The organism is Brevibacterium limosum (genome assembly GCF_011617705.1).
Lineage (GTDB): Bacteria > Actinomycetota > Actinomycetes > Actinomycetales > Brevibacteriaceae > Brevibacterium > Brevibacterium limosum.
On the sequence record NZ_CP050154.1, the window covers coordinates 344,701 to 1,267,446 of the forward strand.

At 65.2% G+C, this 922,746-nt stretch carries 820 protein-coding genes, 6 tRNA genes, 1 other RNA gene, 5 pseudogenes and 2 riboswitches (2 of these 834 cut by a window edge); of the genes and pseudogenes, 486 read left to right on the forward strand and 346 right to left on the reverse strand.

The window, feature by feature from the left end; translation table 11 throughout:
* The 5 genes from GUY37_RS01520 to GUY37_RS01540 form a co-directional block, all read left to right on the forward strand.
* Positions 1-1,298 carry the 3' portion of a lipopolysaccharide biosynthesis protein gene (locus tag GUY37_RS01520; RefSeq protein WP_166821333.1) on the forward strand. 64 nt of this gene lie to the left of the window's left edge, so 1,298 of the gene's 1,362 nt are visible here — the last part of the coding sequence; its start codon lies off the left edge, out of view; its stop codon occupies positions 1,296-1,298.
* A 4-nt stretch (positions 1,299-1,302) separates the two neighbouring features.
* The gene (locus GUY37_RS01525) at positions 1,303-2,481 is read left to right on the forward strand and encodes a glycosyltransferase family 4 protein (protein WP_166821336.1); all 1,179 of its coding nucleotides are present in this window, start codon (positions 1,303-1,305) and stop codon (positions 2,479-2,481) included.
* Positions 2,482-2,568: 87 nt separating this feature from the next.
* On the forward strand, positions 2,569-4,116 hold the full coding sequence (locus GUY37_RS01530; RefSeq protein WP_166821339.1) for a polysaccharide biosynthesis tyrosine autokinase: 1,548 nt from the start codon (positions 2,569-2,571) through the stop codon (positions 4,114-4,116).
* 48 nt (positions 4,117-4,164) lie between these two features.
* Positions 4,165-5,610: a hypothetical protein gene (locus GUY37_RS01535; RefSeq protein WP_166821342.1), complete on the forward strand. Its 1,446-nt coding sequence runs from the start codon at positions 4,165-4,167 to the stop codon at positions 5,608-5,610.
* 10 nt (positions 5,611-5,620) lie between these two features.
* Positions 5,621-6,661: an ATP-grasp domain-containing protein gene (locus tag GUY37_RS01540; protein ID WP_166821345.1), complete on the forward strand. Its 1,041-nt coding sequence runs from the start codon at positions 5,621-5,623 to the stop codon at positions 6,659-6,661.
* Between the two features lie 18 nt (positions 6,662-6,679).
* On the opposite strand, the gene GUY37_RS01545 is transcribed toward GUY37_RS01540, so the two are convergent.
* A complete protein-coding gene (locus tag GUY37_RS01545; protein WP_166821348.1) occupies positions 6,680-7,903 on the reverse strand; it encodes a type III PLP-dependent enzyme domain-containing protein in 1,224 nt (407 codons plus the stop codon).
* A gap of 481 nt (positions 7,904-8,384) precedes the next feature.
* Here GUY37_RS01545 and GUY37_RS01550 point away from each other — a divergent pair, with 481 nt between their 5' ends.
* Positions 8,385-10,673 (forward strand): helix-turn-helix domain-containing protein, encoded by a 2,289-nt coding sequence (locus tag GUY37_RS01550; protein ID WP_166821351.1) that lies wholly within the window; start codon positions 8,385-8,387, stop codon positions 10,671-10,673.
* Positions 10,674-10,705: 32 nt separating this feature from the next.
* On the opposite strand, the gene GUY37_RS01555 is transcribed toward GUY37_RS01550, so the two are convergent.
* The 3 genes from GUY37_RS01555 to GUY37_RS01565 are packed head-to-tail and all read right to left on the reverse strand — an operon-like array spanning position 10,706 to position 14,088.
* The gene (locus GUY37_RS01555; protein WP_228278292.1) at positions 10,706-12,442 is read right to left on the reverse strand and encodes an ABC transporter permease; all 1,737 of its coding nucleotides are present in this window, start codon (positions 12,440-12,442) and stop codon (positions 10,706-10,708) included.
* Positions 12,443-12,445: 3 nt separating this feature from the next.
* Positions 12,446-13,381: an ABC transporter ATP-binding protein gene (locus tag GUY37_RS01560; protein ID WP_166821354.1), complete on the reverse strand. Its 936-nt coding sequence runs from the start codon at positions 13,379-13,381 to the stop codon at positions 12,446-12,448.
* Positions 13,378-14,088, reverse strand: a complete 711-nt coding sequence (locus GUY37_RS01565) for a TetR/AcrR family transcriptional regulator (RefSeq protein ID WP_166821357.1) — start codon at positions 14,086-14,088, stop codon at positions 13,378-13,380. The genes GUY37_RS01560 and GUY37_RS01565 overlap by 4 nt, the downstream gene beginning before the upstream one ends.
* Before the next feature lie 103 nt (positions 14,089-14,191).
* On the opposite strand from GUY37_RS01565, the gene GUY37_RS01570 reads away from it, so the two are divergent.
* Positions 14,192-14,533 carry an ArsR/SmtB family transcription factor gene (locus tag GUY37_RS01570; RefSeq protein WP_166821360.1) on the forward strand — a complete coding sequence of 114 codons (342 nt, stop codon included), beginning with the start codon at positions 14,192-14,194 and terminating at the stop codon, positions 14,531-14,533.
* Positions 14,534-14,564: 31 nt separating this feature from the next.
* A complete protein-coding gene (locus GUY37_RS01575) occupies positions 14,565-15,053 on the forward strand; it encodes an SRPBCC family protein (protein ID WP_166821363.1) in 489 nt (162 codons plus the stop codon).
* 68 nt (positions 15,054-15,121) lie between these two features.
* Here the strand turns inward: GUY37_RS01575 and GUY37_RS01580 are convergent, their stop codons facing one another.
* Complete coding sequence (locus tag GUY37_RS01580; RefSeq protein WP_166821366.1) at positions 15,122-16,471, reverse strand: MFS transporter; 1,350 nt, start codon at positions 16,469-16,471, stop codon at positions 15,122-15,124.
* Between the two features lie 174 nt (positions 16,472-16,645).
* Between GUY37_RS01580 and GUY37_RS01585 the strand changes: the two genes are divergently transcribed.
* Positions 16,646-18,556 (forward strand): BCCT family transporter, encoded by a 1,911-nt coding sequence (locus GUY37_RS01585; protein WP_166821369.1) that lies wholly within the window; start codon positions 16,646-16,648, stop codon positions 18,554-18,556.
* A 290-nt stretch (positions 18,557-18,846) separates the two neighbouring features.
* Positions 18,847-19,872, forward strand: a complete 1,026-nt coding sequence (gene fbaA / locus GUY37_RS01590; RefSeq protein ID WP_166821372.1) for a class II fructose-bisphosphate aldolase — start codon at positions 18,847-18,849, stop codon at positions 19,870-19,872.
* Between the two features lie 216 nt (positions 19,873-20,088).
* Here fbaA and GUY37_RS01595 read toward each other — a convergent pair whose 3' ends face one another.
* A complete protein-coding gene (locus GUY37_RS01595; RefSeq protein ID WP_166821375.1) occupies positions 20,089-21,627 on the reverse strand; it encodes an alanine/glycine:cation symporter family protein in 1,539 nt (512 codons plus the stop codon).
* 407 nt (positions 21,628-22,034) lie between these two features.
* On the opposite strand from GUY37_RS01595, the gene GUY37_RS01600 reads away from it, so the two are divergent.
* The 4 genes from GUY37_RS01600 (at position 22,035) to GUY37_RS01615 (ending at position 27,808) form a co-directional block, all read left to right on the forward strand.
* Positions 22,035-23,669, forward strand: a complete 1,635-nt coding sequence (locus tag GUY37_RS01600) for an ABC transporter substrate-binding protein (protein WP_166821378.1) — start codon at positions 22,035-22,037, stop codon at positions 23,667-23,669.
* Between the two features lie 136 nt (positions 23,670-23,805).
* Positions 23,806-24,897, forward strand: a complete 1,092-nt coding sequence (locus GUY37_RS01605) for an ABC transporter permease (RefSeq protein WP_166821381.1) — start codon at positions 23,806-23,808, stop codon at positions 24,895-24,897.
* Positions 24,897-25,958: an ABC transporter permease gene (locus GUY37_RS01610; protein ID WP_227492623.1), complete on the forward strand. Its 1,062-nt coding sequence runs from the start codon at positions 24,897-24,899 to the stop codon at positions 25,956-25,958. The genes GUY37_RS01605 and GUY37_RS01610 overlap by 1 nt, the downstream gene beginning before the upstream one ends.
* The gene (locus tag GUY37_RS01615; protein ID WP_166821384.1) at positions 25,955-27,808 is read left to right on the forward strand and encodes a dipeptide ABC transporter ATP-binding protein; all 1,854 of its coding nucleotides are present in this window, start codon (positions 25,955-25,957) and stop codon (positions 27,806-27,808) included. The genes GUY37_RS01610 and GUY37_RS01615 overlap by 4 nt, the downstream gene beginning before the upstream one ends.
* 71 nt (positions 27,809-27,879) lie before the next feature.
* Here GUY37_RS01615 and GUY37_RS01620 read toward each other — a convergent pair whose 3' ends face one another.
* Positions 27,880-28,539 carry a TetR/AcrR family transcriptional regulator gene (locus GUY37_RS01620; RefSeq protein ID WP_166821387.1) on the reverse strand — a complete coding sequence of 220 codons (660 nt, stop codon included), beginning with the start codon at positions 28,537-28,539 and terminating at the stop codon, positions 27,880-27,882.
* 350 nt (positions 28,540-28,889) lie between these two features.
* Between GUY37_RS01620 and GUY37_RS01625 the strand changes: the two genes are divergently transcribed.
* Together GUY37_RS01625 and GUY37_RS01630 are read left to right on the forward strand one after the other, a co-directional pair.
* Positions 28,890-29,468 carry an NADPH-dependent FMN reductase gene (locus GUY37_RS01625; protein ID WP_166821391.1) on the forward strand — a complete coding sequence of 193 codons (579 nt, stop codon included), beginning with the start codon at positions 28,890-28,892 and terminating at the stop codon, positions 29,466-29,468.
* 194 nt (positions 29,469-29,662) lie between these two features.
* Positions 29,663-30,424: a 3-hydroxyacyl-CoA dehydrogenase gene (locus GUY37_RS01630; RefSeq protein ID WP_166821394.1), complete on the forward strand. Its 762-nt coding sequence runs from the start codon at positions 29,663-29,665 to the stop codon at positions 30,422-30,424.
* Positions 30,425-30,545: 121 nt separating this feature from the next.
* Here the strand turns inward: GUY37_RS01630 and GUY37_RS01635 are convergent, their stop codons facing one another.
* Positions 30,546-31,178 carry a response regulator gene (locus GUY37_RS01635; RefSeq protein WP_166821397.1) on the reverse strand — a complete coding sequence of 211 codons (633 nt, stop codon included), beginning with the start codon at positions 31,176-31,178 and terminating at the stop codon, positions 30,546-30,548.
* Complete coding sequence (locus GUY37_RS01640) at positions 31,175-32,581, reverse strand: sensor histidine kinase (protein ID WP_166821400.1); 1,407 nt, start codon at positions 32,579-32,581, stop codon at positions 31,175-31,177. The genes GUY37_RS01635 and GUY37_RS01640 overlap by 4 nt, the downstream gene beginning before the upstream one ends.
* A gap of 181 nt (positions 32,582-32,762) precedes the next feature.
* Between GUY37_RS01640 and GUY37_RS01645 the strand changes: the two genes are divergently transcribed.
* Both GUY37_RS01645 and GUY37_RS01650 read left to right on the forward strand, forming a co-directional pair.
* A complete protein-coding gene (locus GUY37_RS01645) occupies positions 32,763-33,794 on the forward strand; it encodes a CPBP family intramembrane glutamic endopeptidase (protein WP_166821403.1) in 1,032 nt (343 codons plus the stop codon).
* Positions 33,794-34,198, forward strand: coding sequence for a hypothetical protein (locus GUY37_RS01650; protein WP_166821406.1), 405 nt, complete (start codon positions 33,794-33,796; stop codon positions 34,196-34,198). The genes GUY37_RS01645 and GUY37_RS01650 overlap by 1 nt, the downstream gene beginning before the upstream one ends.
* Here the strand turns inward: GUY37_RS01650 and GUY37_RS01655 are convergent.
* The 3 genes from GUY37_RS01655 to GUY37_RS01665 form a co-directional block, all read right to left on the reverse strand.
* On the reverse strand, positions 34,140-34,982 hold the full coding sequence (locus GUY37_RS01655) for a hypothetical protein (protein WP_166821409.1): 843 nt from the start codon (positions 34,980-34,982) through the stop codon (positions 34,140-34,142). The two genes, GUY37_RS01650 and GUY37_RS01655, sit on opposite strands and share 59 nt — an antisense overlap.
* Positions 34,983-35,056: 74 nt before the next feature.
* A complete protein-coding gene (locus GUY37_RS01660) occupies positions 35,057-36,901 on the reverse strand; it encodes a sensor histidine kinase (protein WP_407645416.1) in 1,845 nt (614 codons plus the stop codon).
* 212 nt (positions 36,902-37,113) lie between these two features.
* A complete protein-coding gene (locus GUY37_RS01665) occupies positions 37,114-38,013 on the reverse strand; it encodes a DMT family protein (RefSeq protein WP_166821415.1) in 900 nt (299 codons plus the stop codon).
* 168 nt (positions 38,014-38,181) lie between these two features.
* Between GUY37_RS01665 and GUY37_RS01670 the strand changes: the two genes are divergently transcribed.
* Together GUY37_RS01670 and GUY37_RS01675 are read left to right on the forward strand one after the other, a co-directional pair.
* Positions 38,182-38,913, forward strand: a complete 732-nt coding sequence (locus GUY37_RS01670; protein WP_228278293.1) for a response regulator — start codon at positions 38,182-38,184, stop codon at positions 38,911-38,913.
* A 111-nt stretch (positions 38,914-39,024) separates the two neighbouring features.
* Positions 39,025-40,254 carry a UPF0158 family protein gene (locus GUY37_RS01675; RefSeq protein WP_166821418.1) on the forward strand — a complete coding sequence of 410 codons (1,230 nt, stop codon included), beginning with the start codon at positions 39,025-39,027 and terminating at the stop codon, positions 40,252-40,254.
* Between the two features lie 50 nt (positions 40,255-40,304).
* Here GUY37_RS01675 and GUY37_RS01680 read toward each other — a convergent pair whose 3' ends face one another.
* On the reverse strand, positions 40,305-41,333 hold the full coding sequence (locus GUY37_RS01680; protein WP_166821421.1) for an NAD(P)H-dependent flavin oxidoreductase: 1,029 nt from the start codon (positions 41,331-41,333) through the stop codon (positions 40,305-40,307).
* A 248-nt stretch (positions 41,334-41,581) separates the two neighbouring features.
* Between GUY37_RS01680 and GUY37_RS01685 the strand changes: the two genes are divergently transcribed.
* Entirely contained in the window at positions 41,582-43,108 is a 1,527-nt protein-coding gene (locus GUY37_RS01685; RefSeq protein ID WP_166821424.1) for an acyltransferase family protein, read from the forward strand.
* 67 nt (positions 43,109-43,175) lie between these two features.
* On the opposite strand, the gene GUY37_RS01690 is transcribed toward GUY37_RS01685, so the two are convergent.
* Both GUY37_RS01690 and GUY37_RS01695 read right to left on the reverse strand, forming a co-directional pair.
* On the reverse strand, positions 43,176-43,667 hold the full coding sequence (locus tag GUY37_RS01690; protein WP_166821427.1) for an SRPBCC domain-containing protein: 492 nt from the start codon (positions 43,665-43,667) through the stop codon (positions 43,176-43,178).
* Positions 43,664-43,993: an ArsR/SmtB family transcription factor gene (locus tag GUY37_RS01695; RefSeq protein WP_166821430.1), complete on the reverse strand. Its 330-nt coding sequence runs from the start codon at positions 43,991-43,993 to the stop codon at positions 43,664-43,666. Before GUY37_RS01695 ends, GUY37_RS01690 begins: the two co-directional genes overlap by 4 nt.
* 198 nt (positions 43,994-44,191) lie before the next feature.
* Between GUY37_RS01695 and GUY37_RS01700 the strand changes: the two genes are divergently transcribed.
* From GUY37_RS01700 to GUY37_RS01725, 6 genes are all read left to right on the forward strand, one after another.
* Positions 44,192-45,469, forward strand: a complete 1,278-nt coding sequence (locus GUY37_RS01700; RefSeq protein WP_228278294.1) for a trans-sulfuration enzyme family protein — start codon at positions 44,192-44,194, stop codon at positions 45,467-45,469.
* Positions 45,470-45,853: 384 nt separating this feature from the next.
* Complete coding sequence (locus tag GUY37_RS01705; RefSeq protein ID WP_166821437.1) at positions 45,854-47,827, forward strand: sensor histidine kinase; 1,974 nt, start codon at positions 45,854-45,856, stop codon at positions 47,825-47,827.
* Positions 47,815-48,459, forward strand: a complete 645-nt coding sequence (locus tag GUY37_RS01710; protein ID WP_152347037.1) for a response regulator transcription factor — start codon at positions 47,815-47,817, stop codon at positions 48,457-48,459. The genes GUY37_RS01705 and GUY37_RS01710 overlap by 13 nt, the downstream gene beginning before the upstream one ends.
* Before the next feature lies 1 nt (position 48,460).
* Entirely contained in the window at positions 48,461-49,396 is a 936-nt protein-coding gene (locus GUY37_RS01715) for a DUF4097 domain-containing protein (protein WP_166821440.1), read from the forward strand.
* A gap of 68 nt (positions 49,397-49,464) precedes the next feature.
* Positions 49,465-50,214: an SDR family oxidoreductase gene (locus GUY37_RS01720; RefSeq protein ID WP_166821443.1), complete on the forward strand. Its 750-nt coding sequence runs from the start codon at positions 49,465-49,467 to the stop codon at positions 50,212-50,214.
* A gap of 59 nt (positions 50,215-50,273) precedes the next feature.
* Positions 50,274-50,813 (forward strand): DUF421 domain-containing protein, encoded by a 540-nt coding sequence (locus GUY37_RS01725; protein WP_166821445.1) that lies wholly within the window; start codon positions 50,274-50,276, stop codon positions 50,811-50,813.
* Positions 50,814-50,816: 3 nt separating this feature from the next.
* On the opposite strand, the gene GUY37_RS01730 is transcribed toward GUY37_RS01725, so the two are convergent.
* Complete coding sequence (locus GUY37_RS01730) at positions 50,817-51,824, reverse strand: amidohydrolase family protein (protein ID WP_323127519.1); 1,008 nt, start codon at positions 51,822-51,824, stop codon at positions 50,817-50,819.
* Between the two features lie 135 nt (positions 51,825-51,959).
* Between GUY37_RS01730 and GUY37_RS01735 the strand changes: the two genes are divergently transcribed.
* The 4 genes from GUY37_RS01735 to GUY37_RS01750 are packed head-to-tail and all read left to right on the forward strand — an operon-like array spanning position 51,960 to position 54,644.
* The gene (locus GUY37_RS01735; RefSeq protein ID WP_166821448.1) at positions 51,960-52,883 is read left to right on the forward strand and encodes a DUF402 domain-containing protein; all 924 of its coding nucleotides are present in this window, start codon (positions 51,960-51,962) and stop codon (positions 52,881-52,883) included.
* Between the two features lie 48 nt (positions 52,884-52,931).
* Positions 52,932-53,954, forward strand: a complete 1,023-nt coding sequence (locus tag GUY37_RS01740) for an NADP-dependent oxidoreductase (protein ID WP_166821451.1) — start codon at positions 52,932-52,934, stop codon at positions 53,952-53,954.
* A 47-nt stretch (positions 53,955-54,001) separates the two neighbouring features.
* Positions 54,002-54,307: a nucleotidyltransferase family protein gene (locus GUY37_RS01745; RefSeq protein ID WP_166821453.1), complete on the forward strand. Its 306-nt coding sequence runs from the start codon at positions 54,002-54,004 to the stop codon at positions 54,305-54,307.
* On the forward strand, positions 54,297-54,644 hold the full coding sequence (locus tag GUY37_RS01750) for a HepT-like ribonuclease domain-containing protein (protein ID WP_166821456.1): 348 nt from the start codon (positions 54,297-54,299) through the stop codon (positions 54,642-54,644). The genes GUY37_RS01745 and GUY37_RS01750 overlap by 11 nt, the downstream gene beginning before the upstream one ends.
* On the opposite strand, the gene GUY37_RS01755 is transcribed toward GUY37_RS01750, so the two are convergent.
* Positions 54,645-55,646: an asparaginase gene (locus GUY37_RS01755; RefSeq protein WP_166821459.1), complete on the reverse strand. Its 1,002-nt coding sequence runs from the start codon at positions 55,644-55,646 to the stop codon at positions 54,645-54,647.
* 176 nt (positions 55,647-55,822) lie between these two features.
* On the opposite strand from GUY37_RS01755, the gene GUY37_RS01760 reads away from it, so the two are divergent.
* The 7 genes from GUY37_RS01760 (at position 55,823) to poxB (ending at position 67,352) form a co-directional block, all read left to right on the forward strand.
* Positions 55,823-57,034 carry a hypothetical protein gene (locus tag GUY37_RS01760; protein ID WP_166821462.1) on the forward strand — a complete coding sequence of 404 codons (1,212 nt, stop codon included), beginning with the start codon at positions 55,823-55,825 and terminating at the stop codon, positions 57,032-57,034.
* A 73-nt stretch (positions 57,035-57,107) separates the two neighbouring features.
* Positions 57,108-58,571 (forward strand): DUF3375 domain-containing protein, encoded by a 1,464-nt coding sequence (locus tag GUY37_RS01765; RefSeq protein WP_152347025.1) that lies wholly within the window; start codon positions 57,108-57,110, stop codon positions 58,569-58,571.
* A complete protein-coding gene (locus GUY37_RS01770; RefSeq protein ID WP_166821465.1) occupies positions 58,568-59,323 on the forward strand; it encodes a DUF4194 domain-containing protein in 756 nt (251 codons plus the stop codon). The genes GUY37_RS01765 and GUY37_RS01770 overlap by 4 nt, the downstream gene beginning before the upstream one ends.
* Complete coding sequence (locus GUY37_RS01775) at positions 59,320-62,850, forward strand: ATP-binding protein (RefSeq protein WP_166821468.1); 3,531 nt, start codon at positions 59,320-59,322, stop codon at positions 62,848-62,850. Before GUY37_RS01770 ends, GUY37_RS01775 begins: the two co-directional genes overlap by 4 nt.
* Positions 62,847-64,142 carry a Wadjet anti-phage system protein JetD domain-containing protein gene (locus tag GUY37_RS01780; RefSeq protein WP_166821471.1) on the forward strand — a complete coding sequence of 432 codons (1,296 nt, stop codon included), beginning with the start codon at positions 62,847-62,849 and terminating at the stop codon, positions 64,140-64,142. Before GUY37_RS01775 ends, GUY37_RS01780 begins: the two co-directional genes overlap by 4 nt.
* Positions 64,090-65,295 (forward strand): MFS transporter, encoded by a 1,206-nt coding sequence (locus GUY37_RS01785; RefSeq protein WP_228278295.1) that lies wholly within the window; start codon positions 64,090-64,092, stop codon positions 65,293-65,295. Before GUY37_RS01780 ends, GUY37_RS01785 begins: the two co-directional genes overlap by 53 nt.
* Positions 65,296-65,636: 341 nt before the next feature.
* Positions 65,637-67,352, forward strand: coding sequence for a ubiquinone-dependent pyruvate dehydrogenase (gene poxB, locus GUY37_RS01790; protein ID WP_166821474.1), 1,716 nt, complete (start codon positions 65,637-65,639; stop codon positions 67,350-67,352).
* A 104-nt stretch (positions 67,353-67,456) separates the two neighbouring features.
* On the opposite strand, the gene ribH is transcribed toward poxB, so the two are convergent.
* The 4 genes from ribH to ribD all read right to left on the reverse strand — a co-directional run bounded on the left by ribH (position 67,457) and on the right by ribD (position 71,380).
* Positions 67,457-67,927, reverse strand: a complete 471-nt coding sequence (gene ribH, locus GUY37_RS01795) for a 6,7-dimethyl-8-ribityllumazine synthase (protein ID WP_166821476.1) — start codon at positions 67,925-67,927, stop codon at positions 67,457-67,459.
* A 193-nt stretch (positions 67,928-68,120) separates the two neighbouring features.
* Positions 68,121-69,542: a GTP cyclohydrolase II gene (ribA, locus tag GUY37_RS01800; protein WP_166821479.1), complete on the reverse strand. Its 1,422-nt coding sequence runs from the start codon at positions 69,540-69,542 to the stop codon at positions 68,121-68,123.
* The gene (locus GUY37_RS01805; protein WP_166821482.1) at positions 69,535-70,197 is read right to left on the reverse strand and encodes a riboflavin synthase; all 663 of its coding nucleotides are present in this window, start codon (positions 70,195-70,197) and stop codon (positions 69,535-69,537) included. Before GUY37_RS01805 ends, ribA begins: the two co-directional genes overlap by 8 nt.
* 76 nt (positions 70,198-70,273) lie before the next feature.
* Complete coding sequence (gene ribD / locus GUY37_RS01810; RefSeq protein WP_228278296.1) at positions 70,274-71,380, reverse strand: bifunctional diaminohydroxyphosphoribosylaminopyrimidine deaminase/5-amino-6-(5-phosphoribosylamino)uracil reductase RibD; 1,107 nt, start codon at positions 71,378-71,380, stop codon at positions 70,274-70,276.
* Between the two features lie 112 nt (positions 71,381-71,492).
* Positions 71,493-71,621, reverse strand: a riboswitch (FMN riboswitch).
* Positions 71,622-71,775: 154 nt separating this feature from the next.
* Here ribD and GUY37_RS01815 point away from each other — a divergent pair.
* From GUY37_RS01815 to GUY37_RS01825, 3 genes are all read left to right on the forward strand, one after another.
* Positions 71,776-72,264, forward strand: a complete 489-nt coding sequence (locus GUY37_RS01815) for a MarR family winged helix-turn-helix transcriptional regulator (protein WP_166821485.1) — start codon at positions 71,776-71,778, stop codon at positions 72,262-72,264.
* Between the two features lie 103 nt (positions 72,265-72,367).
* Positions 72,368-73,681 (forward strand): MFS transporter, encoded by a 1,314-nt coding sequence (locus tag GUY37_RS01820; RefSeq protein ID WP_166821488.1) that lies wholly within the window; start codon positions 72,368-72,370, stop codon positions 73,679-73,681.
* A 361-nt stretch (positions 73,682-74,042) separates the two neighbouring features.
* Positions 74,043-74,642 carry a DUF805 domain-containing protein gene (locus GUY37_RS01825; RefSeq protein ID WP_166821491.1) on the forward strand — a complete coding sequence of 200 codons (600 nt, stop codon included), beginning with the start codon at positions 74,043-74,045 and terminating at the stop codon, positions 74,640-74,642.
* Between the two features lie 141 nt (positions 74,643-74,783).
* Here GUY37_RS01825 and GUY37_RS01830 read toward each other — a convergent pair whose 3' ends face one another.
* The gene (locus GUY37_RS01830; RefSeq protein WP_166821493.1) at positions 74,784-75,863 is read right to left on the reverse strand and encodes a tellurite resistance/C4-dicarboxylate transporter family protein; all 1,080 of its coding nucleotides are present in this window, start codon (positions 75,861-75,863) and stop codon (positions 74,784-74,786) included.
* Between the two features lie 365 nt (positions 75,864-76,228).
* Here GUY37_RS01830 and GUY37_RS01835 point away from each other — a divergent pair, with 365 nt between their 5' ends.
* Entirely contained in the window at positions 76,229-77,086 is an 858-nt protein-coding gene (locus tag GUY37_RS01835) for an ATP-binding cassette domain-containing protein (RefSeq protein ID WP_166821496.1), read from the forward strand.
* Between the two features lie 40 nt (positions 77,087-77,126).
* Positions 77,127-79,304, forward strand: a complete 2,178-nt coding sequence (locus GUY37_RS01840; protein ID WP_166821499.1) for a YhgE/Pip domain-containing protein — start codon at positions 77,127-77,129, stop codon at positions 79,302-79,304.
* 291 nt (positions 79,305-79,595) lie between these two features.
* On the opposite strand, the gene GUY37_RS01845 is transcribed toward GUY37_RS01840, so the two are convergent.
* Together GUY37_RS01845 and GUY37_RS01850 are read right to left on the reverse strand one after the other, a co-directional pair.
* On the reverse strand, positions 79,596-80,315 hold the full coding sequence (locus tag GUY37_RS01845; RefSeq protein WP_166821502.1) for an AAA family ATPase: 720 nt from the start codon (positions 80,313-80,315) through the stop codon (positions 79,596-79,598).
* Positions 80,316-80,402: 87 nt separating this feature from the next.
* Positions 80,403-81,002 carry a LysE/ArgO family amino acid transporter gene (locus GUY37_RS01850; protein ID WP_227492618.1) on the reverse strand — a complete coding sequence of 200 codons (600 nt, stop codon included), beginning with the start codon at positions 81,000-81,002 and terminating at the stop codon, positions 80,403-80,405.
* A gap of 70 nt (positions 81,003-81,072) precedes the next feature.
* Here GUY37_RS01850 and GUY37_RS01855 point away from each other — a divergent pair, with 70 nt between their 5' ends.
* Positions 81,073-81,972 (forward strand): ArgP/LysG family DNA-binding transcriptional regulator, encoded by a 900-nt coding sequence (locus GUY37_RS01855; protein WP_228278297.1) that lies wholly within the window; start codon positions 81,073-81,075, stop codon positions 81,970-81,972.
* Between the two features lie 14 nt (positions 81,973-81,986).
* Here the strand turns inward: GUY37_RS01855 and GUY37_RS01860 are convergent, their stop codons facing one another.
* Both GUY37_RS01860 and GUY37_RS01865 read right to left on the reverse strand, forming a co-directional pair.
* Positions 81,987-82,454, reverse strand: a complete 468-nt coding sequence (locus tag GUY37_RS01860) for a DUF6176 family protein (RefSeq protein ID WP_228278298.1) — start codon at positions 82,452-82,454, stop codon at positions 81,987-81,989.
* 631 nt (positions 82,455-83,085) lie between these two features.
* Complete coding sequence (locus GUY37_RS01865) at positions 83,086-83,670, reverse strand: TetR/AcrR family transcriptional regulator (RefSeq protein WP_166821508.1); 585 nt, start codon at positions 83,668-83,670, stop codon at positions 83,086-83,088.
* A 147-nt stretch (positions 83,671-83,817) separates the two neighbouring features.
* Here GUY37_RS01865 and GUY37_RS01870 point away from each other — a divergent pair, with 147 nt between their 5' ends.
* Both GUY37_RS01870 and GUY37_RS01875 read left to right on the forward strand, forming a co-directional pair.
* Positions 83,818-84,291, forward strand: a complete 474-nt coding sequence (locus GUY37_RS01870) for a hypothetical protein (protein WP_166821511.1) — start codon at positions 83,818-83,820, stop codon at positions 84,289-84,291.
* A 51-nt stretch (positions 84,292-84,342) separates the two neighbouring features.
* Positions 84,343-86,517 (forward strand): RecQ family ATP-dependent DNA helicase, encoded by a 2,175-nt coding sequence (locus tag GUY37_RS01875; RefSeq protein ID WP_166821514.1) that lies wholly within the window; start codon positions 84,343-84,345, stop codon positions 86,515-86,517.
* A 165-nt stretch (positions 86,518-86,682) separates the two neighbouring features.
* On the opposite strand, the gene GUY37_RS01880 is transcribed toward GUY37_RS01875, so the two are convergent.
* Together GUY37_RS01880 and GUY37_RS01885 are read right to left on the reverse strand one after the other, a co-directional pair.
* Positions 86,683-87,444: a VOC family protein gene (locus GUY37_RS01880; RefSeq protein ID WP_166821517.1), complete on the reverse strand. Its 762-nt coding sequence runs from the start codon at positions 87,442-87,444 to the stop codon at positions 86,683-86,685.
* 67 nt (positions 87,445-87,511) lie between these two features.
* Entirely contained in the window at positions 87,512-88,285 is a 774-nt protein-coding gene (locus GUY37_RS01885; RefSeq protein WP_166821520.1) for an isocitrate lyase/PEP mutase family protein, read from the reverse strand.
* Positions 88,286-88,408: 123 nt separating this feature from the next.
* Here GUY37_RS01885 and GUY37_RS01890 point away from each other — a divergent pair, with 123 nt between their 5' ends.
* Complete coding sequence (locus GUY37_RS01890) at positions 88,409-89,119, forward strand: DUF998 domain-containing protein (protein ID WP_166821523.1); 711 nt, start codon at positions 88,409-88,411, stop codon at positions 89,117-89,119.
* A 78-nt stretch (positions 89,120-89,197) separates the two neighbouring features.
* Here GUY37_RS01890 and GUY37_RS01895 read toward each other — a convergent pair whose 3' ends face one another.
* Positions 89,198-90,922, reverse strand: coding sequence for an amidase (locus tag GUY37_RS01895; RefSeq protein ID WP_166821526.1), 1,725 nt, complete (start codon positions 90,920-90,922; stop codon positions 89,198-89,200).
* Between the two features lie 214 nt (positions 90,923-91,136).
* Here GUY37_RS01895 and GUY37_RS01900 point away from each other — a divergent pair, with 214 nt between their 5' ends.
* Positions 91,137-91,898, forward strand: a complete 762-nt coding sequence (locus tag GUY37_RS01900) for a winged helix-turn-helix transcriptional regulator (RefSeq protein ID WP_166821529.1) — start codon at positions 91,137-91,139, stop codon at positions 91,896-91,898.
* Here GUY37_RS01900 and narI read toward each other — a convergent pair.
* The 5 genes from narI to GUY37_RS01925 all read right to left on the reverse strand — a co-directional run bounded on the left by narI (position 91,892) and on the right by GUY37_RS01925 (position 100,307).
* The gene (gene narI / locus GUY37_RS01905; RefSeq protein WP_166821531.1) at positions 91,892-92,623 is read right to left on the reverse strand and encodes a respiratory nitrate reductase subunit gamma; all 732 of its coding nucleotides are present in this window, start codon (positions 92,621-92,623) and stop codon (positions 91,892-91,894) included. The genes GUY37_RS01900 and narI overlap by 7 nt on opposite strands.
* Positions 92,620-93,468, reverse strand: a complete 849-nt coding sequence (narJ, locus tag GUY37_RS01910) for a nitrate reductase molybdenum cofactor assembly chaperone (RefSeq protein ID WP_166821534.1) — start codon at positions 93,466-93,468, stop codon at positions 92,620-92,622. Before narJ ends, narI begins: the two co-directional genes overlap by 4 nt.
* 1 nt (position 93,469) lies before the next feature.
* Positions 93,470-95,122 carry a nitrate reductase subunit beta gene (gene narH / locus GUY37_RS01915; RefSeq protein ID WP_166821537.1) on the reverse strand — a complete coding sequence of 551 codons (1,653 nt, stop codon included), beginning with the start codon at positions 95,120-95,122 and terminating at the stop codon, positions 93,470-93,472.
* 62 nt (positions 95,123-95,184) lie between these two features.
* A complete protein-coding gene (locus GUY37_RS01920; RefSeq protein WP_407645385.1) occupies positions 95,185-98,967 on the reverse strand; it encodes a nitrate reductase subunit alpha in 3,783 nt (1,260 codons plus the stop codon).
* Complete coding sequence (locus GUY37_RS01925) at positions 98,964-100,307, reverse strand: MFS transporter (protein ID WP_166821540.1); 1,344 nt, start codon at positions 100,305-100,307, stop codon at positions 98,964-98,966. The genes GUY37_RS01920 and GUY37_RS01925 overlap by 4 nt, the downstream gene beginning before the upstream one ends.
* Before the next feature lie 207 nt (positions 100,308-100,514).
* Here GUY37_RS01925 and mobA point away from each other — a divergent pair, with 207 nt between their 5' ends.
* Positions 100,515-101,432 carry a molybdenum cofactor guanylyltransferase gene (gene mobA, locus GUY37_RS01930; protein WP_166821543.1) on the forward strand — a complete coding sequence of 306 codons (918 nt, stop codon included), beginning with the start codon at positions 100,515-100,517 and terminating at the stop codon, positions 101,430-101,432.
* Here the strand turns inward: mobA and GUY37_RS01935 are convergent.
* Positions 101,413-101,721, reverse strand: a complete 309-nt coding sequence (locus GUY37_RS01935) for a hypothetical protein (RefSeq protein WP_166821546.1) — start codon at positions 101,719-101,721, stop codon at positions 101,413-101,415. The two genes, mobA and GUY37_RS01935, sit on opposite strands and share 20 nt — an antisense overlap.
* Positions 101,722-101,876: 155 nt before the next feature.
* Positions 101,877-103,538, reverse strand: coding sequence for an APC family permease (locus GUY37_RS01940; protein WP_208094738.1), 1,662 nt, complete (start codon positions 103,536-103,538; stop codon positions 101,877-101,879).
* Between the two features lie 543 nt (positions 103,539-104,081).
* On the opposite strand from GUY37_RS01940, the gene GUY37_RS01945 reads away from it, so the two are divergent.
* Entirely contained in the window at positions 104,082-104,735 is a 654-nt protein-coding gene (locus tag GUY37_RS01945; RefSeq protein ID WP_166821549.1) for a GntR family transcriptional regulator, read from the forward strand.
* A 111-nt stretch (positions 104,736-104,846) separates the two neighbouring features.
* On the opposite strand, the gene ykgO is transcribed toward GUY37_RS01945, so the two are convergent.
* Positions 104,847-104,969, reverse strand: coding sequence for a type B 50S ribosomal protein L36 (gene ykgO, locus GUY37_RS01950; RefSeq protein ID WP_039212194.1), 123 nt, complete (start codon positions 104,967-104,969; stop codon positions 104,847-104,849).
* Between the two features lie 69 nt (positions 104,970-105,038).
* On the opposite strand from ykgO, the gene GUY37_RS01955 reads away from it, so the two are divergent.
* The gene (locus GUY37_RS01955; RefSeq protein ID WP_166821552.1) at positions 105,039-106,049 is read left to right on the forward strand and encodes a GTP-binding protein; all 1,011 of its coding nucleotides are present in this window, start codon (positions 105,039-105,041) and stop codon (positions 106,047-106,049) included.
* 19 nt (positions 106,050-106,068) lie between these two features.
* Here the strand turns inward: GUY37_RS01955 and GUY37_RS01960 are convergent, their stop codons facing one another.
* Positions 106,069-106,470: a Fur family transcriptional regulator gene (locus GUY37_RS01960; RefSeq protein ID WP_166821555.1), complete on the reverse strand. Its 402-nt coding sequence runs from the start codon at positions 106,468-106,470 to the stop codon at positions 106,069-106,071.
* A gap of 167 nt (positions 106,471-106,637) precedes the next feature.
* Here GUY37_RS01960 and GUY37_RS01965 point away from each other — a divergent pair, with 167 nt between their 5' ends.
* Positions 106,638-107,801 (forward strand): CobW family GTP-binding protein, encoded by a 1,164-nt coding sequence (locus GUY37_RS01965; protein WP_166821558.1) that lies wholly within the window; start codon positions 106,638-106,640, stop codon positions 107,799-107,801.
* Between the two features lie 344 nt (positions 107,802-108,145).
* Positions 108,146-111,805: an efflux RND transporter permease subunit gene (locus GUY37_RS01970; protein WP_166821561.1), complete on the forward strand. Its 3,660-nt coding sequence runs from the start codon at positions 108,146-108,148 to the stop codon at positions 111,803-111,805.
* Between the two features lie 85 nt (positions 111,806-111,890).
* Here GUY37_RS01970 and GUY37_RS01975 read toward each other — a convergent pair whose 3' ends face one another.
* Positions 111,891-112,631, reverse strand: a complete 741-nt coding sequence (locus tag GUY37_RS01975; RefSeq protein WP_166821564.1) for a FadR/GntR family transcriptional regulator — start codon at positions 112,629-112,631, stop codon at positions 111,891-111,893.
* A gap of 298 nt (positions 112,632-112,929) precedes the next feature.
* Between GUY37_RS01975 and GUY37_RS01980 the strand changes: the two genes are divergently transcribed.
* Both GUY37_RS01980 and GUY37_RS01985 read left to right on the forward strand, forming a co-directional pair.
* The gene (locus tag GUY37_RS01980) at positions 112,930-114,618 is read left to right on the forward strand and encodes an L-lactate permease (RefSeq protein WP_166821567.1); all 1,689 of its coding nucleotides are present in this window, start codon (positions 112,930-112,932) and stop codon (positions 114,616-114,618) included.
* Between the two features lie 72 nt (positions 114,619-114,690).
* Entirely contained in the window at positions 114,691-115,959 is a 1,269-nt protein-coding gene (locus GUY37_RS01985) for an alpha-hydroxy acid oxidase (protein ID WP_166821569.1), read from the forward strand.
* Positions 115,960-116,039: 80 nt separating this feature from the next.
* On the opposite strand, the gene fepB is transcribed toward GUY37_RS01985, so the two are convergent.
* The gene (gene fepB / locus GUY37_RS01990; protein ID WP_166821572.1) at positions 116,040-116,984 is read right to left on the reverse strand and encodes a Fe2+-enterobactin ABC transporter substrate-binding protein; all 945 of its coding nucleotides are present in this window, start codon (positions 116,982-116,984) and stop codon (positions 116,040-116,042) included.
* A gap of 71 nt (positions 116,985-117,055) precedes the next feature.
* Between fepB and GUY37_RS01995 the strand changes: the two genes are divergently transcribed.
* Complete coding sequence (locus tag GUY37_RS01995) at positions 117,056-118,069, forward strand: ABC transporter substrate-binding protein (RefSeq protein WP_166821576.1); 1,014 nt, start codon at positions 117,056-117,058, stop codon at positions 118,067-118,069.
* Between the two features lie 31 nt (positions 118,070-118,100).
* Here the strand turns inward: GUY37_RS01995 and GUY37_RS02000 are convergent, their stop codons facing one another.
* Positions 118,101-118,484 carry a MerR family transcriptional regulator gene (locus tag GUY37_RS02000; RefSeq protein WP_166821579.1) on the reverse strand — a complete coding sequence of 128 codons (384 nt, stop codon included), beginning with the start codon at positions 118,482-118,484 and terminating at the stop codon, positions 118,101-118,103.
* Positions 118,485-118,672: 188 nt separating this feature from the next.
* On the opposite strand from GUY37_RS02000, the gene GUY37_RS02005 reads away from it, so the two are divergent.
* The 6 genes from GUY37_RS02005 to GUY37_RS02030 all read left to right on the forward strand — a co-directional run bounded on the left by GUY37_RS02005 (position 118,673) and on the right by GUY37_RS02030 (position 125,749).
* Positions 118,673-120,196 (forward strand): SulP family inorganic anion transporter, encoded by a 1,524-nt coding sequence (locus tag GUY37_RS02005; protein WP_166821582.1) that lies wholly within the window; start codon positions 118,673-118,675, stop codon positions 120,194-120,196.
* A 326-nt stretch (positions 120,197-120,522) separates the two neighbouring features.
* Positions 120,523-122,385 carry a molecular chaperone DnaK gene (gene dnaK / locus GUY37_RS02010; protein ID WP_166821585.1) on the forward strand — a complete coding sequence of 621 codons (1,863 nt, stop codon included), beginning with the start codon at positions 120,523-120,525 and terminating at the stop codon, positions 122,383-122,385.
* The gene (locus GUY37_RS02015; protein ID WP_166821588.1) at positions 122,385-123,065 is read left to right on the forward strand and encodes a nucleotide exchange factor GrpE; all 681 of its coding nucleotides are present in this window, start codon (positions 122,385-122,387) and stop codon (positions 123,063-123,065) included. Before dnaK ends, GUY37_RS02015 begins: the two co-directional genes overlap by 1 nt.
* 180 nt (positions 123,066-123,245) lie before the next feature.
* Positions 123,246-124,259, forward strand: a complete 1,014-nt coding sequence (locus GUY37_RS02020) for a DnaJ C-terminal domain-containing protein (protein WP_166821591.1) — start codon at positions 123,246-123,248, stop codon at positions 124,257-124,259.
* 14 nt (positions 124,260-124,273) lie between these two features.
* Positions 124,274-124,714 carry a heat shock protein transcriptional repressor HspR gene (locus GUY37_RS02025; protein ID WP_152346978.1) on the forward strand — a complete coding sequence of 147 codons (441 nt, stop codon included), beginning with the start codon at positions 124,274-124,276 and terminating at the stop codon, positions 124,712-124,714.
* Between the two features lie 159 nt (positions 124,715-124,873).
* The gene (locus GUY37_RS02030) at positions 124,874-125,749 is read left to right on the forward strand and encodes a DUF1206 domain-containing protein (protein ID WP_166821594.1); all 876 of its coding nucleotides are present in this window, start codon (positions 124,874-124,876) and stop codon (positions 125,747-125,749) included.
* Between the two features lie 112 nt (positions 125,750-125,861).
* Here GUY37_RS02030 and GUY37_RS02035 read toward each other — a convergent pair whose 3' ends face one another.
* From GUY37_RS02035 to GUY37_RS02045, 3 genes are all read right to left on the reverse strand, one after another.
* Positions 125,862-127,217, reverse strand: a complete 1,356-nt coding sequence (locus GUY37_RS02035; RefSeq protein WP_166821597.1) for an LPXTG cell wall anchor domain-containing protein — start codon at positions 127,215-127,217, stop codon at positions 125,862-125,864.
* Between the two features lie 242 nt (positions 127,218-127,459).
* Positions 127,460-129,646: a hypothetical protein gene (locus tag GUY37_RS18965; RefSeq protein WP_208094739.1), complete on the reverse strand. Its 2,187-nt coding sequence runs from the start codon at positions 129,644-129,646 to the stop codon at positions 127,460-127,462.
* Between the two features lie 222 nt (positions 129,647-129,868).
* Positions 129,869-130,984, reverse strand: coding sequence for a diacylglycerol/lipid kinase family protein (locus GUY37_RS02045; RefSeq protein ID WP_228278299.1), 1,116 nt, complete (start codon positions 130,982-130,984; stop codon positions 129,869-129,871).
* An 81-nt stretch (positions 130,985-131,065) separates the two neighbouring features.
* Here GUY37_RS02045 and serS point away from each other — a divergent pair, with 81 nt between their 5' ends.
* Together serS and GUY37_RS02055 are read left to right on the forward strand one after the other, a co-directional pair.
* On the forward strand, positions 131,066-132,346 hold the full coding sequence (serS, locus tag GUY37_RS02050) for a serine--tRNA ligase (protein WP_166821600.1): 1,281 nt from the start codon (positions 131,066-131,068) through the stop codon (positions 132,344-132,346).
* 123 nt (positions 132,347-132,469) lie between these two features.
* The gene (locus GUY37_RS02055; RefSeq protein WP_166821603.1) at positions 132,470-133,318 is read left to right on the forward strand and encodes an HAD family hydrolase; all 849 of its coding nucleotides are present in this window, start codon (positions 132,470-132,472) and stop codon (positions 133,316-133,318) included.
* 62 nt (positions 133,319-133,380) lie between these two features.
* Here the strand turns inward: GUY37_RS02055 and GUY37_RS02060 are convergent, their stop codons facing one another.
* From GUY37_RS02060 to ilvA, 5 genes are all read right to left on the reverse strand, one after another.
* Positions 133,381-134,223, reverse strand: coding sequence for an HAD family hydrolase (locus GUY37_RS02060; RefSeq protein ID WP_228278300.1), 843 nt, complete (start codon positions 134,221-134,223; stop codon positions 133,381-133,383).
* Positions 134,220-134,789, reverse strand: coding sequence for a hypothetical protein (locus tag GUY37_RS02065; protein ID WP_228278301.1), 570 nt, complete (start codon positions 134,787-134,789; stop codon positions 134,220-134,222). The genes GUY37_RS02060 and GUY37_RS02065 overlap by 4 nt, the downstream gene beginning before the upstream one ends.
* Entirely contained in the window at positions 134,786-135,391 is a 606-nt protein-coding gene (locus GUY37_RS02070) for a proteasome activator (protein ID WP_228278302.1), read from the reverse strand. The genes GUY37_RS02065 and GUY37_RS02070 overlap by 4 nt, the downstream gene beginning before the upstream one ends.
* A 2-nt stretch (positions 135,392-135,393) precedes the next feature.
* Positions 135,394-136,398, reverse strand: coding sequence for an NAD(P)H-quinone oxidoreductase (locus GUY37_RS02075; RefSeq protein WP_166821606.1), 1,005 nt, complete (start codon positions 136,396-136,398; stop codon positions 135,394-135,396).
* 381 nt (positions 136,399-136,779) lie between these two features.
* On the reverse strand, positions 136,780-138,051 hold the full coding sequence (gene ilvA, locus GUY37_RS02080; RefSeq protein ID WP_166829166.1) for a threonine ammonia-lyase IlvA: 1,272 nt from the start codon (positions 138,049-138,051) through the stop codon (positions 136,780-136,782).
* A gap of 196 nt (positions 138,052-138,247) precedes the next feature.
* Between ilvA and GUY37_RS02085 the strand changes: the two genes are divergently transcribed.
* Both GUY37_RS02085 and GUY37_RS02090 read left to right on the forward strand, forming a co-directional pair.
* Complete coding sequence (locus tag GUY37_RS02085; protein WP_166821609.1) at positions 138,248-140,851, forward strand: maltokinase N-terminal cap-like domain-containing protein; 2,604 nt, start codon at positions 138,248-138,250, stop codon at positions 140,849-140,851.
* Positions 140,852-141,025: 174 nt separating this feature from the next.
* Positions 141,026-141,113, forward strand: a tRNA-Ser gene (locus GUY37_RS02090).
* Between the two features lie 242 nt (positions 141,114-141,355).
* Here GUY37_RS02090 and GUY37_RS02095 read toward each other — a convergent pair.
* Together GUY37_RS02095 and GUY37_RS02100 are read right to left on the reverse strand one after the other, a co-directional pair.
* Positions 141,356-142,795 carry an APC family permease gene (locus tag GUY37_RS02095; protein ID WP_166821612.1) on the reverse strand — a complete coding sequence of 480 codons (1,440 nt, stop codon included), beginning with the start codon at positions 142,793-142,795 and terminating at the stop codon, positions 141,356-141,358.
* Positions 142,774-143,001 carry a hypothetical protein gene (locus GUY37_RS02100; RefSeq protein WP_166821615.1) on the reverse strand — a complete coding sequence of 76 codons (228 nt, stop codon included), beginning with the start codon at positions 142,999-143,001 and terminating at the stop codon, positions 142,774-142,776. The genes GUY37_RS02095 and GUY37_RS02100 overlap by 22 nt, the downstream gene beginning before the upstream one ends.
* A 223-nt stretch (positions 143,002-143,224) precedes the next feature.
* Between GUY37_RS02100 and GUY37_RS02105 the strand changes: the two genes are divergently transcribed.
* The gene (locus GUY37_RS02105; RefSeq protein WP_166821618.1) at positions 143,225-144,307 is read left to right on the forward strand and encodes an MBL fold metallo-hydrolase; all 1,083 of its coding nucleotides are present in this window, start codon (positions 143,225-143,227) and stop codon (positions 144,305-144,307) included.
* A 28-nt stretch (positions 144,308-144,335) separates the two neighbouring features.
* Positions 144,336-145,550 carry a C45 family autoproteolytic acyltransferase/hydolase gene (locus GUY37_RS02110; RefSeq protein ID WP_166821620.1) on the forward strand — a complete coding sequence of 405 codons (1,215 nt, stop codon included), beginning with the start codon at positions 144,336-144,338 and terminating at the stop codon, positions 145,548-145,550.
* A 5-nt stretch (positions 145,551-145,555) separates the two neighbouring features.
* Here the strand turns inward: GUY37_RS02110 and GUY37_RS02115 are convergent, their stop codons facing one another.
* The 3 genes from GUY37_RS02115 to GUY37_RS19310 all read right to left on the reverse strand — a co-directional run bounded on the left by GUY37_RS02115 (position 145,556) and on the right by GUY37_RS19310 (position 147,450).
* Positions 145,556-146,569, reverse strand: a complete 1,014-nt coding sequence (locus GUY37_RS02115; RefSeq protein ID WP_166821623.1) for a hypothetical protein — start codon at positions 146,567-146,569, stop codon at positions 145,556-145,558.
* Positions 146,570-146,665: 96 nt separating this feature from the next.
* Positions 146,666-147,322 (reverse strand): TetR/AcrR family transcriptional regulator, encoded by a 657-nt coding sequence (locus GUY37_RS02120; protein ID WP_166821626.1) that lies wholly within the window; start codon positions 147,320-147,322, stop codon positions 146,666-146,668.
* A gap of 2 nt (positions 147,323-147,324) precedes the next feature.
* Complete coding sequence (locus GUY37_RS19310; RefSeq protein WP_266096656.1) at positions 147,325-147,450, reverse strand: hypothetical protein; 126 nt, start codon at positions 147,448-147,450, stop codon at positions 147,325-147,327.
* A gap of 81 nt (positions 147,451-147,531) precedes the next feature.
* On the opposite strand from GUY37_RS19310, the gene GUY37_RS02125 reads away from it, so the two are divergent.
* Positions 147,532-150,492, forward strand: coding sequence for an MMPL family transporter (locus GUY37_RS02125; protein ID WP_166821629.1), 2,961 nt, complete (start codon positions 147,532-147,534; stop codon positions 150,490-150,492).
* Positions 150,489-152,879, forward strand: coding sequence for a YhgE/Pip domain-containing protein (locus GUY37_RS02130; protein ID WP_166821633.1), 2,391 nt, complete (start codon positions 150,489-150,491; stop codon positions 152,877-152,879). The genes GUY37_RS02125 and GUY37_RS02130 overlap by 4 nt, the downstream gene beginning before the upstream one ends.
* Before the next feature lie 322 nt (positions 152,880-153,201).
* Here GUY37_RS02130 and GUY37_RS02135 read toward each other — a convergent pair whose 3' ends face one another.
* Positions 153,202-155,493, reverse strand: a complete 2,292-nt coding sequence (locus tag GUY37_RS02135) for an FAD/NAD(P)-binding protein (protein WP_166821636.1) — start codon at positions 155,491-155,493, stop codon at positions 153,202-153,204.
* Positions 155,490-157,529: an LCP family protein gene (locus GUY37_RS02140; RefSeq protein ID WP_166821639.1), complete on the reverse strand. Its 2,040-nt coding sequence runs from the start codon at positions 157,527-157,529 to the stop codon at positions 155,490-155,492. Before GUY37_RS02140 ends, GUY37_RS02135 begins: the two co-directional genes overlap by 4 nt.
* An 834-nt stretch (positions 157,530-158,363) precedes the next feature.
* On the opposite strand from GUY37_RS02140, the gene GUY37_RS02145 reads away from it, so the two are divergent.
* From GUY37_RS02145 to GUY37_RS02185, 9 genes are all read left to right on the forward strand, one after another.
* Positions 158,364-158,452 (forward strand) — tRNA-Ser (locus tag GUY37_RS02145).
* 320 nt (positions 158,453-158,772) lie between these two features.
* A complete protein-coding gene (locus tag GUY37_RS02150; protein ID WP_166821642.1) occupies positions 158,773-160,149 on the forward strand; it encodes an NAD-dependent succinate-semialdehyde dehydrogenase in 1,377 nt (458 codons plus the stop codon).
* A 172-nt stretch (positions 160,150-160,321) separates the two neighbouring features.
* Positions 160,322-160,915, forward strand: coding sequence for a short chain dehydrogenase (locus GUY37_RS02155; RefSeq protein WP_166821645.1), 594 nt, complete (start codon positions 160,322-160,324; stop codon positions 160,913-160,915).
* 271 nt (positions 160,916-161,186) lie between these two features.
* Positions 161,187-161,900: a GntR family transcriptional regulator gene (locus tag GUY37_RS02160; RefSeq protein WP_228278303.1), complete on the forward strand. Its 714-nt coding sequence runs from the start codon at positions 161,187-161,189 to the stop codon at positions 161,898-161,900.
* Between the two features lie 234 nt (positions 161,901-162,134).
* On the forward strand, positions 162,135-163,382 hold the full coding sequence (locus GUY37_RS02165) for an NAD(P)/FAD-dependent oxidoreductase (protein WP_166821648.1): 1,248 nt from the start codon (positions 162,135-162,137) through the stop codon (positions 163,380-163,382).
* 105 nt (positions 163,383-163,487) lie between these two features.
* Complete coding sequence (locus tag GUY37_RS02170; RefSeq protein WP_166821651.1) at positions 163,488-164,390, forward strand: dihydrodipicolinate synthase family protein; 903 nt, start codon at positions 163,488-163,490, stop codon at positions 164,388-164,390.
* A 40-nt stretch (positions 164,391-164,430) separates the two neighbouring features.
* Positions 164,431-165,522 carry a proline racemase family protein gene (locus GUY37_RS02175; RefSeq protein WP_166821654.1) on the forward strand — a complete coding sequence of 364 codons (1,092 nt, stop codon included), beginning with the start codon at positions 164,431-164,433 and terminating at the stop codon, positions 165,520-165,522.
* A gap of 30 nt (positions 165,523-165,552) precedes the next feature.
* Positions 165,553-166,290 carry an SDR family NAD(P)-dependent oxidoreductase gene (locus tag GUY37_RS02180; RefSeq protein WP_166821657.1) on the forward strand — a complete coding sequence of 246 codons (738 nt, stop codon included), beginning with the start codon at positions 165,553-165,555 and terminating at the stop codon, positions 166,288-166,290.
* A gap of 50 nt (positions 166,291-166,340) precedes the next feature.
* Positions 166,341-167,117, forward strand: coding sequence for an SDR family NAD(P)-dependent oxidoreductase (locus GUY37_RS02185; RefSeq protein WP_166821660.1), 777 nt, complete (start codon positions 166,341-166,343; stop codon positions 167,115-167,117).
* A 77-nt stretch (positions 167,118-167,194) separates the two neighbouring features.
* On the opposite strand, the gene GUY37_RS02190 is transcribed toward GUY37_RS02185, so the two are convergent.
* Genes GUY37_RS02190 through GUY37_RS02200 form a run of 3 tightly spaced genes read right to left on the reverse strand, consistent with a single transcriptional unit; the run spans position 167,195 to position 169,639 of the window.
* On the reverse strand, positions 167,195-168,043 hold the full coding sequence (locus GUY37_RS02190; protein WP_166821662.1) for an amino acid ABC transporter ATP-binding protein: 849 nt from the start codon (positions 168,041-168,043) through the stop codon (positions 167,195-167,197).
* Positions 168,040-168,771 (reverse strand): amino acid ABC transporter permease, encoded by a 732-nt coding sequence (locus GUY37_RS02195; protein ID WP_152346952.1) that lies wholly within the window; start codon positions 168,769-168,771, stop codon positions 168,040-168,042. The genes GUY37_RS02190 and GUY37_RS02195 overlap by 4 nt, the downstream gene beginning before the upstream one ends.
* 25 nt (positions 168,772-168,796) lie before the next feature.
* Positions 168,797-169,639, reverse strand: coding sequence for a substrate-binding periplasmic protein (locus GUY37_RS02200; RefSeq protein WP_166821665.1), 843 nt, complete (start codon positions 169,637-169,639; stop codon positions 168,797-168,799).
* A gap of 265 nt (positions 169,640-169,904) precedes the next feature.
* On the opposite strand from GUY37_RS02200, the gene GUY37_RS02205 reads away from it, so the two are divergent.
* The 3 genes from GUY37_RS02205 to GUY37_RS02215 all read left to right on the forward strand — a co-directional run bounded on the left by GUY37_RS02205 (position 169,905) and on the right by GUY37_RS02215 (position 173,333).
* Positions 169,905-170,927, forward strand: coding sequence for an Ldh family oxidoreductase (locus tag GUY37_RS02205; RefSeq protein ID WP_166821668.1), 1,023 nt, complete (start codon positions 169,905-169,907; stop codon positions 170,925-170,927).
* Between the two features lie 484 nt (positions 170,928-171,411).
* Positions 171,412-171,855: a universal stress protein gene (locus GUY37_RS02210; protein ID WP_166821671.1), complete on the forward strand. Its 444-nt coding sequence runs from the start codon at positions 171,412-171,414 to the stop codon at positions 171,853-171,855.
* Complete coding sequence (locus GUY37_RS02215; protein ID WP_228278304.1) at positions 171,852-173,333, forward strand: alanine/glycine:cation symporter family protein; 1,482 nt, start codon at positions 171,852-171,854, stop codon at positions 173,331-173,333. The genes GUY37_RS02210 and GUY37_RS02215 overlap by 4 nt, the downstream gene beginning before the upstream one ends.
* Positions 173,334-173,335: 2 nt before the next feature.
* On the opposite strand, the gene GUY37_RS02220 is transcribed toward GUY37_RS02215, so the two are convergent.
* A complete protein-coding gene (locus GUY37_RS02220; RefSeq protein ID WP_166821674.1) occupies positions 173,336-175,120 on the reverse strand; it encodes a PucR family transcriptional regulator in 1,785 nt (594 codons plus the stop codon).
* 110 nt (positions 175,121-175,230) lie between these two features.
* On the opposite strand from GUY37_RS02220, the gene GUY37_RS02225 reads away from it, so the two are divergent.
* From GUY37_RS02225 to GUY37_RS02245, 5 genes are all read left to right on the forward strand, one after another.
* Positions 175,231-176,715, forward strand: a complete 1,485-nt coding sequence (locus GUY37_RS02225) for a CoA-acylating methylmalonate-semialdehyde dehydrogenase (protein ID WP_166821677.1) — start codon at positions 175,231-175,233, stop codon at positions 176,713-176,715.
* A gap of 81 nt (positions 176,716-176,796) precedes the next feature.
* On the forward strand, positions 176,797-178,245 hold the full coding sequence (locus GUY37_RS02230; protein ID WP_166821680.1) for an aspartate aminotransferase family protein: 1,449 nt from the start codon (positions 176,797-176,799) through the stop codon (positions 178,243-178,245).
* 300 nt (positions 178,246-178,545) lie between these two features.
* Positions 178,546-179,928, forward strand: coding sequence for an inorganic phosphate transporter (locus tag GUY37_RS02235; protein ID WP_166821683.1), 1,383 nt, complete (start codon positions 178,546-178,548; stop codon positions 179,926-179,928).
* Positions 179,925-180,158 carry a hypothetical protein gene (locus tag GUY37_RS02240; RefSeq protein WP_166821686.1) on the forward strand — a complete coding sequence of 78 codons (234 nt, stop codon included), beginning with the start codon at positions 179,925-179,927 and terminating at the stop codon, positions 180,156-180,158. Before GUY37_RS02235 ends, GUY37_RS02240 begins: the two co-directional genes overlap by 4 nt.
* 298 nt (positions 180,159-180,456) lie before the next feature.
* A complete protein-coding gene (locus GUY37_RS02245) occupies positions 180,457-181,119 on the forward strand; it encodes a hypothetical protein (protein ID WP_166821689.1) in 663 nt (220 codons plus the stop codon).
* A gap of 186 nt (positions 181,120-181,305) precedes the next feature.
* Here GUY37_RS02245 and GUY37_RS02250 read toward each other — a convergent pair whose 3' ends face one another.
* Positions 181,306-183,138, reverse strand: coding sequence for a phosphoenolpyruvate carboxykinase (GTP) (locus GUY37_RS02250; RefSeq protein WP_166821692.1), 1,833 nt, complete (start codon positions 183,136-183,138; stop codon positions 181,306-181,308).
* A gap of 374 nt (positions 183,139-183,512) precedes the next feature.
* On the opposite strand from GUY37_RS02250, the gene GUY37_RS02255 reads away from it, so the two are divergent.
* Both GUY37_RS02255 and GUY37_RS02260 read left to right on the forward strand, forming a co-directional pair.
* Positions 183,513-183,585, forward strand: a tRNA-Arg gene (locus tag GUY37_RS02255).
* A gap of 112 nt (positions 183,586-183,697) precedes the next feature.
* Entirely contained in the window at positions 183,698-184,483 is a 786-nt protein-coding gene (locus GUY37_RS02260) for a hypothetical protein (RefSeq protein WP_166821695.1), read from the forward strand.
* Here GUY37_RS02260 and GUY37_RS02265 read toward each other — a convergent pair.
* Both GUY37_RS02265 and argG read right to left on the reverse strand, forming a co-directional pair.
* Positions 184,445-185,269, reverse strand: coding sequence for a DNA alkylation repair protein (locus tag GUY37_RS02265; protein WP_228278305.1), 825 nt, complete (start codon positions 185,267-185,269; stop codon positions 184,445-184,447). The two genes, GUY37_RS02260 and GUY37_RS02265, sit on opposite strands and share 39 nt — an antisense overlap.
* A 205-nt stretch (positions 185,270-185,474) precedes the next feature.
* Complete coding sequence (gene argG, locus GUY37_RS02270) at positions 185,475-186,896, reverse strand: argininosuccinate synthase (protein WP_166821701.1); 1,422 nt, start codon at positions 186,894-186,896, stop codon at positions 185,475-185,477.
* A 167-nt stretch (positions 186,897-187,063) separates the two neighbouring features.
* Here argG and GUY37_RS02275 point away from each other — a divergent pair, with 167 nt between their 5' ends.
* Positions 187,064-187,576 carry a GNAT family N-acetyltransferase gene (locus tag GUY37_RS02275; protein ID WP_228278306.1) on the forward strand — a complete coding sequence of 171 codons (513 nt, stop codon included), beginning with the start codon at positions 187,064-187,066 and terminating at the stop codon, positions 187,574-187,576.
* Between the two features lie 257 nt (positions 187,577-187,833).
* Here GUY37_RS02275 and GUY37_RS02280 read toward each other — a convergent pair whose 3' ends face one another.
* Positions 187,834-188,757, reverse strand: coding sequence for a hypothetical protein (locus tag GUY37_RS02280; RefSeq protein WP_166821707.1), 924 nt, complete (start codon positions 188,755-188,757; stop codon positions 187,834-187,836).
* Between the two features lie 420 nt (positions 188,758-189,177).
* Positions 189,178-190,725: an APC family permease gene (locus GUY37_RS02285; protein WP_166821710.1), complete on the reverse strand. Its 1,548-nt coding sequence runs from the start codon at positions 190,723-190,725 to the stop codon at positions 189,178-189,180.
* Between the two features lie 260 nt (positions 190,726-190,985).
* Here GUY37_RS02285 and GUY37_RS02290 point away from each other — a divergent pair, with 260 nt between their 5' ends.
* The 6 genes from GUY37_RS02290 to GUY37_RS02315 all read left to right on the forward strand — a co-directional run bounded on the left by GUY37_RS02290 (position 190,986) and on the right by GUY37_RS02315 (position 198,004).
* Complete coding sequence (locus GUY37_RS02290; protein WP_228278307.1) at positions 190,986-192,176, forward strand: CPBP family intramembrane glutamic endopeptidase; 1,191 nt, start codon at positions 190,986-190,988, stop codon at positions 192,174-192,176.
* A gap of 134 nt (positions 192,177-192,310) precedes the next feature.
* On the forward strand, positions 192,311-192,787 hold the full coding sequence (locus tag GUY37_RS02295; protein WP_166821712.1) for a DoxX family protein: 477 nt from the start codon (positions 192,311-192,313) through the stop codon (positions 192,785-192,787).
* A 45-nt stretch (positions 192,788-192,832) separates the two neighbouring features.
* A complete protein-coding gene (locus GUY37_RS02300) occupies positions 192,833-193,399 on the forward strand; it encodes an isochorismatase family protein (protein WP_166821715.1) in 567 nt (188 codons plus the stop codon).
* A 138-nt stretch (positions 193,400-193,537) separates the two neighbouring features.
* On the forward strand, positions 193,538-195,757 hold the full coding sequence (locus GUY37_RS02305) for an MMPL family transporter (RefSeq protein ID WP_166821718.1): 2,220 nt from the start codon (positions 193,538-193,540) through the stop codon (positions 195,755-195,757).
* Positions 195,758-195,956: 199 nt separating this feature from the next.
* Positions 195,957-197,387 carry a sensor histidine kinase gene (locus GUY37_RS02310; RefSeq protein WP_228278308.1) on the forward strand — a complete coding sequence of 477 codons (1,431 nt, stop codon included), beginning with the start codon at positions 195,957-195,959 and terminating at the stop codon, positions 197,385-197,387.
* Positions 197,384-198,004 carry a response regulator gene (locus tag GUY37_RS02315; protein ID WP_166821721.1) on the forward strand — a complete coding sequence of 207 codons (621 nt, stop codon included), beginning with the start codon at positions 197,384-197,386 and terminating at the stop codon, positions 198,002-198,004. Before GUY37_RS02310 ends, GUY37_RS02315 begins: the two co-directional genes overlap by 4 nt.
* Before the next feature lie 65 nt (positions 198,005-198,069).
* Here the strand turns inward: GUY37_RS02315 and GUY37_RS02320 are convergent, their stop codons facing one another.
* Positions 198,070-198,504 carry a VOC family protein gene (locus GUY37_RS02320; protein ID WP_166821724.1) on the reverse strand — a complete coding sequence of 145 codons (435 nt, stop codon included), beginning with the start codon at positions 198,502-198,504 and terminating at the stop codon, positions 198,070-198,072.
* A 35-nt stretch (positions 198,505-198,539) separates the two neighbouring features.
* The gene (locus GUY37_RS02325; RefSeq protein ID WP_166821727.1) at positions 198,540-198,932 is read right to left on the reverse strand and encodes a hypothetical protein; all 393 of its coding nucleotides are present in this window, start codon (positions 198,930-198,932) and stop codon (positions 198,540-198,542) included.
* A 297-nt stretch (positions 198,933-199,229) separates the two neighbouring features.
* On the opposite strand from GUY37_RS02325, the gene GUY37_RS02330 reads away from it, so the two are divergent.
* From GUY37_RS02330 to gap, 5 genes are all read left to right on the forward strand, one after another.
* Positions 199,230-200,720: an outer membrane protein assembly factor BamB family protein gene (locus GUY37_RS02330; protein WP_166821730.1), complete on the forward strand. Its 1,491-nt coding sequence runs from the start codon at positions 199,230-199,232 to the stop codon at positions 200,718-200,720.
* A 452-nt stretch (positions 200,721-201,172) separates the two neighbouring features.
* A complete protein-coding gene (locus GUY37_RS02335; protein WP_228278309.1) occupies positions 201,173-203,023 on the forward strand; it encodes a serine hydrolase domain-containing protein in 1,851 nt (616 codons plus the stop codon).
* Positions 203,024-203,179: 156 nt separating this feature from the next.
* Positions 203,180-203,548: a carboxymuconolactone decarboxylase family protein gene (locus tag GUY37_RS02340; protein WP_228278310.1), complete on the forward strand. Its 369-nt coding sequence runs from the start codon at positions 203,180-203,182 to the stop codon at positions 203,546-203,548.
* 45 nt (positions 203,549-203,593) lie between these two features.
* Complete coding sequence (locus GUY37_RS02345; protein ID WP_166821733.1) at positions 203,594-204,652, forward strand: GlxA family transcriptional regulator; 1,059 nt, start codon at positions 203,594-203,596, stop codon at positions 204,650-204,652.
* A gap of 210 nt (positions 204,653-204,862) precedes the next feature.
* The gene (gene gap, locus GUY37_RS02350; protein WP_166821736.1) at positions 204,863-205,858 is read left to right on the forward strand and encodes a type I glyceraldehyde-3-phosphate dehydrogenase; all 996 of its coding nucleotides are present in this window, start codon (positions 204,863-204,865) and stop codon (positions 205,856-205,858) included.
* A gap of 180 nt (positions 205,859-206,038) precedes the next feature.
* Here gap and GUY37_RS02355 read toward each other — a convergent pair whose 3' ends face one another.
* Entirely contained in the window at positions 206,039-206,356 is a 318-nt protein-coding gene (locus GUY37_RS02355; protein WP_208094740.1) for an XRE family transcriptional regulator, read from the reverse strand.
* Positions 206,357-206,623: 267 nt separating this feature from the next.
* Here GUY37_RS02355 and GUY37_RS02360 point away from each other — a divergent pair, with 267 nt between their 5' ends.
* Positions 206,624-207,598, forward strand: coding sequence for a hypothetical protein (locus GUY37_RS02360; protein WP_166821739.1), 975 nt, complete (start codon positions 206,624-206,626; stop codon positions 207,596-207,598).
* Between the two features lie 55 nt (positions 207,599-207,653).
* Here the strand turns inward: GUY37_RS02360 and GUY37_RS02365 are convergent, their stop codons facing one another.
* A complete protein-coding gene (locus GUY37_RS02365; protein ID WP_166821742.1) occupies positions 207,654-209,510 on the reverse strand; it encodes a bifunctional sugar phosphate isomerase/epimerase/4-hydroxyphenylpyruvate dioxygenase family protein in 1,857 nt (618 codons plus the stop codon).
* On the reverse strand, positions 209,507-210,832 hold the full coding sequence (locus tag GUY37_RS02370) for an MFS transporter (RefSeq protein WP_166821745.1): 1,326 nt from the start codon (positions 210,830-210,832) through the stop codon (positions 209,507-209,509). Before GUY37_RS02370 ends, GUY37_RS02365 begins: the two co-directional genes overlap by 4 nt.
* Positions 210,833-211,085: 253 nt before the next feature.
* Here GUY37_RS02370 and GUY37_RS02375 point away from each other — a divergent pair, with 253 nt between their 5' ends.
* The 3 genes from GUY37_RS02375 to GUY37_RS02385 are packed head-to-tail and all read left to right on the forward strand — an operon-like array spanning position 211,086 to position 213,147.
* Entirely contained in the window at positions 211,086-211,835 is a 750-nt protein-coding gene (locus GUY37_RS02375; RefSeq protein ID WP_166821748.1) for an IclR family transcriptional regulator, read from the forward strand.
* Between the two features lie 2 nt (positions 211,836-211,837).
* Positions 211,838-212,290 carry a type II 3-dehydroquinate dehydratase gene (aroQ, locus tag GUY37_RS02380; protein ID WP_166821751.1) on the forward strand — a complete coding sequence of 151 codons (453 nt, stop codon included), beginning with the start codon at positions 211,838-211,840 and terminating at the stop codon, positions 212,288-212,290.
* Positions 212,287-213,147, forward strand: a complete 861-nt coding sequence (locus GUY37_RS02385) for a shikimate dehydrogenase (RefSeq protein ID WP_166821754.1) — start codon at positions 212,287-212,289, stop codon at positions 213,145-213,147. The genes aroQ and GUY37_RS02385 overlap by 4 nt, the downstream gene beginning before the upstream one ends.
* 3 nt (positions 213,148-213,150) lie before the next feature.
* Here GUY37_RS02385 and GUY37_RS02390 read toward each other — a convergent pair whose 3' ends face one another.
* A complete protein-coding gene (locus GUY37_RS02390; RefSeq protein ID WP_166821756.1) occupies positions 213,151-213,960 on the reverse strand; it encodes a DedA family protein in 810 nt (269 codons plus the stop codon).
* A gap of 129 nt (positions 213,961-214,089) precedes the next feature.
* On the opposite strand from GUY37_RS02390, the gene GUY37_RS02395 reads away from it, so the two are divergent.
* The 10 genes from GUY37_RS02395 to GUY37_RS02440 all read left to right on the forward strand — a co-directional run bounded on the left by GUY37_RS02395 (position 214,090) and on the right by GUY37_RS02440 (position 225,474).
* On the forward strand, positions 214,090-214,500 hold the full coding sequence (locus GUY37_RS02395; RefSeq protein ID WP_166821758.1) for a hypothetical protein: 411 nt from the start codon (positions 214,090-214,092) through the stop codon (positions 214,498-214,500).
* Positions 214,385-215,983 carry a sensor histidine kinase gene (locus GUY37_RS02400; protein WP_228278311.1) on the forward strand — a complete coding sequence of 533 codons (1,599 nt, stop codon included), beginning with the start codon at positions 214,385-214,387 and terminating at the stop codon, positions 215,981-215,983. The genes GUY37_RS02395 and GUY37_RS02400 overlap by 116 nt, the downstream gene beginning before the upstream one ends.
* Positions 215,980-216,639, forward strand: coding sequence for a response regulator transcription factor (locus GUY37_RS02405; RefSeq protein ID WP_152346918.1), 660 nt, complete (start codon positions 215,980-215,982; stop codon positions 216,637-216,639). Before GUY37_RS02400 ends, GUY37_RS02405 begins: the two co-directional genes overlap by 4 nt.
* A gap of 97 nt (positions 216,640-216,736) precedes the next feature.
* On the forward strand, positions 216,737-218,023 hold the full coding sequence (locus GUY37_RS02410; protein ID WP_228278312.1) for a glycosyltransferase family protein: 1,287 nt from the start codon (positions 216,737-216,739) through the stop codon (positions 218,021-218,023).
* 139 nt (positions 218,024-218,162) lie between these two features.
* Positions 218,163-219,539 carry a glycosyltransferase family 4 protein gene (locus tag GUY37_RS02415; protein ID WP_456061973.1) on the forward strand — a complete coding sequence of 459 codons (1,377 nt, stop codon included), beginning with the start codon at positions 218,163-218,165 and terminating at the stop codon, positions 219,537-219,539.
* Positions 219,536-220,831 carry a glycosyltransferase family 4 protein gene (locus tag GUY37_RS02420; RefSeq protein WP_166821763.1) on the forward strand — a complete coding sequence of 432 codons (1,296 nt, stop codon included), beginning with the start codon at positions 219,536-219,538 and terminating at the stop codon, positions 220,829-220,831. Before GUY37_RS02415 ends, GUY37_RS02420 begins: the two co-directional genes overlap by 4 nt.
* Complete coding sequence (locus GUY37_RS02425; protein ID WP_166821766.1) at positions 220,828-222,660, forward strand: ABC transporter ATP-binding protein; 1,833 nt, start codon at positions 220,828-220,830, stop codon at positions 222,658-222,660. The genes GUY37_RS02420 and GUY37_RS02425 overlap by 4 nt, the downstream gene beginning before the upstream one ends.
* Entirely contained in the window at positions 222,657-223,940 is a 1,284-nt protein-coding gene (locus GUY37_RS02430; protein WP_166821769.1) for a phosphotransferase family protein, read from the forward strand. The genes GUY37_RS02425 and GUY37_RS02430 overlap by 4 nt, the downstream gene beginning before the upstream one ends.
* A complete protein-coding gene (locus tag GUY37_RS02435) occupies positions 223,937-225,076 on the forward strand; it encodes a phosphotransferase (RefSeq protein WP_166821772.1) in 1,140 nt (379 codons plus the stop codon). Before GUY37_RS02430 ends, GUY37_RS02435 begins: the two co-directional genes overlap by 4 nt.
* A 191-nt stretch (positions 225,077-225,267) precedes the next feature.
* The gene (locus GUY37_RS02440) at positions 225,268-225,474 is read left to right on the forward strand and encodes a hypothetical protein (RefSeq protein ID WP_166821774.1); all 207 of its coding nucleotides are present in this window, start codon (positions 225,268-225,270) and stop codon (positions 225,472-225,474) included.
* A 51-nt stretch (positions 225,475-225,525) separates the two neighbouring features.
* Here the strand turns inward: GUY37_RS02440 and mgrA are convergent, their stop codons facing one another.
* Both mgrA and GUY37_RS02450 read right to left on the reverse strand, forming a co-directional pair.
* The gene (mgrA, locus tag GUY37_RS02445; RefSeq protein WP_166821777.1) at positions 225,526-226,566 is read right to left on the reverse strand and encodes an L-glyceraldehyde 3-phosphate reductase; all 1,041 of its coding nucleotides are present in this window, start codon (positions 226,564-226,566) and stop codon (positions 225,526-225,528) included.
* Between the two features lie 63 nt (positions 226,567-226,629).
* Positions 226,630-226,950 (reverse strand): 4a-hydroxytetrahydrobiopterin dehydratase, encoded by a 321-nt coding sequence (locus GUY37_RS02450; RefSeq protein WP_166821780.1) that lies wholly within the window; start codon positions 226,948-226,950, stop codon positions 226,630-226,632.
* An 80-nt stretch (positions 226,951-227,030) separates the two neighbouring features.
* On the opposite strand from GUY37_RS02450, the gene GUY37_RS02455 reads away from it, so the two are divergent.
* From GUY37_RS02455 to GUY37_RS02480, 6 genes are all read left to right on the forward strand, one after another.
* Complete coding sequence (locus GUY37_RS02455; protein WP_228278314.1) at positions 227,031-228,416, forward strand: GntP family permease; 1,386 nt, start codon at positions 227,031-227,033, stop codon at positions 228,414-228,416.
* Positions 228,417-228,663: 247 nt separating this feature from the next.
* The gene (locus GUY37_RS02460; protein WP_166821786.1) at positions 228,664-229,464 is read left to right on the forward strand and encodes a GntR family transcriptional regulator; all 801 of its coding nucleotides are present in this window, start codon (positions 228,664-228,666) and stop codon (positions 229,462-229,464) included.
* Positions 229,461-230,672 carry an anhydro-N-acetylmuramic acid kinase gene (locus GUY37_RS02465; protein ID WP_166821789.1) on the forward strand — a complete coding sequence of 404 codons (1,212 nt, stop codon included), beginning with the start codon at positions 229,461-229,463 and terminating at the stop codon, positions 230,670-230,672. Before GUY37_RS02460 ends, GUY37_RS02465 begins: the two co-directional genes overlap by 4 nt.
* 110 nt (positions 230,673-230,782) lie before the next feature.
* A complete protein-coding gene (locus tag GUY37_RS02470; protein WP_166821792.1) occupies positions 230,783-232,294 on the forward strand; it encodes a sodium:solute symporter in 1,512 nt (503 codons plus the stop codon).
* The gene (gene murQ, locus GUY37_RS02475) at positions 232,291-233,391 is read left to right on the forward strand and encodes an N-acetylmuramic acid 6-phosphate etherase (protein ID WP_166821795.1); all 1,101 of its coding nucleotides are present in this window, start codon (positions 232,291-232,293) and stop codon (positions 233,389-233,391) included. The genes GUY37_RS02470 and murQ overlap by 4 nt, the downstream gene beginning before the upstream one ends.
* On the forward strand, positions 233,388-234,509 hold the full coding sequence (locus tag GUY37_RS02480) for a BadF/BadG/BcrA/BcrD ATPase family protein (protein ID WP_166821798.1): 1,122 nt from the start codon (positions 233,388-233,390) through the stop codon (positions 234,507-234,509). Before murQ ends, GUY37_RS02480 begins: the two co-directional genes overlap by 4 nt.
* Before the next feature lie 7 nt (positions 234,510-234,516).
* Here the strand turns inward: GUY37_RS02480 and GUY37_RS02485 are convergent, their stop codons facing one another.
* Positions 234,517-235,113: a GNAT family N-acetyltransferase gene (locus tag GUY37_RS02485; RefSeq protein ID WP_166821801.1), complete on the reverse strand. Its 597-nt coding sequence runs from the start codon at positions 235,111-235,113 to the stop codon at positions 234,517-234,519.
* Positions 235,114-235,665: 552 nt separating this feature from the next.
* Between GUY37_RS02485 and GUY37_RS02490 the strand changes: the two genes are divergently transcribed.
* Genes GUY37_RS02490 through GUY37_RS02500 form a run of 3 tightly spaced genes read left to right on the forward strand, consistent with a single transcriptional unit; the run spans position 235,666 to position 237,864 of the window.
* Entirely contained in the window at positions 235,666-237,036 is a 1,371-nt protein-coding gene (locus GUY37_RS02490) for an FAD-dependent oxidoreductase (RefSeq protein ID WP_166821804.1), read from the forward strand.
* Positions 237,033-237,602 carry a GNAT family N-acetyltransferase gene (locus tag GUY37_RS02495; protein WP_166821807.1) on the forward strand — a complete coding sequence of 190 codons (570 nt, stop codon included), beginning with the start codon at positions 237,033-237,035 and terminating at the stop codon, positions 237,600-237,602. Before GUY37_RS02490 ends, GUY37_RS02495 begins: the two co-directional genes overlap by 4 nt.
* Before the next feature lie 10 nt (positions 237,603-237,612).
* Positions 237,613-237,864, forward strand: a complete 252-nt coding sequence (locus GUY37_RS02500; protein ID WP_166821810.1) for a PspC domain-containing protein — start codon at positions 237,613-237,615, stop codon at positions 237,862-237,864.
* 131 nt (positions 237,865-237,995) lie between these two features.
* On the opposite strand, the gene GUY37_RS02505 is transcribed toward GUY37_RS02500, so the two are convergent.
* Together GUY37_RS02505 and GUY37_RS02510 are read right to left on the reverse strand one after the other, a co-directional pair.
* Entirely contained in the window at positions 237,996-238,469 is a 474-nt protein-coding gene (locus GUY37_RS02505; RefSeq protein ID WP_166821813.1) for an FABP family protein, read from the reverse strand.
* Between the two features lie 21 nt (positions 238,470-238,490).
* A complete protein-coding gene (locus GUY37_RS02510; protein ID WP_166821831.1) occupies positions 238,491-238,949 on the reverse strand; it encodes an SgcJ/EcaC family oxidoreductase in 459 nt (152 codons plus the stop codon).
* Positions 238,950-239,162: 213 nt separating this feature from the next.
* On the opposite strand from GUY37_RS02510, the gene GUY37_RS02515 reads away from it, so the two are divergent.
* Complete coding sequence (locus tag GUY37_RS02515; protein ID WP_228278315.1) at positions 239,163-239,345, forward strand: O-methyltransferase; 183 nt, start codon at positions 239,163-239,165, stop codon at positions 239,343-239,345.
* Here the strand turns inward: GUY37_RS02515 and GUY37_RS02520 are convergent.
* On the reverse strand, positions 239,338-239,814 hold the full coding sequence (locus GUY37_RS02520; RefSeq protein WP_166821834.1) for an RDD family protein: 477 nt from the start codon (positions 239,812-239,814) through the stop codon (positions 239,338-239,340). The two genes, GUY37_RS02515 and GUY37_RS02520, sit on opposite strands and share 8 nt — an antisense overlap.
* Before the next feature lie 520 nt (positions 239,815-240,334).
* Positions 240,335-241,687, reverse strand: coding sequence for a peptidoglycan-binding protein (locus GUY37_RS02525; RefSeq protein ID WP_166821836.1), 1,353 nt, complete (start codon positions 241,685-241,687; stop codon positions 240,335-240,337).
* 831 nt (positions 241,688-242,518) lie between these two features.
* Here GUY37_RS02525 and GUY37_RS18970 point away from each other — a divergent pair.
* The 6 genes from GUY37_RS18970 to GUY37_RS02555 all read left to right on the forward strand — a co-directional run bounded on the left by GUY37_RS18970 (position 242,519) and on the right by GUY37_RS02555 (position 246,130).
* Positions 242,519-242,812 carry a helix-turn-helix transcriptional regulator gene (locus GUY37_RS18970; RefSeq protein ID WP_208094741.1) on the forward strand — a complete coding sequence of 98 codons (294 nt, stop codon included), beginning with the start codon at positions 242,519-242,521 and terminating at the stop codon, positions 242,810-242,812.
* 329 nt (positions 242,813-243,141) lie between these two features.
* Positions 243,142-243,783, forward strand: coding sequence for an HNH endonuclease family protein (locus GUY37_RS02535; protein WP_166821839.1), 642 nt, complete (start codon positions 243,142-243,144; stop codon positions 243,781-243,783).
* Between the two features lie 119 nt (positions 243,784-243,902).
* On the forward strand, positions 243,903-244,301 hold the full coding sequence (locus tag GUY37_RS02540; RefSeq protein WP_166821842.1) for a hypothetical protein: 399 nt from the start codon (positions 243,903-243,905) through the stop codon (positions 244,299-244,301).
* The gene (locus GUY37_RS02545; protein WP_166821845.1) at positions 244,298-244,537 is read left to right on the forward strand and encodes a hypothetical protein; all 240 of its coding nucleotides are present in this window, start codon (positions 244,298-244,300) and stop codon (positions 244,535-244,537) included. The genes GUY37_RS02540 and GUY37_RS02545 overlap by 4 nt, the downstream gene beginning before the upstream one ends.
* A complete protein-coding gene (locus GUY37_RS02550) occupies positions 244,534-245,472 on the forward strand; it encodes a hypothetical protein (protein WP_166821848.1) in 939 nt (312 codons plus the stop codon). The genes GUY37_RS02545 and GUY37_RS02550 overlap by 4 nt, the downstream gene beginning before the upstream one ends.
* A gap of 178 nt (positions 245,473-245,650) precedes the next feature.
* Positions 245,651-246,130, forward strand: a complete 480-nt coding sequence (locus GUY37_RS02555) for a hypothetical protein (protein WP_166821851.1) — start codon at positions 245,651-245,653, stop codon at positions 246,128-246,130.
* Between the two features lie 304 nt (positions 246,131-246,434).
* On the opposite strand, the gene GUY37_RS02560 is transcribed toward GUY37_RS02555, so the two are convergent.
* Positions 246,435-246,707, reverse strand: coding sequence for a hypothetical protein (locus GUY37_RS02560; RefSeq protein WP_166821854.1), 273 nt, complete (start codon positions 246,705-246,707; stop codon positions 246,435-246,437).
* A 373-nt stretch (positions 246,708-247,080) separates the two neighbouring features.
* On the opposite strand from GUY37_RS02560, the gene GUY37_RS02565 reads away from it, so the two are divergent.
* Positions 247,081-247,644 (forward strand): recombinase family protein, encoded by a 564-nt coding sequence (locus GUY37_RS02565; RefSeq protein ID WP_166821857.1) that lies wholly within the window; start codon positions 247,081-247,083, stop codon positions 247,642-247,644.
* A gap of 705 nt (positions 247,645-248,349) precedes the next feature.
* Here GUY37_RS02565 and GUY37_RS02570 read toward each other — a convergent pair.
* Positions 248,350-248,422, reverse strand: a tRNA-Lys gene (locus tag GUY37_RS02570).
* Positions 248,423-248,631: 209 nt separating this feature from the next.
* Positions 248,632-249,570 (reverse strand): hypothetical protein, encoded by a 939-nt coding sequence (locus GUY37_RS02575; RefSeq protein ID WP_228278316.1) that lies wholly within the window; start codon positions 249,568-249,570, stop codon positions 248,632-248,634.
* Between the two features lie 175 nt (positions 249,571-249,745).
* On the opposite strand from GUY37_RS02575, the gene GUY37_RS02580 reads away from it, so the two are divergent.
* The 3 genes from GUY37_RS02580 to GUY37_RS02590 all read left to right on the forward strand — a co-directional run bounded on the left by GUY37_RS02580 (position 249,746) and on the right by GUY37_RS02590 (position 252,310).
* Positions 249,746-250,333, forward strand: a complete 588-nt coding sequence (locus GUY37_RS02580) for a hypothetical protein (protein WP_227492598.1) — start codon at positions 249,746-249,748, stop codon at positions 250,331-250,333.
* A gap of 339 nt (positions 250,334-250,672) precedes the next feature.
* The gene (locus GUY37_RS02585) at positions 250,673-251,293 is read left to right on the forward strand and encodes a DUF47 domain-containing protein (RefSeq protein ID WP_152346896.1); all 621 of its coding nucleotides are present in this window, start codon (positions 250,673-250,675) and stop codon (positions 251,291-251,293) included.
* Between the two features lie 3 nt (positions 251,294-251,296).
* Positions 251,297-252,310: an inorganic phosphate transporter gene (locus GUY37_RS02590; RefSeq protein ID WP_166821860.1), complete on the forward strand. Its 1,014-nt coding sequence runs from the start codon at positions 251,297-251,299 to the stop codon at positions 252,308-252,310.
* Between the two features lie 82 nt (positions 252,311-252,392).
* Here GUY37_RS02590 and GUY37_RS02595 read toward each other — a convergent pair whose 3' ends face one another.
* On the reverse strand, positions 252,393-252,851 hold the full coding sequence (locus GUY37_RS02595) for a DUF4383 domain-containing protein (protein WP_228278317.1): 459 nt from the start codon (positions 252,849-252,851) through the stop codon (positions 252,393-252,395).
* Between the two features lie 130 nt (positions 252,852-252,981).
* Between GUY37_RS02595 and GUY37_RS02600 the strand changes: the two genes are divergently transcribed.
* Entirely contained in the window at positions 252,982-253,194 is a 213-nt protein-coding gene (locus tag GUY37_RS02600) for a hypothetical protein (protein WP_166821862.1), read from the forward strand.
* 40 nt (positions 253,195-253,234) lie between these two features.
* On the opposite strand, the gene GUY37_RS02605 is transcribed toward GUY37_RS02600, so the two are convergent.
* On the reverse strand, positions 253,235-253,795 hold the full coding sequence (locus GUY37_RS02605) for a dihydrofolate reductase family protein (RefSeq protein ID WP_166821865.1): 561 nt from the start codon (positions 253,793-253,795) through the stop codon (positions 253,235-253,237).
* A gap of 122 nt (positions 253,796-253,917) precedes the next feature.
* On the opposite strand from GUY37_RS02605, the gene GUY37_RS02610 reads away from it, so the two are divergent.
* On the forward strand, positions 253,918-254,598 hold the full coding sequence (locus GUY37_RS02610) for a winged helix-turn-helix transcriptional regulator (protein ID WP_166821868.1): 681 nt from the start codon (positions 253,918-253,920) through the stop codon (positions 254,596-254,598).
* 50 nt (positions 254,599-254,648) lie between these two features.
* Here GUY37_RS02610 and pstB read toward each other — a convergent pair whose 3' ends face one another.
* The 4 genes from pstB to pstS all read right to left on the reverse strand — a co-directional run bounded on the left by pstB (position 254,649) and on the right by pstS (position 258,876).
* Entirely contained in the window at positions 254,649-255,428 is a 780-nt protein-coding gene (gene pstB / locus GUY37_RS02615; protein ID WP_166821871.1) for a phosphate ABC transporter ATP-binding protein PstB, read from the reverse strand.
* A gap of 55 nt (positions 255,429-255,483) precedes the next feature.
* On the reverse strand, positions 255,484-256,623 hold the full coding sequence (gene pstA, locus GUY37_RS02620) for a phosphate ABC transporter permease PstA (protein ID WP_166821874.1): 1,140 nt from the start codon (positions 256,621-256,623) through the stop codon (positions 255,484-255,486).
* Between the two features lie 14 nt (positions 256,624-256,637).
* A complete protein-coding gene (pstC, locus tag GUY37_RS02625) occupies positions 256,638-257,528 on the reverse strand; it encodes a phosphate ABC transporter permease subunit PstC (RefSeq protein WP_228278456.1) in 891 nt (296 codons plus the stop codon).
* A 247-nt stretch (positions 257,529-257,775) separates the two neighbouring features.
* A complete protein-coding gene (gene pstS, locus GUY37_RS02630) occupies positions 257,776-258,876 on the reverse strand; it encodes a phosphate ABC transporter substrate-binding protein PstS (RefSeq protein WP_166821880.1) in 1,101 nt (366 codons plus the stop codon).
* Between the two features lie 290 nt (positions 258,877-259,166).
* Here pstS and GUY37_RS02635 point away from each other — a divergent pair, with 290 nt between their 5' ends.
* On the forward strand, positions 259,167-259,976 hold the full coding sequence (locus GUY37_RS02635; RefSeq protein WP_166821883.1) for a methyltransferase domain-containing protein: 810 nt from the start codon (positions 259,167-259,169) through the stop codon (positions 259,974-259,976).
* 67 nt (positions 259,977-260,043) lie between these two features.
* On the opposite strand, the gene GUY37_RS02640 is transcribed toward GUY37_RS02635, so the two are convergent.
* From GUY37_RS02640 to GUY37_RS19370, 4 genes are read right to left on the reverse strand one after another with little or no spacing between them, the layout of a single operon-like run.
* Entirely contained in the window at positions 260,044-261,018 is a 975-nt protein-coding gene (locus GUY37_RS02640) for an NUDIX hydrolase (RefSeq protein WP_166821886.1), read from the reverse strand.
* Positions 261,015-263,159 carry an RNA degradosome polyphosphate kinase gene (locus GUY37_RS02645; RefSeq protein ID WP_166821889.1) on the reverse strand — a complete coding sequence of 715 codons (2,145 nt, stop codon included), beginning with the start codon at positions 263,157-263,159 and terminating at the stop codon, positions 261,015-261,017. The genes GUY37_RS02640 and GUY37_RS02645 overlap by 4 nt, the downstream gene beginning before the upstream one ends.
* 11 nt (positions 263,160-263,170) lie before the next feature.
* Positions 263,171-264,220, reverse strand: a complete 1,050-nt coding sequence (gene mshD, locus GUY37_RS02650) for a mycothiol synthase (protein WP_166821892.1) — start codon at positions 264,218-264,220, stop codon at positions 263,171-263,173.
* Positions 264,217-265,125 carry a winged helix-turn-helix domain-containing protein gene (locus tag GUY37_RS19370; protein ID WP_323127520.1) on the reverse strand — a complete coding sequence of 303 codons (909 nt, stop codon included), beginning with the start codon at positions 265,123-265,125 and terminating at the stop codon, positions 264,217-264,219. Before GUY37_RS19370 ends, mshD begins: the two co-directional genes overlap by 4 nt.
* A 114-nt stretch (positions 265,126-265,239) precedes the next feature.
* Here GUY37_RS19370 and GUY37_RS02660 point away from each other — a divergent pair, with 114 nt between their 5' ends.
* The 20 genes from GUY37_RS02660 to GUY37_RS02755 all read left to right on the forward strand — a co-directional run bounded on the left by GUY37_RS02660 (position 265,240) and on the right by GUY37_RS02755 (position 289,470).
* A complete protein-coding gene (locus tag GUY37_RS02660) occupies positions 265,240-266,043 on the forward strand; it encodes an ammonia permease (RefSeq protein ID WP_228278318.1) in 804 nt (267 codons plus the stop codon).
* Between the two features lie 218 nt (positions 266,044-266,261).
* Positions 266,262-266,861: an FABP family protein gene (locus tag GUY37_RS02665; protein ID WP_166821896.1), complete on the forward strand. Its 600-nt coding sequence runs from the start codon at positions 266,262-266,264 to the stop codon at positions 266,859-266,861.
* A gap of 1 nt (position 266,862) precedes the next feature.
* Positions 266,863-268,074, forward strand: coding sequence for a CAF17-like 4Fe-4S cluster assembly/insertion protein YgfZ (gene ygfZ, locus GUY37_RS02670; RefSeq protein WP_166821899.1), 1,212 nt, complete (start codon positions 266,863-266,865; stop codon positions 268,072-268,074).
* Positions 268,075-268,281: 207 nt separating this feature from the next.
* Complete coding sequence (gabT, locus tag GUY37_RS02675) at positions 268,282-269,646, forward strand: 4-aminobutyrate--2-oxoglutarate transaminase (RefSeq protein ID WP_166821902.1); 1,365 nt, start codon at positions 268,282-268,284, stop codon at positions 269,644-269,646.
* Positions 269,647-269,749: 103 nt separating this feature from the next.
* Positions 269,750-271,273: a sensor histidine kinase gene (locus tag GUY37_RS02680; RefSeq protein ID WP_166821905.1), complete on the forward strand. Its 1,524-nt coding sequence runs from the start codon at positions 269,750-269,752 to the stop codon at positions 271,271-271,273.
* Positions 271,273-272,034 (forward strand): response regulator transcription factor, encoded by a 762-nt coding sequence (locus tag GUY37_RS02685; RefSeq protein WP_166821908.1) that lies wholly within the window; start codon positions 271,273-271,275, stop codon positions 272,032-272,034. Before GUY37_RS02680 ends, GUY37_RS02685 begins: the two co-directional genes overlap by 1 nt.
* 173 nt (positions 272,035-272,207) lie before the next feature.
* Complete coding sequence (locus GUY37_RS02690) at positions 272,208-274,070, forward strand: PucR family transcriptional regulator (protein WP_166821911.1); 1,863 nt, start codon at positions 272,208-272,210, stop codon at positions 274,068-274,070.
* A gap of 98 nt (positions 274,071-274,168) precedes the next feature.
* A complete protein-coding gene (locus tag GUY37_RS02695; RefSeq protein WP_166821914.1) occupies positions 274,169-275,584 on the forward strand; it encodes a type III PLP-dependent enzyme domain-containing protein in 1,416 nt (471 codons plus the stop codon).
* A gap of 187 nt (positions 275,585-275,771) precedes the next feature.
* The gene (locus tag GUY37_RS02700) at positions 275,772-277,589 is read left to right on the forward strand and encodes an ABC transporter substrate-binding protein (RefSeq protein WP_228278319.1); all 1,818 of its coding nucleotides are present in this window, start codon (positions 275,772-275,774) and stop codon (positions 277,587-277,589) included.
* Positions 277,590-277,679: 90 nt separating this feature from the next.
* Positions 277,680-278,879 (forward strand): ABC transporter permease, encoded by a 1,200-nt coding sequence (locus GUY37_RS02705; protein ID WP_228278320.1) that lies wholly within the window; start codon positions 277,680-277,682, stop codon positions 278,877-278,879.
* Positions 278,879-279,790 (forward strand): ABC transporter permease, encoded by a 912-nt coding sequence (locus GUY37_RS02710; protein ID WP_208094742.1) that lies wholly within the window; start codon positions 278,879-278,881, stop codon positions 279,788-279,790. Before GUY37_RS02705 ends, GUY37_RS02710 begins: the two co-directional genes overlap by 1 nt.
* A complete protein-coding gene (locus tag GUY37_RS02715) occupies positions 279,790-281,445 on the forward strand; it encodes an ATP-binding cassette domain-containing protein (RefSeq protein WP_166821917.1) in 1,656 nt (551 codons plus the stop codon). The genes GUY37_RS02710 and GUY37_RS02715 overlap by 1 nt, the downstream gene beginning before the upstream one ends.
* Positions 281,438-282,715, forward strand: coding sequence for a S66 peptidase family protein (locus tag GUY37_RS02720; protein ID WP_166821920.1), 1,278 nt, complete (start codon positions 281,438-281,440; stop codon positions 282,713-282,715). Before GUY37_RS02715 ends, GUY37_RS02720 begins: the two co-directional genes overlap by 8 nt.
* A gap of 95 nt (positions 282,716-282,810) precedes the next feature.
* Positions 282,811-283,611, forward strand: coding sequence for a serine hydrolase (locus GUY37_RS02725; protein ID WP_228278321.1), 801 nt, complete (start codon positions 282,811-282,813; stop codon positions 283,609-283,611).
* A 142-nt stretch (positions 283,612-283,753) separates the two neighbouring features.
* A complete protein-coding gene (locus GUY37_RS02730; protein ID WP_152346872.1) occupies positions 283,754-284,062 on the forward strand; it encodes a DUF3870 domain-containing protein in 309 nt (102 codons plus the stop codon).
* A 136-nt stretch (positions 284,063-284,198) separates the two neighbouring features.
* Complete coding sequence (locus tag GUY37_RS02735; RefSeq protein WP_166829208.1) at positions 284,199-285,356, forward strand: DUF819 family protein; 1,158 nt, start codon at positions 284,199-284,201, stop codon at positions 285,354-285,356.
* An 85-nt stretch (positions 285,357-285,441) separates the two neighbouring features.
* On the forward strand, positions 285,442-286,650 hold the full coding sequence (locus tag GUY37_RS02740) for a dipeptidase (protein ID WP_166821926.1): 1,209 nt from the start codon (positions 285,442-285,444) through the stop codon (positions 286,648-286,650).
* On the forward strand, positions 286,647-287,348 hold the full coding sequence (locus GUY37_RS02745) for a type 1 glutamine amidotransferase (RefSeq protein WP_166821929.1): 702 nt from the start codon (positions 286,647-286,649) through the stop codon (positions 287,346-287,348). The genes GUY37_RS02740 and GUY37_RS02745 overlap by 4 nt, the downstream gene beginning before the upstream one ends.
* Before the next feature lie 69 nt (positions 287,349-287,417).
* Complete coding sequence (locus GUY37_RS02750) at positions 287,418-288,884, forward strand: APC family permease (RefSeq protein WP_407645387.1); 1,467 nt, start codon at positions 287,418-287,420, stop codon at positions 288,882-288,884.
* Positions 288,885-289,074: 190 nt separating this feature from the next.
* On the forward strand, positions 289,075-289,470 hold the full coding sequence (locus GUY37_RS02755; RefSeq protein ID WP_166821932.1) for a universal stress protein: 396 nt from the start codon (positions 289,075-289,077) through the stop codon (positions 289,468-289,470).
* Positions 289,471-289,656: 186 nt separating this feature from the next.
* Here the strand turns inward: GUY37_RS02755 and GUY37_RS02760 are convergent, their stop codons facing one another.
* A complete protein-coding gene (locus tag GUY37_RS02760) occupies positions 289,657-290,655 on the reverse strand; it encodes an NAD(P)/FAD-dependent oxidoreductase (RefSeq protein ID WP_228278323.1) in 999 nt (332 codons plus the stop codon).
* 281 nt (positions 290,656-290,936) lie between these two features.
* Here GUY37_RS02760 and GUY37_RS02765 point away from each other — a divergent pair, with 281 nt between their 5' ends.
* The 4 genes from GUY37_RS02765 to GUY37_RS02780 all read left to right on the forward strand — a co-directional run bounded on the left by GUY37_RS02765 (position 290,937) and on the right by GUY37_RS02780 (position 296,723).
* Positions 290,937-291,545, forward strand: coding sequence for a helix-turn-helix domain-containing protein (locus GUY37_RS02765; RefSeq protein WP_152346867.1), 609 nt, complete (start codon positions 290,937-290,939; stop codon positions 291,543-291,545).
* A gap of 294 nt (positions 291,546-291,839) precedes the next feature.
* Positions 291,840-294,194 (forward strand): DUF222 domain-containing protein, encoded by a 2,355-nt coding sequence (locus tag GUY37_RS02770; RefSeq protein ID WP_166821938.1) that lies wholly within the window; start codon positions 291,840-291,842, stop codon positions 294,192-294,194.
* A gap of 54 nt (positions 294,195-294,248) precedes the next feature.
* Entirely contained in the window at positions 294,249-295,364 is a 1,116-nt protein-coding gene (locus tag GUY37_RS02775; protein WP_166821941.1) for an LLM class flavin-dependent oxidoreductase, read from the forward strand.
* Between the two features lie 270 nt (positions 295,365-295,634).
* Positions 295,635-296,723: a C40 family peptidase gene (locus tag GUY37_RS02780; protein ID WP_166821944.1), complete on the forward strand. Its 1,089-nt coding sequence runs from the start codon at positions 295,635-295,637 to the stop codon at positions 296,721-296,723.
* A 264-nt stretch (positions 296,724-296,987) separates the two neighbouring features.
* On the opposite strand, the gene pepN is transcribed toward GUY37_RS02780, so the two are convergent.
* Positions 296,988-300,125 carry an aminopeptidase N gene (gene pepN, locus GUY37_RS02785; protein ID WP_166821947.1) on the reverse strand — a complete coding sequence of 1,046 codons (3,138 nt, stop codon included), beginning with the start codon at positions 300,123-300,125 and terminating at the stop codon, positions 296,988-296,990.
* 85 nt (positions 300,126-300,210) lie between these two features.
* Here pepN and GUY37_RS02790 point away from each other — a divergent pair, with 85 nt between their 5' ends.
* Positions 300,211-301,359, forward strand: a complete 1,149-nt coding sequence (locus GUY37_RS02790) for an FUSC family protein (RefSeq protein WP_152346863.1) — start codon at positions 300,211-300,213, stop codon at positions 301,357-301,359.
* A gap of 74 nt (positions 301,360-301,433) precedes the next feature.
* Here GUY37_RS02790 and GUY37_RS02795 read toward each other — a convergent pair whose 3' ends face one another.
* Positions 301,434-302,171 carry a helix-turn-helix domain-containing protein gene (locus GUY37_RS02795; RefSeq protein WP_166821950.1) on the reverse strand — a complete coding sequence of 246 codons (738 nt, stop codon included), beginning with the start codon at positions 302,169-302,171 and terminating at the stop codon, positions 301,434-301,436.
* Positions 302,172-302,237: 66 nt separating this feature from the next.
* Between GUY37_RS02795 and GUY37_RS02800 the strand changes: the two genes are divergently transcribed.
* The 7 genes from GUY37_RS02800 to GUY37_RS02830 all read left to right on the forward strand — a co-directional run bounded on the left by GUY37_RS02800 (position 302,238) and on the right by GUY37_RS02830 (position 307,348).
* Positions 302,238-303,068 (forward strand): AzlC family ABC transporter permease, encoded by an 831-nt coding sequence (locus GUY37_RS02800; RefSeq protein ID WP_166821953.1) that lies wholly within the window; start codon positions 302,238-302,240, stop codon positions 303,066-303,068.
* Positions 303,065-303,499: an AzlD domain-containing protein gene (locus GUY37_RS02805; RefSeq protein ID WP_166821956.1), complete on the forward strand. Its 435-nt coding sequence runs from the start codon at positions 303,065-303,067 to the stop codon at positions 303,497-303,499. Before GUY37_RS02800 ends, GUY37_RS02805 begins: the two co-directional genes overlap by 4 nt.
* A 134-nt stretch (positions 303,500-303,633) precedes the next feature.
* Positions 303,634-303,945: a DUF2516 family protein gene (locus GUY37_RS02810; RefSeq protein ID WP_166821959.1), complete on the forward strand. Its 312-nt coding sequence runs from the start codon at positions 303,634-303,636 to the stop codon at positions 303,943-303,945.
* Between the two features lie 47 nt (positions 303,946-303,992).
* Positions 303,993-304,802 (forward strand): alpha/beta fold hydrolase, encoded by an 810-nt coding sequence (locus tag GUY37_RS02815; RefSeq protein WP_166821962.1) that lies wholly within the window; start codon positions 303,993-303,995, stop codon positions 304,800-304,802.
* A gap of 34 nt (positions 304,803-304,836) precedes the next feature.
* A complete protein-coding gene (locus GUY37_RS02820; RefSeq protein WP_228278324.1) occupies positions 304,837-306,228 on the forward strand; it encodes a glycosyltransferase in 1,392 nt (463 codons plus the stop codon).
* A 50-nt stretch (positions 306,229-306,278) separates the two neighbouring features.
* A complete protein-coding gene (locus GUY37_RS02825) occupies positions 306,279-306,971 on the forward strand; it encodes a YbjN domain-containing protein (protein WP_166821965.1) in 693 nt (230 codons plus the stop codon).
* On the forward strand, positions 306,968-307,348 hold the full coding sequence (locus GUY37_RS02830) for an iron chaperone (protein ID WP_166821968.1): 381 nt from the start codon (positions 306,968-306,970) through the stop codon (positions 307,346-307,348). Before GUY37_RS02825 ends, GUY37_RS02830 begins: the two co-directional genes overlap by 4 nt.
* Before the next feature lie 13 nt (positions 307,349-307,361).
* Here GUY37_RS02830 and GUY37_RS02835 read toward each other — a convergent pair whose 3' ends face one another.
* Together GUY37_RS02835 and GUY37_RS02840 are read right to left on the reverse strand one after the other, a co-directional pair.
* The gene (locus GUY37_RS02835; protein WP_166821971.1) at positions 307,362-307,988 is read right to left on the reverse strand and encodes a GNAT family N-acetyltransferase; all 627 of its coding nucleotides are present in this window, start codon (positions 307,986-307,988) and stop codon (positions 307,362-307,364) included.
* A complete protein-coding gene (locus GUY37_RS02840) occupies positions 307,985-309,028 on the reverse strand; it encodes a bile acid:sodium symporter family protein (RefSeq protein ID WP_228278325.1) in 1,044 nt (347 codons plus the stop codon). Before GUY37_RS02840 ends, GUY37_RS02835 begins: the two co-directional genes overlap by 4 nt.
* A gap of 240 nt (positions 309,029-309,268) precedes the next feature.
* Between GUY37_RS02840 and GUY37_RS02845 the strand changes: the two genes are divergently transcribed.
* Positions 309,269-310,012, forward strand: a complete 744-nt coding sequence (locus tag GUY37_RS02845; protein ID WP_166821974.1) for a phosphoglyceromutase — start codon at positions 309,269-309,271, stop codon at positions 310,010-310,012.
* Positions 310,013-310,026: 14 nt separating this feature from the next.
* Here GUY37_RS02845 and GUY37_RS02850 read toward each other — a convergent pair whose 3' ends face one another.
* A complete protein-coding gene (locus tag GUY37_RS02850; RefSeq protein ID WP_166821977.1) occupies positions 310,027-310,944 on the reverse strand; it encodes a LysR family transcriptional regulator in 918 nt (305 codons plus the stop codon).
* A gap of 71 nt (positions 310,945-311,015) precedes the next feature.
* Here GUY37_RS02850 and GUY37_RS02855 point away from each other — a divergent pair, with 71 nt between their 5' ends.
* Entirely contained in the window at positions 311,016-311,960 is a 945-nt protein-coding gene (locus GUY37_RS02855; RefSeq protein ID WP_166821980.1) for an EamA family transporter, read from the forward strand.
* A 134-nt stretch (positions 311,961-312,094) separates the two neighbouring features.
* Here GUY37_RS02855 and phoU read toward each other — a convergent pair whose 3' ends face one another.
* Complete coding sequence (gene phoU, locus GUY37_RS02860) at positions 312,095-312,757, reverse strand: phosphate signaling complex protein PhoU (RefSeq protein ID WP_166821983.1); 663 nt, start codon at positions 312,755-312,757, stop codon at positions 312,095-312,097.
* 266 nt (positions 312,758-313,023) lie between these two features.
* On the opposite strand from phoU, the gene GUY37_RS02865 reads away from it, so the two are divergent.
* Positions 313,024-314,382 carry a sensor histidine kinase gene (locus tag GUY37_RS02865; RefSeq protein ID WP_166821986.1) on the forward strand — a complete coding sequence of 453 codons (1,359 nt, stop codon included), beginning with the start codon at positions 313,024-313,026 and terminating at the stop codon, positions 314,380-314,382.
* Positions 314,379-315,062 (forward strand): response regulator transcription factor, encoded by a 684-nt coding sequence (locus GUY37_RS02870; protein WP_039208435.1) that lies wholly within the window; start codon positions 314,379-314,381, stop codon positions 315,060-315,062. Before GUY37_RS02865 ends, GUY37_RS02870 begins: the two co-directional genes overlap by 4 nt.
* 142 nt (positions 315,063-315,204) lie before the next feature.
* Here GUY37_RS02870 and GUY37_RS02875 read toward each other — a convergent pair whose 3' ends face one another.
* The gene (locus GUY37_RS02875; RefSeq protein WP_166821989.1) at positions 315,205-315,768 is read right to left on the reverse strand and encodes a hypothetical protein; all 564 of its coding nucleotides are present in this window, start codon (positions 315,766-315,768) and stop codon (positions 315,205-315,207) included.
* Between the two features lie 374 nt (positions 315,769-316,142).
* Here GUY37_RS02875 and GUY37_RS02880 point away from each other — a divergent pair, with 374 nt between their 5' ends.
* From GUY37_RS02880 to GUY37_RS02890, 4 genes and pseudogenes are all read left to right on the forward strand, one after another.
* Complete coding sequence (locus tag GUY37_RS02880) at positions 316,143-316,625, forward strand: CarD family transcriptional regulator (protein WP_025779034.1); 483 nt, start codon at positions 316,143-316,145, stop codon at positions 316,623-316,625.
* Positions 316,626-316,666: 41 nt separating this feature from the next.
* Positions 316,667-317,416, forward strand: a pseudogene (locus GUY37_RS19450) (IspD/TarI family cytidylyltransferase); the annotation flags it as partial.
* 90 nt (positions 317,417-317,506) lie between these two features.
* Positions 317,507-317,992 carry a 2-C-methyl-D-erythritol 2,4-cyclodiphosphate synthase gene (gene ispF, locus GUY37_RS19090; protein WP_228278327.1) on the forward strand — a complete coding sequence of 162 codons (486 nt, stop codon included), beginning with the start codon at positions 317,507-317,509 and terminating at the stop codon, positions 317,990-317,992.
* Positions 317,993-318,008: 16 nt separating this feature from the next.
* Positions 318,009-319,121, forward strand: coding sequence for a hypothetical protein (locus GUY37_RS02890; RefSeq protein WP_166821992.1), 1,113 nt, complete (start codon positions 318,009-318,011; stop codon positions 319,119-319,121).
* Between the two features lie 72 nt (positions 319,122-319,193).
* On the opposite strand, the gene GUY37_RS02895 is transcribed toward GUY37_RS02890, so the two are convergent.
* The 5 genes from GUY37_RS02895 to GUY37_RS02915 form a co-directional block, all read right to left on the reverse strand.
* Positions 319,194-320,603, reverse strand: coding sequence for an amino acid permease (locus tag GUY37_RS02895; protein WP_228278328.1), 1,410 nt, complete (start codon positions 320,601-320,603; stop codon positions 319,194-319,196).
* Between the two features lie 171 nt (positions 320,604-320,774).
* Positions 320,775-321,446: an MBL fold metallo-hydrolase gene (locus GUY37_RS02900; RefSeq protein WP_166821995.1), complete on the reverse strand. Its 672-nt coding sequence runs from the start codon at positions 321,444-321,446 to the stop codon at positions 320,775-320,777.
* Positions 321,446-322,537 carry an S-(hydroxymethyl)mycothiol dehydrogenase gene (locus GUY37_RS02905; protein WP_166821998.1) on the reverse strand — a complete coding sequence of 364 codons (1,092 nt, stop codon included), beginning with the start codon at positions 322,535-322,537 and terminating at the stop codon, positions 321,446-321,448. The genes GUY37_RS02900 and GUY37_RS02905 overlap by 1 nt, the downstream gene beginning before the upstream one ends.
* Positions 322,538-322,921: 384 nt before the next feature.
* Positions 322,922-323,035: a methionine/alanine import family NSS transporter small subunit gene (locus tag GUY37_RS02910; RefSeq protein WP_152346846.1), complete on the reverse strand. Its 114-nt coding sequence runs from the start codon at positions 323,033-323,035 to the stop codon at positions 322,922-322,924.
* 1 nt (position 323,036) lies between these two features.
* Entirely contained in the window at positions 323,037-324,596 is a 1,560-nt protein-coding gene (locus GUY37_RS02915; protein WP_166822001.1) for a sodium-dependent transporter, read from the reverse strand.
* A 247-nt stretch (positions 324,597-324,843) separates the two neighbouring features.
* Here GUY37_RS02915 and cysS point away from each other — a divergent pair, with 247 nt between their 5' ends.
* The gene (cysS, locus tag GUY37_RS02920) at positions 324,844-326,295 is read left to right on the forward strand and encodes a cysteine--tRNA ligase (RefSeq protein WP_166822004.1); all 1,452 of its coding nucleotides are present in this window, start codon (positions 324,844-324,846) and stop codon (positions 326,293-326,295) included.
* Between the two features lie 61 nt (positions 326,296-326,356).
* Positions 326,357-327,295 carry a 23S rRNA (guanosine(2251)-2'-O)-methyltransferase RlmB gene (rlmB, locus tag GUY37_RS02925; RefSeq protein ID WP_166822007.1) on the forward strand — a complete coding sequence of 313 codons (939 nt, stop codon included), beginning with the start codon at positions 326,357-326,359 and terminating at the stop codon, positions 327,293-327,295.
* Between the two features lie 68 nt (positions 327,296-327,363).
* Here the strand turns inward: rlmB and GUY37_RS02930 are convergent, their stop codons facing one another.
* The 4 genes from GUY37_RS02930 to GUY37_RS02945 form a co-directional block, all read right to left on the reverse strand.
* Positions 327,364-328,869, reverse strand: a complete 1,506-nt coding sequence (locus GUY37_RS02930) for an amino acid permease (RefSeq protein WP_166822010.1) — start codon at positions 328,867-328,869, stop codon at positions 327,364-327,366.
* A 136-nt stretch (positions 328,870-329,005) separates the two neighbouring features.
* Entirely contained in the window at positions 329,006-329,941 is a 936-nt protein-coding gene (locus tag GUY37_RS02935; RefSeq protein ID WP_228278329.1) for an SDR family NAD(P)-dependent oxidoreductase, read from the reverse strand.
* A 133-nt stretch (positions 329,942-330,074) separates the two neighbouring features.
* Positions 330,075-331,388 (reverse strand): DUF4032 domain-containing protein, encoded by a 1,314-nt coding sequence (locus tag GUY37_RS02940; RefSeq protein WP_228278330.1) that lies wholly within the window; start codon positions 331,386-331,388, stop codon positions 330,075-330,077.
* 3 nt (positions 331,389-331,391) lie between these two features.
* A complete protein-coding gene (locus GUY37_RS02945) occupies positions 331,392-332,099 on the reverse strand; it encodes an ABC transporter ATP-binding protein (RefSeq protein ID WP_228278331.1) in 708 nt (235 codons plus the stop codon).
* A 191-nt stretch (positions 332,100-332,290) separates the two neighbouring features.
* On the opposite strand from GUY37_RS02945, the gene GUY37_RS02950 reads away from it, so the two are divergent.
* Both GUY37_RS02950 and GUY37_RS02955 read left to right on the forward strand, forming a co-directional pair.
* Positions 332,291-333,340 (forward strand): LacI family DNA-binding transcriptional regulator, encoded by a 1,050-nt coding sequence (locus tag GUY37_RS02950; RefSeq protein WP_166822013.1) that lies wholly within the window; start codon positions 332,291-332,293, stop codon positions 333,338-333,340.
* Positions 333,337-334,479 (forward strand): substrate-binding domain-containing protein, encoded by a 1,143-nt coding sequence (locus tag GUY37_RS02955; RefSeq protein WP_166822016.1) that lies wholly within the window; start codon positions 333,337-333,339, stop codon positions 334,477-334,479. The genes GUY37_RS02950 and GUY37_RS02955 overlap by 4 nt, the downstream gene beginning before the upstream one ends.
* Positions 334,480-334,524: 45 nt before the next feature.
* Here GUY37_RS02955 and GUY37_RS02960 read toward each other — a convergent pair whose 3' ends face one another.
* Positions 334,525-335,538 (reverse strand): trehalose-phosphatase, encoded by a 1,014-nt coding sequence (locus GUY37_RS02960; protein ID WP_166822019.1) that lies wholly within the window; start codon positions 335,536-335,538, stop codon positions 334,525-334,527.
* 10 nt (positions 335,539-335,548) lie between these two features.
* The gene (locus GUY37_RS02965; RefSeq protein WP_166822022.1) at positions 335,549-337,138 is read right to left on the reverse strand and encodes an alpha,alpha-trehalose-phosphate synthase (UDP-forming); all 1,590 of its coding nucleotides are present in this window, start codon (positions 337,136-337,138) and stop codon (positions 335,549-335,551) included.
* A 65-nt stretch (positions 337,139-337,203) separates the two neighbouring features.
* Here GUY37_RS02965 and GUY37_RS02970 point away from each other — a divergent pair, with 65 nt between their 5' ends.
* The 3 genes from GUY37_RS02970 to GUY37_RS02980 all read left to right on the forward strand — a co-directional run bounded on the left by GUY37_RS02970 (position 337,204) and on the right by GUY37_RS02980 (position 340,791).
* Positions 337,204-339,300: a serine/threonine-protein kinase gene (locus tag GUY37_RS02970; protein WP_166829234.1), complete on the forward strand. Its 2,097-nt coding sequence runs from the start codon at positions 337,204-337,206 to the stop codon at positions 339,298-339,300.
* A 296-nt stretch (positions 339,301-339,596) separates the two neighbouring features.
* Positions 339,597-340,457 (forward strand): DsbA family protein, encoded by an 861-nt coding sequence (locus GUY37_RS02975; protein ID WP_166822025.1) that lies wholly within the window; start codon positions 339,597-339,599, stop codon positions 340,455-340,457.
* 258 nt (positions 340,458-340,715) lie between these two features.
* Positions 340,716-340,791 (forward strand) — tRNA-Thr (locus tag GUY37_RS02980).
* Between the two features lie 229 nt (positions 340,792-341,020).
* Here GUY37_RS02980 and GUY37_RS02985 read toward each other — a convergent pair.
* Complete coding sequence (locus GUY37_RS02985) at positions 341,021-343,030, reverse strand: ABC1 kinase family protein (RefSeq protein ID WP_166822029.1); 2,010 nt, start codon at positions 343,028-343,030, stop codon at positions 341,021-341,023.
* A gap of 147 nt (positions 343,031-343,177) precedes the next feature.
* The gene (locus GUY37_RS02990) at positions 343,178-344,503 is read right to left on the reverse strand and encodes an MFS transporter (protein WP_166822032.1); all 1,326 of its coding nucleotides are present in this window, start codon (positions 344,501-344,503) and stop codon (positions 343,178-343,180) included.
* Positions 344,504-344,619: 116 nt separating this feature from the next.
* Between GUY37_RS02990 and GUY37_RS02995 the strand changes: the two genes are divergently transcribed.
* The 4 genes from GUY37_RS02995 (at position 344,620) to GUY37_RS03010 (ending at position 348,409) form a co-directional block, all read left to right on the forward strand.
* Positions 344,620-345,927 (forward strand): low temperature requirement protein A, encoded by a 1,308-nt coding sequence (locus GUY37_RS02995; protein WP_228278332.1) that lies wholly within the window; start codon positions 344,620-344,622, stop codon positions 345,925-345,927.
* 63 nt (positions 345,928-345,990) lie between these two features.
* Positions 345,991-347,097, forward strand: coding sequence for a M4 family metallopeptidase (locus GUY37_RS03000; RefSeq protein ID WP_166822035.1), 1,107 nt, complete (start codon positions 345,991-345,993; stop codon positions 347,095-347,097).
* The gene (locus tag GUY37_RS03005) at positions 347,094-347,414 is read left to right on the forward strand and encodes a protealysin inhibitor emfourin (RefSeq protein ID WP_166822038.1); all 321 of its coding nucleotides are present in this window, start codon (positions 347,094-347,096) and stop codon (positions 347,412-347,414) included. The genes GUY37_RS03000 and GUY37_RS03005 overlap by 4 nt, the downstream gene beginning before the upstream one ends.
* Before the next feature lie 17 nt (positions 347,415-347,431).
* Positions 347,432-348,409, forward strand: coding sequence for a tryptophan 2,3-dioxygenase (locus GUY37_RS03010; RefSeq protein WP_166822041.1), 978 nt, complete (start codon positions 347,432-347,434; stop codon positions 348,407-348,409).
* A 9-nt stretch (positions 348,410-348,418) separates the two neighbouring features.
* On the opposite strand, the gene GUY37_RS03015 is transcribed toward GUY37_RS03010, so the two are convergent.
* Both GUY37_RS03015 and GUY37_RS03020 read right to left on the reverse strand, forming a co-directional pair.
* Positions 348,419-349,183 carry an alpha/beta hydrolase gene (locus GUY37_RS03015; protein WP_166822044.1) on the reverse strand — a complete coding sequence of 255 codons (765 nt, stop codon included), beginning with the start codon at positions 349,181-349,183 and terminating at the stop codon, positions 348,419-348,421.
* Positions 349,180-350,094: an SGNH/GDSL hydrolase family protein gene (locus GUY37_RS03020; RefSeq protein WP_166822047.1), complete on the reverse strand. Its 915-nt coding sequence runs from the start codon at positions 350,092-350,094 to the stop codon at positions 349,180-349,182. The genes GUY37_RS03015 and GUY37_RS03020 overlap by 4 nt, the downstream gene beginning before the upstream one ends.
* Before the next feature lie 305 nt (positions 350,095-350,399).
* Between GUY37_RS03020 and GUY37_RS03025 the strand changes: the two genes are divergently transcribed.
* Both GUY37_RS03025 and GUY37_RS03030 read left to right on the forward strand, forming a co-directional pair.
* Positions 350,400-351,680, forward strand: a complete 1,281-nt coding sequence (locus GUY37_RS03025) for an amidohydrolase (protein WP_166822050.1) — start codon at positions 350,400-350,402, stop codon at positions 351,678-351,680.
* Positions 351,677-353,662 carry a threonine/serine exporter family protein gene (locus tag GUY37_RS03030; RefSeq protein WP_208094744.1) on the forward strand — a complete coding sequence of 662 codons (1,986 nt, stop codon included), beginning with the start codon at positions 351,677-351,679 and terminating at the stop codon, positions 353,660-353,662. Before GUY37_RS03025 ends, GUY37_RS03030 begins: the two co-directional genes overlap by 4 nt.
* On the opposite strand, the gene GUY37_RS03035 is transcribed toward GUY37_RS03030, so the two are convergent.
* Entirely contained in the window at positions 353,653-354,354 is a 702-nt protein-coding gene (locus tag GUY37_RS03035; protein WP_166822052.1) for a uracil-DNA glycosylase, read from the reverse strand. The genes GUY37_RS03030 and GUY37_RS03035 overlap by 10 nt on opposite strands.
* A gap of 443 nt (positions 354,355-354,797) precedes the next feature.
* Between GUY37_RS03035 and GUY37_RS03040 the strand changes: the two genes are divergently transcribed.
* The 6 genes from GUY37_RS03040 (at position 354,798) to GUY37_RS03065 (ending at position 360,909) form a co-directional block, all read left to right on the forward strand.
* The gene (locus GUY37_RS03040; RefSeq protein ID WP_152346825.1) at positions 354,798-356,264 is read left to right on the forward strand and encodes an aldehyde dehydrogenase family protein; all 1,467 of its coding nucleotides are present in this window, start codon (positions 354,798-354,800) and stop codon (positions 356,262-356,264) included.
* Between the two features lie 187 nt (positions 356,265-356,451).
* Positions 356,452-356,718 carry a DUF3263 domain-containing protein gene (locus tag GUY37_RS03045; protein ID WP_025780444.1) on the forward strand — a complete coding sequence of 89 codons (267 nt, stop codon included), beginning with the start codon at positions 356,452-356,454 and terminating at the stop codon, positions 356,716-356,718.
* Positions 356,719-356,720: 2 nt separating this feature from the next.
* Positions 356,721-357,284 carry a LytR C-terminal domain-containing protein gene (locus GUY37_RS03050; RefSeq protein WP_152346824.1) on the forward strand — a complete coding sequence of 188 codons (564 nt, stop codon included), beginning with the start codon at positions 356,721-356,723 and terminating at the stop codon, positions 357,282-357,284.
* 464 nt (positions 357,285-357,748) lie between these two features.
* Positions 357,749-357,952, forward strand: a complete 204-nt coding sequence (locus GUY37_RS03055; protein WP_152346823.1) for a cold-shock protein — start codon at positions 357,749-357,751, stop codon at positions 357,950-357,952.
* Between the two features lie 698 nt (positions 357,953-358,650).
* Positions 358,651-360,294, forward strand: a complete 1,644-nt coding sequence (groL, locus tag GUY37_RS03060) for a chaperonin GroEL (RefSeq protein ID WP_152346822.1) — start codon at positions 358,651-358,653, stop codon at positions 360,292-360,294.
* A 231-nt stretch (positions 360,295-360,525) separates the two neighbouring features.
* Positions 360,526-360,909 carry a nuclear transport factor 2-like protein gene (locus tag GUY37_RS03065; protein ID WP_166822055.1) on the forward strand — a complete coding sequence of 128 codons (384 nt, stop codon included), beginning with the start codon at positions 360,526-360,528 and terminating at the stop codon, positions 360,907-360,909.
* 9 nt (positions 360,910-360,918) lie between these two features.
* On the opposite strand, the gene GUY37_RS03070 is transcribed toward GUY37_RS03065, so the two are convergent.
* A complete protein-coding gene (locus GUY37_RS03070) occupies positions 360,919-361,686 on the reverse strand; it encodes a DUF1707 SHOCT-like domain-containing protein (protein ID WP_166822058.1) in 768 nt (255 codons plus the stop codon).
* 76 nt (positions 361,687-361,762) lie between these two features.
* On the opposite strand from GUY37_RS03070, the gene GUY37_RS03075 reads away from it, so the two are divergent.
* The 3 genes from GUY37_RS03075 to GUY37_RS03085 all read left to right on the forward strand — a co-directional run bounded on the left by GUY37_RS03075 (position 361,763) and on the right by GUY37_RS03085 (position 363,654).
* A complete protein-coding gene (locus GUY37_RS03075) occupies positions 361,763-362,512 on the forward strand; it encodes a sulfite exporter TauE/SafE family protein (protein WP_166822061.1) in 750 nt (249 codons plus the stop codon).
* Between the two features lie 102 nt (positions 362,513-362,614).
* Positions 362,615-363,436 carry a hypothetical protein gene (locus GUY37_RS03080; protein ID WP_152346818.1) on the forward strand — a complete coding sequence of 274 codons (822 nt, stop codon included), beginning with the start codon at positions 362,615-362,617 and terminating at the stop codon, positions 363,434-363,436.
* Positions 363,436-363,654 (forward strand): RNA-binding S4 domain-containing protein, encoded by a 219-nt coding sequence (locus GUY37_RS03085; RefSeq protein ID WP_166822064.1) that lies wholly within the window; start codon positions 363,436-363,438, stop codon positions 363,652-363,654. Before GUY37_RS03080 ends, GUY37_RS03085 begins: the two co-directional genes overlap by 1 nt.
* Before the next feature lie 183 nt (positions 363,655-363,837).
* Here GUY37_RS03085 and pspAB read toward each other — a convergent pair whose 3' ends face one another.
* The 10 genes from pspAB to GUY37_RS03135 form a co-directional block, all read right to left on the reverse strand.
* On the reverse strand, positions 363,838-364,437 hold the full coding sequence (gene pspAB / locus GUY37_RS03090; protein ID WP_166822068.1) for a PspA-associated protein PspAB: 600 nt from the start codon (positions 364,435-364,437) through the stop codon (positions 363,838-363,840).
* A 46-nt stretch (positions 364,438-364,483) separates the two neighbouring features.
* A complete protein-coding gene (htpX, locus tag GUY37_RS03095) occupies positions 364,484-365,395 on the reverse strand; it encodes a zinc metalloprotease HtpX (RefSeq protein ID WP_166822071.1) in 912 nt (303 codons plus the stop codon).
* A gap of 85 nt (positions 365,396-365,480) precedes the next feature.
* Positions 365,481-365,765 carry a PspA-associated protein PspAA gene (gene pspAA / locus GUY37_RS03100; protein ID WP_166822074.1) on the reverse strand — a complete coding sequence of 95 codons (285 nt, stop codon included), beginning with the start codon at positions 365,763-365,765 and terminating at the stop codon, positions 365,481-365,483.
* Positions 365,762-366,511 carry a PspA/IM30 family protein gene (locus tag GUY37_RS03105; RefSeq protein WP_152346813.1) on the reverse strand — a complete coding sequence of 250 codons (750 nt, stop codon included), beginning with the start codon at positions 366,509-366,511 and terminating at the stop codon, positions 365,762-365,764. The genes pspAA and GUY37_RS03105 overlap by 4 nt, the downstream gene beginning before the upstream one ends.
* Positions 366,512-366,689: 178 nt before the next feature.
* The gene (locus tag GUY37_RS03110) at positions 366,690-366,977 is read right to left on the reverse strand and encodes a WXG100 family type VII secretion target (RefSeq protein WP_035321190.1); all 288 of its coding nucleotides are present in this window, start codon (positions 366,975-366,977) and stop codon (positions 366,690-366,692) included.
* A gap of 181 nt (positions 366,978-367,158) precedes the next feature.
* Complete coding sequence (locus tag GUY37_RS03115; protein WP_166822077.1) at positions 367,159-369,291, reverse strand: S1C family serine protease; 2,133 nt, start codon at positions 369,289-369,291, stop codon at positions 367,159-367,161.
* Positions 369,288-371,237, reverse strand: a complete 1,950-nt coding sequence (locus tag GUY37_RS03120; protein ID WP_228278333.1) for a sensor histidine kinase — start codon at positions 371,235-371,237, stop codon at positions 369,288-369,290. Before GUY37_RS03120 ends, GUY37_RS03115 begins: the two co-directional genes overlap by 4 nt.
* A 30-nt stretch (positions 371,238-371,267) precedes the next feature.
* Entirely contained in the window at positions 371,268-372,026 is a 759-nt protein-coding gene (locus GUY37_RS03125; RefSeq protein ID WP_152346812.1) for a response regulator transcription factor, read from the reverse strand.
* Between the two features lie 212 nt (positions 372,027-372,238).
* Positions 372,239-373,039, reverse strand: a complete 801-nt coding sequence (locus GUY37_RS03130) for a hypothetical protein (protein ID WP_166822080.1) — start codon at positions 373,037-373,039, stop codon at positions 372,239-372,241.
* 15 nt (positions 373,040-373,054) lie between these two features.
* A complete protein-coding gene (locus GUY37_RS03135) occupies positions 373,055-373,654 on the reverse strand; it encodes a CGNR zinc finger domain-containing protein (protein WP_166822083.1) in 600 nt (199 codons plus the stop codon).
* A 323-nt stretch (positions 373,655-373,977) separates the two neighbouring features.
* On the opposite strand from GUY37_RS03135, the gene GUY37_RS03140 reads away from it, so the two are divergent.
* Complete coding sequence (locus GUY37_RS03140; protein WP_166822086.1) at positions 373,978-374,946, forward strand: EamA family transporter; 969 nt, start codon at positions 373,978-373,980, stop codon at positions 374,944-374,946.
* A 59-nt stretch (positions 374,947-375,005) separates the two neighbouring features.
* On the opposite strand, the gene GUY37_RS03145 is transcribed toward GUY37_RS03140, so the two are convergent.
* Both GUY37_RS03145 and GUY37_RS03150 read right to left on the reverse strand, forming a co-directional pair.
* On the reverse strand, positions 375,006-376,640 hold the full coding sequence (locus GUY37_RS03145) for a DNA repair helicase XPB (protein ID WP_166822089.1): 1,635 nt from the start codon (positions 376,638-376,640) through the stop codon (positions 375,006-375,008).
* 136 nt (positions 376,641-376,776) lie between these two features.
* A complete protein-coding gene (locus GUY37_RS03150; RefSeq protein ID WP_228278334.1) occupies positions 376,777-378,921 on the reverse strand; it encodes a helicase-associated domain-containing protein in 2,145 nt (714 codons plus the stop codon).
* Positions 378,922-378,994: 73 nt separating this feature from the next.
* Here GUY37_RS03150 and GUY37_RS03155 point away from each other — a divergent pair, with 73 nt between their 5' ends.
* From GUY37_RS03155 to GUY37_RS03175, 5 genes are all read left to right on the forward strand, one after another.
* Positions 378,995-379,225, forward strand: a complete 231-nt coding sequence (locus GUY37_RS03155; RefSeq protein ID WP_166822092.1) for a hypothetical protein — start codon at positions 378,995-378,997, stop codon at positions 379,223-379,225.
* A 374-nt stretch (positions 379,226-379,599) separates the two neighbouring features.
* A complete protein-coding gene (locus GUY37_RS03160; RefSeq protein WP_152347644.1) occupies positions 379,600-379,980 on the forward strand; it encodes a cold-shock protein in 381 nt (126 codons plus the stop codon).
* Positions 379,980-380,945 carry a DUF3027 domain-containing protein gene (locus GUY37_RS03165; protein ID WP_166822095.1) on the forward strand — a complete coding sequence of 322 codons (966 nt, stop codon included), beginning with the start codon at positions 379,980-379,982 and terminating at the stop codon, positions 380,943-380,945. The genes GUY37_RS03160 and GUY37_RS03165 overlap by 1 nt, the downstream gene beginning before the upstream one ends.
* A gap of 8 nt (positions 380,946-380,953) precedes the next feature.
* Entirely contained in the window at positions 380,954-382,231 is a 1,278-nt protein-coding gene (locus tag GUY37_RS03170; protein ID WP_166822098.1) for an MFS transporter, read from the forward strand.
* 245 nt (positions 382,232-382,476) lie between these two features.
* Positions 382,477-382,974 (forward strand): DUF456 domain-containing protein, encoded by a 498-nt coding sequence (locus tag GUY37_RS03175; RefSeq protein WP_166822101.1) that lies wholly within the window; start codon positions 382,477-382,479, stop codon positions 382,972-382,974.
* 582 nt (positions 382,975-383,556) lie between these two features.
* On the opposite strand, the gene serC is transcribed toward GUY37_RS03175, so the two are convergent.
* Positions 383,557-384,738, reverse strand: coding sequence for a phosphoserine transaminase (gene serC, locus GUY37_RS03180; protein ID WP_166822103.1), 1,182 nt, complete (start codon positions 384,736-384,738; stop codon positions 383,557-383,559).
* A 102-nt stretch (positions 384,739-384,840) separates the two neighbouring features.
* On the opposite strand from serC, the gene pdxH reads away from it, so the two are divergent.
* The 6 genes from pdxH (at position 384,841) to GUY37_RS03210 (ending at position 391,582) form a co-directional block, all read left to right on the forward strand.
* On the forward strand, positions 384,841-385,512 hold the full coding sequence (gene pdxH, locus GUY37_RS03185) for a pyridoxamine 5'-phosphate oxidase (protein WP_166822105.1): 672 nt from the start codon (positions 384,841-384,843) through the stop codon (positions 385,510-385,512).
* Positions 385,513-385,732: 220 nt separating this feature from the next.
* Positions 385,733-387,205, forward strand: a complete 1,473-nt coding sequence (locus GUY37_RS03190) for an aldehyde dehydrogenase family protein (RefSeq protein ID WP_166822107.1) — start codon at positions 385,733-385,735, stop codon at positions 387,203-387,205.
* A 263-nt stretch (positions 387,206-387,468) separates the two neighbouring features.
* Complete coding sequence (locus GUY37_RS03195; RefSeq protein ID WP_152347637.1) at positions 387,469-388,155, forward strand: metal-dependent transcriptional regulator; 687 nt, start codon at positions 387,469-387,471, stop codon at positions 388,153-388,155.
* 461 nt (positions 388,156-388,616) lie between these two features.
* Entirely contained in the window at positions 388,617-389,444 is an 828-nt protein-coding gene (locus GUY37_RS03200; protein ID WP_166822109.1) for a C40 family peptidase, read from the forward strand.
* A 427-nt stretch (positions 389,445-389,871) separates the two neighbouring features.
* Complete coding sequence (locus GUY37_RS03205; protein WP_152347635.1) at positions 389,872-390,372, forward strand: HNH endonuclease; 501 nt, start codon at positions 389,872-389,874, stop codon at positions 390,370-390,372.
* Positions 390,373-390,517: 145 nt separating this feature from the next.
* A complete protein-coding gene (locus GUY37_RS03210; RefSeq protein ID WP_166822111.1) occupies positions 390,518-391,582 on the forward strand; it encodes a universal stress protein in 1,065 nt (354 codons plus the stop codon).
* A gap of 95 nt (positions 391,583-391,677) precedes the next feature.
* Here the strand turns inward: GUY37_RS03210 and GUY37_RS03215 are convergent.
* Positions 391,678-391,753: transfer RNA gene (locus tag GUY37_RS03215), tRNA-Arg, on the reverse strand.
* Between the two features lie 107 nt (positions 391,754-391,860).
* On the opposite strand from GUY37_RS03215, the gene GUY37_RS03220 reads away from it, so the two are divergent.
* Together GUY37_RS03220 and GUY37_RS03225 are read left to right on the forward strand one after the other, a co-directional pair.
* On the forward strand, positions 391,861-396,744 hold the full coding sequence (locus GUY37_RS03220) for a DUF4011 domain-containing protein (protein WP_166822113.1): 4,884 nt from the start codon (positions 391,861-391,863) through the stop codon (positions 396,742-396,744).
* Complete coding sequence (locus tag GUY37_RS03225; RefSeq protein ID WP_166822115.1) at positions 396,737-397,042, forward strand: hypothetical protein; 306 nt, start codon at positions 396,737-396,739, stop codon at positions 397,040-397,042. The genes GUY37_RS03220 and GUY37_RS03225 overlap by 8 nt, the downstream gene beginning before the upstream one ends.
* A 114-nt stretch (positions 397,043-397,156) precedes the next feature.
* Here the strand turns inward: GUY37_RS03225 and mscL are convergent, their stop codons facing one another.
* The gene (gene mscL, locus GUY37_RS03230) at positions 397,157-397,618 is read right to left on the reverse strand and encodes a large conductance mechanosensitive channel protein MscL (protein WP_152347632.1); all 462 of its coding nucleotides are present in this window, start codon (positions 397,616-397,618) and stop codon (positions 397,157-397,159) included.
* Positions 397,619-397,880: 262 nt separating this feature from the next.
* Positions 397,881-398,390: an SAF domain-containing protein gene (locus GUY37_RS03235; protein ID WP_228278335.1), complete on the reverse strand. Its 510-nt coding sequence runs from the start codon at positions 398,388-398,390 to the stop codon at positions 397,881-397,883.
* A gap of 233 nt (positions 398,391-398,623) precedes the next feature.
* On the opposite strand from GUY37_RS03235, the pseudogene GUY37_RS19455 reads away from it, so the two are divergent.
* Both GUY37_RS19455 and GUY37_RS19460 read left to right on the forward strand, forming a co-directional pair.
* Positions 398,624-398,680 (forward strand): annotated as a pseudogene (locus GUY37_RS19455) (hypothetical protein); the annotation flags it as partial.
* 29 nt (positions 398,681-398,709) lie between these two features.
* On the forward strand, positions 398,710-398,862 hold the full coding sequence (locus GUY37_RS19460) for a hypothetical protein (RefSeq protein WP_407645417.1): 153 nt from the start codon (positions 398,710-398,712) through the stop codon (positions 398,860-398,862).
* Between the two features lie 14 nt (positions 398,863-398,876).
* On the opposite strand, the pseudogene GUY37_RS19465 reads toward GUY37_RS19460, so the two are convergent.
* Both GUY37_RS19465 and GUY37_RS03250 read right to left on the reverse strand, forming a co-directional pair.
* Positions 398,877-399,017: pseudogene (locus GUY37_RS19465) on the reverse strand (FmdB family zinc ribbon protein); the annotation flags it as partial.
* Positions 399,018-399,140: 123 nt separating this feature from the next.
* Complete coding sequence (locus GUY37_RS03250; RefSeq protein WP_228278336.1) at positions 399,141-399,854, reverse strand: 5-formyltetrahydrofolate cyclo-ligase; 714 nt, start codon at positions 399,852-399,854, stop codon at positions 399,141-399,143.
* A 45-nt stretch (positions 399,855-399,899) separates the two neighbouring features.
* On the opposite strand from GUY37_RS03250, the gene galU reads away from it, so the two are divergent.
* The 3 genes from galU (at position 399,900) to GUY37_RS03265 (ending at position 403,798) form a co-directional block, all read left to right on the forward strand.
* Entirely contained in the window at positions 399,900-400,802 is a 903-nt protein-coding gene (gene galU / locus GUY37_RS03255; RefSeq protein ID WP_166822121.1) for a UTP--glucose-1-phosphate uridylyltransferase GalU, read from the forward strand.
* A gap of 65 nt (positions 400,803-400,867) precedes the next feature.
* On the forward strand, positions 400,868-401,461 hold the full coding sequence (locus GUY37_RS03260) for a GNAT family N-acetyltransferase (protein ID WP_166822122.1): 594 nt from the start codon (positions 400,868-400,870) through the stop codon (positions 401,459-401,461).
* Positions 401,462-401,590: 129 nt separating this feature from the next.
* Positions 401,591-403,798 (forward strand): hypothetical protein, encoded by a 2,208-nt coding sequence (locus GUY37_RS03265; protein ID WP_166822123.1) that lies wholly within the window; start codon positions 401,591-401,593, stop codon positions 403,796-403,798.
* Positions 403,799-404,004: 206 nt separating this feature from the next.
* Here GUY37_RS03265 and GUY37_RS03270 read toward each other — a convergent pair whose 3' ends face one another.
* Positions 404,005-404,514, reverse strand: coding sequence for a putative immunity protein (locus tag GUY37_RS03270; protein WP_166822125.1), 510 nt, complete (start codon positions 404,512-404,514; stop codon positions 404,005-404,007).
* Between the two features lie 252 nt (positions 404,515-404,766).
* Between GUY37_RS03270 and shiA the strand changes: the two genes are divergently transcribed.
* Positions 404,767-406,131 carry a shikimate transporter gene (gene shiA / locus GUY37_RS03275; RefSeq protein ID WP_166822128.1) on the forward strand — a complete coding sequence of 455 codons (1,365 nt, stop codon included), beginning with the start codon at positions 404,767-404,769 and terminating at the stop codon, positions 406,129-406,131.
* Between the two features lie 119 nt (positions 406,132-406,250).
* On the opposite strand, the gene GUY37_RS03280 is transcribed toward shiA, so the two are convergent.
* A complete protein-coding gene (locus GUY37_RS03280; RefSeq protein WP_166822131.1) occupies positions 406,251-407,708 on the reverse strand; it encodes an NAD-dependent succinate-semialdehyde dehydrogenase in 1,458 nt (485 codons plus the stop codon).
* 141 nt (positions 407,709-407,849) lie between these two features.
* Positions 407,850-408,596, reverse strand: coding sequence for a MerR family transcriptional regulator (locus tag GUY37_RS03285; protein WP_166822134.1), 747 nt, complete (start codon positions 408,594-408,596; stop codon positions 407,850-407,852).
* 135 nt (positions 408,597-408,731) lie between these two features.
* Between GUY37_RS03285 and GUY37_RS03290 the strand changes: the two genes are divergently transcribed.
* The gene (locus tag GUY37_RS03290; protein WP_166822138.1) at positions 408,732-409,286 is read left to right on the forward strand and encodes a DUF2306 domain-containing protein; all 555 of its coding nucleotides are present in this window, start codon (positions 408,732-408,734) and stop codon (positions 409,284-409,286) included.
* An 18-nt stretch (positions 409,287-409,304) separates the two neighbouring features.
* On the opposite strand, the gene GUY37_RS03295 is transcribed toward GUY37_RS03290, so the two are convergent.
* Positions 409,305-409,631 (reverse strand): GNAT family N-acetyltransferase, encoded by a 327-nt coding sequence (locus GUY37_RS03295; protein WP_166822141.1) that lies wholly within the window; start codon positions 409,629-409,631, stop codon positions 409,305-409,307.
* A gap of 138 nt (positions 409,632-409,769) precedes the next feature.
* Here GUY37_RS03295 and GUY37_RS03300 point away from each other — a divergent pair, with 138 nt between their 5' ends.
* A complete protein-coding gene (locus GUY37_RS03300; RefSeq protein WP_166822144.1) occupies positions 409,770-410,357 on the forward strand; it encodes a GNAT family N-acetyltransferase in 588 nt (195 codons plus the stop codon).
* 135 nt (positions 410,358-410,492) lie between these two features.
* Here the strand turns inward: GUY37_RS03300 and GUY37_RS03305 are convergent, their stop codons facing one another.
* Both GUY37_RS03305 and GUY37_RS03310 read right to left on the reverse strand, forming a co-directional pair.
* The gene (locus GUY37_RS03305; RefSeq protein WP_166822147.1) at positions 410,493-411,911 is read right to left on the reverse strand and encodes an SLC13 family permease; all 1,419 of its coding nucleotides are present in this window, start codon (positions 411,909-411,911) and stop codon (positions 410,493-410,495) included.
* Positions 411,912-412,207: 296 nt separating this feature from the next.
* Complete coding sequence (locus tag GUY37_RS03310) at positions 412,208-413,305, reverse strand: YeiH family protein (protein WP_166822150.1); 1,098 nt, start codon at positions 413,303-413,305, stop codon at positions 412,208-412,210.
* 86 nt (positions 413,306-413,391) lie between these two features.
* On the opposite strand from GUY37_RS03310, the gene GUY37_RS03315 reads away from it, so the two are divergent.
* The 5 genes from GUY37_RS03315 (at position 413,392) to GUY37_RS03335 (ending at position 418,976) form a co-directional block, all read left to right on the forward strand.
* Complete coding sequence (locus tag GUY37_RS03315) at positions 413,392-414,309, forward strand: LysR family transcriptional regulator (RefSeq protein ID WP_166822153.1); 918 nt, start codon at positions 413,392-413,394, stop codon at positions 414,307-414,309.
* A gap of 99 nt (positions 414,310-414,408) precedes the next feature.
* On the forward strand, positions 414,409-415,638 hold the full coding sequence (locus GUY37_RS03320) for a trans-sulfuration enzyme family protein (protein WP_166822156.1): 1,230 nt from the start codon (positions 414,409-414,411) through the stop codon (positions 415,636-415,638).
* Positions 415,638-416,210, forward strand: coding sequence for a GNAT family N-acetyltransferase (locus tag GUY37_RS03325; RefSeq protein WP_166822159.1), 573 nt, complete (start codon positions 415,638-415,640; stop codon positions 416,208-416,210). The genes GUY37_RS03320 and GUY37_RS03325 overlap by 1 nt, the downstream gene beginning before the upstream one ends.
* Before the next feature lie 186 nt (positions 416,211-416,396).
* Positions 416,397-417,158 (forward strand): enoyl-CoA hydratase, encoded by a 762-nt coding sequence (locus GUY37_RS03330; protein WP_166822162.1) that lies wholly within the window; start codon positions 416,397-416,399, stop codon positions 417,156-417,158.
* Between the two features lie 186 nt (positions 417,159-417,344).
* A complete protein-coding gene (locus GUY37_RS03335; protein ID WP_166822164.1) occupies positions 417,345-418,976 on the forward strand; it encodes a long-chain-fatty-acid--CoA ligase in 1,632 nt (543 codons plus the stop codon).
* Positions 418,977-418,994: 18 nt separating this feature from the next.
* On the opposite strand, the gene chrA is transcribed toward GUY37_RS03335, so the two are convergent.
* Together chrA and GUY37_RS03345 are read right to left on the reverse strand one after the other, a co-directional pair.
* The gene (gene chrA, locus GUY37_RS03340; RefSeq protein WP_166822167.1) at positions 418,995-420,269 is read right to left on the reverse strand and encodes a chromate efflux transporter; all 1,275 of its coding nucleotides are present in this window, start codon (positions 420,267-420,269) and stop codon (positions 418,995-418,997) included.
* Positions 420,270-420,410: 141 nt separating this feature from the next.
* Positions 420,411-421,274 (reverse strand): hypothetical protein, encoded by an 864-nt coding sequence (locus GUY37_RS03345; protein ID WP_166822170.1) that lies wholly within the window; start codon positions 421,272-421,274, stop codon positions 420,411-420,413.
* A 108-nt stretch (positions 421,275-421,382) separates the two neighbouring features.
* Here GUY37_RS03345 and GUY37_RS03350 point away from each other — a divergent pair, with 108 nt between their 5' ends.
* Together GUY37_RS03350 and GUY37_RS03355 are read left to right on the forward strand one after the other, a co-directional pair.
* The gene (locus tag GUY37_RS03350) at positions 421,383-422,303 is read left to right on the forward strand and encodes a 3-hydroxyacyl-CoA dehydrogenase NAD-binding domain-containing protein (protein ID WP_166822172.1); all 921 of its coding nucleotides are present in this window, start codon (positions 421,383-421,385) and stop codon (positions 422,301-422,303) included.
* 153 nt (positions 422,304-422,456) lie between these two features.
* Positions 422,457-423,257, forward strand: coding sequence for a DUF981 family protein (locus GUY37_RS03355; RefSeq protein ID WP_166822175.1), 801 nt, complete (start codon positions 422,457-422,459; stop codon positions 423,255-423,257).
* Positions 423,258-423,271: 14 nt separating this feature from the next.
* On the opposite strand, the gene GUY37_RS03360 is transcribed toward GUY37_RS03355, so the two are convergent.
* On the reverse strand, positions 423,272-423,625 hold the full coding sequence (locus GUY37_RS03360; RefSeq protein WP_166822178.1) for a nuclear transport factor 2 family protein: 354 nt from the start codon (positions 423,623-423,625) through the stop codon (positions 423,272-423,274).
* Positions 423,626-423,629: 4 nt separating this feature from the next.
* Positions 423,630-424,331, reverse strand: a complete 702-nt coding sequence (gene aztA, locus GUY37_RS03365; protein ID WP_166822181.1) for a zinc ABC transporter ATP-binding protein AztA — start codon at positions 424,329-424,331, stop codon at positions 423,630-423,632.
* A 30-nt stretch (positions 424,332-424,361) separates the two neighbouring features.
* Between aztA and aztB the strand changes: the two genes are divergently transcribed.
* The 7 genes from aztB to betT all read left to right on the forward strand — a co-directional run bounded on the left by aztB (position 424,362) and on the right by betT (position 434,278).
* Positions 424,362-425,192: a zinc ABC transporter permease AztB gene (aztB, locus tag GUY37_RS03370; protein WP_166822184.1), complete on the forward strand. Its 831-nt coding sequence runs from the start codon at positions 424,362-424,364 to the stop codon at positions 425,190-425,192.
* 28 nt (positions 425,193-425,220) lie between these two features.
* Positions 425,221-426,456 carry a PQQ-binding-like beta-propeller repeat protein gene (locus GUY37_RS03375; protein WP_166822187.1) on the forward strand — a complete coding sequence of 412 codons (1,236 nt, stop codon included), beginning with the start codon at positions 425,221-425,223 and terminating at the stop codon, positions 426,454-426,456.
* Positions 426,453-427,424: a zinc ABC transporter substrate-binding protein AztC gene (gene aztC, locus GUY37_RS03380; protein ID WP_166822190.1), complete on the forward strand. Its 972-nt coding sequence runs from the start codon at positions 426,453-426,455 to the stop codon at positions 427,422-427,424. Before GUY37_RS03375 ends, aztC begins: the two co-directional genes overlap by 4 nt.
* A 49-nt stretch (positions 427,425-427,473) precedes the next feature.
* On the forward strand, positions 427,474-428,721 hold the full coding sequence (gene aztD / locus GUY37_RS03385) for a zinc metallochaperone AztD (protein ID WP_166822193.1): 1,248 nt from the start codon (positions 427,474-427,476) through the stop codon (positions 428,719-428,721).
* 224 nt (positions 428,722-428,945) lie between these two features.
* Complete coding sequence (locus GUY37_RS03390) at positions 428,946-430,328, forward strand: NAD-dependent succinate-semialdehyde dehydrogenase (protein ID WP_166822196.1); 1,383 nt, start codon at positions 428,946-428,948, stop codon at positions 430,326-430,328.
* Positions 430,329-430,523: 195 nt separating this feature from the next.
* A complete protein-coding gene (locus GUY37_RS03395) occupies positions 430,524-431,903 on the forward strand; it encodes a short-chain fatty acid transporter (RefSeq protein WP_166822199.1) in 1,380 nt (459 codons plus the stop codon).
* Positions 431,904-432,196: 293 nt separating this feature from the next.
* Complete coding sequence (gene betT / locus GUY37_RS03400) at positions 432,197-434,278, forward strand: choline BCCT transporter BetT (protein ID WP_166822201.1); 2,082 nt, start codon at positions 432,197-432,199, stop codon at positions 434,276-434,278.
* Between the two features lie 148 nt (positions 434,279-434,426).
* Here betT and GUY37_RS03405 read toward each other — a convergent pair whose 3' ends face one another.
* Positions 434,427-435,269, reverse strand: coding sequence for an aspartate dehydrogenase domain-containing protein (locus tag GUY37_RS03405; protein WP_166822204.1), 843 nt, complete (start codon positions 435,267-435,269; stop codon positions 434,427-434,429).
* Positions 435,270-435,386: 117 nt separating this feature from the next.
* On the opposite strand from GUY37_RS03405, the gene GUY37_RS03410 reads away from it, so the two are divergent.
* Positions 435,387-436,007: a DNA-3-methyladenine glycosylase I gene (locus tag GUY37_RS03410; RefSeq protein ID WP_166822207.1), complete on the forward strand. Its 621-nt coding sequence runs from the start codon at positions 435,387-435,389 to the stop codon at positions 436,005-436,007.
* Positions 436,004-436,459, forward strand: a complete 456-nt coding sequence (locus GUY37_RS03415) for an NUDIX hydrolase (protein WP_166822210.1) — start codon at positions 436,004-436,006, stop codon at positions 436,457-436,459. The genes GUY37_RS03410 and GUY37_RS03415 overlap by 4 nt, the downstream gene beginning before the upstream one ends.
* Positions 436,460-436,464: 5 nt before the next feature.
* Here the strand turns inward: GUY37_RS03415 and GUY37_RS03420 are convergent, their stop codons facing one another.
* Together GUY37_RS03420 and GUY37_RS03425 are read right to left on the reverse strand one after the other, a co-directional pair.
* On the reverse strand, positions 436,465-436,968 hold the full coding sequence (locus tag GUY37_RS03420) for a hypothetical protein (RefSeq protein ID WP_166822213.1): 504 nt from the start codon (positions 436,966-436,968) through the stop codon (positions 436,465-436,467).
* 282 nt (positions 436,969-437,250) lie between these two features.
* Positions 437,251-438,429, reverse strand: coding sequence for a helix-turn-helix transcriptional regulator (locus GUY37_RS03425; RefSeq protein ID WP_228278337.1), 1,179 nt, complete (start codon positions 438,427-438,429; stop codon positions 437,251-437,253).
* Positions 438,430-438,594: 165 nt separating this feature from the next.
* Here GUY37_RS03425 and GUY37_RS03430 point away from each other — a divergent pair, with 165 nt between their 5' ends.
* Positions 438,595-439,782 carry an integrase gene (locus tag GUY37_RS03430; protein WP_166822220.1) on the forward strand — a complete coding sequence of 396 codons (1,188 nt, stop codon included), beginning with the start codon at positions 438,595-438,597 and terminating at the stop codon, positions 439,780-439,782.
* Positions 439,783-439,861: 79 nt separating this feature from the next.
* Here GUY37_RS03430 and GUY37_RS03435 read toward each other — a convergent pair whose 3' ends face one another.
* A complete protein-coding gene (locus GUY37_RS03435) occupies positions 439,862-440,413 on the reverse strand; it encodes a hypothetical protein (RefSeq protein WP_166822223.1) in 552 nt (183 codons plus the stop codon).
* Positions 440,414-440,523: 110 nt separating this feature from the next.
* Between GUY37_RS03435 and GUY37_RS03440 the strand changes: the two genes are divergently transcribed.
* On the forward strand, positions 440,524-441,756 hold the full coding sequence (locus GUY37_RS03440; RefSeq protein WP_166822226.1) for an MFS transporter: 1,233 nt from the start codon (positions 440,524-440,526) through the stop codon (positions 441,754-441,756).
* A 92-nt stretch (positions 441,757-441,848) separates the two neighbouring features.
* On the opposite strand, the gene GUY37_RS03445 is transcribed toward GUY37_RS03440, so the two are convergent.
* Positions 441,849-442,208: an ArsR/SmtB family transcription factor gene (locus GUY37_RS03445; RefSeq protein WP_166822229.1), complete on the reverse strand. Its 360-nt coding sequence runs from the start codon at positions 442,206-442,208 to the stop codon at positions 441,849-441,851.
* Positions 442,209-442,224: 16 nt separating this feature from the next.
* Here GUY37_RS03445 and GUY37_RS03450 point away from each other — a divergent pair, with 16 nt between their 5' ends.
* Together GUY37_RS03450 and GUY37_RS03455 are read left to right on the forward strand one after the other, a co-directional pair.
* Positions 442,225-442,740 (forward strand): SRPBCC domain-containing protein, encoded by a 516-nt coding sequence (locus tag GUY37_RS03450; RefSeq protein ID WP_166822232.1) that lies wholly within the window; start codon positions 442,225-442,227, stop codon positions 442,738-442,740.
* Positions 442,741-442,895: 155 nt separating this feature from the next.
* On the forward strand, positions 442,896-443,447 hold the full coding sequence (locus tag GUY37_RS03455; RefSeq protein ID WP_208094745.1) for a TetR/AcrR family transcriptional regulator: 552 nt from the start codon (positions 442,896-442,898) through the stop codon (positions 443,445-443,447).
* 24 nt (positions 443,448-443,471) lie between these two features.
* On the opposite strand, the gene GUY37_RS03460 is transcribed toward GUY37_RS03455, so the two are convergent.
* The 7 genes from GUY37_RS03460 to GUY37_RS03490 form a co-directional block, all read right to left on the reverse strand.
* The gene (locus GUY37_RS03460; RefSeq protein ID WP_166822237.1) at positions 443,472-444,923 is read right to left on the reverse strand and encodes an MDR family MFS transporter; all 1,452 of its coding nucleotides are present in this window, start codon (positions 444,921-444,923) and stop codon (positions 443,472-443,474) included.
* 300 nt (positions 444,924-445,223) lie between these two features.
* A complete protein-coding gene (locus GUY37_RS03465; protein WP_166822240.1) occupies positions 445,224-446,234 on the reverse strand; it encodes an aldo/keto reductase family protein in 1,011 nt (336 codons plus the stop codon).
* 204 nt (positions 446,235-446,438) lie between these two features.
* Positions 446,439-447,080: a GntR family transcriptional regulator gene (locus GUY37_RS03470; protein WP_166822243.1), complete on the reverse strand. Its 642-nt coding sequence runs from the start codon at positions 447,078-447,080 to the stop codon at positions 446,439-446,441.
* Positions 447,077-448,540, reverse strand: coding sequence for an MFS transporter (locus tag GUY37_RS03475; RefSeq protein ID WP_228278338.1), 1,464 nt, complete (start codon positions 448,538-448,540; stop codon positions 447,077-447,079). Before GUY37_RS03475 ends, GUY37_RS03470 begins: the two co-directional genes overlap by 4 nt.
* A gap of 168 nt (positions 448,541-448,708) precedes the next feature.
* Positions 448,709-449,920, reverse strand: coding sequence for an MFS transporter (locus GUY37_RS03480; protein ID WP_166822246.1), 1,212 nt, complete (start codon positions 449,918-449,920; stop codon positions 448,709-448,711).
* Between the two features lie 72 nt (positions 449,921-449,992).
* Positions 449,993-450,649, reverse strand: coding sequence for an NAD(P)-dependent oxidoreductase (locus GUY37_RS03485; RefSeq protein WP_166822249.1), 657 nt, complete (start codon positions 450,647-450,649; stop codon positions 449,993-449,995).
* Positions 450,646-451,593, reverse strand: a complete 948-nt coding sequence (locus GUY37_RS03490) for an EamA family transporter (protein ID WP_208094746.1) — start codon at positions 451,591-451,593, stop codon at positions 450,646-450,648. Before GUY37_RS03490 ends, GUY37_RS03485 begins: the two co-directional genes overlap by 4 nt.
* A 79-nt stretch (positions 451,594-451,672) precedes the next feature.
* On the opposite strand from GUY37_RS03490, the gene GUY37_RS03495 reads away from it, so the two are divergent.
* Together GUY37_RS03495 and GUY37_RS03500 are read left to right on the forward strand one after the other, a co-directional pair.
* Entirely contained in the window at positions 451,673-452,608 is a 936-nt protein-coding gene (locus GUY37_RS03495) for a LysR family transcriptional regulator (RefSeq protein WP_166822255.1), read from the forward strand.
* A gap of 404 nt (positions 452,609-453,012) precedes the next feature.
* Positions 453,013-453,498, forward strand: a complete 486-nt coding sequence (locus GUY37_RS03500) for an enoyl-CoA hydratase-related protein (protein WP_228278339.1) — start codon at positions 453,013-453,015, stop codon at positions 453,496-453,498.
* 21 nt (positions 453,499-453,519) lie between these two features.
* Here the strand turns inward: GUY37_RS03500 and GUY37_RS03505 are convergent, their stop codons facing one another.
* Positions 453,520-454,275, reverse strand: coding sequence for an AraC family transcriptional regulator (locus GUY37_RS03505; protein ID WP_166822258.1), 756 nt, complete (start codon positions 454,273-454,275; stop codon positions 453,520-453,522).
* Positions 454,276-454,358: 83 nt separating this feature from the next.
* Here GUY37_RS03505 and GUY37_RS03510 point away from each other — a divergent pair, with 83 nt between their 5' ends.
* On the forward strand, positions 454,359-455,159 hold the full coding sequence (locus GUY37_RS03510; RefSeq protein ID WP_208094747.1) for a sulfite exporter TauE/SafE family protein: 801 nt from the start codon (positions 454,359-454,361) through the stop codon (positions 455,157-455,159).
* Between the two features lie 109 nt (positions 455,160-455,268).
* Positions 455,269-456,222 (forward strand): LysR family transcriptional regulator, encoded by a 954-nt coding sequence (locus GUY37_RS03515; RefSeq protein WP_166822264.1) that lies wholly within the window; start codon positions 455,269-455,271, stop codon positions 456,220-456,222.
* Positions 456,223-456,269: 47 nt separating this feature from the next.
* On the opposite strand, the gene GUY37_RS03520 is transcribed toward GUY37_RS03515, so the two are convergent.
* From GUY37_RS03520 to GUY37_RS03540, 5 genes are all read right to left on the reverse strand, one after another.
* Positions 456,270-457,691 carry an SLC13 family permease gene (locus tag GUY37_RS03520; protein WP_166822267.1) on the reverse strand — a complete coding sequence of 474 codons (1,422 nt, stop codon included), beginning with the start codon at positions 457,689-457,691 and terminating at the stop codon, positions 456,270-456,272.
* 45 nt (positions 457,692-457,736) lie between these two features.
* A complete protein-coding gene (locus tag GUY37_RS03525; RefSeq protein ID WP_166822270.1) occupies positions 457,737-458,897 on the reverse strand; it encodes a CaiB/BaiF CoA transferase family protein in 1,161 nt (386 codons plus the stop codon).
* Between the two features lies 1 nt (position 458,898).
* Positions 458,899-459,615, reverse strand: a complete 717-nt coding sequence (locus GUY37_RS03530) for an enoyl-CoA hydratase/isomerase family protein (RefSeq protein WP_166822273.1) — start codon at positions 459,613-459,615, stop codon at positions 458,899-458,901.
* 169 nt (positions 459,616-459,784) lie between these two features.
* Positions 459,785-460,444: a hypothetical protein gene (locus tag GUY37_RS03535; protein WP_166822276.1), complete on the reverse strand. Its 660-nt coding sequence runs from the start codon at positions 460,442-460,444 to the stop codon at positions 459,785-459,787.
* Between the two features lie 146 nt (positions 460,445-460,590).
* A complete protein-coding gene (locus GUY37_RS03540) occupies positions 460,591-460,794 on the reverse strand; it encodes a DUF5808 domain-containing protein (RefSeq protein WP_166822279.1) in 204 nt (67 codons plus the stop codon).
* Positions 460,795-461,098: 304 nt separating this feature from the next.
* Here GUY37_RS03540 and GUY37_RS03545 point away from each other — a divergent pair, with 304 nt between their 5' ends.
* Both GUY37_RS03545 and GUY37_RS03550 read left to right on the forward strand, forming a co-directional pair.
* Positions 461,099-462,160: a GmrSD restriction endonuclease domain-containing protein gene (locus tag GUY37_RS03545; RefSeq protein ID WP_166822281.1), complete on the forward strand. Its 1,062-nt coding sequence runs from the start codon at positions 461,099-461,101 to the stop codon at positions 462,158-462,160.
* 177 nt (positions 462,161-462,337) lie between these two features.
* Positions 462,338-463,939 carry an AMP-binding protein gene (locus tag GUY37_RS03550; protein WP_208094748.1) on the forward strand — a complete coding sequence of 534 codons (1,602 nt, stop codon included), beginning with the start codon at positions 462,338-462,340 and terminating at the stop codon, positions 463,937-463,939.
* Positions 463,940-463,942: 3 nt separating this feature from the next.
* Here GUY37_RS03550 and GUY37_RS03555 read toward each other — a convergent pair whose 3' ends face one another.
* Both GUY37_RS03555 and GUY37_RS03560 read right to left on the reverse strand, forming a co-directional pair.
* On the reverse strand, positions 463,943-464,458 hold the full coding sequence (locus tag GUY37_RS03555) for a PaaI family thioesterase (protein ID WP_166822287.1): 516 nt from the start codon (positions 464,456-464,458) through the stop codon (positions 463,943-463,945).
* A 2-nt stretch (positions 464,459-464,460) separates the two neighbouring features.
* Positions 464,461-464,901, reverse strand: coding sequence for a PaaI family thioesterase (locus GUY37_RS03560; protein WP_166822290.1), 441 nt, complete (start codon positions 464,899-464,901; stop codon positions 464,461-464,463).
* Between the two features lie 76 nt (positions 464,902-464,977).
* Between GUY37_RS03560 and GUY37_RS03565 the strand changes: the two genes are divergently transcribed.
* On the forward strand, positions 464,978-465,445 hold the full coding sequence (locus GUY37_RS03565) for a winged helix-turn-helix transcriptional regulator (RefSeq protein WP_166822293.1): 468 nt from the start codon (positions 464,978-464,980) through the stop codon (positions 465,443-465,445).
* An 81-nt stretch (positions 465,446-465,526) separates the two neighbouring features.
* Here GUY37_RS03565 and GUY37_RS03570 read toward each other — a convergent pair whose 3' ends face one another.
* From GUY37_RS03570 to GUY37_RS03585, 4 genes are all read right to left on the reverse strand, one after another.
* On the reverse strand, positions 465,527-466,756 hold the full coding sequence (locus GUY37_RS03570) for a calcium:proton antiporter (protein ID WP_166822296.1): 1,230 nt from the start codon (positions 466,754-466,756) through the stop codon (positions 465,527-465,529).
* Positions 466,757-467,097: 341 nt separating this feature from the next.
* Positions 467,098-467,472: a type II toxin-antitoxin system VapC family toxin gene (locus GUY37_RS03575; RefSeq protein ID WP_166822299.1), complete on the reverse strand. Its 375-nt coding sequence runs from the start codon at positions 467,470-467,472 to the stop codon at positions 467,098-467,100.
* Entirely contained in the window at positions 467,469-467,726 is a 258-nt protein-coding gene (locus GUY37_RS03580) for a ribbon-helix-helix domain-containing protein (protein WP_166822302.1), read from the reverse strand. The genes GUY37_RS03575 and GUY37_RS03580 overlap by 4 nt, the downstream gene beginning before the upstream one ends.
* Positions 467,727-467,858: 132 nt before the next feature.
* The gene (locus GUY37_RS03585) at positions 467,859-468,392 is read right to left on the reverse strand and encodes a DUF1453 family protein (RefSeq protein ID WP_166822305.1); all 534 of its coding nucleotides are present in this window, start codon (positions 468,390-468,392) and stop codon (positions 467,859-467,861) included.
* A gap of 79 nt (positions 468,393-468,471) precedes the next feature.
* Between GUY37_RS03585 and GUY37_RS03590 the strand changes: the two genes are divergently transcribed.
* Entirely contained in the window at positions 468,472-469,098 is a 627-nt protein-coding gene (locus GUY37_RS03590; RefSeq protein ID WP_166822307.1) for a TetR/AcrR family transcriptional regulator, read from the forward strand.
* A 69-nt stretch (positions 469,099-469,167) separates the two neighbouring features.
* Here the strand turns inward: GUY37_RS03590 and GUY37_RS03595 are convergent, their stop codons facing one another.
* The 5 genes and pseudogenes from GUY37_RS03595 to ftsW all read right to left on the reverse strand — a co-directional run bounded on the left by GUY37_RS03595 (position 469,168) and on the right by ftsW (position 473,531).
* Positions 469,168-469,734, reverse strand: a complete 567-nt coding sequence (locus tag GUY37_RS03595; protein ID WP_166822310.1) for an NADPH-dependent FMN reductase — start codon at positions 469,732-469,734, stop codon at positions 469,168-469,170.
* Positions 469,731-470,957, reverse strand: coding sequence for an LLM class flavin-dependent oxidoreductase (locus GUY37_RS03600; protein WP_228278340.1), 1,227 nt, complete (start codon positions 470,955-470,957; stop codon positions 469,731-469,733). The genes GUY37_RS03595 and GUY37_RS03600 overlap by 4 nt, the downstream gene beginning before the upstream one ends.
* 62 nt (positions 470,958-471,019) lie before the next feature.
* A complete protein-coding gene (locus GUY37_RS03605; protein WP_208094749.1) occupies positions 471,020-471,469 on the reverse strand; it encodes a MarR family winged helix-turn-helix transcriptional regulator in 450 nt (149 codons plus the stop codon).
* A 99-nt stretch (positions 471,470-471,568) separates the two neighbouring features.
* Positions 471,569-472,048, reverse strand: coding sequence for a DoxX family protein (locus GUY37_RS03610; protein WP_228278341.1), 480 nt, complete (start codon positions 472,046-472,048; stop codon positions 471,569-471,571).
* Positions 472,049-472,239: 191 nt separating this feature from the next.
* A pseudogene (ftsW, locus tag GUY37_RS19470) lies at positions 472,240-473,531 on the reverse strand (putative lipid II flippase FtsW).
* A gap of 147 nt (positions 473,532-473,678) precedes the next feature.
* On the opposite strand from ftsW, the gene GUY37_RS03625 reads away from it, so the two are divergent.
* The 5 genes from GUY37_RS03625 to GUY37_RS03645 all read left to right on the forward strand — a co-directional run bounded on the left by GUY37_RS03625 (position 473,679) and on the right by GUY37_RS03645 (position 478,298).
* Positions 473,679-474,245 carry a MogA/MoaB family molybdenum cofactor biosynthesis protein gene (locus GUY37_RS03625; protein ID WP_323127521.1) on the forward strand — a complete coding sequence of 189 codons (567 nt, stop codon included), beginning with the start codon at positions 473,679-473,681 and terminating at the stop codon, positions 474,243-474,245.
* Between the two features lie 15 nt (positions 474,246-474,260).
* Positions 474,261-475,142: a formate dehydrogenase accessory sulfurtransferase FdhD gene (gene fdhD, locus GUY37_RS03630; RefSeq protein ID WP_166822316.1), complete on the forward strand. Its 882-nt coding sequence runs from the start codon at positions 474,261-474,263 to the stop codon at positions 475,140-475,142.
* Between the two features lie 44 nt (positions 475,143-475,186).
* Positions 475,187-476,332 carry an aminotransferase class V-fold PLP-dependent enzyme gene (locus GUY37_RS03635; RefSeq protein WP_166822319.1) on the forward strand — a complete coding sequence of 382 codons (1,146 nt, stop codon included), beginning with the start codon at positions 475,187-475,189 and terminating at the stop codon, positions 476,330-476,332.
* A 309-nt stretch (positions 476,333-476,641) separates the two neighbouring features.
* Positions 476,642-476,875, forward strand: a complete 234-nt coding sequence (locus GUY37_RS03640; protein ID WP_166822322.1) for a hypothetical protein — start codon at positions 476,642-476,644, stop codon at positions 476,873-476,875.
* Positions 476,876-476,999: 124 nt separating this feature from the next.
* Positions 477,000-478,298 carry an MFS transporter gene (locus tag GUY37_RS03645; RefSeq protein WP_166822325.1) on the forward strand — a complete coding sequence of 433 codons (1,299 nt, stop codon included), beginning with the start codon at positions 477,000-477,002 and terminating at the stop codon, positions 478,296-478,298.
* A 97-nt stretch (positions 478,299-478,395) separates the two neighbouring features.
* On the opposite strand, the gene GUY37_RS03650 is transcribed toward GUY37_RS03645, so the two are convergent.
* The 5 genes from GUY37_RS03650 to GUY37_RS03670 all read right to left on the reverse strand — a co-directional run bounded on the left by GUY37_RS03650 (position 478,396) and on the right by GUY37_RS03670 (position 483,747).
* Entirely contained in the window at positions 478,396-478,863 is a 468-nt protein-coding gene (locus GUY37_RS03650) for an acetyltransferase (protein ID WP_166822328.1), read from the reverse strand.
* Between the two features lie 141 nt (positions 478,864-479,004).
* Complete coding sequence (locus GUY37_RS03655) at positions 479,005-479,778, reverse strand: enoyl-CoA hydratase-related protein (protein ID WP_266096657.1); 774 nt, start codon at positions 479,776-479,778, stop codon at positions 479,005-479,007.
* A gap of 8 nt (positions 479,779-479,786) precedes the next feature.
* A complete protein-coding gene (locus GUY37_RS03660) occupies positions 479,787-481,976 on the reverse strand; it encodes an acetate--CoA ligase family protein (RefSeq protein ID WP_166822334.1) in 2,190 nt (729 codons plus the stop codon).
* Complete coding sequence (locus GUY37_RS03665) at positions 481,973-483,133, reverse strand: acyl-CoA dehydrogenase family protein (protein ID WP_166822337.1); 1,161 nt, start codon at positions 483,131-483,133, stop codon at positions 481,973-481,975. Before GUY37_RS03665 ends, GUY37_RS03660 begins: the two co-directional genes overlap by 4 nt.
* 44 nt (positions 483,134-483,177) lie before the next feature.
* Positions 483,178-483,747 (reverse strand): thioesterase family protein, encoded by a 570-nt coding sequence (locus GUY37_RS03670; RefSeq protein WP_166822340.1) that lies wholly within the window; start codon positions 483,745-483,747, stop codon positions 483,178-483,180.
* 122 nt (positions 483,748-483,869) lie between these two features.
* Here GUY37_RS03670 and GUY37_RS03675 point away from each other — a divergent pair, with 122 nt between their 5' ends.
* A complete protein-coding gene (locus tag GUY37_RS03675; RefSeq protein ID WP_166822343.1) occupies positions 483,870-484,652 on the forward strand; it encodes an IclR family transcriptional regulator in 783 nt (260 codons plus the stop codon).
* Between the two features lie 95 nt (positions 484,653-484,747).
* Here the strand turns inward: GUY37_RS03675 and GUY37_RS03680 are convergent, their stop codons facing one another.
* The 5 genes from GUY37_RS03680 to GUY37_RS03700 all read right to left on the reverse strand — a co-directional run bounded on the left by GUY37_RS03680 (position 484,748) and on the right by GUY37_RS03700 (position 489,677).
* A complete protein-coding gene (locus GUY37_RS03680; protein ID WP_166822346.1) occupies positions 484,748-485,905 on the reverse strand; it encodes a PQQ-binding-like beta-propeller repeat protein in 1,158 nt (385 codons plus the stop codon).
* 3 nt (positions 485,906-485,908) lie between these two features.
* Positions 485,909-486,901, reverse strand: a complete 993-nt coding sequence (locus GUY37_RS03685) for a cytochrome c biogenesis CcdA family protein (protein ID WP_166822349.1) — start codon at positions 486,899-486,901, stop codon at positions 485,909-485,911.
* Positions 486,901-487,647 carry a DsbA family protein gene (locus GUY37_RS03690; RefSeq protein ID WP_166822352.1) on the reverse strand — a complete coding sequence of 249 codons (747 nt, stop codon included), beginning with the start codon at positions 487,645-487,647 and terminating at the stop codon, positions 486,901-486,903. Before GUY37_RS03690 ends, GUY37_RS03685 begins: the two co-directional genes overlap by 1 nt.
* A 99-nt stretch (positions 487,648-487,746) precedes the next feature.
* The gene (locus tag GUY37_RS03695; protein WP_166822355.1) at positions 487,747-488,475 is read right to left on the reverse strand and encodes a hypothetical protein; all 729 of its coding nucleotides are present in this window, start codon (positions 488,473-488,475) and stop codon (positions 487,747-487,749) included.
* Positions 488,476-488,957: 482 nt separating this feature from the next.
* On the reverse strand, positions 488,958-489,677 hold the full coding sequence (locus tag GUY37_RS03700) for a DsbA family protein (RefSeq protein ID WP_166822358.1): 720 nt from the start codon (positions 489,675-489,677) through the stop codon (positions 488,958-488,960).
* 125 nt (positions 489,678-489,802) lie between these two features.
* Here GUY37_RS03700 and GUY37_RS03705 point away from each other — a divergent pair, with 125 nt between their 5' ends.
* Genes GUY37_RS03705 through GUY37_RS03715 form a run of 3 tightly spaced genes read left to right on the forward strand, consistent with a single transcriptional unit; the run spans position 489,803 to position 491,756 of the window.
* A complete protein-coding gene (locus tag GUY37_RS03705; RefSeq protein WP_166822361.1) occupies positions 489,803-490,390 on the forward strand; it encodes a hypothetical protein in 588 nt (195 codons plus the stop codon).
* Positions 490,387-490,776, forward strand: coding sequence for a BlaI/MecI/CopY family transcriptional regulator (locus tag GUY37_RS03710; RefSeq protein ID WP_166822364.1), 390 nt, complete (start codon positions 490,387-490,389; stop codon positions 490,774-490,776). Before GUY37_RS03705 ends, GUY37_RS03710 begins: the two co-directional genes overlap by 4 nt.
* The gene (locus tag GUY37_RS03715; RefSeq protein ID WP_166822367.1) at positions 490,773-491,756 is read left to right on the forward strand and encodes a M56 family metallopeptidase; all 984 of its coding nucleotides are present in this window, start codon (positions 490,773-490,775) and stop codon (positions 491,754-491,756) included. The genes GUY37_RS03710 and GUY37_RS03715 overlap by 4 nt, the downstream gene beginning before the upstream one ends.
* Positions 491,757-491,811: 55 nt before the next feature.
* On the opposite strand, the gene GUY37_RS03720 is transcribed toward GUY37_RS03715, so the two are convergent.
* Entirely contained in the window at positions 491,812-492,747 is a 936-nt protein-coding gene (locus tag GUY37_RS03720; protein WP_166822370.1) for an Lrp/AsnC family transcriptional regulator, read from the reverse strand.
* A gap of 261 nt (positions 492,748-493,008) precedes the next feature.
* On the opposite strand from GUY37_RS03720, the gene GUY37_RS03725 reads away from it, so the two are divergent.
* From GUY37_RS03725 to GUY37_RS03750, 6 genes are all read left to right on the forward strand, one after another.
* Complete coding sequence (locus GUY37_RS03725; RefSeq protein ID WP_166822373.1) at positions 493,009-494,349, forward strand: MFS transporter; 1,341 nt, start codon at positions 493,009-493,011, stop codon at positions 494,347-494,349.
* Complete coding sequence (locus GUY37_RS03730) at positions 494,349-496,052, forward strand: amidohydrolase (protein WP_166822376.1); 1,704 nt, start codon at positions 494,349-494,351, stop codon at positions 496,050-496,052. Before GUY37_RS03725 ends, GUY37_RS03730 begins: the two co-directional genes overlap by 1 nt.
* Before the next feature lie 3 nt (positions 496,053-496,055).
* Positions 496,056-497,711 (forward strand): thiamine pyrophosphate-binding protein, encoded by a 1,656-nt coding sequence (locus tag GUY37_RS03735; RefSeq protein WP_166822379.1) that lies wholly within the window; start codon positions 496,056-496,058, stop codon positions 497,709-497,711.
* Positions 497,708-498,721 (forward strand): C-terminal binding protein, encoded by a 1,014-nt coding sequence (locus GUY37_RS03740; protein WP_228278342.1) that lies wholly within the window; start codon positions 497,708-497,710, stop codon positions 498,719-498,721. Before GUY37_RS03735 ends, GUY37_RS03740 begins: the two co-directional genes overlap by 4 nt.
* Positions 498,708-500,303, forward strand: coding sequence for an amidohydrolase (locus GUY37_RS03745; RefSeq protein ID WP_166822382.1), 1,596 nt, complete (start codon positions 498,708-498,710; stop codon positions 500,301-500,303). Before GUY37_RS03740 ends, GUY37_RS03745 begins: the two co-directional genes overlap by 14 nt.
* Positions 500,304-500,452: 149 nt before the next feature.
* Complete coding sequence (locus GUY37_RS03750) at positions 500,453-500,845, forward strand: hypothetical protein (RefSeq protein WP_166822385.1); 393 nt, start codon at positions 500,453-500,455, stop codon at positions 500,843-500,845.
* 273 nt (positions 500,846-501,118) lie between these two features.
* Here the strand turns inward: GUY37_RS03750 and GUY37_RS03755 are convergent, their stop codons facing one another.
* Genes GUY37_RS03755 through GUY37_RS03785 form a run of 7 tightly spaced genes read right to left on the reverse strand, consistent with a single transcriptional unit; the run spans position 501,119 to position 506,736 of the window.
* A complete protein-coding gene (locus tag GUY37_RS03755; protein WP_166822388.1) occupies positions 501,119-502,162 on the reverse strand; it encodes an NAD-dependent epimerase/dehydratase family protein in 1,044 nt (347 codons plus the stop codon).
* The gene (locus GUY37_RS03760; protein WP_166822391.1) at positions 502,159-502,974 is read right to left on the reverse strand and encodes an S-methyl-5'-thioadenosine phosphorylase; all 816 of its coding nucleotides are present in this window, start codon (positions 502,972-502,974) and stop codon (positions 502,159-502,161) included. Before GUY37_RS03760 ends, GUY37_RS03755 begins: the two co-directional genes overlap by 4 nt.
* Positions 502,967-503,500 carry a hypothetical protein gene (locus GUY37_RS03765; RefSeq protein WP_166822393.1) on the reverse strand — a complete coding sequence of 178 codons (534 nt, stop codon included), beginning with the start codon at positions 503,498-503,500 and terminating at the stop codon, positions 502,967-502,969. The genes GUY37_RS03760 and GUY37_RS03765 overlap by 8 nt, the downstream gene beginning before the upstream one ends.
* A gap of 1 nt (position 503,501) precedes the next feature.
* The gene (locus GUY37_RS03770) at positions 503,502-504,728 is read right to left on the reverse strand and encodes a molybdopterin-dependent oxidoreductase (protein ID WP_166822396.1); all 1,227 of its coding nucleotides are present in this window, start codon (positions 504,726-504,728) and stop codon (positions 503,502-503,504) included.
* Positions 504,729-504,731: 3 nt separating this feature from the next.
* Positions 504,732-505,385, reverse strand: a complete 654-nt coding sequence (locus GUY37_RS03775) for a methyltransferase domain-containing protein (protein WP_208094750.1) — start codon at positions 505,383-505,385, stop codon at positions 504,732-504,734.
* Entirely contained in the window at positions 505,382-506,059 is a 678-nt protein-coding gene (locus GUY37_RS03780; protein WP_228278343.1) for a TIGR04282 family arsenosugar biosynthesis glycosyltransferase, read from the reverse strand. Before GUY37_RS03780 ends, GUY37_RS03775 begins: the two co-directional genes overlap by 4 nt.
* On the reverse strand, positions 506,056-506,736 hold the full coding sequence (locus GUY37_RS03785) for a glycosyltransferase family 2 protein (RefSeq protein WP_166822399.1): 681 nt from the start codon (positions 506,734-506,736) through the stop codon (positions 506,056-506,058). Before GUY37_RS03785 ends, GUY37_RS03780 begins: the two co-directional genes overlap by 4 nt.
* Positions 506,737-506,767: 31 nt before the next feature.
* On the opposite strand from GUY37_RS03785, the gene GUY37_RS03790 reads away from it, so the two are divergent.
* The 6 genes from GUY37_RS03790 to GUY37_RS03815 all read left to right on the forward strand — a co-directional run bounded on the left by GUY37_RS03790 (position 506,768) and on the right by GUY37_RS03815 (position 514,399).
* Positions 506,768-508,108: a hypothetical protein gene (locus tag GUY37_RS03790; RefSeq protein ID WP_228278344.1), complete on the forward strand. Its 1,341-nt coding sequence runs from the start codon at positions 506,768-506,770 to the stop codon at positions 508,106-508,108.
* A 146-nt stretch (positions 508,109-508,254) separates the two neighbouring features.
* Positions 508,255-508,656: a general stress protein gene (locus tag GUY37_RS03795; protein ID WP_166822405.1), complete on the forward strand. Its 402-nt coding sequence runs from the start codon at positions 508,255-508,257 to the stop codon at positions 508,654-508,656.
* 120 nt (positions 508,657-508,776) lie between these two features.
* Positions 508,777-510,150, forward strand: coding sequence for an NAD-dependent succinate-semialdehyde dehydrogenase (locus GUY37_RS03800; RefSeq protein ID WP_166822408.1), 1,374 nt, complete (start codon positions 508,777-508,779; stop codon positions 510,148-510,150).
* 42 nt (positions 510,151-510,192) lie between these two features.
* On the forward strand, positions 510,193-510,993 hold the full coding sequence (locus GUY37_RS03805; protein ID WP_166822411.1) for an SDR family NAD(P)-dependent oxidoreductase: 801 nt from the start codon (positions 510,193-510,195) through the stop codon (positions 510,991-510,993).
* A 60-nt stretch (positions 510,994-511,053) separates the two neighbouring features.
* Complete coding sequence (locus tag GUY37_RS03810) at positions 511,054-512,235, forward strand: NAD(P)/FAD-dependent oxidoreductase (RefSeq protein WP_166822414.1); 1,182 nt, start codon at positions 511,054-511,056, stop codon at positions 512,233-512,235.
* 322 nt (positions 512,236-512,557) lie between these two features.
* A complete protein-coding gene (locus GUY37_RS03815; protein WP_166822417.1) occupies positions 512,558-514,399 on the forward strand; it encodes an MFS transporter in 1,842 nt (613 codons plus the stop codon).
* Here GUY37_RS03815 and GUY37_RS03820 read toward each other — a convergent pair.
* The gene (locus GUY37_RS03820) at positions 514,394-514,702 is read right to left on the reverse strand and encodes a hypothetical protein (RefSeq protein WP_152347519.1); all 309 of its coding nucleotides are present in this window, start codon (positions 514,700-514,702) and stop codon (positions 514,394-514,396) included. The two genes, GUY37_RS03815 and GUY37_RS03820, sit on opposite strands and share 6 nt — an antisense overlap.
* Before the next feature lie 331 nt (positions 514,703-515,033).
* On the opposite strand from GUY37_RS03820, the gene GUY37_RS03825 reads away from it, so the two are divergent.
* The 12 genes from GUY37_RS03825 (at position 515,034) to GUY37_RS03875 (ending at position 524,507) form a co-directional block, all read left to right on the forward strand.
* On the forward strand, positions 515,034-516,173 hold the full coding sequence (locus GUY37_RS03825; protein ID WP_166822420.1) for a carboxylate-amine ligase: 1,140 nt from the start codon (positions 515,034-515,036) through the stop codon (positions 516,171-516,173).
* A 275-nt stretch (positions 516,174-516,448) separates the two neighbouring features.
* On the forward strand, positions 516,449-517,129 hold the full coding sequence (locus GUY37_RS18975) for a hypothetical protein (RefSeq protein ID WP_208094751.1): 681 nt from the start codon (positions 516,449-516,451) through the stop codon (positions 517,127-517,129).
* Positions 517,122-518,234, forward strand: coding sequence for an SRPBCC family protein (locus GUY37_RS03830; protein WP_208094752.1), 1,113 nt, complete (start codon positions 517,122-517,124; stop codon positions 518,232-518,234). Before GUY37_RS18975 ends, GUY37_RS03830 begins: the two co-directional genes overlap by 8 nt.
* A 31-nt stretch (positions 518,235-518,265) precedes the next feature.
* Positions 518,266-518,700 (forward strand): gas vesicle protein GvpJ, encoded by a 435-nt coding sequence (gene gvpJ, locus GUY37_RS03835; RefSeq protein ID WP_152347516.1) that lies wholly within the window; start codon positions 518,266-518,268, stop codon positions 518,698-518,700.
* Positions 518,697-519,449, forward strand: a complete 753-nt coding sequence (locus tag GUY37_RS03840; protein ID WP_166822423.1) for a GvpL/GvpF family gas vesicle protein — start codon at positions 518,697-518,699, stop codon at positions 519,447-519,449. Before gvpJ ends, GUY37_RS03840 begins: the two co-directional genes overlap by 4 nt.
* An 8-nt stretch (positions 519,450-519,457) precedes the next feature.
* The gene (locus GUY37_RS03845; protein WP_166822426.1) at positions 519,458-519,709 is read left to right on the forward strand and encodes a gas vesicle protein GvpG; all 252 of its coding nucleotides are present in this window, start codon (positions 519,458-519,460) and stop codon (positions 519,707-519,709) included.
* Positions 519,706-520,200 (forward strand): gas vesicle protein GvpO, encoded by a 495-nt coding sequence (gene gvpO, locus GUY37_RS03850; RefSeq protein ID WP_166822429.1) that lies wholly within the window; start codon positions 519,706-519,708, stop codon positions 520,198-520,200. The genes GUY37_RS03845 and gvpO overlap by 4 nt, the downstream gene beginning before the upstream one ends.
* A gap of 13 nt (positions 520,201-520,213) precedes the next feature.
* Positions 520,214-520,690 carry a gas vesicle protein gene (locus GUY37_RS19375; protein ID WP_323127522.1) on the forward strand — a complete coding sequence of 159 codons (477 nt, stop codon included), beginning with the start codon at positions 520,214-520,216 and terminating at the stop codon, positions 520,688-520,690.
* A 25-nt stretch (positions 520,691-520,715) separates the two neighbouring features.
* The gene (locus GUY37_RS03860) at positions 520,716-521,699 is read left to right on the forward strand and encodes a gas vesicle protein (protein WP_166822431.1); all 984 of its coding nucleotides are present in this window, start codon (positions 520,716-520,718) and stop codon (positions 521,697-521,699) included.
* Entirely contained in the window at positions 521,696-522,019 is a 324-nt protein-coding gene (locus tag GUY37_RS03865) for a gas vesicle protein K (protein ID WP_166822433.1), read from the forward strand. Before GUY37_RS03860 ends, GUY37_RS03865 begins: the two co-directional genes overlap by 4 nt.
* Positions 522,016-522,864, forward strand: a complete 849-nt coding sequence (locus GUY37_RS03870; protein WP_166822435.1) for a GvpL/GvpF family gas vesicle protein — start codon at positions 522,016-522,018, stop codon at positions 522,862-522,864. The genes GUY37_RS03865 and GUY37_RS03870 overlap by 4 nt, the downstream gene beginning before the upstream one ends.
* A complete protein-coding gene (locus tag GUY37_RS03875) occupies positions 522,861-524,507 on the forward strand; it encodes an NAD-dependent epimerase/dehydratase family protein (RefSeq protein ID WP_166822437.1) in 1,647 nt (548 codons plus the stop codon). Before GUY37_RS03870 ends, GUY37_RS03875 begins: the two co-directional genes overlap by 4 nt.
* A gap of 122 nt (positions 524,508-524,629) precedes the next feature.
* On the opposite strand, the gene GUY37_RS03880 is transcribed toward GUY37_RS03875, so the two are convergent.
* From GUY37_RS03880 to GUY37_RS03895, 4 genes are all read right to left on the reverse strand, one after another.
* Entirely contained in the window at positions 524,630-526,783 is a 2,154-nt protein-coding gene (locus GUY37_RS03880) for a catalase (protein ID WP_166822439.1), read from the reverse strand.
* A gap of 110 nt (positions 526,784-526,893) precedes the next feature.
* Positions 526,894-528,075, reverse strand: a complete 1,182-nt coding sequence (locus tag GUY37_RS03885; protein WP_166822441.1) for a zinc-dependent alcohol dehydrogenase — start codon at positions 528,073-528,075, stop codon at positions 526,894-526,896.
* A gap of 45 nt (positions 528,076-528,120) precedes the next feature.
* Positions 528,121-528,366, reverse strand: coding sequence for a CDGSH iron-sulfur domain-containing protein (locus GUY37_RS03890; protein ID WP_166822444.1), 246 nt, complete (start codon positions 528,364-528,366; stop codon positions 528,121-528,123).
* A complete protein-coding gene (locus GUY37_RS03895; RefSeq protein WP_166822446.1) occupies positions 528,359-529,462 on the reverse strand; it encodes an iron-containing redox enzyme family protein in 1,104 nt (367 codons plus the stop codon). The genes GUY37_RS03890 and GUY37_RS03895 overlap by 8 nt, the downstream gene beginning before the upstream one ends.
* Positions 529,463-529,775: 313 nt before the next feature.
* Between GUY37_RS03895 and GUY37_RS03900 the strand changes: the two genes are divergently transcribed.
* Positions 529,776-530,189, forward strand: coding sequence for a CBS domain-containing protein (locus GUY37_RS03900; protein ID WP_166822448.1), 414 nt, complete (start codon positions 529,776-529,778; stop codon positions 530,187-530,189).
* A 9-nt stretch (positions 530,190-530,198) separates the two neighbouring features.
* Here the strand turns inward: GUY37_RS03900 and GUY37_RS03905 are convergent, their stop codons facing one another.
* From GUY37_RS03905 to GUY37_RS03915, 3 genes are all read right to left on the reverse strand, one after another.
* A complete protein-coding gene (locus tag GUY37_RS03905; RefSeq protein WP_166822450.1) occupies positions 530,199-530,519 on the reverse strand; it encodes a hypothetical protein in 321 nt (106 codons plus the stop codon).
* Positions 530,520-530,637: 118 nt separating this feature from the next.
* Positions 530,638-531,405 carry a GAF and ANTAR domain-containing protein gene (locus GUY37_RS03910; protein WP_166822453.1) on the reverse strand — a complete coding sequence of 256 codons (768 nt, stop codon included), beginning with the start codon at positions 531,403-531,405 and terminating at the stop codon, positions 530,638-530,640.
* 139 nt (positions 531,406-531,544) lie between these two features.
* Complete coding sequence (locus GUY37_RS03915; protein WP_166822456.1) at positions 531,545-532,681, reverse strand: hypothetical protein; 1,137 nt, start codon at positions 532,679-532,681, stop codon at positions 531,545-531,547.
* A 294-nt stretch (positions 532,682-532,975) separates the two neighbouring features.
* Here GUY37_RS03915 and GUY37_RS03920 point away from each other — a divergent pair, with 294 nt between their 5' ends.
* The 3 genes from GUY37_RS03920 (at position 532,976) to crtI (ending at position 535,976) form a co-directional block, all read left to right on the forward strand.
* Positions 532,976-533,341, forward strand: coding sequence for a VOC family protein (locus GUY37_RS03920; protein ID WP_166822459.1), 366 nt, complete (start codon positions 532,976-532,978; stop codon positions 533,339-533,341).
* A gap of 62 nt (positions 533,342-533,403) precedes the next feature.
* Positions 533,404-534,339 (forward strand): phytoene/squalene synthase family protein, encoded by a 936-nt coding sequence (locus tag GUY37_RS03925; RefSeq protein WP_166822462.1) that lies wholly within the window; start codon positions 533,404-533,406, stop codon positions 534,337-534,339.
* Positions 534,336-535,976, forward strand: coding sequence for a phytoene desaturase family protein (gene crtI, locus GUY37_RS03930; protein ID WP_166822466.1), 1,641 nt, complete (start codon positions 534,336-534,338; stop codon positions 535,974-535,976). The genes GUY37_RS03925 and crtI overlap by 4 nt, the downstream gene beginning before the upstream one ends.
* An 18-nt stretch (positions 535,977-535,994) precedes the next feature.
* Here the strand turns inward: crtI and GUY37_RS03935 are convergent, their stop codons facing one another.
* The 5 genes from GUY37_RS03935 to GUY37_RS03955 are packed head-to-tail and all read right to left on the reverse strand — an operon-like array spanning position 535,995 to position 540,718.
* Positions 535,995-537,671: an FAD-dependent oxidoreductase gene (locus tag GUY37_RS03935; protein WP_166822469.1), complete on the reverse strand. Its 1,677-nt coding sequence runs from the start codon at positions 537,669-537,671 to the stop codon at positions 535,995-535,997.
* A complete protein-coding gene (locus GUY37_RS03940) occupies positions 537,668-538,006 on the reverse strand; it encodes a lycopene cyclase domain-containing protein (protein WP_166822472.1) in 339 nt (112 codons plus the stop codon). The genes GUY37_RS03935 and GUY37_RS03940 overlap by 4 nt, the downstream gene beginning before the upstream one ends.
* Positions 538,003-538,434 (reverse strand): lycopene cyclase domain-containing protein, encoded by a 432-nt coding sequence (locus GUY37_RS03945; RefSeq protein ID WP_166822475.1) that lies wholly within the window; start codon positions 538,432-538,434, stop codon positions 538,003-538,005. The genes GUY37_RS03940 and GUY37_RS03945 overlap by 4 nt, the downstream gene beginning before the upstream one ends.
* Positions 538,431-539,681 carry a cytochrome P450 gene (locus tag GUY37_RS03950; protein WP_166822478.1) on the reverse strand — a complete coding sequence of 417 codons (1,251 nt, stop codon included), beginning with the start codon at positions 539,679-539,681 and terminating at the stop codon, positions 538,431-538,433. The genes GUY37_RS03945 and GUY37_RS03950 overlap by 4 nt, the downstream gene beginning before the upstream one ends.
* Entirely contained in the window at positions 539,678-540,718 is a 1,041-nt protein-coding gene (locus GUY37_RS03955; RefSeq protein ID WP_166822481.1) for a polyprenyl synthetase family protein, read from the reverse strand. Before GUY37_RS03955 ends, GUY37_RS03950 begins: the two co-directional genes overlap by 4 nt.
* Before the next feature lie 53 nt (positions 540,719-540,771).
* On the opposite strand from GUY37_RS03955, the gene GUY37_RS03960 reads away from it, so the two are divergent.
* Complete coding sequence (locus tag GUY37_RS03960; protein ID WP_228278345.1) at positions 540,772-541,344, forward strand: MarR family winged helix-turn-helix transcriptional regulator; 573 nt, start codon at positions 540,772-540,774, stop codon at positions 541,342-541,344.
* 14 nt (positions 541,345-541,358) lie between these two features.
* Here the strand turns inward: GUY37_RS03960 and GUY37_RS03965 are convergent, their stop codons facing one another.
* The 6 genes from GUY37_RS03965 to ku all read right to left on the reverse strand — a co-directional run bounded on the left by GUY37_RS03965 (position 541,359) and on the right by ku (position 546,210).
* Entirely contained in the window at positions 541,359-541,640 is a 282-nt protein-coding gene (locus GUY37_RS03965) for a DUF6480 family protein (RefSeq protein ID WP_166822484.1), read from the reverse strand.
* Positions 541,641-541,693: 53 nt separating this feature from the next.
* Positions 541,694-542,587 carry an SDR family oxidoreductase gene (locus tag GUY37_RS03970; RefSeq protein ID WP_166822487.1) on the reverse strand — a complete coding sequence of 298 codons (894 nt, stop codon included), beginning with the start codon at positions 542,585-542,587 and terminating at the stop codon, positions 541,694-541,696.
* Positions 542,584-542,829: a hypothetical protein gene (locus GUY37_RS03975; RefSeq protein WP_166822490.1), complete on the reverse strand. Its 246-nt coding sequence runs from the start codon at positions 542,827-542,829 to the stop codon at positions 542,584-542,586. Before GUY37_RS03975 ends, GUY37_RS03970 begins: the two co-directional genes overlap by 4 nt.
* A gap of 55 nt (positions 542,830-542,884) precedes the next feature.
* Positions 542,885-543,409, reverse strand: a complete 525-nt coding sequence (locus tag GUY37_RS03980) for a Dps family protein (protein WP_166822493.1) — start codon at positions 543,407-543,409, stop codon at positions 542,885-542,887.
* Between the two features lie 121 nt (positions 543,410-543,530).
* Entirely contained in the window at positions 543,531-545,297 is a 1,767-nt protein-coding gene (locus GUY37_RS19380) for a ChaB family protein (protein WP_323127523.1), read from the reverse strand.
* A gap of 22 nt (positions 545,298-545,319) precedes the next feature.
* The gene (gene ku, locus GUY37_RS03995) at positions 545,320-546,210 is read right to left on the reverse strand and encodes a non-homologous end joining protein Ku (protein ID WP_166822496.1); all 891 of its coding nucleotides are present in this window, start codon (positions 546,208-546,210) and stop codon (positions 545,320-545,322) included.
* Positions 546,211-546,312: 102 nt separating this feature from the next.
* Here ku and GUY37_RS04000 point away from each other — a divergent pair, with 102 nt between their 5' ends.
* Entirely contained in the window at positions 546,313-547,410 is a 1,098-nt protein-coding gene (locus tag GUY37_RS04000; RefSeq protein ID WP_166822499.1) for a hypothetical protein, read from the forward strand.
* Between the two features lie 51 nt (positions 547,411-547,461).
* On the opposite strand, the gene GUY37_RS04005 is transcribed toward GUY37_RS04000, so the two are convergent.
* Positions 547,462-549,393, reverse strand: a complete 1,932-nt coding sequence (locus tag GUY37_RS04005; RefSeq protein ID WP_166822502.1) for a glycoside hydrolase family 15 protein — start codon at positions 549,391-549,393, stop codon at positions 547,462-547,464.
* Positions 549,394-549,470: 77 nt separating this feature from the next.
* On the opposite strand from GUY37_RS04005, the gene GUY37_RS04010 reads away from it, so the two are divergent.
* Both GUY37_RS04010 and GUY37_RS04015 read left to right on the forward strand, forming a co-directional pair.
* Entirely contained in the window at positions 549,471-550,883 is a 1,413-nt protein-coding gene (locus GUY37_RS04010; protein ID WP_166822505.1) for a glucose-6-phosphate dehydrogenase, read from the forward strand.
* Positions 550,880-551,440 (forward strand): DUF2231 domain-containing protein, encoded by a 561-nt coding sequence (locus GUY37_RS04015; protein ID WP_166822508.1) that lies wholly within the window; start codon positions 550,880-550,882, stop codon positions 551,438-551,440. Before GUY37_RS04010 ends, GUY37_RS04015 begins: the two co-directional genes overlap by 4 nt.
* Here GUY37_RS04015 and GUY37_RS04020 read toward each other — a convergent pair.
* Complete coding sequence (locus GUY37_RS04020; protein WP_166822511.1) at positions 551,391-552,494, reverse strand: FUSC family protein; 1,104 nt, start codon at positions 552,492-552,494, stop codon at positions 551,391-551,393. The two genes, GUY37_RS04015 and GUY37_RS04020, sit on opposite strands and share 50 nt — an antisense overlap.
* A 235-nt stretch (positions 552,495-552,729) precedes the next feature.
* On the opposite strand from GUY37_RS04020, the gene GUY37_RS04025 reads away from it, so the two are divergent.
* The 4 genes from GUY37_RS04025 (at position 552,730) to GUY37_RS04040 (ending at position 555,873) form a co-directional block, all read left to right on the forward strand.
* Positions 552,730-552,873 (forward strand): GPGG-motif small membrane protein, encoded by a 144-nt coding sequence (locus GUY37_RS04025; protein ID WP_166822514.1) that lies wholly within the window; start codon positions 552,730-552,732, stop codon positions 552,871-552,873.
* Positions 552,874-552,908: 35 nt separating this feature from the next.
* Positions 552,909-554,165, forward strand: coding sequence for a phospholipase D-like domain-containing protein (locus GUY37_RS04030; protein WP_208094753.1), 1,257 nt, complete (start codon positions 552,909-552,911; stop codon positions 554,163-554,165).
* Between the two features lie 103 nt (positions 554,166-554,268).
* Positions 554,269-554,679: a DUF3224 domain-containing protein gene (locus tag GUY37_RS04035; RefSeq protein ID WP_166822517.1), complete on the forward strand. Its 411-nt coding sequence runs from the start codon at positions 554,269-554,271 to the stop codon at positions 554,677-554,679.
* A 54-nt stretch (positions 554,680-554,733) separates the two neighbouring features.
* Entirely contained in the window at positions 554,734-555,873 is a 1,140-nt protein-coding gene (locus tag GUY37_RS04040) for an XdhC family protein (protein ID WP_166822520.1), read from the forward strand.
* A 101-nt stretch (positions 555,874-555,974) separates the two neighbouring features.
* On the opposite strand, the gene GUY37_RS04045 is transcribed toward GUY37_RS04040, so the two are convergent.
* The 5 genes from GUY37_RS04045 to GUY37_RS04065 form a co-directional block, all read right to left on the reverse strand.
* Positions 555,975-556,292 carry a DUF2795 domain-containing protein gene (locus tag GUY37_RS04045; RefSeq protein ID WP_166822523.1) on the reverse strand — a complete coding sequence of 106 codons (318 nt, stop codon included), beginning with the start codon at positions 556,290-556,292 and terminating at the stop codon, positions 555,975-555,977.
* Between the two features lie 171 nt (positions 556,293-556,463).
* Complete coding sequence (locus GUY37_RS04050; protein ID WP_166822526.1) at positions 556,464-556,754, reverse strand: hypothetical protein; 291 nt, start codon at positions 556,752-556,754, stop codon at positions 556,464-556,466.
* Positions 556,755-556,874: 120 nt separating this feature from the next.
* Positions 556,875-558,308 carry an MFS transporter gene (locus tag GUY37_RS04055; protein WP_208094754.1) on the reverse strand — a complete coding sequence of 478 codons (1,434 nt, stop codon included), beginning with the start codon at positions 558,306-558,308 and terminating at the stop codon, positions 556,875-556,877.
* On the reverse strand, positions 558,298-559,740 hold the full coding sequence (locus GUY37_RS04060) for an alpha,alpha-trehalose-phosphate synthase (UDP-forming) (protein WP_166822529.1): 1,443 nt from the start codon (positions 559,738-559,740) through the stop codon (positions 558,298-558,300). The genes GUY37_RS04055 and GUY37_RS04060 overlap by 11 nt, the downstream gene beginning before the upstream one ends.
* Positions 559,741-559,840: 100 nt before the next feature.
* Positions 559,841-560,038 carry a CsbD family protein gene (locus GUY37_RS04065; RefSeq protein WP_166822532.1) on the reverse strand — a complete coding sequence of 66 codons (198 nt, stop codon included), beginning with the start codon at positions 560,036-560,038 and terminating at the stop codon, positions 559,841-559,843.
* A gap of 366 nt (positions 560,039-560,404) precedes the next feature.
* On the opposite strand from GUY37_RS04065, the gene GUY37_RS04070 reads away from it, so the two are divergent.
* From GUY37_RS04070 to GUY37_RS04090, 5 genes are all read left to right on the forward strand, one after another.
* Positions 560,405-561,067 (forward strand): TetR/AcrR family transcriptional regulator, encoded by a 663-nt coding sequence (locus tag GUY37_RS04070; protein WP_166822535.1) that lies wholly within the window; start codon positions 560,405-560,407, stop codon positions 561,065-561,067.
* A 572-nt stretch (positions 561,068-561,639) separates the two neighbouring features.
* Complete coding sequence (locus tag GUY37_RS19110) at positions 561,640-562,203, forward strand: hypothetical protein (protein WP_228278346.1); 564 nt, start codon at positions 561,640-561,642, stop codon at positions 562,201-562,203.
* Between the two features lie 178 nt (positions 562,204-562,381).
* On the forward strand, positions 562,382-563,440 hold the full coding sequence (locus GUY37_RS04080; RefSeq protein WP_166822537.1) for a hypothetical protein: 1,059 nt from the start codon (positions 562,382-562,384) through the stop codon (positions 563,438-563,440).
* A complete protein-coding gene (locus GUY37_RS04085) occupies positions 563,430-564,836 on the forward strand; it encodes a PIG-L family deacetylase (RefSeq protein WP_166822540.1) in 1,407 nt (468 codons plus the stop codon). Before GUY37_RS04080 ends, GUY37_RS04085 begins: the two co-directional genes overlap by 11 nt.
* An 8-nt stretch (positions 564,837-564,844) precedes the next feature.
* A complete protein-coding gene (locus tag GUY37_RS04090) occupies positions 564,845-565,543 on the forward strand; it encodes a glycosyltransferase (RefSeq protein WP_228278347.1) in 699 nt (232 codons plus the stop codon).
* Positions 565,544-565,683: 140 nt separating this feature from the next.
* On the opposite strand, the gene thpD is transcribed toward GUY37_RS04090, so the two are convergent.
* Entirely contained in the window at positions 565,684-566,586 is a 903-nt protein-coding gene (gene thpD / locus GUY37_RS04095; RefSeq protein WP_208094755.1) for an ectoine hydroxylase, read from the reverse strand.
* Between the two features lie 591 nt (positions 566,587-567,177).
* Here thpD and GUY37_RS04100 point away from each other — a divergent pair.
* The 6 genes from GUY37_RS04100 (at position 567,178) to GUY37_RS19395 (ending at position 571,891) form a co-directional block, all read left to right on the forward strand.
* Complete coding sequence (locus GUY37_RS04100) at positions 567,178-568,548, forward strand: MFS transporter (RefSeq protein ID WP_166822549.1); 1,371 nt, start codon at positions 567,178-567,180, stop codon at positions 568,546-568,548.
* Between the two features lie 248 nt (positions 568,549-568,796).
* The gene (locus GUY37_RS04105) at positions 568,797-569,012 is read left to right on the forward strand and encodes a hypothetical protein (protein ID WP_166822552.1); all 216 of its coding nucleotides are present in this window, start codon (positions 568,797-568,799) and stop codon (positions 569,010-569,012) included.
* A gap of 27 nt (positions 569,013-569,039) precedes the next feature.
* Entirely contained in the window at positions 569,040-569,558 is a 519-nt protein-coding gene (locus GUY37_RS04110) for a pyridoxamine 5'-phosphate oxidase family protein (protein ID WP_166822555.1), read from the forward strand.
* Between the two features lie 1,090 nt (positions 569,559-570,648).
* On the forward strand, positions 570,649-571,107 hold the full coding sequence (locus tag GUY37_RS04115) for a DUF4383 domain-containing protein (RefSeq protein ID WP_166822558.1): 459 nt from the start codon (positions 570,649-570,651) through the stop codon (positions 571,105-571,107).
* A gap of 214 nt (positions 571,108-571,321) precedes the next feature.
* Positions 571,322-571,504, forward strand: a complete 183-nt coding sequence (locus GUY37_RS19390) for a hypothetical protein (RefSeq protein ID WP_323127525.1) — start codon at positions 571,322-571,324, stop codon at positions 571,502-571,504.
* 42 nt (positions 571,505-571,546) lie between these two features.
* Entirely contained in the window at positions 571,547-571,891 is a 345-nt protein-coding gene (locus GUY37_RS19395) for a cytochrome c biogenesis CcdA family protein (RefSeq protein WP_323127526.1), read from the forward strand.
* Between the two features lie 12 nt (positions 571,892-571,903).
* Here GUY37_RS19395 and GUY37_RS04125 read toward each other — a convergent pair whose 3' ends face one another.
* Genes GUY37_RS04125 through GUY37_RS04140 form a run of 4 tightly spaced genes read right to left on the reverse strand, consistent with a single transcriptional unit; the run spans position 571,904 to position 576,186 of the window.
* Entirely contained in the window at positions 571,904-572,581 is a 678-nt protein-coding gene (locus GUY37_RS04125) for a nucleotidyltransferase family protein (protein ID WP_166822562.1), read from the reverse strand.
* The gene (locus GUY37_RS04130) at positions 572,578-574,650 is read right to left on the reverse strand and encodes a xanthine dehydrogenase family protein molybdopterin-binding subunit (RefSeq protein ID WP_166822565.1); all 2,073 of its coding nucleotides are present in this window, start codon (positions 574,648-574,650) and stop codon (positions 572,578-572,580) included. The genes GUY37_RS04125 and GUY37_RS04130 overlap by 4 nt, the downstream gene beginning before the upstream one ends.
* A complete protein-coding gene (locus GUY37_RS04135; RefSeq protein WP_166822568.1) occupies positions 574,643-575,677 on the reverse strand; it encodes an FAD binding domain-containing protein in 1,035 nt (344 codons plus the stop codon). The genes GUY37_RS04130 and GUY37_RS04135 overlap by 8 nt, the downstream gene beginning before the upstream one ends.
* Entirely contained in the window at positions 575,674-576,186 is a 513-nt protein-coding gene (locus GUY37_RS04140; protein WP_166822571.1) for a (2Fe-2S)-binding protein, read from the reverse strand. Before GUY37_RS04140 ends, GUY37_RS04135 begins: the two co-directional genes overlap by 4 nt.
* Before the next feature lie 183 nt (positions 576,187-576,369).
* Between GUY37_RS04140 and GUY37_RS04145 the strand changes: the two genes are divergently transcribed.
* On the forward strand, positions 576,370-578,937 hold the full coding sequence (locus GUY37_RS04145) for an ATP-dependent DNA ligase (RefSeq protein ID WP_166822574.1): 2,568 nt from the start codon (positions 576,370-576,372) through the stop codon (positions 578,935-578,937).
* A gap of 34 nt (positions 578,938-578,971) precedes the next feature.
* Here GUY37_RS04145 and GUY37_RS04150 read toward each other — a convergent pair whose 3' ends face one another.
* The 3 genes from GUY37_RS04150 to GUY37_RS04160 all read right to left on the reverse strand — a co-directional run bounded on the left by GUY37_RS04150 (position 578,972) and on the right by GUY37_RS04160 (position 583,248).
* Positions 578,972-580,069 (reverse strand): DUF418 domain-containing protein, encoded by a 1,098-nt coding sequence (locus tag GUY37_RS04150; protein ID WP_166822577.1) that lies wholly within the window; start codon positions 580,067-580,069, stop codon positions 578,972-578,974.
* Positions 580,070-580,126: 57 nt separating this feature from the next.
* Positions 580,127-581,713, reverse strand: a complete 1,587-nt coding sequence (locus GUY37_RS04155) for an FMN-binding glutamate synthase family protein (RefSeq protein ID WP_166822580.1) — start codon at positions 581,711-581,713, stop codon at positions 580,127-580,129.
* 101 nt (positions 581,714-581,814) lie between these two features.
* The gene (locus GUY37_RS04160) at positions 581,815-583,248 is read right to left on the reverse strand and encodes an MFS transporter (protein ID WP_208094756.1); all 1,434 of its coding nucleotides are present in this window, start codon (positions 583,246-583,248) and stop codon (positions 581,815-581,817) included.
* Between the two features lie 165 nt (positions 583,249-583,413).
* Here GUY37_RS04160 and GUY37_RS04165 point away from each other — a divergent pair, with 165 nt between their 5' ends.
* Positions 583,414-583,836 carry an organic hydroperoxide resistance protein gene (locus GUY37_RS04165; RefSeq protein WP_166822583.1) on the forward strand — a complete coding sequence of 141 codons (423 nt, stop codon included), beginning with the start codon at positions 583,414-583,416 and terminating at the stop codon, positions 583,834-583,836.
* A 15-nt stretch (positions 583,837-583,851) separates the two neighbouring features.
* Here the strand turns inward: GUY37_RS04165 and GUY37_RS04170 are convergent, their stop codons facing one another.
* Both GUY37_RS04170 and GUY37_RS04175 read right to left on the reverse strand, forming a co-directional pair.
* Complete coding sequence (locus GUY37_RS04170; RefSeq protein ID WP_166822586.1) at positions 583,852-584,592, reverse strand: potassium channel family protein; 741 nt, start codon at positions 584,590-584,592, stop codon at positions 583,852-583,854.
* A gap of 59 nt (positions 584,593-584,651) precedes the next feature.
* Positions 584,652-585,995, reverse strand: a complete 1,344-nt coding sequence (locus GUY37_RS04175; RefSeq protein ID WP_166822589.1) for a TrkH family potassium uptake protein — start codon at positions 585,993-585,995, stop codon at positions 584,652-584,654.
* 296 nt (positions 585,996-586,291) lie between these two features.
* Here GUY37_RS04175 and GUY37_RS04180 point away from each other — a divergent pair, with 296 nt between their 5' ends.
* The 3 genes from GUY37_RS04180 to GUY37_RS04190 are packed head-to-tail and all read left to right on the forward strand — an operon-like array spanning position 586,292 to position 589,764.
* A complete protein-coding gene (locus tag GUY37_RS04180; RefSeq protein ID WP_228278349.1) occupies positions 586,292-587,374 on the forward strand; it encodes a thiamine pyrophosphate-dependent enzyme in 1,083 nt (360 codons plus the stop codon).
* A gap of 26 nt (positions 587,375-587,400) precedes the next feature.
* Positions 587,401-588,393, forward strand: a complete 993-nt coding sequence (locus GUY37_RS04185; RefSeq protein WP_166822592.1) for an alpha-ketoacid dehydrogenase subunit beta — start codon at positions 587,401-587,403, stop codon at positions 588,391-588,393.
* A gap of 9 nt (positions 588,394-588,402) precedes the next feature.
* Positions 588,403-589,764 (forward strand): dihydrolipoamide acetyltransferase family protein, encoded by a 1,362-nt coding sequence (locus tag GUY37_RS04190; RefSeq protein ID WP_166822595.1) that lies wholly within the window; start codon positions 588,403-588,405, stop codon positions 589,762-589,764.
* A gap of 60 nt (positions 589,765-589,824) precedes the next feature.
* Here GUY37_RS04190 and GUY37_RS04195 read toward each other — a convergent pair whose 3' ends face one another.
* The 5 genes from GUY37_RS04195 to GUY37_RS19320 form a co-directional block, all read right to left on the reverse strand.
* Positions 589,825-590,331: a CinA family protein gene (locus tag GUY37_RS04195; protein WP_208094757.1), complete on the reverse strand. Its 507-nt coding sequence runs from the start codon at positions 590,329-590,331 to the stop codon at positions 589,825-589,827.
* Between the two features lie 139 nt (positions 590,332-590,470).
* Complete coding sequence (locus GUY37_RS04200; RefSeq protein WP_166822598.1) at positions 590,471-590,689, reverse strand: hypothetical protein; 219 nt, start codon at positions 590,687-590,689, stop codon at positions 590,471-590,473.
* A 191-nt stretch (positions 590,690-590,880) separates the two neighbouring features.
* Positions 590,881-591,387 (reverse strand): flavin reductase family protein, encoded by a 507-nt coding sequence (locus tag GUY37_RS04205; protein WP_152347470.1) that lies wholly within the window; start codon positions 591,385-591,387, stop codon positions 590,881-590,883.
* A complete protein-coding gene (locus tag GUY37_RS04210; protein ID WP_152347469.1) occupies positions 591,384-592,145 on the reverse strand; it encodes a pyrimidine reductase family protein in 762 nt (253 codons plus the stop codon). Before GUY37_RS04210 ends, GUY37_RS04205 begins: the two co-directional genes overlap by 4 nt.
* A 90-nt stretch (positions 592,146-592,235) precedes the next feature.
* Positions 592,236-592,358, reverse strand: coding sequence for a hypothetical protein (locus tag GUY37_RS19320; protein ID WP_266096658.1), 123 nt, complete (start codon positions 592,356-592,358; stop codon positions 592,236-592,238).
* Positions 592,359-592,382: 24 nt separating this feature from the next.
* Here GUY37_RS19320 and GUY37_RS04220 point away from each other — a divergent pair, with 24 nt between their 5' ends.
* A complete protein-coding gene (locus tag GUY37_RS04220) occupies positions 592,383-592,985 on the forward strand; it encodes a glycosyltransferase family 4 protein (RefSeq protein WP_166822601.1) in 603 nt (200 codons plus the stop codon).
* On the opposite strand, the gene GUY37_RS04225 is transcribed toward GUY37_RS04220, so the two are convergent.
* Entirely contained in the window at positions 592,969-594,099 is a 1,131-nt protein-coding gene (locus tag GUY37_RS04225) for a magnesium and cobalt transport protein CorA (protein WP_166822604.1), read from the reverse strand. The two genes, GUY37_RS04220 and GUY37_RS04225, sit on opposite strands and share 17 nt — an antisense overlap.
* A 465-nt stretch (positions 594,100-594,564) precedes the next feature.
* Between GUY37_RS04225 and ctaD the strand changes: the two genes are divergently transcribed.
* The 6 genes from ctaD to GUY37_RS04255 all read left to right on the forward strand — a co-directional run bounded on the left by ctaD (position 594,565) and on the right by GUY37_RS04255 (position 600,023).
* Positions 594,565-596,241: an aa3-type cytochrome oxidase subunit I gene (gene ctaD / locus GUY37_RS04230; protein WP_166822607.1), complete on the forward strand. Its 1,677-nt coding sequence runs from the start codon at positions 594,565-594,567 to the stop codon at positions 596,239-596,241.
* Between the two features lie 136 nt (positions 596,242-596,377).
* Complete coding sequence (locus GUY37_RS04235) at positions 596,378-597,631, forward strand: dicarboxylate/amino acid:cation symporter (protein ID WP_166822610.1); 1,254 nt, start codon at positions 596,378-596,380, stop codon at positions 597,629-597,631.
* Between the two features lie 53 nt (positions 597,632-597,684).
* Positions 597,685-598,815 (forward strand): aldo/keto reductase, encoded by a 1,131-nt coding sequence (locus GUY37_RS04240; protein WP_228278350.1) that lies wholly within the window; start codon positions 597,685-597,687, stop codon positions 598,813-598,815.
* A gap of 48 nt (positions 598,816-598,863) precedes the next feature.
* Positions 598,864-599,088 (forward strand): DUF2795 domain-containing protein, encoded by a 225-nt coding sequence (locus GUY37_RS04245; RefSeq protein ID WP_152347459.1) that lies wholly within the window; start codon positions 598,864-598,866, stop codon positions 599,086-599,088.
* A gap of 60 nt (positions 599,089-599,148) precedes the next feature.
* Positions 599,149-599,532 (forward strand): DUF2267 domain-containing protein, encoded by a 384-nt coding sequence (locus GUY37_RS04250; RefSeq protein ID WP_166822613.1) that lies wholly within the window; start codon positions 599,149-599,151, stop codon positions 599,530-599,532.
* Positions 599,533-599,723: 191 nt separating this feature from the next.
* Positions 599,724-600,023, forward strand: coding sequence for a hypothetical protein (locus GUY37_RS04255; RefSeq protein ID WP_166822616.1), 300 nt, complete (start codon positions 599,724-599,726; stop codon positions 600,021-600,023).
* Positions 600,024-600,056: 33 nt separating this feature from the next.
* On the opposite strand, the gene GUY37_RS04260 is transcribed toward GUY37_RS04255, so the two are convergent.
* Positions 600,057-600,809 carry a GAF and ANTAR domain-containing protein gene (locus tag GUY37_RS04260; RefSeq protein ID WP_228278351.1) on the reverse strand — a complete coding sequence of 251 codons (753 nt, stop codon included), beginning with the start codon at positions 600,807-600,809 and terminating at the stop codon, positions 600,057-600,059.
* A 163-nt stretch (positions 600,810-600,972) separates the two neighbouring features.
* On the opposite strand from GUY37_RS04260, the gene GUY37_RS04265 reads away from it, so the two are divergent.
* From GUY37_RS04265 to GUY37_RS04295, 7 genes are all read left to right on the forward strand, one after another.
* Positions 600,973-602,241: a CDP-glycerol glycerophosphotransferase family protein gene (locus GUY37_RS04265; protein WP_166822619.1), complete on the forward strand. Its 1,269-nt coding sequence runs from the start codon at positions 600,973-600,975 to the stop codon at positions 602,239-602,241.
* A gap of 103 nt (positions 602,242-602,344) precedes the next feature.
* Entirely contained in the window at positions 602,345-602,734 is a 390-nt protein-coding gene (tagD, locus tag GUY37_RS04270; RefSeq protein WP_152347455.1) for a glycerol-3-phosphate cytidylyltransferase, read from the forward strand.
* 43 nt (positions 602,735-602,777) lie between these two features.
* On the forward strand, positions 602,778-603,629 hold the full coding sequence (locus GUY37_RS04275; RefSeq protein WP_166829296.1) for a CDP-alcohol phosphatidyltransferase family protein: 852 nt from the start codon (positions 602,778-602,780) through the stop codon (positions 603,627-603,629).
* Positions 603,626-604,549: a glycosyltransferase family 2 protein gene (locus GUY37_RS04280; RefSeq protein WP_166829298.1), complete on the forward strand. Its 924-nt coding sequence runs from the start codon at positions 603,626-603,628 to the stop codon at positions 604,547-604,549. Before GUY37_RS04275 ends, GUY37_RS04280 begins: the two co-directional genes overlap by 4 nt.
* A gap of 161 nt (positions 604,550-604,710) precedes the next feature.
* The gene (locus GUY37_RS04285) at positions 604,711-606,831 is read left to right on the forward strand and encodes an acyltransferase family protein (protein WP_166822622.1); all 2,121 of its coding nucleotides are present in this window, start codon (positions 604,711-604,713) and stop codon (positions 606,829-606,831) included.
* A 107-nt stretch (positions 606,832-606,938) separates the two neighbouring features.
* Positions 606,939-609,590: a glycosyltransferase family protein gene (locus GUY37_RS04290; protein ID WP_166822625.1), complete on the forward strand. Its 2,652-nt coding sequence runs from the start codon at positions 606,939-606,941 to the stop codon at positions 609,588-609,590.
* 314 nt (positions 609,591-609,904) lie between these two features.
* Positions 609,905-611,527, forward strand: a complete 1,623-nt coding sequence (locus GUY37_RS04295; RefSeq protein WP_166822628.1) for a glycosyltransferase — start codon at positions 609,905-609,907, stop codon at positions 611,525-611,527.
* Between the two features lie 51 nt (positions 611,528-611,578).
* On the opposite strand, the gene GUY37_RS04300 is transcribed toward GUY37_RS04295, so the two are convergent.
* A complete protein-coding gene (locus GUY37_RS04300) occupies positions 611,579-612,856 on the reverse strand; it encodes a CDP-glycerol glycerophosphotransferase family protein (RefSeq protein ID WP_228278458.1) in 1,278 nt (425 codons plus the stop codon).
* Positions 612,857-613,108: 252 nt separating this feature from the next.
* On the opposite strand from GUY37_RS04300, the gene GUY37_RS04305 reads away from it, so the two are divergent.
* The 5 genes from GUY37_RS04305 (at position 613,109) to GUY37_RS04325 (ending at position 619,593) form a co-directional block, all read left to right on the forward strand.
* Positions 613,109-614,887, forward strand: a complete 1,779-nt coding sequence (locus GUY37_RS04305; RefSeq protein ID WP_166822631.1) for a CDP-glycerol glycerophosphotransferase family protein — start codon at positions 613,109-613,111, stop codon at positions 614,885-614,887.
* A gap of 26 nt (positions 614,888-614,913) precedes the next feature.
* Positions 614,914-615,591, forward strand: coding sequence for an IspD/TarI family cytidylyltransferase (locus GUY37_RS04310; protein WP_266096664.1), 678 nt, complete (start codon positions 614,914-614,916; stop codon positions 615,589-615,591).
* The gene (locus tag GUY37_RS04315) at positions 615,581-616,690 is read left to right on the forward strand and encodes an NAD-dependent epimerase/dehydratase family protein (protein ID WP_166822637.1); all 1,110 of its coding nucleotides are present in this window, start codon (positions 615,581-615,583) and stop codon (positions 616,688-616,690) included. Before GUY37_RS04310 ends, GUY37_RS04315 begins: the two co-directional genes overlap by 11 nt.
* A gap of 101 nt (positions 616,691-616,791) precedes the next feature.
* Positions 616,792-618,210, forward strand: a complete 1,419-nt coding sequence (locus GUY37_RS04320; protein WP_166822640.1) for a polysaccharide pyruvyl transferase family protein — start codon at positions 616,792-616,794, stop codon at positions 618,208-618,210.
* A 27-nt stretch (positions 618,211-618,237) separates the two neighbouring features.
* On the forward strand, positions 618,238-619,593 hold the full coding sequence (locus tag GUY37_RS04325; RefSeq protein WP_166822644.1) for a polysaccharide pyruvyl transferase family protein: 1,356 nt from the start codon (positions 618,238-618,240) through the stop codon (positions 619,591-619,593).
* Positions 619,594-619,698: 105 nt separating this feature from the next.
* Here GUY37_RS04325 and GUY37_RS04330 read toward each other — a convergent pair whose 3' ends face one another.
* Positions 619,699-621,516 (reverse strand): glycosyltransferase family 2 protein, encoded by a 1,818-nt coding sequence (locus tag GUY37_RS04330; RefSeq protein WP_166822647.1) that lies wholly within the window; start codon positions 621,514-621,516, stop codon positions 619,699-619,701.
* A 233-nt stretch (positions 621,517-621,749) separates the two neighbouring features.
* Between GUY37_RS04330 and GUY37_RS04335 the strand changes: the two genes are divergently transcribed.
* Genes GUY37_RS04335 through GUY37_RS04355 form a run of 5 tightly spaced genes read left to right on the forward strand, consistent with a single transcriptional unit; the run spans position 621,750 to position 628,023 of the window.
* Entirely contained in the window at positions 621,750-622,775 is a 1,026-nt protein-coding gene (locus GUY37_RS04335) for a TetR family transcriptional regulator C-terminal domain-containing protein (protein ID WP_228278352.1), read from the forward strand.
* Between the two features lie 11 nt (positions 622,776-622,786).
* Positions 622,787-624,334: an ABC transporter substrate-binding protein gene (locus tag GUY37_RS04340; protein WP_166822650.1), complete on the forward strand. Its 1,548-nt coding sequence runs from the start codon at positions 622,787-622,789 to the stop codon at positions 624,332-624,334.
* Position 624,335: 1 nt separating this feature from the next.
* Positions 624,336-625,289, forward strand: a complete 954-nt coding sequence (locus GUY37_RS04345) for an ABC transporter permease (RefSeq protein WP_152347442.1) — start codon at positions 624,336-624,338, stop codon at positions 625,287-625,289.
* Positions 625,286-626,203: an ABC transporter permease gene (locus GUY37_RS04350; protein WP_166822653.1), complete on the forward strand. Its 918-nt coding sequence runs from the start codon at positions 625,286-625,288 to the stop codon at positions 626,201-626,203. The genes GUY37_RS04345 and GUY37_RS04350 overlap by 4 nt, the downstream gene beginning before the upstream one ends.
* A complete protein-coding gene (locus GUY37_RS04355; RefSeq protein ID WP_166822656.1) occupies positions 626,203-628,023 on the forward strand; it encodes an ABC transporter ATP-binding protein in 1,821 nt (606 codons plus the stop codon). The genes GUY37_RS04350 and GUY37_RS04355 overlap by 1 nt, the downstream gene beginning before the upstream one ends.
* Before the next feature lie 370 nt (positions 628,024-628,393).
* Here GUY37_RS04355 and GUY37_RS04360 read toward each other — a convergent pair whose 3' ends face one another.
* On the reverse strand, positions 628,394-629,479 hold the full coding sequence (locus tag GUY37_RS04360) for a hypothetical protein (protein ID WP_166822660.1): 1,086 nt from the start codon (positions 629,477-629,479) through the stop codon (positions 628,394-628,396).
* A 269-nt stretch (positions 629,480-629,748) separates the two neighbouring features.
* Complete coding sequence (locus GUY37_RS04365; RefSeq protein WP_166822663.1) at positions 629,749-630,048, reverse strand: helix-turn-helix domain-containing protein; 300 nt, start codon at positions 630,046-630,048, stop codon at positions 629,749-629,751.
* A gap of 609 nt (positions 630,049-630,657) precedes the next feature.
* Between GUY37_RS04365 and GUY37_RS04370 the strand changes: the two genes are divergently transcribed.
* Positions 630,658-631,626 carry an ABC transporter substrate-binding protein gene (locus GUY37_RS04370; protein WP_228278353.1) on the forward strand — a complete coding sequence of 323 codons (969 nt, stop codon included), beginning with the start codon at positions 630,658-630,660 and terminating at the stop codon, positions 631,624-631,626.
* 12 nt (positions 631,627-631,638) lie between these two features.
* Here GUY37_RS04370 and GUY37_RS04375 read toward each other — a convergent pair whose 3' ends face one another.
* Positions 631,639-631,854, reverse strand: a complete 216-nt coding sequence (locus GUY37_RS04375) for a hypothetical protein (protein WP_166822669.1) — start codon at positions 631,852-631,854, stop codon at positions 631,639-631,641.
* A gap of 134 nt (positions 631,855-631,988) precedes the next feature.
* Here GUY37_RS04375 and GUY37_RS04380 point away from each other — a divergent pair, with 134 nt between their 5' ends.
* Positions 631,989-632,162, forward strand: a complete 174-nt coding sequence (locus GUY37_RS04380) for a hypothetical protein (protein WP_166822672.1) — start codon at positions 631,989-631,991, stop codon at positions 632,160-632,162.
* Between the two features lie 86 nt (positions 632,163-632,248).
* Here GUY37_RS04380 and GUY37_RS04385 read toward each other — a convergent pair whose 3' ends face one another.
* The gene (locus GUY37_RS04385; protein WP_166822675.1) at positions 632,249-632,593 is read right to left on the reverse strand and encodes a hypothetical protein; all 345 of its coding nucleotides are present in this window, start codon (positions 632,591-632,593) and stop codon (positions 632,249-632,251) included.
* A 260-nt stretch (positions 632,594-632,853) separates the two neighbouring features.
* On the opposite strand from GUY37_RS04385, the gene GUY37_RS04390 reads away from it, so the two are divergent.
* Positions 632,854-633,420, forward strand: a complete 567-nt coding sequence (locus GUY37_RS04390; protein WP_166822678.1) for a hemerythrin domain-containing protein — start codon at positions 632,854-632,856, stop codon at positions 633,418-633,420.
* A 10-nt stretch (positions 633,421-633,430) separates the two neighbouring features.
* Here GUY37_RS04390 and GUY37_RS04395 read toward each other — a convergent pair whose 3' ends face one another.
* The 3 genes from GUY37_RS04395 to GUY37_RS04405 form a co-directional block, all read right to left on the reverse strand.
* Entirely contained in the window at positions 633,431-634,171 is a 741-nt protein-coding gene (locus GUY37_RS04395; protein ID WP_166822681.1) for an MBL fold metallo-hydrolase, read from the reverse strand.
* Position 634,172: 1 nt separating this feature from the next.
* Entirely contained in the window at positions 634,173-634,631 is a 459-nt protein-coding gene (locus tag GUY37_RS04400; protein ID WP_166822684.1) for a DUF4383 domain-containing protein, read from the reverse strand.
* Positions 634,632-634,786: 155 nt separating this feature from the next.
* Positions 634,787-635,740, reverse strand: a complete 954-nt coding sequence (locus GUY37_RS04405; protein ID WP_166822687.1) for an NADP-dependent oxidoreductase — start codon at positions 635,738-635,740, stop codon at positions 634,787-634,789.
* A 233-nt stretch (positions 635,741-635,973) separates the two neighbouring features.
* Here GUY37_RS04405 and GUY37_RS04410 point away from each other — a divergent pair, with 233 nt between their 5' ends.
* Together GUY37_RS04410 and GUY37_RS04415 are read left to right on the forward strand one after the other, a co-directional pair.
* On the forward strand, positions 635,974-637,014 hold the full coding sequence (locus GUY37_RS04410) for a baeRF2 domain-containing protein (protein WP_166822689.1): 1,041 nt from the start codon (positions 635,974-635,976) through the stop codon (positions 637,012-637,014).
* Positions 637,015-637,112: 98 nt separating this feature from the next.
* Positions 637,113-638,663 carry an SDR family oxidoreductase gene (locus tag GUY37_RS04415; RefSeq protein ID WP_166822692.1) on the forward strand — a complete coding sequence of 517 codons (1,551 nt, stop codon included), beginning with the start codon at positions 637,113-637,115 and terminating at the stop codon, positions 638,661-638,663.
* 23 nt (positions 638,664-638,686) lie between these two features.
* Here GUY37_RS04415 and GUY37_RS04420 read toward each other — a convergent pair whose 3' ends face one another.
* The 3 genes from GUY37_RS04420 to GUY37_RS04430 are packed head-to-tail and all read right to left on the reverse strand — an operon-like array spanning position 638,687 to position 641,599.
* Complete coding sequence (locus GUY37_RS04420; protein ID WP_166822695.1) at positions 638,687-639,553, reverse strand: Rossmann-fold NAD(P)-binding domain-containing protein; 867 nt, start codon at positions 639,551-639,553, stop codon at positions 638,687-638,689.
* Positions 639,550-641,007: a cryptochrome/photolyase family protein gene (locus tag GUY37_RS04425; protein ID WP_228278354.1), complete on the reverse strand. Its 1,458-nt coding sequence runs from the start codon at positions 641,005-641,007 to the stop codon at positions 639,550-639,552. The genes GUY37_RS04420 and GUY37_RS04425 overlap by 4 nt, the downstream gene beginning before the upstream one ends.
* Positions 641,008-641,020: 13 nt before the next feature.
* Entirely contained in the window at positions 641,021-641,599 is a 579-nt protein-coding gene (locus tag GUY37_RS04430; RefSeq protein ID WP_166822701.1) for a MarR family winged helix-turn-helix transcriptional regulator, read from the reverse strand.
* A gap of 700 nt (positions 641,600-642,299) precedes the next feature.
* On the opposite strand from GUY37_RS04430, the gene GUY37_RS04435 reads away from it, so the two are divergent.
* On the forward strand, positions 642,300-642,533 hold the full coding sequence (locus tag GUY37_RS04435; RefSeq protein WP_166822704.1) for a hypothetical protein: 234 nt from the start codon (positions 642,300-642,302) through the stop codon (positions 642,531-642,533).
* Positions 642,534-642,593: 60 nt separating this feature from the next.
* Here the strand turns inward: GUY37_RS04435 and GUY37_RS19115 are convergent, their stop codons facing one another.
* The 4 genes from GUY37_RS19115 to GUY37_RS04455 all read right to left on the reverse strand — a co-directional run bounded on the left by GUY37_RS19115 (position 642,594) and on the right by GUY37_RS04455 (position 647,293).
* A complete protein-coding gene (locus tag GUY37_RS19115; RefSeq protein WP_166822707.1) occupies positions 642,594-643,313 on the reverse strand; it encodes a class F sortase in 720 nt (239 codons plus the stop codon).
* A gap of 25 nt (positions 643,314-643,338) precedes the next feature.
* The gene (locus tag GUY37_RS04445; protein ID WP_166822710.1) at positions 643,339-644,148 is read right to left on the reverse strand and encodes a hypothetical protein; all 810 of its coding nucleotides are present in this window, start codon (positions 644,146-644,148) and stop codon (positions 643,339-643,341) included.
* Positions 644,149-644,284: 136 nt separating this feature from the next.
* Entirely contained in the window at positions 644,285-645,961 is a 1,677-nt protein-coding gene (locus GUY37_RS04450) for a DEAD/DEAH box helicase (protein ID WP_166822713.1), read from the reverse strand.
* A gap of 162 nt (positions 645,962-646,123) precedes the next feature.
* Positions 646,124-647,293, reverse strand: a complete 1,170-nt coding sequence (locus GUY37_RS04455) for a phosphatase PAP2 family protein (RefSeq protein ID WP_228278355.1) — start codon at positions 647,291-647,293, stop codon at positions 646,124-646,126.
* 122 nt (positions 647,294-647,415) lie between these two features.
* Here GUY37_RS04455 and GUY37_RS04460 point away from each other — a divergent pair, with 122 nt between their 5' ends.
* Both GUY37_RS04460 and GUY37_RS04465 read left to right on the forward strand, forming a co-directional pair.
* Positions 647,416-648,501: an AI-2E family transporter gene (locus tag GUY37_RS04460; protein ID WP_166822715.1), complete on the forward strand. Its 1,086-nt coding sequence runs from the start codon at positions 647,416-647,418 to the stop codon at positions 648,499-648,501.
* A complete protein-coding gene (locus GUY37_RS04465; protein ID WP_166822718.1) occupies positions 648,498-649,466 on the forward strand; it encodes a YihY/virulence factor BrkB family protein in 969 nt (322 codons plus the stop codon). The genes GUY37_RS04460 and GUY37_RS04465 overlap by 4 nt, the downstream gene beginning before the upstream one ends.
* Before the next feature lie 11 nt (positions 649,467-649,477).
* Here GUY37_RS04465 and GUY37_RS04470 read toward each other — a convergent pair whose 3' ends face one another.
* Positions 649,478-650,263, reverse strand: coding sequence for a GntR family transcriptional regulator (locus GUY37_RS04470; RefSeq protein ID WP_228278356.1), 786 nt, complete (start codon positions 650,261-650,263; stop codon positions 649,478-649,480).
* An 88-nt stretch (positions 650,264-650,351) separates the two neighbouring features.
* Between GUY37_RS04470 and GUY37_RS04475 the strand changes: the two genes are divergently transcribed.
* From GUY37_RS04475 to GUY37_RS04495, 5 genes are read left to right on the forward strand one after another with little or no spacing between them, the layout of a single operon-like run.
* On the forward strand, positions 650,352-651,329 hold the full coding sequence (locus GUY37_RS04475; RefSeq protein WP_228278357.1) for a ribokinase: 978 nt from the start codon (positions 650,352-650,354) through the stop codon (positions 651,327-651,329).
* A gap of 37 nt (positions 651,330-651,366) precedes the next feature.
* Entirely contained in the window at positions 651,367-652,068 is a 702-nt protein-coding gene (gene deoC, locus GUY37_RS04480; protein ID WP_166822721.1) for a deoxyribose-phosphate aldolase, read from the forward strand.
* A 48-nt stretch (positions 652,069-652,116) separates the two neighbouring features.
* A complete protein-coding gene (locus GUY37_RS04485; RefSeq protein ID WP_166822724.1) occupies positions 652,117-653,085 on the forward strand; it encodes a nucleoside hydrolase in 969 nt (322 codons plus the stop codon).
* Entirely contained in the window at positions 653,082-654,476 is a 1,395-nt protein-coding gene (locus tag GUY37_RS04490; RefSeq protein WP_166822727.1) for an MFS transporter, read from the forward strand. The genes GUY37_RS04485 and GUY37_RS04490 overlap by 4 nt, the downstream gene beginning before the upstream one ends.
* Positions 654,477-654,531: 55 nt before the next feature.
* Complete coding sequence (locus GUY37_RS04495) at positions 654,532-654,678, forward strand: hypothetical protein (RefSeq protein WP_166822730.1); 147 nt, start codon at positions 654,532-654,534, stop codon at positions 654,676-654,678.
* Positions 654,679-654,844: 166 nt separating this feature from the next.
* On the opposite strand, the gene GUY37_RS04500 is transcribed toward GUY37_RS04495, so the two are convergent.
* Positions 654,845-655,900, reverse strand: a complete 1,056-nt coding sequence (locus GUY37_RS04500) for an alpha/beta hydrolase fold domain-containing protein (RefSeq protein WP_228278358.1) — start codon at positions 655,898-655,900, stop codon at positions 654,845-654,847.
* Between the two features lie 64 nt (positions 655,901-655,964).
* The gene (locus GUY37_RS04505; protein ID WP_208094760.1) at positions 655,965-657,272 is read right to left on the reverse strand and encodes an MFS transporter; all 1,308 of its coding nucleotides are present in this window, start codon (positions 657,270-657,272) and stop codon (positions 655,965-655,967) included.
* A gap of 171 nt (positions 657,273-657,443) precedes the next feature.
* Between GUY37_RS04505 and GUY37_RS04510 the strand changes: the two genes are divergently transcribed.
* The 4 genes from GUY37_RS04510 (at position 657,444) to GUY37_RS04525 (ending at position 664,455) form a co-directional block, all read left to right on the forward strand.
* Positions 657,444-658,133 (forward strand): peptidyl-tRNA hydrolase, encoded by a 690-nt coding sequence (locus GUY37_RS04510; protein ID WP_228278359.1) that lies wholly within the window; start codon positions 657,444-657,446, stop codon positions 658,131-658,133.
* A gap of 221 nt (positions 658,134-658,354) precedes the next feature.
* Positions 658,355-660,157: a thiamine pyrophosphate-requiring protein gene (locus GUY37_RS04515; protein ID WP_166822733.1), complete on the forward strand. Its 1,803-nt coding sequence runs from the start codon at positions 658,355-658,357 to the stop codon at positions 660,155-660,157.
* Positions 660,150-661,274, forward strand: coding sequence for an enolase C-terminal domain-like protein (locus tag GUY37_RS04520; RefSeq protein ID WP_166822736.1), 1,125 nt, complete (start codon positions 660,150-660,152; stop codon positions 661,272-661,274). The genes GUY37_RS04515 and GUY37_RS04520 overlap by 8 nt, the downstream gene beginning before the upstream one ends.
* Positions 661,275-661,284: 10 nt before the next feature.
* Positions 661,285-664,455, forward strand: a complete 3,171-nt coding sequence (locus tag GUY37_RS04525) for an FAD-binding and (Fe-S)-binding domain-containing protein (RefSeq protein WP_166822739.1) — start codon at positions 661,285-661,287, stop codon at positions 664,453-664,455.
* Positions 664,456-664,525: 70 nt separating this feature from the next.
* On the opposite strand, the gene GUY37_RS04530 is transcribed toward GUY37_RS04525, so the two are convergent.
* The gene (locus GUY37_RS04530; protein ID WP_228278360.1) at positions 664,526-664,744 is read right to left on the reverse strand and encodes a hypothetical protein; all 219 of its coding nucleotides are present in this window, start codon (positions 664,742-664,744) and stop codon (positions 664,526-664,528) included.
* A gap of 64 nt (positions 664,745-664,808) precedes the next feature.
* Positions 664,809-665,351: an STM3941 family protein gene (locus GUY37_RS04535; RefSeq protein ID WP_166822742.1), complete on the reverse strand. Its 543-nt coding sequence runs from the start codon at positions 665,349-665,351 to the stop codon at positions 664,809-664,811.
* A gap of 118 nt (positions 665,352-665,469) precedes the next feature.
* Here GUY37_RS04535 and GUY37_RS04540 point away from each other — a divergent pair, with 118 nt between their 5' ends.
* Positions 665,470-666,999 (forward strand): deoxyguanosinetriphosphate triphosphohydrolase family protein, encoded by a 1,530-nt coding sequence (locus GUY37_RS04540; RefSeq protein WP_166822745.1) that lies wholly within the window; start codon positions 665,470-665,472, stop codon positions 666,997-666,999.
* 137 nt (positions 667,000-667,136) lie between these two features.
* Here the strand turns inward: GUY37_RS04540 and GUY37_RS04545 are convergent, their stop codons facing one another.
* Positions 667,137-670,007, reverse strand: coding sequence for a choice-of-anchor G family protein (locus GUY37_RS04545; RefSeq protein WP_166822748.1), 2,871 nt, complete (start codon positions 670,005-670,007; stop codon positions 667,137-667,139).
* A gap of 478 nt (positions 670,008-670,485) precedes the next feature.
* On the opposite strand from GUY37_RS04545, the gene lhgO reads away from it, so the two are divergent.
* Positions 670,486-671,703 (forward strand): L-2-hydroxyglutarate oxidase, encoded by a 1,218-nt coding sequence (gene lhgO, locus GUY37_RS04550; protein ID WP_166822751.1) that lies wholly within the window; start codon positions 670,486-670,488, stop codon positions 671,701-671,703.
* Positions 671,704-671,796: 93 nt separating this feature from the next.
* Here the strand turns inward: lhgO and GUY37_RS04555 are convergent, their stop codons facing one another.
* Together GUY37_RS04555 and GUY37_RS04560 are read right to left on the reverse strand one after the other, a co-directional pair.
* Positions 671,797-672,321, reverse strand: a complete 525-nt coding sequence (locus GUY37_RS04555) for a Dps family protein (RefSeq protein WP_152347420.1) — start codon at positions 672,319-672,321, stop codon at positions 671,797-671,799.
* Between the two features lie 85 nt (positions 672,322-672,406).
* The gene (locus GUY37_RS04560) at positions 672,407-673,528 is read right to left on the reverse strand and encodes a hypothetical protein (RefSeq protein WP_228278361.1); all 1,122 of its coding nucleotides are present in this window, start codon (positions 673,526-673,528) and stop codon (positions 672,407-672,409) included.
* Between the two features lie 120 nt (positions 673,529-673,648).
* On the opposite strand from GUY37_RS04560, the gene galE reads away from it, so the two are divergent.
* Positions 673,649-674,641, forward strand: a complete 993-nt coding sequence (gene galE, locus GUY37_RS04565; RefSeq protein ID WP_166822754.1) for a UDP-glucose 4-epimerase GalE — start codon at positions 673,649-673,651, stop codon at positions 674,639-674,641.
* 86 nt (positions 674,642-674,727) lie between these two features.
* Positions 674,728-675,528: a DUF3626 domain-containing protein gene (locus GUY37_RS04570; RefSeq protein WP_266096659.1), complete on the forward strand. Its 801-nt coding sequence runs from the start codon at positions 674,728-674,730 to the stop codon at positions 675,526-675,528.
* A gap of 9 nt (positions 675,529-675,537) precedes the next feature.
* On the opposite strand, the gene GUY37_RS04575 is transcribed toward GUY37_RS04570, so the two are convergent.
* Entirely contained in the window at positions 675,538-676,176 is a 639-nt protein-coding gene (locus tag GUY37_RS04575) for a YdhK family protein (protein ID WP_228278362.1), read from the reverse strand.
* Between the two features lie 184 nt (positions 676,177-676,360).
* On the opposite strand from GUY37_RS04575, the gene GUY37_RS18985 reads away from it, so the two are divergent.
* Both GUY37_RS18985 and GUY37_RS04580 read left to right on the forward strand, forming a co-directional pair.
* On the forward strand, positions 676,361-676,552 hold the full coding sequence (locus GUY37_RS18985) for a CueP family metal-binding protein (RefSeq protein ID WP_228278459.1): 192 nt from the start codon (positions 676,361-676,363) through the stop codon (positions 676,550-676,552).
* Positions 676,553-676,603: 51 nt separating this feature from the next.
* A complete protein-coding gene (locus GUY37_RS04580; RefSeq protein ID WP_166822763.1) occupies positions 676,604-677,749 on the forward strand; it encodes an FAD-dependent oxidoreductase in 1,146 nt (381 codons plus the stop codon).
* Positions 677,750-677,821: 72 nt separating this feature from the next.
* On the opposite strand, the gene GUY37_RS04585 is transcribed toward GUY37_RS04580, so the two are convergent.
* On the reverse strand, positions 677,822-678,574 hold the full coding sequence (locus GUY37_RS04585; RefSeq protein ID WP_166822766.1) for a class I SAM-dependent methyltransferase: 753 nt from the start codon (positions 678,572-678,574) through the stop codon (positions 677,822-677,824).
* Between the two features lie 25 nt (positions 678,575-678,599).
* The gene (locus tag GUY37_RS04590) at positions 678,600-678,788 is read right to left on the reverse strand and encodes an alpha/beta fold hydrolase (RefSeq protein ID WP_166822769.1); all 189 of its coding nucleotides are present in this window, start codon (positions 678,786-678,788) and stop codon (positions 678,600-678,602) included.
* 313 nt (positions 678,789-679,101) lie between these two features.
* Here GUY37_RS04590 and GUY37_RS19475 point away from each other — a divergent pair, with 313 nt between their 5' ends.
* The 3 genes from GUY37_RS19475 (at position 679,102) to GUY37_RS04605 (ending at position 682,694) form a co-directional block, all read left to right on the forward strand.
* Positions 679,102-679,320 carry a MerR family DNA-binding protein gene (locus GUY37_RS19475; protein WP_407645389.1) on the forward strand — a complete coding sequence of 73 codons (219 nt, stop codon included), beginning with the start codon at positions 679,102-679,104 and terminating at the stop codon, positions 679,318-679,320.
* A gap of 129 nt (positions 679,321-679,449) precedes the next feature.
* Positions 679,450-680,721: an ATP-binding protein gene (locus GUY37_RS04600; protein ID WP_166822775.1), complete on the forward strand. Its 1,272-nt coding sequence runs from the start codon at positions 679,450-679,452 to the stop codon at positions 680,719-680,721.
* A gap of 167 nt (positions 680,722-680,888) precedes the next feature.
* On the forward strand, positions 680,889-682,694 hold the full coding sequence (locus GUY37_RS04605) for a formate--tetrahydrofolate ligase (protein WP_166822778.1): 1,806 nt from the start codon (positions 680,889-680,891) through the stop codon (positions 682,692-682,694).
* Positions 682,695-682,769: 75 nt separating this feature from the next.
* On the opposite strand, the gene GUY37_RS04610 is transcribed toward GUY37_RS04605, so the two are convergent.
* Together GUY37_RS04610 and GUY37_RS04615 are read right to left on the reverse strand one after the other, a co-directional pair.
* Positions 682,770-683,546, reverse strand: a complete 777-nt coding sequence (locus tag GUY37_RS04610; RefSeq protein WP_166822781.1) for an NAD(P)-binding domain-containing protein — start codon at positions 683,544-683,546, stop codon at positions 682,770-682,772.
* A 134-nt stretch (positions 683,547-683,680) separates the two neighbouring features.
* Positions 683,681-684,196, reverse strand: coding sequence for a MarR family winged helix-turn-helix transcriptional regulator (locus tag GUY37_RS04615; RefSeq protein WP_166822784.1), 516 nt, complete (start codon positions 684,194-684,196; stop codon positions 683,681-683,683).
* Positions 684,197-684,300: 104 nt separating this feature from the next.
* Here GUY37_RS04615 and GUY37_RS04620 point away from each other — a divergent pair, with 104 nt between their 5' ends.
* Complete coding sequence (locus GUY37_RS04620) at positions 684,301-685,086, forward strand: SDR family NAD(P)-dependent oxidoreductase (RefSeq protein WP_166822787.1); 786 nt, start codon at positions 684,301-684,303, stop codon at positions 685,084-685,086.
* Between the two features lie 21 nt (positions 685,087-685,107).
* Here the strand turns inward: GUY37_RS04620 and GUY37_RS04625 are convergent, their stop codons facing one another.
* From GUY37_RS04625 to GUY37_RS04650, 6 genes are all read right to left on the reverse strand, one after another.
* Positions 685,108-685,752 (reverse strand): response regulator transcription factor, encoded by a 645-nt coding sequence (locus GUY37_RS04625; RefSeq protein WP_166822790.1) that lies wholly within the window; start codon positions 685,750-685,752, stop codon positions 685,108-685,110.
* Entirely contained in the window at positions 685,749-686,873 is a 1,125-nt protein-coding gene (locus tag GUY37_RS04630) for a sensor histidine kinase (RefSeq protein ID WP_166822793.1), read from the reverse strand. Before GUY37_RS04630 ends, GUY37_RS04625 begins: the two co-directional genes overlap by 4 nt.
* Before the next feature lie 20 nt (positions 686,874-686,893).
* Entirely contained in the window at positions 686,894-687,445 is a 552-nt protein-coding gene (locus GUY37_RS04635; protein WP_228278363.1) for a DUF6069 family protein, read from the reverse strand.
* Positions 687,446-687,640: 195 nt separating this feature from the next.
* Positions 687,641-688,477, reverse strand: a complete 837-nt coding sequence (locus tag GUY37_RS04640; protein ID WP_166822799.1) for a MetQ/NlpA family ABC transporter substrate-binding protein — start codon at positions 688,475-688,477, stop codon at positions 687,641-687,643.
* A 178-nt stretch (positions 688,478-688,655) separates the two neighbouring features.
* A complete protein-coding gene (locus GUY37_RS04645) occupies positions 688,656-689,330 on the reverse strand; it encodes a methionine ABC transporter permease (protein ID WP_166822802.1) in 675 nt (224 codons plus the stop codon).
* Positions 689,330-690,298, reverse strand: a complete 969-nt coding sequence (locus GUY37_RS04650; RefSeq protein ID WP_166822805.1) for a methionine ABC transporter ATP-binding protein — start codon at positions 690,296-690,298, stop codon at positions 689,330-689,332. The genes GUY37_RS04645 and GUY37_RS04650 overlap by 1 nt, the downstream gene beginning before the upstream one ends.
* 350 nt (positions 690,299-690,648) lie before the next feature.
* Between GUY37_RS04650 and GUY37_RS04655 the strand changes: the two genes are divergently transcribed.
* Genes GUY37_RS04655 through GUY37_RS04665 form a run of 3 tightly spaced genes read left to right on the forward strand, consistent with a single transcriptional unit; the run spans position 690,649 to position 693,687 of the window.
* Positions 690,649-691,725 (forward strand): glycosyltransferase, encoded by a 1,077-nt coding sequence (locus GUY37_RS04655; protein ID WP_166822808.1) that lies wholly within the window; start codon positions 690,649-690,651, stop codon positions 691,723-691,725.
* Positions 691,722-693,161: a hypothetical protein gene (locus tag GUY37_RS04660; RefSeq protein WP_166822810.1), complete on the forward strand. Its 1,440-nt coding sequence runs from the start codon at positions 691,722-691,724 to the stop codon at positions 693,159-693,161. Before GUY37_RS04655 ends, GUY37_RS04660 begins: the two co-directional genes overlap by 4 nt.
* A 13-nt stretch (positions 693,162-693,174) precedes the next feature.
* The gene (locus GUY37_RS04665; protein WP_166822813.1) at positions 693,175-693,687 is read left to right on the forward strand and encodes a GtrA family protein; all 513 of its coding nucleotides are present in this window, start codon (positions 693,175-693,177) and stop codon (positions 693,685-693,687) included.
* A 131-nt stretch (positions 693,688-693,818) separates the two neighbouring features.
* Here the strand turns inward: GUY37_RS04665 and GUY37_RS04670 are convergent, their stop codons facing one another.
* The 8 genes from GUY37_RS04670 to GUY37_RS04705 form a co-directional block, all read right to left on the reverse strand.
* Entirely contained in the window at positions 693,819-695,060 is a 1,242-nt protein-coding gene (locus GUY37_RS04670) for a DUF6716 putative glycosyltransferase (protein ID WP_166822816.1), read from the reverse strand.
* A gap of 28 nt (positions 695,061-695,088) precedes the next feature.
* Positions 695,089-696,090 carry a hypothetical protein gene (locus GUY37_RS04675; protein WP_166822819.1) on the reverse strand — a complete coding sequence of 334 codons (1,002 nt, stop codon included), beginning with the start codon at positions 696,088-696,090 and terminating at the stop codon, positions 695,089-695,091.
* Positions 696,087-697,547 (reverse strand): polysialyltransferase family glycosyltransferase, encoded by a 1,461-nt coding sequence (locus GUY37_RS04680; RefSeq protein WP_166822822.1) that lies wholly within the window; start codon positions 697,545-697,547, stop codon positions 696,087-696,089. The genes GUY37_RS04675 and GUY37_RS04680 overlap by 4 nt, the downstream gene beginning before the upstream one ends.
* Complete coding sequence (locus GUY37_RS04685; protein WP_166822825.1) at positions 697,544-698,539, reverse strand: glycosyltransferase family 2 protein; 996 nt, start codon at positions 698,537-698,539, stop codon at positions 697,544-697,546. Before GUY37_RS04685 ends, GUY37_RS04680 begins: the two co-directional genes overlap by 4 nt.
* 115 nt (positions 698,540-698,654) lie before the next feature.
* Complete coding sequence (locus tag GUY37_RS04690; RefSeq protein ID WP_166822828.1) at positions 698,655-699,542, reverse strand: N-acetylneuraminate synthase family protein; 888 nt, start codon at positions 699,540-699,542, stop codon at positions 698,655-698,657.
* Positions 699,539-701,197: an acylneuraminate cytidylyltransferase gene (locus GUY37_RS04695; RefSeq protein ID WP_228278364.1), complete on the reverse strand. Its 1,659-nt coding sequence runs from the start codon at positions 701,195-701,197 to the stop codon at positions 699,539-699,541. Before GUY37_RS04695 ends, GUY37_RS04690 begins: the two co-directional genes overlap by 4 nt.
* A 326-nt stretch (positions 701,198-701,523) precedes the next feature.
* Complete coding sequence (locus GUY37_RS19120) at positions 701,524-703,578, reverse strand: dolichyl-phosphate-mannose--protein mannosyltransferase (protein WP_228278365.1); 2,055 nt, start codon at positions 703,576-703,578, stop codon at positions 701,524-701,526.
* A gap of 11 nt (positions 703,579-703,589) precedes the next feature.
* Positions 703,590-703,775 carry a hypothetical protein gene (locus GUY37_RS04705; RefSeq protein ID WP_166822831.1) on the reverse strand — a complete coding sequence of 62 codons (186 nt, stop codon included), beginning with the start codon at positions 703,773-703,775 and terminating at the stop codon, positions 703,590-703,592.
* A 63-nt stretch (positions 703,776-703,838) separates the two neighbouring features.
* Between GUY37_RS04705 and GUY37_RS04710 the strand changes: the two genes are divergently transcribed.
* The 11 genes from GUY37_RS04710 (at position 703,839) to GUY37_RS04760 (ending at position 717,237) form a co-directional block, all read left to right on the forward strand.
* On the forward strand, positions 703,839-704,600 hold the full coding sequence (locus GUY37_RS04710; RefSeq protein WP_228278366.1) for a DUF4190 domain-containing protein: 762 nt from the start codon (positions 703,839-703,841) through the stop codon (positions 704,598-704,600).
* A 282-nt stretch (positions 704,601-704,882) separates the two neighbouring features.
* Entirely contained in the window at positions 704,883-705,377 is a 495-nt protein-coding gene (locus GUY37_RS04715) for a DUF4190 domain-containing protein (protein ID WP_208094764.1), read from the forward strand.
* A gap of 142 nt (positions 705,378-705,519) precedes the next feature.
* Positions 705,520-705,954 (forward strand): DUF4190 domain-containing protein, encoded by a 435-nt coding sequence (locus GUY37_RS04720; protein ID WP_166822834.1) that lies wholly within the window; start codon positions 705,520-705,522, stop codon positions 705,952-705,954.
* Positions 705,951-706,922 (forward strand): 16S rRNA (cytidine(1402)-2'-O)-methyltransferase, encoded by a 972-nt coding sequence (gene rsmI / locus GUY37_RS04725; protein WP_228278367.1) that lies wholly within the window; start codon positions 705,951-705,953, stop codon positions 706,920-706,922. The genes GUY37_RS04720 and rsmI overlap by 4 nt, the downstream gene beginning before the upstream one ends.
* A 364-nt stretch (positions 706,923-707,286) precedes the next feature.
* Entirely contained in the window at positions 707,287-708,369 is a 1,083-nt protein-coding gene (locus GUY37_RS04730) for a hypothetical protein (protein WP_166822836.1), read from the forward strand.
* Between the two features lie 607 nt (positions 708,370-708,976).
* Positions 708,977-710,692, forward strand: coding sequence for a methionine--tRNA ligase (gene metG, locus GUY37_RS04735; RefSeq protein ID WP_166822839.1), 1,716 nt, complete (start codon positions 708,977-708,979; stop codon positions 710,690-710,692).
* Positions 710,692-711,693 (forward strand): TatD family hydrolase, encoded by a 1,002-nt coding sequence (locus GUY37_RS04740; RefSeq protein ID WP_166822842.1) that lies wholly within the window; start codon positions 710,692-710,694, stop codon positions 711,691-711,693. Before metG ends, GUY37_RS04740 begins: the two co-directional genes overlap by 1 nt.
* A gap of 219 nt (positions 711,694-711,912) precedes the next feature.
* Positions 711,913-713,121 (forward strand): resuscitation-promoting factor, encoded by a 1,209-nt coding sequence (locus GUY37_RS04745; RefSeq protein ID WP_166822845.1) that lies wholly within the window; start codon positions 711,913-711,915, stop codon positions 713,119-713,121.
* Positions 713,122-713,500: 379 nt separating this feature from the next.
* A complete protein-coding gene (gene groES / locus GUY37_RS04750; protein WP_039209993.1) occupies positions 713,501-713,794 on the forward strand; it encodes a co-chaperone GroES in 294 nt (97 codons plus the stop codon).
* A gap of 36 nt (positions 713,795-713,830) precedes the next feature.
* Complete coding sequence (gene groL / locus GUY37_RS04755) at positions 713,831-715,423, forward strand: chaperonin GroEL (protein ID WP_152347380.1); 1,593 nt, start codon at positions 713,831-713,833, stop codon at positions 715,421-715,423.
* A gap of 215 nt (positions 715,424-715,638) precedes the next feature.
* Positions 715,639-717,237, forward strand: coding sequence for a polysaccharide pyruvyl transferase family protein (locus GUY37_RS04760; protein WP_166822848.1), 1,599 nt, complete (start codon positions 715,639-715,641; stop codon positions 717,235-717,237).
* Here the strand turns inward: GUY37_RS04760 and GUY37_RS04765 are convergent.
* Positions 717,234-717,632 (reverse strand): SRPBCC family protein, encoded by a 399-nt coding sequence (locus GUY37_RS04765; protein WP_166822851.1) that lies wholly within the window; start codon positions 717,630-717,632, stop codon positions 717,234-717,236. The two genes, GUY37_RS04760 and GUY37_RS04765, sit on opposite strands and share 4 nt — an antisense overlap.
* A 200-nt stretch (positions 717,633-717,832) precedes the next feature.
* Between GUY37_RS04765 and GUY37_RS04770 the strand changes: the two genes are divergently transcribed.
* Positions 717,833-718,609: an ABC transporter ATP-binding protein gene (locus tag GUY37_RS04770; RefSeq protein ID WP_166822854.1), complete on the forward strand. Its 777-nt coding sequence runs from the start codon at positions 717,833-717,835 to the stop codon at positions 718,607-718,609.
* A complete protein-coding gene (locus tag GUY37_RS04775; RefSeq protein ID WP_166822856.1) occupies positions 718,606-720,027 on the forward strand; it encodes an FtsX-like permease family protein in 1,422 nt (473 codons plus the stop codon). The genes GUY37_RS04770 and GUY37_RS04775 overlap by 4 nt, the downstream gene beginning before the upstream one ends.
* A gap of 21 nt (positions 720,028-720,048) precedes the next feature.
* Here GUY37_RS04775 and GUY37_RS04780 read toward each other — a convergent pair whose 3' ends face one another.
* Positions 720,049-720,930, reverse strand: a complete 882-nt coding sequence (locus GUY37_RS04780) for a helix-turn-helix transcriptional regulator (protein WP_166822858.1) — start codon at positions 720,928-720,930, stop codon at positions 720,049-720,051.
* A gap of 221 nt (positions 720,931-721,151) precedes the next feature.
* On the opposite strand from GUY37_RS04780, the gene GUY37_RS04785 reads away from it, so the two are divergent.
* From GUY37_RS04785 to GUY37_RS04795, 3 genes are all read left to right on the forward strand, one after another.
* The gene (locus tag GUY37_RS04785; protein ID WP_166822861.1) at positions 721,152-722,090 is read left to right on the forward strand and encodes an alpha/beta hydrolase; all 939 of its coding nucleotides are present in this window, start codon (positions 721,152-721,154) and stop codon (positions 722,088-722,090) included.
* A 56-nt stretch (positions 722,091-722,146) separates the two neighbouring features.
* Positions 722,147-723,061: an alpha/beta hydrolase gene (locus tag GUY37_RS04790; RefSeq protein WP_166822864.1), complete on the forward strand. Its 915-nt coding sequence runs from the start codon at positions 722,147-722,149 to the stop codon at positions 723,059-723,061.
* 130 nt (positions 723,062-723,191) lie between these two features.
* Positions 723,192-723,572, forward strand: a complete 381-nt coding sequence (locus tag GUY37_RS04795) for a DUF2255 family protein (protein ID WP_166822867.1) — start codon at positions 723,192-723,194, stop codon at positions 723,570-723,572.
* A gap of 146 nt (positions 723,573-723,718) precedes the next feature.
* Here the strand turns inward: GUY37_RS04795 and GUY37_RS04800 are convergent, their stop codons facing one another.
* Entirely contained in the window at positions 723,719-725,236 is a 1,518-nt protein-coding gene (locus GUY37_RS04800; RefSeq protein ID WP_166822870.1) for a class I adenylate-forming enzyme family protein, read from the reverse strand.
* 135 nt (positions 725,237-725,371) lie between these two features.
* Between GUY37_RS04800 and GUY37_RS04805 the strand changes: the two genes are divergently transcribed.
* Positions 725,372-725,974 carry a TetR/AcrR family transcriptional regulator gene (locus GUY37_RS04805; protein ID WP_166822873.1) on the forward strand — a complete coding sequence of 201 codons (603 nt, stop codon included), beginning with the start codon at positions 725,372-725,374 and terminating at the stop codon, positions 725,972-725,974.
* Entirely contained in the window at positions 725,971-727,749 is a 1,779-nt protein-coding gene (locus GUY37_RS04810; RefSeq protein ID WP_166822876.1) for an acyl-CoA dehydrogenase family protein, read from the forward strand. The genes GUY37_RS04805 and GUY37_RS04810 overlap by 4 nt, the downstream gene beginning before the upstream one ends.
* Positions 727,750-728,099: 350 nt before the next feature.
* Here GUY37_RS04810 and GUY37_RS04815 read toward each other — a convergent pair whose 3' ends face one another.
* On the reverse strand, positions 728,100-728,552 hold the full coding sequence (locus GUY37_RS04815) for a hypothetical protein (RefSeq protein ID WP_166822879.1): 453 nt from the start codon (positions 728,550-728,552) through the stop codon (positions 728,100-728,102).
* A 225-nt stretch (positions 728,553-728,777) separates the two neighbouring features.
* Between GUY37_RS04815 and GUY37_RS04820 the strand changes: the two genes are divergently transcribed.
* The 10 genes from GUY37_RS04820 (at position 728,778) to GUY37_RS04865 (ending at position 743,083) form a co-directional block, all read left to right on the forward strand.
* Positions 728,778-729,857 carry a pseudouridine synthase gene (locus tag GUY37_RS04820; protein ID WP_166822882.1) on the forward strand — a complete coding sequence of 360 codons (1,080 nt, stop codon included), beginning with the start codon at positions 728,778-728,780 and terminating at the stop codon, positions 729,855-729,857.
* Between the two features lie 9 nt (positions 729,858-729,866).
* Entirely contained in the window at positions 729,867-730,529 is a 663-nt protein-coding gene (locus tag GUY37_RS04825) for a GntR family transcriptional regulator (RefSeq protein WP_166822884.1), read from the forward strand.
* Positions 730,530-730,686: 157 nt separating this feature from the next.
* The gene (gene guaB, locus GUY37_RS04830; protein ID WP_166822887.1) at positions 730,687-732,213 is read left to right on the forward strand and encodes an IMP dehydrogenase; all 1,527 of its coding nucleotides are present in this window, start codon (positions 730,687-730,689) and stop codon (positions 732,211-732,213) included.
* A gap of 787 nt (positions 732,214-733,000) precedes the next feature.
* Positions 733,001-734,515, forward strand: a complete 1,515-nt coding sequence (locus GUY37_RS04835) for a pyridoxal phosphate-dependent decarboxylase family protein (protein WP_166829344.1) — start codon at positions 733,001-733,003, stop codon at positions 734,513-734,515.
* Positions 734,512-735,894: a lysine N(6)-hydroxylase/L-ornithine N(5)-oxygenase family protein gene (locus tag GUY37_RS04840; protein WP_166822890.1), complete on the forward strand. Its 1,383-nt coding sequence runs from the start codon at positions 734,512-734,514 to the stop codon at positions 735,892-735,894. The genes GUY37_RS04835 and GUY37_RS04840 overlap by 4 nt, the downstream gene beginning before the upstream one ends.
* Positions 735,891-738,452 carry a GNAT family N-acetyltransferase gene (locus tag GUY37_RS04845; RefSeq protein WP_166822893.1) on the forward strand — a complete coding sequence of 854 codons (2,562 nt, stop codon included), beginning with the start codon at positions 735,891-735,893 and terminating at the stop codon, positions 738,450-738,452. The genes GUY37_RS04840 and GUY37_RS04845 overlap by 4 nt, the downstream gene beginning before the upstream one ends.
* Before the next feature lie 200 nt (positions 738,453-738,652).
* Complete coding sequence (locus GUY37_RS04850; protein WP_166822896.1) at positions 738,653-739,750, forward strand: LacI family DNA-binding transcriptional regulator; 1,098 nt, start codon at positions 738,653-738,655, stop codon at positions 739,748-739,750.
* A 92-nt stretch (positions 739,751-739,842) separates the two neighbouring features.
* The gene (locus GUY37_RS04855; RefSeq protein WP_166822899.1) at positions 739,843-740,937 is read left to right on the forward strand and encodes a sugar ABC transporter substrate-binding protein; all 1,095 of its coding nucleotides are present in this window, start codon (positions 739,843-739,845) and stop codon (positions 740,935-740,937) included.
* Between the two features lie 113 nt (positions 740,938-741,050).
* Entirely contained in the window at positions 741,051-741,875 is an 825-nt protein-coding gene (locus tag GUY37_RS04860; RefSeq protein ID WP_208094766.1) for an ATP-binding cassette domain-containing protein, read from the forward strand.
* A complete protein-coding gene (locus tag GUY37_RS04865; RefSeq protein WP_166822902.1) occupies positions 741,872-743,083 on the forward strand; it encodes a sugar ABC transporter permease in 1,212 nt (403 codons plus the stop codon). Before GUY37_RS04860 ends, GUY37_RS04865 begins: the two co-directional genes overlap by 4 nt.
* Positions 743,084-743,107: 24 nt before the next feature.
* On the opposite strand, the gene GUY37_RS04870 is transcribed toward GUY37_RS04865, so the two are convergent.
* Positions 743,108-743,623, reverse strand: coding sequence for an SRPBCC family protein (locus GUY37_RS04870; protein WP_166822905.1), 516 nt, complete (start codon positions 743,621-743,623; stop codon positions 743,108-743,110).
* On the opposite strand from GUY37_RS04870, the gene GUY37_RS04875 reads away from it, so the two are divergent.
* A complete protein-coding gene (locus tag GUY37_RS04875; protein ID WP_166822908.1) occupies positions 743,610-743,930 on the forward strand; it encodes a winged helix-turn-helix transcriptional regulator in 321 nt (106 codons plus the stop codon). The two genes, GUY37_RS04870 and GUY37_RS04875, sit on opposite strands and share 14 nt — an antisense overlap.
* 33 nt (positions 743,931-743,963) lie before the next feature.
* Here the strand turns inward: GUY37_RS04875 and GUY37_RS04880 are convergent, their stop codons facing one another.
* Positions 743,964-744,857 carry a DUF3800 domain-containing protein gene (locus GUY37_RS04880; protein WP_166822911.1) on the reverse strand — a complete coding sequence of 298 codons (894 nt, stop codon included), beginning with the start codon at positions 744,855-744,857 and terminating at the stop codon, positions 743,964-743,966.
* Between the two features lie 263 nt (positions 744,858-745,120).
* Positions 745,121-745,254, forward strand: a riboswitch (TPP riboswitch).
* Here GUY37_RS04880 and GUY37_RS04885 point away from each other — a divergent pair.
* The 4 genes from GUY37_RS04885 to GUY37_RS04900 all read left to right on the forward strand — a co-directional run bounded on the left by GUY37_RS04885 (position 745,242) and on the right by GUY37_RS04900 (position 748,602).
* Positions 745,242-746,156 (forward strand): hydroxyethylthiazole kinase, encoded by a 915-nt coding sequence (locus GUY37_RS04885; protein WP_166822914.1) that lies wholly within the window; start codon positions 745,242-745,244, stop codon positions 746,154-746,156. It overlaps the preceding riboswitch by 13 nt.
* Positions 746,153-746,887, forward strand: a complete 735-nt coding sequence (gene thiE / locus GUY37_RS04890; RefSeq protein WP_166822917.1) for a thiamine phosphate synthase — start codon at positions 746,153-746,155, stop codon at positions 746,885-746,887. Before GUY37_RS04885 ends, thiE begins: the two co-directional genes overlap by 4 nt.
* The gene (thiD, locus tag GUY37_RS04895; RefSeq protein WP_166822920.1) at positions 746,884-747,753 is read left to right on the forward strand and encodes a bifunctional hydroxymethylpyrimidine kinase/phosphomethylpyrimidine kinase; all 870 of its coding nucleotides are present in this window, start codon (positions 746,884-746,886) and stop codon (positions 747,751-747,753) included. Before thiE ends, thiD begins: the two co-directional genes overlap by 4 nt.
* Before the next feature lie 108 nt (positions 747,754-747,861).
* Positions 747,862-748,602, forward strand: a complete 741-nt coding sequence (locus GUY37_RS04900) for a TenA family protein (protein ID WP_166822923.1) — start codon at positions 747,862-747,864, stop codon at positions 748,600-748,602.
* Between the two features lie 111 nt (positions 748,603-748,713).
* Here the strand turns inward: GUY37_RS04900 and GUY37_RS04905 are convergent, their stop codons facing one another.
* From GUY37_RS04905 to nadA, 6 genes are all read right to left on the reverse strand, one after another.
* The gene (locus GUY37_RS04905; RefSeq protein ID WP_166822926.1) at positions 748,714-749,238 is read right to left on the reverse strand and encodes a DUF1648 domain-containing protein; all 525 of its coding nucleotides are present in this window, start codon (positions 749,236-749,238) and stop codon (positions 748,714-748,716) included.
* Between the two features lie 122 nt (positions 749,239-749,360).
* The gene (locus GUY37_RS04910) at positions 749,361-749,576 is read right to left on the reverse strand and encodes a hypothetical protein (RefSeq protein WP_152347353.1); all 216 of its coding nucleotides are present in this window, start codon (positions 749,574-749,576) and stop codon (positions 749,361-749,363) included.
* A gap of 192 nt (positions 749,577-749,768) precedes the next feature.
* A complete protein-coding gene (locus GUY37_RS04915; protein ID WP_166822929.1) occupies positions 749,769-750,944 on the reverse strand; it encodes a cysteine desulfurase family protein in 1,176 nt (391 codons plus the stop codon).
* 1 nt (position 750,945) lies between these two features.
* The gene (gene nadC / locus GUY37_RS04920) at positions 750,946-751,797 is read right to left on the reverse strand and encodes a carboxylating nicotinate-nucleotide diphosphorylase (RefSeq protein WP_166822932.1); all 852 of its coding nucleotides are present in this window, start codon (positions 751,795-751,797) and stop codon (positions 750,946-750,948) included.
* Positions 751,791-753,419, reverse strand: a complete 1,629-nt coding sequence (nadB, locus tag GUY37_RS04925; RefSeq protein ID WP_166822934.1) for an L-aspartate oxidase — start codon at positions 753,417-753,419, stop codon at positions 751,791-751,793. Before nadB ends, nadC begins: the two co-directional genes overlap by 7 nt.
* Positions 753,419-754,636, reverse strand: coding sequence for a quinolinate synthase NadA (gene nadA, locus GUY37_RS04930; RefSeq protein ID WP_407645403.1), 1,218 nt, complete (start codon positions 754,634-754,636; stop codon positions 753,419-753,421). Before nadA ends, nadB begins: the two co-directional genes overlap by 1 nt.
* Positions 754,637-755,057: 421 nt before the next feature.
* Between nadA and panB the strand changes: the two genes are divergently transcribed.
* Together panB and panC are read left to right on the forward strand one after the other, a co-directional pair.
* A complete protein-coding gene (panB, locus tag GUY37_RS04935) occupies positions 755,058-756,053 on the forward strand; it encodes a 3-methyl-2-oxobutanoate hydroxymethyltransferase (protein WP_208094768.1) in 996 nt (331 codons plus the stop codon).
* Positions 756,053-756,937 (forward strand): pantoate--beta-alanine ligase, encoded by an 885-nt coding sequence (gene panC / locus GUY37_RS04940; RefSeq protein WP_166822940.1) that lies wholly within the window; start codon positions 756,053-756,055, stop codon positions 756,935-756,937. The genes panB and panC overlap by 1 nt, the downstream gene beginning before the upstream one ends.
* A gap of 77 nt (positions 756,938-757,014) precedes the next feature.
* On the opposite strand, the gene GUY37_RS04945 is transcribed toward panC, so the two are convergent.
* Positions 757,015-757,734 (reverse strand): LysE family translocator, encoded by a 720-nt coding sequence (locus GUY37_RS04945; RefSeq protein WP_166822943.1) that lies wholly within the window; start codon positions 757,732-757,734, stop codon positions 757,015-757,017.
* A gap of 195 nt (positions 757,735-757,929) precedes the next feature.
* Here GUY37_RS04945 and GUY37_RS04950 point away from each other — a divergent pair, with 195 nt between their 5' ends.
* From GUY37_RS04950 to GUY37_RS04990, 9 genes are all read left to right on the forward strand, one after another.
* A complete protein-coding gene (locus GUY37_RS04950) occupies positions 757,930-758,835 on the forward strand; it encodes a LysR family transcriptional regulator (RefSeq protein ID WP_166822946.1) in 906 nt (301 codons plus the stop codon).
* A 135-nt stretch (positions 758,836-758,970) separates the two neighbouring features.
* Positions 758,971-760,104 carry a GuaB3 family IMP dehydrogenase-related protein gene (locus GUY37_RS04955; protein WP_152347345.1) on the forward strand — a complete coding sequence of 378 codons (1,134 nt, stop codon included), beginning with the start codon at positions 758,971-758,973 and terminating at the stop codon, positions 760,102-760,104.
* Positions 760,105-760,159: 55 nt separating this feature from the next.
* Positions 760,160-761,146: an SURF1 family protein gene (locus GUY37_RS04960; protein WP_228278368.1), complete on the forward strand. Its 987-nt coding sequence runs from the start codon at positions 760,160-760,162 to the stop codon at positions 761,144-761,146.
* A 2-nt stretch (positions 761,147-761,148) separates the two neighbouring features.
* Positions 761,149-761,586, forward strand: coding sequence for a DUF3817 domain-containing protein (locus GUY37_RS04965; protein ID WP_152347343.1), 438 nt, complete (start codon positions 761,149-761,151; stop codon positions 761,584-761,586).
* A gap of 108 nt (positions 761,587-761,694) precedes the next feature.
* Positions 761,695-763,278, forward strand: coding sequence for a glutamine-hydrolyzing GMP synthase (guaA, locus tag GUY37_RS04970; protein ID WP_166822949.1), 1,584 nt, complete (start codon positions 761,695-761,697; stop codon positions 763,276-763,278).
* A gap of 171 nt (positions 763,279-763,449) precedes the next feature.
* Positions 763,450-764,106, forward strand: coding sequence for a biotin transporter BioY (locus GUY37_RS04975; RefSeq protein ID WP_166822952.1), 657 nt, complete (start codon positions 763,450-763,452; stop codon positions 764,104-764,106).
* A gap of 14 nt (positions 764,107-764,120) precedes the next feature.
* Positions 764,121-764,831 (forward strand): energy-coupling factor ABC transporter ATP-binding protein, encoded by a 711-nt coding sequence (locus GUY37_RS04980; protein WP_166822955.1) that lies wholly within the window; start codon positions 764,121-764,123, stop codon positions 764,829-764,831.
* On the forward strand, positions 764,828-765,478 hold the full coding sequence (locus GUY37_RS04985) for an energy-coupling factor transporter transmembrane component T family protein (protein WP_166822959.1): 651 nt from the start codon (positions 764,828-764,830) through the stop codon (positions 765,476-765,478). Before GUY37_RS04980 ends, GUY37_RS04985 begins: the two co-directional genes overlap by 4 nt.
* A gap of 195 nt (positions 765,479-765,673) precedes the next feature.
* Entirely contained in the window at positions 765,674-766,240 is a 567-nt protein-coding gene (locus tag GUY37_RS04990) for a cysteine hydrolase family protein (protein ID WP_166822962.1), read from the forward strand.
* A 12-nt stretch (positions 766,241-766,252) separates the two neighbouring features.
* Here the strand turns inward: GUY37_RS04990 and GUY37_RS04995 are convergent, their stop codons facing one another.
* Positions 766,253-767,434 carry a glycosyltransferase family 4 protein gene (locus GUY37_RS04995; RefSeq protein ID WP_228278369.1) on the reverse strand — a complete coding sequence of 394 codons (1,182 nt, stop codon included), beginning with the start codon at positions 767,432-767,434 and terminating at the stop codon, positions 766,253-766,255.
* A 186-nt stretch (positions 767,435-767,620) separates the two neighbouring features.
* On the opposite strand from GUY37_RS04995, the gene GUY37_RS05000 reads away from it, so the two are divergent.
* From GUY37_RS05000 to GUY37_RS05010, 3 genes are all read left to right on the forward strand, one after another.
* The gene (locus GUY37_RS05000; protein ID WP_166822965.1) at positions 767,621-768,247 is read left to right on the forward strand and encodes a LemA family protein; all 627 of its coding nucleotides are present in this window, start codon (positions 767,621-767,623) and stop codon (positions 768,245-768,247) included.
* Positions 768,244-769,098, forward strand: a complete 855-nt coding sequence (gene truA / locus GUY37_RS05005; RefSeq protein ID WP_166822968.1) for a tRNA pseudouridine(38-40) synthase TruA — start codon at positions 768,244-768,246, stop codon at positions 769,096-769,098. The genes GUY37_RS05000 and truA overlap by 4 nt, the downstream gene beginning before the upstream one ends.
* A 213-nt stretch (positions 769,099-769,311) precedes the next feature.
* Positions 769,312-771,918: a 5'-nucleotidase C-terminal domain-containing protein gene (locus GUY37_RS05010; RefSeq protein ID WP_166822971.1), complete on the forward strand. Its 2,607-nt coding sequence runs from the start codon at positions 769,312-769,314 to the stop codon at positions 771,916-771,918.
* 375 nt (positions 771,919-772,293) lie between these two features.
* Here the strand turns inward: GUY37_RS05010 and GUY37_RS05015 are convergent, their stop codons facing one another.
* Positions 772,294-774,504 (reverse strand): hypothetical protein, encoded by a 2,211-nt coding sequence (locus GUY37_RS05015; RefSeq protein WP_228278370.1) that lies wholly within the window; start codon positions 774,502-774,504, stop codon positions 772,294-772,296.
* Complete coding sequence (locus GUY37_RS05020) at positions 774,501-776,963, reverse strand: hypothetical protein (protein ID WP_166822973.1); 2,463 nt, start codon at positions 776,961-776,963, stop codon at positions 774,501-774,503. The genes GUY37_RS05015 and GUY37_RS05020 overlap by 4 nt, the downstream gene beginning before the upstream one ends.
* Positions 776,964-777,282: 319 nt before the next feature.
* On the opposite strand from GUY37_RS05020, the gene rplM reads away from it, so the two are divergent.
* From rplM to GUY37_RS05045, 5 genes are all read left to right on the forward strand, one after another.
* A complete protein-coding gene (gene rplM, locus GUY37_RS05025; protein WP_166822976.1) occupies positions 777,283-777,726 on the forward strand; it encodes a 50S ribosomal protein L13 in 444 nt (147 codons plus the stop codon).
* Between the two features lie 32 nt (positions 777,727-777,758).
* Entirely contained in the window at positions 777,759-778,268 is a 510-nt protein-coding gene (gene rpsI, locus GUY37_RS05030) for a 30S ribosomal protein S9 (protein ID WP_135810123.1), read from the forward strand.
* A 450-nt stretch (positions 778,269-778,718) separates the two neighbouring features.
* On the forward strand, positions 778,719-780,071 hold the full coding sequence (gene glmM / locus GUY37_RS05035) for a phosphoglucosamine mutase (RefSeq protein WP_166822979.1): 1,353 nt from the start codon (positions 778,719-778,721) through the stop codon (positions 780,069-780,071).
* Positions 780,072-780,315: 244 nt separating this feature from the next.
* Positions 780,316-781,296: a hypothetical protein gene (locus GUY37_RS05040; RefSeq protein WP_166822982.1), complete on the forward strand. Its 981-nt coding sequence runs from the start codon at positions 780,316-780,318 to the stop codon at positions 781,294-781,296.
* A 359-nt stretch (positions 781,297-781,655) separates the two neighbouring features.
* The gene (locus tag GUY37_RS05045; protein ID WP_166822985.1) at positions 781,656-783,083 is read left to right on the forward strand and encodes an FAD-binding oxidoreductase; all 1,428 of its coding nucleotides are present in this window, start codon (positions 781,656-781,658) and stop codon (positions 783,081-783,083) included.
* Here the strand turns inward: GUY37_RS05045 and GUY37_RS05050 are convergent.
* The 3 genes from GUY37_RS05050 to coaA form a co-directional block, all read right to left on the reverse strand.
* Entirely contained in the window at positions 783,052-784,758 is a 1,707-nt protein-coding gene (locus GUY37_RS05050) for a BTAD domain-containing putative transcriptional regulator (RefSeq protein ID WP_166822988.1), read from the reverse strand. The two genes, GUY37_RS05045 and GUY37_RS05050, sit on opposite strands and share 32 nt — an antisense overlap.
* A 299-nt stretch (positions 784,759-785,057) precedes the next feature.
* Positions 785,058-786,920 (reverse strand): ABC transporter ATP-binding protein, encoded by a 1,863-nt coding sequence (locus GUY37_RS05055; protein ID WP_166822990.1) that lies wholly within the window; start codon positions 786,918-786,920, stop codon positions 785,058-785,060.
* Positions 786,921-787,185: 265 nt separating this feature from the next.
* Positions 787,186-788,223 (reverse strand): type I pantothenate kinase, encoded by a 1,038-nt coding sequence (coaA, locus tag GUY37_RS05060; RefSeq protein WP_166822993.1) that lies wholly within the window; start codon positions 788,221-788,223, stop codon positions 787,186-787,188.
* 219 nt (positions 788,224-788,442) lie between these two features.
* On the opposite strand from coaA, the gene glmS reads away from it, so the two are divergent.
* From glmS to GUY37_RS05080, 4 genes are all read left to right on the forward strand, one after another.
* Positions 788,443-790,317: a glutamine--fructose-6-phosphate transaminase (isomerizing) gene (gene glmS / locus GUY37_RS05065; protein WP_166822996.1), complete on the forward strand. Its 1,875-nt coding sequence runs from the start codon at positions 788,443-788,445 to the stop codon at positions 790,315-790,317.
* Between the two features lie 75 nt (positions 790,318-790,392).
* A complete protein-coding gene (locus GUY37_RS05070) occupies positions 790,393-790,863 on the forward strand; it encodes a holo-ACP synthase (protein ID WP_152347328.1) in 471 nt (156 codons plus the stop codon).
* A 58-nt stretch (positions 790,864-790,921) separates the two neighbouring features.
* Positions 790,922-792,181, forward strand: a complete 1,260-nt coding sequence (locus tag GUY37_RS05075; RefSeq protein ID WP_166822999.1) for a M20 metallopeptidase family protein — start codon at positions 790,922-790,924, stop codon at positions 792,179-792,181.
* Positions 792,182-792,322: 141 nt separating this feature from the next.
* Positions 792,323-793,846 carry a bifunctional ADP-dependent NAD(P)H-hydrate dehydratase/NAD(P)H-hydrate epimerase gene (locus tag GUY37_RS05080; protein ID WP_166823002.1) on the forward strand — a complete coding sequence of 508 codons (1,524 nt, stop codon included), beginning with the start codon at positions 792,323-792,325 and terminating at the stop codon, positions 793,844-793,846.
* Positions 793,847-793,927: 81 nt separating this feature from the next.
* Here the strand turns inward: GUY37_RS05080 and GUY37_RS05085 are convergent, their stop codons facing one another.
* A complete protein-coding gene (locus GUY37_RS05085; RefSeq protein WP_166823004.1) occupies positions 793,928-794,605 on the reverse strand; it encodes a hypothetical protein in 678 nt (225 codons plus the stop codon).
* Between the two features lie 253 nt (positions 794,606-794,858).
* Between GUY37_RS05085 and GUY37_RS05090 the strand changes: the two genes are divergently transcribed.
* From GUY37_RS05090 to GUY37_RS05105, 4 genes are read left to right on the forward strand one after another with little or no spacing between them, the layout of a single operon-like run.
* Positions 794,859-796,091: an alanine racemase gene (locus tag GUY37_RS05090; RefSeq protein WP_166823007.1), complete on the forward strand. Its 1,233-nt coding sequence runs from the start codon at positions 794,859-794,861 to the stop codon at positions 796,089-796,091.
* On the forward strand, positions 796,088-796,693 hold the full coding sequence (gene tsaE, locus GUY37_RS05095) for a tRNA (adenosine(37)-N6)-threonylcarbamoyltransferase complex ATPase subunit type 1 TsaE (protein WP_166823019.1): 606 nt from the start codon (positions 796,088-796,090) through the stop codon (positions 796,691-796,693). Before GUY37_RS05090 ends, tsaE begins: the two co-directional genes overlap by 4 nt.
* On the forward strand, positions 796,690-797,505 hold the full coding sequence (tsaB, locus tag GUY37_RS05100) for a tRNA (adenosine(37)-N6)-threonylcarbamoyltransferase complex dimerization subunit type 1 TsaB (protein ID WP_166823021.1): 816 nt from the start codon (positions 796,690-796,692) through the stop codon (positions 797,503-797,505). The genes tsaE and tsaB overlap by 4 nt, the downstream gene beginning before the upstream one ends.
* Complete coding sequence (locus GUY37_RS05105) at positions 797,502-798,008, forward strand: GNAT family N-acetyltransferase (protein ID WP_166823024.1); 507 nt, start codon at positions 797,502-797,504, stop codon at positions 798,006-798,008. Before tsaB ends, GUY37_RS05105 begins: the two co-directional genes overlap by 4 nt.
* On the opposite strand, the gene GUY37_RS05110 is transcribed toward GUY37_RS05105, so the two are convergent.
* Positions 798,005-798,643: a biliverdin-producing heme oxygenase gene (locus GUY37_RS05110; RefSeq protein WP_166823027.1), complete on the reverse strand. Its 639-nt coding sequence runs from the start codon at positions 798,641-798,643 to the stop codon at positions 798,005-798,007. The two genes, GUY37_RS05105 and GUY37_RS05110, sit on opposite strands and share 4 nt — an antisense overlap.
* A 155-nt stretch (positions 798,644-798,798) precedes the next feature.
* On the opposite strand from GUY37_RS05110, the gene GUY37_RS05115 reads away from it, so the two are divergent.
* From GUY37_RS05115 to GUY37_RS05130, 4 genes are read left to right on the forward strand one after another with little or no spacing between them, the layout of a single operon-like run.
* Entirely contained in the window at positions 798,799-799,746 is a 948-nt protein-coding gene (locus GUY37_RS05115; RefSeq protein ID WP_228278371.1) for an aldo/keto reductase, read from the forward strand.
* Positions 799,743-800,318, forward strand: coding sequence for an SRPBCC family protein (locus tag GUY37_RS05120; protein WP_166823030.1), 576 nt, complete (start codon positions 799,743-799,745; stop codon positions 800,316-800,318). Before GUY37_RS05115 ends, GUY37_RS05120 begins: the two co-directional genes overlap by 4 nt.
* Positions 800,315-801,397 (forward strand): tRNA (adenosine(37)-N6)-threonylcarbamoyltransferase complex transferase subunit TsaD, encoded by a 1,083-nt coding sequence (gene tsaD / locus GUY37_RS05125; RefSeq protein WP_166823033.1) that lies wholly within the window; start codon positions 800,315-800,317, stop codon positions 801,395-801,397. The genes GUY37_RS05120 and tsaD overlap by 4 nt, the downstream gene beginning before the upstream one ends.
* On the forward strand, positions 801,384-801,938 hold the full coding sequence (locus GUY37_RS05130; RefSeq protein ID WP_228278372.1) for an NUDIX domain-containing protein: 555 nt from the start codon (positions 801,384-801,386) through the stop codon (positions 801,936-801,938). The genes tsaD and GUY37_RS05130 overlap by 14 nt, the downstream gene beginning before the upstream one ends.
* A gap of 249 nt (positions 801,939-802,187) precedes the next feature.
* On the opposite strand, the gene GUY37_RS05135 is transcribed toward GUY37_RS05130, so the two are convergent.
* The 4 genes from GUY37_RS05135 to GUY37_RS05150 all read right to left on the reverse strand — a co-directional run bounded on the left by GUY37_RS05135 (position 802,188) and on the right by GUY37_RS05150 (position 807,145).
* On the reverse strand, positions 802,188-803,315 hold the full coding sequence (locus GUY37_RS05135; RefSeq protein WP_166823038.1) for a glutamate--cysteine ligase: 1,128 nt from the start codon (positions 803,313-803,315) through the stop codon (positions 802,188-802,190).
* Between the two features lie 135 nt (positions 803,316-803,450).
* On the reverse strand, positions 803,451-804,548 hold the full coding sequence (locus tag GUY37_RS05140) for an ABC transporter ATP-binding protein (RefSeq protein WP_166823041.1): 1,098 nt from the start codon (positions 804,546-804,548) through the stop codon (positions 803,451-803,453).
* Between the two features lie 6 nt (positions 804,549-804,554).
* A complete protein-coding gene (locus tag GUY37_RS05145; RefSeq protein WP_166823044.1) occupies positions 804,555-806,153 on the reverse strand; it encodes a xylulokinase in 1,599 nt (532 codons plus the stop codon).
* Positions 806,150-807,145: a sugar-binding domain-containing protein gene (locus tag GUY37_RS05150; RefSeq protein WP_166823047.1), complete on the reverse strand. Its 996-nt coding sequence runs from the start codon at positions 807,143-807,145 to the stop codon at positions 806,150-806,152. The genes GUY37_RS05145 and GUY37_RS05150 overlap by 4 nt, the downstream gene beginning before the upstream one ends.
* Before the next feature lie 131 nt (positions 807,146-807,276).
* Here GUY37_RS05150 and GUY37_RS05155 point away from each other — a divergent pair, with 131 nt between their 5' ends.
* The 6 genes from GUY37_RS05155 (at position 807,277) to ltrA (ending at position 815,828) form a co-directional block, all read left to right on the forward strand.
* Positions 807,277-808,635, forward strand: a complete 1,359-nt coding sequence (locus GUY37_RS05155; RefSeq protein ID WP_166823050.1) for an ABC transporter substrate-binding protein — start codon at positions 807,277-807,279, stop codon at positions 808,633-808,635.
* 104 nt (positions 808,636-808,739) lie between these two features.
* Positions 808,740-809,681 carry a carbohydrate ABC transporter permease gene (locus GUY37_RS05160; RefSeq protein ID WP_228278373.1) on the forward strand — a complete coding sequence of 314 codons (942 nt, stop codon included), beginning with the start codon at positions 808,740-808,742 and terminating at the stop codon, positions 809,679-809,681.
* A complete protein-coding gene (locus GUY37_RS05165) occupies positions 809,678-810,631 on the forward strand; it encodes a carbohydrate ABC transporter permease (RefSeq protein WP_228278374.1) in 954 nt (317 codons plus the stop codon). The genes GUY37_RS05160 and GUY37_RS05165 overlap by 4 nt, the downstream gene beginning before the upstream one ends.
* Positions 810,628-812,142, forward strand: a complete 1,515-nt coding sequence (locus GUY37_RS05170) for a mannitol dehydrogenase family protein (protein WP_166823053.1) — start codon at positions 810,628-810,630, stop codon at positions 812,140-812,142. The genes GUY37_RS05165 and GUY37_RS05170 overlap by 4 nt, the downstream gene beginning before the upstream one ends.
* 80 nt (positions 812,143-812,222) lie before the next feature.
* Complete coding sequence (locus GUY37_RS05175) at positions 812,223-813,854, forward strand: glycoside hydrolase family 3 N-terminal domain-containing protein (protein ID WP_228278375.1); 1,632 nt, start codon at positions 812,223-812,225, stop codon at positions 813,852-813,854.
* A 714-nt stretch (positions 813,855-814,568) separates the two neighbouring features.
* A complete protein-coding gene (gene ltrA, locus GUY37_RS05180; RefSeq protein ID WP_228278376.1) occupies positions 814,569-815,828 on the forward strand; it encodes a group II intron reverse transcriptase/maturase in 1,260 nt (419 codons plus the stop codon).
* A 100-nt stretch (positions 815,829-815,928) separates the two neighbouring features.
* Here ltrA and GUY37_RS05185 read toward each other — a convergent pair whose 3' ends face one another.
* The 3 genes from GUY37_RS05185 to GUY37_RS05195 form a co-directional block, all read right to left on the reverse strand.
* Positions 815,929-816,807, reverse strand: coding sequence for a C40 family peptidase (locus tag GUY37_RS05185; protein ID WP_166823056.1), 879 nt, complete (start codon positions 816,805-816,807; stop codon positions 815,929-815,931).
* A 435-nt stretch (positions 816,808-817,242) separates the two neighbouring features.
* Entirely contained in the window at positions 817,243-818,076 is an 834-nt protein-coding gene (locus GUY37_RS05190; protein ID WP_166823059.1) for a sulfurtransferase, read from the reverse strand.
* A gap of 95 nt (positions 818,077-818,171) precedes the next feature.
* Complete coding sequence (locus GUY37_RS05195) at positions 818,172-819,389, reverse strand: class I SAM-dependent methyltransferase (RefSeq protein WP_166823062.1); 1,218 nt, start codon at positions 819,387-819,389, stop codon at positions 818,172-818,174.
* A 183-nt stretch (positions 819,390-819,572) separates the two neighbouring features.
* Between GUY37_RS05195 and rsmA the strand changes: the two genes are divergently transcribed.
* Genes rsmA through GUY37_RS05210 form a run of 3 tightly spaced genes read left to right on the forward strand, consistent with a single transcriptional unit; the run spans position 819,573 to position 822,219 of the window.
* Positions 819,573-820,499, forward strand: a complete 927-nt coding sequence (gene rsmA / locus GUY37_RS05200) for a 16S rRNA (adenine(1518)-N(6)/adenine(1519)-N(6))-dimethyltransferase RsmA (RefSeq protein ID WP_166823065.1) — start codon at positions 819,573-819,575, stop codon at positions 820,497-820,499.
* Complete coding sequence (locus GUY37_RS05205; RefSeq protein WP_166823068.1) at positions 820,496-821,443, forward strand: 4-(cytidine 5'-diphospho)-2-C-methyl-D-erythritol kinase; 948 nt, start codon at positions 820,496-820,498, stop codon at positions 821,441-821,443. The genes rsmA and GUY37_RS05205 overlap by 4 nt, the downstream gene beginning before the upstream one ends.
* 2 nt (positions 821,444-821,445) lie before the next feature.
* On the forward strand, positions 821,446-822,219 hold the full coding sequence (locus tag GUY37_RS05210; protein WP_166823071.1) for a FadR/GntR family transcriptional regulator: 774 nt from the start codon (positions 821,446-821,448) through the stop codon (positions 822,217-822,219).
* Positions 822,220-822,291: 72 nt separating this feature from the next.
* Here the strand turns inward: GUY37_RS05210 and GUY37_RS05215 are convergent, their stop codons facing one another.
* Together GUY37_RS05215 and GUY37_RS05220 are read right to left on the reverse strand one after the other, a co-directional pair.
* Positions 822,292-823,695 carry a GntP family permease gene (locus GUY37_RS05215; protein WP_166823074.1) on the reverse strand — a complete coding sequence of 468 codons (1,404 nt, stop codon included), beginning with the start codon at positions 823,693-823,695 and terminating at the stop codon, positions 822,292-822,294.
* Positions 823,696-823,745: 50 nt separating this feature from the next.
* Positions 823,746-824,258, reverse strand: a complete 513-nt coding sequence (locus tag GUY37_RS05220; protein WP_228278377.1) for a gluconokinase — start codon at positions 824,256-824,258, stop codon at positions 823,746-823,748.
* 124 nt (positions 824,259-824,382) lie between these two features.
* Between GUY37_RS05220 and gndA the strand changes: the two genes are divergently transcribed.
* Positions 824,383-825,825, forward strand: coding sequence for an NADP-dependent phosphogluconate dehydrogenase (gene gndA / locus GUY37_RS05225; RefSeq protein ID WP_166823077.1), 1,443 nt, complete (start codon positions 824,383-824,385; stop codon positions 825,823-825,825).
* Between the two features lie 152 nt (positions 825,826-825,977).
* Positions 825,978-827,120, forward strand: coding sequence for an aminotransferase class V-fold PLP-dependent enzyme (locus GUY37_RS05230; RefSeq protein WP_166823080.1), 1,143 nt, complete (start codon positions 825,978-825,980; stop codon positions 827,118-827,120).
* 439 nt (positions 827,121-827,559) lie between these two features.
* Here the strand turns inward: GUY37_RS05230 and GUY37_RS05235 are convergent, their stop codons facing one another.
* From GUY37_RS05235 to GUY37_RS05250, 4 genes are all read right to left on the reverse strand, one after another.
* Complete coding sequence (locus tag GUY37_RS05235) at positions 827,560-828,609, reverse strand: homocysteine S-methyltransferase family protein (RefSeq protein ID WP_166823083.1); 1,050 nt, start codon at positions 828,607-828,609, stop codon at positions 827,560-827,562.
* Between the two features lie 212 nt (positions 828,610-828,821).
* Complete coding sequence (locus GUY37_RS05240; RefSeq protein WP_166823086.1) at positions 828,822-830,192, reverse strand: acyltransferase family protein; 1,371 nt, start codon at positions 830,190-830,192, stop codon at positions 828,822-828,824.
* A gap of 113 nt (positions 830,193-830,305) precedes the next feature.
* A complete protein-coding gene (locus GUY37_RS05245) occupies positions 830,306-830,656 on the reverse strand; it encodes a TraR/DksA family transcriptional regulator (protein WP_166823090.1) in 351 nt (116 codons plus the stop codon).
* 107 nt (positions 830,657-830,763) lie between these two features.
* Positions 830,764-832,617: an ABC-F family ATP-binding cassette domain-containing protein gene (locus GUY37_RS05250; protein ID WP_166823093.1), complete on the reverse strand. Its 1,854-nt coding sequence runs from the start codon at positions 832,615-832,617 to the stop codon at positions 830,764-830,766.
* A gap of 337 nt (positions 832,618-832,954) precedes the next feature.
* On the opposite strand from GUY37_RS05250, the gene GUY37_RS05255 reads away from it, so the two are divergent.
* From GUY37_RS05255 to GUY37_RS05295, 9 genes and pseudogenes are all read left to right on the forward strand, one after another.
* On the forward strand, positions 832,955-834,022 hold the full coding sequence (locus GUY37_RS05255; protein WP_228278378.1) for a BMP family lipoprotein: 1,068 nt from the start codon (positions 832,955-832,957) through the stop codon (positions 834,020-834,022).
* Positions 834,023-834,096: 74 nt separating this feature from the next.
* Positions 834,097-835,728, forward strand: a complete 1,632-nt coding sequence (locus tag GUY37_RS05260; protein WP_166823096.1) for an ABC transporter ATP-binding protein — start codon at positions 834,097-834,099, stop codon at positions 835,726-835,728.
* Positions 835,725-836,957 carry an ABC transporter permease gene (locus GUY37_RS05265; RefSeq protein ID WP_166823099.1) on the forward strand — a complete coding sequence of 411 codons (1,233 nt, stop codon included), beginning with the start codon at positions 835,725-835,727 and terminating at the stop codon, positions 836,955-836,957. Before GUY37_RS05260 ends, GUY37_RS05265 begins: the two co-directional genes overlap by 4 nt.
* A 1-nt stretch (position 836,958) precedes the next feature.
* Entirely contained in the window at positions 836,959-838,239 is a 1,281-nt protein-coding gene (locus GUY37_RS05270) for an ABC transporter permease (RefSeq protein ID WP_166823102.1), read from the forward strand.
* Between the two features lie 75 nt (positions 838,240-838,314).
* The gene (locus GUY37_RS05275) at positions 838,315-838,821 is read left to right on the forward strand and encodes a cytidine deaminase (RefSeq protein WP_166823105.1); all 507 of its coding nucleotides are present in this window, start codon (positions 838,315-838,317) and stop codon (positions 838,819-838,821) included.
* A gap of 70 nt (positions 838,822-838,891) precedes the next feature.
* On the forward strand, positions 838,892-840,181 hold the full coding sequence (locus GUY37_RS05280) for a thymidine phosphorylase (RefSeq protein WP_166823108.1): 1,290 nt from the start codon (positions 838,892-838,894) through the stop codon (positions 840,179-840,181).
* A gap of 134 nt (positions 840,182-840,315) precedes the next feature.
* Positions 840,316-840,963 (forward strand): deoxyribose-phosphate aldolase, encoded by a 648-nt coding sequence (deoC, locus tag GUY37_RS05285; RefSeq protein WP_166823111.1) that lies wholly within the window; start codon positions 840,316-840,318, stop codon positions 840,961-840,963.
* Positions 840,964-841,121: 158 nt separating this feature from the next.
* Positions 841,122-841,766, forward strand: coding sequence for an AAA family ATPase (locus GUY37_RS05290; protein ID WP_166823114.1), 645 nt, complete (start codon positions 841,122-841,124; stop codon positions 841,764-841,766).
* A 570-nt stretch (positions 841,767-842,336) separates the two neighbouring features.
* Positions 842,337-843,539 (forward strand): annotated as a pseudogene (locus tag GUY37_RS05295) (IS110 family RNA-guided transposase).
* A gap of 495 nt (positions 843,540-844,034) precedes the next feature.
* On the opposite strand, the gene rraA reads toward GUY37_RS05295, so the two are convergent.
* Entirely contained in the window at positions 844,035-844,538 is a 504-nt protein-coding gene (gene rraA / locus GUY37_RS05300; RefSeq protein ID WP_166823117.1) for a ribonuclease E activity regulator RraA, read from the reverse strand.
* A 36-nt stretch (positions 844,539-844,574) separates the two neighbouring features.
* Positions 844,575-845,285 (reverse strand): GntR family transcriptional regulator, encoded by a 711-nt coding sequence (locus tag GUY37_RS05305; protein WP_166823119.1) that lies wholly within the window; start codon positions 845,283-845,285, stop codon positions 844,575-844,577.
* A 171-nt stretch (positions 845,286-845,456) separates the two neighbouring features.
* Between GUY37_RS05305 and GUY37_RS05310 the strand changes: the two genes are divergently transcribed.
* The 4 genes from GUY37_RS05310 to GUY37_RS05325 are packed head-to-tail and all read left to right on the forward strand — an operon-like array spanning position 845,457 to position 849,589.
* Entirely contained in the window at positions 845,457-846,005 is a 549-nt protein-coding gene (locus tag GUY37_RS05310) for an HD domain-containing protein (protein WP_166823122.1), read from the forward strand.
* A 13-nt stretch (positions 846,006-846,018) separates the two neighbouring features.
* A complete protein-coding gene (locus tag GUY37_RS05315; RefSeq protein WP_166823124.1) occupies positions 846,019-847,134 on the forward strand; it encodes an Ldh family oxidoreductase in 1,116 nt (371 codons plus the stop codon).
* Entirely contained in the window at positions 847,131-848,516 is a 1,386-nt protein-coding gene (locus GUY37_RS05320; protein ID WP_166823126.1) for an MFS transporter, read from the forward strand. The genes GUY37_RS05315 and GUY37_RS05320 overlap by 4 nt, the downstream gene beginning before the upstream one ends.
* Positions 848,513-849,589 carry an isocitrate/isopropylmalate dehydrogenase family protein gene (locus GUY37_RS05325; RefSeq protein ID WP_166823129.1) on the forward strand — a complete coding sequence of 359 codons (1,077 nt, stop codon included), beginning with the start codon at positions 848,513-848,515 and terminating at the stop codon, positions 849,587-849,589. Before GUY37_RS05320 ends, GUY37_RS05325 begins: the two co-directional genes overlap by 4 nt.
* Before the next feature lie 228 nt (positions 849,590-849,817).
* Here GUY37_RS05325 and GUY37_RS05330 read toward each other — a convergent pair whose 3' ends face one another.
* Both GUY37_RS05330 and GUY37_RS05335 read right to left on the reverse strand, forming a co-directional pair.
* A complete protein-coding gene (locus tag GUY37_RS05330; protein ID WP_166823132.1) occupies positions 849,818-851,644 on the reverse strand; it encodes a phospho-sugar mutase in 1,827 nt (608 codons plus the stop codon).
* Positions 851,645-851,705: 61 nt separating this feature from the next.
* Positions 851,706-852,515 (reverse strand): purine-nucleoside phosphorylase, encoded by an 810-nt coding sequence (locus GUY37_RS05335; RefSeq protein ID WP_166823134.1) that lies wholly within the window; start codon positions 852,513-852,515, stop codon positions 851,706-851,708.
* A 44-nt stretch (positions 852,516-852,559) separates the two neighbouring features.
* Between GUY37_RS05335 and GUY37_RS05340 the strand changes: the two genes are divergently transcribed.
* Positions 852,560-853,621, forward strand: a complete 1,062-nt coding sequence (locus GUY37_RS05340) for a GNAT family N-acetyltransferase (protein WP_166823137.1) — start codon at positions 852,560-852,562, stop codon at positions 853,619-853,621.
* Position 853,622: 1 nt separating this feature from the next.
* On the opposite strand, the gene GUY37_RS05345 is transcribed toward GUY37_RS05340, so the two are convergent.
* The 9 genes from GUY37_RS05345 to GUY37_RS05385 all read right to left on the reverse strand — a co-directional run bounded on the left by GUY37_RS05345 (position 853,623) and on the right by GUY37_RS05385 (position 864,313).
* Positions 853,623-857,369, reverse strand: coding sequence for an FtsK/SpoIIIE domain-containing protein (locus GUY37_RS05345; RefSeq protein WP_166823140.1), 3,747 nt, complete (start codon positions 857,367-857,369; stop codon positions 853,623-853,625).
* A 140-nt stretch (positions 857,370-857,509) separates the two neighbouring features.
* Positions 857,510-857,983 (reverse strand): pilus assembly protein TadG-related protein, encoded by a 474-nt coding sequence (locus GUY37_RS05350; RefSeq protein ID WP_166823144.1) that lies wholly within the window; start codon positions 857,981-857,983, stop codon positions 857,510-857,512.
* A 1-nt stretch (position 857,984) separates the two neighbouring features.
* Positions 857,985-858,434: a hypothetical protein gene (locus tag GUY37_RS05355; RefSeq protein WP_228278379.1), complete on the reverse strand. Its 450-nt coding sequence runs from the start codon at positions 858,432-858,434 to the stop codon at positions 857,985-857,987.
* Entirely contained in the window at positions 858,427-858,876 is a 450-nt protein-coding gene (locus GUY37_RS05360) for a TadE/TadG family type IV pilus assembly protein (protein ID WP_228278380.1), read from the reverse strand. The genes GUY37_RS05355 and GUY37_RS05360 overlap by 8 nt, the downstream gene beginning before the upstream one ends.
* A 7-nt stretch (positions 858,877-858,883) precedes the next feature.
* The gene (locus GUY37_RS05365) at positions 858,884-859,162 is read right to left on the reverse strand and encodes a hypothetical protein (protein WP_228278502.1); all 279 of its coding nucleotides are present in this window, start codon (positions 859,160-859,162) and stop codon (positions 858,884-858,886) included.
* A 120-nt stretch (positions 859,163-859,282) separates the two neighbouring features.
* A complete protein-coding gene (locus tag GUY37_RS05370; protein WP_166823150.1) occupies positions 859,283-860,221 on the reverse strand; it encodes a type II secretion system F family protein in 939 nt (312 codons plus the stop codon).
* Positions 860,218-861,192, reverse strand: a complete 975-nt coding sequence (locus GUY37_RS05375; protein ID WP_166823153.1) for a type II secretion system F family protein — start codon at positions 861,190-861,192, stop codon at positions 860,218-860,220. The genes GUY37_RS05370 and GUY37_RS05375 overlap by 4 nt, the downstream gene beginning before the upstream one ends.
* Positions 861,189-862,412, reverse strand: coding sequence for a CpaF family protein (locus GUY37_RS05380; protein ID WP_166823156.1), 1,224 nt, complete (start codon positions 862,410-862,412; stop codon positions 861,189-861,191). Before GUY37_RS05380 ends, GUY37_RS05375 begins: the two co-directional genes overlap by 4 nt.
* Before the next feature lie 503 nt (positions 862,413-862,915).
* Positions 862,916-864,313, reverse strand: a complete 1,398-nt coding sequence (locus GUY37_RS05385; RefSeq protein WP_166823159.1) for an IS1380 family transposase — start codon at positions 864,311-864,313, stop codon at positions 862,916-862,918.
* Positions 864,314-864,616: 303 nt separating this feature from the next.
* On the opposite strand from GUY37_RS05385, the gene GUY37_RS05390 reads away from it, so the two are divergent.
* The 12 genes from GUY37_RS05390 to GUY37_RS05445 all read left to right on the forward strand — a co-directional run bounded on the left by GUY37_RS05390 (position 864,617) and on the right by GUY37_RS05445 (position 876,075).
* A complete protein-coding gene (locus tag GUY37_RS05390; protein ID WP_166823162.1) occupies positions 864,617-865,843 on the forward strand; it encodes a globin domain-containing protein in 1,227 nt (408 codons plus the stop codon).
* A gap of 111 nt (positions 865,844-865,954) precedes the next feature.
* Positions 865,955-867,079 carry a peptide chain release factor 2 gene (gene prfB, locus GUY37_RS05395; protein WP_166823165.1) on the forward strand — a complete coding sequence of 375 codons (1,125 nt, stop codon included), beginning with the start codon at positions 865,955-865,957 and terminating at the stop codon, positions 867,077-867,079.
* A 475-nt stretch (positions 867,080-867,554) separates the two neighbouring features.
* Positions 867,555-868,244, forward strand: coding sequence for a cell division ATP-binding protein FtsE (gene ftsE / locus GUY37_RS05400; protein ID WP_166823168.1), 690 nt, complete (start codon positions 867,555-867,557; stop codon positions 868,242-868,244).
* Positions 868,241-869,155 (forward strand): permease-like cell division protein FtsX, encoded by a 915-nt coding sequence (gene ftsX, locus GUY37_RS05405; protein WP_152347275.1) that lies wholly within the window; start codon positions 868,241-868,243, stop codon positions 869,153-869,155. Before ftsE ends, ftsX begins: the two co-directional genes overlap by 4 nt.
* Before the next feature lies 1 nt (position 869,156).
* Entirely contained in the window at positions 869,157-870,386 is a 1,230-nt protein-coding gene (locus GUY37_RS05410) for a M23 family metallopeptidase (protein WP_166823171.1), read from the forward strand.
* 163 nt (positions 870,387-870,549) lie between these two features.
* On the forward strand, positions 870,550-871,020 hold the full coding sequence (smpB, locus tag GUY37_RS05415) for an SsrA-binding protein SmpB (protein WP_152348062.1): 471 nt from the start codon (positions 870,550-870,552) through the stop codon (positions 871,018-871,020).
* 218 nt (positions 871,021-871,238) lie between these two features.
* Positions 871,239-871,616, forward strand: a transfer-messenger RNA (tmRNA) gene (gene ssrA / locus GUY37_RS05420).
* Positions 871,617-871,802: 186 nt separating this feature from the next.
* Entirely contained in the window at positions 871,803-872,156 is a 354-nt protein-coding gene (locus tag GUY37_RS05425) for an SdpI family protein (protein ID WP_166823174.1), read from the forward strand.
* A 246-nt stretch (positions 872,157-872,402) separates the two neighbouring features.
* Entirely contained in the window at positions 872,403-872,960 is a 558-nt protein-coding gene (locus GUY37_RS05430; RefSeq protein WP_166823177.1) for a hypothetical protein, read from the forward strand.
* 71 nt (positions 872,961-873,031) lie between these two features.
* On the forward strand, positions 873,032-874,321 hold the full coding sequence (locus GUY37_RS05435) for a sensor histidine kinase (RefSeq protein WP_166823180.1): 1,290 nt from the start codon (positions 873,032-873,034) through the stop codon (positions 874,319-874,321).
* A complete protein-coding gene (locus GUY37_RS05440) occupies positions 874,318-874,956 on the forward strand; it encodes a response regulator transcription factor (RefSeq protein WP_166823182.1) in 639 nt (212 codons plus the stop codon). Before GUY37_RS05435 ends, GUY37_RS05440 begins: the two co-directional genes overlap by 4 nt.
* 102 nt (positions 874,957-875,058) lie before the next feature.
* Positions 875,059-876,075: a DUF418 domain-containing protein gene (locus GUY37_RS05445; protein ID WP_228278381.1), complete on the forward strand. Its 1,017-nt coding sequence runs from the start codon at positions 875,059-875,061 to the stop codon at positions 876,073-876,075.
* Here the strand turns inward: GUY37_RS05445 and GUY37_RS05450 are convergent.
* The 4 genes from GUY37_RS05450 to speB all read right to left on the reverse strand — a co-directional run bounded on the left by GUY37_RS05450 (position 876,056) and on the right by speB (position 882,455).
* The gene (locus GUY37_RS05450; RefSeq protein ID WP_166823186.1) at positions 876,056-877,780 is read right to left on the reverse strand and encodes a thiamine pyrophosphate-binding protein; all 1,725 of its coding nucleotides are present in this window, start codon (positions 877,778-877,780) and stop codon (positions 876,056-876,058) included. The two genes, GUY37_RS05445 and GUY37_RS05450, sit on opposite strands and share 20 nt — an antisense overlap.
* A 317-nt stretch (positions 877,781-878,097) precedes the next feature.
* Entirely contained in the window at positions 878,098-879,714 is a 1,617-nt protein-coding gene (locus GUY37_RS05455; protein WP_228278382.1) for a sodium:solute symporter, read from the reverse strand.
* 24 nt (positions 879,715-879,738) lie between these two features.
* Entirely contained in the window at positions 879,739-881,442 is a 1,704-nt protein-coding gene (locus GUY37_RS05460) for a thiamine pyrophosphate-binding protein (RefSeq protein WP_166823189.1), read from the reverse strand.
* Between the two features lie 2 nt (positions 881,443-881,444).
* Positions 881,445-882,455, reverse strand: coding sequence for an agmatinase (speB, locus tag GUY37_RS05465; protein WP_166823191.1), 1,011 nt, complete (start codon positions 882,453-882,455; stop codon positions 881,445-881,447).
* A 146-nt stretch (positions 882,456-882,601) separates the two neighbouring features.
* On the opposite strand from speB, the gene GUY37_RS05470 reads away from it, so the two are divergent.
* Positions 882,602-884,023: a helix-turn-helix domain-containing protein gene (locus GUY37_RS05470; RefSeq protein WP_166823193.1), complete on the forward strand. Its 1,422-nt coding sequence runs from the start codon at positions 882,602-882,604 to the stop codon at positions 884,021-884,023.
* On the opposite strand, the gene GUY37_RS05475 is transcribed toward GUY37_RS05470, so the two are convergent.
* The 7 genes from GUY37_RS05475 to GUY37_RS05505 all read right to left on the reverse strand — a co-directional run bounded on the left by GUY37_RS05475 (position 884,020) and on the right by GUY37_RS05505 (position 890,590).
* Positions 884,020-885,213 carry a histidinol-phosphate transaminase gene (locus GUY37_RS05475; protein ID WP_166823196.1) on the reverse strand — a complete coding sequence of 398 codons (1,194 nt, stop codon included), beginning with the start codon at positions 885,211-885,213 and terminating at the stop codon, positions 884,020-884,022. The genes GUY37_RS05470 and GUY37_RS05475 overlap by 4 nt on opposite strands.
* Positions 885,214-885,282: 69 nt before the next feature.
* Positions 885,283-886,065: a hypothetical protein gene (locus GUY37_RS05480; protein WP_166823198.1), complete on the reverse strand. Its 783-nt coding sequence runs from the start codon at positions 886,063-886,065 to the stop codon at positions 885,283-885,285.
* On the reverse strand, positions 886,062-887,297 hold the full coding sequence (locus GUY37_RS05485; RefSeq protein WP_166823200.1) for a vWA domain-containing protein: 1,236 nt from the start codon (positions 887,295-887,297) through the stop codon (positions 886,062-886,064). Before GUY37_RS05485 ends, GUY37_RS05480 begins: the two co-directional genes overlap by 4 nt.
* Positions 887,294-888,268 (reverse strand): vWA domain-containing protein, encoded by a 975-nt coding sequence (locus GUY37_RS05490; protein WP_166823202.1) that lies wholly within the window; start codon positions 888,266-888,268, stop codon positions 887,294-887,296. Before GUY37_RS05490 ends, GUY37_RS05485 begins: the two co-directional genes overlap by 4 nt.
* Positions 888,259-888,711 (reverse strand): hypothetical protein, encoded by a 453-nt coding sequence (locus tag GUY37_RS05495; protein ID WP_166823205.1) that lies wholly within the window; start codon positions 888,709-888,711, stop codon positions 888,259-888,261. The genes GUY37_RS05490 and GUY37_RS05495 overlap by 10 nt, the downstream gene beginning before the upstream one ends.
* Positions 888,698-889,582 (reverse strand): DUF58 domain-containing protein, encoded by an 885-nt coding sequence (locus GUY37_RS05500; RefSeq protein WP_166823207.1) that lies wholly within the window; start codon positions 889,580-889,582, stop codon positions 888,698-888,700. Before GUY37_RS05500 ends, GUY37_RS05495 begins: the two co-directional genes overlap by 14 nt.
* 12 nt (positions 889,583-889,594) lie before the next feature.
* On the reverse strand, positions 889,595-890,590 hold the full coding sequence (locus GUY37_RS05505; protein WP_152348077.1) for an AAA family ATPase: 996 nt from the start codon (positions 890,588-890,590) through the stop codon (positions 889,595-889,597).
* 785 nt (positions 890,591-891,375) lie between these two features.
* Between GUY37_RS05505 and nrdH the strand changes: the two genes are divergently transcribed.
* The 4 genes from nrdH (at position 891,376) to nrdF (ending at position 895,287) form a co-directional block, all read left to right on the forward strand.
* Complete coding sequence (nrdH, locus tag GUY37_RS05510) at positions 891,376-891,621, forward strand: glutaredoxin-like protein NrdH (protein WP_166823209.1); 246 nt, start codon at positions 891,376-891,378, stop codon at positions 891,619-891,621.
* A gap of 2 nt (positions 891,622-891,623) precedes the next feature.
* Positions 891,624-892,037 carry a class Ib ribonucleoside-diphosphate reductase assembly flavoprotein NrdI gene (gene nrdI / locus GUY37_RS05515; protein ID WP_152348078.1) on the forward strand — a complete coding sequence of 138 codons (414 nt, stop codon included), beginning with the start codon at positions 891,624-891,626 and terminating at the stop codon, positions 892,035-892,037.
* 5 nt (positions 892,038-892,042) lie between these two features.
* Positions 892,043-894,169, forward strand: coding sequence for a class 1b ribonucleoside-diphosphate reductase subunit alpha (gene nrdE / locus GUY37_RS05520; RefSeq protein ID WP_228278460.1), 2,127 nt, complete (start codon positions 892,043-892,045; stop codon positions 894,167-894,169).
* Between the two features lie 146 nt (positions 894,170-894,315).
* Positions 894,316-895,287: a class 1b ribonucleoside-diphosphate reductase subunit beta gene (nrdF, locus tag GUY37_RS05525; protein ID WP_166823215.1), complete on the forward strand. Its 972-nt coding sequence runs from the start codon at positions 894,316-894,318 to the stop codon at positions 895,285-895,287.
* Between the two features lie 227 nt (positions 895,288-895,514).
* Here nrdF and GUY37_RS05530 read toward each other — a convergent pair whose 3' ends face one another.
* The 6 genes from GUY37_RS05530 to sdhC all read right to left on the reverse strand — a co-directional run bounded on the left by GUY37_RS05530 (position 895,515) and on the right by sdhC (position 900,919).
* On the reverse strand, positions 895,515-895,685 hold the full coding sequence (locus GUY37_RS05530) for a hypothetical protein (RefSeq protein WP_166823217.1): 171 nt from the start codon (positions 895,683-895,685) through the stop codon (positions 895,515-895,517).
* 328 nt (positions 895,686-896,013) lie between these two features.
* Entirely contained in the window at positions 896,014-897,240 is a 1,227-nt protein-coding gene (locus GUY37_RS05535) for a D-alanyl-D-alanine carboxypeptidase family protein (RefSeq protein WP_166823220.1), read from the reverse strand.
* Positions 897,241-897,532: 292 nt separating this feature from the next.
* The gene (locus tag GUY37_RS05540; protein ID WP_039209761.1) at positions 897,533-898,321 is read right to left on the reverse strand and encodes a succinate dehydrogenase iron-sulfur subunit; all 789 of its coding nucleotides are present in this window, start codon (positions 898,319-898,321) and stop codon (positions 897,533-897,535) included.
* Positions 898,321-900,081 carry a succinate dehydrogenase flavoprotein subunit gene (sdhA, locus tag GUY37_RS05545; RefSeq protein ID WP_166823223.1) on the reverse strand — a complete coding sequence of 587 codons (1,761 nt, stop codon included), beginning with the start codon at positions 900,079-900,081 and terminating at the stop codon, positions 898,321-898,323. The genes GUY37_RS05540 and sdhA overlap by 1 nt, the downstream gene beginning before the upstream one ends.
* A gap of 9 nt (positions 900,082-900,090) precedes the next feature.
* The gene (locus GUY37_RS05550) at positions 900,091-900,540 is read right to left on the reverse strand and encodes a succinate dehydrogenase hydrophobic membrane anchor subunit (RefSeq protein ID WP_166823226.1); all 450 of its coding nucleotides are present in this window, start codon (positions 900,538-900,540) and stop codon (positions 900,091-900,093) included.
* Between the two features lies 1 nt (position 900,541).
* Entirely contained in the window at positions 900,542-900,919 is a 378-nt protein-coding gene (gene sdhC / locus GUY37_RS05555) for a succinate dehydrogenase, cytochrome b556 subunit (protein ID WP_081770431.1), read from the reverse strand.
* 344 nt (positions 900,920-901,263) lie between these two features.
* Between sdhC and GUY37_RS05560 the strand changes: the two genes are divergently transcribed.
* From GUY37_RS05560 to GUY37_RS05580, 5 genes are all read left to right on the forward strand, one after another.
* On the forward strand, positions 901,264-902,373 hold the full coding sequence (locus GUY37_RS05560) for a mannose-1-phosphate guanylyltransferase (RefSeq protein WP_166823229.1): 1,110 nt from the start codon (positions 901,264-901,266) through the stop codon (positions 902,371-902,373).
* A 187-nt stretch (positions 902,374-902,560) separates the two neighbouring features.
* The gene (locus GUY37_RS05565) at positions 902,561-903,733 is read left to right on the forward strand and encodes an amidohydrolase (RefSeq protein WP_166823232.1); all 1,173 of its coding nucleotides are present in this window, start codon (positions 902,561-902,563) and stop codon (positions 903,731-903,733) included.
* 38 nt (positions 903,734-903,771) lie between these two features.
* Positions 903,772-904,935 carry a BMP family ABC transporter substrate-binding protein gene (locus tag GUY37_RS05570; RefSeq protein ID WP_166823235.1) on the forward strand — a complete coding sequence of 388 codons (1,164 nt, stop codon included), beginning with the start codon at positions 903,772-903,774 and terminating at the stop codon, positions 904,933-904,935.
* A gap of 35 nt (positions 904,936-904,970) precedes the next feature.
* The gene (locus tag GUY37_RS05575; protein ID WP_152348353.1) at positions 904,971-906,074 is read left to right on the forward strand and encodes an adenosine deaminase; all 1,104 of its coding nucleotides are present in this window, start codon (positions 904,971-904,973) and stop codon (positions 906,072-906,074) included.
* The gene (locus tag GUY37_RS05580) at positions 906,071-906,511 is read left to right on the forward strand and encodes a hypothetical protein (RefSeq protein ID WP_228278383.1); all 441 of its coding nucleotides are present in this window, start codon (positions 906,071-906,073) and stop codon (positions 906,509-906,511) included. The genes GUY37_RS05575 and GUY37_RS05580 overlap by 4 nt, the downstream gene beginning before the upstream one ends.
* A gap of 245 nt (positions 906,512-906,756) precedes the next feature.
* On the opposite strand, the gene GUY37_RS05585 is transcribed toward GUY37_RS05580, so the two are convergent.
* From GUY37_RS05585 to GUY37_RS05600, 4 genes are all read right to left on the reverse strand, one after another.
* Positions 906,757-908,124, reverse strand: a complete 1,368-nt coding sequence (locus GUY37_RS05585) for an FAD-dependent oxidoreductase (protein ID WP_166823238.1) — start codon at positions 908,122-908,124, stop codon at positions 906,757-906,759.
* Positions 908,125-908,190: 66 nt separating this feature from the next.
* Complete coding sequence (locus GUY37_RS05590; protein ID WP_166823241.1) at positions 908,191-908,901, reverse strand: hypothetical protein; 711 nt, start codon at positions 908,899-908,901, stop codon at positions 908,191-908,193.
* A gap of 164 nt (positions 908,902-909,065) precedes the next feature.
* Positions 909,066-909,755 (reverse strand): GNAT family N-acetyltransferase, encoded by a 690-nt coding sequence (locus GUY37_RS05595; protein WP_166823244.1) that lies wholly within the window; start codon positions 909,753-909,755, stop codon positions 909,066-909,068.
* Positions 909,756-909,830: 75 nt separating this feature from the next.
* Entirely contained in the window at positions 909,831-910,325 is a 495-nt protein-coding gene (locus GUY37_RS05600; RefSeq protein ID WP_166823247.1) for a MarR family winged helix-turn-helix transcriptional regulator, read from the reverse strand.
* Positions 910,326-910,522: 197 nt separating this feature from the next.
* On the opposite strand from GUY37_RS05600, the gene sucC reads away from it, so the two are divergent.
* The 3 genes from sucC to GUY37_RS05615 all read left to right on the forward strand — a co-directional run bounded on the left by sucC (position 910,523) and on the right by GUY37_RS05615 (position 913,941).
* Complete coding sequence (gene sucC / locus GUY37_RS05605; protein ID WP_152348090.1) at positions 910,523-911,692, forward strand: ADP-forming succinate--CoA ligase subunit beta; 1,170 nt, start codon at positions 910,523-910,525, stop codon at positions 911,690-911,692.
* Between the two features lie 18 nt (positions 911,693-911,710).
* Positions 911,711-912,607, forward strand: coding sequence for a succinate--CoA ligase subunit alpha (gene sucD, locus GUY37_RS05610; RefSeq protein WP_152348091.1), 897 nt, complete (start codon positions 911,711-911,713; stop codon positions 912,605-912,607).
* Positions 912,608-912,798: 191 nt separating this feature from the next.
* The gene (locus GUY37_RS05615; protein WP_407645393.1) at positions 912,799-913,941 is read left to right on the forward strand and encodes a threonine aldolase family protein; all 1,143 of its coding nucleotides are present in this window, start codon (positions 912,799-912,801) and stop codon (positions 913,939-913,941) included.
* 13 nt (positions 913,942-913,954) lie between these two features.
* On the opposite strand, the gene GUY37_RS05620 is transcribed toward GUY37_RS05615, so the two are convergent.
* Complete coding sequence (locus GUY37_RS05620) at positions 913,955-914,365, reverse strand: universal stress protein (protein WP_152348093.1); 411 nt, start codon at positions 914,363-914,365, stop codon at positions 913,955-913,957.
* A 293-nt stretch (positions 914,366-914,658) separates the two neighbouring features.
* Between GUY37_RS05620 and GUY37_RS05625 the strand changes: the two genes are divergently transcribed.
* The 7 genes from GUY37_RS05625 to GUY37_RS05655 form a co-directional block, all read left to right on the forward strand.
* Positions 914,659-916,035: an MFS transporter gene (locus tag GUY37_RS05625; protein ID WP_228278384.1), complete on the forward strand. Its 1,377-nt coding sequence runs from the start codon at positions 914,659-914,661 to the stop codon at positions 916,033-916,035.
* A 314-nt stretch (positions 916,036-916,349) separates the two neighbouring features.
* Positions 916,350-917,144 (forward strand): DeoR/GlpR family DNA-binding transcription regulator, encoded by a 795-nt coding sequence (locus tag GUY37_RS05630; protein ID WP_166823249.1) that lies wholly within the window; start codon positions 916,350-916,352, stop codon positions 917,142-917,144.
* Positions 917,141-918,346, forward strand: a complete 1,206-nt coding sequence (locus GUY37_RS05635) for a 1-phosphofructokinase family hexose kinase (RefSeq protein ID WP_166823252.1) — start codon at positions 917,141-917,143, stop codon at positions 918,344-918,346. Before GUY37_RS05630 ends, GUY37_RS05635 begins: the two co-directional genes overlap by 4 nt.
* Positions 918,343-920,496, forward strand: coding sequence for a PTS fructose transporter subunit IIABC (locus GUY37_RS05640; protein WP_166823255.1), 2,154 nt, complete (start codon positions 918,343-918,345; stop codon positions 920,494-920,496). Before GUY37_RS05635 ends, GUY37_RS05640 begins: the two co-directional genes overlap by 4 nt.
* A 33-nt stretch (positions 920,497-920,529) precedes the next feature.
* A complete protein-coding gene (gene ptsP / locus GUY37_RS05645) occupies positions 920,530-922,200 on the forward strand; it encodes a phosphoenolpyruvate--protein phosphotransferase (protein ID WP_166823258.1) in 1,671 nt (556 codons plus the stop codon).
* Positions 922,201-922,320: 120 nt separating this feature from the next.
* Positions 922,321-922,602 (forward strand): HPr family phosphocarrier protein, encoded by a 282-nt coding sequence (locus GUY37_RS05650; protein ID WP_166823261.1) that lies wholly within the window; start codon positions 922,321-922,323, stop codon positions 922,600-922,602.
* 53 nt (positions 922,603-922,655) lie between these two features.
* A protein-coding gene (locus tag GUY37_RS05655) for a class I SAM-dependent methyltransferase (protein ID WP_166823264.1) crosses the window boundary here: on the forward strand, positions 922,656-922,746 show its 5' portion. 1,196 nt of this gene lie beyond the right edge of the window; 91 of the gene's 1,287 nt are visible here — the first part of the coding sequence; its start codon is at positions 922,656-922,658; the stop codon falls past the right edge of the window.

Genomic DNA, 922,746 nt, shown 5'->3' on the forward strand with positions numbered 1-922,746 from the left:
TGTTGGCCGCCGGCGGCGCCGTGGCAGTGAACCTGCTGGCCGCTTTCGTGCTCAGCCCCGCCGGGCGCGGTGATCTCGCATTTGCACTTCAGCTTGCGTACTTTCTCTCAGTCTTCGCGATCATGGGCCTCGAACGACCCTTCATCGCGGCACGCTCCGGGGGATTCGGCGCCGAGTACCGAGTCTTCTCCAAAATGGTGACACCGGGAACTCTCTGCATCGTGCCGGTCGTGGTCCTTGCCGCCATGTTCTCGCCATTCAGCACCGACTGGCTGTGGCTGGGCGTCATTGCGATCGCCGGCTATGTCGCACTCAATTCCCTGGTGCGGGCACTGCGCGTCGCCTATGTCTGCAGCCGTGAATGGAAATGGTTCACGGTCAATGCGGTCGCCACCCAGGTCATCATCGTCATCGGTGCCATGCTGCTGGTGCTCTTCAAAGTGGACGATCCGGTGCTGTGGATGTGGGCCTACGCCGCCTCAGCGCTGCCAGCCGTGGCGCTGCTGTTCCTCGTGCCCAGGTCGTGGAAGTCTGCGACCCCGTCGCGGGAGGAGAGTCGGGGGCTGCGCCGCCGCGGCCTGGTCCTGCTGCCCTCGGATTTCAGCAACACTGCAATGCTCCGCTCGGACCGACTGCTGCTGCCCGTGCTGAGCAGTTCGGCGGCGCTCGGTCTCTACGTCACCGTGGCCACTGTCCTGGAGATGGCCACCTGGCCGGTGCAGCAGTGGGTGGATGCCTCCCTGCGCAGCTGGTCGACGTCGTTCTCATCGCGTCCGCTCCCCGTCGTCAGGCTCATCGGCGGCAGCCTCCTCCTGCTCGCCGTCTTCGCCGGGCTGCTCGGGGCCGCAGCCTGGGCCATGATCCTCTTCGTCCTCCCGGAGTCCTACCTTCCGGCGACCACGGTGATCATTCCCCTCGCAGTGTCCGCCATAGTATTCGGCCTCACCCGTGTCCAACAGGGACTGCTCATCGCCGCGGATGCACCGGGAACCGTGTCGATCGTCGAGATCATCGGCACCGCAGCCTCGCTGCTGGCCTACCTCGCTCTGATTCCGCCCTTCGGAATGCTCGGCGCGGCCTACGGATCGATCATCGGCTACAGCGTCTGCGCTGCGGCCGGTGCGATCGCCCTTGCCAGGGTGCTACGGAGCAGAAGTGAGGGAACGATGCGAGCACAACCACCGGAATGTGAGCCGGTTGGTGCGGTGAGCGACGCAGAGACGCCCGCGCTGATGGCGGCGACCGAGGAATCTGCCCCTGAGACGACCGACCGATTCACAGACGAGACGAGGAAGTGAACCCATGGACATCCTTATGATCGCTCATTTCACCGGTGGTGGAAGCCACCCCAATGACCGTTTCGACACCTTGGCGAGCATACTCGCTCGGCGTGGAGCGCAGGTGGAACTCGTCACCTCGTCATTCCATCACCTGTCGAAGTCGCAGCGGGATCTCACTCTCATCCGGAACCCGCAGTATCTGACGACGTATCTGGCTGAACCGGACTACCGAGGCAATGTCTCCATCGGACGTCTGCGCAGTCATCGTGTGCTGGCCAAGAGACTCAGCGAGTATCTGCAACAGCGCAGAGTCCCTGATGTCGTCTACTGTGCCGTCCCCTCTCTCGAGGTCGCGCAGGTCGCTGCCGACTATGCCGAACGGCACGGAGTGCGATTCGTCATCGATGTCCAGGACCTGTGGCCAGAGGCCTTCGAAATGGTGCTCAGACCGCAGTGGGCAGGTCGTCCTCTGTTCGCGCCGCTGCGCCGAACGGCCGAACGGATCTACCGGGCAGCCGACGCAGTGATCACTGTCTCCGAGACCTATTCGAGCCGAGTCGCCGATGCACGCGGTGACGATTCAACAGTGAGCACCGTCTACCTGGGAACGGATCTCAGCCGCTTCGACCGATTCACAGCAGAGCGACCGAGCGACGACGGATACGTCGAACTCGCCTATATCGGGACCCTGGGCCACAGCTATGATCTGCCCACCGTCTTCGGTGCTGTCCGCAAGCTGAACCACGATGGCATCCGCATGCGGCTGCACGTCATGGGCACCGGGCCGTTCGAAAGCCAATGGAGGCGTGAACTGGCCGATCTGCCGGACGAAGTCATCTTCTACGGACGACTCGAATTCCCGGAGATGGTTGCCCGCCTGCGCGGTTGCGATATTGCGATGAATCCCATCGTCGCCGGGGCCGCACAGTCCATTACCAACAAGATCGGTGACTACGCGGCGGCAGGCCTGCCCGTGGTCAACTCTCAGGAATGCGAAGAGTACCGCGACCTCCTCGAGGACTATGGTGCCGGCATCAGCTGTGATCCGAGCATCGAATCCATGTACCAGGCCCTGGTGGAGATGGCGACCGGCAGGCAGCTGGCCGAACGCGGACGCGGATCCCGCCGCATGGCCGAAGAACGGTTCGACCGTGCCGTGACCTATGAACGACTGGGTGAGGTGGTCCTCGATGCCAGCTGAACTCGCACACCCCGGCATGCTCCACCGGAACAGAGCCGGGAGCCCAACAGACAACCATCAGAATCCCTCCAATGGAAAAGGCCGATCATGAGCGTTCAGCGTTATCTCACAATTCTCCGCGAGCGGTGGGTTGCCGCATTGTCGATGGTTGTTCTTGTATTGGCCGCCGTCGGCGGGGTGACTGCACTTCAGCCGCCGACCTACGAGGCATCGGCGAACGTCTTCGTGCGCACGGACCCCGGAAGCTCTGTTGCGGACCGCTCCGCTGCCGCCGATTATGCGCGCCAGCAGATCTCCACCTACGCCGACCTGGTGACCAGCCCGATCGTCCTCGACCCGGCGATCGACTCGCTCGGACTGACCACCGATGCCGGAGAACTCGCGAAACGAGTCTCGGCCACGGTTCCAGAAGACACCCTTCTCATCTCGATCACGGCTCAGGCCGGCGATGCCCGATCCTCGGCAGAACTGGCGAACGCAGTGGCAGCGAGTCTCCGGTCGCAGGTGGCGGAGCTCGAAACGGCGAGTGGACCGGCAACCGTCCAACTCACGGTCGTCACCCCCGCCACCGCTCCGAGCAGTCCGGCGTCACCGAACCTGGTGCAGAACTTCGTCCTCGGTCTGCTTGCCGCGCTGCTGGCCGGGCTCCTCGCTGCTGTGCTGCGAGATCTCCTCGACAACAGGGTCCGCAAGACCAGCGATGTCGAGGCTCTGACCGATGCAGCGGTCATCGGCACCGTGGCCCGGATGACGGCAGGAGACGATCACACCCTCGTTTCGCAGTACGGAACTGAAGATGATCAGTCCGAGTCCTATCGGGAACTGCGATCCAATCTGCGGTTCCTCGAATTGGGCGAGACGAGTCGCTCACTGCTCGTGACCTCATCGGTGAAAGGAGAGGGGAAGTCGGTGACGTCCATCAACCTCGCTGCTGCGCTCGCCCGTGCCGGCTGCAATGTCCTTCTCGTCGACGCCGACCTGCGGGATCCCTCACTGCACAGCTATCTGGGGCTCGAAGGAGGAGCAGGGCTGTCGACGGTGCTCATCGGCGATTCCGATCTGGACAATGTGGTGCAGCCCGTGGAACTGCCGAACCTCACTGTCCTGGCCAGCGGTCGGGTTCCTCCCAACCCCGCTGAACTCCTCGACAGCGACCAGATGACGGCCTTCCTCGACGAAGCCGCAGCCCGGTATGACGTCGTCATTCTCGACTCAGCTCCGCTGCTGGCGGCCACAGACGCTGCCGCGCTCGCCCGGCGGGTATCCGGGACGATCTTCGTTGCCGGCAGCGGAACCGTCCGTCGGACTCAGATGTCGCAGGCACTGCGGAAGCTGCAGCTCGTCGATCGGCGCCTCCTCGGCGTGGTGCTCAACGGAATGCCGAAGACCGACAGCACGACCTATTCGCAGATCTACAGAGACGCCTATGCAGCACAGGCCCCGCAGACTGAGGAAACGGCAGCGCCGCGACGTCGTCTGCGCCGTGGAGCGCGCGCATCGGAACAGCGTGCAGACGTGTCAGCCGTCGAACCGGATGTTCGCGCAGCCGTGGACGAACTGACGGAGAGTCTGCCGGGGCGCAGCCGGAGTCGCCGTTCGGCATCGCACGGGCTGTGGGCTGCCGGCGATGACTGAGCACCTGGCTGTCCATACAGCAGAGAGAGTGACAGGAGGTGGATGGTCGTGTCCCTGACATTGGTGGAGAAGAAGCTGTCAGCCGATCGCCCCGCTGACTCGGATCCGCCCGTCCATTCTCCGCTCTTCGTCATCGTCTTCACGTCTGCCTGCCTCTTCGTCGTCATCGTGGCTCGTCTGTGGTTCTCGACAGACGCCTCAGTCGTGAACATCTCCAGCGAGGTGATGTCGATCGTCTCATTCGTCCATGGAATGACGCTGTTCGTGTTCCTGGGCCGTGACCGCATCACGATGCCCGGCTACTTCATGGCCTCCAGTGCCGCCATCGTCGGGATCAGCGGACTGCTCGTCATCCCCGACCCCTACTTCATCGAAGGAGCCCGCCCCGAGGTCTACCTCAATGCGGCACTGTTCGCCAGCACTCTCACTCAGATCGGCATCGGAGCGCTGTGCCTGCGATCAGACTCGACAGGACGCCCAGAGCCGGTGGTGCTGCCGCTGCGAACTGTGCAGTGGGCGCAGGGCGCCGGAGCCGTCGTGCTCACAATCGCAGCGGTCCTCGGCGACCGCCTCGAGCCCGTGCTCGACGGAGTCGGGTTCTCAGCCATCCTGCTCTTCTGTGTCGCGACGCTGCTGAGCCCGAAGGGTCTGCAGAGTGTGTGGAACATCGTCCTCGTGCTCGGCGCACTCGTGACCTACCCGACGCTGATCATCTCCGGTACGGGCAGACTGCGAGCGATCGCTCTCATCTTGGCCCTCGCCTATGTCTTCTTCCTCCGCTACGGACGGCGCTGGATGAAGACCGTGGGTGTCATCCTCGCGCCCATCCTCTTGGCGGGGTTGGGTGCCTGGAGGAAGGAATACGAGGTGTCATTGAGCGGGGACTACGGCAACGACACCGGACTGTCATCCATGTTCGTGGCCATCGGCAACTTCGGCTCGTTGATCCATGACTCCGAACTGGGACGCCTGCCCACCCTCGGTGCTTCTCTTCTGTCTCCGCTGCGATCGGCACTGCCCGACGACCTGGCCCCGCATTGGATCCCCGAAGCCATCGGCTACGAACTCGCGGCACTCACCGACCCGGAACTCTACGGAACCGGGTTCTCCACCGTCGCCTCCATCTACGGAGACCTGTGGTGGAACTTCGGCCCACTTGGACTGGTCATCGGGGTCCCGCTGCTCGCTCTGATGCTTGACCGCATCGATGTGTGGACGGTCCGCAGCTATCGGAGAGCGGCACAGGGTCCGCGCGACCTGCTGTACTTCGTGTTCTTCGCCTCGCTGCTCGGCGGGGTCGGCGACATCGTCTGGGCAGGATTCCACACCTGGATCGTGCGCATGTACGCCCGGATCGCAGCACTGCTTCTGCTCTGGGCGGTCACGTTCTATTCCCCGGCACAGGTCTTTCCCTCCTACGTGTCCTTCGGAACGCAGGAACGGCGCACATCGCCCAGGCGTTCGCTCTCGCGAACTTCGATTCACAGTGAATGAAGGACTGTCCATGACCGTCACGGAGTCCCTCACAATCGCCATCGCCTCCGCCTCCTATCGAGCGCACTATGTGAGCTGGTTCAGGGATGCTCTGGCCTCGCAGGGCATCCGGGGTGAGGTGATTGCGCTGGAGTATCGGTCATCGGCGCCGACGTTGGCAGCAGCAGACTGCAGCGTGATCCTGCCCGCTTACAACTCACCGGAGTATCGCGGCGCAGTGCTGGAGTGGGCCCGAAGCGAGTCTCCTGACCTCTTCATCTCGCTCAATGACTATGAACTGCAGATCCTTGCGGATGGTCTTGCCGATGATCTCCGGGAACTCGGATGTACGGTGGCCTCCCTCGGCTCGGCTGCCCAGAAGATTGTCCTCGACAAACGCCTCTTGGCTTCGACTCTCCATGACTGCGCCATCCCGACTCCCACGACGTGGCTGGGCAGCGAAGCCGAGCAGGCGATCAGCGTGAACCCCAGCGGCGACTTCGTCGTCAAGCATCGATTCGGCAGCGGTTCGGCAGGTTTGGGGTTCGCCTCCGCGAAGACTCTTCGCGCGGCTGTCGACGAGTCGGCGCAATCCGCGAAGAACCCGGACGGCAGAACGAGTTCAGCCGGTCTCGACGCAGTGATCATCCAAGAACAGCTGCCAGGCGCCGAATACGGTGTCGACGGGATCTTTTCGCTGCATGGGACCGGAGAGCTGCGCGGAGTGCTGGCACGCCGCAAGGATCGCATGCGGAACGGAGACACAGACGTCGCCACAACAGTGCCCGCTGAACGATTCGCGGCTTCCCTGGGCGCTCTCGGCAGAGTCCTCACACCGGTCGGTCCCATCGACGTCGATTTCAAAGAGTCAGCCGATGGTGAGCCGCTCATCATCGACGTCAATCCGCGTTTCGGAGGAGGCTACCCGTTCTGCCATCTCGCCGGAGCCGACGTCCCCGCTGACATCGTCAGAACGTTGGTCGGGTGGGACGATGATCCGTCTCTGCTGCGGTGCGAACCCGGACTCACCTCGGCCCGACGAGACGACTTCATGGTGCTCGGCCGGGCCTGAAGGCTTCGCGGTGGTCGGCTAAGCCGATTCTGACCAGATGTTTCCTCTCAAACAGTCTTCTGCGGTGCCCTTTCTCCTGACCTGTTCCAAGGACTCTCCGTGACGGACGAAGACCGCGGGCGGAAACTCGATGAATGACGACTGATAGGACATGGTGTAGGCGCCCACCCGCTCGAAGATGATCCGATCACCTTCGCACAGCAGCGGGGCGTCTTTGAGGACGGTCAGCCGGTCATTCTCCATGCAGGTGAATCCGCAGATCACCTGCTCAGGAACGGACTCCGTCGATGCCGCTTCAAGGCGGAGTCCGAAATCCTTCTCGCGCCGGAAATGCGGATCGATGTCGGTGCGGCTCGCATCTGTGATGACAAAGCGTTGACCGCCGATCTTCTTCACATCGATCACCTGTGCGTGGAATTCGACGGGAACGGCAATGAGCGCCCCTCCGGGCTCAACGATCAGGCGAGTCTGTTCGAAATCGATCGTGGCATCGAGTTCTTCGCGGATGGCAGACACATACTGACCGAAAGTCGGGCTCCCTCCGGGACTGTTGAAGAACCCGCCGCCGATGTCGATCCAATCGAGGCGAAGCTGATGAGAGCTGATGACCTCTGCGGCCACCGCCGCTGCGGCACGGAAGACCTCGAGGCTCTGCGTGCGCGAGTTCCTATGCATATGGAGGCCCGTGACTTGCACTCCAGCGGACTCCAATGTGGTGATCGCCTGACTGAGCTCGCCGTTCTCAGCATTGAACCCGAAACGGCTGCTGGTCCCCGCCAAGGTGTTCTCTCCGGGGCAGCGGGCATCAAGATCCCAGTTCACACGCAATCCTGCACGCAGCACACGGTCCGGCTCTTCCGCCGCCAGTTCGGCCGCCCAGCGGACCTCCCGCTTCGAATCCAGATTGATCACGGCCCCGTAGAACAGCGCCTGTCGGAGACGATCACGGCCTTTGACCGGACCATTGAAGACTATCCGATCAGGTGAGAAACCGACCGCCAGCGCCAATTCGTACTCGGAATCCGAGACCACTTCGGCCCAGATCCCTCTTCTGTGCATGAACGAGAGCAGCCAGGGCAGGGAATTGGTCTTGAACGAGTACGACAGAATCGCGTTCGGCCAGTGACGGTCGAGCGCACGGCGAAAACCACCGACCTGCTCTTCAAGGACCGGGAGGTCGAGGACATACGACGGTGTCGGCGGCTCACCCGGTCGGACCAGTTGCTTCAGCGCATCAGCCATGCTTCTCTGTTCCTCATCTCCAAGCAGCAGGTGCAGCCACTTGGGCACACCTCGCTGCCGACGTTCGGCACTTCTTTCGGGATCGCAATCGCTGCTGTCGGGGATTGGACCGACCTCGGCATGTGCGTGGTCATCTCCGCGACAGAGGCCAGCGTCCTGGGCAGACGGTCCTGGGCAGACATGAGAACAGAGATTGTGAAGCGGCAGACCACGATCGGCTTCCGCTGATTTCGACGGTACCAGGATGGGCGCTCCCCAGCGGTTCGTGCATCCGCATTCTCGTAGCGGACTACCGCACACCGCGCGGTGTGGAGCACGAAAGCTCGCGAAATACGGGCACATTGGGAGTCAAGTCAGATCTGCTGGCTGTGCGCTGACTGACCGGACGGCTAAGAGAAGACCTGACTTTGAAGGGAGAACTGACGTGTACGTCGACGAATGCGACGCGGGCTTGGTCCGACGAGGTGAAGGATGGGTGGCCATGAGCTCGAACGCCGAGGGTGGGAGACAGGATCCTCGTCGCAGTCTGGGCGACTTCATCGTCGAGCTCGAGTCCGCAGGCACCGGCCCGGTCGATCCCGAGCTCTGTCGACGACTCTGGGTCGGGAGTGCCGGTCGTGCTCGATTCGCCATCTCGGTGCTCCGCGCTGCAGCAGCGGCCGGCGTCAGCGTGGATCCTGAATCTGCGACCTTCTCCGAGTGGGTGGCCGAGGCGTGCCCGCCGTTGACATTGGAGCTCGGTCCCGGCGACGCAACTGCGGCGGCAGTGCTGGCGCAACTCAGCACCGTATCCGAGTCGACCACTCTGCGAGTGCTGACGGCGGTGTCCGATGATCTTCTCGGCGGCACCGGATTCCATGATCCGGAAGGAGTCATCGACAGGCTCGAGTCCAACGGGGTCCTCGTCCGAGTCGACGACGCCGCGCGCGGAACGCTGCTGCAGATCCCGACTCTCATCGCGGCCAAGCTGCGTCACGATCTCGCCGCCGAGGCCGGGGCGGGACCGGTGGTCGCCTCGCTGCTCGACGTGCTCATCGACCACATGGAGTCGGCGGGAACCGTCGACGCGGACCTTCTCGGGGATGTGCTGCTCCTGGCTCGACACGGTGGGCACTGGGCCCTGTTGCAACGGGTGACCGAGGCGGTGGGCATACCGATGTTCCTGCTCGCACCCCGGCCCGCCTGCACCGCGTTTCGCCTCCTGCCGCCCAAGGTCCGTGCGGCCTGGTCGGGTCTCGAATTCTTCGGAACACTTGCTGAGGACATCCTTGCAGACACCGCTGCCGGAACGCCCGCTGAGATTCGGACGGCGACGGTGAGACAGACAGGACCGGGAATGCTGAGATCACGGATGCCCGGAACACTTGAGGCGCCGGATCCCGCGGCGGTCGAGCACGGAGACGTCAGACGACAGGAGCAGCCGACCATATTCGTCGGCACGATCCGCTCGATGATCGGACTGGCCGATGCCGGCCGCCATGGTGAGGCGGCGGAAATGGGAATGCGGGTCGCCGCGACAATCCGCAGCGCACGTGCGCGTTCCATCGTCCGGCTCCTCACCGCGACCGCTCTCCACCACACGGGAGCGTCCCGCCGCGCATTGTCCCTTCTCAACGAGATCGAAGGACCGGCCCGTGCCGGGCATATCGACGGCGACTTCCTTCTGCCGGCGATCAGCGCCTGGACGGCTCTCATCTCGGCGATCAGCGGCGATCATGAACGAGCCGACGCGCACCTGGTGGCGGCCGTGGAGTCTTCGAGCGCAATGCGACCCGGTCGCGGCCCGGGCGAGAACTCAGCCGACCCGGTGCCGCAACCTGCAGTCATCATCGACGAACTGGTCACCCCAGCCAGTCGCATCGCTTCGGCGCTGCGGGCCCTCGACCGACTCGATCTCGCCCGGGCGAAACGCGAACTCGATGCGCTCTCGACGTATCCGGAACTGCGGACGCTGTGGGTCTACCTGCCGTATATCTCCCGGTCACTGGCGGTTCTGTCGGCCGAGGCGGAGTCCGGACTGCTGTTCGTCAACGACGATGCGGAACGGTTCCGAGACTCCGGTGTTCTCTCCGAGGCGGAGAAGGATCTGCTGGCGCTCGGACGCAGCATGGTCTTCATCGCCCTGGGACAGCTGCGGTGGGCGGAGATCGACCGCGAACGACTCTCCCCGTCATGCGACGCCCGCATCGTCCTCGACGTCAGATCGAAGCTCGTCGCCGGGCGCAGCTCTGAGGCGATTTCGTGTGCCGACACTTGGTTCTACCATCGTTCGCTGAGCCCGCACAGCCGGGCCGAGCTCGCCGCGATCAGAGCGGCGGCCGAACTGCGCAGCGGAGACGAGGCCGCGGCGAGGAGCGATTTCGTGATGGCCGTGAGCCTCTCGGCCTGGGTGAGTTCTCTGCTCCCGCTCGCGCTCCTTCCCCTGTCCGACCGCAAGCTGCTCGTCGAGCTCACCGCCGACTCGCCCGCATGGGCGGAAGCCGCGGCGGAATTTTCCGACACCTTCGCAACGCCGGAAGAACTCACCACCCGGCTGCGCACGATCGGCCCGGTCTCCGTGGACATAGCGTCGATGCCCCAGCTCAGTGCGGGAGAGGCCCAGCTCATCGACTTTCTGGCGCGAGGTCTGACCGTCGCTGAGATCGCCGTCGAACTGCAGCAGGTCACCGGCACCGTGAAGAACCGGCTCTCGGCGCTCTACCGCAAGTTCGGGGTGTCGAGCCGGGCGGAAGTGCTCATTCGTGCCAGGTCCTTCGGCTACCTCGCCTAGGAACACAGTCGGGGCCCATCGACCCTGCCACTTCACGCCGTCACAAGATCCCGCCTCCGGAACCCGACCGTCCCCGCCCCGACGAGGACCACAGCGATCCCGCCGAACCACAGGACCGCCTCGGCGGAGAGATCCTGAGCCGGATACTGCCCGATATGGGTGAACAGGGAGAGGTCGAGGACCGCGTCGTCGAGTTGCATCATCCCGCCGAAGAGGGCGAGCACCGCCGACGCTCCGAAGACGATCCAGCTCAGGCTCATCAACCGCGGGGCGAAGCCGTAGAGCAGGTAGGCGAAGCCGAGCAGGGCCCAGATCGACGGCGTCTGCGCGAGGTGCCCGAGGGTCGTCGGCCACAGCAGCGACCAATCGTCCATCGACACCGCCGCACCGAGACCTTCGCCGAGACCCGCCATGCCCATCAGCCAACCGGCTCCGGCCAGCGTCGCGGCGGCCCAAGAAGCCAACCAGCCGCTGCGGGAGACCGCGGTCGCGAGCACCGGTTCGGTGTGGAAGGCGGATTCCTCAGACCGCAGCCCACCTGCGGCGATGACCGCATACGCGGCAACGATGATCGCGAAGTACAGGGCCATATAGCCGAGGTAGCCGTCGACGATTCCCGACCGACCGCCCATGATCGCCAGAATCTCCGGCGGCATTCCCGCCGCGCCCTCGTCCATGGCTCCCGTGAACGAACCGAACACCACGCCCATGACCAGCATGCTGATCGACCACCAGATCAGATTCGATGCCTGCAGGCGCAGCGCCAGACCGAGGGGTGTCGCCAGCAGCGGTCCTGCCTGCGACCGGCCCAGCCGTTCGGCGATGATCCCCGCGCCCAGGTCACGACGTGACTGCAGCATCACGGCAACGACGATGAGGACTAAGAACAGGCCGGCCGAGCACAGCAGCGGCCACCAGCGGTCGAGTGTGAACGGTGCCGTCTGCTGCGCCCACCCGAAGGGTGAGAGCCAGGACAGCCAATCGAGCGTACCCCCGGACACCGCCGACATATCGCCGATACCGCGGACGACGAAGCCGAGCGCAAGCACCGCACCGGCCATCGACGAGGCGGCCCTGGCGAATGCGCTCAGCTGCACGGTGACCGCGGCCACCGCCGCGAACACGCATCCCACCGCGCCGATCCCGACAGCGAACAGGACCGTCGCCGACCACGATTCCGGCTCGGCCTGCGAGAATCCGAACGCCGCCGCCATTCCCGCGCTGAGCAGGACATTCATGAATACCGTGAGCACGAGGGCGGCGATGAGCTGAGTATGCCGACCGGTGACCCCGGCGCGGACGAGTTCGGCCCGCCCGGTCTGCTCCTCGGCACGAGTGTGCCGAGAGACGGTGAGGATCGACATCAGGGCCGACCCGATCATGAGGAACACCCCGTACATTCCGACGATGAACCGGGGGATCGTCACCTGATCGAGCCCGTACCCCGGCCCCGTGATGAGCGCCATCACCGGATTCTTCGCAAAGGCCGTCATCGCCTGCAGCGAATCCGAGTCCATGACCACCGCGATCGCATTCGCGAAATACGCGGTGAGCGCGGAAAGGGCGAGCACCCAGATCGGCAGCCACAGCCGGTCCCGGCCCAGCATGAACCTCAGCAGGTGACCCAGCCCGGCCAGGCTTGACTCGCCGAGGCGGCCGCCCCGCTCGCGTTCATGTGCACCATGATGGCGCCCGGATCGTGGTGCCATCGCCCCGCCGCCGTGGACGGGACGATCCCCGCCTTCCGTGTGCGCAGCAAGCAGATTCATGACTCATTCCTCCTTGCCGTAGTGGCGCAGAAGCAGCTGTTCGAGGGTCGGCGGTGTGGCGGTGAGCGATTCGACATCATGCTCGCCGAGTGCCCGCATGATACGGGGCAGCTGAGCGGTATCGGCGCTGAAATGCAGCTGCGAACCCTCGCGCACGAGGTCATGGACTCCTGCCATCTCGGACAGAGCGGGCACATCGTGTTCGAGTCCGACGGTGATCGTCGTCCGCGACAGGTGCCGAAGCTCGGACAGAGTCCCCGTCTCGACGATGCGCCCGGAGCGGATGATCGACACCCGGTCGGCCAGCGCCTCCACCTGGGCGAGGATATGGCTCGAGAGCAGCACCGTGCGCCCGGCGTCCTTCGCTGCTCGGATGCAGTCCTGGAACACCGCCTCCATGAGCGGATCGAGTCCGGCCGTCGGCTCATCGAGGAGGAGCAGTTCGACGTCTGAGGCGAGAGCGGAGATGAGCGCGACCTTCTGTCGGTTGCCTTTAGAATAGGTCCGGCCCTTCTTCCGCGGATCGAGGTCGAAGGCTTCGATGAGCTCATCGCGGCGGCGTCTGTCGACCCCTCCGCGCAGCCGGGCGAACAGATCGATCGCCTCACCGCCGGTCAGCCCCGGCCACAGTTCCACATCGCCGGGGACATAGGCCAGACTGCGGTGCAGGGGCACCGCTTTCGCCCAGGGATCCTCGCCGAGGAGGCGCACCGTTCCTGCGTTGTGCCGCAGGATGCCGAGCAGGATCCGAATCGTCGTGGACTTGCCGGCGCCGTTGGGGCCGAGGAAGCCGTGGACTTCGCCGCGGGCGACCTCGAGGTCGAGGCCGTCGAGCGCGCGGACGCGGCCGTAGGATTTCACAACGTCTCGCATCGAGATCGCCGCCGAGGCGGGTGCGCCCTGGTCGTGGGCGCGGCGAGTGCTGGTCAGTGTGCTCATGATTCCTCTTCTCGCAGATCGGATCGAGCGGATGCTTCCGAGCGAGTCTGCTCGGAGTGCTGAGTGGTGGGAGACGTGCTGATGTCGGCGTCCGCCGGGACGGTTTCGAGGACGCCGTGCAGGTAGAGATCGAGCAGATGCGGTGCCAGGCGGGTCATCGTGCCGGTGGTGTTCTCGGTGCCGAGGTTGGTCTGCAGGCGCTGATCGAGCATTGCAGGCGCCAGGGCCATGACCGCGATGGTCGCCGCCTGCCCGCGCGTGTCCTCGCTCTGCCGGAAGGTGTAACCGGCGAAACCGTCGGTGATGTAGGACTCGACGAGGTCGACGTAGTGGTCGAAGTAGCGCTGACCGTGCGCGCTGGGGTCGAGCAGGGACTTGACGAGGTAGTCCACTGCGGTGGTCATCTCCGGATCGTCGAACATCATCTGCACGGCCATGGTGGCGTATTCGGCGTTCTTCGCCTTCGAGTCAGCGATCCGTTCGAACACGTGCTCATCGCACGCGGTGCGCAGCCCCTCCTTGGACCCGAAATGGTGGATGACCAGGCCGGGGGAGACCTCGGCTGCAGCGGCGATGCCGCGGATCGTCGTCTTCGTGAACCCGTGCTCGGCGAACTCGGCGACGGCCGCCGAGAGGATTCTCTCGGCTGTCTCCGGGGAAGCATTGGGAGAGCGGCGAGGGCGGGAATCAGGATTCGTTGAACGCATGTTTAATATTAAACGCGTGTTCAATCACGGATGTCAATGACCGGGCTCGGAAAGTTCGTGCCCTTCTGTTTACATGCAACCAAACGGTTGTATGATGGATCGCATGAAAGGTCTTCTCGATGACGAGGCGGATGCGCTCTTTCAGGCATTGGCCGACCGCACCCGGCGCGATATCGTGCGCCGGGTCGCAGGGGAGGGGCTTTCGGTGTCCGATCTGGCGGCCGACTACGACATGAGCTTCGCCGCGGTGCAGAAGCACGTCGCCGTCCTCGAACGCGCAGGACTGGTGACGAAGAGACGAGTCGGCAAGCAACAGATCGCTCACGCAGAGGCGGGTCCGCTCCGCGCCGTGAGGAGCATGCTCGTCGAACTCGAAGACCAGTGGGTCGAACGAGTGCAGAGAATCGACGACCTTCTGGCCGAGGACGAACAGGCCGGGTCGTGAATCCAACCACCACAATGCTCGAGGAGCAGCCATGCCGGTCATCGACACAATACAAAACGAAGAGACACTGACGCTGACGATCGTTGCCGAATTCGCGGCGCCGGTCGAGCGCGTGTGGGAGGTCTACGCCGACCCCCGCCAGCTCGAGCAGATCTGGGGCCCTCCGACGTACCCCGCGACGGTCGTCGACCATACGCTCGAACCCGGCGGCAGAGTCACGTACTTCATGACCAGCCCGGAGGGCGAGAAGTTCTGCGGACTGTGGGAACTGACCGCCGTCGATCGACCCACCCGCCTGGAGTTCCGCGACTACTTCGCCGATGAGGACTTCACGATCGTCGAGTCGATGCCCGGAAGTCGGTGCGTCTATACCTTCGAAGCGACCGAGACCGGAACGCGTGCGGCTTATGAATCGGTCTTCGACTCGGTCGAGGGCCTGCGCACTGTGCTGGAGATGGGTGTCATCGAAGGCTCGACCGGAGCGATCAACCAGATCGACGGGCTGCTCGCCCGCGACTGAGCCACGGTCCGACCGAACTCGCATAGGACGATTCTGCGGGAGGCGAATGTTGGTTTTCGCCGCTGAAATCAACATTCTTCTCCCGCGGAGTAACGCGCAGGTCCTACGGTGGCCTGCATGGAGTGCCTCGGAGCATCCGGTCTGACTGGGATGATGAGCACCAGGCCGACTGCGAGCACGAGCAGGATGCCCAGCGTCCCGGCCCGCTGGAAGCCGAAGATCGTGATGGCCAGGGCGAACATCGCCGGACCCAGGAAGCTCACGGCCCGTCCGGTCGTGGCATAGAGTCCGAAGTTCTCTCCTGCCGACTCCGGCGGGGTGATGCGGGCCAGGAACGACCGGCTCGACGCCTGGACCGGACCGACGCAGAAGCTGAGTATCAGGGCACAGACCCAGAACACGGCCGCCTCGGCGCTGAAGAGGATCGGCAGCCCGCCTGCGATGATGACGATGAGCCCGGCGATGATGACAGGCTTCGGTCCGAGCCGATCATCGAACCAGCCCGCGATCATCGCGCCGGCGCCCGCGGCGACATTCGCGGCCACTCCGAGGACGATGATCTCCGAAGCGGAGAAGCCGTAGCTGCCGGCGGCGAGCACCCCTGCGAAGGAGAAGATCGCGGCCAGGCCGTCGCGGAAGACTGCCGAGGCGATGAAGAACCGCAGCGTCTGATGCTCGGTCGACCACATCCGGATCAGCCGTCGCACGAGGCTTGCGTAGTCGGACAGGAACGCCCGGATCGCATGTCCGCCCGAGGTGCCCTTGACTTTCGCTCCCGGTGCAGAGAACAGGGCGGGGATCGCGAAGATCGCGAACCACACCGCAGAGAGCACAGCGACTATGCGGAACCTCAGCCCCTCCTCGTCGCTGGCGCCGAGGAAGCCGACCTCGGGTTGGATGACGAGGACGAGGAGGAGGACGAGCAGGACCAGCCCGCCGACATAGCCCATGCCCCATCCGAACCCGGAGACCTTGCCGACGTTGTCGGGATTGGTGATGCGGACCATGATGCCGTTGTAGGACACCTCGGCGAATTCGAAGAACACGCTGCCCACGGCCAGAAGCAGCAGACCCAGCCACAGGTAGTCGGGGGACTCGCGGACGAAGAAGAGCCCGAACATCGTGAGCACGACGATTCCGGTGTGCACGCCCAACCACAGCCGATGCCGACCTCCGGCGTCGGCTCGGGTGCCGGCGGCCGGAGCGACGACGGCGATGACGAAGCCGGCCGCGGCCATCGACCAGCCCAATGCCGAGGAGCCGGCCTCCTCGGTGGCGGCCACGGACTTCGTCAGGTACGGGGCGAAGACGAAGGTGATGATCACGGCGTTGAAGGACGCCGAACCCCAGTCCCACAGCGCCCAATTGAAGATGCGCAGGCGATTGCCCTCAGCGGGCGGATTCTTCGTCGAGGCCATGAGGCCACTGTACTGAATGCCCGAGTCCGGAACCCGATTTTCGCAAGAGGTCGATCACGGGCGCGACCAGGGAGTTTGCAGCAACTGCCGGGTGCGACGCTGGAAGTTTTCTTGAAGCGACCTGGGGAATACGGCAGAGTGTGCTCAGTGAACGACAACCGATCAGGAGGAATCATGAGCGATCCCGACACCAGTGGGGAATCGGGGACCGGGCTCGGTCCGGGCCCAGAAGAGCAGCTGCTGTTCGGAGAACCCGATCCGGTGGAGCTGCACCTGCCTGAGAAGCTGCATATCGGGGAGAGTGACTCCGACGACGCCATCACGAAGAAGCTGCAGCATCAAGGGGTGCGCATCGGCAAGGGGATGATCGCGCCGCGCGTCTTCTGGCCGGCACTGATCATCATCGTCGCCATCGTCGTGTTCTCCGTGGCACTTCCTGACGGCACGGGCAAGGTCATCTCGAGCATCCAGAACTGGATCGTCACCGACCTCGGCTGGTACTACATGCTCGTCGTCGGACTCTTCGTCGCCTTCGCCATCGCCGTCGGCTTCTCGAAGTTCGGCAGGATCAAGCTCGGCAAGGACGATGACAAACCCGAATTCGGTGTGATGTCCTGGTTCGCGATGCTCTTCGCCGCCGGCATGGGCATCGGTCTCGTCTTCTACGGTGTGGCCGAACCGCTGACCTACGCCACCACCGGGCCCAAGCCCGGCTGGCCGGGCGGTGAGGTCGAGAATGCGCAGATGGGCATGGCGCAGACTTTCGTCCACTGGGGTCTGCACCCGTGGGCGCTCTACGCCGTGCTCGGCATGGCTCTGGCCTACGCCATCCACCGCCGCGGCCGTCCCCTGTCGATCCGGTGGGCCCTCGAGCCTCTGCTCGGCAACAAGGTCAAGGGCTGGGCCGGTGACGTCATCGACATCATTGCGATCTTCGGCACCGTCTTCGGCATCGCCACCTCGCTGGGCCTCGGCGTCCAGCAGATCTCGGCCGGGCTCAAGCACATCGGCGTCGTCGGTGACTACGACAACACCTTCCTCATCATCCTCATCGTCATCATCACCTTCCTCGCCACCGCCTCGGTGGTCTCGGGTGTGGGCGCAGGCATCAAGTGGCTGTCGAACATCAACCTCACGATGGCCGGCGTTCTGCTGGTCACGGTCCTCGTGCTCGGACCGACGCTCTTCCTGTTCCAGAACTTCGTCGAGTCGCTCGGCGTCTGGTTGGCGAATGTGCTCAACATGACCTTCGACATCGGTGCCTACTCTGGCGAGGAAGGCGCCGAGTGGAACTCGACGTGGACGCTGTTCTACTGGGGCTGGTGGATCTCCTGGGCGCCCTTCGTCGGCGTCTTCATCGCCCGCATCTCCCGAGGTCGAACGGTCCGCGAGTTCATCGCCGGTGTCCTCCTCGTCCCCTCGATCGTCGGCTTCTTCTGGTTCTCAGTTCTCGGTGGAACGGGCATCCACAGGCAGATCTTCGGCTCCGGCGACCTTGTCGACCCGGACGAGGGGGTCGTGGCCGAACGCGTCCTCTTCGACGTCCTCGGGAACCTGCCGCTGGGCTCGATCCTCTCGGTCATCGCGATCATCCTCGTGGCGATCTTCTTCATCACCTCCTCGGACTCGGGTTCGCTCGTCGTCGACATGCTCGCCTCGGGCGGACACCCGAACCCGCCGATCTGGTCGCGTGTGCTGTGGGCTCTGATGGAGGGCGCGATTGCGATCGCACTTCTCGTCGCCGGCGGACTGACCGCACTGCAGGCTGGTTCGCTGATGACGGCGTTGCCGTTCTCGATCGTGCTCCTGCTCATCTGCGTGGCCACGCTCAAGGCCTTCGGCATGGAGGCCAAGCGCAATGCGGCGATCGAACGGGCCGCGCGGTTCCGTCAGGTCGGTGAGCACCTCGCCGATGACTTCGATGAGTACCTCGGCGAGAAGGTCGACGAACGCATCGACTACCGGCTGACGCGAAGTCAGAGTCTGCTCGGCAAGCAGCGAGCGAAGTCGGCCGGTCGCACCGAGAAGCGCGGCGGACGCGACGTGCCGGCCCGGGATAGAGGGACACCGGACTCCGAGTCCTGACCGTCCCCTCGTCGAGGCGGTCCCTCGCCGAGGTGCGGATCAGCTTACAGCGAGGCGGCCCCGTTCCGGCGGGGCCGCCTCGCTGCGTGAAGGGACGCCGCCTCCCCGCACCGGGGTGGCGCTTCACTGCTCGATGTGGCCCGGTCACGAGTCGGGGAAGCGGGCGGCCGCCTCGGTGGGGTGATGTCGCTTCGGGACGTCCTGCCACAAGCGGGACGTCCTGCCACAGGCGGGACGGAACGAGTAGGCTGGTGGGAGCAGAAACGGCCGACCCCGACCAAGGAGCATGTATGCCCATCGCCAGTCCTGAAGTGTATGCCGAGATGATCGACCGCGCGAAGACTCAGGGCTTCGCATATCCTGCGATCAACTGCACCTCCTCGCAGACGATCAACGCGGCCATCCGCGGCTTCGCCGAGGCCGGATCCGACGGCATCGTGCAGATCTCCACCGGCGGCGCCGAATACTTGTCCGGCCCGACGATCAAGGACCGTGTGCGCGGTGCGATCGCCTTCTCCGTCTTCGCCGCCGAGGTGGCCAAGAGCTACGACGTCAACATCGCCCTGCACACCGACCACGCCCCGAGGAAAGAGGTCGAGGAGTGGGTCAAGCCCCTCCTCGCCGCGTCGACCGAACGTGTGAAGAACGGCGGTCAGCCCTACTTCCAGTCGCATATGTGGGACGGCTCGGCTGTTCCGTTGGAGGAGAACCTCGTCCTCGCCGAGGAGCTGCTCGAGCTCTCGGCGGCTGCGCACTCGATCCTCGAGATCGAGGTCGGCGTCGTCGGCGGTGAGGAGGACGGCGTCGAGAACGAGATCAACGACAAGCTCTACACCACCGCCGAGGATGGACTGGCCACCGCACGTGCGCTCGGCACCGGTGAGAAGGGCCGCTACCTCACGGCTCTGACCTTCGGAAACGTCCACGGCGTGTACAAGCCCGGCAACGTCAAGCTGCGCCCCGAACTCCTCGGTGAGATCCAGTCCGCGGTCGGTGCCGAGGTCGGCAAGGACGCTCCCTTCGACCTCGTCTTCCACGGCGGCTCGGGTTCGAGCGCGGAAGAGATCGCCGAGGCGGTCCGTCACGGAGTCGTGAAGATGAACATCGACACCGACACCCAGTACGCCTTCACGCGCCCGGTCGTCGAGCACATGTTCCGCAACTACGACGGTGTGCTCAAGATCGACGACGAGGTCGGCGACAAGAAGCTCTACGACCCGCGCTCCTACGGCAAGGCCGCAGAGAAGGGCATGGCCGAGCGCATCGTCGAAGCCTGCCAGAACCTCGGCTCGGCAGGCACCAGCCTGAAGAAGTGAGTTGAGTCGCGGACTCAGCGAACTGACAGCGGCCGTCGCCCGATAGGGGCGGCGGCCGTTTCTGTATGCCTGAGCGCGGCTGGTCCACCGCTGAGTCTGCGCGTGGCAGGGCCTGCACGAGACCTGTGTTTCTGCCTGAGGCTCGGCGGGCCGGGGTGAATGACGCGAGGTCCGGGACGCCATTGTCCCGGACCTCGCACTGTCAGCGACGGGGCATCAGCCCTGCGGCACGGCCTTGCCTGCCTTGAGCAGGGCGACCCGCTGATCCCAGAAGTCGGCATTGCGCACGCCGATCTTCTCGGGTTCGAACACCGGGTCCAGGCCGAGCTTGGTCTGGCGCTCGAAGTCGCGCAGGAGCTTGAACGCCGGCTGCTGCAGGATGAGGATGCCGATGATGTTCAGCCAGGCCATGAGCCCCACGCCGATGTCACCGAGCGCCCAGGCGCTGCCGGCCGTCGACATCGCACCCACGGCGACGGCGATGAGGATGAGCAGCTGCAGCAGGCGCTTGCCGACCGCGAGCACCATGGTGTTCTTGGCCTTGCCGAGCAGGTACACGAGGTTCGTCTCGGCCATGTAGTAGTAGGCGACGATCGTGGTCAGCGCGAAGAGGAAGATCGAGATCGCGATGAACCCGGCTCCGAAGCCGTGGATCATCGAGTCGAGTCCCGCCTGCGGCCACTTCTCGCCCGGGGTCGCGGCGATCTCTTCGACCATCTGGCCGCGGCCGGTGCCGATGATCGTCGTCCCGTCGGCATCGAAGACCTTGTACATGCCGGTCGAGAGGATCATGAACGCCGTGGCCGAGCACACGAAGAGGGTGTCGATGTAGACCGAACCGGCCTGCACGAGGCCCTGCTTCGACGGGTGCGAGACCTCGGCGGCCGATGCCGCGTGCGGTCCGGTGCCCTGTCCGGCCTCGTTCGAGTAGATGCCGCGCTGGACGCCCCACTGCACGGCCATGCCGATGATGCCGCCGAAGGCAGCTTCCGGTCCGGCGTCGATGCCGAAGGCCGAATTGAACATCAGCTGGAAGACCGGGATGATCTGGTCGGCGTTGATGATGGTCACGGCGATGGCCGCAACGATGTAGATGACGGCCATGAACGGAACGGCCAGCGAGGCGAAGTGGGCGATGCGCTTGATGCCGCCGACGACGATGAAGCCCATGATGATGACGAGCGCGATCGCGGTGCCCCAGGTCGGAACGCTCCAGGCGTTCTCGACGGCGCCGGAGATCGCATTGGACTGGATGCCCGGCAGCATGAAGGACATGGCGATCACGGTCACGGCCGCGAAGACCATGCCGTAGACCTTGAACAGTCCGCGAGCCTTGGTGTGGCGGTAGGCCTTCTCGAGGTAGAAGGCCGGACCGCCGCGGTACTCACCGGTGCGGGGATCCTGTTCCTTGAAGATCTGACCCAGCGTGGATTCGACGTAGGACGTCGAGGCACCGAGGAGAGCGGAGATCCACATCCACACGACAGCGCCGGGACCACCGAAGCCGATGGCGGTGGCGACACCGGCGATATTGCCGACGCCGACGCGGCCGGCCAGCGAAATCGCCAGAGCCTGGAAGGACGAGACTCCCTCATTGGAGCTCTTTCCCGTGAACATCTGCTTGAAGATCGCAGGGACCTGACGAATCTGAACCGCGCGTGAGCGGATCGTGAAATAGACACCGGCGCCGAGGCACAGGTAGACGAGGGCGGAAGACCACACAACCCCGTTGAGCCAGTCGATGAAAGCGGACACGCTTCTCCATTCGTTCTTCCGTGCCGGGATCGCCGACACGGTGTTGCTTATCTAGCGTCTGTGCCAGAGCACCGGCCAGCGATTGAGCGGCCGGATTCACGAGAGTTCTCCGAGCGTTCTCTGTGATGCACCTCATAAGTGAAACCGATTGTGACCTGTCGCGCAAATCGAAATCCCGCAGCCGCCCATGCGTGGTCCTGCGGGTCACCCCGCTGTTCACCGCGTTGCGGCAAGGGGGGTTTCGCTGTATCGGGCAGGGCCGCCTCGGCGAATGATTGCGATGTGATTGCGAAGTGGGTCACCTTCTGTGGGTCAGTTCACTATTTGGGACGGAGATCGTAAGATGTGGTGCGGATCTCTTCGAGCAAAGACGACACGAAGAGCACTTTTGAAACGACAGGAACACCATGAAACGACGAACTGGCGCTAAGGCCGTGGCCATCGCTGCGGCGGGCGCTCTGCTCCTCTCCGCCTGCTCGACCTCGACGACCGGAGGCGGGGGCGGAGACGACGAGGGCGGCATGCTCACGGTCGGAACCACGGACAAGGTTGTGGCGTTGGATCCGGCTGCCGCATACGACAACGGAAGCTCCCTCGTCGAGCAGCAGGTCTACCCCTTCATCCTCGCGTACAAGCCGGGCACCGCTGAGCTCAACCCCTCGATCGCGGAATCGGCCGACTTCACCGAACCGACGAAGTACGAGGTCAAGCTCAAGGACGGGCTCAAGTACGCCAACGGCAACGAACTGACCTCCTCGGATGTGAAGTTCTCCTTCGATCGGCAGCTGAAGATCCAGGACCCCAACGGACCGTCCTCGCTGCTGGGCGGACTGAAGTCCGTGGAGACGCCTGACGAGAAGACCGTGATCTTCAACCTCAAGCGCAAGAACGACCAGACGTGGCCGGGAGTGCTCGCCAGCGCCGCCGGACCGATCGTCGATGAAGACGTGTTCTCGGCGGACAAGGTCACGAAGGATCAGGAGATCGTCGACGGCAAGGCCTTCGCCGGTCCGTACACGATCGACGGCTTCAAGTTCAACGAACTGCTCACCTACAAGTCCAACCCGGACTACAAGGGCTTCATCGAGCCCGCGAAGACCGAGACCGTGCAGATGAAGTACTACTCGGACGCGAACAACATGAAGCTCGACGTCCAAGAGGGCACCATCGACGTGGCATGGCGTTCGCTGTCGGCCACGGACATCGACGACCTCGGCGAGAACGACGACCTCAAGGTCCACAAGGGCCCCGGCGGCGAGATCCGCTACATCGTGTTCAACATGGACACGATGCCTTTCGGCGCGAAGACCGACGAAGCCGATGAGAAGAAGGCGCTCGCCGTTCGTCAGGCCATGGCCGACTCCGTCGACCGCCAGGCGATCGCCAGCCAGGTCTACAAGGACACCTTCACCCCGCTGTTCTCGCACGTGCCCGAGGGGCTGCCCGGTGCCGACGAGCCGCTGAAGTCCGAATACGGCGACGGCAAGGGCGGTGCCGATGTCGCGAAGGCGAAGAAGGCGCTCAAGGACGCAGGTGTCGAGACCCCGGTCGAGCTCAAGCTGCAGTACAACCCGGACCACTACGGTCCGTCCTCGGGCGACGAGTACGCCCTGGTGAAGGACCAGCTGGACAAGACCGGTCTGTTCAAGGTCGACCTCCAGTCGACCGAATGGGTGCAGTACAACAAGGACCGCACCGATGACGTGTACCCGATGTACCAGCTGGGTTGGTTCCCGGACTACTCGGATGCTGACAACTACCTCGTGCCGTTCTTCTACGACACGGACGAGACCCCGTCGTTCCTCGGCAACCACTACCGGGACGAGACGATGAACAAGGAGCTCAACGCTCAGTCCTCCATCGCTGATGAGGGCAAGCGCGAAGAGGCTCTGAAGAAGATCCAGGGTCAGCTCGCCGATGAGCTGCCGACCCTGCCGCTGCTCCAGGGCAACCAGATCGCCGTGTCCGGCAAGGACGTCAAGGGTGTCGACGACACCCTCGACCCCGCGTTCCAGTTCCGACTGGCGCTGCTGAGCAAGTGATCACCCACACGAGGTGCAGGTGAGCCGATCGGGCCACCTGCACCTCGTGGCGCGTTCGCGGTGAGGTCCGTGCACCTGCAGACCATCGCCGAGGTGTCTCCTGCCGCGAGCGCACCGAAACACACATAAGGAACACATGTCTGCTGCCATCAGCGAACCAGGGGCGGAGGCCGCCGAGACCTCGGTCGCGGTCAAGAAGCCCACTGGAGGCGGACTGGGACGCTACGTCCTCATCCGCTTCCTGCTCATCATTCCCACCATCTTCATCCTCACCACTCTGGTGTTCTTCCTCATGCGCATCACCGGTGACCCGATCACCGCAGCGCTGGGCGGTCGCCTGACGAAGGCCCAGCTGGCCGAGCGCGTCCACGCCGCCGGCTACGACCGGCCGCTCCTCGTCCAGTACTTCGAGTACATGGGCAATCTGCTCAAGGGCGACTTCGGCACCGCGGTCTCCGACGGTCAGCCCGTCTCGTCCATTCTGGTCAACTACGGTGCGGCCACCGTCGAGCTCGTCTTCTACGCGCTCATCGTCGCGTTCATCCTCGGCATCCCGCTGGGCATGCTCGCCGCCTACCACCGGGACAAGGCCCCCGACGCCGCACTGCGTGTGCTCGCGATCCTCGGCTATGCGACCCCGGTGTTCTTCGCCGGCATGGTCCTCAAGCTCATCTTCGGCGTCTTCCTGCCCGTCCTGCCGGTGGCCGGCCGCGGCACCACAGAGACCGAATACATCATGTCCGGCGTCGTCGGCCCGACGCACTTCTACCTCATCGACGCGCTGCGCATCGGCAATTTCTCCGTCCTGTCCGATGTGCTCGCCCACGCGGTGCTGCCGGCGATCGCCCTCGGCGTGCTCACCGCCGGAGTCTTCCTCCGACTGGTGCGCACGAACCTCATCGGCACGCTCGAACAGCAGTACATCGACTCCGGCCGATCCCGCGGCATCTCCGAATACCGCCTGGTCACCAAGCATGCCTACCGTCCGGCGCTGATCCCGATCATCACCGTCATGGGCATGCAGATCGCGCTCATGCTCGCCGGCGCCGTGCTCACCGAGACGACGTTCGAATGGAAGGGACTCGGCTTCAAACTCGCCGAATACCTCACGGCCCGCGACTTCGTGGCGGTCCAGGGAATCGTCGTGTTCCTCGCCGTCATCGTCGCGGTCACGAACTTCCTCGTCGACGTCATCGCCGCATTCATCGATCCGAGAGTGAGGTACTGATGTCCACTCCACAGAATCCACGCAGCCAAGGCCCGGATGAGACGGCCGAGACCTTCGCCGAGGCGGCCCCCGGAGCAGGCGTACCCGCTCTGGCGTTCGACGACCGGGCCAAGAGATCCTGGTTCTCCCGTCTGCCGATCGTCTCCCATCTGCGCCAGTCCGTGGGGCTGCAGCGCGGAATGCTCATCACCGGGCTCATCCTCAGCGGAATCGTCATCATCTGCGCGATCTTCGCTCCGCTCATCGCCCCGTACGGCTTCAACCAGCTGGGCACGTCCGAAGGCAACTTCGGGTCGAAGCTGCCTCCCGGCGGCACCCATATCTGGGGCACCACGGTCGGCGGCTACGATGTGTTCTCCCGTGTCGTCTGGGGTGCGCAGACCGCAGTGGCCGTCATCGTCGTCGCCGTGGTCATGTCCCTGTTCGCCGGTGTCATCCTCGGACTCATCTCCGGCTACATCGGCGGCTGGCTCGACCGCATCCTCGTCGTCATCGCCGATGCCGTCTACGCCTTCCCGACCCTGCTGCTGGCACTGGTCATGTCGATCGCGATCTCCGGCGGACAGTCGAGCGCCTGGGGCGGGATCGCGGCGGCCGCGTTCTCGATCACGGTCGTCTTCATCCCGCAGTACTTCCGTGTGGTGAGGGCGGAGACCCTGCGGCTGAAGGCCGAACCGTTCGTCGAATCGGCGATCGTGCTCGGTGCCTCGAAGACTCGCATCATCTCCAAGCACATCTTCCGCAACGCCACCCGCACCCTGCCGCTGATCTTCACACTCAACGCATCCGAGGCGATTCTGACTCTCGCCGGCCTCGGGTTCCTGGGCTTCGGAATCGAACCCACCTCGGCGTCGGAATGGGGATACGACCTCAACAAGGCACTGCCGGACGTCACATCCGGCGTGTGGTGGACGGCGGTGTTCCCGGGTCTGGCGATCGTGCTCACGGTGCTCGGGATCACCTTGGTCGGTGAGTCGATGAACGACCTCAACGACCCGCGTCTGCGTGTGCGACGCAAAGCCAAGGTCAAGAACGTCAAGTCCGCGGAGGTCACGGCATGAGCAAGCAGAAACACGAGCAGACAGCCTCGACCACCGGCAGCATCCTCGACGTCGAGGGCCTCGACGTCACCTTCTCCACCGACGGCGGGGACGTCCACGCCGTCAAGGACGTGTCGTTGAGCGTCTCACCCGGTGAGGTGCTTGCGATCGTGGGCGAATCGGGCTCCGGCAAGACCGTGACCGCCCGGTCCATCCTCGGCCTGCTGCCGGAGACGGCGCAGCGCTCAGGCGCCATCGTCATCTCGGGTGCGAACGTGCTCAGCGTCTCGGCCGACGAGCTGCGGGCCATGCGCGGCCGCGATGTGGCCATGGTCTTCCAGGAGCCGTCGACCGCGCTCAACCCCGTCTACACGGTCGGGTGGCAGATCGCCGAGGGCCTGCGCGCGCACGATAGGAAGGCGAGCAAGGCCGACCTCAAGGCGCGCGTCGTCAAGGCGATGCGGCAGGTCGGAATCCCGGATGCGGACAGCCGATTCGACTACTACCCGCATCAGTTCTCGGGCGGGCAGAAGCAGCGCATCGTCATCGCCATGGCCTTGGCGCTGGGAGCGAAGCTCATCGTCGCCGACGAACCGACCACCGCGCTTGACGTCACCGTGCAGGCGGAGATCCTCGACCTGCTGCGTGAGCTGCGGGATGAGACGGGCACGGCCATCGTGCTCATCACCCACAACATGGGTGTCGTCGCCGACCTCGCCGATCGGGTGGCCGTGATGCTGCGCGGCGACCTCGTCGAGGTCTCGCCCGTCGAGCAGCTCTTCAGCGACCCGCAGGAGCAGTACACCCGTGAACTGCTCGCCGCGGTGCCGCGGATCGGGTCGACCGTGGCCGGCAGTCGCAAGGCGGCCGCCGCCGAGGCCGGGGCCGTGCCGGGTGCGATCACGGGGGATGCGTCGACGGCGGATCCCGAGTCGGTCGGCAGCGGCTCACCGCGCACCGCCTCGGCGGGGGATGCCCGGGACGGGGCCGCCTCGGCGGGGGACGATCAGCCCGGGGCCGCCTCGGCGAAGAACCGGAACACGCACGAATCGATCGTGTCCGCCCGCGGTCTCGACATCGTCTATCCGGGCGGCTTCGGCAAGTCGGATTTCCACGCGGTGAAGAAGGTCAGCTTCGACATCAAGGCCGGCGAGGTCTACGGACTCGTCGGTGAGTCGGGGTCGGGCAAGACCACGATCGGACGTGCGATCGCGGGCCTGACCAGGGCCAGCGGTGGAAGTCTCACGGTGCTCGGGCATGAGATGGTCGGGTTCAGGGAGCGGGAGTTCACGAAGATCCGGCGACGGATCGGGTTCGTGTTCCAGGACCCGGCGGCCTCGTTCAATCCGCATCTGTCGATCGGGGAGTGCATCGCCGAACCGTTTGCGATCCACCGTCGGGAGATGAGCCCGTCCGACCGCTCGCAGCGTGTGCTCGAACTCCTCGATTCCGTGCAGCTGCCGAAGGCGTATGCGGCGAGGTATCCGCATGAGCTCTCCGGCGGGCAGCGGCAGAGGGCGTCCTTGGCCCGTGGTCTCGCGCTCGATCCGGAGCTGCTCATCGCCGATGAGCCGACGTCGGCGCTCGACGTGTCGGTGCAGGCGAAGGTGCTCGAACTCTTCGTCGAGCTGCAGAACCGCTTCGACTTCGCGGCCCTGTTCATCAGCCACGACCTCGCGGTGGTCGATATGCTCTCCGACCGCATCGGCGTGCTCTTCCACGGCGAACTGCTCGAAGAGGGCACGGGTGAGCAGGTGCTCGGATCACCGGACAACGACTACACGAAGCGTCTCATCGCGTCGCTGCCGGTCCCGGATCCGGCGGAGCAGGCCGAGCGACGTGAGCTGGCCCGCACCCTCCGCACCCCCTAACTGCTACCCGACGGCGGCCCAGCAACCTCGCGCGAGGTTGCTGGGCCGCCGTCAGGTAGTGGAGGAGGGAATTATTTGGTGTCGGCGATGAAGTCGAGCATGCCGTCCTGATTGACCGGCAGGGCCAGCAGGCGGTCGAGTTCGGTGTCATCGGGGTCGAGGCCGAGGATGCGCATCGAGTACTGAGTGAAGTCGCGCTCGATCATGTCGGGCGTCAGATCACCCGTCGGTCGGTACCACAGCGACAGCGAATTGCAGATCGAGTGGATCGCGCGAGTGGCCAGGGCGGCGTTGGCGATCGTGAAGTGTCCGGTGTCGGCGCCGGCCCGGACGATATCGCCCATGATCTCGCGAGCCTCCCGCTGGAGATCCTTGACGCGGACGGCATTGTCGCCGGTGAGGCGTTCGGTGTCGCGCAGCAGAACGGTGGAGACCGAGACGTTCTCCATCCGATAGCGGGCGAGGTAGCGCACCGCCACGGCCAGCTGGTCGACAGGATTGTCATCGACTTCGGCGATGACGGCCCGGCAGTGTTCGATGTACCAGGAATATGCTGTGTGGACGAGCTCGTAGAGTGCTTCCTGCTTGGACGGGAAGTAGTAGTAGAGCGCGGAGAGGCTCAGACCTGCCGTCTGTGCGATATCGCGGATGGACGCGCCGTCGAATCCCTTATCCGCGAAGGTGTCCCGGGCCGAGCGGAGAATGTTGTTGCGGCCGTTGGTTGAGCGCACGATGACCGGACTCCTTGCCTAGTTTCCGTCGTAGCCGACTTTTTAACGAACAGTCTTTCACTTGCCCCACGACCTTACACGACAGCCGGTGCCTGCGGGCCTGATTTCGCGGGGAACTTCGCCGGAGCGCGGTCGAATCGATGAGCGCCGAGGCGGCCGGCCCGGTCGCGACCACCGACCGTCCAATGTGGGCGGCGTCACTCCGAAAGAGGGAATGATTGAGTGTTCAACGATGTTGGTGGGGTGGAGTCGCAGACGATCCGGCGTGCCGGAGGCGCAGGCTGCACCCGTGAACTCGACCGCCTCGGCCGCCCGGCCGGCGGGCACCGCTCAACGATTTGAGGACGCATATGCTCAACATTGCCATCATTCCCGGAACCTCCCGCCCGCAGGCGCTGAACCCGCAGATCGTGAGCTGGGTCGAGCAGCAGCTGGACGCCAATGACGATGTCCGCGCCGAGGTCGTCGACTTCGGCAGCTTCGACCTGCCCCTGCTCGACGAGGTCGTCCCCGCCGGCGCGAAGATGTACGCCAACGACCACACGAAGGCCTGGGGTGCGAAGCTCGAGGAGTTCGACGCCTTCATCTTCGTCACACCCGAGTACAACCACTCGATCTCCGGCTCGCTGAAGAACGCGCTCGATTTCGTCGCCACCGAGTTCAACCACAAGGTCGCAGGCATCGTGAACTACGGCGCCGACAAGGGAGTGCGCGCCGCCGAGCACCTGCGCCACATCCTCGCGAACTACAAACTCGCCGTCGTCCGCGACCAGGCCTCGTTCTCGATCTTCACCGACGTCGCCGACGGCGATTTCGCCCCGACCGCGGTCTCGGCCGCCCCGTTCGCATCCATGGTCGACGACATCGTCGCCTGGGGCGAGGCCCTGAAGTCCGTGCGTGAAGCCGGCGCCGAGGAGCAGGCCGCCTGAGTCTGGCTGCATCGCTGAAGTGGCCCGCCGGTCGCCCGACCGGCGGGCTTCGTCGTCCCCGCTGCGCCCGCCACTTCCGCACGGGCGAACCTCCCGCCGAGGCGGCCCTCTCCCGCCCGTGCACCGTGACCGTCCCCACACCTGCGTTAGAGTCGCAGTGATAAATCGTTCGCTCAGCGATGCAAAGGACACTCATGGAACTGAAGAACACCGTCGCCCTCGTCACCGGCGGAGCCTCCGGGCTCGGCCGTGCCACCACTGAACGCCTCCTGGCCGCCGGAGCCCAGGTCGTCATGGCCGACCTCAACGCCGAGGTGGGGCAGCAGGTCGCCGTCGAACTCGGCGATTCCGCCCACTTCGTCACCGCCGACGTCACGAACGAAGAGCAGGTCCAGGCCGCCGTCGACACCGCCACCGGGCTCGGCACCCTGCGCGTCGTCGTCAACTGCGCCGGCGTCGCGACCCCCGGAAAGCTCGTCTCCCGCAAGGGGCCGCTGCCGCTCGACGCTTTCCAGAAGGTTCTGAACATCAACATCGTCGGCACCGTCAACGTCTGTCGCCTCGCCGCCGCGGCCATGCAGAGCCAGGAAGCGCAAGGCGAAGAGCGCGGCGTCATCGTCAACACCGCATCGGTGGCGGCCTTCGACGGTCAGATCGGCCAGATCGCCTACTCTGCGTCCAAGGGTGCCGTGGCTGCGGTGACCCTGCCGATGGCCCGCGAGCTCGCCGCCTCCTTCATCCGCGTCGTCACCATCGCCCCCGGCATCTTCGAGACCCCGATGATGGCCGGACTGCCCGCCGAGGCGCAGGAATCCCTCGGCAAGTCCGTGCCGCATCCGGCCCGACTGGGCAAACCGGCCGAGTACGCACAGCTCGTCGAGTCGATCGTGGCCAACCCGATGCTCAACGGTGAGACGATCCGCCTCGACGGCGCCATCCGCATGGCCCCGAAATGATCGACTGACGCCCTCGCCGAGGATGCCCACCCCGAGGAATTCCTCACCGAGGATCGCCTGACCGTCAGAGCCGCCCGTTTTCGCAGTCGCGGAAGGGCGGCTCTGTCGCCTGATGGGAGGCTCAGCGGTGTGCGTTGACGAGCAGCGCCAGCTGCACCCGCGAGGTCACCTCGAGCTTGTCGAAGATGCGCGCCAAGTGGGTCTTCACCGTCGCCGTCGAGACGAACAGTGACCGCGTCACCTGCGCGTTCGTCAAACCCTTAGCGACCGCCTCGGCGATCTCCCGCTCCCGGGTCGACAGTGACGCGAGCGGATCCTGACCCGGCACCGAGGCGGCCGGCCGAGACGACATCAGCGTGGCCAAGGCGGTCGCCGACAGAGTGCGAGTGCCGTCGGCGGCTGCCCGGACGGCATTGATGAGCTCTTCCGGTGGGGTGTCCTTGAGGATGTAGCCTGCCGCCCCGGACTGCAGGGCACGGTGGATGAAATCGTCGGTGCCGAAGGCCGTGAGCATGAGCACCTGCGGGTGCTCGGGATCGCTTAGGAGCGTCTGTGCGGCCTCGAGCCCGTCGAGACGGGGCATCCGGATATCCATGAGCACGAGATCGGGACTCAGTCGGCGAGCGAGATCGATGGCTTCGACTTCATCGACCGCCTCGGCGATGACGTCGATGTCGTCGGCAGCGCCGAGGAGGAGCCTGAGGCCCGAGCGCATGAGCGATTCGTCGTCGGCGATGATGACGCGGATGCTCATGCTTTCTCCTGTTCGTCCGGGGAGCCGACCGTGCCGACAGTGCCCGCTGAGTCGTCTTCTGTGAAGATGCCTGCGTCGATGGGGATGCGGGCGCGGAGGGTGAACTCCGGGGTCGTCGTCACCGTGAGATCGCCGCCCATGGCCTCCATTCTCTCCCGCAGTCCGAGCAGTCCCAGCCCGGATCCGGTGACGAGCTGCTGCGCTCCGGCGCGGAACGCCGGGGCCAGCCCAGTGTGCGGATTGCTCGCGACGAGTTCGAGGTGTCCGTCCGCCTCGTCGAAGCCGACCTTGATCGTCACTCTTTGGCCCGGGGCGTGCTTGACCGCATTCGTGATCGCTTCCTGGACGAAGCGGTAGATCGTCGTCTGCTCGAGTGCCCCGCACCGGTGGAGGACTTCGGCGGTCACCGGTTCGAGGTAGCGCAGCTCGGCGGTGTCGCCCCTGGCCGCGACGAGGCGGTCGATGTCAGGGTCGATGACCGTGCCCTCGTCATCGCTGCGCAGCATCGTCAGCACCTCACGGAGTTCGACACCGGAGCGGCGGGCGGCATCGGCGATGAGACGGGCGCTTTCGCGGACCTCATCGGGGTCGAGGTCCTGCCGCACGGACAGGGCGCCGGAGTACATGGCGATGACGGACAGGTGATGGGACAGGGAATCGTGCATGTCGCGGGCGATGCCGCGGCGCACCTCAGCGATGGCGCGGTCCTGCCGAGAGCGTTCGCGCAGCAGGGTCTGCGCGGCGGAGTCGATGAACCCCTGCTCGCGGGCGCCGCGGATGACGCCGACGATGACGATGACGGCGTACATCGTGCCGCCGAAGACGAACACGGGAAGATCGAAGGCTCCCGCCGCCTGCGGGGTGAGGACGTAGGTCGCCGAGAAGGCTGCCAGTGTGGCGGCGAGTGCGACGAAGTCGAGGGCCCAACTGCGACGGGCCGACAGCGAAATGAGCATGATCGAGGCGGCGAAGGCGCCGAGGATGCTGACCGTGCCCAGGAGGAGTCCGATGATCCCGACGGTGACGGGAACCCAGCCGCCCGGACGGCGCTGGAGAGATTCGACGGACCCGTCGGAGGCGAGGAACTCATCACCACCGTGGCCGGTGACAGTGAGGAACTCGCGCAGCTTCTCCGCGGCCAGCACCTTCGGACGCAGCTGTTTGCGCAGAACCCGGCGTCCGTCGAAGACGAGGACGATAGGCAGACAGACGAAGGAAACGAGCCCGAAAACGATGTGTACGAAGATCTCTGCACTGAGAGCATTCGCCTCGGCACCGGTGGACTCTGGGTTCGGCCATTTGTCTCCGATGACAATGAAGAGCAGGAGCACGCCGACGACCGCGGAGATGCCGGTCCAGAGGAGGGCATGCGCGAGCGGGCGGCGGGCGGGGCGAGATGTCACCCTTCGACCCTACCGGTGCGACGGCCGAAGGAGTGTCGTCCGAAAGGATGAGATCTGCATGGTCGTGCGGAGACCGTCGCCCCGCCAGAGGCCTTCTGACATGCGCATTCACCCGATCGGATGACATGAATCATGCCCTTGGCCGATGGTCAGCGGCCGCGGTGTCCGAAAGGGTGGAGACATGAGAAATCAACTCCACTTTCCCGCCTCCGTCGAGTCGCCTCGGGGCTACCATCGGCAGTTCGCCGCACAACGGGGCAACCGGTGGTACAAACCGATCCTCGTGGCCGTCCTGGCCGCGGTGTTCTACCTGGTCGAGATCATCGCCCAATTCGCGGGCTTCTTCATCTGGGCTCTGTTCGCCCTCGGCGGCGACGGCGACTTCAGCGCATGGTCGGAACGTCTCATCGATATGAACACCACCACAGGGATCCTCTTCGGACTCGTCAACGTCATCCTCATGTGGCCGGCCGTCGAGCTCGCGACCCTCTGCGTCTATCGGCGCTGGTTCTCCACGATGATCTCGCTTCGCGGCGGACTGCGCCTGCGTCGGCTCGGGCGGTACATGCTGTACGGGTCGGCCGTGTCGGTGGTCTGCGCGATCGTGATGGTCCTGTTCTCCGACGGGTCGATGGGCGATCTGACCTCGGGAATCGTGTGGAACCAGCACGTGCTCGCCATGCTCATCGCGTTCGTCCTCCTCGTCCCGTTCCAGGCGACGGCCGAAGAGATCGTCTTCCGCGGCCTGGCCATGAACGTCATCGGCGCCTGGCTGCGCCACCCCGCTTGGGCCGTGCTCATCCCCGTGCCGTTCTTCGTCTTCGGCCATGTCTACGACCTGCCGGGGCTCATCGACGTCGGGATCTTCGCCGTCATCGTCGGCACCCTGACCATCATCACCGGCGGCCTCGAAGCGGGGATCGCGTTCCACATCATCAACAATCTCTTCGCGTTCGTCCTCGGTGTGCTCTCCGGAGCCGACCTCAACGCGACGAGCTCACCGACGATCGAGGTCGTCATGTCGATCATCGCCCCGATCGGCTTCGCCGTGATCGTCGTCCTCGATCACCGTCGCCGAGGCGGTCCTTCCCCTTGCCGAGGCGACCCGACCGACCGCGAACCGCTGGGTCCCCGCGGGGACGGCCCCGAGACTGCGGGAGCCGACGAGGACCGCGAGGCGAATGCCGACACCGAAAAGAAGGCGAGCCTCTGATGAGCTACTTCAGCGAATTGGCCCAGAACCTGCGTCGGCGCGGATGTGAGGAAGACCAGGTCCTCACCTTCCTCTGCGAGGTCAAGGATTCGACGCAGAAAGCAGGCACGACGCCCGAGGCCGAGTTCGGCACACCCGAAGAGAAAGCCTCGAAGCACAGCGGAAAGCGCGCACGGTCCACAGGCCAGGCGACGCTCAACGTGTTCGGATTCGCGGGCGTGTGCTGCGTGGTCGTCTATGCCATCTGGCCGGGACTGTTCGACTTCACGAATCCCGTGCTGTCGAACTTCGGCGGCATCATCGCGCTCATCGTCCTGCTCATCATCGGTGCCTTCGTCGCAGGGTTCATCGACACTCGCCTGCCGAAGGGGTTCGAGGCTCCGCGGTCAGAAGTCGATCGATGAGCTCGTCGGCAGTGAGGCCCTCGGCTCGGGCGGCGGCCTCGAGGCGGTCAAGACTCGAGGGTGACAGCGTCGAAGCAGGCGGAGTCGCAGGAGACCGCGTCGACCCGGCCTTGAGCAGCAGCGACGTCAGGGGCACGACGACCACGCCGAGCGCGGCGAGGATCCACACGATGCCGTTGAGGCGGGTCAGCCAGTCGTGCTCCCACGCTCCGTCCATCCAGATCGTGACGAGAACCAGGCATGTGCCGAGCGCGAGGAGGCAGAGCGTGATCGGCAACCCGATCCGCACCACCCGAGTCCGGGCCACCAGCAGCAGAATGAGCGAACTGACCGAAGCGACGGCGGTGACGAGCACGATCGACGCGAGCACCTGGTAGAGGATGTCGCCGATGGTCAGGCCGGTGGAGCCGGGGATGGGGTCATCCCACATGTACGGATCGCCCCAGATGAACAGAATGCTCACCAGCAGGGTGATGAACGCCAGCAGGATCGTGGCGCTGCCGAACCATTGGACTCGCCGACCGATGAGCGTCGCCCCGCAGAAGGCGGCGACGCTGCAGGCGCCGGTCACCGACGTCATGGCGATGACCTGGAACGTCGATTCGGACTCGATATCGCCGAGCATGACGATGATCCCGCCGATCGCCGCCACGCTGAAGGCCACGACGATGATGACGGCGATCGTGCGCCGCAGGTCCCGGACGAATCGGGACTGCTCTCGCGCCGCGGGTTCGGGCGCCGGCGTCGAGGGGCCAGATGGCATCGCTGGGGATGAGTGAGTCACTGTTTCTGCACCTTTCGGAGGGGATTTCAGACAGCAGGGAACCCTGATCGATTATGTCATCGATCCGCTCGCACTCAGTCCGTCGGCAGCGACGCCCTGACCTCGAACCCGCGGCGCTCGGTCGGCCCCACCTGCAGGCTCCCGCCCAATGCTTCGACACGTTCGCGCATTCCCCTGATGCCGAAACCTCCGCCGAGGTGGCTGTGCCCACCCGCAACCGACCCGTCGGGTTCCCCGTTGAGAACGGAGATCTCGAGTCGGGTCCCGAGGGCTGTGACGGTGACCGCCACCGGGGCGCCTGCGGCATGCCGCAGTGCATTCGACAGGCTCTCCTGCACCACGCGGAACGCCGTGAGGCTCGTCGTCGGCGACAGCGACAGAGGCTCGGCGGGGAAGTCGAGGTCGACGACGGCACCGGAGCCGCGCGTGACATCGACGAGAGCGGGAATGTCCTCGACGGTCGGCTGCGGAGCCAGGTCCGCGTCCCGGCCCCCGCGCAGGATCGCGAGCAGTCCGCGCATCTCCGTCAAGGCCTGTCTGGCCGATGAGGCCATCGAATCGAACTCACCGAGGCTGCGCTCATCGAGTCCGGGCAGCCGGTACTTCGCCGTGGTCGCCTGCACGCTGATGACCGACATGCTGTGGGCGACGACATCATTGAGTTCCTGAGCGATCCGGTTGCGCTCTTCCAGCTCCTGCCGCTTCGCCAGTTCCGCGGCACTGAGTTCGCGTTCGGATTCGAGCTGCCGGCGACCTCTGATGAGCAGGTTGCCGATGACACCGATGGCTCCGGCACCAGCGGCGACGGCTGCGGTGGTGATGACATTCGCGAAGGCGCCGGCGAGCCCGCCGGCATGCGGCAGGACCAGCGCGAGCACGCCGATGAGCGCACTGCCCGTCCACAGCGCGACGAGGTGGACCCAACTGTGACGCAGACCGATGATGAGGTGGAGGAACACGAGAGCCAGCAGCGAGGTGACCGTGAACGGTCGGACTGCTCCCGAGACGTCCGCGGTGAGCAGAATGCTCGCCACCTGAGCGACGAGTCCGAGACCGATCGCCGGGACCGGCCAGCGCACGGCAAGGACGAGGGCGGTACTCAGAGCGAGGGCGATGAGCATCGCGAAGACCGTCGGGACGTCGTAGAGGACCGTCGTGACCGGCCACGAGATCGCCGAGAGCGCGACTCCGACGAATACGGAGATCAGCCAGATCCACCCTTCACCGCCGGCGATCTGCGAGAGGGTCGTCGGATTCGGTGAGGCTTCGGGCTTCGCCGACGGCGCGGTTTCCGTGACGGTCGGTCGTGATGGCGAACCCGGTACCGGCAGTGCGGCGGCCGGAGAGTTCCTGCGATCGACCGGATTCTGCGCAGCTCCTGCACTCTCGACATCGTGGGACAGGGCAGCGCGGATCGCGACGATCTCGAGCAGCGCCATGGCGTGGAGGACGAAAGGGAACGTCAGCAGCAGGATGATCCCGAGGACGAACTGGAAGGTCGCCTCGGCGGCGAACCCGAGGTCGGTGACCGGGGAGTTCGTCACCCACGCGACGACCCAGTCGACGGTGTTCCCGCCTCCGTCCGGGACGAACGCGCCCCAGAAGAAGTGCGTGATCCCGCCCAGACCGCCTGCGAACCAAGCGACGGAGACTGAGAACGTGAGGAGCCGGATCGGCAGTGCGAATACGGTTTCGAAGAGCAGATCCAACCACGCACGGGCATCGGACAGCGGAGCCAGCCACCAGCGGAGTCCGCGTCCACGGGGACGGGGAGCCGCCTCGGTGATGGGTGCACCCCATGCGCGGGCACGGGCCCGGGAGAAGTTGCCGAACGCGCGGGCGACGGTCAGCGTCAGCGGCAGGAGGAGCACACCGACCCAGACGATGACCGTGGCGATCGAGACGGAGAACAGGGTGATGAGAACCGGGAACGCGATGAGCGAGATGAGCAGGCTCGGGGCGACGAGAACGGAATCGCGGCCGAGATTGCGCCACAGCCTGGCCCACCACGAACGCGGCGCGGTCGCGGCCGGAGAATCGGCGGTCGTCGCGGCGTTCGGGCCGATCTGCGGGGGCTCTGCTGGGCGGGGCACGTCTCCAGCGTACGTGTCGGCGGGTGCGGGGGAGTGGTTCACAGTGTGATTCCTTCCTGTGCTGTCTGCGAGGTGGCCACCGTCGAGGCGGTGTGGGCAGTGCCGCGAGATTCGAGGACCTTCGGGTGGAAGCGCGAGAGCATCCACACTCCGCCGATGCCGACGGCCGCGGAGACGAGCAGACCGATGGCGGCCGGGGGCGTCAGTCCCGTGTATTCGCCGAAGAACGCGGCACCGATGATGACGGCGACGATCGGGTCGATGACCGTGAGACCGGCCAGAACCGTCTCGGCGGGGCCGCAGGCATACGCGGTCTGGACGAGCCAGAACCCCGCCGCCGAGGCCAGACCGACCGCAGCCAGCAGCGCCCACCAGCGCAGACCGAATGTATCGAGTCCGGGCAGACCCGACATGACGATCGACCGAGCCAGGACGTGCGTGGCCGCGGCGACCGTGCCGAAGACGATCCCGGTCATGACGACCCGGGGGATGTGGCCGGCGGAGCTGAACGAGAACAGCCCGGCGAAGAGGGTGAGGGCGATGAGCACGGTGAGCAGCCAGGTCACCGACTGTGCGTTCACGGAGATATCGTGGGCGAACCTCGCCGAGGTGGCCACGAAGGAGAAGATCCCGAAGAGCGTGACCGCGATGCTGATGAGCAGCGGAGCTCCGAAGCGGAGCCCGAAGTACCGCCGGCCGATGAGGACGGCGAAGACGAGGGAGACCGCGCCGATGGGTTGGACGATGGCGACCGGGCCGAGCCCGAGGGCGACGACGTTGAGCACCGTGACCAGACCCATGAGGCCGAGACCGGTGACCCAGGTGGCCTTGCGGCGCAGGCCGGGAGCCATGGCGGCCACGGCATGCTGCTGGAAGTGGGTGCCCAGGGCCAGGCAGAACGCTGCGGCGATGGCGAGGATGACGGCTGTGGTGATCATGGCCGTCACGCTAAGGAGGAGGTCGGCCGGAGCACATCATACGAACGGGTGAACCTCCGTCCGCCGAGGTGATACCTGAGGGTGAATATCGCGGATCAGGGGGTATCGGCGGCATGTTCTCGGGGTTCTTCGCGGTTACCGACCGTGAACGTCGGGTAGCGTGGAGCCATGCCGGAAGCAGAAGGAACGGGTGGCGGGAATGGTGGTGCCTCGTCGGCGAGTGTGCCCCCACCGTCGTCGACGACGATTCGGGTGGCCATCGTCGACGATCAGGCGATGGTCCGGCAGGGATTCGGAGCGCTGTTGGATGCGCAGACGGACATGCAGGTCGTCGGCAGTGCGGAGGACGGATCGGCCGTCGTCGACCTCGTGCGGCGGACGGACCCCGACGTCATCCTCATGGACATCCGGATGCCCAAGCTCAACGGCCTCGACGCCACCCGCGCGATCTTCAGTATGCCCGGCGAGCACCCCCGGGTCGTCATGCTCACCACGTTCGACGCCGATGAGTACGTGTTCTCGGCGCTGCGGGCAGGAGCCAGCGGATTCCTCCTCAAGGACGCCACCGCCGAGGACATGATCACCGCCGTGCGTGTCGTCGCCGGTGGGGAATCGCTGCTCGCACCGTCGGTGACCAGGCGACTCATCGCCGAATACGTCGCAGGGCCCACCGTGGCCAAGGACACCGCGGTGCTCGGGCAGCTGACCGACCGTGAGATCGAGGTGATGACGCTGGTCGCGAAGGGCCACCCGAACTCCGAGGTGGCCGAGCAGCTCTTCCTCGCCGAGCAGACCGTCAAGACCCACGTCTCTCGGATCCTGTCGAAGCTCGGCCTGCGCGACCGCACCCAGATCGTGGTCGCCGCATACGAGTCCGGGCTGGTCGTCGCCGGGAGCTGAGGGCTCTCGGGCAGTGCGGGGGCGTGAGCGGGTGACACCTTCTCAGATGGTACTGACGACCAGACTCTGCAGAGCTGGTGCTCGTCGGAGAATGTCGCGCATACTTGAAAGATGGCGAAGACATGGCTGTCCATCGATGTGGAACTGCTCAGCGGCAAGGGAACTGCAGTGTGGCCGCGGCCGGGACGGACGTTTGCCGTGGGCCCGGCGCACACGTTCGCCGACTTCGCTGATGCCATCAACTCAGCCTTTGCTCGCTGGGACCTCGCACATCTCTCGGTCTTCACCCTGGCCGACGGGCGAGTCATCACTGATGAGTTCAGCGCTGAGGAATTCAGCGCCTCGGAGTTCGGACCGGTCCAGGAGACCCTCGATTTCACACGCGTGAAAGTCACCCGCGAGGCGAAGCCCGGTGATGAGTTCCGGTTCACCTTCGACCTCGGCGACAATTGGACTCATCGGTGTGTGGTCAGTGAGAGGAAGCTCGATCCGAACGCGATGTTCGACGATCCGCCCGGCCGTCCGGCTGCGATCTGGGGCTGGGGTGCGATGCCCGATCAGTACGGCAGGCGGTGGGCGACCGATGATGGTACGGAACCGATTCCCGCTGAACCTGATACCGCCGACCAGATGGCTGACGGAGATTGGCCGAGCGAGGACGACCAGCCGTTCGTCGATGCCAGAGAGATTCGAGCCGCCACCGCCGCGAAAGACGCCGACAGGCTCATCACGGCAGTTCTCGGGAGCCACATAGACGAAGCGCTCCAACTGCTCGGAGAGGGTCTGCTGATGGCGCTTCGCCAGGACCGTGCCAGAACCGAGCCGATCGTGCTCTCTGCCATCAACCGGTTGACCTTCCGCGGCTTCCCCGGTGATCGCGAACTCTCCGAGGCGCTGCTGGCTGGGCTTCGGAACGAGCCGGTGCCCGGCCTCGACTTGGCAGTCGACCTTGAAATGCTCTCAATTATTCACGAAGGATCGTTCGAAGAGTCGGACGGAGGCTATCTCGACCTTCAGACCGGCGACGTCTACGACGCCTGGGCGGTGGAATACGGCGATGAGAACATCGACTTCAACGGCGACCCGGACCGGTGGGTGAGGTTCGACCGCGCTGACACCGAAGACGCCTGGAACGACATGCAGGCCTTCGTCTCAGGGTTGCGGAACCCGGAGGTCCGAGACCGCGGTCTATCGGCGATCGAAGGGACGGGCGCCTTCCGCCGTTTCCGCCGATTCACCGACGAGCAGGACCTCGGTGACCGGTGGGTGCAGTTCTCCGAGGACCGGAAGTACGGACGAGCACGACTGATCCTCGCCGAAAACGGGATCAGAGTCGTCTGACCGAAAGATCCGCGGTGTGGTTTGTCGGCATGCCCGCCTGTCCTGCCGACTCAGCGAGCGAAGTCGGCGCCGAGGTCCTTGACGATCGTCTCGGCCGATCCGTCCTGGGCGCTGCGGTAGCCTGTGCCCGCCCACAGGTGCAGACCGTGCGGGTCGTCGGCCTTCTTCGCCGTGGCCCGGAACTCCTTCGTCAGATGATGCACCGCCGGATACGCGTCGACGGCGATCCCGTCGAACTTCCGCACGAAGTCATTGACCAGCGCGCGTGCGGGCCGTCCCGTGAATGCCCTGGTCAGCTGGGTTTCCGTGAACTCTTCTGAAGCCAAGGCGGCACGGTGCGTGGGCGCGGTGCCTGCCTCGTCGGAGCGCAGCAGCAGGGTCCCGACGACGACGGCACTCGCCCCCGCGCGGAGGAGGTCGCCCACCATGGCCTCACCGTCGACTCCGCCTCCCGCCGCCACGGGCAGGGCCACCTCGGCGAGGATGTCGCCGACGAGGTCGACGGTCGCGCGGTCCTCGACGGTCCGCGTCGGATCGGCCGTTCCCGAATGTCCGCCGGCGCGCGGTCCCTGGACGATGAGCCCGTCGACCCCGACTTCGGCGGCCGCATGGGCCTCGGGAACCGAGGTGACGGTGGCGACGACCTGGGTGCCGACGGCGTGGAGGCGGTCGACCGTCTCGGCGGTGGGCAGGTTGAACGTCAACGAGACCAGGGGGACGGGGTGCTCGATGAGCCAATCGAGCTTAGCGTCGAAGTGGTCGTCGTCCTCGACCGGTTCCGGGTCGAGCGTGATCCCACGGGCGGCAGCGGCCGGTTCGAGCGCGGTGACGAAGTCGTCGAAGGCATCACGGTCGACGGGGACGGGGTTCGGGGCGAAGAGGTTGACGCCGAAGTTCGACCTCGTCTCACGCATGCGCTCGACGAGCGGAGCGAGGGCCTCGGCGGTGAGATAGCCGCCCGCGACGAACGGGAATCCGCCGGCCCGGGCGACGGCCTCGGTGAGCTCGGGCGTCGTCGTCCCACCGGCCATGGGTGCGCCGATGATGGGCAGGGCGGTCTTCGCGAAGGCGATCGTCACGGTTCTCTCCTTTTATCGGCCGGGCCCGGACCGGTGCGAGCCGCCGAGCGGGACGGCCGTGTGGCCGGGCGTGCTCACCGCCATTCTCACACGGGCGGGTGCGGTGAGTATGAGGCGATCGGTGTGCGGTATCCCTCGGAAGTATCGGGCGGCGGGGCAGAGGTCGGCTCTCCGGCGTGATGTGCCGAGGCAGAAGCGGTCCCTAACTTCGGTGTCATCGCAATCGCTCGGCTCTGACAAGGAACGCTATGACACTCATGCTCAACGACCCGGCGCAGCCCGTTGAAAGTGCGGTCACCCCGCCCGAACCGGCGCGGCCCGCCTCCGGCCTGCCCACTGCCGCCAAACCGCAGACGTCCGAACCCCACCGTGACCCGGTCATCGACCTCATCCGCTTCGGCTGCCTCGTCGTCGTGGTCATCCTCCACTCGATGATGAGCGCGGCCGTGCTCGGACCCGACGGCACCGTGGAGCCGACGGTCGCGCTGTCGGGCACCGCCGGATTCGCCGCAGCGTCCTGGCTCTTCCAGATCATGCCCCTGTTCTTCATCATCGGCGGGTACGCGGGCATCACCGGCTGGCGTCGCATACGTGCCCGAGGCGGCAACTGGACCGACTATCTGCGTGCCCGACTGCGCAGGCTCGTCGTGCCCGTCACCGTGCTCATCGGCCTCGCCGGCCTCGGGCTGTCAGCGGCCGGTGAACTCGGGGTTTCGGCCGACCTCCTCGCCGAGGCCAGCCTGCGCATCGGCCAGCCGCTGTGGTTCCTCGCCGTCTACGTCGGCCTCACCGCTGTCGTGCCGGTTGCCGTGCATTTCCACGAAACCGCGCCGAGGCGGTCACTCGCAGCCCTCGCCGGTGCCGTCATCGTCGTCGACAGTCTGGTCGCGGTCACGGGCATGACCGGGCTCGGTTACCTGAACTTCCTGCTTGTGTGGTCCTTGGTCCAGCAGCTCGGGTTCTTCTACGCCGATGCGCTCGATCGTCCCGTGCGCAGGCCCATCACCTGGTCGGTGCTGGTGGTCGCGTTGCTGGCCCTGGTCGGACTCGTCGCGACTGGTGTGTACAGCCCGAACATGCTCGTCAACCTCAATCCGCCGACCGGCGCACTCGTCCTGCTCGGGGTGGTCCAGATGTGCGGATTGCGCCTCGGTCACGCTCGGCTGGGCCGAATGCTCAACGCCGCGCACGAGAACAAGAGCACCTCCACCAGCGAGGCGGCTCTCGATCCTCGAGTCCTCCGCGCGCAGATCTGGGGCCGGGTCATCGCCTGGGGCAATCGGTACGGGATGCATGTCTACCTGTGGCATATGAGCATCGTCATCGTCCTCATCGGCGGGCTGGGCACGCTCGCTCAGGCGGTGTCCCTCGTGCCGGGCGCCTCCGAGCTCGTCCTCCAGGAGATCGAATCGTCATGGTGGTGGGCCACGCGTCTGCCCTGGTTGATTGTCGTCATGGTGCTGTCCGGCCTGGTGGCCATGGCTGCCGAGCGAGTTCCGTTTCCGCCGGAACAGCGGCTTGCCTCGGTCGGGCGAACGATCGCCGAGGTCGCTCGTGAGATGCGTGCGCAGGGTTCGGCTGCCTCCCGTGCAGGAGCCGAGGACGTCACCCCGACTGTCGACCGCCCCCAGCTGCGGACCGCCATCGCCGTCGGCGCCGCCACAGCCGGCATCGCCGTTGCACTGCTCGTCGGGGTCGCCCCGTTGATCTGGACGGTTGTCGCGTTCGGTCTGCTCATCGCCTCGCTCACCGTTTCCGCCGGGCTGACCTCGTAGGGCTGATTCTGCAGGTGGCCCGGCCCGCGTGACGGGCCGAGCACAGCTGGGCCGCGGGACGCACGAATCACTCCACCGAGGCGGCCAATTGGTCGGTGACGGTTCCCCAGCCGTCGAAGAATCCGAGTTCTTCGTGGCGGGCCCGCTGTTCGGGGCTGCCGTGTCGGACGATGGCTTGATAGTCGGTGCCGTCGGGATGGTCGCCGAGGATGATCTCCGTGGTCATCGCCACCGGGCCGGGAAGGGCCGGGTGCCAGGAGCTGTTCACGGCATTCGTGAAGACGAGCCGGCTGCCCTCCTCGATGACGAGGAACACCGCGTCGACATGCGGGTGCCATTCGGCGCCGTCCTCGCTCATGTGCGTGACGAAGGCACCGCCGGGCGTGAGTTCGAGGGAATCCACGCGCAGGCTCAGCGGTGCCGGTATCCACCACTGAGCCAGCTGGTCCGGCGTGGTCCAGGCGTCCCAGATCGTCTGCTTCGGTGCGCGGATGATGCGTCGGATGCTCAGGTCGAGGTCCGGGTCCTGGTTCCGGGTGCGGGAGAGGTGGGCGGTCATGATTCCTCCTTGGTGACGAACTGTTCGAGCCGATCTGTGCTCTCGTCCCAGATTCGACGCTGTTCCTCCAGCCAGCCCGTGAGCAGGTGGAAGCGATTCTGATCGAGCACGCAGGTGCGCACGCGCCCGGACTTCTCGGTCCGGATGAGGCCGCTCGATTCGAGGCTGCGCACATGTTTCATCAGCGATGGCAGCGAGATCGACAGCGGTCGGGCGAGCTCGCCGACGCTGGCCGGCCCCCGACCGAGGCGAGCGATGACTCTGCGGCGCGTGGGGTCGGCCAATGCGGAGAACAGCGCATCGAGCTCATCCGAATACTTAACCATGCGGCTAAGTATTACACCCGCAAGCAGTCCGGGGGAAGAGGACGATGACAGAGATCGAGACGAAAGATGACATTCATCGGTGACATATGACGTGAAGTGACCGCGTGCGTCAGCAGGTTCGCGTGGGCCCTCCTGTTCGACTCACACTGAAGCACACCGCAGATGCAGCGGTGCCCATCAGTGAAGGAAGGATCCGCCGTGAGTTCACACATCTCAGAACCCACCACACCCGTCGGAATCTCGACCCGATCGGTGCACTCGGGGGCCATGCCCGAAGCGCACACCGGTTCGGTCGTGGCCCCGATCTTCCAGACCTCGACCTTTATGATGGACACCCCGGGTCAGACCCGCGCAGGATTCGACTATGCGCGCACGGGCACGCCGAACCGCAGCGACCTCGAGCAGGCTCTGTGCGAATTGGAAGGCGCTGAGTTCGCGGCGGCCGTCAACTCGGGAACGTCGGCCGAGGTGGCGGTGTTCTCCGCGCTGCTGCGTCCCGGTGACGAGGTCATCCTGCCCCGCGACGTCTACGGCGGGACCTTCCGACTCCTGCAGAACGAGTACGTGCGCTGGGGCGTGGTCATCCGCACCGTCGACCTCACCGACACCGCGGCGCTCGCCGCCGCCATCAATGACAACACCGCGATCGTCTGGGTCGAGACCCCGAGCAATCCCGGACTCGACATCATCGATATCGCCGAGGCGGCCCGCCTCGCCCATTCCGCGAATGCGCTCCTGGCCGTGGATTCGACGTTCGCGACCCCGGTGCTGCAGCGTCCGCTGGAGCACGGGGCCGATATCGTCGTCCACTCGACGACGAAGTTCATCAACGGCCACTCCGATGTCATCGGCGGCGCCGTCCTCGCCGGTGATGGAACGAGCTGTCCCCGCGCCGCCGAGGTGGTCGACCGTCTGGAGGGCCACCTCGCGTCCGTCGGGCTGGGCATCTCCCCGTTCGACGCGTGGCTGACCAGGCGCGGGATCAAGACTCTGCCGGTGCGCATGAAGGCCCATTGTGAGAATGCGCAGTCGGTGGCCGAATGGCTCGAGACCCGCGACGAGGTGGCCGACGTGATCTATCCGGGTCTGCCCTCGCACCCCGGGCATGAGGTCGCGAAGCGGCAGATGAGCGGCTTCGGGGGAGTGGTGTCCCTGCGCACCGACACCGAGGAGCGGGCGCTGGCGCTGGTGGCGAACACGAAGCTCATCACTCTGGCCGAGTCGCTCGGTGGAGTCGAGTCCCTCATCGACCACCCGGCGACGATGACGCATCTGTCCGTGGCAGGCAGCGAGGTCAGCGTCTCGGGCAGGTTCATCCGCCTGTCCGTCGGCATCGAGGACATCGACGACATCCTCGCCGACCTCGCCCAGGCCCTCGACGCCACGGCCGAGGCTGCAGGTTCGCCGAAGACTGACGAGACGCCAGTCCGTGTTGCGGCTTCGGAGCAGGCTGCTCCGGTCGGCGTGCCCGTATAGCCTCCACCGTCATCGACCACATCCAGCCCGCACCGTGAGCGGCACGTCCTACGCCGAGTGGCATGTCCTCGCGGTGCTTCGGCATCCCTCACCCTTAGCGGCAGAACACCGCGTTGCAGTGGAGTGGATTGCTGCTACGGGTGAGGGATGCTCTGAAACGTCGCAGGCAGCAGGATGGATGCTCGGGGTGCGCGGCCGAAGGCAGTCGGATGCAGAGGCGTCGTGCGACGCGCGTCCGGGAACGCAGCGGCGTGGTGCGCGTCTGCGGTTCCAGTCTCCACCGGAGATCCAGTGTCCGCGGTCACAGTGTGTCGGGAAAACCCGACGCGGAGTCGGAGGTCTTCGTGCTGTCCGCGCCTCTCCGACTCCCGTAGCGTATCTGCTATGAGTGAGAAGACCCCCGAGAACCCGCAGGATCAGGAGCCCGACGGCACCGATCCGCTGGAGACTCAGACCCCCGAGGCTGAAACGTCGTCAGGCGAGTCCGCGGGAGCATCCGCGGCTGATTCAGCTTCCGACGAGCCCCCTGAATCAGCGCGCGAAGAGTCCATCAGCGCCGCAGCGATCGTCAACGCACCGCCGACCACCGAGGTCGACGCAGCAGCAGTCGACGAACCGACCGCCAGTCGTGCCGGAGAGTTCCGGACGAAGCCCCTTGACCTCGACGTGCCCTCTGCAGCGGGCTCGACTCGGGTGATGGGAGCCGGCGAACCGACTCAGCACCCGGACTACCCGCCGACGGGTCCGTCCCGTCCGGTCACCCACACTCATCCCTCGGATCAAGCCACACCACCCGGGTACGCGCCTTCGACCAACCCGAGCTATCCCGCGTCACCCGGCCGCGCCCCTCAACCCGGCTACGCCCCTCAACCCGGCCCACCCCCGCAGTTCGGCCAGCAGATACCGACCGCGCAGTACGCACCGGCCATGCACCAGGCTCCACCCCCCGGGCCCCCGCGACCCGCCCCGAACGCACAGCCGATGCCACGCCCGCGGCCGCCTCGGCGGATGAAGCCGCAACGCGAACCCCTGGCCTTCGCACCGGTCACCGGATCGCTGCCGCTGAGCCGGGACGACGTCACGGAGATCCCCGCGGACGGCCCCATCACCTGGCCCAAGCGCCCCACCGGAGTCATCGGCGTCGCGAACCTCGTGCTCTCCGCCGTCCTCGCCGTGATCTGGGCGTGGATCCCGCTGGGGCTGCTGTTCACCGGCATCGGCGGAATCTTCGCCCTCGGCCTCGGCGTCCTCGCCCTCCTCGTCTGGGTCCTCGTCCAGCAGGTTGCGAACAACGCCGAACGCTACCGGGCCGAACTCATCTACTCCGATAAGATCCCCGTCCCGAAGATCGAAAGCAGCCACCGCGAACCCGGCCTCGGCCGTTTCCTCCACAACCGCTGGCTGCAGGTGAAATCCGGTGCTTTCTGGCGCTCAACGGCTCATCACTACATCAAGTTGCTCCTCGGCGCGATCGTCGTCGCCGGCACCCTCGCCGGCATCTGCGGATCCATCTTCGGCATCTTCGCGGCCATCAACCCCCACGGAGTCAACACCTTCTTCGTCGGCGAATCCATCGACGGCCCGGCCCGCATCGGTGTGGCCATCGGCGCCGTCATCGTCCTCGCCAGCTCCCTGGCCATCCTGTGGTTCGCCCCGCTGCTCGACCGCGCCCTTGATCGGGCCCTGCTCGCACCGGCACGCACCGTGGCACTGCAGGCCGAGGTCACCGAACTCGACCGGGCCCGCATGGCCGGCATCGAGGCGGCCGCCGCCGAACGTCTGCGCATCGAACGCGACCTCCACGACGGAGCCCAGCCCCGCCTCGTCGCCCTGACCATGACCCTGGGAATGGCGAAGACGAAGATCGACTCCGATCCGGACCGGGCGAAGGAACTCGTCTCCGAAGCCCACACCGAAGCCAAGGGCATCGTCAACGAACTCCGCCAGCTCGCCCGCGGAATCCACCCCGCCGTCCTCACCGACCGCGGACTCGACGCCGCCGTCTCCGCCCTGGCAGGTCGTTCGACGATCCCCGTCGACGTCGACGTCCGGCTCGAGGGGCGGATCGGACGCGAAGCCGAAGCCGTGTCCTACTTCGTCGTCGCCGAATGCCTGACGAACATCGCCAAACACTCCGGCGCAACTCGCGCCAGCGTCTTCATCGCCCCGACCGAGACCGGTGTGCAGATCGTCGTCACCGACAACGGCCACGGCGGCGCACGCGTCGACCGCTCCGGCCGTCACACCGGGATCGCAGGTCTCATCGACCGGGTCGAAGCCGCTCGTGGCACACTGAACCTGACCAGCCCCGCAGGTGGGCCAACGACTGTAGTTGTGGAGGTGCCATGCGCATCGTAATCGCTGAAGACTCTGCCGTCCTGCGGGCCGGACTCGAAAGACTGCTCGCCGACGCCGGACACGAGGTCATCGCCGCCGTGCCCGACGCCAGCGAACTCCTGGCCGTCGTCCACAACGATCCGCCGGACCTCGCTGTCATCGACGTGCGCATGCCCCCGACGTTCACCGATGAAGGCATCCGCGCCGCCGTCCTCATCCGCAAGCAGAACCCTGACGTCAAGGTCCTCGTGTTCAGCCAGTATGTCGAAGAGCAGTACGCTTCCGAACTCATCGCCGAGAACACCGGCGGCTTCGGCTATCTGCTCAAAGACCGTGTCGCCGATGTCGAAGACTTCCTGACAGCGGTCGACGAGGTCGCAGGCGGCGGCACCGTCCTCGACCCGGAGGTCGTGTCTCAGATCCTCGTGCGCACGCGCAAGAAGGACGGACTGTCGACCCTGAGCCCACGCGAAATCGAAGTCCTCCAGCTCATGGCCGAAGGCAAATCCAATGCCGCGATCGCCCGCACCCTGTACCTCAGTGCCGGTGCCGTAGAAAAGCACATCTCCTCGGTGTTCACGAAGTTCGGCCTCACCGCCGACACCTCGGAGAACCGCCGAGTCCTCGCCGTCCTCACATTCCTCGGAGCCTAGAATGCCTGCCACAGTGCGCATCAGCGAATCCGCCCGCGTCGGTCTGCGCGCGGTCCTGATCATCCTCGCCGCCGTCGTCCTCCTCGTCCCCGTCATCGTCAGCACCGCCCACGGCGCCTCCCGCCTCGACTACGGGCGGATCGAATCGACCGAACCGCTGCCGAAGGCGATGAAGGAACTCAAGGTCAGCCTCGACTCCGGCGGTGCCGTCGACATCAAGACCGCCGACGTCGCCGAAGCGACCGTGAAGCTCACCGGCACCGGTCCCCGCGACAGCTCCGCGAACCTCGAGGTCGACAGCAGAGCCGATACCGCCGAGGTGGCACTGAGCAACGCTCGGAACCTGGAGAACACACGGTTGACAGTCACCATCCCGACCAGCACGGCGAAGGACCTCACCCTCGACTTCGACGGCAACTACGGCCGGTTCGACGTCACCGGTGACTTCGCCGAGATCAGCGCCGACACCGGCGGTGGAGCCGTGAGCGTGACCGGCTCGGCTGACAAGGTGCGGACCTCGAGCGACTGGGGCGCCACCTACTTGGACGGAGACTTCGGAACGGTGTCGGCCAAGACCGGAGTCGGAGCCGTCGAAGGCGAGAACCTCACCGTCAGCGATCGCCTCGACGTGGTCAGCTCGACGGGAACCGTCGACCTCGACTTCACCAACCAGGCGATGCCCACCGGCGGAATCATCGCGAAGACCGAGGAAGGCTCGATCGATATGCGGGTGCCGAACCTCAAGCTCACCGGTGAAGAGCTGGGCAAGGACTTCTTCTACCGGATCAACGCGAAGTCCAATGACGGCACCGTCGACCTCGCCTCCGATCTGGAGAAGTTCGATGTGGCGAAGGACCCGAAGGAAGCCGACGACAAGGTCCTCGTTCCGATCTCGGCCACAGCCGACACTGGTAGGGTCACGGTCAACCAGAACTGAGATACGACCGGCGCACGGGCGGGCTCGACTTCGGGCCCGCCCGTGTGGCGTCTGAGGGGTCGACGATCATGCAGATCACCGTCTATGGAGCCACCGGAACCTTCGGCAGGCAGCTGGTGCCCCAGCTGCGCGAACGCGGACACACGGTCATCGCCGCCCATCGTGGAAGCGGGGTCGACACGGTGACCGGCCAGGGAGTCGCCGAGGCGGCCGACGGCAGCGATGTCCTCGTCGACTGCGTCAACCAGCTGACGATCAGCGCCCACAAGGCCATCGACTTCTTCTCCCGCAGCTCCCGCTCGATCACGGCGGCCGCGGCCGCCCACCCCGGCACCTCCGTGGCCGTCCTGTCGATCGCCTTCCGTCCCGAGGCCGCCGAGTCGCGGCTGCAGGGCTACTACCAGGGCAAGGCGATGCAGGAGCGCATCTATCGCCGACTCACCCCGGATGGGCAGCTGCTGATGTTCCGGTCCGCCCAATGGTTCGAACTCGTCGACACGATGACGATCAAAGCCGGTCCGCTGCGCTTCGTGCCGAAGATGCGCGTGCAGGCCCTGGCCGTCACCGAGGCGGCCCGCATGATGGCCGAAGCCATCGACGCACGCGAGCGCGGCACCATCGAGGTCGCCGGTCCCGAGATCAGCGACTTCGTCGAGATCGCCCGCAGACTCGCCGCCACGCGAGCCGGGAAGGCCGGGGCGAGACGGGCGAAGGTCATCGGCATTCCCCTGCTCGGTCCGATGGCCGGCGACGGTCTCATCCCACCAGCACCGAGGATGTCCGACGTGACCGTCGACGAATGGCTGCGCTCGGTCTGAGCCCTGAACTGCAGAGCCCCGAAGTCGGGGCAGGCGTATCATCCGTTCCGGAGGTTCTCATGGATTGGATGGAATACGGGCTCAACGGGGTCGATGCGGTCAGGATCGTCGTCTCGTGCGTGGCCTTCTACTTAGGGATCATTCTGCTCTTGCGCATCTTCGGCCAGCGCACTCTGGCGAGCCTGTCGAGCTTCGACGTGGCCGCGATCATCGCCATGGGTGCGATCATCGGGCGGTCCATCCTCGGCGATACCCCGACCCTGGCAGCCGGCATCCTGGGTCTGGCCACCCTCCTGATCCTGCAGGCGCTGAGCGGAATCGGACGGCGCTTCGGATTCGTCCGCAGCGTTGTCAACTCCCCGGCGGTGGTGCTCATGGCCGGTCGTGAGATCCTTGCGGACAACCTCTCGAAGAGCCACGTCGACCATGATGAACTCGTCGCAAAGCTCCGCTCGGCCGGTATCCGCAACCGGGACGAGGTGGCGTGCGTGATCCTCGAATCGACCGGTCAGATCAGCGTCATCCGACGCGGTGCACCCATCGCCGAGGAGATGCTCACCGGGGTCGTCGGCGCCGACCGGGTGCCCCGCGACGGCTGAGACTCAGTCGAGACCGAGCACCCTCGCGCCGTTGGTCCACAGCACCGAGCGCATCCACTCATCGCCGAGGCCCAGGGCGGCCAGTCCGGAGATCTGGTCGACATACGGGTAGGGGATGTTCGGGAAATCCGAGCCGAGGATGATCTTGTCCTCCAGCCCGGCCAGGCGTTCGCGGTAGGCGGGGGCCACCTCGGCGGGGGAGGAGAAATATCCGGAGGCGAACATCGTCGTATCGAGGAAGACGTTGTCGTATCTCTCGGCGAGGTCGGCGAATTCGTCGTATTCGGGCATGCCCATGTGGGCGATGACGAACTTCAGCTGCGGGAACCGGGCGAGGACGTTCGCCACTGCCTGCGGGCCGGTGTACTTGCCGGTCAGGGGTGCGGATCCGGCGTGGATGACGATGGGCACCCGGGCCTCTTCGAGGGCCTTCCACGCGGGGTCGAGGACCTCGTCGTCGGGGGAGAACACGCCGACCTGGACGTGGACCTTGAACAGCTTCGCTCCAGCTGCGAGCGCCGCCGGCACGTAGTCGGCGCATTCGGGTTCGGCAAAGAGGGTGCCGCAGTGGATGACGTCGTCGTGGGCGGCGGCGAACTCGGCGTTCCACTTATTCAGCCACGCGGCCATTCCGGGTTTGTGCGGGTAGGTCAGGGCCGGGATCGCACGCAGGCCGAGTTCGCGGACGATGTTGAGGCGGGTGTCATCGTCGAAGCGGTAGTTGATCGGCCAGTCGCGGCCGTAGTTCGCGGCGGCGTTGTCGAAGTACTCCCACACCTTGTCGAGCACGTTCTGCGGGAGGAAGTGGACGTGGATGTCGGCGAGGCCGGGCAGGCCGAGGGCGCGGACGTAGCCGGGGACCTCGGCATCGGTGCGCGGGGGAGCGGTCATCGTGTCGGGGACCTCGACGACGCGACCGATCGTCGTCTCCGGGGCGGGGTTCGCTTGCGGGATCAGCGCATCGTGTGGGGCCGGGGCCGCGTGTGTGGCTGCATCATCGGAGTCGTTCATGGCCCCACTCTATGACCTCGCCGCCGGGGCTTCCGCGGGTGGTCCGGAGTCCGGCTCTCTGGTCGCACAGCACGGCTGCGCGGATGCCGGCCCCGTCCTCAGCGCTCGTCCATGCCCGGCGCATAGACTGCCCGCATGAGCCTGCGCGATCCGTTTAAGATCCCCACTCCGCCCCAGGTCAGACCCGTGGGGCAGGCGCCGTTCTGGGCTCCGGGGCAGACCGTGACCTGGACGTTCCGGCGTTTCGACTTCGACCGGGACCTCGCCGAGGTGGCCCGACCGATGCGTGTCATCGTCGACGGTCCCGATGGCGCCGTCCTGTGGTTGGCCGGGGGCACGCCGACGCAGGAGACCCGGATCGTCGGGTGGGAGGAGACGAATGCGCACGATGTGCCGTTGAAGGCACGGTTCCGTCCTCTCGCCGAGGCGCCGACCAGGATCAATGTCGACGGCACCTGGCGAGGGCGCGGAGTGCTCAAGATCGTCCCGCCTGAGGTTCCGTTCTCGGTGTGGGTGCTGCTCAAGGACGACGAGGCTGCTGCTCCCGGTGGCACTGTTTCCGGCGACGCCGTTGACGCGCCTCGCGGGGTTCGTGCCGAGTGGTACGTCAATCTCGAGGCCACGCATGCGCGAACCGATGACGCACTGTTCACCAGCGACCACATCCTCGACATCACCTTCCCGCTTGCCTCGCTGCCGCTGCACACTCCTGACGGTGGATTCGACGCGACCGGCGCGGTATTCAAGGACGTCGACGAACTCGCCGCGGCCGCGAACTTCGGGGCGTGGCCGGCCGAGTGGTCGGAGATCATCCGCGCCAACGGCACGGAGCTGCTCGACTGCCTCGGCGATTTCCGTTGGGCCTTCGATCCGGGATGGGAGACCGTCGCCCGCAGACTCGCGGGCGAATCGGCGGGCTCGGTCGGCGACGATGATGCCACGGTCGGAGCGGATGGGCAGGTGAGAGCGGAACTCGGGGCCGCCTCGGCGAGAGAAAAATCGTTCGATCAGGAACATCGATCGATCCCGAATGGTTGCTATGACAGACAGTTCCGATGACACCGACGTGTCGCTGACACGGATCATCAGATGAAAGGAAACAGCCAGATGACGACCAACCACCGGATTCGCCTGAACTCGCGCCCCGTGGGCGCTCCCACTGCGGAGAACTACCTGCTTGATGAGGTGCCCGTTCCCACCCCGGCTGAGGGTCAGGTGCTGCTGCGCACTCTGTACCTCTCGCTCGACCCGTACATGCGGGGGCGGATGTCGGACGCGAAGTCCTATGCCAAGCCCGTCGAGGTCGGCGATGTCATGGTCGGTGCGACCGTCGCCGAGGTGGTCGAATCGAATTCTGACGACTTCGCCGTCGGTGACATCGTCCTCGGCTACGGCGGGTGGCAGGAATACTCGGTGGAGAACACCGGGCATCTGCGCAAGATCGACCCGGAGCTCGCACCGATCTCCACCCACCTCGGCGTGCTCGGCATGCCCGGGTTCACCGCATATGCGGGACTGCTCGAGATCGGCCAGCCCAAGGAGGGCGAGACCGTGGCCGTGGCCGCAGCAACCGGGCCCGTCGGCTCTGTCGTCGGCCAGATCGCGAAGATCAAGGGTGCGACCGCGGTCGGCATCGCCGGCGGGCCCGACAAGGTCGCTCACCTGAAGGAGCTCGGCTTCGATGTTGCACTCGACCACCGGACGGGGAACCTGCGGCAGGAGCTGAAAGAGGCTGTCCCGCAGGGAATCGACGTCTATTACGAGAACGTCGGCGGGGACGTGTTCAACGCTGTGCTGCCACGGCTGAACACCTTCGGACGCGTTCCGGTCTGCGGCCTCGTCGCCAATTACAACCTCACATCGCTGCCGGAGGGCCCGGATCGTTCGGGTGCGCTTATGGGACAGATCCTGACGAAGTCGCTGCTGGTCCGCGGCTTCATCCAGACCGAGTTCGCGGAACGGCTCACCGGTCAGTTCCTCGAGGACATGAGCGGCTGGCTCAAGGACGGCAAGGTGCGTTTCCGCGAGGACATCCGTCCCGGTCTCGAGAAGGCGCCTGAGTACTTCAACGATCTGCTCACCGGCGGAAACTTCGGCAAGATGGTCGTCGCGGTCGGTGCCGAGAGCTGAGGCTTCGGAGCCTGTACTCCAGTCGTTCAAGGTGAGAAAATGAGGCCATGGACATGGCGATCCACTTTGATGCCGAAGAGCTTGCACGGATCTGCGCACGACACGGTGTTGCGCGGCTCCGTGTATTCGGCTCTGCTCTCACCGAACGCTTCGACCCGGACGAGAGTGATGTCGACTTCATCGTCGATTTTCTGCCCGATCGGGCGGACCCGTTCGACGACTACTTCGGCCTTCTCGAGGAATTGACTGATCTTCTCGAGCGCAAGGTGGACCTCGTCGTCGGCAGAACCATGAGGAACCCCTACTTCAGGTCGTCTGCGCTGGAAAAGGCCCGTGACGTCTATGCGGCCTGAGACTCCCGCACTCATCTGGGACGCGAAGTGTGCTGCAGATGCGATTCTGGGCTTCGTCGATGGAATGGTCAGATCTGAGTTCACCGGTGATCTGCTCGTTCGGTCAGCGGTGGAAAGGCAATTCGAGATCCTCGGAGAGTCTTTGAACCGGCTGCGTTCCTCTGACCCTAGAGCCGCTGCGGAGATCCCAGATATCCACCGAATCATTGCGATGCGAAACGTCATCGCTCATGAATATGGTGAGATTGACTACTCGATCCTATGGACAGTCATCACTACGCGACTGGAAGATGTGCGTAGCCGCCTCGATGAACTTCTGCGCAAGCACGGCGGCTGATCACCTGAAGTGACCGAACACCTCGGCGGGGTCAAAGCCGAAGCTCAGCGCCAGGTTGAGCACGATGCGGGCCTTGCGGGCGTCGAGGATCCCGGCGGGGATGAGTCCGGCCTCGAGCAGGCCGATCTCCCCTCCCGGATAGCCGTAGGTACGGCGCAGGCTCACGCCGGCTCCTGTGCGCGAGGCGAGAACCACCGGCATGGCATCTGCCAGACGGGACACCGCGGGCAGGAGATCCTCGGAGACGTGCCCTCCGCCGACTCCGGAGATCACGGCGCCGCCGAATCCGGAACCGGCGATGAGATCAAGGGTCTCTCCCGGTTCACCCAGCCCCACCTCGGCGAGAGCGATCTTGCTCAGCCGAGACGGACGGGACAGCCCGGCAAAGGGCGACTTCGGGGTGCGTGGTGCGTGCGGGAGGTGGAGGTCGTCCTCGCTCAGCCACCCGATCGCACCGAGGACGGGACCGGAGGAGAACGCGGCCGTCGAGGTCGCATGCGACTTCGTCACGAACCTCGGATCGTGGACTTCGTCATCGAACACAAGAGACGCCGGCAGGTCGCTGACCTGGTCAGACAGCGTGGTGAGCGCGGCGGCGCGGACGTTGGCCGGTCCGTCAGCACCCGGCAGGGTCGGGTTGCGCATGGCCCCGGTGGCGGCGATGTGAGTGCCCGAGTCATTGAGCAGCCAGAGCCCGAACGCGGACTCCTCGAGGGTGTCGGTGCCTTGGGTGAGGACGATGCCGTCGGCATCCGACGTGCGGGCGAGCTCGACGACGTCGAAGAGCATCTCCAAGGTGACATTCGCGCTCGAGACCTGAGCGACCTGAGTGAAATCGGCCTGCAGATTCGGCCAGACCTGATCGAGGCCAGCGGCCGCAGCGATCTCGGCGCCCGAGAGTGCAGGGACGACCCCACCCGAATGGTCCGACGTCGAGGCGATTGTCCCGCCGAGGGCGGCAAGCAGCAGGTGCGGTGCAGTGATGGGCGAGAAATCCAGCATGGGCGAAGTCTATCGGGAACGATCTCATCTCGTCCCGTCTGCTGGCCTGCACGCATGGATCCGGTCATCGTCCTTCGGCTGCCGGATTCAGTCGCCCCGATGACGAGACACTCGGGGAACACGCTCGGGAAAAGGCGGACTTGGACGCCGAGACGACCTCGAACTAGCGTGGTGGGATGGATCTATCACCCAAAGAGCTCGCTGATGTCGAGCGCGTCGGCAATCTCAAAGGCCGACTGGTGGATTACGCGACCTCACCCGAGCTCGAGCGTCACCTGCGGAGTTTCGCGCGAGAGACTTCGGCGCGAGAGGCCGGCGAGGAACCCTCCATGATCGATATCGTCGATAGTTTCATCCATGATTACGAGTTTGATGACGGCACGGGTCTCATCGACCGCTTCATTGCGAGAAGGCGCCTGACGGATGACGATGCCGCAGTGATCAGGGAGCTTCTCAACGGCGTCAACGCCATCTTCGAGGTCATCGAGGGCCCGGTTGTCAACGAGGTAAGTGGCGTTGAAGTGCTGATGGTCAGGTGCTGCTATTCGGACCTCGTGCACTGTGTCGTCCCCACCCAGCCCGGCGGTCTCGCCGATATCTCCGCGGGCAGCTTTCTCTTCGGCCGACTCGACCCGGTGCACGGATCCGAGGTCTGGACGCCGAGCGGAGGTCTGCGGTCCTACCCTGCGGATGCTCGTCCCGAGATGGCCCGAGCAGTCAGGGAAGCAGTCACGAGGTTCCCCGAACTCTCCCTGCGCAACCCCGACTACCGCGCTCGGGCTGCTGAGATCGTCGAAGCCAAGCACTGGGCATTCGTCGACGAGTTCGGTTCGGACATCCTGCTCGGCACCGCGCGCGAACTCGTCGAACCCTATGTCTGGGTCAATACCGCGCAGATTCAAGACACGGCGCCGAATCCGGGCAACGGATTTGCGCAGCGATATGGCACCGCGCAGCAGGATCCAGACGACCCCGACATCCTCTCCCTCGTCGATGAGTCACGTAGGATGCTGCGGCAGTCGTTGCTGGAATCCGACATGATCGATGACACCGACGTCGCGCTCGTCAGCCACCCGGTTGCCGGTTTCAGCTTCTATTCAGAGTTCGGGAGGTTCACCGAAGCACTCGAGGCAGGCGACCGTGCGACCGAGGACGAGCTGGAGCTGGTGACGCATTTTCTGCACGATCCGAGTACTCCCATATGGTTGCTGCGCAGACTTATCGAGGAACGCACCGCAACCGCCGAGAAGACTCTTGCCCGCGTCCTCGAACTCCGTGATTTCTCCTGGGCGGACGACGGCGAGTCGTTCCTCGAGACCCTTGACGGTGATGTGAAGCCCAAACCGACCTTGTCGATCATGCCGCAGATCGTGGAAGAATACCGATGAGCCGCTCCGCCCGTCATCGCTCATCCTCGTCTTGACTTGGCGCGGGAGTGCCCGGGCGTTGAGAATAGTCCCTATGTCCGCCTTGTCATCCGCGCTCGCATATCGAAGACTCATCGAGTCCGACGCGACTCTGCGCATGCTCCGGGCAGACAACCTCGCCGTCATGGCCGGCACGCTCGATGCCCACCTGGGGCGTCCCGGCACCCGGATGAATACGGAAGACCTGCACGAGAGCATCGACGCCGACCTCGAAGAGCTGCGCGACCACTTCGACCTCTCACTGCGCACGGCGAAAGCCTACTGCGACGACTGGCGACGTGCGGAGATCCTCGTCCGCCGGCCCGCCACCGGGGCGAGGGGTGAGACCTACGAACTCTCCGCAGCCGGGTTCGACGCCATCCGGATGCTCGAACAGCTGCGCACCCCACCGCAGACAGCCACCGAATCCCGGCTGGTCAGCCTCGCCCAATCCGTACGCCAGCTGGCCATCGACACCGACCCGGACAGCTCCCGGAGGCTGGCTTCTCTGCGCGCCGAACGCGACCGCATCGACGCCGAGATCGCCCGTGTCCGTCGCGGCGACCCCCGCTCGGTCGTCCTCGACCGTCGGCGGGCGAACGAACGAGTGGGCGACATCCTCCAACAGGCACAGGGTCTGCCTGCCGACTTCGCCCGTGTGCGCGCTCGCTTCGAGGAGCTCAATCAGGAGCTGAGGGTCTCGATCCTCGCCGCCGAGGACTCCCAGTCCCAAGTCCTCGACGAGGTCTTCCGCGGAGTCGACCTCATCGAATCCTCCGATGAAGGCCGCACATTCTCCGCTTTCGCCGCTCTCGTCCGTGACCCCGAACAGTCCGCGGCCTTCGACGACGACATCGCCGCCATCCTCGACCGTGACTTCTCGGCCACTCTGTCGCTGGCCACGCGTCGGTCCCTGCGCACCCTGATGCGGCAGATGAAGGACGGTTCCCACGAGGTCTCGGACATCCTCACCGAATTCGCCCGCGGCCTGCGCCGCTACGTCCACTCCCACGAATTCCAACGCGACCGCGTCATGCGCACCCTGCTGCAGGAAGGATTGGCCGCGGCCGCTCCCGTGTCGCAGGAGCTCAAGCCCTACGACGAGGTCGGCATCGACCTCGAACTCTCGAGCGTGTCGCTGGGCAGCGTCGGCGAGGTCATCCTCCACGACCCCGAGGAGTTCAACGCCGGGGACGAGCTCGGAGAGGCCACCGACTCCGAGATCGACTTCGCCGAACTCATCGCCGTCGCCCGCGAATCAGAGATCGACTTCGCCGAACTCACCGAGAACATCAACTCCGTCGTCACCTCCTCCCATGAGGCCTCCGTCGCCGAGGTGCTCGAGACCTTCCCCGCAACCCAGGGCCTGGCCAGCGTCGTCGGCCTCCTGTCCCTGGCCAGCACGTACGGCCACGTCGACCACGACAACCGCGAAATCCTCACCTGGGCCGGCGTCGACGGCATCGCCCGCACCGCCGCCATCCGCCGTCACTACTTCACCGAAGGCATCACCCTATGAGCTCCATCGACCACACCGATCCTGTCCCCGAGGCGGCCGCGGACGAAGTCAGCCACAACCCCAGTGGTCTGTGGTCCGGTGACACCGGAACCCTGGGAGAGCGAACCCGCCGAGTGCTGCTCGAACTGCTCAAGGGACCGTACGTGTCGGGGACGCAGAGCCCGCAGCTGTGGGCCGCCCTCGTCGCCGACGAAGGCCTCGTCCGTTCCCGACTGCATGATCTGTTCCTCGACCTCGTCATCGACCGGGTCGACGAGTTCGCGTTCACCCGCAAGGTCGTCACCGACGAGATCGACGCCCCCGCCGCGGTGCGCAGCGAACGCCTCACCTTCCTCGACACGGCCATGCTGCTGGTGCTGCGGCAGCTGCTCTTGGCCGCGCCGGGGGAGAAACGCGTCATCGTCGATCGGGAAGAGGTCTACGAGAGACTCGCGATCTACCGCACCGGCGACGAATCGACGTTCCAGCGCAACCTCAACGGAGCATGGTCGCGGATGAGCAACCGCCTGCGCGTGCTCCACAAAGCAGGGGAAGACCGTTTCGAGGTCTCTCCGATGGTGAAGTTCCTCATCGACGAGGATCGGGTGCGTGAGCTCATCGACGTCTACGAACGCATCGCCTCAGGTGAGAGCGACGCCATGGAGGATGTTGCCGATTCCCTCACCGAGGCGGCCGACACCGCATCCGACACCCCATCCAACACCGGATCCACTGTCGAGACCGACACCGACGACGAGGAGGACGAGGCGTGACCGAGGCACTGTTCCCGCTCGACGCGGCCTTCGTCGCCGATCAGGCGCGCGCCCGCGGAGCGAACCGACCCGACGTCGGCAGCCAGTGGCGACTGAGCGAGATCCAGATCGCGAACTGGGGCACCTTCGACGCCGACATCCATCGCATACCCGTCTCTCATCAGGGCCACCTCATCACCGGTCCCTCCGGTTCGGGCAAGTCGTCCCTGCTCGACGGCATCGCCGCCGTCCTCACGCCGGACAAATGGCTGCGCTTCAACGTCGCCGCTCAGACCGCGGGCGCTCGTCTCGATCAGCGCAGTCTCGTCAGCTACGTCCGCGGAGCCTGGACCCGAACCGCCGACACGGACGAGGACCGGGTCGTCAGCAAGTACCTGCGTCCGCGCGCCACCTGGAGCGGGATCATCCTCCGCTACGACAACGGCAGCGATAGGCCTCTGTCGTTGGCCCGGCTGTTCTTCATCAAGGGTTCGGGCACGAAGGCGACTGACCTCTCCGACGCCTGCGTTCTGGAGCGCGCGTCCCTCGACCTCTCCGACCTCCAGCACTACGCTCGGTCCGGGCTCGAGACCCGCAGACTCAAGGCCGACCACCCGGATGCGGTGGTCACCTCGAACGGCCACCACGGGAAGTTCTATGCACGGATGCGCAAGACCTTCGGCATGGCCGACGAGTCCGCCCTCCAGCTGCTGCACAAGACCCAGTCGGCGAAGAGCCTCGACAGCCTCGACCGGCTCTTCCGGGACCATATGCTCGAAACCCCGGTGACCTTCGACCTCGCAGACACCGCCGTCGCCCAGTTCGGTGACCTCAAGGACGCTCACGACCATGTCGTGCAGCTGCGCAAACAGCGCGACCACCTGCTCCAGCTGCGGGAAGCCGCCTCCCGCTTCGAGACCGCCAATGACATCGCCGCGAAGTCGATCGCCCTGAGCGAAGCCCTGCTGCCGTACCAGAAGCGGCGCGAGCTCGATATCCTGCGTGCCGACCTGTCCGCGCTGACGCGGCAGATCGTCGAACTCGAAGTCACCGCCGACCGCGCGAAACGCGACTTCGACGCCGCCGTAGACGAATACGACTTGGCCAGGCGAGCCACTCTCGAACTCGGCGGCTCCGAGGCCGAACACCTGCAGCAGCGCATCGACACAGCCGAGACCGAACGCCGCGCCATCGCCGAACGCTGGGCGTCACTGGCCCGACAGCTCGAACAGGCCGGCATCGAGCACGCCCCGACCACGGCCGCCGAATTCGCCGAACTCCAGGCCCAGATCGCCTCCAGCCTCGACGACGACACGCAGGTCGCCGGGCCCAGCCACGCCGACCATGACCGGTTCTCCCAAGCGAGGGCCAAGGTGCGCGAACTCGAAGGTGAGATCGAATCGCTGCGCCGGTCCGGATCGACCGTGCCGAACAACCTCCTGGCGATCCGCTCCGAACTCGCTGCCGGCACCGGTCTGAGCGAGAAGGCGCTGCCGTTCGCCGCCGAACTCATCGAAGTCGACCCCGACGAGGCCCGGTGGACCGGCGCGATCGAACGAGTGCTGCGCCCCATGGCACTGACCGTCCTCGTCCGGGCGGAGAACCTCTCGGCAGTGCGCACCTGGGTCGACGCCCACCGCATCCGCGGTCGACTCGTCTTCGAGGAGATCCCGCACTCGGTGCCGAGCCCTCGCCCTGTCGGCAGTGAGAAGTCGCTGGTGAACAAGGTGCATGTTTCCGACACCGGCTTCGGCGACTGGGTCCGGACCACCCTGTCCGAACGCTTCGACTTCGCCTGCGTCGACTACCCCGACGAACTCGACGACCACCCGCGCGCGGTCACCGTCAAGGGGCAGATCAAGACCTCACGCACCCGCTACGAAAAGGACGACCGGCGAGCCATCGACGATCGCAGCCAATGGGTCCTCGGCGACCGCGAAGCGAAACTCGAAGCCCTCGTCGAATCCCTCAAAGAGGCTCAGTCGGAACTGGCCGCCGCCGAACAGGTGGTCGCGGCAGCCGACGCCGAAACCGCCCAGGCCCACCGCCGTCGCGGCATCCTCGCCGGCATTCGCGAACAGTCCTGGCGCGACGTCGACCGCGACGGCGCGGCCGAGAGAGTCACGACTCTCGAACGGCAGCTGGCCGAACTCGAAGACGCCGACGGAGACCTGCAGCAGGCGATCGGTGCCGAACGTGAGGCGAAGGTCGTCAAGGACACGGCCGAGAAAGCGAAGAACGACGCCGACTATGCCCTGCGCCGAGCGAACGAAGAATCGACGGGTCTGCGCTCGAACATCACCCGGATCGAAGACGACGTCAACTCCGGTCGGGTAGCGGAGGTGGAGGGCCACCTCGGCGAACAGCTCGACGAACGCTTCCGCAAGATCCAACGCAGCATCAAGCGGGAGAACCTCGCCGAGGTGGGCCAGCAGGTCTCGCGGGTGCTGCAGGAGGAGAAGGACCGGGCCCAGGCCGAAGCAAGCCGGTCGGGGCAGTCCGTGACGCGGCTGGCCGCCGAGTTCAAGGCCGCATGGCCGTCGGTGTCGTCCCAGCTGACAGCCGAAGTCGATGATCGTCGAGCCTATCTGGCGATGCTCGATGAGATCGAAGCGCACGGCCTGCCCGATCATGAGAACCGTTTCCGGGAGCTGCTGCAGCAGCGCTCCCGTGACCTCATCGGCGAACTCCTCAACGAGATCCACGCCGCCCCGCGCGAGATCGAGGATCGGGTCGCCCCGATCAATTCGTCCCTGCTGCGCTCGCAGTTCGACGAGGACCGGTACCTGCGGCTCAAGGTCAAGACCCGCCGCTCCGAGACCGTCAACGCCTTCATCGCCGATCTTCGACTCGTCGCCAGCGGCAGCTGGGGCGAGGACGATATGGAGACCGCGGAGAAGAAGTACGACACCCTCGCCGAGGTGATGCGCCGATTCGCCTCCAGCGAGCACGTCGACAAGGTGTGGAAGACCCAATGTCTGGACACCCGTCTGCACGTGAGCTTCCTCGCCGAGGAGATCGACGATCACGGGCGCGCGCACGCCACCTACGATTCGGGTGCTGCGATGTCCGGTGGCCAGCAGCAGAAGCTCGTGATCTTCTGCCTGGCGGCAGCGCTGCGGTATCAGCTGGCCGACCCGGACGAGGCGATCTCGAAATACGGCACGATCATCCTCGACGAGGCCTTCGACAAGGCCGACACCCGCTACACCCGGATGGCTCTCGACATCTTCATCGAGTTCGGGTTCCACATGGTGCTGGCCACCCCGCAGAAGCTGCTGCAGACGATCGAACCGTATGTGGGGGCGGCGACCTCGATCGAGAATCCGAGCCGGCAGAAGACCCTGACCTCGACGATGGTGTGGGACGAGACGGAGCGGGCCGGGACTGGAGCGGAGTCGGGCTCGGAGTCAGAATCGGCTGATGGCGCGGTCGAGGAGTCGGCTGGATCTGGTGGGATAGGTGATTCCAAGGGTTCGGACAGTTCCGAGAGCGTCCGTGTGGCCGGTGAAGTCGAGCTTGAGTTCGAGGAGTCGGACGCCCGATGACGATGCTCTCTGTCGCCGAGGCTCGGACGAAGGCACGTACTCGCCTGAGTTCGTCCATGGCCTCGTGGGCGGCGGAGGCGACAAGTGACGTGCGTGTTGAGATCGCCCTCAAACCACCGACGGAGAAGCAGGTGCTCTCCGATCAGGCTGCCGCCGCCGACTGGGCCGGCAGTTGGCGGGCGGTCGAGGGCAAGGCAGGAGACGCCTCGCGGCTCGAGATCGATTGGGAGGACCGCACCTGGGCCCGAGTCGGTCGCCAACGTGTTCCTATCCGACTGCGTCTGCTCACGCCCGACGAAGTCGCCGGCTTCGTCGGTGGCGACGCCGCCCGCGATTGGCGCAAGCTGCGTGACCGGGCCCAGCTGGTCCGAGAACGGTTCAGGGCTGAGTCGAACGACACTGCGTCGATCGGCGACGAAGATGCGGATGACACTGAGGACGGGAACTCCCTGGCAGCGGCGATCCGGTCCCAGTCGAAACGGATCCTCTCCTTGTCCGACGCCGCATTCGTTACTGTCATCGACGTCGTCGACTGGCTGTGCACCCGTCCGCTCGGATCGCTGCGACCCAGACAGCTGCCCATCCGCGGGGTGGACTCGAAATGGTTCGAGACCCACCGCAGCCTCGTCACCGCCCTGCTCGGAGGGATCGGCCACGCCGATGCGGTGACCGTCCTCGACGCCGAACCGAGACTGCGCCTGCGCATCCTCGATTCGGCACTCATCGACACGCATCTCGATGACATCACCGCACCGATCTCCCAACTCAGTCGCCTGCCCCTTTCGCCGAGGGTGGTCTTCGTCTTCGAGAACCTCGAATCCGTGCTCGCGATGCCTGAATGGCACGGAGCCGTCGCCGTCCACGGCTCCGGATACGCCGTCGACGGAGTCGCTCGACTGCAGTGGATCGGCGACGCGCGCATCATCTATTGGGGCGACCTCGACTCCCATGGTTTCGCGATCCTCAACCGCCTGCGCAGCCACCTGCCGGAGGTCGAATCCGTGCTCATGGACGAAGCAACACTGGTCGCGCACCAGGATCTCTGGGTACCGGAACCGAAGCCGAGCACCGGCACTTTCGCGCATCTCACCGGCACCGAGGCACGTGCCCTCGAACGATTACATGCTGAAGGAGGCGTCCGGCTTGAACAGGAACGCATCCCCTGGGAGACGGCTCTGAACCGACTGCGGACCGCGGCCGAGGTGGAGACCTCGGGTCACCTCGGCGAAGGAACAGGTCGTGGCGTGGGAACGGAGCACCGCCTCGGCGAGGGCCTCGATGACGACCGATAAGCCGCGCGGGGGACTGACCGCCCTCTGCGTCGCCGAACTGGTGTGCTGGGGCCTGCTCTACTACTCCCTGCCGGTGGCGGTCACCCCGATCTCTGACGATATGGGCTGGAGCCACACGACGGTGACGGCGGCGCTGACGGTCGGGCTCATCGTCTCAGCGCTCATGGGACCCAGCGTTGGGCGGATACTCGACAGGCACGGCCCGCAGTTGATCATGGGCGCGGGTACGGCCGTCGGGGTCGTCGCACTCGGACTAGTCGCGATCGCGCCGAATCTCGCCGTGTTCTTCGCCGCCTGGATCCTCGCCGGATTCGCCCAGGCAGCGACGCTCTACCCACCGGCTTTCGCTGTCATCACCCGCTGGTACGGGGCGGAGCGGACGAAGCCCCTGACGACGATCACGCTCGTCGGCGGGCTCGCCTCGACGGTCTTCGCCCCGATCATCGCCTGGCTCATCGACAGCCTCGGCTGGCGGGGAACCTATGGTGTGCTCGCCGGACTGCTCGCCGCCCTCGCGCTGCCGATGCACCTGTTGTTCCTCAACCGCACCTGGACCGACGAGGCGGCCGCATCCACGGTGAAGCCGAGCCGGGCCGAACTGCACCAAGTCACTCGTCACCCGCGTTTCATCACCCTGCAGATCGCCGTCGCGGTCGCGACGTTCACCCTGTTCGCGGTGACAATCAACATTATCCCGCTCATCATCGAACGCGGTGCCGACTACAGTCTGGCGGCCATCGCCCTCGGCCTGGTCGGCTTCGGTCAGGTGGCCGGACGATTCGGCTACCCGAGTCTGGAACGGCACTCGTCGACACGGTCGCGGACGGTCATCCTCTTCGCCTCGGGCGCGGTCAGTCTGTGGCTGCTCGCCCTGGTTCCCGGCCCGATCTGGCTGCTCATCGGCATCGCCGTGCTCGGCGGCGGAGTGCGCGGCTGCATGACATTGCTGCAGGCCACGGCGGTGTCCGATCGGTGGGGGACGAGGAACTTCGGGGCCGTCAACGGCGTATTTGTCGCTCCAATCACCGCGGGCACGGCGCTCGCACCGGTCGCGGGTCCGGCGCTGGCCGGGGTACTCGGCGAGTACCCGATGATGGCGCTGGCCATGGCCGGGCTGCTCACGCTGGCGACCCTGCTGTCTGCGCGGGCGTGAATGCCGCCTCGGTGAGGGGAATACTCTCTGAGCAGAGAAACGTGTAAAAAAATCGGCGATTCTTTTACACGTTTGGAAGATATGGCAAATTGCTTGACACATCATCCGGGCACTTCTGCGAACCTCCTGGCAAGCACCTCGTCGGAGGATTCCGTGCATGCGAACCCATCCGTCAGCGCCGCCTCGGTGAGGTTATTCCCGCATCCGAGGGTGAGGAATCGGACAGCCTCGGCGAGGGAGTCCGGGTCTAGACTGAAAGAGCGGTCACAGCCCCACTTGGGGCAGCCCTGCCGGGGTCCGCGACAGCGCCCCCGGCGCCATGTTTCAACGGAAGGAAGTCAATGCCCACCGTCGCAAGAAACATCGTCGATACCCTCGTAGCCAGCGGAGTCAAGCGCGTCTACGGCATCCCGGGTGATTCGCTCAACGGATTCACCGATGCCCTGCGGGTCAACCCGCAGCTCGAATGGGTCCACGTCCGCCACGAGGAGGCCGCTTCCTTCGCCGCCAGCGGCGAGGCCGCCCTGACCGGTGAACTCGCGGTCTGCGCCGGCAGCTGCGGACCCGGCAACCTCCACCTCATCAACGGGCTCTTCGACGCCCAGCGTTCGCGGGTTCCCGTGCTGGCCATCGCCGCCCAGATCCCCAGCGACGAGATCGGCTCGAACTACTTCCAGGAGACCCACCCGACCGAGCTGTTCCGTGACTGCAGCGTCTACGTCGAGAACGTCTCCTCGGCCGAGCAGATGCCCCGACTGCTGCGCATCGCCATGCGTGAAGCGATCGAGAAGCGCGGCGTCGCCGTCCTCGTCATCCCCGGTGACGTCGGTCTGTCCGAGATCGATGGCGCCGCCGAGGTGGTCAAGGCCTACCCGTCGCACATGACCCCGGCCGACTCTCAGATCGAAGCCGCGGCGAAGGCCCTCAACAAGGGCAAGAAGACGACGATCCTCGCCGGTGCCGGCACCGAAGGCGCCCATGATGAGCTGCTCGCCATCGCCGAGAAGCTCCAGGCCCCGATCGTCCATTCGATCCGAGGCAAGGAGTTCGTCGAGTACGACAATCCCTATGACGTGGGCATGACCGGTCTGCTCGGGTTCTCCTCCGGCTACGCCGCGCTCAAGGACTGCGACACTCTGCTCATGCTCGGTACCGATCTGCCCTACCAGCAGTTCTACCCCGAGGATGCGACGGTCATCCAGGTCGATGTGCGCGGGTCCCAGATCGGCAGGCGCACGAAGGTCGACATTCCGCTTGTCGGAACGGTCGCCGACACCGTCGAGGCGCTGCTGCCGAAGATCAAGCCGAATCGCAGCAGCACGCACCTCAACGCGCTGACCAAGCACTATCAGAGGACGCGTAAGGACCTCGACGAGCTGGCCACACCCTCGAAGCGGACGATCCACCCGCAGTACCTGACCCGGCTCCTCGACGAGATGGCCGATGACGACGCCGTATTCATTCCCGACGTCGGATCACCCGTGGTGTGGGCGGCCCGCTACCTGACGATGAACGGCAAGCGTCGCCTCATCGGGTCCTTCAGCCACGGATCGATGGCCAACGCCCTGTCCCAGAGCGTCGGCGTGCAGTCGGCGTTCGAGGACCGGCAGACCATTGCGCTCGCCGGTGACGGCGGACTGGCCATGCTGCTCGGTGAGCTCATCACGCTCACGCAGAACAAACTGCCGGTCAAGACGGTCGTGTACAACAACTCCTCGCTCAACTTCGTCGAGCTCGAGATGAAGGCGGCCGGTTTCGTCACGTTCGGAACGGACCTCGACAACCCCGACTTCTCCACCATCGCCGAGGCGGTCGGGATCAAGGGATTCCGCGTCGAGAAGTCCAAGGACCTGCCGAAGGTCGTCAAGGAATTCCTCGCCTACCCGGGCCCTGCGGTCCTCGATGTCGTCACCGAACGTCAGGAGCTGTCGATGCCGCCGTCGATCACCGTCGAGCAGGCCAAGGGCTTCGCGCTCTACGCGATCCGCACGGTGCTCTCGGGCAAGGGCGACGAACTCATCGACCTCGCCCGGACGAACCTCCGCCAGCTCTTCTGACGAACACGCGCCGAGAAGCGGGTTGAGCGTCGAAACACGGGTGTGTACACCCGAGTCTCGACGCTCAACCCGTTTCTCGATGAAGATGAGCGCAACTCCGCCGTTCAACCCTGCGTGTAAGGTGCCAGGGCCCGGGCGGTGACGAGGGCGGCGGTCATCGTCTCATGCCCCTTGTCCTCCTGAGAGCCTTCGAGCCCGGCACGGTCGATGCCCTGCTGCTCGGTGTCGCAGGTCAGCACGCCGAAGCCCACGGGCTTGCCGGAGTCGATGGCCACCCGGTTGAGGCCGTCGGTGGCGGCTTGGCAGACATAGTCGAAGTGCGGAGTGCCGCCGCGGATGACCACGCCGAGGGCGACGACCGCATCGAAGTGCGGGGCCAGGCGCGCGGCGGCGACGGGCAGTTCGAAGCTGCCGGGCACGCGGACGAGCGTGGCGTCGGCTCCGGCCTCGGCGGCTGCGCGCTGGGCTCCGTCGACGAGCCCGTCCATGATCTGGGTGTGCCAGGAGGCGGCGACGATGGCGACGCGCAGGTCAGCTGCGTCGACGGTGAGTTCTGGTGCTCCGGAGTGAGCCATGAGTGAGTCCTTTGTTCGGGGCTCCGCAGAGCCTGATTTGTGTCGTAAATCGATTCGCCGGTGAAGCAGGGCGCGCTCGCCGAGGCGGCTGACGCACCCGAGGGGCTGTTCGGTTCCAGCCTGGCCGGGTGCAGCCGGGGTTCAGCGGAGCCGGGTGCGCCCGGGTTTCAGTGGGGCCTGACGTGTCCGGAATTCAGCTGGCGACGGCTCCGGCGGTGCCCGCGCCGGTGCCGGCCGTACCCGTGACCTCCGGCAGCGAGAGCACATGGTGCATGCGTTCGCGCTTCGTGGCCAGGTAATGCGTGTTCTCCGGCCGCGCTGCGACCTCGAGCGGAACCACCGAATCGACTGTGATGCCCAGCTCCTCGAGAGCGGAGGTCTTCGCCGGATTGTTCGTGAGCAGGCGGACACGGGTCAGCCCGAGCGAACGCAGGATCGTCGCCGCGGCATGGTAGTCGCGGGCATCATCGGTGAAGCCGAGGTCTCGATTCGCATCCACGGTGTCCCGTCCCTGATCCTGCAGAGCGTAGGCGCGCAGCTTGTTGCTCAGCCCGATTCCGCGCCCTTCGTGGCCGGTCAGGTAGAGCACCGCCCCACCGTGTTCGGCGATGAGGTCGAGCGCCAGGTCGAGCTGCTCACCGCAGTCGCACCGGTGCGAACCGAAGACGTCCCCGGTCAGGCACTCCGAATGCAGCCGTACGAGAGGCGCCGCACCGTCGGCGTCGGAATCCGGGGATCCTGCAAATACGCCGAGGTGGTCATGGCCGTTGATCGTGAACGCGCGGGCTCGCAGGTGGCCGTGCTCCGTTGGCAGAGCCACTTCCGCGGTCGCTTCAACCGATCCGTCCTCACCGGGTGCACCGGCAACCGTCACCGAGGCGGACGCCTCGGCGGCGGAATCATCCGCGGTCGACGACGCGGCCGAGGCCGGCGACACAGTCGGGGCCGATGGAACGGCCGTCGCGGAGTCGTCCGCCACATCCGCGTCCCGTTCTTCGAGGTAGGCGGTGAGCTGCTCGATGGAGACCATGACGAGGTCGTTGGCGTCGGCGAAGTCGCGGACCGCGTCGAAGCGCATCATCGAACCGTCGTCGTGGACCACCTCGGCGATCATCGCCACCGGCTGCGCACCGGCCAGTCGTGCGAACTCGACCCCGGCCTCGGTGTGGCCGGGGCGTTCCCGCACCCCGCCGTCCTTCGCGATGAGCGGGAAGATGTGCCCGGGCCGCGAGATCGTCGCCGGATCCGGGTCAGCGGCGGCCAGCACACGGCCGGTCTCGGCGCGTTCGGCGGCGCTGATTCCGGTGGTCACACCCACCGCGTCGCAGCTGATCGTGTAGGCGGTGCCCTTCGGATCCTCGTTGTCGACGACCATCGGCGGCAGGCGCAGGTCGGCGGCGCGGTCGGCGGTCATGGGTGCGCAGATGACGCCCGAGGTGTGCCGGACGAAGAAGCCCATCGTTGCGGCATCGGCGAACTCGGCGGCCATGATGAGGTCACCCTCGTTCTCCCGGTCCTCGTCATCGACGACGAGGACGGGCCGGCCCGCGGCGACGGCGGAGATGGCCGCATCGATGGGATCGAGGCGGCTGGCGTGAGCGACTGAATCAGTCATGATCGACTCCTTGCTGGGTGCTGTTGTGCGTCTGAGATTGTGAGAAGGACAGGAGGCGGGCGGTGTACTTCGCGAGCACATCGACTTCGATGTTCACGGCCGCGCCGACCGGCATCTCGCCGAAGGTCGTGTGCGTGAGAGTGGCCGGGATGAGGCCGACCTCCACCCACGCCGAGGGTTCGCTCGGTGCGGACACGGCCGTCAGGGTCAGCGACACCCCGTTGAGGGCAATCGAGCCTTTGACCGCGGTCAACGGGGCGAGTACGTTCGGGATCCCGATGCGCAGGGTCGACCAGTCGGCGCGGTCGATGCGGTCGAGGAGTTCGCCGCGCCCGTCGACATGTCCCTGGACGACATGGCCGTCGAGGCGCCCCGAGGCGGGAGTGCAGCGCTCCAGGTTGACCCGGTCACCCGTGGCCAGGGTGCCGAGCCCGGTCAGGCGCAGGGTCTCACCCATGACCTCGGCGGTGAAGAGTCCCGGCCGCTGCGCGGCGGGACGGCGCGTCGAGGTCAGGCAGACTCCGTTGACAGCCAGCGAGCCGCCGAGTTCGAGGTCAGCGACGAGCTGGCCGGCATCGATGGTGATCGCGGCCGAATCGTTGGTGTATTCGATGGACTCGACGGTGCCGAGTCCTTCGATGATTCCGGTGAACATGTGCCTCCAAGATTTCTGGGCGTGGACGATGCTGCTTGCTGGGGGAGTGCGGCGTGTGTCGCAGTGAGAACTGGATTCAGGTCCCTGGCGGCGCAGACCCACCGGGGCTCTCGGATGCGTCTGGTTCCAGATCCGCTGTCTCGAAGTGCAGTAAGAAGTCCGGGCCGAGCTGCGACATCGCCGGTGTCTCCGTGTCATCGGGGACCAGCCGCAGGGCCTCCCCGAGGGTGCCGATGTCCAAGCCTTCGACACTGCTGCGTCCGGGGCCGATGAGGATCGGGGCCTGGTAGCAGAAGACTTCGTCGACGACTCCGGCGGCGAAGAACGCGCCTGACACCGTGGGCCCACCCTCGACGAGAAGGTGGCGCACCCCTGCCTCGTGCAGCCGGTCCAGCGCCTCCCGGACATCGTGAGTGCGCAGATGGAGAGTGTTCGGGTTGAGGGCGAGAAACGACGTGACCGGCAGGTCGGAGGTGCCGAGCACAACGGGCCGCGGCTGATCGTCGAGCGCGATTCCGTCACGCCCCCGGGCATTGAGGCGCGGGTCGTCGGCCACGGCGGTGCCGGTTCCGACGAGGATGGCGTCGACGCGGGACCGGACCTCGTGAGCATGCATCCGCGACTGCTCCGAGGTGATCCATCGGCTGGTGCCGTCGTTGGCGGCGACGGCCCCGTCGAGGCTCTGCGCGATCTTCACCGTGACGAACGGGCGGGTCTCGGCCATGGCCCGGAGCCAGCGGACATTGAGTGCGCGGGACTCCTCCCGGTGCAGTCCCGCGCGGACCGTGAGCCCCGCCTCGGCGAGGGTGTTCCCGCCGCCGGCGGCCAGCGGATTCGGGTCGGCGGCGGCGAAGACGACGGAGGGGATCCCGGCGGAGATGATCGCCTCGGTGCAGGGTCCGGTCCGGCCGTGGTGGGAGCAGGGTTCAAGGGTGACCAGCAGGGTCGAGGCGCTCAGGTCGATGTCGAGATCATGGGCAGTGGTGATGACGTCGACCTCGGCATGGGGCGTTCCGGCACCGCCGTGATGCCCGGTCACGATCTGGCCGTCGGCGGTCAGGATTGCCGCCCCCACCAGCGGATTCGCGCCACGAAAACCTTCGCGGGCGGCGTCTAGGGCGGCGGTCATCGCCGCGGATTCGAGTTCGGTGGACTCCGCCGCGTCACTGAGCTGCGCGCTCATGAAAAACCTCCCGAGCCTTCGCCGGGAGGGAGGATATTGCGGGTGCAACCATCAGGGCGGTCGGCTCGCGCGACGGTGCGGTCGAATGCACCGAAACACAGCGGCCGAGGCCACCATGCTCCTCCCATCCAGACTCTGACTGTCGGTTTCGGAATTTCACCGAATCAACCGCCTGCACGAATGCGAGCGGGTCGCGGACTCTGACCGCCGGTACGGAATTTCACCGTCCCCGGAACATATGAGGCCAGGTTAGCACGACCATCGCCGAGGCGAGGGTGAGCTTCGTCACACAGCCCCATTTTGACGGCGCGAGGGCGGCCTCACGGGGCGTTGAGGAAGCATTCGGAAGCGCGCTCGATTTGCCCAGATCCATAACCTGGGTATATAAATAGGTTATGGATGATGTGGATTCGGCTGAGCTCGTCTCGCGGCTCGTTGTCGTGTCGTCGCGCCTGACCCGAGCGTTTCGGCGAGTGATCGGCAATGAGAACTCACTGGCGGCGCTGCGCGCGCTCGCCGTCGTCGAACAGTATCAGCCCGTTCGCGTCGGACACTTCGCGCAGGGATATCTGAGCTCGCAGCCTGCGGCGACGAAGCTCCTCGCCAAGCTCGAGGAGGCCGGACTCGTCGTGCGCGAACCCAGCCCGACGGATGGCCGTGCTTCGCAGTTCTCGCTGACCGACGCCGGCCGGGAGCGGTTGGCGGAGAACCGCTCGATCATGATCGAGCAGATTCAGCCGTACTTCGAGTCGCTGAGCGTCGAGGAGCGGCAGAGCGTCGATCGCGCGCTCGGACTGGTCTCGGACTTCCTCAAGGACCGCCATCCGGTCGACTCTGCCGAAGAGCCCGCCGACGGTCCGGGCCCGGACTCGGCCGCGGGCTAGCTGCCGAAACCGCCACAGCTGTTCAACCACGATTCCGGAACAGATTTCGGAACCGAGCGCACCACAGAAGGACGCACCACAGGAAAGGGGACGCGACCAGCAGATGAGAGCGTCAGCAGACAACGAAACCACACGGGACGAAACACCCGGCGATACCGGGGCGGGAACGTCGATCCTTCGCCAGCCGCGTGCCGTCTGGGCGGTCGCATTCGCCGCGGTCATCGCCTTCATGGGCATCGGCCTGGTCGATCCGATCCTGCCGGCTATATCGGCCGAGCTCGACGCCACACCCGCCCAATCGATGCTGCTGTTCACCAGCTACCTGTTCATCACCGGCGGAATGATGTTCTTCACGAGCTTCCTGTCCTCGCGCATCGGTGCGAAGACCACGCTGCTCATCGGTCTCGTCCTCATCGTCGCGTTCGCGGCTCTGGCCGGATTCTCCGGTTCCGTCGACCAGATCATCGGCTTCCGTGCCGGTTGGGGTCTGGGCAACGCACTGTTCATCTCCACCGCTCTGTCGACGATCGTCGGTGCTGCCTCCGGAGGCGCGGAGAAGGCGATCATCCTCTACGAGGCTGCTCTCGGCGTCGGCATCGCTACCGGCCCACTGCTCGGCGGACTGCTGGGCGGCATCTCCTGGCGAGGGCCGTTCTTCGGCACCGCAGTCCTCATGGCCATCGGCTTCATCGCGATCATCGTGCTGCTGCCGAACGGTACGAGCTCGAACGGGCCTTCGGCAGAGCCGATCAAGCTCAGCGCCACATTCCGGGCGCTCGCCCGTCCGGGTGTGGCCGTGCTCGGCGTCTCCGCTCTACTGTACAACTTCGGCTTCTTCATCCTGCTGGCCTACAGCCCGTTCCCCGTCGAGGCGGCCGCCGCGAAGTTGGGGATGGAGGACTTCGGGGCTATGGGCCTCGGCTACGTCTTCTTCGGGTGGGGCATCTGCGTGGCGATCACCTCGGTGTTCGGAGCCCCGGTGCTGACCAAGCGGATGGGACGTCGCCGCAGCCTCATCGTCACCCTGATTGCACTCGCCGTGCTGCTGGGTGTGATGTCCTTCCTCGTCGAGTCATTCATCGGCATCATCGTCTGCATCATCGTCGCGGGCATGCTTCTGGGGGTGCTCAACACCGTCTTCACCGAATCGGCGATGGAGGTCAGCGACCTGCCCCGTCCCGTCGCCTCGGGCACCTACTCGGGTGTGCGCTTTGTCGGCGGTGCGATCGCTCCGATCGTCGCGGGTTCGGTGTCCGAATCGATCAGTGCAGGCTCGCCCTACCTCTTCGGGGCCGGCGCCGTGCTGCTGTCGGTCGTCGTCATCTCTGTGGGGTGGAAGGCGCTGCGCCGCGTCGACGGTCACATCGACGAGTCGTCGGTCGACGAAGCCTATGCACTGACCGGAGGCGACGCCTGAGGCGTCACTGCCTGCAGGCGGCGCCGGCTTCAGTCGATGTCGAACCGCTCGGAGTGGGGCGGGGCCACTGACTATGGCGCTCGAGGAATCATTCCTCGGGCGCCGTATTCTTGCCTGACGTCATGTCTGGCGTGATGCCTCAACTCGTGAAGTGTGCCTATGCGCGTTGGACCGTGTTCGCATTCGTCCCAATCCCCGGGGCAGCCGGAAGATGAACGTTGAGCTCTGTTGCAGATCTGAAACCGGTTCGACACATGATCGACGGAGAGCCTAGGGCAGAATAGATTTCGCGCAATCCGAAGATCGACTGAGAGAACTCTGCTCATCGACGACGGAACGCGACCAGAAACATCACCTACAAATGAAGGCCATCATGTCCTACGACGCGAATGCAGCATACAACTCCGGCGCACCCGGTCAAGGATTGCCCGGCGCCGCCGGCCAGGGCTTCGGAGGCCAGGGCTTCGGTGGAGCACCTCGCGGTGCCACCAGCCCCGATGACCTCTCGCTCCCTCTCTACGGTGCGAGCTTCGGCCAGGCCGTCAAGCGCTTCTTCAAAAACTATGTCAACTTCAAAGGACGAGCTTCCCGCAGTGAGTACTGGTTCGCTTACCTCTTCATTGCGCTGCTGATGATTGTTCCCACCATCCTGTATTCCATCGGACTCGGGATGATGGGTGCTTCCGCATCGATGGCGGCGGCGGACCCTTATGGCATGTCTGCAGCTGCCGGCCCTTCCGGTGCATCGATTGCTCTGACCGGCATCGGGGGAATCCTCATGGGCATCATCGGTCTGGCTGTCCTCTTGCCGCAGCTCGCTATCTCGTGGCGTCGGCTCCATGACGGAAACTTCCCAGGACCCATGTGGTTCCTGGGCCTCATCCCAGGCGTCGGGGGGATCATCGTGCTCGTGCTGATGATCATGCCATCCAAGCCCGAGGGGCAGCGCTTCGACGGCTGATTTCGGCGCAGGCATCACGCCCCGCTGCTGACACGTCCTACAGCTGCGCGGCCATCACGCCCCGCCGGCGGCATCTCGCACAATTGCAACGGTGCGAGATGCCGCCGGCGGGGCGTTGTGCTGCCGACGCGACCCGGCCGGTCAGGGGCGGCGGAGGGTTCTGATGAATGACGAGACCATGGCGACGAAGACGATCGCCCAGATCGCGAGACCGACCCAGAACCAGTGCTGGCCGATCCACTCGATCGCCGGCACATGATCCGACCGACCCAGGTAGATGCTCGCCACCGCGTACATGCCCACAGGGAAGACCATGCTCCACAACCCGGCCGAATAGGTTATCGGTACCCGGTGGACGAGGTGTTTCCAGATGCCCGCGGCGACGAGGGCCGGGATGAGCCACGTGGCAATCGCCCACAGCAGCGCCGAGGATGCTCCGACCAGTACGCGTGTCGTCTCGAGCAGGGGAGTTCCGCCGAGATTGAGAATCCGCGAGCCCGCTACGATCGTGATCGCCAGTGCGCCCATCGTCACCCAATACGGGGCATCGAGGTCCTCGGGCCCGAACCGATGCTGGAGAATGCGCACGCCGATCGCAATCAAGCACACGACATAGAGCGCCAGACCCACGGCCCACATGACCACCGCTGTGAGCGCGAGGAACGAGACCAGACTGCGATCGGCGTCGGGAGTGTTCGGAAGTTCGATCCCCAGGCTCGCGGCGACCACCGCCACTGATTGAGCGGCCACCGCCCACACGAGCCACGTGCCCTTCACCCCTGCCGACACCGGCCGTGTGCTCGACCCGAGGATCGCGGTGAAGGGAATCCCGTACCCGAGCACCAGCCAGAGCAGACCGCCGAGAACGAAGAGGGTGAGCGCAGGCGGAATCATCCCCAGGCCGACGAAGCCCGTCGCCAGGACATTCGTGCCGGCCACGGCGGTGAAGAAGCCGAACGCTCGGGAGGGATCATGCAGGTCGGCGCGAACAGCATCGGGATATCGGAGGATCCGCACCACGGTGAGTACGGTGAAGAACACGTACAGGGCGACGGCGAGCCAGAACAGAGTCACTGACAGCAGATGCAGCCCTGCGAGCTCGGCACCGATCGACACGATCCCGGTCGCCATCACCGAGGCGAAGCACCCGGGAGCCAGTGTCGACGGGCTCAGTCCCCACCGTCCGTGCAGGCCGGTGAGGTCGCGATCGGCCGTGTTCATTCGCTCCCCATGCTCGTCGTCGTGTGTCGAGGGACATCGACGTCTTCGATAGTACGACCCCACCCCTGAAACCGCGTTGCAGCCCCAGCTGTCTAGAGGGTGCCGCGGTCCCATCGAAAGACCGCCCGATAGCCTCTGTACAGAGAATCGATGTGTAATTCGTGACATCTGGGTCTCCCCAAGTCACTCTTCCATCATTTCCATGAGAGAATTCACTGGCGTTACCAACCGGTAACTTCATGTGGAGTCGCCCGCTTCACATCCCCACGTGCCGGTAGTGGCGTATTCTGCAGTCACCTGCGCGGTGCAGAGATCTCCGGCACTGACCGGATCGACAAGGGCACAGACGATTGGGAGCGATGGCTATGGAGAGCACAACGGACACTCTCGCCGAGGACGCCGACATCGACGCGCCAGCGGTCTCGCTGCGCGGTTGGTCCCTGTCCGGAAAACAGGGCGATGTGTTCACCGATATCGACCTCGAGGTGCCGACCGGCGCCATCGCCGTCGTCCGCGGGCCCGCCGGCAGCGGGAAGACCTCCTTCCTGCTGTCCTTGGCTGCGAGGATGCGGGTCTCGGACGGGGAGGGCCGCCTCGGCGATATCGATATCCGCAAGCAGGCCCGCACCGTGCGCGGGCAGGTTGCGGTCGGACATATCGCCGGGCTGACGGACCTTGAGGACGACTTCACGGTCGCTCAGCACGTCGCCGAACGACAGATCATGCTGCAGCCCTGGTATAAGCCGTGGGCGTCGAAATCGACATTGCGCGAGGTCATCGGCCTCATCCGGGACACTTTCACCACGGCCGGTGAGATGATCGACGAACTCCCGCCGGGGACGTTCTCGAAGCAGGACGCCCAGCGCGCGGACTTCCTCATCGACGATGACGGAGAGGTATTCGTCTCCGAGCTGAGCGAGCTGCAGAAATTCTTCCTCGAATTCGGGCTGGCAAGCCTCAGCCGCCCACCTGTCGTCGTCATCGACAACATCGACTACCTGCGCGAATCCGCCGACCGAGCCCGCGCTTGGGCCGGGATCCTCATCTACCAGCAGCTGCGCAGATCACGGGATCCCGAGGACCTGCTCACGGTGATCGTCTCCTGCGAGGACTCGAGCGAACTCGACATCGCCACCAGGTCGCTCGGCTCCCGCGCGGAGCCGTCGATTGTCGACCTCGAACTGCCGCCCCACCCTCCCGCTCATCGCGGGTCCAAACACTGAACTTCCTGCCCCACGTACACGAATCCGAGGAGATTCCCGAATGTTCTCCCTGCCCTGGTTAGAACTCTCACGATTCAAACGCCACACGATCACGCGCTTGGCGATGATCGTCATCATCGTCATCCCGTCGATCTACGGCGGGCTGTACCTGGCCTCGAACTGGGACCCGGCCGGGCACCTCGACAAGCTGCAGGCAGCGATCGTCAACGAGGACACCGGCGCCGAGAAGCCCGACTCGGACGGAGAGAAGCTCGACGCCGGTCAGGAACTCGTCGACGAGATCACGCCGAAGGGCGAAGGCGGATTCGACTGGGAGGGGACCAGCCAGGAAGAAGCCGACGAGGGGCTGGCCGAAGGGAAGTACTTCGCGGTCCTCGAGATCCCCTCGGACTTCTCCGAGAAGCTCGTGTCGACCGGCGGTGACGATCCGGAGCAAGCAGGGCTGCGGCTGCGCACCGACGACGCCCACAACTTCATCGTCGGGCAGATGGCCGGGACCATCCTCTCCGAGATCAAGGACGGACTGAGTAAGACGACGACCGCCGAGTACGTCAATCAGGTGTATCTCGGATTCAACGATATCCACTCCGAGACGGAGAAGGCTGCAGACGGTGCGGCCGAACTGCACGACGGAGCAGGCCAGCTCCACGACGGCACCGGAGAGCTCGTGGACGGGACGACGAAGCTCGACAAAGGAATCGGAACGCTGCAGACAGGACTCATCGACCTCGACGACGGTGCGGGAGAGCTGAAGAAAGGCAGCGGCGACCTCGCCGACGGAGCCGATACCCTGGCGAAATCCACCACCGAGGCGAAGAACGGCTCGAAGAAACTCGCCGACGGTGCCGGGCAGGTCGCCGACGGCACCTCCGAGCTGCGTGATACCGCCGACGAGGCCACGAGGAAGGCCGAGGACGTCAAACGCAAGGCCGATGACGTCGTCGATGGGGCCCGCCCCAAGCTCGAGCGCGCCGAAGGGGACTTCGACGACGCCCGCACCACCGTGCGCGGGGACATGGACGACCGGATCAAGCAGCTGCAGGAGGACTATCCGGACGACCCGAACGTCAAGAAACTCGCCGAGGATGCCGACGGCCTCGGCGAGGACCTCGATTCCGCGCACGAGCGCGCCTCGGATGCCAAGGATGAAGCCAAGAGCCTCGAGGACAAGCTGACCGACGCGGTCGACGGGGTGATGGACAAGATCCGCACGGCCGATAAGAAGATCGGTCAGCTCGACGACGGAGCGCAGAAGGTTGCGACCGGTGCCGACGACCTCCACTCCGGGCTGATCAAGCTCGACGCAGGTGCGGGAAAGCTCGCCAAGGGAGCCGGTGACCTCCATGACGGTGCCGTCCAGCTCAAGGACGGCACGGCGAAGGCTAAGGACGGAGCCGGTGATCTCAAGGACGGTTCGGAACAGCTCGTTGACGGGTCGACCGAACTCGACAAGGGCGCGGACAAACTCGATGACGGCTCCGGCGAACTCGCCGATGGTCTGCAGAAGGGACTCGAGCAGATCCCGACCTATGACAAGAAGGACCGGGAGAACCGTTCGGATGTCGTGGCTGTTCCCGTCGATGCAGACAAGGTCAAGGACAACGCGGTCGACGCCTACGGCGAGGGACTGTCCGCGTTCTTCGTCTCCTTGGCTCTGTGGATCGGCGGAATGATCACCTATATGGTCATCAACGCCATTCCATATCGGGCGCTGTTCTCATCGGCGACTTCGTCGCGCATCGCCTGGGCCGGCTACGTTCCCGGGCTCCTCTTCGGTATCGCTCAAGTCGCAGTCCTCTACGCGATCCTCGCATTCACCTTGGACTTCTCGGCCGGAGCGTGGCTGTGGACGCTGCTGTTCTCGATGCTCGCGGCGGCGTGTTTCCACTCCGTGCACCAGTTGTGTGTCGCGGCCTTGGGCGGTGTCGGCAGACTCGTCGCTCTGGTCCTGCTGATGCTGCAGATCGCTTCGGCAGGCGGGACCTATCCGGTCGAGACGGCACCGAAGATCTTCCAGATCATCTCGCCGTTCCTGCCGATGACGCACGCGGTCAGCGGTCTGCGCACACTCGTCGCCGGTGGTGACATGTTCATCGCAGCCCAGGCGGCCGTGGTCCTGCTGCTGATGACCGCGCTCTCCCTGGTCGCCACAACCGTGGTCTGCAGTCGCAAGCGCATGGTCACCCTCACTCAGCTCCACCCGAGCCTGCAGCTGTAGGCCCGGGTCAGGGTGCGGGGCCGGCCAGTGGGGACTCCACCCCAGCGGGCGCTGGGACGCCAGGGTGCTCCCAGCGGCGGGCGCCAGACGCTATCGGCGCATTGTTGGGTCGATCCACGGTGTTTTTACGGCGTGAAACGCCGCGGATCGACCCAACAATCCAGCTAAACCCAGTGGGGAGGTGCTCAAGCAAGCACCGCCGAGGTGTTGGGAACCTCCCGGGTGCAAGCTGCGCGTGGCAGCAGAGCAAGGAGTGGGGTCGTCTCTGGCATCGCGGGCGTAGGCCGCAGCTCAGCCGTCGAGGTAGCGCAGGTACCTCTGCGGGTCGTGGAGGAAACGGCGCCAGTGATCGACCATCTCGAGGTCCTCCCACGCGGATTCGCGCAAGCCCCAGTCGCCGACCTCGACGATCTTCGCGTTGTCGGCTCGCGCGAGGATGGGGGAGTGGGTGGCCATGACGGTCTGCAGGCCCTTCCGCTGGCGTTCGCGGATGAGCTGAAGAAGAGTCAGCGAGGCCGTGAAAGACAGCGCGCTTTCGGGCTCGTCGAGGATCCACAGTCCCAGGTCCATGAAACGGCCCGTGAGCATGTCGAGGAACATCTCTCCGTGCGATCGATGCGCATAGTGATGGCCGCGCATCGAACCGACGCCCATGAGATAGGCCATGTTCTCGTGCATCGTCTCGGCGCGGAGGAAGAATCCGCTGCGGTTCGTCGTCGCTCCGCGCACGATCTGCAGGTGTTCACTCAGCTCGGGAGGAGCCTCGACGTGGTCGCGCACCTCCCAATCGGAGCCGCCGCCGTGAGGGAGGTCTAGGGCAGTGGCGATGGCCTCGATGATGGTCGACTTGCCGGAGCCGTTCTCGCCGACGAAGACGGTTGTGCGATCGAACTCGAAGCCGGCCAGGACGTCGCGGACGGCCGGCAGCTCACGCAGCCAGGGACTCAGCTCGGGCGGGGACAGGCCGTGCTTGGCCACTGAGCGCAGCGGCAGATCGACTCGAGGATCCATGTCTGCGACGGTATGTGTCGGCACTGACACCGCCCCGGATCGACCAGCAAATCGGGGGCAACGCTGCGAGTCGCACCCAGCCGCTCCCTATCCGAGCGCGAGCCGCACCGCGAGGATGATGAGCACGATCGCGATGAGCACGTCGAGGACCTGCCAGACCCGCGGCCGGCCCAGGTATCGGGAGAGCCCGCGGGCACCGTAGCCGATGACGAGGAACCAGCTGATCGAGCCGAGCATCGCCCCGAGGGTGAACGGCCAGACTCCGTCCGCGCCCTGTTGGTTCGCGAGGTTGCCGAGCATGACGACGGTGTCGAGGTAGACGCCCGGGTTGAGGAACGTCAGAGCCAGAGTGGTGACGATGACGGACTTGAGGGTCCGCTGATGAGTGTCAGCCTTCAGCCCGGTGGCTTCGCGCGCCGATTTCAGGCTCGTCCACGCGAACCACAGCAGGTAGGCCACGCCCAGCCAACGCAGGACCTCTAGCGCCCATGGCGCGAGCAGCACGATCGCCCCGATTCCCACTGTGCCCGCACCGATGAGCAGGACGTCGGCGACGATGCAGATCGTGACGACGACGCCGAGGTGCTCACGCCGGATCCCCTGTCGCAGCAGGAGGGCGTTCTGCGGGCCGACGGCGATGATGAGCGACCAGCCGGTGAGGAGTCCGGTGACGAGATGAGTGAGCACGGACTCAAGATTAAAGACTGACTCGGCGTAAGAAAAACAACAGAATATGCATCTGATGCACAATTGCTTCATGAACATCGATCACGTCAAAGCGCTCGCTGCCGCCGTCGACGAAGGCACCGTCGAGGGGGCGGCCTTCGTCCTCGGCATCACCGCCTCGGCGGCGAGCCAGCGCATTCGCACGCTCGAGTCCCGCCTCGGGCAGGTGCTCATCCGACGGGCGAACCCGATCACCGTCACCGAGGCGGGGCAGGCGATCCTCCGCTACGCTCGGCAGGTCGAACTGCTCGAGTCCGAGGCGCTCGATCGGCTGCACGGCATCGACGCCGATTCCCTCGGGCCGGGTGGATCCGGTGACGGGCGACGGGAGCCCACCGTGCTGAGGGTGGGTGTGAACGCCGATTCGATGTCGACGTGGTTCCGCCCGATCTTCGCCGAGGCGGCCGGCTGGGACGATGTCGTCCTCCGCGTCGAGATGGTCGACCAGGATAAAGCCCTGCCGCTGCTGGCATCCGGAGAGGTGCTCGGCACGATCACCTCGACGGCGACCGGCGGGTACGGGACGACGGTCGTCGAGCTCGGGACGATGCGCTACGTCGCTGTGGCCGAGCGCTCTCTGTTGGACCGGCATTCCACTGGCGCCGAGGCGGATCTGACGCGACTGCCGATGGTGAACTTCGGGCAGGACGACGACCTGCAGTTCGAGTTCCTCCGCCGCTGTGGTGTCGACGGCCGGCCGCCGATGTCGGTCGTGCCGGGGTCAGCGGAGTTCGCAGCCGCAGTGGAGGCAGGCCTCGGATGGGGGATGGTGCCGGTCATGCAGCTCGACGGGCTCGAAGCCGACCTCGTCGAGATCGGTGAGAACCCGTATATTGACGTCCCACTGTATTGGCACCACTGGAAATTGGCCTCTGACAAGCTGGCCCGACTCACCGCGGCGCTGCGCCGTGCGGCCGCCGCCATGCGGTGAGCACTTGAACATCATCAGGCGCAGCCGTTGTCATGCCCCGACTCGGCGTAGCGTTTCATTGATGCGAGCAACTGGGCGGGTGCCAACATGAAACGCGGCTCGAGCTCTTCCCAGCCCGGTTCCTTTGCCTGCTTGCTGTAGGCAACGTGCGCTGCATCGATGGGTATCGATTCGTCGTTCCCTCGGCCGTCTTCGCCCATGAGTGAGAGGTGATAGATCCACGTGGAGCCATCTGCTTCTGTGTGGCGAAACGTCGCTTCGAACACTTGCCGCTCCGCTGGGAGACTCTCCTGCAATTCGTCCGGCCGGCTGTTGAGCATGTTCATCCACTCGTCAAATGTCTCTTCTTGACCAGGTCGAATTCGGGATCGACTCAGTTCAAGCCGCATGCCCTTCGGGACGGAAGCCGGCATCGGAAACCCGCTGAAGTCGCGCGGGGTAGGGGTGAAAGGCATCTGGAATGATTGTTCAACATTGGACATGGTTCCAACTTAACGCTTTGATCCGGTGGTGCCCTTGCAGTCATCCGAAATACCTGAGACACGGAGTGCGTATTGTGCGATGTGGATTCGACGGAGGAGCAAGCCGCGATTCTCTATGAGGACCGTGAGTTCCTTGGTGTCGTCCTTCTTCGGCCGATGGCCAATTCATCTCCTCTTGTTTCCTCGATTGCACTACGACGATGTACCTGGCTACCTGACCTCAGAACCGGAATCAGCTGGTCAACCTATGCAAACCGCGTCCTGTGGTGGCCGACTATGGACCGCGAAGTAGAGGATTTCGGATAACTTGGAACTTTTGACCAGACGCCAACCAACCGATATTTCATCCCCATCTTCACTTATTGGGCGGAGCGCAACTGCAAGATTGCCTAGCGTGAAGCTGACGCTCTCAGCAGGTTACCCAGCCATCTAAGTTGACTGCTTCGGCCGCAGCCATGCGGTCAGTCTCGGCCGAGGGCCAGCCGCTCATCGTTGAGCCGGTTCTCGGCCCACTGGGTGGACGAAATGGTCACGGAAGACCGTGCAGAGCGGGACCAGAATGACCACCCAAGAATCTCTTTGGGCCACCCGGGATGCTTGCTGCTCGGGCACGAAGTGGCGGATCGGCCGCTCAGGAGCTGAGGAGCTTGTCGATCGTCCATCTCACCTGCTCATGTGCGGCGTCGACGGTCATGGTTCCGGGGGAGATGATCGAATGCAGTGCGATGCCGTCGATGGAGGTGAAGAGCGCCTTCGCGATGGGGGCCACCTCGGCGGGGTCGACGTGCCCCTCCTCAGCGAGCAGATTCAGCCACCGATGCAGGCTGTCATATGTGACCTGGTGACCGTGCTCGAGGAGCCGGCGGGACACGGCCCGCTTCTCGGCCCCGAGGGCATGCAGGTGCATGGAGAACCAGGTTTCGAGCTGCACGTCCCGATGCTCATGGGTCGGCAGGAACTGCGCACAGCATTCATAGAGCCGGTCGGCCGGGTCGAGGGCCGTATCGGCGATGGAGAAGTCATTGATGACGGTGTCGATGGATTTCAGCGCGACCGCCTCGTGGAGGTCGGACTGTGAGGGGAAGTAGTGGCGCAGGGTCGACGGGCCGACTCCTGCTTCCTTGGCCACGGCACGCACACTGAGGTTCGCCTGCCCGGGTTGCGACCCCTCGGCCAGTCGGATGGCCGCGGCGATGATCTCATCTCGCTTCGACAACCGAACTCCTCGCTTCATTGACAACGATGCTTTCGCTCAGTGTATAGTACGTTGTACTAGTACGGTGTGCCAAGGCGTCGACGCGGCGCGGCAGGAACAGTGTGCTGACCCGACCAGAGGACCCGAACGGAAGAAGAGAGAGCCCTCATGATCGACAGTCTGCAGGAATTCGCCGGAAACTTTCCCGACTGGCTGCAGTGGGCGGGCGTTCTGCTCGTCTCCGCCATTCCGTTCGTCGAGTCGTACTTCGGCTCTGTCATCGGTGTTGCCATCGGCTTGCATCCCGTGGTCGCCATCCTCGTGGCCGTCATCGGCAATGTCGTCTCGATGCTCGCCTTCGTCTACGGGGCCGGTGCCATTCGTGACAGGGCGACGAAGAACAAGGAATCTGATGAGTCGCCGAAACGGCAGCGGCTCAAGCGCATGTTCGACAAGTTCGGCGTGCCGGGGGTCTCGCTGCTCGGCCAGACTCTCCTGCCGTCGCAGATCACCTCGTCGGCGATGGTCGGCTTCGGCGCCAACCGCAACGTCGTGGCCTTCTGGCAGGTCATCTCGATCATCCTCTGGGGCGTCCTCTTCGGTGTGCTCGCCACCCTGGGCATCGAGTACGCACTGCGCTGAAGCTCGGGCGGCCGGTCCGGTCGTGTCAGGGCCTCCGCATAGACTGGGCCCATGACGGAATCCACCCCGACATCCTGGCCTGAGAGCACGCACGCAAACGGTTCTGCCCCCGAGACTCCCATCTCCACGGACCGTGCTGGGGACGACTTCGCCGCCTCCGCGCAGTTGATACTGACCGAGCTGACCGCAGACCCGAGCGCGCAGTTCCGCGACGGCCAGCTCGAGGCGATCCGTGACCTCGTCCAAGGCAGAAAACGCGTCCTCGTCGTCCAACGCACAGGGTGGGGCAAGTCGGCCGTGTACTTCGTCGCCACCCGCATGCTCCGGGCCGCCGGCACCGGCCCCAGCCTCATCATCTCCCCGCTGTTGGCGCTCATGCGCGACCAGATCGCCGCAGCCGAACGCGCCGGAGTCCGTGCCGCCAGCCTCAACTCCTCGAACGTCACCGAATGGGACTCGGTGCTCGAGGACCTCAAGGCCGGCAGCCTCGACGTCCTCCTCGTCTCCCCGGAGCGGCTGAACAATCCGCAGTTCCGCGACGAGGTGCTGCCGCAGCTGCTGAGATTCCTCGGCCTCATCGTCGTCGACGAGGCCCACTGCATCTCCGATTGGGGCCATGACTTCCGCCCCGACTACCGCCGCATCGGCCGGATCCTGTCCGAACTGCCTCGCGACACCCCGGTGCTCGCGACGACCGCGACCGCGAACTCCCGTGTCGTCACCGACGTCGCCGAGCAGCTCGGCGACGACACCACCGTCGTCCGCGGTGAACTCGCCCGTGATTCCCTGCGTCTTGGCGTCCTGCCCGGACTCGACGCCAGTGCCCGCATCGCCTGGCTGGCTTCGCACCTCAACGACTTCACCGGGTCCGGGATCGTCTACACGCTCACCGTCTCCGCAGCCGAGGACATCACCCGAATGCTGCGCGAACAGGGCCACGAGGTCCGCGCCTATACAGGCCGGACCGATGCCGAAGAGCGCGCGGAACTCGAGCAGCAGCTCAAGGACAATCGGCTCAAGGCTCTGGTGGCCACCTCGGCGCTGGGAATGGGATTCGACAAACCCGACCTCGGTTTCGTCATCCACATCGGCGCGCCCTCCTCAGCCGTGGCTTACTACCAGCAGGTCGGTCGCGCCGGGCGCGCCACGGACTCCGCCGATGTCCTCGTGCTGCCCGGTGCAGAAGACGAACAGATCTGGGAGTACTTCGCGACTGCGTCGATGCCGAACCAGGACGACGCGAACGCCGTGCTCGCAGCCCTCGCCGAGGTGGACGGCCCCTTGTCCGTGGCCCGCTTGGAGACGCTGGTCGGAACCAAACGCTCCCGCCTGACCCTGCTGCTCAAGACCCTCGAAGTCGAAGACGCAGTATCGAAGGTCAAGGGCGGATACGTCTCGACCGGGATGGGGTGGACCTACGACCGGGAACGCTATGAGAAGGTCGCGGCCGTCCGAGCCGAAGAGGCCCAGGCCATGCTCGATTATGAGGCGACCAGTCAGTGTCGGATGGAGTTCCTCATCCGCCAGCTCGACGATCCCGACCCACAGCCGTGCGGTCGCTGCGACAACTGTGCCGGTGTGTGGTTCTCCGCCGAGATCTCCGAGGAACAGCGTCAGGCCGCGGCCGGGAACCTCCACAAGATCGGTCTGCCCATCGAACCGCGCAGCACTTGGCCCAGCGGCCTGGCTAACATCGGTCTCCCGCTCAAGGGGCGGATCCCCGCCGAAGAACTCGCCGAGGAGGGGCGTGCGATCGCCCGCCTGTCCGACCTCGGGCAGGGGCAGAGCCTGCGATCGTTCCTCGCCCCCGATGCTCCCGATGCCGAGGTGCCCGGCCAGATCGGCAAATGGTGCCTCGAGGTGCTCGGGCAGTGGAACTGGACAACCCGCCCCGAAGTGGTCGTGTCGATCCCGAGCAGCCGTCGTCCCGTGACCGTGCGGTCCCTGGCGGCGAACCTTGCTGCCGCCGGTCGGCTCCTCGACGGCGGTGAGCTGCTGCAGGTCGGCGACCACGGCACACCGGACGTCAACAGCGCCTTCCGCGTCAAAGACTTGTTTGAGGTCTTCGTCGTTCCGCCCGAGGTCGAGGAAGCGGTGGCCGGGAAGTCGGTGCTTCTCGTCGATGACGAGGTCGTCTCCCGATGGACGATGACGATCTGCGCCAGGCTGCTGCGCAAGGCCGGAGCCACCTCGGTGCTGCCATTCGCACTGGCACTGCGGGCCTGAGGTCGCGGGCACGACAGCGAAGACCGCTGCGGCGACGATCTCCCCGAGCCCCAGGCTGAGGAACCGTCGCCGCAGCGGTTCAAATCGCTCGGTGGCGGTCATGGTCGCTTCAGCGACTGCCGCGCTGCAGCCGACTGGAACGGTGCCGGGCCGCCTTCGGGACGGTCACGGGTTCTGCTGCAGCTGGAACGTCGCCCCTTCCGGATCGGTGACCGTGACGATGCGACCGTACGGGGAGTCTTCGGGACCGGCGAGCACCTTGCCGCCGAGCTCGGTGACCTTCGCTGCCGCAGCATCGGCGTCTTCGACGTTGAAGTAGGTGCGCCAAAAGGAATTCTGCACCCACTCGCTGGCATCGCAGATTCCGGCCACAGCATCGTCACCGTCGCCGTGCGTTGAGTACGGGAAGCCTTCCATCGGGGTGATGTCGAAGGAGAAGACCTTGCCGTAGAACTCGTTCGCGCCCTGGTAGTTCGTCGTCATGAGTTCGAACCACACGGGAGTTCCCGGGGTGAGCGGAGTGTCGAAGCCGGAGAACTCTCCGGGCTGCCACATACCGATGGGCGAACCGGTCGGATCGACGACGACGGCCATCTGGCCGAGCGGGCCGACGGGCATGGGGCCGACGACATCCGCGGCACCGGCGGCCAGCGCGGCCTGGTGGGTTCCGGCGATATCGGCAGTGTGGAGGTAGGTCGACCAGGCCGTGGGCATCTCCGGGCTCGGGGTGCCGTCCATGTTCATGGCTCGCATGGCGCCGCCGACGGCATTGCCGTCCTTCGTGATCATGTTGTAGTGGCCGAAGTCGGGGCCCTGGTCGGTGAATTCCCAGCCGAAGAGCTGGTTGTAGAAGTTCTGGGCGGCTTCGAAGTCCTGGCAGACATAGTCGATCCAGATCGGCTGGCCTTCGCGGGGGCTGGCGGGCATTGCGTCTCCTCTTGAGGTGGGGTGGAGGTGAGGTGCAGTTGTTCGTGCCGACAGCAGAGGGATGACCCTACTGCCAGGCGCGCGTGAAGTCGGCGAAGCAGTCGGTCAGCGCCGCCTGCAGAAGCGGACCGAAGGTCACGCGCCCGACCCCGAGCTCGGCGAGCTGGGCGAGGTCGAGTTCTTCGGGCACCGCACCCTTGATCGGGTGAGCGGTGACGTTGAGCGGCAGAGTGATCTGGGCGAGGATCGACTTGAGCGTGCCCACATCGGGCAGCCGCACGGGGTAGACGGAGTCCGCGCCGGCCTCGGTGCACAGACGGAGACGACGGACCACCTCGGCGGTGGGATCGTCGAAGTCGCCGGGATATTTGAATACGTCGGTGCGGGCGTTGATGACGACGTGGACTCGTTGGGCTTCGGCGGCTTGGCGCAAGCTCCAGATGTATTCGGCGTGCTCCTCGGGGCTGCGCATGCTGCCCCGACTGTGGATCGTATCCTCGATGTTCACGCCGACCGCTCCGGCGTCGAGGAGGCCGGCGATGAGTTCGGGCGCGGGGGTGTCGTAGCCGGATTCGAGGTCCGCGGTGACGGGCACATTCACCGCCGAGGTGATCCGGGAGATTCCCTCGAGCGCTTGCTCGAGCGTCATGTTCTCTCCATCGGCATGGCCGAGAGAATCGGCCAGCGGGTGCGATCCGATGCTCAGGGCGTTGAACCCGACGTCGACCATGGCGCGAGCCGACCAGGCGTCCCAGACGGTCGGCAGCACGAGCGGTTCGTCCTGGTGGTGTCCTTGCAGGAGGGTGAAGGCGCGTTCAGCGAGAACTGTGTAATCGACCATGGTCAATACTGTTCCATCCTGTGCGACCGACACGCCAGGGTTCTGGCAGGTTCACCAGAAGGTTTCAGGGAGGTGCGGTGATACCGTGAACAACATCCGAGGTAGTCGCACGGAGGGACCGAGATGGTCGGTTCGGGCACCATCCGCGTTTCGCCCAAACCCGAGCGGGTGTGGGCACTGCTCGCTGTGCTCGCCGGACTGGCCACCCTCCTCATCGAGATCCCCGCGGCGCTGCTCTCCGAAGGCGGCTACTCGTTCACCCAGCAGCCCATCAGCCATCTGGGGATGACCGGATGCGGGGAATGGGGAGACGCCGGAATTCCGGTCGAGGGCTGTTCACCGGCCCACCCCTTCGTCAACGGCGTCTCCATCATCGCCGGATCGATCCTCGCGATCATCGCCTTCATCTGGCACGACTGGATCGCCCCGAGTCGCTGGGGCAGGTGCGGTTCATTCCTGCTCGCCGCCGGTGGAATGCTGCTGGCAGGAACCGGAATGGTCCCGGCAGATATCTCCCCGACCCTGCACGCCGTCTTCGGATTCGGCGGATCAGCGATCCAGAACCTCGGCCTGCTCGCGGCTGGCATCGCTTTGATCCGGTGGCCGGAGAGAAGATGGATCGGCCCCGTCGGATTCGGCGGACTCACGCTCGGTTTGGGCACCCTGGGTCTCGCCGGAACACTGCTCATGACGAGCCCTGAGAGTTGGAACCTGCCCGATGGCATCATCGAGAGGGCCGCGTCCTACCCGTTCCTCGTCTGGTTCATCCTCGCCGGATGGATGCAGCTGCGCGACGCCTCCAGGCGAAAACGCGAACTCACCTCCGGGCGCTGAGTCTCAGTGTTGAATTCTCGGGTCGGCGCGACAGGAACGATGCGACAGAGTCAGTGAACCCGTGCAGCCGAGATGGCCCTACAGCCGCGGAGCCCGCGGCGGCACCTCCCGGCGGTCACCGGTGGCTTCGAATGCCGCGGCGATCTCGATGAGCGCGGAATCGTCCCAGCCGCGCCCGGCGATCGTCAGACCCACCGGGATTCCGGTGTCGGCCATCGTGCCCATCGGCACCGTCACCGACGGGATCCCGAGATGCCTGGGCACGAGGTTGCCGTTGGCCACCCAGGTGCCGTTGCGCCACCCGAGATCGGCCGAGGCTTCGTTGACGTCCATGTCCGCCGGACCCACATCGGCCATCGCCGGGAAGACCATCGCATCGAGGCCGTTGGCGTCCATCCACTCCTCGAGGTCGACCCGGCGGGTCTCCTCGAGTCCGCGCACACCTGATTCGAGCTCCGGAATCTCCGTCACCGAGGTGTACCGATTCGCCCGCACCTGCTCGGGGTAGGTTGCGATGTCATCGTCGAAGCCGTCGTATCGGTCCGGCAGGGCGCCGGGCGGATGAGGGAAGATCAACGTTCCGTCCACGTCGGCGAGGGTGGCGAGGTTCGGGTCGCCGTTCGCGGCGAGGAAATCGTCCCACGCCCAGGAGGAGAGGTCGTTGATCTCCCGGTCGAGGTAGTCGGCGGTGACGAGGCCGCGGGTCGCGATCGTCGGGGCACCGGGCCGGTCGCCTTCGTAGTTGCTCACGACCGGGAAGTCCGTCTCGATGACCTCGGCGCCCGCGGACTCGAGGTCGGCCCGGGCGGCCTCCCACGCCTGAATCACCGAGGCGCGGGTGGCGATCCGCTGCCCTGTGGGCCCGCCGATTCCGCCGTCCGGGTTCGTTCCGGCCTCGTCATCGGCGTTGATGTACATCCGCGGCACCCCGAGGCGCTTTCCGGCGAGCACCGTGCGGGCCGCTTCGACGGATTCCGGGAGCAGGGCGGCGTAGGAGTCGGGACGGATGGCGCTCGCCTTCGGGACGTCGATCCAGGGCTGGACGCGCCAGAAGTCTCCACGGGTCTCAGCGTCGTCGCCGACGATGACGTCGAGGACTTCGATGAGGTCGGCCATCGTGCGGGTGTGGGGGACGACGACGTCCATGGTCGGCACGAGGGGCCAATTCCCGCGCACGCTGATCACCCCACGCGAGGGGGTGTAGGCGATGAGCGCATTGTGCGAGGCCGGAGCGCGTCCCGATGACCAGGTCTCCTCACCGAGGCCGAAGGCTCCGAAGCTCGCGGTCGTGGCCGTGCCCGAACCGTTCGAGGACCCGGACGCGAAAGCGCTGGTCAGCCAGTCAGCGTTGTACGGGCTCTCGGCGCGACCGTAGAGTCCGCGCTGCATGCCGCCGTTGGCCATCGGCGGCATATTCGTCAGTCCCAAGCAGATGGCGCCGCCGGAGCGCAGGCGTTCGATCGTGAATGCATCCTTCTGCGCCACGAGATCGGCGAAGGCCGGAGACCCGGATGCGACGGTCAGGCCCGCGACCAGATAGCTGTCCTTCGCGGTGTAGGGGATCCCGTCGAGGTGGCCCAGCGTCTGACCCGCTGTCCGCCGATCATCGGAGGCGGCCGCCTCGGTGAGGGCCTGTGGGTTCAGTGCGATCACGGAATTGAGGTTCGTATCCGTGCCGGGGCCGTCGAACGCGGCGATCCGGTCCTGATAGGCCTCGACGAGCTCCACCGAGGTGGTGCGGCCGTCCTCGAGGGCGGCTCGCAGATCGGCGATGGACGCTTCGACGACATCGAACTTCGACATGTTCATCCTCCGGGCACTCGACGGTGCGTGGCGCACTCGACGGTGCGTGCGCGATGTGGGTGTGTTCCTGCCCAGAGTAGCGTCGATTCGGTCGGCTCGCGTTGCGAATTCCGTTGTCGTCGGCAGGTGAAAACTAATTCTACGCATTGTAGAATAGAGGTGGAGATGGTCTCCGAACTGTTCCCCACTGAGGCATTCGCAAGGACGTGATGGCATGCCGCGAAGAGTGAACGACTATCGAGGACTGGCCGAGGTCAGTCGGGTCCTGCTGCTGGGCGCGGTGCAGAATCACCCGGGCAGCCGACTCAGGGAGCTCGCCGACGAGGTCGGATTGCACATCAACACGGCCCGTGACCATCTGCGGGTGCTCATCGACGAAGGATTCATCTACCTGCATCCCGAATCGACGGGAATGAGAGGCAGACCGCCCATGGTCTACCACCCGGTCGACGATCCGGAGTCGAACTCGGTCGCGGCCGGACGCATCGCCCGCGCCCGCGAACATCACGAAGTGCTGACCCGCCTCGTTGCCGGAGCGGAGCTGCGACCGACCGGTCTCGACGCTCTCGGTGACCAGGCAGGCACTCAGTTCGATCTGCTCTACGAACATCTCGACGATTCGGGAATGGAACCTGAGCCCGATGCCGAAGAGCTGCGGATCTCGTTGGCTCCATGTCCGCACTATCGGATGGTGGGCGAGGACCGAGCGATCGCCTGCGGAATCCACGCGAAGATCGTCAAGGACCTCCTCAGCCAGCTGCCGGGTCCGCTCGAACTCGACCGGCTGCAGCCGTTCACTTCGGCGGACAGCTGCCAGATCCTGCTGCGCGACGCCCACTGCCCGGGCACCTCGGTGGAGCCGGAAGCCGGACCGGTGGCCGGACCGGAAGCCGGACCGGGGGCCGGTGCCGCGCAGGGCTCCCAGCCCGAGCACGGCCTTGAAGCCGACTCGGGTTCGGAGGACGATCCTCAGTAGTCGATGGTCTCCCATCCGCGGCGCTGCGGCTGACGCTGCCTGTCCTTCGAGCGGTAGATGATGTACGGCCTGGTCAGATAGCCCAACGGGGCGGCGAAGACGTGCACGAGCCGGGTGAACGGCCACAGCGCGAAGATGAGGATCGCGGACATGACATGGATCTGGAAGCCCAGCGGCGCCTGTGCCATGAGGCTGACATCGGGCTGGAACATCCAGAACTGGCGGAACCACACGGACACTCCCTCACGGTAGTCGTAGCCGCTGAGTGCGGAGTCGAAGATCGTCGAGTACACCCCGGCGAGGATGACGATCGCGAGCATGAGGAACATGAGCTTGTCGAGGCGCGTCGTCGCCCCGAAGACGCGGTTGTTCGTCCTCCTGCGGTAGATGAGCAGGGCGAGTCCGCCGACCGTCGCAGCCGCGGCTCCCAGGCCGACCGTGATCGCCATGAAGTGGTACATGTGGTCGGTGATGCCCACGGCGGAGGTCCAGGTCTTCGGGATGCCGAGACCGATGACATGGCCCAGGAAGACGAAGATGATGCCGTAGTGGAACAGCGGTGAGCCGATCCGCAGCAGCTTCGATTCGTAGATCTGGCTCGACCTCGTCGTCCACCCGAACCGGTCGCGGCGGAAGCGCCAGACATGGCCGAGGACGAACACGGCCAGCGCCATATAGGGGATGATCACCCACAGGAACGTCTCGAGCACTGTCGGTGAGTTCATGGTCGTTCTCCTGTCACTTCCGTCAGCGGAATGAATGTCTGCCCTCCGCCAGCCGAGCAGCCGCCCGGGGCCCGGGCCGAGCCAGGCGGCATCGAGGCACCAGGTGCCGCCCCCATCGCCGCCGCTGTCTCGGCCGCACTCGGCGGAGCATCGCCGTACCCGCCGAGACCGTCGATTCCGACGGTCTCGGTGGCCGGGCCCTCGGCGGCCAATCGTTCGACGGCATGGATGTCGTCACCGTCGAGGGCAGGCAGGGCGGCGCAGACGGCGCGGATGGTCCCCGCCCAGGGAGAGCCGATCTCGGTCAGGTGCAGGCGCAGCAGCTCGATCCCGGCTCGGTTGGCCAGCAGGATCCGCACACCTGCAGTGAGATCATGCCCGGCGGCGAACTCGAGGACATAGGTGAGATGGTCCGGCAGCTGCGATTCGTCCATATCCAGTCCCGCCGCCCGATAGATCTCCTTGATCTCGAGCAGCGCCTGCCCGCGCTTGCGCGTGTCCCCGTTCGCGAAATACGTGAGGAACAGACAGCCGCGCCGCCTGGTATCGAAGGTCTCGACATAGTCGGCGCGCAGACCGATGGGATCACCGGCACCGAGGTGGCCGATCGTCGCCCCGAGATCCTCCCTCAGGTGATCGGGCACTCCCGCATGGTCGAGCAGCGCTGAGAACTGCGGAAGCCGTTCAAGCAGATCCTCATCGGGGTAGTCGATGAGCCACGATGCGACTGCGAAGACGGCTCGCAGCGTCTCATCGTCGAGCCCCGGGGCCGTCTGCCCACCGGACTCGGCATGTGCGGCGGCGCGTTTCGTCCACTTGGACAGGAATTTCAGCGGTCTGTACATCTCAGGCCCCTGCCGGTCCGTCTGCGCTGGGGAACAGGCCGGTTGGTCGGCCCTTCCCGTTCCAATTCAGCAGGTTGAGCCGACCGCGCAGATGCGAACGCTCTTCTCCCTCCTCGGCGCTGCGTTCGGCCAGCGGATCCGACATCCCCGTGGTGCCCGCGAATCCGCTGGAGGCGATATCGGGCATCTCGCTCATCCCGGGTCCGCCCTCGGCATTGAGCGGGCAGTCGGAGCCGATGCCCTCGAGGCTGTGCGCCTGTTCCGAGTGGCCGGCTGGGATGACATAGCGTTCGTCGTACTTCGCGATCGCCAGCAGCCGGTACATGTCCTCCATCTCCTCGGGCCCCATCCCCACCGAGTGCGGGATGCGCTCATCGGGTTCGACGCCCATATTGATGTCGCGCATGAACGCCCGCATGGCCGCCATGCGCCGGAGCACATCGGCGACGACATCGGTGTCGCCGGCGGTGAAGAGGTTCGCGAGGTACTCGATGGGGATGCGCAGCTCGTCGATCGCGGCGAAGAGATTCACCGCGTTCTCCGCGTCGTAGCCGGTGTCCTTGACGACGTCGACGACCGGCGACAGCGGCGGGATGTACCAGACCATCGGCATCGTCCGGTACTCCGGATGCAGCGGCAGTGCGAGGTCGTAGTCCTTGATGAGCTTGTATACCGGGGAGCGCTGGGCCGCCATGATCCAATCGTGCGGGATGCCGGCCTGTTCGGCTGCGTTCATGACATCGGGGTCGTGCGGGTCGAGGATGAGGTCCTTCTGCGCTGCGAAGAGGTCCTGCTCATCGGGGACCGAAGCCGCCTCGGTGACACGATCGGCATCGTAGAAGACCAGACCGATGTAGCGCAGACGGCCGACGCAGGTCTCCGCGCACACGGTGGGTTCGCCGTTCTCGATCCGCGGGTAGCAGAACGTGCATTTCTCGGCCTTGCCGGTGCGGTGGTTGAAGTAGATCTTCTTGTACGGGCAGCCGGAGATGCACATCCGCCAGCCGCGGCAGGAGTCCTGGTCGACGAGGACGATGCCGTCCTCCTCACGTTTGTAGATTGCGCCCGAGGGGCACGAGGCGACGCAGGAGGGGTTGAGGCAGTGCTCGCAGATGCGGGGCAGGTAGAACATGAAGGTCTCTTCGAACTCGAGCTTGACCTTGTCTTCGATCGATTTGAGCATCGGGTCGAGATCGGCCTTCGCGTAGGTTCCGCCCAGGTCGTCGTCCCAGTTGCCCGACCATTTGATGTCCATGCGCTCGCCGGTGAGCAGGGACTTCGGCGGTGCCGTGGGAATGTGCTTCTGCTCCGGAGCCGAGAGCAGGTTGTCGTACTCGTAGCTCCACGGCTCGTAGTAGTCCTCGATGCCCGGCAGCTTCGGGTTCGAGAAGATGGACGCGAGCTTCTTCAGCTTGCCGCCGGCCTTGAGCTTGAGCCGGCCGTTCCTGCTCAGCGCCCAGCCGCCCTGCCACTTCTCCTGATCCTCGTAGCCGCGCGGGTAGCCCTGCCCGGGCCGGGTCTCGACATTGTTGAACCACACGTATTCGGTGCCCTTGCGGTTCGTCCACGCCTGCTTGCACGTGACCGAGCATGTGTGGCAGCCGATGCATTTGTCGAGGTTCATCACCATCGCCATCTGCGCCATGATTCTCATCAGTGTGCCTCCTGTTCCCGAGTCGGTGTCCGGTGCTGGTCGTCTGTGTCGGCCACGGCTGCTCAGTACTCCACGTTCTGGTTGTTGCGACGTCGGATCACGGTCACCTCGTCGCGCTGATTGCCTGTGGGTCCGTAGTAGTTGAACGCGAACGACAGCTGGCCGTATCCGCCCACGAGGTGGGTCGGCTTGATCATGATCCGCGTCAGCGAGTTGTGGATGCCTCCGCGCTGTCCGGTCGTCTCCGTGAGCGGAACGTTGACCGTGCGCTCCTGCGCGTGGTGCATGAACGCCGTCCCCTTCGGCATCCGGTGGGACACGACGGCGCGGGCGGCGACGACGCCGTTGCGGTTGATCGCCTCGATCCAGTCGTTGTCGGCGATGCCGACGGCCTCGGCGTCCTCGACGCTCATCCAGATCGTCTGTCCGCCGCGGCCGAGGCTCATCATGAAGAAGTTCTCCTGATACATCGAGTGGATCGCCCATTTGTTGTGCGGGGTCAGGTAGCGCACCGCGATCGAGGTGCCGTCCGAGTCGCCGATCTGCGGTTCGCCGAACAGCGCGTTCATGTCCAGGGGCGGGCGGAACGTCGGCAGTGCGTCGCCCATCTCGAGGAACCAGTCATGGTCGACGTAGAACTGATAGCGCCCGGTGAGCGTGTGCCAGGGTTTGAGCCGCTCCACATTGATTGTGAAGGGGGAGTAGCGGCGGCCGCCGGATTCGGAGCCTGACCACTCCGGGGAGGTGATCACAGGCACGGGTGCGGCCTTCGCATCCTCGAAGGAGACCTGCTTGCCCTCGTGCTCGGCGGACAGATCGGCCAGCTTCTGCCCGGTGCGCCGCTCGAGGGTGGTGAAGCCCTCGGTGGCCATCAGCCCGTTCGTCGTGCCGGACAGACCGAGGATGTAGTCGGCGGCGCGCCGGTCGGTGTCCAGCCGCGGCTGGCCCTTGCCCGCACCCTTGCTCGCGACTCCGTTGAGCCGACGCAGTCGTTCGACGTGATGGTCGACGTCATAGCGGATGCCGCGGGCGTTCATCCCCTGGGACTCGAGGAGCGGACCGATCGAGGTGTACTTCTCGTGGATGGCGGTGTAGTCGCGTTCGACCTCGACGAGTTTGGGCATGGTCTTGCCCGGCATCGGTTCGCATTCGCCGAACTTCCAGTCCTTGACCCGCCCGTGCGGGGTGTTCAGGGCGTCCGGGCTGTCGTGCTGGAGCGGTTGGGCCACGACATCCGTGCGCGTGCCCAGGTGGGTGCGAGCGAGCTCGGAGAACCTCTCGGCGATCGTCGCCCAGGTCTCCCAATCGTTGCGTGACTGCCACGGGGTGGAGATCGCCGGGTTGAACGTGTTGACGAAGGGATGCATGTCCGTCGTCGACAGGTCGTGCTTCTCGTACCAGGTGGCCGCCGGCAGTACGACGTCCGAATGCAGCGTCGTCGTGGTCATCCTGAAATCGAGGGTCAGGAGCAGGTCGATTTTGCCCTGGGGAGCATCCTCGCGCCAGTCGACGTCGCGCGGTCGCAGATTCTCGGGCGTCTCCTCGGCGGAGACCGAGTTGTCGACACCGAGCAGGTGCTTGAGGAAGTACTGATCGCCCTTGGCCGAGGAGCCCAATGTGTTCGCCCGCCACATCGACCAGATGCGCGGATAGTTGTTCTCCGCATCCGGATCCTCGACGGCGAAGCGAAGCCTTCCGGCCTTGAGCTCGTCGACGATGTGCTCCGCGCTTGTCTTGCCGGCCGCGCTCGCCGCCTCGGCGATGTCGAGAGGGTTGGCATCGAAGGTCGGATAGTACGGCTGCCAGCCAAGACGCGCGGATTGGGCGACGGCATCGGCGGTCGACATCCCCGTGAACTTTCCGTGCCCGGCCCGCGCCGAGAGCATATCGGCCCCGAACTGGTCGTAGCGCCATTGATCGGTGTGCATGTACCAGTACGTCGTCTGCGTCATCTGCCGCGGCGGACGCACCCAGTCCAGGGCATTGGCCAGGTGCAGCCACCCGGTGAAGGGACGGATCTTCTCCTGCCCGACGTAGTGGGCCCAGCCGCCGCCGTTGACTCCCTGCGTGCCGCACAGCGTGGTCAGGGTGAGGAAGGTGCGGTAGGTCTGGTCCGAGTGGAACCAGTGGTTCGTGCCCGCGCCCATGATGATCATCGACCGGCCCTTCGAATCACGCGCATTGGCGGCGAATTCGCGGCCGATGCGGGCCGCTGCCTGCCACGGCACACCTGTGATCGCCTCCTGCCAGGCCGGGGTGTTCGGACTCGACGCGTCCTCATAGTTCTCTGCCCACCTCCCGGGCAGGCCCGGCCGTCCGACACCGTATTCGGCGAGCATGAGGTCGAAGACCGTGGTCATGATCCTCTCGCCGAGGCGGACGACCGGAACCCCGCGCGTGATCTCATCGATCTCGCCCTGGGCGGCGGTGTCGAAGCGCGGCAGCCGGACCTCGACGGCATCCGCGTCGGTCTCGGCCGCCTCGGCGATGGACAGGGCCGGGTCGATGTCCTCGAGGTCGAGGTTCCACTTGCCCTCACCATCGGCGGCGAAGCGGTGGCCCAAGGTGCCGTTGGGCACGGCCGGTGAGTTCGTGGTCCTGTCCCACAGTGCAGGTTTGAAGTCCGCGTCCTCGGTGTCGGCCTCGGGCGTGACCGCGGAGCCGAGATCGGTGGCGGTGACGAAGCGACCGGGCCGATAGCTGTCGCCGTCGCGTTCGAGTTCGACGAGGAACGGCAGATCCGTGTACCTGCGCACGTAGGAATCGAAGTAGTCCGTCGTCGTGTCGACGAAGAACTCTTTGAGGATGACGTGGCCCATCGCCATGGCCAGGGCTCCGTCGGTTCCGGTGGCCGGCGCCAGCCACTCATCGGCGAACTTCACGTTCTCCGCATAGTCCGGGGCGATGGAGATGACCTTCTGCCCGTGGTAACGGGCCTCGGCCATCCAATGGGCGTCGGGGGTGCGGGTCAGCGGCACATTCGAGCCCCACATCATCAGATACGAGGAGTTCCACCAGTCACCGGACTCGGGCACATCGGTCTGATCGCCGAAGACCTGCGGGGAGGCCGGCGGCAGGTCCGCGTACCAGTCATAGAAGGACAGCATCGACCCGCCGATGAGCTGATGGAAGCGGGCGCCCGAGGAGAAGGAGACCGGGCTCATGGCGGGGATCGGAGAGAAGCCGGTTGTGCGGTCGGGGCCGAGATATTTCACGGTGTAGACGTAGGCGGCGGCGACGATCTCGACGGCCTCGGCCCAGGTCGCACGCACGAGCCCGCCCTTTCCGCGCACGGATTTGTAGCGGCGGGCCCTGACCGGGTCCTCGACGATGGACTTCCATGCCAGCACCGGGTCGTGGCCGTTGGCGGCCTTGGCCTCCCGGAACAGGCGCAGGAGGGCACCGCGGACATAGGGGTAGCGGACTCGGGTGGGGGAGTAGGTGTACCAGGAGAACGAGGCACCGCGGGGACAGCCGCGCGGCTCGTATTCGGGCATGTCCGGGCCGGGGCTCGGATAGTCCGTGGCCTGGGACTCCCAGGTGATGAGCCCGTCCTTGACGTAGACGTGCCAGGAGCATGAGCCTGTGCAGTTGACGCCGTGGGTGGAGCGGACGACCTTGTCGTGTGACCAGCGGTTGCGGTAGAACGAGTCGCCCTGCCGGCCGCCGGAATAGTGGATCTCGCGCTTGTCCTCGCTCATCGTCGCCCGGGGCGTGAAGAACTTCCGACTGCCGATGAGCGCGTCCATGAGCGAGTTGTCGGTGCCCGGACGGTCGGTCCCAGGCGTCGAGGACTCCGCCGACGTGTGCTGATCTCTGCCATGGGCCATGTTCTCGGTGCTCATGACCGTGTCTCCTTGTCGTCGTCGCTGATTTGTGACTTCGTGGGGCCGCTGTCGGTTCCGGAGCGATCGGCGCGGAGGTCGGTGGCAGGACCTGAGGCCGTGTCGTCAGCGGCCGCGGTTTCGGTCGTCGTCGGCGGGTTGGCGCCGATCCAGAGTGTGATGAGGAGCGCGATGACCGTGAAGCCGGCGAGCAGCAGCAGGCCGAGGGAGTAGTCGTGGGTCGCCGACCACATCGCTCCCAGCAGCAGCGGCGGGACGAATCCGCCCAGTCCGCCGGCGGCGCCGACGAAGCCCGTGATCGAGCCGACCCGGGAGGGATCCGAGCGCTGCGCGATGAGCGCGAAGGTCGCACCGGAGGCCAGTCCGAAGCCTGCCGACATCGCAATGAACTCTGAGGTGTAGACGATGAACTCCACGGGGTGGAAGGACAGGGCGATGGCGCAGATGGCGACGAGTGAGTAGGCCACGCCGAGGGTCTTCACCGCTCCGAGGCGATCGGCGAGGATGCCGCCCAGCGGGCGGGTGATGACTGCGACGATGACGAAGCCGGCCATGCGCAGGGACGCATCGGCTGGTTCGAGATCGTAGTCGTTGTTGAGGAAGGTCGGCAGGTAGACGGAGAAGGCGACATAACCGCCGAAGGCGAGAGCGTAGAGATAGGCGGCCTGCCAGGTCAGCTTGACCGACAGCGTCTGTCCCAGGGTGGCGATGAGGCTCTGGCGCACGGGTTGCCAATCGGGCGGATTGCGCATCATCGTGAAAGCCAGCAGCGCGTAGACGACGAGGACGACGGCTGCGACCACGAAGGGCAGCTGCGGCCAGATGTTGTGCAGGGGCACCGTCGTGAAGGCCGCGATAGCAGTGCCGCCCATGCCCATGCCGTAGACGCCGATGGCCGAACCGCGGGATTCCTTGGGAAACCAGCGGTTGACGTAGGGGACGCCGACGGCGAAGCTCGTCCCGGCAACGCCGAGGAAGAATCCGCCGACGATGAGTGTGGCGTAGTTGTACTGGCCGATGAAGCCGACGAAGAGCACCGGAATGACCGTGATGAGGGCGATGAACGACATCATGAGGCGGCCGCCGAGGCGGTCGGTCAGTGCTCCGACGACGATGCGTCCCAGGGAGCCGACGAGGACGGGCACGGCCACGAGCAGAGCCGAGTCATCGGTGAGCTCCTCCTCGACGAAGTGCGGTCCCAGCGGGCTGATGAGCGACCAGGCCCAGAACGTGACGGTGAAGCCGAGGGTGGCGAAGACCAGTGCCCGGGTCCGCTGCGATTTCGTGGCCGAAGCGGGTAGTCCCCCGGTCGATGCTTGATATTTCTCAGGCCGTGACATCTTCCGCTCTCCTCGACGAACGTGCCGACTGCTTTGATCACAGCAGAGTTGAGGGGAAAGCGGAACAGTTTCCACCGTGTTTAATCAGGAGGCCGCTCGGGTCGCGTCTGTGTGGAGGGTCGAATCCCGCGCACGAGGTCACGAAGTGATATAGGTCATAATTGTGTGACTGATTCTACTGTCGGTAGAAAAGCGTATGATCGAGCCATGTCGATCACGGTGATGATTCTCAGCGGCGGCCGCTCCCGACGGTTCGGGGGCGTGCACAAACCCGGGGTCCGCCTTGGTAGGCAGACAGTGATCTCGCGCATCCTCGGCACCGTCCGGCAGGCCGTGCCGGAAGCGGAGGTGTGGGTGGCCGGAACCACTGTCGGACTCACGGACGCCGAGGCGGATTCGGTCGGCAGTGTACGGGAGGAACCCGAGTTCTCGGGCCCTCTGGCCGGGATCGAAGCCGCTGCCCGGGCGATGGGTGGCTCCGAGGTCACCGTGATTCTGGCCGGGGACATGCCGCTGGTGCGGCCGGACCATCTGCGAGCGCTCATTGCCGCGAGTCGGGAATCCGGGCTGCCTGCCGCCGGCGTCGACGATCGCGGCAAGCTCCAGTTCCTCTGCGCCGCGTGGCCCACTGCGCTGCTGCGTCGACGTCTGGCCGATATCGGCCAGACGCGGGACAGGGCGGTCAAACTCCTCTTCAGCGGGCTCGAGGTCGCACCTGTCGACGTCGACCCCGCGGAGATCGTCGACTTCGACACTCCCGAGGAATACGAGCGCGTCGCCCGCAGAATCGAGGCGGCGGTCGCGGATACGGCGGGCGATCCTCGGGACCGGACCGCGGCGGGAGCCGACGCTCCAAGTGGCGCCAGAGCCGTACCGGAGCAGGTGCTGCGGATGCGGGACCTCTCGGCGACCGAGCTTCCGGAAAGGGTGTGGATGACCGATGCCGAAGTCGCGGCCGTGCTCGAGTTCGCCTCGCACATCAAGCATTCGGACTCATCGCTCAGTCCGGTCCTCGCCGCGTTCCTCGCCGGCCGGCTCCATGCCGCGGTGCCGAGGGAGGGGCGGGCGTCGGTCGCCGAGGCGCTGGCTCAGGTGGAACAGATCCTCACTCGTCCCCGGGGCTGAGCCTGTTCACCAGACTGTCGACGAAGGCCAGGCCCTGGCAGTCACGGCCCGAGCAGGCGATCAGGTCGTCAGTGTCTGTCCCGTCGACGCAGCCGACGAGGAAAGTGCCGAAGGGCCCGGAGGCCCGGGTTGACGTCTCGTCGGACCAGCGAGCACTGGCATCGAGCAGCTCTGTGACGAGTTCGATGGCGGGCTGCGCATCAGCGAGCGGAACTCCCAGCGTGTGCGCGGCGGCCGAGAGTTCGTCCGCCATCGCCGCGATCCGGTCCGGTGAGTAGTCACTGGGCATGTCGTCCTCCTTGGCCACCGACCCTAGCGCAGGGGTGATGGCGGGCGCGCTGTTTCGGCCGTGATTAAATCCGGCCCGCCTCGGCGCTGGTGTCGAAGCGGGCCGGAGCCGGCGGTCATCGGTATTCCTCACGGCCGCCTCGGCGAGGGTATCCCTCAGTCGTCGATCTGGGTCTGTTCGACGGCTTCGACGGCCTCTTCGGGGGTCAGGCGGCAGGCGATGCCGACGTAGAAGACGATGATCGAGAAGATCACGGTCACGACCTCGCCGACGATGAAGCCCATGAGATCGAGTCCGCCGCCGTAGTGGCCGATGAGGCTGAGGACGACGAGGCCCGCCATCCAGAGAATCATCCACCAGCCCGAGCGCATCTTCAGGTCGGGCAGGCGCGACTTGTCCGTGGCGAAGATGTGGTGGGCGATCATCACGACATAGCCGATGGCCACGGCGAGGAACAGCTTCCAGTTCGTCTCCCATCCCGTCCAGTAGACGATGAGGTTCGCGCAGACGAAGCCGATGATCGGCAGGACGTCACCGCCGGGCAGTCTGAACGGGCGCTCCTGCTCGGGCAGCTGTCGGCGAAGCGCCGCAACGACGACCGGTCCGGTGGCGAAGGAGAGCACCGTGCCCGAGGTGATGAACCCGACGAGCTTCGCCCATGAGGGGAACGGCAGGAACATGATGCACGAGACGATGAAGACCACGAGCAGCGAGATCCACGGCACGCCGTGCTTGTTGAGTTTGGCCAGGGCGCGCGGGGCATTGCCGACCTTCGCCTGCGAATACGAGAGGCGCGGGGCCAGAGCCGTGTAGATCAGGCCGGTGTCGGCGGGAGAGATGATCGCATCGCCGTAGAGGATGACCGCCAGCCACACGGCGCCCAGCAGCAGGGAGATCTCGGCCAGCGGTCCTGCATCATTGGTGAACGCGAGACTCGCCCAGCCGTCCTTGAGCAGGTCGGTCGGCAGCGCACCGATGAAGGCGGCCTGCAGGAGGATGTAGATGAGACCGGTGACGAGGATCGACCCGACGACGGCGAAAGGCACGTTCTTCTGCGGGTTCGTCGTCTCACCGGCGAACTCCACGCCTTGCCGGAAGCCGAGATAGGAGAAGACGATTCCGGCGGCCGGCAGGGCGGCGAGGATCGGGGCGACCCCGTTGGGGGCGAAGCCCCCGAACTGCTGCGAAGCGAAGTGGCCGGGATTGAACGCCAGGGCGAAGAACACGACGATGACGAGCAGGATGACGGCGAGCTTCCACCACACGAGCACGTTGTTGAACCGTGCGAACAGCGAGACTCCGTAGAGGTTGATGATGCTGAAGACGAGCATGAGCCCGATGCTCACCGCGATGCCGGGGCCGGTGAGGACGGCGACGCCATCGACGGTGTGCATGAGCCACGGCAGATAGCTCGAGGCGTACTGCACGGCGGCCATGACCTCGATCGGCACGGTCGCCGCGACCGACAGCCACGTGATCCAGCCCGAGGTGAAGCTCGCGAAGGAGCCGAAGGAGAAGTGCGGGAAGCGGATGACGCCGCCGGCGACGGGGAACATCACGCCGAGTTCGGCATAGTTGAGCGCCACGAAGATCATCATCACCGCGCCCAGAGCCCACGAGATCAGCGACGCGGGGCCGACCATCACCGAGGCGTTGAAGGCACCGAAGAGCCACCCGGATCCGATGATCGAACCGACCCCGGTGAACAGCAGGCCGATCTTGCCGATATCTCTCTTCAGACCTTTGTCATTGCGGACGTCGACCCTCATCGGTCTGCCCGATCCGGAGGCCGCAGCTCCGGACGTCGGGGGATTCAAAACGGACATCATCGGCCTTTCGATTGCGAATTCAGTTTTCGACTGTTGAAGTGTGCGCCGCCGAAATAGTGATGTCAACGACCTTTCGCGGCATCCGGCGCCAAATCGGCTCGGTCCTATATACACCAGATGACCAGGGCAGATAGCCGAATCTCACAGTCTTGGAATGAGTCGGGAAGGATTGGATCCAAACGTGCCGGATCGGTTGACTTCGAGATAGAGAAAACGGGAATGCGAAACAAGGATGAATGGCTGATCGGATCCGATCTGCGGGTCTCTTCACAGAATCTTTTCAGAATCGATCGGCGCTGAAATGCGGGGATTTCGTTGGATTGCAATTGGATTGCGATTCTTCTCCTGCCTCGCGCGTCGCCTCACGGGTCTATGCTTCACAGCGAAGGACGTTGTGCGCCGCGGCGTGTGTGATCGAGGTATGCGGAACCGTAGCAGGCGTATTCGCGGCGTACGGAATCACGGTGCGCGTAGCTGCGCAATGCACGACCGGGGAGGGGATCCGCCTCGGCGGGATGAGGGAGTCAGATGATGACGCATGACCCAGCTCGCAGCGGTGCCATCGCGGCCGAACTGCGCTCGCGCATCATCGCCGGTCAGCTGCCGCCCGGGGCTCGCATCCGGCAGGAGGAGATCGCCGCCGAGTTCGGCGTCAGCCGGATCCCGATCCGTGAGGCCCTGCGCGCCCTGGCCGATGCGGGGCTCGTGACCCTGATTCCGTCGACGGGCGCTTGGGTGACCGAGCTCAGCCTCGAGGAGTGCCGCGAGGTCTACCTCATGCGCGAACGCCTCGAACCGCTGCTGCTGTCCCTGGCGATGCCCACTCACACACCCGAATCGTTCGCGGAGTTCGTCCACCTCGCCGAGGCGGTCGAGGCCGCATGCTCGCCCGGTGAGTTCCTCGAACGCGACCGAGACTTCCACCGCGCCATCATGGCCGCGCCCGGTGCGGACCGGCTGAGCAGGACCGTCGACCACCTGTGGAATCTCAGCCACTACTACCGCAGGCGGCTGCTCGTTCTGCAGGTGAGCAGCCGGAAGGACGACATCTTCGCCGAGCATCAGATGATCCTGCGGGTGCTCGAGATCGGTGATGTCGAATCCGCCGAGGCGGTCATGGCCGCCCATATCCGCCACACCCGCAGGCTCGTCGAGTCCGCCCCGCAGCTGTTCGAGCGCGACTGAGCCTCGCCGGCCCGGTGGCGCGACGAATCATGCCATCAGCGTGGTGACGCTGCAGCGGCTCGGTGCACGGACCGAGCTGCTACAGCGTCACCACGCTGAAGCGCAAGCGGCTCAGCCCTGGCGGGCCTTAAACCGAGGATTCTTCTTGTTGATGACGTAGACGCGTCCGCGGCGGCGGACCACCTGCGAGCCGGGCTGGGACTTCAGCGAACGCAGAGAACGGCGAACCTTCATGAGCGTGACTCCTTATCGAGAATTAGTATCATTAGTTGCAATACTATGTTCTCGATCGAAGGGAAGCCAATGCGGGAATCAGCCAAGCGAAGGCGGGGTCCCCTCGTCGACGGAATCGAAGCGATCGCCGTCGTCGGACTCTGCGCGGCCGAGCGCCGGCAGTATGCGATGGGACTGGCCAGGGACCGCGGCTATGTCTTCGTGCCTGCGGAGCAGATCGAGCAGGGCATCGAGGCGATCGACCGCCTCGTCGACCTGGTCGGAATGACCTCCGGGGTGCACGGCTTCGTCCTCGAATACGGGCAGGGTGCGGACTGTGCGGACATCATCGGAGCCTTGAGTGCCTCGGACACACGGGCCGTGCTCACCGACCTCGTCTGCGTGCTCGATCTTGCGTGCCTGCACAGCGATCTCGGTTCGGAAGCACGCGTCGGAGCCCTCGTCGCGCAGATCGAATTCGCTTCGACTCTGGCCCTGTTGGCACCGGACCCCTCCGACCCGGACGGGATCGAGGCGGCCATCGGGCTGATCGCGCACCTGGCGCCCGAGGCCAGACGCTTCCTGTTGTGCGACGGCGCGGTGCATGAGCCGGTGCGCTGGCAGTTCGAGCAGCGGCCTCCTGCGGCGGGATGGACGGCGATACTCAACTCGGAGTTTCGGCCCCCGGATCGATCGGGAGGTGTTCGCGCCTGCCGCTTCGAACAGGTGCGCCCCTTTCAACCGCAGCGACTGCAGGCAGTGCTGGGCGCGGCACTCGGCGAAGGGCGCTGGGGCCGCATTGTTCGTTCTGCCGGCTTCGCGAAGCTGGCCTCCCGGCCCTATGTGACCGCGCATTGGGATCAGACGGGCACCCTGCTCACGCTCTCACCCCTGACCGCCGATCCGCTTCCCGGCGGGGGTGCGGAGCTGTTGGCGCTCGGCCAGGATCTGGCATTCATCGGCTTCGACCTCGACGAGGCGGGGCTGTGCGAAGCGCTCGGCCGTGCCGTTCTCACCGATGCTGAGCTGCTGGCGGGCCCGATGGCCTGGCTGAAGTACTGCGACGAGTTTCCCGCCTGGGACTCCGCGTGCCGGGGCTGAGGCTCATCGGCTCGGTGACTCAGCCGGTGGCCCTGCATTCGGCGCACAGGCCGAAGATCTCGAACACATGATGCGTGATCTCGAAGCCGTTCGAGGCCGCGACCTGACGCATCCAGTCCTCGCTGGGCGGGTCGATCTCGACGGCGGTGCCGCAGCGCTCACAGACGAGGTGGTGGTGGTGTTCGGCCTGTGCGCAGGCGCGGAAGAGCTGGGTCTCGGCGATGGTGATCGTATCGGCGTCGCCGCCGTGCGCGAGCGCATTGAGCTGCCGGTAGACCGTGGCCAGGCCGACGCTGGCGCCCTCGTCTTCGAGGCGGCGGTGGAGCTGCTTGGCAGAGACGAAGCGGGTCTCGGTCTCCAAGGCGGAACGGATGAGAGCCTTCTGCGCGGTGCTGCGCGTCTTCTTCTGCGGAGCTGCCATGGGGAATCCTCCCTGATCGTCCCTGTCGGAGGCGCATATGCGTGAACGTGCATATGCGAGAGAAATAATGAAACACGTTACCATTAATGGGCGGTTCGACCCACCCCGACGATGGACCCGGTACCGGAGCCCGTGCTTTCGAGCCGCCCGGCACGAAAGGAGGCGCAATGAGCGGACTCAGGCGCAGACCGGCGTTACCGGTCATCCTGCTCACCGGCTACCTCGGCGCCGGAAAGACGAGCCTGCTCAATCACCTTCTGCGCCACCCCGACGCCCGCATCGGCGTCATCGTCAACGACTTCGGCGACCTCAACATCGACGCCGGACTCGTCGTCGGCCAGGTCGACGAGCCGCTGTCGATATCGGGCGGATGTGTGTGCTGCCTGACCGATGACTCCGAACTCGAGGACGCGCTCGTGGCGATGACGAACCCTGGGCTGCGACTCGACGCGATCATCGTCGAAGCCAGCGGATTCGCCGAACCGCTGACCTTGGCCCGGATGATCACCCGCATGGGACACCACCGGTTCCACCTCGGCGGGGTCATCGACCTCGTCGACGCCACCATATACTTCGACACCGTCGACACATCACAGCTGCCGCCCGTCCGCTATGCGGCGACGACATTGGTGCTGGTCAACAAGCTCGACCAGCTGCCTGCCGCCGACCGGAACGCCGCAGTCGAAGCCGTCCGCGCCCGCGTCCATGAACGCAATCCGCGCGTGATCGTCATCGGCACCCACCATGCCCGCCTCGACCCCACCCTGATCTTCGATCCGGGCGAAAGCGACCGAGACCCTCGCCGAGGCGGCTCCGACGGCGGCGAGGACCCGATCCAGCCCGAGCTGCCGATCCGGGAACTCCTGCGGCAGGCTTATGCCGAAGCCGCCGCCGACCAGCTCGGTGACGACGGGATCGACGAGGAATCCGTGCCACACCGCCACGCGCGGTCGGTGACCGTCACCGGCAACGGGCCCGCCGACCCGGACGCGGTGATGGACTTCGTCGAGGACCTCCCGGCCGGGGTGTACCGGGTGAAAGGCACCGTGCTCGTGGCCGTGGGATCGGGCCAGCGACACTTCGGCGTGCAGGCGGTCGGTCCGAACGTCTACGTCGCCGAGGCGGTCCGCCCCGCCCCGACGGCTCCGGATTCGAATGCGGTCGACAGTGATCCGGACAGCGTCCTCGTCGTCATCGGTGAGGATTTCGACACCGAGGCTGCCGAATCCACTCTGACTGCCGCGCTCAACGCCGACGCCGCAGGACCGGCCGTCACGGCGTCCGGCGGCAGCCGAGAACGCCTCCTCCACCACGTCCGCCTCCACACCTGAACCCCTATTGCTACCTGACGGCGGCTGAGCAACCTCGCGCGAGGTTGCTCAGCCGCCGTCAGGTAGTTCGGGGGAGGGGATCCTCCGGTTTTCCTCCGTGTTTCCTGAGGGTGGTCTGGGGGCCAACTCCCGTGCCGGGTAAGCGTCACCGCTTCTAGGGTCGAAACGTGCCCCACCGAACGGCCGTGATCGACCTGCCTGGAACAGCAGTGACAAATCATCCTTTTGGGGGACACCGTTGACTACTTTCGGGCGATCCGCTGAGGCGCTTCGCTTGGAAGACTGGCTGGAGCGCCCTGCTCACACCCCCGAACCCGGAGAAACCCGTGCACCTGATCACCCGGATGAGTCTGAAGAACCGCCTCATCGTCGGATTGCTCACCCTCGTGATCGCCGTCTTCGGCATCGTCGCGACCACCTCACTCAACCAGGAGACGATGCCCTCGGTCGACCTGCCCGGCACCTCGGTGCAGGCCACCGTCCCCGGGGCCTCCCCGGAAGTGATCGAGGAGACCGTGACCAAGCCTCTCGAGACCGCGCTCGACGGGGTCGGAGAACTCGAATCGGTGACCACCTCCACCTCCTCGGGGATGATGACCGCCGAGGTGACCTGGCCCTTCGGAAAAGATTCCGAAGAGATGACCGACGCCGTCCGCTCCGCCGTCGACGGAGTGAAATCGGATCTGCCCGCCGACGCCGAGGCCGAGGTGCTGTCCTATCAGATGGACGAGGTCCCGGTGACGATGTTCGCCGTCTCCGGCGGGGACCCGAAGACTCTGGGCGATCGCCTCGAGACCGACCTCGTCCCCGAACTCCGCGCCCTCGACGGGGTCTCGAACATCGAGGTCACAGGCCAGGACGAGCAGCGGGTCTCCATCACCTTCCGCCCCGAGGACGTGGCGGAGAAAAACGTCGTCGAGTCCTCCGTTCCCGATGAGCTCGAAGCCGCCGGCACGGTCGTCCCTGCGGGCCAGAGCTCCCAGGGCGACACCTCGATGGCCGTCGAAGTCGGCACAGAGGTCGACGCCGTCGAACAGATCGAGAAGACGCCGTTGCGCACCTCGGACGGCACCGTGCTCCTCGGGGAGGTCGCCGACGTCGACCTCGACTCGATCGAGAAGACCTCACTGTCCCGCGCCGACGGCAAGGACTCCGTGACGGTGTCGGTGACCAAGGACCAGGACGCCAATGTCGTCGACGTCTCCCACAAGGTCGCCGACACCCTCGACCGGGTGGGCCCGAAGCTCGGCGAGGACACGCAGTTCTCGACGATCTTCGACCAGGCGCCGGAGATCGAGAAGTCGATCCACGACCTCTCCGTCGAAGGCGGGCTCGGCCTGATCTTCGCGATCTTCGTCATCCTCGCCTTCCTCGGCTCGTTCCGTTCGACCATCGTCGCCGCGATCTCGATCCCGATGTCCCTGCTCATCGCGATGATCGGGCTCATGGTCGGCGACTACACCCTCAATATCCTCACCTTGGGTGCCCTGACGATCGCCGTCGGCCGCGTCGTCGACGACTCCATCGTCGTCATCGAGAACATCCGCAGGCGGCAGGGCACGAGCGACCTGACGGTCGAGGACATCGTGGCCAGCGTCAGACAGGTCGCCGGCGCCATCACCGCTTCCACGCTGACTACCGTCGCGGTGTTCCTGCCCATCGCCTTCGTCGACGGCATCGCCGGGCAGCTCTTCCGGCCCTTCTCCGTCACTGTCAGCCTGGCGCTGCTGGCCTCGCTCCTCGTGGCACTGACGATCGTCCCGGTCTTCAGCTACTGGGTCCTGCGCCGCAGCCCCAAACCGCTCTCACCCAAACGACAGGCCGCCACGGACCGCAGCTATGAGCTGTGGGCGGCCAAGCAGCACCGCCGCTCAGTGGCGCGTGCCGAACGCCGCCAGAAGACGATCGAGAAGAAGAACGCCAAACACGCGGCCAAGGGCAAGGACCCGCTGCCGGACGCGACCGTCGAACCCGTCGTCGCTCCCGCCCCCGGAAACGGTGAGGCCTCCGGCCGAGTCGATCGCCTCCAGCAGCGCAGCCTGCCGGCGATCATCTCCGCCCTGCACCACCCCTGGAGGACCATCGCCTTCTCCGTCGTCATCTTCATCGTCACGATGATGTGCGCGACCTTCCTCAAGACGGATCTGCTCGGATCGGCCGGGCAGAACTCCGTGTACATCACGCAGACCCTTCCCGCCGGCGCCTCGCTCGAAGCCGGTGACAAGGCCGCGAAGCGCGTGGAAGCCGTGCTCGGCGATGATCCGGACGTCGACACTTACTCGACGACGGTCAACGGCCCGGAATCCGGAGCAGAGAACCAGTTCAACGTCACCCTGGCCGAAGACTCCGAGGCCGAGGTCGCGACAAACCGCCTCCGCACCCAACTCGACGACCTCGGGAAGGACGCGGGCGAGATCGACGTCCAGGACGCCGGCGGCTCCGTCAGCGAGGACGTCGAGGTCACCCTCTCGGGCACCGACCTGGGTGCGCTGCGAAAGGCTGCCGACGAGGTGACGAAGAAGATGGCGGACACCGACGGTGTCCAGACCGCCCGCAACGACCTCGCCGCCGACCAGCCGGTCATCGAAGTCGACGTCGATCGGGAGAAAGCCGCCGACTACGGATTCAGCCAGGCTGAGGTCGGGCAGGCCATCGCCGACGCACTCCACGGTGTCGAAGCCGGAACCATCGCCCTCAACGGCCAGGAGCGCGACATCACCCTCGCCCCGACTCACCCGGATGCGACCCCGGACGAGATCCGTGCTCTCGAACTGCCCGTCACCGAGGTGCAGACGCAGAACGCGCAGGAAGACGCGACGGATCGGGTCGAGGAGAAGACCGATGCCCGCGCCGAGGAGGCCAAGCGCAAGGCCGCAGACGAATCGGCCGAACAGCTCGAATCCGCCCGCGAGGCCCGTGATGATGCCGCCGACCAGCTCGAAGAGGCCCGCAAGGCCCTGCGCGATGCCGAGAATCCGCCGCCGGCTCCGAGCCCGGGCGACATGGCTGCCGACCAGGTGGAACAGGCCCGCGAAGGCGTCGAACAGGCAGAGACGGGACTGCAGGAAGCCAATGATGCCATCGACGATCTCATCGACGGCCAGCGTGAACAGGAGCAGAGCCAGGAGGAGGAAGAGGCGCTTGCCGATGAGCAGGCCGCCATCCCCGACATCACGGGCGAACCGATCACCGTCGACGAGATCGCGGAGGTGAAGAAGACCGAGACCCCGGCGACGATCGACCGCGCCGACGGCGACCGGAAGGTCACCGTGTTCGCAACCCCGTCCAGCGGCCAGCTCGAAACGGTCACCGCCACGGCCACTGACCTGACCGAGACCATGGACCTGCCCGACGGAGTCAGCTTCGACGTCGGCGGCGCCAGCCAGGAGCAGGCGGAATCCTTCGGTCAGCTCGGAATGGCGATGGCCGTGGCGATCGTGCTCGTGTTCCTCGTGATGATCGCGACCTTCCGCAGCTTCGTCCAGCCGCTCATCCTGCTGGTGTCGATCCCCTTCGCCGCGACCGGAGCCGTGCTGCTCCTGCTGGCTACCGGCACACCATTGGGCATTCCCTCACTCATCGGTCTGCTCATGCTCATCGGCATCGTCGTGACGAACGCGATCGTGCTCATCGACCTCATCAACAAGCTGCGGGAGGACGGGCTCGACCTCATGGACGCGATCGTCCACGGCACCCGACTGCGCCTGCGCCCGATCCTCATGACCGCTGCCGCGACGATCTTCGCCCTCGTGCCGATGTCGTTCGGGCTGACCGGCGGGGGAGTGTTCATCTCGCAGCCCCTGGCGATCGTCGTCATCAGCGGGCTCACCTCGTCGACGGTGCTCACGCTCATCCTCGTCCCCGCCCTCTATCTCCTCGTCGAACGACGCAAAGAGGTCAGGGCCGCCCACCGAGAGGAGAAGCGCGCGCAGAAGCGGGCCGACGATGAGGCGAGGATCGAAACGGAGACCGCCGAGGTGGCCCTGCGTACCGACGGGCAGTGAACCCACTTAATTACTACCTGACGGCGGCCCAGCAACCTCGCGCGAGGTTGCTGGGCCGCCGTCAGGTAGCAAGGGACGGGACTGCTCAGGTCTCGGTGAGCCCGGGGAGCGCCGAGGCGGCGAAGCGGATGTGCTTCTCGGTCACCCGCGCCGCCTCCGCCGTGTCGCCGGCGATGATGGCTTCGAGGATCTGATGGTGCTGGGCCTGCAGCCGGGACATGAGCTCCTGCGGATCGTCGACCCTGTTGAAGGAGGCGAAGATCGACGTGCGCAGGGAGGTGCGGATCGCCCCTGTCAGATCGGAGAACAGCTGATTGCCGGCCGCTTGAGCGATGGCGACGTGGAACGCCGTGTCCGCGTCGTTGAAGACGTCGATGCTGATGCCGGGCGTGTCCATCATCGCGAGCTGAGCATTGATGGCGGCCAGCGAATCCTTGTCGGCGCGAGCGGCCGCGAGGATCGAGCTCGAGCGTTCGAGTTGGATGCGCGTCTCCGTCACATCGTCGATGCTGAAGTTCGCGAGAGCGACATGGAGGCGGAGGAAGCGAGTGAGGGCGGCTGAGGGCATCGCAGCGATGAAGGTTCCCGCACCGCGGCCCGACCCGCCTGAGGAGCGGACGACACCTAGGCTTTCGAGTACCCGCAGTGCCTCGCGGACGCTGGCCCGGCTGACGCCGAGCTTAGTCGCCAGATCGCGTTCGGCGGGGAGGGGGTCGCCGACGGTGAGCGAGCCGGACATGATCTGCTCTTCGACGGCGTCGATGACGAGCTCATAGGTGCTCGGCCGGCTCACGGGCTTCCACATTGCGCCCTTGTCCTCGCTCATGGTCTCCTCCATCGGATCATCATGTCATGTCCCTTCTCGCATCAGTACTCTGCCCGCACCGGCACGGTCACTGCTCTGCCCGCACCGGCGTCACCGCTGCTCGGCCCCCGTTGCCGGCCGGCCGCCTCGGCGGGGAATCCCGAACGATTGCTTGACGCAGATCACATCGCCGTCCTATGCTCAGATTAATGGTCTGACCTCATAAAGGCCATACTGAACAATTCGATCATTCGAGTTCGGAGCGCGTTCACAGGGGAACGGACCCGCAGTGGGCATGCCCGGCCATGTTGGAGAAACCATGTACACACCCGAAATCGCCCCGGTGGCCGACAGCCTGCTGTGGTCGTCGCTGCTGGCGATCCTGCCGCTGCTGACGATCTTCGTCACCCTCGGCGCACTGAAGTGGAAGGCCCATTGGGCCGGACTGACGGCAGTCGGCGTCGCCCTCATCGTCGCCATCGCCGCCTACGGAATGCCCGTCGGGCTCGCCGCGCTGTCGGCGACGCAGGGATTCGCCTTCGGCCTGTTCCCGATCATGTGGATCGTCATCACCGCGATCTGGCTCTACGAACTCACCGTGCGCTCGGGCCATTTCGAAGACCTGCGACTGGTCATCAACGTCATCTCCGATGACCCACGCATCCAGGCCATCATCATCGCCTTCTGCTTCGGCGGACTCCTCGAGGCGCTCGCCGGATTCGGCGCCCCGGTGGCGATCACCGGTGTCATGCTCGTGGCAGTGGGCTTCACCGCCATGCGTGCCGCGGTCGTCGTCCTCGTCGCGAACACCGCTCCTGTGGCCTTCGGTGCCATCGCCATTCCGATCATCACCGCCGGCACGCTTACCGGCATCGACTATCAGGACATCGGTGCGATGGTCGGTCACCAGACCCCGTTCCTGGCCGCGATCGTCCCGCTGTTCCTCGTCATGCTCGTCGACGGTCGTCGCGGACTCCGCCAGATCTGGCCGCTGGCCCTGGTCGTCGGCCTCGTCTTCGGTGCCGCTCAGTACGTGTCCTCGAACTTCCTCTCCGTCGAACTCACCGACATCATCGCCTCCCTCGTCGGCCTCGCCGCCGTCGTCATCATGCTCCGGTTCTGGAAGCCGAAGGGCGGACAGGATGCACTCGACCGCATGGCCGACGAGCGCGAGCACGAGGGTGCCGACGCCCCCGATGCGGGCACCGCCTCCGCGGCCGTGGCCACCGATGTCAAGAAGGAGACGGCGCCGCTGACCGGGTCGCGGGTGTTCCTCGCGCTCTTCCCCTATCTGCTCGTCATCGTCATCTTCTCCGTGGCGAAGCTCGTCCCCGCGCTGAACAACTGGCTGGCCTCTACCGATGTGAAGATCCCCTGGCCGGGCCTGGACGGGAACATCCTCAACTCGGCAGGTGAGGTGTCGACGAGCACGATCTACAACTTCCAATGGCTGTCCTCGCCGGGAACGCTGCTGCTCATCTCCGGCATCATCGTCGCCATCGTCTACAAGATGACGGCCAAGGATGCCCTCGACGTCCTCGTCGTCAATGTCGTGAAGATGCGGTTCTCGATCCTCACCGTCGGTTCGGTGCTCGCCCTGGCGTATGTCATGAACCTGTCGGGGCAGACCATCACCATCGGCACCTGGATCGCCGGCACGGGCGCCTTCTTCGCGTTCCTCTCACCGATCCTCGGCTGGTTGGGCACCGCTGTCACCGGATCGGACACCTCGGCCAATGCCCTGTTCGCCACGCTGCAGCAGACGGCCGCGCATGAGGCCGGACTCGACCCGCTGCTGCTCGTCGGGGCCAACAGCTCCGGCGGCGTCCTCGGCAAGATGGTCAGCCCCCAGAACCTCACGATCGCAGCCACGGCCGTCGGGCTCCTCGGCAGGGAGGCGTCGATCTTCCGCCGCGTCATCGGCTGGTCGCTGGGGCTGCTGGTCATCATGTGCCTGCTCGTCGGACTCCAATCCACGGTGCTGTCGTGGATGGTCCCCTCGTCCTGACGCAGGAGTCACGCCCGCCTGCCAACACCCCGAGAACCCCCAGCTTTTTCGCCACAGAAAGGACCGACAGACATGGTCAAGAGACAGATCCCGCAGCCGGCAGAGATCTTCGAACTCATGAAGTTCAAGAAGTTCGAACTCGACTCGAAGAAGCGCCGTCTGGAGAACGCGCTGACGATCGAGGACCTGCGCACTATCGCGAAGCGCCGGACACCGGCCGCAGCTTTCGATTACACCGATGGAGCCGCCGAGGGTGAGATCTCGATGGAGCGGTCGATGCAGGCCTTCCGCGACATCGAATTCCATCCCTCGATCCTCAGAGACGTCACGAATGTCGACACCTCCACCCAGATCATGGGCGGCAGCTCGGCGATGCCCTTCGGCATCGCCCCGACCGGCTTCACCCGACTCATGCAGACCGAGGGTGAGACCGCCGGGGTCGGGGCCGCCGGAGCGGCGGGAATCCCGTTCACCCTCTCGACCCTGGGCACGACCTCGATCGAGGACGTGAAGAAGGTCAACCCGCACGGTCGCAACTGGTTCCAGCTCTACGTGATGAAGCAGCGCGATATCTCCTACGGGCTCGTCGAGCGCGCGAAGAACGCCGGCTTCGACACCCTGTTCTTCACCGTCGACGCCCCCGTGGCCGGGGCTCGCCTGCGCGATACGCGCAACGGCTTCTCGATCCCGCCGCAGCTGACTCCGCAGACGATCCTCAATGCGATTCCGCGTCCCTGGTGGTGGTGGGACTTCCTGACCACGCCGAAACTCGAGTTCGCGTCCCTGTCGGAGACCGGCGGAACCGTCGGCGAGCTCCTCGATTCCGCGATGGACCCGTCGATCGACTTCGACGACCTCGCCGAGATCCGCGCCATGTGGCCCGGGAACTTCTCCGTCAAGGGCGTGCAGACCGTCGAAGACGCGAAGAAGCTCGCCGACCTCGGCGTCGACTCGATCGTCCTGTCCAACCACGGCGGACGACAGCTCGACCGGGCGCCCGTTCCCTTCGAACTCCTCCCCGAGGTGGCTCGCGAGATCGGCAGGGACGTGGAGATCATCATCGACACCGGCATCCGCAACGGAGCCGACATCGTCGCCTCGCTGGCCCTCGGCGCCGACTTCACGCTCATCGGCCGCGCCTACCTCTACGGCCTCATGGCCGGAGGTCGGGAAGGCGTGGATCGGACGATCGGGATCCTCGGCGAGCAGGTCGAACGCACCATGCGTCTGCTGCAGGTGGCCGACGTCTCCGAACTCAACCCTGCTCACGTGACCCAGCTGCGCCAGCTCAGCCGCGACGACCGGGCCGAGATCATCGGCTCCCGTCCCGCCAGGGACTGATCACCGAGGCGGCACCGCGGATTCAGAACGGACGGTCGGCAGCGAAGGCGATTCTTCGGTGCCGACCGTCCGTTTCGTCATCACTTGCCGAATTCGTCCTCGATCCGGCCGAGGACGTTCGTGGCGGAATAGTAGTCGAGGCGGAACGAGTCGAGGCCGAGGGCGAAGACCGCATCGTTCTTCACCGCAGGGGTGCTCTCGACGAGAGAGTTCTTCTCATACGACTCGGCGGTCTTCTCATTCGCATTGAAGAGGAAGACGGATTCACCGGTGACGGCCTTGGAGAGGTTCTCACCGGTGACCTCGACGATATCGGCGCGCTTGCCCATCTCGCCTTGGCCGGCCGTCCCCTCAGGGACTTCGGCGAGTTCGAAACCGACCTCTTCGAGGAGTTTTCCCTGCGCCGATTCCGGCGTCCAGATGTTCGCGCTGGCCCCAGATCCGCCTCCCTTGACCTTCTCGTTGAAGACCAACCCGGTGACGGGCTGCGCGGGGGCGTCGATCGACTCCTTGACTTCCTCGGCGCGAGCGTCGAACTCGTCATTGACCTTCTTTGCGTCGTCCTCGTGGCCGGTGATCTCGCCGAGGCGGCTCGTGACCTCCTGCCAGTCCTTGTCGCCGTAGTCGATGACCACGGTCGGAGCGATATCGCTGAGCTGATCGTAGATCGCATTCGCCGAGTCCTGGCCGGTCTTCGAGACCACGATGAGGTCGGGCTCCTCGCCCAGCACTGCCTCGACGTCGGGGTCGCCTTGGTAGAGGGCCTCGACATCCTTCTCCTTCGCGACATCGCTCCACTGAGTGAAGAAGCCCTGGTCGTCGGCGACGGGGGAGTTCGGCATGGTGGCACCGGAGGCGGTGACGGGTGCGTCGATCGCAAGCAGGCTGCCGGTGAGGGTGACGGCGGTGGAGACGATCGTCGTCGGCTGCTCCTCGGCGGTGACCTCGTGACCGGCATCGTCGGTGATGAGAGCAAGCGAGGCGAGCACGTGGGTGCGGACACCAGGCAGGATGAGGCGGGACATGGGGACCTTTCGGTTGACTGAGAAGAGATATAGATGAGCCTAACCTAAGTCCACTGAAAACTGCACGTGTAATGGACAGCGAGGTGCCCAGGTGCGGTCTGGGAGCAGCCGCCGCCGTGACAATCGCCCTGCTCGCCACCGGCTGCGCCGCTGAGGAGGACAAAGGGTCCGGAGGCGAATCCGGAAACAAGGACGTCGCGATCGGCGGAGAAGCCTTCGGCACTGCCGATGAGGAGACCGCGAAGCTCGGCAGCGATGCCGAGGCCGGGGTCTTCCCTCGTACGGTCAAGCACGCCAACGGCACGACCGAGATCGAGAAGAAGCCCGAACGAGTCGTCGTCCTTGACACGGGTGAGCTCGATGATGTCCTCTCGCTGGGCATCAAGCCCGTCGGCATGGTCACGACTGAGGGCGCCAATCCTGTGCCCAGCTACCTCGATGACCAGGTGGAGGGAGTCGAGACGCTCGGCACGATTCAGGAGCTTGACCTCGAGAAGATCGCTTCGCTCGAACCCGCCCTCATTCTCGGCAGCCAGCTGCGCTACGACGAGCTCGATTCGATCGCTCCGACCGTGTTCTCGATCAGGCCGGGGTTCCCGTGGAAGGAGAACTTCCGTCTCGTCGGTGAGGCTATGGGGATGGAACACGAAACCGCGGCGAACCTCAAGGAGTATGCAGAAGAAGCAGAAGGTCTGAGGGCAGATGTCGACGGAGACCGGACGATTTCGCTCGTGCGCTTCATGCCCGAGCGCCCGCGCCTGTACGCAAACCAATCGCTCATCGGAGTCATCCTCAATGATGCCGGGTTCAAGCGTCCGAAGAATCAGGACGTCAACGAGCTCGCCGTCGAGATCTCCCCGGAGAACCTCGACCAAGCCGAAGGCAACTACGTCTTCTACGCCAGCTATGGCGATCCGGGGGCGACCGGAGAGGAGGCGGCACTCGACTCCAGCCAGTGGAGGGGGCTCGATGCAGTCAAGGACGGCAAAGCCGTCCGCGTCAACGACGACGTGTGGTTCCGCGGCCTCGGCCCCACCGGTGCCGGGCAGATCCTCGATGACCTGGGGGACCACCTCGGCGAGTGAGCCGAATCCTCAGTTGCCGGAAGTCGCTCGTCTACGCAATGATCCGTGAGTTGAGCTGATCGATGAACTCATCGGCGGCGGCGAGCTGCCGTGCGAGTCTGTCACGACGTTCGTGCGCATCATCGAGAAACTGCGTCAGCTCATTGGCTCCATCGGCCCGCGATGGTTCGCTTCCGCGAGCACTCTCCAGTGCCCGGAGCAGGTCACCCATCTGCTCCAGCGAATACCCCAGCGGCTTCATCCTGCGAATCAGCATCAGCTGGTCGTGATCATCTTCCGTGTAGAGGCGGAAACCTCCCTCCGACCGGCCCGAAGGAGTCAGCAGGCCGATCTGGTCGTAGTGGCGAATCGTTCGCAGCGACAGCCCCGTGCGTTCAGCTAACTCTCCGATGTGCATCATCCCGGTCTCGGCCATCGACACTCTCCTCAATTCGCGGCAACCCTTACGTTACGTTAGGGTTGGCTTCAGCGCCCCTATGGCAGCGCGGTGCATTCCCGGATCTCGCCTTTCATGTGAAGCGGGAGCATGCCGACCGCGTGCAAGCGCATCCCACTTTCAGATGGTGTCACACCTGACGTGCTCCCGGCCTTGGAGGCTCGAACATGACGACGAACACGACCACCGCCGACGATCGGAGTCGCTACCTTCCCGACCCCTCAGTGGCGACCGCACTGAGGACTCCGCGTATCCTCACGCGAGAAGTCCTCGCGGGACTGGTCGTTGCGCTGGCGCTGATCCCTGAGGCGATCTCGTTCTCCATCATCGCTGGCGTCGACCCGAAAGTCGGCCTCTTCTCCTCATTCATCATGGCCGTGACCATTGCCTTTGTCGGCGGGCGCCCGGCGATGATCACCGCCGCGACCGGCGCAGTCGCGCTCGTCATCGCACCGGTGGCCCGTGAATACGGAATGGACTACTTCATCGCCACCGTCCTGCTTGCCGGAGTGCTGCAGATCGTGCTGGCCGTGTTCGGTGCCGCGAAACTGATGCGTTTCATCCCACGCAGCGTCATGATCGGATTCGTCAACGCTCTGGCGATTCTCATCTTCACTGCTCAGCTCCCACAGCTGATCGATGTGCCCTGGATGGTCTACCCGCTCGTTGGGGTCGGTCTGGTCATCATGGTCTTCATGCCGAAGATCACCAAAGTCGTCCCCGCTCCGCTGATATCGATCATCATCGTCACTGTCGCAGTCGTGGCCTTCGCGATCAGCGTCCCCACCGTCGGCGATCAGGGGGAGCTGCCCCGCAGTCTGCCGGAACTGTTCATCCCCGGCGTCCCTCTGACCTGGGAGACGCTGACGATCATCGCCCCCTACTCTCTGGCGATGGCCCTCGTCGGACTCATGGAATCACTGATGACGGCGAAGCTCGTCGATGATGTCACAGACACGCATTCGAACAAGACCCGCGAAGGCTGGGGCCAGGGAGTGGCGAATATTCTTTCGGGGGTCTTCGGCGGTATGGGCGGATGCGCCATGATCGGGCAGACCATGATCAACGTCAAAGCCTCCGGTGCCCGCACCCGCATATCGACATTCCTCGCCGGGTTGTTCCTGTTGATCCTCGTCGTTGCTCTCGGAGACGTCGTGTCCGTCATTCCGATGGCGGCCCTCGTCGCCGTGATGATCATGGTCTCGGTCGGCACTTTCGACTGGCACTCGATCAGGCTCGCCACACTCAAGCGGATGCCCAAGAGCGAAACTGCCGTCATGGTCATCACTGTCGCCGTGGTCGTCGCGACTCATAACCTCGCCATCGGCGTCGTCGTCGGGGTGTTCGTGGCCTCTGTGATGTTCGTCCGTCGCGTTGCCCATCTCATCGACGTCCGCCGTGAGATCCACGTGCAGAGTGGTCAGGAGGTCGCGCACTATGCAGTCGAAGGGCAGCTTCTGTTTGCTTCCAGCAACGACCTGACGACACTGTTCGAATACGCGGACGATCCGGATCGAGTGGTCATCGATTTCACGAAGTCGCATATCTGGGACGCGTCGACCGTCGCCGCTCTCGATACGATCGAGACGAAATACGAGCAGCACGGGAAATCTGTGGAGTTCGTCGGCATGAACGACTTTACGACTGCGTTCCATGCTCGACTCACAGGCGGCCTCGGCGGCGGCCGCTAGAAGCTGTTTCGCCCTCTGTCCGACTCGGACGGGCAGCATAGCCAGCGGATCTTGGCCTCCGGCGTCTGCGTGTCGAAGTCGAGTTCGCAAGCCTCTAACCGCCTGCGCAAAGATTCTCTCGCCGCTCGGAATAAACATGCCCTCATCAAAGTTGAGTCTAGTGTACGCAACTTTGATGAGGCCGACTTGACGGTCGGATCCTCGAAGAGAATACTTGAGTCCGGTTGGCTCAATGTGTGCGGTCGAGTGGTTCTGCTCGTCAGCGGCGCCGCCCGATCGCACACATTCGAGTCGCAGAAACTCACGATCTGTAAGGAGAGAAAACTATGGCACGTGCAGTCGGAATCGACCTCGGAACCACGAACTCCGTCGTCACCGTCCTCGAAGGCGGCGACCCGAAGGTCATCGCAAACGCGGAAGGCGGTCGCACGACCCCGTCCGTCGTCGCAGTCAACAAGAACGGCGACTCCCTCGTCGGTGAGATCGCCAAGCGCCAGGCCGTCACGAACATCAAGAACACCGTCGCTTCGGTCAAGCGCCACATGGGCACCGACTGGTCCACCGAGATCGGCGGCAAGAAGATGACGGCCCCCGAGGTCTCGGCCCGCATCCTCCAGAAGCTCAAGCACGACGCTGAGGAATACCTGCAGGAGAAGGTCACCGACGCGGTGATCACCGTTCCCGCATACTTCAACGACGCTGAGCGCCAGGCCACGAAGGACGCTGGTGAGATCGCCGGTCTCAACGTCTCGCGCATCATCAATGAGCCCACCGCTGCTGCTCTGGCCTACGGCCTCGAGCGCGGAAAGGAAGACGAGCTCATCCTCGTCTTCGACCTCGGTGGCGGTACCTTCGACGTCTCCCTGCTCGAAGTCGGCAAGGACGAAGATGACTTCTCCACCATTCAGGTCCGTGCGACCTCTGGTGACAACCGCCTCGGCGGTGACGACTGGGATCAGCGGATCGTCGACTACCTCGTTGAGCAGGTCAAGAACAACTACGGTGTCGACCTGACCAAGGACGCCACCGCTCTGCAGCGTCTCAAGGAAGCCGCTGAGCAGGCCAAGAAGGAACTGTCCTCGGCCACCAGCACGAACATCTCGCTGCAGTACCTGTCGATGAGCGAGAACGGACCCATCCATCTGGATGAGACCCTCACCCGTGCGAAGTTCGAGGACCTGACCAAGGACCTCCTCGAGCGCACCAAGGCTCCGTTCCACGCAGTCATGAAGGATGCCGGCGTCTCCGTCAACGACATCGACCACGTCGTCCTCGTCGGCGGCTCGACCCGTATGCCTGGCGTCTCCGCCGTCGTCACCGAACTCACCGGAGGCAAGGAGCCCAACAAGGGCGTCAACCCCGACGAGGTCGTCGCCATCGGCGCCGCCGTGCAGGCCGGTGTCCTCGTGGGTGAGCGCAAGGACGTCCTGCTCATCGACGTCACCCCGCTCTCGCTCGGACTCGAGACCAAGGGCGGCGTGATGACCAAGCTCATCGAGCGCAACACCCCGATCCCGACCAAGCGTTCGGAGACCTTCACCACCGCTGAGGACAACCAGCCCTCCGTCTCGATCCAGGTCTTCCAGGGTGAGCGTGAGTTCACTCGCGACAACAAGAACCTCGGCACCTTCGAGCTGACCGGTATCGCTCCGGCTCCGCGCGGTGTGCCGCAGATCGAGGTCGCCTTCGACATCGACGCCAACGGCATCGTCCACGTGTCGGCCACCGACAAGGGCACCGGCACCGAGCAGTCGATGACGATCACCGGCGGTTCCGCACTGCCGGAGGAAGATATCGAGCGTATGGTCCGTGAGGCCGAGGAGCACGCAGAAGAGGACAAGAAGCGCCGTGAGGCAGCCGATGTCCGCAACAATGCGGAGAACCTCGCCTACCAGACCGAGAAGCTGCTGACCGACAACGCGGACAAGCTGCCCGAAGAGATCAAGACCGAGATGCAGGGCGATGTCGACGCCGTCAAGGAAGCCCTCAAGGGTGAAGACGACGACGCCGTGAAGAGCGCCTACGACAAGCTCATGGAGAACCAGCAGAAGATCGGCGAAGCCATCTACAACCAGCAGGGCGGTGCCGAAGGCGCCGAGGCCGCTGGTGAGGGCGCAGCCGATGCAGGCGCAGACGACGATGTCGTCGACGCCGAAGTTGTCGACGAAGAGGATGAGGAGAAGAAGTAATGACTGCCGAGGGCAACGACAAGTCGTCCGAGGAGCCAGGCTTCACCTTCAGTGACAAGCGCCGGGTCGATCCGAACACCGGTGAGGTCCGTCCCGAGGCCGACGCCCAGTCGGCCCCGGACGGGGCCGGCGAGGAGCCGACCGCGGACCCGAACGCCGAGCAGGCAGAAGCGGCCGCGGCCGATGCCAGCGACCTCGGTGTGGACATCCCCGCCGATGTCTCGGGTCTTGAGGACTCGGAGCCGGCGGCCGAGCCCGAACCGGGTTCGGAGGCCGCGGGCTACCTGGCCGACCTCAAGCGCATCAACGCCGAATATGCGGCATATCGGATGCGCGCCGACCGTGAACGTGAGCGTGCGGCCCTCGGCGGCACGATCAAGGTCGTCGAGGCCCTGATCCCCGTGCTCGACGAGGTCAAGCTCGCCCGCGAGAACGGCGATGTCACCGGGCCTTTCGAGACCCACGTGAACAAGCTCGTCGAATCGCTGAACAAGATCGGCGTCGAACAGTACGGAGAGGTCGGCGACGAGTTCGATCCGAACATCCACGAAGCGCTCATGCAGCAGCCTTCGGACGAGGTCGAGAATCCGACGCTCTTCCTGGTCATGCAGCCGGGCTACCGAATCGGGGAGCGCATCATCCGCGCCGCCCGCGTCGGTGTCCAGCAGCCGCAGGACTGAGACACGACCATGATCGCCGAGGCGGCCGCCCGCACCGTGCGTCAGTGAACTGACGTACGGGCCGGGGGAGCCACCTCGGCGGCGGTCCGGATCTTCGGGGCATTGCCCCGGGGTGCGGATTGTGAGAGGACAAGTGAATACCGTGATGACAGGATTGATTGGAAGGAAAGGAGGTGCCAGGTGAATACCGGACCTCAGAATGATTGGTTCGACAAGGACTTCTACAAGACCCTCGGCGTCTCCAAGGATGCTTCCGATGCCGAGATCAAGAAAGCCTATCGCAAGCTCGCGCGCAAATATCACCCGGACGCCAACCCCGGTGATGAGAAGGCCGAGGAGAAATTCAAGGAGATCGGCCAGGCCCACCAGGTGCTCTCCGACAAGGAATCTCGAGCTCAGTACGATCAGGTCCGCGCGATGGGCGGCGGCGCCAGATTCAGTGCCGGCTCCGGCGGACCCGGCGGTGCTGCCGGCGGCGGATTCGAGGACGTGTTCTCCGACCTCTTCGGAGGCGGCGGACGGATGCGGACCCGCACGACCTACGGCGGCGGGGGAGACGTCCCCCCGGACCTGGCAGATCTGCTCGGCGGATTCGGCGGAGGCTTCGGTGGCGGCGGATACGGCGGCTACCAGCCTCCGGTCAAGGGCGGCGACATCAAGTCGAGCACGACGCTGTCGTTCACCGAGGCCATCGACGGCGCCTCGGTGAAGCTGAACATGCCCGGCGGAAAGCCGCTGACCGTGCGCACCCCGATGGGGGTCAAGGACGGACAGAAGATCCGCCTTGCGGGCAAGGGCAAGTCCAGTCCCAACGGCGGTGAGGCCGGAGACGTGATCCTCACCGTGCATGTGAGCCCACACCCTGTGTTCACCCGTGACGGTGAGAACCTGCGGATGGATCTGCCGATCAGCTTCGACGAGGCGGCCCTCGGCGCCGAGGTCAAGGTGCCGACCCTGGGCGGAATGGCAGTCAAGGTCAAGGTCGCACCGGGCACGCCTTCGGGGCGGACCCTGCGCGTGCGAGGCAAGGGTGTGAAATCGAAGAAAGGCACCGGCGATCTGCTGGCGACGGTCGAGATCGTGGCGCCGAAGAATCTGTCCAAGGAAGCCAAGCAGGCGGTCGAGTCGTTCAAGGCCGCCACCGAAGGTGAGGATCCACGCGCCGGCTTGCTGGACAAAGCCAAGGCCAGTTGAGGTGGTGAATCACAATGCACATTTCATCGAGTGCGGCGGTGTATGTCATCTCGGTGGCTGCGGATCTGGCGGGCATGCACCCGCAGACGCTGCGGCAGTATGACCGCCTGGGCCTCGTCATTCCGGAACGCACTGCGGGTCGGGGGCGGCGCTACTCCGGCAAGGACATCGCCAAGCTGCGCCTGATCCAGCAGCTGTCGCAGGACGAGGGAGTCAACCTCGTCGGGATCAAGAAGATCATCGACCTGCAGAATCAGGTCGATGCGCTCAGGTCGCGCAATGAGGAGCTCGAGGACGAGGTTCGGGCACGCAGGTCGGCGCAGGAACGCGATGCGCGTGTCTTTGCAGCCGGCACCATGGGCGGCGACGTCGTCTCGATCTCCAGGGGGCGTCGTCCGCAGGGCCGTCCCGAACCCGGGGCACTCGTGCTGTACAACCGGTACCGACGCGGCTGAGCCGGCCGCAGCCGGACAGAGACACCGCGAGACTGAGAACTGCGCCGAGGCGGGGCGCGAACCTTTGATCGGGTTCGCGCCCCGCCTCGGCGCAGATGCTCGGAGCTTCCGTCGCATGGCGGCGTGGATCAGTGCAGGCGCTGTGCGACACTGATCTCTGTGAACGAGAAAGAGAAGGTTCGACAGGTCGCCGACAGCGCTGATACGGCGGCTCAAGAAGTCGCGGACAGCCGCTGGTTCGAGCGGGTGGCCCGTGCCGGCTTCATTGCCAACGGATTGGTACACGCCATCCTCGGTGCGACCGCTGTGACGATCGGGCTCGGTCAGGGCGGGGGAGAAGCCGATCAGGTCGGTGCCGTCGGACAGATCGCTTCGCAGCCCTTCGGCATGGTGCTGATCATCATCTGCTTCCTCGGCTGTGCACTGATGGCGTTGTGGTGTCTGGTCAACGCGTTCTTCGGCTCGGCATCGCTGCGTGGTGCGGGGACCCGGGATCCGCAGGAGAAACAGGGGCGGAGGCAGTGGATCGATTTCTTCACAATGGTCGGTTCTGCCGTCGCCTATGTGGTGGTTGCTGCGACCTTCTCCCAGTTCGTCTTCGGAGGGGGAGCGGACTCGGGCAAGACGAGCTCACAGGCCTCGACGACCGTGGCGAAATCACCGGGTGGACTGTATGTCCTCATGGCCGTCGGCGCAGTGATTGCGATCATCGGCATCGCCTTCTGCATCAACGGTCTGCGACGGAAGTGGAAAGAGGAGCTGCGTCGGCCACACAGCGCGATCACTCGTTTCCTCGTCGGATTCACCGGTGTCGTCGGGTATCTGGGCAAAGGTGCGACCCTGCTGTCGGTAGGCATCCTCATTGTGATGTCGGCGGCGACCGGAGACCCGGAGGAGTTCACCGGGATCGACGGTGCGCTCAAGGGAATGCGCGATCAGCCCTTCGGGCCGTACCTGCTGCTGGCCGTGGGTCTCGGTCTGCTCCTCTACGGAGTCTTCCTCGCTCTGCGAGCGAGGTACGACCGCATGAAGTGAGCGGTCTGCTGCCTTCCCTCGTGGCGAATAGAAGAAGAGCGCGAACCCGATCGGGTTCGCGCTCTTCTGTGCCTCACGCCCCACTCGGGCGATCGCGCTCAGTTAGTCGCTATCAGATGTCAGCGGGATCCTGGGCGGCCTTCTTGCGGCGCCTGGTCAGTGCGACAGCGACCCCACCGATGAGGAGGAGGCCCGCGCCGCCGACGAGGCCGGTCAACTCGGTACCGGTGCGGGGCAGGTCGCCGCCGTTGCCGGCATCTCCGTTGTCGCCGTCGTCGTTTCCGCCGTTGCCATCTTCATTGCCGTCGCCGCCACCGGCGTTCGGGTCCTTCTCGACCGAGAAATCACCGGTCAGTTCGTCATCGCCGCAGGTGACGGTCACATCGTAGTCGCCGATGTAGGCCGAGGCGTTGGAGGCGCTGGTGCCGTAGACGTTGACGTTGGCCTTGCCCTCGTCGTCAGCCTGGACGGTCTTGTCGAAGGCGGTGACGTTCGACTCGCCCTCGGGGTTGACGAGGAAGCGGACGTCTTCACCGGGCTCGCAGTTCTCGACGGCGAGAGTGACGCCCTTGTCTTCCTTGACGAAGTCAGCAGGTGTGATGGTCTCGGGGGAGACGGTCAGCTTGGCTTCTTCAGCAGGAGTGGTGGGCTCTTCGGCCTCGTCTTCGGTGATGGTGAAGTCCTGAGCCGGGGAGTTGGTCTCGGACTCCTGGTCGACACCCCAGATGGCGTAGTCGCCGGCCGGGAGCTCGCCTTCACCGTCGAACTTCAGGGTTGCGGAGACCTTTCCGTCTTCGTCGGCCTCGACTTCGAGGGTGGCGAAAGCCGACTGCGCGCCTCCGCCTACGACGGTGACCTTGCCTCCGGGGGTGAAGCCCTCACCGGTGACGTTGATGCCGTTCTTGTTGAAGTCGGTCTGCGAGATCTCATCGGTGTTGAGCGAGACCTTCGGGTCGGCGGCGGGGGCCTCGGGCTCGTCGGCTTCGCCCTCAGTGACGCTGAAGGTCGTGTTGTACGTTTCGCTCTCGTCAGCAACGTTCGTGACGGTGACCTTGTAGTCTCCGACGAATGCCGGGTTTGCCTCGCCGACGGCTTCGACTCCGTCTTCGAAGGCACCGTCTGCATCGGTTGTGACAGTTGTTTCGAAGACGTTGACGTTCTGCCCACTGGCAGGTTCAACGGTCATCGAGTATTCGGTGTCTGCTTCGAGACCAGCCCCAGCGATGCCAACGCCGTTCTCGGCGAATTCGTCGACGGTGACGCTCGTAGCCGACACTGCAATTTCGCCAGCATGCGCGGTGACTCCTTGTGCAGCGGCCTCCTGGAGCTGAACAGGGGACTTGGCGGCAGGCGATGCACCGGGCTGCTGAGTTGCCGAGGAGGGAGCCTCGGGTGCAGCGATGACTGGGGATGCGGCCAGGCCGGTGATGGCGATGGCCACCGCGGGGGCGAGGGCGAGCTTCTTCATGTATTTCCTTAGAAAATTACAGCTGGGTGTGAAGTATTACGAATGTAACAGTAATGCAACATTCACCACACACATAGTTGTGGTCGTTTTGTTCAGCACTGAGTTCGGACTAGTCGCAGAGTTCATTCTCCGTTCACGATGAACGGTCGTTTCGGCGCGAACATCAGAACAGGAGGAGGGGCGGCTCAGCGTGTGCTGAGCCGCCCCTCCTCTGCTGATCCAGACTGTCCGCCTGCCTCAGATCAGAAGCTCGTCGGAGCCTGTCCGAACTTGTTCTTGCGGCCGGTCAATGCGATCGCGGCACCACCGACGAGGAGGAGCAGGGCTCCCGTCGTCAGCCCACCGAGGTCGGCACCGGTGCGAGGCAGCTGGCTGCCGTCGTCTCCGCCGTTTCCGCTGTCTCCGCCGTTGCCGTCGTCGCCACCACCCTTGGCGCCTGCGGTGACCTTGAAGGAGTCCTTCATCGTGTCATCGCCGCAGGTAGCCGTCGCGGTGTATGCGCCGACATAGGCCGAGACGTCGGACGAAGTACCGAAGACGTTGACGGAAGCATTTCCTTCGTCATCAGCCTTGACGGTGTTTTCGTACGCCGTGACGTTGATGCCCTTCGGGTTGACCTCGAAGTGGACATCTGCGCCGGGCTCGCAGTTTTCGACGGCGAGGGTGACGCCCTTCTTCTCGTTGGCGAAGTCCGCGGCCTCGATCGTCTTCGGAGAGACCTTGAAGGTCGCCTCGGCGGGAGCCTCGGTCTCATCTTCGTCGACGACGTTGATGTTGCCGTTGAGAGTCTCCGACTTGGTGCCTTCACGGTCGATGGTGACGGTGAACGGAACCTTGCCTACCTCGAGGCTTGCGGGGTTGCCCTCGTACCAGAGGTGGAGCTTGTAGTCGCCGTCGGCATCCGCGGTCTCGGACTTCCCGGTGAGGGAATCGGTGATCTTGTCACCGTTCTTCACGCCGGAGACGGTGACGGTGACGCCCTTGTCCTTGTTGGCGAGGTCCTCGGCGGAGATCTCCTTGGGGTCGACCTTGAGCGAGGCGTCGATCGGTTCGACGGCGTCGTCTTCGGTGACGGTGATTTCGACCGCATCAGTCGTATCGCCAGTCGAGTCATCGACGAAGGTCAGCGCGTACTTGCCGGCCTCGAGCGACTCGGGTGCAACTACGGCACCTTCGACGTTGCCGTCTTCGTCAGCGCGGAGTTCTTCGGCCTGAGGTGCGGCAGCGCGCTGCGCCGAGACGGCCTCGCCCTTGACGCTGATGGTCCCGTCAGGGGTGAACCCGGACCCGCTGAACTTCAGCCCGTCCTTCTTGAAGTCGTCGAGGGAGATCTCCTTCGAGTCGACCTTGACAGTCGGGTCGACTTCCGAGTCTTCGGTGATGGTGAAGTCCTGAGCCGGGGAGTTGGTCTCGGACTCCTGGTCGACACCCCAGATGGCGTAGTCGCCGGCCGGGAGCTCGCCTTCACCGTCGAACTTCAGGGTTGCGGAGACCTTTCCGTCTTCGTCGGCCTCGACTTCGAGGGTGGCGAAAGCCGACTGCGCGCCTCCGCCTACGACGGTGACCTTGCCTCCGGGGGTGAAGCCCTCACCGGTGACGTTGATGCCGTTCTTGTTGAAGTCGGTCTGTGAGATCTCATCGGTGTTGAGCGAGACCTTCGGGTCGACCTCGGGAGCCGCGTACGGGCTGTACGAGAACGTGGTCGTATCCGTTGCTGTCGGTGCGTTCGCGCGCTGCACCTGGACAGCGAGGCTCTGCTTGCCCGAAGTGAGCGACTCTGCGTCCTCGGCGGAGTGCAGCCTGAGAGTGGCGGTCGAACCCTGAGCGGTTGCCGACGGACCCGTCAGGCCGGACTTCGCCGAGACCTTGTCGCCCTTCTCGAGGCCGGCGACCTTGACCGTCACGCCGTCTTCGGCGAGCTCTTCGGCGGTGACCTCACCGGAGGTCACCTGCACCGAAGCGTTGATCGGATTGGCCTTGTCCTCGGACTTGTCATCGTCCTTGGCATTCTTGTCCTCGTCCTTAGGGGCAGGGGCGGGCTTCGGATCGACCTTCTTCGGCGGCTTCTCGGCGTCGTCCTTCTTGTCCGCCTTCTTCTTGTCTGCGGCGGCCTTCTTCGCGGCCTCAGCCTTTTCCTTGGCCTTCTTTTCAGCCTCTGCCTTCTCTGCAGCCGCCTTCTTCTCGGCCTCAGCCTTCTCAGCTGCGGCCTTTTCGGCCGCCTTCTTCTCGGCCTCAGCCTTCTCAGCTGCGGCCTTTTCGGCCGCCTTCTTCTCGGCCTCTTCCTTCTCGGCCTTCTCAGCTTCGGCCTTCTTCTGCTCGGCCTTCGTGGGTGCCGACTGGGAGGAGGGGGATTCCGCGGCGGCGACCGGGCTCGCGACAAGCCCGGTGAACGCGAGCGCGACTGCCGGCGCGAGGATGATCTTCTTCATTGGAGTGCCTTCAATCTCTGTGACGAGGGGTGTGATACGGCACTCATCCTAGGTTCTAAGGGTTTTCCAAACTATTTCTGTACGTTTTGTTCAGGTTTAGATGCTGTAACGCTTAGATGAATTCCTTTAACCGTTTCGTGACCTACTCGACGGTAAAAGGTTGACTGTCGGGGCCGCCTCGGTGAGGGGGAGCGGCGGCTGTGGGAACTCAGCGGTTTCGCCCTAGACCGGCCAGGCCTCGGCGCGGATCTGCTTGCGCTGTTCGACGGTGGGCACACGGACGGTCAGAGCCGAAGGATCGACCTCCATCTCGAGGTAGGACGACTGTCCCAGGGGATCCCCGTCGATCTGGATATCAACCTCGTCACCGGCTTCGATGACGACCTTTCGGCACTTCCGGATGTTCGTGTGCAGTCCGCGTGAGGCCCGGCGCCCGGCGATCGATGCGAGCACGCCGACCCACTGTCCGAGGTTCTTCGGGCTGACGATAAGCACGTCGAGCATGCCATCGTCGATGACCGCCTGCGGCAGCAGCTGGATGCCGCCCTGCAGTCGGCCGCAGTTGCCGCCGAGGACAGAGCGCACCCTCGCCGAGATCCGGTATTCGTCGTCGAACGTGACCTTGACATGACTGGGTTTGCCGGTGAGCTTGCGTGATCCCGCCTCGACATAGGCGAGCCATCCGAGGCGAGCCTTGAGGTCGTCGCTCGTGTCGGCCATGACCGCGGCATCGAATCCGAGTCCGGTCATCACGGTGAAGATATGGGTGTCGCCGTCCGGGGCGGTCTTCGCCTTCCCCACGTCGATCTCCCGGTTTCGCCCCCACAGTGCGATCCGCAGAGCCCACTCGGTCTTGTCGAGGACGAGGTCGATGTTGCGGGCGAGCAGATTCCCGGTCCCCAACGGGACGATCCCCAGCGGAGTGGAGGTGCCCGCCAGCGCCGAGGCGACCGCGCGGATGGTGCCGTCCCCACCTGCGGCGATGACGACGTCGACCCCCTCGTCGAGGGCGCGGACCGCAGCCCCTTCGCCGGAGTCCTCACGGGTGGTTTCGATCACGAGCGGAGGATTCCACCCTTCGAAACGGCAGATCGCCTCGGCGGTGGAGGCCAGGTTGTGCACATCGGTCTTGGTGGGATTGACGATAAGGGCGGCGCGATACCTGGCCGCGTCATTGACCACCTCGTCGGAGAGGTTCGCCGGGTGGTTGTAGTGCCGCACCCGGGCAAGGACGCGCCGCGCTCCGGTCCGGCGGCCGAGGAAGAACACGGCCGCGAGCACCACGAGGGCGCCGAGGATGATGATCCAGGTCATCACGGGATCCAGCTCGATGGTCATGGCCCAAATCTACAGTGCCCAAGTCGTGTGCAGGCTGAGCGCCGAATGTCGAAAACAAGCCCGGCCCGTTAAGCTGAGAGGGTGATCGATCTAGCGCTTCTCAGAGACAACCCGGCCCTGTTCAAGGCATCGCAGGAGGCTCGCGGGGCATCCGTCGAGCTCATCGACGAGGTCATCGCCGCCGATTCCGCTCGTCGTGCGGCCATCACCGCCTTCGAAGATGCACGTGCGGATCAGAAGTCCTTCTCCTCCCAGATCGCGAAGGCGGCGAAGGAAGACAAGCCGGCACTCATCGCCGAGGGCAAGGCGAAGTCCGAGGCCGTGAAGTCGCTGTCGGCGGAGTCCGAAGAAGCCGTTTTCGCCTTCGATCAGCTCGTGGCGAAGGTCCCGAACCTCATCATCGACGGCATCCCGTCCGGCGGCGAAGAGAACTTCGTGACGCTCAAAACCGTCGGCGAACCCCGCGACTTCACTCCGGACGGCTTCGAACCGCTCGACCATCTCGAGATCGGTGAGAAGCTGAAGGCCATCGACACCACCCGCGGCACGAAGGTCTCCGGTTCGCGCTTCCACTACCTCACCGGGTTCGGTGCCAAGCTCGAAATGGCTCTGCTCAACCTCGCCCGCGACGTCGCCGAGGAGGCCGGGTTCAGCCCGACCATCACCCCGACCCTCGTGCGCCCCGAGGTCATGCGCGGCACCGGGTTTCTCGGTGAGCACGCCGATGAGGTCTACCGTCTCGAAGCCGACGACCTGTTCCTCGTCGGAACCTCCGAGGTGCCCCTGGCCGGCTACCACATGGACGAGATCATCGACCTGTCCGACGGTCCTCTGCGCTACGCCGGAATCTCGTCCTGCTACCGCCGCGAGGCGGGCTCCTACGGCAAGGACACCCGCGGCATCATCCGCGTCCACCAGTTCCAGAAGGTCGAGATGTTCGCCTACGTCCCGGTCGAGGACGCCGAGGCCGAACACGAGCGGATGCTGTCTCTGCAGGAGAAGATGCTCGGACTGTGCGAGCTGCCCTACCGGGTCATCGATACCGCCGCCGGCGACCTCGGTGATTCGGCTGCCCGGAAGTTCGACTGCGAAGCCTGGGTGCCGACTCAGGGCACGTACCGCGAACTGACCTCGACGTCGAACTGCACGACTTTCCAGGCCCGTCGCCTGCAGATCCGCGAACGCCGTGACGGATCGACCCGCCCGGTGGCCACCCTCAACGGAACCATGGCCAACACTCGCTGGCTGGTGCCGATCCTGGAGAACCATCAGCAGGCGGACGGCTCGGTCACGGTGCCGGAGGCACTGCGGCCCTACCTCGGCGGGATGACCGCACAGGGACCGGAGGGGCCGCGCTACTGAGACCGTGCCGGGTCGCGAAGCACTGACCGTTCGGTGGAACTCCGCGGAACTCGGTTCGGTTCGGTCGCCTCGGCGCCGGCGAGAACGACCACAGGAAAACTTACGCATACGTTGGGAGACACCTTGACCCCGCACCTGATCGCACTCGATGTCGACGGCACGATCGTCGGTTACGACGGCTCCCTGTCGGAGTCGGTGAGGCAGGTGCTCGATCGGCTCGCCGGGGCGGGCCACCACCTCGTGATCTCCACCGGCCGTGCCCTGCCGGGTGCGCTCGAGGTCGTCCACGCGCTCGATCTCAAGCACGGGTACGTCGTGTGCTCGAACGGATCCGTCGTCGTGCGCCTCGACCCGGAGCTGCCATTGGGCTGGGAGCTGCACCATGTGGTGTCCTTCGACCCGAAGGATGCGCTTGAGCAGATGCACGCGGCGCTGCCCACGGCGCTGTTCCTCGTCGAGGATCCGGACCTGCACCGGTGGGCGTCCGGGCCGTTCCCGGCGGGGGAGCTCGCCGAATCCGATACTCTCGATATCGTCGACTTCGAAGAGCTGCTGACCAAGCGAGCCACCCGCATCGTAATGCGCGAGGTCAATGGCACTGCGGAAGAATTCGCGGCCGCCGTGGACTCGCTCGGACTGCACGAGGTCAGCTATTCGGTGGGCTGGAGCAACTGGCTCGACATCGCCCCGGACGGGATCTCGAAGGCCAGTGGTCTGGAGAACGTGGCGAAGGAGCTCGGCGTCGACCATGCGCACACAGTGGGTGCCGGGGACGGACTCAACGACCTCGAGATGATCGAATGGGTCGAACACGGAATCGTCATGGGCCAGTCGAAGGACGAACTCAAGGTGCTCGCGAGCGTGGTCACCGATTCGGTTGCCGACGACGGACTGGCCACCGCCCTCGTCGATTACTTCAACCTCGACGCTAGCCTGCTCAGCGCAGTGGGCTCCACGAGCACCCGCCCCTGATTACTACCTGACGGCGGCCCAGCAACCTAGCGCGAGGTATCTGGGCCGCCGTCAGATAGCAGTTAGGGGAGGTGGGTGTCTAAGACTGCGTCGAGGTAGCGGGCGAGGCCATCGTCGTCGACGGCCTCGGTCACGGCTGCGGCGATCGCCTTGACCGAACCCAGAGCATTGCCCATCGCCACGCCGTGTCCGGCCCACGAGAGCATCTCGATGTCATTGGGCATGTCCCCGAACGCCATCACCTGCGACCTCTCCACACCGAGGTGGCCGCACAGATCCTCCAGCGTCTTCGCCTTCGTGATCCCGAACGGCGCAAGTTCGACTAGCCCGTTGTCCGGCTCGGAGAACGAGGCATGACAGGTGCCGTCGACGAGGGGATCGATGAGGTCGTGCATCGCCTGAGAATCGCTCGTGTCCAGGCGCACGAGCACCTTGACGACGTCCTCGCCGGCGAGTTCGGAGACATCGTCGATGATCCGGGCCTCGCGCGGTCGGCCGGTGACGAACTCCCGGTCGATGAAACCGCCGTTGAGAGTCTCGTAGGCGAACCGCGCCTCGGGATGGTCGGCTCGCACCGCTGCGGTGATCTCCGCCATCGTCTGCGCATCGATGCTGTGAGCATCGACGACGGATTGGGAGGCGATGTCATAGACGACGGCACCATTGAGACACACGACCCGACGAAGGTCCGGGATCTGCTCGGCAATCGGAGTCAGCCAGCGCATGGGTCGCCCGGTGACGAGGACGAACGGGATTCCCGCGTCCTGGCAGCGGTGGATCGCATCGATCGTGGCCGTCGAGATCGGCTTCCAGTTCAGCAGCAGAGTGCCGTCGATGTCGCTGGCGACAAGACCGAGATCGAAGTCATCGGGCGGCAGGATATCGGGGCTGATCGGAGGTCTCATGATGGCTCTACCCTAGCGATAATCGCCTGCGCCCGCCCCAGCAGCTCCCCGGCGTCGGAGATGAACCGCACCGTGGCCTCGGCGCTCGAGTCGATCGACCGCCCGGACGGGCCCTCCGATCGTGCCATCGATGCCGCGAGCACCGCCTCGCCGACCTTCGATGAAGCCTTCGTCAGCAGCTCCGGCACGTCGCCGACGGCCCGCCGCGCGGGACCGGGCACCACCTGACCGGTGACGGGATGACGGGCGTGGAGGGCCGCGGTCAGATCATCGACGACCTCGACGAGTGCGTTGAGCCGGTGGGTGCCGTCGACGATGACGTCGACCGGATCCTTCGCCGAGGCGGCCGTGGCCTCGTTGTCGGGTGACCCCACCGAGGCGGCCCCCGGCGCGGTGCCACCGGAGCCCCGTGCCACGTGGAGGGCCACCGCAGTGGAGTAGTAGCGGTCGACTGCGCGGATGAAGCGGTCACGGTTGTGCCGCCACAGACCGGTGCCGAACCGGTCATCGTCCTTGACAGCGGTCTTGCTCGCCTTCTTGCGCAGGCCGGAGAAGAATCGCTTCACAGATAGTTGCCGGTGCCGCGGTCCGACTCCTGTGTCTCTTTCTCGCCGGGCTGTCCCTCAGTCGGTGTCATCCCGGTCGGGACCATGCCCGGTGGCAGCTGACCGCGACCGGCCATCTGCTGGGCCATGGCCTGTTGAGCCATGATCGCCGTCTGGATGCCGTGGAAGAGACCTTCGAGCCAGCCGACGAGTTGGGCCTGTGCGATCCGCAGCTCCGAGGTCGTCGGGGGACCGTCGGCCGAATCGAAGGGCAGATCGAGGCGTTCGAGCTCGTCGATGAGATCCTTTGACAGGCCCTCTTCGAGTTCGTCGATGGAGCGGCGGTGGATCTCGGCGAGGCGTTCGCGTCCCTTCTCATCGAGCTCGGTGCCGCGGACCTCCTCGAGCAGCTGCTTGACCATGGTGCCGATGCGCATCACCTTCGCCGGCGATGAGACATCCGCCTGGTCCTGCTGTGCCCGCGCCAGACCCTCGGCCCGTGCGTTGTCGCCTGACTGAGCTCCGGCCTCGGCCGACTCAGTGCTGCCATCCGGCGCGCGCGCCCCGGCGCGAGCAGTCTCGCCGTTCTGAAGCCCGTCTCCGGTGTCGTGGCTATCGGTCATTGTTATGCCCCTTCCTCATCGACGATGAGCAGAACCTTGCCGATGTTCGCCCCGTCCTCCAGCGTCTGATGGGCCCGGACGACGTCGGTCAGCGGCATGGTTTCGTGGATGATGGGACGAATATCGCCTGAGATCACGGCCGGCCACAGCTGCTCGGCCACCTCGGCGACGATGGCGATCTTCTGTTCCTTCGGTCGCGCCCGCAGGGTCGTGGCGGACACGGATCTGCGGGGCTGCATGAGCCAGCCGAGGTTGATCTCGGTCTTCGTTCCGCCCTGCATGCCGATGATGACGAGGCGGCCGTCGGTGTTCAGGGCCTTGATATTGCGTTCGAGGTACTTCGCGCCGATGATGTCGAGGATGACGTCGGCGCCGGTCGATCCGTCGTCGTGGACGCAGATCTCGCGGACACGTTCGACGAAGTCCTCTTCGCGGTAGTTGATGACCGCGTCGGCACCGAGCTCGCGGCAGAATTCGGCTTTCCGTTCGGACCCGACGGTCACGGCGATCTTCACGCCGAGGTGGTTCGCGATCTGGATCGCGGCCGTGCCGATTCCGGAGCCGCCGCCGTGGACGAGCAGCCATTCGCCTGCCTTCACCTGCCCGCGTCCGACGATGTTCGACCATACGGTGGACAGGACCTCGGGCAGGGCGGCTGCCTCGGTGAGGTCGAAATCAGCGGGGACCGGAAGCAGCTGACCTGCGGGGACAGGGACGGATTCGGCGTAGCCCCCGCCGGAGAGCAGGGCCGCTGCTCGGTCGCCGACGGACCAGCCGGTCACGTCTGCGCCGAGCTTCTCGATCGTGCCGGAGATCTCGAGGCCGGGGATCTGGGTGGCCCCGGCCGGAGGATCGTAGAATCCGCGGCGCTGCAACAGGTCGGCCCGGTTGACGCCGGCAGCATGGACGCGGATGAGGACCTCGTCGGCGGCGATGTCGGGCGTGGGTTCGTCGGAGACCTGCAGGACCTCGGGGTCACCGGGGGAGGAGATCGTGATAGCGCGCATGCTTCCACTCTAGTGGCTGGGCGTGGAGGAGGGCAGGGGAGTCCGGGCGGTGGTGCCGGGGTGTCTGAGTGACTGGGCGCACGGTTGTGCAGAGAGTTTCTGCTCAAATGGAGGTCGCAATCGGACATCGGAGCTCAAACTGAGGTCACTATCGAATAATTCTGGGGCGGCAGAAATATCCGATAGTGACCTCGATTTGGCGGCGAAGGGGACTGCCCGCACTGTTTCGCGGGGCAAGGGGCCGCTCATGACACTCAGCCGAAGCGCACCGCGGTGCCTGTCCAGACCGCTACCGAGCCGAAGCGACGGCAACGGCACCCAACCCGCTACCGAGCCGAAGCGCCGGCAACGGCACCCAACCCGCTACCGAGCCGGAGCCCCTCACGCGAAGAGACGGAACATCGGTGAGTTCTGGTGCACGCGCTCGACCTCGATCGATGAGGCTTCCATCCGCTCGAGCAGATTCGGCAGGTCCTCGGCATAGCCGAGCTGAATGCCGACGAACGCCGGTCCGGTCTCCCGGTCGGAGCGTTTGACGTACTCGAACATCGCGATATCGTCCTCGGGGCCGAGCACCTCGTTGAGGAACCGGCGCAGCGCCCCGGGCTCCTGCGGGAAGTCGACGATGAAGTAGTGCTTGAGGCCCTCGTGGACGAGTGAGCGCTCGAGGATCTCCGGGTAGCGGGAGATATCGTTGTTGCCGCCGGAGACCAGGCACACCACGGTCGACCCCGGTTCGATCGTGATCGGCTTGTCCGAATCCGGTCCGCCGATCCCCGCCGAGGCCAGGGCTCCGGAGGGCTCGGCGATGATTCCGTCGACCTGGTACATATCGAGCATCTCGGTGGCCACCGCGCCCTCGGCGACGGGACGCAGGTCGAGGCCGAGTTCGGCGATGACGTCGTAGGTGATGTTGCCGGCCCGGCGCACAGCGGTGCCGTCGGCGAAGCGGTCGATGTTCTCCAAGGTCACTGGGTAGCCGGCCTTGAGAGCTGCGATCATCGAGGCGGCGCCGGCGGGTTCGGCGCCGATGACCTTCGTGTTCGGCATCCGTTCGGCCGCATAGGCGGCGACTCCGGCGAGCACGCCGCCGCCGCCGACGGGCACGATGATGTAGTCGGGGTCGGTCTCGAGCTGGGCGTGGATCTCAGCGGCCACGGTGCCCTGACCTGCGATGGTGCGCATATCGTCGAAGGCCGATACCAGGAGAGCTTCGTTGCGTTCAGCGAATCGGTGGGCCAGCGCCGAGGCGTCATCGTAGGTGGAGCCGGCGATCTCGATCGTCACCTGCTCCCCGCCGAAGTGGCGGACGCGCTCGATCTTCTGCTTCGGCGTCGTCTTGGGCACGAAGATCGTGCCCTGGATGCCCAGCTCCCTGCAGGCGCGGGCGAAGCCCTGGGCATGGTTGCCTGCCGAGGCGCACACGACTCCGCGAGCGCGCTCGCCGGCATCGAGCTGGAGCATGAAGTTGAACGCCCCGCGGATCTTGTAGGACCGCACCATCTGCAGGTCCTCGCGCTTGAGATAGACCGTCGAGCCGGTTGCGGTCGTCAGCCGCTCGCAGATCTGAAGTGGCGACAGGATGACGGAATCGGAAATTCGCAGCGCAGCCGCCTCGACCTCGTCGGCGAGTGTGAGCTTCTGGGGAGTCATGTCTGTTTCAACCACCAGACTATTGTGCGCCCTTTGTCTTGCCATTTGGCAACTCGTATCGACATGAGGACGCCTCGTGCCCGCCCATCCTGCGTGATTCGGCTCCCGACTTCGGGGTTTCGGGTGCGCCCTGGACCGCCTATACCCCATATCATGATTGGATGGAGGATGCCCGTAATCCCTTCTAGGAGACGTCATGGCCATCAGCAGTGAGCTCGAACAACTGTTAGCCAGCTGGATACCCCGACAGCCGTGGTTCCCCAAGCTCGCAGCAGATTTCGGGACCGACCCCGACATCACCCCCATGTCGGTGGCCCGCGCGTTCACTTATACCGCCGAGGAGCTCGGAGGCTTCGCCGGTCTCGTGACCGTCATCTCCGTCGGCGACGGCCCCACCCTGCGTCGCCTCAACATCCCCCTGACACTGCGCGGTGCCGAGGACATGCACCTGCGCCACGCCCTCATCGGCCGCGTCGACGACCTCGCGCTCGGCACGGTCTACGTCTACGACGGCGCCGCCGATCCCGTCTTCGTCAACCTCATGGCCGACGCGATCACGAAGCGCAAGGTCTTCGACGGCGGACAGCTGTCCACCGAATCCCTGCGCCACAGTCAGGAGAAGACCGAGGCCCGGGACCGAGCGCCGATGCCGTTCCCGGTGACCGCGAACGGGGCGGCCGCCTCGGCGGCTTCGACTGACCACACCACCGCCGAGGCGGTCCCGCCGAAGCCATCGATCGGTGACCTCACAGTGGGGGCGGAGGACGTCATGCCCGTCGAGATCCGACCGATCGAGGTCTCGGACTCCGGCCCGCACAAGTCGACCGTCATCATCCACGACGAATACGAGCCGATGGAGCTCTCTTTCTTCCGTGTCCTCGAGAACGGGATGCCGTCATCGCTGACGATCCCCGTCCTGCTCACCGAGGCGGGTTCGCGCAGCGTGCCCGAGGTCATCGGCTGGGGATCCGGTCGCTGGTACGACATGTTCGAAGTCCAGGAGATGGAGGCGCCGATGGCGCTGCTCTCCCACGTCGATGTCGACGCCGAACCCGCGTGGCGAGAAGCCGTGAACACGGTGTGCGCGGTCGACTCCGGTTCTATCGGGGCGTATAACGCCCATGCCGCGGAGATGGGTCGGCGCATCGGCGAACTCCACACTGACATGGCCGCCGAGTTCGGAGTCGTCGAAGGTGCCGGCGAACCGACGAAGCAGCTGGTGCAGAAGTGGGTCGAGCGCATCGACTGGGCGCTGGGCCGGGCACCTCTGGCACTGGATTCGCTGGTCCCGGAGCTGCGCGGGCACCGTGCGAGGCTGCAGGGACTCGAGACCATCGGCACCTTGCAGAAGATCCACGGCGAGCTGACGCTCGATCATGTGGTCAGCTCTTCCACTGACGGCTATTCGGTCGTGAAGTTCACGGACTCGACGGACTCGGACCCCAAGCCCGCTGCCTTCGACCTCGTGGCTCTGCTGCGCAGCATCGACTACGCCGCCGGTTTCGCTCGTCTGCAGCGCACCGATGCGCTGGACTCCGAGGACGGCTCGCTGGTCGTCAGCGGCTTCGGCAATGATCCGGGAGCGCTGCGCGCGATCTTCGATTCGCCCGAGTACCTGTGGGCCTCGCAGGTGCAGAACTCGCTGCTGTCCGGGTATTCGCGAGCTCGCGGCGACAGCATCGGGCTGAGCGATCCGGTGCTGCGGGCGGCACTGATCGACCGACTCCTCGTCGAGGTCGTCACCGAGCTGCGCAACCGCCCGAACTGGCTGTCCGTGCCGCTGGCCACACTCTCCCTTGTGCTCAAGGGCAAGCCGTCCCGCACCGAGGAGGCCGCCGCCGAGCCTGCCCCCGGCTGGGCCGGTTCCGGTGGGTCGGGTTCCGGCCAGGCCGATTCTGATCAAGGCGAAGAGTCGCGCGCCTCCGGCCCCGCAGTCGGTGCCGCGGCTGTTGGGGACTCGGCCGCTGGGGACTCGGCCGCTGAAGGTGAGTCGGGTGATTCGTTCGCTGTGGCGCCGCGGGCCGACGAAGCGACGGCCGCCGATTCGGAGTCGGTCGGTGCTGCTCCCCGCGGTACGTCCGGTGCCGTCGCGGCAGCGATCGCGAACTCGGACTCCGAAGACTCGGTCTCCGAAGATTCTGACTCCGAAGTGCCGACGGCGAAGAGCGACGAGGCTTCCGACGCGGAGCCCGAAGCTGCTGAGGCACCCGGAGCAGAGACCGCGGTCGGCGAGGATTCCGCGGCAGAGCACGTCGCCGGTGAATCCGAGACCCATGAGTTTGAAGCCGGCGAACCCGAGACCGAAGAGGTCGAAGTCGCCGACACTGCGGAGAACACTGTCGACGTGGTCGCTGACTCCGATATCGACGATGTCGAGGACTCCACTGTGGTTCCGCCGCAGGATGACGTGCCCGAAGCAGCTCCGGCTGACGACGAGGAATTCGTCGAGGAGGAAGAGCCGGAAGCTCCGGTCCGACGGGTACCGGCCTCTTTCGCGGCTCGCGGCGCCACCTCGGAGGACTCCGACAGCACCGGACACGAATCGCAGCCGGCCAAGCCGAAGGACGCACCGAAGCTCGGCAATACGTGGAGCGAGCGTTCGCAGCATTCCGGCAGTGACCGCGGGACATTCGGCGAACAGGTCTCCGACCGCTCGGACAAGAGCCGCGATGATGCCGCGGCGCGGCCCGACGAGTCGTCGGACAGGTCCGGCGACGATTCGTCATCCGGTTCCGTGTTCGACGACCTCCTGGGCACCGAGCGCAAGCAGAACCGGATGAAGAAGCGCAAGAAGGGCTGACCGCCTCCGCGGACCCGCCGCCTCGGTGTCGGTCGCGCCCCGGGCGAGTGAAATTCGTGTGCTCAACTGCCAATTGGCAGATGCTGTTGCGGTTGTGAGAAACTATGGTGGCTCGGCCTCGCGTCGAGCAGGCCGGGTTCGCTCCATCTCTGTCACAGGCATGGACGAACCGAGGGAAGCGTGTCCGAGCGGCCGAAGGAGACGGTCTTGAAAACCGTTGTGCGGCAACCCCGCACCGTGGGTTCGAATCCCACCGCTTCCGCTCAGTGAAGAGCCCCCGAACTCATCGCCAACAACGAAGAGTTCGGGGGCTTTCGCGCGCCCGGCGCGACGAGTCAGCACTCGCGGCAAAGCCTCTGCTTCCGCTCGTTCAAGGCCAAGTGCGCTTTTCGCTAGGCAGACCTACCGATAACCGCGCTTGGCCTTGAACGACGGGATTTCTGCGATGCAGCGCTTGAACGACAGTCCCAGTGGTGCCGCTGCCGCAGGCCCAGTCGCGCAGCCTCAGTCGCGGACAGGTGCTCCCGGTTCGGGAGCCTCGGGCGTCGAATTCCCGGTCCCCTCAGACGCCTCGGCCTCGGGCACCTCGGGTTCGGACATCTTCGCGTCGGCCTCGGGATCGTCGAAGCTGCGCACGGAGAGACGGAAGCCGCGGGTCATGACCGCCAGGTAGATGACGCCGATGGTCAGCCACACGAGGCCGCCGATGAGTGCCGTCTTGTGCAGACTCACCCACAGCACACCGGTGAGGATCGCTCCGACCGCCGGCATGACGACGAAATTGAACGTCGTCTTGAAGTCCTTGACCTGCCTGGTCCGGAACGCATAGTGGGCGATGACCGTGAGGTTGACGAAGGTGAACGCGATGAGTGCACCGAAGTTGATGAGCGCAGAGATGAACTCGAGACTGAACGACATCGCGAGCAGGCACACGGCGCCGACGAGCACGATATTGAACACCGGCGTGTGCGTCTTCGGGTTGATGTAGCCGAAGGCCCTGCGCGGCAGCACGCCGTTGCGCCCCATCACCAGCAGCATGCGCGAGACGGATGCGTGTGAGGCCAGCCCCGAGGCGATCGTGGCCGCGAACGCCGCGGCCAGGAAGAAGCCCTGGAAGACGTGGCCGCCGGTGAGGAAGCCGATCTCCGGCAGCGGGTCGTCGACGATGGTGAACTGTGAGTTGTCCGGGAAGAGCAGCTGCGCGAAGTAGCTGGCGATGAGGAAGATGGCACCGCCGGCGACGACGGTGAGCATGATCGCCTTGGGCATGAGGTTCACGTGCTTGGCCTCGTTCGTGTACATCGTCACGGCGTCGAAGCCGATGAACGAGAAGCACACGACGGTGGCGCCGGTGAGCAGCGTCGAGAGCTTGACTCCCTCGTGGACGAACGGTTCGGGGCTGAATACGACTCCGGCGCCGTCGCCGTTGATGAGGTTGCCGACCGCGAAGATGCAGAAGAGGGCGACCATCGTGACCGCGAAGATGAGCAGCACGGCGTTGAAGTTCGCCGTCCCCCGCATGGACGAGGTGACGATGCCGGTCATGACGACCGTATAGACGACGACCCACACCCACGGCGGCGCATCGGGCACGAGCGACTCCATATAGAGGCGAGCGATGAGGCAGTTGACCATCGGCAGCAGCAGATAGTCCATCAGAGATGTCCATCCGACGAGGAAACCGAGCCCCGGCGACATCGTCTCCCGCGTATAGGTGTAGGCCGAGCCCGCGGTCGGGAAGATCTTGACCATCTTGCCGTAGCTGAACGCCGTGAAGATCATGACGACGAGAGCGATCAGATACGCCGAGGGCACGGCTCCCGCGGTCTCGTCGGACACGATTCCGAACGTGTCGAAGACGACCGTCGGCGTCATGTAGCCGAGCCCGAGTCCGACGATGGACCACAGCCCGAGGTTGCGCTTCAGTGAGCCAGAGGCAGCCATATCAATCCTCCCCAATGAGTCTTGCTGCCCGCCGGGCCGCGATCATCGAGGTCGACGAAGGGCCCGGCAGTGATGTGCGTCATGATCTTAACGCCGGGAGTACTGAAAACGAAAGCCCTCGAGGGGATTGTGACAACAATCAGTACCGATTCGATGTCATGGCGACGAAATTGATCATGGTGATCGACGATATCGGTAGTGCTCAATCGCGAATGCGGATCCTTCCCCTCGCCGAGGCGGCTAGCCACTCACCGTCGCCCAGTTCGCAGCCGCGCAGGCCGTCGTCCCCTTCGCTTCGCCGACCGTCTGGACTTCAGGTGCGGCCCACACGCCTCGGCCATTGATCGAATGCTTTTTCAGCAATGATCGGAAACGGAGTAGATTGCACTCAACGGACAATGTGGCCCCAGCGAGAGGTGTGAGAGAAGTATGGCGATCGAATCGCTCAGTTCCCAGCAGTCGGCGGCATGGAAAGACCGAGCCCTGCCTCCTGTCGAACAGGTCGCCGAGGGTGTCTGGGCCCTTCCGGTCCCGATCCCGAACAACCCTCTCGTATACACCTACTGCTATGCCATCGCCGACGGCTCCGGCGTCGTCCTCATCGACCCGGGCTGGGACGGCAGGGACCAGTACCTGGCGCTCACCTCGGCGCTGGCCGACCTCGGCTTCACCGTCGCCGATATCCGCGGGATCGCGATCACCCACTACCACCGCGACCACATCGGACTTGTGCCCGCACTGCTCGCGAAGAACCCCGACGCCTGGGTCGCCATGCACGGCGAGGACCTGCGCGCGATCAGACGCTTCTTCACCGACGCCGTCGACCTCGGCACCGGCATCGACCCCAACCTCAACATCGCCCGCGCCTACGGAGTCCCCGAGGACCGCTGGGCCGAAGTCGAAAGCCTCCAGGTCGGATCGAGCAAGGGCGGGGCCAAGGGCGACTCGATGAGCCTGTACAAACAGGCGATGAGCCGGCTGCCCGAGAACATCCACGTCCTCGACGACGGCACCGACCTCCCCCTCGACGAGGGCCGAGTGACGGCAATGTGGACGCCGGGGCACACCTACGGGCACTCGGCGTTCGTCCGCGACGAGGACAAGCTGTTCTTCTCCGGCGACCACGTGCTGCCGACGATCACCCCGAACATCGGCCTCGATTCCGGCGCGATCACGCACAGCCTCGGCGACTATCTGCGCTCGCTGGAGAAGATCGGTGGGCTCGACGAGGATGTGGCTGTGCTGCCGGCCCACGGATTCCGCTTCAGCGGACTCCACGACCGCAAGGTCGAACTCGTCGAACACCACCACGAACGCCTCGCCGAGATCCGCGCCCGCATGGAGTCCACCGACGACCACAGCGTCTTTTCGATCGCGGCCGGCCTGCACTGGTCACGCGGCTTCGAGAGCCTGCACAACTTCAACCTCTTCGCCGCCCTTGCCGAAACCGCCGCGCACATGCATTATCTCGGTATCGACATCGGCGTCGGCTCACTCGTCGGCACGGACTGAGCCGATTTCGACTGAAGGAGGAGTCGTCATGAGCACCGAATTCGTTCCCGCCGCCGAGGTGCGGCCCACGACCTTCGCCGTCCGCGCGAGCGACCATATCGAGCGCGGTCACCGCCGCGGCCAGGAGCTGCGCACGGGAATCGAATCCACCCGCAGAGCCTATCGCCGTTACTTCTCGCATCTGGCCATCCCCGAGGCGGCCGTGGAATCCGCGGCCGTGACGAGTCGTGAGCGACTCAGGCAGTGGTGGCCGACCGGCGCCGAGGAGGTCGAAGCCGTGGCCGCCGGAGCGGGCATCGACGTCATGGAGCTCATAGAGATCGTCGCCCGGACCGAGATCATGACCCAGGCGAAGGCCGCACCGACCGAATGCTCGACCGTCAGCCACACGAGCCCGGGTGCCTCCGTGGCCGCGCAGAACTGGGACTGGGCCGCGGACTTCTCCTCGCTGTGGCATTTCAATGACGTCGGTTCCGTGCCTGGTCAGCACCGACATGTGGGCATCGCCGAGTTCGGAATGCTCGGCAAGATCGGTCTCAACGAGGCCGGCGTCGGGGTGCTGCTCAACATCCTCAAACACGCCGGCGACGAAGCCGGGGGAGTGCCCATCCATATGATCCTCGCCCGGATCCTGGCCGAAGCCGGCACTCTCGACGAGGCGCTTGACATCATCCGAAGCGCCGCGACCTCGTCCTCGTCGGTGATCACCGTCATCACCGCCGAGGCGGCCGTCCAGGTCGAGATCGCCGGTGCACTCAAGCGCGAGCGACGGGCCCGCGCGGGCCGTGCGGCCGACGGAGAGACGGGGGAGTCCGGGTTCCTCCTCCACACGAACCATTTTCTGCACCCGGATCTGCTCGACGGTGCGCTCGAACTGCGCCCCGATTCGACCTCGCAGGAACGTTACCGTCACCTCGCCGAGGCGGTCGTGCGCTTCGAAGCCGAACGTGCGCTGGCGCGCGGCGGAGAGGCCCCGGCTGATGGTGCCGCAGAATCCGACGGCGCCGCCTCACCCGGCGTCGGCGAAGGGCACGCGGCCGTCACGGTCGGCGATCTCACGAAGCTGCTGACGACGGGACCGGGAGAGGCGCCCGTGTGCTGCATTCCGGCACCCGACGCCGCCTACGGGAATCGGTCGGCGACGCTGGTGAGCGTGCGCATCGATCCGGCGCGCAGGCAGATCGACCTTGCTCCCGGGTCGCCGGCCGAGGGTCTGCGCGGAAACCGCCGCTTCCAACTCTGAGCGGCTCAGTCCTTGTCTGCGTCGGCCGCGCCCTCTGAGCCTTCGGAGCCCGCAGCAGCCTCGGCGGCTTCCTGCTCGCGCATCTCGATGACCGCGTCGAGGGCGGAAGCGATCGCATCATCGTTCTCCAGCGCTGCCTGGATGAGGCGCCACGGCACGAGGTCGAGGTTCTGATCGCCGATGACGAAGCGGATGAACGGCTGCTTGCTGCGCGGATCATCGGCTTCGAGTCCGGCGCCGTAGCGCCACTGGCCGAAGGCGATGCGGCGCACCGTCTCACCGATGAAGCGCATGGCGCCGGCGGTGAAGGGGGTCTCGTCCTCGGCGATCATGTCGTCGGGGCCGTCGTAGCGGACCGCGACCTGCTTGCCCAGACGGGCGAGGCTCTCCCGGTCGAAGCCCCACGAACTCGGATCGGCCTGCTCCTGAGTCCAGGCGGCGATGCCCGGTTCGACGGTGCCGATGAAGCGGGTGAGGAATTCGACCTCCTCCTCGCTCGAGTTCTCGGCATTGAGTACCCCGAGGGAGAGTCCCGTGCACTTGCGGCGCGGTTGGCCGTCCCCGCCGAGGAGCTCCCTGGCCTTGTCGAGCACGGCGGTGAACACCTCGGCGCTGCGTTGATCGACGGCGGCCAGCACGATTCCCACCAGCGGGATCGGCTCACCGGCGGCCGGGCCGTCGGCATTGTCGGGGCGGATGAATGGCATCCCGTTGCCTGTCGACTCGTCGTGGTCCCAGACCCCGCCGATCGCACGCAGATAGGCTTCGCCGAGGTAGCGGATGAGTCCCTCGAAGAAGCGGCGGTTCTCCGGCTTGAGGATCTCTTCGGTGTTCGGGAACTTCGAGAGCACGAAGAGTTCGAGCATCGGCAGCGATTTCGGCCCGAAGTCCTTCGGGAACTTCACGGTCTCCCCGTCCTCCTTCTCGAAGGTTTCGGGGAGGTCGGCGAGGACGAACGCGCCGAGGCGGACGTCCATATTGTTGATGAAAGCAGAGAATTCTCGCTGGAGTTCGTTCACGGGCACCACCTTAGTGCCTCGAACCGGTTCGTCGAGTGCGTTCAGATTTTGTATAGGGGCAGAAGCCTCCAGGCATCGCTGTCGGGGCAGACGCGTTCAGAGCTCGGCGTCGGGACAGAAATCGATGAGGTGCATGAGGACCTCGACGATGAGGCTCGGATCGATGTCGACGTGATCGTCCATCTTCTTCCCGGCCGCCGCAGTCAGGGCGATCCGGTTGAACACGGAGATGATGACCGTGAGGAAGTCGCCGATCGGCTGCTTCGGTGTGGCGCCGGCGACATCAAGGGCCGTGGTCACGAGTGCGGCCAGCCGGTCGAGCTGAGTGGCGTTGAGTTCGACATAGCGGGCGTGGAGATGCGGGACCCGCAGGCAGTAGAGCTCGATCTCCTGTTCCGTGATCGTCTCGGCCACGGTCTGCTTCTTCTCATTGAAGACGTCGTCGATGAACTGCGTCATCAGCGCTTTGATCTCCGGCACCTCGGCAGTGGCCATGAGCTGCTCAGACCACCGCTGGATCGTGGCATCGAGGCGATCGAGGTTCTCCGAGGTGCGCATCTCGATGATCGCGAGCACCAGATCGTCACGGCTGGAGAAGTTCGAATAGAACGCCCCTCGGGTCAGGCCTCCGGCCTCGCAGATCTCCTCGATCGAGGCGCCGTCGATGCCGCGGACGGCGAAGACCGAGATGCCGGCCTGAACGAGGGTGGATCGGGTCTGGCGTCTGCGTGGGCTGAGTTCATCTGTGTTCATCGTCATTTCGTTGCGGTGGGGTCGGCGATGGCCAAGGTGGTGCAGTTCTCTGCGCCGGCATCGGAGCCGGCAGAGACGGCGGGGCGGAGAGCGAGGCGCCTGAGCATCTCATGGGAATCCCCGCTCAACCTGGGATCCATTTGCATGGAGGGTGGGTATTGCACAACAATACAATACTGTATCCAATACACTTTTGTATCGAGGTCTTCGTGTCAACTTTCCTCTATGCCCTGGGGCGCCGTGCGTATCAGGCACCCTGGCGGATCATCGCTGCCTGGCTTGTGATCTTCGCGCTCGTCGGTGCCGGAGTCGCCGCGTTCGCCAAGGACTTCGACGACGACTTCACGCTGCCCGGGTCCGAAGCTCAGACCGCGCTCGACTCGATGAAGTCGACGTTCCCCGAGGCGGCCGGTGTCGCGGCCTCCGTCATCGTCGTCGCCGATGACGGGGAGAAGGTCACGGACGAGAAGTACAGGGACGCGATCGCCGACGAGGTCGAACGGCTCGAAGACCTCCCGCACGTCGACACGGTGACCTCCCCGTACTCCGACCTCGTCGAGGGCGCCATCAGCCAGGACGACTCGGCGGCCATGATCTCCGTCCAGTACGACGGCACTCAGCAGGACGTCGGCGAGGATGCCGGCGACAATCTCCTCGACGCCCTCGACCCGCTGCGGGCCGACCTGCCCGGGGCGCAGGTCGAAGGCGGCGGCGAACTCTTCCAGATCACCGGTGTCGAGATCTCCTGGGTCGAAGGCATCGGCGTCGTCATCGCCTTCATCGTCCTCCTGCTCACACTCGGCTCCTTCCGCGCGGCCGGCATGCCGCTGATCACCGCGCTCATCGGCGTCGGCATCTCCGTGCTGCTCATCGTCGGGGGCACCGCATTCGCGACGATCAACTCCTCATCGATCATGCTCGCGCTCATGCTCGGTCTGGCCGTGGGCATCGACTACGCACTCTTCATCGTCTCCCGAGCCAGAGACCTCCTGGCCGAGGGCCACGACCCCGTCGAGGCGGCCGGACGAGCCGTCGCCACCGCCGGATCCGCCGTCGTCTTCGCCGGTATGACCGTGATGATCGCTCTGTTCGGACTCGCCCTGGCCGGCATCCCCTTCCTCACGATCATGGGCATCGGTGCCTCCGGCTCCGTCGCCGTGGCCGTGATGATCTCGCTGACGATGGTCCCCGCCCTGCTCGGCCTCGTGAAGTCGAAGATCACCCCGAAGCCGACGAAACGCTATCGGAGGGCCCACGCCGCGGCCGCTCAGCGGGCGAAGAACGGCACAGCCGCCTCGGCGGAGGGCTCATCGACCGGCGCCAAGGCGACCGGCGGTTCCGCGTCCGCCCCCGCCGAGGTGAGCGATCCCGCAACGCGGGAGCAGATCGCCGCGGAAGCCCGCGCCGAGGCCGGCGACCCGTATCCGCCGACGATCATGAACAAGTTCTTCGCCGGTTGGCTCAGGGCGGTGACGAAGATTCCGCTGCTGACGATCATCGTCATCGTCGGCGGGCTCGCGCTCTTCGCGATCCCCGCCACCCAACTCCAGCTGTCCCTGCCCACGGCCGGTGACCAGGAGGAGGGCACGCCGGCTCGCGCGACCTACGACCTCATCGACGAACACTTCGGACCCGGCTACAACGGCCCCCTGGTGATGACGAGTCAGATCGTGACCAGCGACGACCCGCTCGGTGACGTCGAGGACATCGAGAAGCGCATCGAGGACGTCGACGGCGTCGAAGAGGTCATCATGGCCACCCCGAACCGCGACGCCACGACCGCGCTGTTCCAGATCATCCCGACCACAGCCTCCGATGACCCGGCCACCCTCGACACCGTCGACCGGCTGCGCTCCCTCAGTGACGAGATCGAGGACGACTTCGACTTCGACACCGCCGTCACGGGTGCCACCGCGATCCAGATCGACGTCTCCGACCAGCTCGGCAAGGCGCTGCTGCCCTTCGGCATCTTCGTCGTCGGACTCTCCATCATCCTGCTGATGATGGTCTTCCGTTCGATCGCGGTGCCGTTCAAGGCCACCGGCGGCTTCCTCCTGTCCGTCTTCGCCTCCTTCGGCACGGTCGTCCTCGTCTTCCACGACGGACTCTTCGCAGCACCGCTGGGCATCGACTCGACGGGACCTGTCATCAGCTTCCTGCCGATCATCGTCATGGGCATCCTCTTCGGACTGGCCATGGACTACGAGGTCTTCCTCGTCTCCGGAATGCGCGAAGCCTATGTCCACGGCACGTCGGCCAGGGACGCCATCAGGGCCGGATTCGCCTCCTCCGCCCGCGTTGTCTCAGCCGCGGCGATCATCATGTTCTCGGTCTTCGCGGCCTTCGTCCCCGCCGGCGAACCGATCATCAAATCGATCGCGCTCGCCTTGGCCTCGGGCATCTTCGTCGACGCCTTCCTCGTGCGCATGTCGCTCGTGCCGGCGATCATGCAGCTCCTCGGCGACAGGGCCTGGTGGCTGCCGAAGTGGCTCGATCGGATCCTGCCGCGCCTCGACGTCGAGGGTGAGGGCCTCGCCCACGAGGTGGCCCTGCGCGATTGGCCGGAGCCGGACTCGGACTACCGGGTCTACGGACGCGGAATCGGCGTGTACTCCGGTGACCGCGGCTTCGCCCGCGTCGACATCTCCCTGCTGCCCGGCCAGATCCTCGTCGCCAGCGGCGATTCCCGCCGAGCCCTTCTGCTCGCCGTGTCCGGCCGCGTCGGACTCACGGCCGGGGAGATGAAGATCGGCCAGAACGTCCTGCCCGAACACGCCGGACGGGTCCGCCGACAGGTTCCCTACCTCGACCTCAACCGGGGTGAAGCCGACCGGATGATCAGTCCGCGCGACATCTCTCGGATGGCCGCCTCGGCGCCGAATCTGCTCGTCATCGACGGGGCGGAGAAGCTCGCGGCCGGGGCACGGGAATCGGCCGGACCGGCACGGGATCTGCGCGATCTGCTGCCGCAGCTCGTCGCCGAAGGCACCACCGTCATCCTCGGCCTGCCCGACGGGGATGTGACAGGGATCTTCGATCCCGAAACGAACTACTTCCACCTCGACCTCGACGAGGCTCGACCCGAAGAGCGGGGCGGAACCGACAGCGAATCAGACGGCGAACACACCCACGCCGTCGACAGCACCAACATGGAAGGTGTGCAGTCGTGAGACTCGAACGTGCGAACTCGAAGAAGCCGGTGAACTGGTTCTCCCTCCTCGGCCTGGTCCTCATCCCGATCATCGTGGCGGCCGGATTCATCCTCGCCACGTGGAAGAGCGGTGATCGTCTCGAGACCATCGAAGCCGCCATCGTCAACAATGACGATGGGGCGAAGGTCGACGGCAAGACCGTGCCGATCGGCCGTCAGCTGACGAGCGGTCTGGTGGGTGAGGACGAGAACAACATCCACTGGGTCATCACCGACGAAGAGGATGCGCAGAACGGGCTGTCGGACGGCACATACGCCGCGAAGCTGACGATCCCCGAAGGCTTCTCCCGCGCTGTGACCTCGGTCGATGATGCGAAGTCGGCGACGCAGACGCAGCTCGACGTCGACGTGTCCGGGACCGCTCCCGCGCTCGATACGCAGATCTCCCGATCCGTCGCCGAGGTGGCGCGGACGACCTTCAACACGCAGATGACCGAGAACTACCTCGACAACATCTACGTGGGCTTCAACAAGATGAGCGACCAGATGAAGGACCTCGGCGACGCCGCCGGGGAACTCGACAAGGGTGCCGAAGGTCTCAAGGAAGGCACCGGACAATCCGCTGAAGGTGCCGGCGAGCTGTCTACGGGCATGAAGCAGCTCAGTGACAACGGCGGCGAGCTCAAGTCCGGAGCCACGGAGCTGTCGAAGGGCGCCGGCGAACTGTCCAAGGGCGCCTCGGAGATGTCCGGGGGCCTGAACGAACTCGACAAGAAGACCTCGAAGCTGCCCGAGAGCACGCAGAAGCTGGCTGACGGCTCCGGTGAGCTCTCCGACGGCGTCGACGAGTACACGAAGTCCATCGACGAGATCATCAAGGGCTTCGCCGGTTCCGGAGACTCGGGTGAAGGCGGTCTGGGTGACATCACCAAGGGCGGCAAGGAGCTCGAGAAGGGCGCCGACGGTGTGTCCAAGGGCGCCTCCGGCCTCTCCGACGGATTGCACCAGTACCGCGATGGGCTGAAGGAGGGTGCGGACAAGGCCGATCAGCTGGCCGGGACGAAGCCTGATCTCGACGCGCTCGTGGCTGCCGGCATCATGACAAAGGACGAGGCGGAGCAGGCACGGGCCGAGATGTGCCCGACCGGCACTCCCGATCAGGTCTGCCAGGGCATCGAGCAGGCCTATGCACAGGGGCTGTTCAACGGCACCTCGGGTGGTCTGAACCAGGCCGTCGACGGGCTCGAGCAGGAGCAGAACGGCTCGTCCCTCCTCGGCGGGTCCGATGAACTCGCCAAGGGTGCTTCGGAACTCTCCGACGGCGTGACCAAGTTCGTCAAGGGACTCGAGGACGGCCTCGGTGAGCTGACGAAGGGCATGGAGGACATCTCGAAGAACGCTCCGAAGCTGCTCGAGGCCTCGAAGGGACTGCGTGACGGTGCCGCCGGGGTCGCCGACGGCAACCAGCAGCTCGCCGACGGAATGCCGGCCCTGTCCAAGGGCATCGGCAAGGTCGCCGACGGTTCCTCGGAGCTCTCCGACGGTGCCGGTCAGCTCAGCGATGGGCTGAGCGAATACAGCACCGGCGTCGGCAAGTACACCGACGGCGTCTCCGAAGCCGCGACCGGCACCTCCGAACTCTCAGCAGGCCTCGACAAACTCGATGAGGGTACGGGCAAGTACGCGAAGGGCGTGAGCAAGTTCGCCGACGGCGTCAAGGACGGCGCGGACGAAGTGCCGTCCTACACGGCTCCGGAACGTGACCGCTTGGCCAAGGTCGCCTCGGCGAATATCGAATCCCCGGACACGGACAGCGTCACGGATGTGCTGGCGGGATCGACGATCGCGCTGCTCATCATGCTTGCCCTGTGGATCGGCGGACTCGTCACCTACACGGTGCTCAAGCCGATCCCGGCATGGGCTCTCCTCTCGACGAAGTCCTCGTTCGCCGTGTGGGCGCGCGGACTGCTGCCCGGTCTCGTCGTCGGCGTGCTGCAGGCGCTCGTGCTCTCGATCCTCGCGGTCACCGTGATGGACATCGACGCGATCCAAGGCTTCGACATCGCAGTGCTCACATTCGTCTCAGCGATCGTGTTCATGATCCTGAACTTCGCACTCGTGGCGTGGTTCGGGGGAGTGGGCCGGTTCCTCTCGGTCATCGCCGTCGTGCTGGCAGTGGCCGGTCGGACCATCGGGGCGGTGCCGCAGTTCTTCGACTTCGTCGCGCCGATCCTGCCGCTGACTCCGTCGATGAACGGCTTCGCAGCGATCGCCGCAGGCACCACCGGACAGGCTGCCGCGTACGGCGGACTGCTGGCCTGGGCGGTCATCGGCATCGTGATGTCGCTGCTGGCCATCGTCCGGGCCCGGACCACGAAGCCCGAAGCCGCCCTCGAAATGGCGTAGTCGCGCGGGGTGCGGGTCGGCGCGGTAAGGCGCCCCCTCGCGCGTTGTGTCACGGTGCTTCGTGACGGCGGAGCGGCCGTGCGCGGCCCGTAGCGGCGGCCGAGACCGTTTCGGTACACCCTTTTCTGAAATGCTCACTTTCCTCCATGTGCATTACAGAGAAGGGTGTACCGAAACTCGCCTCGTGCATTGCGCGGCGCGGAGTTCGGCAATTGCCGCGGGTGGTGTGGGGCGCTGGCGGAACTGGGCCGTCAGCGTCCGCAGAGTCGCGGGTGGGCCGAGAGTTCTCGGCGACTGGCGTCCGGCGAGAGCCTGCGGGGTGTCAGAGGAGGTCGAGGATCGCCTCTGCGGCGGCGTGCGAGTCGTGGAGCGTGGCCGCATCGGTGCCGGGGTTCGCGGCGATCGCCAGCCCCCACTGCTTCGACGACAGTTGGATCGACAGCGCGAAACGGCGCGGGTGGACGTTGCCCTCGACGTCGATCGTGCGATAGGGCCGAGACGTGAGGGCGAGTCCGTTGAGGAACTTCTCCCGACCATCGTCCAAGGTCAGGCGGGCCGCGGTGAGCTGACCGCGTTCGAGCATTCCGTACAGCAGGACATCGGCTGCACGTGAGACGGAGTTCGTCGGGGACGCGGCATCGATGACGACGCTGCCCGTGATCGCTCCGGCGGCCTGCGCCGAGGTGACCGTGAAGATCTCCGGCCGCGGCCCCTGCGCCTCATTGGTGAGGCCCTGCGCTTCGGCAGGGGAGCTCTCGAACCCGTCCGGGCGTGCGGCGATGCCGGAACTTGCGTTCTCTGCTTCGGCTTCGGGCGCCTCCGGATTCTCGCGGAGTGCGTCCGGGTTCTCTTCGATGCGCATATCGGGGCCGATGAAGGACACGATTCCCGCCTCGGCGAGGGCGATGAGTTCGGCGATCCGCTGCGGGGGAGGTCCATCGCAGATGCCGGAGACGAAGCCCTCGAACCAGCCGAGGATCTCCATGTCGATGCTCACGCGGTCGATGTGACCTGCGACGATGAGCTCCTTGAGCAGAAGCCGCGACTGCCACAGAACAGTGAAGAGTGCTTTCTCCGGGCTGCCGGTCGGACCTGCCAGAGAGCTGCGCAGGTCGGTGCGCAGGAAGTCGAGCATCCACTCGTGCAGGGACCCGGGCTCGCCGGGTTCGCGGCTGGTGAAGAGCTCACCTTCGAGCGGGTTGAGCAAGGTGTGCAGGGACATGCGGTCGGCGGGATCGGGCACGAGTGCCTCTTCGATCTCCGACCAGGCGAAGGCCTCGCGGGTGACGCGTCCCTGACGGGCGGCATCCTCGGTGGTCGTGGCGCTCGCCGCTGCAGGAACGGCTGCAGCGGCCCGAGCCTCGGTGGCACCGTCTTCACCCGCTGACTGCGGGTGCGTCTCCTGCCAGGTGCGGCGGGTCAGGTGGCGCGAGACCGCTTCGCCGATGGCTTCGCGCAGCTGGCCGGGATCATCCGTGAACGCTTCGGGGCGGACCTGGGAGAGCGTGCGATAGTACGCCAGGCGCAGGTCGGCGAGGATGAGCGGCCACAGCTGATCGTTGAACCGGGCACCGGCCCTGCGGTCCCCGTCGAGGTCCTCGAGCCCGGCGAGCAGCGCGATGTTGTCCTTCGTGAAGTACCGCAGCGGCCAGTCTCGGCGCGGGTGTTCGTGACAGATCGGTTTGCTGCGATACGGGATTCCGCGTCGCGAACCCAGCGCCAGCCGCGGTTCTTCACCGCTGGGCACATAGCGCAGCTGCCCGCCGGGTTCCGGTTCGAAGCGACCGCCGCGTTCATGAGTGAACAGGGTCTGCAGGTCGAAGTAGTTGAGCCCCATGCCACGGACGACGACCCGCTCACCGGGGGCCACCTCGGCGACGGGGGTCTCCGCGGGCAGGCCCTGCGGCAGGTAGAGCCCGCCGCCGAGTTCGGCGAATGCGGCGAGGCGGGCGCGCTCCTCCGGCTGGGCGCTGGGAATGTGGCCGACGGCGAGTACGACGGCGCCGGCCACGATCGTCGTGCCGTTCTGGCAGCGCACGAGCTGTTCGGGAACCATGGCCCGCGATCCCTGAGACGCCGGCTCGGGAAGGTCTATCGTGGGCAGGTCGATGACGGATTCGGCCCTCGTCGGGTGTTCGATGATCTCGATGAAGTCCGGTGCACCGGTGCGGATGCGCCTGTAGGCATCGCGGAGGTAGCGACCGTAGAGGCTGCGGCTGGGGAAGGTCGAATGGAGTGGTTCGGTGCCGCCGTTGGCGAGGTACCACTCGCCCATGGACGGCCCAGTCGGTGCTTCGCCGGGGGCGAGGAAGGTGCAGCTGGAGTCGGGGAAGACGGTCTGCTCGGCGATGGTGGTGTTCATCAGCAGGGACTCGGGCTGGTCGGTGCGCCACACGATGCCCGCACCTGGTGGGTACGGATCGATGAGATGGATGGTCAGCGCGGGCTCGGCGGTGCCGTCAGCTGAGCGGCGGGACACGCCGGATCCGCTGCCTGCGGGTTCGGCGCTGTCAGCGAAGCGTCTCGTCGCCAGCGCCACGAGCCGCTCCAGAACGGTGAGACCCCGCGGTCCGACCCCGATGATCGCGACCGCGGGGACGGGAGATTCGTTCACCCCTGCTCGCCGGTTCCGCCGTTGGGTCCGGGGTAGCCGGGGAAGTCGTCACCGGGCTTGAACCCCTTCGGGTAGCACTTGCCTTCGGCGTTGGGCTCACCCGGCGTCGCCGCTTCGGTGGCGTCCGCCTCGGCGCCGGCCTCATCGGTGGAAGCATCCGCGGAATCGGCGGGTTCGTCGGTGGCCGTGTCCTCAGCGGCGCTGCCCTCAGCCGAGTCCGCGCTGTCCTCGGACTCCTGGGACTTGCTGCCGTCGTTCGTCGGCTTCGGGGTCTCCTCGCCGTCGGAAGCGCCCTTGACCTCGCCGAGGATCCAGTCGTGGAGGACGTCGTAGTCGGGATCGTAGGTGGGGGTGACGTCGTTGTTGATCTGCACCGTGGTGACGTCTCCCTTCTGCATCATCATGGCGAGTTCGATGAACGCCGGGATCTCGTTCTGCGGAATCGAGGTGGCGATGTTCCGCGTCGCGGAGTTCGCGAGCTTCGGATACGCCGTGGCGATCTCCTGCGGGTCGACCTGCTCGAGCGTGGTCTTGAGCATGCGCTGCTGGCGGCACATGCGGTCGTAGTTGTCGCTGCCTTCGCGGGAGCGGACGTACCAGAGTGCGTCCTTTCCTTTGAGCGTCTGCGGACCCGGATCGACCCAGCCGTAGACATCGTTCTTCACACCCGACATCGACTTTCCGCCGCCCATGGGGATCGGGCGTTCGACGTCGATCTTCACTCCGCCGATAGCGTCGACGACGTCTTCGAACCCGGCCATGTCGACCGAGGACCAATAGTCGAGTTTGAGGCCCAGAGAGCCTTCAACGGCCTGCATCGTCGCCCACATCCCCGGTTCGAGTCCGTGCGGGTTGCCGATCTGGTCGGGGTTCTGTTCGCCCCACTGCCACACGGCGTTGATGAGGTCTTGGGACGAGTCACCGGAGGGGCGGAATCCGTCGGGCCAGGCTTCTTCGAGTTCGCTGCCTTCGGGGAAGACCGGGAACGCGAGGTTCCGGGGGACGGAGATGAGCGCGGCATTGCCGGTCTTCGTGTCGATGGAGGCCACGAGCATCGTGTCCGGGCGGGTGCCCTCACGGTCGTCGCCGTTGTCGCGGCCCATGAGAAAGACGTTGATGTAGGGCTTGTCCGCCCACAGGTCCTCGGCACTCTCGGACTTCCCGGTGCTGTCGCCGAAGAGGCTGGCCACCGTGTCGGACTGGACCCTGGCGAAGACGGAGCCGACGCCCAGCGGGATGCCGATGATGAGCGCCAGGGAGACGACGAGGACGCCAGCCAGCTTGTTCTGCCAGGGCCGGTATCGGTGCCCGCGGCGCAGCCCGAGGTGGGACACGATCATCACGAGGATCCAGATCACGGCCACGAGCACGGCGGCAATGGCGAGGAAGTTCAGCAGCGAGGGACTGGCGACGACAGTGGCGACCGCGCGAACCGGTCCCTTGACCAGCAGATAGACGAGACCGACGAGCAGAGTGAGAACGAAGAGCCCGAACACGACGAGACCCGCGGGCCGGAAGCGTGTGCGCAGCAGTCCGACTCCGGGCAGGAGGGTGCTCAGCGAAGTCCAGCCGACGAGGCTGGGGAACGTCTCGCCGAGGCGGGAGGAATGACGGCGTGCCCGTCCCGGTGCGCGACCGGTCGACTTCCCGTCGGATGTCGAGTTCGCGCCCTCGGACGTCGTTCCGGCAGATGTTCTCCTGGCAGAGGCAGCTGTGGTTCCCGCGCCGGCCGCCTTCCGGGCTGCCCGTGCTCCGGACGCCGACTTCCGGCCTCGGCTCCGGGACTCGGCTGAGCGCTGCTGACGGGCATCGCGGCGCGTCGTCGGAGCGGAGGCTCTGTCGGCACCGTCGTCCGAACGGTCGGAGTCGTGGGAATCCCTCGCCGAGGCGGCCGATTCGTCACCCGCGAATGTGCGCGGGGCGTCGTGCGCGGAACCACGATGTGATCCGGTGCCCGGTTCGTCTTGTGTGTTCGAGCTTGCTGCGGCGGCCACTCCGGCTGCCGAAGCCCCACTGGCGGCGGCAGCGCGCAGCATGCGGGCTTCGCGGCGAGTGCGCGGAGCGACAGGGCGCGGTGGCGGAGCGTGCGGCGATCGGGCCGGCGATCCCTCCCCGCGGCTGCTGTCGCCGAGCCTGTAGCCCGACGAGTCGCCGGATGGGCGAGAGTCTGTCCGAGAGGAGCGGTCGGCACGTGGGTCGGGAGTCCGCTCGGAGGTTCGGTCGGAATGCTGGCCGGAGTTCGTGCGGGACCCGCGGGGATTCACTGCCGAGGTGGGCCGCTGCTGCGAGTCACCGTGCAGGGAGGCCGGCCCCTGAGGAGTCGACGGGCGAGAATTCGTCTGCTGTGAGTTCGACTGCGGTGTCGAGTCACTGTCACTGGCGGCGGTGTCGCCGCGGAAGCGAGGGCGAGAGGAGGCGCGGAGCCGACGACCTGTCTTCCGGGAATCGGGGTCGCTCCCATGCGGTCCGCGCTTGTCAGGGGGAAACTCTGGCAAGTTGTCTACTCCTCAAAAACTGTCTGCTCGTGCAGTACGGCCCGCTCGCCGTTCTCGTTTCCGGCGCAGGGCACACCGCGGCAATCGGATTTCCGACCGGTGTTCCTGCGGGAAAATGAGTTCAGACCGCAAAGCACTTCACGCCGATTTTACGCCCGGACATTGATGAATGCTGGAATTCCGGTGTGGGGGAGCGGTACAAAGGGGACGTTCGGCCCGAATTCGCGCATGTCACAGGGCGACTCGACTATGACGAAGCCCACTCTCGGCGTTCGCGCTTTGCCCTGGATGGCTCCTTTCCCTTAGGCTGTATTCCGTAGTGCTGGAGGGTCTGTCACCGCGCATTTCGCCGGAGCGGATCACTGCATTGCAGATGGAGTCGTGGCTGAGCGGCCGAAAGCGTCACCCTGCTAAGGTGAAGTCCTCCAATAGGGGGACCGTGGGTTCAAATCCCACCGACTCCGCGTTGTGCCGAGCCCCTGCGATCCGAATGAGATCGCAGGGGTTTTTGCATGCCCGACTGTCTTTGCCGGGCCGTGGCATCCGTGTGGGCTCTGTCCTGCACTGACTGTGACTGAGGGCCCGGTTCACTTTGAGTCCGGTTTGTCATACAATGCCGGGTAGAGCGTGCCATCGCGCGCGCTGATTCCGCCGAAACGATATCTTGTGGCAGGCCGTGCTCGCGACTGCCGCATCAAACCGCTGTATACGACCACCGCGCGACCGATCTGTCGACCAGAACCACCGGACAGCGATCGCGATGACTTCCGAGGAGCCGAATTCAATGTCGAACTATCGCGTCCAGAATCCCGCGACCGGGCAGGTCCTCGAGACCTTCCCCGAGGCCACGGACGCTGAGATCGAGTCCACCGTCACCGCCGCTCACACCGCGTACCTGACGTGGAAGGACACTGATATCCAGGAACGGGCGGGGATCGTGCGCCGAGCCGCGGAGATCTTCCACGAACGCAAGGACGAGCTCGCGAAGACGATCTCTGCCGAGATGGGCAAGTCCTATGCCGAGTCCGTCGACGAGGTGGAGTTCGCCGCCGACATCATCGACTACTACGGAGTCCACGGTCCCAGCCTGGCCACGGACTATCAGATCCCGTCGACGATTCCGGGCACTGCTCGGATCGAGGCTCTGCCGATCGGCGCACTGCTGGGTGTGATGCCGTGGAACTTCCCCTACTACCAGGTGGCCCGGTTCGCGGCCCCGAATCTCGTGCTGGGCAACACGATCATGCTCAAGCACGCCGACATCTGTGGACGTTCGGCGCTGCTCATCGAAGACATCTCCCGCGCCGCCGGTGTGCCTGAGGGCGGATACTCGCACCTGTTCGCCAACCACGACCAGATTGCTGCGATCGTCGCGGACCCGCGGGTGCAGGGCGTGTCTCTGACCGGATCGGAACGTGCCGGTGCGATCATCGGGGCCCAGGCCGGCCAGAACCTCAAGAAGGCCGTGCTCGAGCTCGGCGGGATCGATCCGATGGTCGTTCTCGACGCCGACGATGTCGCCGCGGTCGCCCGCGAGGCCTGGGAGTTCCGGACGTACAATGCCGGGCAGGTGTGCAATTCGAACAAGCGGCTGATCGTCATGGATGACATCTATGACGACTTCGTCGCCGAACTCGTCAGGCTCGGCTCCGGGCTCACCCCGGGTGACCCGGCGAACCTCGGTGAGGGCGAGTATGTGCCGCTGTCGTCCCGTGCTGCCGCGGAGACGGTTGATGCGCAGGTGCGTAAGGCAGTGTCCGAAGGTGCCCGGGTGCTCATCGGCGGGGAGCTGGGTGAGGGTCCGGCTGCGTATTATGCGCCGACGGTGCTCGTCGACGTGCCCAGGGATTCCGAGTCGTATGGGGAGGAGATCTTCGGCCCCGTGGCTACCGTGTATCGGGTGGCCAGCGACGAGGAGGCTCTCGAACTGGCCAATGATTGCGCCCTCGGACTGGGTGGTTCGGTGTTCTCGACCGATGAGGGGCGTGCCGATCGGGTGGCCGCTCGGTTGGAGGTCGGGATGACGCACGTGAACACGATTGCCGCGGAGGCTGCGGAGATCCCGTTCGGTGGAGTGAAGCGGTCCGGGTTCGGTCGCGAGATGGGTCCGATCGGAATGGGCGAGTTCGTCAACAAGCGCCTCCACTTCATCGCGAAATAGACCCCGTCGGCCGACGCTCGGCCGCCGGCACGGGAGCCGACCGGGCAGAGGGCTGGTCGAACCGAGAAGCATCCCCTAGACTCAGGATTGTCAGTCAAAATACTGATGACTGACAATGCAGCACATTGACCGAACGGTTGATGAAACGTCTGAACCAAGCAAGGAGGTCAGGATGAAGATTCTGTTGGTAGGATCCGGCGGGCATGTCGGAGGCGTGGCACGCGACGAATTCGAACAGCGCGGTCACGACGTCATCTGCGCCACCCGCTCGACCGACCCGGGAGTCGACACCTCGGATGCCGAATCGATCTCGAACCTTCTGCGGTCGGTCGGCACCGTGGATGCGATCGTCATCGCCGTTGGTGCGGCTGCATTCAAGCCGGTCACCGAACTCACCCGCGAGGACTACGTCGCAGCATTCACCTCGAAGACACTCGGGCAGATCGAATTCGTCACCCAGGGTCTCGATCACCTGACCGATGGCGGTTCGATCACTTTCGTCACCGGAGTGCTCAGCCGCGAGCCCATTCCGACTGCCTCCGCTGCGGCCATGGCCAACGGCGCAGTCGAATCATTCGTCATATCTGCAGCGCCCGAGCTTCCGCGCGGGATCCGCATCAACGCGGTCAGCCCGAACGTACTCGCGAACTCTCCGCACTATCACGACGCCTTCGCCGGAATGACCCCGGTGACTGACGAGGCGGTGGCGAATGCCTTCGTGCGCTCTGTCGAAGGCAACGTCACCGGTCGCATCCTGACCGTCTGAGCCGTTCAGGCTCTTGTCGACGGGTCGTTCTGCGCTCAACAGACGAACTGTTCCTTCTGGGGCCGGTGAATTGCTCCGACGCTCTCGAGGTCCTCAGCCTCAGCGTCGGGGCGATCTGCCGAAATCCGTCCGATCGGCGGCAGTTCAGTACAATTGCTTTCGGGCGGTCAGACAATGTGCAGGAAGACGCACGCCGGTTGAGTCGGCGTCGCATTCCTGAAGCGACACCAGCCCGATATCGGATCAGCCGCAGCGAGAAAGCAGTCGAAGAGTGAAGCCGCTGGAGACAGAGAGAGGCGCGACAGACCGTGTATCCTCGCGTCGTCCCGCGTCGAACACCGAGCGCCGACAGCGCGTGATCGACGAGATCAAGCGTCGCATCGTGCTCGGCGAGCTCACTCCCGGGGAGAGAATCATCGAGGCCGACCTGACCTCATCGCTCGACGTCAGCCGCCCCACCGCTCGGGAGGCGCTCAACCAGATGGCTCGCGACGGTTTCCTCATCCAAGAGGCCTACCGGGGCCTGCGGGTAGCGAACATCGAGGTCGATTCGATGCTCGAGATCGCTCGCGTTCGCGTCGCCCTCGACGCAGAAGCCATCGACGAGATCCTCGATGACTCCACGGGGGAGCGGATGGCTCGCCTCGAGGAGATCTGGGAGCGCTTCGAAAGTGAAAGCAGCGAAGCCGACCCGCTCGCCGTCCATGAGGCGCACATCCGATTCCACCGCGGCATCTGGGAAGCCGCGGACAACTATCTGCTCATGCGCATCTGGCCGGTCGTCGAAGCTCAGATGACGATCATCCTCGCCTACGACCAGTTCACCAGACGAGATTCCGGACGTGCCCACGCCATCCACGCAGCGCTGATGCGCGCGATCCGCAGCGGCGACCGCAGCCGCATCCGCACCGCGCTCGATGTCCACACGATGGACAGCGCGCAGGAGCTCGCCCTCTTGGTCTCCGGCGCCGCCGACAAGGACTGATTCCTGACCGCGGAATCGCCGCATTCCTGACATTGCCCCCGACCGGGTCCGCTGTCCGCCGACCCGCCTCCGCACTGCACGGGACTCGCCCGGACAATGCCCATCATTCACAGAGGCCAGAGGGATTGACGCTTCTGTGAACTGTGCGTAGCGTATTCCTCAAGAGATTGTCATACAATAATGGCGTAGGCAGCGTGGCTGAATGACAGCCAGGACACCAATGGAGGGAACCGAATGAGGACTGTCATCGTCGGAGGAGGCGTGGTCGGGCTGACCACGGCCTATGAGCTGGCCAGGCGCGGCCATGACGTCACCGTCATCGAAGCCGGACGCTGCGGAGCCGGCGCCTCCCACGGAAACGCCGCGAAGATCGCCATCGCCGAGAGCACCCCGGTCCCGGCCCCCGGGGTTCTGCTCCAGGGAATTCGGTGGATGCTCAAACCCGACAGCCCGCTGTCGATCCGCCCGTCGCTTGCTCCCGGCTACCTCAAGTTCCTGCTGCAGATGGCCACACACTGCAACGCGCGTGACTTCGAAGCCGGGCTGGACCTCCACCTCCGCCTCGGCGAAGACGCGAACGACCTCTTCGACGAGTATCAGACTCAAGGGATCGACTTCGAGATGCACGACCGCGGTGTGCTGCTGGCCTTCGAGACTCGGGAGCGCTTCGACGAACACTGCGCGAGCCTGCCCGCGTTCGAGGCCGCAGGCCACCGACCGCAGCGACTGCACGATGACGAGGTCCGCGAGGCCGAACCGGCACTGAGCGACCGGATCCGCCACGGTCTCTTCTTCCCCGCCGACCGGCAGATCGAACCCGACTCCCTGACGGCGGGCCTGCTCGCGAAACTCGCTGATCTCGGCGTCGTCGTGCGGGAGAACACCCGTGTCGGACGCTTCATCCGCTCCGGCGACGCCGTGACCGCCGTTGTCACCGCAGACGCCGAGGTCATCAGCACCGACGCGCTCGTCATCGCCGCAGGGGTCCCCTCGGGTGCCATGGCGGCCGAACTCGGGCAGAAGCTCCCGATCTACTCGGGCAAGGGCTACAGCATCGACTACTCACCGGCCCCGATCCAGCTGCGCACATCACTGACACTCGAAGACGCTCGCGTCGCCGTCACACCGCTCGACGGCATGCTCAGGCTGGCCGGCACGATGGAGTTCGGCAGCAAAGACGACGGGGTCAACGACGTCCGTGTCGGCGCGATCCGCCGGTCTGCTCAAGAAGCTTTCCGCGACTGGGGCGAGGGCGCCGGCGAACAGGCCCCGTGGGCCGGGTCGCGGCCCATGACCCCGGACGGCCTCCCCGCCATCGGCCGGATCGATTCCGTGAACAATGCGTATATCAACTCCGGACACTCGATGCTCGGCCTGACACTGGCACCCGGCTCTGCCCGGCTGCTCGCCGGACTCATCACCGACGGCGGTTCGACTCTGCCCGACGACCTTCTCGATCGCGTGTCCCCGAACCGCTTCTGAACGCAGACTGCTTCGCCTCCTCGACGACCCAGCCGCCATCATCACCCGGTCCCACCACCACTCGACCCCAACACCGCACATTTCCGAACAGAGCAGGAGAGATCCATGACCACACAGCAGTTCACCGGCGTCCTCGCCGCCGTCGTCACCCCGTTCACCGCCGACGGATCGGCCATCGACGTCGACGGCATCCGCCGCCAGGTCGATCACATCGTCGCAGGCGGAGTCCACGGCCTCGTGCCCGGCGGATCCACCGGGGAATTCACAGCCCTGACCGTCGAAGAGCGGAAAGCCTCCAACCGCGCCTACATCGACGCCGCGGCGGGACGCGTGCCTGTCGTCGCCGGCACCGGAGCCCTGAACACGGCTGAGACGATCGAGCTCACGCGCGACGCGAAAGACGCCGGTGCCGACGCCGTGATGATCGTCCCGCCCTTCTACGACGCTCCCGACTTCGACGCTCTCATCGCCCACTACGCGTCCGTCACCGAGGCGGTCGACATCCCGATCATGTACTACAACATCCCGGCCGCGACCGGGGTGGAACTCAGCGCCGAACAGCTGGGCGAGCTCGGCCGTCGCACAGGGGCGACCAGCTATAAGGACACTGGCGGAGACTTCCCGAAGTTCACCGAGGTCCGATTCGACCAGGCCGAGGACATCCAGGCGCTCAACGGCTGGGACACACTGACCTTCGCCGCCTTCGCCCTCGGTGCAGAAGCGGGAGTTTGGGGCGCCGCCAGCATCATCCCCGGTCTCTGTGCCGAGCTCTATCAGGCCGTCGTCGTCGATAAGGACCTCGATCGCGGTCGCGAGCTGTGGGCGAAGATCAATCCGATCTGTGTCTTCCTCGAGTCGCACAACTATGCTGGTGCCATCAAGACGGGAACGGCTCTCGTCGGCGTCGACGCCGGCCCGACCCGGTCGCCGATCCTGCCGCTGGCCGACGAATACGTCGACGAGCTGCGCGGTCTGCTCCGTGACGCAGGCGTCACAGTCGTCGCCTGAGACGAACAGAGACCGGCAGGAGCTCCTGAATCGAGGAAGCGTGAAGAACAGACAGATCATCCAAGCCGTCGATGTCCATGCCGCGGGAGAACCGGGCCGAGTCCTCCTCGGCTCGAACCTGAGGGTCAAGGGTTCGACCATGGCCGAGAAGCTGCGCTACTGCGAACAGAATCTCGAGGCTTTCCGAACCCTCATCCTGCAGGAGCCGCGCGGCTATCCGGGTCTGTGTTCGCCGATCGTCGTCGCTGCGACGGATCCCAGCTGTGACTTCGGGATGATCGTCATGGAGCAGGGCGGGTTCAAACCGATGTCCGGGTCGAATCTCATCTGCACTGTCACGGCCCTGGTCGAAACCGGCTCCGTCGACGTCACCGAGCCTGTCACCGAGCTGCGTGTCGACACGGCGGCAGGTGTCGTGACCGCTCGCGCAGAGGTGGTCGACGGCCGTGCGAAGAAGGTCACTTTCGACAATGTGCCGGCCTTCGTCCACGGACTGGATCTGCCTCTTGACGTGCCGGGCTACGGAACGGTCCCCGTCGATGTCGTCTTCGGGGGCCAGTTCTACGTGCAGACCGCGGCGGAGAACCTCGGAGTGGATCTGGAAGCGGAGAATGCGAAAGAGATCATCCGGGCGGGCAGCGTGCTGCTGCAGGCGGCGAACGAGGCGTTCGACGTCCGGCATCCGCTCATCCCGGAGATCGACAGGATCGGGCTGCCGATGCTCCACGGACCCGCCCGGACCGCCGGCACCGATGGTCGCAATGCCGTCGTGCTGCCCAGCGGCGTCGTCGCTCTCGACGACCCGAGTACGTGGACGGGCACCCTCGACCGTTCTCCGTGCGGAACAGGCACGAGTGGTCGCGTGGCCGCCAAACATGCTCGCGGTGAGCTCGCTGTGGGGCAGGAGTTCGTCCACGAATCGATGATGGGAACGACGTTCACCGCCGAGGTGAAGGAGACGACGACACTCGAAGGACTGCCCGCCGTGATCCCGTCGATCAGCGGTCGCGGATGGATCACCGGCTTCCAACAGCTTGTCGTCGAGGCCGATGATCCGTTCCCCGCCGGTTACACCGTCGGCGACATCTGGGGCCGTGGGGTCGGTCGGACGACGGCCGGCACCGACGGCTGAGGACACTGAACGGCAGGAGAAGGGCCACTCATGGAACTGCAGAATCGCACGATCATCGTCACCGGGGCGGCCGGCGGCATCGGCTCGGCCATCACCGCCGCCTGCGCCAGGCAGGGAGCTCGGGTGGCCGCAGTCGACCGTGTCGAACCCGCGATTCCGGACGATATCCCGGCCGACACGGTCCTACCGTTCCTCGCGGACCTCTCCGAGTCCGTCGGCTGCGCGGAGCTGATCGCCGAGGTGGCCGACCGCCTCGGCGCCGTCGATGGGCTCGTCAACTGCGCCGGGGTGATGCGCAGAGGTGACCTGCTCGAGATCGACGAGGACGATTGGGCGGCGACCTATGCCGTCAACGTCGACGCCGTCATGCGGCTGTGCCGGGCGGCGCTGCCCTCGCTCAAGACTGCCGAGTCTGCGTCGATCGTCAACATCGCCTCGCAGTGGGGACTGCAGCCGGCGGGCGGGCACATCGCCTACAACAGCTCGAAGGCCGCCGTTGTGTCGCTGACTCGCAGCCTGGCCCGGGATTTCGGCGCACACGGGGTGCGGGCCAATTCGATCTGCCCCGGTGAGATCCTCACCCCCATGCTGCAGCAGAAGCTCGATGACCACGGCATCGCCGAATCGGAACTCGCCTCGTCGATTCCGCTCGGGCGCCTCGGTCGACCCTCCGAGGTCGCCGAACTCACGACGTTTCTGCTCAGCGACCGTGCCTCGTTCATCTCCGGTGCGGCAGTCGAAATCGCCGGAGCTCAGCAGGTGGGATGAACCGCAGCCTCACACGGTGGGGCAGTCATTCCCCGGAAACAGGAGAGACCATGTCTGAACACACGACCGGCCCCTTGCAGGGCAGACGGATCCTCGTCACCGGAGCGTCGAAGGGAATCGGCGCCGCGATCGCCCGTGCCGTCCACCGCGACGGCGCTGAGGTGGCCGTCCATTTCAACTCCGACCGAACCGGCGCCGAGGCGCTCGCCTCCGAACTCGGCGATCGAGTCCACCTCGTCCACGGCGACCTGTCCACCCGCGAAGCTGCGACCCAGGTCTGGTCAGCAGCATCCTCGGCGATGGGCGGAGTCGACACCCTGGTCAACAATGCCGGTGCCTGGATCGCCTCACCGCTCGAAGCGGAGGACGCCCGAGCCGATGGGAACGAAGCGTGGGCAGAGGGGTGGGACGCGAACATGCAGCTCAACCTCCTCTCCGCGGCCGATCTCTGCCGGGAGGCACTGCTGACGTTTCGTGAACAGGGCGAGGGAGCGGTCATCAACATGACGAGCCGCTCGGCCCATCGCGGCGACGACGCCGAGCACCTGGCCTATGGTGCGGCCAAGGCCGGTCTGCTCAGCCTGACGAAGGGGATCGCGCGCGGCTACGGCCACCTCGGTGTGTGTGCCTATGCGATCGCACCGGGCTGGGTCGATACCGGACTGGCGGCCGGAGCCGTATCGGACGAAGTGCTGGCGGGTCTGCCCCTGCGCGAAGTCACCCCGCCGGAAGATGTGGCCGAACTCGTCGCGTTCCTCGCCTCGAGCCGGGCTCGCCACCTGACCGGCTCGACCATCGACGTCACAGGCGCGGACTACGTGCGCTGACTTCCGCTCGTGAACGACCTGCCCGCCTGAAGCGCATGGGCCCCGAGTCCGTGCGGTCCCGGGGCCCAAGCTGCGGTTCAGAACCGCACCGCTTCGACGAACTTCTTCAGTTCGGGGTCTTCGGTGTGGTTGAAAGCCTCGTCCGGCGTCGCGTTCACCGCGATCTCTCCTTCGTGGAAGAACACCACACGGTCTGCGGCCTTCGAGGCGAAGGCCATGTCGTGGGTGACGAGTGCGACGGCGATGCCCTCCTCTTCCTTGAGCCGGCGGAGGACATCGAGGACCTCGGCGGCGACCGGAGGATCGAGCGCCGAGGTGATCTCGTCACAGAGCAGCAGCTTCGGCTGCATCATCAGCGCCCTGGCGATAGCCACCCGCTGGCGCTCACCGCCGGAGAGCTGGACGGGCTTCGACCGGATGTGATCGGACATCCCCACCTCGGCAAGGGCCTTCTCGGCGCGTTCGAGAGATTCGCTCTCGGACATGCCGAGGCGCTTCCTCGGCGCCAGTGTGAGGTTCTTGAGCACGTCCATATGGGGCCACAATGTGTAGCTCTGGAAGATCATGCCCACATGGGAGTCGACCTGTTTCCAGGCCGGTGTCCGCTTCTGCTCCGAGAAGACCACTTCACCGTCGAAGGTCATCTCCCCATCGTCCGGGTCGGTCAGACCGGCGATCGCGCGCAGCAGAGTCGACTTCCCCGATCCCGAACGGCCGATGATGACGGTGATATCGCCCGCGCGCATATCGAAGTCGATGCTCTTCATCACCTCCCGATCGCCGAAGCTCTTGCGCAGACCACGGCAGGAGACGAGCACATCGCCGATGTTCGCCGAGATCGCTCGGCCGGCATGTGCGCGAGACGTGCTCGTCTGACTGTCGTCGCTCGGAGGCGAACCCGCAGCGGCAGTCGAGGTCTCATTCATGGCTTCACCTTCACTTTCCCGCCGGGCATCATCTGCACTGCAAGTCCCTTCTTCTTCCTGACGCTGCTTCCGACCATGAGATTCCGTTCGATCTTGCTGAGGATGAGCGATGCCGGGAACGCGATGACGAAGTACATCAGCGCGGCCACGGTGAGGATCTCGAGCGCCCGGTACGATTCGGTCGAGATCTTGTTCGCAGTGAACATGAGATCGGCGACGGCGATGGTCGAGACCAGAGCCGTGTCCTTGAACAGCGAGATGTTGAGCGAGAGGATCACGGGCAACTGCTGTTTGAGTGCCTGCGGCACGATGATGTAGCGAATCTGTTGGAACCGGGAGAGCCGGAGCATCTTGCCCGCCTCGACCTGTTCAGGCGGCACCGCCTGGAATCCGCTTCGATAGGCCTCGGCCATGAAAGCGGTGAGGTTGAGGGTGAGCGCGATGATGGCTGAGATCGTCCCGGGGATGGTGATGCCAGTCAGTGTCGGCAGGGCGTAGTAGACCCAGAACAGCTGAACGAGCAACGGTGTGCAGCGGAATATCTCGATGTAGAGCTGGGCCAGCCAGCGCACCACTTCGATGTTCGACATCCGCAGGAATGCCACCGGGATCGCCAGGATCATACTCAGCGCGATGACGATGACTGCGATCTCAAGAGTGAGCACCAGACCATCGAGCAGCCGGGGGAAGTTGCTCGTGACGACGGTCCAATCGAATTGGTAGTTCATGATGACTCCTCGTCGAACCTGCTGATCACTTCATCTCAAGGTCGCCGAGGTCGTTGGGGTCCACAACTCCGGCCTTGTCGAGAGCAGCCTGGAAGGAACCGTCGTTCTTCGCGTTCTGGATCGCGATATTGATCACCTGCAGCGAACGGTTGTCGATGTCGGGACTGACCCCGTAGTTCGAATCGCTCTTGAAGATGACCGGCTTGGGGCGCACGATCTTCAGGGACTTGTTCTTCTGGGCGGCATCGGCGAGAGTCGGGAGATCGCCGAAGGCGGCCACTGCACGTCCGGCCTCCATCGCCGAGATCGACTGCGGAATCGCTTCGGCATTGACGATGTCGACACCGAGATCTTCGACCCGTCGTTCATAGGAGGTGCCGGTGGCCACGGCGACGCCCTTGCCCGAATCGACGATGTCTTCGGTGGACTTGAGGCCGGAGTCGGCCTTGACGATCCAGACTCCTTCGTAGGTGTAGACCGGATCGGTGAATTGTATGGCCAGAGATCTCTCCGAGGTGGCGTCGAGGTAAGCGCCGACATCGAAGCGATCGGCTTGGAGGCCGGAGACCATCTTCGACCACTCGGCGGCCACCGGGGTGAACTTCACACCCATCTCCTTGGCGAGGTTCTGCAGCGGCAGGACGTTGGGACCGCCCATCTTGCCGTCTTCCTGCTCACCGGTCATCGGCGGGGCGGAGGCGATGCCGACCCGCAGCTCGCCCTGGTCTTTGATCTTCTGAATCCACGCACCGTTCTCGGTGCCGCCTGCTCCGGAACCTGAGCGGAAGCCGGCGCCGAAGTAGCCACCGACGAGGGCGAGGACTATGACCCCGACGATGGCAATGATGATCTGACTGGTTTTGGACATCGTTGTCTCTCTTCGTCATGCCCCGGTACGGTCATCGGACCAGGGTGCCGGATGTGTCGACGGGACTCCGCGTCGGCGCGAAGCGACACTTCAAACCGTCAAGTGTCATACAATTCACTCTATAGCGAGTCTTCGTGATTTGCGACACATGTGAGACAATTTGACACACAACAGTTACATTGAGGGCGCCGCGCTCAATCTGACGGTGCCTTGTCAGACAATCGACGTCGAATGTGGTGGAGGCCCTCGAGTGAATGCCAGCGGAATGACCGGCTCGACCGGGGAAGCCTCAGGGACGGATCGAATCGCCTTCGACGATCTCGTCGCGGCCATCGAAGCCGAACTCACCGCGGCAGGAGCCTCCTCGGCTGTTGCGAGAGTGCTGGCGACCAACTGCGCCACCTGTGAACGGGACGGCACTCTCAGCCACGGTGTCTTCCGGGTGGCCGGCTACCTCGATTCTCTGACCCGCGGCTGGGCGGACGGTGCTGCGGAGGCGAGTGTCGACGTCGTAGGTCCCTCCTATATCCGCATCGACGGACGCAACGGCTTCGCCCAGCCGGCATTGGCCGAGGCGCGGCCGACGATCGACCGGGCGCTGACCGACACCGGCGTCGCCGTCATCGCCCTGTGCAACACCCACCACTTCAGTGCCCTGTGGCCCGATCTGGAGTCCTTCGCTCGAGACGGTCGGGTGGCGATGGGCATGATCGCCAGCGGCAAGCTCGCCGTCGTCCCCGAGGGGGCGACGCGGCCGGTCTTCAGCACGAATCCCTTCGGCTTCGCCACCCCTGTGGCAGATGGGGACCCCGTCGTCTTCGACTTCTCCACTTCGTCGATGTCCCATGGCGACCTGCAGCTGCTGCGTGCCGAAGGCCGGGACGTTCCGGTCGGGACCGGAGTCGATTCGACCGGCGCGGACACCGCGGATCCGAACGCCATCCTCGACGGCGGCGGCATCCGTCCGATCGGCGGGCACAAGGGCGCGCTGCTGTCGTTCATGATCGAAACGCTGGCAGCAGGGCTGACCGGCGGGGCCTTCACCTACGAGGTCGACGCGGAGGCTCCCGAGGGCGCCCACACCTTCCGCACAGGCCAGCTCTTCATCGTCATCGACCCCGAACGCGGCGGCAACGACGCCTACCTGGACCGAGTCCGCGATTTCGTCGACATGCTCCGCGACGCGGGCATGGACCGTCAGCCCGGTGACCGTCGCTACGCCAATCGCGCCGAGGCGGCCGACCGCGGAATCCCCGTCACCGACACGATCCGCTCCCTGTTCGATTGACCTGCGCCGACTTCGAGCCGCGCGCTTCTCGAGTGCCCTCGAGCCGCGTGCCCCTCGGCTGACTTGCGCCTTCGAGGGTCTCGATGCCGCTTTCCTGTGGCCTTGGAGCACCTCATCCGGTCGATGTCGGCGCCGTCCCGTCGAGCTGTTCGGCGGAGTCTTCTCGTGCCCGCGCTCCGATGTGGCGTAGAGGTCGCTTGTCGGACAATCGAGTGAGGATTGGCAGAGCCGTGCTCCGGTGTGGGCTCCCGCCTTTTCATGCCGTCTGATCATGCGAATCGGCTGATCGCGACAGTTCCCACCAGAAACAAAGGGCCTGTGCGCCGCCTTTGCGGAAGGCGGGTGGGAGCTGGGTGATTCCTCCATTTTGCAGAATCCTCTCGCCTCCGCTCTGATTGTATGACAAACTGTCTACCGGTTCCTTGACCTGGACGTCGGCAGAACATGCCGTCGTCAGTGTTCGACGAAGAGACAGGGGGTGAACATGGAATCGATTTTGGTCGGAGTCGACCACAGCCAGGATTCGGTCCGAGCGGCGCGGTTCGCCATCGAGCGTGCAGCGCTGACCGGAGGCAGAGTCGCCATCGCACACGTCGTCTATTGGTCGAAGTTCGCCTTCCCGACCACTGTCGAGAACGAGGCGCGTCCCGGACAGGTGGTCCGCGAACGAGAGCGCGCCAAAGCCGAGACCCTCGACCCGATCACCGAATGGGCCGAGGCCGAGGGGCATCTGGACAAGATCGAACTCGTATCCGAGGTCCTTCACGGGCGCCCGTCCGAGGTGCTGGCGGATCTGGGGCAGAGCGGTGACTACGACATGATCGTCGTCGCCCGCACCCGAGAGTCCCATCTGCGGAATGCGATCTTCGGCTCAACGGTCGATCGTCTCGTCCGCCACGCGCCGGTGCCGGTGGTGGTGGTCCCGTGATACAGGCCTCCAGCACCCCTCCCGCCGGGATCGATGCCTTCCTCGAGCAGTATTTCCGGCCCTTCGCCGAGGCGGTCGAATCCGTCGTGTTCTTCCCGCTGCCGGTCTTCGGCACCGAGGTCCCGATCATCGTGCTGTGGCTCGTGGCGCTCGGTGTCTTCTTCACCCTCTGGTTGAAATTCCTCAACGTCCGCGGGATGAAGCACGCCATCGACCTCGTCCGCGGCCGCTACACCACCGCCGATGCGGTCGGCGAAGTCAGCCATTTCCAGGCACTGGCCACCGCTCTGTCCTCGACCGTGGGCCTGGGAAACATCGCCGGTGTGGCCGTCGCGATCAGCATCGGCGGGCCCGGGGCGGCCTTCTGGCTCGTCGTCGCCGGCTTCTTCGCGATGTCGACGAAGATGGCCGAGTGCTTCCTCGCGGTCAAATACCGCCGCGTCCACGCCGATGGAACCACCTCGGGCGGGCCGATGTACTACCTCCGGGACGGCCTTGCCGAGCTCGGCAAGGCCAGGCTGGGCAAGATCCTCGCCGCACTCTGGGCGTTCTTCATGATGATTGCGGCTCTGGGCACCAATGCCTTCCAGACGAACCAGGCCGTCGCCCAGCTCGTCGAGGTCTCCGGTACCGGAGCCTTCGGCACGTGGCTGTCGGACAACCGCTGGCTGCTCGGGGTCATCCTGGCCGTCATCACCGGACTCGTCATCATCGGCGGCATCCAGTCCCTGGCCAAGGTCACCGGAGTCCTCGTTCCGGCCATGGCGGTCCTCTACATCGTCGGCTGCCTCGTCGTCCTCGCCGCGAACTTCACCGCGATCCCGCACGCCATCGGAGAGATCCTCGGCGGTGCCTTCGACCCGCAGGGTGTTGCCGGAGGAGTCATCGGATCGCTCATCGTCGGCTTCCAGCGGGCGGCGTACTCGAATTCGGCAGGCGTGGGCGATGCTCCCATCGCGCACTCGACCGTGCGGACGAATCGTCCGCAGACCGAAGGGTTCGTCGCCTCGCTCGAACCCTTCGTCGATACCGTGATCGTGTGCACGATGACTTCGCTCGTCGTGGTCATCACCGGAGTCTGGAGAACGGCGGATCCCGATACCGTCAGCGGCGTCACGCTGACTTCGCAGTCCTTTGCGACAGTCGCCGAGTGGTTCCCCTATGTGCTCGCCGTCGCCGTCGTCCTCTTCGCCTTCTCCACGGTGTTGAGCAACACCTTCTACGGGATGAAGGGATTCGGCTACCTCTTCGGTGATCGAAAATCCGCGGAGAACGTCTACAAGATCGTCTTTCTCTGCTTCACCGTCATCGGAGCATCGGTGTCGCTGGGCCCGGTCATCGTCTTCACCGACTCGGTGTTCTTCCTGCCGGCGATCTGCAACGGCATCGGCCTCTACCTGCTCGCGAAGGTCATTCGCGGAGACTTCGACGACTACTGGCAGAAGCTGCGGGCGGGAGAATACGCACGAGTTGCCTGAGTTCAGCCGTACATCCGCCACCACAGCAGGGCCACGTGCAGTGCCGTGCGCGACTCCGCGTCATCGAGCGAGACGCCGAGGCGGTCCTGCAGTCGCGTGATCCGGGCGTAGAGTGCGGGCCGGGACAGGTGCCCGGCCCGCGCCATCGCCGACTTGTTGCCACCATGGGAGAGATAGAGCTCGAGGAAATCGAGCAGCTCCTCGTCTGCGGAATCCGAGGGTGACTGCAGAACACCGCCCCGACGTCCGTCATCACCGGTCGAATCGGCGAGCAGCGGTCCCAGCTCTCCCTCGGCGAAGGCCCGGACCCGCGAGTCCTCGGCCAGCAGGGAGAGCAGTCCGCGAATGCGAACGTCGGACGAGCGATAGAACGAACGCTCGCGCACATCGAGCGTCGATGCGACCTCGGCGACGTGGGAAGCCGTTTCGAGACCGGTGACAGCACGAAGCAGGGAGGTGCTGCTCCGACCGACGCCGACCACCCAGCTCGCGGCGATTTCCTCGAGCTCGGCGAGAAGGCGGTTGAGGCGGTCGTCGGCCTCCGCGGTGCCGCGCGGACTCGACTGCACGGTTCCCGCCGCATCGGTTTTGTCCCTCACCTCATCGGACTCGTCGCCCGCAAGCAGAGACCGCCGGGGCTGCGATCGTCGGTTTCTCTCGCGACCAGGCCCCAATACGAACCCGAAAACACCCGACTGCAGGCTCGTCATGAGCAGACACATATTGAGGCGCGAGGCGGCGGAGGCGATCTCCTGCGTCAGGCCCCGCTCCTGCAGCTGCACGCGAGTCGGATCGGTGTCGGTCTGCCGATCGATGCGGACGACCACCGGGGTCAGCTCGGCCTTGTCGGCGGGAGTGAATCCCAATGAGCGGGCGCGCTGACGTGCCGAGTATTCGTCGAAGCCCTCCGAGTCCGTGATCTCTCGGATCAGTCCGCTTTGGGCCTGCAGCAGCAGATCCTGCTCATCACGATCGGCCATTCGAGTCAGCGTCAGGGCTTCACCGGCGCGTTCGATGACCTGATCGAGATCGGCGAGGGACTCAGCCGCGCCGGGCACGACGAGCCGACCCCACCGGCGAGAACGCAGCCCCACCGGCGTCTGCCGCCACTGCGCCGGCGCGTGACCGCCGGGTGCCGTGCTCGCTCCGGTGACGAGATCCATCCACTTCTGCGTCAGCGTGTGCGAACCGCTCCCGGAATGAGCGAGAACACGATGCGAAACATCCTCGAGGACCACCGCTGTGCCCAACAGCTCGGCCGTGCGGTCGACGATCGTCTGAACCCCTGCCCGATCGAGGCTCAGCTGTGTATAGGTCTCATGGATCTCCCGGGCATGTTCGAGCCGCGAGATCTGCTGCGCGAGAAGGCTCCGGTGCGCGAGCTCGGTGATTCTGACGAACTTCACCCGGCGAAAGAGAACGACGACAGGCAGGTCGCGCTCGGAGGCGGACGCCCGGACGACTGTCCCGGCCGCCGCATCGGGCTCGGAGTCGTCATCGACGAGTTCGATGATCGTCCCGGCAGCCCCTGCGCGCTCGAGCTGGTCGAGGAACTCCGACATCGCCGCTTGCGAGTGGCGGAATGTCGTGGCGGTGGTCAGCACGAGTTCCCCGCCCTCGAGGAAGCGTTCGACGTGTTCGGAGTCGGCGATGTGGACCCACCGGATCGTCCGACCGAGACCCGCGTCGCCGGCGAGCACATCAGGCTCTGCGGCCCTGATCTCCTCGAACTCGAGCAGACTGGCGATGCTCAGCGCTTCTCCACTCGACTCCTGCGCAGTGTCCATTGACACAGTGTAAAGCCAGGGCGGAAATTTCTGACATTCTGATACTTTCGGGATCGGCGGTGCGGACAGAGGATGAACTCAACCGACACATCGACGACGAAGGACACTCCATGGCAACGCTCTCTCACTGGATCAACGGACAGACCGTCACAGCGGACACCGACACCCGCCTCGGCGATATCACGAACCCCGCCACCGGCGTCGTCAGCGGACAGGTGGCACTCGGATCGAAGGCCACCGTGGAATCGGCGATCGCCGCTGCGGCTGCCGCATTCCCCGGCTGGCGCGACACGTCCCTGGCCAAGCGGACCGCTGTCCTCTTCAACTTCCGCGAACTGCTCAACGCCCGGAAGCAGGAGCTGGCCGAGATCATCACCGCCGAACACGGCAAGGTCGTCTCTGACGCCCTCGGGGAGGTCGCGCGCGGCCAGGAGGTCGTCGAATTCGCCTGCAGCATCGCCGGACACCTGCGCGGCGGTCATACGGAGAACGCCTCGACGAACATCGACGTCCACTCCCTGCGTCAGCCGCTCGGCGTCTCCGCGATCATCTCGCCGTTCAACTTCCCGGCCATGGTCCCGATGTGGTTCTTCCCCGTCGCCATCGCCGCCGGCAACACCGTCGTGCTCAAGCCCTCGGAGAAGGATCCGACAGCGGCGAACTGGCTCGCAGAGCTGTGGAAGGAAGCCGGCCTGCCCGACGGCGTGTTCAACGTCGTCCACGGTGACAAGGAAGCCGTCGACACGATCCTCGACAGCCCCGACGTCGCCTCGGTGTCCTTCGTCGGATCGACCCCGATCGCGAAGTACGTCTACGAGAACGGAACCGCCGCCGGCAAACGCGTCCAAGCGCTCGGCGGAGCGAAGAACCACATGCTCGTCCTGCCCGATGCCGATCTCGACCTCGCCGCCGACGCCGCCGTCAACGCCAGCTACGGCGCCGCCGGTGAGCGGTGCATGGCGATCTCCGTGGTCGTCGCCGTCGATTCGATCGCCGACGAGCTCGTGGCGAAGATCGCCGAGCGCACCCGCACCCTGCGCATCGGCGATGGTGCGACCGAGCCCGATATGGGGCCGCTGGTCACCGCCGCCCACCGTGACAAGGTCGCAGGCTACATCGATGCCGGCGCCGAGGCGGGTGCCACGGTCGTCCTCGACGGTCGGGAGAACACCCCGGCCGACGGGTTCTTCCTCAACCCGACCCTGTTCGACGACGTCACCACCGACATGTCGATCTACACAGACGAGATCTTCGGACCCGTGCTCTGCGTCGTCCGCGTCCCCGGCTACGACGAGGGGCTCGACCTCATCAACTCCAACCCGTACGGCAACGGCACCGCCATCTTCACCAACGACGGCGGCGCCGCCCGCCGGTACGAGAACGAAGTCGAGGTCGGCATGGTCGGCATCAACGTCCCGATCCCCGTGCCCGTGGGCTACTACTCCTTCGGCGGGTGGAAGAACTCGCTGTTCGGAGACACCCACGCCTACGGCGACGAAGGCGTCCACTTCTTCACACGCGGCAAGGTCGTGACCTCACGCTGGCTCGACCCCAGCCACGGCGGACTCAACCTCGGCTTCCCGACCAACGACTGACACCCACGCCACACAGAACCACCTCGGCGGCCGATGCGCTCAACGGCGGGCGCATCGGTCACTGACGAAAGAAGGACTGACATGACCATGATCGACACCACCCCCGCCGAGGCGGCCGCCTCGCCGCGAACAACGACGGAGTCCCAGCCGCGGATCGGCGAGGACGCCCTCGCCGGCGGGCGACGGGCCCATGAGCTCGACCGCGCCCACGTCTTCCATTCCTGGCAGGCGCAGGGGCCGTTCGAGCCGATGACGATCGTCGACGCCGCAGGCTCCTACGTCTGGGACGGTGAGGGCCGGAAGCTGCTCGATATGTCGTCCCAGCTGGTCAACACGAACATCGGCCACCAGCACCCCCGAGTCGTCGCTGCCATCCAGGAGCAGGCGGGCCGGCTGTGCACGATCGCCCCGCAGCACGTCAACGACGCCCGCTCCGAGGCGGCCCGGCTCATCACCGAACGCACCCCGGGCGACCTCGATCATGTGTTCTTCACGAACGGGGGAGCCGACGCGAATGAGCATGCGATCCGGATGGCACGGCTGCACACGGGCCGGACGAAGGTGCTCTCGGCCTACCGCAGTTACCACGGCGGCACGCAGCTGGCCGTCAACGTCACCGGCGACCCGCGCAGGTTCGCCAACGACTACTCCGCTGAGGGCATCGTCCACTTCATGCCCGCCTACCCGTATCGGTCGTACTTCAATTCGACGTCCGAAGTCGAGGAGACGCAGCGGGCGCTGGCCCACCTCGAGGACATGATCACTCTCGAAGGACCCGACAATATCGCCGCCCTCATCCTCGAGACCGTTCCGGGCACCGCGGGGATCTACTCCCCGCCGGCCGGCTACCTCGCCGGCGTGCGCGAGCTGACGGCGAAGTACGGGATCGTCTTCATCGCCGATGAGGTGATGGCCGGATTCGGCCGCACCGGTCGCTGGTTCGCCGTCGACCACTGGGACGTCACCCCGGACCTCATCACCTTCGCCAAGGGCGTGAACTCCGGATACGTCCCGCTCGGCGGGGTTGCCATCTCGGATGCGATCTTCGAGACCTTCCGCGACCGGGCCTACCCGGGCGGACTGACCTATTCGGGCCACCCGCTGGCCTGCGCGGCAGCGGTCGCGACGATCACCGCGATGGAATCCGAGGGGATGATCGGCAACGCCGACCGCCTCGGCGAGGACATCATCGGTCCGGGTCTGCGGGAGATCGCTGGGCGTCACCCCTCGGTCGGGGACGTGCGGGGAATGGGCTGCTTCTGGGCCGTCGAACTCGTGAAGGACCGGACGACGAAGGAGCCGCTGGCAGCCTACGGCGGCAGCTCGCCGGAGATGAACGAGGTCATCGCGGCACTCAAGGCCGAAGGCGTGCTGCCGTTCGCGAACTTCAACCGGATTCACGTCGTGCCGCCGCTCAACACCCCGGATGAGGATGTCAGGTTCGGGCTCGCCGCCCTGGACCGGGCACTCGACGTCGCGGATCGGTACGTCGCGGATCGGTACGTCACGGAGCAGATTCGGACCGCCTGAGGGAGGCGCCGCCTCGGTGCGGGCGGGCCGCGGATTCCGGAGATCGGGAGCCTGCGGCCGCCTCGGCGAGGGGACTGCTGGGTTCGGGCCCCGTTCGGAATGTGAGAGGAATTGCACTCTCAGCCGGGCGGGGCCCGTTTGCGCACGTCAAAAGTGAACAAAAGGTGAATGAGGTGGAGTAGGGTCGAATTGCGGGTGAAGAGCAGTTGAATCTGTGGGTAGACTTCTGCGGGATAGTGATGGCTGGCCGTCAGCTGCATCATCCACGGTCCGAATAGTGTCTACACCCAAGGTCGATTAGTGGAAATCATCTTCGTCGTCGTGCTCGTCATCGCACTGGCACTGTTCTTCGACTTCACCAATGGCTTTCACGATACGGCCAACGCCATGGCCACCCCGATCGCGACCGGGGCCATCAAACCTAAGACCGCGGTCACGCTCGCCGCGATCCTCAACCTCGTCGGTGCTTTCCTCTCCACCGAGGTGGCCAAGACCATCTCGGGCGGCATCATCAAAGAAGGCGGCGGGGGAGTGCAGATCACTCCCGACTTCATCCTCGCCGGTCTCATCGGCGCCATCATCTGGAACATGGCGACGTGGCGCTTCGGTCTTCCGTCCTCCTCCTCCCACGCACTCTTCGGCGGCCTCATCGGTGCGGCCATCGTCGGTGCCGGACTCAACTCCGTCGACTACGGAGTCTTCCTGTCCAAGGTCGTCATCCCGGCTCTGGCGGCCCCGCTCATCGCCGGCTTCAGCGCCTACCTGTGCACCCGCATCGCCTACGCGATCACCCGCCGCAACGAAGAGGGCAAGACCGCTCGCCGCGCACCGTTCAAGTACGGACAGATCTTCTCGTCCTCGCTGGTGGCACTCGCCCACGGCACGAACGACGCACAGAAGACGATGGGCGTCATCACCCTCGTGCTGGTCTCCGCGAACCTGCAGGAGCACGGAACCGGCCCGCACATCTGGGTCATCACCGCGTGTGCTCTGGCGATCGCACTGGGCACCTACGTCGGTGGCTGGCGCATCATCGACACCCTCGGCACGAAGCTGACGACGGTCAAGGCCGCACAGGGTCTGTCGGCCGAGACGTCGACGGCTGCGGCCATCCTCGCCTCCTCCCACCTCGGCTTCGCCCTGTCGACGACGCAGGTGGCCTCCGGCTCGGTGCTCGGTTCGGGACTGGGCCGCAAGGGCGCCGACGTTCAGTGGTCGACGGCCGGACGGATCGCCTCCGGGTGGCTGCTGACGATTCCCGCCGCCGCCGTCGTCGGTGGGATCGCCGCCGGCATCGCTCACCTGGGAACGATCGGCGTCATCGTCGACACGGTCGTCGCCGTCATCGTGGTGCTGTGGATCTACCTCAGCTCGCGTCGGGTCGAGGAGACCGATATCTCGAACTTCGACACCGTCGGCGAAGCCGTCAACATCCGCGGTCGCAAGCGCAAGCTGCGCAAGGACCGCAACCGCAAGCGTGCTCAGGCGAAGAGGGAAGCCCGCTACGCGGCCTGGGAAGAGAAGCGGGCAGCCAAGGAGAAGCGCCGCGCCTCGCGGGGTGCGGAGAAGAACGGGGCAGTGCCGGCCGAGGCGACGAAGACCGGATCGGCTTCGACCGGAGCCGATGCGAGCCGGGCCGATGCGAGCCGGGCCGATGCGAGCGATAAGGGAGACGCGAAATGATCGAGTGGAGTTCGTTCGCCATCGTGGCGGCCGCGACATGGATCTCGGCCATCATCGTCATCACGCTGTTCTCCCTCGCCGTGCGGATGCGCGCCACGCACCTCGACCGGATCGACGAGGGCCGCAGCGGTTCAGCCCTGCCGGTCGCCTACTGGACGGTCTTCGGCATCTGCGGAGCCGTCGTGGTCCTCGGCGTCTACCTCATCGTCCCGGCCCTCCACGGCGCCTGACGCTTCGTGCGGATGGGTGCCGGGGCGCATCCCCCACCGCTCGTGTCATAACGCACCGCTGGTAGGCCATCGGTCACCACTAGTGCCAGCTCCTACAGTTGCACCGAGGCGATATGGCACTGCGACGGTGTTTTGTGACTGCCGCGTGGGTGTGAGACTCACGCGAGGGAGTGACGCTGCCGCGTGGGTGTGCCGCCGCCGGTGTGGGATGCCCAAGGGATTGCGCCGGGGTGTTTCGGGCAGAGGATCTGCGTGACGCTTCTGATGGGCAGCCGGAGGTTCGGCCTAGACTCGTCCTGTGAGAACTCCACCGCACAATTCTCGACATTGCGCCGATCTGCACAAGGAGATCGCCAAGGCCGATCGCCGTCGCATCGAGCAATGGCACGCAGCGATGCGGCGCGATGGGCACGTGGTGCTGCCGACGAACCTGTTCAAGACGTTCGCAATGGGTCTGGTCTGCTGGCTGTTCGTCGGGGCGATCATCCTCATGTTCGCCGTCACACCTGGTTCGACCTGGAACCCGCTGTCTCCTGACTTCGGCGGATGGCTGGTGTTCTTCTTCATGCTGCTCTTCGCCTTGGCCTTGCTGATGTTCGGCGTGGGTGCGGTGTTGTGGGCATTCGTCTTTCCCTTTGTGCGACCACAGGTAGTCGTGTCGCAGTGGGGCGTGGAATCCTCATGGTGGAAGCCGGGCGGACGAATCAGGCAGTTCGCAGCCCCGTGGTCAGGCATCGTCGACATCGGGGGAGAGTTCCAGTGGAGGAAATGGCCGCTTCCGGACGCGCTGATCGTGACGATCACCGCCCGCGGGGCGACCGCTCATCAGAACGCGCTGATCGGCAACGTCAGGAAGCCGGAGATGGTCACCTACCGTGTCCTCAGAGAACTCAAAGCGCGGCCGCGTGATGTGCTGGTGTTCCTCATGCAGATCCGGGGAGCGCAGACGGCGCATTACTGAGTTCCCGCAGCCTCATTGGTATAGCCGCGAATCAACCATGGAACTCAGGCGGCCCTCAAACGGTCAACCCCGCAGCCTCGACGGAACACGACAATCCCCCAACCACCTCGGCGGCGGTTGGGGGATTGTCATCAGCCGGACGGCTCAGGCCGTCAGCGACTCAAGCGAGGGACTCGGTCAGGAGGCTCAGGCGAGGCCGAGGCGCTGACGGAGGTTGTCGACCTCGGCGCGCAGTTCGGCCGGAACCGAATCGCCGAGCTCGGCGTACCATTCTTCGATGAGGCCGAGTTCGGTCTCCCACTCTTCGGGCTTGATGGCGAGAGCCTTGCGCAGCTGCTCATCGGTGAAGTCGAGGCCCTCGGTGTCCAGGCCGCTTTCGACCGGGGTGAGGCCCAGCGGGGACTCGACGGCCTCGGCGGTGCCGGTGACGCGCTCGAAGACCCACTTGAGAACGCGCGAGTTCTCGGAGAATCCGGGCCACAGGAACGAGTTGTCGTCGTCGCGGCGGAACCAGTTGACGTAGAAGATCTTCGGCAGCTGGGCGCCCTCGGTGTTGCCGATGTCGAGCCAGTGCTGCAGGTAGTCACCGACGTTGTAGCCGATGAACGGACGCATCGCCATCGGGTCGCGGCGGACGACGCCGACGGCACCGGTCGCGGCGGCGGTGGTCTCCGAGGAGAGCACCGAGCCCATGAACACGCCGTGGGTCCAATCCTTGGTCTCGGTCACGAGCGGCATCGTGGTCTTGCGGCGCCCGCCGAAGAGGATGGCCGAGATCGGCACGCCGTTCGGGTTGGTCCACTCGGGTGCCAGGGTCGGCACGTTCGCGATCGGGGTGCAGAAGCGCGAGTTCGGGTGGGCGGCGGGGGTGTCGGACTCAGGAGTCCAGTCGTTGCCCCTCCAGTCGGTGAGGTGCGCCGGCGCCTCGTCGGTCTTACCTTCCCACCACACGTCACCGTCGTCGGTCAGGGCGACGTTGGTGAAGATGTTGCCGCCTTCTTCGATGGCGCGCATCGCGGTCGGGTTCGTGGTGTATCCGGTGCCCGGAGCAACTCCGAAGAGCCCGAACTCGGGGTTGACGGCGTAGAGCTGGCCGTCGTCTCCGAAGCGCATCCATGCGATGTCGTCGCCGAGGGTCTCGGCCTTCCAGCCGGGGATGGTGGGTTCGATCATGGCGAGGTTGGTCTTGCCGCAGGCCGAGGGGAACGCGGCGGCGACGTACTTGACGACGCCTTCGGGGTTCGTCAGCTTGAGGATGAGCATGTGCTCGGCCAGCCAGCCCTCGTCGCGGGCGATGGCGGAGGCGATGCGCAGCGCGTAGCACTTCTTGCCCAGCAGCGCGTTGCCGCCGTAGCCGGAGCCGAAGGACCAGATCGAGCGCTCTTCGGGGAAGTGGGTGATGTACTTCGTGGTGTTGCAGGGCCAGGCGACGTCTTCCTGTCCCTCGTCCAGCGGAGCGCCGACGGAGTGGACGCACTCGACGAACTTCGCGTTCTGGGTGTCGATCGCGTCGAGGGCGTACTTGCCCGAGCGAGCCATGACGAGCATGGAGAGCACGACGTAGGCCGAATCGGTGACCTCGATGCCGAACATCGGCTGATCCGCCTCGGCGTGGCCCATGACGAAGGGGATGACGTACATGGTGCGTCCGCGCATCGAGCCGTCGAACAGCGGATTGAGGGTTTCCTTCATCTCCGCGGGGGCGACCCAGTTGTTGAGCGGACCGGCATCCTTCTCGTCCTCGGAGCAGATGTAGGTCCGGCCCTCGACGCGGGCGACGTCCTCGGGGTCGGAGGCCGCGTAGTAGGAGTCCTTGGTGCCGGTCAGGCGCTTGATGGTGCCGGCCTCGACGAGCTTCTCAGCGATCTCGTTCTTCTGTGCTTCGGAACCATCGATCCAGACGATGTCGTCCGGGGTGGTCAGGGCGGCGATCCGGCCGACGAATGAGAGCACCGACTCGTTGTCGGTCGGTGCGTTCTTCAGCTGGTCAGCGACGACATCATGGTCGAGGACAGTCATGAGTGGTCTCCTGGTCAATCGAGTGTGGGGTTTTCGTCTCAGGCGGCTGGAGTCCGTCGAGCGCTTGGTACACATCCACCGTAGGATGGGGGCGGAAGCGAAAAACGCTGGTTTCGGTCACTCTAAGATGTGCATTGGATCACAGCCAGAGGTCGATTGCCGCGAATGCGACAATTGACTGACGTGTTATTTCAAGGTATTGACCGATTGTTGCACGCGTGATGCAGGGCTGAAATCTGCGATTTCATCCCTCTCGCCGAGGCGGCATCGACCGTTCGTGTGAATGTGGCGAAGCGCACGTGGGTGCGATTTGGGCTTCGGTGAAACGGGTGTGTATAGTTGTTCGAGTTGCAGGGCGTGAGTCCGAGCGACATGCGCCACTAGCTCAACGGATAGAGCATCTGACTACGGATCAGAAGGTTGGGGGTTCGAATCCCTCGTGGCGCACCGAGAGTAAGTCCCTCACCTGGCGGGTTCGCTGGTGAGGGACTTTTTCGTATGCGTGGAGTCAGGTTGTTCTGACTACTGATCCGACGGTTGGGTTCTGTTGGGTACTGAGATGAGGAAAGTCCGTCGTCACCGGGAGGAACTCGGCGAGGTCATCGAGGTCTTCGCCGACCGCCCGGGACCGAAGACCGTGACGGGGTTCGTCCTCGGCTGGGTGCTCTTCACAGCTCTGACATTCATCAACCCGGGGGAGACGCCGCTGTTGGCAATTGCTCCGGGCATCATCTTCGCGGTGATGTTCGGTCTGATCCTTCTCTACCTCTCGGGCGAGCGGCTCATCGTCTGCGAACGAGGGATCCTAGTCGGTTCCATTGCTGCGGGTATTCATCCCTACGCCATTCCCTATCAGCAGCTCACGCCCGGAAGTATCGCCGGGGTCGCCGGTGCGAACAGATACCTCAAAGAGGTCGGACTCCAAGGACAGATCGCGCAGTCGACCCTGCGAGCGTCCTGGTGGACAAAGAACGGTGTCCACTTCGTTGCCTGCTCGGCCGAGGACGCCAGGCGCGGGCGCAGGCGTTTCACACTGGCCCTCGACCCGATTCCACGGTCGATCGACGGCCGCTGGATCTGGTTCGCAGGGACCGGGCGACGCCCCGCAAGGTCGGCTATCGAGGTCATTGCTCGGGCTGCCTCGGCGGCTGGGTATCCGCAGTTGGCTCAGGCCGCGCTCGACCGCGGAGTCGTCGAGCTGACCGGCAACCCCGAGGATGCGGCACGCCAGCTGCCGGGCCACCCGCCGGTCGGCAGGGTGGAGTCAGATAGTCGGGACTCGGGTCACCTGCGGCCGAGGCTTGAGTCACCTGGCGTTGAGCACAGCCTCCCGCTGTTCAGGTGAGAGTCGCTTGACCGCCTCCCGGATCGTCACCCCAGAGGCGCGGTGAGCGCGCGGGAGGATCCAGTCGAAGACGAGGTCGGGGCGTTTGCGCGAGGTGTCGCGCAGCACCCAGCCGATGGCCTTGCGAATGAAGAATTCCTTCTCCTGGAGCATCGCATCGGCGAATCTGGAAAACCGGTCAAAGTCGCCGCGGCCCTGCCGTAGGGGAACCAGGTGTGCCAGTAGGGTCGAGCGACGAATCCAGAAATCCTCATCGCTCGCCCAGCGCTCGAGAGCGGAGTCGAAGGCAGTATTACGTTCGCTCAACGGCCCGACGAGATCCCCGGCCAGAGGGTCGACAAGGGCCCAGGTCTTCGCCTCTCGAAGCAGGCCCTCGATGTAATCCGCATCCCCGCCGCCGAGGCGGTCCTTCGACTGGATGAGCACCATCGTGGCCGCGGCGCGACGTTCGTGGACCGGCGCGGATGCTCCTGTCGGCGGGGTGGCGTCAACAGCCTGCTGCGCTTCGCCAGCTGATGCGTCGTCGCCGGAGGAAGAGCCTTCCGGTGTCGGTGCGGCCCAGAGGAGTCGTGTCAGCTCGATGACCTCGTCGTGGCCCAGTGCCGTCCCGCGCAGAGCCTCACGAACGACGGCGCGAGTGTCCGGGACGCTCACTCCAAAATGGATGAGTTCGCTTTTGAGATAGGCCTTTTCCTTCTGAGCGCGTTCGCTGCGGCCACGGGCACGCAGATCTCGGTCGACCGCCTCGGCGAGGGTCTGGACGTTGTTCCGGGAATCGGAAGTCATGGAACGAATCATTCCATGGCCGCGTCACCTGCGGGTACGCGCATTGCATCGTGCGGTGAATGCGAAACGGCCGACAGGTGGACTCCGTCGATCACGCTGATCGTGGAGCCACCTGCCGGCCGTTCTCTGTTCTCAACCGGAGGCCGCGAGTCTCATGCTGCGCGGTACCTCCGGAAGTTCTGGGGACCTCCGGCGCGGGAGGGCCTCAGTCCGTACCGGCGTCGAAGGCGGCGGACAGTCCGGCGAGGTCACCGGCTTCGTCCACCTCGGCGTTGGAGTTCGCGATCTCCTCGGCGCCGCCGGCCTCCAACGAGCCCACGAGCTCCGAGGTCGGGCCGGACACGATGCCCATGGCCGCGTACTGCTCGAGGCGGGCACGCGAGTCGGCGATGTCGAGGTTGCGCATGGTCATCTGGCCGATGCGGTCCTCGGGGCCGAAGGCGGAGTCGCCCACGCGCTCCATCGACAGCTTCTCCGGGTGGTAGGACAGGTTCGGGCCCTCGGTGTTGACGATCGTGTAGTCGTCGCCGCGGCGCAGGCGCAGGGTGACCTCGCCGGTGATCGCCGAGGCGACCCACCGTTGCATGGATTCCCGCAGCATGAGCGACTGCGGGTCGAGCCAGCGTCCCTCGTACATCCGCCGGCCGAGGCGGCGGCCCTCTTCGTGGTAGAGGGCGATGGTGTCCTCGTTGTGGATGGCGTTGAGCAGGCGTTCGTAAGTCACGTGCAGCAGGGCCATGCCCGGAGCCTCGTAGATGCCGCGGGACTTCGCTTCGATGATGCGGTTCTCGATCTGGTCGGAGACGCCGAGCCCGTGGCGGCCGCCGATCTCATTGGCCTTGAAGACCAGGGCGACAGGGTCGTCGAATTCTTCGCCGTTGATGGCGACGGGACGGCCGGCCTCGAAGCGGACCGAGACCTCTTCGGACTTGACTTCGACATCATCGCGCCAGGCGGCGACGCCCATGATCGGTTCGACGATGTCGAGTCCGGCGTCGAGGAACTCCAGAGTCTTCGCCTCGTGGGTGGCGCCCCAGATGTTCGCGTCCGTCGAGTAGGCTTTCTCGGCCGAGTCGCGGTAGGGGTAGCCGTGCTCGACGAGCCATTCGCTCATCTCCTGCCGGCCGCCTAGCTCATCGACGAACTCCGAGTCGAGCCAGGGCTTGTAGATGCGCAGCTTCGGGTTGGCCATGAGGCCGTAGCGGTAGAAGCGCTCGATGTCGTTGCCCTTGTACGTCGAGCCGTCGCCCCAGATGTCGACGCCGTCTTCCTTCATGGCCCGCACGAGCATGGTGCCCGTGACTGCGCGGCCCAGGGGAGTGGTGTTGAAATAAGTCTTGCCGCCGGAACGGACGTTGAACGCACCGCACTGGAGGGCGACGAAGCCCTCTTCGACGAGCAGGCGCTTGGCGTCGACGAAGCGCGCGATCTCGGCGCCGTATTCCTTCGCGCGTTCGGTCACCGAGTCCAGGTCGGGTTCGTCGTACTGGCCGATGTCGGCCGTGTACGTGCAGGGGACGGCACCCTTGTGGCGCATCCACGCAACCGCGCAGGAGGTGTCCAATCCGCCGGAGAAGGCGATTCCAACGTGCTCACCGACTGGGAGCGAAGACAGTACTTTCGACATGGCACCAGCGTAACGTCATTCTCCGACGATTGTCGAATGGTTATACATAGGATTGTATTTTTATGTGAATGGTGCGGGTGGACGCGGTGCTGAACGGGGACAGTGCCGCAGCCCACGCTCCCTCAATGCATCGCCGAGGCGGCCCTGCCGATTGCTATCGTGTGTGGGTGACGAATCCTCCCGCACCTCAGTTCGCCGTTCGCCCCGAGGCTTCCCGCGACAGCGATGCGATCCGCTCATTGACGACCGCCGCGTTCGACAGGATCGATGAGGCCGAGATCGTCGATGCCCTTCGTGCATCCGGCAGTGGGATCGAGGGGCTGTCGTTCGTCGGCGTACTCGACGGTGAGATCATCGCCCACGCCATGCTCTCCCGGTGCTTCGTCGGCGAAGTCCTCGGAGTCTGCCTTGCGCCCTGTTCCGTATGGCCCGATCATCAGCGCACCGGTGCCGGGACCGCCGTGATCGAAGCTCTCCTGACCGAAGCTGCCCGCAGCGGTGAGGCCTTCGCTGTCGTCCTCGGGCATCCCGAGTACTACCCGCGCTTCGGTTTCACTCCGGCCTCAGGGTTCGGAATCACCCTGTATGTCGACGTTCCCGACGAAGCCCTCATGGCGATGCCGCTGGCCGGCGAGGTGCCGGCCGGCCCGCTGGCATTCGCTCCCGAACTCGGGGTCTAAGGCAGGGTAAGCGGCAGTCCGTCGGAAGCCGCTGCGACCCGCCCGCTGCATCTGCCCACGAGGCTGGCGTCGCGCGAAACAGTAGGCCGCGATCGGACATCTGTGCCTGAATATAGGTCAGCATCGGATCTCTTCGACAGTGTATCCAGGGGTGATGGCCATGGTGCTCCGGTTCCTCTCTTATCCGGAGTGGCTCACAACCAGCCTGACACAGAGGGTTTCCGGCGCCAGAAATGTCCGATGGTGACCTACATTTTTCACTGCAGCCCGAGGTGTTGGCGGATGTCGCGTTCAAATTGACGGCGATTGGTTGACTTCGTTACTCGCAATACCGTCCAGCCAGCGGCCTTCAGCGCGTTGACTCGGTCGATATCGGCGGCCCACGGTCCCTCTGATGTCCTGTGATGGTCTCCCTCGTACTCCAATGCGAGTTTCACCTTCGGGTAGCCGAGGTCGGGATTCAGGGTCCGGTCGATCGTCGGGCAGTACACAGCAGGGTGGACGACGGGTTCAGGAAGGTCTCGGGAAGCAGCCCAGAGTCGGAGATCAGTCTCCATCGGCGAGTCGACATCTTCTCTGATCAGTTCGAAGGCGGAAAGCAGCTTCGACCTTGCTCTGAGATGTTTCGTGCCGGAGATGTGCTTGGCCAGGTCTTCCAGTGAGAACTGGGTCGGGCTCTTCCAATCGCCGATCGCAGCATCTCCCATCTTCACCAGCGAATCAACCGAACTGACGGCCGCGAGTTGGCTGAAGACCTGCAACGGACTCAGAACCGGAAGGCCCAACCAGGCAGTTCGTCTGAGCGTTCTCATCCGATGAAGCGTCACGCCTCTTCTGCGAATGCGTTTGTTGATGTCCGACGTTGCCAGATGCAGACTGTCTCTGCCGATGGAACGCGGTAACGGCCACCCGAACAGACGCGCAGCAGTTTCACTGCATGCGACGACTCCGGGGTGTCGGTGGGCAAGGGCGAGCAACACTTGAGCTTCTTTGATCCAGTCATCATCCGCCCAAGTCGGAATCGGAAACTCAGTGGGGGCGGTGCCGTCGAAGCGGATTCCCCAGGTAGCTGGTGGAAAGTTGCGGCCGGAGCGGATGTCGTAGTCGGAGGCGCCGCGTGCACGTGCTTCGGGGACCGAGACGATTGCTGGATAGTCGGCATAGTTCAGAGGGTGCTTCATGCACAGATCGTCTACTTGGACTCAGCGTGTGGGAAGACCTGCCTGAAGCTGCTGTGGGCATCCGTTTTGCATCCACAGCCTGTATGCGCCTGAGTCAGATCATTTGTCCACAACCAGTTGAGGCCGGAGTTAGGGGTGATCTTCGGCGATGTCAGAGCGCCCAGGAGAAGCTTCGGGTGCCCCGGCGACGACTCGAATGAATCTCTGCACAGGAGTGAGTGTGCGAGTGGACTCAGCGAGGTGCGCAGTCAGGGCGGCATAGGGTGGCTGCGAAATAGTGGTCACCATCGGACTTCCGGGCCAGAACATAGGTCACCATCGGACATTTCTCGAGCCAGAAAGTATCCGATGGTGACCTAGATTCGAGGACAGTCTCCGTTAGTGACCGCTATTCGGGGAAGTGGGCGCGCCCCGCGTGAGTTACAGCTTCGCGCGGTGGGCGCGGATCGCCTCGGCGACGGCGATGGCGTCACCTTCGGGAGCGTCGGACTTCCGATCGGGACGTGCCGTGAACAGGTAGATGCATCCGGCCACCAGCACGACGACCAGACCGATGAGCACGATCCAGTCGGCGAAGAACGATCCGGAGTCTCCCGGCAGCGACAGCAAGACCATTGCGAAGATGCCGTAGGCCAGGGCTGCGATATTGACCACGATGCCCCAGCCGCCCAGCGACCAAGGCCCCGCAGGCTTCCACCCGCGCAGCCGCTGCCGGAGCGCCCCGAGGACGACCATCTGGAAGGCGAGGTAGATTCCGAGGATCGCGAACGAGGTCACCGCGACGAGGATTCCGTCGTTGAACCAGATGAGCACGCAGATCAGGGCGGGTGCAGTACAGGCGACGATGAGGGCATTGTGCGGGATCTTCGTCCCGTCGGTGACCTTCGACAGCCACCGGTGTCCGGGCATCATTCCGTCGCGGGCGAAGCTGAAGATCAGCCTCGATGCGGCCGCCTGCAGGCTGAGCACGCAGGAGATGAACGCCAGGACCGCCACGATGAGGAAGATCTTCGCACCGACATCGCCGAGGCTGCCGGCGAGGATCGCGGGAATCGGGTCGGCGACCTCACCGGCGACGATCTCATCGAGGTTCGGTGCCGCGAGCACATAGCCGCCGAAGGAGAACAGGGCCGAGACCGCTCCGACGAAGATCGTCATGAGCATCGCCTTCGGGATGCCGCGAGCCGGATTCGACACTTCCTCGGCGACGTCGCCGCACGCTTCGAATCCGTAGAAGAGGAAGAGCCCGGCGACTGCGGCTCCCATGAAGACGGGCAGGTAGCTGCCGTCGCCCGCGGTGCCCATGGTGTCGAAGAAGACGGAGAAGCTGTGCTTGCGTTCGAAGAAGAGCAGGAACAGGCCGAGCCCGATGACGCCGATGAGTTCGGCGAAGAGGCCGATGCGCGCGATGCGGGCCAACCATTTCGTGCCCGAGAAGTTGATCGCCAAGGCAAGGACGAGCAGCGCCAGGCCGAGGAACAGAGTGGAGTTGCGGCTGAGTTCGAGGCCGAAGAGGCTCGCGAGGAATCCGGCACCGAACTCCGCCACCGAGGTGATCGTGACGATGAGTGCGCAGATGTAGATCCATGCGGCCATCCACGCATATCGCTTGCTCCACAGCCGCCTGGCCCATGGGTAGATTCCGCCGGCGATGGGGAACTGGGAGACGACTTCGCCGAAGACGAGGGCGACGAGCAGCTGACCGCATGCGACGATGACGATCCACCAGATCGAGGGCGGACCACCGGTTGAGAGCGCCACTGCCAGCAGTGAATACACGCCGACGAGCGGGGAGAGGTAGGTGAAGCCGAGTGCGAAGTTCGCCCACGGACTCATCGACCGCTCGAAGGAGTCTTCGTAGCCGAGGACGGCCAGATGGTCGGAATCGGAGAGGTGGTCGCCGGCCCGGTTGCCGGTGGAGTTGTGAACGCCCGCGGGGTGGTGGGCGTCCGGGAGATGTTCGGACATGGTGATGTTCCTTCATTCGAATCGTCGTTGATTCTCTGTCTGTCGGTCATCGTATCCCCGATTCCCCTGCCTGGAGACACAAGTGTTCGATCGCGTCCCACCGGCCCTGATTCCCGACGGTGGGGCCGATCTCGCCCACGCGACTGAGTGCGATTTCATCCTCGCGGCGGAGGCACCGGACGAATGCGCGTCATAGCGTGGAACCACAGGCACGGAGCACCGATGAAACGATGGGCGCTGTGCAGGAGCGAGGAGGAACTGTGAACACGCAGACGCACAATCAGGCTGGATTCGCCGAGGCGACGGGACCGACCGCTGCGACGTCCGGTCCCATGACTCCGCCCGGAGCCCCTTCCCCGGGGGCCCCTGCACCGCGCATCGCCGAGGAGACCGGCACCTCTCTCGGCACCGCCGGATCCCCCGCCGAGGCGGTCGATCGGAAAGGGCGTCCGCTCGCTGTCGTGCCGGGCCGAGTTCCCTGGCTCGAGCTCGGCATCTTCGCCGTCATCGCGTTCGGACTCGCCTGGGTCGCGTGCCTGCCGCTGTGGATATCAGGTGAGGGCCTCAGCAATGTCGTCGCCGTCCAGCTCTACGGTGCGCTGATGATGTTCACGCCCCTCATCGCCAGCATCGTTGCCTCCATCGTTCAACGTCGACGGGCTCGTGCCAGGGGAGAGATCCTTGCCAGTGTGCCCCGCTATTTCGGCATCTGGCCCCTGCGTCGCTTCGGGCGAGTCATCTGGATGAGCATCGCCGCCTTCTTCGGCATCATGGCTCTCGTTGTCCTCGGCTATTTCCTCAGCGCGGCCTTCGGTTGGCTCAGCCTTGATCTCACCGGGCTGTCCGGGTTCAAGCAGCAGATGGCCACGCTCCCGGGCTTGGACTCGGTGCCGATCGGACTTGCCGTCATCGGCTATCTTCTGATCATGGTGATCAGCTCGGTGGTTACCGTCTTCGTCGCCATCGGAGAGGAGTTCGGCTGGCGCGGATGGCTGCTCAACAGCCTCCGCCCCCTGGGCGCCTGGCCTGCCCTGCTCATCGTCGGCGCGGTCTGGGGGCTGTGGCACGCACCTCTCATTCTGCTCGGCTACAACTTCGGCCGCCCCGACATCACCGGTCTCGGACTCATGGTCGGCGGCTGCATCATGGTCGGCATCCTATTCGGCTGGCTGCGCCTGCGCACCGGCTCGGTCTGGCCGGCCGTCTTCGCCCATGCCGGACTCAACGGTTCCGCCGGAATGCTGATGATTTTGCTCATCGACGCCGCGGCTTCGAGTCCCGACCCGGCGCTCACCATGATCCTCGGGGTCTCCGGATGGATCGTCTCCGCCGTGGTCATAGTCGTGCTCGTCGCGACCGGTCAGTTCCGTCGGCAGCCGGAGCTGGGAATCAAGAAGACCCCGCCCGCCGAGGCTGCCCCACAGCCGATCGCTCAAGCGCAGAACGACTGATCGCCGGCAGACCGTCTGTTCGTCGGCAGACCGCCCGATCACTGTCGAAATGTGACGCCGGGGCCGTCCTCGAAATTGAGGCACGGCCCCGGCGTCCGTTAGGCTCAAAACCCCATAGACCTAAGGAGTACTACGTGATTTTTGGACCATCGCTGCTGCAGACGGCGGGACGCATGCTCACCGCCCCGATCTTCATCACCGGCGGCCTGTCGGCAGTGAAGGATCCGGCCGGAAAGGCGGCGATGGCAGAATCGACGCTGGACGCCATCCGCGAGTACGTCCCCGCGCTGCCCGATGACAACGAGCTGCTCGTGCGCATCAACGGCGGCGTGCAGATCCTCGCCGGCACCACTCTCCTGCTCGGCATCAAGCCGCGACTCTCGGCACTGGCGCTCGCCGGCTCCCTCGTCCCGACCACGTTGGCCGGACACTCCTTCTGGGAGATGGAGGGCGGCGATGCGAAGGCCCACCAGACTCAGTTCTCGAAGAACCTCGCGGCACTCGGCGGACTGTTCCTCATCGCCGGAGACGGCGATAGCACCAAGGCGATCGAGAAGGCCGCCGCCAAGGCAGCGAAGAAGGCTGAGAAGCGCGCCCTCAAGCAGGCGTGAGACTCGTGCCCTGGACAATTCGGTGAGCGTGCCTATGCTCGAAGCATGGCCAAGGCACTTCTCATCGTCGATGTCCAGAACGATTTCACCGAAGGCGGCGCGCTCGGCGTGACCGGCGGCGACGCTGTCGCCGAAGGCATCAGCGCCTACCTCTCCGCCCATGCCGGGGACTACGACGCCGTCATCGCTTCCCGCGACTGGCACGATGCCGACAGTGACAACGGCGGCCACTTCAGCGACTCCCCGGACTTCGTCGATTCCTGGCCCGTCCACTGCGTCGCAGACACCGACGGCGCGGCCTTCGATCCCCTGCTCGACACCGCGGCCATCACCCACGAGGTCCACAAGGGCCAAGGCAAACCCGACTATTCGGCTTTCCAGGGGATCACGGACAGGGGGAGCCGCCTCGGCGAGCTTCTGGGTGATCTCACGATCACTGAGGTGGACGTCGTCGGCATCGCCACCGATCATTGCGTACGCGCTTCCGCCCTCGACGCGCTGAGCGCGGGGCTGAGCGTTCGCGTGCTCACTGACCTCGTCGCGGGCGTCGGAGACGAGTCGAGCAGGGCCGCCCTCGCGGAGGTCGAGAAGGCGGGGGCCGAGCTCGCCTGAGCCGCTGACTCTCCGCGGAACCTCCACCCTCAGAAAAACTATCGCCCCAGGTCAGCGCGTTTTATCCATCGAAAGTTGCAGACCGAATCCGAACTCACAGGCGATGTGTGTGACTCCTCAGATTGATGGACTGGAGTCATGAACTCACCACTGGCGAAAACCGCACATACGCTGACATCGAAGCGCGGTTCGTGGCTCGTCCTCGGCGGAATCGTCGTCCTCGTCGCTCTGATCTTCGGACTCCTGTCCGGGGCAGGGGAGGACAGGGCCAACGAAACCGCACCGGCCGACTCCGAATCCACTCAGGCACAGAAGATCCTCGACAGATTCCCCGATGCGGACAAGCAGTCCGTCATGGTAGTGGCCTCGAACGAGGACGGATCCGAACTGTCCGCCGACGACCAGGCCGAACTGAAGACGCTCGGCGGTTCGCTCGGCGACTCCGTCGGTGACGAATCCACCGAAACCGTGACTGGGCCGATCCTCAGCGACGACAAGCAGGCCGCGCTGCTCATGGTGCCGATCACGGTGGGTCTGACGAATTCGGACACCGCCGAGACCGTCGACGAGCTGCGCACCGCCATCGCCGACGACCCGACCGCCTCCGGACTCACAGACGATGGTGTGTCCCTGCTGGTCACCGGCGGTCCCGCGATCGGCGCCGACATCGCCTCGGCGTTCAATGGCGCGGACTTCACCCTGCTCATCGTCACCATCGTCATCGTCGCACTCCTGCTCATCATCACCTACCGCTCGCCGATCCTGTGGCTGCTGCCGCTCATCGTCATCGGCACCGCCGACGGACTCGCCTCAACCGTGACCGCGGCCGTCGGAGACTGGCTCGAACTGCAGTTCGACGCGGGCATCATCAGCGTCCTCGTCTTCGGCGCCGGCGCGAACTACGCACTGCTGTTCATCTCCCGCTACCGCGAGGAGCTGCGCCGCTTCGCCGACCACCGCGTCGCGCTCGCCGAGGCCTGGACGCATACCGCGACGACGATCCTCGCCTCGAACCTCACCGTCGTGCTGTCCCTTCTCAGCCTCGTCTTCGCGATCATCCCCGGCACCCGAGGCCTGGGCATCACCGCGGCCGTCGGCCTGCTCATCTCCGCAGCCGCCGTGCTGTTCGCCCTGCCGCCCGTGCTCGCGATCTGCGGCAAGAAGATGTTTTGGCCCTTCATCCCGACGCTCGAGCGGAGCTCGGAGGAGGAGCTCACCCCCGCCGAGGCGACCAAGCCCTCGATCTGGCGCACCATCGCCACTCGCGTGGTCCGCAGACCCGGGCTCCACCTCGGTGCCGGAATCGTCATCCTCGGCGTCATGGCCACCGGCTTCATCGGCTCCTCGATCGGCCTCGACCAGACCGAGAAGTTCCGGGTCCAGTCCGAATCGGCGCAGGGCCTCGACGTCCTAGCCGACCACTTTCCGCCCGGCGAATCCCAGCCGATCTGGATCCTCGCCGACACCGACCACGCGGATGACGTCGTCGATTCGGTCAGTGATATGAATGGCGTCGTCCGCGCCTCGACGATCGAGGACACGAACATCGACGGCACCTCGGTCACGAAGATCATGGTCACCGGCGAGTACGAACCCGACAGTGCGAAGGGCCTCGACCTCGTCGCGGACATCCGCAGCGACGTCCACGCCATCGACGGAGCGAACGCCCAGGTGGGCGGTGCCGCGGCTACGGAGCTCGACGCCCGCGACGGCAACCAGACGGACTTCTTCACGATCGTCCCGATGATCCTGGCGATCAGCTTCATCATCCTGTTGGGCATCCTCCGCGCCCCCATCGCGGCGTTCACCCTGCTGCTCGTCAACGTCGTGTCCTCGGCTGCGGCGATCGGCCTCGGCGCGTTCCTGTCACGGACGATCTTCGGACAGTCCGCACTTGATGCGCAGGTGCCGATCCTCGCGTTCCTCTTCCTCGTGGCGCTGGGCATCGACTACTCGATCTTCCTCGCCCACCGAGCGAAGAAGGAGGCCGTCCTCCACGGGGGACGTCAGGGCATGATCGATGCCGTCGCCCACACCGGCGGTGTCATCACCAGCGCCGGCATCGTCCTGGCCGGAGTGTTCGCAGCCTTGGGTATGCTGCCGCTGATGGTGCTCGGCCAGCTCGGCCTCATCGTCGGAGTCGGCGTGCTCGTCGACACGATCATCGTGCGCACCGTCATCGTGCCCTCGATCTTCGGGCTCGTCGGCGACAGGATGTGGTGGCCGAACAAGGCGATAACTCACTTCCACGAGAACGCAGATGCATGTGCGGCCGGACGCGACGCGCACTCCACCCAGCTGCTCGCCGAGAAGGAACACGCCTACAGCGGTTCCGGAACCCACCACGGCAGGCACTGAGTCGAACCGATGGGGCGCACGCCAAGCCTGCAGACACGGCGCAAGCCAAGCCTGCAGACGTCAAGCGGATGGCTGAGTGAGTTGGACAGGCCCGGGCGACGAAGCACGCCGTCGCCCGGGCCAGCTCGGTTTCCGCGCCGGGTCGCGCATATGTCATGCCACCGGGGTCCTGGATGTGATTGAGTTGGCAGGGAGATTCATGACAGCACGGGATCACCGCCTCGGCACCAACGCCTGCGAGGCGGATCTGCAGGAAGGTGGCAGCGTGGGCGCACGCAAGTGGACGGAGCGGACGATGGAGTTCGGTCAGCATGCCATCGCCCTCGTCCTCATGCTCATCTCCTGCATCCGCGCTGTCTCCGGCGGCGCTCCGTTGCTCGCCGCGGTGGCCGTGAGCATCGTCTTTCTCGCCTGGTATGGCCTCGGCGCCGTGCGCGCGGCTCGCTCGGGCGCGCTGGTGCTGGCGAAATGGTGGCTGATCGTCCTCGCCGCTGCCTGGCTGTGCACCCTGCTCGTCTCCGCCGAGTTCATCTGGGTCGCCTTCCTCCTCTGGCTGCTCGCCGGCCACCTCTTCTCCCTGCGCATCGCCATCGTCTTCACCGCACTCACCTACATCGCGACCATCGTCGCCCCACTCGCCCACTACGGGCAGGTGCCGACCCCGAGCATCATCGGCTCCCTCATCGGCGCCGTCTTCGCCCTCGGGCTCTCCCGCGGCTACATCGAACTGCTGCGCGAGGGCCGCCGCAGGGAGGAACTGCTGCGTTCACTCGAGCTCGCCCACCAGAACCTGCTCGACCTCCAGGACGAGCTCGCCCTGACTCAGCGCCATGCCGGCGAGATCCAGGAACGCACCCGCGTCTCCCGCGACATCCACGACACGATCGCGCAGTCGATCTCGTCGATCCGGCTCATCGCCCACGCCGAGGCGGAGCGCACCACCGATGATCACGCCGGGCAGGTGCTCGCCCAGGTCGAGGACCTCGCCGCGCAGAGTTCCCGGGACATCCGCCGCATCATCGCCGCCCTCGCCCCGGCCGAACTCGAGGACGGGGCGCTGACCGCGGCGATCCGCCGTCTGCTCGCCAGGCTGGAAGAGGACAGCTCGATCACGGGCCGCCTCGACGTCGACGAGACCCTGCCGACCCTGTCCGCCGAGGCGGAGGTGGCGCTGCTGCGGACCGCGCAGTCGGCGCTGGCCAACGTTCGGCAGCACTCGCAGGCCACACGAGTGATGGTCAGCCTCATGGACCTCGACGGGGCGATCAGAATGGACATCGTCGACGACGGGGTCGGAATGGACGATCCGCACAATCGGCAGCGGAATCCGGAATCGGGCTTCGGTCTCGACTTCATCGGCTCCAGGATGCGCGAACTCGGCGGTGAACTCGTCATCGAATCGAGTCAGGGATCCGGCTTCGCGATCTCTACGACCCTGCCCAGCCAATCACAGCTGCACACCCGGGGTGAGGGACTCGGCGGCGCCGTCGAGGGCACGAGGAACGGCAGTGAGAGCCGCCTCGGTGAAGGAGAGGGAACACACACCGAGGTCACGGACGCGGATTCGGCGGGCAGCCTCGGCGAGGGTGAGGTCACGGGCGAGAACACCGACACCGGAGAAAAGGCATGAGCATTCGAGTCATCCTCGTCGACGACCACCCGGTCGTGCGGGCCGGTCTGAAGTCCGTCATCGAGGCGCCGGACAATATCGCCGTCGTCGGTGAGGCCGGCAGCGGCGAGGAAGCGCTGACGATCGTCGACGAGCTCGACCCTGACGTCGTCCTCTGCGACCTGCGACTGGGGGAGGGGATCGACGGCATCGAAGTGACGAAGCGGCTGCGAGCGAAACCGAATCCGCCGGCGGTGCTCATCCTCACCACCTTCGATCTCGACTCGGAGATCATCGCCGCACTCAACGCGGGGGCATCGGGGTACCTGCTCAAGGACATCGACCCGGGTGACATCTCGACGGCGATCGAGAAGGCGGCGAAGGGGGAGACCTATATGGCGCCGGAGATCTCATCGAAGGTCTTCGCAGCGATGCGCAATCCCAGTCCGAAGCTGACCAGGCGGGAGCGCGACGTCGTGAAACTGCTGGCCACAGGGGCCTCGAACGTACAGATCGCCCAGGAGCTCTTCGTCACCGAGGCGACTGTGAAGAGCCACCTCGTCAACGTGTTCACGAAGCTCGGTGTGGATTCGCGGGCCCGCGCGATCCGCGTTGCGGAGGATCAAGGGCTGGTTTAGGGGCTGGGCGCTTCTTGCAGTCTCCGCCGAGAATCAGGTGAGTCTCGCACGCTTGCCGAGTTCGTTTATTCTTTTGCGAACCGAGTGAACTGCGCTTCATCGTTGACCGAAGTCCCTGGGTATTCGGCTTGTTGTCCACTCGGAACCAAGTCTTGGTAGTAGCCGAGCTGGTTGCCCCAGGGATCTGCGAAGTCAACAAAGACGACGACACCAGGCAGCTGTGACGGTTCGGACCGCTCTATCCCGGAGGAGTCGAGAAACGACAATGCCTCGCCCAGATCGAGTACACGAAAGCGGACCCTATTGAGCAATGGGGGTGCTTGGTCTTTCCCCGACACCTGAAACCAGCATTCCTGGCCGGCGATTGGCGACCACTCGAAGAAGTCGTCGTGAGGCTCGAACTCCGGCTCGCGACCAAACAGCGAACTGTAGAACGATCGCGCTGCGGCGGTCTCGTCGGTCGGCACGTAGACCTGCAAAGTGATTCCTGTGGTCTTCAAGGTAGAAACTCCCGAATCATTTCTCATGGCTCAGCTCAGGTCATTCGCTTATCGAGTGCGTCTCCGAACCAGGCTCGCGGAACGGCGTCCTCCAGCCTCGTCAGGTCAAGGTAGCGGAGGATGATTCCTTCCCGGCGTGATGCGGCATAATTGCCGACCGGCACCTCTACTGGTGAAATGATCCAAGAGGCGGCGTCATCCAGGCTGATCGTCGCTACATCGTCAACCAGCAGTACCGGACCTGACCCTAGCGCCATTTCGGATGAGTCGTCTTCAACCATCACGCAGGCGCGGTCGTTGACTCCCAAAAGCGCAGTCCGCGGATCAGGCCGCCAATAGACGTTGAGCCCGCCCGCTACGTGGGCGGAAACTGCACCAGCTAGATCATCCGTGGGGACCATGGTGAAAGCGTGCGCGAGAATCTTCATATCTCTGTCCTCATCATGCTGAACAGGGAATCGACGTTGACATCCCAGTTCTCACGGTCATTGTACGCCGAAGCTATCTAGCCGGCTCCGTCTACAGCCGCCCGGCAACACCACGAACCTAGGTCCATAACGGATACTTCTGAGCGCAGAAAGTATCCGATAGCGACCTATTTTTGCTGGAGAAGTCCGCTGTCCGATGAGCAGGTGATGTCTGATCGGACTACCCATGGAGTGAGACGGAGGGACCGCCGCATATGATCGAGCTATGAATCGGGGTATGAGCAGGAGAAACGCATCATGAAGCGGATGTGGGCAGCGGTCGCAGCGGCGGGCTTGGTGGCATTGAGCGGCTGCAGTGACGGAGCCGGCGAGCCGGAGGGGACACCGTCGCCGACGACAACCCCGACCCTGGCCGAGCCGGTCGAGCTCGACTACTATGCCTCGGTGATCACCGACAACGGAGCGGACCTGGCGCTCGTCGGAGACTGGATGAGCCAGAAGCTGCGAGTCGTCGACGCCGAGGGCGACGAGAAGTGGAGCATCGACTCCAACACCAACGAAGACGATGGAGGTGGCACTGAAGCCTACTCGGCAGGCGAGAACATCATCGTCCACGACTACTCGGGTACGACCACCGCCTACTCGTGGGCCGACGGTCAGGAAGTTTGGTCCTTCGACCTCCCCGGCACCGCTGGCTCCTGTCGCCCGGCCCAATCCTTCGGAACACAGTCGACGAGCGGAGGCAGCCACCTCGGCGAGGGTGACCTCATCCTCCTCGAGAACATCTGGATGGACTCCGAGGAGAACTGTGAAGCCTCAGCCGAAGGGGACACCGTCCTATATGCGCTCGACCCGGAAACGGGGAAGGAAGCCTGGCCGGCGCTGTCGGTCGGTGAGGACGGACGGACCTTCGGCGGTCGCCTCCTCGAACTGGCGCCCGACCGGAAAACCGGGATCATGTCCTGGATGGACGGCGATGAGTCGATGATCACGCGGATCTCCTTCGACGACGGCACGCACGGGTCGATCCCCATCACCGAGGCGCGCGAGATCAACGACGCCGGAGGCGACTACTTCACCGTGTACCCGACGGCCGATCCCAGCAGCCTGACCTACGTCTACGGATCAACGGAACCCGACGACCCGATGAGCTCAGCAGTGACGCGGGCGGCGAAACTGAGCGTCCCCGCAGATCTGAAGGCATCCGACTCGGCCACGCTGGCAGCCGCCGAACACTCCGCCGACGCGAGCATGGAAGACACCTTCGACGCCGTGTGCAGCACCGAACTGCGCTTCACGGCCGAAGGGAAGCCGGCGTGCCTGCAGACCCAGCTGTTCGCCTCGGCGGTGAAGTACCAAGGATCGGACGGCGCCGTCGACGGGTGGCATGCAGACGCTCCCGAGGCCGCAGTCGCTGTCATCGGCGGTCTCGGCGGTCCGCAGTGGGAGCCGGTCGACCACGGCGATCAGACACTCGTCGTCGTGCCGGCCCCACGGGACGGAATCGCCGCACTCGACGCGGCCACCGGTAAAACAGTGTGGACGACAGACGGGCCGAGGCTGAAAGAAGAAGGCGAAACGGGCCGCTGGGGCGGGCAGGGGATTCTGCCGGACCTCGGATTGATCGTCGTCACCGACAACAAGAAGACGACGTTCTTCGACGCGAAGACGGGCAAACCGGTCAGCGACCATCCGGCCGGGGACTATTCCGACCAGAGCTCGAGCGGGCGTTTCGTCATCGCGACGAATGAGGACACGAGCACGATGTGGGCCGTCGTCGACACATGAGAGGTGTCAGGCGCCCGACGTCAGCGGAGCTGAAGACAGGCTGAACTGCGCTGAAGTGGGGGTTGGCGCGGAGCCAGCGACAAACATAGGTCACTATCGGATACTCCTGAGCCGGCGGCCGCCGCGCAGAAAGTATCCGATAGCGACCTGTATTCGCGGGGAGGAGCTCGGGCGGCCGGGCACTGCCGCCTCGCCGGCCGGGGCCCTGCCGCCTCGCGGGCCCGGATCCGCCCAGTTGTTCTGACCGGATGTCAGGTGAATAACTGATTGGTAATGATCTGTATCATCGCACCTGGTGAGGACTTCAGAGCGCCCGCGCGACTCATACGATGTCGCCGGAATCGCCCCGTTTCGCCTACGGAGTTTCATCTCCCCCAGGTAGTCTGTTCTCTGCGCATCGGGACAGTCCCGCGCATGCGCAGAGCCGTTCGGACCGAGACAGTGGAGGTGACATGGCAGGCGAGGACGAGTCGTTTCCGCCCCGCCCGGTGACCTCGCCGAACCGTCGCATCGGTGCGCTCTCCGGCAACACCAGAGGCATCGGCACCGGCTCGGATGTCGGTGCCGAACGACCTGAGAAGACTGCCCGTGGCAATGCTGAATCAGCCGCGGCAGAGACTGCCCCCGGCGCGGCCGGCGCAACGGGCTCTCGTGTGCCTGGCCCCTCTGCAGCAGCTGCGCCCGACGAGCCCGGTACGCCCGACGGATCCGACAGTCCCGCCTCGGCGCCGGATATCACTCTCCCGCACGTCGGGGAGCTCGCATCGGCGAGCGAAGACGCCATCGTCGACCCCTCCGAAGCGGTGCTCGAGAGCATCGACCTCGACACCTGGAAGTGGCCGGAGTTCTTCGCCTTCGCGCTGACCCGGATGCAGGAGATCTTTCCGACCGGCGGCATCCCGCGGGGCATCGGACCGGTGCGCGAATTCGTCACCGAAGACAACGATTTCCGCCCCTTGGCCGTCGACCGTGAGAAATGGCCGGCGATCGACGAGGACTGGACCACCGTCGGCGACGTGCTGGCGGGCACCCACACCGACGCGTGGCTCGTCACCCGCAACGGGGTCGCCCTGGCCGAGGAATACGCGTGGCCGATGAAGCCGGCCCGCCAGCACATGCTCTTCTCCGTGAGCAAATCCATCATCGCCACCGTCATCGGTGCCCTCGCCGACGCCGGACTGCTGCGCCCCGCAGACCTCGTCACCACGCATGTCCCTGCCCTGGCGAAGAGCGGCTACGCGGGAGCGACCATCCGCGACCTGCTCGACATGCGCTCGGGCATCAAGTTCTCCGAGGAATACCTCGAGGAGGGATCGGAGATCCGAGCCCTGTTCGAAGCGGTCGATTTCGCGCCCCGGACAGCCACCTCGGCGAAGGGGATCAAGGACTTCCTCACCGGGCTGACCAGCGAACGCGACCACGGATCGGCGTTCGTCTACCGCAGCTGCGAAACCGATGTGCTCGCCTGGATCGCCGAGGCGGTCACCGGCCAGCCGTTCTCCATCGTCGCCAGCGAATACGTGTGGTCGCAGATCGGCGCCGCCCATGCCGCCCAGGTCTGTCAAGACCGGTGGGGCGGGTCGATCGCCGACGGCGCCATGAGCGCCACCCTGCGCGATCTCGCCCGCTTCGGCGAGATGATCGCCCGCGGCGGCACGACCTCGGGCGGCGAACGCGTGCTCTCGGCGGAATGGGTCGAGGACATCTTCACCGGTGCCGAGGACTCCGCGAAGGTCTTCGCCGCATCCCCGTCGGGACGCTCATATCCGGGAGGCATGTACCGCAGCCAGTTCTGGCTGCCCTCGGCCGACCGCAACGTCGTCATCGGCATCGGCATCCACGGGCAGATGCTCTACATCGACCGCGCCACACAGACCGTCGGCATCAAGCTCTCGAGCGACCCCGAACCGGTGAGCCTCGCCGCCCAGCACGGCACTCTGGCCATGTTCGAGGCCATCGCCGAGGCGGTCCCGCCGAGCCCGTCGGAACCCGCTTCCCCTGCACCCACCGAGGCGACTTCCCGAGAAGGTGCCCCCGCTGCTCCATCTGCCGTGCCGACTGCGGGACCCAACGAGCAGAGCTTCGGCACACCCGCAACTGAGACCGCCGAGGCGATGGCCGCCGAGGCCGGACCCGCGGCGCACGTCGAAACAGTGACAGTCGAACCTGCGGCGTCGGTCGAAGCACAGGTCGCTCCTGCCCCGGCGGCCCCGATCGTTCCGGAATCGCCGGCGGCGCCGCAACCACAGCCCGTTGCCCCGCCCACCCCGGCGCCCCTCATCGGTCAGAACACGCTCTACTGAGCCCGTGCCGCGAGTTTCTCCAGCGGGCAGACAGATCTGCAGATCCGGCGCGAAACAGCGCGGATGATCGAGGCGGCACCCCCCAGGGGCGAGCGGTGTCCTCATATGACGAAACCGGTGCGGCCGAGAAGCGATATCGGTAGCGTGAGGGTCGGAATGACACCGATCACAGGAGGCATCACGATGTCCGACTTCTTCGACCGCGAGAACGACGCGAAGTACGGCAAGGCCTACAAAGAGACCACGCCCGACATCCTCAAGGCGTTCGGCGGATTCAACGACGCTGTCTTCGCCGCAGAAGGCCGGGAGATCCCGCTGAAGTACCGCGAGCTCATCGCCTACGCCGTCGGCCTGACCACCCAGTGCGCCTACTGCATCGACGCGCACTCGAATGCCGCCGTCACGGCCGGCGCCTCGGAGACCGAACTGGCCGAGACCGCGTGGACCGCCTCGGCGATCCGCGCCGGCGGAGCCTTCGTCCACGGTCGTCTGGGCTTTAAGTTCACCGGGGTCCACGAGCACTGAGTTCGCCCCGGGGCGAGCCCCGATTGCCTAGACTGAGAGGCGATCATGACTGACGAGCCCCGCACCCTTCCGCGCAGAACTCCCCGTTCCCGCCCGCACCGCATCCTCGTGCTGGCGTTGGACGGGGTGTCTGCCATGGACCTCGGTGTCCCCGTCCAGGTCTTCGGCCGTGAGTCGAATGCCGCCACTGCCCGCACCCGAGCCGAGGTGCCGCCGGCGATCGAAGACCGGCCCACGGCAGTCCCCACCGGGATCTGGCCCTACGAGGTCGAGGTCTGCGGTATCACCGCAGGCAGGGTCACCGGATCGGACGGGCTCGACTACTCCGTCGACCAGGGACTCGAGGCGCTGGAGACCGCGGACACGGTCATCCTGCCAGGTGCCACCTCGGCGGTGGCGGAAGAACCGCCCGCCTCGGTCGTCGGGGCCCTGCTCTCGGCCTTCGAACGCGGTACGCGGATCGCCGCGATCTCCACCGGCACCTTCGTCCTCGCGCGCACGGGACTGCTCGCGGGACGACGAGCCACCACACACTGGTCGACGGCGAAGGAACTCGCACGACGGTTCCCCTCGATCAGGGTCGACGAGAACGTCCTCTTCATCGACGAAGGACAGTTGCTGACCTCGGCCGGAGCAGCCTCGGCGATCGATCTGTGCCTCCACCTCATCCGCAGCGATCACGGAGTCGGCCTGTCCAACCAGGTCGCTCGTCGTCTCGTCGCCGCCGCCTACCGCAGCGCGGGCCAGGCGCAATACGTTCCGCGCAGCGTGCCCGACCCACTCGGCGAAGACTTCGCCGACACCCGCGAATGGGTGCTGCAGCATATCGGCGAGAAGATCACCCTGAGGGACCTCGCCGCCAACGCCGGAGTCTCCGTGCGCACCTTCTCCCGACGTTTCGTCGAAGACACCGGCTATACGCCCATGCAATGGGTGCTCAGAGCCCGAGTCGACCTCGCCAGGGAGCTCTTGGAGAACTCCGACCTGGGCATCGAACAGATCGCTGACCAGGTGGGACTCGGAACGGGTGCGAATCTGCGCATGCACTTCCAACGCATCCTCTCGACCTCCCCGAACGATTACCGTCACTCCTTCCAGGGCTGAGAAGACGCCCTTCCGCACCACATTTCCGGGCCTCCTTCGTTCCTTTTCGGCGACCCAGATCACAGTGGCGAGAAACTTTCGACATCTGGCAATACAACTGGCTATAACCTTGCGCAGATTGTCTGTCTGGCCACTGTTGCCGCGCGTGCAGATCGCCCATGATGGAGATATCAAGACGAATCCCGTGTTCAACGTGTACAAGGAGTGACATTGACTCGCATCGCCATCAATGGTTTCGGTCGCATCGGACGCAGCACCCTGCGGGCCCTGATCGAGCGCGGCAGCGAGCTCGAGGTCGTTGCCATCAACGACCTCGGCCCCGTCGACGATCTCGCTCGGCTGCTGAAGTTCGACACCACCCTCGGACGCTTCGGCCCCAGTGTCGAGGCCACCGAGGATTCCCTCGTCATCGACGGCAAGACCATCAAGGTCTTCGCGAAGAAGGATCCGGCCGAACTGCCCTGGGGTGAGCTCGACATCGACATCGCGCTCGAATCCACCGGTCGCTTCACCAAGGCCGAAAAGGCCCGCGCCCACATCACCGCCGGCGCGAAGAAGGTCCTCGTCTCCGCTCCCTCGAAGGGCGCCGACGTCACCCTCGCCTACGGCGTGAACAGCGAGGCCTACAAGCCCGAGCACACCGTGATCTCCAACGCCTCCTGCACGACGAACGCCCTGGCCCCGCTGGCCAAGGTCCTCGACGACCTCGCCGGAATCGAGCAGGGCTTCATGACCACCGTCCACGCCTACACCGGTGACCAGATGGTCCAGGACGGTCCCCACAAGGATCCCCGCCGTGCGCGCGCCGCCGCCGAGAACATCATCCCGACCTCCACGGGTGCGGCCAAGGCCATCGGCCTCGTCCTCCCGCAGCTCGACGGCAAGCTCAGCGGCGATGCCATCCGCGTGCCCGTCCCGGTCGGTTCGATCGTCGAGATCAACACGACCGTGTCCCGTGAGGTCACCCGCGACGAGGTGCTCGACGCCTATAAGAAGGCCGCCGACGGCGAACTCAAGGGCATCCTCGACTATGAGACCGAACCCGTGGTCTCGTCCGACATCGTCGGTCAGGCGGCCTCGTCGATCTTCGACGCAGCACTCACCCGCGTCGACGGCAAGCACGTCAAGGTCGTCGCCTGGTACGACAACGAGTGGGGCTTCTCCAACCGCGTCGTCGACAACCTCGAGTTCATCGGCAAGAACTGATCTTCACCGGCGATATCCGCCGGTGACTTCGAACGTCGCCGAGGTGGTTGCTCGGTGCCGACGGATGCACCTGTGGCCTCGAACCTGCATCGAGCAGGTTCGAGGCCACAGTCGTCTTGCCAGGATTTCGGAACGGGGATTCCCCGCGCCGAGGCGGCTGTCCGGTCGTCGCGAGTGTGTTCAGACGTCATCGGCGCCGGGGGTGCCGCCTTCGTCCTCCCAGCGTTCGATCGCACGGACCTTGGCGCGGCTGAACTTCAGGCGAATGCCGTAGCCGCCCTCTTTGCCGTCGGGAATGAACCGTGCGCCGTACTGCTCGAGCGCGAGAACGAGTCGACGCTCCTGTTCGGCGGTGAGGTCGGTGATCCCCTTCTCATAGTCCTTGAGTTCGGACTTCCCGATCTCGGCCTTGTCCGCCACATGCTTGGCCGCGACCTGGCAGAGTGCCCGCGTCGCGCGCGCCAGGGGTCCGTCGATGATGATCTCTTCTGTGCTCATGACTCCACCATGCCAGAGCCCATCATGACTGCCAAGGCTGGGGTTGCCTGCAGCTCCCACTTCGGTGTCCGCAGCGAGGCGGGATCGGTGGGTGCGCTGTGTTTCGAGATTTTCTGTTGTGGCAGGTGAACTCATAAATTACTGATATTCGATTCTCTGGCGAGCAAGATATGTCAGTGCCTTCGTCTAATGTTCGTCTCATGCTTCCGCCATCGGAGTCGGAAGCGGCGCGTCGCAGCGTGCGGCGCATGACGGAAGGTCAGAACAATGGAGATCAAGACCAGAAGCATCCGCAGCCTGGCGTATCGCTGCGAAGAGTTCCTCGATGAGAGTGGGCAGCCGCGCTCGATCAGTTACCCGAACAGCCTCGCGCTGTGCATCCTCGACGCGCTCTTCATGACGGGCTCCCATCCGACCGCGATCGACAACGTCGTCGACCGGTACACCGCCAGGCATGGCGGTGCCGACGGCGCGAAGTCGCTGCGCTATTCGATCGCCGCGGCCGGAGGATCTGAGAAGTGGGCGCGGGAGGTGATCTGCAACCTCAAACCCGCCCATACCCAACCCGGGGCGATGCTCAGAGCCGAGGTCGTCGACCGTGCCACACGGGTGATGGCCGATCACGGCATCGACACCGTCGACGACCTCCTCGCGGCGGTCGGTGACGAACCGTCGACCGGGCGGCATGCCAACGAGGTGGCCTGTGCCTGGAAGGAACTGCCGAGCCAGAAGTCGGGGATCTCCTGGCGGGCACTGCTCATGGTCGCGGGGTCCGATCACTTCGAGATCGACTACCGGGTGAAAGGATTCTTCGGCAGGCCGTTTGGCAGCTTCCCTCGGATGACGGACGACGAGGTGCTCGAGCTGATCTCAGCGACGGCCGACTACCTCGAGGTCGACGACAGGGTGGTCAAGCAGATCATCTGGCAGGTCTCGCATCGTCGTCTCCGGCCGGACCCGAAGCGCAAGGAGTTCTACCTGCCGTATCCCCTGGATGACGAGCTCGACGAGGAGCCGGATTGGTGGCTTGGGGTGTACGACCCCGAGATTCGCAATGAAGCTGATGAGTGGTCGTCGATCTTCGAACCCGAATTCAGAACTGCCTCCTTCGAGTCCGAGGAGGCGCTCGAATCCCAGCGAGCGTTCGAACCCAAGGGAGAGTTCGCGCCAGCAGACGAGGAAGAAACTGACTGGTCAGCGCCGTATCCGCTGTCGGGCACGACCGGTGCTGCTCCCTTCTGACCAGGACGAACGGCTGGTCTCCGACCGGGTTCGGTATCGTTCCGACCCGGTCGACTCAGCCGCCCTCGTTGCGCCGGTGCTGTGCAGCCAGCCGCACCGGCGCATTCGGGGCACCGTAGCCCTGGTAGTCACCTCGGCGTTCGACCATTTCGAAGAACACCGACCCGATCGTCGACGTGTAGAAGTGGAGGAATGTGCCGACGTCGTCTCTGTCGTAGAGGATATTGTTCTCACGCAGCCGCTCGAGAACCTCGGGGGCGAGATCGAAACGCGCCTCGAGGTCTTCGTAGTAGTTCTCAGGAACAGGGAGGAAGTCCAGCCCCCGCGAGACCGCGGTCGCGGCCGCAGTGAAGATGTCGTCGCAGGCGAGGGCGACATGCTCGGGATAGCTGCCGGTCGCTGGGGATTCGGCCGCGCGCGGAGCCAGGTTGAGCGGCATCCGGATCGCCCCGTCGGAGCTCGCCATCACCTGAGAACGGATAAGGCCCGAAGGGCTGGGCACATCGTTTGATGACTGGGCGTGGAGAGCGAGGAGGGAGGTGTAGAAGAGCACCGCTTCGTCGTAATGGTGCGCGGGCTGCGCCAAGTTCACGTGATCGATTGCCGAGAGTCGGTCATCGGGGACGTTGCCGAACTCCTCGGTCCATGTCGGATCGATGCCGGTCCCATCGCCGAAGAAGACCTCGGAGCCGTCGGGAGCGAACACGCCGCGCAGAACTTCCTCGTCGTGGGCCTGATCGCGGGGCGCTTCCGTGGCCTGGAGCAGGATCGCCCGCTCCATGGCGGCGTCGGCATCGGCGACGGCGAAGCCGATGCCCCGCAGATGAGTCCCGGATTCCGCGGATTCTGCTGCCGGATCGGTGGATACGACAGCCGGATCGGTGGGTTCGGTGACGACGATTCGAGCTTGGCCGCGTCGCCACAGCTGCACATGCGGCTTCGTGCGATGGAAGCCGACGAAGCGGAAGCCGAGCTGATGGATCTGCCGAGTGAGCGCGCCCAGATCATCGGTGTTCAGTTCGACGTAGTCGACACCGCGCGGTTCCGCGACCTGCGGCAGCGGCTGCAGATCGAGTCTCACACGGTCGCCTCCGGAGTGAGCGGCGGACACATTGGCTTCGAGCCACCGCAGAGAGCGCAGGCCGTCGACGGCGGTGCGCTGAGTATCGGCCTGCCGGAACGAGTCATTGAAGACCTCGAGTGAGACCGGCCCGGCATACCCGGTGGCAGCGACACGAGCGAGGAAGTCGGTGAGATCCCACGAGCCTTCGCCGGGGAAGACTCGGTGGTGGCGGGACCAGCTGAGGACGTCCATCGACAGGGCCGGGGCGTCGGCGAGCTGGAGGAAGAAGATCTTCTCACCCGGAATCTCGGCGATGCGGGACAGATCCGTGCCGCGGGAGAGGATATGGAAGCTGTCGAGGCAGGTGCCGATGCGCGGATGATCCGCGGCCCTCACCAGGTCCCACGCGCGATCGTATTCGGAGACGAACCGGCCCCAGGCCAACGCCTCGTAGGCGACGTCGATGCCGTATCTCTCAGCCAGATCGCCGAGGCGGCGCAGCTGATCGACGATCACCTCGTCATCGCCGATGGTCGCGGTGGCGACGTTCGAGCACAGCAGGATCATGGTCATGCCGAGTCGCTGCATCAGCTGGAACTTCGCCTCGGCCCGGACCAAGTTGGCAGCGAACTGCTCATCATCGACGCCTTCGAAATCACGGAAGGGCTGATAGAGATCAAGACTTAACCCGAGCTCTGCGGCCAGCGCCGCGATCGCCTCGGGGGAGTGGGGAGAGACGATGAGATCCTGCTCGAAGATCTCGACCCCATCGAATCCTGCCCTCGCGGCAGCCTGCATCTTCTCTTCAAGCGTGCCCGACAGGCACACTGTGGCGATCGAGGTTCTCATCGCGACCTTTCCTCATGGACGACATCGATCTCTTCCAAGCTCAGTCCCTTCGTCTCCTTCGCCGTCATCGCGACAAGACCGACGACGATGCAGACGCCTGCGGTGAACGCAGCGACCGACACCCAATTCTCTCCTCCCGCGCCGGCGACGGCGGAGGCGAGCACCGGAGCCAGGCCGCCGGAGACCGCGAATCCGACCTGAGTGCCCAGTGCCAGACCTGTCACTCGTGCCGTCGTCGGGAACATCTCGGCGTAGAACGAGGGCCAGATGGAATTGGCCAGAGAGTACGCGCAGCCGGACATCAGGGCGCCGAAGACGAAGATGAGCGGCCAATTCCCGGCCGAGACCGCACCCAGGTACGGGAACATCATCAGTCCCGACCCGACGGCACCGGTGATGAAGACCGGTTTCCGGCCGAACCTGTCCGAGAGCAGCGCGGCCGCCGGTATCGCGAACAGCGCGACACCGTTGGCGATGACCGAGACGAGCAGCATCGTCGAACGCTCGAGTCCGACGATCGAGGTGGCGAATGACAGCGACCAGACGGTGAAGACCATGTTCACGGTGTTGACCATGGCGCACACGGCCACACGGACGACCGCGGCCTTGTGCCACCGGAAGACCTGCATCAGCGGCGGGTTCTCGACCCGGGACTCCTGAAACGCCGGCGGCTCCTCGAGTCCGCGGCGGATGAGCCAGGCGGTGAGCACGACCAGCGCCGAGAGCCAGAACGGCACCCGCCAGCCCCAGCTGAACAGGGCCTCATCGGGCAGGAACGCGGTGAAGGGGATGAACACCGCGGTCGCGAGCAGGGTTCCGGCCTGAGTCCCGTGCAGGGTCCAGCTCGTCGTCCACGACCGCTTCTCCTCTGCCGAGTGTTCGAGGGAGACGGAGATCGCGCTCGCCTGTTCACCCGAAGCCGACAGGCCCTGGATGACCCGGCAGAGCACGAGCAGGATCGGAGCCAGCATGCCTACCTGCTCATAGGTGGGAAGGCAGCCGACCACGAAGGTCGAGACTCCCATCATGAACAGAGTGAGCATGAGGACGAACTTGCGGCCGAATCGGTCACCGAGCGGTCCCATGATGAGCGCACCCAGCGGACGCACGACATAGGCGACTCCGACGGTGCCCATGGCCAACAGGATGGCGATTCCCGGTGCAGTGGTCTCGGGGAAGAACAGGGTGTTGAGCACCAGGGCCGCGGCGGTGCCATAGACCGCGAAGTCGTAGTACTCCAGCGCGGAGCCCGTCCAACTCGACAGGGCTGCGCGCAGCGGTGTCTTCTTCGTGGGGCGAGCTTCCTCGGTCGCGTTGCTCATGCTTCCTCGCATCTCTCACTCTCAGGGACAGTCGACGGCCTCAGCGCTGTCGAGCGCTCATCGGACCGATGCTGTATTGCCATAGTGTGGCAATAGTTGTTACATTGTGGTTTACAGTGTGATCGAGATGACATAACCTGTCAACGTGGAACGCAGAGATCATGCTCCCCGGACACCACGCCCGTCTCGGACACCCGGCCTTCCGCACGGCCCAGCACCAACGACCTGCCACAGCAGCGCAAGGAGGCGAAGCATGCCGCCCAAGGGTTCGAACTCGGTGACGAAGACCTTCGAGATGCTCGAACTCCTCGGTGAATCACCCGAGGGGATCAGCGCCGCCCAGGCCGCCGAGACCACCGGATACCCGTTCTCGACGGCCTACCGTCTCCTCGGCGGGCTCGTCGAATCCGGCTATGCCAGCTTCGATGCGCGCACGAAGATCTACACCCTCGGGATGGAGGTCTTCCGCCTGGCGCAGAAGGTCGCGCACCGACAGGGGCTGTCCGGAGCGACGAAGGATCTGCTGCAGGAGCTGACGAAGTCCACCGGCGAATCGAGCATCCTCGCCGTCCGCCGCGGCAACGCCGCTCTCACCGTGCTCACCGTCGACGGCCCCCAGTTCCGCACGACCACCGATCCCGGAGACGAATCTCCGCTGCACACCTCGGCGCTCGGCCAGGCGCTGCTCGCTCATGACCCGCACGCCGATGCCACGGTCGATGCCCTCGAACTCGTCGCCCGCACCCCGAACTCGATCACCGATCCCGAGCAGATGCGCAAGCGCCTCGAGAAGATCCGCACCGACGGGTGGGCAGGGCAGTCCGAGGAGAACGACATCGGCATGAACGCCCTGGCCGTGCCCGTCTTCGACCTCGACGGAACACTGCTGGCCTCGCTCGCTCTCGCCGCTCCGGTCTTCCGCCGCAGCCTCGACGAGCTCATCGAGTTCGTCCCCCAACTGACCGAGACCGCGGCCTCCATCGCCGCCCGATTCCCGAGGTGAGCATGCCCGAGATCCTCGTCCTCAACGGACCCAACCTCAACCTCCTCGGTGAGCGCGAACCGGAGATCTACGGCCGCACCACCTTGGCCGATATCGAGGCCATGTGCGCCGACACCGCCGCCGAGGCGGGGCTGAGCGTGCGCTGCGTCCAGAGCAACCACGAGGGCGGGCTCATCGACGCCGTCCACGAGGCCCGGCACACCACAGTCGGGGCGATCATCAACGCCGGAGCGTATACGCACACCTCCCTGGCGCTGCACGATGCGCTGAAGTCCTACGACCACCCGATCATCGAGGTGCATCTGAGCAATCCGCATGCGCGGGAAGCCGTGCGGCACCACTCCTACCTCTCACCAGTGGCGGCGGCCGTCATCGCCGGAGACGGCGCCCAAGGCTACGTCCACGCGGTCGAGATCCTCATCGACCACCTCACGAACGCGAAAGCGAGACAATGACCTCATCCCTCCTCCTCGGCCTCATCGGCGACGGCATCTCCGCCTCCCGCACCCCGCGGATGCACGAGAACGAAGGCGCCGCTCACTCCATCCCCACGATCTACCGCACTATCGACATCAGCAGCCCCCGCCTCGCCGAGGTAGGACTCGACGAGCTGCTCACCGCGGCGATCCGGCTCGGCTTCAACGGACTCAACATCACCCACCCGTTCAAACAGCAGGTCATCGGCCTCCTCGACGACGTCGACCCGGTGGCCGCGCGCATCGGTTCGGTCAACACCGTCGTCATCGACAGCGTCGGCCGGACGACCGGATACAACACCGACGTCACCGGTTTCGCCGCCGGGTTCCGCGCCGGATTGGACGGCGCCGCCACCGAGGCGGTCGTGCAGCTCGGTGCCGGCGGAGCCGGCCGTGCGGTCGGGTTCGCCCTCGCCGAACTCGGAGTCGGCGAACTCACCATCGCCGACACCGACGTGCGACGTGCCGAAGGACTGGCCGCAGATATCGTCGAGATGAGTGCGGTCGGCACTCGGGCGCGAGCGATCGGGCTCGATGAGCTCGAAGGGGCGGCCGCCTCGGCGCAGGGGATCGTCAACGCCACCCCGGTGGGGATGACGGCCTATCCGGGAACCCCGGTCGACACCTCGGTGTTCGGGTCGAAGACCTGGGTGGCCGACGTCGTGTACTTCCCGCTCGAGACTCAGCTTCTCGCGGAGGCCAGGGCGAAGGGGTGCCGCACGCTCGACGGATCGGGGATGGCGGTCAATCAGGCCATCGACGCGTTCGAACACTTCAGCGGACAGAGGGCGGAGCCTCAGCGCATGCGCGAGACGTTCCTGTCCTTCGGGGCCTGACGTTCAGCCCTGCTCCTTCTTCTGTCTGCGGTATTCCTTGAAGAAGCTGAAGGCGAAGATGCCGACGATCAGGGCCAGGGTCAGCCACAGCGCGTACTTGTCGATGATCTTGAGAATGTCGACGGCGGCCTCCCCGAGCTGATACCCGAGGAACGTCCAGACGAGAGTGAAGATGAGGCAGCCGAGGAGGTCGGCTATGAGGAAGAGCGACAGACGCATCCGCGTCCACCCCGCGACGATGTAGACGAGCGTGCCGGGGATGCCCGGGCAACGCGAGATCAGCGTCATGAGGAACAGCGCCCAGTTCGGGATCTTCTTCAGCTGGTTGATGCGTTTGAGCTGGCGTTCGTTCTGTGCGAAGAGCCGCAGCACTCCGTCGCCCCATCGGCGGCCGGCCAGCCAGAACGCCCAATCGAGTTTGGCCATGCCGACGAAGCCGGCGACGATGACCAGCCACAGCGGGATCTCACCGACCCGGGCATAGGCGGCGGCCGCGACGATCGAGGTCTTCGCGCCGTTGATGAATTCCTGGACGACCGGGGCATTGACGAGCATCCACGGCCGCAGCGGCATGAGGCCGAGGTAGATGAGCGGGACGCCGATGATGATGAACAGCAGCAGCTTGTCGAGGCCCTGCGCCTTGCCCTGCCAGGGTTTGAGCGCCGCCCACGGATTCTCCTTGGGCTCCGCATCAGTGCCGGCGGCGTCTGCCTCGGTCACGTCAGGGGGCGCTTCCGCCTCGGCGCGGTTCGTCGATGAGGAGTCTGCGGATACGGGCTCGGCCTCGTCGTGGTCCGCGCGATCGTCGCTCATCGGTGGGCTCCTGCGGGTCGTCGGGGCGGTCGGCGCTTACGGTATCACAGGCACCCGAACACCCCACTTAAGAAGACTCTCATCGCCTCCGGCTCGACTTTGCCGCATGCCTTGGGCAATGTGGTCGGTATGGGTGGACGATCGAAGATCCTCGGCTGGGTCGTGGCCGGTCTCGTCATCATGCTCGCAATCCTCACCGTGCTCATCGTGCGCAACACCACCCAACCGGAACAGCCGGATCTCAGCCCGGTGGAAGTCACCCCCGGGCCGACGGAGACATCCGAGCCGAAGAAGACCGCCCCCGATGCCGACAGCTCTGCAGACGACGACTCCGGCGGCAGCCCGGCCGACGGCAGGGATGACGCGGACTCGAGAGAGCCGCGGGAGATCGAGCACTCCTACGAACCGGTGCCGAACCCGCCGCGTGAAGTCCCCGACAGCGACGACGACGGGGACGACGACGGCGATGACGCTGTCGGCGATGACGGCGACGATGACGATGATGACGACGGCGATGACGGGGACGATGATGACGACTGAACGGCGCGTCGGGCTGACCGTTCAGAATCGACTGACACTGGCCGTCGCCGCACTGTCGGTGGTCACCCTCTCCGTCGTCGGTCTCATCCTCTATACGGTCGAGTCGAACAACGTCTCCAGCCGAATCACCGCGTCCATGGCCCAGGAGATCGGGGAGATGCGGACCTTCTCCGAGAACGGGATCGACCCGCAGACAGGCAGACCATTCACCTCCGTCGATGAGATCCTCAGCAATTTCCTCGCCCAGAACAGACCCGATGAGGATGAAGCACTCTTCGCCTTCCTCACCGACGGTCGAGTGCTCTATCAGGGTGAACCCGAGGGCCTCCTCGGCGGTTCGAACGCCTTCGAGGAAGCCGTGGCCGGAGCGACGGATGACGGCGGGGAGATCAGCCTGACCGTCGGTGACGTCGAGTACGAAGGGTTCGTCCTGCCCATCACCGGCACCGAGGCGGGTGCGAACACCGACGCCCGGGGCGCGCCCACCGATTCGACGACCCGGACCAAGGGCGTCGGCGAAGTCGCCGGCGGGACGGCGGCGACGAACGGGCTCGGAGCCTTCGTCGTCGTCCACAATGTCTCGGCCAGCCAAGGCGACCTGGTGCAGATCATGCAGATCTACGTCGTCGTCGCCCTCGCGGCAGCGCTCCTCATCTCAGGGATCTCCTCACTCCTGGCGCGTCGGCTGCTGTCACCGGTGACCGAGCTGCGACGGACGGCCCAGTCGATCTCCGGAGGTGATCTCAGCAGCCGACTGGCCACGAAAGGCCACGACGACATCGCCGAACTCGGACACACGTTCAACGACATGCTCGACCGGCTCGAAGCGGCCTTCGAGGCCCAACGCCGTTTCCTCGACGACGTCGGACATGAGCTGCGCACCCCACTGACCATCCTCGGCGGTCATCTCGAGACGATGAACGCCGAGGATGTCGACGATGTCGAGGAGACCCGCACGATGCTGCTCGATGAGACGGACCGGATGGGCCGCCTCGTCGAGGAGCTGCTGCTGCTCGCGCGTGCCCGGCGTCCTGATTTCGTGCGCCTCGCCGAGGTGGATCTCAGCGGAGTCGTGTCCGACTCCCTGGCGAAGGCGAAGGGACTGGGGGACCGGGAGTGGGGCCTCGAGGTGCCCGAATCGCTGAGCTTCCGCGGAGACCGACAGCGCCTGACGCAGGCGCTCCTGCAGCTGGCGGCCAATGCCGTCGACCACACCGAGGACGGACAGAGAATCGTCTTCGGGGCCGGGGAAGACTCGGAGTCCGTGCACATCTGGGTGCGCGATGAAGGCAAGGGCGTGCCCGACGAGATCGCCGAGGACATCTTCGACCGTTTCTGCCGCGGGTCGACGGACGGGGCCGGCTTCGGTCTGGGACTGTCGATCATCACCGCCATCGCCGAGGCGCACGGAGGGACGGTCGTCCTTGACCAGACCTCCATCGGCGCACAGTTCCGGATGATCCTGCCGAAAGGACAGAAGTGAAGAGCATTCTCGTGATCGAGGACGAACAGCGGATCTCCGCCTTCATCTCGAAGGGGCTGACCGCCGCCGGATTCAGTCCGCAGACCGCCGCCGACGGCTTCACCGGTCGGGACCTTGCCTTGACGGGAGACTTCGCGCTCGTCATCCTCGACATCGGCCTGCCCGGACTCGACGGCTTCACCGTGCTGGAGCAGCTGCGAGAGCGGCGCCCCGAACTCCCGGTGCTCGTGCTCACCGCCCGTGACAACCCGGACGACACGATCTACGCGCTCGAGTCCGGGGCGGTCGACTATATGATCAAACCCTTCCGGTTCGCGGAGCTGCTGGCTCGGGTCCGCCTGCGGCTCAAGGAGAGCCCGCAGGGGCAGGAGGTCACCGAGCTCATCCGCGATGAGGTGCGCATCGACCTGCTCAAACGACAGGTGTGGGTCAAGGACAGCCTCGTCGAGCTCTCGGCTCGGGAACTGTCTTTGGCCGAGATACTGCTGCGCAACCGCGGCAACGTCCTCTCACGCGAGCAGCTGCTCTCCCACGTGTGGGGCTTCGACTTCGACCCCGGCTCGAACGTCGTCGACGTCTACATCGGATACCTGCGCAAGAAGCTCGGCACCGATTTCGTCACCACCGTGCGCGGCTTCGGGTACCGCGTGGACTGAACCTCGGAGCCTCAGCGGCTCAACCTAAGATCTTTCTCATCCGCGTCTTAATTCCATCTTAATCGGAGCCGACAAGCTGAGATGTATGAGAAGACGATTGAGAATCGCACTGTTCTCCCACGACTCGCTGGGACTGGGCCACCTCCGCCGCAACCGGGCTCTGGCCTTTGCGCTGGCCCGGGGCCTGCCGGCGCTGACCGGCCGGGAAGTCTCCGGTCTGCTCATCGCCAGCAGTCCCGAGGCCGCGCGATTCGACCTGCCGGCAGGATGGGACTGGGTGATCCTGCCCGGAGTCACCCCCGCCGCCGGCGGTTATGCTCCGCGTGCGCTCGCCTCCTCGATGCAGGGGCTCAGGGCACTGCGGGCGGCAGCGATCTCGGCGATCCTCGACCAGCAGCGCCCGGAGCTCTTCATCGTCGACCGGCATCCGTTCGGCATCGGCGGCGAACTCGCCGAGGCCATCGACCAGGTCCGCGGCCACGGCTGCCGGACCGTGCTGGGCCTGCGCGAAGTCCTCGACACCCCGTCCGCGGTCGATGCCGAATGGGAGAAGGTCGGTGGGCCCGCACTCGTGGCCGATTCCTTCGACGAAGTCTGGATCTACGGCGACGCCGACGTCTACGATCCCCGGTCCACCGGAGAAGTCCCCGCATCGCTGGCTGCCAAGGCCGTCACGACCGGCTACCTGTCACAGGACCGTGCCGATGACGGCGGCGACAAACCGGCAGGCGTCGAGGCGGCAGGGGTCGAGGCGGCAGGGATCGGGGCCCAGCTTTTCGTCCTCACCTGCCTCGGCGGCGGCTCCGACGGCGGCAGCCTCGCCACCATCGCCGTCGACGCGAGACCGCCCGACGGGCACCGCCACCTCATCGTCACCGGTCCGCAGATGGATGCCGAAGAGTTCGACCGACTGCGTGCGCGTGCAGGTGCGGACACCACCGTCATCCGCCACTGCGACGACATCCCCGGCCTCGTCGCCTCCGCCGAGGCGGTCGTATGCATGGGCGGCTACAACACTCTGGCCGAGCTGATGTCCACGACCACGCCCGCGCTCGTCGTCCCGCGCAAGGGCCACCGGGCCGAGCAGCCCAGGCGGGCATTCGCCCTCGCCGCGGCCGGAGCCGTCGACGCGCGCACGATCGACAGCCTCAGCGCAGACGTGCTCAGAAAATGGTTCGCCGGTCGAGCCGGACGGCTCACCGACCGCTCCCACATCGACCTCACGGGACTGGCCACCGTTCCCCGCCTGGCGGCCGAACTCATCGCTGACACAAGTGCCGAGGCACCGGCCCTGACGTCCGAAGCCGCGCCGACGGCGGCAACCCGCGCGGCAACGCCCGCCCGTCTGCCGATGACCTTGGAGGAGACCAGCCATGCTGTCTGAACAGCCACAGACCATGTCGACGCCAGCAACGCCTGCAACACCGACAACGCCTGCGACACCGGCAACGCCGGCGACTCGAGCCGCCCAGACCCCGCCACCGATCGCACGTCAGACCGGTCGCCGCGCCTATGTGCTCAAGATGTACCCGCGGTTCTCCGAGACCTTCATCGTCTCCGAGATCCTCGCCCGCGAAGCCGCCGGAGAAGACCTCGTGATCTTCTCCCTGCGTCCGAGCACCGACACCCGCTTCCACCCCGAACTCGCCCGCGTGCGTGCCGAGGTCATCCACATCGACCGCCCCTCGAGCGCACGCAGCTTCTGGCAGACCTTCGCCGAGGCCGCAGCGGAACCGCGCGTGGCCGCGGCACTGTCGGGCCGCCTCGGCGAACTGATGGAACTGGGTCACGACGATGCGATCCAAGCGCTCAGCCTCGCCCGGCTGGCCCTCGACCACGAGGTGACGCACCTGCACGCGCACTTCGCCTCGGTGGCGACGACCGTGGCCCGGGCCGCCTCGGCGCTGACGGGAATTCCGTACTCGTTCACCACGCACGCGAAGGACATCTTCCACGAGGATGTCGTGCTCACCGACCTGGCCCGCAAGACCGCCGATGCCGATCACGTGATCGCGATCAGCGAATTCAATCGTCGCTACCTGTCGACGGTGCTCGGGCCCGAGTTGGCCGACCGCATCGTCGTCGTGCGCAACGGCCTCGAACTCGACCGCTTCTCCTACCGGCCCAGGCAGGGCGCACCCGATGGCGCCACGTCCGATCGCGCACCGAGCACCTCGGGGGAGGCCCCCGCGCTGTTGGCGGTCGGCCGCCTCGTCGAGAAGAAGGGATTCGCGCACCTCCTCGACGCGCTCGCCCGCCTCCGCAGCGAGGGAACGGCCTGCCGTCTCGACCTCGTCGGCACGGGCCCTCTCGACGAGGAGCTGCGGGCACAGTCGCGCAGGCTCGGACTCGCTGACCTCGTCACGTTCCACGGAGCGCTGACCCAGGCCGAGGTGCGCGAGATGCTCACCGACCACGACATGCTCGTCTCCCCGTTCGTCATCGGCTCCGACGGCAACGCCGACGGCCTGCCCACCGTGCTCCTCGAGGGCATGGCCACCGGCATTCCCTGCATCGCCGGGTCCGTCACCGCCGTGCCCGAGGTCATCGACCACGGCCGCACCGGATGGCTCGTCGACGGCACCGATGAGCAGAACATCGCCTCCACCATCGCCGAGGTGGCCGCCGACATCCGTGCCAACCCGACCGACATCCGCACCGTCACCGATGCCGCCCGTGACCGCGTGTGCCGCATGCACGATTCGGCCGCCCAGGCCCGCGAACTCGCGGATCTGGCCGACGGAGCGGCGATCGCAGCGGGTACCGCAGCGCCCGGTGCGCCCGCAGCGCCCGTAGGCGCGTCCGCCGCATCCGGTGCCGCCGAGCGCTGCGCCGAGGCGACGGAGACCGACGCAGCCCCTGCAGCCCCGACGGTCCGTGAGATGGAGTCAGTGTCATGAGAATCGCCTATGTCCTCCTCGACCCCGGCATCGGGGTCTTCGGTACGAAAGGTGCCAGCGTCCACGTCCAAGAGGTCGTGCGCACCTTCCGCGCACTCGGCCACGAGGTCAGCGTGTTCTGCACCCGCACCGATGACGACATCCCCGCCGATCTCGCAGATCTCGACGTCACCCGGCTCGAGGTGCCGCGGGGACTCGACCGCTCCCAGCGTGAGATCGCTCTGCTGCGCCTGTCCGATATGCTCGCCGACCTGGTCACGGACACGGTGGCCGCCTCGGAGCAGGGATTCGACCTCGTCTTTGAGCGGTATTCCCTGTTCTCCACCGCCGGTGCGCGCATCAGCCAGCGCCTCGACGTGCCCCTGATCATGGAGGTCAATGCGCCTCTGCTGGACGAACAGCGGACCCACCGGGGACTCGTCCACACAGAACAAGCCGCCCGTGCCACCGCGGCGAGCTTCGCCGGAGCCGACCGCATCGTGTGCGTGAGCGAACTCGTCGCCGACTGGGTCCGCACCGACTATCCCGGGCTCGACGACGTCAGCGTCGTCCCGAACGGAGTGAACACGGAACGGATCACACCACGCAGCGGTCACGACCACCTCGGCGATGGGGCCTTTCAGGAACGCGAACCGGTGCGGGTCGGGTTCGTCGGCACACTCAAGCCCTGGCACGGCACGGATCGGCTCATCGCCGCCTGCGCGGGACTGGTCGGTGACTTCCGCGTCGACATCGTCGGCCACGGTCCCGAAGCCGATGTGCTTGAGGAGCAGGTGCGTGCACTCGGCCTGAGCGGTCGAGTGCGCTTCCACGGGGCGGTGGCGCCGGAAGCCGTGCCGCAGGCGCTGCGCGAATTCGACATCGCGGTCGCCCCGTACCCGGCGGGGGAGAACTACTTCTCACCCCTCAAAGTCTACGAATACCTCGCGGCGGGGCTGCCCGTCGTCGCCTCCTCGGTCGGCGCGATCCCCGGCGTGCTGGGAGGCACCGGGGCCGCGATCCTCACCGACCCGGCCGACACCGCGTCTCTCACCGGTGCCCTGCAGCAGCTCATCGACGATTCCGAACTGCGCGCGGACATGGGCGTTCGGGCCCGGGCCGAGGCCGTGGCCCGCCATTCCTGGACGCAGCGATGCCGACAGATCCTCGCTCCGGTGACAGGAGCTGGTCCCGTCGAGGCCGGCACTGCCCCCGTGCATACCGGCGCTGATCCCGCCGGACCCGACGGCGCCTCCGTCGCCACGGAACAGTCCGTGTCGGGACGGCGTCCCACCTCGGCGGTGAGAGCATGAGTACGAAGAAGCTGTCGGCCTCGGCGCTGCGGCGGACCCTGCGGATCATCCGCCCCCACCTGCGCCGACACACGTGGCTGATCATCGGCGGAATGGCCGCACTGCTGGCCGATGTCGTCTTCCGCATCCTCGAACCCTGGCCGATCAAGATCGCCGTCGATGCCGTCACCGCGGCACTGGGCGCACAGATCGCACCGACATTCGGCCTCCACGCCGGAGTGGGCACGACGCTCGCGGTCGTGGCCATCGGCCTGGCCGTCATCGTCGGCGGACGAGCTGCGGCGAACTACGCATCGACGATCTGTTTCGCCCTCGTCGGGGCCCGCGTGGCCACCCGGCTGCGCTCGCGAGTGTTCGACCACGTCCAGTCCCTGTCGCTGCGCTACCACTCGAAGGCTTCGATCGGAGACACCTCACAGCGACTCGTCGGCGACATCGGACGACTGCAGGAAGTCGCCGTGACCGCAGGGCTGCCGCTGGTCGGCAATGTCATCACCCTCGCCGTCCTCCTCGTCGTCATGGTCATCCTCGACCCGGTGCTCAGCGCGATCGTGCTCGCCACCGCGGCCGTCTACGGGCTGCTGTCGAAGGTCACGACGCCGAAGATCACGAAGGCCTCCCGATCCACTCGCAAGGGCGAAGGCCGCCTCGTCGGATCCGCCGCCGAGGCGCTCGGAGCCATCCGCGTCGTCCAGGCCTACGGACTCGAGAAGACCGTGGCCCGCGACTTCGCCGACGGCAACGAACGCGCACTCAAGGCAGGGGTGCGGGCGCGCCGACTGGCCGCCGGTCTCGAGAGGTCCACCGATGTCCTCGTGGGCATCTCGCAGGCCCTCGTCCTCGCGTTCGGCGGGTGGCAGGTGCTGCGCGGGGCGATGTCGCCGGGCGACCTCGTCCTCTTCCTCCTCTACCTCAAGATCGCGATGAAACCGCTGCGGGACATGGCCAAGTACACCGGCCGCATCGCCCGCGCGGCCGCCTCGGGGGAGCGGATCGCCGACCTCCTCGACGAACCCGTCGAGATCGCCGACGCCCCCGACGCCATGGCCATGGGACCGGTCCGCGGCGACGTCGTCTTCAACCGCATCACCTCGACCGACGGGCATGGTCGGCCCCTTTTCGACGAACTCGACCTGCTCATCCCCTCGGGTGAGAAGATCGGCATCCTCGGTGCCTCCGGAGCCGGCAAATCGACCCTGATGAGCTACCTGCTGCGGCTGTCGCAGCCGGATTCCGGGTCTATCTACCTCGACGGCTACGACACCCACAACGTCACCCGCGCCTCCCTGCGTCAGAATGTATCCGTCCTCCTCCAGGAGTCCGTGCTCTTCGCTGCCAGCGTGCGCGAGAACATCCGCTACGGTCGGCTCGACGCCACCGATGCCGAGGTGGTCGCCGCCGCACGCGCGGCCCGCGCCGATGAGTTCATCCGCTCCCTTCCCGACGGCTACGACACCGAGCTCGGCAACCGCGGGGACACGCTTTCGGGCGGGCAGCGGCAGCGCCTGGCCATCGCCCGGGCCCTGGTCCGCGACGCCCCGGTCGTCGTCTTCGACGAAGCGACGACGGGACTCGATCCGCAGACCCGCGCCGAGGTGGCCGACTCCGTCTCCGCGCTGACACGGGGTCGCACGAGCATCGTCATCAGCCACGACGTGGCGATGATCCGCGGACTCGACCGCGTGGTGTGGCTCGAGGACGGGCGGATCGTCGAGGACGGAGCACCGAGTGACCTGGCCGCGGCCGCGGACTCACGCTTCTCCCGGTGGATCCGCTCGCAGACCGACGAAACCGGCAGCGCACCGACCTATGCAGGAGCCTCATCATGACCGCATCGACGTTCGGGTCCGTGGACGACCCCGTGGACACGAGGTTCGCAATGCTGCCCTATATCGACGAGCTGCGATCGGCAGAAGGACTCTCCCGACGCCTGGGCTTCGCGGTCCGCACCCGCCGGATCCGCGTGAAACCGGGACGCAGCGCCATCGTCGCCTGGCAGCGGGAGGAATCCGGCAACCTCGGTGAGTTCGCCGACTGGGGGTTCACCGCGGCGATGACGAGCCCGGACAAACTCGCCAATGCGCGGCGGCGGGCCGCCCGCCATGGGCAGGAACTGACCGTCCACGAGGCGGCCGACCCGCGTTCTGCGGGCGCGACCGGTGCTGTGCTGGTCAGCGGCAGCGTGCTGGCCGACCCCAGGATCGGCAAGCATGTCGCGCGGACGCTCGACCACCTCGGCGGCGACATCGACATCATCGGATACAACCCGGCACGGCGGCTGCTGCTCAAGCACACCCCGGTCCAGGGGGTGCCGGAATTCGTACGGATCGGTGCGGAATCCCAGCGCCACCTCGCCGAGGCGGCCCATCGTTGGCGGCAGGCACAGCTGCCGAGCCTTCCGGTCGAGTTCATCGGACGGCGTCACACCGCCACGCGCTCGCCGTGGTGGGGGACCGGTGACCTGCACGGACACCCGGACCCGAACGTGGCCGAAGAGGTCGGCGTGATCATCGCCGAACTGCACCGGGGTATGCCGGACCTGGTGAGCGGACGGGGCAGCGCCGCAGACAGGCGGGCGGTCGGCGTCGACGCACGCGCGGTCGGCGAACCGATCGAGCAGGTCGAGACCGTCAGTCGGTCACTGGTTCGTCTGCTGCCGGAGCGAGCGACGGACATCGCTGAGCTGCTCCTTGAACTGACCCGACGCATCGGATCGAGCCGGGAACTGCGGGAGATCCACGGAGATCTCAGCCCTGACCAGGTGCTTCTGGCGAACTCCGACTGCCGGATCATCGACCTCGACCGGTCAGGACTCGGACCGATCGGGATGGATCTGGGCCGGTGGATCGCCGCCTGCCGCACCAATCCCGGGCTGGACGAACTCGAACAGCCCTTCCTCGACGGCTACCGTTCAGCCGGCGGCGAGGCATCCGACCTCGGTGCTTGGACGGCCTGGGCGTTGCTCACGGCCGCACTCGAACCCTGGCGCAGCTGCTCCGAGACCTGGAGGGACGAGACGATGCAGACCGTCGACGCGGCACTCAGTGCACTTGCCGGCGGATCACACAGTCCGGATGGCGGCGTTCGCGTGGGCGGAGCGACGCCATGAGCACAGCGAACCAGGCAGTGACCCCGACCATCCCGGACACGGTCGACATCGACGGGCAGGATTGGACCATTCGCCGAGCCTGGCCCGCGGGAGACGGTCGTATCGCGTGGGAAGCGACGCGGCCGGGAAATGGGCTTCGGGTCGGCTACCTCGACGAACACGGGGTGAGGGTCTTCGCCGCGGATCGTGACCCGAAGCTGCCGGGACTCGCCGAGCTGCTCGACGACGGAGGCCGACTGGTCTCTCACCGGCCGGGCAAGCGCGCCGTCGTCCGTCTGTCCGACGGCAGCTTCGCGAAATGCGTTCGTTCGGGTCGAACCGCGGCAATCCTCGCGGGGCAGCGCCGGGCACAGGCATTCGCCGTCGGGTTCGCACTGCCGGAGGTCCTCGCCGCCGACGACTCGACTGTCGTCCTCTCCCGACTGCCCGGAGTCGAACTCCACGATCCGGCCCGCCTCGGTGAGGACTGGAAACGGGCGTGGTCCGAATGCCTCGAGGCCTGGGCCCGGGCCGGCTCGAGTGGCCAGAGCTGCGATGCAGCGCATGCCGAAACCGCGACGGGCGCCGGGTTCAGAGGCAGCGAGACGCCCGTGCACACTGCGGGCTCGGAGATGCGTGTGCTCGCGGAATGGCGAGAGCGGGCCGCGGATCTTCTCGGCTCCCTTCGCCGCCGAGTCGATGGACTCATCGCCGAAGTGAGCACTGAGCTGATCGACCAGGCACCCGAGACAGTGGAAGGGCGCGAATCTGGCTGGGGCCCGATCCATAGGGACCTCCACGACAAGCAGCTGATGTGGGATCCGGTCGCGGGCCCGGGCCTGCTCGACGTCGACACGGTCTGCCTCGGGGAGCGCGAACTCGACCTCGGAAATCTCGCGGCCCACGCCCGCTGGCGATGTGCGCAGGGGATCTGGACCGATTCGGAAGCCGAGGTCGTGCTCGAAGCCATTCGCGCGACTGCCTCGGCGAGCGGATCGGACACAGCACGGGTGCGCATCTATGAGCGGGCTGCCCTGCTGCGGCTGGTCTGCGTCTATGCGTTCAGACCGCGGTGGAGCGATCGCACGGGAATCCTTCTCGACGCTGTCGAGTCGATCCCGTTTGAGGCGGTGGGGCGGCAGGCGTCGACCCGCTAGTCTGCATGTTGGTGCGTGACCGGAACGGGTGGGTGCTTCCGGCGGATCCGCGTGCGGTGGGCAGGATCTCACGGTTTTCCCGGGTCGTGGGCATCGGCTGCGCGATCATCGGTGGGTGATCGGCCGACTACGCGGATCTCGTCTCGATCCACGCTCGCATCGGACCCAGGCCGATCCATTGGTCCACGACCATGGCCAAGACCGCAGGCAATGAGCTCGCCGCCACCCTGGTCGGTCGGGGCCGAACCGTCCACGAGCTCGTCATCCGCCGACGCAGCGGTCCGGATATCCGAGCCGACCTGTCCATGCACACGAGTCCCGCGAGTTTCACGCAGCTGGTCGATCAGCTGCGGGGGCTCCTCGCTCCGTACTCGATTCCCGTCGAGTTTCGACGCTGAGTGCGGTCGTCACAGGACTGAGGTCGGTGTGTGGGCGTCAGTCTGCCGCTCTCATTCGGCGGTGCTGCGGCGAGCATCTCCCCAGATGTCGACGCCGGAGTCGACGGCGAACTCGTCGATCGCCTGCAGCTCATCGACGCTCAGCGGCGCAGCGTCGAGGGCCGCGACATTGTGCTCGAGCTGCTCGACGCGGCTGGCCCCGATGACCACCGAGGACACCCGGTCATCGCGCAGAGCCCAGGACAGGGCCATCTGCGCCAGGGACTGACCGCGGGCGGCGGCGATGTCGTTCAGTCTGCGGATGCGAGCGAGGTTGTCCTCGTCTAAGAACCCCTCCTTGAACGACGGTTTGGCCTTGCCTGCGCGCGACTCCGCGGGCACGCCGCGAAGGTACTTGTCGGTGAGGAGGCCCTGGGCGAGCGGGGAGAAGCAGATGACCCCGAGGCCCTCGTCGTTCGTGGTCTCGAGCAGCCCGTCGTCTTCGATCCACCGGTTGATCATCGAGTACGACGGCTGGTGGATGAGCAGGGGAGTGCCGAAGTCGCGAGCGATCTGCGAGGCGCGGGCCGTGTCGGCGGCAGAATATGAGGAGATGCCGGCGTACAGGGCGCGGCCCGACCTGACGGCGGTGTCGAGGGCGCCGATGGTCTCCTCGAGCGGGGTCGAGGCGTCGGGGCGGTGGGAATAGAAGATGTCGACATAGTCGAGGCCGAGTCGGCGCAGGGACGCATCGAGGCTGGCCAGGAGGTACTTGCGACTGCCCCCGGGGCCTCCATAGGGTCCGGGGTGCATGTTCCAGCCGGCCTTCGTCGAGATGATGAGCTCATCGCGGTAGGGGTGGAGGTCCTCGCGCAGCAGCCTGCCGAAGTTGATCTCCGCCGAGCCCGGAGGAGGACCGTAGTTGTTCGCCAGGTCGAAGTGCGTGATGCCCAGATCGAAGGCCCGCCGGACGGTGTCGCGCTGGTTCTGGAAGGCGACGTCATCACCGAAGTTGTGCCACAGCCCCAGCGACAGGGCCGGAAGGACGAGTCCGGACCGGCCGACCGGGCGGAAGGTCATCGAGTCGTAGCGGTTCTCGGCTGCGTGAAACACACATTCTCCTGGTCACGAGGCGGCTGAGCCTCCAGCCTAGTACGAACCCGGGTGACCGGCCGCTCAGTCCGCGTTCGAGTCAGCCTTCACCCCCGCCGAGGCAGCCAACTTGCTGATCGTGCCCGCGAGGTCGAGGTCGCGTTCGGTCACGGCACCGGTGTCATGGCTGGTCAGCTGAATGTCGACGTGAGGGAACGTCAGAGTGATGTCGGGGTGGTGGCCGGCGTCCTCTGCCGCGGCACCGATCTTGTTGACGAGGTCGAGACCGGTCGCGAAGTCACCGGTGAGCAGACGCGTGGCGATCGAGTCCTTTCGGGCCTGCCAGTCGGCCAGGCCCTTGTCGTTGAGAGTATCGAGCAGTTCCTGTCCGGTATATGCAGTCATGCTTCCATGCTAGGAACCGCAACGGCATCCGTGAACCCCCTGCTCCTGACTCCACTGGGCAGAGGCGTAACGTTGCCCCAGTGATTGGCTCAACCGCATACCTCGTGACGCTTCTCTTCGCGTCGATCGCGCTGCTCATCCTCCTCATCAACTGGAAGACGAAGCTGCATCCGTTCCTCGCCCTCCTCATCACCTCAGCGGTGACGGCTCTTGCGGCTGGTGAGGAGATCGGCAAGATCCCGGAAACGATCGTCGCCGGAGCCGGGGACACCCTCGGCGAGACAGGTGTCGTCGTCGCGCTCGGAGCGATGCTCGGCCGCCTTCTGGCAGACAGCGGCGCAATCCAGCGGATCGCGAACCTCGTCATCGAGCATTCCTCGCCGAAGGCTGCGCCGTGGATCATGACGGGCGTCGCCTTCATCATCGGCATCCCGATGTTCTTCGAGGTCGGCCTCGTCGTCCTCATCCCGGTCATCTACGCAGTCGCCTCGCAGCTGGAGAAGAAGACCGGCCAGAAGAAGCTGTGGTACCTGCGGATCCTAGTCCCCGCGATCGCCGCTCTTGCCTGCCTCCACGGTATGGTCCCGCCCCACCCGGGGCCGCTCATCGCCGTGTCCGGACTCAACGCGAACGTCGGAACGACGATCGGACTCGGCCTGGTGTGTGCCATCCCGACCGTCATCCTCGCTGGTCCGGTGTACGCCCGCTGGATCGCCCCGCGGGTGAAGCTCGAACCGACCGCCGACCTCATCGACCAGTACACCGGGGCCCGCGCCGAGGTGGACTCACGGGAGCTGCGCACGATCCCGATCTGGCTCGCCTTCGTCACCGTCCTCGTCCCCGTGGTCCTCATGCTCGTGCATACCGTGGTGCAGCTCGTGGCGCCGCAATCGTCGTTCGAGCCAGTCGCCGAGGTGATCGGCAACCCGGTCATCGCCATGCTGGCAGGAGTCATCTTCGCCGCCATCGCGCTCGGGTGGACCTCGGGAATGGGCGGCGAGCGGATCCGCAGCTCCTTCGGCGACAGCCTCAAGTCGATCGCCGGAGTCATCCTCATCATCGGCGGCGGTGGTGCCTTCAACGAGGTGCTCAAGGACTCGGGCATCGGCGACGCCGTCGTCGGCGCGACCTCTCATCTGGAGATGAACCTCATCCTGCTCGGCTGGTTCATCGGCATCCTGCTGTCGTTCGCCACCGGATCGGCGACCGTCGGAATCACCTCGGCCACCGGCATCGTCGCACCTCTCATCGGTGATCACTCCGGGGCGTACGTGTCTCTGGTCGTCATTGCGATCGGCTCGGGATCGATCGGTCTGAACTGGGTCAACCATGCGGGATTCTGGTTCGTCAAGGAGAGCTTCGGCATGACGATCGGTCAGGCGACGAAGACTCACATGATGGTCCAGACCCTCGTCAGCGTCTTCGGGCTGATCTTCGCCTTCCTGCTTTCGCTCCTCTTCGTCTGACAGCCGTCAGGGACCCACCGTAGGGCACCCAGCGTGCGCTGCCCGAGGCACCCCTCGAGCCGAAAGCACGTCAGGTAACGCGAAGCTCGAAAAAGTCGTCGCCGGTGACGACTCTTTCGAGATTCGCGTTACCTGAGGGGTGTGCGCGCGGATTTCGCGAGAGTGGCGACAGGAAAAACGCCTCGAGCCACCACAAAATAGACCAGTGGTCTTGATTTCGTGATGTGTCTTATGCCTCAATGGTGTCGTGACGAAATTCCACGCCATCCGGGACCAGCTCCTCGACCGGCTCGAGGGCATGGCCGCCGGCGAGCAGTTCCCGCCGGAACGGCAGCTCGCCGAGACCCTGGGCATTTCGCGGATGACCCTGCGTCGAGCCATCGACGAACTCGTCGCCAAAGGGATGGTGCGCAGGCGTCACGGCACGGGAGTCTTCGCCCTCAGCCCGAAGCTCGACCAGCCGCTGGCTGCGAGCTCCTTCACCGAAGACATGCTCGCGCGCGGAATGCGTCCCGGCTCGCACAACCTCAGCTTCGACACCACCCGGGCCGGCGCGCACATCGCACGGCGCCTACACCTCGGCGAAGACGACGAGGTCATCGCTGTTCTGCGCCTGCGCCTGGCCGATGACGAGCCGATCGCCCTCGAGGAACTCCACATTCCCTCCGCCCTTGTCCCTGGGCTGAGCGCCGGCGACCTCGAGAACCAGTCCTTCTACGAACTGCTGCGCAGCCGCTTCGGCATCCGCCTCAACCACAGCGTGCAGACGATCGAACCGACCCTCCTCGACGCCGCCGAAGCCCAGCACCTCGGTGTTGATGAACTCTCCCCGGCGCTGCTGTTCGAACGCATCTCCCGCGGTACCGATGACCGACCTTTCGAGTTCGTCCGCTCCGTCTATCGCGGCGACCGGTACAAGGTCCGCACCGAACTCACCGTCCCCGGCCCAGCTGCCGCCGCTCAGACAGATCCTGCCGAGGCCGTCCCCGCCACAGACACCGCACCCGCTACCATCGCCCCGACCAGCACAGGCGGAGAGCAGCCATGATCATCGCCGGACTCATGACCGGAACCTCCGCCGACGGCCTCGACCTCGTCATCGCCGAGTTCCTGCCCGATCCGACCGTCGGCTCCGACCTCGTCGGCGCCGACCCGACAACTCTGACCGTGCGCATCCTCGCCGAACGCGAAACCCCCTTCGACGAGGAACTCGCCGCCGACATGCTCCGCCTCCTCGAACCCACAGACATGCCGCTGTCCCTGGTCAGCAGCGTCGACGCCCGCCTCGGCCGCTTCTGTGCCGAAGCCCTGTCCGAACTCTGCGCCGACCACGATCTCTCACCCGACCTCGTCGTCTCCCATGGACAGACCGTCCGACACGACATCACCGACGGGCAGGTCACTTCGACCCTCCAACTCGGGCAGCCGGCCTTCATCGCCGAGCGGCTCGGTATTCCCGTGCTCTCCGATGTGCGTTCCCGCGACGTCGCAGCCGGTGGACAGGGCGCTCCGCTCGTCGGGCTGCTCGATTCCCTTCTGCTCTCCGAGGTCGAGGCTCCGACCGCGGTGCTCAACCTCGGCGGGATCGCGAACATCACCGTCATCACTCCCGGTCAGGACCCCATTGCCTTCGACACGGGCCCGGCCAACGCCCTCATCGACGTCCTCGCCCGCCGCATCACCGACGACCGACTGGGCTACGACCGCGATGGTGCGCTCGCCGCGGCCGGAACCGTCGACGAGGACCTGCTCACCGCGCTCCTGGCCGAACCCTTCTATGCACGAACCGCCCCGAAATCGACGGGCAAGGAACTCTTCCACGCCGCCTACCTCGACTCATTCCTCGAATCCCGCCCCCACCTCGGCGACCATGATCGGATCGCCACGGTCACCGCGCTGACCGCGCACACGATCGCCGAGGCGGTCCGCAGCTACGACGTCACCACCGTCATCGCCTCGGGAGGTGGGACGCGCAATCCCGAACTCATGCGCCTCCTCGGCGCGGAACTGGGCGAGAACATCGAGCTGACCAGCACCGACGCCGCCCTCGGGCTGCCCGAAGGAAGCAAGGAAGCACTGCTCATGGCACTCCTCGGATGGCTGAGCTGGCACGGACTCGACGGCACCGCACCGAGCCTGACCGGAGCGAGAGGTCCGCGCATCGCCGGGCGCTTCACTCCCGGTGACGGGCCGCTGCGCCTGCCCGAGCCCCTCCACCGACGACCCACCCGACTGAGACTGACGGACAGAGGCTGACCGACTGAACCGCGGTCGGCTCCGACACCGCCCGTACGGCCCCACCGACAAACCGACCACGACTCCACAATCGAACCCGACACACTCCACACCCCAACAAGGAGAGACCAATGCAGATCATCGACGTCCTGGTGATCATCGCCTATCTCGTCGCAACGGCGTGGCTGGGACTGGCGCTGAGCGGAAAGCAGAGCAGCCTCAAGGGCTACTTCCTCGGCGGGCGCGACCTGCCGTGGTGGGCCGTCTGCCTGTCCGTCGTCGCCACCGAGACGAGCGCGCTCACCGTCATCGGCATCCCCGTCATGAGCTACCTCGGCGACCTCAACTACCTGCAGCTGGGACTGGGCTACATCCTCGGCCGCGTCGTCGTCGCCTACTTCATGCTCCCGCGCTACTACGACGGTGAGATGATCACCGCCTACGCCTACCTGGGCAAACGCTTCGGCCAGTCGACGCAGACCACGGCCGGCGTGACCTTTCTCTTCACCCGTCTGCTCGCCGACGGCATCCGCGTGCTCGCCGCGGCCATCCCGCTCAAGGTCATCCTCGACGGGCTCGGCATCCACACGAACTACTTCGTCATCATCGTCGTCCTCTCGCTCGTCACGATCGTGTACACGTTCATCGGCGGCATCAAGGCCGTCGTCTGGGTCGATGTCGCGCAGATGATCCTCTACGTCCTCGGCGGGATCCTCGCGATCATCATCATCTCGGCATCGATCGGCGGCGGCTGGTTCGCCGAGGCGGTCGAAGCCGGGAAGGCGAACATCTTCGTATTCGAAGGCAACCCGATCTCCGCGGATGCGTCATTCATCCCGTCGTTCCTCGGCGGCGCAGTCTTCGCCATGGCCTCGCACGGGTCCGACCAGCTCATCGTCCAGCGACTCCTGTCCTGCCGGTCGAAGCTCGAGGCGCAGAAGGCGCTCATCACCTCCGGCGTCGTCGTGGTCGTTCAGTTCGCGATCTTCCTCCTCGTCGGACTCGCGCTGTGGGCCTACTACGACCACGCGCTGCCGGCGGATCTCGGCCTGACCCGCGACGACGAGATCTTCCCGCTGTTCATCATCGAAGGTCTGCCCACCGGAATCTCGGGCCTGCTGCTGGCCGGCATCCTCGCCGCCGCGATGTCGACGCTGTCCTCGTCGCTGTCGGCTCTGTCGTCCTCGACGGTCAACGACGTGTACGCGAAGCTCAAGCGCACCCCGATGACCGACGAGCAGGGGTTCAAGGTCGGCCGCTGGGCGACGATCGGCTGGGGCATCGCATTCATCCTGCCGGCGACGGTCTTCGAATCCGACTCGGGCAACATCGTCATCCTCGCTCTCGGCATCGCCGGCATCACCTACGGCGGTCTGCTCGGTGCGTTCGTCTTCGGCATCGTCAACAAGCGGGCCCGAGCTGTCGACGCGAACATCGCGTTCGCTCTGGCCGTGGCCGTCAACGCGTTCTTCTTCGTCATGGAGAAGTACGTCACTGGCGAGGTGTGGGTGGCATGGCAGTGGTACCCGCTGCTCGGCGTCATCGTCACCTCCATCGTCGGCGGGCTGCTCGGCCTGCGTCACAAGACGAAGGTCGTCGAAGAGCCCACCATCGCCGAGGTGGAAGGAAGCACCCGCCCATGACCTCCTCCCAGCCGGGTTCGGCCCAGCCCGCCCCGATCCCGTCGCCGGAGTCGACGACGTCGACGGCGGAACCGACGTCGAGCGGACGCCCCCTGTCGCCGACCGAGCAGCGCAATCCGGCCAGCTCCGGGCTCGATGACCTCGACACCCTCGGCGTCCTCCAGGTCCTCAACGCCGAAGACCACGCCGTGATCGACGCGGTCGCCGCGGCCCTCCCGCAGCTGGCCGAGCTCGTCGATACGAGCGCTACACGCATGCGCCGAGGCGGCCGTGTCCACTACTTCGGCGCGGGCACCTCGGGTCGACTCGGCGTCCTCGACGCGAGCGAACTGCTGCCGACGTTCAACCTCGAACCGGGCCGGGTCATAGGGCATATCGCCGGTGGCCAGGCGGCCCTGGTCAACGCCGTCGAGAACGCCGAGGATTCCGGGGCCGACGGATCCGCGGCCGGTGGGGAGCTCGGGCCTGACGATGTGGCCATCGGCATCGCAGCCAGCGGTTCGACCCCGTACGTCGGCGGCGCGCTCGACGCGGCGCGGGCGAACGGCGCGCACACCGTGCTCATCTCGAACAACCCGCACGCACCCGTGGCCGAGCAGGCCGATGACCATATCGTGCTCGACACCGGCCCCGAGGTGATCACCGGGTCGACGAGGCTCAAGGCCGGCACCGCTCAGAAGCTCACCCTCAACGGGTTCTCGACCGCGCTCATGGTCGCACTCGGCCGGACCTGGGACAACCTCATGGTTTCGGTCGTGGCGACGAACGCGAAGCTGCGCGAACGCACCGTGCGCATCCTCCGCGAGGCCGCTGACCTCGACGATGCCGACGCCCGGGAGCTGCTCGAGCGCTGCGATGGTGACCTCAAGACGGCGATCGTCGTCTCCTTCACCGAGGCGGCCCCCGCACTGGCCGCATCGACGCTGGAATCCCATGACGGTTCGGTCCGAGCCGCGATCGCCGAGCTCGTCGGGACAAGTGCGTCAGGCAATTCCGACCGGTCCGCCGCCCGCGCTCCGGGTGGAGCCGGTGGATCGGACGACGGCGGTCCGGGTGGAAGCACCAGGTCCGACGGTCCGGGTACCGTGGGCGCATGAGCCTCGTCCTCGGCATCGACATCGGCGGCACCGGCAGTCGGGTCGCGCTCGGCGAAGTCGATGTCGTTGCCGAACCACTCGGCAGCATCGACAGCGAGCCGACCGTGAAACTTGGAACTGCCGTCGACACCGGCTTCGTCCCGCGCATCATCGACCAACTCACCGGCCCGCGCATCGAGATCGGGCCGAGCGGCAGCAACGTTCTCCGTATGGTTCGGGAACTCGTGCGGACGGCCGCGGAGACCTGGCCCGACTGCTTCTCCGAGGTCACCGGCATCGGCATCGGAGCCACCGGCATCGCCTCCCTCGCCGAGGACCCGTCGGATGCGCTCGCCGCCATCTCCTCGGAGTTCGGGGTGTCGACAGTCGCCGCCATCGATGCCGTGACCGCTCACCTCGGCGCCCTCGGCGGAATCGGCGGGGCGATCACCGTGCTCGGGACCGGAGCCATCGCCATCGCCCACCAGGGTCCGGGCGATGACGGAGTTTGGCCATCCGACTGGTCACGTGCCGACGGCTGGGGCCACCTCTTCGGCGACCGCGGGGGAGGGGCGTGGCTGGGCCGCCACGGCCTCGAACTCGCTCTGCGCACCCATGACGGACTCGATGAGCGCGGGCGTGCACTGCTCGAGGCGGCCACCCATCGTTTCGGACCACCAGCCTCCTGGCCGAGCCAGTTCTACACCCGCAATGACCGAGCCGGACTGCTCGCCGAGTTCGCCGTCGACATCGCCGACTGCGCTCGCGCCGGTGACGTTGCTTCGGCCGAGCTGCTCCGCGGTGCCGGCAAGGAAGCCGCCTGCAGCGCCGTCGCCGCGGCGCGGACCGCCGACTCCGGTGGCAGATCATTCCGGGTCGGCCAGTGCGGCTCAACCAGCGCCGACGTCGTCTCGGAGCACGGCCGGACTGCCGATTCGCCGATCCGCATCGCGCTCACCGGGGGAGTCGCGGCCGCCGGTGGCCGCCTCGTCGAGGGATTCCGCACCGAAGCCGCACGTCTGCAACCGAACGTCACCATCGTCGAGCCCGACGGCGGGCCGCTCGATGGTGCACTCACGCTCGGCCACCTCGGTGCCGGTGGGAAACTGCGTGCACAGGATCGGATCGTCTGGACCTGACAGGGGCTCAGGTAACGCGAAACTCGAAAGAGTCGTCTCCGGCGACGACTTTTTCGAGTTTCGCGTCACCTGAAGCGAATTGAGCCCGTGCCGGCCGCACCATCCTCACTTCGCGCACGCCGTCGTACTCATCGGACTTGACGGTGCCGTCGGCGACGAAGCCGTTCTTCGAGTAGAAGGCCTGAGCGCGCGGATTCGGGTCGGCCACCCACAGCGCAGTCGTCACGGTCGGGTCGATGACGGCGTCGAGGAGGTCTTGGCCAACGCCCGTTCCGTGTATGGAGCGGTAGGCGTATAGGACGTAGAGGTGGCGGGCTTCGGGACGCGCGGTTCGGCTGAGCCCGCGCTCGGGGCCGCCGCACTCATCCTGGCTGTCTTCGACGCTGGGGCTTCCCGCATCCTCCGGCGGTCCGGACATTGCGATGCCGACGATCTCACCGTCGGATTCGGCGACGGCGCACGCGTATTTCTGCGGATCCGCCTCGGCGAGGATCTGCGTCCACATCCGCTGTCGGCGATCGAGGAGATCGGGAGCATCGAGGAGGTCGTCGGGCATGATCCCGCGGTAGGCCTCGAGCCAGGTGTCGACGTGGACACGGGCCATGGCTTCGGCATCGGCGGGTACGGGTGGGCGGACAGTATGTGCCAGGACTGGATGCTACCGGCCGATCGATGCCGGAGGTACGGTCATCGGCACGAAATATTCATCTGACTCCGACGGTCCCATGGTGCATGGGACGAGTGTACCGATGTTTGCCTGCTCACCGGCCGCTGCCGCGAACGCTTCGATGGCACGGAGAAGAGGCCGGCGGGCAGCCTCGCTGACCAAGTGCCGATCCGCGGCATGTCATCGACAGCACACCAACTGGCTCATAGACAGCACACCAAACTGACGCATCGACAGCACACCAACTGGCTCAAAGTGTGAGTGCCCAGCCTTAAAGCCGCTCTCCTGCGCTTTGAACCAGCTGTCACCTCCGCCGCCGAGGCAGTGGGCCGTAGACCGGTCGGCATTAGCGCGCATCCCATTTCCTCCGTCCGGATCGAGGTCTACGCTGGGAAACGAGCTCCAGCGCTCACTGAGTCAACGGTGCCGCCGGGCCCAGCACTCACTGAGTCAACAGCGTCGAAGCGCCGACCAGCCGAGGAGAGTGTCATGTCCGATACCGACAGCACGCACGCCACCCGACACGACACCGAACACGTCGATTGCGTCATCTCCGGAGGCGGCCCTGCCGGGATCGTCGCCGGTCTGCTGCTCGCTCGCGGCGGGGTGAAGGTCGTGGTGCTCGAGAAGCACGAGGACTTCTTCCGCGACTTCCGCGGTGACACCATCCACCCCTCGACCCTGCGACTGCTCGACGGGCTCGGTCTCTACCACGAGTTCGCCCGCATCGCGCATCGTCGCGTCGAGGGCGTGACCCTGGCCGGGAGGGACGGCGAGGACGTCCTGCTCGCCGACTTCACCCGCCTCGATCTGCCCCATCCGTTCATGACGATCGCACCCCAGTGGGACTTCCTCAACCTGCTTGCGAAGGCAGGGGAGTCCGAGCCGAACTTCGACCTGCGGATGGGTGTCGAGGCCGCCTCGTTGATCTGGGACGGCGACCGTGTGGTCGGTCTCCGTGTACGGAATTCCACGCTCGCCGAGGCGGTACCTCCGACTGAGGACACCGTCGGTCCCGGCGTGGAACCGACCACCAACGCCACCGTTTCTGCCCAACCAGCCACCCCGCACACCCTCGAATTCCGCGCCTCGCTCGTCATCGCCGCCGACGGGAGGTGGTCGAAGGCCCGGGCCGCGGCGGGGCTGTCCATGAGAGAGCTGCCGTCGACGATCGACGTGTGGTGGTTCCGCATCGACACCGAGGCGGTCCTGCCCGATTCCGTCGCGCCGCGGGGAGGTGACGGAGAGGTCTTCGTCGCGATTCCCCGCGACGGACACGTGCAGATCGCCCGCCTCATCCCGAAGGGTGCGGACGAGCGCCTGCGCGCCGAGGGCATCGAATCGCTGCGTGACGCAGTCGCCGCGACCTATCCGCAGCTGGCCGACGACGTCGGCGCCGTCGACTTCGATGATGTGAAGCTCCTCGACGTTCGCCGCAATGAGGCCAGACGATGGTTCGCCGACGGTCTGCTGTGCATCGGTGATTCCGCACATGCGATGAGCCCGCTCGGCGGGGTCGGGGTCAACCTAGCGGTACAGGACGGAGTCGCCGTCGCACGGATGCTCGCCGAACCGCTGCGCTCAGGAACGGTGAACTCGTCGGATCTGCGGCGCCTGCAGCTGAGACGACTCCCGACCACCCGGGCCGTCGGACTCCTGCAGTCGGGCATCCACCGGATGGTCGAACCCGCCGTTCACGGGCACCGTCCCATCCGACCACCGGCACCGCTGGAGTGGCTGCTGACGACCTTTCCCGTGCTCACCCGAATACCGGCGCGCATCCTCGGCGTCGGCATCACCGCCGAACACGCCCCGGAGTTCGCCCGGCGCGAGGAACCGACCTTCGAAGGAGCACGATGAGCGAAATTCTGCGATTGCGTCCATTGGCGCACACCGATGAGGCGGAGCTGCGCAAGTTCCATGAGCAGCTGCGCGCCGACGACTTCGAATTCCTCCAGGCTGAGGGCACGTGGGACGACATCATCGCCACCTACGAGCGCGAGGCCCGCGGAATCGACCTTCCACCGGGGCGAGTGCGTGCGGAATTCCTCGTCGCCGAGGTGGCCGACCATCCCGTCGGACGTACCTCCATCCGGTACGAACTCAACGATTTCCTATTCTCACTGGGCGGGCACGTCGGCTATGCGGTGGCTCCGGAATTCCGTGGCCGAGGCTACGCTCAACAGATCCTGTCACGCTCGGTCGAACGTCTGCGAGCGAGCGGAATCACAAGTGTGCTCGTCACCTGCGATGAGACGAACGCCGCCTCGGCGAGGGTGATCGAGCGCTGCGGAGGAGTTCTCGAGGACGTGCGCGAAACCTGTGACGGTCCGGCCAAACGTCGCTACTGGATCGGCGCGGATTCCGGTTTTCCTCAATCGGTCTCGACGGTCACCACTAGTGCGACGGGGACGGCGGATCCGTAGAGTCACAGACATGAACTCATTATTCGACTCCATCCGCAAAATCGGTTTCCGTCGCGGTCCCGACCGCATCCTCGGTGGTATCGCCGGTGGCCTCGCCGAGGTGACCGGCGTCAATGTCTGGATCATGCGACTCATCGTCCTCGCCTCGTTCCTGCTCCCCGTGCTCGGAATCGGTGCCTACCTCGTCGCGTGGATCCTCACCCCGTGGCAGGACAATTCGATCCCGCTGCAGCAGGTCTTCGGCGGTCGTTCGCTTCAGTGACGACTCGTGGCCTCCCCAGCCGGGGGACCTCCGGACGCCATCGACTGCGCCCTTAGGACCTGAAGGCGCGCTGCTGAGGCGCAGCCACCGAAAAAACTGAGCACAGCGGGAATCCGTTGGGTCAGTCTGACTCAGCTGATTCTGTGCATCTGTGAGGCCAGATGATGTGTCATCGGTTCCCCCACCGCCGCCATGGCGAAGCTGGTCGTGAGAATGTCTCCGGCCAGTTCGATTCGGCGCGTGGTCGCTTCGACACGCTTGGCCGTGCCCGCGTTGACCACCTGGGAGCGCAACTCGCAGGTGAAACCTTCTGCTGTCTTCGTCAGCGGGCCTTCAGCGAGTTCGACCTGCCCTGTGGGCTGAGCGAGGACGAATTCCACTCGCGTCCCATCGGCGATCCGCAGGTAACCGGTTTCCGTATGCATCGGTGCCCCGGCTGGCGACCAGGTCCTCTGCACGTAGTGGAGGAACGGCTTACACACATCGGTGAATGTCACCTCTTCCGTGTAGTCGAATGGCTCGATTGTCGGGTACTCGCCATGGCCGTCACCTCGCCAGGCTCCGAGTAGACCCGAGACGACCTCAAGCCCAGGATGCAATGTCATGACTCTTTCCTTCCGGTTCGATCAGTCGGTGGTCCGCTTCTTGTAGTGGATCGCATTTCGGCCTTCGGGCAGCTTGATGTGTGTCTGCGCGCTGGGTTCGATATCGGTGTTCTGAGCCGCGACTGCGACCCAGCCGCCTGTGCGGCGTTCGAGTACAAAGGTGAAGATCCCGCGACGGTCGCCTGCCGGCTCGCCGGCAGGTGTGACCTGTCCGGTGAGGTGCCACCTGGCTTGGACGACTGCCGCATCTGCACCGACGAGTCGAGTTCGCGGTTCGTCCATGGTGATCCGTGAGCTCGGGAAGATGTGGGTGAAACCGAAAGTGTGGGCGTCACGGATATTCGCTCGATCGTGCCACCAGAGCCCCACCACGTTGACGAACTCGGCATCCTCGGCGAACAGATCGGCCAAAGCATCGGCATCTGCTCGGTTCCAAGCGTCCTCCCATTCGCTCACGACGGCTTCTGGAGTCTTCAGCACACCTGTTCCCCCTTTGTATCGCGGTCCTCGTGCCCCGCAGCTCGGGTCTTCGGGCCAGATGCAAGCGGTGTCATCCTCCAATTGAACCAGCAGCCTGTGGAACCGCGAATGATTTCTCCCTCAACGGCGCAGGTGGATTCAGATGCGCAAGAATGAAGGTACGGGCGAAAGCGAATCCGCGGCACTGACCAATCGCTATCCGGCAGCCGATGAATGGCAGGCGGTGTTGAGCCGTTCGACTTCGTGTTCATCGACGCCGACAAGCCGAACAGCCCCGCCTATCTCGCAGCGGCCCTCGAACTCACACGCCCCGGCGCGGTGATCGCGATCGACAACGCCGTCCGTGACGGCGCGGACGTCGACGGTGATCCGAAGTCGGAAGCTGCGTCTACCTGACCTGCGGCGTCCTGAGGTAGACATCGATCGGATCCAGATCCATTGCGGGCGCGTGGAAGAACGTCCAGATGGCGAGCACGATGGTGATCGGGAAGAACGCGACGGCTGCATAACGTGTTATTCCCCGCCAGAAACCGACACGTCTGCCGCTGTGCTTGAGTGTGACGACTCCACACAGCGCTTGGCCGGGAGAGACGGTGCAACCGTAGAGAGCGCCGAAGAACAGTGCCATCAGCGGGTAGCTGATGAGTGCGATTGCGGTGGCGACGTCGATCGAGATGATGTTGATCCCGGCGAGGGCAAAGGCAATGCCGAAGAGCATCCCGGTGAGGAAGATGACGAAGACCGAATCGAGGATCCTTGCCCGCCAGCGTCGAACCGATGGTGCCGGCGTCAGCGGACCGCGGTTACGCCAAGGACCGGGTCCGTGGAAGGCAAGCCCAGCCTGGGCTCGGTAGTTCGAACTCATTGTTCTTATCTCTCTCGCCGTCGCAACGGCTCAGCTGTTGGGCCTGTCGGCAGAATTGTGTCTGTCTGTGAAGTGGCCCCTCCCAGACATTTTCCGGAGCCGACCGCGAACTGTGTCGTCGGCAGTGATCTGCTGACGACGTCGACTCTATGCGATTGCCTGTCTGCAGAGGGTGTTCGTCAGGAAACATCCCGTGTCACTTCCGGTACAGCCGTTGTCGTGTGCCCGTTTGTGGTCGATGCGCCGAGGAGAATCCATCGATTCCGCAGATATGCCTCGGCGCATCGACCACAATCAGGGACTGAAGGAGGTGCTTCGAGAGGGGAAACGAGCTGTCAGATAAGCAGGGAATGAGAAATGTGCCGCGACCTCGTTCCTGCGAAGCCGCGGCACATCTCGCGGTGGGCCCCGTGGGGATCGAACCCACGACCCGCGGATTAAAAGGCCGTGATTAGTTCCTTATGAACACTGGGCAAGCGTCGATGCAGTGCAAGAAAAATGCAAGTCTTGTCGCGGAATGCTACCGCGATAGCGTCAGACTCTCGGTGTCTTGAGCGTCTAACGCGATTTTGCCGAGGGCATCGGCCACGCCCTCTAGATCGTCGTCAAACAGGTGGCTGTAGGTGTCGAGTGTCATCGACGCTGAGGCGTGACCGGCGAACAGTTGAGCATGTTTCACGTTCGCGCCCGCTCCTACCACGAGCGACACACACGTATGTCTGAATCCGTGCAAGCTGAAGTCCTCCGGGAAGTCGCGGTCGCCATTCTGAAGTAGGTAGGAGTGGCGATGATCGTCTAGGCCGAGAGCTTCGCGCGTGGCGGGATCTGCCACGCCCGTGACAGACAGGCCGTGGGCCTGCTGGAATTCTCGCACGGCAGCCTCCGTTCGTTCGCCGTAGATTCGGAAGTCGCCCCGAGATTCCTTGAAGCCCAGGCCGTCCTGGAGGCGTGCAACAGACGCGGAAGCAATCAACACGGCAGGCTTCAACGCGCGGTTGTTGACGTTCTGATTCTGGAGGTCGCCACCCTTGGGCGCGGTAAACAGGTGATCATCCTGCCCTCTACTTGACATGCGTTCGTTCGCTATCGCAAGCGCGATAGCTGTCAGCGGAATAGATCGGTGCTCGCCGCCCTTGGTCACGTCGGCGTAGCTGATCCTGTTGTCTATCGTCCGCTGAGTCCTACGGACATTTAGCCTGTTGCCCGATACGTCACGGCCACGGAGAGCGGCAAGCTCTCCGAACCTCAATCCTGTAAGAGCGAGGAAGATGAACATCGGTGCATAGTGCTCCGCTGAGCACGCCGCGATCCGGTAAACCTGCCTCATGCCGAGACACTGAGACTTGATGTCGGAACCGTCCGACTTCGGTAGTTGCTTCAGATACGGCTTCACCGTGTTCGCCGTGACGTACCTGCCCGTCGCATACGACATGAGGCGACTGAACTGCCGAACGCCCTTGGCTTTGCGGCCATGAGAGCTAAACTCACCGAGTTCCACCCACTCTCTGACGGCTCGATCTGTGACTGTCGCGAGTGGGGCACCGCCCCACCTTGGCTCAATGACAGACCGGAAGATGCCGTCGTACGCCTCTAATGTGTTCTCGGCTGTGCCCGTATTGCGCCTGCCGCCAGTGTTGCGGAGGAATTGCAGCCACTCATGATGAAGCTGGCCGACAGTCAGCTTCTCGGCTTTAGACTGATCGACGTTGGCTGCGGTGTCCAGCTTTGCGTGGGCCTCGCGGTCGAAGTCCTGCGCAGACTTCTTAGTCTTGAACTTCTTCCGCCGATATATCCGCTGGCCGTCTTTCATGACGGGGTAGAGGCATTCGTACTGGGTTGCACCCTTTGGGCCTTGAATCTTCTTCACGCTCATAGTGCAAGAATACAACTCACAGTCCGCGTATCACCGAGGCAGCGTAGACCTCTCCATCGCGGGAACGATCCCGGCGCACCGAGTCAATGGCAAGCGTGGGGATAGTCTGCAGTCCGCTCATAGCTAGTTCATGGTCTAGCTCTGTGAGGTCTCGGACGCGAACCGTCCCAGGGAGTCGAGCGCCGTCGCGCTCGCCCCAGCATGTAAATCGGTGCGAGCCGTGTGGGCTCCATTCGGCAACGACGATGTCTGAGTCGGGGTTAATAGCTTCGTCCATGCGCTGAGGCTACGCGCTGGAGGCGCGGAGGGCGGCTGACTTCGTCATCTTGCGCCGACCGTGAAATTCCTTGTCGCCTCGGCTGTGCCGAGGTAGTCCTGACATGCCCACAGACAGAAATCTTTCCTGTGGATGGAGGTGGATAGGCAGGGCGAATTTGTTTCTGAAATCGCTTGCAGGGCTCGCTGGCACCTTGACAAATCAAGGGATCAATGACTGAAGCGCCGTGTGGACGAATGTGGACGATGCCCACGTAGGGGTGTGGACCGCCGAAATGACACTGGTGTAACACTGGATATAGAGGTAATGTCGTAGACCGCCACAAGATGATGTGGTTGACATGTCGTCTCAGCTCGATGACATGACTCATGATTGTCAAGTCCCCTCGGTGCCCGGCCCTGAATGATCAGTGCGGCTGCGAGAGCACGAGAGACCGGCAAACGCTCGCCTTGCACTAGCAGGCCGAGGCAAACGGGCAGTCCACCAAGTCTGCCTGTGTCTAGGTGTCGCAAGTACAAATCGGTAGACCCGCAAGATTCACAAAGGACGTACCTATGCCCGAAAACGCACAGGCAGGCTCCCGGCCTGCCACTCTGATTGTCGACCACGAAGACCAGAGCGCAACCCTGATCGCGGAGATTGAGAACTACCTCAGTCAGCAAGTACAGCCTCGAACGGCTGTGATGAACGAACACGAAGCCGCCGAGTACATCGGCTGCTCGGTGTCGTGGTTGCGTAACAATCGGCGGAGTTCGACCGCTCCGCCATTCGTGAAGATTGGCAAGAATGTTCGGTATCGGATCGACTCGCTGGATGCGTGGCTGAGTCAGCAAGAAATAAAGAACTAAGCACTCATTCCGCTATAGCTCCATGAGGCGAAGAAGAGCGACTAAGGGGCAGTCCAGTAGGGAACGACCCCATGCGAATAGGCGACATCGAGACAGAGAGAATGGGACGCTTCCTGCCCAGAAATGGCGGGTGCGGCCACGTCGAGAGGGAATGAGTGGCAGAATCAACTTTACAACCGACCGATCGGTCAGTAAATAAGAAGAAGCGCGTTAAGCGCAAGTATGACAAGTGCCAATACTGGGATACGAAGACGGGAGGTTGCGACTCTGATGGAGTCTCGACTGTCCGCTACACAAGCGGAGGGATCAGATATTCGTATTGGGTCTGTGTGAAGCACTACAACAAGAAGCGCCGTGTGATTTACGGGCCTTGCTCATACCGAGTGCGCCGCGAAGACGGCACGCTCTACAATTGTTCGTCTCTCCGGGACTCGAACACACGAGGTAAAGGGCGAAAGAAGCGCGGCTTTTGCCGCCGCCATGAGGATCAGTACCTCAAAGAAGCGAGACCGGGGGCTGTGCAAGGTGCTCTCGACCGGCTCGGCGGAATCATCACCGCCGACAGCTTTACTGGCTGCTGGCTTACACCGGCAAAGAAGAGTAGCACCAACGGGCGCGCCCAGATCGGGTGCGCGGGACTGACATGGACAACCTACAGGCTGACCTATGTTCACTTCTTCGGGCCACATGCCAAGGGATTGGAGCTGTCGCACTCATGCGATAACAAGCTTTGCTGTAACCCGCTACACGTCATTCCGATGACAAAGAAGAAGCACGAAGTGCTGACCCGCGACGAGCAGGCTACGAATATCTGGCGGGTCGCTCAGGCGAACCGCGAAGCATCGGCTGAACTGTTGGCATTCGCCGAAGCTCACGACCTGCCTCTTTACGGTTCCGGGACGTTGCTTGCGAACGCACTTCTCGGCACCGAGTTCCTACTCGCAGATAAGCGCGTCGCCCGCGCTGTCTAATCCAGACCGCACACGAACCGTGTAAGAACCCAATCACAACCACTCTCGACAACCACAAAGGAGGTGAACACCCATGCCGTCGGTGAAAAGCACCGGCATCGAGAGAATGAGATCAACAAATGCATGTACAGATCACAGACGATCTTGAATACATCGAAATATCCGCGTTAGAACCGGGGAAATTCTTCACCCTCGGGCTCACGTGCCCGCTGACATTCGTAAGCCGAGGCGCTTACGTGACAGCCCGAGGCACGACAGAGATAGAAGCATCCTGCATGGCAGGGATGCGCGACGGCAAAGCATATTCCAAGACATTCTATAAGCCGAAGCTTGAAGTTCTCATAGTCCCTGACGAGCACGTCGGTGCTCGCGTCGGGTCGGCTATCGAAGCATTCCGCGACCGGAACTTCCGAGGCTGCGAACGTGTCGAGTTGGCTACGGGTATCTGGCCCTGGACTGGTGATGCCGACAGTCTCGCCGAGGTCGAAGACCTCGCCGGGATGGAGGTCTGCTCTTGATCACGATTGAGACGCAGGCCGGTGTGTCTGCCGACACGCTCCGCGAGTACGCAGCGCATCTCGAACGCCGGTTCGACCGGCTCGAAGTCAAAGAGCTACGCGATCCCGACATTCGCCGCGAGCGGCAGATGGACAAGTACCTCGATCAGATTGAGGCGGCGCTTTGCCTTGCCGATGCTATCGCAGAAGCCGAGGTCAGCTGTCCACTCCAAAACCTATACGAATCCGGTGAATGAAAATCACCCACAAGGACACCGGGTGGAATCACCCACCCGATGCCCACACTCAATCAAAACAACACGAATCCAGTACAAAAGGAATTGAATTGACTATCAAGACAACGAACGAAGATCAGCACCGTCCAGCCGCTGAAGCGGCAGACTCTCAGCTTGCCAAGGCCCGAGAGGCCCTGGCCGATGCTCAGTCAGAACTCCAGACCGCACGGCAGAAGCTCGCAGATCACGAAGCGCTCGCCGACACTGCGAAGTCCAAGCCGAAGAATTGGGCGCACGACGGGGCCGAACTCTCAGCCACGATTACCTGGTATGAGCGCATGGTCACGGCAAGGGCATCGGCTGTTGCCGAGGCCGAAGCCGAAGCCGCTGAGGCGGTCCGGGTGCTCGCCCTCGCTCAGATGCAGGATCGCGCCGAGACTATCGGTGCTTTCAGTCGTGCCGAGTTTGTTCGGCGGTACGCGGCGAAGCTTGCACCTATTGCCGCCGAGGCATGGGCTGAGCTCAACACCTTGACCGACCTTGAGCGCGAAGTCGCCACCATCGCTAAGGGTGCTGGCATCGACTACTCACACCCTCGGTACTCGGTACCGTCTGGCGGTACAGGAGAGCATGTATTCGACGGGATCCGCCTCAACCCCGCTGGCCTGACGGCCTCAACCGTATCTGAGGCGCTGGCGGTTCCCGAAAACCCGCGAACTGTTTCACGTCGGGAACAACTCGCAGCCGAAGACCGGCAGCGCCGCGAAGAAGAGCGTCAGCGAGAAGCCGAAGCTCAGGCCGAATGGGAGCGCAACGTGCCGAAGCGCGAAGCGTACGCACGGTTCCAGCAGGCGCACGACGCTTGGACAGCCGAGCGACTGCGCCGCTCTCGCGCTATGCAGTCCACCGCAGGCATGGGGCTGGAGCCGGTACTTTCCGACCCAACCACCTGGTAATGGACGGCCCCTGATCCGGTAGACACTGACGCGCCCCTAGCTGTTTGAGCAGGGGCGCGTCTATCCTCTTCGCTGCAGTTGCCTGAAGCGTAAGGACACTTGTGGTTGGTCTTTGCGATAGGTAGCGTGGCTGGAAGCACTGCAACGAATAGAGAATAGCGAGAGGACACCTGCGCCCATGGACGGTAATAGTCATGACCGTCAAGATAACGACCAAAGGCAAAACCTTTGGAGTTTTCTACGCTCCAAGTACTTAATTCTTCTGGTTGCCTACGCGGTAACCGTGTTAACTGCGGCGCTGGTGTTCGCTCCGTGGGCACCAATTATGGCGTGGTTCGGATTCATATACTTAGTGTCCGTTCTTCTCGCCCTTACTGGGCTTGCCTTTCTCGTTGCTCGAAAGACCGCGCCCCACGGCATATGGAAGTCGATGCTCTGGTTGGCGCTGTCTAGTCTTGTCGCGTTTATCCTGACGGTACTGTATGCGGCGGCAATTGTGCCCCTGTATAGCGGTACTCGAACACCTTTGGTGATCGAAACTCAGCTTTTCCATTCCGTATTCTCCACGTTAGCGGTGCTTGTTGTGGGGGTTTTGTGGCACGCTTGGCTTTGGCAAAAATCGCTGAGGGAAAGGCGTTTGTCCGGCTTGCCCGCTTGAGCCGTGGACTTCTGAAGTGGGAACGTCCGCTTCTGCTATCCACCAGCGGTGATCGTGACCCCACCCCCAGGGGGTCACCCCCGGTGCCTCCGCCAGTCTGCACGTAGAAGCGAACCCCTCAGCTCAATACCGCTGCGCTCGGGGCCGATGCCTCGGCAAGGCCTCGACGCTCTCGGCGATGACTCGACGGCCACCGCACACCTACGGCGCTCGCCTTGCCTCATGCCTCGACGGCGCTCACTACGGGCACACAGCAGAGCCACCGACACTACAGTCGGTGGCTCCTTTCTGCGCTAATTCCCGGCTACTGTGCCCCGGCGCTCACCCTCGATCTAAGGTCTACCAGCTCACTGATCTTCATCACCTCACACACGGCCACGCCCTCGGCCTGCTCGATGTAGTTGATCTGAGTCACCGCATACCCGAACTCGTTCGGATCGCACCCCGGCAGAGGGTTGCGCTCGCTGTCGATATAGAAGACGGCACGGTCCAGTCCGTCGGGGCCAACAAATACCCTGATCCCCTCAGCCGCCAATAGTTCTTCGCAGCCATCGGACAGTACGAATTCGTTGCTCACTACAGTCACTTGCTACTCTCCCTGTCTCGCGACGGCACCGGCGCACCCGGTGTCCCGCCTTGCATGCCCCGGCTCCAGCGCCGAGCCACGGCGGATAGGTGATCCGCCTAAGAACCAAAGTAAGGCGTAACAGAGTTCCATTCCTAGCTGTCGTCCGGAGGGATCTCACCGGGGGTGCATAGTCGGCCATGCCAGCGTCAAACAAGGTATACCTGCGGACGGTCTGTCGTCGTGACATCACCGCCCCGAGAATTAGCGTCAATGGATGTCTAGTGTAATTCATTTGACGCGACGTAAAGGCAGGTCTAAGCTGTCGTTGTACGCAACTTCCGAGCTGACTGACCGAACGACTCGGGACTGAGAGGGAATCATCATGGCAAACGGACAGACCATCGGATACGTCAGAGTCAGCTCTGCCGAGCAGAACGAAGCACGGCAGCTCGAAGCGCTCGAATCTGCTGGAGGATACGACGAAGTATTCACGGAGAAGATCAGCGCGAAAGATCGTAAGCGCCCTGCGCTCGATGCCATGCTGCGCCACGCTCGCAAAGGTGACGTGGTGCGCGTGAAGTCGATTGACCGTCTGGCACGGTCGACAACAGACCTGCTCGCAATCGTCCAGGAACTTAGCGACAAAGGCGTAAGCGTCGAGTTTATCGACACCCCGGACATGAACGTCCAGACCGGACAAGGGAAATTCATGCTCACAGTCATGGCCGCATTCGCGGAACTCGAACGCACCACGATTCGAGAGAGGCAATCCGAGGGGATCGCCATTGCCAAGGCCGAGGGGCGATACGCTAAGGCGAAGAAGCTCAATGACGAACAGGTCGCAGAAGCTCGCCAGCGGATCGCTGACGGCGATACCAGAGCCGAGGTGGCCCGCGACCTCGGAGTCTCACGGCAGACGCTCTACACGGCGCTCAAGGCTGCTTGAGCGCTACCGAGACAGAGCGGCCCCGGCGAAGATGCCGGGGCCGTTGCTGTTAGTTGCGAACCTCTCCGAATACGCGGCCACACTTTATGCATGTCCATGTGCGCTCACCGGCTAGGCTCTGCTCGCGCGGTCGGATCAGCTTCACTGATCCACCGCATTCGCACCTATCAGGAATCTCGGCCATTTTCACCTCCTCTCGATCCTGATTAGGAATCTATGGCGAGGTACGGGAAAGTTGCCAGGGCCGACACGCCGTAGCGAGGCTGTCGCGCTGGTGAGTTGCTGGAGTGAAGTCGCCCGACCTCGCCGCGACCAGGGGTTCGAGGTTATCGACACGGTCGGCGCTGGAGGCTCGACCCTCAGCCGATCCGAGGTGATCTGCGCGAACTGAACTGTCACAGTTCGGCATCAATACCGATTTGACTCTAGGTGTTAGTCGGAATTTTCGTGGTATATACGATCCGCTCGCTGCCGATCGCTCGACCCTAGCGCCTGCCGCACAAGCGCGGGACGCAGCCGAGGCCGTTACGGCAACCTCGGCGCAAGCCGCGCCACAACGGGGAATCTAGCCGCCTCAGAATGCAAGAAAAATGCAAGTCTCGCCGATATTTGACCCTGAAACAGGGGTAAATTTGACAGGTCCGGGAAGCTGTGCATGAAAACGCCCCACCAGCATAATCGCTGGTGAGGCGGTGTATTGCGCGGTGGGCCCCGTGGGGATCGAACCCACGACCCGCGGATTAAAAGTCCGCTGCTCTACCAACTGAGCTAGAGGCCCCGCCCCACCGCACGCGCAGGAATAGCCCGACAATGCATGGTGGAGACGAATTAATAGTAGAGGCAGGCGCCCAGATTACTCAAACCAGGCCCCGCCGTCGCTATGAGTCCGCCAGCCGCCGAAATCCGGCCACCGAATCCCGACCGCCGAAGTCCGTCAGCCGAAACTCTGGCCTGCCGACCGCCAACCCCGGCCGATCCCGGTCGCTCCTACTTCTCCAGTCCGCGCCGATCCTCACCCGTGTAGGTGCGAGGCAGCCCGTCCGGTGCCTCGAGCTCCTCGGGATCCGTCGGCTCGATGACGGTGGATTCGATGGCCTTGTCTTTCTTGACCTTCCCGAGCAGAGCCGAAACGTACTTCAGGCTCGCCAGCAGCTTCCGGTCCTTCTTCGGAGCCACGTATTCGGGATCGGTCTCGATGGGGAAGATCGTCGGCGCGGCGCCGAAGGCCTCCTTCGACTCCGCGGCGACCTTGCGCGCCATCTGCCCGTTCACCACGGCACCGATGACCGCACCGACGCCGAAGGGCAGCAATCGCCCGACCAGAGAACCGCCGGCGCGAGTCGCGAACTTGCGGATGAAGGTCTTGCGCAGCTTGCGCACGAGCAGATCGACCAGGGGAGCAGGCAGCTGCTTGGTCACGGTCGCACCCCAGCTGCCGAACATCGACTCCACGCCGCCGTTCTGCTTGCTGAACTTCTGGATGAGGTTCTTTCCGTCCTTGCCCAGCATCAGGCCGAGCACCAACGCGTTCGCCCGCTTGGCATCGGCCACCGGGAGGCCGTGGATCTCTGCGATCGCCTGTGCAAACAATGCAGTGCCTTCAAGGAAGCCTGCGGTCTCAACGCTGGCGACACCCAAGGCGGCCGTCGTGCCCAGACCCGGAACGGCCGCGGTTGCACCGACAGCGGCTCCGCCCGAGGTCGTCAGGGTCAGGTAGTGCCGGCGAATGATCTTGACGAGCTCTTCGGGGGTGGCGTCCGGATGCCTGCGGCGCAGACTGCGCACGTATGCCAGCGCGACGGGCCGCTGCACGGACAGCAGACGCGACAACATCGACTGGGCGCGGGGATTGAGGGTGCCGTCGTCATTGACTGCCAACTTCGCAGCCTTGTCGAGGCCCTTCTTCGCCACTGATGATTTTGCCACGAGAGTTCCTCCTCGTTTCGGTCACTCGCGACTGCGGGTCGCAGACACGAATCAGACCTAAGTTTAATAGCGGCCGTTGTGAGTCAGGGGAGCGGAACCTGATCGCGCGGCGAAAGCCCGAATGTGCTCCACGTCCTAGTCCTCGCACCCTCGCAAGGACTAAACTGCCCTGACCATGTCACAGCGCGCATTCCACCGTCCCGTCCCCTTGGCCGACCTCGACTCCGTCGGGGCCGTCGATGACCCCGTCGCCCGTTCGGAGACCTCGCACGCCACCGCGGCACTGCTGCTCGGCGATTCCGAAGGCAACCGCGACGAGGCAGCCACCAGGCGCTTCGTTGAACTCGCCGATGACATCGGCTTCGAGATCATCGCCGAGATGTGGTCCGCCGCCCCCGCCGTCTCCGCACCTGGCGCACTGTGGCGCCTCTACGCGCTGCGCCAATGGATCAGATCCGCACCCCGCGAACTCTCCGAGATGTTCTCCGCCGGCCAGCGCCGCATCACCGAGGGCATCGGCTACGACGAGATCCTCGCCGGCGTCGAACTGCCCGCCGGGCCCGATGAAGTGGCCCACGCCATCGACGAGATCCTCGTCGGCGCCTTCCGTGGCGACGTCGTCATCGCCCTGCTGCGCGCCGCCGCCTTCGTCGGCATCTGCGCGGCAGGCACCGACGACCACGGCACCGGTGCCCGCCTGCGCCAACTCTCCCAAGATCTGTCCGACGCCGCCGTCGCCCATCGCCGAGGCGGCCTCGACTGATCGTCGGATCACCGACCTTGCCCACACCGAGGCGGCCGCGACCGATCGCGTGGGCCCGATCCCCGTCGGGACCGGATATTCCCACCCGACCCGTCACCGACTGTGAGATTCTCAACGACCGTCGGGCCGCCTCGGCGGTGGATTCATGAGCGTGAACGAGTATCGTAGGAGGTGGCCTTCGGGCCACCGGACGCTGGATCGCTGAAGCCCCGGGCTCCAAATTCAGCCGCTTCGAGCGGCCTTCCGCCGAGAGGCGCTCTCGGTCCAGCGTCCGGCACATACCACCTAGGCAACATGCATATTCGTCCGGCTCGTCCGGGCCCCGGGCAGGAGGAGCGCATGCGGCTCAAGCGGGTACCGCAGGACACTGTCTTCTACGAGCGGTTGTCCGATCTCGTCTCTCAGATGCGGCAGTGCAACTTGGTGCTCGCCGAACTCTCCGGAATCGAAATCAGCGAACGACGGGACGTCGCTGACCGCCTCCGCGAGATCGGCGACAAAGCCGATGAGGACATGGGCGCGATGCTGCGTGCGCTGCGCGAGAACTACATCACTCCTTTCGACCGCTACGACCTCTACCTGCTCAGCCACCACATGCGCGAGATCTGCCACCGGCTCCACGGAGTCGGATACGTTCTCGCCTCCGGAGCCTTCGACCCGCTGCCCTCCGGCGTCCCCGAGACCCTGGCCGTTCTGTCGAACCAGACCGACCACACCTCGCGGATGATCACCAGGCTGCCGGGCAAACTCGACCAGTGGGACTACGTCGACGCGATCAACCGGCTGACCTATCAGGTCGAAAGTCTGCAGTGGCGCATGTCGGACGCGGTGCCGAACTCCAAACGCGGGCTCACCTACATGGCGGCCGTGTCCCAACTCGGTCAGGCCTTCGTCCGAGCCGCCCACGGGTTCACCGAACTCGGCAAGGTCGTCGCCGCCATCGCGATCAAGGAGTCGTAGTTCGTGGAGCTGCTCTTGGCGGCCGTCATCGTCGCCGCGGTGATCTTCGCCGGCTCGAACGGTTTCCATGACGCCGCCCTGACCGTCGGCAACGCGGTCGTCGGACGGGCGATGCGCCTCGGCTGGGCGCTCAGCCTGGCCGTCATCTTCAATTTCATCGGGGCGCTGCTCGGTGAGGGGATCGCCATCGTGGTGGCCAATCAGATCGTGCTCTTCTCCGGTTCGGCCGACCTCATCCTCACCAGCCTGATCATCGCCTTCGTGGCGGCGACGACCTGGAGCCTGTTCACCTACTATTTGGCGTTGCCGGTGTCGTCGACCCACTGTCTCATCGGCGGTCTGCTCGGCGCGGGTATCGTCTTCGGCTTCTCCGTCAATACCGGTGAGGCGATGGACTCCGTGGTGTGGCCGCTGGTGCTCTCACCCATCCTCGGATTCATCCTGGCCTGGGTGCTGACGCTCGTCATGTCGAAGGCACTCGCCTCCACCCCGCCGAAGCCGCTGTTCCGCGGCGCACGCATGGTCGACTCCGTGCTTACGGCGGCCCTGTCGCTCGTCCACGGAGTCCAGGATGCGCAGAAGGTCGCGGCGCTGGTCATGGTCGGCGTCCTCGCCGTCGAGGCTACCCCGCAGGACGGTCTGTCCATCGTCGAGATCTCCTGGCCGGTGCGCCTCCTCATCGCCGCGGCGCTGGCTCTGGGCACCGGACTGAGCGGATGGCGAGTGGTGCAGACGCTGTCGGTGCGCATGGTCCGACTCGATCCGCTCAAATCCTCCGTCGCCGATGGTGCGGCCACGATCCTCATGTACACCGCAGCCCTGATCATGCGAGTTCCCGTGTCACTGACCTTCGTGCTCGGCTCATCGATCCTCGGCACCCAGTACGCCGGGCGCAGAGGCCACGCCAGAGCCCGGTACTTTCTGCCGATGTTCGGTGTCTGGCTGCTGACGATCCCGGCCGCAGCGCTGCTTGCGGTGGTGCTCGGATGGGTCGTCAAGGCCGCCGTCGGGCTCTGACCTCCCGTGCGATGCTGCGAAACGGGGCCCGGTCCCGGAGCTCGGAGGAGTCCGGGCCGAGCCTGACGAGATCGCTGACGAATCAGCTGCGCGCTTTCCGTCCGAAGACGAAGCCGGTGGCGATCATGGCCGCGGCGAGGACGAAGTGCAGCCAATTGTCCGCGGTGTTGAGCCCGACGAAGTTGCCCATCGACTCCATCGGAATCACCATGCCGTAGATCCACAGCACCGCATAGATGATGCCGCCGACGATGAGATAGTTCTTCGCCAGCGCGCGCGAGCGGAGTCCGAGCATTCCGACGATTCCGAAGAGCAGGTGGACGATGTTGTGGAGCACCGTGACCTGGAAGAGACCGAGCAGCGCCGCATCCGTGTGATGTCCGGCGAAGCTGATCGAGCCGAGATTTGCGGTGATCCCAGGGACGAATCCGAGGATGCCCACGAGCAGGAACACGGCGCCGAAGAGCCCGGCGACCATCTGCACCTGCGAACGCGCACTGCGTGAGGCGGCGGGCGACTGCGACGACATCGAGATATTCATGACGATCCTTTCCCAAAGGTGACTGGTATCGACGATTCGGAGCAGAAGTCGATTCGGATGGCTGCTGCGCGCAGATTCTCGGCAGCGTCCTCATGCCAGTCGATGGCTCGGTCCTCTGGGTGGGAAACGGGTGCCGATCACTCTGGCGACGGTTCCTGCCACGGTCGTGTCGCTGGCGATCGTCACCTGCGGAGTTCGACTGGTGCGCAGAGTCTTCGCCGGCACCCCCGAGGTCTTCGCCGACAGCTGGTGGGCGGCGAAAGGGCCGACGCTCATCTTCCCTGTCGGGGCCGTGGGCCCCCGGTTGGGCGAGCTTTTCCTACTGGAACCGCGGGCGGCCTGATGAGGCGGAGAAGTGACACACGAACAGGGAGCTCTCACGGTCAGCCGACGAAAGGTCCGTACGTGGCCAGCAGATTGCCTCTGCTGGTGCGCTGCACGTCCTTGAGTGCCAACCGAGTCGTCGTTCCTCCTTCGAAGAGAGATCGTCCGCTGCCGGCGAGGGCCGGATGGATGGCCAGAGTCAGCTCGTCGACGAGGCTGGCTTCGACGAGCTGGCGGACCACCGACATCGACCCTTCGACGGCGATCTTGCCGCCGTCGGTGCCTTTGAGATCACGGACGAAATCGACGAGGTCTCCTTGGATGAGCGTGGAGTTCTCCCATCGGAGATCCCCCTGCGACAGAGTCGTCGAGGCCACGTGCTTGGGCGTCGAGTTGATGAAGTCGGCGAACGGTGCGTCCTCGCCTTCGGTGTGGTTCGGCCAGTAGTTCTCCCACTCCTGGTAGGTGACACGGCCGAGAAGGCAGTCGTCGACTCCTCCGATGGCCGTGGTCATCCATTCGCCCACCTCGTGATCGAATGAGTCGAACTGGAAGTTGAACGGGTCGGATGCGATGCCGTCGAGTGACTGGAACAGTGCGGCGATGACGGTGCGGCTCATGATGATCTCCTCGTTGAGTGTCGTGTTCGAGTCTTGTGCGTGCCGAGCTTGGAGCAGTCCATATCAGTATAAAAAATGAACCTCAGTTTTAATAATGAACTATCGCTGTTAGGCTGTCAATCATGAAGTCGTACGGACAGTACTGCGGTTTGGCCAGGGCGGCCGAGGTTCTGGGCGAGCGATGGTCCCTGATCATCCTCCGCGATCTTCTCGTGGGCGCGAAGCGCTTCAATGAACTGCGGCAGGGTATCCCCGGCATCCCGTCGAACCTGCTGACCACTCGATTGCGCGAACTCGAAGCTGCCGAGATCGTCGAGCGCAGCATCGATGGGCGCAGCGTCGTCTATCGACTCAGCGAGTACGGTGCGGATCTCGGCCCGGTGCTCATCGAACTCGGCCGCTGGGGGTCACGTCGTCTGGCCGCTCCTCGCGAGGATGAAGCGCCCACCGACAGTTCGCTGGCTGCGGCTCTGCTGACGTCCCGAACCGAGGCGAGAGTGCGGCCATTCATCGTGGAGGTGACCGCGGGGCCGGCAGTGGCACATGCAGTCGTGCACAAGTCGGGCATGGACGTGGCCGAAGGCGCTGATCCGAACGCACAGCTCTTCATCGGTGGCCCGGGCCTGAGGGGTCTGCTTGCCGACGGCGAAGCGGAGTCGGCCGTGGCAGCTGGAACGGTGACGGTCGCCGGTGACGAAGCCCTGCTGCCCGAGTTCGTCCGTGCCTTCCGAGCGCCACTCGACGACCCGGTCAGGCCGACGCAAAGTGGTCGTTCTGGTCACGCCCCACCGAGCAGAGCGTGACCAGAACGACCACTTAGTGATGCGCATCGCCTCTGCGACGCAGCCTCAGATCATCCGAAGCGGCCGGAGATGTAGTTCTCGGTCTCTTCCTTGTCCGGGTTCGAGAAGATCGTCGAGGTCTCGTTGAACTCGATGAGCTTGCCGGGCTTGCCGGTGCCGGCGATGTTGAAGAACGCGGTCTTGTCGGACACGCGAGCGGCCTGCTGCATATTGTGCGTGACGATGACGACCGTGTACTTGTCCTTGAGGTCGTTGATGAGGTCCTCGATCGCCAGGGTCGAGATCGGATCGAGAGCCGAGCACGGTTCGTCCATGAGCAGGACCTCCGGCTCGACGGCGATGGCACGAGCGATGCACAGGCGCTGCTGCTGACCGCCGGAGAGCCCCGAACCGGGCAGGTTGAGACGGTCCTTGACCTCGTTCCAGAGGTTCGCGCCGCGCAGGGCACGCTCGGTGAGATCGTCGGCTTCGGACTTCGACAGGCGCCTGTTGTTCAGGCGCACACCGGCGAGCACGTTCTCCTTGATGCTCATCGTCGGGAACGGATTCGCGCGCTGGAAGACCATGCCGACCTCGCGGCGGACGTTGACCGGGTCGACGCCGGTGCCGTAGATGTCGTTGCCGTCCATGAGCACCTCACCGGAGACGCTGGCACCGGGGATGACCTCGTGCATGCGGTTGAGGGTGCGCAGCACGGTGGACTTGCCGCAGCCGGAGGGGCCGATGAAGGCGGTGACGGAGCGGGGCTTGATCTGCATCTGCACTCCGTCGACGGCGCGGAAGTCGCCGTAGAAGATGTCGAGATCCTTGATGTCGATCTGCTTGGACATTGTGTTTCCTATCCGTGGAAATGGGTGAGTCTGGAAGTCTGTGGGCAGTCGCCGGTCAGCGTCCGGCCTTCGGTGCGAGTACCTTCGCGATGATGCGGGCGAGCAGGTTGAGCACCATGACCAGGGCGACGAGCACGAGGGCCGCGGCCCAGGCGCGTTCCGAGCTGGCCAGGGCGGCGGCTCCCGGCGAGACCGGGCGCAGCTGCGAGTCGTAGATGAACGTCGGCAGCGTCGACATCCAGCCGGAGAAGAGGTTCCAGTTGAGTGTCTTGGCGAATCCGGCGGTGACCATGATGGGTGCGGTCTCACCGATGACGCGGGCGATGGCGATGGTGACACCGGAGAGGATTCCCGACACCGAGGTGGGCAGAACGATCTTCACGATCGTCTTCCACTTCGGCACGCCCAGAGCATAGGAGGCCTCACGCAGATCCATCGGCACCAGGCGGAGGATCTCCTCCGTGTTGCGCACGACGATCGGAATCATCAGCACCGACAGCGCCACGGCCGCGGTGAAGCCGGTCTTCGCAATTCCCGCAGACGCGGGCATGAGCACATTCGCGATGGTGGAGAACAGAGCGAAGGCGAAGAGGCCGGCGACGATCGAGGGGATTCCGGTCATCACGTCGACGAGGAAGGTGATCGCCTTGCCCAGGCGGTTCTTGTTCGAGTACTCGACGAGGTAGATGGCGGTGAGGACGCCGACCGGGATCGAGATGATGCAGGCGGCCGCGGTGATGAGCACGGTGCCGACGATGGCGTGGTAGAAGCCGCCGGCCAGCGTCGCCTCACCGGCGACGTACTGCTGGTCGAGGACGCCCTTCATCCCGAGCATGGTGCGGGTGAGCAGGTCGCCGCTGATGGCGGCCCCGCCCTTGGACGCGGTCAGCCACAGGAGCGATATGAGGGGAACGCATGCGAGGACGAACGTCGAGGTCACGACGGTCGTCGCGATCCGGTCGACGGCCTTGCGGCGGCCTTCGTAGGCCGCGGAGACCGCGAAGATCGCGAACGCGTTGATGAGCCCGGCGAGGACGGCCACGACGGGGATGTTGAAGCCGCCGAACGCGATGAAGCTGATGAGGATCGCCACGAGGATCGAGGCGACGGCGACGATCCACGGGGTGGCTTTCGGCAGCTGCTTCGAGGTCAGCTTCCGCGGTTTCGATGCAGCCGCCTCGGTGGTGGTGTTCATGGTGGTCATCGTTCTCAACTTCCCTTCACCGAGGTGCGGGCGACAATGGCGCGGGCTCCCATGTTCACCAGCAGGGTGATGACGAAGAGCACGAGGCCGACCGTGATGAGCTCGGACAGGCGCAGACCCGCGGCCTCGGGGAAGTTCTGCGCTATCTCGGATGCGATGGTCTGATTGCCGCTGACGACGAGCGAGGCGGTGAGGACGCCGGGCGAGAGGATCATGGCCACAGCCATGGTCTCACCGAGGGCGCGGCCGAGTCCGAGCATGGTGGCCGAGACGATTCCGGACTTTCCGAAGGGCAGCACTGCCATGCGGATCATCTCCCAGCGGGTGGCGCCGAGGGCCAGGGCCGCCTCTTCCTGCAGGCGCGGGGTCTGGAGGAAGATCTCCCGGGTCAGAGAGGTGATGATCGGCAGAATCATGATCGAGAGCACCAGTGAGGCGGTGATCAGCGTGCGTCCCGTCTGCGACACGGATCCGTCTTCGGCCGGAGCGAAGATCGGAATCCAGCCGAACCACTTCGACAGCCAGAGGTAGAAGCCGGTGAGGTTTCCGGCCAGCGCGATGCCCCACAGGCCGTAGACGACCGAGGGGATGGCCGCGAGGAGATCGATGACGTAGCCGAGCACCGGGGCGAGCCTGCGCGGGGCCATATGCGTGGTGAACAGTGCGATGCCCAATGAGAAGGGGGTGGCGACGAACAGCGCGAGGGCCGCGGAGATGAGCGTGCCGATGACCAGCGGCCAGACATAGGAGAGGAAGCCCTTGCCGCCGGTGATCTGGGAGGGATCGCTGATCTGCGCGGCGATGGTGTCCTTCGACTGTGCGAGAAGGAACAGGGCGACCCCGGCGAGGATCACCAGGATCAAGATGCCGGCGATGAGCGTGGCCGCGGAGAAGATGCGGTCGCCGGGCCGGACGACGGCCTTCTGCTGCCGAGGCGCGGGACTGCTGCTCTGCGGCTTCTGCCCGGACTCGGGCGTGGAGCCCGGCCCTGTGGGGCCCGGCTCAGTGGTCTGTGTGCTGGTCGGCACAAGTGCTCCTCATGTGACTTGTGGTGGAACTGGGGTGGTGCCACAGGCGCGGAAAAGCGGCGCAGGGCTTCTGCGCCGCTCCCGACTGGCTATGTCTCCAGGTCAGAGGCCGAAATCAGCCTGCAACCCTGATCGAGTCGATGACTTCTTCGATCTGCGTGCGCAGGTCGTCCGACAGCGGGGCGGACCCGGCGGAATCGGCGGCGGACTGCTGGCCCTCCACCGAGACCACGAACTTCTCCCACGCCTTGACCATGTCCACGGTCTCCTGGTCCTTGTAGGACGAGCAGACGAGGTGGTACGACACGAGCACGATCGGGTAGGCACCGGACTCGGAGGTGTCGCGGGCCAGGTCGAAGGCGAGGTCGCCTTCGCTGCGGCCTTCGACCTTCTCCGAGGCGTCGACGACCTTCGAGGCCGCCTCGGGGGAGAGCTCGACGAACTCCTCGCCGACCTTGACCTTCGCGGTGGACAGCTCGCCGACCGCCGAAGCATCCGCGTAGCCGATGGCTCCGTCGGTGTCCGAGACGGTCTGGATGACACCGTCGGTGCCCTGCGCAGCCTCGCCGCCGTACTCCTTCGGGAAGTTGCCGTCGACCTCGGCGTCCCAGTCCTTCTCGGCGGTGGCCTTGAGGTACTCGGCGAAGTTCTCCGTCGTGCCCGAATCGTCGGCACGGTGAACGGCGGTGATCTTGAGGTCCGGCAGGTCGGCGTCCGGGTTGTCGGCCTTGATGGCCTCGTCGTTCCAGTTCGTGATGTCGCCCTTGAAGATCTTCGCGATCGTGGCGGGGGAGAGGTTGAGCTCGTCGACGCCCTCGACGTTGAAGGTCACGGCGATGGGGGAGATGTAGACGGGGAACTCATAGGCTCCGTCGGCGCCGCAGGCTTCCTCTCCGGCCTTGACCTCGTCGTCGTCGAGGTGGGCATCGGATCCGGCGAACTGCGCGTTGCCGGCGAGGAACTGTTCACGGCCGGCGCCCGATCCGTCAGGGGAGTAGTTGACGGTCACGCCGGAGTTCTGCGAGGTGAAGTCCGCTGTCCAAGCATCCATGGCGGCCTTCTGCGAAGAGGCGCCGATGCCGGTCAGGGTGCCCTGCAGGTCGCTGTTGCCGCCGGAGGCCTCTTCGCCGGTAGCGGACTGGCCGCCGCAGGCCGAGAGGGTGAGGGCGCCGACCGCGAGGATCGCGGCGGAGGGGGCGAGATGCTTCATCTTCACGAAGATGCCTTTCATGTTGTGGACACAGCTCGAGAGTTCTCGATTGCTCGTCATCAACGCTAAGGATCACGCGTGAAGTGCAAGGAGTTGGAACGTGAATGGGAAGTGAACGAGCGGCGAAGGGTTGGAACCGCTTTGAGTGCTTGATCACAGACGGGCCCGGTTTCGTGAAAGGATCGTTGTCGGGGCCGGCATTCCCTCGCCGAGGCGGCCCGCCCGGTACGCGTGCACGCTCGCTGAGGTTCGTCGATTCCTTGCCCCGACCGACCCCGATCTCTACGGTCGCTTCCATGACCGAACAGAACCGCTATGTCCTCGGCGAATCCGCGGGCGAACATTCACGACTGCGCGACCAATCGGTCGTGTTGGACCCACTGACCAGACAGCTGCACAGCGAAGCGGGAATCGCTGCGGGCATGAGCGTCCTCGACATCGGCACCGGTGCCGGGGACGTCGCTGCCATCGCCGCCGATCTCGTCGGCCCGGACGGACACGTGCTCGCCGTCGACAGTGACCGCACTGCCCTCGACGGGGCCCGGAGCCGACTGGGGCATCGGCCGGAGATCGAATTCGCCGAGGCGGATCTCGGCTCCCTCGACCTCGACCGACAGTTCGACGCGATCGTCGGCAGGGCCGTGCTCATGCACCTGCGCAGCCCCGTCGAGGTGCTCGAGCGTCTCGCACGGCATCTGCGCTCCGGAGGTCTGCTGGTGATGCACGAACTCGACCTGTCTCATGACTGGGCGAGTGCGGACACGCCGCTGCTGGAGCGCGTGCGGGAACTGGTGCTGCAGGCTTTCGACTCTCTCGGGATCCACAGCAGGATGGGACGCGACCTCTTCGCGGGCTTCCGCGCAGCCGGGCTGCCCGACCCGCGCCTGACCGTGAGCGCCCCGGTGGGAGGCGGGGCGGAGGCGCCGAGCTTCGGCTGGGTCAACGCCCTGGCCGCACTGCTGCCCTACCTCGAAGGGCAGGGGATCGTGAACGGCGACGAGCTCGGAATCGACTCACTCACGCAGCGGCTGACCGACGAGTTGGACGCCGAGGACGCCACGCTCCTCGGTCCGGTCATGTACGGCGCCTACTGCACCGTCGGCTGAATCCGGCCCTCGCCGAGGCGGACCACCGTCAAATCGGTTCGTCCGCGATGTGGGGCGCGCCTCCCGGCTAGCTGTCGATGGGCCGGACACGTTCGATCTCGACGATGCGCGGCACCGGTCCGGGCCGCACATAGGCGATGAGGACCTCACCGGGCTTGAGGTACGGGTCGTCCTTCGGCAGCTTCGCCACCACGCGTTTCGGGGCATGAGCGGCGTAGACGGAGAAGATGGTCGGCAGCACCGGCCGGTGCGTGCAGTAGATGACGGGTCTGCCCTTCGCCAGCAGCTTCTCGATGTAGCGGGCGGTCTTGTCCGGGTTCGCCGCGGTCGCCTTCTCGCTGAGCGTCGACACCTTCTTGATCGACTTGCCCGTCGCCGCAGACAGCGGTGTCAGCGTCGCCATGCACCGCTTCCACGGACTCGAGACGAGCTTTCGCACACCCCAGGCCCCCAGCAGCCCGGTCAGTGCCATGGCCTGCCGGGTGCCGAGCTTGAGCAGCGGCCGCACATGCTCGGTCTCGTACCACTTCGAGCGCGGGAACGCCTTCCCGTGGCGGACGAGGATGAGCGGCCACGCCCGCAGCGCGTCCGTCTCCGCGAACTTCTCCAGCGCGTCGAGCTGCTCACGATCGGCGAACGAGGTCAGCTTCGACCGGGCTCTGTCGACCGGGAACCATTCGGCAGTGTCGACCTCCCGTCTGTTCAGCGGGGCGAAGGCGGACTCATCCTTGACCTCGGCCGACCAGTAGAAGACCTTCTTCAGCGTTTTCTTGCCGACCGTGTATTCGGCAGACGGCAGGGGGATGCCGAGGTGGATGTCGAACCCCGTCTCCTCCTTGACCTCGCGGACCGCGGTCTCCGGCAGAGTCTCGCCCGGGTCGACCTTGCCTTTGGGCCACGACCAGTCGTTGTACTTCGGACGGTGGATGAGCACCACCTCGAGTCCTTCCGGCCCGCGCCTCCAGCACACGGCCCCGGCGGCGAGGACGTCGGCTGTGACGCGCGATGACGCCTGGGCCGAGGAGACCCCGGAGCGGCTCACGCCTCATCCCCGATCCGCCGACGCTTCCGGTGCCGACGGATGAGCTCCGTCTGATAGTCGGCGAGGAGGCCGCCCTCGTCATCGTGGGTCCGTCGGGTCCACTTGCCGTCACCGGCGAGATCGAACGCCGAGGTGGTGGGGGCGAAGGCGAGATCGAAGAGTTCGATGATCTCTGCCCGGTGGCCGTCGTCGACGATCTGCACGAGTGTCTCGACCCGACGGTCGAGGTTGCGGTGCATCATATCGGCCGAACCGATGTAGACGATCGGGTCGCCGTTGTTGCCGAAGACGAATGCGCGGGAGTGTTCGAGAAAGCGTCCGAGCACGGAGCGGACGGTGATGTTCTCGCTCAGCCCTTCGATTCCGGGGCGCAGGGCACAGATCCCGCGGACGAACACCTCGACGGCGACTCCGGCCTGAGACGCCCGGTAGAGGGCATCGATGATGGCCTCGTCGACGATCGAGTTGACCTTGATCCGCACCTGGCCCTGACCGCCGGCCTTCGCGATCGCGATCTCGGAGTCGATGAGGTCGGTGAGCCCGGAGCGGACAGTGCTCGGAGCGACGAGGAATCGTGAGTATTCGGACCGGGGCGCGTAGCCGGAGAGCTGATTGAACAGCTTCGTCAGATCATCGGCGACGGCCCGGTCGCGTGTCAGCAGGCCGAAGTCCTCATAGCCGCGGGCTGTCTTCGGGTGGTAGTTGCCGGTGCCGACGTGGCAGTACCGGACCAGCCCCTCGGCCTCCTGACGGACGACGAGGGAGAGCTTCGCATGCGTCTTCAGGCCGACGATTCCGTAGACGACGTGGACGCCGGCGCGCTCCAGCTTGCGGGCCCACGTGATGTTGGCCTCCTCGTCGAACCGGGCCTTGATCTCGACGACGGCGAGCACCTGGATGCCGGCCTGTGCGGCATCGACGAGGGCGTCGATGATCGGCGAGTCGCCGGAGGTGCGGTAGAGCGTCTGTTTGATCGCCAGCACGTTCTTGTCCGACGCGGCCTGCTCGAGGAAGGCCTGCACACTCGTGGAGAACGAATCGTAGGGGTGATGCAGCAGGATGTCCCGGCCGGCCACCGCGTCGAACACATCGACCTGGTCGCTGGACTCCCGCCGCGACAGGTCCTTGTTCATGTGCGGGACCATCTTCGGATAGTGCAGATCATCGCGCGGCACATCGGCGATATCGGACATGCCCGACAGGTCCAGCGGGCTGGGCAGATGGTAGATCTCGGAGTCGTGGATGCCCAATTCGTCCTTGAGCATCTCGAGCACGCGGGGGTGGATGTTCTCCGTGATCTCCATGCGCACGGCCGGACCGAACCGGCGTCGCAGGAGCTCCTTCTCCAGAGCCTTGAGCAGGTTCTCCGCATCGTCCTCTTCGACCTCGAGGTCCTCGTTGCGGGTGACGCGGAAGGTCGAATGGTGGACGATCTCCATGCCTTCGAACAGCGTGCCGAGGTGTTCGGCGATGATGTCCTCGAGGGCGACGAAGCGGGCCGGGACGTCGCGGCCGGCGGGTCGGTCGGTCGCCTCGGCGACGTTGAAGAACCGGGGCAGACGCGGGGGAACCTTGACGCGGGCGAAGAACTCCTTGCCCGAATCCGGTGACCGCAGGAGCACGCCGAGGTTGAGCGAGAGGCCCGAGATGTAGGGGAACGGGTGCGCCGGATCGACGGCCAGCGGGGTGAGGACGGGGTAGACGTGGCCGAAGAAGAATTCGTCGACGCGGTGCCGTTCGTCCTCGGTGAGGTCCTCGACCTGGACCTTTGTGATCGATTCCGAGTCGAGGCGGGGGCCGATATCGTCCTTGAGCAGCGCGGCGTGCCGGCTCATCAGCTCGAATGCGCGCACCCCGATATCGTGCATGACCTGCGCGGGCATGCGGCCGGTGACGCTGGGCACGGCCAGGCCGGTGTTGATGCGGCGTTTGAGGCCGGCGACGCGGACCATGAAGAACTCGTCGAGGTTGGTCGCGAAGATCGAGAGGAACCGGACGCGTTCGAGCAGCGGGATCTCCGGATCCGAGGCGAGGTCGAGGACGCGTTCGTTGAAGGCGAGCCAGCTGAGTTCGCGATCGAGGAATCGATCGGCCGGGTCGGGCAGACCCAGTTCTTTCCCGGACGCTGCGATGTCGTACAACGCTCTACTCCTTACTCGTTCGACGCCGTGCTCGCAGAATCAGTGCCGGAGACCTCGACGGAGGTCGGTGCATAGGCCACGTGCGCGACCGCGACGTGGAACCCCAGTCGCTCGTACAAGCCTAGCGCCGGGGCGTTGTCCGATTCGACGTAGAGTTCGATCGTCTCGGCTCCGGCGGCCACCATCCGCCGCATCCCCTCGATCGTCAGCGCCTTGCCCACGCCCTTGGCGTGGATGCGCGGATCGACGCCGACGACATAGACCTCGCCGAGGCGGCCCTCGGCATCCGTGTCCGTGATCTTCGTCTGGTGGAACCCGATGATCTCACCATCCCGGGCGGCGATGATGAAGGTGTCCGGGTCGAAGTCCGCGGCGGTGACGACGGCGTCGATATCGGCGCGGGACTGGCCGCCCTGTTCGGGATGCCAGTCGAAAGCGGCGTTGTTCACGGCCAGCCAGCCGTCCTCGTCGCCGGGTGCGAAGGAGCGGATCTCGACTCCCTCGGGGCTCTGGGCCGCGGGGAGACCGTCGAGGCTCAGTCCGCTGTCGGTGCGCATCTGGTAGAGCACGCGGTCACGGCCCAGCCCGTGCTTCTGTGCGAGGTGCGCAGCGGCCGGATGGTCGCCGTGGGACCAGCACCAGGCCTCGGGCTCTTCGTCCAGGATCGTCGTCAGCAGCTGCTCGCCGAGCCCTCGGCCGCGGTGGCCGGGGGCGATGAGGAATTCGGCGGCGTGACGATCACCCTGCAGAGCACGGATCCCGAACCCGATGAGTTCGCCGGTCGAGGCTCCGACATTCGAGGGGGCTCCGGCGTCGGAGGCAGAGGAGTCATCTGCGGCGGCGGAGGAGCCCGCTGCGTCGGCGTCCGAACAGATGCGCCACACGCTCGAGGCGGTCTGCGCCTCGTGGGCGATGTCCTCACCGGTGGCGATGGCCATGAGTCCGCCGGAGATCTCGGGGGCGCCGTCGGCTGCCGCCACGTCATCGAGGAACGTCAGCTCATCCTCGGTGAGGGTGTCGATCGGGGTGGAGGTGATTGCTCCGCTGGCTTGGATTCTCATGCCGTCACGTCCTCTGAGTCTGTGTCTGTGACGCTGTCGGCGCTGAAACGGTAGCCGACGTTGCGTACGGTGTGGATGGCGTTCTCAAGGTCTTTGCCGAGTTTCGCACGGAGGCGGCGAACATGCACGTCAACCGTGCGGGTGCCGCCGAAGTAGTCGTCGCCCCACACAGCGAGCAGGATCTCGTCGCGGGTGAAGACCCGTTCGGGGTGCATGGCGAAGAACTTCAGCAGGGCGAATTCTCGGTAGGTCAGGTCGAGGCTGCGTCCGCCGAGCTCGGCGGTGAACGCGGTCTCGTCGATGCGCAGGGCTCCGGTGACGACGATCATCGGCTCGCCGTCGGCATTCCACGGGCCGCCCTCGCCCGCCTCGCCGAGGTGGCTCGACGGTCCGAGTCCGCTTCCGCGGGACGTGCCGACGGGCCCGCGCCCGGTGCGGACCGGTCCCCATCCGCCGGCACCGCTCGCCGCGCCGAGGCGGCCGGTGCCTGCGTGCGCCCCGCCGGGGAACCCGCCGCCGGAGTAGGCGGACGAGGATGCGGCGTGACGGTCACGGGCCACGCGCAGCCGTGCTTCCACCTCGGCGGGGCCGGCCGTGGTGAGGATGAGATCGGCCACGTTCCATTTCGCCGAGGCCGTCGCCAGTCCGCCCTCGCCGAGGACGACGATGACTGGTGCGGTGATCCGCGCCTCGGTGAGGAGTTCGGCGATGCGCGGGGCCAGGGACAGGTCGAGGCAGGCATCGGCGATGACGACATCGATCTCGGCGGACTCGGACGCCTGGTCGGGCAGATCGTCGGGATCGCAGCGGTCGACCAGGTGGCCGAGGTACTGCAGGGATTCGGGAGCGATGGGAGCGTCGAGTCTGGCTGCGGGGCAGATGTGCAGAATCCGCATGTGCTGCATCCACCTCCTCGGCGCCCGTCGTCTGAGCCAGATTATAGCGAGAGTCGGCCGGAGACAGGGACGTCACCGACGCGGGGTTACCGCGGGTGTCGCCGGATGAGGCACGATAGTGCTGTGATCAGATGGATTCGAGTAGCCGTCGCCCTGGTGCTGGTGTTGGCCCTCAGCGCCTCCGTGTACTGGGGCTATACGCTGTTCCTGTTCGCGACCGGGCTCATCGTCCTAGGCGTCGCCTATGGGTGGCCGCGCCTGACGGACTCCCCGCAGCCGCGGGCGACCTCGATCATGCTCGCCCTCTTCGGAGTCGGCGGACTCTACGCCGCCTGGCAGGATTCCACCGCTCCCTACCTCGACTGGCTGCCCGTCCTGGCGGGCCTGGGTCTGCTGTGGACGTTCGTGCAGAACCTCACCCGCGGAATCGGTGCCTCCTATGCGGTGGCGAACGTGTCCGCGCAGGTCTCGGGTCTCGTCATCGTCCTGTCCGCGAGCACCTGGGTCGCGGCGATCACGGTCCCTGGGGACAAGGAGGCCATCGTCATCGGTCTGGCCTCGCTCATCGTGGGGCAGTGCATGACCGCGCTGCCGTGGCCGGCGATCTACACCTCGCCGTTGGCCATCGCCATGTCCACAGCCGTGGCGGGGATCCTGTCGGTGCTCGTGTTCTCCGCGGCGATCTCACTGACCGCCGCGCTCGTCCTCGGTGTCGTCATGGGTCTGCTCGTGGCCGCAGTCGACCGGATGCTCGGACTCGTCGCCTATGCGAAGTTCCAGGCGGCCAACCTCGAGGCCTCACAGAACATCGAGGTGAAGAAGAACGTCGAGAAGGCCCGCAGCTTCGCCGTTCAGCTCGCCCTCGGTGCCGCTCCGATCGCCCTCGGCGGAGTCGTCGTCTACGCTCTTGAGCGCGTCGCCTCCTGAGCTGCGTCGCGAGGGCCGTTCCCGGGGTTCGCGGCCAGGGGTCGCGTCCGTGGGCTGAATGCACATCGCTGTGCCGGGAACTGTAGACTGGAAGCATGGAAAATCTCGTTGCTCTCGAAATCGTCTTCTCCAGCCTCGTCGGCCTGGCCGCTCTCGGTGCCCTGGGCGTCGGGATCAAGGTCGTCACAGCGCTGTTCAAAGACAACCGCTGATCTCCCATGATCGAACTTGATGCCTCGGTTCATCCGGAACTCGTCCCCCTGTCCTGGCTGATCGGGTCATGGGAGGGCGTCGGCGTCGTCGGCTATGCGGACACTCCGGAGAAGCAGTTCGGACAGCGCATCGACTTCGTCGCCCATGAGGGCACACCGTTCCTCCAGTACACCGCACATGCGTGGCTGCTCGACGAATCCGGTGAACTCGAATCGACCCTGACTCTGGAGACCGGCATCTGGCAGCTCGTGCGCCAGCACGACGCCGGGGACGTCGGCCCGGGCATGATGGTGCCCACCGAACCGCAGAGCTTCACCTCGGCCGCCGCGGTCGAGACCCTGCGCACGAACGACGACGCCTTCGAGATCGAAGCCGAGATCGTTCACCCCCACGGAGTCATGGAACTCTACGCCGGCACTGTCAGGGGCCCGCGCATCGATTTGGCCACCGACGTGGTGGCTCGGACGAAGACCGCGAAGGAGTACACCGCCTCGACGCGGATGTACGGCCTGGTCGGCGGCGAACTCATGTGGGCCTGGGATATGGCAGCCATGGGCCACGAACTCGCCTCCCACTCCTCTGCCAGATTGAAGAAGCTGTCCTGAGATGACTGATCCCGTGTCGCCGAATTCTGATGTCTCCGATTCGCCGTCGCCGGAGAACACCGACGCCCCCACCGCGGCGGCTCGGCGCTCGTCCCTTGCCCGCGGATTGAGCTCCACCGCGGTGCTCGGGGCCGGCGGACTCGCCGAGACTCCCATCCACTACGGAGCCTCCCTGCGTGAGCAGCGCGTGCTCGAGGAGAAGGACGGTCTCGTCGACCTCGCCCATCTCCGCGTGCTGCGTCTGAGCGGACCCGACCGCCTCACCTGGCTGAACTCGATCACCACGCAGAAGATCGACACTCTGGCCCCCGGTGTGTCCACCGAAACCCTTGTGCTCGACCCGAACGGTCGCATCGAGGGCTGGCTCAGGCTCGTCGACGACGGTGAGGCGCTGTGGGCGATCAGCGATCTCAGCACGGATGGGACCCTGGACTTCCTGCGCAAGATGGTCTTCATGATGCGCGTCGAGATCGAGGATCTCAGCGACGACTATCAGTGCTTCGGCGCCATCACCTCTCTGCCGGAGGCGCTGCCGGTCGCCCGGACCTGGTCCGATCCGTGGCCGCACATCGGAAGCGGTTCGGCCTCCTATGCGCAGATCGACATCGGCCAGGAAGTCGCCGGCACCGACCATCCCGGCCTCGAGACTCCGTTCGTCATCGGCATCGTCAAACGCTCGGACCTGCAGGGGCTGTCTGCGAAGAACTTCGACATGGCCGGCTTCGACGCCTGGGAGGCCCTGCGGATCGCCGCCTGGCGACCGGGTCGGAACGAGATCGACCACAAGGCACTCGTCGGGGAACTCGACCTGCTGCGCACGGCCGTGCACCTGGCCAAGGGCTGCTACCGCGGTCAGGAAGCGGTGGCACGCGTTCACAATCTCGGTCAGCCGCCTCGTCGATTGACCTTCGTCCATCTCGACGGGTCGGGGCATATCGCCCCGGATCCCGGCACCGAGGTGCTCGCCGAAGTCCGCGGGTCCGAACGCCCAGTGGGCACCCTGACCTCGGTGACCGTGCACTGGGAGCTCGGACCGATCGGTCTGGCCGTGGTCAAACGGAACCTTGCCCCCGGGGCGCAGCTGAGCTTCGAAATCGGCGACGGGGAACGCGTCGTCGGCGCTCAGGAGACGATCGTCGTGCCCATGCGCGAACACGAGCGCGTGCTTCCGGAACGGAACAGGGACGTCGACGCCCGCAGCCAGAACCGCTGATCCAGGCGGCCGTCGAGCAGGGCCGGGCGCTGTTTCCGATGCCGGTCCCCGCAATCCGAAGAGAGGTTTCGGCTGCCGGTGCACGGCAACGGATTCCGTACTCTCTCTGCGCCGAATCCGTGGGTTCGTCTCTCCGCGGAAGGTGATTCTGCTCAGCCCTCGGACGGTAAGTGACAAGAAGCGTCGAATACCCCTATTCTTCCCCTTATGACAGCTTTGGAAATTGGCGGCGAAGCTCTGCCGCAGGAACGTAAGATCGTCACCGAGATTCCGGGACCGAAGTCGCGTGAGATCGAGGAACGTCGCAAGTCAGCCGTGGCGACCGGTGTCGGTTCGAGCCTGCCCGCCTATGTGGTGGCGGCCGGCGGCGGCATCCTCAAGGACGCCGACGGCAACCAGCTCATCGACCTCGGATCGGGCATCGCTGTGACCACCGCCGGCAACTCGAACCCCCGCGTGGTCGAGGCCGCGAAGGCCCAGCTCGAGGCCTTCACCCACACCTGCTTCATGGTCAACCCCTACGAGAGCTACGTCGAGGTCGCCGAAGCCCTCAACCGCCTCACCCCCGGTGACCACGAGAAGCGCACCGTGCTGCTCAACTCCGGTGCCGAGGCCGTCGAGAACGCCGTGAAGATCGCACGCGCCCACACCGGCCGCGACGCTGTCGTCGTCTTCGATCACGCCTACCACGGTCGGACGAACCTGACCATGGCGATGACCGCGAAGGCCGCCCCCTACAAGGCCGGTTTCGGTCCCTTCGCCGGTGAGGTCTACCGCGCACCCATGTCCTACCCGTACCGCGACAACTATGCGGCCGCCACGAAGATCAGCGGTGAGGACGCAGCCAAGCGCGTCATCACGATGATCGAAAAGCAGATCGGCTCCGAATACGTCGCCGCGATCGTCATCGAGCCCATCCAGGGCGAGGGCGGCTTCATCGTCCCGGCCGAGGGCTTCCTGCCCACGCTCGTCGACTACGCCCGGGAAAAGGGCATCGTCTTCGTCGCCGACGAAGTGCAGGCCGGATTCGCCCGCACCGGCAAGATGTTCGCCTCCGAGTGGGAGGGCATCGTGCCCGACCTCATCACCACGGCCAAAGGCATCGCCGGCGGTCTGCCGCTGTCGGCCGTGACCGGTCGCGCGGACATCATGGACTCGGTCGGACCGGGCCGCCTCGGCGGAACCTACGGAGGCAACCCCGCCGCCTGTGCCGCGGCACTCGGCGCCATCGCCGCCTATGAAGAGGACGGACTGCCCGAGCGTGCACTTGCCATCGGTGAGATCATCGTCGACCGTCTGACGAAGCTGCAGTCGAAGTACCCCGAGGTCGGCGACATCCGCGGCCGCGGCGCCATGATCGCCGCCGAGTTCGTCGAGCACGATTCGATCGAGCCGAACGCGGACCTGGTGAAGAAGATCGCGGACCACTGCGCGAAGAACGGTGTCCTCGTGCTCACCACGGGAACCTTCAGCAACATCCTGCGCTTCCTGCCGCCGCTGACGATCTCCGACGAGCTCCTGAACGACGCCTTCGACGTCATCGAGGCCGCCCTCGCCGAACTCCTGGCCTAACTCCACCCCAATTACTACCTGACGGCGGCCCAGCAACCTCGCGCGAGGTTGCTGGGCCGCCGTCAGGTAGTTCGGGGGATGCAGTTGTAGCACAATAGGGGCCATGACTTCAGAAATCGACGGATCGACCGGCTCGTCCGCGAGCGTCCCGGCCCGAGTGTGGCACTTCCTCAGGGGACCGCGCTTCATCGATCTGCCGATCCGCCTGCTGGCTCTCATCATGGGTCTGACGATCCTGGTGCCCGGGTCCTTCGAGATCACCGAACCCCGCTACTCGGCGCTGCTCATCCTCGCCTACGGGCTCATCGTCTTAGCCAGCTTCCTGCCGCTGAGCATCGTCATCGCGACGACCGGACTGGGCATCGTGTTCTCCATGGTCTACCCGGATCTGGAGAACATGTTCCCCGAGGCGCTCATCCTCGCCGCCGCCGTCCTGATCAGCCGCCGCCGCTGGATCGGCTTCGCGCTGGGCACCATCGGACTGGCCGTCTACCTCGGCGCATCGACCAGGCTCGGATCCTATGATGCCGGTTTCGAAGGGCTGACCGACCTCGGCTACGGCTGGCTGACCTACTCGATCCTCGGTCTGTGCGCGTCCTTCGTCGAAGCTCGGATCCGCCGTGAGATCGACCGTCGCGAACGTGCCGCCGTCGACCACCAGAAGTCACTCGACGCGATGCGCGCCCGGTTCACCAGCGATATGCACGACACCATCTCGCACTCCCTGACCACCGAATCCGCGATCATCCGCACTCTGGCGAAGCAAGGCGATGCCGAGACCGCCGACCGCCTCCTCGCCGAGCTGACGCTGGTCAACGCCGAAGCCACCAAGCGCCTCCGGCAGCTGGTGACGAGCCTGAGCAAGTGGGAGACCGAGAGCTGCACCGACTCCGCCGCCTCCCGGATCCGATTCCGCGCCGAGGCGGAGCAGCTGACGACCGCGATCGAAGACGGGTGCGCGGCCGGTTCCGTTCCGCTGACCACCGAACTCTCTGTCCTGCCGACCCATGCGACCGGCACGCTGTCGCACCATTTCCGGGCCGTCATGCTCGAACTCGCCACGAACGTCATCCGCCACTCCGCCCCGGGCACCCCGGCCACCCTGGCCGTCGAAATGCGAGGTGAGAGCGGCGACCGGGCCGAACTGATCTGCCGCAGCACGAACGAATCCCCGACCGAGCTGACCGAGGCCCCGCGGTCGCTGTCCCGCCGTGCCACGGCCGTGGGCGGCGTCTGCCGGGTCAGCGCGGAGGACCGGAAGACCACCGTCGTCGAGGTGGCCCTGCCGATCCGATTCATCTCATCTTCCGCAACGGCTCCCTCCACCGGAGCATCGACCCCCTCCACCGGAACCGCAGACTCGCTGCAGTCCGCACCGTCCATGGGTGCTGTCGGTGGCGGTGACATGATCGACGTCGTTGATGACGACTTCGACACCAGCACCGAGACACCTTCTTCCTCGAGGGTCGGCACCGGTCGCACCATCTCCCGGGATGAGACCGTGGACGGCGCAGACACTGCGGATTCGCCCGACTCCGATACGTCCGACTCCTACACCGGCTCCGAGTCCCAGGGCACGGAGGCCGAACACCGCCGCAGCGGTGACCGCAACAAGGTCGACGTCTGATGTCTTCGGCCCCGGAAGCGAACCCGGAGGCGAACCCGGAGGCGACGCCGGATGCGAACCCGGAGGCGACTCCTTCACCGGCTGACCAGGACGAGACCCCGGAGTCCAACGAGCGCACCTCCGTCCTCGTCGTCGACGACGATTCCTGGACGACGCGAGCGGTGGCAGCGACGCTCAGCGATGCAGGCGCCTTCCGCGTCCTCGCTCCCGTCCACTCCGGAGAAGAGGCCGTAGCCGCCTTCGCCGCAGAGCGTCCCGACCTCGTTCTCATGGACGTCAACATGCCGCCGGGAATGAGCGGCGTCGACGCAACGGCGGCGATCATGCACCTCGATCCCGACGCCCGTATCGTGCTGCTGACGACCGTGTCACCGGGGCCGGGCCTCGCCCGTGGGCTCGAGGCCGGCGCACTCGCCGTACTCAACAAGACGGCAGGAGAGAGGGAACTCGTCTCGATCGTGCGGGCCGCCTCGGCGGGGGAAAGCCCCGAACTGCTCACAGGCCTGGCCGAGGACCTCGTCATCAGCGGAGATCACCTGCCCGACGCCCCCGGCGCGGCACCGCAGCTGACCGCCCGCGAAATGGACCTGCTCGCCCTGCTCTGCCAGGGCCACGGCTACGAAGAGATCGCCGCCGCCCAATCGGTGGCCATGTCCACCGTGAAATCGCACGCGCGCAACCTGCGCATGAAACTGGGCGCGCGCAACCTCGCCCAACTCGTCGTCCGCGCCCTGCAGTTCAAATTCTTCTCCCCGGAATAGCCGATCCCGCCGAGGCGGTCGGCCCTGTCACCCGCCCCCGCCGAGGCGGTCGGCCCTGTCACCCGCCCCCGCCGAGGCGGTCGGTCCCGTCAGCCACCCGCCCCCGCCGACGCGACCCTCCCCGACGAAACGGGCCCTCCCGACCGAGGCCGGTCGTTGACTACAGTGGGAGCATGACCGAGACTGCGAGCCCGCGACTGTCCCGCCTGATCCGGGACACGGAGGGGTTCCTCCTGCCGCTCACCGAGGTGGCCGACGACGTCGCGATCACCCGAGTCGAATTCGGATTCGATCTGCCGACGACTCCCACCGAAACGCCGGCCGCGACGGTCGGCCGCGGCTCCCTGGCCGGAACGGTCGTCCTCGTCACCGAACCGATGCGCAGCCCCTCCGGACTCGATGCCGTGCTGACCGACTATGCGGGAGCAGCGGCGCTGGTCGTCGCGCCCGGAACGCACAGCCACCTCGGTGAGGGGGTTGACCTGCGAGGGAGTGCGGACCAGGCTCCGGTCCTCCTCGAACGGTCGCCGCATGTGACGTGGTCGGAGATCCTCGTCCATCTGCGACAGCTCACGGAAGGCGCAACGAGCGCCCTGGCCTGGCCCGATGTCGACGATCTCAGCGCCCTGGCCGCCGTCATCGCCGAGACCACGGGCGCATCGATCACGATCGAGGACCCGGCCTCCAGGGTGCTCGCCCACGCCAACCTCGGCGACGAGCTCGATGAGATCCGACGCGAGACGATCCTGTCCGGGGCCATCCCCGAGTGGCGGATCGCCGAGCTCGAGGAGTCCGGGTTCCTCGGCACGATCCGCCGGTCGACCGACGTCGTCGAACGCCCCGCCAAGGGAACTTCGCCGGCCCGGTCGGTCATCGCACTGCGCAGCGAGGGCGAGCTCATCGGCACGATCTGGGCGGCCTACCCGGCCGAGGTCGACCCCGAACCGCTGCGTGAGGTGCTGCGCGACGCAGCCCGCGCGGCACTGCCGGTGATGCTGCGGACCCTGCGCCGGTCACCGTTCGAAAAGCGCATCCGCCGGGAGGCACTCGGTGCGATCCTCGCTGGTTCGGCCGACCTCGGACCGTCGGCGACCCTGTTGTCCCTGCCGTTCTCCGGGAACTTCTGCGTCCTGGCCTTCACCGAGGTGGCCCCCGACCGGGAACCCGTCCTGCGGTTCCATCTGCGGGCCGCCTTCGCCGATGCCGTGCTCGCGCATGTGAGCTCCGCACGTGCCGGGTCGGCCGGTGGCGGTTCGACACGCGACGGTTCGGCAGGTGTCGATGTGGCAGGTGCCGGGTCGAACGGAGCGCGAGTCGGTGAGCGGACGCACCTCGCAGCGCTGGTGCAGATGAGCGAACCGATGCGCGGCGAGCAGGTGCGCGCTCACGTGACCGCCGCTCTGCGGAGGTCTCTGCCGAAGACGGAGACTCTGTGTTTCGGAGTCGGCTCACCGGTCGATCGACTCGATGCCGCGCACCGGTCGTGGACGGAGGCCGCTTATGTCGTCGACGCCGTGCGAAGCGACACTGGCGACGAACAAGGTGCGGGTGACGCTCGAGGCGCGAAGACACGCACGGGTTCGGACGCGGACGGACCCCTCGACACCCAGGGCCGGATCGTCGGCGCGACCACCCGTGACGTCGCCGCAACGGTCGTCGGTCTGCAGGTCGCCGATGTGCTGTTGGCCGCAGACCGCCGGGCGATCGGTGCTGGGCGCCCGCGGGGCGGTGGGCGAGTGACCGCAGACAGTCGGGCGCCTGCGGACGCACGGGTCCCCGCCGACGCCGGTGTGCTCGGCCCGGCACAGGCGCTGGCCGCTCACGACGGACAGCACAACGGCAGCCTGCTCGAGACCCTGCGCGCCTACTTCGCCACGGTCGGCAACTCCGCCGAGGCATCCCGCCGGCTTCATGTGCATACGAACTCGCTGCGACACCGTCTCGGTCGCATCGAGGAGATCACCGGTCTCTCGACGGCAGAACCGGCCGAGCGGCTCTGGCTCGAACTCTCGGTCCTCGTTCACGACCGGTCGTGAGAAACCTACAACCAGCCCTCATGAAGATTGGCGAATAATCGTCCGTTCTCCGAGGTCAGCCGTCCTAAAGTGACAACAGACTTCGAACAGAGGACGTTATGCCCAGCCATCACCATGCGATTCCGAACCGTCGCGCCCGAGCAATTCGAACGATCGCCGAGAACAGCGTTTCGTCTGCCCGCTCTGCCGTTCCCGCGCTGACCGATGCGGCACCCGTGCTCGGGCTCATGGATCTCGACTGGGTCGATACCGCCTTCGACCGACTGACCGCGGCGTTCGCATCGGATCGCGAGGTGCTCCACGCAGTGGCGTGCAAGGCCGTACCGCTGCCGTCGCTGCTGCGCCGCTTCGCCGAGGCGGGAGCCGGCTGCGAGGTCGCCAGCCCCGGCGAACTCGAACTCGCCCTCTCGGTCGGGTTCACGCCCGACCGCATCGTCTTCGACTCCCCGGCGAAGACCTGGGCCGAACTGCGCCGGGCCGTCGACCTCGGCGTTTCGATCAACGTCGACAACTTCGACGAACTCGCCCGCCTCGACGAGCTCCTCGACGATCGGGACGGCACGGCCGCCTCGGCGAGGATCGGATTCCGGATCAATCCGCAGTCGGGCACGGGCGCGATCGGCGCCCTGAGCACCGCCACCGAGACCTCGAAATTCGGTGTCGGGCTGGTCGACCCCGGTGCCCGGGAGGCCCTCATCGAGGCCTATCTCGACCGCCCCTGGCTGGGACAGATCCACGTCCACTCGGGCTCGCAGGGCATCAGTCTCGACAAGGCCGCCGTCGGAATCCGCGCCGCCGTCGACCTCGCCGAGGAGATTAACGCCCGGGCCTCCGGTCGGCAGATCACACGCATCGACATCGGCGGGGGACTGTCGGTGAACTTCGACGGCGAGGACATCACCCCGACCTTCGCCGACTACCGCGCCGTGCTCGAGGCACAGGTGCCGGGCCTGTTCGACTTCGACATCGTCACCGAATTCGGCCGCGCGCTCCTCGCCAAGTCCGGCACCGTCCTCACCCGCGTCGAATACGCGAAGACCACCGGCGGCCGCCGCATCGCGATGACCCACGCCGGCGTCCAGGTCGCCACCCGCACCGCCTACGCCCCGAACGACTGGCCGCTGCGGATCCTGCCGTTCACCCCGGAGGGAGACCCCAAGATCGCCGAGGCGGCCGACACCGAGATCGTCCCGACCGATGTCGCCGGTCCCGCCTGCTTCTCCGGTGACCTGCTGGCTCGTGATCAGCTGCTGCCGCGCCTCGACGCGGGTGACCTCGTGGCCGTGCCCGAAACCGGTGCCTATTACTTCTCGAACCCGTTCTCCTACAACCTGCTCCCGCGTGTGCCCGTCTACGGATACCGCACCGCGGCCGACGCAGGCACTGAGTTCTACCTCATCCGCCGCGGGCAGACGATCGCCGATGTCCTCGCCGAGGCTGGGGAGACCGAACTGCACGCGCTGAGCCCGGACGACCGGAAGACCCCAGCCGGTTCCATGGTGCCGGGCAGCTGACTGTCGCGGGACCTGTGGCATCTGCACAGTGACCTGCAACCGGATTTGTGTGTTGTGGTGCCGAAAACACGTCACTTCGAACGTAGAGTGATTAAGAGCACATCTGTCCTGACCCGGGCGAATACCCAGATTCGCCGGGTTCAGGGGATGACAAGTGAATCACCGCACGAGAAGAAAGACAAAGATGTTGACTTCACACTCAATGCGCAGAGGCTGGCAACGGTGCCTGGCCGGCGTCGCAGCACTGGCCCTGGCCGGATCGATGGCCACCTCACCGGCGCAGGCCGCCACCTCGGAGGCCCCGGCCTCCGAGAACGTGCTGCGGATCGCCACCGACGGATTCATCGACTCCTTCAACCCGTTCACCTCCTTCTACCTCGTACCGACGAACACCTTCCGGTACATGTACGAGAACCTCGTGGCCAACGACGCCGAGGACGGCTCGGTCACCGAGGGACTCGCCACCGAATGGAACACGGACTCCGAAGGCAAGGTCTGGACATACACGATCCGCCCGGACATGAAATGGTCCGATGGTGAACCGCTCACGGCCGACGACGTCGCCTGGACCTACAACCAGATGATGGAGAAGGAAGAGATGGCGGTGGCCAACGGCAGCCTCGTCGAGAACTTCGACAAGGTCGAGGCCCCCGACGAGGGCACCGTCAGGATCACCCTGAAGAAGCCGCAGGCGAACAACCCCGGCCAGGAGATCCCCGTCGTGCCCGAGCACGTGTGGTCGAAGGTCGACAAGCCCGGCGAATTCAAGAACGACGAGAAGTCCGTGGGCTCGGGGCCCTTCCAGCTCGAGAGCTACGAAGCGAACAAGTCGATCATCCTCAAGGCGAACCCGAACTTCTGGCGCGGCAAGCCCAAGCTCGACGAGATCCAGTACCGCTACTACACGAACTCCGATGCGCAGGTGCAGGCGATCCGCTCCGGCGAAGTCGACTTCATCACCGGCCTCACCCCCGACCAGTTCACGGCACTTGAGGGGGCTGACAACGTCGAACTCAACGACGGCAACGGCCGCCGCTTCAACGGCATCTCCATCAACCCGGGAGTCGCCGACGCGGAGGGCAAGGAATTCGGCACCGGCCATGAAGCGCTGAAGGACAAGAAGGTCCGTCAGGCCATCCGCGCCGGCATCGACGCCGAGACCCTGCGCAAACAGGTCATGCAGGACTATGCGCAGCCGGCCACGAGCTTCATCCCCGCCGTCTACCCGAACTGGGCGCTCAAGTCCGACAACTCCGTCATCAGCGGATTCGACGTCGACCGTGCGAAGAGGCTCCTCGACGACGCCGGTTGGAAGGAAGGATCCGACGGCATCCGCGAGAAGGACGGCGAGAAGCTCCAGCTGCGCTTCCTCACCGACGCCGACATTCCGACCGAACAGAGCACCGCGAAGTTCCTGAAGCCATGGATGAAGGACATCGGCATCGATCTCAAGAACGAGTCGACCGACGCCGACACCGAGTCCGAGCGCACCACCAAGGGCGACTACGACATGTACTTCTCCGGCTGGTCGATCAACCCCGATCCCGACTACCAGCTGAGCATCAACACCTGCGGTCAGCGCCCCGACGCCGAAGGCAACGGCGGCACCAGCCAGGACGGCTGGTGCAACAAGGAATTCGACAAGCTCTATCAGGCCCAGCACGTCGAACTCGATCAGGCCAAGCGTCAGGACCTCGTGCAGAAGGCCCTGGCCATCCACTACGAGGAAGCTCCTTCGGTGACGCTGTGGTACCCGAACCAGCTCGAGGCCTACCGCTCCGACCGGTTCGACAACTTCACCAAACAGCCCACCGACGGCGGTGCCATCGCCAATCAGGTCGGCTACTGGGGCTACACCTCGGTCGAACCCGTCAGCGGCGAAGAAGCCACGAGCGGCGGAATGGGCGCCGGCGGTTGGATCGGCATCGCGGCCGCGGTCATCGTCGTCCTCGGCGGAGGCGGGTGGCTGCTCAGCCGTCGCAAGAAGTCGGACGACCGCGAATAGTCCCCAGGCCCACAGCTCGGGTGCCGCACCATCCGCACCACCTGCGGCACCCGGGCCCACGGGCCAGTCCCCACCACCTGGAGCACCACAGTGAGCACACCCACCCACGATCCCCATTCCGGGGATCGCCCTGCCCGGGGAACGGCCTCGGAGAATCCGGGCACGAGCCCCACGAATCCGCCCGGACCGGCCACGGGCCCCACACCCGCCCCACCGGGCACTGACCCCACGAACCCGAGCCCCGCCTCGGCGAGGGGATCCGCCGGCGCCGCCCACGCGAACACTGCCGCCGCCGATATGGACGAACCACCGACCGGCGGATCGTTCGCCCGCTACTTCCTGCGCAAGCTCGGCGGGGCTGCGACCTCGATGGTCCTCGTCATCGTGCTCGGCTTCTTCGCCTTCCGCATGCTGCCCGGCGACCCCGTGCTCAAGATCGCGAAGGAACGGCCGATGTCCCCGGCACAGATCGCCGAACTGCGCAGCCAATACGGGCTCGACAAGCCCGTCATCGTCCAGTTCTGGGACTACCTCGTCGGCATCGTCACCGGCGATCTCGGCGAGAGCTACGTGTACCGGAAATCCGTCTCCGCGCTCATCGGCGAATACCTCGGCCCGACCCTGCTGCTCACCGCAACAGCGGCCGTCATCGCCATCGTCCTGGGCCTGTGGCTCGGGCAGATCTCGGCCTGGCGGCGCAACTCCCTGTTCGACAAACTCGCGTCCTCGACCTCGCTGATCTTCTGGTCCGTGCCGACGTTCTGGCTCGGACTCATCCTGCTCATGATCTTCGGCGGCACCCTGCAGTGGCTGCCCACCGGCGGCATGATCACCCCGGGCCTCGACCCGTGGTCGTTCGCCGGGATCATCGACGTCGTCAAGCACCTCATCCTCCCGGTCGTCTCGCTCGTCGCCGTCGTCTACGCGCAGTTCCTCATGATCATGCGCGCCTCCCTGCTCGAGGAGATGAGCGAGGACTACCTCACGACCGCCCGCGCGAAAGGGCTCACCGAGGATGAGGTCCGCCGCCGTCACGCCGTACCCAATGCGCTGCTGCCGACCGTCACCGTCGTCTTCCTCCACCTCGGCGGACTCATCGCCGGTGCGGTCACCGTCGAAGCCGTGTTCTCCTGGCCGGGGCTGGGCAAACTCACCTTCGAAGCCATCCGTGGCCCCGACCTGCCGCTGCTGCAGGGCACCTTCGTCGTGTTCTCGGCGATCATCATCGTGATGAACCTCGCCGCCGACATCGTCTACCGATTCCTCGATCCCCGCGTCAGGAGGGCCTGATGAGCGCGAACACTCCCGCCGTCGACGGCGCGAAGCTCGTGCGCGAACGCCGGCTGAACAACGCGAAGAAGAACTGGGCGCTCTTCCGCTCCGACGTCCCCGCTCTCATCGGCGCCGTCGTGCTCCTCTTCTTCGTCGTCATCGCGATCGCCGCCCCGCTCATCGCCCCGGCCTCGATGCTCGATGTCACGAAGCAGCTCGACGTCCCCCGCTATGCACCGCCGAGCCTCGACCACCCGCTCGGCACCGACGACCTGGGACGGGAGATGTGGGTGCGCATCCTCTGGGGAGCCCGCGTGTCGATCCTCGTCGGCGTCGCCGCGACCGTCATGTCGATGGTCATCGGCACCATCATGGGTCTGGCCGCCGGTCACTTCACGGGACTGTTCGGCGGGATCATCATGCGCATCATCGACTTCTTCATCGTCCTGCCCTCCCTGCTGCTGGCGATCGTCCTGTCCTCTGTGCTGGAGCGCGGGGTCTTCACGATCGTCGTCGCGATCGGGCTGACGTCATGGGCGTCGACCGCACGGATCGTGCGCTCGCAGACCCTGAGCGTCGAATCCCGGCTCTACATCGAACGGGCGCGCATCCTCGGTGCCGGTCATTCCCATATCCTGTTCCGGCACCTGCTGCCGGCCGTGATGCCGCTGGTGCTCGCGAATACGACCCTGACCGTGGGTGGTGCGATCATCGCCGAATCGACGCTGTCGTTCCTCGGCCTCGGCGATACGTCCAAGGAGTCGTGGGGCACCATCCTCAAGAACTCGATGGACGTGTCGGCGGCGACCTCGGGCTACTGGTGGTACGTGCTCACCCCGGGTATCGCGATCCTGCTGGTCGTGCTCGCATTCACGATGGTCGGGCGCGCATTCGAGGCCATCATCAACCCCGCCCTGAGGAGCCGCTGATGACCGATCTTCAGTTCGAGAACGTCTCGATCACATACCGGTCCTCCTCCGACCGCGGCGATGTGGTCGCCGTGAAAGAGGTCAGCCTCGACCTGCCCGCCGGGGCCACTCTGGGCATCGCAGGGGAGTCCGGTTCGGGGAAGTCGACGCTGATCATGTCGGCTCTGCGCCTGCTGCCGAAGTCGGCTCGCCTCGATGGTCGGGTCCTCCTCGGCGGGCAGGACATCCGGGAGCTGAGCTTCGGCCAGATCCGCGCGGTCCGGTGGGCGCAGGCCTCGATCGTCTTCCAAGGCGCCCTGCACTCGCTCAACCCCGTCCGCGAGGTCGGGCAGCAGATCATCGAAGCCCTCGAACACCACTCGAAGGGCACGTGGACGACTCCGCAGAAACGCCGGGACCGGATGTTCGAACTCCTCGCCGAGGTCAACCTCGAGGCGGAGAAGTCGAGTGCGTATCCGCACGAGCTCTCCGGCGGGCAGAAGCAGCGGATCATGATCGCCATGGCGCTCGCCTGCGAACCCGATATCATCATCGCCGACGAACCGACGACGGCACTCGACGTCATCGTGCAGAAGCAGATCCTGACCGGCCTGGCCCGCCTCGTCGCCGAACGCGGGATCTCCCTGCTGATGATCAGCCACGATCTCGCCGTGCTCTCGTCAGTCTGTGCGGATCTTGCGATCATGCGCCACGGCCGCCTCGTCGAATACGGACCCAGTGACGACGTGTGTTTGTCCCCGCAGGAGGACTACACGAAGCAGCTGGCCGGTGCGTTTCCGCAGATCGGGGACCCCGGATCCCGGTTGAATCCGAAGACCCAGAGACCCGCCGAGGTGGCCCGGGCCGAACCGTTCTCCATGACCGATGAGGTGGTGCTCGAGGCGAAGGATCTCAGCGTCTCCTTCGACACCCGGCGGGGCCGTGAACGGGCGGTGCGCGCGGTGGACCTGGTGCTGCGGAAGGCGGAGATCCTCGCCGTCGTCGGCCAGTCCGGTTCGGGGAAGACGACTCTGGCGCGGTCGCTGCTCGGTCTGCAGGAGGTGGAGGCGGGTTCGCAACTGTCGTTCGCGGGCAAGCCGCTGCCGCGGAAGGCGAAGGAGCTGCGGATGTTCCGGCGGCGGGTGCAGATGATTCTGCAGGACCCGGCCGGATCGCTCAACCCCAAGCGGAGTGTGTACGAGGCCGTGGTCGAGGGCTTGAGGGTGCAGGGGATCAAGGATCGTGAGTACGAGCGCGTCGTCGGCGCCCTCGACGCCGCCGAACTCACTCCGGCCGCAGACTATCTCGAATCGATTCCGCAGGAGCTCTCGGGCGGACAGCGGCAGCGCGTCGTCATCGCCGGAGCCCTGGCGCTGGACCCGCAGGTGCTCATCGCCGATGAGCCCGTGGCATCGTTGGACGCCTCCGTGCGCGGAGAGATCCTGTCGCTGTTCCTCGCGCTCAAGAAGAACCTCGGGATGAGCGCGCTCATCATCACCCACGATCTGGGACTGGCGTGGAACATCGCGGATACGGTGGCCGTGATGAAACGAGGGGAGATCGTCGAATACGGTGAGGTCGACAGGGTGCTGTCCGATCCGCAGCACGAATACACGCAGGAGCTGCTCGCCGCGGTTCCCCGACTGGGAAGTCAGAGCTTGGTGAGGAATGAGTGAATCGGAGTCCCATGAGGTCAGTCGCACGGCCGAGGTTGAGTTCGTCGGTGCGAGTGCGTCGAGCCCTTATCTGAGCACCGCGCCCTTGGCCGCAGGTGACACCGTTCGGCTGATCGCGCCGTCGGGCCCCACCGATGAGGAGTCGCTGCAGCGCGCGATCGCCCAGCTCGAATCCTGGGGCCTGAACGTCGTGCCTGGTGACAACGTCCGCGCCCGCCACCCGCGAGTGAAGTATCTGGCCGGCACCGACGCTGAGCGCCGCTCCGACCTCGTCGATGCCTGGTGCGATCCGGACACGGACGCGGTCATCGCGCTGCGTGGAGGGTTCGGGGCGATGCGGCTGCTCGACGGCATCGACTTCGACCTCATGCGCCGGCACATGCTGCGCCGAGACGGCCGTCCCAAGCTGCTCACCGGATCCTCGGACATCACCGCATTCCACCAGGCATGGGAGCACCACCTCGGGGTGGCGACCCTGTTCTGCCCGATGGTCGGAAACGACCCGTTCAAGAACTCGGCAGTGGTCCCCGACGAGGTGGCCTCGTGGCTGTTCCGCCCCTGGGGCGGCCGCGAACTCGGCTTCCCCGCTGAAGACGGGACGGCGGAGATGGGAGCTGCCCCCTCTCCAGGCAAACAGTGGTCGCTATCGGACATTTCCGGACGGCGGCCCGAGAAGTATCCGAATGTGACCGCTTCTCTGTCGGAGGCTGCCGAGCCGCCGCTTGAGTGGTCGAAATGGTCGCAGGAAAGCGCCGGGCACGTGACCATTTCGCCCACCCAAGACCGTGCGGCGGAGGAGACCGCTGCGACTCGTCCGCTCAGCCGGGCGCAGACGCTCGTCCCGGGGACGGCGAAGGGTCGCCTCGGCGGGGGAAACCTCAGCCTCATCGCCGCCGGGATGGGCAGTCCCGAGCTCATCGACGTGCGGGAACGGCGGGAGCGGCGCGGCCCGAGCATCCTTCTGCTCGAGGACGTCGACGAGGAGCTGTACCGGCTCGACAATCTCATGGTGCAGCTGGTCCGCGGTGGGTGGTTCAACTCGGCGGATGCGGTGGTGCTCGGGTCATGGAAGGACTGCGCACCTGTCCACGAGGTGGAGGCGCTGATGATCGACTATCTCGGAGGCTCAAGGATTCCGATCGTGTCGGAGATGGGTTTCGGCCACGATCCCGATGCTCCGAGTGCCCCGCTCGGCGTCGACGTCACCCTCGACGCGGAGCCCGGGGAGCGGCCGCGACTGTGGGTGGATGGAGCGGATGAGCAGACATGACGGGACGGGCGCTCCGCGGACGGTCCGGCATGACTGAGCGACGGGCGCTCCGCGGATGAGCAGACAAGATTGAAACGAGACTGACAGGAACGATGATGAGCGAACTGAAATTCGATGGACTGCCCGGAGTGCGCTTCAGTGCTCTGGCCTTCGACGTCGACAGCGGGGAGAGGGTGTTCGCCCACAACGAGAACGACGAACTCGACACCGCCAGCATGGGCAAGGTCTTCCTGCTCCACACGGCGCTGCAGATGTATCAGGACGGCACGCTTGACCTGGAGGAACGTCTGCACCGGAGGCCGTCGGAGAGAGTCGACGAATCCGGGATCTGGTACCTCATGGAGCAGGACGACCTGAGCATCTTCGACGTCGCTCTGCTCATCGGCGCGTTCAGCGACAACTTCGCGACGAACGTGCTCATCCGTCGTGTCGGCCTGGAGAACGTCGCAGCTCAGGTGAAGGCGCTCGGGTACCGGAACTCCGGTCTGCACGACTTCCTGCGCTGGCCGCGACCGGCCAAGGCCCCGCGGACCCTGTCGACGGGCACCGCCGCGGAGCTCTCCGACTTCATGGCCCGGCATGCCAAGGACGAGTTCTGGGACGAGTCGACGAACGAGGTCTTCCGGCGCTGGTTGGGAGCCGGCGCGGACACCTCGATGGTCGCCTCGGCGTTCGATCTCGACCCGCTCGCGCATTACAACTACCAGCGCGATGTGTGGGTGTGGAACAAGACCGGCACGAACGGGACGATCAGGGCCGATGCCGGGATCGTCATGACGCGGACGCGCCGCGTCGCCTACGCCGTGTTCGCGAACTGGGAGCCGGGCACCGACCGCGTCGTCGACGTCATGCCGGTCATGCGCGAAGCCGGCGACGCGATCCACCGGTTCCTCTGATCGTGTCTGCCGTCGAAGGGGATTCATCTGTCGCCGCACGACCGTCGTCTCCGGTCGAGCGGACCTCGACTGCGTCCGATCGACGTTCGACTCCCATTGCACCACCCCCGGCGCAGAGAACCGTGGGGTAGTCTGGTGGGCGATGTCCGAAACGATCTTTCTCACAGGCGAAGCGAAGGCTCCGTCGAACAACCCGATCACCAGTCAGTTCGGTCTGTTCTACGTGGCTTTCGAGATCGAACCGGACACCCACCGCATCCTCGATGTGGACTGCACGGCGACGTTGGCTCTGACCCGAAACTTCATTCGGAGCCTGTTCGTCGATGCCGACATCACGGACCCCGGTCGACTGATCGAGCGCATCCAGCGCCGTTACCACGGTTCCTCGCAGAAGGCGCTGATCACAGCAGTGAACAACGCCGCGAAGAAGTACCGCGAGGTTGCCGCTTAGGCAGCGCGTCCGACCACCGCGATTGCCCGGCCCCTCACCGGACCGGATCCGATCGACAACTGCACATTGCTTCATCCCCGGCGCCGCCAGCGGTGCCGCTGTCGGGATGGACGAATTCAATGAGGAAGTGTCGTTTGTGATCACGGACGGTTATCTATTCATCAGCCTGCTTCTGGCGATCTCCGCAGCGCTCGTCGTTGCGGACCGGAGCGGGCGTTTCAAGCTCTTCAAGTATGTGCCCGGCTTCGTCATCCTCTATATCGTGGCCGCGCTGCTCAACACCATCGGCGTCTTCGACCACACCGGCGGGGACATCGACGACGTCGGCGACACTCTGCGCACGGCGCTGCTGCCCGCGATGATCCTGCTCATGCTGTTCAAGTGCGATATCCGGCAGATCATCAAGCTCGGGCCGAAGCTGCTGCTGACCTTCGCCGTGACCGCGGCGAGCATCATCGCAGGCTTCATCGTCAGCTACCTCATCCTGCACTCGAGCCTCGACCCGGAGGCGTGGAAGGCCCTCGGCGCGCTCAACGCCTCCTGGACGGGCGGCTCGGCGAACATGGTCGCGGTGCAGGAAGTCCTCCACGCCCCTGAGGACGTGTTCGGCTACGTCCTCATCGTCGACACCGTCCTCTACTCGTTCTGGCTGCTGCTCATCTTCTCCTCCGTCACGGTCTCCGACGCCTTCAACCGGTGGACGAAGGCCGATATGTCGAAGCTCGACTTCACCGACCGCGTCGACGCTGAGGAGGAGAAGCCGATGACCCTGTCGTCGATCTTCGGCCTCATCGGATTCGCGCTTCTGGCCTCGGCACTGGCGATCCGCCTCGGCGAACTGCTGCCCGAGGTCGGGGTCGTCATCAACGCCACGGCCTGGACGATCCTCATCGTCAGCATCCTCGGCCTCGTCATCGGATCGACTCGCTTCGGCAAGACCGCCGGATCCAATGAGCTCGCCTCGATCCTGCTCTACCTCATCATCGGCATCATCGCCTCCGGTTCGGACTTCACGTCTCTGGCTGAAGCACCGCTGTACCTGGTGGCCGGAATCGTCGTTCTGGTCGTCCACATCGCCATCATGCTCATCTACGCGAAGCTCACCCGCACCGAACTCTTCAGCCTCGCCGTGGCCAGCACTGCCAACATCGGCGGCATCGCCTCGGCACCGGTCGTCGCCGGTGCCTTCAACCGGCAGCTCGTCCCGGTCGGTGTGCTGTTCGCGCTGATGGGAACGTTCCTCGGCACGTTCCTCGGTCTGTGGTCGGCACAGATCCTGTCCGGACTGGCATGATGGACGGACCGACACACCTCCGCCGAGGAGGCCGACCTCCCCGCCCCCGCCTTGACCGCAGTCGTCCGACCGGAAGGACCCAACCATGACCGCATCCGCCACTGAATCCGCACCCGCCGCCGTCGACGTCTTCGACGGACACAACGACCTCGCCTGGTACCTGCGCGAGGAACGTGACTACAGCGTGGAGGGGCTCAACGACCCGAGCGTCTCGCCGTTCACCACGATGGATCAGCTGGCCGCGGGAAATGTCGCCGCACAGTACTGGTCCGTCTACGTCCATTCCTCGATCACCGGGGCGGACGCGATCAAGGCCACCTGGGAGCAGATCGACGCGGTCCAGCGCTTCGTCACCGCCTACCCCGAACGACTCGCCTTCGCCCGCACCGCCGCCGATGTCCGTGCCGCTCGCGCCGTCGGCAAGGTCGCCTCCCTCATGGGCGTCGAGGGCGGTCAGCAGATCGACGAGTCCCTGGCCGTGCTGCGCTCCTATGCCCGCGCAGGCGCCCGGTACATGACTCTGACCTGGTCGACGACGCATTCCTGGGCCGACTCGGCCACCGACGAACCGGTCCATGGGGGCCTGAGCGAGTTCGGCCGCGAGGTCGTGGCGGAGATGAATCGGATCGGCATGATCCTCGATCTCTCCCATGTCGCGCCCACCGTCATGCACCAGTCGCTCGACCAGTCGACCCTGCCGGTGCTCTTCACCCACTCCTGCGCGTTCGGGCTCAACCCGCACCCGCGCAACATCCCCGACGACGTCCTCGACCGCGTGCCCGGCAACGGGGGAGTGGCGATGATGACGTTCGTGCCCTCCTTCGTCTCGAACGCCCGCCGCGAATGGGTCGACGCAGGAGAGCAGGGGACCGCCCCCGAGGTGACCGTGGCCCAGGTCGCCGACCACTGCGATTACGTACGCGAGCGGATCGGCATCGACCATCTCGGCCTCGGCGGCGACATCTGCGGAGTCGACGAGCTGCCGACCGGGCTCGGCAACGCCGGCCAGTACCCGAACCTGTTCGCCGAGCTCACCTCCCGCGGCTGGTCGCAGACCGACCTGCGCAAGCTCGGCTTCGACAATGCGATGCGCGTCCTCGACGCACACGAGGACGCGTACACGGCATTCCTCGGCTCCGCGGACGACGCACCGTCCGCCACGGGCGGCGCAGCTGCCGACGCACCGTCCGCGGTCGCCGGAACGGCCGCCTCGGCGAGGGAAGACGAAGGCGTCGTAGGCAATTCCGCTTCCAGGGCAGCCGGGACGGCCGCCTCGGCGAGGGCGGAATCATGACGCGGCTGCTCGTCATCGTCAATGACATCGACTCCCAGCCGGGGCTGCTGACACGGTGGATGATCAGCGAAAACGTCGAGTTCGATCTGCGCATCGGCGGGGTCTCACCGCTGCCGAACCCGGTCGAGCTCGACGCCTACGACGGGCTCATCATGCTCGGCGGCGGGTACATGCCCGATGAGACCGACCGGGCCCCGTGGTTGGCCGATGAGGCCGAACTCGTCCGCCGTGCGTTGGACGCGGATCTGCCGCAGTTCGGGATCTGCCTCGGCGGGCAGCTCATCGCCCACGTCATCGGGGGCGATGTGCGCGCCCGGACCGGGGCGCCGGAGAAGGGGTACACACGGATCGACACCACCGCCGAGGCGGCCGCGGACCCCGTGTTCTCCGCGATCCGACCGCGGACGTCGTTCGTCGAAAGCCACGTCGACCGCATCGTCGCCCTGCCCGAGGAGGCGACCCTGCTGGCCACGAGCGAGGCCTGCGAATTCCAGGCGTTCCGCGTCGGTCGAGCGTGGGGCACGCAGTTCCATCCGGAGTCGACGCGGGCGAACATCGAACGCTGGAATGCGGAGAAACTGCAGACATTGGGGTTCGATAAAGATACCCTGTTGGCAGAGGCGACGGAGCTCGGGCCCGAGAGTGAATGTGATTCGAAGGCTCTGTTCTCGGCGTTTCTCACAGTGGTCCGAGACTGAAGCTTGTGTCTGAGGCTCGTGTCTGAGGCATACTGGGCGAGGCTCTGACCACAGTCAGGGTTGCCAGGCATGCGGCACAGCCGCCGCAGTGGACACGGAGGAATCGTGAGCGACAAGGAACCCACGACCACAATCGACCCCGGTGACGGAGACCAGCCCGAGACCCTCAAGCGGGTCATGGGGCCGAAGCTGCTGCTTCTGTTCATCGTCGGAGACATCCTCGGAACCGGTGTCTATGCGCTGACCGGCAAGGTGGCAGGGCAGGTCGGCGGTGCCGGCTGGGCACCGGTGATCCTCGCCTTCCTCATCGCGCTGATCACCGCGTTCTCCTATATGGAGCTCGTGACGAAGTACCCGCATGCCGCGGGTGCCGCGCTGTACACGCACAAGGCGTTCGGGATCCACTTCGTGACGTTCCTCGTCGCCTTCGCCGTGCTCAGCTCAGGAATCACCTCGGCGTCGACGGCATCGAATGTCTTCGCCGCCAACCTCGTGGCCGGCTTCGGTTGGGACGTATCGGGCAGCGGGGTGATGTGGATTGCGCTGGGCTTCCTCACCCTCATCGCGCTGATCAACCTCCGCGGTGTCGGCGAGAGCGTGTGGTTCAACGTCGTCCTCACCCTCATCGAACTCAGCGGTCTGCTGCTGGTCATCGTCGTCGGGTTCTTCGCACTCGGTTCGGGCGATGCCGACTTCTCGCGCGTGATGATCTTCGAGACCGAGGGTGACAAGAGCGTCTTCCTCGCGGTCACCGGTGCCACTGCGCTCGCGTTCTTCTCCATGGTCGGATTCGAGGATTCGGTCAACATGGTCGAAGAGACGAAGGACCCGCGGGTCTTTCCGAAGATCATGCTCTCGGGCCTGACGATCACCGGCATCATCTACGTCCTCGTCTCCCTCGTCACCGTCGCGGCAGTGCCCATCGGCGTGCTCACCGAGAGCGAGACTCCGCTGCTCGAGGTCGTCCGCGAGGGTGCCCCGGGCCTGCCGATCGATACGATCTTCCCGTTCATGACGATGTTCGCCGTCGCGAACTCGGCCCTGATCAACATGCTCATGGCCAGCCGTCTGCTGTACGGAATGGCCAAGCAGAATGTGCTCCCGCCCGTGTTCGCGAAGGTCATGGCCGGCCGCCGTTCGCCGTGGGTGTCGATCATCTTCACGACGCTGATCGCCTATGCGCTCATCTTCGTCGTGACCACGATCCTGCCCGAGACGGTGACCGCGTCCCTGGGCGGAACCACCTCGTTGCTGCTGTTGGCCGTGTTCGCCGTCGTGAACGTCGCGGTGCTCATCCTGCGCAAGGACAAGTCCGTCCACGATCACTTCAAGGCGCCGACGGTTCTGCCGTGGATCGGCGTCATCACCTGCGTGTTCCTCGTCGGCCCGTGGGCCCGCCTCGATGAGCTCATCCAGTATCAGATCGCAGCGGCGCTCGTCGGCATCGGCGTCGTCCTGTGGGGCGTGACCTGGTTCTGGAACCGTTCGACGAAGGGCACGAGCACCCGGTTCCGCAATCCCGAAGAACTGACGTGAACCCATCCCCTCGCCGAGGCGGCCCGCCTTCCCGTGCGGATGTGCACCGCGGTGGCGGTGCGGCGCCTCGCCGGGGCGGTACGGGCGGGGCCGCCCGCCGTCCCATGTCCGTATCGCTCGATATGCTGGGACGGTGGGTACTCGACCTGCGCACTCGGATCTGTACAGCTCAATCCAATGAAGGTGAAAAATGACAGTACTCGTCGGTTACGTCAACAATCCCGCCGGACATGCTGCTCTCGATGCCGGCATCGCGCAGGCGAAGAAGGACGGCAGGGAACTCATCGTCGTCAATGCGTCACGGTCGGCGCAGCGCAACGATTCCTATCGCCTCGGCGAGGGTGAGCTCAAGTCGGTCAACACCTATCTGGCCAGGGCGGACGTCGAGTTTCGCGTGCTGACTCTGGGCAGCGAATTCGACCCGGCCGAGCAGATCCTCGACACCGCCACCGAGGTGGGAGCCGAGCTCATCGTGCTCGGCACCCGGAAGCGCACCCCGGTCGGGAAGTTCCTGCTCGGGTCGACGATCCAGAAGGTCATCCTCGACGCCGAAGCCCCGGTGCTGTGCGTGAAAGCCGCGCACTGAGGACTTGACCGCAGTCGCCGTGGCCCGCGGAAACGGGCCACGCCGCGAGTGCGCGGCGCCTGCGCTCGCTCCGCTGTGTGGTGCCTGTGCTCGCTCCGCTGTGGGGCGCATGAGGACGCGCGCAGCCAGACCCGCCTCGTCATGATGCACCTGCTTCCGGCTTGCCTCACCCGAGTGACTCCGTCCTCACCCGAGCGACTCCATGATGAGGTCGGCGTTGACATGCGCGCCGGCCAGCACGCCGCTGGCGGTGCTGGCCACGACCATCGCCGATACGTCTGCGGCGTTGCCGACCGCCCAAACTCCGGGCACATCGGTCTGCCCGGCCATCTGCGTGGGGATATAGGTGCCCATTCCGCTCGGGTGCGCGACGACTTCGCCGCCGAGCTGGGCGAACAGATCGGCATTTGCTCGCGCATACGCACCGACGGCGAGCGCATCGAAGGTGAGCGCGTTCGCTCCGTCCCCGGATTCGCCAGCCGCGAGTGAAACGACGGTTCCGGACTCGGTGCGGGCCGCCTCGGTGACGGTGGAATCGATGTATTCGATGCCGAGCGTATCGAGCATCGCCTCCTGCTCGGAATCAGGAGCGGGAGCGTTGTGGCGGATGAAGCTGACTTGGTCGCTGAGCTGGGAGAACAGCATCGCCTGGTGGTATGACATCGCCGTCGTGCCGATGACCCCGATGCGCTGTCCGCGCACTTCGTAGCCGTGGCAGTAGGGGCAGTGCAGGACGGTGTCGCCCCAGCCATCGGCGAGGCCCGGAATGTCCGGAAGCTCGTCGCTCAGACCGGTGGCGATGATGATGCGGCGGGCCGTGACCTCAACTCCGACCGAAGTGGACAGTTCGAACCGATACTGTGGGACCTCCTCGGCGGGGCCGGCGTCTGGATCACGGGTGTGGACTGTGGTCACGGTCGCTTCGATGAAGGTCACCCCGTACTCTTCGGCCTCGGTGCGCCCCTTCGCCACGAGATTCTGCGGTCTGATGCCTTCGTGACCGAGGACGTTGTGTGCATGGGCGCTCGAGGAATTGCGCAGCTGACCGGCGTCGATGACGATGACGGAGCGCAGCGACCTGGCCAGGGCGATCGATGCGGCGAGGCCCCCTGCGCCACCGCCGATGACGGCGACATCAAAGGTGGTCTGCCCAGATTCGGGGGACGAATCGCGTGCGTCGGACACGGAAGACCGCGCACCTTCTGATGCGGACGGTTGTGAGTTCTCGTGTGCGGAAGGTCGTGTGTTCTCGGATGGGGTTGGGGCGGTCATGATTCTCCTGAATGCAGATGAATGGTCGGAATTCGGTGCCGATTCGAGTCTGTGGCCTTCTTGCTCGGAATTGCAAACGTCTTTGCAGAAACAGCAAATTCTGCCATGCTGTGGATATGGAAGAGCCACAGGACTCAGATGAACGGGTGAATCGCGGCGCCTTGAATGAGAGGGGAGCTCGTGCGGCGGGCCGAATGTCAGAGATTCTCGCCGAGGGACCTGCGCCGATCGAAGCACAGGAAGCCATCAGGCAATCGTTGGCGGGGGTCGGCGCCCGCCTGCGAGGACTGCGGCAGGAGCAGAAACGCACCCTCGACGAGGTGGCCGAGCAGGCCGGAATGTCGTTGAGTACGCTGTCGCGCCTGGAGTCCGGGAAGCGCAAGCCGAGCCTGGAGCTGCTGCTGCCGCTGGCCGGTGTCTATGGGCTCCCGCTCGACGAGCTCGTGGGGACTCCGCCGATCGGGGACCCGCGCATCCACATCTCACCGCGGAAGTTCCACGGTCAGACCATCTTGCCGCTCAGTCGTGGAGCGATAGGAGTGCAGGCCTTCAAACACATCGTCGATGGTCGGCAGACTCCGAAGCTCGGTTCGCTGAAAACCCACCCCGGGTTCGAGTGGGTCTATGTGATCCGAGGTCGGCTCACCCTCATCCTCGGTGACCGGACGATGGTCCTCAGCGCCGGCGAGGCCGCCGAGTTCGATACTCGAACTCCTCATTGGTTCGGGGGAGCTGACGACGACGGGGTCGAATATCTCAGCCTCTTCGGTCCCGAGGGGCAGCGCGTGCATATGAAGAGCTGAGCCGGGCCGCTGCTGATCTCGCGTCAGCGGCGCGCCGTAGCCTGTTGTCGTCAGCAGATCGACCTGTCTTTCGGTGGTCGAGCTGCACTGGATCCGGATCACTGCGCAGTCGTCGCCGCGGATCAGCGGCGCACGCTGAGTGGAACACCTTTTTGACCTCGACAAATAGAAACCAATCGTACATAAAGAAATCAAGCTGAAATAAATAGGACAGAACTGTGGTGTTTGTTCTAATGATGACTTAGAATAGAGGCAAGCCGAACCCATCAACGATGATGAACGGACACAGAGAAAATGGCTCTCATCCCCGACCGAAGGCACGGCGAGCACAACAATCGCGAGGTAGGAAAGCCCTCGCCGGAACCACCCCCACCGATCTCTCCGCCTGAATCCTCGCCACCCAAATCCCGACTTACCGATTCCCCACCGGCCATTCCCCGGCCAGCGGCAGATCCTGCGTCTTCGCCTCCTGACGGCAGGAACGAATCCGCCGGGCAGACCTACCGAGAGCTGCTCGCAGAAGCCGGTCTTGATCTGACCGGCCACCCCCTCGCTGATCGGTTCGACGGCATCGCCGAAGACTCGTTCGACGACGAAGATGCTGAAGGTGGCGATCTCGCTGCGACAGTCGCAGTCGCCGAGAACAGCAACGAAGCGAGCGCCGGCGAGGCAGACGCGACTGGATCATCTCTTCCCGGCGGCGATGTTCGCAGCGGGCAGGGACTCTGGTCGAGCAGGACGACGCTGCCGGAGACCGAAGAGGAAGTCCGAGCGTGCATCAAAGAGATCGAAGCACGCCAGAGCGCGTGGATGAAGGCGAAGCGCGAAGAACGTGAGGCGCAGCGTGCCGCAGAGCGTGAGGAATATCTGCGGAAGAACCCTCAGGATCGCGGGGAGTGCGAGGAACTCGAACGCGAAAGAGCGGAGTGGAAAGCACGCGTCGAGCGCTACGAAGAGAGGAAGAGGGCAAAGGAGGAAGCCGAACGTATCGCCGAGGCTGAACGCGCTGAACGGCACAAAGCGCTTGCCGAACGCTATGCTTCGGCAGCCGACGCCCACCCCCTTCTCGACGAGTATCGCTGGTCGGACCTCAGACATGCAGCTCCAGAGGTCACTGAAAGCATCGACAGCCTGCAGAGTCTGCTCGAAGGGCTTCACGACTTCACTCGTCCCATGGGGCCTGACGATGCGGTGACGCTCCTCGACGGTCTCGAGACCTTGAACCGTCTGACGGAATCGCTGTCGGTCGTAACGCTGTCAGTGTTCGAACGTGTCGGTACGCCCCGTGACTATGGCGCGAAGACCACGAAGGCGCTGGTCCAGCACCGGCTCAACCTGTCTTCGCAGGAGGCCGGCCGTCGCACTCAGCTCGCCGAGTGCTTGGGGAAGCGGACCAGCCTGAGCGGAGAGTCGATCGAAGCGCAGTTTCCCGTCCTCGCGGCTGCTCTGCGGGAAGGCGTACTGTCGGCGAATCAGGCTTCGACGATCTCCAAGTGTTTGAAGAACCTGCCGGCGAACGTGTCGGAAGACGACAGGATCAAGGCTGAAAGCCTGCTCGTCGAGAAAGCTCAGGTGGTTCGCGTCTGCGATATCCATGCACTGTTCCAAGAGATTCTGGGCTGGATCGATCCTGACGGGCAGGAACCGAAGGAAGCGGCAGACCGGGACGATTTCAATGTCAATCTGCGGCAGCTGAAGGACGGAACGTGGACTCTCAAAGGCCGGCTCGACGAGGAGACCGGAGGTGTCCTCAACGGGCTGCTGACCTCGCGCATCAAAACCGGTTCACAGTCGGACGAGGACGGCTGCGCGAATGCGGCAGGCGTCGATGGCGGTGCCGATCCAGCCGACGGTGCACACCCAGCCGCCGGAGACGGTGCTGAGAGCGAGAGCACCTTCGACCAGGAAGTCGTGACCGCCTATAGGGAAGTTCTGCGCGGTGACCGCTCGGACTGCCTCGACCCCTCGCTCGACTTCACCCAGCCGCAGATCGGTGCGAATGGAGAGGTCCCGCAAGGAGCCGGTGTGAAGCAGGACGGCACCCTGGTGGCTATGGCCGCTGAACAGCCGAGTGTCCGCCGTCGTATCTACGAGCGCTTCTCCAGCGTCATCGGCAGCATCGAAATGAACCGCATCAAGGCCGGAGCGGCCTACGCGCTGGTTGTCACCGCCAAGGCCGAAGACCTCGCGAACCGGACGGGCCAAGCCGTCACCGGAGCAGAAGCGCCGTTCCCGATCGACTCCGCTGCTCTGGAGGGGCTGAACGGCTCGGTCTTCTTCCATCTCATGAGCGAGCAGACGAAATCGATGGCTCTGGCGACCGAAAGACGTTTGGCCACCGAGAAACAGCTGGCGATCCTCGCCAGCCGCGACCAGGGATGCACATTCCCCGGATGCGACACTCCTCCCGGATGGTGCGAAGCGCACCACGTCGTCCCGTGGGCGCGAGGAGGCAAAACGAACGTCAACAATCTCACGTTGGCGTGTTCCGCGCATCACCACCTGCTAGACAACACCGAGTGGGATTGCAGGATGCTCAAAGACGGCCGCCCCGCCTGGGTGCCGCCAGCCGTGATCGACCCGGCGCAGGAGCCGGTGCTCCACGCTCGGTTCATCGCGCGCGAGATCGGAGAGACTCTCTTCGGCTGACCGCCACACCGGCGAGGAACGGAATGTTCCGTTCGCGCACGCTGTTGCTTCGGTATGAAGCTTTCCATCCTTGACCTCGTCCCTGTCCGCACGGGACAGACCACAGCAGATTCGTTCGCCGCCTCGAAGCAGATCATCGACACGGCAGACAAGCTCGGCTTCACTCGCTACTGGGTGGCCGAGCACCACAACATGCCATCGATCGCCTCGACGATGCCTGGACCCGAACTCATGCACCTCGGCCAGGGGACACATCAGATCCGCCTCGGCTCCGGTGGGGTCATGCTTCCCAACCACGCCCCACTGGCAGTCGCCGAGCTCTTCGCCCTGCTGTCGGCGGTCTACGGCGACCGCATCGACCTGGGCATCGGACGTGCACCGGGGACGGACCCGATCACCTCGGCGGCAATGCGTGGCCACCTCGGTGAAGGAAGGATGGTCGACCGTGAAGGGCGCGCCATCGACCCCGTCGAACAGTTCCCCCAACATGTGATCGACACTCTCAGCCTCATGCAGCCCGAAGGGATGCGAGTTCCACTCCACGGTGGGCGCGAACATGTGCTCAAAGCGACTCCCGCCGCGGAGCCGGGAACTCAGCCCCTGCCTTGGCTGCTCGGGTCATCCGGCTACTCGGCCAGACTGGCAGCTGAACTCGGCATGCCCTATGTCTTTGCCAACCACTTCGCATCCGGTGCCACCACCGGAATGAAGATCTACCGCGACAACTTCACTCCGGGAGCCTACGGCGACAAACCGCAGACCTTCGTCACAGCCAACGTCGTCGTCGCACCCACCGAAGAAGAGGCACAGCTGCGATCGGAGCCCTTCATGCTGCAGATGTCCCGAATGCGCACCGGCGGACCCATGGAGAAGCTGCACCTGGCCGGTGACGACGTGCGTTCGGTGATGACCGACCAAGAGCGCATGGTCGGCGAAGAGCTCTCAGGGAACTGGATCATCGGGGACCCGAATTCCGCGGCCGCGCAGCTCGAAGAGCTCGCAGAGCGCTTCGATGTCGACGAGATCATGATCCAGCCGATCGCCGGTGCCATGGAGGCCGAAGACGTGCGAGAAGACCCGGGGCGGATCCAGACGATCGAGCTGCTCGCCGCCGAATTCCTCGGTGCCTCCGGTGCTCCCGGCACCGCTGATGCCGACGCCGATATCTGACATACGCTGCTGCTCGAGTCTCAGCTCAGCATCGATTCGAGCAAGTGGGCTTCAATCCACGGCCAGTCCGCGCTATCCTGTCACAGTGTCATGAATGCTGACAGTCGCGTGACAGCCAGTAGAATCGACACCGTTCAGAACCTCGTTTCCGGCGGGCCGCTCCTTTCGGAGCGGTCGAGCCAGTAACGAAGACTGTACGCCGAATGCGCTCGCGCACCTTCGGAGACTTCCCCCACGCGGGCCTGCCGCCCGCAGACCGAAAGAGAAATAATGCGTACCAAAATTGCTGTTTCGGCAGCACTTGGGGTCGGACTGGTTTTCGGCGCCGGTGCTCCCGCACTGTCGAGCAATCTGTCCTCGACCGACGCCGCAAGAACGTCCGGCATCTCCGCTGATGTCGTCCCCGGCCAAGAACTCGAACGAATCACCGACGGCAAGATCGAAAAGGGCGAAACCGCCTACGTCGATGTCACCGTAGCGACGCTGTGGACCGACCCGAAGGCTCCGCGCAAGGTCGACAAGCCTGCGCTCCAGCACCCCGTCGACCTCAAGAAGTGGAACAAGAACCTCGAATCCACCGACGTGCGCCGAGGTCTGACAGGCAAAACCGAGACCCAGGCAACCTACGGTTCGGAAGTCTTCGTGCTCGACATCAAGGGCGGCTGGGCCAAGGTCGCCGTCACCGACCAGAAGACCCCGAAGGACAAGAAGGGCTACCCGGGCTGGCTGCCGAAGAAGCAGCTTGTCGAAAACGACCGGTTCGGAAAACTCCGCGAAGACCAGCCCCGCGCCGTAGTCACGAAGCCCAAGAGCGAACTCGAAGGCATCGAATTCACCAAGGACACCGGTGCTGACGTCAGCTTCAACGTCGACCTGCCCCTCATCGCCCAGGACGTCGACGACGTCCGCGTGGCTCTCCCCGGAGGCGGCGCCGCCTGGATCGACATCGACGACTTGGATGTCTACGACGTCGGCGACAAGCCCGAGAAGCCCAGCGGCAAAGACCTCGTGAAGACCGCGAAGCAGTTCGAAGGCCTGCGCTACCTGTGGGCCGGAGTCTCCGCCTACGGATTCGACTGCTCCGGATTCACCTACTCCATCTACAGGGCCCATGGCATCGACCTGCCCCGCGACTCGGGCGAACAGGCGAAGGCGGGCAAGGCCGTCTCCTCGTCGAACCTCAAGCCCGGAGACCTGCTGTTCTTCTCGACCAGCTCGGGAACGGTCCACCATGTCGGCATGTACGTCGGCGACGGCAAAATGATCCACTCGCCCAACGCGTCGAAGGATGTCTACGTCACCGACTGGAAGAAGTGGGACACCGGAAACGAATTCTCCGGAGCCCGTCGGATCCTCTGACCTGGATCGAGTCGGACCGACCCGGTTCTGCTCCGAGGCGGTCGATCGGTCCGACTCCGACCGAGACAGTCGAGGGACTGGTCGGACTCGGTCGAAACGACGACCAACCGACACACTGATGGCCGGTGCCCAACTCAGGGCCCGGCCATCAGTATGTTCAACCCCGTCGTGCCCTATTGGCTGCTCGGCAGAAGGTCTGACGTGTACACGCACTCTGACCATTGCCCGGGTTTCACCAGGGCCCACTCGCCGAGGCGGTGCTGGTCAGTGACGCGAACTCTGCGTCGACTTCAGGAAGATGGCGCGGGCCAGGTCGTCGCGACGTTCGATGACCAACCGACGCAGAGCCGCGGGCGCATCGATGTTGGCCGCCAACCAGGCGTCGGTCTTCTCGACCACCGCCTCCTCGTCGACGGACCACCGCGGATAGAGACCGAGAACCAGGCGGCGGGCGATCTCAATGGAATTGTCCGTCCAGAATCCGAGCAGACCGTCGAAGTACTCATCGACATACTCCTCGATGAGCGGCAGCGCACTCGGCGCGATGAACCCGGCGATGATCGCCGACAGCACATCATTGCTCAGCGCGCCCGCCTCGCGGATGGCCTCCCACGCACGGATCTTGACGATCGGCAGAGGCAGCGCGGCACTGGCCGTCTCGGCATGGAGCCGACCCGAAGAGCTGGGATCAGAATGATTCTCCCGCGCGATATCCGTCTGATCCGCCCATCCGAGGCTCACGAGCGCGGTCAGCGCGTTCCACCGCAGCGCATGATCAATGATGAGACCGCGGAAGGGCAGCGACGCAGTCGAATGCTCGGCACCTCGACTCGCGCGAGCGCTGCCGGAAGCCTTCGCTGCCTGCCCCGACTGTCCCGCTTGCCCGGACCGACCAGTCTGCCCCGACTGCCCGGGAGCGTCGGGATACATCCGGTCGATCTCCTCGCCGACCGGCACCGTCAGGATCTGGCTGGCGAATCCACGCCCCATGGCCACCGCAGAACTGCCGGCCGCCCATCGTGCCGTCCGCGACGTCAGCGCCAACACCAGATTGGCCAGGTGCAGCTGCGCATCGGAGCCGGCTCTCGCCGCGGCCAACGCATCCAGCGCAGCTCCCAGCAGCCCCGTGATCGCGGCATCGAAATTCCGGTCCGCCACCCACTGATCGATGCAGGTCAGGGCGGTCTGGCTGAGCCCCGCCATGATCCCGGCGTGGCTCTCCTTGCCCAGGCTGCGGGCATAAGCGGTGAGGTACTTCTGCACCGGCATGAGCCCATCGCGCACGGCGTTGTCCAAGGCCGACCACACCAGCGCCCGCGACAGCGGGTCCGTGATCCGCGACGCCGAGGTGATCGCCGCCTCCATCGACTCCGGATCGAGGCGCACCCGAGCATAGTCCAGATCGTTGTAGTTGAGCAGAGTGATCACGCCGGCACTGCGACCGATCAGCTGCTCGACCTCCGCCGACTCGGTCGAGAACTCGAAACGGAAGGAATCGAGCGGGACGATTGCCCGCCCCGACCGCCCGAGCGTGGCGATCTCGATCGTATGCGGCCGCAACAGGGCCGTGCCCTCGGCCGAATCGGCCTGAGTGATCGTGGCACCCGTGACCTTCTCCGCCCCGGACCGTCGCCGAGGCGCCTGAACGCTGCGGTCCTCCCCGGTCCCGGCCTCGTGCTCGGCTTCGGTTGTCCCGTCGAAACTGTCGTCGACGGCATCCGGGCTGCGCAGCCTCGCTCCCGAGCTCGAAGCCACGAGCCTCCCGGCGCCTGCGCTCTGCGCGGCGACGTCGGAAGCGGTCGAAGTCCCCTCGTTCGAGACACCGGCCGACCCGGCGGAGGACCCAGCCGACCCCGCCGAGGACTCGGCCGACCCGGCGGAGGACTCGGTCGACCCCGCGGAGGAACCGACCGAGGACTCAGCCGAACCATCCGAGGTAGTGAGCTGCAGGGACAGCTCCGAGACTCCGGACGTCCCCAGCCACGCGGCCGCCCAGTTCGCGATGTCCCGGTCGGGAGCCGCCTCGGCGAGGCATTCGAGGAAATCCGCGAGCTCGGTGTTGCCGTACTCGAACCGTTTGAAGTACAGCCGCGATCCGGCGAAGAACGCCTCCCGGCCGACGAATGCGACGAGCTGCTTGAGCACGGACGCGCCCTTGGCGTACGTGATGCCGTCGAAATTGAGCTTCGCGGCCTCGACATCGGGGATGTCGGCGACGATCGGATGCGTCGTCGGGTACAGGTCCTGTGTGTACGCCCACGCCTTGCGACGCAGCGCGAAGGTCACCCAGCCATCGCTGAACCGGGTCGCCTCGGCGAGGGCCAGCCCACCCATGAAGTCGGCGAAAGACTCCTTGAGCCACAGGTCGTCCCACCACTTCATCGTGACGAGATCGCCGAACCACATGTGCGCCATCTCGTGCAGGATGACGTTGGCGCGTGACTCGTAGTTCGCGTCCGTGACCTTGTCGCGGAAGATCAGCGTGTCCGTGAACGTGACCAGGCCGGGGTTCTCCATCGCGCCGAGGTTGTACTCCGGCACGAAGATCTGATCGTACTTGCCCCATGGGTAGGGGTAGTCGAATTCGCTGGTGAAGAAGTCGAGGCCGGCCTTCGTGACGCCGAAGATATCGTCCGCATCGAGGTGTTCGACGAGACTCGCGCGCGTCCACGCACCCAGCTGCACGGTCTGCCCGGTGCGCGGATCCGTCCACTCGTCCGTCGCTCCTTCGTAGGGGCCGGCGGTGATGCAGGTGATGTAGCTCGACTGCTTGAGCGTCGGTTCGAAGTAGTGGGTGATCGCCGCCGGTGATTCGGATCCCGCTGCTTCGGATCCTGTCGACGTCGCTGCGTTGGATCCCGCCGAGGCGGCCCCTGCCGAGCCATCGGCCGGTTCCGTCCTCGTCGCGGACCGGTTCGACAGGACCTGGAAATGTGCGGGTGCTGTGACCGTGAAGACGAACTCGGCTTTGAGGTCGGGCTGGTCGAAGTTCGCGAACACTCGCCTGGCATCGGTGGGTTCGTACTGCGTATAGAGGTAGACCCTGCCGTCAGCGGGGTCGGTGAATCGGTGCAGTCCCTCGCCGGAGGTCGAATAGCGGGCCCGCGCTTCGATCGTCAGGGAATTGCGGCCGGCGCGGACAGGGAATGTGACGCGGGCACCGTCGAACACCTCGGCGGGGGAGAGGGACTGACCATTGACCTGCACGGAGGAGACGGAATCGGCGATGAGGTCGATGAATGTCGAATCGGCGAAACGAGCGGTGAAGTCGACGACAGTGCGCGAATAGTAGGTGTCGTCATCGGTCTCGGCGTTGCTGACATCGATATGAACCGTGTAGGCATCGACCTCGAGCAGCTGTGTCCGGCTCTGCGCTTCGTTCCGTGTGAGATTCGTTGTCATCAAATAGCCTCCTCGGCGCACAGACTTTAGCATGCCACATTTCCGGTACTCTGAGTACAGCACCAGCGAACGGCAGAGGGGACTGATGGCGGAGACTCGGGTCAGCGAACTGCCTCGGCGGGGGTTCAACGTCGTCGCCCACCGCTTGCGTCTGGGGCTCAAGCGGGTGTGGGTGAACTCTGGTCAGCTGATCCAGATCCCCATCGCCGCGACCGCCGCCTACGCCTTCTGCGTCTACGTGCTCGACCACCCATATCCGTTCCTCGCCGCGGTCGCCTCTGCCGTCGGCATCGGCCCCGTCGTCGACCGTCGCCTGCGCCGTGCCCTCGAAATCGGCATCGGGGCGACGTTCGGGGTGCTCGTGGGCGAGATACTCGTCAACCTCTACGGCACCGGCATCTGGCAGCTCGCCCTGACCCTGATCATCGGTCTGACCATCGGCACGATCCTCAACTCCGGCGGCATCTTCATCACCCAGATCGCCGTCCAATCCGTCTACGTCGTCGTGGTCCCTGCCACCGCCACCACTCAGCCGTTTCCGCGCACCCTCGACGCTCTGACCGGATCCGTGTGCGCGATTCTGCTGGCCCTGCTGATCCCGCGCGACGCACGAAAGGTTCCGCGGCGCCTGGCCGCGGACATGCTCGAAGAGGTCGACGCCGTCCTCAGGATGATGAAACGGGCCCTGCGCGATGCCGATGTGACGATGGCCGGCCGCGCCCTCGAACGTGCTCGTGAAACCCAGGACATCATCGACTCCTGGGGCTCATCGCTGCGGATCTCCCGGGAAGCCGCGAAGATCAATGCGCGTGCCCGCCGGCATGCCGCCGAGGTGACCCGGCTCTCCCGCGCCCATACCTTCTCCGACCGGGCGATGCGCACCATGCGGGTGATCGCCCGCCGCGTCGTGGGCGTCACCGAGCTCGGCGTCGACAAACCCGTCATCGCCGATTACGTCGGGTCCTTGGCTGACGGGGCGAAGAAGCTCGAGATCGCCTTGCGCCGTGGTACCGATCGCTCCCTCGCCGAGGCGGACCTGTCCGAGGCGGCGGGCGCGCTGGATCCGCGGGCGAAGTCCGATTGGGATATCCACGACGAGTCGATGGTCCTGCTCCTGCGGACAGTCGCCGTCGACTTGCTGCAGGCCGCTGGGCTCACGCGTGAGGAAGCCCAGTCGAGGCTTCCGCCGCTGGCCGAGAACGCCGATGACGACGACGGGCCGAGCGTCGAATAGCCGTCGAAACCGTTGTCGAATTGAGAGCCGGACGTCGAACGGGTCGGGCGTCGAACAGGCAGGGACCGAGGCAGTCAGCTGCTTTCGACGACGAAGACGGCGTTCGTGCCCGGTGCCAGAGCCGTGAAGCGATGAGGCTGATCGCCCGGGTGGGTGAGGTAGTCGCCGACACTCAGGTCGTAGGACTTCCCGAGCACCTCGATGCGTGCGGCCCCGCGGCCGAGGATGACATGTTCGATCGTGCCCTGAGGGTGCGGCTGCGACTCTCGCGGTTCGCCGGGTTCGGCCTGAATGAAGTAGACGTCTCGTCGAGCATTCGTCGGCGACGGCGAGATCAGGGTGGCCACATAGTTCGCCGTCGTCGAGGGCAGGCTCGGCATATCGCCGACGTGCTGCAGCGCCACCTCGTGCGGGGGAGGGTCGAGCAGGCGAGCGAGAGGGATGTCGAGGGCGGCGGCCAGCGCCCACATCGTCTCCAGGCTCGGATTGCCGCTGCCGGTTTCGAGCCCGGACATCGTCGACTTGCCGATGCCGGCCCGCCGAGCGACCTCCGACAAAGTCAGCCCGGCCCGCAGTCGTTCGCGCTTCAGCGCCGCCGCGATCTGCTGACTCGGCGAGAGCGCAGTGCCGGAGGCAGAGTGGCCGGAACCGGAAGTGGAGTGGCCGGAACCGGAAGCGCTGGAACCGGATGCACCGGAAGCGGACGAGCCGGCCTCATCGCCGGCTTGCCCGTCGACTGCCTCGGCAGGCGAATCGGGGTCGGAACCGCCCTGTGAGTCGTTCAGCGAATCAACGTTGCTTCGAGAAGTCATGAGTTCACTATAGCGGGTAGACTGTTCGGGTTGACGAACGATCGCCGAGAGTGCACTGTATAGAACATGGGTTCATTATTTCGCACGGATGAGCGGAAGCCTCGAGCCGAACGGGTTCTCCCCGGTTCGACGTATCGTGCGGTCGCCATCGTCACCATCACGATCATCGCAGTCGCGCTCTCGTACGGGGCGATCTCCGCGGTCTCCGGCTTCGCCTGGTGGCAGACGCTGCTGCTGGCGATGTTCGCCCTCGGCGGCGCCGCCGAATTCACCTTCGTCGGCGTCATCGCCGCCGGCGGTGCCCCGATCCTCGCCGTGCTCGCAGGACTCCTCGTCAACTCCCGGAACTTCGCCTTCGGCGTTGCCGTCGGCCCCTTCTTCCCGCAGGACTGGCGAGCACTCATCGCCTCCCACTGGATCAACGATGAATCCACCGCGATCTCGCGCATCGGGCACAACGACCGCGCGAAGTGGCACGCGTTCCTGCTCATGGGAGCCGCGATCGCGATCATGTGGCCCGGCGGTGCCATGGTCGGACAGTGGCTGGGCAATGTCATCAACGCGGACCTGCTCGGTCTCGATGCGGCCTTCCCGATCATCCTCTTCTGCCTCATCCGCGGGGATCTGAAGAATCGAGTCACGCTCTCGCTGACCGTCATCGGCATCCTCGTCGCCGTGGGCCTGACTCCGCTGCTGCCGCTCGGATTGGGGGCAGTGACCTCGCTGTCCGTCTTCGTCTTCGTCGCAGCCGGATGGGGTGTGCGCTCATTCATCCGTCGCCGCTCCGGTGGTGCTGGTGCATTCGCAGACACTGCTGACGCAGACAGAGCCGGTGCCGGCAGCGTTGCCGCAGACGAACACTCGCAATCCACGACTCCAGGGGAAGGACACCGATGAGCGCCCTCAGCTTCCTCATCGCACTGGCGGGGCTGAGCCTCGGAACCTATCTCATGCGCTTCGCCGGGGTGAAAGTCGGAGCCGCCATCGCGACGAAGGGGCGTCGACGCATCCCGTCGACCGCCTCGGCGGGGGTGGACGGACACGAGGAGAACCGCGCAGTCGGCGTCGGAGGAGACCCCGGCGAATCCACCGCACCTGCCGACTCGACCGAGCGTGTGACGATGTGGATGGACCGGGCCACGGTCGTGCTCATCGGCGCCGTCTTCGCGACGACCGCGATCTTCGACGGGAAGGACATCGCCGACCCGGCACGCCTCCTCGGGGTCGGGGCGGGCGTGCTCGCCGCGATCCTGCGCGTGCCGATGCTGCTCGCCGTGGTCATCGGCATGGCCGTGTGCGCACTCATCCGCACGACAGGGGTCCTCTGAGCCGATGGGAGCGTCCGTCCCCGAATTCGGGACAGCTCCCGCGCACTGAGAAAGCCGTGGGACGCGGGTGGGCAATTGCCGAGGATCTGCGGCCCGGAACTGCCCCGAAAGCACGAGATTGCTAGGCTGGGACCATGGAATACATTGCGGGCTTTCAGCGTCTCGTCTTTCTTGCCCTGACGGTGGCCGCATTCATCGTCCAGCTCTGGGCGTTCATCGACTGCCTCCGCTTCAAGGACGAGAACTACCGCGCCGTGGACAAACAGAGCAAGAAGTTCTGGGTCATCCTCCTCGGCGTCGGACTCGCGCTCGCCCTCATCGCCCTGCCTCCGATGGGCATGAGCATGATCTTCCTCAACATCATCGCCCTCGTCGCGGGCATCGTCTACCTCACCGACGTACGCCCGAAGATCCGTGCCGTCGACCCCCGCTACCGCAACCGCTGACGCGCCGGACCGTTCGAGCACCCTCCCCGCATGAGCACACCCAACGCATGAGCACAGACCTCAACCTGCCGGGTCCCGAATCCGGCTTCATCGCCACGTTCGGAACCGGTGAACCGCACACCCTCTTCGGCCACGGATTCGCCGGCGCGATCCGCGACACCCGCCCCTTCGGCACCGGCATCACCGGCACCCGCCACTTTCTCCATCTGCCTGGCCACGGCGGCCGCCCCTCACCCGGCCCCGGATGGACCTACCCGCACATCGCCGAGGTGCTCGCCGACGCCGTTGCCGCCACCTCGGCGAGCCGGGCACTGGGCGTCTCGATGTCCGCAGGCGGACTCCTCCACCTGCTGAGCATCGCCCACCCCGTGACTCGCGGCCTCGACAAGGTCGCCCTCGTCCTCCCCGCCTCCTTCACCGGATTCCCCGCCGAGGTGGCCGTCGCCAACCGCTCCTACCTGGATCGACTGCAGGGTCTGGTCGCGAATGAGGACATCGACGGAATCGTCGGGCTCATGCTCTCCCGCGAACCCGCCGAGGTGGCCCAGATGCTGCCCGCGCAGGCGTGGACGAAGGCGAAAGCCGAGAACCTCGTCCGCACCGACATGTCCGACGGACTCGGACTCGCCCTCGAAATCGCCGTCGCGGACACCGCCGAGGCCGCCGAGAATCTGCGCTCCTTCCCCGGCGACGTCCTCGTGCTCACCCACGAAGACGACCCGGCGCATCCTGTCGCCGTCGCCGAGGGCATCCACCGTGCGATTCCGAGCTCCCGCCTCGAGGTGCTTCCCGCCGGATCGATCCTGTGGCGCGGACGACACGTCGTTCGGCGCATCCTCGGTGAGTTCTTCGGCTAGGCACGTGACCGAGGTCGTTGGCTAGACTGTCTCCGTGCGCATCTCTGTCCTCTCCCTCCACACCTCGCCCGCCGCCCAGCCCGGCCAGGGCGACGCCGGAGGAATGAACGTCTACGTCGACCAGTCCGTGCGCGCGCTCGCCGCGGCCGGACACCGGGTCGACGTGTTCACCGCCGACCCGGGCGGCCCCGACGGCATGGGAGGCAGCGAAGGTGGGGGCGCCGACGGATCGAGCGCCGACCCCGACCCCGACGCCGACGCAGGCGCGGGTGCGAAGCTGCAGATCACCGATTCCATCACCCTCCACCATCTGCCGGTCGGTGCGACGACGAAGGATGAGCTCGCCGATGCGATCGACGCGCTCGCCGAAATGCTCAACGACCATCCCGACTTCCGCGTTGCCGATTTCATCTGGACCCACTATTGGATCTCCGCCGAGGCGGCCCTGCGCGCCCGCGAAACGACCCTCGCCATCGGCGCCGGCTCCACCGGCCCGGTGATCGGAGACGAGCGGCCGGTCCGTGCACCGATTGCGGTGAGCATGCACACGATCGGCGCCGTCAAGAACCGTGATTCGGAGACCAGCCACGAACGACCCCAACGACTCGACGCCGAAGAGCGCATCGCCGCCGAGGCGGACCTGCTCGTCGCGGCCACCCCCGCCGAACGCCGCGACCTCATCACCGAACTCCACACCGACCCCGACTCGGTCGTCGTCGCCCGACCCGGTGTCGACCACTCGCTCTACACACCGGATTCGCAGTCGGCGGCACGCGCACGTCTGGGATTTGCCGAGGACGAGGCGATCGTCCTCTACGTCGGGCGGATGCAGTTCATCAAAGGCACGGACGTCGCCGTCGATGCCCTGGCCGAATTGCGGGAACGCAACCCGCACCTGGCTTCTCGCACTCGCGGAATCCTCCTCGGTGCGGCCTCGGGGGTCGCTGTTGACGGGGCCGGCGGAGCGTTCCCACCCTCTTCGACGTATCTGCGGGAACTGACCGCTGCGATCGCGAACGAACCCAGCGTCGAGGTCCGCCCGCCCGTCCCCTCCCACATCCTCGTCGACTACTACCGCGCCGCGGACGTGCTCATCGTGCCCTCCCGCAGCGAATCCTTCGGACTCGTCGCCGCCGAAGCGGCGTCCTCAGGTCTGCCGGCGATCGCCTCGGCGGTGGGGGGACTGCCCGAGATCGTCGAACACGGACATTCGGGACTGCTCATCGCCGACCACAACCCGCATCACTGGGCGACGGCGATCGAAACCCTGCTCAATGACACGGATCTGCTGGCCGAACTCGCCGGCCACGCCGTCGACCGTGCCGAACGCTTCGATTGGGGCCGGACCGTCGCGGCCGCCCTCGACGCACTGCCGGACATCTCCGGTGCCTCAGCACGGGAGTCGGAAGCGCTCGGAGCGTGCTGAGACGCTAGAGTCGGCGGTGAGCATGAGAGCCGAGCGAAAGGCGTGAGAGCATGAGCACCGACACCGAGACGATCCTGGCCGGAGTGCGCGCCTGGGCCGAGGACAACGACGTTCCAGTCGACTCGATCGAGGACTCGGAGATCGTCGTGACTCTGCCGGGGGAGAAGAAGCTCAAGACGAATGTCGCGGTCAGCGTCTTCGCTCGCACCGCTCACCTGCAGGCGTTCGTCATCCGTCATCCCGATGAGAACTCGGCCGAATTCAATCGGTGGCTGCTGCAGAAGAATCTCAAGCCCGGGCCGGTGGCATTCGCGGTCGACAGCCTCGGCGATGTCTATCTGCGGGCTAGCGTGCCGCGTGAATATCTGCTCGATGAGCTCGACGGACTGCTCGGGGCGATGCTCGCCGCGGCGGATTCGTCGTTCAACGAACTCCTCCTCATCGGATTCCTCACCGGGATGAAGAAGGAATGGGCCTGGCGGGTCGGTCGAGGCGAGTCGACGCGCAACCTCGCCGCCTTCGAGAAGGTGCTCAGCGGAGACGACAACGAATTCCTCGGCACCTTCGGCGAGGCCGACGCCGAACCTCCGGCGGTGTCGGCCGATCGGGAGAGTGAGTCGGCTGGGCAGGCGAGTCGGGCGCCCGGGCAATCAGGCGCGAGACTTGAGCAGGTGAGTGAGGCGCCCGGTCAGGGCGCTTCGGATGCCTCCGCCGACGATCAGCGCCGAGGCCCGCGCCGATGAGTGCGGAGACGTCCAAGCCGACGACTGTCGATGGGTACATTGCATCATTCGACGACGAGCGGCACCGCCTCTTCCTTGCGAAGCTGCGCGAACTCAGTCTTGCCGCGGCCCCGCAGGCCGAGGAGAGCCTCAAATGGGGCAGTCCCGCCTACGCTCTCGGCTCGATCCTGTTCGTGTTCGCCGGGTACAAGAAGCACGCGAACTTCGTCTTCACCCCCAGCACCAAAGAAGCCTTCGCCGACCATCTGCAGGACTTCGACACCGGAAAGGGCTCGATCAAGCTGCCCTATGACGAAGAGATTCCGGTCGAGCTGCTGACCGCGATGATCGCCCATCGGATCCGCGAATTCGTCGTTGACGGAGTGAAGTGGATGTGAAGCCGAACCAGGTTCAGGTCAGCGGGAGCTTCATTCCCTCATGGCTGGCGACATAGCCGAGTCGGGCATAGAAACGCCGTGCGTCGGTGCGTGATCTGTCGGTTGTGAGCTGAGCGAGTCCGGCGCCGAAGCGACGTCCGCATTCGTGAGCCCACTCGAAGACCGCTGTGCCGAGTCCGATGCCCTGGGCCGCGGCACCGATTCGCACCGCTTCGATCTGCAGCCGGAGCGTGCCGCGGCGAGACAGGCTGGGAAGCAGGCTCAGCTGCAGGGTCCCGACGACGGTCGAAGCATCGTCGGTCTGATTCTGGTTCGCGACTTCGGCGACGGCGACGAGGAGCTGATTGGGATCGGCGGCGATGAGTGCGAAGGCGCGGGCATAAGGGTCCGCCTCCTCGGCGTCGGTGGTTGCAGTGTCGCCGGCGGCGGGTGCGGAACCGGCTGCGGCCCCGCCCGCACGGCCGACGATCTCAGCGCCTTTCTCGCGGGTGGCGCCGAGGACGTCATCACGCAGCAGTGCGACGAGGGCGGAGACATCGGACTCGCCGGCGCGGCGGATGATGAACGTCCGACCAGCCAGCTCCACGGTCTCCGGGGCGAATCCGTCGAAGCCTCGGCCCGCGGACTCCTCGGCGGTCATCGGCTCGTGGCCCCACCGGATGACGCATCGGCGACTGCAGGCTCACGGTCGGACGCATCGACCGGCGGCTTGCCGTACGGGCGGCGGGCGAAGATCGAGGCCAACAGGGCGCCGGAGACGTTGTGCCACACGCTGAAGACCGCTCCGGGCAGTGCCGCCAGCGGCGAGAAGTACGTGGTGGCCAAGGTCGATGCCAGTCCGGAGTTCTGAAGCCCGACCTCGAAGGACAGGGCGCGACGCGTCGGAGTGTCGAGGCGGCAGGCCGCGGCCACACCATAGCCGACGCCGAGCCCGAGCAGGTTGTGCGTGACGACCGCCAGCAGCACGAGCACGCCGGCGGTGGCGATCGAATCGGCCGAACCGGCGACGACGATCGCGACGATATAGGCGATGGCGATCGAGGCCAGCCACGGCAGCACCGGCGAGATCCTGTCGATGAGCTTCGACGCGAACACGCGGACGATGACACCGACGATGACCGGCACGAGCACTGTCTGGCAGATCGAGACGAACATCGACCAGAACGGCACATCCATGTACGAACCGGCCAACCACAGAGTCAGCAGCGGGGTGAGCACGGGAGCGCACAGCGTCGACAGAGTCGTGATCGACACCGACAATGCCGTATCGCCCTTCGACAGATAGGTCACGACGTTCGACGCGGTGCCGCCGGGAGCGCAGCCGACGAGGATGACGCCGACAGCGATCTCGGGCGGAAGCGAGTAGACGGTCACGACGAGGAGGCCGAGCAGCGGCATCGCCACGAACTGAGTGACGACGCCGAGCACCGCGATCCACGGCCGTTTCGCGATGCGAGCGAAGTCCGGCAGGGTCAGCGTCAGGCCCATGAAGAACATGACCACACCGAGCGCCCATGTGATCGACGGCGCCAGAGGAGTGAAGGCGTCGGGCAGCAGGAACCCGAGCACTCCGGCGATGACGACGAGGACCGGCAGAGCCGTGACGGCGATGATCGAACTGCGGTCGGCCGCAGGAGCGGCATTGCCCCCGGAAGCCTGGTGTGCTGGCGTGTGTGACATGCGTCCAGGCTACGCCGACCATTTTGTCATTCGAGACACATAGCCGGATCGTGAGACTGGGCCATAGACCCGGCGCGAGCCCGTCGCAGCCCCGGCCCAAGCCCGCCGCAGCGGCGGTGCATCGACAGCGCCTTGTGCATGGACCGTGCCTTGGGTATCGACCGTGCGTTGTGTGTGCATGGACCACCTCGACGACGGTCGGCGGCGAACCCATCTGAGCGATCGTGCCAAAATGGAGCCATGACGTATAACCTCATCCTGCTGCGCCACGGCGAGAGCGAATGGAACCAGAAGAATCTGTTCACCGGATGGGTCGACGTGACCCTGACCGACAAGGGCCGTGCCGAAGGCGAACGCGCCGGTGAGCTCCTGCGCGAGCAGAGCCTCATCCCCGATGTCGTCTACACCTCGCGACTCAAGCGCGCGATCCTCACCGCGAACATCGCGCTCGAAGCCGCCGACCTGTCCTGGCTCGACGTCCACCGCAGCTGGCGCCTCAACGAACGTCACTACGGCGCCCTGCAGGGCAAGAACAAGAAGGAGATCCGCGACGAGTTCGGCGAAGAGCAGTTCATGATCTGGCGCCGCTCCTTCGACACTCCGCCGCCGGCCCTGGCCGACAGCTCGGAATTCTCACAGGCCGGTGAAGCCCGCTACGCCAACCTCGGTGACTCGATGCCCCGCACCGAATGCCTCGCCGACGTCATCGACCGCCTCCTGCCCTACTGGTACGACACCCTCGTGCCTGAACTCACCGTCGGCAAGACCGTGCTCGTGGCCGCCCACGGCAACTCGCTGCGCGCACTGGTCAAGCACCTCGACGGGATCTCCGACGCCGACATCACGGGACTGAACATCCCCACCGGCATCCCGCTGCACTACGAACTCACCGAGGAATTCACCCCGGTCACCCCCGGCGGAACCTACCTCGACCCCGAGGCGGCTGCAGCAGCCATCGGGCAGGTCGCCAACCAGGGACGCTGAGCCTCGGTCCGGACTCATGCGCTGATCGTGTCGGCCTTCCCGGCGATCGCCTTCATCTCCTCGAGCAGAAAGGCGATCGCGGGGGAGGCAGACATCGACTTCCGCCACACCAGCGAGATCGTGCGGGCAATGCTCGGATCGTCCAGCGGCACCGCCACGACATCGGCCGGCAGGTGCGGCCTGCCCAGCCGCGGCACCAGCGCCAACGCCCCGACGGAACGGACGAACTCGATCTGCGTGTCGTATTCGATGGCCCAGTAGTCGATTCTCGGCTTGCTGTGCAGCTCCTCGAACAGCGCCGTCAGCCACCGATGGCACACGGCATTGCGTGGAGCCGAAACGAACATCTCACCGAGCAGATCGCTGCGGGGCACCTCGGCGCTGGCGGCCAGACGATGGTCGCGATGCATGACGATATCGGCCCGATCCACAGCGATCCGCTCCGAGATCAGAGTCGCAGGCAGGTGCAGTGAGGACGAATCCCAGCCGAAGATGAGCGAGGCGTCGATTCTGCCGGCCGAGACCATTTCGATGAGCTCATCCGGCTCCTCCTCGAAGTTCGACACCGTCAATTCCGGCGCCGAGGCGGCCAACCGCGGCAGCGCGGGCACGAGCAGTCCGCGGATCCCCGTTGAGAACCCGCCGACCGTGATCCGTCCCCGCGGCTCACCCGATTGGGCGCGGGCCGCGGTCTCAAGACTCTCCAGCTCCTCCAGCAGGCCGGCCCCGCGCCGACTGAGCTCCCGCCCCATCGGAGTCAGCGCAATGCCGCGGCCCGTGCGCTCGGTCACCGGCGCACCGAGGTAGCGCGAGAGCTTCTGGAGCTGATGGCTCACGGCCGCCGGCGTGTACCCCAGGGACTCGGCCGTCGCCGTGACCGAACCGAGCGAATCGAGGGCGACGAGGGTGCGGAGCGCAACAGTATCGATCATCAAATTATCTTAATGAAACAATGGATAGACTTTCAATGGAAATTTGACGACGCAACTGGAATGCTGGAGCCATGCGCCCGGTCCACTACATGCTCGCTCTCCTCGTCGTCGTTCTCTGGGGCGTCAACTTCATCTTCATCGACTTCGGTCTGCGCGACTGGCCGCCGCTGCTCCTCGTCGCCGCTCGCTTCACCTTCGTCGTGGTGCCCGCGATCTTCTTCGTCCGCTTTCCCCGCGGCTCCTTCGGCCGCATCCTCCTCATCGGCACCTTCATGTCGGCCGGCCAATTCGGCCTTCTCTACACCTCCATGGCACTCGGACTGCCCGCCGGCCTGACCTCGATCGTCATCCAGATCCAAGCCGCGTTCACCGTCATCGTCGCGGCCCTCGTGCTGCACGAGATCCCGAGTCGCCGCCAGATCATCGGCATCCTCATCGGGCTCGTCGGCCTGGCCGTCATCGGTCTGAGTCTGCAGGCCTCCGTGCCGATCGTCGCGTTCCTCGTCGCCGTCGGCGCCGCCCTGTCCTGGGCGACGGGCAACGTCATCGCCCGCGGCGTCAAACCCGGGACGAACGGCGTGCAGATGACCGTGTGGTCGGCTCTCGTCGTCCCGATTCCGATGGTCGCACTGTCGACGCTCATCGACGGGCCCGCCGAGGTGGTCCACGCTCTCACTCACCCGACCTGGGGAGTCGTCGCCTCGGTCGTCTACACCGCCGGGCTGGCCTCGCTGGTCGGCTATGTCATCTGGAACTCGCTGCTCGCCCGCTTCCCGGCCTCCCAGGTGGCGCCGTTCTCGCTGCTCGTCCCACCGGTCGGAGTGATCTCCGCCTGGATCGTGCTCGGAGACCGGCCGAGCATCGCCGAACTCATCGGCGGAGTCCTGTTGCTCGTCGGAGTCGCCGTGACGACGGGAGTGTTCAAGACCCTGGCACGCGGCATCAGGAACGGGTCACTGAGGCGCCGAAGGGTCGTCGTGAGACAGACGCCGGAGGAGGTCTCGGCATCCAGCTGAGGTTCAGCCTGGCTGAGGTCCGGGCGGCTGAGGTCCAGGCGGCCTCCGGCTGCCGGGACCGAGACGCACGAAGCGCCCCGGCACCTGCTGTGCCGGGGCGCTTCGCTGGGTGTCTGCCGATTCGTGCTGGGGTCTCACTTCTTCGACAGGTAGGGTTCCCAGTTTCCGGTGAGCAGGTATTCGACCTTCTGCGACACCGACACCGCATGGTCACCGAAGCGCTCGTAGTAGCGGGAGAGCAGGGTGACATCGGCGATATGACGGGGAGCCAGCAAATCGGCCGGAACCTCGGCGAGCTTCGCGAACACGCTCAGGTGGAGCTCGTCGAGCTCCTCGTCGATGGCGTTGATCGTGGGCACATCGGACAGGCCGGGATTCGAGAGCAGACGCTGCGTCGCCTCGGCGATCTTCTCACCGGATTCACCCATCCGCGCGAACGTCGGTCCGAAGACATCGGGGATCGCGGACTCCGGATAGCGGATGCGCACCTGCTGAGCGATGTGACGGGCGAGGTCGCCCATCCGCTCGAGCGAGGACGACATCCGCAGCGAACCGATGACAGCGCGCAGATCCGCGGCCACCGGAGCCTGCAGGGCGAGCATCTCAGCGGCCTGCTGATCGAGGGTGAACTGCATATTGTCGATGACGGAGTCGGCCTCGATGACCTGCTCGGCCAGCTCGAGATCATTCGAATGCAGCGACTGATTGGCCAGGCTGATGGCCTCGAGGACCTTGGTGGACATGCCGACCAGCTGGGTGGCCAGATCGTCCAATTCGTTTCTGAAGACTTCGCGCATGAACTGCGGTTCCCTAACTCTTGATCGTGACAATCGGAGGTGACTGTCGGCGGTGCGTGGTGTCGGAGGGGTGCCGGCGCTTCCGGTCCGCGCCCTCGGCGGGGGAAAGCGGAGGGCAGGAACGACGGGGAACGCAGGCACACAGACGTCAGCATCGCATGATCGAGTGAACGGCTCCAGACGAGAAGGTGAATTCCTCGGCAAATACAGCCAGCAGAAGTGAATTCGGTGCACCGCGACGATGGACAACGCCTAAGCTTGAGGCTGTGGATCTCTTAGTAGTGGCGGTCCTGACCGGCGTCGTCGGCCTGGGCCTGGGTATAGCGGGAATTCTTGCGTTCCGATTCAGCGAACGCTCCCGCGATGCTGCCGATCTGCATTCCGAGGACGACCTGCCCGAAGGCATCGCCGAAGTCCTGGCCGTCCTGCCCTCGGCCGCGATCGTCATCGACGCCGGTGACGACGTCGTCAAAGCCTCCCCGGCCGCGTACACCTTCGGCCTGGTCAGGGGGCATTCGCTGGCGTCTCCCGAGATGCTGCGGGTGGTCGGCCGCGTCCGCGCCCGCGGTCTCATCGAAGAGATCGACCTCGAACAGACACGTGAGAACTCCGACTCCGTGCTCCGCTACCTCCACGCTCGCGTCGCCCCCTTGGGCACCTCCTTCGTCCTCGTCCTCTGCGACGATCAGACCGAATCCAAACGCGTCGACGCCGTCCGTCGCGACTTCGTCGCCAATGTCTCCCATGAGCTCAAGACGCCGATCGGGGCGATGGCCCTGCTCGCCGAGGCGGTCACCGACTTCGCCGACGACCCGGCCGCCGTCGAACGCTTCGGCGGGCGGATGCAGCGGGAGTCGAAGAGGCTGACCCAGCTGGTGCAGGAGATCATCGACCTCTCCCGGGTCCAGGACCACGCCGCTCCCGCCACGACCGAGAAGATCTCCGTCGCCGAGGTGGTCGACGATGCCGCTGACCGTGCCCGGACCGGGGCGGAAGGCAAGAACATCCACATCGAGGTCTCCCCGCCGAGCGACCTGCTCATCGAGGGCAACTACGAACTGCTCGTCAACGCGGTGCGCAACCTCATCGACAATGCCGTGAACTACTCGCCGGAGGGCACCCGCGTCGGAGTCGGAGTCGACCTCGTCGACGAGCGCATCGAGATCACCGTGACCGACCAGGGCATCGGCATGACCGCTCAGGACACCGAGCGCGTCTTCGAACGCTTCTACCGAGTGGATCCGGCTCGTTCCCGGATCACCGGAGGCACCGGGCTGGGCCTGAGCATCGTCAAGCACATCGTCGCCACCCACGGCGGCGAGGTGCGGGTGTGGAGTCAGCTGAACAAGGGATCGACGTTCACCGTCGTGCTCCCACTGGCCGGAACCGCGGCCGACGCCTCCGCCACCGATTCGGCCCCGGCCGGGGTGCTCATCGAGCACTCCGCGGATCCGACCGGAACCGCCTCGGCGGACGACGACGGGCACGGAGCTGCCGCGTCCGACGTCGACGGCCCCGCCGGCGACGATGACGAGTCCGCCGGTGATAATGGAGACGGCGGGGCGACCGCCGACTCGACCAAGGATCTGACCGAAGAAAGCGAACAAAGGAAGCTCACAACGTGACTCGTATTCTGCTTGTCGAGGACGAAGATTCGTTCTCGGACCCGCTGTCGTACCTGCTCGGTAAGGAAGGGTACGAGGTGACGGTCGCCGATGACGGGCTCAAGGCTCTGGCGGAGTTCGACCGCACCGGCGCCGATCTGGTTCTCCTCGACCTCATGCTGCCCGGTGCCTCCGGAACCGAGGTGTGCCGCGAACTGCGGGCGAAATCCAATGTGCCGATCATCATGCTCACGGCCAAGGATTCGGAGATCGACAAGGTCGTGGGGCTCGAGCTCGGGGCCGATGACTATGTGACGAAGCCGTACTCCTCACGTGAGCTGCTGGCTCGCGTGCGGGCGGTGCTGCGACGCAATGTCGAGACCGAGGAATTCGAGGACGAGTCCGTGCTCGAGGCCGGGGGAGTGCGCATCGACGTCGAACGCCATGTGGTGTCCGTGCGTGGTGAAGAGCAGTCCATGCCGCTCAAGGAGTTCGAGCTGCTCGAGATCCTCGTGCGCAACTCCGGACGCGTGATGACTCGCGGTCAGCTCATCGACCGGATCTGGGGTGAGGACTATGTGGGCGATACGAAGACGCTCGACGTCCACGTCAAACGCCTGCGTGCGAAGATCGAGGAGAACCCCTCGGAACCGCGCCTGCTCACCACAGTGCGCGGACTCGGGTACAAGTTCGAGGCATGATGCCGCCGGCCGGCAGCGAACGCATCGGCCGGCGGTGAAGGCAGCAGCCGACGCTGAATGCAGAAGGAGCCGCTCACATGTTGTGAGCGGCTCCTTCTGTGCTCTCGCGCGGGATTGAGTACGTGCGCTTGAGGAGGCCTGTTCAGCCGTTGGCTGCCGCGGTTCCCTCTGCGGAACCGGCATCCTCGCTGGGCATGTCCGACGGCGACTCGGAAGGCGACTCCGACGGCACGTACTCTTCGTAGTACGGCAGGGCATCGGTGAGCAGCTGAGTCTCGAAGACCTTCTCGTCGCTGCCGTTCTTGATCGTGATATCGACGAGGTCGCCGGGATCGGCCTTAAGGCTGTCGACGGTGACGACTTCCTTGGACGAGGTCTCGGGGCTCATCGGGTCCTGGACGAAGGTGTCGCCGGCCTTGATCGATTCGCTCACCGTGGTGCCGCTGACCTCGATGGACACCTCGGCGGTGGAGTCACCCTTGTTGATGAGGGTGAAGAACAGCTGAGCCGGGCCCGAGGCTTCCTGGTCCGTGATGAGCATGAGCCCACGGACTTCGACGTCACCGACGGAACCCGAAGCTCCATCGCCGCCGTTGTAGTGGTATTCGGCGGTCTGATGGGGAGACAGCAGGCTTGCACATCCGCTGACGGGGATAACGAGAGCGAGTGCGGCAACGGCGAGAGCCGCGCGGTTGTGCCGTTTCATTATGCTCCTTGAAGTGGCAATACAAGATCAGTCTGTATACTACCCGGTTTTTGACCTGCTGTAGAACCGGGTGGTCGGTGCGGACAGACTTCTGGGACGCTCGGGCGCGTCGCGGCTGAAGTTCCGGTGAAGAGCGAGCGAAGTCCGGTCTGCGTCGCAATCGGTCGAGGTTCTCTTCCGGTCGTGGTGCCGATGCTCCCTCTCACGGATGTTATCGCTGGCAGAGGCGGCGGCAGGGCCGGTCCCGGTGTGCGGGGCAGCGGTTCCGGCGACCGCGGGAGGCGGAGCCTAGCATGAAGATTCGTTACCCTGAACGATTTCTGTGGCGAGCCTCATGGTAAACTGGTATTCCGCGAAAGGGGTTTGAAGAGAATATGAGTTTCCAGGTCGGCGACACTGTTGTCTATCCACATCACGGTGCAGCGACAATCCAAGAAATCAAGAAACGTGCCATCAAAGGTGAGGAGAAGCTGTATCTCAAGCTCCAGGTCGCCCATGGCGATCTCGTGATCGAAGTCCCGGCAGAGAACTGCGATCTGGTCGGTGTGCGAGATGTCGTCGGCGAAGAGGGCGTCGAGAAGGTCTTCAACGTCCTGCGTGCCGAATTCGTCGAAGAGCCCGCGAACTGGTCACGCCGGTACAAGGCCAACGTTGAGAAGCTGCAGTCCGGTGACGTCATCAAGGTCGCCGAGGTCGTCCGCGATCTCTGGCGTCGCGAGCAGGACCGCGGTCTGTCGACCGGCGAGAAGCGCATGCTCTCGAAGGCTCGTCAGATCCTCGTCTCCGAACTCGCCCTGGCCGAGAAGAAGGAAGAGTCCGAGGCAGAAGCCCTGCTGGACGAAGTGCTCGCATCCTGAGCATCTGTGTCATCATCCCGGCCGCCGGGTCGGGATCGCGTCTGGGCTGCAGTGAGCCGAAGGCTTTCGTCCGTGTGGCAGGACGGAGTCTTCTGGCCCGCAGCCTCGAGACGATCATCTCCTCGGGAGTCGCCTCCGCAATCGTGGTGGCCGCTCCCGAGGAGTTGCTTTTGCGCGCACGAGAAGAAATCGCCCGTGTGACGGCAAAGACGAAATGCGAAATTTCAATTACAGCCGTAGCAGGTGGAAGAGATCGCATTTCCTCAGTGCAAACAGCCTTGAAACATAGCGGTGATGCGGAATTCGTCCTCGTCCATGATGCGGCGAGGTGTCTGACCCCGCCCGATGTCTTCACACGAGTGGTCGCCGCGCTGCACTCCGGCGCCGAGGCTGTCGTCCCGGTCCTGCCGATGATCGATACCGTAAGGCGTGTCGTTCCGCACGGGGCCGTTGGAGCGGATCCGAGCGCAGGGGCAGGCAAGGCCGCTGATGGCGCTTCTGAAGGAATTGTCTGGTCGATCCGCGGTGATTCCGGCGCTGAGATCACCGCGGATCGACCAAACCATCCAGATGCGGCTGCGGTTGAGGGCTCCTGCGCGCGTGCAGTGGTGCGCGGCGATCTCGACCGGGCCGAGCTGCGACGGGTCCAAACGCCTCAGGGGTTCCGCGCCGAGGTGCTTCTGCAAGCCTATGAGCAGTTTGCGAACGGAGGTGCTGAGGAAGTGGGCAGTGCTGCACCGACGGACGATGCGGGCCTGGTCGAGCGACTCGGCATCGACATCGTCGCTGTCGACGGTGACGAAGAAGCACTGAAGATCACCTACCCGCTCGACCTCATCCTCGCCGAGAGGCTCGCTCGGGTGCGCGACGAAGGAGCCGCGATGAATCAGATCATTCCCCACACCGGAATCGGCGTCGACGTTCACGCCTTCTCGGCCGATCCCGCACGCGAACTCTGGGTCGCGGGACTGCTGTGGCCGGGAGAACCCGGGCTCGAAGGACATTCTGACTCCGATGTCGCCGCCCACGCCTGCTGCGATGCACTGTTCTCTGCTGCGGGGCTCGGCGACCTCGGCGAGCACTTCGGCGTCGACCGACCGGAATTCGCCGGTGCCCCAGGTGCGGTCCTCCTCGCCGAGGCGGCCCGCATCGTCCGCGAGGCAGGCTTCGAGATCGGCAACATCTCCGTCCAGGTGATCGGCAATCGGCCGAAGATCGGCACCCGCCGTACCGATGCGCAGCAGACTCTGTCGGCCGCCGTCGGAGCACCGGTGTCGGTGTCGGGCACCACTTCTGACGGCCTCGGGCTGACCGGCCGCGGCGACGGAGTCGCCGCTGTCGCCACCGCACTGATCCACTCGAACTGAGTCAGGAGAGGCAGCAGTGAGAATTCTCTTCCAAGGAGCCGGTGCCATCGGCATCGCCGGGGCCGCTCTCTTCACCGATGTTCATGAGGTCGCCGTCGTCTCCCGTTCGGCTGGCGCCCAAGGGCGGGCCGCCTTTCCGCGACGCGTGAGCACCATTGACCCGACCGGGTCCGATCAGACGAGGGGCGGGCACGGCAGCTGGTCGGTGACTCGAGTGGCCGCGACTCGGCGGGTGACGGTCACAGACTGGCCCGAGGCGGCCGCTGCGGGAGGCTGGGATCTCATTGTGCTCACGACCCGACCGGGCGATCTCGACCCCGCGGTAGCCTCGGCGATCCGGGAAATCTCTCCCGCGTTCATCGCGACCACGAGCCAGGTCGATGGAGACCTCGAGCGTGCGCGTGCAGAATTCCCCGGCACCGAGGCGGTGGTGTTCGGGCCCGCATTCCTCTCCGAGCGGCTGGAGCCAGGTGCGCCGATCGATGGTGAACGCGAAGCTGACGACCACAATGCTGACGGGCGCGGAGGTGACGGTCGAACAGCTGACGGTCGAACAGCTGACGGCCGCGAAGCTGACGGCCGCGATGCTGCGGCCGTTCGGGAAGTCGAACCGGGGCGAGCAGTGAGGTTCTGGGCACCGGCCGGCGCACCGAGATTCCTCGTTGCCGGTCGACCGAGCGCGGTGCGTTCGCTTGCCCGCGGGCTGGGTCGGCTCGTCCTGGCTGTGTCGATGGACGCCGTGCTGCTGCCACCGGCGGTGTTCATTCCCTTCGTCGCCGAGCTGAGTATCCGCGACGGGAACTGGGCCGCACTGAAAACACATCTGGTCCGCCCGGCAAAGGCCGCCGGTGAGGCAGTGCGCTCCGGGCTCGGGGTGCCGATCCCCGTGTTCGGGCCCGCCGCTCGGGTCGTGCTCGACGCCGTGGAACGGATCGTGCCGATCGACGTCACGAGCTATGCGGGCAGACACTTCGCCCGGCATGTGGGACAGACCCGGGACATGCTCGCGGGCTGGGCCGACTCCGCAGATTCCGCGCACGCTCTGCCAGAGCTCATCGCGGTACTGGACGAGCTGGACGAGCTGGACGAGAACGGCCCTGGACACTCGGACGCGCGCCGCTCCGCCTGAATGGCGGAGGTCAGGACCCGCCTCGGCGATCATGTTTCAGGTGGGCCGCCTCGGTGACGGTGAACGGCGGCCTCAGACCTTGGCGTTGGGGTGGCGCTTCGTGACGACGAGGCCGACGAGGTAGAGCGCGATGACGAAGATGAGCGTGCCGACGATCTGGAAGCGCACGGATACGACGGTCAGGCCGAGCCCGATGATCACGGCGATTCCGGCCAGAGTGACATACGACAGCCACGGGTATCCCCACATGCGCAGGGGCAGGGACCGGCCGGCCGCCTCGGCGCGACGGCGCAGGACGATCTGCGAAACGAGGGTCGCGACCCAGGTGACGATGAGCGTCGAGCCGACGATGTTGAGCAGGACTCCGAGGACCTCGGCGGCCCAGAAATAGTTGAGCGCGACCGCGACGAAACCGAACGCCGAGGTGGCCAGCACCGCAGGCACGGGCACGCCGCGACGATTGGTGCGGCCGAGCCCGCGCGGAAGCATGGACCGCTGCGACATCGAGAACGACATCCGGGACGCCCCGTAGATGTTCGCGTTCATCGACGACAGCAGCGCGATGACGATGACCGCGGCCAGCAGCGAGGCGATGAACGGCAGCCCCGCGGTCTCAAGCACGGCGACGAACGGGGATTCGGCGAGGCGGTCATCCGTCCACGGCAGGACGAGGACGATGACGGCCACGGACCCGATGTAGAGGAACAGGATGCGCCACACGATCGTCTTGATCGCCTGGGAGACGCTGCGCTCGGGATTCGCGGTCTCGGCCGCGGCGACAGCGACGATCTCGATGCCGCCGAAGGCGAAGGCGACGACGAGCAGACCGGCGGCGATGCCGGAGATGCCGGTGGGCATGAACCCATCGGCGAAGATCTGCGCGGACGGTTCGGCCGGGGTCCACCCGAACAGGTACGCGGCACCGAGGACGACGAAGAGGACGACGAAGGCGACCTTGATGAGCGAGAACCAGAACTCGAACTCACCGAAGCTGCCCGAGGTGGTGAGGTTGATGGCCGTGAAGACGAGCATGATCGCCAAGGCGATGACCCACTGCGGGACGGACGGAATATAGGAGGCCGCGATCTGTGCGGCAGCGGTGGCCTCGGCGGCGACGACGAGACACAGCTGGACCCACCACAGCGCGCCCACGGCGAAGGCCGCGGCCGGCCCCATGGCCTTGCCCGCGTAGTGGGAGAACGCTCCCGGATTCGGGTCGGCGGCGACGAGTTCGCCGAGGGCCCTCATGACGAAGATGACGATGAGACCCGCGACGACATAGGAGATGAGCACGGCGGGACCTGCCGCCTGGACTCCGGCACCGGAGCCGACGAACAGACCGGCGCCGATCGCCGAGCCGAGACTCATCATCACCAGGTGGCGGGGCTTCATCCCCACCTTGAGGCCGGTGGACGTGGCGGCGGACGCCCCGGACGAGTCGGACGCTGACTCGGCGGGCTGTGAAGACTGTGATTCAGGCACCCGATGAGTCTATCCGCCGGTGCTGGAAAGCGCAGACGCGGGTCGCGAACCCGTGTGGGTCGCGACCCGCGTCTGCGAGTTGCATCGGTCGGTCAGAGACCGATCAGCGGCCGGTCGGTGACGCGATCTGCGTCAGGGCCGGCGGGCCGTCAGCGGCTGGCCTGCGGCGAATCAGTGGCCGCGCTTGATCCAGTCCTCGAGGGCCGGGCTCTCGGCACCGATCGACGTCGGATCACCATGCCCGGTGAGCACGACGGTCGCCTCGGGCAGCGGGAAGAGCACATCGCGGATCGATTCGATGATCGTCTCGAAGCTCGAGTACGAACGCCCCGTGGCTCCGGGTCCGCCGTTGAACAGCGTGTCGCCGGAGAACAGCACCGGACCGACCGCGCGACCGGCACCCGCCGACGGGGGGACCGGCAGACCGGTCTCGACGAAGAAGCACGTCGAACCGGGGGAGTGGCCGGGAGTGTGCAGCGCCTTGAGCTTGACCCCGCCGATGGTCCAGGTGTCGCCGTGGGCGATCTGTCCGTCGGGACGATAGTCCTCGTAGGTCATGTCCCACAGCACGTAGTCCTCGGGATTGAGGTACACAGTGGGGTTGCCCACCCGCTGTGCGAAGTCGCGGACGACTCCGACGTGATCGTCGTGACCGTGTGTGAGCAGGACGGCCTTGACGTCTCTGGATCCGACCGCCTCGGCGATCGCATCCACGTCGTGGGCGGGGTCGATGACGATGACCTCGGAATCATCGCCGATGATCCACACGTTGTTGTCGACGTCGTGCGTCTCACCGTCCAGAGAGAACGTACCTGAAGTGACGAGATGTTCAATAGCAGTCATTACAGCTCCACCACCGATCGCAGGACCTGGCCCTTGGCCATCTTCTCAAAAGCCGATTCGACATCGGCGATGCCGATGCGCTCGGACACGAACTTCTCGAGCGGGAAACGTCCCTGCTGGTAGAGGTCGACGAGCATCGGGAAGTCGCGGTCGGGCAGGCAGTCGCCGTACCAGGAGGACTTGAGTCTGCCACCGCGACCGAACACGTCGAGCAGCGGAACCGTGAGCTCCATCTCCGGGGTCGGCACACCGACGAGGACGACGGTGCCGGCGAGGTCACGGCCGTAGAAGGCCTGCCGCCAGGTGGCGGGGAGGCCGACGGCGTCGATGACGACGTCGGCGCCGAAGCCTCCGGTGCGCTCCTGGATCGCGGCGACGACCTCGTCCTCGCTCATGCCCTTCGTCGACACCGTGTGCGTGGCGCCGAAGTCGGTGGCCCAGTCGAGCTTCTTCTCATCGATGTCGAGAGCGATGATCGTGTTCGCCCCGGCCAGAGCGGAACCGGCGATCGCAGCGCAGCCGACACCGCCGGCACCGATCACGGCCACGGTCTTGCCGCGGGTGACCTCACCGGTGTTGATGGCGGCGCCGATTCCGGCCATCATCCCGCAGCCGAGCAGACCCACGACGGCGGGATCCGCCTCGGGGACCTTCGTGCACTGACCTGCGGCGACGAGCGTCTTCTCGGCGAACGAGCCGATGCCCAGAGCGGCCTCGAGCTCGGTGCCGTCGGTCAGCGTCATCTTCTGCGAAGCGTTGTGGGTGTCGAAGCAGTACCAGGGCTCGCCGCGCTTGCAGGCACGGCAGTCGCCGCAGATGGCGCGCCAGTTGAGGATGACGAAATCGCCGACCTCGACCTCGGTGACGCCGTCGCCGACCTCGGAGACGACTCCGGCGGACTCGTGGCCGAGCAGGAACGGGTAGTCGTCGCTGATTCCACCTTCGCGGTAGTGGAAGTCCGTGTGGCAGACGCCGCACGACTTCACATCGACGACGACTTCGCCTGGTCCCGGGTCCGGGATGACGATGTCGGTGAGTTCGACCGGGGCTCCCTTGCTGCGGGAGATGACGCCCTTGACGGTCTGTGGCATTGCGTCTCCTAAGTGTCTTCGGTGACGGGTGTCCGCGGATGGGAACACCCGAAGTGGACTGAGTGCACCCCCGGACGGAGTGCTCACAATCCCCACCCTAACCAAGCACGCTGACGTCGACCAGTGGCGACCCGGTGGCGAGACGGTGTGTGTGACATGGGCGGGACGGACCATACGATGGTGGACCGATCCCAGGGGTGGTCAGCCGCGGGACGGCGGGCCGACGCGGATGGGCGGGATGAGGGCGGAACGACGAAGGCGGCCCGATGCTTGGGATGCATCGGGCCGCCTCGGTGAGGGTGAGCCGATCCACGTCGCCGAGGCGGCGCTGCGGATCCGACTCAGCCGGACGTGATCAGGGGGTGGGGTCCACCCCCGGCATGATCAGTCGGCGACGTCCTCGTCGGGGTGCTTGCGCAGGTGCAGCATGGCTGCGATCAGGCCGCCCCAGACGGTGACCATGGCGATGACCATCATGACGATTGCTGAAGTGCCCATGTCAGGCTCCCTTGTTCTCGGTGCGGAGGTTCTCTTCTGCGACGGAATCGGCGATCGCAGCTTCCATCTCATCAATGGTCTCCTTGGGCCATCTGATGAGGGTGAGGATGATCGAGCCGACGACGAGCAGTCCGATCATGCCCCAGCCGTAGACGCCGGTGATGAGCGGCGGGTAGCCCTCGTAGCCGTCGGAGACGAATGTGATGATCTGCGTGATGAGCATGTAGACGAGCACCACGCCGGTGATCGAGATGAGCGTCATCCAGATCGGACCGAGCCTGAAGCTCGAGACCGCGTTGAGGTGACGGCTGAAGACCGGCAGCTTCCGCATGGCCCAGCCGACGACCACGATCGACATGATGGCCGAACCGACGATGCCGACGTTGTTCGCGAACGCATCCATCGTATCGAGCGCATACAGGCCGGTGACGGTGGGCATCAGCAGAATGGACACGACGCCCATTCCGCCGACGATCCACGCTGTTGAGGCCTTGTTGCCGACGCGGAACTTATCGCGCAGCGCTTGGATGGGCACCTGGATGATCGAGATCAGCGAGGTCAGGCCCGCGAACACGAGGCAGGCGAAGAAGACGAATCCGAAGATCGCGCCTCCCGGCATCTCAGAGATCAGCGTCGGGAAGCCGACGAACGCCAGGCCGATGCCCGAGGACGCGACATCGGCGACCTCGACGCCCTGAGCGGCGGCCATGAAGCCCAGTGCCGCGAAGATGCCGATGCCGGCGAGGATCTCGAACGCGGAGTTCGAGAAGCCGACGACGAGGCCGGCACCGGTGAGGTTCGTCTTCTTCTTCAGGTACGAGGCGTAGGTGATCATGATGCCGAATGCGATCGACAGCGAGAAGAAGATCTGGCCATAGGCCGCGATCCAGACCTTGTGATCGGTCAGCGCCTTGAAGTCCGGGGTGAACAGCGCATTGAGTCCCTCAGCGGCACCGGGCAGGAACAGAGACCGGACGACGAGTGCGAGGAAGAGGATGATGAGCAGCGGGATGAAGATCTTCGAGAAGTTCGCAATGCCGTTCTGGACACCCATGAGCAGGACGATGAGGACGACCGCCCAGACGAGAATGATCGGGATGAGCACACCGGGAACGAACTCGAGCGAGATGCCGGGATCACCCATCTTGAGGTACTCGCCGAAGAAGAATCCCTCCGCATCGTCGCCCCACGCCTCTGTGAGCGAGAAGAACATATAGGAGCCGGCCCAGCCGATGATCGCGGCGTAGTAGATGCCGATGACGATCGCGACACCGGTGGCGAACCAGCCGATGGGTTCTGCGCCCTTGTGTGCCATTCGGTGGGCCAGCGGTGCCGAACCGCGCGAACGGTGCCCCATCGCGTAGTAGAAGAACAGCAGCGGGATGCCCGCCGTCAGCAGTGCAACGAGGTAGGGGATGATGAACGCGCCGCCGCCGTTTTCATAAGTGATGTAGGGGAAGCGCCAGATATTGCCGAGGCCGACCGCCGAACCGATGGCCGCGAAGATGAACGCGCCGCGGGAGACGAAGACCTCCCTCTGGGGTGATGACTTGGGTGACATGGTGTCCTTTCTTGACCGGTCGCGGATCATCGCGACCGAGTGTGGCCACCGAAGTTTCGTCTGCGAGACCGGTGGTCCGGTGTGAAGTCCGAATAGCGAGAAGGACTCTCGAGCCGAGCTTCATTGCTTGATCCCATTTTACTGGGAATTCACTGTGCGATGTGCCGCGCATCACGTGAGCCGCATAACAGTCTAGTATCGAATTCGCAGAAACCGTGAAAACGGCCGGGCCCGGTAGACTTGGGGCGTGACTATCTCGCTCTATAACACCGCCAGCCGCACGACCGAAGAACTGCGCCCCGTCAACGACGGTCAGGTCGGTATCTATGTCTGTGGTGCCACGGTGCAGGGCGAACCGCATATCGGCCACCTGCGCTCGGCCTCGGTGTTCGACACTCTGCGGCGCTGGCTGCTTTACAGCGGCTACCGGGTGACCATGATCCGCAACGTCACCGACATCGACGACAAGATCCTGTCGAAGTCCGTCGAGGAGGGGCGGGAATGGTTCACCCACGCGTACAAGTACGAACGCGCCTTCACCGCCGCCTACGACGCACTCGATGTGCTGCCGCCGAGCAGCGAACCACGCGCGACCGGGCACATCACCGAGATGATCGAACTCATCTCCCGCCTCATCGAGGCCGGTCATGCCTACCCCGCGCTCGACGGCAGCGCCGATGTCTACTTCGACGCCGCCTCGTGGAATGACTACGGGGGGCTGACGAACCAGAAGCTCGAGGACATGGAACTGGCCGAAGGCGCCGAGCTGCGCGGGAAGAGGGACGCCCGGGACTTCGCGCTGTGGAAGGCGCACAAGGACTCCGAGCCGATCACCGCCTCCTGGCCCTCGCCGTGGGGACGGGGTCGGCCGGGCTGGCACATCGAATGCTCGGCCATGTCGACGAAGTATCTGGGGTCGAACTTCGACATCCACGGCGGCGGACTCGACCTGCGCTTCCCGCATCATGAGAACGAGCTGGCGCAGTCCCGTGCCGCCGGGGACCAGTTCGCAAACATCTGGATGCATTCCGGCCTGCTCAATGTGGGCGGGGACAAGATGTCGAAGTCCCTGGGCAACTCCGTCTTCGCCTCTGACCTGTTCGACACGTTCAGCCCGCTGGCCGTCCGCTACTTCCTCACCGGTGCCAGCTACCGGTCGATCCTCGACTTCTCGAACGAGGCCATGGAACGCTCCGCGGCCTCGCTCGAGCGACTGCAGAACTTCCTCCAGCGCGCTCGCCAGGCACTCGGGGCGGACGCGCCGGCGCTGCCGGACGTCAGCGACTCCTATGCCGGACGCAGCGTCGACGTTCCCGCCGAATTCGCCGCCGCCCTCGACGACGACCTCGGTGTGCCTCGTGCCCTGTCCGTGGTCTTCGCCTCCGTGAGCGAGGGTGCGAAGCTCCTCGACTCCGGCGCTGATCGGGCGGGGTTGGCGCGGATCGTCGCCGAGGTGGAGCTCATGCTCGACATCCTCGGAGTCAACCCCAGCGCTGCGGCCTGGGCCGGATCGGCCGCCGACGCCAAGGCGGAGTCCGCACTCGACTCCCTCGTGGCCACCATGGCCAAGCGCCGGGCCGAGGCGAAGGCGGAGAAGGACTTCGCCACCGCGGATGCCCTCCGTGACGAACTGGCCGCGGCCGGCGTCATCATCGAGGACACGGCCGACGGGTACCGCTACCACCTCGGCGAGGGCTGAGGTCGACGAATTTCGGCCACGGGCATGAGCCCGCGGCCCCAACGCACCTGATAGGAATCATATGGCTTCCAATCCCCGCTCCGGCGGTTCGAAAAAAGGCCCGACCAAGGGGTCGGGCGGCAAGAACAGGCGCAGCCTGCGCGGCAAGGGTCCGACGCCCAAGGCCGAGGACCGCGTCTACCACAAGGCGCACAAGGCCGCGCAGCAGCGCAAGAGCTCGAACGCCTCGGCGCAGGCGAAGCGGAAGAAGAAGGAACTCGGACCGAACATGGTCGCCGGGCGCAATTCGGTCCTGGAGGCTCTGCGCGAAGGCGTTCCGGCCACCGCGATGTACGTGTCCGGTCGCATCGACTCCGATGACCGTGTCCGCGAGTCGATCACGCTGGCGACCCAGCGCGGCATCTCGATGCTCGAGGCGAGCAAGCCCGACCTCGACCGGCTCACCGACGACGCGATCCATCAGGGCATCGCCCTGCAGGTCCCGCCGTACGACTACGCCGACCCCTCCGACCTGCTCGAATTCGCGGCCGAACGCGCAGAGACGCCGCTGCTCGTGGCCCTCGACGGGATCACGGATCCCCGCAACCTCGGTGCGATCGTCCGGTCGACTGCGGCCTTCGGCGGTCACGGTGTGATCATCCCCGAACGTCGCGCCGCCTCGATGACGGCCGCTGCGTGGAAGACCTCCGCCGGCGCCGCTTCGCGCATCCGCGTGGCACAGGTCGTCAACCTGGCGCGGACGATCGATGAGCTGAAGAAGCAGAACGTGTTCGTCGTCGGTCTCGACATGGGCGGTGACGTCGAGCTGCCCGAACTGACCTTCACCCGCGACCCGCTGTGCATCGTCGTCGGCTCCGAAGGCAAGGGTCTGTCGCGGCTGATATCGGAGAAGTGCGACCAGATCGTGTCGATCCCGATCGCCGCGACCACCGAGTCGCTCAACGCCGGCATCGCCGCGGCCGTCTCGCTCTACGAGGTCGCCAGAGCCCGCCGCCCCTGACCCCTCTTACTACCTGACGGCGGCCCAGCAACCTCGCGCGAGGTTGCTGGGCCGCCGTCAGGTAGCAATTAGGAATCTACGGTGGTGCGGTAGTCCTTTTCGCTGAGGTGACCGACGACCGAGTGGCGGCGGCTGTAGGTGAAGTAGACCAGCGCGCCGACGGCCATCCACACGCAGAAGACGATCCAGGTCCGCCCGCCGAGGTTGACCATGAGGAACGCACACGCCAAGGCTCCCAGCGCGGGCACGACCGGCCCGAACGGGACCTTGAACGAACGGTCGAGGCCGGGGCGCTTGAACCGCAGGTAGATGACGGCGATATTGACCAGGCAGAACGCGAACAGGGTGCCGATGCTCGTGGCGTCGGCGAGTTCGCCGAGCGGAATGAGCGCTGCGGTGACCGCGACGAGACCGCCGACGATGAGGGTCCCGACCAGGGGAGTGCCCGTGCGCTGGGAGACGCGGCCGAAGATCTTCGGCACCATTCCGTCCCTGGCCATCGTCAGCAGGATCCGCGACTGACCGTAGAGCACGGTGATGACGACGGAGAAGATCGCGAGCACCGCGGCCACCGCGAAGAGCAGCACCGCGATGTTCGACCCGGTGATCTCCTCGACGATCTGTACGAGTGGAGCATGAGCGCCGTCGAACCACTGCCACTGCCGTGCCCCGATCGCTGTGACGGCGACGAGGACGTACATCGAGGTGACGATGAGCATCGAGAAGATGATCGCCCGCGGCAGATCCCGACGCGGATTCTTCGCTTCCTCACCGGCCGTGGACGCCGCATCGAAGCCGATATACGAGAAGAACACGCTCGAGGCGGCCGCCGTGACACCGGCGGCTCCCATCGGCAGCATCGGTGCGAAGTTGCCGGCCTTGAACGCGGTGAACGCGACGATGGCGAAGAAGACGAGGATGCCGATCTTGACGAACACGAGAATGGTGTTGACCACACCGGATTCGCGGGCGCCGCGCATGAGCAGCACGGTCGCCAGCGCCACGACGACAAGAGCTGAGACGTTGATGATTCCGTCCGGATTATCCGCCAGGCCCGGCCCCGTGGTCAGAGACGCGGGCAGTTCGAGGCCGAAGACGCGCAGGGTCTCATTGACGTAGTCGGCGGCGCCGACGGCGACCGCCGCGACCGAGACCGCGTATTCGAGGACGAGACACCAGCCGCAGACCCAGGCGACGCCCTCACCGAGGGTGGCGTAGGAATACGAGTAGCTGGACCCGGACACCGGCACCATTCCGGCCATCTCGGCGTAGCTGACCGCCGACAGCAGCGCGGTGATTCCGGCGAGAACGAAGGCAAGCCACACGGCGGGGCCGGCCACGGGAACCGCCTCGCCGAGGATGACGAGGATTCCCGTGCCCAAGGTGGCGCCGACGCTGATCATCGTCAGCTGGAAGACACCGAAGGTCCGCCGCAGTCCACCCGACTGCGCGGTCTGCGCATCGGTGTGGGCCTCGGCGGTCATGGCGCTGATCGACTTGCGTCGCCCCAGCTGCCGCAGCACGCCTGTGGGAGTGTGCGCCGGCGGAGTGGGCGGAGTGTGCGAAACGGTCATCTGAATATTCTTGCATAGTCATGAATATTGTCTCGCCGGGCCTCCGCTTGATCACTGGCGATGACGCCCCGCAGCGTCGCGGATCTCACACGGCGATGACGGAGATTCGCCACGCCGATTCCACGCGGCAGAGTGCTCACACGTGGGGGATGAACCGACCGTCATGCGCCATCCAGCCGCCGTCGACGAGCTGCGAGTGCCCGGTGACGTAGCTCGAGGCGTCCGAGGCGAGGAACACGACCGGCCCGGCGATCTCGTGCAGGCGACCCCAGCGGCCCAGGGCGGTCTTGTCCGCATACGCGTCCCACCATTTCCCGTCGGCCTTGATCTGCTGGGTCAGGGGAGTGTCGAAGGGGCCGGGCAGGATCGCATTGACCCGCACGCCCTTGCCTCCGAGTTCGCTGGCCATCGTCTTCGTCAGCTGCACGACACCGGCTTTCGCGGCCGCATAGATTCCCTGGCCGGGTTCGATGGCCAGCGCCCGGAATGAGGCGTAGGTGACGATCGATCCGCGACCGCGCCCACCCATCTCACGGCCGAAGCCGCGCATCAGCCGGTACGTGCCCTTGAGGTTGATGTCGATGACCCGATCGAATTCGTCATCGGTGGTGTCGACGAGGCGTTTGCGTACGTTCGCTCCCGGTGTGATGACGAGGATCTCGGCATCGGTCCACGCGGCCACGAGCGCGTCGACGGACGCCGTGTCCGTGATGTCGACGGCCACGGCCGTGGCGGTCCCGTCGGTCCCGGCCACCGCCGTGGCGGTCCCGTCGGTCCCGGCCACCGCCGTGGCGGCCCCGGCAGTCCCGGCAGGAGCACCGGTCCCGGCGGCAGATCCCGTGGCGGCAGATCCGGAGCGACGATCGGCGATGAGGGCGGCGGTCTCCTCGGCGCCGGTGAGGTTGAGATCGGCGACGACGACATGCGCGCCCGCGTCGGCGAGCCCGATCGCGCTGGCCTGCCCCAGCCCGGAACCGGCCCCCACGACGACGGCGGTGCGGCCGCTGAGGTCGAACAGGGACGGGACCGGCGGGTTGTTCACGTTCGTGGGCATCGGCTCGTGCGTCGACATCGGGAATCCTTCCAAGCGGGGTTCGGTGCAGGAGCGACACCGGTGTCGCTCCGTGGACTTCAAAGGTATGCCCGCCGAGGCGGCCCTGCCGACCCCGTTTCACCTTGTGGAACATCGGCTGAGGTGGGGGAGGTCAGAACTTCTTGCTGTCGACGTAGCGGATCTCGTCGGGGAGGTTCGCCAGGTAGTCGACGATGAAGTACGCGATGGCCTCCATCGTGGGGATGTCGCGTTGGCGGGCACGAGCCATGGTGCGGCGGTGTTCGGCGAACTCGTAGAAGATCTGCCCGGGTTCGAGTTTGCGGGTGAGGTTCTCCGGGATCGCCTGGATGAGGGGTTTGTACACCTCGTCGAGCCAGCGGCGGGCGGCCTGGGATTCGTCGAGTTCGTCGAATTCGGCGATCTCGGGAGCCGATCGGAACGAATCGAGGTCGTTGAGCATCGCTCGGGCCTGGTTCTCGTTCGCGCCGATCCCGGTCAGGCGCAGCAGACGCCTCGAATGATGGTTGGGTTCGACGACCTTGGGGGAGACGAGGAGGCTGATGCCGTCGATATCGGTCGTCACGGTCAGTTCGCCGAGGTCGAAGCCCAGATCGTTGAGGCGGCGGATGCGTTCGTCGATGCGCCAGCGTTCGTTGACGCTGAATTCCTCGACCCGGGTCAGCTCCGCCCACAGGGCGCTGTACGACTCGCAGAGTCGCTCACCGGCCGCCAGCGGATCGGTCTCGGGGTCGACGAGTCCCGCGGCCTGCAGGTCGAGGAAGTCCCCGGCGATGTTCATCCGTGCGATCCGCAGGTCCATGTTCCGCTGCCCGTCGGAGAGCTGCTCGTGCAGCTCACCGGTCTCGGCGTCGACGACATAGGCGGCATAGGCGTCGGCGTCGCGGCGGAAGAGCGTGTTCGACAGGGACACGTCTCCCCAATAGAAGCCGACGAGGTGGAGGCGGACGAGGAGCACGGCCAGAGCGTCGACGAGGCGGACTCCGGTGTCAGCGGCGAGATCCCGGGAGAACAGAGCACGATAGGGCAGGGAGAACTCGAGGTAGGCGGTGATGAGGGCGCCCTTGAGAGTCTCGCCCGATTCGGTCCGACGGCCGTTGACGATGGCACGGGGCTCGACGAGGGGGACGTCGAGATTGCCGAGCGCACCGAGGATGTCGAACTCACGCAGGGCCTGTGCGTCGTCGGTCTCCTTGATCGCAAGCACTTCGTCTCCGATCTCGACATATCTGACGACGTGCCGGGAGATTCCGCGGGGCAGCCCGCCGAGCAGCGTCTCCGGCCACTCGGCCAAGGGCAGGTGCCAGGGGAGTCCGGCCAGGGCCGCACGATCAGCGTTCCGGATCGTGTGGATCTCCGGTGCGGGAACAGCCGCGTCGCCCGCGGTTGTCGGCGCCGGCGGGGCGGCCTGGGCTGACGGGTCCGGCGAGGGCAGGGTTCCCGGCACGGCTCAGGAGTCCGTGTCGGTGTTCGAGGCCACGAGCGCCTCGGCGAGGTCGGGTGTCTCCACGCCGATGAGCCGCCCGCGATCGAGGAAGGCGATCCGGTCGCCGAGGACCTTCGCATCCTCGAGATCGGAGGTGGCATAGATCGTCGTCAGCCCGAATTCCTGCTGCAGGCCCTTGATCAGCGACAGTGTCTCCGTCTGCTGCTCGGGGACGAGGTTGACCACGGGCTCGTCCATGATGAGCACCTTGGGCCGGCGCACCACGGCGCGGGCCAGGGCCACGGTCTGGCGCTGCAGCTGGGTGAGGTCGCCGGGGACCGAATCGAGGATGTCGCTCAGCCCGATCTTGTCCATCACGGATTCGACGCGTTCCCTGATCTCGTCGGCCGGCAGACCGTCGACGCGCAGCGCAAAGCCGAGGTTGTCGCGCACGCTCATATGCGGGTAGAGCGCGTAGCTCTCCAGCGCCAGGGTCACATCGCGGTCGTTGACGGCGGCGTGGGTGATATCGGCGCCGTCGATGAGGATGGTGCCGGTCTTCGGGGTCTCCAGGCCGTGGAGCATCCGCAGGATCGTCGACTTGCCCGAAGCGGTGGGGCCGTAGAGGACGAGGAACTCGCCGTCATCGACGAAGAGATTGAACGGGTGTACGGATTCGGACGTCGTGTTCTCGTAGACATGACTGAGGCCATTCAACGACACCGTTGACATAAGTCCTCCTAAAACTTCTGAATAACTCCGTGAGCAGCTGGTCGTCGGTGACCTGGCGGGGATGCTCAGTCACTCTAATCCTAAGGGGTGGAGAGTCCGGGTGCTCTGTGAATTCGACAAAGCGTAGAGTGATTCTCAGCACGATGGCTCTGCGCCGACGCATACCGCGGTGCGAAAGTAGACTGACGACTATGAAGGTCACGTTGGACGAGGTCGCCGCCCGGGCCGGAGTGTCCCTGGCCACGGTCTCCCGGGTGCTCGGCCGCCGCGGTGCCGTCGCCGCACCGACGCGGGCGAAGGTGCTGGAGGCGATGACCGAACTCGGCTATTCGCGTTCGACCCTGCTCCATGATGCGCCGAGGCGGCTCGTGGCCGTCAGTGCCCCCGGCAATCCCGAACATTGGCAGGTCCAGGTCTGCACCCGTGTGGCCAAGGCTCTGCAGGCTCATGATCTCCTCGTCACCCGCCCTCTGGTCGAGACCGACCCGGAACCGCTGCAGACCGCGATCGACGCCGGTGCCGTGGCCCTGGTGACCACGACGCTGACGAGCCTGAACACGGAGATCCCCTGCATCCGCGTCGCCGAACAGTCCGCCGGCGCCGAGGAGGCCGACGGGGCGGCCGGGTCGGATCGTGCTGAAGCAGGACCGGCCGGCTCGGGTGCGGCCCGAACAGGTGCGGGCAGCGGCGATGTCATCGCCGCGCGCCTCGACCTCGGCGGCGGGATGACCACGGCCTTCGAACATCTGCGGGCGATCGGACACCGCAGAATCGGACTGATCTGCAATGACAGCGGAGAACTGGCCGTCCAGCTCATCCGCCGCTTTCTCGCCGAACATCCGGCCAGGAACCTCGGTCTCGACCTCGAGGACTGGATCTCACGGGTGCCGAAGTCGTTCTCCGGAGGATCCCGGGCGGTGCTCGAGCTCAAGGATGCGACGTGCACCGCGGTGATCGTCCAGTCCGCACTGCAGCTGCACGGTGCTCTCTACGGGCTGCGGAATCGGCATCTGCAGGTGCCGCGGGACATGTCGGTCGTCGGCTTCGGCGATTCCCCGACGATGAAGTTCACGGGCCCTCCGGCCACGGTGCTCGGCCTCGACGTCGAGGGACTGTCGAATGCCCTCATCGAGGCGACTCTGCAGACCCTGCGGATCTCGACGACGGGTCTGCCGTCGGTGCCGCCGGTCTTCCGCCCCCGGCTCATCGCCCGCACCTCGACGACGGCGGCCCGCCGATGACCGGACAGAATGCCGGCCGGGCGAGCACAGGAGGTCCGGGCGCCGACGGCGCGGACCACGCTGCCGGCCGCCCGCCCGAGCACCGGCACGTGCGTCTCGCCGAGATCGCCGGCACCGCGGGGGTCTCGAAGGCCACCGCCTCCCGAGCCCTGCGCGATCCGGATTCGGTGTCGGCCGCCTCGTTGGCGAAGGTGCGGCAGGCTCTGGCGATCCTCGGTGCCGCCGGACAGGCCCCGGTCCCGGAATCCCAGGACGCATCCGGGACGGCTTCCGGCGCAGGAGCAGGCTCACCGCTCGTCGCGCTCATCAAACCCGCGGTGTCGTCGGGCAATGTCGACCCGTACTCGCGGCTCGCGGAGATCCTGACGAACCGGATGTTCGCACTGGGCATCGCCGTCGTCCACGTCGAAGCCATCGCCGAACGCAACGAGGCTCTGCTCGAGACCATCCTCGGCAGCGAGCACGGCGGTCCGACGATCTCCGGAGCCATCGTCGTCGGCGGCGGTGCCGCCGGTGTGCTCGCGGGAATGCTCGCCGAACGCGGGCTCCCACTCATCCGCATCTCGAACGCCCGCCACGACGACGGGATCTCGCGCATCTATCTCGACGCGACCGGCGGAATCGAGACCGCAGTGGCCCATCTCGTCCACCTCGGCCACAGACGCATCGGGCTCGCCGTGCTGCGCGACTCGGCGGCCCCGGCCCGCATCGCCGGCTTCCGCAGATCCATGGCCGGAATCCTCCATATCCCCGCCACCCGTGATCAGGCCCCCGTCGTCGAGGCCGCCGGCGGTGCGATGGCCGGAGTCGCCGCCGCCGAGGAGCTGCTCGATCTGCGCTGCACCGCCGTCATCGCCTGCGCTCCGTCCCTGTCCTTCGGCATGCTCGAGGCCGCCCAGCGGCTCAGGCTCGACGTGCCCCGCGACCTGTCCCTGCTCACGGTCGGCGACGTCCCCGACGCCGATGTCGTCCAACCGCCCCTGTCGCAGGTCGTCTACGACTGGGCGACCGTGGCACAGTCGGCCATCGACGAGATCCGGACGATGATCGCCGCCGGTGAAACGCACGTGCACGTCGACTACACAGTCGACCCCGACCTCGTCCTCCGTGCCAGTGCCGTGCCCCCGCAGCGCCGCTGACCTCGGGTTCCACCCCGGGACCGTCCTCGCCGAGGCGGCCCGACCTCAGTCGTGATCGCTGCCGAGGAATTCCCTGCGGTCCGCCACGAGGCGGCCGAGCATTTCGGCCACGGCGCCGGGATCGGCGATCCGCCACGAGGCACGAGTCTGCGCGGGTCCGACCTTGACGGTCAGCGCCGCGTCGAGGACACGAGTGTCCGTGAGTTCGTCGAGGGCCGCGAAGGCATCCTCATCGGTGACATCGTCGCCGAGGTAGCCCAGAGCGGTCGGTCGGCCGGCGCGGGCGAGCAGCCGGACCCCATCACCTTTCGTCGCCTGTTTGACGGCGAGTTCGGTGATGTCGTGTCCCTCGATCACACGGATGTCGGGAAATTCCTCGACCACTTCAGTGGCGTGCTCGTGCAGAGCCGCGGCGGCCTCGGGGGCGATTCCGCGAGTGTGGACCGTCCGCGAATAGGGTTTGGCCTCGATGAGGAAATCCGAGGTGCCGTCTGTGCTCACTGCACCGCCTGCGCCGCCTGTGTCGTCTGCGCTGCCTGCGCGGGCCGTGGCGTTCGCCGCGGTCGAACCGGGCGTGCCATCGGTGTCCGGAAGGGCGTGTTCGAAGGCGTCGAGGTGCGCATCGATGGCGGCGAGCATTTCGGCCTCGGCCGGGCTGAGCTCGGGAGAGCGAATCACGCCGGAGCCGTGCCTGCTTTCGGTGCCGCCGCCATCATGCTCAGCACCAGCGTCATGAGCGGAATCATTCCCGAGTTCGGCCTCCGCCCCGTGCGAGCCGATCAGCCAGACCGAGTCAGGAGCCGCGGACAGGCGTCGCAGAGTCGCGATATCGCGACCGGACACCAATGCCACCCGAGTCCGCGGCAGACGCGCAAGCGCCTCAACGGCGGCGGCCGATTCGGGGACCATCCGCGAGGTCGACGGATCGTCTTGGAGGGGTGCGAGCACCCCATCGAAATCCAGGGCCAACAGCAGGGATTCGGCGGTGGCAAGGTCACGCAGAGCCACCTCGGCGGGGGTCGAGACGGCGGGTGCGGAAACGGTCGGTTCGATCGTCACTGAGATCCTCCTATCGGGAGGTGGAGATCTCGGAGACCCACTCGGCGTCCTCGGGGCGATCGGACCGACCCGAGGGGGCTGCGGGGGTGTCCGGCGGGGGAGCGGTCCGGCTCTTCTGCACGACCGGGCGGTCGGGGGCGACGGCCTCGGGATTGTGCTTGAGGTGGTTGAGCTCGGCCAGGAAGTTCTTCGACCACAGGCTCACGGTGTCGGTGGCGACCTTCCGCCGCATCTGCCGCATCCGCCGGGCACGCGTCTTCTCATCCATCTCGACCGCCTCGAGGATGCCGGCCTTGAGATCGCCGATATCGTGCGGATTGACCGTCACCGCCCCCGTGAGCTGCTCGGCGGCACCCGTGAACTCCGAGAGCACGAGCGCCCCGTCGTCGTTCTGCCGGCACGCCACATACTCCTTGGCCACGAGGTTCATCCCGTCGCGCAGGGCCGTCACCAACATGACGTCGGCGGCGAGGAAGAACGCCGTCATCTCATCGCGCGGATAGGAATGGTGGAGATAGCGGACGGGAATCGACCCGACGTCGACCTGCTCGCCGTTGATCCGCCCGACCGCGAGCTCGACATCGTGCCGGATGATCTTGTACTGCTCGAGCCGTTCCCGCGACGGGGTCGCGATCTGGATGAGCACGACGTCCTCGACGGCGAGGCGGCCCTCGGCGATGAGTTCGCCGTAGGCTTTGAGCCGGTGCCGGATGCCCTTCGTATAGTCCATCCGATCGACGCCGAGCATGACGACCTTCGGATTGCCGACGTCCTCGCGGATCTGCCGAGCCCGTTCGACGATGTCCGGATCCTTCGCGAGCTCCTCCAGATAGGGAGTGTCGATGGAGATCGGGAACGCTTCGGCGCGGACGACGTGCGCGGCCACGGCCTCACCCGCCGGCACGAGGACCGTCGATCCCTTCGTCGAGAAGTTCAGCCGACCGCGCACTGCACGCCGGAAGTTCGCCGCATCCGCGGGACGTTGGAAACCGATGAGATCAGCGCCGAGGAGGCCCCGCAGGATCTCATCGCGCCACGGCAGCTGTGCGAAGAGCTCGTAGGGTGGGAAGGGGATGTGGTTGAAGAAGCCGATCGCCACGTCGGGACGCATCCGGCGGACCATGAGCGGAACCAGCTGGAGCTGATAGTCATGGATCCACACCGTCGCGGACTCCGCGGCCACCTCGGCGACCTTGTGCGCGAAGCGCTCATTGACCTGCACATACGCATCCCACCAGGTGCGGTGGTACTCGGGTGGGACGATGACATCGTGATAGAGCGGCCACAGCGTCGCGTTGGAGAACCCTTCGTAGTACCTGAGGACATCCTCACTTGTCAGGGTCACCGGTGTCAGGTGCATTCCGTCGATCGTGAAGGGTTCGAAATCCTCATCGGCGACACCCGTCCAACCGATCCACGCACCCTCCTGGGCCTTCATCACAGGAGCCACCGCAGTGACCAAACCCCCAGGTGAGGTACGCCATCCGTGGTTCTCGTCGGCGGGGTCGCGGTCGACGGGAAGTCGGTTGGCCACGACGACGAAATCGCTGTCGCCGAAGGTGATTTCGGTGCTTGGCTCGGCAGAGTTGACGGTGCTCATCTGCGCCTCCTCCTGAGTCGGTCCTTGGAATGAACTCTACTCGCTCGACTAGGCTTGGCCAGGTGATGGATCAGGAACTGGGAGGCTACCGCCTCATCGAGGAGCTCGGCTCGGGCGGCATGGGTGTCGTCTACCTCGGTGTCGACGGCGGAAACAACCCGGTCGCGGTCAAGGTCCTCCATCCGCACATCGCCAATGACGAGACCGCGCGGAAGCGTCTGGCCCGCGAAACCCGCACCTTGCGCAGGATCCGCCACCCTCGGATCGCCGAGGTCCTCGACGCCGAACTCGAATCCGCGCAGCCGTTCATCATCACCGAATTCGTCGACGGGCAGACCCTGTCCGATGACGTCCGCGACAACGGCCCCTTCGCCGAGGATGAGCTCGTCCACTTCGGCCACGCTCTCCTCGACGCCCTCAACGCCGTCCACGATGCCGGCATCATCCACCGCGATCTCAAACCCGCGAACGTGATGATCATGGACGGTGAGCCCATGGTCATCGACTTCGGCATCGCCCAGGTCGCCGACGAAGTGCGCGTGACCGCGACGGGTCTGGTCATGGGCACACCCGGCTATCTGTCGCCGGAGATCGCCGACGGCAAGACCTCGAGTGAGAAGACCGACTGGTGGGGGTGGGCTGCGACGATGGCGTTCGCCGCCACCGGACGCAACCCCTACGGGTCCGGACCGCTGGAAGCGGTGCTCGGTCGGGTGGCGATGGGCAAATTCGATCTCGACGGGGCGCCGAAGAACTTCGCACCACTCATCGCCGCCTGTCTCGACCCGAAGCCCGAACGTCGCCCGTCGGGGCAGATGATCCTCGATGCGCTCGTCGACATCGAGTCCGGGCGGATGCCGCAGCTCGGATCGGGTCCCAGCGGCGGGGCCGGTGCGGGTGGTCCGCAGCGGACACCGAGCGGAACCGCGGTCATGCCTGCCGTCGATGACGGCGCCGACGGCCGTGGCGGTGCCGGGGCTGCCGGGGCGGCGCTGGGTGGTGCGGCTCTCGGTGGTGCGGCCGGTGCCGCCGCCGGATTCGGTGCGGCAGGGGCTGCCGGTCATGGCGGTCCTGCCGGTCATGGTGGTCAGCGCGGAGACTATCCGGCAACGGGCTACTCGGGAGCCGGTCCGTCCGGCGCCGGGCAGCCGCAGTACCCCGGTTCCAGCCGACCGACCAATCATGCCGGGTCCGGTCACGGTTCGGGGCCCGGGCAGGGACCGGGCTATGGTTCGGGGCGGATGCACGGACAGTCACCGCAGCAGGCGACCGCACCACCGATCAGCAATCCCAACGGCGGCATTCAGGCGGGTCCGGGATCCCCGATGGCCGGCGCCGACCTCGGCCGCTCCGGATTCGTCCAGCCCGGTCAGGGGCAGAACCTCGTCGGACCGGGCGGGTCCGGCGGACCGAATGGTCAGGTCGCTCAGGGACAGTGGGGCGGCCAAGCCGGTCACGGCGGCCAGCTCATGGGCCCCGGCGGCCAGCCGCTGCAGCCGGGCGGCCAGCCGCTGCAGCCGGGCGGCCAGCCGCTGCAGCCGGGCGGCCAGCCGTGGGCGCCGATGGGCTACCGGCGAGTGCAGTCCGGTGGCTGGGTCGTCTTCGGACTCGTCGCTCTGGCCGTCGCCGTCATGCCTCTCGGTCCTCTGGTCATCTGTGTCGTCGCCCTGGTCTGGTCGGTGCTCGCTCGCACGGGCACACGTCTGGATCGGAAGGTCCAGCGCCACCGGTTCGACCGCGGAACGGACTCGGGGGGATTCTTCCGGGCGCTCGCCTCGGCGCCGGGGGCCGTGCTGGCCTCGATCCTGACCTCGGTGGCCTCGATCATCTTGCCGGCGATCGCGGCCGCCGCCGCGCTCGTGCTCACGCGACTCGACATCGCCGGGATCGTGCCCAGCGGTGCCTCCGAACAATGGTCGGTGTGGGCAGCGGGCGCCGCCGGTTCGCTGGTGCTGTGGGTCGGGCCGGGAGCCTCGAGCCTGCGCTTCGGCTCACGGCTGCTCGTGTCGGGAGCCACTCGCAATCAGCTCGGCCGCCTCGTCGCATTGGCCGTGATCGCGCTGCTCGTCATCCTTGCCGTCATGGTCATCCAGTCGGGGGCGGCCATGTCCTGGTGGCCGCTGACGGTGAACCCCTTCGACTACCTGCCCGGACCGGTGTGAGCCGGCCCGCGCGAACGGACGGTGCGATCAGGGCGGTGTGAGCCGGCCCGGAAGGTGTGGACAGGGCGGTGTGCCCGGTTCGGACAGTGCGACCAGGACGGTATGCCCGGCCCGGTCGTCCCGAAACTGCCGAGGCCGAGGCGCAGGTAGTTGAACGTTGTAGTTGAACCTTGAATGTTTCTGGGAGTCGGCGAAGCACCTGTTTCGGTACAGTGGTGCCGTCGGGTCGCGGAAGCCGTCCCGCACCGTTCGGGCCTCAGCCCGCACCGATGTCAGACGATCCAACGTGAGGAACAATGGCGAAGAACAACTCCGCGGACGACAAGCGGAACCGCGCACGCGAGAACGCCCGCCAGATCGCGGCGAATCAGGCGAAGAAGGAGAAGACCGCGAAGACGATTCTGTACGTCGGCATCGCTGTCGTCGTCGTCGCGGTGCTGGCAGTGGTCGGTGTGCTGGTCTTCCAGCAGAGCAAGCCTGCTGTCAATCCCTCGAACTATGTCTCCGACGGAATCACCGTGGGCAAGGACAACGCACTCGTGCAGCCGTTGCAGATGCCCGACGGTGAGGAATCGGATCTGCCGGCTCCGACCGAAGCGGGTGCGAAGAAGGGGGCCGCCACGGTCACCGTCTACCTCGACTTCCAGTGCCCCGGCTGCAAGGCCTTCGAGGAAGGCAACGCGAACATGCTGCGCAAACTCGCAGATGAGGGCTCGATCGTCGTCAACTACAAGCCGGTGTCGTTCCTCGACCGCATGTCCAGCGGCAACGAGTACTCGACCCGCGCTGCCAACCTCGCCGCCTGTGTCGTCGACAGCCAGCCCGAGGTCGCCGTCGACCTGTTCGACGCGCTCTTCGCTCAGCAGCCGGAGGAGGGCACCGAAGGCCGTACCGATGAGGAGCTGCTCAAGGTCGCCGAGGAGGCCGGTGTCGACACCTCGAAGAAGCTCAAGGCCGATCCCGAGCAGACCGTGAAGTCCTGCGTCACGGACCGGACCTTCGACAAGTTCGTCGAACAGTCGAGCCAGACCGCTCTGGACGACGGTGTCGAGGCCACCCCGTGGGTGCTCATCAACGGCAAGCACACCGACAAGACCAGCGACTCGCAGGCCCTGGCCACCGAGATCCTCAAGGCCACCGGAGAGTTCAAGGGCTGATCGTCTGAGGCTCCCAGTCGGTGCTGGGGCAGTCCCGGGAGAGCCGGGGACTGCCCCGGGGCGGTGACGCAGGAGAGAAGGCCGGGCCCCGCCGAGGTGGGGCCCGGCCTTCGCCGTTCCGGCGAGGTAGGGGTGGTCCAGGCTGAGGCGGGGGGCCGCCTCGGTGAGGGGACCTGGAGGTCACGTCCCCTGCGGTTTTGTGGCCGGGCCCGGCCATGGACTACTATCGTGTAGGCGCGCACGCTCGGTGCGCACCACGCCTCCTTAGCTCAGTTGGTAGAGCACCGCTCTTGTAAAGCGAAGGTCGTCAGTTCGAGTCTGACAGGGGGCTCCATCTGGGAAGGCCCCGCGATCCGCTGGAACGAGCGGAACGCGGGGCTTCTTCCTGCTCGGGCCGCGTCCGCTCAAGGGCACAATTCTCTCGTTCAAGGCCTAACCCGCTTATCGAAGAGCAGACGGCGCTATAACCGCGCCAGCGCTTGAACGAGGTCGGGGTGACGCTGAAGCGGCGACGGTGGAGATCGGTGAACGAGGTCGGAATCAGCGCTGCGGTGGACGACCAGCTACCCGTCCCCGTCGCGTCTGAACACGAGCATGAGGGATCGCATGCTCAGCACGAAGCCGCCGAAGAGCAGCACGAAGCCGAAGAACGAGTACAGGTGGATGTCCTTCGTCAGGAGCGGGCCCTCATCGCTGGTGATGAGCATGATCGCTCCCACCACCGCGGCCCCGGCGAGGACGGCGACAATGAGCTGCTGGAACAGGCTGGTGAGGAAGCTGCGATCTGAAGGGTTCTCGAGCACCCGCATGTTCATCGAGAACCGGCCCTGCTCGAGGTCCTCGGTGATCTTGTTGATCCGGCGCGGCATGCGGTCGATCATCGGCATCAGCTGCAGCGCCCGACGCTGGAGCTCATCGGTGATCTTCGTGCCCTTGAGCTTCGACCTTACGAGCCTGTTGCCCTCCCGCCGGGACACGGCGACGACGTCGAAGTGCGGATCGATCGTCAGCAGCGCACCCTCCACGGAGGCCATCGCCCGGAAGGCGGCGCTGATCGGCGCCGGCACGGAGAAGCGGTGAGCGAGCACGAGATTGAACAGATCGTCGAAGAGCTTCTGCCCCTGTGACGCGCGGGCGCCGCCGTAGCGCAGCAGGAGTTCGCCGACGGCGCGTTCGACCTCCCGGTCGTCGAGTCCGTCGGGTCGTCCGAGGAGTTCGATGAGGGCATCGGTGGCACCGGCACTGTCGTTCTGATCGATCGAATAGAGCATGAGGCCCAGAGACGTCTGCGTGGCCGGGTCGAGCCGACCGACGGCACCGAAGTCGAGAAGACCGAGTTTCCCGTCGGGAGTGATGAAGATGTTGCCGGCATGCAGATCGGCGTGGAAGATCCCGTCACCGATGATCTGCTCGAGCGTGGCTCCCAGCAGCGTGGTCGCCAACCGGGACCGCTCGGCACCGCTGAGCTCGGTCAGCAGCGCCCCCGCCCGCGAAACCGGCTGACCGGGCAGTCGATCCATGACCAGCAGGCGTTCGCCGCTGAGCGCCGGATAGCCGTGCGGGACGGTGACGTCGAACTTACCCGACCGTGTGAGAGAGGCCTCGATGCTGGCCATATTGTCCAGCTCGATCCGGTAGTCGAGTTCCTCCTCGAGCGTGTTCGCGAAACCTGCGGCCAGTGACTGCACACCCAGATCCCGGCCCCAGGTCGTGGCCTTGTTCAGCCAGCCCGCCAACCGCAGGATGATGTCGAGATCCTGAGTGACCTGATTGAGCGCCTTCGGCCGCTGCACCTTGACGATGACCTCCGTGCCGTCGAGCAGGGTCGCCTCATGGACCTGCGCCACCGAGGCGGCCGCCAGCGGCGTGGAGCCGATCCATGCGAACACCTCTCCGATCGGCCGACCGAGCCGCTCGGCGATGGCCGGTTCGATGACTGACCAGGGCTCAGGTGTGACCTGCGTCTGGAGGGTCTCGAGCTCACGGACGAACACCGGCGGGAGGATGTCTCTGCGGGTGGAGAGCATCTGTCCGAGCTTGACGAAGGTCACCCCCGCCTCGGCGAGGGATTCCTTGAGCGCTCGTGCGGTCTTGACGTCGCGACCCGGCGAATCCCCTCCGAAGCCGCGCAGCTGGGAGCCGAGCCCGTGTCGCACGGCAATGGACACGACCTGGGCATAGCGGCGGCCGCGGCGACGGCGGGACTTCCACCCGAAGAAGAGCGACTGCGGGCTCGGCAGGGATCCGGTCGGAAAGGCCGCTTCGAGCATGACGAGGGCACCGACGCCCAGGGCGAAGATCCACCCGAGGGCGAGCACCATGAACAGCACCGCCACTCCGGGGGAGACGTCGAGCCCGGTGGTGTTCTGCCCGGTGCCGGCCCGGTAGAGATATTGGACGGTCACGGCCACGACGGCGCTCATGACGAGGCCGACGGCCAGTGTGCGCGGCCAGCCGGTGGGAACGCCGACGACGCGGCGGACCACGGTGGCAGCGAACCATGACTGGAGGAAGAGGAAGACGAGCGCAGCCAGGCTCACCAGCACGTATCCACCGACGTCCAGTGCTTCCATCGATGACTCTCCTGATCCTGTACGGGCTGTCAGCTTCGGGCGCTCAGCCGAACATCGTCGAATCGGTCATCCCCAGCCTAGTCCGTCGGGGCACTCCGGGCGTGAGTGCGGCCCGTATGCTCGGAGACGTGAGGAGCCGGCTCGCAGTCAGCCGGTGTGCGGTGGGTCGAGGCGCCGCCTTCCGGGCAGGCCGACCTGGCGGGCCCAGATGAGGATCCACACCGCGCCGAGGAGGGCGAGCAGACCCGGGAAGAGCACCCCGAATCGCAGGGTGGTCACGGTGATGATGAGGGACAGCAGCGTCGGCCCGCCGAGTTTGCCGCCGTTGTTGAAGATCGCCCAGATGCCGAGGAAGCGGGGGCGACCGACCGCGGGGGAGAGGTCCGCCCCGATCGTCATATTCACCCCCGCCCCGAGGCCGTTGCCGAACGCCATGACCGCGGCGGCGATGACCATTCCGGCGAGATCCGGCTTCGCGACCATGATGATGAACCCGGTGCCGAAGATGGACAGGCACGCCACGAGGGTCGCCACCCGGCCGAGGTGGTCCTTGATATACGCGCCGAGGAACATGACGATGAGCTCGAGCCCGGCACCGAAGGCGATGACGAGCGAGATCGATGACTTGTGCAGCCCGATCTCCACGCCCCAGAGCTGGACGACGACCGGTTGGGCGGCGCGGGCTGCCGCAAGCGCGATGATCGTGACGCCGGTGAGCACGACCGATTTCCAGCGCACGTCGAGAGGCGGGCGGCGATCTCTCCTCTTCCGTCGCCGAGGATGGGCCACGTCTCCGTGTGCGGGCTCGCTCGCCTCGGCGGGAGAAGAATCATCGGCGGGGGACGGATCGTGATCGTCCGCAGAGGAGGTCGGGGCCGCCTCACGGTGGGGGTGGTCGTCGAAGCCGGGGATCTGCGCGATCGGCAGAGCCATGATGACGATCGCGGAGACGGCGGTGAGCGCGGAGAAGACGAACACGGACCAGATGGGGAAGACGAGCATGAGGCCGGCGCCGATCATCGGTCCGACGAGGTTGCCGACCCGCTGCGTGCCGCCGAGCGCGGTCATCGCCTTGGCGAGGTCGGCCGGTGGCATCACCTCGGCGACGACGGCCTGCCGGGCCAGGCTCCACACATCGGAGACCGGGCCGAAGACCATGAGCGCGAGCGTGTAGATGAGCAGCGAGTACGGCGAATCCCAGATGAAGGCGGCGACGATGGAGCCGAGAACGATGATCGCGGCGATCGTGGCCACGAACATCGCACGAAAATCGCCGAGGCGGTCGATGAGTATCCCCGCCGGCACCGTGGCCATGAGCGACACGGCTCCCATGATGCCGACGATGGCAGCCGCGAACGCCTGCGTCGAACCCAGCGAGAGTGCCCCGAGCACGAGGATCGGCATGATCGCGCCCAAGCCGACAGCGAAGAGCGCGAACGGCACGAGGACCGGCCACAGGATGGGTTTGAGCACATGGCAAGCTTAGTTGAGGTCCCGGCGGGACGTGCCGCAGTCGGCCGTGGCGGCGGGCGATCTGCGGTTCTCGGTCATAGACTGTTCGAACGCAGCGACCGACCGTCTGGAGGGCCATGGCCACGTCGAAGACGCCGAACGGCGACAGCGCACCGCACGGCGACAGCACATCGAAGACCGGCAGCGGACCGAACACCGGCAGCGCACCGCACGGCGACGGCGCACCGAACGCACTGTCCGCCCCGGCGCGCTTGCGTCTCAGTCCGATGCGCCCACGCGATCCCGACGAAGAGGGCCGGGCGGCGAGCACCCTCGAGCTCTTCTTCGATCTCGTCTTCGTCATCGCCGTCTCGATCGCGTCCTCACACCTGCATGACACGATCACGGCGGGCCGCCTCGGCGAGGGGGTGGTGAGCTATCTGCTCGTGTTCTTCGGGATCTGGTGGGCGTGGATGAACTTCACGTGGTTCGCGACGTCCTTCGACACCGATGACTGGCTCTACCGGCTGCTGACGATCGTGCAGATGGGCGGGGTGCTCATCCTCGCCGCGGGCATCGGGCCGGTCTTCGACGACGGCGACTTCCGACTGCTCATCGCCGGCTACGTTCTCATGCGCCTCATCATGATCTCCCAATGGCTGCGCGCCTCCCGCGGTGCCGGACGGGCACGGTGGACGACGATCGTCTACGCCTGTGGGATCGGCATCGCCCAGATTCTGTGGGTGGCGTGGCTGGCCATCGACGATCCCGTCTTCCGGGGTCTCGGCCTCGGTGTGCTCATCCTCGCCGAGGTGGCGGTGCCGGTCGTCGCGGAGACTCGCGGCACGACGCCGTGGCATCCGCATCACATCACCGAACGCTATGGCTGCTTCACGATCATCGTCCTCGGCGAGAGCCTCCTGGCCTCGGCGAACACGATCTTCGACGCGCTGGGCGAGGTCGAGGACATCGTCCCGCTGATCTCACTGGGCGTCCTCAGCCTCATCGTCACCGCCGCGATGTGGTGGATCTACTTCTGGCCGCCGCACCACCGGACGATCGGCAGCCTCGGCGGGTCGCTCAGGTACGGCTACGGCCACTACTTCATCTTCGCCGCCGCCGGTGCGTTCTCCGCCGGAGTCGGCATCGAAGCCGATTCCCAACTCGGTGCCAGCGCCCTCGACCCGGCGCTGGCCACCTTCACGGTCTCGGTGCCGATTGCGGTGTTCGTCCTCGGAGTGTGGGTGCTCGCAATCCGCGCCAACGCAGATGCCGTCGTCAACACCGTCGTACCGGCCTGCGCGCTGCTCGTCCTCCTCGACCCGATCATCCCGGTGCCGACGTTCCTCACGACGTTCTTCATGGTCATCATCGTCATCACCCTCGTCGTGTTCCCGCCGAAGGACGAGAACGGCAAGACCGGCGCCGAGGCGATCGTGCGGTGACCGTGCCCCGCAGAGGACCTCGCGGCCCTACCGCATCCGAGGTGAACGTGGGACGCTGGAGTCATGACTTTCCACAGCGTCGTCCCGCCCTACCTCCTCGATGCGATCGCCGAACGCGGCACCGAGCGTTTCCCGAAGGCCGCGGCCGCCGCGGCCAGCTGCCGGATGTCCGATGAGAGCTGCCGGAACCTGCGCCTGGCGGGTCTGCGCTATACTCCGCCGGCCGACCTGCGCAAGGACGAAGACGAGCTGGCCGCACCCGCCCCTGCTGGATTGCAACGACTCATCCACGACGCCGGGAACACCGAGGTGCTGCCAGGCACGCTCGTCCGCTCCGAGGGTGAGGAGCCCGTCAGCGATGAGCCGGTCAACGAGGCATACGACGGTCTCGGCGCTTCGTATGCGCTGTTCTCGGAAGTCTTCTCCCGCGACTCCCTCGACGGGCAGGGAATGCCGCTCATGGCCAGCGTCCACTACGGCAAGGACTACGACAACGCGTTCTTCGACGGCCGGCTCATGGTCTTCGGCGACGGCGACGAGGAAGTGTTCACCGGGTTCACCGGTTCGCTGTCGATCATCGGCCATGAACTCTCCCACGGCGTCATCAGCCACACCGCCGACCTCGAATACTTCGGCCAACCGGGAGCACTCAACGAGCACTGCGCCGATGTCTTCGGTGCGCTGACTCAGCAGCACGATGCCGGACAGGACGCCGAGGACGCCGACTGGCTCATCGGCGCCGGAATCTTCACCCCCGACGTGACCGGCCGCGCCCTGCGGTCGATGATCGAACCCGGCACGGCCTATGACGACGACGTCCTCGGCAAGGATCCGCAGCCGGCGCATATGGACGATTTCGTCACCACCGACTCCGACAACGGCGGGGTCCACCTCAACTCCGGGATCCCGAATCGTGCCTTCGCTCTCGCCGCGACCAGCGTCGGCGGTCCGGCCTGGGAGAGCGTCGGACAGGTCTGGTACGCGGTTCTCACGGGATCGGAGATCACGAAGGGCACCGACTTCCCAGAGTTCGCAGAACTCACCATCGCCGAGGCGGCCGACCAGTTCGGAGCCGGATCCGACGTTCACGATGCGATCGTGGCCGGGTGGGAGACGGTGGGAATCTCCCATGCCGGATCGGCGCGCGGAAACCAGGGGAGCAGCTGGTGAACGAGCAGCCGGCCGAAGGGTTCGGGCGTCTGCTCGTCGAGCGCTCGGGCGGGATCGGCGGGATGCTGGTCGTCTGGGAAGTCGACATCGACGCGAGCACCCGGCGCGATGATCTCGGTCCGCGCATAGCCGAACTTCCCTGGTCCGACAGCGATGATGATGCGCAGCAGTCGCCGGGGGCCGACCGGTTCGCCTACCTCATCGAGAGCCGGTTCGGGCGCGTGCGCTTCGGTGAGAGCCAGATGCCGCCGGAGTGGAAGCAGCTGGTCGACGAAGTGCGCGACGTCGCCGAACCGCAGAGGCGACAACCCGGCTGACCCCTATGCTGGACGTCATGACCGACACGAACCAAGACCCGGGCAGCGAGGCTCGGCCGAAATCAGGCAATCGCACACGCAGCGGCACCCAGCAGACTCCGGCCGATGCGAGGACGACGGCCGAGAAGAACGAACGTGACCTCGAGGCCGGGGTCCACACGGATCTCAGGGAGTCGATGACGTACGGGTCGTATCTCGACCTCGACCGGCTCCTCAGCGCCCAGCACCCCGTCAGCAGCCCCGAACATCACGACGAGCTGCTCTTCATCATCCAGCACCAGACCACGGAACTGTGGTTCCGGCTCGTCATCCACGAACTCCTCGACGCCCGCCGACTCATCGCGCAGGATGAGCTGCAGACCGCGCTCAAGCGCATCGCCCGCGTCAAGCACATTCAGAAGACCCTGACCGAGCAGTGGTCCGTGCTCGCAACGCTGACGCCGAGCGAATACGTCGGGTTCCGCGATCAGCTCGGCCGTGCCTCCGGCTTCCAGTCCTGGCAGTACCGGGCCGTGGAGTTCCTGCTGGGCAACAAGAACCGGGCCATGCTCCCGGTCTTCGATGGAGAACCCGAGGCGCGAGCGGCTCTGGAGCAGTACCTGGAGGAACCGAGCATCTATGACGAGTTCCTCGCCTGCCTGGCCCGCCGCGGCCTTCCGGTGCCGCAGCGGCTCCTCGACCGGGACAGATCGGTCGCCCATACCTTCGACGAGGAACTGTGCGATGTCTTCCGCATCATCTACGAGAACCCGCAGAAGTACTGGCAGGAGTACGAGAGCTGCGAAGAACTCGTCGACCTCGAGGAGAACTTCCACTTCTGGCGCTACCGGCACATGCGCACGGTGCTGCGGATCATCGGCATGAAACGCGGAACAGGCGGGTCCAGCGGAGTCGGATTCCTGCAGAAAGCGCTCGATCTGACGTTCTTTCCCGAACTCTTCGATATCCGCACCGGCATCGAGAACGGACCCGGCATCAGTCCCGAAGGGATCTGAGCGCCGTCCTCAACCGAGCAGCAGACTCTTCACCTGCGGGAAGAACGGGGATTCGGGGTCGATGACATCGGCATGGTTCGCTCCGGCCAATTCGGTCAGGGAGGCGGGGAAGTCGCGGGAGAACCCGATGTCGACGGTGGCATCGGCATCCCCGTGGATCGAATGCACGTCGACGCGAGCCGGGATGAGCGCCGTCCGCGACCTGGGATCGTGACGCAGGTACGCCTCCAGGTCGTCCTCGGGGCGCACGCCCATATAGTCGAGGACCGCTCCGTCGCCGAGGTCTCCCTCGACTTCCCGCAGCAGATCGGTCACCGGCGCCAGAGGACGCAGGCGGATCCGCGGACCTTCCTCGGGCAGGTGCGAGGCCCAGGCGAGGACGAGGCAGCCACCGGCCGAATGACCCGAGACGATCAGATTCTCCCTCGCCTGTCCGCTGACACCCCAGCGGGGCAGCTCGGCGCACACCGAATCGATGGCCGCAGTGACATCGTCGAGCAGGAGCGGCTGACCGCCGAGCCTCCGATACTCGACGGAGGCGACGAGCACTCCCGACTCGGCCAAGGCTCGAGCCGACGGCCGGGCATGGGACAGGTCGGTGCGGGGTCGGAAGTAGCCTCCGTGGACGAAGATCACCGTCGCCGAGGCGGTCGCCGGGTCACCATAGACCTCGACGAACTGCTCGGGGGAGTCCCCGTAGACGTGCCGGAACGCCGGGGCCATGGCCGCCCCGGCGGCAGAGAGCTCGGGAATGCGCACGGACTCGACACTCATCCTTCGGAGCCGTTCGGTTGTTTCACCCCGCCGGAGTCAGCCCCGCCGGCAGTGTTCGCCTCGCCGGCAGCGTCGGCCTCGCCGGCTTCCCGTGCACGGTCGACTTCGCGCGAGCGTTCGACGAGGTCACGGACGCGTGTGAGCTCCGGCAGCTTCGGGTCGAGGGTGTCACCGGAGGACTGCCCGCGCAGTCGGCGACCGACCCACGGGGCCAGGTACTCACGGGCCCACCGCGACTCCTCGCTCATGACCTCACGGATCGCCCGCGTCGGACGTGCCGGAACGCCGAAGCCCTTGACCGGCAGCGAGCGACCGCTCTCCAGAGTGGCCAGAGCCTGCTCGGCGACGAGATGGTGTCCCTCCGCCGACAGGTGGATGCGGTCGGCGGCCCACATCTGCGCGGCGTAGAGCGAACGCAGCCCCCACAGATCGACCATATGGCAGCCGTGCCGCTGCGCAATCGACCACAGGTGGGCGTTGTAGATACCCACTCGAGGACGGACCGCGCGGATGAGCGGGGAGCTGAACTCGGTATCGAAGCCGTTGCACATGAGCACCTCGATGCCGGCCTCGCGCATGGCGATGACAGCACGTTCGAACTTCGCAGCCAGGGCATCGATATCGGCCTTCGGGCGCAGGCAGTCATTGCCCCCGGCGCACAGGCTCACCAGGTCCGGCTTCATCTCGAGCACCTGCGGCACCTGGTCATCGACGATGCGGTCGAGCAGACGGCCTCGGATGGCCAGATTGGCGTAGGACAGGTCGGGGCTGCCCACCGGCGACTCGGTGAGCATGAGCGCGAGCCGGTCGGCCCAGCCGCGGTACCGGTCCTCGGCGCGCGGATCGGAATCCATCAGCCCCTCACTGAACGAGTCTCCGATGGCGACGTAGGAGGTGATCGGCTCAAGCATCAGGGATCCTTCTCTCTTCGGACGACTCATTCAGTGCTCTTCGGGCGACTCACCCAGACTATACGCCGAGCCTGACACGGCCCCCTCCGCCCCAGAACTACCTGACGGCGGCCCAGCTACCTCGCGCCAGGTTGCTGGGCCGCCGTCAGGTAGTAATTGGGGAGGGGAATAGGGGAGAATCCGCCCCGCCGCAGGCTCTTCGCCAACGCGTCGAACGGTCCCTGGTTCACATGGCGGAAACATCCAGTGGCGTAGACTCGACCCCGCAGCCAGACGTCGTCGCCGACCCCCTCGCTAGGAGCAGAATGTATCGGTCAGTTCCGGTCCCCGCCGCCACAGATTTCGTCATCACGAATGCGCGGATCGTGCCCGTGGCCGATGCGTCCGGCAACCGCGCCGAGGCGATCGAATCGGGCACGCTGACGGTCAGGGACGGCCGCATCACCGAGGTGGCCCCCGGCTCCGTCGACACCTCCTCCCTGACCGCGGACACCGAGGTCATCGATGCCGGCGGACGCTGGGTCCTGCCCGGCTTCATCGAGGCCCACGGCCACCTCGGCGTGCATGAGGACGGCGAAGGCTGGTCCGGTGACGACACGAACGAGATGACCGATCCCAACGGGGCGGGCCTGCGCGCGCTCGACAGCATCGACCCCACCGATCTCGGATTCAAGGATGCGCTGCGCGGGGGCGTCACCTCGGCGCTGATCAAACCCGGGTCCGGCAATCCCATCGGCGGTCGCACCGCCTTCCTCAAGACTTGGGGTCGGATCGTCGACGAGATGCTCGTGACGCAGGATCTGTCCGTGAAGTCCGCGCTCGGCGAGAACCCGAAACGCGTGTACGGGGAGAAGAAGGTCACCCCGTCGACGAGGATGGGCACCGTCAAGATCATCCGCGACGCCTTCGTCGAGGCACGGAACTACCAGGCCAAACGTGCCCGAGCGGAATCCGAGGGCTCCCCGTTCGACCGCGACCTGGTCAAGGAGACCCTGGCCGACGTCCTCGACGGCAAGCTCGCCTTCGACCAGCACTGTCACCGCGCCGATGACATCGCCACCGCCATCCGCCTGTCCGAGGAATTCGGGTACCGCCTGGTCATCAACCACGGCACCGAGGGCCACAAGATCGCCGACTTCATCGCCGCCAAGGGCATCGACGTCATCCTCGGCCCCCTGATGACCTCACGGTCGAAGGTCGAGCTGCGCGACCGCACCCTGGCCACCGCGGCCTCCCTCGCCGAGGCGGGAGTGCGGATCGCGCTGACCACCGACCATCCGGTCATCCCGATCAACTTCCTCATCCACGAAGCCTCGCTGGCCGTGAAGGAGGGACTCGACCCGATCGTCGCGATCGAAGCGCTGACGATCAACCCGGCCGCGATCTTCGGCCTCGACGACCGCCTCGGGTCCCTGGCCGTGGGTCGTGACGCCGATATCGTCATCTGGTCGGACGATCCGCTCGAACTGGACTCCCGCGCCGAGACCGTCTTCGTCTCCGGCCGCCGCGTCTTCGACTATGACGCCGCCGCAGGAACCGCGAACATCGCCGACCCACTCGGCCCGACACTCATCAGCGAGCCGTGAGCGACAGAGAACTCGAAGACGCCACCACAGCCGAGGTTCGGGTCGAGGATCCGACCGAGCCGGGTCCCGTCCGTGGTTCGTCCCCGGCCCCGGTCGAGGGCGGCAACCCGGAGGCCGGGTCCCAGGCCCTGCGAGAGCTGCTCGAACGCACTCGCCTGCAGCGATTGGCCGAACTGCGGGAATCCTCACCGGAACCCAGGCCGGAGGACGTCGCGAAGGCCGCGGCGGCGAAGGCGGCGAAGCCCGAACGCAGCGTCGGGCGCTCGAAGCCCCGCGCCGACCACCTCGGCGCGTCTCAGCGCATTGCCCAGAGAGTCGCCCGGCGCACCGTCGGCAAACTCGTCTCGGGCACGACGGCGAACACACAGCCGGTGCCGATCGTCACTGCGCTCAAGGGCACTCCGTACCAGGCGCCCGTGCAGGCGACGGAGCCGAGCGAAGACGAAGCCCGGATGATCCTCGACCTCGCCGCCGATATCGCGGCGATGATGATGCGCGCCGGTGCCGGCACCAGCGATGTCGAGGTCTCCGTCATCGCCGCCTGCACCGCGTGCGGTCTGGCCACCGTCGAGGTCGATCTGACCTCGAACACTCTCGTCGTGCACTATTCGACCTCGGACGGACGTCTGCTGACGGTGATGCGGGTCAACCGCGGTGAGTCCACGCATTTCGCGAAGCTCGCCTCGGTGCACAAGCTCGTCACCGACCTCGTCGACGGGCGTCTGGAATTCCACGAGGCACGCAGCCGTCTCGACGCGATTCGGACGCAGCGACGGCCGTTTCCCGAATGGTTCACCACCGGAGCCTGGGGTTTCATGGTCGGTGCCCTCGTCCTGCTGCTCGGGGGAGGCCCGATCGCGATTCCCCTGGGCATCACGATGGCCATCGTCGTGTTCCAGTTCGGCAAGCTGCTCGGGCGGACCCACCTGCCGTCGTTCTTCATCACGGCGCTGCAGGCCGCCTCGGCGACGCTCATCGCCACCATCGCCGGCGACGTCGGCATCATCAGCTCTCCGCAGTACCTCGTGGCTGCCGGAATCGTGCTGCTGCTGCCGACGCAGTCGCTGTATTCGGCGGTTCAGGACGCGCTGACGAACTTCCCGCTGACCGCGGCCGGACGGGTGGTCGGAGTGTTCATGACTCTGGCCGGCATCGTCTCCGGCATCGCCTTGGGCATCGTGTGCGGTCAGGCCATCGGGCTCAGCCATATCGAAGTGCTCGTGCCGAAGACGAGTCCGCATGTGGTCACGGCGATCCTGTCGATGGTCGCGGCGGCCGTGGTGTCGATGGCCGGCGCTGTGGCGATGTCGGCCAGGCGCCGGTTCATCCTGCCGGCGGCGCTCGTCGGCCTCGCCTCGCACATCACGATGATGTCGCTGACGCTGCTGGAGATCGACAATGTGCTCGCCAGCCTGCTGGCGGCCACCGTCACCGGTTTCCTGTCGCGGCCTCTGGCGCTGCGGCTGGGCGCACCGGCGATCGTGCTCATGATTCCCGGCATCTACACCCTGCTGCAGGGGCTGTCGATCTTCACCGCCGTCTATCAGATCGCTTCGGATTCGGAGAATGTCACGTTCGCCGTGGGCCTGTCCTCACTGTTCACTGCGATCCTGGCGAATGCGGCCCTGGCCGTCGGCGCTGTGCTCGGCAGCTATCTGGCGCTGCCGTTGAAGAACCTCAAGAGCCAGAGTTCGGCCGAGGAGAAGGTCGAGTCGGTGCGCAGCGGCGAGACCTCGACCGCCGTCATCGACTCGGTGCAGCCGGGAGGCGCGAAGACCCAGTCGAGCGGGCCCGGAGGATCTGGAGCCTCGAGCGCGACCGGGGCCTCGGGGGCGATCGGCACCTCGACCTCGACCGGTGCCTCGGGTGCGATCGGTACCTCGACCTCGACCGGTGCCTCGGGTGTGTCGGCCTCGTCTGGCGCATCGGGCTCGGCAGAGATGGGGAAGCTGTCGACGGATACCGGCCCGATTCAGTCCTGATCCGGCAGGGCCCAATCGATCGGTTCGATGCCCTTCTGAGCGAGCAATTCATTCGTGCGTGAGAACGGGCGGGAGCCGAAGAAGCCCCGTCGGGCCGACAACGGAGACGGATGCGCGGATTCGATGAGGGCCACCTCGGCGGTTCCCGAAGTCAGCAGGGGAGCGAGATTGCGGGCATCGCGGCCCCAGAGGATGGCGACGAGCGGCTGATCGCGTTCGATCAGCGCGGTGATCGCCCGTTCCGTGATCTCCTCCCAGCCCTTGCCGCGGTGGGACGCGGGCTCACCGGGGGCGACTGTGAGGGCACGGTTGAGCAGCATGACTCCCTGACGTGACCAGGCGCGCAGGTCCCCGTGCTGGGCAGGCGGGATGCCGAGGTCGGATTCGAGTTCCTTAAAGATATTGCCCAGTGACCTCGGCAGGGGGCGGACATCGGGGTCGACGGCGAACGACAGGCCGATGGCGTGGCCGGGCGTCGGATAGGGATCCTGGCCGACGATGAGGACCTTCACCTGTTCGAGCGGTTCGGCGAAGGCCCGGAACACGAAGTCCCCGGTGGGCAGGTATCGGCGACCGGCGGCGATCTCATCGCGGAGGAAGTCGCCCATCGAGTGGATGCGCTCCTCCACTCCGGTCAGGGCGTTCGCCCAGTCGGGGGACATGATCTCGGTCAGCGGAGGCGTCGACGTCATGGGCACGAGTGTAGCGAGGACGAGGACAGTTGGGTCACCTGCCCGGGAATGGACGGAGCAGGAACGGCGGTGCTGTCGCCAGCTGAGGGTAACGGGGGCGGGAAGCCGCCACGGACGGGATTGTTGGGTCGATCCACGGTGGTTTCGTCACTGATATCACCGTGGATCGACCCGACAATCCTCCATCCGCCGCGCAGAGGAGGGAGGGGCGAGCGTTGCGAACCCCTGCACCGCCTCGGCGAGGGCACACGAGAACCTCGGCACCACCTCGGGGGAAGAGGTCGATAACGTCGGCACCGCCCCGCCTCGGCAAGGGGCCCTGCGCGGATGTGCACGAAGTGCAGATCGGGTGTGCGCGATCGCCTATCGAACGGGTGTATTGCCGTTCAGCGCCACGCGTTATGCTCGGCCTAAGGAGTTCATCGTTGAACGAAAGGACCGAAATGTCGGAATTCCCAGAGGCCAAGAATTGGAAGATGCTCATCGGCGGAGAATGGGTCGACGCCGCTGACGGCGACACCACCGATGTCATCACCCCGATCGACCGCAATGTCGTCATCGCCACGGTGCCCAACGGCAAGGAGGCCGACGCCGACCGCGCCGTCAAGGCCGCACGGAAGGCTTTCCCGGAGTGGGCCGCCCTGCCGTTCAAGGAACGCCAGAAGAAGCTTCTGGCCTGCGCCGATGCGCTCGAAGCCGCGTCGGAAGAGCTCGCCCAGCTGACCGCGCTCGACACCGGAAACGCGATCCGCACCCAGGCACGCCCGGAGACGATCACACTGGCCGACCTGTTCCGCTACATGGGCGGGGTCGCCGGTGAGGTCAAGGGCAACACCCTGCCCGCCGGAGACAAGCAGCTCCAATACACCAAGCGCGTGCCGCTCGGCGTCGTCGCCGGCATCCTGCCGTGGAACTCGCCGCTGATGATCGCCGCCTTCAAGACCCCTGCGGCGATCGCCGCCGGCAACACGATCGTCCTCAAGTGCGCTGAGGATGCGCCGCTGACGATCCTGAAGATGGCCGAGATCATCGCCGACATCCTGCCCGCCGGCGTGCTCAACGTCGTCACCGGCAAGGGCTCGGTCATCGGTGAGGCCCTCAACGTCCACGCGGACGTCGACAAGGTCTCGTTCACCGGTTCGACCAGCGTCGGCCGTCACGTCGCCGAGGTGGCCGGCGGTCGTCTCGCGCATTCGTCGATGGAGCTCGGCGGCAAGAGCCCGAACATCATCTTCCCGGACTCGAACGACGACGACACTCTCGAGCAGGTGCTTCTGTCGACCCGCTTCGCCCGCCAGGGACAGTCCTGCACCATGGGTTCGCGGCTGTTCCTCCACGAGGACATCTACGACGACTTCCTGTCCAAGCTCGTCGACGCGGTCTCGAAGATGAAGGTCGGCGACCCCCGAGACGAGTCCACCGACATCGGCTGCATCATCAACCAGAAGCAGTACGACCAGGTCGCCAGCTACATCGAGATGGGCAAGTCGATGGACGGCGTCGAGATCGCCTACGACGGCTCCGATTCGCTGACGGTCGGCGAACCCGGCTTCTACCACGCACCCGTGATCTTCTCGAAGGCGAAGAACGACTGGCAGACCAGCCGCGAGGAGATCTTCGGCCCCGTCCTCTCGGTCATCCCGTGGAAGGACATCGACGAGGTCATCGACTTGGCCAACGATTCCGACTTCGGCCTCGCGGCCTTCGTCTTCACCAAGGACGTCGACGCGGCCCTGACCATGGCCAACCGCATCGAATCCGGCTGGGTGCAGGTCAACCAGGGCGGCGGCCAGCTGGCCGGCCAGTCCTACGGCGGCATGAAGACCTCCGGCTTCGGCCGCGAAGCCTCGCTCGAGGGCATGCTCGAGGGCTTCACTCAGATCAAGCAGGTCAACATCCGCATCCGCTGATCCGGATTCCCTCCCACTCACCCCGTCGTCACGGTCACCGATTCGGTGCCGCGCGGCGGGGTGATGCGGTTGGCTGCGGCGGTTCAGGGACCGACCTCACAGTCGCAGCGGCGCGCCGGAAATTTCGGTCCCGCCGATCGGGCGATAATATAGATGCACAGACACCTCTCGAAGGAGCACAACCTCTATGCCGCCGAATGACGACACCTCAGAACTGAGCGAGCTTGAGGTGGCCGTTTTGGAGTTCGAGCGGCGGTGGTGGAAATACGGAGGCGCCAAGGACCACGCGATCCGTGAGCGCTTCGACATGTCGGCCACCAGCTACTTCCAGATTCTGAACTCGCTTCTCGACAACCCTGCAGCTCTGGCCAGCGACCCCATGCTGGTCAAGCGCCTTCGCCGGATCCGCAGCACGCGGCAGAGCGAACGCGCCCAAGCCCGCGTCTCGAGGTAGACATGACCGACGAATTCGACGAGATCGAGCCCGGCCGGCGCAGCGGTGCCCATCGACAGGAGTCCGCAGCGTCGTCGAATATCGGTGCCATCTCGCTGGTCATCGTGCTCGCGCTGGTCGCGGTCCTGCTCGTCGTGGCCGCCATCAACATCATCTTCTCCTCGATGGGCAACCCTGAGTCGAAGATCGCCGACCCACCGGCCTCCGAGTCGGCATCGGCTGAACCCTCACCGAGCGAGAGCGAAGTCAGCGTCGCAGACGACTCGATCACCGTCGATGTCCTCAACGGATCCGGCGTCTCCGGTGCTGCGAAGAAGTTCTCCGAAGCGGTCGAGGAGAAGGGGTGGAAGCTCGGCCAGGTCGGCAACTACTCGACGAACCTCACGGATTCGACCGTGTACTACAACGGCGAGGAGAACGCCTCGCAGGCGAAGCTCGTGGCCGAATCGCTGGGCGTCTCGGCCACGGAGGCCTCCACGGACTTCGAAGCCGACATCACCGTCGTCATCTGCTCGGACATCGCCGATCGCGGACCCGAACCCAGCGAAGGCGGGGACTCGGAGTGATTCGAGCCGCGGTTGTGCGGCAGCGCGACTGAGTCGGCGGCAGCGGCTCGGCCTCGGCCGCCGCGGTTGCCGGGAGCTCATGGATCGGCGGCCCGGCCCGGGTTCGGTCGCCGCCATTGCGGTGGGGTCATGACTCGGCGGGCCGCCTCGGCGAATTTCTGACCGAACGGTCTGATTTCGCTCGCGACAATCCCCGCTGTGAACAGGGAAGAAACCCTCAGATAACGAATCTATAACAGTATTGAACCGCTCTAGGCGGGATGCGTGCCTGCGGTAGAGTTGCAACAGCTAGGCAAGCACAGCACCTTGTGTTCTAATCGTGCTTCACCGAGATTATTCTCTAGAGGTCAATGAGAGAAGTCGCGGGGTCAGTTGAGTTTTACTAGCTTCCGCATCCCAGACGGGGTCATCTGATCGCGGCTGTGATGCGGGATTTCAATGGCACTGCACTGTATGGAGAAGTAATGGCACAAGGTACCGTCAAGTGGTTCAACGCTGAAAAGGGCTACGGATTCATCACCCTCGAAGGCGAAAACCAGGACGTGTTCGTTCACTGGAGCGCAATCCAGATGGATGGCTACCGCTCTCTCGAAGAGGGCCAGCAGGTTCAGTTCGAAGTTGGAGAAGGACAAAAGGGTCCTCAGGCGGAGTCCGTCACCCTCCTCTGAGACTGGCTGCTATCAGCACAGTTTTCTGATCCGCTGCGGTGGGTTGTCGGAATGTCCTGCGGGTCGACCGGCGTCAACCGCACGGGGAAAGCGCCGAGCAGGCAACTGCTCGGCGCTTTTCAGTGCCCTCGGGCGGGGTAGGCTGCCCACGGGCGGTAAGCCACGGGATCGTGGCCCATTTGACGCCTGCGACTTGCTGGTCATGGATCAACCGACGTAATTGACCACCTTGTTTCGTAATGCTCACTTTCCTCGGTGTGTTTTTCAGAGAAGACAGTACCGAATGCCGAAAGTGCGGACGGGGAGGCCTCTGGAGTCGACCTGCGGGTCGCGGTCGGAGTCTGTTCGCAGGCTTGGGGCGCGAGCCGAGGGCAGGATCTGAGGCCCGCACCATCCCGGGCGCGCCGCCTGCGCCAGTCGTTTCGCCCTGGGCCGAACTGTCCTGTGCGCCGTCACCGTGCGCCGAGAACTCGCGGATCGCAGCGGTCCACGCCCGTCATGGCGGGCGACGAATATTTGCACTCGCATGGGTAGAGTGCTAAATCTAGTACTGGTGAAAACCGACGGGTTCCCACCAGTCGTCTCGAGAGCGTGGTCCATATGTGGAATGGAACATGCGGACACACTCTCTGCCGTCGCGGGCGTTGACGACTGCTCTGGATTCCCACTCCACTCCATCAGGGAGGATCTAAGCCGCTATGGCAAAGATGATTGCATTCGACGAAGAAGCTCGTCGAGGACTCGAAGCTGGCCTCAACCAGCTTGCGGACGCGGTCAAGGTGACCCTTGGACCCCGCGGTCGCAATGTCGTGCTCGAAAAGCAGTGGGGCGCACCGACCATCACCAACGATGGTGTCTCCATTGCCAAGGAGATCGAACTCGAGGACCCCTACGAGAAGATCGGCGCCGAGCTCGTCAAGGAAGTCGCTAAGAAGACTGACGACGTCGCAGGCGACGGAACCACCACCGCTACCGTGCTCGCTCAGGCCCTCGTCCGCGAAGGCCTGCGCAACGTGGCAGCCGGTGCTGATCCGCTCAGCCTCAAGCGCGGCATCGAGAAGGCCGTCGAGGCTGTGACGCAGGTTCTGCTGAACAACGCCATCGACATCGAGACCAAGGAACAGATCGCCGCCACCGCAGGCATCTCCGCTGGAGATCCCGCCATCGGCGAACTGATCGCCGAGGCCATCGACAAGGTCGGCAAGGAAGGCGTCGTCACCGTCGAGGAGTCCAACACCTTCGGACTCGAACTCGAACTGACCGAGGGTATGCGCTTCGACAAGGGCTACATCTCCGGTTACTTCGTCACCGACACCGATCGCCAGGAAGCTGTCCTTGAGGATCCCTACATCCTCATCGTCAACTCCAAGATCTCGAACGTGAAGGACCTGCTGCCCGTCCTCGAGAAGGTGCAGCAGTCCAACAAGCCGCTGTTCATCATCGCCGAAGACGTCGAGGGCGAAGCCCTGGCCGTCCTGGTGCTGAATAAGCTCAAGGGCACCTTCAAGTCCGTGGCTGTCAAGGCTCCGGGCTTCGGTGACCGTCGCAAGGCTCAGCTCGCCGACATCGCCATCCTCACCGGTGGCCAGGTCGTGTCCGAGGAGGTCGGGCTCAAGCTCGACAGCGTGACCACCGATCTGCTGGGCACCGCCCGCAAGGTCGTCATCACCAAGGACGAGACCACCATCGTCGAGGGCGCAGGAGACGCCGAGGAGATCGCCGGACGGGTCGCTCAGATCCGCGCCGAGATCGAGAACTCGGACTCCGACTACGACCGTGAGAAGCTGCAGGAACGTCTGGCCAAGCTGGCCGGCGGAGTTGCAGTCATCAAGGCCGGAGCCGCCACCGAGGTCGAGCTCAAGGAAACCAAGCACCGCATCGAAGATGCAGTGCGCAACGCCAAGGCTGCTGTGGAAGAGGGAATCGTCGCCGGCGGCGGCGTCTCGCTCATCCAGGCCGGCAAGGCCGCATTCGCCGACCTCGCACTCGAGGGAGACGAGGCCACCGGTGCCAACATCGTCAAGGTTGCCATCGAAGCCCCGCTGAAGCAGATCGCCACGAACGCCGGCCTCGAAGCCGGTGTGGTTGCCGACAAGGTCGCCAACCTCGAAGCCGGATTCGGTCTCAACGCCGCAACCGGTGAGTACGAGGATCTGCTGGCCGCTGGCATCAACGACCCGGTCAAGGTGACCCGCTCTGCTCTGCAGAACGCCGCCTCGATCGCCGGTCTGTTCCTCACCACCGAGTCGGTCGTCGCCGACAAGCCCGAAAAGGCCGCCGCAGGTGCAGACGCAGCTGCCGGCATGGACGGCATGGGTGGAATGGGCGGCATGGGCTTCTGATAGTCCCCGCTCGTTCGATCGGCCGTGCCGGTGCCCGCAAGGGCGCCGGCACGGCTTTTCTCATGCTCGCTTTCCCGGTCGTGTTTCCGTCGTTCCCGGGCAGAGCGTCTCGCATTCCCGGGCAGAGGGTCCCGCATTCCCGGGCCGAGCGCCCGGCATTCTCGAATTCTCTCGCCGAGGCTGCTCACCGAACCGTTGTTCAGCCGCCTGCGCTCCGCATAGGCTGGGTCTATGACCTTCACCGGCACCGATGCCTGCGGAAACAGTCCGAAGAACGTCTTCGTCGCAACGTTCGAAGAGAATCTCTTCAACGGGGACGGAGATGCCCTCGCCGAGGCGGTCGCTGACGACTGCGTCCTCCAGATCGTTCACCCGACCGACGTCGAAACCCACACGGGTCGCGAAGGCGTCCTCGAGGCGCTGCTGAAGCTGTCCGCTCATTCGCCCGAGGTCGGACACCTCGAAGCAGCGATCACCCACGGCAAGGCTGCGGCCGCGTGGGGGTACTGGCAGGCCGAGGCGGACGGCGACGATCTGCGGCACTTCTCGCACACGATGTGGTTCACCACGCACAGAGCGCAGGACTTCGGACAGATCCGGATCTTCCAGGTCTGAGCCGAACCCTCAGTCCCACGGGTTGTCACGGTGATGACGGCGCTGCGCCCTGCGCCGGTTCCGATCATCCCGGCGTGAGATCTGCCCGGGGGAGAACGGCGGGTGGGGCGGGTGCGGCGGCTGCAGCCCCGTACCGAAATCGGATTCGAAATCGCGTTCTTGCGGTTCGCCCTGCTCGAGCTGTCGTTTGGCTTCAGCATCGCCGAGGTGGGCCCGAGCCCGGCGAGTCAGCTCCTTCTTCCGGTTGCGGATGATCTCGTCCTTGTGCGCGATGCGCCCCAATCCGCCTAAGAGCATGGGGACGATGACGAAGATCGGCCAGAAGAAGATGAACTCACCGCGCGCGATCGACATGACCGCCCAGATCGCGAGCGTGATCCCGACAGGACCTGCGACGGCGCCGAGCAACGACCTGCGCACCCGATCCCGGTAGTACCTCTGCGCCGCAGCATCGATCTGCTCGGGAGTGATCGGCACCCGGTCGTCCTCGAGACGTGCCAGAGCCTGCGCGCGCCCCGCCTCGTCGAGCCTGCCCGGTTCGACATCGGTGGGATCGGTGAGGACGAGATCCTCGATCAGCGCTGGGACTTCACCGAGCGTCTTGATCTTCGCGGCCGCCTCGGTGCGCTCATCGAACTCCTCCACATCGAGCTGCCCGAGGGCATAGCCCTCCGAGAGGACATCACTGACGATCGCGCGATCGGCATCAGAGGCTCGGACCTGCCCATACGACCGCGGATCTGTGCTGAACCGCGACCAGAGGGGACTGGCGTTCATGGTGAATACTCTAACCCCGCGGTCAGTGGTGAGACTGAGCGTCAGCCGGGAATCGGGCTGAGCTAAACTCGACCGGGTGGAACCCGTCGTCGTGCTCATCCTCTTCGCCGTGTTCCTCGGTGCATTGTCCCAGCGCGTCACCGGGATGGGATTCGGCCTGGTCAGCGGCCCGTTCCTCGTCCTCCTCCTCGACCCGTTCAGCGGAGTCATCCTCGTCAACATCTGCGGAATCGTCGCCTCCTTCTCCGTCTTCGTCCGCACCTTCGCCGAGGTGGAATGGCCTCCGTTCCGCCACCTTGCCCTGGGTGCGGTGATCGGAACGATCCCCGGCGCGCTCCTCTCGTCATCGATGCCCACCCCACCCCTGCAGATTCTCATCGGTGCGCTCATCGTCATCTCCCTCATCAGCTCACTGACCTTGGGGAAGCTGGGGCGGGCGATACCCGCGAACCTCGGCACCAGGCTGACGGCCGGGCTCTTCTCCGGGGCGATGTCGGCGGCAGCGGGAGCCGGGGGACCGGCAGTCAGCGCCTACGCTGTGCTGACGAACTGGGAGCAGCGGTCGTTCGCGGCCACCCTGCAGCCGTTCCTGGTCGTCGGGACCGCCTCGGCGGTGGTGATGAAGGTGATCATCAACGGAGGGACCTGGCCGCATCTGGAGGTCGGGGTCTGGATCGGGCTCGGAGCCGTCCTCCTGGCCGGGCTCGTCGGCGGTGATTGGCTCTCCCGTCACATCGATGCGGCGATCGCGCGGATCGGGATGCTCGTCCTCGCTTTCGGCGGAGGAATCGCGGCCTTGGTCAAAGGCGTCGTGGGACTGGTCTGAACGAGCTTCGGGACTGAGCGGATATGGGGCACAGGTTCAGACGCCTGTCAGTTTCATCGGGCATACTGTTCGAGGACAAAGCTAGCCTGGGAGGCATGGATCGTGACCGAAGTATTTCTGTTGCTGCTCGTTGTTCTCGGGGCCGTTTTCTTCATCGGTCACCGCAAGGAGAAGCAGCGGCAGCGGGAATTGCACGCCGCCGAACTTCAGCAGGTGAAGAAGACTGCTGAAGAGGACGTCACCTCATTCGGTGAGGAAGTCGCCGAACTCGATGTCATCACCGCCGGTGTCGACCTCGACACTGGCGGTGCGCAGGACTACAAGCAGGCACTCGACTCGTACGACGTCGCCAAGGAGACCCTCGAGAAGGTCTCCGAACCCACTGACATCCGCCACGTCACCGAGGCGCTCGAAGACGGCCGTTACGCCGCCAAGTGCGTTCGCGCCCGGGTCGAAGGCAAACCGCTTCCCGTGCGTCGCCCGCCCTGCTTCTTCAACCCTCAGCACGGCCCCTCCGTCGAAGACATCGACTGGGCTCCGGCCGGCGGTCAGCTGCGTCCGGTGCCGGTATGCGCAGCCGACGCCGAGCGTGTTGCGGTCGGCGCCGATCCGCTGGTGCGCAAGGTCGTCACCGGCGACGGACACACCCGTCGCGCCTACTGGGAGGCCGGACCGGCCTACGCCGAATACAACCGCGGCTACTTCAACTCCTATGCAGGCTCCGGTCTGCTGCCCGGCGTCCTCATGGGTGCCATGCTCTTCGGCGGAATGGGCGGCGGCTGGGACGGCGCCTACGGAGGCGACATGGGCGACGCCGGCGGAGACGCCGGTGGAGACATGGGCGGCGGTGACGGCGGCGGCTTCTTCGGCGGCGACGGCGGTGACGGCGGAGGCCTGTTCGACGGCTTCGGTGACCTGTTCTGATGGAGACGATCGAGATCCGCGGCGAGTCGATCAGGCTCGGCCAGCTGCTCAAACTCCATGGAGTCGCCGAACACGGCGCTATGGCCAAAGACATGATCGCCGACGGTGAGGTCAGCGTCAACGGTGAGGTCGAGACCCGCCGCGGTGCCACGATCCGTCACGGCGACCGCGTCGAAGCCCTCGGCGAAGTCATCGAGGTGGCTGCCGAACAGGACTGACAGCTCTGCCGTCTGAACCGACTGCCGGTCCGGCAAGCAGAACTGTACAGACAGAGCTGACAGCTTCATATGCGCATGGAGGGCGTCCCCGCGGGGACGCCCTCCATGGCTCTGTTCGGATGGAGATTGCTCACTGCAGCTGGATTTCCCACTGCAGCGGGGCGCCTACTGCAGCGCGATCGCCTACTGCAGCTCGGGGGCACCGGGGGTGTCGTTCATGCCCGGGGCATCCCACAGTGCCGACCAGTTCGAGGTGTCCTCTTCGAACGGCAGCTCACCGGAGAGGACGCCCTTGACCTGAATCTCCAAGGGGTTGTCCCGCTGCTTCGGACCCGACTGGACGAACGGGTAGAAGGTCCCGCGCTTGTACTGGTAGACCAGCGCCATCCGACGCCCGTCGGGATGGACGAAGTACACGGTCGTGCACAGCAGCATCGTGTCGAAGCCCTGGCTGACCAGCGCCGAGTTCACGGCATGGATGTTCGTGACGAGATTGACCACCTCGGCGTTCGCATCTGCCACGACCTGCCAGGTGAACCCATAGCCGTCGTTCTCCTGCCGCACCGAAGCTGCCGGGTCGGAGCCGATGAGGGCGACGCTTTCGGACTCGGCCGACTGGAACGCGGCTCCCTCGACCTGACGGAAAGCGACCGCCCCGACGCCTGTGGGGGTGAAGCCGGTCGCGGCCTGCAGAGTCAGTGCGGCCGGGGGCAGGGCGAACAGGTCGTCGAGGTTGGCCCGTTTCGGTTTGGATCGACCGAGCAGTGCGTCGAAGAATCCCATGGAGCTCCTAATTCGGTGGTGCGCAGTTCAAGGATGCGGTGGATGCTCACTCGGGGCGAGAGAGCTGACCGGAGATCTTCGCCAGCTGGTCCAGGCGTTTCTCGAGTGAAGGGTGGGTGGAGAAGAGCTGACCGAAGGCGGCCTTTCCGCTGATGGCGGGGATGAGCGCCAGATGGTTCGCCGAGGCGGACGACCGCAGGTCCTTCTCCGGGATCTTGGCCATATCCCCGCTCAGCTTCGTCAGTGCCGATGCCAGCGTCGACGGAGCACCGGTGAGGATGGCTGCGGCGCGGTCGGCGGCAAGCTCACGATACCGGGAGAGGGCACGGATGAGGACGAACGACAGACCGTAGACGACGGCTCCGACGAGGATGAAGAGCAGCTGGATCGGGACGCCGTTGTTATTGTTGTTCGACCGTCCGAAGCTCATGTAGTACCCGGCGCGCATCATGAGTGCAGCGACCACACCGGTGACGCCGGCGACGGTCATCACGGTCACGTCGCGGTGGGCGACGTGGGAGAGCTCGTGGGCGAGGACGACCTCGACCTCATCGCGGTCGAGCTTCTCGAGCAGACCGCGGGTCACGCACACCACCGAGCGCTCGGGGGAGCGGCCGGTGGCGAATGCGTTGGGAATCGAGGAGTTCGACACGGCCACCCGCGGCTTGGTCGAATCTGAAAGCTGGCAGAGTCGGTCGATGATCGTGTGCAGCTCCGGAGCCTCCTCGGGGGTGACCTCCCTGCCGCCCATGGCTCGCATGGCGATCTTGTCGGAGAAGTACCACTGGAAGAAGAACGCACCGGCGCTGACGACGACGGCGAAGATCACGCCGGGGATGCTCTGACCGAACATCCACCAGATCGCGAGGATGAGGATGACGTAGATGAGCCCGTTGAGGAAGATCGTCCATCCCATCCGCATGGTCAGTCCGTTGTCTTTGACGAAGCGATTCTTCATCGTCGTTCCTCTCTGGGTGTGGCAGAACCGGCCCACCGTCTCAAGCGAAGACAATGGGCCGGGTGCATATGGGTGCTCAGTGGTTTCAGGCCGGGTCCGGGATGAAGCCCTCGCCGGTGAGCAGTTCGGCGATCTCGGCCAAGGTGGCGTCGACGAATGGGATGACGACATCGGAGGATCCGAGGTAGTCATCGGCGACCGGCTGCCCGTTGGCCGTGACGTAGTCGTGCAGGGAGGTCAGCGCGGTGCGAACGGCCTCCTCGTTTCCGGCATTGACGGCGTCCTCGACCTGGTTGTCGAACTTCTGCAACAGGTCCTGGTCGACGTGGGCGACGTCGAACTGTCCTTCGCCCATGATGCGGATGATCATTGCTGGTCCTCACCTTCGAGCGACTTCTGGTCCTGTTTCTCGGACCCCGCAGGCAGGGACTCGCGCATCCGCTGGAGTTCCATCTCCACGTCATTGTCGCTGGAGAGGGAGTCGAGCTGGGCGGTGATGTCGTCCTTCTGGGTTCCCGTGACATCATCGAGGGCTCCGGATGCGAGAAGCTCGTCGACGGCACCGGCACGCGCCTGCAGAGACGCGGTCTTGTCCTCGGCGCGCTGGACCGCAAGTCCGACGTCGCCGAGCTCTTCCGAGATGCCCGAAAACGCCTCGCCGATCTTCGTCTGTGCGTCGGCGGCGTTGTAGGTGGCCTTGAGCGTCTCCTTCTTCGTGCGGAAGGCATCGACTTTGGCCTGGAGGCGCTGCGAGGCGAGAGTGAGCTTCTGCTCCTCACCCTGGAGTCCTTCGTGCTGGGACTGCAGGTCGGTGATCTGCTGGGTCAGCCCGGACTTGCGGGTCAGAGCCTCGCGGGCGAGGTCCTCGCGGCCGATCTGCATGGCTTTCTCGGCCTGACCGGAGAGCTTGTTCTGCTGCTGTTCGAGCTGATTCATCTGCAGCTCGAGACGCTTCCGGCTGGTGGCGACATCGGCAACACCACGACGGACCTTCTGCAGCAGCTCCAGCTGCTTCTGGTACGAATAATCAAGGGTTTCGTTGGGGTTCTCGGCCTTGTCCAGAGCTTTGTTGGCCTTGGCACCGAAGATCGTCGCGATCCGTTGGAAGATACTCATCCGTAGTCGACTCCTGCATTGGTTTGACCCGACGCTGCCAACCCGATCCACCCCGGTCCGGAGATTCTTGGCCAACACCGCCGCGAACTATCGCTCTCAAGTCTACTGAGAAAGGCTGATAGTTTGCCAGACGCCCACTACGAGAACGAACAGACCCCCGCCGCGGAATCTCGGGGGCTCAGGGAGCGAAGAGACGCGAGTTCGCCGCCTCGACCTCGGAGTACTGTCGGGCCGCCGTGTGGAGTGCGCCGTGGACGGAGTTGAGCGACTCCATGAGCTGCTTCTGCGCGCGCTCCCACTGATTGACCACGGCCTGGAAGTTCTGTGCTGCGCTGCCGCGCCAGCATTCCTGGAGCGCGAGCAGATTGCGCATCATCGTGTCGGACTCGGACACGAGGTTGCGGGAGGTGTTCGCGGCGGCTGTGGCGGCGGATTGGACGCGTTCGGCGTCGACTTCGAAACTCATGATCACTCCTCTTGGTCGAAAACGACCCGCCGCGGTCGGGCGAGACGAGATCAGTGTCGACGGTGCTGCCCGAGGAGTGGAAGAGCACGGAAAGAGGGTGTGGACAGCGTTCGGCTGTCCACACCCTCCAGGTGGCCCAGTCGCGGCAGCATCCTCAGGTTCGGACGCTTGAGTCGCGGAGCTACTGCAGCACGAGCGTGACGTCGAGCTTCTGCTCCTGCCCGCCGCGGACCACGGTGACCTCGACCGGAGTGTTCACCGGCTGAGCGCGGACGAGGGCACGCAGGGCGATGGCGTTGTTCACCTTGGTTCCGGCCACCTCGATGATGTCGTCTCCGTCCTTGACGCCGCCCTTGGCCGCCGGGGATCCGCCTGCCACGGACTGCACCTTGGCGCTGCCCCGGCTGATCCCGCCGCTGTTGATGTGACCGTCGGTGAGCGTGATGCCGAGGAACGGATGCTGCGCCTTGCCGGAGGAGATGAGCTGATCGGCGATCATCACGGCCTGATTCGCGGGGATCGCGAAGCCGATGCCGATCGATCCGGACTGTCCGCCCTCACCCTGGCTCAGCGATGCCGCCGCCGAGTTCACGCCGATGAACTCGCCGTCACCGTTGACCAGCGGTCCACCCGAGTTGCCCGGGTTGATCGCGGCATCCGTCTGGATGGCGTTCGTGATCGTCATCTCCTTCTCCTGCGAGGAGGCGTCCTCGCCGATGTTCTCCGTCGACACGGGACGGTCGAGTGCGGAGACGATGCCGGTGGTCACGGTGTTGGCCAGACCGAGCGGATTGCCCAGAGCCATCACCGGATCGCCCACGGTCAGCTTCTTCGAATCACCGATGACCAGCGGTTTCACGCTGTCGGGAACCTGTTCGAGCTTGATGACGGCGATATCGGTCGAGGGATCGCGGCCGACGATCTTCGCCTCCGTCGTCTCACCGTTCTTCATCGTCACCGCGATCTCGCCGTCGGGGGTGTCCGCAGGTGCGACGACGTGGTTGTTCGTGATGACGTGGCCCTGATCGTCGTACAGCGCACCCGAGCCGAGGCCCTGCACCTGGCCGCGGGTGCCGACCTGGATCGACATCACACTGTCCGAGGTCTTCTCCGCCACCTGCGTCCAGTCCGGAGTCTCGATCGTCTGCTCGGCGACCTTGCGCGGTTCGTCATTCTGCAGTGCCGAGAGCGCATAGTTCCCGCCGAACGCCAGGGCCCCACCGAGGAGGGCGGACACGAGCGCGATCGCGACCGTCGCGCCCCAACCGGGTCCCTTCTTCTCTCGCCGAGGCGGCTGCTGAGCTCCGTACGGTCCGAACCCGTCCGGCCCGACTGGGCCGCCGGGACCACCGGGGCCGGGTTGGGATCCGACGGCTGCGAATCCCGAGGAATAGGGATCTGATCCGGGGGCTGCCGAATAGGAGTCGGAGCCGGTCGGTTGGCCCGGACCGTTGTGCTGGCCGGGACCATTCTGCTGGTCCGGAGCGTTCGGGTAGCCGGGATCACTCGGGTGGCCAAGGCCATTCGGGTGGCCAGGGCTGTTCGGGTGACTGGGGCCATATGGATAGCCGGCGGAACCTGTCTGCTGGGAGCTCGACCCGCTCTGATAGCCGCCAGCACCGGCTGCAGCTGCTCCGGCTCCGGAGGCAGAAGCGCCTGTGCCGTACTGAGCGTTGTTGTTCTGACCCGGATACGCCTGCGGCCCACCCTGTTGGGCCACACCGTACGGGGAATGGTGCGGAGGCTGGTTCTGCTGGACGTCCGGCTGACCAGGCTGCGGTTGGTTGCCGTAGCTGCCCTGGGCGCTCTGGTGTCCCTGGTAGCCCGGCTGACCTCCCTGCTGTTGGCTGCCCGACTGATACGGAGAGGACGGCTGCCCGCCTGCCTGATACGGCGACGGCTGCTGGGGTCGGGCCTGCTGGCCGCCAGGTTGGCCCGGCTGGCCATGCTGCCCGTCCGATCGTTCGCCGTAGTGTCCTCCTCCCTGCTGCCCACCGGGATGGGAGGGGGCGGGCTGCGGGGAGGGGGAGCCGCCTCGGTGAGGGGATGCGTCCACAGGGTTCTGCGTTTGAGTCGACGGAACGTCGGGGCGTCTCTCGGGCGGGGCGACGGGTGGGCTGACCCGAGCAGGGCCGCTGGACTGGGACGGGAAGGTGCGCGGGACCTCGGCACCGGATCCGCGGTAGCCTCCGGCCGATGGGCTGCGACGGCCCCCGGCGGAACCGCTGTCCTGATCCGCTGACGTGCGCGGAGACTGATCGTCCGGTCCGGAGCTGCGGGACACCTCACCCGGATGGTCGTTGTTCTCGTTCATCGCTCGTCCTTTCGTGTGTCCGCAGCGGTTTCGCCGTTTTCAGAGATGGGCAGGTCGATGCGGAACGTTGCACCGCCGCCCGGAGTTTCGTGGACGGAGATCGAACCATGGTGGTTCTCCACGATCGCCTTGACGATCGACAGCCCGAGGCCCGATCCGCCGGTGTCCCGGGTCCGGGAGACGTCGAGACGGTAGAAGCGCTCGAAGATGCGCGGGACCACCTCGGGGTCGATTCCGTCGCCGTGGTCCCTGACCTCGAAGCGGACCCGACCGTTGGGGAATCCGCGCAGAGACTCATCGACCGTGATCGATCCGGCCGCCGTGACATCGGGGACGATGTTCGCCGGCTCGGAGCTTTGGGGCCGATCCTCGGACTGCAGGTCGGGTTGTGGTCCGGTCTGCGGTCCCGTCTGTGCAGCGGTGTGCGAGTCTGCCTGTTCTTCGGCCTGCGGTCCGGTCTGGGGGTTCGGCTGGGTGTCGGCTTGGTCGCTTCCGGCAGAGTCGCCTCGGCGGAAGATGCGGACCCCACCGGTGACGAATCCGCGCTCACGCGGTTTGTCCTTCGCCCCGTTCTTCGCCCCGTTGCGGCCGTTCTGACCTCGGGCGCCGCCTTCACGGATCTCGCCGGTGTCAGCGGAATCGGGATCGACCGACTCGGGCAGACCGACGACGCCGACGGCGAATTCGATCGCCGTGTGCTCAGGCGTGTGGCGTACGGCGTTGCCGGCGAGGTTGACGATGACCTGTCGGATCTTCGACTCGGAACCGCGGATCATCGGCACCGGCTGCGCATCCTCGCCGTCGAGTCCGATGAAGCTGATATCGCGGTCCGGGGCCTGCGCCGCGGCATCGGCGGCGGCATCGCGGACGACCTTGTGCAGGTCGATCGGACCGATCTCGGCGGCCCGCTGCTCATCGAGGCGGGCGAGGACCACGAGATCGTCGACGAGGACGCCCATGCGTTTGGCCTCGGACTCCATCCGCTCCATCGCATTCCCGATATCCTCGGACTTCGTGATCGCACCCTGCCGGTACAGCTCCGCATAACCGCGGATCGTCACCAGCGGGGTCCGCAGCTCGTGGGAGGCATCGGAGACGAACTGGCGGATGCGCTTCTCCGAGCGGGTCTGTCCGTCGAAGGAGTCCTCGATGCGTCCGAGCATGGTGTTCAGCGCCGCCGACAGACGACCGAGCTCGGTGTTGCGCGGATAACTGGGCACGCGTTGGGACAGGTCGCCGGCGGCGATGCGGGAGGCGGTCTTCTCGATATCGCGCAGCGGTCGGAACGTGTTGTTGATCGCCCAGTAGCCGACGCCGGCGACCATCGCCAGGGCCAGCAGACCGATGCCGATCATCGTGTTCCGGGCCCGCTCGTTGATGTTGTCGACCTCGCGGTCGAAGGGCACCGCAATGGACACGAGCACGTCGGTGTTCTTGACCTTCATCGCCCGCGCTCGCCACTTCGAACTCGTCCCGGCGACGGTGAAGGGCTCGCCGCCGCGGGCATAGACTTCCTGCTCATCGACCTTCGGCAGGATCGGACGGTTCTGCGGCTCCGGGGCGACGGGATCGCGGATCGGATCACCGTTCGTGTCGTAGAACTGCACATAGAAGCCTCCCGGCAGGAGGCTCTTGAGCTGATCCCAGGAATTCGAATCGATCGTCGTCGACGACGGCGCATCCTCGCCGCTGTCGGCACCCTCCCCCGATTGGAGTTCGGCCTGTTGGAACACATCCTGGTAGGCCTGCTTCGCCAGGGTCTCGGAGGCGCTGATGAGACGTTCATCGGTGCGCTGGACGAGGCTGTCGCGCAGGTTCTCCAACACCCAAGCGCTCGTCCCCGTGAGGACGAGCAGCATGAGCAGCATCATGATGGCCAGCAGCTTGGTGGTCAGAGACCATTCTTCCCAGAAGCCGGGACGGGAGGGACGGGATTCTATTGCCACGTATGTAATCTATCGTCCTTGCATGGACGACTACTTGGATTCCGGTGTGCGCAGCATGTAGCCGACCCCGCGCTTGGTCTGGATCATCGGGGTCCACTCCATCTCGACGGGGTGACCGGCGGCATCCGTCTCCGGGGTGACGTCGATCTTGCGGCGCAGGTAGGAGATATAGGACTCGACGATCCCGGTGTCGCCGCCGAAGTCGTATTCCCACACATGGTCGAGGATCTGCGACTTCGAGAGCACACGGTTCGTATTCAGCATGAGGTAGCGCAGCAGCTTGAATTCGGTGGGGGAGAGGTCGATGAGGATGCCGGAGCGGCGGACCTCATGCGTGTCGTCGTCGAGTTCGAGGTCGCCCGCCACGATGACGGCGTTCTCCTCGTCCTCGAGATTGCGGGTGCGGCGGAGGACGGCGCGGATGCGGGCGACGACCTCTTCGAGGCTGAAGGGCTTCGTCACATAGTCATCGCCGCCGACAGTCAGTCCGGTGATCTTGTCCGAGGTGTCGTCACGGGCGGTGAGGAACACGACGGGTGCGTTCATGCCGATCTGGCGCAGACGGCGGGTGACGGTGAAGCCGTCCATGTCCGGGAGCATGACGTCGAGGACGAGCAGATCGATTTCGGTCTGCTCGGCCAGTCGGAGCGCCTCGGCGCCGTTGGCGGCGGAGACGACGTCGAAACCGGCGAAGCGGAGACTGGTGGACAGGAGTTCGCGGATATTGGGCTCATCATCGACAACGAGCAGTGTGGCTTCGATGTCGGTGTCGTTCTGCGCTGTAGTCATGAAACCAGTCTGAGACCCATTTCTGGGAGTGTGCTGAAGATTACCTGGATGCGAATGTGATGTGGGTCACTCGAAAACTCTCAGGAAAGTCCTTTTGGACCCCTGATCGGGCATTCGTACTCAGGAACGAAAGCCGGATTTCAGTGAAATATGTGGCTGCGATCAGTTTGTGCTCAGAAATGCTCGCCGAGGCGGGCGTGAGTGGGTTCTGCTCAGCGTGGGCGGTTTGATTGTCTTCGTCCTCCCCGCGGCGTGCGAGGGCCGGGAGGCATCGGGAAGATGGTGTACGACCGAGATGTCGGATCCTCCTGGATCTCGCGCGGCGGGCGGAGATCGAAGAGCTGCTGGGTGACGGCGAAGCGTTGAACTCTTTCAGGACGACGACGGTCATAGACCACCTGGCCGCGCGTCCCGGCCAGCGACGGCCTCTGCTGGACGAGGTGACGCGCCCACCGCTCTCGCCCCCTGTCGTCGACGAAATGAACCACGGTCAGGCTCGGGCCCCTCGTATGCGCTTCGGACCAGTAGTCGATGACACTGCCTTCGGTCAGGCCCAAGTGCGGATACGGGGGACGACTGAGGATCGGGTGGCGGGCCCTGCGGAAGGCGAGCAGGGAGACGGCGATGAGTCCGACGCCGGCGGCAATCGAAACCACCCACCAGGCCGGAGCTGCGTCGGTCATGGCTGGCGCGAAGCCGAGGCCGAGCCCACCGCCGGCCCCGAAGGCTGCCAGTTGATATCGGAAGAATCGAGACAGGCTGCCGCCGGTGCGGATGCGGCCGAGTGCCGCACGCACGAGTAGAAAGCTGACGGCCATAGAGACGGTGGCCACGATAACGGCGAGGGTGCCGAAGAGGAGTTTCTGGCTGAGCGGTTCCGCAGGGCCGGTGGGGAGGAAGATCAATACTGAGGTGGCGAAACCCGACGTCAGTGTGATCGACATGGTGATGATGCCTGCAAGGCCGGCGGCGAGCTTGCGTCCGGCGCTGATGCGCAGCGGCTCAAGTGACATGGTCGGGTCCTCGGGTCAGTCGTGGGAATCGGCGTCGGAGTGGCGGGCGCGGAAGGCCGCGACGTGCGTGCGGGTCGCACAGCTGCCCGTATCGCAGAAGCGCTTCGAACGGTTGCGGCTGAAGTCGGCGAGGTAGGCGCGGCAGTCCTCGGCGGCGCAGCGGCCGAGTCGGTCGAGGTCCCCGGAGCGGATGAGGTCGATGAGGACGAGGGCGACATCGGCGGCCACGCGGTCGGCCAGGCTGGCTTGAGCGCCGGTGGCGTGCAGGTGCCAATCCCAATGGTCGTGTTTGACCAATTGCGGTACGGAGCCCGAGTCACTGAGTGTGAGATTGATCTCATCGACGACTGCGATCGTGCCCGCTTCGAACTCGTCATCGGTCTCAGCGTCGATGCTCGAGTCCAGGGCTGCAGCGAATCGTCGGCGCAGTTTCAGGGTCTCGTCGACGTCGTTTCTGGTGGCGGTCAAGGGGCCGGAGAAGTCGTGTCGGGCCGCGAATTCGCGGAGTTTCGCGGTTGTCGTCAGTTCATCGCCGCCGTCGGTGATGTCGCCGGAGGTGTTGAGGAGATCGACGAGCATCGTGAGGTTCGCGCGAATGTCGTAGGTGAAGGCCATGGCGGGAACCATTCTGCCACAGGATGTAAGGACCAAAATGCACTTGACCCATTTCAATTTCAGGGTCGATACTGAAACCGGACATTCCACAGGACCCGCTGAGGTCCTGCACAACCCGAAGACGCGCAGGCACGGCAGAACGACGAAACGGTCACGCCGATGTCGACGTCGGACCGCCTCGGCGAGGGGAACTGGCGATCGTCGGGCCGCCTCGGCGAGGTCATGATCCGGCACCGCACCATCAACTCAACACCGCACCACTGCCTCGGCGGACATCTGTCCCCGAGCACCACTCGACGTTTCACCACATCAGGAGGTCAGGAATGAATCGCACCGTCATCGCAGGGTTCCTGCTCACTCTTGCCTCCGCGTTCTTCTTCGCGGTGTCGGGGCCGATCGCGAAGACGATGTACGCGATCGGGTGGACGCCGGGCGCGGTGGTGCTCATCCGCCTGGCCGGTTCCGCCATCCTGCTGCTCATCCCCACCCTCATCGCCCTGCGCGGACGCTGGGGCGAAGTGCTCACGCACTGGCGGACCGTCGTCACCTACGGCCTGGTCTCGATGGCCGGTGTCCAGGGGTTCTACTTCGTCGCCGTCGAACACCTCACCGTGGCCGTGGCGCTGCTGCTGGAGATGACCGCGCCGATGCTCATCGTCTTCTGGATCTGGGCCCGGACGCGGACTCGGCCGGCGACCGTGACGTTCGTCGGTGTTGTGGTCTCGATGATCGGTCTCCTGCTCGTGCTCAACCTGCGCGGGTCGTCGATCAGCATTTTCGGCGTGGTCATGGCCATGGCCGCCGCAGTGTGCCTGGCCAGCTACTTCCTCGTCTCTGCGAAGGACACGATCACGATCCCGCCGGTCGCTCTGACCGGTCTGGGCATGGGCATCGGGGCGCTGGCGATGTCGGTCATCGTGCTCGCCGGCGTCATGCCGTGGAACGCGGTGACTGCTGACGTCGACTTCGGCGGGGTGTCGATGTCGTGGGTCGTGCCGATGGCGATGATCGTCGTCTTCACCGTCGGTGCGTACATCACCGGCATCCTCGGTCTGCGCTATGTCGGGGCGACCGTCGGATCGTTCGTCAACCTCGTCGAGGTCCCGTTCTCCGTCATCGTCGCCTGGCTGGTCCTCTTCGAAATGCCCGCCCCGATCCAGCTCTTCGGCGGAGTCTTCATCCTCGGCGGCGTCGGCTTCATCAAGTGGGGCGAGTCCCGCCTGGCTCGTCGCGTCGCCCGCCGTGAGGTCGTCGCCAAATCGAGCGCCGACTCCTCCCTTATTACTACCTGACGGCGGCGCAGCAACCTAGCGCGAGGTTGCTGGGCCCCCGTCAGGTAGCTCGGGAGGGGTCAGCGGACTTCGATGCTGTAGCTGTAGCCCTGCTCGGTGAGGAAACGGCGGCGCTGAGCGGCGAAGTGCTCGTCGATCGTATCGGCGGCGACGACGGTGTAGAACGTGGCCGAGCCCTGATCTTCCTTCGGCCGCAGAATCCGTCCCAGCCGCTGCGCCTCCTCCTGCCGGGACCCGAAGGCTCCGGAGACCTGAATCGCCACCGAGGCGGCCGGCAGGTCCACGGAGAAGTTCGCGACCTTCGAGACCACGAGGACCGGAATCTGTCCGGACCGGAACTCGCGGAAGAGCTCCTGGCGCACCGATTCGGGGGTCTGCCCGGTGAGCACGGGCGCACCGAGCTCGGCCCCGATCTCCTCGAGCTGGTCGAGATACTGCCCGATGACGAGGATCTGCGCATCCGGATGATCGGCGACGAGCTCGGAGACGATCGGCAGCTTCGCATCGGACGTCGCCGCCAACCGGTACCGGTCCTCACCGTCGGCGCGGGCATACGCGGTTCGGGTGCCGCCATCGAGCCGGACCCGCACTTCATGGCAGGCGGCCGAAGCGATGTAGCCGAGGCGTTCGAGTTCCTTCCACGGCACCTCGTACTGTTTGGGGCCGATGAGGGAGAAGACCTCGTCTTCGCGTCCGTCCTCACGCACAAGGGTCGCAGTCAGCCCGAGGCGACGACGAGCCTGGAGGCTCGCGGTCAGCCGGAAGATCGGTGCCGGCAGCAGGTGCACCTCGTCATAGATGACCAGGCCCCAGTCCTTGGCGTCGAGGAGTTCGAGGTGGAGGTACGAGCCCTTCCTCCGGGTGGTCAGAACCTGGTAGGTGGCGATGGTGATCGGGCGGATCTCCTTCGTCGATCCCGAATATTCGCCGACCTCGTCTTCGGTCAGGCTGGTGCGGCGCAGGATCTCGTCCTTCCACTGCTTCGCCGACACCGAGTTCGTCACGAGGATGAGTGTCGTCGTCTGCACCCGTGACATGGTGGCCACGCCGACGATCGTCTTCCCGGCGCCGCACGGCAGAACCACGACCCCGGACTCACCGGACAGCGACTGGTCGATGGCCTGCTTCTGATAGTCGCGCAGATGCCACTGACCGCCGTGGGCATCATCGGACAGGGCGATCTCGTGGGCCTCGCCGTCGACGTAACCGGCATGATCGGAGACCGGGTGACCCAGCTGCAGCAGCGCGTGTTTGAGTTCGCCGCGTTCGGAGGGATGGACGAGGACGGATTCGTCGTCGATGCGTTTGCCGAACTTGCCGACGAGGTCGGGCTGACCGACGAGGTCATCGAGCAGTCCCGTCTCCGTCGAGGTCAGGGTCAGTCCGTGGATCGGATGGTCGATGAGGGTGAGCACACCGAAGCGGTCCATGATGTCGACGATGTCGACGAGGAGCTCATGCGGGACCGGGTACTTCGCGAATTCGAGGAGCACATCGACGACGGATTCGGCATCATGGCCGCTGGCGCGTGCGTTCCACAGTCCCAGCGGAGTGATCTCGTAGGTGTGGATGTACTCCGGAGTCCGTGACAGCTGCGCGAACGGAGCGATCGCCACGGCCGCCTCGACGGCCAGGGGATGTCCCGATTCCAGCAGCACAGTCCGGTCGGACTGCACGATCAACGGACCATTCATTCAGAACTTCCCTTCCCGAAGTGTGATGACACCAGAGGACACAACACGTCGGCATCCCCGATTGTTCCCGCTCCGAGCTACCTGACGGGGGCTCAGATACCTGGCGCCAGGTTGCTGGGACGCCGTCGGGTAGCAATCAGGGGGCGGGGTCGACGGAGACGATGCGGGCGACGGCCAGTGAGGCCTCGGCTCCGGTGGTGGTGACGGTTCCGCGGACGCGGCCGGCGTTGAGGGTGGCCGGCAGCATCTCGATCGTCCGTTCCTTCCCCTGCGAATCAGCGATCCGGATGAGCACGCGGCGCTTCGCCTCCGCGGCCTCCCGCAGCCGGTCCATATGCCCCAAAGGCTCATCCGTGCTCACCTGCGCGGCCGCCGCGGCCGGTGCCGAACGCAGGATCCGCATGTACTCGCCGAGGTGGCTGTCACTGACCCGCGGACGCCGCCGCACGCTGACCTCGGGTTCCGACTCGGTGATCACCCGACGCCTGCGCACCGGTCCGCCCGCCGAATGCAGCAGCGCATGATGATCACCGGCCTCGAGCAGGTGCATCGTCCGCTCCGGCCCGAGCTGAGAGATCGCCACCGTCGGGGCCAGACGTTCGAGACCGGCCGGCATCATCGCCTGATCGGAGAGGATGACATCGAGGTCGACCGGATCGTCGACGATGAGCACCGCCCGGGCTCCGGCTACACGCACTCGCCGCAGCTTCGAAGCCGTGTTCTGCACGAGGAACTCCAGCGTCGACGGCAGCTCTTCGACACTGATCTCAGCGAGTTCGGCCAGAGCCTCCTCCGGGGTGAGACCGGCCTGCATGGTGTCTTCGATGGTCTCTGCGTCGATGCGATAGACGGTGCCCTGACCACGCGCCTCGACGACGGCGTACCTGCGCAGGACATGGTGGACCCGCGGTTCGATCGGGCCCGTCGCCACAGCCGTGAGATCGGACTGGATGAGCACCGAATCGACCTCGGCCCCGAGCCCTTCGCTGACCGCGGCGATGACATCCCCGGGCACGGTCAGTGCCTCCACGGCCACCCCCAGCGGCAGGATGGAGGGATCCTGTTCGGCATGCTCGGCCATCGTCCGATCCAGACCGGAGGCCAGGCGGAGACCGAACCGGCTCGGTCCGAAATGATCCGGCTGCTGCAGAGGGGTCGTCGCCAGCCCCAGGGTGACGCAGGTGTGAAGCACGGCTTCGGTCATCGCGAACTCATGGGCCGGCAGCAGCGGGTGCCGTCGCAGCACCTCGGCATGGATCCAGCCTGCCGACCGCGCCGTACCCAGACCGATGTCATGGAGGACGGACAGGACAGCGCGGCGCAGCAGCGGCATCGCCGGCACCGAGAGGCCGTAGCCCTTGAACAGGGACTTCTTCGGGGTCGCGAGCACGGTGAGGCGTTCGTTCTCGCTCGCCCCCGCCGCCAGCTGAGTGACATCGAGCAGCTCGCGCAGCCATGCTCCGACCAGAGCCGCCCACAGTTCGGCACGATCACCGGCGAGGACGGAATCGGCGTCATCGGCGGCCGTCCACTGCGGATCGAGCGCATCGTCGAGGACCCCGATGAGGTGCAGCGACTTCGCGGCCAGCAGCAGAGTGATCGACTGCTCGAGATTGAGATCGAGAGTGCGAGCGAGCCGGGAGACATCCCGTTTGGAGATGCCGCCGCTGGTCAGTCGGGAGATCGGGAAGACGGCGAGCTCATCGACGAGCCCACGCAGGGACGAGATCACCTCGGCCACGGCGGCCTGTTCGCTGTTGTGGATGAGCGGCTGGCTGATCGTGGCCGTGCTCGAATCGATCACGGATTCATCGATCTGCCACGGATGGGCCCGGGAGGATTCGGCCGCCGAGGTCGGCAGCAAGGTGATGGCCTCGGACTGGATCCGCCAGACCGGGCAGTCAGAGAGCAGGTTGCCGCCGGCTGATCCGTCACCCGTCCCCGAATTCCCGGATCCGCCCCCGCCTGCGGGCCATGCCAGGCCGAGGTCGCGCAGTCGGGGCAGGGCCGCCTCGGCGAGGGCGGGATCGATATGCGGATTGCCGGCGACCTCGATGTCGGGCGTCGTCCGGGCCGCCTTGGCCAAGGAGACGAAGACCTCGAGGGTGCGCGCATCGAGGGCTTCGATGCCGCGGGAGACCCCGATGCGTGAAGACGCGGCCGCGGCCAGGGCCGCCATCGTCGGGGACTCGGGTTGGAGGAGGTCGCGTCGAGTCCGGACGAAGGACTCGAAGTCGGCATCTGCACTGTGGGACAGCCACTGGCTGAAGGTCATTGACATCGCAGATCAGTCTATCGCGAGGGGTACAATGGAGGGGCAGATCAGGATGAGAGAACGGACGGAAGGACGCGCATTGTCAGCCACTCGAGTCGACACGACCATCGTCGTCACAGCGGTTGCCGCCGCAGCCATCGGGGCGCTCGGCCTCATCGGCGTCCTCGGTCAGGCCTGGATGGGACTGACCCCCAGTCCGCTGCTGACCTACCTGCCCATGATCCTCGTGCCCATCGCCATCATCCTCGCCTGCGTGGCCATGATCCGAGCAGCCATCCGACGCAGACAGACCGGGGTGGGCCACCGCTGAAAACATCACTCATGCCGCCCGCCGGTGCGGGGACGGGCATGAGTGACACCCGCACAGGGTGATCCAGACGGTGCCGATCCCCACCTCGCCGAGGCGACCGACTGCCCGCCCGTGCCCGTGATCTTCGCCACCGATCGGGCGCTCGCCGACAACGCACTCACCGCCTGCACGGACACAACGGACCGAGGCAGGGCAGAGCAGGGTAGGGCAGGGACCACATCGCCTGCACGATCACGGCCGCTCACAGGCGGCGGCCTTCACAGACTGCTCCGGCTGCGGAATCGGATCCCGTGGCCGACCGACACACAGCCCGCACCAGCGGGCACCGAACGTTGAGCCCGCCACTGCGGGTACGACCAGACAGAAAGGACATCATGCCCACCGGACGCGTGAAATGGTTCGATGCCGAGAAGGGCTTCGGCTTCGTCATCGCCGAGGACGGCTCGCAGGCCTTCCTCCATTCCTCCGTGCTGCCCGAAGGGGTCGACGTCACCAAGGGCACCCGACTCGAATACGACGTCGTCGATTCCCGCCGCGGAGCGCAGGTGCTCAAGGCCCGCCCCCTGACCTCTCCGGGCAAGGTGGCCAAGGCCCGCCGACGTCCGGCCGTGGACATGGCAGTTATGGTTGAAGATGTCATCAAAGTATTGGATGACCTCAACAACGGACTGCAGCATGGCCGCTACCCGGATCCGACGCATGGGAACAAGGTGGCCAGCCTGCTGCGGGCGATTGCCGACGATTTGGAGTCCTGATGTCATCACTGTTCAGTGATTGGCTGGCCCGGCAGACCGCCGCGCCCGCTGCCGCAAGCGACGTCGAGCAGACCACCGGTGGAGACGGTGCCGTGCAGGCCTCGACCGCCGGTGAGGTCGAGCCGACCGCAGCTGGAAGTGCAGCGTCGACCGGCGACGGCACGGCCGCCTCGGCGAAGGGATCGAAGACCGGCCGCGGACGGTCAGGCACGGAGAAGGTCGTCCTCGACACCCAGCTGGCCGCGGCGATCGACATCGCCCGCACCGCCATCGCCGAGGTGGCCGGCAGCGCCGTCGTCGGCGAACACCTGGGAACGGTGGCGGAGGCGACCCGCCTGGTCACCCACTACTTCGTGTGCACCGACCCGACCTACCGAGGTTGGCGGTGGGTGGCCGTGCTCGCCCGCGCCCCGCGTGCGAAGAAGGTCACGGTCTGCGAGACCGCGCTGCTGCCCGGCCCCGACGCCCTCGTCGCCCCCGAATGGGTGCCGTGGGAGGAGCGACTCGAACCCGGCGATCTGGGTCCGCGCGATACCCTGCCGAAGCTCGACCGGGATCCGAACCTGCAGCCGGGCTTCCAGCAGACCGAGGACAATTCGGCGGACAACGTCGACCAGATCCCGAACTTCGAGTTCGGTCTCGGCCGCGAACGCGTGCTCTCCTCCGACGGGCTGAGTGAGGCCGCGGCCCGGTGGGCGGACTCCGATGCCGGACCCGACGGTGAGTTCGCCGCACGCGCGGCCGGACACTGCGGCAGCTGCGGATACCTCATGCCGATCGCCGGATCGCTGCGCCAGAAGTTCGGAGTCTGCGCCAATGCGTGGTCACCGTTCGACGGTCGCGTGGTCGGACTCGAATCCGGGTGCGGTGCGCATTCGGAGACCGATGTGAGACGCCCGAACAACGAGCCGGCCGAGGCCGTCGTCGACGACTTCTCCGGCGAGCTCGAGTTCCAGGAGGGCTGACTCACTCGATGTCCCAGATGTTCCGGTCGTTGTCGGAGCCGAACTACCGGCACTGGTTCGCCGGTGCCCTGATCTCCAACACCGGGACATGGATGCAGCGCACGGCGCAGGACTGGATCGTCCTGACCATGCTCACGGACAACAACGCTTCGGCGCTGGGCATCACCATGGCCCTGCAGCTGGGCCCGCAGCTGATCATGTTCCCGTTCGCGGGCAACCTCGTCGACAAGTTCGACAAGCGACGCCTGCTCATGGTCACTCAGGCGCTGCTGGGATTCATCGGACTCGTCCTCTTCGTCCTCACCATCACCGACGTCATCGTCCTGTGGCACGTCTACGTGCTCGCGTTCACGCTCGGAATGCTCACGACGCTGGACAACCCGTCGCGGCAGGCATTTGTCTCCGAACTCGTCGGTGAGAAGCTGCTGCCGAACGCGGTCAGTCTCAACTCGGCCTCCTTCAACGGCGCCCGCATGATCGGCCCCGCCGTCGCCGGTGTCCTCACCGCCCTCATCGGACCCGGCCCCGTCTTCCTCATCAGCGGTCTCGGCTTCGCGGCGACTCTGACGGTGCTCATCCGCCTCGACAAGTCGAAGCTGCATCCCTCCGGTCGGCGCGGCAAGGGCGGAGTCCTCGGGGGACTGAAGTACCTGCGCAGGCGCCCGGACATCACGATCGTCCTCGTCGTGCTGTTCATCATCGCGACCTTCGGATTCAACTTCAACATCTACACCGCGACGATGGCGAAGATCGAATTCGGCAAGGACGCCAGCGGCTTCGGTCTGCTCAACTCCGTCATGGCCATCGGCTCGGTCACGGGGGCGCTCGCCTCGGCACGGCGGGAGAAGCCCCGGCTGCGGTTCATCTTCGGAGCCGCCGGCGGATTCGGTGTGGCCGTCGGAGTGGCATCGCTGATGCCGAACTACTACCTCTTCGCCGCCTCCCTCATGTTCGTCGGCTTCTCCTCGCTGACGATGATGACCTCGGCGAACGCCTATGTGCAGACGACCACGGCCGCGAACTACCGCGGCCGGGTGATGGCGATCTACGCGGCCGTCGTCATGGGCGGCACCCCCATCGGCGCACCCCTGGCCGGGTGGGTCGCCGATCTCTTCGGGCCGCGGATGGCGCTGGTCGTGGGAAGCGCCTCGGGGATCATCGCCTTCGCCGTCGGACTGACGTGGATGATCATGGCCAAGGACCTGCGCCTCCACCGGGATCCGAAATCGCGCATCCGCCTGCACGTGAGCTATCACGGTCGGCCTCCGGGCGGCAGCGGACACTGACGGGCTCGAGCGGGCAGGACAACTGTCCGCAGGTGGGAGCTCGACCTGGAGCAGTGTCGGGCGGAAGCCGGCGCTTGGCAGGGGTTGGCACTCGGTTGGGGCGATTTTCGGCAAGGGGCGGCACTCGGTTTGGGCGATTTTCGGCAAGGGGCGGCACTCGGCGGGCCCGGAGGTTCGTGTCATAGAATTTCGATCGACCGCCTCGGCGACGGATTCGAGGGTCGAGCAAGGGAAACGGACGAACTGTGACAACTGACATCATCACCTCGGTGCTGGTCGGCCTGGCGATCCTTGTCGGCTGCCTGGGCATCATCGTGCCGGTGCTGCCCGGATCGATCCTCATCGCCATTGCGGTGCTCATCTGGGCGATCATCATCGGCGGGCCGACCGCGTGGATCATCTTCGCCATCGTCGCTGTGTTCGTCGCGGCCGGGATGAGTGCCTCGCTCGTGCTCACCGGCCGCAGACTCAAGTCCATGCAGGTGCCGAACTCCTCGGTGCTGCTGGGCGGGGTGCTCGCGGTCATCGGCTTCTTCGTCATTCCGGTGCTCGGCCTGCCGATCGGTTTCGTCGCCGGCCTCTACCTCGCCGAATACTCCCGCCTCAAGGACGGCAAGACGGCGTGGAATTCCAGCTGGGAGTCGATCAAAGCGATCGGCCTGGGTGCCGGTATCGAATTCATCCTCGCCATGCTCGCCGGCATCACCTTCGGCATCGGCGTGCTCATCCACTTCTTCGCCTGAGGGCACTTCACTGCCTGAGGGAAGTCCTTGGTGGAGCGAGCTACGGGCGAGAACTTCTTGGCCTGCGGGCGCGGAGCGACGGGCGAGAACTCCGTGGCCGGAGCCGAGGAGGGGCGGGGCGCGCGCATCCCTCACCGTTCGTGGCAGCCCGTACCCGGAGCGGCTGCTCCTATAGGTACTGACGCATCCGTCACCCATAGCGGCAAAACACCTCGGTGAATCGGGGTGTTGTGCCGCGACAGGTGAGCGATGCTCATTGTGGTCGGCGGGAGGGCAGGGCATCCCGCACCGTCGGTGGCGAATCAACCCGTTCCCGAAGGCTTTCCGAAGGTCGTGTGCGCCCGCGGAGAGCGGTCCGCACCTGCTGAGCCAACAGGCGAGGAGTGGGCTGTCCGGCGAGGAATGGGCCGACGGGCAAGGAGTGAGCCGACGGGCAGGAGGTGGGCTGCCCGGCGAGGACCGGGACGTCGCAGTGCCCGCACATACACGCAGTGCCATAACACCCCGGTGCAACGGGAGGTTATGGCACTGCGTGGAGGACGCGGACGGTCGACGCGCCGCGAGCCGAGCTACCTGGTCGAATTACCTGAGGGCATCGATGACGTAGTCGATGCAGGCCAGCAGCGCGTGGACGTCGTCCGGGTCGACGGAGACGAACGTCGCGATGCGCAGCTGATTGCGGCCGAGCTTGCGGTACGGCTCGACGTCGACGACGCCATTGGCCCGCAGCACCTTGGCCACGGCAGCAGCATCCACCGATTCATCGAAATCGACAGTGGCCACGACGGAGGAACGATCCGCGGCGTCTGCAACATACGGGTGAGCCGCCTCGGCGGATTCCGCCCAGTCGTAGACGAGTCCGGAGGACTCACGGGTCCGCTCGGTCGCCCACACCAGGCCGCCGTTGCCGTTGATCCACTCGATCTGCTCGGCGAGCAGCAGCAGGGTCGCCACAGCCGGGGTGTTGTAGGTCTGGTCCTTGCGCGAATTCTCGATCGCGGTCACGAGGTCGAGCGAAGTCGGGATCCAGCGGCCGGAGTCCTTGATCTCCTGCGCGCGGGCGATGGCGCGCGGCGACATGATCGCCGCCCACAGGCCGCCGTCGGAGCCCATGTTCTTCTGCGGGGCGAAGTAGTAGACGTCGGTCTCGGCGATATCGACCTCGAGTCCGCCGGCACCGGAGGTCGCGTCGATGACGACGAGAGCGTCCTCGGCGATGCCGGTCGGTCGTGCGATCCGGGTGGCGACACCGGTCGAGGTCTCATTGTGGGGCCAGGCGAAGACGTCGACGGCGTTCTCACCGGTGGCCGCCTCGGCGGGGGAGGAGACGATGCCGGCTTCGGCCAGGGCCTGCGGCGACGGGATCGCGGACGTACCCGGATCGGCGCTGAGGATGAGCGAGGACCCCAGATGCGGGGCCGTGTCGGTGGCTTTCGCGAACTTCTGGCCGAACTCGCCGAACGTCGCGTGGGCGGCCCGCTCACGGACGAGGCCGAAGGCCGCGACGTCCCAGAACACGGTCGACCCGCCGTTGCCGAGCACCACTTCGTAGCCCTCGGGCAGGCTGAACAGCTCGGCCAGCCCGGAGCGGATGCGGCCGACGAGGTTCTTCACCGGTGCCTGGCGGTGGCTGGTGCCGAGCACCTCGGTCGCGGCGGCGTTCAGCGCTTCGATCTGGGCGGGGCGGATGCGGGCCGGGCCAGACCCGAAGCGTCCGTCGGCGGGCAGGAGGTCGTTCGGGATCTCAATATTCGTCGCAGTCACGCCCGACATTCTACGGCGGGCCCGCCCGGCGTCCGGGACCGGCCCGACATATGACGCAGGCGCGTGCTGACTCATGTCCGTGCCGCGTCGTAGAGTGAAGGCATGAGCGAACCCGTCGACCGCCTGCCGCAGACCCGCAAGTCCTATGACTCTGCCGTCTTCGAACACCCGGACGCCGCACCCCTGGCCCTGCTTCGCCAGTGGTACGACGAGGCGGCCGACCACGTCCGCGAACCGAATGCGATGACCGTCTCGACCCTGGACGAATTGGGTCCGAGCTCGCGCATCGTCCTGCTCAAAGGTCTCGACGAACGCGGACTCCTGTTCTTCACCGACTACGACTCCGCGAAAGGCCGGCAGCTGGCCGACGACCCCCGCATCGCCGTGAACTTCCCGTGGCAGGACATGGAACGACAGGTCCGCATCCGCGGCCTCGCCGAGGCGGCCGCCCCCCAAGACTCGGACGCGTACTTCGCCGTGCGCCCCCGTGGTTCGCAGATCGGGGCGACCGTATCCAAACAGTCCCAGCCGGTGACCGATCGCGAACAGATGCAGGCCGAATACGATGCCGCGACGGCCGAGTTGGAGGGCCGGGATGTGCCGCGGCCCGATCATTGGGGCGGGTTCCGCGTACGCGTCTTCGAGATCGAATTCTGGCAGGGCCAGCAGAACCGGTTCCACGACCGGTGGGTCTTCCGCCGGGCCGACGGCAGCCACGAAGTGGCCGACCTCGATGATGCCTCGGCCTGGGAGGTCGTCCGCCTCTACCCCTGAGCGCGGCAGATCTGTGTCGCGGCACGGCTCTGTGCACCAGCACGGCCCGGCACGGCCACACGGCCCGGCACGGCAACACGGCTCTGTGCGGCAGCACGGCGCCGCGCAGCGCCGCATGCCCGTGTTGCAGAACGACTCAGCACAGGTGCCCGGGCACACAGCAGAATGGACAGTACCAGTGCGCCGCGAACAGAGGCGCAGACGATGCAAAGGAGCAACGATGACTCAGGCGACCTCCGCCGCCCAGTACGGACCCGAAGCCGTCTTCGACAATCTCATCGGAGGCGAACGCGTCCCCAGTGACGATCGGTCGACGAACACGAACCCGTCCGACCCTTCCGATGTGATCGGCCGTTATGCCCGCGCCGATGCTTCCGCGGTCGCCTCGGCGATCGATGCCGCCCGCGCCGCCGCCCCCGCCTGGGCGGACCTCGGCTCTCAGCAGCGATTCGCGATCCTCGACAGAGCCGGCAGCCTCATCGCCGAGCGCGCCGACGAGCTCGGCGACCTGCTCGCCCGGGAAGAGGGCAAACAGCTCGCCGAAGCCAAGGGTGAGGTGCTGCGCGCCTCGCAGATCTTCACGTTCTTCGCCGGTGAGACCATCCGCAACACCGGAGAGGTCGTCGACTCCGTCCGCCCCGGACTCATCGCCGAGATGACCCACGAACCAATCGGCGTCATCGGCATCATCACCCCGTGGAACTTCCCGATCGCCATCCCGGCCTGGAAGATCGCCCCGGCCCTGGCCTTCGGCAACACGATCGTGTTCAAACCGGCCGAACTCGTTCCCGCCAGCGCCTATGCGCTCACCGACATCCTCGCCGAGGCGGGACTTCCCGACGGAGTCCTCAACCTCGTCATGGGGCCGGGTTCGGTGGTCGGGGACGCCCTGACCACCTCGGCGAAGGTCGACGCCGTGACCTTCACCGGATCCGTCTCCGTCGGACGATCCGTCATCGCATCGGCCGCGGCCCACCAGATCCGGGTGCAGTGCGAGATGGGCGGGAAGAACCCGCTCGTCGTGCTCGGCGACGCCGATCTCGAAGCGGCCGCCGATGCCGCGATCAACGGGGCCTTCTTCTCCACCGGTCAGCGCTGCACCGCGTCCTCCCGGCTCATCGTCACCTCCGATGTCCATGACGAATTCGTCGCTCTGCTCAAGGACAAGATGACAGCCCTGACGGTCGGGGACGCTCGCGGTGACGGAGTCGCCATCGGACCCGTGGTCTCTCAGACCCAGCTCGACCAGGATCTCGACTACATCGCGAGGGCGCGTGCCGAAGGCGGGGAGGTCACCGGCGGTGAGCTCATCGACTCGGACACGGGCGGATACTTCCTCGCCCCCGCCTTGGTCACCAGCACGAGACCGGGCGACACGATCAACGTCGAGGAGGTCTTCGGTCCGGTCGCCTCGGTGATCGAGGTCGACGACTACGACGACGCGCTCGCGGTCGCCAACGACACCGAGTTCGGACTGTCTGCCGGCATCTTCACCACCTCGTTGAAATATTCGACCCATTTCAAGCGTTACGCCGAGGCTGGGATGGTCATGGTCAACGCTCCGACGGCAGGCGTGGACTATCACGTGTCCTTCGGCGGACGGAAGGGCTCGAGCTACGGGCCCCGGGAACAGGCTCGAGCGGCACGTGAGTTCTTCACAGTGCACAAGACGACCTACACGAACGCGGGCTGAGCAGTCCGTTGTGAGTACCGCCGGGGTGAGCCGATGGGCGCGCCGATCGAGCCGTCAGGCAGCGGCCCGCGACAAGCGTGAGCCGGGGCAGCTCCTCGACTCACGAGTTTGGCTTAACGCACGATAGGATTGGGACAGATCGCAACGGCCGCGAACGGGTTCGCCTGTGCGGGGCGGGGCAGGGTCGCGACGACCCGAAATGGTGACAGCGCCTGAAACGGTCGAAACGACCTGAAGACGAAGAGTGGAGTGGCTGGTCAGAAGTGAACGACCTCATTGATACAACCGAGATGTACCTCAAATCGATCATCGAGCTCGAAGAACAGTCGATCGTGCCCTTGCGTGCCCGCATCGCCGAGCGTCTGGATCATTCCGGGCCCACGGTGTCACAGACCGTGGCGCGGATGGAACGCGACGGACTGCTCCATGTCGGCAACGACCGTCATCTCGAGCTCACCCCGGAGGGCCGCCGGATCGCCACCGATGTCATGCGCAAGCACCGTCTGGCCGAGCGGCTCCTCTCCGACGTCGTCGGACTCGAGTGGGAGCTCGTCCATGATGAGGCCTGCCGGTGGGAGCATGTGATGAGCGAGCAGGTCGAGCGCAAGCTCGTGAAGCTGCTGCCCGAGACCTCCTCCGGACCCTACGGCAACCCGATCCCCGGCCTCGACGTCATCGGCGGTGACGCCGCGAAGAACACTGAGGTCATCGACCTCGCGACGGCAGTCGGCCGGGACGGTGCGAAGAAGCTGACGATCGCATGGTTGGCCGAACCGCTGCAGGTCGATATCCACCTGCTTCAGCAGTTCCAAGTCGCCGGTGTCCTGCCGGAGAGCGAAGTCGAGATCTCTCGCAACGGTGAATACATCACTGTGCAGGTGCCCGGTGCGCAGGACGTACTCGATCTGCCGATCGAGACCGCCTCGCATGTCTTCGCCTACCGGAGCTGAGACGCACAGAAGTCTCTGCTCGATAACGGCGAGGCCGTGGCTCGGTAACGGTAACGACGCGTCTGTGGCTCGATAACGGCGAGGCCGTTTTTCGGTAACGACAAGGCCGAGCAGTGGTAACGAAGGGGCAGGTACCCCAGGCTCGATTTGTTATAAATCAGTGTGATCCGTGACCCAGGGAGTGGTTCTCCACCCCTGGGTCACGTCGTATAACGAGAAAATGTTACGGAATCTCTAAGCGATTTTGAGCCTCTGACCTGCAATTTTATGGAAAACATCACGGGTTCCTTCCGACGGTTGTGACAAAAACGTGACAATCGGTCACCGATTGGTTACAGTTATTGAGGTCGTTGACGCAATGACGACTTCACAACGAGATCCGAGCGCCACGCTCGCTGTGAGATACCAAGGACCGTTAGTGGCGGTTGGCCCGGAAAGCCAATAGGGACGAGAGGGAAAACGTGGCAACTAAGCAGCATGGCCGCCGCGCCGCAGATGCCAAGGTCAAGACTCCATTGACCGAACTCACTGAACTTCTGAACGCCAACTCAGGCGTCTTCGGCCGTCGTGCAGCAGTTGTCGCTGCCAGCGGTGGTCTGCTGACCGCCGCAGTGATGCCGGCCGCCGGCCAGGGAGCCGACGACCAGAGCAAGGTCTCAGCAGAAGCCGAGACCACCCAGAAGGTCGACTTCGAGAACCAGACCGTCACCATCGGTGACGACTCGAACAGCAAGAAGGAAGATGAGGGCGACAAGAAGTCCGATTCCTTCGGTGTCGAGAGCAAGGCCATCACCGCCGAGGCTGCTCCGAAGCCCGAGCCGAAGCCTGAGCCTTCCGAGACCTCCACCCCCGCCTCCACCGGATCCGATGACACCGCCAACAGCGGCTCATCCGACTCGGGCAAGAGCGATTCCGAAGACTCCGGCTCCGACGCCGGATCGATCGACGGCTCCAAGGCCGAGCAGGTCCTCGCCTGGGCGGCCAAGGGCGTCGGAACCCCCTACGTCATGGGCGGAACCAGCCAGAGCGGCTGGGACTGCTCCGGCTACACCTCGTGGGTCTACAGCCACGTCGGCGTGAACCTGCCCCGCACCTCCGGTGCCCAGAAAGGCGCAGGCCAGGTCGTCTCGCAGTCCGAAGCCAAGCCCGGTGACCTCGTCTGGCATCCCGGCCACGTCGGCATCTACGCCGGCGGCGGACAGATGTACGATGCCGGTTCGCCGAGCTCGGGAACTTCGAAGCGCAGCTACAGCTGGATGGGCAACGTCACCTTCATCCGCGTGCTCTGATCTTCACCGAAAAGCTCCCCGCACGGCTCGACGGTCCTCGAGTCGTCCGGGGAGCTTTTGTCTGCCCGGAAGCAGCGACATGCTTCCCAACCGCCCGCGTGCCTCTATCCGATTCGATGAACGGCAGCCGAAGTTTCCGTGACGCGAGCCGTATGAATTGGGTCACGGGCGCGCGCGGCGTTACTCTGGAGAGGATTGAGTTCCATGAACGGTGGGCGCCGGACGGCGCCGACCGCTGATTCGAAGGAAAGCAGATGGGGCATAGTCGAATAATTCGAATAGCCGCTCCAGTCTCTGGCGCGGAGTACATATCTGTCTCCGTGCCCTCTTTTCCAGGCGTCGTGCCCATGAGCACGGCGCCTTTTGTGTTCCCTGGGGCCGGGGCAGCCGGTTTCGGCCCAGAAGAGAAGAAGATGAGGGGCGAGATATGAAGACTCTCGTGCTGAACGCCGGTTACGAACCGCTGTCGATCGTTCCGTTCACACGCGCCGTGGTGCTCGTGCTGACCGGGAAGGCGACAGTGCTGGCCGCAGAGGACATTCCGGTGAGATCCGAGCACATGAGTCTCGATCAGCCCTCCGTCATCCTGCTCACCCGCTATGTGCGCCCACCGAGCAACCGTCGCGTCTCGCTCTCTCGCCGCGGAGTCCTCCGCCGTGACGGCCACCGGTGCGCCTACTGCTCCAAGCCGGCGTACACGGTCGACCATGTTGTCCCACGTTCCCGCGGGGGAGCGAACACATGGGAGAACCTCGTCGCCTGCTGCCGCGAATGCAACAACCGCAAAGGCAACCGCACCCTCGGCGAGATCGGATGGAAGCTCAGCTCCCTCCCCCAGGAGCCCCGCCTGGGGCAGCTGTGGATGCGCGGGATCGACAAACCCGTCGAGAAGTGGCGGCCATTCCTCGAATACTCCAGCGCCGCCTGAAAACGCGGCATCGTCCCAGATAAGGGACGGTGTTGTCCAAATGCTGGTGCAATTCGGATAACGATGTGACATAGGTGAAGTTCTCATCGTCAATGTGATTTAGGGTGGACGAAACAGAAGTTCGCTTCGACCCAAGGAGCTTGCGATGAGTGAGCAGGATCGCCCCCAGAACGCCGACCCGGCCCCGGCCGGTGAGCCCGAGGCCGTCATCGTCGGAATCGACGGTTCGCCGCCGAGCCGCAACGCCCTGGCCTGGGCGATTCAAGAAGCGCGTTCCCTGGACCGTCCGATCCGCCTCGTCGGTGCCTACACGATCCCGAGCGTGGCCGCGGCCGCAATCGATGTGTCCTATGTGCCCATCGACGACAGTTCGATCCGTGCGGCCGTGACGAACACGCTCAAGGAGGCAGCCGCCGAGGTCAAGGCCGCCGGCGTTCCCGTCGAGGCCGTCATCGAAATCGGTGATGCCGCCGGTGTGCTCATCGACGAATCGAAATCCGGCTGCCTCACCGTCGTCGGCTCCCGTGGCCGCGGCGGGTTCGCCGGTCGTCTCCTCGGCACGGTCTCGAGCGCCCTGCCGGCGCACTCGGCCTGTCCGACGGTCGTCGTCCCCGCATGCTGGGAAAACCAGGCCGAACGCCCCGCGCACCCGACCTCGTCGCGACCGATCCGGCAGGACGGCATCGAGGTCGAAACCCATAATCCCAATGCCGAGGCGATCGAAGGCCTGCGCTTCGACAGGAAGGTCGTCGTCGGCGTCGACTCCCTCGGCGCCGAGTCTCCGGCACTGTGGAAGGCCGCCCGACTGGCCGTGCGTCGAGGCTCACCGCTGCACATCGTCGCCGTCATCACCACGACGGTCATCGGACCCGAATGGCTGCCGAGCACCGCCGATCTCGAGCGGCTCGTCAATGAGGGAGCGGACAAACTCGTTGTCGCCAAACAGCGTCTGGCCGAGGAATTCCCGGCTCTCGACGTCACGTGGACGCTCTTCGACGGTCAGCCCGCTGAGGTGCTCGTCCGGGCCTCTGACACAGCCGAGGTGCTCGTCATCGGATCGCGCGGACGCGGCGGGTTCGCCGGCCTTCTGCTCGGTTCGACGTCGCAGTCGGTGCTGCCGTACTCGCAGTGCCCGACGATGGTCGTGCGCGTCACCCGCGATCACGGTCGCCGCAGACAGCACGAGACCCCGGCCGAGCCGGGGCTCTAGAGACCATAGGCTCAGCACGAACCGACCGAGGCGGCCGATCAATTCGATCGGCCGCCTCGGTGATGGTGGCTCATGACGAAACCAGCAAGTGATTCTGGCGCCCCCGGGCAGATTCGAACTGCCGACACCCGCTTTAGGAGAGCGGTGCTCTATCCCCTGAGCTACGGGGGCCAGGTGGTCGTCCCCAACCACGATCACCCAGTGTAGCGTAGAAGAAACCTCACTGTTCCACGGTGTGCCAGCACCTATTACGGACAGTTTCTCGTTAGGGTCGAATTGTGTCGGATTCCGTTAGAGACGAACAGTTCAAAGAACTCGGAGATGTCTTCGCCGAGTGGAAGAAGCAGGCCGCCCATCTGGGCGGTCGCGACACCATGCTTCATTTCCGGGACTCACGTGACGGCAGCATCGACCTCTCCGGCGCCCACCCCTCCGGCCTGGCACAGCTGCTGGCCGGTCGCGCCACCCGACTCTCCAGCCTCATCCGCGACCACGACATCCTCGCCGATGCGCGCCGACGTGCGAAATCCATCCGGTCGAAGGCCGAACAGCTCGACAACGAACGCGGCATCCGCACCGCTCACCTGGCGATCGGATTCGCCTCGTGGACGGAGAAGGACGCAAAGTTCAAGTTCAACGCGCCCGTCGTCATGCGCCACATCGCGCTGGTGCCCCGCGGTTCCCGCGTCGAAGACTACGAGATCGTGCTCGACAACGAGATCGCGATCAACCCGGCACTCGTCCAACACCTGCGTGAGGAATACGACCTCGAGGTGCCCGTCGACGAATGGGTCGACGCGACCGGGGGACCGCACGGCTTCGACCCGGGCCCGGCCCTCGACCGACTGCGTGATCTGGGCCAGAGTGTGCCCGGTCTGCGGATCAACCACCGCCTGATCATCTCGACGTTCGCGAACATCGCGAACCCGTTCTCCACCGACTACCTGCCCACCCAGCACCCCGTTCTGCGCGCGCTGGCCGGCGACGAAGACGTCCGCGCTCAACTCGGCGGACCCTCCTATGTGCCGCAGCCTGGCGTCCTCCCCGACGAGAAGGTCGCCGCGGCCGAGAAGGCCGAAGCCGAGCAGAACCGTGCCGAAGCCAAGAGAGTCGCCGGCGCCGTCGCTGGGACGGATGCCGACGGCGCATCGACGTCGGCTGAGTCCGACGGAGATGCACCTGAAGCCGAGACCGGCACCGGGGCCGCGGCCGATGACAAGGGCGCGACGACGTCGGGCGAGGCCGATCCCGAAGCCGGTGCCGATACCGTTTCCGCGGAAGCGAACGCCGATGCGGATGATGACGAGGACTTCGGTCAGCCGACCGTGCCGATCACCGACGAACCACTCGATCCGGCGAAGCCGATCGCCGGTGGCGAATCGGCGGGCGACAGAACGGCTGCAGGCGAGACGAGTGCGCCGGCGGCTGACGCCGCCGCTGCGGACAAGAGCGAACCCACCACCGAGCCCGACACAGACCCTGACGCGCACGCCGATGCAGCGCCCGCTGCCCAGGCCGACGGCGACGACGTCGTCCCTGCTGCACTCCAGGAACCGATCACCCCGCTTCCGGACCGGAAGCCGCAGGAAGAGTTCCTCGTCATCGACGTCGACGGTGACCAGCAGGCAGTCGTCGACGCAGCCGTCTCCGGCCACTCCGTCGTCGTCGACACCCCACCCGGAACCGGCGCGACCCAGGTCGCCGTCGCCGTGGCCACCACTCTGGCCCACACCGGCAAGAGCGTGCTCTTCCTCGCACAGACCTCCGATGCGCTCGACGATTTCTCCACCCGCCTCGGCGAGGTCGGGCTCTCCGATTTCGCCGTCGACACCCGTGCGGGGTCGGAGGACATCCGCAAGCAGCTCGTCGGTCTCATCGCCTCGGCAGAGAAGTCCGAACGCCCGGACCTCTCCCACCTGCTGACCGAGCTCAACGAGCAGCGTGCGACCCTGGCCGACCATGTCTCCTCCCTGCACCGCAGGCGCGAGCCGTGGGACGTCTCCGTCTACGAGACCATGCAGCACCTCGCCGAGCTGACCTCCGGTGACAACTCCCCGCAGACACCGGTGCGCTTCGACGACGACATCCTCGGCGCCAGCGAAGACCGCCGGAATGTGCTGCGCGGCAAGCTCGGCGAACTCGCGTCACTCGGCGCCTTCACCCTCGACGTCGAAGACACCGTCTGGTTCGGTGCCGACCTCAAATCCGTCGAAGAGGCCGAAGCCGCACGCACGGTGGCCGAACGCATCGGTCGGATGATCCCCGACCTCATCGCCGCGACCGAACCGGTCCTGCAGAAGGCGAAGCTCAACCCGCGTCGCAATGTCGACGACTGGGCCCGTGCCATCCGCGTGCTTCTGCGTGTGCGCAAGACGCTGGACAGCTTCGCTCCCGACATCTACGACCATCGCCTCGACGACCTCATCGCCGCCACCGGCACCCCCGGATACCGTGCCGAGGTCGGTGTCGAGATGGGCATGATGCAGCGCCGTCGACTGAAGAAGTCGGCCGCTGAGTTCCTCCGCCCCGGCGCCGAGGTGGCTGACCTCCACGACGCCCTCATCGACGTCCGCGCGCAGCGAGTCATCCTCTCCGACCTCGCCGGCCACGACGGCCGCCCGCAGATTCCGCGCGGCGTCCTCGAAGCCGATGAGATCCTCCAGAGCGTCGAAGCCGATATGGCCAAGCTCTCCCCGATCCTCGAGACCACCCCCGACGGCGGGGACCTCGGATCGATGCTCATCGAGGAACTCCAGGCGCGGGCCGAAGCGATGGGCAGCGACTCTGAGAACCTCGCCGAACTGCCCGAACGCTCCCGCCTGCAGCGGGAACTCGACGGCGAAGGCCTCGGCGACCTCATGGCCGATCTGCGCCGTCGCAAGGTCGACGAAACACTCGTCGGCCCCGAGTTCGACCTCGCCTATTGGGCCTCCGTGCTGCAGACCATGGCCGGTGAAGACCCCGCGATCGGCCGCCACGACGGTGCCGCCCTCCACCAGGTCGCCGAAGGCTTCCGCGAGAACGACCGCGCCTTCGTCGCCGCCGGTGCCTCCCGCCTGCGCTATAACCATGCGCAGGCATGGAAGCGCGGAATCGACTCCGACCCCATCGCCGCCGGAGTCATCAAACAGGAGCTGCTGTCGAAGCACACCTCGACCAAGCGGATCTCCACCCAGGCACCGGACCTGCTCACGACTTTGGCCCCGGTGTGGATGGGCAGCCCGTACACGGTGCCCGAACTCTTCTCCGCACTGCCGCTCTTCGACGCGGTCGTCATCGCCGATGCCGGCCGCCTCTCGGTCGCCGACGTCGTCCCCGGAATCACCCGTGCCCGCCAGGTCATCTCCCTCGGCGACTCCCGGCTGCTCGGACCGCGCCCGTTCTCGATCGCGGTCGATCGCTTCGGCATGGACGATGGGAATCATCCGCGGTCGGTGCAGGACCGCCTCGGCGAGTTCCTGCCGCGGATGCGGCTGTCGAATTCCTACCGGCTGTCCCCGGTCGGGCTCATCGACCTGGCCAATCGGCACTTCTACGATTCGACGATCTCGACGCTGCCGACCGCGCACACGGGTGAGGGCAGCGGCCTCGAATTCTCCTATGTCGCCGACGGCCGGGGGCCCACGGACATCGGCACGGGCCGGGTCGAGAGCCCCGACGCCGAGGTCAAACGAGTCGTCGATCTCGTGCTCAAACACGCGCGGAACCGGTCGCGGGAATCTCTGGCCGTCGTCGCGCTCACCCCGCATCACGCTCAGCGGGTGGCCACCGCCATCTCGCGGACGATGAAGGACCTGCCCTATGTGGCGGCGTTCTTCAACGATTCGACGAAGGAGCCCTTCGTCGTCACCGACGCCGAACGCGTCCAGGGCATGTCACGCGACGCCGTGATCTTCACCCTCGGCTACGGCCGGACCGTCCACGGCCGCGTCATCCACGACTTCGGCCCGCTGTCCGGAGCCGACGGTCGACGCATCCTCGCGGCCACGATGACGCGAGCCCGGAAGCGGCTGACCCTGGTCTCGAGCATCGAGGCCGAGGACTTCGACCGCAGCAAGCTCAACGGGGGAGCGGTCATGCTGCCGCGCCTGCTCGAGGAGATCGCGACCGGCGGCGTCCACCAGCCCGGACCGCACGGCGAGATCTACGATCCGCTGTTCAACGACATCGCCGACCGGTTGCTGCAGCTCGGCGTCGTCGCTCACGAGCATTACAACGGAATCGACCTGGCCGTGGCGAACTCGACCGAGGACGAACACGGAATGATCATCGCCGTTGCCGGTGACGGTCCCGAATACGCCTCGATGCGCAGCCTGCGCCAACGCGACCGGGTGCTTCCCGAACAGTTGAACCGCCGTGGGTGGAAGTTCATGCGCGTGTGGTCGACCGACGCGTTCGTCGATCCGCAGACCGAGACCGAGAAGATCTTCGAAGCCTGGCGTTCCACCGTGGAGACGATGAGCCCGCAGGCCGTGCTCAATGCGGCGCGTGCCGCCTCGGTGGTCGTCGGCCGCACCGGCAGCCGACCGAAGCTCGTGCCCGGTCTGCCGATGCACAAATACTCCGCCGAAGGCCTCGACGAGATGATCGACTGGATCCAGTCGGATGCGGTCGTGCGCGGTGACGGTGAGATCAAGGATCTGCTGCGCACCGCGCTGGCGCAGAAGGGCAGCTCGACCCGGGGCGATTCCCAGCTGCAGGCCGCGGTCGACCGCTACCGTGAACGCCACGCACAGGCGAAGAAGGTCACCGGCTCCGAGGTGTTCATCCCACGCTCTAACTCGACCGGGCCCGTGGAAGACGACATCCTGCCGACCTTCGACACCGGTAAGATCCGTGCCGATGAGCTCCGGTCCGCCGGACTCGTCCAGACCGCCAGCAATGACCAGGTCCCCGAGGCGGCCGATGCCTCCGGCGACACCGTTTCGGTCGGTGCGGAGTCCGGTCGCGCCCGTGACGCCGGTGCTGGTGATGGTTCGGCTGCCGGCGCAGCGGCGTCGGACGACGTCGAAGCCGCCGGAGCAGCTGGGGCGGAGTCCGAGGACTCGGGTTCGGCCGACGCGGACTCGGCCGGGGCGGAGTCAGCCGAGACGAACTCGGCCGGGACAGAGTCAGATGGGGCCGCCTCGGCGAAGTCGGGGTCGAAGAACGACGATGCCTGATCGGCTCACCGGCGCTGAGGATGCTGATCGCGACCGCGATCGAGTCGATCCCAGCGTGGGCGAGGTCGGCAGTGATCCTGAGGGTGCGGCGCACATCGGCGATGGTGCCGAGACCAGCACTGATCCTGAGGGTGCAGGACACATCGAGAACGATGCTGAGTCCGATGAGTCTCGGCAGGCCCGGATCGAAGCGGCGAAGCGCCGATACCGCGCCACTCTGCGCAACGAAGCCGACACCGGTGGCGGCGGCTTCAGCGAGGACTACTACCGTTCGCAGAAGCCTCCGCACTGGTCATAGCCTTCGAACTGGTCTTGGTAGCCGCCCGACCGGGTCCTAGCGTTCGACGGGTTTCAGGCATGAGGAAGGCCCGCCCTCCGGAGAGAGCGGGCCTTCTTCATAATCGGCCGGTGGTCAGTGCCGCGGAGGCTGGTTCGGATCGACCGGCCCGTCGGTAGCAGGACCCTCGGCGGGACCGGCAGGCGAGGCAACCTGGTTGCGCAGGATCTCGCGGATGTCGCCGAGCAGATCCTCGGTGGTCGGAGGGACTTCTTCCTCGGGAGCTCCGCGCTTGCGCAGCTCGTTGAGCTTGTTCATCGGGACGATGATGATGAAGTAGACGATGGCGGCCACGATGAGGAAGTTGATGGCCGCAGTGATGACCGCACCGATATCAAGGGTGGCCTCCGGCACGCCTTCCTTGAGCGGGATGGAAAGAGCCGGGCCCTCGGCGCCGCCGACGGCGGCGATGAGCGGGTTGATGATCTTGTCAGAGAATGCGGTGACGATGGCGGTGAATGCGCCGCCGATGATGACCGCAGTTGCGAGTTCGACGACATTCCCCTGGAGAATGAAGTCTCTGAATCCCTTCAGCATTAGAGAAACCCTTTCGGTGTATGTTCACTGAAATGCGGTTGATGAATAGCTCAATTACGATCCAATAGTACACATGGGTAACACATTGTCAGCAGGATTGTTCTGCGAGTCTGATCATGGGGTCGATGATCCGGGGCCCCGGAATGCATTGCTGAATGCTGGCTCGGAGGGTGCAGAAGCGTCCGTGCACAACGGCTCAGCAGGGATGATGGTCCGCCGATGACAGGGAGCGATGGGGCTGATAGCCAGCCGAGCATGCGGATCAGCGAGGAAGAATGGCAAAGCTGATGGGAAGCCCGGCGAACTCGGCGACGCGGCCGGCATCCTCGGCGGAGAGGATCACGGATACAAGTTGGCCTGACTCCGCGGCAATTCCTTCGGGTTTGTCGACAAGGCGAGCGATCGTCACCTTTTCGACGACGACTTCCGATCCGCCGTCGGGAAGTGACGAGAAGAGACGGATCTTCTGTCCCGGTTGGAGCAACGCCGTCGAGGCGTCATCGGCCAGACGGATCGGCATGAGCAGGTCACGGCTGCCCTTCGGCAGAGCCTGCTGATCGAGCACGACCGCCGAGGTCAGCGGTGATCCCTTCGACAACCCCGCCGAGGTGGCCCGACCCCTCACCTCTTCAACGGAGGTGAATGCCTTGTCGGGGACCAGGTCGGTAGGAAACTGAGTGAGGGTGAGGTGCTGAGCTCGGAGTTCTGTACCAGGAGCCAGGTCCGATTTCGCGACGACGATCGCCGTACCCGCGCTGGTCGGGGTGAGCATCCAAACGACCAGAGCACAGGCACACGCAAGGCAGACGGCGGCGAGAAGGCGCTGAGGTCGGATGCGAGACGGCCGTGCCCAGCCCGAAGACGAGGTGCGGATGCGGTGGAAGATGCCCATGCACCGAGCCTGCGACGGCATTTGGTGAGCGGCAAGGACGCGGAAGTCGCCTGTGGACAGTTCGTGCTGTCCACAGGCGATCGGCGTTTGAGTGATGCGGAGGTCAGCTTGCGGCTGGAGCCGGTCGGGTGGCGGTCGGGGTGGGTCAGCTCGCGGCCCGAGTCGGCCAGCTCGGTGCTGGGGTCAGCTCGCGGCTGGGGTGCTCGCTGCCGAGGAGCTGTTCGATGAAGAGCTCGACGAGGAGGAGCTGGAGGAATCCGTCGACGACGAACTTGAGGACTCCTTCGACGAGGAGTCGGAACTCGACGAGCTGACGGTGCTCGAATTGGCCGAGCGGGAGTCGGTGGCGTAGAAGCCGGATCCCTTGAAGCTGATGCCCACAGCGCCGAAGACCTTCTTCAGGCGGCCCTGGCATTCCGGGCAGACGGTGAGCGAGTCATCGCTGAAGTCCTGATGAATATCAAAGGCGTGACCACAGCTCTTGCAGGCGTAGGAGTAGACGGGCATTCGAGACCTTTCTTCGACGACAAGATTATAGTGCACGTCGGAACCTCCCTGGAGCACCGGTCCGGGATATGCACAAGGTTATCCACATATCAACACGCGCGAGTGGGTGCTGATTCCCGACGATCAGGCCGTGAAGATGTGAGTTCCGTCTTCGGTGACGGCCGCTGGAATGCGCAGATCCCAGTCCTCGGCGACGAGGCCCGTCAGATCGAGCTCCTCGGCGAAGCACACTCCGAGGACACGAGGCCCCGAACCAAGAGACGCCGAACCAAGAGGCGCCGCCCCGTGAGGGCCGAAGGTCCTGTCGTAGAATCCACCGCCGTTGCCCAACCGGGCGCCATCGGCACCGAAGCCCAGGGCGGGGACGAGGATGAGGTCGAGACCGACCGCGGGGGAGAGCAGCTGAGCGGCGGAGAGCAGCGTGTGATCCCGGGCCGGTTCGCGGATTCCCCATCTGCCCCACGGCTTCAGGCGGGCCATCGAACCGGTGACCTGGCCGAACATCAAGGGCTCGCCGACCGTCGTGACGACCGGCAGATAGACGGTGCCGCCTGCTGCGAGAAACCGGTCGAGCGCCGGGTCGAGGTCCGGCTCTCCGGGCAGAGCCGCATAAGCAAGGAGGGAGCGGACCGGCGCTTCCCGGATGACACTCCACGCGGCAGCGGCCACGGCGTCCGCAGGTGAGGTTGAAGTCGGGGTCGCGTCGGCCGGGGTGACCTGCGGCGATGTCGTCGCCACGGACGACGATGAGGCGGGAGACGCCTCGGCGAGGGAGCGGTCGGCACGAGCGGCGCGGATGCGGGACCTCAGCTGCGCCTTCGAAGTTTCTGGTTCCACGCATTTCAGACTAACCGGGGTCGGCGGATTAGTTAAGATGACTTCATGAGTGATGAAGCGCAGCGCACCGTTCGCAAGGCCGTGATCCCCGTCGCCGGTCTCGGAACTCGGTTCCTCCCCGCCACGAAAGCCACCCCCAAAGAGATGCTGCCCGTCGTCGACAAGCCGGCGATCCAGTACGTCATCGAGGAAGCCGTCGACGCCGGTCTGCAGGACGTTCTCATGATCACCGGCCGGAACAAGCGGCCGCTGGAGGATCACTTCGACCGGGTCGACGGGCTCGAGGCGGCGCTCGCGCAGAAGGGCGACGACAAGAAGCTCGCCGCTGTGCGCCATCCGTCGGAACTCGCTGATATCCACTATGTGCGCCAGGGAGATCCGAAGGGTCTCGGTCACGCCGTGCTCAAGGGGCGTCAGCATGTGGGCAATGAGCCGTTCGCGGTGCTTCTCGGCGATGACCTCATCGACGAGCGCAGCCCGATCCTGCCGAAGATGATCGAGGTCGCAGAGAAGACCGGCGGCAGCGTCGTCGCACTCATGGAGGTCCCGCCGGAGGCGATCCACCTCTACGGCTGCGCGGCCGTCGAGACCACCTCCGATGATGAGGTCGTCAGGGTCACCGATCTCGTCGAGAAACCTGCCACCGAGGATGCTCCCTCGAACCTCGCCATCATCGGCCGCTACGTGCTGGCTCCGGAGATCTTCGACGTCCTCGAGACCACGAAGCCGGGACGCGGCAACGAAATCCAGCTCACCGATGCCCTTCAGGAGCTCGCCGGGGATGACGACGGCCACGGCGTCTACGGTGTCGTGTTCAAGGGTGCGCGCTACGACACGGGTGACAAGCTCGACTACCTCAAGGCGGTTGTGCAGATCGCCTGCGACCGTGACGACCTCGGCGACGATCTCAAGGCGTGGCTGCGCGACTTCGTGCCGACGCTGGACTGAGCTGACTTCTCTGGTGCGGCCCGTCTGGGCAGACCGACATCGAACCCGAGAGCGAGGGCAGCCGCGTGTGGCCTGTCATCCTGACTGATCGACAGTCCGATATCGTGCTGCGACCGCTGCGCCGCCGCGACGAAGAGGCCTGGCGAGAAGTCCGTCGATTCAACCGCGACTGGTTGCGTCCGTGGGATGCGACTCTGCCCGCACCCGGCCAGGAGCTGCCGGGGTTCCGCACGATGGTGCGGATGCAGGACAAGCAGGCCAAGCGGGGACAGACCGTGCCGTTCGCCATCGACGTCGACGGGAGCTTCCGCGGCCAGATCACCGTGTCGGGACTGAGCTGGGGCTCGATCCTGTCCGGGCAGATCGGGTACTGGATCGACTCGCGCGTAGCCGGGCGCGGAATCACCCCGATCGCCGTGGCCATGGCCGCCGACCACTGTTTCTTCGCCCTCGGTCTCCACCGCATCGAGATCAACATCCGCCCGGAGAACACTGCGAGCCTGCGCGTGGTTGCCAAGCTCGGCCTGCGCGACGAAGGGGTGCGCGAGAAGTACATGCATATCGACGGACAGTGGTGCGACCACCGCTCGTTCGCCCTGCTTTCCGAAGAGGTCCCGCAAGGACTGCTTGCCGCATACCGGCACGGCACCAGCGGGTGATCGGCGTGAACGAGCGCCGTTCGGGAAGGTCCAGCCGCCACCTGGGAATTCGGTGAACTTCGCCCCTGTTTGACCGACACACCTCACGCCTTCACGTCTTCGCAGATGCCCGCAACTTAGGGTGGCATTGTGGACACCAGCATCATCGTCGTCATCGCCATCGTCGTGGTCTTCGCCGTTGCTGTGCCCGCAATGATTCGGAAGTCCGCGACGGATCTCTCGCGCGTCGAAATCGACACGGTTCCGGACAATGCCGCCGTCGTCTCCGCCGAGACCGCGATCCCCGGGCACGACCATTCGGAGCGCATCCAGGTCTTCCACGACAAACCCCGGAAAGTGCCGTCGGTTCCGACGCCGGACATCTCACCCAGAGGCGAGGCCCCGAAACTGAGTCTCTCGGCCACTCTTCCCGAGTTCGCAGTCATCGACGGTCACGCCGAAGCGCATACCGTCACCGAGGCCGCCGAGCACACCCAGCTCAACGTCCTGCCCATCGCGGTCGGTGAAAGCAGCTCCTCCCTATCCAGTGACTATGCGATAGCCGGTCGCGCTGTCGGTGGTTCCAGGGTAGGTGCCGGCACTGACACAGGATTCGGAGCGGGCACTGCCGCCGACAATGTGCGGATGCTCCACCCCGCGGTCCATGCCGTATTCAATGGCAGCAGCCGCTCCGCCGGGCACTCGGACAGACAGGACCGCCCGCCCCAGGCGACTCCACCCCAGGGGAATCCACCTTGGGCGACCGACGCCGGTCGCAATGTGTCGGCGAACCGGACAGGTTCGACCGGTGCCGGTCCTGACCGGCGAGGCGGCGGACCACAAGAGGGGCAGTCCCGGTCGGGACGCGGCGACCACCTCGGCGAGGGGGCGACCAGCACGAACGGACACGACCCACAATTTTCCAATCCGACCATCGGAACCGATGAGGAACATGCGATGACTGAGCAAGCCACGACCCTGCGGGAGTCCCTGAAGTCGCTGAACACCATGGTCAGGGGCTTCTCCCTGGTCTTCCTCGCCTCGGTTCTCGGCATTCTCGTGTCGAGTGTGCTCGCGGCCTTCTCGGTCGTGCACATCGCCCTGGCAGGGGTCTTCCTCGGTCTCGCGGTCGTGACTCTGTTCCTCGTGCGCACGCTCAACCTGCGCAAGCGGGAAGCGAAGAAGAAGCTGCGGCGCCTGCAGGAGACCGCGCGGACACAGTCGGCTGCCAAGCCGGAGAGGGCTGCTGAGCCGGTGCACGCCACCAAGTCGGAGCGTGCCCCCAGGCCAGAGCGGGCCGCCAAGCCAGAGCGTGCCGCCCAGCCGGAACCGGCAGCGCAGTCGACGACTGCGGCCCAGCCGACTGCTGCGGCTCGACCGAAGACGAGTACTCAGCCTGCGACCGAGTCGCGGACAACGGCTCGACCGGGTGCGAAGTCACAGACTGTTCCGGTCAAGGAGCAGCGCCGCACAGCACCTGTATCGACCTCGAGCGGAACCGCTGCCCGGATCGCCGCGGCGGCACAGGGCACGAGCGCGGCGGCGAAGGCCGCGCAGGCACGCGCCGCGATGAACCGCTCCGTTGAGGCGAAGAAGTCCCGCGAAGAGGCCGACACCGGCGAGATCCCACTCGTGCGCATCCGCAAGGAAGCCGCCGAGGGCCACACCACCCGGCAGGTCCTCCTCACCGGACCGATCCCGGTCGTGAAGGAGAACGCCGCCGCTGACAGTGACGCCACCTCCGCCGAGGCGACCGCCGACTCCGATGGTGCGTCGACTTCGGGCGCTGCTGAGACGGGGGCTTCGAAGCAGCCGGTTGAGAAGACGACGGCGAAGGAATCCCCGGCTGAGCGTAAGAACGACGCTGATGCGACCTCGACACAGTCCGTAGAGAAGGCCCCGGCCGAATCCGCGGATGCTCCCGTCTCGCTCGGAGCCGACCTCGCCGGCGAGACCGACACGGTCGCAGGCACAGCCGATCGGGAGGACGCCGATGTGGATGTGCACGCGGAGCTCAACGCGGCAGCACCGAAGGTCGATGACCCGTTCATGCAGCGACTGAAGTCACGTGACGGCTGGTCGCCGACCCCGCTGCCGGTGCCCAGCTACGTCGACGCTCCCGAGGCCGAGCACCCGGTGCCTTCGGCAGCGGCGGCGGACGCCAGCTCTTATGAAACCGAAGCCCGCAGCCGTGAGGACATCGCGGCCCAGTTCGCCGAGGAGCTCGGCTACCGTCCGGAGCTCAGCGACTCAGCCCGCGAGGAGGGGCCGCTCGGCCACGGCCGCAAGGCGATCCGGACGCCGAAGGCCGCCGACCTCGGCGCCGTCAACGACGTCCTCGCGCGGCGGCGCGCCTGATGCCCCGAAGCAGCTGAATCGAGGTCCACACCGATCTCTGAACGCAGATGACGAAGCCCCGCACCATCCGTGCGGGGCTTCGTCGTACCCGGGCTCCTGGGCTCATGAGGGCCTGCTTCCCGCCGGGGTTCTGCGAACAGCCCAGTCCACGACAGATAGCACATATTCCGCACTGGGCTAACTGTCGTGGACTGGGCTGCCAGCGATCAGGTGCTGAAGACGAACCAGCAGATCGGATCACGCCGAGCCTGATCCTCCAGCACGAGTTCACGGACTTCGGACGACAGCCTCTCGCGCTGCCGATCACGTTCGGCACGACCGGCCGCGAGGTCCTTCCCGGATGGTCCACGGGCAGCTTTGATCGCGTAGGCCGCCGCGCCGAGATCGTGCTCGGCGACGTGGCCGACACACGCGGCCTGTCCCGCCGCATACGCGGCGAATCGAGCAGGTCCCCGCAGCGGTCGAGCCGCACCCATGGCGTGACCGCCGAGGGCGCGAGCCTCCATCATCGGCATCTCCCCGGCCGCCCAGGCGCGGGCGGCAGCGATGGCCTCATGAGGGCGTACGTCGTCCGGGAGAATTTCCTCGAAGACGGGGAGGACGTGGTCGGCACAGTCGGCGGCCCACAGGGCGAGGAGCCGGTGGTGATCATCGGTCAGCGAGCCGCCTCGGCGCAGGGTGATCATCCGCGGATCACGGACTTCGGGAAGGATCACGGGAGCCGTCCGAGCTGGGACCGCAGTCGCAAGCGGGGGAACCGAATGGTGTTCACACGTGCCGATTGTAGCGCTCGCGCCGGCCCGACCGGTCTGGGGAAGGTCGGAACTGCGGCAAGAACCTACCTGGGGCTGTGTGTTCCCCTGCTGGACACGTTCGGCTCGGCAAACTCGGACCGTGCTAGGTTGCTCACCGTCGACCACGCGAGGGCGACCGGCAGAAAGCCGAATCAGCGTTCAGGGGAGAATCCGATGGTCGGTATCGACGACGGAGTCAACGCCGACAGGGCCGGGGAGCGACGGGCCAGACGGGCCGCGGCGGGTTCGTTCATCGGCGCCGTCGTCGAATGGTACGACTTCCTCCTCTATGGAATCGTCGCCGCCCTCGTCTTCGGGGAGCTCTTCTTCCCCGACTACAGCTCCCATGCCGGAACGCTGGCGGCGTTCGCGACCTTCGGTGTCGGATTCATCTTCCGCCCCCTCGGCGGCATCATCTTCGGCCACTTCGGCGACCGCCTCGGCCGGAAGTCCATGCTGGTGTGGACGATGACGATCATGGGCGTGGCCACCGCCCTCATCGGATTCCTGCCGACCTACCAGTCCGTCGGCTGGCTCGCGCCCGCCCTGCTGGTGCTGCTTCGCTGCATTCAGGGCATCGCCGTCGGCGGCGAGTGGGGCGGTGCCGCACTCATGGCCGTCGAGAGCGCACCGTCGAAGCTGCGGGCCCTCTTCTCCAGCGGAGTCCAGATCGGCTACTCCTTCGGACTGCTGCTGGCCACCGGTCTTGTGGCCCTGCTCAGCAGCAACTTCTCTGCCGAGGCCTTCCTCGCCTGGGGCTGGCGCATCCCATTCTTCTTCAGCGCCGTCCTCGTCCTCGTCGGGCTGTGGATCCGCGCCGGCGTCGAGGAATCAGAAGAGTACGTCGAGCGTGTGAAGAATGCGAAGACCGACAAGACCGCGAAGCTGCCGATCCTCGAAGCCTTCAAGCGCTACCCCGCACAGATCGTCCAGATCGTCGGCCTGCGCTTCATCGAGCTGCTGACCATGTACATCGTCACGACCTTCGCCCTGTCGTACTCGACCGAGCAGCTCGGCCTCGACCGGCAGATCATGCTCAACATCACCCTCATCGTCGGCGGCCTCGGCATCGTCACGATCCCTGCCTTCGCCTATCTCTCCGACCGCTACGGACGACTGCGCGTCTATCTCACCGGCGGCGTCATCGGCCTGGTCAGCGCCGTGCCGTTCTTCCTCTTCCTCGAAGCCGGCAACGTCGTCGGCATCGTCATCTTCGCGGTGCTGCTCATCAACATCGCCCACGACGCAGTCGTCAGTGTCCAGCAGCCGCTGTTCGCCGAGATGTTCAGCCCCGAATTCCGTTACAGCGGAGCCGGCGTCGGCTACCAGCTCGCCAGCGCCATCGCCGGCGGCTTCACGCCGTTCATCGCGACGTTCCTCGTCGGACTCGGCAACGGGACCTGGTACCTCGTGGCGGCCTACCTCGGCGGCGGCTGCCTCATCTCGATCTCGATTGCCATGCACCTTGTGCGCAAGTGGCAGCTCGGCCGCCGCGCCGAACGCTCCACCGTCGACACCGAACAGGTCGTGTCCGCCTGATGGTTCGGCACTCCTCCCTGGCCGCCGCCATGCCGACCTCTGGATCGCACGCCGAAGCGATGCCTGCCGCGAAAGCACCAACCGCGCCGACACCCGGCTGACCGGACTCCGGTCTCGTGTCAGCTGCGGGGCAGGGCCACGTACTTGACCTCGAGGAACTCGTCGATGCCGACGCGGCCGCCCTCGCGGCCGAGGCCGGACATCTTCACTCCGCCGAACGGCGCCGCCGGGTTCGAGACCAGGCCGGTGTTGAGCCCGACCATGCCCACTTCCATCTTGTCGGCGAGGCCGAGAGCGCGTTCGACGTTCTCGCTGTACAGGTAGCCGACGAGGCCGAACTCGGTCTCATTGGCCAAGGCGATGCCCTGTTCGTCGGTGTCGAAGGTGACGATCGGGGCCACGGGGCCGAAGATCTCCGTCGTCCGGATCTCGGCGTCATCGGGAATGTCGGTCATCACTGTCGGGGTGTAGAAGAAGCCGTCACCGTCGATCCTGGCCCCGCCGGTGAGGACATTCGCTCCCTTGGCCACGGCCTCATCGACGAGGCCGGCGACCTTGTCGAGGGTGTCCTGGTCGACGAGCGGACCCATCTCGGTTCCTTCGTCGAGGCCGTTGCCCACCTTCATCGCACCGATGCGTTCGGCCAGCCTCGAGGAGAACTCCTCGGCCAGAGAGGAATGGACGAACATGCGGTTCGCCGCGGTGCAGGCCTCACCGCCGTTGCGCATCTTCGCGACCACCGCGCCTTCGACGGCCTTGTCGATGTCGGCGTCGGCGAAGACGACGAACGGCGCGTTGCCGCCGAGCTCCATCGAAGTCTTCATGACGCTGTCGGCGGCCTGCTTGATCAGCCCCACCCCGACCTCGGTGGACCCGGTGAATGTGACCTTGCGGGCGATGCCGGACTCCATCCAGGGAGTGACGACGCGGCGCGCGGAGTCGGAGGTGACGAGGTTGAGCACGCCGGCGGGCAGGCCGGCTTCGACGAGGACGTCGACGAGCATGAGCGAGGTCAGCGGGGTCAGCTTCGCAGGCTTGAACACCATCGTGCAGCCGGCGGCGACGGCGGGTCCGATCTTGCGGGCGCCCATGGCCAGCGGGAAGTTCCACGGGGTGATGAGAATGCAGGGGCCGACGGGCTCGCGCGAGATGAGCATGCGGTTCTTGCCGTCCGGGGACTGTGAGTAGTCGCCCTCGATGCGCACGGCCTCTTCGGAGAACCAGCGGAAGAACTCGGCGCCGTAGGTGACCTCGCCCTTGGACTCGGCGAACGGCTTGCCCATCTCGGCGGTCATCACCGCGGCGATGTCGTCGGCGCGGTCGTGCAGCAGTTCGAAGGTCCGGCGCAGGATCTCGGAGCGCTCGCGCGGCGAGGTGGCCGCCCAGTCTGCCTGTGTGTCACCGGCGACCGTGATGGCCTCTTCGGCATCGGCGGCGGAGCCGTCGGCCACGGTGGTGATGATCTCGCCGGTGGCGGGATTGCGGACGTCGATGGTCTTGCCGCCCTCGGCCTCGCGCCACCGGCCGTTGATGAACAGGCCGGTGCCCAGTTTGTCGATGATCGGAGTGATATCCACGACGCGTCCTCCTTGAGTGTCGTCGGTGCAGAACCGCGTGGCCGGCGTGAGAACGTCCCCGCCGCAGTATCGGAACGCGGCCGCTTCCAGTCTAGTGCTCTTCGGCCCGATGCGTCTTGGGGATTTCGCTGCCGGCACCTGTCAGGCGGGGGACTCGTCGGGTCCATCGGCTGCGGAGCCACCGTCGGCCGCAGCCGAAGCGCGGGCGATCATCGACAGTGAAGCGTGGGTGAGTGCACTGACGGCGATGAGTTGGCGGTTGTGCATCGTGATGCCGCGGATCACTCGGAGGCAGACTTCGTCGCGACTGAGCTCGGTGCCGATCGGCCGGATGTTGTCTTGGGCCGTTGAAGCGATGGCTCGGCACTGATCGACGACCGAATCGGCGCTGACGGAGTAGCCGGCGGCATCGACCATCTCGAGGGTTCGAGCCACGGCTGTCCGAGCGGCAGACTCTTCATCCGGCCAGCCCAGCCGGTCGAGAGCCTCGGTCACGATCCCATCGAAGCGGTCCGAATGAGACCGAGGCGCGGCGGCGGGGCTGGTGCCCGATCTCAGTGTGAACGGAGGTGACCCCGGTGCTCGGAGCGCCGAGGCGGGAAGCCCGGAGTTCCCGCGCAGGGCGAACTCCTGGCAGATCCCCATCAGCTCGATCGTCGGCAACGACGCGTCACCGATCGCTCGGGTGAGTTCGGCGATTCCGGAGATCGGTGTATTCAGCTCGTCGCGGAGCCAGCGGATGAGCTCGAGTCGGTGGAGATGAGCATCGTCATAGACCGCCGTGGTCGCATTCTTCTTCCGGCCGGGGCGGAGGAGCCCCTCATGGATGTAGAACTTGATGCTCGCAGTCGAGACTCCCGATGCGGCGGCCAGGGCACCGAGCTTCATCGCTGGTCCAGTCGTGTCGATCTCATCCCAAGTCCTGTCTCATCGGCAGCCTCACTCTGCGGCCGGGATCAGATAGCGGAAGCGGCTCATGCTATCTACGTTGCCGCAGTTGGTCAGTGACACTATCTTAATGTCATGTCCTCACTCTTCATCGCCATCCATGCCATTGCCGCCACGGGTGTCGTCCTGCTGGGACCCATCCAGATCATCCGCCGCGCCAAGGACCGCAGACACCGTTTCATCGGGCGGTCCTGGGTCATTCTCATGTACTTCGTGTGCACCAGCGGAATGTTCATCTACTCACTCACCGGTTCCTTCACGATCTTCCACGCCTTGGCGATCTGGACCTTCATCTCCACCACGCTCGGCGTCATCGCCATTCGCCGTGGCAACGTCCGACGCCACATCGGAATGATGGTCGGCTCCTATCTGGGCGCACTGATCGCCGGCGTCTTCGCCGCGGTCGTTCCCGGTCGTGAGATCCCGCGGCTGGCCGTGAGCGACCCCGGGCTGCTGTGGTCACTCGTGGCCGTGATCATCGTGGCTGTCACCGCTTGGGCGATCGTCGTCCTGCGCTTCGTCTCCGGGCACGACCGGAAGACATCCACAGCGCAGACGCGAGAAGGCACCGGCGGCGAACCGCTGACGCCCTCGAGCCCGAGCAACGCGGCCCCGGTCACCGCGAAGTGACGCGACCGGGTCGGGACCTCAGGCCACGAACTTGTCGAACTCGTCGTTCTTGTGCAGGAAATTCTGCACATAGGAGCACGTGGTGCGGAACTTCAGCCCCTCCTCGGCGCTGGTCTCCAGCGCGTAGCGCACCAGCTCGGCCGCCAGACCGCGACCGCCCCACTCGGGGGACACCTCGGTGTGGGTGAAGATGCGCACCGTACCTTCGGCGGTGTCATCGGCACCGGCCTCACGGTCGATGTAGTCGGCGAGACCGATGACCTTGCCCTCGTGGGAGACGGTGAAGCGTTTGGCGGCAGCATCCTCGGCGATGGTGAAGGTCTCTCCCGAGATGTCGATGTCCATGGTCATTCCTCCCGAATGTCCGTGCCGGCGGCACTGCGCGATGGTCGCTGTCCTGACAGTTGACACTATAGTTCTGGGCGAGCGGAACGACTAGCCTGGTCAGTGAGCCGCAGTGAAAGTCGTGAAGGAGTCCCATCTATGTCCGCACATCCCTCGGTCACCGTGGTCGATGCGCACCGCCGGAAGCTGCGCGAAGCCGGGTTCGAGGTCGCCGAACTCACCGCCGCTGACATCGCCGACTACGTCGAGCTCGTCTCCTCGGCCTACCGCGGTGAGGGGTCGAAGCAGGGGTGGACCACCGAGGCGGACCTCCTCGGCGGGCAGCGGCTCGATGCTCCCATGGCCGAGGAGATGCTCGCCGAGGCGGACTCACAGATCCTGCTCGCCCGTGATGAGCAGGGCCGCGCCGTGGCCAGCATCTACGTGCGCGAACCCGAAGACGGAGCGGCCTACCTCGGGGTGCTCGCCGTCTCGCCGGTGGGGCAGGGGAGGGGCGTGGGGTCCTCGCTCATCAGCCTCGCCGAGGCGTGGGTGGCCGAACGCTGGGGCGCGACGTCGATGCGGATGAGCGTGATCAACAAGCGTGACGAACTCATCGCCTACTACGAGCGCCGCGGGTACGAACGCACCGGCGACGTCGAGCCCTTCCCCTACGGCGACGAACGCTTCGGAGTGCCGAAGGTCGACGACCTCGAGTTCGTGCTGCTGCGCAAACAACTGAGCTGAACGGGCGGCCCACAGACTCGGGGCACGCGCTGCCAAGCCAAGAATAGGTCAGCATCGGACACTTCGGTTGAAAGAAAGTATCCGATACTGACCACTAGTTTGGAGGAGAAGGTCGCTGGCCCGCTGGCGCGCCCCTCAGAAGACCATCGCGGGCACGACCAGGCCGCCGACGAGGGCGACCGGGCCGATGACGACCATCGACATGCCGAACTTCACGAGGATGCGGGTCAGGCGCGGCTTGTCCTCGACAGGGGCGGTCGCGACGACCGTGGCGCCCAGCGTCGAGAACGGTGAGACGTCGACGACGGCCGAGCACACGCCCAGCGCCGCGATGAGCGCCCACCCGGGCACCCCACCTGCGGCGATGAGGGGCAGCGCCAGCGGCACGAGAGCGGCCAGGATGCCAGTGGTCGAGGCGAACGCAGAGACCAGACCGCCGACGATGCAGAGGACGAACGCGGCGATGAGCGGCGAACCGATCGCCTCGGCGCCCTCACCGAGCAAGTCGACCGCACCCATGTTCTGCAGCACGCCGACGAAGGTGATGATGCCGCCGACGAGCAGCACGGTCGGCCAGTCGATCTTCGGAATCGCGGCCTTGCCCGTCTTCGGGTCGACGAGCGAGAGGATCGCGCCGAACATGAAGCACAGCAGGCCGATGTCCGGTTCCTGACCGAGGGCCGCGAGGACGACCACGGTGCCGATGAGGCCGACCATGAAGATCACGGTGAGGATCTGCACGAATGTGAAGGGCGAGGACTCGACCGTCTCAGAGCCGGAGGAGGAGTCGAAGAGCGCTTCATCCTCGTCGTCCTCACCGAAGGCGACACTCGACGCCGAGGCGGAACCGCGCGAAATCGTCGACTGCGCGCTCCCGGTGCGGGCCCCGGCCGAAGCGTTCCCGGAATGTGTCCCGCCCCCGGCCTCAGCATGCGCAGCGGCCGCCACCGTGGTCTTCGAGAACAGCGACCGCCCGTACATGAAGTAGGCGACGGCGAGCATGACGAGGTAGACGGCCACGGCGATGCCGAAGAGCAGGAACGGGGACAGATCGATTCCGGCATCATGCGCGGTCGAATAGGTGACGATTCCGTAGAGACTGGTCGGGGCGAATCCGCCGGCGCCGATGGCGAAGCAGATCGCCAGGCCCATGAGCGCATAGTCGACCCCGTACTTGCGCGCGACCTGCATGCCCACCGGCATCATCACCAGGCCGGCCAGCGGGGCGCCCATGGCCGCGATCCCGCCGGTGATGAGGAAGAACACGACCGGCAGCAGCACCGCCGAGGATCCGACGCGTTCGAGGGCCCAGTCGATGATCTTGTCGACGGTCCCGTTCTCCTGCGCGATCGCGAAGAAGTAGGTCACGCCCGCCAGCAGGATCATGATGCTCAGCGGGAACTCGGCGATGATGTCCTCGACCGCCAGATCGGTGAATAGGAGCCCGGTTCCGGCCGCGCCGACGAGCATGAGCACGCCGATCTGCACACCGCGGACAGCACCGACCGCGAAGAGAGCGATGAATATGAGCAGAGCAATGATCTGAGTGAGCATGATGTCCTTGCGAAGGCTGAAGCGACACTGAGCATCGCTGGCTGATTCGTTGAGAGACACTACCAGTGTTACCGGCAGGTACACGTGAGGCGTGTCCGATCCGTCGGAAAGTCCCGACAGACGGAAAACCCTCGCCGAGGCGGCCACCGGTAATCCGCAGCCACGTTCGGTGGCGATGACGTGAGAACGGGCTACCGGCTGGTGCCGGCGGGGGCGGCCTCAGGACTACCTGACGGCGGCTCAACAACCTCGCGCGAGGTTGCTGAGCCGCCGTCAGGTAGTAATTGGGGGCGGCCTCAGGTGAGCAGAACGGCTCCGCCGAGAGCGATGAGGGCGACGACGATCGTGACCAGGGTGGCCAGTGCGATCGGTCGGGCACCGAGGTTCTTCAGCGACCGCCACTGCACTCCGCGGCCGAGGGCGAACATCGCCATCGCCAGGCACACGGTCTGGATCCAGCTGAGCCCGGTGACCGCGAACTCCGGCAGCAGACCGAAGGTGCGCAGGGCCGCCATGACGAGGAAGCCGACGACGAAGAGCGGCACGATCGGCGGGCGCTTGCCCTGAGCCGGAGCTGCCTTCGTCGTCGTCGACACCGCCCCCGCGGACGAGGCACCCGGGCCCGCTCCTGCGGAGGTCTCAGCGGATCCGTCGGCCGCCTCGGTGGTGGAGTTCGCCAGTGCCTTGTTCTCGCTGCGGCGCACGGCATAGCTGAACACGGCGACGGTGGGAGCGAGCATGATGACGCGGGCGAGCTTGACGAGGACGGCGATCTCGAGGGCGGCGGGTCCGATGATTCCACCGATCGCCACGACCTGGGCGACCTCGTGGGTGGCGGCACCGCCCCACATGCCGGCGGTCTCCGGGGACAGGCCCATGGCGGTCGAGAGACCGGGGACGATCGCGATCATCAGGGTGCCGAAGAGGACGACGAGGCCGATCGCCGCCGCCACATCCTCCTTCTTCGACTTCAGAGTCGACTCGACGCCGGCGACGGCGGCAGCACCGCAGATGCCGAATCCGCTGCCGATGAGCACGGCCAGGGGGCGGTCGACCTTGAGCGGTTTGGCCAGGGCGATGGCCGAGAGGATGCCGGCGGCGACGATGACGGCGGCGAGGACGAGGACGAGCCAGCCGAGGTCGAGGATGTCGCCGAGCACGACCTGCGCGCCGAGGGCGACGATGCCCAGGCGCAGCAGCGGCTTCGCCGCGAAGTTGAGTCCGGGCATGAACGCCTCGGGGAGGTCGGGCACGAGATTGCCCAGGAGGATGCCGAGCACGATCGCCACGAGCAGCGGCGAGAGCACGGGCAGGAGCATGGAGATCGGCCACGCGACGGCCGTGGCCGCAGCGGCGACGGCGAGTCCGGGCAGAAGGGACGTGAAGCGGTTCATGGCTTCAGTCTGTCAACGCCCGGTCAGTCGCAGTAGACGGTGATTTCGACGCAACCCATATGGATCTGATATGTCATGATGAGCATATGCACGATCTCGGGAATATGAAGAACTGGCCCGAGCTCCAGGCGCTGGGGCTGCTGGTGGCCCTCAGCGGCAACGCCAGATCGATCGGTCAGGCCGCGGCGAAACTCGACCTCGCCCAGCCGAATGCCTCCCGCAGCCTGCGCAACCTCGAACGCGACCTCAAGGTGCCGCTGCTGCGGCGCTCGCCGCGGGGAACCGAACTCACCGTCGAAGGCCGCGCCGTCGCCGAATGGGCGTCGACGGTCATCGAAGCCTATGACACCCTCTACACCGGGGCCCGCGCCATCCAGGACGCCCGCGCCGGAACGGTCAAGGTCAGCGCCTCGCTGACGGTCGCCGAGTACCTCATGCCCCGCCACCTCACGACCTTCCGCGCCGCGCACCCGAAGATCGACATCGGACTGTCCGTGGAGAACTCCGCGACCGTCATCGACCGGGTGCGCCGGCAGACCTGCGACCTCGGCCTCATCGAAACCGTGTCCCTGCCCCAGGACCTCAACGCCGAGGTGGTCGGCCGTGACCGACTCATGATCGCCTGCGCCCCGGACTTCGCCCACGCCTGGACGAAGCCGATCACCGCGGAGGAGCTGGCGCAGGTGCCCCTGCTGGTGCGCGAGATCGGATCGGGCACCAGGGAAGCCATCGACGCGGCACTCGCCGAAGCCGACGGGGTGCGCGTGGCGGGGGAGTACGGCTCGAACTCCGCCCTGCGCATCGCCGCGGCCACCGCCGTCGCACCCGCAGTGCTCTCCGAGCTCGCGCTGCGCGACGATTTCCGGGCCGGACGTCTGGTGCCGCTGCCGGTCGCCGACGATGTCGATCTCACCCGCGAACTCCACGCCGTGTGGGCGAAGAGCCGACGGCAGTCACCCGGGGCACGTCTGCTGCTCGACCATATGGTCGCCAGCCTGGGGTAGGGGACTCGCAGCAGGCCGAGGGCGGTGTGGGGCAGAGGCCCCGCAAGGCGGCCCGGGACGGCTCAGCACCAGCGGCGGCCGCACCCTTATATTGGGCACATGACACAGCCTGAGCCTGCCTCCTCACCCGCCCCACATTCCGATTTCGCTCCGGACACCATCGTCGTCGAAACCGGACGCCCGCAGCGCACCGACGGTGCCGCGGTGAATCCGCCGATCGATCTGTCCTCGACCTTCGTCAGCACGGGCGACATCTCCGCATCCCCCTATGCCTACGCCCGCTTCGACACTCCCGCGTGGACGCCGTTCGAAGAAGCTCTCGGTCAGCTGGAGCACTCGGCACTGCCCGGGCTGGTCTTCGGCTCGGGTCTCGCGGCGATCTCGGCCGTGATCAGCCTCGTTCCCGCCGGAGGCACGCTGATCATCCCGACCCACAGCTACCAGGGTGCGCTCGCCTCCGCGGAGCAGATCTCGAAGCGCCAGAACTTCGACCTCGTCACCGTCGACATCGCCGACACCGAGGCGGTCATCGCCGCCCTCGACGACGCGGGGCACGCGACGCCGGGCCGGGTGGCAGCGGATGGGAGGGCCGCCTCGGCGAGAGCGGGCGGAGCCGGATCCCCGGGGATGCTGTGGATCGAGTCGCCGACGAACCCGATGCTCGAGGTCGCCGACGTTCCCGCGCTGACCGCGGCCGCAGAGGACCGCGGCTTCCTCGTCTGCGTCGACAACACCTTCGCCACCCCGCTGCTGCAGACTCCGCTCGACCTGGGCGCCGACATCGTCGTGCACTCGGTGACGAAGTACCTGGCAGGCCACTCCGACGTCGTCCTCGGCGCGGTCGTGACCGGCAGCACCGCGCTGCGTCAGGACCTGCACACGGAACGGTCGATGCGCGGCGGCATCGCCGGGCCCTTCGAGGTCTGGCTGGCCCTGCGCGGACTGCGCACCCTGGCGGTGCGCCTCGACCGTGCGCAGACCAACGCCCAAGCCATCGCCGAGCGCCTGGCCGCCCACCCCGCCGTCGTCGAAACCCGCTACCCGGGCCTGCCGAACGACCCCGGCCACGCCCGCGCCGCCGCGCAGATGAACGGTTTCGGGGCGATCATCTCCTTCACCGTCGAATCCGCGGACAGGGCCACCGCCATCGCCGAGGCGGTCCGACTGTGGACACCGGCGACGTCCCTGGGCGGTGTGGAATCCCTCATCGAGCGTCGCCGCCGCCACGCGTCGGAACCCGCGACCGTGCCCGAGGGACTCATCCGCCTGAGCGTGGGCATCGAGAACCTCGACGACCTGTGGGCCGACCTCGAGGCGGCCCTGGCCTGATGGGGCATACGCCCGACTATGTGCTCGACCGGCCCGGCGTGGGCGACCTCGATCAGTTCTTCGCCATCGACTCCGACCCGCGGGTCTGGACGCACCTGCCCAGCGGACGGTTGACAGAGGCGGAAGAGGCCGAGGCGATCCTCGTCAAGCTGGTCTCGCAGTGGGAACTCGACGGAATCGGGCCGTGGATGGTCAGACAGGCTCCCGGAGGAGAGATCGTGGGCCACTGCGGATGTTCGCTGCGCGGCGTGCCCGGACCCGGTGCCTCCCGCCGCACGCCCGGAGCGTTCTGGAACCTCGGCTACCGCTTCCGCCCCGAAGCGCAGGGACACGGATTGGCGACCGCGGTGTCGCGGGATGCGATCGCAGCCGCCACGGACATCGACCCCGAGCTGCCGGTCGTGGCGTATCTGCTCGAGCACAACACCGCCTCGGCGGTGGTCGCCCGCAAGCTCGGGCTCGAACTCGTCCGTCGGGTGCCCGACGCCGGCAATCCCGACCCGGCGGCCGTTCGACTGGTCTTCGCCGACCGGGACCTCACCGCCGCTCAGCTCGACGCCACCGTGGTCTGAGGCAGGCGACTCCATTCGGCGCCCCCGTGGCCTCAGCGGGCGACTCCGTTCGACGGCCGGCCTGTGACGCAGATCAACTTAACGTACGTTAAAGTTGCGGTAGAAGCTTCCGAACGCCGACTCGGCGGACGGGGGCCGACGCCCTACCATCCAATCGGATCAGCGGATTCGTACGAAGGAGTCGCATTGTCCACCAGTGTTCTCACCGAAGTCAGCGGTGGTGTCACGACTGTGACCATCAACCGTCCGGAGAGCCTCAACGCACTCGACGAGGAAACGTTCCAGACCATCGGCAGAGCCGTCACCGAGGCGGCCGCGAACTCCCGTGCACTCATCCTCACCGGCAGCGAACGGGCCTTCAGCTCCGGTGCGGATCTGCAGGGAGGAGTCGAGAGGCGCGAGGGCATCGACCTCGCCGGTGCGAACGCGATCATCGCGTCGATCCTCGACCTGTCCATCCCCACGATCGCAGCGGTCTCCGGACCGGCGGCCGGAATCGGATGCTCCCTCGCCCTGGCCTGCGACTACCTGGTGATGAGCGAGAAGTCCTATCTCATGCTGCCCTTCACGAAGATCGGTCTCATGCCCGACGGCGGTTCGACCGCCTTGGTCGCCGCCTCGGCCGGGCGCCATCGGGCTCTGCGCCTGGCGCTGACGGGAGAGAAGCTGCAGGCCGCCGATGCTCTCGACTGGGGGCTGGCCAGCGAAGTCGTCCCCGCCGGAAGCCACCTCTCACGTGCCGAAGAGGTCGCCGCGGTCTTCGCGCAGGGCCCCACCCGGGCCCTGACCGCCTCGAAGCGAGCGATCAACCGGGCCAGTCTGGCCGAACTCGACTCGTCGTTCGGTCGCGAAGTCGAAGGGCAGGACGCTCTGCGCGCGAGCAAGGACTTCTCAGAAGGAGTCGCCGCATTTCTCGACAAACGCGCTCCGACGTTCACCGGGGAGTGATGCTCGGGCTAGTTCGGAGGAATCGGTTCATAACTGTTTGACCACGAATCGACACATCCGCATCCGTGCCGCTGTCGGTGCTGATGTGATGGTGACGACCGCCCACCACGAAACAGGCGATCACGACACTTCCCCCGCCGCGGCCACAGCGTCGCGGCGGGACCGGAGCACGAACGAAGGAGTCTCATGCTGACAGGAATCCCGTCCACCCTGGGCGACAGCTACCAGCTCAATACCACCAGCCTCATCCGCCATGCAGCCACCGTCTTCGGCGATGTCGAGGTCGTCTACCGCCGTTCGGACGGTTCCTGGGGGCGGTCGAACTACGCCGACGAGTTCAAACGCATGGCTCAGCTCGCGCAGGGTCTCGCCGACCTCGGCGTCGGCGCCGGCTCCATGGTCGGCGTCCTCGACTGGAACTCCCGCCGCCACCTCGAGCTCTACTTCGCTGTCCCCGGTGTGGCCGCCACCATGCTCCAGCTCAACCTGCGCCTGGCTCCCGAAGACCTCGCCTACGTCGTCAGCCATTCGAAGTCCGATTGGATCTTCGTCGACGAATCGCTTCTGTCCGTCGCCGAATCGCTGGCCCCGAAGCTCGACGTCAAGGGCTGGGTCGTCATGACCGAGAGACCGATCGCCGAGATCGAGACGAGCCTGGACAACGTCGTGTCCTACGAAGATCTCATCGCCGACAAGTCCGAGACCTTCGACTGGCCCGTCATCGACGAGAAGACCGCCGCCTACGCCGGATACACCACCGGCACCACCGGACGTCCCAAGGGCGTGTACTACTCGCACCGCTCGATCTACCTGCACACCATGGGCGGTCTTGCCGCACTGCACGCGAGCTTCGACGACTGCGTCATGCCCATCACCCCGATGTTCCATGTTCTGTCGTGGGGCTTCCCGCAGAACGCTGTGGCCGCCGGCGCCAAACTCGTCCTGCCGGGCAAGTTCGCCGCCGAGGAGTTCGGCGCCATCGCTCAGGCCTTCGTCGAGGAGAAGGTCACCCTGGCCAATGGTGCGCCCGCCATCTTCGGACCGATGCTGCAGATGATGAAGAAGATGCCGCAGGCTCCGGATCTCTCCGGCGTCCGGCTGGTGTCCGGATCCTCGGAGCCGCCGCTGTCGATGATGCGCGGCTTCAAGGAACTCACCGGTGCCGACGTCATCCACGGCTACGGTGCCACCGAGACCACCCCGCTCGCGTCGACGAACTGGAAGATCCGTCCCGGTCTCGACCTCGATGATGAGGAGAAGTGGGATCTCAAGCGCTCGCAGGGTCTGCCGATCATCGGTGTCGAGATGAAGATCGTCGACCCCGAAGGCAATGAGCTGCCGCGTGATGGGAAGGCGATGGGCGAGCTGCTCATGCGCGGGCCCTGGATCACTGAGTCGTACTTCCAGCTGCCCGACAACGCCGATCGCTTCCTCGACGGCTGGTGGCGTTCGGGTGACGTCGCCACCATCGATGAGCACGGGTACCTCAAGATCACCGACCGTCTCAAGGACGTCATCAAGTCCGGCGGTGAGTGGATCTCGTCGATCGACATGGAGAACGCGATCCTCGACAATTCCGACGTCAGTGAGGCCGCCGTCATCGGCGTCCCCGACGAGAAATGGGATGAGCGCCCCGTCGCCTATGTCGTCGCCAACCCCGGCGCCGAGGTGACCAGGGACTCGATCGTCGAGACGCTGAGTTCTCGTTTTGCGAAGTGGCAGATGCCCGACGAGGTCAGGGTCGTCGAGGAGATGCCGCGCACCTCGGTGGGCAAACTCGACAAGAAGCTGCTGCGCAAGGACTGGGAAGAGTCCTGAGCGTCCGAGCCGTCAGCTTCACAGCAGCAGCCAGCCTGCCAGCCCGGCGCCGATCACCGTCGCCCACGCGGGGACCTTCCACATGGTCCCGGCGACGAAGGCGGCGACGGCCAGCGCCAGGGTCGCAGGCGAGGTGATCCCCTCGACGAACACGGGGTCATAGAGCGCGGCCCCCAACAGCCCCACGACGGCGGCATTGACTCCGGTCAGTGCCGCCGTCGCCGGTTCCCAGGCGCGCAGCCGTTCCCAGAACGGCAGGATCCCGATCACCAGCAGTCCGGCTGGAAGGAAGATCGCCAGCAGAGCGATGCCGGCACCGAGGATGCCGCTGGGTCCCGTCGTCATCGACGCGCCGAGGAACGCCGCGAAGGTGAATAGGGGGCCGGGGACGGCCTGAGCGGCTCCGTACCCGGCGAGGAACGTGTCGTGATCGACCAGCCCGGTGGGCACGAGTTCGGCCTCGAGCAGGGGCAGGACGACATGGCCGCCGCCGAAGACCAGGGCTCCGGCCCGATAGAAGATGTCGATGAGGCGGACGGTCGCGTCCCCGGTCGTCGCGGTGAGCGCGGGCAGTCCGAAGAGGAGCGCGGCGAAGGCGATGAGGGCACCGATGCCCAGCCGCCGCGCGCCTCGTGTGCCGAGCCGAGAGGCGGGAACGTGAGACCCGACCGCGGCGGTCGCTGTCGTGGGGGCGGCCGCCTCGGCGAGGGGCTTCTGGTCGTTCGCACCTCGGTGGTCCCGTTTCAGCCAGACCAGGCCGAGCACGCCGCCGAGGACGATCGCGGCGATCTGGACGAGGGCCGTCGGCACGATCGAGTCCGGGACGACGAGCATGAGGATGAGGGCGGCCGCGGCGATGCTCGCCCGCCGGGCGTCCGGGGTCAGCGTTCGCGCCATCGACTGCACGGCCCCGGCGACGACGGCGACCGCGGCGGCCTTGAGCCCGAGCAGCCATCCGGCATCGCCGAGGTCGCCGAAGGCCGAGAGCCCGAGTGCGAAGAGAGTGAGCAGAACCGCCGACGGCAGGGTGAAGCTCACCCACGCCGCCGCGAGCCCGGGCAGGCCTGCACGGCGCAGACCGAGACCCATCCCGACCTGACTCGACGCGGGGCCCGGCAGCATCTGGCACAGGGCCACGAGGTCGGCATATTCGCGGTCGTCCAACCACGAGCGGCGGCCGACGAAGGTCTCGCGGAAATATCCGAGGTGGGCGACGGGGCCGCCGAACGAGGTCAGTCCCAGGCGCAGGAACGATCCGGCGACCTCGGCGGTGCGGGCGAGTGCAACGGTCATCGCATCAGTGAACACGGGTCAGATGACGCCGCGGTGAACAGACCCGGTGAACGAGCCGGGTGAACGGACTCGGTGAACGAGCCGGGTGAACGGACCCGGCGGGGTGGGTGCGGCGGCCGGACCGCGAATCGGGCCCGAGCCTCAGGGGTGGTGGAGGAGGTATGTGCCGCCCTTGAGGCAGGTGTCGACGACCCAGCCGTCCCCGACGAGGCCCGTCAGCGAGGTGCGCAGTGCCAGTCGCCAGCGGCTGGCGAGCTCGGCATCCTGGCCGCGCAGGTCTTCGATATCGGAGGGGAAGTCCAGCGAGACGAAGTCGGTCTCCTTCGGCACCTCGCTCAGCAGCGGTTCCCCGTCGTCGTCGGCGCGCAGGCAGGGAAACGCCGATCCGGGATCGACGACCGAGGCCCGTGCCGGACGATCGAGCGGCCAAGACACCATCATCCGATCGCTGGCTTGGCCGGAGTTCACGCCGTCGCGCATCTGCCCGTAGAAGTCCTCGAGGTATTCGACCATGCCGACGCCCAGGCGCTGGAAGTTGAAGTAGGCATTCCGGGCGACCAAGGGGTCGAAGGTCCAGGTCATCTCGGTGATCCCGAGGTTGAGGCACCACAGGCGCTGGTGCAGCTTCATCGCAGATCCGGCGCCGCGGCCGATGACCTGGTGGCGGACTCCCGCGATATGCGAATGCATGAGCGTGCCCAGCGGCTGACCGAAGAAGCCGATGGTGACACCGATCATCTCGTCGGGTTCGTCGACGCTGTACGCAGCGGAGACATAGTTGCCGGCGTGGGCGAAGGCGATGATGAGGCTGGGTTCGAACACATTCGCGCCGGTCTCATCGACGTTCCAGACCTCATCGAGCAACATCGACGCCTTCGCCGCCTCGTCGGCGGTGTGGATCTCGCGCACGTCGATGCGGGCGGTCTCTGCCGCAGCGGCGTATTCGTCCTCCGCCAGGGCGAGGATCTCCGAGGCCACTGTTCTCAGTTCTGGGTTCGCGCTCATGGTGACATTGTGCCACCTGATCCCGGCCTCGGCGGGGCGCGCACGGCAACGATTCGACTACGGCGAACCCCGCCGCCTGAGCCGACGGGGCGGGTATAGCCTGGACACATGAGCTCAACAGTCGCCGTCATCGGCGCCGGAACCATCGGCCGATCGTTCGCCTATCTCTTCGCCCGCAGCGGGTACACCGTGCGGGTCTTCGACCCGCGTTCCGACCTCGCCGAGGTGGTCGCCGGCCTGCAGGCCGAGGTCACCGCTGATGCCTCGGCCAGGAATGAGTTGGCCTCACAGATCGGCACCGTCGAGACCGCCGATTCCGTCGAGGCCGCCGTGGCCGGCGTCGTCTTCGTTCAGGAATCCGGTCCCGAGGACGCGCAAGCGAAGCCGGTGCTGTTCTCTCAGATCGCTGAGGCGGCTCCACGAGAGGCCGTGTTCGCAACGTCATCATCGACGATCCCAGCCTCATCGATTGCGCCCGCGCTGCCGGAGTCGGCCGCATCCCGAGTCATCGTCGGTCACCCGTTCAACCCGCCGCATCTCATGCCGCTCGTCGAAGTCGTGCCCTCCCCGCAGACCTCGCAGGAGTCCGTGGACGCCGCGGTCGAGTTCTATCGCAGCTGCGGTCGCGAACCGGTGGTGCTGGGGCGGGAGATCCGTGGATTCGTCGGCAACCGGCTGCAGAATGCGCTGATGAGAGAGGCGATCTCGCTCGTGCAGAACGGAGTCGTCACTGCTGCAGACCTCGACACGGTGATGAAGAATTCGCTGGGTCTGCGGTGGTCGGCCGTCGGCCAGTTCGAAGGCATGCACTTCGGTGGGGGAGAAGCCGGGATCCGCGGATTCATGGACCATATCGGTCCGGCCTTCGCCGCCATCGAGGATCTGCCCGTCGACGCCGATCCCGCCGGCATGGAAGAAGTCTTCGAACAGGTCGAAGAAGCCTATGGTCCGCAGCCGACCCCACAATCCGCCGAGGTCCGCGACCGGATCCAAAGAGCGGTCCTCGAAGCCCGTGGCCAAGGTCGCTGAATCATCTGTTTGGTGACGGGACAGACATTCTCACCAGCCTGAATAAGGAATCTTTGAGGTGGCTCCCAGTGTTGTCTCAAGGACAAGAGCATCTGCGCTTCGGGGCAATCCGCTCCGGAGGCTGCGATGTGATCACCTCAGGAGGGGAACACTATGGGCAGTTTCTTCACCGGCGTCGAATCGCCGGGAATGATCGATTGGGCCACGATGCCCACCTACAACACGATCATGTCGGTGGCGGTCGGGGCCGGACTGCTCGCCGTCGTCCTCTTCTACCGGGAGCTGCGTCTTGCCGGTGGAGCAGCTGGAACCGCTGACAGCGGACGATCGACATGGCGCAGCGGCAGACATGTGCTCAACACCGACGGGTGGGCACTGACCTTCGGCGTACTGGGACTCATCCTCACCCTGACCGGCCTGCACATGACGCTGACCTGGCCGCTGGCGGCGGGCGGATTCGCCTTTGACAACGTCATCTTCGGTGAGACGAGCCTCGCTTTCGGCGTGCTCATGCTCGCTGCCGCCTGGTATCTGTGGAAGCGCGGGAGTGACCTCGAGGCCGATGTCGATCCGCTGGGCAGGGCGGCGAGCACGGTTCGGCCCCTGTCGATCTTCATCGCCGGGCTCGGTCTGGCACTGTTCGCCATCGCGCTCGCAGGAATCGTCTACCAACTCTTCGCCGCTCCGGCACAGGAGCCGATCTCTGGTGCCTTCGCCGACTACCCGGTCATCGAAGCCACGTTCATGTCGCTGCTGTTCGCTCTGGTCGGCCTCGGAGCGGTGCTGTTCCCCTTCGCCGTGCGCAAGGTGCTGGGCACCCCGGCCGACTCACCGGCCCGCGGTGCCGCAGTCTCCGTGACCGGTGTGGTCTGGACGATCACCGGAATCGTGTTCGTCCTCTTCGGTGCGATGAACTTCTACACGCACATCGGACTCATCGTCAACACCATGTGACCAGCGGCCGGGGCTCAGACGGCTGCCCGGTAGAAGTATGTGGTGCGTTCGGCGATGAGGCCCTCGGTGTCGAAGAGGAAGAAGTCGGCGAAGCCCACCGAGGTCTCCGTACCGTCCTTGAGGCGACCGCTGAAGACGCCGCGGCTGGAGGCCCGGTCGCCGTCGACGAGGATCTCCTGCAGCGAATGCGCACCGGATTCGATGACGCGCTCGCCGTGGTAGAAGTCGGTGATCTGCCGGCCGTCCATCGTCGGATAGCCGGGACGATCATAGCTGGCGTCGGCGGCGAACAGCGCCGAGGTGGCGTCCGCATCTCCGGCATCGACGGTGGTGTAGTAGCGCTTCACGAGTTCAGTCACACTGGCCATGGGCTTACCGTAGCAGTCGTCTGTGCTGTGTGAGTGCCTCTGAGCCGCCTTCGCGGCCCCGTGTGCGCACCTCGGCAACTGATCCTTGGCGTAGCCGGACCAGCTGATCTGCGGAGTCGGCCTGCGCCTCGTCGTGAGTGGCCAGGACGATCGTCGTCCCCTCGGAACGCACCGCGCCCATCGCTCGACCGATGAGCGCGACGGCCTGGGAATCGACTCCGGCCAACGGCTCGTCGAGGAGAAGCAGGGACGCCTCCTGGGCCAATCCTTGGGCGACGAGCGTACGCTGCCGCTGGCCACCCGAGAGGCCGCCGAGGCGACGGTCGGCAAGATCGGAGATGTGCAGTCGTTCGAGACAGTCGTCGACGATCCGGCGATCCCTCCGGCTGAGGCGGCCGAAGGGGCCCGTGGTCCTCCAGCGGCCCATTTCGACCGTCTGCCTGACGGTGATCGGCAGATGGTCGGGAGCGCTGCTGTGCTGGGGGACGAAGGCGATATCGGCAGGGCGGCCCGCGATCGTTCCGGCGCTGGGGCGGAGCAGCCCGGCCAGGGCCATGAGCACGGTGGACTTGCCCGAGCCGTTGTGGCCGACGAGTGCGGTGACCACCCCGGCCGGAATGTGCAGGTCGATGGCATCGACGGCGAGATGCCCGCCGTAGTGGCAGGTCAGGCCCGTGACGTCGACAGCAGGCGGCGATTTCTCCATCCAATAATGATAATGACTATCATCACATGAATGGAATTCCTCCTCGAGCCCTTCGGCGTCTCCTTCGTCCTCCGCGCGCTCATCGCCGGCGTGCTCGCGGCCGTACTCTGCGGCTGCATCGGCACCTGGGTGGTGCTGCGCGGCCTCGCGTTCTTCGGGGATGCGATGTCCCACGGCATGCTCCCCGGGGTTGCGATCGCCGCCCTGCTCGGTGGGCATCTGATGATCGGCGCGGCGATCAGCGCCCTGCTCATGGCCGCGGGCATCACCTGGGTCGCACGCGAATCCAAGCTGTCCCAGGACGTGAGCATCGGACTGCTGTTCGTCGGCATGCTCGCATTCGGCGTCGTCATCATCTCCCATTCGCAGTCCTTCGCCGTCGACCTCACCGCCTTCCTGTTCGGGGACGTGCTCGGCGTCCGCTGGGCCGATCTCGTCATCCTCGGCGTCGCGACCGGCTTCGGCGTGCTCGCCTGCATCCTTCTGCGGCGGCCGTTCCTCGCCCTGGCCTTCGATGAGCGCAAGGCCGCCACACTGGGCATGCGGCCAGGGTGGGCGCATGCGGCGCTGCTCATCCTCACGGCCCTCGCGGTGGTCGCGTCGTTCCAGGTCGTCGGCACGCTGCTCGTCTTCGGGCTCCTCATCGGACCGCCGGCCACGGCATTCCTGCTGTTCAGGAGCGTCGGGGCGATGATGGTCGCCGCGGCGGCCCTCGGTGCCTTCGCGACCTTCGCGGGCCTGATGGTCAGCTGGCATGCGGGGACCTCGGCCGGGGCGACGATCGCCCTCGTCGCCGTCGGGACCTTCTTTCTCGTCCTCGTCGCGAAACGACTCCGCAATGCGCTAGTATTTCGCTGGTAATGAGAATGACTATCAGTAGAAAGTCATTATGAAGAACCTGCCACTCCCCGCCGCCGCATCGATCCTCGCGGCCGCCGCACTGCTCGTCGGATGTCAGAATGCCTCTCCGCACGCGGCCGAGCCCGAGTCCGACACCGACTCCGCCACGCCGCACGGCTACGTCGAAGGCGCCGAGGAGGCGAGCGAACCGCAGCTGCGCCTGAGCGTCAGCGACTCGGAATCGGGTGCCGTGCAGATCCTCGACCTGCTCAGCGAGGAGACCGTGCTCGAGATGCCTGCAACCGCGGACACCACCCTTGCCGGAGCCGACGCCCGCTACCTCTACCTCGCCGATCAGGAGGCCGGAACCGTGACCCCCGTCGACACGGGAGTCTGGACCGTCGATCACGGCGACCACAAGCACTACTACCGCGCCGAACCGACAGCGCTCGACGCGGTCACCGGCGCCGATCCCGCCCATGTCGTCTCGGCCGGCACGGGCGTCGCCCTCTTCTTCGACGGAGAAGGACGCGCGAAGCTCCTCGACCGCGGCGGACTCGGCGACGGGAACGTCGAACAGCTCGGCACCATCAGGCCCGGTCCCCACCACGGTGTCGCGGTGCCCTACGAAGACCACCTGATCTCCACCGTCCCCGGCGAATCGTCGGAGGATCTGCCGTCCTCACTCGCGGTCTACGACGAGAAAGGCAAAGCCGCGCCCGTCGATGAGGACTGCGCGGAGATCCACGGCGCCGGAGTCACCAGAGAGGGTCCCGCCTTCGTCTGCGCCGAGGGGCTGATGACGTTCGACGACGATCTCTCCGCGAAGCTCGTGCCCTACCCCGACGAGGCCGACGGGTCGCGTGCCTGGTCGGTGGAGGTCGGCCGCGACCTCGCCGCCGCACCTCTCGATGACCACGGAATCGGCCTGTTCGATGCGAAGTCCGGTGAATGGACGTATGCCGACACCGGCGCCGAGGTGGTCGCCGCCTCCGTGGCCGGCGACGACTCCGCCGTGGTCGCCCTCGATGCCGACGGCACGGCCTATGCGATCGATCCCGAGACAGGAGAGACCGAGACGAAGGAAGACCTCGTCGACGTTCCGAAGACGGAGAGCGAGGGGCGCGGGTCCGGTCCCGATGTCGTCGTCGACCGGGAGCGCGCCTATGTCAGCGACCCGAGTTCCGGCACCGTCCTCGAACTCGACCAGGCCGACGGGCTGCGCCAGGCGCGCAGCTTCGACGTCGGCGGAACTCCGGCCGCGCTCGCGGTCACCGGCCGATGAGCACGGGAGGCGCGAGGCGCGGACGCCCGAGGGATCCGCGCAGGCCCCGACCGTTCACTTCGCTGTTCGCCGCGGCGCTCGCCCTCGGCCTCACCGCCGCGGTCACGGCCTGCTCGACCGGGCAGGAGACCCCGCGCATCGTCGTGACGACGAACATCCTCGGCGATGTCGTGCGCAATGTCGTCGGCGAATCCGCCGACGTCACGGTGCTGATGAAACCCAACGCCGATCCCCACTCCTTCGGGATCTCGGCGAAGGAGGCCGGGCAGATGGAGTCAGCGGATCTCATCGTGTCCAACGGCCTCGGACTCGAAGAGGGACTGAACGCGAACCTCGACAATGCCCGCAGCGAAGGCGTCGAGGTCCTCGAAGTCGGGGAGCACATCGATCCGCTCGACTATCGCAGCGGGGAGAGCTCGGGCCAAGCGGATCCGCACTTCTGGACCGACCCGGAACGCATGCTCACCGCCGTCGACGCCATCGAAGACACCCTGGCAGAACAGGTCGGAAGTGACGTCGCCGCTGCGGTCGCCGATTCCGCAGACACCTACCGGGACCAGCTGAAAGACCTCGATGCCGAGATCGCGGACATCGCCGAGGCGATTCCTGCCGACCGGCGGAAGCTCGTGACCAACCACCACGTGTTCGGCTACTTCGCCGAGCGCTTCGACTTCGAGGTCATCGGTGCGGTCCTGCCCAGCGGCACGACGCTCGCCTCACCCTCGGCAGCCGACCTCGAGGAGCTCGCCAGAACGGTCGAGGAAGCAGGTGTGCCGACGATCTTCGCCGACTCCTCCCAACCGCAGAAACTCGCCGAGGCGCTCTCCGGTGAGGTCGATACCGAGGTCGAGGTGGTGCCCCTGTACTCGGAATCCCTGACCGAGGCCGACAGGGGCGCCGCCACCTACATCGACATGCAGAAAGCCAACGCCGAGGCCATCGCCGCGGGACTGGCACCCGAAGACTGAGATCCACCACAGAGAAGAAGAGAGAACAGAGGAAATGAGAACACCACTGATGAGGCGACACCGCACGATCATCGGCTCCGCATCCGCGGCCCTCGCCGCGACCCTGCTGATGTCCGCCTGCGGCACGAGCGGAAGCGAAACGGCCGGTCACGACGAACCCAGCGGCGAACAGGCCGGAGCCGAGGACGCCGAGGAACTCGACGCACCCGCCCCGCGCCTGGTGACCACCTACGACGGTGGGATCATGACGCTCGACGCGCAGACCCTCGAAGTCATCGACGATACGAAGCTCGAAGGCTTCAATCGGGTCAACCCCGTCGGCGACTCCCGCCACGTCATGGTCTCCGTGGCCGAGGGGTTCCGGCTCTTCGACGCCGGGGTCTGGACCGAAGAGCACGGCGACCACACGCACAGCTACGCGGCGGCGCCGACCCTGACCGACACGGTCTACGAAACCGACACTCCCGGGCACGTCGTCCGGCACGGCGGGACGACCGTGCTCTTCGGCGATGGGGACGGCAAGATCCAGACCTTCGACACCTCCTCCTTCGCCGAAGGCGCACCGGAACCTCAGGTGATTCAGGCGGAGGAACCGCATCACGGTGTCGCTGTCAGGCTCGAAGACGGCTCGACTCTGCACACCATCGGCACCGAGGAGGAGCGCTCCGGGGCGAAGGTCGTCGATGCCGAGGGCAAGGAGATCGCCCGCAGCGAGGACTGCCCCGGCGTTCACGGCGAGGCGGCGGCCCAGGACGAAGCCATCGCGCTCGGCTGCGAGGACGGAATACTGCTGTACAAGGACGGCGAATTCAGCAAGGTCGATGCGGAGGACGACTACGGGCGCATCGGCAATCAGGCCGGCAGCGACGAGTCCCCGGTCGTTCTCGGCGACTACAAGGTCGATGAGGACGCCGAGCTCGAACGTCCTGAGCGCATCAGCCTCACAGACACCGAGGCGGGCACGATGAAGCTCGTCGACCTCGGTGCCTCGTACAGCTTCCGCTCGCTGGGCCGCGGTCCGGACGGTGAGGCCCTCGTTCTCGGCACGGACGGGGCACTGCGGGTCATCGACCCGAAGTCCGGAACCGTGGACGAGGAATACCCCGTCATCGACGAATGGGAGGAGCCGGTCGATTGGCAGCAGGCCCGACCGACCCTGTTCGTGCAGGGAGAGAAGGCCTTTGTGTCCGAACCGGAGAAGTCCGAGATCCACATCGTCGATCTTGATACCGGGAAGGTTGAGAAGACCGCCGAACTGCCGCACGCCACCGACGAGATCACCGGTGTCACCGGGTGAGGTGCGACGTTCGTGAGTGAGTGACTCCGACGGCACGGCCGGCAGACCCGACCCGCCGACGAATCCGCGGAGCTGTCAGCGGCGCCGGGGCAACCGCCTCGGCGCCGGCTGACAAGATGCTCAAGAACTCGCCCAGGAGGTGAGACATGGATTGCCGGGACCGGGCATCGGCCATAGGTTGGAAGGTGACCGACGTTCTGCCCCGAAGTGAAATGAGGACCGTCATGACCACCACCATGTACCGTGTGACCAACCCGGCGACCGGCGAAGTCGCCGAAGAGTTCCCCACCAACACCGATTCCGAGATCCTCGCCGCACTCGACCGCTCCGCCACGGCCTTCACCGAGTGGGGCCGGACCCCGGTGGCCGACCGCGCCGCCATCCTCACCCGCGTGTCCGAGATCTACGCCGAGCGCGCCGAGGAGCTCGCCGAGGTCATCCAGCTCGAAATGGGCAAGTCCGTGCCCGAGGGCAAGGGCGAGGTCCAGCTCAGCTCGATGATCTACAAGTACTTCGCCGACAACGCCGAAGCCTTCATGGCCGATGAGCCCCTGCGCGGGCCCAAGGACGCCACCGCGATGATCCGCCGCAAGCCCGTCGGATCGCTGCTGGGCATCATGCCGTGGAACTTCCCCTACTACCAGGTCGCCCGCTTCGCCGCCCCGAATCTGGCCCTGGGCAACACGATCCTGCTCAAGCACGCCCCGCAGTGCCCGCGCTCGGCGCAGATCATGGAAGAGATCTTCATCGAAGCCGGCCTGCCCGAAGGCGCCTACATCAACATCTACGCGAGCAACGAGCAGGTCGCCGACATCATCCTGCCCGATCCGCGCAACCACGGGGTGTCACTGACCGGATCCGAGCGCGCCGGTGCCGCCGTCGCCGCCGAGGCGGGCAAGAACCTCAAGAAGGTCGTCCTCGAACTCGGCGGATCCGACCCCTACATCCTCCTCGACTCCGCCGATGTCACGGCCTCGGCGAAGACCTTCTTCCGTACCCGCATGGGCAACACCGGGCAGGCCTGCAACTCGCCGAAGCGGATGATCGTCATGGACGACCTCTACGACGACTTCGTCGCCTCCATCACCGAGGAGGCCAAGAAGTCCACCCCCGCAACCCCGGGTGAGGAGGGCTCCCGCCTGTCGCCGCTGTCGTCGACGGCCGCGGCCGAGCGCTTCGTCGAGCAGGTCCAGGACACAGTCAGCCAGGGTGCGACCCTGCACGCCGGTGGAAAGCGCTACGACGGGGGCGGCGCCTATGTCGAGCCCGTCGTCCTCACCGATGTGAAGAAGGGAATGCGCGGCTACTACGAAGAGCTCTTCGGGCCCGCCGTCATCGTCTACCGGGTCGGCAGCGAGGAAGAGGCCGTGGAGCTGGCCAATGACACCCCGTTCGGTCTCGGCGCCGCGGTGTTCTCCGGCGATATCGAACGGGCCGAACGCGTCGGCGCCCAGATCGATTCGGGCATGGTCTTCCTCAACGCCCCCGAGGGCACACGCGAATTCCTGCCCTTCGGCGGAGTCAAGCGCTCCGGCGTGGGACGTGAGCTCGGACCGCTGGCCATGGACGAATTCGTCAACAAGCAGCTCGTGTACAAGCAGCACTGATCTGCCCGGACTCCTCGACGGACAGTGTCCGGCCTGATAATGACCGTCGTGGGACACTGTCCGGCCGGAGAGGGCTGTCCGAATTGATTACGATCGGGTTCTGATCTCCGTCAGGGCGCTGTTCCGTTCCAAGGAACAGCGCCCTGATTGTATGCTGAGACCACACACAGCAGATTCTCAGCGGGAGGTCTTCCCATGTCGGCACCGAAGCCGTCGACCCAAGTCAACGCCGCAGCCTCAAAAGGGATCATGCGGCCGGTCAACCGATTCCTCGAACAGTGGATTCCCTCGGCACTGACCTTCGCCATCGTTCTCACCCTCATCGTCGCGGTCCTCGCGTTCATCTTCACCGATGCCGGCCCCACCGCCGTCCTCACCGGCTGGGGTGAGGGGCTGGCCGGTCTGCTCGAGTTCATGACGCAGATGTGCCTGATCCTCCTGCTCGGCCACATCCTCGCCAACACCGGACCCGTGCGGAAGCTGTTGGCCCGGCTCGCCCGTGTCCCGGGCAACGCCACCTTCGCCTATGTCTTCGTCTTCCTCGTCGCCGCACTCGCCAGCCTCATCACCTGGGGTCTCGGCCTCGTCGTCGGTGCTCTGCTCGCCCGTGAGATCGCCGTGCAGTCACGCGAACGCCGAATCAGAGTCCACTTCCCGCTGCTCGTCGCCGCCGGGTACTCCGGATTCGTCGTCTGGCATATGGGCTATTCGGGATCGGGCCCGCTGACCGCGGCCACTCCGGACTCGTTCCTCGCCGAATCCCTCGGGGGACAGACGATCCCCGTGTCCGAGACGATCTTCGCCGGTTGGAACCTGCTCGCCATCGCCGGGGTCATCGTCGTCTGCGGTCTCCTCTTCTTCCTCGTCGCGCCCAAGGCCGGTGCCCCTGTCTACGAACTCCCCGCCTCGGTGAGTTCGGAGAAGAGGTCGCAGATCGATGAAGCGGTCGTCACCCCCGCCGACCGCATCGACGCCTCACGTGTGCTCACGCTGGTCGTCGGTCTCGCACTCGTGGCCTACCTCGTCATCCACTTCGCCCAAGGCGGGGGACTGACCCTCGACATCGTCAACTGGTCGTTCCTCGCCCTCATCCTCCTCCTCGTGCGCAACCCGTTCGAGCTCATCCACCTGACGAAGGAGGCGGCGTCGAACGTCGGCGAGATCCTCCTGCAGTTCCCGCTCTACGCCGGAATCCTCGGCATCATGTCCTCGACGGGACTCATCGCCGTGTTCTCCGACGCCTTCGTCTCGATCTCGAACACCACGACCTTCGGCGTCCTCGCCCTGCTCTCGGCCGGACTCGTGAACTTCTTCGTCCCCTCCGGCGGCGGCCAATTCGCCGTGCAGGGCCCGATCATGCTCGATGCGGCCAACCAGCTCGGCGTCGATCCGACGATCGCGATCATGGCAGTGTCCTACGGCGACCAGTGGACGAACATGCTGCAGCCGTTCTGGGCCCTGCCGGTGCTCGCGATCGCCGGGCTGAAGATGCGCGACATCCTCGGCTACACCGTCATCACATTCCTCGGCTCCGGGGTGGTGATGGCTGCCGCGCTGATCCTGGTCTCCCTCTGAGTCCCAACGCATTTCCCACCGAGGCGGGCGGGGCAGAACCGGCGCGGACACGGTCGGTGAAGCCCCACCTCGGCGAGGGTGAGGCGCTGATCTGCAGATTCGAATGGCATAACAGGGCAAGTGACCGTAAGTGTCCATGTGGTAACCTCCGTTGTTGGCCTTCCCCGCAGGTGCGGGGACTCGGCGAGGACGGAATCTCATTCAGCAACAGCCGTTGATCATGCTCGGTTGAGCACGCTGTTCGACCGGGTCCGATGCCACGACGCAGAAGCGTCCGGATAAGGAGCAGAACAATGTCAGCATCAGTCGACACCCCGCCGGGTGAACCGAAGGGAGAAGCGAAGGGCAAGGCGAAGCCGTCGCTGCCGCCCGTGAACAGACGGGTGTTCATCGCCGCAGCTCTGGTGGCGCTCGCCATCACCGTTTGGGCTCTCATCTCACCGGCCAACGCCGAGGGAGTCCTCGGTGCCGTCGTCGGCTGGACCTCCGATTGGTTCGGCTGGTTCTACGTCCTCCTCGTCCTCGCCGTCCTCGTCTTCGTCATCTACCTGGCGGCCTCCCGCTACGGAAACACGAAGCTCGGCCCCGAACACTCGAAGCCCGAATTCGGCCTCGTCGCCTGGGCGTCGATGCTCTTCGCTGCCGGCATCAGCACCGACCTCATGTTCTTCGCCGTGGCCGAACCGGTCACGATGTACCTCACCCCGCCGAGCACCGAACCCGAAACAGTCGCCGCGGCCCGCGAATCCACTGTGTGGGCGCTCTTCCACTACGGTCTGAGCGGTTGGGGCCTCTACGCACTCATGGGCATGGCGCTTGCCTATTTCGCCTACCGGATGAACATGCCGCTGGCGATCCGTTCGGCGCTGGCCCCGATCTTCGGCAAACGCGTCCACGGGGCGCTCGGTGAGACCGTCGACTTCGCGGCACTGCTGGGCACGATCTTCGGTGTGGCCACCTCGCTGGGCATCGGCGTCGTCATGGTCAACGTCGGCCTCAACACGGTCTTCGGGATCCCGATCGGCACCGCCACCCAGGTCGGCATCGTCGTCGTCGGCGTCGGCGTCGCCACTCTGTCGGCAGTCTCGGGCGTGGACAAGGGAATCAAGTTCCTGTCGATCCTCAACGTCGTCCTCGCCATTGCGCTGAGCCTGTGGGTGCTCGTGGCCGGAAATACGAAGTTCCTGCTCAATGCCCTCGTCCTCAACGTCACCGACTTCGTCCGCCTGTTCCCGAACATGGCCGGACAGACCTTCGCCTTCGAAGACACCGGAACATGGATGACCGACTGGACCCTGTTCTTCTGGGCCTGGTGGATCGCATTCGCCTCGTTCGTCGGACTCTTCCTCGCCCGCATCTCCCGCGGACGCACCATCCGCCAGTTCGTTCTGGGCACCCTGACGATCCCGTTCATCTACATCTTCATGTGGATCTCGATCTACGGAAACTCCGCTCTCGACATCATCCGCAGCGGTGACAAGGAATTCGGCGAGCAGACGATCCTCAATCCCGAGGGCGGGTTCTACGAGCTGCTCTCGCGCTACCCGGCGTTCGCCTTCATCGCCGGTCTGGCCACGCTCACCGCGCTGCTGTTCTACGTCACCACGGCGGACTCCGCGGCCCTGGTGATGGCGAACCTGTCGTCGAACCTGCGCAACCCGCAGGAGGACGGGCGCGCCGGTCTGCGCATCTTCTGGGCGCTGGCGACCGGAGCCCTGACGGTGGCGATGCTGCTCGTCGGGGGCATCGGCGCCCTGCAGAACGCGACGGTGATCATGGGCCTGCCCTTCGCCTTCGTCGTCATCCTCGTCATGATCGGCTTGTACAAGGCGCTGCGGGTCGAAGCGAACCGTGTCGACAGCGTCGATACGAGCCTGCCCGGATCGCTGGCGCGTCGTTCCCGCGGGCCCGGTCACGAGAACTGGCAGCGCCAGCTCGGTCGGGTGCTGTCCTTCCCGAATCAGGCCCGAGCCGAGGAGTTCGAGCAGAAGGTCCTCATCCCCACCCTCAACGAGGTGGCCGAAGAGATGGAAGGCCGCGGAATCTCCTCCCGCTGCGGTCGCATCGATTCCGAAGGCGTGTTCGTCGACGACGGCGAGCTCTTCCAGTTCGAGGTCGACGGAGAAGGGGAGTACCCCTTCCGCTACCAGGTGTGGCCGCACAAGGTCAGCGTGCCGTCGTTCGGTGGAATGGTCCCGCGCGGAACCGGTGAGGACTACTACCGGATGGAGGTCTACCTCGACGGCGGCACCGGTCAGGGCTACGACATCATGGGCTTCTCGAAGGAGCAGATCATCGATGACGTGCTCGACCAGTACGAACGCCACGTCGAATTCCTCCAGCTGCAGGAGAACATCATCCACCGCGATGACTGAACCCGCTGAGGGACTCGTTCGCGGCCGCGGGTGAGCCCCTCGGCCGGGAGCCGACGCCCGGGAGCATCGATCGGAAGGTCGAGGTTCCCGGGCGTTGTCATTGCCGCGCCGAGGCGGTCGGACGTCCGGGCATCATGTCGGCAGATCATCACCCCGCAATCACGCTGCGCAGGGTGCGGGTGACGGACAGGGCCGTGAGTCCGCTGGTGGCGGGGTTCTCGGGGCTGGGAGTCGACCGGATGTCGAAGGAGAAGTCTCCTGCGGACCCGGATGCCCGGATCCGGTGGGCGGACTGGGTCTGACCGGCCACCGCCTGGAGCTCGACCTGCACTCGTCCCAGGGATGCGTCGAGCAGGTGGGCATCGGTGCTGCTGTGGGACAGCCCGCGAGTGGCCCAGGCGAGAGCGACGGCGATATTGACGTTGGCCGGGAACTTCTCGATCGCCTCGGCGGGGTTGCCCGTGAAGACGGTCACGGGGCCGTCCTCGGGGCGAAGGGCACGCAGCCGGTCGGCTTCGGCCTCGGACATCCATGGTCGGATGAGCCCGGTCGCCTCCTTCGACGTGGTGATCCGGGCGGTCTCGAGGCCACCGGCCTGCGCCGCCGCCTCGAGCACATCGAGTCCGCCGATCGCCCCATTGGTCACGTGCAGCCGGCCTGGTCCGGCGAGCAGACCCGCACGGGCATCGGGCTCGGCCAGGGCTCCCACACTGGTGAGGACGAGAGGACGGCCGGCCGCGATGGCGGCGGGGCCGAGCTGGGCGGCGGCAGGGACCCCGGCGCATTCGACGATGACATCGAAATCGGAGAACTGCCTCGGCGGAGTGAGAACGTCGACCACCTCGGCGCCGTGATCGGGACGGTCGGCATGCTTGGCCCGGTCCGAGACCAGGGCGGTCAGTCGGAGCGTCCCGGAACCGAGCTCGGGAGAGAGCAGCTGGGCGACGTGGCGGCCGATGGCGCCGAATCCGAGGAGGAGCACTGAGGTCATGGCCGCACCCTATCGGAGGTGACTGACATGGGACTCAGAACGGAGAGACCGTGGCCTGGGGAGGACAAGAGGGTGGGGCCTGCGAGCTGCGTCAGTCCGACGCGATACGGTTGCAGAATGGACGACGAAACACAGGCGAGCCCCTCCGGCGCAGCCGTCATCGGCGATGACGGACTGGCCCGCACACCGTGGGCCTATGGCGACGCGATGCTGCTGGACTACTACGACAGCGAATGGGGCCTGCCCATCCACGACGAAGCGGGACTGTTCGAGCGGATGAGCCTCGAAGGATTCCAGGCCGGACTGTCGTGGCTGACGATTCTGAAGAAGCGGGACCGGTTCCGCGAAGTCTTCGCCGGATTCGACCCCGATGCCGTCGCCCGCTTCGGTGAAGCCGAGGTCGACACGCTGCTGACCGATCCGGGGATCATCCGTCACCGCGGCAAGATCGGAGCCTGCATCAACAACGCCGCCCGCGTGATCGAACTGCGTGAAGACGGCGGACTCGATGCGTTCCTGTGGTCGTTCCAGCCGGAGCAGACACCTCGACCGCGCGCCGTCGCCGAGATCCCGACGACGGGACCGGAATCCGTGGCACTGTCGAAGGCACTGAAGAAGAGGGGATTCCGCTTCGTCGGACCCACCACGATGTATGCGCTGATGGAGGCCATCGGCATGGTCGATACGCACCTGCTCGACTCCCACCGCCGAGGCGCCTCCGGAGTGTGGTCGGAATGAACGATATCCGCGTCTCTGCGCTCGTCCTCCTCCACCCGCTGCGCCCGGAGCTGCTCATGGTCCGTAAGACCGGGACCACCTCCTTCATGCTGCCCGGCGGCAAACCCGAAACGGGGGAGACGCCTGAGGACACCATAGTCCGGGAGATCGCCGAGGAACTCGGACTCGATCTGGACCGGCACCGGCTGCACGCGCTGGGCACGTTCTCGGCAGCGGCGGCGAACGAGGCCGAACACCGGGTCATCGGTGACGTGTTCTGCTACGACGGGCTGCCGGCGGAACTCGATGAGGAGAGCATCGCGCATCTGGCCGAGATCGCCGAAGCCGGATGGTTCCCCATCGACCCGCTGCCCGCAGACACCGACGTCCGCCAGTTCGCGCCGCTGACTCGGAACGAGGTCATTCCCGCACTGCGTGTCGCGGGGAGATCGGAGGGTGGCTTCGCCGACTGACGAGCTCACGCGGTGCGGCGCTGGAATCCGAGCTCGAGGGTGAACAGGTGCAGGGAGTGCACCAGGGTGATCGCGGCGATGAGGAAGCTGAGTGCGATGTCGACGATGCCGAAGATCGTCAGCGCCGGTGGGCTGACATAGCCGGGCGCCTGCAGGAGAGTGCATCCGATGACGATCGAGCCGGTGAGGATCGCAATCAGGACGGCGCTCGTCGTTCTGCCCATCGCGGCCAGGCACAGCAGTCCGGTGGTGAGCAGCAGTGCGAAGAGGGCGAACACATCGACTCCGCGACCGATGATGAGGACTTCCTGCCACAGGTTTCCATACGTGACCGAACTGTCCGGTTCGGGGGAGTAGTAGGGGAAGAACGATGCGGCGATGACCAGCACCACCAGCGGTCCGTAGAAGCGGGCATAGATGATGTTGGTGCGGCGGATGCGCTCGGTGAGGTCGTCGGTGCTGCGGAGATGCCCGCTCGTCATCGACCGGTCGTCGTCTGTCGCCGTCACTGCGGCCTGCTTTCGATGTCGAAGCTGGTGGCACGCGGACTCGTTGCTGTGCCGGTGCACGGCAGAAACATCGCAATTCTCCGATCAGGGAATAGAGGGATTGTGGTCGACAATGGCCCGAATGGATTAGTTGCAGCCATGCGGGCCAGTACCTGAAACGTATCCAGGAAAGTTACCGCTCGGTGTTCTCGGGCGACAAGGAATTGTCGCGACTCACGGGGCGTGCCCGCGAAATTTCGCATATTCGCACAAAGGTCTTTATGCCGGGTTGTGACTTTATCCCTATTCCGTTCCGCGGGCAGCCGCATTCCTCGTCCGGGCAGCTGCGAGGTCGGGCAACGCACGCTCATCGGCCGCGCGGCCGAGCCGGAGCGAGAGCCGGTCGAGGCATCTGCGGAGTTCGGGGCTGTCGATGACGGTGAAGTCGACGTCCAGGCGAGCCAACGCCAGGGCCATGGTGGTCAGGCTCTGCCCGCCGACGGTGACGAGGCAGCGGTCGTCTTCGAGGGCTTCGACTGTGCCTTCGGCGGAAGTGAGTCTCTTCATCACCGTGGCGGCAGGGGCGTCGACGACAACCTCGGCCGAATGCCGCCACCTGGGTTCTGTCGTATGCCGTTCGACGAAGTCGCCGATGTCGTCGGCCGGCAGAGGGCGAGGAGTGAAGCTGCGACCGCTCGGAGTCTTCGGCACGATGCGCTCGGCGCTGAAGACCCGCCAGGCCCCGGTTCCGGGGTCGAAGGCCAGCAGGTGCCATCGGTGCTGACGGTTGACCAGTCGGTAGGCCTCGACTTCGAGGTGGACCTCTTCGGCCGGGGAGCTGCTCGCGGCATCCGACGTCGGAAGACCACCGGCCTCGGAATCGGCAGCGTCGATGTCGCCGGTACCTGGGTCGGTGGACCCTGCGTCGGCTGTGCCAGGGTCTCCGGTGCCTGAGTCGGCGGAGCCGCCGGGCGGTCGGTCGGCGGACTCGCTGCGGTACGTGAAGCGCAGGCGCTCATGCCGGCGACAGTGGTCGATGAGGGTGACGATGAGGTTGGGATCGACGATCGGCATCGGCTGGTTGCCGACGACCGGAACAGTGAAGTGCGCGAGGCTCTGAACCCGTGCTCGGACCGCGGCGGGCAGAATGCTCTCGAGCTTCGCCAGAGCCAGGGCCGAGGTCTCTTGCATCCCGCCGATGATGCAGCTCAGCCCGGAGTGGAGGCCGACGGCGACCGCCACCGCCTCATCGGCGTCGAACATGAGCGGCGGGATGCCGGCACCGTTGGAGGAGAGGCGGTAGCCGCCCTCGGTTCCGCGCGTGCCGTCGATCGAGTAGCCGATATCGCGCAACGTGCCGATATCGTTCCGGACGGTCCGCGGACTCACTTCCAGACGATCTGCCAATTCCGTTCCCGACCAGGTTCGGGGCACCATCAGCAGTGACAATAACCCGAGCAGCCGTGCTGCAGTCTGTGACATCTCTGCGTCTTCTGTCGTTTAGGAAGACCTCCTGCCTGAACTCAGAATAGCATTATGCAAATCGTTCCGGGGCAGAGCGAAAACAATGAAGTGGCTTCCCCGAATTCGGAGGATCAAACGAAATTGATGCACGATCAGCAGAGTATTCAGAGTATTTCTTCCCCAGTGACAACAGAAACAGAATTCGATGTCGATGACTATCTTGAGTTGTATTCGTCGGCGCGGAAGAAGGACAAAGGGTGGATCCTCGACGAAGTCATGATCCTCACCGGGTGGTCGCGTGACCATGCACGGCGCCGGTTGGCTGCCTTCCGCGTCGGTGAAGACGCCGCCGGGTACGACGATGAGTCCGCCGAACAGTCACGGTCGAGGTGCTGCAAGTACTCACCCGAATCACGTGCACTCCTCGTTCGGATCTGGGAATGGTCGGGGTATCAGAGCGGCAAGTACCTGGCCGCGGTGATGCCGCAGCTGCTCGATGCGGCAGAACGCCACGGCGCACTGGTGCCTGACCGTGAGGGATACAGCCTCGAGGTCCGTGCCGAACTGCTTGCCGTCAGCCCGGCGTCGATCGACCGGTACCTGCGCACCGCGCGAGCCGAGGACTTCCGAGACCGCAGAGTGTCGACTAAACGGTTCACCAGTCCCAGCGAAGACTTCGTCGACTTCGCTTCGGGACCGAACGAGTGCGAACCGGGATTCTTCCTCGTCGACACCATCGCCCATGCGGGACCGACCCGAGCCTCGAACTGTGTCTTCACGATCAGTGCCTCCTGTCTGCACACCGGCTGGGTCTTCACCCGCAGTCTTGCCGACAACGCTCCGGAGTCCATGGTGGAGCTGCTGCAGTGGTCACTCGATGAGGTACAGGGGATTCCCTTCTGGGTCAATGCCATTGAGCTGAGCAATGCTGATGGCGCCGTCCATGAGGCGGCCGATCGGTGGGCACGCAGCCTGGACATCCATTTCAGTCCGGTGCTCAAAGACCCCCGCCGCGATCGGCTTCCGGAAGCGTCGCGACATCAGCACCTCGTCCACGAGTACGGCAACATCCGCCGCTACGACACCGACGAGGCCCGATCTGCGCTCAACGAGCTCTGGCGCGCCGTCGACAACCGTCTCAACTACTTCACCCCCACACGCAAACCCGCGGGGTGGACAGACGGCGGTCACGGCGAGCAGCGCCGCATCTACGACGAGCCGAGCACCCCGTTCGAGCGTCTGCGCGCAGCCGGGGTCATGTCGGCGAACCAGGAGAGCGAACTCAGCGAGTATGCGGACGGTCTCGACCCGGCCAGGCTGACCGAGGAGATCACTTTCTGGCAGAAGCGTCTGCAGGAGCTGGCCGACTGAGTGCCGTTCGGCCAGCGGCCCTCGGCTCTCAGCTCTCAGCCCTCGGCCGTCGGCAGTGCCGCGTCCGAGGGCCGGAGCTTCAGTCTCGTTCCTGCTGCGAGTAGGCGATGAGCGCCCGATACAGATCGATCGGCGCGCAATTGGCACCTTTGGCCAGGGACTTCATGAGTTTGCGGTAGGTCTGGTAGTCCATCTGCGTCGGGTTGTCCGTGGTCACGAGATCGAAGTCGTGCAGCACGGTCAGTGCCCGGGAATCCATGATGGAGAATTTCTTCGGATTGACCACGGTCAGCAGAGTGCTCGCCATCGGGACTCCCACTCCGGGCAGCATCCGAAGCAGCGTCAGACGGAAGCGATTGGGTGTGTCCTCGTCGAGAGCGACACCGGTGACGAAATCGATGTCGTCGGATGAGATCTTCTCGAGACCCGGCAGGACTCCGATGGCCTTCCATTCGGCGACCTTGAGGAAGTGCTTGCGTTTGTATGACTCACGGGTCCGTGTCTTCGGGCCGATGTCGCTGAAGATCTCCGACTCGAGGTCCGTGAGGACATAGAGCGGTTCGAATTTGAGGACGAATGCGGTATCGATGGTGCCACTGGGGGCGTCGCGGTTCAGTTTCGCTGAGTTCATGAGCCGATGGTAGGTGAACATTCTGACGCGCAGGTGAACACTGCTCCGCCGGGTGGACGGCAGACGGGTCGGACACGGCAGGTGCAGTGCAGATGTCGTAACCTCGGACTATGAGCCCCGATCAACAGCCTCAGCGGACGTACACCCCGGCCCTGCTGGGCTTGGTGTGGACGGCGATGTTCGGGTTCTCCGCCTTCTTCTTCAGCTATTCGACGATGGTGACGATCGCAGCGACGGACGGACTGTCGACCGTCACCGGCGGCTCCGTTCTGACGACGATGATGATCGGTGTCATCGCCGCCCAGCCCTTCGCTCCATGGGCCGGCCGGGTCTTCGGGTTCAGGGCCTCGCTGATGTTCGCTCTTGTGCTGCAGTTCCTCGGCCAACTCCTCGGGCTCTTCGTCACCCCGCCCCTGCTGGCGCTCGTCCTCGCCGGCCTCTGCGGTGGTGTCGGGTTCGGGCTCTTCGTCGTCCTCGCCAATGCGGCGGTTCCCGGAACGACCTCGCCGGGACGGATCGGCAAAGCCCTCGGCTTCTTCGGAGGGATCACGTCCTTGGCGGCGGCCCTCGGGGCTCCGCTGGGACTGTGGTTGGTCGAGACGATTCCGATCTGGATCTTCCGCGTCATCGTCTGTGCCTGTCTGCTCCTGGCCATCCCCACGGTGCTCAAGTACGTACCCGGGCGGCCGCCTCGGCGAGGGAAAGACGATGCGGGAGCATCGGAGAGCGGCGCCGGGACGGTCGGGGTGCGGGCCGGACGCAATGAGAGACGGAGCCTGCGGAAGGTGGGACGCCGTGCGGGGGAGGCCTTCGGACTCGTGCTCATGCTCTCTCCGTTCCTCGTCGGCATGATCGTCTTCGGGATCATCGTCGGCTTCGGACCGGGCGAGGACGTCGCGGTGGCGGCACTGTTCATCGCGGGCATGCAGATCTCGGCGGTCATCGGACGCTTCGTCGTCGGGGCCGTGTCGGACAGCTTCCCGCCCTTCGCGCTCAACATCCTGGGCCTCGTCCTGACGGCGATCGGCCTGGTCTGCGCAGTTGTCTTCTACGGCGCAGCGCTGTTCATCGCGATGCTCATCATCGGTCTGGGGCTGGGCGCCATGCAGTCGGCGAGCCTCGTCATGGCCTTCGCCTCGGTCAGTTCGCCGAGCCGGGCCAGCGTCGCCTGGAATATGAACTTCGACATCGGCCTCGCCATCGCCGGAGTGGTCGGCGGCCTCGGGTTCACCTACCTCGGATCCTCTTCGACCTTCCTGGTGTGCGCCCTGGTGCTGCTGGTTGCCGGGGCCCTGTCCTGGATCGCTCGGACCCTGCAGATGCGCAACACCGAGCGCAACTGACACGCTCACCGCGACGGAGTCGGCCGACAGAATGCGGTGCGTGCTGATCGAGAAGACGCCGAGCCGGTCGCTGCCCGAGCCTCTCGGATTGCTCAGCGCTGCTGTGTATCGCTCTGCTGCACGTCGTCGTCGAGCTGCGCCAGCAGTCCGACGGCGGCACGAGTGTATTCGCCGATCCAACGATCGTGGATCCGTTTGATCGGCAGAGGCGCCAGAGCCAGCAGCCGGGTGCGTCCGTCCCTGCGGCCGGTGACCAGCTCTGCGCCTTCGAGCACCCGAATATGCTGCAGCACCGTCGTGCGATCGAGATCGGAGAACTCCTCGCAGACTTCGCCGGTCGTGCGCGGTTGAGTCCGCAGCAGATCGAGGATGCGTCGACGGGTGGAATTGGCAAGTGCTTTGAACACCACGTCATCGGATTCGTTCGAACCCGTTCCCTCGACCAGCGACATGTGGTAAAAATATCACATGACAGATGAGCAGAGCACCCAGAACGCACCTGCCGAACAGAATGATCAGTCCCGCCCGCTGGAGGAGCTGTCCTTCACCGTGACCGGATATGTCTCGAAGACTCCGCACGAAACCTACGAGGCGGTCGCCGATCCCGAGCAGCTCTCGCACTACTTCACCACGGGAGGAGCTCACGGCCGCCTGGAGGCCGGGGGCGAGGTGACATGGGACTTCGCCGACTTCCCGGGGCGATTCCCCGTCGAGGTCGTCGAGAACGTCCAAGACGAGAGGATCGTCATCCGCTGGGAAGGCTCCGACGACTCCGTGGACAAGGACACGACGACGACCTTCGAATTCACTCCCATCGACGACGGGGCACGGACCCTCGTGACGATCACGGAGAAGTCCTGGAAGCTCACCGAAGGCGGCGCGCAGGGCGCATTCGGCAACTGCATGGGCTGGACCGGAATGCTCTCGGCGCTCAAGGTCTGGATCGAGCACGGAATCAACCTCCGCGAGGGCTACTACAAGTAGCCCTGGCGCGCGAACGCCTCGTCGAAGCGCCTGGCGCCAGCGACCTGCATCCCGGCAGCGGCGAGGAGCGCGGCCACGACAAATCTTTAAAGTGAAAAGATGAATCGGCGACGGGCATCTTGTCAATGAAAAGTTCGCTCCGGTACGATCGAGATGTGTCTTATCATCATGGGGATCTGCGTCGAGCCCTGTTGGCGGAGACCGCCTCGGCGATTTCCGAGGACGGCGTGGCCAAGCTGAGCATGCGTGCGCTGGCGAAACGGGCCGGAGTCTCGAACGCTGCCCCGACCTACCATTTCAGTGACAAATCCGGTCTGCTCACGGCCCTCGCGGCCGAAGGGTTCGACCGTCTGGCGGAAGCGATGGCCGGAGTCGACGATGACGGTGGTCTCATTTCCCGCGGAGTCGCCTATGTCGAATTCGCACTCGCGTGCCCGTCTCATTTCACGGTGATGTTTCAGCCGCGGCTGCTCCACGACGACGATGCCGAGCTGATTGCGGCCCGGCAGCGCGCGTGGGCCGCGCTCTCCGACGGAGTCGCGACGACCGGATCGGGGCCGGACTCCGACTTCGGGGTGGCGGCGTGGTCGATCGTCCACGGGTACGCCACTCTGGTTCTCAGCGGGGCGGTCGAGTCCGAAGACGCGCTCAAACAGGCGCACATCGTGGCGGGCCACCTCGTGGAGGGGTCGGACTGGAGCCGTTGAAGGGTCGGTCCGGCAGCTGCGGGATCACTTCCCGGCTGTCTTCTTCTGTCCGGGTTCGAGGCCGTGGGAGTTCTTGATGAAGAACGCGCCGATGATGCCGAGGACGCCGACACAGGCGGCGACGAAGAATGCGACGTTCGCGCCGTGGACCAGGCCCGCCATGCCGTAGGTCTCGGGGTTCCGTGCGGCCGAGACCATGATCGTCACGAGCGCTGCAGTGCCGACGGAGGCGGCGATCTGACGCACCGTGTTGTTCAGGGCGGTGCCGTGGGGGATGAGGTGCGAGGGCAGCTGGTTGAGTGCTGCCGTGGTCACCGGCATCATCACCATGGCCACACCGAACATGCGGATGGTGTTGACGACGGCGAGATAGACGAACGACGTGTCCGGTTCCAGTCGGGCGAACAGGAAGGTCGTGCCCGTGAGCAGAGTGAATCCGGCCACGGCCAGCCACTTGGCGCCGATCGCATCGAAGACACGGCCGGTCACCGGCGACATCAGCCCCATCACCGCAGCACCCGGCAGCAGGGCCAGCCCCGACTCCATGGCCGAGAATGTATTCATATTCTGCATGTACAGGGGCAGCACCATCATGCCGCCGACCATGACGATGAACACGCACATGCCCAGCAGAGTGTTGAGGGTGAACATGCGGTAGCGGAGGATGCGGAACTCGAGGATCGGCTGCTCGAGCTTGAACTGGCGGATGATGAAGAACGTCAGCGTCACCGCGCCGATGGCGAGGGGGATGAGCACCTCGGCGCTGACCCAGCCGGCATCGCCGGCGGTGCCGAAGCCGAAGAGCAGGCCGCCGAAGCCGAGGGTGGAGAGGATGATCGAGAGGACGTCGAGGCGCGGGAAGGTTCGTTCGGTGACGTTCTTGAGCAGGAAGTAGGCGACGGCGAGGTCGATGATCGCGATCGGCAGCATCATGTAGAACAGCGTCTGCCACGGCAGATGGTCGACGATCCATCCCGAGAGGCTGGGGCCGATGGCTGGTGCGAAGGCGATGACGAGCCCGAAGGTGCCCATAGCCGAGCCGCGCTTCTCGACGGGGAAGATCGCGAACAGGATCGTCTGCATGAGCGGCATGATGATGCCGCCGGCCGAGGCCTGGATGACACGGCCGATGAGCATCACCGGGTAGACCGGCGCGATCGCACACACAAGGGTGCCGACGATGAATAGGCCCATGGCCGTGAAGAACAGACCGCGCGTGGTGAACTTCTGGATGAGGAAGGCGGTCACCGGGATCATGATGCCGTTGACGAGCATGAAGCTCGTCGTCACCCACTGGGCGGCGCCGGAGGTGATGTGGAAATAGTGCATGAACGCCGGCAGGGCGGTGTTGAGCAGCGTCTGGTTGAGGATGATGACGAACGCGCCGGAGACGAGCACGGCGAGGACGAGGTTCCGGTTGACCGGGGTGCCTTCAGCCGAGTCCTTCTGGTTGCTGTCTCCGTTCGTCAATGGCATCCCCTCACCTGTTCGTCATCTGCGTCTCTTCTCGTCCTTCAGCGACATCCTGCCTGAGGCGGTGTGCTGAATCGGCCCCTCTTCGCGCGCGGTAGTCAATTCCCTAGTTATATAACCGCTTCATGCAGTTTAGCGCACCACTCTCGCCGAGGCGGCCGCGGGGCGGTGTGAGATTCGTCGAGTTCATCTGCCGGCCGGCGAGGGCGGAGATCGGTCGCCGGTGCGGATGATTCCGACCGCGGCCCCACAGGAGGACCGCGGTCGGGCTCGCAGCGGACGATCAGCCGCCTCGGCGAAAGGTCAGGTCAGCCGGCCGGCCGGTGACTGGGTCTTGTTCGGGTCGGTCTCCGGCAGATCGCCGAGGACCTCATCGATGCGGGCGAGGACGTCCGCGCTGAGGGTGACCCCGGCCGCCTCGGCGTTCGAGGCGATCTGCTCGGGACGGGAGGCGCCGACCAAGGCGGTGGCGACATTGTCGTTGGCGAGCACCCAGGCGATCGCCAGCTGAGCCATCGTGATCCCGAGCTCGGCGGCGATCGGTTCGAGCTTCGCCACGGCAGTCAGCTTTTCGTCGTGAAGGTAGCGGCTCTTGATCGACTCCGCACCTCCGCCGTCCTCGTCGGTTGCCCGGGATCCGGCAGGCAGCGGCTCGCCGGGCTTGTACTTGCCCGTCAGGACGCCCTGGGCGATCGGTGACCACACGATCTGGGAGATGCCGAGTTCCTGCGACGTCGGGACGACCCGGTCTTCGATGACCCGCCAGAGCATGTTGTACTGCGGTTGGTTCGACACCAGCTGGATGCCGAGGTCGCGGGCCAGATGGTGGGCGGCGCGCAGCTGGTCTGCGTTCCATTCGCTCACCCCGATGTAGAGGGCCTTGCCGGCGCGAACGATGTCCGCGAAGGCCTGCATCGTCTCTTCCAGCGGAGTCTCGTAGTCGTAGCGGTGGGCCTGATAGAGGTCGACGTAGTCGGTGCCGAGCCGGCGCAGCGAACCGTTGATCGACTCCATCATGTGCTTGCGCGACAGGCCGGTGTCGTTGTGGCCGCGCGGGCCGGTGGGGAAGTAGACCTTTGTGAAGATCTCGAGCGATTCGCGTCGTTGACCGGCCAGCGCATCGCCGAGGACCTGTTCGGCCACCGTGTTCGCATAGACGTCGGCGGTGTCGAAGGTCGAGATTCCCGCGTCGAGAGCGGCATGCACGCACTTCGTGGCCGTCTCGTTCTCCACCTGCGAACCGTGGGTGAGCCAATTGCCGTAGGTGATCTCGGAGATCTTGAGTCCGCTGTTTCCCAGATATCTGTGCTCCATGACCTCAGCCTACGACCGGACGGAGGACTGGGGAACCCCTCGCCGAGGCGGCAGTGGCGCCGGTGCATCGCGGCGATTCGCCAGTTCGGTACACCCTGCTCTGAAATGCTCACTGAAGAAAGTGGGCAATTCAGAGCAGGGTGTACCAGAACTCCTGTCCCAAACAGTGGGCTCACTCTGTGCACGGGCTTCGCATCTCCCGCCTCAGTGCGCCGGCGCGGCATTCTCGGCGATGTGCCCTCGCATGGTGGCCGCGAACGCCGCAGAATCGCCTGCGCGCAGATGGTCGACCAGCTTCTCGTGTTCGGCGATGATCTCGTCGCAGCGATCGAGCAGGTGACGACTGTTCATGAACAGGATGAAGCGGTGCCGGTCGGACAGCAGCGAATACATCTCGAGCATCACCTGGCTGTCGCCGGCTTCGACGAAACCGCGGTGGAAATCCAGGGTCAGTTCGATGAATCGGGCCACGTCCGCCTCGGCGAAGGCGGTCCGCTGCTGCGTGATGAGCTCATCAAGGCCGGCGGCCAGTCGCTGTCGCAGGGCTTCGGGGGCGCGGTCGACCGCGGTTGTCTCGAGGATGTAGCGTGCGTCGGCGAGTTCGGCGATGGTGCGTTCATCGACGCCTTGGACGACGGCTCCGCGCTTGGGGTAGATGCGGATCCAGCCCTCGTCCTGCAACCTGGCCATGGCCACGCGGACCGGGGTGCGGCTGACACCGATCTCGGTGGCCAGAGCCGCCTCGCCGAGCATCGTCCCCGGTGTGTGCCCGCCGTCGAGGATCTGGCTTCGAATGACCTGGTAGGCGCGTTCGGCCGCACTCGGCGTCTCGGTCTGCGCGCTCATTCCTCGGCTCCCCGACCGCTCGCAGGGCTTGCCTGATCGCTCCCGGCTCCCCGACCGCTCGCAGGGCTTGCCTGATCGCTCCCGGCTCCGCGTCGAGCGTGGTCGCTCGTGCCCCTGCTCGGCTGGTCGGTCGTGCCCTCACCCAGCTGGTCGAGGGCGTCCTCACCTGGCTGGGACGGCGCTGCCGGCGAACGATCGGCCGCCTCGGCGGGGGCGGGTCGACCGGGGCAGCTCATCAGCGGGATCGCCCGGAACGAGAACCCGACGGCGATGACGAGGACGAATGTGGCCATGAGGTTGATCCAGAGGAACCCTCCGGCGCCGAGCACGGACCCGGCCATCGCGGCCATGAGCGCACCGCCGAGGTTCATCGCCGAATCCGAGGCGCCCTGCAGCGGCACCTTCGCATGGGGCGGCACCGAGGCGGTCAGCAGGGACGAACCCCCGATGAGGAACATCGACCACCCGATCCCCAGCAGAGACAGCGCGGTCGACAGCAGCACCATCGACGACTCCGGAGCCATCGCGTCGATGACGCCGAGGATGATCGTGAGCGTGAAGATGCCCGCCCCACCGGCGATGACGATGCCGGGACTCCACCGGTCGGCCATCCACCCGAAGACAGGGGAGAGGGCGTACATGCCGGCGATGTGGATGCTCACGACGACGCCGATCGCCCCGAGGGTGAACTCCTGATGATCCATGTGCACCGGGGTCATGACCATGACGTTGGTCATCATCATCTGCCCGGCGATGATCGTGACCATCGCGAACAGCGGCACCGGGCGGGCCAGGGCGAAGCGCAGAGCTTCCCCGAGCTTCATCGGCGGCAGGGGAGCGGCCGCCGCGGTGCCGGTTGAGGTTCCGATGGGAGCGCCGACGCCGGCGGATTTCGTCAGCGTCGATGCGGCCAGGGTGGCCAGCGCGAAGGCGACCATCGAGATGAGATAGGGGCCTGCCAGACCATTCATGCCCAAGGTCTCACCGAGGTGGGCCCCGGGAGCGGTGAAGCTCGGTCCCAGGACGGAGCCGATGGTCGTCGCCCACACCACCAGCGACATCGCCCGTCCGGCGGCCGCGGGGTCGGCGAGGTCGACCGCGGCGTAGCGGGCCTGCAGGCCCGAGGCGGTCGAGGATCCGCACATCATCATCCCGAGCATGAACAGCGGCAGGAACTGGAGGGCGACACCGACGAGGACGACCACTGCCCCGAGCGTGCCGATGCCGAAGCCCAAGGTCAGGGCCTTGCGGCGCCCGGTACGACCGGCGAGGACGGCAAGGGGATAGGCGATGAGTCCGGCGCCGAGGATGACGCTCATCTGCGCGAACCCGGCCATCGAGGTCTGCCCGGAGATCTCTTCGGCCAGCAGTCCGCCGACGGCATAGCCTGAGGCGATGCCGGCTCCGGAGAGGAGCTGGGCGGTGATGAGTTTGGCCTGTTCGCGAATGTGGCTGGTCATAGTGGTCTCACGTCGTTGTGGCGGCTTGGACCCCATCACAGTAGCTTGCATCCATCTTGGATACAACACGTGATCGAGGGGCGGGACGGGGTGAGACGGGCGAGCCGCGGTAGGAAACGTGGTGGGATGAGGCCGGTGCCGGTGCCGGTGCCGGTGTCGTGGAGAGAGCTAGAGCCGGGAGGTGCGCAGCCCGATGGCCGCCTGCGTCGCCGCGATGAGACCCAGCCCGATGACCGGGACGACAGGCGATCCGACCGCTTCGAGGCCGAAACCGAAGGCCAGCGGGCCGATCGCGGCGAGCGCGACTCCGACGGCCGAGGTCACCGCCGAGACCGATGCCGTATGGGCGGGGGAGCGGCCGAAGTTGACGATCTGGCCATAGGAGGCGCCGAGGCACAGACCCTGCGAGATGCCGAGCAGCACGGTGATGAGCACGGCGGCCGATGATCCGGCGGTGAGGAGAATGATGAGTCCGATGACGGCGAGCAGCGGTGCCGCCGGGGTGATGATGCGGGCGAGACCGCGCCGCAGGACGATCGGGGCGATGAGTCCGAAGGGGATGGCGACGATGCTGATGAGCGAGGTGAAGCCGCCCGCGACCTGCTCGGTCATTCCGTCGCGGACGAAGACTGTCGGCAGCCATGCCGAAGTGGTGTAGAACGTCAGCGAGGTCACGCCCAGGTAGAGGGCGAGCAGCCAGACCGCTGGGTCGGTGACCACCCTGGGAGGTCGGGCTGCCTCGGTGACGGGATCGGGCTCCGGCGTCGGGCCGGCGGGTGCGCGGCATGAGTAGAGCGTCCACAAGGCGAGCGCGAGCACCGAGCATACGGCCCAGGTCAGCAGGGTGCCCCGCCAGCCGAGCCCCGTGAGCTCGCGGATCGGGACCGTTGCACCCAGGGCCAGCGCCGGACCGAGGCTCAGCGACATCGAATAGGTGCCGGTGAGGCGCGCTCGGACCTCGGCGCTCTCGGCCGTGATGATCGAGGGCACCAAGACGGTGCAGACGGCGATCGCGAACCCCAGCAGCCCGGTGCCGATGAGCAGCGGCGCCTCACCCGGGACCGAGCGCACGGCCATGCCCATGACGACGGCGAGCAGGGAGACGCCGACCGTCCGGTTCCTCCCGAGCCGCTTCGCCAAGGCAGGGGCGATGGGGGCCGCCATGAGGGTGAGCGCGAGCGGGATGCTCGTCAACAGCGACAGGAAGGTCTCCCCGTGTCCGGTATCGGACTTCATCACCGGCACGAGCGGGGCCAGAGAGATCGTCGGGATCCGCAGAGTCAGACCGATGAAGAGGAGCGCGGCGACGGCGATGAGAAGCCTCAGGAGCGTTCGCCGAGGCGGTGGCTGAGCACCGGCGGGACGGGAGACGTCGGTCATTGCTCAGCATCTTAGTCCTCACCTGGTTCGACACCGGGCGACGGGGTGGCAGATGGCAGTCGGGGAAGCGATCTACGTGTCGACGACGGTGATGTGCCGGTCGCCTCCGGGAGTGACGAGCTCGTCCACGGCGGCGGCCGCGAAGTCCTCGACGCTGATCCTCGAGCGTCCGTCCCGTCCGAGCAGGAGCGTCGTCGTCCCGCGCTGATAGTCGCCGAGGCGGTCGCCGGGTTCGAGAATCGCCGGAGGACTGAGATAGGTCCAGTGGTTCCCGGCGTGATTCCGGCAGACCTCGAGTTGGGCGACGCTGGTCGCGGCAAGCTCCTTCCATTCGTCGGCGACGAACTCCGAGTCGTCGACGACGAGCAGCTTGGGATCGTTCGGTGAGTGAAGTGGTCCGGCGCCGCCGATGATGAGCAGCGGGGCCTGCGCACGGGCGCTCGCTGTCAGCACCGCCTCGGTGAGGGTGAGAAACTGCGTTGTCCGGCCGGGCGCGGCCCGGACGGTGAGTACGGCCGCATCGGCCTCTGTCAGCGCTTTGTCGAGGTCGGATGCGATGTGTGCGTCGACAGTGATCGACTGGACTCTGGGGCGGGTTGCGGCGGTCAGGCCGGCGGATGTGCTGTTCGGGTGGCGTGAGGCGGCGATGATGTCATGGCCGCGGTCGGCCGCCTCGGCGACGATGCGGGATCCGACCATACCGGTGGCTCCGATGACGGTGATCTTCATGCTGCGGGCTCCTTCTTCTTGTGATTCGGTGTGCGTGGACGGGCGAAGACAGTGGGGGAGAGCTGCCCGCACGCGAGCGCTGCCAGCGCGAGGGCGAATCCGGTGATCTGTGCGGGGTTGAGGCTCTCACCGGCGAAGACGATGCCGAGGCCGGCGGCCACGAGCGGTGAGAGCAGCCCGAGCAGGGCAGTCGCGGTGACCGGCAGGCGAGAGAGACCGCGGAACCACAGGGTGTAGGCGAGGAGTCCGCCGATCGCGCCCAACCACAGGTAGCCGGCGACGCCCGGGGCATCGACGTGGGCGGGGACGCCTTCGATGAACAGGGTGGGTACGAGGAGGACGAGCCCACCGGCACTCAGCTGCCAGCTTGCGAAGCCGATCGGTCCGATCCCCGGCGGCAGTCCCCATTTCTTGACGAGGATGACACCGGTGCCCATCGACGCGGCACCGAGGATGCCCGCCGCGACGCCGAGGCCGTCGAACCCGGCGACGGGGCCGAGGACGACGAGACCGACGCCGATGACGCCGACGATGCCCCAGCTCAGGCGCCAAGCGGACAGGCGCTCGCCCAAGACGAGGACGGCGAGGACGGTGACGAGGATCGGCTGGGTGGCACCCAGGGTGGCGGCGACCCCGCCGGGCAGACGGGCCGCGGCGACGAAGAGGAGCGGGAAGAAGACCCCGATGTTGAGCGTTCCGAGCACCGCCGCCTTCCACCACCATGCGCCTGTGGGTAGACGGCGAGCGATGAGGAGGCCGATGAGGCCGGCAGGCAGGGCACGCATGAGTGCGGCGAAGAGTGGGTGGCCGGCGGGCAGGAACTCGGTGGTCACGAGGTAGGTCGTGCCCCAGACCGCCGGGGCCAGGGCCGTGAGGGCGGTGGTGCCGATCCGTGGAGCGGACGGCGAGCTGATCGGAGGGGCAGATGCGGTCGTCGATGTCATGACTCCAGCTTCAGCCGTGCCCTGGCCATGAGTCCAACACATAGTTTTCATCGAATCAATGAACTGACATCATGAATAGATGGAATTGCAGCAGCTGCGCTATGTTCTCGCCGTCGCCGAGGAACGGAATTTCACCCGAGCGGCGGCGAAGACGCACGTCGTCCAATCCGCGCTGAGCCATCAGATCAAGGCTCTCGAGCGCGAGCTCGGTGTCCGGCTCTTCGCCCGCACCAGCAGACGCGTCGAACTCACCTCGGCGGGTCGGGCGTTCGTCACTGGTGCCCGGGCCACTCTCGATGCCGCGGAACGGTCTGTCGCCGAGGCTGTCGCTGCGACCGGTCAGATGCGCGGAAGTCTCACGGTCGGGGCGATTCCGACGGTGACCCGCCTCGATCTCGTCAGCGTGCTCGGAGAGTTCCACCGGTCTCATCCGCAGGTGAGCATCGGCATGAGCGTGGGCGGCAGTCTCGATTTCATCGACCGGATCCGGGCCGGGACGCTCGATGTCGCGGTCCTCGGTCTGCCCGAAGATGTGGAGCCGGCAGGGGTGGCGAGCACTGTTCTGGCTCGTGAGAAGCTCGTGGCTGTGCTTGGTCCGCATCATCGGTTCGCCGGTCGCAGACGGCTGCGGTTAGCCGACCTGGCTGATGAGCCGTTCGTCGACTTCCCCTCCGACAGCCCCGGTCGATCACAGTCCGATCGGGCCTTCGCCGAGGCGGGGCTGACCCGCACGGTCGCGTTCGAATCGATGCTCGTCGACATGATGCTCGACCTCGTCGCGCAGGGACTCGGCATCGCACTGCTCGCTCCGGCGGTCGTGCCGGACGGACGCGGCCTGGTCACCGTGCCCGTGACCGGCGGGCCGCGGCGCGTCGAATACCTCGCGTGGAGCGAATTCAACCCGAGCCCGGCTGCGTCGGCATTCGTTGAGTCGGCACTGGCCTCGGTCGATCCGGAGCCTGCCACGGTCGATGCGGAGCCGGCCACGGTCGGGTCCTCGACCGGCAGCCGATGAGAATCTTCGGAAGTCGGCCTGGGGTCTGCTCGAAAGCAGAAGTGATCACTCTCTTCCGAATGGCTCACTTTCCTCTGTGAGGATTTCAGAGGAAGGTGACCCATTACGCGGGGTGTTGGGGTTCGTCTCACCGGTGAGCGCGGCGTCGACGGCAGATCGCTCACCGGGTACGTTGCTGACTGCGAGTCCGAATCGCGCACGGCAGCGCAGCCACCGTCCGCTGTGGCCGGGTTTCGTTCGACGTCAGGAGCAGCACATGATCAGTGAAGACCGCACAGACGACATCCTCACCATCACCATCGACAATGCCTCACAGGCGAACGCGCTGAACGAGGAGATGCTGGACCAGCTCATCGACTTGTTCACCGACGCGGGCGTACGAGACGATCAGCCGCCTCGGCGAGGTGTGCGAAGCGATCAAGAACTGTGCCCTTCCGGCGGCCGTGGCGATCGATGGCTGCTGCATCGGTGGTGCGGTCGAGATCGCGGCGGCCGCGGATTTCCGGATCGGTGGCAGCGGCTCCTGGTATGCGATGCCCGAGGTGCGCATCGGCATCCCGTCGGTGCTCGAGTCAGTCAACCTGCACCGCCTCATGGGATGGACGAAAGCGACCGAGTTCATCCTCACCGGCAATCGGTTCACCGCTGAGGACATGCTGGCCTGCGGGTTTCTCAACGAAGTCGTCGACAGCGCGGGCAGGTCGGAGGAGGCCGCGTCTGCGGTCGAAGAGCACGCGCTCGCCCTGCTGCACGCCACTATGCAGTCCGATCGTGCGGTCATCGCGCAGCAGAAGCGGCTGCTGCGGACCTGGAAGAACACCTTCGAGCGTGAGGCGGTCGAGGACAGCAAGAAGGAGTTCGCGTTCGCCTTCGCCCGGAAGGGCGACTGACCGAAGAACGGGTGACTGAACTCATCGGTACGTGGACGGAGCGCGGCCGATCTCGCGGGTGAACGCGGCCGAGAACGCTGCCGGTGAGGAATATCCCAGGCGTTCTGAGACCTGGGTGATCGTATGGGTGCTCAGCAGGCGCAGACTCACCAGCACTCGTGCTCGTGTCCGCCACGCCCCCGGACTCATTCCGATCTGCGTCCTGAAGGCGCGATCAAGGCTGCGTTCGCTCATCCGCAGCTCCTGTGCCCAGTCCTGGTTGCTCAGCCTCAGGCTCGGGCGTTCGAGATAGTCCGTGCAGGCCCGACGCAGAGCGGGATCGCGGGGGAGGGGGACCTCGCGCGGCACCGTCGAGGCACGCTGGAGTTCGAGCAGGGCGAGTGCGAAGACGTGGTGCTGGTGGGATGAGAGCGACTCGGCGAGTTCGAAGGTGTCAGCAGAACGCAGCAGTTCGCGCAGCAGCGGTGTGACCGTGATGACCGTGCATCTGTCCGGCCACCAGGGAACGCTGGTCGGTTCGATGTAGAGACTCCATGTCGTGACGTCGAGGAACCGCACGAGGTGATCTGTTTCGGCGGGGATGAGCACGGCCTGGTGAGTGGGAACGGTCCACGAGCCCTCCTGGGTCTCGACGAGCATGACGCCCGTCGAACCGTAGAGCAGCTGCGCCCGTCGATGCCGGTGATAGGGCAGCACGGTGTCGGGCGGGTACCGGGTCCCGACCGGCAGCACCTGCCACGGGTGAGAGTCGACGGCATCGATCGCAGGAGTGCGCATGACGCGATCCTAGTGGCGAGGTCTCGTAAGAACACGACAGACTGTCGATTGCCGGCCTGGCGGCGATGCGCTGGAATGGACGAGTGGAATTCCTCGGACTCATCCTCATCGGCTGTCTCGTCGGCCTGACGACCGTGCTCTTCGGGTTCGGCGGCGGCTTCGTCACCGTCCCGATCATCACCTTGGTCGATGCGGATCTCGGACACGACACGGCACGGGTGGCGGCGGCCACCTCGGCGCTGGTCATGCTCGTCAACGCCGTCGTCGCGACGGTGTCGACGAAACGATCCACGCTCGCCCATCTGAAGGGTCGGTGGTGGCTGCTCGGGCTGCTGGGCCTCGGCGGGGCGCTCGGGGCCTTCAGCGGCAGGTTCGCGCCGGATGCGCTGCTGCAGTGGGGGTTCGTCGCGTATATCGCGGCCACGGCGATCGATCTGCTCGCCCGGCCCGGATTCTTCCGGCGGAAAGCGACAGTCGTCGATGAGGCCGGCGAAGTCAGTGAGGGAGGCCGCGGCATCGCGGCCGTGTGGGGTGTCCCGATCGGCGGTCTGGCCTCGTTCCTCGGCGTCGGCGGATCGGTCATGACAGTGCCGATGATGCGCCGATCGGGGGCGACGATGACCGTAGCCACGACCCTGGCCAACCCGCTGACCTTGGTGATCATGAGCCCGGCCGTGCTCGTGACGATCCTGGCACCGGCGTCGATCGAGGCGCCGGGCATCGTCGGATCCCTCGACCTGTTCTCCGCTGCCGCACTGCTCATCGGCGGACTGCCGATCATCGTCTTCCTGCGTCGGAGGGTGCCGAGAATCCCGGAGATCCTCCACGCCTGGGGGTACTTTATGCTGCTCATCGCCGCCGGAGTCGTCGTCGCGGTGGCGTGAGCCCGTGGGAGCCGTCTCCGCGCACCGCTGAGCCGTCGGAAGAACGAACGTGACTGCATTGGACCGAGTCGACGGCGCCTCGTGGCCTGCAATCCGATAGTCTCCACTCATGGCGTGGAGTGATGCGGATGCGGACGAGCAGACCTTGCCGACGCCGCAGGAGATGAAGGTCTTCACGGTTCTCTGCCGAGTGAGGACGATCACCGAAGCCGCGGGAGAACTCGGATACTCCCAGTCCCAAGTCAGCCGCATTCTTCATCGGCTGGAGCAGAGGCTCGATGTGCGACTCTTCGATCGCGCGCCGACGGGGCTGACGACGACGCTCGAAGGGGAGGCCTTTGCCGAGACCTGTGCCGCGATCAGGGGCTCCTATTCGACGCAGATGCGCCGATTCGAAAACCTCATCGCCGGTGACGCCGGACAGCTGCGCGTGTCTGTCCTTCCGTCGATGGCGTTTGCGCACATGGGAGAGTGGACGAACAGCTTCCGCGCCTCATTCCCGTCGGCGACGGTGACAGTCACCGACGACATCTCGGGGAACTCGTTGGAAGCAGTGCTCTCCGGCGACGCCGACATCGCAATCTCGGCATGTCTGCTCCGTGGGCCCGCCGGTGGTGAGCGGACACTCTTCTCTGAGACAGCGGCGCTCGAAGTCGTGCCATTGCTCGAGGAGAGGTTCTCTCTTGTGTCTCCGCCGGCCGAAGAACCCGATCCGCAACCGAGTTGGGAGACAGCCTTCGCCGCTTCGCAGGTAGGCTTCACCGACCGAACGAGCATTCGACGCTGTCTTGCCGTCATTGCCGATCTGACGGGACTCGGTTATCACCCCGGAACGCTTACCAACAGCCCCCTGACGATTGCGGGGCTGGTCGAGGCTGGGATCGGAAGCTCCATCGTGCCGGAGAGCAACCTGCCGCTGATGAGGATCCGCTCGTTGAGGACCCAGCAGCTGCCGGACTTCCGCCGCGTCATCTGCCTGGTCTTCCGCAGCGGTGACAATGCCCCGCTCGTCCGTCGTTTTGCCAGTACGCTGCTCGAACTCACGTCAGAGTCGCACCGATGAAAGGCCTCATGCCCGTCGACGTGTCGACGGGCATGAGGGCAGGAATATCACCCGAAGAGCATCGCGGGAACGACGAGACCTCCGACGAGCAGAAGCGGTCCGATAACGACCATCGACATGCCGAACTTCACGAGAATACGGGTCAGTCGCTCTTTCGCATGCGTCGGTGCGGTCGCAACGACCGTCGCACCCGTGCTCGAGAACGGTGAGACATCGACGACTGAGGCGCAGAGTCCGAGCGCGATGATGAGTGCCCATCCCGGCACCCCGCCGTCGGCGATCAGCGGCAGAGCCAACGGAACGAGTGCGGCGAGAATGCCTGTCGTCGAGGCGAAGGCGGAGACCAGACCTCCGATCATGCACAGGACGAACGCCGCGACGAGCGGCGATCCGATCGCTCGTGCCGCGTCACCGAGCAGGTCGACGGCTCCCATCGTCTCGAGCACTCCGACGTAGGTCACGATGCCTCCGACGAGCAGAACGGTGGACCAGTCGATCCGACTGACTGAGGTGCCGGCCGTCTTGGGGTCGGCAAGGGCGAGAACCGCGGAGAAGGCGAAGCTGAGCAGACCGATGTCAGGGTCGAGTCCGAACGCTGCGATTCCGATCACCGAAGCCACGAGTCCCGCCATGCAGACGACGGTGAGGATCTGAATCGGCGTGTACGGAGGCAGCGGGGCAGCGTCGTCCTCACCTGTTCCGGACTCGACGAAGATCGCCTCGTCGCTCGCGCCCTCGCCGAACGCCACCGCCGTCGCCGAGGCAGTCCCACGGCTTGCCCTGCGTGCGGAGTCTTCGTGGGCATGGGCTGCTCCGGCTGAGCCGACGGCAGCCTCGCCCCTGCTGTCTCCTTCGTGGGAAGAGTGCCGTCCCGAGGTCAGGCTGCGGCCGAACATCGCGTAGGCGGCGGCGAGGAGGACAAGGTAGGTGAGCATCGCAACAGTGAAGAGCAGCAGCGGGCTGAGTTCGATGCCGGCATCATGTGCGGTGCCGTAGGTGACGATTCCGAAGAGGCTCGTCGGCGCGAATCCGCCGGCCCCGAGACCGAATCCGATCGCGAGTCCCACGAGGGCGAAATCCACGCGGTACCGGCGGGCGACCTGCATCCCCACGGGTGCCATGACGAGGCCCGCGAGAGCGGATCCCATCGCAGAGACACCGGCCGTGAGGATGAAGAAGACCAGCGGGATGAGAACTGCCCGGCGACCGACCTTGGTGAGTGCTGTGTCGATGAGCCTGTCGATCGTCCCGTTCGACTGCGCAATCGCGAAGAGGTACGTGACGCCGACGAGGAGGACCATGATCGACAGAGGGAAGCCGCCGATCACCTCGTCCAACGTCATATCGGCGAGGAACAGGCCCGAGCCCGCGGCGCCTGCGATCATGAGTATGCCGATGTGGACTCCGCGCATCGCCCCGATGGCGAACAATGCGACGAAGACGATGAGTGCTATGAGCTGAGAGAACACACGAAGCCTCCTTGCTTGTGTCTGTTGGGTGGAAGATCGGACCGATCAGTTCCTGACCGAAACGCGGGCCTCATCCGCTTCGGTGAGCCACGTGGGACGACTGCTGTCGAGTTCCGGTGCCCGGCGATACTCGGACACCGGAGTCCTCGAGAAGGCGACGGGGAATTTCACGGCCTTGGTGCCCTCGTGCCCGTCGAGGTCTTGGAGTATTCCCCGTTCCGAGGAGAATGGGTCGTCGAGGACATCGCTGAGGGTATTGACCGGCGAACCGGGAACACCTGCCTGCTTGAGCAGATCGTCGAGTTCGCCGCTGCTGAGCGTTTGGGTCCGATCCTCAATGCCGGCGATGAGTTCGGGGCGGTGAGCTACCCGCAGGTCGTTCGTTGCGAACCGGGCATCGTCGGCGAGGTCGCTGAGGTCCAACGCCCGGCGGAATCGAGCCCAATGACTGTTGTTGCCCACTCCGAGCATGTAGGTGCCGTCGCTGGTTCTGACGGTCTGGTAGGGCGCAAGCGCCGGGTTTCCGACGCCCATCGGTTTGGGTGCCTGTCCAGTGGCCACCGTCGCCAGGAGCCAGTTCGCCATGACACCGAACTGGGCGTCGTACATCGCGACATCGATGTATTGACCCTGACCGGAACGTTCCCGTTCGAACAGGGCGCCGAGGAGACCGGTGGCACCGTAGAGACCCGTGGAGACATCGGCGATCGAGGGACCGATCTTGACGAGCTCGCCGTCCTCGGTGCCCGTCATCGACATCAGCCCTGTCTCGGCCTGCATGACGATGTCATAAGCGGGCCACGAGGCTCGGGAGCCGGTTCGCCCGTAGCCGGACACTGAGAGGTAGATGAGACTCGGGTTGATCTCACTCAAGGTCGTGTAGTCGACTCCTAGACGTTCGGCTACGCCTGTGCGGTAGCTCTCGGTGACGATATCGGCGTCTTCGACCAGCGAGTAGAGCACCTTGAGGTCCTCGGGGTTCTTCAGATCCAAGGCGAGCGACCGCTTATTGCGATTGACCGCGTGGAAGTAGCAGCTTGTGCCCTCGTACTCCGGCGGGGTGAAGCCGCGGGATTCGTCACCGGTGCCGGGCTGTTCGATCTTCAGCACGTCGGCTCCCATATCGGCAAGGATGTGACCTGCGAACGGTCCCGCCAGGGTGCGTGAGAGCTCCAGCACCTTGATTCCATTGAGAAGAGTCGTCATATCAGTTGCTCTTCCGTGCGAATGCCAATGCGAATTCCTTCTTGCTGTCTTCGAAGGCTTCCCGCTCGAAGGAGTTCTTCCACGTGCGGAAGAGCTGCTTCTGCTGGGCGATGACCGCGCGATCGGCCATCACCGTGTCGTTCAGGTAGGCCAGTGCGCGGTCTTCCACACGGTCATCGGCGGCGACGGTATTGAGGAAACCGCATTCCGCCATTTCGGAGGCGGAGAATCTGTTCGCCGTGAGCATCAGCTCGGTGGCCTTGGTCCAGCCCATGACTCGCCAGAGGTTGACGGAATCGAGGACGGAAGGGATGCCGATGCGGACCTCGGGCATCGAATACCAGGACTCTTCGCCGCCCACACGGAAGTCGGCCGCCGCTGCGATCTCGAGCGCACCGCCGATGCAGTAGCCTCTGATGGCGACGGCAACAGGAATGTCGCAGTCCTTGACTGCTTCGCAGACCCGCCCCAACGAGGTGATCGTGTCGAGAGCACGCGAAGGGCTCTCGTGCTCGAACTGGGAGGTGTCCATGCCGGCCGAGAATCCTCGGGTGCCCGCCGAGGTCAGCAAGACGGCGCGAAGTGTCTCGTCGGCCGAGGCCGTGTTCAGCGCCTTCGTCAGATCGTCGAGCATCGTGGCAGTGAGCGAGTTGGCTCGGGCTTCATTGTCGATCGTGACAGTGAGAATGCCCTCGTCGGAGCGTGCCTGTGTGATCACTTGTCATCCTTGTCTGCGCATCCATGCGCGGCTGGTTCAACTGCTTTCACAGCTTTGCATGCCCGATTCGCATGTGCTCAGCCTGATTCGATGAACCGTATGCATGAAACGCATAGGTGCGCGCCGGGGCACGATGAAGGAAGGCCTCAAAGAGGACGTCGAGGAGGGCTCAGCTTTCCCAGCGGCGCTGACGCAGGATGGGCGGGAGGCCGAAGTAGATCGGCGGGCGAGGCGAAGCCGCAGGCTCAGCAGTCAACATTGCGGCACTGGGGTCGGATGCGCTGACAGCCGAATCGACGCCGTGATGAGGCGGTTCGCTCGTGCCCAGCGCCCACGCGCTCTCCCAGCTGATGAGCTCGCCGGCGTGGCAGACGGGGTCGCCTCCGCTCGAGGGCGGCTCGGCCCACATCCACAGGTTGATCCCGTACTCCATGAGAACCAGCGTGTCCCCGGGCTCCCGTGACGAGTTCTCCTTGACCAAGGCCGCTCGCAACTTCGCCGAAGCCTCCTCGAGATCCGCCCACCCGTCCTGCCGGTGGGGCAGGAACACCCACGTCCCCGCGGGGACGCGATCCGGCACGACCTCCTCGACGGTGGCGATCTCGATCGAGTCCCCGAATGCATCGAGCATCTCCGCGAAGCACGCCCGGGCCACCTCGGGGGAAGGTGCGACGAACAGCAGTCGGGCCGCCTCGGTGCGCACCTCATCAGGGGAAAGATATGTGAACGGATTCGACCGCATCGACCCGATCACCTGCGTCCAGTGCCCCGGCACCGCCCCGTCGGCCAGGAATCCGCTGGTGCGCGGACGTTCCTCATCGTGTCGCATCGAAGATCCTCCTCACCGAGGTTGCCCACCGTTTCCGTCCATCATGCACCCACTCGCCGGTCGAGTCAGCCGAGATGGCCGGCGGAAGGCGCCGCCGGGGAGGTGGACGGGCGCTGTGTCTGCCTTCAGGCGCGATGCGCCGACCTTCAGAAGAACACGCCCCAGACGATCACCGCGGCGAGAACGATTCCGGCCAGCCACGTCCACGGGCTGCCGAAATTGATGGTCCACCCCCATCCGCAGCGTTTGGGGATCAGAGGGGCGCGGTCTCGCATGGAGGCGTAGAAGAGGCCCAGCTTCCAGTTGGAATCGTCTTGGCGGAGGGCCTCGACGTTGGGATCCTCGCTCATTGAGTGTCACAGCCTTCCTGCGTTCGAGATCATATGTAGTCGCCAGTCTATGCCCGTGCCCCGAGCGCTCTGAGGCCGCTGTCCGGCCAGTTTCCCCGCTCACGATCTGGTGCTTCTCCGGTCCGGTCTGCCTCGTACCTAACGAATGGGACACGTTCCCGCCGATCCGGTGCCATCGACGCTCCGCCCGCTCTACACTGGTCGGAGTGGATCGAGCAGCGGCATTCGTGTCGGCTCGGTCCACGACCACGTCTGAACGATCTCGCCACACCGGTGAGCCTGCACCTTGCGAAAGTCCACACCCTTGCTCTCTTCCTCACGCCGCGCCCTCGCGGCACTCGCAGCAGTCCTGTCCCTCGGTCTCCTCTCGGGATGCGCCGAGGCGACCGAACCGACCGTCGACACCGCAGCCTCCAGCACTGCCGACCCCAAGCCCACTCGGGAGGCCCCGGAACCGAGCGAGGATGTCTCTGCGTCGGCGACACCTGATGACGCCGACGACGAGAGAGACGAGGGCCAGGCGGGCAGCTCGGCGACGGGCACCGCCTCGGCGATGTTGGACGAACTCACGGTCAAGGGTCGGGCGCCGAAGACCGGCTATGACGGCGACCTGTTCAAATGGCGTTCGGACACCGACCACAACGGCTGCGACACCCGCAACGATGTGCTGCGCCGGGACCTCACGACCATCACTCTCAAGGCGGGAACCCACGGCTGCATCGTGCTGGCCGGCACGCTCGCCGACCCCTATGCCGGTGAGACCTACGACTTCGACCGCAGCGCGAATGCCGTCGACATCGACCATGTCATCGCGCGTTCGAACGCCTGGCAGACCGGGGCGTTCACATTCGACGAGGAGACGCTCAAGGAATTCGGCAATGACCCGCTCAATCTGCTCGCCGTGAGCTCGAGCCTCAACCGGCAGAAGGGCGACGGCGATGCCGCGACCTGGCTGCCGCCGAACAAGGGCTACCGGTGCGAGTACGTCGCCCGGCAGATCGCCGTGAAACACAAATACGAGCTGTGGGTCGTCCCGGCGGAGAAGACGGCCATGCAGCGGGTCCTCGTTAAGTGCGATGACCAACCCGCCTTCGCCGAGGATGCCGACTGGCCAGTCCCCGGCGACGGTGACGATGTCACCACAAAGGAAGAGACCCGCCCGGCGAAGCAGAAGTCCTCGAGCACAGGATCGTCGAGCGACGGAGCGTCAGGGTCGGGATCATCGTCGAGCGGTTCATCGGACTCATCGAGCTATTTCGAGAACTGCACGGCCGCCCGCGAAGCCGGCGCCGCACCCGTCCACCGAGGCGACCCCGGCTACGGGTCACACCTCGACCGCGACGGTGACGGAGTCGGCTGCGAATAGCCGAAACATCGCAGTCAACGAACGGAGCACGCACGGACGACGTGCACGCTGATGATCGGCCGCCTCGGTGAGGGCGGTGTGCACGCCATCACAGTCGCTCGGTAGTCTGATCTCGAACACCGTCGCAGCTGCTCATGCCGACGGCCGCCACGATCATCGACGATGAGGAGACCTGCCATGTCCGGACTCGATACCGCCCTGACTCCGCTGCGGTTCCTCGAGCGCTCGCTCGAGGCCCACCCCGACCGGGAGGCGATCGTCGACGGGCCGCGCCGCTTCACCTACCGGCAGATGGCCGCGACCGTGCAGAACCTCGCCGAAGGACTCAGACGCCGTGGACTGTCCGACGGCGACACGGTGGCGGTGCTCGCCCCCAACAGCGCCGAGGCGCTCATCGCCCACTACGCGGTCCCGCTGGCCGGCGGCGTGCTCGTCATGCTCAACACCCGACTGGCGCCGCCCGAGGTCGAGTACATCCTCGGCCACAGCGAAGTGAAGTTCTTCTTCGGCGATGCCGGACTCCTCCAGCCGGTCATCGATGCCGGCGCCGCGAACGCCGTCGAAACGATCGTCGTCCACCCCGATGAGGACGGCGCCCCCGGTGAGGTGGCCGCCGCGGATCTCAGCGTGGAAGCCTATGCCGACTGGACCGCCTCGGCGCCGGAATCACCGCGGACCTACGAGGTCGACGACGAAACCGCGACGATCACCGTCAACTACACCTCGGGCACGACGGGCCGGCCGAAGGGCGTGATGTACACCCACCGCGGGGCGTACCTGAACTCGCTCGGCGAGGTCATCACGCAGGACTTCCCGGCTCTGACCAAGTACCTGTGGACGCTGCCGATGTTCCACTGCAACGGCTGGTGCACGACCTGGGCGCTGACGGCGGTGTCGGGCACGCACGTGTGCATCCGAGCCGTGCGCGGGCCCGAGGCCTGGCGGCTCATCGACGAAGAGAAGGTCACTCGGATGGCCGGTGCTCCTGTCGTGCTCAACACCATCGCCGGGGCCGAGGAAGCCCACGACCTGGGAGGATCGCTGTCCATCACCACGGCCGGCGCCCCGCCGTCGCCGACGACGATCGCCCTGCTGGAAGGCCTCGGCATCGAGGTCATCCACGTCTACGGACTCACCGAATCCTACGGTCCGTACTCCTCATGCGAGCCGCAGCCCGAATGGTCCGGCCTGCCGGTGGAGGAGCGCGCGAAGCTGAAGTCCCGACAGGGGATCGGCATGATCAGCGCTGAGCGCATGCGCGTAGTCGAGCTGCGCGACGATGACGTGCTCACCGACGTGCCCCGCGACGGGGTGACGATGGGCGAGATCGTCATGCGCGGCAACAACGTCATGAAGGGCTACGTGAACGCGCCCGAGGCCACCGCCGAGGCGTTCCGCGGCGGTTGGTTCCACACCGGCGACCTCGCCGTGATGCACGCGGACGGGTACGTCCAGATTCTCGACCGGGCCAAGGACATCGTCATCTCCGGCGGCGAGAACATCTCCACCATCGAGGTCGAGCAGGCTCTCGTCGCCCACGAATCCGTCGCCGAGGCGGCCGTGGTCGGCATGCCCGACGAGAAGTGGGGACAGCGACCGTTGGCCTACGTCGTTCTGGGACCCGGCGCCGAGGTGGCCGAGGACGACCTCATCGCATTCGTCAAGACCCGTATCGCCTCCTACAAGGCACCGGCCGGGGTCGAATTCGTCGATGAGCTGCCGACGACGTCGACGGGCAAGATTCGCAAGAACGCACTGCGGGAGCTGGCCGGGAACTGAGGTTCAGGCCGTCTCGAGCGGGAAGACCAGCAGGCTGCTCGTTGTCGTCGCGACGGTTTTGCCTGCTGCGTCAACGACCTCACCTTCGGCGAAGGTGACTCGGCGTCCCGGTTTGGTGACTCGGCCGGTGGCGACCAGAGGGCCGCTGTCGGCGGTCACGGGCCGCAGGTAGCCGACGTTGATGTCGATCGAGGTGTAGCCCATGCCCGCGGGCAGCAGCGAATGCGCAGCACATCCGACGACCGAATCGAGCAGGGTGCAGACCAGCCCGCCGTGGACCATGCCGATGGGGTTGTAGTGGGATTCGTCGGGATGGCAGGTGAAGGTGACCTTGCCCGGCTCCACCTCGGTGAATTCCATTCCGATGTGTGCTCCGATGGGGGCGGCGGGAATCTCGCCGTCGGCGATCTTCTGCAGGAACTCGATTCCGTCGAGGTGAGGCAGCCGCTTGAGACCGATGGCCGGGTCGCCCCAGGTCACGGTCGTTTCGCGAAGATTCGGTTCAGCCTGTGTGCTCATCGTCAGTTCTTCCCCTCCGGCATCGGCACGTTCTGGAGGCGCAGCTGACCGCGTGAGATCTGCTTGCCGCTGGCCGAGTCCGTGATGATGACCTCCCACAGCTGCTGAGTGCGCCCCTGGTGAAGAGCGTTGCCCTCGACGTTGACGCGGGCTCCCGTGCTCGGGCGCAGGAAGTCGGTGGCGTTGTGAACGCCGACGGCGAACTCCCCGCGCTCTGCCACGGCGTGGGAGGCGCCGATGCTGCCCGCGCTTTCGACGATGGTCGTGTACACGCCGCCGTGGATGACGCCCCACGGGGTGTGATGGTTCTCGTCGAGTTCGGCATAGCCCCGCACCGAGGTGGCCGTCACCTCCTCGACGACGAAACCGGAAGCCGCGACGAATCGACTTGCCTTCTCCAGCGAGACATCGGGGGTCGTGGCGGCCTGCGCGTCATCAGTCATGTGTTCTCCTTCGACCTGACTTGTTATTATGAAGTTAGCCTAAGGCGTCGACGACGGTCAACCGAAGGAGGGGGACATGGAATGGCTCGAATACGACTCCGCTGCCTGTTCGATCCGACGCAGCCTTGATGTCATCGGACAGAAGTGGACGCTGCTCATCCTGCGGGATGCGTGCAACGGCGTGCGCCGATTCGATCAGCTGCGCGACCACCTCGGGGTCTCCGATCCGGTGCTCGCCGAGCGTCTTCGCACGCTCGTCGCAGCCGGGCTGCTCGAACCCGCGTCCTACAGCGAACCGGGCCGGCGGGCACGGAAGGAATACCGGCTCACGGACAAGGGCCGCGATCTCTATCCCGTGCTCATCGCGCTGCTCCAGTGGGGAGACAAACACTGCTCAGAGCCCGACGGCCCACCGGTGCGCGTAACGCACCGCGACTGCGGCGAACCGGTCGAAGCGAAGGTTATGTGCGCGGCCGGCCATGAGCTCACCGCGCCGAGCGAGGGCCAGACCGCGCCCGGCCCCGGTGCAGAAGTGAGAGCGTAAGTCCTCCCGGCCCTGCGCTCTGGCGAGGAGGCGTAGGCTGCACACGCGTCGGCTCGGCGGCTCACGCGTTGTTCCGGCAGCTCACGCGAAGAGTGCGAGGCCGAACACGACGAAGATGATGAGGTGAGCGGCACCTTGGACGGCGGTGACCTTCTTGCCGGCGAACCCGATGACCGAGACCAGCAGGGTGATCGCCAGCAGCGCGAGGTTGATCGGCGACTCGGCGAGCACGATCTGCTGATCGGTGAGCATCCCGATGACCAGCACCGTCGGAATCGTCAGCCCCACCGTCGACACCTGTGCGCCGTGGCAGAGATTGCTCACGCGCTGGATCTCACCGTTCCACGCCGCTCGCAGGGAGGTCAGCGTCTCGGGCAGGAACACGATCATCGCGATGACCACGCCGGACAGCGCCACCGGGGCGCCGAGGCGGGCCAGACCGTCATCGAGGAGTGTGGCCATATCGTGGGAGAGCAGCACAATTGGCAGCACAGTGGCGACGAGGAGGGTCAGCCGGAGGACGATCTCCACCCGGTGGGTCGAGAGGATCTCGACGATTCCCTGAGTCTCTTGGTCGGACGGGTCGGCCGCCTCGGGCCGGCTTGATTCGGACTGGTCGGCCGCCTCGATGGGGGAGGACTGGGTCGTTCCGGCAGTCGATGAGGCGTCCGCCGAAGCAGCCCCGACGGGGGCCGCCTCGGTGAATTCGTGGGCCTGCGGTCCCATCTGCCGGTAGAGGAAGAAGACATAGGCGCCGACGGTGATCACGATGATCGGGATCTCCTGCCATATCTCATAGGCACCGTCGGGGGTGCCGATGAGGGTGGGCACGGCGAAGGCGAGGGCGGCGAAGACGACGATCATGACCAGGTAGTTCGAGACGCCGGTGCGATTGTGGGTGAGCGCACCGTGGCGCAGTCCGCCGACCAGCAGGCAGAGGCCGATGACAGCGCCCAGGATGATCATCGACACCGCCATCACCGAATCGCGGGCGATCGTCGCATGGTCGCCGGGGCCCAGCAGCACCGCGGCGATGAGGATGACCTCGATGAGGCAGATCGAGATCGTCAGCACGAGTGAGCCGTAGGGATCGCCGAGGCGGGACGCTAAGTGTTCGGCCCCTGTGACGACTCCGAAGGCGCAGACGAGGATGACCGCGATGATGACCACGAGTGCGGTCACAAGCAGCGGCAGGGGGACCGGCGAAGCAAGCAGAGAGCCCATGAATTGCAGGGCGATGAAGACGCCCCAGCCGAGGACGAGTCGCAGGATTGCGGTCGGCGTGATGATTGAGCGGAGGGCGGCGGTCATGAAAGGTCTTCCTGTCTCTGAGGCCGTCCTCATCGTGAGTCTCTCTCAGCCGGGTCGTCCCGACTGGTTCCTTCCGCTTTCAGGTTATCCAGGCCCGCTTGACCCGGCAAATCCGGTGATCTGGGGCACCGGATGACCTGGGCACTGTTCCGGCTCGAGCGCGTCGTCGGGCAAATGCGGTGCGCGTTGGTGGGTGCGAGCCGTTCGTCGGAGCGCACGGTCTGGTTCTGTATAGGTTCTTCTGAAATGACCACTTTCCTCGCTGGGCAATTCAGAGCAGGATGTACCGATTCGCTGGCTCGGGCAGCCGCCGAAAGTGGATTGGTCGGTTGTGCGTCGGGCTAATACGGTGCGCTCAAGCCAGGGAACATGGGGAAGTGCTTGACGTTGAGCGTCAGGGGAGTGGTGTTCAGGGATAATGCGGTTGCCGCAATCGCCAAATCAGCTGAATCGATACCGCGATTGCCGGGTAACCAGGCTCTGCTCAGCTCGCCCGCGAGTTCCGAGATCGACTCGTCGACCGGGTGCCAGGTGAGAACGGACAACAGTCTGCGAGTGGGGCCGTCTTCTCCTCTTCGCATGCCAGCGAGCACTTCGAGGCGACTCATTTCACTTGCATGCAGGAGGCCGTCTGCGCGTGCCGCGAAGAGCGCGGCTTTCGCTGCTTCGCGTCCTCGGAGGACATCGATGAGGACGGATGTATCGACAACAGTCATTGCGAAAGGACTTGGTTCAGCCGGTCTCCAGAACGCAGGCGCTCAACGTAGGCCTCTCCGTCTTCCTGCCGGTCGATCCAGGCGCCGAAAGCTTCTTCGATGGCACTGTAGGCATCATCGGTGCTTCGACCCGTGCCATAGGTGTTCTCAACGGCATCTCGAATCAACGCAGAGATCGATCGACCCGTCCGTGACGCTTCGTTATCGAGCAGCCTGCGGGCTTCGATGGTCAATGAAATCTGAGTGCGTTGCATGATGTAATGTTACATCACCAAATGCAACGTGTCTCTGCCGAATGAGTGCGAAAGTGCAGGGGGACCGTCGCTTCAGAACACGTAGGCGGCGTCCCGCTCCTCCTGGGTCGAGGCACAGGCTCGAGCTGCGGTTCACCGCTGTCGTACTCGGTCGACGAGGCGGCTCAGGGCCGATGTGTCGGAGCCGTTTCGCATCGCGTCGCGATTGCTGAAGGGGATGCCCGACTGCAGACCCCGCCCGCCGCAGGTGATCGCTTCGCCGAGCAGGCTCAATCCGATGCTCAGTGTCATGGGACGAACGGCTTCTTCGGCGCCGATGAGCTGAGCTCCGAAATGCAGGCCCAGCCCTGCGAGCAGGCTGCAAGCCCAGATGATCATCGTCTTCACCGTGTATTTCTGGTGGAGAGTCCCGTCTCGCTCGAAGAGGACCGTGGAAGCTCCGCGCAGCATTCCGAAGCTGACGCCGACCACCACCGAGGCGGTCAGGAAGGTGACGTTCGCCGGTGTCCAATGGCTGAATCCCCACAGTTCCTTGATGGCCAGTCCCAGCAGGATCAACGGTGGAATTGCGAGATCTTTGGCGTCGACGGGCTCTCCGCGGAAACGTCGAACGATGACGACGACGATGACGGCTATGACTCCGAGGGCGATGAGGAAGGGTGACATGGGCGATCTCCTTTGATGTATTAGCAGGAGCGTGCTAAAACGATAGCACGATGTAGCAGGGATGTGCTATAAAAGATCTATGCCGAAATTCGTCGACCCTGTTCAACGGCGAGAGCTCATCGCCGATGCGCTCTTCGCCATCGTCCTCAGACAGGGACTCTCCAAGGTCTCGCTGCGGACGATCGCCGATGAAACCGGCTTGGCCATCGGCTCCATCAGGCACTACTTCTCCGCCGCCGACGGGATCGTGCGCTTCGCGCTCGAGACCCTTGTCGAGCGAGTCGGCGGTCGACTCGAGGCGCGACTGGCCGATATGCTCCCCAAGCTCGATGCCGGGAATCTCGACCACGGTGAAGCCAAGGAGCTGACGGTCGACTTCCTCTCCGAACTGCTGCCGCTCGAAGAGACACGGCGGCGGGAGTCAGTGGTGTGGCTGGCCTTCGAAGAGGAGGCGCGAACGACCCCGGAGCTCGCTGACGTCTTCGAAACTGCAGTGCTCGGCACCCGTGCTCTCATGGGCCGAGTCGTTGAGAGTATGAGCGTCCGCGGAGTCCTGCGCGCGGGTCTCGACGCTCAAGCCGAGGCCGAGACCCTTGCCGCTCTTATCGACGGACTGACACTGCGCTCGGCGCTTCACTCCGAGGTCCTGGCCCCTGAGCGCGCTCGCGAGCTGCTGGCTGCGCACCTCGAGCGTCTGCGCGCCTGACCTTGGTCATGGGGCGCTTCACGCAGAGTTCGCATATTCAGACGGTGGGCGGACATCGCTCTTGAACGATCAGAACCCGTAGGCCGCGTCCCGCTCCTGACGGATCGAGGCAAAGGTGTGGGTGAGCACGATCGTGTCCTCGACGAGGCGGTCGAGTCGCTGAAGGACATCGTGGCTGACGATCTCGCCGCGGTGCAGATCGCTCTCCTCGACGAACACATACGGCTGGACGACCTGCGCCTTCATGTAGGTCAGGATCGGCAGCAGGTGCTGAGCCGGAATGAGGTAGTGCTTCGACGATCCGGCCGTGGCGATGACGCCGACGACCTTGTCGAGGAAGGCACTCGTCGGCAGCAGATCGAAGACGTTCTTCAGAGCCGCCGGAATCGAGGCCTGGAAGATCGGGGTGCCGATGATGATCGCATCGGCGTCCATGAGCTCCCTGGCCACCCGACCGGTGTCACCGGTGTACTCGGTGAAGTTCCGGCCGTCGGCAAAGACCATGTCCGCCTCGGCGAGGTCGATGACACTCAACTCAGCGGTGGGGTCATAGGCGGCGACCACCTCGGCGAGGTGATCGATCACGGTTCGGGTCTTCGTTCCGACGTTCGAGCCGGACAGCAGGACAAGCTTCACGAGTGGGCCTCCTCGGCGGAATCGAATGCGGAACCAGCAGGGCCGGACGCTGAATCGGCGGATCCGACTCCCGAAACCCCAGGCGGGGCAGCGGTGTACTTCTCCACGGCGGGCAGGATCTCGGTGCCGATGAGCTCGATCTGCTTCATCACGTCCGCGTAGGCCATCCCGCCGAAATCGACCTGCGCGAGGTAGCGCTGATGGCCGAACACCTCGTGCTGGTGGAGGATCTTCTCGATGATCTGCTGCGGGCTGCCGATGTTCGCGATGCTCGCCGGGTCGACGCTCTGGGCGAAGTGCTGCTTGGGCATGCCCTGCCCGTTGGTGCGCTTCATCCCTTCGTTGATGTGGGGGTACATGCCAGCCAATGCTTCCTGCGAGGTCTCGGCGGCGTGGAAGAAACCGGCCGTGGCGATCGGCAGGGTGGCAGGATCGAATCCGGCATGAGCGGCCGCGCGACGGTAGGCATCGACGGTGCCCTTGAACACCGAGGTGGTCCCGCCGAGGTGGGCCATGACCATGGGAACCCCGGCCAGTCCCGCCTTCACCGCGCTCGCCGGCGCTCCGCCGACCGCGCGCCAGATGCGCAGCGCCCGCCCGGTGGGGCGGGGGAGGACCTCGGCGTCGTTGAGCGGTGCCCGGAACCGACCGGACCAGGTCACCTGCTTCTCGCGGTTGATCTGGAGCAGCAGATCGAGCTTCTCCTCGTACAGCTCTTCGTAATCGCGCAGGTCGTAGCCTAGGAGCTCGAACAGTCCGACCCGGGAGGCGCGTCCGGCGACGAGTTCGGCGCGGCCGCCGGAGATGAGGTCGATGGTGGCGAAGTTCTCGAACACCCGGACCGGGTCCGAGGTCGACAGGATCGTCGAGGAGCTGCCGATCCGGATTCTATCCGTGGCTTGGGCGATCGCGCCGAGGATGACGGCATGGGCCTGCGAGGCGAAGAACTCCTGGTGGCTCTCGCCGAGGCTGAAGAAGTCGAGACCGGCGGACTCCGCGGCTTGGGCGTAGCCGATGAATTCGTGGATGCGCTGGCCAGCGTCGACGCGTGATCCGTCGTGCGGGTCAGGCAGATGATCGCCGAGGCTGTAGATGCCGAACTGCAGGCCCTGACCTTGGTCGAGGCCGAATTCGTGCATGTAGTTCGGCTGCTGTGACGGCGTGGACTCGGGTGTTCCGGAAGCCTGCGTCGGGTTGGTGTGCGGCTGCGTGGACTCGCTCAAGGTGTCTCCTCGTGATGGCGACGAAAATGTCATTTGCCATGTCAACTGAGACAGGGGCGGGATTATTCCCGTGTGCCTTGACCGCGCTTCCGACCGGTGTCGTAGAGCTTCTTCATGAGCGCGTGCAGCTGCACCTTCTCATCTTCGGTGAGAGCATCGTCGAACAGAGATGACTGCTGCTGAAGCTGGGATGGGAATGCGCGCTCGAGGAGTTCGCGGCCCTTGGCCGTGAGCGAGATGTGTTTGGTCTTCCAGTCCTGTTCGCGGGAGATGAGCCCCTCGGCCTCGAGGCGGGCGAGCAGGCGGGAGATCCCTCCGCCGCTGACGGTCAGACCCTCGGCGAGAGCGGACTGGGTGATCGGTTCGAAGTTGCGGATGTGGGCGAGGGCCTCGAACTGGGCGACGGTGAGACCGAACTGACGCAGGTGCTCATTCGACAGCTGGTTGCTGTTCTGGACGAAGCGGGCCATGCGCAGCCAGATGAGCGTGCTCAGGCTCAGATCCTCCACCATGGCTCCTTCGGCTGACTTCGTGCTCGCGATTCGTCCTCACATTACCTGGCTGCAGGTAAGGCAGGGAGTGGGCCCAGGCGAAGAGTCCTGCCCGGCCTCTCAGGCGTCAGCGGCCACGGCGCGTGATGCGCTCGAGCGCTTACGTCCCTTGCCGGCTCTGCCGGCGAAGAGGAGGCGGTCGACGCTCAGACGGCCAGGACCTGCGGCGGCAATCAGCAGTGCGCCTGCGGCCAGTGAGGCGACGAGCTCCCACCCTCCCTGATCGACGAACGGGGTCGGGACGAGGTGGACGATGATCAGGGCACCGATGACATTGGCTGCCAGCAGGAATCCGACGATGGGAGTGAGCGCACCGAGGATGAGCAGTGCTCCGCCGATGAGTTCGACGAAGGTCGCAACCGGGGCCGCGATATCGGCCATCGGCACTCCCATCTGCGCAAACGAATCGCTCGTTCCGGCGATGGTCCATTCGTTGAACTTCTGCCACCCGTGGGCGATGAAGATCGCGCCGAGACCGATCCGGGCAAGGAGAGTGATGACGTCGCGGACGATGGTCGGCATTCCGGTTGTGGGGTACACGGCGATCTCCAGAGTTGATTGAAAGTGCAATCACACGATATTGAGTGAATATGGCAAGACGCTGAATGCCGTGGCCATTCCGAGGTGGGCCGACCAACGGATCCGGCGATGAGTGGAAGACCAGAGAGGATGCTCGCAGTGAGGTTCACGACACCCGGCGCACCCATCGGCGGACCGCTCCAGTGGTGGCCTCACTCGACTCGGGGCCGCGCGGTCGCGCCGGAAGCGGTGTAAGTGTGGTCCATTTCGGTGGGGGAAGCCTGAGCGGATGAGGCCCGCGGGCGTGCCGCATCCGGCTCGGAAGCGCGGGCGAAGGCGAGGACGATGCCGACCCCGGTCAGCGTGGCGACGAGAGACGACCCGCCGTAGGAGACTAGGGGCAGCGGCACTCCGATGACCGGCAGCAGAGTCGTCACCACTCCCATATTGATGAGTGCCTGGCCCACGATCCAGACGAGAACACTCGCGCCCAGGACCTTCGTGCGCCGGTTCCGAGTCAACAGGGAAGCGCGGACGAGCCCGACGGCGATGAGGCCGAACAGCGCGACGACGCCCAACGTTCCGAGGAGCCCGAACTCCTCACCGACGATAGCGAAGATGTAGTCGTTGTGGGCCTCTGCCAGCCAGAACCACTTCTCGCGACTGGCCCCGAGTCCGACACCCGTCCATCCGCCGGAGGCGAGAGCGAACAGACCGTGGTTGGACTGCCAGTGCTGGCCCAGAGCCTCGGCATCGCTCTGCGAATCGCCGGCGAACATCGCCCGCACCCGTGCCATCCGGTAGGGACTCGAGATGACCAGGAGCGTGACGGCCACGGAGATGACTGCGAAAGCGATGGCGAAGTACCGTTTCGGCACCCCGGCGACGAACAGTGTGGCCACCCCATGAGCATGAGGACCAGCGTCGTGCCGAGGTCGCCTCCGATGAGGATGAGCCCGGCAGCGACGATGACCGGCGTGAGAGTGAGCAGAAGCTTCCGGGGGCGATAGGCTTCGGAGGTCAGGCGTGTGAGTGCCACGGCTAGCCAGACGACCAGGATGGGTTTGAACAGCTCAGAAGGCTGAGCCTGCAGGCCCCCGATCCGCAGCCAGTTCGTGCTTCCGTTGACTGTGGTGCCCAATCCCGGAACGAGCGGCAGGGCGAGCAGCAGCAGGCCCGCTCCCATGAGCGGCCACGCCAGCCTCTCCCAAGCGCGGACAGGTGTGAGTGCGGCGAGGACCATCATCGTCAGACCTGCGAGTGCAAAGACCGCCTGCCGTTTGAACACGGAGAACGATGAAGCACTGGTGCCGTCGTACGAGGTGATCGATGTCGCTGACAGCACCATGAGCAGGCCGAGGCCGACGAGGCACAGGCAGGCTGTGACCAGCATCGTCGTTCCCGGAAGCAGGCGCGGCGGTCTCTTCAGCAGCTTCCGCAGGGAACGTGCCGTCGTCGGCCGATCCGCGCCCATTGGGTGTGCGCTTCGTTCCCGACCGTCCATGCATCCCCGCTGACTTCATCCGCTGTGACTGGCCAGCCTTTCAAGAGACCGCTCATACATGCAAGTCGAGTTGTGGCGTTCTGCTGTCCGCTCAAGACGCGGCGATGAGACCGGGCCGGACGGGAGTGCGAGACGTAGGATGGGATTGTGAGCACTCCGACGAACATGACAGATTCCGCCCTCGACGCTCAGCGAGATGCCCTCCTCGGTGCCGGACGGTCGGCGGCCGTCATCATCGCGTCCACCTCGGCGGCCAGAGGGGAAGCCGCGGATACGACGGGCCCCATCCTCGTCGAGTGGCTGCGCGACCGCGGCTACGAAACGCCCGAGGCCATCGTCGTCCGCGACGGCGAGCCCGTCGGCCAGGCCCTGCGCGAACTCCTCGTCGACACCCCGGAGGCCGATCGCCCCCGCTTCATCGTCACCAGCGGCGGCACCGGCTTGGCACCCGATGACCGCACCCCGGAGTTCACTGCCGAACTCCTCGAACGCCAATCCCCGGGCCTCATCTACGCGATGTGGCGCAAGGGACTGGAATCGACCTCCTCGGCTGTGATGAGCCGCGGCGTCGCTGGAGTGCGTGGCCGCAGCTTCGTCATCAACTTCCCCGGTTCGAAGGGCGGGGTCAAGGACGGAATCACCGTCATCGATGACCTCCTCGAACACATTCAGACCTCCGTCGAGGACACCACCGACCATGGTCCTCGGGTCTGAGAGGGGAACGAGAACATGCAGATGCGCAAGGCCGTGCGAGCCCGGGTCTATAAGTTCGACGCCACCGGTGAGGTCTCGGCCGGCCCGGATTCCCTGGCAGGTGAGGAGCCCCTGGAGATCCAGCTGGGCGGTGAGCCGTACACGGTGACCATGCGCACCGCCGGCCACGACGTGGAATTGATCGCCGGCTACCTGCTCTCCGAGGCGGTCGTGACTTCGATGGACGATATCGAAGAGGTCAACTTCTCTGCCGGAATCGCCCCCGACGGCAGCCGGAACTACAACGTCGCGCAAGTGCGCCTGGTCCCGGGGACCTGGAATCCAGAGTCGGCGCCGGCCCGCAACGTCTACACCTCATCGTCGTGCGGAATCTGTGGAACCGCGGCCGCCGATGCCGTGACGAAGACCTCTGCTTTCCCCCTTATTCCCGCCGCTTTCCACGTCGAGGATCACGGGGAATACGAGTTTCCACAGCTGCTCTCGGCAGCCCGCATCGGCGAACTGCCCGATCGTCTGCGACAGACGCAGGAGATCTTCGACAAGACAGGCGGAGTCCACGCAGCTGCCCTCTTCGCCGTCGGCGAGGACCCGAACGCAGAACCCGAACTGCTCGTCGGGCGTGAGGATGTCGGTCGGCACAATGCTGTGGACAAGGTCATCGGCTGGGCCATGGCCAACCGGGGACTGCCGCTGCGGTCAACCGTCCTGCAGGTGTCCGCACGGGCATCGTTCGAACTCGTCCAGAAGTGCGCGATGGCCGGCATCCCGATGATGTCCGCGGTGAGCGCTCCCTCGGCGATGGCTGTCGACTACGGCAAGGACGTCGGCGTCAGCGTCATCGGCTTCAATCGCAAGGGAAAGTTCAATGCGTACTCGTACCCCGAACGCGTGGCCTGACTTCGCCGAGGCGGCGCCGCAGTTCCAGTGCTAGATTCGCTGGCATGGACATCAATGACGATCCAGCCCTGAACATCGCACAGGCGCGCACCGAATGGGACGTGCAACGTACTTTCCTCGATTCGTGCTCCTACGGTCCGCCGCCTCGGCGCGGGTGGGAGGCGATGCAGCGATCGCTCGACGAATGGAGGATCGGCAGTGTTCCGTGGCAGACGTGGGCGGACTCCGTCGGTGCCAGTCGCGAGCTGTTCGGTCGCCTCGTCGGTGTGCCCGCCGGTCAGGTGGCCACCGGGGCCGCTGTATCGCAACTGCTCGCCCCGATCGCCGCGGCCCTGCCCGACGGCGCGGAGGTCCTCATCCCCGACATCGAGTTCACCTCCGGGGTCTACCCGTTCGCCGTCCATGCCGACCGCGGGGTGCGGGTGCGCACCGCGCCGCTGGCCACCCTCGCCGAGGCGGTCGATGAGTCCACGGCACTCGTATCCTTCTCCGCCGCACAGTCGGCTACCGGCGAGGTCGCCGACATCCCTGCGATCACGCGTCGCGCCCGCGAGGTCGGGGCCATCACGGTCCTCGACGGAACACAGGCGGCCGGATGGCTGCCGCTCGACGCGAAAGAGGTCGATTTCCTCGCCGTCGCCGCCTACAAATGGCTGTGTGCCCCACGCGGAACCGCTTTCCTCACGCTGCCCACTCGATACTCGGCGGCCGACGCCCCCGATACCGTCGGCACCGACCACCTGCGCCGCGACGACTTCTTCGGCCGGCTCAAGCCTCTGGCCGCAGGCTGGTTCGCGGCCGGAGCTGGAGCGAGTTACGGGATGCCGATGCACCTGGCTGACGGTGCCCGAGCCTTCGATATCTCACCGGCCTGGCACTCGTGGGTCGGCACGGCTCCGGCGCTCGAGCTGCTCCTGGAGATCGGCATCGACCAGATCCACACTCACGATCTCGCCCTGGCCAACCGGTTCCGGGCTGGGCTCGGTCTGGGAGAGTCGGACTCGGCCATCGTCACGATCGACCTCGACGCAGGTCAACGTTCCTGGCCCGGCGCACTCGACCGACTCGACGCGGCCGGGGTGCGGTACTCGCAGGCCGGAGGCAATATGCGCTTCGGATTCCACCTCTACAACGACGAGGCAGATGTCGATACGGCGCTCAACGCTGTGACAGGCACCGTGACTTCCTGACGGGCGCTGCCGTCCCGCACCCGGACCCGTCCAAGCGCTGAGCTCCGCAGAATTCGATAACACAGCCATAACGATCGATAGGCCGTTCTCCGGCGGCGGACAGCCACCCGGCCCCACTGGTCGGGGCAGGGCGGCCTTTGTGAACGAACTGCAACATTCAACGGTTTCTTCATGTGGCGATCGGAGCGCGAACTCGGGGCTAATCTTGTTTTCGGTGCCTGTCCGGTGTGAACGGGACGGGCACGACTGACAGACCAACGCGCATCACGACCGTACCTGCGGCGATGCCGAGAACGAGATGGAGTGACGATGACCTACACCCTGCAGGCCGTTGAGAACTCGGATGAGAAGACAGACCTGGTCAAGCGGTTCTGGACCGGAGCGCTCATCGTCATCGTCGCCGCCGTACTGGGTGGGCTGCTGGCATGGAACGAACAGCACCCCATGGCGGTGGCACTCGCCATCCTCGTCGGCGGTGCCGGCGTCCTCGGCGTCGATATCGCTGTGGCCTACCGGTCCGCGGTGCGACGCTCGAAGGCCTGAACCATGCGAGCCCCGCACCCGTACCCGTCGAAGCGCTGAGACACAGCAGCTGAGACACCACGACAGCCGCCGTCCGCCTCCGGCTAACATGCTGACTTGAAGCATGCGCGATAGGAGGTGAGCGATGACCAGCCACGACCAGACGGCCCCGGGCATCGGACTGCTCAGCGTCCTCCTCGGCGCCGTGGCCGCCGGACCGATCCTGCTCTACGGGCTCAGCGCCACGAGCGACTCGATCATCGCCGAAATCGGCATCTCCGAGGCCCACTTCGGACTCCTGGCCACCACCTGTTTCGGCGCCGCGGCCATCGGCAGCGCCACCCTGGGCAGGCTCGCCGATCGCCACTCCGACCTCTCGCTCATGGCGTTCATCTTCGTCCTCTCCGCACTCGCCCTGCTCCTGGTGGCTGTGCCCGACGGGTTCTGGATGCTCCTCGTCGCCGCCGGCCTGTCCGGCATCGCCCAGTCCTTCCCCAACGGGGTGACCAACCGGATCCTGCTCGAACGCGTCCCCACCGTCCGGCGAATCGGCTGGGTCGGCATCAAGCAGTCCGGAGTTCAGGTCAGCCAACTCGTTGCGAGCCTGCTCTTCCCCGTCCTTGCAATCGGGATCGGCTGGCGCGGCGCAGCCCTGACCGCAGCCGTCATCCCGCTCATCCTCCTCGCCATCACCTGGCATTCCCTGCGCACCACGCCGCTGCTGCCCACCGCGCCCTCGAAGGTCGACACCGACACCCCCACCGAGGCGGCCGACACCGACGTTCCCACCGAGGATGCCCACACCAACGCCTCCACCGAGGCGGCCGACCGTCCCGCTGAACCGGCCCCCACGCGTCCGGCGAGGCATCCGGGAATGGTATGGGCGCTCGCCGCCTTCGGGCTCATCAACGGCATCGGCGTGCAGGCGACGAACGTGTACATGCCCCTCTTCGCCGTGCGTGAGATGGGCTTCTCCCTCGTCCTCGGCGGTGCCACGGCGGCACTGGCCGGCGTCATCGGCGTCATCGCGCGTGTGACCTGGGCCAGGCGGATGGCCAAAGGAGCCTCGGGCGCCCACCTGCTGCTCACGCTCGCCCTCATCGCCTTGGTCGGGGCGGTCCTCTTCTTCGTCTCCGAGGCCACCGGCTGGGCGGCATTTCTCTGGCTGGCCGTGGCCTTCCACGGCATCTCTGCGCTCGGGGTCTCCGTGGTGCTCATGGCCGCGCTCATGCGGGTCATCCCGGCGGCTTCGATGGCCTCGGCCAGCGGGATGGTGACGGCCGGAATGTTCTTCGGCTTCGCGCTCGGGCCGCTGCTCATGGGTGTCATCGTCGGTTCGCCCGGCGGGTTCGAACTCGGCTGGATCGCCGTAGGTGCCACCTATGTGCTGTGTATCCTGCTCGCCCTCATGCTCATCCGCGTGAATTCTCGGGGCCGGCGATGAACGAGGGTGGTGATGGCAGGTGGTGAACGGCACCGCCTGCCGACAGTGACCATCTGCCGGCGCAGGAGAAGGCTCGCAGCGTCTCGGACCGTACGAATCAGGTCAGCTGCAGATGCAGCAACGGGTACGGTCGTCCGGCGTCGTCGGTTTCGCTGCGACGGAGAACGTGGAAACCTCGACGAGTATAGAACTCCACGGCTTGGCGATTCTGTTCATTCACGTCGACGTTCCTGACGCCCTGGTCTTCGACTGCGTGGCTGAGAAGCCTCGTGCCGATACCGGTGCCGCGCTGCTTCACGTCGATGAACAGCATTTCCAGGTTTCCGTCGAGGACGCCGGAGAATCCCACCGGTCGACCATTCAGCTCTGCGACAGTGAGCGAAACGGCGGGGAAGTAGTCAGATGACAGTTTGGATTCGATCTCATCGCGGTCCGACTCGGCAAGGAAATCGTGGGTCGCGTCGACCGCGCTTCGCCAGATGGCGACAAGGGGCGCAAAGTCCTCTGGTCCGCGTGACGGCCGAACTCTCAATGCACCCGCGCTGAGGTCTGGCTGCTCACTCATGTCTCTATTATGGCAGGTACGGTCTGAGATCTTTGGCGTCCAACCTGTTGTTCGCCGGGGAGTGCTTCCGCGGCGTCTCCGTCGTGCTCATCCGCGGGGTGTGAAGGGCGAACTGAACAGAGAAGAGCATCCCAGGAGAAGTCAGCGACCCTGCCAGAGAGGCTCGCGCTTCTCAGCGAAGGCCAGCGAGCCTTCGCGGGAATCGGCCGACCTCAGCATCGTCTGGTAGTGCTTGAGCCGGCCCGAGCGCATGAGGGCGAAGCCCTCCTCGACGTCGAGCGTCTGGGTGGCCGAGACCACTTCTCTGATCGCCCGCAGCGCCAGAGGTGCCCCGCTGCCGACTTCCTCGGCGAGCTCGAGTGCGCTGCCGACGACTGCGGAGGGTTCGACCGTCCGGTTCGTCAATCCCCAGCGTTCGGCTTCTGCCGCGCTCATCCGGCGTCCGGTCATGAGCATCTCCAAGGCCACGGCCGTGGGCAAGAGTTTGGGCAGACGCAGCACCCCGCCGGAGTCGGCGATCATGCCCAGCTGAACTTCGGTCAGCGCGAACTCGGCTTCCGAGGACGCGACGATGAGGTCGGCGGCCAGGGCGAGTTCGAAGCCCCCGCCGAAGGCCAGACCGTTGACGGCGGCGATGATCGGCTTCGTGCGGGTGAAGTACTCGGTGAGTCCGGCGAAGCCGCCGGGGCCGTGATCGGCATCGACTGCTTCACCTGCGGCCGCGGCCTTGAGGTCCCAGCCGGCGCTGAAGAAGCGCGTGCCGCCGCCGGTGAGCACCGCCACCCGCAGCTGTGGGTCGGCCTCGAACTCGGAGAACGCCGCGTAGAGGGCCTGACTGGTCGCCACGTCCACGGCGTTGGCTTTCGGCCGATCGAGGGTGATCAGAGCCGTCGTGCCGATGGTCTCGACTGTCACTGGTGCTGTCATTTCAAGCCTTTCACTCGTGTGTTCGATGTCGTCTGTGCCTCGGCCGCGCAGCGCAGGAGCACATCGACGGCCACTGCTCCCCGCCAAGCTGCGGTGGTATCCAGTTCATCACGGGCCTCGCTGCCGCACTCGACGCTGCGCTCGCCGGTCTCGACCTTGGTCTGGGCCTGTCGAAGGATGAGCGGGTTGACCTCGAGTTCGGAGACCGTGCCGTCGGCCAGGGACCAGTCGACGATTGCGGTGATCGCCTCGATTGCGGCATCGACATCGGCGCGCGGTCGGCCGCGGACCCCGTCGAGCAAGGGCCACAGCTTGAGGGAGCGCAGCGCCGTGCGGATCTCCTCCGGGCGGACCGGCAGCAGGAGGGTGACGAAGTCGCGGATGACCTCGACGAGGGTGCCCCCGACTCCGAGGGTGAGGATCGGCCCGAAGGTGGGATCCGTGCGCAGGCCCACGACGAGTTCGGCGACCCCATCGGAGACCATCTGTTCGATGAGGAACAGCGTGCCGACGGACTCCATGGCGCTGACGGCCTCGATGACCTCGTCCTCGGTCATCAGCCCGACCTGCACTCCGCCGTGGTCGGATTTGTGCGCCATGACCGGTTCGACGACCTTCGCGACCACGGGGAAGCCCAGCTGTGCGGCGGCCTGCGCGGCCTCGACCGGGGTGGACACGACCCGACCGGCCGGCACCGCCAATCCGTGCGCAGACAGGGTTCTCTTCGCACTGTCCTCATCGGCGATCACCGGCTCTCCACCCGAAGCCGCGCCGGAGCGGTCGGCGGCCGACAGCAGAGGCAGCGGCGCTTCGGCCCGGGCCTCCGAGATGTCGGCGGCGATGCGGATGGCCGCCATCGCCTCCCGCACTCCGTGCAGCGGCACGATCCCACGGTCGATGAGGTCGATGGCGACGTCCTCCGGCAGACTCTCCGGCAGCGAGGTGACGACACCGGCCGGAGCGGGATACTCGGCAAGGGCACCGACGAACGCTTCCAGGGTGCCCATCCAGATGCTGCGATCGGCACGCCCCCGACGCGGGACGTCGAGGGCCAGCAGGTGCAGCTGTGTGCCGGCGGTGAGCAGCTGGGAGAAGCATGTCTGCTGAGCGGGGACATCCCCCCAGATGTAGGTCTGGTAGTCCAGGGGATTGCGCACATGGATGCGCGGGCCCACGGCCTCGCGCAGCCCGGCGGCCGTTGCCGCCGGCAGCTCGGGCATCTCGACTCCGGCGGCCTCGGCGGCATCGGCCAGCAGCGCGGCCTCGCCTCCCGAGCAGCTGGCCGAGGTCAGGGTCGGTGCCGACAGGGCACCGTGGACGTGCAGCAGCGAGAGCGTTTCGACGAAGGTCGGCAGATCGTGTGCCCGTCCGATACCCAACCGGGTGAAGAGGGCGTCGACGAGGACGTCGGGGCTGCCGAAGGAGTTCGTGTGGCTGAGGTTGGCCTGCTCGCCCAACGCCGAGGTCCCGGACTTCAGAGCCACGATGGGCACATCGGCCTCCCGGGCCTTCGCGGCCAGGGTCTCCAGCGCGTGCACATCGCCGAGCGCCTCGAGGTGGAGGCCGATAGCGGTGATGCGCGGATCGTCGAGTAGGCCGGAGGCGAGATCCGCCCCGGACAGGGCCGCGCTGTTGCCCAGCGTGGCCAGGAACGCCAAGGGCATGCCCCGACGCTGCATGCTGATGTTCTGAGCGATGTTGCCGCTCTGCGTGATCACGGCGACGCCGGATTCGACCCGCCGGCCGCCGTGTTCATCCGGCCACAGAGCCGCCCCGTCGAGGTAATCGATGATGCCGATGCAGTTGGGGCCGATGAGCGGCATGTCACCGGCTGCCGCGACGAGCTCGTCCTGCAGTCCGGCTCCGGCCTCATTGTCCTCGGCGAAACCCGAGGCGTGGCAGATCGCACCCCCGACGCCGGCGGCGGCAAGATCCCGCACGACTGCGGGCGCCGCCTCGGCGGGCACCGCGACGAGAGCGGCGTCCGGGGTTGCGGGCAGATCCGCGATCGAGGGGCAGCAGGGCACTCCGGCCAAGGTCTCCCGGCCGGGATTGACCGCCCAGATGGGGCCGTCGAACCCGATCGCACGTGTCTGCTCGATCGCTTTGGCTGCCGTCCTTCCGCCGATGACGGCGATGCTTGCTGGTTTGAGGCAGCGCCGAAGCTTGCGATGGTCGAACATCATGCTCCCAGCGGCCGCAGCAGCGACCGGGAGATGATGTGACGCTGGATCTCGCTTGTGCCGTCCCAGATCCGCTCGACACGGGCATCGCGCCAGAAACGTTCGATAGGCAGTTCGTTCATCAGACCCATTCCGCCGAAGATCTGCACCGCGTCATCGGTGATCCGGCCGAGGGCCTCGGAGGCGAAGAGCTTGGCCATGGCCGCGTCCCGGTTGCTCATGCGACCTTTCTGGAGGCGGCTGGCGGCCTGCAGCGTCAGCAGCTCTGCGGCCTCGACGTTGGTGGCCATGTCCGCGAGCTTGAATCCGACTCCCTGGAAGCGCCCGATGGTCTGGCCGAACTGTTCGCGTTCGGCCGCCCACCGGGTGGCCATGTCGAGCACGCGACGGCTGCGGCCGACGCTCGTGGCGGCCACGCTCAGACGGCTGGCGCCGAGCCATTCGTCCATGAGGTCGAAGCCGCGTCCCTCTTCGCCGAGGCGCTGGGAGGCCGGGATCCGGCAGTCGACGAAGGACAGCTCGCACTGGTGGTAGCCGCGGTGGGACACGCTCGCCGAACCGCGGGTGACCTCGAAGCCGGGGGTGCCATTGTCGACGAGGAAGGCCGTGATGAGGTTGCGGGGTCCGCGCGGCGTCTCCTCGGTGCCGGTGGCGGCGAAGAGGACGACGAAGTCGGCGGCATCGGCGTGGCTGATGAAGTGCTTGGTGCCGTTGATGATGTAGTCGTCGCCATCGCGCACGGCACGGGTGGTCATCGAGCGCACGTCCGACCCCGCGCCGGGCTCTGTCATCGCCAGGCAGTCGTGTCGTTCGCCGCGGACGGTGGGCAGCAGGTACGTCTCCCGTTGTTGTCCCTCGCAGGCTTCGAGGATGTTGCTCGGGCGGGCGACGAGCATCTGCAGGGCGAAGCTCGTCTTGCCGAACTCGCGCTCGGCCAAGGTCAGGCTGATGGGGTCGAGTCCGCCGCCGCCGATGTCCTCGGGCATGTTCGCCGCGTAGAGACCGGCGTTGAGGGCCCGCTCGCGGATCTGGTCGGCCAGGCCCTCGGGCAGTTCGTCGAGGCGTTCGACCTCGTCCTCGTAGGGCATGAGTTCGCGTTCGACGAAGTGCCGGACGGTGTCGGCCACGGCCTGCTGTTCGATGTCGAGTGAAAAGTCCACTGTGCTGCTCTCCTGGATTGGGGTAGGTGCGTGTCGGCGCGGTCTCAGCGGCGGCGGATGCCGATCGGACGGCCGATGAAGGCGGGCCGTTCGAGTCCGGCATGGGCCTGCTGCAGCTGGCTGACGCGTTCTAAGAGCTGATCGCTCATCGGTGCGGAGCGGCCGATCTCGGTGTCGACGTGGACGAGGAGCTGCTCGCCCGCGGCGACGATCTCGTCTGTGGTCACATTGCGCATCGTGTGCATGATGTGCACGCGCTTGGCGTCGAGGTCGAGCACGGTCAGTGCCAACTCGAACGAATCGCCCCTGCGCGCCTGCGAGAGGTTGTGGATATGGGTCTCGACGGTGAAGAGGGAGTGCCCGCTCGCGCGGTAGTCCTCATCGATCCCGATGAAGCGGAAGAAGGCATCGGCGCTGTGGCCGAATGCCAGGAGGTAGCTCGATTCGCTCATGTGGTCGTTGTAATCGACCCAGGCCTCAGGGACTTCCGAGCGGTAGAGCGCGAGAGGCGCGGGAAGCTCGTTGCCTTCCTGCCACTCCATTCGTCCCGTGCCCTCGAATGGGGTTCTGATCCTCGCCTCGTCCTCAGACATGACGTTTTCGTTCCGTCGCATATACCGCAATCATAATGCACATTATGCAAAGGCAGCGTGGATCTTGTCAATGCGTCCGGCGCCGAGGCGAGCCCTGGTACGGTGCAGAGGCGCGCACCGCGCGTTCAAGCAAGGGAGTGCCAATGATTGAGAAGCCAGGTGCCGAGAATCCGCCGTCCAGCGGTCGGATCCAGTCCGTGGAGAGGGCGATCGGTCTCATGGAGGCCATCGCCGATGGGCCGGAGCAGGGATCGACCATCGCCGAGGCGGCCGACGCCTGCGGTATCAACCGAGCGACCGCCTGGCGCCTGCTGGCCACGCTTGAGGATCGCCATTATGTGGAGAAGGATTCCTACTCAAGCCGCTATACGATCGGATTCGCAGTCAACAGGCTGGCCCGCAGCGCCAGCGTCGACCATCTCATCAATCGCTGCCATCCGATCCTCAAGCGGCTGAGCGATCAGACAGGGGAGACCGCCAGCCTGGCGGTCCCGCGTGAGCTCGGCCTGATGTATGTCGATGAGGTCGTCCCGCCCAGCCTGATGACCGTGCGCTGGATCGGGCGCAGGGTCTCGCTGCACGCGACCTCGGCCGGCAAGGCGATGTTGGCGTGGCTGCCCGAAAGCGATACGCGCGCCGCGCTTGCCGCGCCGCTCACCGGCCATACCGAGTCCACGCACACGCAGATCGAGGAGCTTGAGGCCGAGCTCGCGGATATCCGCAGAGCAGGATACAGCGTTGCCGCCGGAGAACTGGAGCCTGGCGTGTGCGGTGTCTCGGCTGCGATCCGTGCGCACCAGCGCAGCCCCATCGGGGTCATCAGCATCTGGGGGCCGCAGGAGAGGATCCCCGATGGGAGATTCTCAGAACTCGGCGCGCTCGTCGCCGCGGCCGCGCGCGAAGCCGTCGGGGGATCGGGCGACTGACCGCCGGCCGCCTGCGATTCTGCGCATCGAGGCACCGTGGGGATCCTCAGCCGGTCCTGTCGGCACCCTCTGACCGAACCTGTCCAGGGGCAGCCTCAGGACTCCTCGGAGTCCTCGGCGACGCGGTCGGTGGCCAGCAGGGTCCGATCGCCTGCCTGCACCGTGCCCAGACCGTCGGGGGTGAACGCCCCCGGCACCGCGACCACACCCGAGCCGTCGGCCGGGTAACCGCGAGCAAGACTGCCGGTCATGGCGTTGTGGACCCGCAGTGTGCCTTCCTCGCGCAGATAGATCAGTCCTCCGACCGTCGCCTCGAGTTCGACCGACTGCGGCACCGACACCGGCAGTTCGTTCTTGCCCGTGTCGTCGATGACCGTCAGCCCCTGCTTTCCGAGCGTGACGATCGCCCCGGTGTTCGCATCCTGGGCGACCCCGCGGGCGTCGTCATCGAGCAGCTCGCCGGTCTCGCGATCGAGCACCGGGCCGACTCCGTCTCCGGCGTCGAGGGCGATGACGTCTCCTCCCGGATCCGTCTCGGGGGCGGCACGCAGCTCATCGGCGTTCCAGCCGTTGTCCGGCAGTGACAGCTCCCATGACTGCTCACCTGTGGCGCGCAGCGTCTTGTCGTCGGTGCTCAGTATCGTGCCTCGATACTCGCCGAGGCGGCGCACGTCCGAGGCACCGTCCTGCACCGCCTCGCCGGTGGCCGGATCGAGGGCGAGAGCTTCGGTGGGCTCGGCGTCCTCGGCGGCGAAGACCGTGCCGGGTCCGCGCATCGGGCCGGGCACGTCGACGGGTCCCCACTCCTGCTCGCCGGTTTCGAGGTCGTAGGCGCTCGCGGTGACGTCCTCGTCGCAGTCGGTCGACGAGTCCGAATCGGTGAGCACGGCCAGCGGGGCGCCGTCGGCATCGACGCTGACGGTGAATCCGGTGCATCCGCTCGGCCGTTTCGCCTGCCACAGTGTGGACCCGTGGATGTCGACGGCGGAGAAGTCGAGGGTCTCCTCGCCGGTGCTCGCAGAGAGGAAGACCTCACCGAGGTGCGCCGGCGGCAGGTCCCACCCGGGCTCGACGAGCTCGAGCGGCTCGATGATCAGCGGCAGCTGCAGATCGGAGGCGTCGACGGCGTCGAGTTCGGTCGTGACCTGCTCCGGCGTCCGGTCGAAGTCGTCGGGGGCCTGGGAGCAGCCTGCGAGGGCGAAGAAGCCGATGAGCGGTCCGGCGAGGACGGAGAAGAGTCTGCGGGTGCGCATAGTTCAGTGCCTCGTCCCGGGCGTCTGCGTTGGCTTCGCCGACTCCTCGGCCGAGGCGGTGCCACCCTGGTCGGATGCCACGCCGCCCTGGTCGGATGCCATGCCACCCTGACCGGAAGCTGCGGTGCCCCGATCGGAGGCCGCGCCCTGGTCCGCGGCAGCGGCGCGCCGGGCGCGGCGACGCTCATGGCGGAACCACAGGGCGATCGCGAGCACCGCCAGCACGCAGACGACGATGATGTCGGTCGTCGTCGAAGACCACGAGCTCACCCATTCCTGAGCATGGGCCAGAGTGGTCGTGGGTACCAGTGACGGTGCCGAGACGAGGCCGTTGGTCGTCCAGAACACGATGCCCACGACGATCATCAGGACACCGGTGACCATCGACATGATCGGCAGCCTGCGACCGAAGAGGGTGACCGAACCTCCGCGCAGGACCGACCGGGTCCGGGAGCCCACGCGGGTCCACAGTGCCGCGATGATGAACAGCGGCACGACCATCCCGGCCCCGTAGACGGCGAGCATGATGCCGCCGAGGACGAAGCTGCCCTTGGTCGCGGCCAGAGTCAGCACCGCGCCGAGGATGGGCCCGGCACAGACTCCGGCGATCCCGCTCGTGGCGCCGAGGAGGAAAGTCTTCGTCCATCCGGTCGCCCGCGCGGAGCGCTGCCGGGCGGCATCGGCTCCCGGCAGCATCTTGGCCGGGTCGAAGCCGAAGCCGAAGAACTGGACGATGCCGAGGACGATGAGGATCACCGAGGCGACGAGGACGATCGCGCTGCGGTGGGAGGTGAACAGGGCCCCGAGCGTGCCGGCACCCATCCCTAAGGGGATGAGCACGAGCAGCATGCCCACATAGAAGATGAGGCCGTGCAGGATCAGGCGCGAGCCTGCTCCGACGGTGGAGCCGAAGAAGGCCGGCAGCAGGAGTGCGGCGCAGGGGCTGAGCAGGGCGAGGATTCCGCCGATGAAGGCGCTGATCAGGCTGATGTCCATCAGTTCTGTCCTTTCTTCGCCGTCTCGACGGCATCGACGAAGACGTCCGTGGGCTGGGCGCCGACGTACGGCTGCCCATCGAGGATGAATGTCGGGGTGGAGAACGCACCGAGGTCGGTGCCCATGGCGGCGTTGTCCGCGACCGCCTCGGCGGTTTCCTGGGAGTTCATGTCCGTGGTGAATCGGTCGGTGCCGAGGCCGATCTCTGCGGCCACCGTGGTCAGGGCTTCGGGTGTGAGCTCATCGGGGGAGCGGGGCTTGCCGTCTGAGAACAGGGCATTGTGGAATTCCCAGTGCTTGTCCTGCAGGGCCGCGGCATAGGCGGCCTTCGCAGCCTGCTCGGACGCGGAGCCGAACACATTGACCTCGCGCCATTCGATGCGCAGGTCCCCGGAGTCGACGTAGTCGAGCATCTTCGGCAGAGTGTCCTGCGACCAAGCGGCGCAGTAGGGGCACTGGTAGTCGGAGAAGACGACGAGCTTGACGGGTGCGTCGGCGGGACCGTCGGACATCGGATCCGATTCCTCGCTGGAGTCGACATCGCCGAGGTCGGACTGCTCGGGGTCGGCGACCTCGGTGACGACGACCTCGGATTCAGCTCCGGCGCCACCGGCCGTGGGCGTCGACTCGTCCTCGCCGCTGCGGTCGATGACGAGGATCATGAGTACGAGTGCCACGGCGATGGCGCCCACCGTGGCGGGGATCCACCAGCGGTACTGCGGTCGCGGTGCCGCATGTTTGGCCATGCTCTCACTCCTGGGTTACTAAGATGCTTAGTAAACTATAGTTCATCGATCTCGCGGGCCGAAAGCTGCGCATCGACTTCCGCCGGCATCGACGGCCGGTCATTTCTTCGCTGATCGGTCCGCAGGCGGGATGAGCAGGGGGCTTCCGGGATCGCCGACGAGGCGGGCACCGGAGTCGGCGATGTGGTGCGGTGCGCCGAATCCTCCGGACTCGGTTGCCTCCTCGGCGGCATCGAGGAGCTGTCCGTCATCGGCCGACCGTGTCTGCGTGCCATTCTCGTCCGCTTCCCCGGCGCCCGATTCGGTGACGACGAGTCCGGCCCCGACGGCGGAGAGTTCGCCATCCCCGTCCAGCGGTGCATCCCAGCGCTTCGTCCCGTCGAGGTCGAAGCCGTGCAGCTTCGAGTCACTGGTCACCAGCGTGCGGCTGTGCGAGTCGAAGCCGGCGCCGTCGATGCCGGAGGCGACGGTGTCTCCCGAGCGCAGGTCGATCAGGGTGCGCTGCCCGCCGCCGCTGCCGAGGAGTGCGTGGGAGCCCCCGACGGTCTCCCAGGGGGTCTCACGAGCCTCAGCGGCCGTGAGTCCGAGGTCCGCGACGGGGCGAGTCCACAGTCGTCGACCCTCGAGGTCCTCACCGATGAGCTCCTCGCCGTCGGTGAGGACGAGGTGGCTGTCGAGGAGCGCGAGGATCCGCGGTGAGTCGCCGTCCTCGACGGCCAGTTCCGCTCCGCTGGCGGGATCGAGGACGGTGCGAGGGCCGCCGGCGCCGATGAAGTCCTCCGGCGGGCCGGCGAAGACGAGGCCGCTGCCGAGCAGCGGTCCGGGCACCTCGACGGGCCCCAGAGCTTCTCGCCGGTGTGCAGATCGAAGCCTGAGGCCGTCGTCTCGAGCGAGCCGCTCGATCCGGACTGCTGGTCCATGAGCACGGCCACCGGCCCGTCTGCGGAGTCGCTGACGAGGAAGCCGGAGCAGACGCGCGGACGCTGGGCCGACCACAGGATCGTGCCGTCCGAATCGACGGCGCGGAACTCGAGGTCGGACTCGGCCTCGTGCAGTGACAGGAACACGTCTTCGGCCTCCTGTGCGGCCACGTCCCAGCCGGGGTCGATGGCCCCGGTCCCGCTCTCCCTGGCACCGGCGGTCCCCGAGTCGTTCGTCTCGGCCGGGCGGAGTGTCTCGGCCGGCGAGTGCACCGGTCGGGGGTCGGCCGATTCGCTGTTCGCGTCGAGGCCCGAGCAGGCGCTCAGTGAGCCCAGGGTGAGCAGGCAGGCGGGCAGGATCATGGCGGCTGCCGCGCGGCGTTTCATGTCTCAGCTCTCGGCTCGGGCGAGCGCCTCATCGACTGCGTCGGTGAACTGCTGGGTCGGCTGTGCGCCGAGCAGCGGTTTGCCGCCGATGACGAAGGCCGGTGTGCTCGAAACGCCGATCGACTGCCCTTCGGAGGCGACGGTCTCGAACTGCTCGTGGGCCTCGGTCGAATTCATATCCTGTTTGAACTGCATCGGGTCGAGGCCCAGGTCCTCGCCGAGGCTGACGAGCGAGTCGTCGTCGAGCTGAGACTTCGGTCGGTGCTCGCCGCCTTCGAACAGTGCGTTGTGATAGTCCCAGTACTCATCCTGCTTGCCTGCGGCGAAGACGGCGCGCGCGGCCCGCTCGGACTCCTCGCCGAAGACGGCGAGATCGCGCATCTCGATGCGCAGATCCCCGGAGTCGACGTAGTCCATCATCGCCGGCAGGGTGTCCTCGTTCCAGGTAGCGCAGTAGGGGCACTGGTAGTCGGAGTACATGACGAGAGTGACCGGAGCGTCGACGTCACCGACCGCATTCGTCTCCTCGGGATCCCTGTGCTCGACGAAGGACAGGTCGACGTCTTCTTCGGCGGAGCCGTTCTGCGAACTCGAGGTCTCTTCCTGGGCATCGGCATCTGAGCCGCCTTGGTTGGCGATGACGATTCCGATGACCACGGTGGCGAGGATGATGACGGTCAGAGGGACGAGCCAGAACATGGGGCCGCGTTCGGTGCGAAGCACAAAAGCCTCCTGAAGGTGAAGTCGTTGGGGTGTGCCGGGGCGATGTCGATCTATTTACTATGAAGCATAGTATACTAATGTGCATAGTAGACTCGTATCGGTTGCCGTATCGGAGAAGGACCCTCATGCTCGTCAATGCTGTCAAGGACGCCTACCGGGGCCTGCTGCTCTGGGACCGTAGGCGCATCGCTGCGGCGGCGGCCGCGGCGGCAGGCTCCGCCGTGGTCATCGGTCTCGCGACAGTGCTCATTCCCAATTCCCTCTTCGCCCGCGACATCCCGCCCGTGTGGTGGGACTATCCGGTGTGGATCCTCACTGCGGCGCTGCTCGGGATGCTCATCGCCACCTACGTGCGCAGCCCTGGATCCGAAAGAGGGTCGAGCGGCAGGCTCTCCGCCTCCGAGGGAGGCTCGAGCGGCCACGACTCGCCGACCGAGGGGCTTTCGAGTGGTACGGAGGTCGCCTCGGAGCGGCGGTCGGGTGTCCTCGGCGGCGTGGGCGGAGTGCTCGGATGGTTCGCCGTCGGATGCCCGGTGTGCAACAAGATCGCGCTGCTCGCCCTGGGCTACACTGGCGCCTTGACCTACTTCGCACCCCTCCAGCCGATCCTGGCTGCGGCTTCGGTCGTCCTCCTGCTGGTGGCTGTGATCATCCGCCTCAAGGGCCAGTACTCGTGCCCGCTTCCCTCGCCCGAAAGGAGCGTCCGCTCATGACTCACGATGACGATCGGGGTGGGACCTCCTCGCCGATTCGCCTCGGCGCCCTCGAGAAGCAGGTGATGGGACTGCTGTGGGACCATGAACCGCTCACGGTTCGGCAGATCATCGAGCTCTCGCCGGCCGAGCCTGCGTACACGACCATCGCCACCGTGCTGACCAACCTCGAGCGAAAGGGGCTCGTCAGTCGCGAGCGTCGCGGCCGCTCGGTTCTCCATGCCCCGGTCGTCAGCCGCGAGCAGCACACCGCGCGGACGATGCAGGCGGCCCTGATCGACGGCGGGGATCGTGCGGCGTCGATCCTCCACTTCGTCGAGGGCATCGATGCCGCCGACATCCGTCTGCTGCGCGACTACCTCGACGCGAAGGGTGCCGCCGAATGAGCCTGCTGATCGGCGGTGCATGCGTCGCCGCGCTCGCCTTCGTGCTCGCCTGGGCCGGTCCCGCCCTCGTTCGCTCCGCCGCGCCGGTCCTCATGCGTGTCCCGCGCGTGGCGGTGTTCGCCCTCCTGTCCCTGCCGATGCTGTCCTGGGCCGTGGTGACCGCGCTCAGCCTCATGGCGGCATGGCTGCTCAAAGGCCCAGATGTGCTGCCGATGCCCATCGGCGACGTGTGCCAGCGCTGCCTCATTGCAGCGAACCCCTTCGGCGGTGCTCAGATCGACACGCTCATCCCCGTCGTCCTCTTCCTCCTCCTGCCTCTGGTCGTCACCTTCGGATTCCTCATCCGCGGTGGGCTTCTTGCCAGGCGGCGGCACCGCGAGAACGCTGAGACGGCTCGACTCCTCGGCCACGACGCCGCCGACGTCGAGGTGGCCGGACGGACCGTCAAGATCGTGAGCGGCCACCGGCATCTGGCCTTCTCCCTGCCGCGCAGGTATGGGGGAGTGGTGCTGTCTGAGAATCTGTGTTCGGCGCTGGAGGCCGGCGAGCTGACGGCCGTGCTCGAACACGAGAGGGCCCACGTCGACCAGGGCCACCACGCGATCATGGCCCTGGTGGAGGCCTTCGTGCGCCCGCTGCGGTTCATCCCGCTCTTCGCGGAGGTCGCAGCCTCCGTCCCGCTCTACCTCGAGATCGCGGCCGATGATCGCGCGCGGAAGGTCGCAGGGACTCCCGCGCTGGCCGGCGCCCTGCTCAAAATCGGGCCCCAGGTGAGAGAAGGCGGTCATCTCGGCGGTTCGTATGCGCTGAATATCGCCGGGCCCGACCGGGTCCGGCAGCTCGTCGCTCCCGTGAGGATGTCGCCGGGACTGCTTCCGACGGCGGCTCTGAGCAGTGCGCTGACCGCCTTCTGCGTCCTCTTCTCCTCGGTCATCGCCACCTATGTCGGAGTTCTGCTCACCGGCTGCACTCTGTCCTGACGGTCCAGGCGCCGTGGGAAGCGGTCAAGCCGGAGTCCGTCTTCCGTCCGCACTCTCACGGACGCAGCTCTCGACCGACGCTGCGGGCGTACCCCTCCTTGACGAGGTCGAGGTGAGTCCACGAGTCCAGGGAGGCGACCTCGGCCAGGCTGCGCAGGGACTCGACTGCGGCGAGGACTTCGCCGGAGACATGGCCGTGGACGGTGGCGATGAAGTCGAAGCTGCCGTGGGTACGAGCGGCGAAGTCGATGGCCGGAGTGGCCAGGATGAGCTCTCGGATTGCGTCGAGGTCCCCGCGGGCTGAGATCCCCAGGCCGATGGAGAACCGGCTGCGTGAGATTCCGCCGGGGCGGATCGCCGAGATGCGGATAACGCCTGCGTCAAGGAGCTTCGCCACCCGCTCTCTTACTGATGAGGGAGAAAGATGGACCTCATCGGACAGGGACTTGAAGCTCGTGCGACCATCGCGCTGGAGCATCGCGATGATGGCGATGTCGATCGGATCCGGCGAGACGTCCTTGCGCGCGTTCGAGACGAAGAAGCCTTTGAGCACCTCGACATAGGTGGTCAGACGGATCGAGCGAACACCGGGGATCGCGCGCACGGCAGCGAGCATCTCGTCGAGTTCGCCGAGATCGCCGTGTCGGAATTCGACGACGATCGGACGCATGCCGCTGACCAGGGAGACCAGCACGGCGTCGGAGTAGTCGGCGATCCGGTGCGCGATCGGGGCCGCTGCCCCCTCGACATCGAGCATCGCATGGACGAGTACCTCGTGGCCGGCGAATCCGGGGTCCACCGCCGCCACGACTTTGACGCCCTCCTCGTCGATGAGGCGGCGCACCCGCTGCGAGGCAAGATCACGCGAAATTCCGAGCATGCGGGCAAGGTCGAGAATGCTCGCGCGACCGTCGGCCTGCAGCGCTCTTACGAGAGCAGCATCGAGGTCACCGAATTCCCGCTGAGCGTCAGTGCCCTCCGAGGACGTCATCGGCAGGAACCTCCCATTCGTCATCCGCGGCGGCTCGGAGCAATTCCGAAACCATGATTCGGTTGATTCTAACTCACAGAAAGTCGGTTGCATGCCGTCCTGAGCAGAAGATGTGAGCGAAACGTCGGAATACATCGTCAGAAGTGCGGTCAAATATGGTTCAGGGCCGGTCGCGCCTCTGTCGAACATATGCAAAAACACCTATATTCGGCGGAGGCACACAACATGCCTGAGAATCACATTCGAGCAAGGGAGCTCCACATGCCTTCCACGCACCCGGGCCAGGCCAAGACACATCGCAAAGCACTGAAATCGGGCTTCGCGGCCGCCGTCGGCACCACCGTCGAATGGTACGACTTCTACGTCTACGCCACTGCCGCGGCCATCGTCTTCCCCCAGGTGTTCTTCCCCGAGGTCGACAGATCGCTGGGAACTCTCGCCTCCTTCGGCACCTACGCCGTGGCCTTCTTCATGCGTCCTCTGGGCGGAATCATCTTCGGACACGTCGGCGACCGCCTCGGTCGCAAGCCCGCACTGACGATCACCCTGGTCATCATGGGTGTGGCCACCGTTCTCGTCGGCTGCCTGCCTGACTACGCCACAGCCGGAATGCTCGGCCCAGTCCTCCTCATTGTTCTCCGGATGTTCCAGGGACTGGCCGTGGGAGGCGAGTGGGGCGGAGCGAGCCTCATGTCGGTCGAATCCGCGCCCGAGAAATGGAAGACCTTCTACGGCGGGTTCACTCAACTGGGAAATCCGCTCGGTGCCCTGCTGTCCTCCGCGGCCTTCTGGGGCTTGGCCGCGGCCGGTGACGATGTGCTCATGACCTGGGGGTGGAGGATCCCATTCCTGTTCTCCGTCATCCTCATCGGCGTCGGCATCTGGGTGCGGCTGCGCATCGAGGAGACACCGGTATTCGAGCAGGAAGCCACGCGGGAGAAGGATTCGACGCCGATCCTCTACGCGCTGAAGTTCAATTGGCTGCCCATCCTCATGGGTATGGGAATCATCGCCATGTCCTCGGGCGGCTACGTCATCGCCACAACCTTCGTCCAGAACTATGCCACCGGACCCGATGTCGCCATCGGTGCCGACACCATCCTCGCGGCCATGACCGTCGCATCCTTCGTCGAGGCGGCTGTCACCCTGCCGTTGGCGGCGCTCGGCGACAAGTGGGGAGGCAAGATGCTCATGTACCTGGGCATCGGATTGTCCTTCGCCACCATGATTCCGCTCATCCTCTCCATCGAGGCCGGCAACGTCGCCATGATGTTCGTCCTCGTCTCCGTCGTGCGACTGACGCTCTCGGGTGCCTGGGCCCCGCTATCGGCCCTCATGGCCCACATGTTCCGACCGCAGGCTCGCTACACCTCGATGTCGCTGTCCTACGGTCTCGGTGCAGCCATCTGGGGCGGACTCTCGCCGGCGATCGCCAGCGGGCTCATGGCGTGGACGGGCAGCATCTGGTCGGTCGTCGCCTTCTTCGGACTGCTCTCGGTCGTCGCCTGGCTCGGCACGGCCTTCGCCCCACAGCACCGGGATGCCGTCGACGCGACAGCACGGACCACTGATTCGACCAAACAATCCCTAGGAGATCACTGATGCGCAGACTTGCCACCTTCGACGACCGCGATTCGCAACCGACGATCGTCACTGCCGATCACATCCACACCGTCCATGACGCGAATCCAAGCGCAGAGGCGATGTTCATCGCCGGGGGAATGATCAGGGCCATCGGCTCCCGCGCCGAGGTGGAGGCGGCGGCATTCGGGTCAGACCCTGTGCGCATCGACCGGCCCGGGGCCACGATTGTGCCCGGCTTCGTCGATGCCCACGCCCACCCGCTGATGTACGGGCAGATGCTCACATGGATCGATGTCTCCCCGGACAAGGCAGGCACGATCCCGGAGATCATCGAACTCATGCGCGAGGGCGCGAAGAGGCTGCCCGCAGGAACACCGATCCGCGGGTACGGCTACGAGCAGCGCAACCTTGCTGAGCGGAGGCACCCGCGCAAGGAGGAGCTCGACGAGATCGCCACCGACCGCGAGGTCTACATCATGAACTCCTCCGGGCACGGGGGAGTGGTCAACTCCTTCACCTTCGAGAAGTTCGGCATCACGAGGGACACGCCGAATCCCGAAGGCGGCGAATTCTTCCGCGACGCCGACGGTGAGCTCACCGGTGAACTCTCCGATGCCGCCTGCAATGTCCTCACCGGACTTCACGGAGTCAAGATCGGCCATCACGGACCGAACTTCCACCTCGGCGACGAGGCGGCCGAACACCAACACCAGCTCGACCTCGTCCAGCGAGAATTCCTGGCGGGCGGCGTCACCGCCATCGGCGATGCACAGGTGTCGAAGCGCGAATTCGCCGCCTACCTGGCAATGGTCGACCGGGGAGCGCTGGACATGCGGGTGTCCATGTACTTCCTCTCCCACCTCCTCGACCAGGTCATCGACCTCGGCCTGAACGGTCCCTTCGGCAACGCCTTCCTCTCAGCGGCCGGGATCAAACTCTATGCCGACGGCACCCTGGGCGGCTGGACGGCCTACTTCCCCGAAGGCTATGTGGGCGACCCCTGCCGCACCGGCCAGCTCTACCACGACCCCAGGGAATACACCGAGCTGCTCTCCCGAGCCCATGCGAAAGGACTGCAGACAGCCACGCATGCTCAGTCTCCGACCGCCATCGCCATGGTCGTCGACGCCGTTGAGAAGGCCTTGGGCGAGCGGCCGGACGCCGATGCCCGTCATCGGATCGAGCACTGCGGACTGCCGACCGAGGCAGACATCGCGCGGATGGCGGAGCTCGGCATCCGGCCGGTCAACCAGACACAGCACTACTACAACTGGGGCGAGGGCGTCGAACAGGCCATCGGCACCCCGGGAGAGCGGTTCAACCCCCTCGGCGAATTCCTCGCTGCGGGTGTCCCCGCCACCATCTCCTCCGATGCCCCCGTCGCCGAACCGCGACCGCTCGAAGCGATCCAGGCAGCGGTGACCCGAGTGACGCGGCGCGGCGCCAAGCTCGGACCAGACAGCCTGCGGATCACCGCCGCCGAGGCGCTGAGGGCACACACCCTGGAAGGAGCGACTTCGCTGGGCCGAGAGAACGAGTTCGGCTCGCTGACTGTCGGCAAACGTGCGGACTTCGTCATCCTCGACGCCGACCCGCTGTCCGTCGACCCGGCAGAGATCGCCGGCATCGGAGTCCGTGAGACATGGGTCGACGGCAGCAGCCGTCACTTCGCCGAAGGCCCCACCTCCAGTGATCATCACTGTCCGACGGAAGAGGTCTGAGTTATGCACGCACAGCTGTTGAAGACGGAGAAGCGCAGAACCACGGGCTGGGTGGTCATGGAGGCACTGCGCTCCTATGGCGTCGACACGGTCTTCGGGATCCCCGGCACCCACAACCTCGAGTTCTACCGTCCGCTCGAGGTACTGGGCATCCGCGCCGTCACGACCCGACACGAACAGGGCGCCGGATACGCCGCAGACGGGTGGTCGCTGCAGACAGGGCTGCCGGGAGTCGTGCTCACCACCAGCGGGCCCGGACTGCTCAACGCGCTCTCGGCAGCAGGGACCGCCTTCTGCGAGTCCCGACCCATGATCATCCTCGCCCCCGGCCCGGCCAGAGGCGAGGAGTTCGCCGACGCGGGCACCCTGCATGAGACGAAGGACCAACTCGGGGCCGCCTCGGCGATCGTCGAATGGGGACGCCGGGTGAGCACCGCCGCCGAGGCGGTGACCGCCGTCCACGACGCCTTCGCACTCTTCGCCTCCTCGCGTCCGCGCCCGGTCTACATCGAGATCCCGCTCGACCTGCTCGACGAGGTCACCGACCTCGATGAGCACCTGATCACCGCCCGCACCGCCGACCCCGTGCCCTTGCCGCAAGAGCAGAGCATCGCCGAGGCGGCGAACCTCCTTAACGCCGCCCACAGACCAGTGATCCTCGCCGGCGGAGGCGCACGCGGTGCAGCGGACCAGGTCCGGAAGCTTGCCGAACAGTTTGCTGCCCCCGTGGTCACGAGCCTCAACGGCAAGGGCATCCTCGATGAGCATCACCCGCTGTCGCTGGGGTCGAACCTGCGCCTGAGCCGCGTTCGCGAGCACGCCAGAAACGCGGACGTGCTGCTCGTCATCGGTGCGAAACTCGGCGATGCCGAGCTGTGGGTCGACCGCCTCGATGCGCAGGGCACAGTCATCCGGATCGATATCCTCGACACGCAGATCGACAAGAATCAGACTGCCGACCTCGGTCTCGTCGGTGATGCCGAAGCGATAGTCACTGCGATCGTCGAGTCAATCGGAGTGTCGGAAGCACCCGCGGAAGTCCCTAGTTCTGACGTCGAGGCGATGGTAGTCGAGCTGCTTGCGGCCGCGCGGAGGGAATGCGCCGAACTCTCTCCGGTCAATACCGCGGTCTCCGCCGACATCGCCTCCGCGTTGCCCGCCGACGCGATCGTGGCCACTGATTCCTCGCAGATCGCCTATGGGGGACTGCTGAATGTGCTCAAGACTCCGAGGGTGAATTCGACCCCGTATATGGGCACCTTCGCGACACTGGGCTATGGGCTGCCGGCCGCGCTGGGTGCTCGCATCGGTGCCCCATACCGTCCGAGCTTCGTCGTCATCGGCGACGGGGCGCTGATGTTCTCCGTGCAGGAGTTCATCACCGTCGTCGAGCAGGGCGAGGACGTCACCGTCATCGTCCTCGACAACGGAGGCTACGGGGAGATCCGAGCCAATGAGGCCGATATCGGCATCGCCCCGATCGGAGTCGACCTCGCCCAACCGGATTGGCCGGGCCTGGCGAAGGCGTTCGGTGGCGACGGCAGACATGTCAGCTCCGCCGTCGAACTGGCCGCAGCCGTCGACGCTGCCCTCGCCGATGGCGGACTCCAACTCATCCACCTCGATCTCGCCGAGTACGCATCTGAGGAGAACACGTGACCCATCACCCTATCGCAGTCTTCACCGACGTCGAGGACACGGACATCAGCCCGGCCATTGCGATGCTCGAAACCGCCGGATTCGAGACCCGGGTGCTGGCAACACGTGATCCGCAGAAGATCGTCGCCGGCACCGAAGGGGCTCAGGCGCTGCTGCCGGGCTATTCGGAGATCACCCGCGAAGTCATCGAGGCGCTGCCCGAGCTGCGGATCATCTCCCTGATGTCCGTGGGCACCGACAGTGTCGACATCGACGCCGCCGACGAACACGGAATCTGGGTGACGAACGTCCCCGGAGCCGCCACCGAGGAAGTCGCCACTCATGCTCTGTCGACCGTACTCGCCCACCTGCGCCGCCTTCCCTTCTACACCGCCTCGGCGAACCCCACCGACTGGAACACGCGGTCGGCGCTCGCACCCCGACGCGTGAGCGAGCTGACTCTGGGCATCATCGGCCTCGGTCGCATCGGACGGGAACTCGCGCGACAGTCCTCGGCGCTGTTCGGATCCGTCATCGGCTCCGATCCGTACCTGCCCGACACCGAGGCGGTTCGCGCCGATCTCGACGCACTGGGTGTGCGACGGGCCGACCTCGACGAAGTGCGCGCAAGCGCCGATGTGCTCTCGCTGCATCTGCCGCTGACCGAGGACACGGAGGACATGGTCGACGCAGAATTCCTCGCAGGAATGGGAGAGGGCTCGCTCCTCCTCAACGTCTCCCGCGGCGGCGTCATCGATCACGCCGCACTGGCTGATGCACTCGACTCCGGCCGACTCGCAGGGGCCTGCCTCGACGTCCTCGACGTGGAACCGCCGAATCCGGACCACCCGCTGTTGGAGAGAGACGACGTCGTGCTCACTCCGCACATCGCCTACTACTCCGATCGAACCGCGGTCGAGTACGTGCGCATCCAGGCACAGAATGCCATCACCCTGTTCGAGACCGGACGCCCGGAATCGCCCGTGAACACTCCTGCAGACCGACCCGAAGGCACGCATGACCTCTCCTGATGATTCGACCCCGTTTCCTGAAAATGCCCTCCCCGGCGACGCCAAGACCACCGCCAGGGAATGGATCGATGCCCACCTCGATGAACTGGCCGAGTGGCACACCCACATCTGGGAGCTTGCCGAACCCGCCTGGCGCGAATACCGGTCCCAAGCCTGGTACGTGGAGAGGCTGCGCGAAGTCGGCTTCACCGTCGAGGACGGCTCGGCCGGGATGCCCACCGCGTTCTGCGCCGAATGGTCCAATGGCGAGGGGCCGACGCTGCTGACCTACGCCGAATACGATGCCGTGCCCGGAAACAGTCAGGCTGCCACGACGCGCGAGCAGCCGCGAGCCGGATTCAGCCGTTTTGCCCCCGGGCACACCGACCCGCACTCGGCGCTGGGGATCTCGACCCTCGCCGGCCTGCTGGCCACGAAGCATGCGATGGAGGTGCACAACCTCGGCGGACGACTGAAGTACACGGGTGAGCCAGCGGAGAAGATGCACGGCTCGAAGGTCGTCCACGGACTGCGCGGCTACTACGACGATGCGGACGCGATCGTGTCCTTCCACCCCTTCTACATGCTGCCGCTGTGCAACACCGCCCGCTGGGACACCCACTGCGGTGCCTACTATTCGAAGGTGTACAGCTTCGTCTGCGACAACCCGGAGACCTGGCAGCTCTCGAGCGCCGACCCGAACTCGCCGATTCCCGCCTCACACTCCGCCGCTCGGGCACCGGGAGCCAATGTGGCGTTGTCGCAGATGTACACGGCCAGCCGGACGATGCTCGACTCGATGTTGCCGGCCACCGGAGGATGGAGCTTCTCAGATGCAATCCTCACCGAGGGGCAGGCCACCGCCGACAATCTGCCGCAGCGAGTGGCCAGGCTGCAGTATTCGTGGCGAACCCCCGATGTCGAGATGGCCGAACATGTCCTCGCCGTCCTCGACCGCAATGCCGCTGCCGCAGCTTCCATGGCCCACTGCGAGGTCGAAGACAGATGGGTGGCCAGAAGCCGACCCGGTCTGGCGAACCATGTGCTCGCCGAGGTGCTCTATGCCAACCTCGAACAGATCGGACCGCCCGAATACGGGCCGGAGGCCGTCGACACGGGGCGGGCGATCCAGACCGCCCTCGGAGTCGAGCAGATGGAGAAGCCGTTCCTGGCCGCCACCGAAGAGCTCATTGAACCGCAGGAAGCCGAACGCATCCTGCGTGAGCAGATGCCCGCGTGGCAGAGGAACTGGACCAGCGACGACTACGTCGAGATGTCGCATTACGCTCCGCTGGTGCGCTTCTACATCGCCCGGCCGACACTTGCTCCCAGCGGCGATGGGCGCCCATATCCGCCGTGGGCGATGAACGCCCTCGGCGGCATCCCGGCGACGATCACCCCGACGATAGAGACTGCCGGAAAGACGATTGCCGGAACTTTCCTCGACCTGTTGCAGCGCCCCGAACTGCTGGCCGACGCGAAATCGGAATTCGACCGAAGGGTCGACGCTGAGCCGATGCCGCCCCTCTTGGCAGAGGACTTTGCGGCGCCTATCGACCTGCCCTGGCCCGACTACAAATGGAGCGGTCCCCAGGTTTGGTAGGACTGCTTGCCTCGGTTGTCGTCTGAATTTGTCAGCGTTGTTTATGTCCGGCCACTGCGGCACAGCAAACGCGAGGACTGCAGTTCTGCCTTCGGCGCCCCGAATGTGGTTACTGGCGCGTCAATGCAAAGAAGTGCACAATAGAACTCATGTACGAAAATGAGGGTGTGGAGCAGGAATCTGAGCACGAGTATGCGCCCCCGGCATGGATGGTCCGCTACCGGAACTTCAAGACGCTGTGCGCTTATGTCTGCGGTGAGTTCATCCGCTTCTACCTCACCACCGGCTGCGATCAGATCAGCTACACGCATTCGCAGATCACCGAAGGACTGCCGAACTATTCGTGCCGCCTGACCTCCGACGACGGGACGGTTCTTCTGCTGCCGCTCGATGACTGGGCCGCGCGCATGGACGAGGTTCGGCCCCTCGTGCGGGCCTGGCTGGGGGAACATTCGGATCTCAAGGGGTGCAAGCCGGAGAAGTCGCACTACCAGGGCGACCGCTACTGGTTCATCCGCTGGCAGGCGGCCAATCCCTGGTGAGTGCCGTCGGTGAACCGTGACATCGACGAATGGCGGTTCTGACGCAGTAGAATCGGGAGTATGCGCAAACGTGTAGTCATCATCGTCTTGGCCGCCCTGGCGGTGCTCGGACTGGTCGCCGGGATGCTCGGCGGCACCCCTGCCTGACCCCCGTCCCTGATCGACAGAGGATTCGGCGCACTCAGTCGTATTCCGCTCCCTGGCGCAGGGACTTACGAAGAAGCCGCCGAATCACGCGCTCCGCTGCGCTGGTTTCGCACGGCCTGCGACCCTTCAGCGGTGGCGCAGCGGTGCTGTTGCGAGTTCGGCGATGCCTTCGTCGGGACCGATGCGGGCCTGAAAGCCCAAGCCCTCGAGAGCCGCCCGCGGGGAGGCGGCGACGTGCCTGACGTCGAAGGACCGGTATCGGCCGTTGACCACCGGCTCAGGGCCGTTCATCACCGTGGCCAGTCTTCGGGCCATGTCGCCGATCGTGTAGGTCTGGCCCGAGCAGATGTTGTAGGCGCTCAGGCCGAGGGGATGGTCCCCGACCGCTTCGATCGCGGCGACGTTCGCGCGGGCGAGGTCGGCGACGTGAACGAAGTCCCGCAGCTGGTTGCCGTCCTCGAAGACCTGAGGCGGCTCTCCGTGCTCGAGCGCCGAGCGGAAGATGGCCGCAACCCCGGAATAGGGAGTGTCCGCCGGCATGCCGGGCCCGTAGGCGTTGTGGTAGCGCAGAGCGATTGCGCGGCCCGATTCCAAGGTGCACCAGGCGGCGGCATAGTTCTCCTGGGCGATCTTCGACGCGGCATAGGCCGTGCGCGGGGCAAAGGGTGCCTCTTCGCCGATCAGGTGCGGTTCGACCCTTCCTCCGCACTGCGGGCACAGCGGGTCGAAGCGGCCCAGCCGCAGTCGGCTGTCCTGTCGTGGTGCCGGTGGCACATCGCCGTCCTCGGGGCATGTATACCGTCCTTCACCGTAGACGACCATGGACGACGCCAGCACCAGCCGAGTCGTACGGGTCCGGGCCATCGCCGCCAGCAGGGTGGCGGTGCCGAGGTCGTTGTGGGCGGCGTAGCCGGGCAGGTCCTGGGCATCGACGCCGTTGCCGACCGTGGCCGCCTGATGGCAGACGACGTCGACATCGGCGAGCAGCTCGTCAAGGAGGCGCGGGTCGCGGATGTCGCCGTGCCTCACCCCGGAGGGGACCTCGGCGGTCTCTCCGTGGGCTTGAGGAAGCATCAGATCGACGCCGGTGACCTGGTGTCCGGCGGCGGTCGCCGCCTCGTTGATGTGTCGTCCGATGAATCCGGCGGCGCCTGTCAGAAGCACCTTCATGGCAGCTCCACCGGAAGTGCCATGCCGTCCAGCGCCTCGGAGCAGCTGCACGGACGCCTCGCCGCCAGGGAGGAGATCACGGTTCGCAGGCTCGATTTCAAGCGGTCGGTGTGCTCGGCGAAGACACGGAAGACCTCTGACTGAGCGACCGCGTGCGACGAGTCGATGCCCGCGTCGAGATCGGTCACCAACGCTGCGGTGGCATAGCACAGCTCGAGTTCGCGAGCCAGGATCGCCTCGGGCTGGCCGGTCATGTTCACGACGTCCCAGCCCTGTGCCGCGTACCACTGGGACTCAGCGCGGGTGGAGAATCTCGGACCCTCGATGACCACCATGGTTCCACCGTCGACCGGTCCTTCGTGGTCATCGGCGAGTCCGTCCAGCAGAGCCGTGCGCAGCCGTGGACAGTACGGGTCGGCGAAGGAGACGTGGCAGGCGCCTTCGTCGAAGTACGTCTGCTTCCGACCGTATGTCCGGTCGACCAGCTGGTCGGGAACCACCAGAGAGCCGGGCCCGAGATCGGGGTTGAGCCCGCCGACTGCGCACGGTGCCAGCACCTGCCGCACTCCCAGGCTGCGCAGTGCCCACATATTGGCGCGGTAGTTCACGCGGTGGGCCGGGTATTCGTGGCCCTGGCCGTGTCGGGGCAGAAACGCCACGGTCCGGTTCGTTCCCGCGTGGGCGAGGCTGCCGATCGCGACGGGGGCCGATGGGGTGCCGAACGGCGTCTCGACCTCGATCTCCTCAGGATCATCGAGGAAGGTGTAGAAGCCGGAGCCGCCGATGATGGCGACGTCGGGTGATTCAGTCATCACGTTCTCCTTCGGTTGATGGTGTGCTTCGTATCCGGCGTACGCAGGATCGGACTGCGTAGGCCAGGACGCTGAGACAGCAGAACAGGAGCGTCAGCCACAGCCAGCGCTCGAGGAACGGCGCATGGGTGTGGCCGGTGGCGGCCAGGTGGGTACGCGCACCCTGTTCGATGATGCCGGGAAGGAACAGCACGAGCAGCAGCCCGCTGGCGAGCACCGGCACCCGGATGTAGTTGACGAGAGGGACTCGAGGGGTGGGATGCGGGACGGCCCGCCGGGAGCCGAGGACGGCGATGAGCCCTCGGTTCGCCGCGGCGCACAGGGGAAGCAGGATGAGGTCGACGACGATCGCCGCGCCCACGAACCATACGGCGATGGACTGCCACCACACGTCCGCTCCGAACAATCGGTCCGGGCCCAGAGCAGACAGCGCACAGCCGGCCAGGAGGAAGCACCCGGTCAGCACCAGCAGGTGCGGCAGCCGGGCTCCGTAGATCGCGCGGAACCGTCCGGGAGAGATCGGCATATCAGCTCCTGAACTCGATGGAACGCACCCATTTGGTGTTGTGCACACCGGGCATGGCCGGGACGATGATCCGGGCCGGAAAACCATGATCGCTCGACAGGTCTGCGCCGTTGACGCGCAGAGCGAGCAGCGAGTCGGCCGCGAGCACCTGATTGCGCTGCAGCGAGGCGGCCCTGAAGGCACCTGACTCCTGCAGCGATTCGACCCGCGCCGAGGCTGGTTCGTCTACTCCGGCCAGGCCGGCCAGATCGGCCAGACGGACGCCGGTCCAGGTCTGTGTCGTCGACCATCCCTCGACACATGCGATCGGCAGGTCGGCGGTGTGCTGGGGCATTGCCAGCAGCTGCGGTCGGTCGAACACGACGTCGTCGTGACCGCCGCTGAGCCTCAGTCGCCATGCTGTACCCGTGTCATCGGGGCTGATCCGTGCGGCGGCGGCCGTCCGATTGACCTGGAAGTCGTTGGGTCCGTCGCCGAGGACCCGCCCTCGCGGCAGCAGCACGGACAGCGGCCGGAATGCGCCGCCGATCGACTGGCCGACGGTCAGCAGCACCACCAGCGCAGATCCTCCGCCGACCAGCGCCAGGGCGCCGCGGCGACTCATCGTCGGCGGGTCGGGGCGAGCCGCCACCAGTCCTTCGGCATCGGCGGGTTCCGGGCGGGTTTCGGAAAGAGGCGTGCTCAGCTCGCCGCGAAACGATCGGGAACGCAGGGACGAGACCATCGTCGGAAGTTTGAGGCATACGTGCGCGACGAAGGCCGCGATGAATACCCATGCGCCGAAGTAGTGCGCGGTGTAGAAGCTGAATCCGAAGATGTAGTCGTATTGGATGTTCAAGACGCCGGTGACGAGTTCGAACAGAATGCTGCCGACCAGCAGCAGCAGGGACAGCCGCTCGAGGGCATGGGCAGCGGAGCGCACCGGCGGCCACGCGAACAGCTTTGGGGTCACAGACCACAGCTTGGCGAGCACCACCGGAATGACCGCCATGCCGAGTACGACATGGGTTCCCTGGTTGAGTTGGTAAGCCCACTTGGGCGCAGTCGGCCATTCCACGGCCGGTGGCCGAAGCCAGCCCACGTTCCCGGGGATGGCCTGTCCCAGCTGCGGAGAATAGGCGAGGTAGGAGAGCAGGCCGGTCAGCGTGACCACCGGAAGCGCGACCAGGAGGGCGGCGCCGAAGACCGATGTCAGCCACGGTCCGCGCAGAGGGCTGCGCCAGCGCATCGGTCAGGCCCGCCCGTCACGGGTCAACTGGGCTGCGTAGCGGCCTCCATGGCTGTGCAGCCGGCAGCCGTGAAGACCCGCGGCGGCGGCTACGTCGGCGATGGCGTCGGCACCGACCCGCGACCAGGTGAAGGCACCGGTGAGCTGTCCTCGCACCCGGAGTTGGATTCTCTCGTGGGCCAGTCCCGTCCCGGGCGCGTCGACCTCGACCAGGACGGACCCCTCCGGGTGCATCAGCTGGCGAACCCGCTGCAGCAGCCGAACCGGATCGCCGCCGATGCCCACGTTTCCATCCGCCAGCAGAGCGTCCTGCCAGCTGCCTTCCTCGAGCACGTCATCGAAGACGTTCCCGTGAACGGCGATCGCACCGCGTTCCTGGGCCAGTCTCACCGCAACGGGTGAGACATCGATCCCCAGAGCCGTGCTCCCCCGAGCAGCCAGGGCGCCTGCGAGGCGTCCTGCACCGCAGCCGACATCGAGGGTCGGGCCGGTGCAGCGGTCCAGGAACAGCGCATGGTCGGCCGCATCGGGGGCGCTGATCCACTGTTGGACATCCAAGCGGATCGTCGTGCCGTCCGACCTGACCACGTCACAGTCGTGCCCCGACATCGCCTCATTCAAGGCGTCGAGCGGTGCGAAGTCGATGGTGTCGGTCATGTCTGGGATCCGATCTGTTCACGGTCGGCTGCCAGCGCGACCTCGGCGGCGAAACGGCTGTGTGGAATGAGGGAGGCGACCGCGCGTGCGTCCTCCCAGCGATCGACATCGGCCAGGACAGGAACGGAGGCGACTCGAGCGCCCTCGCGGAGGAGCGCCTCCTCGGTGCGTTCACCGGTATCGGGTCTCGACATCGGCACCGTGCTCAGGCAGGACGACCAACCGGGTCTCTGCACCGCCAACACCCACCAGCCTCCGTCCTCGGCCAGACCGAGTGCGGCGTCGTGGCCTTCCAGAGCAGTTGCCGCCGTCTCGAGGGCGGACGTCGTGAGCTGCGGCGTGTCCATGCCGATCTGGATGACACCGTGACCGGCGTCGGCATCGTGGTGAGCGGCAATCAGCCGGGAGGCGAAGGAGTCTCCGCGTTGCGCGATGACCCTGTGCCTGTCGCACGCCGAGGCGAGTTCGTCTCCCATCGCGGCCTGACCGAGGTCACCGGTCATCGCGATGACCACGGGCCATCCCAGACCGTCCACGACCTCGAGCGTGTCCAGCAGTGAAGCGGCGGCGATCCGCGCGGCCGTGTCATCGCCGACGGTTGCCGCCAACCGGGTCTTGGCCTGACCGGGGACGGGTGCCTTGGCGACCACCAGCATCGTCGGCGCCGCCCTCACCTCAGCACCCCGGCGAAATCGACGATGGTCCGCCACGTCCCCAGCACCGTCCCGGAGACCTTGGACTTCGTGCCTTGTGCGCGCCGACGGTAGACGATGTCCTTCTCATGCACGGTCCAACCGGCCCGAGAGGCCCTGATCATCAGCTCCAGCGGATAGCCGAACCTCCGATCTCTGAGGTCCAAGGCAAGCAGATCGTCCCGACGGCAGACCCGCATCGGAGCCAGATCATGCACTGCGAAACCGCTGCTGTGTCGTATCCACCAGGCGAGCACGGCGGTTCCGGCCCGTGCATGCCATGGCCAGCTGCCTCTGTTCTCCGGTCGGCGGCGTCCGACCGCCATCGTGGCCGTTCCTCCGTCCACCACGGACACCAGCTCGACCAGGTCGCCGGCGTCCATCGAGCCGTCGCCGTCGATCACTGCCACCAAGGGAGTCGTGGCTGCGAGGATTCCGGTGTGCACCGCCGCGCCGTAGCCGGCGATCTCTTCATGGACCACCTCGGCACCCAGGTCGCGGGCGACGTCTGCCGTGTCGTCGACCGAACCGTTGTCCACGACGAGCACATCCATGCCGTCGGGGATCGTTCTGAACACTCCCGGCAATGCTGGTGCCTCGTCGCGGCACGGAATCACAACAGTGCAGGCAAGCGGCTCACGTGCGCAGGGATCGGACATAGGGTGACACTATCAGTGTTAGAATGTGAACGTGCCCACACAAGCCTCCTTCCTCTCCCATAAGGCCTGGGTCGCAGCAGTCGTCAGCACACTCATCGGGGCGGTTCTCGTCGCCGTCGCTATTGCCTGGCCGCGTGCCACGGGAACGGATGTCTTCATCTTCTGGCCTCCGCTGAAGGCGAGATGGTCGCCTGGCTTCACCCCCACATTGGTGCTTCCTGTACTGGTGGCGCTGACCGGTCTCCTGTGCTGGCGGCGAATGACCTCCGCGCTGAAGTGGGGCCCTTTCCTGGCCGCGGTCTTCGCCGGGTCCTGGTTGTGGACCGCCGCGCTGGGACATGTCGGGGGTTCGGAGACCATCAGCAAGGTGTTTGCGCGTCCGAGCGAGTACTTCGTCGATGCGAAAGAAGTGCCGTCGATCTCAGGGTTCCTCTCGGGTTTCATCGAACGAGTGCCCCTGGACGCGAAGGACCATTGGCCCATTCACATCGCCGGCCACCCTCCGGGGGCAACGCTGTTCTTCATCCTGCTCGATCGCCTCGGCATCACGGACCCGTACACGGCGGGCATCATCGTCCTCACCCTCGGCTGCACGGGAGTGATCGCGGTTCTGCTGACCGTCAGGACCCTGGGCTCTGAGAAGTACGCACGCCGTGCTGCACCCTGGCTGGTCGCGGCACCATCGGCGATCTGGATGGGGGTGTCCGCTGATGCGATGTTCTCAGCGACGGCTGCCTGGGGGTTGGCACTGCTGGCGCTGGCTTCGACGGCGGTCCGCCGATCGCGTCTGATCGCCTTCGGTCTGCCGGCGGGGCTGCTGCTGGGCCTGTGCGTCTATTTCTCCTACGGCCTTGTTCTGCTGGGGTGCCTCGCGATCGCCGTGATCTGGCTGGGCGGCAGGTGGGAGTCGCTGCTGTGGGCGCTCGGCGGTGCGCTGCTCGTCGCTGCGGCATTCACCTTGGCCGGGTTCCGCTGGTGGGAGGGCTTCCCCGTCCTGGTCACTCGGTACTACGACGGAATCCAATCCAAACGGCAGTACGCCTACTGGGTGTGGGCGAACCTCGGCGCCTGGACCTTCACCAGCGGTCTGGCAGTCTGGGCGGCCTTTCCCCGTGGCATTGCCGAAGCCTGGCGGCGGAGCGACCGGAGCCGGCACGTGGTCGCTGTCCTGGGCTGCGCCGGGCTGTTCACGATCCTCTTGGCGACCCTGTCGAGCATGAGCAAGGCGGAGGTCGAACGCATCTGGCTGCCGTTCACGATCTGGGTTCTGCTGCTGCCGTCGCTGTTGCCCCTGCGGTGGCATCGCCCTCTGCTGGCGACGCAGATGGCGTCCGCGATCGCCATCGAGTATTTCCTCATCACACAATGGTGAACGTGCCGCCGCCCGACCGCCGGCCCCGCCCGCCCGTCGACGCGGCCCGCCCGTCGACGCCGTCCGTTCGCGGACTGGACGGCGGGCCTGAGCGGCCCGACTGAGATCGGTCGTGCCAGCAACTCTGCAATGCTATGTTGAGCGGCATGGGAAGCAACGACGATCTCAACTCACAGAAGCCGGACGTGACGAGTCAGAAGCCGACCGTGAAGAACTTTCACGACGACATCGGTGTGCTCAACCACTTGCAGAAACTCGCGTCGGAGGGCGTGCCGAAGACGGCCCTGCACGTCTTCGCCCATGACGCGGAAGGCGCCGACGAAGTGGTCGGCACCGGGGCCGGCGGAACTCTGAAAGGCGTCGGAGAACTCGTGGACGAACGGTACAACGAAAGAGGCGACGAACTCAGAAAGCGCTTTCAGCGGTACGGCTTCGACTCCGATGAAATAGAGAAGTTCGAAAGTGATCTCGACAACGGAGCGATTCTGCTTGTGATCGACGACCTCGATCTCGGTGCAGATTATAAAGGCAAAGGCCGGACACCGTAAGGGGCTGGTCGCGATCATCGAGATTTGGGACGGTGGAGTCTCGGTTCGGCAGAGGTCGCGGAGCAGACGCGATTCCTGCTCCGCAGAGCACCTTCACGAACCTCGAGGAAAGGAGAAGCCGTGACCGCGAAATTCAACACCACGAACCCGGCGACCGGAGAGGTCCTCAAGGAATTTCCCACCGCCAGCGACGAGGAGATCTCCGCCGTCATCGACGCCTCCGACGCGGCCTTCCAGACATGGCGGACGACCGATGTCCGCGACCGCACCGCCCCGCTCGCTCGAGCGGCAGACCTCATGGACGAGCGCAGGTGGGACCTCGCTGAGCTCCTCACACTCGAAATGGGCAAACTGCGCGCTGAGGCCGAAGCAGAGGTCGAACTTGCAGCGAGGATCCTGCGCTACTACGCCGAAGAAGGGCCCCTGCTGCTCTCCGACGAACGGCTCGAACCCGCCAGCGGAGGCAGCGCCGTGATGAAGTGCGAACCCATCGGCCCGATCCTCGGCGTGATGCCGTGGAACTTCCCCTACTATCAGGTCGCCCGACTCGCCGCACCGAACCTCGTGGCGGGCAACACGATCATCCTCAAACACGCATCGAACTGTCCGCAGTCGGCTCTGGCCTTCGAACAGGTCATGAACGATGCGCAGCTGCCGTCCGACTGCTATCGCAACGTCTTCGCCGACAACGACCAGATCCAGACGATCATCGCCGACGAACGGGTGCGAGGCGCATCGCTCACCGGCTCCGAAGGTGCCGGAGCGGCCGTGGCGAGCGGGGCGGGGAACAATCTCAAGAAGTCGATCCTCGAACTTGGCGGAAGCGACCCGTTCGTCGTCCTCGACTCCGCGGATCTGGACGCGACCGTCACCGCCGCCGTGAAAGGGCGGATGACGAACTCCGGCCAGAGCTGCATCGCCTCCAAGCGCCTCATCGTGGTCGAAGATCTCTACGACGAGTTCGTGGATCTGCTGACGGCGAAGATGTCGCAGTTCGTCGCCGGCGACCCTGCAGACTCCGTCACCACGATGGCGCCTCTGTCCTCCGAACAGGCCGCCCGAGACCTAATGGAGCAGGTCGAGGACGCGGTCGACCACGGTGCGAAGGTCCACACGGGCGGGCACCGAGTCGACCGACCGGGTGCCTTCGTCGAACCCACGGTGCTGACCGGGGTGACCGAACAGATGCGCGCCTACTCGGAGGAGCTGTTCGGTCCCGTCGCGGTCGTCTACTCGGTCGCAGACGAGGACGAAGCCGTGGCACTCGCCAATGACTCGTCCTTCGGCCTCGGCGGCACGGTCGTCAGCGATGACATCGAGAAGGCCCAACGCGTCGCCGACCGCATCGACACCGGAATGGTGTGGATCAACCAGGCCACCTGGACGGAACCCGACCTGCCCTTCGGGGGCACGAAGCGCTCGGGCGTCGGTCGGGAGCTCGGTGCCGAGGGCATCCGCGAATTCGTCAACAAGAAACTCATCCGCACCCCCTGACGCAGCAGACCGACAGCCGTCCGAGATACCGGAAGGAGACAGATGGATCTCAACATCCGCGACCGCAAGGCCTTGGTGACAGGGGCGAGTTCGGGCATCGGACTGGAGACAGCCCGTCAGCTCCTCGCCGAAGGAGCCGTCGTCGTGATGACCGGGCCCGAGCCCGACGAACTCAAAGCCGCAGTCGACGAACTCGCCGAGTTCAAGGAGCGGATCTACGCCCACGACGCCGATATCGCCGATGACGAATCAGTCGACGAACTCGCCGCGTCCGTCGCCGCCGAGGTCGGCGACCTCGACATCCTCGTCAACGTCGCCGGCATTCACGGGGCCGGCGGGCTGTTCCATGAGATCAGCCAGGAGGGCTGGGACCGAACCATCGACGTCGACCTCATGGGACCGGTCCGCGTGACTCGGGCGTTCCTTCCGGGACTTCGCCGAGGCGGCTGGGGCCGTATCGTGTTCGTGTCCTCTGAAGACGCGGTGCAGCCCTACGACGACGAGCTGCCGTACTGTGCGGCCAAAGCCGGCATGCTCTCCTTGGCCAAGGGACTCTCGCGCACCTACGCCTCCGAAGGACTGCTGGTCAACACCGTCTCTCCGGCGTTCATCGCGACCCCGATGACCGACGAGATGATGAATGAGCGAGCCCAGCAGAAGGGAACGAGCTTCGATGAGGCCATCGTCTCCTTCCTGCGAGAAGAACGGCCGTTCATGGAACTCGGACGTCGCGGCCGACCGGAGGAGGTGGCCAAGGTCATTGCATTCCTATGCTCGGACGCCGCGAGCTTCGTCAACGGCTCGAACTATCGCGTGGACGCCGGATCCGTCGCCACGATCTAGTGCGTCAGAGCGCCCCGAACACCGAATACAGCAGAGACGACAGGAAGAGGAGCATCCGACATGGCTGAGTTCCGATATGTGATCATCGGCGGCGGCATGGCCGCTGATTCCGCGGCCCAGGGGATCAGGGAGATCGACGAGGAGGGTTCGATCGCCATCATCAGCGATGACGTCGACGAGCCCTATACGCGTCCCGCGCTGAGCAAGCGGCTGTGGACCGACGAGAGCTTCGACGAGAGCGACAACTACTTCGACACCGCCGAGGCGACCGGAGCCCGGATCAGCCTCCGCACGGAGGCGACCGAGGTCGACGTCGAAGCGAAATCCGTGAGGACGAGCCTCGGCGACTTCACCTATGACAAGCTGCTCTTCGTCACCGGCGGGCACCCGAAGGGCATCGATCTGGACGAAGGTGAGCGGGTCATCTACTTCCGCGAATTCGCAGACTACCGCCGTCTGCGGGATCTGTCGGGCCAGAACCTGAGCATCGCAGTCATCGGCGGCGGTTTCATCGGCACCGAACTCGCCGCCGCCCTGGTCCAGAACAAGACCCGAACGACTCTGATCTTCGACGATGACACCCTCGGCGGCTCCATCTTCCCGCCGGACCTCGCCAAGCAGTTCCACGAACTCTATCGCAGCCACGGGGTGACTCTCGTGCCGGGCACGAAGGCCTCGGGTGGGCACGTCGACGGCGATCGGGTGGTGCTCGACTGCGACGGCGAGTCCCATGAGTTCGACGCAGTGGTCGTCGGCCTCGGCATCGAACCGGCGACCGAACTCGCAGAGGAGGCGGGCCTGGACACGGATGACGGGATCATTGTCGACGAATCGCTGCGGACCTCAGAGCCGGACGTCTTCGCAGCCGGAGACGTTGCTCGCTATCCGGACAGGATCCTCGGACGACAACGAGTAGAACACGTCGACAACGCCACCCAGATGGGCAAGGCCGTCGGGCGGATCATGGCCGGCGCGAACGAGTCCTACACCCATACGCCGTACTTCTACACGAATGTCTTCGACTTCGGGTATCAGGCGGTCGGGGAGCTCGATCCCGCTCTGCGCACCGTCGAAGACTGGCAGGCGCCCTACACGGACGGCGTGGTGTACTACCTCGGCGAGGATGGACGCGTCCGCGGCGTTCTCATGGTGAATATGGAGGGCCGACTCGATGACGCTCGGGAGGTCCTGGCCGAAGACTGGGAACACGTACCGGGCGATCTCGTGAACAGGATCTCGTGAACTGAGGACGCGCTGTGAAGCTCCCCGCCTATCTCGGGACGGTCCGATCGTGCGGAGTCGGATGCGCGAGGCGGAACTCGTGGGCGCGTCCACGAGCGACGTCCCTGAGGAAGTCACAGCCCCAGCGGTGAGCATCATGCTTCTCCACTGTCTCCGCCATCGCGTCGATCCGATGCCGCAGAGACGGCACCCGCATGAGCTCGAACGAGCGTAGGCTACTCCCCTTCGGGCATTCCCACCATGCCTTGTCGACCCCGCAGAGTGTGCTTAGACTTCCTGGCAATCAGAAGACTCTGTCCGGGAAATGTCCAGGAGGCGTGTGATGAGTGAGAAGGTCGAACTCGGGACGATCAAGACCGATGTGCCGGCACGGTTGGATCGGCTGCCGTGGGCCCGGTTCCACTGGATGGTCGTCGTCGGACTCGGCAGCGTGTGGATCCTCGACGGACTCGAGGTCACGATGGTCGGCAACGTCGCGGCCCGGATGACCGAAGAGGGCAGCGGCATCGACATGACCGCGGGGCAGATCGGCACTGCCGGAGCCATCTACGTCCTCGGTGCCTGCGTCGGCGCAATCGTCTTCGGTCAGCTCACCGACCGCTTCGGCCGCCGCAGACTCTTCCTCATCACGCTTGTGCTCTACCTCGTCGCCACGGTCGCCACCGCGTTCTCCTTCTCTCCCTGGTACTTCTTCCTCGTCCGCTTCCTCACCGGTGCCGGCATCGGCGGCGAGTACGCGGCCGTGAACTCTGCCATCGACGAACTCATTCCGGCCCGCGTCCGCGGTCGCATCGACCTCATCATCAACGGCTCCTACTGGCTCGGTGCCGCCGGCGGGGCGGCGACGACCCTGCTCCTCCTCAACACCGACATCCTGCCGAAGATGATCGGCTGGCGTCTGGCCTTCGCAGTCGGCATGCTGCTGGCGATCTTCGTCTTCGTCGTGCGGAAGAATGTGCCCGAAAGCCCGCGGTGGCTGTTCATCCACGGCCAGAACGACGAAGCCGAACGCATCGTTCGCGAGATCGAAGACGGCATCGAGTCGGAGACCTCGCAGACCCTGCCGCCGCCGAAGAAGACCATCACCGTCCGGCAGCGGAAGACGATCTCGTTCGTCGAGATCATGAAGGTCGCGTTCACGATCTACCCCAAACGCGCGATCCTCTGTCTCGTCCTCTTCGTCGGGCAGGCGTTCCTCTACAACGGCATCACCTTCAACCTGGGCACGATCTTCAACGGATTCTACGGAGTCGCGGCAGCCACCGTGCCGATCTTCATCATCCTGTGGTCGCTGAGCAACTTCGCCGGCCCCGTCATCCTCGGCAGACTCTTCGACACGATCGGTCGGAGACCGATGATCTCGTTCAGCTACCTCGGGTCGGCTGTCGTGGCAGTCGTCCTCGCACTCGTCTTCAACGCTGAGGTCGGCGGCGAATGGCTCTTCCTCGTCATCCTCATCGTCTGCTTCTTCCTCGCCTCGTCCGGTGCCAGTGCGGCCTACCTCACCGTCAGCGAGATCTTTCCGATGGAGACCCGAGCACTGGCGATCGCGTTCTTCTACGCCATCGGCACCGCCGCCGGAGGCATCGCCGGTCCGCTGCTCTTCGGCGGCATGATCGAGTCCGGTGATCGTTCCCAAGTGGCCTGGGCGTTCTGCATCGGTGCGGCGGTCATGGCGCTCGGCGGCGTGGCCGAACTGATCTTCGGAGTCAAGGCGGAAGGTGCCGACCTCGAAGACATCGCCCGACCCTTGACGGCAGAGGACGCCGAGAGTGCCGAAGGCGCCGCGGAGAGCGGTGCCGAGCCGACCGAGCGAGGTGAGCGGGCAGAGACCGCCGATCCAGCCGAATCGTCGGCGAGCCCCGAGGCTCGAAGCCGAGGAGATCGTCTGCGTCCGGGCCCGGGATCGGTCGGCGTCTATGCACCGTGGCCTTCGGTGTCCTCACGCGACGTTCCGCCCGAGGTCTCGGCCAACGAGGTCAACGGCATCATCGATTTCGTCCGCGACATGGAACCTGTCGGAGAGGTGGAGCTCTACCGTGCGATCGGGGCTCGCCGGTGGGGCCCCGGACGCTTCCGTGCGGCGGTGCGTGAGGCGATTCGGCAGGGAGCCGTCCATCGCAATCGCCGCGGCAGGCTGGAGTACCGAGGCGACCGGTCATAGACCGGTTTCGTCGGTCAGCGGGGCTCGCGGAGGCGGAGGAAGCATATCGATGAGCTCATTGACGGCCTCGGCCAGAATGTCGTGCTGATAGGGCGTGAGGAAGTAGGCCTCGTGGAGGTAGGCGTCGAGCTCGTATTCGGTAAGGTCACCGCCGAGGCTGACATAGTGCAGCCACACTCCGGCAACCGACATGTTCCAGAATTCGGCGGCCTCTTTGAGCTTCCTCCGTCTCCTGATCGCTCGCTCGTCTGAGAATGCGATGCCGGATCGGGGATCGATGCGCTTCGGGTTCTGATCGTCCATTCGTCTGCTGATTCGGCTCGTGACTTTCGCAGCAGGAGGTTCCTCCTGCCCGGTGTGCCAGCGATCCGGGACCCAGCGACCCTCGCTCATGCTCTGGTCACTTGCTCTGGTCACTCGTCTCGAATCTTCCCGAAAGTGTATGTTCTGCTTCTCGATCGAGGCTAGGGGTGACCGGCGATCCGGCTGCCGCGTCTGAATCGCCGCGAGAGCGCCTACCGCTCACACCTGCCGCCGGGGCCTTTCGCAGGTATTTCCGTGAGGTCCCGCATCTGCTGTCGCATCCGCGGGCCGTCCAATAGCGTGAGCGGGTCAGAAACGGAATGAGGTGACGATGAGCGAATTCGGCATCGAGGAGGAATTCCTTCTCGTCGATCGACATTCACTTCTGCCTGCCCGATCGAAGAGCAGCCTGCAGGAGATCGAGGACGACGTGAGCCCGAGCAGCGGAGCAGCCTGTGCCGAATGGCTGCCCGGGCAGATCGAGTTCGCGACTCCCGTCCTGACCACGGCTGAAGAAGCATTCGAGTCGCTGCACTCTTTTCGACGCGGCCTCTCGGCAGCGGCTCAGGCGCGCGGGCTGTTCGCTGTCGGCCTCGGCACAGCGCCTCAGATTCCCGAGGCCCCGGCGGGAGTCAGCGACGGCAGCCGTTACCGTGAATTCGCGCAGCTCGCTCCCGGTATCGCCGCCGACCAATACGTCAACGGCATGCATGTCCATGTCGACATTCCCGACAGGGAAGCGGGGCTGAGAGCTGTCAACGGCCTGCGCAGGTGGATCCCCGTGCTCACCGCGTTGAGCGCGAATTCTCCGCTCTGGCGCGGAGCCGACAGCGGCTTCGCCAGCTGGCGTTCCATCCACTACCGGCGGTGGGTCGTCTTCGGCATCCCGCCTCACTTCCACGACCTCGACGACTACGACGCGCAGATCGATGCTGCGCTGCGATCGGACGTGGTGCTCGACGAGGCGACTCTGGGGTGGCTGGTCAGGCTCTCGCCGAAGCACAGGACCGTCGAAGTCCGGACCTGTGACGTGCAGCTGGACACCGCGACCACCGTGACCCTCGCGCTGCTCACCCGTGCGCTCGCAGACGTCGCCATGGACGCCTCGGAAACGGACGCGGTCCCTGCGAATCTGCTGAACATTGCTCATTGGCAGGCTGCGCGTTTCGGTCTCACGGGATTGCTCATGGACCCGGACACGCAGACGACTGCACCGGCCGCAGAGGTAGTCCGAAAGGTCTTCCACCGCGCACGACCGGCGCTGACGCGAACCCAGAACATGCGCCGTGTTCACCATGGACTCCGCCGTCTGCTCAGCCAGGGCACCGGCTCCGAGGAGCAGCGCCGGGTGGCGGCGAGAAAGGGGGCAAGGGGCCTGTTGGAATACGCGGCACACAGATTGACAGACAGTTCTCAGGATGATTTTGAGCAATCGGCTGGCACCTCCTGGAGCGTTTCTGACCCCCCTTGACGGATCAGGGGTGGCTGAACAGATGATGGTGCAAAGGGCAGAGTGCTCTTGGCTTCCGCGACACAGGAAGCCCGCAGATGCAGTCAGGAATCTGCGACAGCTTCGGACGCTGGGCGGAGACGATTCCCGCCGTTGTCGTCACGAGGCGATGACCCTCGAATCAGCGATCAGTACAGAGGAGCGCCAACCCATCGCATGGCAATCCCAGCCCTGGGCTCCTGGCTTCCATTCTTCAATCTCGGTCCGTGCCCATCAGCGCGGAGACGGAGGCAATCATGAACAACAAGATGAAGATCACCGGTCTGATACTGGCGGGCTACATGCTCGGCAGAACCAAGAAGCTCGGCCTGGCACTCACGGTCGCCTCGGCTGTCGCCGGAACCACGGCCGCGAAGAATCGCGATCAGCTTCTGGGCGGGCTCAAGGATTTCGCTGATTCTTCCCCCGAGCTCAAGAGTCTCCAGGAGAAGATCACCGGTCGTCTGGCCGAATCCGGCAAGAGCGCGGTCAAAGCCGTGGCAGCGAAGGGAGTCGATCAGCTCAGCGTCAAGCTCCAGGATCAGACCGAGAAGATGAAGTCGACCCTCGACGACGCCGCCGACTCGATCGACCCCAGTGTCGATGACACCGAGGGCGCGGACGACGTAGAGGACGTACCCGAGGCGGAGGACGAGAACGCTCCCGAGAACTCGGAGGAGTCTGAAGCCGACGAGGCGGAGCCGACCGACGATGAGCAGGAGGCCGACGAAGAGCCGCAGGCAGAGGAGGAAGCTCCGAAGAAGCCGGCAGCCAAGCGGTCCTCGACAGCGAAGCGCTCTGCGAAGGGAACGCGTTCGTCGAAGTCCTCGACCGCTTCGCGCGGTTCGCGCACGAAGTCGGGCTCCAAACGCTCGACGACTGCGAAGAAGACATCGACCCGCGCCGCGGCCAAGCCCGAGGAGGCCGAAGATGAGTGATGATTCGATCTTCAGCGGCCTCAAGCAGCAGGCCGGAGACTTTGCCAAGACCGTCGGACGCAAGGCGGTGAACTCCGTCGGCGACAGGGTCGAGAAGTTCGCAGACCGCCTCGACGGTGTCGGCGATGGCGCGGCACCCGCGGCCCAGGCCGGTGCAGAGGAGATCGCCGAGGGCAAGTCACCGGCGAAAGCGGCGTTGTCCGCGGCGACGACCGGTGTCAAGGAGAAGGTCAAAGGTCTGTTCGGAGGCGGCTCGAGCGGTTCGGGCGGCTCCGGCGATTTCAAGTTCTCCAACATCGTGGAGACCGCAGAGGTCGGTGTCCCGCTGGACGTGGCCTATAACGCCTTCACGATGTTCGAGGACTGGCCCGACTTCATGAAGAAGGTCGAGAACGTCGAACGCACCGACGATGTCACCCTCAGCATCAAGGGGCAGGCCGTCTGGTCGCATCGGACCTGGGAAGCAACGATCACCGAGCAGGTCCCCGACTCCCACATCGTGTGGGAATCGACCGGCGACAAGGGTTATATCAGCGGCAGCATCTCCTTCCACGAGGTCGCGCCCAGGCTGACCCGGATCATTGCAGTGGGCGAGTACCACAAGCAGGGCTTCATGGAAGGCGTCGGTGCCCTGTGGTTCACCGTTCCCCGCCGTTTCCGCCTCGAACTGAAGTTCTTCGTCCACCATGTGATGAGACAGATCATGGTCGACCCCGACAGCGTAGAAGGATGGCGCGGAGAGATCCGCGACGGGGAGCTCGTCACCTCCCACGAGGACGGCCTCGAACAGGAGCAAGCCCAACCCGAGGACAGCGAGGACGAGCCGGCCGAGGACCAGGTCGCGGATGACGACTCCGGCGCGGATGAGGATGAACCCGACGAATCCGAGGCGGAGGAGGCCGAGGTCGAGCCCGCCGAGGGCGAAGCCGATGAGGAGTACGAGGAGGAGCCGGCAGAGGAATACGAGGACGAGGAACCGGCCGAGGCAGAAGACGCGGAGCCCGCAGAGGACTTCGAGGAGGAGCCGGAGGCCGCTGAGTCCGAGGAGCCAGTGGAATACGAGGAATCCGAAGAACCCACCGAAGGCGATGAGGGACGCGGCTGAGCGCCCTCCGATTGGGAAGTAGGCAAGGACAATGAGCACCAGCACAGTTGAACGTTCACGCGGCAGCTACGTCGACCGTCCGTCATCGAGTTCGCTCGCGGACGTCATCGAGATCATCCTCGACAAGGGCCTGGTCATCGATGCATACGTACGCGTCTCACTGGTGGGGATCGAGATTCTCACGATCGACGCGCGCATCGTCATCGCCAGCGTGGACACCTATCTGCGCTTCGCCGAGGCGACGAACCGCCTCGATCTGACCCAGCAGGGCGGACGCGATCTGCCGGAGATGATGGGCGGAATGATGGAGAACGGCTCCAAGGGCAAGACCCAAGGAGCTGTGGAAGGCATCAAGGATGCGCTCACCTCGGATGACTCCGATGACGACTCCGGTGAGAGTTCGAACCAGGAGAAGTCGCGTCGCCGGACCAAACGCCCGGCGCGCAGCTCCTCGGAGTCCGAATGAGTGAAGAAGGCGCACCCTTGGCAGATCGGTATCTGTACGGGATCGTACGCGCCGGTGCCGAGCTGCCGACCGGGCCCGACGGGGTGCAGGGCAATGCCCTCGCTCTCGTTGAGTCCGGGGCAGTTGCGGCCGTGGTCACGGAACTCGCGGACAGTGGGATGCTGGGCACTCCCGAAGCTCTGCAGAACCACAGCGTCGTCCTCGACGAGCTGGCCGAGAAGCAACCGGTGCTGCCGCTTGCATTCGGAACCGTCGTCCCCGGAGGGGCCGATATCGCCGAGGAGGTGCTCGCTCCGCAGGCGGAGGTCTTCGCCGAGGCGCTCGAACAGCTGTCCGGATGCACGCAGTTCACCCTGAGGATCACCTTCGATCGAGACGCGATACTGCGGGAGATCGTCAGCGGCAACCCCGAGGTGGCCGAGCTGAGGGAGAGGCTCAGCGGCACGAGCGAAGACGAGACGAGAAACGAACGCATCCGGCTCGGAGAAATCGTCGTCACGACGATGGAGAGCTGGAGAAGGACAGAAGCTCCTCCGATCCTCGAGCAGATCCGCTCCGCGACCGTTGAGACGGCGATGCGAGAAGTCGGCCAGGCCGAGGACGTCGCCGAGGTGGCGATGCTGGTCCGCAGGGACGCCCTCGACGAGTTCGACTCCGTCATCGAGGAGTTGGCGGAGGCGAACCAGGAGCGGATGAGATTCCGGCTGATCGGACCGCAGGCACCCTACGACTTCGTCCCCGAGGCATAGGTGACGTCATGGGACTCCTGTCAGCAGTATTCGGTGCTCCCTTGGCCCCGCTCAAGGGAACCGTATGGGTCGCCGAGCAGGTCAGAGGAGAAGCCGAGAAGCGCTATTTCGATCCCGGTGCCATCCGGCGCCAGCTGGAAGAGGTCGCCGAGGCACGCGAGCGCGGATCGATCAGTGATGACGAAGCCGATGCCCTCGAGCGTGAGCTCGTCGGACGACTGCTCGAGGGCCGTCGGCGCAGAACCGAGGAGGACCGATGAGCGAAGAGTCGAGAGCGAACGAAGAGTCGAGAGCAGAGAGCAGCTCCGCAGACGATGGAGGCACGACCACGAAGCGCGCCCGGAAGCCGGCTGAGAAGGAGCGCACGACAGAGGGGACGTCCCGCCGGTCGTCCGCATCGGCGTCGTCCTCACGCGAGAAGGCGACGTCCTCGTCATCTGAGAAGGCGAAGTCGTCCTCGCGCTCGGAGAGTCGGTCCCACAGCGCGACCGGTCAGAGGATCTCTGCGGTCAGCGCGGTGAAGAAGGCGATCGAGCAGTTCAGCATCCTCACCGGCAGGCCTCCGGAGTCCGTGGTCGGCACGAGGTGGAAGGACGACCGCTGGTCCGTGCGTCTGGAGGTCGTGGAATCGCGACGCATTCCCGACAGCGCGGATCTGCTGGCCGAGTACGAGGTCGAGCTCGATGCGGACGGTGAGCTCATGGCCTATGACAGGAAGGATCGCTACGTTCGCGGCCGGCCGAGCGAGTGATCGAAAGGGCGATATGAGCATCATGAATCAGCCGAACGATGCGATGCAGCCGCAGCGCAGCCAGGAGGGCACGCTGCTGCACGTCGTGGAGACGCTGCTGGACAAAGGTCTGGTCCTCAACGCGGACATCATGGTCTCCGTGGCAGGTGTCGAGCTGCTGGGAATCCGGATCAGGGCCGCCCTGGCCTCCTTCGAGACCGCGGCCCGCTACGGTCTGGACTTCCCCGCGGGCACGGACCGGGAGACCGTCGCGTGGAAGGAAGCAGTCGAGCAGAAGGACACCTGCCCCGAGTGCGGGAAGCGCTCCGCACTCGCGCAGCTGATGAACGACTACTGCCCCTGGTGCGGGTGGCAGAGTGCGCGTTCGAAGCGGATCGAGGCCGGTGAGCCGGCTCAGCTGAACTCCGCGGACGACGCTGACACCTCCTCGGAACAAGCCGCCGGCTCATCCGCCGACGCGGGCACTCCCGCTTCCGGCGACGACCGCTGAGGCGACCATGCCCGGAGACGCGATCATGCAGCCCACACGCGACCCGCGAGCGACTCTGCCCGACCTCATCGAGGTGCTTCTCAACAAGGGTGTCCATCTCAACCTCGACCTCATCATCTCGGTGTCGGACATCCCGCTCATCGGAATCAATCTGCGCGCCACGATCGCGGGGATCGAGACGATGATCGAGTACGGGATGATGCAGCAGTGGGACCGCGACACCCGGGAGTGGGTGCAGAGAGCGGTCCGCACACATCTGCCGCTGGCCGCCGACGAGGAGATCCTCGCCAAGATGGCCGGCGGGCATTATCAGGACAACTTCTATCGGACGTGGCGGCCCGGCAGCGCCTACCTCACCACCGAGCGTCTCATCATCCATCGACGTGATCCTGCAGAGACATTGTGGCAGACGCGCCTGGACGCGATCGCCTCGGTCTCCGCGCTGCGCGAGTCCTCCATCGGAGGTGAAGAGCGCACACGCATCCTCGTCGGGCTCAACGACGGCAGCGAGTCGATCCTTTCGGCCCTCGAGCCCGATCGCCTCATCTCCCTGGTCCAGGCTCGGCTCGACCGGGCCGACGGCGCCTCATCCTCGACTCCGGAGGCGACGACGGCGGAGGATCGGCCTCTGCGCGAGGGTCGGATGTGGTTTCTCGAGACCCTGTCGTCCGGGAGCACGTGGCGCGGCGGGCAGGCGCAGCTTTCGAACACGGAACTGACCTGGAGGTCGCCGATGGACGGCCGCGCCCGAGTGCGGATCTCCCCTGAACAGCTGAAGGCCATGCACCGGGAAGAGCACAGCAACCCCACCGACGACGGACAGGCCCTCATCCTCGAGACCGGGGACTCGACCATCACGCTGGCCGCAGACGATGCCGGTGCATGGTCCAGGATGCTCGACGACTGGCGAACAGGAGCACTCGATGACAGGGCTCCCGTGCCCCTCGAGGAGTCCACGCGACCTGACAGCAACCGCGCCGAACGCGCCGAAGAAGGAGCAGCATCATGACGCTCAATGTCAACGAGGAGAGCCTCAAACACGGGGTTCTCACCCTCGTCGTCACCCTCGTCGAGGTGATTCAGGAAGCCCTCGAGACCCAAGCGGTGCGCCGGATGGAAGGCGGGGACCTTACCGAGGACGAGCAGAACCGCCTCGGCGAGGCCCTCCTCGAACTCGATGAGGCAATGGACCAGATCAAGGACCAGCACGGGATCACCGGTTCCGTCGACGATCTGCACCGAGGCCTCGACGATGTCGTCGATGAAGTCGTCGACAAGCTCATCAATCCGACAAGATGGGCCGAGGAGAACGGAAAGGGCGTCGAATGAACGCCGAGGGTGACATGCTCTACGTCTACGCCATCGTCGCCGGCGACGACTACACTCCTGCCGTCACGGGCATCGACGGTTCCGCGCTCCACATGGTCGGACGCGACATAGGACCGAAGGCCGTGGTCCACCGCCACACCCGAGGTCCTTTCGACGGGCCGGACGATTCCGTGCGTCGGTGGGTGCTCGAACACAGCGAAGTCATCGATGATGCCTGGCAGAACTCACCGGCCCTCCTCCCGGTTTCTTTCAACGTCATCGTCCGCTCGGACCCGGAGACCGAGGCGACGGCGACCCAACAGCTCGAACATTGGCTCGACGACTCCGCGGAGACGCTGTCGAGACGGCTCGAGGAGCTGCGCGACACCTCCGAGCTGCGCGTCGAACTGTCCCTGGACGGAACCCTGCTCGAGGAGGTCGACGCAGAGGTCGGCGAAATGAGGACGGAGATGGAGAGCCGTCCTGCAGGAGTGCGCCGACTGCTCGAGAAGCGACTGGAGAAGACGGAGAAGGAGATCGTCGATCGAGCGGCCGACAGGATCTATCCGGAGATCAGGGCCAGGATCGCCGCCCACTGCCTCGACATCGAGGAACACCGCTCCACGAGCCGCGAGAGTGGATTGACACCGGTGATCATGGCCTCGTGCCTGGTGAGAAGCACAGAGATCACGGCGCTGGGAGCCGAGCTCACCGCGCTCAAGAAGGCCCAGCCCGCTCTGTCCATCCGCTTCCTCGGCCCGTGGCCGCCGTATTCCTTCGCCGACGTCTCCATCAGCGAGGAGCGGAATCCGAGCAGCTCTGCACCAGACGCGCCGACGCCGAACCCGCAGGGGGAGACAACATGAGAGTCGCAGTCATCGGAGCTACCGGCAACGTCGGCACAGCGGTCCTCGACGTGCTCGGGCGCACGTCCGACATCACCTCGGTGCTGGGGATCTCCAGACGGATGCCCGACACCGAGGCCGAACCGTATTCCGGATGCGAATGGAGATCGATCGACATCGCCGCCGCGAGCAGCGAGGACACGGCCCACCGCGGTCTCACAGAAGCGCTGACCGGTGCCGACGCCGTCATCCATCTGGCCTGGCTGATCCAGCCCAACAGCGACCGGGACCTGCTCCGGCGGGTCAACGTCGACGGCACGGCCCGTGTGGCCGCAGCCGTCGCGGCGGCCGGCGTCCCGCATCTCGTCGTGGCGTCCTCGGTCGGTGCCTACTCTCCCGATGACAGCATGGACAAGCGCGATGAGGCATGGCCGACCGAGGGGATCCGCTCCTCCCACTACAGTGTGGACAAAGCCGCCCAGGAACGCGTGCTCGACGACTTCTGCGCCGACCACCCCGAGATCACGGTGACCCGGCTGCGTCCCGCGCTCATCTTCGGTGCCCCTGCCGCCTCGGAGATACAGCGGTACTTCCTCAGCACCTTGATGCCCGTCCAGCTGCTGCGCGCGGGCCGGCTGCCGTTCCTGCCGCTGCCCGCGGGACTGCGCGGCGTCCAGGCAGTGCACTCGACCGATGTCGCCCGTGCCTATGTCGCCAGTGTCCTCCGACGCCGTTCGGGCGCCTTCAACATCTGCGCCGATGATGTGCTCCATCCGAAGGATCTGGCCGAACTGCTCGACCACGGCAGGCACGTCCCGGTGCCGAACGGCGCAGTGCGCGCGGCTCTGAGCATGGGCCACAGCAGCTCACTGGTCGCCGCCGATGCAGGATGGCTCGACATGGGCCTGCACGTGCCGCTGATGGACAATGCGCGCGCACGACGGGAACTCGACTGGGAGCCGGAGTACAGTGCCATGGACGCCGCACGCGAACTGCTCAAAGGCATGGCCGACGGCGAGGGGGCCGCTTCCGTTCCACTCCGTCCACGCGATGTCGAACATACGCGGCTGCGGGCAACAGATGATACGAGCAGCGGGCACGAAGCACCGGGTGCGGACGAGGAGCACAGTGAGGTCGACATGGACCTCTTGGGACTCTATGTCAGCGACCATCTCACCGGGGCCACCGCCGGAGCGGAGAGGATCGAACGGATGGCGGCCGACTTCGTCGACACTCCCGTCTTCGCGGCTCTGTCCGAGCTCTCCGCGGAGATCCGCGGAGAGCATCTGTACGTCCGGCACCTCATCGGCGAACTCGGTCTCCGGCGCCGTCCCGTCGCCGAAGCGGTGTCGTGGGTCGGCGAACGGGTCGGCAGGCTCAAGAGCAACGGCTCGCTGCTCAAGCGCTCGCCCATGACCCTCGTGCTCGAAGCCGAGCTGATGCGCAGCGCGGTCATCGGCAAACTGGGGATGTGGCAGACGCTCGACGACAACGCCGAGGCACTCGGCCTGGACGCCGAACAGTTCCGTGAGTTCGCGCAGAAGGCAGAACACCAACGCGAAGTGCTCGACACAGTGCACAGCTATGCTCGGAGCCGAGCGTTCCGCCGGGATCTGGCTGTCTACGATCAGGCCTCGGGAGTCAGCCCTATGCGGGGCGACTGAGACACCGTATCCTGCCTGATCCGGTCTTCGATGCCTCCGAGCGCATCGACGAGCTGTGAGCCGTATTCCCGGGCTTCCGCTGCTGGCGACGTCACCCTTCTTCAGCAATGGGATGCATTGTCTCAGGCCTCGACCCGGGCCCAGGCCCGGTGCTCGCTCAGGCCTTCCTGCAGCTGCGAGAGCGCTGTTTCGAGGTCATCTTTGCAGTAGACTCCGGGGTCGTCGGCCTTGATGCCGTACTTCTCCATCATGGTGCAGGAGTCTCCGCTGGCGGCGATGAACTTGAGATGACGCCACGCTTCCGTGATCAGGAGCTCGATCTCGGTGGTCAGCTCGGCACCATCGGCGAAGAAGAAGGCGTCGAGTTCGCTTGAGGCCACGGTCAGGTATGTCCGCTCGACGGCGACGCTCCGCTCGCCGGAGGTGATGCGTCCGCCCACCGGAGCGATCGTGATGGGGACCATTCCCGCCTCGGCGATGCGGTCGTGGGCGCGGATGACCTGCTCGGCGTCGGTCCCACTGCCGGTGACGATGCCGATCTTGCGCCCGTCGACCGGCCAGCGCTTCCCCACCTGGGACAGTGCCGGGCTCGGTTCGATATCGCTGCGCGGCGGCGTCTGAGCCACAGGGGCCTCGAGGCCCAGCCCCTCGGCGACCATGCGGGCAAGCTCCGAGTCGATGCAGGCGAGCACAGCGACCTCGCGCTCCCGGATCGTCTCCTCGTAGCATTTGCCGAGCTCGAAGGTGAAGGCATCGGCGAGGTGCTGCTGTTCGACGGAGGTGAGGCTGAGCCAGAACATGCGCGGCTGGGAATAGTGGTCATCGAAGGACTCCGGCGAACGGCGTTCCTTCTTCGACGCCGGAATCTCGTGGGCGATTTCGACGAACGTATGCTCGTCGGTCTGCTCGGCAGGGAACGGGTTGCCGCCGTCGAGCGAATTCGGCTTGTACGGTGCGATGCCGCGATGGTCGGCAGTCTGGTGCATTCCGTCGCGGAACATGTCGTTGACCGGGCAGTGCGGACGGTTGATCGGGAGCTGAGAGAAGTTCGGCCCGCCCAGTCGGGTGAGCTGGGTGTCGAGATAGGAGAACAGCCGTCCTTGGAGCAGAGGATCGTCGGTGATGTCGATGCCCGGCACCACATGCCCGGGATGGAACGCCACCTGCTCGGTCTCGTCGAAGAAGTTGCTGGGGTTGCGGTCGAGTGTGAGCATACCCAGCGGCTGCACGGGCGCGAGTTCCTCGGGCACGATCTTCGTGGGGTCGAGCAGATCGATCCCCTCGAAGGTCTCACTCGGATCGTCCGGGAAGACCTGGACGCCGAGTTCCCATTGCGGGCCCGCTCCGGCTTCGATGGCATCGGCGAGGTCCCGGCGGTGGAAATCGGGGTCGACGCCGTTGACCATCTGCGCCTCTTCCCAGATGAGCGAATGGACTCCGGCCTTCGGCTTCCAATGGAACTTCACCAGGGAGGTCTCACCGGCTGTGTTCTCGACTCGGAAGGTGTGGATCCCGAAGCCCTCCATCATCCGGAAGGAGCGGGGAATGCCGCGATCGGACATCTGCCACATCGTGTGATGGGTCGCCTCGGTGTGCAGGGACACGAAGTCCCAGAAGGTGTCATGGGCGCTCTGCGCCTGCGGGATCTCACGGTCGGGGTGGGGTTTGGCCGCATGCACGATGTCGGGAAACTTGATCGCATCCTGGATGAAGAAGACCGGGATGTTGTTGCCGACGAGGTCGAACACCCCGTCCGTCGTATAGAACTTCGTGGCGAAGCCCCTGGTGTCGCGAACGGAATCTGCAGACCCCCGCGAGCCGACAACGGAGGAGAAGCGTGTGAAGACCTCCGTTTCCACATCGGGGGCGAGGAAGGCCGCCTTCGTGATCCCCGAGGCGGAGCCGTAGGAGACGAACGTTCCGTGGGCTGCGGAACCGCGGGCGTGGACGACACGCTCAGGGATGCGCTCGTGGTCGAAGTGGGTGATCTTCTCCCGCAGATGGTGGTCTTGGAGGAGAGTCGGTCCCCGCGATCCCGCCTTGAGCGAATGGTCCGTGTCATAGAGCCGAGCACCCTGGGCCGTGGTCAGCCAGCTGCCCTGCTGGGCCTGATCCTCCTGGGTGTCGCTGCTGGGGGCCCCGGTCGGCGTCGTCGGACGCGGTCCGCTCTGGTCCTGCTTCGGCGGCAGCGGTTCACGCGGTGTCGTCGGTTCTTCGAAGTCCGGAGTGCGGGAGCCGGGTTTGCCGGGAATGGTTGGACGCTCTTCTGAACTCATGATGTCTCCTCACTGATGACAGGACTCTCAGTCCTGCGCTGGCGTGTTCTGACGGTAGAGGCGATCCGCGCACGCGTGGAGCCCCTTGTGCTGAAGCGGCGGACGGATTATCATTCCGCGTTCGGATCGAGGACGACCTTGATGCAGCCGTCCGTCTTCTCCTGGAACATCTCATAGGCCTCGGGAGCGGACTCGAGGGGGAGGCGGTGGGTGACGAGGTCGTCGACCCCCAGCGGATCCGCGGAGTCCTCGACCAGGGGCAGGAGGTCATCGGTCCAGCTGCGGACATTGCACTGTCCCATCCGCAGTTGGATCTGCTTGTCGAAGAGGGTGAGCAGCGGCATGGGAGACAGCACTCCTCCGTAGACTCCGCTGAGCGAGAGAGTCCCGCCCCGACGGACCAGATCGATCGCCGAGTGGAGGACCGCGGTCCTGTCGATGCCGCTGGTCTCCATGAGCTTCCGCGCAGCCGGCGGCGGGAGCAGACCGGTCGCCTGCTGTGCGGCCGAGGCCAGCGGGGACCCGTGTGCTTCCATCCCCACGGCGTCGACGACCGCGTCGGGCCCACGCCCGGAGGTGGCCTCTCGGATGGCCGAATGTGCGTCCTCGTCGAAGTCGAAGACCTCGATCCCGTGGCGAGCGGCCATGTCACGACGTTCGGGGACCGGGTCGAGAGCGAAGACCTGCGCACCGAGGTGTCTGCCGATGCGAGCGGCGAACTGCCCGACAGGCCCGAGGCCGTAGACGCCGAGCGAGTCTCCTTCTCTGATCCCGGCGTATTTCACTGCCTGCCAGGCCGTGGGGAGGATGTCGCTGAGGAAGAGGTAGCGGTGGTCGGGAAGATCGGCACCGACCTTGATCGGTCCGACGTCGGCATAGGGGACACGGAGGTATTCTGCCTGCCCGCCGGGCACGGACCCGTAGAGTCGAGAGTAGCCGAACAGCTGTGCCCCGGACCCGTACTGCCTCACCTGTGTGGTCTCGCATTGGGTGTACAGCCCCTGCTCGCACATCCAGCAGCGGCCGCAGGAGATGGGAAACGGCACGACCACCCGATCGTCGGCCGACAAGCCGGAATCAGGGCCGGCCTCGACGACTCGACCCATCGTCTCGTGCCCGATGATGTCTCCGCGGTCCATGAATGGTCCCAGCACTTCGTAGAGGTGGAGGTCGGACCCGCAGATGGCGGTGGAGGTGACTTCGATGATCGCGTCATTCGACTTGTGGCGGATCGGATCGTCGACTGTCTCCACCGAGATGTTTCGTTTCCCTTGCCAGGTGACTGCGCGCATTGCCTTCTCTCCTTCTCGATCGACAGTCTGTTCGTCCGCTCGGGCTCATCCGTCCCCCGGCGGAGGTTCTGCCGTCGGGGGTGGAGCGGGGGCACGGAAGCCGACTGCCCGATGGGAGCCGTCGCACAACGGAGGTATGCCAGTTTTGCCGCACCGGCACAGGGCAACCACCCGGCGATCGGTTGCCGTCTCCTCCCGTCCCGGTGCCGTGAGGACGGTGAAGTCCCCGCGGACGAGCAGAGGTCCGTCGGGACAGGGGGTGATCGTGACCGGGTCGCTCGAACTATCCACAGACAGCCTCCTTCGGGGTCGTCCTCAGCGAGGGCTCTCCTGCTGACCAGGATTCGAGCATGTGGGAACCGCCCATGTCGTCGAGGCGGAGGCAGGAGGCGGCACCGAAGAGGATGTCGGGGATGAGGTCGGGCTCATCATCGGCGGCTCCTCCCGCGAGGTCGTGCGCCGCGATCTGCTCGTGCACGGCATCGGCCTCGACGTGCTCATCGAAGTACCATGTGACGTCCCGGCCGAAGCCGTTCCTGCTGAAGGCGCGGGAGTAGAGGCCGTTGGGAATGGACGAAGTCATCTCGAATGCGGCCAGGTGGCCGATCGCGGCACCTCGCAGGCGTCGGTTGAGACCGAAGAGATTCATCGCGTTCACCGAAGCGAGAGTGATCGCGGGGACCTCGTCGAGGTAATGGTCGGGCCTGTCGTCGAGGCCGAACCCGCGCAGCGTCCCGGCGAAGATCTCGGCGTGGACGTGGTCGGGTCTGCCGCCTCCGTACTCATCGGCCTGGATCTCGACGAGAGCTGCCTTGGCCCGGCCGCGGAGTCGGGGGATCGCCCAGGAATGGGGATCTGCTTCGCGGAGGGTGTAGATGGACTTGTGGATGAGGAATTCGCGGAGCTGATCGACTGAGGCGTGCCGCGCCGCCCACGTGGCCAGTTCCGGCTGCGCCACCTCACTTGTCATGGAGAACAGCGTCTCGGCGAGCTCTGCGCCGGAGCGCGGAATGAGGTCCGGCAATGGCGCGAGTGCTCGCAGCGCGGTCTCGAAGCGGCGCTCGATCCTTCCGCGGATCCCGATCAGCGAGGGATCCCATTCCCAGTCTCCGTGCACGAAATCGGCAGGGCCGGTGTGCAGGATGTAGAGAAGGTGGAGCGCCAGCTGCAGATCCTCGTCGCGGAACATGTCCTCACTCGACACCAGCACAGAAGAAGCGGCCGCGTCGAGTTCGGGCAGCAGCTCAGCAGCTTCCCCGCCGTCAGATGTGAGCACCCTGAGCAGCAGCGAGGTGACCTCGCCTCTCGGCCGAGGCGCGAGCCCGCGCTCCGGCGCAGTGAGCGGTACAGGGCTGTTCAGTTCGTCGATCGCACCTGTCTGTGTCATCCGCTGGTTCCTCATCGTCGGTGGTGGCTGAACTGACAGCGTGACAAAGTGCAGCGCCGGTGTCAGCGGCCGTACGAGACTCACACTTCATCGCCGCTGAAGCGTTGCGCAGCCGCGCAACCAGGACTCCGGCTCCGTCTGCGGTCCGGAACGGCAACGGTGTCTGAGGCACCCGTCGGGGGCGGCGGCCCCCTGGACACTCCTCGGGAGCACTCAGCATGATGAGTGTCCAGCACCCGGAGAGTCGGTCATCCGACCGTTCCCGCTGCGGGAGAGCAATCGACACGCACACTGACACGAGGAGACGTTGAAGATGACGACAGCACGTGAACTGATGACTCCAGGCGCGAAGTGCGTCGGCGAGAACGAGACGCTCGAAAAGGCTGCACAGCACATGCGCGAGGACGGTTTCGGGTCCCTTCCGATCTGCGGAGAGGACAACCGGCTCAAAGGCATGATCACGGATCGTGACATCGTCGTGAAGTGCATCGCAGAGGGCGGAGATCCGAAGACGGCGATAGTCGGGGATCTCGCCCAGGGCAAGCCGGTGACCATCGGTGCCGATGACAACGTCGGTGAGGCGCTGCAGACGATGAAGGACCATCAGGTCCGCCGACTTCCCGTCATCGACGGGCACGAACTCGTGGGCATGCTCGCTCAGGCCGATGTGGCTCGCAGCGAGTGGGACACCCGCATCGGCGACCTTGTGGAGAAGATGTCCGAGTGAGATCGGTGGCTAGTCGAGTGTGCTCTCATGCTTATGCCCCACGTTCTTGGGCAGAGTCTGCATCTGGGCACCGATCACCGGGTCGCTGTCGATGTGCTTGCGCGCGATCGGGCACGAGACGGTGATGGGGATCCGGCGATTCAGTGAGTCTTCGAGAGCCAGACGCACGAGTTCGCGGCAATGCCGATCCGAATCGAGCGGCTCGATGGCCTCGCAGTAGACGAACATGATCTCGTCCGGAGTGATCGTGTAGTGAAGCGAGGCGACGAGCTGTCCGGGAAGGTAGAGATCGAACTTGGAAGCTTCGCTGTTGTTGAGCAATGTGTACACAGTGGTCCCCTTGAGTCCAGGACGGAGGCCATCTGCTTGACCGATTCTCAGATTAACCCAGTGCCGCACCGGACAACAAGCGGCAGTTCGAAGAGAGTGAGAAGACGGACGTGCCCGATCAGTCGGTGATCGTGCCCGGCAGCGCACCGGTGCGGACGAACTCCTCGGCGACCTCACGCAGCTTCGTGTTCGTCTTCGAGCTCACCTTCGTGAGCAGCAGGAACGCCTCGTGTTCACTGATCTTGTGCCGTTCTATGAGGATCCCCTTGGCCTGACCGATGAGATCCCGCGAGGCCACTGCCTCATAGAGCTGTCCCTGCTTCTGCGCGTTGGCCAGAGCCAGAGAGGCATGTGCGGCCACTCCGCTTCCGATGTCCTCCGCTGCCTGGTCGAAGGCGCGGGGTGTCTTCGAGTAGAGGTTGAGCGCGCCGAGGCTGTCGACCTCGACGAAGAGCTGGAAGGCGAGCATGCTCCTCACCCCCTCCGCGACGGCGCTGGAGGCGAACCGGGGCCACGGAGTGGGATCGGTGAGAGCCGGGGCCCGGACGATGCGATGCTCGCGGATGGACTCGAAGCACGGTCCTTCGTACAGCTCCGACTGCAGGGCGTCCAGTCGCTCGGGGACCAAGTCCGAGGGAGCTCGGGACCGGATGGGGCCATCGCGACTGACGATCGAGAGCGACGCGTAATCGGCCCCCGGAATGATCAGCAGCGCTTCGTCCACCATCGCCTTGAGGACGAGGTCATCGGGTTCGAGCACGAGTGAGCGTGCCCACTCGCCGATCTGCGCCGTCAGCCGATGCCGTTCGGCATCGGTATCGGTCGGCGCGGGAACCGCGGCCGCATCGCGGGGTATGTGGGTCGATCCTGCTGAGATCTCGTCCATCAGAGGTGCCGCTCCAATCGTGTCTCACGTGTCGACCCTGGGATCGCTGTCTTCAGTATTCGTCCGCGTCGGGGCCTCGTCAACGGCCCGACGGTGGTTTTCCGTCGCTGCCAGCCCGGCCCGGCTGCGACGTGTCCCTTCAGCGCAGAGTCGACTTCAGCTCTTCGATGCGTGCGGTGAGCCCGGCGATGTCGAGTCCCTGACTCTTCTCATGCAGTTCCCGAGTCTGTTCGGGACAGAGGATACCGGATGCGATGAGTCGGGAGACCGGTGTGTCCGGCCGATCGTATTCGCGTCGACGCTCTCCGGCGGGGGTGAGACGCCAGCCCACCGGGTTCTTCACGGGCATGAAGTAATTGAGGCGGTCAGCCAGGGCCGACCACAGCTCGTTGACTCTTGCGATCGCGGCATCGATGTCGTGCGGTGTGCCGAGCGGGAGGTCAAGGCCGCTGAACGTCCGATCGGGCACGCGAGACCCCTGTCGGAGATCGCTCATGCAGTGGAATTCGATGAGGTTCTCCTCCGCCCACGTCTCGATGGCGCTGTCCGGAACCGCTGGAGGCAGCAGGACTCCGGTGACGATGAAAGGCACCGCGCGGACCATCTGTGCGAGCATGTCGACGACCTGCGTGCCGGGGGCGAAGGTCGTCGTGTGCACCCACCCGATCTCGACGTCGGTGATTGTCACTGTGACGCAGTCCTCGCCGGTCGGTGTCGTGATCGTCAGCAGTTCGACGAGGAAGTAGCCGGGTTCGGGCTCGAGGAGAGAGCGTACGCGCTGGCGCGGGAGCGACGCACGCATCCCCGCCCCGGTGCCGGTCAACCACGAATCGTCGTGGTCGCCGGCCTTGGCACCGCGCAGGTACCGATCGATCGTCGCCGCGGAGATATCGAGGAGTTCCCTTCGCACCGAGGACGAATAGCCGTGCCGTCCCTCACGGAGGTGGCCGTGCCTCTCCAAGGAGTCCAGACAGTCGGACATCCCCGCCTCGAGGTACTTGCCGCAGGGGCGGCCGGAGGACTTCCACACCAGTTCGAGAGCCCGCTGCGCGCGGGGGGAGAACTTCTTCGGCTTGAGGCGACGGCGGTCGACGACGGCGTCGAGGGAGACTCCGGCCCTGATCTGATGGAACTGGCTGCGCAGCTGGTGGCGCGCGTGATCGCGAGTCCAACCGGTCGCCTCGGTGAGCGTGTCGAGGATTGTGCCCTTGCCCTTGCGTGACGACGCCTCATAGGAGCGCGCGTAGGTGCGGGCCAGTTGGATGGGTGAAGTCATGATGTCTTCCTCCGAATCGGATCGAGGAGCCGCAGGGGCTCCCGTGTTGCCAGAGACGCTATTGAGGGCGAAGTTCCTGCGGAAGGGACTTTACAGATCCGCAGGTTTCGTCTAGGCGACCCGATCGGCCTCGGGGATCCTCAACCTCAGACCCCGCAACGGCCAGGCGGGGGTTTGCATTGGGAACTGACGGGCCTTGTCGCTGTCGAGACCGGGAGCTTAACGTTGTCCCATGGAGACCGCACTCACGGCCACAGCATTCGGCTGCACTTCGACGAGGAAAGAAGGACCACGATGATCGGACGCCTCAACACCACCGCTATGGACTGCCCCGTGCCGATCGACGCGGCGCGGTTCTACCGCGCGCTGCTCGGCGGAACAGTGGCGCCGGACAAGGACACGGACTGGGTCAACCTCTATGAGCCCTCGGGGCGGGAGATCCTCTCCTTCCAACGAGCAGAGGACTTCGTCGCCCCGACCTGGCCGGACAACTCCGTTCCTCTGCAGGTCCATATCGACATCCTCGTGTCCTCCTATGAGGACGCCGAGCCCACAGTCTTCGAGGCCGGCGGCAGGCTGCTCGACGATTCGGACGAGCATCCGAGTTTCCGCGTCTACGCCGACCCGATCGGACGCCCCTTCTGCCTCGTCCTCGAGTGACGTCGCCTCGGTCGTCAGCGGAGATTCGCTCCTCGGGCATTTCTTTAGCTAAGCTAACGAACATGACGTCGCGAAGCCGCACCGCAACCGATGAGCTCTACACGCGCACCGCCGAGGATGCGACCAGGGCCGTGATCGCGAGCTATTCGACCTCCTTCGGGCTTGCGGTCAGACTGCTCGGTGTCAGGAACCGGCACCATATCCGCAACATCTACGCCCTGGTCCGCATCGCCGATGAGATCGTCGACGGCCTGGCCGCCGAGGCAGGGCTTGCCGACGCCGAACAGCGGGAGATGCTGGACCGGTTCGCCGCCGCCACTCACGCGGCGCTGAGCAGCGGCATCAGCGACAATCTCGTCATCCACGCCTTCGCCAGGACCGCTCGTGCAGCCGGCATCGACGCCGAGCTCATCGACCCCTTCTTCGCCTCCATGCGCGCAGACATCGAATCCGCGGACACCGGTTCCGGTCTTGGGACCGAGGAGGGGACCACGTCGCCGGTCCGCGGCTTCGATGCGAAGGAACATGCCGAGTACGTCTTCGGGTCCGCCGAGGTCGTCGGACTCATGTGCCTCAAGGTCTTCCTCATCGATCTCGACCGCACGCCCGCCGAGGTCGAACAGCTCGAGTACGGGGCACGGCAGCTGGGAGCAGCGTTCCAGAACGTCAACTTCCTGCGCGACCTGGCCGACGACGATCAGCGCCTCGGCCGCAGCTACCTCACCCCGGGACACCGACTCACCGAGGCCGAGAAAGCCGAGTGGGTGAACACGATCCGGCAGCAGCTCGCCGCAGCCCAGGACGCCATCGCCGGACTGCCGAAGGACGCGCGCACCGCGGTCCGCTGCGCCTGTGCGCTCTTCACCGCGCTGACCGACAGGATTGCCACGACCCCCGTCGCTGAGCTCTACCGGCAGCGGGTGCGGGTCCCGAACGCCGTCAAGGCTCGTCTGACAGCCCACGCACTCATGACCGCAGCCCGCGAGGGGCGGAAGTGAGCAGGCGGGTCGGTTCCGCGGCCGGCAGCAGCCCGCGGACCGGTGTCATCGGTGGGGGAGCCGCCGGGCTGGCCACGGCGATCCTCCTCGCCCGCGAAGGGCACACGGTCGACCTGTTCGAGAAGAACCCCCACCTCGGCGGGCGCATCGGCGTGTTCGAGCGTGATGGCTTCCGTTTCGACACCGGGCCCTCCTGGTATCTCATGCCCGAGGTCTTCGAACACTTCTTCGCTCTCGCCGGCACCAGCGCCGAGGCCGAACTCGACCTGCGCACGCTCGATCCCGGCTACACCGTGTTCAGCCCACCGGGACCGGTCGATGCGATTTCGGGCGCCCTTGGGCGCACCCGAGCACTCACGATCCCAGAGGGCAGGTTCCGGGTGCTGGAGACCTTCGAGAGCGTCGAACGCGGCACGGGAGACGCCCTCGATGACTACCTCGTCTCGGCCGCGCGCACAAAGGAGCTCGCGCTCGCCCACTTCCTCTACAACCCCTTCACCTCACCACGGTCCCTGCTCCATCGGGACATCCTCGGCGGGCTCCCGAGACTCGTCCGGCAGCTGGGGACGTCGCTGGCCGGCTTCGCCGAAGCCTCGTTCCACGATCCGGTGCTGCGCCAGATCCTCCAGTACCCCGCGATCTTCCTCGGCACCGATCCGCGACGGGCACCGGCGATCTACCACCTCATGAGCACCCTCGACCTCGACCAAGGTGTCAGTTACCCCATGGGCGGGTTCCATACGATCATCGACGCCCTCGTCCGGCTGGCCGACCGTGCCGGGGTGCGCCTTCACACGGGAGCCGATGTCACGCACATCGACACCGAGGCAGCACCTGGCCGGGGGCGAACCGGACGCCGAGTCACCGGTCTGCGTTGGACCGACGAGGCCGGACGCGCACACACGCATTCCGCGGATGTCGTCGTCTCCGCCGCCGACCTCCACCACACGGAGACGCAGCTGCTCGACCCCGAGGACCAGAGCTTCCCGGAACGCTCGTGGACGTCGGTGACGAGCGGTCCCGGCGCGGTGCTCGTCTTCCTCGGCATCGAGGGCGAGCTCGAGGCGCTGCCGCATCATTCGCTGTTCTTCACCGAGGACTGGGAAGCGAACTTCGACGCGATCTTCGGGTCCAAGCAGAAGATCCCCTCACCGGCCTCGGTCTATGCCTGTCGGCCCAGTGCCACCGACCCCACCGTCGCCCCGCCCGGGCACGAGAACCTCTTCCTCCTCATCCCCGTCCCCGCCGATGCGGGGCTCGGAGCCGGGGGCGACGACGGCGGAGGGGACCCGCGGATCGAGGCGGCCGCCGACCGTGCGATCGACCAGATCGCCCGGTGGGCCGACATCCCCGACCTGCGCCGGCGGATCAGAGTGCGCAGAACCCAGGGCCCGACGGACTTCGCCGAAAGATTCAACTCCTGGCTCGGCGGGATGCTCGGACCTGCGCACACACTGCGACAGAGCGCGATGTTCCGACGGCAGAACTCTTCGAAGGCAGTCGACGGGCTGTTCTATGCCGGCGCCACGACGGCGCCCGGGGTCGGCGTGCCGATGTGCCTCATCAGCGCCGAACTCGTCCTCAAACGCCTCCGTGGAGACTCCAGCCCGGGACCGCTGCCGATCCCTGCTCAGTGAGGGGCTTCGGACCGGCAGTCAGCGCCCGGTGCCTGCTCCACGCCTGTGCCGCGTTGCCCCTCTCCTGCGCGGTGCGCCGAGGAGCCCCCGACGGAGCAGACCGCGCCGAGGCGGCGACCAGATCTCGGTTCCCTCCACCCGCCAACCGGCGAGCAGTTCGTTCGCGGCCATGAACCCCGTCGTCGCCGCGCGTTCCATGAGCGCCACGGGCGCCTCGCAGGCGACGGCGTCACCGGCGAGCACCAGTCCGGGAAACGCGGTGGTGACGCCGGGGCGGTCGTTGTACGCCCGCGTGTCGGCCAGCGCGCAGTCGTCGGCGATGAGCAGCTCCTGGGCGGTGATGGGGATGTCGGCCGTCTCGGGATATACCTCATGGAGGTCGGCCAGCAGTTGGCGTGTCACGGCTTCCCGGTCGACGTCTTCGGACTCGAGCATCGCTCGCGCGCTGCCCCGATGCGCGGTGCCGAGCGCATAGGCGTGGAGTTCGACGACGGAGCCGCCGTGCGTGTGCCGCCATCTCTGGGCCCCGGCCTCGAAGCGTTCGAGGACCGAGATGTTGTCGAGCAGAGCGTAGCCGGTCGTGCCGAGGAAGGCCGGGCGGCTCGGATCCACCTCGTCGCCCAGCCACAGTCTGAGCACCGCGAACGGGGGAGCGTTCCGCTGCGAGGTGACACTGCTCAGCCACCGCTCGCGAGTTCCCGTGCCCGCGGTCGGTGAGCCGGCGGCTGTCGCGGGCCCGAGCGCGTCGGTGTCGACCGAGTCCTCGAGTCCGGCCAGCAGCGTCCGAGTGCTCCGCGGATCGGCGGCGAGCACGAGCGCATCGCTCTCGAGCGTCCCGCTCGTCGTCTCGACGCTCCACCCGGTGCGGCCCGCACTGTCCGGACGGCGGATCGCGGTGACCGCGGTGTCGGTCTCGATCCGCACCCCCGCCTCGGCGAGGTATTCGCTCAGGGGCGACCACAGTGCGGTGTCGTAGTCGTCGTCGGGGACGTCGAAGAGCAGCCCTTCGGCGGAGCCCGTGAAGTACGTGTGGAACATCGCCACGAGTTCGCTGGCGGAGAAGTCCGCAGGGTGGGCGAAGAAGGAGCGGGCGAAGACCTCGAGCGCGAGATGCCGCGCCCCGATCGGGAACCGCAGCCGGTCGAGGAACTGTTCGGCCGACTCTCCGTCGTAGCGGCGATAGGAGTCCGGGAAGTCGACGTCGATGAGTTCGAACGCTGTCGTCAGGTCGACGTCGGCCAGACCGCGCAGCGGGAAGGACGGGCTGGTGAGCACGAATCCCGCGAGGCTGAGCGGGGGAGTCCGCGGTATCCGGGCGAAGGAGTCGCGCAGACCGTCCCGACCCACGAGCGGATAGTCCGTGACCGGGACCAGACGGTCGAGGCCGGGATCGGTGCGTGCGAGCAGGCTGCGGAGGTTGTAGTACTGGCGGAAGAAGGCGTGGAATCCGCGGCTCATCGTCCGCTCCCCGTCGAGGCTCCAGGCCCGGACCCGTCCGCCGAGGCTGGATTCGGCCTCGACCAGGTGCACACTGACCCCGTGCTCTGCGAGGACCGCGGCCGCGGCCAGTCCGGCGATGCCGCCGCCGACGACGGTCACCCGCTTGGGCCGCAGCAGACGCGGACGGCCCGGGTGGGAGGGGGTGAGGATCGCGTGCCGGTCGCGGGGGCGCGGTTGGGAGGCTGAACGGTTCATGTGTTCTCCTCTCCGGTGGCCGCAGCGTGCCTGTTCAGGCGCCACTGCCAGAGCATGAGGACGGCAGTGATCATGGCGAAGCCGAAGCCGAAGTCCTCGATCGGGATGTCCCACGGGAACCGGACGCCGCTGAGCCCCTGTGGGTTGTAGATGACGATGGGATTCGAAAGCTTCGTCAGCCAGCCGTCGACGAAGCACTGGAAGACCAGGCAGATGCTCAGCGCCGCCCAGTACTTCGCCCGGCGGAAGATGCCTGAGCGGAAGACGAACAGCTCGAGGCCGACGATGAGAATCATCCCGATGACGGTCATGATCGTGTACTCGGGCACGCTCATCGTTCGCCGCCTCCTCCGGACTCGGACCGCCGGTCAGTGCGCTTGTGTGGCCGGGACTGGCGTGCGGGCCGGGGCGAACTGTCTGGGCGGGGCAGGCTTTCGGGCCTGACGCGCTTGCGCACAGCGGTGAGCACGGTGCCGACCGCCTCATAGCTGAGCAGGGCGCACAGGGGGATGACGATGAAGAACACGAGCTCCTCGAGCGGCAGGTTGCCGAGGTGGATGCCGGTGACGAATCGCGGGTTGTACACCCAATGGTCGCGGGCGATGGCGACGACGTCCCAGAGGCAGAAGACGACGATGACGGGCACGAGCGCCCACAGCACGGTTCTCCACCGGCGGTACACGCGCGCCCGGAAGAACAGCTCCAGGGGCAGGGTGATGAGTACGCAGGCACCCATGAGGAGCAGATACTCGAAGGCGCTCATAACAGTCTCCTCTCCGGGCCGGAGCCCTCGTCGAAGGCCAGTTGGAGTCCGCGCAGCCGATAGCCCGAGATGACGCTGTCCCAGCCGATCTCCGGTTCGGCGACCAGGCGCGGGCCGCGGTCGAGCAGGCGGTGGACGAGCGCATCGGTCTCAAACAGCGCCAGCGACTGCCCCGGACACTTGTGCGCCCCGTCGCTGAAGCTCATGCCGACGGCCGGGACGGCTCCGGCGGTGTGCCGCACGGGGCACAGAGACTGAGGGTCGGACCCCATCGCCTCTTCATCGGTGTTCGTCGCGCGGACGCAGACGTCGATGAGGTCCCCGGCGGGGATCGTGACGGTGCGATCCGGCGCCGTGACCTCGATGTCGGCCTGCGCGCGTCGGTAGAGGTGGCCGACGACCGGTTCGAGGCGAATGATCTCCTCGAGGATCTCCAGCCGCCGCGGCCGGTCGGCCGCGAGGTACTCCGCCCCGAGTTCGCCGTCTGTGAGCAGATGCCAGCACGCCATGGTGATGAATTCGCGAGTGGTGACCATCCCGGCCGTGCCGTAGGTGACGCACTCGACGAGGATGTCCGACGTGCTGTGTCCGGCCCCGATGAGATGGGACAGGACGTCATCGCGCTGCCTGCGGCGCCGGGCCCGAAGGGCCGGACGGACGTCGGCGAGGTAGAACCGGGCGATCGGGACGAGACCGTTGACCGCAGCCTGCAGCCACTGCCTCCGGGTCCGCCCCCAACCGGGGGCGGCGAGGTCGACCGGCGGCTGGGTGAAGAATCCCTCGAGCCGCCGCGACATGCCCGCGATGGAGGATTCGGTCAGGCCCACGACTTCGGAGGTCACGGCCACGGAGAAGTGCAGAGCCGCCTCGTCGAGGAGGCAACGGCCGGCCGCGGCAACCCGGTCGACCGTGTCCTGCGCGAGAGCATCGATGCGCTGGCCGTACCTGTCGGCGATCACAGCGGGGGCGAAGAAGCGGGCGAGCTCTCGGCGCTGCGAGTCATGGGGCTCTCCGTCGGAGATGAGGATCGGGTGGCGGCGGAAGACGCCGCGAGGGATCCGCTCCGCGGTGAATCCGGCCTGAGTCGTGAGGTGTCGGGCCCGCAGCACCTGGCGGGCGGCGCCGAAGGAGCGGATGCGCCAGAGGTCGGGACCGTGTTCGAGGGTCACCTGCTCGACCGGGGGACCGACCGGCTCGTCGCCGTGCACCGCCCGTCGGCTCCCACGGTGCCGATCGGCCCCGCTCATGCGCACCTCAGACTGCAGGCGGAGGTGAGGTCCGCGAGTCTGTCCGCAAGCGCCTGGGGCAGCTCCGCCTCGGCGATGAGCCCGGCGATGGTCTCGCAGTGCTCGGCGATCATCGATTCGACGAACGCCCTCGCCCCGGACTCCTCGATGACCTGCCGCAGTCGGAGGCCACCCTCGGCGTCGAGGGCCCGATCGCCGAAGAGATGGGCGACCTGGGACCAGGCCGAATGGGCTCGGGCCGTGTTGACGAGCAGGGTCTCCTTGCCTTCGCGGAGGTCGCTGAGTACGGATTTGCCGGTCTCCTGCTCATCGCCGAAGAGTCCGAGGACATCGTCTCTGAGCTGGTAGACGATGCCGATGCGGCGGCCGATGGCGCGCAGCCGCTCGACCAGGCTGTCGTCGCTGCCGGCGAGAACCGCGGCGATGGACAGCGGGGCTTCGAACGAGTAGGCGGCGGTCTTGCGTCCGATCATCGTGAGCACGTCACCGGAGTCGGCCTCGTCGAGGTGGAGGCTCAGCCACACATCGGACTGTTCTCCGGCGACGCTCTCGGCGATCGTCTCATCGTAGATGTCGAGCACGGCGAGCCGGCGCGGGGTGTCGAGGTCGAGGCGGGCCAGGAGGGACTGGGCCTCGTTGAGCATGAGGTCACCGGCGAGCAGGGACGAGGAGATCCCCCACGTCTGCGCCGCGGCGCTCGTGGCTCCGAGAAGCATGGCCTCGGAGGAGAACTGTCCGGTGATGTTCATCTCTCCTCGGCGCACGGTGTCGTTGTCGATGACATCATCGTGGATGATGAGGCCGATGTGCAGCAGCTGCATCGCGCCGGCGGCGTCGATCGCGGCCTGCGCTGCCGTGCCTCCGAGGCCCTCATGGGCATCGATGAGCAGGCGGGGCCTGATCATCTTTCCGCCCAACGCCATCCTCGACAGCGCTGCCCAGAGCTGCTCGTACTGCTGAGTTCGGACTCGAGAGCGTCGCCGAGCAGCGGCGAGGACCTCGACGAGGCGGGATTCGACGGTCAGGACGCTCTCCAATTTCTTTAGCCAGGCGAGAGTTCAATCTAACACGTCAGCGGTATGCTGTCAGCGTGCCGTCCGCAGACTCGAAGGCAGCTGGGCTGACCTATTTCTCGAATGAATCGGAGTTCTCCGATCGCTCGGCCCTGTCCGAATCCGAGATCGCGGAGTGCACCGCCCTGATGGAGGCGCTGCGGCAGTGGCATGAGGCCGAACGCGTCCTCGCCGAGGCGTCGCGGCGCTATATGCAGCTCAACGACAGCGATATGCGCACCATCCGTCTGCTCATCCGCGCGCAGCGGCAGGGGCTCGTCGTCACCCCCAAGGACATCGCTGCGGCCGTCGGCATCTCCAGCGCCTCGACGACGAAGCTCATCGATCGCCTCGTCGCCGGTGGGCACCTCGTCCGGGTTCCGCACCCCCACGACAGGCGCACCACCAGCATCGAGGTGACTCCCGAGACCGCGCAGGCCGCACATGAGTCGGTCGGCCGCCAGCACGCGCGGCGCTTCGAGGTGATCGCGGCCCTGGACAGCCAGGAGCGCGAGACCGTGCTGAGGTTCCTCTGCGCCATGACCGAAGCCGACCGTCCGCAGGGCGTACTGGCCGACGAGGCGAGCCGAGGGTCTGGTCGCGGCGAGTGACCGCGGTCGGCGTATCAGCCGAAGATGCCGACGATATAGGCGACGAAGAAGAACACGATGATCGCCAGCACGCAGCCGATTCCGACGATCACCCACTTCGTCTTCGGCGGTCGCGCCGCCGGAGGGTGGGGCGGTGAAGCGGTCGCCGAATGCGAATCCGGAGGAGTGGCGCCCGGTCGGACGCTGCCGCCCTCCTCGAGGTCGGGATCGCCGGCCGGCTGCGGATCGAGATTGGGGTTGCCGGTGCCGTGCCGGTCGGTGTTCGGCCTCGGCTGTTCGTCATCGGGTGAACTCATCATTGGTCTCCTTCCGGTCCCACCGCTTCGATGATCGTCCCTGGAGCCGACGGTCAGGGGGTGGGCTGGCCGCCGTTGACGTTGAGGGTCTCACCGATGACGTAGCTCGACTCCGATGAGGTCAGGAAGACGTACGCGGGAGCCAGCTCCGTCGGCTGTCCGGCCCGGCCCAGCGGAGTGTTCTTCCCGAAGTGCGGCAGGGCGTCCTTCGGCTGTCCGTCCGAGACCTGCAGCGGGGTCCAGATCGGCCCCGGTGCCACGGAATTCACTCGGATGCCCTTCGGAGCGAGCTGAGTGGCCAGCCCCTTCGTGAAGTTGTTGATCGCCGCTTTCGTCGACGCATAGTCGATGAGGTGGGCGGACGGCGAATACGCCTGCACGGAGGTGCTGTTGACGATCGTCGACCCGGGCTCGAGATGCTCGAGCGCGGCCTGGGAGACCCGGAACATCGCGTGGATGTTCGTCCGGAAGGTGTCCTCCCACTGCTCGTCCGTCAGGTCGGCGATGTCTTCGACGGCGATCTGTCGACCGGCATTGTTGACCACGGCATCGAGTCCGCCCAGTTCCGCGACCGCCCGGCGGACCACCTCGCGGCAGTAGTCAGGGTCGGACAGGTCTCCCGGCAGCGGCACGGCCTTGCGACCGGCCTGGCGGATGACCTCGCAGACGTGCTGGGCGTCTTCCTCCTCGGCGGGCAGATAGGACAGAGCGACATCGGCTCCCTCACGGGCGAAGGCGATCGCGACGGCGGACCCGATGCCGGAGTCCGAGCCGGTGATCAGTGCCCTGCGGCCTCGGAGCCTGCCGGTGCCGGTGTAGCTGTCCTCACCGCGGTCCGTGCCGGGAATGAGCTCGGCGTCGAGGCCCGGTTCGGGCTGGTCCTGCTTCGGCGGTGAGATGTCGGGGAATCGTCGGACGGGGTCCTGGAAGGTCAGCTGGTCGCTCATCGGTTTCCTCCCTTGTCGTCGGTGGCCTCCGTGATTCCTGCCTCGCGCGCGCAGTGCGAGCAGCAGAACACGGATTCGCCGTCGTGGACTCCGTGGCCGAGGATTCGGCATCCGCAGTGCTCGCACGTCGGCGCGGCCTTGTGGATCGCGCATTCGAAGCTGTCGAAGTTCCAGGATTCGTTTTCGAACGACAGAGTGAATGTCTGTTCATAGTCGTTTCCGCAGGTGTCGCAGACGGTCATCGTCTTCTCCTCCTCGGTTGTGGGTGAGTGGCTCGATTGTGGGTGAGTGGCCGGCTCAGTTCGGTGTGCGGGTCTCTGCGCTGATGAACCAGGCCTGCTGCTCGAGCTGGGCGATGTATTCGTGGAACATATCGGCGGTCGTCGGGTCGGCGGAGTCGACTTCGTCGTGGCATCTGCGCATGCTGCCGACGGTGGTCTCGATCGCCCTGACGACGTGGTCGATCGCATCGTGGGTGGTGATCTCTCCGGCCGGGAACGTCGCCAGATCGGTCTGCGCGGCGATGACCGCGGGCCGTCCGTCGGGCGAACCGTGCAGCGCCCTCATCCGCTCGGCGAGGGCGTCGCTGCCGCTGCGGGCGACCGACGTCACCTCGTCGAGGTTGAGATGGAGATCTCGGAAGTTCGTGCCCACGATGTTCCAGTGTGCCTGTTTGGCGACCAGGCTGAGAGCGATGAAGTCGACGAGGACGTTCTGCAGGTTCTTCGTCAGCGACTCGGGTGCGACGAATCCCTTCTCGGCATTCTCCCTCCGGGTGCTCTCGGATCCGTGCGGTTCGGGAACGGGGACTGTGTCTGTCATGGTGCTCCGATCTCTGATTGTGCGTCTGTCGGGACAGTGGGGCGGAGATCATCACGGTAGTCCCGACGTTCGGCTGCCGGAAGATCTCTCCATGCCGCTTCGTTTTCGCCGCGTGAGCCGCTCATTTCTGCTTCGTCTTCCGCTTGCTCTCCTTCTCGAGTGCGTCGACGAGCTCCTTCTTCGTCATCGACGATCGTCCCGAGATCTTCAGTCTCTTCGCCTGCTCGTAGAGGTGCTCCTTCGAGGCTTTCGCGTCGACTCCGCCGGCGGTCTTGCGGTCGGTGTTCTTGCCGCCGGAGCTCTGCGCGTCCGACGGGCCGGAGGAGTCCTTCTCCTCCCATTTGTCGCCGACCTTCTCATAGCTGTGTTTGAGCGCGTCGTAGGCGACCTGGTGAGCGCGCTTCTCGTCTCCGTATTGGTCGATGGCCGAGTCGTAGGCCTTGGCGAAGGTCCGCTGCGCCTTCTTGCTCGACTTCTCCAGCGTCGAGGGCAGCTCGCTCTCTTTCGGCTTTCCTGTCTTCGTCGTCTTCGGCATGGTGGAACAGCTCCTTCGTGGTCGGTTCGAGGTTTCGGTCAGTTGGGTGGGCGGTGCGCTCAGGCCGGCGCGGCTCGGGTCGGATGCATCGGGTCTCCTCCTTCTCAGCTGTCCGCTCCGATGGGTTCCGGTGTGGAAGACGAAACCGCTGCGAGGCAGCGTCGGAAAGCGGTTGAGCGGGATGGACAGGTCCTGGGTGGGCGTCTCGGCTGCGTCGCGTGCCAAGAGCCGCGTCGCTCGCTTGAGGAGTTCGACGGTGCTCCATTCGCCCGGGCAGCGGTGGTCGCTGTCGTGTCGGCCGGCTCCTTGGGCGATGAGCGTGTTGGGGTCTTCGGCCCAGTTGAATCCGCGGAAGCGTGAGGGTTCGAATGCTCCGGGGTCTGCCCACAGACGCCTGTCGTGGCAGGTGCCGTAGAGGTCGAGGATGACGCGGTCGTCGACGTCGAACCGGTGGCCGCGCCACCCGAAAGGTGTGCGGACTCGTCCGGGGACCACAGGGAAGAAGGGATAGAAGCGCCGCACCTCTTGGACGAATGGTTCGAGGTCGGACTCCTCGTCGGCGGCGAAGGCCTCGCGCCACCGTGGGTGTTCGGTGAGTGCGACTGCGGCGAAGACGATGAACCGGGCCACGGCGACCGTGGGACGCAGGATGTTGATGAGCTCGACGGCCGCGACCTCCGGCGACAGGAGCTGCCCATCGGCATCCGTGTGGTGGGCGAAGACGGCCAGCGCGGTGTCGGCAGACGGCGATGAGTCGCCTCGGCGCACTTTCTCGATCTGTCGGGTCGCCCAGTTCTCCGTGCCGCGCCTGCGCCGCCGGGCCTTCCAATTGCTCGGTCCCTTCGTGCCCGCCCGGTCGACCATGAGGCCCAGCTCGCGGGTCAGGCGAGGCACATCGGTGTCCTCGATGTCGATGCCCGCCCATCGGCAGGCGGTGCGCGTGAGCACTGCGCGGGCGAAGTCGTGCAGGACGATCCGACGCGGTCCGGACCGGGCATCGCGGGCCAGCGCCCATTCCTCCTCGAAGATCTCGCCGAGGCGGTCGATCGATCCGCTGTCCATGAGCGAGAGGAAGGCCGCCTTCCTCCGGCGGTGAGCCGGTGGGTCGAGGGCTTGGACGGAGCCTTCGTCCTGGAGCAGATGCTGGACGCTCGTGGGCATCGCTCCCGCACGGGTGAGGTGCTCGCCGTCGTAGAAGATCTCCGCCGCTTCCTCACCGAGGATGAAAGTCGTCGGTTTGAGGAACAGGCGTGTGGTGAAGAGGTCGGTGCCCTCGGTCTCGCAGCGGCGCGACGCGAAGGCATAGCCGTCTCTGAGAAAAGCGGCCGTGCTGTCGATGGGCTGTCTCGTCATGCCGATTCCCCTCCGCGGCTTCTCAACCGGTGCGTTTCTTCGCGGCGGACGACTTCTTCGTCCCCGATTTCTTCGACGAGGTCTTCTTCGCATTCGACTTCTTGCCCGACGTCCCCTTCTTCGACGACCGAGAACTGTCCACGGACTTCCGCAGCGCCTCCATGAGGTCGATGACATCGCCTCCGGTGTCCTCCTCCGTGTCTTCTTCGCCGAAGGTCTTGTCGACGTCGAGGCTCTCGCCGGATTCGATCTTCGCGTCGATGAGTCTGCGCAGTTCGACCTGGTAGTCGTCGCTGAACTCTTCGGGGGTGAAGTCCTCGGAATACGACTCGACGAGCTTGTTCGACATCTCGAGCTCCTTGTCCGAGATCTTCGCCTTCGAGTTCACGCCCTTGAAGTCGACGTCACGGATCTCATCGGCCCAGCGCAGGGTCTGGATCATGAGGACCTTGCCGCACACCCGGAGCACGGCCAGACGCGTGCGGGTGCGCAGAGTGAGCTTGACGATCGCGGTCCGCTCGGTGTCCTCGAGAGTCTGACGCAGCAGGAGGTAGGCCTTCGGCGTCTTCGACGTCGGCTCGAGGAAGTAGGCCTTCTCGAGCATGATGGGGTCGATCTCATCGCTGGGAACGAATTGCAGGACGTCGATATCGTCGTTGTCCTCTGCCGGAAGAGCCTCGAAGTCCTCACTTGTGAGGACCACTCGGTGCTCGCCATCGTCGAAAGCCTTATCGATGTCGTCGTACTCGACGGTCTTTCCGCATTCCTCACAGCGATGCTGGTTGCGGATTCGCCCACCGTCCTTCTTGTGGACCTGGTGCATTCGCACGTCGTGGTTCTCCGTGGCCGAGTACAGCTTCACGGGCACATTCACGAGGCCGAAGGCGATGGATCCGGTCCAGATAGCTCTCATGCCACCATTGAAACGCAGGTTTCGAGCACTGGCTAGCCCCCGCGGCCCGCACGCGCACCGCAGGGGGTAGACGGTAAAAGCGCCGTGATTCAGGATGAAAGCATGGGTTCAGAAGCGAAGGTTGTCGGACTGATGGCCGATCCTGGTGTGCCGCAGAAGATCGCTCAGTCGGTCGCAGGGTCTCTGAAACGAGAATTGGCCGATCGTATCGAGGACGTCGAATGGCACGTCGAAGTCAGCAGCGAATCGTTCTCACTCACCCCCGACGGCGATATCCCCTTCATGGACAGAGCCGAAGACCTGAGAAGTCAATATGAGTGGGACTATATCGTGTACCTGACCGAACTGCCCCGCCACCATGACACTGAGCCGATGCTGTGCGAAGTCAGCACCGTCAATCGGGCCCTGCTGGTCTCGGTTCCGGCATTGGGTGCTCATCGTCTTCTGGCACAGACACGGAATCTGGTGGTTGCGCTCATCTTCTCGACGCAGGAGGAGACGGGGCAGAACTCCTTGGAGGACTCCGTACGATCGATCGCGAAGCTGAGAAGCGCGCGCGGGGACCGTGGGGACTCCGGTCTGGGACGGGATGACACCGAGTACATCGTGATGCCCGGATGGCTCAACCGGCTGCGGCTGCTGACGGGAATGGTGCGCAGCAACCGGCCCGGGCGGATGCTTCCCGCACTGACCACCTCCATCGCCGCCGCAGCGGCCGTGGGCACATTCGGTGTCTTCTACAGTTCGATGTGGACATTGGCCGATTCCCTGCATCCGGCGCGTCTGCTCCTGATCGGTCTGCTCGTCATCGCGGCGCTGACCTTCTGGCTGATCTTCCGCAATCGCCTCTGGACCAAGCGGCGCGATGCGGTGTACGCATGGCAGGGCGGGCTGGACAACACCACCACGGTCATCATGGTGGGCACCAGCGTGGCCCTGATGTTCCTGGTCCTGTTCGCCTTCCTGTTCGCACTGGGACTCGTCGTGGTCGACGATGGTCAGCTCGGCTCCGAACTCATGCATCCCGTAAGCTTCTTCAACTATCCGAGGCTTGCGTGGTTGGCGGCTTGTCTGGGCACATTGGCCGGAGCACTCGGCTCCAACTTCGACAGCGACGATGAGATTCGGCGAGCCACGTACAGCAAGCGCGAAAACGAACGCCGCGAACGACGCGACACCGACAACGAGGCAGAGGCCTGAGTTCTTCGGGCGCAGGCCCGCGTGTACGGGCTCAGGCCCGCGTGTACGGGCTCAGGCCCGCGCGTAACGGGGACTGCCTTCGAGGGCGTCGACGGCGCGGACGAGGCCGAGATGGCTGAACGCCTGCGGATAGTTCCCTGCCAGACGTCCGGAAGCGGAGTCGTATTCCTCGGCGAAGAGCCCGAGGTCCGAGGCGTAGCCGCACAGCGCATCCATGAGCTTGCCGCCGTCCTCGTGGCGTCCGCTCTTCGCGTACTGCTCGACGAGCCAGAAGGAGCACATGAGAAACGAGTACTCGTTGCCGGGCAGACCGTCGAGTCCGGCTTCCGTGCGGTAGCGCCGGACCATGTTGTGCTCGTCGAGGAGGTCTTCCTCGATCTTCTTCACGGTGCCCAGCATCTGCGGATCGTCGGCGGCGACCAGTCCGGTCGTCGGCAGCTGGAGCAGTGAGGCGTCGACCTCCTCGTTGCCGTAGGTCTGGGTGAATGAGTCGAGCTCCTCGTCGAAGCCGTGCTCCATGATCTCCTCATACAGACGGTCGCGCAGTGATCTCCATCGTCCCACCGGGCCCGAGAGCCCGTGGTCTTGGACGGCTCGGACTCCCTGGTCGAATGCGGCGTACATCATCGCGCGGCCGTGGGTGAAGTACTGCGCGGAGCCGCGCATCTCCCAGATGCCGTGGCCCTTGCGGTCGAGATTGCGTTCGACGAAGCTGAGCAGGTTCTTCTGCAGCGCCCAGGAGAACTCGTCCTCTTCCACACCCGCATCGCGCAGAGCGGACAGCGCCAGCATGACTTCCCCGATGACATCCGATTGGTATTGGGCGTACGCCCCGTTCCCCACTCGGACGGGGCGGGAGTTCTCATAGCCGCCGAGGTGGTGCAGCTCGTCCTCATCGAGCTTGCGCTCACCGGCGATTCCGTACATGATCTGCACGTCATCGGGGTCCCCGGCCACCGCGCGCAGCAGCCAGTTGCGCCAGTGCAGAGCACCGTCGGTGAAATCATGGTCGACAAGAGTTCCGATCGTCAGCGACGCGTCCCGCAGCCAGGTGAAGCGGTAGTCCCAGTTGCGCTGCCCGCCGAAGTCCTCGGGCAGCGATGTCGTGGGCGCTGCGACGATGCCGCCGGTGGCCTCGTTCGTCAGCGCTCGCAGGACCAGCAGTGACCGGAGGACGAGTTCCTCCTGCCGGTTGCGGACGCTGATATGGGACGCCCATTCCTCCCAGTCGGCGGCCGTTGCCTCGAGGGCCTGCGAGACGTCGATCGGGTCCGGCGCATCGAGGTGGGACCGGTGCCAGGTGAGCATCCATTCCAACACGTCGCCTTCGGACATCTCGAAGTGTCCGACCAGCGCTGAGGCGGTCGCACCCTGAGCGTCGTCGGGTCGGCTCTGCCCGCTGGTCGTCTCTGCGCCGCCGTGGTCCCTGTCGCGACGCCGCTGGGCATCGCTGTCCGGGTCGAGGGCCGGCCCGGTGAGGAAGAGCGCATCGGGTCCGGCGATCGACAGCAGGCCGGGCTCCTCGGAGGTTCCGCTGACCACCTTCCGCGTCCACGGTGTGGCACGCCCGTAGTCGAAGACGATGCGCAGGTCGTGTTCGACGGCCGCTGAGCCCTCGACGCATTCGACTCGGCGGATGACGCGAGTCCGCTGATCAAGCTCCTTCACCTGCGCGTCCGCCTCCGCGGAGAGGAAATCGGTGACGCGGACTCTGCCGGCAGCGGTCTGCCAGATGGTCTTGACGATGAAGGTGCGATCGAGGTATCGGCGCTCGACGACTGTCCCGTCCGGCACCGACAGCAGCCAGCGACCATCGTCGGCCTCGCCGAGCAGGGCGGAGAAGACCGAGGGGGAGTCGAACCGGGGACAGCAGAGCCAGTCGATGCTGCCCTGCCGGGACAGCAGCGCGCCCGTGCGCTTGTCCGAGAGCAGTGCATAGTCTTCGAGCGGTGTGCGGTTGGAGCCGCGACGATCGGTACCCATGGGGACAGTGAAACAGATCCTGGAGCGGATTTTAAGAGGGGTCCCACAAACCCGGGATCGGGCGTAGGGTCCCCGACATGGATGCCATGAAGAACCTCGTGATCCTGGGGGCCTCGAGCGATCTCGCCTCCCGGCTCCTGCTGCCCGGCCTCGGCTCGCTGCTGACGGTTGCGCCCGAGAGGCGCATCTCCGTCATCGGCTCGTCGCAGACACCGGATGTCGACTTTCAGCAGGTCGTGACCGATGCCTTCGATTCGGTCGACGCGCGCGGCCCTGCCGTCTCCTACGCCCGGGAGAGCTCTTCATTCATTCAGTGCGATGTCACAGACGGTGAGAGCCTCGGAGATCTTCTCTCGACGATCGACACCCCGGCGTGTCTGTACTTCGCCCTGCCTCCCCGGATCACCATGCAGGCGCTCGACGCGATGTCCGCTCTCAACCTTCCCGAGGATCTGCTGCTGGCTCTCGAGAAGCCGATCGGCTTCGATCTCGACTCGGCCGAGGAGATCAATGCCGCGGTAGCGCGGCTCGTTCCCGAAGAACAGACCTTCCGGGTCGACCATTTCCTCAATCTGCCCGCTGTCCTCGACTTCATGGGACTGCGCTTTGCCAATCAGGTTGTCGAACCGCTGCTCAACCGCGAGAACGTCGAGTCCATCGAGATCGTCTTCGACGAGAGCCTCGGACTGGAGGGACGAGCCGCCTACTACGACGGGACCGGCGCGTTCAGGGACATGATGCAATCCCATCTGCTTCAGGCCATGGCGCTGGTGATGATGGATCCGCCCTCGGTCTTCGACCACGTCGAACTGCCGGCGCTGACCGCCCACGTGCTGCGGTCGACGAGGATCTGGGACGACGATCCGGCGACAGCGGTCGTCCGCGGCCGCTATACGGCCGGCGAGCTCGACGGGCGCAGCCTTCCGGCTTACACGGCCGAGGAAGGCGTCGACCCCGCGAATGAGACCGAGACATTCGGCCAGGTGACACTCGAGGTCGACACCTGGCGGTGGAGCGGCGTTCCCGTGACGCTGCGCTCGGGAAAGGCGATCGGCAGTCCGCGCCGGGAGATCGCTGTCATCTTCCGTCGACCACCGCACACATACTCACGCTTCGGCGAGCCTTCTGACCTGGCTCCGAACATTCTGCGGATCAGCCTCGACGATGAATGCTTCGGGCTGGACATCAACCTCGGCGGCCCCTCTGACCAGCGGGGTCTTGCCACGGCAACGGCCCGTGCCGAGGTTGAGGAACCGGGACTCGAATCCTACGGGGGAGTGCTGCGGGGGATCCTCGACGGCGATCCGACGTTCAGCGTCCGCGGTGATGCCGCCGAAGAGGGCTGGCGCATCGTCGAGGACATCCTCGACGCCTTCGACTCTGGAGCCGTGCCCCTGCGGGACTACCGCGCCGGAGGCGCCGGGCCGACAGCCGAGAAGGAGCCGACGGGTCACAACACTGCGAGCACAAGCGAAAGGCGGCAGAGATGAAGTTCCTCAACACGACCATGGAGAAGATCGAATCGGGGCGCGCCCTCGACCCGCTCTCCGCACCACTGGCGAAGGCTGTGCGCAAGCTGACGGAGTTCGGGCCGGTGAAGGATGCGCTGTCGGGTTCGTGGCTCGGGCATCCGCTGCACCCGATGCTCACGGACGTCCCCATCGGAGCGTGGTCGATGGCCACACTGCTCGATCTCACCGGTGGGGAGGAGAGCGCAGCGGCCGCGAAGAGACTCGTCGGAATCGGTGTGCTCTCGGCCGTGCCGACCGCCTGGTCGGGTGCCTCCGACTGGAGCGAGACCCACGGCCCGGCTCAACGGGTTGGCATCGTCCACGCGGTGGCCAATTCGGTCGGCGCCTCTCTGCAATCGGCCTCCTGGCTGGTCCGAGCGAAAGGGCGTCGGAAGACGGGGATCCTCCTGTCGCTCGCCGGACTCTCAGCAGTGGGAGTCGGCGGCTACCTCGGTGGGCACCTGACCTATGCGCAGGGAGTCGGGGTCAATCGGATTCCCGGGCGCTGCGCGCCGAGGCGACATCGTCGACGATGACGACGATATGGCGCAGGCTCGTGATGAGTGAGCCGTAGATCGGCCACGTGGTCTCCGGAAGCGACCGATCCTGGGAGATGTCGGTCGACAGCTGTTGGAGACGGTCGAAGATCGGTTCGACGTCGGCATCGGGATCGGCGATGGACCGTCCGGCATCGGCGACGATCGACGCCCACTCGTCGCGGAACCAGGTGTTCCATTCCCTTTCGGACGAGGAGGCCTCACGGAGGGTGCGGGCGAGGTTCCGCAGGTGGGAGATGCCTTCGTCGGCTCTGAACAGGATGCTCTCGTAGCTTTCCCTCTCCGCGGAGTCGGCTGAGTCTAGTCGGCGTCGCAGTTTCCTGGAACGGATCGCTGAGCGGGGATTGATGCGTCGGCTCTCACGGGCGAACCGCACGGTCTGCCAGGCCGAGTCGAGCTCTCGGCTCATGGCCTCCGTCCGCTCAAACCACTCCTGGGCGGCATCCGAGCCCCAGGAGCGGGAGAACTGGTCCGACATGTCTGTGAGCACTTCGCCCATCTGCCGGTTGACGCTGTCGATGTAGCGTGCCGCCTGCCGATCACGCAGCGGCGGGACCATGAGGAGGTTGACCACAAGGCCGACGGCCACTCCGAGGGCGAGTTCGACGAGTCGGTCGACGAGCAGGGGCTGCTGAGAATCGAATCCGGAGCCGAGGACGAAGATCGCCGTCGTCGCGATCGCCACGCCTTCGTCGCGGATCCAGGACAGGCGGGCACCGGCCAGACCGACGAACATCGCCAGAGCGAAAGTCCAGAGGCTGACCCCGAGGTAGTTGCCGATGAGGAAGGACACGCCCACGCCGATCGTCGACGCGATCGTCGTCTGCACCCCTCGAGAGAATGACCTGTAGACGGTGGCGTGGACCGTCAGCAGCGCCGTCCACGGAGCAAGGAACGGCATCTGACTGTCAAGCACGGCGTCAGAGACCCACCAGGCGCCGGTGGCGGCGATCACGCCCTTGGCGATCTGCAGCAGGTCGGTGGCGAATTCCGGCCGTCGGAGGTATCCCTCCAGTGAGCGGTCATGGGGCATGGCTGGCTCCTCGCCTCGAAGTCCGGTCAGAACAGTTCAGCTTCGGCAACAGTGTACGGGGGTGTTTCGCACGCTCTTCCATCGGATTCGCTTTCCGGGAGTGTCGTTCCCGGTTCCACCTGCTGAGGCACCGTCGCCGTCCTGCCAGGTCAGCGCAGCGGTGTTAGATTGGCGATTCGAAGGCGAGCCGGTTGCCGGTAAGCGGCCTTCGCAATCACCGAATGAAGGAGTACCCATGGCTGTCATTCTCTGGATCATCGCAGCGATCCTCGTCATCTCAGGAATCTTCGCCATCTTCAGGAAGCAGATTCTCTGGGGAGTCGTACTCATCGTCGTCGGCTGCCTCGTCGGACCCGGGGGAGTGAGCATCTTCGGCTGAGAGAGGCGGAGGGTCGGAAGGGATAGAGTGAGCGGATGTCTCCTCTGAGAAATCCTGCCCTCCGCCAGGTCGACCGTCTGCGGCGAATCGTGCCCTGGGCGGTCGCCGGCCTCGCCAGTGCGGTGCCGGCGACCGTCGCCGTCTCGATGGCCATCGACCTCATCCAGAAACGAGGGCGGAAGTCGCGCCCCGCGCCGCGACCGGGAACGTTCAGTTCGACGGTCGAAGAGTCAGAGCTCGACATCTACACCGACGGCGCCACCCTCTACGAGGACATGCTCGATGCGATCGGCTCCGCACGCGAGTCGATCCTCATGGAGACGTTCATCTGGAAGAACGACGAGATGGGGCAGCGATTCATCGACGCGTTCAACGCCGCCTCGGCCCGCGGTGTGGAGATCCATCTCATCTACGACGGCTTCGCCAACCTGTCGGTCCCTGCATCCTTTTACCGTCAGCTCTCCGAGCAGATCCGTGTGCTGCGCCTGCCGACGGTCGCGCGGAAGTTCTGGCGGGGCCCGTTGCGCCATTCTGGATTCAACCATTCGAAGATCCTCGTCATCGACGACGATGTGGCCTTCGTCGGCGGGTTCAACATCGGTTCTCTCTACGCCCGGCATTGGCGCGACACCCACCTGCGCTCGGTCGGTCCCGGAGCCTGGGGCCTGCGACAGACCATCGCGGAAGTGTGGAACGAATTCCACGACACCGGCGAACAGATCGCCTGGGTTCCGCCCGCTGCCTGGGAGTCGAAGCTGCGGGTCTCGGCGAATCTCCCGATCCACCTCGTCTATCCGATTCGCAGCATGTATCTCAACGCCTTCGCCCGTGCGCGGAAGCGGATCTGGCTGACGACTCCCTATTTCATTCCCGACCAGCAGCTGCTGCGCTCTCTCATCGAGGCGGCGGAGCGCGGCGTGGACGTGCGGGTCATGGTTCCGCAGGAGTCCAACCACATCCTCGGCGACTGGCTCTCCCGCGGATTCTTCGAGCAGATGATCAACTCGAAGGTCACGGTTCTGCTCTACACCGCGAGCATGATCCATTCGAAGGTCGCGACCATCGACGGCGAATGGTCGACGGTGGGCACGGCGAACATCGACCGGCTGTCGCTGACCTTCAACTACGAGACGAATGTCGAAGTCATCGACCGTGCATTCGTCGCGGAGATGGAGAAGGTGTTCGACAGCGACTCCACGCACTGTGTCGAACTCGGTTCGGACTGGCTCAACCGCCACCGGCTGACGAAACTCGCCGAACGTGCTCTCGTGCCGATGCGTCCCTGGCTGTGACGCGGGCTTTCCGCACTCTTCGCACTTCTCCTCGCGCGCTCCCATCCCGATCATTTTCGGGGTAGCGTGGACGAGACGACCTGCCAGCAGAGAGGGCCGATGCATGGACGCATCAGGAGCATTCACCGTCGACACGTTCACCCCGGTCGATCTTCCGCGGGAGGAGACGCCGTCCACGGCCACGCCGGTCGGTTTCGCGCGGATGGAGAAGCATTTCACCGGCGAAGTCAGCGGGCACTCGACGACGCTGTTCACCTACGCTGTGGACCATTCGACCGACGTCGGCGGCTATGTCGCCATGGAATCGTTCGCAGGGAAGCTGCACGAACGCACGGGCACCTTCAACTTCACCCATTCGGCGACGACATCCGGTGAGGACCGTGACAACGAATCGTTCGTCATCATCCCGTCGAGCGGCACCGGAGATCTGACCGGGATCACTGGGACCGGCGGGCTGAGGAACGAAGCCGACGGCGCTCATCGCGTCTGGCTGACGTACGAACTGCCCGAATAGTCCGTTCGCGTCAAGGCTCTGTCGGTGACGTTCCCGACGGTATAGTCTCGGCCCATGCTCGACGTTCTCTCCGCCGCTGCGACGCGGCTCTTCGACTCGCAGGAGCCGCAGGATGTCGCCGTCGCGACGATCATCGCGACCGAAGGGTCGGTTCCGCGCCCGGCGGGGACCTCGATGCTCGTCGATGCCGCCGGCGGCATCGTCGGCTCCCTCACCGGCGGCTGCGTCGAAGGAGCCGTGCTCGAGGCCTGCCGGGACGCGCTCGCCACCGGAGACGCCTCGGTGCAGAGGTTCGGCTACAGCGATGAAGATGCCTTCGCCGTCGGGCTCATGTGCGGCGGCCGCATCGACGTGCTCATCCAGCCCTTCCGCTCAGACTGCCCCGGCCTGCGATCGGACAGCGAACCGGCTGCCGTGGTGCTGCGGCTGCCCTCCACCGACGACGCCTCGGCCCCAGCGGCAGCTGTCTCCGCCGCCGCTGTGGACGAGAGCACCGGGCCGAGCACCGACTCCTTGGCGTCCAGCCTCGTTCCTCTGGTGCCCGACGCCGTGGTCGAGACCGCTGCGCAGCGCGTCGGGGCCTTCATCCGCAGCGGTCGCACGGGCAGGGTCCGTCTTGCCCCGCCGGCGGGCGGCAGCGAGCCGATCGAGCTGTTCGTCGAGACCCGCATCGAGCCGGCCCATCTCCTCGTCGTCGGAGCCAACGCCTTCAGCCTCGCCCTCGTGGAGGCGGCCAGACCCTTGGGTCTGCGCATCACCGTGTGCGATCCTCGTCCGGTCTTCGCCGACCCGGCATCGTTTCCCGGCGCCGAGGTGGTCCGCGCCTGGCCGCACAGATTCCTCACCGAGGCCGCCGCCACCGGTGAGTTCGACGGCCGGAGCATGATCTGCGTCCTCAGTCACGATCCGAAGGTCGACATCCCCACTCTGACCGCCGCACTCGACCTCGACGTGGCCTACGTCGGGGCGATGGGCTCGCGTCGCAGCGACCGCGACCGCCGCGCAGCCCTGAGCGAAGCGGGAGTGGACAGCCATGCGCTGGCGCGGCTGCATTCGCCGATCGGTCTCGATCTGGAGACATTCACTCCCGCCGAGGTGGCTGTGTCGATCCTCGCGGAGATCCTCGCCGTCCGCGGCGGCCGTCGCCAGGTCGGCCCCCTCAGCGGCGAGCGGGAAGGTTCGCCTCTTCACTGAGGTCGACGAATCAGTGGTGAGAGCTCATCGGTTCAGCGAACGCTCTCAGCGGGGACAAACCTGTTGTCGACCATCATTGCTCAGGTGACCAAAGCGATCAGTCAGCTTTTGCGATTTTCTCCCAGCTCGTCGACGATGGGATTGACGGGCGTCTCGCGTTCGTGTTCGGCCAAACCGCTGTGGGCGTGACGATGCGCCTGTTCGGCCTTGTCGGCATCACTCTGATCTCGGCGAATCGACACCGATGAGAAAACTTCTTTGATGTTCTCGTACTCCACAGGCGGCATCGCGCGAAAACCGCGCACCACCTCTTCGGGAGCGCCGTTGCGCTCGGCTTGATCGACGAGCTGTTGCTTGTCGGCAGGGAAATCGATTCCGTCGAGCCAGGTACGCACCTGCTTGCGATCGGTGAATGCCATGATCTTTTGCCTCCGTTCTGAGTTTGTTCGGATACGACCGGTACGCGTCCTCATTGTAAAGCTTATCCAACTTTTACGACTGCCCGCGTTTTGCCCCCGGCCCAGGGGCCACTGACTCAAGTTAACTATGGCTGATGCACGAAGGCATTCACCGTGGCCGCCCGTGACGTGCTACATCGCGACGTTGCGGACATTCGTTGGGCATGCTGGTTCTTCAGTAAATTTGCGAGCTATAGGGCATGTGATCGTGAGTTTCAAGCGGCGACTTTTCACGTCTTCGAGCGCCCGTCGCATCAGCTCTGTGCAGTGGTGGGCTGCTTCCACAGTCTCAATGGCCTCGCAGTAGATAAGCATAATCTCGCTCTCTTCTGCCACGAGTTTGTAATGCAGTGCCGCGACGAGCTTGCCGGGCAGATAGAGATCATATTTTGACGATTCTTGGTTGTTGAGCATCGTGTACATCACACCACTCCTTACTGGTCGGGTATTTCGCATCTTATGTGTTTCGGATCTTATAGCGTCATGCTAAATTTGAGAGCGGGTAGGGCCGTCATGAGGTGTCGATGAGTATGAGAGAACAACCTAGCGTTCAGAGGTGGTCGCGACACCGTTGAATCCGATGAGTTCGTAGCCCATCTTGGCAAGCTCCTCATCTTCGGATCCCGGCGGAGTCTCACCGTAGATGGGACGACCTGCGGTTTCGTTGAAGAAGTGGATGCCGATCAGGCCGATGATTCCCGCTGCGACAAGATAGACGGCAGGGAACAGGTCGAATCCGGTCGCCTTAATGACGAAGGAATTGACCGCAGCCGTGGTCCCACCGAAGATCGCCGTCGAGACGTTGTAGCCGATGGCGAAGCCGGAGAACCGCACCTGGGTCGGGAAGATCGCTGGCAGCGTCGCCGAGACGCACGACTGCATCATCGCCTGGAGCAGCGCTATGATGCCCAGCCCGAGGAATTGGAGACCGCGCCCCTCCGCCTGCATGAGGAGGAACGCGGGGACGGACAGCACGATGAACCCGATTGCTGACGTGTAGAGGACCGGTTTGCGTCCGATCGAATCCGTCAGTCGGCCCAAGGGGCTGACAACAACGATCATGGCCGCCAGCAGCCCGACGAGCATGAAGTTGCTCGTGACTTCTGAGTGGCCCAGGATGCTGCTGAGGTAGGTCGGCATGTACGTCAGCACCATGTACTGGCCGACGTTGAGCAGCACGACGAAAGCCATGAGCATCAGGATCTGCTTCTTGTACCCGGTGAACAGCTCCCGAAATGGTTTTCGGTTGGCCTTCTGCTTCGAGGTGGTCTTGGAAAACGCCTCCGGTTCGTCGAGTTTCATCCGCAGCCAGAGGGCAACGGCACCGAGCGGGAGGGTCAGCAGGAACGGCAGTCGCCACCAGCCGGCCTCCATGCCATCGCTGCCGACGAGGAGGAGGAGAAGAGTGCAGACCACCGCTGCCGAGGCTGTGCCGGCCAGGGTGCCCAGTTCGAGGAAGGACCCGCAGAAGCCGCGGCGCTGGTCTGGTGATGACTCTGCCATGTAGACGGCGGCACCGCCGTACTCGCCGCCGGTGGAGAAGCCTTGGACCATGCGGCACAACAGCAGCAGGATCGGTGCCCATGCCCCGAGCGTGGCGTAGCTGGGGAGGATGCCGATGATCGTGGTCGGAATCGTCATCATGACGATGGTTACGACCATGACGTGCTGACGGCCCACCTTGTCTCCTAAGGGCCCGAGGATGAGTCCCCCCAAGGGGCGGAACACGAAGGAGAGGGCGAGGGTGGCGAAGGTGAGGGCGACTCCCCATTCGCCGGGGAAGAAGGCGCTGGCGATGTAGATGGATACGTAGGAGTAGACGCCGTAGTCGAACCATTCGACGGCATTGCCGAGGGCCGATCCGCCGATCGCCCGCTTCAGCGTCCGCTTCTCGTCGGGCGGCATCGTGTTGATGTCGATGCCATCGGGGGTGGGTATCCGATGGTCCTGCGCGTCGTGTGCTGCTTTATCTGCCAACGTGTTTCACCTCTCGCAGATTTCCGGTGGTCTTCCTGGTGGGCATTTTCAGCAGCGGCAAGCCTGAGTTCATCGGGCTCTGCAGGTCGTTGAGGAAGCGTCGAGCCCACTGGTGGAGATCGTTGTCTTTGACAGCCGCAGCCATCGCCGCCATCTGCTCAGGCGCGTCGTCACCGGTGAGGCTGGCGGCTTGACGTATCCCGTTCTTCAGCCCCGAGGTGTCATGCGGGTTGACGATGATGGCCCGGTCGAGCTCATCAGCGGCCCCGGCAAATTCTGAGAGAACGAGAGCCCCGCCGCTCCCTTGGCGCGCTGTGACAAATTCTTTAGCGACGAGATTCATTCCATCGCGCAAGGACGTTACCAGAAGCACGTCCGCGGCAAGGTATAGGGCGATGGTGGCTTCGAACGAATATGACTGATGAGCATACTGAACTACGCCTCGTTCGATCGTGCCGAAGCGGCCATTGACCCGACCGATGAGGCGTTCGACTTCATCACGCAGGTCTTGATATGCCCCGATTCCTTCGCGTGAGGGAACCGCCACTTGGGCCAACACCGTCGTCTCCGGGTCAAGGGCTCCCTCGTCAAGGAGCTCTTCAACGGCGTGAAGGCGTTGTGGGATGCCTTTTGTATAGTCGAGTCGATCGATCCCGAGCATGAGCACTTCGGGGTTGCCGAGATCGTGCCGAAACTGTCGGGCGAGTCGTGCAACTGATTCAGATTCGGCTGCTTCACGAATCGCATCGACATCGACTGAGATGGGGTAGGCACCGATGACGTTCGAGACGCGATCGGGATCGATGCCGAGAAATCTCTGACTCGCGGCCCGGAAGTTCGTGACGTCGGACTCGCGTTGGAGCCCGATGACATCGGCTCCGAGCAGCCCATCCATAACCGCTTCGCGCCACGGCAGTTGTGCTAGCAACTCGACTGGGGGAAAGGGAATGTGGTTGAAGAAGCCGATGCGCACGTCAGGACGCTGACCGCGGATCATCCGCGGAACGAGCTGCAGATGATAATCGTGAATCCAGATAGTCGCCCCATATGCTGCTGTTTCGATCGCGGCCCGAGCGAACCTGGCATTGACGGCCTCATAGGCGAACCACCAGTCCCGCCGGTATTCAGGCGCGACGATGAGATCGTGATAGAGGGGCCAGAGAACAGCGTTGGAGAAGCCTTCATAGTACTGGCGATGTTCGGCACAGCTGAGTGGAATGGGGACAAGGTGCATGCCGCCGACCCCGAAGGGTTCAATTGTTTCCTCGCAAGTTCCCGGCCAGCCGATCCATGCCCCGCTCTCGGCTTTCGCGATCGGCGCCAACGCTGAGACAAGTCCTCCCGGCGCTGTGTGCCACGAGTCTCCGCAGCGATCAACGGGTAGACGATTGGCCATCAGGATGAAGGAGTGGCCGTCGCGTCTTCGTGGCATTTCAGCATCCTCTCCTACGTTGAGGCCGCAGCCCGGACCTGTCGCCTTCGACAGTCACCCGGGGATGGGAACTCATGTCCCACCCCCGAGGCTGGCGCTGTTAGTGTTTCGGATCATTCCTGAGCGAGTCGGCGACTCCGCGGACAGTGTTCTTCACGTTGTCGGCAGCTTGTTTTCCTTCAGCCTCGGCGACATCGGTTTTTCCTTCGGCTTCAAGACTCTGGTCGCCCGTGGCCTTGCCAGCAGCGGTCTTCGCCTTACCTTTGATTTCCTCTGCTTTGTGAGGCTTTTCGTTCATTGCGTTTCCTTTGAATTTCACGGCATCGACAAGCGTCGGCTGCTGCCGGTGAGATCAGCTATGCCTTCGCCGTTCGTGTGCGACCTGTCAGCAGGTCCCAGGCCAACGATGGTGGAGCCCCCAATGGCGCAGAGCCCAGCGGCAAAGCGTTCGTTCAGTCGTGAGTACTCGCTTGTCAAACATCATCACACTTTTGTTGCCCGACCAGATGGTGGTACCTTCTTCCACCATGGCATGTTTACACAGTAAGCGCAACGCAAAGGGGGCTTATGTCTTTGGCTCTGGAGCGCATAGACTGCTGGTGGATGCTCGGCAGTTGTTGGCTCGAGCAGTAATAGCGCCACGAAATCGGGCAGGGAGGGATCCATGGCCCCGAAACGGCTTACCAAAGACCACGTTGTGCTCACCGCCATCGCTTTCGTCGATGGACATGGTCTCGATGCCCTCACGATGCGCCGTCTCGGCGACAGTCTCGGGGTAGAGGCGATGGCCCTCTACCGTCATGTCTCCGGACGGGGAGAGCTCCTCGAAGGCATGGTCGCCAACCTCATTGACAATCTGTTCGACAACGACCTCATGATCGAGACACCCACGTCATGGGAGGACTACCTCCAGCGCGTTGCTAACGCAACGCTGCAACTGGCCCGCGAGCACCCCGAGATCTTCCCGTTGATCGCCACTCAGCCTTCACAGGCTCCGTGGTTACGGCCCCCGTTGCGCAGCCTGCGCTGGGTCGAGGACTTCCTCTCCACACTGCAGAGTTTTGGATTCTCCGACGAGAATGCAGTCAGCGCCTACAAAGCATTCACAAGCTTCCTTATCGGTGATCTTCTGCTGCAGGTGCATGCCACCGGCGACGACGCGATCGGCTTCGATGACGACGAAGCCTCAGACGAAGAAGCCGACTTGTCGAACTACCCCACCGTGATCAGGCTCAGCGAACTTCTGGGCCAAGATCATTCTCAGCGGGAGTTCGACGATGCCCTCGATGATCTCATTGAACGCATCCGCGCGACTCTGACCACATGACCATTTTCTAGACAACTCGTCCTTCGAGTTGCGGAGGACCATTATGCTCGACACCACGTCCCAGGCCCTTCAGGTGCTCCTCGTGGCCGATCCGGGATTGCCCAGCCGGCGAGCGGCTTCCATCCACACCACCTTGGAACGCTACTTGCGCGAGGCGTATGGGGTCACGACGACACTGCACACTCACACCGACACGATTCGGCTGACCCCCGAGCGCGAACTAGCCCTGGGTGCGGTTGAAGACCTTCGCGACGATTACCCTGACGTCAACATCATCCTGCTCCTGACAGAGATACCGCGCCACACCCAGGGCGATCCTCTGATCGCCGAGGTCCATTCCGACCGCAACCTTGCAGTCGTCTCGTGCCCCACACTCGGAGCCTGGGCCACCAAGCGCCGCATCGTCAAAGTCATGATGAGCTCGGTCAACAAATTAGTCCCCCCCCTGGGACCCGGAAGCCACGACCCGCAAATTTCTACTCGGGTGGTCCAACTGGTCGAACAACGAAGACTCCCACCATCAGTCCCTGCACGCCCACACCATCACCGGAGGCCCACGGCTGATCTTGGGCATGACGATTGCCAACGAACCCTGGCGAACGGCTCCGAAGCTCTCCGGAGCACTGGCGGCAGCCTCAGCCACCGGAGCCTTCGGCATCTTCTACAGTTCGATCTGGCAGATGTCGACCTACCTGTCCACCCTCCGACTGCTGTCGATCGGCGCTGTCGCCATCCTCGTCATGGTCGCCTGGTTGATCGTCAGCCACAAACTCTGGGATCAACCGGTCAATGAACGACTGGCCACGGTGGTCATGTACTACAACCTCTCCACTGTCCTGACCCTCCTGATCACCGTCATCGCTCTCTACGCGACTCTGGTCGTCCTCATTCTCTTAGGTGGCCTCGTCGTCATCGATCCTGAATTCATGACCCAACAGATCCAGCAAGACGCGTCGTTTACCAACTACCTCGACATCGCATGGCTCAGCGCAGCGATGGGTGTAGTCGCCGGCGGCATCGGGGCCAGCTTCGACACCGACGCTGACGTGCAAACGCTGACCCATGGTCAGCGGATGCGGCAGCGCGTCTACACAGACAACAGCCCAGACTCCGATGAGGTCGCTGAAAGCAGTTAGCTGAAACCCGCTTCGTTCTTGGCGGACCTCAACTTCATCGCAAAGAAGAAGAGACGGACGACATTCAGTATCTGTGCACACAGGGAGGCACGCGTTGTCAGAGCCATCGCGTCCGACGATCTGCATCACATCACCACACTCCGGGCTCCGACACACTTGCTTCCTCAAAGGACGTGACATGGATACACAATTCGACACAACCTCGCCCCGCATCATCACCTCACCCCTCGACCCGTGGCGGGACGTGCCTGACTCCCGGAGCAATCTCACCAAGCTCGTCACGAGCAATGCGCCCACCGTTGACAAGATCACCGCCCTTGCCTGTTTTCTTCAACTCACGGGGCAAACATCACAGACCGACCAGTGGGAAAGGCTGCTTGAGATTGCCGCAATCGACATCGGCGTCGCTCGCATGCTCGAACCCCACGTCGATGCTCTTGGCATCCTCGCTGAAGCCGGACACGACGCACCTGACCCCCATTCCGCCTGGGGAGTGTACGCGGCTGATCTTCCCACGCATCGGGTCACCGTGACCGAAGACGGCGACCAGACCCTTCTCATCGGCGAGAAGGCGTGGTGCTCGTTGGCCACGGAACTCTCCCACGCGATCGTCATCGCCGACGGCAGCGACGGCAACCGAGCATGCGCGGTGAATCTAAGGCACCCTCGGGTGAAGCCGGAGACTGGTGGCTGGCCGAGTCTCGGCCTCAAAGAGATCCCGAGCGGCTCTGTGACTTTCGACCGAGCACCGGCAACGAGTGTGGGCCCACCGAATTGGTATCTCGACCGATCCTCATTCGCTTGGGGCGGGATTCGTGTGGCGGCCTGCTGGTTCGGCGGAGCCTTGGGAATGGCCCGAAAAGCTGGCCACCTCCATTCGAGACGGACTGGTGCGTCGCCGATGGGAGACATGCAGCTCGGCCAGCTCGACGCGGAGATCTTCGCGGTCCGCACCGTCTTGTCGCAGGTTGCTGGCGCGGCAGACGGGGACGAAGAATTCTCGCGTGCACACGCGTGGAAGTTGGCTTTGAGAGTTCGCAACACTGTGTATCGCAGTGTCCAACGTATTCAGCTTCTGAGCAGAGAACTCGCTGGTCCCGCGGCTCTGACGGGTGATGCAGCGTTTGCAAAAGCTGATGCCGATCTCACTGTCTACCTCAGCCAGCATCACGGGCCTCGAGACGAAGCCGCCCTCGGCGAGAATCTCTGCGCAGAGTCAGATCTCGATGAGCTTTAGCCATCGTGACCGCAGCACCCGGGAAGATGCGTGGGTGCAGGCGGGAGTCCTTGACCTTTCGCTTGTACCCGACGGCACCGTGACCGAGGGCGGGTCCATCATCGTCCTTGCCGCGCACCCAGACGATGAGGCCCTCGGTGCCGCTGCGCTGCTGTCTCGTGCCGATGAGTGGAACTGCCAGCTGAGCGTCTTACTCTTCAGCGCGGGTGAGAACTCGCACCCCAATTCGCCGACACATTCCCGCGAACAGCTCAAAAGTGTTCGCATCAAGGAATTCTATCGTGCGCTGAGCACCATCAACGACACGCATTCGAGCCGCTTTCTCGCTCTACCCGACGGGCGGCTCCCCGAATATACAAACCATATCCAAGACGCGATTCGACAGGAAATTGCACGATCACGTGGGCCGGTGACCCTGATCGCCCCCTACAGCGAGGATGGGCACTGTGATCACGAAGCAGTCGGCGCTTCGGCTCTGGAGGTGGGGCGAGCAAGTGGTGTCGTGGTGCTCGAGTACCCCATCTGGTACTGGCACTGGGCCGCTCCCACAGACCCTCGATGGCATTCCTGGAAAGTCCTAACCGACCCGAGAGGTCTCGATCGCCAGTCATTGTTCGGCTGCTACGAGTCACAGACACGTCCGTTGTCGGATCACAGTGGCGACGAGGTGATTCTCACCAGCGCCCATTTGAAGCACTTCGGACGCGGCGGCGATACGTTTGTCATCACGGACTTCAGACGGCCGCCGTCCGATGCGGGCGAACACGGAGAAGGCCCGGCGATCAATGACGCGTCGAGTGCGTCAAGCGTGTTCGATGACGTGCATCGGCAGCGCGCGGACCCATGGACGGTGTGGGAGTCTGAATACGAAATCGCCAAGCGGGCGACCCTTGTCGCCAATCTCCCATCGAAGTCGTTCTCCCATATTCTTGAGATCGGCTGTTCAGTCGGCGCCTTGACTCGAGATCTTGCCGCCTGCAGCGCCAAGGTGACAGCTATCGATGCCAGCTGCGAGGCGTTGAAAACTGCGAAATACCTGCAGGCGAGAACCTCAACGAAAATCGATCTTCTCCATGCCACTGTCCCATTCGAATGGCCCAATGGACATTTCGACTGCGTCGTCCTGTCCGAGACCGGCTTCTACCTGACACGTTCACAACTGCAGCGAACGTTGGAACGCATTGATGGAACGACCCCATCGCGATTCGTGCTCGTACTCTGTCATTGGAAGGGCGAAATCAAAGATTGGCCTCTCAACGCCGATGAAGTCCACGACGCGTGCTTGGGGTACTGGAAAAGGTCTCGGATTGAGTTTCGCACCGTGGCCGAATACCGGCTCGATATCGTAACTGTGGACAAAACCGCCGATCCAGTCTCTGCGGAAGCGGTTGAATGATCGCGCATTTGGGTATCGTCATCCCGGCTCACAATGAACAAGACGAGATTCTTGGGTGTCTTCACTCGGTTACGCAGTCGTGCGCAGAGGCGTCCAACGACCTTGCACAATTCGCCTATCAGATCTTCGTCGTGATCGACGCATGCACCGATGACACGTTGAGCCTCGTCGAAGATTTTGCCCACCATCATTCCAACATCACAATACTGACGACTTCGTTCAAGAATGTGGGCAGCGCCCGGAATTTCGCCTGGAACTACTTTATGGAGAGAGTCAGAGCTGACCGCAATGCTGACTTCGATCTCACATGGGTTGCGTTCACCGACGCAGATAGCAGGGTCCCCCTCCACTGGGTAGCGACACATCTTGCCATGATGCAAGCCGGAGTCGACTGCCTTGTCGGCACAGTTTCACCTCGTCCTGATACAGGATCGGCCGAGCTGATTGCGAAATGGTTTTCTATGCACACGCTGTTCGAGAATCATCCCCACGTGTTTGGCGCGAACCTCGGCCTTCGGGGGTCTTACCTTGACCTCGTCGGTGGAATACCTCAGCTGCCGATTGGCGAAGACACCGCCATCGTCGCTGCAGTGCTCAAAACGGGTGGAAACGTGCGACGCACCGATGCGTGCAGAGTTCTCACCTCGGCTCGCCTACAGGGACGAGCCGAGGGAGGCTTCAGCACCTATATGCAGAGCCTTCGATAACACCCGACTCTGCCCACTTGATCTTTCGCAGCGTACAGACTGACTCCAAACGCTCGTTTCAAAGAATCTTCGTCTGTAGAATGCTCTGAGTCTGGTGGGACGAGCACCGCTGGGCGGAGTATATTTCGGGAACGGAGCTGCTATAGACCAGCGGGAGTGAAATCCGTGCTGCCGGCGAATTCAGGCCGCGGCTTCGGTGCGGCGAAGGGCTCAACGCACATGTTCTCCACCGAGTTGTAGACGATGAAGATGTTCGACCTCGAATATGGTGTGACATTGCCGTTCGAGGCGTGCATGCAGTTGGAGTCGAACATGACCGCACCACCAGCGGGCCCCTCGAGGACGTCGATGCCGTATTCGTCGGCGAAGTCAGTCAACGTCTGCGGATCGGGAGTCCCCGCCCCCTGCATCACCAGTGACTTCTTGTAGTTGTCCTCCGGTGTGCCACCCACACAGCTGATGTAGCGCTGGTGCGAGCCGGGCATGATCATCAGAGGCCCGTTGAACGAGTAGTTGTCAGTCAGCGACAACGACAAGCTCACGGCACGCGGTTCAGGCATGCCGTCCTCGGCGTGCCAGGTTTCGAAGTCGGAGTGCCAGGAGAACTCCTTACCCACGAACCCGGGCTTGTAGTTGATGCGACTCTGGTGGATATAGACCTCGGACCCCAGCAACTGCTCGGCTCGGGCGACCACGCGGGGATCATTGGCGATCTTGCGAAAGATCTCATTGTTGCGATGGATATCGAAGATCGACCTGACCTCGTTGGACTTCGCCTCGACGATGGTGGCTTCGTCGTCCTTGATCGCCGGGTCGTTGGCCAACCGATGGAGCTCGGCCCGGAACGTTTCGAGCTCCTCAGACGTAATGAGCTCGTCGATGGTGAGATACCCCTTATCGTCGTATTGCTGCAGCGTCGCCGCGTCGAGAGGTCCCTGCTCGGCCGAGCCGAACACGATCGCGCCCTTGCGGTCGAGGACTTCAGTTCTCTCGCCGGTGCGAGTGGGGTAGAGATCCTGCACTGTTGATGCTGTGGTGGTCATTGTCATCCTTCCTTGGACTTATCGACCCGCAGGAAGAGGGTGGAGGCTCACGTGCGTTTGCGTCTGATCTTGGCCCCTTGCTTCTTGTGGCACGGACTTCTTCCTCGGCGGCCAGAACAATCTCGCCAGTGACAGCTACGGTACCAACCATGTTTACGTTGGCAACACCCTTACTGAGTGAAGTCCGTCGACCCTGAGGCAGCGGAGGCCGGAACTTCACCAGGGCGCGGTGTCCGGAAGCGTCTTCCGTATCAGGTTGTGGTTCTGGGGACGACTGGCCGTGGCTCTGCGACATTCGAGCGACATCGTCGCGATCAGGGAAGATAGCAAGCAGGGTTCACAGAAGGCCTCGGGCTCTCTGGTTACCGTTCCGCCTCGGTTGCCTCTTGAGCTGACGATTTTCGTGCCTCACATAAAGGCACAGACGATCCTTGACCAGAAAGGCATCGGAGGATTGATCAGTCACTTATTCACGACTGCAGTTGCAACCCGACCTTGCGGGAGTACTGCAGGATATTTCCTCGTTAATCCAAATGTCGGAGTAACCTCAGACAATTCAATCGCAGTATTCCCTACGAAATGGAATCGTCGATGTCAGAGTTCGAATCGCAGGCCCAATCGGACCCTGCCGCATCCAATAGTCCGGAGAAGGAGAAGGGGCGTCGGCGGTCCATGCTCGTCGCGGCCTTCGGCACCGTCGTCGAGTGGTATGACTTCTCGATTTACTTCTACGTCGCGACGATCCTGACCACAGAATTCTTCGGCGATCGCACCGACTCCCTGCTGCTGACCCTCGGAGTCGGAGCTGCCGGGTTCCTGTTCCGGCCGCTCGGCGCCATGGTCTTCGGCCACCTCGGCGACCGGGTCGGCCGCAAATCCGCTCTGGTGCTCTCCGCCGTGCTCATGGCCATTGCGATGCTCGGCATCGCCGTCATGCCTACCTATGACGCGATCGGCATCTGGGCGGGCGTCGGGATGGTCTTCTTCCGCTGCCTGTCCGGATTCTCCGTCGGTGCTGAGTACACCGGGATCATGGTCTTCCTCATGGAGTCGGCCGGCAGCAAGCGGCGCGGTCTCGCAGCCAGCTGGGCCGCCGCCAACAGTGAGGTCGGTGCCCTGCTCGCGGTCGGGTCCGGAGCTTTTCTGGCGGCCACGCTGTCGGGAGAGGCGATGAGCTCCTGGGGATGGCGGGTGCTGTTCGTCCTCGGTGCGCTGCTGGCTGCTCTGATGATCCCGCTGCGTCGGATGATGGAAGAGACTAACACGTTCAAGCGCCTGCAGCAGACGGAAAAGGCGAAGCCGGCGGTCAGGGACAGCCGTTCGCCTCTGCTCATCGCCTTCATCCAGCAGCCCCGCGCGATTCTCGTGGCTTTCCTCATCTCATCGATCGGTTCGGTCAGCTACTTCCTCAACATCACCTATGTGCCGACCTATATTGAAGAGGTCTCAGATCTGAAGAACTCCGGGTCCCTGGCTCTGGGCACCATCGCGGCCGTCGTCGCCATCGTCATCACGCCGTTCTTCGGAATCGCCTCTGACCGGTTCGGACGGAAGAGGACCTTGGCTGTGCTCATGGCCGTCTTCATTCTCACCACCATCCCCGCCTACGCGCTGCTGGCGAACGCGAACCCCGGGATCGCCGTCTCCGGGGCTGCGTTCCTGGCTGTGCCCGCAGCCGGTTGGAGCGCTGTGGCAGCGGCCATGGTCCCCGAGCAGTTCACCGGCACCAGTCGGTTCTCCGGAATGGCGATCGGCTACAACGTGGCCACGGTCCTCTTCGGCGGGCTCTCACCGCTGATTGCGACCGCGTTGATGACATCGACCGGTCTGACCCTCGCCCCAGCGATCTACGCGAGCGTCATCGTCGTCGCGGCCGGCGTCCCGACCCTGTTCCTGGCGCGGAATATGGCGGGCAGGCCGCTGGCCGAGGTCGACCACGATCGGCATCTTGTGCCCGCATAATGTACCGGCGAAGAATGCTTTCCACGGAATCGGTGAGGACACAGCCGCCACCACCGACACTGTCTGGCCATCACTGAGCATCTGCGACAACGCACCCGTGCTTGAAGGACCGTTTAAACAATCTCTAGCCAAGCTAACGAAATATGGTTAGGCTCGGAATACGGAACTGTGTCGACTTTCAATCGTTGTTCAGCATTGCGTTTAGCCATACGGTTCAACAACCATCCTCTAACAGGAACGGTGTGATCATGATCGAAAAACTCAGCGACATGGGTATCAAGAGCCAGTACGCCTACACAGCCGGCTTCCTCTCCATCGGCGCTTCTTTGGTGTCGTGGACAGCCAGTCGAGGAAAATCAGGAGACTCCGAAGCCCAGGCAGACAGGTGGGGAATCTTCATCGGACATTGGGCACCAACATTTTTCGCGATCGGGATCGCGTTGCAGCTGACTGAAGAAGACTGATGCACCGCGCAGAATGGAGACACACCAGTGACAGACCCTGAAGCAATCACAGACCCTGCTGTGAAGGCAGATCCTGCAGAACTAGAAAAACTCAGAGACATGATCGCCGAAGCTGAGTTCGCGATGCTCACCACGATCTCGCACGACAACAAGCTTGTCAGTCGCCCCATGGCAGTTCAAGAAACTGAGTTCGATGGTGATCTATGGTTCGTCTTCTCACAAAACTCATCGCAGGCTGACCAGCTCAGGGATGAGTCCGAAGCTAACGCATCTTTCCAAACCAGAGGCACATGGGTGTCGGTAGCGGGGACCGGGCGTATCGTCCAAGACCGGGAGAAGCTAGAGCAGCTATGGCGACCGGCCCTATCGTCGTGGTTTCCCGATGGCGTGGACACGCCTGGAGTGGCGTTACTTAAGATTGAAGCCGAGTCCGCGCAATATTGGAACAGTGACGGCGGCTCAGTGAGGTACGCGTTCGAAATGGCTAAGGCTCGGGTGAAGGGTCAACAGCCTGATTACGGAGAGTCGAAGAAGCTCGACTTCTAGATACATAGTCGATTACTGACCGCTACCTCGCGGTGACCTTAGAATTCCCGGCGGCGTGACCGGACGAGCGTTGCGCCACGACGGCTGTGTTTAGGTTGCAGGGCGATCAGTGAGTTCCACGGCATCGCGCGTCCCAAGGTTGTTCTGAAGCTGCGGCTCATGAAGACTGTCTCGGCGGACCCGGGGCCCGACTTCCTTCGTCTGTGCATGAACCGCGACACTTAGCCGTCGCAACTCCCCCGGCAGCCACACGAGAGCAGTTCGGTTCCCGGGCCAGTGCGTTCACAAACTAAGCCAAGGCGGTCTTATTCGTATTCGCGAATCCATGTGTCCAGACACCCACAGGATTCTTCGCGAGAGTGGAAGAAGTCAGTGCACCCAATATCTGGGCATCCACACGAATCGCCTTGCCACGCCTCCCCGGGAAACCACCGGTCGACCCAGTGGCTCCAGCTGATCCCGGCGGCATGCAGTCGCTGCAAAGCTTTCTCGGAAACGGGCGCAGAAGCAGCCGACGGTGGGTTCCTCGGTTCACGCTCCTGGCCAGGTGAACTGTTCTCACGTACTGAAACCACTTGGTTCCTCCCTCATCGGAGTGTCGACGAAACGCGAGACCTACATGCGTAGGCGAAACAAAATGGTGGCATGACATCGATGTACATACACACCGACACACGCCTGTTTTCCTAAGGGAATGTTATTATGCCACTCCGGGTGTGCGGCGGCAAGCAGTTTCGTGCTGGAAACTCATGACCATCGAGTCTCGCGTAACGAGAACGTATCTCGTCTATTCACCGGGATCGAGACCGTCAAAGCCACTTTTCATCTTTGGGCTCGGACCTGCACCATGCGACCTGCGTGACAACGGGGCACCTCGCACTCGAGGGTCACTCGGCGCTGTACGCGGGTGAGCCAAACTGCTGCTCACGGGTTCGGATACCACGTTGTGCGTTTCCTGAGAAGAGGGCTTGTAGCGACGGGGCAAGGTCTCTACTGTGATGGCAAAAGTAGTCAGCCTGTCTGCGGCCTCTCCCGATGAGGCCGAGTAATTCAGCCGGCTGACAAACACCGTCAACGCATAGGAGACGCGATGAGTACCAACGCTTCAACTCCGAAACATCCTAAGCGGAAGGAATCGCCAGCAGGAATCGCGGCGCTCGTCTACGGAATTGTCTTTCTCATCGTTGGCCTGGCAGGATTCATCCCCGGCCTCACCTCAGGCATCGGATCGATGAGTTTTGGCGGCCACCATTCCGAGGCGATGCTGCTAGGCATCTTCCAAGTCTCGATCCTGCACAACATCGTCCACCTGCTCTACGGCATTCTCGGAGTGGCGCTGTCTCGTCGCCACGGTATTGCCCGGGCATACCTACTCATCGGGGGTATCGTCTACCTCGTCCTCTGGGTCTACGGCCTCGCCGTGAACAAGGAATCCATGGCTAACTTCGTGCCACTGAACTCCGGCGACGACTGGCTCCATTTTGTCCTCGGCGTGACCATGGTCGGCCTGGCCATTATCTTCGGCCGTAAACCGAAAGCCGCCAAGTAACTTCTCACTCAAGAACGAGGACGGGACGCAACTGACAGAACTTTTTCAGGTCGTTCTCGACGGGCCACTTCTCCTGGCCGTTGGTGCCGCAATGCTCGCCGGAGTCGTGTCTTTCCTCTCTCCCTGCGTTCTTCCCCTCGTGCCGGGCTATGTCGGCTACGTGACCGGTTTGAGCGGCACATCCCTACAGCAGAAACGGACGTGAAGAGTCGCCGTGGGCATCTCTCTGTTCGTTCTCGGGTTCACCCTCGTCTTCGTGGCGATGGGAACCTTCATGCCCTATCTCGGTGTCCTGTTCGCCCAGTGGGAAGACATCATCATCCGCGTCCTCGGTATCGTCGGGCTCATCGCCGGTTTCATCTTCATGGGCGGGTTCGGGCTCATGCAACGCAATTGACAGCTCCGAGCCACACCGAAGGCCGGGCTGTGGGGAGTCCCCGTGCTCGGAGCGATCTTCGCTCTCGGATGGGCACCGTGCGTGGGTCCCACATTGTCAGCAGTGCTGTCGCTGCCCTACAGCTTCGGCGGTGACGGCACGATACAGCGCGGGACGGCTCTCGCCTTCGCCTACTGCTTGGGGCTGGGCATCCCCTTCATCGCCCTGGCCCTGGCGCTTCACAAAGGTGCCGGTCGCCTGCACTGGGTCAGGCAGAATCAGAGGCTCATCGTCCGGATCGTCGGCATCGTGCTCATGCTTGTGGGTGCGGTGATGGCCAGCGGCCTGTGGACGCTGTGGCCCAACAGCCTCCAGGGATCGATCACCGGATTCGACTCGCCCATCTGAATGCCCGCAGCCTCAGGGCTCCTCGGTAGCCACGTTGACACGATCGGCCCTCAGCCGGTGCAGATCCGCCGGCACATCGACATCGGCACCGTCATCGAGATCGGAGCAGTCGATGAGGTCGACGACGGACCTGTGGGCTTCGAGCAGATCACGGGCACCGACGTCGCCGTGCGCGGCAGTCGCCGCCTGGCTCGTCCAGCTCGCGTCGAAGAGCACGGGGTGACCGCGCCGAAGCCGCCCCTCTGAGTCCCGGTGCGCGGCTGCGGTGATCGCACCGGGACGGTGAGCGGCGATGAGACGGGCGACTTCGGCCGCACAGATGCCGGGACGGTCCACGGGCGTGACCATGACGTCCGGTCCGGGCCCGATCGCCTGCAGGCCGCGGCGCAGCGAGGACCCCATTCCCGAAGACCAGACAGGATTGACGGCGACGGCCACGCGGTCACATCCGGCAAGCGCACTCGCGACCTCCTCGCCGCGGGCTCCGGTGACGACTGTGACGTCCTGGCAGCCACCGCCGAGCAGGGCGAGGACGACCGACTCGATCAGGGTGAGGCCGTCATCGCACGGCAGCAGCGCCTTCGGTCCCCGGCCGAGACGTCGCCCCGCCCCGGCGGCGAGGACGAGACCTCTCGGGCGTCGGCCGGCGAAGGGCTGCCTGGGACGTGTCGCCTCGGCCCCGCCGCTCACGTGGGCAGGAACGCGTCGCCGAAGACCGGCAGATCGCGCACCCGTACTCCGGTGGCGTTGAAGGCGGCGTTCGCGATCGCGGCTGCGGCACCGACGATCCCGATCTCACCGATGCCGCGGGCGCCGAGGGGACCGGCATGCGGGTCCTCCTCATCGAGCCAATCCGCCTCGATGTCGGTGATGTCGGCGTTGACGGGCACGTGGTACTCCGCGAGGTCGTGATTGACGACGTGACCGAAGCGGGGGTCGAGCTCGCCCTTCTCATGCAGTGCCATTCCCACGCCCATGGTCATGCCGCCGATGAACTGCGAGCGTGCGGTGCTGGGGTTGACGATCCGCCCGGCGGAGAACATGCCGAACATGCGCCTCAGTCGGATCTCACCGGTGGTCGGCTGGATGCGGACCTCGGCGAAATGGGCGCCGAAGGAGTGCAGGGCGAACTTCTCCGCCGCGGGGTTGGCCTCGGCTTCCCCGTGCGCCTCGGTGCCGACGGCGGGATCGGCTCCGTGCTCGGTACGGAGTGCCTGCGCTGCGGCGACGATCGCGGTGCTCCAACTCGCCAGGCCCGTGGATCCGCCGGCCACGGTCGCGTTCGGCAGTGCGGTGTCGCCGATGCGCAGCTCCACCTGCCCGATGGGAACGCCGAGGGCGTCCGCGGCAGCCTGAGACAGAGCGGTCCACGTCCCGGTGCCCAGGTCGGCGGCACCGATCGAGACCTCGAAGCCCTCGGGAGTGCGGCGGATCCGCGCAACGGAGCCCGGCTGCCGGCCGGCCGGATAGGTCGAAGAGGCCACCCCCATGCCGATGAGCCACCCGTTCTCCCACCGAGTGCGCGGCTGCGGATTCCGCCTCTCCCAACCGAAGCGGTCCGCACCTTCTCGCAGGCAGTCGATGAGGCGGCGCTGGTTGAATGGCAGCCCGGTGTCCGGGTCGGTGGTCGGCTCATTGCGTACCCGCAGCTCGATGGGGTCGAGCCCGGCGGCCACGGCGAGTTCGTCCATGGCGATCTCGAGCCCGACCATGCCCGGGGCCTCACCGGGTGCACGCATCCAGGAGGGCACCGGCACGTCGAGCGGAACCACTCGCTGGGTGAGGCGGCGGTTGTCACCTGCGTACATCATGCGGCCCGGCTTCGTCGCCTCCTCGGGGAACTCCTTGGTCTGCGAGGACATGGAGACCGCATCATAGGCGAAGGCCGTGAGCGTGCCGTCGGCTCGAGCGCCCAAGCGGATGTGCTGCAGGGTCGGAGCCCGATAGCCGGTGATCGAGAACATCTGCTGCCGGGTCACGGCATATTTCACGGGCCGGGTCGGCACCGCCTGAGCGGCGAGGGCAGCAAGCATCATATCCGCGTGGGGGACGCCCTTGGAGCCGAAGCCCCCGCCGACGTGCGGGGAGATGATGCGGATCTTCTCCTGCTCCACCCCGAGGATCGGCGCCAACGTCGCACGCGCGGGGTGCACCCCCTGCGTCGAGGTCCACAGGGTCAGTTCGTCTCCGTCCCAGCGGGCGACGGTGGTGTGCGGTTCCATGGGATTGTTGTGCTCCATGGGAGTGCTGTAGCGCGCATCGATGCTCACAGCCGCCTCGGCGAGGGCCGCGTCGACATCGCCCGCGCGCACATCTCCGCTGCCCGACTCCGGTTCCCGGGAATCAGGATGATTCTCTCGCAGCTCGACGTCGTGATCGTCCTGCACATAGGTGATCTCGACGAGGCCCGCCGCGTGGCGGGCCTGCTCGGGGGTGGTGGCGATGACGGCGCCGAGGTACTGACCGCGGAAGCCGATCTCAGCAGAGCGCAGGATCGCGAGCTCACCGTCGTCCGTGTTCGCCAGCTCGGGGGCGTTGTCGTGGGTGAGCACATGCACCACTCCCTCCGCAGCTTCGGCTGCGGAGAGGTCGATGTGCGTTGCACGCCCGCGGGCGATCTGTGCCTGCAGCGGGTAGAGGAAGAGCGGATCGTCGAGGGGGTGCTCATAGGCGTAGGGGGCGAGGCCGCGGACCTTGTCGGGGCCGTCGAGGCGGACCTGATGGGTGCCGACGGCCGTGGTCGTGAGCAGGTCACTCATGAGTGTCCTCCGTGGTCGATTCCGAAGTCGTCGCCGAGGCTGCGGTGAGCTCGGCGAGCACGGTGCTGATCGTGCCGCGAGTCATCTGGACTTTGAAGTGGTTGCCGTCGAGGGGTTCTGCCGCCTCGAGCTCGGCGTCGGCTGCTGCCAGGAACGTCTCCTGGTTCGGTTCCGCGCCGCGCAGCACCGTCTCGGCGGCGTGGGCCCGCCAGGGTTTGTGGGCGACGCCGCCGAGGGCGATCGCGGCCTCACGGATGACCGGCGCGGGCCCGGCCGTGTCGACGTCGACTCGGGCCGCGACGGAGACGAGAGCGAAGGCGTAGGAGGCGCGGTCGCGGATCTTCCTATACGTCGAGGCCCCGGGTCGTGGGGGAGGGAGCTCGAGTGCGGTGATGAGCTCGCCGTGTTCGAGGACCGTGTCCTGGTCGGGGCGATCCCCGGGCAGCCGGTGGAGTTCGGTGACCGGGATCCGGCGCTCACCGGTCGCACCGAGGACGACGACCGTGGCATCGAGTGCGGTCAGAGCGACGGCCATATCCGAGGGATGGGTGGCCACGCAGTCCGCTGAGGCACCGAGGATCGCGTGGTAGCGGGTGTAGCCGCCGATGGCCGAGCAGCCGGAACCGGGTTCGCGTTTGTTGCAGGGGGTCGTCGTGTCCTGGAAGTACACGCACCGGGTGCGCTGCAGCAGATTCCCGCCCATCGTGGCCGCGTTGCGCAGCTGACCGGAGGCGCCGGAGAGCAGGGCACGCGAGAGCATCGGGTAGTCGCGTCGGATGCGCGGGTCGGCGGCGGCGTCGCTGTTGCGCACCATCGCACCGATCCGCAGGCCCCCGTCGTCGAGTGCCTTGACCTCCGTGAGCTCGAGGCGGTTGATGTCGACGACGAGGTCCGGTTCTGCGACTCCGAGTTTGAGATGATCGACGAGGTTCGTGCCTCCGGCCAGGAACACCGCTTCGGGTCGATCGGTGACGATCGTGACGGCTCCGGCGGCATCGGCGGCGCGTTCGTAGTCGAAGGGATTCATCGTGACTCCTCTGCGGCTCGGCTCACGGCCGCGACGATGTTGACATAGGCTCCGCAGCGGCAGAGGTTGCCGCTCATCCGCTCGCGGATCTCCTCCTCGGACAGCTCCACGGGCCCTTCGAGGTCATCGGTGACCACACTCGGTGCGTCGTCGGCGGCTTCGGCCAGCATGCCGGCGGCCGAGCAGACCTGGCCCGGAGTGCAGTACCCGCACTGGAACGCGTCATGGGCGAGGAACGCTCGATGCAGAGTGGAGAGCTCACCCTCGGGGGCCAGACCGTCGGCCGTCGTGACCTCGGCGCCGTCGTGGGTGAGCGCGAGCGCCAGGCAGGAGTTGAGCCGACGACCGTCGACGAGGACCGTGCAGGCCCCGCACTGGCCGTGGTCGCAGCCCTTCTTCGCGGACATCACCCCCAACCGGTCCCGCAGCGCATCGAGAAGAGTGGTTCTAGAATCCACGACCAGAGTGTGCTCCTGGCCGTCGACGGTGAGGTGCAGCGAATGTCCCATGTGGGAGCCTCCAGACAGCATTGTCGACGTCCGTCAAACCTAACCCCGTTCGGGAGCCGCGACAAGGGGGGTTCACCGGCACCGAGGGTGTTCGGGCGGCCCCGCACCCCTGTTGCACATGATCGGCGCCGAGTACGGTGAAAGGACCATTCAGCACGAACGGTGCGAACGAGGAGGTGCTCAGTGGCACGCCGCGAGCAGAAGGTCACGGTCGAGGGCCATCGACTGACATTGAGCAATCTGGACAAGGTCCTCTACCCGGAGACCGGCACGACGAAGGGCGAGATCCTCGACTACTGCGCCAGGATCGCCCTGCACCTCATCCGCCATGCCCGGGACCGGATCGCCACGCGCAAACGCTGGGTCGACGGCGTCGGCACTCCCGATGACCCCGGAGATGTGTTCTTCGAGAAGAACCTCCCGGACTCCGCACCGTCGTGGATCCCATCCCGCGCGATCCGGCACTCCACCGGCACCAAACGCTATCCTCTGGTCAACGATCTCGCGACCCTGACCTACCTCACGCAGATGGCCGCGCTCGAGCTCCATGTGCCTCAGTGGAGGGTGAGCGCCGGAGCGAAGGACCCCGGCACGATCGACTCGGAGACCCGCTTCCCCGACCGGATGGTCTTCGACCTCGACCCTGGCTCCGGTCGCGGTCTGGCCGACTGCATCGAGGTGGCCCAGCTCGTGCGCGAAGTGCTCGAGGGCATGGACCTGGAGGTCTACCCGGTGACCAGCGGATCGAAAGGCGTCCACCTGTATGCACCGCTGGACGGTTCGGTGAGTTCCCAGCACGTCTCCGACGTGGCTCATGAACTCGCCCGCAGCCTGGAAGCCGACCGCACGAAGCTCATCGTCTCGGCGATGAAGAAGACGCTGCGGGAGAACAAGGTCCTCATCGACTGGTCGCAGAACTCGGCGTCGAAGACCACGGTGGCTCCGTATTCTCTGCGCGGACGCTTCACCCCCATGGTCGCCGCACCGCGCAGGTGGGACGAGTTCGACGACCCGGCCGCCGTCGAGCAGGTGCGCTTCGAGGAGGTCCTCGACCGGATCGACGATGTCGGGGACCTCCTCGAACCTCTCGCCGAGGCGGTCGGAGGAACCGCCTCGGCGCCGGAGTCCGGAGCCGATTCGGAGTCCCAAGCCGACCCGAGGTCGGACGAGGCCCCGGAAGCCGAGCGAGACCGACTGGAGGTCTACCGGTCCAAACGGGACCCGAAGCGCACGAGCGAACCCGTACCGGCGAAACAGGGAACGAGCGGGGACGAACTGACCTTCGTCATCCAGGAACACCATGCGAGGAGCCTCCACTGGGACTTCCGACTCGAACACGATGGTGTGCTGGTCTCCTGGGCGCTGCCGAAGGGACCGCCGACGGACCCGGGGAAGAACCACCTGGCGGTCCAGACCGAGGATCACCCCCTCGAATACGGCAGCTTCGAAGGCACGATCCCGAAAGGGGAGTACGGGGCCGGCGACGTCGAGATCTGGGACGCAGGCACCGTCGAGCTCGAGAAGTGGCAAGAGGGCAAGGAGATCATCGCGGTCCTCCACGGGCGTGAGGACGGCGGCCTCGGGGGAGTGCGGCGGTTCGCCCTGTTCAACACCGGGAGCCACGGTCCGAACAAGGACCCGGAGAAGAACTGGATGATCCACCTCATGGAGGACGAGCCGGAGAAGCAGTCGGCGGCAGCGGACCACTCCTCGGAGAAGGGCACGCCGACTGGTCGCTCCTCGAGCAAGCGAGCGTCGAAGAAATCGAAGAAGGAGGCTCTGCCGACGGATCTGTCCCCGATGCTCGCGAGCATCGGAGACTTCGATTCCGTGCGCAGGGAAGCCGAGGACTGGGCCTTCGAGATGAAGTGGGACGGCATCCGTGCCCTGGCGAGGGTGCAGCCGGGTGACGGTGACCGCAGCGGCAGCATCGAGCTGACCAGCCGCAACGGCCGTGACATGACGAGCACCTATCCGGAGCTTCGCGAACTGACCGACTGTGTCGATGTCGACTGCGTCCTCGACGGGGAGATCGTCGCCCTCGGGCAGGGCAGCAGACCGGATTTCGGGAGACTCCAGCGCAGAATGGGGCTGAGCCGGGAGAGCGACGTCGAACGGGAGCGGCGACGCACCCCCGTGTACCTCATGCTCTTCGACGTCCTCCACGCCGACGGGACCTCCCTGCTGCGCGCCCCCTACACGGAACGGCGCGAACGTCTGTTCGAACTCGTGGCCGAGAGCGAGCACATCCATGTTCCCGACGCCTTCGAAGGAAGCGTCGACGCCGCCTTCGAGTCCAGCCGGAAGCTTCGACTCGAAGGGGTGATGGCTAAGCGGACCGACAGCGTCTATCTCCCCGGAAAACGCACCCGCACCTGGACCAAGCTCAAGCACGCCTCGACGCGCGATGTCATCATCGTCGGCTGGCGGACCGGAGAAGGCGAACGCTCGGACAGCTTCGCCTCACTGCTGGTCGCCGCCCATGACGACGACGGGCTCCACTACCTCGGCCGCGTGGGCACCGGGTTCGACGAGGCGGCACTGCGGAGTCTGCGCTCGAGCCTCGACCGCCGGTCGCGGAAGACGCCGGCGCTCACGGTGCCGGCCGCCGAGTCGCGAGATGCCCACTGGGTGCGACCCGACCTCGTCGGAGAGGTCAGGTTCTCGGGACTGACCGAGGCCGGACGCCTGCGGCACCCGGTCTGGCGCGGCCTGCGCTCCGACATCGACGCAGAGGATGTCCGAGTCTGAGCTTCCTCGGCAGCCGGCCGTCACCTGCGATCGATCAGCTCTGCGAGGCGGAATCCGATCGGCTTTCGGGAGCGTAGCGGAGCGGTGTGAGCTCCCAATAGGTGCCGCAGCGCCACAGCCATTCCAGGGGGCCGTAGCGGAAGCAGCGCAGCCACACCGTCGAGAAGGCGCATTGGGCGATGATGATGACGGCCCAGACGATGAGCCCACCGGCCGCGGAGACATGTCCGTGAGCGGTCAGGAGCGGGAGGGCGAGCACGCCGACAACGGTCTGTCCCAGATAGTTCGAGAACGCCATCCGACCGTACAGACGCAGAAAGGACAGGCCCTTTCTGCCGAGTCGGGTGCGCAGCAGAAGGATGAGACCGGTGACGTACATGAGACCGGGGATCAGGGCGGTGCGGAAGGCGATCTCGTGAGCCTCGGTCGATCCGGTGCCTGCGGCGGTGGTCCAGATCCAGATCGGCACCGAGCCGAGGAAGCTGAGGACGAAGATTCCCGTGACCGGGATTCGAGTCGCTGCGGAGTACAGGCCGAGAACGGTCAGCCAGAACCCCAGCATCATGTGTCCCAGGGTGCGGACGAACGACAGGATGGGAAACAGCAGCGACGGCAGCTGGAGATCGCCGAGGCTCGACGCCAACTGCAGCACGTCGGGGACTGTCGCCGCGGCGACGCCGAGAACCACGAAGGCCCAGCGTGGCAGCCGAGTCAGCGGCAGAAGCAGGAGTGCGAGGACGCCGTAGGAGGCGAGCACATCGATGCCGCCGAGGGCTGAGTTGATGGCGCCGGCTGCGATGAGGATGATCATCCGTCGGACGTAGACCCAGGTCGAACGATGCTTCGCCCGCAGTCTGCTCAGGAAGATGTGCACACCGGTGCCGAAGAGGAAGGCGAAGACGAAATGGAACTTGCCCAGGGCGATGTCGTCGACGACCTGCCGGATCACCGCGTCTGTGCCCGCGGGATCCTCTGCCTGGCCGGCCCGGGACAGGAAGTAGTCGATGTTGATGAGCAGAATGCCGGCGACGGCGATGCCACGGATGACATCGATCGAGACGATGCGGTCTTTCGGACTGGATGGCTGCGTCCGCTCGGTGGCAGAGTTCGCGTGCGTGGGTTCGTGGATCACGCCGAGCCACGATATCAGGCCATGTTCCTTGTCAGAAAGGGTCGCCGAACCCTGTGCTCAGACCGAACGGAACGTTCCCGCATCGGCCCTCGACCAGTCGCTGCTCCAGGACTCGGGCGGCTGCGCCAGCAGCTCTCCTGGTCCGAGCCAGTCGTAGAGCTCGGCGTACGAGACGTGTTCGTTGCGGCCGATGTTGCGGTGGAGCTGGTGTGGGGAGAGCTCGGTGGGATCGCTGACGCCCATCGAGGCCATGATCTCCACGGCCTGCTGCACGGTCGCCTCCTGATAGTTCCGCACCCGTTCGCTCTTGTCACCCACGTGCAGCGCCCTCTGCCGCTTGGGGTCCTGGGTGGTGACACCGACGGGGCACTGTCCGGTATGGCAGATCTGCGCCTGAATGCAGCCGACCGCCATCATCATGGCGCGGGCCGAGTTCGTATAGTCTGCCCCCTGGATGAGGCGTTTGACGATGTCGTTGCCGGCGGCGACCTTCCCGCTGGCGCCGATGCGGATCCGATCTCGCAGGCCTGTTCCGACCAGCGCGTTGTGGACTGTGAGGAGTCCGTCGGTGAGCGGAGTGCCCACGTGATCCTCGTACTCCAGGGGAGCGGCGCCCGTGCCGCCCTCGGAGCCGTCGACGATGATGAAGTCGGGTGCGGTCCCGACCTCGAGCATCGCCTTGCAGATCGCGAGCACATCCGTGCGGGATCCCACGCAGAGTTTGAATCCCGTGGGCTTGCCGCCCGAGAGTTCGCGCATCCGTGCGATGAACTCGATGAGTTCGACCGGGGTGCTGAAGACGCTGTGGGCGGCCGGGCTCACGCACTTCTCTCCTTGTGGGACGCCTCGGGTGCGGGCGATCTCGGCGTTGACCTTCGCCGCGGGCAGCACGCCTCCGATTCCGGGCTTCGCGCCCTGGCTCAGTTTGAGTGAGACGCACTTGACCTGGTCACGGGAGCTTTGGTCGGCGAACTGGGAGGGGTCGAAGTCGCCGTTGTCGGTCCGGGCGCCGAAATAGCCCGACCCGATCTCCCAGACGAGGTCGCCGCCGTTCTCGAGATGGTAGTCGGAGATCCCGCCCTCGCCGGTGTCATGGGCGAAGCCGCCGAGGTCGGCACCGCGGTTGAGCGCCCTGACAGCATTGGGCGACAAGGAGCCGAAGCTCATGGCCGAGACGTTGAGCAGCGCCATGCTGTAGGGCTTCGCACAGTCGGGTCCGCCCACTTGCACGCGAGGCGTCCGGTCGGGAACCGCGACGGGCGCGGTGGAGTGGATGAGGAACTCATAGCCGACGGAGTTGACGTCCCGTTCGGTGCCGAAGGCCAGCTCTCCGTGGATTCCCTTCGCGCGTTCGTAGACGAGGGAGCGGATGTCTCGGTCGAAGGGCCGTCCGTCCCAGTTGCGTTCGATGAAGTACTGCTGGAGTTCGGGTCGGAGAGTCTCCAACAGGAATCGCAGGTGACCGACGACCGGGTAGTTGCGCAGAATCGAGTGCCTGCGCTGCAGCAGGTCGTACGCGGCCACGCCGACGATGGCGAGCACCACCGCACCGAGGACCCACCACGCCCACGGTCCGACGGCGGCTGCCCAGGCCGCGGCCACCAGTCCGATCAGCGCTGACGTGATCGCCAGGAAACGCCCCATGGAAAACTCCTCACTCCGAGTGCCGAGCCGAGGTCGAGGCGACCCCGTCTCCCTCACTCCATCGTGGACCTCCGGTCGGCGCTTGGGAAGCGGCAGCGACGTCAGTGGGAAGTCTGCTTGTCCTCGGTGTCGTCGGTGCCGTTGTCGTTGAAGCCGATGAGGTCATAGCCCATCTCGGCGAGCTCTTCGTCCTCGGAACCGGGTGGAGTCGTGCCGTCGATGGGCCGGCCCGCTGTCTCATTGAAGAAGTGGATGCCGATGAGCCCGATGACCCCGGCGGTGACGAGGTAGACGGCGGGGAAGAGCTCGAAGCCGGTCTTCTGGATGACGAAGGTGTTGACCGCCGCGGTCGTGCCGCCGAAGATCGCCGTGGAGATGTTGTAGCCGATGGCGAACCCGGAGAAGCGCACCTGTGTGGGGAAGATCGCCGGCAGTGTCGCCGAGACGCAGGACTGGAGCATGACCTGGAGCAGGGCGATGATGCCCAATCCCAGGATCTGCAGGCCGGTCCCTTCGGCCTGTATGAGCAGGAACGCGGGAACGGAGAGGATGATGAACCCGATCGCCGAGGTGTAGAGGACCGGTTTGCGCCCGATGGTGTCGGTCAGCCTGCCGAGGGGAGTGATGACGACCATCATCGCCGCCAGCACGATGACGAGGGTGAAGTTGCTCTCGACCTCCGAATGGCCCAATGTGCTGCTGAGATAGGTGGGCATGTACGTGAGCACCATGTACTGGCCGATGTTGAGCAGGACCACGAAGGCCATGAGCATGGTGATCTGCTTCGAGTAACCGCGGAAGAGATCGCGGAAGGGCTTCTTCGTCGTCTGCTGCCGGCTCGTCGCCGCAGAGAAGGCTTCGGGCTCATCGAGCTTCATCCGCAGCCACAGTGCGATCCCGCCGAGCGGGAGTGTGAGCAGGAACGGCAGCCGCCACCAGCCGGCGTCCATGCCGTCGCTGCCGACGAAGACGAGCAGAACGGTGCAGACCAGGGCCGCCGAGGCGGTTCCGGCCAAGGTGCCGAGCTCGAGGAACGAACCGCAGAAGCCTCGGCGCTTGTCCGGTGCCGACTCCGCCATGTAGACGGCCGCGCCACCGTACTCTCCACCCGTGGAGAAGCCCTGGACCATCCGGCACAGGAGCAGGAGCACGGGAGCGAACGCACCCAGGGTGGCATAAGTCGGCAGGATGCCGATCAGCGTCGTCGGGATGGTCATCATGATGATGGTCAGGACCATGATGTGCTGTCGCCCCACCTTGTCGCCGAGGGGACCGAGGACGAACCCGCCCAAGGGCCGGAAGACGAACGAGAGGGCGAGGAAGGCGAAAGTCAGCGCAACACCCCACTCGCCGGGGAAGAACGCATTGGCGATGTAGACGGAGACGTAGGAGTAGACACCGTAGTCGAACCATTCGACGGCATTGCCGAGGGCGGACCCGCTGATGGCTCGTCTGAGTGTGCGTCTGTCTCCGGCCGGCATCGTCTTGATGTCGATGCCGTCGGGCGTGGGGATCTTCTCATCGGATTCGCTCACGGCGTGTGTCCTCCCGTCTGTGGTTGCTTCAGTTCCGTGGTCTCTCAACGGATTCTGACCGGCAGGTTAGCACTGCGCCCAGGTCGTGTGCGCCCCCTTACGGGAACGGGGCAACTGCGTTAGTCTCGGGAGACCTGTGACATCAGCGATAGTGAGGAGCAGACAATGAATACACCTGAGAGCATCGCCTACACGGCTCGCGCGGAGATCACCGGCGGTCGGGACGGGCATGGCGCCACCGACGACAAGATGGTCGACGTCGACCTGCGCACACCGAAGGAACAGGGTGGACCCGGCGGGGGCACCAACCCCGAACAGCTCTTCGCCGTCGGCTACGGGGCCTGTTTCCAGGGCGCGCTCGGGCTGGCGGGCAAGGAACAGGGCGTCGACACCTCGAAGTCGGTCGTCAACTCCCAAGTCGGGATCGGCAAGGAGGGTGAGAGCTTCGGCCTGTCGGTGAGACTCGAGGTCAGCATCCCCGATGTGGACCTCGACACCGCGCAGAAGCTCGTCGACCGCACCCATGAGCTCTGCCCGTATTCGAAGGCCACCCGTGGCAACATCCCCGTCGAGGTCGTCGCGGTCTGAGACCGGTCGAGGACTTCAGCCCTCCTCGTCATCCTCTTCGTCGAGAGTGCTGAAGTCCTCGACCTCGCGGGGAGATCCCGCGACGAGGATCTCGTCGTTGGCGTAGAGGGTGACATCCTGATCAGCGATGTTCCAGGTGTCCTCACCGTCGCGTCTGAATGCGACGACGCTGATCCCGTACTCGCGTCTGATGTCGAACGACGCCAGCGGCGAATCAGAGATGCGCACCGGCGGGGCCGTTCGGGCCAGCACGAAGTCTTCGCTGACGGGCATGAAGTCGGACATGTGTCCGCGGATGAGATGCGCTGTCCGGCGCCCCATGTCGTTCTCCGGACGGATCACATTGTCGATCCCCAACTGTCCGAGGATGTCCGCATGCGTCTGGCTGACGGCCTTGGCCCAGATATGCTGATTCCCGATCTTGAGGACCTTCGAAGCGACGAGGATGCCGGCTTCGAGGTCGTTGCCGATGGCGATCACCACTCGGCTGACCTCCTCGATGCCGAGCTGGCGCAGCACGGTCTCATCCGTCGCATCCGTCCGGGAGACGAAGGCCAGTTTGTCGGAGTATTGGGCCACGACCGCCTCGTCGATGTCGATGCCGATGACGTCGACGCCGTAGGCGGCCAGCTCTGTGGCCAGTGAGCCGCCGAAGCGGCCCAGCCCGATGACGGCCACCGCCCCGTCCCTGGCCAGTGGGTGGGGGTTGCCCAAGAAGAACGCCGCAGGTCGCGTGCGCCACTTTCTGCTCTTCATCTCCGGTCTCCTTTCCTTGAGTGCGTGGGGTCTGACTGCTGCGATGCCGGTCGGGCTGCTCAGCCGATGAGCGGCCTCTCGACCGGAAGTTCGTAGCGGATGGCGCGTGCTCGCAGGGCCAGTCCGGAAGCGACGGTCACCGGGCCCAGCCGCCCCAGGATCATCACTGCGATGAGGACGGCTTGACTCGTTCCGGGCAGTCCGGCGGTGATGCCGGTCGACAGGCCGACGTTGCCGAAGCCGGAGATGACCTCGAAGAGGAGCCGACCGAGCCCGGGCCCCGGGTCGTCGAGCATGAGGACGATGGTGGCCGTGGCGATGAGCGCGAGAGCCAGAACGATCACCGTCGTTGCCTGTCGGTAGGCCGATCGTGCCACACGGGAGCCGAAGAGGTTCGTCGCCGAACCTCCGGAGATCTCGGCCCAGGTCATCGCCAGCAGCACGAGAACAGTGGTGATCTTCACTCCGCCCGCGGTTCCCGCCGGGCCGCCGCCGACGAACATGAGGAGGTCCATCACGAACCAGGTGGCGGGGTGCAGCTGCGAGATGTCGACGGTGCTGAAGCCCGCCGTGCGTGTGGTCGTCGATTGGAATGCGGCCGCCTGCAGCTTGTCCCACCAGTCGAATCGTCCCAGAGTTCCGGGATTGTTCCATTCGACTGCGGCGATGAACACCGTGCCGGCAAGGAGCAGAACCGGAGTGGCGACGACCATCGCACGCGTCGTCAGGCTCCACGCCAGCGGAGTCCGGTAGCGGCGGACGATCTCGATGAGCACCGGATAGCCGAGTCCGCCGAGGATGATCGCCGCTGCCACAGGTGCGCAGACGAAGGGATCGGTGGCGTAGCCGGCGAGACTGTCGGACCTGAGACCGAAGCCGGCGTTGTTGAAAGCCGAGACTGCGTGGAAGACCGCGTCCCACGCCGCGTCTCCGGCTTCTTCGCCGTAGTGGACGGCGAAGCGAAGGAACAGCATCGTCGCAACGACCGCCTCGGTGGCGATGGTGAGACCGATGACCCGCAGCACCATGGGCCGGACGCCTCCGATATCGGAGCTCTTGGCCTCGGCGGCGGCCGACTCCCGGAGCCTGAGCCCGACCTTTCCCGCGACGAGCATGGCCAGAAGAGTCGTGAGCAGCAGGACGCCGAGGCCGCCGATCTGGATGAGACCGAGGATCACGGCCTGGCCGAAGAACGTGTAGTCGCTGCCGGTCGAGAGCACCTCCAGGCCCGTGACGCTGATCGCGGAGGTGGCGGTGAAGAGCGCAGACAGTACAGAGATTCCGCCGGGAGTGGACGTCGCGTTGGGCAGCATCAGCAGACCTGTGCCGAGGAGCAGAGCCGCAAGGTAGGTCACGACCACGCGGTCGATGGCATTGCGATGAGGATGATGCACGGTCGGCATGCTACCGACCCCGAATCAACTCTGCCGTAGACGTCATAGGCTCAACAGTACCGATGTTCCCCCAGGCCACAAGAGGGCTGCACGGCACCGCGCGCGACGTGCCCCGTCGGGACAGCAGGCGCAGACTACTCCTGTGCACGATATCGTGCTACCCCTTGTAGCTCCGATTGCGCCGTGCATAGACTCCCTGCAATGAAGCATTGACTCGACGCGGAACCGATGCATCGAGTCGATCCAGTGAGGTGACTGATGAGCGGCAGCGTCGGACTCGGCAGCTTCTGCGAAGGAGGTCCACAGTGTCTGAGAAGACTCGAAGCGGGAAGTCGACGAAGGGGAAGTCGACCAGAACACGGTCGACCGCCTCGGCGGAGGACAAACGCCGGTACTACGAGCGGATGGTCCTCATCCGCGCCTTTGAGATGCGGGCCCAGGAGATGTACACGCGGGCGAAGATCGGCGGGTACTGTCACCTCAACCTCGGCGAGGAAGCCGTCGTCGTCGGTCTCATGGCCGCCCTGGAGGACCGGGACTACCTGTTCGCCAACTACCGCGTCCACGGGTATGCGCTGATGCGAGGACTGGACCCGGGGGCGGTCATGGCGGAGCTGTTCGGCCGCAAGGACGGCGTCTCCGGCGGCTGGGGCGGCTCGATGCATCTGTTCGACTCCGACGCCCGGCTGATGGGCGGCTACGGCATCGTCGGAGGACAGATGCCGCCGGCCACCGGCGCTGCCTTGGCTCTGAGCTATCGGCAGAAACCGGGTAAGGAGGCCGAGGCCGTGATGTGTCTGCTCGGCGACGGGACGGCCGCGATCGGCTCGTTCCACGAGTCGCTGAACATCGCCGGCCTGTGGGACCTGCCCATCGTCTACGTGATCATCAACAATCGGATCGGCATGGGCACCGACGTCGAGCACTCCTCGGCCGAGCCCGAGCTGTACAGGAAGGCCGAAGCCTATCGTCTGCCCAGCAGACGTGTGGACGGCAGCGATCCGGTCGTCGTCCGCGATGCGGCCTTGGAAGCGCTGCGTTCGGCTCGGGAGGAGAGCAGACCGTATGTGCTGGAGACGATGACCTACCGGCTGAAGGGCCACTCCGTCGTCGACCCCGCGCAGTACCGAACGGATGAGGACAAGGAAGAGGTCAGGGCCAATGACCCGGTTCCGGCCTATCGGGACAAACTGGTCAAAGGCAGAGTGCTGACGAAGAAGCGCGCTCAGGAGATCGACGACGAAGCGGAGAAGCGCATTGACGAGGCGGTCGAATTCGCCGACGACAGCGAATCGCCGGAACCCGAACGGCTTTTCGACAACGCCTATTCGACCGAGGTGAACAACGCCCCAGCGGGATTCCCCGGCGATTCCGTCGTATCCATCTGAGAGTGAAAGAGAAGCAGGAGGCGCCCATGGCCGAGATGACTTTCCGGCAAGCTCTCAAAGACTGTCTGAGAGCGGAGATGACCCGGGATGAGAGGGTGCTGCTGCTCGGCGAGGAGATCGGCAGATTCGGTGGTTCCTACAAGATCACCGAAGGGCTGCTCGACGAATTCGGCCCGGAACGAGTGCGGGACACGCCGATCGCCGAGAACGGCTTCGCCGGCGTCGGGGTCGGTGCGGCGATGCTGGGTCTGCGGCCGGTCGTCGAGTTCATGACCCTGAACTTCAGCGTCCTGGCCTTCGACCAGATCGTCAATCACGCGACGAAGATCTACACGATGTTCGGCGGTCAGACCTCGATACCGATCGTCTATCGCACGCCCGGTGGCGGCGGCCAGCAGCTCGGAGCGACTCACTCGCAGAACATCGAGGTGTGGTATGCGCATATGCCGGGGCTGAAAGTGGTCGCACCGTCGAACCCGTCCGACGCGAAGGCGCTTCTGACGGCTTCGATCCGCGATGACGATCCGGTCCTGTTCCTCGAGAACCTCAACCTGTACAACACCAAGGGAGAAGTCCCGGACGAGGAGCAGACGCTGGAGCTCGGCACAGCCTCCGTTGCCCGTGAGGGCAGCGATCTGACCGTCATCGCGTATTCGCGCGGAGTCGGCGTCGCTCTCAAGGTGGCGGAGGAGCTGGCGAAGGACGGAGTGTCCATCGAGGTCGTCGACCTGCGGAGTCTGCGGCCCTTGGATCGGCCGACGTTCTGTCGGTCTGTGGCGCGGACCAGCAGGGCCGTGGTCTTCGAAGATGATTGGCTCAGCTATGGCGTCGGCGCGGAGGTCGCAGCGTCGGTGCAGGAGGGTGCCTTCGACTTCCTCGACGCTCCCGTTCGCCGAGTGGCGGCCGCCGAGATCCCGCTGCCCTATGCCAAGCCTCTTGAGAAGGCGGCGCTGCCCGACGCCGAGGATCTCACTCGGGTCATCCGCGAGACTCTCGATGCAACCGGTTTCTCTGCTTAGGAGCTCACCATGACCGATATTCTCATGCCTCGCCTGTCCGACACGATGGAAGAGGGCGTCATCTCCCGGTGGAACGTGGAGGTCGGCGACGAAGTCACGAAGGGCGACATCCTCGGGGAGATCGAGACCGACAAAGCGACCATGGACTTCGAAGCCTATGACTCCGGGGTCGTCAGCAGCCTGCTGGTGGAGGAGGGATCGACGGTCGCCATCGGCGAACGTGTCGCAGTCCTCGGCGATGACTCGACCGACAACGATGACTCGACCGACAGCGGTGACGCCGAAGACAGCGGTGAGTCGGACGAGACCGAGAAGACCGAAGACAGCGGTGAGTCGGCTGCCGGTGATGGTTCCGGCGGTGAGGAATCCGAAGCCGGCGACGGCGAAGACCGCGATGAGTCAGCCGACTCGGCCGACGCTTCCGAAGCGTCCGGTGAGGAGGAATCCTCAGAGGCGGAGGCACCGTCACCGGAGAGCGAAGAGTCCGACGAAGACGGCAGCGGAGTCCGGATCTCCCCGTTGGCACGGAAGATGGCCGACAAGCACGATATCGACACAGCCGAGGTCGAAGGAACGGGGCCGCGTGGCAGGATCATCCGCGTCGACGTCGAGAAGGCGATCTCCGAACGCGACGAGTCCGGAGACGACGATCAGGCTGACCGGCCGGCATCGGACCAGGAGTCGAATGAAGACGCGACCGTGTCCCTCAATGCCAATCAGCGCGTCACCGCCGAACGTCTGTCCGACAATGCCGGTGTGCCGACGTTCCGGCTCACTTCGAAGGTCGACGCCGATGCGCTGATGGCCTTCCGTACCGAGATCAACGAGCGATTGGCGACGACCGGCGACAAGGTCAGTCTCACCGATCTGCTGACTCGGGCCTGTGCTGTGATGCTCAGAGAGCATCCCGAGGTCAATTCCTCGTGGAATGAGGATTCGATCATCCGCCGAGGTGCCGTCAACGTCGGGATAGCGGTCGCCTTGGACAGCGGCCTCATCGTGCCGGTGATCAGGGATGCCGACCGGAAGAGTGTGAGCCAGATCGGTCGTGAGTCACGAGACCTGGCCGAGCGAGCGAAATCCGGCAAGCTGCATCCAGACGAGTTCTCAGGCGGTTCGTTCTCGATCAGCAATCTGGGAATGTGCGGCATCGATGACTTCACTGCCATCATCAACCCGCCGGAGGCGGCGATCCTCGCCGTCGGCGCCGCGGTCGACGAACCCGTGGTGCGTGACGGCGAACTCACCACGCGCACCGTGATCACGATGACGATGACCGTCGACCACCGTGTGCTCAACGGCGCAGAGGCGGCCGTGTTCCTGGGCGAGCTCAAGGCGCTGCTGGAAGAGCCGCTGCGGATCGTCGTCTGACAGCTGCCGGCCGGTGCCGACGGTGTGCAGACGGGCCGGCTGCAATCGATCAGGAGAGCCTCAACCCTCCGTGCGGCCGTATCGCTTCTGAAGTGCTTCCAGGAGCATGGCCAGCGCCTGCTCCTGGGTCTGGGACAGGATGTCGAGCGGTTCGCCCGAAAAGCTGTGGACTGCGCTGTCGACCTGGCCGTCGACGACGACTGCCAGACATGTCGTCCCCGGTTCTTGTCCGTCCTGTCCTGCCGGGCCTCCGGCTCCGGAGGCGGCGACAGCTGCGTCGACACCCATCATCTCGCACACGGATCGTGCCATCGCCTCCACCGCCTGACAGGAGATGACCGGGCCGGGCGGCACGTTGAGAAGGCGATGCTTGACATCACTGGCGTACGCGACGACTCCGCCTGCGAACCATTCTCCGGACCCCGAGGCCGCGGCGAGGTGGCTGCAGATCCTGCCGCCGGTGAGCGACTCTGCGGCGGCGACGCGGATGCCGTGGTCGGTGCAGAATTCGGAGAGGAGCTCGGCGATCCTCGTGGCGTTGTTCTCGTGCTCTTCAAAGCTGGACACGTGGGTACTCTACTCCGGGTCGGTCGGACCCGGTCATAGGATCGGGTGCCGTGGATTCGCCTGTCTGTTCAGGGCAGAAGTGAGCCCCGGCGGACCGGGGCTCAGACGTCTTCTTCCTTCCCAGGTAACCATCGAGCCGTCATTGGAGACGCTGGAGGAGCATCTCCTTGCCTTGCTGGCCGGCTGTGCGGTTGTTCTCCTGGATCTTCTTGAACCAGTCGGCGAGTTCCTCATCGCCCTGTTCTCGAGCATCCTGGATGTAGGTCTCGAGAGTCCACACGTTGCTCAATGAGGCTTCGATGGCCCAAATGAGGTTGTAGTTCTTGTCTTTGACCGGGCTGCTGATGTCGGTGGCCATTGTGCTCATCTCCTCGGGGTTCCGCAGGAGCTTCTGCCCCCGCTGGGACCACTTACGTTACTGGCGCTCATCCGACGACGACAGGGGTTTCCGGCTGTGCGGTCGCGTGTTAACGTGTGGCCGAAGTGTGCCTGATCGTCGTGGCCCTCATCGCCGACAGCGCGGCGGATCCGACGGGGTCGCGGCTCACCCTACGGGCGGACGGCGCGTTCGTCGCTGGCGTGGCCGGGAGGCAGGTCGCCCAGCTGTGAGGTGCGCAGGGGTGTGAAGTCGCCTGCGGATTCGGCGGACAGCACGCGCGCTGTGGTGCACACGTGGTCGCCGCCGTCGTCGAGCATCGCGATGCGCTCGACGAGGAGGCGGTTCGGCAGCTCTGCGATCAGCGGCACACCCTCCTCGGTGACGGTGATGTCGAGGCCTGTGAACTTGTCTGCCTCGGAACCGGAGCGGGAGCCGAAGTGCCGGGCCAGATCACGATCGGCGGTGGTGAGGAAATGCACGGCGAAGCAGTCGGAGCGCAGACCGACTCGGTAGGTGTGATTGGCCTTCGACAGCCAGAAGCAGTACCGCTGCGGGCTGATGCTCGCCTGCGAATGGAATCCGATCAGGCAGCCGGCCCGTTCGCCCTCCGCCGAGGCGGTGACGACGATGAGCGGGGAATCGACCGAGCCCATGAGATCGTCGATGCCGGTGCTCATGAGACTCTCCCGTCCGGTGGTTTCGCTTCGTAGCGGAGGAAGAGGGTGTCGTCGGCGACCATCGTCGACTTCAGCGAGAACTGCGCGATGCCGGCCCCGGGCGGAGCGATGCTCACCGGCAGCGGATCGCCGCCCATCATCGGTGAGATCGACAGGCACAGTTCGTCGAGGCGGTCGGCGGCGACGAGCTCTCCGAGCCACCGTGGCCCGCCTTCGCAGAGCACGACCTGGTAGCCGAGACCGGCCAGGGCCTGCAGGGCCTTCGCCGGTTCGACCCGGTCCTCACCGGCGATGATGATCGTGGCCGCCTGTTCCGCGGCGGCCAGCTGCTCGGGATCGGCCTTCGCACACGTGATGACGATGGTGCGTGCGTGCTCCGGGGCTCCGGCGAAGACCTGTGAGGACCAATCGAGGTCGAGGCTGCGGCTGACCACTGCCACCGGAGGCATCTCGGACTGGCCCCGAGCCCGACGCTGTGCTTGGGCGTCCTCATCCAGCCGCATCGGCGCGTAGCCTTCGCTGCGCACCGTCTGGGCACCGACCATGACGACATCGGCAATCTGCCGCATCCGACGGAACAGTGCCTGGTCGGGTGCGGTCGACAGCGCGCCGACGCGACCATGGATGGCTGCCGTTCCGTCGAGACCGGCCACCATGTGTCCGGTCACCCAGCACTCATGCCGCGGCTGGGAGCGATCGACCTCGAGATAGGGCGTCAGCGGGTCCGGGATCGGTGCACTGCGTTCGAGAGGCTCCATCTGTGCAAGTCTACTGAACGTGACAGGCACTCGCGGCGACGATTTTCCGACCAGCGCCCGGACCCCGCTGACTGCCTCGGTACGAGGGGCTCAGTTCGTCCAGGCGTCGTCGGTGAAGTAGCCGTCGATCCAGCCGGGCAGACGGTCCCCGTCCTTCGCGGTCTCCAGTGTGTAGGGGGCGACGTGGAAGCCGGCTTTGTCGAGGGTGCGCATGGTGTTGGGATCAACGGATTCATTGTGCCGAACGGTGACGTCGACGCGATGTCTGAAGCCATCTTGGAATTCCTCAACATGTCAGAGAACGACGTCCGAGAGATGCGAGCCAATGCGATCGAGCGGGCTGCCGACTTCTCTGAAGGTGCCATCATCCGACGATGGGGGCAGGTCTTGGCAGAGCAGTCGTTTGCGCCCATCACGCATTTGAAAGGTGTGAGTGCAAAGCTTCGAGAAGCAGTGGTCACTGCCGACGGAATCTCCATCACGGCAGCTCTGTCGGGAACCGGGAACACGTTCCTCGACGATGCCTTCATCTCGTGGAAGTCACGGACTGGAACCTTCTATGGGCGAATCGGCGCAGATATCAGCGACGGCACGGTCACAGCGGAAGTTCCAATGAGAAGGATCAGCCGCATCACCGAAGAGTACGTGGACTTCTCGCTTGACCTCGTCGCGAGACGAGGATTCACACGAGTGCGTATCTCCAGTGGCGACGGCTCAATCGTCAACCATCCGGGTCAGCTGAAGCTGTACACGACCAAGCACGGCAATCTCAGCGGTCAAATGCTCGAAGGTCAGGGCGACGCAACCGCCGAGGCGCCTGAGCTCACATCCACTTCTTGACGCGGAAGACGACGTAGAGAACAATGCCCAGACCGAGCATGAGCCCCAGGGCCATCGGATAGCCGAAGGCCCAGTGGAGTTCGGGCATATCGTCGAAGTTCATGCCGTAGATCGCTCCGACGAGGGTCGGGGCGAAGAGGATCGCCGCCCATCCGGAGATCTTCTTCATGTCGTCGTTCTGGCGCTGCGCGACGAGGGTGGAATTGACGTTGAGGATCTGCGACAGGGCTTCTCTCAGCTCGCCCGCTTCGGCGAGGACCCGCGTGAGGTGGTCGGTGACGTCATCGAGGTAGGCGCGAAGGTCGTCGGGAATCGCGTATTTAGCCGCCCCGTTCCCCAGCGCTTGCGTCAGCCGATTGAGGTGGGTGGAGTTGTGAAGGACATCGATGACTTCCTGGCTGAGGAGATAGATGCGCTCGGCGGCGGCAGTGTCCCCACTGAAGACCTGCCTCTCGATTCCGTCCTTGTCGACCTGCAGGCCGTCGAGGACGGGGAAGTACGTATCGACTGCGGTATCGAGCAGGCGGTAGACGAGTGCTTCCGGACCGAGCGCGAGCAGTTCGCGATCTTTCGTCCAGCTGCGCTTCTCGTTCGCGAAGTACTCCTGGACGCCGCTGGTGTCCGCTGGGATCGGCGTACCGTCGATGAAGCGGTCACCTTGGCAGATGATGACGAGCGCGTCGTCCTTCATAAGAAGGTGGAACTCGTTGAATTCGACTTCTTCTTTCGCGTCGATGTAGACCGCTGATTTGAGGACGACGAAGAGCACATCGTCGTAGCGTTCGACCTTGGCTCGCTGGTTCGCGTGGAAGAGGTCATCGACGAGGACCGGGTGCAGCTGCCACGCTGAGGTGATCTCCTCGAGCAGCCCGGGAGCGGACCTGGGGATAACGACCTGTGTGATCGAACCGGGGACGGACGAGCCGGAGCCGTCCAGGTCATGTGCGGACAGCGCCTCGGCGAAGGACCGGACGACGTTCATCTCCTGCGGTTCACTGTCGATGATGCGGCGGCTGAACAGCGTGGGCGCCTCGGGGGCCTTCGCTTCTGATCCCACCGCCGATCGCTTGCGCAGCGACGGTCGTTCGGACTTGTGCCTACGGGCTCTGGCCATTGTGCTCCCTTTCCTCTGACAGCCCCTCAACGGTACTGCACGCCTATGTCGGCTTCAGGACGCAGCACGACGAAGGCGAACAGCGTCGGGTGTTCTCGGGCGCGGTGAAAATAGCTGGGTGATTCTCCTGGGTGCGGCAGTAGACTGTGGATACAGTGACGCGGGAATTCGTTTCCGGCGGAAATGAGATGGGCTGTGCAGGCCGGCAGCACATGGATTCGATGAATCGATCAGAGGACTACGGGGCCCGGGCGAAACGGTTCGGCAGGTTCAGCATCTGCTGAGAAAGAAGGCGAGCACGGCGGAGTGCGCCGAGCTGAGCGGTGAACACCGCTCAGAGATGTTCTTCAACTTCCACATCGCATATACGGTCGGACCCATCGAACAGACGCAGCATCTCATCGAGGAGAGCGGCGTCGGCCGGTCCGGTCGATCGCAATTGGTACCGAAAGAAGGTGCTGAACAATGACCGTTACGTTGGATCAGCCGGCTCTTGACGCTCCGGCAGCTCCACAGAGCAAGGGCAAGGTCATCGTCGACTGGATCACGTCGACCGACCACAAGACGATCGGGTACATGTATCTCCTCGGCTCGTTTTTCTTCTTCTGCGTCGGTGGAGTGATGGCGCTGATCATCCGTCTCGAGCTCTTCGAGCCCGGCATGCAGATCGTCGAGACCAAAGATCAGTACAACCAGCTGTTCACCATGCACGGCACACTGATGCTGCTGATGTTCGCCACCCCGCTTTTCTCCGGCTTCGCGAATGTCATCATGCCGTTGCAGATCGGTGCTCCGGATGTCGCGTTCCCGCGTCTGAACGCCTTTGCGTTCTGGATGTATCTTTTTGGTTCACTGATCGCGCTGTCCGGCTTCCTCACCCCGCAGGGCGCCGCGGCTTTCGGCTGGACCGCTTATGCTCCGCTGAACAATACGACGTTCACACCCGGTGTCGGTGGCAACCTGTGGGTTCTCGGCCTCGCTCTGCAGGGCTTCGGCACGATTCTCAGCTCCGTCAACCTCATCACCACCATCATCACGATGCGCGCACCGGGCATGACCATGTTCCGCATGCCTATCTTCACCTGGAACACTCTGATCACCGGCATCCTTGTGCTCATGGCTTTCCAGCCTCTGGCTGCTTCGCTGCTCGTCCTCGGTGCAGACAGGATACTGGGCTCGCATGTCTTCAGTCCGGGCCACGGGGGCCCGATTCTCTGGCAGCACTTGTTCTGGTTCTTCGGCCACCCCGAAGTGTATGTGATCGCACTGCCGTTCTTCGGCATCGTCACGGAGATCTTCCCCGTCTTCAGCCGAAAGCCTCTCTTCGGCTACAAGGGGTTGGTCTTCGCAACCATTGCAATTGCTGCTCTGTCTGTGACGGTCTGGGCCCACCACATGTTCGTCACCGGAGTGGTCGCGCTGCCGTTCTTCGCGTTCATGACCATGCTCATCGCCGTCCCGACGGGCGTGAAGTTCTTCGCATGGATCGGCACGATGTGGCGAGGGTCGATCACCTTCGAAACGCCGATAGTGTGGTCGATCGGCTTCCTGGCTACCTTCCTCTTCGGTGGGCTCACCGGCGTCATCCTGGCCAGCCCGGCACTGGACCAGCAGGTGTCCGACACCTACTTCGTCGTCGCTCACTTCCACTACGTCGTCTTCGGCACAGTCGTGTTCGCGATGTTCGCCGGGTTCTACTTCTGGTGGCCGAAGTGGACAGGCAAGATGCTCAACGAGAAGCTCGGGCACATCCACTTCTGGATGCTGTTCATCGGCTTCCACGGAACCTTCCTCGTCCAGCACTGGCTGGGCGTCGACGGCATGCCGCGCCGTTACGCCGACTACCTGCCGCAGGACGGCTTCACATGGATGAACCAGGTATCGACGGTCGGCTCGCTGCTGCTGGGTCTGTCCATGGTGCCGTACTTCTGGAATGTGTGGATCACCGCCCGGAACGCGCCGAAGGTCACGGTCGACGACCCGTGGGGCTATGGAGCTTCTCTCGAATGGTCGACGTCCTGCCCACCTCCGCGTCACAACTTCACCACGCTGCCGCGGATCCGTTCGGAACGGCCCGCCTTCGATGCGAATCACCCAGAGCTGCTCGAATACGCGGTTCCCGGCAAAGGGGTCTCGGCCTGACTGTTGATCAGATGGCGGTGCCTGCGCCAGATCTCTGCCCGCGCCGGTGCGCAGATGGGTTAGAGTGGCAACCGGTCGGCATCGTCGCGGACCGGAAGCCCACCACGAGGAACCTGTGAGCACGGAGCCGTAGAACATGTCACGAATCTTCCTCCGCCTCTGGCGCCGCTACCGGGATACAGCACTCTTCTTGAAGATGACGGCCGGTTTCGTCCTCGGACTGATCGTTGCCTTCGTCTTCGGAGAGAAGGCGCAGGTGCTGTCACCGATCGGTGACATCCTGCTCAACCTCCTCCAGCTGATCGTCATCCCGATCATCATGGTGACGCTGATCGACGCGGTCAACAGCACGCGCCCCGGAAACCTCGTCAGGGTCGCCTTCAAGACCTTCGCCTTCTACATCTTCACGACGATCGCCGCCGTCGTCATCAGTCTGTCCCTGGCTCTTCTGGTCAATCCGGGGACCGGGCTCCATCGCCCTGAAAAGGGCGCAGAGACGCCCGAGGCACCCTCGTTCGTCGACCAGCTCGTCGGCATATTCCCCGAGAACATCTTCAAAGCTCTGGTCGACGGCAACATCCTCGCTCTGATCTTCGTGGCCTTGGTCGTCGGCCTCACGATGGCAGGTATGCGCCGCTCGTCCGATTCGACGATCTCCGGGTTCGGGAAGCTCATGTACGACCTCGTGCTCGCGGCCAAGGAGATGACGTTTCGTATCCTCGCAGGGATACTCCAATTTGCGCCGTTCGGTATCGCAGCCCTGGTGGCGAGCGACATCGGCAGCCAAGGACTCGATGCTCTGGCGGCTCTGGGCAAACTGACCGGCGTCGTCTACGCCGGTCTGGCAGCGCAGATCCTCCTCATCTATATTCCGCTGCTGCTGTTAAATCGGATTCCGGTCGGCGGGTTCTTCCGCGTCGCCGGTGCGCCGATGGCCACGGCGTTCACGACTCAGAGCAGTTCCGGGACGATCCCCGTGTCGCTGGAGGCGACGAGGGAAGCAGGCATCCTCCAAGAGGTCGCAGGCTTCGTCATCCCTTTGGGTGCGACCATCAATATGGACGGCGCTGTCATCCGTCTGGGGGCGTCGGTGGTGCTGGCTGCCAATATCGTCGGCCATGACATGACCGTGCTCGAACTCGGCGCGATCGTCCTCACGGCCACGTTCGTCTCGATCGGCACCGCAGGAGTCCCGGGCGCCGGGCTCATCGGATTGACGATCCTGCTGCAGCAAGCCGGTCTCCCGCTCGAGACCGTCGCTCTGGTCGCCGGTGTCGACGTCCTGCTCGGAATGGGGGCGACGATGATCAATATCACCGGCGACCTCGTCGGAGCCCACCTCATCGACAAGAGTGAGAAGCGGATCAGCGAGGGCAGCCGCGGATTGTAGCCCTTTCACTGGAATCACGGGAGGGGTAGCGAAGGCTTCGTCGTTCTGGAATCGTGAAGTCACAGTCCGCACACGTGCTCACCCGACGATATGGCGAGGAGGAGCTGCTCATGGACTACACCCGACTCGGGAACTCAGGCCTGCGCGTCTCACGGCTGGCCCTGGGGACCATTCCGTTCGGATCCGGTGGCGGATTCGAGAGGATCGCAGGGGTCTGCGGAGATGACGCTCGACGCCAGTTCCGCGAGGCCCTGGACCGTGGAGTGAACTTCATCGATACAGCCAACCTCTACTCGGCCGGGGACGCGGAAAGAGTCCTCGGCGAGATCATGGGCGACAAACGCGATGAAGTCATCCTCACCTCCAAGGCGCGGATGCCCACCGGAGAAGGCCCGAACGACTCCGGGGCAAGCAGGCAGCATCTGACGCGAGCAGTCGAGGACAGCCTCGAACGACTGCGCACCGATCATCTCGATCTGCTCTACATCCACCAATGGGACGGGCAGACGCCGATCACGGAGACCATCGCCACCGTCAACGAGATGATCCGGGCGGGAAAGATCCGGTATTGGGGAGTCTCGAACTTCAGTGCCTGGCAGCTGACGAAGACGGTCTACGAAGCGCAGCTGGCGGGCCTCGAGGGCCCCATCTCCCAGCAGGTGTACTACACGCCCGAGGCACGCGATATCGAATACGAGATGATCCCGGCTGCCCGTGACCTGGGCGTAGCGACGTTCGGCTGGAGCCCCCTGGGGGAAGGTCTCCTCAACGGGAAGGTCAGACGTGGTCGGCAGACGCCATCGGACACCCGACAGGGTACCGGTTGGCCGGAGCCCCACGTCACTGATGAGAAGCGGGCCTATGATCTCATCGAACTCTTCGCTCAGATCGCGAACGAGTTGGACTGGTCGATCCCGCAGGTCGTGATCTCCTGGATCCTTGATCGCCCGGGCGTGGGCGGCACGGTGATCGCGGCCCGGAAGTTCGACCACCTCACCGAGGACCTCGACGCCGCGGAGCTGACGCTTCCGGCGGAAGCCCGGGATCGGATCACTGTGGCGTCTCAGCTGCCTGCCTATTATCCGCACTGGCACAGAATGATGACAGCGCAGGACCGGCCCGAACCCGCCGAGGCGGAGTTCCACGCCGAACAGCGTCGCCATGTTTTCGGAGACGAGCAATAGTTCAACGCGACAACTCAGATATGAATCACAGAAAAAGGAGGACGACCGATGACCACACGTGACGAACTCCGTGCGGAGAAGGCTCTGCAGGGGATGGAATTCCCCGCTTCGAAGACCGAGCTCATCGACTATGCGACCGAACGCTCGGCCACGGCGAAGACACTTCAGGCTCTGCGAGCCCTGCCGGATCGACAGTTCGAGAACAAGGACGATGTCGTTGAGGCGGTGCCGCAGGAGCCCGAAGGCGACGCGCCCGGAGGTGTGCACCGATGAGAGCGACCCGGGCTCAGACAGACCGGCAGAAGATTGCGAATCGGAAGAAGGTGCTTGAACATGCGCAGTGATGAATTTCTGAAGAACGTCACCGAGATCGGCGGACCCAGCGATCCTGAAAGCGCTGCCGTCGTAACTCGGACGGTATTGGATAACCTCGGCAAACAGCTCAAAGGCGGAGAGGCGGCGGATCTGGCTGCCCAGCTTCCCGCCGAACTGCAGGAGCCGCTGGAACGGCACGGCTCGGAAGCGCCGTTGACCGACGACGTCGATGATTTCCTCCGGCGTCTGGCTGATCAGCTGGGTGAGGGAATCGATCCTGAAACCGCCCGTGTCTATGCGCGTGCGGTGATCTCGACGCTTGACGCCGCGGTCTCCGAGGGCGAGGTCCACGATCTCCGCTCACAGCTGCCCGCAGGCTTCGCACCACTCTTCGAAGGCTGATCTCTTTGTCGCCCCTCATTCTGGTGAAGGCATGGTCTTCGCCGGAGTGAGGGGCGATCTGTCTCTGGCGTTATGGCCGCCCATGAAGCCGCTGGCGCGAACACCGGCGAGATGAATGAATCACTGGGCCCAGTGGCAGAGCACGGCGGGCGGACCCCATCCGATTTGTCGAGGGCTACGAATACGTGAGTATGGACAGGGCCATTCAGTCAAGAGGGGCGAAGCTGGCCGAGGTGATCGACTACTGGAAGCTCTCCCTCGAAGGAGTCTGGCTGCACAGCGTCAGCTTGGGCAGTGAGCTGAGCGAGTTGGAAATCGATGCCTACCTCCACGGAGTCGTCGGACTCTCCGGCTATCAGCACGACATCATTGCGCAGGCCGTCAACGAACTCATCGACATGCTGCCGGATCCGCCTCGGGCATCCTTCAGCAACGAACCTGACCTCGACGAGGTTGAGCCCCTCGCGCCGGATGACGACTTCGGGACGTAGCTCTGGCCCGGAGGCCTCGGCGGGTTGCGACTGTCAGAAAGGGCTCTGCTCCATAAGCCCGGTGTAGACGAGCCGTTCGGCCTGTTCATGGAGCTTGGTGTTCGTTCTGTTGCTCACCTTGACCAGAAGCAGGAACGCCTGGTGCTCGTCGATCTTGAAGCGTTCCATGAGGATGCCTTTGGCGACGCCGATCATGTCGCGTGAGAGGAGCGCCGAGTGGAGCTGGGAGACTTCCTGAGAACCGGCGAGGGCAACTGCCGCGTGCGCTGCGACGATGAGTCCGACATGCTCTGATTCGTCAGAGAACGCTTGGGGAAGACTGGAGAAGATGTTGAGCGCTCCCAGATTCTCGGCTTCGACGAAGAGCTGAAACGCCAGCATGCTTCGGATGGGAGTCTCAGCCGCGGCTCGCCGTGCGAAGTCGGGCCACCGAGACTCGTTTCGCATGTCGGGGATACGGACCGTCTTCTGCTCATATACGGCGTCGAGGCAGGGTCCCTGCCCCTCGGCCGTCTGAATCTCATCGACTCGTGTCGGAAGCTCGCCCGTTGGTGCCTTCGCGGTGACGGTTCTGCGTCCTTCGACGAGACTGATGGAGCCGTGCTCTGCGCCCGGGATGACCGCCACGGCGGAATCGGCAATGGCCATCAGAAGTTCCTGCGGACTCTGATTCTGAAGGTCGCGAGCCATCTGGGCGAGAGCGACCGCCAGGACGTCCTTGCCTGCTTGCTCCCCCTGGTCGTGTTCGGACGGAAGCCCTCGAGTGTTGTCATTCGCGCTGCTCATCACTCAATACTCCAGCAGCGATCTGACCACTTCAAGGGTTTGCGTATGGTGAGACTCGAGCTCGTTGCCGCCGGGCCTGGACTGATCGTGCGGATGACCGCAATCAAGCTGGGACGCAGGCGGATTTCAGGAGGAGCACATATAGGCATGCACAATAGTGGGCATGACCTTTCTTCCGGCAGATCTGCCGCATACCGCGGTTCGTGGTGCCAACTTCGCGCAGTCAGTGGCGAAACTCGCAGCGCAGAGACTGCGTGAGCGCGTTCGCGAGTCTCGGCTGTCTGATGAATTCCATCCTCAGGATGACGACGAGTTCGTGGCGGCCGCCTACTTTGCAGGGGATCTCAGTTCGGTCTATCAGCTGGAACAGTGGCTGTGGCCATTCGCGCAGCTTGAGGCTCGACTCAAAGAGCTCGGTCACGGTGATCGACCCTTCGGCATCATGGTCCGGAATGCTTTGGTCGCCAAACATCTGAGGGGTGTCACCTCTTTTCCAGTTCGCTTCTCACGCCTGACAAAGGGACTGGACGAGTTCATGCAGTCGCCGAGCCTGAGAGCGGTGTTCTACGTCAACCAGGGGACGAGCAACTTTCAAGCGCTGCGTTATCCTGAACCGGCTCATGTGCACCTCAGCCATGGTGAGAGCGAGAAGATCTCGATGATCTCCAATCAGCTCAAAGGCTATGACTACGTCTTCACCGCCGGTCAGGCCGCCAGACAGAGGATTGAGCAGACGCTCTACGGTTTGGGCGAAGACCGCATGTTCGATGTCGGCCGACCTCAGCTGGATCGCCCGCGCTCCGTTCCTCGCGAGTGGGAGGAGTTCAAGACGAAGAATCCTGATGGCAAAGCGGTCTTCTACGCGCCGACCTGGGAAGGTGATTCCCCGTCGATGGCCTACGGAACCATCGCTTACAACGGAGAACAGATCGTCACCTCGCTGTTGGAAGCTGGCTATCGAGTGATCTTCCGACCGCATCCACGTACCGGAGTGATGCGTGACGATTTCGGTAAAGCCGTAGAAAATGTGGCGGAGATCGTCGAAGCTGATCCTCGGGGATTCCTTGACGAAAGTTCGGACGTTTCTTGGCAATTGTATGAAGCCGATCTGGCCGTGGCCGAAATGTCGTCGGTGGCCTTCGACTGGCTCGCGTCCGGGAAGCCGCTTGTGATGGTCAAGCCCCATGAACCAGCCGCGGAAGTGCTCGAGGGGGGTCTTCTGGATCGATGTCCGGCAGTCGACCCGATGAGCAGGCAAGGAGTTGTCGACCTCATCGAAGAAGCCGAAACGCGAAGCGGGTTGGCCGCTGAACTGGCTCAGTTCTACCTGGGCGATACAGCAGCCGGTGAGCAGACTTCACGGTTCATTCAGTCGAGTGAACAAGTGATCAGGAACCGCTCCGAGGAACGTCGTTTGAAGCACGCTGAGTGAGCCGTGTGACATTTTCTTAACCTGAAGTAACAGAATGATAAACTAACGCGGAACTAATTCTGCGGCTCACGAGGTGAGCTTTGACCTTTGGACGGATTCAGCAATGAAACGAGTCATCACTTACGGAACTTTCGACCTGCTCCATTACGGGCATATTCGACTGCTCCAGAGGTGCAAAGATCAAGGTGATTACCTGGTCGTCGCACTGTCCAGTGACGAATTCAATGCTGGCAAAGGCAAGAAGTCGTACTTCTCCTATGAAGAGCGCAAACACATGCTCGAAGCGATTCGCTATGTCGATCTCGTCATTCCTGAGGACAATTGGGAGCAGAAGTCGACCGACGTGGAGAAATATCACATCGACACTTTTGTCATGGGCGATGACTGGGAAGGGGAGTTCGACTTCCTCAAGGACAAGTGTGAGGTCGTCTACCTCGAACGCACTCCTGAGATCTCGACGACCCGGATCAAGAGCGAGTTGGGCAAGCCCTGACTGGAACGGCGCGGACTTCGCGCTATCGTTGCCGGACAACACCATGGAACTGAGAGGAACGGACGTGCCCGAAAAGTCTTCGGCGAAACATCCGACGCTGTCGGAACTTCGGGCCAAGGCACAGCCACCGGAAGTTCGCAGTCGGAAGAACGCCGAGCACTGGACGGCGCAACTCTACCTCCGTCATATCTCGATCTACTTCACGATGTTGCTCGTGCGCACGAAGATCAGCGCTAATGGAGTCACCGGCCTGATGATTCTGGCCGGATGGTGCATCGCATTCAGTCTTCTGATTCCTGGCATCTGGGGAGCGGTTCTGGCCGTGTTCTTCTCACAGGTTCAGATGTATATCGACTGCTGCGACGGTGAGGTTGCGCGGTGGCGGGGAACCAGCGGTGCCAAAGGCGTGTTCCTCGACAAGGTCGGCCACTACACCACTGAAGGTCTGGTTGCGGTCGCGCTCGGAGTGCGGGCTGTGGGGGAGTGGAACAACCTCATCGACGATCCCGCTGGTTCCTACCCGCTTCTGCTCGCCGGGACGGTTCTGGCAGGGTTGGTGCTTCTCAACAAGGCCCTCAATGACATGGTTCATGTCTCGCGTGCGTTCAACGGACTCGATAAGCTCGCGGACTCGAAGGAAGCTACCGCTCTCAACCCGGGAGCGGTCGCCACGCTCAAGCGAATCGCTCGCTTCGTGCCTTTCCACCGCATCTTCCACTCTGTCGAGATGTCGTTGATGGCACTGGCATCGAGCATCGTCACTGCGATAGCAGCATCGGCAGGAGCTGAACCTCTGTTCGGCGAACGTTGGCTCGTTCTCATCATGGCTCCGCTGTGCCTGCTTTCCGTCATCGGGCATTTCATGTCGATCATGGCATCAAGGAGGCTGTCATGAGCGAATCATCCAGGATCCTCTCCCAGCGTTTCGAAGGCAATCGACGCTACACCTTCGGTGTCGTTGTTCTCAGTCAGGGCAAGCGACTGGACGACCTCAATCGTGGGTTCGAATCGTTGCTGGCGCAGAAGGGCGTCGACCTCGACATCGTCTGCGTGGGGAATGGCTGGGAGCCGGAAGGCATTCCGGACCTGGTCAAGAAGTTGGGGCTGCCGGAGAATCTCGGAATCCCTGCTGGTCGCAATGCCGGCGTCCCCCACGTCGACGGCGAGTTCCTCTTCTTCCTCGATGATGACGCGTGGCTGCCGGATGACACGTCGCTGATGCGCATGGCACAGCTGATGCGTACAAAACCGCGCATCGGATTGATTCAGCCGAGGGTTGAGGAGCCTGGTGGGCCGGATGCGCCGAAACGTTGGATTCCCAGGCTGAAGAAGGGAAGCGCCGACCATTCATCAAATGTGTTCTCGGTGTGGGAAGGCGCGGTCTGTATGCAGCGTCGAGCCTTCGACGAGTGCGGTGGTTGGCCGGCACCATTCTGGTACGCGCACGAAGGCATCGAGCTCGCCTGGAGAGTGTGGGACGCCGGCTACAACGTCTGGTACATGGGCGATCTCGCAGTCGCCCACCCGGTGATCGACCCGAGGCGCCACGACGAATACTTCTACATGAATGCCCGAAATCGAGTTTGGCTGGCCCGAAGGAACCTGCCTTGGCCGTTCAGCTGGGCGTATGTGGGTTCATGGACATTGATGCAGTTCATCAAGTGGGCCAACAAGCCTCACCAGCTCAAAGCATGGATGGAAGGCTGGCGTGCCGGATGGAGCCTCGACCCATGGGGCCAAGACGAAGACCGCCGGAAGCTGTCGAGAAGAGGCGTGCTTCGGATGTCGCGGCACGGGCGGCCGCCGATCGTGTAGACCGGTTGAGCCAACGCTTGCGGTATTGCTTCCGGTCGGACACGCGGACGACTTCGTCGCACGTCCTTTTGGCATAGCGCCGTGAGCTTCCAGCCTGAAATATGACACTGACCGCAGTCGGGTCCGACCTAACTGTATGAGAAACCGAGTGGAGCCATTTGATGCAGTCGACAGCTACCGTTGCTGAAAACCCCCCGCGAAGGACTCCTACACCCAAGTCCTCGGGTTTTCGCTCCGATATCCAAGGGCTGCGCGCTCTGGCTGTGGGAATCGTTCTGCTCTATCACCTGTGGCCCGACCGCTTTGTCGGCGGGTTCGTCGGCGTCGACGTCTTCTTCGTCATCTCCGGCTTCCTCATCACCAGCCACCTCATCAAATCTCCTCCACGGAGTTGGGGAGATGTGGCAAAGTTCTGGGCACGACGGGTTCGCCGCCTGCTGCCGGCATCGTTGCTCGTCCTCTTCCTCGTCGGCATCGCAACGTTCCTCGTCGCCCCACAATCGATCTGGGCCGACACAGGACGACAGATCCTCTCCGCAGGGCTCTACGTCGTCAACTGGGATTTCGCCATATCCAGCGTTGATTACCTGGCCGCAGACAACGCTCCCTCTCCGGTGCAGCACTTTTGGTCGCTGTCGGTCGAAGAGCAGTTCTACTTCGTCTGGCCGATGATCATCAGCTTGGCCTTCCTCGCCGGGACCAAGTTGGGCCGGTCAAAACGGGTCATAGGGTTCACTGTCCTCGGAATCTTCCTCGCCTCCTTCGTCTTCTCTATCTGGTATACGGCTGCTGAACCTGCAATGGCCTACTTCATCACCCCGACCCGGATGTGGGAGCTGGCCACGGGCGGCCTTGTCGCCGTCTTCGTTCTCTACATTCGCCCCGAACGGCTGCCGTTCAGCTCACTGCTCGGGTGGATCGGTCTCGCCGGGATCGTGGCCGCCACCTTCCTCATCCGCGCTGACATGCCGTTCCCCGGTTACATCGCGCTCGTCCCGGTGGTGTCGACGGCGCTCGTCATCCTTGCCGATTCCAGGGGACGGGCCTCCGTGCTTCCGCTGCTGTCGCTGCGGCCCGTCCGCTTCCTCGGCGACATCTCCTACTCCGTCTATCTCTGGCATTGGCCCCTCATCGTTCTCGTGCCCTACCTGTCGGCAAAGCTGGGGGCTTCGGAAGGCCTCGGGGTAGCGGACAATATCGCCATCATCATGGTCTCGATCATTGCCGCCTGGGGCTCGACGACATGGGTCGAGAACCGATTCCGGAAATCTTCTTTCTTCAGCACTTCGACGAGAACCTTCGCGTTCGCGGCGCTTGCCATGGCTCTCGTCGCCGCACTCGGATTCAGCCAGATGGTCGTCGCCAACACCATCATCGAGCAGAACGAGGAGAAGCTGCAGGCCCAGTTGGATGACCCCGACTCCTGCCTCGGCGCCGGGATCCTCCTCCCCGGTGCGACAGACAACCCCAACTGCGAGGACAAGGACTCGCTGCAGATGGAACCCGCTGCTGCGAAGACAGATAAGTCGAAGGCGTACGCCGACGGCTGTTGGGCCAGTGCCCCATATTCGAGCAAACCCGAATGCACGTACGGGGATGGGTCGAAGCATGTCGCACTTGTCGGCAATTCTCATGCCGGCCATTGGTTGCCGACGCTTGAGCGTTTGGCCGACGAACATGATCTGACGATCACCACATTCCTCGCCTCGAACTGCAGCATTTCAACCTTGCCTCAGGAACTGTCGACACCGGAAGAGGCCAAGGGATGTCAGGACTATGCCGACTGGGTCACTGAACGAACGACCGAAGGCGGCTTCGACGCAGTCATCACTTCGGAACGACAGTCCACGCCGCTGGAAGGCATGGATTGGAAAGAAACCGAAGAGAAGGCTCCTGAAGGCCACCGCGAGATCCTCCAACGTTGGGTCGACGCGGACCTTGACGTGGTGGTCATTCGGGACACCCCATACCCCGGCGGGACTGATATCAACGTGCCTGATTGTGTCGCTAAGCATGAAGACGACCTCGAACAGTGCTCCGGAACCCCAGAATCATGGCACTGGATGGATCCGCTCGCGGCCTCGGCGAAGAAAATCGATTCGAAGAGAATGTCGGTCATCTACCCCCAGGACTGGTTCTGCCCGGACGGGCGATGCGAGCCGGTGATCGGGGGAGTCATCACCTACTTCGATACTGCTCACATCACGGCCACCTATGCCCAGACGCTGGCTCCCCAATTCGGCGCGAGCCTGCGCCGAACCGGATTGAGCACGTTCGACTGATACTCGAAGACACAGATTCATCGAACTGACAGTCGAGTCGGATAGCGTGTGCCTGATCAACCTCAACCAACGACCGTTCACCGAAATCTCTGCAAAGGACTATGAGAGTGACCACTGGACGAAACGCCGCTGACCGCTACCTCAGCAAGGGCCGAGAACTGGCGAAACCTGTGATCCACGGAATCGCTCGTCGTGCCCTGCCAGTGGTCGAAAGAGCATCAGGGACGAAATACGTTCGCGAACGGGCTGCCGGCGGAAAGGGAAAGTCGGCCGCTGCATCGAAGACGAACGCCGCACGGACCGCGCGCGCCTATCAGAAACTGGCCTCGGGTCTTCCTGGGGGGACAGCCGCCGACACCGACGGTTGGACATCTGCTCCGTCTGCGCGAGAAGTCGATGCCAAGTCACGTCAGTTGGCGCGGCTCAAAGCGCACTCGACTCTGTCTGATTCCCTTGCCCAGGGGTCGACTTTCGAAAGCGCAGCTGTTGCCGCCGGCAGGGCCCTCCTCGCCGAGGGACTGCAGGCGGATGCCGTGTCGATGGGGCTGAGTCTTCGCAACACGCCCGCTTCCGAGGAAATCGGCAGGGTGCTTTTGGGTATGTCTTATCAACGTTCGTCAGACCCGGAGGTCGCCTGGGCCGAGTTCGAACGGCTCGAAGACCGGGATCTCATCGTCGCTGCGGCTGAGGAGTACTACCCGACGGCGATCGACACACTCGGCGAAGCGGCACTGCCTCTGTTGGAACGTTCGAACGAGTCGGGAGAGACTGATCATTGGAGTTCCAAAGCCGTTCTGCGCACGGCGGAGGCGGCATTCTGCATCGACGCCTTCGACCACGTTCGCACGCTTGTCGAGTCACGCCTGCAGAACGACGACGAACAGATCAACGCTGCGGTGCGCTACGAACTCACTCGAATGCTCGACTGGCTTCCCGGCGGTCGACACTTGGAGCCTCTGCCGACGACCGAGGGCACTCGCAATTTCGGTGTACTCAGCTACGATCAGCCGGGCATTCGCTCGCGCAACGTCGGCGACTACATTCAGACACTTGCGTCGATCGGACATCTGCTCCGGTACGAGAACCTCACATTCTCCGGCGACAAGGGTCTGACCGACCTCTTTGCGAAGCTTCGCAGATCAGTCAAAGAGGAACGGAAATATGCCGGCCCTCAGGCGGAGCTCAATCTGGTTGAGGTCTACCGGGACGGCAATGTGTACCAGGACATCCCGGAAGACACTTGGTACATCGCTTTCGGCTGGTACATGCACGACATCTTCGGAAAGTCATTCAACATTCCGTTCCACCCGAACCTTCGTCCGATCCTGCTGTCAGTGTTCGTGCGGTACCCGGAGATGCTCACTCCAGACGCAATCGCCTATCTGAAGAAGTACGGCCCGGTCGGATGTCGAGACTGGCAGTCAGTTGCGGTCCTGCGCGCGGTGGGAGTTCCTGCCTTCTTCTCTGGCTGCTTGACCACGACGGTAGACACGCTCTTCCCCGCACCTGCGTCTGACCACCGGTCTGGCACGCTCCGTGTCGATTGGCAGAAAGACAACAAGGGACCGAAGAAGAAGCAGACCGTCACCGCCATTCGCGACAAGTCGTTTCCGGAGAACCTCGAGCTCGCTCGCAATTGGGTTGCGGACTATGCCTTTAAATACAAGCAGGTCCTCACCTCTCGTCTGCACGCCAACCTGCCGGCTCGTTCGGTGGGCGCAGAGGTCGAATTCGAACCAAAGAACAAGTCGGACTCTCGCTTCGGCGGACTCATCGGCATCAACGAAGCCGAATTCGACGCGATCCGCAACGGTATCCTCGACAAACTCTCTATCCTTCTTCCTCTCATCGCGACGGGCGCACCCGAAGACGAGGTCTACGCGAAATGGGCAGAGATCACCGCAGACGACATGGCTTTCGCCGACGACTATCTTGACTCCGCCCGATTGCCCGAAGTTCACAGCTCTGCGATCGCGGATGCGGTGAGCGCGGCCGAACGGCCTGTCCCCGAACCTGAGGTCACAGATGTCTTCATGACGGTGGAAAAGGGCGAAGAGCCTCTGGTCTCGACCGCAGTTGAGACCATTGACACACATGCCTCACAGCGCTATCGAGTGTGGTTGCCATCGGGTGCGCTGAGCCCCGCGCAAGCCGAAGACCTCCAATCTCTCCTATCCAACGGAGAGGTTCATGTTCTGGCACCGGTGTCGTTCGACGGCATCTCCGATGCGAACAACCTCGTTCAGGCCCTGCTTCCGGCCCTGTTCCCCGACCACGAGCGCATCGTCGTTGTGCCGGCTGCCGCAGAAGTTTCAGTCGATATCGTCCAACTTTCGACTGTTGATCACGGAGATGCTCTTGTCGCGGCGAAGCACGACGTCAGGAAGAACCGAGCCAGTGGGCTCACTCTGATGAGGCGGATAGCCAGCGGGTTCGGAGATGACCACGTCGGCGCTCTCAAGTTCGTCTTCGCCAGCCACTCCGGCATGAGCGAGGACTTCGCCCCATTCGATCCGCAGATCGCCGTCCTCAACCTGAATGCGCTTCGCAGCAACAACATCGTCGAGAGTGTCCTGGGTCTGTTGGCAGACATCGATATCAGCTATGCCGACGCCCTGCAGATCGCGGTCGGCGGGCGCTACCGGGACCTCGACAGCGAATGGAACGTGCGCGCACAGTGGGAGACTTCCGACGATCCCAGAATCGTCAATTGGAGACGTCAGAGCCGCCATTACGGGCAGATGGCATTGCATCGGTGAACTTCGCCGTTTGCAGCACTGCCGCACGCTTCAGCTGAGGAGAGGTAACAACTGTGAGTCCGATTGCTCGGCCGTCCGGCGGGACCGGCGACGAGAGCCGACCTTCATCCGTGCCTCCGCCAGGAACTGACGAAGTGCACGTCTACAACGTCTTATGGGGCATCCCCGAATCCATGGGAGGGATGACGACAGCTGCTCTCCGCCGGATACGGAGTTTCCAGAAATACGGCAGATCGCTGTCGCAAACCTTGCTGACTTTCAGCCCTCGGATGGATCCTGACGAGATTCGGGAACGATTGGTCTCCTCAGGACGAATGCGTGATGACGTCGAGCTGGTGAACATTTGGCAGGATCTGCGGAGGAGATCCGATCACGAACTTGCGCGCCTTGAGGGGGAATTGCCGCGGAGTCCGATCCCGACCGCGGACGGTGAACTTGAGAACATCACCGCCTTCTACGATGTCGTCCGCAACGCGCGCAGCGGCAAGATCGTTCGCCGCAATTACTTCAGGGGAGACGGAAGTCTTCTGGTCGCTGACATTCAGGATCCTAAGCTGGGCAGAAGGTTCGTCCTCCATTCCCTGAATGGAACGCCGACTGTGGAGTGGAGACGGCCGCGAGATTTCTACAACGCCTGGATCAGGGCAGTTGTGAACAAGGAACCCGCTGTCGTCATCGTCGATGACAAGAAGGTCAGCGAGTTCATCCATGAGATATCGGATCGGAACTTCGGACTCGTCCTGTTTCTTCACGGAACACACCTTCGTCATCCGTGGAATGGCGATCACGGCCAAGTGCTTCCCCGCAGAGTCGATACAGTGCGCAACCTTGACCGCTTCGACGTGGTTGGTGTGCAGACGCGGCAGCAAGCGGAAGCTGTCCGAGCCATCGGGTTCACTGAAGACAACATCAGGCTTCTGACCGGTGAGCTGCCGGCGGGATCGGTGCTGTCGGAAGCTACGAAAGAACGGTCGATGGACAAGGCCGTGATGATCGCCAACCTCATAGAGCTCAAGCGCGTCGATCATCCGATTCGGGCGGTGGCGGGACTGCGTGACCGCGGTCTCGACGTGTCTTTGACGATCCTGGGGGAGGGGCCGGAGCGGTCCCGGCTGGAAAAGCTTATCGATGCTCTCGGAGTTCGTGACCGGGTGGAGCTGCCGGGCTACGTGAGTGATGTCGCGGACAGGTTGAAATCTGCCTCTTTCTCCGTGCTGACGAGTACAAGTGAAGGGCTCCCACTGTCGATGATGGAAGCAATGGGCGCCGGATGCGTTCCCATCGTCTACGACATCACCTACGGTCCGAGGGACTTGATCGAACAAGGTCGGAACGGCTTCATCACGCCGTGGAGCGATATCGACGCGCTGGCCGATCAGATCGAGGAATTCCTCTCCCTGGAGACGGACCAAGTCGATGCCATGCGTAGAGCAGCGATGAAGACTGTCGAGCGTTACCTCCCTGAAGCCGGATACCGACGCTGGCAGAGTGCGCTTGAAGAGCTGAGACTGACGAACCTGCCCAGCGATTCAATCGAAGAGCCGACACCACCGATCACAGCCAGGAAGCTCAAATGCGAGGCGACGCCTCGAGGATGCCGACTCGAGCTCGAAATCGACCACATTCACCCGACGGTTGCTGAGAGCTTGCAAATGGTCATTGCAGGCCGGAAACGAAACACATTCTTCATCGCCGGAAAGCCCGAGATTTCGGCTCGCAGATTTGGTCAGAGGACGGTTCTCGCCTTCAACGTGGACTACGAAAGCTTCTCAGAGTCTGCGAACGAGACCTTCGACGTCTACCTGCGAAGACCTCACGATCTGTGGACGTCGAAGCGCAGAATCCGCACCCCGAACGGGTTTCGTTCCAGAAGGGCGGAGGCTTGGGAATGGTATTCGACGACTCATGGAAATCTATCCGTCCGACCTCAGTCTTGATACGGCGACCTGAGGACCACTCGTAGAACCGCGCGGATAGGAGATTACGAGCTATTCGTCGCTGGACTCGGCGTTGACGCTCTCTGAATGGAAGCTCTCCAGCTCGACGGTGCGATCGGCGATCAGCTTGGACACCGCCTCGGTGAACAGCGCGGACGACGAACCCTTTCCGCCTTCACCGAAGTAGTACTGCCTCAGCTCGTGTCGGGCCTCCGCTGCCGTGTCCTTCGAGAACATCTCCGTGAGCATCGACTCGGCGCCATTGATCGTAGACGCATCGATGACGGGGGTCGCACGACTGATCGGCGCTTCGGCATTGAGCGTGGCGGCGTCGTTTCGACGATCGGTCAGTGCGAGCGGCTTGTCCGAATGAAGATAGAGGAAATCGAGGCCGACGCTGGAGATGTCGGTAATGAGCAGGTCAACCGTGTCGAACATAGCGAGGATATCTCCCTGCATGAGCACCTGATGCTGCAGAATCTCGTCAGCAATGGTTTCATTGGCTGCCTCGATAAGTTCTAGGATTCGGGTATTCGCTTCGGTCATCGCCGGATCCTTCGACGATTCCACCCGGGGATGAGGCTTGTAGATCACACGGGTGCCAGGAATCTGTAGAGCGGCTTCGACGATCTGTGGTCCGAAGAGATCGACCGAAGTGTAGTTGTTCGACTCGTTCTCCCCTTCCCAGGTGGGTGCGTACATGATCGTCCGGGCCGCCGACGGTTGAAGCTCCGATGGCCTGTCGATGTCCAGCTGCGGCCGTCCCACCTTGACCAGCGCGGATTCATCGAAGTCGATGAGGGCTCTTCGGTGTCGTTCGACTGCAGCATCTCCGGCAACGAAGACCTTGTCATAGGATTTGGCCTGGTTGGACACCATGCTCAACTTGTCCGATTCACCGTGATTGACATGAACATGAACCATCGGCGCGAAGGCCAGGGACTGGAAGTTCGTCACCCCGTTATTCACGTAGATTGCCAATTTGAATTCATTCGCGTGGTAGAAGGTGTGCAAAGTGTCGAACCGTCGTTTGAAGACAATCGGCAGGCGTGTGGCTTCCAGCGCACTCGTCAAGGCTGAGCCCTTCCTCAGCACCAGGACGACCCGGTGCCTTCTGTGCAGCTCTTCGAGTACTGGAATCCACTGTTCGAGCTGATAGAACTTCGAGCTGCGATCACCGAAGTAGACCACTACGTCAGCCTTGACGTAGCTGCCGTCGAACTCGTCCTCCAGGCGATTCCACCGCTCGGTGCCTCGAATCCATCGGCTTGTACTTTTCCAAACACGTGATTGCAACGCGCTGCGAGCGATTGATCGGACGGGGTTCATCACAGTTCGAACTCCTCGTGGTCTCATGGTCTCGGAAACGATGGCGGAAACTCGAAGGCATGGCCCCGGTTCCTGAGCCAGAGTATCTCCTCGAGCACAATGCCGAGCACAGAACAGAACTTCCACCTGCCTGCCGAAACCGGTGTCGGAGAGTTTCCGGGGCTTCATCGACAACTGCTAGGCTACCAACGTTAACCGAAGGTAAATGAGAAGCGTTGGTTGTGTGCAACCGGGGCCCGGTAAGGGGAATCTGTGGTAGATGAGCTGACAATTGAAGGAATCTCGTGGGAACGTGTGATTCTGTCATTTGTCGTCAGGTTTCCCGGTGCTGCTCCTGATTCCTTCTACCTGACGCCCAATTCTCGACCGTATGAGGTCGAGCTTCCAATCCGGTCGGAGTCGCTGGGGGATGGGCGTTTTCGATTGACGATCAATGTCACGCAGTTCAATCGACGAGCTCAGGTTCCGAACGGGACCTACTATCTCATCGCGCAACGCGGTGAGGATGTCTACCCGGCCTCTTATCCGCTTGAGCGGGCAGAAGAGCTTGGTGATGCATCACGCGCTTTCGTCTATAACAAGAACTTCTCAGCCTACACAGTCACGTTCGGCGTCTCTGACGATGAAGCCGCACCGTACTTCTTGATGCGTGCCTACTCCTTTGGGCGGTCGGGAAAGAAGCCTTCGTCTGTAGCTGCGCGGTTGAAGTCGAAAGCAAAGAAGAAGTGGAAGTCGACTAAGCGCAAGGCACTGCGGAGCGTGTTCGCCCTTTCATCCTTCAGGCGGCCCTCTGACGGAAGCAATATCCTCTTCGCGTCAGAAGCTCGCCCGAATATGCAGGGCAATCTCAAAGCAGTCCATGATCGTATGCTCGAGCGTGGCCTCGACTCAGATTTCAACTTCGGCTACTCGTTCCGCACCGGGCGGACGAGCAGTCGCCAAAGCGCCTTCGCCTTGGCCTGGGAGATGGGCAAGGCGAACACCATCCTCATCGATGACTATTTCGCTATTCTCAAAGATCTGGGTAACCGAGACGAGCAGAAGATCATCCAGCTGTGGCACGCCGGCAGTGGGTTCAAGTCAGTGGGATACAGCCGATTCGGACAATACGGATCCCCGAACCTTCGCAACGCCCACCGGCTGTATTCCTATGCGATATGTGGTTCTCAGCACTTGCGAGACGTCTACAGCGAGGCCTTCGGGATCGAGCGGGAGGCGGTCATCGCGACCGGCCTTCCGCGGATCGATGGATTTTTGCGAGAAGGGCGTGCAGAAGAGGTCCTCGTTGATTTCGAAAAGCAGTTTCCCTCCGCGAAAGGCAAACGTAAGATCCTTTTCGCCCCTACTTTCCGAGGTCGCGGTTCGGGGGACGCGCACTACGACTATGAGCAGATCGATTTCCGTGAACTCTACAATTCCTGCGGAGCAGGTACGGTCATCCTCTTCCGGCAGCATCACTTCGTTCCGGACCCGGCCCCCATCCCACCGGAGTTCGCAGATCGCTTGATCGATGTCGCGTCCTACCCGGATACGAATGACTTGATGTTGATCTCTGATGTGCTCATCACTGACTACTCGTCGGTCATCTACGAATACGCGTTGCTTGAGCGCCCGATGCTCTTCTTCGCTTACGACCTTGATACCTATTCGGCGACTCGTGGGATGCACAAGGACTATCGCGAAGCTGCTCCTGGAAGTATTGCAACCACTTTCGATCAGCTTGTCGAGCTCATCCGAATGCCTGAGCTGAGCAATGAGAAAACGATGGAGTTCGTCAAAGAGAACTTCGACTACGTGGATACGCATAACTCGGACAGAGTGATCGATTCGTTGATTCTCAGCGAGCCTGTCGGCGGATACGAGTCGGCGGATTTGGAGGCCGAAGACCGGATCTCGGAGCGTGTGGGCGAGGAGGATCCTGGAGCTCCCGGCCAAGAAGATCAGCTGAACGAACCCACAGATGAATACGCCGACAGCAGTGACAAGAACGAAGTAGAGGACGAGGAGAACCAATGGCAAACATCGCAGTAGTCTTCGCTGGGGGCGTCGGCGCCCGAATGGCGCACAGTTCCCGTCCCAAGCAGTTCCTTGAGATCCACGGCCGTCCGGTGATCGTGCACACTCTCGACGTATTCGAGCAGCACCCGGAGATCGATGCAATCGCTGTGGCTATCCTGCCTCAGTATCGGGAGCACCTCGAGAGGCTCGTGAAACGATACGAACTGACCAAGGTGAAATGGATCGTCGACGGCGGATCCACCGGACAGGAGTCACGGCATAACGCGCTCAAAGTCGTTGCCGAACACCACGATCCGGACAGCATCGTGCTCATCCACGACGGTGTTCGTCCTCTGATCGACGCTGACCTCGTTTCCCGGAACATCGAGAGCGCGCGTGAATTCGGTTCGGCCGTCACCTGCACAAAGATGACTGAGACGGTTGTCGTCGAAGAAGGATCAGGAATCAAAGAAGTCATTCCCCGCGACCCGTTGTGGACAGCTCAGGCTCCCCAGACATTCCCTCTCAAAGATGTCTTGGCAGGCTATGATCGTGCAGTCGCTGAAGGCGAGAATGATTCCATTGACACATGCACACTGATGAACGGCTTCGGGTATCAGGTTCATCGGGTTGAGGGTCCACGGACGAACATCAAGATCACCACTGCCTCGGACTACTATGTCTGCCGCACATTCCTCACCCTGATCGAAGACAGGGAGGCCTTCGGTGGCGAATGAGGACCGGTCGGTCGACTCAGGTTCGGAAGCCACTGACGTCGTTCTCTTCGATACGCCGGTGTTCTCCGAGGATGTCGCACGCATCTCCGCGGCTCGGTTGCCGTGGGAGCAGTATCGGAATGCGGAGATTCTCGTCACCGGTGCCTCCGGCATGATTCCCATGTACATAGTCGGTTCGCTGCTGGCAGCGAACGATGCCTACGACCTCGGACTTCATGTCACGGGAATGGTGCGCAACCGAGAAAAGGCCGAACAGAGATTCGGCTCCGCGCTCAAACGCTCAGATTTCACTCTGCTGGCTGGCGACGTCATCGACACGAAGCGTTTCGAACGCAAGTTCTCGACGATCTTCCACGGCGCCTCTCCGGCTCGACCGAGCTTGCATAAGTCGTCTCCCGTCACGACCCTTAAGGCGAATACCCTCGGAACGATCAACCTCCTTGACGCGCTTGTCGACGCACGCGGGAGGTCCTTTGTCCTCCTGTCCTCGTCGGAGGTTTACGGGGCGGTCAAAGGCAGCGGCCTTATCAGCGAAGACGACGAGGGAACGTTGCAGCATTTCGCGCCGCGCGCCAGTTACTCAGAAGGCAAACGCATCGCCGAGACCGCGCTGGCTGCCTATGCTGATGAGTTCGGTATCAGGGGACTCAGCCTGCGTTTCGGGCATATCTATGGCCCTGGGATGGCACTTGATGACGGTCGAGTACAGGCGGATTTCCTTGCCGACGTAGTTCGCGGTCGCAATGTGCGGATGATGAGCGCCGGTGCCGCGACCCGGACATACACGTACGTTGCGGACGCCGTGGAGGGGCTGTTCTTTGCCCATCTGCATGGTGAGGGACAGGTCTACAACGTCGCCGATCCCGCTGGGAACATCAGCATCCGTGAGCTGGCCGAGACCTTTGCCGCGGCACGGCCAGAGATGAATCTCGCGCTGGACTTCGTCAATCCGGAGGACGGGCGATCGTTTTCACCGGTTGCCTCACTCGGTTTGGACGCTGCAAAGCTCACCGGTCTTGGTTGGGTCGCAGGAACATCGCTTGCCGACGGCGTTTCCCGGACAATTCAGACGTTTGAAGATGGCCCAGCCATCGTCTGAGAGAAAACACGCGATACTTGTTGCACTTACCAGTTGGCACGACGTGCAACAATCTCGGTAACGGCGTTGATCGTTGCATTGATGAGGAGACCTGAACGACTATGAGCCCCACCAGAATTCTTCTGCTGACAAACCGTGATTCGGACAATGTCGGAGACCAGATCATCGAGGCCACAGTCCTGTCCATCATCAAAGGCGTGATGAAGAATCTTGGCTTCGGCACCGATGACTTCGTCATATCAAGCCGTGCTGCAGGAATCATCTCGAGAAGATACATGGCCACCAAAGACCCAGAGCTGTTGACAGCGGCTCGGGACGAGATCTCGAAAGCTGATCTGATCATCTTCGGTGGGGCCCCGCTCTTCAACTATGCTTATCAGAATTTCTATCGTCGAACGATCGTCACTCTGGAACTCGCGCAAGAGTATGGCGTTCCTGTGATCTTCTCGAGTATCGGTGTGGAGAAGTTCGATGCGACGAACGAAAAGAGCCAGGCTCTCAAAAAGGCGCTTGAACTTCCGGTGGTCAGGCAGATCACCACGCGAGATGACATCGAATCACTGCGCAAATATGCCCAAGGCACAAACGTACCGGTTGCCCATGTTGCCGACCCCGCAGTATTGGCCGATATCGTTTATCGCAAGAAACCTGAGCCTGCCCCGGCACCTAAGCCAGTGCCGTCCGTTCCCGTGCGAGCAAAGCGGAAACTCAAGCGAATCGTCAAACGCATTGTCGCCCGGTCAGCTGCATCCAACGTGGCTAAGCCCGCGACCACCCCGGTTCAACCTGTTGCCAAAGCGCCAGTTGCTGCGGAACCGAAGCCTCAACGTATCGGCCTGGTTGTCACCAGGGCGGGAATTTTCGCTGACAACCGCATCGACTTCAGTGAAGATGATCAGCGTAGATTCTGGCTCGAGACGATCGCACTGCTCGAAGAGAAGGGATACGACTACCGTCTCTTCACCACTGGGCATTTCTCAGATGAGGTATTCCTCGACACCCTTATCAAGTCCTCTGGTATTCCGGCTAAAAAGGCTGCAGTTACGGTGAATTCTCCAGACGAACTCATTCGCGAACTGCGTGGGTGCAGCGGGGTCATTGCATATCGGCTGCATGCGAGCATCACGTCATTTGCACTCGGCGTTCCCTCTATCGGACTGTCGTGGAACTTCAAGGTGCCGTATTTCTACGAATCCGTGGGCTATGGGGATCGCGCGCTGAGTCCGGAAGAGTGGCAAGCCGAGAAGGTCGTTCCCGCGATCGAGCGTGCAATGAAGGACGGCATCGTCAAAGACGAAGAATTCCTCAAGTCCGTCTACAACACCCTGTTTACGGGGATCCGAGACGTGCTCGCTCCCGGCAATCCTGCAACCCCCTACGAATTCTCGGAGCTCTGGGAAGGGATGCCGCGGCAATTGGCTACTGGTTCCAAGGGCTACCGCGATAAGGTCAACCGGAAGCTGCGTCGTACTTACGAGAACTACCAGAAACTATATGACAAAGCACAGTCAACGGATTGATTGTGGACGCTAGAGAAAGAGCCAATCGTGGCACGCACTGAAGTTCTGCTGCTGACTAACCGAGATTCTGACAATATCGGTGATCAGATTATTGAAGCCTCTGTTATAAGCCTGTTGAAAGCGGCTGCAGAGAACCTTGGAATTGCATCAGATTCGTTCATTGTTCGCAGCCGAGCCGCCAGCATCATCAGCAAGAAATACATGAGCACGGGTGACGAGTCTCTGCTCGAGCCGGCTCGACGAGCCATTTCCAGGGCTGACGTAGTAGTCTTCGGCGGAGCGCCATTATTCAACTACGTCTACCAAGTCTTCTACCGGCGAACTATCCGGACGGTCGAACTTGCCGAGGAGTACGGGGTCCCTGTGCTCTTCTCCAGTATCGGCGTGGAGCCCTACAATGACGCAGACGAACGTTCGCTGGCGCTGCAGACTGCGCTGAGGAAACCCGTCGTTCGCCAGATCACCACCAGAGACGATCTGGAATCGACACAGAAATATGTTGAGGGGACAGGGATTCCTACGGCGCTCGTGTCTGACCCCGCTGTCTTCGCTGATTCGGTGTTTGAGAAGGTGCGTCCAATTGACGATCCGCGTGGACGCAGCCGGAAACGTATCGGCCTCGTCGTCACCAGGTCCGGTGTGTTCCCCGACAACGGAATTCCTTTCAGTGAAGCAGATCAGCGCAATTTCTGGCTTGGGGTGATCGACGAGCTGACCGCGAGAGGCGACGACTATCGACTGTTCACCACTGGTCATTTCGACGATGAGATCTTCCTCGATTCTCTGGTTCGACACCATGGGGTGCAGGGGAAGAATGCTGCCGTCACTCTCAACTCGCCAGAAGAGCTCATCGAACAGCTTCGTAGCTGTGATGGTGTCATCGCCTATCGTCTTCACGCGTCGATCACATCGTTCGCCTTCGACATCCCTTCAATCGGGCTGACGTGGAATTTCAAGGTTCCGGATTTCTACCGTTCTGTTGATTATCCGGAACGAGCGCTGGAGACGGCAGATTGGAAGCCTTCGACAGTTCTCAGCGCACTCGACAGAGCTATGAGCGAGGGAGTGGAGAAGGACGACGATTTCATGATCTCGGTCTATCGAACCCTGTTCTCAGGATTGAAAGACATCCTCAAACCCAGCGAACAGATCGAACCCTATTCACTGGAGGAGCTCCGGGAGAAGCTGCCACGGTATGCGGGTACTTCGCGCAAGCAGTACCAAGAAAAGATGCGACGAAAGCTTCGTCGATCGTATGGCTTCTACCAGGACAAGATTGCCGCAAACGCAGTGAAACCGTCCGCTGGACAGTCGGGTCGTACACAGCCGCAGTCGCTCCTGCGAAGTGTGAGGACTCGACTGAAGCGTGGATTGAAGCGATAGTGCGTCTCGAGATTCGGCAGACAGCGCAGATGACGGCCGATGCGTAAACGGGTGGTTGCGGCCAGTCCTGTTCAGGAGCTGATTCGTCCTCACAGGATTGCGTTCTCAGTCTCTTAGCTCAGCCAGTGCTATTTCGACTGAATTCCCTTCTGCATCTTTCAACTTGATCGCGCAGCCCTGCTTTTTTGCAGCTGAGCGAGGGATGACTATTGACGCTTGGTCAGTTGAATGGACGATGAGTCTGGCAGCCTTTGACCTGGCCGTACTGGTTGCCTGGTAGGACGCAGCCTTCATATTCGAAACCTGTCCACCGATCACAAGGACCACAGAACGTCCGACTTCGAACTGATCAACGACGTGCAGCTCATGTCTCTTGACGGGATCGAGATGCTTCTCAGTGGGTCCCAAGTCGACGGAAAGTCCGCCAGATTGGTCGAAGAACACGACGCCTTCGACCGGATCACCGATCAGGCGCGGAGCAATATCCAATCCTGGTGCCCGGGACAATCCTAAACGCTCACGCACCACCGTAGATGACCACTTCGCTTTGATGAATATTTCCCAGATGCCCGAATCGGCCAATTTCGAGATTGGAACTTCGTTTGAGAATCTCACTCGGGTACCGAATCTTCGAGTGTATGTTCGAGATGTGTCGATCTTAGACGTGACCTTTGTTCCGAGCTTACGGTGGCGAAAGATGATGTGGGCGCTGTCAGGAGCGCGGTCTAAGCCGGCGACTCCGAACTCTCCCCGGATAGTGATCGCGTCTGCCGTCGAAGTAATCGACTCGAGTGATTGGTGGAGCCTGACACGCAGGTCGCCCACGCTGTCACCCGCGCGGGGTTTATAGACCAATTGTGCGTGTTCCTCATCGAAACTGAGAGGGACTGGCTTCTTGTCCGCCAAAAGACGACTGACGGTCTCAATTTCGTCGATGTCGCCGCGAACGGCAAGGTCTACCAGGATCTGTGACTCGGGCACGCCGTGGTCACGAATGTTTGAGTTCCAAAGGGGCGCGACTACTTCGCGGAACTCCTTCACCATGGCTTCACGTTCAGCTCGGTCGTGAGTAGCAAGCATCTTCTTTCCGAACACAGACTTGACCCCGGCTGCTCCGATGATCGGACGCCGGAGTAGATGGTCGCGACGCTCGCCTGGCTCAGTATTGTCGTCGATTGTTTTGATGAGGGTAAGGATTCGAGAAAGATGCTTTCGCGGAGGTTGACCGGTTGCGGTGATATTAGTTCCGTCGTCTCTGCCTCGGAGCCAATAATAGACCTGGTCAGCCAGTATCGAAATGTGCGGGCTGTGAAGATAGGCCTTCATCGTGAACGGTTGATCTTCGCCTATCTTGTAGCCGAGCGGGAATCGGATGTCATGGTCCATCAAGATCGACCTGCGGAACAGTTTCCATGCTCCGAGCGTCGAATGTGCCTTGGAATCGATGAAATCGACGGCGAAAAGTGTCTTACCGAAAGCAGTCGAAGGTACATTTCCGGCCCTCTTCTCCCCGAACAGTCCCATCTTGCCGAGTACGACCCCTGAGCCTGTGCTGTCCGCGACCTCGGTCAGCCGGGAGAGTGCATTGGGGGAGAATTTGTCATCCGCGTCGAGGAAGAAGACGTAGCGGCCACGGGCTCGTTCGAGTCCAAAGTTGCGGGGCGCAGCAGCAGAGCCACTGTTGGGAATCGAGTGGACGTGAAGGTCGATGCAGTCCGCAGCCAGTTCGTTGAGCATATTCAGTGAATTGTCTGTCGACCCATCGTCCACAGCAATAATCTCTAGTGCTCCGGCGTGCATGTCCTGGGCTCTTACGGATTCGATCGTTTCCTGGATGTACTTTTCGCAGTTGTACACAGGGATGACCACGCTGACATCAACCCCGGTTGGGTCGGGGACTGTCGTTGCGGGCAATTCAGTCATCTTGGCTCCAGAGCAATGTTCACATGTCGCGGGGGAACTCGCGCGAGCTACTATGCTACATCTGCTGTTGCGTGAATCTGGGGAGGCGCGTCGACTTTGAAAATGTGAGGGCCCCTGGTCGACGGCCCGAATCGAACGTGAGCTTCTGGCTGGCCCTGTGGCTGAACCACTCGAAACTATCAAATCCGTCAGTGTCTATTGCCAAAATCGCAACTTGTGTGCAGACTGTACAGGTGGTCACGACAAGCGAAGGTGCGGACAGCACACAGAATTCCCTGGTGCTCCGTGTCCGCAACGCCATCAAAGACGCGGGAATCAACCACAGCGAAGTCGCCCGACGGATCGGGCTCGACGCCTCCAAACTCTCGAAATCCCTGGCCGGGACCCGCAAGTTCCGGGTCGAGGAGATCTCAGGCATCTCCGAACTCACCGGAGTCACCACCGACTGGCTCACGACCGGTCGCAGGGCGGGGCCGCCTCGGCGGGTGATTGTCACCGACGTACCCGCCCAGCACCGTGAAGTACCGGACGTAGTCGATGACGGGACGCGCGCTGACGCACACGCTGCCGGGGGAGCTGCCGCCGGTCCGGCACCGACGAAGGAGTGGATGTCGAAGGGGACTCGCAATCGGCTGAAGATCATCGCGGCTGCCTGGTGGCTCTATGCCGATCTCGGCATCGACAAAGTCCGCACCGAAGACGTCGCGGACGCGGCCGGGGTGAGCGCCTCGGCGGTGAACTACCACTTCCGGACGAAAGACCAGCTGCTGCAGGCGGCCCTGCGCTACTCCCTCGATGTCATCGCCGAGACCCGCCACCTCAACGATTCCGCCGACCCCATCGGCGTGCTCCGCCACTTCGCACGCATCCATGCCGGAGTCGATCCGAAGATCCGGAGAGTGTGGTCGATCTGGCTCCAATGCTGGGCCCGTGCAGCCACCGACGAAAGCGCCCGCGCGAACCTCACCGCCGTCTACGGCGAATGGATGGACATGATCATGACAATCATCGACAGCGGCCAGCGCACGGGAGCGATCCGAACCGGCAACACCGCCCTCATGGTCAAATCCCTCTCGATCTTCATCGACGGCCTCGGCGTGGCCCGCACCACCGAGCACATGCCCATCACCGATGACGAGGCACTGACCATGCTCGAGAACTACCTCGCCGCTCACGTCCTCACCGGCGACACACACGACACCCGAACCCCGAAGTCAGACCGGGTCGCCGCTGCCGGCCGACCCGAACCGACGTCCTAGGAAGAAGGCACATGAGAACACCGAACCGAAGACAAGCGCTGGGCGCAGGCCTTGCCGTGGCCGGCGTCGCGGGCTTGAGCGCCTGCGGAGGCGGAGAGGTCGGCGCCGCCGATGCCGGCGACCCCGTCAAGGGCGGGACCCTGCGCGTCGGCGTCACCGGCGGCAATTCGGCCGACACCGTCGACGCCCATATTCCCGTCAACAACGGTGACGTCTGCCGTTCCGTCAACCTCTACAACGCCCTCTTCGGCTGGGACGACGACTCACAGGTCGTGCCGCTGCTGGCCGAATCGATCGAGGCCAACTCCGACTCCACAGTCTGGACGTGCACGCTCAAGGAGGGCATCAAGTTCTCCGACGGCAAACCGATCACCCCCGAAGACGTCGTCTTCACCTTCGAGCGGATCAACGACCCGGACGATCCGAAGACTGCGGCCGCGAACTTCTCCATGCTCGACAAGGTCGTCGCCAAGGGAGACCGGGCCGTGGAGTTCCGACTCAATGAGGCCAACGGCCTGTTCAAGGATGCCGTCGCCGAATACACCGCCGGCATCGTGCCCGTCGGCTACGACCCGAAGGATCCGGTGTGCTCCGGGCCGTTCAAACTCAAGTCCTTCACCGCCGCCCAGTCGACCGTGCTCGTGCCCAACGAGTACTACTTCGACCACGACAAGCTCTACCTCGATGAGGTGGAGGTGCTGAACTTCAACGACGACGACGCCCTCATCAACGCCCTCCTGTCCACACAGGTCGATGCGATCGCCGGCATCCCGCTGGCCCTCGTCGAAGTCATCGGCGCCGACGAGCGCATGACCATCCTCAACTCGAAGACCGGCATGTGGCTGCCCTTCACCATGCGCGTGGACAAGAAGCCCTTCGACGACGTCAAGGTCCGACAGGCCTTCCGCCTCGTCGTCGACCGCCCGCAGATGATCGAACAGGTGCTCTCGGGCTACGGGACGCTGGGCAACGACATGTTCGGACCGCTGAGTGAGAACTACCCGAAGTTCCCACAGCGCAAACAGGACATCGACAAAGCGAAGAAGCTCCTCGCCGAGGCGGGCTACCCCGACGGGCTCGAGGTCGAACTCGTCACCGCCCCCATCCAATCCGGCGCCGTCGAATCCGCGCAGGTCTTCGCCCAGCAGGCCGCCGACGCCGGAATCACGGTCAAGATCCGCAAGGTCGACGCGACGACGTTCTTCGGCGACGAGTATCTGCAGTGGGACTTCGCTCAGGACTTCTGGTACACCCGCGACTTCATGCCGCAGGTCATCGCCTGCTCCCTGGCCGAATCACCGTTCAACGAAACGCATTGGGACGACCCGCAGTTCAACAAGGTCTTCGCCAAGGCCCGCGCCATCCCCGACGCCGGGGAGCGCCGGGACCTCGAGCACGAGCTGCAGAAGATGCTCTATGACGACGGCGGGTACATCGTGTGGGGCTTCGCCAACCAGGTCGACGCCTTCCAGAAGTACGTGGGAGGCCTCGTCCCCAACTCCACAGGACGGCCCCTGAGCGGTTGGAGATTCGACCGCGTGTGGATCGGAGAGGTGTGACATGTTCGGAAAAGTGATCGGAAAGCGGCTGCTCTTCTCCGCGTTCATCCTCATCGCGGTCTCACTGCTCGTCTTCGGCGCCACCCTGCTGCTGCCCGGCGACGCCGCGCGAGCCATCCTCGGCCAGCAGGCCACGCCTGAGCGCATCGCGGCCCTCAACGAACAGCTCGGACTCAACCAACCCGCCTGGCAGCGCTACCTCACCTGGCTGGGCGGACTCTTCGTCGGAGACTTCGGAACCTCCTCGGCGACGGGCGGACCGGTCTCCGAACTCCTCGGCGATCGGGTCTGGGCGTCCTTCGTCCTCATGGGACTGGCCGCGATCATCTCCGTGCCGCTGGGCATCGGACTCGGCGTCTATCAGGCCCTGCACCGCGGCGGTCGCCGCGACCAGGGGATGACCGGCATCAGCCTGGTGCTCGCGGCCATGCCCGAGTTCGTCATCGGCATCGGGCTCATCGCGATCTTCGCCACCTCGGTGTTCCAGATCCTGCCCGCCGTGACCCTGGCCCCGCCGGGCGAGCCCGTCTGGAACCGGCCTCAGCAGCTCATCCTGCCGACCCTGACCCTCATCCTCGTCGTCACCCCCTATATCGTGCGGATGATGCGGGCCACGATGATCGAGGTTCTCGATTCCGGATTCGTCGAGATGGCCCGGCTCAAAGGTGTCCCTGAGAAGCGCGTGATCATGCGCCACGCCGTGCCCCATGCGCTCGGTCCCGTCGCGCAGGTCGTGGCGATCCAGCTGGCCTGGCTGGCCGGCGGCGTGGTCGTCGTCGAGTTCCTCTTCCGCTACCCGGGACTCGGGCAGGCGCTCATCGACGCGGTGACCTACCGTGACGTGCAGGTCGTCCAGGCGATCTCCATGCTCGTCGCCGCCGTCTACGTCGTGGTGAACCTGGCGGCCGATGTCGTCGGCATCCTCACCAACCCGAAACTGAGGAGTGCAGCATGAGCACCGATGCGAACAGTCTCGACGACCTCAAATCCGCGGCCACCGACGCCGCCGAGGTGCCCAAGGAATCCCAGACCACCTACGTCCCGTTCTACAAGCGGGTGCTGGCACAGAAGCAGGGCAAGATCGGCCTGACGATCACCGTCGTCATCGTCGTGCTCTCCCTGTGCGGGCCGCTGCTGCTGCCGTGGGCGACGGGCAACACCGCCACCGAGTTCGTCACGAAGCCCTTCAGCCCCTACGGGCTCTTCGGCTCCGACAACCTGGGCCGCGATGTGCTCTCCCGGTTCCTCGCCGGTGGTCTGACCCTCATCGTCTACGGCGTGCTCGCTACCGTCCTCGGCATGGTCGTCGGTGCTCTCCTCGGCATGCTCGCCGCCTATGTCGGAGGCACGTTCGACGCCGTGATCATGCGGCTCAATGACGTCATTCTCGCCATCCCGCAGCTCGTGTTCGCCCTCCTGGCGATCACCGTGCTCGGACCGCAGGGATGGGTGCTCGTGACCGTCATCGGTCTCACCCACGCACCACGCATCGCCCGCGTCGCGAGGTCCGCGACCCTGGGCGTCATCACCGAGGACTACATCAAGGCAGCGGAGATGTACGCGATGCCCCGGTGGAAGGTGCTCATCCGTGAGCTGCTGCCCAACATCACCGGACCGCTGAGCGTGGAGGCAGGCCTGCGCCTGACCTACTCGATCGGCTACATCGCCTCGCTGTCCTTCCTCGGACTCGGCCTGCAGCCGCCCGCGGCTGACTGGGGTCTGATGATCAACGAGAACCGCATCGCCCTGTCCATCCAACCCTGGGGTGTGCTGCTGCCGGTCATCGCGATCGCACTGCTGACCATCGGCACCAACCTGCTCGCGGACTCCTTCGCCCGAGCCACTGCATCAACATCCGTGGAGGCATGATGATCCCGAAGACAGAGACCGTTCGCCACGATGATGCGAACGAACCGAACGAGAAGATCGTCCTGCGCGTGTCCGATCTGCGTGTGCTCACGAACGCCGGCGACGAGATCCTTCACGGAGTCGACTTCGCCCTGTCCCGCGGTGAGATCCTCGGACTCGTCGGCGAATCCGGTTCCGGTAAGACCACGGCCGGCCTGGCCTGCATGGGACACTTCCGAGAAGGTCTGAAGTTCGGATCCGGGTCCGTGAGCATCTGGCCGCGCGGTGATGCCTCCCATCTTGAGGTCGGCGACCTCGACGAGGTGGCCCTGCGAGACCTGCGCGGTTCCCGAATCGCGTACATCCCGCAGGATCCGGCGCTCTCGCTCAACCCCGCCATGCGCGTGGGTGAGCAGATCCGGGAAGTCCTCGACATCCACGGCTTCGGAGCCTCCGATCGTGAGCGAGCCGATCGCGTAGCCGAGGTGCTCGTCGACGTCGGCCTGCCCGGGGATCGGGCCTATCAGCGACGGTGGCCCCATCAGCTCTCCGGCGGTCAGCAGCAGCGCATCGGCATCGCCATGGCCTTCGCCATGTACCCCGACGTGCTCATCCTCGACGAACCGACGACCGGTCTGGACGTGTCCACCCAGTCGGTCGTGCTCGACACGATCCGGCAGATGACGGTGGCGAACAACGTCGCCGGTCTCTACATCACCCACGACCTCGCGGTGATCAAGGACATCTCCGACCGGGTCGCCGTGATGCTGCGCGGCAACCTCGTCGAAGAGGGCCCGGTGTCGGCAGTGCTCGAACGCCCGCAGCATGAGTACACGCAGATGCTCATGGCTGCGGTGCCCGACCTCGCCGGCCGCAAGACCATCGGCGACGGTGCCGCGGAAGCGAAGAAACCGTCCGCAGACGATGACAAGACGCACATCCTCGTCTCTGCGGGGGAGAAGCCCGGGGCCACGGATTCGAGGTCGGAGACGGAACCAGGCGGATCCGAAACGGACGCTTCGGGGACTGACGGGACGGTCGCCTCGGCGGGTCTCGAGTCAGCGGGGGAGGGCAGAGCCGCCTCGGCGAATGCGTCCCTGCTCGAGGTCACGGACCTGGCGCTCGCCTACGGGAAGGCGCAGATCCTCGACGGGATCAACCTGGTCCTGGAGCCGGGGGAGTGCACGATGCTGCTCGGGGAATCCGGGTCGGGCAAGACGACCCTGTCGCAGTGTGTGGCCGGGCTCAACGATGACTACACGGGGTCGGTGAAGCTGCGCGGCACGGAGCTGGCGCGGTCGACGCGCAAACGCACGAACGAGCAGCGGGTGGGCATCCAGTACGTGTTCCAGTCGCCGTTCTCCTCGCTCAATCCGCGGCGGTCGATCGGGCAGTCGCTGACGGTGCCCTTGGAGATGAGCGGCGAGGGAACGGCCGCGAGCCGCAAGGCCGCCGTCGAGGAAGCGCTCGATTCGGTGCGGTTGGGACGAACGTTCTACCACCGGCGCCCCGGCGACCTCTCCGGCGGTGAGCGACAGAGGGCCGCGATCGCCCGAGCGCTCGTCAACGCGCCGTCGGTGATGGTCTGCGATGAGATCACCTCGGCATTGGACGTCAGCGTGCAGGCCTCGATCGTCGCGCTGCTGCGGACCCTGCGGGAGGAGCGGCAGCTGGCGATGCTCTTCGTCACGCACAACATCGCGCTGTCACGGCACATCGCCGACAACCTCGCGGTGCTCAACAAGGGCAAGATCGTCGACTACGGGCCGACCGCCTCGGTGCTGGAGGACCCGTCACACGAGTACACGCGGGCGCTGATTTCGGACGTGCCGAAGTTCTGATGGGGTGGGCTGCTTGCAGCGAGCATGTTGGACCTCCGGGTCGTCTTGGTCTTGGCACACCCAGTGAGTCTGAGGCGGGCATGCTCTGGGCGACTGTCGTTGTCACAGCTAAGGAGGCCCTCCGTGGTGGTCCCAACGTGATCCGCAGTTCCGCTGACTCGCGCCATTCGAAACACCGTTTCCGAGAACATCGTCGCGGCTGGGCATTCAACGGCCTCGTCGCTGATTCTGCCGCACAGGGGCAGGCGGTGACTACGGCAACACACTGCGTCACCGGAGCCGATGTGGATCGAAGTTCTGAGTAATCGGGCTAACCGGTGGATCGGGGCATCGACGATGGGGTGACGCCCCGCCCTCGACTGAGCCTCACTCAGGTGTCGTCGATCCGGTCGTCCTCGTCCTGCTGTTCAGCATAGACGCGCTGGCGCATTCGCTGCCCATGGGTGAGACTCCGCACGTCAAAATCCGAATCGAAACTGGCACCGATGCCGCCCGCCACGACACCCATTGCAGCGCTCAGCCAGGCGATGTCCAAGTAGTTCGCGAATGAAGCCTCTGACTGGATCTGCTGCGTCATAAATTCAGGATCGATGACGACGACGCCGCCGAGGAGGATGAGCGCCACCAGAGTCGCATATAGGGCCACGACCGTGATCAGCAGTGTCAGTACAGTCGACAGGTTGTAGTACATGATGACGGTGGCGAGGCCCTCAGTGACGGGCTTGTCCCAGAGCTTGTGACTGATGATCAACCATCCAACCATCACGATGATGGCAGCCAGCCCGATCGACACGAGCCGGGCCGTGGACAGAAACGTCGACATCTGCCAGATCGAGCTGTAGAAGATGCCGAAGGCCCCGGTCGCGGACGCAGCCGCCAGCGCTCCAGAGAGCTTTGGCACGGTCCGCCAGGGATCATTGGCGATTGTCATTCCGAGTAGCATTCTGGGCCCACCGGTGAAAGTGTGCGCATGCAGGGTCTGGTGATCCTGATCGTCGCGCGTCGACCAATGGCTCCAATTCAGCAGATACTTATGTGAGTCGTTGGCCGGATCCCAGGGGACGAGTCTGTTGATCGACGACATGAGGACCTTGAGTAAGCGCTTCTTCGTCGCCCAGGCACCCAAGGTTGGGCACGAGACGATGGCCAGATTGCTGTCGGCATGGATTTCGGCGACCAGGGGATCGCCTTGGGTGTGCCGAGGAATCTCCGTGAGGACGAGGAGGATGTCGGTGTCGTCATAGTCCTCGCGAAGTTCGGTGACAGCATCGAGGTCGAGCTCTTGGTCCGGCGTGAGGCGAAGCGCATTCGTGCGCGTACGGAGGGTTGTCTGTACGCTGTATGCCCTCTGAAGCAAGCTTTCGAAGTCATCTCGGATCGATGTCACGCGTCGACTGGGCAGGCCCGGGTCGGCCACCAGAAGCACCCTTAGCGCCTGCGACGAAGAATCTAGCATCGCTGTCCTTTCGCTGAGATCACAACCACGGCTTCAGCGGCTGAGTCTTGTGGGCCACCGGGTGAGTTCTGATGATGTTAATGATGTAAACGTTCACTTGCCCGCCCACGCTATCACTCTCGCATCGGTTCGCATTCTGGTTCAGCGGCTGCTCGAATTGCGTGTGGTGGTTGCGGTCTGCCGCCTTCTGCTGCGGTGCCTCAGAGCGGCAGGGCACCGATGCGCTGCCGTCGGTGATCTGCTGTTTCGTTCGAGTTCGTGGGCTCAGGTCACCTTCTGCAAGAGCCCCTGACAATACCTGCCAGGTCGCCAGAGAACTCTCGGCGGTTGAGATGGATGAGCCGAGCGGCCGCCCTGATGAGTCCATCGGATCCGCGGTAGCCGACGGACCGGGCAGCGGAGGCAGCTGTCGATCCCGCGCGAATTCTGCGCAGGGCCAGGTTGAGCCTCCTCCGCGTCCTCCACTGCACGAAAGACGTGCCGAGATTGTCTTTGACGATCCGCTCGACGTGCCGTTTGCTCATCGAATGTCGCGCGGCGACGGCGGTCAGCGGCACCATCAGGCTCATGGGGTCGTCCATGATCGCTCTCACCGAGCGATGTTGCGGTTCCGGAATGGGGAAGTCATCGACGGCGAAGGTGCTCAGCTCTGCGTCGAGGGCTTCCCTGAGTGGCCTGCGCTCGGCCTCGCAGCTCGGGGATGAGGCGAGGATGAGCAGAGCGGTTTCGCGGAGGCGGTCGATCGGCGATGTGGAGGAACCCCTCGGGCGGCTCCGTCCGCGGTGACAGTCGCGGGCCGAGCATGATGGAGTCCGATTTCGCCGTCACCGAGTGGTCGACGCCCGAACCCAACCACAGGCTGGCCTCAGCGGGAAGGCTGAGTTGCGTCGGTTCGAACCCGTGCCCGCGCAGATGCACGTCTACGCAGCCGCTGATGACATGAATGAGCAGCGGGTACGAATGGCTGTGCCAGTCATGTCCGGTGAGGAGCACCGGTCGTTCTGTCTCGCTGTCGTTGCGTCGCAGTCGAGTGTGTCGCGCTGGTCGAGGGATGGTGTCGCCTTTGTCGTAGGTGGAACGGAAGGTTTGGTTAGGCTGGGCTATGTTCTCTGATCTTAGTCCGAGCCAGCCAACAGAGGTAGTCAATGTCTTTGCTCCGTCGAACCAGTGCGCTCCTTGTGGGCGCAAGTCTCCTGCTCATCAGCGCCTGTGCTGGTCCCTCGGATGCGTCCGACGATGGCCCCTCGGCGAACGGATCCGAGACCCGGATGGTCGCAACCGAACAGGGAGAGGTCGAAGTTCCCGAGGACCCGAAGAGGGTGGTCGTGCTCAACTACGCCCTCACCGGCTATCTCTTCGACCTCGACGTGCCGGTCGTCGCCACGACTCCCGAGGTGACTGAATCCGACGGCGAGTTCTCACCGTTCTGGTCCGAGAAGGCTGAGGCCAAGGGAACCGAGTTCCTTCCGTGGAGCAACGACGGATTCGACCTGGAGGCCATCATCGCGGCCGATCCTGGCCTCATCATCGCCGGAGGCATCGGATTCCCGCTCAAGCATGCGACCGATGCCTACGACAAGCTGCAGGAAGTGGCACCCACGGTGCTCGTGTCCGGAGACAAGCAGACCTGGCAGGACCAGTTCTCCTCCATCGCCTCCGACGTGCTGGGCCGAGAGGCGGACTATGAGAAGTTCGAATCCGCGTATGAGGATCGAGTCGCCGAGGTGAAGGACAACATCTCGATCCCCGAAGGTGAGATCTCCATCCTCACTCTCGACAGCAAGGACACGCCCTACATCCTCATCGAGGACAAGAGCCTGTCAGCGGAGCTCGAACCGCTCGGCTTCACAACTGCTCCGCTGTTCGAAGAGAACGACATCGAACCATACACTGCGGGCGGAGACATGTTCGGGCCATCGCTCGAGGTGCTGCCCGACGTCCTCCGCTCCGAGACGGTCTTCGTGGTCGGCTTCAACAACGCGAGCATCGGCGTCGACGACCTCAAGGACGAAGCGCCGTACGATCGCGTCCCCGCCTTCGAATCCGGTCAGGTCCATGACCTCCCGTACTGGTCGATGCGCGGCGACTACGACGAGGCGATGGCTCTGCTCGATATCGTTGAGGAGATGTTCCCTGCGACGCATTGACGATGAAGGCGATCAGCGATCTGTCGACGGCGGATCGGTCGACGCGTCCTCCTCGTCGGCGTTCTCATCTTCCTCGCGGTTCTCATCATCAGCGGTGTCGTCGGAGCGACCGAAAACGTCGGTGTCCACCTTCTCGAGGTACTCCGACGAGGGTGCGGCACCGGCACTGTGATCGAGATTCTCCGTGGCCTTGCGCATGCTGTCGGCGGTGCTGTCTTCGGTCGACATTCTGGTCACCTTTCGCTGAAGAGCGCGGATGGTGATCAGTCTACGCGGGGCCCCTGCCGAGCGGCACCCCTTTCGAGTCGCCTGAAACAGTGTCAGCATAGGTTCATACACTCGATAGAGAAGGGATGATCGTGATGAACGATTCCAGCGAAGACGAGAAGGAACCGACAAAGGTCCCCGAGGAAGCCAAAGACGATGTTGCGGAAAAGCCCGGCACGGATTCCGCGTCGAAGCAGCACGAGGATGAACTGGTCGATGAGTGGGAAGAAGAATCCTTCCCCGCGAGCGATCCGCCCGCACATTACTGACTCCCGTGATCGCAGGGCCCGGCACCGATGCACAGGTGCCGGGCCCTGCGCCGCTGTCGCGCCGACTCATTAAAGTGTCTCCACCATCATGTGGAGAACTCCCTGACTCTCAGCGCCACCGGGTAGGTCACAGCAACCGCCATCCCTCGATCTTCGACGACTCGGGTCGCCAGTCTCAGGAGCACTTTGCAGTGCTGAGCGGCGGCCAAGGTCTCCGCGATCTCGCAGTAGACGAAAGCGGCCTCATCGGTGACCTCGTCGAGTCTGTAGTGCAGAGCGGCGACCACCTCACCGGCGAGGCGGAGCTCGAAGGCGGCTGCTTCCCGATCATCGACGAGCGAATATTCGCCCTCGCCCGCCCGGATCGGACGGCCGGAGAAACGACTGCGGCCAAGCGGCGTTTCGTTGCCACCGCCAAGAGTCATGGGCATACCGATCCCTCAAAAAGGAGAGGGCCGACTTTTTGACCTATTCAAACTATACGTACAGTGTCTCAGCCACGGCAATAGGGTCCTGTTCCGCCGTATCCTGGCTGGGCTCCCGGGCCTGCCCGTCGCAGCCGAGCTGTGCTCGCGAACGAGAATCTGATGCACCGCAGCATGCGCCTTTCGCGATGCGGCCTCTGGACGGTCGGCAGTCCAGTCCATAGTGTCGAAACACCTATCGGGAGACCTGCAAGGGAGAAGGCACAATGACTCTCATCGACACCAGTGGCACTGACGTCGTCGACATGCTCACCACCGACCACAGGGAGATGCTCGAGCTGCTTCGCCGGATCGAGAGGACCGAGGACCTGGACGAGCGACGCGACATCGCCGATACCGTCATCGCCGAGGTGATGCGGCATTCGGTGGCCGAAGAGATGATCGTCTACCCGTCGATCGAAGAACACGTTCCAGGCGGGAAGGACGAGGTCGAGCACGACATAGAAGAGCACGAAGAGCTTGTCCGAGTCATGAAGGACCTCGAGGGTCTCGACGTCACCGAGAGCGCTTTCCTCGAAAAGGTCATCGAATTCGAACAGCTGCTCGACCATCACGCTCGGGACGAAGAAGACGAGCAGTTCCCGAAACTCAGGGAACACATTCCGCAAGATCAGCTCATCGATATGGGTAAGCGGGTCGTCTCAGCGAAGAAGGTGGCTCCGACTCGGCCCCATCCCAACGCGCCGCACTCGGAACTCTTCCATAAGAGTGTCGGCCCCGGTGTCGGAATGGTCGATCGTCTGCGCGATAAGCTCACCGGACGCGAATCCTGACGTTTCGCCGTCAGGAGGGGCCGTGCGCCTTGGCGGTTCTCACCAGGCGTTCGACGCCGCCGGTCCAGGGTTCTCCATGCCCGACGAGCACGGTGCGCGCGCCGGTCTCGGCAAGGGCGTCGAGCGACTCCAGAGCCCTGGCGGGGTCAGCGGTGGCAGCATTGGAGACGATCTGAGCCCCTGTGGTGCCGCGATACGGGTTGAGCGTGACGAGGGCGTCACCGGCGATGACCGCGTCCCTCTCGGGGAAGTGGAACGCGCAATGGCCCAGCGTGTGGCCCGGTGTGAAGATGACCTGTGGCCGACCTGGCACGTCCAGCTCTGCAGTGCGAATGCGCGTGACCTCTTCGATGGGGCGCGGCCACCACGCACGATTCTTCACAAAAGCTGCGACCATGGGCATTGCCTTGAACTGTGTGAGCAGATACCACGTCAGTGGGCGGTCCCGGCCGTACTGGCGCGGGTGGCGGGTCAGCGGCACATCGTTGTCGTGGACGTACACGGGAACGGCGGCTTCTGAGCGCAGCCGCTCGGCGAAGCCGATGTGGTCGAAGTGCCCGTGCGTGAGCAGCAGAGCCCGAATGTCGCCCAGCCCCCGACCGAGCCGATCAAGAGCGTCAGCCAGCGAATGCCAAGAGGTGGGGACGCCGGCGTCGACGACAGTCAGGCCTTCCTCGCCTTCGACGATGTACCAATTGACGTATGCGTCGTCGATGCGATGGATGCCTTCGGCAACCTCGGTGATGGACATATCAGCGATCCTTGAAGCGTCGGCGGTTGAGGACGAGTGCGCTGCCGATCATCACGATCGCCAGCCCGAAATGCAGCCAGTTGTCCGGGGTGTTGAGGGGAACGAAGTTCGCCGCGGATTCCGCACCGATGAAGAGGCCGTAGAGCCACAGGGCGGCGTAGACGATTCCGCCCCACAGCAGGTAGTGGAAGGACCCGACAGGGGAGCGGCGGACGAGGGCCCCGACGATGCCGAACAGCAGGTGGACGATGTTGTGCAGGATCGAGACCTGGAACAGGCCCAGCAGCAGCGCGGTCGAGTGGTGGCCGGCGAATCGCATCGACATAAAGTTCGACGTCGCTCCCGGGATGAACCCGAGAACGCCGGCCGCCAGGAAGAGTATGGTGACGATGAGAGTTGCCCACTGGATCGGTCGACCACGCTCATGGGGAACGTCCGGCCCTGGTTCTTCGGCGGTCATAATGCCTCCTCGACTGACGAACTGGTCAGATTGCGTCTCACGTTAGGGCGCCGTGTCAAACCCCTCAACAGGTAGGGGTGACTCACAGACAGCCGACGCGGGGTCACGCTCGAAGTCGCGGTCGGCCCGTTGCCAGATCTGTGAGGACCTCTCGTCTACTCGTTCATTGTGAGTACGAGTTTGCCGGTGGTGTGGTTGGTCTCGCCTTCTCGATGGGCTTCTGCTGCCTCCGTGAGAGGGTACGTCCCGGCGATTGTGGCACGCAGTGCACCATCGTCGACGAGTCCGGAGACGATTTCCAGCGTGCTGCGCGAGGAGTCCACGAGCATTCGAAGAGCTCGTACTCCGAGCTGATCTCCTTCGCGAAAGAGATCGGCGGAGCCGACGGGGATGAGCGACACGAGAGAGCCGCCTTTGCGAAGCGTGTGCAGGGAGCGCATCGCTGTGTCACCGCCGATCGTGTCGAGCACCGCGTCCACGTCTCGCACTCGATCGGCGAAGTCCTCCGTACGGTAGTCGACGACCTCATCGGCACCGAGCTCGCGCAGGAAGCCGTGTTTCTCCGCGCTCGCGGTTCCGATCACGTATGCGCCCCGCGACTTCGCGATCTGCACAGCGATGTGCCCGACGCCGCCTGCGGCTGCGTGGATCAGCACGCGCTGTCCCGACTGTAAGTCCGCATTGTCGACGAGCGCCTGCCAGGCGGTCAGAGAGACCAGGGGGAGTGCCCCCGCCTGCACGTGGTCAACCGATCGGGGTTTCGCCGCGAAGAATCTGGCCGGGGCGGCGACGTACTCGGCGTGGGTACCGAGTCCGAACGGATACGACATCATGCCGAACACCTCGTCGCCTGGTCTGAACGTCGCGACGCCGATACCGACGGCTTCGACCACGCCGGAGACGTCCCAGCCGAGTACTAATGGCAGTTTGTCGACGAAGCCGTGGCCGGAACGGTGCTTCCAATCGGTCGGGTTGAGTCCCGCGGCGTGGACTTTCACGAGGATTTCGTTGGTGCGGGGCTTTGGACGCGGAATCTCGGTGATTTCGAGAACGTCGGCGCTGCCGAAAGTCTGCTGGCTGACGGCGCGCATCATCGTTTCAGTGTTCATGATTCCATTGTGTCACTTCAGAAGCCGGCGGCGTCCGGACAATCTCGATGACCGGCCTGAGCGTGCTCGTCGCGATTGGCCGCGCAGTTGGGCTGATTAAAGGGACCGGCGAGGATTGTCAAGACTGTTTACAGAGGTCTCCGCACAATGCCAGGCTAAGTAGACCGCGCACAGCGCGGCGGGTCCCGGCGGGGTCCGGACAGATGAACACAGATGCTGAGGAGGAACAAGGGATGAACCACAGTCACTTGCGTACGGTCTACGAGAGCGGCGGTCCATATGCCACGGTCTACCTTGAGGGTCGTACTCCTTCAGCCGATGCCGAGACGCAGCTGCGCCTGCGCTGGTCGGAGCTGCGAGACCAGCTGTCCGAAAGCGGGGCGGAGGAGTCTCTCCTCGACTTCATCGATGCGATCATCCTCGTCGATGAGCCCACCGAGGTGCACACGGACGGGCGGACCATCGTGGCGAACTCACAAGGAGTTCTGCTGGACGAACACTGGGATGCGGCGCTGGGAGATGGCGACGCGGCGCACTACGGAGACGTGCCCGAACTCGGAGCCTACCTCCGCCAGGAGTGCAGACAGTTCGATGTCGTTCTCGTCATCGCCGGGCAGGACGGTGCGGCTGTCCGTGAACTGAGCGTGACTCCGGATCGCGAACGCACCGAGAACGAGTCGGTCCACGTGACCGGCGACAATGACGAAGACATCAACAAGCCGCGGCGAGGAGCGTACTCACACAACCAGATCCGGCGCCGCGTCGACGAGATCATCAAAGACAATGCTCGCGCTGTCGCCGATTTCATCGACCGATTGATCACCGACCATGCGCCGGACGCCGTCGTCCTGGCAGGAGAAGTGCAGGGCAGAACTGTCGTCAAAGCCGAACTGTCCGTAAGAGCCGAAGAGCTGCTTCACGAGATCTCAGAAGGCGGCAACGACGATGACGGTGCCGAAGAGGCGATCGATGTGGCGGTCCGAACACTCGTGACCAGACTCGCCGGCGAGCGCGAGGCCGAGAACTCCGAACGGCTGGCCGAGAGCAAGGCCCACGACCGTGCGGTCGAAGGCCACGCCGAAGTCGCGAAGGCAGTTGGGCGCGGTGCGGTGGCGACCCTGCTGCTCGACGACGCCGAGGCAGCAGAGGGTGAAGCAGGCATCATCGCCCAAGCTGTGCTGTCCTCAGCAGAGATCGGGCTCAGTCATGAGCCGATGTCCGAAGGCATCGCTGCGATCCTCCGCTACGACGTCGGCGCTGCGCTGGCGGACTGAGAGGTAACTATCTTCTGGTAGATAGTATCCAATGAGTTAATAAAATGTGTAGGGTTGGTCCATGACAGCCGATCTCGGCAGGCCGGAAGGACCCTCTGATGAATCGCCCGACGAAACGCTCGACCCCGCACAACTCGAAGTCGCCCGGCGACGAAGTCATCCGACAGACCCGCACCCCGCGCCGCGTCCTCGTGCTCGGGGCGACCGGCTACATCGGTGGTCGCCTTGTGCCTCGCCTGCTGCAGGCCGGTCACGAGGTGCGGGCCGGGGTGCGGCGACCGGAGAAGCTCACGCAGGTTCCATGGGCGGCCGACGTCGACGTGAGAACCGTCGACCTCGACACCGGTCGCGGCCTCGATGACAGCCTCGACGGCATCGATACGGCCTATTACCTGGTGCATTCCATGGGGTCCGGTGGGGACTTCGAGGCGGCTGAGGCCGAAGCAGCCGGGCGCTTCGCCAGCGCGGCCGCGTCTGCCGGCGTGCGCCGCATCGTCTACCTCGGAGGGCTCCATCCGGAGGGACGTGAGCTGTCGAAGCATATGCGCTCACGGGCGAACGTCGGTCGCATTCTGCTCGACTCCGAGGTCGACGCGATCGTCTTCAACGCCGGCATCATCATTGGCTCCGGCTCGGCTTCGTTCGAGATGGTTCGCCATCTCGCTCTGACCCTCAGGTGGATGCCGGCACCGGACTGGGTGGCCAACCGTGTCGAGCCGCTGTCGGTTCGTGACGCGCTCTACTATCTTCTCTCCGCGGCCGATGTGGAGGGGGCGGTCAACCGCTCCTTCGATATCGGTTCGCGTCAGATCCTCACCTATGCCGACGTGATGCGGACCTTTGCCGCCGTCGCGGGGCTCAAGCCCCGTCATGTCATCGCACTGCCGCTTCCTGCCCCGACCCTGTCAGGCATCTGGGTCGGATTGGTCACTCCGCTGCCGTTCGCTCTCACACTGCCGCTCGTGCAGTCTCTGCAGGAGGATGCGGTGGCCTCGTCGCACGAGGTCGACGAGGTCATCCGGCCGCCCGAGTCCGGTCTCATCGGATTCGGCGACGCCGTCCGACTCGCATTGCGTCGTGAAGTCGAAGGCGCCGTGGATACGAACTGGGACGCCGACGCCGGAGGACTCGACGAGGCAGCCCAGCCGCTGCCCAATGATCCGCAGTGGTCGGGTCGGCGCATCTTCACCGATGAACGATCAGCGAGGATCGCAGGTCTCTCGGCCGCCGAGGTGTGGCCCGTGGTCGAAGGCGTCGGCGGATCCAACGGATGGTACTCCTGGCCGCTGGCCTGGAAGGTCCGCGGGATCTGGGACAAGGCAGTCGGAGGCGCCGGCCTCAACCGGGGTCGACGGTTGCCAGACACCCTGCGCATCGGCGATCCCGTCGACTGGTGGAGAGTCGAACAGCTGGAGCGGAACTCTCGTCTGCTGCTGCGGGCCGAGATGAAGGTCTCCGGCCACGCCTGGCTCGAATTCACTCTGGCAGACTCAGCCGAAGGCTGTGTGTATCACCAGACAGCGACGTTCATCCCCACTGGAGTGCGCGGCCGCATCTACTGGTCCCTCGTCGCCCCGTTCCATCGGTTCATCTTTCCCGCGATGGCGAAGAACATCGCCGCCGAGGCGCGGCGTCGTGTGCGACGGTGAATGACCCCCGGAGCGGCTGGTGATCAGGGGCTGTCGGTCAGCATCGACGCGAAGCCGTCCCGATAGGTGGGGAAGCTGAGTTCGCCCACGAGCGAGCGGAAGCCAGACCCGTCGATTCGTCTGCCGCCCGGCCTCTCGTTCTCGACATGGCCGGGAACGGGAACGCCGAGACGGTCGGCGATGAAGGCGGCGACATCGCCCAGCTGAGCAGGCAGGGAGTCGACAGCGTGGACCAGTCCCGGCGGTTCCGGGGTGAGAGCCAAGCACTCGAGGCCCCGAACGAGGTCGTCTCGGTGGACGCGGTTCGTCCACCGCTGATGATTGAGTCGCCGCCCGTGCCTGACGGTGTCGATCAGGCGGGTGCGGCCCGGTCCGTAGATGCCTGCTGGACGCAGGATCGTGAGGTGGTCGAAGAGTTCGGCCGCCTCGGCTTCGACTGCGGCGATGACTTCACCGGGCCCGGGCGCTGGGGCGATCGGAGCGTCTTCGGTGATCACCTGCGTCGGATCCTCGGCGAGGACGCGCGTGGAGGAGACGAGGACGACTCGGCCCGGCTGTGACTCGAGCACGCGGGCAAGCCCCCTCAGCCCGTGAAGGTACGAGTGTTCGTATCCGGCCCGGGTCGGCTCGTCCGGGGTGAGAGTGATGATGACCGCGTCAAGATCGACCAAACGCGAATCGCTGCGGGCAGGGACTTCTGCATCACTGCGGCCCGGAGCTCCGAGATGGGAGAGGTCCATGCTGATGGTCTCGAAGACATCGGGCAGATCGGCGACACGGCGGCGCAGTCCGATCACGTCGTGCCCCTGGTCGACCAGCCGCAGGCCCAGCCGTGTGCCCAGGTCTCCGCATCCGGCCAGAAGAATCCTTCGGGGTGTCGACGTGCTCATTGCGTCTCGCTCTTCATGCGGTCATAGGCAGCCAACGCCGCCTGACGCGACGTTTTGAGATCGACGATTGGCTCGTGGTCTCGCTCTGCCGGAGTGAGGCCGCCCGGCCCGTGTCCCAGCCACCGGTTGACGTACTCTCCATCAGGGTCGAAGCGCTCGCGCTGGCGTTCGGGATTGAAGATCCGGAAATACGGTGCCGCATCGGCTCCGCAGCCTGCCACCCATTGCCACGACATCGGGTTGTTGGCTTCATCGGCGTCGACGAGCGTGTCCCAGAACCACTGTTCGCCGTGCCACCAGTGGACGAGCAGATTCTTCGTCAGGAAGCTCGCCGTGGTCATCCGCACCCGATTGTGCATCCACCCGGTCTGCCACAGCTGAGCCATGCCGGCATCGACGAGGGGAATCCCGGTCGTGCCGTCTTGCCAATGCTCGAGCGCCTCGGGGTCGTCCTCGTAGGGGAAGCGTGCGAATTCCGGCCGCATCGGCTCGGTCTCGATGTTCGGCAGGTGGTAGGTCAGGTGCCAGGAGAACTCTCGCCAGTAGAGCTGTCGGATCCATGCGTGCCGATCGTCTTCGTTCACCTCCGGTACGTCCAGTGCAGTGGCCAGCAGCTGCCGCGGGGAGAGTTCGCCGAAGCGCAGTCGCGGCGACAGGCCCGACGTGCTGTCGGGGTCGGCCGGGATATCGTGCGACTCGGCGTAGTCGTCGATGGCCTCGCTCAGTTCCTGCAGTCTCCGGAGAGCCTCCCGGCATCCGGGGTTCCAGTGCTCGGCCACGGTCGTGCGCCACCATTGCGGAGTCCGAGCCGAAGCGAAATCGCCGGAGCCCGTATCGGTCCCGTCGAGCAGACCGAGACCGTCGAGGCTGCGCACCCAGGGAAGGCCGTCCAGGGATTTCCGTCGGGCATCGGACAGAGGCTTCTGTTCGGCGGGCGGCGGGAGGACTTCGCCGACCGCGCGATCGCGGACGGCTGTGAAGAACGGGGTGAAGACCTTGTAGAAGTCTCCGCCCTGCGGGCTGGTCGTCCAGGGTTCGACGAGAAGCGCACCGCAATGGGAGTGCGCCGGACACCCGGCATCGGTCAGCTGCGTCTTGATCTGCGCGTCGAGGTCACGGGAGGCCGGTGCATAGCGGCGCGACCAGCGGACGGCATTGACCTTTAGGTCCGCGGCGGCTCGGGGGACGATGTCCGCGGCAGAGCCTGCGGCGAAGAGCAGCGGGATCCCGAGCTTCGCGAGTTCTGACTCCAGGGCGAGCAGGGACTCGTGTGCCCACCAGCGGGCGGCCCCGCCCAGCGGCCGGGGGCCCAGGCCGTCGTCGTCGCGGCACTCTCTGATCCAGAGGCCGATGACCTGACCGTCGGCGCGGGCCGCGGTCAGAGCCTCGTGGTCGTCGACGCGCAGGTCGTCGCGGAACCAGACGAGGGTGAGGTGCTCACGGTCGTGGCTCACCGGCAAGCTCCGTTCACAGCTGCTTCGCCCAGTCGGCGTTGCCCAGCGACAGCTCCTCGGCCATGCCGTCGAGGAAGCGGATGACGGCATCGCGTTCGCGGCTGGTGAGGTGGGCGGCGGCATGGATTCGTCTGGCCTGGGCGCGTCCCACGGTCTCTCGTGCCGAGCGCGCCGTCTCCGCGGTGACGTCGATGGCGTATGCCCGACGATCGCTGGGGTGCAGCTTCCTGATGACATGCCCCTCCCGCTCCAGACGATTGATCAGCTTCGTCACCGAAGCCGCCGACATGAGCATATGAGCCGACAGCATCTTCGGGGTCACCACCGCGTTCTGCCGCTTCGCTGCGATGAGATAGTGCAGCGCACGCATGTCCTGTTCGCTGAGCTTCATGAATCTGCGCGAAGCCTCGGAGAGGGTGCGCTCGGCCTCGCGCAGCCGGGCAAGCGCGTCCATGAGCTGAGCGATCTGCTCGCGGTCGGCGTTCGACAGGTCGGAGGAGTCGATGAGGTCGCCGGGAAAGCTGTTCTGCGATCCGGTGTACATGTTCTCTGTGATCGGGTCGTGAGCGCCCGCGGCCTCCGATGGCTCCATGCCGCAATCCTACTGATTCCCGCTCCTCGGCCGTAGAAGAATAACTCTCCGCATATAGTACACCAAAGTGTAGTATATGCGGAGAGTTATTACATCCTGAGGATGTCAGCTGCTGGTGACAACGAGGCGTTGTTGGACACGGAATTGATGTATCGCATAGAGGAGGGCAGGGGCGAATCATGGAACTGATTCAGAACACCGCAGGCGAATGTACTCTCCGCAATGACGATGATGCTCTTGTCTGTCACGTCAAGATAGCGGGGGACGTGAGAGCCGATATCAATGTTCCTGAGTTGCAACCAGGCCAAAGCATCCAGTTCACTCTGGCTCCACCCTCTGAGCGACGCTCGGGTCAATTGCGGGTCACGTGGGAGACACACCTCGCTGAAAAGCAAGTACTCACCCAGCAGCTTCACTGACAGCGACCGCTTAGTTCGGTCGCATAGCTCGCCTCGAACGATGGGAACAATTCTTGTAGGCATGAGTATGTGCTGTCGTGAGGTGTGACCGAGTCGCGGTCATCAGCAGGAGAGCGTCAGGGTTCGTCGTGTGCACCGGCGAGCAGGCAATTGCATATCGATCAGGTGTTGGATTATGCGTTCTCGTCATCAACTCTGGTTGCGTTTAAGAGCTTGTCGATGCATGCTTCCCAGCGACTGACAGCGTGTGGCATCGGGTGTCCTGCCCCGGGCCTGCTGGCGTGTCCGCCAACGATGGATGTGGTGACATCTATCACGGTGTGTGTGGCGGGGAAGTGACGGAAGATTCGGACCTCGTCTCGATCGTCATGGAGCATCCAGAGTTCGTGCCCGTTATCGAGGTTCATCCAGCGGTTGCTGAGAATGTGGCGAAAACGGAGATGATAAGTATCGACAATGGATTGTACGATCGCTTCGTCTGGGGAACTGCTTCGCGTCTTGATCCAGTTCACTGACCGCTCCTTTTTCGAAAGCTGTCTCACCTACTGGCCGTGACCGGCACTTCGTGTGGGCTTTCAGTCGGTCCGGGTGAGGTGTCCGGTGACGACGATGTTGTCTTCATAGTGGCCGGTTTGTTTGTTGAAGTCGCCGCCACAGGTGATGAGCCGGATTTCGGGTCTTTCGGTATTGCCGTAGACGGTGAAGTCGGGGAAGTTGTCTTTGCCGTAGTCGGTGACGTCATCAACGCTGAATGTCGCTGTGGAACCGTCGTCGCGGGTGGCGGTGATGGTGTCTCCGGGTTGAAGACTCCCGAGTTCGTAGAACACCGCGGGACCGTCGTGAGCGGAATCGACGTGGCCGACGATCAGCGAGGGTCCGACTTCGCCGGGGGTGGGTGAACGCTGATACCAACCCGCTGGTGCGTCTTTGCCCAAGGACGGCACCTCAAGTTCGTCGTTATCGGTCAATCCGAGCTTCATGACGCTGGTATTGACATCGATGGCTGGAATCGTCAGCCGTCTCGGAGTGGAGGCGTCCATCCTTTGGCTGGGAGACGTTGCTTCTTTGGTGGAGGTGCGCTCGTCGGGAGGCGGAGCCTGTGACTGCTCACCCGCGGAGTCGCCACTCCTTCCTGACGCAGCCGTTGGATTGCTGGACTCCGCCGCCGGTTGAGGCGGTGACGGGTTGTGAAAGACGCCGACGGTGATGAGCAGGACGGCGATCACGAGCAGGACAAGACCCGCCACGGCCCAGATGTTGATACCGCGGCGAGTCCGTGCCTGCTTGCCAGTCATCACTGATGTGTCTTCTCTGTTGCGATCAGTGGGTGCTGGTCTTCGAGTTCTTCCTCCGCGAGATCGCGAAGGCCGCTCCGGCCGCAGCTACGAGTCCGCCGCCGGTGGCCAGCATCACGGTGTCATTGCCGGCCGTGCTTCCGCCACCCGTATCTGGTCCGCCTTTGGGCGGCTGTCCCATCTGACTGTCGGCGAGCGTTCCGCACAGTGCGGGAGCTGTCGCAGCCTGGGGCAGGCTGTCGTCGAGGGGACTCTTCGCATCCTGAACGGCCTTGGACTGGTCTTCGGGATTGAGGCCGTGGACGACGACGGTGGCTCGCCCGTCGTTGATGGCGTCCTTGGTCTTGTCGTCGAGGTCGATGGTGCGCTCATACGTCGCCGAACCTCCCTTGATACCGGCGTGGTCGACGTCGACAGCGGCATCGGCACTGGTATCACCTGAGTCTGTCAGAGTGGTCGCGACTTCACCGTAGGCGGGGCCGCCTTCGGGAGTGTTGACGATGCCATCGCCATTCTCATCGGCGGAGGGCGTGGGACATTCGGCGCTGCCGCTGGGTTTGACGTGGATGTGCTGGACGTGCGGGTAGGGGCCGTCCATGAACGTCTCGGCGAGACCTTCGACGTGTTCGGTGACCGTCGCCTGATTGCCCTTGAGGGTAATCATGATGTCTCCCGAGGCCCCACTGTCATTGATCTCGCCGAGATCTGCCTCATAGGTCCAACTGTCTTCGCTGCCGCTGTCGCCGGCGGTCGCCGCAGCCGCTGGGCCTGCTGCCAGGCCGAAGGCGGTCAGGGCAAGGACTGGTGTGAGCATGAGCTTCTTCGCTGTGCGCATGATGTCTTCCCTTCTTCACTTTTGTGAACAGTCCCGAATGGGGCCGAACACAGGTGATTCGGAGCCACGCGCGCGGCAGATGGGTGCCACAGGCAACAAGAGCGAATCCACTGCCGCTGACAAGTTCGGCGAGATCCTACAAGACCTGCGAGCCTCCGGTGCGGACGCGATTGCGGCGACGGGTCTCAGGGCTCGTGCCACGGGAGTCTGCGGTGCGGCGGCCGGCCGACTGGCCGGTGCGCGCACCCGAGCTCTGATTGCCCGAGCGGCCTCCTCGACCGGTCTCGCGGCGGCGACTGCCTTCGCCGCCGCGGCCGTTCTGACTGGTGCGACCGGAGTCGCTGGTGCGTGAATTCGTACGAGTGCTCTCTCCGTCGCCATGGCGGCCTGCGCTTCCACCGCGGCCGCCGCGACCGCCTCGGCGACGGTGTGCCGAGCGACCACCGGACTTCGCCGGTTCGGTCTTCTTCCGCGCCTGGATGGGTTCCTTCGGGTGCGGTGCGACGTACTCGGCGATCTCACCGACGAGTTCGGTCACCTCGGGTGAGTCGGCGGTGACCTTCTTCGGGGTCGCCTTGATGGCGGCCCTGCGCAGCAGGACCTGGGTGTCCTTGCGCTCATCGGGCGTCATCACGGTGACGACATCACCGGCGCTGCCGGCCCGCGCGGTGCGACCGGAACGGTGCAGGTAGGCCTTGTGTTCGGTCGGGGGATCGACGTGGACGACGAGCTCGACGGAATCGACGTGGACGCCGCGAGCGGCGATGTCCGTGGCCACGAGCACCTTCGCATCACCATCGGTGAACGCGGCGAGGTTGCGGTCGCGCGCCCCCTGGGACAGGTTGCCGTGCAGATCGACAGCGGGGATGCCGGCAGCGGTGAGCTGTCGGGCGAAGCGCTTGGCCCGGTGCTTCGTGCGGGTGAAGAGAATGCGGCGGCCCGTGCCGGAGGCGAGTTTGTGAACCAGCGCGTTCTTGTCGTCGACCGAGACCTCGAACACGTGGTGGGTCATGGCCGAGACGTGGGAGGTCGCCTCGTCGACGGAGTGGAGGACTTCGTTATGGAGGAAGCGACGGACGAGCTTGTCGACGTCGTTGTCCAAGGTGGCGGAGAAGAACATCCGCTGTCCCTCGGTCGGGGTCTGTTTGAGGATGCGGGTGACACCGGGCAGGAAGCCGAGGTCAGCCATGTGATCGGCCTCGTCGAGGATGGTGACCTCGATGTGCTCGAGTGTGAGGATGTCCTGCTGCAGCAGGTCCTCGAGGCGGCCGGGGCAGGCCACGACGATGTCGACGCCGGCGCCCAGCGCAGTCTCCTGTCGCCGCTGCTTGACGCCGCCGAAGATCGTCGTCGTCCTCAAGCCCACGGCCTTGGCCAGCGGGTCGATGACCTCGGTGATCTGGGTGGCGAGCTCACGAGTGGGAGCGAGGACGAGTCCGCGCGGATGGCGACGCTTCTGTGAACCCCTGCCGGACTCAGCCAGACGAGCCACGAGGGGAATGGAGAAAGCCAGGGTCTTGCCGGACCCGGTCTTGCCGCGACCGAGCACATCACGGCCGGCCAAGGTGTCGGGCAGAGTCTCCTGCTGGATCGGGAAAGCAGAGGTCTTGCCCTCGCGATCAAGGGAGTCGACGAGTTTCGCCGGAACACCGAGGTCGGCGAACGACGTCGGTGCCGGGGCGGCCTTCTTGGCGCGATTGTCGGTGCTGCGGGTGTTGGTGCGTGTCTGTGACGTGGTGATGGGATGGCCCTTCGACGTGCCGGAGGGCGTGCCTGTGCCGCGAATAGGTGGCTGGCAGCCGTTTCCGGTCATGGAATGAGCGCTGTCGGCGCTCTCGATCGCCGAGAGAAAACGGCTTCGGAAACATGCGCGGGTATCTCACCCAGCTGCAGTGACGAGGCGTCCTGACGACGCAGGGAACCCGAGAACGGGTTCGCAAGTGATTCCAGTATACATCGGAGATGCCCCTCGGTTCTAAGCCGGTCGTTCGAGGTGAACGGCGGCCGGCTCTTGTGAGGGGCGAGCGTCGGGGTCGGTCACGGGGGCGGGGCCCGTCAGAGGGCCGGGAGCGGAGACGGTGGGGTCGGCAGATCCCAGGTCGGGGTCGGCGGCCCCGAGGTCGGGGTCGACGACGAGTCCCGCCGGGCGCTGCCGTGCCCGGTACTGCCCCGTGGCCCATGCCCCCAGCGCCACCGAGGCCCAGCCGATGCCGAGGCCCGCGATGTCGTCGAGGATATAGTGCCACCCGAAGTAAAGGGTGGCCAGAATGGTGATGGCGAAGAAGATCCAGGCGATCGTCCGGACGGCCGGCCTCTGATTCGTCCGCGTCATGAACAGAGCAGCGGCGAAGGTCACAGAGACGTGGAGCGATGCGAACGCGGCCACACCCTGAATGGAGTCGCTGCCCAGGGGATTGCTGAGATAGTCGAGACGGGTCGTCATCAGAGAGTCCTGGAGTTGACTGACTCCGGTGTCGGGCAGTGCCTGGTACGCCTCGGGGTTGCTGAACGCCGGTCCGACCGACGGCAGGAGGTAGTAGCTGACGGTGCCGAGAACCCAGTTGAGAGACAGAGTCGTCGCATACCAGGCGCCGACGGCGTGGTTGCGGCTGAGGACGAGGAACGCACCGAGACTGATCGGGATGAGCGGAAGATAGGCGAGGTAGGCGATCGAGAGCACATTCGCCATGATGTGGGTGCCGAGCAGATCGTGGAGCACCACCGCTGGGTTGTGGCCCCCGGCGAACCAGGAGTCGAGGCGGAGCAGCTGCCGATCATAGAGAGTGCCTTCACGATAGACCGGCAGCACACTCTTGAGATTGCGGTAGGCGACATAGCAGACGTAGAAGCTGAGCAGCCCGGTGCCGATGCACAACAGACGGTGCGTGTTCCACTCCTTCTTGACGATGTCGATGACAGAGGCGGGCAGGTTCCGCCACCCGCTGCGTCTCACCGCCTCCACGATCAGCCCGACGCCGATGAACCCCAAAGCCAGCAGAGGCAGACGGATGTATGAGGGTCCGAGGAAACCGTCGGGGTCCCGCAGCGGGAGATCGAGATAGAGGGACGAGACCACGGCGGCCGCTCCGACGAGCAGGGAGAGCGCCATGGCAAACGTGTAGGGCCAACGTCGCATTCTGGTCATCAGTTCACCGTACTGATCCAGCTTTAGTGCTTCTTCGGATTTCCCTCGGAGCCGGCTGACCGCAATCGGGCCAGAACAGAACGGTCCACCCACTGTGCGCCTCGCGGCATTAGTGTTGGGCCATGACAGAAGGCCCATTGAACCCGACTCCGAATCGCGATGACCCGATTCCCGAGGGACTCAAACTCGGTGCCCGCTTCACCGGATATCTGCTGGTGATCATCGCGGGGATCACAGTTGCGATCTTCGTCGCTCTGCAGGTCGCCCAGATAGTCATCCCGTTTCTGGCCGGACTCGTCCTCTCTGCTCTCCTGGTCCCCATGTCGATGTTCCTGCAACGGCATCGGTGGCCCAAATGGCTGGCGGTGGTCACCGTCTGGGTGGTCGTCCTCGGCCTGCTGGCCGGACTCGTTCTTCTCATCACCTTCCAAATCAGAAGTGAGATACCTGAGATCCAAAAGCAGGTGGCGACGACCCTGGACGCGGCGAAGCAGTTCTTGGCCATGCAGCCGTTCGGAATCACCGAAGCCAAACTCAATGGTCTCGTCGACTCCTCGGGGAAGTGGCTGCAGGACAACGCAGAAGGTCTCGGCTCCGGGGCCGCCGAAGTGGGCACGACGGCGGCTCATATCGTCGAAGGCGTCCTCATCATCCTGTTCGTCACCCTTTTCGCGCTCATCGACGGACGGGGCATCTGGACCTGGGTCGTCAACATCTGGCCGAAGAAGGCGCATGCGCGGATCTCCGCGGCCGGCGAGGCCGGGTGGAAGACGCTGACGGACTTCATTCGGATCCAGCTCGTCGTCGCGGCGAGTGATGCAGTCGGGATCGGAGTGGGCGCACTGATCCTCGGGGTCCCATTGGCGGTGCCGATCGCGATAGTGGTCTTCCTCGGGGCCTTCGTGCCGTTCGTCGGGGCGATCGTGGGCGGCGCGGTCGCGGTGGGCTTGGCGCTGCTCTTCAACGGCTGGGTGCACGGCCTGATCATGCTCGGGATCGTCATCGTCGTTCAGCAGCTCGAAAGCCACGTCCTGCAGCCGTGGCTGACAGGACCCACAGTGAAGATCCATCCCCTGGCGGTGATCCTCGGGGTGACAGCGGGAGCAGCGGTCGCGGGCGTCGCCGGGGCTTTCTTCTCCGTGCCGGTGATCGCGACTCTCAACTCGATGATCCACGCGGCCAAGGACTACAGAGTGGGAATGCAATGAGACGGGCCTCGCCACGGCTGAATCGAGTGCGGATCGTCAAGGGCGCTCTTCGACGTCTGCTCGAAGATGAGTGTCTCGACAGAGCGGCCGGCCTGGGCTTCTACGCTCTGCTCTCTGCGGCACCGGCCATCCTCGCCATGGTCTCGCTGCTCGGCGTGGTCGGGGAGGCCGAATCGACCACGAAGGCGGTGCTCTCCCTGGTCCACGGGGTCTCGGCCGAGGCGGCCGCGGCGATCCGCCCGTTCATCGTCGAACTCACCGAGTCGTCCGCGGCCGGAGCCACCCTCATCGGCAGCCTGCTGCTGGCGATCTGGTCGTCGTCGAAATACGTCGGAGCGTTCGGTCGTGCCCTGAACGCCGTCTACCGGGTCGAGGAGACCCGCCCCTATTGGAAATTCAAGCCGTTCATGCTCCTGATGACCGTGGTCACGCTTCTCGTCCTGGCCGCTCTGGGGCTGCTGCTCGTGCTGTCCGGGCCCATCGCCGAAACGTTCGGCGAGCTCATCGAAATGGGCGCGACTGCCCTGCTGATCTGGAACGTGGTCAGATGGCCGGTCTTCGTCTTCTTCGTCATGCTGCTCATCGCTCTGCTCTACTATGTGACCCCGAACGTCAGGCAGCCGAAGTTCCGGTGGGTCAGCCTCGGTGCGTTCGTCGCTCTGCTCGTGCTGCTTGCCGTGTCGGCCTGCTTCGTTCTCTATATCAACAACTTCAGCAGCTACAACGTCACCTATGGCTCGATCGGGGGAGTGATCGTCGGCCTCGCCTGGGTATGGATGGTCAACCTCTCGCTGCTCCTCGGCGCCGAGTTCGACGCCGAGATCGAACGCGAGCGTCAGCGCGGGCCCGAATCTCAGAAGACGTGCCCTCAGGCTGACGGGCGAGAGCTGCGCACGACAGGGGAGCCAGGATACGGAGCCAGAGCAGTCGAGGACTGCGGCGGGCACTGTCGGTGTGGTTTCTGACAGCCAGGTCATCACCTGCCTCGACGAGACAGCAGCGACGTCACGCGCATGCGAGCAGAGTTGATCCACACATCCGAATATTCAATTGCTCGCCCGTCATTGAGGTAGCTCACCTGCTGAAGGTATTGCACTGGCGCATGAGCAGAGAGATTCAACGCTGCGGCAACCTCGTCATCTGCTGCTTGAGCGGTGAACGTCCGACGTGCCGTAGTCACTTCTCTGCCGAAGTCGTTTTCGAGGGTCCCGAAGAGACTCGCGGAGCTGAAATCCGTCGATTCGATTCCGGGGGCGAGGTCAGCCCGGACGTAGTTGACGAGATAGGCGACTGGACCGTCTTCGGTGGAACGGACTCGTCGGAGGACGACGACAGTCTCCTTCGGTGAAATGTCGAGTAGGCCGGCAACGTTGGCTGGAGCGTCTTCCAGGGCGCAATGCAGAACATTGACTTCGGAAGCGATCCCGCGTGAGGCGAAGTCTTCGGAAAGAGTTGTGAGGTCCTGAGCGAGTGCTGGTTCGGCCTCAGCAGCTGTAACAAACGTTCCTCTGCCTCTCACCTGCACCAGTCGCCCCTCGGTGATGAGGGAGCTGAGCGCTTTCCGCAGCGTCCCCCGTGAGACTCCGAATTCGACGGCGAGGGCCGGCTCTGGCTTCAGTCGGTAGTGCACAGGCCAAGTTCCGTTGCTCATCCGCGCCCGAAGTACTTCAGCGATCTGGATATGCAGTGGCATCGGCGCCGAGCGGTCTACGGTGAGGTCCGTGTCTGAAGTCGCCACTGCCATTCCCTCCTCCGTTTTCATTCCACTGTCCATCCTATTGACAATGCAAGATGCGAGCATTGACATCGTAGCCTGCACCACGTATGTTCACTATTGTATATAGACATATATGAACAAAGAGGTGAGGATGCGAGTCGCAGTTGTCGGTAGCTACGGCGTCGGGGAGACGATGCGAACGAAGCGATTTCCGGGCCCCGGGGAGACGGTGACGGACGGTATTCTCAGCGTCGGGCATGGAGGCAAAGGCTCCAACCAGGCTGTGGCGACACGTCGACTGGGGGCCGAGGTCTCCCTGCTCACGGCTGTAGGTCAGGACGCAGCGGCCGCAGCCGCGTTCGATCTGTGGAGGCGAGAAGGAATCGACTCCTCGCAGGTGCTCGAGATCGAAGAAGCCAACACGATGACCGGAATGATCATCGTCGACGATGAAGCTGAGAACAGAATCGTCATCGCCCCAGGTGCCCTCGACCACCTCACTGCCGCCGACGTCAGGTCGAGAAGCGAGCTCATCGAGTCAGCAGACGCTCTCATCGTCTGTCTGGAAATTCCGATCGATGCGGCTTCTGAGGCGGTTCGGATCGGACATGCGGCAGGAGTCCTCACCGTGTTCAATCCTGCACCCGCTCGTCCGGTTCCACACGAGATCTTCGACTTCATAGATGCCATGACGCCTAACCTCTCTGAAGCGAGGGCGATCCTCGGCAAAGACGGATCCGAACCGGGCGGCGACCCGACGTCGTCTGCGGTCTCCGAGCTGGCGCTCGCTCTCCACGTGAGGACCGGCGTCGACGTCGTTCTCACCAATGGCGCGGACGGAAGCATCGTCGCGGATTCTCAAGGAGCACGCGTCGTGGCACCACATCCGCCCGTCGAGCTCGTTGACACCACCGGTGCTGGCGACTCGTTCACCGGAGCACTGACGGTTGCCCTCGTGGAGGGCAGCGATCTGGAGACGGCAGCTGAACGGGCCGCCGAGGTCGGAGCCTTCGTCGTCGGTCGACACGAAGTGGTTCCCTCGCTGCCTCACCGCAGCGAGCTGTCAGACCTGCTGTGGCCGACCATGAGCCGCTCGAGCTCTCACAGCTGACCCTTTTTCCAACACGACACAAGAAAGTAGAACCACTATGTCAAAGACAGACTTCGCATCGCTGAGCTCACGCGAGCTCGCCCCTTACATCCAGCACACCAAGATCTCCGTCGGCATCACCAGGGACGAGATCATCGCCCACGCGCAGGAGACCGTCGAATACGGCTTCGGTGCGGCGATGGTCCCGGGGCCCTGGGTGAAGACGGTGGCGGACACGCTCAAGGGCACAGAGGTGCCTGTCGCTACAGCTCTCGACTTCCCGACCGTGGGTGTGACGTCGAGCGCAGGCAAGGCCGCCGAAGCGGCCGAACTGGTTCGCCTCGGTGCTGACCAAATCGACATCGGAGTCCAGATCGGCTGGCTCAAGAGCGGCGACTTCGATGCCTTTCGCGATGACATCGCCGGAGTGGTCAAAGCTGCGGGCGTGCCGATCAAGGTCATGCTCGAACTGCCGTTGCTGACCGAGGATGAGAAGACAGCCGCTGTCGAGCTCAGCCTCGAAGCAGGAGTCTCCTACCTGAAGAACGCCAGCTCGGGAGCGATCGAGACGGCTTCGCCTGGCAACATCCGCTACCTCGCCGAGCGCAGCCCCGTAGGCGTGCTCGTCAAGGCGTCGGGCGGCATCAAGAGCCGGGCCCAGGTCATCGAGCTTCTCCAGGCCGGAGCGGCCTGTGCGGGAACGAGCGCCGGCATCGAAATCATCACCGACACCGCCTCCTCTGAGACCGCCAGCTACTGAGAACAACTGACGCCGACATCTCGTCGACGACGCCGAGAAGGGACTGCTATGACACGACGCATCATCATCGACACGGACACCGCCCAGGACGACTGCGTCGCCCTGTTGGTGGGGCTGCTCGATCGGGAATCCTCGCTCGAGGCGATCACCATGGTGGCAGGAAATGTGGGGTTCAGCCGCCAAGTGCACAATGCCCACACGACGCTCAGCGTCGCCGGCCGGCTCGGCGAGGTGCCCGTCCATCTGGGATGTGAACGGCCCCTGACACGCGAATGGGTGTCGGCCGAGAACGTCCACGGTGACGGTGCGGGCGGAATGAGGATGGATCTCACCGGGTGTGCGACCGAGGCTGAGCACGGCGTGGACGCCTTGGTGCGGATCGTCAGCGAGAACCCTGGCCAGATCGACATCGTGGCCATCGGGCCGCTGACGAACATTGCTATGGCCGTGGTCAAGGACCCGACGTTCGCCGCCAATGTGCGGTCAATGACAATCATGGGCGGATCGAACAACGGTCGCGGCAATATCACCGCAGCGGCCGAGTTCAACTTCTACGTCGACCCCGAGGCAGCCGACACCGTATTCTCCTCCGGGCTGAACATCATCGTCGTGCCTTGGGCGCCGCTGACTCTCGACGGCGCGGTCTTCAAGGCTGACAAGCTCAAGCAGATCGCCGCGATCGGAACCCCGCTGGCACGCTTCTTCACGAAAGTCTGCGCAGCCACTCTCGAATTTGATGAGGCGGTCGGGATTCCGGGTACCACTCACCCGGACTCGCTGTCGGCAGCCGTGCTGCTGCATCCGGAGCTCATCACGGCCGCGGCCGATTACAATGTCCAGATCGAAACCGGTTCCGAGCTGACTCGCGGCTACTCGGCGATGTCTTGGGGAGTCCATGACCTCCCAGCCAACGCTCGCGTCATCGAAGCAGTCGACGGGCAGGCCTTCTTCGACCTCATCTGCGTCCTGCTTGCAACCATTACCGTTCCCAGCCGCGAGATCGAGGGCCTGCGGTGAAGGTGGGGGCGGTCGAGGACCGCAGAGAGGTCAAACCCGTCCTGGTGCTGACCGCGCTTGTCGTCGCCGTCGCCAGTTTTCAGCTCAATGCCACGATGCTGGCCCCGGCTATCGGAACAATGGCCGTCGAACTCAACACCGATATCGCCACCATCGGGATGTCGTCGACAGTGTTTTCCTTCGTCACCGCCATCGCCGGTCTGTTCTGGCCACCTCTGAGCGATATCATCGGCAGGAAACGGGCTCTACTCCTGTCCACAAGCATCCTCACCTTAGGTAGCCTCATGGCGGCGCTTGCCGTGAATGTGCCCATGCTCATGGTCGGTCGGGCGATGCAAGGAGCCTGTGGGGCGACGTTCGCTCTGTCGTTCCTCGTGTTGCGACGGGTCGTCGACCCCAAGCGCTTCGGACGCTATGTCGGGATCATCACTGCCATCAATGCCGGCGTCGGAGGAATCGATACCCTGCTGGGCGGCATCATCGCCGACGCGGTCGGGTTCCGAGGCATCTTTGGTCTTACACTTCTCCTTGAAATCGTCGCCGTCATCATGATCGCTCTTTGGACTCCTGAGATCCGTGAGCTCGCCGCAGCCCGCGTGGACTGGTGGGGGATCGGCACCCTCACCCTGGCTCTTGTCGCCATCAACTTCGGCCTGACCACGGCGTTCCTGCCCGGCGGATGGACGGATTGGAGGACGTGGGGGAGTTTCGTCGTCGCCGGGGGTGCCCTCGTCGCGTTCCGCCTCGGCGAAGGGAGGATTGCAAATCCTCTGCTGCCGATCGAGGCGCTGTCAGATCGCGGGGTCTGGGGGTTGTTGCTGACAACGTTCTTCACTCTGGCATCGAGCTTCTCTGTCCTCGTCTTCATCATTCCAGCTCTGACCCAGGACCCCGAGGGTGGCTTCGGACTGAGCTCAACCTGGTCAGCGCTCCTCTTCTTAATGCCTTACTCGCTGTTGGGGTGGGCCACAGCTCCCGTTTTCGGCACTCTGGCGCCGCGCATCGGATACCGGCTCGTGCTGCGCATCGGCCTGCTCGGCAGCCTCGTGCTCACGGGACTGATGGTTGTGGGTGTGACCAATGCGGTCATGCTGGCCTGCGTCGTGTTCTTCATGGGTGCGACGTACTCGGCTGCGGCCTCATGCGCACTTAACGGGCTGGGCATCATCTACGCACCCGCTTCCCACCCCGGTATCCTGCCGGGAATGAACTCCGCTGCGTTCAACTTCGGCGCTGCCGTGGGTATCGGCATCATGTCGGCCGTTATCTCGGGAGATGCTGGAACTGATGGCTATCGCAACGCACTCACCATCGCGACAGTGTTCACCGCTCTGGCCTTCGTTTTCTCGCTCATACTTCCTGCCCGTCAGATCCACGGTGAGAAGGTTTGATCAACGATCAGAATCGCGGCACGCGGGGAAGCGCTCCTTCTGCCGTGTCGAAGCAATGAGTGAAAGCATAGTGCCGTACGAAAGGATGGTCTCGATTTCTGATGATGAGGAGAAGAACAAGCAGTCACCGGTCCGAGTGCCCGAGGCCACAAGGGAAGACCTCGCCGAGAAGCCCGGAACCGATTCTGTCGGTCAGGAATAGCAGGACGAGCTGGTCGATGAGTGGGAAGACGAGTCCTTTCCTCGCAGCGATCCGCCGGCGCACTACTGACAACCACATGCATAACAGAGCCCTGTACCTAAGAATCAGGTACCGGGCTCTGTTCTGTGTCGGTGGCCTCTGAGTCGTGTTGTGTCCGGCGGCCGCTTCAGAGACGTGCGGCGGCGAAAGCGGCGCTGCGGGTGAGGACGTCTCCGGCATCGTCGAGCATCCGACCGAAGTGGAGGAAGGAGTGGAGCACCCCGGGGTACAGGTGGTAGTCGACCGGTGTGCCGGCCTCCTCGAGCCGCACGTTCAGGGCCTCGCTGTCATCGCGCAGGGGATCGAGTCCGGCCGCGGCGATGAAGACCGGGGGAAGCCCTGCCAGATCGGCCTCGAGATGATCGACATAGGGCGAGGAGGCATCGGCCGGTGAGCTGAAGTGCTCCGTGGTGATCGAGTCGAGAGCCTCACGGCTCATTCCGTCCCAGCCGCCGCCGTAGAGGCGCCTGCTCGCGGAATCGACGAGGCCGTGTCCGCCGTAGAAGAGCAGCAGAGCATCGAGGGCGGAGAAGGTCCGTGAATCGAGGCCGATGCTCTCCGGCTCGTCGCGCAGCAGCAGAGCTGAACCCAGCGTCAGCATCGCCCCGGCGGAGTCGCCGGCGACGGCCAAGCGCGTTCCGTCGATACCGAGCTCCCTGCCGTGGTGCACGATGTGATCGATTACGCCGGCAACCTCGTGCAGGGCCTGGGGGAACTTCGATTCAGGCGAGAGTGAATAGTCGACGCCGATGACTGCGGCTCCGCTCTCGGCGGCGATGACCCGCATGATCCGATCATGGGTGTCGAGGTCGCCGACGGTGAACCCACCTCCGTGGAGGAAGACGATACCCGGTAGGACCGCCTCGGCGGTGGGGTGATGAATGCGGATGGGCACCTGAGCACCGGCCGTGTCGATGACCGCGTCGACGGTGTCGGTCATCGTCGGTCCGCCTTCGTTCCAGAAGGAGCGCTCGGCCCGGTATTCGGCGCGCATCGCCGCCAACCCCGCGGTCTCGGCATCCATATCGACACCGATTGCGCGCTGTCCTGCCTGGGCGCATTCCTCGGCTCTGGCAGCCTGCTTATCGAGCACGGCCCGCATCTGACTAGTCATCGCGGTGACGATGAACCGGGGGATCTCGGTGCTCTCGGCTGCCGGAGCAGCGGCTTCGTCGATGGTCATGTTCTCCTCCGATGGTCGGTCTGGTGGAAAGTCCCCATAGGGCAGGCTACGGCCGACGCGGCGTTCATGATTCGGCGGGGGCATCGGCTTCTTCGACGGCGGCCTGCCCGCCGGTGCGCCTGACCCACATGATCAGGCCGTAACTGAGCACGGCGGCAAGCAGGGAGCAGACGATGAGAACGGTGAAGATGATCGGGTAGGCCCCGGTCCCGCGATCATCGATGATGGCGCCGAACCAGACGCTGGAGAACGTATCGGGCAGGAAGCCGATGACCGAGAGCAGTCCCGATGCCGCACCGAACATGTCGAGACCGACCCGGCCCTCGCTCAGCTGGGAGGAGGCGATGCCGTAGCAGCCGTTGGCGAGGAATCCGAGGGCTACGACGATGACTGCGGCGACGATGACCAGCACCGGGCCGGAGGGGATGGAGATTAGGGCGGCCAGAGCGACGGCGATGACGATGGAGGCGATGATGATCACCCGCGACGGGGAGCGGACCTTCGTGGCCAGGGCGCCGAAGACTGGGCCGGCCAGCAGAGTGATGCCATAGGTGCGGATCACGCTGACGGTGGAGACCACTGCGGCCGGAGCGGCGAAGACGGCCGATAGGTAGGGTGTCGTATAGGCCACGCCCGTGTAGACGAAGTAGACGAAGAACATCGTTCCCGCGGCCAGCCAGACGACGGGAGAGCCGAAGACGCGGGTGAGGTCGGCGAGTTTGAAGCCCTCACCGGGATGCTCGATCTCGCCGGCGAAGCGCGGAGTGAGCAGGTGAGAGGCGATGGCGAGCAGGAAGATGAGCCCGCCGAGCATCATGAGGATGGTGCGCACGCCGAGGTCGGCTCGGTCGGCGAAGGCGGAGAGGATGCCGACCTCGACGAAGCCGAGGACGAGCCCGACGGTACCGTAGATACCGTAGCTCAGCCCGATGTTGCGGGCATAGCCGTCGGCGTCTGAGATCAGCCGGACGAGCTTGAAGCGCACACCCCACCAGATGAGGATCGTCGACAGCCCCATGCCCACGAATACGGCGAGCAGCGTGCCGAAGCTGGGCAAGGCAGCGTAGACGAAGGTGAGCAGTGCGGTGATGAAGTAGCCGGTCGTGGCCAGGGTTCTCACACGGACGCGGTCGGCGATGAATCCCGAAGGCAGATAACAGATCGTCGCGGTGATTGCGTAGGCGCTGACGAGCCAGCCGATCTGCGCGTTGTTGATGTCGAGGGCGTCGAGCAGCGGATCGTAGAAGACGTTCTTGAGGTAGGGCGGGGCGAACAGAACAGAACTGCCCATGCTGACGAGGATGAGCAGAGTGATGCGTCTGCCTCTGGACAGGTCAGCGGCGCTGACTTCGCGGATGCTCGTTTTCGACACGGCTCTGGTTCCCTTGGACGGTGTGACAGTTCGGCCTCACCCTAACTGAATCATCATTCAGGAAGCCAGGTCGTCCGCCGTCTGGAGCGTCGAGGAATAACTCACCGGTTGCGACGTTGTGACAACGGGCGTGCAATTGCGTCCTTGACAGGTTCGAACAGGAGCGAGCATTTGACCGAGCACATGCGCCGACACGAAACCGACCACGAAGTCCCATGGTCACTGCCGATCGTCGTGCGCCGGTCGAAGACCGCCATCGCCCGCCACATCGACGTTCTCGAAGCCACCGCCCGAGCCGTCGTGACCTTCCTCGACGACCCGCGTGCCCAGGAGGGCGGTGAGTGGCACGACGCCGTCGAGTACTGGCGTGACGGTGCCATCCGCAAGGTCGTGCGCCGCGGTGACGGGAAGAAGCTCGACGATGCCCGTGCCCTCGGCTGTGTGGGTGTGACCCACGGCGGCACGGATGATTTCGCCCCCGCCGAGGCGTTCGTGTTCGAACCCGGACCCGTCGAACCCCTGCCGCACGAGCTGAAGAAGCTGCAGGTGGGCGGCACCGAGTTCCCCGATGAGGGCGAATCGTCGGTCCCCGCCGCCCAGGCGGTCGTGACGATCGAACTCTCACCCGAGCTGACGCTGACGACGGGGAAGGCCGCCGCCCAATGCGGACACGCCGCGCAGCTGGCGTTCGAACAGATGCCCGACGAGGTGCGGAACCGCTGGCGAGAGTCCGGATTCAGTCTGCGCGTGCAGACTGCGGCGAAGGACGCATGGGCGGCGAACGAGCAGCAGGTCCCCGTCATCGACGCCGGGTTCACCGAAGTCGACGGACCCACGGAGACCGTGCGCGCCTCATGGTGAGGCTGCACCGGTCGAGAAGATGATGTCGCGACGTGCCTTCGTCGCCGCTGACTCCCACGCGTCCTGACGCCGCGGCGATGGTTGGTGAGGCCTGGAAATCGGCGCGACAAGGTCTTGACAGGTGCAGTGGCGAGGACAAGCCTGGAGGGCCAGGCCGGGCCACCTGACATCAGGTGGGCTGCGGCACATCCGACACGTGAGACTTTCTGAGGAGAACCCACATGGCGACGTCCGTGAGCGACTTCATCATCGATCGACTCATCGCCTGGGATCTGCACCACTGGTACGGATACCCCGGCGACGGCATCGGCGGCTTCGACGGAGCCATGGGACGAGCGCAGGACGAAGGCAAGGACTTCACCTATGTGCGCCCCACCCATGAGGAGGAAGCCTCGTTCATGGCCACCGCCCACGCGAAGTTCACCGGGAACGTGGGCGTGTGCGTCTCGACTTCGGGCCCCGGAGCCATCCACCTCATGAACGGCCTCTACGACGCCAAAGGCGACAACGCGCCCGTCGTCGCCATCGTCGGCCAACAGGCGCGGGTGTCGCTGAACTCCGAATTCCAACAGGAGATCAACCTCGAACGACTCTTCGCCGACGCGGCCGTGTTCGTGCAGACCGTGACCACCCCGATGCACGCCCAGCTCGTCGTCGACAAAGCCGTGCGCATGGCCAAGGCCTACCGCGGCCCGGCCGTCGTCGTCCTCCCCGCCGACGTGCAGACCATGGACATGGAAGACCCCGCGGTCGAACATTTCGTCTCCCGCACGGGCATCGGCTACGCCGAGGACCGCCTGCGACCCGATGACGACGCGCTCGCCCGCGCTGCCGAAGTCCTCAACAGCGGGCAGAAGGTCGCCATGCTCGTCGGGCAGGGCGCGATCGGTGCGACCGATGAGGTCATCAGCGTCGCCGAGCGCCTCGGCGCCGGTGTCATCACCACCCTCCTGGGCAAACAGGTGGTGCCGGGGGACGTCGAGTACCACACCCAGCAGCTGGGACTGCTGGGATCGCGGCCGAGCTACGACATGATGCAGAAATGCGACACCCTGCTCATGGTCGGCACGAACTACCCCTATGGCGAGTTCATGCCGCCGACCGGACAGGCCCGGGCCGTGCAGATCGACCTCTCACCACGCCATCTGGGCATCCGCTATCCCACCGAAGTCAACCTGTGGGGAGATGCGAAGACCACTCTGGCGGCCCTCCAGCCGCACCTGACCCAGCATGAGACCGAGTGGCAGGAGAAGATCGCCGGGGAGAACCGGGACTGGACGAAGGAGAACACGCGAGTCGCGCAGACCGAAGCCGATCCGATCAACCCGCGCCGCGTCTTCGTCTCCCTCAACGAACGTCTGCCCGAGAACGCGATCATCACCTGCGACGCCGGGAGCACCGCCGACTGGTACGGCTTCCACATCGAACTGGGACCGAACCAGATGGGCAACCTCTCGGGTCGGATGGCCTCGATGCTCGCCGCGATGCCCTATGCGCTGGCCGGCAAGTTCGCGCATCCCGACCGCCCGGTGGTGTGCACCATCGGCGACGGAGCCTTTCAGATGATGGGCATGAACGGGCTGCTCACCGTCAAACGCCACTGGCGGGAATGGTCGAACTCCACCTTCGTCGTCCTCGTCATCAACAACGGCGACCTCAACCAGGTGTCCTGGGAGATGCGGGAGGTCGGTGACCCGAGGTGGGACACGGCGCAGCTGGTCGAGTCGATGGACTACGCGGGCTACGCGGAGCTGCTCGGACTCCGAGGCATCGCCGTCGACGACCCGGAGGACATCGACGCGGCCTTCGACCAAGCATTCGCCGCCGACCGGCCGGTCGTCCTCGACGTCCGGTGCGACCGCAACACGCCGCCGCTGCCGGCCCACATCGCCTTCGCACAGGCCAAAGGCCTCGCGGAATCGCTGCTGGGCGGGGACCCTGAGCTCGGGCAGGTGGTCAAACAGAGCTCTCGCGCCACCGCCGCACGGCTGTTCGCGCGCATGGGTCTGACTTCGGATGACTGATGACGGCTCCGCCGGGCCGGCGAACGAAGTCCCGCCGATCATCGGAATCGACACCGCCGCCTACCGCATCCCGCTCGAGACGCCGGAGTCCGATGGGACTCTGAGCTGGTCGGCGACGACACTGGTGGTCGTGAGCGTCCGCGGCGGAGACGAAACGGGCGTGGGCTACACCTACGCGCCGCCGGCCGCCGCTCACATCATCGACGACACTCTCAGCCAGGTCGTGACCGGGATGAATGCGCTGGCCCCCGGTGCCGCCTGGTCCGCGATGGCTCACGCCCTGCGCAACCAGGGGCTGCGCGGGCCGGCGGCAGCGGCCGTCTCAGCCGTCGACGTCGCCCTCTGGGACCTCAAGGCCCGACTGCTCGACGTCTCCCTGTCGACTCTGCTCCAGGGCTTCCACGACAGTGTTCCCGCCTACGGCAGCGGCGGCTTCACGAACTTCGACGACCGAGAACTCGGTGCACAGCTCAGCGCGTGGGCGGAATCGGGTCTGCCCGCCGTGAAGATCAAGGTGGGCAGCGATCCTGAGGACGATCAGCGGCGAGTCGCGTTCGCCCGCCGGGTCATCGGCGACGGCCTCGGGCTCTTCGTCGACGGCAACGGGGCGTTCGCCCGCAAGCAGGCGCTGGCGTTGGCCGAGGACTTCGCCGACAACGGGGTGAGCTGGTTCGAGGAGCCCGTGAGCTCCGATGACCTCGACGGCCTGCGGCTGCTGCGCGATCGAGCACCGGCGGGCATGGAGATCGCGGCGGGGGAGTACGGCTGGGATCTCACCCATTTCCGGGATCTTCTGCGGGCAGAAGCGGTGGACTGCCTCCAAGCCGATATCACCCGCTGCGGAGGGCCCACCGTCCTGCTTCGGGTCGGTGCTCTGTGCGATGCCGAGAACATCGACCTCTCCAGCCATTGTGCTCCGCAACTCAGCGCCCATGCCCTGACGGGAGTGTGGCATCGTCGCCACCTTGAGTACTTCGCCGATCACGTCCGCATCGAAAGACTCGCCTTCGACGGGGTTCTGACCCCCGTCGACGGCGCCCTGCATCCTGACCGAACCCGTCCGGGCCACGGTCTCCTCCTGCGCGAAGAGGCGCTGGAGCCCTATCGAATCTGCTGAGGAGCCGATGATGTCCCACACTGTCGCAAGCCGAACCGCGTCGACAGACAGGCTGCCGATCCGATTCGACGGGATTCCGACCGTGTCCCGCACCGCCACCGCCCGCGATCTGTCGACGCCGGTGAGACGGCTGGCCGCAGAACTCGAAGCGACCACGCAGGCAGAGGTGCGCTTCGACGAGGGCAGCCGCACAGCGTATTCGACGGATGGGTCGAACTACCGGCACGTGCCGATCGGAGTCGTCGTCCCGCGCACCCTCGACGACGTCATCGCCACCGTCGCCCTGTGCCATCGTTTCGAGCTGCCGATCACGAGCCGCGGCGGCGGAACCAGCCTGGCCGGGCAGACGACGAATGAAGCCGTCATCATCGACTTCTCGAAATACCTCAATGCCGTGGAATCGATCGACCCGGAGGAGAAGACCGCCTGGGTCGAACCCGGCTGCAATCTCGATCATCTGCGTCAGGACGCCGCCGAGTACGGGCTGACCTACGGGCCCGATCCGTCGACGCACAGCCGCAACGCCCTCGGCGGAATGATCGGCAACAACTCGTGCGGCACGCACTCCATCATGTCCGAGTTCTACGGGCACGGACCTCTCACCGCCGATCAGGTCCTCGAACTCGATGTGCTCACCTATCGCGGGGAGCGCTTCACCGTCGGTGCCCTGTGCGCCGAAGAGCTGGATGCGGCGATCGCCGAAGGCGGTGAGAAGGGGCGCATCCTCGAGGAACTGAGAACTCTGCGCGATGAGCACATCGCCAAGCTGCGCACCGGCTTCCCGCAGATTCCCCGCCGAGTCTCGGGATTCAACCTCAACCGACTGCTGCCCGAGCACGGGTTCGACGTCGCCAAGGCCCTCGTCGGCTCCGAAGGCACCTGCGTGACGATCCTGCGTGCCAAGGTCCGCCTCACCGACGCCATGGCCCAACGCGTCCTCGTCGCAGTCGGCTTCGAAGACGCCGCGAGCGCCGGCGACGCGGTGCCGATGGTGCGCGAGCACCGTCCGGTCGCCTGCGAGGGCATCGACGACAAGCTCATCGAGTACATGCGGCGGAAGGGGCTGCATCCCGATGACATCGACATCCTGCCCGAAGGCGGCGGTTTCCTCCTCGTCGAATTCGGCGCGAATGACCGCGACGATGCGCACAGGCAGGCGGAGGAGTTCGTCGCCGCCTGCAAGGACGACGACCGGATGCTGGCCACGAAGATCGTCGAAGAGGACTGGGAGGCACAGAAGCTGTGGCAGGTCCGCGAAGCCGGACTGGGAGCGACTTCCCATGTGCCCGGTCTGCCGGAGACCCACCCGGGCTGGGAGGATGCCGCTGTCCCGGTCGACCGGGTCGGCGACTATCTGCGCGACTTCAAGGACCTCCTCGGCGAATTCGACTACGAGGCCTCGCTGTACGGCCACTTCGGGCAGGGCTGCATCCACTGCCGCATCACCTTCGTCCTCGATACGGCCGAGGGGGTGCGGCAGTGGCGGAAGTTCCTCGAGCGGGCCGCCCACCTGGTCACAGGCTACGGCGGGTCACTGTCCGGCGAGCACGGAGACGGGCAGGCACGGGCGGAGCTTCTCGACATCATGTACAGCTCCGAACTCGTCGACGCCTTCTCCGAGTTCAAACACATCTGGGACCCGGACTGGAAGCTCAACCCGGGCAAGGCGGTGCGACCGTACTCGGCCACGGAGAACCTCAGGAAAGGTCCCGACGCTCGCCTGACTCCGGTGAGTACGCACTTCGCGTTCCCCGATGATGACGGCGACTTCGGAAAGGCCGTCTCCCGCTGCGTCGGCGTCGGCGAATGCCGCAATACCGACACCGGCTACATGTGCCCGAGCTACATGGCCACCCGCGAAGAGGAGGACTCGACTCGCGGGAGGGCGCGGATGCTGTTCGAGATGCTGCGCGGGTCGAACCTCAACCTCTGGCGTGACAAGCACGTGCATGAGGCTCTCGACCTGTGCCTGTCATGCAAATCGTGCAAATCCGAGTGCCCCGTCAACGTCGACATGGCCACCTACAAGGCCGAATTCCTCTCCCACCACTATCAGGGTCGACTCCGGCCCCGCAGCGAATACTCGATCACGCTCATCTACTGGTGGGCGCGGATCGCGAGCAGACTGCCCGGGCTGGTCAACGCGGTGACGCAGACACCGCTCCTGTCCGCACTCGTGAAGTTCGGCGGCGGCATCGCCCAGCAGCGCGGGGTGCCGAAGTTCAGGAGGCCGTTCTCATCGCAGTTCCGCGACTCCCACCGGCCCCGGTCTGGCACACCGGTCGATCCTGACAGCCGTGCGAGCCGACGTTCCGAGCGGAGGCATGACGGCTCGCAGAATCTGCACCATTCGAAATCGCAGGTCGCTGACGAGAACTACTCGACATCGCAGATGCAGAAGCAGGGCCGAGCCGGTTCCAACCACCCGCATGGCGATCAGGCTCCCCTCGAGGTCGACAGGGTGATCCTGTGGCCCGATACGTTCAACAACTACCTCGAATCGCAGAACCTCGAGGCCACGGCGGCCGTGCTCGAGGACGCCGGCTATGAGGTGACTGTGCCCCCGCGGCCGCTGTGCTGCGGGCGTCCCCTCTACGACGCAGGAATGCTCAGACTCGCGAAGAAGCTCTGGCTGCAGATGCTCGAGACGCTGCGCGAGGACATCCGCGCCGGCATCCCCGTCATCGGGGTCGAACCGAGCTGCGTGGCGGCCTTCCGGGACGAACTGCCGGGTCTGCTCGCCGATGACGACGACGCCGAGCGGCTGTCCCAGCAGACGTATCTGCTCTCGGAATTCCTCGAGCGGCAGAACTACCAGCCGCCGGTCATCGACGAGTTCGACGGGACGACGGCGCTGGTCCAGATGCACTGCCATCACATGGCGGTGCTCGGCACCGATGCCGATCGGGCCCTGCTCAAGCGTCTCGGCTTCGAACTCGACGTCCTGAGCGGCGGCTGCTGCGGCCTGGCCGGATCCTTCGGGTTCAAAGCCGGGAAGAAATACGACATCTCCGTCCGTGCCGCCGAGCGTGTGATCATGCCCCGGATTCGCGAGGCCCAGGCCGATACCGTGATCGTCGCCGACGGCTTCAGCTGCACTCAGCAGATCCAGCATCTGTCGGATCGGACGCCGAGAAACATCGTCGAGCTGCTCCATCACGCGGTGCAGCAGGCCTCGTGAACCACGACCGCGGACACCGGTGATCCGGTGTCCGCGGTGGCAGTTGCGCTGAGTGAGTGCTGGTTCGGGTTCAGCCCTCGGATGCCTCGCCGAGGTCTGCGAGCTCTTCTTCGGTCAGCGGCCGCGTCTTCGTGCCGTTGCCGAATTCGTCGAGGTAGATGATGTGTTTGACCATCTCGCCGGTCTCTTCGTCCTCGACTTCGATGATGTCGCCAGGTTGGGTCGCTGGCTGGTAGAAATCCTCATTGACTCCGGTCATCGTGACCACCTCCTGTTGGGCTTCTGACATTACGCCACTGTGATGTGACTCTCAAGCATTCCGTTCGGGGGTGGAGGTGCGGACGTCGAGACTCTCAGGCCGCGGTGCGTGCCTGTCGTTCCTCCTCGAGCCACAGGCACAGAGCGGCCTTGTTCGCAGCGAGTCCGTTGGGCGCCCAGAGCACCTTCCGCGAGTGACCTTCATCGTCGGTCATCTGAGCGACACCGAGGCCGGCCGCGGACTGGCGATCCGCCTCGGCGTCGGTGATGTCGAACTCGATGAAGACGTTGCTGTTCTGCTTGGCGCCGTGGATGTCGAGGATCTGCGACCACGGGATGAGCCCGGCCTTGGCGGTCTTCATCTCCACCCCGGCAGGAGTGACCGTCAGCGCCGGCCGGTCCGCGAAGAGCCGGCGGATCATCACGACGACGCCCCAGAGGAAGAAGACGACGGCGACCCAGCCGACGATGGCCCAGATCAGGCTCCCGCCCAATCCCATCGCCAGACCGACGAGGACGAAGATCACCGAGGCGACGAGAAGCAGGACCGTCTTCCCCTTGGAGAATCCGAAGGACACGGCATCGCCGTTGTTGAGCGTGGCCGCCCAGTTTTCGATGGATTGCTGCTGGGTGCTCATGCTGGGAGGTTCTCCTGAGATCACTGGGCGCCGGTTTCGGCTGAACGCCTCAGCCTAACGCGACCTCGCCCGCAGACTGATCCCGGTCTCGGAGGGCAGGACTCGGTAGTCTGGTGAGATGGAACGACTCAAGCTGCATACCGAGGGCGGTCGCAATCGCAACGTCGCCGAGGAGGCCCGCCCCGGAGAGGACGAGTTCCGCGTCGATATCGAACGGATCCGATTCTCCCCGTTCTTCTCCCGCCTGGCCTCGGTCACCCAGGTCATTCCGCAGGCCGGGTCCGGCACCGTCATCCACAACCGGTTGACGCATTCGCTCAAGGTCTCCGCGGTGGCCCGGTCGATCGCGATCACGTTGAACTATTCCGACGAACGCACGCGTGAACTCGTGGACCGCCTCGGCGGGTGTGATCCGGTGGTCGTGCAGGCGGCAGCGGCCGCCCACGATCTGGGGCATCCGCCGTTCGGCCACCTCGGCGAGAAGGAGCTCGACCGGGTGTCGCGGCAGGTGCTGCGCCTCGATGACGGATTCGAGGGCAACGCGCAGACGTTTCGGATCCTCACCGCGCTCGACAGCTGTGAGGCCACGGCGCGTGGGCTCAACCTCACGCGGGCAGTGCGGGCCGCGGTGCTGAAGTATCCGTGGGAGCGCGGGGAGTGGAGCGGTGATCAGGCGCCGTCGGCGGAGCGGATGCCGCGCGGTGTCGGCAACGAGGTGGGTGAGGGAGCGATGAAGTTCTCTGCCTATGTCACCGAGGTCGATGAGATGGCCGATGTGCTGTCGGTGTTCCCGGCGATCGGGCGCTATCAGCAGACGCTCGAATGCGCGGTCATGGATGTCGCCGACGATATCGCGTATGCGGTGCATGACCTCGACGATTTCTACCGGTCGAATGTGCTGCAGTACACGGCTGTGTCGGCCGAACTCGGGCGATGGCTGCGTGACTGCCGGGAGTTGGCTGCGCTCGACTCCGCGGAGTTGGATCGGCGTCGGCCCGGGCATGCGCTCGAGGCGATTCGGCGGCACATCGGGGAGAAGGATCCGTGGATCGCGTCGGAGGAGGCGTTCCGGGATTCGGTGGAGCGGGTCAATCGGGACCTGGTCGAAGGGCTGCTCGGGGTTCCCTATGACGGGGGACTGGAAGCGGATCGGGCGGTCACCGGGTTTACGAGGCGGTGGATCGACCGGCTGCAGGCGTCCATCGTCGTCGACCCGGAGCCGCATATCCGCAGCGGTCATGTGCGGCTGAGTCAGGAGGCTTGGCACGATGTGGTGGTGCTGAAGTTCGTGCATTCGCGGTTCGTGCTCGAACGGTCTGACCTGGCCGTGTATCAGCGTGGGCAGACGAGGATCATCGCGTCCCTGGTCGAGGGATTCCACGAGTGGCTGCTCGACCCGGATGAGGCGACGCGGATACCGCGCCGCCTCGTTGATTCCGTCGAGGCGGCCACGCAGGAGTATTCGGACCTGTATGCGCGCAATCCTGCGGCGCTGGGGGAGGAGGGCGCGGCGGCGGTCGTCCGCCGGGGCCGGGCGCGGGCGGTCGTGGACTATATCGCCTCGTTCACCGATGCGCAGGCGATGTCGGTCAACGCCCTGATCACCGGTGCTTCGGAAGAGCCGTGGGAGGCCGGACGCGGGTTGTAGGGTCTGCTGACTGAGCCCTGCTGGTGAATGACGAACGGCTTCGGTACGAAGTCGACGAGCACGCAAACGGCGGGGCCGGAGTTCTCACTCCGACCCCGCCGTTGTGGCGTCAGCTCAGTAACTGAGCTGGGTCACCCTCAGTGTTTGCCGGCGCGGTAGCGGCGGGTCGCCCACACCGCTGCGGCACCTCCGGCGAGGAGCAGTGCGGCGAATCCGACCATGGCCGGGATGCCATCGGCACCCGTCCGCGGCAGGTCTCCGCCATCGCTGCTGCCCGAGGCATTCGTGCTCGAACCGGCCGAGGCGTTGGCCGCGGATCCGGCGTTCGCTGCCGAAGCTGCATCCGACGACGCCGAGGAGTTCGCCGAGGCGGCCTTCTCGGAATCGTTCGAAGCGTTGGCTTCGTCGCCGTCAGTCGAGGCGCTGGCTGCGCCTCCGTCGGCCGAAGCATTCGCTTCGTCACCGTCGGCGGAAGCGCTGGCTTCTCCACCGTCTGCGGCAGCGTTAGCTGAAGCCTCAGATGAGGAATCAGCTGTCGAGGCGGCAGAGGCTGCAGCGCCGGCGTTCGCGTTGGCTGCGGCCGATGCCTGTGCGTTCGTCGAGTCCGAGTTGTCGGCGTTTGCGGCGGCGTTGGCTGCCTTCTGTGCGGAGGCGTTCGGATCCGAGGTCGCATCCGCCGAGGTCTCCGAGGAGGCCTCTTCGTTGGCAGCGGACTCGGCTGCTGCTTCGGCGTTCTCGTCAGCTGCTGCCGATGCCGTGTTGTTGGCATCGTTGTCGGCGGCTGCCTGGGCGGCTGCCTCTGCGACAGCATTGCCGTTGTCATCGGCGTTGGCCGAAGCCGAGGCCGAAGCAGCAGCGTTCACATTGGCATTCGCATCGGTTTCGTTTGCGGCATCTGGGTCCGCAGCTGCGCTTGCGTCAGACTCGGCTGCTGCCTCTGCGGACGCCTCGTTCGAGGAGTCAGCGGTGGAAGCGGCCTCAGAAGCGGCAGCGGAGTTGGCGTCCGAAGCCGTCGATGCCTCTGCGTTCGTGTCATCGGTGTTGTCGGCCTGTGCGGCGGCCTGTGATGCAGCCGTCGACGAAGCGTTCTCATCCGTCGTCGAATCAGCCGACGCCTCGGAGGATGCGTCCTCGGTCGCTGCGGACTCTGCCGCTGCTTCGGCGTTCTCGTCAGCTGCTGCCGATGCCGTGTTGTCGGCATCGTTGTCCGCAGCTGCCTCGGAGGCGGCCTGGGCGGCGGGATCGTTGTTTCCGTCCGCGTCGGCCGAAGCCGATGCCGAGGCCGCTGCGTTGGTGTTCGCATCGTCATCGCCCGGGGCCGGTGCGTCCGCGGTCGCACGGACCGAGGACGAGGCCAGGTTGATGTCAGCTACATCGCCCGGAGCCTGAGTGGTTGTCAAACCATTGAGCAGCTCAAGGCTGACAGCGTTCACGGTGAAGCCGGGGCCGTTGTCGCCCTTGACTTCGCTCTCCTGGGCGGGCTCCTTCTTGGTCGGCTGCTCATTGATCGTCACATCGGCGACGAGGTTGAGGTTCTCGAGGACTCCGTCCAAACCGGTGACAACGGGCTCGACGATTCCGTCCAGATTGTCAGAGAGATCAGTTCCGATTCCCTCAATGACGCCACCGAGAGTTGAGCTGAGAGCCTTGACCAGCTCATCAATCAGCGGATTTACGAGTTTGGCATTCAGTTCATCAAGATTGATCCCGAGGAATTTGAGGATGCTATCGAGGATTCCGCTGCTGTTCGTGGTCACCGTGACCGTGGGGTCGGAATCGGTGTCTGTTCCAGCCAGCTGACCGAGGGTGGTCTCCACCTTGATGTCAGCATTCGTGTTGAAAATGCTCGCCGACAGACCGGCCTTCAGGTTGAGCGTCACGGCAGTGTTGTTGACGACGTCGGTCACTCCATCGGTGACCTTAGTCGTCAGAGTTCCGAGAGCCTTGGTGATTGCCGCACTGATGTTGTTCAGCGTGGTGTCATCGAGCAACTGTGTGTTGGGATCGAGGCCGTTCAGTCCCTGGTCGCCTGCAGCGTTGGCCACATTGACCGTGACCTTGCCAGTGGACAGGTCGATCGACACGATTTCGTCTCCGTCGACAGCAGGGTCGCCATCTTCGAGTGGAGTCTTGAGGAGCTCAGCGCTGAGGTCTTCGAGCGCCTGGTCAAGGCCGTCCACGCCGATGTCACCAGAGGTGACATTGACGCCCAGGCCAGGAATACCCGCATCAAGGTCGAGGTTGCTCATGATCTTGCCAAGAGCGCCATCAGTTGCAACCGCAGAGTCCACGGTATCGCCGACCCCTACGAGCGCTGTATCGAGGTCCTCTGAGACGCCGCTGACGAGAGGGCTCGTCAGGTTGACCTTGGCATCGGCGAGAACGTATTCGGAGGTGACCCCCGCGCCTGCTGCCTCAGCAGTGGAGCCGAGGGCGCCAAGCTCGAGCGAGAGTTCGTCGACGATCTCGTCTGACAGTGGAGCAACGTCCAATTGATCAAGCAGGTCGGTCAGATTGACCTTGGCGTTGCCGTAGTCACCCGGATTGCCAGGGTCGAGGTTGAGCGCTCCGTCTTCTCCGACTGCTCCGGCGCTTGCCTTCGCCGAATTGTAGGCGGGGGCCTTGCCGTATGCATTGAGCGCACCGACTTCGCCGAGATCGAGCAGACCGACACCGCCGGGTCCACTGACCAGCGGCAGCGTGAGCCCCGGACCGAGATCGACCCGAAGCAGGTTGAGGGCCTCGATGTCCAGCGGAGTAGACGCTGCTGTGGTGCTTGCCGGCGAGCTGCTGTACGCAGACGCGACATCCGCGAGCTGTCCGCCGAGAAGATCGGACTGGATCAGCTGACCCCACGCTTCGGCGTCCTGCTGCGGTCCATTGTCGGGGCGACCCGCGGCCGCCGCCGGGGACACGGTCATTGCAGTCAGCGCCAGCGCCGAGGCGGCGGCGACTGTGCCCACCGCGATCTTCCGACTGGTTCCGGGCCGGCCTCTCAGTTTTCTCATGGTTCTCCACATCGTTCGGGTCCTGATCATTTCCAAGCACAGCCTGGACGGAAACGGGCAGTTTCCTGGCAGATCCCTCACAACATTACGAAGTAATGAAAAAGTAATCAGTGAATAACAAGAAAAGTTACCTCGTCGTTATAGTTACGCTCAGGTAGATCCAAGAGGCCGTTGCGGATATCAGGCGACGGCGGCATCGAGCGTGCCTTGACCAATAAACGACCAGGCGGCGGGCTTACAGACTCGAGAAGAATCTTACGGTTCAAAAAGTGCCACGGTCATAATCGAGTCATTGAGACAGCTCCTTATTGTCACGGTTTGAGACACACAGGTCTGCGCTCAAAGTCGGTCTGTGACCAATCGGTGACCCGCAAGGTCACGACTTCCGTGGTGTGGACGGGTCACGCCTGGCACTTTGCCAGCGTCTACAGTCGACTCAACCGGCAGGAACGATGGAGATCGACGAAGGAGTTGAGACATGGCGAAGACAACACGGTGGGCCGTCATCGGAGCAGGCATCATCGGAGCCGCGGTCGCCCGCGAGATCCTGGCCCGCCACGCCTCCGCCGACGTCACCCTCTTCGAGAAGGAAGACCGCCCGGCAGCCCACCAGACCGGCCATAACTCCGGAGTGGTCCATGCCGGTCTCTATTACGAACCCGGCAGCCTCAAGGCCACGCTGTGCCGCCGCGGCGTCGACCTCATCCGCGACTTCGCCCAGGAGCACGGAGTCGCCTATGACGAATGCGGCAAGGTCGTCGTCGCCACCGACGATGTCGAAGTCGATCGCCTCCACGCCATCCACGACCGCGCCCGAGCCAACGGCGTCCCCGACATCGCCCTGATCGAGCGCGATGGCCTGCGCGAAATCGAACCGAATGCCGAAGGCCTCGCAGCACTTCACTCACCCCATACCGCGATCATCGACTACTCCGGACTCACCGACGCCCTCGTTGCCGACTTCCGCGCCCACGGCGGCCGCGTGCGCTTCTCCACCCCGGTGAAGTCCGTCGATCACCGAGGCGGCCCCACCGCCCGTGACACTGCCATCGTCCGCACGCCGGTCGACGCCCAGGAATTCGACCACGTCATCGTCTGTGCCGGGCTCCAATCCGACCGCCTCGCCGCCCGCTCCGGACAGGCCCGCACACCGACCGTGGTGCCATTCTTCGGCCAATACTTCATCCTCGATGCCGCACACAGCGATGCCGTCAACGGACTCATCTACCCCGTACCTGACCCGAAGTATCCCTTCCTCGGCGTCCACGTGACCCGGCGCATCGACGGCGGACTGATGATCGGGCCCAACGCCTTCCTCTCTTTTTCCCGCGAAGGCTACCGGGGCCTCGGTCTCAACATCCCCGATTCCCTGGCTGTGGCCGCCGACCCTGGATTCTGGCGCTTCGCCGCCGGCAATATGGCCACCGCTGCCCGTGAGCTTCCGGGGGTGCTCTCCATCGAGAGATTCGTCGCCGAGGCGGCTCGCTACGTCCCCTCCCTCGCCGGAGCTGGCGGTCACCGCGCCACCCGCGGAATCCGCGCCCAGGCGATGAATCGGGACGGAACACTCGTCGATGATTTCGTCATCGATCGGGCGGGAGCCACTATGTTCGTCAGGAACGCGCCGTCCCCGGGAGCCACCTCGGCGCTGGCCATTGCCGAACACCTCGTCGGCATCATCGACGGCCGACGATGACGGTTCCGGGCGTCGACGACGAAAGGCCGCCTACCCGACCGTGAGGACGGGGAGGCGGCCCGAAGATCAGAGTGGCTGCTCAGCCGCAGCGACTCACTTGGGTGTGCGGGTCTCTGCGCTGATGAACCAGGCCTGCTGCTCGAGTTGAGCGATATAGCTGTGGAAGATGTCGGCGGTCGTCGGATCCGCCGAGTCGACCTCGTCATGGCAGTCGCGCATCGAGGCCACGGTGGCTTCGATCGACGCCACCATGTGGTCGATCGCATCATGGGTGCTGATCTCGCCGTTCGGAAACTCCGGCAACCCGGTCTGTTCGGCGATCACCGCGGGGCGACCGTCAGGTGAGGCGTGGAGGGCGCGCATACGCTCGGCGATCTCATCGCTGCCGGCACGAGCGACGTCTGTGACCTCGTCGAGGTTGAGGTGGAGGTCACGGAAGTTCGTGCCCACGATATTCCAATGCGCCTGCTTGGCGGTGAGGCTCAGGGCGATGAAGTCGACCAGAACCGTCTGGAGGTTCTTGGTCAGGGCGTCGGAGGCTATGAAGCCGTGTTCGGCGTTCTCGCGAGTGGTCTTCTCTGAGCCGTGGGGGTCGGGAACTGTCACTGACTGTGTCATGATTCTTGCTCCTATCTCTCCGGTCTCGCGTTGATCCGGAGTCTGTGGCCACCATAACGCCGCCCTGAGCGGGACGGAACCCCCGTCAGGTTGTACCGGTCTCGTCGTCCTGGGCGATGTAGACGCGGGAGCGCAGCCGTTGGGCGTGAGTGAGGTTCTTGAGGTCGATGTCGCTGTCGAAGCTCGAGCCGAGTGCGCCGGCGACGACGCCCATCGCCGCGCTCAGCCACGCGATGTCGAGGTAGTTCGTCAGGCGAGCGTCGGGTCGGTGGATCGTCTGCGCCATGAACTCGGGGTCGATGACGATGAGCCCACCGGCGAGGATGCCGATGACCAGCAAGGCATAGAGACCCGTCACACAGATGATGAGTGTGAGCACGGTGGACAGGTTGTAGTAGAAGACGACCTGAGCCAGGCGCTCATTGACAGGACGATCCCAGAGGCGATTGATCGTGATCAGCCAACCGACCATGACAGCGATGGCGATAGCTCCGATCGAGATGAGCCGGGCGGTTGAGAGGTGGTGTGACATCTGCCAGATGGAGCTGTAGAAGATGCCGAACGCCCCTGTGGCAGCGGCTGCGGCCATGGCGCGTGAAAGTCTGCGGGCCATCCGCAGCGGCTCATTGGCCATGGTCATGCCCACGACGAGGCGAGTTCCGCCGGTGAAGGTGTGAGCATGGAGGGTGCGGCGTCCCGTCTCGGATCGGCTCGACCACCGGCCCCAGCGGGGGAGACGGTGCGTCTTCGTCGGCAGATGCCCGTCGGGCAGGAGCTGATTGACGCAGCTCATATAGATCTTCAGCAGCCGGCGCTTCGTCGTCAGTGCGCCGAGGGTCGGGCAGGAGATCACGGCGATGTTGCGAGCCGGCAGCACCTCGGCGATAAGTGGTTTGCCCTGGGTGTGGCGCGGAATGTCCGTGAGCATGATGACGAGGTCCGCTGCGGGATAGCGGTCGACGATCGCATCGAGAGTCGACAGCTCCAGCCGATGGTCTGCCTGGACGCGGAGCGCCTCGGTGCAGACGTCGACGGTCACCTCCGACTCGAAATCCTGCCGGAGGAGTTCGGCGAACTCGTCCTTCAGCGCGGCCACTCGGCGGCTCGGGGGACCGGGATCGCAGATGAGGAGGATGTGCATTTTCCCACTGTGGCAGGGGCCGGCGGCCATGGCCAGGGCGGCGGCGAATTCCGACGCTTTCCCCACGGCACATTCAGGCCGGGTCGATGCCTGTGCGGCGAACACGTATTCTGATATCGAAGATGTTCTGATGTCGAAGGATCGACGGATGATCTGAAGTCGGTGAGACGAAGGAGGACGCGGCCAATGGCAGTTCTGGTGACCGGAGGGGCAGGCTACATCGGTTCGCATGTGGTGCGGCTGCTCACCGAACGCGGAGACGATGTGCTCGTCGTCGACGACTTCTCCACCGGCATCGACGCTCGCGTCGAAGACCTGCCTGTGGTCAACCTCGACCTGGCCGCCGCCGATGCCGAGGAACGCCTGGTGTCCGCGATCAAGGACCACGGCGTCGACTCGATCATCCATTTCGCCGCGAAGAAGCAGGTCGGCGAATCCGTCGAGGAACCGGTCATGTACTACCGGCAGAACATCGGTGCACTGACGAACATCCTCGCCGCCGTAGAGCGCTCAGGCATCGAATCGCTCGTCTTCTCCTCGTCGGCCGCCACCTACGGCATGCCCGATGTCGAGATGGTCGCCGAGGACCTCGACTGCCGCCCCATCAACCCCTACGGCCAGACGAAGCTCATCGGCGAGTGGATGATCGACAACCAGATCACAGCCTCCACCATGCGGGGAACCACGTTCAATGCCGTGAAGCTGCGCTACTTCAATGTCGCCGGTGCCGGCTGGCCGGAACTCGCTGACACGGCCGTCATGAACCTCATTCCGATCGTGCTCGGGCGGTTGAAGGACGGCAAGGCGCCGATCATCTTCGGCGACGACTACGCCACCCCGGATGGCACGTGCATCCGCGATTACGTCCACGTCAAGGACCTCGCCGAGGCTCATATCGCCGCCCTGGATTACATGAAGGCCGGCGGCACCACGGAGACCGTGTTCAACGTCGGCACCGGAACCGGCGCCTCGGTCAAGGAAGTCATCGACACCATCGCCGAGGTGACCGGCCGTGACATCATCCCTGAAATGGGCGAGCGTCGTGCGGGTGACCCGCCGGCGCTGGTCGCCGACGTCTCCCGGATCTCGGCCCTGCTGAGCTGGAAGGCGGAGTTCGGTCTCGAGGAGATCGTCCGCAGCGCCGTCGAGGCCGCGGGGATGTTGCCCGACCAGGAATGATGAACCAGCCGGACCCATCCGCAACAGCACTTCAGTGGGTCCGAGCACGCTCCGCGCCGGGGCGCGAGTTGCCGGCCGAGGCGCGTGTGGCACTGCATTTCCATCCCGGTGCTGATGCTTCGGGGGCCGGCGTCCTGGCGTCGATCCTCGACTGTGGGCAGTATGTGTCCCAATTCGTCACTGGCACGAGCAATGGGGGCCTGACCGCCGTTCCGGGTGGCGACCGATGGCATTGGGAGCAGCGGATATTCGGCGGAGCCTATGACCATGTGGACGTGCGGCAACGACCGGTCTATGGGGCACTTGACCTCGACGGCGACCCCTATGGGCCGGCACCGCGGTTCGGCTCGGCCTACCTGCGTCTTCGTCCGGAGGTTCTTGCGCGAGCGACGTTCGCCTACCCGGACAGCACCTTCGAGCCGGAGCTCTTCGGGGTTGCTGACCGGATGAGCCTCATCGCCGACTATCGTCGTGATGAGCGGGCGATCGACCAGGCTGCTGCTCAGGGGTGCGGGATCGTCCGCGACCGTCTCGATCACTACATCGAGGCTCATGTCCACGGTGGGGTGAGGGTGCCCGAAGATGTCGAAGTGCTGGTGATCGATCCCAGCTTCGACGATCATGCGGTGCTGGAGACGGCGGACCGCTGTGGTCTCGCCGTCGAGCCTCATCCGGGCTATGTCGCCGAGGTTGCCGAAATCGCCGCGCATCCGGACTATCGGGGCCAGGAGGTGGCGGATCTCGCGCACCGAGTCGCCGAGGTTATGGGGAATTCGGCGCAGCTGAGACCTATCGATATCGCACGCGCCCGCCGGGCGTGGGATCTCGACGGGCAGCAGATCAAGAAGGTCTGGCACTGCCTCGCGCGATTCGGACGGACCTGGTGAGACCACGCCTCACTTCGCGGACTTCATCTCGCTTTCGACGACCCATTTGTGGTTCGTCATCTCCATCTCATCGGTTGTGATGTCGACCATGTAGACGGTCTCGTCGGTCGCTGAGTCGATGGTCGCCTCGGCGCCCTTCATGCCGGGCATGTGGTCGGCATTGACGGTGGCCTTCGCCCCTTTCTTCAACGGTGCCGTTCCCGGGTCCTCGAGCTCCTCGTGGACGACCCATCTGTGGTCCTTGACCGGATCCCCGCCATCGGTCGGGGTGTAGCTGATCGAGTAGGTCGTCGTGTCGAAGGCACCGGAGACAGTTGCCTCAGCCCCCTTCATTCCCGGCATGTGATCAGCTGAGAGGACGACGGTGTCGCCGACGGAGAATTCGGGGTCGCTGGCCTTCGCAATTCCCTCCGGTGGCGCACCGCCATCGGCTGCGTGCCCTTCGTGGCCGCCCGGTTCGTGGTCGGCTCCGCTGCTGTTCATGTCTTCGTGATCGGATCCGCCGCCGTCATGGGAGGCAGTTTCGCTGGGAGTGTCGTCACCGCTGGTTCCCTGGGTGCCGTCGCTGCCGGTCGAACAGCCTGCCAGCGCCAGCCCGATCGCTGTGGCGACTGCCGTGAGGCGGACGGTCGGTGTGAGCTTCTTCAAAGGTGGTCTCCTGATTCTGTGAGACTGTCGCGTCTGGTTCGCACGGCGGAGGATGAGGGCCTTTCGAGCCACCCACCCGGTGGACCTGCCTTTACCACCGTATACCCCAGAAGGGTATGCTTGCCAAGATGGCATAAGTGCTCTGCACCCGTAGTGACGTGGGGAGATAGAAGAAGATGAAGCAATTCGCGTTGGGAGCGGCCGTGCCGACGGTCAGCAGAAGACGACGACCTTCGACAACGGATTCGTCGCGTTCTGGGTGCCGTCCGACATCAGCGGCACCATCCGAATCACCGCCGAGGGCAAGGCCGGTTCGACCGAATTCTCGACGAAGAGCGACGGACCCACCTGCGTGACCGACCTCCAACTGCAGTAAGCGCGAGAATAGGAGACCGGCCGCTTTCACTCACTCGACAGGAGAACTGTCATGCCCCACCACATCGTCATCGGAGCAGGGTTGGCCGGTGCCGCAGCCGCGTATTCCCTGACCGCGCGCGGCGAGGACGTCACCGTGCTCGAACGGCACACTCCGGCCAACGACCGGGGGAGCTCCCACGGTTCGGCCCGCATCTTCCGGTACGCCTACCCGGATCGTCTCTATACCGAACTCGTCCTGCGCGCCCGTGGACTATGGGACGGTCTCGAGGTGGAATCGGGAACCGAGCTGATCACCCGGACGGGAGCCGTCGACTTCGGCGATGCCCGGCATACGAGCCTGCTCGCCGAGATCTTCGACGAGGTCGGGGTCGAGCACGAGGTCCTCGACCCGGCACGGGCCGCTGAACGGTGGCCGCAGTTCGTCTTCGACACCGAGGTCCTGTGGCACCCCGATGCCGGCGTCATCGACGCCGAGACCACGGTGACCACCATGCTCGACCGTGCGGTGGACACCGGACGTGCCCGGATCCTCACAGATTGGACGGTCACCGAGGTGGCTCGACGGTCCGCGGGCGGCTTCCGTGTCGCCTCGGCGACGGGGGACGTCGTCGAAGGCGACCGCGTCATCGTCGCTGCCGGCGGATGGCTGCCCGACCTCCTCGGCGATCTGGGGCTTCCGGAAGGGTTCCTTGGTGCACTGCCGCGGTTCGAAGTGCGGCAGGAGCAGGCGTTCCACATGCCCTACCGCGACGCCGACGAGGATGGGCGGCCGAGCGCGCCCTGGCCGACGTTCATCCACAAGTCCGACGAGATGTTCACCTACGGACTGCCCGGCGGGCGCGATGCCGGTTTCGCGGGGCAGAAGTTCGCGCAGTTCAACGGTGGGAAGGTGATCGCTTCCGCGCTTGACCAGGACGGACAGATCACCGAGGAGATGCGGACCCGGATGATCGACTACGCGAAGCGGAATCTGCCGGGACTCATTCCGGAACCGTACGCGGAGGCCACGTGCCTGTTCACGAACACCCCGGACGAGGACTTCGTCATCGACGAGGTCGACGGTCTCGTCATCGTCTCCGCCTGTTCGGGGCACGGGGCGAAGTTCGCGCCGCTGCTCGGTGAGTTCGCAGCCGACCTCGCCACGGGTGCAGGCGGCGTGCCGGACCGGTTCCGGGTGGGGTGCACTATCCGTTGACGTGGCGATGTGGCAGAGCCTCGGCACGCTTCGGGCGACGCCGGTGACGGATCGCCTGCGAGCGCGGCCGGGTCAGCGGCGCTTTGAGGCGATGATGAGGTGTCGTGTCGAATGGGCGACGAAGGGCTCACCACGACGCATCCGCGCGTCGAGTTCGCGCAGCTGCGGCAGGTAGTCAGCGACCGCGAAATCGGGCACCCACCACGGGCACTTGCGCAGGATCCACACGATCGCGCCGACGTCGTAGAACTCCAAGCGACACCGTGCGGTGCGCAGGGTTTCGACCGTGAGCCCGGCCGCCTCGGCGGCATCTGATTCGGTCTGCGGATGCCGTGCTCGTCGATTCTCGGGCAGCGGGCCGAGGAAGAACTCGATGAGTTCGAAGGCGGAGGTCGGACCGACGTGCTGGGCGAGGTAGGTGCCGCCGGGGATGAGCACACGGGCGATCTCCGACCATGCGGGACTCACGGGATGTCGCGACGTGACGAGGTCGAAGCTGCCGTTGGCGAAGGTCAATCGGTGCGGGTCGGCCTCGACGACGTCGACCCCGCGTGGACCGAGCCGGTGACGGGCCACGGCGACGTTGGGGCGGTGCGACTCGGTCACCGCCATGCGCGGAGGCAGCACGGGCGCCTCGTCGATGACTTCACCGCCGCCTGTGTCAATGTCGAGGGCCGCGGTCGCCGTCGACAGCCGCCTGGCCAGCAACGTCGAGTACCGCCACGGAGGTCGCTCCTCGGTGGCGCGCCCATCGAGCCAGTCGAACCCCCAGCCGGTGACATCGGCGGACTGGGCCTCGGTGACGAGCTCGTCGAAAGTGCGCATACCGTCATCTTCGCGCACGCGACTCTCAGGCGTCGAGCCACTCAGTGACGTCGCCGAGGAAGTCGCTCGGTGCTTCGAGCGGGACGAGATGGCCGGAGTGCGGGAAACGCGTCACGTCAGGGCGGGCGGGGAGAGCCTCGGCGAGACGATCGGCCTGATCAGCAGGAATCCACGGATCGTCCTCGCCCCAGCCGATGCGGACCGGGCAGCGCACCTCGCCGAGGCGGTCGACGATGGGTGCAGTGTGTTCCGGCAGCAGTGCGGCGATCTGGCGGTAGAAAGCCGCCTGACCGGTGTCGGTGCACCACGGTGCGCTGAGTACGGCGAGCCATTCCGGGCTGAGATTCGAGACGCCGACGGCCGACGGTGTCGTTGGGTGATGAGGTCAACGGCGGGGGCCGCCTCGGCGAGGGAGTCGTCCGTCGGCTGTGCCGACGCGTCGGAGGGATCGGGGATCGACTCGCCGTAGCCGGGCATATCCCACAGGCGGACGCGAAAACGCCGGGCGATCTCGTGGGCGCGAGGCAGTGCTGTCGTGTCAGAGCGTGGGTATGAGTCTCTCCGAGATCCGGGCGATCCTGCATCGCGGTGAGGCGGGGCGTGCGGAGGTGATCGCTGCCAGGCTGTCGGCGATTCGTGCGCAGCGGACTTCACTGGACTCGGCGGAGAAGTTCCTCCTCCATGTTCGCGAATGTCGTCACGATCTCATGACCCGGTGTCCGGAGTGTTCAGAGTATGCGGGGTGAATGGGGAGCAGTGTGACGGGACGGGGCGCGAAACGCTCAGTGGGAATACCGCGATCTGCTCAACAGGAATACCGCGATTTGCTCAATAGGAATATCGCGATCTGCTCAATGGGATGGTAGATTCGGTCTATGCCGTACAGCAGACGAATCATTGACTCCGTTCTGGATGAGGTCTTTCCCCCTCTGTCGGCGGTCGCTCTCGAGGGTGCTAAGGGTGTGGGCAAGACGGCAACGGCGACACAGCGTGTGCAGTCTGTTCTGTCACTGAATCGGCCCGCCCAGCGAGAAGTCGTTGAGGCGAATTATGACCACATTATCGATATTCCTGCGCCGGTACTGATCGACGAATGGCAACTTGTGCCGGAGGTCTGGGATAGGGTTCGAACCGCCGTTGACGATGACTCTCGAGGCGGTCGATTCCTGCTTGCGGGATCGGCGGGCGTGGCACCGAACGCGCGAATCCATTCAGGAGCAGGGCGCATCGTCACAATGACTATGCGACCTCTGTCACTGGCAGAGCGAAAGATATGCGAACCCAGCGTTTCACTGTCGGGGCTTCTGCACGATGCAGAGCTTGCGATTGGTGGGCAATCGCCGATCCGGTTGTCGCAATACACCGAAGAGATTCTCGCTTCGGGCTTTCCGGGCATCAGACAGTTGTCGGCCAGAGCCCGCCGCCTTCAGCTCGACAGCTACGTTTCTCGGATCGTTGAAAAGGAACTGCCCGAGAACGGAATCGAGGTCAAACGACCCGACGCGCTGAGGTCGTGGTTGTCAGCCTACGGGGCCGCAACGTCGACCGATGCGAACTTCACACAGATTCTTGACGCGGCGACTGCAGGAGAAACAGACAAACCTGCGAGAAATACAGTCCAATCGTATCGAGAGCATCTGCAACGGCTCTTCATCCTCGACCCGCTGCCTGCATGGATCCCGGCATTCAATCCCCTCAAGCGGCTCACCAGAACCCCGAAACATCACCTTGTCGATCCAGCCATAGCCGCACGATTGAGCGGGGTCGGTCAAAGCGGCCTGCTCAATGGAGACGGCCAAAGAGTCGCAGCTACGACTGGCACATGGCTCGGAGCGCTGTTTGAATCGCTGGCGACTCAGAGTGTGCGGGTTTATGCGGAAGCAGCCGAAGCGCGCGTGGGACACTTGAGGACGAGGGACACCGATCGCGAAATCGACCTCATCGTCGAGGGTGAAGATCGACGCGTTGTGGCCATCGAGGTCAAACTTGCCGCAACAGTCGGCGACTCCGACGTGCGACATCTCAATTGGCTAGCAGAGAAGGTCGGGGATCGACTGGTCAACCGCGTGGTGATAACTACGGGTGAGACGGCCTACCGTCGTCCCGACGGAGTTGCGGTGATTCCGTTGGCGTTGCTCGGCCCTTGAGCGTGGATTGACCCTGAGGCGGTACACCGCGGAATGCTCAGTCGGGCACGTTGCGGAGGGCCGCCTCGGCGAGGGAGATGTTGCGGTGGGCGCAACTCAGTGCACATTGCGCGAATTCTCGGGTCGGTGATGGTCACAAAATCTCGCAGAACGGGCATGATGGCCTTATGACCACAGATATGGATATTGCGCTCAGCGCCGAGCTCGATCCCATCGTCGACATCGCCGCTGGGCTGGGTCTCGACGCGCAGGACATCATTCCCCACGGATGGACGAAGGCGAAGGTGCCCATCGACGTCCTCGACCAGGCGGCCGAGTCCGCCACGGACGGTCGACTCATCCTCGTCACAGCCATGAGCCCGACTCCGGCCGGCGAGGGCAAGACCACGACGAGCATCGGCCTGGCCGACGGACTCAACGAACTCGCCCGATCGAAGTCCGAGGTCGGACGGGCCGTGCTGGCACTCCGGGAGCCGAGCATGGGCCCGGTCTTCGGGATGAAGGGCGGCGCGGCCGGCGGCGGATACGCCCAAGTTGTGCCGATGGAGGACATCAATCTCCACTTCACCGGGGACTTCGCGGCCATCGCAGCGGCGAACAACCTCGCTGCGACGATGCTCGACAACCACATCCACTTCGGCAACGACCTCGACGTCGACCCGCGGCGCATCCACCTCCGCCGCGTCGTCGACCTCAACGACCGAGCGCTGCGTGGAGTCGTCGTCGGACTCGGGGGACTCAACGGGGGAGTGCCCCGCGAAGACGCCTTCGACATCGTCGTCGCCAGCGAGGTCATGGCCGTGTTCTGCCTGGCCACCTCGTTGTCCGACCTCAAGGAACGCCTGGGGAGGATCGTGCTCGCGCACAGCCGTGGGCGCGAGCCCATCACCGTGGCCGATATCGGGGCAGCCGGGGCCATGACCGCGCTGCTGCGCAACGCTCTGGCACCGAACCTCGTCCAGACCCTGGAGCACTCACCGGCATTCATCCACGGCGGACCGTTCGCCAACATCGCCCACGGCTGCAACAGCCTGCTCGCGACGAAGGCCGGGCTGGCGCTGGGCGACTGGACCATCACGGAGGCCGGGTTCGGTGCCGACCTCGGGGCCGAGAAGTTCCTCGACATCAAGTGCCGCACTGCCGGGATCTGGCCCTCGGCCGTGGTCGTCGTCGCGACCCTGCGGGCGCTGAAGTACCACGGGGGAGTCGACGTGGCCGACGTCAACTCTCCTGATGTGTCAGCGGTGCTCGACGGGATGAGCAACCTCGAACTGCACTGTCGGAACCTGCGCGAGATCTACGGGCTGACCCCGGTCGTGTGCTTCAACAGGTTCCCCACCGACACGGATGAGGAGATGGCCGCGGCGATCTCGCACCTGGACGGGTTGGGTGTTGCGGCCGTCGAGTCGACACATTGGGCCGATGGCGGCAAGGGAGCGCTCGCCCTGGCCGAAGCGGTTGTCGCGGCTGCGGGGGACGGAGGTTCCGGTGACGGCATGGGTTCCGGTACGGCCGGACCGGCCGTCGACGATGGTTCGGTCTTCGTCGCCGGCACCGCCTCCGGGGACGCCGAGGCCCCTGCCGTCGATCCCGCCTCGCGTGCGCGCTTCAGCTACGACCTCGATCTGCCGCTGGAGGACAAGATCCGCACCATCGCGCATCGGATCTACCAGGCGAAAGACGTCGACCTGCCGGCCAAGGTCAAGCGGAAGCTGCGTCAGTTCACCGATGAGGGCTACGGCGTTGCACCCGTGTGCATCGCGAAGACCCAGTACTCGCTGTCCACGGACGCGAGTCTGCGTGGGGCGCCGACCGACCACATCATCGAGGTCAAGGACGTGCGCCTCTCAGCCGGTGCCGGATTCGTCGTCGTCATCGCCGGTGACATCATGACGATGCCCGGCCTGCCGCGTGAACCTTCGGCACTGAAGATCGACGTCACGGAGGACGGAAACATCACCGGCCTCTTCTGACCACCAATTACTACCTGACGGCGGCCCAGCAACCTCGCGCGAGGTTGCTGGGCCGCCGTCAGGTAGTTCCGAGGCCTAGTCGGACTTCGTGACGCGGGCGAATACGGCGTCGAGGGCTGAGGCGAGGGCGGTGCGGTTGGCCTCGTTCATCCACTCCTGGTTGAGCATCTCGTTGAGTCCTCCCGGCGTCTCATGGGCGGCGACGAGGTCGTTGATGGGCTCGGTCGTCTCGGCGAGAGTGGTGCCGAGGCCGACGAACTGGCCGCGGATGAAATGATCGGCGTCGGCCTGGTCCCAGCCGCGGTCGACGAGCCATGTGGTGATCGTCTGCAAGAACGCGAAGTGCGCCGACATCGTCGCCGTCACTGCCGAAAGTGTGGAGAACATCGTCTCGTCCGCCGCGGTCACCGACCCGCCGAGGCGGCCCTGCAGCTCCTCGACCGCGTCATTGGCCGGGTACATGGCGGTGACTCCCTTGCGCTCGCGGACCGCGGGCAGAGGGATGATCCGCACGATCGTGGGCGAGTGCGGCAGGTGTGCGGCGAGGTGCTCCGTGGCAACGCCGGCGACAGCGCTGACCAGGGTCGTCTCGGCCGGAATATCGAGATCGCCCAGGACTGCCTCGGTCTGTTGCGGCAGCACCGCGAGGACGACGAGGTCGCTGCTGTCGACGACGTCCTGATTGCTCTCGCAGATAGTGGCGGACTCGATGGACTCGGCGAGGTGCTGTGCGCGCTCGGCATTGCGCGGAGAGAGGAAGAACTGGAGGTCAGACTTCGCCTCGCAATCGGCAAGACCCTCCACCATCGCCGAGGCGATCTCTCCGACTCCGATGAAACCGATGCGTGTCATGTTCTCCTCCTTGAGAGACTCACTCTGAGACGGCGGCAGGGTGTATTCTTCTCATCGCATTGTTTCATCGATTTTGTGTCATCGGTTCGTACGGTCAGAGCTGAGGTCTGAGTTCCGGACCGAGCGTCTGTGTGCTAAGGGTGCCAGCTGCCCTCTTCCCTGATCGCCGAGGTGATGCGCCGACTGGCTTTGCCGAGCGCACGAGCCTGGGCCGGGGTCAAGGAGCCGAAGACCACACGTCGCACGAGGTCAACGTGTCCGGGGGTGGCCGCCCGCATGGCTGTGCGACCGGCTTCTGTCAGACTCGCGATCGTCGTGCGACCGTCATCGGGGTCCGGGCATCGGGTCACCCAATCCTTGGCTTCGAGCCGGGCGACCGCCCGTGAGAGACGGGATAGGGTGCTGTTCGCAAAGCCGGCGAGTTCCTTCATCGCCAAGGTCTCTTCTTGCGCTCGAGAGAGTGCGAAGAGAATCCCGTACTCGAAATGGCTGATCTGCGAATCGCGTTGCATCTGCGCATCGAGTGCGGCCGGAAGCCACTCCAGCAAGGTCGCGATCGAGGACCACGTCTCGAGCTCGTCCGCAGTGAAAGCGGACGGATCAGAGTCTGAACGGTTTCGGTCTGCGGCACGAGTGTCGGCTCTGTCCATGCAGTGCAGTCTAGCTGATTACTTGCCTGAGAAACCCATTCGCTCTAGTGTTGACTTTCTTGGGCAAGTAAAATCTGAATGAGACACGACAAGGCAGGAAGCACATGGATCTTCAATTGGCGGGCAGAACCGTCTTCATCCCGGGCTCGACACAAGGAATCGGCTTCGCGATCGCCTCCCTGTGCGCGCACGAAGGGGCGACGGTCATTCTCAACGGCCGCAACAAGGACGGCGTCCACGCGGCGGTCGCGCGTCTGCGCGACGACGATCCGACCGCCTCGGTGAGGGGAATCGCAGCGGACTTCGCCGACGCCGGGAAGGTCGACGAACTGCTCGACCGCCTCGGCGATGTGGACGTGCTCATCAACAATGTCGGCCTCTTCGACGTGGCGACGTTCACCGAGATCGACGACGCGGAGTGGACGCGTTACTTCGAGATCAACCTGATGAGTGCCGTTCGCCTGTCACGGCGTCTGCTCCCGCAGATGCTCGAGAACGGGTGGGGCCGCATCATCTTCATCGGCACCGAATCGGCCGTCGACGTGCCCGGGGACATGATCCACTACGGCGCGACGAAGGCCGCGGCACTGGCGTTGAGCAACGGCCTGGCAAAACTTACCCGCGGAACCGAGGTGACCGTGAATACCGTGCTCGGCGGACCGACATATTCGGACGGAGTCGCCGCCACCGTCGAGCAGATCGCCGCCGCACAATCGATGTCCGCCGCCGATCTGCGGGACTCACTCGTCCGCGAATCCTCACTGTTGCAGCGTTTCATCGAACCCAGCGAGATCGCCAACCTCGTCGCTTTTCTGGCCAGTCCGCTGTCTGCGGCGACGAACGGCGCAGCCCTGCGCGCAGACGGAGGAGTGCTGCCGACCGTGGTGTGAGGGAGGCAGAAGCGGTCGGTCTCAAATCCAGCCTTCGCTGCGGGCGTTTCTCAGCGCTTCGGCGCGATTGCGGGCCCCGAGCTTGCCGATCGCGCTCGACAGGTAGTTGCGGACGGTGCTCGGAGACAGATGCAGAGCCTCGGCCGCGTCGACTATAGGGACACCGCCATCAGTCGCAAGGAGTACCTGGCTCTCTCGTTCCGTGAGCGGATTCTCCCCTGAACTCAGTGCCTGGGCCGCCAACAGCGGGTCGATGACCATCTCTCCCTGAGCGACTCGCCGGATCGACTCGGCGAGAGTCTCGACGGGATCGTCTTTGACGAGGAAGCCTTTCGCCCCGGCGTCCATCGCGCGCCTCAGATAGCCCGCTCGACCGAAGGTCGTGACGATGATGACCGCGGGCATCTCAGCACCCGTACCCTCAGTCGGCTTCGTAGGCTCACGGTCGTGAGAGGGCCTCAGCTCTTCGAGCGCCTCGAGCCCATTCATCCCCGGCAGCTCGATGTCGAGGAGAACCACATCCGGCTTGAGTCTGTGGACCAATTCGGAGACTTCGTCACCGCGTCCTGCCTCACCGACGACCGTGATGTCGTCTTCGAGGTCGAGCAGGCTGATAAGGGCCGAACGCATGAGAGTCTGGTCCTCGACGACGGCGATCCTGATCATTCCGGGTCTCCTGCACTCGGTGCATGAATGGTGAGGGTGAAACCACGCGGACCCGATCGGGTATGCACGTGACCGCCCAGACGTTCTGCCCTCTCTCGCACCCCGATCAGACCCGAGCCCACCGGATTCGTGCCCATCCCGAGCCCGTCGTCGGAGATCTCGAGTGCTGCGGCCGCCTCGTCGACGGTGACTCTCATCGTGCATCGGGACGCGTGGGCGTGGCGGAGAATATTCGTCGCCGCTTCTCGGACAGCCCAGGCGAAGAGCATGTCGGTGGGACCATCGAGACGCGGCAACGGAGTCGTCTCGACCTCGACCCCGGCGTCCTCAAGGGTCTCGATCGCGTGGGACAGCTCGTCGGCGAAACGCATCTGCCGGTACCCGGCGACCGCCTGTCTGACATCGGCCAGGGCCGTGCGTCCGATGTCTTCGATCTCCTGTGCATGCTTGATGGCGACAGCGGAATCACTCTCGGCGAAGCGACGAATGGCCTCGGCCTTGACCACGATCACCGAGAGGGTATGACCGAGGAGGTCATGAAGGTCTCTCGAGAACCGCTGGCGTTCCTCGACCACCGCGAGCCCGGCCAAGCGGCGGCGAGTGGCGCGCAGGTCGTCGATCGTACCCGTGAGACAGCGGATCAGATAGGTGCTGGCGCCGGCCATGACGGTGGCGAAGCCGAACTGCAGAGCGCTGCTGAGCGACATCGTCGCGAACCCTTCAGCGAAGGAACCGCTGACGGCCAGGCCCATCACGATCCCGAGTGCCGCGCGGAGGCGGATCGCTGTCGCGGCCGCGATGGCGAGCAGCGGATAGAGGAAGCCTTGGCCTCCGGGAGACACGATGAACTGGATGACGACGAGCGCCATGAGCCCGATCGCGCAGAGTTCTCCCACACGCTGCGGCAGGCCGCGGTGGGCGACGAGGATCGTGACGACATAGAGGGCCGCGATCGCCAGATGGATCGCCAGCGTCACGGCCTTGCCGTCGAGAACAGCTGTCAGAATCGGGGACAGCATGAGGACCGGCAGCCAGATCATCGCGAACCCCGGCCCGCGTGTTCGGGCGACCCACCGTGTGACTTCGTCGTCGCAGTCGGTCGAAATGGATTGCTTCGTCATTGTCGCCTCCGGTTCGTACATTACTCGGACAGCGCCGTCGACGGATCTGAATCCGAGGCCGCGGCGCCGTGGTCGAAGACGCTGCCCGGGCTGCTCGGGACGACGCGCCGCATGCCGAGGACCATCGTGACACCGACGACCAGATGCATCAGCTCCAGTGCGACCAAGGCTGCGCCCGTGGCTCCTGACAGCAGCGGACCGGCCATCGACAGGTCGAGGACGACGCAGGCGGTGATGGTCCACATGACCGCTCCGCCGCGGAAGCGCCTCATGATGCTGTAGGACAGGCCGGCTGCACACCCGCTGCCCAGGGACACGAGCGCGACAGCCGCAGGAGAGACTGTCAAACCGCCGGCAACCAGCGCGACGCCCGCAACCGGAACGGCGATCACCCACACCGCCAGTGCCGCAAAGACCGCGGTAAGAGTCACAGCGGCAACGCGGGCCGCAGTGTTGTGAAGGGGAGCCGAGTGCCGCCCTGGTGGCGGTTGCTGGGCTGTGGCCCGAGCGGATGCAGCTGCGGGCTCTGGTGCTGATTCCTGTGCTGCGTCCTGTTTGTTGCGACGGTTCATCACGGCCGCCTCCTCGCTTGAAGTGTCGTTGCTCTCTGACACCGTCGACGCTACTGAGTCCGGAGGTGGCGCTGTAGGGAGCACGATCCCGACTGCGAAGTGACAAATGTCCTCGAACCCCCTCCCCAAACAACCCGACGGCGGCTCAGCAACCTCGCGCGAGGTTGCTGAGCCGCCGTCGGGTAGTAATTGGGGTCAGAAGCTGGGGAGGACGGAGCCGTCGGCCCACTTCTTCTCGATGAACTTCTTCACCTCGGGGGAGTGGAGCAGCTCGTCGAGCTTCTTGATGTTCTCGTCGTCCTTGTTCTCCGTGCGCACGGCGAGGAAGTTGCCGTACGGGTTGTCTTCGGCCTTCTCCAGCAGGATGCCGTCCTTGGCCGGGCTCAGTCCGGCCTCCAGAGCGTTGTTGCCGTTGATCACCGAAGCGTCGACGTCTTCGAGGGTGCGAGCCAGCTGCGCGGCGTCGGCCTCGACGAACTTCACGTTCTTCGGGTTGTCCTCGACGTCGGAGAGCTTCGCGTCGACCGCGTCCACTCCGTCCTTGAGGGTGATGACCTTTGCCTCTTCGAGCATCTTCAGCGCACGGCCCTGGTTGGCGGGGTCGTTGTTGATGCCGATCTTCGCGCCCTTGGGCAGGTCCTTCACGTCCTTGATGTTCTTCGAGAACAGTGCGAAGGGTTCGAGGTTGATCGGCTCGAAGCCGGTGATCTCGTAGCCCTGGCCCTCGATCTCGGAGTCGAGGTACGGCTTGTGCTGGAAGTAGTTTGCGTCGATGTCGCCGTCGTTGAGCGCCTTGTTCGGCAGCGTGTAGTCCGTGTACTCGGTGACCTCGATGTCGAGGCCGGCATCCTCGGCGAGGTTCTCATCCACGTAGCGCAGGATGTCGCCCTGCGGCACCGGGGTCGCGCCTACAGTGAGCTTCGTGACGTCGCCGTCCTTCTCGCCGACGGAATCCGTGCCGCCGCCGACGAGCCCGCAGCCCGAGAGCAGCAGAATCGCGCCGGCCGCGATCGCAATGAGCTTGGTCTTCATGGTTCTCCTCGATGTGTGTTGTGTGCTGTGCAAAGGGGTGGGCAGTGGTGGCCGTCAAGTGGGTTCAGATAGCCGGATTCGTCGCCGATTCGGACAATCTGTCCCCACTTAACTCAGAGATCCGCCGTCGCGACGGCGGCGCCGCTGGGCTGGACGTGATCGCCCTCGCCGAGGCGGTTCAGCGGTGGTCGACCGCGCGGGCCAGCCGGTCGCCGATGAACTGGATGATCGTGACGATGAGGACGAGGACGATGATGCAGGCGATCATCGTGTCCGCCTGATACCGGTTGTAGCCGTAGGAGATCGCCAGCGCGCCGAGGCCGCCGCCGCCCACTGCTCCGGCCATCGCCGTGTAGGAGACCAGGGTCACCGAGGTGACGGTGGCGGCACCGATGAGACCGGGCAGCGCTTCGGGCACGTAGACCTGACGGGTGACCTGGCCGTTCGAGGCGCCCATCATCAGTGCGGCTTCGATCTTGCCTTCGGAGACCTCGCGCAGGGAGTTCTCGACCAGTCGGGCGTAGAAGGGGATCGCCCCGATCGTCAATGAGACCACGGTCGCCTGCCAGCCCAGCGCCGAGCCGACGACGAAGCGGGCGAAGGGGATGAGGGCGATGATGAGGATGATGAAGGGGATCGAGCGAGTGACGTCGACGATGAAGGACAGCACCCGGTAGACGACCGGGTTCGAGTTCAGCCCGCCCTTCGACGCGGTGAACAGCCAGATGCCCAAAGGCAGTCCGAAGAGCACGGCGAGTCCGGTCGACCAAGCCGTCATGAGCAGGGTCTCGATGGTGGCCGGCCACATCTGATCGGTGATCGCCGGATTGTCGAACCAGGTGGGATCGTTCATCAGGCGGCCTCCTCCGCGTAGATTCCATCGGCTTTCAGGGCGGTGATGAGCCCCTTCGCCCGTTCGGCCGAGTCCACGGAGAAGCGCAGTCGGCCGACCTGGCGGCCCTCGATCGTCTCCACGGCTCCCGCGAGGATCGCCTCGGCGCTCGCGCCGGCGTTCCGCGCGGCGGTGAGCACCGTGGGCAGATCGGTGCCCGCCAGGGACACCTCGACGAGGCGGCTCGCCCCGTCGTCGATGCTGACCGGGGGCAGGGGGACGAGATCCTTGGCCAACACCGATCCGGGCTCGGCGATGACCTCGGCGAGTTTCCCGGTCCTGGCCACGCGGCCGTCGGCGAGCAGCGTCACGGAGTCGCAGATCTCGCGGATGACGGACATCTCGTGGGTGATGATGAGGACGGTGATGCCCAGACGGTCGCGCAGGGAGCGGATGAGACCGAGGATCTGGTCCGTCGTCGTCGAATCCAGCGCCGAGGTGGGCTCGTCGCACAGCAGCACCTTCGGTTCGGCGGCAAGGGCCCGGGCGATGCCGACGCGCTGCTTCTGCCCGCCCGAGAGCTGAGCGGGATAGCTGTCGACGCGGTCGCCGAGGCCGACGAATTCGAGGAGCTCCCGGGCCTTGGCCAGGCGTTCGGCCTTCGGCACTCCGGCGATCCTGAGCGGGTGGGCGACGTTCTTCAGCGCCGTGCTCGAGTCGAGGAGATTGACGTGCTGGAAGACCATGCCGATGCTGCGGCGGGCCTCACGCAGACCGGAACCGGACTGGTTCGTGAGGTCGACGCCGGCTATCGACACGGTGCCGGAGGTGGGGCTCTCGAGTCCGGTCAGGCAGCGGATGAGCGTGGACTTGCCGGCCCCGGAGCGGCCGACGATGCCGTGGATCTCACCGGCAGGGACCGAGAGGTCGATCTCCTCCAGGGCGACGGTCTCTCCGAACACCTTCCGCAGTGCGCGCAGTTCGATCACAGGCGCCTCCTCGTGTGGTTGACGAATGCCGCGCACGGTGGTGGACGGCAGAAGAATGGGGATGGGTCGGTCTACGGTCCAGTAGGGCCGACGATTCAGGATGACAAGGAATCGCATTCTCCTCACAGGCAGATGTCATAAAAGGACGCATTGGCGGCCCACCGTGACGAAGAACTCACTGCGGCAGAGATGACGAGACGGTGAACGGCGGTCGAAGTCGGGGCAGAATCCAGCAGCATTTTCCTCCGACGTAACCCGATGTCCATATCCGGGGCGTACCTGTGGTTGATCGACAGGTTCGCTTGCCCGGTGTACCGGCAGGCGGACGAGCTCCACGACGGGACCGGTGAATGTACGAAGAACCGAGCAGGATCGCGGCGATCGTTCCCTGCCACAACGAGGAGATCACCGTCGCCAAGGTCGTCGGCGACCTCAAGGCCGCTGTTCCGGGGATCACGGTCTACGTCTACGACAACTGCTCACACGACCGCACCTCGCAGCGCGCTGCCGAAGCCGGTGCCATCGTGCGCAGGGAGAACATTCCCGGCAAGGGCAACGTCGTCCGGCGGGCCTTCGCCGATATCGACGCCGACATCTACGTGATGATCGACGGCGACGACACCTACGAGGCGGCTAACCTGCCCGAGATGATCGACACCCTGATCTCCGGCCCGTACGACCACGTGCTCGGGATCCGTCAGGACAATCAGGAGACGACGTCGTATCGTCCCGGCCACGAAGTCGGCAACAAGATGTTCAACCGGCTGACCGGGTGGCTCTTCGGCTCGCAGGTGACCGACATGCTGTCCGGCTGCCGCGTGTTCTCCCGCCGCTTCGTCAAATCATTCCCCGCGATCAGCCGCCGCTTCGAGATCGAAACCGAGCTGACCGTGCACACGATGTCCCTGCGCCTTCCCACCGCCGAGGTGGCCGTGGACTTCCGTGACCGACCCGACGGAAGCGAGTCGAAGCTCTCGACCTTCAAAGACGGGTTCCGCATCCTCGGGCTGATCTCCGCCCTCGTCCGGCACGAACGGCCCCGATTGTTCTACGGCACGCTCACCGCTGTGCTCGCCGTACTGTCGCTGATCTTCGGTCTGCCGGTGGTGTGGGAGTTCTGTCAGACCGGGCTCGTGCCCCGGTTCCCGACGGCGATCCTCGCCACCGGGCTCATGGGGCTGGCGTTCCTGCTCGGCAGCGTCGGTCTGACCTTGGACGGTCTGCGCCGGGCCAGGCGTGAGACCTCACGGCTGGCCTATCTCGGTCTGCCCGCCGTCTGCGATTCGGCAGCGGAGACTTCCTGGGGCGACTCCGCGCGGAAGGCCGGCGAGGGTGCGGCCGCCTCCGGCATCGACTCATTGCTGTCGGAGCCGGCGAACACCGACTATCGGACTCGAACCCGAGTGAGGACCACGCTCGCTTCATGAGTCGTTCGACCGTCCTCGGGTGGTTGAGGTCCCCTCTGGTGTGGGATCTTCTGCTCGCTCTCGTCACCGTCGTCTGGTCGTTCGTCTTCATCCGGCTGTTCCTCCCCGGTCGGATCAATGTCGACATCGGCAATCAGTACCAACAGGCGATCGGGCAGGCCCCGTTCACGGACTGGCACCCTCCCGTGATGAGCATCGTCTGGAGACTGCTCATCGACCTCACCGGCCGACCGGGCAGCCTGTTCGTCCTCCAGGTGGTCCTGATCGCCGCCGCCGCACTCCTCATCGGCGTGATCATCAATCGCAGCGGTGCACCGCGGTGGATCTCACTGTTGGGCCCCGTCAGCATGGCGACCCCCTGGGCGGTTTCACAGCTGACGACGCTGTGGAAAGACACCCAGATGGCGGCGGCACTGATGCTGGCCGTGGCACTGCTGGTCATCACCCGGCTGGTGCCGAGGGCATGGCTGCTGTGGCTTCCTGCGATCCTCCTGCTCGTCTACGCGGTCGGCCTGCGCAAGAACGCCGTGTTCGCGCTCATTCCCATCGCCGTCTACGGGGCGTTCTGCCTGCGCGGACCGTTGCGCGGCGGGCTGCGCACGGTCATGGATCGAGCGCCGAGGTGGGGCTTGGCGGGACTGTCCGTGCTCGTCATCGGCGTCGTCGGGTTCGGCAGCGCTGCCACCGAGTCGGTCATCGAGTCGCGCGTCGAGGTCGCGCACAACGGTCAGATCTCCCAGATCTTCCTCGACGATGTCATGTTCTCCGTTCCCGATGCGGAACTCCGGGCCGCGGACGCGCCGGCCGAGCTCAAAGACCACATCAGTTCGGCCCGCGACACATGCCTGGAGAAGGGCGAGATCTGGGATGCCTATTGGAACTGCTACGGCAGAGGGGACACCGGACGCGCATTCAGCCCGTTGGAGTACCAGGACGAGCTGAAGGACCTATGGCTGAACGAGGTGATCACCCACCCGGTCCGCTACATCGAGTATCGCTCGGCAGTGTTCTCGTCCTACTTCTTCTCCTCGAAGCTCGAATACTGGGAAGCGGACTGGAACGGCGACGCCGAGAAGGTCGGCTACGAGACCGGCAACGCCAAAGCTGACTTTATCTTCCGTCCGTACGTCGAGGACTTCGCTCTGGCGACATTCCCGATGCTGTTCAAACCATGGTTCTGGAGCCTCGTCGCCGCGGCACTGCTCGGTCTCGCGTACCGAGAGCACAAGCGAGGCGGGACCGGACCTGCGCATTCCTTCTGTCCGGAGATCACGGTGCTCTCGACCTCGGCGCTGTGCTACGTGTTCGGATACTTCCCGATCGTTCCGGCCGATCACTTCCGATACACGTACTGGCCGGCGCTGGCCGTCACCGTCGCCTTCGTCCTCTGGCTCGCCCAGCGCGGCATCCAGCGAGTCCGAAACCTGGAGCCATAGACTGGTGCCAGTTATGAAAGAGTCAATCTCGGACCGTCTCCGGCGCCTCGCGGTGGAAGCCTTCAAGTTCCTCACCGTCGGCGGGCTCGGCTATATCGTCGACGTCGGGCTGTCCAACGTGCTGGCCTACGGGCTCGGTCCGATCCCCGCCCTCCTCGAGGGCAGCCCCATCAAGTCGAAGATCATCTCGACGATCCTCGCGATGATCGTCGTGTGGATCGGCAACAGACTCTGGACCTATGGGGACCGGACCACGCACTCGAATATGCGCGGAATCGTCCTCTTCGTCGCCGTCAACCTCGCCGGCATGGTCATCTCGGTCATCCCGCTCGGTGTCACCTGGTACCTGCTCGACATGCGCGACCAGCTCACCTACAACATCTCGACGAATGTCATCGGCATCGGCCTGGCCATGGTCTTCCGCTTCTACGCCTACCGCACCTGGGTATTCAAAGACGAAGCACCCGACACCGAGGTGGTCGTGGCCTTGGACGAGCCGAGCCGCGTCCCCGACGACCGGGACTGAGACTTACTGCGGAATCATGGTTGCAAACGGACGGTTTCCGGCGAGAAAAGTATCCGGAGTTGACCTATTCTCGGGGCGTCGGGGCGTCGGGGCGTCGGGGTGCCGGGGCGTAGGGGCGCGGGCAGCGGAGATCAGCGGGTGCGGCGCAGCTTGCGATAGGCGCTGACGACGGGGGCGGGGGTGACGGTGCGCAGCTCGGCGCGAAGCAGCATCCGCTTCTGCTTGAGCAGCGCCGCCCGACGGTTGGGCAGCTGACCGGCCCGAGCCCGGGTGGCCAACAGCCCGAGGTCGCGGCGCAGCTGCCCATCGTCCAGATGGAAGTAGTTCTCGGCCAACCACTCCGGGTCCGGGAATCCGATGGATCCGGCGGCGACCTCGGCGAGACTGCCGGTGGCACCGGAGTATTCGAAGACCTCGTTGAGCAGCTCAGCATTGAAACCGAAGTCCGAGATGAGCAGGGTCGGCACACCTCGGTCGATGGACTCGAGCGCCGCCGTCGAGGACACGGTGACCAGGGCCGAATCGTCTGTGAGGAAGTTGCTGAGGGGACCGTAGCCCAACTCGACGCGTGCGGCACCGGGGACGTTCCGGGTGCGGAAGTCCTCGAGGATCTCGAAGTAGGAATGCTGTTCGTGATGAGTCTCGAACTCACCGGGGCGCGATCGCATCTTGATGACCGCAGTCGAATCCGGGTGCCGGTCGGCGAATTCGGCCAGGGCCGCGATGATCGCCTCACGGTCGGCTCGCTCCGCCGGGACCTTCGCCTGCGGAGCGAACACGAGGGTGCGCGGGACCGCCTCGGCGGTGGACTTCGTCAGCTGCGGAATACGCTTCGAACGCAGCATCGGCAGGCGCGCCAACATCACTTCGCACGGGACCTGGGACCGTGCGCTCGCCTCGGTGTAGGCAGCCACCTCGGCGGAGGAATGGGCGATGAACGCATCCATCAGCCGGCGATAATTCATCCCCTTGCCGCTGGCCGGCAGGCCCATTCCGGGCAGGCCCGAGACCAATGCGGGCCGGTCGGTGCGGGTGTGTGCGGTGAGGAAGACCTGGGCGACGATCGGACCGGTGGCGGCACCGAGGACGATGTCGGGGGAGTGGTCGGCGATGACCTGCGCGAGGTCGGCCCGCGAGATGACGGGGACCTCGCGATGTTCCCAGTCGGTGCCGGCGACGGCGCTGGCGATCTGCTCGGCGGTCGGCAGGATGGGATTGTCGATGAGGAACACGCGCCCCTCGACATCCGGCAGGCTGGACAGCAGCTGGGTCGCCCACTTGAGGTAGGACTCGCTGTCGGAGACCGAGAGGATGCGGACGGGAGCAGGCCCGGCCGATCGCCGAGGCGGGGCGTCGGAGTGTGACGGCAGCATCGGTCCGCTGCAGTGGGGATCTCCGGGTTCAGGAATCGTCATCTGCCTTGACCGACTGGGCGTTGAGGGACTGTCGCAGACTATCGGGTGAGGCCCCGGTCCACCACTTCGCGGGGATCTCGGTGACGTCGATGGTCACGTCGGGATTGAGCACGGCCAGGGACACGGCCGCGGTCGACGGCAGGCTGCGGATCGTCGAGTTCGCCGGCAGATTGATCAGCCGCAGTTCGATCGGCAGACCGAGGTGCTTGATCCGCACCCGCTCGTCACGGTCGAGGTCGAAGAGGAACTCCTCGGTCTCACGCCGGTGCGGATAGTAGGTGATCGATCCGTGGGTGTCGATGATGTCGTCGACCCAGGCCCGGTAGGCGAAGGCGTCGATGAGTCCGTCGGCGGCCAGGGACGAACCGATGACCGGATTGTCCCGCGGGTGGCTGCCGCCGGTGGGCAGGGTCTGGAGGTGCTCGAACCGGTGACGGGTGATCTCGCCGCCGGACTTGAGGAACGCCTTGCGCAGCGGCTTCGCCACCGGCAGAGCCGTGTGCCAGCGCAGCTTTCCCACGGTCGCCAGGCCCCGCATTCGGTCGGCGACGTGCGCGGCCATGACCGCGCGAGAGGCCTTGAGCTTCTGCCGGGGACGCACGAGGGGACCGCGCTTGGCCGTGAGGATCTCGATCGCCGAATACGTCGCCAGCCCGTCGTCGAGGATGACGACCTCGGGCATGCGACGTTCCAGATACGCCATCGCCAGGGCTCTGTGCACCTGACCGGAGCAGGCATCGCCGAGGTAGATCCGGTCGAAGGCCGTTTTGCGCAGCAGTCCCGGCGTCGCCCCGTCGCGTTCGAGGCGGACGTTCTTCGGCAGCCAGGCCGGGTCGAAGGCGTCGAGGAAGGACGTCATGCCCTTGGCGCTCGCTCGGGCCCGGATGAGCAGATCCTCGGACGGCTCATGGGACTCGAGAGCGGAGAGGAACTGCAGTGGGGATTCGACGAAAGCGACGGCGGCGCGGCGCTTCTTCTTCGGTGTCACCGGTGTTGGATCCGTTTCATGATGCGGTGTTGTTTTCTCGCCACAGCTCTGATCACGAGCGTTCCCGAGCGTTTGATCATCCGCTTCGGAGCAAACGCCTTCGACGTGCTGCCCGGCAGAGCCAGCGCGGTGAGGCGGCGGCGCTTGAAATAGCGGCTGAACCCGCCGGCGGAATCGCCGCTGTCGATGCGCTCGTCGAAGACCTCGGTGAGGAAGTCTGTCGCCGTGTCGCGCAGATCGTGCGACAGCGTCGGCGCCATGCAGTAGGTGACCGCCGCGAGCAGACGCTCCAGCTGCGGGGGCGTGCCGGCCTCGTCCGGAGCGCTGCCGTCGCAGACTTCGGAGATGATCGTCAACGGGATGCGGTTGCTGTTCTGATAGGGAGCGATGGCTTCGAGGAGCGGATCCGTGCCCACGGCCAGGGCGGGCACCCGGTAGATCTGGCGTGCAGTCATCAGCGCGGTCGAGAACCCGCCGACGATGAGGTCGGGAGACAACCGGTCGATGATGACCTCGGCCATGACGGGCAGGTCGAACACCTGCAGAGTGATCCCGAGTCGCTGTGCCGCTTCGAACAGCGGTCCGGTCTGCGACGGGGGAGCGGCCGGGTGCGGTTTGAACACCACGACTTCCAGGCCCCGCGCAGCAGCGGCCTCGATCATGTCGATGTGCAGCTGCGTCTCCTCCTCGGAGGTGATGAGCCCGAGCGCCGACAGATACTGACCGACGACCAGCGCCCACGGGCGAGTCCCCGACGGTGCGGCACCCAGAACATCTCCCAGCTCCGCCTCAAGCACGTGAGCCGAATGCTCACCGAGCTCGCGCACCACGGCGGTGAATGACTTGTCCCCCAACGGACGGTGGGCGATGCCGAATTCGTCGAGCAGCCTCGGAGAGATTCCCGGCACCAGCGGCAGATAGTGCAGCACGGACATGCGCTGCCCGTTCGTCAGCGGAATCTGATTGCGGGTGGGACCGAAGCTCATCAGCCCATCGGCATGCACCCTCATCGTCGCTCGCGAGAACACTCGTCCCAGGGCAATAGCGGGGTTGACCTGGGGTGATTCGATGACGAGCTCGATCTCGTCGGCCTCATCCAACCCCCACCGGCCACGCAGATACGACTCCACGACCGGCAGATCCGCATGATCGGGCCGCCACGACGACGGATGTACGTGCAGAGGCGCGAGCGCTTCGTTGAGGTCGACGACCCGGTCGAAGCGGTCCACCAACGAGGCGGCTCCCGGCGCATCGACGAATGACTCGGAGAGTTCCATGACGACGGCATTGTTGCTGACCAGGAGGATCCGCTCGGTCGCAGCCGGAGCGTCCTCGGGTGCGAGCCCATCGGTTCCCATCAGCGCCGGAGCCGCCGGCCGGTCATAGTCACCGCCGTCGATTCCCGCCGCCAGGCAGACGAGCTCGAACAGCGTCGAGGCCAGAAAGATCTGTTTCACTTCATCATCTCCAGCACGAACGAAGGTGCGTCATTGAGGTAGCTGCTGACATTGAGCTGCCGTCCCTGCTTCTGCAGAACGAATTCCTCGCGCAGATATTCGGGCGGGATCTTCGCCGAGATCGTTCGCGCGCCTCGTCGCAGCTGATGACGCAGCGACGCCGGGGACGCTGCGAACCGATTGATCTGATGATCGAGGATGGCCAACCAGTTCCGAATCGCCTTCGGCCACAGCCGGTCGGCGTCCGGTTCGGCGGCCACGAGGTCGAAGATCTGCCCGAATGCCCGAATGAAGTCCAGCTGCCGGATGTCGACGATGCGCGACAGCGAACCCGCCAGCCCCCTCCGATAGAGGATTCCCGGAGCATCGACGACGGCGAACGACTCGGCCTGCAGATGCAGACGCCAGATCCACGACCGGTCTTCGGCGGTCATGAAGTTCTCCGGGAAATGGAGGATCCCCTGTTCGAGCACCCGCCGGTGAAAGATCCCGGCCCATGCGAACGGATAGTCGACCATCGTCGATTCGTAGACGGGCAGGATCCCCACCTTGGGATCCAACGTCACATCGCGCACCGACATCGGTGCGAGTTTGCGCACTCGCTTCGTCCCTTCGACCGTCGTATGGTCACAGCGGATGAAATCGACTCCGAGCCTGTGTGCGGCCGCAAGCATCGCGGACAGGTGTCCCGGAGCCAGCCAATCATCCCCGTCGAGGAAGATGATGTGTTCCCCTCGAGCGGATGCCAGCCCCTTGTTGCGGGCGTTGGCCAGCCCCGTCGCCTCGGGGTTGGTGAGCACCTCGAAATGGGGGAACCACTGACTGAATTCGTCCAGCAGCTCCGGTGTCTCATCACTCGATCCGTCGTTGACGAAGATCAGCTGAGTGCGGTCCCACACGGGGCCCTGCTGCCGCAGCGAACGGAACAGGGTGCTCAGGTAGGGGGCACCATCTTTGGCGGGAATGATGATGCTCAGGTCGAAATCGGTCACGGTGTCTCTCCGAAGATTGCGGTCACGGGCGGGTCCGCCCGACCGTCGGTGGGGCGGAGATGGAAGAGCCACCTCGGCGGTGGAAGATCTTCGCCGAGGTGGCTGCGCCGATTGCTCAGGCCGTGACCTTGCGCAGGGAATCGATCTTCGATTCCTCGCCCGGCATGACGCGCTTGACTCCGTCGCCGAAGGCGGTTTCGAGGACGCGGACGCCCTTGACGAGGGAGGCGAACTCGCGTGGTTCCATCGATGCGGACTGGTCGGATCCCCACATCGAGGAGTCGAGTGTGATGTGACGTTCGATTGTCACGGCGCCCAGTGCGGCAGCGGCGAAGGAGATCTCGAGGCCGAGCTCGTGACCGGAGTAGCCGACGGGGACTCCGTAGCGCTCACGCATGGCCGGGATCGCTGTGAGGTTGACCTCTTCGGGCGGCAGCGGGTAGGTCGAGGTGGCGTGCATGAGCACGAGCCTGTCGCGGTCGAAGATCTCGACGGCCCTGTCCAGGGTCTCCCAGTCGGACATGCCCGAGGAGCACAGGACGGGCTTGCCGGTGGCGGCGATCGCGCGCAGCAGTTCGAAGTCCGTCAGCGAGGCCGAAGCCACCTTATAGGTCAGCGCATCGAACTCGTTCTCGAGGAAGTCGACGGAATCGGTGTCCCACGGGGACGCGAACCACTGAAGTCCGACTTCCTTGGCGTAGCGGTCGATCTCGGCGTATTCGTCGATGCCGAACTCGACGCGGTACTTGTAGTCGATGTAGGTCATCTCGCCCCATGGGGTCGAGCGCATCTTCGACTTCTGGTGTTCGGGGACGGCCACCTCGGGGTTGCGCTTCTGGAACTTCACGGCCTGTGCACCGGCGGTGACGGCGACATCCATGAGCTGCTTGGCGATGTCGACGTCGCCGTTGTGGTTGATGCCGATCTCACCGATCATGTACACGGGCTGGTTCGGGCCGACGAGGTGCTCTCCGATGGCCACGGGGGCGAGTTGATCAGTCATGAAACCTGCTTTCGGTTGGTACGCGAAATCTCCGCGCGGTGGGTGAACTGCGGCTGCTGCCGCGGGACGGACGATTGTTGGTCGGGGAAGGCGGACGCACGGCCGGACAGGGCCGCTGACTGCTCGTCGGACATGGCCGCCGACCGTTCGCCGGACATGGCGGCCGACTGATGTTCGGCCAGGTGTCCTGACCGGTGGTCGGCGGTCAGCGTCGATGGGTGTCCGGTGGGCGATCGCAGTGAGGTCAGGGTCGGATTCGGGAACGGTTCGGCCGCCTCGGCGGGGATGGGGATGAGGTCGCAGGCCTCACGGACCGCGCCCCGTCCGCCGGATCGGTCGAGGACGACGCGGGCGGCGGCGAGGACCCGCGGGTGGGCGTCGGCGACGGCGATGGGCCAGCCGACGACGTCGAAGGCTTCGAGGTCGTTGATGTCGTTGCCGACGTAGGCGACGCGGGCCGGATCGAGGTCGTTGGCGGTGATCCACGCGTCGAGGATGCTCGCCTTGTTGTCGATGCCCTGGGCGACGTCGACGCCCAGCTTCTCCGCGCGGCGGGTCACGACCGGGTTGCGTTCCTTCGACAGGATCATCACGGGCACGCCGGACTTCACGAGGCGGGAGATGCCCATGCCGTCGCCGCGGTGGACGCGGACCTGCTCGTTGCCGTCCTGGTCGACGTAGGCGCCGTCGTCGGTGTGGACGCCGTCGAAGTCGGTGACCAGGGCGTCGACATCGATGACCTGCGCGGTCTCCTGTGTCGAGGCGATGGCGCGGACGAGGGTGAGGTCGGACATGTCGTCGATCTCGCGGGCGTGCTCGGGCGGGACCTCCTCGATGCCGATGCGGCCGAAGAAGCGATGCTCGTGTTCGAGCAGCCCGGAGGTGCGCATGACGTAGAAGGCACCGGTTTCGTTGAAGTGCTTGGCACGGTCTTGGCGGCGCGGGCGGAAACTCGCCTCGTGGCCGACGGCCACGGCCTGGGTGTCGTCGTCGAGGCGCCACAGGAAGGAGTGGTCTTCGACGGCGGAGAAGACGACATCGGCGGCGTCGGCGCGGACCGTGCGGACCGCGTTCTCGATGGAGGCGGAGTCGATGAAGGGGGAGGTGCACTGCATGAACACGGTGATGTCGAAGTCCTCGTCGAGGGTCGACAGGGTGTGGATGAGTGCGGATTCGCTGGTGGCGGTGTCACCGGCGATCTCGGCGGGGCGGTGGGCCACCTCGGCGCCGGCGCGCAGGGCTTCGGCTGCGATTCCGTCGTGGTCTGTTGAGACGATCACACGGTCGATGCTCGGGCTGGCCTGGGCGGCGTTGATGGCGCGGGCCAGCAGCGAGATGCCGGCGACCTTCTGCAGGTTCTTCAGCGGGATGCCCTTGGACCCTCCGCGCGCCGGGATGATCGCGACGGTGCGGTGGGCGTCGGGGCCGCCGGTCGGTGCGTTGCCGGCTGGCGCAGAGGTGGCTGGTGTGTTGCCGGCTGGTGCAGTGGTGGCTGACGCGGTGGTGGTGGTCGGAGCGGTGGTGGTTGGTGCAGAGGTGGTCGGTGCGGAGGTGGGGGTGGTGCTTTCTGCCGCCTGGGCTGCGGCCACGGTGGTGCGCGCATCCGGCATCTGCTCGGTTGCGTTGGGCTCGTCGGTCGTCGATTGGTCATTCACAATGATTCGACGCTAACGACGCGGTGTTACTTCCAGATGAACACGCCGTGTCTCCGAGGCGACCCTTCGATGGCGAACCCGTGACGGTTCGGACGGTGGGCGATCGTCATCACGTTTTGGCCAGATCATCGGTCCGCGCCCCGATGATCTGTGCAGAGAGTGACTCACCGGGGGACAGAAGGTGATGAGGGCTGGAACAAGACGTGAGGGAAAGCCATGCGAGAGAGCCATGCGAGAGAGCTACGCGGGAGAGCCCCGCGGACGGCAATGCGCACGCGAGGGCGACTGGACTACCAAGCTGTCCCGCACGTAGCGGCGAAACCTGGTCAGCGCCAGGTGATGTTCCACATCCGGTTGTTCCAGGCGGAGAACGGGATGACCTCGCCGGTGTAGATGGGCCAGAAGTAGGCGAAAGCCATCACCGCAGCGACGAGGACTAGGCCGACGCACAGCCTCCTTGCAAGCAGTGCCGCCGAGATCCGCGCGAACCGCTGCCGCAGCGAGCGTCGCCGAGCGCCCGCCCCAGGCTTCGCCATCGCGGCGTCCGAAAGAGGCCCCGTGGAACCGGCCAGCGCCTCCGGCTCGAGCGGCCCGGTCTCGGACGCCCGCGCGAGCTCAACCTGGCCCGGCGACACCCGTATGCCCACGGACGCTTGCCCGCCACCGGGCACTCGGCCCCAGACGAGGGTCAGGCCGTACGTCACGGCCAGCACCACGAAGGGCACCATGACGATGGTGTAGAAGGTGAAGATCGTCCGTTCCTGGTAGGCGAACCACGGCAGCCAGGTCGCGGCGAGTCCGGCGAGGATGACGGCCGGGCGGACGTCTCGGCGGATGATCCACACGATGAGGCAGACGAGCACCGCCAGGGGCGCCAATCCCCAGATCACAGGGTTGCCCACCGAGGTGATCGCCGAGGAGCACTTCTCGGCCATGCATCCCATGTCGCCCTGGTCGTAGGACTCGTAGTAGAACGACGTCGGCCGCCACTGCACGATCCAACCCCACGGGTTCGACATGTACGGGTGCTCCGAGTCGAGCCCGACATGGAACGAATACGCCGTGTAGTGGTAGTGCGCCAACGACGGCAGCCAGTCCAGCCAGTCCGGCAGCGCGCGCCACCAGCCGAAGTTCTCCGCGGCCCACTGCCGGTCCCACGCATCGTCCGACCGGATCCATCCCGACCAGCACGCCACATAGGTCACGAGCGCGATCGGCACGAGCTTGAAGAACGAGGGGATGCTGTCGCGGATGAACATGCCCAGCCATGGATGCCCGGCTCCGGCCCGATACCGCGAATGCACATCCCACAGGACGAGCAGAATCCCGAACACCGCCAGCGCGTACAGACCCGACCACTTCACTCCCATTGCCAAGCCGAGACTGATCCCGGCGGCAAAGATCCAAGGACGCGCGCCGAGGCGGGGCCCGAAGTTGAGCGCATCGCTGGACCTGGTCCGACGCCGCCGTCGGGCTCCCGCGGTGGGTGGAGCCGCCTCGGTGACGGGGGTGGAGGAGACCGACTCGCTGAGTCCGCCCGGGAAGGTCCGGGGGACCTCATCGGGGTCGGTTCGGGAAGGCGCTCCAGCGCCTGCGGGGGCGGTTCGGGAAGTGGGTGCCGCCTCGGTGGGGGTCGAATTGGGGGTCGGAGCCGCCCCGGTGAGGGTGGATGGGGAAGACGTATTCGTCGTCGATCGGGTCCAGGCAGCCAGGCGTTTCGTCACCTGCTCGCGGTCGAGGAGGATGAAGAAGAAGGCGAGGAGGACGAAGGCCATGAGCACGATGTCGAGCAGGCTCGTGCGGGAGTGGACGAAGTGCTCGCCGTCGATGGCGAGCAGGCCGGCGGCGACGCAGGCGAAGAAGGCCGAGCGGAAGAGCTTCCAGGCGATGACGCCGAGGAGGAAGATCGTGAGGGTGCCGATGATCGCCACGGTGAAGCGCCAGCCGAACGAGTCGTCGGCGCCGAAGAGGTCGATGCCCCACCCGATGAGCCATTTGCCCAGAGGCGGGTGAACGACGTATTCGGGGGTGGATTCGATGACGCTGGGGTCGCCGGCGTTGAAGGAGTCGTCGGCGTTCTCGGGCCAGGAGCGCTCATAGCCGAAGTTGAAGACCGAGTAGCCGTCCTTGACGTAATAGGTCTCGTCGAAGATCAGCCGGTGCGGGAAGTCGAGGCGGAAGAGACGCAGAGCAGCGCCGATTCCGGTGATGACGAGGAGGGCGGGCCACATCCACAATGGCGCGCGGGTGGCCCACATGCCGGCGTGGAAGGTCTCGCGGCGCATCGCAGCGGCACCGGCGCGCACCTTTTCGCGTCTCCTCGCCAGGCGCTCGCGGGCGATGCGCCGGGTGGGGGCCGGGGAGTCTGCGGTGTGTGTCATCGAAGTCCAGTTTAGAGATCTCGGCGGGCGGGGCTCTCATACGACCCGCAGGGAAGAGTGGGGCGACGGTCGGGTGGGACGGCGACGGTCGGGTAGGCGGGCGACGGTCGGGCGGGACGGCCGGCGGGTGGGCCGGTGACGGTCGGCTGGGTCGGCCTGGCATGAGGTTCGGCACGGTGAGCGAGATTCTTGGGCATTCGCCGATGCGCATCACTAGAGTAGTAGGAGACAGCCGGAGTCCGAGCGAAATGGTGCACAACGTGTCGAACAACCCCAACTACCGCCCGAGCGATCCTCCCCAGGTCGGCTCGCAGCAGTTCAACAACAACTATGGATCCCAGCCGCAGTACGGGCAGGGGCAGGCGGCCCAGTACGGCTCCGGCGCCGAGCAGTACGGATCCGGCTCGGGACAATATGGGTCTAACGCTGGGCAGTATGGATCTGGCGCTGGACAGTACGGGTCTGGCGCTGGACAGTATTCGCAGGGACAGCCGTATGGGCAGGGCGGGGACTTCGGACAGTCCGGCACCTATGGGCAGCAGAACTCGTACGGGCAGTCCGGCGGCTACAGTCAGCCTGGCGCCTACAGTCAGCCGAGCGCCTACGATGCGTACAGCCAGCAGGGCGTTTACAGTCAGCCGGGTGCGTACAGCCAGCCGATGACCTACGGGGCGCAGCCGATCTACGTCCGGCCCGCACCCAACAAAATGGCCGTGTGGTCGATGTGGATGGGCATCATCGGAATCGGCGGAGGATTCGTCTGCGGTCTGCTGTCGATGATTCCCTTCATCGGCGTCATCTTCAGCATCATCGCGATGTTCCTCTGGATCGCACCGGTGCTCGCCGTCATCTTCGGTCACATCGGTCTCAGCCAGATCAAACGCACCGGCGAAGAGGGCCGCGGACAGGCGATCGCCGGCCTGATCATCGGCTACGTCAGCATTGCGCTCGGGCTCATCGTGGCCGTCATCGTGGTCGGGGTCTTCGGCCTCGGCTTCCTCAGCATGATGGGCAGCTACTGAGCCGTCCTGTATGGCCTGGGGGCGTTGCCCGGGGTCACGCGGTTACGGGACGGCGCGGCCGCCTCGGTGAGGGTGTCTTGAATCGGGTGGTGCGGCCGCCTCGGTGAGGGTGTCCTGAATCGGACGGCGCGGCCGCCTCGGTGAGGGTGTCCTGCAACGGGTGGTGCAGGACTGCAACACGATTCGGCCGGTGCGCTCGTCGCACGTCGGTAGCGTTGATGTCAGACGTCGGGACAGCCGTTGAGGACGGCCCGGACCGGACTCAGAGATCAACGACAGCCAGTGGAACGGATCGGACATGAACACTCGCGTACTGCCCTCGGGAACACCTACACCGGATCGAACGGTTCGGCCTACGCTCCCGTCGCGGTCCACTCGCCCGCACCGGTTCGCACTCCGGCCGCGGTCCACTCGCCGGCACCGGTCCACTCGCCCGCCCCGATTCAGGCTCCCGTGACCTACGGAAACCGGGCACCGGTCGTCGTCTGCCAGCAGGTGGCGCCGACGAACACCTCGGCGATCGTGGCGTTGGTGCTCACGCTCATCTCGTTCGTCACCTCGGTCTTCTTCCTCGGCTTCATCGGCATCATCTTCGGCCATGTCGCCCGCTCGCAGATCAAGGCCCGCGGTGAACGCGGCAACGGTATGGCCGTCGCCGCGCTGTGGCTGGGCTACCTGAGCGTGATCTTCTGGGTCGTGTTCTGGCTGATCTACTTCGGCGTCATCGCGCTCGTGATCGGAGTGGCCATCGCCGCCGGAGGAGGAACCGTCAGCTGACGCCGCGGCATCCGGGGAGCCCGGCCCGATAACCCGCCCCACGGCCCCAGCCTCGGCAACTGTGGTTGACCTGTAACCGCTCAACCTTTTGCCGCCACCGACGACTCTGTACCGTTGAAGGCAACCACAAGGAGACTTCGCTATGAGCAGCCAGAACAACTGGAACAACCCGGACATGTATTACCAGCAGCCCCAGTCGAACGCGGGCGGCACATACGGTGCCCAGTCCTACAGCCAGAACAACGCCTACGCGGCCAATGCTCAGTACGCCGGCGGGCCCGGCTACATGTACCAGCAGCTTCCGCCGACGAACGTGTTGGCCATCGTCGGCATGTGCGCCTCGATCTTCGGTTTCATCTCGTCGATCTTCATCGGCGGCATCGCGGGCATCATCATGGGCCACATCGCCCGCAAGCAGATCCGCGAACGCGGAGAACGCGGCGACGGCATGGCGGTCGCCGCACTGTGGGTCGGCTACATCGGCACCGCACTCTGGATCCTCTTCTGGGTCGTCTACGTCGGAATCTTCGTCCTCATCTTCGGCGCGGCAATGGTCGGCGCAGGTTCGGCCAGTTGAGTTCAGACGCCTTCGCGTCCTCTGGCCCGGTCGCCGAGACTGACCCGGGAATCGGGGACGACGAAAACCTCGCCGAGGCGGCCGTGCCCGACGGCTTCGACCAGACCGACCGCGCGGGGCTGGGATCGGGTTCGAACCTCACCGGCGGTCGACTGATCCTGGTCGGGACTCCGATCGGCAACCTCGGCGATGCGAGTCCGCGGATGCGGGAGGCCATCGAAACCGCCGATGTCATCGCCGCCGAGGACACCCGCCGGTTCCTGTCCTTGGCACAGCGGTTGCAGCTGAGCCACACGAAGCGGGTCATCAGCGTCTTCGATCACAACGAGGGCCATCGCGCACCCGAGCTCGTCGAGCTCATCGCCGCTGGTGAGACCGTTGTTCTGCTCTCCGACGCGGGGATGCCCGCCGTCTCCGATCCCGGCTACCGCGTGGTCAAAGCCTGCGCTGAGGCGGGACAACCGATCACGTCCACTCCGGGTCCCTCCGCGGTGCTCATGGCGCTCGCGGTCTCGGGACTGCCCAGCGACCGGTTCAGTTTCGAAGGGTTCCTGCCGCGCAAGTCCGGGCAGCGCAAGACCCTGCTGACCGAACTCAAGGCCGAGAAGCGGACGATGGTGTTCTTCGAGAGCCCGCACCGCATCGCCGATGCGATGGACGACTTCGCCGAAATCATCGGAGTCGACCGTCCCATGGCCATCAGCCGCGAGCTGACGAAGACCTACGAGGAGACTCTGCGCGGGACGGTGGGATCCCTGCGTACACAGGCTGCCGGCGGACTGCGCGGAGAACTGACCCTCGTGCTCGCCGGGGCCACCGAGGTCGAGTCGGCACCGGAGGACCACCTCGGCGAGGTCAGCGCGCTGGTCGACTCCGGTGTGAGAGCCAAGGATGCGGCAGGGCAGGTGGCGAAGAAGTTCGGCCTGTCGAAGCGCGACGTCTACGAGGCCTGGCTCCACCGCGAGTGACGCGATGCGGGCAGTGCGGAGGGCGGGCGACGTTCCTTCGCAGGCGACCACCGTGCTCCAGCGGGTGATTTGCGTTCCGGAAGAGCGAACGCCGACGAATCCACTTACACATCAGCCACGTTGAAAAGTTCGATACACCTTCCTGTGAAATGCACACAAAAGAACGTGAGCAACTCGGAAGAGCCCGTACCGAAAACGGAGTCGGGCCGCGAAAATGAGGGGCAACGGTCAGGATGACTCGACAGCTGTCTCGTGTGCACAGCGCCGATGACTTCGACGCCTCTTCTTGTGGGCGGAGCGAGGCTTTCCACAGAGGGTGCTTTCACCGCGTGACAAGACCGCGGTGCAGTCGCACGATCAGCAGATGAAACTCGAATATTTGGACAAGTACAACGTCGTCGATTACAGAACCCTCAGAGCTGTAGGGATGACCCATGAAGCGATCTCCAGCGCAGTGAACTGCTGCATGCTGAGGCTGACCCGCGGAATCTATTCGATCGTTCGTGCCTGCAATGTGAAGAAGCACCGGTCGGCATCGGTGTTGATCATGGATGAAGACTGGGTCGAATACTTCCGTTCGGCGACGGGCGCAAGCCGCGAAGGCGACCACCGATTCAGCGAACACATTGCCCGACTGGGAATCGTGCACTATCGCCACTTCAGGGCAGATGACGCTGTCAGCGGAGTGTCCGCCGCGATCCTCCACGAACTGCCGTTGTTCAAGGCAGAGCTCGAGCGGATCGTGGTGACGAATCCGACCGCTTACTCGAGCAGCCCCGAGATCATCAGGCGGAAACGACAATACAGTGCTGAGGACGTTTGCACAGTGCACGGTGTCAGAACACTCACCTCTGTCCGCACCGGGCTGGATCTGATTGCCGAGAAAGGCCCGGCAGATGGCATGGCCGCTTTGGAAGGGGGACTGCGCGCACAAGTCGAACGAGAGTCCGGCGACGCCAGAATCGGAATGCATGACCCACGGCGCATGCACGCCGTCGGACGAGAGATCGTGGCTCGTGATTTCGTCCCAGCGGCGATGCGCCTGCGTCGGGGGAGGAAACGCGCTCTGCGAATCTTGACGATCATCAGCCCGCTCTCTGAGAACTACGCGGAGAGTCGGACCTCGTTTGCCCTTCATCAGATGGGTCTGCACGATTTCACTCAGCAATGGAACGTTGGGCGCGATGGCTCGCTTCTCGCGAGGCTCGACTTCCTTCACAGGCCCACGAACACTGTCCTCGCATTCGACGGAGGTCAGAAGTATGCCGACTTCGGCGGAGAGAGGCTCAAACACGAAGGTCATCAGCAGAACGAGCTGTTGAACATGGGGTTCAGAATCGTGCATCTGCAGTTTGGCGACGTCACCAATCTGAAGCAGTTTGAGATGAAGGTGTTCGGCCAGGCTCCGCAGCTCCTGGAATTCAGGGGCAAACCGACGTTGCAATAGAGCAGGTCTATCGGTCGGCCCGGTGGTTTGCCCGCCGGACAGTCCCACGATCTATTCAGCGGCCGCCCCAAACGGTCCGGGTCGCCAGTTCTCTCGCCACTCTCGGTCCCCTCCGTCAGGTCAGTCGGCCGAATCGGTCCCCTCCGTCAGGTCAGTCGGCCGAATCGGTCCACTCCGTCAGGTCAGTCGGCCGAAGCGGTCCACTCGAGCGAGGGAGCCGCCTTGTCGCAATCAATCCACGATCGGAATCGGTGGCTCGGTGCTGGAGCACAACACTTCACAGTTGGAGCACAGGGAGGGTCAAAGGAGGCAGCCGGAATGCATGGAGGTGGGTGAGGCAAGGCCGGGCAACGAAATGTTCGGGGAACACGGCCGCGAATGGTGCACTTCTCTCTGAAATGCTCAGGTTGATCAGTGAGCATTTCAGAGAAACCCATACCCAAACAGAGACTGGCGTTGCAGACTCCCCGCCGAGGCCGTGCGCGCCGCCTGCGCCGCAGTCCAACGCCCTGCCCCGCACCGTACCCGCCCACACGCACTGCCCTCAGTCCCACCTGCACCCGCCTATGCGCGCCTGCGCGGCGGCGTCCCTTAGACTGAGTTCCCTATGGGTTACTACTTGACGACAGCGATTGCCTACCCCAATGGGGCCATTCACATCGGGCATGCCTATGAGTACATTGCGGCCGACACGATCGCCCGGTTCAAGCGACTGGACAATCACGATGTCTTCTTCTGCACCGGCACGGACGAGCACGGTCTGAAGATGCTGCAGGCGGCGAACAAGCTCGGCATCACCCCCAAAGAGCTCGCTGACGACAACGCGAAGAACTTCCGCGACACCCAGCTCGCCCTCGGCTCGACCTTCGACCGGTTCATCCGCACCACCGACGAAGACCACTACACCGCGTCGCAGGCCATCTGGCGCAAGCTCGAAGAGGCCGGCGACATCTACCTCGACACCTACTCCGGCTGGTACTCCGTGCGTGACGAGGCCTTCTACACCGATGACGAGACCGAGGTCGTCGACGGTGTGCGCCTGTCCAAGGAGACCCGCACCGAGGTGACTTGGACGGAAGAGGAGTCCTACTTCTTCCGCCTCTCGAAATACCAGGACAAGCTGCTCGAACTGTACAAGAACCACCCGGAGTTCATCGGTCCGGACTCCCGCCGCAACGAGATCGCCTCCTTCGTCGCCTCCGGGCTCAAGGACCTCTCGGTCTCCCGCACCACCTTCGACTGGGGTGTGCCGGTGCCCGGCAACGACAAACACGTGATGTACGTGTGGATCGACGCCCTGACGAACTACCTCACCGCCGCCGGCTACCCCGATGACCAGGAGCGCCTGAACAAATGGTGGCCCGCCGACGTCCACATCATCGGCAAGGACATCATCCGCTTCCACTCGGTCTACTGGCCCGCGTTCCTCATGAGCGCCGGCATCGAGCTGCCGAGGCGCGTCCACGCCCACGGATTCCTCTTCAACGCCGGTGAGAAGATGTCGAAGTCCGTCGGCAACGTCGTCGACCCGCTCGACCTCGTCGACGCCTTCGGCCTGGACACCCTGCGCTTCTTCCTCTTCCGCGAGTTCTCCTACGGCCACGACGGCTCGTACACGAAGGACTCGATCATCACCCGGAAGAACTCCGACCTCGCCAACGAATACGGCAACCTCGCCCAGCGTTCGCTGTCGATGATCCAGAAGAACTGCGACGCCCAGGTTCCGCAGCCCGGCGTTCTCACCGAGGCGGACGAGAAGCTCCTCGCCCTCGCCCGTGCCGTGCCCGACACCGCCCGGCGCCACGTCGACACCCAGGCCCTCCACCTCTATGTCGAGGCCTGCTGGAAGGTGCTCTCGGAGGCCAACCGCTACTTCTCCGCGCAGGAGCCGTGGAAGCTGAAGAAGACCGATCCCGACCGCATGGCCACCGTGCTGTGGGTGACGATCGAGGTCGTGCGCATCATCTCCATCCTCATCCAGCCGGTCATGCCCGGATCCGCGGGCAAGATCCTCGACCTCCTCGGTGTGCCCGCCGGCGTCGGTGAGGCCGGTGCGAAGGTCCTGCCGACCGCCGTCGATTCCGGGTCCGGCGCCGAGGCGATGGGAGCCGTGTCCGCGAGTGCGGCCATCGGCGTCGCCGCCGGTGCCGCCTACGCGTCGGCCGCCCTGGCGCCGAACGTCGCCGAGGCCGCTGCCGACGGCATCGCCGCCGCCGAGGCCGATCCCCGGTCTTTCGCGGCCGTCGAATTCCCGCTCGAGCCGGGCACACCCCTGCCGAAGCCCGAACCCGTGTTCCCGAAGTTCGTGGAGGAGACCGAATAATGGCCTCGCGCGCCGCCGGAACCTATCCACCGGTGCCCGAACCGCTCGCTCACCCCATCGTCGACACCCACACCCACCTCGACATCTGCACGGGTGTGCGGCTGCCGCTGGGTGCCGGTGAACCCGAACCCGAAGTGACCCCGGACGCGGACGAAGAGTTCCCGTCGCTGGATCTCTTCCATGACACCGCCGCCGAGGCGGGGGTCCGTCGCATCGTCCAGATCGGCTGTGACCTTCCGGCAGCCCGGTGGACGACCGAGCTCGTGGCTTCCCAATATTCACGCACCCCCGCCGAGGCGGCCACAGAAGTGGGATCCCTCGCCGAGGCGGACGGCCACCGCACCGTGCCCACTCCTCCTGCTGAGGGACGGACCTGGATGATCGGCGGGGTCGCCCTCCACCCGAACGAAGCCCCGCGGCTGGCCGAGAGGGGCCTGCTCGACGACGCGCTCACCGAGATCGAATCGCTCGTGTCCTCGCACGAGCGCATGCGCGTGGTGGGGGAGACCGGACTCGATTACTTCCGCACAGGAGAAGAGGGCGTCGCCGAACAGCAGCGTTCCTTCCGTGCCCATATCGAGATCGCCAAGCGCACCGGACGCGCCCTGCAGATCCACGACCGGGAGGCACACGCGGATGTGCTGCGCATCCTCAAGGAGGAAGGCGCCCCCGAGGTCACGATCTTCCACTGCTACTCCGGTGACGAGGCGATGGCCCGCGAATGTGCGGCCGAGGGCTATTACATGTCGTTTGCCGGCAACCTCACGTTCAAGAACGCCGACGAGCTGCGGCGGGCGGCGGCTTCCGCTCCGCTGGAGCTGCTGCTGACGGAGACCGATGCACCCTTCCTCACCCCGCACCCACATCGCGGGAAGCCGGGAGGTCCCTATCTCACCGCGATCACGGCGCGGAAACTCGCCGACGTGCGCGGGATGAGCGAAGAAGATCTCTGCGCTGCCGTGTGGAACAACGCGGAGCGTGCCTTCGACAGCTGGGACTGAGCAGGGTTCAGTCCTTCGTTCTGTGAGCGAGGTAACGGGACGCAGGGCCGCCTCGGCGAGGAAATATCACGGTCGGGAATGCCCCGGAAACAAGGGGGAACTCCAGGTCAGACGCGCCCTCAGGAAACTCACACCGTTACATTTCCGTGATATTTTGCGGAGCGTGTAACGAATCGGTTACAGTGAACAGGTCGATAAACTCTGCTCAGGGATATTTTTGTGATTGATTTTCTGAAGAACCGCAAGGTTCAGATCGCTGCACAGGCGGTCGTGATCACCGGACTCGTCGGTGGCACGGGCGCTGTCGTGACCATGAACAAGCCTGTGACCTTGGAGGTCAACGGACAGGCCGAGGAGATCCGGACCTTCGGTGGAACCGTCGGGGACATCCTCGACAGCCACGAAATCGATGTCGATAAGCGCGACCACGTCAAGCCCGGTGTGGGCACCAAGGTCGACCGTGACATGACGATCACCGTCAACACGGCGAAGAAGGTCGCGCTGTCCGTCGATGGCAAGGATACGAACGAATGGACCAACGCGAACACCGTGGGTCAGGCTCTGGCCGACCTCGGCGTGGACGCGAAGGGCGCCGACCTCAACGCAAAGGCCAGTCAGCGGCTGAAGGACGAGGGCAATGACATCGACGTGACCACGTCGAAGGACCTCACCGTCGTCGCCGACGGCAAGGACCACAAGGTCTCGGCCGCTGTCGGCACCGCGAAGGAAGCGCTCAAGGACACGGGCGTCAAGCTCGACAAGGACGACTTCCTGTCCGTGCCGATGTCCGCCGAGGTCTCCGACGGCCAGGTGCTGACCGTCAACCGCGTGAAGAACGACACCGTCAAGGACAAGCAGGCCATCAAAGCCGAGGTCGAGACCAAGAAGTCCGATTCCCTCTTTGAGGGCGAGACCAAGGTCGAGGCCGAAGGCAAGGACGGCCAGAAGCAGGTCACCTACAAGGTCAAGACGATCAACGGCGAAGAGGTCAAGAAGGAGAAGAAGGACGAGAAGGTCCTCTCCGAACCCAAGGCCAAGGTCGTCGTCCAGGGCACCAAGCAGAAGGAAGAACCGGCTGACACCGGCGGCTCCGATTCCGGTGACTCCGGTGACTCCGGTTCGGGCGACTCCGGTGACTCGAGCACCGGCGGCGGCTCCGGCTCCAGCGGCGGCTCGATGAGCACCCAGGAGATCAAGGACATGCTCGGCGGACCCGGTTCCAAGTGGTACCAGGTCGTACAGTGCGAGTCGAACTTCGACCCCAAGGCCTCGAACGGCACGCACTTCGGTCTGTTCCAGTTCCTTCCGCAGACCTGGCACTCCATGGGAGGCAGCGGCAACCCGTCCGACGCCAGCCCGCAGGAGCAGTTCCAGCGTGCGAAGAAGCTCCAGGCCGAGGCCGGCTGGGGCCAGTGGACCTGCGCCTGATCAGCTGCCGCTTCTGGGGCACCGGATCGGCAAGCGCCGGTCGGTCGCCTGACCGGCAACGAGCTCTGGCCGCCATTGACAACCGATATCGACAACTGAGCTGAGGCGGTCAGCAAGGAGCGTGGGCCCCGAGGATCTCTCCTCGGGGCCCACGCTTTTTGCCCCCAGTCTGAACTTTCGCCCAGAGCATGACGAATTGCTGGCACTCAAGTTGACCGAGTGCTAAGAGCGTTCTAGAGTCGAATTAGCACTAGCACTCATTGAGTGCCAGTTTCATGAGACGGTCGAATCGCTCGGCACCCGCGACGACGAGAGGTTCATGGCAGAAGCCGCCGTCTGACTCGATGAAATAGAACCCAGCGAAGGGAGAGGGCCCGATATGTCGGTCTCCATCAAGCCACTCGAAGATCGGATTGTCATCCGTCAGGTCGAAGCAGAACAGACTACCGCCAGTGGTCTGGTCATTCCCGAAACCGCCAAGGAGAAGCCTCAGGAAGGCGAAGTTGTCGCAGTCGGCCCGGGCCGCGTTGCTGACAACGGAAACCGCGTGCCGGTCGACGTCGCCGTCGGCGACAAGGTCATCTACTCCAAGTACGGAGGCACCGAAGTCAAGTACGCAGGCGAAGAGTTCCTCGTGCTCTCGGCTCGCGACGTGCTCGCAGTCATCGGCTGAATCCCCTGAACGACTACTTCACTGACAGGAGGACGAATGCCTAAATCATTGGAATTCAACGACGAAGCTCGTCGTGCACTCGAAAAGGGTGTCAACACACTGGCTGACACCGTCAAGGTGACGCTGGGACCGAAGGGTCGCAACGTCGTGCTCGACAAGAAGTGGGGCGCTCCCACGATCACGAACGATGGTGTGACCATCGCCCGTGAGGTCGAGGTCGACGATCCGTACGAGAACCTCGGCGCACAGCTGGCCAAGGAAGTCGCCACCAAGACCAACGACATCGCCGGTGACGGAACCACCACCGCGACCGTTCTCGCTCAGGCCTTCGTCAACGAAGGACTGCGCAACGTCGCCGCAGGTGCCGCACCCGGTCAGCTCAAGCGCGGCATCGAGACCGCCGTCGAGGCCGTCTCGGAGCAGCTGGGCACCATCGCCCGCGATGTCGCCGACTCCTCGGAGATCGCGCACGTCGCGGGACTGTCCGCCCAGTCGGAAGAGATCGGCAAACTCATCGCCGATGCCTTCGACAAGGTCGGCAAGGACGGCGTCATCACGATCGACGAGTCCCAGGCCGCATCGGTCGAGCTCGAGATCACCGAAGGAATGCAGTTCGACAAGGGCTTCCTGTCGCCGCACTTCGTGACCGATGCCGATCGTCAGGAGGCTGTGCTCTCCGACGCTCTCATCCTCATCAACCAGGGCAAGATCTCCAACATCCAGGAGCTCCTGCCCGTCCTCGAGAAGGTGCAGCAGGCCGGCAAGCCGCTGTTCATCATCGCCGAGGACATCGAGGGTGAAGCTCTGTCGACCCTGGTCGTCAACAAGCTGCGCGGAATCATCAACGTCGCCGCCGTCAAGGCTCCCGGCTTCGGTGACCGCCGCAAGGCCATCCTCGAAGACCTCGCTGTCCTCACCGGCGGCCAGGTCGTCACCCCGGACATGGGCATGAAGCTCGACCAGGTCACCCTGGAGGAGCTCGGCAACGCCCGCACCATCACCGTCACCAAGGACAACACCACCATCATCGATGGTGCAGGTGCCGATGATGCTGTGGCCGGTCGTGTCGCCCAGATCCGTGCCGAGGTCGAGAACACCGATTCCGACTGGGACCGCGAGAAGCTGCAGGAGCGCTTGGCCAAGCTCTCCGGCGGAGTCGCAGTCATCAAGGTCGGCGCCGCCACCGAGGTGGAGCTCAAGGAGCGCAAGCACCGCGTCGAAGACGCCGTGTCCGCTACTCGTGCCGCCATCGAAGAGGGCGTCGTCGCCGGTGGCGGATCGGCTCTGATCCACGCCGCGAAGGTCCTCGACGGCAACGACCTCGGTCTGTCCGGTGACGCACTCACCGGCGCCGACATCGTCAAGCGCGGAGTCGTCCAGCCGCTGCGCTGGATCGCCGAGAACGCAGGCCAGGACGGTTACGTCGTCGTCGCCAAGGTGACCGACCTCGAGTCGGGCCAGGGCTACAACGCCGCAATCGGTGACTACGGCGACCTCATCGGGGCCGGAATCATCGATCCCGTCAAGGTCACCCGCTCGGCACTGCGCAATGCCGCTTCGATCGCCGCCCTGGTTCTCACCACCGAGACCCTGGTCGTCGAGAAGAAGGAAGAGGAGGACGAGGACTGAGCTATCCGCTCGGACTGAGTCACCTCTGACCCACACCAGTGGCCCGGAACATGAAGTTCCGGGCCACTCGTGCATTCACCCTCACCGAGGCGGCCGTCCATTCAGGTCGACTGTTCACCCGGTCGTCGTGCGACATTCACCTCCGTGAGACCTGTCGTGACTAGATTGTCGCGGAGGCCGCCAGCAGGGGCGTCACTCGCGGATCCTAGGGAGATATGAAACGCATAACGATGATCGGCGATGTCGGTTGGAGTCGGTTCTACCACCTCGGCGATGAGGCGATGACCGAACTGGCCATCGATGCGCTGCGTGCGCGCACCGACATCGAGATCACCCTCATCGCCGGAGAGCCGGACTACGCGGCCGAGATGTACGGGGTCGATGCCATCCCGCGCATCGGCTTCAAACGTGACCGTGAGCCGAACATCGCGCGGATGGAGAAGGTGCTCGAACACGTCGAGACCAAAGGGGGCCGAAGCTCTCTCAGAGCAGGGGACCCGGCCCTGAAAGTCATCGATGCCGTGCGCGCGTCCGACGCGGTGCTCATCGCCGGCGGCGGGAATCTCAACTCGATGTTCGCCCATCACATCTATGAACGGGTGACTCTGGGGCGGATCGCGCAGCTGTTGGGCAAGCCCTATGCTCTGACGAGCCAGACTCTGGGGCCGCTGATCTATGACGAGGACCGCAAGCTCGTCTACGAGTTCTTGGCCGACGCCGAGTTCGTCGGCAGTCGGGAAAGCTATACGACGACGTTCGCCAAGCAGGTCGGGGGCAAACGTGCCGTTGTGTGCAGGCAGGTCGATGACGCGTTCTCACTCGAATCCCGCGAAGAAGACCGCCGCGCTGTCGACGATCTGACCGCAGAGCCGTTCATCCTGGCCAGCTTCGCCGAGAAGGCGTCGTCACCGGTGCTCTCCGACAGTGCCTATCACGCGCACCTCGTCGACATCACCCGACGTCTCACCGACGAGACCGGGCTCAATGTGCTGCTGGTTCCCCACGGCGGCGCACTGTCGCCCGCTGCGCCGACACGAGACCAGCTCACCAATGATCAGATTGCGACCGAGGTCGGTCGGGAGTCCGTCAGACCGACCCGGATGCTCACCGCTCGTGAACTCATCGCCCTGACTGAGAGGGCTGAATTCGTCATCGGCACCCGCTACCACGCGGGAATCTTCGCCGGTGCCGCCGCAGTGCCGTTCATCTCTCTTGTGCCCAACCTCTACTCGTCCATCCGAATGCGCGGAGCAGCCGAGAACGTCGGAATGGAACAGTTCGTTCTCCCGGTGGACTCCATCGATGATGTCGTCGCGACAGGAGTCGGGGTGGCCGAAAATCGCCAGGTCATCGCCGATGCGCTGCAAGACAGCGCCGCCCAGCGTCGCGCCGAGCATGGGGACTGGTGGGACTTCGTCGTGGCCCACACTGTCGGTGACGGCTCGGGGGAGAAGCCCAGTGCCTCATCCGTTCCAGCTCCCGGGTTCTTCCACGCCGAGGAACTGGAGAACCGATTCGACTCCGCACCGAGCGCGAATCGTGCGCGGCTGACATCGATCGAAGAGTATGGCCTGCTGCTGGCCAAGCGCGATCGTCAGCTGGCGGTGGCGAAGAAACAAGCGCAGGAAGCGACGAGAGAACTGCAGGCATGCAATGCCAAGCTTGAGAAGCAGGAGAACATGCGCTCGGTCCGGGCTGCTCGCACGGTTCGTGGCTGGAGGCGGTCTCTCGAACGCCGTGTGCGACGCGTTGCAAAGAGCACAGTCCGCCGCTTCGACGAGGTGTCGCCGAGGTCTGTCCCCAAGGCGAACTAGTCGGCCTCGCACTGTTTGCGAAGTCGAGCAAGGTCGGCTCGGACCATGTCCGCGTCCCGAGCGAACTCGGCCTCATCGACCCCTGGCAGACGGAACAGGGTGAAGACCACCTCGGCGCCGGTGCCGTTGGCGAGCACGCGCAGCGGATTGTGCACGACCGTGCCGTCGGGGAAGATCACGTCGTGATCGAGGATGCCGAGGTCGGTGTGCGGACCGAAGCGGACCTCGACCTCACCCCTCGGGGAGTCCGTGATCCAACGGCCGTCCTCTTCCCGGATGCCCGCGCTCAGACCCGCCGCCCACCTCGGAAGGTTCGCGGGGTTCCCGGCGAAGGCAGCCACCTCGGCGGGGGAGGCGGCGACGGACATCGAGAGGTGGAGCGCGTCACGAGTCATCTCCCCAGTGGACCACAGCGTGGGCCGCAGCAATAGAGGCAGCCGGACCCGGACGGGCTGCGCAAGCAGGCGGAGAGGAGCTCTCACCGCTCCAGTCGCACAGCTGGCTCTCACCTACTGGCCAGTCGCTTTTCATGTTTCTGAGCGTTGATTCTAGTTAGTCTGGAAACGACAGCTTGCACCGACGCATGAGGGAATCTATGACCACCGGCCCGACGATGCCCATCGCCCGACTCCGCGACGTTTCGAAGGTCTTCGATCCGAAAGGTGCCGCGGTCACGGCCCTCAGCGGAGTCAGCCTCGACATCGCACCGGCTCGGCTGACCGCGGTGATGGGACCCTCGGGCTCGGGGAAATCCACTCTCATGCACGTCCTCGCCGGCCTCGATCGTCCCACCTCTGGCTCAGTCCACCTCGGCGAGGAGGAGATCACGAAGCTGCGCGACGACGACCTCACCGCCCTGCGACGACGCCGGATCGGATTCGTCTTCCAAGCGTTCAACCTCGTGCCCACGCTGACCGTCAAAGAGAACATCCGGCTGCCGTTCGAACTCGACGACCGCCGACCCGACGCCGACGAACGCGCCTGGATCGCCACGGTCGTCCGCCGCCTGGGGCTGGAGGACCGGCTCAAGCACCGGCCTCATGAGCTCTCCGGCGGACAGCAGCAGCGCACGGCCATCGCCCGGGCGCTCGCGACCCGCCCCGACATCCTCTTCGCCGACGAGCCGACAGGCAACCTCGATGCGAAGTCCGGTCGCGAAGTCATGGCGATCATGGTCGAGGCCGTCCGCGACTTCGGCCAATCGATCGTGCTCGTCACCCACGACCCGATCGTCGCCGCCCATGCCGACCGCGTCATCTTCATCGCCGACGGCACCCCGGTGACGGAACTGAACGATGCCATCAGCGCCGAGGCGATCGCCGCGACCATGCTCGACATCGACGAACGTGCCGAATCCGCGGTGAGCCGATGAACCCGCTGCGCGAAATCCGGACCAATCCGCGGCAGTTCTTCCCCAGCGTCCTCGTAGTCTTCATCGCCTCCCTCTTCGGCACCGCGATCATGCAGGGCATCGCGATACTGACCGCGTGGCTGTCCTCGGCGAAGATCGTCGCCGAATCCGACACCGCGCAGAGCCTGCTGTCGATGGACGGGTTCACCTTCTTCCTCATCGCCCTCTTCGTCTCCGCGCTCGTCATCGCGAACACATTCTCGATCATCATCGCCGGCCGCAGCCGCCAGCTCGCCCTGCTGCGCCTCATCGGGGCGTCGTCGAAACGGCTGCGCAGGGCCGTCTCGGTGGAGGGGCTGATCATCTCCGTCCCCGCCGCGGTGCTCGCATTCGCAGCGTCGACCGGGCTGGCGAAAGCGGCCCAGAGTTACCTGGGCAACGCCATCACCGAGGAGGTCGCTCTCCTCACCCCGACCATGGCCGTTCCCGCGCTCGCCACCATCATCGTGACCTGGCTGTCGGCGTACTTGGGCGCGCGCCGCATCACGGGGATCTCTCCGATCGAGGCGACCTCGCAGGCGGTCGAAAGCCGCCCCGAGGATGTCCGTGCCTCACTCGGGGGACTCACGGCCTCGCTGATTCTGCTGTCCATGGGCCTGACGTTCCTCGTCAATTCCGTGATCGGAGCCGCCGACCATCGAATCAGCCTGATGAGCGTGGTGCTCACTGCGTTCGGGTCGAGTCTGACGTTCCTCGGTGTCGTCATCGGTCATCCGTGGATCCTGCCTCCGGTGCAGGCGGCGATCGGCTGGCTGGTCGGACGCACCGCGGTGTCCCGGCTGGCCGCATCGACGATCGCCCGCCATCCCACCCGGAACGCGCGCACGGTCATCGGGCTCGTCATCGGCATCACGCTCATCGTCATGTTCGCCACCGCCATGACCACCTTCCGCGATCAGCTGCTGCGGTATGCGCGCTCCCTCGGTGAAGAGGGGTGGGGCGGTCTCGAGGACGCGCTGGCCACCGTCATCGACAAGTCGATGCTGTTCGCCTTCGCCCTCATCCTCTTCTCCGTGATCATCGCCGTCATCGGCGTCGCGAACACGCTCATGCTCTCCGTGCGGCAGCGCACTCAGGAGATCGGCCTGCTCATGGCACTGGGCCAAACCCCGAAGCGCGTGCGGCGGATGATCACGGCCGAAGGCCTGCAGCTGAGCCTGACCGCCTGCGTAGTGGCGGTTCCGCTGGGCATCGGCTTCGGCTGGGTCGGCGCGCTGACTCTGTTGTCGCCCCTGCTCGGCCTCTTCGCCCCGAGCGTGCCCTGGGCGGTCGTCCTCGCCGTCATCGTCGGTACCCTCGTCGCCGTGTTCGCCGCCAGCCGCGAACCCGCCCGAGCGGCGACGTCAATCAGCCCCGTCCGGGCGCTCGAAGCCGTGTGAGGGGCGGCCGACGGCTGACGATTACTGCGAGGCGACTTTCTCCGTCGCCGCCCAGGTCGCCAGCAGCTGCAGCTTCTCCGAAGTCGGCGATTCAGGCTCGGCGACATAGGTCGACAATGTGACGGACGGGGAAGAGACAAGAGTGAGCTCTTCGAATCCGAGGTCGAGCTCGCCGACCTCGTGATGGTGAAGCGTCTTGGCGCCTGTGCGGTGGATGCCGACATCGTGGGCGGCCCAGCGTGCGCTGAAGTCCGTACTTCTCGTGGATAACTCGCCGATGAGCTGGGTCAGCTGCCTGTTGTGCGGAGTCTTACCGGCCTGGGCCCGCAGCATGCGCACGCAAGTGCCGGCTGCCTCGTCGATGTCGCCGAAGAAAGTGTCGGCTGCGGGATCGAGGAAGACGAATGCGGCCATGTTCGGCGGGGCGGAGTCGGACCTCTTCGTGGGGCTGACAAAGACGACGTCGAAGAGGGCACGGCCGAGGGTATTCGCCGCGACGATATCGAGCTGTTGATTCAGCGCGACCACCGGTGACGCCTTCATCGAATCGATGAGCAGCTGCACCTGCTGGGGCACGGACGCTGCGGACCTCGGTTGTCGACGAGCTCGCGAGGGCCGATGGGACGTACGCGCCAGGTCATAGAGGTAGGCGGTCTCGTCGTCACCCAGCTGCAGCGTCCGGGCGAGGGCGCCGAGGATCTCGTCCGAGACGCCGCTCAGGTCGCCCTTCTCGATCCGCGTGTAGTAGTCCACGGAAACTCCGGACAGCATCGCAACCTCTTCTCGCCGCAGACCGGGGACACGTCGCACACCGCTGCCGGTGGGCAGGCCGACCATGTCCGGGGTGATCTTCGCCCGACGGGTGGTGAGGAAATCCCGTACTCTCTCGTCTTTCGCGCTCATACCACCATGCTAAGGACCGTCATCGAGTGGAGCCAGGTTCTCTGAGAACCTCCGAGCGGGCGGCGCCCGATGAGAGAAGGGTCTGTGCCCGATGGGCGAAGGGGGTTCTGACAGAACCTACCGCGAACCGGCAGACCGGAGAAGTATGGATGGTGTCGAAGGGAACGGAGACCGATCCGATCTCTCGACGAACAAGACCACGACCGAGTGAGGAGGAGTCGATGACTGAAGGAACAGAGCGCGTGAGCTTTCGTTCTCCGGGCATGGCCTGGGACCTGGCAGGCGTCATTCACCGACCCAAGGGATTCGACCCGGACGGGTCGTATCCGGCGATTGTCGCCGTGCATCCCATCGGCAGCTGCAAGGAGCAGACGGCCGGGAATGTGTACGCGAAGGCTCAGGCCGAGGCCGGATATGTGGTGCTGGCCTTTGACGCCAGCTACCAGGGAGAGAGTGGTGGACAGCCGCGACTCGTCGAGGATCCCGCGCAGCGCGTCGAAGACATCAAGGTGGCGATCGATCACCTCGTCACACTTCCCTACGTCGATGCCGACCGGATCGGAGGAATCGGAGTGTGCGGCGGTGGCGGGTATGTCATCAGCGCGACCATGACCGATCGCCGCATCAAGGCCGTCACCTCCATCACCGGGGTGAACTTCGGCCGGCTCAGCCGTGAGGCATTCAGCCAGTACGACCCGATCGCTGCTTTGGAGCAGATGGCTGCGCAGCGCACCGCCGAGGCCCGCGGTGAGAAGGCACGTGTCGATGACTACCTGCCCGAATCCGTCGAGGCAGGAAAGCAGGCAGGCGTCGACGACATCGACATGCTCGAGGCCACCGACTACTACAAGACTGACCGCGGTCAGGCACCCGGCGGTGCCACAAGTGCTGCGTTCTCGCGGCGTTCGGCAGCGGTCGGCTGGGATGCGTTCTTCGATGCCGAGCAGCTGCTCACCCAGCCGTTGCTCGTCGTCATCGGTGAAAAGCCCGGCGGGTTCGGGGCGTACCGCGATGGTCAGGAGATCTACGGCCGCGCAGCGTCGAAGGACAAACAGCTTCTTGTTCTGCCGGACACCTCCCACTACGACCTCTACGACCATCCCGAGCCCACAGACAAGGCCATCGAAGCCGCGACCGCATTCTTCGGCTCGCACCTGTGACTGCTGCGCCTACCGAGACACAAGACCACAACGCAGATCGACCTCAGGAGAAGATTATGAGCGAGAACATCGATATCACAACCCTCAACGGCTACGGCACCACCCTGGCCGCCGTGGTCAACTTCCCACCGGACTTCGACTCCTCCAAGCAGTACCCGGCGATCGTCGTCTCCCATCCGGGCGGCGGAGTCAAGGAGCAGACCGCCGGACTCTACGCGGGCAAGCTGGCGGAGTACGGCTTCGTCACCGTCGCCTACGATGCGTCGTTCCAGGGCGCCAGCACGGGTGAGCCGCGCCAGCTGGAGAACCCGCACATCCGCACCGAGGATGTGTCCTCCGTCGTCGACTACCTGACCACCCTTGACTACGTCGACAACGAGCGGATCGGTGCGATGGGCATCTGCGCAGGTGCTGGCTACTCCGCCAATGCCGCGATCGACGATCCGCGGATCAAAGCCGTGGGCACGGCCAGCCTGGTCAACATCGGTCAGATGTTCCGCAACGGATGGACCAACGATGTTGCCGATGCTGAGGCCTTCCCGGTGCTGAAGATGGGTTCGGACGCCCGTACCGCCGATGCCCAGGGGCAAGCCGACCCGTTCCCGCTTGCACCGATGAAGGAAGAGGACGCTCCGAACGAGGAGCTCCGCCAGGCATGGGAGTACTACCACACCCCGCGCTGCGAGCACCCGAACGCTCCTGGCTACATGACCACGCGGAGCCTCTCGCAGATCATCGCCTACGATGCGTTCCACAAGGCCGAGGCATTCCTCACTCAGCCGCTGCTGGTCATCGCAGGGAGCGAGGCCGGGTCGAAGTGGATGAGTGATGACCTGTTCGAGCGTGCTGCCAGCACCGACAAGACGTTCCACGTCGTCGAGGGTGCGAATCACATGGAACTCTACGACGGCGAGAAGGAAGTCGCCGAGGCCGTGAGCAAGCTCGGACCATTCTTCACCGACAAACTCTGAACCCGAAGGGTTCCGAATCTGAAGGACTCTGAGATCTGAGGGCTCAGATCCTGAATCACAGAACAAGCCACCGTCACGCGCCAAGGGTGTGGGACGGCGGATCCCTCCAATAGAAAGGATGGCCGACACAATGGCTGCATGGACCGAAGACGAACTGAACCGTATCAACACAGAGACCTATTTCACCGTCGGGGCGACCCTGCCGGACGGTACGACACCGAAGACCGTCGACATCTGGTCGGTGCCGGTGGGAGATCGGATCTTCATCCGCTCCTTCAATGGCACACAGGGTAAGTGGTACGGCCCTGCCCTGGAGACCGGTCGCGGTCAGATCTCGGCGGGAGGCGTCGAGAAGGCAGTGCGGTTCGTGCCGGTCGATTCCGACGACGAGGAGACGAATCAGGCCGTCGACGATTCGTTCCTGAAGAAGTATGCCGACAGCAAGTACTCAGTGACGATGTCGACCGAGCCGGTGCGCCGCAACACCCTCGAAGTCGTCCCCGAAAGCTGACGAACCACCGAAAACGGATCGTGCCCCCGGAGACCCTGATGCGGGCCCTCGGGGGCACTGACCTACGGTTACGGGCACTACGTCTTCTTCGAAGTTGCCGGTGCGCTCTCCGCTGGCATCGAAGTGGAAATCGATGTCCTCAGCTCTCAGCCGGCGGCCACCTCGCGGCGCAGCTTGTGTTTGAGCAGCTTGCCTGAAGGGTTTCGCGGCAGCTCGTCGATGGTGAAGGTCTCGCGCGGGAGCTTGTAGCGAGCGAGCTTGTCGGCCAGGAAGTCGCGCAGCTCTTCGACGTCTAAATCCTCACCATCGGTGGTCGTGATGAAGGCGACGACCTGTTCGCCCCACTGCGGATCCGGCTTCGCCACGACCGCGACATCGGCGACCCGCTCGTGGCTGATGACGGCCTCCTCGACCTCGAGGGAATACACGTTCTCCCCGCCGACGATGATGACATCCTTCGAACGGTCGACGATATAGAGGTATCCCTCCTCGTCGAGCCGCGCGAGATCACCGGTCCTGTACCACTCGCCTTCGAAAGCCGCCTCGGTGGCGGTGGGGTTGCCGAGGTATTCGCGCATCCGGGTGTCACCTGCGAACCAGATCTCACCGGTCTCGCCGGGGCCCGCCTCGGTGCCGTCGGCACTGACCACGCGCATGGCATTGCCGACCATCGCATGCCGACCGATGGACCCGGCCTTGCGCAGCTGGTCCTCAGGCCCGAGCAGGCATCCGGTCGGACCCATCTCGGACATGCCGAAGAGGTTGAAGAACTGATTCGTGCCGTAGGCGTCGATGAGCATGGACGCCGTCGACCGGTCGATCGGGGCACCGCCGTAGTTCCACCGGCGGATGGACGAGAAGTCATAGTCGGCGAAGTCGAGTCCGAGCTTCTTCGCGGTCATGATCGGCGCGACATAGGCGACGGTGGGACCGAAGAACGTCGTGATCTGCTCCTCGGCGATGATCGTCATCGATTCCACCGGGTGGTACGACCGCTGGAGGACGACGGTCCCACCCATCTGGATGGTCGGGATGAGCGCGATGTTCAGCGGCGCCGAATGCCAGATCGGCATGCAGATGAGGTACCGGTCGTCGCTCTGGTAGCCCATGTTGAGATTGATGAGCGTACCGACTTGGAAGATGTTGCGATGCGAATGCACGCATCCCTTCGGCGAGCTCGTCGTGCCCGAGGTGTAGAGGATCTGCGCGACCTGCTCATCGGTGAAGTCGCTGGGTTCGGCTTCCTCGGCGGCATCGAGCTGGACATCGAAGCTGGCGGATGTATCGGGTTCGGTCTCCAGCCAGGTGATGTCCGGCGCCCCGGCCCGCGCGATCTCGGCGAGTTCGGTGCTGACGATGCCGAGCTTCGCTCCCGAATGCTCGATCGTGTACTTGACCTCCGGGGCTTGGAACTTGTGATTGACCGGCACGACGGTCGCGCCGAGGTACCACGCGCCGAATGCTGCGAAGACGAAACCCGGAACATTGAAAGTCATGATGCCCACGGCGTCACCGGGCCGGATTCCGTTGTCGGCGAGAACCTGGGCGGCCTTGAGTGCCCGGCGGCGCAGCTCGGCGTAGGTGAAGCGCTGGTCCTCATAGACCACGGCCTCTTTGTCCGGGACGCGCAGGACAGTGGTGTCGAGCATGGTTCCAAGCTTCATTGCTTCTCCTTGTGACGAGTGTCATACTGAGAACAATTGAACCACGATTCATTTCTTTGGGGAAGTGACTTCCTGGACAGGCGACAGGGTCGATGAAGTCGACAGTGTCGTGCCGCTGCGACCGAAGGGGTGACAATGGCGTATCGCGCAACACAGCGCACCCGAGCCAATGCCGAAGCCCGCCGAGCCGGCATCGAACGCGCCGCCCGTCATGTCATCGCCCGCGGGGGATTCGCCTCGGCGAGCGTGGCCGCGGTCGCCGTTGAGGCCGACTGCAGCGCTGGGTCGATCTACACGTACTTCAGCAACCGTGATGAGCTGCTGCGGTTGGTCTTCGCCCAGGCCGCCGGTCACGAGCTGGACATCATCGCCGATACCGTCGCCGACGCAGCGACTGCCGCCGCGATCGCGGAATCGACTGTCGAGGTCTTCGTCCGCCGCGCCGTCGCCGGCCGCCGGCTCGCCCACGCCCTGCTGCTCGAAGAGGTTCCCGAGCCGGTTCAGAGCGAACGCCTGCGGCTGCGCCGCGAGTATGTCGCCGCCATCGGTGCAGCCCTGGACCGGGTGGGTGACATGCAGATCCCCGCCGAGGTGGCCGCCAGGTCGATCGTCGGATGCGTCGGAGAGAACCTCGTCGACATCCTCGACCCGACCACCCCGAATCCGAGCGCCGCAGAGATCGAGACTCTCATCGGCGCACTGACCACGTTCACCCGATCCGCATTAGGAGAACCATGACCACGACGCCCGACACCGCGTCAACGACCGCAGACCCTGCGGCCACACGTTCCGCAGGCCCTGGGGCCACACGTTCCGCAGGCCCTGGGGCCACACGCTCCGCGGACTCTGCGCACGACCCGACTACACCGCGGACGACGCATTCGGTGTTCAACCAAGCGCCGCCTCGGCGAGATATCAACGAGTTCACGCTGAATACGGCGCTGACAGATGCGCTGGCCCACTACGGTCCGGGAGCCTCCCACGACGAACTCGAACGGATCGGAGCGCTCGTCGGCAGCGCGGACTTCATCAACGATGCCCGGCTGGCCAACGTCCATGGACCGGAGCTGCGCACCCACGACGACTGGGGCAACCGCATCGACGAGATCGAATTCCACCCGGCCTACCACCGGATCATCGGCGATGCGCTCGGCGCGGAAGCGCACTCCTATGCATGGACGCACCCCGGACCGGGGGGCAACGTCGAACGGGCCGTGCGATTCATGCTCTTCTCCCAGATCGAACCCGGCCACGCCTGCCCGGTGTCGATGACGCACGCGGTCGTGCCGTCTCTGCGAGCCGATTCCGCGCTCGCCGATTTCTGGGTGCCGCGCGCCACCGCCGCCGGCTACGATCCGCGACGGATCGACCCGGCGAGGAAGACCGCCGTGACCTTCGGCATGGCGATGACGGAGAAGCAGGGCGGATCGGACATCCGCGCAAACACCACCTGCGCGGTCCCGTCCGGAGACCACTTTCTCATCACCGGCCACAAATGGTTCTGCTCGGCCCCGCAGTCCGACGCGTTCCTCGTCATCGCCCAACTCGATGAGGGCCCGAGTTGCTTCGTCGTGCCCCGTGTTCTACCTGGTGGAGAACGGAATACGTTCCGGATCCAACGGCTCAAGGACAAGCTCGGGAACAAGTCCAACGCCTCCTCGGAGGTCGAGTTCGACGCCACGCACGGGTGGCTGCTCGGGCAGGCGGGCAAGGGAGTGCGCACGATCATCGAGATGGTGGCCCAGACCCGGCTCGACTGCGTCCTCGGATCGGCTGCGGGCATGCGCCAATGCGTCGCCGAGGCGACCTGGCACGCCCGTGGACGCGCGGCCTTCGGGTCCACGCTCATCGACCAACCGCTGATGCGTGCCGTCATCGCCGACCTCGAGCTCGAAACCGAAGCGGCCACCTATACGGCCCTGCACCTGGCTGCCGCATACGACGACGACAGCGCCGAGGCGGCCGATTTCCGCCGCCTGGCGACAGCCGTCGCCAAGTACTGGATCTGCAAACGCGGCCCCGAACACGCGTACGAGGCACTCGAATGCCTCGGCGGCAACGGCTACACCGAGGCGTTCCCGCTGGCCCGCCGCTACCGGGAGCAGCCGGTGATGGCGGTGTGGGAAGGCTCCGGCAACGTCATCGTCCTCGACGTGCTGCGTGCCCTGGCTCGCGAACCGCGGAGCGCGAAGACCTTCCTCGGCTTCCTCGAGACCGGACTGGGCCGGCATGCGGACTTCGACGCGGCCTATGAGTCCCTGGCGCGGGCCCTCCAGGACGCGGTGCAGGGCCTCGACAGCGGAGATGCGGTCGCGCAGGCAGCGCTGCAGGCGAGAGGCCGAGTCCTCGTGGAGAAGATGGCGCTGCTCATGCAGGCTGCGATCCTCTTCGAATCCGCTCCCGTCGAGGTGGCATCAAGCTTCGCGGCGGCCCGCCTCGGTGCCGACAGGGGTCGCGAATACGGAGCGCTTCCCGACGGAGTCGACATCGACTTCCTCGTCGAACGGGCGTGAGGGGCGCTGCCGCGACGGTGCCGGCCACGAAGTATCGGGCACAGTGTGAGCTGGGAAGCACTGCCGCACGTCGATGAGGGCGCGGTCGCAGAGACGTGATTGCAACGGCAGGCTCCGGCGAATCGGTACACCTTCTTCTGAAATGGTCACTGAAGAACGTGAAGATTCCAGAGAAACCACGACCAAAACAGCCTTCGCCGCCGGTGGACCGCAGAAAAGACTCAGCCGATGTCCGAGAAGTGTGTCGGGACTGTGTCAGATAAGCGTGTGGGATGGACCGACGGGCGTTTCCGCGCAAAGCGGCGGTCATTCTCAGAACAACTGAGACCTCAGCTGGAACAACTGAGACCTCAGCCGCGACGATGAGCGGAGACGCACCGGCGACGGTCGACGCGCATGACCCGACCGCGATTGCGCAGGCGACGTTTTGTGCACTCGGACGGTCCGACGAAGTCCGGTCGGGGAGTGCGGGTGACCGCGGCCGGTGTGCGTTCGGCATTGAACGTATCGGCCTCCCAGTCCGTGGTGCGACGCGCACCGAATTCGGATCTGTCGATGAAGGTCCTGAACTCGTCGACGAGCCGCTCCTGCATGTCATAGAGGCTCTCTTCGCTGCCGGGGAAATCGAGGAGGACTTCGACGGCTTCTCCGGCGACGACGATCCTCGCGATGGTGCGGCGCTCGTCATCGGAGTCGTGGAGCATCGCTATGCTGTCCCACTCATAATCGGCGAACATCGCGAGAACGATCGGCGTGACGACTTTCTCGCAGAGGAAGTCCTGCGTGAGCTCGGTGCGGTCCATGTCTCCCACCATAGGTGCTGATACGTCGGGATTTCGAAGGCGTCTCGGAGTTTTGCGGGAAACGCTGTCGATCTGCGGTATGCGGCAGAGGTCGTGCGGTTCCGCGCCGGTGCGAGGCCGACGTCGTGCGGTTCCACACCGGTGCGCGGCCGACCGCGATGACGGAGGTTCAGCGCCGATGCGCGGCCGACCGCGATGACGAAGGCACCGCATAGACTTGACCCCATGCCCCGCAGTCCGCTCCCGCCTCGAGAAGGAATCTCCGCGACCGCGCTGCGCGCCCCCGGCGGCAAGGCCACCCACGCGAAGAACCACCTGCCCGTTCCCGACTCGGTCGGGGAGTGGCTCGAATCCGAATTCCCCGAGGCGGCACCCGAGTCCCGACGGGCGCTGCTGACCGATGGGGACATGCGCGACGAGGCGGGCCGACCGGTGACCTGGGACGATCCGGTCATCCCCGGCGGCTTCTACTTCTTCCACCGCCCCGTCCCACCCGAAGAGCGGATCCCGTTCGACGTCGGCATCGTGTTCGAGGATGACGATCTGCTCATCGTCGACAAACCTCATTTCCTGGCCAGCACCCCGAACGGGCGATTCGTCCGCGAATGCGTCGTCACCCGTCTGCGCGTCGACCTCGACCAGCCCGACCTCGTCGCCATCCACCGCCTCGACCGGATCACCGCCGGCCTGCTCGTTCTGTCGAAACGGCCCGAGACACGCGGCCGCTACCAGCGTCTGTTCCAGGACCGTCGGGTCAGCAAGACTTACCGCGCCCTGGCGCCGACCCCGCCGGCAGACATGGAGTCTCCGCTCATCCGGGAATCGCGCTTGGTCAAACCCGCCGGCGGTCGCCAGGTGCTGGAAGTCGCAGGGGAGGCGAACGCGATCAGCCGGATCCGGCTGCTTCGGACCATCACCTCACCGCACCTCGACCCGGCGGGCGGTGGCACGGATACTGCGGGACTGCCTCGGCGAGGTGGAGCTGACGGTGCCCCGTCCGAATGGGCGGGGGACGGAAGCGGAGCACCGCCTCGGCGAGCGGTTGCCGAATACGAACTCGAACCGGTCACGGGAAAGACGCACCAGCTGCGGGTGCACATGAACGCGCTCGGGCTGCCCATCCTCGGCGATCCGGTCTATCCGGTCGACCTCGCCCCGGATCCCTACGACTTCACATCACCGCTGCAGCTGTTGGCTGCGGAGATCGCATTCGATGATCCGCTCACGGGGCTGAGGCGGCGGTTCGAGAGCGGACTCGAGCTCGATCCTGCCGCGGTCAGCTCCGAATCAGGCGAAACCCGGTAGCCTGGTGTTATGAGCCCACACGCCCCCGGATGCACCTCAGAGGCCATCGTCGCCCTTGTCCGCACCCGCATCACCGACGGTGAATACCCGGCAGGAAGCCCGGTCCGCGATGGTGCCTTGGCCAAGGAATTCAACGTTTCGCGCAACACCGCCCGCGAATCGCTGAGTCTGCTGCGCCACGCCGGGCTGCTCACCCAGGAACCCAACCGGGGCTTCTTCGTCTCCACCTTCGGCATCGACGAACTCAAGGACCTCTACCGCGCCCGCCGGGTCTTCGAGATCCGCGCCGTCCAGGAATCACAAGACGCCACCGACGAGGCGATGGCCGCCGTCGAAGCCTCCGTGATCCGGGCCGAAACGGCACCGAAGAACGAAACCTGGGCCGATGCGCAGGAACACTCGGCATCGTTCCACCGGGCGATCGTCGGCCTGCTCGGCTCACCGCTGCTCGACGAGTTCTACCTCAACCTCATGGCCCGGCTTTCGACGACGTTCTCGCGCTCGCCCGAACCCGGCAAATACCACTCACACTGGGCCAATCCGCACCGGGACATCCTCGAGAAGATGAAATCCGGGGACCGGCAGGGGGCCGAGGGTCTGCTGCGCATCCACCTCGACGATTCCGAAGCCTCGACGCTCGACCTCGCACGGTCCGTGGGGGAGGGGCGCTGAAGCGCTTCGGTGCATGGAAGTCTCGGTTTCAGCGCCGTGAAGACAGCGTTTCCTGTGTAGCCAGTCTCACAGTGGTCGGTACTTGAACCCATAGCGGTCGACTGTCGCGCTCCGATACCATTGAGCCACCGTATCTTCGCGTCGAAAGGCTGTCTTCATGGGAAACCCTGAGCAGGAATCACAGGCCGCAAACGATCCGTTCTCGCTGACGGGTCTCACGTATGACGATGTCCTCCTCCTGCCAGGCGACACCGATGTCATCCCTTCCGAAGCCTCCACGGCCTCCCGGCTGACCAAGGAGATCGAGCTCAACATCCCGCTCGTCTCCGCGGCTATGGACACCGTGACCGAGTCCCGGATGGCGATCGCCATGGCCCGCATCGGCGGCCTCGGCATCATCCACCGCAACCTCTCCGCCGAGGATCAGGCGAAACAGGTCGACTACGTCAAGCGCTCCGAATCGGGCATGATCAACGACCCGCTGACGATCACCGCGGACAAGACGCTGGAAGAGCTCGACGAGATCTGCGGCAAGTACCGCATCTCCGGACTGCCCGTCGTCGACGAGAACAATATGCTCGTCGGCATCGTGACCAACCGTGACCTGCGCTTCGTCACCCGCAGCGAATTCCCCACTCGCACCGTCGCTGAGACCATGACGAAGATGCCGCTGGTCACCGCCCCCGTCGGCGTGGCCGCCGAAAAGGCCTTCGAACTGCTGGCCGAGCACAAGGTCGAGAAGCTGCCCTTGGTCGACGACAACAATGTCATCCAGGGCCTCATCACCGTCAAGGACTTCGTCAAGACCGAGGAGTATCCTCTGGCCACCAAGGACGACGAAGGTCGTCTGCGCGTCGGTGCCGCCGTCGGATTCTACGGTGACGCCTACGAGCGTGCCGGAATGCTCGCCGAGGCGGGCGCCGACGTCCTCGTCGTCGACACCGCGAACGGCCACGCCCGCGGAGTCACCGACATGATCAGGAAGATCAAGTCCGACCCGGCGTTCTCCGCCGTGCAGATCATCGGCGGAAACGTCGCCACGAAGGAAGGCGCGCAGGCGCTCGTCGATGCCGGGGTCGATGCCGTCAAGGTCGGCGTGGGACCCGGATCGATCTGCACCACCCGTGTCGTCGCCGGCGTCGGCGTCCCGCAGGTCACAGCCGTCCACCTCGCCGCTCAGGCCGCTCGCGCCGCCGGAGTCCCGGTCATCGCCGATGGCGGACTCCAGTACTCCGGTGACATCGGCAAGGCCCTGGTCGCCGGTGCGGACACCGTCATGCTCGGTTCCCTGCTGGCCGGCTGCAACGAGTCGCCAGGCGAACTCATCTTCGTCAACGGCAAGCAGTACAAGGCCTACCGCGGCATGGGCTCGCTGGGCGCGATGGCCCCACGAAAGGGCAAGTCGTATTCGAAGGACCGCTACTTCCAGGCCGATATCGCCACCGACACCGACCTCATCCCCGAGGGCATCGAAGGCCGAGTCGCCTACCGCGGGCACCTCAAACAGGTCGCCCACCAGCTCACCGGCGGTCTGCGCCAGACGATGTTCTACGTCGGCGCGCGCACCATCGACGACCTCAAGGCCAAGGGCAAGTTCGTCCGCCTGACCACTGCGGGCCTGAAGGAAAGCCACCCGCACGATATCCAGATGACCGTCGAGGCCCCGAACTACGTCGTGAAGTGACGTAGGGCGCCTCTCTGGTCGGTGAGAAGCCGCAGTACCTGCTTTTTCGCGGGGGCTGCGGCTTTTTGCATGTGGGTTCTTGGGACGCTGGCTTGAGCCCGCGAGTGCCGGCCCGCGAGTGCGGGTGCGCGGCTGTGCGGCTGTGCGGCTGTGCGGCTGTGCGGCGGAGAATAGGTCACTATCGGATACTTTCCGGCGATGGAAGTATCCGAACGTGACCTACGTTTGAGCGGACAGAATCGCCACGGATCGACCAGAGAATCGGCAATCTGCGGGCACCTGCTGTCTCACGATGTTGGATGACACGCCCTGATGTGACGAAGGCCACCCGCTGATTTTCCGCGCGATGCACCCGTAGTGAGAACGGTCGCCTTGCCCTGTGAGCGCTGGGAACGACGGCATCGACCCCGGTAGGAGGTCTACTTCCGTAGTCATCGAACCACGTCAGAGCCCCTTCGGAAACGTGGCTAGTTAGGGTAGGTTTCCCTAATGCGCGCCGCGCTTCGCGGTACGCATCATCGAAGGAGGAAACCTCACAGTGACGACTTCTCTGCTCTACGACACCGAAGCGACACCCACCTCAGCACCCCTTCAGACCCCCGAAACTCCCCACTCGGACCCCGCCCCGAGCGCACCATCCGAGACGAACAGCGCTGACCCCACCAGCAGCGACGCCGATCATGGCGCTCACGCCGACGCACCACACGGCACTCACGTCGTCTCGCCATACAGCACCCACACCGACGCGCTCCTCGGCGCCCACAGCGCAGACGATTACTCGGCCCTCATGCACAGCGTCGTCGACGCACTCGGCCAACGTTTCCGCACGGCTGAGCGGGCATCCTCGGCGAAGGATCGCTCCGGACTCCAGGCCGCCGTCGATGCCGTCGACCTCGACACCGCCGGAGTCGGCAACGCCGAAGCCCTGCGCGAAGTCGACGACCTCTGCGCCGACAACGCCGTGTGGTTCCACCACCCCAGCTACGTCGCCCACCTCAACTGCCCCGTCGCCGTGCCCGCCGTCGCCGCCGAAGCGATGCTCGCGGCCATCAACACCTCGGTCGACACCTACGACCAGTCCGAGGTCGCCACCCTCATGGAACGCCGCCTCGTCGACTGGACCTGCGGCCACCTCGGCTTCGCCGGCGGCGACGGAATCTTCACCTCCGGGGGCACCCAATCGAATCTCCAGGCGCTGTTCCTCGCCCGCGAAAACGTCCTCGCCGGGCTGGCCGATCATGCCGACGAGTCCGACCGCGGCGAGTCCGATGATGCCGAACCTCGCCGGGGCGGCCCCTCCGCCCCGTCCGACCGGCCCACCCGCCGTGACCAGCTGTCCCGGCTGCGGATCCTCGCCACCGACCAGGCCCATTTCTCCGTGTCCCGCGCGGCATTCCTCCTCGGTCTCGACGCCGAGGCGGTCGTCACCGTGCCGACCGACGCCTCCGGTCGCATGGACGCCGAAGCGCTCAACGCGAGCCTGCTGTCGATCGACGCTCACGACGCGATCCCCATGGCCGTCGTCGCGACCGCCGGAACCACCGACCTCGGCGTCATCGACCCGCTCGAGACCATCGCCGGGGTCTGCGAAGCCGCGAACGTGTGGCTGCACGTCGACGCCGCATACGGCGGTGGTCTGCTCTGGGCCCCGGCTCGTGCCCACCTGCTCGACGGGATCGGGAGGGCCACCTCGGTGACTATCGATTTCCATAAGACGTTCTTCCAGCCGGTGTCCTCGTCGGCCCTGCTGATCAGGGACGCGAACCTGTTCGCGCCGACGATCCACCACCATGACTACCTCAACCCCGAAGCCGAAGCGCTCGAAGCCGACGCCGAACCGAACCAGGTCGACAAATCGCTGCAGACCACCCGCCGCTTCGATGCGCTCAAGCTCTGGACGACTCTGCGTGCTCGTGGTGCGGGCGAGATCGGGACGATGCTCGACACCGTCTGCGACCTCGCGACCGACGTCCGGGCACTGCTCGAGGGGCAGGCGGATTTCGAGGTGCTCGGAGCCTCGGATCTGTCCACGGTGCTCTTCCGATTCACTCCGGCGACCGCGGACCGGGCCACCTGCGACGAGCTCGTCCCGCTCATCCGCCGCGTCCTGTTCCGCTCCGGCCGCGCCGCCATCGCCCGCACCGTCATCGACGGCAGACCGTGGCTCAAACTCACCCTGCTCAACCCCGATACCAGCGTCGACGACGTCACCGCCGTCCTCGACCTCGTCCGCGCCACCGGACACGGCATCCTCGCCGGTCGGGATCTCGAGGGCGCCGTGACAGAAGGAGGCGCAGCATGAGCGCAGAGCCCACGCACATCCACGACATCCTCGGCGTCGGAATCGGTCCCTTCGGACTCGGCCTGGCCGCACTGTCGGGCCCGCTCGACGACGTCGACGCGGTGTTCCTCGACCAGCGGCCCGAATTCCGCTGGCATCCGGGGATGATGCTCGAGGGCTCGACCATCCAGGTGCCGTTCCTCGCCGATCTCGTCACCATGGCCGACCCGACCTCGCCGTATTCGTTCCTCAACTTCCTCAAGGAACGCCGACGTCTCTACCCCTTCTACATCCGCGAATCCTTCTACCCGCTGCGCGCCGAATTCGACGAATACTGCCGGTGGGTCGCCGCCCAGCTGGATTCGCTGCGCTGGAACCGCCGCGTCGTGTCCGTGACCAGGGAGGACGGTGTGTACACCGCCCTCGCCGAGGTGGCCGACGACTCTGGTTCGGTCGTGGCGACCGAAACCTACCGTGCCAGGCATCTCGTCCTCGGCGTGGGCACTCAGCCGGTGCTGCCACCTGCTCTGCAGGGACTCGGGCGAGGGGCCGGGCCTCTCATCCACACCGCCGACTACCTCGAGAATCGGGAAGCGCTGCTCGATTCCGGGGCGATCACGATCGTCGGCAGCGGCCAGTCCGCCGCTGAGATCTACCGCGACCTCATCGACGACGCCGAAGACCGCGGCGTGCGCCTGGACTGGGTGACCCGGTCGCCACGGTTCTTCCCGATGGAATACACGAAGCTCACCCTCGAGATGACGTCACCGGAGTACACCGACCACTTCCGTGCCCTGCCCGATGAGCTGCGCGAACGTGTCGGTCGTGAGCAGCGCACTCTGTACAAGGGCATCTCGGCCGACCTCGTCGACGACATCCACGACACTCTCTACCGGCTGAGCCGGGGCGGGCGGCAGCTGTTGACGAACCTCATCTCCGAGGTCGAACTCGAGACCGCCCAGATCGACCCGATCAGTGGCGAATACCTGCTCGGCTTCCGCCATACGGCCCTGGACAAGACCTTCACCAGGCGGTCCGGTTCCGTGGTCGCGGCCACCGGATACAAGTCGCAGGTGCCGGACTTCCTGGAGCCGCTCGGGGGAGAGGTACACCTGGATTCTCGCGGCCGCCTCGACGTCAGCCGTCACTACACGATCAACGACGAGGGCACCATCCACGTCCTCAATGGCGAAGAGCATACGCACGGCGTCACCGCTCCTGACCTGGGCTTCGGCCCGTGGCGAGCCTCGGTGGTGCTGGCGGCGGTGACCGGTCGGGAACCCTATCCGATCGAACGGACCATCGCCTTTCAGACCTTCGGGGTGCCGGCCGACGAATCCGATGCCGTGCCCGATGCCGCCTTTGCCTTCGACGACTCCAAGGAGATGTCACACGCATGACTACTGAACTGATCACCGACCCGAACGCAACCACCGAGGCGGACGGAACCGCCCCGACAGCCGGCGCGGATGATACGAACACAACCGAGGCGAACACGGGTCTCAGCTCGGACGTGAAGCTCACGGCCGCTTCGGCGAGGGTGAGCATCCGCCCTCTCGATGTCGACCGTGATGCCGTCCGGATCCACGAATGGCTCACGCACCCTCGCGCGCACTATTGGATGATGACCGACCTCAACGAGGATGAAGTCCGGACCTATCTTGAGGGAATCCGGGACTCCGCGGACGATTCCGGTTGGCTCGGCTCGGTCGACGGAGATGCGTGCTTCTACGTCGAGACCTACACTCCGGACAGCCTCATCCCGCAGAACGTCCTAACCACCGGACCCGATGATATCGGGATGCACCTGCTCGTGGCACCGCCGGCCGGGCCGTCCGTGCACGGCCTCACCGACCGCATCATGGCCGCCGTCATCGACTTCTGCCTCAAGCCTGCTGACCAGGTCGGACGTGGAGCCAAGCGCGTCGTCGTCGAACCCGATGCCCGAAACGATGCGATCATCGAGAAGAACCGGGCCGCCGGTTTCACCCCCATCACCGAGGCGACCATCATGATGGGCGAGGTCGAGAAGCGGGCGCTCGTGAGCGTGTGCACCCGCGCCGATTTCGAGGCCAGCGCGCTGGCTCCGTTTGTGGCCGCGGGCCGACGGGCGTCGCTCGTGGGCGAGGCCGAGGAATCGCATGATGATCAGAGGTTCACAGAATCACGTCGAGGCCGGGACGCCGCAGTGCCACCAGCACCGTATTCCCATCTCAACGCCGATGCGTTCGCCGTCGTGCAGCGCCACCTCGTCGCCAAGGCTCTGTCCGAATTCGCCCACGAACGGCTCATCACCCCGGTGCCGGTCGAGGCCGACCAATGGGAACTGAGCATCGACGGTGCCAGCCGGTACACCTTCACCGCTAGTGTGCTGCCGCTCGAGCACTGGGTCATCAACGAAGCCAGCATCACCCGGTGGAACGGCGAAGCCGAACTCGCCCTCGACGCGCAGGAACTCGTCGTCGAACTCCAGGACGAAATCTCCATCCCGGAGGATCTCATCTCGACCTACCTCGAGGAGCTTGCCTCGACTCTGGCCGGGGCCGCGTACAAACTCGAGGACGCTCGGGCAGGGCGCCGGCCCGACTCGCGGGCTCTCGTCCAGGCGGATTTCCAGACCATTGAGGCGGCCATGACAGAGGGCCACCCCGGGTTCCTCGCGAACAACGGACGCATCGGGTTCGGACTCGACGACTTCCGTAAGTGGGCGCCGGAGAACGGTGAGCGGCGTCGCATCGAATGGGTGGCGGTGAGGCGTGAACTCAGTCATCTGTCCTTGGGCGCCGGACTCGACGAGGAGAGCCACCTCGGTGAGGCGCTCAGCGAAGCCGAACGGGGCCTCTTCGGCTCCCGGATCCGGGCGGCAGGCCAGGACCCGGCGGACTTCCACCTCATGCCGATCCACCCCTGGCAGGCCGACCATCGACTGGCGATCACCTTCGCCGCCGACATCGCCCGCGGTGATCTGCTGCCGCTCGGGGAGGGGCTCGATAAGCACCAGGCACAGCAGTCCCTGCGCACGTTCTTCAACCATGCGCGGACCGGACCGTACGTCAAGGTCGCTCTCGCCGTGCAGAACATGGGCTTCCTGCGCGGGCTGTCGCCGAAGTACATGCGCGACACCCCTGCCATCAACGACTGGGTCGCGAACCTCATCGCCTCCGATGACACCTTTGCGAACGCCGGATTCCGGGTCCTGAGGGAGCGCGCCGCTCTCGGCTACACCGGCGACGTCTACCACCGGACGAAGGACACGAACCCGCACCGGAAGATGCTCGCCGCCCTCTGGCGGGAGAACCCCGTCGAGCAGATCGCCTCAGGTCAGAGACTCATCACGATGGCGGCCCTGCTGCACCGGGATCATCAGGGTGTGTCGTTGGCCGGTGAGCTCATCAGCGCATCGGGGCTGAGTGCGGCGGCGTGGCTGCGCAGCTATCTGCGGGCCTACCTGAAACCGCTCGTCCATGCGCTGCTCGCCCACGATCTCGTGTTCATGCCGCACGGGGAGAATCTCATCCTCGTCCTCGACGAGCATGTCGTGACCGGTGCTTTCATGAAGGACATCGGTGAGGAAGTCGCCGTGCTCGGCCACCGTGAACTGCCCACCGACGTCGAACGCATCCGCGCACTCGTGCCTGGTGATGAGAAGGCGCTGTCGGTCTTCACCGACATGTTCGACGGGGTCCTGCGCCACCTGTCGGGCATCCTCGATGCTGACGGACTGCTGCCGGCCGACCGGTTCTGGGCGATCGTCGCCGAGACCCTCGACGACTACGAGACAGAGCACCCGGACACTGCTCATGGAGTCAGCGGTGACGTCGACCTGCGTGCCGAACACTTCGCCCATTCGTGCCTCAATCGACTGCAGCTGAAGAACACGAAGCAGATGGTCGACATCGGCAACCAAGCCGAATCACTGCTCTACGCGGGCACCCTGCCCAACCCCGTGGCCCGCTGAGGCGCGCTCTCGCAGCCAACCTGGGCGGTCACGAACCGACACGAAAGAGCACACGATTCGCCGAGGTGGGGCTCCGGAAGGGTGCCCCACCTCGGCGACTGCGTTCGTCCCTCACACCCAGCGGTTAGTATCATTCCAACGGTTGTCTGCGCGGGACCGTGCAGCAGTGCGAACCGGTTCTCAGACTCAAAGGTGTGGTCATGGCGAAGCAGAACGATCGGCCGACCCTGGCCACGGTCGCTGCACGCGCCGGAGTGAGCATCAAGACCGCCTCCCGCGTCCTCAACGGCGAAAAGCACGTCGCCGCCTCGACCGCCGAGAAGGTCGAAACCGCTGCCGACGAACTCGGATTCCGCCTCAATCCCACCGCCAGACGATTGCGGGCCGGCGGCCGCTCACCCTATATCGGAGTGGTCCTCTCCGACGCCGGGGATGCCTTCCAAGCCCGCGCCTTCGCCGCCGTGGAAGCCGAACTCGCAGCCCTCGACCTGCGCCCGGTAGTGACCGTGGTCGGTGACGACCCGGACCGTGAGGAAGCCTTCCTCGACGAATGCCTCGCCAATGATCTCACCGGGATCATCGTCATCCGGACCCATCCCGAGGCGGCCGAGACCTACGCGCGAGCCGCCTCGGCGCCGGGCACCCGAGTCGTCTCCCTCGACCCCGCGGTCGCGGGCCCAGGAACCAGCACCGTCGCAGGTGATGACCGTGAAGCGGGACGCCTCGCCGCCGAACAGCTGCTCGCCCACGGACATGTGGCACTCGGCGTCATCGGCGACCGTTCGCCCAGCCTCATCACCACCCGCCGACTGCAGGGGGTCCAGGACGCCGTCGCCAGCCGTCGCGGCGTCGGCTGGCGCGCCTATATGCGCGAAGACGCCCACGACGAAGCCAGCGCGAAGAACGTCGTCGCCGCCTGGCTCGGATCCCGCAGCGCCCCCGGCGCCCTCATCACCCTCTCGTCCACCGTGACCCAGGGCGCCATCGATGCCTGCCGCCGCCTCGGCGAATGGCCGGCATTGGTGGGCATCGATGACTTCCCCACCGCCGAACTCCTCGACGTCACCGTCGTCGATCGCAACGTCGAATCCCTCGCCGCCGACGCGGTCCGACGACTGCAGGCCGGCGCGGAATCCGGCGGTCCCGAGGTCGGTGGGGACCGCCTCGGCGAGCGGGATGGTCCGACCCGTGAGGAGACGACGGGGACTGGCCGTGGCGGTGAAAGCGAACCGGATTTCGACAATGCGCTGTGCGTCATCGCTCGTGGCAGCGGTGAGGAGCCTCCGGACGCCCGCTGAAAACTTTTGCCGAAACAGTTGACAGCAGGCGACGTTCAGCGAATCATATTCATCAGCCTGACAACGTTGTCAGAAAGATTGAAAGGTTCACAATGAGGCACAACCTTAAGTCCCACAAGAAGCTGGCGCTCCTCGGTGCCTCGGTCGCTATCGGAGCTCTCGCGCTCAGCGGCTGCGGCAACCAGAAAGGCCAAGGCAATGATCAAGCTGACAGCGGATCCGGGGGCGACGGCGACGTCACCATCGCGCTGCTTCTGCCCGAGTCGAAGACCACCCGCTACGAGTCGCTCGACAAGCCGAACTTCGAGAAGTACCTCAAAGAGGCCAACCCGGACGCGAAGGTCGAATACCGCAACGCCAACCAAGATGCGACTCAGCAGCAGCAACAGGTTGAGGCAGCCGTGACAGAGGGCGTCGACGCCATCGTCCTCGACCCCGTCGATGCCTCTGCTGTGTCCTCGGCGTTGTCGAAGGCGAAAGCGAAGAAGATCCCGGTCATTTCCTACGACCGCTTCTTCGAAGGCGCGGACTACTACACCTCTTTCGACAATAAGAAGATCGGCAACTTGCAGGGCCAGGCTGTCCTCGACGGGCTCAAGGCTGCCGGCACCGATCTGAAGTCGGGCCCTGTGTGGATGGTCAACGGCGACCCGAAGGACCCCAACGCCGCGGACTTCAAGGCCGGAGCCGAGGAGACGCTCAAGGACGCGGGCGTCGACATCGCCGGCAGCCACGACACCCTCGATTGGAACCCCGACGATGCCCGCCAGTGGGTCGAAGGTCAGCTGCAGAGCGCCGACGAGAAGCCCATCGCGATCTACGCGGCCAACGACGGAACCGCTGGTGGCGTCATCGCCGCGACGAAGAGAGCCAAGGTCGACCCCGTCGTGACGGGCCAGGACGCCGAGGTCGATGGTCTGCAGAACATCCTCAAGGGTGACCAGTACGCCACGATCTACAAGTCGATCCCGCCGCAGGCCGAATTCGCCGCCAAGGCCGCTGTCGCGCTGGCCGGAGGAGAGAAGCCGGAGGCAGGAACGACCTACAAGGACACTCCGACGGATTTCGTCGAGGCCAAGGTCGTCACGAAGGACAACATCAAGGACATCGTCGGCGACCAGATCAAGGCCTCCGACATCTGCACCAGCAAGGTGGAGAAGCTCTGTGAGGACGCCGGCGTCAAATGACCTTGTGTGATGCACTTCTGCGGAGACGCAGGCGCGCAAAGACAGCCCACCTGTCGGCGACCGTGACAAGGTCGCCGGCAGGCCGGGCCGACAATCGTGACAAGTAGGAACAGATGACATCTGAGACACCCGAACCGGGCCCCGCAACATCGCGACCACCGGGACACGGCAGCGAACCCGTGCTCGAGATGCGCGGAATCAACAAGCGATTCGGAGCCGTTCAGGCTCTGACCGACATCCATCTCACAATTGGTCGCGGCGAAGTCGTCGGCCTCGTCGGTGACAACGGCGCCGGCAAGTCGACGCTCATCAAGGTCATCGCCGGAGTTCATACAGCGGATGAGGGCGAACTCATCATGAACGGCACAGCACAGAAGTTCTCCTCCCCGAAGGATGCGCAGAAAGCCGGAGTCGCCACCGTCTTCCAGGATCTGGCACTGTGCGAGAACCTCGACGTCGTGGCCAACCTGTTCCTCGGGCATGAGAAGACCCGCAGCGGCGTGCTCGACGAGGTGGCCATGGAAGCGAAATCCTGGGAGCTGCTGCGGAGCCTGTCGGCGAAGATCCCGAGCGTCCGCGTACCGATTGCGGCCCTGTCCGGCGGCCAACGCCAGACGGTCGCGATAGCTCGATCCCTCCTCGGTGAACCGTCTCTGGTCATGCTCGATGAGCCGACGGCCGCCCTCGGCGTGGCTCAGACGGCCGAGGTGCTCAACCTCATCGAGAGGCTGAAAGAACGTGATCTGGGAGTGCTGCTCGTCAGCCACAACATGGCCGATGTGCAGGCTGTCGCCGATCGTGTCCACGTGTTGCGGCTGGGCAAGGACGTCGGCGACTTCGCCGGTGATGAGCGCACCGATGTGCTCGTGGCCGCGATCACCGGAGCCAGTGACAATGTCGTGACCCAAAGGGCGACACGAAGGGGAGAGCGCCGATGACCCGGAATTCCTTCATCACGGACGAGAGAATCTCTCATGAGGGTTTCTTGGCCACCTTCATCCGTCGTGTGCGAGAGGGCCAGCTCGGCTCGTTGCCGGTGATCCTCGCGCTCGTCGTCATCGTCATCGTGTTCCAATCGGCAAACAGCAAATTCATCTCACCGGCAAACCTCGTCAATCTATCGACAACGGTTGCCTACATCGCGATCCTCGCTCTGGGCATCAACCTCATCCTGCTCCTCGGCGAGATCGATCTGTCCTTGGCGCAGTTGGGCGGATTGGCGGCCTCGCTTCTCGGTGTGCTCGTGGTCAGACAGGGCGTGCCGCCGGTGATGGCTTTGATCATCATGCTGCTGCTCGGTCTTGTCGTCGGCGCAATCCAGGGCTGGTTCTTCGCCGTAGTTGGAATACCGGCGTTCGTCGTGACCTTGGCCGGGTTGCTTGCCTACACCGGCCTGACGCTGACAACGTTGGGCACGCAGAAGAACCTGTCGATGGCGGATACTTTCGCCTTCGAATTCTCGAGCTTCTACTTCCCGGCTGTCTGGGCGTATGCGTTCGGCGCGATCGCGGTCGTCGGCTTCGGTGCGGGCATCGTCTATTCGAAGACGCGACGACATAACGAAGGACTCGACGCGCCCAGCTGGACCTCGGTGATCGTGCGGATCGCAGTGCTGACGATCATCGTGTTCGGGTTCCTCATCCTCGTCAATCAGGACTTCGGCCTGGCGATGCCGTTCTTCCTCATGCTCGTCATCGCGATCGTCATTGACCTCGTTCTGCGCAAGACCCGCTACGGTCGTTCGATCTACGCCGTCGGCGGCAAGGTCGAGGCAGCCCGGCGCGCCGGCATCCGCGTGACGTGGGTGCGGATCAGCGTGTTCATGGCCGCCGGAGTGCTCGCCGCACTCTTCGGATTCATCAAGACAGGGGTGACGACGAACGCGGGATCGACCTTGGTGGGCACCCAGGATCTCCTCGATGCGATCGCGGCGGCCGTCATCGGCGGCACCTCGCTCTTCGGCGGTCGAGGTTCTGCCTGGGCCGCTGTTCTCGGTGCCCTGGTCGTCGGCGCGATCAAGAACGGGCTGTCCCTCATCGGCTTCAACTCCGATGCGCAGCAGATCATCACCGCGGTCGTTCTGCTCGCCGCCGTCGTCATCGACGCGCTCAGCCGTCGCGGCCAGAGGTACGTCGGGCGGGGGTAGTGCAGGAGGCGGGCGGTCTGCGGCTCAGCGCTCGGAGATCAGTTCGGCTTCGACGACTGGAGTGATCGGGTTGCCCACTCCTGTGGTGATGAGCTGGTGCAAGCTGTCGTGGGCATGGCGTGTCCACCCTCGCGCGCAGCCGTCATAGCAGGCCAGCGCCGGGGTCAGGCCCTCGTGGGTGAAGGACAGTCGAGTACCAGAGTCCGTGGGTTCGATCTCGAAACGCACGCTCGTCCCCGCCCACTCATCGACGTCGTCCGGCGAGGTTCCGAACTGATTGTCCAGGATTCTCCACACGACCCGTTCCGAGGGAACCAACTCGGTGACCTCGGCGCGGGTCGTGTGGATCTGCGGAACCGTATAGACGAACTCGCCGAGGCGGTCGGTCGCCCCGTCGATGCGCTGCGACCACCAGCCGCGCACATTCGTTACCGCATCGAAGACGGCTTGTGGTGATTGCGTCACCTCATAGTTGAAGGTGAAGTCCGATGATGGCTTGGTGTCGGGAGGATGAGTGGGTTTGGGAGTGGCGACCAACATCCTCACCAAACGGCTCGATGGCTTCGTCGAGGCCGGAGTCATGACTCGGCAACCAAGTCCTTCCGGAGTCGAGTATCTGCTCACCGATAAAGGGCATGACCTGAAAGGCGTACTCATCGCGTTCACCGACTGGGGCGATCGCTGGGAGGCGCCGAACGGGAGGCCGATCATCTACCGGCACAATGACTGCGCAGGTGAAGTGCACAGCTCGACACGCTGTGACTCCTGTGGTCAGCAGCCTGACATCGTCACGGTCTCCAAGGGGCCGGGAATGCCCGACGAGAAATGGGCGCACCGGCGGAAGTAAGGCATCGCATCGGACTTCAAAACTGAGCTTGGGCTAGTTTCGTCTGACGGACGCGTGCTTGATCTTTTGTAGTTTTGCGAGATCTTCTGGGCTCATAGAACCAGCGCTCAGTCGATCCAGATAAGGTCTTTCGGCTTTGAAGACATCGAAGTTGTTCAGATCGCCCAGCGAACTCTGCCAGAGGCGAAGCTTAGATTCGTATGTAATGCGATGATGCATGTGACTGCCGAGGGCCTGAGGTATCCAGCCGTACTTTGATCCGCGTTCGAGTTGGTAGTCGATGGCACGACTGACGGATGCTGCTATCCAATCGGCAAACTGAATATTGGAGCTGAGTGCACTGTCGATGTGCATGGGCGGCTCAATAGCAGCATTCATTTCCCGAAATTCTTGGGCACGTGAGAATATGTGTGCGTAAATCGTGGCTGCTCTTTCGGCCCGCTGCTTCTCATTGATCTGGTCCATCAGCATCAGCAAGTTTTCGCCGCAGTTGTCAGCGTGACGACAGAGGCGGTTGACCGACTCTCGCATAGCTGAACCTTCGCGTTGCACATCGGAGAGCCGCACTTGCTTCCTGGTGCCGACTTCCTTCTGTTCGGCATAGTAGAAGACTTGTCCACTTAGTTCTGCGAGCCTGTTGATCAGCCCGCGAAAGACACGGATCTGTTCACTGTAGCTTCGCCAAGCGTCTGGGGTGAAGATATCTGATCCCTTGCGTTCCCAGCGGCCCGGGTTCTCTACGTCCCGAAGTTCGCTGGCAAAGACACGTCGCTTCTCTGAAGTGAAGATCTGTCCGAATCTCCGAGCCGAGCTTTCGGGAATGACGAAACCTGCGTAGCCGAAGACGGGATTGGTGTTGAATTTTGGGTGGTCCTTGGCGACGTAAGGGCCGGGTTCACCGATCTCATCGATATAGGCGAGCAACATGGCCAAACCCTACCCAGCGGCTCTGACATGAGACCCAACGCAGAAACCCACGTCAGAGACGTGGGTTTGCGACTTGGCGCTCTAGGAGGTGATCTCCTCGCTACCACCTCAATGTTCTCACAGCGCAGATTTCCCCGCAATAGCTGTGGCGTGGGGGAGCAGCGGCAACCGTGATGGAAGAGCGTATTCGGTGCTCATCATCCGTTGTTGTACTTTCGACATCGGAGGAGTCGCCGTGCCTCGGTCGGACTGATACAGTCGGAGCCAATGACATGGGGTGCCTCATGAGGATCCGTTCGCACCAAGATGATGCGCACGGAGGACACCGAGGCTGAGAGAACACCCATCGAACCTGATCTGGGCCATACTAGCGAAGGGATCGTCATGGTTGACTTCGACCTGCGTTCTGCGAATGCGCGACTGCGCGCAAGCAATCCACTCATCCAATGCATCACGAACACCGTCGTGCAGCAGTTCAGCGCCAATGTGCTCCTGGCCGTCGGCGCGTCCCCGGCGATGCTCGATCACGAGGCCGATGCCGGGCAGTTCGCCGGGATCGCCAGCGGAGTCCTCGTCAACTTCGGAACCGCATCGAACCACCAGCTGCTCGCCGCCGATGCCGCCATCGGCGTCGCGAACGCCGCCGGCAAGCCCTGGGCTCTCGATCCCGTCAGCGTCGGTGCCGTCGACTTCCGCACCTCCCGCATCCGTCGCGCCGCCGCCGATCACCCCACCGCCATCCGCGCCAACGCCTCCGAGATCGCAGCGCTCGCCGGAGTCGGCCTCGGCGGACGCGGAGTCGACTCCACCGATGAAGTCGATGCCGTCCTTCCCGCCGCCGCGAAGCTGGCCCGAGACACAGGCGCGATCGTCGCCGTCTCCGGACCCACCGACGCCGTCGTCTCCCACGTCGACGGCATCGACCATGTCGCCCGCATCTCAGGCGGCCACGAGTTCATGCCGCTGGTCATCGGCACCGGCTGCTCGCTCGGCGCCGTCACCGTCGCCTACCTGGCCGCAGCGCGCAGCGGCCTGGCCGATCCCGGCGCCGACGCCTCAGCCGTGGACTCGGCGGAAGAGTCCGCGAACGGTGGGTCCGCCTCGGCGAGGTTCGAAGCCGTGGTCGCCGCCCACGCCCACTTCGCGGTCGCCGGTGAAATCGCCGCCGACGGAGCGAAGGGTCCGGGCAGCTACTCCGTGAACTTCCTCGACGCGCTCCACGCCGTCGACGGCGACCGGCTCGCACAGGCCAGGGTCAGCCTCGACACGCTCGTCGCCAGCGAAGGCACCCAGGCATGACCGCCGGATCCGCGCACACCGCTGACAGCGCGCACCAGACCGACTCCCACGACCGCTTCGCCAGAATCGACACGCGCCTCTACCTGGTCACCGACTCCGCCCAGTGCGAGGCGGCCGGCCGCACCGTCGCCGAGACCGTGCAGGCCGCCGTCGCCGGGGGAGTGGGCATCGTCCAGGTCCGCGACAAGGACATCGACGACGGGGACTTCTACTCGCTCACCCGCCAGGTCATCGCCGCCGTCGACGCCGCCACTCGCGACACCGACCGCACGGTCCCCGTCGTCCTCAACGACCGCGTCGAAGTGGCCCGTCGCCTCATCGACGAAGGCGAGACCGTGCACATCCACGTCGGCCAAACTGATGCCACCGTCGCCGAGGTGCGCGCCACGTTGGGCGAGGCACCGCTGATCGGTCTCTCGGCCGCGAACAGCGAAGAATTCGCCGCCGCCCGCGACACCGACGTCGTCGACCTCGTCGGCATCGGCCCGGTCTATGACACCTCCACGAAAGCCAACGCACCGGACGGAATCGGACCGGACCGCCTCGGCGAATTGGTGGCAGAAGCCGGAATCCCCGCTGTTGCTATCGGCGGCATCAGCGCCGACCGAGCCCCTGACCTGCAGGGACGAGGGCTGCTCGGCATCTGTGTGGTCTCGGCGATCTGCATGGCCGACGATCCGAAGACCGCGGCGGAGGAACTGCTCGCCGCATACACCGGAGGCATCCAGTGATCACCCGGCCGCCGATCACCTTGTCCATCGCCGGCACCGACCCCTCCGGGGGTGCCGGAATCCACGCCGACCTCAAGACCTTCACTGCGCGTAAGACCATGGGCACGACCGTCATCACCGCCCTCGTCGCCCAGAACACCCACGGGGTGTCCCACGTCTACCCGATCGACGTCGATTTCGTCGCCGATCAGTTCGACTCCGTGCTCGACGACCTGCCCGTCGATGCGGCGAAGTCGGGGATGCTCGGCAGCCGCGAACTCGTCGACCTCGTCGTCGCCCGCGCCGCGGAAGGCCAGCTCGGTTTCTTCACCGTCGACCCGGTGATGATCGCGACCTCCGGCCACCGCCTCCTGGCTGCCGATGCCGTCGATGCCGTGCGCACCCACCTGCTGCCCGTCGCCGACCTCATCACCCCCAACCTCCCCGAGGCGGCCCTGCTCATCGGTGATGACGAACCAGAGGCACAGACGGCGGAGGCCATGCGTGACCAGGCGCTACGTCTGCTCGAGCGCGGTCCCGGCGCGGTCCTCCTCAAGGGCGGGCACGGCAGCGCCGACGAGGTCATCGACATCCTCGCCACCGCCGACGGCCAGGTCCGCGAGTTCAGCCACCCCCGCGTGACGACTCCGAACACGCACGGAACCGGGTGCACCCTCTCGGCCGCGATCACCGCCGAGGTGGCCGTCCTCGGCCGCGAACGCGCAGCGATCGGGCCCGACCTCCTCGGCGAGGCTGTCGGCAATGCGCTCGACTTTCTTGCGCGCGCACTGAACTCGGCGGCGGACTGGCAGCTGAGCCTGGATCCGGAGGGCGCGCACGGACCCGTCGACCACCAGGTCGACATCGTCCGCGGCCAGCCCGCGTGACCAGCACCGATCCATCTGACCAGCCCCAGCCTGCGTGACCGGCCCCGACCCGCGCCACCAGCACCGCTACGTCACACGAATCACCACGTCAAGCACAAAGGAGTTCCCATGACCGTCAACTACACCGCGGGCCCGCTGACCACCCAGCTGTGGGACCGGGTCCGCCCCATCGTCAAGCAGATCGAAGCCCTGCCGTTCCTCTCCCAGCTCGCCGATGGCAGCCTCGATCCGAAGGCGTTCGTCAACTACATCTCACAGGACAGCCTGTACCTCAACGGGTACGCCAAGGCCATGTCATTCCTGGCCGCGAAGACCGTCGACCGCGAGGAATCCCGGTTCTGGGCCGGATCCGCCGCCGAGGCGATCACCGTCGAAGAGGAAATGCACGCGGAGCTGCTCGCCGACGCCCGACTCGCCTCGGCGCTGGAGGAGCTCACCGCGGAAGGCGCCCGATTCAAGGCCTCCCCGACGACTCTGGGATATGTATCCTTCCTCGTCGCCACGGCCTCCAGCCGATCCTATGGTGAAGGCGTCGCCGGAGTCCTGCCCTGCTTCTGGGTCTACGCACATATGGGCAAGGTCCTCGTCGAGCAGGCCGGCCAGATGGCCGAGGACCACCCCTACCGCACCTGGGTGCAGACCTATGACTCACCGGACTTCGACGAATCGACCCGCCACGCCGTGCAGATCCTCGAACAGGAACTCGCGAAGGCCCCGAGCGAGGAAGCCGCCCGAATGCGCGCCGCCTTCGAACAGGCCTGCGTCTTCGAACTCCACTTCTGGGCCTCGGCGCACGCGATGCAGAACTGGGACGTCTCCGTGTTCCTGCCCGAAGGCGTCACCGTCTGATCCCGGCACCGTTCTCACCCCTCTCGCCGAGGTGGCCCCGACCTCTGGTCGGTCACCTCGGCGGGGTGAGCAGGGGCGTCCCCGACCCGATGGTCGTCATCGACCGCGTGGTCACCTCGGTGGGGTGAGCCTGCGGCAGAGCCTCCACAGCGCGAGTCCGACTGCGATGAGGAATACGGCGGTCGGAACAAGGGTCATCCACTCCGGCATCGTCGCCGAACGCGCCTCTCTCATGATGATGACGAGGATCGAGGCGAAGAGCAGAGCGGTGAGCCCGGCGACGGTGCGCATGAGCTCCATGAGGCAGCTGAGGAGAAAGTCCTTCTCACCGTGTTCGAGCCAATACTCCTTCGACGGGGCGTTGATGAGCGAGATCGGCAGCTTCTCGAACAACGGCCGGATCGACATGAGGGCGGGCAACCCGACTCCCAACGGCACGAAGATCCAGAGGAGGCCGGCCGTCGACGTCCAATCGTCGGGCTGTCCACCGGAGTCGAAGTGAGTTGCCACGTTGTCCGGAGCCTGCACCCAGAACCAGACGGAGCACCCGAGGAAGACGAGGATCGAGACGATCGCAAAAATGAGCGCGACTGTCTCACCCGGTGGGTTCCGATGCGGCTGTGCTGGGGAAGTCATGTTGTCACTCTAACAACACCAGCGGCCAGCCTGAGGGGCAATGAGTCCGTCGGCAGCGAGCAGTGTTCAGGGTCAGCCGGTGCTGGCGAGCTACCGAGCGGATCGGTGTTGGCTGCCCGGTCTCAGGCGCGAGATGCTCCCCAAGGATCGTCCGGGTAATGAGTGAGCGGACCGAATGATCCGAGCACATGCCAACCGCGACGCAGGTTGGTCCACAGGAGCACATGATCGACCTCGATAAGAGGCACTCGGTCATGCTTCGGGCAGGCGTATCGTCCGATGACGAAGACGATCGTCGAGAACATCACTGCGATCATGAATAGAATGAACAGATCCATGGCGGCCCCCTCACACCCTGGTACGAATGCTTCCCTCCAGTTTCTCCCCAAAATACAGAGAAAGATAGGGGTATCCCACCTGGTGGGCGCAAAGGTGATCAAAACCACGCAATGGTGAGACGAAGCTCGCTTTCGTCCCTCCAACCGGCTCAGGTCAAGGGGCGACCTGCTCAGGGGAACTTGTTGTCAGGTTCAGGCGAAGGCGGCGGCGAGGCTCTCGGCCGCAGCGATGACTGCCTGCGCAGCATCGCGTCCCTGTTCGGCCGTGATCGAGGATGGGAACGTGAAGCGCACACTCGTCTGCGCGACCTCTGCGGCGATGCCCAACGCCGTGAGCACATGCGAGGGTTCGTCGGAGCCGACCGCGCAGGCCGAACCGCTCGAAGCCGTCACCCCGAGGCGTTCGAGCTCGAGCAGGACCGCCTCGCCGGAAGTGTTCGAGAAGCAGAATGACGCATGATTCGGAGTCCGCGAATCGGCCGCACCCGTGAGGAACGCCCCGGGCACGCTGCCGAGGACAGCGGCGATGAACTCATCGCGGATGGCCCGGACACGGTCGGCGGCTTCGGTCCGCTCCGCCTCGGCGAGTTCGAGGGCCGTGGCGAACGCGACGGCCAGGGCCACATTCTCAGTGCCCGAGCGCCGGCCGGATTCCTGACCGCCGCCGTGGATGAGCGGTTCGACGGGGATGCGGGCGCGGATCGCGGCGACCCCGATGCCCTTCGGTGCACCGACCTTGTGTCCGGCCAAGCTGAGGGCATCGACACCCAGCCCGGCCAGCGGCAGCCACCCGGCCGCCTGAACCGCATCCGTATGGAACAGGGCCCCGGCCTCGTGGGCGATGCCGGCCAAAGAAGGAATGTCGGCGACCGTGCCGACCTCATTGTTCGCATAACCCAGGGTCACAAGCACGGTGTCCGGGCGGATCGCCTCGGCGAGGGCCTCGGGGGTGACGGTCCCGTCGGGGGTCGGGGCCGCCTCGATGACGGTGAATCCGTGGACGCGGGCCAGAAAATCCACCGAGGCGAGCACCGCCTCGTGCTCGATGGGGGAGGTGACGATATGCCGCCGAGGCGGCGCCGTGGTCCCGACCCGACCCTGAGCCTGTGCGCCGAGGGCCATGCCGATGATCGCGAGGTTGTCCGCCTCGGTGCCGCCGCTGGTGAACGTGATGTCCGTGGCTCGCAGGCCCAGCACCTTCGCCACCCGGGCGCGGGCATCGGCGAGAGCCTCGGCGGGCCCGCGACCGAATTCGTGATGGCTCGAGGGATTGCCGAAGGCTCCGGCCAGATACGGCCATGCGGCTTCGAGGGCCTCCCGGCGCACGGGGGCGGCGGCCGCGGTGTCGAGGTAGAGGCGCGCGGTCATCTCAGGCCTCGAGGGTGAGATCGAGACCGAGATCGATCGAGCAGGCGCTGTGGGTCAGTGCCCCCGAGGAGATGACGTCGACGCCGGTGGCGGCGATCTCCGGGATCGTCTCCAGAGTGACATTGCCGCTGGCTTCGACGACGGCACGGCCGTCGATGAGGTCGACGCCTTCGCGCAGCTGAGCCGGGGTGAAGTTGTCGAGCATGATGATATCCGCCCCGCCCTCGAGGACCTCAGGCACCTGGTCGAGCCGGTCGACCTCGACCTCGAGCATCGTCGTATGCGGCAGGCGGGCGCGGGCGGACCGGAGGGCCTCGGCGACGCTGAGCCCTTCACCGATGAGCACGGCGAGGTGATTGTCCTTGGCCATGACCGCATCGGAGAGCCCGAAACGGTGATTGTGACCGCCGCCGCACACCACGGCGTGCTTCTCGAACGCCCGCAGCCCCGGAGTCGTCTTGCGGGTGTCGACGATGCGTGCCCGCCCGGCGGCGGCATCGACGAAGGCGCGGGTCTGGGTGGCGATTCCGCTCATCCGCTGGCAGAAGTTCAATGCGATCCGCTCGGCCTGCAGCACCGCCCGTGCCGGACCGGCGACGGTGGCGAGCACCTGGCCGGTGGTGAATGCGTCGCCATCGGCGGCGGCGAGCTCGACGGTGACGGTCGGGTCGAGAAGGGTGAAGGCGCGGGCGAAGACCTCGAGTCCGGCGAGGACTCCGTCTTCGCGGGCGCGCAGATCGGCCTTCGCCGAGGCGGACTCGGGGATGAAGACCTCGCCGGTGATATCGCCCCAGGGGGCGTCCTCGTCGAGGGCGATCCGGAGTGCGGAGTCGATGGTCGTGGTCGTCAGCATGCGGTGGCCTCCTGAAGCAGGGCAGTGGACGGCGTGATCGTGGTGTCGGTGCGTGTATGCGCGCCGAGGCTGTGCTCCCGGGCCAGCGCATGCCGAGCCATGTGCTCGGCGATGAGGGCGAGATTCGCGATCTCGAGTGCGTCGACGCTCCTCACGGCTGGGCCGCTGGTGCGATGGTCACGTTCGCCGGGGCGACCTTTGTCAGTGTGGCCTTCGCCGGGGCCATCTTCGCCGAGGCGGTCGAGCAGGGTCCGCAGGCCCGTGGCCGTGCGTTCCACGCCCAGATGAGCCCAGGTCAGAGCCTGCAGCTCGGTTCGTGTCAGTGCCGTCTGGTGGAATGGTTCGAACTGGGGGAGGTGATGTTCGTGGTTCAGTGAGTGGTTGACCTCGGAGCGGAGGTCTGGTCTGGGCGTGGTGAGGTCTGCCGCGGGCGTACTGGCCGGGCATGCGTCGATCGCTGCGGCGGCGCGGGCGGCGAAGACCGCGCCTTCGAGCAGGGAGTTCGAGGCCAGCCGGTTGGCTCCGTGGACTCCTGTGCAGGCGACCTCGCCGATGGCGAAGAGACCCGCGATGGTCGTACGGCCGTCGCGGTCAGTGGCCACCCCGCCCATGAAGTAGTGGGCGGCAGGAGTGACGGGAATGAGATCTCGGGACAGGTCGAGGCCGTGAGCGGCAAGCCCCGCGGTGATGCTCGGGAACTTCGCTGACACGTCCGGGACGGCCCGTGCATCGAGGAAGCAAGGACGTCCGCCCTGAGCTGCCTGACGGCGATGCAGGGCGAGAGCGACGACATCACGGGAGGCGAGCTCGGCGCGATCGTCGATATCGCACATGAACCGGTGGCCCCGCTCGTCGAGGAGGAGGGCACCGGCGCCGCGGACGGCCTCGGAGATGAGGAAGCCGGGACCAGGGAGGGCAGTGGGGTGGAACTGGAAGAACTCGAGGTCGGCGACCTCGGCGCCGGCACGGATGGCCGCGGCCAGACCGTCTCCGGTCGCAGCGGACGGGTTCGTCGTGTGCGCAAAGACCTGCCCGGCACCACCTGTGGCAAGCACGATCGCATCGGCGGACAGGTGTTCGAGGCGGCCCTTGCGGAGAACAGTGACTCCCCTGGCTCGAACCGGTCGGTGCTTGTCGTCTTCGGTGAGGATGTCGACGAGCATCGTGTCCTCGAGCTGTGTGACCCGCCCCGCGGCCGTCTCGGCGCGCAGCGTCTCCGCCAGCGCGATGCTGATCGCCCGCCCGGTCGCATCGCCTCCGGCATGGAAGATGCGCGGATGCGAATGTGCCCCCTCCAGCCCCCGGGACCAGGCTCCGGTCGGACCGGTGTCGAAGTCCACCCCTGCCTCGGCGAGGGAGACGATCGCGTCCCCACCTGCCTCGCACAGGCTGCGCACGGCCTCAGGGTCACAGTGCCCGGCACCTGCCGTGAGCGTATCCGAGACGTGGGAGCCGACCGTGTCATCAGGACCGATGACACCGGCGATGCCGCCCTGCGCCCATTCCGTGTTCGACTCGCCGAGGCGGTCCTTCGTCACGAGCGTGACCGTATGGCGGTCGGAGAGGTGCAGTGCCGCGGTCAGCCCCGCGATCCCGGAGCCTGCGACGATGACCCGGCTCATCAGATCCGCGGCTTCGCGGCGAGCATCCGTTCGAGGGACACGCGGGCAGGGTCGGCCACCTCGGCGTCGACGGAGATCTGGTTGACGACCTGACCGGCGATGAGGGATTCGAGGACCCACGCGATGTAGCCGGGGTGGATGCGGTACATCGTCGAGCAGGGGCAGATGACGGGATCGAGGCAGAAGATCTCGTGCTGCGGATGCTCGGCGGCCAGCCGCTGGACGAGGTTGATCTCGGTTCCGATGGCGAACGTGGTCGGTTCGGTCGCCTCGGCGATGGCCTTCGTGATGTAGGCGGTCGACCCGGCCTCATCGGCGGCCTCGACGGTCTCACGCGGGCATTCGGGATGGACGATGACGCGCACGTCCGGGTGCTCGGCGCGAGCCTTGTCGATCTGGGCGGGGGTGAAGCGTTTGTGCACGGAGCAGAAGCCCTGCCACAGGATGACGCGGGCCTCACGCAGCGTCTGCTCGTCGTTGTTGCCCAGCGGCCGGGCGGGATTCCACAGGGGCATCTCATCCAGGCCGATGCCCATGTTCACCGCGGTGTTGCGGCCGAGGTGCTGGTCGGGGAAGAACAGGACGCGCTGCCCGCGTTCGAGGGCCCACTCCAGGACCACCTCGGCGTTCGACGAGGTGCACACGATTCCGCCGTTGCGGCCGCAGAAGCCCTTGATCGCGGCCGAGGAATTCATGTACGTGACGGGGATGATCGGGACGCGACCGTCCGCGTCGGGTTCGGTGCCGAAGAGCTCGGCCAGCTGCTCCCAGCAGTCCTCGACCTGATCGATGTTTGCCATATCGGCCATCGAGCAGCCGGCGGCGAGGTTGGGCAGGATGACAGACTGCTCCGGTTTCGACAGCAGGTCGGCGGTTTCGGCCATGAAGTGGACGCCGCAGAAGACGATGGCCTCGGCTTCCGGGTGGTTCTGGGCGGCTTGGGCGAGCATGAACGAGTCGCCGATGTAGTCGGCGTGTTCGACGACCTCGACGCGCTGATAGTGATGGCCGAGCATGACGACACGATCGCCGAGGGTGGCCTTGGCGGCACGGATGCGGGCATCGAGCTCGTCCGGTGCTGCCAGCTTGTACTCCTCGGGAATGTCGCCCTGACGTGGGGCGATGGCCGGAATCGGGTCGGCCATCGAGGACCCGGGTCCATAGCCGGGGCGTTCGTCGACGTCCCACGGGGCATCGAGCAGCTCCGTCGAGCACATGTCGTCCTGTCTGCCGCTCGCCGAGATGTCTTTGAGGGTGAGTTCGATCGACGCTGTCGTGGTCATCATCGTCCTTCGCTCGGTGGGCGGAGCTCGTGCCTGACGTGTCTCGCGCCGGGGTGAGAGCCGCCCGAAATCTTTTGCGCACTTGTGCGCTTAATTCTTTGCGCAGATTTGAGCTTAATCCTGTGGGCAGGCAATGTACAACTCTCAGGCGGTGGGTGCGGCGCCGGAAGTCCGGTTGTGTCGCTGTCGATGGCTCTGCGCCGGGGGATGCAATAGGCTGTGGTCTGGCTCGCAATCCGAGTCGATGCGCACTGCGGTGGGCGCCCCCGTGAGAGTTACTGAGGCTTCGGACCGGAGCGTCGGTCTCGCCCCGCCCGCGCCGGCACCGACGACATCGCATATCTGAAGGATTCTCATGCCCGAAGCGGCACATTCGAACCAGTCCACCTCCACCGCCGACGCCAACGGCAGCGCGACTGCCGACGCAAGCGGCGCCTCCACCGCCGACGCCAACGGCAGCGCGACTGCCGGCTCCGATGCCGCGGCGGGGGCCGCCTCGGCGGAGCAGCCCGCCCCGTACGGCAGCCCGCAGACCTCGGCTCCCGCGGCGCCCCCTCGGCGAATCCGGACCCTCGACCTCATCAAGGCCAAGGCCGAAGGCCGACGGTGGGCGATGCTGACCAGCTACGACCAGTACACGGCGCCCCTGTTCGAGCAGGCCGGGGTCGAGGCCCTGCTCATCGGCGATTCCGCGGCGAACAACGTCTTCGGCCACGCGACCACCCTGCCGGTCACCGTCGACGAGCTCATCCCGTTGGCCCGGGCCGTCGCCTCGGCGACGAATCGTGCGCTCATCGTCGCCGATCTGCCCTTCGGCAGCTACGAGATCTCCGATGAGCAGGCCGTGGCCACGGCCGTGCGCTTCATGAAGGAAGCCGGAGTCCACGCGGTCAAGCTCGAGGGCGGGGCGCGGATGGCCTCTCGGATCAAGGCGATCACGGCGGCGGGCATCCCCGTCATGGCGCACATCGGCTTCACCCCGCAGGCCGAGCACAACCTCGGCGGATACAAGGTCCAAGGCCGCGGAGACGCGGGCAACGCGCTGCTCGACGATGCCCGCGCCGTGGCCGAGGCCGGAGCGTTCTCCGTGGTCATGGAGATGGTCCCCTCCGGGCTGGCCGGGCAGGTCACCGCCGAACTCGACATCCCCACCGTGGGCATCGGCGCCGGTGCGGACTGCGACGCCCAGGTCCTCGTGTGGCAGGACATGGCGGGCCTGCGCACGGGGAAGGCCCCACGCTTCGTCAAGCGCTACGCCGACCTGCATTCGGTGCTCAGCGAGGCGGTCGGAACGTATGTCGAGGAAGTGAAGTCCGGGGTCTTCCCCGAACCCGAGAGGAGCTTCGACTGATGGAGGTCGGCGGCATCCAAGCGCTGCGCCGGTGGCGGGCCGAGCGGTCCGGCCGCGTCGGTCTCGTCCCGACGATGGGTGCTCTGCACTCCGGGCATCAGGCGCTCATGACCCGTGCCCGGGCCGAGTCGGATCTCGTCGTCGCCTCGATCTTCGTCAACCCGCTCCAGTTCGGCGCGGACGAGGATTTCGTCCAGTACCCGCGTCCGATCGAAGAGGACCTGAAGAGGTGCGAGGAAGCCGGAGTCGACTTCGTCTTCGCACCGGCGCTGGCGGAGATGTACCCGTCCGCGCCCGAGGTGCGGGTCGTCGCCGGTCGCATGGGTGCCGTGTTCGAGGGCGCGGCCAGGCCCGGGCACTTCGACGGCGTGCTCACCGTCGTGGCGAAGCTCTTCACCCTCATCGCCCCCGATGTCACCGTGTTCGGGCTCAAGGACATCCAGCAGTTCGTCCTGGTCAAACGCATGATCGCCGACCTCAACTTCGATATCGAGATCATCGGCCTGCCCGTCGTCCGCGACGCCGACGGCCTGGCGATGTCGAGCCGCAACTCCTATCTGGACTCCGAGGATCGGGCCCGTTCCTTGGCGATTCCGCGGGCTCTCGACGCCGCCGCCGAGGTGGCCGAGGGTAGCCGTGAAACGGCGGGTTCGGATGCCGGCGGCGGCGCGGGTGCTAGTCTGCCTGCCGCGGTCGAGGCCGCCGCGCTGGCCGAGCTGGAACCGGCCGCCGAGCGCGGGGATCTCGAGATCGTCTACTGCAGCCTCGTCGAGGCCGCGACCCTGCGGCCGTGTCCGCCGGACTTCACGGGACCAGCTCTGCTGCTCGTGTCCGCGACGGTCGGCGGGACACATCTCATCGACAATCTGCCGCTGGAATTCTGATCACGCAGGTACGCGTCTGAACGTCCCGCGGCGAGGAGCAACCTCGGCGCCCCGTCCTTTCAGCGGTCCGGCGGGCCTCAGATGGGGATCGCGATGACGGCGATGCCGATGATGAGCAGGATGACCGTGGAGGCGGCCTCGATGAAGAAATCGGCGCTGCGGTGCGCCATCGCAGAGGCGGCGAGACTGGCCATGCACGCAAGCACGAGCTGGTAGGACAGGAGCACGCCGAGAATGAGGAGGACGAGCACCGTATAGTCGACGCCGGTCGGGGAGGCTGGGACGAGGGTCGGGAGGATCGCCAGGAAGAACAGGCCGACCTTCGGGTTGCTCAGCGACGAGATGATGCCGCGGCGATAGGACACGACCGAGCGCAGGTGACCCCGCGAGGTCGACTCCATGACGGAGGCGATCTCGGTGACGGGGCCGTCCGCGGGGTCGGTCGACGAGGTGGGGGAGACGTCTGTGGTGGATCCACCTGTCGCCTCGGCGGTCTTCAGCTCACGGCGCAGGCGAAGGGCCTGCCGACCCGCGAGGACGCCGAGGAGACAGAGGTAGAGGCCGCCGCCGATCTTGAGCACCTGCACCGCGGCCGGATAGACGGTCAGCAGTGCGGAGACGCCCGTGAGCGCGAGCACCATCCAGATCACGGTGCCCGTGGCCGTGCCGAGCGCATAGACGAGTCCGGCCTTGCGGCGCAGCGAAGACAGACGGATCGTGAGGATCGTCTCGGGACCGGGGGTGACGGCCAGTGCGGCCGCGGCTCCGGTGATGGTGAGGATCTCGGGTCCGGTCACGGCGCTCCTTCGGAAGATGAGTGAGTAGACGGGGATGAGGCAGAGGGGTGTTCTCCGATCTCAGTGGAGACGAACACTATTCTGCCTGAGCCACTATTCTGCCTGAGCCGATCAATCGGGAACAGCAACTGATCATGAATGATCATCAGGCAGTCCCTAACGATTTTCCGGTGGTCTGCGGCTACCCTTGGGAACATGTGGGATCTCAACCGGCTGCGAGTCTGGCGGGCCGTCGCCGCCACCGGCTCCGTGGTCGCAGCGGCGAAGAGCCTAAACTACACACCGGCGACCGTCAGCCAGCACATCACCACCCTGCAGAAGGCCGTTGGGGCACCTCTGTATCGGCATTCGGGACGCGGCATCGAGATCACCGATCTCGGCAGACGCTTGGCCGATGATTCGGCGGAGGTCTTCACCGCGGTCGGCCGCCTCGACGACCTGGTCGAGAGCTTCCGCAACGTCAGCCGACCCCGTCTGCGGATCGCGGCATTCACCTCGTTCAACGCACGTCTGCTGCCGGGCATCATCGAGACCGTGGCCCGCGACCATCCGCACCTGCGCTTCGACATCCAACTCAACGAACCGGCGAAGAACCGGCGTGGGCACTGCCTCATCGAAATCCGGGCCGAGGTCCCGCAGGACGGTGAGATCCACCTGCCGGAGATGACGCGCATCCCGCTCTTCGACGACGCCTACCGGGTCGTGGTCCCCGCAGATCACAGGTTCACAGGCCGTGAGACCGTGCCCTTCATCGAGCTCGAGGCCGAGCACTGGGTCGACTACGACATGTGGGCCGGGCCCTCGAGCAAGGTCGTCGACCATGCGTGTGCCGCGGCCGGTTTCGAACGCAGGAGCTTCGCCGCCTGTGAGGATGACTTCGCAGCGCTGGCCCTCGTCGCCTCGAGCTTGGGCGTCACGGTGCTGCCGCGGCTGTCGACCGTGCAGCTGCCGCCGGGACTCGTCGCCGTCGACCTCACCGACCCGGTTCCGAAGCGCCGGGTCGTCATGCACGTGCGGGAGAAGGATGCCCACCTGCCCCACGTCCGCGCCTTCGTCGCCGCCACGGAATCCGCCGTCCGAACCCACCTCACCACCCCCTGATTACTACCCGACGGCGGCCCAGCAACCTCGCGCGAGGTTGCTGGGCCGCCGTCGGGTAGTCCTGGGAGGGGAGATGCGCTGTTCCTCATAGTGGGCTGAGATCCCGCCGGGAGGGTGGTGGGATAGGCTGTTGGGGTGAGTTCTGAAATCGAAATCGGCAGAGGCAAGCGCGGCCGTCGCGCCTATTCCCTCGACGACATCGCCATCGTCCCCGCTCGGCGCACCCGCGATCCCGAAGACGTGTCCCTGAGCTGGCAGATCGACGCCTACCAGTTCGAGCTGCCCTTCATCGGCGCTCCCATGGACTCGGCCATGTCACCGGAGACGGTCATCGCCCTCGGCAGATTCGGCGGCCTCGGCGTCCTCGACCTCGAAGGCCTGTGGACCCGGTATGAGGACCCGACCCCGCAGCTGGCCGAGATCGCCCAGCTGCCGGCGGAGATGGCGACTGCCCGGATGCAGGAGCTCTACTCCGCACCCATCCAGGCCGAACTCATCACCGCTCGCCTCGAGCAGATCCGTGAAGCCGGAGTCACCGTCGCCGGCGCCCTGACCCCGCAGCGGACCCAGGAGTTCTACAAGACCGTCATCGACGCAGGAGTCGACATCTTCGTCATCCGCGGCACCACGGTCTCGGCCGAGCACGTCTCGACCCACTCCGAACCTCTCAACCTCAAGCAGTTCATCTACGAACTCGATGTGCCCGTCATCGTCGGCGGAGCCGCCACCTACACCGCGGCCCTGCACCTCATGCGCACCGGTGCCGCCGGCGTCCTCGTCGGCTTCGGCGGGGGAGCGGCGGCCACGACCCGCAAAACCCTGGGCATCCATGCTCCGATGGCCACGGCCGTTGCCGATATCCACGCCGCCAGACGGGACTATATGGACGAATCCGGCGGCCGCTATGTCCATGTCATCGCCGACGGCGGACTCGGCACCAGCGGTGAGATCGTCAAGGCCTTCGGGGTCGGCGCCGACGCCGTCATGCTCGGCACCGCCCTGGCCCGGTCGACCGAAGCTCCCGGCCGCGGAATGCACTGGGGCGCCGAAGCTCACCACCCCGAGCTGCCGCGCGGCCACCGGGTGGAGCTGGGCACCGTCGGCAGCCTCGAGCAGGTGCTCTTCGGGCCCGGGCGCACCGCGATCGGCGAACTCAACCTCGCCGGCGCCCTGCGTCGGGCCCTGGCCACCACCGGCTACCTCGACCTCAAGGAATTCCAACGCGTCGACGTCACCGTCTCGCCCTACCAGACTGGTTCGGTGGTCTGAACTGTTCCGCCTGGCACTGACCCCCAAATGGCTGGGGTCCCTGCTCCTCGTACTGGTGCTCGTCACCTGCTTCGTCGGTCTCTCCGCGTGGCAGGTCGACCGAGCCCAGCACAAGAACGATGTCGCCGAATCCTCCGGAGTGAATGAGCTCAAGGACTTCAACGACGTCATGGACGCCCAGGCTCCGATGCCCGGCATCCTCGCCGACCAGCGGGTCAGCCTGTCCGGGCACTGGATCCCCGACGCTCAGATCGTCATCCCCGGCCGCGTCCAGGACGGCGAGTCCGGGTATTGGGTGGTCACGATGTTCGCTCCCGACGGGGGCCACCTCGGTGAGGGTGTCGACGTCGCGAACGCGGAAGAGAAGACGATCGCGATCCCCGTCGTCCGCGGATTCACCACCGACGAGGACACGGCGATGACCTCCGAGGCCCGGGACGGCCAGGTCGAGCTGACCGCGCGGATCGGACCCATCGAAGGCCCCGTCGAGGGAAATGATCTGCCCGACGGGCAGGTGCACACGGTCTCGACCTCGCAGATCATCAACATGTTCCCCGACCTGCTCACCTACTCCGGATTCCTCATTCCCGAAACCGCCGACGGGGCGGCCGCCTCGGTGGGCACCGACGGCCTCGAGCAGGTTCCGACCACGACGACCCGCGACGAGGGCGGATTCGATCTGCAGTCGGCGGTCTACGCCCTCGAATGGATCATCTTCGCGGCCATGGCCCTCTACATGTGGTTCCAGCTGCTCCGCGATGACTACTTCCGGCGCCGCCTCGGCGAGGATTCCCAGGATTCGGAGAAGAGCGTCGAGTATGTTGTCGTCAAGCCCGCGGGCGATGCGACCATCGACCCCGAGGTGATGTCCGGGCTGACCGGACTGCCGGCCCACCGCCACGGCGGGAAGAAGCCCGGGAAGAGACCCGGGAAGCAGGCCGGCACGACCGTCGGATCGACCTCGACCGACGATCCCGCCGACACCGACCCAGCCGACACCGACCCAACCGACATCGACACTTCCACGACCGGAGGAAACTGAGCGTGAGCGAAGAACACGAGTCCTTGGACTCCCGCCCCGACTTCGACGAGAACGATGTGTGGAGCGTCAAACGCTTCACCTCCGCGCGCAATGCGCTGAAGTTCTACCGTGTGATGGCACTCATCACCGGCACGATGCTGCTCATCCTCACGGTCGAGATGATCTACAAGTACCTCATCGCCGCCGACTCCGAGACCGCCCTGACCTTCGGCGACTTCAACCTCGCCGCGGCCATCGCGATCTGCCACGGCTGGTGCTACGTCGTCTACCTCATCGGCTGCTTCTGGCTCAACCAGCAGATGCGCTGGTCGCTCGGCCGCTACCTCATCCTCGCCCTGGCCGGCGTCGTGCCCGTGATGTCGTTCATCTTGGAGCGCCGCATCCACCGCCAGGTCGACGCGGAGCTCGAAGCCGCCGTCGTCGTCGCACCCAAGTCCTAGGACTCAACCCACCCTCGCCGAGGCGGCCCACCGGGCCGTGGGCACCTGCCCGTGGTGGGTGCTTGCCCCGAATTCGGGCGTCTGGTCGCCGACGCTTAGAATTGGATCATGACGCAATCCCAGAGCACGCAGGTGCCCCCTGTCCTCGTCGTCGATTTCGGCGCCCAGTACGCCCAGCTCATCGCACGGCGCATCCGCGAAGCCGGCCTGTACTCGGAGATCATCGCCCACGACGCCCCCGCCGCCGAGTTCGCGGCGAAGAACCCCGTGGCCATCGTGCTCTCCGGTGGACCCTCGAGCGTCAACGACGCCGCAGCCCCGAACTTCGACACTGAAGTGTTCGACCTCGGCATCCCGACGATGGGCATCTGCTACGGCTTCCAGCTCATGTCGACGGCGCTGGGCGGCCGCGTGGCCAAGACCGATAAGCGCGAATACGGATCGACCCCGGTCTCCGTGTCCCAGACCGGCGCACTGCTTGCCGAGACCCCCGAGAACTACAAGGTCTGGATGTCCCACGGGGACTCCGTCGCCGAGGCGCCCGCCGGCTTCGACGTCCTCGCCTCCACCCCGGACACCCCCGTCGCGGCCTTCGAATCCGCGGCGAAGAGGTTCGCCGGCGTGCAGTGGCACCCCGAGGTCCTCCACTCGGAGAACGGACAGCAGATCCTCGAGAACTTCCTCTACAACGTCGCCGGCCTCGAAGCCGACTGGACGAACGAATCCGTCATCGACGAGCAGGTCGAACTCATCCGCGCCCGCGTCGGATCGAAGAAGGTCATCTGCGGACTCTCCGGAGGCGTCGACTCCTCCGTGGCCGCGGCGCTCGTCCACAAGGCCATCGGCGACCAGCTCACCTGCGTGTTCGTCGACCACGGTCTGCTGCGTCAGGACGAACGTGTCCAGGTCGAGCAGGACTACGTCGACTCTATCGGGGTCCGCCTGGTCACCATCGACGCCCGTGAGCAGTTCCTGTCCCAACTCGCCGGCGTCACCGACCCGGAGGAGAAGCGCAAGATCATCGGCCGCGAGTTCATCCGCACCTTCGAGACCGCCGCCGCCGATCTCGTCCTCGAGGCCCAGGAGGGTGAGGGCGAAGACATCGCCTTCCTCGTCCAGGGCACCCTCTACCCCGACGTCGTCGAATCCGGCGGCGGATCGGGGACCGCGAACATCAAGAGCCACCACAATGTCGGCGGCCTGCCCGACGACATCCAGTTCCAGCTCATCGAACCCCTGCGCGCCCTGTTCAAGGACGAGGTCCGGGCCATCGGCCGCGAGCTCGGCGTGCCCGAGGTCATCGTCTCCCGGCAGCCCTTCCCCGGCCCCGGCCTGGGCATCCGCATCATCGGCGAGGTCACCGAGGAGCGCCTGACCACCCTGCGCAGGGCCGATGCCATCGCCCGCGAAGAGCTGACGAAGGCCGGCCTCGACGGGGAGATCTGGCAGTGCCCGGTCGTCCTGCTCGCCGATGTCCGCTCCGTCGGCGTCCAGGGCGACGGCCGCACCTACGGCCACCCCGTCGTGCTGCGCCCGGTCTCGAGCGAGGACGCGATGACCGCCGACTGGACGCGCATCCCCTACGATGTGCTCTCCGTGATCTCCAGCCGCATCACCAACGAGGTCGACGACATCAACCGCGTCGTCCTCGACGTCACCTCGAAGCCCCCGGGCACCATCGAATGGGAGTGATCCTCCGCGACCGTTGACGGGTGATCGTGCGGACGCCCTCACCGAGGCGGCCTCGAACGCGACCCCTGACTACTCGTCCTGAACATCGTTCAGTTACAGTGGTAGGGTGCTCGAGGCCGCCTCGGGCGTCCCCGATCCCGGTCCGGGAGGATCACGAGCAATGGAGTACTCATGAGACAGGCCCACAGCGCAACCTCGGCGGGGATCACCCGTCCCCGCTCCGCCGGCGGCGATATCGCCCTCATCGCGGTCTTCGCGGCGATGCTCGCGGCCTTTGCGATGATGCCCCCGGTCCCGGTGGGCCCCCTCGGTGTGCCGATCACCCTGCAGACCTTCGCGATCGCCCTGTGCGGAATGGTGCTCGGACCCTGGCGCGGATTCGCAGCCACCCTGCTCTACGTCGTCCTCGGTCTCATCGGACTGCCGATCTTCTCGGGAATGCGCGGCGGAATCGGCGTCCTCGCCGGCCCGAGCGCCGGCTACATCCTCTCCTTCGCCCTCTACGCTCTCCTCGCCGGCCTCATCGCCGCCTGGGCAGTGCGTCGCTTCAGCGGAATGAAGCTCGGTGCGGTGCTGTTCCTCGGCGGCTTCGGCGGCAGCCTCCTGCTCAACCACCCGCTGGGCATCCTCGGCATGTCGATCAACGGCGACCTGCCCCTCGGCGTCGCAGCCGTCGCGGACCTCGCCTACTGGCCCGGTGACGTCGTGAAGAACCTCCTGGCCGCCTCGGTGGCGGTGCTCATCCACCGCGCGTTCCCCGACGTGCTGCGCCGCCGGGGCATCAGCGTCGAGTCGGTGTCGGCCAGGCAGGCGCAGGGCACGAAGTGACACGGGAGATCCGGATGAGCGACGTCGCCGTCGGAGTCCTCGACGACGGACCCGACGGCGATGTCGTGCGCCCGATCCTGCAGGACGTCAACCTCACCCTGACCGAGGACATCGTCGCCGTCATCGGCGCGAACGGTTCGGGGAAGTCGACTCTGCTGCAGCTGTTCAACGGACTGGTCACCGCGAATGCGGGGCAGGTCCTCGTCGACGGAGTCGATCCGCGTCGGCAGCCGGCGAAGGTGCGCTCAATGGTCGGCTTCGTCTTCACCGATCCGGCCGCGCAGCTGGTCATGCCGACCCCGATCGGAGACATCGAACTGTCCCTGCGCAAGTCCGTGCCCAAGCGCGAGCGGCGGGCCGCGGCCCTGACGGTGCTCGACGAGCTCGGCATCGCTGACCTGGCCGAACGCAGCGTCTACGAACTCTCCGGCGGTCAGCGTCAGCTGGTGGCCCTGGCCGCGGTGCTCGCCGTGGATCCGCAGATCCTCGTCCTCGACGAGCCGACGACCCTGCTCGATCTGCGCAACAGGGAGCGGCTACGCGTGCATCTGCACGACCTCGTGGCCCGCCGCGGGGTGCGCATCATCCTGACCACCCATGACCTCGAGTTCGCGCAGATCGCCCGGCGTGCGATCGTCGTCGAGGACGGGCGGATCGCTGCTGATGCCGCCCCCGCCGAGGCGATCGAGACCTATCGGGACCTCATCATGAGCGATACCCCATGACCGGGCAGGTCACGTGGCGCAGGAACGCCGGCATCAGGGCCCGACCGCAGCTCTTCGGGAAGGTGGCGCATCCGCGCGGATGGCTGCACGAGGTGCCGACGGGAGTGAAGCTGGCGGTGATCGCCGTGATCGGCATCGTTGCGCTCATCTGCCGTGACGCGGTCATCAACTGGTCGATGTTCGCCGTCCTCGTCGTCATCGGATTCACCGCCCGGCTGCGGCTGAAGTACGTCCTGCGCACGTGGATCTACGTGGCGGTGCTCGTGGCGATCGTCATGGGACTGCAGTACCTCTTCGGCTCCATGGAGTCGGGTCTGGCCGTCGGCGGGACCGTGTTCGCCTGTGTGCAGGCGGCGCTGATCCTGACCCTGACGACGTCGGTGGCGCAGCTGCTCGACACGTTCACCGTGCTCGTCTCACCGCTGCGATTCTTCGGGGCCAACACCGAGGCGATCGCACTGACCGCGAGCCTCATGGTCCGGGCGATCTCGCATATCTCCGGACTGCTCGGGGAGGCCGAACGCGCCGCCCGCGCGAGGGGCCTGGACTCGAGCATCAAGGCCCGAGTGGTGCCGGCGATCCTGCGGTCGGTGAAATACGCACAGGACACGGGACGGGCGCTCGACGCCCGCGGCATCGTGGACTGATCGTGTCCACCGACCGCTCGAGTTTCCGTCGATCGCTCATCGCATAGCTTGATACAACGACGCTGACTTGAGCGGTCGACGATTCGCCTCCGAGAGTCTGAGCCGGTTGTGAGCCGGGACTCAGCGGAACACCCGGTGTGAGGAGTAGCCTCGGCGGAAGAGGACTCGAACCCCTCCAGAACCGAAGGAGACATGATGACCGGCACCGAGAACACAGTCCTGTTGGCCATGGACTTCCAGAACGGCATCGCCGGCGACGACGCCTTCGCCTCGACCGGTGTGCTCGAACGCGCACGTGACGCCGTCGCCGCAGCCCGCAGCCACGACATCCCCGTCGTCTGGGTGCGGGTCGCCCTGCGCGAGGGGCATCCGGAACTGGCGGCAACCGCCTCGTTCGCGCAGATCGCCGCTCACGGCGACGTCGACGAAACGCATGCCTCGACGAGCATCCACGAGACTCTCGACCGCCATCAGGGTGAGCCGATCGTGACCAAACGTCGCATCAGCGCCTTCACCGGCAGCGACCTCGAGGTCCTGCTGCGCGGCTATGGGGCGTCGTCTCTCGTACTCGCCGGAGTCGCCACGAGTGGAGTCGTGCTCTCGACGGTGCGTCAGGCCGCCGATCTCGACTTCGAACTCACCGTGCTCTCCGACGCCTGCGCCGATCGCGACCCCGAGGTCCACCAAGTGCTCACCGAGAAGGTGTTCCCCAAGCAGGCGAAGGTGGTCACTGTCGCCGACTGGACGACCGGTCTCGGCTGAGGCGCCGGCGTTTCAGTAGGGGAGAGGGTTCTCCAGCCCGGAGTTGACCATCGAGCTGAACCCGCGACCGAGCACCTGCGGGGCGGGATTCTCGATCGCCCGCGAATAGTGGCCGACGAGCTGTGAACACACGCTCTTCCAGCTCCGGGCCTGCACCTGCTCACGACCGGCGACACCGAATGCCCGACGCTTCGCCTCGTCGCCGAGGAGATCGGCCGCATGCGCTCGCATGGCGCGCAGGTCCTTCGGGGTGTAGAGCCACCCGGTGTGGGAGGAGTCGACGAGGTCGAGCGGGCCGCCTCGGGCAGGGGCGATGACCGGCACCTCGGAGGCCATGGCCTCCTGGATCGTCTGACAGAAGGTCTCGAGTTCACCCGGAGCGACCATGAGGTCGAAGCTCGCCACCGCTTGGGCGAGGGCATCCCCGCCGAGGAACCCGGTGAAATGAGCCTCCGGCAGCAGCCGCTGCAGACGTGACCGCCAGGGACCGTCACCGACGATGACGACCTTCGCCCCGGGCAGATCGGTGAGCGCGGCGAGGTCCTCGACCTGCTTCTCCGCCGCCAAGCGGCCGACGAAGCCGATGATCTTCTCACCGTTCGGGGCCACGGTTCGTCGCCACACCTCTGACCGATGGCTGGGATCGAACCGGGAGGAATCGACCCCACGGGCCCACAGGGCCACCTCGGCGACACCGAGCCCTTTCAGCTGATCGATCGTGTACGACGATGGGGCCAGCGTCAGGGAGGAATGCTGGTGGAGGTTGCGCACGTGATTCCACAGCATGGCCTCGATGCCGTGCATTCCGTACCGGGCGGCATAAGCGGGAACCTCGGTCTGGTAGATCGCCACGGTCGGCAGGTTGAGCGTCTGAGCGGCGAGCACCCCGCGCCAGCCGAGGACGAACGGGCTGGCCAGGTGGACGACGTCGGGGGCGAAACGCTGCAACAGCCGGCGGATGCGGGTGACACCGCCGGGGGCGACGCGGATGCGCCGATACTTCGGCAAGGCGATCGAGGGGACCCGGACGATGCGGGCGCCAGCGACCTCCTTCGGTCCGTCCCTGCGCGTGCCCGGAGCGATGACGAGGACCTCGTCGCCGCGGTCGGTCAGATGGTCGAGGACGCGCAGGAGTGAGTGGGTGACCCCATTCATATTGGGGAGGAAGGATTCTGCAATGATCGCTACTCTCACGGCTTCCAGCTAAGGCCCGCCGAGTGACGAACATGTGATCCGAAGGCGACAGGTCGGCGACATCTGGCCGAAATCGGTCCGGCGCTCCCCGCCTCGGTGTCCGGATGGTGACCTGTTCGCGGCGAGTCTGAACCCCGCGTAAACTGAGGTGTCGGAAATGCTCGCTCAGCACATGGAACGAGGGGAATGACCGTGGTCTGGTTCATCGTCGGCGGTTGTGTACTCGCCGCCCTCATCGTCCTCTTCCTCATCCTCACGGTCCTGCGCTTCAACCAGCTGTCCATGGCCCGATCGGTGTGCGACGAAGCCAAACGCCAGCTCATCGGCGAAATCCGCGCCCGCCACGCCCTCGTGCCCGCCTATCTCGGCACCCTCCAGCAGATCGCCGGGCAAGACCTGTCCACGCTCGAACTCGCGCTCGCCTCCGCCGAACGCGCCCCCTTCGACCACCGCGGAGCCGCCGCCGAAAACGCCCTGACGGCAGCCGTCAACGACGCCGCCCTCATCCCCGCGGCTCTCACGGAGAGGTCCCTGACCTCGGACTACGCCCGTTCCCAGCGGGCAGCGGTCAACGAAGAGATCGACACGACGATCCAGCTTCTGCACGGTCAGCTGCAGGTGCTGACCGAACGGATCCTCGCCGGCGCCCGCTTCTACAACACGAACGTCGAACGCTATCACCGGCAGCGGATGCGCCCGGTCTCCCGACTCTTCAGCAACGTCTTCAAGGCCCGCGCCCCATTCACCGAGGCGATCGATGACGATGGCAGCCCCGGCACGGCGAGCCCCCCCTCGGCGAGGATGACGCCATGACCCGCTTCCGCCTCGATCTGGGCTACCGCGGCACGGATTTCCACGGCTGGGCCAAGCAGCCGGGTCTGCGCACGGTCCAAGGCGCCGTCGAATCCGGGCTCGAACGGATCACCGGCACCGAGGCGGCCACCGTCGTCGCCGGACGCACCGACGCCGGAGTCCACGCCCGACGCCAGGTCGTCCACATCGATCTCGGTGATGCGGCGATCGAGAAGCTCATCGGCCAGTCGAATCGATCCGCCGAGGCGGCCCTGCTGTCCCGTCTGCGCGGAGTCCTCGCCGCCGACGGGTTCCACGACATCGTCATCCACGCCGTGACCGAGGTGCCCGAGGACTTCGACGCCCGGTTCTCCGCGTTATGGCGGTCGTATCAGTACCGGCTGGCCGATCACCGATCCTTCATCGATCCGCTGCTGACCCCAGTGACCCCACGCCACAAGGGCGAGCTCGATGCCGAAGCGATGGCCGAGGCCGCGAGCGAAGTCCAGGGCCTCCACGACTTCCTGCCGTTCTGCAAACCCCGCGCGGGAGCGACGACGATCCGCACACTTCACGAACTGCGAGTCGAACGCGATCAGGACGCGGTCATCACCATCGATCTGAGAGCCGATGCCTTCTGCCATCACATGGTCAGAGCACTCGTCGGCGGACTGATCAAGGTCGGATCCGGCAATTGGGCGGTGACGCGTCCGGCCGAACTCATCGCCGAGGCCGACGCCGGGCTGACCTCGGACGTGCCCATGTTCGTCACTCCCGCCGAAGGCCTGGTTCTCACCGAAGTCGGCTACCCGGCACCCGAGGACTATGCCGCCCGTGCTGCGCAGACCATGGCCCGCCGCGACCAGGAGTAGGTCCGCTCGCGGCCGGGAAAACGCTGTCTGCCTAGCCGCTCTTGACGACCGATGTCGTGATCATGTGAGAATTCCTCTTTCCAGGTGTGAGAATCCTGTGTAGATTTACATCCAGGTAACCTTACGTTCGCATTGGCACTGCAGGATGGGCACGTCTCCCTCTCCGCCGCACGGTTGATGTGTGCACCACGAAATCCTGAAGGAACTGAATATATGTCCAAGCTTGTCTCCAAGGTCGTGGCTACCGGGGCGGCGGTGTCGATGCTGACGCTGCCCGGCCTCGCTCCGGCCATCGCCGCACCCGGGCTCGGCGAGGGGCAACCCTCGACAACGACGACCTCTCCTGCCGACGATTCCCAGCCGAACGCGGACGACGCGGCGAACGACGCTTCGACGTCTTCGGACGACGCACAGACCGATGGCGCTGCCACGCCGACCGACGAATCCGCCTCGGCGCAGGCAGCCGAGGCCGGTACCCAGGTGCAGCTGCTCAACATCACCGACTTCCACGGACGCATCTCCGACGCAGGGGCCACGGTGGCTTCCGTCGTCGAAGAACAGCGCGATGCCTTCGCGGACAAAGGCGGAACGGCGATGCTGTCCGCCGGTGACAACATCGGCGCCTCTCCGTACAATTCGTCCTCGGCAAAGGACACGCCCACGCTCGACGTGCTCAACGCGATCGGCGTCGAGGCCTCGGCGGTGGGCAACCACGAATTCGACCGCGGGGTCGAGGACCTCACCTCGCGCGTGAACACCGAGGCGGACTTCCCGCACCTCGGCGCCAACGTCTACGACAAGGGCAGCAAGAACGTCGTCGACGGCCTCGATGAGTACACGATGGTCGATGTCGACGGCGTCAAGGTCGCCGTCATCGGCGTCGTCACGAAGGAGACCGCCACACTGGTCTCCCCGGACGGCATCTCCACGATCGATTTCGGTGACCCGACGGACGCCGTCAATCGTGTCGCCGACGAGATCGACGAGTTGCCGGCCGACGACCAGCCGGACATGACGGTCGTCGAGGCCCACCTCGGCGCCTCATCGACGAAGAGCCTCGAGGATGCGAAAGCCTCGAACGCGGAGTTCGACAAGCTCGTCACCGAGGCCGATGCCTCGATCGACGTGCTCTTCACCGGCCACACCCACCTGCCCTACAGCTTCGAGGCCCCGGTCCCCGGCGATGCGGACCGGACCCGCCCGGTCCTCGAAGCCGGCAGCTACGGTTCGCATGTCGGTCAGGTCCAGCTCACCGCCGACGGCGACGGCGAATGGTCGACCGATGCCGCCGAGCTGCTGAGCACCGAGGACAAGAGCTATGACTCGCCCGTCGTCGACGAGGTCGAGAAGATCGTCGCCGAGGCGGACGAAGCGGCCAAGGTGCCCGGTTCGGTCGTGCACGGAAAGATCTCCGAGGACATCAAACGCGCTTTCACCGACGGCAACGAAGACCGCGGCGGCGAGTCGACCTTGGGCAACCTCGTCGCCGATGCACTCAAGGATGGCGTGAAGGGGTCGCAGCTGGAAGAGGCCGACTTCGGAATCACGAATCCCGGCGGTCTGCGCACCGACCTGCTCTGCGATCACATCTACAACACCGAGGAGAAGTGCGAGGTCACGGCCGCGGAACTCAACGAGGTCCTGCCCTTCGCCAACGATCACGGAGTGGTGACGATGAAGGGTGCCGACGTCATCGGGCTCTTCGAAGAGCAGTGGCAGCCCGAGGGCGCGCGCAACCAGTTCCTTCACCTGGGCATCTCAGACGAGCTCGACGTCGTCTACGATTCGTCGGCCGAGCGCGGCGAGCACGTGAAGTCGGTCAAGGTCAACGGCGAAGCCATCGACCCGGACAAGGACTACCGGGTCGCGACCCTGAGCTTCCTCGCCGCCGGCGGTGACAACTTCTCCTCCTTCGCCAAGGGCACATTCGAGCAGTCGGGACTGACCGATTTCGACGCGTGGGTGAACTACTTCGAAGAGAACACCCCGGTCTCACCGGATCAGAACGAGCGCCAGGCCGATGCTGTCAAGGACGTCATCAACAGCGGTGATCTGAGCGCCGAGCTGACCGGCCCGAACACCATCAAGCCGGGTGAAAGCGCTGAGTTCGCGCTCAAGACGAATGCGAAGTCCGAGGTGGCGGGCCCCGTCGACATCACCGTCGACCTGCCGGACGGCTTCACCGTCGAGGCGACCGCGCGGTCCGAGGCTCAGTCGGCTTCCGCCGGTGCCACCACGGACAAGGCCCCTGAGGTCAGCGCCGAGACGGCTGCCAAGACGATCACACTCGACTCGATCCCAGCCGGGGAGTCCGAGACCCCTGTGACCGTGACCGCGCCGGACGACGCTTCGGGTGAGGTGACCGTCAAGGTCAGCGTGCAGGCCAACGCCGACGGTCCGTGGTGGGATGACAATCCGCTGCCTCTGGCGCATGAGTTCGAGGCCACCGCTGCAGTCGGTGACGACGCGAATGCTGCGGCCGGCGAGGACGGGTCGGCCGACGGCGGCAACGCCGACGGTGGTGCCGCCGACGGTGGTGCCGCAGACGGCGGGTCGGCTGATGGTGGAGACAATGCGGCAGGCAGTGCCGATGGCGGCGACAGCGCTGCCGGCGGCAACGCCGATGGTGCGAACGCTACGGCCGACGGCGGTTCGGCCGACGGATCCGGAAGCGATGCAAGCGGTTCGAAGGACGGCGGCGACCTGCCGCGCACCGGCTTCGAGACCTTCAACATCGTCGCTGCGGCCCTGGCGCTCATCGTGGCCGGAGGCACCGCGGTCACGGTGGTCCGTCGCCGCAAGCTCAGCGCCCAGAGCTGAGTCAGCGGCGGCAGTTCATGCGGCGAAGCTGCTGCCAGCTGAGCGAAGCTGATGTCCCGACGGGCCGGTCCGGAACAGGCTGAGCCGGGCTTGATGCCAGACAGGCGGGGCCGGAGCGTCTATCTCCGGCCCCGCCGTTGTTCGCAGGCGCATTTCTCGCGGAACCATCCCGCACCGTCAGTGCCGAGTCCACCACCTACGTTCGGGAGATTGTGGTTCGCTCGGGAGATTTGTGCGTGGCATCCCGCACCGTCAGTGCCGTATCGAACAGGTGGTCGCAAGGTGCACCGGTGCAAAGAGGGGTTATGCCGCTGCGGAGGGGTGTTGCGAGGTAAGCCGGGTGCTGCGGCTGACGGTGAGGGATGCCCGGGGGAGTCAGCGGCGGGGCGGTGCCTCAGCCCCGCCCTCGGCCCCGCCCTCGGCCCCGGCCTCAGCCCCGGCCCCGACCTCGGCCCTGGCCTCGGCCTCCGGCTCGTCCGCGGCAGTCGGGGTCGGCGGGAGACCGGCGCGGAAGGTCTCGAGGTGAGTGAGCACCGGGACGAGGAAGAGGATGCCGACGGCCGGCACCACGATGCCCGAGTCGTTGATGAGGGTGCCGACTCCCAGCAGGATCGCCAGGCTGATCAGCGTCGCGCGCAGCAGCGGAATCCTCCGGTAGGTGTCCTGGAGCCCGCGCAGTCTGAATCGCGCAGGATCGAGCGCCACCCAGAACACGCCGATGATGATGAGCGGCAGCACCAGAGTCATCCACGACTGAGTGAGGATATCGATGTTCATCCCGATCTTGCGAGCCAGAACGCTGAGCGCCTGACCGCCGATGATCGAGTCGAAGAAGCGGCCGAAGTGCGTGCGCTGGTCGGCCGGACGCAGCCAGTCGAGGAACAGCACAGTGAGCATGACGACTCCGGCGATGCCCACAGTCAGCCCCAGGCGCTTGAGCGAGAAGCGGATGCTCGCCGCGGCCAGCACGAGGTAGGCGACTCCGATGATGAGCGTCGGCACGGAGCCGAACTTCGTGCCCAGACCGGGTGCGGCGAGGATGACGCAGGAGACGAGCACGGGCAGAGTGACGATGAGGACGCGATGCAGCGGCTTGGTCACCAGGGATGCGAACCCGGCGACCGCCAACAGCAGCGCACAGCAGTACAGCGCCAACGCCGAGTTCCCGATCCCGTAGAACCGGGACGCGATGAGCAGCGGCTCACCCAGCAGAGTCGACATCTGCAGCTGGGAACCGGTGACGACGTCGTAGGCGAGCACAGCGACGGTCACGGTGGAGACGAAGAGCACCGGCCCGAACTTGTGCCGCCGCCAGGGGCCGACCAGCGCCGCCACTCCGAGCAGCAGCGCCCACCCGGCCAAGGCTCCGAGCATCGCGATGTCCGGGTTCGTCGCCCGCTCCCACGGCACCGTGTTGACCAGGTACGTCGAGATCGGCATCGCCGCGAAGACCACGCCGAGACGGTACGCCCCGGAATGGACGAGTTCCCGATGGTTCTTCCGCATGAACCACGCCAACGCCAGCAGACCGACCATGAGCACGGCGACGACGGGGAAGAACCACGTCGACAGATCGTTCTGCGTCTTCACCGCCACCTGCCGGTCGAGCACCGCCTGATAGCGCGATTGCCAATCGGAGCCGTGCGCCCCCGAGGTCATCGGTGCCCCGGCCGCATTGTCCATCTCCTCGGCCCCGGACAGAGCCACGAGCGTCGGTGCCAGGTCAGGCACCTGCACCAATCCGGGCTGCCGCGTCGATGACGATGTGAGCAGCCCCGCCGATTTCCCCGGTTCGACCACCATCGTCGCCTGCATCGACGAGCCCTCATGGGTGCCGTCGGCGATTGAGGAGAACACCACCGGAACGCGTCCCCCGCCGAGGCGGTTCGGCTGCTCTGCACTCATCCACCCGGTCGATTCGAGGATGTCCCCGACCTGAGCGTCGAGGTCCTTCAGCGAGTAGCCGTCGGCAGCGGTGTTGCCAAGATCGACGAGGGTGAGCTCACCGTCCCCGGCCGATCTCGCGACGTCGGTGCCCAGGTCGGAGCCGACGGGCGACCAGCTCTCGACATGCCCGGAAGGGGTGGCGGCGGCGATGGCGGCACCGTTGCCGAAGGCGCGGATATCGGGCACCGCCTCGGCCAGCGCTCCGAGCGACGCATCGTAGTTGTCACCGCGGGCCACCTGCGCGTACACGTCCCAATCGGCGACCCAGCCGTCGAGCGGTGACGCCGGTACGCGGCATTGGTCACGCGGTTCGTCGGCGGCCCGCCGGCCGGATCCCAGACCCAGCCAGCCGTCGACCGGGCAGCTCGTCGAGCGCACGGAGCGCGGTGTGATCGTCCCGATCTGCCCGCCCTTCATCATCCCCCACAGATGCGGGGTCGTGCGCGGGTCGAGGTCCTCGAAGCTGAACCCGGAGACGTTGATCGACACGACCCCGGAATTCGCCGAGGCGGCCCCACCGTCGTCCTGGCCCGCAGCCGGTGCCGCCTGCCCTGCTTGGGGCAGGCCGAGAACGAACAGGGCAATGGCCAGAATCCCCAGGAGCACCCGGGCGGCGGGGGAGGTCACGGGGGCTGTCACCGATGAGCCTCCTCGGCGTGTTCAGCACTGAGGGCCAGCAGGAAGGGCAACAGCACCATGGCTCCGGTCGAGGGCACGGCGACCCCGGAATCGGTGAGCACGAGCCCGACGCCGAGCCCGGTGACGGCGGCGAGGAAACCGAAGTGCAGGTCGGAATCGGTGAAGAGCTGGGGGAGTCGTCCCCGCCACTTGTTGACCAGGCGTCCGGTGCGGCTGCCCGCGTGGACGCGGGGGAAGTGGAGGAGATAGCGGAGGAAGACGAGGACCGCGATGAGCGCGAGCGGGGTGACGATGGCCAGGGCCGGGTTGACCTGGATGATGTGGAGGTTCGCCCCCAGCTTGCGACCGACCACCTGCAGGGCCTCGCCCGTGACGATCTGGTCGAAGAACGTGCCGAAGTGCGAACGTGCCCCGGCCGGGCGCAGCCAGTCGAGGAAGGCGATGCCGATGAGGATGGCCAGCGATGCCACTCCGATGAGGGCGAGGCGGAGGAGAGTCAGACGGATCTTCGACAGCAGCGCCAGCAGGACCATGAGACCGGCGAGGATGGCGATCGTGCCGCCGAACTTCGCACCCCAGGAGGGGTTGCCGGAGACGAACACGGCGGCCAGTCCGACGACGACCGGCACAATGATCACGGCACGAGTGCGGCCGCGTGCTCGCAGCCAGGACACCACGAGTCCCAAGAAGATGAAGAGACTGACGATGAAGATCGCAGCGCCCTGATTGCCCAATCCGTAGTAGCGGCCGCCGACGATCGGGTTGTATCCGAGCAGAGAATTCGCCTGCAGGTGGGACCCGGTGGCCAGATCGACGGCGAGGATGAGCAGGTTCGCCCCGGCCAGGGCGCCGACGCGTCCGCGCCAGGTCCGACCCCATGGCGGGATGAGAACGAGGACGAACAGAGCGGCGGCCGTGCCGATGACCGAGAGGAACAGACCGAGCCCGGGATCGGCCGACCGCGACCAGGGGACGAGTCCGGCGAGGAACGCCCCCATCGGCAGGGACGCGACGCCCAAGGACACCCAGCCGAGGAATCGGTGGACGCGCGTGGCCCGGGTGGCCCCGCCTCGGCGACCAAGGATGGAGCGGTTGAGCAGAACCGCACACGCGATGAAGAGGACGTAGAAGATGACGTCGAGCGTGATGGAGAACGTCGAGAGGTTCTGGTGGATCGTCGTCGACTTCTGCGCCTCGGCGACGAGATCGTCGATGCGCTGCTGCGGATCATCATCTGTCGGGGTGGAGTCGAAGCCGACGGCGCGCGGGGATTCGACATCGAGGACATCGAGGATGCCCGGCGCCAGATCGGTGATCTGCAGCAGTCCCGGGGTGCGGGTTGTCGCCGAGGACAGGGACCCGGGTTCGAAGCCGGGTCCGGAAGCGATGAACGCGCGCAGCTGCGGCAGACCGGAGCTGTCGCCGAGGCCCGCGACGATGATCGTCGGATCCGCGGCCCCGTCCTTCGCGTTCTCCCGCACTTCCTGCAGACGCACGCCGAGGCGGCGGTCGGCTTCGGCGACGCGGGTCTCCCGGTCGTAGTTCGGCGGAACTGTATAGGAGTAGTTCGGGATCGGGTCGAACAGCCAGGAGCGGATGCCGATCGCGCCGAGGTCGACGACGCCGAGGCGGCAGTCCGTGGCCAACGCATCGTCCGTGAAGTTCGTCACCACCCCGTCTTCGTCCGCGGCGGCATAGGCGGCGCCGGGTCCCTCGGCCGCGACGCAGGGTTCGAGCAGGGAGTCCGCATCGGCCGCGTCGGTACCGGCGGGCACGGCGTTGCCGGCTTCGGCGACGGCGCGCGCGAGCATGCCGTAGTCGACGGAGTAGCCGGAGCCGATATTGGGCTCCTTGACCGCATCGAAGCCCTCGATCCGAGCCGTCGTCGTTCCGGCCGCGGATTCGCCGCGATGAGCTTCATCACTGTTCGTCGTCTCCTTCGCCGAGGTGGCCCCGGTGCCCTCGCCCTCGGGCACCGATTCTGCGGCACCGGCGTCGGAGTCGAGGGAATCGTGATCGACGTCCGTGGTGGGGGCGATCATCGTCGGGCAGCGGGCCGAGTCATCGGGGTCGGCATCCTCGGCGACGGGGGAGGGCCCGGCCTGGGCGCGGGCGCCCGCGCCGAAGGACAGCCAGCCGGAGGCGGGACAGGTGGCCACGCCGATCGTGCGCACATTGAGATTCGCGGCCGCCCCCTCGGAGAGCAGGCGATAGAGGTTCGGAGTGCGCTCGGGATCGATATCATCGATGGTCAGACCCGGAATGCCGAAGACGACCGTCATCCCGGCCGGGGGGCTGCTGGTGTCCGTGGTCTGGGCCGAGGCAGCCGACGTGTCGATGCCCGTGGCCTGCGCCGAGGATGCGCTCATGTCCGCAGTCGGGCCTCCGCCCGATGCCTGAGCGGAGACGGGACCGACGCCGAGCCCTGCCGTCAGGAGCCCGACCAGGAGACCCAGCATCAGGATTCTCAATGCGGGAAGTCGGGAGGGCAGGCTGGAGTGAGTCGGCACAGATCAATACTATCGGCTCAGGTTTCGACTGGTCCTGAGACCGCTCTGGGCGTTTGCTCCCCGGGCCTGGGGCCATGTATATTTGATTGTCGTTGTGTGTGCTTGTCGCACTCCCTTACATAGCCTCATGCGTTGCAGGCCCGTAGGTGAGGGGAATGCGTCGATAGGTTCACCCGATTGAAGACAACCAGCGCTTGAGACCCATTGGACTCACGACCCGATGAGGATCCGGCGCTGCACTGAACAAGATACGAAAAGAAGGCTACTTTTGCGTACGTACACAGCTAAGCCCGGTGACATCGAGCACGAGTGGCACGTCATTGACGCCACTGACCAGGTGCTCGGTCGCCTTGCTTCGCAGGTTGCACGCCTCCTGCGCGGCAAGCACAAGACCACGTTCACTCCGAACACCGACACCGGTGACTTCGTCATCATCATCAACGCCGACAAGGTCGCGCTGACAGGTGCGAAGCTCGAGAAGAAGCGCGCTTACCGTCACTCCGGTTACCCGGGTGGCCTCAAGAGCGTGAACTACGCCGAGCTCCTCGCCACCCACCCCGAGCGTGCAGTCGAAAAGGCTGTCGCCGGTATGGTCCCGAAGACTCGTCTCGGACGTGCCCAGATGCAGAAGCTGAAGGTCTATGCAGGTGCCGAGCACCCGCACGCCGCTCAGAATCCGCAGCCGTACGAACTCAGCCAGGTCGCGCAGTAAGCGCCTGAGCTCTAGACATCCCGAGGAGAACCGTGGCTGATACCACCAACGCGACAGAAACTGTCGAAGAAGAGATCACCGAATACACTTCCGAGACTCCCGCATCCGCTGGCCTGGGCGAAAGCACCGCCGGTGGACGTGGACAGTCCCTGACCGCTCCCGGCAACGGAGTGGGCCGCCGCAAGCAGGCAATTGCTCGCGTGCGCCTCATCCCCGGCACCGGTGAGTGGACGATCAACGGACGTACTCTCGAAGAGTACTTCCCGAACAAGCTGCACCAGCAGCTCGTCAACGAGCCCTTCACACTGCTGGACCTCGGCGGACGTTTCGACGTCGTCGTGCGCATCTCCGGCGGTGGACCCTCCGGCCAGGCCGGCGCCGTCCGCCTGGGCGTGGCTCGTTCGCTCAACCAGATCGACGCGGAGTCCAACCGTGCCGAGCTGAAGAAGGCCGGATACCTCAGCCGCGATGCTCGCGTTCCTGAGCGCAAGAAGGCCGGTCTCAAGAAGGCCCGTAAGGCACCTCAGTTCTCGAAGCGCTGATCTCACTGGCGAACCGACTGTGGCTGGTCTGCCACTGAGTCGCAGTCATCGACAGTTCAGCATCATGAACATGAGAATGCGGTCCCGAACCAGGTTCGGGGCCGCATTTGTCTTATCCGGACGCGGCGGCGCACGCTCGCTGCCGTCCCCGTTGGGGCGGTGACCCCGTCGCGCTCAATCCCGCCGCTCAAGCCGAAGCGCGCTCAGCTCTGCGGCGTTCAACCCTGCGGCGTTCGCCCTCCGGCGCGCAACCTCGCGTCGCTCACCCGCGTGGCGCGCAACCCGCCGTTCAAGCCGAAGCGCAGATATCGCAAGGTGCACGGATCGATTTCTGCGCTCCGTCTTGAACCAGCCATTGGCACGCTGCGATCGGCCGCCTCGGCGAGGGTGCCGTGACGCACCCAGCGGATCGACTAAGATCGACTCCGACATTGACGAAAGGATCCTCACATGTCTCGACTCTTCGGCACCGATGGAGTACGCGGTCTGGCCAACCGCGACATCACGGCCAAACTCGCACTCCAGCTCTCCGTCGCCGGCTCCCGCGTGCTCAGCCGCGGCTGGACCGGTGAGAGGCGACCCTTCGCGGTGGTCGGTCGTGACACACGGGTCTCGGGCGAATTCCTCTCCGCCGCTCTCAGCGCAGGAATCGCATCGACCGGCGTCGATGTGCTCGACGCGGGAATGCTGCCGACTCCTGGCGTCGCCGAGGTGGTCAAGGACACCGGTGCCGCATTCGGCGTCGTCATCTCCGCCTCCCACAACCCCATGCCCGACAACGGGATCAAGTTCTTCGCCGCCGGCGGCACGAAGCTCGACGACGCGGTCGAGGACGAGATCCTCGAGATCTTCGACCAGGACTGGGACCGCCCGACCGGTGCCGACGTCGGCCACATCTCCCGCTACCCGGCCGCCGCCGATGAGTACACCGAGCACCTCGTGCGCAGCCTCGACGCCGAGAGCGCGCGCCCCCTGTCGGGGCTCAAGGTCGTCGTCGACTGCGCCCACGGCGCCGCCTCGATCGTGGGACCCGCCGCTCTGCGCCAGGCCGGTGCCGAGGTCATCGTCTCCGCCGCCGAACCCGACGGCTTCAACATCAACGACGGAGTGGGATCGACCCACCTCGAACCGCTGCAGCGCCTCGTCGTCGAGACCCAGTCCGATCTGGGCGTGGCCTTCGACGGCGACGCCGATCGCTGCCTGGCCGTGGACTCCCTGGGCCGCGTCGTCAACGGCGACCAGGTCATGGGCATCCTGGCGATCGGACTCAAGGAACTCGGTGTGCTGAAGGGCAGCACCCTGGTCACGACCGTCATGTCGAACCTGGGACTGAAACAGGCGATGGACAAGTACGGCATCAGGACCGTGCAGACCGCCGTCGGAGACCGGTATGTGCTCGAGCGGATGCTCGCCGACGGGTATGTGCTCGGCGGGGAGCAGTCCGGACACGTGCTCATGCTCGATCACGGCACCACCGGCGACGGAGTGCAGACGGCCCTGCACCTGATGAAGCGGATGGCCGATGCCAAGCGGACCCTGGCCGACCTCGCCGCGGAGATCCCCCAGCTGCCGCAGGCGCTCGTCAACGTCAAGGGCGTCGACAAGAACAACGTCGATCACCCGCAGGTTGCCGCCGAAGTCGCCGCCGTCGAGGCCGAACTCGCCGACACCGGGCGGGTGCTGCTGCGGGCCTCGGGCACCGAGCCGCTCATCCGCGTCATGGTCGAAGCCGCCACCGAGGACACCGCCGCCGCCCAGGCCGATCGCCTGGCCGCGTCGGTCAAACAGCACCTCGCGCTGTAGCGGCTGAGGGGCTCCTGTCCGAGCTCCGCGGCACTCAGTGCCGCTCAACTTCCTCTTGTGGCGCTTCAACCTGCCTCAACGTCGCTCAACTTCCCTCAGGTAACGCGAAGCTCGAAAAGGTCGTCGCCAGTGACGACTTTTTCGAGCTTCGCGTTACCCGAGCCTGTGGATTCGAGTGCGCGTTTATCCACAGGTGCGGAAGTGACTGTTGTGGTGGATTGCTCGGCTCCGGAATGCTTGACGCATGTTCGCGTGTCTGACCTCGGCCGAGCTCAATGCAGCCGGATTGAGCTCCCACCAGCTGCGAGTCGCCGAACGCTGCTGCCTGAGGAGAGTTCGCCGCGGCATCTACGTAGTGACGGCGGTCTGTACCGATCCGGCGCATCAGTTCATCGCTGCCGTCGGTGCAGTGTCCGGAACCACTTTGCCGCGTGAGTCGGCAGGGGCGCTGAAGAAGAATGAAGATCTGCGCATCCTCGTGCGCTCCTATGTCGATGATCTTCCGGACGGAGCGGCCTTCTCTCACCGGAGTGCCCTGATCGTCCACGGCCTCTCGATCCCGTTTTTCGACAACGACGCAGCTCCCCGAGTGGAATTCGCCCATCCGGAGATCGGCGCGCGGCGTTCCTTCGTCCACGTCTGGAAGAGGCCACTGGAAGGGGACACCGAGGTCGTCAATGATTGCCGGGCCACCACATTGCTTCGGACCCTGCTGGACGTGTCGCGCGACTGCCCTCTGGCTTTCGCCGTCGCTGTCGTGGACGAGGCGATTCGGCGAAATCTCGTTTCTGCTCGAGAGTTCGCGGACTACTGTGCCCGCAAGCCGGTGAGAACCCGGCAGGGGCGCATCAACGCAGCAGTTGCGAATGTCGATGCTCGGCGGGAGTCTGTTGCCGAATCGATCACAGCGGTCCGGTTCGTCGAATACTCAGTGCCGGGATTCGAACCGCAAGTGGTGATTCGCGATGAGAACGGGGACTTCGTCGCGAGGACCGACTTCGCCAACCAGAAGGCGCATGTCATCGCTGAATTCGACGGTGCCGGCAAGTACTATCTCGACGGTGCCGACCCGAAGCAGGCGTTCGAGCTTGAGCGCCGCAGAGAGTATTCTCTGCGCAATCTTGGCTTTCAGGTCTTCAGAATCACCTGGAAGGACCTTTTCAAGGGCGACCTCTTCCTGCGCATCAAGGACAGCGTCAGACGGCGCAGCATACAGACGGCCTGACGCGTGAACTCTGCAGCCGATCTTGCAAGCCGACGGCTCACTGCTCGCGCGAGAAGTCGTGACTACCGGCCTGCCGAGTCGCATGGCCTCCCTCAGGTCACGCAAATCTCGAAAAAGTCATCACCGGCGACGACTCTTTCGAGAGTCGCGTGACCTGAGCGGCGGCCGGGGTGGATCACGGTCCCCGGAGTGGGCTTCCGCGACCGGATGGCAGGACGAAATCGCTACCCGAACTCCCTCGCAGCGCTCCGACGTAAGTGAGATGTAAGTGCCGGCTGGCAGCATCGGGGCATCCGACGGCGGGTCAGAGTCGACTGTCGTCGGATGAGAACCTCACCTCTTCCAACGATCGGAGATCCATGACTCTGCAATCCCAAACTGTCCTCAGCGATGCCAAGCGTGAGGACTCGGCCGATCCCACTGCACAGCTTGCTGCGATGGTCGGCCCGACGATGATCCACCTGGCTGGCGACCCCGGCTACGACGAAGCGAGGACGCTGTGGAACACAGCCGTCGATCTGCGGCCCGCCGCAGTCGCTGAACCGGCCACCGCAGCTGAGGTCGCAGCCGTCGTCACGGCCTCCAGTCAGCTCGGGCTCCAGGTCGCACCGGTGAGCACCGGCCACAACGCCGGTCCGCTCGTCCAGCACGACCTCGCTTCGACCGTCCTGGTCAAGCTCTCTGCCATGGACGGCATCGAGATCGACCCGTCGGCAGCCATGGCGAGAGTCCAGGGTGGTGCGCTGTGGGGCGACGTCACCGAGGCGGCCGGTCGTCACGGACTCGCCTGCCTGCACGGATCGTCCCCCGATGTCGGCGTGGGCGGGTACCTGCTGGGCGGAGGCATCTTCCTCTACGCCCGTCGACTTGGCATGGCCACCAGCAGCCTCACAGCCGTCGAGATCGTTCTCGCCGACGGAGAACTCATCCGCGCCGACCACACTCAGCATCAGTCGCTGTTCTGGGCTCTGCGCGGTGGCGGCGGCAACTTCGGCATCGTCACCGCTTTCGAATTCTCGCTCTACCCGCTGGAGACGGTGCACGCGGGAATGATGGTCTGGGACATCGACGACGCCGACCGTGTGGTGCGTGCCTGGGCCGACTGGGCCCCGAATGCGCCGCACGAGATCACGACGTCGATGCGCATCCTCAACCTGCCCGAGGCACCGGGCATACCCGAATCCGTGGCAGGACGACCCGTCGTGTGCATGGACGGGGCCGTCCTGGCCGATAAGAAGCGTGCGCGAAGGGTCCTTGCTCCGCTGCGGAATCTGTGCCCGCGGGTCGACACCTTCGCGCAGGTGCCTCCGAGTTCGATTGCCCGACTCCATATGGATCCGGAAGGCCCGACCCCGGTCACCGGGGACACTGTACTGCTGGGACGACTGACAGACGAGGCCGTCGATGCGTTCCTTGCCGAAGTCGGCCACGGGACGGAGCACTCTCTGCTCTCGGCTGAACTGCGACAGCTCGGCGGAGCTCTGGCCAGGAAACATCCCGACGGTGGGGCGCTCAGCCGGATGGACGGGAGTTTTCTGCTCTTCGCCGCAGCGATCGCCGACACTCCTGAGAACGAAGATCGGGGGAAGCACGATGCTTCCGAACTGGTCCGGGCCATGGCGCCGTGGAGCACCGGACGTCAGTATCTCAACTTCGCTGAGGAGCCGGTCGACGTCGGCGACAGCTACGGCGACCGTGAGTGGCTGACGCTGACCAGGGTCAAGAGCGCCTACGACCCTGAGAACGTGTTCGCGGCTAATCACCCGGTGCCGCTGGCTCACACGTGAGCCCGGCGTCAGCACCCGGACTCGCCCCGGTGCGGTACGGGAACGGCACCGGGAAGTCGATGCGGCGGTAGCACGACTGGGACTCATGCCGGTGGCGGAGGGCGGAGGATGTATCTCCCATCTGTTCTTCCGCCTCGGCGAGGCGCGCGGCAGCCCTTCCGGCGAACAGCCAGCATCCGGACCACTGGGCGAGTTCGAGACCTGCGCGGGAGTGCACGATCGCTGTCTTCGGTCTGCCCCACATCAGCTGCGCCTTGGCCAACGAAGCATGGGCACTGGCGGCCAATGGCAAGCGCACGCCCTCGTGGGCGAACCGGAGCGCGGTGCGGTACCAGTCGAAGCATTCGGCATCACCGTCATCACGCATCGAACACGCGACGTCGAGCAGAATCGGGCCCACATCGGCTTCGGCCGGGTCCTGTCGGGCGATGGTCCAGGCCGTGAGTGCTCCGACAACTGCGTCATGGCACCGACCAGATCGCCGGTCGATCTGACTGCGGGTGCGCCACCACATCACCTGCCGTGCCTTGGGCCCGGTCGCTTCGCCGGCGGACCTCAGCGATTCCTCGGCCCTGTGCAGGCGTGACATGTGGGTGAGGACAAGGGCCCGGATGATGCGCAGCATCGCATCGGTTCCCGTCGTCCGCTGGTCGAGTCTTGACGCTTCTCCGAGGAGCCGCAGGGCGCGACGGAGGTCTCCGGTCAGTGCCATGACTGTCACCATGTCTTGGAGCAGGACCGCACACAGATTCTCGTGCCCCAGTCCGGAGTGGAGGGCTTCCAAGCGTTCCAACAGCGACAGCGCCTCGTTGTGACGCCCCTTCGCCATGAGGACATAGGCGAGTTCGCGGCGCAGGACCGATCCACGCATCGTCGGATCCGCTGCATCCTCGTTGCGAGGCGTGAGGTCGCCTGCGGGGTCGATGACGGCGAGGTCGGACCGGATCTCGTCTTCACGATTGCGAGCGAGTGTTCGGTGGGTGTAGAGCAGGTCCGAACTCGGGTCGAGTCCCAGTTCGTCGAGTGCACGGTGTGCCTCGGCGAACGCGCCGGGCAGTTCCGCATCGTGACCCGTCTGCTGCAGAGCCGAGATCCTCAGAATCTGAGCGTGCTCGTTCTCCGGGTGCTCGTGCGTCAGGCGAGTGAGCAGTCTGAGCGCAGTGTTCCCGTCGCCGAACTCCAGATGGAATTCGGCGCATCTCTCCCGAATCCGGGTGTGCAGACCGCTGAGCTCGGCCTGCCAGTCCGCCGTGTCGGGCAGGTCGACGTCGGGAAACGGCTCGCCGCCCCACTGAGCCGCGGCCGCCTCGAGGCATCGGAGCGTATCCAGGTCGTGGTCGGGCATATCCTCGGCGAGGGCGGTCCGGGCACTTTGCTCGAAACGCCACGCATCGACGGAGCTCCGATTGAGGTCGAGTCTGTAGCCGTTCGGTGAACTGAGCAGAACACCGTGCCCCAACTGCTTGCGCAGACGGTGGATCTGGACGTGCAGGCGAGTGGTGACACGCTCGGACCACTCATCCGGCCACAGCGCTTCGACGATGCGTGACGCCGGCGTCCAGGCGCGGAGCCGGAGTACCAACAGAGACAGGAGGGCTCGCTGGGTGCGTCCCTGTATCCCGCGAGCCACACCGTCATGGAGAATCTCCACGCGTCCCATTGCGCGCATATCCATCCGGTCAGCGTAGAGTCTCGCGATACCGGGAGGAATACCTCGACGAACCTCACAGTTTCTGCCTGCGTGTCCCTCGTCCTGATCGGTCCGTCGCAGCTGACGCCTCTCAGGTCACGCGAATCTCGAAAAAGACGTCACTGGCGGCGACTCTTTCGAGATTCGCGTGACCCGAGAGGAAACGGGACGGAAGTAAGCCCGACGGAGGGCATCGGGCCCCCGGTTGCACGCACGACGTTCGTCGGAGGCCGGTCCACAGCCGGCGCGGCCGCGAAGCGTTCCCGTCAGGTCGAAGCGTCCGATCAGCTCGAGGCGAACTGTGTGGCGTAGAGCTCGGCGTAGCGGCCGCCGCGACCGACCAGCTCCTCGTGAGTGCCCGACTCGACGATGCGCCCGGCCTCGACGACGAGGATCGTATCGGCCTGCCGGATGGTCGACAGCCGGTGCGCGATGACCAGAGCTGTACGACCGTGCATCGCCTGGGCCAGGGCCTGCTGGATCGCGGCCTCATTCGTCGAATCCAACGCCGAGGTGGCCTCATCGAGCACGACGATCTCTGGGGAGGCCAGCAGCATCCGCGCGATCGTCAGCCGCTGCCGCTCACCTCCGGAGAGCCTGTACCCGCGCTCGCCGACGACCGTGTCCAGTCCGTCGGGAAGTGCGTCGATGACTCCTCGCAGCTGTGCGCGGGAAAGTGCGTCCCACATCTGCTCCTCGGTGGCAGCGGGGTTGACGAGCTGGAGATTCGCGCGGATCGATTCGTGGAAGACATGACCGTCCTGCGTGACGACGCCGACGGCTTCGCGCAGGTCGGCAAATGACAGATCCCGGACATCGACGCCGCCGATGGCGATCTCACCGTCCGTGACGTCGTAGAGGCGCGGCAGAAGTGAGGCGATCGTCGACTTGCCCGCCCCGGAGGAACCGACGAGGGCGACGGTGTGCCCGGCGGGAATGGTGAAGCTCAAGTCGTGGAGGACCTCATCGCCGCCGCGGGTATCGAGCACGGAGACGTCCTCGAGACTGGCCAGGCTGACCTGAGAAGCGCTGGGATAGGCGAAGTCGACGTGATCGAACTGCACATCAAGCCCACCGGCGGGCAGAGCCTTCGGCTGCGAGGGTTCCTTGAAGTACGGCACGAGGTCGAGGATCTCGAATACACGCTGGAAGGACACGACTGCGCTCTGGATGTCCAGGCGTGCATTGGCGAGCATCGTCAGCGGAGTGTAGAGCCTGGTCAGCAGCAGTGCCAGGGTCACGACCTGTCCGGCGTTGAGGTTGCCGACGACTGCCTGCGCTCCGCCGACGCCGTAGACCAGCGCGAGCGCCAGGGCAGAGACCAAAGTCAGCGAGGATACGAACGTCGACTGCAGCATTGCGACCTTGACCCCGATGTCGCGGACCTGACCGGCACGGTCGGCGAACTCTTCGTTCTCCTTGCGGGGACTGCCGAAGAGCTTGATCAACGTGGCACCGGCCGCGGAGAACCGCTCCGTCATCCTCGTCGACATGTCGGCTGAGTTGTTCGCGGCCTCGAACTGCAGTGACGCGAGCTTTCCGCTGAGCATGCGAGTCGGGATGATGAACAGCGGCAGCAGGAGGATCGACATCACGGTCACCTGCCAGGAGATCGTGACCATGACGCCGACGGTCAGAACCAGGGAGACGAAGTTCGACACGATCCCCGACAGGGTGTTCGAAAACGCCCGCTGAGCACCGATGACATCCGTGTTCAGCCGAGAGACCAGGGCACCGGTACGGGTGCGGTTGAAGAACGCGATCGGCATCGACTGGACGTGGTCGTAGACGGCCGTGCGCAGATCGAAGATGAGCCCTTCGCCGATCCGGGACGACAGGTATCGGTTCGTGATCGAGATGGCGGCATCGGCGATGGCCAATCCGCCGATCGCCACGGCCAGCCACACCACAGTGGAGACGGGCCCGCCGCCGGTGATCGCATTGACGACGTCGCCGGCGAGCACCGGGTTGAGCACGCCGATGACAGCGGTCAGGACGGAGAGGACGAGGAAGATGATGAGCTTGCGCTTGTGCCTGGCCGCGTAGCCGGCGATCCTCTTGTAGATGCCCGGCTGGATGGTCGTCTGCGGAGTCTTCTGGTTTTTGACGGAGGAGTACATGACGCGGTGCGCGGAAGGCATACTCATGGCGGGTCCCTTTCTGCTGCCGAAGCGACCGAGCATGCACGGACATCGTCCGTGCCGGTGCGGGGATCGCCCGCGTCCGGTCGCCGCCGCGGGCGGGTGGCCCGGCGACGGAGAGTAGAACAGTGCACACAGTGCAACTGATGTCAGGGCGAAACTATTTCCTCACCCGCAGGCGAGCCCCATCACAGCACGCGCCGCACTGCCGCGTACTCGCGGCCGGGCCCACCGATCCCCGGCGACCAGCTTCCGCAGCTGCACCTTCCGGTCACAGCTTGCGCAGCTGCACCTTCCGGATGGTGTGATCGGAGGATTTGTGGAGCACGAGGTCGGCTCGGCCGCGGCTGGGCTGGACGTTCTCGCGCAGGTTCGGGAAGTTGATGGAGTCCCAGATCTCCGTGGCCAGGGTGATGGCCTCCTCATCATCGAGCTGCGAGTAGCGGTGGAAGTAGGAGTCCTCGTCCTGGAACGCACCGTGCTTGAGCTTGAGGAAGCGCGAGATGTACCACTGCCGGATATCGCGGGAGCGCGCATCGACGTAGACGGAGAAGTCGAAGTAGTCGCTGATGGCCAAGCCCACGGTCCCGTCCTGACGGGGACGGGCGGGTTGGAGGACGTTGAGGCCCTCGACGATGAGGACATCGGGGGAGCGCACGACCACCTCGGCGCCGGGGACGATGTCATAGGTGTGGTGCGAGTACACGGGCGCGCGGACCTCGGGAGCCCCGGATTTCACGGCGGAGATGAACTTGAGCAGTTTCCGCCGGTCATAGGATTCGGGGAACCCCTTCCGCCCGTTCAGGCGCCGGCGGTCGAGTTCGGCGTTGGGGTAGAGGAATCCGTCGGTGGTGATGAGCTCGACGCGCGGAGTGTCGGGCCAGCGGGCGAGCAGCTCCCGGAGCACACGTGCGGTCGTCGACTTGCCCACGGCCACCGATCCGGCGACTCCGATGACGAAAGGTGTGCGCTTGGCGTCCTGCGGTTCCAATCCGCGTTCGTGCAGGGGAGAGAAGAATTCCCTGGTCAGGTCGTGTTTCGCCCGACGTGCGGAGACGTAGAGATTGAGCAGCCGTGACAGGGGCAGATAGACCTGCGCGACCTCGTCGAGGTTGATCCGATCGCCGAGTCCGCGCAGTCGTTCGATATCGCGCTGCTTCAGCGGCAGGGGAGTGGCCTGGGCGAGCGTGCCCCACACGTCCCGGTCGAATTCCCAGAACGGGGACGTCGTGTCCGGCTCGCTGCGCCGGGCGGTGTTGAGTCCGGCGAGTCTGCGCGCACGGTCCAGCTGAGGGTCGACATGGCTCATTCCCCCATTGTGTCATGCGTCATGTTCGCGACCCGCGCCAGGTCGGCGATCGCACTCACCCCTCGCCGAGGCGGCCCCGCCGACCCGCAACCACCCCAGCCGAGGCGGCCCCGTCCCGCCCCGTCCCATCGCGCCCGCGCGCGTGCAGTTCGTCACGTTGACCCGATCGTGACTCGCCGGAATACACGAGAACGCCCACGAGTGCGTAAAATCTCCCTCATGTGTGGAATCGTTGGCTATGTATCCAAGGCCCCCGTTGACAATGCCGATCATTCGGCGCTCGATGTCGTGCTCGGCGGCCTGAAGAGGCTCGAGTACCGCGGCTACGACTCGGCAGGAGTCGCGCTCGTGACCCCCGACGGTCAGCTCGCCTCGGCGAAGAAGGCCGGGAAGTTCTCCGCCCTGACCGAGGAGATCGAGGCCAACCCGCTGCCGGCGGCACAGACCGGAATCGGCCACACCCGCTGGGCCACCCACGGCGGACCCACCGACGTCAACGCCCACCCGCACCTGGCCGACGGCGGAAAGCTCGCACTCATCCACAACGGGATCATCGAGAACTTCGCCCACCTGAAGAAGGACCTCGTCGCCGACGGCGTCGAGTTCCTCTCCGAAACCGACACCGAGGTGGCCGCCGCCCAGCTGGCGAAGAACTACAAGGCGACCGGCGACCTCACCGCCGCGATGCGCAAGACCGCCGGCGAACTCGAAGGTGCGTTCACCCTGCTCGCCGTCCACGCCGACGCTCCCGGTCAGGTCGTCGCCGCACGCCGGAACTCGCCGCTGGTCATCGGACTCGGCGAAGGCGAGAACTTCCTCGGCTCCGACGTCGCCGCGTTCATCGACTACACCCGCACGGCCGTGGAGATCGGCCAGGACGAGGTCGTGACGATCACCCCGGAGACGGTCACGATCACGGATACGCAGGGCAACCTCGTCGAGGGTGAGCAGTTCGAGGTCGATTGGGACACCGCCTCGGCGGAGAAGGGCGGCTTCGCGTCGTTCATGGACAAGGAGATCCATGATCAGCCGCAGGCCGTGGCCGATACTCTGCTCGGTCGCCTCGACACCGACGGCCGCCTGACACTGGACGAGATGCACATCGACGAGTCGGTGCTGAAGTCCGTGGACAAGATCGTCGTCATCGCCTGCGGCACCGCCGCCTACGCCGGGCAGGTCGCGAAGTACGCGATCGAGCATTGGTGCCGGATCCCCACCGAGGTGGAACTCGCCCACGAATTCCGCTACCGGGATCCGGTGGTGACCGAGAAGACGCTGGTCGTGGCGATCTCGCAGTCCGGGGAGACCATGGACACGATCATGGCCGTGCGCCACGCACGTCAGCAGGGTGCGAAGGTCATCGCGATCTGCAACACCTTCGGATCGACGATCCCACGGGAATCCGATGCCGCGCTCTACACCCACGCCGGCCCGGAGATCGCCGTGGCGTCGACGAAGGCATTCCTGTCGCAGGTCGTCGCCTGCTACCTGCTCGGCCTCTACCTCGCCCAGCTGCGGGGCAACAAGTTCCGCGATGAGATCGGGTCGATCCTCGCCGAACTGCAGACCATCCCGGAGAAGATCCAGCACATCCTCGATGAGACGAAGTCGCAGGTCCTCGCCCTGGCCGACCGCAATCAGGAAGTCGGTTCGGTGCTGTTCCTCGGCCGTCACGTCGGCTACCCGGTGGCGATGGAAGGTGCGCTCAAGCTCAAGGAGCTCGCGTACATCCACGCCGAGGGCTTCGCCGCCGGTGAGCTCAAGCACGGGCCGATCGCGCTCATCGACGACGGTCAGCTCGTCATCATCGTCGTCCCGTCGAAGCGCGGTCGGGACTCGCTGCATGCGAAGGTCATCTCGAACATCCAGGAGGTGCGCGCACGCGGTGCGAACACCGTCGTCATCGCCGAGGAAGGCGACGAAGAGGTCGATCAGTTCGCCTCCGAGGTCATCTTCGTGCCCGAGACGACGACGCTCATGGCGCCGCTGCTGACAACCGTTCCGCTGCAGATCTTCGCGATGGAGCTGGCCACGGCCAAGGGCCTCGACGTCGACCAGCCGCGCAACCTCGCGAAGTCGGTCACGGTCGAATGATCCGCTTCGGTGCCGGATCCGACGATGTCCGGTCCGGCACCTGAGTCGGTCGGAGTTTTCTGAGGAGGTCCGGTTATGGCGATTCTGGGGATCGGCACTGACATCGCCGATGTGCCGCGCTTCGCCGAGCACATCGAACGGGTGCCCGAACTCCTCGACCGTCTGCTCACCCCCGGTGAGCAGCTCAAACGCAACGGCAAGCGCAGGACGGATGCCTCCTTGGCGGCGCGGTTCTCCGCGAAGGAGGCGCTGAAGAAGGCCATCGGCTTCCCCGGGTGGCTGCCCTGGCAGTCCGCCGAGGTGGTCCCCGCCCTATCCGGTGCGCCGAGTTTCCGCCTGCGCGGGCTCGTGCTCGACCACTTCCGCGCCATCGGCGGGACGAACATCCACCTGTCGATCACCCACGATGCGCACCTGACGATGACCTTCGTCATCGCCGAGGGGGAGGGCCCCTCGCTGAGCCCCGGCATCGAGGGAGCCGCTGAGCACTTCACGCACTCGATGTACGGGAAGGGATCGCGCCTCGGTGACAGGCCTGATCACTGAACGCCCGAGCGTCGGACGACCGTCCGCCGGGTTCGGGAACCCGGCATAGACTCAGGGCATGAGCACTCTTCCTGACACAGCCGAGCCACGTCCCGTCCACCTGCCCACCGCCGATGACGCGAACGACATCGCTGCCGGCCTGGTCACCCTGCGTCGGGCCCTGCACGAGAACGTCGAGGTCGGACTTGACCTGCCGGTGACGCAGAAGCTCGTCCTCGAGGCCATCGAAGGCCTCAACATCGAGGTCACCGCGGGAGAGCGGCTGTCCTCGATCGTCGTGGTGCTTCGCGGCGGCGCGCGAAAGACCGACTCTTCCGGGGTCGTTCCGGCCGTCCTCCTGCGCGGGGACATGGACGGACTGCCCGTCACCGAGGCGACCGGATTCGACTTCGCGGCCACCTCGGGGAGGATGCACGCCTGCGGCCACGACCTGCACACGGCCGGCCTCGTCGGCGCGCTCAAACTCCTCCACCGCGACCGCGAGACCCTGCCCGGCGACGTCGTGTTCATGTTCCAGCCCGGCGAAGAAGGCTATGACGGGGCCGGGAAGATGATCGACGAAGGCGTCCTCGATGCTGCCGGCCCCCGCGTCAGAGCCGCGTTCGGCATCCATGTCTCCGCCGACGCCGACCTCGGTGTCGTCAGCTCTCGACCGGGCCCGTACATGGCGGCGTTCTCGAAGATGACGATCACCGTGGGCGGCAAGGGCACGCACGCCTCCCGCCCGGCCACCGGCAAGGACCCCATCCAGGTCGGCGCCATGCTCGTCGGCCAGCTGCAGGAGTACATCACCCGCCGTTTCGACATCTTCGACCCGCTCGTGGTCACCGTCGGCCAGTTCAACGGCGGCACCGCGCCCAACGTCGTCCCCGACTTCGCGACGTTGGTCGTCAGTGTGCGCACCTTCTCCGAATCCGTGACGTCCCGCGCCGAGGTGGAGCTTCCTCAGCTCGTCCGTGACCTCGTCGCCGCCCACGGTCTGTCCGCCGAGGTCGAGTACGAACAGATCCTTCCCCCGACGATCAACGACGACGCCGAGGCGGAGTTCTTCCTCTCCACCTTCACCGACCTCTTCGGTGAGGAGCGGATGGTGCGCAAGGCGAATCCGCTGCCCGGCTCCGAAGACTTCTCCCGCGTCCTCGACGCCGTGCCGGGTGCGTACGGACATTTCGGAGTCGCCCTGCCGAACCTGCCGGTCGACGAACGCGAAGCCAACCATTCCCCGCGCGCACGCCACAGCGATGACGGCCTGGCCGACCAGGCTCTGTTCCTCGCGCACCTCGCCGGGCGCAGGCTCGCGAAGCTGGTCGAGGACTGATCCGGACGGCGCCGGCAAAGAGCACCCGGGCAGACATGCGCTGTTCTGAAAGGCTCTGCCCCGACCGACTCTGGCCTCGAAGAGCGAGAAGGCATACGGTGCAAGTAAGAACCGAACCGTGACGATGTGCAGGAGCAGCCGATGAGTGTGTTCGCCTACCCGAGCGAGATCATCCGGGAAGCCGAGGTGCCTCTGCTCGAGGCCGGTGTCCCGCTCATGGCCCGTGCTGCCCGGGCGCTGGCGAACATCAGCATCGACACCCTCACCGCCCGCTTCGGGCGGGTCACCGGAGCCAGGGTGTGCGTGCTGGCCGGTCCGGGAAACAACGCCGGGGATGCGCTCTTCGCCGCCTCGACACTGGGCAGGCGCGGTGCCGCGGTCACCGTCATCACCCTCTTCGACCGCACTCACGACGAGGGGCTGACCGCCGCGCGCCGTGCCGGAGCACAGGTCATCGCGTTCACGACGGCCGAGGCTGACGCCACCGACGCCTTTCGGGAACTCTCCCGCGCCGACCTGGTCCTCGACGGCATTCTGGGCACCGGCGGCAGGCGCGGACTGCCCGAGCACATCGCCGACCTCGTCGCCGATTGGGCCCCGCACCGCACCGGGAGCCTCATCGCCGTCGATGTGCCCTCCGACCTCAGCCCGGATAGCGACGGCGCCGAGGCCCGCCTGCACGCCGACCGCACCGTGACCTTCGGCGGCTTGAAAGAAGAACTCGTCGACCCGCGCGTGCACGAGTTCACCGGCAGCATCGACGTCATCGACATCGGCTTGGGACTCGACACCGAGCAGGCCGTGGCTGAACTCCTCGACGCAGACGACCTCAGCAGGGACTTCCCCCGCCCGCAGGCGGGCGGCCACAAATACTCCCGCGGCGTCGTCGGGGTCCTCGCCGGCTCCGAGGACTATCCGGGTGCGGGCGTGCTCACGACCACCTCGGCGGTGAGCACCGGGGCGGGGATGGTCCGCTATCTCGGCTCTCCGCTCGTCGCCGAGTACGTCATCGGTGTCCACCCCGAGGTGGTCAGCGCCTCCGGCCGGGTCAATGCGTTCGTCTTCGGGCCCGGCGACCCCGAGCCCGAATTCGTCCAGAGCGCCACCGACGCCCTCAGCGACTCACACATTCCAGTGATCATCGACGCCGGCGGACTCGAGATGGTCGGGCGTGCCGAGGCGATGGTCGGCACCTGGATGGCCGAGCGGCCGATCATCATCACTCCGCACGCCGGTGAGCTGGCCCGCCTGCTCAGCCGACTGCTCGGCGAGATCATCACGGCCGGTCGCATCGGACAGGACCCGGCCGGGTGGGCCCGGCAGGCCGCGGATCTGACCGGGACGATCGTGCTCCTCAAGGGCCACCACACCGTCATCGCCGCTCCCGACGGTCTGGTTGTCCTGCCCGAGCCGGGTCCGGCGAGCCTCGCCACTGCCGGGTCCGGCGACGTGCTGGCCGGGATCCTCGGCACGCTGGCCGCGATCGCATCGGCGCGGCACCGTTACGACGGCGATGACCAGCCCGTTCCGAGCCGCGAATGGGCTCGGCTGGCCGGTCTCGGCGTGCTCGTGCACAACGCTGCCGGAGGGCGGGCCGTCACCGCCTCCGGGTTCGCCGATGCCCTCACCGAGGTGGTCGAGGAACTCATCCACGGAGCGAGCTGAGCCGCAGCCCACCGGCGCCGAGGCGGCTGCCTGCCGATGCGGACGCGGAGCCGGAGGACGCCTACCGCGACGCCATCGGACTCAGTGGATGAGGATCTGCGTCGGCGTCGATCCCTCCCACTTCATCGCTTTGACGAGGCTGGATTCGTACATCGACACGCAGCCGGCCGTCTTCATCGACTCCGTGTTCGCGTGCAGGAAGATCGCCGAACCCTTACCCGGAGTGCGCGCCTCGTTGTAGCCGATGACCTGGGCATACTTATACGGTTTCGGTTGGTAGAGCGATTCGCCTTCGTATCCCTCCGACTTCAGCTGCATCGTGTTGTAGCCCTCGGCTTTCGTCGCGTCACCGTCGACCCAGACATGGTCGCGGGTGACCTTTGTCCAGTCCTTCTTCAGGCCCGGATCGGCCGAGGTGCCGAATCCGTCGCGCATCCAGAACACGCCCTTCGGGGTCTTTCCGTCGCCTTCGCGCTTGCTCGACGTCGTGCCGTTGTATCCGAGCCGGGCCTTATATGGGCCGCTGTCGCGGACGTACCGGTCGCCGGACTTCTTGCACAGGTAGATATCGGCGGTGATCGTCGACCGCTGCTTGACCTCGATGGCCTTCGCCGCCGTGACTGACGTCTTCGCCTCGACGCCGGTGCAGTACTTCGCGGCCGCCTCGGCGGGGCCAGTCTGTCCGGTCACTGTGAGGACCGCCGCGAACAGGACGGCCGCGATCACTATCGCGGTGGTGCGGGCTGATGTGGTGTGCATGATGTCTCCTTCTTCATCGAATGGTTCTGCGGACTCTTCTTCGCCGAACGCATCGTCGGCTGCACCTGCGGCGCCGGCAGAAGAAGCGCCGACGGCCGCGGAGGAACAGCGTAACGAAGGTGCTGGTCTGGGACTGAGCATTCTCACGATGAAGATTCGGCCGGGGCGCCGCCTCTGTGGAGTCGGCCCCTTCCGGCTCCGGCGGAAGGGACCGATACTGCTTGCGGGCATGGGTCGGCGGTAGTCTTATCCAGTGACATCTTTCGACATCCCCGAGGCTCTCGTACGGGCCGAGATCGATGAGGCGGCCCTGCGGGACAATGCCGCAGTCCTTGCCGATCGCCTCGCACCCGCCCGCCTCAAATGCGTCGTCAAGGCCAATGCCTACGGCCACGGCGTCGACCTCGTCGCTCCCGCCCTCTTCGCGGCCGGATGGCGCGAGTTCTGCGTGGCCACGATCCCCGAAGCGCTGCACCTGCGCAGCCTGCTCGGCCCCGAAGCCGAGATCATCGCGTGGCTCTACGGACCGACGACCGACCTCGACGAGGCGGTGCGCGCTGACATCCAACTGGGCATTTCGACGGTCGAATCCCTCGACCGACTGTTCGAAGCGGCTCGCCGCACCGGCATCACAGCCCGAGCCCATCTGAAGGTCGACACCGGGCTCGGCCGCAACGGACTGTCCCCGGAAGCGCTCGTCCGCGCCTACGACTGGCTGCGCCGCCACGCCGAAGACAGCCGCAGCGCTGACACCGACGACGCCGACCTCACCGACGACCCCGGTGCCACTGCCGATATCCGCATCGTCGGGATCATGAGCCACTATGCGGTCGCCGATGAACCCGAACGCCCCGAGACCGCAGCGCAGAGCGCGGTCTTCTCCTCCGCCCACGGACAGCTTCGGGCAGTGCTCGACGCCGCTGACGGCCGCCTCGGCGAATCGGATGATCTGGACGTCCACATCGCGAACTCGCCGGGCGCGCTCACCCTGGGACCGTGCCCGGGCACTTCGGCGAGGGTGGGGCTCGCCCTCTACGGGCTGTCCCCGCTCGAGGACGGGGACCCGACGGTCCTCGGGCTGCGACCGGTCATGCGGCTGGTCTCCACCGTCATCAACCTCAAGGATATTCCCGCAGGTCACGGCGCCTCATATGGGCTGACGTTCACCGCTGCGACCGACACTCGGTTCGCGCTCGTGCCCGGGGGATACGGGGACGGACTGCCGCGGGCGGCTTCGAACCGCGCCGAGGTGGCCATCCGCGGTCGTCGCTACCCCGTCGTCGGGCGTATCGCCATGGATCAGATGATCATCGACATCGGTGCGGGCAACGACGAGGTGGCCATCGGCGACGAGGTCGTCATCTTCGGGCCCGGTGGGCCGAGCGCGGCCGAGTGGGGGACCTGGGCGAACACGATCAACTACGAGATCGTCACCCAGCTCAGCGCCCGCGTCGACCGCACAGTACGGAAAGGAGACGGGCGATGAGGTTCCATCTCGAATCACTCGAGCAGATGCGCACGTTCGCTGCCGCGTTGGCCGATCATCTGCGAGCCGGTGACCTGCTCATCCTCACGGGCAACCTCGGTGCGGGGAAGACGACGTTCACCCAATCGCTGGGGAAGGCCCTCGACGTGGCCGGCCGGATCACCTCGCCGACGTTCATCATCGCACGCGTTCACCCGTCGCGCAGAGGCGGCCCCGCGCTCGTCCACGTCGACGCGTACCGGTTGGCCGACGGGGAGGAGCTCGAAGACCTCGACCTCGACTCCGAGCTCGACGAGTCGATCACCGTCGTCGAATGGGGCGCCGGCATGGCCGAGCAGCTCAGCAGCGACCATCTCGACATCACCATCGCTCCGGTGTGGGACGAGGACACCGACGACGAGGAACTCATCGGGGCCGAAGACGCAGACGAGTCGGAGGACGAACGGCGCACCGTCGACCTCACCGGTCACGGGGATGCCTGGGCCGCGCGCATGCCGCGAGTTCAAGCTGATATCTCGGCACTGGCGAACGTGAGAGTCGAAAACCCGGCCTCCGCGGACCTTCCCGCTGAGGGTTCGGCGAATGAGGGAGACGAAACATGATCATTCTGGGCATCGACACCTCTCAGTCGGCATCCGTGGCCCTCGTCGACACGGACACCGGTTCGGTCATCGCCGCTGAGCAGGCCGATGACCAGCGTCGACACGTCGAATTCATCGGTCCCGCGCTCGCGGACGTGCTCGCCGCAGAAGTCCAGCCCGAACTCGTCGTCGTCGGCATCGGGCCCGGTCCCTTCACGGGACTGCGAGTGGGCATCGCCGCCGGCATCGCCGTCGGCCAGGCCCGCGGAATCCCGGTCAAGGGCCTGCTGTCCCAGACCGCGATCGCCGAAGAATTCGTGCGCACCTCGGCGGGAGACCCGCCGGCAACCGACACGGTGAACGCGTCGGCAGACGTCTCGACCGCCGCGGACGAAACCGGCCGCCTCGTACTCATCGCCTCGGACGCCCGCCGCAAGGAGGTCTATTTCAGCGTCTATGACTCAGCCGATGCTTCACTGAGTGCCGGACCCTTCGTGGCGAAACCGACCGAGGTCGCCTCAGCCCTCGCCGACAACGGCTTTCGGCTCGACCCGTCCGGAACTGAGCAGGGACGGAATGAGGCCGCATCAGCCGATCCGTCGACTTCGGCAACGGCTCCGATCAGCGAGAAGCTCGGCCGAGGATTCGTCCTCTATCCCGACACACTCGGAGCCCCGAGCGCCGAGTCCATCACCGACCCCCGTGCCGAATATCTCGCCCTCGCAGCGGCACGTGAACTCGCCGCCGGTCGAGAACTGAACGAACCGATTCCCGAATACCTGCGCGAACCCGACGCGAAGGCGACGCCGGTGCGTGAGAGCTCGCTGAGATGACCTCCACGACCATCGTCGAGCTTCCCTGGTGGGACCTCGCCGAAGTGGCCGAACACGATGCGGCGATCTTCGGACCCACCGCGTGGACGCTCGCCTACTACTGGTCGGTCAAGGCACAGAACGGCACGATGATGCTCGCCGCCAGGTTCGCCTCGGCGGACGATGCGGACGCGGACTGCGCAGCTGCAGACAGGGACGCAACCGCCTCGGCGGGGGAGCTGGCCGGGTGGATCGTCATGTCCAGTGCCGGGGCGGAAGCCGATGTCATGACGATCGCGACCACCGAGGCGGCACGCGGTCAGGGCATCGGCTGGGTCCTCCTGCAAGCCGGGATCGACTGGGCGAAGAACCGCGGCGCTGAGGTCGTCCACCTCGAAGTCGACGAACGCAATGCCACGGCGCTGGCGATGTACGCATCCTTCGGATTCTCAGAGTGGGGACGGCGCCCGGACTACTATCCGGGCGCCGACGGAATCCTCATGCGGCTGCGGATCGGTGACTAGGCGACCGGAACCGCTCGACGCTCGGTGGCGTCGGTGAGATCGACGAGGAGGTCGCCGTTGAGACGGAAGGCCTCCATGGTCTCGGCAATGACGACCTGCTCGTCGCCGCCGGTCGACGCCACCTGATCGAGGAGTCTGCGGTAGGCGTCCTTGTACGGCTTCGTCTTGCCGAGCGCCGAGAAGTCCCACATCGTCAGTGAGGTCGCGGGCAGGCTGTAGTGCCGACCCATGAGGGTGCCGATCGCCTGGCCGCCGGAGAGATCCCCGAGGTAGCGCGTGTAATGGTGGGCGATGACCTGTTCGGCCCGCTCGAGCCCGGCAAGGTGCGCGGCATAGGCGGCAGCGCCGGACATCACGGGCAGCTCCGCGCCGTCGAGAGCGGCGAGGTCGGCCTCGATGCGCTCGGAGCGGAAGAGGTTCACATCGTGGAAGGGCGCGAAGACCGGATCGTCGGCGAACTCCCGCGACTTGGACTCGAGGACGGCATAGATGACCTCGTACTGCTTGAGCAGGAGAGCGTAGGCTCGCGAGTCGAGCCGTCCTTCCATGAGATCGACCATGAAGGTGGTGTGCTCGACCTCGTCGTGGATGGTGGCGGTGCTGGCCTTGAGGCGAGCGGAGAACGGTTCAGACATGATAAATCCTTGGGGGAGTGCGGCCAACCGAATGTCGGCTCGCCGCCGAGGTGGTGTGATCGGCATCATTGCGTGTCTATAGCTTAGCCTAACCTGAGTTCCGGGAGGTGATCCGGTCCCGAAGTCGCCGAGGTCAAACGGGTAGGCTGGAGCGCATGACACATATGCAATTGGCAGATACCGATCTCTTCGTCCATCCTCTCCAATTGGGCGGCAACCCCTTCGGTTGGGGCGCGGATCGGGATCAGAGCTTCGCTGTCCTCGATGCCTATGCCGAGGCCGGCGGAAACTTCATCGACACCGCCGATGCGTACTCGGCGTGGGTCGAGGGAAACTCGGGCGGAGAATCCGAGACCATCATCGGCGAATGGATGAAGGCTCGCGGCAATCGCGACGAGATGGTCATCGCCACCAAGGTCGGCATGCACCCGAAGGGTCAGGGCCTCGACCCGGCGAACATCCGCAACTGCGTCGATGACTCCCTGCGCCGACTCGGCACCGACCGCATCGACGTCTACTACGCCCACAAAGACGATGACGACGTCGACCAGGTCGCCGTCGCCGAGACCTTCGACGCTCTCGTCCGCTCCGGCAAAGTCAGCTACCTCGGGGCATCGAACTTCAGTCTCGAACGACTGCAGAAGGCACGGAAGATCTCGACGAAGCTCTCGCTGGCCTGCTACCGGGTCGTCCAAGACCGGTTCAATCTCGTCTCTCGTGCCGCGGTCGACCCGCAGAAGCAGGCGTACCTGCGAACTGAGGGCATGGCCGAACTGCCCTTCCACTCACTGGCCTCCGGATTCCTCACCGGCAAGCACACCGGCGGCGACGCCACCGGCAGCGTCCGCGGTGAACGTGTGGCCGATTTCGTCGACGACCAGAAGGCGCTCGGTGCCCTCGAAGTCCTCCACGACGTCGCCGCCGACCACGGTGCGTCGATGACAGCCACGGCCATCGCCTGGCAGCTCACTCACGATTTCATCCCCTCGACGATCGCCTCGGCGCGTGTGCCCGAACAGCTCACCGAGCTGCTCGCCGGAACCGAGATGCAGCTGAGCACCGACGAGAAGGACGCCCTCGACGGAGCCTGGGTGGAAGCATGAGTGAGACCGGCCCACGCCTGGTCACCTGGGAGAACGGAACCGACCTCGTCATCGAGCTGCCGGTGGCCCGCGACGTCGAAAGCGTCTGGGACGCCCTGACCGACAGCGAGACCGCACGGACATGGTTCGCGCCGTTCCGCCTCGGCGAGGAATCGGCAGATGCGGGGGACGATGTCGATGTGCCCGCTTCCCGGCCGCTCACCTTCGAGCTCGAGGACGCCGACTTGGACGGCACTGTCCTCAGCTGCGAAGAGTACGACCACGTACTGCTCGAACTCGAAGCCTTCGGAGTTCTGGGCATCCGGCTCCTGCCGGTCGAAGGAGATTCGGGTGAGGAGACCCTGCTGGTGTTCACCCACAGCGCCGCCGACGTCGAATCTGCTCGAGCCCAGGCAGCCGAATTCGGCCCCATGTGGGACACCCACCTGCGTCTGTTCGCGCGGGCCCTCGGCCTCGAAATCGACGAGGCGACCGAACCCGAACTCAACGCCGCCTACTCCGATCTCTCGCTCGACGTTGCGGATTCCGGGGACAGCACGGATTCGGCCGACGCTGACGAGGCCGGATCATGAGCGAACCACTCGTTCTCGGCATCGAATCCTCGTGCGACGAAACCGGGGTCGGCATCGTCCGTGGTCGCACACTGCTGACGAATACCGTGTCCTCGTCGATGGACGAGCACGTCCGCTTCGGCGGAGTCGTGCCCGAAGTCGCCTCCCGCGCCCATGTGCAGGCGATCGGTCCGGCCATCGCCTCGGCGTGTGAGACCGCCGAGGTGGAGCTTGCCGATATCGACGCCGTCGCCGTGACCGCCGGGCCGGGTCTCTCCGGTGCGCTCATGGTCGGGGTCGGTGCGGCCAAAGGGCTTGCGGCGGCTCTGAACAGACCGCTCTACGGCGTCAATCATCTGGCTGCGCATGTGGCCGTCGACCTCGTTGCCGAGGACATCGACGGATTGACCACGCCGACGACCATCGCCCTGCTCGTCTCTGGAGGTCACACGGAGATCCTGCGCATCGGCGATGTCGTCGACGACATCGAGCTCCTCGGCGCCACGATCGACGATGCCGCAGGTGAGGCCTTCGACAAGACCGCGCGCTTGCTGGGACTGAACTACCCGGGCGGACCGAACATCTCAAAGGCCGCGCTCGGGCTGCTCGATGGCACCGGTGTGCCCGGCGACCGGAATGCTGTGAAGTTCCCGCGCGGACTCGCGAAGAAACAGGACCTCCGTGATCCGGAGCGCCGGTACAACTTCTCATTCTCCGGGCTCAAGACCGCGGCCCTGCGTGAGGTGACGAAAGCGGAGACTCTGGGAGCCGACCTGCGGGTGGCCGATATCGCCGCCGGATTCGAAGACGCCGTCGTCGACGTGCTCGTGACCAAGACTCTGCTCGCCGCCGCCGACACCGGGATCAACCACGTCGTCCTCGGCGGGGGAGTGGCCGCGAATACTCACCTCCGGGAGGTGCTGACTGTTCGCTGCGCCGAAGCTGGCGTGACTCTGCGGGTGCCGCCCCTGGCCCTGTGCACGGATAATGGAGCCATGGTCGCAGCCCTCGGTGCGGAGCTGGTCTCCCGCGGAATCGGGCCGAGCGACCTGTCATTCGCTGCCGTCTCCTCATTGGATGTCGATCATGTCCTCGTCTGAGAACGACCCGAACAGCGCCGCCGAGCGGAACGCACGGGCGGCGAAGTCAACGCGTCTGCCTGACGGTCGACCGCCTCGGCGATCAGGTGATGGTTGGACGTACGGGGCGGATGGGCAGAAGCATTGGGGGCTCAACGGGGCCGCGGGGCTCATGCTCGTCGATCCCGAGCGCGGTGTGCTCATGCAGCATCGGGCGCTGTGGTCGGTCGAAGGCGGGACCTGGGGATTCCCCGGCGGCGCCCGCGATATGGGTGAGTCGGCGGTCGAGGCCGCGGTCCGCGAGTCGTGGGAAGAGGCCGGGGTGCCTGACGAGGACGGATCGGGCATCGAGATCCTCGAGACGCATGTGCTCGATCTTGACACCTGGTCGTACACGACGGTGATCGCGAGGACCCTGCGCCGCTTCGACGCTGTCATCAGCGACCCCGAGAGCATCCAACTGTCGTGGGTGCCGCTGGACGAGCTCGACGACTATGAGCTGCACCCCGGAGTCGCCTCCGCGCTGCCGACTCTGCTGGAGCTGCTCCGCCCGCACCTGTGAGTGGGCTTCCGGCGGGGTGGCTTGACGGCTGCTTGTTCGCAGTGCCCACGTTGGGAGGTGTCTCTTCGGTGGATTGTTTGGTCGATCCACGGTGATTCAGGCTCCCAGAACGCCGTGGATCGACCCAGAAATCGAGGGAGGAGGCCGGTTGGCACCGACGCGGGTGCGCCGGGACGCTCAGAGGCTCTCAAGAGGCGCGCCGAGACGCTCGCGGGCACCGAAGCGGCAGGCCGGCGCCCCGCAACCCCCTCAGCTGTACGAGTTGCGCAGGTCGCCGATGAGGGAGCGGGTCACTTCGGTCAGCGAACCGGTGGCACCGAAGACCTTCTGCAGACGCTGGTAGGGCACACCGCGTTCGATGATCGAGGTGATCGAGTGCAGCTCGGGCGCGCAGCCCAACCGCTCGGCCACGGGGGAGAGGCGTTCGATCTCATCGGCCAGGCACTCGGTGACGAGGCGCTCGTCGGCCGCGGCGTTCTCGATGATGATCGCGTCCATGCCGTAGCGGGCCGCGCGCCATTTGTTCTCGTTGTGGAACCAGTCGGGCATCGTCGGCAGCGTCTCACCGGCGTCGAGGCGATCGGACATGTCATCGACGAGGCACTGGATGAGTGCGGTGATCGCGAGGATCTCCTCGAGCGTCGGCAGCCCGTCGCACACGCGGACCTCGACGGTGCCCCAGTGCGGAGCCGGCCGGATGTCCCAGCGGATCTCGTTGATGTTGTCGATGATCCCGGTGGTGAGCATGTCGTCGACGTACTTCTCGTAGTCGCCCCAGGCCTCGAACTGGAAGGGCAGGCCGGCGGTGGGCAGCTGCTGGAACATCATCGCCCGGTTCGAGGCGTAGCCGGTGTCAGTGCCACCCCAGAACGGGGAGGATGCAGACAGAGCCTGCAGGTGCGGGACGTAGGCGAGCAGGGCGTTGACGATCGGCAGCACCTTGTCGCGTGAGTCGATGCCGACGTGGACGTGGACGCCGAAGATCAGCATGTTCCGACCCCACCACTGGGTGCGGTCGACGAGTTCGAGATAGCGGTCCTTGGCACGGACCTCCTGCGACTGCCACTGGGCGAAGGGATGCGTGCCCGCCGACATGAGCTCGACGCCGCGGTTCTCGGTGAGCGTCCGCAGCGCCCCGATCGAAGCGGCCAGATCCTCGGCGACCGTCGCAACCTGGCTGTGCACACCGGTGACGAGCTCGATGGTGTTCGTGAGCATCTCACCGACGATGTGCTTCTCGAACTCGGGAGCATGCTCGGCCACATCCGCCAGCAGGTTCTCGGCTGCCGGTGTCAGGTCCAGGCTGCGGGAGTCCAGCAGAGCCAGTTCCCACTCGACACCGAGGGTGGAGCGGGGAGAGCGTGCGAAATCGACCATGGATCGATCATAATCGCGCCGACCCGTTTCGCCTGATTCTGCGGTGCGATTCGGACTGTGGGATCCGCCCCGACACTGAGCCGGAGCGCCCTTACCTCCGTACCGGGAACGGCCCCTGCCGACCGCACGCATCCCTCACGCGGCCTGACGTTCACCCTCCCCGAGGCGGCGCCCCGAATCGGTGTCGAACAGATGCAGGCGAGCCGCTTCGGGGGAGACCCGCACGGTATCCCCGCGGCGGATCGTCGACCGCCCGGCGACACGGGCGACGACCGTCTTCTCCCCGCCGGGCAGCTTCGCCCGGCCGTGGACATAGGCATCGGCACCGAGCTCCTCGACGAGATCCACCGTCACCTCGAGCCCCTGGGCATCGGTGACCTGCAGATCCTCCGGTCGGATCCCGACGGTGACCGTCTCACCCGTGACCTGCTCGCGCTGGCCGTCCGTCAGTGACAGATCCACCTCGCCGAGGCGCAGCCCCGTCCCCTCGACCGGAACCTCGATGAGGTTCATGGCAGGCGAGCCCATGAAGCCTGCGACGAAGAGGTTCGACGGTCGGTCATAGAGGTTCGCCGGCGTATCGACCTGCTGCAGGCGGCCATCGGCGAGGACCGCGACCCGGTCGCCCATCGTCATCGCCTCCACCTGATCGTGGGTGACGTAGACGGTGGTGACACCGAGGCGGCGCGTCAGCGAGGCGATCTGCGCGCGAGTCTGCACCCGCAGCTTCGCATCGAGGTTCGACAGCGGCTCGTCCATGAGGAAGACCTGCGGGGACCGGACGATCGCTCGGCCCATCGCCACACGCTGCCGCTGCCCACCGGACAGGGCCTTCGGTCTCCGGTCGAGGAACGCCTCCAAATCGAGCAGGCGGGCAGCCTCCTCGACGCGTTCGTCCCTCTCCTTCTTCGCAACGCCGGCGATTTTGAGGGCGAAGGCCATGTTCTCCCGCACGCTCATGTGCGGGTAGAGCGCATAGTTCTGGAACACCATCGCAATATCGCGCTCCCTAGGGGAGAGGTCCGTGACGTCGTGGTCGCCGATGCGGATGTGCCCGGAATCGACGGGTTCGAGTCCGGCGAGCATGCGCAGGGTCGTCGACTTCCCGCAGCCCGAGGGACCGACGAGGACGAGGAGCTCGCCATCGGCGATGTCGAGGCTGATCTCGTCGACGGAGGGCGTCAGCGCTTCAGGATACTGACGCAGTGCTTTGTCGAAGGTGACTGTGGCCATGTGTTCTCAACCTTTCACGGATGCGGTCGCACCCGAAGATCCACGGTGATCGGGCAGTGAGTGATGAGCGGTGGACAGTGATCCGCGGGTGGGGGAAACGTCGGCGGGCGAATCCTCGACAGGCGTCTGGTGGGCATAGGAGGCGTACTGCTCTCGCACCCGAGACGGCCGCGGATGCAGAGTGGCGACGAGCTCGACCTGCCAGTCCGGCACTACGCCGGTGAGAGTCCACGCCGCCTGCCGGGCCGCGCCGATGGCGACGTACTCGGCCTGTTCGGGAACGTCGATGGGGACGGTGAAGATGTCTCGGGCGACCTCCCGGACGGCCGGATTGCGCGCGGCTCCGCCGATGAGCAGCAGCCGTTCGGCGACGATGCCCTGAGCCTGGACCGCATCGAGGCCGTCGGCGAGCCCGCACAGCATCCCTTCGACGAAGGCGCGGGCGACGTTCTCCGCCGAGGCGTTGCTGAGAGTCATCCCCTCGAGTCGGGCCGTCGCATCGGGCAGATTCGGGGTGCGCTCGCCCTCGAAGTAGGGCACGAGGGTGATCCCTTTCGCGCCCGGAATCGAGGACAGGGCCAGGGCGGCGACCTCGTCGTGGCTGATGCGCAGCAGCGTGCTCGCCGAGACGAGGACCCGTGCGGCGTTGAGGGTCGCCACCAGCGGCAGGCGACCGCCGTCGGCCGAGGCGAATCCGGCGACCGCGCCGGTGGCATCGGCGACGGGCAGGTCGGTGGTGCCGAAGACCGTGCCCGAGGTGCCGATCGAGATGACGACATCGCCCGAGGTGACCCCGAGTCCCAGGGCCGCCGCCGCATTGTCGCCGGCTCCGGGCCCCACGACGATTTCGTCCGGACTGTGCCCGGCCGCCTCGTTGGGGGAGAGGACGCGTGGAAGGACGATCGCCGAGGCGGCTTCCCCAACGATGTCCCCATCCGTGTCCGCGGCGCACGGCAGGCCTGCCGCTTCGCGGGCCGGGACACCGAAGGCGGTGCGGAAGAGATCGAAATCGTAGCGGGAGGTGCCCGGGTCGAAGTAGGCGGTGCCGCTGGCGTCGGAGGCATCGGTGACCAGGGCGTCGAGCACAGGACCACGGGCGGAGGAATCGGCGGGGCCGTATCCGAGGAATCGCCAGGTCAGCCAATCGTGGGGCAGAGCGACGGCGCTGACCCTCTCGGCATTGTCCGGTTCGGCATCGCGCAGCCACCGCAGCTTCGCGGCGGTGAAGGAGGCGACGGGCAGGATCCCGGTGCGGGCGACGAAGTCCTCGACCCCCACCTCGGCGATGAGATCCCGGGCCGCAGCCTTGCTGCGCAGATCGTTCCACAGCAGCGCATCACGGATGACGCGGCCGTCGGCGTCGAGGGCGACGAGTCCGTGCTGCTGGCCGCTGATGCTCAAGCCCGCGACGTCATCGAGTCCGCCGGCAGCTGCGATCGCGGTCTGCAGGGCGGTCCACCAATGCTCGGGATCGACCTCGGTGCCGGGAGGGTGCGGGGCCGAACCGGTGCGGATGACGGCACCGGAGGTCGGGTCGGCGATGACGACCTTGCAGCTCTGGGTCGAGGAGTCGACGCCGGCGACGAATCTGCGCTTCGTGCTCATAGTGATTCCTCGGGCCCGGTCGCCTCGGCGAGGATCTCATCGGCCAGCGCCCGGTCGACGATCGCGACATCGAGGATCCCGGCGGCACAGGCCGCGCGGAGGGCCCGGGCGCGTTCGGCTCCGCGGGCGACGCCGACGGTCGTCGTGGCGTTCCGGAGCTGGTCGAGGGTGACGGCGATGACGCGGTCGTCGATCGTGGTCACGTCCTCACCGGCGGCGTCGAAGAGACGGCCGGACACCTCGGCGATGGCGCCGTCGTCGATGCCGGCCTGGCGCTGGGCAGGCGAGCACTTCTCCCACACCGAGGACAGGCCCTCGGCCCAGGAAGCCACGGAGACCACGGCGAGGTCGAGATCATCGGCGGCGGCCAGAGTGCCCGAGATCTCGGGCAGGGCGCGCAGGTCGTCGGCGGTCCCGGCCTCGGTGACGAGCAGCGGGGCCGGCAGGCGGACCATGCTCACGGCCGGATCCTGTCCGAGTCGGGTGAAGATCTCCGAGCTGGGTCGGTGCGATTCCAGGCGAAGGGCACCGGCGAGCTGGACGATCGTGCACCGGGGCAGGGCCGGAGTGAAAGCGGCTGCGGAATCGAGCGTGCGCGACCAGGACAGGCCGATGCGCATTCCCGCGTGAGCGTGGCGCCCGACAAGCGACAGTGCGGCCCGGCCCATCTGCTGGGAGGCCAGGGCCTCGTCGGGGATGTCGACGATGACGACCGAGTCCAGTCCCAGAGTTTCGGCGACCTGATCGGCCAGCCCGTCGGCTTCGCCGGCGTCGGCTTCGATGGTGATGGTCACGACTCCGGTGTCGACGGCTTCTTGGAGGAGGCGGGCGACCTGGAAGCGGCTGAGTCCGTTCGCCTTGCCGATCTCGACCTTCGACCGGCCCTCGAGATAGTGGTCGCGGGCCAGCCGCGCGAGAAAGCGGCGATGGCGGGCGGTGGGCACTGTGCTCATGGTCCTCCCGTCGGCGTCGACGACATCGTGTTCGCTCATATGTGAAGTGTTGCACATCTGATTGGTTCGTGACACAGTATTGCACATATGAGCACCGATGCTCATATGATTTTCTCGCAGCGAACCCGATGGCGGGCAGCAATCCCGCAAGGACGAGGGAAGGCACAACGATGAAACACCTGATCACACGCCGGAGCGCCACATGGGCGGCCATCGGCATGGTCGGAGCACTGGCGCTGTCCGGATGCGGCGGCGCCGGCGGCAGCTCCGCCGGGGACGGGGGCGATGAGGTCAACGTCCTCATGGTCAACAACCCGCAGATGCAGGATCTGCAGAAGCTCACCGCCGACCACTTCACCGAAGACACCGGCATCAAAGTCAACTACACCGTGCTGCCCGAGAACGAGGTGCGGGCGAAGATCGGCCAGGAGTTCGCCGCCCAGGCCGGCAACTACGACGTCGCCTCGATGTCGAACTACGAGATCCCGACGTATGCGAACAACAAGTGGCTGACCCCCATGGACGAAGGCGTCGCCGATGCCGAGGGCTTCGACCAGGACGACATCCTCACACCCATGGCCGAATCGATGACCGTCGACGGCAAGGTCTACGGCGAACCGTTCTACGGTGAGGGCTCGTTCCTCATGTACCGCACCGACATCTTCGACAAAGCCGGTGTGGAGATGCCGGAGAAGCCGACGTGGGACGAGGTCGCGAAGCTCGCGGCGAAGGTCGACGGCGCCGAGAAGGGCACGAAGGGCATCTGCCTGCGCGGTCTGCCCGGCTGGGGCGAGATGTTCGCCCCGCTGACGACGGTGGTCAACACCTTCGGCGGCACCTGGTTCGACGAGGACTGGAACGCCCAGGTCGATTCGAAGGAGTTCAAGGAAGCGACGAACTTCTACGTCGACCTCATCAAGGACCATGGTGAGTCCGGTGCCCCGCAGGCCGGGTACACCGAATGCCTGACGAACCTGCAGCAGGGCAAGGTCGCCATGTGGTACGACTCGACCGCGGCCACCGGCACCCTCGAAGCCGACGATTCCCCGGTCAAGGGCAAGATCGGCTATGTCGCCGCCCCGGTCAAAGAGACGGACTCGAGCTCATGGCTCTACACCTGGGCGTGGGGCATCCAGGCCGCCGGCAAGAACCAGGACGCGGCGAAGAAGTTCGTCGCCTGGGCCTCGTCGAAGGACTACGAGGAGACCGTCGCCGAGGAGCTCGGCTGGCAGCATGTGCCCGCGGGCAAGCGGACCTCGACGTATGAGAATCCCGACTACCAGAAGGCCGCCGAACCCTTCTTCAAGCAGACCGAGGACGCCATCAACTCGGCCGATCCCGAGAATCCCGGAGTCCAGCCGCGCCCGACGCTCGGCGTGCAGTTCGTGACGATCCCCGAATTCGCGGATCTCGCCACGGGCATCTCCGAAGACGTCAGCTCCGCCATCGCCGGACGCACGACCGTCGACAACGCCCTGGAGAAGGGGCAGAAGGAAGCCGAGAAGGTCGGAGACAAGTACAGGAAGTGACCGAACAGCCGCGGGGCGGGCCGTGACTGCCCGCCCCGCAGCCGACCGGGCCCGCTTGCCCGGTCGGCACCCGCCACCCGAACGCACCAGCCCCCTGACAAAGGATGTTCGAAGTGTCAGCACCAGCCGCCGAGCGTGCATCGCAGCCGATCACGCCGCCCAGACCTCGTGCCAAGGACCGATGGCTCAAACGCGCGCCCATGCTGCCTGCGCTCATCTTCGTCATCATCGTCACCCAGATCCCGTTCGCGATCACGATCATCATCTCGTTCATGAACTGGAACGCCGCCTACCCGGATGACATCAGCTTCGGCACTGTGCAGAACTATGTCACCGTGTTCACCGATGCGAACCTGCTGCGGGCCGTCTTCGTCACCGTCGGCCTCACCGTCGGGGTGGTGCTCGTCTCGGCGCTGCTGGGACTGGGCATCGCCCTGCTGCTCGACCGGAAGTTCATCGGCCGCGGATTCGTCCGCACCCTGATGATCACCCCGTTCCTCGTCGTTCCCGTGGCCGCGGCGCTGCTGTTCAAGCACGCGATCTTCAACCCCTCCTACGGGTTGCTGGGTGGACTGCTGACCGTCGTCTTCGGTGAGTCCGCCCCACAGCCGGACCTCATGACCTCCTCACCGCTGCTGGGCATCGGGCTCGTCCTCGTCTGGCAGTGGACGCCGTTCATGATGCTCATCATGCTCGCCGGCCTCCAGTCGCGACCCATGGACGTCTACGAGGCGGCTCTCGTCGACGGGGCCGGTCCCTGGCAGACGTTCCGCTTCATCACCCTGCCCCACCTGCGCCGCTACATCGAACTTGCCGCACTGCTGGGCACGATCTACATCGTGCAGAACTTCGACATGGTCTTCACCATGACCTCCGGCGGACTCGGCACAGCCAACCTGCCCTACGTCATCTACCAGGAGTTCTTCGTCGCTCAGGACTACGGAGTCTCCTCCGCCGTCGGCGTCATCGTCGTCGCAGCCTCTCTGATCATCGCGACTTTCGCCCTGCGCACCGCATCCACACTGCTCAAGGAGGAGAACTCATGAGCACCTCCGATCTGACCGTGGGCACACGCCCCGAACCCGGGGTGACGCCCACCCCGACCGAACCCGGCGGACCGGGCTCGGCCGAGCCGCCTCGGCGGAAGGCGAACGCACCGAGGCGGCCCGGCCAGGGCCGGGTGGGAAAGGTCCTGCTCGGCCTCCTGGCCTGGTTCGTCGGGCTGCTCTTCGTCTCACCGCTGCTGTGGATGCTGCTGACCAGCCTCCACGCCGAGACCGACGCCTCGACGAACCCGCCGAGCTTCTTCGCACCGCTCACCCTCGACTCGTACGTGAACTTCTTCGGCGGCGGCAACGGCGCGAATCCGTGGCCGTTCCTCATCAACTCCGCCGTCGCCGCGGTCGTCTCGACGCTCATCGTCCTCGTCCTGTCGACGATGGCCGCGTACTCGCTGGCCATCCGCCGCATCGAACGCTGGTCGGACGTGCTCTTCTTCCTGCTGTCGACGAAGATGCTGCCGATGGTCGCAGGCCTCCTGCCCGTCTACCTCGTCGCGAAGTCGACAGGAATCCTCGACACCTGGCTGCTGCTCATCATCATCTATTCGGCGATGAATATGCCGATCGCGGTGTGGATGATGCGCTCCTTCCTCGCCGAGGTGCCCATCGAAGTCCTCGAGGCAGCCGAACTCGACGGTGCCCGGCTGCCGCGCGTGTTCGTCCAGATCCTGCTGCCGCTGACCGCCCCCGGACTGGCCGCGACCGCCCTGATCTGCTTCATCTTCTCGTGGAACGAACTCCTCTTCGCCACCGTGCTCACCTCCACGGCCGCGTCGACGGCACCCGTGTTCCTCACGAGCTTCGTCACCTCCCAGGGGCTGTTCCTGTCGCAGGTGTGCGCAGCATCGCTCATCATCTCCGTGCCCGTGCTCGTGGCCGGAATCGCCGCTCAGGACAAACTCGTCCAGGGCCTGTCCATGGGAGCCGTCAAATGACCGCACCGACGACCGCGCTTTCCCTCAACACCCGGAACCTCGCCGAGGTGGCCGACCACGGCATCGCCGTCCCCACCTATGATCGGTCGGCCGTCCGCCCGGGCATCGTCCACTTCGGAGTCGGCGGATTCCACCGCGCGCACATGGCCATGGTCCTCGATGACCTCATGCAGGCAGGACTCGCCACCGACTGGGGCATCGTCGGAGTCGGAGTGCTGCCCCACGACGTCGCCATGCGCGACGCCCTGGCCGACCAGGACCACCTGTACACGCTGACCCTCAAACATGCCGATGGGGCGAAGGAACGCCGGGTGATCGGATCGATCATCGACTACCGGTTCGGCCCCGACGACCCGGCCGGGCTGCTCGAGCTGCTCACCGACCCGACGATCCGCATCGTCTCGCTCACCGTCACCGAGGGAGGATACAACGTCAACCCCGTCACCGGGGAGTTCATCGCCGAAGACCCGACGATCGTCGCCGACGTCGAGGCGCTGCGGGCGGGAGAGCTGCCGGCCACGGTCTTCGGCTACATCGTCTCCGCGCTGCGGGCGCGTCGGGACGCCGGTCTCGACCCCTTCACCGTGCAGTCGTGTGACAACATCTCCGAGAACGGCGCGGTCGCGGCGAAGATGTTCTCCGCCTTCGCCCGCCTCGTCGACGTCGGACTCGCCGACTGGGTCGGTGAGAACGTCGCGTTCCCGAACTCGATGGTCGACCGCATCACTCCGGCCACGACCGACGGCGACCGGGCGGATCTGCTTGCCGACACCGGAGTGACCGACGCCTGGCCGGTGGTCGCGGAGCCCTTCTTCCAATGGGTGCTCGAGGACGATTTCACGTCCGGCCGTCCGCCCTATGAGCAGGCTCGAGTGCAGGTCGTGGCCGATGTGCAGCCTTATGAGCATATGAAGCTGCGGCTGCTCAACTCCGGTCATCAGGGGCTTGCGTACTTCGGTCTCCTCGGCGGATCCATCTTCGCCCATGAGGCGATGGCGAACCCGGACATCCCTGTCTACCTGCGCCGATACATGGACGAAGAGGGCACACCGAGTCTGTCGCCGCTGCCCGGAATCGACGTCGAGGCGTACAAGGATTCGCTCATCGAACGGTTCAGCAATCCGGAGATCCGCGACACCCTCGCTCGCCTCGGTGCCGAATCCTCCGATCGGATCCCCAAATGGCTGCTGCCGGTCGTCATGGACAACCTCGCGTCCGGTCATCCCATCGAGGTGGCCGCGGCGATCTGTGCCTCCTGGGCCCGCTATGCCGAAGGGCACGACGAAACCGGCGGACGGTTCACCATCGTCGACCGCTATGCCGAACGGCTGCAGGAGGTCGCAGGGGCACAGGCAGAGGACCCGCTGGCCTTCGTCCGGCAGGAGCAGTTCTTCGGCGGGTTGGCCGAGGAGCCGCGCTTCACCGCACCGTACCTCGCCGCACTGACATCGCTGCACGAACGCGGAGCAAAGGAGACCGTCCGCCGCCTCGCCGCGCACGAACCACTCTGACGGACACAGCGCCGTCGGGTGGCCGGTTCGGAGCCGAGTCCGACGGGCGCCGGGCCAGGTTCAGCGTCTAGCATGGAGGCATGTTGCGTTCTCGCCTGAGCCTCCTGGCCCTGACCACGACACTTGCGCTCGTCGGCTGTTCCGGCGGTGCGGCGGACCCCGAATCGACCTCGGGCGAACAGAGACCCGGTACGGAATCAGAGTCACAGGCGCAGACTCGGACCGAAGCCGAACCCGCTGTGGACGACCCCGCTGACGCCGATCCGGCAGATTTCACGGACGAGGCCGCGGACATCGTCGCAGGCTTCTCCGACGAAGAGCTCGGCGGGTCCCTCATCATCGGCACCTGGGAAGGCACGGACACGCAGACCCCGGTGGACATGGTCAAGCAGAACCACCTCGGCGGGGTCATCGTCATGGGTTACAACCTGTCGGAGAATCCGACGAAGGATCAGGTCACGAAACTGACTGGTCAGATCTCCGGGGCCCGGACGAAAGGCCAGCCGGTGTCGATCGGCGTCGACCAGGAAGGCGGGCCGGTGTCTCGGCTGAGTTCGGCCGCGCTGCCGTTCCCGCCGCTCATGGGCTTGGCTGCGACCGACGATTCCGACCTCATCACCGACGCCACGACCGTGCAGGGGCAGAACCTCACGGATCTGGGCTTCACCATCGACTTCGCCCCGGACTCCGACGTCACGGTCGGGCCGAAGGACAAGGCGATCAACGTCCGCTCGGGCGGCACCGACCATGAGGACGTCGCCGAGGTCGTCGCCGACGCCGTCGAAGGCTACCGCTCCGGTGGGGTGGCGAGCTCGGCGAAGCACTTCCCGGGACACGGCCGCCTCGGAGTCGATTCGCACGAGAGCCTGCCGGTGTCAGAGAAGTCGATCGAGGAGATGGAGGACTCGGACCTTCTGCCGTTCAAATCCGCGGTCAAGGCCGGGGTGCCGATGGTGATGATGGGCCATATCGGGCTGCCCGATGCGAAGACGACGCCCGCGACGCTGAATGAGAAGGCGTATTCGGCGCTGCGTGAGACCCTCGACTATGACGGCGTCATCGCCACGGATGCGCTGAACATGAAAGCCGTGCCGCAGAACCTGAACGGCGGAGAGACCGTCAAGGCGCTCGCCGCCGGAGCCGATATCGCGCTCATGCCCCCGGATTCCGGTGCGGCACAGAAGGCGATCGTCAAGGCGATGGGGGACGGGACGCTGAAGAAGAAGGACCTCGTCGAGAAGTCCGAGCGCGTCGTCGCCGCGCAGCTGGCCACCGCCGAGGCGCAGAAGAGCGTGCAGGCCGGTGACTCGGACGCCAAGGATCCGAAGAAGGTCCTCACGAAGGTCGCTGACAAGTCCCTCACCGTGCTCAAGGGCAAATGCTCCTTCGCGGGCACGGACTCGATCTCGATCGTCGGCGGCAGTGACAAGGAGAAGGCGGCGCTGAAGCAAGCGGCCGAAGCCGAGGACCTCACCGTCGGATCCGGCGGAACCTCCGTGAGCCTGAGCCCGTCGACCTCCGCCGAGGTGGCTGTGGGCACCGCTGCTCCGTGGACGATGCGCAGCACCTCGGCGGAATCCGCGGTGACCGCGTATGATTCGAACCCCTACGCGCTGCGAGCCGTGGCGAAGTGGTTGAAGGGCGACCTCGAAGCGTCCGGGCAGTTGCCTGCCGAATACGACGGCAGCGACAAAGCTCCCGACTGCGGGTGATCAGACGGCTGCGATCACGGGTTCCTAGCGGGGCTGTGAACATGGTCGTGATCGTGCGACGCATATAAGAGATCCCCTCGCCGGCACTGTGCCGACGAGGGGATCTCTGTGGTACGCCCAGCATGGGCACTTGCTTGGAGGTGGAAGTCCTCTGGAGGAGAAGGTGGTTTAACTCCTAGCCGAAGGCAACTGCGTCATCGTGAGGTGGGGTGGGAAGGAAGCCGGAGGCAAATCCCTGCACCGAGGGACACGAACTGCATATGAGGCATTCCAGCCGGGGTGAGCCAGCCACAGATGGTCAAGCCCGTTCCACCAAGAACGGTTGGGGTGTAAATGCGGCGGGGGCAGGGGACAGTGAGTGTTCTTATCTGGGGAGGTCTGTCCCAGTGCACCGACCAATTTGTTGGTCGGGGCGGTACGGCCCGTGAGGGTCGTGGCTGATGGGGCAGAAGTCAGCAGAGGTCGTAGTACCTGCTGGAATCCGCTCCGGTTCCCAGGTGATGGGGTCGGGGCGTGAAGCGCGTGGCAGGGAAGGACTGAACGCTAAGAATTGACTGATGGATGCGACAGTACTCGTGTCCGTCACGGTGATCGCAGCCAACCCACGAGTTGTGTGGGGCAGAGAGGATGGAGAGACTGGTGCGTCCGGAACGGCCTTCTCCTGTGCGTAGTGATGGATCGGCGTCTGTGGTTGAAGGAGTCAGGGGTGAGCAGATGAGTCTGTGGGAGAAGGTTTTCTCACGACAGAATCTGTTGGCCGCTCTGAAACGTGTTGAGGCGAACCGGGGTGCGGCTGGTGTGGACGGTCTTGGAACGCATGAGTTGCGTGGCTGGATCCGTGAGCATTGGGCCGATGCTTGGGAGCGTCTTGATGCTGGTGCTTATCGTCCGTTGCCGGTGCGTGAGGTGATGATTCCGAAGCCTGACGGCGGTGAGCGGATGTTGGGAGTGCCGTCTGTGCTGGATCGGTTGATCCAGCAGGCTATTGCGCAAGTCCTGTCCCCGATTTTCGATGAGGGGTTTGTGCCGGTCTCGTATGGGTTCCGGTCGGGCAAGAGTGCTCACCAGGCTGTGTCGGTTGCTCGTACAGTGATCGAGCAGGGGTATCGGTGGGTGGTTGAGGTTGATCTGGATGCGTTCTTTGATCGGGTCAATCATGACGTGCTCATGGCCAGGGTTGCGCGGAAGGTGGAAGACAAGAAGCTGTTGAGACTGATCCGTGCCTATCTTGAGGCGGGGATCATGTCAGCAGGTGTTCGTAGAGCAACGTCGGAGGGGACTCCGCAGGGGTCGCCGTTATCGCCGTTGTTATCGAACATCATGCTTGATGACTTCGATCAGGAGTTCTGGGGTCGGGGGCACCGGTTTGTCCGGTATGCCGATGACATCAGGGTCTTCGTGCGGTCGAAGCGGGCAGCTGAGCGGGTTCTGGAGCAGGCGGTGAAGGTCCTTGAGGGGCGTTTGCGTCTGCGGGTGAATCGGGGCAAGTCAGTGATCAATCCGGCGAATGTAGCTACTTTGCTGGGGTTTGGTTTCTATTTCACTGCCCGCGGGGTCAAGGTTCGGGTCGCGGCGAAAGCGTTGAAACGTTTGAAGGCGCGGGTTCGGGTGTTGACGTCGCGGCGGTGGAGTGTGTCGATGGCCTATCGGATTACGGTGTTGAATCGGTTCGTTCGGGGTTGGATGGGGTATTTCCGTCTTGCGGAGACTCCTCGGAAGTTTGCTGATCTGGATGAGTGGTTTCGGCGTCGGATGCGCCAGATTCGTTGGAAGGAATGGAAGCGACCGCGGACTAGGGTGCGTATGTTGCGGTCTCTTGGGGTACGTGCTGATTTGGCGTATCAGTGGGGGATGAGCAGTCGTGCGTATTGGCGGATCGCTGGGTCGGTTGTCCTTCAAAGGGCCTTGCCCAACTCGTATTGGGAGGGGCAGGGTCTGCTTGTGTTTCGTCGTGCTTGGGGATTGTTTCAGTGACTTGGCGAACCGCCGGATGCGGGCCCGCATGTCCGGTGGTGTGAGAGGAGGGCCGGGAGACCCGGCCCTCCTACTCGATTGTTCGGTTCCGAGATGGGGCTCAGAGCACGCGGATGAACGTGACGTCGCCCATCCAGCTGTAGCTGCGCTTCGATGTTCCGGATCCGGGCGAACCAGCGTCGTACATCTTTCCGTCGCCGGCGTAGATGCCGACGTGTCCCGGGTGCCAGATGAGGTCGCCGGGCTTCGCCTCTGACTCGGACACGACCGTTCCGGATTCCTTCTGAGCTCCCGACTGACGGGGCAGGTCGACGCCGACGTGGCTGTAGACCCAGGAGGTGTAGCCGGAGCAATCCCAGCCGCTCTGCGACGTTCCGCCGAAGACGTACGGGGTACCGACGCCCTTCTCTGCCCAGCCGAGGACCTGCTCGGCCTTGGACCCATCGATCGGGCCCGAGTCGTCGGAGCCGCCGGTATCCTTCTTCGGGCTCTCATCCTTCGAGCCCGCGTCTGGGCTGTCGGAATCGTCGTCGGAGTTCTCGCTCGGCTCTTCCTTCGGCTCCTCGGCAGGCGCCGGCTCTGCGACGGTCTCCTCCGGCTCTTCCTTCGGCTCAGGCTTCGGTTTCGGCTTGGGCTTCGGCTTAGGGGCGGCCTCGGCCGTGACCACGTCCGTGTCGACGGTGACCGAGGAATCCTGATCACCCTTCTTCGAAGAACCGCCGGCATCGATGTTCGGCGTCTGGTTCTTGAACTCGACGGGAGCCTGCTTCTCGGACTCGGCTGCGACTTTCGCCTCGTCGTCGGTTCCCTGCCCTGCGGCGGGCATGATCGCTGCGGTGAGCAGTCCGCCGCTGGCGGCGACGACTGCGGCACGGCGGCCGAATGCGCCGGAGTTCGTTGCGAGCAGTTCGCTCAGCTCGGTCAGTGGTGTTTTGGCCTTGGCGTTCGCGGCGCGGCGGCCGTGCTGCTTAGATGCCACGATTTCCTCTCGTTGCCTGTCTGAGTATGACGATGTCCTCCACTGTAACGAATTCGTGATCTTCTGTCACGTTTTTGTTACAAACTGATTCGCAGGCAGGTTCGAGGGTATAATTGCAGGTCACAGGGTCGGTGTGGACAAGAATGGCTGGTGGTGGGCTGTGGTTCCGCCTGATTGTGACTGTGATTCAGCGCTCAGTCTCAGCCTTGAATAACGTTTCGTGACATTCGCAAGACGCAATTCTTGGGTCGATCCGCGGCGTTTTTCACGCCTAAACCACCGTGGATCGACCCAAGAATGCCGACGGCGTGAGATCGCGCGTGCGGTGTTGACGGCGCGGGATCGCGCGTGCAGTGGTGACGTCGCGGGATCGCGTGTGTGGTGATGGCAACGCAGTGGCGACGGTGCCGGATCGCGCGTGGTGGTGACTGAGCGTTAGGCTCCGGTCTCGACAGGTCGGCTGGGATCCGATGACCATCCGGACCAGCTCGCGGGGTAGAGACTGGGCTCGATGCCCAGGGTCGCCAGCGCCAGAGCATTGTGACAGGCGGTGACGCCCGAACCGCAGTACACGCCTACCGGCCCGTCGAGGGCGCCCAGCTCCTCGAAGCGTTCCTGCAGAAGAGCCTCGGGCAGGAACGTCCCCGCGGGGACGTTGTCCGTGGCCGGGGCATTCTTCGCCCCGGGAATGTGTCCGGCCTGCGGATCGAGCGGTTCGGTCTCTCCACGGAAGCGCTCACCGGCGCGGGCATCGAGCAGGACTCCGTCGAAGTCGGCCGCCGCCTCGGCGTCGATGACGGGCAGCTTCCCTGGGCTGATCTCCAATGAACTGGGTGTGACTTCGGGGGTGGGTCCTGTCTCGAGCGTCCCGCCGGCGTCACGGAACGCGGAGAGTCCGCCGTCGAGGACGCGGGCGCTCAACCCGGCCCAGCGCAGCAGCCACCAGGCACGGGCCGCGCCGAGGGCGGAATTGTCGTCGTAGACCACGACCTCGGTGTCGGCATCGATGCCCCAGGAGCGCACAGTCTCTTGGAAGGCTTCGGGGCTGGGCAGCGGGTGCCGGCCGGCCGTCGGGTCGGTGCTGCCGTGGTCGGCGAGCTCGGTGTCGAGGTCGACGTAGAGGGCACCGGGGATGTGCCCTGCGGCGAAGTCCTCGCTGCCATCGGGCTTCGGCAGGGTCCAGCGGACGTCGAGCAGCCTCGGCGCCGGAGAATCGGCCATGCGGGTAAGCAGTTCATCGGCGCTGATGAGAACGTCGGAGCGGGTCAATTCGATCTCCTTCTTGTATAGGGTCACACCGTCTGGACGGGATCCAGGGACGGGGTCGCATCGGTCGGGACAGGGTCACACAGGTTGCAACAGGCTCACACCGGTTGGGTGAGCAGGACGACGTGCTTCTCGCCGAGGCGAGTGAACACGAGCGTGGCTTTGTCGCCCTTGGGCAGTTTGAGTTGGCGGCGGACCTGGTCGGGAACGATGTCGGCACCGCGTTTCTTGATCACGACCGAACCGATTCCGCGGGAGACGAGCTCCTTGCGCAGGCTCGGAACCTTCGCGGGCAGAACGTCGATCACCTCATAGGCGGTGACTCCTGCCGATGCCGGGCCGCTCGGTTCGACGTCGGTGGTGAGATAGGCGATCTTCGGGTGCAGCCGGCGCGCCTGCAGCGGTGCGCACAAAGCGGCAACGAGTCCGGCGCGCACGATCGCACCATCGGGCTCGAGCAGATACTTCCCGAGCTCCCCGATGTCCGCCTCGTCCTCGTCGGGCAAGTTGTCCTCGTGGACGAGGAGGGTGCGTTCGCCCACGACGAGGGCGCCGCGGCCGGGGCGCTGCCTGGCGGCACCGAAGTAGAGGCAGACCTCGACGACCTCGCCGTTGTGGGAGACCCACTGGGCTTCGGCGTCCTCGGGGACGAGGTCGTGGTCGAGTGCCGGGCCGAGCTTCACTCCGGCCGCCTTCGCCGCGCTGGCCTTCTCGATCACCCACGACAGAGAGGGGGAGAAGGCTTCGGGGTCGGTGATGCGGGACGTCGATCCGCGTTTGTCGGCCTTGCCGATGGTCCGCCGGGCCGGATCGAACCAGAGGGCATCGAATCCATCCAGGTCGACATCCTCGGCGCGAGCGTGTTCGACCGCGGCATCGGGCAGATGACGGAGGTTGAAGGCGGCGATGGCGGCGGTGACTTCGTCGGCGTCGACAGCCGAGACCTGCGCGCCCATTCCGGCGAAGGCGACCGAGTCCGCGCCGATCCCGCATCCGAGATCGGCGATGCGGAAGGACTCACCCTCGGCCACGTCGCCGATGAGGCGACGCGCATGATGAGCGGCGACCGGCAGCCGCGTGGCCTGGGCCAGTCCGTCGCGAGTGAAGAGCATGTCCTCCGCGAAGGGTCCGAGCTTCGCTGCCGCCTCCTGCCGCAGCCGGGCCTGAGTGAGCAGGGCTGCAGTCACCTCGGCGGAGAAGCCCTCTTTGCGCAGTGCGGTTGACCGTGCGAGCTCATCGCCTTCGAGGTCGTCGATGCGGTCGAGTCGGTCGAGAACGGCGACGTCGAGCAGTTCAGCCAGTGTCTGCGGATCCATGGCTTCACCCTATCGTCTGCGCAGTGGAGCGATCCCCTCGCCGAGGCGGCCCACCGCAGCCGTGCCCACGCCGTCCGCGCTTCGCCGGGGTTCGCGCCCTCTGCCCTCACCGCAGCGGCCCGGCCGAACCGCCGCGCGGCTGCGGTGATTGTGCGAGCCGAGCGGTGCGGTAAGTTGTTGGCTGTGACGTTATTGACCGCCCGCGATATCCGCGAATTAGCCGCTGACATCGGTCTGCGCCCGACGAAGCAGAAGGGCCAGAACTTCGTCATCGACCCCAATACCGTGCGCTCGATCGTCACCGCTGCAGGCCTCGAGGAGAACTCGAACGTCGTCGAGATCGGCCCGGGCCTCGGTTCGCTCACTCTCGGTCTGCTCGAGGCCGGTCATACCGTCACCGCGGTCGAGATCGACGAGGTGCTCGCCCAGAAGCTGCCGAGCACGGTCGCGACGTTCGCCGGCAGCGACGCGCCGTTCCAGCTGGTCAATGCCGATGCGCTGCGGGTCACGACGCTTCCGGCCCTGGAGCACACCACCGAAGCCGCGGTTGTCGCACCCGAAGCCGGCGGGAACCAGCCCGATGCTCTTGTGGCGAACCTGCCCTACAACGTGGCCGTGCCCGTGCTGCTGCACTTCCTCGAGACCTTCCCGAGCCTGAAGACCGTCCTCGTCATGGTCCAGCTCGAAGTCGCCGAACGCCTCGCCGCCGCTCCCGGCTCCCGCACCTACGGAGTTCCCAGCGTCAAAGCCCAGTGGTACGGGGACGTGAAACTGGCAGGCAAGATCGGCAAGAATGTGTTCTGGCCGGCCCCGAACATCGACTCCGGACTCGTCCGCATCGACGTCACTCGCACCGACCGCGACCCGACTGTCCGCAGCCGCCTCTTCACCCTCATCGACGCCGCCTTCGCCCAGCGTCGAAAGACACTGCGCGCCGCCCTATCCGGCTGGGCCGGTAGCCCGCAACAGTCCGAAGACCTCCTGACGGCGGCCGGAATCGACCCGAAGACCCGCGGTGAGGCACTCACCGTCGCCCACTTCGAACGCCTCGCCGCCGTCGACGGTGATGCCGCAGCACCGGCTGCGCCGAGCGAGGACCCCTCACCATGACCACCCCGCTGCACCCGCGCACGACGATCCCGGCCCCGGTGAGAGTACAGGCGCCGGGCAAGATCAACATCCACCTCGGTGTGGGTGCGGCGAACGACGGATATCACGAGCTCGCGACGGTGTTCCAGGCGCTCAACCTCGGCGAGACCCTGACCCTCATTCCAGGTGGAACGCGGTCGATCATCGTCCAGGGCCGCTACGCGGATGCCGCGGTCCCGCGCGACGAATCGAACTTCGCCAGGCGCGCCGTCGACCTCCTCATCACCGCGCTCGAAGGCGACCGTGACGTCGATGTGCTGCGCGACCTCGACATCGTCATCGACAAGCAGGTGCCCGTGGCCGGCGGAATGGGCGGGGGATCGGCCGACGCGGCAGCCGCACTCGTCGGAGCCGCCCACCTCGTCGGCGGCGTCGACGAGGCGACCGTCCGCGAATGCGCGGTCGCCGTCGGAGCCGACGTCGCGTTCCTCCTGCGCGGGGGCACGGCCATCGGCCAGGGCCGCGGGGAACAGCTGAGCCCCGTGCTCACCCGCGGAACCTTCCACTGGGTGATGGCCACCTCGGCGTCGCCCCTGCCCACTCCGGACGTCTACGCCCGCTTCGACGAACTCAACCCCGACCCGGCCCCCGCGGCAGTGCCCGATCAGGTGCTCAAGGCGCTTGCCGCCGGCGAACCGGACGCGCTCGCGGAATCCGCGGCGAACGACCTCACCGAGGCGGCCGTGTCGTTCATGCCCGAAATCGCCGAGGTGATGGAGGCCGGCCGTGACGCCGGCGCCGTCCTGCCCCTGCTCAGCGGGTCGGGGCCGACGCTCGGCTTCCTTGCCCGCGACGCCCACCACGCCCTCGATCTGGCCGTGCTCCTGCAGGCCACACGAGGCGTCAACGAAGCGCTGCGCACCACCGGCCCCGCGCCCGGAGCACATATCGTGGACGGCGGCTGATCATGGGGGAGGAGAATCACACCCCCGCCGAGGCGGCCGCCAGTCCGAAATCGGGCCCGGAGAACCGCGGGAGCCTCCACGAAACGCTGCGTGATCAGGTCGGACAGGACATCGCCGCCGGACGGCTCGCCGCCGGGACGATCATCAAGGCCGAGGATCTGCGGGCCCGCTATGACGTGTCGCTGTCGGTGGTGCGCGAGGTCGTCCGAGTCCTCGAATCCCTCGGCATGCTGCAGCCGATCCGTCGCGTCGGTCTCGTCGTGCTCGCCATGAGCGAATGGATGCTGCTCGACCCGCTCGTCATCCGTTGGAGGATGACTGAAGCTCCGGCGAGGCAGCTGCGGTCGCTCACCGAGCTGCGAGTGGCCATCGAGCCCGAGGCTGCGGGGCTCGCCGCCCAACATGCTCCGGCGGAATCCGCCGAGGAGATCATGGGCCTGGCCGCCCGCATGCGGGCATCGGGCAGGCAGGGCGATGTCGAAGCGTTCCTCGAAGCCGATGTGGCGTTCCACCGAGCAGTGCTCGGCGCCGGAGGCAACGAGCTCTTCGCCGCCTTCGACACCGTCATCGGTGAGATCCTCGCCGGCCGCACGGGGGCGGGACTGATGCCGAAGTTCCCGCACCCGGATGCCCTGCAATGGCATTTCGACGTCGCCGATGCCATCGGCGGACAGGACGCCGAGCGCGCCCGAGAGGCGATGGCGAAGATCGTCGCCAAGGCCGATGCGGAGATGGGCACCGTCTGGGCCGACGAACCCCGGCATCAGGGGAGCTGAGGACCGAAGCACTCGAGTGGCAGGGAACCCTGTCGCCTTGCCGCCCGGCACTCGGGCGGCCGAGAAACTGCCTCAGAACAGGCTGACGACTCCGTAGAGGGCGAGGCTGAGCAGGAACCCGACGGTGCCCAGCAGCGTCTCGGCGACTGTCCAGGTCTTCAGCGTCGTCTTCGTGTCCATGCCGAAGAAGCGGGAGACGAGCCAGAAGCCGGAGTCGTTGACGTGGCTGGCGAAGACCGAACCGGCGGCCAGCGACAGCACGATCGCCACGACCTGCAGGCTCGAGAAGTCCGGGTTGCCGACGACGATGGGCTGGACGAGCGCCGCCGCTGTCGTCAGCGCCACGGTGGCCGAACCCTGTGCGATGCGCACAATCGCGGCGATGACGAAGCCGGCGACGATGACGGGCAGGCCGAGGGCGGACAGTGAATCGGCGAGGGAATCGCCGATGCCGCTGGCGCGCAGCACTCCACCGAACATTCCGCCGGCTCCGGTGATGAGGATGATCGAGCACACCGGGCCGAGGGCTGAGTCGACGACGGTCTCGATGAGCGACTGGTCCTTCTTCTGCTTCCACCCGAGCAGCCACATGGCGATGACGACGGTGATGAGCAGGGCGATCGGGGTCTCGCCGAGCAGCCGCAGGGAGCTGATGAACACCGATTCGATATCGACCCACCCGGCCTCACCAGCGAAGTTCAGTCCGGTGTTGAAGAAGATGAGCACGAGCGGCAGGACGAGGAGGAAGATGACGTGGCCGAGTTTCGGACGTGAGGCGAAATCGGCGTACGAGTCGTCCTTTCCGGCCGAGAGCACCGTGGGGACGGCGACGTCGATGCGCTTTCCGATGATGAGTCCGAACAGGTATCCGGTGAGATACCAGGCTGGGATGGCGATGATGATTCCGCAGATGAGGACGAGTCCGACGTTCGCGCCGAGCAGTCCGGAGGCCGCGACCGGGCCGGGGTGCGGGGGCACGAAGATGTGCATAGCGGAGAATGCCATGGCCGCAGGCATCGCGTAGAGCAGCAGAGATCCGCCGAGGCGGCGTGCGATCGTGAAGATGATCGGCAGCATGACGACGAGCCCGGCATCGAAGAAGATCGGGAAGCCGAAGAGCAGAGAGGTCACACCGAGGGCGAAGGGTGCTCGTTTCTCACCGAAAAGACGGATGAGAGCGTCGGTGAGCACCTCGGCGCCGCCGGAGAGTTCGAGCATCCGTCCGAGCATCGCACCGAGTCCCACGAGCAGGGCCACGCTGGCCAGGGTGGATCCGAAGCCGTCGTAGAGGACGTCGATGAGGTCACCGGGCATGATTCCCGCGGCCAGGGCCGTGATCACGGAGACGATGACGAGAGCGATGAAGGCATGGACTCGTGCCTTGATGATGAGCAGGAGCAGCACGGCGATGGCAGCGGCTGCGATTCCCAGGAGGGCTGGAGTCGACAGAGTCCAGGCCAATTCGAGTTCGGTCATTGTTCCTCTTCCTTGAGGTCAGGTGGATGGGCGGACGGTGGACGGGGCGATCATGCGCTCATCCGGTTCAGGGACTCGAGGATCGCATTCAGGACATCGGGAATCGACTGGTCGACGTCGACGGTGGCATGTGCCTCCTCGGCAGCGAGCGGTTCGAGTGTGGCCAGCTGCGAGTCGAGCAGATCCGGGGACATGAACTCGTGGTCGCGGCGGGCCAGATGGTCGGCGATGACCTCGCGGGGGCCGTCGAGGTGGATGAAGACGAGCGAAGGTGCGGACCTGCGCAGCAGGTCACGGTAGGAGCGTTTGAGGGCGGAGCAGGCGATGACCGGGGCTGGGGTGCGGGCTGCTTCGATAGCGACGCTGCCGAGCCAGGGTGCCCGATCCTCATCCGTGAGCGGCACACCGGAGCCCATCTTCGCTTTGTTCTCACCGGAGTGCAGATCGTCGGCGTCGACGAACCGACGGTCGAGGGTGTCCGCCACCTGCGCGCCGAGGACGGTTTTGCCGGTTCCCGAGACACCCATGATGACGAGCGGTGGAAGGAAAGGGCTGTGACCCATTACCGAACCTCTCGATAAAATATGAAGAAATATCTATAATCAGTTATTAAAACAGATTTATAGCACCGTAGTGCTGGTGGGAAGCGACTGTCAACACTGCTGATCACAGGGAAGAGGAATGCTCATGAAGGCCGATGTCGCGGTGATCGGAACCGGCGTGATGGGGTCGAACCTGGCCCGCAACCTCGCCCGTCAGCCGGGCCACCGAGTCGCCGTCTACGACCGCGACGTCGAGCGCGCCCAGAGGCTGGCCGCTGACTTCCCCGAGGCCGACTTCCTCGTCGCCGCCGACCCGGCCGACCTGGCCGGGAAGCTCACCGAACCACGGGTGGCGATCCTCATGGTCAATGCCGGAGGAGCCACGGATGCGGCAATCGGCGATCTCGCCGAGGCGTTCGTTCCCGGTGACATCATCGTCGACGGCGGCAACTCCCACTTCCGGGACACGATCGCCCGCGGGGCCCGACTCGAGGGAACCGGCATTGAGTTCGCCGGGGTCGGCATCTCCGGGGGAGAGGTCGGCGCTCTGCTCGGGCCCTCCCTCATGGTCGGTGGAACGGAGACCGCGTGGCAGCGCCTGTGTCCCCTGCTCGAACCCATTGCCGCGAAGGTCGGAGACGAAGCCTGCGTCGATCACATCGGCACCGACGGGGCCGGGCACTTCGTCAAGATGGTCCACAACGGCATCGAATACGCCGATATGCAGCTCATCAGTGAGGCCTTCACGCTCCTGCGCGACGACCTGGGGATGGCGCCCGCCGAAATTGCTGAGGTCTTCGCCGACTGGAACACCGGAGAGCTCGAGTCCTACCTCATCGAGATCACCGCCGACGTCCTCGCCCATGTCGATGAGGCAACGGGCCGGCCCTTCGTCGACGTCGTCGCCGATGCCGCGAAGGCCAAGGGCACGGGTGCATGGACGGCGCAGGTCGGTCTGGACCTTGGGGTCCCGGTGCCCACCATCGCCGAGGCGGTCTTCTCCCGTTCGCTGTCATCGGCCGTCGATCTGCGCGCCGAGGGACTCGACCTGGCCGGTCCCCGGCCAGGCGCCGAGCCGTCTTCACTGTCTGCGGACGATCGTGCGGCCCGCGTCGACGAGATCGGTCGCGCGCTGTTGCTCGGCAAGGTCTTGGCCTACGTCCAGGGCTTCCACGAGATCGCCGTCGGCGCCCGCGAGAACGACTGGGACATCGATCTCGGGGCGCTCGCCGGAATCTGGCGGGCCGGGTGCATCATCCGGGCCCGCCTGCTCGATCGCATAGTCGCGGCCTTCGACTCCCCGACCCCGCCCGAGAACCTGCTCGGCGCCGATTTCGTGCGAGAGATCGCCGGGAGCTGCCAGGGATCCCTGCGCTCGACGGTCGTCCGGGCCATCGGCCACGGCATCGCCGTGCCCGGGCTGGCCTCGACTCTGTCCTACTTCGACGGTCTGCGCACCGAGGCGGGCAGTGCCGCTCTCATCCAGGCGCAGCGTGACCGCTTCGGTTCGCACACCTATGCGCGCACCGACCGTCCCGGGACCTTCCACACTCTGTGGTCCGGCGATCGCAGCGAAGTCGAGGTCTGAACGACGGGGCCGCCTCGGTGAGGGTCGACCGGTACGACGGGGCCGCTTCGGTGCAGGTCGACACCGACGTTCTGCCGCCTCGGCGACGGTCGCCGCGGTCTCACTGATCGACTCTGGTGGCCCGGATGGCGGACTGTCGATATGTTAGAGCCATGACTTTGCCACACGAAGATGTTGACCCAGACGGACTGCTCGAATACTCGGTGGTCTTCACCGACCGATCGCTCAACCACATGTCGCAGCGGTTCGTGTCCGTGATGCAGGAGATCAACCGGATCCTGCGCTCGGCCTACGATGCCGATTCCGCTGCCATCGTCCCCGGCGGCGGCAGCTACGCCATGGAGTCCGTGGCACGTCAGCTGGCCACCGGCAAGAAGGCGCTGATCGTGCGCAACGGTCTGTTCTCCTTCCGCTGGTCGCAGATCCTCGACGCCGGGGCCATCGCCTCGGAGACGACCGTGCTCAAGGCCTCCCCGGACAGCACCGAGCACCAGTCGCCGTGGTCGCCGGCCCCCATCGCCGAGGTGGTCGCCGCCATCGAGCGCGAGAAGCCCGCCGTCGTGTTCGCTCCCCACGTCGAGACCGCCTCGGGGATGCTCCTGCCCGATGACTACGTCCGCCAGGTCGCCGAAGCCGTGCACGCGGTCGGCGGAATCTTCGTTCTCGACTGCATCGCCTCGGGTGCGGTGTGGGCGTCGATGACCGATCTCGGTGTCGATGTGCTCATCTCCGCCCCGCAGAAGGGCTGGAGCGGATCGCCGTGCGCCGGCTACGTCATGCTCAGCAAGGCCGGCCGCGCCGCCGTGGAGGCATCGACCTCGACGAGCTTCGCGATGGACCTGAAGAAGTGGCTGTTCATCGCCGACGAATACGAAGAGGGCCGTGCGCCTTACCACGCGACGATGCCCACCGACGCTCTGGCGCACAATGCCAAACTCATGGCCGAGAGCGAGGAGCGCGGCTTCGACAAGCTCGCCGCCGCACAGGCCGAACTCGGTGAGCGGGTGCGCACCGTCTTCGCCGAACGCGGACTGCCTTCGGTGGCTTCGGACGAGTTTGCCTCGCCGAGCGTAGTCGTCGTCCACACCGACAACCCGAAGCTCGCCACCGGCGCCAGCTTCAAGGAAGTCGGCGTGCAGATCGCAGCCGGAGTGCCGCTGCAGTGCGATGAGCCCGAGGACTTCTCGAGCTTCCGCATCGGCCTGTTCGGTCTCGACAAGCTCGGCGACATCGACGGCACGATCTCGCGCCTCGAGGCTGCTCTCGACTCGATCGGCGTGACCGCCGAAGCCTGAGCGCCCAAGCGCGGTCGGTGAGCATCCCTCACCGCTAGCGTCTTCGCCCCCACGTAGTCGCGCAACATACAGTCGGCGCCATAACCTCCCGTTGCAACGAGGGGTGATGGCGCCGACTGTATGTTTCGGCACTACCGGTGCGGGATGCTCAGCTCTGACGCGGAGTGGACCTGTATCACGAGCTGCTGCCGAATCTCACCCGTCCCTGGACACGAAAGTCGGCTGCGGCCACATTTCGAAACCAGACACTGCAGGTGCTGATCGGCCTCGCGCGGCGCTTGTGCCTGAATTGTTGGGTCGATCCCCGGTGGTTTTCGAGGTCAGAACACCGCGGATCGACCCAACAATGCACACTGTCGGCGACCGGCTCGTGCCTCGCGGTCCCTAGACTTTTCCCGAGGCGTGCGAGAACAGCCGCGCACCGTCTTCTCGGCTGGACTCAGGCGGTGTCTCCGAGGGCGACGACGTTGTCGGCGAGCCGTTCGTTGCTGCCGTACATGAAGTGGTTGGCCATGTTCTCGGAGAACCGGCTGGCATCGGTCGTCAGCCCGACCGCCTCGGCGACTTCGCGGATGTGCATCGGGGTCGCGCCGCAGCACACGCCGATGTAGTTGACGCCCAGGTCGAAGGCCTCCTTGGCGAACGAACCGATCTCGTAGCGGTTGCTCTGCAGGGGATCGAGAGCGGTGGGGAACGTGCGTCCGTGCGGGGAGGCCACCTCGGCGCGGGGGTCGGAGAGGTTGAAGAACGTCGGCTCGGTCTCCGTGGTGCGGTAGGGGATCGGCAGGGCGCCGACGTGACAGGACACGGCCGCGCGGATCTCCTTCAGCCACGGCAGCATCGTCGCCGGTCCGCGGAAGCAGTTGAGGCCGACGACATCGACGCCGAGCTGTTCGAGACGCTGCGCAGTCTCGACGATCCCGACCCCGTCGGCCATCTCCTGGAAGCCCATGGGCGCAAGCGTGAGGACGACGGGCAGGCCGCTGGCCTTGGCGACCTCGGCCGCGGCGATGGCCTCACCGGCGAAGTAGAAGGTCTCGCCGATGATGAGGTCGGCACCTTCCTCAACCGCCCAGGCCACCATCTCGGCGAACATGGCCCGCACCTCGGCCTGCTTGGACTCATCGGCGGGATCCCAGATGTTCGAGTTCGAGATGTTGCCGGCCATGAAGTTCCCGGGCTTGGCGTCGGCAACGGACCGGGCGATCTGCAAGGCGGCGCGGTTGAGCGGCTCGAGCAGGTCCTCCTTGCCGATCACGCGCATCTTCTCACGGTGTCCGTTGTAGGTGAACGCCTCGACGATGTCGGAACCGGCCCGCTGGAAGTCGACGTGGAGGGAACGCAGGGCGTCGGGGAATTCGAGGGCCACCTCGGGGACGAACTCGCCGGCGGACAGATATCCGCGCTTCTCGAGCTCGAACAGGAAACCTTCCGCGCAGATCACGGGGCCGGCGTCGAGGCGTTGGGTCAGGGCGTTGGTCGCGGTCATGGATGCTCTCCGATTCGATGATGTGGTCGAGCCCGGGCGAGCGGCCCGAACTCCGGTATCACACCATCAAACGGGGGAGCGAGGAGCGTCACATCGACATAAAACGACGCCGATCGCCATGAAATGACACGACCCTCGCCGAGGCGGCCCGACGAAGAGCAAGCAACGCAGGGTTCCGGTAGGTGACAGGGTCCGTCGAGGCGGCCCGACCGTCAGTGGTCGTCGCCGCTGAGGTACACCGGCAGCCGGCGGTAGCGCACCGCCCGTTGGGCGGCACCGGCGGGCACTTCCTGAGTCGGTTCATAGGTGGCGTTGTTCTGCGGAACCTCGTGCGAACCGGGCAGTGGGAACGGGCCACCCGTGGCAGGTGCGGGGGAGGCGAAGGACTGCTGCTGACCGGGCTGCTGTTCGTAGCCGGGGGAGTGTTGGTAGCCGACACCGGGCAGCGGCTGCAGGCCCAGTCCCTGCCGGTCCGGTCCGTCGCCTTCGCTGTAGGCGTTGCCGGGATGATGAGTGTCGCCGGGATAGGCGGCATGGGCGTCGACGTCCCGACGACGACCACGCCGGCCGCGACGGTCGGAATCCTCCGGTCGCAGGAACGGGAACGGCTTGAGCAGGAGGCCCGTGACGGTCGAGGACCACCAGCGCAGGGCACGTTCGAAGGGCGACCAAGCCAGAAGGCCGGTCCACGCCACGGCCAGGGCTACACAGATGAGGAGGACGACGGCATCGTGGAGGACGTTGCGGCTGTCGTCGAGCACCGGCTGCAGACCGCGGACGACGAAACCGTGGAGGATGTAGACGGCGAGGCTGTTCTTGCCGATCTTCGCGAGCGTGTCCTTCGTGTTGCTCAGCCACGACAGCAGGGCCAGTGTCAGCAGCACCGCTCCGATGTCCACGATGAGGCGCAGTCCCACACCTTCGGGGACGCTGACGTCGAAGTGGGCGAAGTTGAGGCTGCCGAAGAGCCAGTTGTGATCGACTTCGTCGAGATAGAAGTATCCGACGGCGCCGAGGGCAGCGGCGCTGAGGCAGAGCTTCTGCCAGATCGCAAGACTGCCGGCCCAGCCGATGATCTGCTTGCCGTAGAGCTTGCCGATGACGAAGAACGGCCAGAACGCCAGCGTCCGAGCGGCGGAGAGTTCGGTGTCGAGGATCGGCAGTATTCCGCCGAAGAGCCCGGCGACGAGCGAGGCGACGAGCATCGTGCGCGGGAAGCGCTCGATGAAGGGGACCGTGATCATCCACCACGCCATCGACAGCAGGAACCACGTGTACCAGAACGGTCTGAGGAAGTCGTAGTCGGGATTGAGTCCGAAGAGCCACATCCATCCCCACATGAGCGGCAGCACTGTGGCCAGGAGGACGAAGTAGGTCAGGACCCGCTCGGCCAGTTTGTTCGACTTCGCCGTGATGCCGGCGAGGAAGACGAACGCCGGCATATGGAACATGTAGATGAAGTACATCGGTGCGCCCAGGATCGGCGACTCCCAGGGAGAGGTCCGAGCGAGAAGGTGGCCCAGAACCACCAGGAAGATGAGTATTCCCTTGGCGCGGTCGATGCGATAGTCCCGTGATGACACGCCGATACACTACCGCACCCGGCAGGCTTTGGGGAAAGTTCAGACCGTCGCCGAGGCGGCCGAACGGTCCCGTACGACCGTGTACTCGCGCGTGGGAACGGGGTTGTGGATGCTTAACCGCGGGCGGCGCAGTCCACGCATTTCGCCGCGTAGGGACGGGCCTCCAGCCGCGCCTCGGCGATGGGCTTGCCGCAGTCGATGCAGGTTCCGAACGTTCCCGCGGCGAGGCGGTCGACCGCCTCGGCGATCTCTGTGAGTCGGTTCTCGGACTGTTCGAGCAGGGTCGCGGCCTGCGACCGTTCGAAGGCGAGCGTCGCGCCTTCCGGATCATGTTCGTCGTCACTGTTGTCACCCTCGCGAGCGGCCGAGACCTCGTCGATGCCCTGGGTCAGGCGGGCGATGAGCGCCTGCGCATCCGCCCGCTCCCCCTCGAGCAGGTCTCTCATCTTCGCTTCGTCGATCATCGTCGTCTCCTCGATTCCTTCCGGCTGTGTCGCCGGTGGCCTCTAGTGAAGGCCCCGAACGTTCAGGTCGCGAGCGCTCGGGCCTCGAAAGCTCAGGCCTCGAAAGCTCAGGCCTCGAGTGCCTCGGACGCCTCGAGCCAGCGCATCTCGAGTTCGTCGAGTTCGTCCTGGTACTCACGGATCGCGGCCGTGAGCGTGGCGAGTCCTTCGAAGTCGGTCTGGTCGTGAGCGGCCATCTCCTCGTGCTTCTTCGCGATCTGAGAATTGAGCTTGTCCATCCGACGTTCGATCGAGGACACTTCCTTCTTCGCCGCGCGGGCTTCCGCGCCGGTGAGCTTCGCGGCCGTTTCCGATCCCTCGCTCGCCGAGGCGGCCCCACCGGAATCGTTCCCGCCGGCTCCCGCCGTGGCCCCGTTCGAACCGGCGGTCTTATTCGAACCGGCAGAGCCTCGGCGTTCCTGTTCGGCGCGCAGCCGCAGGTACTCTTCGACGCCGCCGGGAACATGGCGCAGTCGGTTGTCGAGGATCGCGTACTGCTGATCGGTGACGCGCTCCAGGAGGTATCGGTCGTGGGAGACGACGATGAGAGTGCCCGGCCAGGAGTCGAGGAGGTCCTCCATCGCCGCGAGCATGTCCGAGTCGACGTCGTTGGTCGGCTCATCGAGGATGATGACATTGGGCTCGGCCATGAGCAGCAGCAGAAGCTGGAGCCGGCGCTTCTGCCCGCCGGAGAGCTCCTTGACCCGGGCGGACAGGTGCTCCTTCGCGAAGCCGAGGCGTTCGAGCAGCTGAGCCGGAGTGAAGTCCTTGCCTTCGATGGTGAACGAGGTCTTCGATTCGGCGAGGACCTCGCGCACGCGCGAATCGGCGATCCGGGCCAGATCCTTGAACTGCTGATCGAGCACACCGATCTGCACCGTCTTGCCGCGCTTGACCCGACCGGCATCGGGTTCGATCTCTCCAGAGACCAGACCGAGCAGGGTCGACTTCCCGGCACCGTTGGGGCCGAGGATTCCGGTGCGCTCACCGGGACCGATGCGCCAGGTGACATCTTTGAGGATCGTGGTCTCACCGAAGTGCTTGGACACATCGAGCAGGTCGACGACGTCCTTGCCCAGGCGGGCCGTGGCCATCTTCTTCAGCTCGATCGGGTTGCGCACCTCCGGCACGTCGGCGATGAGCTGGTTGGCCGCCTCGATGCGGAACTTCGGCTTCGACGTCCGGGCGGGAGCGCCCCGCCGCAGCCACGCGAGTTCCTTGCGCATGAGATTCTGTCGCTTCGCCTCGGTGGCGGCAGCGATGCGGTCACGTTCGACCCGCTGCAGAACATAGGCGGCATAGCCGCCTTCGAAGGGTTCGACGATGCGGTCGTGGACCTCCCAGGTCTTCGTGCACACCTCGTCGAGGAACCACCGGTCGTGGGTGACCAGCAGCAGGGCTCCGGCGTTCTTCGGCCACCGGCTGCGCACGTGCTTCGCCAACCAGGCGATGCCGTCGACGTCGAGGTGGTTCGTGGGCTCGTCGAGGATGAGCAGGTCCCAATCGCCGATGAGCAGAGCGGCCAGGGCCACCCGGCGGCGCTGACCGCCGGAGAGCGAGGAGATCTGCGCACCCCAATCGAGATCGGCGATGAGACCGGAGATGATGTCACGCGCCTGCGGGTCGGCGGCCCATTCGTGGTCGGCGGCATCACCGACGACGGAGAATCCGACAGTGGCCTCGTCATCGAGGTCATCGCGTTGGCCGAGCATGCCCAGGCGCAGACCTCCGCGGTAGGTCACCCGCCCGGAATCGGGTTCGATGGTGCCGGCGAGCATGCCGAGCAGACTCGATTTGCCGTCGCCGTTGCGGCCGACGATGCCGATCATGTCGCCGGACTCGACACCGAGGGTGACGGAGTCGAAGACGACGCGAGTGGGGTATTCGAGATGGAGGGCCTCTGCCCCGAGGAGATGTGCCATAGCACCCCTAGCCTAGTTCACGGCGGATGGGTCACTGCTCCTGCCATGCGTCTGCCCATGCGTCGGTCGACTGCCTCCACACCTCGCTCAGCTGTCTCAAAGATGGAGGATCTCGCGTTCGCATTGCGGACCGATATCGACTGTGCATGACGGAATATTTCTTTTTCATATCGGTGTCCGCAATTGAGCTGATAACGGGCCTATCGAAATGACTTCGGTGCATTAGACTGACGGAAACTCACCAAAATATGACAGTTCGTCCAGTGGTTTCACATCTTCGGTAAGGGCAGACAGGGCCCCCATCCGTGTGCGCTGTCTGTATCAGAAAAGAGAAAACGTGAAGAAGCTCGCTTCAGCGGTGTCGATGATCGCCGCATCCGCCCTCGTCCTCTCGGCCTGCGGTTCAGGCGAAGGAGGCGAATCCGGTTCGGACTACCTCGCCTGTATGGTCTCCGACTCCGGCGGGTGGGACGACCAGTCGTTCAACCAGTCCGGTCGGGAAGGCATGGAGAACGCGAAGAAGAACCTCGGCATCGAAGAGAAGCTCGCCGAGTCCCAGGGCGACGCGGACTTCGGACCGAACGTCGACAATATGGTGCAGCAGGGCTGCAACCTCACCTTCGGCGTCGGATTCCTCCTCGAGGACACGATCCAGGAAGCCGCCGAAGCGAACCCGGACCTCAACTTCGCGCTCATCGACTCCACATTCTCCGACGCCGACGGCAAGCCCGTGACGATCGACAACGCCAAGGCAGTCGTCTTCAACACCGCCGAGGCCGCGTACCTGGCCGGCTATGTTGCGGCCGCCACCTCGGAGTCCGGCAAGGTCGGCACCTTCGGCGGTATCCAGATTCCGTCGGTGACGATCTTCATGGACGGTTTCGCCGACGGTGTGGACAAGTTCAACGAGGACAACAAGAAGGACGTCAAGCTGCTCGGCTGGAACAAGGAGAAGCAGGACGGATCGTTCTCCGGTGACTTCGAGAACCAGGGCCAGGGCCAGGAGCTGACCAAGCAGCTCATCTCGCAGGGCGCCGACGTCATCATGCCCGTCGCCGGACCCGTCGGCCTCGGTGCCGCAGCGGCCGCGAAGGAAGCCGGCGACGTCAACCTCGTGTGGGTCGACTCCGACGGCTACGAGTCGACCGAATACGGCGACATCATCCTGACCTCGGTGGTCAAGCAGATCTCGCAGGCCGTGGAGGACACCATCAAGGAAGGCACCGAGGACAAGTTCTCGAACGAGCCCTACGTCGGCACGCTCGAGAACGAAGGTGTGGGCCTCGCCCCGTACCACGACTTCGAGGACAAGGTTCCCGAAGACGTGAAGAAGAAGGTCGAGGAGCTGAAGAAGCAGATCGTCGACGGCAGCCTCGTCGTCGAGTCGGAGAGCACGCCGAAGTAAGCTCGTCGGTTAAACTGCAGGGCCGAGTTCCTTCGGCCCTGCAGTTTTCAAGTTTGTGAGGAGAACCGGAAGCAGTGAAACTCGAGCTTCGCGGGATGACCAAGGTGTTCGGATCGTTTGTGGCCAATGACCACATCGATCTCACCATTCAGCCGGGCGAGATCCATGCCCTGCTGGGTGAGAACGGCGCGGGCAAATCCACCATGATGAATGTCCTCTACGGGCTCTACGACGCCGATGGGGGAGAGATCCTCATCGACGACGAGCCGGTGAAGTTCTCCGGCCCGGGCGATGCCGTGGCAGCCGGAATCGGCATGGTCCACCAGCATTTCATGCTCGTGCCCGTGTTCACCGTCGCCGAATCCGTGGCTCTGGGTTACGAGCCGACGAAGAGCCTCGGACTCCTCGACATCGCCGAGGCGCGGAAGAAGGTCATCGAGATCTCGTCGCGCTTCAACTTCAATATCGATCCCGACGTCCTCATCGAGGATCTGCCGGTCGGCGCACAGCAGCGCGTGGAGATCATCAAGGCCCTGTCCCGGGACGCCGAGATCCTCATCCTCGACGAGCCCACGGCCGTGCTGACCCCGCAGGAGACCGACGAGCTGATCTCGATCATGCGCCAGCTCAAGGAGCAGGGCACCTCGATCGTGTTCATCACCCACAAACTCCGTGAGGTCCGCGCGATCGCCGATGCGATCACTGTCATCCGCCGCGGCAAGATCGTCGGCGAGGCCTCCCCGGACTCGACCGAGACCGAGTTGGCCAGCCAGATGGTCGGCCGCGCCGTGTCGCTGACGACGGACAAGGACGCCGCCGACCCCGGCGATGCGACCTTCCAGGTCCGCGGCCTCACCGTCGTCGACAAGGCCGAGAACGTCGTCGTCGACGATGTGTCCTTCGACGTCCGCCGCGGGGAGATCCTCGCCGTCGCCGGCGTCCAGGGAAACGGGCAGACGGAACTGGCGGAGACGATCATCGGGCTGACCGAACCTCGGCTGGGCACGATCATCCTCGACGGGAAGAAGCTCGTCGGGAACTCGGTCAAGGACCGCCTCGGTGCCGGTGTCGGCTTCGTTCCCGAGGATCGGTCGACCGACGGCATCATCGCGGAATTCGCGATCCGCGAGAACATGATCCTCGACGTCTACGACCGCGAACCCTATGCCAAGGGGCTGAATATGCGGTCGAAGGTCATCACCGAAGAGGCGAAGAAGAAGGTCGAGGAATTCGACATCCGCCTCGGCAGCGTCGCCGATCCGATCTCGACCCTGTCCGGCGGCAACCAGCAGAAAGTGGTGCTGTCCCGCGAACTCGGTCGCGATCTGCGTCTGTTCATCGCCAGTCAGCCCACCCGCGGCCTCGACGTCGGATCGATCGAATTCGTGCACAAGCGCGTCATCGCCGAACGCGATTCGGGCACCCCCTGCATCATCGTCTCGACCGAACTCGACGAGGTCTACGGACTCGCCGACCGCATCGCCGTGATGTATGCCGGGCGCATCGTCGGCATCGTGGGGCCCGAGACCTCTCGTGAGGCACTGGGCCTGATGATGGCCGGCGTTCCCGCCGACGAAGCCCTCGAAGCGACGGCAGGCGGAGCGAGCACCGACGGTGCTGAGAACCCTGCCGACGATGCGGAACCGGCCGCCGCCTCGGCCGATGATGACGACTCAGCCACCACCTCGGCGGAGGAGACCAAATGACGACTGATATCTCACCGGCGGCCCCCTCGGCGGCACCGCCGCCGGAGTCCGAGGCCGCGGACGGCAAGGAACAGACTCTGCTGCAGCAGATCCTCTCGGGGTCCTGGCTCGTCTCGCTGCTGGCGATCGTGCTCGCCCTGTTGCTCGGCGGTGTCCTCATCGCCGTGTCGAACGCCGAGGTCGTGGCCGCGGCCGAGAACTTCTTCGCCGCTCCCGGCGAATTCTTCTCCACTCTCTTCCAGACCGTCGGCAACGCGTATTCGGCGCTGTTCCGCGGAGCGGTCTTCGACTGGGAGGCACGCACCACCGAACGTGCCATCCGTCCGCTGACCGAGTCGATGGTCTCGGGCACCCCGCTCATCCTCACCGGTCTCGGCATCGCTCTGGCCTTCCGCTGCGGTCTGTTCAACATCGGCGGTCAGGGCCAGGTCATCCTCGGCGCGACCATCGCCGGATTCCTCGGCTACGCGATGTCCCTGCCCCCGGTCGTGCACATGCTCATCGCGGCCGTCGGCGGCATCGTCGGGGGTGCGATCTGGGCCGGGATCGCCGGTGTCCTCAAGGCCCGGACCGGTGCCAACGAGGTGATCGTGACGATCATGCTCAACTCGATCGCCGGCTACGCGCTGGGCTACCTGCTCAAGCAGAACTGGTTCACGCACACGACCTCGGCGAACCCGCAGTCGCGTGTCATCGACGACTCGTCGCAGATGTTCCTGCTCCTGCCTGCGCCGTTCCGCCTCCACTTCGGTTTCATCATCGCGATCCTCGCCACGATCTTCGTCTGGTGGCTGCTCGAGCGCTCGACCGTCGGCTTCGAGTTCAAGGCAGTCGGTGCGAACCCCCACGCGGCCCGGACCGCAGGCATCTCCGTGTCGAAGGTGACGATCCTCGTCATGATCGTCGCCGGTGCCCTGGCCGGGCTCGGCGGCGCCGCACAGGTGCTCGGCACAGAATTCAAGCTCACCGGCGGCATCAGCGGATCGATCGGCTTCGACGCGATCACCGTGGCCCTGCTGGGACGGTCGAAGCCGCTGGGCACGTTCCTCGCCGGTCTGCTCTTCGGCGCGTTCAAGGCCGGCGGCTACCTCATGCAGTCGCAGACGGGAACGCCGATCGACATCGTCCTCGTCGTCCAGTCCGTCATCGTGCTGCTCATCGCGGCCCCGCCCCTGGTGAGGTCGATCTTCCGGTTGCCCACACCGGTGCTCAAGCGGAAGGAGGACTGAGATGACTGCTCAGACCGTGGACAACACACCTTCGCAGGCCAAGGCGCTTGCGCCGATCGCCTGGAAGTACCCGATCGTCTACTCGATCCTGGCTTTGGTCTCCCTGATCTTCTTCGGCCTCATCGGTCGTGACGGTGAGACGACCTTCCGTGTCGCCACCGGGGGTGACTTCTTCGCGATCCCCGACTTCGCCGTGTCCTCGACCGCGGCGGGGCTGACGCTGGGCATCCTGCTCATCATCATGGCCGCCGTGTCGGTCTGCTTGAGCGTCAAGCGCATCGACCTCGGCTCCTGGTTCCCGATGCTCTTCGGCGTCCTCTTCGTGCTGTCCTTCCTCGCCTGGGCCGGCGGCGGATCGGGCGGTGTGATCCCGCTGACGACGCTGCTCGCCGGTGCCCTGGCACTGTCCGTGCCGCTGATCTTCGGCGCCATGTGCGGTCTCGTCGGTGAGCGTTCGGGCATCATCAACATCGCCATCGAAGGTCAGCTGCTGGCCGGGGCCTTCCTCGCAGCGGTCGTCGCCTCGGTGGTGAAGAACCCGTATGCGGGTCTGCTGGCCGCTCCCGTGGCCGGTGCCCTGGTCGCCGTCGTCCTCACCTTCTTCGCGGTGAAGTACTGGGTCAACCAGATCATCATCGGCGTCGTTCTCAACGTCCTCGTCGTCGGCGTCACGAGCTTCCTCTACTCGACGGTGCTCACCGAGGACCCCGGACTGTGGAACTCCCGACAGAAGCTGCCGGATCTGCCGATCCCGCTGCTGTCCGACATCCCGGTGCTCGGGCGAGTGCTCTTCGACCAGAACATCCTCGTCTACATCATGTACGTCGTCGTCATCGCCCTGCAGATCTTCGTGTTCCGCTCGAAGTGGGGGCTGCGGATGCGCGCCGTCGGTGAGCACCCGAAGGCCGCAGACACCGTGGGCATCAAGGTCAACTTCACCCGCGTGCGCAACACTCTGCTCGCCGGTGCCATCGCCGGTCTCGGCGGTGCCTTCTTCACCGTCGGATCGGGCCTGGCCTTCGGCAAGGAGATGTCGGCCGGTCAGGGCTATATCGCCCTGGCTGCGATGATCCTGGGCAAATGGAACCCGAAGGGCGCGCTGTTCGCGGCTCTGCTGTTCGGCTTCTCCAAGAGCCTCGGCAATACCCTGCAGTCCATAGGCACCCCCGTGGCCAACGAGCTGCTGCTCATGCTGCCCTATATCGTCACCGTCTTCGCCGTCGCCGGCTTCGTCGGTCGGGTCCGCCCACCGGCCGCGGAAGGTGTGCCCTACGTGAAGTGAGCCCCGCCTCGGCGACGGATCGCCTGCGACCCCTCGACCGCCCCACAGTCACTCCCCGAAGGAAGAGGTATCCCCATGACTGTCCCCGAACCCCACGCTTCCACCCACGAATCGACCGAACCGGTCTGGAGCGAGGAACCCACCCCGGTCTGCCCCGAGGACCTCAGCGAAGGCACCTGGGAGCTGCTGCGCGCCGAGGCGATGCGGGCGATGAAGAAGGCCTACGTGCCGTATTCGTCGTACCCCGTGGGGGCCGCCGGCCTCGCCGACGACGGTCGCCTCGTCGGCGGCTGCAACATCGAGAACGCATCGTTCGGTGTCACGCTGTGCGCCGAATGCTCACTCGTCTCCGATCTGCTCATGTCCGGCGGCGGCCGCCTCGTCGCCTTCGACTGCGTTGACGGAGAGGGCAACACCCTCGTTCCCTGCGGGCGATGCCGACAGCTGCTGTTCGAACACGGCGGCAACGAGCTCATTCTCAACATGCCCAGCGGGCGAGCCCCGATGTCCGTGGTCCTGCCCGAGGCGTTCGGGCCCGATCACCTGAGCACGACCCGGACCGACCACAACGCGAAGCACTGACACCCTCACCGAGGTGGCCCGCCGGTGCGGGAATCGCCAGCCGGTGCGACGACAACGAAGGATTGAGACCGTGAGCGCAGAAGCATTCGACACCGTCGACGTCATCGCCGCCAAGCGCGATGGCCGAGCCCTGAGCAAGGAGCAGATCGACTGGGTCATCGACGCCTACACCCGGGGCGCCGTCGCCGAAGAGCAGATGGCGGCCCTGGCCATGGCGATCTTCATCAACGAAATGGAGCCGGAAGAGATCGCGCACTGGACGCAGGCGATGATCGACTCCGGTGAGCGCATGGACTTCTCGTCCCTGTCCCGACCCACCTCGGACAAGCATTCGACCGGGGGAGTCGGCGACAAGATCACCCTGCCCCTGGCCCCGCTCGTCGCGGTCTTCGATGTCGCCGTCCCACAGCTGTCCGGTCGCGGTCTCGGCCACACCGGAGGCACCCTCGACAAACTCGAATCGATTCCCGGCTGGCAGGCGGGACTGAGCAACGAGGCGATCGTCGACCAGCTCGACGACGTCGGCGCCGTCATCTGTGCGGCCGGTACCGGACTGGCTCCGGCGGACAAGAAGCTCTACGCCCTGCGCGACATCACCTCGACGGTCGACTGCATTCCGCTCATCGCCTCATCGATCATGTCGAAGAAGATCGCCGAAGGCACCGCCGGGCTCGTCCTCGACGTCAAGGTCGGATCCGGTGCGTTCATGAAGGACCTGACCAAGGCCCGCAAGCTCGCCCGGACGATGGTCGAACTCGGCAAGACCGCAGGCGTTCACACCTCGGCGCTGCTGACCGACATGTCCACCCCCTTGGGCCTGACCGTCGGCAACGCCCTCGAGGTCCGCGAATCCGTCGAGGTCCTCGCCGGTGGCGGACCCACCGACGTCGTCGACCTCACCGTGGCCCTGGCCGAGGAGATGCTGCGCCTGGCCGGCAAGACCGATGTCGACGTCCGCGCCGCACTGAGCGATGGGCGGGCGATGGACAAGTGGAGGCAGATGATCCGCGCCCAGAACGGCGACCCGGACGCCGCACTGCCCGTGGCCGAACACACCGAGGTCGTCACCGCCACCGAGTCCGGCGTGCTAACGAGACTCGATGCGCTGTCGGTGGGAGTCGCCTCGTGGAGGCTCGGTGCAGGACGTGCCCGGAAGGAAGACCCGGTCCAGAACGTGGCCGGAATCGAACTCCACGCCAAACCCGGGGACACGGTCACGGCCGGTCAGCCGCTCATGACACTGCACACGGCCACCCCGGAACGCTTTGAGAGGTCGATCGAGGCGTTGGAGTCCGCGGTCGAGATCGGCGGGGATGCCGCCTCGGTGCCGGAATCGATCGTCTTCGACACGATCACCTGAGCCGAATCGCACACTCTCAGCACTGCCGCGCGGCCGCTGGCCTCGCTACGCTGGACCTGATGACTCTGCGCGGCACCTGCACGCGCAACCATGCACGACCACGCAACCTTGCACGACCACTTCTGGAGGACCGAATGACCAGCCGCACCGATGTCGCGAACATCATCGACCACACCCTGCTCAAGCCCGAAGCGACCCGCGCCGACGTCGATGCCCTCGTGGCGGAGGCGAAGGAGCTGGGCGTGCTCGCGATCTGCGTGTCACCGTCCATGCTGCCGATCACCGATCCGGGTGAGCTCGTCGTGGCGACCGTCGTCGGGTTCCCCTCCGGCCAGGTGAAGCCGGAGATCAAAGCCGCCGAGGCTGCTCAGGCCGTCGCCGACGGTGCTGCCGAAGTCGACATGGTCATCAACATCGGACAGGCCGTCGCCGGGGACTTCGACGGACTCGAGGCCGATATCCGCGGCGTCGTCGAGGCCAGCGGGGACGCCCTCGTCAAGGTCATCATCGAATCGGCTGCGCTCAACGACGAGCAGATCGTCGAGGCCTGCCGCCGCTCGGAGGCCGCAGGAGCCGGATTCGTCAAGACGTCGACCGGTTTCCACCCGGCCGGAGGCGCCAGCGCTCATGCTGTGTCTCTCATGCGCGAGACCGTGGGCGACCGCCTGGGAGTGAAGGCCTCCGGCGGAATCCGCACCGCCGAAGCCGCCGAAGAGATGATCGCTGCCGGCGCGTCCCGCCTGGGCCTCTCCGGCAGCGCCGCAATCCTCAACTCCCTCTAACTACTACCTGACGGCGGCCCTGCAACCTCGCGAGGTTGCAGGGCCGCCGTCAGGTAGTAGTTGGGCATTATCTCTGCAATTATCAGTTCGAGATCCGCCACGCCGACTAGGCTGGAGACATGTTTGGAACCTGAGAATGGCATGTTGACAGTCTGCGCATGAAAAACTTCAGGTGCTTTGATGAGCTGTCAATTGATTTTGACGAGGAACTCACCGTGGTGATCGGTAAGAACGGCAGTTTTAAGTCTTTTGTGCTTGATAGGTTGGCAATCATGTTGTCGACCGTGCTGACAAATTTCGATGGCCCCAACAGAGGCTTTCAGCTGTCTGACGCGCGAAAGGTTCCGGTGGATCTGGACTCCAAGGAAGCAGTAACTGAGATGAGCCAGCAATTTCCGGAGTCTTTGCATATCGATGAAGTCGACTCGCATCTTCATCCGATGTGGCAACAGCAGATAGGACCCAAACTCAGACAGACGTTGCCTCGAGTGCAATTGATCGTCACAACTCACTTTCCACAGGTCCTGTCGACAGTGGACGCATCGCGCATTCGGATTCTCGATGGCTCGACCGTCAGAGAAGCTGAGTTCTCAGAACGGCTTCGCAGCGACATCATTCTTAGCAGCGTCATGGTGACCGATCCCGAACCAGCGATGGGCATCAATGCTACTTTACAAAGCTATGCGGAATTAGCTGACAATGGGGAAGGAGCCAGAGCCCGGCGGTTGAGCTCTGACGAAGACTTGATTCCGAACTGGGAGGTTTTGCTTCCGTCCCTAAACTGGCTGAGGCCGATGCCATGATGGCGTTCGATGGTTTGGATGACTGATGTTGAGAATCCATCCGTCGCCACCGTCGAGAATATGTGCAGAGCTGAGGAACCAGAAGGTCGACTTTGCGGGGCTCAAAGGCTCTGATCAGATTGGGCGAACGCTGTGGGTCCAACAGCAGGGGCCTTGTGCCTACTATGAACGAGCTCTTCGTGATCCTGACCGCGATGACCACCAGACCAAGATCGAACACTTTCATACTCAGAATGCTCTCGAGTGGACCGAATGCTGTGCCTACTGTAGTGGCGCGGCGTCGACGCTCGATGCCAGTACGACCTGGAAGAATCTGCTTCTAGTTCGTAAGGGGGGTGCCCCTATATTTATTGATAGGCCCTGAACGGGGTCTGGTCGCTGGTCCTGGTATGGCTGATTTGCCCTGTCATTGATGATCCGGGGGTGTTGCCGCCAGGAATCCAGGACATGCGTTGACTGCTGATAGGGACTCGGCCCAGCTTTGTCTGAGGTCTCGTCGTAACATGGGTGCCAGCATCGGGTGTCACGACATACCTGCGACCATGGAACTGATGGTCGAGGAGGACTGTCATGAACACCGAATACGACGTCTGGTTGGGGCTCGACGTCGGCAAGACCAGTCATCACGGTTGCGGACTGGGGCCCGCCGGTGAGCGGGTCTTCGACCACGAGCTCGCACAGGACGAGACTGCACTTCGTGACGTGATTACGAGTCTGCAAAATGAGTTCGGTCGTGTGCTCGTCGTCGTTGATCAGCCGAACACGATCGGGGCGCTACCCGTCGCGGTCGCCCGGGATTGCGGTGCCGATATCGCTTATCTGCCGGGGTTGGCGATGCGCAAGGCTGCTGACTTGTATCCGGGGCAGGCGAAGACGGGTGCCAGGGACGCGTTCATCATCGCCGACACTGCGCGCACGATGCCACACACCTTGAGGTCGGTGGATCGGGAGTCGGATGTCTTGGCCAATCTCAATGTCTTAGCCGGCACGGACGAGGACCTCGCTCATGACATTACGCGAGCGATCAACCGTCTGAGGTCCTAACTGTTACAGATCCACTCGGCGCTGGAACGAGTCTTCAAGGGAACCGTGCTGACCAGGACAATCGTGTTGGACCTGTTGATTCGGTACCGAGGTCCGGCCGGCCTGCGCACAGCTGGGAAATCAGGGGTGAAGCGGTGGGCGCGTAACCATACCCGCAAGGACCCGTCGGTGCTGATCGATGCGATCTTCGACTCTCTGGCCGAGCAGACGGTGACCGTGCCCGGCAGTCAGGCCTCGGAGCCGGTGGTGCCGCGGCATGCCGCCAGGATCAAGGCGTTGAAGGTTGAGCGGGGCGAGATCGAGGCAGAAGCTACTGAGTTGGCTGATTCGCTCCCTCTTCTTCAGGTCTTAACGTCCATGCCGGGAGTCGGCGTTAAGACCGCGTCCCAGATCCTCCTGGCAGCCGGTGATTTCTCTGCGTTCAAGACCGTCGGTCATCTGGCTGCGTATGCCGGGATCGTGCCGGTGACGCGGAGGTCGGGAACATCGATTCGGGGCGAGTTCCCGTCGCGGGCGGGCAACAAAAGGTTAAAGAACGCGTTGTTCCACTCAGCGTGGGTGGCATCGTGTCATGACCCGTTATCGAAGGCCTACTACGACTGGAAACGGGCCGAAGGCAAGCGTCACAATGCTGCGGTCATGTGTCTGGCTCGTCGCCGGCTCAATGTCCTGTTCGCGATGGTCAAGACAGGGGCCTTCTACGAGGAGAAGACCCCTGTTGCTGCTTGACAGTAAATGTAACGGGCTTCCGAGAAAGGGCGGGCCAACCACTTGCGATGCCTCGAAAGATAACGAGGACATCTGCGCTCGGTTCCGCGATCCGAAAGTGTGGGAGTCGGCTGTGTTGGCAACAGTCAGCCGGTCCGGTCGATGTCGGTGCAGGGCTTCCGTGCGGTGCCAACGACGTGATCGACAGAGTCCTCAATCTCAACGATGAGCACTTGATCAGTGCTCGACGGACGATCATCGCGGCGGTCGGCGCAGAGGCGAACAAGACCTAAGCGCGATAACACGGCCTGACACGTGCTGATCGGGAGACGATTGATTCCAAGCTGAGGGTGCAAGCTCAGGCGCTGGAGTTTGCAACGACTCGCTTGTCGATCGCCGAACGCTTAAAATAATGGAACTGAGAAGTCCTGCACCTGGTTGAGAGGTTGCCTCGAGTACCGACGCCAGTACGCAACCGAAATTGACCCAAGCTTAAGTCTTACTCCATGGGTCAGTTCATGCTGGCTCTTCGAGGTCCGTCATCGTGGTGCCTTCCGGTAAGACCACGATGCCGTCGTTGTCGCTGACTAGTAGGCGGTTGGGCGTGAAGGTGGCACCGCCGAACGACAACGAAACGTTGCGCTCACCGTCACCGGATTTGAGACTGCGGCGAGGGTTGCTTCCAAGCGCTTTGACAGCGATGGGGATCTCGGCAAGTAAGTCAACATCGCGCACAGCGCCGTTGCAGATGAGTGCTGCCCATCCGTTTTCTGCGGCGACGGCAGCCATGTTATCGCCGAACATCGCCACATTCATAGAGCCTGCAGTGTCAATCACGAGCACGCGACCGTTACCAGCCTCGCGAATAATGGATTTGACCTGCATGTTGTCTTCGGAAGAACGGAAAGTGACGATTTCGCCGGCCACATGTGCGCGAGCCCCGAACTGGCGCAGCTGCAAGCTGCAACTCTCCAGCTGTTCACCGTAGATATCGTATAAATCGGAAGTGCTCCGAAGCATGGTGACTCCTCTTCTATCGAGCTGAGAGTTAGCGGTTTAGATGCCTTCAAAGTCGTTTTCCTCGAGCGCCTTTAGGGCGCGAAGGACTAGTGATTCTGTCAGAGCTCTTGCCAAAGTCTCATTGCGTTCCAAATAGGCATCGTACAAAGATCGATGGTCCTGATATGAGCGCGCTAGGCGGCCAGGAAGAGTAAGGCCGCGGCGTCGCACACGCAGTACACGTAGGCCTAATGAATCGATCATGTTGCCGACTAGAGGATTGTTACCCAGCTCCACCTCGCGCTGGCGGAAGCGTACGGATTGGCTAAAGTACATGTCCACATTTCCCTCCCCAGCAGCTGAACGCATGAGTTCCAAGGGGCCTTCGAGTGTTGTCAGGTCTTCGGTCGAAGCATGACGCACGATCTCTCGGGATACTAACGAATACAAAGTGGCCCGGACATGATAGAAGTCCCGAACTTCCTTGGGCGAGAGGCGGGAAACACGTGGCCTCACACGAGGACGGATTTCCACGAGTCCCTCACGAGATAGGACCGCTAAGGCTTCGCGCACAGGGGTGCGACTTGTGTGGAAGCGTTTGCCCAGTTCTACGGAAGTGAGTTCGAAGCCGACTGGAATGGTGCCCTCGATGATTTCTAGTGCGAGCGTTGTGACGATGTTGCGTACCAGGTCACCCTGGTCGGTGAGGCTCTGCAGTTTGGGCAACACCTCATCAGTGAGCATCCGCGTGAATGTTGTAGCGGTCATGGGCTCCTCTTCGCAGTCGGCCAGCGAACTCGATCATACATTAGCTGCTCAATACGCAAATGGCGACACTTAGGGGGTTGATGTAGCGCAAATCACGGTGTTTACTTGTTCATGTCGTCAAAGTGGCGACACTTTATGCAAGGAGGGTCCACATTGGAGAGGACCGAACGAGTGAAAATCGTCCGCGAGGCATTCCCGGAGGCTGAAGAAATCGAGGACGAAGCCCTTCAGCTGGTTGTCATTGAGATCTGGGCACGGGCTTGGGAAACCAGCGAGTGGGAGAAGCTCGAAGATTGCCCGAAGGGCATCGACCTGCCAGTTGTACATAACCTGATAATGCACTCTCGCGCCGTGGCGTCTTTTGCTATGAGCTTGTGCGACCAGCATCGCGCGTATAACGGTATCTCGATGAATCGCGACGACGTCATTGCCATCGCGTTGTTGCATGATGTCTGCAAACTCCACGAGTTCACTAAGACCGATGCAGGCTATGCAAAGTCGCGAATCGGCAACATCTACCAGCACGGTTATCTCTCAGCGCATTGGGCACAAGAGGCCGGTCTGAGTGACGAGATCGTTCACGGGCTGATCTCCCACACGCCGCTCTCCGGCGTTGTTCCTCAGACTCAGGAGGCCGTGCTGGTGCACTACGCCGACTTCGCTGACACAGATGCCCTCCTCCTGGAAGCTGGTCTGACTCTTTTCTGTAAGCGCAAATAAGGACTTCTCAAACATGATCATTTCTACCGAGCCCCTGGACAGCACCCTCACCGTCGATGCCCTGGAAACCTACATCACCCAGATATTTGAAAAGTTCGGGATGAGGAGCGCGGACGCCGCAATATTGGCCGAGTCACTCGTCGACGCCGACAGTCACGGCACCGCGACACATGGTTCTGCCCGAGTCACCTCTTATACGCGTCAATTGGAAAGCGGCCAGGTAAAGGCCGCCCCGGACGAGTACATCGTCGCAGAAACACCTGGAGCGTTGTTGATTGATGCCGACGGTGCCTTCGGTGCTCCCGTTGGTATCCGAGCCGTCGAGATGGGAATGGAGCGCGCCAGAAGGCTTGGCGTTGCGCTGGTGGGCGTCAAAAATGTCGCCCACTTCGGTGCGGCTGGCTTTTACACCCGGTACGCCGCCGACCGGGGTTTCATTGCCTTGGCTATGAGTTCCAGTTCCGCTTCGGTAGTACCTTTCGGCGGCCGTGTTCCGCGAGTGGGCAACAGCCCCATGTCTTTTGCGGCCCCGGGAAGTGAACACCCCGAGTTGAATTTGGACTTTGCTCAGTCCATGGCCGCTCGTGGCAAAATCAAGCTTCTCAAAGACCGCGGTGAGCAGCTACCGGAGAACTGGGCAATCGACGCTGATGGCCGCCCGACAACTGACCCGGACGAGGCCCTTCGCGGTGCAGTACTGCCGAGCGGCGGACATAAGGGGTCTGCACTATCGCTCCTGGTGGAAATGCTCTCCTCAGGCCTGACCGGCGCACACCTGACTCAAGACATCAAACATGCGGGTTTTACTGGTGTGGGCCAGACCGACGTGGACGCGGATGTAACAGTCGGCAACTTCTACCTGATCATTGATGCATCCGCGTTCGGAACGGGCGACAGCGTCCGCTCGCGAGCCACTGCGATCGCTGAATACGTGCGCGAGTCCCCGGCCGCACCGGGCTTCGAGCGCGTGTTCGCTCCCGGCGACATCGAGCGCTCCCTACATGAGCGCGCCGTCGAACAAGGTATCTCTCTACGTCGCACGACTGCGGTCGAACTTGTCGAGGTGGGCGAACGCTTCGGCCTCGAGGTTCCTGCTGCACTGCATCTCCAGACGGAGGTCGGATCATGAACACACACGCAAACACTAATCCTCTGGCTCCGGGCCGCGTGGATTTCGAGCACGATGAGTTGAGTCCGCGACAGCGTCGTCGGATGATCACAGCGGCAGCCGCCGGCAATTTTGTTGAATGGTACGACGCCGGAGTTTACGGAATCGCAGCCACCGTGATAGCGGAACAGATGTTTCCAAATAGCCTAAACCCGACTTTCGCACTGCTGAATACTTACGCGCTCTTTGCCATCTCCTATATTCTGCGCCCGGCTGGTGGGTTGATCTTCGGCAACATTGCGGACCGCGTGGGCCGAAAACACGCCCTCACAATCACCATAATCATGACTAGCGTAGCTACGGGCCTCATCGGTCTGACCCCCGGGTTTGGCGCCATCGGGTGGGCGGCTCCTGCAATATTGCTGATCTTGCGGGTGGTCCAATCCATGGGTACAGGCGGAGAGTACTCGACCGCCATCAGTTTCGTGTACGAACACGGGCCCACAGGGCGCAAAGCTCGTTCAGTCGGTGTCATGACCTCCATGACCTTCGTTGGCTTCCTTGTGGGAGCGGGCCTATCCACATTGCTCACCCTGTTGCCAGGAGACGCGTATTCTACTTACGGCTGGCGGGTCCTTTTCCTTCTGGCTCTTCCCTTCGGCATGATCGGTCTCTATGTACGCAAGCGAACTGAGGAAGGTGCAGAATTTAAGCGTCTGCAGATCGAGCGCAACCGGAACGACGTGCACGCCACACCCGTTGCAGACACCTTTCGTTTGTATTGGAAGCGTGTCCTGAGCTTCACCGCCTTCCTGGGTATTTGGGCCGTGTTCTCCACAATGCTGACCAACTACCTACCCACCTTCCTGAAGAACAACCCGGATATGAGTTCCACTGAAGCTAACGGGGCCAACCTCGTAGCCAGTGCCGCGATCGTCGTGGTCATCTTCCTATACGCGCCGTTGGCGGACCGATTTGGTTTGCGGACCACATTGATCGTGTCTATGGTCGCGGCGATCACTTTGACGATCCCCGGCTTTAGCGTGGCAAGTCACGGTGTGATTGGGGGCTTCATCGGTGCCATCATCCTGGGCGGAACCAAGGGACTGCTGGCAGTGCCTATGTTGCTCTCATTGAGCCAACTCTTCCCAGCGAAAGTTCGAGTGACTGCGGGAGGTCTGTCGTACAACTTGGCGCAATCCATCATCGGCGGGACCGCACCGTTCGTGGCTGTATGGCTGAATTCTTTCAGCGGTAAACCAACAACTTTCGCCATTTACGTGATGTTCTTCGCAGCGGTCACGCTGATCATCACCTTGATTTGCGGACGCCGTTGGATCGCAGAAACCGCAGAGATCTCTGGAGACGTAGGCGGTCTCAAGACTTTGAAGGAAAACGCATGAACGCGCGGAAGACTCTGGATATCGCTGTCCTGCCCGGTGACGGAATCGGGCCGGAGACCGTGGACGCCGCACTGGCCGTCGTGACCGCTGCGCTAGTCAAATATGACGTTGCATGGGCACCCCGTCGCCTACCAATTGGCTTCGAGGCATTGCACGCAGTGGGCACCACCATGCCGGAGTCCTCCTTCGAGAGGGCCCGCGATGCGGATGGGGTGATACTTGGCCCTGTCTCTCACAACGAGTACCCAAGTGCAGACGAGGGAGGCGTCAACCCCTCCGGCACCCTGCGTAAGAGGTTGGATTTATACTCCAACGTACGCCCGGCCAAGACGGTAGGCGGCTTGCCCAGCCGTGTTCCCGGAACCATGGACCTAGTGATCGTTCGCGAGAACACCGAAGGGTTCTACGCTGACCGCACTATGTATGCTGGCACGGGAGAGTTTATGCCCACTCCGGACCTGGCCATGGCCATGCGTAAGGTAACCCGTGCCGGTTCTGAGCGCATCGCCCGCTACGCCTTCGCACTGGCGCAGACACGACGCAAGAAGCTAACTGCAGTTCACAAGGCCAACGTGTTACGTATGTCTGACGGCCTGTTTTTGGACGTCATGCGAGGAGTTCGGGAAGAATTCCCCGAGGTGCAGTATGAGGAGCAACTAGTGGATGCTATGGCTGCCCTGCTTATCCGTAAGGCGGATGACTTCGACGTTGTAGTCACGACTAACATGTTCGGCGACATCCTCTCCGATGAGGCTACGGAGATCAGTGGCGGCATAGGATTGGCAGCGTCGCTGAATGTGGGCGACGAACACGCCGTGGCACAAGCCCAACATGGTTCTGCCCCAACGCTGGCAAATCAGGACGTGGCCAACCCTTCCTCACTCATCGGATCCGCGGCCATGCTATTGGAATGGATATCCGTGAAGTTCAACGACGAACGCTTGATGTCCGCCGCGGCGGACATCAAGCGGGCCGTCGAGGCTATCGTGAAGAACCCGGCCACACGCACTAGGGATCTGGGCGGTGTGCTTGGGACGAGAGCCTTCACTCGGGCAGTGATTGAGCGTCTCTGACACAAAACCGGAATACATCAACAGTGCCGTTACTCCTCGGCAAGGGCAAAATAGACGTTCTCGATGCAGTGACGCACTGACGCCACGGGACCAAGGTGCCGGAACGGCCGCTCAGCTCAGGTGGCGACGGCTTGCAAGGCGTCGCCACCTGAGCTCGGAGCACGACTGTTGACGTTCGTCGCCACACTACTTTTTTGTCCCGACATCCTGAGCGAAAAATTGGATTGGTCAGAGGCCGAAGAAGGCCTTGAGCTCGGTGGTGATCGAGGCCAGACGCTCCTTGAGTGCTGGTGTGAGTGAAGCACTCGCCGAGGTGGCCGACAAGCGCACTCCGGCGCTGGCCGCAGCACGTGCATCGGCCTCGGCCGCAGCCTGGAGTTCCGAGGGTTCGGCAACGACCTCGAGATAGCACTTGAGCTTCGGCTCGGTGCCCGAAGGACGCACGATGACCCGCGAGTTCGACTCCGAGAGGAGCAGGATTCCATCGGTCGGCGGCAGCCCCCCATACCCTGCCGACAGGTCGTGGACCTCGGCGACCGGGGAGCCGGCAAGTGTGGCCGGAGGATTCTCGCGCAGCTTGGCCATCGCCGTGGCGATGAGGGAGACATCGTCGAGGCGGAAACTCAAGGGAGCGGTGGCGAAGTAGCCGTCGCGGCCCCGGATCCGGTCGAGCTCGGCCTCGATGCTGCTGTCCGCCGCCTTGAGACGCGAGGTCAGCGCTGCAAACGTCACGGCGGCAGAGATGCCGTCCTTATCGCGCACTGCAGCCGGGTCGACGCAGTAGCCGAGTGCCTCTTCGTAGCCGAAGACGAGTCCGGCCACGCGGGAGATCCATTTGAACCCGGTGAGCGTGTTCGCCGCAGCGAATCCGTGGCTGGCAGCCGCCGCCGCAAGACCGCGGGAGGACACGATCGAGTTCGCGAACACCGGCGCAGTCGCTCCGTGCGCATGATGCGTACCATCGGCCAGTCGGTTCGCGGCATCCTCACCCAACAGCAGCCCCACCTCGTCGCCGGTCAGCTGACGGTAGCCGGTGGCTGCCGAGGCATCGGGGATGGCGGCGGAGAACCGGTCGGCATCCGGATCGTTGGCGATGATGAGTTCGGCTCCGACCTCACGGGCCAGGGCGAACGACTCGTCGAGTGCCCCGGCCTCTTCCGGGTTCGGGAACGACACCGTCGGGAAGTCCGGGTCCGGGGCCTGCTGGGAAGCCACCGGGTGGAGGTTAGTGAAGCCGGTGCGGGTCAGCGCCGCCTCGGCGACTCCGGCACCGACGCCGTGCAGTGAGGTCAGCACGATCGAGAGATCCGCTTCGGCACTCACCCCCAGATCGTCGATGCGCGACAAGTAGTTCTCGACGATCGACTCGTCGAGGTGCTCCCACCCGGATTCGGCACGCGGCACCGATTCCACGGATTCCACGGCCGCGATCTTCTCGGCGATGAGGGCATCGGCAGGGCTGACGATCTGAGCTCCGGCACCCGCCTCAGCCGCGGCCGGATCGGTTTCGATTGCCTGCAGGGGCCGTTCGCCCAGGTAGACCTTGTAGCCGTTGTCGGTCGGTGGGTTGTGGCTGGCCGTGACCATGACACCGGCGTCTGCCTCGAGATGCGACAGCGCGAAGGCGAGCAGCGGGGTCGGCAGCTGCTCGGGCAGCTGGATCGCGACTCCACCGGCGGCGGTGATGACAGCGGCGGTGTCCGCGGCGAACTCCGCGGACTTGTACCGGGCGTCGCACCCGATGACGACTTGGAACCCCTCACCGACGGTGTCGGCGAGGAACGCGGACAGCCCGGCGGCGGCACGGATGACGACGGCCCGGTTCATCCGGTTCGGCCCTGCCGCGATCTCGCCGCGCAGACCGGCGGTGCCGAAGACGAGGGGGCCTGAGAACCGGTCCTCGAGGTCGGCGATCGCGGCCTCGTCGCCGCTCTCGGCCTCGGCGAGGATGTGCTCCAAGGAGATGGCCGTTTGCGGATCGGGGTCGTCGGCGATCCAGGCGCGGACGACCTCGGCGTCGAATCCATTCGTGAAGCGGTCGGCTACGCGGGTCATATGAGGTCCTTTGCGAATTCGCGGTGGCGGGGTGGGCGAGTGCGGAGTGGGGCTGGCCGTCTCAGAGCTTCGCGACGATGTCGGCGAGCAGACGGGAGATGCGCGGGGCGGCTGCGGCTCCGGCTTCGATGACCTCGGCGTGGGAGAGCGGGGTCTCCTGGATGCCGGCGGCGAGGTTCGTCACCAGCGAGATGCCCATGAGCTCGAGCCCGGCCTGACGTGCGGCGATGGCCTCCAACGTCGTCGACATGCCCACCAGGTCAGCGCCGAGGACCCCGGCCATGCGCACCTCGGCGGGGGTCTCGTAATGGGGTCCGCGGAACTGCGCGTACACGCCTTCGTCGAGCGTCGGGTCGATTTCCTTGGCGATGGCACGCATGCGCGGGGAGTACAGATCGGTGAGATCGATGAAGTTCGCGCCCTCGATCGGGGAGGTCCCGGTGAGGTTGATGTGGTCGGAGATGAGCACCGGGGCGCCGGGCGCCCAGTTGCGGTTCAGCCCGCCGCAGCCGTTCGTCAGCACGAGCGAGGAGCAGCCGGCCGCGGCCGCGGTGCGCACTCCGTGGGAGACCGCGCGCACACCCTTGCCCTCGTAGTAATGGGTGCGCGATCCGAGGACGAGCGCATGTTTGCCGCTGGCTTCGATCCGCACCGTGCGCAGGGTCGCACCGTGACCCTCGACCGCGGGAGCGTGGAAACCGGGGACTTCCGCCGCGGAGATCTCGGCGACGGTCTCGCCGAGGAGGTCCGCCGCCCCGCCCCAACCGGAGCCGAGGACGAGAGCGATGGCATGGGATTCGATGCCCGCGTTCGCGTTGATGGTCGTGGCCGCGGCGTGCGCGGCGGCGGTAGGATCGCTTAAGTCAGTCATGACGCCAAGATTATCAAGTTCCCCACCGCCCAAGGAGCGAGCACATGCCGATTCGAGAGCTGAACGACGGTGACGATCTGCGCCTGAATGAGGTGTTCGCCGACGCGACCACCCCGGCCGGTCATATGGCCAGGTCCCTGTTCCGTCCGTCCTCGGATTCGCCGTTGATCCGCTCCGTCATCGCCGAGGTGGTCCCCGACGTTCCCGTCGGAGCCGCCGCCATCGCCGAATCCCCGCTGCACCCCTACCGGGCGTGGGTCCACGTCGAGGTGGCCGCCGAGGAGCAGGGGCAGGGTCAGGGGCGCGAACTGTTCGAGGCAGTGTGCGCGGAGACGCGGGGAACCGCGCTCGAGGGCCTCGATCTGCGGGCCCGTGTGCAGGCCGGCAGCCCGGGCGAAGGCTTCGCTCGGGCGCTCGGATTCACCTCGCTGACGACGACCCGCGTGATCAAGGTCCCCGCCGGTGCTCTGCCGCCGGCCGGAGGCGGTCGTGCCGAGGACCTCGAGATCGTGGCGACGGGTTCGGTGAAGCTGACGAAGGCGTTCCTTGACTGGTACACCGCCGTCAATCGTGACGATGCGGTCGGTCCGCTGACCATTGGACAGGTGAACAGCGCCTTCCTCTCCGAGGCGGCCGGAGCTCATGGTGCCGCGCTGCTGAATGGTGCGGCCGGAACCGCCGAGGCGGGTGGGCTCAGTGCCTTCGCCGTGTCCTATGCCAGGGAAGCCGATGAGACCGCCGGGACCGTGCCGTCGGCCGGTGAACCGGACGCCGGTACGGGGGCAGGTCAGCCGGGTGCTGGTCAGGGCGAGGGCCGGGCCATCGTCGATCAGGCCGTGGAGGAAGCCCCGACCGAACTCATCCTCGGATCGATGTTCGAGACCCGCGATGATGCCGCCGACACGACCGGCGAGGACTTCGCCGCTGCGGTCGCGGATGCCGAACTGCTGCTGGCCCGACTGTCGGTCGACGCCGATGTCGTCATCGAGGTCACGAGCGGAATGCCTGTGATCTCGGCACTCGCGGATCGTCTGCTCGAGACGGGCACGGCCACCGAGCTCTACCGTTATGAGACGCTGTCGGGACCTCCTGCCGACGCAAGCTGATTCAGGCTCGACTCTCGTCGGCGGTGAAGAGTCGGACAGGGCGAGCCTGGTCCTCGGTGACGAACCAGCCCGTCCCCGGCAGTCCGTCGATGGGGGCCTGTCTCATCAGCCCGAGCCCGGTGAGATCCTGCCTGGTGTGCACACCGAGCACGAGCAGGGGCCCGAGATTCTGCGCCTTGGCCAGAGGCGAACCATAGCTGGGAGTGAACCGTGTCGGCACGGTGAGCACATGGAAGCACCCGTCGAGCAGATCCCAGTCGACAGGTTCTGGCTCTCGGTGGGCATCATCGTGGACGGTGATTCCTCCGAGGGTGCCCACGAGAGCCGCGAACTCACTCTTGCCGCTCTGCGGTGAACCGCGAACCGTGAGAACCGAGCCATCTCGCAGGGGATTCCACGTGACGAGGTCGCCGAAGGCATCGACGCCGACGGGGACGACGTCGGAAGCGGTGATGGCGTCGAGCGGATCGCCGCCTGCTCTCGATCGGACGGGAGGCGGCGGTCCGACGAGTCCCGTCCAGCGCGGCGTAAAACCTTCCCGGGCGAGCTTTTCGGGGAAGGCCTCGCCGAGGATGGACTGTTCTTTCCCAGGTTCGGGAGGTGTGCTCAGTGCCGCGGCAGCGGGCACGAACTGCACATCGGCTCCGTCCCCGCCGGCGGCCTGCACGCGGGGGCCGCGGATGACGGCGCGAAAGTCCGGCCACGTACCGGCGAACCGCTGCCGGCTGAGTCCGACGCTCGTCCCGTCTTCGCCGGCCTCGGGCGGGAAGATGATCTGGGTGGCGAACCGAGAGCTCCTGCTCGTCATGTTCCGGCAGCCGGCGAGCAGGAACACGAGATCCGATCCGGCACCGTGTCCGAGCAGACGTTCGGCGCGTTCGGCCCAGTAGTGATCGAGCGAGTCGACGAATTCGGCCCAATTGCTGCACACGAGCAGGCTCGGCGGGTGTCGGTGCGTCCCCGAAGCTGGTTGTGTGCGGGAGCCGGCACAGTCCTGCGACATCTTGACCGTGCCCATTCCTGCGGTGAGGTGGTCGAGGATCGCCTGAATCTGCCAGCCGGTGTTCATTCCGCAGCTGATCTCGGCCCAGTCGAGGGCCGCGGCGATCCTGCCTATTGCGATGATCCGCCGGGTCCGAGCACTCGCCCGTGCCATATTCACGAGCACATGTTCCATGGTTTCGGCGCTGCCGCCTGTGAGGATCGCCGAACCGTCGACATCGGGGTCGAAGGTCCACGTCTGCTGCCGCTGTTCCGTGGGAACATCGATGATCCCCGTGACCGTCCCGGCCGGCTCCTCTCCTGGCCCGGCCCTCATCTCGTCCGGTTCGGGCAACGGCGGCAACACCACCTGTCGTCGCTGCCCGTTGAACGAAGGATTCACAGCCACCTCGTCGGCCCCGACCGCAGCACCGTTTCCGGCCATGGTGCTGTCCTCGGCCGCTGCGATGATGTTGTCGACGTGCACTCCTTCCACACCGGTGGCCAGCGACGGAATCGGTCCCTGAGCCCAGGGCCGCACACGGGGACGGAGGGCCGCCTCGGTGTGGGTGTCATGTCCGAACGGCACGGCCACGCGGAACCGAGTGACGCTGATCCCGGAGTCCAGGCAGGCGGCGCCGGGCTTGTCCGCGGGCAGAGAGGCGGCCGCCTCGGTGCCGATGACGTCGAAGGAATCGGTCTCATCGCGCACCCGCAGGCAGACGCGGATGTTGATGTTCGCCTTCATCTGACCGGTCACGACTCCCATGGGTCGCTGAGTGGCGAGAATGAGGTGGACACCGAGGGATCTGCCCAGAGCGGTGAGGTGTTCAAGCAGGTCCGCGGCGCGCGGATGGCTGGCCATCAGCGCATGGAACTCATCGATGACGACAATGAGGCGTGGGAGCGGATCGGTCAGATCGGCGACATCGGCGCGCCCGTGCTCGGCCAGCAGCCGTTCACGGTAGGTGATCTCGGCACGCACCGAGACGAGGGCGCGGAACGCGAGCCCGGAATCGAAATCGTCGAGCACGCTGTCGGTGTGCGGCAGCTCCTGCAACGGTGCGAACGTGGCCCCGCCCTTGAAATCGATGAGGACGAACCGCAGTCGCCGAGGCGGCTGTGCCAGGGCCATCGCCAGCAGCCATGTCTGGAGGAGCAGGGATTTTCCGCTGCCGGTGGTGCCGGCGACGAGAGCGTGTGGTCCGTCGGCGAACAGATCGATTCCGACCTCGCCGTCGGTTCCGCGGCCGATCATCACCGGTCCCGAGACGGGCCGAGACCATCGTGATCTGATGGCCTCGGGCGCATCGTCGCAGAGTTCGCCGAGTCCGTGGTCGGGCCAGGCTCGGGGTCCGGTTTCGGCACTGAGCCTGCGGTGGAGAGTGACGAATCGGGCGGCGGGCATGAGGGCGGCGGTGAGCGCCCGCCCGGGCACCGGGCCGCCGGGTGCGGTCGATGAAGCGGTGCGTGCCTGCGCGAGACTGCCCACCGTCATCGAGACAGTGGAGCCGGAATGCGGGGCGGCGAGGGTGAGCACGGCGGGCTGGGTCGCCTCGTCGAGGGTGATCGCAATGGGATCATCGACGTTGTTGTCGGGGCCGGACTCTGACCGAGCCGTGTTCGAGGAACGGTCGCCGAAGAACTCGGTGCCGGCCAGTTCCGGCAGCAGTGCGAGTTCGGGGCCCGGCTGCCAGCTGAACCGACGATCAGCCAGCCATGCGAAGGCCATGGTGCGCAAGACGGCGGGTGACCCGCTGACGGTGACCGTCGTCGTTCGCGGATCGATGCGGATCGGCATTTCAGCGAAGACGACTCGACCGTCGACGTGGTCGGTTCCGTCCTGCAGCTGTTCGTCGATGGTGAGGTCGGCGAAGACCGTCCCGAACCCGATGCACAGACCGGGGGAGGAGAGAACCGCGCGCCGGTGCGTCCCTTCGAGGTGGCGCAGCCGTGTGCGCGCCTCGTCCAGGGCATCGTCACGCTCGAGTCGGCATTGTGCGCTGTCGCGGGTGAAGCGCTTCTTCTCCACCAGGTAGGCGACCCATCCGGAGAGCGGGGCGGAAACGCTGAAGAGCAGGAACCACCACATTCCGGTGACCATGGCCAGCACCACGCCGATGCCCACGGGGATGAGGAACGTCCACCACTGTGGGGGCCTGGCCGGTCGGGGATCGTCGATCGTCTTCGGCGCGATATGCGTGTCGTCGCTGCGGTGCAGCGGCGGGGACCGGATCGGCGGAGGCGAACCAGCGGCCGAGGATGAAGCGCGCGCGGATGAGCCGTCTGCTGTGCCCGGTGCGAGCACGCTCGCACCCATTTGGACTGCGGGCCGGGCGCTTGTGGCGTCGAGGCACAGCGGCTGAGGGGTGCGGGAGATGCAGGGGTCGATGACGGTCAGGCAATCGGCGTGGGGCAGCCGGGACAGGCGGGCGCGTCGTGGGTCGAGTGTCAGAGTGAAGCCCGAGTCCGGCCCTGCCAGGACGGACACGGCCGACAGTTCGGAGTCGGCCGAGGTGTCGATGGTGCGCAGAGAATCCGCCCCGACGACGGTGATGGGGTTGAGCTTCTGCCAGTGGCCCCAGCTGATCGACTCGAGGTTGTGGCCCTCGAGCCGGTTGCCGACAGCGAGGTCCCTGTGCGTCAGCTCCGATCCTAAGACAGACCGGAAGACGTGGAATGCCGGTCGGCCTGATTCGGCTTCGACGCTGGTGCTCGTGACGGTTCCGTTCGTCTCGATGCGGTGGATGAGTCCCAGGGTTCTCATGAGCACAGATTCGCGGTGGCCGCGTGGTTCGGGCAAGAGGCGAAGAAGAGCCTGTGGACACGGTGCGGCCATCCACAGCCGCAGAATGATTGAGTGGGGTGCGGGTCCACAGGAATCGGTGTCGGAGCCGACCGGGGCTGTCAGTCGAGGCGGAGGGCGCCCCGGGCGTAGGCGGTGGCTCGGAGGTCGATGAGCCCGGGCACGAACGGTGAGAGCAGCGCCGGTGAGTAGCGAGCCTCGATGCGGATGCGCACCGAATGCGTCCCATCGGCATCGGCGCTCAGACGCAGATTGTGCATGTTCTTCGGATTCTGGACTGAGCCGAGGTACCGGCCGGCGGCTCGTTTGGCCGCGGGAGGTGAGAACACGAGACCGGGTTCGTCACCGGGAGCCGGTTCGAACGAGTCCGAGGCCGCCAGCGCCGCAGAATCAGCAAGTCCCTGCAGCTCACGGCGGGCCATGTGCAGATCGGTCAGGGCCGCGATGAGGAATGCCAGCAGCAAGGCGATGACGACGAAGCCGATGGCCAATGGGGTGATCGACCCGGCATCCGAGTCATGGCATATCTGCGATTCTTCGGGCCGCTCCGAATCGTAGTTCCCTGTGGTCGGCATGTCAGCGACGACCTGTGGCGACGACGTCGGTGTGGTTCGCGCGCAGGGTGATGTGCGGTGACCGGTCGGAGCCGAAGAGGAGTGGGAACCCGGGCAGCGACACTTTCGTCTCGACACGCGCGGTGACGAGGGACCCGGCTTGTCCACAGGGTCCGGTGCACGAGTAGGTGATGGAAGTCGGCGCATCACGCAGTCCGAAGTCCGCGAAATGCAGCTTCGCAACGGCGTGGGCACGAGCCTCCGACGGGTTCGCATCGCGAGCGGCGATTCGGGAGGCCGACATGGCCGCCGAGGTGGTCGCGTAGCTGGCGGCCTGCATCTGGGAGAGGGTGAGCATGAGGTAGATGACCGGAATGAGCAGGACGATGGAGGCGAAGATGAACTCGATGACCGCAGTTCCTCCATCTGCGTCGTCGGGCGCGACACCCCGACCGGACTCGGACTCAGTCACGGTCGACATCCTCGACGATGGACCGTCCGCGCAGGTCCCAGATCTCGGCCGGTCCCCACAGTCCGAGGACGGGGAGCGGGGTATTCACTCGCACCTCGACGATCTCGACGACACCGCGTTGTGACGTCGTGACGGTGACTTTCCGGGCATAGCGCTCGCCCACGGATACTCGGATGAGGTCGCGTGTGAGCTCCTGCCCGTCGCGAGGAGTCTGATCGGCCAGGCTCGCCTGCCTCGCTCCGGCGATGGCGGAGTCGATGACCGTGTTCCTGACGTGGATGACGAGACCGATCTGCAGCGCCCCGGCCAAGATGAGGGCCAGCAGGGAGGCGATGAGGGCGAACTCGGCGACGGCCGATCCCGAATCGCTGCGCTCGCCTGCGACCGGTGCCGAGGCGGCCATCATCCGACTGCCCCGTTCGGTCTCTTCATCTCCGGTCACAGCCTGGTCACCCGGCCCCGCGGACCTTGTTCATCGCGTCTTGGAACATCGAGGTGAAGGCTTCGCCGGCCAGTGCCCACAGAGCGACCACGAGGCCCGCGGTCATCAGGGTGATGAGGACCCAGCCGGGCACGTCCCCGCGGTCGGGCGGGTCGACATCGGGGGCCAGCTTCGGCTCGGTGCCGTGGTCGGCCGCCTCGGCGATGGTGGTTCCTCCTCGCGGAGGGGGACCGGGGATCAGCCCGAGCATGAGCGGGACGAGGCGATAGGTGAACTGGCGGAACATCGTGTCTCCTTCATCGGCGAGGTCGAGGGTTCGATCCGCGTGGTCGGTGGTGCGGGACTGGCTGTGGGAGCGGGCGTGGTCGGTGGTGCGGGATGTGGTCGGCGGTGCGGAGTGCGGTCGTTATGGACTGAGGTCGAGGACGGTCAGAGACGGGAAGACGGCGAAGATCACGGTGACGGGAAGGACGAAGACGACCACCGGGACGAGCATCCCGATCTCCTTCTTCCCGGACAGCTCGAGCAGCCTCCTCCGGGACTGTTCGCGCACGTCAGCGGCTTGGGAGCGCAGCACTTCGGCCAGTGGGGTGCCGCGGGTCATGGACACGGCGAGACCGTCGACGAACTGGACTATTTCGGGGATGGCGATGCGTGTGGCCATCGCGTCGAGCGCTTCGACGAGCGGAGTCCCGGTGCGAGTGGCGGCCAGGGCCGCGCGGAGTTCGTCGATGAGGTCACCGGAGCAGGTGCGACACACCCGTTCGAGAGCCTCCACGATCCCCTCACCGGCGGTGATGGACAGTGCCAGGAGTTCGGCGACGGTGGGGAATTCGGCGAGCACACGGGATTCGTGGCGGGCGATGGCTTGGCTGAGTCGCCAATCGTTGAAGACGTGGCCGGCGATGCCGCCGCTGATGACGAGGACGAGGGTGACGATGGGGGAGAACCCGCGCTGCGCCGACAGGGCCCCGGCCAGGCCGCCGGCGACGATCATCCCGACGAGGATGCTCAACACCTGGCTGATGCGGAAGCGCTCGATCGTGGCATTCCCGCCGAGGCGGTCGATGCGCAGCCGCAGAGTCGCATCCGTGGTGATGCGCGAGGTCACCCACAGCGTCGAGCTGACCAGCCATGACTTCACCAGACCCCAGAATCCCTCCGTACGCGGGGTCGGAGGAGCATAGATATCGACCAAGGATTCCTGATCCCGCAGATAGGGTGCGATCCGCGACGACAGCGTCGGCCGGCGCAGCGGCGGGAGGGAGAGGACGAAGACACACAGTGCGAAACCGTTGAAGAGTCCGAGGGCCAGGATGGGCAGAGGTTCGCCGAGGAGGCTCATGCCGCGCGCCCGTCCACATCGTGCTCGATGCCGGTTGCGAATCCGCCGCTGGTGTTGCCGTCGCCGCCGAAGCGTCGGTGGGCGGCGCTGAGCGAGGATCCCTCGATGACCCGGGGTTCGGCCGGGAGCCGGCCGATGCGCTTCATCGCCTGGTACGCCAGCAGGGAGACGATGAAGCCCGCGGCCAAGAGGACCAGCCCGGGTCGGGAGTTGTACGCCACGGCCGTTTCGGGCCGGGTCGACAGGAACGCGAGCACCACCCACGGTGCGGCGACGGCCAATCTGGCTCCGTTGACCGTCCACTGCTGCCGAGCAGAGAGCTCGTTGCGGGTCCGGGCGTCATCACGGACGAACTGCGCCAGCGCCCGCAGCATGGTGCCCAGATCACTGCCGCCGACCTGCCGGGTGACGCTGAGAGCGACGACGATGCGATCGGCCACCGGGTCGGCGCTGACCTGTCGGAACCGCTCCAATGCCAGGGCGAACGAGCCGCTGGCCCGGTATTCCTCGGCGAAGACTTCGAACAGCGGCCGCAGCGGTTCGGGTCCGCGATGGGCCAGCGAACTCAGTGCTTCGGGCAGGGACAGTCCCGCACGGACTCCGGAATTGAGGTGGTCGAGGGTTTCGGGCCACAGCTCTCGCCGCATCACCTGTCGGCTGCGTGCCCGATGGTGCAGTGCTCGGTGAGGCAGCCAGGAGGCGAAGAGACCGAAGCACAGAGCGATCGCCCACGAACCGGTGAGCACCGTCGATACGACCGTTACGAGGCAGAACGCCGCAATCGAGATGAGCAGCAGGTGGGCCGGCCGAAGTCGCGGGAATCCGGCCCCGGTGAGCATGTCGTCGAGCTCGCGCACCCATCGCGACTGCGTCCGTCTGCTCTGCGGCCGCTGCCACAGCGACATCCACATGAGGAACAGCCCCGCCCCGAGGCAGGCACCGATGAGCAGAGCGGACTGCGAATAGCTCACGCCGCCTCCAGAATGGAGTGGAGATCGCGACCGATGCCGGCAAACCGTTCGCCGAGGTGGCCGAACCCCTGACCGCGGATGAGCTGTCCCCGTGGCGAATGGAAGATCGTGTCGAGTTCGACGACGTCGCCTTCGACCCCGCCGGGCACCGCGCAGATCTCATCGACCCGTCGCACCCCGGAGGGGTCCCGCCGCAGGTGGACGACGACGTCGAGGCTGACGGCGACTGTGGGGACGACGAACGCTGATGAGATGTTCGCCCCGGCCAGCAGGGGCAGGGTGCAGATCTTCGTGATCGCCGCGCGAGCGGAGTTGGCGTGCAGCGTCGACATTCCTGCGAGACCCGAATTCAATGCGATGAGCATGTCGAGGCTCTCGGCCTCTCTGACCTCGCCGACGATGATCCGGGTCGGCCGCATCCGCAGAGCCTCCTTGACCAGGGCGCGGAGGGTGACCTCGCCGGTGCCTTCCAGCGACGGCTGCCGGCACTGCATGGGCACCCAGTCGCGACTGGGCAGGTTGAGTTCGAAGACCTCTTCACAGGAGATCGTGCGTTCCCGCGCCGGAATCGACCCGGCCAAGGCGTTGAGCATCGTGGTCTTGCCCGCCTGAGTCGCTCCGGAGACGAGGATGTTCGCCCCGCACGCCACGGCGGCGTCGAGGAACTCGGCGGCACCGGGAGTCAGTGATCCATGAGCGACGAGGTTGGCGAGATTGCGCGGCCGGGCGATGAACTTGCGGATATTCACGGCCGGATGAGTGCGGGTGATATCGGGCAGCACAACATGCAGCCGGGACCCGTCGGGCAGAATGGCGTCGACAAAAGGCTGGGAGAGATCGACGCGGCGACCCGAGGTCCGCAGCATCCGCTCGATCAGGTCGTCGAGCTCGGCCGAGCTCAGTTTCGTCGTCGTCAATTGGTGGATTCCGTCGACGGCGATGAAGACCTCGCTGGGCGAGTTCACCCAGATCTCCTCGACGTGCGGATCATCGAAATAGTCCTGCAGCGCACCGAAACCCGACAGCTGATTGTCGATATGGCGGAAGGTCGCCTCTTTGTCTTCGAGCAGGGGAAGATCAGCGACGAGACTGCGCTCATCGTACTCGGCGATGACGGTGCGAATGAGCTCGCGAGAGCGCTGGGTATCGGCGCGGGGATCCACATCGAGATCTCTGATCCGCTTGTGAACCTCACTGGTGATGACTTCGGTGGCTTCCACTCTGAACCCTTGCCCGATCATTCAATTGACAGCGTGATTTGCTGTTTAACCTATCTGTAGTCGAATGAATAATCTAGTGAATTCCCAAATCTGTGGATAACTCCGAACGGGCTTCGCAAATGCTCATCGTGTAGTTTCATGAATGTCATTGTGGCGGTTTCCGTCTTGCGTGAGGGTCGGTTTCGGTCTATATTTTGCTCACCGATCTTCAGTGGAAGCCATGTGAGCCGCGCCGCCGGCGGGATGAATCAGATCTCCCGCCGGCGGCGCTTTTTGACCTATAACCCACCGGCGCGGAGGTCTGTGCCCTTGCTCGGAAACGAGCTGCGTTAGCCTCAATTTTTCACGGTGTGGCTCGCGCCTTGATTCTCGCGCTGTGGAGCGCATTCGTTTCTGATTTTGCCATTCGGGTGTGACGCGGCCACCGTGTGTCGCCACGGTTGGGCGGGGACTCCGACCCCAACTGGTTTCCTCTACTCGAACGAACACGGACACCACGATGGTTATCCCGGCTCGGGCCCTGGCAAGGAACGCAGTCGGTTCAGGCCAGCGACGATGTCTTGCGCGAATCGAGCAGTGTTTTTCACATGCACCACCACCCGACGGGCCGTCCTCGCGATCGTCGCTGGCACTGTATAGATGTGCATACGCAGCTTCTTCGGCTCCCACCGACGAATCTCGTCATCGACGAACGTCAACAGTCCGCTCCAGGCCTGCAGATCCCCGGCGAGAGCGACGATGGCCAACCAGACCCGATTCTGGTCGAAGCCTTTGAGGGGGAAATTGGCCAGCCCGGTGTCTTTGGCGATGCGGATCCGGTCCTCGCACCGTGCCCGGGAGCGGTGCCGGACTTCCAAATCGGCCAACTGCATACCGCGAGTGTTGGTCGCGAACGCGGTCAGCCGGTACCCATCAACGTCATCGAAACGCAATTGCGCACCAGGGTGGGGTCGTTCCCGACGGACGATGACTCGCATCCCGTCCGGCCAATCGTTGAGGTCGAGGACTCCGGTGAGCTCAGCAACGTCGGCACCTTCGCGGGGACGACCGTCGGTGTCGTAGGCCGGCTCCCACGCGTCCAGCTTCATGAGTTGGCGATAGAGATCAGGCATCGTTGCCGGCAGCATCCACCCGACCGAGTACGACAGGCGCCTCCTGGTGAGGAAAGTCAGGAAGCCATGGGTGCCACCGGCGGTATCGGTCCGGATGAGCACCGATTTACCCGGACGCGGCCTGCCGCCGGGAAGACCAGCGAGAACTTCCTTGACCAGCCGAATGTGATCGCTAGCGGTATTCGATCCGGCATTGCCCGGTCGCAGCAGCCCGGCAACGGGTTCGCCGCAACCCGATCGTCCGTGGTCGATGAACGCCAGCAGTGGATGGAATCCAAACCCTTTCTTGTACGTGGGCTTCGCCTCTTCCTTCTCACTGTGGGCGGTGACCAAGGTGGCATCGATATCAACGACCAGCGGAGCCCGAGCATCACTGTCATGGTTCGGTGCCTGAGCCCCGGCCAGTTCCCACACGCGGGCACGAGCAGCTGTCCGAGCGGTGTTGATCGCGGCCAAGGCTTGGTCGGCATCATCGGCGAGAGTGCGGATGAGGCGAGTGATCGTCGGGTTCGATGCCACCGGCCCATAGAGATCGGGCTCGTCGCGGAGGACGGAACTATCGGAGAGTGTGTCACCGCCGAGAGCCAAAGTGATGGCAATGTCGATGAGGATCTTGGCGGGGTCGTGGATGGCGAAGGGTCTCTTCCATGCCGCCAGAGCCTGCTTCAGGTGATGGCCGAGCCCGCTGGTGTGCACGGTTTCGGTGAGCAGCATGCCGCCGGCTTGCCCGAGGGCGTTGCTGGGCGCGGTATCGATGTGCAAGCGAGGATAGGTGCGGGTAGGCTTCACTCTGAGAGTGCTCCTTTTCCAATGGGTTTTTGTTGTCTTCGCAAGCACCATTATCCCTGGTCAGGAGCACTTTTCTTGTGTCAGTCCACCATCCGGTCGATCCTAATCATGAAATCTCGAGGTTAGGGCGAGGCCGATCGGGCCGCGGCTGCCGGGCCTCGGTTGCGGTACGGAAAATCTCAAATTCTACAACGCGTAGAAATGTGCGCGCGAGTCCGCGTAACGTCGAAATCGCACGAAGAACAGCGACCTGGAAAGGCCGTTCCAGCTGCGCGGCGAACATGCGCCGCAAAAGGAGCAGAAGTGATCTCCCAACCCGCACTCACTGTCGTGAAGGACACCCTCCCCGTCATCGGGTCCGCCATAGGTGACATCACCCCGGTCTTCTACGACCGGATGTTCACCGCCCGACCCGACCTGCTGCGCGATCTATTCAACCGCGGCAATCAGGCGCAGGGCGAGCAGCAGAAGGCACTGGCCGGCGCGATCGCCGCCTATGCGAGCCTGCTCGTGTCCGAAGATGTACCGAACATCGATGCGATGATGAGCCGGATCGCGAACAAGCACGCCTCTCTGGGCATCACCGAAGACCAGTACCCGATCGTCTACGAGCACCTCTTCGCCGCCATCGGCGAAGTCCTCGGCGATGCGGTCACCCCTGAGATCGTCGACGCCTGGACCGAGGTCTACTGGGATATGGCGCACACGCTCATCCGCGCCGAGCGGGAGCTCTACGCCCGCCACGAGGTGTCACCGGGCGAGGTCTGGAACGATCTCCTCGTCGCCCGCCGCCGGCAGGAATCTCCGAACACCGTCAGCCTTGTGCTCTCCCGACCCGACGGCGGAGTGCTGCCGAAGGCCAGGCCCGGCCAGTACGTCTCCGTCCAGGTCGAGCTGCCCGACGGGGCTCACCAGATCCGTCAGTACAGCCTCACCCGGGCCACCTCACGTGAGTCCTGGACCGTCACCGTCAAGGCCGAGCCCGGTCGCGCCGAGGCCGGCATCCCCGCAGGTGAGGTGTCGAACTTCATTCACGGCAACGTCTTCGAAGGCGACAGAATCCGGTGCTCACTGCCGTACGGCGACCTCGTCGTCGAAGACGCCGAGACCCCATTGCTGCTCGTGTCCGCCGGCATCGGCTGCACCCCGATCCTCGGCGCGCTCAACGACCTCGTGTCCAAGGAGTCCCAGCGTCCCGTCACAGTCCTCCACGCCGACCAGTCGATGGCCGCTCATGCCCACCGGCATGAGATGGCGCAGCTGGTCGATCAGCTGCCGGGCGCGCGGATGCACCACTGGTACGAACAGCTCGGTGCGCGGACGACGACCGAGACCATCCACGAAGGGTTCATCGACCTCGCCGAGGTGGACGTGGCCGCCGACGCGCAGGTCTACCTGTGCGGCCCGCCCCCGTTCATGAAGGCCGTGCGCCGCGGACTCGACGAACTCAATGTCCCGGCGGGCAATATCCACTTCGAGGTGTTCGGCCCCGACACCTGGGCCGCCGTGCCCGAGATGCAGCCGGCCTGAGACTGAGGGGCGATCCGGGAGATTGTGCAGATGCGCGCCGAGGTGGCCCCACCTCGGCGCGCATCCCTCGGTTCCGGGCAGGCCGCGGACATGCACTAGAATCGGATCATTATGGCCACCACTGATTACTCTTCTGAAATCGCCAACCTCCGCCAGACGTACAAAGCGATTCTCGACGTGTCCGATCTGGACAATCTGCGCGACGAGGTCGCCGAGCTCACGGAGCAGGCGTCGTCGCCGACATTCTGGGATGATCCCGATTCGGCTCAGAAGATCTCGGCCAAGCTCTCTCACAAACAGGGCACCCTGGAGAAGCTCGAGAAGTTCGGTGAGCGCATCGACGATGCCGAACTGCTCGTCGAGATGTCTCAGGACGAAGGCGATGCGGACTCGCTCGAAGAAGCCGACCGTGACATCAGGAAGCTGCGCGATCAGCTGGCCGAACTCGAGATCTCGACCCTGCTCAGCCACGAATACGATGAGCGCTCCGCCGTTGTGACCGTACGCTCCGGCGCCGGCGGCGACGACGCGACCGACTGGGCGCAGATGCTCACTCGCATGTACATCCGATGGGCGGAGAACCGCGGCTACAACGTCCAGGAACTCGACACCTCCTACGCCGAAGGTGCGGGAGTGAAGTCCGCGACGATCCAGATCAACGCCCCCTACGCCTATGGCACGCTGTCCGTCGAGGCCGGCACGCACCGGCTCGTGCGCATCAGCCCCTTCGACAACCAGGGACGTCGCCAGACTTCCTTCGCCGCCGTCGAGGTGGTCCCGCTCATCGAGTCCACCGACCATGTCGAGATCGATGAGAACGATCTGCGCATCGACGTCTACCGTTCCTCGGGCCCCGGCGGACAGTCGGTGAACACCACGGACTCGGCCGTGCGCATCACTCACGAGCCGACAGGTGTGGTGGTGAGCATGCAGAACGAGAAGTCCCAGATCCAGAACAGGGAAGCTGCGATGCGCGTCCTGCAGTCGCGTCTGCTCGACCTCAAGCGCAAGGAAGAGGCGGCGCAGAAGAAGGAGCTGGCCGGCGACATCAAGGCCAGCTGGGGTGATCAGATGCGCTCCTACGTCACGCACCCGTACCAGATGGTCAAGGACCTGCGCACCGGCTACGAGGTCAACAACCCCTCGGCGGTCTTCGACGGTGACCTCGACGGACTCATCGAGGCCGGCATCCGCTGGCGCAAGGAACAGGAGATGGCCGAAGAGGCCGACGACTGAGCCTCTGGCAGCTTTCTTTCCGCGGCCTGCCAGGCCACCCGTCGGCAGCCAGCCAGCCTGCCTGCAGGGAGCTGGCCCGTCCACCGTGCATCCGCTCCGCTGCCCGTCTGCGGTCGATTCACCGAGGCGATTCGCCCATTTTGGCTGTGCCCCCTTGGCGAATCGACCACAAACGCGACGTGAGGATGCCAGCTCGCGTCATATCCTGATTCGCAGGGAAGTAAATGTCGATCTTCACCGCCGAAACCAACATTTGCTTCCCTGCGAATTCCGGATTCGCCGAGGAGGCCGGACCCCGACCCCGGCTGTACGGCCCAGCCCTGTTGAGTGACCCGCACACCGAGGAAGCCGAGACTGAGCCCGACTGTGAACTTCATCAGATCGCAACACACGCCCGGCCGCCTCCCCGAACATCACGGAACTGTTACGTACAGTGGAAACGGCCGAGCCACCCGCAACATGATTGAAGACCGACTTGATCAGATTCGACTCCGTTTCGAAGTCCTACGACACACGTTCCCGCAGAGCACTCGACGACATCTCGTTCGAGGCTGACCGCGGGGAATTCGTGTTCCTCGTCGGGGCCTCCGGTTCGGGAAAGTCCACGGTCATCCGACTCATTCTGCGCGAAGAGGTTCCCAGCGCCGGGCGCATCCACATCGCCGGAAAATCCGTGGTGAAGATGCCCAGCTGGAAGGTCCCCTACCTGCGGCGGGGGATCGGCACAGTGTTCCAGGACTTCCGCCTGCTGCCGAACAAGACCGTGTTCGCCAATGTGGCCTTCGCCCTCCAGGTGATCGGGAAGTCCCGCGCTGCCCTGTCGACGCTCGTTCCCGACGTCCTCGAGACCGTGGGCCTGGCCGGCAAGGAGAAGCGCTATCCCAGTGAGCTCTCCGGCGGCGAGCAGCAGCGTGTGGCCATCGCCCGAGCTGTGGTCAACAAGCCCGGAATCCTGCTCGCCGACGAGCCGACGGGCAACCTCGACCCGGCGACGAGCGCCGACATCATGAACGTGCTCGAGAAGATCAACCGCAACGGCACCACCGTGCTCATGGCCACCCACGACGGAGAGATCGTCAACCGGATGCGCCGGAGGGTCATCGAACTGCGAGAAGGCGAAATCGTCCGCGACGTCGAAGAAGGCACCTACGGAGTCGCCTCATGAGGGCCGGTTTCATCCTCTCCGAGGTCTGGTCGGGCCTGCGTCGGAACTTCTCCATGGTCATCTCCGTCGTGCTCGTGACCTTCGTGTCCCTCCTCTTCGTCGGTGCCGCGATCCTGCTGCAGATGCAGGTCGGGCAGATGAAGGACTTCTGGTACGACCGCGTTCAGGTCTCCGTGTTCCTGTGCCCGCCGGATTCGGAGGCGACGAACTGCGTCGACGGTGAGGTCACCGGAGATCAGAAGGACCAGATTCGGGGCGAACTCGAAAGCTCCGAGCTCGCTCCCTATGTCGACAAGGTCTACTTCGAGGACAAAACCGAGGCTTACGAGCACTTCCAGGATCAGTTCAAGGGCACCAGCCTCGAGGGCACCGTGCCCAAGGACGAGATGAACGAGTCCTTCCGGGTCAAACTCAAGGACGCCGAGAAGTACGACATCATCAAGGAGACGTTCTCCTCCACCCCCGGTGTGGAAGAGGTCGTCGACCAGAACCAGCTGCTCGATCGCCTGTTCGGTGTGCTCAACATCGCGACCATCGTGGCGATCGCGATCGCGGGCATCATGCTGCTGTGCGCGATGCTGCTCATCGCCACCACCATTCGACTCTCCGCGTTCTCCAGACGCAGGGAGACCGGCATCATGCGTCTGGTCGGTGCGTCGAACACCTTCATCCAGATGCCGTTCCTGCTCGAGGGCGTCATCGCCTCGGCCATCGGTGCGACCCTGTCCTCCGGTGCCCTGGGGCTGCTCGTCCACTTCGGCGTCAGCGGCTGGCTGCAGTCGCAGGCCACCGGATTCAGCCTCATCTCCGGATGGGATGTCCTCCTCATCGCTCCCGTGCTCATCATCATCGGGGTGCTCATGGCCGGAGCTTCGTCGCTGATCACGTTGAACAAGTACACGAAGGTCTGAGATGAGACACAGACTCGGACTGGTCATCACGGCAGCCGCACTGGTGGTGCTCATGCCGGTCACCTCGGTGGTGGCCGACCCGCGCGATGACAAGAGCGAGGTCGACGAACGCGTCAAGGAGCTCCAGCAGGAGTTCGAGGGCCTCGACGAGGACCTCGCCCGCGTCATCGCCGAACGCGATGCCGCGCAGGAGAAGCTGCCGGATGCCGAAGCGGAATCGAAGGCCGCTGATGATGCGCTGGCTGAGGCGATCGAGAAGGACGAGGACATGGCTGCGCGCCTGACCTCGGCGGAGAACGCGCAGACGGACCTCAAGGACACGATCAAGTCCGGCACCGAGGAGATCGACAAGCACAAGACCTCGGCGGCGCGCATCGGGCGACAGGCGTATCAGAACTCGGGCATCACCTCCGATCTGGCAATGCTTCTGCAGATGGCCGAGGGCACGAGCGCCGACGGCGGCATCGGACGTGTCGACTCGGCGGTGCGGTCTCAGCAGCGCACGATCGACAAGCTCTCCGAACAGCGGGCGCTGAACAAGAACAACGAAGAGCGGCTCTCGGGGGTGACCGAGAAGATCTCCGACCTCAAGGACGAAGCCGCCGAGGCGGTGGTGGCCAAGGAGGCCGCGCAGGTCGACGCGAAGAAGAAGGCCGACAGCCTCAACGACCTCATCTCCACGAAGGACGATGCGGAGAAGACGATCTCCGACAACAAGGACAAGACGGAGAAGCAGCTGGCCGATGAGAAGGCCGAGCAGGATCGGTTGGCCGAGAAGGTCCGGGAGTGGGAGAAGGAGCAGGAGAAGAAGGGCAAGTTCGTCTTCGGCGACGGAGTCCTGGCCAACCCGGCCAAGGGCTACCCGACGACGTCTCCGTTCGGATACCGCGTCCACCCGATCACCGGCGCACGCAAACTGCACACGGGAATGGACTTCGGTGTGCCCTGTGGTACCCCGATCCGTTCGGCCGGCGACGGCATCGTCGTCACCTCCGGTTGGACCGGCGGCTACGGCAACCGCGTCGTCATCTCCCACGGCAAGATCAAGGGCAAGTCGATCGCGTCGACCTACAACCACAACACGAAGCTCAAGGTCCACGACGGACAGAGGGTCAAGAAGGGCGACATCATCTCGTATTCGGGCACGACGGGAGCCTCGACCGGCTGCCACCTGCACTTCGAGATCATGGAGAACGGCGGATACGTCAACCCCAAACCCTTCATCTTCTAATTGCTACCCGACGGCGGCCCAGCAACCTGGCGCAAGGTTGCTGGGCCGCCGTCAGGTAGTTCGGGGAGGGGACGGGCGTGCGGAACGCGGCCGATGGGATAGAATGGATGGCTGTGCCCGCAAACGCGTGCACAGATGATCGGGAGCAGAGAGGAGGCCGGTCATGCCGAAGGACACAGGCAAGAAAGTCATTGCGAGGAACCGCAAGGCACGCCACGACTATCACATCGAAGACACGTGGGAGGCCGGACTCGTACTCACCGGCACCGAGGTGAAATCCCTGCGCGAAGGCCGTGCCTCGCTCACCGATGGCTTCGCCCTCATCTTCCAGAACGAAGCCTGGCTGGAGAACGTCTACATTCCCGAATACCTGCAGGGGACGTGGACGAACCACTCGGCCAGACGTCGCCGCAAGCTGCTGCTCCACCGCGAGGAGATCCTCAAGCTCTCGCAGAAGGTCAAGGAATCCGGCCGGACGCTGGTCCCGCTCGAACTCTACTTCGACGGTTCACGCGTCAAGGTCGAGATCGCCCTGGCCAAGGGCAAGCGCGAATGGGATAAGCGTCAGGCTCTGCGCGAGGCGCAGGACAAACGCGAGGCCGAACGCGCCATGAAGGCCAAGCAGTACCTGTAAGGGCCGGTGGTGCGGGTCCGATTCCCGCTATTGCACCGACCCTCATCTCCTTCGCCGAGGCGGCCGGACAGCATCCGCGAAAGTCCGCGCACGTGTTCGCGGAGTTGAGGGAATGCAATTGGCTCAGTATGCGTTGTACGAGTATGCTGGGATATCTGATCGGCACCAGCAGTCGCCTCGGCGGGAGAAACTGCTGATCAGGTTTGGTAACAGAATATGGGGATGATCGGTTTCGACGTTGGACACTGCGTCGGGAGAAGCGGGCCGAGAATGCAGAGTCATCTCGTTAATGTCCTCTGCAAAACAATAGGTGCTAAGTCTAACAACCGCACCGATTTCGCCCTCGCTGCCTGATAGAGCGCGAGCTGCGAATCCGTCAGCCTAGAGTTGCCTCTGCTCTAGATCCTGGCGTCGCTTAAGAGGCCACTGCTTCAGGTACTTGTTGGGGGTACCTGAGGGACTTCTACTCAACTCCGTTCGTTGGTCCATGTGTTCGTGCAAGGGCCAGAACCTAAGACACTACTTCACGAACTGCGCCCGGAGAAGTCCTGACAATCTGCCGACGGACGCGGGTTCGATTCCCGCCATCTCCACTGACAAGGCCTCGGATTCCCCGTGAATCCGGGGCCTTTTCCATGCCCGCCAGGCACCGGTGGAGTCCCGCTGTGCGTCCGTTGCGTCCCACCGGCCGTTTCGGGAGGCCAGCCGAGACCACGGCAAAGCAACGCCAGCAGGACCGTTAGGATGACGGCAAGCCAACTTTACGAGGAGGTGATGCGCACGTGTTCTGTCCGCCGTTCATCGGCTACCTCATTCTCAGCGTCATCAGCACACTGCTCATCGCCGCCATCCGCCGCAATCGCCTCACCCGCAACCGTGCCATCGGCATCCGCTCCCGGCACACGCTGGCCTCCGACGCCGCCTGGCTGCGCGGGCACCGAGCGGCCGTGCCAGCGCTCATCACGCTGAGCGTCATTGCCATCGGATTCGCTCTGGCTCTGGCTTGTGTCGAACTCTTCTCCTGGCCGTCCGCGGCCGGTCACGTTCTCGCAGTCATCGGCTGGGTGCTCATCCTCGGGATGGCCATAAGGGCCATGTCGGCAGCCAACACGGCAGCGAAGTCAGTCGACGCCTAGGCGTCGCTGCGCTCTCCTGTCCGGTGCCGAAATGAGAAGGACGATGTCGTAAGAAGACCGGGCCACGGCCCCGGCCCGGGCCCCTGCCACGACTCACCCCGGCTCCTGCCAGTGCCAAGAACCACCTCGGCGATTGCGTCCATGCGGCCGAGGTCTATCGTCCATCTGGCCGAGGACTCGGGCGCCCGGGTTCGGAAGGATCGGCAGTGTCATCACACGCCGACCCGCAAAGGACCTCCTCCACTCATGAAGAAGGCACTCATCTCCCTCGCCGCCGTCGCCCTCATCATCCTCGCCATCATCGGCGGACTCGTCGTTGCCGAACAGCGCGCGAAAGCCGCACTCGAGGCCGACGTCGCCGACTATCTGGACAGTTGCGCGATCACCCCCGATACGATCGACGTCCACGGCCGCCCCTACCTGCTCTACGCCGCACAGCACACCGCCGACCTCAGCTACGTCGACATCACCCCCGACGACGGGATCAACAAGGATCAGATCCTCGTTCACCACCTCGTCGACGGCCACGCCGACCGGCTCACTCGCTTCATCACCTTCGACTACCCGTCCGGCGAGGTGAGCCCGATGAAGAATCCCGATGACTCCTACACCGAGGTGGCCATCCTCGAGGGAGAAAGAGTGACCTTCTCCGCCCGGTCGGAAGGAAACCGGCTCGACGTTCTCGCAGACAGGCGCTCACTCACCGACCTCGCTCTGCCGCGGGCCGCCGAAGTGAAGAACGTGTCCGCAGGAGACGACGGCGTCATCGTCGAAATCGAATACGCCGACACCGACTGCCGCTGAAGCCGACACCGACTGCCGCTGAAGCCGACAGCGCAGACCTCGCCGACCGGCGTTGACTAGACTGTGAGCCAATGAGACGACCCCTCACCTGGCTGTGGCTGCTGCCGGTCCCGCTTTCCTTCGCCTTGGAACTGCTCATCGGCAGCGGCTGGCTTCTCATCCTCGGAAACGTCCTCGCCGCCGCAGTCGCACTGCCCGCCCTCATCCGTGCCCACCGCCACCCGGACCGACGACTCAGCCTCCTGTGGGCGGTCCTCGGTCTCCTCGCCGCCCTCGCCCTGACCGCCGGCAGTACAACCCTGAGTCTGACGAGCCTGTGGCTGAGCCTGGTGGCGCTGGCGATGCTCACCCGCACCGCCGCGACCAAAGCGGGCAGCGCCCCCATCGTCGCATTGGCTGTGGCGAACATCATCGTCGCCGGGCTCATGCCCGACGGTCTGACCTTTGCCCTCATGGTGACTGGGCTGGTCATCGCCGCGATCGCGATCGGACTCATGCTGCGATCGAATGATCGTACGCTGATCGAGAAACAGGCCACCGCCACTGAGGCGGAGCGACGTCGCATCGCCACCGAACTCCACGACCTCATCGCACACGAGGTGACCGGCATCGTCGTCCTCGCCGAGGCCGCCGGACGCAGCGACGACAACGACCTGCGTACGACCGCGCTGACGAAGATCGAGAAATCCGGCACCCGCGCGCTCGAGGAGATCCGCCGACTCGTCTCTGCCTCCCGGAATCAGGATCACCTCTCCCAAACACGGACTGCCGCCTCGGCGAGACCTGCACGCAGCGCCGCAGGAGCCGGCTCGGTCACCGGATCCGAGGCGGCCGCCCGCACCCCGGTCGCCGCCGGTCCCCAGGCGCTGCACGACCGGGTCGCGGCTTTCGGCGAGGCCGCACATCTCACGATCGACATCCCCGCCGAGGTGGACGGCGAAGTCTGGCCGGTCCTCGACCGGGTGCTCGTCGAATCGCTGACCAATGTGCGTCGCCATGCCGGAGCCGACGCTGAGGTCACGGTCACTGTCACCACCGACCCCGCACCGCCGACCACCGACCCCGCACCGCCGACCACCGACCACGCATCACCGGCGGCTCTGCTCATGACCGTGACCAACGGCCCCGGTTCCGGCGGGATCGGGGCCGGCAGCGGAACGGGAGTGGGCAGTCTGCGGGCGAGGGTGGGCCACCTCGGCGGGAGCATCGACGCCGCACCCGTACGCGGGGGTGGTTGGAGTGTTCGCGCCCGGGTGCCCGTCGCCGCGTGGGACGTCCGGCACAGCAGCGGGCGCGGCCGCCGACACGAGAACCGACAGAACAACGACCACGATGGCCTGCAGGCAGGGGAGGACCGATGATCACCGTCGCCGTCGTCGACGATCAGGAGATGGTGCGGATGGGCTTCTCCCTCATCCTCGACGCCGAGGAGACGATGCGCGTCATCGGCCAAGCCGCCGACGGTGTCGAAGCGATCGACCTGGTCAGACGCGAACAGCCCGATGTCGTTCTCCTCGACATCCGCATGCCCCGCCTCGACGGGTTGGCCGCATTGCCGCGGCTGACATCGTATTCGAAGGTCATCATGGTCACGACCTTCGATGACGACGACTACGTCGATGCGGCCCTGGACGGAGGAGCCAGCGGCTTCCTGCTCAAGGACTCCGGTGCCGATCTCCTCATCGCCGGGGTGAAGGCCGCCGCCGACGGGGACGCGCTCATCTCTCCGTCGCTCACCCTCAACCTGCTGCAGCGGCGCACATCGACGGCTCAGGGCAACAGCTTCCGCGTGGACCGGCTCAGCCAGAGGGAGAACGACATCGCGAGATTGGTGGCCGTGGGTCGGACGAATCAGGAGATCTGCGCCGAACTCTTCATCTCCCTGGGTACCGTGAAGACCCATCTGGGAAACATCCAGACCCGCCTCGAGGCCCGCAATCGGGTGGAGATCGCCGCGAGGATGTGGGAATCCGGGGCGATGAACACGGGAGGCTGACCCACCCCCCACCGCTCTATCAGCCGATCGGCCGACCCCTGCCGTCGAATCTCAACTGCACGGCCGATGTGCTCACTCCATCAGCCGGGAAGGATGGGGACCATGACAGAGACACAGACTTTTGCCCCATCGCCGCCCCGGAGCCGCTCCCGGATCCTCGCCCTCGATGTCGTCCGCGGATTCGCACTGTGCGGGATCCTGCTGGTCAACCTCCCGCCGATCATGAGTCTGAGCAGCATCGATTCCGCCGGGCAGGCTCTGCCGATCTACAGGTTTCTCGAGGACACGGTGCAGAACCGGTTCTTCCCGATCTTCTCATTCCTGTTCGGAATCGGCTTCGGACTGATGTGGCTGGGCGCCGGTCGTCGCAGCGCTCGCCCTCGTCTGGCACTGCTGCGCCGGTTCGCCTTCCTCGGCATCCTCGGCGGCCTGCACCAGCTCCTCCAACCCGGCGAGGCCCTGCTGCCCTACGCGCTGGCCGGCATCGTCCTGCTCCTGCCGGCCACATGGATACCGGCACGCCTGCTCGGCTGGGTGACCTCCGTCCTCGGCGCCGTCCTGCTCGCTGCCGGAGTGGCCACCGGAGGCGGCTTGACCCTCATCCCCGGGCTGTTCCTGCTCGGGTTCGCCGTCGGCCGCGGCGGATTCATCCGCTCGGTCCTGGCCCATCCGGGACGGGTCGCTGTCGCCGGTGCCTTCGCTCTGACCGTGACGCTCATCGGCTTCGCCACCACCGACTACCTCACCCGTCACATCAACGGATGGATCAACGCCGGCCTGGGCCTGAGCATGGCACTGACCTATATCGCCGTTGTTCTGCTGCTCCTGCACACTCCCGCCGAGGTGGTCCTCAAGTCCGTGTTCGCACCCTTGGGCCGGATGGCGCTGAGCAACTATGTCGGCGCCACCCTCATCCTCGTGAGCGTGCGGATGATCGTGCCCGACCTCACCAGCCTCGGCGACCACGGCGGCTACGTCGCCGGCCTCGTCATCTGCCTGGCGATCATCATCGTCCAGATCATCGTCTCGACGCTGTGGCTGCGCCGGTTCGGTCAGGGGCCGCTGGAGAAGCTGTGGCGACTCGTCACCTGGGGGCGCCTCACGAGTTCACGCGGATGACCTCCTCCTGATATGGCGCGATGATCTCCCCGGAGATCCGCAGATCGAGGAGCAGGAAGGGCCGTTCGTCGACCGGGCGCGCCTTCCACTCCTCGACGACGGCGAGGTCGGCCAGGGACCGCACGGCGACTCCCTGCCCGCCGGCCGCTGTCGCCAGGGCCGCGAAGTCGATTTCGTCGATGAGCATGGGCGACTTCTCCAGCCCCTTGAGCCCGTAGAGGTTGACCTCGGCACCATAGGCCGCGTCGTTGAAGATCGCGGCGATGCCGCGTCCGCCGGCTACCCGGATCGCGGTGTCGAGGTCGGACAGTGCCATGGCCCCGCCACCATCGCCGCTGGTCAGGACGATCGTTGCCTCAGGGTTCGCACGGGCGGCACCGGCGACGCTGTGCCAGCCGAGCCCGATCGATTGGAATGCGGTGCCGACCATCGCCAGCCGTTCCGGTGCGCTGGGCTCCCAGAACATATTCGCCCAGGCGATGAAATGTCCGCCGTCGGAGACGACGACCCGATCCTGTGGCAGAACCTCGCCGAGGCGGCTCGCCGCCGCACGCGGATCCAGCCGGCCGTCGCCGGCGAGCTCCGACCCGACGACGTATGCGCGGTCGGCGGCGGTGTCGACGGTATCGCGCCAGAGTGTGCGGTCGGTGCCCGCGGCGGTGACACGCCCGCCTCGGACAGTTGCCGACGCGCCCTCCGACGTCTCCGCGCGCGACCCGGCCGGGGACTCGGACAGTCGAGTCGCAAGTTCAGCCGCTGCGAGTTTCGCATCTGCTCGAATGAAGCCGCCGACGCGAGCGTTCGTGGCGCGTTCATCGGTGTCGATCTGCCAGACCGTCGTCGAGGGATGGAAGAGCTCCCCGAAACGCATCGTGAACTGGTTGAGAGAGGCGCCGAAGACCACAGCCACATCGGCTTCGCGGACCCTCTCCATCGCGGCCGGGGCACCGAAGCCGCCGGCGACTCCCAGGTCGTGCTCGGCGGCGGGGAAGATGTTGCGGCCCAGCGCAGTCGTGACGGTCAGGGCCCCAGTGATGTCGGCGAGTTCGCCGAGTTCGGCCTCGGCCCCGGCCAACCATGCCCCGCGACCGGCGAGCAGCAGGGGTCGTTTCGCCTCGGTCAGATCTGCGGCGAGGCGGTCGAGGGCGGTTTGAGTGAACTCGCCGACCGGTGCCATCGGCACAGGGCGACTGGGACCGGGAACAGCCGGAATCTCACCGATATCCAGGGTGGCGACGTCGTAGGGGATGGCCAGGACGACGGGCACCCGGTAGGTCAGCGCATGCTCGATGGCGGTCACGGTTGCGGCGGCGGCATCGACGCGGCCGACAGTGTAGGTGCGCACGCCCACGGCCGAGGCCATCGCGATCTGATCGACGTCCCACGGCCGCGGACCGGAAGTGGGCTCATCCCCGACGACGAGGACGAGGGGAACCCGGGCTTGGGCCGCCTCGGCGAGGGCGGTGAGCGTATTCGTGAACCCGGCACCATAGGTCGTGGTGGCCGCGGCGATCCGCCCGGAGGTGCGGAAGTGAGCATCGGCGGCGACGACGGCACCGGCCTCGTGGCGGACGGCGGTGTAGGTCGTCGAGGTGCCCCGCAGCAGGGCATCGAGGAAGTAGGCGTTGCCGTTGCCCATGAGGCCGAAGACCTCGTCGATGTGGACGGCGAGGGTGTGCGCGACGTGCGCGGAAGTATGAGCCATGAGAAGCCAATCGCTGATGAGATATGGAAGTTCGATCCATATGTGTCTCACACGCAGGCTCGGCCTCGGCGACCCTGTCGGGTGCCTGTCCGGCGGCTTCGTGCCCCTTTTTCGAGCACCGGCTGATGTGCGCTCGCCCCATTCGCCGATCCGCGGCGTTGCTGAAGGCGGCTCAGCCTGACTCTTCGAATATAGGTGACTGTGGCTTACGACACCAAGTCGGGTGACGGTCCAGCGCGCAGATCGCACTGACCAGAACTACCCGACGGCGGCCCAGCAACCTTGCGCGAGGTTGCTGGGCCGCCGTCAGGTAGCAGTTACCGGGTGAGGCGTTCCTTCCAGGCGGCCATGACCTCGGGCGGGGTCGGCTTCGAGGCGAACGACCCGACGAGGTAGCCGACCAGCGAGGCGATGAGACCCAGGTAGATGGCGGATTCGGCATAGATGCCCGACACGATCATGACGACCACTGTTGTCACGGCGCCGAGGATCATGCCGGCCATCACGCCGACGATCGTGCCGCGCTTGAACACCAGACCGCCGAGGATCGGGATGAACAGTCCGGCCACCAGCAGGTTGTAGGCCACGGTCAGCGCCTCGACGACACTGGGCATGATCATGGCGAGAACCAGCGTGACGACGCCGAGCACGATGAGATAGATCCGCGAGTCGCGCACTTCGTCACCGGTCTCGCGCACCAGCGACCGCACGAGCGTCGACCTCGCACCGGAGCCCGAAACAGGCCCCGAAACTGAGCCCGAAACTGAGCCCGAACCGGACCCCGATCCTGACCCGCTCGCCGAGGCGGCCGATCCATCCGTCGTCGCCCCGTTCGCACCGGCTCCCGCACTGCTCGCGCCGGCTCCCGCAGCGGCGCCCTCGGTCCCGGCCCCGTCAGGCACGATGTCCTTGCGGGCGAGGAACGGTTCGACGATGTCCTGCCGGCACACGGTCGAAGCGGCCATGAGCGATCCCGACGCCGTCGACATCATGGCGGCCAGCGCCGCCGCGAGCACGATTCCGCCGAGCACCGGAGTCATCGACGCATCGACGACGGCGACGAACACATCGTCCTGGACCTCGATCCCGGGCACGATCTTCGTCGCGGCCATGCCGATGAGCGCACCGGCGACAGCATAGAGCAGGCAGTAGACGCCTGCGGAGAATCCGCCCCACCGGGCTACACCCGGGCTGCGTGCGGTGAACACGCGCTGCCAGATGTCCTGTCCGATGAGCAGGCCGAGGGTGTAGATGAGGATATAGCCGAGGATCGCCTGCCAGCCGATGCCCACCGGTGAGGTGTGCGTCTCGGGCAGCGAGGAGAACAGTTCGGAGAAGCCTCCGGACTTCGACAGCACGAGCGGCAGCATGATGAGGAAGATGCCGATCGTCTGGATGAAGAACTGCACGAAGTCCGTCAGCGTGATCGACCACATGCCGCCGAGCATCGAATAGAGGATGACGATGCCGCCGCCGATGAGCACCGACCACACCTTGTCGAGATCGAACAGGGCGTGGAAGACCGTGGCATAGGCGACCGTCGACGTCGTCGAGATCATCAGACCATAAGCGGTCATGATCGCACCGGAGACGAAGCGGGAGCCCTTGCCGTAGCGGAGTTCGAGCATCTGCGAGACCGTGTAGATCTCGAGCTTCTGAATCTTCGGGGCGAAGAAGAGCGAAAGCGCGATGATGCCCAGGCCGATCGACAGCACGAGCCACATTCCCGACAGCCCCGCCGTGTAGCCCAAGCCCACACCGCCGATCGTCGACGCGCCGCCGAGGACGACGGCCGACATCGTGCCGGTGTACAGCAGACCGCCGAGGCGGCGCCCGGCGACTAAGAAGTCCTCCTGGTTATGGGCCTTGAATCGGCCCCAGACTCCGAATCCCACCATGGCGGCGAGATAGATGATGACTACCAAAGAGTCCACAGCGACCCTCTCTGTTGGATCGGCTCAGTGGCCGATGGTGATGTGAATGACGGTGGGCACGGTGCGATCGAGCGCCTCGGCGATGGCCGCGGGCAGAGCGGAATCGATGTCCGCCTCGTCGATCGTCACCCCGGCCCCGCCCATGGACTGACCGAGCTGCGCGAAGTCCGGACGGGCGAGCCTGACGGCGAAGGGCTCGATGTCGCGGTCGACCATCTGCCCCTCGATCTCCGCGTAGCCTCCGTTGTCGACGACGACGAAGGGGATGCCCAATCCCAGCTCGGCCGCGGTCATGAGTTCCTGAACGGAGAACATGGCCGCCCCGTCGCCGAGGATGCACACGACCGGTCGGGCGGGATCGGCGAGCTTCGCCCCGACTGCGGCGGGAATGCCGTAGCCCAGGGTCGCGAATCCGGGCATGTAGAGCAGCTGGTCGGGCGTGCTCGCCGTCAGCGCGTGCACCGTTCCGTCGTAGGTGACCTGGGAGGAGTCACCGGAGATGACGACGTTCGAGCCCGCTCCCTCTTCGACGAGGCGGGTGACCCTGGCTCCGATCGCGTCGGAGTCGAAATCGGTGCCCCAGCTCTCCCGAATCCGGGCGACCCGATCGGCCCCGGATTCCTTCGCCGAGGCGGCCGAGACGTTCGAGCCAGACGATGCCGTCCCGTCATCGCCGGCCGAGGCGGCCGTGGCCGAGGCGGACCCGAGCGCACTCATGAGCGCGGTGAGGAACTCACCGGTGTCCGCGCAGGCGAGGATGTCCCCGGGCAGATTCTTGTTCAGCTGGTCGGGGTCGATATCGCAGCGGATGACGGTCTGCCGGGCAGACTCGTCCCGCACTCCGATGCTTGTCTGCGCACCGATGACTCCGCCCCACAGATCGGAGTCGGCCAGTTCGGATCCGAGCACGATGAGCACATCGGCCGCCGCGGATTCGGCCTGCACGCTGGGGAAGCGGACGTTCGCACCCAGGGACAGCGGATGCGTCTCAGCGATGATGCCCTTGCCGTTGGCCGTTGTCGCCAGGGGAGCGTCGAGGGCCTCGACGAGACGGGCCACCTCGGTGTGGGCGCTTCTGGCACCGCCGCCGGCGATGACCAGCGGCCGCTTCGCCGAACGGATCGCCTCGGCAGCACGGGCCACGACATGCTCATCGAGTCCGGGACGGTGCCCTGCGAACGGGACAGGAACGCTGCCGTTCCATGCGCCCTCGAGCACGTCGAGGGGAACCTCGATGTGCACGGGCCCGGGACGGGCCGAGTCGAACATTGCGAACGCCTCGGCGACGGCCTGCGCCGCGCCTTCGGCAGTGCGGGTGCGCTGGGAGGACACGAGGAGGCGGCCCACCGCCCCGGAGGAGTCCTTCGTCTCGTGCAGCATGCCGACGTCGGCGCGCTCGAATCCGGTGGGCACACCGGGGGAGAGGATGAGCATCGGGCGGGACTCGGCATAGGCGGTCGCGGCGGCCGTGAGGACGTTCGTCAGCCCCGGCCCCGAGGTCGTGATGACGACCCCGGGCTTGCCGGAGACGAGGAAGTATCCGTCGGCGCCGTAGCCTGCTCCCTGTTCGTGGCGGGGAGTCACGGCGCGGATCCCGAACTCCGGCAGGTGTCGGTAGAACTCGAGGTTGTGGGTGCCGGGGATGCCGAAGATCGTATCGACACCGTGGGCGGCCAGTGTCGCCACGACTGCGCGGCCGCCGTTGCGGACGTTCGGAGTCTCGGTCATGTTCAGACTCCGAGGGCGTCGCCGGACGGGCCGGAGGGAGCCTTGAGTCCGTTGTTGTCCGCAGCCCACAGGGACAGGATCTCGTAGCCGACATGGGCGGCGGTGAGTCCGGTGACTTCGGCATGGTCGTAGGCGGGGGCGACTTCGACGATCTCGGCGCCGACGATGTTCAGTCCCTGGAGCCCGCGGAGCGAGTTGAGCAGCTCACGGCTGGTCATTCCGCCGGCCTCGGGGGTGCCGGTGCCGGGTGCGGCGGCCGGATCGAGGACGTCGATGTCGACGGAGACGTAGACGGGAGTATTGCCGAGGCGTTTCCGCATGCGGGCGACGACGTCGGCCACGGAAGTGAACTGGTATTCGTCGCTGCGGATGACCTGGAAGCCGAGCACCTCATCGTCCTCGAGGTCTTTCTGACCATAGAGGGGTCCGCGGATGCCGACGTGCATCGAGGCGGTCATATCGATGAGGCCCTCTTCGCTGGCGCGGCGGAACGGAGTGCCGTGGGTGTAGGGGGCACCGAAGTAGGTGTCCCAGGTGTCCAGATGCGCATCGAAGTGGAGGACGGCGATCTTGCCGTGCGTCTTGTGCAGGGAGCGCAGGTTCGGCAGAGCCAGGGTGTGGTCCCCGCCGAGGGTGAGCAGCTTGGCCCCGTCTGCGCGCATGGCGTCGGCGTTGGCTTCGACGGTGGTGATGGCCTCTTCGATGTCGAAGGGGTTGACGCCGAGGTCACCGCAGTCGGCGACCTGCTGCCAGGTGAACGGGTGGACGTTCGTGGCCTGGTTGTAGGGGCGCAGCAGCTTCGAGGACTGGCGGATGTGGGCGGGACCGAAGCGGGCGCCGGGACGATAGCTGACGCCGGCGTCGAAGGGGATGCCGACGACCTTGACGTCGATCTTCTCGCCGGGACGCTGGCCTTCGACTTCGTCGATGCGTGGCAGCAGCCCGAACGTCGGTGGACCCGCGTAGCGGGGTGTCTTGCTGTAGTCGGCTGGGCCGAGCGGCTGAGACGTCACTGGCTTTCTCCTTCGTCGTCGCGGCTGACCCGACCCGGACGGGTCGGAGGTCTTGCTCCTCAGCCTAGGACGTGGCTCACACAACACCGATATCCAGATCGGACAATTTGAAGTCGATGCTGTCCAGAGTGGATAGAATCGGGTGCATGGTCACTCTGGAACAGATCTGGTCGCGCACAGAGCTCGCGCTCGAGGTCATCATCGATTCGCCGACTGCCGCGGTCCAGGAGGTCACGATCGTCCACTCCTCTGAGCTGCCGGAGGTCGATGAATGGCTCGCCGGCGGTGAGGTGCTGCTGACGATCGGAGTCGGTCAGGACCTCGGCGGGGACACGGTGGAGGACTATGTGCGCCGCCTCAAGGCCGTCGGCGTCCATGCCCTGGGCATCGGTTTGGGCTCCGACCTGCCGTGGCAACAGGTCCCGCCGAAGCTCATCGCTGCCGCCGAGGAGGCGGGACTGGCTCTGTTCGGGGTGCCCGAGCCCGTGCCGTTCGTCGCAGTCGTCGATGCCTTCACGAGGATGCGGGAGGCCGAGACCAACCGGGAGCTGACCCGGGCGAGCAGTGCCGCTCGCCGCTTCGCGACCGCTCTGGCAGGCGAGGGCCCCGCGGCACTGGTGGCCGATCTGGCGCAGACGCTGGAGGCGCCGGTCCGGTTCGTCTCTCCCACCGGCAGGGCGTTGAGCGGGGACGACGCCGAGGCAGATGTGCGTTCGGCGCTGATCGAGGAGTCGTTGAAACCGACGTCGGGGCCCCGCCTGATCCGCACCGGTTCGCGGATCGTCGAGGCCGTTCCGATCGGGGGTGATCATCCGCTCGGGTGGATCCTCACCCCCGCCGAGGCGGCCGGGTCTCCGAAGACGCGTGCCCTGCTGCTCTCGACCGCTTCGGCACTGTTGGCGATGTCGCTGACAGATCTGCCCGTTCCCTCCGGTCGTTCGCCGCTGTTCGACACCGATCTCAGTGACGACGCGGCACGCGAGGAATGGGCCCGGGCGACGGGGCTGGCTCCGGTGGCGACGGTGGGGATGCACATCTTCGGCGGGGTCCGCGGGGACATCGCCGAACGCCTCATCGCAGATATCGTCGGTCGGAGCCTGCTCACCCGCACCGGTTCGCTGCTCGGAGTCGTCGGTGCGCAGGAGCGCGGGCTGGATGAGCTGGTGGCGAAGGCCGCCGAGGTCACCGGACTGGACACGCTTGCGGAGAAGCGGCTGCCGTTGGGGCAGCTCCACCACACTTGGATGCTGTGGCGGACTCAGCATGAGTCAGAGGCCTCCGAGGTCAGGGCGCTGCTGTCCGCGGTCGATGAGGAGGCCGCCGACCGTTTCGTCGATCGGGTCCTCGGCGAACTCTTCCGGGCACGCGGCGGTCAGGAGCTGCTGGAGACTCTGCGGGTCTTCATCTCAGCGTCCGGGGCACGGGAGCGCATCGCCGCTGAGCTGGGAGTCCACCGTCATACCGTGCGGGCGCGGTTGGCGAAGATCGAGAAGCTGCTCGGCCGTGACCTCTCCCACGCCGAAACCGTGCAGGCGGTGTCGATGGCCCTCGAGCTCGCCGAACTCTAAGCACAGTGTTCGGTGCGGAAGGACCGCGCGATCTCGAGGACACGGTCGAGGGCTTCTGGTTCGCCGATGCTGATGCGCACACCGGCACCGAGGTTGCGTACTGCCACGGCCTGTTCGACGCAGGCGTCTTCGAACGCTGAGGACTTCTCACCCAGCGGCAGCCACACATAGTTCGCTTGGGCTTCGGGCACGTCCCATCCCTGCTGACGGAGGGCATCGGCGAAGGCGTCGCGGGCCTGACCGATCCGGGCGGCTCGGTCGAGCACCTCGTCCCAGTGGTGGAGGGATTCGAGGGCGGCAGCCTGGCTGAGGTCGGTGACACCGAAGGGGATGACGGCTTTGAGCAGTCCTTCGATCACCGGTGGGTGGGCGACGGCGTAGCCGACGCGCAGTCCGGCGAGCCCGTGCGCCTTGGAGAATGTGCGCAGGAGAACGAGATTCGGATAGTCGCGGACAAGACTCAGACCGTCCGCGCGTCCGGGTGCTGTGGCGAACTCCCAGTACGCCTCGTCGAGGGCGACGAGGACATGGGCAGGCACCTTGTCGAGGAAAGTTCGCACCTCGTCATCGCGCAGCACCGGACCGGTCGGATTGTTCGGTGAGCACAGGATGATGAGGCTGGTGCGGTCCGTGATCGCCGCCGCCATCGCGTCGAGGTCGTGGCGCCCCTCCGCCGTCAGCGGCACCTCATGGCGCGTGGAACCGACGAGCCCGGTGATCTGCGGATACATCTCGAACGACGGCCACGGATAGATCGCCTCGGTGGCGGCGTCCGAGGTGATCTGGGTCAGGGCGACGAGCAGTTCGCTGGCACCGGTGGCGACGACGAGCTGATCGAGCCCGACACCGAGGCGTTCGGCCAGCCCCTGACGCAGCGCCAGCGCTGCATCGTCGGGGTAGAGGGCGGGGTTCGTCGCATGGGCGACCATGGTGTCGAGGACCGCCGGCAGGGGAGGCAGATAGTTCTCGTTCGAGGAGAGTTTGAACGACTCCAGGCCCTCGACCCGGCGGGGAGGCTTGCCTGGAACATAGGGCGGGAACGTCTCCAGAGCGGCCCGCAGTCGCGGTGACGGTGCGGAGGGTGCGGCTGCAAAGGGGTGGGAAGCCGCCGAGGCGGATGCGCCCGGGAACGAAGTTCCGGGGGCGGAGGAGGAAGCCGAATCTGAGGCGATGGGGTCGGAGTCGTTCATGGACTCATGATGTCACAGGGGATCTGTGCTGCCGCCACCGCCGGAGCGATCAGGCACACTCGCTGACGATCACCACGGCTTCTCCGGGGTCGACCGGCCGCCGTCGCCGCCGGGACCCTGCTGGCGCTGCTGCCGTTCGGAGTCCTCACGGCGCTTCTCCAGTTCGTCACGTTTCTTCTCACGGTCGGACTTGCCCGAGGAATCGTCCGGCTTCTCCTCTTCGCCGGGGTCCTGGCTCTCTCCGCCGGAGGACTTGTCGTCCTCCGAGTCCTGATCCTTCGAATCCTCGTCCTCGGAATCGCTGTCGTCGGTTCCCTCTTCCTTGGCCTTCTCGCCCTGCTTCTTGTCCTCGACGCGCTCCTTCGCCTGGTTGCTCTTCTGCTTCTCTTCGCTCTTCTTCGGCTGGCATTGCTCGGGGGCGTCCTCGAGGGTCTTCAGCGAACGGTCGTAGAGCTCCTGCGACTGATCGGGGTCCTGCGAGGCGATCTGGTCCGCCTGCTTCTCATAGACATAGGACAGATTGATCCGCACCGCGCATTCGGCCGAGGTCGGAGCGATCTCCAGTGCGGCTTCGAGATCGGCTTGGGCCGCATCGAAATCGCCGACGGCCGCCTCGGCGGTGCCGCGATTGAAGTAGCCGATATGACGTTGGACCGGGCTGACCCGAAGGAACGCCGTCGCCGCCTTCTTCGCTCCGGGGAAGTCATTCGACGTGTATCGGACCTGCGAGGCGGTCCCGAAGTACGTGGCCATCGCGATATAGCCGAACACCAGGGCGAAGATCGTGCCGAGGATGAGGTTGATCTTCGTGATCCGGCGCAGCCGTGACCACAGATTCTTCACGCGGTTCATCGCGGACCTCCCTGCTGGTCGGACACCGACGGAGCAGGCCCTGGCTGGTCGGGTACCGACGGGGCAGGCCCGGGCTGGTCGGGTACCGACGGGGCAGGCCCGGGCTGGGGCGGAATTCCCACCGGCACCCGCTGGTGGGGCACCGGGCCGCCGGGACCGGGTGGGCCGCCTCGGCGAGGGCGCTTCGGGGTGATCGCCTTGAGACGAAGATACTCGCGGACTCCGAAGACGAGCTCCACGGCGATCCACGCGAAGACGAGGATGAGCGGGACCCAATAGTATTCGTCGACGGTGACCCGGCCGTCCTTCTTCACCAAAGCCTGATCGTATTTCGGCGCGGTGTAGACGCTGGAGATCGCACCGTTTCCGTCGCGATGGTGGTAGTCGACGCCGAGGTCCGAGGCGATCTGGCGCAGGTTGCCCTCGTCGATCTTCGAGACCCCCGGGTTGCCGTTGCGGTCCTGGATGTATTCGGGCGGTGCCTGATCGTCGGTGGTGTCGTCGGGGTCGCCGAGACCGGGAGCATTGCCGGGATTGCCGACACCGGAGCCGTAGCCGAACGGCTGACGGTCGCGCATCTTCCCACCCTCTTCGGTGCCGTATCCGAATACGGCTCCGCTGTCGATGCGGGGGGCGAAGGACGACCACGAATCGGGGGTCTCCGACACCGTCTGCTCACCGTCGCCGAAGTAGAACACGACGTTCTCGTTCTCCGGACGGTCCTCATCGTTCGAGGTCATCCGCTTCTCGAGCTCCTCACCGGCCTCGGTGATCGAGGACCCCTTGGAGTTCAGGGACGACTCGGGGTCGAGGACGTCGACGGCGGAGGCGAAGGCAGCATGATCGGTCGTCAGCGGCATCACGGTGGCTGCGGTCGAGGCGAAGGTGATGATGCTCAGCCGGGTGCCGGGGAAGGCATCGGCGAGCTCGAGCATGTCCTCCTTGACCCCTTCGAGGCGGGTGTCGTCCCCGTCGAAGTCCTCGGCGGCCATGGACGTCGTGACGTCGACGACGAAGTACACATCGGCACGCGCCTCGTATTCCTCAGTCGACGACTTGATCGGGATGCCCGGACGCGCCAGCGCGAGACCGAGCACGGCGACGACGCCCATCCGGACGAACCACTTCCAGCGCGCTCCGTCGCCGCGGATGGCCGGGATGATGCACACGGTGAACAGGGCGAGGACGACGAAGCCCCAGCCGAACCAGGTGAAGACGGGATCGAAGATCATGACTTCGTCCTCCATGCCAGCACGAACACTCCGGCGAGGCCGAAGACGGCGATTCCGAGCGGGATCACCGGCATATCGTGGACGATCGTGTACGAACGTCCGGGTGTGTTCGCCGCTTCCTGGCTCTGGATCTCTTCGACGATGCGGTCGATCGTCGAGGCCGAGCCCATATCGAACTGTTCGCCGCCGGTGCGGTCGGACACGGAACGCAGCTCCTTCGTCTGGGTGGTCGTCAGCACCGAGGGAGGGGAGAGGCTGTAGACGCGGACGTTCGCGTCGACGGCGATATCGGCGGCTTCGTTGAGTTCGAACAGCGGATCACCGGCGAGCATATTGTCGGTGGCGAAGATGACCGACCGGGACCGTTCCTCGTCCTTCCGGTCGAAGTTGTCGACACAGCTGACGAGCCCGTCGCCGATGAGGGAGGAGCCGCCGATGTTCGGAGGTGAGGTCGACCATGAGTAGTCGGTGCCCTCGGCACCCCAGGTGCGGAACCCCTCCTCGGCTTCGGAGAGGAAGCTCTGGACCATGTCGTAGTCGTCGGTGAGCGGGAACGCGGAGACCGCGGTGGCATTGAACACGGTCAGACCGATGCGTTCGCCGTCGAAGCGGTCGACGAGCTCCTGATAGGACTCGAGCAGATCGGCATCGTAGCCGAGCATCGACCCCGACACGTCGAGGCAGAGCATGACATCACGCATCTTCCGCTCCGGGTTGACCGTCTCGACCCAAGCCGGGCGCGCGATTCCCGCGAGTGCGGAGAGTCCGGTGAGCACGATGACGCCGAGGAGGGCGACCGTGGTGACCAGCCGTCTGCGCATGGCCCGACGGAAACTCGGCAGGCTGGTCATCCGCCCGCTGTGGGCCACGGCCAGCGAGGACTCCGTCGACTTCGGCCGACGGAACCAGAAGACTGCGGCTGCGGCGAGGGCCAGGAGGATGAGCGCCAGCCACCAGAACATCAGGACCATCGCGCCACCAGCTTCCGGGCCTCGGCGATCTGCGGCTGCAGACCGGCCGGTTCGGACTCGGCGAACTCCGCCTCGTAGAGACCGAGCAGGCAGTCGGCAAGGTCGTCGAGACCGGCGACGGCCGCGTCACGGTAGGTCAGATGCTCGGCTTTGACACCCCACGCATCATGGGCGAATTCGCGCACGATCGTCGCCAGCTGCTGTGCCGATTCGCGCACGTCCGCCGACTCCGCGCTCAAGTCCGTCTCGACTGCGCTGATGCGGGAGAGGTAGGTGCTGCGCACGGGAATCGGGATGCGCGGTCCGGCCGATGTGGTGGCCCCGGCGGCAGCGCGGAAGAGCGGGGCGAAGAAGTTTCCGAGCACCAGCAGCAGCACGAGGCAGGCCGCCACGTACCACGCCGGTGAGACCTCCAGGGGCCCGATCAGTTCAGCGGGGCCCACAGCGATGCCTCAGCAGAAGAGTGTGGAGCCGGCCGAGCGCCGACTTCGGATGATCGATTTCGATATGGGCGATCCCCAGCTTCGCGAGGAGATCGATGCGCTGCTGACGGCGGGCCGCCTCGGCGAGGGCGAATTCCTGCCTGACCTCGGGTTTCGACATCACCGAGGTCGGCAGCCCATGGTCGCGTCGGGCGACGTCGAACGGCGCCGAGGCGGCCGGCAGTCCGGCGAGGTCCGCGTCGGTGATCGTGATCCACAGGACCTCGTGCTGGGCGCGCAGCCGTCGGATCGTCGCTTCGGCCTCGGGCCCCAGCGGAGCCTGATCGGAGATGACGACCAGGAGCATCCGATGCTTGATATGGCTGGTGATCCACTGCAGCTGGGTGTTGATCGATCCGGGGGAGGTGTTGCCGGTCTCGGCGAGGATCTGCTGCAGGAGGTGTTCGAGGTGGGCCTCGCTGCCTTTCCGCGGGGATGCGGTGGTGTGGTCGGCGTGTCCGTGGATGAGCATGACGTCATCTGCGTGGCGGACGGCGAGGTAGCCGACCATCCCAGCCATGAGGATGGCCAGGTGGCGTTTGTCTGCTCCGGCGGAGGTGACGGCGTCGAAGTTCCGGGAGGTGTCGACGACGAGTCCGAGGATGTGCCGACGGTGGGCGACATAGCGTTTGACCAGGGGTTCGGTGTGCCTGGCGGTGGCTTTCCAGTCGATATCGCGGATCTCGTCACCGGGGATGTAGTCGCGCAGGTCGTCGAAGTCGAGGCTGTGGCCGTGGAAGACTGAGGAGTAGTCGCCGTCGAGGAGGCGCCGGGTCCGCCGGTGGGCGTGGATGGTCATCCGCGCCTTGATGCGATTGAGCAGGACAGTCATCGGTATCGCCGATCAGGGGGTGGGCACGGCCATGAGGAGGGCATCGACGATCTGGGCGCTCGTGATGTTCTCGGCGGCGGCTTCGAAGCCCAGTTGGATGCGGTGGGCCAACACCCGGTGGGCGAGGTCCTTGATGTCTTCGGGGATGACGTAGTTGCGACCGCGGATCATCGCCAGCGCCCGCCCGGCGTTCGTGAAGGCGATGGAGGCACGCGGGCTGGCGCCGTATTCGATGTATGGGGCGAACCGGCCGAGGTACTTCGCCGTATTGCGCGTGGCGTGGACGAGTTCGACGAGGTAGCGGGTGATGGCCGGGTCGATGTAGACGGTGCGGGCATAGCGCTGCATGGTCACGACGTCGTCGAGCGTGCAGGCCGGATCGGGCACCGAATCCCTGTCGAAGACTCCGGAGTCGAGGCGGGAGAGGATCTCGACCTCCTCGCCGGGACTCGGGTGGGTGAGCAGATCCTTGATCATGAACCGGTCGAGCTGAGCTTCGGGCAGCTGGTAGGTGCCTTCCTGCTCGATCGGGTTCTGTGTGGCCATGACGAGGAAGGGGCGGGGGAGTTCGAAGCGTTTGCCGCCGATCGTCGTCTGCTTCTCCTGCATGGCCTCGAGCATCGCCGACTGGGTCTTCGCCGACGACCGGTTGATCTCGTCGAGGAGGACGATGTTCGCATGCACCGGACCGAGCACGGTGTTGAACGAACCCTCATGCGCGTTGTAGATCTGCGAGCCGATGATGTCGGCCGGCAGCAGATCCGGGGTGCACTGGATGCGGGAGAACTTTCCGTCCACGGCATTGGCCAGAGCGGCGGCCGCCGTGGTCTTCGCCAGGCCCGGCACGCTCTCCAGCAGCAGGTGACCGCTGGAGAGGAGGCCGATGAGCAGGGATTCGCGCAGCCGCTGCTGGCCGACGACGAAATGGTCGAGGTAGGACTCCAGGGCCTTGAGGATCGTCTGTGCGTGCGCGATCTCCTGCGTGTTCGCCGGTGCCGTTGCCGTCATGGTCCCTCAGTCTCTCGATGTCACTGGTATTTCGGTGTCACTGTGGTCGTTCGGTGTCACTGTGGTCGTTCGATCGCGCGAAATGGTGGATTCGTGTGGTCTCCAGCATATTGGCTGGCACTGACATGGAACAGCCGTCGACGTTGCAGTGCTGACACACACGTCAGCGCCCCATCCCTCCGGCGACGGTCGGCCACCCACCGTTCACGGCGGGGCCATCTCATGTCAGGGCCGAGCTGTAGCGTCGACGAGAGAGGCAGAGGAAAGGAAGGAGGCAGCGTAAAGGATCCCGGTCATATCCGGAGAAGTTCACCGTCACCGAGGCGGCCGACCCGGCTGGCACGAAGGCTGCGCGGCGATGTGATCATCGCCCCCACCTCGACGTGACCGGCGCCGCACGAAACAGTTCGGAATCGTCGATCGAGGGCTGGCCGACATGCCCACAGGCAAAAATTTTTCCTGTGGAAAGCGGTGGAAAACGTCCGCGGAAAACAGGCCGAAAATCGGCTCGGGAGCCGCCGATGTCAGTGTCCGCGCAGGTGATGGAACTACACGAGTGTCGTTCACAGCCTGTGGACGATTGTGGACGGTGACGACACAGGGTGTGGAACGTTCAAATGACACTGGTGTAACACTGGATATAGGGGTAAGGTCTAACCCGAACACAACATCTAGTGGTCACCCCTGAGCCTGCGGCTCGTGATATTCATCATGATCGAGCAGTTGACGGGGCACGGTCACAGCCATCAGAATGCCGAACTGCACAGCAGAATGAAGGAGTCGTCATGATCACCGTGTACACCAAGCCAGCTTGCGTCCAGTGCAACGCCACCTACCGTGCTCTCGACGCCAAGGGCCTGAAGTACAAGTCGGTCGATCTCAGCGTCGACGAGAACGCCCTCGACGTCGTCAAGGCCATGGGCTACATGCAGGCTCCCGTCGTCGTCACCGACAACGACCACTGGTCGGGCTTCCGCCCGGACAAGATCGCCACCCTCACCGGCGAGAAGTCAGCTTCCGTCGTGGCCTGACAATGCTGCTGGTCTACTTCTCTGCCAACTCCGAGTACACGCATCGCTTCGTTGCGAAGCTGCGTCACCCGGCAGTGCGGTTGCCGACGTTGACCAAGGAGCCGACGCTGCGAGTGGATGAGCCATTCGTTCTCGTCACCCCCACCTACGGGGCCGGCCGCAATCGCGGGGCTGTTCCCAAACAAGTCATCAAATTCCTCAATGTCGAAGAGAACCGGCGCCATCTGGTCGGTGTCATCGGCGCCGGAAACACGAACTTCGGCGAGGACTACTGCCGCGCGGCCCACAAAGTCGCGGCAAAGTGCCAAGTACCCCTCATGTATCGAGTCGAACTCCTGGGCACTCAGGAGGATGTCGACGCTGTTAACCAAGGATTGGACAAACTGTGCGCGAGCTCGCTGAAGACCGCAATGTAGAGGACATCATCCGCGAAGAGACGGATCTGGATTACCACGCGCTCAACGCGATGCTGAACCTGTACGACGAGGACGGCAGGATCCAGTTCGAGCGTGACAAGCAGGCTGCCCGGCAGTACTTCCTGCAGCACGTGAACAACAACACCGTCTTCTTCCACAACCTCAAGGAGAAGCTCGACTACCTCGTCGAGAAGGACTACTACGAGCCCGAGGTCCTTCAGCAGTACTCCTTCGAGTTCATCGAGCAGCTGTCGACGCGCGCCTATGATCAGAAGTTCCGCTTCCAGACCTTCCTCGGCGCATTCAAGTTCTACACCTCCTACACGCTGAAGACCTTCGACGGAAAGCGCTACCTCGAACGCTTCGAGGACCGCGTCGTCATGGTCGCTCTGTTCCTGGCTCGCGGAGACGAGACGCTGGCCACCCAGCTCGTCGACGAGATCATCTCCGGTCGCTTCCAGCCGGCCACCCCGACGTTCCTCAACGCCGGCAAGAGGCAGCGCGGTGAGCTCGTCTCCTGCTTCCTGCTGCGCATCGAAGACAATATGGAGTCGATCGGCCGCTCCATCAACTCCGCTCTGCAGCTGTCCAAGCGCGGCGGCGGTGTGGCCTTCGCTCTGACGAACATCCGCGAGTCCGGTGCCCCGATCAAGAAGATCGAGAACCAGTCCTCCGGCGTCATCCCCGTCATGAAGCTGCTCGAAGACTCGTTCTCCTACGCCAACCAGCTCGGAGCACGCCAGGGCGCCGGCGCCGTGTACCTGCACGCCCACCACCCCGACATCTACAAGTTCCTCGACACCAAGCGCGAGAACGCCGATGAGAAGATCCGGATCAAGACCCTGTCCCTGGGCGTTGTGATCCCCGACATCACCTTCGAACTGGCCAAGCGCAACGAGGACATGTACCTCTTCAGCCCCTACGACGTCGAGCGCGTCTACGGTGTGCCCTTCTCCGACATCAACGTAACCGAGAAGTACACCGAGCTCGTCGACAACGCCGCGATCAAGAAGAAGAAGATCAACGCTCGCGAGTTCTTCCAGACTCTGGCCGAGATCCAGTTCGAGTCCGGCTATCCGTACGTGATGTTCGAAGACACCGTCAACAAGGCGAACCCCATCGACGGCAAGATCATCATGTCTAACCTGTGCTCGGAGATCCTCCAGGTCTCCGAACCCAGCAAGTACGACGATGACCTCGGCTACGACGTCGTCGGCAAGGACATCTCCTGCAACCTCGGTTCGCTCAACATCGCTCTGACGATGGACTCGAACAACTTCGGTCAGACCATCGCGACCGCGATCCGCGGGCTCACCGCCGTCGCCGAGACCTCGGACATCCAGTCCGTGCCCTCGATCGCACGCGGCAACGACATGTCGCACGCCATCGGCCTGGGACAGATGAACCTCCACGGCTACCTGGCTCGTGAGCACATCTACTACGGTTCCGATGAGGGCCTGGACTTCACGAACATGTACTTCTACACTGTCGCCTACCACTGTGTGCGGGCGTCGATGGAGATCGCGAAGGAGCGCGGTGAGACCTTCGCCGGCTTCGAGCGGTCGAAGTACGCCACCGGCGAATACTTCGACAAGTACACCGATGAGGTCTGGCAGCCGCGCACCGCCCGAGTGGCCGAGCTGTTCTCCGAAGCGAACGTGCGCATCCCGACGCAGGACGACTGGCGCGAACTCAAGGCTCAAGTGGCCGAGCACGGCATCTTTAACCAGAACCTCCAGGCCGTGCCGCCGACCGGTTCGATCTCGTACATCAACAATTCGACCTCGTCGATCCACCCGGTCGCCTCGAAGATCGAAATCCGCAAGGAGGGCAAGGTCGGTCGTGTGTACTACCCGGCTCCCTTCATGGACAACGACAACCTCGAGTACTACCAGGATGCCTACGAGATCGGCTACGAGAAGATCATCGACACGTACGCCGAGGCCACGAAGCATGTGGACCAGGGGCTGTCGCTGACGCTGTTCTTCATGGACACCGCCACCACACGTGACATCAACAAGGCGCAGATCTACGCCTGGCGCAAGGGAATCAAGACCATCTACTACATCCGGCTCCGGCAGCTCGCTCTGCAGGGCACGGAGGTCGAAGGCTGCGTTTCCTGCATGCTCTGATCAATGGAATCGGCGGACCGATGTGAATCGGTCCGCCGGCTTCGTGCGGGCCCCATGCCGCCGGACGGGCCCGCTCACATGACTTTCGTCTGCTGCGCAGACAACTCGTGTTCACGACGAACAACACTTTGGGAAGAGAGAAAGCGTTGGAGAATCTGACTCTGGCATCGCATGTCGATGCCATCAACTGGAACCGTGTCGTCGATCCGATCGATGATGAGGTCTGGGATCGCCTGACCGGCAACTTCTGGCTGCCGGAGAAGGTCCCGCTGAGCAACGACATCCAGTCCTGGGCGACTCTGACCGACGACGAGAAGACGCTGACGATGCGCGTGTTCACCGGTCTGACCCTGCTCGACACGATCCAGGGAACCGTCGGCGCGATCTCGCTCATCCCGGATGCGGTGACACCGCACGAAGAGGCAGTGCTGACGAACATCGCGTTCATGGAGAGCGTGCACGCGAAGTCCTACTCCTCGATCTTCTCGACCCTGTGCTCGACGAAGGAGATCGACGAGGCCTTCCGCTGGTCGCGTGAGAACAAGTACCTGCAGTCCAAGGCCGACATCATCCTCAGCTACTACCGGGGTGACGATCCGCTCAAGCGCAAGGTCGCGTCCACGCTGCTCGAGTCGTTCCTCTTCTACTCCGGCTTCTACCTGCCCATGTACTGGTCGGCGCACGCGAAACTGACGAACACCGCTGACCTCATCCGTCTGATCATCCGCGACGAGGCTGTGCACGGCTATTACATCGGCTACAAATACCAGAAGGGTCTGGAGTCGCAGTCCGAAGAGCGTAAGCAGGAGCTCAAGGACTACACGATGAACCTCCTCTTCGAGCTCTACGAGAACGAGGTCGCCTACACCCACGACATCTACGATTCGGTGGGTCTGGCCGAGGACTGCAAGATGTTCCTCCACTACAACGCCAACAAGGCGCTGATGAACCTCGGCTACGAAGCGATGTTCCCCAAGGAGGTCACGAAGGTCAACCCGGCCATCCTCGCGGCGCTCTCACCCGGCAGCGATGAGAACCACGACTTCTTCTCTGGTTCGGGTTCGTCCTACGTCATCGGCAAGGCCGAGAACACCGAAGACGACGACTGGGACTTCTGATCCCGCGCACCACAGATACCGATACGGCCCATTCGAGCAAGCATGCTCGGATGGGCCGTTTGTCTTGGACGTAATAGATTGTGCCGCGATCGATTCGGCGGTGAATGACAGACGCCCACCTGCTGCTTAAAACCCGGCAGCAAGTGGGCGTCTTCTCAATCGGTGCGGATCAGGCCGGCCCGCGTGGGCAAACCTGATCCCTGCAGATCAGGGTGACCGTCGTCGAGTCAGGCGGCGGCCATCGGCGTGATCTCACGCAGCGAGGAGCCGGTGAACAGCACGAGGCGACCGGTCGCATCCTCGATCGTGATCTCGCCGGGAGCCTGGTGGCTGATCCGGGGATCGATCATTCCTGCGTGTGCGAGTCCGCGCTGGACCCACTGTGGGAACTCAGACATGGTTCCCTCCTTTCTTCAGTTGTGAATAGCAGGCAACGACGCGCGCTATTCTTCAGGTTCTCAAGTCGGCGATTGGGTGATCGCCATGGGGATCTGCGATTCGAAGAGACACAGTGTCCGGAACATTCATCTGCAAAGTCGAACCACGATCGGGGCCTACGACTTCAAAAGCTAGTCGTCAGGAGCAACGCAACGATCGGTTCGATGAATGCGGACAACTTCGAACGCTAAGAACAAGCATAGCGCGCGCATGCTCGGGTTGTCCACTCGAGTTCAGAGACCTCGAGTCAGGTTCGCTGAACTCTCGCCGAGGCGGCCCTGATTTCCCTTATCGTCGCCCCTGCATCCGCGCCCGGACTCGCAGCCAGAGCACCACGGTGATGATGAACAGCACGATCCCGCCGGCCAGGAGGCCGAGCGCAAGGGGATTGTCCAGAGCCACACCGACGGTCTGGGAAGTCATCGACTCCTCCGACTCACCTGACTCCTGAGTCGCGGTCGCGCCACTCGAATCTGATTCGGCACCACCGGCATCACTCGAGCTTCCCGTGGCGGTCGGGTCCGCCTCGGCGGTGGCCTGAACCCCTACGGGAACGGTCTGCAGCGATTTCGGGTCCTTCTGCGCGAAATCCCATTCGAGGAGGTCAGTGGCGACCTGGCGGGAGTTGTTGTCGATGCCGAGCATCGTCGCGACCACGCGGTGTCCATCGCGTTCGGCCACGGCCACATAGGAGCCCTTCGCAGCCCGGGTGAACCCGTTCTTCAGTCCGAGCCCGCCGTCGACCTGGCCGACGATCTTCGTGTGATTCTGGATCTCGTAGCCCTTGAACTTCTCTTTCGTCTGCGGGTTCTTCCCGCCCGGGAACTTATAGGTCTCGGTCCCGATGACCTTCATCAGGTAGTCGTCCTCGCACACCGCCCACGCGAGCTTCATGAGGTCTTCAGCGCTCGTGTACTGGCCTTTCGCATCCAGTCCCGAGGTGTTCTTCGCCTGCGTGTTCGACAGGCCCAGCTCCGCGGCTTTCTCGTTCATCAGCTTCACGGCCTTGTCCTGTCCGCCAGCGGCTCGGCCCAGAGCATTCGCCGCATCATTGGCACTCGACATCAGCATCGCGTGGAAGAGCAGATCGATGGAGTACTTGTTCGTCTGCATGAGACCGACCTTCGTCCCATCGACTTCCATGTCCTCGAACTCGGCGGTCACTTTCTTCTTCTTGTCATCGAACTCGTCGACGAGCGCCAGAGCCGTGAGCAGCTTGATCGTCGAGGCCGGAGCGTGCCGCTTCTCCACGTTCTTCGCCACATGCAGCTCCCCGGAGTCGAGGTCGCCCACGAGCCAGGACGTGCCTGTCGGCTTCGGCGGCTTCGCACCATCGCCGAGGTCGTCGGGGCTGACATACGCCGGTGCCGTCGTCTCCGCCGGCTGGGGCGCAGCCTGCGCGCGTGCGGGGGAGTGGGCGAGCTGAGCGGCGAGCACCAGCAGTGCGGCGACGATGCCGAAAACGCACATGGCCAGGGCGCGTGGTGAGGAAGCGGTCGAGCGGGTGAAACGCATGCGCCCCAGTCTACTTTCGCCGCACTCGACGCGTCCTCAGGTTTCCCTCACTGGGACGAACCAGCACCGAGGCGGACCCGCCAGGTCAGGTCAGTGATTGGCACAGATTCTTCCGGACTACTCAGGTTCCTCGCTGTGCACTTGAGAGAAATGTGTACCGAAACACGGTCGGAACGCCGTCGAGGCGGCACCCCTCCCACCGAGGCGGCAGCTCCCGTGCAATCGGCACAGACGAAAGCGGCCCCGCACCATGTGGTGCGGGGCCGCTGCAGTCTGACTCAGGCTGACGCGATCAGAACGCGCGCTGGAGGATCGCCTGCTTCACCTCGGCGATGGCCTTGGTGATCTCGATGCCGCGAGGGCAGGCCTCGGTGCAGTTGAAGGTGGTGCGGCAGCGCCACACGCCTTCCTTGTCGTTGAGGACCTCGAGGCGCATGTCTCCGCCTTCGTCACGCGAATCGAAGATGAAACGGTGCGCGTTGACGATCGCGGCCGGACCGAAGTACTGGCCGTCGGTCCAGAACACGGGGCACGATGAGGTGCACGCAGCGCAGAGGATGCACTTCGTGGTGTCGTCGAAGGCGGCGCGCTGTTCGGCCGACTGCAGACGCTCACGCGTGGGCTCGTGTCCCGAGGTGACGAGGAACGGCATGACCTCGCGGTACGACTGGAAGAAGGGCTCCATGTCGACGATCATGTCCTTCTCGAGCGGAAGGCCCTTGATCGCCTCGACGGTGATCGTCTTGGACGTGTCGAGGTCCTTGAGCAGCGTCTTGCAGGCCAGGCGGTTGCGGCCGTTGATGCGCATCGCATCGGAACCGCAGACGCCGTGGGCGCAGGAACGACGGAAGGACAGCGAGCCGTCGATCTCCCACTTGATCTTGTGGAGAGCATCCAGCACACGGTCGGTGCCGTACATCGTGACGTTGTATTCCTCCCAGTGCGGCTCAGAGTCGACCTCGGGGTCGAAACGGGCGATCCGGAAGGTGCAGTCGAAGGACGGGATGGTTCCGCCTTCGCCTGACACATGGGTGGGCAGGTCGATCTTCGACGCTGGCTCTGGGGTGGTATCGGTGCTCATCAGTACTTACGCTCCATCGGCTGGTAACGGGTGACGATGACGGGCTTCGTCTCCAGACGCATGCCCTTGATGCCGTCGGTCTCCGCTTCGGGATCGAGGTAGGTCATCGTGTGGTGCATGAAGTTCTCGTCGTCACGATCCGGGAAGTCCTCGCGGAAGTGTCCTCCACGCGATTCCTTGCGGTGGATCGCGGCGACAGAGATGACCTCGGCGAGCTCAAGCAGGAAGCCGAGCTCGACGGCCTCGAGCAGATCGAGGTTGTAGCGCTTGCCGCGGTCCTGGATGCCGACGTTGTTGTAGCGTTCGCGCAGCTTCGCGATCTCGTCCAGAGCAGACCGGAGAGTCTCGTCGGTGCGGAACACCTGGACGTTGGCGTCCATGAGGTCCTGCAGGTCCTTGCGGATGGCGGCGATGCGTTCGGTGCCGTCCGAGGTGCGCATCTTCTCGAGCATCTCGACGACCTCGGTCTCCGGGTTCTCCGGCAGATCGACGACCTCGGCGGTCTTCGCGTATTCCGCGGCGGCGATGCCGGCGCGCTTGCCGAAGACGTTGATGTCGAGCAGCGAGTTCGTGCCCAGACGGTTCGAACCGTGCACGGACACGCAGGCGACCTCACCGGCTGCGTAGAGGCCCGGGATGACGTTGTCGTTGTCGGCGAGCACCTCGGCCTTGATGTTCGTCGGCACGCCGCCCATCGCGTAGTGCGCGGTCGGGAAGACGGGCACCGGCTCCGTGTAGGGCTCGACACCGAGGTAGGTGCGAGCGAACTCGGTGATGTCGGGCAGCTTCTCGTCGATATGCGAGGGCTCGAGGTGAGTGAGGTCGAGCAGGACGTAATCCTTGTTCGGTCCGCAGCCGCGGCCTTCGCGGACTTCGTTGGCCATCGAACGGGCCACGATGTCACGCGGGGCGAGGTCCTTGATCGTGGGGGCGTAGCGCTCCATGAAGCGCTCACCCTCGGAGTTGCGCAGGATTCCGCCCTCACCACGGGCCGCCTCGGACAGCAGGATGCCCAGGCCGGCGAGGCCTGTGGGGTGGAACTGGAAGAACTCCATGTCCTCCAGCGGAATGCCGCGGTTGTAGGTCACGGCCATGCCGTCACCGGTCAGGGTGTGGGCGTTCGAGGTGGTCTTGAAGACCTTGCCGACACCGCCGGTGGCGAAGACGACCGACTTGGCCTGGAAGACGTGGATCTCACCGGTGGCCAGTTCGTAGGACACGACGCCGGCAGGGCGCTTGACCCCGTCGACCTCGGTCATGATGAGGTCGAGGACGTAGAACTCGTTGTAGAACTCCACGCCGTGCTTGACGCACTGTTGGTACAGGGTCTGGAGGATCATGTGACCGGTGCGGTCGGCGGCGTAGCAGGAGCGGCGCACGGCGGACTTGCCGTGGTCGCGGGTGTGTCCGCCGAAGCGACGCTGGTCGATCTTGCCCTCGGGGGTGCGGTTGAACGGCAGCCCCATCTTCTCGAGGTCGAGGACGGCGTCGATGGCTTCCTTGGCCATCACCTCGGCGGCGTCCTGGTCGACGAGGTAGTCACCGCCCTTGACGGTGTCGAAGGTGTGCCATTCCCAGTTGTCCTCTTCCACGTTCGCCAGTGCGGCGCACATGCCGCCCTGGGCGGCGCCGGTGTGCGAGCGGGTGGGATAGAGCTTGGTGAGAACGGCGGTGCGGGCACGCTGGCCCGACTCGATCGCCGCACGCATGCCGGCGCCGCCGGCGCCGACGATGACGACGTCGTAATGATGTACCTGCATGTTTCTCCTTTAGGCCTTGCAGAACTCAGCCAGGACCGAGGGGTCCGCTCCGGCCGGGCAGGGATCGAACGTGAAGATGACGAGCGTGCCGAGCACGATGACGATGACCGAGGCGATGTAGAGGATCACCTGCAGGGACATGCGTGTGCCGGGCTTCTCGGAGTAGTCCATGATGATGGTGCGCAGACCGTTGGTGCCGTGCAGCATCGCCAGCCACAGCATGAGCAGATCCCAGATCTGCCAGAACGGGCTGGCCCACTTGCCTGCGACGAAGCCGAAGTCGATGGCCTGGACGCCGTCGCCGACCCACAGATTCACGAACAGGTGGCCGAAGATGAGGATGACGAGGACGACGCCGGAGATGCGCATGAACAGCCATGCGAACATCTCGAACTTCGAACGCGTGGATTTGTGCCGGGAGTAGCCGGTCCGCGGGGCCGGAATCGATGTTGTGCTCATGTCAGCCTCCGAAGGTGTGCATCAGCTGGCGGGGAATGAAGGCGATCATGATGATGAGCCACACAACCATGACTCCCCAGAACAGCTTCTTCTGATTTTTCGGGCCACTCTTCGAGAAATCGACGAGAATGACGCGCAGACCGTTGAACGCATGGAATGCGATGGCGGCGACGAGCGCGATCTCACCGAATGCCATGACCGGTGTCTTATAGGTTCCGATCACTGCGTTGTAGGCCTCGGGCGAGACGCGGACGAGTGCAGTATCGAGCACGTGGACCAGAAGGAAGAAGAAGATTCCGACGCCTGTGACGCGATGCGCGACCCAGGACCACATTCCTTCGTTTCCTCGGTACAGAGTGCCCGTAGACGCTTTGGCCACGGAGCATCCTCCATCTTGAATATTCGGGTGTGTACGTCTAGAAACTACGCCGAAGACCGCTTCCGTGCCAGTTGGGACACGGCTGAGCGTCGCGGATCACACGACAACCCTGGCAATTCCCTCAAAACTGGGATTCACCGTCTCACGAATTTTCATTTACATCACAGCCGTATGCGCTAAATGATTATGTACACGGCCTGACCTGGACGGCCCGGAACTCAGGCGAACCATCACCGAGGCGGCCCCGAGGTGGGGATCTCCCCACCGAAGACCTGAGGATCGGCCCGTCCGACACGGCGGGCAACCTCGGGGAAGGCATGCCCGAACTCTGAGACACTGAAATCGTGAACACGCACTTCCACGCCATCATCCCCGCCGGCGGATCCGGAACGCGCCTGTGGCCGCTGTCGCGTCGGGCGACGCCGAAGTTCCTCCACGATGTCCTCGGTCTCGGTCGCAGCCTCATCCAGGCCACCTGGGACAGGGTCGCGCCGATCGTCGGCGAAGACAGAGTCTGGGTGGTGACCGGTGAGAGCCACCTCGATCAGGTCGCCGCGCAGCTGCCGCATATCGCACGCGGCCAGATCATCACCGAACCTTCGCCGAAGGATTCCGCTGCCGCCATCGGACTGGCCGCCATGCTCATCGCCCGCGAGGACCCCGAGGCCATCGTCGGTTCGTTCTCTGCCGACCATTCGATCACGAACGTCGACGAATTCCGCCTCGTCATCGATCAGGCCGTCGCGGCCGCAGAGACCGGGGACATCGTCACGATCGGCATCATGCCCCGCAATCCCGCCACCGCCTACGGCTATATCGAGACCGGTGACCTGCTGGGACTCGACGGGGCGCCCACGGCCCGCAGGGCTCGGGCGTTCGCGGAGAAGCCGGAGGCGAGCACGGCTCGTCAGTATGTGAACTCCGGACGCTACCGCTGGAACGCCGGCATGTTCATCGCCAAGGCCTCCTCCCTGCTCGACATCCTCGCCGAGGAGGACCCCGCCCTGTACTCCGGACTCGCCCGGATCGCCGAGGCCTGGGACACCCCCGACCACGACGAGGTCCTCGGCGCCGTGTGGCCCGGACTGGAGAAGCGAGCCATCGACTATGTGGTGGCCGAACCAGCGGCCGCGGCCGGTCGCGTCATCGTCATCCCCGGCGACTTCGGCTGGGACGACGTCGGCGACTTCGATTCGGTGGCTCGATTGCGCCAGCCGGTCCCCGGGGAGCCGCGCGGCGTGATCTCGATCGGCGGGAACACCGACCTGCTCGAGGTCGATGCCTCGGGAGTCGTGTTCTCCGAAGGGCCGCGGACCGTGGCGATCGTCGGACTCGAAGACCTCGTCGTCGTCGACACCGACGACGTCCTGCTCATCACCTCCCGCTCGCACGCCCAGGACGTGAAGAAGGCCGTCTCCGTCGCCGGTGAGCGCGGACTCGACGAACTGCTCTGAGGCGACCGGCCGCCTCGGGGTGTGCGGGGGACTCTGATCCGAAGGGTCGCCTCGGGCGTGCGGGGACCGAAGCGGGAAGTATGTCGAAATTGGTCGCAATGGGCACATTTATGACATCGAGTGCCTAGCATTGCTTGAAATGTCCGACATCGCCCATCCCCGACCTCCCCGCTCTGAAGGACCCGACGTGATCAGCTCGACAATCGCTGAGATCGGTGCAGAACTCATCGATTTCCGCCGCGACATCCATGCCCATCCGGAACTGTCCTTCCAGGAGTTCGAAACCACCGACAAGATCGTCGCCCGCCTCGAGGCCGCCGGCCTGCAGCCTCGGCGCCTCGAAGGCACCGGAGTCGTCTGCGACGTCGGCGAAGGACCGGTGGCCGTGGGACTGCGGGCCGATATCGACGCCCTGCCCGTCGACGACCTCATCGATGAGCAATTCCGATCCACCGTTCCCGGCGTCGCTCATGCCTGCGGCCACGACGTCCACCTGACATCCCTCATCGGTGCAGGCATCGCCCTGCAGAAGACCCATGAATCACGGCCCGGCGGACTCGGAGGACGGGTGCGTCTGATCTTCCAGCCCGGTGAGGAGGTCACCCCCGGTGGTGCGCTGCGCGTGATCTCCCAAGGCGTCCTCGACGAGGTGCCCGAGGTCTACGCCGTCCACTGCGACCCGAACGTCGACATCGGCAAGGTCGGCTCACGCATCGGCGCCATCACCGCCGCCGGTGACACCGTCATCATCCGCCTGTCCGGTCACGGCGGGCACACCTCGCGTCCGCACCTGACCGAGGACCTCGTCTACGCCCTCGGCAAACTCGCCACCGACCTGCCCTCGACCCTCGGCCGTCTGATCGACCCGAGGCACGCGATCTCTCTGGTGTGGGGCGAGATCAGCGCCGGCCATGCCGCGAACGTCGTCCCCAGCGAGGGGATCCTGCGCGGGACCCTGCGCTGCCTCGACGTCGACGGCTGGAACCAGGTCGCCGAGGTGCTGCCCGAGCTCGTCGATCGCATCGCCGGTCCCTACGGAGTCGAGGTCGACCTCGAACATCGCCGAGGCGTCCCACCGGTGGTCAACACCGAAGACCAGGTCACCCTCATCGAATCCGCCGTCCGCGGGGAGCTCGGCGAGAACTCCGTCCAGCTGACCCCGCAGTCGATGGGCGGGGAGGACTTCGCCTGGTACCTCACCCACTGCCCGGGAGCGCTCATCCGCCTGGGCACCCGCACACCCGGCGGCATCACCTACGACATCCATCAGGGTGATCTGCTCATCGACGAACGTGCCGTGGAAATCGCCGCCCGCGTCTTCACGGCCACCGCGCTCAAGGTCCTCGACCGCAATCGCTGATTATCCGGCCGAGGCGCCGGGCCGATAATCTAGATGCCATGAGTCGCAGAGCCCGCAGCACCTCCACCGCCGCCTTCGCCGCGGTGAGCGCACTGGTGCTGACCGGCTGCTCCGTCACTGCCCCCGAAGCCTTCGAGGAGGAGAGGCTGGGCTGCCTCGTCTCGGCTCCGGCCGGCTTCGATGATCACTCCGCCGGTGCGCTGACCCTCGAGGAGACGGAACTGGCTCGCGGGGCCGGGGTCTTCTCCGGCACCTCGAGTCAACGCGTCTCGGGCGGGTCGACCACCTCAGCGGCATTGGATCGGATGCACAGACATGACTGTGCACTGACCACGGTCATCGGGCCCGGCGGAGCGGACGAACTCGTGGACTTCGCCGCGGCCCACCCCGACGATCTGTTCCTCGGGGTCTCCAGCGGCACCGACGACCTGCCGAAGAACGTACTGAGCATGGATTTCGACCTCGTCCCGCCGGCGTTCATCGCCGGCTACACCGCGGCCACGGCCTCGGAGACGGGAAAGGTCGGCGTCGTCGTCTCGCACGGATTCCCGCAGTCCGCACGCATTGCGGACGCCTTCGACGCCGGCGTCGATCTGTACAACAAGGAGAAGGACGAGGACCAGCCGACAGCGGAGTCGTACCGTCCCTCGGGCGGGTCCGCCTCGGCGACCGGCTCGCCCCGGGCGATCGACGATACCCGCGGGGCGGGGGAGGAGTACTTCGAGCGGTCCTTCGACGACGACGTCGACGTGCTCGTCCCGTTCGGTTCGGCCGCCGCGATGGGTGTGGTCACCTCGGCGGATGAGAAACGCATTGACCTGACCACGGCCACCGAGGATCCCGAAGGCGGCGAGGAGAGGCCGAGCCTGCCGAAGATCGTCTGGTACGGAACCGCGGGCGGATTCTCCAAGACGATCGTGGCCACCGTGGAGCCGAACGTCCGCCGCGGAGTGCGCACGATGTTCCCCGATTGGCCGCAGAGCAAGAATCCCGATGAGGTGGCCCCCGCGCCGAAGACCGGGCCCGAGGAGATCGGCGGCTTCCGCGTCGCCGACCGCCACTATCGGGGCACCCTCGACAACGGCGGGGTGCGCATTGTCGCCGAGGACGGATTCCTCTCCCGCGTCTCCGACGCCGGGCGCGGAATCACGGACCTGCGGGAGCGGATCAAGAGCGGGGAGATCGACCCGGAGAAAGGATGAGGGGCTCACGCGTCATCGGATAAGCTGAGACGGTGATGAATGTACCCGCCGGCGTCGCATCGGACGACCCCATCCTGCAGCTGCCCAAAGTCTCCCTCCATGATCACCTCGACGGCGGTCTGCGCCCCTCGACGATGATCGAACTGGCCGACTCGATCGGCCACACCCTGCCCGCCGCCGACGCCGAATCGCTGCGCCGGTGGTTCTCCGAGTCCGCGAACTCCGGTGACCTGGTCCGCTACCTCGAGACGTTCTCGCACACCGTGGCGGTCATGCAGAGCGAGGACAACTTGCGCCGCGTGGCCAAGGAATGGGTGCTCGACCAGGTGGCCGACGGAGTGTTCTACGCCGAAGCCCGGTGGGCACCCGAACAGCACCTCGAAGGCGGACTCGAACTCGACGCCGTCGTCGAAGCCGTCCAGGACGGTCTGGAGGCCGGTGTCTCCGAAGCCGCATCCGACGGCAAGTACATCCGCGTCGGACAGCTCATCACGGCCATGCGTCAGGCCGACAACTCGCTGGCGATCGCCGAACTGGCCATCCGCCACCGCGAGAAGGGAGCGGATTCCGGTGTCGTCGGCTTCGACATCGCCGGGCCCGAGAACGGCTTCCCGCCGTCGTCGCACCTCTCCGCCTTCAACGCCCTGCACCAGGCGTATGTGCCGGTGACGATCCATGCCGGCGAGGCTGCCGGCAAGGAATCCATCCACGAGGCGGTCACCATCTGCCATGCCCAGCGTCTGGGCCATGGTGCGCGCATCGTCGAGGACATGGACATCGTCGACGGTCAGGGTCAGCTCGGCAGCCTCGCCGCTTGGGTCCTCGACCAGCAGATCCCGCTCGAACTGTGCCCGAGCTCCAACCTGCAGACCGATATCGGCGGCACCATCGCCAGCCACCCGATCACCGGCCTGAAGGATCTGGGCTTCGCGGTCACCATCAACCCGGACAACCGGCTCATGTCCGGCACATCCGTGTCACGTGAGATGCGTCTGCTCGTCGACGAGGCCGGCTGGAACCAGACCGACCTCGAATGGGCGACGGTCAATGCCGTGACCGCTGCCTTCCTGCCGCTGGACGTGCGTGAGCGCATGCTCGATGAGATCCTCATCCCCGGATTCGCCCGGGTGAACATTTGACTTCACGCGATGACCGGGCCGCTGCGGCCAGTCCTTCACCGGAGCCTGAGGGGCACGGCGTTCGGACCCCGCGGGCGATGCTGCTGCCTGTGACCGTCCTCGGCATACAGGCGCTGGCCCTGGTCGGGGCGGCGGTGTCGTTCGTCATCACGGCAATCACCGCGGGTCCGCTGGCGACCTCGCTGATCGGTCTGGCCGTGATGTTCCTCATCTTCGCGGCCGGAGTCGGCGCCGCGGCCAGAGGCGCTTGGCGTCTGCACCGGTGGGCGCGACCGGCGGCGATCGCCTTCGAGCTGCTCGTCATCGTCTTCGCCTTCAGCGTCATCGCCGGCTCCTTGTGGCTGGGGCTGGCCTGCCTGGTCACCGCCATCGCCGTGATCATGGGCTTCTTCCTGCCCGCCGTCGTCGACGCCTACAACCGCGCCCTGGCCGGCTGAGCAGTCCTGGCCTGTTGTCGGCTGGGCGCCGACCTGGGCAGGTGCCGGCTGAGCGCCGGCCTGGTCGGCCGCCAGCTGAGGCCTTCGGGGCCCGGCACCAGGCTTCTCCGCAGGGCGAGTTCTCCGCTGGCCGAGACCGACGCAGCAGGGAGAATGCGTTAAGTGTGCGAAGAATGCCGAAAACCAGCGTCCCAGCGACATTCTTCCAACACTTAACTCGTGACAGCGGCGCTCGGCCATCAGCATCAGGCCGGCGGCGGCGACCATCTCTGGACGCTTGCAGCCTGAGCGGCGATGACTCGCGGCGGAACCGCAGAGAAGACGGCGTTGCGCAGTCCTGCCAGCAGCGGCGATTCGAGCTGGAACACCTGCCCCATCAGCCGGGATTTCTGGGCGATCGACTGCGTCCGTGGGCGGCGCAGAGCATCAAAGCGGCCCAGTGCCGCAGCGAGGTCTGGCGGTGCTGAGGCGATCGGGCCCGCGTTGTGGTCCGGGTTCACACCGACGCGTGGGCCCGCACCTGTGGCGGCGGCCTGCACTTCGGTTCGCCCGGGCCGATTCGCCTCAAACCCCGGAGACTTCCCGAGCAGCGGGGCGAGCAGGACAGTGAGCGTCGCTGCGTCCTCGAGGGCCTGCCCTCCGCCCTGACCGAGGTTCGGCGTCATCGCATGCGCGGCATCGCCGAGCAGCACGACGCGGCCACGATGGAATCGAGCCAACCGGCGGGAGAGGTCGGAGATCGCGGTGCGGCGGACCTCCTCGGCGGGGGTGGCGGCGATGAGGTCGGCGATGGGGCAGTGCCATCCGGTGAACATCTGCTCGACGGTGGATTTCTCGTCGGCGAAGACAGCGCGCTGCGGCATGTTGGCCACACCGAACCAGTAGACGCGGCCGTCGGCCAGCGGGGCGATGCCGAAGCGGCGTCCGTGCCCGACCGATTCCCCGGCTTCACCGGACAGATCCACCGGCACCGAGGTGATGCCCCGCCACGCGGAGTACCCGGAGTACCGCGGTGCCACCGGCTCTCCGTCGACGGTGGTGCGGGTCCGGCTGTGCAGTCCGTCGGCCCCGATGATGAGGTCGAAGCGCTCCTCTGTCGTCGGCGTCGGATCGGAGTCTGTTGTCGGCGTCGGTGCGGGGAGCTTGTCGGCGTCACCGGTGGCAGGGTCCGCGTTCGACTCCATCGTGCTCGAACTGCCAGCGGACCTGGCCGTGACGGTCAACGTCCCGTCGGTGCCGGTCACGGTCGCCTCGGAGTCGGTGCGCACCGTACCCGGGGCCAGGGCGTCGAGGAGGATGCGGTGGAGGTCGGCACGGTCGACGATGCGCAGTGCACCGACCGAATCGTTGGGCACCCGAGCGATCCAGGCTCCGTCGGCGCGGCGCTGACCTGCGGTGAAACCTTCGACACTGGCGTCGGTCACGGCATCGAACGCCGCGCGCAGACCCAGAGTCTCCAGGGCCGCGAGTCCATTGGCGAAGATCGACAGACCCGAACCTCCGGCTCTGACCTCGGGGGCGCGTTCGAACACGGTCACGTCGGCGCCGGCTCTCTGCAGACCCACGGCCGCCGAGAGTCCGCCGATTCCAGCTCCGATGACGGCGATCTTCACAGTGTCATCGTCGCACGCAGGGCGTCGGCTGGCGAGAGACCGCGGAGGCGGAGCGGAACGGCGGGACTACTGGAGGAACTCCCCACAGGCTTCGGTGAGGAAGTCGCCGGCGACTCCGCCCTCTTCGCCGAGGCTGATGGCGGTCTTCTGAATGCCCCACCACACGCGGGGCGAACCGCCCCACTGCTGCCGGAACTCCTCGCGACGGCCGGGGTCCTCGGCGAGGTCGTCGGCGGCCAAGCCGATGCGGTCCTGAGCGTCATCGGCGGTGCAGCGTTTCTCGTCGTCCGGGCCCTTCGGGTCGAGCTCGGGGATGTCTTCGTCGTCGACGGTCTTGAGCGTGTACGCGGAGTTGCCGATCTCCTCGACGTCGAAGGTGCCGTGGATGAGCAGGAACGGGGAGGCGCCGTCATCGACGTTCTCCGCATCGACGGTGACGCTGACGCTGTCGGGGCTGTCGGCGGTCACGGTCGTCTCGCCGGAGTCGGGGACTTCGGGGTTGCCGGTGTGCACGTAGACCTTGAGGTAGGCCTCGGTCTTCTTCTCGGCCGCCTCGGCGAGACCCTGCCACAGCGGGTCGGTGTCCTTCGCACCGCCGGGGGAGGAGTCGACGATGGACACCTTCGGTGCATCGTCAGGAGTCTCGATCGGGGTGACCTCCTCCTTGCTCACCGAGGGGCGGGGCTGCGGTCGGGTCTCCTCGGGCGTCGACACGCAGGCCGATGTCGTGGCCAGCATCGCGGCGGCGGACAGCAGGGCAAGGGGGCGAAGTCGCATGGTTCCTCGAGGTGTCGTCAGGGGCCGAGTGGTTGCGCTTCCAGCCTAATGCGCACGACCGCCCTCACCCGGGCGGACGCGCGGTGAAGCGGCGAAAGCGATGGGAGGCGTGGGGACAGCCTGCGAGGGCTGCTTGCGCCTTGACTCCGATGCCCTCCGACGCCTCAGCCGCGGCGGGCTGCGGCGATGAGTTCGCGCAGGCTCTGCCGTTGGGCACCTGAGGCATCGAAGTTCGCCTCGTCGAGCCAGGCTTGGTAGGCCGACCGAAGCATCGGCCATTCGCCGTCGATGATCGAGAACCACGCTGTGTCGCGGTTGCGGCCCTTGTACACGAGGTGCTGTCGGAACACTCCTTCGAAAGTGAACCCGAAGCGTTCGGCCGCTGCCTTCGACGGGGCATTGGCGTCATCGCATTTCCACTCGAACCGACGGAAGCCGGAGGCGAAGGCGAGATCGGCGCAGAGGAACAGCGCTTCGGTGGCTGCCCGGGTGCGTCTGAGCGCCGGCCCCCAGAGGATGTGCCCGATCTCCATGACCCCGTTGGCGGCATCGATGCGCATGAGTGCCTGCCGGCCCTCGGCTCGCCCTGTGGATCGGTCGACGACGGCGAAGAAGAGGGGATCGGAACTGGCGGCAGCCTCGGCGATCCAAGCATCGAACTCGCTGCGTTCGGTCTGCGGGGACTGCGGCAGGTAGCGGAAACGCTCCTCGATCCCGACCGGCTCCGACACTGCAGTGAAGAGATCATCGCCGTGCGCGTCGGGATCGACGGGTTCGAGATCGACGCAGCGACCGTGGATGGGTGCTCGTCGAGGCGGCTGTGCGCCCGTGAAGTTCGTGAGGTCGTCGTTCATCGCTGAGTCCTCGTCGTCGGGGGTCATGGTGGGGCGGGCAACCGGAATTCGGTGGTGGGGCGGGCGGGTTTCGGTTCAGTCCTCGCTGCCGTCGAAGCCGGTGGACAGCTCTCGCAGGAGTGTGGCGAGTTTGCGGCTGCCGGCGGGGGTGAGGCCGCTGAGGATCTCCCGCTCCTTCACGAGCAGATCCGCCAGAGCGGAGTCGACGGTGGCGCGGCCGCTGTCGGTGAGGTGGACGAGCACCCCACGTCGATCTCCGGGATCGGGGCGACGCTCCACCCATCCGCGGGCCACGAGGCGGTCGATGCGATTGGTCATGGTGCCGCTCGTGACAAGCGTCTCCTGCAGCAGGGTCGAGGGGGAGAGCTGATAGGGCTCACCGGCTCGGCGGAGGGCGGAGAGCACGTCGAAGGCCCATCCCTCGATTCCGTAATCGGAGAAGCTCGCCTTCCGTGCCAGGTCCAACTGCCTGGCCAGCCGCGAGACTCGGGAGAGGATCTCCATCGGGGAGACGTCGAGATCCGGACGCTCACGTCGCCAGGCTGCGACTATTCGATCCACTTCGTCCATGAATCGATTTTACGTCCATATCAAGAATCTTGACGACAGAGATACTTTTTGACGAGAGATTCCTTACTCTCAGGGTCCGTTTAACCTGCAGGTTTGGATGGACGGGTGCGTTTGGGAATATGGTTGTCCTTGGTTGTTGCATCCGTCAACGAACCTGCAGGGGCCAACCACCCGGCAGCAGAAACGAAGGAAAACACGTGGATCTTTTCGAGTATCAAGCACGTGACCTGTTCGAGAAGCACGGAGTGCCCGTGCTCAAGGCCCAGGTCGCGACGACGCCAGAAGCAGCGAAGAAGGCAGCCGAAGATCTTGGCGGCGGAGTCGTCGTCGTCAAGTCTCAGGTCAAGATCGGCGGCCGTGGAAAGGCCGGCGGTGTCAAGGTCGCCAAGAACCCCGATGAGGCCGAGGCACGCGCCAAGGACATCCTGGGTCTCGACATCAAGGGCCACATCACCGAAAAGGTGATGATCGCCGAAGGTGCCGACATTGCTGAGGAGTACTACTTCTCCGTCCTCCTCGACCGGTCCAACCGCACCTATCTGGCCATGTGCTCGAAGGAAGGCGGCATGGAGATCGAGCAGCTGGCGGTGGAACGCCCCGAGGCGCTCGCCAAGATCCCCGTCTCCGCCATCGACGGAATCAACGATGCCAAGGCAGCTGAAATCGCCGAGGCGGCCGGCTTCGACGCCGACACCGCCGCGAAGATCGCCCCCGTGCTGACCAGCCTGTGGACCGTCTTCGAACAGGAAGACGCCACCCTCGTCGAGGTCAACCCGCTGGTCAAGACCGGTGCCGGTGACATCATCGCGCTCGACGGCAAGGTCTCCCTCGACGACAACGCCGACTTCCGCCACAAGGAGCACGAGGAGCTGCGCGACATCAGCGCAGAGAACCCGCTGGAGCTCAAGGCCAAGAAGCTCGACCTCAACTACGTCAAGCTCGACGGTGAGGTCGGAATCATCGGCAACGGTGCAGGACTGGTCATGTCGACCCTCGACGTCGTCGCCTACGCAGGTGAGAACCACAACGGCGTCAAGCCCGCGAACTTCCTCGACATCGGAGGCGGCGCCTCGGCCGAGGTCATGGCCAACGGTCTCGACGTCATCCTCGGCGATGACCAGGTGAAGTCTGTGTTCGTCAACGTCTTCGGCGGAATCACCGCCTGTGACGCTGTGGCCGACGGCATCGTCAAGGCCCTCGAGATCCTCGGTGATCAGGCCACCAAGCCGCTCGTCGTCCGCCTCGACGGCAACAACGTGGAAGAGGGGCGCGCCATCCTCAAGAAGGCCGCGCACCCGCTCGTCACGCTCACTGACACGATGGACGGTGGAGCCGACAAGGCCGCCGAACTGGCTGCGGCCAAGTAAGGAAAGGTCTTTACAACAATGTCTATCTTTCTGAATTCCGATTCGAAGATCATCGTCCAGGGCATCACCGGCGGAGAGGGCTCGAAGCACACCGCCCGCATGCTCGCAGCCGGATCGAACGTCGTCGGCGGTGTCAACGCCCGCAAGGCCGGCACCACCGTCAAGCACAACGACAAGGACGGCAACGAGGTCGAGCTGCCGGTCTTCGGCTCCGTGGCCGAAGCGATGGAAGCCACCGGTGCCGACGTGTCCGTGGCCTTCGTGCCGCCGGCATTCTCCAAGGACGCCGCGATCGAGGCCATCGACGCGAAGATCGGCCTGCTCGTCATCATCACCGAGGGCATCCCGGTGCAGGACTCGGCGGAGGTCTGGGCTCGTGCGCAGGCCGCCGGAAACGCCACCCGCATCATCGGACCCAACTGCCCGGGCGTCATCTCGCCCGAGGCCTCGCTGGCCGGCATCATCCCGGCCAACATCACGAAGAAGGGCAAGCTGGGCCTCGTCTCGAAGTCCGGCACCCTGACCTACCAGATGATGTACGAGCTTCGTGACCTCGGCTTCTCGACCGCCATCGGCATCGGCGGAGACCCGGTCATCGGCACCACGCACATCGATGCTCTCGAAGCCTTCGAAGCCGACCCGGAGACCGAAGCCATCGTCATGATCGGCGAGATCGGCGGAGACGCCGAAGAGCGTGCCGCCGCCTACATCAAGGACAACGTGTCGAAGCCGGTCGTCGGCTACGTCGCAGGCTTCACCGCTCCCGAGGGCAAGACCATGGGCCATGCCGGCGCCATCGTCTCCGGCTCCTCGGGAACCGCTCAGGCCAAGAAGGAAGCCCTCGAGGCTGCAGGCGTCAAGGTCGGCAAGACCCCGACCGAGACCGCCGAGCTCATGCGCGAACTCCTCGCCTGAGGATTTCGCTGAGGCACCATCTCTGCTGAGGGCGGACCCGCCTCGGCACACTCGCTCAAAGTGCAAGCGTGCAGCATCAATGCTCTGCGCCTGCACTTTGAGCGAGTTGGTGTCTGCAGAAGAGTGCGACGCTGGATACGCAAGCGCGGACCGCACTGCACACGTCGCGGAGCACGTACTAGTCTGAGAATGTGAACTCCCAGACACCTGACCCGAGCGCGCAGTCGACAAACCCCGCGGACATCCTCCCCGACATCGGCACCGGCGCCCCGCCCGTCGACACCAGCCCCGAGGCGCTTCCGCGCAACTTCGGCTCCGACAACTGGGCCGGCGTCCACCCCGAGGTCATCACCGCCATCGCCGAGGCCAACGTCGGCCACACTCCCGGCTACGGAGGCGACCCGTGGACGGCCCGGTTCCACGACATCATGGTCCACCATTTCGGGCCCGATGCCCAGGCGTTCCCCGTCTTCAACGGCACCGGCGCGAACGTGCTCGCTCTGCAGTCGGCGCTGCCGCGGTGGGCCGCAGTGATCACGGCCGCCTCGGCGCATATCAACTACGACGAGACCGGCGCCCCGGAGAAGGTCGGCGGGCTGAAGATCATCGGCGCCGCTACAGAGAACGGCAAACTCACCCCCGAGACCATCAAGTCCGCGATCATCGGCCGCGGTCACGAGCACAACGCGCAGCCGTTGGCCGTGAGCATCTCCCAGTCCACCGAATGGGGCACGACCTACACTCCCGACGAGATCGCCGCGATCACGGCCACCGCCCACGACCTCGACATGATCGTCCACATCGACGGGTCCCGCCTCGGCAACGCCGCGGCCCACCTCGGCGTCGGCCTCGGCGACATCACCACCGCGGTCGGTGTCGACATCGTCAGCCTGGGTGGGACGAAGAACGGCCTCCTCGGCGCCGAGGCGGTCGTCGTCCTGGGCACCGACATCGGCCACGGAATGCGCTTCCTGCGCAAGATGAACCTGCAGCTGGCCTCGAAGATGCGCTTCCTCTCCGCCCAGCTGAACGCGCTCTATGAAGGTGATCTGTGGCGGAACTCGGCCGCTCGGTCGAACGAGATGGCCCAGTATCTCGCTGACAAGCTCGCCGAGGCGGTCGAGCAGGGCCGTGTTCCCGGCGTCGAGATCGTGCAGAAGGTCGAGTCGAACGTCGTGTTCGTCCGCATGCCCGCCGAGGTGGCCGCCCGTGCCCGCCAGACGTTCGCGTTCGCGGACTGGCCCTTGGAGAAGGACATCGTCCGTCTCATGTGCGCCTTCGACACGACGAAGGACGACGTCGATGCCCTCATCGACGCCATCGCCGGGGACTGAGGGCGTTCGGCGGTTATCTCTTCTTCCGCCGGTCGACCTTGACGGAGACGACAGGGACCTCGGAATCGAGGATGATGCGCTGGGCTGTCGAGCCCATGATGAGCTTGCCGACAGGGGAGCGGCGACGCGAACCGATGACGATCATGCGAGTGTCCTCGGTCGCCTCGGCCAGCGCCAGGAGCTCTTCGACGGGATCATTGCCGCGGAGGAACTGGAGGATCTCGTGCGAGACCTCGGAGCTCTGCAGCGTCTCTTTGAGCTCTTCGATGTCTTTGCTGGTGGCCACACCGCGTTCGTCGGGAGTCTCACCGATTCCGGCATTGAGCACGACGAGGACGTCGTCGAATGCGCGGGCCTGCTCGATGCCGAATTCGACAGCGGCTTTGCCTTCGGGCGAGGGGGAATAACCGACGAGAATTGTCATGATCTCTCCTGGTGCGACATTGGACGAAGCTCCCTCAATTTGTAGCACATTCAGCATGGTCGCCCGGGCGGCCGTTCACTCTGCGGGGAGGGAATCGGGCAGCTTCGACTGAGAGCTTCCTCACCCGAACGGTGAGAGGCCCGTCACCATCGAGCGTTTCTGAACTGTATCCGCGCGGAATCGGGCATCCGAACGCGGATCTCGATTACTGACCGAAGCGTCGGTCACTCTCTTGCGGCAGTAAGGTGACCTGGGCGCTCCCGGCGCCGCGTACGAGTGAGAGAGAAGAAGCATTGACAGATCAGAATACGAATCTCGGCCAGGCGAAAGCCGGTGGGTCCCAGGCGCAGAAGAAGTCGGAATGGCAGACGGTCAAGGCCATCATGGCCGCATCGTCGGGCAACCTCGTCGAATGGTTCGACTTCTACATCTACGCCTTCTTCAGCGTCTACTTCGCTGACCAGTTCTTCGTCGCCGACAACCAGGCTCTGTCCCTGATGCAGGCCGCCGGAGTCTTCTTCGTCGGCTTCCTCATGCGCCCCATCGGCGGCTACATCTTCGGCCGCGCCGCCGACCGCCTCGGGCGCAAGAACTCGATGCTCATCTCCATTCTGCTCATGTGCGCCGGATCGCTGATGATGGCGCTGCTGCCCACGAGCGCCACCGTCGGCTCCTGGGCCGCGGTCCTGCTGCTCATCGTGCGGATGATCCAGGGCCTGGCCGTCGGCGGCGAATACGGCGCGACCGCCACCTACATGTCCGAGGTCGCCACCGAAGGCAAGCGCGGATTCTATTCTTCCTTCCAATACGTCACCCTCATCGGCGGTCAGCTGCTGGCCAGCCTTCTTGCCGTCGTCATGACCCACACTCTGGGCACCGACCAGATCGAGGCCGGATGGTGGCGACTGCCCTTCGTCATCGGTGCCGCCGCCGCAATCGTCTCCCTGTGGCTGCGTCGCGGACTCGAAGAGACCACCTCGGCGGACACCCGTAAGAACGAGAACTCCGGCAGCTTCCGCGAAGTGCTGCGCCACCCGCGCGCCTTCTTCGTCGTCCTCGGCATCACCAGCGTCGGATCACTCGTCTTCTACGTCTTCACCACGTACATGCAGAAGTTCCTTCTGCTGCAGAACGAAGGCACCCCGGGCGAGGCCGTGTTCAACAAGGGCTCGATCGCCGACCTCATGACCATCTGCCTGCTCATCTTCGTCTGCATGCAGCCCATCGCCGGAAAGATCTCGGACAAGATCGGCCGTAAGAACAACATGCTCATCTTCGTCATCGGCATGATCGCGCTGCCCATCCCGCTGCTCGGCATGATCGGCAAGGCCGATTCCGTCCTCACCGCAGGCATCCTCATCGTCATCGCTATGGCGTTCATCAGCATGTACACCTCGATCTCCGGAATCGTGAAGGCCGAGATGTTCCCGGCCCACATCCGCGGAATCGGCGTCGGCTTCACCTATGCGGTCGGCAACTCGCTGTTCGGCGGCTCCGCCGAATACGTCGCGCTGTGGTTCCGCAACGCCGGAATCGGCACCTGGTTCGCCGTCTACGTCGTCGTCATCGCGATCGTCGGTTTCGTCGCCGTGGCCTTCATGCACGACAACCGCAAACACTCGACGATCGACAACGCCGATTCCTCGGCGTACAAACGCATCGGCAGCTGACCGCCAGATAACCGACCCCATCGCCGAGGCGGCTTACCCGGTCCGCTGATCCCTTCGCCGAGGTGGCCCACCCCGACCGTGAATGACGAGTGCCCCGGAACGCTGAGTTCCGGGGCACTCGACATCCATCGATCTCGCCGCCTCGGCCGAGCCGTCTACTCGGTCGACCACTAGGTGATGTGGGAATAATTGGCAATATGTTGGAATGTGATTGACGGTGCGTGAATAGAGTCCTAAGATCGTTCAAACCAACAGATAGCCACGTGGTTATTCGTCCGTATCGACGATGAGCCGCGCGAAGGGAAGGGCCGGACGTGTTCGCTGAAGAACGGCAACGACGCATCGCTGAGCTCGTCAGCGAAGCGGGCCGGGTCAATGTCACCGATCTGGCCGCCGATTTCGACATCACCACGGAAACCGTTCGACGCGACCTCGCCGCCCTCGAAAAGGCCGGAGCCCTCCAGCGCGTCCACGGGGGAGCAGTGCCGTGCCGTCCCCACAGCCTCGAAGAGCCGACCTTCGACGACCGCGAGATCCACAATCTCGATGAGAAGTCAGCGATCGCCCGGTCCGCGCTGAGCCTGTTGGAGGAGACGATGAGCATCTCCGTGGACGGCGGCACGACCTGTGCGGCCTTCGCCCGCGCGATCGCCGACGAAGCCCATGGCCGCCTCGTCGCCGGACAGACACCGCGACAGCTGCGGGTCATCACGAACTCCCTGTCCGCCATCGACAGCCTGGCTGGTGCGCCCGGCGTCGAGATCTTCGTCCTCCCCGGCCGATTCCGCCCGGTCACCCGAGCCATGGTCGGACCACAGACGATCACGGCCGTCGAGGGCCACCGGGTCGATCTCGCGGTGCTCGGCACCAACGGTCTCAGTGGCGACGGTGTCTCCACGCCCGACCATGACGAGGCGGCGACGAAGTCAGCATTCGTGCACTCGGGACGCAGAGTTGCCGTGCTCGCCGACTCCGCGAAGTTCGATGCCGTCTCTCTGGTGCGATTCGCCGAACTCGACCAGATCGACGTCCTCATCACCGATGACGCGCCGGAACAGCCGTTGTCGGCCGATCTGGAGACTGCGGAAGTCGAGGTCGTCACTCCATGATCCTCACCCTCACAGCCAACCCCGGCCTCGACCGCACCATCGAATTGTCCGGTCCGGTTCTCCGCGGTCAGGTGCAGCGCGCCGTCTGGGCCGGACAGCAGCCCGGCGGCAAGGGAGTCAACGTCTCCCGCGCCGTGGCGGCCGCCGACCGTGACACCCTTGCGGTCATGCCCGGAGACATCGACGACCCGGTGCTCACCGGACTCGACGCGATCGGACTGGCTCATCACTCCGTTCCCACCGGCACTCCGCTGCGGTCCAATATCACCGTCACCGAACCCGACGGCACGACGACGAAGATCAACGAACCAGGTTCGCCTCTGAGTCCGCAGACTCAAAACGCACTGTTCGACCTCGTGGCCGAGCAGGCAGCCGGTGCGAGCTGGGTCGTCCTGGCCGGTTCGCTGCCTCCAGGAGTCGACGATGACTTCTACGCCCGCGCGATCGAACGCATCCGCCAGCTTGATATTCCGCCGCTGATCGCCGTCGACACCTCCGGTGCTCCTCTGGCTGCGGCCCTGACGGCCTCGCCGGATCTCATCAAACCGAACGCCGAGGAACTCGCCGAACTCCTCAACGCCGCAGGGCTCCTGCACGCCTCCGGAATCCGCGATGATTCCCGAGCGCACAGTGACAGCGATATGTCCGATCCAAGCGACGCCGTCGAACTGCACCGACCCGCTGAACCAAGCGACGCCGTCGAACCCCTCGGCACCGCCGAACTGCACACGATCGCCGACCGCCTCGAGTCCTCACCGCAGCTGACGGCCCGCGCCACATCGACCCTGCTCACTGCGCGCGGCCCCCGTCCACGGTCGATCCTTGCGACCCTGGGCGCCGGCGGCGCAGTGCTCGCCCAGCCGGACGCTGCCTGGCATGCCCAGCATCCGCCGATGGAGGTCGTGAGCACCGTGGGCGCGGGTGACTCCACCCTCGCCGGGTACCTGCTGGGTCTGACCGGCGGCCGTGAACCCGATGTGGCCCTGGCCCGAGCCGTCGCCTACGGAGCTGCAGCCGCCCGTCTGCGCGGCACCGGGGTGCCGAGCCCGGCGGACGTCCGGACCGACGCGGTGACCGTGACGCCACTTGAGACACCCGCAGCACCGCTGACAGGCAGTCCCACAGCACTTACAGACACGCCCACCGACGACACTTCCCACCGACATGAGGGCACAGCCCCCGAAGCCGAGGAGGCACGATGACATCGCTCATCACAACAGACCTGGTGGTCCTCGACGCGGATCAGGGGACGGAGTCGTCCGCTGTCATCCGCGCTCTGGCCGCCACGATCGCCGAACAGGGCCGCGCAAACTCCGCAGACGGATTGGCGGCCGCGGCGATCGCCCGCGAGGAGAAGACCCCGACGGGAGTCCCCGGCGGCATCGCCATCCCGCACGCCCGCACTGAGGCGGTCACCGAACCCAGCCTCGCGATGGCTCGGCTGAACCCGCCGGTCGACTTCGGCGCCAAGGACGGCCCCGCCGACCTGGTGTTCATGATCGCCGCCCCCGACGGCGCCGGGAAGGACCACCTCAAGCTGCTGTCGAAGCTCGCCCGATCGCTGGTGAAGAAGGACTTCGTCGGCTCCCTGCGCGCGGCCGCAACCGAACAGGAAGTCGTCGACCTCGTCGAAACCGCCCTCGGCCTGCGCGAAACGCCTGAAGAGCCGACCACCACCGAGGCGGCCCCCACCTCCGCCGGGCCCCGTGAGTCTGCCGAGCGCCCCCGCCGCGTCGTCGCCGTCACGGCCTGCCCGACGGGAATCGCCCACACCTATATGGCAGCCGACGCCCTCGTCCAGGCCGGGTCCGACATGGGCCTCGACGTCGTCACCGAGACCCAGGGCTCGAGCGGTACGACACCGATCGACCAGTCCGTCATCGCCGCTGCCGATGCCGTTGTCTTCGCCGTCGATGTCGACGTCCGCGACAAGGCCCGGTTCGCCGGCAAGCCCTATGTGCAGGTGCCGGTCAAGGCCGGAATCGATGATCCGCAGGGACTCATCCGCAAGGCCCTCGCCGAGGCGGACGCCCCGAACGGCCGCAGGCTCGCGGCCGCTCACGCCGCCGACGAGGAGGACACGTCGTCCTCAGCAGGCTCACGAGAGAGCGTCGGTGCCCACCTCAAACGCGTGCTGCTGACCGGTGTCAGCTATATGATCCCCTTCGTCGCTGCCGGCGGTCTGCTCATGGCACTGGGGTTCCTCCTCGGCGGTTTCGACATCCCCGACTACTCGGAGGACATCGTCCTGGGCAACTCCCTGTGGAACCTGCCCACCGAATACGGGGACCTGGCACTGGGACCCGTCGGCGCCTACCTCGGAGCCGTGGCCTTCCAGATCGGCAACCTGTCGATGAGCTTCCTCGTCGCCGCCCTGGCCGGATACATCGCCTTCGGAATCGCCGACCGCCCCGGAATCGCGCCCGGTTTCACCGTCGGCGCCGTGGCCGTGCTCATGGGCGCCGGTTTCATCGGCGGCATCATCGGCGGACTCCTCGCCGGCTATATCGCCCACTGGATCGGCTCCTTCGCTGCACCGAGGTGGCTGCGCGGGCTGATGCCGGTCGTGATCATTCCGCTGGTGGCCTCCCTCGTCTCCTCGGGCCTGATGTTCATGGTCCTCGGCGGACCGATCAGCGCCCTGACGGAGGGCCTCGACAGCTGGCTGAGCTCGATGACGGGGACCGCGGCCGTCGTCCTCGGGCTCATCCTCGGCGCCATGATGGCCGTCGACCTGGGCGGGCCCGTCAACAAGGTCGCGTATTCGTTCGCCGTGGCCGGTCTCGCCGCAGGCTCCGTCGAGAACCCCGTGCCGTGGGAGATCATGGCCACGGTCATGGCCGCCGGAATGGTCCCGCCCCTGGCCATGGCGTTGGCCACCGCACTGCGTCCCCGCATCTTCTCCCAGGCGGAGAAGGAGAACGGGAAGGCCGCATGGCTGCTCGGGGCCGCATTCATCTCCGAGGGCGCGATTCCCTTCGCCGCCTCCGACCCGCTGCGCGTGATCCCCGCGTCGGTCGTCGGCGCCGGCGTCACGGGCGGCATGACGATGGCCTTCTCCGTCACCAGCCAGGCTCCGCACGGCGGAGTGTTCGTCTTCTTCGCCATCGACTCGTTCCTGCTGTTCCTGCTCTCCGTCGTCGTCGGCACGATCATCAGCGCCCTGATGGTGCTGGCGCTGAAGATCTTCGTCCGCAAGGGCGGAGCGGCAGGCCTCGCCGAGGCGGTCGATCCGTCCGCAGCGACGATGACCGCATCCGCATCGACCGGTTCGACCACCGGACCCGGTTCGGCCGACGAGGCAAGGACGGCCGAACCGGTATCGTCGAGCGCTGACGCCTCGCGAGTCTGAACAACTTCGCAGGCAAGAGAGGAAGGAATGGGGATGTCCGCAGAGTTCTCAGGCATCGGAGTCGTACCCGGACGGGTCATCGCCCCGGCGCTGTGCATGCCCGACCCCGTGTCCGCACCCGTGGCGGGGCCGGCCCCGGCCGCCACAGAGGCGGAGGCGGCCAGGATCCGTGAGGCCTCGGCCGCCGTGCATGCCGAACTGCGTGAGCGGGCCGAAACTGTCACCGGAGACGCCCGCGACGTGCTCAAGGCCACCGCTCTCATGGCCAAGGACCCCACCCTGGTGAAGACGGCGATCAAATGCCTGTCCGACACCGACGCGGAGACCGCGATCTGGACGGTTGCCGCGGAGACAGCGGCCCAGTTGGAGAAGCTGGGCGGCTATATGGCCGAACGCGCAGCCGATGTCCTCGACGTGCGTGCCCGCCTCGTCGCCCATCTGCGCGGAGTGTCGGCACCCGGCATCCCGCACTCGGCCGACCCCTTCGTGCTCATCGCCACCGATCTCGCTCCTGCCGACACCGCGACCCTGGATCTCAAGTCTGTGATCGGCCTCGTCTGCGAGGAGGGTGGGCCGCAGAGTCATACGGCCATCCTCGCCCGGTCCTTGGGCATTCCCGCCGTGGTCGCAGCCACCGGGGTCCGCGACATCACCGACCACACACCCGTCTTCGTCGACGGCGGCGCCGGCATCCTGCGCACCGACCCCGGTGCGACAGAGACCGAGCTCGTCGAGGCGTGGACGGAGACCGCCGGCCGGCTGCAGTCCTTCACCGGACCCTGTCTGCTGGGGGACGGCACACGGATTCCGCTGCGCGCGAATGTCGGAGACGGCGCTCAGGCACGGGCGGCGGCCGCCGCAGGTGCCGAAGGCGTCGGACTGCTGCGCACGGAGTTCTGCTTCCTCGATCGCGACACCGAGCCCAGCGTCGATGAGCAGGCCGACGCATACGGACAGGTGTTCGCGGCCTTCGACGAGCACAAGGTCGTCGTGCGCACCCTCGATGCCGGGGCCGACAAGCCTCTGCCGTTCCTCACCGACGCCGATGAGCCGAACCCAGCCTTGGGCGTGCGAGGATTCCGGACCAGCCGGAAGGCCCAAGGCGTGCTCGAACGTCAGCTCGAGGCGATCGCCATGGCAGCGGCGAAGCATGCGGTCACCGTCCATGTCATGGCTCCGATGATCGCCACGGCCGATGAGGCCAAGCGGTTCTCGGAGCTCGTCCACGCGGCCGGTCTGCCGGTGGCCGGCGTCATGGTCGAGGTTCCTTCGGCGGCGCTGCAGGCGGGCCCGATCCTCGACGAAGTCGAGTTCGCCTCCATCGGCACGAATGACCTGACCCAGTACGTCATGGCCTCCGACCGCATGCTCGGCGGCCTGGCCGAACTCAGCGACGCGTGGCAGCCGGCAGTTCTGCAGCTCATCCGCATAGCCGCCGCCCAGGGTGCTGCGGCCGAGAAGTCGGTGGGTGTCTGCGGAGAGGCCGCGGCCGATCCGGCGTTGGCGGTCGTGCTCGTCGGGCTCGAAGTCACCAGCCTGTCCATGGCGCCGCGGGCGCTGCCGGCTGTCGCAGAAGTGCTGGCCGGTGTCACCATGGACCAAGCACAGCAGATCGCCCGTCGTGCACTCGCCGCACTCAGTCCGGCAGAAGCGAAGGCCGCGGTCCGGGCAGAGCTGCCGCTCCTCGATGAGCTCGGTCTGTGAGGCCGGCCGCCGGGGAATGAGCCCGAGACACACTCAGCATCACCACAGACACCACCCACAGGCAATGCCGAACCACCGGACCGGCCAGATCCGGCCGGTCTGAACAGGAAGGACAGCGATATGGCAGAGACCACCGCAACAGTCGGAAGCACCGTCGGCCTCCACGCTCGCCCAGCAGCTCTGCTGGCCGAGGCCGCCGCAGACTCTGATTTCGAGATCACCATCGCCCTGGAGGGCGAACCCGCCGAGGACGCCCTCGACGCGGCCAGCGTGCTCTCCCTCATGGGCCTCGGCGCAGAATACGGTCAGACGGTTGTCCTGCGCGCCGAGGGCGACGGAGCCGCCGAGGCGCTGGCCGAGCTCAAGCAGCTCATCGAGACCGATCACGACGCTGAGGGCTGAGCTGCTTTCAGCCGAGGAGGCGGCAAGCGGCCCGCTCAGTTTAGACTGATCGAATGTCCGCCTCCCTGCTGCCTCCTGACTCCGCCGCCGCTCATCGCAGCGGGGATCTGCTGGCGGATTCTCCGCAGCTGCGCGATATGCCCG

Bases quoted from the DNA above. Each gene is read 5' to 3' on its own strand.
- GUY37_RS03505 (WP_166822258.1), bottom strand. From the start codon at position 454,275: ATGCGCACTCCTGCGATCGATGCCGTCGACTCTCACCCGTGGCAGGTG.
- GUY37_RS03575 (WP_166822299.1), bottom strand. From the start codon at position 467,472: ATGACTGTTGTCGATACATCCGTCCTCATCGATGTCCTCCGAGGACGC.
- GUY37_RS02240 (WP_166821686.1), top strand. From the start codon at position 179,925: ATGATCGAGTGGAGTTCGTTCGCCATCGTGGCGGCCGCGACATGGATC.
- GUY37_RS05210 (WP_166823071.1), top strand. From the start codon at position 821,446: ATGGGGGAGGAGAATCACACCCCCGCCGAGGCGGCCGCCAGTCCGAAA.
- GUY37_RS04640 (WP_166822799.1), bottom strand. From the start codon at position 688,477: ATGAAGACCAAGCTCATTGCGATCGCGGCCGGCGCGATTCTGCTGCTC.
- GUY37_RS01925 (WP_166821540.1), bottom strand. From the start codon at position 100,307: ATGTCACGGCCTGAGAAATATCAAGCATCGACCGGGGGACTACCCGCT.
- GUY37_RS03570 (WP_166822296.1), bottom strand. From the start codon at position 466,756: ATGACCGCCGCCCTCCGCTCAATCATCACGCCGACCGCAATCCTGCGA.
- GUY37_RS02555 (WP_166821851.1), top strand. From the start codon at position 245,651: ATGGACGGTAATAGTCATGACCGTCAAGATAACGACCAAAGGCAAAAC.
- GUY37_RS05650 (WP_166823261.1), top strand. From the start codon at position 922,321: ATGGCAGAGACCACCGCAACAGTCGGAAGCACCGTCGGCCTCCACGCT.
- GUY37_RS02185 (WP_166821660.1), top strand. From the start codon at position 166,341: ATGTCTGAACACACGACCGGCCCCTTGCAGGGCAGACGGATCCTCGTC.
- GUY37_RS05490 (WP_166823202.1), bottom strand. From the start codon at position 888,268: ATGGTCCTGATGTTCTGGTGGCTGGCGCTCATCCTCCTGGCCCTCGCC.
- GUY37_RS05635 (WP_166823252.1), top strand. From the start codon at position 917,141: ATGATCCTCACCCTCACAGCCAACCCCGGCCTCGACCGCACCATCGAA.
- GUY37_RS03870 (WP_166822435.1), top strand. From the start codon at position 522,016: ATGAACGCCGAGGGTGACATGCTCTACGTCTACGCCATCGTCGCCGGC.
- GUY37_RS02375 (WP_166821748.1), top strand. From the start codon at position 211,086: ATGCCGCCCAAGGGTTCGAACTCGGTGACGAAGACCTTCGAGATGCTC.
- htpX (WP_166822071.1), bottom strand. From the start codon at position 365,395: ATGAAGAATCGCTTCGTCAAAGACAACGGACTGACCATGCGGATGGGA.
- GUY37_RS04450 (WP_166822713.1), bottom strand. From the start codon at position 645,961: ATGACCGGAAACGGCTGCCAGCCACCTATTCGCGGCACAGGCACGCCC.
- GUY37_RS02855 (WP_166821980.1), top strand. From the start codon at position 311,016: ATGCGCCCGGTCCACTACATGCTCGCTCTCCTCGTCGTCGTTCTCTGG.
- pdxH (WP_166822105.1), top strand. From the start codon at position 384,841: ATGAGCGAACCCGTCGACCGCCTGCCGCAGACCCGCAAGTCCTATGAC.
- GUY37_RS02525 (WP_166821836.1), bottom strand. From the start codon at position 241,687: ATGAGCGTGAAGAAGATTCAAGGCCCAAAGGGTGCAACCCAGTACGAA.
- GUY37_RS02105 (WP_166821618.1), top strand. From the start codon at position 143,225: ATGGCGATCGAATCGCTCAGTTCCCAGCAGTCGGCGGCATGGAAAGAC.
- GUY37_RS02060 (WP_228278300.1), bottom strand. From the start codon at position 134,223: ATGAGACCTCCGATCAGCCCCGATATCCTGCCGCCCGATGACTTCGAT.
- ptsP (WP_166823258.1), top strand. From the start codon at position 920,530: ATGTCCGCAGAGTTCTCAGGCATCGGAGTCGTACCCGGACGGGTCATC.
- GUY37_RS04850 (WP_166822896.1), top strand. From the start codon at position 738,653: ATGGCGAAGCAGAACGATCGGCCGACCCTGGCCACGGTCGCTGCACGC.
- GUY37_RS03015 (WP_166822044.1), bottom strand. From the start codon at position 349,183: ATGAGTGTCGAGTCCGTGCGCATTCCCGAGCTCTCTGCCGCCGGGGCG.
- GUY37_RS05500 (WP_166823207.1), bottom strand. From the start codon at position 889,582: ATGACTGTCCTGCTCAATCGCATCAAGGCGCGGATGACCATCCACGCC.
- GUY37_RS02045 (WP_228278299.1), bottom strand. From the start codon at position 130,984: ATGACCATCGAGCTGGATCCCGTGATGACCTGGATCATCATCCTCGGC.
- pspAB (WP_166822068.1), bottom strand. From the start codon at position 364,437: ATGGGATTCTTCGACGCACTGCTCGGTCGATCCAAACCGAAACGGGCC.
- GUY37_RS05010 (WP_166822971.1), top strand. From the start codon at position 769,312: ATGTCCAAGCTTGTCTCCAAGGTCGTGGCTACCGGGGCGGCGGTGTCG.
- GUY37_RS03040 (WP_152346825.1), top strand. From the start codon at position 354,798: ATGTCGGAATTCCCAGAGGCCAAGAATTGGAAGATGCTCATCGGCGGA.
- nrdH (WP_166823209.1), top strand. From the start codon at position 891,376: ATGATCACCGTGTACACCAAGCCAGCTTGCGTCCAGTGCAACGCCACC.
- GUY37_RS04530 (WP_228278360.1), bottom strand. From the start codon at position 664,744: ATGTCAGAAGCCCAACAGGAGGTGGTCACGATGACCGGAGTCAATGAG.
- fbaA (WP_166821372.1), top strand. From the start codon at position 18,847: ATGCCCATCGCCAGTCCTGAAGTGTATGCCGAGATGATCGACCGCGCG.
- GUY37_RS02345 (WP_166821733.1), top strand. From the start codon at position 203,594: ATGACTGACGAGCCCCGCACCCTTCCGCGCAGAACTCCCCGTTCCCGC.
- GUY37_RS04050 (WP_166822526.1), bottom strand. From the start codon at position 556,754: ATGTACACGATGCTCAACAACCAAGAATCGTCAAAATATGATCTCTAT.
- GUY37_RS04400 (WP_166822684.1), bottom strand. From the start codon at position 634,631: ATGACCGCCGAAGAACCAGGGCCGGACGTTCCCCATGAGCGTGGTCGA.
- tsaD (WP_166823033.1), top strand. From the start codon at position 800,315: ATGAGCGAACCACTCGTTCTCGGCATCGAATCCTCGTGCGACGAAACC.
- GUY37_RS04130 (WP_166822565.1), bottom strand. From the start codon at position 574,650: ATGAGTGACCTGCTCACGACCACGGCCGTCGGCACCCATCAGGTCCGC.
- GUY37_RS01550 (WP_166821351.1), top strand. From the start codon at position 8,385: ATGAGCTCGAACGCCGAGGGTGGGAGACAGGATCCTCGTCGCAGTCTG.
- GUY37_RS03310 (WP_166822150.1), bottom strand. From the start codon at position 413,305: ATGAACCGCTTCACGTCCCTTCTGCCCGGACTCGCCGTCGCCGCTGCG.
- GUY37_RS04185 (WP_166822592.1), top strand. From the start codon at position 587,401: ATGGCCGAGATGACTTTCCGGCAAGCTCTCAAAGACTGTCTGAGAGCG.
- GUY37_RS04360 (WP_166822660.1), bottom strand. From the start codon at position 629,479: ATGCTAGATTCTTCGTCGCAGGCGCTAAGGGTGCTTCTGGTGGCCGAC.
- GUY37_RS04345 (WP_152347442.1), top strand. From the start codon at position 624,336: ATGTTCGGAAAAGTGATCGGAAAGCGGCTGCTCTTCTCCGCGTTCATC.
- GUY37_RS04245 (WP_152347459.1), top strand. From the start codon at position 598,864: ATGACCACACGTGACGAACTCCGTGCGGAGAAGGCTCTGCAGGGGATG.
- GUY37_RS04630 (WP_166822793.1), bottom strand. From the start codon at position 686,873: ATGACGAAGCAATCCATTTCGACCGACTGCGACGACGAAGTCACACGG.
- GUY37_RS04430 (WP_166822701.1), bottom strand. From the start codon at position 641,599: ATGGAGCCATCGGAGGCCGCGGGCGCTCACGACCCGATCACAGAGAAC.
- GUY37_RS04520 (WP_166822736.1), top strand. From the start codon at position 660,150: ATGACTGATGACGGCTCCGCCGGGCCGGCGAACGAAGTCCCGCCGATC.
- aroQ (WP_166821751.1), top strand. From the start codon at position 211,838: ATGCCCGAGATCCTCGTCCTCAACGGACCCAACCTCAACCTCCTCGGT.
- ctaD (WP_166822607.1), top strand. From the start codon at position 594,565: ATGACCGTTACGTTGGATCAGCCGGCTCTTGACGCTCCGGCAGCTCCA.
- GUY37_RS04820 (WP_166822882.1), top strand. From the start codon at position 728,778: ATGCCCCGCAGTCCGCTCCCGCCTCGAGAAGGAATCTCCGCGACCGCG.
- GUY37_RS01600 (WP_166821378.1), top strand. From the start codon at position 22,035: ATGAAACGACGAACTGGCGCTAAGGCCGTGGCCATCGCTGCGGCGGGC.
- GUY37_RS02330 (WP_166821730.1), top strand. From the start codon at position 199,230: ATGAAGCGGATGTGGGCAGCGGTCGCAGCGGCGGGCTTGGTGGCATTG.
- GUY37_RS03670 (WP_166822340.1), bottom strand. From the start codon at position 483,747: ATGCGACGGAACGAAAACGTCATGTCTGAGGACGAGGCGAGGATCAGA.
- GUY37_RS04790 (WP_166822864.1), top strand. From the start codon at position 722,147: ATGAGCGAGAACATCGATATCACAACCCTCAACGGCTACGGCACCACC.
- ltrA (WP_228278376.1), top strand. From the start codon at position 814,569: ATGAGTCTGTGGGAGAAGGTTTTCTCACGACAGAATCTGTTGGCCGCT.
- GUY37_RS02265 (WP_228278305.1), bottom strand. From the start codon at position 185,269: ATGACTTCCGATTCCCGGAACAACGTCCAGACCCTCGCCGAGGCGGTC.
- GUY37_RS04280 (WP_166829298.1), top strand. From the start codon at position 603,626: ATGAGCGAATCATCCAGGATCCTCTCCCAGCGTTTCGAAGGCAATCGA.
- GUY37_RS03360 (WP_166822178.1), bottom strand. From the start codon at position 423,625: ATGGCCAGTGTGACTGAACTCGTGAAGCGCTACTACACCACCGTCGAT.
- GUY37_RS05250 (WP_166823093.1), bottom strand. From the start codon at position 832,617: ATGGCACATCTCCTCGGGGCAGAGGCCCTCCATCTCGAATACCCCACT.
- GUY37_RS04470 (WP_228278356.1), bottom strand. From the start codon at position 650,263: ATGAAAACGGAGGAGGGAATGGCAGTGGCGACTTCAGACACGGACCTC.
- ku (WP_166822496.1), bottom strand. From the start codon at position 546,210: ATGAGAGCTATCTGGACCGGATCCATCGCCTTCGGCCTCGTGAATGTG.
- GUY37_RS03735 (WP_166822379.1), top strand. From the start codon at position 496,056: ATGCACGCACAGCTGTTGAAGACGGAGAAGCGCAGAACCACGGGCTGG.
- GUY37_RS02035 (WP_166821597.1), bottom strand. From the start codon at position 127,217: ATGAAGAAGCTCGCCCTCGCCCCCGCGGTGGCCATCGCCATCACCGGC.
- GUY37_RS02260 (WP_166821695.1), top strand. From the start codon at position 183,698: ATGAGGAAAGTCCGTCGTCACCGGGAGGAACTCGGCGAGGTCATCGAG.
- GUY37_RS04915 (WP_166822929.1), bottom strand. From the start codon at position 750,944: ATGACCGCGCGCCTCTACCTCGACACCGCGGCCGCCGCCCCCGTGCGC.
- GUY37_RS04910 (WP_152347353.1), bottom strand. From the start codon at position 749,576: ATGGATCTGTTCATTCTATTCATGATCGCAGTGATGTTCTCGACGATC.
- GUY37_RS01770 (WP_166821465.1), top strand. From the start codon at position 58,568: ATGAGCTCCATCGACCACACCGATCCTGTCCCCGAGGCGGCCGCGGAC.
- GUY37_RS04860 (WP_208094766.1), top strand. From the start codon at position 741,051: ATGACATCTGAGACACCCGAACCGGGCCCCGCAACATCGCGACCACCG.
- GUY37_RS03680 (WP_166822346.1), bottom strand. From the start codon at position 485,905: ATGCGCACCCGCAGACTCTTCTCCGTCCTCGCCGGACCGCTCATCGGC.
- GUY37_RS03485 (WP_166822249.1), bottom strand. From the start codon at position 450,649: ATGAAGATCACCGTCATCGGAGCCACCGGTATGGTCGGATCCCGCATC.
- GUY37_RS03490 (WP_208094746.1), bottom strand. From the start codon at position 451,593: ATGACATCGACGACCGCATCTGCCCCTCCGATCAGCTCGCCGTCCGCT.
- GUY37_RS02695 (WP_166821914.1), top strand. From the start codon at position 274,169: ATGCCCAGCCATCACCATGCGATTCCGAACCGTCGCGCCCGAGCAATT.
- GUY37_RS05145 (WP_166823044.1), bottom strand. From the start codon at position 806,153: ATGAGCACGAAGCGCAGATTCGTCGCCGGCGTCGACTCCTCGACCCAG.
- GUY37_RS05475 (WP_166823196.1), bottom strand. From the start codon at position 885,213: ATGAACGACTCCGACCCCATCGCCTCAGATTCGGCTTCCTCCTCCGCC.
- GUY37_RS01645 (WP_166821403.1), top strand. From the start codon at position 32,763: ATGAGAAATCAACTCCACTTTCCCGCCTCCGTCGAGTCGCCTCGGGGC.
- GUY37_RS02360 (WP_166821739.1), top strand. From the start codon at position 206,624: ATGGAGATCAAGACCAGAAGCATCCGCAGCCTGGCGTATCGCTGCGAA.
- GUY37_RS05220 (WP_228278377.1), bottom strand. From the start codon at position 824,258: ATGGGTCACAGCCCTTTCCTTCCACCGCTCGTCATCATGGGTGTCTCG.
- GUY37_RS03845 (WP_166822426.1), top strand. From the start codon at position 519,458: ATGGGACTCCTGTCAGCAGTATTCGGTGCTCCCTTGGCCCCGCTCAAG.
- GUY37_RS03435 (WP_166822223.1), bottom strand. From the start codon at position 440,413: ATGAACTCAGCGAAACTGAACCGCGACGCCCCCAGTGGCACCATCGAT.
- GUY37_RS03405 (WP_166822204.1), bottom strand. From the start codon at position 435,269: ATGACCTCAGTGCTCCTCCTCGGATTCGGCGCCATCGGCCGCCACGTC.
- GUY37_RS01920 (WP_407645385.1), bottom strand. From the start codon at position 98,967: ATGAGCACCGAGAACATGGCCCATGGCAGAGATCAGCACACGTCGGCG.
- GUY37_RS02910 (WP_152346846.1), bottom strand. From the start codon at position 323,035: ATGGGCACTTCAGCAATCGTCATGATGGTCATCGCCATGGTCACCGTC.
- GUY37_RS19380 (WP_323127523.1), bottom strand. From the start codon at position 545,297: ATGACGAGACAGCCCATCGACAGCACGGCCGCTTTTCTCAGAGACGGC.
- GUY37_RS05080 (WP_166823002.1), top strand. From the start codon at position 792,323: ATGAGTGTGTTCGCCTACCCGAGCGAGATCATCCGGGAAGCCGAGGTG.
- GUY37_RS02200 (WP_166821665.1), bottom strand. From the start codon at position 169,639: ATGTCCAAAACCAGTCAGATCATCATTGCCATCGTCGGGGTCATAGTC.
- GUY37_RS03105 (WP_152346813.1), bottom strand. From the start codon at position 366,511: ATGAGTATCTTCCAACGGATCGCGACGATCTTCGGTGCCAAGGCCAAC.
- GUY37_RS04645 (WP_166822802.1), bottom strand. From the start codon at position 689,330: ATGAACGATCCCACCTGGTTCGACAATCCGGCGATCACCGATCAGATG.
- GUY37_RS03635 (WP_166822319.1), top strand. From the start codon at position 475,187: ATGGACATCAATGACGATCCAGCCCTGAACATCGCACAGGCGCGCACC.
- GUY37_RS05265 (WP_166823099.1), top strand. From the start codon at position 835,725: ATGACGACTGATATCTCACCGGCGGCCCCCTCGGCGGCACCGCCGCCG.
- GUY37_RS01630 (WP_166821394.1), top strand. From the start codon at position 29,663: ATGGAACTGAAGAACACCGTCGCCCTCGTCACCGGCGGAGCCTCCGGG.
- GUY37_RS05040 (WP_166822982.1), top strand. From the start codon at position 780,316: ATGTTCGCGTGTCTGACCTCGGCCGAGCTCAATGCAGCCGGATTGAGC.
- GUY37_RS05570 (WP_166823235.1), top strand. From the start codon at position 903,772: ATGAGTCGCAGAGCCCGCAGCACCTCCACCGCCGCCTTCGCCGCGGTG.
- GUY37_RS02665 (WP_166821896.1), top strand. From the start codon at position 266,262: ATGATCGAACTTGATGCCTCGGTTCATCCGGAACTCGTCCCCCTGTCC.
- GUY37_RS05275 (WP_166823105.1), top strand. From the start codon at position 838,315: ATGACTGTCCCCGAACCCCACGCTTCCACCCACGAATCGACCGAACCG.
- nadB (WP_166822934.1), bottom strand. From the start codon at position 753,419: ATGAGCCGGGTCATCGTCGCAGGCTCCGGGATCGCGGGGCTGACCGCG.
- GUY37_RS04405 (WP_166822687.1), bottom strand. From the start codon at position 635,740: ATGAACACTGAAACGATGATGCGCGCCGTCAGCCAGCAGACTTTCGGC.
- GUY37_RS04535 (WP_166822742.1), bottom strand. From the start codon at position 665,351: ATGAGCACCCAGCAGCAATCCATCGAAAACTGGGCGGCCACGCTCAAC.
- GUY37_RS02395 (WP_166821758.1), top strand. From the start codon at position 214,090: ATGGGTGGACGATCGAAGATCCTCGGCTGGGTCGTGGCCGGTCTCGTC.
- GUY37_RS03765 (WP_166822393.1), bottom strand. From the start codon at position 503,500: ATGCCGATCTCTCCCGGACGGTTCCGCGCGATCTACGGAGCCCGGCTG.
- GUY37_RS04905 (WP_166822926.1), bottom strand. From the start codon at position 749,238: ATGACTTCCCCAGCACAGCCGCATCGGAACCCACCGGGTGAGACAGTC.
- GUY37_RS04840 (WP_166822890.1), top strand. From the start codon at position 734,512: ATGAGCGCAGAGCCCACGCACATCCACGACATCCTCGGCGTCGGAATC.
- GUY37_RS04810 (WP_166822876.1), top strand. From the start codon at position 725,971: ATGACCACGACGCCCGACACCGCGTCAACGACCGCAGACCCTGCGGCC.
- argG (WP_166821701.1), bottom strand. From the start codon at position 186,896: ATGTCGAAAGTACTGTCTTCGCTCCCAGTCGGTGAGCACGTTGGAATC.
- GUY37_RS02310 (WP_228278308.1), top strand. From the start codon at position 195,957: ATGACAGCACGGGATCACCGCCTCGGCACCAACGCCTGCGAGGCGGAT.
- GUY37_RS04010 (WP_166822505.1), top strand. From the start codon at position 549,471: ATGGATGCCATGAAGAACCTCGTGATCCTGGGGGCCTCGAGCGATCTC.
- GUY37_RS03720 (WP_166822370.1), bottom strand. From the start codon at position 492,747: ATGACGTCCTCGGAGGGCACTGACGCTCAGCGGGAATTCGGTGACCTC.
- GUY37_RS01625 (WP_166821391.1), top strand. From the start codon at position 28,890: ATGCTCAACATTGCCATCATTCCCGGAACCTCCCGCCCGCAGGCGCTG.
- GUY37_RS04255 (WP_166822616.1), top strand. From the start codon at position 599,724: ATGGACAGGGCCATTCAGTCAAGAGGGGCGAAGCTGGCCGAGGTGATC.
- GUY37_RS03945 (WP_166822475.1), bottom strand. From the start codon at position 538,434: ATGAGCGCCTTCGAGTATCTGCTCCTCATGGGTGCCTGCGTACTCATC.
- GUY37_RS04260 (WP_228278351.1), bottom strand. From the start codon at position 600,809: ATGAGCAGCGCGAATGACAACACTCGAGGGCTTCCGTCCGAACACGAC.
- GUY37_RS04175 (WP_166822589.1), bottom strand. From the start codon at position 585,995: ATGCCGACCGTGCATCATCCTCATCGCAATGCCATCGACCGCGTGGTC.
- GUY37_RS04105 (WP_166822552.1), top strand. From the start codon at position 568,797: ATGATCGAAAAACTCAGCGACATGGGTATCAAGAGCCAGTACGCCTAC.
- GUY37_RS03395 (WP_166822199.1), top strand. From the start codon at position 430,524: ATGTCGGCACCGAAGCCGTCGACCCAAGTCAACGCCGCAGCCTCAAAA.
- smpB (WP_152348062.1), top strand. From the start codon at position 870,550: ATGCCGAAGGACACAGGCAAGAAAGTCATTGCGAGGAACCGCAAGGCA.
- GUY37_RS05070 (WP_152347328.1), top strand. From the start codon at position 790,393: ATGGCGATTCTGGGGATCGGCACTGACATCGCCGATGTGCCGCGCTTC.
- GUY37_RS04375 (WP_166822669.1), bottom strand. From the start codon at position 631,854: ATGTCGACCGAAGACAGCACCGCCGACAGCATGCGCAAGGCCACGGAG.
- GUY37_RS03770 (WP_166822396.1), bottom strand. From the start codon at position 504,728: ATGCGCTGGCGCAGCCCTCTGCGCGGACCGTGGCTGACATCGGTCTTC.
- guaA (WP_166822949.1), top strand. From the start codon at position 761,695: ATGACGCAATCCCAGAGCACGCAGGTGCCCCCTGTCCTCGTCGTCGAT.
- GUY37_RS02225 (WP_166821677.1), top strand. From the start codon at position 175,231: ATGGCAACGCTCTCTCACTGGATCAACGGACAGACCGTCACAGCGGAC.
- GUY37_RS05075 (WP_166822999.1), top strand. From the start codon at position 790,922: ATGAGCACTCTTCCTGACACAGCCGAGCCACGTCCCGTCCACCTGCCC.
- GUY37_RS04065 (WP_166822532.1), bottom strand. From the start codon at position 560,038: ATGAACGAAAAGCCTCACAAAGCAGAGGAAATCAAAGGTAAGGCGAAG.
- GUY37_RS02070 (WP_228278302.1), bottom strand. From the start codon at position 135,391: ATGACCGATAGCCACGACACCGGAGACGGGCTTCAGAACGGCGAGACT.
- GUY37_RS02075 (WP_166821606.1), bottom strand. From the start codon at position 136,398: ATGCGCGCTATCACGATCTCCTCCCCCGGTGACCCCGAGGTCCTGCAG.
- GUY37_RS04205 (WP_152347470.1), bottom strand. From the start codon at position 591,387: ATGAGCACCGGCATCGACGATCTCATGGGCTCGGTCGATTCCCCGCTC.
- GUY37_RS01980 (WP_166821567.1), top strand. From the start codon at position 112,930: ATGTACACACCCGAAATCGCCCCGGTGGCCGACAGCCTGCTGTGGTCG.
- GUY37_RS05160 (WP_228278373.1), top strand. From the start codon at position 808,740: ATGTTCGAAGTGTCAGCACCAGCCGCCGAGCGTGCATCGCAGCCGATC.
- galE (WP_166822754.1), top strand. From the start codon at position 673,649: ATGGCAGTTCTGGTGACCGGAGGGGCAGGCTACATCGGTTCGCATGTG.
- GUY37_RS04885 (WP_166822914.1), top strand. From the start codon at position 745,242: ATGGTTGACTTCGACCTGCGTTCTGCGAATGCGCGACTGCGCGCAAGC.
- GUY37_RS03585 (WP_166822305.1), bottom strand. From the start codon at position 468,392: ATGTCACCCTTCCTCATCGCCCTCGGAGTCATAGCCGTCATCGTCGTC.
- gvpJ (WP_152347516.1), top strand. From the start codon at position 518,266: ATGAGCACCAGCACAGTTGAACGTTCACGCGGCAGCTACGTCGACCGT.
- GUY37_RS03580 (WP_166822302.1), bottom strand. From the start codon at position 467,726: ATGCAACGCACTCAGATTTCATTGACCATCGAAGCCCGCAGGCTGCTC.
- GUY37_RS04990 (WP_166822962.1), top strand. From the start codon at position 765,674: ATGACCGGCACCGAGAACACAGTCCTGTTGGCCATGGACTTCCAGAAC.
- GUY37_RS02595 (WP_228278317.1), bottom strand. From the start codon at position 252,851: ATGAATATCTCGATGTCGTCGCAGTCGCCCGCCGCCTCACGCAGTGCG.
- GUY37_RS01610 (WP_227492623.1), top strand. From the start codon at position 24,897: ATGTCCACTCCACAGAATCCACGCAGCCAAGGCCCGGATGAGACGGCC.
- GUY37_RS04235 (WP_166822610.1), top strand. From the start codon at position 596,378: ATGTCACGAATCTTCCTCCGCCTCTGGCGCCGCTACCGGGATACAGCA.
- GUY37_RS03920 (WP_166822459.1), top strand. From the start codon at position 532,976: ATGATCGGACGCCTCAACACCACCGCTATGGACTGCCCCGTGCCGATC.
- GUY37_RS04140 (WP_166822571.1), bottom strand. From the start codon at position 576,186: ATGGGACATTCGCTGCACCTCACCGTCGACGGCCAGGAGCACACTCTG.
- GUY37_RS02205 (WP_166821668.1), top strand. From the start codon at position 169,905: ATGACCGGCTCGACCGGGGAAGCCTCAGGGACGGATCGAATCGCCTTC.
- nrdI (WP_152348078.1), top strand. From the start codon at position 891,624: ATGCTGCTGGTCTACTTCTCTGCCAACTCCGAGTACACGCATCGCTTC.
- GUY37_RS02770 (WP_166821938.1), top strand. From the start codon at position 291,840: ATGGCTCTCATCCCCGACCGAAGGCACGGCGAGCACAACAATCGCGAG.
- betT (WP_166822201.1), top strand. From the start codon at position 432,197: ATGTCAGCATCAGTCGACACCCCGCCGGGTGAACCGAAGGGAGAAGCG.
- GUY37_RS03085 (WP_166822064.1), top strand. From the start codon at position 363,436: ATGGAGACGATCGAGATCCGCGGCGAGTCGATCAGGCTCGGCCAGCTG.
- GUY37_RS04585 (WP_166822766.1), bottom strand. From the start codon at position 678,574: ATGCGCACTTTCGACGAGCTCGTCACCGAGGCCCAGTCCGCCGATGTC.
- phoU (WP_166821983.1), bottom strand. From the start codon at position 312,757: ATGCGCGAAGTCTTCAGAAACGAATTGGACGATCTGGCCACCCAGCTG.
- GUY37_RS05120 (WP_166823030.1), top strand. From the start codon at position 799,743: ATGAGTGAGACCGGCCCACGCCTGGTCACCTGGGAGAACGGAACCGAC.
- GUY37_RS04500 (WP_228278358.1), bottom strand. From the start codon at position 655,900: ATGACCATCGACGAAGCCGCTGCTCCGGCAGCCGAGAGCACCGAGATC.
- GUY37_RS02830 (WP_166821968.1), top strand. From the start codon at position 306,968: ATGAGTGCGGAGACGTCCAAGCCGACGACTGTCGATGGGTACATTGCA.
- GUY37_RS05325 (WP_166823129.1), top strand. From the start codon at position 848,513: ATGAACGCGCGGAAGACTCTGGATATCGCTGTCCTGCCCGGTGACGGA.
- GUY37_RS01885 (WP_166821520.1), bottom strand. From the start codon at position 88,285: ATGGTCGATTACACAGTTCTCGCTGAACGCGCCTTCACCCTCCTGCAA.
- GUY37_RS04770 (WP_166822854.1), top strand. From the start codon at position 717,833: ATGACCACCGGCCCGACGATGCCCATCGCCCGACTCCGCGACGTTTCG.
- GUY37_RS03480 (WP_166822246.1), bottom strand. From the start codon at position 449,920: ATGACCGACGTCTCCCGTCCCGCCGGTGCTCAGCCACCGCCTCGGCGA.
- GUY37_RS03020 (WP_166822047.1), bottom strand. From the start codon at position 350,094: ATGCTTGAGCCGATCACCTCCTACGTCGCCATCGGAGACTCGTTCAGT.
- ftsX (WP_152347275.1), top strand. From the start codon at position 868,241: ATGAGGGCCGGTTTCATCCTCTCCGAGGTCTGGTCGGGCCTGCGTCGG.
- GUY37_RS03110 (WP_035321190.1), bottom strand. From the start codon at position 366,977: ATGAGTTTCGAAGTCGACGCCGAACGCGTCCAATCCGCCGCCACAGCC.
- GUY37_RS02435 (WP_166821772.1), top strand. From the start codon at position 223,937: ATGAGCACAGCGAACCAGGCAGTGACCCCGACCATCCCGGACACGGTC.
- mobA (WP_166821543.1), top strand. From the start codon at position 100,515: ATGTCGATCACGGTGATGATTCTCAGCGGCGGCCGCTCCCGACGGTTC.
- GUY37_RS03965 (WP_166822484.1), bottom strand. From the start codon at position 541,640: ATGAGTTCACCCGATGACGAACAGCCGAGGCCGAACACCGACCGGCAC.
- GUY37_RS02915 (WP_166822001.1), bottom strand. From the start codon at position 324,596: ATGTCACCCAAGTCATCACCCCAGAGGGAGGTCTTCGTCTCCCGCGGC.
- GUY37_RS04795 (WP_166822867.1), top strand. From the start codon at position 723,192: ATGGCTGCATGGACCGAAGACGAACTGAACCGTATCAACACAGAGACC.
- GUY37_RS01900 (WP_166821529.1), top strand. From the start codon at position 91,137: ATGCCGCGAAGAGTGAACGACTATCGAGGACTGGCCGAGGTCAGTCGG.
- GUY37_RS03410 (WP_166822207.1), top strand. From the start codon at position 435,387: ATGGACGACGAAACACAGGCGAGCCCCTCCGGCGCAGCCGTCATCGGC.
- deoC (WP_166822721.1), top strand. From the start codon at position 651,367: ATGTCAAAGACAGACTTCGCATCGCTGAGCTCACGCGAGCTCGCCCCT.
- GUY37_RS02955 (WP_166822016.1), top strand. From the start codon at position 333,337: ATGACCGGACAGAATGCCGGCCGGGCGAGCACAGGAGGTCCGGGCGCC.
- GUY37_RS01960 (WP_166821555.1), bottom strand. From the start codon at position 106,470: ATGGCAGCTCCGCAGAAGAAGACGCGCAGCACCGCGCAGAAGGCTCTC.
- GUY37_RS02465 (WP_166821789.1), top strand. From the start codon at position 229,461: ATGATCATCGCCGGACTCATGACCGGAACCTCCGCCGACGGCCTCGAC.
- GUY37_RS03070 (WP_166822058.1), bottom strand. From the start codon at position 361,686: ATGAACGCCAGTCCCCTCTGGTCGCGGTTCAGCACAGATCCGCGGTCG.
- GUY37_RS04395 (WP_166822681.1), bottom strand. From the start codon at position 634,171: ATGTCCATCACCGAGGTTGCCGAAGGCATCCATCGCATCGACGACGCA.
- GUY37_RS02975 (WP_166822025.1), top strand. From the start codon at position 339,597: ATGGCGAAGAACAACTCCGCGGACGACAAGCGGAACCGCGCACGCGAG.
- GUY37_RS04355 (WP_166822656.1), top strand. From the start codon at position 626,203: ATGATCCCGAAGACAGAGACCGTTCGCCACGATGATGCGAACGAACCG.
- GUY37_RS03160 (WP_152347644.1), top strand. From the start codon at position 379,600: ATGCCCACCGGACGCGTGAAATGGTTCGATGCCGAGAAGGGCTTCGGC.
- GUY37_RS01690 (WP_166821427.1), bottom strand. From the start codon at position 43,667: ATGACCGCCCACCTCTCCCGCACCCGGAACCAGGACCCGGACCTCGAC.
- GUY37_RS05230 (WP_166823080.1), top strand. From the start codon at position 825,978: ATGACTTTGCCACACGAAGATGTTGACCCAGACGGACTGCTCGAATAC.
- GUY37_RS04000 (WP_166822499.1), top strand. From the start codon at position 546,313: ATGGGTTCAGAAGCGAAGGTTGTCGGACTGATGGCCGATCCTGGTGTG.
- guaB (WP_166822887.1), top strand. From the start codon at position 730,687: ATGGGAAACCCTGAGCAGGAATCACAGGCCGCAAACGATCCGTTCTCG.
- GUY37_RS01855 (WP_228278297.1), top strand. From the start codon at position 81,073: ATGAACATCGATCACGTCAAAGCGCTCGCTGCCGCCGTCGACGAAGGC.
- GUY37_RS01745 (WP_166821453.1), top strand. From the start codon at position 54,002: ATGGACATGGCGATCCACTTTGATGCCGAAGAGCTTGCACGGATCTGC.
- deoC (WP_166823111.1), top strand. From the start codon at position 840,316: ATGACCAGCCGCACCGATGTCGCGAACATCATCGACCACACCCTGCTC.
- GUY37_RS02780 (WP_166821944.1), top strand. From the start codon at position 295,635: ATGCGTACCAAAATTGCTGTTTCGGCAGCACTTGGGGTCGGACTGGTT.
- GUY37_RS03880 (WP_166822439.1), bottom strand. From the start codon at position 526,783: ATGAGTTCAGAAGAGCGTCCAACCATTCCCGGCAAACCCGGCTCCCGC.
- GUY37_RS05410 (WP_166823171.1), top strand. From the start codon at position 869,157: ATGAGACACAGACTCGGACTGGTCATCACGGCAGCCGCACTGGTGGTG.
- GUY37_RS03210 (WP_166822111.1), top strand. From the start codon at position 390,518: ATGAGTGAGCAGGATCGCCCCCAGAACGCCGACCCGGCCCCGGCCGGT.
- GUY37_RS02470 (WP_166821792.1), top strand. From the start codon at position 230,783: ATGCAGATCATCGACGTCCTGGTGATCATCGCCTATCTCGTCGCAACG.
- GUY37_RS04775 (WP_166822856.1), top strand. From the start codon at position 718,606: ATGAACCCGCTGCGCGAAATCCGGACCAATCCGCGGCAGTTCTTCCCC.
- GUY37_RS01575 (WP_166821363.1), top strand. From the start codon at position 14,565: ATGCCGGTCATCGACACAATACAAAACGAAGAGACACTGACGCTGACG.
- GUY37_RS04115 (WP_166822558.1), top strand. From the start codon at position 570,649: ATGAGTACCAACGCTTCAACTCCGAAACATCCTAAGCGGAAGGAATCG.
- GUY37_RS02195 (WP_152346952.1), bottom strand. From the start codon at position 168,771: ATGAACTACCAATTCGATTGGACCGTCGTCACGAGCAACTTCCCCCGG.
- GUY37_RS04980 (WP_166822955.1), top strand. From the start codon at position 764,121: ATGAGCGACGTCGCCGTCGGAGTCCTCGACGACGGACCCGACGGCGAT.
- truA (WP_166822968.1), top strand. From the start codon at position 768,244: ATGACCCGCTTCCGCCTCGATCTGGGCTACCGCGGCACGGATTTCCAC.
- GUY37_RS02150 (WP_166821642.1), top strand. From the start codon at position 158,773: ATGTCGAACTATCGCGTCCAGAATCCCGCGACCGGGCAGGTCCTCGAG.
- GUY37_RS02485 (WP_166821801.1), bottom strand. From the start codon at position 235,113: ATGGCCCGTGTCCACGTCGACACCTGGCTCGAGGCCTACCGCGGGATC.
- GUY37_RS02840 (WP_228278325.1), bottom strand. From the start codon at position 309,028: ATGTCACACACGCCAGCACACCAGGCTTCCGGGGGCAATGCCGCTCCT.
- pepN (WP_166821947.1), bottom strand. From the start codon at position 300,125: ATGACAACGAATCTCACACGGAACGAAGCGCAGAGCCGGACACAGCTG.
- ribD (WP_228278296.1), bottom strand. From the start codon at position 71,380: ATGAGCGCGCAGCTCAGTGACGCGGCGGAGTCCACCGAACTCGAATCC.
- GUY37_RS04250 (WP_166822613.1), top strand. From the start codon at position 599,149: ATGCGCAGTGATGAATTTCTGAAGAACGTCACCGAGATCGGCGGACCC.
- GUY37_RS04620 (WP_166822787.1), top strand. From the start codon at position 684,301: ATGGATCTTCAATTGGCGGGCAGAACCGTCTTCATCCCGGGCTCGACA.
- GUY37_RS18975 (WP_208094751.1), top strand. From the start codon at position 516,449: ATGAACAACAAGATGAAGATCACCGGTCTGATACTGGCGGGCTACATG.
- GUY37_RS04730 (WP_166822836.1), top strand. From the start codon at position 707,287: ATGAAACTCGAATATTTGGACAAGTACAACGTCGTCGATTACAGAACC.
- GUY37_RS04275 (WP_166829296.1), top strand. From the start codon at position 602,778: ATGGAACTGAGAGGAACGGACGTGCCCGAAAAGTCTTCGGCGAAACAT.
- GUY37_RS04080 (WP_166822537.1), top strand. From the start codon at position 562,382: ATGGATACACAATTCGACACAACCTCGCCCCGCATCATCACCTCACCC.
- GUY37_RS03915 (WP_166822456.1), bottom strand. From the start codon at position 532,681: ATGACTTCACCCATCCAACTGGCCCGCACCTACGCGCGCTCCTATGAG.
- GUY37_RS05365 (WP_228278502.1), bottom strand. From the start codon at position 859,162: ATGTTCCGCCAGTTCACCTATCGCCTCGTCCCGCTCATGCTCGGGCTG.
- GUY37_RS03415 (WP_166822210.1), top strand. From the start codon at position 436,004: ATGAACGATATCCGCGTCTCTGCGCTCGTCCTCCTCCACCCGCTGCGC.
- GUY37_RS05575 (WP_152348353.1), top strand. From the start codon at position 904,971: ATGAATGTACCCGCCGGCGTCGCATCGGACGACCCCATCCTGCAGCTG.
- pstB (WP_166821871.1), bottom strand. From the start codon at position 255,428: ATGTCCAAGCAGATCGACATCAAGGATCTCGACATCTTCTACGGCGAC.
- GUY37_RS02690 (WP_166821911.1), top strand. From the start codon at position 272,208: ATGACCGAGACTGCGAGCCCGCGACTGTCCCGCCTGATCCGGGACACG.
- GUY37_RS05130 (WP_228278372.1), top strand. From the start codon at position 801,384: ATGTCCTCGTCTGAGAACGACCCGAACAGCGCCGCCGAGCGGAACGCA.
- GUY37_RS05235 (WP_166823083.1), bottom strand. From the start codon at position 828,609: ATGACCGCGACCAACGCCCTGACCCAACGCCTCGACGCCGGCCCCGTG.
- GUY37_RS05330 (WP_166823132.1), bottom strand. From the start codon at position 851,644: ATGACCCGCGTAGCCGACCGCTTCACGAATGGATTCGACGCCGAGGTC.
- GUY37_RS02710 (WP_208094742.1), top strand. From the start codon at position 278,879: ATGAGCGCGAACACTCCCGCCGTCGACGGCGCGAAGCTCGTGCGCGAA.
- GUY37_RS01880 (WP_166821517.1), bottom strand. From the start codon at position 87,444: ATGCCCGCCAGCCCCCGCGAAGGCCAGCCGATCTGGATCGACTATGTC.
- sdhA (WP_166823223.1), bottom strand. From the start codon at position 900,081: ATGCAGGTACATCATTACGACGTCGTCATCGTCGGCGCCGGCGGCGCC.
- GUY37_RS04190 (WP_166822595.1), top strand. From the start codon at position 588,403: ATGACCGATATTCTCATGCCTCGCCTGTCCGACACGATGGAAGAGGGC.
- GUY37_RS02745 (WP_166821929.1), top strand. From the start codon at position 286,647: ATGACGCGGCTGCTCGTCATCGTCAATGACATCGACTCCCAGCCGGGG.
- GUY37_RS01895 (WP_166821526.1), bottom strand. From the start codon at position 90,922: ATGTCGAAGTTCGATGTCGTCGAAGCGTCCATCGCCGATCTGCGAGCC.
- GUY37_RS04005 (WP_166822502.1), bottom strand. From the start codon at position 549,393: ATGGGTACCGATCGTCGCGGCTCCAACCGCACACCGCTCGAAGACTAT.
- GUY37_RS04765 (WP_166822851.1), bottom strand. From the start codon at position 717,632: ATGACTCGTGACGCGCTCCACCTCTCGATGTCCGTCGCCGCCTCCCCC.
- GUY37_RS02110 (WP_166821620.1), top strand. From the start codon at position 144,336: ATGAGCACCGAATTCGTTCCCGCCGCCGAGGTGCGGCCCACGACCTTC.
- GUY37_RS04785 (WP_166822861.1), top strand. From the start codon at position 721,152: ATGACTGAAGGAACAGAGCGCGTGAGCTTTCGTTCTCCGGGCATGGCC.
- nadC (WP_166822932.1), bottom strand. From the start codon at position 751,797: ATGCTGACGACCACGACCATCGACTCCGCACTCCGGATCGCCCTCGAC.
- GUY37_RS05320 (WP_166823126.1), top strand. From the start codon at position 847,131: ATGAACACACACGCAAACACTAATCCTCTGGCTCCGGGCCGCGTGGAT.
- GUY37_RS04540 (WP_166822745.1), top strand. From the start codon at position 665,470: ATGGAACGACTCAAGCTGCATACCGAGGGCGGTCGCAATCGCAACGTC.
- GUY37_RS02370 (WP_166821745.1), bottom strand. From the start codon at position 210,832: ATGAGCAACGCGACCGAGGAAGCTCGCCCCACGAAGAAGACACCGCTG.
- GUY37_RS04545 (WP_166822748.1), bottom strand. From the start codon at position 670,007: ATGAGAAAACTGAGAGGCCGGCCCGGAACCAGTCGGAAGATCGCGGTG.
- GUY37_RS03345 (WP_166822170.1), bottom strand. From the start codon at position 421,274: ATGAGCGCGAACCCAGAACTGAGAACAGTGGCCTCGGAGATCCTCGCC.
- ispF (WP_228278327.1), top strand. From the start codon at position 317,507: ATGAATCAGATCATTCCCCACACCGGAATCGGCGTCGACGTTCACGCC.
- GUY37_RS03305 (WP_166822147.1), bottom strand. From the start codon at position 411,911: ATGCTCACTCAGATCATTGCTCTGCTCATATTCATCGCTCTCTTCGCG.
- GUY37_RS05430 (WP_166823177.1), top strand. From the start codon at position 872,403: ATGAAGAAGGCACTCATCTCCCTCGCCGCCGTCGCCCTCATCATCCTC.
- GUY37_RS02335 (WP_228278309.1), top strand. From the start codon at position 201,173: ATGGCAGGCGAGGACGAGTCGTTTCCGCCCCGCCCGGTGACCTCGCCG.
- chrA (WP_166822167.1), bottom strand. From the start codon at position 420,269: ATGACCGTTGCACTCGCCCGCACCGCCGAGGTCGCCGGATCGTTCCTG.
- GUY37_RS03315 (WP_166822153.1), top strand. From the start codon at position 413,392: ATGCACGATCTCGGGAATATGAAGAACTGGCCCGAGCTCCAGGCGCTG.
- GUY37_RS01740 (WP_166821451.1), top strand. From the start codon at position 52,932: ATGACGACCAACCACCGGATTCGCCTGAACTCGCGCCCCGTGGGCGCT.
- GUY37_RS04025 (WP_166822514.1), top strand. From the start codon at position 552,730: ATGGCTGTCATTCTCTGGATCATCGCAGCGATCCTCGTCATCTCAGGA.
- GUY37_RS01585 (WP_166821369.1), top strand. From the start codon at position 16,646: ATGAGCGATCCCGACACCAGTGGGGAATCGGGGACCGGGCTCGGTCCG.
- GUY37_RS03445 (WP_166822229.1), bottom strand. From the start codon at position 442,208: ATGTCGCTGGTCGAGGGAACGGGTTCGAACGAATCCGATGACGTGGTG.
- GUY37_RS05350 (WP_166823144.1), bottom strand. From the start codon at position 857,983: ATGCCGACCACAGGGAACTACGATTCGGAGCGGCCCGAAGAATCGCAG.
- GUY37_RS03125 (WP_152346812.1), bottom strand. From the start codon at position 372,026: ATGACTACAGCGCAGAACGACACCGACATCGAAGCCACACTGCTCGTT.
- GUY37_RS04605 (WP_166822778.1), top strand. From the start codon at position 680,889: ATGACCACAGATATGGATATTGCGCTCAGCGCCGAGCTCGATCCCATC.
- GUY37_RS03050 (WP_152346824.1), top strand. From the start codon at position 356,721: ATGACCGACGAATTCGACGAGATCGAGCCCGGCCGGCGCAGCGGTGCC.
- GUY37_RS19375 (WP_323127522.1), top strand. From the start codon at position 520,214: ATGAGCATCATGAATCAGCCGAACGATGCGATGCAGCCGCAGCGCAGC.
- GUY37_RS04525 (WP_166822739.1), top strand. From the start codon at position 661,285: ATGTCCCACACTGTCGCAAGCCGAACCGCGTCGACAGACAGGCTGCCG.
- GUY37_RS02810 (WP_166821959.1), top strand. From the start codon at position 303,634: ATGGAATACATTGCGGGCTTTCAGCGTCTCGTCTTTCTTGCCCTGACG.
- aztC (WP_166822190.1), top strand. From the start codon at position 426,453: ATGAGCACGGGAGGCGCGAGGCGCGGACGCCCGAGGGATCCGCGCAGG.
- GUY37_RS03820 (WP_152347519.1), bottom strand. From the start codon at position 514,702: ATGGACGATCAGAACCCGAAGCGCATCGATCCCCGATCCGGCATCGCA.
- GUY37_RS03295 (WP_166822141.1), bottom strand. From the start codon at position 409,631: ATGGACATCGACATCTCGGGAGAGACCTTCACCATCGCCGAGGATGCT.
- groL (WP_152347380.1), top strand. From the start codon at position 713,831: ATGCCTAAATCATTGGAATTCAACGACGAAGCTCGTCGTGCACTCGAA.
- GUY37_RS02610 (WP_166821868.1), top strand. From the start codon at position 253,918: ATGAAGTCGTACGGACAGTACTGCGGTTTGGCCAGGGCGGCCGAGGTT.
- GUY37_RS05105 (WP_166823024.1), top strand. From the start codon at position 797,502: ATGACCTCCACGACCATCGTCGAGCTTCCCTGGTGGGACCTCGCCGAA.
- GUY37_RS02520 (WP_166821834.1), bottom strand. From the start codon at position 239,814: ATGAGTTCGAACTACCGAGCCCAGGCTGGGCTTGCCTTCCACGGACCC.
- GUY37_RS03465 (WP_166822240.1), bottom strand. From the start codon at position 446,234: ATGGAGCACAGATATCTGGGAAACAGCGGACTCAAGATCTCCGAGATC.
- GUY37_RS01710 (WP_152347037.1), top strand. From the start codon at position 47,815: ATGCGCATCGTAATCGCTGAAGACTCTGCCGTCCTGCGGGCCGGACTC.
- GUY37_RS02550 (WP_166821848.1), top strand. From the start codon at position 244,534: ATGAAAATCACCCACAAGGACACCGGGTGGAATCACCCACCCGATGCC.
- GUY37_RS05315 (WP_166823124.1), top strand. From the start codon at position 846,019: ATGATCATTTCTACCGAGCCCCTGGACAGCACCCTCACCGTCGATGCC.
- gndA (WP_166823077.1), top strand. From the start codon at position 824,383: ATGAAGGCCGATGTCGCGGTGATCGGAACCGGCGTGATGGGGTCGAAC.
- GUY37_RS04155 (WP_166822580.1), bottom strand. From the start codon at position 581,713: ATGGGGCGTTTCCTGGCGATCACGTCAGCGCTGATCGGACTGGTGGCC.
- GUY37_RS05590 (WP_166823241.1), bottom strand. From the start codon at position 908,901: ATGCGACTTCGCCCCCTTGCCCTGCTGTCCGCCGCCGCGATGCTGGCC.
- GUY37_RS02740 (WP_166821926.1), top strand. From the start codon at position 285,442: ATGACCGCATCCGCCACTGAATCCGCACCCGCCGCCGTCGACGTCTTC.
- narH (WP_166821537.1), bottom strand. From the start codon at position 95,122: ATGAGAATCATGGCGCAGATGGCGATGGTGATGAACCTCGACAAATGC.
- GUY37_RS02390 (WP_166821756.1), bottom strand. From the start codon at position 213,960: ATGAGCGACGATCGCGCGGACCACGACGAGGCCGAGCCCGTATCCGCA.
- narI (WP_166821531.1), bottom strand. From the start codon at position 92,623: ATGAACTCACCGACAGTGCTCGAGACGTTCCTGTGGGTGATCATCCCC.
- GUY37_RS05335 (WP_166823134.1), bottom strand. From the start codon at position 852,515: ATGACTGACTTAAGCGATCCTACCGCCGCCGCGCACGCCGCGGCCACG.
- GUY37_RS03470 (WP_166822243.1), bottom strand. From the start codon at position 447,080: ATGAGCGCGCAGACCGAGACGCCGAGTGCGGCCGAACGCGCCTACCAG.
- GUY37_RS02880 (WP_025779034.1), top strand. From the start codon at position 316,143: ATGAGTTTCCAGGTCGGCGACACTGTTGTCTATCCACATCACGGTGCA.
- GUY37_RS02300 (WP_166821715.1), top strand. From the start codon at position 192,833: ATGGCCAAGGCACTTCTCATCGTCGATGTCCAGAACGATTTCACCGAA.
- GUY37_RS02155 (WP_166821645.1), top strand. From the start codon at position 160,322: ATGAAGATTCTGTTGGTAGGATCCGGCGGGCATGTCGGAGGCGTGGCA.
- nadA (WP_407645403.1), bottom strand. From the start codon at position 754,636: ATGTGCTCGACGGAGCTGCTCGATGCCCCGTGGGACGTCGACGAACGC.
- GUY37_RS02875 (WP_166821989.1), bottom strand. From the start codon at position 315,768: ATGAAACGGCACAACCGCGCGGCTCTCGCCGTTGCCGCACTCGCTCTC.
- GUY37_RS04060 (WP_166822529.1), bottom strand. From the start codon at position 559,740: ATGCCACGAAGACGCGACGGCCACTCCTTCATCCTGATGGCCAATCGT.
- GUY37_RS01530 (WP_166821339.1), top strand. From the start codon at position 2,569: ATGAGCGTTCAGCGTTATCTCACAATTCTCCGCGAGCGGTGGGTTGCC.
- GUY37_RS03840 (WP_166822423.1), top strand. From the start codon at position 518,697: ATGAGTGAAGAAGGCGCACCCTTGGCAGATCGGTATCTGTACGGGATC.
- GUY37_RS02500 (WP_166821810.1), top strand. From the start codon at position 237,613: ATGAACTCATTATTCGACTCCATCCGCAAAATCGGTTTCCGTCGCGGT.
- GUY37_RS01650 (WP_166821406.1), top strand. From the start codon at position 33,794: ATGAGCTACTTCAGCGAATTGGCCCAGAACCTGCGTCGGCGCGGATGT.
- GUY37_RS05175 (WP_228278375.1), top strand. From the start codon at position 812,223: ATGTTGCGTTCTCGCCTGAGCCTCCTGGCCCTGACCACGACACTTGCG.
- GUY37_RS03910 (WP_166822453.1), bottom strand. From the start codon at position 531,405: ATGGACGAGATCTCAGCAGGATCGACCCACATACCCCGCGATGCGGCC.
- GUY37_RS02725 (WP_228278321.1), top strand. From the start codon at position 282,811: ATGAGCGAACTGAAATTCGATGGACTGCCCGGAGTGCGCTTCAGTGCT.
- GUY37_RS02815 (WP_166821962.1), top strand. From the start codon at position 303,993: ATGAGCACAGACCTCAACCTGCCGGGTCCCGAATCCGGCTTCATCGCC.
- GUY37_RS03515 (WP_166822264.1), top strand. From the start codon at position 455,269: ATGGCGTGGAGTGATGCGGATGCGGACGAGCAGACCTTGCCGACGCCG.
- GUY37_RS04295 (WP_166822628.1), top strand. From the start codon at position 609,905: ATGCGTGATGACGTCGAGCTGGTGAACATTTGGCAGGATCTGCGGAGG.
- GUY37_RS18970 (WP_208094741.1), top strand. From the start codon at position 242,519: ATGCCCGAAAACGCACAGGCAGGCTCCCGGCCTGCCACTCTGATTGTC.
- poxB (WP_166821474.1), top strand. From the start codon at position 65,637: ATGCCCACCGTCGCAAGAAACATCGTCGATACCCTCGTAGCCAGCGGA.
- rraA (WP_166823117.1), bottom strand. From the start codon at position 844,538: ATGCTTCGGAGCACTTCCGATTTATACGATATCTACGGTGAACAGCTG.
- aztB (WP_166822184.1), top strand. From the start codon at position 424,362: ATGGAATTCCTCCTCGAGCCCTTCGGCGTCTCCTTCGTCCTCCGCGCG.
- GUY37_RS04600 (WP_166822775.1), top strand. From the start codon at position 679,450: ATGCCGTACAGCAGACGAATCATTGACTCCGTTCTGGATGAGGTCTTT.
- GUY37_RS02605 (WP_166821865.1), bottom strand. From the start codon at position 253,795: ATGAGCCGCACCGTCATCGCCGCACTGTTCCAGTCACTCGACGGCATC.
- groL (WP_152346822.1), top strand. From the start codon at position 358,651: ATGGCAAAGATGATTGCATTCGACGAAGAAGCTCGTCGAGGACTCGAA.
- GUY37_RS04445 (WP_166822710.1), bottom strand. From the start codon at position 644,148: ATGCGCACAGCGAAGAAGCTCATGCTCACACCAGTCCTTGCCCTGACC.
- GUY37_RS03805 (WP_166822411.1), top strand. From the start codon at position 510,193: ATGGATCTCAACATCCGCGACCGCAAGGCCTTGGTGACAGGGGCGAGT.
- GUY37_RS03715 (WP_166822367.1), top strand. From the start codon at position 490,773: ATGAGCCTGCTGATCGGCGGTGCATGCGTCGCCGCGCTCGCCTTCGTG.
- GUY37_RS04985 (WP_166822959.1), top strand. From the start codon at position 764,828: ATGACCGGGCAGGTCACGTGGCGCAGGAACGCCGGCATCAGGGCCCGA.
- GUY37_RS05535 (WP_166823220.1), bottom strand. From the start codon at position 897,240: ATGCGTTTCACCCGCTCGACCGCTTCCTCACCACGCGCCCTGGCCATG.
- GUY37_RS01870 (WP_166821511.1), top strand. From the start codon at position 83,818: ATGATCGACAGTCTGCAGGAATTCGCCGGAAACTTTCCCGACTGGCTG.
- GUY37_RS05370 (WP_166823150.1), bottom strand. From the start codon at position 860,221: ATGAGCCTCCTCGGCGAACCTCTGCCCATCCTGGCCCTCGGACTCTTC.
- GUY37_RS04835 (WP_166829344.1), top strand. From the start codon at position 733,001: ATGCACAGCGTCGTCGACGCACTCGGCCAACGTTTCCGCACGGCTGAG.
- GUY37_RS03885 (WP_166822441.1), bottom strand. From the start codon at position 528,075: ATGCGCGCAGTCACCTGGCAAGGGAAACGAAACATCTCGGTGGAGACA.
- tagD (WP_152347455.1), top strand. From the start codon at position 602,345: ATGAAACGAGTCATCACTTACGGAACTTTCGACCTGCTCCATTACGGG.
- GUY37_RS05020 (WP_166822973.1), bottom strand. From the start codon at position 776,963: ATGCTGGGTCTCCTGGTCGGGCTCCTGACGGCAGGGCTCGGCGTCGGT.
- GUY37_RS02805 (WP_166821956.1), top strand. From the start codon at position 303,065: ATGAGCGCCCTCAGCTTCCTCATCGCACTGGCGGGGCTGAGCCTCGGA.
- GUY37_RS01635 (WP_166821397.1), bottom strand. From the start codon at position 31,178: ATGAGCATCCGCGTCATCATCGCCGACGACGAATCGCTCATGCGCTCG.
- ilvA (WP_166829166.1), bottom strand. From the start codon at position 138,051: ATGACTCCCCAGAAGCTCACACTCGCCGACGAGGTCGAGGCGGCTGCG.
- GUY37_RS04855 (WP_166822899.1), top strand. From the start codon at position 739,843: ATGAGGCACAACCTTAAGTCCCACAAGAAGCTGGCGCTCCTCGGTGCC.
- GUY37_RS01805 (WP_166821482.1), bottom strand. From the start codon at position 70,197: ATGTTCACCGGAATCATCGAAGGACTCGGCACCGTCGAGTCCATCGAA.
- GUY37_RS04265 (WP_166822619.1), top strand. From the start codon at position 600,973: ATGACCTTTCTTCCGGCAGATCTGCCGCATACCGCGGTTCGTGGTGCC.
- GUY37_RS04085 (WP_166822540.1), top strand. From the start codon at position 563,430: ATGAGCTTTAGCCATCGTGACCGCAGCACCCGGGAAGATGCGTGGGTG.
- GUY37_RS03980 (WP_166822493.1), bottom strand. From the start codon at position 543,409: ATGACAGACACAGTCCCCGTTCCCGAACCGCACGGATCCGAGAGCACC.
- GUY37_RS05540 (WP_039209761.1), bottom strand. From the start codon at position 898,321: ATGAGCACCGATACCACCCCAGAGCCAGCGTCGAAGATCGACCTGCCC.
- GUY37_RS04310 (WP_266096664.1), top strand. From the start codon at position 614,914: ATGGCGCACAGTTCCCGTCCCAAGCAGTTCCTTGAGATCCACGGCCGT.
- GUY37_RS03535 (WP_166822276.1), bottom strand. From the start codon at position 460,444: ATGCGACACGATGAGGAACGTCCGCGCACCAGCGGATTCCTGGCCGAC.
- GUY37_RS03235 (WP_228278335.1), bottom strand. From the start codon at position 398,390: ATGCTCACCCCGACCAGCGCGGGTACGGCGATCGTCGTCGCGAAATCG.
- GUY37_RS05305 (WP_166823119.1), bottom strand. From the start codon at position 845,285: ATGACCGCTACAACATTCACGCGGATGCTCACTGATGAGGTGTTGCCC.
- GUY37_RS02165 (WP_166821648.1), top strand. From the start codon at position 162,135: ATGAGGACTGTCATCGTCGGAGGAGGCGTGGTCGGGCTGACCACGGCC.
- GUY37_RS01830 (WP_166821493.1), bottom strand. From the start codon at position 75,863: ATGAACACGGCCGATCGCGACCTCACCGGCCTGCACGGACGGTGGGGA.
- GUY37_RS05215 (WP_166823074.1), bottom strand. From the start codon at position 823,695: ATGACCGAACTCGAATTGGCCTGGACTCTGTCGACTCCAGCCCTCCTG.
- GUY37_RS04690 (WP_166822828.1), bottom strand. From the start codon at position 699,542: ATGACTGATCAACTCGCCCCCGTGGCCATCGGAGAGCACCTCGTCGGC.
- GUY37_RS03460 (WP_166822237.1), bottom strand. From the start codon at position 444,923: ATGCCATTGACGAACGGAGACAGCAACCAGAAGGACTCGGCTGAAGGC.
- GUY37_RS04900 (WP_166822923.1), top strand. From the start codon at position 747,862: ATGACCGTCAACTACACCGCGGGCCCGCTGACCACCCAGCTGTGGGAC.
- GUY37_RS02635 (WP_166821883.1), top strand. From the start codon at position 259,167: ATGACCGAACAGAACCGCTATGTCCTCGGCGAATCCGCGGGCGAACAT.
- GUY37_RS03565 (WP_166822293.1), top strand. From the start codon at position 464,978: ATGGAATGGCTCGAATACGACTCCGCTGCCTGTTCGATCCGACGCAGC.
- pstA (WP_166821874.1), bottom strand. From the start codon at position 256,623: ATGAACACCACCACCGAGGCGGCTGCATCGAAACCGCGGAAGCTGACC.
- GUY37_RS02250 (WP_166821692.1), bottom strand. From the start codon at position 183,138: ATGACTGTCCTCGACCATGATGTCGTCGCTGACCAGCTGAAGAACGCA.
- GUY37_RS05045 (WP_166822985.1), top strand. From the start codon at position 781,656: ATGACTCTGCAATCCCAAACTGTCCTCAGCGATGCCAAGCGTGAGGAC.
- gvpO (WP_166822429.1), top strand. From the start codon at position 519,706: ATGAGCGAAGAGTCGAGAGCGAACGAAGAGTCGAGAGCAGAGAGCAGC.
- GUY37_RS03555 (WP_166822287.1), bottom strand. From the start codon at position 464,458: ATGAGCACACAGGCTGAACCGAATCTTCGCGAAACGACCGTGACCTGG.
- GUY37_RS02685 (WP_166821908.1), top strand. From the start codon at position 271,273: ATGTCTTCGGCCCCGGAAGCGAACCCGGAGGCGAACCCGGAGGCGACG.
- GUY37_RS01780 (WP_166821471.1), top strand. From the start codon at position 62,847: ATGACGATGCTCTCTGTCGCCGAGGCTCGGACGAAGGCACGTACTCGC.
- GUY37_RS03605 (WP_208094749.1), bottom strand. From the start codon at position 471,469: ATGGTGGAGGATCTGAGCCTGAGCACGCTCATCTGGCTGCGCATGGCC.
- GUY37_RS02945 (WP_228278331.1), bottom strand. From the start codon at position 332,099: ATGTCAACGGTGTCGTTGAATGGCCTCAGTCATGTCTACGAGAACACG.
- GUY37_RS03540 (WP_166822279.1), bottom strand. From the start codon at position 460,794: ATGAGCGAGGATCCCAACGTCGAGGCCCTCCGCCAAGACGATTCCAAC.
- GUY37_RS04845 (WP_166822893.1), top strand. From the start codon at position 735,891: ATGACTACTGAACTGATCACCGACCCGAACGCAACCACCGAGGCGGAC.
- GUY37_RS01970 (WP_166821561.1), top strand. From the start codon at position 108,146: ATGAGTCTGAAGAACCGCCTCATCGTCGGATTGCTCACCCTCGTGATC.
- GUY37_RS01975 (WP_166821564.1), bottom strand. From the start codon at position 112,631: ATGAGCGAGGACAAGGGCGCAATGTGGAAGCCCGTGAGCCGGCCGAGC.
- GUY37_RS04975 (WP_166822952.1), top strand. From the start codon at position 763,450: ATGAGACAGGCCCACAGCGCAACCTCGGCGGGGATCACCCGTCCCCGC.
- glmM (WP_166822979.1), top strand. From the start codon at position 778,719: ATGTCTCGACTCTTCGGCACCGATGGAGTACGCGGTCTGGCCAACCGC.
- GUY37_RS03045 (WP_025780444.1), top strand. From the start codon at position 356,452: ATGCCGCCGAATGACGACACCTCAGAACTGAGCGAGCTTGAGGTGGCC.
- GUY37_RS02355 (WP_208094740.1), bottom strand. From the start codon at position 206,356: ATGAGCACAGAAGAGATCATCATCGACGGACCCCTGGCGCGCGCGACG.
- GUY37_RS03495 (WP_166822255.1), top strand. From the start codon at position 451,673: ATGGAATTGCAGCAGCTGCGCTATGTTCTCGCCGTCGCCGAGGAACGG.
- GUY37_RS04610 (WP_166822781.1), bottom strand. From the start codon at position 683,546: ATGACACGCATCGGTTTCATCGGAGTCGGAGAGATCGCCTCGGCGATG.
- GUY37_RS04825 (WP_166822884.1), top strand. From the start codon at position 729,867: ATGAGCCCACACGCCCCCGGATGCACCTCAGAGGCCATCGTCGCCCTT.
- GUY37_RS04040 (WP_166822520.1), top strand. From the start codon at position 554,734: ATGCTCGACGTTCTCTCCGCCGCTGCGACGCGGCTCTTCGACTCGCAG.
- GUY37_RS01825 (WP_166821491.1), top strand. From the start codon at position 74,043: ATGAAGGCCATCATGTCCTACGACGCGAATGCAGCATACAACTCCGGC.
- GUY37_RS05290 (WP_166823114.1), top strand. From the start codon at position 841,122: ATGAAAAACTTCAGGTGCTTTGATGAGCTGTCAATTGATTTTGACGAG.
- GUY37_RS01755 (WP_166821459.1), bottom strand. From the start codon at position 55,646: ATGCTGGATTTCTCGCCCATCACTGCACCGCACCTGCTGCTTGCCGCC.
- GUY37_RS03170 (WP_166822098.1), top strand. From the start codon at position 380,954: ATGTCCCAGATGTTCCGGTCGTTGTCGGAGCCGAACTACCGGCACTGG.
- GUY37_RS03165 (WP_166822095.1), top strand. From the start codon at position 379,980: ATGTCATCACTGTTCAGTGATTGGCTGGCCCGGCAGACCGCCGCGCCC.
- GUY37_RS01760 (WP_166821462.1), top strand. From the start codon at position 55,823: ATGGATCTATCACCCAAAGAGCTCGCTGATGTCGAGCGCGTCGGCAAT.
- GUY37_RS03035 (WP_166822052.1), bottom strand. From the start codon at position 354,354: ATGACGTCGACGCCTCCGCTGACCGAGATCATGTCCCCCGACTGGGCG.
- GUY37_RS03675 (WP_166822343.1), top strand. From the start codon at position 483,870: ATGATTGAGAAGCCAGGTGCCGAGAATCCGCCGTCCAGCGGTCGGATC.
- GUY37_RS01560 (WP_166821354.1), bottom strand. From the start codon at position 13,381: ATGAGCACACTGACCAGCACTCGCCGCGCCCACGACCAGGGCGCACCC.
- GUY37_RS05000 (WP_166822965.1), top strand. From the start codon at position 767,621: ATGACCGTGGTCTGGTTCATCGTCGGCGGTTGTGTACTCGCCGCCCTC.
- GUY37_RS01555 (WP_228278292.1), bottom strand. From the start codon at position 12,442: ATGAATCTGCTTGCTGCGCACACGGAAGGCGGGGATCGTCCCGTCCAC.
- GUY37_RS03560 (WP_166822290.1), bottom strand. From the start codon at position 464,901: ATGACTGATGACGCGCAGGCCGCCACGACCCCCGATGTCTCGCTGGAG.
- GUY37_RS03320 (WP_166822156.1), top strand. From the start codon at position 414,409: ATGACACAGCCTGAGCCTGCCTCCTCACCCGCCCCACATTCCGATTTC.
- GUY37_RS03190 (WP_166822107.1), top strand. From the start codon at position 385,733: ATGACTCAGGCGACCTCCGCCGCCCAGTACGGACCCGAAGCCGTCTTC.
- GUY37_RS04170 (WP_166822586.1), bottom strand. From the start codon at position 584,592: ATGAAGAGCAGAAAGTGGCGCACGCGACCTGCGGCGTTCTTCTTGGGC.
- panB (WP_208094768.1), top strand. From the start codon at position 755,058: ATGCCCGAAGCGGCACATTCGAACCAGTCCACCTCCACCGCCGACGCC.
- GUY37_RS18965 (WP_208094739.1), bottom strand. From the start codon at position 129,646: ATGAAGAAGATCATCCTCGCGCCGGCAGTCGCGCTCGCGTTCACCGGG.
- GUY37_RS05530 (WP_166823217.1), bottom strand. From the start codon at position 895,685: ATGTCTGAGTTCCCACAGTGGGTCCAGCGCGGACTCGCACACGCAGGA.
- GUY37_RS04070 (WP_166822535.1), top strand. From the start codon at position 560,405: ATGGCCCCGAAACGGCTTACCAAAGACCACGTTGTGCTCACCGCCATC.
- GUY37_RS05445 (WP_228278381.1), top strand. From the start codon at position 875,059: ATGACAGAGACACAGACTTTTGCCCCATCGCCGCCCCGGAGCCGCTCC.
- GUY37_RS05470 (WP_166823193.1), top strand. From the start codon at position 882,602: ATGGTCACTCTGGAACAGATCTGGTCGCGCACAGAGCTCGCGCTCGAG.
- GUY37_RS01580 (WP_166821366.1), bottom strand. From the start codon at position 16,471: ATGGCCTCGACGAAGAATCCGCCCGCTGAGGGCAATCGCCTGCGCATC.
- GUY37_RS04780 (WP_166822858.1), bottom strand. From the start codon at position 720,930: ATGAGCGCGAAAGACGAGAGAGTACGGGATTTCCTCACCACCCGTCGG.
- GUY37_RS03425 (WP_228278337.1), bottom strand. From the start codon at position 438,429: ATGTCACAGACTGCAGCACGGCTGCTCGGGTTATTGTCACTGCTGATG.
- mscL (WP_152347632.1), bottom strand. From the start codon at position 397,618: ATGCTGAAGGGATTCAGAGACTTCATTCTCCAGGGGAATGTCGTCGAA.
- GUY37_RS04485 (WP_166822724.1), top strand. From the start codon at position 652,117: ATGACACGACGCATCATCATCGACACGGACACCGCCCAGGACGACTGC.
- galU (WP_166822121.1), top strand. From the start codon at position 399,900: ATGAGTGATGAAGCGCAGCGCACCGTTCGCAAGGCCGTGATCCCCGTC.
- GUY37_RS03750 (WP_166822385.1), top strand. From the start codon at position 500,453: ATGTACGAAAATGAGGGTGTGGAGCAGGAATCTGAGCACGAGTATGCG.
- GUY37_RS03325 (WP_166822159.1), top strand. From the start codon at position 415,638: ATGGGGCATACGCCCGACTATGTGCTCGACCGGCCCGGCGTGGGCGAC.
- GUY37_RS03705 (WP_166822361.1), top strand. From the start codon at position 489,803: ATGCTCGTCAATGCTGTCAAGGACGCCTACCGGGGCCTGCTGCTCTGG.
- GUY37_RS03550 (WP_208094748.1), top strand. From the start codon at position 462,338: ATGTCCGGACTCGATACCGCCCTGACTCCGCTGCGGTTCCTCGAGCGC.
- GUY37_RS19115 (WP_166822707.1), bottom strand. From the start codon at position 643,313: ATGACTGGCAAGCAGGCACGGACTCGCCGCGGTATCAACATCTGGGCC.
- GUY37_RS05115 (WP_228278371.1), top strand. From the start codon at position 798,799: ATGACACATATGCAATTGGCAGATACCGATCTCTTCGTCCATCCTCTC.
- GUY37_RS03900 (WP_166822448.1), top strand. From the start codon at position 529,776: ATGACGACAGCACGTGAACTGATGACTCCAGGCGCGAAGTGCGTCGGC.
- GUY37_RS05600 (WP_166823247.1), bottom strand. From the start codon at position 910,325: ATGGACGAAGTGGATCGAATAGTCGCAGCCTGGCGACGTGAGCGTCCG.
- GUY37_RS03130 (WP_166822080.1), bottom strand. From the start codon at position 373,039: ATGTCACTTGAGCCGCTGCGCATCAGCGCCGGACGCAAGCTCGCCGCC.
- GUY37_RS04455 (WP_228278355.1), bottom strand. From the start codon at position 647,293: ATGACCAGAATGCGACGTTGGCCCTACACGTTTGCCATGGCGCTCTCC.
- GUY37_RS03755 (WP_166822388.1), bottom strand. From the start codon at position 502,162: ATGAAGGTGCTTCTGACAGGCGCCGCCGGATTCATCGGACGACACATC.
- rlmB (WP_166822007.1), top strand. From the start codon at position 326,357: ATGGCTTCCAATCCCCGCTCCGGCGGTTCGAAAAAAGGCCCGACCAAG.
- coaA (WP_166822993.1), bottom strand. From the start codon at position 788,223: ATGAGCCATGTCGACCCTCAGCTGGACCGTGCGCGCAGACTCGCCGGA.
- GUY37_RS01665 (WP_166821415.1), bottom strand. From the start codon at position 38,013: ATGATCACCACAGCCGTCATCCTCGCCATCGCCGCAGCGTTCTGCCTG.
- tsaE (WP_166823019.1), top strand. From the start codon at position 796,088: ATGAGGTTCCATCTCGAATCACTCGAGCAGATGCGCACGTTCGCTGCC.
- dnaK (WP_166821585.1), top strand. From the start codon at position 120,523: ATGGCACGTGCAGTCGGAATCGACCTCGGAACCACGAACTCCGTCGTC.
- GUY37_RS04165 (WP_166822583.1), top strand. From the start codon at position 583,414: ATGAATACACCTGAGAGCATCGCCTACACGGCTCGCGCGGAGATCACC.
- GUY37_RS02305 (WP_166821718.1), top strand. From the start codon at position 193,538: ATGAACTCACCACTGGCGAAAACCGCACATACGCTGACATCGAAGCGC.
- GUY37_RS19370 (WP_323127520.1), bottom strand. From the start codon at position 265,125: ATGCAGCACATGCGGATTCTGCACATCTGCCCCGCAGCCAGACTCGAC.
- GUY37_RS05205 (WP_166823068.1), top strand. From the start codon at position 820,496: ATGACCACCCCGCTGCACCCGCGCACGACGATCCCGGCCCCGGTGAGA.
- GUY37_RS04655 (WP_166822808.1), top strand. From the start codon at position 690,649: ATGTACGAAGAACCGAGCAGGATCGCGGCGATCGTTCCCTGCCACAAC.
- GUY37_RS04330 (WP_166822647.1), bottom strand. From the start codon at position 621,516: ATGACTGAATTGCCCGCAACGACAGTCCCCGACCCAACCGGGGTTGAT.
- GUY37_RS04815 (WP_166822879.1), bottom strand. From the start codon at position 728,552: ATGGACCGCACCGAGCTCACGCAGGACTTCCTCTGCGAGAAAGTCGTC.
- GUY37_RS03525 (WP_166822270.1), bottom strand. From the start codon at position 458,897: ATGACGACTCTTCTCAATGGAATCAAGGTGCTGGAGCTCTCACGCACC.
- GUY37_RS02505 (WP_166821813.1), bottom strand. From the start codon at position 238,469: ATGACATTGCATCCTGGGCTTGAGGTCGTCTCGGGTCTACTCGGAGCC.
- GUY37_RS03115 (WP_166822077.1), bottom strand. From the start codon at position 369,291: ATGAACGAGAACAACGACCATCCGGGTGAGGTGTCCCGCAGCTCCGGA.
- GUY37_RS01675 (WP_166821418.1), top strand. From the start codon at position 39,025: ATGGCGAAGACATGGCTGTCCATCGATGTGGAACTGCTCAGCGGCAAG.
- GUY37_RS03710 (WP_166822364.1), top strand. From the start codon at position 490,387: ATGACTCACGATGACGATCGGGGTGGGACCTCCTCGCCGATTCGCCTC.
- GUY37_RS02325 (WP_166821727.1), bottom strand. From the start codon at position 198,932: ATGAAGATTCTCGCGCACGCTTTCACCATGGTCCCCACGGATGATCTA.
- GUY37_RS02285 (WP_166821710.1), bottom strand. From the start codon at position 190,725: ATGTCCGAACATCTCCCGGACGCCCACCACCCCGCGGGCGTTCACAAC.
- GUY37_RS05110 (WP_166823027.1), bottom strand. From the start codon at position 798,643: ATGTCTGAACCGTTCTCCGCTCGCCTCAAGGCCAGCACCGCCACCATC.
- GUY37_RS04635 (WP_228278363.1), bottom strand. From the start codon at position 687,445: ATGAACCGTCGCAACAAACAGGACGCAGCACAGGAATCAGCACCAGAG.
- GUY37_RS03760 (WP_166822391.1), bottom strand. From the start codon at position 502,974: ATGACTGAATCACCCGACGTCGCCATCATCGGCGGCTCCGGCTTCTAC.
- GUY37_RS02495 (WP_166821807.1), top strand. From the start codon at position 237,033: ATGAGCGAAATTCTGCGATTGCGTCCATTGGCGCACACCGATGAGGCG.
- narJ (WP_166821534.1), bottom strand. From the start codon at position 93,468: ATGTACAGACCGCTGAAATTCCTGTCCAAGTGGACGAAACGCGCCGCC.
- GUY37_RS04660 (WP_166822810.1), top strand. From the start codon at position 691,722: ATGAGTCGTTCGACCGTCCTCGGGTGGTTGAGGTCCCCTCTGGTGTGG.
- GUY37_RS05480 (WP_166823198.1), bottom strand. From the start codon at position 886,065: ATGAACCGCGTGAAGAATCTGTGGTCACGGCTGCGCCGGATCACGAAG.
- GUY37_RS02340 (WP_228278310.1), top strand. From the start codon at position 203,180: ATGACACCGATCACAGGAGGCATCACGATGTCCGACTTCTTCGACCGC.
- GUY37_RS05640 (WP_166823255.1), top strand. From the start codon at position 918,343: ATGACATCGCTCATCACAACAGACCTGGTGGTCCTCGACGCGGATCAG.
- GUY37_RS04625 (WP_166822790.1), bottom strand. From the start codon at position 685,752: ATGATCAGGATCGCCGTCGTCGAGGACCAGACTCTCATGCGTTCGGCC.
- GUY37_RS04555 (WP_152347420.1), bottom strand. From the start codon at position 672,321: ATGACACAGTCAGTGACAGTTCCCGACCCCCACGGCTCAGAGAAGACC.
- GUY37_RS03475 (WP_228278338.1), bottom strand. From the start codon at position 448,540: ATGACCAGCCACATTCGCGAACAGGCCAAACTCATCACCGCCCAGCTC.
- GUY37_RS02850 (WP_166821977.1), bottom strand. From the start codon at position 310,944: ATGATCGATACTGTTGCGCTCCGCACCCTCGTCGCCCTCGATTCGCTC.
- GUY37_RS04015 (WP_166822508.1), top strand. From the start codon at position 550,880: ATGAAGTTCCTCAACACGACCATGGAGAAGATCGAATCGGGGCGCGCC.
- GUY37_RS04030 (WP_208094753.1), top strand. From the start codon at position 552,909: ATGTCTCCTCTGAGAAATCCTGCCCTCCGCCAGGTCGACCGTCTGCGG.
- GUY37_RS02835 (WP_166821971.1), bottom strand. From the start codon at position 307,988: ATGACCGCCGAGGAGTCCGCGGGCCGAGGCTTCGACGGATTCGCCCCG.
- groES (WP_039209993.1), top strand. From the start codon at position 713,501: ATGTCGGTCTCCATCAAGCCACTCGAAGATCGGATTGTCATCCGTCAG.
- GUY37_RS04285 (WP_166822622.1), top strand. From the start codon at position 604,711: ATGCAGTCGACAGCTACCGTTGCTGAAAACCCCCCGCGAAGGACTCCT.
- GUY37_RS04880 (WP_166822911.1), bottom strand. From the start codon at position 744,857: ATGTTGCTCGCCTATATCGATGAGATCGGTGAACCCGGCCCTTACGTC.
- GUY37_RS02585 (WP_152346896.1), top strand. From the start codon at position 250,673: ATGCGGCTCAAGCGGGTACCGCAGGACACTGTCTTCTACGAGCGGTTG.
- GUY37_RS03350 (WP_166822172.1), top strand. From the start codon at position 421,383: ATGAGCTCAACAGTCGCCGTCATCGGCGCCGGAACCATCGGCCGATCG.
- GUY37_RS02120 (WP_166821626.1), bottom strand. From the start codon at position 147,322: ATGAACACAGATGAACTCAGCCCACGCAGACGCCAGACCCGATCCACC.
- ribH (WP_166821476.1), bottom strand. From the start codon at position 67,927: ATGGCTCACTCCGGAGCACCAGAACTCACCGTCGACGCAGCTGACCTG.
- GUY37_RS03450 (WP_166822232.1), top strand. From the start codon at position 442,225: ATGACAGATGAGCAGAGCACCCAGAACGCACCTGCCGAACAGAATGAT.
- GUY37_RS02180 (WP_166821657.1), top strand. From the start codon at position 165,553: ATGGAACTGCAGAATCGCACGATCATCGTCACCGGGGCGGCCGGCGGC.
- GUY37_RS03290 (WP_166822138.1), top strand. From the start codon at position 408,732: ATGTCCTCACTCTTCATCGCCATCCATGCCATTGCCGCCACGGGTGTC.
- GUY37_RS03065 (WP_166822055.1), top strand. From the start codon at position 360,526: ATGACCTTCACCGGCACCGATGCCTGCGGAAACAGTCCGAAGAACGTC.
- GUY37_RS04705 (WP_166822831.1), bottom strand. From the start codon at position 703,775: ATGCCCAAGAATCTCGCTCACCGTGCCGAACCTCATGCCAGGCCGACC.
- GUY37_RS05505 (WP_152348077.1), bottom strand. From the start codon at position 890,590: ATGACGGCAACGGCACCGGCGAACACGCAGGAGATCGCGCACGCACAG.
- gabT (WP_166821902.1), top strand. From the start codon at position 268,282: ATGACAGCTTTGGAAATTGGCGGCGAAGCTCTGCCGCAGGAACGTAAG.
- GUY37_RS03815 (WP_166822417.1), top strand. From the start codon at position 512,558: ATGAGTGAGAAGGTCGAACTCGGGACGATCAAGACCGATGTGCCGGCA.
- GUY37_RS01605 (WP_166821381.1), top strand. From the start codon at position 23,806: ATGTCTGCTGCCATCAGCGAACCAGGGGCGGAGGCCGCCGAGACCTCG.
- GUY37_RS02715 (WP_166821917.1), top strand. From the start codon at position 279,790: ATGACCGATCTTCAGTTCGAGAACGTCTCGATCACATACCGGTCCTCC.
- GUY37_RS03950 (WP_166822478.1), bottom strand. From the start codon at position 539,681: ATGAGCGGGGCCGATCGGCACCGTGGGAGCCGACGGGCGGTGCACGGC.
- GUY37_RS01840 (WP_166821499.1), top strand. From the start codon at position 77,127: ATGTTCTCCCTGCCCTGGTTAGAACTCTCACGATTCAAACGCCACACG.
- GUY37_RS02965 (WP_166822022.1), bottom strand. From the start codon at position 337,138: ATGAGCACCGTCAACTCTGCCGAGCCAAGCACCGAAATCACCTTCGGC.
- GUY37_RS02430 (WP_166821769.1), top strand. From the start codon at position 222,657: ATGACCGCATCGACGTTCGGGTCCGTGGACGACCCCGTGGACACGAGG.
- GUY37_RS03335 (WP_166822164.1), top strand. From the start codon at position 417,345: ATGCTGACAGGAATCCCGTCCACCCTGGGCGACAGCTACCAGCTCAAT.
- tsaB (WP_166823021.1), top strand. From the start codon at position 796,690: ATGATCATTCTGGGCATCGACACCTCTCAGTCGGCATCCGTGGCCCTC.
- GUY37_RS04870 (WP_166822905.1), bottom strand. From the start codon at position 743,623: ATGTTGGTCGCCACTCCCAAACCCACTCATCCTCCCGACACCAAGCCA.
- GUY37_RS03860 (WP_166822431.1), top strand. From the start codon at position 520,716: ATGCAGCCCACACGCGACCCGCGAGCGACTCTGCCCGACCTCATCGAG.
- GUY37_RS03660 (WP_166822334.1), bottom strand. From the start codon at position 481,976: ATGATGTTCGACCATCGCAAGCTTCGGCGCTGCCTCAAACCAGCAAGC.
- GUY37_RS05135 (WP_166823038.1), bottom strand. From the start codon at position 803,315: ATGGTCGATTTCGCACGCTCTCCCCGCTCCACCCTCGGTGTCGAGTGG.
- GUY37_RS02480 (WP_166821798.1), top strand. From the start codon at position 233,388: ATGAGCCTCGTCCTCGGCATCGACATCGGCGGCACCGGCAGTCGGGTC.
- GUY37_RS04365 (WP_166822663.1), bottom strand. From the start codon at position 630,048: ATGAGCCTGATGGTGCCGCTGACCGCCGTCGCCGCGCGACATTCGATG.
- GUY37_RS02750 (WP_407645387.1), top strand. From the start codon at position 287,418: ATGCGGCACAGCCGCCGCAGTGGACACGGAGGAATCGTGAGCGACAAG.
- GUY37_RS01935 (WP_166821546.1), bottom strand. From the start codon at position 101,721: ATGCCCAGTGACTACTCACCGGACCGGATCGCGGCGATGGCGGACGAA.
- GUY37_RS02930 (WP_166822010.1), bottom strand. From the start codon at position 328,869: ATGACCGTTTCGCACACTCCGCCCACTCCGCCGGCGCACACTCCCACA.
- GUY37_RS04225 (WP_166822604.1), bottom strand. From the start codon at position 594,099: ATGGCCAGAGCCCGTAGGCACAAGTCCGAACGACCGTCGCTGCGCAAG.
- GUY37_RS02720 (WP_166821920.1), top strand. From the start codon at position 281,438: ATGAGTGAATCGGAGTCCCATGAGGTCAGTCGCACGGCCGAGGTTGAG.
- GUY37_RS19110 (WP_228278346.1), top strand. From the start codon at position 561,640: ATGACGATTGCCAACGAACCCTGGCGAACGGCTCCGAAGCTCTCCGGA.
- GUY37_RS05440 (WP_166823182.1), top strand. From the start codon at position 874,318: ATGATCACCGTCGCCGTCGTCGACGATCAGGAGATGGTGCGGATGGGC.
- GUY37_RS01730 (WP_323127519.1), bottom strand. From the start codon at position 51,824: ATGAACGACTCCGATGATGCAGCCACACACGCGGCCCCGGCCCCACAC.
- GUY37_RS02000 (WP_166821579.1), bottom strand. From the start codon at position 118,484: ATGGCCGAGACCGGGATGATGCACATCGGAGAGTTAGCTGAACGCACG.
- GUY37_RS03685 (WP_166822349.1), bottom strand. From the start codon at position 486,901: ATGGACATCAGCCTGATCAGCGCCTTCATCGGCGGAATCCTCGCCCTG.
- mshD (WP_166821892.1), bottom strand. From the start codon at position 264,220: ATGAGAATCCAAGCCAGCGGAGCAATCACCTCCACCCCGATCGACACC.
- GUY37_RS02900 (WP_166821995.1), bottom strand. From the start codon at position 321,446: ATGACTGCTATTGAACATCTCGTCACTTCAGGTACGTTCTCTCTGGAC.
- GUY37_RS03925 (WP_166822462.1), top strand. From the start codon at position 533,404: ATGACGTCGCGAAGCCGCACCGCAACCGATGAGCTCTACACGCGCACC.
- GUY37_RS02220 (WP_166821674.1), bottom strand. From the start codon at position 175,120: ATGGACACTGCGCAGGAGTCGAGTGGAGAAGCGCTGAGCATCGCCAGT.
- thpD (WP_208094755.1), bottom strand. From the start codon at position 566,586: ATGACCACCACAGCATCAACAGTGCAGGATCTCTACCCCACTCGCACC.
- GUY37_RS01890 (WP_166821523.1), top strand. From the start codon at position 88,409: ATGGTCGGTTCGGGCACCATCCGCGTTTCGCCCAAACCCGAGCGGGTG.
- GUY37_RS01525 (WP_166821336.1), top strand. From the start codon at position 1,303: ATGGACATCCTTATGATCGCTCATTTCACCGGTGGTGGAAGCCACCCC.
- GUY37_RS01820 (WP_166821488.1), top strand. From the start codon at position 72,368: ATGAGAGCGTCAGCAGACAACGAAACCACACGGGACGAAACACCCGGC.
- lhgO (WP_166822751.1), top strand. From the start codon at position 670,486: ATGGCGAAGACAACACGGTGGGCCGTCATCGGAGCAGGCATCATCGGA.
- GUY37_RS04720 (WP_166822834.1), top strand. From the start codon at position 705,520: ATGAGCAGCCAGAACAACTGGAACAACCCGGACATGTATTACCAGCAG.
- GUY37_RS03355 (WP_166822175.1), top strand. From the start codon at position 422,457: ATGGGCAGTTTCTTCACCGGCGTCGAATCGCCGGGAATGATCGATTGG.
- GUY37_RS04670 (WP_166822816.1), bottom strand. From the start codon at position 695,060: ATGCTGCCGTCACACTCCGACGCCCCGCCTCGGCGATCGGCCGGGCCT.
- GUY37_RS01715 (WP_166821440.1), top strand. From the start codon at position 48,461: ATGCCTGCCACAGTGCGCATCAGCGAATCCGCCCGCGTCGGTCTGCGC.
- GUY37_RS03025 (WP_166822050.1), top strand. From the start codon at position 350,400: ATGTATCGGTCAGTTCCGGTCCCCGCCGCCACAGATTTCGTCATCACG.
- aztD (WP_166822193.1), top strand. From the start codon at position 427,474: ATGAGGCGACACCGCACGATCATCGGCTCCGCATCCGCGGCCCTCGCC.
- GUY37_RS01965 (WP_166821558.1), top strand. From the start codon at position 106,638: ATGAGCGGACTCAGGCGCAGACCGGCGTTACCGGTCATCCTGCTCACC.
- GUY37_RS02085 (WP_166821609.1), top strand. From the start codon at position 138,248: ATGGCCATCAGCAGTGAGCTCGAACAACTGTTAGCCAGCTGGATACCC.
- GUY37_RS03140 (WP_166822086.1), top strand. From the start codon at position 373,978: ATGAATCGCACCGTCATCGCAGGGTTCCTGCTCACTCTTGCCTCCGCG.
- GUY37_RS04045 (WP_166822523.1), bottom strand. From the start codon at position 556,292: ATGGCATTCACCGATCGCAAGCAGGTGCGTACCTGGCTCGACGGAATC.
- GUY37_RS03375 (WP_166822187.1), top strand. From the start codon at position 425,221: ATGAAGAACCTGCCACTCCCCGCCGCCGCATCGATCCTCGCGGCCGCC.
- GUY37_RS01545 (WP_166821348.1), bottom strand. From the start codon at position 7,903: ATGGCTGATGCGCTGAAGCAACTGGTCCGACCGGGTGAGCCGCCGACA.
- GUY37_RS04300 (WP_228278458.1), bottom strand. From the start codon at position 612,856: ATGAACCCCGTCCGATCAATCGCTCGCAGCGCGTTGCAATCACGTGTT.
- GUY37_RS02795 (WP_166821950.1), bottom strand. From the start codon at position 302,171: ATGACTTCTCGAAGCAACGTTGATTCGCTGAACGACTCACAGGGCGGT.
- GUY37_RS03935 (WP_166822469.1), bottom strand. From the start codon at position 537,671: ATGAACCGTTCAGCCTCCCAACCGCGCCCCCGCGACCGGCACGCGATC.
- GUY37_RS02565 (WP_166821857.1), top strand. From the start codon at position 247,081: ATGGCAAACGGACAGACCATCGGATACGTCAGAGTCAGCTCTGCCGAG.
- GUY37_RS04615 (WP_166822784.1), bottom strand. From the start codon at position 684,196: ATGGACAGAGCCGACACTCGTGCCGCAGACCGAAACCGTTCAGACTCT.
- GUY37_RS05085 (WP_166823004.1), bottom strand. From the start codon at position 794,605: ATGCACACCACATCAGCCCGCACCACCGCGATAGTGATCGCGGCCGTC.
- ribA (WP_166821479.1), bottom strand. From the start codon at position 69,542: ATGACTGATTCAGTCGCTCACGCCAGCCGCCTCGATCCCATCGATGCG.
- thiE (WP_166822917.1), top strand. From the start codon at position 746,153: ATGACCGCCGGATCCGCGCACACCGCTGACAGCGCGCACCAGACCGAC.
- GUY37_RS03000 (WP_166822035.1), top strand. From the start codon at position 345,991: ATGACTTTCCACAGCGTCGTCCCGCCCTACCTCCTCGATGCGATCGCC.
- GUY37_RS02015 (WP_166821588.1), top strand. From the start codon at position 122,385: ATGACTGCCGAGGGCAACGACAAGTCGTCCGAGGAGCCAGGCTTCACC.
- GUY37_RS02800 (WP_166821953.1), top strand. From the start codon at position 302,238: ATGGGTTCATTATTTCGCACGGATGAGCGGAAGCCTCGAGCCGAACGG.
- GUY37_RS04200 (WP_166822598.1), bottom strand. From the start codon at position 590,689: ATGGCCACCGACATCAGCAGCCCGGTCAAAGACAAGAACTACAACCTC.
- GUY37_RS01955 (WP_166821552.1), top strand. From the start codon at position 105,039: ATGCGGGAATCAGCCAAGCGAAGGCGGGGTCCCCTCGTCGACGGAATC.
- GUY37_RS02210 (WP_166821671.1), top strand. From the start codon at position 171,412: ATGGAATCGATTTTGGTCGGAGTCGACCACAGCCAGGATTCGGTCCGA.
- GUY37_RS02005 (WP_166821582.1), top strand. From the start codon at position 118,673: ATGACGACGAACACGACCACCGCCGACGATCGGAGTCGCTACCTTCCC.
- metG (WP_166822839.1), top strand. From the start codon at position 708,977: ATGGGTTACTACTTGACGACAGCGATTGCCTACCCCAATGGGGCCATT.
- GUY37_RS02140 (WP_166821639.1), bottom strand. From the start codon at position 157,529: ATGCTGCGCGCTGCCGCCGCCAGTGGGGCTTCGGCAGCCGGAGTGGCC.
- GUY37_RS02985 (WP_166822029.1), bottom strand. From the start codon at position 343,030: ATGGAAGCACTGGACGTCGGTGGATACGTGCTGGTGAGCCTGGCTGCG.
- GUY37_RS02415 (WP_456061973.1), top strand. From the start codon at position 218,163: ATGTACCCGCGGTTCTCCGAGACCTTCATCGTCTCCGAGATCCTCGCC.
- GUY37_RS03645 (WP_166822325.1), top strand. From the start codon at position 477,000: ATGACCAGCCACGACCAGACGGCCCCGGGCATCGGACTGCTCAGCGTC.
- GUY37_RS04100 (WP_166822549.1), top strand. From the start codon at position 567,178: ATGTCAGAGTTCGAATCGCAGGCCCAATCGGACCCTGCCGCATCCAAT.
- GUY37_RS03135 (WP_166822083.1), bottom strand. From the start codon at position 373,654: ATGGCCTTCACCTACGACATTCGCGCGAACCTCACGATGCTCGTCGAT.
- GUY37_RS03940 (WP_166822472.1), bottom strand. From the start codon at position 538,006: ATGAGCGTGCCCGAGTACACGATCATGACCGTCATCGGGATGATTCTC.
- GUY37_RS04415 (WP_166822692.1), top strand. From the start codon at position 637,113: ATGAATCGCCCGACGAAACGCTCGACCCCGCACAACTCGAAGTCGCCC.
- GUY37_RS01750 (WP_166821456.1), top strand. From the start codon at position 54,297: ATGCGGCCTGAGACTCCCGCACTCATCTGGGACGCGAAGTGTGCTGCA.
- GUY37_RS02845 (WP_166821974.1), top strand. From the start codon at position 309,269: ATGACGTATAACCTCATCCTGCTGCGCCACGGCGAGAGCGAATGGAAC.
- GUY37_RS03825 (WP_166822420.1), top strand. From the start codon at position 515,034: ATGAGCGAATTCGGCATCGAGGAGGAATTCCTTCTCGTCGATCGACAT.
- GUY37_RS05055 (WP_166822990.1), bottom strand. From the start codon at position 786,920: ATGAGTATGCCTTCCGCGCACCGCGTCATGTACTCCTCCGTCAAAAAC.
- GUY37_RS05620 (WP_152348093.1), bottom strand. From the start codon at position 914,365: ATGACAATTCTCGTCGGTTATTCCCCCTCGCCCGAAGGCAAAGCCGCT.
- GUY37_RS04515 (WP_166822733.1), top strand. From the start codon at position 658,355: ATGGCGACGTCCGTGAGCGACTTCATCATCGATCGACTCATCGCCTGG.
- GUY37_RS03650 (WP_166822328.1), bottom strand. From the start codon at position 478,863: ATGAGTGAGCAGCCAGACCTCAGCGCGGGTGCATTGAGAGTTCGGCCG.
- GUY37_RS01985 (WP_166821569.1), top strand. From the start codon at position 114,691: ATGGTCAAGAGACAGATCCCGCAGCCGGCAGAGATCTTCGAACTCATG.
- GUY37_RS02385 (WP_166821754.1), top strand. From the start codon at position 212,287: ATGACCTCATCCCTCCTCCTCGGCCTCATCGGCGACGGCATCTCCGCC.
- GUY37_RS01695 (WP_166821430.1), bottom strand. From the start codon at position 43,993: ATGGTTAAGTATTCGGATGAGCTCGATGCGCTGTTCTCCGCATTGGCC.
- GUY37_RS02765 (WP_152346867.1), top strand. From the start codon at position 290,937: ATGTCAGAGATTCTCGCCGAGGGACCTGCGCCGATCGAAGCACAGGAA.
- GUY37_RS04320 (WP_166822640.1), top strand. From the start codon at position 616,792: ATGAGCCCCACCAGAATTCTTCTGCTGACAAACCGTGATTCGGACAAT.
- GUY37_RS03895 (WP_166822446.1), bottom strand. From the start codon at position 529,462: ATGACACAGACAGGTGCGATCGACGAACTGAACAGCCCTGTACCGCTC.
- GUY37_RS03690 (WP_166822352.1), bottom strand. From the start codon at position 487,647: ATGGCCAAACATGCGGCACCGCGACCGCAGTACCGCTGGTGGATCCCC.
- murQ (WP_166821795.1), top strand. From the start codon at position 232,291: ATGACCTCCTCCCAGCCGGGTTCGGCCCAGCCCGCCCCGATCCCGTCG.
- sucD (WP_152348091.1), top strand. From the start codon at position 911,711: ATGTCTATCTTTCTGAATTCCGATTCGAAGATCATCGTCCAGGGCATC.
- GUY37_RS02190 (WP_166821662.1), bottom strand. From the start codon at position 168,043: ATGAATGAGACCTCGACTGCCGCTGCGGGTTCGCCTCCGAGCGACGAC.
- GUY37_RS03795 (WP_166822405.1), top strand. From the start codon at position 508,255: ATGGGAAGCAACGACGATCTCAACTCACAGAAGCCGGACGTGACGAGT.
- GUY37_RS01565 (WP_166821357.1), bottom strand. From the start codon at position 14,088: ATGCGTTCAACGAATCCTGATTCCCGCCCTCGCCGCTCTCCCAATGCT.
- GUY37_RS01765 (WP_152347025.1), top strand. From the start codon at position 57,108: ATGTCCGCCTTGTCATCCGCGCTCGCATATCGAAGACTCATCGAGTCC.
- GUY37_RS02995 (WP_228278332.1), top strand. From the start codon at position 344,620: ATGGCCACGTCGAAGACGCCGAACGGCGACAGCGCACCGCACGGCGAC.
- GUY37_RS04580 (WP_166822763.1), top strand. From the start codon at position 676,604: ATGCCCCACCACATCGTCATCGGAGCAGGGTTGGCCGGTGCCGCAGCC.
- GUY37_RS01860 (WP_228278298.1), bottom strand. From the start codon at position 82,454: ATGTCCAATGTTGAACAATCATTCCAGATGCCTTTCACCCCTACCCCG.
- GUY37_RS02580 (WP_227492598.1), top strand. From the start codon at position 249,746: ATGTCACAGCGCGCATTCCACCGTCCCGTCCCCTTGGCCGACCTCGAC.
- GUY37_RS05450 (WP_166823186.1), bottom strand. From the start codon at position 877,780: ATGGCTCATACTTCCGCGCACGTCGCGCACACCCTCGCCGTCCACATC.
- GUY37_RS01685 (WP_166821424.1), top strand. From the start codon at position 41,582: ATGACACTCATGCTCAACGACCCGGCGCAGCCCGTTGAAAGTGCGGTC.
- GUY37_RS01540 (WP_166821345.1), top strand. From the start codon at position 5,621: ATGACCGTCACGGAGTCCCTCACAATCGCCATCGCCTCCGCCTCCTAT.
- GUY37_RS01705 (WP_166821437.1), top strand. From the start codon at position 45,854: ATGAGTGAGAAGACCCCCGAGAACCCGCAGGATCAGGAGCCCGACGGC.
- GUY37_RS01670 (WP_228278293.1), top strand. From the start codon at position 38,182: ATGCCGGAAGCAGAAGGAACGGGTGGCGGGAATGGTGGTGCCTCGTCG.
- GUY37_RS03055 (WP_152346823.1), top strand. From the start codon at position 357,749: ATGGCACAAGGTACCGTCAAGTGGTTCAACGCTGAAAAGGGCTACGGA.
- prfB (WP_166823165.1), top strand. From the start codon at position 865,955: ATGGCCACCACTGATTACTCTTCTGAAATCGCCAACCTCCGCCAGACG.
- GUY37_RS03865 (WP_166822433.1), top strand. From the start codon at position 521,696: ATGACGCTCAATGTCAACGAGGAGAGCCTCAAACACGGGGTTCTCACC.
- GUY37_RS04800 (WP_166822870.1), bottom strand. From the start codon at position 725,236: ATGAAGCTTGGAACCATGCTCGACACCACTGTCCTGCGCGTCCCGGAC.
- GUY37_RS04950 (WP_166822946.1), top strand. From the start codon at position 757,930: ATGTGGGATCTCAACCGGCTGCGAGTCTGGCGGGCCGTCGCCGCCACC.
- GUY37_RS01945 (WP_166821549.1), top strand. From the start codon at position 104,082: ATGACGCATGACCCAGCTCGCAGCGGTGCCATCGCGGCCGAACTGCGC.
- GUY37_RS03590 (WP_166822307.1), top strand. From the start codon at position 468,472: ATGCCGAAATTCGTCGACCCTGTTCAACGGCGAGAGCTCATCGCCGAT.
- GUY37_RS03730 (WP_166822376.1), top strand. From the start codon at position 494,349: ATGCGCAGACTTGCCACCTTCGACGACCGCGATTCGCAACCGACGATC.
- GUY37_RS05435 (WP_166823180.1), top strand. From the start codon at position 873,032: ATGAGACGACCCCTCACCTGGCTGTGGCTGCTGCCGGTCCCGCTTTCC.
- GUY37_RS01720 (WP_166821443.1), top strand. From the start codon at position 49,465: ATGCAGATCACCGTCTATGGAGCCACCGGAACCTTCGGCAGGCAGCTG.
- GUY37_RS04460 (WP_166822715.1), top strand. From the start codon at position 647,416: ATGACAGAAGGCCCATTGAACCCGACTCCGAATCGCGATGACCCGATT.
- GUY37_RS02490 (WP_166821804.1), top strand. From the start codon at position 235,666: ATGTCCGATACCGACAGCACGCACGCCACCCGACACGACACCGAACAC.
- GUY37_RS02775 (WP_166821941.1), top strand. From the start codon at position 294,249: ATGAAGCTTTCCATCCTTGACCTCGTCCCTGTCCGCACGGGACAGACC.
- glmS (WP_166822996.1), top strand. From the start codon at position 788,443: ATGTGTGGAATCGTTGGCTATGTATCCAAGGCCCCCGTTGACAATGCC.
- GUY37_RS04475 (WP_228278357.1), top strand. From the start codon at position 650,352: ATGAACAAAGAGGTGAGGATGCGAGTCGCAGTTGTCGGTAGCTACGGC.
- GUY37_RS03225 (WP_166822115.1), top strand. From the start codon at position 396,737: ATGCCTGATCGGCTCACCGGCGCTGAGGATGCTGATCGCGACCGCGAT.
- GUY37_RS05140 (WP_166823041.1), bottom strand. From the start codon at position 804,548: ATGGCCACAGTCACCTTCGACAAAGCACTGCGTCAGTATCCTGAAGCG.
- GUY37_RS01995 (WP_166821576.1), top strand. From the start codon at position 117,056: ATGGACAGCGAGGTGCCCAGGTGCGGTCTGGGAGCAGCCGCCGCCGTG.
- GUY37_RS02755 (WP_166821932.1), top strand. From the start codon at position 289,075: ATGACAGTACTCGTCGGTTACGTCAACAATCCCGCCGGACATGCTGCT.
- GUY37_RS05270 (WP_166823102.1), top strand. From the start codon at position 836,959: ATGACTGCTCAGACCGTGGACAACACACCTTCGCAGGCCAAGGCGCTT.
- GUY37_RS05460 (WP_166823189.1), bottom strand. From the start codon at position 881,442: ATGACCGAGACTCCGAACGTCCGCAACGGCGGCCGCGCAGTCGTGGCG.
- GUY37_RS05245 (WP_166823090.1), bottom strand. From the start codon at position 830,656: ATGATCGACGAAGCGAAGATGAGAGACCTGCTCGAGGGGGAGCGGGCG.
- GUY37_RS01845 (WP_166821502.1), bottom strand. From the start codon at position 80,315: ATGGATCCTCGAGTCGATCTGCCGCTGCGCTCAGTGGCCAAGCACGGC.
- GUY37_RS04340 (WP_166822650.1), top strand. From the start codon at position 622,787: ATGAGAACACCGAACCGAAGACAAGCGCTGGGCGCAGGCCTTGCCGTG.
- GUY37_RS02425 (WP_166821766.1), top strand. From the start codon at position 220,828: ATGAGTACGAAGAAGCTGTCGGCCTCGGCGCTGCGGCGGACCCTGCGG.
- GUY37_RS03010 (WP_166822041.1), top strand. From the start codon at position 347,432: ATGACCGACACGAACCAAGACCCGGGCAGCGAGGCTCGGCCGAAATCA.
- aztA (WP_166822181.1), bottom strand. From the start codon at position 424,331: ATGGAGAAATCGCCGCCTGCTGTCGACGTCACGGGCCTGACCTGCCAC.
- GUY37_RS02680 (WP_166821905.1), top strand. From the start codon at position 269,750: ATGACTTCAGAAATCGACGGATCGACCGGCTCGTCCGCGAGCGTCCCG.
- GUY37_RS02095 (WP_166821612.1), bottom strand. From the start codon at position 142,795: ATGGCTGCCTCTGGCTCACTGAAGCGCAACCTCGGGCTGTGGTCCATC.
- GUY37_RS02905 (WP_166821998.1), bottom strand. From the start codon at position 322,537: ATGCCACAGACCGTCAAGGGCGTCATCTCCCGCAGCAAGGGAGCCCCG.
- GUY37_RS02970 (WP_166829234.1), top strand. From the start codon at position 337,204: ATGGATCAGGAACTGGGAGGCTACCGCCTCATCGAGGAGCTCGGCTCG.
- GUY37_RS04665 (WP_166822813.1), top strand. From the start codon at position 693,175: ATGAAAGAGTCAATCTCGGACCGTCTCCGGCGCCTCGCGGTGGAAGCC.
- GUY37_RS02515 (WP_228278315.1), top strand. From the start codon at position 239,163: ATGGCAGGCGGTGTTGAGCCGTTCGACTTCGTGTTCATCGACGCCGAC.
- GUY37_RS05345 (WP_166823140.1), bottom strand. From the start codon at position 857,369: ATGAGAACCCTGGGACTCATCCACCGCATCGAGACGAACGGAACCGTC.
- GUY37_RS03745 (WP_166822382.1), top strand. From the start codon at position 498,708: ATGACCTCTCCTGATGATTCGACCCCGTTTCCTGAAAATGCCCTCCCC.
- GUY37_RS01835 (WP_166821496.1), top strand. From the start codon at position 76,229: ATGGAGAGCACAACGGACACTCTCGCCGAGGACGCCGACATCGACGCG.
- ykgO (WP_039212194.1), bottom strand. From the start codon at position 104,969: ATGAAGGTTCGCCGTTCTCTGCGTTCGCTGAAGTCCCAGCCCGGCTCG.
- GUY37_RS03970 (WP_166822487.1), bottom strand. From the start codon at position 542,587: ATGAGCGACCAGCTGACCTTCCAGGACCCCGTCCGACGATTCCCCGAC.
- GUY37_RS02540 (WP_166821842.1), top strand. From the start codon at position 243,903: ATGCATGTACAGATCACAGACGATCTTGAATACATCGAAATATCCGCG.
- GUY37_RS03640 (WP_166822322.1), top strand. From the start codon at position 476,642: ATGACCTACACCCTGCAGGCCGTTGAGAACTCGGATGAGAAGACAGAC.
- GUY37_RS19320 (WP_266096658.1), bottom strand. From the start codon at position 592,358: ATGCGCACCCTCGACAAAGCCGGCTTCCACGTCGCCCCCTACACACTG.
- GUY37_RS04390 (WP_166822678.1), top strand. From the start codon at position 632,854: ATGACTCTCATCGACACCAGTGGCACTGACGTCGTCGACATGCTCACC.
- GUY37_RS03810 (WP_166822414.1), top strand. From the start codon at position 511,054: ATGGCTGAGTTCCGATATGTGATCATCGGCGGCGGCATGGCCGCTGAT.
- fepB (WP_166821572.1), bottom strand. From the start codon at position 116,984: ATGTCCCGCCTCATCCTGCCTGGTGTCCGCACCCACGTGCTCGCCTCG.
- GUY37_RS04350 (WP_166822653.1), top strand. From the start codon at position 625,286: ATGAGCACCGATGCGAACAGTCTCGACGACCTCAAATCCGCGGCCACC.
- GUY37_RS02365 (WP_166821742.1), bottom strand. From the start codon at position 209,510: ATGAGAACCTCGATCGCCACAGTGTGCCTGTCGGGCACGCTTGAAGAG.
- GUY37_RS02170 (WP_166821651.1), top strand. From the start codon at position 163,488: ATGACCACACAGCAGTTCACCGGCGTCCTCGCCGCCGTCGTCACCCCG.
- GUY37_RS05340 (WP_166823137.1), top strand. From the start codon at position 852,560: ATGCCGATTCGAGAGCTGAACGACGGTGACGATCTGCGCCTGAATGAG.
- GUY37_RS03285 (WP_166822134.1), bottom strand. From the start codon at position 408,596: ATGAAGCTCGGTGCCCTGGCCGCCGCATCGGGAGTCTCGACTGCGAGC.
- GUY37_RS05150 (WP_166823047.1), bottom strand. From the start codon at position 807,145: ATGAGCGAACACGATGTCGTCGACGCCGACGGGAGGACCATGAGCACA.
- GUY37_RS04380 (WP_166822672.1), top strand. From the start codon at position 631,989: ATGAACGATTCCAGCGAAGACGAGAAGGAACCGACAAAGGTCCCCGAG.
- GUY37_RS04135 (WP_166822568.1), bottom strand. From the start codon at position 575,677: ATGAATCCCTTCGACTACGAACGCGCCGCCGATGCCGCCGGAGCCGTC.
- panC (WP_166822940.1), top strand. From the start codon at position 756,053: ATGGAGGTCGGCGGCATCCAAGCGCTGCGCCGGTGGCGGGCCGAGCGG.
- GUY37_RS02025 (WP_152346978.1), top strand. From the start codon at position 124,274: ATGCACATTTCATCGAGTGCGGCGGTGTATGTCATCTCGGTGGCTGCG.
- GUY37_RS02825 (WP_166821965.1), top strand. From the start codon at position 306,279: ATGAGCACCGACACCGAGACGATCCTGGCCGGAGTGCGCGCCTGGGCC.
- GUY37_RS04740 (WP_166822842.1), top strand. From the start codon at position 710,692: ATGGCCTCGCGCGCCGCCGGAACCTATCCACCGGTGCCCGAACCGCTC.
- GUY37_RS01875 (WP_166821514.1), top strand. From the start codon at position 84,343: ATGACGGAATCCACCCCGACATCCTGGCCTGAGAGCACGCACGCAAAC.
- GUY37_RS04385 (WP_166822675.1), bottom strand. From the start codon at position 632,593: ATGCCCATGACTCTTGGCGGTGGCAACGAAACGCCGCTTGGCCGCAGT.
- GUY37_RS19120 (WP_228278365.1), bottom strand. From the start codon at position 703,578: ATGACACACACCGCAGACTCCCCGGCCCCCACCCGGCGCATCGCCCGC.
- GUY37_RS03145 (WP_166822089.1), bottom strand. From the start codon at position 376,640: ATGAATGGTCCGTTGATCGTGCAGTCCGACCGGACTGTGCTGCTGGAA.
- GUY37_RS05550 (WP_166823226.1), bottom strand. From the start codon at position 900,540: ATGAGCACAACATCGATTCCGGCCCCGCGGACCGGCTACTCCCGGCAC.
- GUY37_RS03205 (WP_152347635.1), top strand. From the start codon at position 389,872: ATGAAGACTCTCGTGCTGAACGCCGGTTACGAACCGCTGTCGATCGTT.
- GUY37_RS05595 (WP_166823244.1), bottom strand. From the start codon at position 909,755: ATGAACGACGACCTCACGAACTTCACGGGCGCACAGCCGCCTCGACGA.
- GUY37_RS05485 (WP_166823200.1), bottom strand. From the start codon at position 887,297: ATGATCTTCGATCCCGTCTTCACCTGGTTCGGCTGGGGCTTCGTCGTC.
- GUY37_RS01615 (WP_166821384.1), top strand. From the start codon at position 25,955: ATGAGCAAGCAGAAACACGAGCAGACAGCCTCGACCACCGGCAGCATC.
- fdhD (WP_166822316.1), top strand. From the start codon at position 474,261: ATGCAGATGCGCAAGGCCGTGCGAGCCCGGGTCTATAAGTTCGACGCC.
- GUY37_RS04805 (WP_166822873.1), top strand. From the start codon at position 725,372: ATGGCGTATCGCGCAACACAGCGCACCCGAGCCAATGCCGAAGCCCGC.
- GUY37_RS03830 (WP_208094752.1), top strand. From the start codon at position 517,122: ATGAGTGATGATTCGATCTTCAGCGGCCTCAAGCAGCAGGCCGGAGAC.
- GUY37_RS03300 (WP_166822144.1), top strand. From the start codon at position 409,770: ATGTCCGCACATCCCTCGGTCACCGTGGTCGATGCGCACCGCCGGAAG.
- GUY37_RS02935 (WP_228278329.1), bottom strand. From the start codon at position 329,941: ATGTCGACGCACGAGCCGATGCCCACGAACGTGAACAACCCGCCGGTC.
- GUY37_RS04020 (WP_166822511.1), bottom strand. From the start codon at position 552,494: ATGCCCCATGACCGCTCACTGGAGGGATACCTCCGACGGCCGGAATTC.
- ygfZ (WP_166821899.1), top strand. From the start codon at position 266,863: ATGACTGATCCCGTGTCGCCGAATTCTGATGTCTCCGATTCGCCGTCG.
- GUY37_RS02230 (WP_166821680.1), top strand. From the start codon at position 176,797: ATGACCATGATCGACACCACCCCCGCCGAGGCGGCCGCCTCGCCGCGA.
- GUY37_RS03775 (WP_208094750.1), bottom strand. From the start codon at position 505,385: ATGACCGACACCATCGACTTCGCACCGCTCGACGCCTTGAATGAGGCG.
- GUY37_RS05165 (WP_228278374.1), top strand. From the start codon at position 809,678: ATGAGCACCTCCGATCTGACCGTGGGCACACGCCCCGAACCCGGGGTG.
- GUY37_RS05155 (WP_166823050.1), top strand. From the start codon at position 807,277: ATGAAACACCTGATCACACGCCGGAGCGCCACATGGGCGGCCATCGGC.
- GUY37_RS04035 (WP_166822517.1), top strand. From the start codon at position 554,269: ATGGACGCATCAGGAGCATTCACCGTCGACACGTTCACCCCGGTCGAT.
- GUY37_RS02790 (WP_152346863.1), top strand. From the start codon at position 300,211: ATGGCGGAGACTCGGGTCAGCGAACTGCCTCGGCGGGGGTTCAACGTC.
- GUY37_RS04420 (WP_166822695.1), bottom strand. From the start codon at position 639,553: ATGAGCACGTCGACACCCCGAAGGATTCTTCTGGCCGGATGCGGAGAC.
- GUY37_RS04410 (WP_166822689.1), top strand. From the start codon at position 635,974: ATGAACCACAGTCACTTGCGTACGGTCTACGAGAGCGGCGGTCCATAT.
- GUY37_RS04465 (WP_166822718.1), top strand. From the start codon at position 648,498: ATGAGACGGGCCTCGCCACGGCTGAATCGAGTGCGGATCGTCAAGGGC.
- GUY37_RS03440 (WP_166822226.1), top strand. From the start codon at position 440,524: ATGAGCCCCGATCAACAGCCTCAGCGGACGTACACCCCGGCCCTGCTG.
- GUY37_RS05195 (WP_166823062.1), bottom strand. From the start codon at position 819,389: ATGGATCCGCAGACACTGGCTGAACTGCTCGACGTCGCCGTTCTCGAC.
- shiA (WP_166822128.1), top strand. From the start codon at position 404,767: ATGGTCGGTATCGACGACGGAGTCAACGCCGACAGGGCCGGGGAGCGA.
- GUY37_RS01570 (WP_166821360.1), top strand. From the start codon at position 14,192: ATGAAAGGTCTTCTCGATGACGAGGCGGATGCGCTCTTTCAGGCATTG.
- GUY37_RS02440 (WP_166821774.1), top strand. From the start codon at position 225,268: ATGGCCAAGACCGCAGGCAATGAGCTCGCCGCCACCCTGGTCGGTCGG.
- GUY37_RS02315 (WP_166821721.1), top strand. From the start codon at position 197,384: ATGAGCATTCGAGTCATCCTCGTCGACGACCACCCGGTCGTGCGGGCC.
- GUY37_RS03725 (WP_166822373.1), top strand. From the start codon at position 493,009: ATGCCTTCCACGCACCCGGGCCAGGCCAAGACACATCGCAAAGCACTG.
- GUY37_RS01725 (WP_166821445.1), top strand. From the start codon at position 50,274: ATGGATTGGATGGAATACGGGCTCAACGGGGTCGATGCGGTCAGGATC.
- GUY37_RS04495 (WP_166822730.1), top strand. From the start codon at position 654,532: ATGAGTGAAAGCATAGTGCCGTACGAAAGGATGGTCTCGATTTCTGAT.
- GUY37_RS01815 (WP_166821485.1), top strand. From the start codon at position 71,776: ATGGATGATGTGGATTCGGCTGAGCTCGTCTCGCGGCTCGTTGTCGTG.
- GUY37_RS05170 (WP_166823053.1), top strand. From the start codon at position 810,628: ATGACCGCACCGACGACCGCGCTTTCCCTCAACACCCGGAACCTCGCC.
- GUY37_RS05050 (WP_166822988.1), bottom strand. From the start codon at position 784,758: ATGGATATGCGCGCAATGGGACGCGTGGAGATTCTCCATGACGGTGTG.
- GUY37_RS03875 (WP_166822437.1), top strand. From the start codon at position 522,861: ATGAGAGTCGCAGTCATCGGAGCTACCGGCAACGTCGGCACAGCGGTC.
- GUY37_RS03390 (WP_166822196.1), top strand. From the start codon at position 428,946: ATGACCACCACCATGTACCGTGTGACCAACCCGGCGACCGGCGAAGTC.
- pspAA (WP_166822074.1), bottom strand. From the start codon at position 365,765: ATGATCATCCGCATCATGGGCGAAGGACAGTTCGACGTCGCCCACGTC.
- GUY37_RS03150 (WP_228278334.1), bottom strand. From the start codon at position 378,921: ATGTCAATGACCTTCAGCCAGTGGCTGTCCCACAGTGCAGATGCCGAC.
- GUY37_RS02950 (WP_166822013.1), top strand. From the start codon at position 332,291: ATGAAGGTCACGTTGGACGAGGTCGCCGCCCGGGCCGGAGTGTCCCTG.
- GUY37_RS02730 (WP_152346872.1), top strand. From the start codon at position 283,754: ATGTCCGAAACGATCTTTCTCACAGGCGAAGCGAAGGCTCCGTCGAAC.
- GUY37_RS04210 (WP_152347469.1), bottom strand. From the start codon at position 592,145: ATGGAGCCTCTCGAACGCAGTGCACCGATCCCGGACCCGCTGACGCCC.
- GUY37_RS02280 (WP_166821707.1), bottom strand. From the start codon at position 188,757: ATGAAGCACCCTCTGAACTATGCCGACTATCCAGCAATCGTCTCGGTC.
- GUY37_RS04760 (WP_166822848.1), top strand. From the start codon at position 715,639: ATGAAACGCATAACGATGATCGGCGATGTCGGTTGGAGTCGGTTCTAC.
- GUY37_RS04865 (WP_166822902.1), top strand. From the start codon at position 741,872: ATGACCCGGAATTCCTTCATCACGGACGAGAGAATCTCTCATGAGGGT.
- GUY37_RS03785 (WP_166822399.1), bottom strand. From the start codon at position 506,736: ATGTCCGATCCCTGCGCACGTGAGCCGCTTGCCTGCACTGTTGTGATT.
- GUY37_RS03975 (WP_166822490.1), bottom strand. From the start codon at position 542,829: ATGACCGTCTGCGACACCTGCGGAAACGACTATGAACAGACATTCACT.
- GUY37_RS02450 (WP_166821780.1), bottom strand. From the start codon at position 226,950: ATGACTGCATATACCGGACAGGAACTGCTCGATACTCTCAACGACAAG.
- GUY37_RS02420 (WP_166821763.1), top strand. From the start codon at position 219,536: ATGAGAATCGCCTATGTCCTCCTCGACCCCGGCATCGGGGTCTTCGGT.
- GUY37_RS01735 (WP_166821448.1), top strand. From the start codon at position 51,960: ATGAGCCTGCGCGATCCGTTTAAGATCCCCACTCCGCCCCAGGTCAGA.